832 protein-coding genes, 8 tRNA genes, 6 rRNA genes, 14 pseudogenes and 3 riboswitches (2 of these 863 cut by a window edge) are annotated in these 902,183 nt (G+C 72.4%); of the genes and pseudogenes, 500 read left to right on the top strand and 360 right to left on the bottom strand.

What is annotated here, in order from left to right:
- The 4 genes from ACSP97_RS09575 to ACSP97_RS09560 form a co-directional block, all read right to left on the bottom strand.
- A protein-coding gene (locus ACSP97_RS09575) for a COX15/CtaA family protein (protein ID WP_440557134.1) crosses the window boundary here: on the bottom strand, positions 1 to 187 show its 5' end (the start). 824 nt of this gene lie to the left of the window's left edge; only the first 187 of its 1,011 coding nucleotides appear in the window; the start codon lies at positions 185 to 187; its stop codon lies off the left edge, out of view.
- Positions 188 to 265: 78 nt separating this feature from the next.
- Positions 266 to 1,039 (bottom strand): ABC transporter permease, encoded by a 774-nt coding sequence (locus ACSP97_RS09570; protein WP_358677201.1) that lies wholly within the window; start codon positions 1,037 to 1,039, stop codon positions 266 to 268.
- Positions 1,036 to 1,959 (bottom strand): ABC transporter ATP-binding protein, encoded by a 924-nt coding sequence (locus tag ACSP97_RS09565; protein WP_382008034.1) that lies wholly within the window; start codon positions 1,957 to 1,959, stop codon positions 1,036 to 1,038. Before ACSP97_RS09565 ends, ACSP97_RS09570 begins: the two co-directional genes overlap by 4 nt.
- Before the next feature lie 31 nt (positions 1,960 to 1,990).
- Positions 1,991 to 2,806 carry an aminoglycoside N(3)-acetyltransferase gene (locus ACSP97_RS09560; RefSeq protein ID WP_440557131.1) on the bottom strand — a complete coding sequence of 272 codons (816 nt, stop codon included), beginning with the start codon at positions 2,804 to 2,806 and terminating at the stop codon, positions 1,991 to 1,993.
- Between the two features lie 183 nt (positions 2,807 to 2,989).
- Here ACSP97_RS09560 and ACSP97_RS09555 point away from each other — a divergent pair, with 183 nt between their 5' ends.
- The 11 genes from ACSP97_RS09555 (at position 2,990) to dapD (ending at position 11,573) form a co-directional block, all read left to right on the top strand.
- Entirely contained in the window at positions 2,990 to 3,724 is a 735-nt protein-coding gene (locus ACSP97_RS09555) for a helix-turn-helix transcriptional regulator (RefSeq protein WP_355323244.1), read from the top strand.
- Entirely contained in the window at positions 3,721 to 5,142 is a 1,422-nt protein-coding gene (sufB, locus tag ACSP97_RS09550) for a Fe-S cluster assembly protein SufB (protein ID WP_355323241.1), read from the top strand. Before ACSP97_RS09555 ends, sufB begins: the two co-directional genes overlap by 4 nt.
- A gap of 56 nt (positions 5,143 to 5,198) precedes the next feature.
- Positions 5,199 to 6,383, top strand: coding sequence for a Fe-S cluster assembly protein SufD (gene sufD / locus ACSP97_RS09545; protein ID WP_358273273.1), 1,185 nt, complete (start codon positions 5,199 to 5,201; stop codon positions 6,381 to 6,383).
- Positions 6,380 to 6,697, top strand: a complete 318-nt coding sequence (locus tag ACSP97_RS09540; RefSeq protein WP_355143563.1) for a non-heme iron oxygenase ferredoxin subunit — start codon at positions 6,380 to 6,382, stop codon at positions 6,695 to 6,697. The genes sufD and ACSP97_RS09540 overlap by 4 nt, the downstream gene beginning before the upstream one ends.
- Positions 6,698 to 6,704: 7 nt before the next feature.
- A complete protein-coding gene (gene sufC, locus ACSP97_RS09535) occupies positions 6,705 to 7,469 on the top strand; it encodes a Fe-S cluster assembly ATPase SufC (RefSeq protein WP_070025400.1) in 765 nt (254 codons plus the stop codon).
- Entirely contained in the window at positions 7,466 to 8,722 is a 1,257-nt protein-coding gene (locus ACSP97_RS09530) for a cysteine desulfurase (RefSeq protein ID WP_146467137.1), read from the top strand. Before sufC ends, ACSP97_RS09530 begins: the two co-directional genes overlap by 4 nt.
- Positions 8,723 to 8,740: 18 nt before the next feature.
- Positions 8,741 to 9,208, top strand: a complete 468-nt coding sequence (sufU, locus tag ACSP97_RS09525; protein ID WP_037656711.1) for a Fe-S cluster assembly sulfur transfer protein SufU — start codon at positions 8,741 to 8,743, stop codon at positions 9,206 to 9,208.
- On the top strand, positions 9,205 to 9,537 hold the full coding sequence (locus ACSP97_RS09520; protein WP_037656710.1) for a metal-sulfur cluster assembly factor: 333 nt from the start codon (positions 9,205 to 9,207) through the stop codon (positions 9,535 to 9,537). Before sufU ends, ACSP97_RS09520 begins: the two co-directional genes overlap by 4 nt.
- A gap of 94 nt (positions 9,538 to 9,631) precedes the next feature.
- Positions 9,632 to 9,955, top strand: a complete 324-nt coding sequence (locus ACSP97_RS09515; RefSeq protein WP_355143559.1) for a DMT family transporter — start codon at positions 9,632 to 9,634, stop codon at positions 9,953 to 9,955.
- Positions 9,955 to 10,542 carry a TetR/AcrR family transcriptional regulator gene (locus tag ACSP97_RS09510; RefSeq protein ID WP_440557126.1) on the top strand — a complete coding sequence of 196 codons (588 nt, stop codon included), beginning with the start codon at positions 9,955 to 9,957 and terminating at the stop codon, positions 10,540 to 10,542. Before ACSP97_RS09515 ends, ACSP97_RS09510 begins: the two co-directional genes overlap by 1 nt.
- 44 nt (positions 10,543 to 10,586) lie before the next feature.
- The gene (gene dapD, locus ACSP97_RS09505; RefSeq protein ID WP_355143555.1) at positions 10,587 to 11,573 is read left to right on the top strand and encodes a 2,3,4,5-tetrahydropyridine-2,6-dicarboxylate N-succinyltransferase; all 987 of its coding nucleotides are present in this window, start codon (positions 10,587 to 10,589) and stop codon (positions 11,571 to 11,573) included.
- A 51-nt stretch (positions 11,574 to 11,624) separates the two neighbouring features.
- On the opposite strand, the gene ACSP97_RS09500 is transcribed toward dapD, so the two are convergent.
- On the bottom strand, positions 11,625 to 12,131 hold the full coding sequence (locus tag ACSP97_RS09500; RefSeq protein WP_355530978.1) for a hypothetical protein: 507 nt from the start codon (positions 12,129 to 12,131) through the stop codon (positions 11,625 to 11,627).
- Between the two features lie 32 nt (positions 12,132 to 12,163).
- A complete protein-coding gene (gene dapA / locus ACSP97_RS09495) occupies positions 12,164 to 13,063 on the bottom strand; it encodes a 4-hydroxy-tetrahydrodipicolinate synthase (RefSeq protein WP_355323228.1) in 900 nt (299 codons plus the stop codon).
- Positions 13,064 to 13,232: 169 nt separating this feature from the next.
- Between dapA and ACSP97_RS09490 the strand changes: the two genes are divergently transcribed.
- The 4 genes from ACSP97_RS09490 (at position 13,233) to ACSP97_RS09475 (ending at position 15,203) form a co-directional block, all read left to right on the top strand.
- On the top strand, positions 13,233 to 13,373 hold the full coding sequence (locus ACSP97_RS09490) for a hypothetical protein (protein ID WP_355143546.1): 141 nt from the start codon (positions 13,233 to 13,235) through the stop codon (positions 13,371 to 13,373).
- Complete coding sequence (locus ACSP97_RS09485; RefSeq protein WP_355143544.1) at positions 13,370 to 14,065, top strand: hypothetical protein; 696 nt, start codon at positions 13,370 to 13,372, stop codon at positions 14,063 to 14,065. The genes ACSP97_RS09490 and ACSP97_RS09485 overlap by 4 nt, the downstream gene beginning before the upstream one ends.
- A gap of 80 nt (positions 14,066 to 14,145) precedes the next feature.
- A complete protein-coding gene (locus ACSP97_RS09480) occupies positions 14,146 to 14,586 on the top strand; it encodes a phage holin family protein (protein ID WP_382008012.1) in 441 nt (146 codons plus the stop codon).
- Entirely contained in the window at positions 14,583 to 15,203 is a 621-nt protein-coding gene (locus ACSP97_RS09475) for a DUF3618 domain-containing protein (protein WP_355323226.1), read from the top strand. Before ACSP97_RS09480 ends, ACSP97_RS09475 begins: the two co-directional genes overlap by 4 nt.
- 172 nt (positions 15,204 to 15,375) lie before the next feature.
- Here the strand turns inward: ACSP97_RS09475 and ACSP97_RS09470 are convergent, their stop codons facing one another.
- The gene (locus tag ACSP97_RS09470; RefSeq protein WP_391869893.1) at positions 15,376 to 17,199 is read right to left on the bottom strand and encodes an endonuclease/exonuclease/phosphatase family protein; all 1,824 of its coding nucleotides are present in this window, start codon (positions 17,197 to 17,199) and stop codon (positions 15,376 to 15,378) included.
- A 263-nt stretch (positions 17,200 to 17,462) separates the two neighbouring features.
- Between ACSP97_RS09470 and ACSP97_RS09465 the strand changes: the two genes are divergently transcribed.
- Positions 17,463 to 18,887 carry a hypothetical protein gene (locus ACSP97_RS09465; protein WP_355153334.1) on the top strand — a complete coding sequence of 475 codons (1,425 nt, stop codon included), beginning with the start codon at positions 17,463 to 17,465 and terminating at the stop codon, positions 18,885 to 18,887.
- 173 nt (positions 18,888 to 19,060) lie between these two features.
- Positions 19,061 to 20,521, top strand: coding sequence for an alkaline phosphatase PhoX (locus ACSP97_RS09460; protein ID WP_364728632.1), 1,461 nt, complete (start codon positions 19,061 to 19,063; stop codon positions 20,519 to 20,521).
- Between the two features lie 108 nt (positions 20,522 to 20,629).
- On the opposite strand, the gene ACSP97_RS09455 is transcribed toward ACSP97_RS09460, so the two are convergent.
- The 6 genes from ACSP97_RS09455 to ACSP97_RS09430 form a co-directional block, all read right to left on the bottom strand.
- Complete coding sequence (locus tag ACSP97_RS09455) at positions 20,630 to 21,811, bottom strand: TerD family protein (RefSeq protein ID WP_358273514.1); 1,182 nt, start codon at positions 21,809 to 21,811, stop codon at positions 20,630 to 20,632.
- 83 nt (positions 21,812 to 21,894) lie between these two features.
- Positions 21,895 to 22,890 carry a zinc-dependent alcohol dehydrogenase family protein gene (locus tag ACSP97_RS09450; RefSeq protein ID WP_358303855.1) on the bottom strand — a complete coding sequence of 332 codons (996 nt, stop codon included), beginning with the start codon at positions 22,888 to 22,890 and terminating at the stop codon, positions 21,895 to 21,897.
- Positions 22,887 to 23,711: a carbohydrate ABC transporter permease gene (locus tag ACSP97_RS09445; protein WP_355153328.1), complete on the bottom strand. Its 825-nt coding sequence runs from the start codon at positions 23,709 to 23,711 to the stop codon at positions 22,887 to 22,889. Before ACSP97_RS09445 ends, ACSP97_RS09450 begins: the two co-directional genes overlap by 4 nt.
- Positions 23,708 to 24,646, bottom strand: a complete 939-nt coding sequence (locus ACSP97_RS09440) for a carbohydrate ABC transporter permease (RefSeq protein WP_355153327.1) — start codon at positions 24,644 to 24,646, stop codon at positions 23,708 to 23,710. The genes ACSP97_RS09445 and ACSP97_RS09440 overlap by 4 nt, the downstream gene beginning before the upstream one ends.
- Positions 24,643 to 26,013, bottom strand: coding sequence for an ABC transporter substrate-binding protein (locus ACSP97_RS09435; protein WP_440557120.1), 1,371 nt, complete (start codon positions 26,011 to 26,013; stop codon positions 24,643 to 24,645). The genes ACSP97_RS09440 and ACSP97_RS09435 overlap by 4 nt, the downstream gene beginning before the upstream one ends.
- 79 nt (positions 26,014 to 26,092) lie before the next feature.
- Entirely contained in the window at positions 26,093 to 26,860 is a 768-nt protein-coding gene (locus tag ACSP97_RS09430; RefSeq protein ID WP_355323209.1) for a DeoR/GlpR family DNA-binding transcription regulator, read from the bottom strand.
- A gap of 500 nt (positions 26,861 to 27,360) precedes the next feature.
- On the opposite strand from ACSP97_RS09430, the gene ACSP97_RS09425 reads away from it, so the two are divergent.
- Complete coding sequence (locus tag ACSP97_RS09425; protein ID WP_355323206.1) at positions 27,361 to 27,486, top strand: hypothetical protein; 126 nt, start codon at positions 27,361 to 27,363, stop codon at positions 27,484 to 27,486.
- Positions 27,483 to 28,646, top strand: coding sequence for a hypothetical protein (locus tag ACSP97_RS09420; RefSeq protein WP_355323203.1), 1,164 nt, complete (start codon positions 27,483 to 27,485; stop codon positions 28,644 to 28,646). The genes ACSP97_RS09425 and ACSP97_RS09420 overlap by 4 nt, the downstream gene beginning before the upstream one ends.
- Here the strand turns inward: ACSP97_RS09420 and ACSP97_RS09415 are convergent.
- Positions 28,583 to 29,818, bottom strand: a complete 1,236-nt coding sequence (locus ACSP97_RS09415) for an MFS transporter (protein ID WP_440557117.1) — start codon at positions 29,816 to 29,818, stop codon at positions 28,583 to 28,585. The two genes, ACSP97_RS09420 and ACSP97_RS09415, sit on opposite strands and share 64 nt — an antisense overlap.
- Positions 29,819 to 29,951: 133 nt before the next feature.
- On the opposite strand from ACSP97_RS09415, the gene ACSP97_RS09410 reads away from it, so the two are divergent.
- Both ACSP97_RS09410 and ACSP97_RS09405 read left to right on the top strand, forming a co-directional pair.
- A complete protein-coding gene (locus ACSP97_RS09410; RefSeq protein ID WP_391869891.1) occupies positions 29,952 to 30,545 on the top strand; it encodes a TIGR03086 family metal-binding protein in 594 nt (197 codons plus the stop codon).
- Positions 30,546 to 30,845: 300 nt separating this feature from the next.
- On the top strand, positions 30,846 to 31,643 hold the full coding sequence (locus tag ACSP97_RS09405; RefSeq protein WP_358303862.1) for an HAD family acid phosphatase: 798 nt from the start codon (positions 30,846 to 30,848) through the stop codon (positions 31,641 to 31,643).
- A 113-nt stretch (positions 31,644 to 31,756) separates the two neighbouring features.
- On the opposite strand, the gene ACSP97_RS09400 is transcribed toward ACSP97_RS09405, so the two are convergent.
- The 3 genes from ACSP97_RS09400 to ACSP97_RS09390 form a co-directional block, all read right to left on the bottom strand.
- On the bottom strand, positions 31,757 to 33,214 hold the full coding sequence (locus tag ACSP97_RS09400; RefSeq protein ID WP_355153313.1) for a peptidoglycan D,D-transpeptidase FtsI family protein: 1,458 nt from the start codon (positions 33,212 to 33,214) through the stop codon (positions 31,757 to 31,759).
- 74 nt (positions 33,215 to 33,288) lie between these two features.
- Positions 33,289 to 33,783 carry a GNAT family N-acetyltransferase gene (locus ACSP97_RS09395; RefSeq protein WP_355153311.1) on the bottom strand — a complete coding sequence of 165 codons (495 nt, stop codon included), beginning with the start codon at positions 33,781 to 33,783 and terminating at the stop codon, positions 33,289 to 33,291.
- Between the two features lie 47 nt (positions 33,784 to 33,830).
- Positions 33,831 to 34,604, bottom strand: a complete 774-nt coding sequence (locus tag ACSP97_RS09390) for an IclR family transcriptional regulator (RefSeq protein ID WP_355153309.1) — start codon at positions 34,602 to 34,604, stop codon at positions 33,831 to 33,833.
- Positions 34,605 to 34,747: 143 nt separating this feature from the next.
- On the opposite strand from ACSP97_RS09390, the gene ACSP97_RS09385 reads away from it, so the two are divergent.
- The 4 genes from ACSP97_RS09385 to ACSP97_RS09370 all read left to right on the top strand — a co-directional run bounded on the left by ACSP97_RS09385 (position 34,748) and on the right by ACSP97_RS09370 (position 38,765).
- Positions 34,748 to 36,277 carry an aldehyde dehydrogenase (NADP(+)) gene (locus tag ACSP97_RS09385; RefSeq protein ID WP_388288039.1) on the top strand — a complete coding sequence of 510 codons (1,530 nt, stop codon included), beginning with the start codon at positions 34,748 to 34,750 and terminating at the stop codon, positions 36,275 to 36,277.
- A 35-nt stretch (positions 36,278 to 36,312) separates the two neighbouring features.
- A complete protein-coding gene (locus tag ACSP97_RS09380) occupies positions 36,313 to 36,822 on the top strand; it encodes an N-acetyltransferase family protein (RefSeq protein ID WP_440557113.1) in 510 nt (169 codons plus the stop codon).
- 75 nt (positions 36,823 to 36,897) lie between these two features.
- The gene (locus ACSP97_RS09375) at positions 36,898 to 37,617 is read left to right on the top strand and encodes a DsbA family oxidoreductase (protein ID WP_440557111.1); all 720 of its coding nucleotides are present in this window, start codon (positions 36,898 to 36,900) and stop codon (positions 37,615 to 37,617) included.
- Positions 37,618 to 37,712: 95 nt separating this feature from the next.
- Complete coding sequence (locus tag ACSP97_RS09370) at positions 37,713 to 38,765, top strand: aminotransferase class V-fold PLP-dependent enzyme (RefSeq protein ID WP_355153303.1); 1,053 nt, start codon at positions 37,713 to 37,715, stop codon at positions 38,763 to 38,765.
- A gap of 64 nt (positions 38,766 to 38,829) precedes the next feature.
- Here ACSP97_RS09370 and thpD read toward each other — a convergent pair whose 3' ends face one another.
- The 5 genes from thpD to ACSP97_RS09345 form a co-directional block, all read right to left on the bottom strand.
- Complete coding sequence (gene thpD, locus ACSP97_RS09365; RefSeq protein ID WP_355153301.1) at positions 38,830 to 39,723, bottom strand: ectoine hydroxylase; 894 nt, start codon at positions 39,721 to 39,723, stop codon at positions 38,830 to 38,832.
- 6 nt (positions 39,724 to 39,729) lie between these two features.
- On the bottom strand, positions 39,730 to 40,134 hold the full coding sequence (locus tag ACSP97_RS09360) for an ectoine synthase (RefSeq protein ID WP_070025367.1): 405 nt from the start codon (positions 40,132 to 40,134) through the stop codon (positions 39,730 to 39,732).
- A 31-nt stretch (positions 40,135 to 40,165) separates the two neighbouring features.
- Positions 40,166 to 41,437: a diaminobutyrate--2-oxoglutarate transaminase gene (gene ectB, locus ACSP97_RS09355; protein ID WP_074991978.1), complete on the bottom strand. Its 1,272-nt coding sequence runs from the start codon at positions 41,435 to 41,437 to the stop codon at positions 40,166 to 40,168.
- A 13-nt stretch (positions 41,438 to 41,450) separates the two neighbouring features.
- A complete protein-coding gene (gene ectA / locus ACSP97_RS09350; protein WP_355153300.1) occupies positions 41,451 to 41,969 on the bottom strand; it encodes a diaminobutyrate acetyltransferase in 519 nt (172 codons plus the stop codon).
- A 366-nt stretch (positions 41,970 to 42,335) separates the two neighbouring features.
- The gene (locus ACSP97_RS09345; protein WP_440558386.1) at positions 42,336 to 43,436 is read right to left on the bottom strand and encodes an aminotransferase class V-fold PLP-dependent enzyme; all 1,101 of its coding nucleotides are present in this window, start codon (positions 43,434 to 43,436) and stop codon (positions 42,336 to 42,338) included.
- 197 nt (positions 43,437 to 43,633) lie between these two features.
- Here ACSP97_RS09345 and ACSP97_RS09340 point away from each other — a divergent pair, with 197 nt between their 5' ends.
- The 5 genes from ACSP97_RS09340 (at position 43,634) to ACSP97_RS09320 (ending at position 48,328) form a co-directional block, all read left to right on the top strand.
- Positions 43,634 to 44,476 carry a basic amino acid ABC transporter substrate-binding protein gene (locus tag ACSP97_RS09340; RefSeq protein ID WP_440557109.1) on the top strand — a complete coding sequence of 281 codons (843 nt, stop codon included), beginning with the start codon at positions 43,634 to 43,636 and terminating at the stop codon, positions 44,474 to 44,476.
- Between the two features lie 4 nt (positions 44,477 to 44,480).
- Positions 44,481 to 45,314: an amino acid ABC transporter permease gene (locus tag ACSP97_RS09335; protein WP_355153297.1), complete on the top strand. Its 834-nt coding sequence runs from the start codon at positions 44,481 to 44,483 to the stop codon at positions 45,312 to 45,314.
- Positions 45,311 to 46,105, top strand: a complete 795-nt coding sequence (locus tag ACSP97_RS09330; protein WP_440557108.1) for an amino acid ABC transporter ATP-binding protein — start codon at positions 45,311 to 45,313, stop codon at positions 46,103 to 46,105. Before ACSP97_RS09335 ends, ACSP97_RS09330 begins: the two co-directional genes overlap by 4 nt.
- Positions 46,106 to 46,175: 70 nt before the next feature.
- Positions 46,176 to 47,267, top strand: a complete 1,092-nt coding sequence (locus ACSP97_RS09325; protein WP_355153294.1) for an amidohydrolase family protein — start codon at positions 46,176 to 46,178, stop codon at positions 47,265 to 47,267.
- A 125-nt stretch (positions 47,268 to 47,392) separates the two neighbouring features.
- Positions 47,393 to 48,328, top strand: a complete 936-nt coding sequence (locus ACSP97_RS09320) for an SCO1860 family LAETG-anchored protein (RefSeq protein WP_440557107.1) — start codon at positions 47,393 to 47,395, stop codon at positions 48,326 to 48,328.
- Between the two features lie 113 nt (positions 48,329 to 48,441).
- Here ACSP97_RS09320 and cobC read toward each other — a convergent pair whose 3' ends face one another.
- The 6 genes from cobC to cobM are packed head-to-tail and all read right to left on the bottom strand — an operon-like array spanning position 48,442 to position 54,747.
- Positions 48,442 to 49,497 (bottom strand): Rv2231c family pyridoxal phosphate-dependent protein CobC, encoded by a 1,056-nt coding sequence (gene cobC, locus ACSP97_RS09315; RefSeq protein ID WP_355533119.1) that lies wholly within the window; start codon positions 49,495 to 49,497, stop codon positions 48,442 to 48,444.
- Positions 49,487 to 50,395 (bottom strand): sirohydrochlorin chelatase, encoded by a 909-nt coding sequence (locus tag ACSP97_RS09310; protein ID WP_440557105.1) that lies wholly within the window; start codon positions 50,393 to 50,395, stop codon positions 49,487 to 49,489. The genes cobC and ACSP97_RS09310 overlap by 11 nt, the downstream gene beginning before the upstream one ends.
- Positions 50,392 to 50,979 (bottom strand): precorrin-8X methylmutase, encoded by a 588-nt coding sequence (locus ACSP97_RS09305; protein ID WP_355153286.1) that lies wholly within the window; start codon positions 50,977 to 50,979, stop codon positions 50,392 to 50,394. Before ACSP97_RS09305 ends, ACSP97_RS09310 begins: the two co-directional genes overlap by 4 nt.
- Positions 50,976 to 52,673: a precorrin-3B C(17)-methyltransferase gene (cobJ, locus tag ACSP97_RS09300; protein WP_440557099.1), complete on the bottom strand. Its 1,698-nt coding sequence runs from the start codon at positions 52,671 to 52,673 to the stop codon at positions 50,976 to 50,978. Before cobJ ends, ACSP97_RS09305 begins: the two co-directional genes overlap by 4 nt.
- Positions 52,670 to 53,908, bottom strand: a complete 1,239-nt coding sequence (cbiE, locus tag ACSP97_RS09295; RefSeq protein ID WP_440557097.1) for a precorrin-6y C5,15-methyltransferase (decarboxylating) subunit CbiE — start codon at positions 53,906 to 53,908, stop codon at positions 52,670 to 52,672. Before cbiE (ACSP97_RS09295) ends, cobJ begins: the two co-directional genes overlap by 4 nt.
- Positions 53,905 to 54,747 carry a precorrin-4 C(11)-methyltransferase gene (gene cobM, locus ACSP97_RS09290; protein WP_358276180.1) on the bottom strand — a complete coding sequence of 281 codons (843 nt, stop codon included), beginning with the start codon at positions 54,745 to 54,747 and terminating at the stop codon, positions 53,905 to 53,907. Before cobM ends, cbiE (ACSP97_RS09295) begins: the two co-directional genes overlap by 4 nt.
- 119 nt (positions 54,748 to 54,866) lie before the next feature.
- Between cobM and ACSP97_RS09285 the strand changes: the two genes are divergently transcribed.
- Positions 54,867 to 55,598 carry a ZIP family metal transporter gene (locus tag ACSP97_RS09285; protein ID WP_355153279.1) on the top strand — a complete coding sequence of 244 codons (732 nt, stop codon included), beginning with the start codon at positions 54,867 to 54,869 and terminating at the stop codon, positions 55,596 to 55,598.
- A 23-nt stretch (positions 55,599 to 55,621) separates the two neighbouring features.
- Here ACSP97_RS09285 and cobI read toward each other — a convergent pair whose 3' ends face one another.
- The 10 genes from cobI to ACSP97_RS09235 all read right to left on the bottom strand — a co-directional run bounded on the left by cobI (position 55,622) and on the right by ACSP97_RS09235 (position 69,258).
- Positions 55,622 to 56,371: a precorrin-2 C(20)-methyltransferase gene (gene cobI / locus ACSP97_RS09280; RefSeq protein WP_355153278.1), complete on the bottom strand. Its 750-nt coding sequence runs from the start codon at positions 56,369 to 56,371 to the stop codon at positions 55,622 to 55,624.
- Positions 56,368 to 57,744 (bottom strand): cobyrinate a,c-diamide synthase, encoded by a 1,377-nt coding sequence (locus tag ACSP97_RS09275; RefSeq protein ID WP_440557094.1) that lies wholly within the window; start codon positions 57,742 to 57,744, stop codon positions 56,368 to 56,370. Before ACSP97_RS09275 ends, cobI begins: the two co-directional genes overlap by 4 nt.
- Positions 57,738 to 58,337: a cob(I)yrinic acid a,c-diamide adenosyltransferase gene (cobO, locus tag ACSP97_RS09270; protein WP_355153274.1), complete on the bottom strand. Its 600-nt coding sequence runs from the start codon at positions 58,335 to 58,337 to the stop codon at positions 57,738 to 57,740. The genes ACSP97_RS09275 and cobO overlap by 7 nt, the downstream gene beginning before the upstream one ends.
- Entirely contained in the window at positions 58,337 to 60,343 is a 2,007-nt protein-coding gene (locus tag ACSP97_RS09265; RefSeq protein ID WP_440557092.1) for a putative cobaltochelatase, read from the bottom strand. The genes cobO and ACSP97_RS09265 overlap by 1 nt, the downstream gene beginning before the upstream one ends.
- The gene (cobN, locus tag ACSP97_RS09260) at positions 60,340 to 63,996 is read right to left on the bottom strand and encodes a cobaltochelatase subunit CobN (RefSeq protein WP_364733785.1); all 3,657 of its coding nucleotides are present in this window, start codon (positions 63,994 to 63,996) and stop codon (positions 60,340 to 60,342) included. The genes ACSP97_RS09265 and cobN overlap by 4 nt, the downstream gene beginning before the upstream one ends.
- Positions 63,993 to 65,501 (bottom strand): cobyric acid synthase, encoded by a 1,509-nt coding sequence (locus tag ACSP97_RS09255; RefSeq protein WP_355153269.1) that lies wholly within the window; start codon positions 65,499 to 65,501, stop codon positions 63,993 to 63,995. The genes cobN and ACSP97_RS09255 overlap by 4 nt, the downstream gene beginning before the upstream one ends.
- On the bottom strand, positions 65,498 to 66,460 hold the full coding sequence (locus ACSP97_RS09250) for a cobalamin biosynthesis protein (protein WP_440557089.1): 963 nt from the start codon (positions 66,458 to 66,460) through the stop codon (positions 65,498 to 65,500). Before ACSP97_RS09250 ends, ACSP97_RS09255 begins: the two co-directional genes overlap by 4 nt.
- 105 nt (positions 66,461 to 66,565) lie before the next feature.
- Positions 66,566 to 66,704, bottom strand: a riboswitch (cobalamin riboswitch).
- A gap of 133 nt (positions 66,705 to 66,837) precedes the next feature.
- The gene (locus ACSP97_RS09245) at positions 66,838 to 67,065 is read right to left on the bottom strand and encodes a hypothetical protein (protein WP_070025913.1); all 228 of its coding nucleotides are present in this window, start codon (positions 67,063 to 67,065) and stop codon (positions 66,838 to 66,840) included.
- A gap of 31 nt (positions 67,066 to 67,096) precedes the next feature.
- Positions 67,097 to 68,353 carry an inorganic phosphate transporter gene (locus tag ACSP97_RS09240; RefSeq protein ID WP_355153265.1) on the bottom strand — a complete coding sequence of 419 codons (1,257 nt, stop codon included), beginning with the start codon at positions 68,351 to 68,353 and terminating at the stop codon, positions 67,097 to 67,099.
- Positions 68,354 to 68,508: 155 nt separating this feature from the next.
- Entirely contained in the window at positions 68,509 to 69,258 is a 750-nt protein-coding gene (locus ACSP97_RS09235; RefSeq protein WP_355153263.1) for a lysozyme, read from the bottom strand.
- A 254-nt stretch (positions 69,259 to 69,512) separates the two neighbouring features.
- Here ACSP97_RS09235 and ACSP97_RS09230 point away from each other — a divergent pair, with 254 nt between their 5' ends.
- The 3 genes from ACSP97_RS09230 to ACSP97_RS09220 all read left to right on the top strand — a co-directional run bounded on the left by ACSP97_RS09230 (position 69,513) and on the right by ACSP97_RS09220 (position 73,477).
- Positions 69,513 to 70,172, top strand: a complete 660-nt coding sequence (locus tag ACSP97_RS09230; protein WP_355153261.1) for a class II aldolase/adducin family protein — start codon at positions 69,513 to 69,515, stop codon at positions 70,170 to 70,172.
- A gap of 586 nt (positions 70,173 to 70,758) precedes the next feature.
- Positions 70,759 to 71,886, top strand: coding sequence for an alpha/beta hydrolase (locus ACSP97_RS09225; RefSeq protein WP_440557086.1), 1,128 nt, complete (start codon positions 70,759 to 70,761; stop codon positions 71,884 to 71,886).
- Positions 71,887 to 72,217: 331 nt separating this feature from the next.
- The gene (locus ACSP97_RS09220; RefSeq protein WP_355153337.1) at positions 72,218 to 73,477 is read left to right on the top strand and encodes a hypothetical protein; all 1,260 of its coding nucleotides are present in this window, start codon (positions 72,218 to 72,220) and stop codon (positions 73,475 to 73,477) included.
- A 15-nt stretch (positions 73,478 to 73,492) separates the two neighbouring features.
- Here ACSP97_RS09220 and ACSP97_RS09215 read toward each other — a convergent pair whose 3' ends face one another.
- Entirely contained in the window at positions 73,493 to 73,906 is a 414-nt protein-coding gene (locus tag ACSP97_RS09215) for a VOC family protein (protein WP_355153258.1), read from the bottom strand.
- 177 nt (positions 73,907 to 74,083) lie between these two features.
- Here ACSP97_RS09215 and ACSP97_RS09210 point away from each other — a divergent pair, with 177 nt between their 5' ends.
- From ACSP97_RS09210 to ACSP97_RS09200, 3 genes are all read left to right on the top strand, one after another.
- Entirely contained in the window at positions 74,084 to 75,682 is a 1,599-nt protein-coding gene (locus tag ACSP97_RS09210) for an ABC-F family ATP-binding cassette domain-containing protein (protein ID WP_358276162.1), read from the top strand.
- Between the two features lie 335 nt (positions 75,683 to 76,017).
- Positions 76,018 to 76,239: a helix-turn-helix domain-containing protein gene (locus ACSP97_RS09205; RefSeq protein ID WP_004002281.1), complete on the top strand. Its 222-nt coding sequence runs from the start codon at positions 76,018 to 76,020 to the stop codon at positions 76,237 to 76,239.
- A 117-nt stretch (positions 76,240 to 76,356) separates the two neighbouring features.
- Positions 76,357 to 77,160 carry an enoyl-CoA hydratase/isomerase family protein gene (locus ACSP97_RS09200; protein ID WP_358276159.1) on the top strand — a complete coding sequence of 268 codons (804 nt, stop codon included), beginning with the start codon at positions 76,357 to 76,359 and terminating at the stop codon, positions 77,158 to 77,160.
- A gap of 12 nt (positions 77,161 to 77,172) precedes the next feature.
- On the opposite strand, the gene ACSP97_RS09195 is transcribed toward ACSP97_RS09200, so the two are convergent.
- Positions 77,173 to 77,895 carry a nucleopolyhedrovirus P10 family protein gene (locus ACSP97_RS09195; RefSeq protein WP_355323169.1) on the bottom strand — a complete coding sequence of 241 codons (723 nt, stop codon included), beginning with the start codon at positions 77,893 to 77,895 and terminating at the stop codon, positions 77,173 to 77,175.
- Between the two features lie 87 nt (positions 77,896 to 77,982).
- Between ACSP97_RS09195 and ACSP97_RS09190 the strand changes: the two genes are divergently transcribed.
- Genes ACSP97_RS09190 through amaP form a run of 5 tightly spaced genes read left to right on the top strand, consistent with a single transcriptional unit; the run spans position 77,983 to position 80,263 of the window.
- Positions 77,983 to 78,453, top strand: a complete 471-nt coding sequence (locus ACSP97_RS09190) for an Asp23/Gls24 family envelope stress response protein (protein WP_355153252.1) — start codon at positions 77,983 to 77,985, stop codon at positions 78,451 to 78,453.
- A 55-nt stretch (positions 78,454 to 78,508) separates the two neighbouring features.
- Entirely contained in the window at positions 78,509 to 78,703 is a 195-nt protein-coding gene (locus ACSP97_RS09185; RefSeq protein ID WP_355153251.1) for a hypothetical protein, read from the top strand.
- The gene (locus tag ACSP97_RS09180) at positions 78,700 to 79,074 is read left to right on the top strand and encodes a hypothetical protein (protein WP_355153249.1); all 375 of its coding nucleotides are present in this window, start codon (positions 78,700 to 78,702) and stop codon (positions 79,072 to 79,074) included. Before ACSP97_RS09185 ends, ACSP97_RS09180 begins: the two co-directional genes overlap by 4 nt.
- Positions 79,071 to 79,676 (top strand): DUF6286 domain-containing protein, encoded by a 606-nt coding sequence (locus tag ACSP97_RS09175; RefSeq protein ID WP_355153248.1) that lies wholly within the window; start codon positions 79,071 to 79,073, stop codon positions 79,674 to 79,676. The genes ACSP97_RS09180 and ACSP97_RS09175 overlap by 4 nt, the downstream gene beginning before the upstream one ends.
- Complete coding sequence (gene amaP / locus ACSP97_RS09170) at positions 79,673 to 80,263, top strand: alkaline shock response membrane anchor protein AmaP (protein ID WP_382008727.1); 591 nt, start codon at positions 79,673 to 79,675, stop codon at positions 80,261 to 80,263. Before ACSP97_RS09175 ends, amaP begins: the two co-directional genes overlap by 4 nt.
- A gap of 15 nt (positions 80,264 to 80,278) precedes the next feature.
- Here amaP and ACSP97_RS09165 read toward each other — a convergent pair whose 3' ends face one another.
- The 4 genes from ACSP97_RS09165 to ACSP97_RS09150 form a co-directional block, all read right to left on the bottom strand.
- On the bottom strand, positions 80,279 to 81,034 hold the full coding sequence (locus tag ACSP97_RS09165; protein WP_355153244.1) for an SDR family oxidoreductase: 756 nt from the start codon (positions 81,032 to 81,034) through the stop codon (positions 80,279 to 80,281).
- Between the two features lie 72 nt (positions 81,035 to 81,106).
- Positions 81,107 to 81,919: an SURF1 family cytochrome oxidase biogenesis protein gene (locus ACSP97_RS09160; protein WP_440557076.1), complete on the bottom strand. Its 813-nt coding sequence runs from the start codon at positions 81,917 to 81,919 to the stop codon at positions 81,107 to 81,109.
- Positions 81,920 to 81,981: 62 nt separating this feature from the next.
- Entirely contained in the window at positions 81,982 to 82,215 is a 234-nt protein-coding gene (locus ACSP97_RS09155; protein WP_071828796.1) for a hypothetical protein, read from the bottom strand.
- A 123-nt stretch (positions 82,216 to 82,338) separates the two neighbouring features.
- Complete coding sequence (locus ACSP97_RS09150) at positions 82,339 to 83,322, bottom strand: DEDDh family exonuclease (protein ID WP_355153241.1); 984 nt, start codon at positions 83,320 to 83,322, stop codon at positions 82,339 to 82,341.
- Positions 83,323 to 83,500: 178 nt separating this feature from the next.
- Between ACSP97_RS09150 and ACSP97_RS09145 the strand changes: the two genes are divergently transcribed.
- Positions 83,501 to 84,211, top strand: a complete 711-nt coding sequence (locus ACSP97_RS09145) for a VIT1/CCC1 transporter family protein (RefSeq protein ID WP_355153239.1) — start codon at positions 83,501 to 83,503, stop codon at positions 84,209 to 84,211.
- 36 nt (positions 84,212 to 84,247) lie between these two features.
- Here ACSP97_RS09145 and ACSP97_RS09140 read toward each other — a convergent pair whose 3' ends face one another.
- Both ACSP97_RS09140 and ACSP97_RS09135 read right to left on the bottom strand, forming a co-directional pair.
- Positions 84,248 to 85,627 (bottom strand): CoA transferase, encoded by a 1,380-nt coding sequence (locus ACSP97_RS09140; RefSeq protein WP_440557071.1) that lies wholly within the window; start codon positions 85,625 to 85,627, stop codon positions 84,248 to 84,250.
- A gap of 124 nt (positions 85,628 to 85,751) precedes the next feature.
- Complete coding sequence (locus tag ACSP97_RS09135; protein ID WP_440557068.1) at positions 85,752 to 87,284, bottom strand: S8 family peptidase; 1,533 nt, start codon at positions 87,282 to 87,284, stop codon at positions 85,752 to 85,754.
- Positions 87,285 to 87,561: 277 nt separating this feature from the next.
- Here ACSP97_RS09135 and ACSP97_RS09130 point away from each other — a divergent pair, with 277 nt between their 5' ends.
- From ACSP97_RS09130 to moaA, 3 genes are all read left to right on the top strand, one after another.
- Entirely contained in the window at positions 87,562 to 87,909 is a 348-nt protein-coding gene (locus ACSP97_RS09130) for a DUF485 domain-containing protein (protein ID WP_355153234.1), read from the top strand.
- Positions 87,906 to 89,534, top strand: coding sequence for a solute symporter family protein (locus ACSP97_RS09125; RefSeq protein WP_355323161.1), 1,629 nt, complete (start codon positions 87,906 to 87,908; stop codon positions 89,532 to 89,534). The genes ACSP97_RS09130 and ACSP97_RS09125 overlap by 4 nt, the downstream gene beginning before the upstream one ends.
- Before the next feature lie 152 nt (positions 89,535 to 89,686).
- Entirely contained in the window at positions 89,687 to 90,676 is a 990-nt protein-coding gene (moaA, locus tag ACSP97_RS09120) for a GTP 3',8-cyclase MoaA (RefSeq protein ID WP_355323159.1), read from the top strand.
- Between the two features lie 36 nt (positions 90,677 to 90,712).
- On the opposite strand, the gene ACSP97_RS09115 is transcribed toward moaA, so the two are convergent.
- Entirely contained in the window at positions 90,713 to 90,925 is a 213-nt protein-coding gene (locus ACSP97_RS09115) for a hypothetical protein (protein ID WP_355153229.1), read from the bottom strand.
- Between the two features lie 271 nt (positions 90,926 to 91,196).
- Positions 91,197 to 91,589 carry a DUF3099 domain-containing protein gene (locus ACSP97_RS09110; protein ID WP_355153228.1) on the bottom strand — a complete coding sequence of 131 codons (393 nt, stop codon included), beginning with the start codon at positions 91,587 to 91,589 and terminating at the stop codon, positions 91,197 to 91,199.
- A gap of 240 nt (positions 91,590 to 91,829) precedes the next feature.
- On the opposite strand from ACSP97_RS09110, the gene ACSP97_RS09105 reads away from it, so the two are divergent.
- Positions 91,830 to 92,120, top strand: coding sequence for a GlsB/YeaQ/YmgE family stress response membrane protein (locus ACSP97_RS09105; RefSeq protein WP_070025936.1), 291 nt, complete (start codon positions 91,830 to 91,832; stop codon positions 92,118 to 92,120).
- A 76-nt stretch (positions 92,121 to 92,196) separates the two neighbouring features.
- On the opposite strand, the gene tyrS is transcribed toward ACSP97_RS09105, so the two are convergent.
- Genes tyrS through ACSP97_RS09090 form a run of 3 tightly spaced genes read right to left on the bottom strand, consistent with a single transcriptional unit; the run spans position 92,197 to position 96,439 of the window.
- Positions 92,197 to 93,468: a tyrosine--tRNA ligase gene (gene tyrS, locus ACSP97_RS09100; RefSeq protein WP_355153226.1), complete on the bottom strand. Its 1,272-nt coding sequence runs from the start codon at positions 93,466 to 93,468 to the stop codon at positions 92,197 to 92,199.
- 56 nt (positions 93,469 to 93,524) lie between these two features.
- On the bottom strand, positions 93,525 to 94,919 hold the full coding sequence (locus ACSP97_RS09095; protein ID WP_440557061.1) for a metallopeptidase TldD-related protein: 1,395 nt from the start codon (positions 94,917 to 94,919) through the stop codon (positions 93,525 to 93,527).
- Complete coding sequence (locus ACSP97_RS09090; protein WP_355532699.1) at positions 94,916 to 96,439, bottom strand: TldD/PmbA family protein; 1,524 nt, start codon at positions 96,437 to 96,439, stop codon at positions 94,916 to 94,918. Before ACSP97_RS09090 ends, ACSP97_RS09095 begins: the two co-directional genes overlap by 4 nt.
- Before the next feature lie 249 nt (positions 96,440 to 96,688).
- Here ACSP97_RS09090 and fabG (ACSP97_RS09085) point away from each other — a divergent pair, with 249 nt between their 5' ends.
- The 3 genes from fabG (ACSP97_RS09085) (at position 96,689) to ACSP97_RS09075 (ending at position 98,742) form a co-directional block, all read left to right on the top strand.
- Positions 96,689 to 97,393, top strand: a complete 705-nt coding sequence (gene fabG, locus ACSP97_RS09085) for a 3-oxoacyl-[acyl-carrier-protein] reductase (protein WP_355153221.1) — start codon at positions 96,689 to 96,691, stop codon at positions 97,391 to 97,393.
- A 5-nt stretch (positions 97,394 to 97,398) separates the two neighbouring features.
- Complete coding sequence (fabI, locus tag ACSP97_RS09080; protein ID WP_355532697.1) at positions 97,399 to 98,166, top strand: enoyl-ACP reductase FabI; 768 nt, start codon at positions 97,399 to 97,401, stop codon at positions 98,164 to 98,166.
- A gap of 225 nt (positions 98,167 to 98,391) precedes the next feature.
- Positions 98,392 to 98,742: a hypothetical protein gene (locus ACSP97_RS09075; RefSeq protein ID WP_440557056.1), complete on the top strand. Its 351-nt coding sequence runs from the start codon at positions 98,392 to 98,394 to the stop codon at positions 98,740 to 98,742.
- Here the strand turns inward: ACSP97_RS09075 and ACSP97_RS09070 are convergent.
- The gene (locus ACSP97_RS09070) at positions 98,720 to 99,412 is read right to left on the bottom strand and encodes a FadR/GntR family transcriptional regulator (protein WP_355153215.1); all 693 of its coding nucleotides are present in this window, start codon (positions 99,410 to 99,412) and stop codon (positions 98,720 to 98,722) included. The two genes, ACSP97_RS09075 and ACSP97_RS09070, sit on opposite strands and share 23 nt — an antisense overlap.
- Before the next feature lie 129 nt (positions 99,413 to 99,541).
- Between ACSP97_RS09070 and ACSP97_RS09065 the strand changes: the two genes are divergently transcribed.
- The 4 genes from ACSP97_RS09065 (at position 99,542) to ACSP97_RS09050 (ending at position 102,066) form a co-directional block, all read left to right on the top strand.
- Entirely contained in the window at positions 99,542 to 100,888 is a 1,347-nt protein-coding gene (locus ACSP97_RS09065; protein ID WP_355153213.1) for a CynX/NimT family MFS transporter, read from the top strand.
- Between the two features lie 43 nt (positions 100,889 to 100,931).
- Positions 100,932 to 101,051: an SGM_5486 family transporter-associated protein gene (locus tag ACSP97_RS09060; protein WP_261399316.1), complete on the top strand. Its 120-nt coding sequence runs from the start codon at positions 100,932 to 100,934 to the stop codon at positions 101,049 to 101,051.
- A 211-nt stretch (positions 101,052 to 101,262) separates the two neighbouring features.
- Positions 101,263 to 101,469 carry a hypothetical protein gene (locus tag ACSP97_RS09055; RefSeq protein ID WP_355153211.1) on the top strand — a complete coding sequence of 69 codons (207 nt, stop codon included), beginning with the start codon at positions 101,263 to 101,265 and terminating at the stop codon, positions 101,467 to 101,469.
- Between the two features lie 78 nt (positions 101,470 to 101,547).
- Entirely contained in the window at positions 101,548 to 102,066 is a 519-nt protein-coding gene (locus ACSP97_RS09050; RefSeq protein ID WP_355153209.1) for a SixA phosphatase family protein, read from the top strand.
- Positions 102,067 to 102,135: 69 nt separating this feature from the next.
- Here the strand turns inward: ACSP97_RS09050 and serB are convergent, their stop codons facing one another.
- Entirely contained in the window at positions 102,136 to 103,344 is a 1,209-nt protein-coding gene (gene serB / locus ACSP97_RS09045; RefSeq protein ID WP_440557050.1) for a phosphoserine phosphatase SerB, read from the bottom strand.
- Between the two features lie 286 nt (positions 103,345 to 103,630).
- Here serB and ACSP97_RS09040 point away from each other — a divergent pair, with 286 nt between their 5' ends.
- Entirely contained in the window at positions 103,631 to 106,249 is a 2,619-nt protein-coding gene (locus tag ACSP97_RS09040; protein ID WP_440557047.1) for an FHA domain-containing protein, read from the top strand.
- Positions 106,250 to 106,326: 77 nt separating this feature from the next.
- Here the strand turns inward: ACSP97_RS09040 and ACSP97_RS09035 are convergent, their stop codons facing one another.
- From ACSP97_RS09035 to ACSP97_RS09025, 3 genes are all read right to left on the bottom strand, one after another.
- A complete protein-coding gene (locus ACSP97_RS09035; protein WP_355323147.1) occupies positions 106,327 to 107,085 on the bottom strand; it encodes a transglycosylase SLT domain-containing protein in 759 nt (252 codons plus the stop codon).
- A gap of 302 nt (positions 107,086 to 107,387) precedes the next feature.
- Positions 107,388 to 108,467, bottom strand: a complete 1,080-nt coding sequence (locus ACSP97_RS09030; RefSeq protein ID WP_355153202.1) for an S-adenosylmethionine:tRNA ribosyltransferase-isomerase — start codon at positions 108,465 to 108,467, stop codon at positions 107,388 to 107,390.
- Entirely contained in the window at positions 108,464 to 109,159 is a 696-nt protein-coding gene (locus ACSP97_RS09025) for an SDR family NAD(P)-dependent oxidoreductase (RefSeq protein WP_440557043.1), read from the bottom strand. Before ACSP97_RS09025 ends, ACSP97_RS09030 begins: the two co-directional genes overlap by 4 nt.
- 413 nt (positions 109,160 to 109,572) lie before the next feature.
- Between ACSP97_RS09025 and ACSP97_RS09020 the strand changes: the two genes are divergently transcribed.
- The 3 genes from ACSP97_RS09020 to ACSP97_RS09010 all read left to right on the top strand — a co-directional run bounded on the left by ACSP97_RS09020 (position 109,573) and on the right by ACSP97_RS09010 (position 111,761).
- Complete coding sequence (locus ACSP97_RS09020) at positions 109,573 to 110,718, top strand: GAF domain-containing sensor histidine kinase (RefSeq protein WP_440557041.1); 1,146 nt, start codon at positions 109,573 to 109,575, stop codon at positions 110,716 to 110,718.
- Entirely contained in the window at positions 110,711 to 111,352 is a 642-nt protein-coding gene (locus ACSP97_RS09015) for a response regulator (protein ID WP_440557036.1), read from the top strand. Before ACSP97_RS09020 ends, ACSP97_RS09015 begins: the two co-directional genes overlap by 8 nt.
- A gap of 169 nt (positions 111,353 to 111,521) precedes the next feature.
- Complete coding sequence (locus ACSP97_RS09010; protein ID WP_355153336.1) at positions 111,522 to 111,761, top strand: chaplin; 240 nt, start codon at positions 111,522 to 111,524, stop codon at positions 111,759 to 111,761.
- Between the two features lie 613 nt (positions 111,762 to 112,374).
- On the opposite strand, the gene ACSP97_RS09005 is transcribed toward ACSP97_RS09010, so the two are convergent.
- Entirely contained in the window at positions 112,375 to 113,163 is a 789-nt protein-coding gene (locus ACSP97_RS09005) for a hypothetical protein (protein ID WP_355153195.1), read from the bottom strand.
- A gap of 150 nt (positions 113,164 to 113,313) precedes the next feature.
- On the opposite strand from ACSP97_RS09005, the gene ACSP97_RS09000 reads away from it, so the two are divergent.
- The 3 genes from ACSP97_RS09000 (at position 113,314) to ACSP97_RS08990 (ending at position 115,716) form a co-directional block, all read left to right on the top strand.
- A complete protein-coding gene (locus ACSP97_RS09000; RefSeq protein ID WP_180331704.1) occupies positions 113,314 to 114,111 on the top strand; it encodes an ABC transporter ATP-binding protein in 798 nt (265 codons plus the stop codon).
- Between the two features lie 70 nt (positions 114,112 to 114,181).
- The gene (locus tag ACSP97_RS08995; RefSeq protein ID WP_355153192.1) at positions 114,182 to 114,613 is read left to right on the top strand and encodes an NfeD family protein; all 432 of its coding nucleotides are present in this window, start codon (positions 114,182 to 114,184) and stop codon (positions 114,611 to 114,613) included.
- Positions 114,614 to 114,738: 125 nt separating this feature from the next.
- Positions 114,739 to 115,716, top strand: coding sequence for an SPFH domain-containing protein (locus ACSP97_RS08990; RefSeq protein WP_180331706.1), 978 nt, complete (start codon positions 114,739 to 114,741; stop codon positions 115,714 to 115,716).
- A gap of 141 nt (positions 115,717 to 115,857) precedes the next feature.
- Here the strand turns inward: ACSP97_RS08990 and ACSP97_RS08985 are convergent, their stop codons facing one another.
- The 3 genes from ACSP97_RS08985 to ACSP97_RS08975 all read right to left on the bottom strand — a co-directional run bounded on the left by ACSP97_RS08985 (position 115,858) and on the right by ACSP97_RS08975 (position 117,906).
- A complete protein-coding gene (locus tag ACSP97_RS08985; RefSeq protein WP_355153189.1) occupies positions 115,858 to 116,364 on the bottom strand; it encodes an HNH endonuclease in 507 nt (168 codons plus the stop codon).
- Positions 116,365 to 116,531: 167 nt separating this feature from the next.
- Positions 116,532 to 117,071 carry a YbhB/YbcL family Raf kinase inhibitor-like protein gene (locus ACSP97_RS08980; RefSeq protein WP_355153188.1) on the bottom strand — a complete coding sequence of 180 codons (540 nt, stop codon included), beginning with the start codon at positions 117,069 to 117,071 and terminating at the stop codon, positions 116,532 to 116,534.
- Positions 117,072 to 117,123: 52 nt separating this feature from the next.
- The gene (locus ACSP97_RS08975; protein WP_355153187.1) at positions 117,124 to 117,906 is read right to left on the bottom strand and encodes a sporulation protein; all 783 of its coding nucleotides are present in this window, start codon (positions 117,904 to 117,906) and stop codon (positions 117,124 to 117,126) included.
- Positions 117,907 to 118,019: 113 nt separating this feature from the next.
- Here ACSP97_RS08975 and ACSP97_RS08970 point away from each other — a divergent pair, with 113 nt between their 5' ends.
- The 5 genes from ACSP97_RS08970 to ACSP97_RS08950 all read left to right on the top strand — a co-directional run bounded on the left by ACSP97_RS08970 (position 118,020) and on the right by ACSP97_RS08950 (position 126,525).
- Positions 118,020 to 118,670 (top strand): DNA-3-methyladenine glycosylase, encoded by a 651-nt coding sequence (locus tag ACSP97_RS08970; RefSeq protein ID WP_355323137.1) that lies wholly within the window; start codon positions 118,020 to 118,022, stop codon positions 118,668 to 118,670.
- 603 nt (positions 118,671 to 119,273) lie between these two features.
- Positions 119,274 to 120,798 (top strand): 16S ribosomal RNA (locus ACSP97_RS08965).
- Between the two features lie 302 nt (positions 120,799 to 121,100).
- Positions 121,101 to 124,219 (top strand): 23S ribosomal RNA (locus ACSP97_RS08960).
- A 105-nt stretch (positions 124,220 to 124,324) separates the two neighbouring features.
- Positions 124,325 to 124,441 (top strand): 5S ribosomal RNA (gene rrf, locus ACSP97_RS08955).
- Together the 16S, 23S and 5S rRNA genes form the textbook arrangement of a ribosomal RNA operon.
- A 1,289-nt stretch (positions 124,442 to 125,730) precedes the next feature.
- Positions 125,731 to 126,525 carry a tetratricopeptide repeat protein gene (locus ACSP97_RS08950; RefSeq protein WP_358303366.1) on the top strand — a complete coding sequence of 265 codons (795 nt, stop codon included), beginning with the start codon at positions 125,731 to 125,733 and terminating at the stop codon, positions 126,523 to 126,525.
- Between the two features lie 74 nt (positions 126,526 to 126,599).
- Here ACSP97_RS08950 and ACSP97_RS08945 read toward each other — a convergent pair whose 3' ends face one another.
- Positions 126,600 to 127,883, bottom strand: a complete 1,284-nt coding sequence (locus ACSP97_RS08945; protein WP_358303235.1) for a DUF1015 domain-containing protein — start codon at positions 127,881 to 127,883, stop codon at positions 126,600 to 126,602.
- A gap of 74 nt (positions 127,884 to 127,957) precedes the next feature.
- Between ACSP97_RS08945 and ACSP97_RS08940 the strand changes: the two genes are divergently transcribed.
- The 4 genes from ACSP97_RS08940 to ACSP97_RS08925 all read left to right on the top strand — a co-directional run bounded on the left by ACSP97_RS08940 (position 127,958) and on the right by ACSP97_RS08925 (position 131,992).
- Positions 127,958 to 128,986, top strand: a complete 1,029-nt coding sequence (locus ACSP97_RS08940) for an HAD-IIA family hydrolase (RefSeq protein WP_440557031.1) — start codon at positions 127,958 to 127,960, stop codon at positions 128,984 to 128,986.
- 77 nt (positions 128,987 to 129,063) lie between these two features.
- Positions 129,064 to 130,107: a FecCD family ABC transporter permease gene (locus ACSP97_RS08935; RefSeq protein ID WP_355328149.1), complete on the top strand. Its 1,044-nt coding sequence runs from the start codon at positions 129,064 to 129,066 to the stop codon at positions 130,105 to 130,107.
- Positions 130,104 to 131,150 carry a FecCD family ABC transporter permease gene (locus ACSP97_RS08930; protein WP_355328151.1) on the top strand — a complete coding sequence of 349 codons (1,047 nt, stop codon included), beginning with the start codon at positions 130,104 to 130,106 and terminating at the stop codon, positions 131,148 to 131,150. The genes ACSP97_RS08935 and ACSP97_RS08930 overlap by 4 nt, the downstream gene beginning before the upstream one ends.
- Positions 131,151 to 131,179: 29 nt before the next feature.
- The gene (locus ACSP97_RS08925) at positions 131,180 to 131,992 is read left to right on the top strand and encodes an ABC transporter ATP-binding protein (protein WP_355530292.1); all 813 of its coding nucleotides are present in this window, start codon (positions 131,180 to 131,182) and stop codon (positions 131,990 to 131,992) included.
- Here ACSP97_RS08925 and ACSP97_RS08920 read toward each other — a convergent pair.
- Positions 131,976 to 132,323 (bottom strand): sterol-binding protein, encoded by a 348-nt coding sequence (locus ACSP97_RS08920; RefSeq protein WP_440557027.1) that lies wholly within the window; start codon positions 132,321 to 132,323, stop codon positions 131,976 to 131,978. The genes ACSP97_RS08925 and ACSP97_RS08920 overlap by 17 nt on opposite strands.
- A 42-nt stretch (positions 132,324 to 132,365) precedes the next feature.
- Here ACSP97_RS08920 and ACSP97_RS08915 point away from each other — a divergent pair, with 42 nt between their 5' ends.
- From ACSP97_RS08915 to ACSP97_RS08890, 6 genes are all read left to right on the top strand, one after another.
- Complete coding sequence (locus ACSP97_RS08915) at positions 132,366 to 132,668, top strand: hypothetical protein (protein WP_355153002.1); 303 nt, start codon at positions 132,366 to 132,368, stop codon at positions 132,666 to 132,668.
- A 7-nt stretch (positions 132,669 to 132,675) separates the two neighbouring features.
- Complete coding sequence (locus tag ACSP97_RS08910) at positions 132,676 to 133,491, top strand: TlyA family RNA methyltransferase (RefSeq protein ID WP_355153000.1); 816 nt, start codon at positions 132,676 to 132,678, stop codon at positions 133,489 to 133,491.
- Positions 133,488 to 134,393: an NAD kinase gene (locus tag ACSP97_RS08905; protein ID WP_355152998.1), complete on the top strand. Its 906-nt coding sequence runs from the start codon at positions 133,488 to 133,490 to the stop codon at positions 134,391 to 134,393. The genes ACSP97_RS08910 and ACSP97_RS08905 overlap by 4 nt, the downstream gene beginning before the upstream one ends.
- A 104-nt stretch (positions 134,394 to 134,497) precedes the next feature.
- The gene (gene recN, locus ACSP97_RS08900; RefSeq protein ID WP_355152996.1) at positions 134,498 to 136,240 is read left to right on the top strand and encodes a DNA repair protein RecN; all 1,743 of its coding nucleotides are present in this window, start codon (positions 134,498 to 134,500) and stop codon (positions 136,238 to 136,240) included.
- A 40-nt stretch (positions 136,241 to 136,280) separates the two neighbouring features.
- The gene (locus ACSP97_RS08895) at positions 136,281 to 137,027 is read left to right on the top strand and encodes a hypothetical protein (RefSeq protein WP_355152995.1); all 747 of its coding nucleotides are present in this window, start codon (positions 136,281 to 136,283) and stop codon (positions 137,025 to 137,027) included.
- A gap of 269 nt (positions 137,028 to 137,296) precedes the next feature.
- Positions 137,297 to 138,433 (top strand): glycosyltransferase family 4 protein, encoded by a 1,137-nt coding sequence (locus ACSP97_RS08890; RefSeq protein ID WP_355328157.1) that lies wholly within the window; start codon positions 137,297 to 137,299, stop codon positions 138,431 to 138,433.
- Between the two features lie 4 nt (positions 138,434 to 138,437).
- On the opposite strand, the gene ACSP97_RS08885 is transcribed toward ACSP97_RS08890, so the two are convergent.
- From ACSP97_RS08885 to ACSP97_RS08875, 3 genes are all read right to left on the bottom strand, one after another.
- Positions 138,438 to 140,087: a PucR family transcriptional regulator gene (locus ACSP97_RS08885; protein ID WP_355530295.1), complete on the bottom strand. Its 1,650-nt coding sequence runs from the start codon at positions 140,085 to 140,087 to the stop codon at positions 138,438 to 138,440.
- A gap of 127 nt (positions 140,088 to 140,214) precedes the next feature.
- Entirely contained in the window at positions 140,215 to 141,597 is a 1,383-nt protein-coding gene (locus ACSP97_RS08880) for an FAD-binding oxidoreductase (RefSeq protein WP_440557023.1), read from the bottom strand.
- 42 nt (positions 141,598 to 141,639) lie between these two features.
- On the bottom strand, positions 141,640 to 143,442 hold the full coding sequence (locus tag ACSP97_RS08875; RefSeq protein WP_355153019.1) for a glycoside hydrolase family 15 protein: 1,803 nt from the start codon (positions 143,440 to 143,442) through the stop codon (positions 141,640 to 141,642).
- Between the two features lie 604 nt (positions 143,443 to 144,046).
- On the opposite strand from ACSP97_RS08875, the gene ACSP97_RS08870 reads away from it, so the two are divergent.
- The 11 genes from ACSP97_RS08870 (at position 144,047) to ACSP97_RS08820 (ending at position 156,654) form a co-directional block, all read left to right on the top strand.
- A complete protein-coding gene (locus ACSP97_RS08870) occupies positions 144,047 to 145,696 on the top strand; it encodes a CTP synthase (protein WP_355152988.1) in 1,650 nt (549 codons plus the stop codon).
- Positions 145,697 to 145,779: 83 nt separating this feature from the next.
- A complete protein-coding gene (locus tag ACSP97_RS08865) occupies positions 145,780 to 146,409 on the top strand; it encodes an NUDIX domain-containing protein (protein ID WP_070028011.1) in 630 nt (209 codons plus the stop codon).
- A gap of 170 nt (positions 146,410 to 146,579) precedes the next feature.
- A complete protein-coding gene (locus ACSP97_RS08860; RefSeq protein WP_440557021.1) occupies positions 146,580 to 148,667 on the top strand; it encodes a tetratricopeptide repeat protein in 2,088 nt (695 codons plus the stop codon).
- A gap of 134 nt (positions 148,668 to 148,801) precedes the next feature.
- Positions 148,802 to 149,926, top strand: a complete 1,125-nt coding sequence (gene ald, locus ACSP97_RS08855) for an alanine dehydrogenase (RefSeq protein WP_355152985.1) — start codon at positions 148,802 to 148,804, stop codon at positions 149,924 to 149,926.
- 414 nt (positions 149,927 to 150,340) lie between these two features.
- Complete coding sequence (locus tag ACSP97_RS08850) at positions 150,341 to 151,474, top strand: ParA family protein (protein ID WP_355152983.1); 1,134 nt, start codon at positions 150,341 to 150,343, stop codon at positions 151,472 to 151,474.
- A complete protein-coding gene (locus tag ACSP97_RS08845) occupies positions 151,459 to 152,001 on the top strand; it encodes a hypothetical protein (protein ID WP_355152981.1) in 543 nt (180 codons plus the stop codon). Before ACSP97_RS08850 ends, ACSP97_RS08845 begins: the two co-directional genes overlap by 16 nt.
- An 18-nt stretch (positions 152,002 to 152,019) precedes the next feature.
- Positions 152,020 to 153,102 carry a segregation and condensation protein A gene (locus ACSP97_RS08840; protein WP_440557018.1) on the top strand — a complete coding sequence of 361 codons (1,083 nt, stop codon included), beginning with the start codon at positions 152,020 to 152,022 and terminating at the stop codon, positions 153,100 to 153,102.
- Positions 153,099 to 153,746 carry an SMC-Scp complex subunit ScpB gene (gene scpB / locus ACSP97_RS08835; RefSeq protein WP_355530307.1) on the top strand — a complete coding sequence of 216 codons (648 nt, stop codon included), beginning with the start codon at positions 153,099 to 153,101 and terminating at the stop codon, positions 153,744 to 153,746. The genes ACSP97_RS08840 and scpB overlap by 4 nt, the downstream gene beginning before the upstream one ends.
- Positions 153,747 to 153,758: 12 nt before the next feature.
- Positions 153,759 to 154,820 carry a pseudouridine synthase gene (locus tag ACSP97_RS08830; protein WP_355152975.1) on the top strand — a complete coding sequence of 354 codons (1,062 nt, stop codon included), beginning with the start codon at positions 153,759 to 153,761 and terminating at the stop codon, positions 154,818 to 154,820.
- Positions 154,821 to 154,889: 69 nt separating this feature from the next.
- Entirely contained in the window at positions 154,890 to 155,897 is a 1,008-nt protein-coding gene (locus tag ACSP97_RS08825; protein ID WP_355152974.1) for an ADP-ribosylglycohydrolase family protein, read from the top strand.
- A 4-nt stretch (positions 155,898 to 155,901) separates the two neighbouring features.
- Entirely contained in the window at positions 155,902 to 156,654 is a 753-nt protein-coding gene (locus ACSP97_RS08820) for a nucleotidyltransferase domain-containing protein (RefSeq protein ID WP_355328171.1), read from the top strand.
- Positions 156,655 to 156,783: 129 nt separating this feature from the next.
- Here ACSP97_RS08820 and ACSP97_RS08815 read toward each other — a convergent pair whose 3' ends face one another.
- Both ACSP97_RS08815 and ACSP97_RS08810 read right to left on the bottom strand, forming a co-directional pair.
- Positions 156,784 to 157,482, bottom strand: a complete 699-nt coding sequence (locus tag ACSP97_RS08815) for a nucleotidyltransferase domain-containing protein (protein ID WP_440557015.1) — start codon at positions 157,480 to 157,482, stop codon at positions 156,784 to 156,786.
- 21 nt (positions 157,483 to 157,503) lie between these two features.
- Positions 157,504 to 157,983: a Rieske (2Fe-2S) protein gene (locus tag ACSP97_RS08810; protein WP_355152969.1), complete on the bottom strand. Its 480-nt coding sequence runs from the start codon at positions 157,981 to 157,983 to the stop codon at positions 157,504 to 157,506.
- A 176-nt stretch (positions 157,984 to 158,159) separates the two neighbouring features.
- Between ACSP97_RS08810 and aroH the strand changes: the two genes are divergently transcribed.
- From aroH to der, 5 genes are all read left to right on the top strand, one after another.
- Entirely contained in the window at positions 158,160 to 158,522 is a 363-nt protein-coding gene (gene aroH, locus ACSP97_RS08805) for a chorismate mutase (RefSeq protein WP_355152967.1), read from the top strand.
- Positions 158,519 to 159,604, top strand: a complete 1,086-nt coding sequence (locus tag ACSP97_RS08800) for a prephenate dehydrogenase (RefSeq protein WP_355328173.1) — start codon at positions 158,519 to 158,521, stop codon at positions 159,602 to 159,604. The genes aroH and ACSP97_RS08800 overlap by 4 nt, the downstream gene beginning before the upstream one ends.
- Positions 159,605 to 159,722: 118 nt before the next feature.
- Positions 159,723 to 160,418 (top strand): (d)CMP kinase, encoded by a 696-nt coding sequence (gene cmk, locus ACSP97_RS08795; protein WP_355152963.1) that lies wholly within the window; start codon positions 159,723 to 159,725, stop codon positions 160,416 to 160,418.
- A gap of 53 nt (positions 160,419 to 160,471) precedes the next feature.
- On the top strand, positions 160,472 to 161,074 hold the full coding sequence (locus ACSP97_RS08790; protein ID WP_355153017.1) for a lysophospholipid acyltransferase family protein: 603 nt from the start codon (positions 160,472 to 160,474) through the stop codon (positions 161,072 to 161,074).
- A 77-nt stretch (positions 161,075 to 161,151) separates the two neighbouring features.
- Entirely contained in the window at positions 161,152 to 162,633 is a 1,482-nt protein-coding gene (gene der, locus ACSP97_RS08785) for a ribosome biogenesis GTPase Der (protein ID WP_180331737.1), read from the top strand.
- A gap of 69 nt (positions 162,634 to 162,702) precedes the next feature.
- Here the strand turns inward: der and ACSP97_RS08780 are convergent, their stop codons facing one another.
- Both ACSP97_RS08780 and ACSP97_RS08775 read right to left on the bottom strand, forming a co-directional pair.
- Entirely contained in the window at positions 162,703 to 163,101 is a 399-nt protein-coding gene (locus tag ACSP97_RS08780) for a hypothetical protein (RefSeq protein WP_355152961.1), read from the bottom strand.
- 67 nt (positions 163,102 to 163,168) lie between these two features.
- Positions 163,169 to 163,951: a hypothetical protein gene (locus ACSP97_RS08775; RefSeq protein ID WP_355152959.1), complete on the bottom strand. Its 783-nt coding sequence runs from the start codon at positions 163,949 to 163,951 to the stop codon at positions 163,169 to 163,171.
- 539 nt (positions 163,952 to 164,490) lie between these two features.
- On the opposite strand from ACSP97_RS08775, the gene ACSP97_RS08770 reads away from it, so the two are divergent.
- Both ACSP97_RS08770 and ACSP97_RS08765 read left to right on the top strand, forming a co-directional pair.
- Entirely contained in the window at positions 164,491 to 165,153 is a 663-nt protein-coding gene (locus ACSP97_RS08770; protein ID WP_440557010.1) for a transglycosylase family protein, read from the top strand.
- Positions 165,154 to 165,563: 410 nt separating this feature from the next.
- Complete coding sequence (locus tag ACSP97_RS08765; RefSeq protein ID WP_355152955.1) at positions 165,564 to 165,779, top strand: I78 family peptidase inhibitor; 216 nt, start codon at positions 165,564 to 165,566, stop codon at positions 165,777 to 165,779.
- Between the two features lie 103 nt (positions 165,780 to 165,882).
- Here the strand turns inward: ACSP97_RS08765 and ACSP97_RS08760 are convergent, their stop codons facing one another.
- Together ACSP97_RS08760 and ACSP97_RS08755 are read right to left on the bottom strand one after the other, a co-directional pair.
- Positions 165,883 to 166,914, bottom strand: coding sequence for a phosphatase PAP2 family protein (locus ACSP97_RS08760; protein WP_358275823.1), 1,032 nt, complete (start codon positions 166,912 to 166,914; stop codon positions 165,883 to 165,885).
- 237 nt (positions 166,915 to 167,151) lie between these two features.
- Positions 167,152 to 168,393 (bottom strand): glycosyltransferase family 39 protein, encoded by a 1,242-nt coding sequence (locus ACSP97_RS08755; protein WP_440557008.1) that lies wholly within the window; start codon positions 168,391 to 168,393, stop codon positions 167,152 to 167,154.
- A gap of 254 nt (positions 168,394 to 168,647) precedes the next feature.
- Between ACSP97_RS08755 and ACSP97_RS08750 the strand changes: the two genes are divergently transcribed.
- On the top strand, positions 168,648 to 170,273 hold the full coding sequence (locus ACSP97_RS08750; protein WP_440557007.1) for an MFS transporter: 1,626 nt from the start codon (positions 168,648 to 168,650) through the stop codon (positions 170,271 to 170,273).
- 119 nt (positions 170,274 to 170,392) lie between these two features.
- The gene (locus ACSP97_RS08745) at positions 170,393 to 171,583 is read left to right on the top strand and encodes an acyl-CoA dehydrogenase family protein (protein WP_355152949.1); all 1,191 of its coding nucleotides are present in this window, start codon (positions 170,393 to 170,395) and stop codon (positions 171,581 to 171,583) included.
- Positions 171,584 to 171,620: 37 nt separating this feature from the next.
- Here the strand turns inward: ACSP97_RS08745 and ACSP97_RS08740 are convergent, their stop codons facing one another.
- The gene (locus tag ACSP97_RS08740) at positions 171,621 to 172,058 is read right to left on the bottom strand and encodes a cell division protein SepF (RefSeq protein WP_355530330.1); all 438 of its coding nucleotides are present in this window, start codon (positions 172,056 to 172,058) and stop codon (positions 171,621 to 171,623) included.
- A 270-nt stretch (positions 172,059 to 172,328) separates the two neighbouring features.
- Between ACSP97_RS08740 and ACSP97_RS08735 the strand changes: the two genes are divergently transcribed.
- Positions 172,329 to 173,573 carry a DUF5685 family protein gene (locus tag ACSP97_RS08735; protein WP_358680857.1) on the top strand — a complete coding sequence of 415 codons (1,245 nt, stop codon included), beginning with the start codon at positions 172,329 to 172,331 and terminating at the stop codon, positions 173,571 to 173,573.
- A gap of 7 nt (positions 173,574 to 173,580) precedes the next feature.
- Here the strand turns inward: ACSP97_RS08735 and ACSP97_RS08730 are convergent, their stop codons facing one another.
- Positions 173,581 to 174,501 carry an ABC transporter substrate-binding protein gene (locus ACSP97_RS08730; protein WP_358680854.1) on the bottom strand — a complete coding sequence of 307 codons (921 nt, stop codon included), beginning with the start codon at positions 174,499 to 174,501 and terminating at the stop codon, positions 173,581 to 173,583.
- A gap of 469 nt (positions 174,502 to 174,970) precedes the next feature.
- On the opposite strand from ACSP97_RS08730, the gene ACSP97_RS08725 reads away from it, so the two are divergent.
- From ACSP97_RS08725 to ACSP97_RS08680, 10 genes are all read left to right on the top strand, one after another.
- Positions 174,971 to 175,828 (top strand): amino acid ABC transporter permease, encoded by an 858-nt coding sequence (locus tag ACSP97_RS08725; protein WP_355530339.1) that lies wholly within the window; start codon positions 174,971 to 174,973, stop codon positions 175,826 to 175,828.
- The gene (locus tag ACSP97_RS08720) at positions 175,825 to 177,582 is read left to right on the top strand and encodes an FAD/NAD(P)-binding protein (RefSeq protein WP_440557003.1); all 1,758 of its coding nucleotides are present in this window, start codon (positions 175,825 to 175,827) and stop codon (positions 177,580 to 177,582) included. The genes ACSP97_RS08725 and ACSP97_RS08720 overlap by 4 nt, the downstream gene beginning before the upstream one ends.
- Positions 177,583 to 177,611: 29 nt before the next feature.
- Entirely contained in the window at positions 177,612 to 178,373 is a 762-nt protein-coding gene (locus tag ACSP97_RS08715) for an amino acid ABC transporter ATP-binding protein (RefSeq protein ID WP_355152940.1), read from the top strand.
- 44 nt (positions 178,374 to 178,417) lie between these two features.
- Positions 178,418 to 179,290: an FMNH2-dependent monooxygenase gene (locus ACSP97_RS08710; RefSeq protein WP_388295753.1), complete on the top strand. Its 873-nt coding sequence runs from the start codon at positions 178,418 to 178,420 to the stop codon at positions 179,288 to 179,290.
- On the top strand, positions 179,287 to 180,069 hold the full coding sequence (locus ACSP97_RS08705) for a DUF1684 domain-containing protein (RefSeq protein WP_358275807.1): 783 nt from the start codon (positions 179,287 to 179,289) through the stop codon (positions 180,067 to 180,069). Before ACSP97_RS08710 ends, ACSP97_RS08705 begins: the two co-directional genes overlap by 4 nt.
- A 213-nt stretch (positions 180,070 to 180,282) precedes the next feature.
- The gene (locus tag ACSP97_RS08700) at positions 180,283 to 181,182 is read left to right on the top strand and encodes a S1 family peptidase (protein WP_355152936.1); all 900 of its coding nucleotides are present in this window, start codon (positions 180,283 to 180,285) and stop codon (positions 181,180 to 181,182) included.
- Positions 181,183 to 181,524: 342 nt separating this feature from the next.
- The gene (locus ACSP97_RS08695; RefSeq protein ID WP_355152935.1) at positions 181,525 to 182,607 is read left to right on the top strand and encodes a S1 family peptidase; all 1,083 of its coding nucleotides are present in this window, start codon (positions 181,525 to 181,527) and stop codon (positions 182,605 to 182,607) included.
- Between the two features lie 241 nt (positions 182,608 to 182,848).
- Entirely contained in the window at positions 182,849 to 186,301 is a 3,453-nt protein-coding gene (locus ACSP97_RS08690; RefSeq protein WP_355328193.1) for a DNA polymerase III subunit alpha, read from the top strand.
- Entirely contained in the window at positions 186,298 to 187,341 is a 1,044-nt protein-coding gene (locus ACSP97_RS08685; RefSeq protein WP_358275801.1) for a DNA polymerase Y family protein, read from the top strand. Before ACSP97_RS08690 ends, ACSP97_RS08685 begins: the two co-directional genes overlap by 4 nt.
- 507 nt (positions 187,342 to 187,848) lie before the next feature.
- Positions 187,849 to 188,709: an esterase/lipase family protein gene (locus ACSP97_RS08680; protein WP_355328195.1), complete on the top strand. Its 861-nt coding sequence runs from the start codon at positions 187,849 to 187,851 to the stop codon at positions 188,707 to 188,709.
- Positions 188,710 to 188,726: 17 nt separating this feature from the next.
- Here ACSP97_RS08680 and ACSP97_RS08675 read toward each other — a convergent pair whose 3' ends face one another.
- Positions 188,727 to 188,861: a hypothetical protein gene (locus ACSP97_RS08675; protein WP_355152928.1), complete on the bottom strand. Its 135-nt coding sequence runs from the start codon at positions 188,859 to 188,861 to the stop codon at positions 188,727 to 188,729.
- Between the two features lie 111 nt (positions 188,862 to 188,972).
- Here ACSP97_RS08675 and ACSP97_RS08670 point away from each other — a divergent pair, with 111 nt between their 5' ends.
- Entirely contained in the window at positions 188,973 to 189,593 is a 621-nt protein-coding gene (locus ACSP97_RS08670) for a class I SAM-dependent methyltransferase (protein ID WP_355152926.1), read from the top strand.
- A 16-nt stretch (positions 189,594 to 189,609) separates the two neighbouring features.
- On the opposite strand, the gene ACSP97_RS08665 is transcribed toward ACSP97_RS08670, so the two are convergent.
- Together ACSP97_RS08665 and ACSP97_RS08660 are read right to left on the bottom strand one after the other, a co-directional pair.
- Complete coding sequence (locus ACSP97_RS08665) at positions 189,610 to 190,110, bottom strand: DUF402 domain-containing protein (protein ID WP_355530358.1); 501 nt, start codon at positions 190,108 to 190,110, stop codon at positions 189,610 to 189,612.
- On the bottom strand, positions 190,091 to 191,020 hold the full coding sequence (locus ACSP97_RS08660; protein WP_440556998.1) for an N-acetyltransferase family protein: 930 nt from the start codon (positions 191,018 to 191,020) through the stop codon (positions 190,091 to 190,093). The genes ACSP97_RS08665 and ACSP97_RS08660 overlap by 20 nt, the downstream gene beginning before the upstream one ends.
- Before the next feature lie 71 nt (positions 191,021 to 191,091).
- Between ACSP97_RS08660 and ACSP97_RS08655 the strand changes: the two genes are divergently transcribed.
- A complete protein-coding gene (locus tag ACSP97_RS08655) occupies positions 191,092 to 191,460 on the top strand; it encodes a GntR family transcriptional regulator (protein WP_355328201.1) in 369 nt (122 codons plus the stop codon).
- 375 nt (positions 191,461 to 191,835) lie between these two features.
- Here the strand turns inward: ACSP97_RS08655 and ACSP97_RS08650 are convergent, their stop codons facing one another.
- The gene (locus ACSP97_RS08650; protein ID WP_440556995.1) at positions 191,836 to 192,606 is read right to left on the bottom strand and encodes a DUF72 domain-containing protein; all 771 of its coding nucleotides are present in this window, start codon (positions 192,604 to 192,606) and stop codon (positions 191,836 to 191,838) included.
- A gap of 15 nt (positions 192,607 to 192,621) precedes the next feature.
- The gene (locus tag ACSP97_RS08645) at positions 192,622 to 193,716 is read right to left on the bottom strand and encodes a DUF5925 domain-containing protein (RefSeq protein ID WP_355530365.1); all 1,095 of its coding nucleotides are present in this window, start codon (positions 193,714 to 193,716) and stop codon (positions 192,622 to 192,624) included.
- 271 nt (positions 193,717 to 193,987) lie between these two features.
- Between ACSP97_RS08645 and ACSP97_RS08640 the strand changes: the two genes are divergently transcribed.
- Complete coding sequence (locus tag ACSP97_RS08640) at positions 193,988 to 194,791, top strand: SGNH/GDSL hydrolase family protein (protein ID WP_355152915.1); 804 nt, start codon at positions 193,988 to 193,990, stop codon at positions 194,789 to 194,791.
- Between the two features lie 592 nt (positions 194,792 to 195,383).
- Positions 195,384 to 195,665: a hypothetical protein gene (locus tag ACSP97_RS08635; protein WP_146465408.1), complete on the top strand. Its 282-nt coding sequence runs from the start codon at positions 195,384 to 195,386 to the stop codon at positions 195,663 to 195,665.
- 158 nt (positions 195,666 to 195,823) lie between these two features.
- Here ACSP97_RS08635 and ACSP97_RS08630 read toward each other — a convergent pair whose 3' ends face one another.
- The 3 genes from ACSP97_RS08630 to ACSP97_RS08620 form a co-directional block, all read right to left on the bottom strand.
- Positions 195,824 to 196,228, bottom strand: coding sequence for a CoA transferase (locus tag ACSP97_RS08630; protein WP_440556992.1), 405 nt, complete (start codon positions 196,226 to 196,228; stop codon positions 195,824 to 195,826).
- Positions 196,229 to 196,450: 222 nt separating this feature from the next.
- Positions 196,451 to 197,227, bottom strand: coding sequence for an ABC transporter permease (locus ACSP97_RS08625; RefSeq protein ID WP_355530368.1), 777 nt, complete (start codon positions 197,225 to 197,227; stop codon positions 196,451 to 196,453).
- Positions 197,224 to 198,183 (bottom strand): ATP-binding cassette domain-containing protein, encoded by a 960-nt coding sequence (locus tag ACSP97_RS08620; RefSeq protein WP_440556991.1) that lies wholly within the window; start codon positions 198,181 to 198,183, stop codon positions 197,224 to 197,226. The genes ACSP97_RS08625 and ACSP97_RS08620 overlap by 4 nt, the downstream gene beginning before the upstream one ends.
- A gap of 63 nt (positions 198,184 to 198,246) precedes the next feature.
- Between ACSP97_RS08620 and ACSP97_RS08615 the strand changes: the two genes are divergently transcribed.
- Positions 198,247 to 198,957, top strand: a complete 711-nt coding sequence (locus ACSP97_RS08615) for a TetR/AcrR family transcriptional regulator (protein WP_355152910.1) — start codon at positions 198,247 to 198,249, stop codon at positions 198,955 to 198,957.
- Positions 198,958 to 198,997: 40 nt separating this feature from the next.
- Here ACSP97_RS08615 and ACSP97_RS08610 read toward each other — a convergent pair whose 3' ends face one another.
- The 3 genes from ACSP97_RS08610 to hmgA are packed head-to-tail and all read right to left on the bottom strand — an operon-like array spanning position 198,998 to position 202,283.
- The gene (locus ACSP97_RS08610; RefSeq protein ID WP_440556989.1) at positions 198,998 to 200,152 is read right to left on the bottom strand and encodes a type ISP restriction/modification enzyme; all 1,155 of its coding nucleotides are present in this window, start codon (positions 200,150 to 200,152) and stop codon (positions 198,998 to 199,000) included.
- Positions 200,153 to 200,178: 26 nt separating this feature from the next.
- A complete protein-coding gene (locus ACSP97_RS08605; protein WP_355152908.1) occupies positions 200,179 to 200,928 on the bottom strand; it encodes a GntR family transcriptional regulator in 750 nt (249 codons plus the stop codon).
- A gap of 44 nt (positions 200,929 to 200,972) precedes the next feature.
- Positions 200,973 to 202,283 (bottom strand): homogentisate 1,2-dioxygenase, encoded by a 1,311-nt coding sequence (hmgA, locus tag ACSP97_RS08600; RefSeq protein ID WP_355152906.1) that lies wholly within the window; start codon positions 202,281 to 202,283, stop codon positions 200,973 to 200,975.
- Positions 202,284 to 202,477: 194 nt separating this feature from the next.
- On the opposite strand from hmgA, the gene ACSP97_RS08595 reads away from it, so the two are divergent.
- The 6 genes from ACSP97_RS08595 to ACSP97_RS08570 all read left to right on the top strand — a co-directional run bounded on the left by ACSP97_RS08595 (position 202,478) and on the right by ACSP97_RS08570 (position 208,130).
- A complete protein-coding gene (locus tag ACSP97_RS08595) occupies positions 202,478 to 203,050 on the top strand; it encodes a hypothetical protein (RefSeq protein ID WP_355328217.1) in 573 nt (190 codons plus the stop codon).
- A gap of 85 nt (positions 203,051 to 203,135) precedes the next feature.
- A complete protein-coding gene (locus tag ACSP97_RS08590) occupies positions 203,136 to 203,753 on the top strand; it encodes a TetR/AcrR family transcriptional regulator (RefSeq protein WP_355328219.1) in 618 nt (205 codons plus the stop codon).
- A gap of 474 nt (positions 203,754 to 204,227) precedes the next feature.
- Positions 204,228 to 204,899: a hypothetical protein gene (locus ACSP97_RS08585; RefSeq protein ID WP_355152901.1), complete on the top strand. Its 672-nt coding sequence runs from the start codon at positions 204,228 to 204,230 to the stop codon at positions 204,897 to 204,899.
- Positions 204,886 to 205,548 carry a class F sortase gene (locus ACSP97_RS08580; RefSeq protein ID WP_388313533.1) on the top strand — a complete coding sequence of 221 codons (663 nt, stop codon included), beginning with the start codon at positions 204,886 to 204,888 and terminating at the stop codon, positions 205,546 to 205,548. Before ACSP97_RS08585 ends, ACSP97_RS08580 begins: the two co-directional genes overlap by 14 nt.
- Before the next feature lie 92 nt (positions 205,549 to 205,640).
- On the top strand, positions 205,641 to 207,032 hold the full coding sequence (locus tag ACSP97_RS08575) for an aldehyde dehydrogenase family protein (RefSeq protein ID WP_355152898.1): 1,392 nt from the start codon (positions 205,641 to 205,643) through the stop codon (positions 207,030 to 207,032).
- 15 nt (positions 207,033 to 207,047) lie between these two features.
- The gene (locus ACSP97_RS08570) at positions 207,048 to 208,130 is read left to right on the top strand and encodes a Zn-dependent alcohol dehydrogenase (protein WP_355530381.1); all 1,083 of its coding nucleotides are present in this window, start codon (positions 207,048 to 207,050) and stop codon (positions 208,128 to 208,130) included.
- Positions 208,131 to 208,201: 71 nt separating this feature from the next.
- Here ACSP97_RS08570 and ACSP97_RS08565 read toward each other — a convergent pair whose 3' ends face one another.
- Positions 208,202 to 208,918 carry an ArsR/SmtB family transcription factor gene (locus ACSP97_RS08565; protein WP_355328227.1) on the bottom strand — a complete coding sequence of 239 codons (717 nt, stop codon included), beginning with the start codon at positions 208,916 to 208,918 and terminating at the stop codon, positions 208,202 to 208,204.
- 56 nt (positions 208,919 to 208,974) lie between these two features.
- Positions 208,975 to 209,616 (bottom strand): TetR/AcrR family transcriptional regulator, encoded by a 642-nt coding sequence (locus ACSP97_RS08560; RefSeq protein WP_355152893.1) that lies wholly within the window; start codon positions 209,614 to 209,616, stop codon positions 208,975 to 208,977.
- 66 nt (positions 209,617 to 209,682) lie between these two features.
- On the opposite strand from ACSP97_RS08560, the gene ACSP97_RS08555 reads away from it, so the two are divergent.
- From ACSP97_RS08555 to ACSP97_RS08545, 3 genes are all read left to right on the top strand, one after another.
- Positions 209,683 to 210,834, top strand: a complete 1,152-nt coding sequence (locus ACSP97_RS08555; protein WP_355153015.1) for an acyl-CoA dehydrogenase family protein — start codon at positions 209,683 to 209,685, stop codon at positions 210,832 to 210,834.
- A 61-nt stretch (positions 210,835 to 210,895) separates the two neighbouring features.
- Positions 210,896 to 211,186: a YiaA/YiaB family inner membrane protein gene (locus ACSP97_RS08550; RefSeq protein ID WP_355152891.1), complete on the top strand. Its 291-nt coding sequence runs from the start codon at positions 210,896 to 210,898 to the stop codon at positions 211,184 to 211,186.
- Between the two features lie 91 nt (positions 211,187 to 211,277).
- Positions 211,278 to 211,901: a TetR/AcrR family transcriptional regulator gene (locus ACSP97_RS08545; RefSeq protein WP_355152889.1), complete on the top strand. Its 624-nt coding sequence runs from the start codon at positions 211,278 to 211,280 to the stop codon at positions 211,899 to 211,901.
- A gap of 10 nt (positions 211,902 to 211,911) precedes the next feature.
- Here the strand turns inward: ACSP97_RS08545 and ACSP97_RS08540 are convergent, their stop codons facing one another.
- Entirely contained in the window at positions 211,912 to 212,373 is a 462-nt protein-coding gene (locus tag ACSP97_RS08540) for a MaoC family dehydratase (RefSeq protein WP_440556984.1), read from the bottom strand.
- 93 nt (positions 212,374 to 212,466) lie between these two features.
- Between ACSP97_RS08540 and soxR the strand changes: the two genes are divergently transcribed.
- Positions 212,467 to 212,934, top strand: coding sequence for a redox-sensitive transcriptional activator SoxR (gene soxR, locus ACSP97_RS08535; protein ID WP_355328231.1), 468 nt, complete (start codon positions 212,467 to 212,469; stop codon positions 212,932 to 212,934).
- 29 nt (positions 212,935 to 212,963) lie between these two features.
- On the opposite strand, the gene ACSP97_RS08530 is transcribed toward soxR, so the two are convergent.
- Both ACSP97_RS08530 and ACSP97_RS08525 read right to left on the bottom strand, forming a co-directional pair.
- Positions 212,964 to 213,674, bottom strand: a complete 711-nt coding sequence (locus ACSP97_RS08530) for a 3-keto-5-aminohexanoate cleavage protein (protein WP_440556982.1) — start codon at positions 213,672 to 213,674, stop codon at positions 212,964 to 212,966.
- A 138-nt stretch (positions 213,675 to 213,812) separates the two neighbouring features.
- Entirely contained in the window at positions 213,813 to 214,415 is a 603-nt protein-coding gene (locus ACSP97_RS08525) for a hypothetical protein (protein ID WP_440556980.1), read from the bottom strand.
- Between the two features lie 220 nt (positions 214,416 to 214,635).
- Between ACSP97_RS08525 and ACSP97_RS08520 the strand changes: the two genes are divergently transcribed.
- Complete coding sequence (locus ACSP97_RS08520; RefSeq protein ID WP_440556978.1) at positions 214,636 to 217,425, top strand: penicillin acylase family protein; 2,790 nt, start codon at positions 214,636 to 214,638, stop codon at positions 217,423 to 217,425.
- Between the two features lie 32 nt (positions 217,426 to 217,457).
- Here ACSP97_RS08520 and ACSP97_RS08515 read toward each other — a convergent pair whose 3' ends face one another.
- Positions 217,458 to 218,756, bottom strand: a complete 1,299-nt coding sequence (locus ACSP97_RS08515; RefSeq protein WP_440556976.1) for a serine-threonine protein kinase — start codon at positions 218,754 to 218,756, stop codon at positions 217,458 to 217,460.
- A gap of 79 nt (positions 218,757 to 218,835) precedes the next feature.
- Positions 218,836 to 220,062 carry an exo-beta-N-acetylmuramidase NamZ family protein gene (locus tag ACSP97_RS08510; protein WP_440556974.1) on the bottom strand — a complete coding sequence of 409 codons (1,227 nt, stop codon included), beginning with the start codon at positions 220,060 to 220,062 and terminating at the stop codon, positions 218,836 to 218,838.
- A 159-nt stretch (positions 220,063 to 220,221) separates the two neighbouring features.
- Between ACSP97_RS08510 and ACSP97_RS08505 the strand changes: the two genes are divergently transcribed.
- From ACSP97_RS08505 to ACSP97_RS08495, 3 genes are read left to right on the top strand one after another with little or no spacing between them, the layout of a single operon-like run.
- Positions 220,222 to 220,995, top strand: a complete 774-nt coding sequence (locus tag ACSP97_RS08505; protein WP_355152874.1) for an SDR family oxidoreductase — start codon at positions 220,222 to 220,224, stop codon at positions 220,993 to 220,995.
- On the top strand, positions 220,992 to 222,671 hold the full coding sequence (locus tag ACSP97_RS08500; RefSeq protein WP_440556971.1) for a class I adenylate-forming enzyme family protein: 1,680 nt from the start codon (positions 220,992 to 220,994) through the stop codon (positions 222,669 to 222,671). The genes ACSP97_RS08505 and ACSP97_RS08500 overlap by 4 nt, the downstream gene beginning before the upstream one ends.
- A gap of 24 nt (positions 222,672 to 222,695) precedes the next feature.
- Positions 222,696 to 223,289 (top strand): TetR/AcrR family transcriptional regulator, encoded by a 594-nt coding sequence (locus tag ACSP97_RS08495; protein ID WP_180331784.1) that lies wholly within the window; start codon positions 222,696 to 222,698, stop codon positions 223,287 to 223,289.
- Between the two features lie 175 nt (positions 223,290 to 223,464).
- Here ACSP97_RS08495 and ACSP97_RS08490 read toward each other — a convergent pair whose 3' ends face one another.
- The 4 genes from ACSP97_RS08490 to ACSP97_RS08475 form a co-directional block, all read right to left on the bottom strand.
- Positions 223,465 to 224,679 (bottom strand): acyl-CoA dehydrogenase family protein, encoded by a 1,215-nt coding sequence (locus tag ACSP97_RS08490; protein WP_355152870.1) that lies wholly within the window; start codon positions 224,677 to 224,679, stop codon positions 223,465 to 223,467.
- A 5-nt stretch (positions 224,680 to 224,684) separates the two neighbouring features.
- On the bottom strand, positions 224,685 to 225,707 hold the full coding sequence (locus ACSP97_RS08485; RefSeq protein ID WP_355152868.1) for a phosphotransferase family protein: 1,023 nt from the start codon (positions 225,705 to 225,707) through the stop codon (positions 224,685 to 224,687).
- 139 nt (positions 225,708 to 225,846) lie between these two features.
- Positions 225,847 to 226,365 carry an NUDIX hydrolase gene (locus ACSP97_RS08480; protein ID WP_355152866.1) on the bottom strand — a complete coding sequence of 173 codons (519 nt, stop codon included), beginning with the start codon at positions 226,363 to 226,365 and terminating at the stop codon, positions 225,847 to 225,849.
- Positions 226,366 to 226,476: 111 nt separating this feature from the next.
- Positions 226,477 to 227,373, bottom strand: coding sequence for a DMT family transporter (locus ACSP97_RS08475; RefSeq protein ID WP_070028031.1), 897 nt, complete (start codon positions 227,371 to 227,373; stop codon positions 226,477 to 226,479).
- Between the two features lie 341 nt (positions 227,374 to 227,714).
- On the opposite strand from ACSP97_RS08475, the gene ACSP97_RS08470 reads away from it, so the two are divergent.
- The 3 genes from ACSP97_RS08470 to ACSP97_RS08460 all read left to right on the top strand — a co-directional run bounded on the left by ACSP97_RS08470 (position 227,715) and on the right by ACSP97_RS08460 (position 230,121).
- A complete protein-coding gene (locus ACSP97_RS08470) occupies positions 227,715 to 228,695 on the top strand; it encodes a hypothetical protein (RefSeq protein ID WP_355152864.1) in 981 nt (326 codons plus the stop codon).
- A 90-nt stretch (positions 228,696 to 228,785) separates the two neighbouring features.
- Positions 228,786 to 229,502, top strand: coding sequence for a molybdopterin-dependent oxidoreductase (locus ACSP97_RS08465; RefSeq protein ID WP_355328241.1), 717 nt, complete (start codon positions 228,786 to 228,788; stop codon positions 229,500 to 229,502).
- On the top strand, positions 229,486 to 230,121 hold the full coding sequence (locus ACSP97_RS08460) for a cytochrome b/b6 domain-containing protein (protein ID WP_355328243.1): 636 nt from the start codon (positions 229,486 to 229,488) through the stop codon (positions 230,119 to 230,121). Before ACSP97_RS08465 ends, ACSP97_RS08460 begins: the two co-directional genes overlap by 17 nt.
- Before the next feature lie 106 nt (positions 230,122 to 230,227).
- Here ACSP97_RS08460 and ACSP97_RS08455 read toward each other — a convergent pair whose 3' ends face one another.
- Entirely contained in the window at positions 230,228 to 231,625 is a 1,398-nt protein-coding gene (locus tag ACSP97_RS08455; protein WP_355152859.1) for a GntT/GntP/DsdX family permease, read from the bottom strand.
- Positions 231,626 to 231,661: 36 nt separating this feature from the next.
- Positions 231,662 to 232,180 carry a gluconokinase gene (locus ACSP97_RS08450; RefSeq protein WP_355152858.1) on the bottom strand — a complete coding sequence of 173 codons (519 nt, stop codon included), beginning with the start codon at positions 232,178 to 232,180 and terminating at the stop codon, positions 231,662 to 231,664.
- A gap of 140 nt (positions 232,181 to 232,320) precedes the next feature.
- On the opposite strand from ACSP97_RS08450, the gene ACSP97_RS08445 reads away from it, so the two are divergent.
- Entirely contained in the window at positions 232,321 to 233,022 is a 702-nt protein-coding gene (locus tag ACSP97_RS08445) for a FadR/GntR family transcriptional regulator (protein ID WP_070027889.1), read from the top strand.
- 77 nt (positions 233,023 to 233,099) lie between these two features.
- Here the strand turns inward: ACSP97_RS08445 and ACSP97_RS08440 are convergent, their stop codons facing one another.
- Complete coding sequence (locus ACSP97_RS08440; RefSeq protein ID WP_440556964.1) at positions 233,100 to 233,474, bottom strand: YchJ family protein; 375 nt, start codon at positions 233,472 to 233,474, stop codon at positions 233,100 to 233,102.
- Between the two features lie 121 nt (positions 233,475 to 233,595).
- Between ACSP97_RS08440 and ACSP97_RS08435 the strand changes: the two genes are divergently transcribed.
- Genes ACSP97_RS08435 through ACSP97_RS08425 form a run of 3 tightly spaced genes read left to right on the top strand, consistent with a single transcriptional unit; the run spans position 233,596 to position 236,316 of the window.
- Positions 233,596 to 233,910, top strand: coding sequence for a dsRBD fold-containing protein (locus tag ACSP97_RS08435; RefSeq protein ID WP_070028030.1), 315 nt, complete (start codon positions 233,596 to 233,598; stop codon positions 233,908 to 233,910).
- A gap of 11 nt (positions 233,911 to 233,921) precedes the next feature.
- A complete protein-coding gene (locus tag ACSP97_RS08430; RefSeq protein WP_440556962.1) occupies positions 233,922 to 235,256 on the top strand; it encodes a phosphoribosyltransferase family protein in 1,335 nt (444 codons plus the stop codon).
- Positions 235,219 to 236,316 (top strand): CapA family protein, encoded by a 1,098-nt coding sequence (locus ACSP97_RS08425; protein WP_440556960.1) that lies wholly within the window; start codon positions 235,219 to 235,221, stop codon positions 236,314 to 236,316. The genes ACSP97_RS08430 and ACSP97_RS08425 overlap by 38 nt, the downstream gene beginning before the upstream one ends.
- Positions 236,317 to 236,372: 56 nt before the next feature.
- Here ACSP97_RS08425 and ACSP97_RS08420 read toward each other — a convergent pair whose 3' ends face one another.
- From ACSP97_RS08420 to ACSP97_RS08410, 3 genes are all read right to left on the bottom strand, one after another.
- Positions 236,373 to 236,747, bottom strand: coding sequence for a hypothetical protein (locus ACSP97_RS08420; protein ID WP_440556958.1), 375 nt, complete (start codon positions 236,745 to 236,747; stop codon positions 236,373 to 236,375).
- Positions 236,748 to 236,843: 96 nt separating this feature from the next.
- Positions 236,844 to 238,583: a DNA polymerase/3'-5' exonuclease PolX gene (polX, locus tag ACSP97_RS08415; RefSeq protein ID WP_440556957.1), complete on the bottom strand. Its 1,740-nt coding sequence runs from the start codon at positions 238,581 to 238,583 to the stop codon at positions 236,844 to 236,846.
- A gap of 69 nt (positions 238,584 to 238,652) precedes the next feature.
- Positions 238,653 to 238,740, bottom strand: a tRNA-Leu gene (locus tag ACSP97_RS08410).
- A 213-nt stretch (positions 238,741 to 238,953) separates the two neighbouring features.
- Between ACSP97_RS08410 and ACSP97_RS08405 the strand changes: the two genes are divergently transcribed.
- The 3 genes from ACSP97_RS08405 (at position 238,954) to ACSP97_RS08395 (ending at position 241,601) form a co-directional block, all read left to right on the top strand.
- A complete protein-coding gene (locus ACSP97_RS08405; protein ID WP_355152847.1) occupies positions 238,954 to 240,279 on the top strand; it encodes a M20/M25/M40 family metallo-hydrolase in 1,326 nt (441 codons plus the stop codon).
- Positions 240,280 to 240,421: 142 nt separating this feature from the next.
- Entirely contained in the window at positions 240,422 to 240,655 is a 234-nt protein-coding gene (chpH, locus tag ACSP97_RS08400; RefSeq protein ID WP_355152845.1) for a chaplin ChpH, read from the top strand.
- Positions 240,656 to 240,794: 139 nt separating this feature from the next.
- The gene (locus tag ACSP97_RS08395) at positions 240,795 to 241,601 is read left to right on the top strand and encodes a chaplin family protein (protein WP_440556956.1); all 807 of its coding nucleotides are present in this window, start codon (positions 240,795 to 240,797) and stop codon (positions 241,599 to 241,601) included.
- A gap of 187 nt (positions 241,602 to 241,788) precedes the next feature.
- Here ACSP97_RS08395 and ACSP97_RS08390 read toward each other — a convergent pair whose 3' ends face one another.
- Positions 241,789 to 241,977, bottom strand: coding sequence for a DUF5703 family protein (locus ACSP97_RS08390; RefSeq protein ID WP_005485166.1), 189 nt, complete (start codon positions 241,975 to 241,977; stop codon positions 241,789 to 241,791).
- A 47-nt stretch (positions 241,978 to 242,024) separates the two neighbouring features.
- Between ACSP97_RS08390 and ACSP97_RS08385 the strand changes: the two genes are divergently transcribed.
- A complete protein-coding gene (locus ACSP97_RS08385; RefSeq protein ID WP_355530409.1) occupies positions 242,025 to 242,762 on the top strand; it encodes a hypothetical protein in 738 nt (245 codons plus the stop codon).
- Positions 242,763 to 242,822: 60 nt separating this feature from the next.
- Here the strand turns inward: ACSP97_RS08385 and ACSP97_RS08380 are convergent, their stop codons facing one another.
- Together ACSP97_RS08380 and ACSP97_RS08375 are read right to left on the bottom strand one after the other, a co-directional pair.
- Positions 242,823 to 245,153 carry a helix-hairpin-helix domain-containing protein gene (locus tag ACSP97_RS08380; protein ID WP_440556954.1) on the bottom strand — a complete coding sequence of 777 codons (2,331 nt, stop codon included), beginning with the start codon at positions 245,151 to 245,153 and terminating at the stop codon, positions 242,823 to 242,825.
- Positions 245,150 to 246,133, bottom strand: coding sequence for an aldo/keto reductase (locus ACSP97_RS08375; RefSeq protein WP_355154218.1), 984 nt, complete (start codon positions 246,131 to 246,133; stop codon positions 245,150 to 245,152). Before ACSP97_RS08375 ends, ACSP97_RS08380 begins: the two co-directional genes overlap by 4 nt.
- 139 nt (positions 246,134 to 246,272) lie before the next feature.
- Here ACSP97_RS08375 and ACSP97_RS08370 point away from each other — a divergent pair, with 139 nt between their 5' ends.
- The 3 genes and pseudogenes from ACSP97_RS08370 to ACSP97_RS08360 all read left to right on the top strand — a co-directional run bounded on the left by ACSP97_RS08370 (position 246,273) and on the right by ACSP97_RS08360 (position 248,317).
- Positions 246,273 to 247,328: an LLM class F420-dependent oxidoreductase gene (locus tag ACSP97_RS08370; protein ID WP_355328260.1), complete on the top strand. Its 1,056-nt coding sequence runs from the start codon at positions 246,273 to 246,275 to the stop codon at positions 247,326 to 247,328.
- Positions 247,329 to 247,445: 117 nt separating this feature from the next.
- Positions 247,446 to 247,523 (top strand): annotated as a pseudogene (locus tag ACSP97_RS08365) (hypothetical protein); the annotation flags it as partial.
- Positions 247,524 to 247,528: 5 nt separating this feature from the next.
- The gene (locus ACSP97_RS08360) at positions 247,529 to 248,317 is read left to right on the top strand and encodes a ferritin-like domain-containing protein (RefSeq protein ID WP_358275739.1); all 789 of its coding nucleotides are present in this window, start codon (positions 247,529 to 247,531) and stop codon (positions 248,315 to 248,317) included.
- Positions 248,318 to 248,335: 18 nt separating this feature from the next.
- On the opposite strand, the gene corA is transcribed toward ACSP97_RS08360, so the two are convergent.
- Positions 248,336 to 249,337 (bottom strand): magnesium/cobalt transporter CorA, encoded by a 1,002-nt coding sequence (corA, locus tag ACSP97_RS08355; protein WP_355154222.1) that lies wholly within the window; start codon positions 249,335 to 249,337, stop codon positions 248,336 to 248,338.
- Positions 249,338 to 249,399: 62 nt separating this feature from the next.
- Here corA and ACSP97_RS08350 point away from each other — a divergent pair, with 62 nt between their 5' ends.
- The 4 genes from ACSP97_RS08350 to mshC all read left to right on the top strand — a co-directional run bounded on the left by ACSP97_RS08350 (position 249,400) and on the right by mshC (position 252,893).
- Complete coding sequence (locus ACSP97_RS08350; RefSeq protein ID WP_364727082.1) at positions 249,400 to 250,086, top strand: histidine phosphatase family protein; 687 nt, start codon at positions 249,400 to 249,402, stop codon at positions 250,084 to 250,086.
- 91 nt (positions 250,087 to 250,177) lie between these two features.
- On the top strand, positions 250,178 to 250,768 hold the full coding sequence (locus ACSP97_RS08345; protein ID WP_070027862.1) for a DUF3090 domain-containing protein: 591 nt from the start codon (positions 250,178 to 250,180) through the stop codon (positions 250,766 to 250,768).
- Positions 250,732 to 251,559, top strand: coding sequence for an SCO1664 family protein (locus tag ACSP97_RS08340; protein ID WP_355154226.1), 828 nt, complete (start codon positions 250,732 to 250,734; stop codon positions 251,557 to 251,559). The genes ACSP97_RS08345 and ACSP97_RS08340 overlap by 37 nt, the downstream gene beginning before the upstream one ends.
- A 104-nt stretch (positions 251,560 to 251,663) precedes the next feature.
- Positions 251,664 to 252,893 carry a cysteine--1-D-myo-inosityl 2-amino-2-deoxy-alpha-D-glucopyranoside ligase gene (gene mshC, locus ACSP97_RS08335; RefSeq protein WP_355328266.1) on the top strand — a complete coding sequence of 410 codons (1,230 nt, stop codon included), beginning with the start codon at positions 251,664 to 251,666 and terminating at the stop codon, positions 252,891 to 252,893.
- A gap of 75 nt (positions 252,894 to 252,968) precedes the next feature.
- Here the strand turns inward: mshC and ACSP97_RS08330 are convergent, their stop codons facing one another.
- The 5 genes from ACSP97_RS08330 to ACSP97_RS08310 all read right to left on the bottom strand — a co-directional run bounded on the left by ACSP97_RS08330 (position 252,969) and on the right by ACSP97_RS08310 (position 259,290).
- Positions 252,969 to 253,898 (bottom strand): PAC2 family protein, encoded by a 930-nt coding sequence (locus tag ACSP97_RS08330; protein WP_355154228.1) that lies wholly within the window; start codon positions 253,896 to 253,898, stop codon positions 252,969 to 252,971.
- Positions 253,899 to 254,117: 219 nt separating this feature from the next.
- A complete protein-coding gene (locus tag ACSP97_RS08325; RefSeq protein WP_355154230.1) occupies positions 254,118 to 255,734 on the bottom strand; it encodes a glycerol-3-phosphate dehydrogenase/oxidase in 1,617 nt (538 codons plus the stop codon).
- A gap of 47 nt (positions 255,735 to 255,781) precedes the next feature.
- Positions 255,782 to 257,320: a glycerol kinase GlpK gene (gene glpK, locus ACSP97_RS08320; protein WP_355154232.1), complete on the bottom strand. Its 1,539-nt coding sequence runs from the start codon at positions 257,318 to 257,320 to the stop codon at positions 255,782 to 255,784.
- Positions 257,321 to 257,387: 67 nt separating this feature from the next.
- On the bottom strand, positions 257,388 to 258,179 hold the full coding sequence (locus ACSP97_RS08315; protein ID WP_355154234.1) for an MIP/aquaporin family protein: 792 nt from the start codon (positions 258,177 to 258,179) through the stop codon (positions 257,388 to 257,390).
- Positions 258,180 to 258,525: 346 nt separating this feature from the next.
- Positions 258,526 to 259,290, bottom strand: coding sequence for an IclR family transcriptional regulator (locus tag ACSP97_RS08310; protein ID WP_355154236.1), 765 nt, complete (start codon positions 259,288 to 259,290; stop codon positions 258,526 to 258,528).
- A gap of 310 nt (positions 259,291 to 259,600) precedes the next feature.
- Between ACSP97_RS08310 and metH the strand changes: the two genes are divergently transcribed.
- The 3 genes from metH (at position 259,601) to ACSP97_RS08295 (ending at position 266,202) form a co-directional block, all read left to right on the top strand.
- The gene (gene metH, locus ACSP97_RS08305; RefSeq protein ID WP_440556949.1) at positions 259,601 to 263,116 is read left to right on the top strand and encodes a methionine synthase; all 3,516 of its coding nucleotides are present in this window, start codon (positions 259,601 to 259,603) and stop codon (positions 263,114 to 263,116) included.
- Positions 263,117 to 263,300: 184 nt separating this feature from the next.
- A complete protein-coding gene (locus tag ACSP97_RS08300) occupies positions 263,301 to 264,002 on the top strand; it encodes an HAD family hydrolase (protein WP_355154240.1) in 702 nt (233 codons plus the stop codon).
- 595 nt (positions 264,003 to 264,597) lie between these two features.
- Positions 264,598 to 266,202: an ABC transporter substrate-binding protein gene (locus tag ACSP97_RS08295; RefSeq protein WP_355154241.1), complete on the top strand. Its 1,605-nt coding sequence runs from the start codon at positions 264,598 to 264,600 to the stop codon at positions 266,200 to 266,202.
- 98 nt (positions 266,203 to 266,300) lie between these two features.
- Here the strand turns inward: ACSP97_RS08295 and ACSP97_RS08290 are convergent, their stop codons facing one another.
- Together ACSP97_RS08290 and ACSP97_RS08285 are read right to left on the bottom strand one after the other, a co-directional pair.
- Entirely contained in the window at positions 266,301 to 266,972 is a 672-nt protein-coding gene (locus tag ACSP97_RS08290; protein WP_355154243.1) for a response regulator transcription factor, read from the bottom strand.
- 14 nt (positions 266,973 to 266,986) lie between these two features.
- Positions 266,987 to 267,964 (bottom strand): RecB family exonuclease, encoded by a 978-nt coding sequence (locus tag ACSP97_RS08285; protein ID WP_440556947.1) that lies wholly within the window; start codon positions 267,962 to 267,964, stop codon positions 266,987 to 266,989.
- A 168-nt stretch (positions 267,965 to 268,132) separates the two neighbouring features.
- On the opposite strand from ACSP97_RS08285, the gene ACSP97_RS08280 reads away from it, so the two are divergent.
- From ACSP97_RS08280 to ACSP97_RS08270, 3 genes are all read left to right on the top strand, one after another.
- The gene (locus tag ACSP97_RS08280; RefSeq protein ID WP_355154247.1) at positions 268,133 to 270,106 is read left to right on the top strand and encodes a site-2 protease family protein; all 1,974 of its coding nucleotides are present in this window, start codon (positions 268,133 to 268,135) and stop codon (positions 270,104 to 270,106) included.
- Between the two features lie 68 nt (positions 270,107 to 270,174).
- Positions 270,175 to 271,077, top strand: coding sequence for a tRNA (adenine-N1)-methyltransferase (locus tag ACSP97_RS08275; RefSeq protein WP_067031713.1), 903 nt, complete (start codon positions 270,175 to 270,177; stop codon positions 271,075 to 271,077).
- 229 nt (positions 271,078 to 271,306) lie between these two features.
- Complete coding sequence (locus tag ACSP97_RS08270; RefSeq protein ID WP_355154250.1) at positions 271,307 to 271,906, top strand: hypothetical protein; 600 nt, start codon at positions 271,307 to 271,309, stop codon at positions 271,904 to 271,906.
- A 25-nt stretch (positions 271,907 to 271,931) separates the two neighbouring features.
- Here the strand turns inward: ACSP97_RS08270 and ACSP97_RS08265 are convergent, their stop codons facing one another.
- A complete protein-coding gene (locus ACSP97_RS08265; RefSeq protein ID WP_355154252.1) occupies positions 271,932 to 272,234 on the bottom strand; it encodes a ferredoxin in 303 nt (100 codons plus the stop codon).
- Between the two features lie 520 nt (positions 272,235 to 272,754).
- Here ACSP97_RS08265 and arc point away from each other — a divergent pair.
- The 6 genes from arc (at position 272,755) to prcA (ending at position 278,895) form a co-directional block, all read left to right on the top strand.
- A complete protein-coding gene (gene arc / locus ACSP97_RS08260; protein WP_355154254.1) occupies positions 272,755 to 274,521 on the top strand; it encodes a proteasome ATPase in 1,767 nt (588 codons plus the stop codon).
- 232 nt (positions 274,522 to 274,753) lie between these two features.
- The gene (gene dop / locus ACSP97_RS08255) at positions 274,754 to 276,265 is read left to right on the top strand and encodes a depupylase/deamidase Dop (RefSeq protein WP_355154256.1); all 1,512 of its coding nucleotides are present in this window, start codon (positions 274,754 to 274,756) and stop codon (positions 276,263 to 276,265) included.
- 172 nt (positions 276,266 to 276,437) lie between these two features.
- The gene (locus tag ACSP97_RS08250) at positions 276,438 to 276,656 is read left to right on the top strand and encodes a ubiquitin-like protein Pup (protein WP_355154257.1); all 219 of its coding nucleotides are present in this window, start codon (positions 276,438 to 276,440) and stop codon (positions 276,654 to 276,656) included.
- A 119-nt stretch (positions 276,657 to 276,775) separates the two neighbouring features.
- Positions 276,776 to 277,288: an endonuclease VII domain-containing protein gene (locus tag ACSP97_RS08245; RefSeq protein ID WP_364727107.1), complete on the top strand. Its 513-nt coding sequence runs from the start codon at positions 276,776 to 276,778 to the stop codon at positions 277,286 to 277,288.
- The gene (gene prcB, locus ACSP97_RS08240; protein WP_355154261.1) at positions 277,240 to 278,085 is read left to right on the top strand and encodes a proteasome subunit beta; all 846 of its coding nucleotides are present in this window, start codon (positions 277,240 to 277,242) and stop codon (positions 278,083 to 278,085) included. The genes ACSP97_RS08245 and prcB overlap by 49 nt, the downstream gene beginning before the upstream one ends.
- 63 nt (positions 278,086 to 278,148) lie before the next feature.
- A complete protein-coding gene (prcA, locus tag ACSP97_RS08235; RefSeq protein ID WP_074991875.1) occupies positions 278,149 to 278,895 on the top strand; it encodes a proteasome subunit alpha in 747 nt (248 codons plus the stop codon).
- Positions 278,896 to 279,008: 113 nt separating this feature from the next.
- On the opposite strand, the gene ACSP97_RS08230 is transcribed toward prcA, so the two are convergent.
- Complete coding sequence (locus tag ACSP97_RS08230) at positions 279,009 to 280,025, bottom strand: LacI family DNA-binding transcriptional regulator (protein ID WP_358298557.1); 1,017 nt, start codon at positions 280,023 to 280,025, stop codon at positions 279,009 to 279,011.
- A gap of 123 nt (positions 280,026 to 280,148) precedes the next feature.
- Here ACSP97_RS08230 and ACSP97_RS08225 point away from each other — a divergent pair, with 123 nt between their 5' ends.
- The 16 genes from ACSP97_RS08225 to ACSP97_RS08150 all read left to right on the top strand — a co-directional run bounded on the left by ACSP97_RS08225 (position 280,149) and on the right by ACSP97_RS08150 (position 296,734).
- Positions 280,149 to 281,408, top strand: a complete 1,260-nt coding sequence (locus tag ACSP97_RS08225; protein ID WP_355525277.1) for an MFS transporter — start codon at positions 280,149 to 280,151, stop codon at positions 281,406 to 281,408.
- A 9-nt stretch (positions 281,409 to 281,417) separates the two neighbouring features.
- Positions 281,418 to 282,779: a Pup--protein ligase gene (gene pafA / locus ACSP97_RS08220; RefSeq protein WP_355154266.1), complete on the top strand. Its 1,362-nt coding sequence runs from the start codon at positions 281,418 to 281,420 to the stop codon at positions 282,777 to 282,779.
- A 152-nt stretch (positions 282,780 to 282,931) separates the two neighbouring features.
- Positions 282,932 to 283,936 carry an FKBP-type peptidyl-prolyl cis-trans isomerase gene (locus tag ACSP97_RS08215; RefSeq protein WP_440556943.1) on the top strand — a complete coding sequence of 335 codons (1,005 nt, stop codon included), beginning with the start codon at positions 282,932 to 282,934 and terminating at the stop codon, positions 283,934 to 283,936.
- Between the two features lie 83 nt (positions 283,937 to 284,019).
- Entirely contained in the window at positions 284,020 to 284,391 is a 372-nt protein-coding gene (locus ACSP97_RS08210; protein ID WP_355154271.1) for an FKBP-type peptidyl-prolyl cis-trans isomerase, read from the top strand.
- Between the two features lie 147 nt (positions 284,392 to 284,538).
- Positions 284,539 to 285,516 carry a helix-turn-helix transcriptional regulator gene (locus ACSP97_RS08205; RefSeq protein WP_388293987.1) on the top strand — a complete coding sequence of 326 codons (978 nt, stop codon included), beginning with the start codon at positions 284,539 to 284,541 and terminating at the stop codon, positions 285,514 to 285,516.
- A 12-nt stretch (positions 285,517 to 285,528) separates the two neighbouring features.
- Positions 285,529 to 286,548: a helix-turn-helix transcriptional regulator gene (locus ACSP97_RS08200; protein ID WP_355154275.1), complete on the top strand. Its 1,020-nt coding sequence runs from the start codon at positions 285,529 to 285,531 to the stop codon at positions 286,546 to 286,548.
- Between the two features lie 193 nt (positions 286,549 to 286,741).
- On the top strand, positions 286,742 to 287,002 hold the full coding sequence (locus ACSP97_RS08195; protein WP_180333442.1) for a hypothetical protein: 261 nt from the start codon (positions 286,742 to 286,744) through the stop codon (positions 287,000 to 287,002).
- A gap of 42 nt (positions 287,003 to 287,044) precedes the next feature.
- The gene (locus ACSP97_RS08190; protein ID WP_355154276.1) at positions 287,045 to 287,239 is read left to right on the top strand and encodes a hypothetical protein; all 195 of its coding nucleotides are present in this window, start codon (positions 287,045 to 287,047) and stop codon (positions 287,237 to 287,239) included.
- Between the two features lie 235 nt (positions 287,240 to 287,474).
- Positions 287,475 to 287,768: a Sec-independent protein translocase subunit TatA gene (gene tatA / locus ACSP97_RS08185; protein ID WP_355154278.1), complete on the top strand. Its 294-nt coding sequence runs from the start codon at positions 287,475 to 287,477 to the stop codon at positions 287,766 to 287,768.
- A 46-nt stretch (positions 287,769 to 287,814) separates the two neighbouring features.
- Positions 287,815 to 288,759 carry a twin-arginine translocase subunit TatC gene (gene tatC, locus ACSP97_RS08180; protein ID WP_355154280.1) on the top strand — a complete coding sequence of 315 codons (945 nt, stop codon included), beginning with the start codon at positions 287,815 to 287,817 and terminating at the stop codon, positions 288,757 to 288,759.
- Positions 288,760 to 288,899: 140 nt separating this feature from the next.
- A complete protein-coding gene (locus ACSP97_RS08175; RefSeq protein ID WP_355525286.1) occupies positions 288,900 to 291,752 on the top strand; it encodes a DEAD/DEAH box helicase in 2,853 nt (950 codons plus the stop codon).
- A gap of 370 nt (positions 291,753 to 292,122) precedes the next feature.
- Positions 292,123 to 293,781 (top strand): ATP-binding protein, encoded by a 1,659-nt coding sequence (locus tag ACSP97_RS08170; RefSeq protein ID WP_440556939.1) that lies wholly within the window; start codon positions 292,123 to 292,125, stop codon positions 293,779 to 293,781.
- Positions 293,778 to 294,182, top strand: a complete 405-nt coding sequence (locus tag ACSP97_RS08165; RefSeq protein WP_070030235.1) for a roadblock/LC7 domain-containing protein — start codon at positions 293,778 to 293,780, stop codon at positions 294,180 to 294,182. Before ACSP97_RS08170 ends, ACSP97_RS08165 begins: the two co-directional genes overlap by 4 nt.
- Positions 294,179 to 294,631, top strand: coding sequence for a DUF742 domain-containing protein (locus ACSP97_RS08160; RefSeq protein ID WP_358274813.1), 453 nt, complete (start codon positions 294,179 to 294,181; stop codon positions 294,629 to 294,631). Before ACSP97_RS08165 ends, ACSP97_RS08160 begins: the two co-directional genes overlap by 4 nt.
- Positions 294,612 to 295,268: a GTP-binding protein gene (locus ACSP97_RS08155; RefSeq protein WP_355154285.1), complete on the top strand. Its 657-nt coding sequence runs from the start codon at positions 294,612 to 294,614 to the stop codon at positions 295,266 to 295,268. The genes ACSP97_RS08160 and ACSP97_RS08155 overlap by 20 nt, the downstream gene beginning before the upstream one ends.
- Positions 295,265 to 296,734, top strand: a complete 1,470-nt coding sequence (locus ACSP97_RS08150) for a cytochrome P450 (protein WP_440556936.1) — start codon at positions 295,265 to 295,267, stop codon at positions 296,732 to 296,734. Before ACSP97_RS08155 ends, ACSP97_RS08150 begins: the two co-directional genes overlap by 4 nt.
- A gap of 9 nt (positions 296,735 to 296,743) precedes the next feature.
- Here ACSP97_RS08150 and ACSP97_RS08145 read toward each other — a convergent pair whose 3' ends face one another.
- On the bottom strand, positions 296,744 to 297,682 hold the full coding sequence (locus tag ACSP97_RS08145; protein WP_355328290.1) for an RluA family pseudouridine synthase: 939 nt from the start codon (positions 297,680 to 297,682) through the stop codon (positions 296,744 to 296,746).
- Positions 297,683 to 297,756: 74 nt separating this feature from the next.
- Here ACSP97_RS08145 and ACSP97_RS08140 point away from each other — a divergent pair, with 74 nt between their 5' ends.
- Positions 297,757 to 298,338, top strand: a complete 582-nt coding sequence (locus ACSP97_RS08140) for a GNAT family N-acetyltransferase (RefSeq protein WP_355154291.1) — start codon at positions 297,757 to 297,759, stop codon at positions 298,336 to 298,338.
- A gap of 193 nt (positions 298,339 to 298,531) precedes the next feature.
- Positions 298,532 to 300,796: an NB-ARC domain-containing protein gene (locus ACSP97_RS08135; RefSeq protein WP_440556934.1), complete on the top strand. Its 2,265-nt coding sequence runs from the start codon at positions 298,532 to 298,534 to the stop codon at positions 300,794 to 300,796.
- 45 nt (positions 300,797 to 300,841) lie between these two features.
- On the opposite strand, the gene ACSP97_RS08130 is transcribed toward ACSP97_RS08135, so the two are convergent.
- Positions 300,842 to 301,690, bottom strand: coding sequence for a siderophore-interacting protein (locus tag ACSP97_RS08130; RefSeq protein ID WP_358298578.1), 849 nt, complete (start codon positions 301,688 to 301,690; stop codon positions 300,842 to 300,844).
- A gap of 122 nt (positions 301,691 to 301,812) precedes the next feature.
- Complete coding sequence (locus ACSP97_RS08125; RefSeq protein WP_440556933.1) at positions 301,813 to 302,733, bottom strand: 5'-3' exonuclease; 921 nt, start codon at positions 302,731 to 302,733, stop codon at positions 301,813 to 301,815.
- Positions 302,734 to 302,965: 232 nt separating this feature from the next.
- On the opposite strand from ACSP97_RS08125, the gene ACSP97_RS08120 reads away from it, so the two are divergent.
- The 4 genes from ACSP97_RS08120 (at position 302,966) to ACSP97_RS08105 (ending at position 307,535) form a co-directional block, all read left to right on the top strand.
- A complete protein-coding gene (locus tag ACSP97_RS08120; protein WP_355154297.1) occupies positions 302,966 to 304,051 on the top strand; it encodes a quaternary amine ABC transporter ATP-binding protein in 1,086 nt (361 codons plus the stop codon).
- Positions 304,044 to 305,858 (top strand): ABC transporter permease/substrate binding protein, encoded by a 1,815-nt coding sequence (locus ACSP97_RS08115; RefSeq protein WP_358298582.1) that lies wholly within the window; start codon positions 304,044 to 304,046, stop codon positions 305,856 to 305,858. Before ACSP97_RS08120 ends, ACSP97_RS08115 begins: the two co-directional genes overlap by 8 nt.
- A gap of 385 nt (positions 305,859 to 306,243) precedes the next feature.
- On the top strand, positions 306,244 to 306,816 hold the full coding sequence (locus ACSP97_RS08110; RefSeq protein ID WP_355154301.1) for a helix-turn-helix domain-containing protein: 573 nt from the start codon (positions 306,244 to 306,246) through the stop codon (positions 306,814 to 306,816).
- Positions 306,813 to 307,535: a helical backbone metal receptor gene (locus tag ACSP97_RS08105; RefSeq protein ID WP_440556929.1), complete on the top strand. Its 723-nt coding sequence runs from the start codon at positions 306,813 to 306,815 to the stop codon at positions 307,533 to 307,535. The genes ACSP97_RS08110 and ACSP97_RS08105 overlap by 4 nt, the downstream gene beginning before the upstream one ends.
- Here ACSP97_RS08105 and ACSP97_RS08100 read toward each other — a convergent pair.
- Positions 307,447 to 308,616, bottom strand: coding sequence for a TDT family transporter (locus tag ACSP97_RS08100; protein WP_440556928.1), 1,170 nt, complete (start codon positions 308,614 to 308,616; stop codon positions 307,447 to 307,449). The two genes, ACSP97_RS08105 and ACSP97_RS08100, sit on opposite strands and share 89 nt — an antisense overlap.
- 71 nt (positions 308,617 to 308,687) lie before the next feature.
- Between ACSP97_RS08100 and ACSP97_RS08095 the strand changes: the two genes are divergently transcribed.
- From ACSP97_RS08095 to ACSP97_RS08085, 3 genes are all read left to right on the top strand, one after another.
- Complete coding sequence (locus tag ACSP97_RS08095; protein WP_440556926.1) at positions 308,688 to 309,614, top strand: LysR family transcriptional regulator; 927 nt, start codon at positions 308,688 to 308,690, stop codon at positions 309,612 to 309,614.
- A gap of 85 nt (positions 309,615 to 309,699) precedes the next feature.
- Positions 309,700 to 309,990, top strand: a complete 291-nt coding sequence (locus tag ACSP97_RS08090; protein WP_435644002.1) for a hypothetical protein — start codon at positions 309,700 to 309,702, stop codon at positions 309,988 to 309,990.
- Entirely contained in the window at positions 309,987 to 310,220 is a 234-nt protein-coding gene (locus tag ACSP97_RS08085) for a hypothetical protein (RefSeq protein ID WP_440556923.1), read from the top strand. Before ACSP97_RS08090 ends, ACSP97_RS08085 begins: the two co-directional genes overlap by 4 nt.
- A 111-nt stretch (positions 310,221 to 310,331) precedes the next feature.
- Here the strand turns inward: ACSP97_RS08085 and ACSP97_RS08080 are convergent, their stop codons facing one another.
- A complete protein-coding gene (locus ACSP97_RS08080; RefSeq protein ID WP_355525323.1) occupies positions 310,332 to 311,021 on the bottom strand; it encodes a gamma-glutamyl-gamma-aminobutyrate hydrolase family protein in 690 nt (229 codons plus the stop codon).
- Positions 311,022 to 311,044: 23 nt separating this feature from the next.
- Complete coding sequence (locus tag ACSP97_RS08075) at positions 311,045 to 311,782, bottom strand: FadR/GntR family transcriptional regulator (protein ID WP_355328303.1); 738 nt, start codon at positions 311,780 to 311,782, stop codon at positions 311,045 to 311,047.
- 96 nt (positions 311,783 to 311,878) lie between these two features.
- On the opposite strand from ACSP97_RS08075, the gene ACSP97_RS08070 reads away from it, so the two are divergent.
- The 3 genes from ACSP97_RS08070 to ACSP97_RS08060 are packed head-to-tail and all read left to right on the top strand — an operon-like array spanning position 311,879 to position 315,413.
- The gene (locus ACSP97_RS08070) at positions 311,879 to 313,237 is read left to right on the top strand and encodes a glutamine synthetase family protein (protein WP_440556921.1); all 1,359 of its coding nucleotides are present in this window, start codon (positions 311,879 to 311,881) and stop codon (positions 313,235 to 313,237) included.
- Positions 313,238 to 313,260: 23 nt separating this feature from the next.
- Positions 313,261 to 314,634, top strand: coding sequence for an aldehyde dehydrogenase family protein (locus ACSP97_RS08065; RefSeq protein ID WP_440556919.1), 1,374 nt, complete (start codon positions 313,261 to 313,263; stop codon positions 314,632 to 314,634).
- Entirely contained in the window at positions 314,631 to 315,413 is a 783-nt protein-coding gene (locus ACSP97_RS08060) for a 3-oxoacyl-ACP reductase (RefSeq protein WP_355154318.1), read from the top strand. The genes ACSP97_RS08065 and ACSP97_RS08060 overlap by 4 nt, the downstream gene beginning before the upstream one ends.
- 9 nt (positions 315,414 to 315,422) lie before the next feature.
- On the opposite strand, the gene ACSP97_RS08055 is transcribed toward ACSP97_RS08060, so the two are convergent.
- Complete coding sequence (locus ACSP97_RS08055; RefSeq protein WP_440556917.1) at positions 315,423 to 316,625, bottom strand: amino acid deaminase/aldolase; 1,203 nt, start codon at positions 316,623 to 316,625, stop codon at positions 315,423 to 315,425.
- Between the two features lie 256 nt (positions 316,626 to 316,881).
- On the opposite strand from ACSP97_RS08055, the gene ACSP97_RS08050 reads away from it, so the two are divergent.
- Genes ACSP97_RS08050 through ACSP97_RS08040 form a run of 3 tightly spaced genes read left to right on the top strand, consistent with a single transcriptional unit; the run spans position 316,882 to position 320,317 of the window.
- Positions 316,882 to 318,351 (top strand): hypothetical protein, encoded by a 1,470-nt coding sequence (locus ACSP97_RS08050; protein WP_440556915.1) that lies wholly within the window; start codon positions 316,882 to 316,884, stop codon positions 318,349 to 318,351.
- Positions 318,348 to 319,508 carry a type VII secretion-associated serine protease mycosin gene (gene mycP / locus ACSP97_RS08045; RefSeq protein ID WP_358274785.1) on the top strand — a complete coding sequence of 387 codons (1,161 nt, stop codon included), beginning with the start codon at positions 318,348 to 318,350 and terminating at the stop codon, positions 319,506 to 319,508. Before ACSP97_RS08050 ends, mycP begins: the two co-directional genes overlap by 4 nt.
- A gap of 56 nt (positions 319,509 to 319,564) precedes the next feature.
- On the top strand, positions 319,565 to 320,317 hold the full coding sequence (locus tag ACSP97_RS08040) for an SseB family protein (RefSeq protein ID WP_355154326.1): 753 nt from the start codon (positions 319,565 to 319,567) through the stop codon (positions 320,315 to 320,317).
- On the opposite strand, the gene ACSP97_RS08035 is transcribed toward ACSP97_RS08040, so the two are convergent.
- Positions 320,308 to 320,664 (bottom strand): DUF1844 domain-containing protein, encoded by a 357-nt coding sequence (locus ACSP97_RS08035; RefSeq protein WP_146463712.1) that lies wholly within the window; start codon positions 320,662 to 320,664, stop codon positions 320,308 to 320,310. The genes ACSP97_RS08040 and ACSP97_RS08035 overlap by 10 nt on opposite strands.
- 376 nt (positions 320,665 to 321,040) lie before the next feature.
- Between ACSP97_RS08035 and infC the strand changes: the two genes are divergently transcribed.
- The 10 genes from infC to ACSP97_RS07985 all read left to right on the top strand — a co-directional run bounded on the left by infC (position 321,041) and on the right by ACSP97_RS07985 (position 331,944).
- Positions 321,041 to 321,679, top strand: a complete 639-nt coding sequence (gene infC / locus ACSP97_RS08030; protein ID WP_106981816.1) for a translation initiation factor IF-3 — start codon at positions 321,041 to 321,043, stop codon at positions 321,677 to 321,679.
- Positions 321,680 to 321,793: 114 nt separating this feature from the next.
- A complete protein-coding gene (gene rpmI / locus ACSP97_RS08025; RefSeq protein WP_004933563.1) occupies positions 321,794 to 321,988 on the top strand; it encodes a 50S ribosomal protein L35 in 195 nt (64 codons plus the stop codon).
- Positions 321,989 to 322,086: 98 nt separating this feature from the next.
- The gene (gene rplT / locus ACSP97_RS08020) at positions 322,087 to 322,470 is read left to right on the top strand and encodes a 50S ribosomal protein L20 (RefSeq protein WP_030381833.1); all 384 of its coding nucleotides are present in this window, start codon (positions 322,087 to 322,089) and stop codon (positions 322,468 to 322,470) included.
- Between the two features lie 194 nt (positions 322,471 to 322,664).
- A complete protein-coding gene (locus tag ACSP97_RS08015; RefSeq protein WP_440556911.1) occupies positions 322,665 to 323,528 on the top strand; it encodes a TrmH family RNA methyltransferase in 864 nt (287 codons plus the stop codon).
- Positions 323,529 to 323,575: 47 nt separating this feature from the next.
- A complete protein-coding gene (locus ACSP97_RS08010) occupies positions 323,576 to 324,706 on the top strand; it encodes a sensor histidine kinase (protein WP_355154330.1) in 1,131 nt (376 codons plus the stop codon).
- 161 nt (positions 324,707 to 324,867) lie between these two features.
- On the top strand, positions 324,868 to 325,989 hold the full coding sequence (pheS, locus tag ACSP97_RS08005; RefSeq protein ID WP_355154332.1) for a phenylalanine--tRNA ligase subunit alpha: 1,122 nt from the start codon (positions 324,868 to 324,870) through the stop codon (positions 325,987 to 325,989).
- On the top strand, positions 325,989 to 328,505 hold the full coding sequence (gene pheT / locus ACSP97_RS08000) for a phenylalanine--tRNA ligase subunit beta (RefSeq protein ID WP_440556909.1): 2,517 nt from the start codon (positions 325,989 to 325,991) through the stop codon (positions 328,503 to 328,505). Before pheS ends, pheT begins: the two co-directional genes overlap by 1 nt.
- Before the next feature lie 254 nt (positions 328,506 to 328,759).
- Positions 328,760 to 329,806: a PP2C family protein-serine/threonine phosphatase gene (locus ACSP97_RS07995; RefSeq protein WP_355525348.1), complete on the top strand. Its 1,047-nt coding sequence runs from the start codon at positions 328,760 to 328,762 to the stop codon at positions 329,804 to 329,806.
- A 192-nt stretch (positions 329,807 to 329,998) separates the two neighbouring features.
- Entirely contained in the window at positions 329,999 to 331,339 is a 1,341-nt protein-coding gene (locus ACSP97_RS07990) for a transcriptional regulator (protein WP_355155774.1), read from the top strand.
- Positions 331,340 to 331,404: 65 nt separating this feature from the next.
- Entirely contained in the window at positions 331,405 to 331,944 is a 540-nt protein-coding gene (locus tag ACSP97_RS07985; RefSeq protein ID WP_355155776.1) for an NUDIX domain-containing protein, read from the top strand.
- On the opposite strand, the gene ACSP97_RS07980 is transcribed toward ACSP97_RS07985, so the two are convergent.
- Both ACSP97_RS07980 and ACSP97_RS07975 read right to left on the bottom strand, forming a co-directional pair.
- Complete coding sequence (locus ACSP97_RS07980) at positions 331,941 to 332,201, bottom strand: hypothetical protein (protein ID WP_070030185.1); 261 nt, start codon at positions 332,199 to 332,201, stop codon at positions 331,941 to 331,943. The genes ACSP97_RS07985 and ACSP97_RS07980 overlap by 4 nt on opposite strands.
- 217 nt (positions 332,202 to 332,418) lie before the next feature.
- Positions 332,419 to 333,387 (bottom strand): GlxA family transcriptional regulator, encoded by a 969-nt coding sequence (locus tag ACSP97_RS07975; protein ID WP_440556905.1) that lies wholly within the window; start codon positions 333,385 to 333,387, stop codon positions 332,419 to 332,421.
- Positions 333,388 to 333,493: 106 nt separating this feature from the next.
- Here ACSP97_RS07975 and ACSP97_RS07970 point away from each other — a divergent pair, with 106 nt between their 5' ends.
- Positions 333,494 to 334,132, top strand: coding sequence for an HD domain-containing protein (locus tag ACSP97_RS07970; protein WP_358274773.1), 639 nt, complete (start codon positions 333,494 to 333,496; stop codon positions 334,130 to 334,132).
- 79 nt (positions 334,133 to 334,211) lie between these two features.
- On the top strand, positions 334,212 to 335,132 hold the full coding sequence (locus tag ACSP97_RS07965) for an NADP-dependent oxidoreductase (protein ID WP_355525354.1): 921 nt from the start codon (positions 334,212 to 334,214) through the stop codon (positions 335,130 to 335,132).
- A 116-nt stretch (positions 335,133 to 335,248) separates the two neighbouring features.
- Here ACSP97_RS07965 and ACSP97_RS07960 read toward each other — a convergent pair whose 3' ends face one another.
- Positions 335,249 to 336,067, bottom strand: a complete 819-nt coding sequence (locus ACSP97_RS07960; protein WP_440558382.1) for a 3-hydroxybutyryl-CoA dehydrogenase — start codon at positions 336,065 to 336,067, stop codon at positions 335,249 to 335,251.
- A gap of 227 nt (positions 336,068 to 336,294) precedes the next feature.
- On the opposite strand from ACSP97_RS07960, the gene ACSP97_RS07955 reads away from it, so the two are divergent.
- Positions 336,295 to 337,581: a glycoside hydrolase family 10 protein gene (locus ACSP97_RS07955; RefSeq protein WP_440556902.1), complete on the top strand. Its 1,287-nt coding sequence runs from the start codon at positions 336,295 to 336,297 to the stop codon at positions 337,579 to 337,581.
- A gap of 1 nt (position 337,582) precedes the next feature.
- Here ACSP97_RS07955 and ACSP97_RS07950 read toward each other — a convergent pair whose 3' ends face one another.
- Together ACSP97_RS07950 and ACSP97_RS07945 are read right to left on the bottom strand one after the other, a co-directional pair.
- The gene (locus tag ACSP97_RS07950) at positions 337,583 to 337,780 is read right to left on the bottom strand and encodes a DUF1918 domain-containing protein (protein ID WP_355328319.1); all 198 of its coding nucleotides are present in this window, start codon (positions 337,778 to 337,780) and stop codon (positions 337,583 to 337,585) included.
- Positions 337,781 to 337,799: 19 nt separating this feature from the next.
- The gene (locus tag ACSP97_RS07945; protein ID WP_355328321.1) at positions 337,800 to 338,711 is read right to left on the bottom strand and encodes a DMT family transporter; all 912 of its coding nucleotides are present in this window, start codon (positions 338,709 to 338,711) and stop codon (positions 337,800 to 337,802) included.
- Here ACSP97_RS07945 and ACSP97_RS07940 point away from each other — a divergent pair.
- The 12 genes from ACSP97_RS07940 (at position 338,710) to ACSP97_RS07885 (ending at position 351,138) form a co-directional block, all read left to right on the top strand.
- On the top strand, positions 338,710 to 340,143 hold the full coding sequence (locus tag ACSP97_RS07940; RefSeq protein WP_440556900.1) for a PLP-dependent aminotransferase family protein: 1,434 nt from the start codon (positions 338,710 to 338,712) through the stop codon (positions 340,141 to 340,143). The two genes, ACSP97_RS07945 and ACSP97_RS07940, sit on opposite strands and share 2 nt — an antisense overlap.
- 40 nt (positions 340,144 to 340,183) lie before the next feature.
- On the top strand, positions 340,184 to 340,621 hold the full coding sequence (locus ACSP97_RS07935) for a GNAT family N-acetyltransferase (protein WP_355149838.1): 438 nt from the start codon (positions 340,184 to 340,186) through the stop codon (positions 340,619 to 340,621).
- Positions 340,622 to 340,818: 197 nt separating this feature from the next.
- Complete coding sequence (locus ACSP97_RS07930; RefSeq protein ID WP_440556897.1) at positions 340,819 to 343,386, top strand: YfhO family protein; 2,568 nt, start codon at positions 340,819 to 340,821, stop codon at positions 343,384 to 343,386.
- A gap of 22 nt (positions 343,387 to 343,408) precedes the next feature.
- A complete protein-coding gene (locus tag ACSP97_RS07925) occupies positions 343,409 to 344,359 on the top strand; it encodes a glycosyltransferase family 2 protein (protein WP_180331868.1) in 951 nt (316 codons plus the stop codon).
- Positions 344,356 to 344,745 (top strand): GtrA family protein, encoded by a 390-nt coding sequence (locus tag ACSP97_RS07920; protein WP_355328329.1) that lies wholly within the window; start codon positions 344,356 to 344,358, stop codon positions 344,743 to 344,745. Before ACSP97_RS07925 ends, ACSP97_RS07920 begins: the two co-directional genes overlap by 4 nt.
- 110 nt (positions 344,746 to 344,855) lie before the next feature.
- The gene (argC, locus tag ACSP97_RS07915; protein ID WP_355149844.1) at positions 344,856 to 345,884 is read left to right on the top strand and encodes an N-acetyl-gamma-glutamyl-phosphate reductase; all 1,029 of its coding nucleotides are present in this window, start codon (positions 344,856 to 344,858) and stop codon (positions 345,882 to 345,884) included.
- Positions 345,881 to 347,032, top strand: a complete 1,152-nt coding sequence (argJ, locus tag ACSP97_RS07910; protein WP_355328331.1) for a bifunctional glutamate N-acetyltransferase/amino-acid acetyltransferase ArgJ — start codon at positions 345,881 to 345,883, stop codon at positions 347,030 to 347,032. Before argC ends, argJ begins: the two co-directional genes overlap by 4 nt.
- Positions 347,029 to 347,937: an acetylglutamate kinase gene (gene argB, locus ACSP97_RS07905; RefSeq protein WP_391870927.1), complete on the top strand. Its 909-nt coding sequence runs from the start codon at positions 347,029 to 347,031 to the stop codon at positions 347,935 to 347,937. The genes argJ and argB overlap by 4 nt, the downstream gene beginning before the upstream one ends.
- A gap of 41 nt (positions 347,938 to 347,978) precedes the next feature.
- Positions 347,979 to 349,130 (top strand): acetylornithine transaminase, encoded by a 1,152-nt coding sequence (locus tag ACSP97_RS07900; RefSeq protein WP_440558379.1) that lies wholly within the window; start codon positions 347,979 to 347,981, stop codon positions 349,128 to 349,130.
- 7 nt (positions 349,131 to 349,137) lie between these two features.
- Positions 349,138 to 349,680 (top strand): arginine repressor, encoded by a 543-nt coding sequence (locus tag ACSP97_RS07895; protein WP_070030153.1) that lies wholly within the window; start codon positions 349,138 to 349,140, stop codon positions 349,678 to 349,680.
- A gap of 110 nt (positions 349,681 to 349,790) precedes the next feature.
- On the top strand, positions 349,791 to 350,378 hold the full coding sequence (locus tag ACSP97_RS07890) for an RNA polymerase sigma factor (protein WP_355149854.1): 588 nt from the start codon (positions 349,791 to 349,793) through the stop codon (positions 350,376 to 350,378).
- Complete coding sequence (locus ACSP97_RS07885; RefSeq protein WP_355149856.1) at positions 350,368 to 351,138, top strand: zf-HC2 domain-containing protein; 771 nt, start codon at positions 350,368 to 350,370, stop codon at positions 351,136 to 351,138. Before ACSP97_RS07890 ends, ACSP97_RS07885 begins: the two co-directional genes overlap by 11 nt.
- Positions 351,139 to 351,142: 4 nt before the next feature.
- On the opposite strand, the gene ACSP97_RS07880 is transcribed toward ACSP97_RS07885, so the two are convergent.
- From ACSP97_RS07880 to ACSP97_RS07860, 5 genes are all read right to left on the bottom strand, one after another.
- Complete coding sequence (locus ACSP97_RS07880) at positions 351,143 to 352,957, bottom strand: ABC transporter ATP-binding protein (RefSeq protein WP_355149858.1); 1,815 nt, start codon at positions 352,955 to 352,957, stop codon at positions 351,143 to 351,145.
- A 98-nt stretch (positions 352,958 to 353,055) separates the two neighbouring features.
- Positions 353,056 to 353,247: a hypothetical protein gene (locus ACSP97_RS07875; protein ID WP_355149860.1), complete on the bottom strand. Its 192-nt coding sequence runs from the start codon at positions 353,245 to 353,247 to the stop codon at positions 353,056 to 353,058.
- Positions 353,248 to 353,330: 83 nt separating this feature from the next.
- Complete coding sequence (locus ACSP97_RS07870) at positions 353,331 to 354,071, bottom strand: FAD:protein FMN transferase (RefSeq protein ID WP_440558377.1); 741 nt, start codon at positions 354,069 to 354,071, stop codon at positions 353,331 to 353,333.
- Positions 354,072 to 354,096: 25 nt separating this feature from the next.
- On the bottom strand, positions 354,097 to 354,552 hold the full coding sequence (locus tag ACSP97_RS07865; protein ID WP_382009276.1) for an FMN-binding protein: 456 nt from the start codon (positions 354,550 to 354,552) through the stop codon (positions 354,097 to 354,099).
- A 10-nt stretch (positions 354,553 to 354,562) separates the two neighbouring features.
- Positions 354,563 to 355,918, bottom strand: a complete 1,356-nt coding sequence (locus tag ACSP97_RS07860) for a ferredoxin reductase family protein (RefSeq protein WP_440556892.1) — start codon at positions 355,916 to 355,918, stop codon at positions 354,563 to 354,565.
- 230 nt (positions 355,919 to 356,148) lie between these two features.
- Here ACSP97_RS07860 and ACSP97_RS07855 point away from each other — a divergent pair, with 230 nt between their 5' ends.
- Positions 356,149 to 356,892, top strand: a complete 744-nt coding sequence (locus tag ACSP97_RS07855; RefSeq protein WP_355149866.1) for a response regulator transcription factor — start codon at positions 356,149 to 356,151, stop codon at positions 356,890 to 356,892.
- Positions 356,889 to 358,370 carry a sensor histidine kinase gene (locus ACSP97_RS07850; RefSeq protein WP_355525381.1) on the top strand — a complete coding sequence of 494 codons (1,482 nt, stop codon included), beginning with the start codon at positions 356,889 to 356,891 and terminating at the stop codon, positions 358,368 to 358,370. The genes ACSP97_RS07855 and ACSP97_RS07850 overlap by 4 nt, the downstream gene beginning before the upstream one ends.
- Before the next feature lie 2 nt (positions 358,371 to 358,372).
- On the opposite strand, the gene ACSP97_RS07845 is transcribed toward ACSP97_RS07850, so the two are convergent.
- Together ACSP97_RS07845 and ACSP97_RS07840 are read right to left on the bottom strand one after the other, a co-directional pair.
- Complete coding sequence (locus ACSP97_RS07845) at positions 358,373 to 359,077, bottom strand: L,D-transpeptidase family protein (protein WP_440556891.1); 705 nt, start codon at positions 359,075 to 359,077, stop codon at positions 358,373 to 358,375.
- A gap of 2 nt (positions 359,078 to 359,079) precedes the next feature.
- Complete coding sequence (locus tag ACSP97_RS07840) at positions 359,080 to 359,667, bottom strand: pyridoxamine 5'-phosphate oxidase family protein (protein WP_355149872.1); 588 nt, start codon at positions 359,665 to 359,667, stop codon at positions 359,080 to 359,082.
- A 129-nt stretch (positions 359,668 to 359,796) separates the two neighbouring features.
- On the opposite strand from ACSP97_RS07840, the gene ACSP97_RS07835 reads away from it, so the two are divergent.
- Both ACSP97_RS07835 and argH read left to right on the top strand, forming a co-directional pair.
- Positions 359,797 to 360,999, top strand: a complete 1,203-nt coding sequence (locus tag ACSP97_RS07835; protein WP_355149874.1) for an argininosuccinate synthase — start codon at positions 359,797 to 359,799, stop codon at positions 360,997 to 360,999.
- A 115-nt stretch (positions 361,000 to 361,114) separates the two neighbouring features.
- A complete protein-coding gene (gene argH / locus ACSP97_RS07830) occupies positions 361,115 to 362,548 on the top strand; it encodes an argininosuccinate lyase (RefSeq protein ID WP_364727197.1) in 1,434 nt (477 codons plus the stop codon).
- Positions 362,549 to 362,654: 106 nt separating this feature from the next.
- On the opposite strand, the gene gap is transcribed toward argH, so the two are convergent.
- Positions 362,655 to 363,650, bottom strand: coding sequence for a type I glyceraldehyde-3-phosphate dehydrogenase (gene gap, locus ACSP97_RS07825; protein ID WP_355149878.1), 996 nt, complete (start codon positions 363,648 to 363,650; stop codon positions 362,655 to 362,657).
- Between the two features lie 104 nt (positions 363,651 to 363,754).
- Entirely contained in the window at positions 363,755 to 364,711 is a 957-nt protein-coding gene (locus ACSP97_RS07820; protein WP_382009289.1) for a GlxA family transcriptional regulator, read from the bottom strand.
- A gap of 138 nt (positions 364,712 to 364,849) precedes the next feature.
- Between ACSP97_RS07820 and ACSP97_RS07815 the strand changes: the two genes are divergently transcribed.
- From ACSP97_RS07815 to ACSP97_RS07805, 3 genes are all read left to right on the top strand, one after another.
- Positions 364,850 to 365,821 carry an aldo/keto reductase gene (locus ACSP97_RS07815; protein ID WP_440556889.1) on the top strand — a complete coding sequence of 324 codons (972 nt, stop codon included), beginning with the start codon at positions 364,850 to 364,852 and terminating at the stop codon, positions 365,819 to 365,821.
- Between the two features lie 154 nt (positions 365,822 to 365,975).
- Positions 365,976 to 366,521 (top strand): TetR/AcrR family transcriptional regulator, encoded by a 546-nt coding sequence (locus tag ACSP97_RS07810; RefSeq protein WP_355149884.1) that lies wholly within the window; start codon positions 365,976 to 365,978, stop codon positions 366,519 to 366,521.
- The gene (locus tag ACSP97_RS07805; protein WP_440556887.1) at positions 366,518 to 368,068 is read left to right on the top strand and encodes an MFS transporter; all 1,551 of its coding nucleotides are present in this window, start codon (positions 366,518 to 366,520) and stop codon (positions 368,066 to 368,068) included. Before ACSP97_RS07810 ends, ACSP97_RS07805 begins: the two co-directional genes overlap by 4 nt.
- A 36-nt stretch (positions 368,069 to 368,104) precedes the next feature.
- On the opposite strand, the gene ACSP97_RS07800 is transcribed toward ACSP97_RS07805, so the two are convergent.
- Both ACSP97_RS07800 and ACSP97_RS07795 read right to left on the bottom strand, forming a co-directional pair.
- Positions 368,105 to 369,763, bottom strand: a complete 1,659-nt coding sequence (locus ACSP97_RS07800) for a multicopper oxidase family protein (protein WP_355149888.1) — start codon at positions 369,761 to 369,763, stop codon at positions 368,105 to 368,107.
- 122 nt (positions 369,764 to 369,885) lie between these two features.
- Complete coding sequence (locus ACSP97_RS07795) at positions 369,886 to 370,608, bottom strand: lysophospholipid acyltransferase family protein (protein ID WP_071828522.1); 723 nt, start codon at positions 370,606 to 370,608, stop codon at positions 369,886 to 369,888.
- A gap of 324 nt (positions 370,609 to 370,932) precedes the next feature.
- On the opposite strand from ACSP97_RS07795, the gene ACSP97_RS07790 reads away from it, so the two are divergent.
- Positions 370,933 to 372,111 (top strand): glycerophosphodiester phosphodiesterase, encoded by a 1,179-nt coding sequence (locus ACSP97_RS07790; RefSeq protein ID WP_440556885.1) that lies wholly within the window; start codon positions 370,933 to 370,935, stop codon positions 372,109 to 372,111.
- Between the two features lie 144 nt (positions 372,112 to 372,255).
- Positions 372,256 to 372,753, top strand: a complete 498-nt coding sequence (locus tag ACSP97_RS07785; RefSeq protein WP_355150167.1) for a GNAT family N-acetyltransferase — start codon at positions 372,256 to 372,258, stop codon at positions 372,751 to 372,753.
- A gap of 28 nt (positions 372,754 to 372,781) precedes the next feature.
- Here the strand turns inward: ACSP97_RS07785 and ACSP97_RS07780 are convergent, their stop codons facing one another.
- Together ACSP97_RS07780 and ACSP97_RS07775 are read right to left on the bottom strand one after the other, a co-directional pair.
- Positions 372,782 to 373,201, bottom strand: coding sequence for a hypothetical protein (locus tag ACSP97_RS07780; RefSeq protein ID WP_180331896.1), 420 nt, complete (start codon positions 373,199 to 373,201; stop codon positions 372,782 to 372,784).
- Between the two features lies 1 nt (position 373,202).
- Entirely contained in the window at positions 373,203 to 373,562 is a 360-nt protein-coding gene (locus tag ACSP97_RS07775) for a hypothetical protein (protein ID WP_070030117.1), read from the bottom strand.
- 69 nt (positions 373,563 to 373,631) lie between these two features.
- On the opposite strand from ACSP97_RS07775, the gene ACSP97_RS07770 reads away from it, so the two are divergent.
- The 9 genes from ACSP97_RS07770 (at position 373,632) to ACSP97_RS07730 (ending at position 386,292) form a co-directional block, all read left to right on the top strand.
- Complete coding sequence (locus tag ACSP97_RS07770) at positions 373,632 to 374,276, top strand: HAD-IA family hydrolase (RefSeq protein ID WP_355525406.1); 645 nt, start codon at positions 373,632 to 373,634, stop codon at positions 374,274 to 374,276.
- A gap of 394 nt (positions 374,277 to 374,670) precedes the next feature.
- A complete protein-coding gene (locus ACSP97_RS07765) occupies positions 374,671 to 375,705 on the top strand; it encodes a methionine ABC transporter ATP-binding protein (protein ID WP_355525408.1) in 1,035 nt (344 codons plus the stop codon).
- Positions 375,702 to 376,439 carry a methionine ABC transporter permease gene (locus ACSP97_RS07760; protein WP_355149898.1) on the top strand — a complete coding sequence of 246 codons (738 nt, stop codon included), beginning with the start codon at positions 375,702 to 375,704 and terminating at the stop codon, positions 376,437 to 376,439. Before ACSP97_RS07765 ends, ACSP97_RS07760 begins: the two co-directional genes overlap by 4 nt.
- Positions 376,440 to 376,516: 77 nt before the next feature.
- Positions 376,517 to 377,344 (top strand): MetQ/NlpA family ABC transporter substrate-binding protein, encoded by an 828-nt coding sequence (locus ACSP97_RS07755; RefSeq protein WP_440556883.1) that lies wholly within the window; start codon positions 376,517 to 376,519, stop codon positions 377,342 to 377,344.
- Between the two features lie 170 nt (positions 377,345 to 377,514).
- Positions 377,515 to 378,153: a GNAT family N-acetyltransferase gene (locus ACSP97_RS07750; RefSeq protein WP_355328676.1), complete on the top strand. Its 639-nt coding sequence runs from the start codon at positions 377,515 to 377,517 to the stop codon at positions 378,151 to 378,153.
- Positions 378,154 to 378,256: 103 nt separating this feature from the next.
- Complete coding sequence (cbiE, locus tag ACSP97_RS07745; RefSeq protein ID WP_355149904.1) at positions 378,257 to 379,480, top strand: precorrin-6y C5,15-methyltransferase (decarboxylating) subunit CbiE; 1,224 nt, start codon at positions 378,257 to 378,259, stop codon at positions 379,478 to 379,480.
- Positions 379,481 to 379,872: 392 nt separating this feature from the next.
- Positions 379,873 to 383,982, top strand: coding sequence for a nicotinate-nucleotide--dimethylbenzimidazole phosphoribosyltransferase (cobT, locus tag ACSP97_RS07740; protein WP_440556881.1), 4,110 nt, complete (start codon positions 379,873 to 379,875; stop codon positions 383,980 to 383,982).
- Positions 383,983 to 384,138: 156 nt separating this feature from the next.
- Positions 384,139 to 385,371, top strand: a complete 1,233-nt coding sequence (gene cobA / locus ACSP97_RS07735) for a uroporphyrinogen-III C-methyltransferase (RefSeq protein ID WP_355149908.1) — start codon at positions 384,139 to 384,141, stop codon at positions 385,369 to 385,371.
- A 102-nt stretch (positions 385,372 to 385,473) separates the two neighbouring features.
- Positions 385,474 to 386,292 carry a TrmH family RNA methyltransferase gene (locus ACSP97_RS07730; RefSeq protein WP_355328671.1) on the top strand — a complete coding sequence of 273 codons (819 nt, stop codon included), beginning with the start codon at positions 385,474 to 385,476 and terminating at the stop codon, positions 386,290 to 386,292.
- 118 nt (positions 386,293 to 386,410) lie between these two features.
- Here the strand turns inward: ACSP97_RS07730 and ACSP97_RS07725 are convergent, their stop codons facing one another.
- Positions 386,411 to 387,784 (bottom strand): serine/threonine-protein kinase, encoded by a 1,374-nt coding sequence (locus tag ACSP97_RS07725; protein WP_355149912.1) that lies wholly within the window; start codon positions 387,782 to 387,784, stop codon positions 386,411 to 386,413.
- A 602-nt stretch (positions 387,785 to 388,386) separates the two neighbouring features.
- Here ACSP97_RS07725 and ACSP97_RS07720 point away from each other — a divergent pair.
- From ACSP97_RS07720 to ACSP97_RS07710, 3 genes are all read left to right on the top strand, one after another.
- On the top strand, positions 388,387 to 388,563 hold the full coding sequence (locus tag ACSP97_RS07720) for a hypothetical protein (protein ID WP_355149914.1): 177 nt from the start codon (positions 388,387 to 388,389) through the stop codon (positions 388,561 to 388,563).
- 225 nt (positions 388,564 to 388,788) lie between these two features.
- Complete coding sequence (locus ACSP97_RS07715) at positions 388,789 to 389,676, top strand: phosphotransferase family protein (protein ID WP_440556878.1); 888 nt, start codon at positions 388,789 to 388,791, stop codon at positions 389,674 to 389,676.
- Positions 389,677 to 389,775: 99 nt separating this feature from the next.
- On the top strand, positions 389,776 to 390,075 hold the full coding sequence (locus tag ACSP97_RS07710; protein WP_355149918.1) for a zf-TFIIB domain-containing protein: 300 nt from the start codon (positions 389,776 to 389,778) through the stop codon (positions 390,073 to 390,075).
- Between the two features lie 52 nt (positions 390,076 to 390,127).
- Here ACSP97_RS07710 and ACSP97_RS07705 read toward each other — a convergent pair.
- The 5 genes from ACSP97_RS07705 to ACSP97_RS07685 all read right to left on the bottom strand — a co-directional run bounded on the left by ACSP97_RS07705 (position 390,128) and on the right by ACSP97_RS07685 (position 390,610).
- Positions 390,128 to 390,199: transfer RNA gene (locus tag ACSP97_RS07705), tRNA-Val, on the bottom strand.
- A gap of 29 nt (positions 390,200 to 390,228) precedes the next feature.
- Positions 390,229 to 390,300 (bottom strand) — tRNA-Val (locus ACSP97_RS07700).
- A gap of 51 nt (positions 390,301 to 390,351) precedes the next feature.
- Positions 390,352 to 390,423: transfer RNA gene (locus ACSP97_RS07695), tRNA-Val, on the bottom strand.
- A 1-nt stretch (position 390,424) separates the two neighbouring features.
- A tRNA-Cys gene (locus ACSP97_RS07690) sits at positions 390,425 to 390,498 on the bottom strand.
- 39 nt (positions 390,499 to 390,537) lie between these two features.
- Positions 390,538 to 390,610 (bottom strand) — tRNA-Gly (locus ACSP97_RS07685).
- Positions 390,611 to 390,788: 178 nt separating this feature from the next.
- On the opposite strand from ACSP97_RS07685, the gene ACSP97_RS07680 reads away from it, so the two are divergent.
- Genes ACSP97_RS07680 through ACSP97_RS07670 form a run of 3 tightly spaced genes read left to right on the top strand, consistent with a single transcriptional unit; the run spans position 390,789 to position 393,544 of the window.
- Positions 390,789 to 391,844 (top strand): chorismate-binding protein, encoded by a 1,056-nt coding sequence (locus ACSP97_RS07680; protein ID WP_355149920.1) that lies wholly within the window; start codon positions 390,789 to 390,791, stop codon positions 391,842 to 391,844.
- Positions 391,841 to 392,662 (top strand): aminotransferase class IV, encoded by an 822-nt coding sequence (locus ACSP97_RS07675; RefSeq protein WP_355150169.1) that lies wholly within the window; start codon positions 391,841 to 391,843, stop codon positions 392,660 to 392,662. Before ACSP97_RS07680 ends, ACSP97_RS07675 begins: the two co-directional genes overlap by 4 nt.
- A 60-nt stretch (positions 392,663 to 392,722) precedes the next feature.
- Positions 392,723 to 393,544 (top strand): GNAT family N-acetyltransferase, encoded by an 822-nt coding sequence (locus ACSP97_RS07670; protein ID WP_440556877.1) that lies wholly within the window; start codon positions 392,723 to 392,725, stop codon positions 393,542 to 393,544.
- Between the two features lie 36 nt (positions 393,545 to 393,580).
- On the opposite strand, the gene ACSP97_RS07665 is transcribed toward ACSP97_RS07670, so the two are convergent.
- A complete protein-coding gene (locus ACSP97_RS07665) occupies positions 393,581 to 394,105 on the bottom strand; it encodes a DsbA family protein (protein WP_440556875.1) in 525 nt (174 codons plus the stop codon).
- Positions 394,106 to 394,317: 212 nt separating this feature from the next.
- Here ACSP97_RS07665 and ACSP97_RS07660 point away from each other — a divergent pair, with 212 nt between their 5' ends.
- Both ACSP97_RS07660 and ACSP97_RS07655 read left to right on the top strand, forming a co-directional pair.
- Complete coding sequence (locus ACSP97_RS07660) at positions 394,318 to 394,749, top strand: hypothetical protein (RefSeq protein ID WP_358274729.1); 432 nt, start codon at positions 394,318 to 394,320, stop codon at positions 394,747 to 394,749.
- 164 nt (positions 394,750 to 394,913) lie between these two features.
- Positions 394,914 to 395,066, top strand: a complete 153-nt coding sequence (locus tag ACSP97_RS07655) for a hypothetical protein (RefSeq protein ID WP_167381394.1) — start codon at positions 394,914 to 394,916, stop codon at positions 395,064 to 395,066.
- 469 nt (positions 395,067 to 395,535) lie between these two features.
- Here ACSP97_RS07655 and ACSP97_RS07650 read toward each other — a convergent pair whose 3' ends face one another.
- Together ACSP97_RS07650 and ACSP97_RS07645 are read right to left on the bottom strand one after the other, a co-directional pair.
- Positions 395,536 to 396,096 carry a CGNR zinc finger domain-containing protein gene (locus tag ACSP97_RS07650; RefSeq protein WP_355149928.1) on the bottom strand — a complete coding sequence of 187 codons (561 nt, stop codon included), beginning with the start codon at positions 396,094 to 396,096 and terminating at the stop codon, positions 395,536 to 395,538.
- Positions 396,097 to 396,383: 287 nt separating this feature from the next.
- Positions 396,384 to 396,797 (bottom strand): SsgA family sporulation/cell division regulator, encoded by a 414-nt coding sequence (locus ACSP97_RS07645; RefSeq protein ID WP_004002642.1) that lies wholly within the window; start codon positions 396,795 to 396,797, stop codon positions 396,384 to 396,386.
- A gap of 190 nt (positions 396,798 to 396,987) precedes the next feature.
- Here ACSP97_RS07645 and ACSP97_RS07640 point away from each other — a divergent pair, with 190 nt between their 5' ends.
- From ACSP97_RS07640 to ACSP97_RS07625, 4 genes are all read left to right on the top strand, one after another.
- Positions 396,988 to 397,383: a TIGR02611 family protein gene (locus tag ACSP97_RS07640; RefSeq protein WP_355328657.1), complete on the top strand. Its 396-nt coding sequence runs from the start codon at positions 396,988 to 396,990 to the stop codon at positions 397,381 to 397,383.
- A gap of 84 nt (positions 397,384 to 397,467) precedes the next feature.
- Positions 397,468 to 397,539, top strand: a tRNA-Val gene (locus ACSP97_RS07635).
- A gap of 214 nt (positions 397,540 to 397,753) precedes the next feature.
- Positions 397,754 to 398,200, top strand: coding sequence for an SRPBCC family protein (locus tag ACSP97_RS07630; RefSeq protein WP_355328655.1), 447 nt, complete (start codon positions 397,754 to 397,756; stop codon positions 398,198 to 398,200).
- Between the two features lie 39 nt (positions 398,201 to 398,239).
- A tRNA-Val gene (locus tag ACSP97_RS07625) sits at positions 398,240 to 398,311 on the top strand.
- Between the two features lie 67 nt (positions 398,312 to 398,378).
- Here the strand turns inward: ACSP97_RS07625 and ACSP97_RS07620 are convergent.
- On the bottom strand, positions 398,379 to 399,104 hold the full coding sequence (locus ACSP97_RS07620; protein WP_355150171.1) for a 3'-5' exonuclease: 726 nt from the start codon (positions 399,102 to 399,104) through the stop codon (positions 398,379 to 398,381).
- A gap of 168 nt (positions 399,105 to 399,272) precedes the next feature.
- On the opposite strand from ACSP97_RS07620, the gene ACSP97_RS07615 reads away from it, so the two are divergent.
- From ACSP97_RS07615 to ACSP97_RS07600, 4 genes are all read left to right on the top strand, one after another.
- Positions 399,273 to 399,839, top strand: a complete 567-nt coding sequence (locus tag ACSP97_RS07615) for a DUF4365 domain-containing protein (RefSeq protein WP_355149934.1) — start codon at positions 399,273 to 399,275, stop codon at positions 399,837 to 399,839.
- Complete coding sequence (locus ACSP97_RS07610; RefSeq protein ID WP_391870935.1) at positions 399,836 to 401,050, top strand: hypothetical protein; 1,215 nt, start codon at positions 399,836 to 399,838, stop codon at positions 401,048 to 401,050. Before ACSP97_RS07615 ends, ACSP97_RS07610 begins: the two co-directional genes overlap by 4 nt.
- Before the next feature lie 113 nt (positions 401,051 to 401,163).
- Complete coding sequence (gene thrS / locus ACSP97_RS07605) at positions 401,164 to 403,140, top strand: threonine--tRNA ligase (protein WP_355149938.1); 1,977 nt, start codon at positions 401,164 to 401,166, stop codon at positions 403,138 to 403,140.
- 73 nt (positions 403,141 to 403,213) lie between these two features.
- Positions 403,214 to 403,774, top strand: coding sequence for an HIT family protein (locus ACSP97_RS07600; RefSeq protein ID WP_355149940.1), 561 nt, complete (start codon positions 403,214 to 403,216; stop codon positions 403,772 to 403,774).
- A 74-nt stretch (positions 403,775 to 403,848) separates the two neighbouring features.
- Here the strand turns inward: ACSP97_RS07600 and ACSP97_RS07595 are convergent, their stop codons facing one another.
- Together ACSP97_RS07595 and ACSP97_RS07590 are read right to left on the bottom strand one after the other, a co-directional pair.
- Positions 403,849 to 405,495 carry a hypothetical protein gene (locus tag ACSP97_RS07595; protein ID WP_355149942.1) on the bottom strand — a complete coding sequence of 549 codons (1,647 nt, stop codon included), beginning with the start codon at positions 405,493 to 405,495 and terminating at the stop codon, positions 403,849 to 403,851.
- Positions 405,496 to 405,683: 188 nt separating this feature from the next.
- Positions 405,684 to 407,882, bottom strand: a complete 2,199-nt coding sequence (locus tag ACSP97_RS07590; protein WP_358681499.1) for an elongation factor G-like protein EF-G2 — start codon at positions 407,880 to 407,882, stop codon at positions 405,684 to 405,686.
- A 216-nt stretch (positions 407,883 to 408,098) separates the two neighbouring features.
- Between ACSP97_RS07590 and pgsA the strand changes: the two genes are divergently transcribed.
- From pgsA to relA, 15 genes are all read left to right on the top strand, one after another.
- Complete coding sequence (gene pgsA, locus ACSP97_RS07585) at positions 408,099 to 408,818, top strand: phosphatidylinositol phosphate synthase (RefSeq protein WP_074991824.1); 720 nt, start codon at positions 408,099 to 408,101, stop codon at positions 408,816 to 408,818.
- A complete protein-coding gene (locus tag ACSP97_RS07580) occupies positions 408,815 to 409,723 on the top strand; it encodes a phosphatidylinositol mannoside acyltransferase (RefSeq protein ID WP_355149946.1) in 909 nt (302 codons plus the stop codon). The genes pgsA and ACSP97_RS07580 overlap by 4 nt, the downstream gene beginning before the upstream one ends.
- On the top strand, positions 409,720 to 410,883 hold the full coding sequence (locus tag ACSP97_RS07575; RefSeq protein WP_355328649.1) for a glycosyltransferase family 4 protein: 1,164 nt from the start codon (positions 409,720 to 409,722) through the stop codon (positions 410,881 to 410,883). The genes ACSP97_RS07580 and ACSP97_RS07575 overlap by 4 nt, the downstream gene beginning before the upstream one ends.
- Before the next feature lie 138 nt (positions 410,884 to 411,021).
- On the top strand, positions 411,022 to 411,564 hold the full coding sequence (locus ACSP97_RS07570; RefSeq protein WP_180331921.1) for a hypothetical protein: 543 nt from the start codon (positions 411,022 to 411,024) through the stop codon (positions 411,562 to 411,564).
- Positions 411,565 to 411,746: 182 nt separating this feature from the next.
- Positions 411,747 to 412,595, top strand: coding sequence for a pyridoxal 5'-phosphate synthase lyase subunit PdxS (gene pdxS, locus ACSP97_RS07565; RefSeq protein ID WP_233360374.1), 849 nt, complete (start codon positions 411,747 to 411,749; stop codon positions 412,593 to 412,595).
- A 37-nt stretch (positions 412,596 to 412,632) separates the two neighbouring features.
- Positions 412,633 to 413,238 (top strand): pyridoxal 5'-phosphate synthase glutaminase subunit PdxT, encoded by a 606-nt coding sequence (gene pdxT / locus ACSP97_RS07560; protein WP_355328647.1) that lies wholly within the window; start codon positions 412,633 to 412,635, stop codon positions 413,236 to 413,238.
- A 48-nt stretch (positions 413,239 to 413,286) separates the two neighbouring features.
- Positions 413,287 to 414,039, top strand: coding sequence for a YebC/PmpR family DNA-binding transcriptional regulator (locus ACSP97_RS07555; RefSeq protein WP_070030082.1), 753 nt, complete (start codon positions 413,287 to 413,289; stop codon positions 414,037 to 414,039).
- A 136-nt stretch (positions 414,040 to 414,175) separates the two neighbouring features.
- Positions 414,176 to 414,715: a crossover junction endodeoxyribonuclease RuvC gene (ruvC, locus tag ACSP97_RS07550; RefSeq protein ID WP_355149954.1), complete on the top strand. Its 540-nt coding sequence runs from the start codon at positions 414,176 to 414,178 to the stop codon at positions 414,713 to 414,715.
- Complete coding sequence (ruvA, locus tag ACSP97_RS07545) at positions 414,712 to 415,320, top strand: Holliday junction branch migration protein RuvA (RefSeq protein ID WP_355149956.1); 609 nt, start codon at positions 414,712 to 414,714, stop codon at positions 415,318 to 415,320. The genes ruvC and ruvA overlap by 4 nt, the downstream gene beginning before the upstream one ends.
- 25 nt (positions 415,321 to 415,345) lie before the next feature.
- Positions 415,346 to 416,413 (top strand): Holliday junction branch migration DNA helicase RuvB, encoded by a 1,068-nt coding sequence (ruvB, locus tag ACSP97_RS07540; RefSeq protein WP_146469050.1) that lies wholly within the window; start codon positions 415,346 to 415,348, stop codon positions 416,411 to 416,413.
- A 193-nt stretch (positions 416,414 to 416,606) separates the two neighbouring features.
- Positions 416,607 to 417,113, top strand: a complete 507-nt coding sequence (gene yajC, locus ACSP97_RS07535) for a preprotein translocase subunit YajC (RefSeq protein ID WP_355525447.1) — start codon at positions 416,607 to 416,609, stop codon at positions 417,111 to 417,113.
- 145 nt (positions 417,114 to 417,258) lie between these two features.
- Complete coding sequence (secD, locus tag ACSP97_RS07530) at positions 417,259 to 419,055, top strand: protein translocase subunit SecD (RefSeq protein ID WP_355149960.1); 1,797 nt, start codon at positions 417,259 to 417,261, stop codon at positions 419,053 to 419,055.
- A 3-nt stretch (positions 419,056 to 419,058) separates the two neighbouring features.
- A complete protein-coding gene (secF, locus tag ACSP97_RS07525) occupies positions 419,059 to 420,156 on the top strand; it encodes a protein translocase subunit SecF (protein WP_355149962.1) in 1,098 nt (365 codons plus the stop codon).
- Entirely contained in the window at positions 420,153 to 420,692 is a 540-nt protein-coding gene (locus ACSP97_RS07520) for an adenine phosphoribosyltransferase (RefSeq protein WP_355149964.1), read from the top strand. Before secF ends, ACSP97_RS07520 begins: the two co-directional genes overlap by 4 nt.
- 248 nt (positions 420,693 to 420,940) lie before the next feature.
- Complete coding sequence (gene relA, locus ACSP97_RS07515) at positions 420,941 to 423,478, top strand: GTP pyrophosphokinase (RefSeq protein ID WP_355149966.1); 2,538 nt, start codon at positions 420,941 to 420,943, stop codon at positions 423,476 to 423,478.
- A gap of 68 nt (positions 423,479 to 423,546) precedes the next feature.
- On the opposite strand, the gene ACSP97_RS07510 is transcribed toward relA, so the two are convergent.
- Together ACSP97_RS07510 and ACSP97_RS07505 are read right to left on the bottom strand one after the other, a co-directional pair.
- Complete coding sequence (locus ACSP97_RS07510; protein ID WP_440556862.1) at positions 423,547 to 424,776, bottom strand: DUF349 domain-containing protein; 1,230 nt, start codon at positions 424,774 to 424,776, stop codon at positions 423,547 to 423,549.
- A gap of 144 nt (positions 424,777 to 424,920) precedes the next feature.
- Entirely contained in the window at positions 424,921 to 425,745 is an 825-nt protein-coding gene (locus ACSP97_RS07505; RefSeq protein ID WP_355149970.1) for a peptidylprolyl isomerase, read from the bottom strand.
- A gap of 180 nt (positions 425,746 to 425,925) precedes the next feature.
- Here ACSP97_RS07505 and ACSP97_RS07500 point away from each other — a divergent pair, with 180 nt between their 5' ends.
- The 5 genes from ACSP97_RS07500 to rpsD all read left to right on the top strand — a co-directional run bounded on the left by ACSP97_RS07500 (position 425,926) and on the right by rpsD (position 431,454).
- Entirely contained in the window at positions 425,926 to 426,633 is a 708-nt protein-coding gene (locus tag ACSP97_RS07500; RefSeq protein ID WP_355149972.1) for an MBL fold metallo-hydrolase, read from the top strand.
- 13 nt (positions 426,634 to 426,646) lie between these two features.
- Positions 426,647 to 427,909 carry a histidine--tRNA ligase gene (gene hisS / locus ACSP97_RS07495; RefSeq protein ID WP_355525453.1) on the top strand — a complete coding sequence of 421 codons (1,263 nt, stop codon included), beginning with the start codon at positions 426,647 to 426,649 and terminating at the stop codon, positions 427,907 to 427,909.
- A gap of 533 nt (positions 427,910 to 428,442) precedes the next feature.
- Positions 428,443 to 429,099, top strand: coding sequence for a vitamin K epoxide reductase family protein (locus tag ACSP97_RS07490; protein WP_355149976.1), 657 nt, complete (start codon positions 428,443 to 428,445; stop codon positions 429,097 to 429,099).
- Positions 429,100 to 429,181: 82 nt separating this feature from the next.
- Complete coding sequence (locus tag ACSP97_RS07485) at positions 429,182 to 430,537, top strand: replication-associated recombination protein A (RefSeq protein WP_355149978.1); 1,356 nt, start codon at positions 429,182 to 429,184, stop codon at positions 430,535 to 430,537.
- A gap of 302 nt (positions 430,538 to 430,839) precedes the next feature.
- Entirely contained in the window at positions 430,840 to 431,454 is a 615-nt protein-coding gene (rpsD, locus tag ACSP97_RS07480; RefSeq protein WP_070030068.1) for a 30S ribosomal protein S4, read from the top strand.
- 99 nt (positions 431,455 to 431,553) lie between these two features.
- Here rpsD and ACSP97_RS07475 read toward each other — a convergent pair whose 3' ends face one another.
- Positions 431,554 to 433,719, bottom strand: a complete 2,166-nt coding sequence (locus ACSP97_RS07475) for an ATP-binding protein (protein WP_440556857.1) — start codon at positions 433,717 to 433,719, stop codon at positions 431,554 to 431,556.
- 161 nt (positions 433,720 to 433,880) lie between these two features.
- On the opposite strand from ACSP97_RS07475, the gene ACSP97_RS07470 reads away from it, so the two are divergent.
- The 13 genes from ACSP97_RS07470 to nusB all read left to right on the top strand — a co-directional run bounded on the left by ACSP97_RS07470 (position 433,881) and on the right by nusB (position 446,841).
- Positions 433,881 to 434,324 carry a DUF948 domain-containing protein gene (locus ACSP97_RS07470; RefSeq protein ID WP_146469082.1) on the top strand — a complete coding sequence of 148 codons (444 nt, stop codon included), beginning with the start codon at positions 433,881 to 433,883 and terminating at the stop codon, positions 434,322 to 434,324.
- A 7-nt stretch (positions 434,325 to 434,331) separates the two neighbouring features.
- On the top strand, positions 434,332 to 434,679 hold the full coding sequence (locus ACSP97_RS07465; RefSeq protein ID WP_355149983.1) for a hypothetical protein: 348 nt from the start codon (positions 434,332 to 434,334) through the stop codon (positions 434,677 to 434,679).
- Positions 434,679 to 437,351: an alanine--tRNA ligase gene (gene alaS / locus ACSP97_RS07460; protein ID WP_355149985.1), complete on the top strand. Its 2,673-nt coding sequence runs from the start codon at positions 434,679 to 434,681 to the stop codon at positions 437,349 to 437,351. The genes ACSP97_RS07465 and alaS overlap by 1 nt, the downstream gene beginning before the upstream one ends.
- Positions 437,352 to 437,376: 25 nt before the next feature.
- Entirely contained in the window at positions 437,377 to 437,841 is a 465-nt protein-coding gene (ruvX, locus tag ACSP97_RS07455) for a Holliday junction resolvase RuvX (protein WP_355525459.1), read from the top strand.
- Between the two features lie 122 nt (positions 437,842 to 437,963).
- Complete coding sequence (gene mltG / locus ACSP97_RS07450) at positions 437,964 to 439,658, top strand: endolytic transglycosylase MltG (RefSeq protein WP_355328637.1); 1,695 nt, start codon at positions 437,964 to 437,966, stop codon at positions 439,656 to 439,658.
- The gene (locus ACSP97_RS07445; protein WP_355149991.1) at positions 439,639 to 440,478 is read left to right on the top strand and encodes a shikimate dehydrogenase; all 840 of its coding nucleotides are present in this window, start codon (positions 439,639 to 439,641) and stop codon (positions 440,476 to 440,478) included. Before mltG ends, ACSP97_RS07445 begins: the two co-directional genes overlap by 20 nt.
- A 163-nt stretch (positions 440,479 to 440,641) precedes the next feature.
- On the top strand, positions 440,642 to 441,826 hold the full coding sequence (aroC, locus tag ACSP97_RS07440) for a chorismate synthase (RefSeq protein ID WP_355149993.1): 1,185 nt from the start codon (positions 440,642 to 440,644) through the stop codon (positions 441,824 to 441,826).
- Positions 441,823 to 442,338, top strand: coding sequence for a shikimate kinase (locus tag ACSP97_RS07435; RefSeq protein WP_382014814.1), 516 nt, complete (start codon positions 441,823 to 441,825; stop codon positions 442,336 to 442,338). Before aroC ends, ACSP97_RS07435 begins: the two co-directional genes overlap by 4 nt.
- Positions 442,335 to 443,426: a 3-dehydroquinate synthase gene (gene aroB / locus ACSP97_RS07430; RefSeq protein WP_355149997.1), complete on the top strand. Its 1,092-nt coding sequence runs from the start codon at positions 442,335 to 442,337 to the stop codon at positions 443,424 to 443,426. Before ACSP97_RS07435 ends, aroB begins: the two co-directional genes overlap by 4 nt.
- Positions 443,427 to 443,625: 199 nt before the next feature.
- Positions 443,626 to 444,591 (top strand): Pro-rich N-terminal domain-containing protein, encoded by a 966-nt coding sequence (locus ACSP97_RS07425; RefSeq protein WP_355149999.1) that lies wholly within the window; start codon positions 443,626 to 443,628, stop codon positions 444,589 to 444,591.
- Between the two features lie 98 nt (positions 444,592 to 444,689).
- Positions 444,690 to 445,799: an aminopeptidase P family protein gene (locus ACSP97_RS07420; RefSeq protein WP_388313416.1), complete on the top strand. Its 1,110-nt coding sequence runs from the start codon at positions 444,690 to 444,692 to the stop codon at positions 445,797 to 445,799.
- A 44-nt stretch (positions 445,800 to 445,843) separates the two neighbouring features.
- Positions 445,844 to 446,410 carry an elongation factor P gene (efp, locus tag ACSP97_RS07415; protein ID WP_070030057.1) on the top strand — a complete coding sequence of 189 codons (567 nt, stop codon included), beginning with the start codon at positions 445,844 to 445,846 and terminating at the stop codon, positions 446,408 to 446,410.
- A gap of 2 nt (positions 446,411 to 446,412) precedes the next feature.
- Positions 446,413 to 446,841 carry a transcription antitermination factor NusB gene (gene nusB / locus ACSP97_RS07410; RefSeq protein WP_046423695.1) on the top strand — a complete coding sequence of 143 codons (429 nt, stop codon included), beginning with the start codon at positions 446,413 to 446,415 and terminating at the stop codon, positions 446,839 to 446,841.
- A 233-nt stretch (positions 446,842 to 447,074) separates the two neighbouring features.
- Here nusB and bldD read toward each other — a convergent pair whose 3' ends face one another.
- A complete protein-coding gene (gene bldD / locus ACSP97_RS07405; protein WP_014671524.1) occupies positions 447,075 to 447,578 on the bottom strand; it encodes a transcriptional regulator BldD in 504 nt (167 codons plus the stop codon).
- 252 nt (positions 447,579 to 447,830) lie between these two features.
- On the opposite strand from bldD, the gene pyrR reads away from it, so the two are divergent.
- From pyrR to metK, 13 genes are all read left to right on the top strand, one after another.
- Positions 447,831 to 448,403 (top strand): bifunctional pyr operon transcriptional regulator/uracil phosphoribosyltransferase PyrR, encoded by a 573-nt coding sequence (gene pyrR, locus ACSP97_RS07400; RefSeq protein ID WP_355150004.1) that lies wholly within the window; start codon positions 447,831 to 447,833, stop codon positions 448,401 to 448,403.
- An 89-nt stretch (positions 448,404 to 448,492) separates the two neighbouring features.
- Positions 448,493 to 449,467: an aspartate carbamoyltransferase catalytic subunit gene (locus ACSP97_RS07395; RefSeq protein WP_355328630.1), complete on the top strand. Its 975-nt coding sequence runs from the start codon at positions 448,493 to 448,495 to the stop codon at positions 449,465 to 449,467.
- 4 nt (positions 449,468 to 449,471) lie between these two features.
- Positions 449,472 to 450,758, top strand: a complete 1,287-nt coding sequence (locus ACSP97_RS07390) for a dihydroorotase (protein ID WP_358274704.1) — start codon at positions 449,472 to 449,474, stop codon at positions 450,756 to 450,758.
- Positions 450,755 to 451,315, top strand: coding sequence for a PH-like domain-containing protein (locus ACSP97_RS07385; RefSeq protein WP_355150010.1), 561 nt, complete (start codon positions 450,755 to 450,757; stop codon positions 451,313 to 451,315). The genes ACSP97_RS07390 and ACSP97_RS07385 overlap by 4 nt, the downstream gene beginning before the upstream one ends.
- Entirely contained in the window at positions 451,312 to 452,454 is a 1,143-nt protein-coding gene (gene carA, locus ACSP97_RS07380) for a glutamine-hydrolyzing carbamoyl-phosphate synthase small subunit (RefSeq protein ID WP_355328628.1), read from the top strand. The genes ACSP97_RS07385 and carA overlap by 4 nt, the downstream gene beginning before the upstream one ends.
- Positions 452,447 to 455,755 carry a carbamoyl-phosphate synthase large subunit gene (gene carB, locus ACSP97_RS07375; protein ID WP_355150014.1) on the top strand — a complete coding sequence of 1,103 codons (3,309 nt, stop codon included), beginning with the start codon at positions 452,447 to 452,449 and terminating at the stop codon, positions 455,753 to 455,755. Before carA ends, carB begins: the two co-directional genes overlap by 8 nt.
- 84 nt (positions 455,756 to 455,839) lie before the next feature.
- Positions 455,840 to 456,946 (top strand): quinone-dependent dihydroorotate dehydrogenase, encoded by a 1,107-nt coding sequence (locus tag ACSP97_RS07370; protein WP_355328626.1) that lies wholly within the window; start codon positions 455,840 to 455,842, stop codon positions 456,944 to 456,946.
- A complete protein-coding gene (gene pyrF, locus ACSP97_RS07365; RefSeq protein ID WP_355150018.1) occupies positions 456,943 to 457,788 on the top strand; it encodes an orotidine-5'-phosphate decarboxylase in 846 nt (281 codons plus the stop codon). Before ACSP97_RS07370 ends, pyrF begins: the two co-directional genes overlap by 4 nt.
- Positions 457,789 to 458,090: 302 nt before the next feature.
- Positions 458,091 to 458,414: an integration host factor gene (locus tag ACSP97_RS07360; RefSeq protein ID WP_037651003.1), complete on the top strand. Its 324-nt coding sequence runs from the start codon at positions 458,091 to 458,093 to the stop codon at positions 458,412 to 458,414.
- 61 nt (positions 458,415 to 458,475) lie between these two features.
- Complete coding sequence (gene gmk, locus ACSP97_RS07355; protein WP_355150020.1) at positions 458,476 to 459,033, top strand: guanylate kinase; 558 nt, start codon at positions 458,476 to 458,478, stop codon at positions 459,031 to 459,033.
- A gap of 53 nt (positions 459,034 to 459,086) precedes the next feature.
- Positions 459,087 to 459,359 carry a DNA-directed RNA polymerase subunit omega gene (rpoZ, locus tag ACSP97_RS07350; RefSeq protein ID WP_005319902.1) on the top strand — a complete coding sequence of 91 codons (273 nt, stop codon included), beginning with the start codon at positions 459,087 to 459,089 and terminating at the stop codon, positions 459,357 to 459,359.
- A gap of 102 nt (positions 459,360 to 459,461) precedes the next feature.
- Positions 459,462 to 460,664, top strand: coding sequence for a bifunctional phosphopantothenoylcysteine decarboxylase/phosphopantothenate--cysteine ligase CoaBC (gene coaBC, locus ACSP97_RS07345; protein WP_355525582.1), 1,203 nt, complete (start codon positions 459,462 to 459,464; stop codon positions 460,662 to 460,664).
- Between the two features lie 250 nt (positions 460,665 to 460,914).
- A complete protein-coding gene (metK, locus tag ACSP97_RS07340) occupies positions 460,915 to 462,123 on the top strand; it encodes a methionine adenosyltransferase (RefSeq protein WP_355150022.1) in 1,209 nt (402 codons plus the stop codon).
- A gap of 60 nt (positions 462,124 to 462,183) precedes the next feature.
- On the opposite strand, the gene ACSP97_RS07335 is transcribed toward metK, so the two are convergent.
- The gene (locus tag ACSP97_RS07335) at positions 462,184 to 462,984 is read right to left on the bottom strand and encodes a S1 RNA-binding domain-containing protein (RefSeq protein ID WP_440556847.1); all 801 of its coding nucleotides are present in this window, start codon (positions 462,982 to 462,984) and stop codon (positions 462,184 to 462,186) included.
- 93 nt (positions 462,985 to 463,077) lie between these two features.
- On the opposite strand from ACSP97_RS07335, the gene ACSP97_RS07330 reads away from it, so the two are divergent.
- Complete coding sequence (locus tag ACSP97_RS07330; RefSeq protein WP_440556845.1) at positions 463,078 to 465,243, top strand: primosomal protein N'; 2,166 nt, start codon at positions 463,078 to 463,080, stop codon at positions 465,241 to 465,243.
- 133 nt (positions 465,244 to 465,376) lie between these two features.
- On the opposite strand, the gene ACSP97_RS07325 is transcribed toward ACSP97_RS07330, so the two are convergent.
- The gene (locus ACSP97_RS07325) at positions 465,377 to 465,919 is read right to left on the bottom strand and encodes a hypothetical protein (RefSeq protein WP_355150028.1); all 543 of its coding nucleotides are present in this window, start codon (positions 465,917 to 465,919) and stop codon (positions 465,377 to 465,379) included.
- A 282-nt stretch (positions 465,920 to 466,201) separates the two neighbouring features.
- On the opposite strand from ACSP97_RS07325, the gene fmt reads away from it, so the two are divergent.
- The 6 genes from fmt to ACSP97_RS07295 all read left to right on the top strand — a co-directional run bounded on the left by fmt (position 466,202) and on the right by ACSP97_RS07295 (position 471,632).
- Complete coding sequence (gene fmt, locus ACSP97_RS07320; RefSeq protein ID WP_440556843.1) at positions 466,202 to 467,134, top strand: methionyl-tRNA formyltransferase; 933 nt, start codon at positions 466,202 to 466,204, stop codon at positions 467,132 to 467,134.
- Positions 467,135 to 467,302: 168 nt separating this feature from the next.
- Positions 467,303 to 468,724, top strand: coding sequence for an RsmB/NOP family class I SAM-dependent RNA methyltransferase (locus ACSP97_RS07315; protein ID WP_382075764.1), 1,422 nt, complete (start codon positions 467,303 to 467,305; stop codon positions 468,722 to 468,724).
- Positions 468,725 to 468,895: 171 nt separating this feature from the next.
- Positions 468,896 to 469,582, top strand: coding sequence for a ribulose-phosphate 3-epimerase (gene rpe / locus ACSP97_RS07310; RefSeq protein WP_070030041.1), 687 nt, complete (start codon positions 468,896 to 468,898; stop codon positions 469,580 to 469,582).
- A gap of 90 nt (positions 469,583 to 469,672) precedes the next feature.
- Positions 469,673 to 470,716: a sugar-binding transcriptional regulator gene (locus tag ACSP97_RS07305; RefSeq protein WP_355150035.1), complete on the top strand. Its 1,044-nt coding sequence runs from the start codon at positions 469,673 to 469,675 to the stop codon at positions 470,714 to 470,716.
- A gap of 116 nt (positions 470,717 to 470,832) precedes the next feature.
- Positions 470,833 to 471,315: a ribonuclease domain-containing protein gene (locus tag ACSP97_RS07300; protein WP_355150037.1), complete on the top strand. Its 483-nt coding sequence runs from the start codon at positions 470,833 to 470,835 to the stop codon at positions 471,313 to 471,315.
- Entirely contained in the window at positions 471,312 to 471,632 is a 321-nt protein-coding gene (locus ACSP97_RS07295) for a barstar family protein (protein ID WP_358681464.1), read from the top strand. Before ACSP97_RS07300 ends, ACSP97_RS07295 begins: the two co-directional genes overlap by 4 nt.
- A 62-nt stretch (positions 471,633 to 471,694) precedes the next feature.
- On the opposite strand, the gene ACSP97_RS07290 is transcribed toward ACSP97_RS07295, so the two are convergent.
- Positions 471,695 to 473,365, bottom strand: a complete 1,671-nt coding sequence (locus ACSP97_RS07290; RefSeq protein WP_440556840.1) for a translation initiation factor 2 — start codon at positions 473,363 to 473,365, stop codon at positions 471,695 to 471,697.
- Positions 473,366 to 473,625: 260 nt separating this feature from the next.
- On the opposite strand from ACSP97_RS07290, the gene ACSP97_RS07285 reads away from it, so the two are divergent.
- From ACSP97_RS07285 to ACSP97_RS07255, 7 genes are all read left to right on the top strand, one after another.
- Positions 473,626 to 475,068, top strand: a complete 1,443-nt coding sequence (locus ACSP97_RS07285; RefSeq protein WP_355150043.1) for a GuaB1 family IMP dehydrogenase-related protein — start codon at positions 473,626 to 473,628, stop codon at positions 475,066 to 475,068.
- Between the two features lie 323 nt (positions 475,069 to 475,391).
- Positions 475,392 to 476,879 (top strand): amino acid permease, encoded by a 1,488-nt coding sequence (locus tag ACSP97_RS07280; protein WP_355150045.1) that lies wholly within the window; start codon positions 475,392 to 475,394, stop codon positions 476,877 to 476,879.
- 31 nt (positions 476,880 to 476,910) lie between these two features.
- Complete coding sequence (locus ACSP97_RS07275) at positions 476,911 to 477,363, top strand: Lrp/AsnC family transcriptional regulator (RefSeq protein WP_067129751.1); 453 nt, start codon at positions 476,911 to 476,913, stop codon at positions 477,361 to 477,363.
- Positions 477,364 to 477,396: 33 nt separating this feature from the next.
- Entirely contained in the window at positions 477,397 to 477,738 is a 342-nt protein-coding gene (locus ACSP97_RS07270) for a DUF742 domain-containing protein (protein ID WP_440556837.1), read from the top strand.
- 102 nt (positions 477,739 to 477,840) lie between these two features.
- Positions 477,841 to 478,512: a DUF4232 domain-containing protein gene (locus ACSP97_RS07265; protein ID WP_440556835.1), complete on the top strand. Its 672-nt coding sequence runs from the start codon at positions 477,841 to 477,843 to the stop codon at positions 478,510 to 478,512.
- A gap of 248 nt (positions 478,513 to 478,760) precedes the next feature.
- Positions 478,761 to 479,549, top strand: a complete 789-nt coding sequence (locus ACSP97_RS07260) for a carbon-nitrogen hydrolase family protein (protein ID WP_440556833.1) — start codon at positions 478,761 to 478,763, stop codon at positions 479,547 to 479,549.
- Positions 479,550 to 479,606: 57 nt separating this feature from the next.
- Positions 479,607 to 481,304: a flavin monoamine oxidase family protein gene (locus ACSP97_RS07255; protein ID WP_355150055.1), complete on the top strand. Its 1,698-nt coding sequence runs from the start codon at positions 479,607 to 479,609 to the stop codon at positions 481,302 to 481,304.
- Positions 481,305 to 481,367: 63 nt separating this feature from the next.
- Here the strand turns inward: ACSP97_RS07255 and ACSP97_RS07250 are convergent, their stop codons facing one another.
- From ACSP97_RS07250 to ACSP97_RS07240, 3 genes are all read right to left on the bottom strand, one after another.
- Positions 481,368 to 482,297, bottom strand: a complete 930-nt coding sequence (locus ACSP97_RS07250; RefSeq protein WP_440556830.1) for a TIGR03619 family F420-dependent LLM class oxidoreductase — start codon at positions 482,295 to 482,297, stop codon at positions 481,368 to 481,370.
- 189 nt (positions 482,298 to 482,486) lie between these two features.
- Positions 482,487 to 483,212: a DUF5995 family protein gene (locus tag ACSP97_RS07245; RefSeq protein WP_358298678.1), complete on the bottom strand. Its 726-nt coding sequence runs from the start codon at positions 483,210 to 483,212 to the stop codon at positions 482,487 to 482,489.
- A gap of 78 nt (positions 483,213 to 483,290) precedes the next feature.
- Positions 483,291 to 484,682 (bottom strand): uracil-xanthine permease family protein, encoded by a 1,392-nt coding sequence (locus ACSP97_RS07240; RefSeq protein ID WP_355150061.1) that lies wholly within the window; start codon positions 484,680 to 484,682, stop codon positions 483,291 to 483,293.
- Between the two features lie 201 nt (positions 484,683 to 484,883).
- Here ACSP97_RS07240 and ACSP97_RS07235 point away from each other — a divergent pair, with 201 nt between their 5' ends.
- Positions 484,884 to 485,342 carry an acyl-CoA thioesterase gene (locus ACSP97_RS07235; protein ID WP_358298679.1) on the top strand — a complete coding sequence of 153 codons (459 nt, stop codon included), beginning with the start codon at positions 484,884 to 484,886 and terminating at the stop codon, positions 485,340 to 485,342.
- Here ACSP97_RS07235 and ACSP97_RS07230 read toward each other — a convergent pair.
- Complete coding sequence (locus ACSP97_RS07230) at positions 485,302 to 486,504, bottom strand: MFS transporter (protein WP_435644033.1); 1,203 nt, start codon at positions 486,502 to 486,504, stop codon at positions 485,302 to 485,304. The genes ACSP97_RS07235 and ACSP97_RS07230 overlap by 41 nt on opposite strands.
- 133 nt (positions 486,505 to 486,637) lie before the next feature.
- Here ACSP97_RS07230 and ACSP97_RS07225 point away from each other — a divergent pair, with 133 nt between their 5' ends.
- The 10 genes from ACSP97_RS07225 to ACSP97_RS07180 all read left to right on the top strand — a co-directional run bounded on the left by ACSP97_RS07225 (position 486,638) and on the right by ACSP97_RS07180 (position 496,427).
- Positions 486,638 to 488,239, top strand: a complete 1,602-nt coding sequence (locus ACSP97_RS07225; protein ID WP_440556827.1) for an ROK family protein — start codon at positions 486,638 to 486,640, stop codon at positions 488,237 to 488,239.
- 496 nt (positions 488,240 to 488,735) lie between these two features.
- A riboswitch (FMN riboswitch) is annotated at positions 488,736 to 488,866 on the top strand.
- Between the two features lie 158 nt (positions 488,867 to 489,024).
- On the top strand, positions 489,025 to 489,630 hold the full coding sequence (locus tag ACSP97_RS07220; protein WP_355150068.1) for a riboflavin synthase: 606 nt from the start codon (positions 489,025 to 489,027) through the stop codon (positions 489,628 to 489,630).
- Entirely contained in the window at positions 489,627 to 490,268 is a 642-nt protein-coding gene (locus ACSP97_RS07215; protein ID WP_355150070.1) for a nicotinamide mononucleotide transporter family protein, read from the top strand. Before ACSP97_RS07220 ends, ACSP97_RS07215 begins: the two co-directional genes overlap by 4 nt.
- Positions 490,265 to 491,578 (top strand): bifunctional 3,4-dihydroxy-2-butanone-4-phosphate synthase/GTP cyclohydrolase II, encoded by a 1,314-nt coding sequence (locus ACSP97_RS07210; RefSeq protein ID WP_358298682.1) that lies wholly within the window; start codon positions 490,265 to 490,267, stop codon positions 491,576 to 491,578. The genes ACSP97_RS07215 and ACSP97_RS07210 overlap by 4 nt, the downstream gene beginning before the upstream one ends.
- A 42-nt stretch (positions 491,579 to 491,620) precedes the next feature.
- Positions 491,621 to 492,106, top strand: a complete 486-nt coding sequence (gene ribH, locus ACSP97_RS07205; RefSeq protein WP_070030021.1) for a 6,7-dimethyl-8-ribityllumazine synthase — start codon at positions 491,621 to 491,623, stop codon at positions 492,104 to 492,106.
- A gap of 34 nt (positions 492,107 to 492,140) precedes the next feature.
- Positions 492,141 to 492,413 (top strand): phosphoribosyl-ATP diphosphatase, encoded by a 273-nt coding sequence (locus ACSP97_RS07200; RefSeq protein WP_070030020.1) that lies wholly within the window; start codon positions 492,141 to 492,143, stop codon positions 492,411 to 492,413.
- Positions 492,414 to 492,488: 75 nt separating this feature from the next.
- Positions 492,489 to 493,337, top strand: a complete 849-nt coding sequence (gene hisG / locus ACSP97_RS07195) for an ATP phosphoribosyltransferase (RefSeq protein WP_355150075.1) — start codon at positions 492,489 to 492,491, stop codon at positions 493,335 to 493,337.
- 11 nt (positions 493,338 to 493,348) lie between these two features.
- A complete protein-coding gene (locus ACSP97_RS07190; RefSeq protein WP_355150077.1) occupies positions 493,349 to 493,804 on the top strand; it encodes a PH domain-containing protein in 456 nt (151 codons plus the stop codon).
- 203 nt (positions 493,805 to 494,007) lie between these two features.
- Positions 494,008 to 495,342 (top strand): hemolysin family protein, encoded by a 1,335-nt coding sequence (locus ACSP97_RS07185; RefSeq protein ID WP_355150079.1) that lies wholly within the window; start codon positions 494,008 to 494,010, stop codon positions 495,340 to 495,342.
- Positions 495,339 to 496,427, top strand: coding sequence for a hemolysin family protein (locus ACSP97_RS07180; protein ID WP_355150081.1), 1,089 nt, complete (start codon positions 495,339 to 495,341; stop codon positions 496,425 to 496,427). Before ACSP97_RS07185 ends, ACSP97_RS07180 begins: the two co-directional genes overlap by 4 nt.
- A gap of 88 nt (positions 496,428 to 496,515) precedes the next feature.
- Here ACSP97_RS07180 and ACSP97_RS07175 read toward each other — a convergent pair whose 3' ends face one another.
- Both ACSP97_RS07175 and ACSP97_RS07170 read right to left on the bottom strand, forming a co-directional pair.
- A complete protein-coding gene (locus tag ACSP97_RS07175) occupies positions 496,516 to 498,372 on the bottom strand; it encodes an AAA family ATPase (RefSeq protein WP_440556823.1) in 1,857 nt (618 codons plus the stop codon).
- 426 nt (positions 498,373 to 498,798) lie between these two features.
- Positions 498,799 to 499,425, bottom strand: coding sequence for a uridine kinase family protein (locus ACSP97_RS07170; RefSeq protein ID WP_440558373.1), 627 nt, complete (start codon positions 499,423 to 499,425; stop codon positions 498,799 to 498,801).
- Between the two features lie 270 nt (positions 499,426 to 499,695).
- Here ACSP97_RS07170 and ACSP97_RS07165 point away from each other — a divergent pair, with 270 nt between their 5' ends.
- From ACSP97_RS07165 to ACSP97_RS07150, 4 genes are all read left to right on the top strand, one after another.
- Positions 499,696 to 500,652, top strand: coding sequence for a hypothetical protein (locus ACSP97_RS07165; RefSeq protein ID WP_355328589.1), 957 nt, complete (start codon positions 499,696 to 499,698; stop codon positions 500,650 to 500,652).
- A gap of 77 nt (positions 500,653 to 500,729) precedes the next feature.
- On the top strand, positions 500,730 to 502,271 hold the full coding sequence (locus tag ACSP97_RS07160; protein ID WP_355328587.1) for an amino acid permease: 1,542 nt from the start codon (positions 500,730 to 500,732) through the stop codon (positions 502,269 to 502,271).
- Positions 502,272 to 502,473: 202 nt separating this feature from the next.
- The gene (locus ACSP97_RS07155) at positions 502,474 to 503,847 is read left to right on the top strand and encodes a peptidase C39 family protein (RefSeq protein WP_355328585.1); all 1,374 of its coding nucleotides are present in this window, start codon (positions 502,474 to 502,476) and stop codon (positions 503,845 to 503,847) included.
- A 101-nt stretch (positions 503,848 to 503,948) separates the two neighbouring features.
- Entirely contained in the window at positions 503,949 to 504,089 is a 141-nt protein-coding gene (locus ACSP97_RS07150) for an SCO1431 family membrane protein (protein WP_355150091.1), read from the top strand.
- Between the two features lie 16 nt (positions 504,090 to 504,105).
- Here ACSP97_RS07150 and ACSP97_RS07145 read toward each other — a convergent pair whose 3' ends face one another.
- A complete protein-coding gene (locus ACSP97_RS07145; RefSeq protein ID WP_355525513.1) occupies positions 504,106 to 505,335 on the bottom strand; it encodes a glycoside hydrolase family 18 protein in 1,230 nt (409 codons plus the stop codon).
- A 378-nt stretch (positions 505,336 to 505,713) separates the two neighbouring features.
- Here ACSP97_RS07145 and ACSP97_RS07140 point away from each other — a divergent pair, with 378 nt between their 5' ends.
- Positions 505,714 to 506,886, top strand: a complete 1,173-nt coding sequence (locus ACSP97_RS07140) for an acyl-CoA dehydrogenase family protein (RefSeq protein WP_440556820.1) — start codon at positions 505,714 to 505,716, stop codon at positions 506,884 to 506,886.
- A gap of 277 nt (positions 506,887 to 507,163) precedes the next feature.
- Here ACSP97_RS07140 and ACSP97_RS07135 read toward each other — a convergent pair whose 3' ends face one another.
- Positions 507,164 to 507,598: a hypothetical protein gene (locus ACSP97_RS07135; protein WP_355328579.1), complete on the bottom strand. Its 435-nt coding sequence runs from the start codon at positions 507,596 to 507,598 to the stop codon at positions 507,164 to 507,166.
- Positions 507,599 to 507,801: 203 nt separating this feature from the next.
- Between ACSP97_RS07135 and ACSP97_RS07130 the strand changes: the two genes are divergently transcribed.
- From ACSP97_RS07130 to fxsA, 4 genes are all read left to right on the top strand, one after another.
- Positions 507,802 to 508,242, top strand: a complete 441-nt coding sequence (locus tag ACSP97_RS07130; protein ID WP_070030008.1) for an Lrp/AsnC family transcriptional regulator — start codon at positions 507,802 to 507,804, stop codon at positions 508,240 to 508,242.
- Between the two features lie 98 nt (positions 508,243 to 508,340).
- The gene (locus tag ACSP97_RS07125; RefSeq protein WP_355150099.1) at positions 508,341 to 509,930 is read left to right on the top strand and encodes an amidohydrolase; all 1,590 of its coding nucleotides are present in this window, start codon (positions 508,341 to 508,343) and stop codon (positions 509,928 to 509,930) included.
- Between the two features lie 606 nt (positions 509,931 to 510,536).
- The gene (locus ACSP97_RS07120; RefSeq protein ID WP_355150101.1) at positions 510,537 to 511,331 is read left to right on the top strand and encodes a polyprenol monophosphomannose synthase; all 795 of its coding nucleotides are present in this window, start codon (positions 510,537 to 510,539) and stop codon (positions 511,329 to 511,331) included.
- 64 nt (positions 511,332 to 511,395) lie between these two features.
- Positions 511,396 to 511,950: an FxsA family membrane protein gene (gene fxsA, locus ACSP97_RS07115; RefSeq protein WP_355150103.1), complete on the top strand. Its 555-nt coding sequence runs from the start codon at positions 511,396 to 511,398 to the stop codon at positions 511,948 to 511,950.
- A gap of 176 nt (positions 511,951 to 512,126) precedes the next feature.
- Here the strand turns inward: fxsA and ACSP97_RS07110 are convergent, their stop codons facing one another.
- The 4 genes from ACSP97_RS07110 to yczE all read right to left on the bottom strand — a co-directional run bounded on the left by ACSP97_RS07110 (position 512,127) and on the right by yczE (position 515,558).
- Entirely contained in the window at positions 512,127 to 512,501 is a 375-nt protein-coding gene (locus ACSP97_RS07110; protein ID WP_003977404.1) for an RNA polymerase-binding protein RbpA, read from the bottom strand.
- A gap of 266 nt (positions 512,502 to 512,767) precedes the next feature.
- Positions 512,768 to 514,114: an MFS transporter gene (locus tag ACSP97_RS07105; protein ID WP_440556812.1), complete on the bottom strand. Its 1,347-nt coding sequence runs from the start codon at positions 514,112 to 514,114 to the stop codon at positions 512,768 to 512,770.
- A gap of 56 nt (positions 514,115 to 514,170) precedes the next feature.
- A complete protein-coding gene (locus ACSP97_RS07100) occupies positions 514,171 to 514,938 on the bottom strand; it encodes a glycerophosphodiester phosphodiesterase (protein WP_355525518.1) in 768 nt (255 codons plus the stop codon).
- Positions 514,935 to 515,558, bottom strand: coding sequence for a membrane protein YczE (yczE, locus tag ACSP97_RS07095; protein ID WP_440556809.1), 624 nt, complete (start codon positions 515,556 to 515,558; stop codon positions 514,935 to 514,937). The genes ACSP97_RS07100 and yczE overlap by 4 nt, the downstream gene beginning before the upstream one ends.
- A 132-nt stretch (positions 515,559 to 515,690) precedes the next feature.
- Between yczE and ACSP97_RS07090 the strand changes: the two genes are divergently transcribed.
- Positions 515,691 to 517,199, top strand: coding sequence for an SCO1417 family MocR-like transcription factor (locus ACSP97_RS07090; protein WP_355150111.1), 1,509 nt, complete (start codon positions 515,691 to 515,693; stop codon positions 517,197 to 517,199).
- Positions 517,200 to 517,254: 55 nt separating this feature from the next.
- On the opposite strand, the gene ACSP97_RS07085 is transcribed toward ACSP97_RS07090, so the two are convergent.
- Positions 517,255 to 518,850: a hypothetical protein gene (locus ACSP97_RS07085; RefSeq protein WP_440556808.1), complete on the bottom strand. Its 1,596-nt coding sequence runs from the start codon at positions 518,848 to 518,850 to the stop codon at positions 517,255 to 517,257.
- Positions 518,851 to 518,894: 44 nt separating this feature from the next.
- Positions 518,895 to 519,089, bottom strand: a complete 195-nt coding sequence (locus ACSP97_RS07080) for a hypothetical protein (RefSeq protein WP_070029998.1) — start codon at positions 519,087 to 519,089, stop codon at positions 518,895 to 518,897.
- Between the two features lie 263 nt (positions 519,090 to 519,352).
- Here ACSP97_RS07080 and ACSP97_RS07075 point away from each other — a divergent pair, with 263 nt between their 5' ends.
- From ACSP97_RS07075 to ACSP97_RS07060, 4 genes are all read left to right on the top strand, one after another.
- Positions 519,353 to 519,745: an ankyrin repeat domain-containing protein gene (locus tag ACSP97_RS07075; RefSeq protein WP_355150115.1), complete on the top strand. Its 393-nt coding sequence runs from the start codon at positions 519,353 to 519,355 to the stop codon at positions 519,743 to 519,745.
- 300 nt (positions 519,746 to 520,045) lie between these two features.
- Positions 520,046 to 521,464 carry a HEAT repeat domain-containing protein gene (locus tag ACSP97_RS07070; RefSeq protein ID WP_355328573.1) on the top strand — a complete coding sequence of 473 codons (1,419 nt, stop codon included), beginning with the start codon at positions 520,046 to 520,048 and terminating at the stop codon, positions 521,462 to 521,464.
- 222 nt (positions 521,465 to 521,686) lie between these two features.
- Positions 521,687 to 522,814 (top strand): glycosyltransferase family 4 protein, encoded by a 1,128-nt coding sequence (locus ACSP97_RS07065; RefSeq protein WP_440556806.1) that lies wholly within the window; start codon positions 521,687 to 521,689, stop codon positions 522,812 to 522,814.
- Complete coding sequence (locus ACSP97_RS07060) at positions 522,811 to 523,986, top strand: glycosyltransferase (protein ID WP_440556804.1); 1,176 nt, start codon at positions 522,811 to 522,813, stop codon at positions 523,984 to 523,986. Before ACSP97_RS07065 ends, ACSP97_RS07060 begins: the two co-directional genes overlap by 4 nt.
- A gap of 172 nt (positions 523,987 to 524,158) precedes the next feature.
- Here ACSP97_RS07060 and ACSP97_RS07055 read toward each other — a convergent pair whose 3' ends face one another.
- The 5 genes from ACSP97_RS07055 to ACSP97_RS07035 form a co-directional block, all read right to left on the bottom strand.
- Positions 524,159 to 525,028, bottom strand: coding sequence for a biotin-dependent carboxyltransferase family protein (locus tag ACSP97_RS07055; RefSeq protein ID WP_355328567.1), 870 nt, complete (start codon positions 525,026 to 525,028; stop codon positions 524,159 to 524,161).
- Positions 525,029 to 525,062: 34 nt separating this feature from the next.
- Positions 525,063 to 525,680, bottom strand: coding sequence for a 5-oxoprolinase subunit B family protein (locus ACSP97_RS07050; protein ID WP_355150125.1), 618 nt, complete (start codon positions 525,678 to 525,680; stop codon positions 525,063 to 525,065).
- The gene (locus ACSP97_RS07045; protein WP_440556802.1) at positions 525,677 to 526,435 is read right to left on the bottom strand and encodes a LamB/YcsF family protein; all 759 of its coding nucleotides are present in this window, start codon (positions 526,433 to 526,435) and stop codon (positions 525,677 to 525,679) included. Before ACSP97_RS07045 ends, ACSP97_RS07050 begins: the two co-directional genes overlap by 4 nt.
- Positions 526,436 to 526,496: 61 nt before the next feature.
- A complete protein-coding gene (locus ACSP97_RS07040; RefSeq protein WP_355150129.1) occupies positions 526,497 to 527,336 on the bottom strand; it encodes a putative hydro-lyase in 840 nt (279 codons plus the stop codon).
- Complete coding sequence (locus tag ACSP97_RS07035; protein ID WP_358682210.1) at positions 527,333 to 528,637, bottom strand: MFS transporter; 1,305 nt, start codon at positions 528,635 to 528,637, stop codon at positions 527,333 to 527,335. Before ACSP97_RS07035 ends, ACSP97_RS07040 begins: the two co-directional genes overlap by 4 nt.
- A gap of 125 nt (positions 528,638 to 528,762) precedes the next feature.
- Between ACSP97_RS07035 and ACSP97_RS07030 the strand changes: the two genes are divergently transcribed.
- From ACSP97_RS07030 to ACSP97_RS07015, 4 genes are all read left to right on the top strand, one after another.
- Positions 528,763 to 529,464 (top strand): GntR family transcriptional regulator, encoded by a 702-nt coding sequence (locus ACSP97_RS07030; protein ID WP_355150133.1) that lies wholly within the window; start codon positions 528,763 to 528,765, stop codon positions 529,462 to 529,464.
- A gap of 69 nt (positions 529,465 to 529,533) precedes the next feature.
- Positions 529,534 to 531,057 (top strand): hypothetical protein, encoded by a 1,524-nt coding sequence (locus ACSP97_RS07025; protein ID WP_355150135.1) that lies wholly within the window; start codon positions 529,534 to 529,536, stop codon positions 531,055 to 531,057.
- 31 nt (positions 531,058 to 531,088) lie between these two features.
- Complete coding sequence (locus ACSP97_RS07020) at positions 531,089 to 531,967, top strand: hypothetical protein (protein WP_440556799.1); 879 nt, start codon at positions 531,089 to 531,091, stop codon at positions 531,965 to 531,967.
- Between the two features lie 54 nt (positions 531,968 to 532,021).
- Positions 532,022 to 536,656, top strand: coding sequence for a hypothetical protein (locus tag ACSP97_RS07015; protein WP_355525548.1), 4,635 nt, complete (start codon positions 532,022 to 532,024; stop codon positions 536,654 to 536,656).
- A 138-nt stretch (positions 536,657 to 536,794) separates the two neighbouring features.
- On the opposite strand, the gene ACSP97_RS07010 is transcribed toward ACSP97_RS07015, so the two are convergent.
- Positions 536,795 to 537,538, bottom strand: coding sequence for an IclR family transcriptional regulator (locus tag ACSP97_RS07010; RefSeq protein WP_382013868.1), 744 nt, complete (start codon positions 537,536 to 537,538; stop codon positions 536,795 to 536,797).
- Positions 537,539 to 537,817: 279 nt separating this feature from the next.
- Positions 537,818 to 538,270 (bottom strand): hypothetical protein, encoded by a 453-nt coding sequence (locus ACSP97_RS07005; protein ID WP_382075823.1) that lies wholly within the window; start codon positions 538,268 to 538,270, stop codon positions 537,818 to 537,820.
- A gap of 388 nt (positions 538,271 to 538,658) precedes the next feature.
- Between ACSP97_RS07005 and ACSP97_RS07000 the strand changes: the two genes are divergently transcribed.
- From ACSP97_RS07000 to ACSP97_RS06975, 6 genes are all read left to right on the top strand, one after another.
- Positions 538,659 to 541,451: a sensor histidine kinase gene (locus ACSP97_RS07000; RefSeq protein ID WP_440556798.1), complete on the top strand. Its 2,793-nt coding sequence runs from the start codon at positions 538,659 to 538,661 to the stop codon at positions 541,449 to 541,451.
- Positions 541,448 to 541,882 (top strand): roadblock/LC7 domain-containing protein, encoded by a 435-nt coding sequence (locus ACSP97_RS06995; protein ID WP_355150145.1) that lies wholly within the window; start codon positions 541,448 to 541,450, stop codon positions 541,880 to 541,882. The genes ACSP97_RS07000 and ACSP97_RS06995 overlap by 4 nt, the downstream gene beginning before the upstream one ends.
- A gap of 9 nt (positions 541,883 to 541,891) precedes the next feature.
- A complete protein-coding gene (locus ACSP97_RS06990) occupies positions 541,892 to 542,287 on the top strand; it encodes a DUF742 domain-containing protein (RefSeq protein WP_180332075.1) in 396 nt (131 codons plus the stop codon).
- 24 nt (positions 542,288 to 542,311) lie between these two features.
- Positions 542,312 to 545,983 (top strand): hydantoinase B/oxoprolinase family protein, encoded by a 3,672-nt coding sequence (locus tag ACSP97_RS06985; protein WP_440556795.1) that lies wholly within the window; start codon positions 542,312 to 542,314, stop codon positions 545,981 to 545,983.
- Positions 545,964 to 546,563, top strand: coding sequence for a GTP-binding protein (locus ACSP97_RS06980; RefSeq protein WP_355525562.1), 600 nt, complete (start codon positions 545,964 to 545,966; stop codon positions 546,561 to 546,563). Before ACSP97_RS06985 ends, ACSP97_RS06980 begins: the two co-directional genes overlap by 20 nt.
- A gap of 278 nt (positions 546,564 to 546,841) precedes the next feature.
- Positions 546,842 to 547,378 (top strand): NUDIX domain-containing protein, encoded by a 537-nt coding sequence (locus tag ACSP97_RS06975; RefSeq protein WP_440556793.1) that lies wholly within the window; start codon positions 546,842 to 546,844, stop codon positions 547,376 to 547,378.
- Positions 547,379 to 547,552: 174 nt separating this feature from the next.
- On the opposite strand, the gene ACSP97_RS06970 is transcribed toward ACSP97_RS06975, so the two are convergent.
- Positions 547,553 to 549,901, bottom strand: coding sequence for a TIM-barrel domain-containing protein (locus ACSP97_RS06970; RefSeq protein ID WP_440556792.1), 2,349 nt, complete (start codon positions 549,899 to 549,901; stop codon positions 547,553 to 547,555).
- 212 nt (positions 549,902 to 550,113) lie between these two features.
- On the opposite strand from ACSP97_RS06970, the gene ACSP97_RS06965 reads away from it, so the two are divergent.
- A complete protein-coding gene (locus tag ACSP97_RS06965) occupies positions 550,114 to 552,081 on the top strand; it encodes an acetoacetate--CoA ligase (protein ID WP_440556790.1) in 1,968 nt (655 codons plus the stop codon).
- 149 nt (positions 552,082 to 552,230) lie between these two features.
- Positions 552,231 to 553,124: a hypothetical protein gene (locus ACSP97_RS06960; protein ID WP_355328546.1), complete on the top strand. Its 894-nt coding sequence runs from the start codon at positions 552,231 to 552,233 to the stop codon at positions 553,122 to 553,124.
- 102 nt (positions 553,125 to 553,226) lie between these two features.
- Here ACSP97_RS06960 and ptsP read toward each other — a convergent pair whose 3' ends face one another.
- Both ptsP and ACSP97_RS06950 read right to left on the bottom strand, forming a co-directional pair.
- The gene (ptsP, locus tag ACSP97_RS06955; RefSeq protein ID WP_355150159.1) at positions 553,227 to 554,897 is read right to left on the bottom strand and encodes a phosphoenolpyruvate--protein phosphotransferase; all 1,671 of its coding nucleotides are present in this window, start codon (positions 554,895 to 554,897) and stop codon (positions 553,227 to 553,229) included.
- Between the two features lie 80 nt (positions 554,898 to 554,977).
- A complete protein-coding gene (locus ACSP97_RS06950; RefSeq protein ID WP_355328542.1) occupies positions 554,978 to 555,427 on the bottom strand; it encodes a PTS sugar transporter subunit IIA in 450 nt (149 codons plus the stop codon).
- A gap of 537 nt (positions 555,428 to 555,964) precedes the next feature.
- Here ACSP97_RS06950 and ACSP97_RS06945 point away from each other — a divergent pair.
- From ACSP97_RS06945 to ACSP97_RS06885, 13 genes and pseudogenes are all read left to right on the top strand, one after another.
- Positions 555,965 to 557,489 (top strand): 16S ribosomal RNA (locus ACSP97_RS06945).
- Positions 557,490 to 557,797: 308 nt separating this feature from the next.
- Positions 557,798 to 560,918 (top strand): 23S ribosomal RNA (locus ACSP97_RS06940).
- A 72-nt stretch (positions 560,919 to 560,990) separates the two neighbouring features.
- Positions 560,991 to 561,107 (top strand): 5S ribosomal RNA (gene rrf, locus ACSP97_RS06935).
- A 108-nt stretch (positions 561,108 to 561,215) separates the two neighbouring features.
- On the top strand, positions 561,216 to 561,824 hold the full coding sequence (locus ACSP97_RS06930; protein WP_355155264.1) for a CDP-alcohol phosphatidyltransferase family protein: 609 nt from the start codon (positions 561,216 to 561,218) through the stop codon (positions 561,822 to 561,824).
- A 114-nt stretch (positions 561,825 to 561,938) separates the two neighbouring features.
- Complete coding sequence (locus ACSP97_RS06925; protein WP_355155262.1) at positions 561,939 to 564,434, top strand: mannose-1-phosphate guanyltransferase; 2,496 nt, start codon at positions 561,939 to 561,941, stop codon at positions 564,432 to 564,434.
- A gap of 176 nt (positions 564,435 to 564,610) precedes the next feature.
- Positions 564,611 to 565,546, top strand: coding sequence for a DUF881 domain-containing protein (locus ACSP97_RS06920; RefSeq protein WP_355524812.1), 936 nt, complete (start codon positions 564,611 to 564,613; stop codon positions 565,544 to 565,546).
- Entirely contained in the window at positions 565,543 to 565,875 is a 333-nt protein-coding gene (locus tag ACSP97_RS06915) for a small basic family protein (RefSeq protein WP_003988855.1), read from the top strand. The genes ACSP97_RS06920 and ACSP97_RS06915 overlap by 4 nt, the downstream gene beginning before the upstream one ends.
- A 4-nt stretch (positions 565,876 to 565,879) precedes the next feature.
- Positions 565,880 to 566,788, top strand: coding sequence for a DUF881 domain-containing protein (locus ACSP97_RS06910; RefSeq protein WP_388315636.1), 909 nt, complete (start codon positions 565,880 to 565,882; stop codon positions 566,786 to 566,788).
- Positions 566,789 to 566,978: 190 nt separating this feature from the next.
- Positions 566,979 to 567,803, top strand: coding sequence for an FHA domain-containing protein (locus ACSP97_RS06905; protein ID WP_355155258.1), 825 nt, complete (start codon positions 566,979 to 566,981; stop codon positions 567,801 to 567,803).
- A 42-nt stretch (positions 567,804 to 567,845) separates the two neighbouring features.
- On the top strand, positions 567,846 to 568,583 hold the full coding sequence (gene ftsR / locus ACSP97_RS06900; protein WP_355155256.1) for a transcriptional regulator FtsR: 738 nt from the start codon (positions 567,846 to 567,848) through the stop codon (positions 568,581 to 568,583).
- Positions 568,584 to 568,668: 85 nt separating this feature from the next.
- Positions 568,669 to 569,142, top strand: a complete 474-nt coding sequence (locus tag ACSP97_RS06895) for a bifunctional nuclease family protein (protein WP_070028357.1) — start codon at positions 568,669 to 568,671, stop codon at positions 569,140 to 569,142.
- Between the two features lie 258 nt (positions 569,143 to 569,400).
- Positions 569,401 to 570,045, top strand: a complete 645-nt coding sequence (locus ACSP97_RS06890) for a MerR family transcriptional regulator (RefSeq protein WP_146463940.1) — start codon at positions 569,401 to 569,403, stop codon at positions 570,043 to 570,045.
- A gap of 55 nt (positions 570,046 to 570,100) precedes the next feature.
- Positions 570,101 to 571,529, top strand: a pseudogene (locus ACSP97_RS06885) (DNA polymerase IV).
- A 134-nt stretch (positions 571,530 to 571,663) separates the two neighbouring features.
- On the opposite strand, the pseudogene ACSP97_RS06880 reads toward ACSP97_RS06885, so the two are convergent.
- Positions 571,664 to 571,822, bottom strand: a pseudogene (locus ACSP97_RS06880) (PRC-barrel domain-containing protein); the annotation flags it as partial.
- Between the two features lie 119 nt (positions 571,823 to 571,941).
- Positions 571,942 to 572,036: riboswitch (glycine riboswitch) on the top strand.
- A 174-nt stretch (positions 572,037 to 572,210) separates the two neighbouring features.
- On the opposite strand from ACSP97_RS06880, the gene gcvP reads away from it, so the two are divergent.
- A complete protein-coding gene (gene gcvP, locus ACSP97_RS06875; protein ID WP_355155254.1) occupies positions 572,211 to 575,096 on the top strand; it encodes an aminomethyl-transferring glycine dehydrogenase in 2,886 nt (961 codons plus the stop codon).
- A 63-nt stretch (positions 575,097 to 575,159) separates the two neighbouring features.
- Here gcvP and ACSP97_RS06870 read toward each other — a convergent pair whose 3' ends face one another.
- From ACSP97_RS06870 to modA, 4 genes are read right to left on the bottom strand one after another with little or no spacing between them, the layout of a single operon-like run.
- Complete coding sequence (locus ACSP97_RS06870; protein ID WP_355155252.1) at positions 575,160 to 575,579, bottom strand: TOBE domain-containing protein; 420 nt, start codon at positions 575,577 to 575,579, stop codon at positions 575,160 to 575,162.
- A gap of 27 nt (positions 575,580 to 575,606) precedes the next feature.
- Entirely contained in the window at positions 575,607 to 576,686 is a 1,080-nt protein-coding gene (locus ACSP97_RS06865) for an ABC transporter ATP-binding protein (RefSeq protein ID WP_355326740.1), read from the bottom strand.
- 59 nt (positions 576,687 to 576,745) lie between these two features.
- Complete coding sequence (gene modB, locus ACSP97_RS06860) at positions 576,746 to 577,636, bottom strand: molybdate ABC transporter permease subunit (RefSeq protein ID WP_355326737.1); 891 nt, start codon at positions 577,634 to 577,636, stop codon at positions 576,746 to 576,748.
- Positions 577,633 to 578,454 carry a molybdate ABC transporter substrate-binding protein gene (modA, locus tag ACSP97_RS06855; protein WP_440556779.1) on the bottom strand — a complete coding sequence of 274 codons (822 nt, stop codon included), beginning with the start codon at positions 578,452 to 578,454 and terminating at the stop codon, positions 577,633 to 577,635. The genes modB and modA overlap by 4 nt, the downstream gene beginning before the upstream one ends.
- Positions 578,455 to 578,663: 209 nt before the next feature.
- On the opposite strand from modA, the gene ACSP97_RS06850 reads away from it, so the two are divergent.
- Positions 578,664 to 579,146: a molybdopterin-dependent oxidoreductase gene (locus ACSP97_RS06850; protein ID WP_355155244.1), complete on the top strand. Its 483-nt coding sequence runs from the start codon at positions 578,664 to 578,666 to the stop codon at positions 579,144 to 579,146.
- A 12-nt stretch (positions 579,147 to 579,158) separates the two neighbouring features.
- On the opposite strand, the gene ACSP97_RS06845 is transcribed toward ACSP97_RS06850, so the two are convergent.
- From ACSP97_RS06845 to ACSP97_RS06825, 5 genes are all read right to left on the bottom strand, one after another.
- Positions 579,159 to 579,551 (bottom strand): TOBE domain-containing protein, encoded by a 393-nt coding sequence (locus ACSP97_RS06845; RefSeq protein WP_074996024.1) that lies wholly within the window; start codon positions 579,549 to 579,551, stop codon positions 579,159 to 579,161.
- Positions 579,552 to 579,573: 22 nt separating this feature from the next.
- A complete protein-coding gene (locus ACSP97_RS06840; protein WP_355155242.1) occupies positions 579,574 to 581,532 on the bottom strand; it encodes an amino acid transporter in 1,959 nt (652 codons plus the stop codon).
- A gap of 269 nt (positions 581,533 to 581,801) precedes the next feature.
- Entirely contained in the window at positions 581,802 to 582,356 is a 555-nt protein-coding gene (locus ACSP97_RS06835; protein WP_355326731.1) for a hypothetical protein, read from the bottom strand.
- A 324-nt stretch (positions 582,357 to 582,680) separates the two neighbouring features.
- The gene (locus ACSP97_RS06830; protein WP_070028338.1) at positions 582,681 to 582,887 is read right to left on the bottom strand and encodes a DUF5999 family protein; all 207 of its coding nucleotides are present in this window, start codon (positions 582,885 to 582,887) and stop codon (positions 582,681 to 582,683) included.
- A 275-nt stretch (positions 582,888 to 583,162) separates the two neighbouring features.
- Positions 583,163 to 583,750 (bottom strand): hypothetical protein, encoded by a 588-nt coding sequence (locus ACSP97_RS06825; RefSeq protein ID WP_355155238.1) that lies wholly within the window; start codon positions 583,748 to 583,750, stop codon positions 583,163 to 583,165.
- A 571-nt stretch (positions 583,751 to 584,321) separates the two neighbouring features.
- Here ACSP97_RS06825 and ACSP97_RS06820 point away from each other — a divergent pair.
- Entirely contained in the window at positions 584,322 to 585,839 is a 1,518-nt protein-coding gene (locus ACSP97_RS06820) for a glutamate--cysteine ligase (RefSeq protein WP_355524824.1), read from the top strand.
- 105 nt (positions 585,840 to 585,944) lie between these two features.
- On the top strand, positions 585,945 to 586,745 hold the full coding sequence (locus tag ACSP97_RS06815; RefSeq protein ID WP_355155234.1) for a CPBP family intramembrane glutamic endopeptidase: 801 nt from the start codon (positions 585,945 to 585,947) through the stop codon (positions 586,743 to 586,745).
- Between the two features lie 12 nt (positions 586,746 to 586,757).
- On the opposite strand, the gene ACSP97_RS06810 is transcribed toward ACSP97_RS06815, so the two are convergent.
- A complete protein-coding gene (locus ACSP97_RS06810; RefSeq protein ID WP_355155232.1) occupies positions 586,758 to 587,570 on the bottom strand; it encodes a PhzF family phenazine biosynthesis protein in 813 nt (270 codons plus the stop codon).
- A gap of 82 nt (positions 587,571 to 587,652) precedes the next feature.
- Positions 587,653 to 588,042 carry a VOC family protein gene (locus tag ACSP97_RS06805; RefSeq protein WP_440556775.1) on the bottom strand — a complete coding sequence of 130 codons (390 nt, stop codon included), beginning with the start codon at positions 588,040 to 588,042 and terminating at the stop codon, positions 587,653 to 587,655.
- A 161-nt stretch (positions 588,043 to 588,203) separates the two neighbouring features.
- On the opposite strand from ACSP97_RS06805, the gene ACSP97_RS06800 reads away from it, so the two are divergent.
- The 4 genes from ACSP97_RS06800 (at position 588,204) to ACSP97_RS06785 (ending at position 591,956) form a co-directional block, all read left to right on the top strand.
- On the top strand, positions 588,204 to 588,884 hold the full coding sequence (locus tag ACSP97_RS06800; RefSeq protein ID WP_364733398.1) for a PadR family transcriptional regulator: 681 nt from the start codon (positions 588,204 to 588,206) through the stop codon (positions 588,882 to 588,884).
- A gap of 241 nt (positions 588,885 to 589,125) precedes the next feature.
- Positions 589,126 to 589,683, top strand: coding sequence for a Clp protease N-terminal domain-containing protein (locus tag ACSP97_RS06795; protein ID WP_355155227.1), 558 nt, complete (start codon positions 589,126 to 589,128; stop codon positions 589,681 to 589,683).
- A gap of 72 nt (positions 589,684 to 589,755) precedes the next feature.
- On the top strand, positions 589,756 to 590,769 hold the full coding sequence (locus ACSP97_RS06790) for an EamA family transporter (protein ID WP_355155225.1): 1,014 nt from the start codon (positions 589,756 to 589,758) through the stop codon (positions 590,767 to 590,769).
- A 209-nt stretch (positions 590,770 to 590,978) separates the two neighbouring features.
- Entirely contained in the window at positions 590,979 to 591,956 is a 978-nt protein-coding gene (locus ACSP97_RS06785) for a DMT family transporter (RefSeq protein ID WP_355155267.1), read from the top strand.
- On the opposite strand, the gene ACSP97_RS06780 is transcribed toward ACSP97_RS06785, so the two are convergent.
- Positions 591,943 to 592,623, bottom strand: a complete 681-nt coding sequence (locus ACSP97_RS06780) for a pyridoxamine 5'-phosphate oxidase family protein (protein ID WP_355155224.1) — start codon at positions 592,621 to 592,623, stop codon at positions 591,943 to 591,945. The two genes, ACSP97_RS06785 and ACSP97_RS06780, sit on opposite strands and share 14 nt — an antisense overlap.
- Positions 592,624 to 592,680: 57 nt before the next feature.
- Between ACSP97_RS06780 and ACSP97_RS06775 the strand changes: the two genes are divergently transcribed.
- The gene (locus ACSP97_RS06775) at positions 592,681 to 594,012 is read left to right on the top strand and encodes an aminotransferase class I/II-fold pyridoxal phosphate-dependent enzyme (protein WP_440556773.1); all 1,332 of its coding nucleotides are present in this window, start codon (positions 592,681 to 592,683) and stop codon (positions 594,010 to 594,012) included.
- 33 nt (positions 594,013 to 594,045) lie between these two features.
- On the opposite strand, the gene ACSP97_RS06770 is transcribed toward ACSP97_RS06775, so the two are convergent.
- Positions 594,046 to 594,987: a DMT family transporter gene (locus ACSP97_RS06770; protein WP_355155220.1), complete on the bottom strand. Its 942-nt coding sequence runs from the start codon at positions 594,985 to 594,987 to the stop codon at positions 594,046 to 594,048.
- 74 nt (positions 594,988 to 595,061) lie between these two features.
- On the opposite strand from ACSP97_RS06770, the gene ACSP97_RS06765 reads away from it, so the two are divergent.
- Positions 595,062 to 595,964, top strand: a complete 903-nt coding sequence (locus tag ACSP97_RS06765; RefSeq protein WP_355155218.1) for a LysR family transcriptional regulator — start codon at positions 595,062 to 595,064, stop codon at positions 595,962 to 595,964.
- Positions 595,965 to 596,596: 632 nt separating this feature from the next.
- Here ACSP97_RS06765 and ACSP97_RS06760 read toward each other — a convergent pair.
- Positions 596,597 to 597,413 (bottom strand): annotated as a pseudogene (locus ACSP97_RS06760) (IS5 family transposase).
- Between the two features lie 294 nt (positions 597,414 to 597,707).
- Here ACSP97_RS06760 and ACSP97_RS06755 point away from each other — a divergent pair.
- The 4 genes and pseudogenes from ACSP97_RS06755 (at position 597,708) to ACSP97_RS06740 (ending at position 599,819) form a co-directional block, all read left to right on the top strand.
- A complete protein-coding gene (locus ACSP97_RS06755; protein ID WP_355326711.1) occupies positions 597,708 to 598,109 on the top strand; it encodes a hypothetical protein in 402 nt (133 codons plus the stop codon).
- A 117-nt stretch (positions 598,110 to 598,226) separates the two neighbouring features.
- Positions 598,227 to 598,681: pseudogene (locus tag ACSP97_RS06750) on the top strand (IS5 family transposase); the annotation flags it as partial.
- Positions 598,682 to 598,758: 77 nt separating this feature from the next.
- On the top strand, positions 598,759 to 599,241 hold the full coding sequence (locus tag ACSP97_RS06745; protein WP_440556771.1) for a hypothetical protein: 483 nt from the start codon (positions 598,759 to 598,761) through the stop codon (positions 599,239 to 599,241).
- Complete coding sequence (locus ACSP97_RS06740) at positions 599,235 to 599,819, top strand: hypothetical protein (RefSeq protein WP_440556769.1); 585 nt, start codon at positions 599,235 to 599,237, stop codon at positions 599,817 to 599,819. Before ACSP97_RS06745 ends, ACSP97_RS06740 begins: the two co-directional genes overlap by 7 nt.
- Positions 599,820 to 599,833: 14 nt before the next feature.
- Here the strand turns inward: ACSP97_RS06740 and ACSP97_RS06735 are convergent, their stop codons facing one another.
- The 3 genes from ACSP97_RS06735 to ACSP97_RS06725 form a co-directional block, all read right to left on the bottom strand.
- The gene (locus ACSP97_RS06735) at positions 599,834 to 601,090 is read right to left on the bottom strand and encodes an MFS transporter (RefSeq protein WP_440556767.1); all 1,257 of its coding nucleotides are present in this window, start codon (positions 601,088 to 601,090) and stop codon (positions 599,834 to 599,836) included.
- Between the two features lie 54 nt (positions 601,091 to 601,144).
- A complete protein-coding gene (locus ACSP97_RS06730; RefSeq protein ID WP_355155208.1) occupies positions 601,145 to 601,570 on the bottom strand; it encodes a RidA family protein in 426 nt (141 codons plus the stop codon).
- A gap of 164 nt (positions 601,571 to 601,734) precedes the next feature.
- On the bottom strand, positions 601,735 to 602,424 hold the full coding sequence (locus tag ACSP97_RS06725) for an HD domain-containing protein (protein WP_355326771.1): 690 nt from the start codon (positions 602,422 to 602,424) through the stop codon (positions 601,735 to 601,737).
- A gap of 72 nt (positions 602,425 to 602,496) precedes the next feature.
- On the opposite strand from ACSP97_RS06725, the gene ACSP97_RS06720 reads away from it, so the two are divergent.
- On the top strand, positions 602,497 to 603,441 hold the full coding sequence (locus ACSP97_RS06720) for a GlxA family transcriptional regulator (protein ID WP_358274482.1): 945 nt from the start codon (positions 602,497 to 602,499) through the stop codon (positions 603,439 to 603,441).
- Positions 603,442 to 603,831: 390 nt separating this feature from the next.
- Here the strand turns inward: ACSP97_RS06720 and ACSP97_RS06715 are convergent.
- Positions 603,832 to 604,429 (bottom strand): annotated as a pseudogene (locus ACSP97_RS06715) (transposase); the annotation flags it as partial.
- 83 nt (positions 604,430 to 604,512) lie between these two features.
- On the bottom strand, positions 604,513 to 605,127 hold the full coding sequence (locus ACSP97_RS06710; protein ID WP_440556764.1) for a TetR/AcrR family transcriptional regulator: 615 nt from the start codon (positions 605,125 to 605,127) through the stop codon (positions 604,513 to 604,515).
- Positions 605,128 to 605,250: 123 nt separating this feature from the next.
- Here ACSP97_RS06710 and ACSP97_RS06705 point away from each other — a divergent pair, with 123 nt between their 5' ends.
- The gene (locus ACSP97_RS06705) at positions 605,251 to 605,709 is read left to right on the top strand and encodes a cupin domain-containing protein (protein WP_355155325.1); all 459 of its coding nucleotides are present in this window, start codon (positions 605,251 to 605,253) and stop codon (positions 605,707 to 605,709) included.
- Positions 605,710 to 605,740: 31 nt separating this feature from the next.
- Here ACSP97_RS06705 and ACSP97_RS06700 read toward each other — a convergent pair whose 3' ends face one another.
- Positions 605,741 to 606,565, bottom strand: a complete 825-nt coding sequence (locus tag ACSP97_RS06700; RefSeq protein WP_355155327.1) for an alpha/beta fold hydrolase — start codon at positions 606,563 to 606,565, stop codon at positions 605,741 to 605,743.
- A 163-nt stretch (positions 606,566 to 606,728) separates the two neighbouring features.
- Between ACSP97_RS06700 and ACSP97_RS06695 the strand changes: the two genes are divergently transcribed.
- Both ACSP97_RS06695 and ACSP97_RS06690 read left to right on the top strand, forming a co-directional pair.
- The gene (locus tag ACSP97_RS06695; protein ID WP_440556761.1) at positions 606,729 to 606,902 is read left to right on the top strand and encodes a hypothetical protein; all 174 of its coding nucleotides are present in this window, start codon (positions 606,729 to 606,731) and stop codon (positions 606,900 to 606,902) included.
- 210 nt (positions 606,903 to 607,112) lie between these two features.
- On the top strand, positions 607,113 to 607,847 hold the full coding sequence (locus ACSP97_RS06690) for a DciA family protein (protein ID WP_440556759.1): 735 nt from the start codon (positions 607,113 to 607,115) through the stop codon (positions 607,845 to 607,847).
- Here ACSP97_RS06690 and ACSP97_RS06685 read toward each other — a convergent pair.
- The 3 genes from ACSP97_RS06685 to ACSP97_RS06675 are packed head-to-tail and all read right to left on the bottom strand — an operon-like array spanning position 607,817 to position 608,872.
- Positions 607,817 to 608,038, bottom strand: a complete 222-nt coding sequence (locus ACSP97_RS06685) for a hypothetical protein (protein WP_358274487.1) — start codon at positions 608,036 to 608,038, stop codon at positions 607,817 to 607,819. The genes ACSP97_RS06690 and ACSP97_RS06685 overlap by 31 nt on opposite strands.
- Complete coding sequence (locus ACSP97_RS06680) at positions 608,014 to 608,370, bottom strand: hypothetical protein (RefSeq protein ID WP_440556757.1); 357 nt, start codon at positions 608,368 to 608,370, stop codon at positions 608,014 to 608,016. The genes ACSP97_RS06685 and ACSP97_RS06680 overlap by 25 nt, the downstream gene beginning before the upstream one ends.
- A 40-nt stretch (positions 608,371 to 608,410) precedes the next feature.
- A complete protein-coding gene (locus ACSP97_RS06675; RefSeq protein WP_358679326.1) occupies positions 608,411 to 608,872 on the bottom strand; it encodes a DUF3887 domain-containing protein in 462 nt (153 codons plus the stop codon).
- On the opposite strand from ACSP97_RS06675, the gene ACSP97_RS06670 reads away from it, so the two are divergent.
- From ACSP97_RS06670 to ACSP97_RS06635, 8 genes are all read left to right on the top strand, one after another.
- Complete coding sequence (locus ACSP97_RS06670) at positions 608,846 to 610,132, top strand: tyrosine-type recombinase/integrase (RefSeq protein WP_440556755.1); 1,287 nt, start codon at positions 608,846 to 608,848, stop codon at positions 610,130 to 610,132. The two genes, ACSP97_RS06675 and ACSP97_RS06670, sit on opposite strands and share 27 nt — an antisense overlap.
- Positions 610,133 to 610,178: 46 nt before the next feature.
- Positions 610,179 to 610,952 carry a HipA family kinase gene (locus tag ACSP97_RS06665; protein WP_364733433.1) on the top strand — a complete coding sequence of 258 codons (774 nt, stop codon included), beginning with the start codon at positions 610,179 to 610,181 and terminating at the stop codon, positions 610,950 to 610,952.
- The gene (locus ACSP97_RS06660) at positions 610,949 to 611,398 is read left to right on the top strand and encodes a DUF3037 domain-containing protein (RefSeq protein WP_180332113.1); all 450 of its coding nucleotides are present in this window, start codon (positions 610,949 to 610,951) and stop codon (positions 611,396 to 611,398) included. Before ACSP97_RS06665 ends, ACSP97_RS06660 begins: the two co-directional genes overlap by 4 nt.
- Before the next feature lie 147 nt (positions 611,399 to 611,545).
- A complete protein-coding gene (fabG, locus tag ACSP97_RS06655; RefSeq protein WP_070028316.1) occupies positions 611,546 to 612,307 on the top strand; it encodes a 3-oxoacyl-ACP reductase FabG in 762 nt (253 codons plus the stop codon).
- 11 nt (positions 612,308 to 612,318) lie between these two features.
- Complete coding sequence (locus ACSP97_RS06650) at positions 612,319 to 613,083, top strand: SDR family oxidoreductase (RefSeq protein WP_355155344.1); 765 nt, start codon at positions 612,319 to 612,321, stop codon at positions 613,081 to 613,083.
- A gap of 185 nt (positions 613,084 to 613,268) precedes the next feature.
- Entirely contained in the window at positions 613,269 to 614,846 is a 1,578-nt protein-coding gene (locus tag ACSP97_RS06645; RefSeq protein ID WP_440556751.1) for an ABC transporter substrate-binding protein, read from the top strand.
- A gap of 104 nt (positions 614,847 to 614,950) precedes the next feature.
- On the top strand, positions 614,951 to 615,634 hold the full coding sequence (gene ung / locus ACSP97_RS06640; protein ID WP_355155348.1) for a uracil-DNA glycosylase: 684 nt from the start codon (positions 614,951 to 614,953) through the stop codon (positions 615,632 to 615,634).
- A gap of 95 nt (positions 615,635 to 615,729) precedes the next feature.
- On the top strand, positions 615,730 to 616,236 hold the full coding sequence (locus ACSP97_RS06635; protein WP_355155350.1) for a hypothetical protein: 507 nt from the start codon (positions 615,730 to 615,732) through the stop codon (positions 616,234 to 616,236).
- Positions 616,237 to 616,256: 20 nt separating this feature from the next.
- Here ACSP97_RS06635 and ACSP97_RS06630 read toward each other — a convergent pair whose 3' ends face one another.
- Together ACSP97_RS06630 and ACSP97_RS06625 are read right to left on the bottom strand one after the other, a co-directional pair.
- Entirely contained in the window at positions 616,257 to 616,700 is a 444-nt protein-coding gene (locus tag ACSP97_RS06630) for a hypothetical protein (protein WP_355524882.1), read from the bottom strand.
- Positions 616,701 to 616,815: 115 nt separating this feature from the next.
- Entirely contained in the window at positions 616,816 to 617,328 is a 513-nt protein-coding gene (locus tag ACSP97_RS06625) for a DinB family protein (RefSeq protein ID WP_355326675.1), read from the bottom strand.
- A gap of 128 nt (positions 617,329 to 617,456) precedes the next feature.
- On the opposite strand from ACSP97_RS06625, the gene ACSP97_RS06620 reads away from it, so the two are divergent.
- Entirely contained in the window at positions 617,457 to 618,368 is a 912-nt protein-coding gene (locus tag ACSP97_RS06620) for a Gfo/Idh/MocA family protein (protein WP_440556747.1), read from the top strand.
- Here ACSP97_RS06620 and lnt read toward each other — a convergent pair.
- From lnt to ACSP97_RS06595, 5 genes and pseudogenes are all read right to left on the bottom strand, one after another.
- Positions 618,286 to 619,860: an apolipoprotein N-acyltransferase gene (gene lnt, locus ACSP97_RS06615; RefSeq protein WP_440556745.1), complete on the bottom strand. Its 1,575-nt coding sequence runs from the start codon at positions 619,858 to 619,860 to the stop codon at positions 618,286 to 618,288. The genes ACSP97_RS06620 and lnt overlap by 83 nt on opposite strands.
- A gap of 83 nt (positions 619,861 to 619,943) precedes the next feature.
- Positions 619,944 to 620,402: a nuclear transport factor 2 family protein gene (locus ACSP97_RS06610; RefSeq protein WP_358274504.1), complete on the bottom strand. Its 459-nt coding sequence runs from the start codon at positions 620,400 to 620,402 to the stop codon at positions 619,944 to 619,946.
- A gap of 83 nt (positions 620,403 to 620,485) precedes the next feature.
- Positions 620,486 to 620,800 (bottom strand): annotated as a pseudogene (locus ACSP97_RS06605) (TerD family protein); the annotation flags it as partial.
- Between the two features lie 75 nt (positions 620,801 to 620,875).
- Positions 620,876 to 621,055, bottom strand: a complete 180-nt coding sequence (locus tag ACSP97_RS06600; protein WP_070028291.1) for a hypothetical protein — start codon at positions 621,053 to 621,055, stop codon at positions 620,876 to 620,878.
- 229 nt (positions 621,056 to 621,284) lie between these two features.
- On the bottom strand, positions 621,285 to 621,755 hold the full coding sequence (locus ACSP97_RS06595) for a winged helix-turn-helix transcriptional regulator (RefSeq protein ID WP_388290925.1): 471 nt from the start codon (positions 621,753 to 621,755) through the stop codon (positions 621,285 to 621,287).
- Between the two features lie 120 nt (positions 621,756 to 621,875).
- Here ACSP97_RS06595 and ACSP97_RS06590 point away from each other — a divergent pair, with 120 nt between their 5' ends.
- Positions 621,876 to 623,045 (top strand): thiolase family protein, encoded by a 1,170-nt coding sequence (locus ACSP97_RS06590; RefSeq protein ID WP_355326663.1) that lies wholly within the window; start codon positions 621,876 to 621,878, stop codon positions 623,043 to 623,045.
- Positions 623,046 to 623,049: 4 nt separating this feature from the next.
- Here ACSP97_RS06590 and ACSP97_RS06585 read toward each other — a convergent pair whose 3' ends face one another.
- Complete coding sequence (locus ACSP97_RS06585) at positions 623,050 to 623,796, bottom strand: TVP38/TMEM64 family protein (protein WP_355155363.1); 747 nt, start codon at positions 623,794 to 623,796, stop codon at positions 623,050 to 623,052.
- A 158-nt stretch (positions 623,797 to 623,954) separates the two neighbouring features.
- Here ACSP97_RS06585 and ACSP97_RS06580 point away from each other — a divergent pair, with 158 nt between their 5' ends.
- The 3 genes from ACSP97_RS06580 to ACSP97_RS06570 all read left to right on the top strand — a co-directional run bounded on the left by ACSP97_RS06580 (position 623,955) and on the right by ACSP97_RS06570 (position 628,610).
- The gene (locus tag ACSP97_RS06580) at positions 623,955 to 626,219 is read left to right on the top strand and encodes a DUF7507 domain-containing protein (RefSeq protein WP_440556743.1); all 2,265 of its coding nucleotides are present in this window, start codon (positions 623,955 to 623,957) and stop codon (positions 626,217 to 626,219) included.
- Positions 626,220 to 626,536: 317 nt separating this feature from the next.
- A complete protein-coding gene (tuf, locus tag ACSP97_RS06575) occupies positions 626,537 to 627,715 on the top strand; it encodes an elongation factor Tu (RefSeq protein WP_355155367.1) in 1,179 nt (392 codons plus the stop codon).
- Between the two features lie 49 nt (positions 627,716 to 627,764).
- Positions 627,765 to 628,610 (top strand): spermidine synthase, encoded by an 846-nt coding sequence (locus ACSP97_RS06570; protein ID WP_355326657.1) that lies wholly within the window; start codon positions 627,765 to 627,767, stop codon positions 628,608 to 628,610.
- 50 nt (positions 628,611 to 628,660) lie between these two features.
- Here the strand turns inward: ACSP97_RS06570 and ACSP97_RS06565 are convergent, their stop codons facing one another.
- On the bottom strand, positions 628,661 to 629,740 hold the full coding sequence (locus ACSP97_RS06565) for a hypothetical protein (protein ID WP_440556741.1): 1,080 nt from the start codon (positions 629,738 to 629,740) through the stop codon (positions 628,661 to 628,663).
- Positions 629,741 to 629,848: 108 nt separating this feature from the next.
- Between ACSP97_RS06565 and ACSP97_RS06560 the strand changes: the two genes are divergently transcribed.
- The 3 genes from ACSP97_RS06560 to ACSP97_RS06550 all read left to right on the top strand — a co-directional run bounded on the left by ACSP97_RS06560 (position 629,849) and on the right by ACSP97_RS06550 (position 632,772).
- Positions 629,849 to 630,310 (top strand): DUF4442 domain-containing protein, encoded by a 462-nt coding sequence (locus ACSP97_RS06560; RefSeq protein WP_388110548.1) that lies wholly within the window; start codon positions 629,849 to 629,851, stop codon positions 630,308 to 630,310.
- Positions 630,311 to 630,553: 243 nt separating this feature from the next.
- Positions 630,554 to 631,708 carry an endo-1,4-beta-xylanase gene (locus tag ACSP97_RS06555; RefSeq protein WP_440556738.1) on the top strand — a complete coding sequence of 385 codons (1,155 nt, stop codon included), beginning with the start codon at positions 630,554 to 630,556 and terminating at the stop codon, positions 631,706 to 631,708.
- Between the two features lie 413 nt (positions 631,709 to 632,121).
- Positions 632,122 to 632,772, top strand: a complete 651-nt coding sequence (locus tag ACSP97_RS06550) for a DedA family protein (RefSeq protein ID WP_355155376.1) — start codon at positions 632,122 to 632,124, stop codon at positions 632,770 to 632,772.
- 19 nt (positions 632,773 to 632,791) lie between these two features.
- Here the strand turns inward: ACSP97_RS06550 and ACSP97_RS06545 are convergent, their stop codons facing one another.
- On the bottom strand, positions 632,792 to 633,319 hold the full coding sequence (locus ACSP97_RS06545) for a gamma carbonic anhydrase family protein (protein ID WP_355155378.1): 528 nt from the start codon (positions 633,317 to 633,319) through the stop codon (positions 632,792 to 632,794).
- A 110-nt stretch (positions 633,320 to 633,429) separates the two neighbouring features.
- On the opposite strand from ACSP97_RS06545, the gene ACSP97_RS06540 reads away from it, so the two are divergent.
- Positions 633,430 to 634,194, top strand: a complete 765-nt coding sequence (locus ACSP97_RS06540; RefSeq protein ID WP_355155380.1) for an acyltransferase — start codon at positions 633,430 to 633,432, stop codon at positions 634,192 to 634,194.
- Positions 634,195 to 634,197: 3 nt separating this feature from the next.
- On the opposite strand, the gene ACSP97_RS06535 is transcribed toward ACSP97_RS06540, so the two are convergent.
- Entirely contained in the window at positions 634,198 to 635,055 is an 858-nt protein-coding gene (locus tag ACSP97_RS06535; RefSeq protein ID WP_440556735.1) for an EamA family transporter, read from the bottom strand.
- A gap of 108 nt (positions 635,056 to 635,163) precedes the next feature.
- On the opposite strand from ACSP97_RS06535, the gene ACSP97_RS06530 reads away from it, so the two are divergent.
- Positions 635,164 to 635,736, top strand: a complete 573-nt coding sequence (locus tag ACSP97_RS06530; protein WP_355524913.1) for a helix-turn-helix domain-containing protein — start codon at positions 635,164 to 635,166, stop codon at positions 635,734 to 635,736.
- A 43-nt stretch (positions 635,737 to 635,779) separates the two neighbouring features.
- A complete protein-coding gene (locus ACSP97_RS06525) occupies positions 635,780 to 636,334 on the top strand; it encodes a YbaK/EbsC family protein (RefSeq protein ID WP_355155384.1) in 555 nt (184 codons plus the stop codon).
- A gap of 58 nt (positions 636,335 to 636,392) precedes the next feature.
- Here the strand turns inward: ACSP97_RS06525 and ACSP97_RS06520 are convergent, their stop codons facing one another.
- The gene (locus tag ACSP97_RS06520; RefSeq protein WP_358679368.1) at positions 636,393 to 637,421 is read right to left on the bottom strand and encodes a cation diffusion facilitator family transporter; all 1,029 of its coding nucleotides are present in this window, start codon (positions 637,419 to 637,421) and stop codon (positions 636,393 to 636,395) included.
- A gap of 62 nt (positions 637,422 to 637,483) precedes the next feature.
- On the opposite strand from ACSP97_RS06520, the gene ACSP97_RS06515 reads away from it, so the two are divergent.
- Positions 637,484 to 637,846 (top strand): ArsR/SmtB family transcription factor, encoded by a 363-nt coding sequence (locus ACSP97_RS06515; RefSeq protein WP_355155387.1) that lies wholly within the window; start codon positions 637,484 to 637,486, stop codon positions 637,844 to 637,846.
- A 98-nt stretch (positions 637,847 to 637,944) separates the two neighbouring features.
- On the opposite strand, the gene ACSP97_RS06510 is transcribed toward ACSP97_RS06515, so the two are convergent.
- Both ACSP97_RS06510 and ACSP97_RS06505 read right to left on the bottom strand, forming a co-directional pair.
- Positions 637,945 to 639,588, bottom strand: coding sequence for an APC family permease (locus ACSP97_RS06510; RefSeq protein WP_355326633.1), 1,644 nt, complete (start codon positions 639,586 to 639,588; stop codon positions 637,945 to 637,947).
- A gap of 202 nt (positions 639,589 to 639,790) precedes the next feature.
- The gene (locus ACSP97_RS06505) at positions 639,791 to 640,198 is read right to left on the bottom strand and encodes a CoA-binding protein (protein WP_355326630.1); all 408 of its coding nucleotides are present in this window, start codon (positions 640,196 to 640,198) and stop codon (positions 639,791 to 639,793) included.
- 145 nt (positions 640,199 to 640,343) lie between these two features.
- Between ACSP97_RS06505 and ACSP97_RS06500 the strand changes: the two genes are divergently transcribed.
- The 6 genes from ACSP97_RS06500 (at position 640,344) to ACSP97_RS06475 (ending at position 647,408) form a co-directional block, all read left to right on the top strand.
- On the top strand, positions 640,344 to 641,117 hold the full coding sequence (locus ACSP97_RS06500) for a hypothetical protein (protein WP_440556730.1): 774 nt from the start codon (positions 640,344 to 640,346) through the stop codon (positions 641,115 to 641,117).
- On the top strand, positions 641,114 to 641,647 hold the full coding sequence (locus ACSP97_RS06495; protein ID WP_355155395.1) for a SixA phosphatase family protein: 534 nt from the start codon (positions 641,114 to 641,116) through the stop codon (positions 641,645 to 641,647). The genes ACSP97_RS06500 and ACSP97_RS06495 overlap by 4 nt, the downstream gene beginning before the upstream one ends.
- Before the next feature lie 235 nt (positions 641,648 to 641,882).
- Complete coding sequence (locus ACSP97_RS06490) at positions 641,883 to 642,509, top strand: YigZ family protein (protein ID WP_355155004.1); 627 nt, start codon at positions 641,883 to 641,885, stop codon at positions 642,507 to 642,509.
- A 107-nt stretch (positions 642,510 to 642,616) separates the two neighbouring features.
- Complete coding sequence (locus ACSP97_RS06485) at positions 642,617 to 643,780, top strand: exonuclease SbcCD subunit D (protein WP_440556728.1); 1,164 nt, start codon at positions 642,617 to 642,619, stop codon at positions 643,778 to 643,780.
- Positions 643,777 to 646,773, top strand: coding sequence for an AAA family ATPase (locus tag ACSP97_RS06480; RefSeq protein WP_440556725.1), 2,997 nt, complete (start codon positions 643,777 to 643,779; stop codon positions 646,771 to 646,773). The genes ACSP97_RS06485 and ACSP97_RS06480 overlap by 4 nt, the downstream gene beginning before the upstream one ends.
- 119 nt (positions 646,774 to 646,892) lie before the next feature.
- Entirely contained in the window at positions 646,893 to 647,408 is a 516-nt protein-coding gene (locus tag ACSP97_RS06475; RefSeq protein WP_355155010.1) for an immunity 21 family protein, read from the top strand.
- 7 nt (positions 647,409 to 647,415) lie between these two features.
- Here ACSP97_RS06475 and ACSP97_RS06470 read toward each other — a convergent pair whose 3' ends face one another.
- The 5 genes from ACSP97_RS06470 to ACSP97_RS06450 form a co-directional block, all read right to left on the bottom strand.
- The gene (locus tag ACSP97_RS06470; RefSeq protein WP_358297409.1) at positions 647,416 to 648,657 is read right to left on the bottom strand and encodes a cytochrome P450; all 1,242 of its coding nucleotides are present in this window, start codon (positions 648,655 to 648,657) and stop codon (positions 647,416 to 647,418) included.
- A gap of 101 nt (positions 648,658 to 648,758) precedes the next feature.
- The gene (locus tag ACSP97_RS06465) at positions 648,759 to 650,150 is read right to left on the bottom strand and encodes an NAD(P)/FAD-dependent oxidoreductase (RefSeq protein WP_364733483.1); all 1,392 of its coding nucleotides are present in this window, start codon (positions 650,148 to 650,150) and stop codon (positions 648,759 to 648,761) included.
- Entirely contained in the window at positions 650,140 to 650,370 is a 231-nt protein-coding gene (locus ACSP97_RS06460; RefSeq protein ID WP_355326606.1) for a ferredoxin, read from the bottom strand. The genes ACSP97_RS06465 and ACSP97_RS06460 overlap by 11 nt, the downstream gene beginning before the upstream one ends.
- A 159-nt stretch (positions 650,371 to 650,529) precedes the next feature.
- Entirely contained in the window at positions 650,530 to 652,221 is a 1,692-nt protein-coding gene (locus ACSP97_RS06455; RefSeq protein WP_355155018.1) for a DUF885 domain-containing protein, read from the bottom strand.
- A 53-nt stretch (positions 652,222 to 652,274) separates the two neighbouring features.
- Positions 652,275 to 652,760: an Lrp/AsnC family transcriptional regulator gene (locus tag ACSP97_RS06450; protein WP_070028223.1), complete on the bottom strand. Its 486-nt coding sequence runs from the start codon at positions 652,758 to 652,760 to the stop codon at positions 652,275 to 652,277.
- A gap of 60 nt (positions 652,761 to 652,820) precedes the next feature.
- Here ACSP97_RS06450 and ACSP97_RS06445 point away from each other — a divergent pair, with 60 nt between their 5' ends.
- Positions 652,821 to 654,020 carry a trans-sulfuration enzyme family protein gene (locus ACSP97_RS06445; RefSeq protein WP_440556720.1) on the top strand — a complete coding sequence of 400 codons (1,200 nt, stop codon included), beginning with the start codon at positions 652,821 to 652,823 and terminating at the stop codon, positions 654,018 to 654,020.
- A 44-nt stretch (positions 654,021 to 654,064) separates the two neighbouring features.
- On the opposite strand, the gene ACSP97_RS06440 is transcribed toward ACSP97_RS06445, so the two are convergent.
- The 4 genes from ACSP97_RS06440 to ACSP97_RS06425 form a co-directional block, all read right to left on the bottom strand.
- Complete coding sequence (locus ACSP97_RS06440; RefSeq protein ID WP_355155023.1) at positions 654,065 to 655,423, bottom strand: GNAT family N-acetyltransferase; 1,359 nt, start codon at positions 655,421 to 655,423, stop codon at positions 654,065 to 654,067.
- 250 nt (positions 655,424 to 655,673) lie between these two features.
- On the bottom strand, positions 655,674 to 657,257 hold the full coding sequence (locus tag ACSP97_RS06435; RefSeq protein WP_440556718.1) for an alkaline phosphatase D family protein: 1,584 nt from the start codon (positions 657,255 to 657,257) through the stop codon (positions 655,674 to 655,676).
- A 111-nt stretch (positions 657,258 to 657,368) separates the two neighbouring features.
- Positions 657,369 to 658,202, bottom strand: a complete 834-nt coding sequence (locus tag ACSP97_RS06430; RefSeq protein WP_440556716.1) for an alpha/beta fold hydrolase — start codon at positions 658,200 to 658,202, stop codon at positions 657,369 to 657,371.
- Between the two features lie 100 nt (positions 658,203 to 658,302).
- A complete protein-coding gene (locus ACSP97_RS06425) occupies positions 658,303 to 658,956 on the bottom strand; it encodes an NADPH-dependent F420 reductase (RefSeq protein WP_355326594.1) in 654 nt (217 codons plus the stop codon).
- Between the two features lie 123 nt (positions 658,957 to 659,079).
- Here ACSP97_RS06425 and ACSP97_RS06420 point away from each other — a divergent pair, with 123 nt between their 5' ends.
- Positions 659,080 to 659,964 (top strand): RNA polymerase sigma-70 factor, encoded by an 885-nt coding sequence (locus ACSP97_RS06420; RefSeq protein ID WP_355155030.1) that lies wholly within the window; start codon positions 659,080 to 659,082, stop codon positions 659,962 to 659,964.
- 241 nt (positions 659,965 to 660,205) lie between these two features.
- Entirely contained in the window at positions 660,206 to 660,967 is a 762-nt protein-coding gene (locus ACSP97_RS06415; RefSeq protein ID WP_358297432.1) for a GntR family transcriptional regulator, read from the top strand.
- A 198-nt stretch (positions 660,968 to 661,165) separates the two neighbouring features.
- Here ACSP97_RS06415 and ACSP97_RS06410 read toward each other — a convergent pair whose 3' ends face one another.
- Complete coding sequence (locus tag ACSP97_RS06410; protein WP_355155034.1) at positions 661,166 to 662,323, bottom strand: ROK family transcriptional regulator; 1,158 nt, start codon at positions 662,321 to 662,323, stop codon at positions 661,166 to 661,168.
- Positions 662,324 to 662,637: 314 nt separating this feature from the next.
- Between ACSP97_RS06410 and ACSP97_RS06405 the strand changes: the two genes are divergently transcribed.
- Positions 662,638 to 662,973, top strand: a complete 336-nt coding sequence (locus ACSP97_RS06405; RefSeq protein ID WP_364733500.1) for an ABC transporter ATPase — start codon at positions 662,638 to 662,640, stop codon at positions 662,971 to 662,973.
- Here ACSP97_RS06405 and mug read toward each other — a convergent pair.
- The 10 genes from mug to ACSP97_RS06355 all read right to left on the bottom strand — a co-directional run bounded on the left by mug (position 662,970) and on the right by ACSP97_RS06355 (position 673,791).
- Complete coding sequence (mug, locus tag ACSP97_RS06400; RefSeq protein ID WP_358274537.1) at positions 662,970 to 663,458, bottom strand: G/U mismatch-specific DNA glycosylase; 489 nt, start codon at positions 663,456 to 663,458, stop codon at positions 662,970 to 662,972. The two genes, ACSP97_RS06405 and mug, sit on opposite strands and share 4 nt — an antisense overlap.
- A gap of 56 nt (positions 663,459 to 663,514) precedes the next feature.
- Positions 663,515 to 664,957, bottom strand: a complete 1,443-nt coding sequence (gene purB / locus ACSP97_RS06395) for an adenylosuccinate lyase (protein ID WP_364731974.1) — start codon at positions 664,955 to 664,957, stop codon at positions 663,515 to 663,517.
- A gap of 99 nt (positions 664,958 to 665,056) precedes the next feature.
- The gene (locus ACSP97_RS06390; protein WP_355155042.1) at positions 665,057 to 665,461 is read right to left on the bottom strand and encodes an FKBP-type peptidyl-prolyl cis-trans isomerase; all 405 of its coding nucleotides are present in this window, start codon (positions 665,459 to 665,461) and stop codon (positions 665,057 to 665,059) included.
- Between the two features lie 76 nt (positions 665,462 to 665,537).
- Positions 665,538 to 666,386 (bottom strand): SGNH/GDSL hydrolase family protein, encoded by an 849-nt coding sequence (locus ACSP97_RS06385; protein WP_440556711.1) that lies wholly within the window; start codon positions 666,384 to 666,386, stop codon positions 665,538 to 665,540.
- Positions 666,387 to 666,447: 61 nt separating this feature from the next.
- Positions 666,448 to 667,461 (bottom strand): hemolysin family protein, encoded by a 1,014-nt coding sequence (locus ACSP97_RS06380; RefSeq protein ID WP_355326585.1) that lies wholly within the window; start codon positions 667,459 to 667,461, stop codon positions 666,448 to 666,450.
- Positions 667,458 to 668,801, bottom strand: a complete 1,344-nt coding sequence (locus ACSP97_RS06375; protein WP_440556709.1) for a hemolysin family protein — start codon at positions 668,799 to 668,801, stop codon at positions 667,458 to 667,460. Before ACSP97_RS06375 ends, ACSP97_RS06380 begins: the two co-directional genes overlap by 4 nt.
- A gap of 175 nt (positions 668,802 to 668,976) precedes the next feature.
- Positions 668,977 to 669,402: a GNAT family N-acetyltransferase gene (locus tag ACSP97_RS06370; RefSeq protein ID WP_388315475.1), complete on the bottom strand. Its 426-nt coding sequence runs from the start codon at positions 669,400 to 669,402 to the stop codon at positions 668,977 to 668,979.
- Positions 669,403 to 669,447: 45 nt separating this feature from the next.
- Entirely contained in the window at positions 669,448 to 670,332 is an 885-nt protein-coding gene (locus tag ACSP97_RS06365) for an LLM class F420-dependent oxidoreductase (protein ID WP_355326579.1), read from the bottom strand.
- A gap of 77 nt (positions 670,333 to 670,409) precedes the next feature.
- Positions 670,410 to 672,983 carry an ABC transporter permease gene (locus ACSP97_RS06360; RefSeq protein WP_440556706.1) on the bottom strand — a complete coding sequence of 858 codons (2,574 nt, stop codon included), beginning with the start codon at positions 672,981 to 672,983 and terminating at the stop codon, positions 670,410 to 670,412.
- A gap of 4 nt (positions 672,984 to 672,987) precedes the next feature.
- Positions 672,988 to 673,791 (bottom strand): ABC transporter ATP-binding protein, encoded by an 804-nt coding sequence (locus ACSP97_RS06355; protein WP_355155056.1) that lies wholly within the window; start codon positions 673,789 to 673,791, stop codon positions 672,988 to 672,990.
- Positions 673,792 to 674,002: 211 nt separating this feature from the next.
- On the opposite strand from ACSP97_RS06355, the gene ACSP97_RS06350 reads away from it, so the two are divergent.
- Both ACSP97_RS06350 and ACSP97_RS06345 read left to right on the top strand, forming a co-directional pair.
- On the top strand, positions 674,003 to 674,245 hold the full coding sequence (locus ACSP97_RS06350) for a toxin-antitoxin system HicB family antitoxin (RefSeq protein WP_355155058.1): 243 nt from the start codon (positions 674,003 to 674,005) through the stop codon (positions 674,243 to 674,245).
- 52 nt (positions 674,246 to 674,297) lie between these two features.
- Positions 674,298 to 674,636 carry a fic family toxin-antitoxin system, toxin component gene (locus tag ACSP97_RS06345; RefSeq protein WP_355155098.1) on the top strand — a complete coding sequence of 113 codons (339 nt, stop codon included), beginning with the start codon at positions 674,298 to 674,300 and terminating at the stop codon, positions 674,634 to 674,636.
- Here ACSP97_RS06345 and ACSP97_RS06340 read toward each other — a convergent pair whose 3' ends face one another.
- The 4 genes from ACSP97_RS06340 to bioB form a co-directional block, all read right to left on the bottom strand.
- Entirely contained in the window at positions 674,637 to 675,326 is a 690-nt protein-coding gene (locus tag ACSP97_RS06340; RefSeq protein WP_358274547.1) for a class I SAM-dependent methyltransferase, read from the bottom strand.
- Positions 675,327 to 675,511: 185 nt separating this feature from the next.
- Entirely contained in the window at positions 675,512 to 676,252 is a 741-nt protein-coding gene (bioD, locus tag ACSP97_RS06335) for a dethiobiotin synthase (protein WP_440556703.1), read from the bottom strand.
- A 1-nt stretch (position 676,253) separates the two neighbouring features.
- The gene (locus ACSP97_RS06330) at positions 676,254 to 677,543 is read right to left on the bottom strand and encodes an adenosylmethionine--8-amino-7-oxononanoate transaminase (RefSeq protein WP_355155064.1); all 1,290 of its coding nucleotides are present in this window, start codon (positions 677,541 to 677,543) and stop codon (positions 676,254 to 676,256) included.
- The gene (bioB, locus tag ACSP97_RS06325) at positions 677,536 to 678,678 is read right to left on the bottom strand and encodes a biotin synthase BioB (RefSeq protein WP_355155066.1); all 1,143 of its coding nucleotides are present in this window, start codon (positions 678,676 to 678,678) and stop codon (positions 677,536 to 677,538) included. Before bioB ends, ACSP97_RS06330 begins: the two co-directional genes overlap by 8 nt.
- A gap of 147 nt (positions 678,679 to 678,825) precedes the next feature.
- Between bioB and ACSP97_RS06320 the strand changes: the two genes are divergently transcribed.
- The gene (locus ACSP97_RS06320; protein ID WP_355155068.1) at positions 678,826 to 679,953 is read left to right on the top strand and encodes an 8-amino-7-oxononanoate synthase; all 1,128 of its coding nucleotides are present in this window, start codon (positions 678,826 to 678,828) and stop codon (positions 679,951 to 679,953) included.
- Positions 679,954 to 679,992: 39 nt separating this feature from the next.
- Here the strand turns inward: ACSP97_RS06320 and ACSP97_RS06315 are convergent, their stop codons facing one another.
- Both ACSP97_RS06315 and ACSP97_RS06310 read right to left on the bottom strand, forming a co-directional pair.
- Positions 679,993 to 680,217, bottom strand: a complete 225-nt coding sequence (locus tag ACSP97_RS06315) for a DUF397 domain-containing protein (RefSeq protein ID WP_355155070.1) — start codon at positions 680,215 to 680,217, stop codon at positions 679,993 to 679,995.
- Positions 680,218 to 680,227: 10 nt separating this feature from the next.
- On the bottom strand, positions 680,228 to 681,088 hold the full coding sequence (locus ACSP97_RS06310; RefSeq protein ID WP_382014707.1) for a helix-turn-helix domain-containing protein: 861 nt from the start codon (positions 681,086 to 681,088) through the stop codon (positions 680,228 to 680,230).
- Between the two features lie 213 nt (positions 681,089 to 681,301).
- On the opposite strand from ACSP97_RS06310, the gene ACSP97_RS06305 reads away from it, so the two are divergent.
- Positions 681,302 to 681,772, top strand: a complete 471-nt coding sequence (locus ACSP97_RS06305; RefSeq protein WP_355326567.1) for an ATP-binding protein — start codon at positions 681,302 to 681,304, stop codon at positions 681,770 to 681,772.
- Positions 681,773 to 681,890: 118 nt separating this feature from the next.
- On the opposite strand, the gene ACSP97_RS06300 is transcribed toward ACSP97_RS06305, so the two are convergent.
- The 3 genes from ACSP97_RS06300 to ACSP97_RS06290 form a co-directional block, all read right to left on the bottom strand.
- Positions 681,891 to 682,364, bottom strand: a complete 474-nt coding sequence (locus ACSP97_RS06300) for a C40 family peptidase (protein ID WP_355155076.1) — start codon at positions 682,362 to 682,364, stop codon at positions 681,891 to 681,893.
- A 577-nt stretch (positions 682,365 to 682,941) separates the two neighbouring features.
- Positions 682,942 to 683,250, bottom strand: a complete 309-nt coding sequence (locus ACSP97_RS06295) for a hypothetical protein (protein WP_355155100.1) — start codon at positions 683,248 to 683,250, stop codon at positions 682,942 to 682,944.
- Between the two features lie 7 nt (positions 683,251 to 683,257).
- The gene (locus tag ACSP97_RS06290) at positions 683,258 to 683,887 is read right to left on the bottom strand and encodes an ATP-dependent Clp protease proteolytic subunit (protein WP_440556698.1); all 630 of its coding nucleotides are present in this window, start codon (positions 683,885 to 683,887) and stop codon (positions 683,258 to 683,260) included.
- Between the two features lie 85 nt (positions 683,888 to 683,972).
- On the opposite strand from ACSP97_RS06290, the gene ACSP97_RS06285 reads away from it, so the two are divergent.
- A complete protein-coding gene (locus tag ACSP97_RS06285; protein ID WP_355155080.1) occupies positions 683,973 to 684,260 on the top strand; it encodes a type II toxin-antitoxin system Phd/YefM family antitoxin in 288 nt (95 codons plus the stop codon).
- Between the two features lie 48 nt (positions 684,261 to 684,308).
- Here the strand turns inward: ACSP97_RS06285 and ACSP97_RS06280 are convergent, their stop codons facing one another.
- The 10 genes from ACSP97_RS06280 to ACSP97_RS06235 form a co-directional block, all read right to left on the bottom strand.
- Positions 684,309 to 685,034 (bottom strand): lysophospholipid acyltransferase family protein, encoded by a 726-nt coding sequence (locus ACSP97_RS06280; RefSeq protein WP_440556695.1) that lies wholly within the window; start codon positions 685,032 to 685,034, stop codon positions 684,309 to 684,311.
- 106 nt (positions 685,035 to 685,140) lie between these two features.
- Entirely contained in the window at positions 685,141 to 685,785 is a 645-nt protein-coding gene (locus ACSP97_RS06275) for a methyltransferase family protein (protein ID WP_355326561.1), read from the bottom strand.
- Positions 685,786 to 685,921: 136 nt separating this feature from the next.
- On the bottom strand, positions 685,922 to 687,139 hold the full coding sequence (gene rocD, locus ACSP97_RS06270) for an ornithine--oxo-acid transaminase (RefSeq protein WP_355326558.1): 1,218 nt from the start codon (positions 687,137 to 687,139) through the stop codon (positions 685,922 to 685,924).
- Positions 687,139 to 687,948: a dimethylargininase gene (ddaH, locus tag ACSP97_RS06265; RefSeq protein ID WP_355155088.1), complete on the bottom strand. Its 810-nt coding sequence runs from the start codon at positions 687,946 to 687,948 to the stop codon at positions 687,139 to 687,141. Before ddaH ends, rocD begins: the two co-directional genes overlap by 1 nt.
- 265 nt (positions 687,949 to 688,213) lie before the next feature.
- A complete protein-coding gene (locus ACSP97_RS06260; protein WP_070028160.1) occupies positions 688,214 to 688,699 on the bottom strand; it encodes an Lrp/AsnC family transcriptional regulator in 486 nt (161 codons plus the stop codon).
- A gap of 39 nt (positions 688,700 to 688,738) precedes the next feature.
- Positions 688,739 to 688,894, bottom strand: a complete 156-nt coding sequence (locus ACSP97_RS06255; protein ID WP_355326555.1) for a hypothetical protein — start codon at positions 688,892 to 688,894, stop codon at positions 688,739 to 688,741.
- A gap of 140 nt (positions 688,895 to 689,034) precedes the next feature.
- Positions 689,035 to 689,985 (bottom strand): cytochrome c oxidase assembly protein, encoded by a 951-nt coding sequence (locus tag ACSP97_RS06250; protein WP_355155102.1) that lies wholly within the window; start codon positions 689,983 to 689,985, stop codon positions 689,035 to 689,037.
- Positions 689,986 to 690,180: 195 nt separating this feature from the next.
- Positions 690,181 to 691,206 (bottom strand): 6-phosphofructokinase, encoded by a 1,026-nt coding sequence (locus ACSP97_RS06245; protein ID WP_355155091.1) that lies wholly within the window; start codon positions 691,204 to 691,206, stop codon positions 690,181 to 690,183.
- Positions 691,207 to 691,431: 225 nt separating this feature from the next.
- Positions 691,432 to 692,160: a type 1 glutamine amidotransferase gene (locus ACSP97_RS06240; protein ID WP_440556691.1), complete on the bottom strand. Its 729-nt coding sequence runs from the start codon at positions 692,158 to 692,160 to the stop codon at positions 691,432 to 691,434.
- 21 nt (positions 692,161 to 692,181) lie between these two features.
- Positions 692,182 to 693,420 (bottom strand): MurT ligase domain-containing protein, encoded by a 1,239-nt coding sequence (locus ACSP97_RS06235; RefSeq protein ID WP_180332182.1) that lies wholly within the window; start codon positions 693,418 to 693,420, stop codon positions 692,182 to 692,184.
- Between the two features lie 152 nt (positions 693,421 to 693,572).
- On the opposite strand from ACSP97_RS06235, the gene def reads away from it, so the two are divergent.
- Positions 693,573 to 694,112 carry a peptide deformylase gene (gene def, locus ACSP97_RS06230; protein WP_382011842.1) on the top strand — a complete coding sequence of 180 codons (540 nt, stop codon included), beginning with the start codon at positions 693,573 to 693,575 and terminating at the stop codon, positions 694,110 to 694,112.
- Position 694,113: 1 nt separating this feature from the next.
- On the opposite strand, the gene ACSP97_RS06225 is transcribed toward def, so the two are convergent.
- Positions 694,114 to 694,758, bottom strand: a complete 645-nt coding sequence (locus ACSP97_RS06225; RefSeq protein ID WP_070028148.1) for a TetR family transcriptional regulator — start codon at positions 694,756 to 694,758, stop codon at positions 694,114 to 694,116.
- 166 nt (positions 694,759 to 694,924) lie between these two features.
- Here ACSP97_RS06225 and ACSP97_RS06220 point away from each other — a divergent pair, with 166 nt between their 5' ends.
- Positions 694,925 to 696,154: an acyl-CoA dehydrogenase family protein gene (locus tag ACSP97_RS06220; RefSeq protein ID WP_355155096.1), complete on the top strand. Its 1,230-nt coding sequence runs from the start codon at positions 694,925 to 694,927 to the stop codon at positions 696,152 to 696,154.
- Positions 696,155 to 696,239: 85 nt separating this feature from the next.
- On the opposite strand, the gene ACSP97_RS06215 is transcribed toward ACSP97_RS06220, so the two are convergent.
- Genes ACSP97_RS06215 through ACSP97_RS06205 form a run of 3 tightly spaced genes read right to left on the bottom strand, consistent with a single transcriptional unit; the run spans position 696,240 to position 699,083 of the window.
- Complete coding sequence (locus ACSP97_RS06215) at positions 696,240 to 696,785, bottom strand: cupin domain-containing protein (protein WP_355153762.1); 546 nt, start codon at positions 696,783 to 696,785, stop codon at positions 696,240 to 696,242.
- 7 nt (positions 696,786 to 696,792) lie between these two features.
- A complete protein-coding gene (locus ACSP97_RS06210) occupies positions 696,793 to 698,016 on the bottom strand; it encodes a cytochrome P450 (RefSeq protein WP_355524990.1) in 1,224 nt (407 codons plus the stop codon).
- Complete coding sequence (locus ACSP97_RS06205; protein WP_440556687.1) at positions 698,013 to 699,083, bottom strand: type III polyketide synthase; 1,071 nt, start codon at positions 699,081 to 699,083, stop codon at positions 698,013 to 698,015. The genes ACSP97_RS06210 and ACSP97_RS06205 overlap by 4 nt, the downstream gene beginning before the upstream one ends.
- Positions 699,084 to 699,268: 185 nt before the next feature.
- Here ACSP97_RS06205 and ACSP97_RS06200 point away from each other — a divergent pair, with 185 nt between their 5' ends.
- Positions 699,269 to 699,397 (top strand): hypothetical protein, encoded by a 129-nt coding sequence (locus ACSP97_RS06200; RefSeq protein ID WP_440556685.1) that lies wholly within the window; start codon positions 699,269 to 699,271, stop codon positions 699,395 to 699,397.
- Positions 699,398 to 699,840: 443 nt separating this feature from the next.
- Here the strand turns inward: ACSP97_RS06200 and ACSP97_RS06195 are convergent, their stop codons facing one another.
- The 5 genes from ACSP97_RS06195 to ACSP97_RS06175 all read right to left on the bottom strand — a co-directional run bounded on the left by ACSP97_RS06195 (position 699,841) and on the right by ACSP97_RS06175 (position 704,634).
- Positions 699,841 to 700,074 (bottom strand): DUF6213 family protein, encoded by a 234-nt coding sequence (locus ACSP97_RS06195; RefSeq protein ID WP_355153769.1) that lies wholly within the window; start codon positions 700,072 to 700,074, stop codon positions 699,841 to 699,843.
- A gap of 26 nt (positions 700,075 to 700,100) precedes the next feature.
- The gene (locus tag ACSP97_RS06190) at positions 700,101 to 701,486 is read right to left on the bottom strand and encodes an NADP-dependent succinic semialdehyde dehydrogenase (protein WP_355326549.1); all 1,386 of its coding nucleotides are present in this window, start codon (positions 701,484 to 701,486) and stop codon (positions 700,101 to 700,103) included.
- Between the two features lie 76 nt (positions 701,487 to 701,562).
- Positions 701,563 to 702,036, bottom strand: coding sequence for an NUDIX domain-containing protein (locus ACSP97_RS06185; protein ID WP_355326546.1), 474 nt, complete (start codon positions 702,034 to 702,036; stop codon positions 701,563 to 701,565).
- On the bottom strand, positions 702,033 to 703,571 hold the full coding sequence (locus tag ACSP97_RS06180) for an ATP-dependent DNA ligase (RefSeq protein WP_440556682.1): 1,539 nt from the start codon (positions 703,569 to 703,571) through the stop codon (positions 702,033 to 702,035). Before ACSP97_RS06180 ends, ACSP97_RS06185 begins: the two co-directional genes overlap by 4 nt.
- A 121-nt stretch (positions 703,572 to 703,692) precedes the next feature.
- Positions 703,693 to 704,634, bottom strand: a complete 942-nt coding sequence (locus ACSP97_RS06175) for an NAD(P)/FAD-dependent oxidoreductase (RefSeq protein WP_358274566.1) — start codon at positions 704,632 to 704,634, stop codon at positions 703,693 to 703,695.
- A gap of 77 nt (positions 704,635 to 704,711) precedes the next feature.
- Here ACSP97_RS06175 and ACSP97_RS06170 point away from each other — a divergent pair, with 77 nt between their 5' ends.
- The 5 genes from ACSP97_RS06170 (at position 704,712) to ACSP97_RS06150 (ending at position 708,903) form a co-directional block, all read left to right on the top strand.
- Positions 704,712 to 705,287: a helix-turn-helix domain-containing protein gene (locus ACSP97_RS06170; protein WP_355153778.1), complete on the top strand. Its 576-nt coding sequence runs from the start codon at positions 704,712 to 704,714 to the stop codon at positions 705,285 to 705,287.
- Positions 705,288 to 705,378: 91 nt separating this feature from the next.
- Entirely contained in the window at positions 705,379 to 706,344 is a 966-nt protein-coding gene (locus tag ACSP97_RS06165) for an NADPH:quinone oxidoreductase family protein (protein WP_440556679.1), read from the top strand.
- Entirely contained in the window at positions 706,341 to 707,522 is a 1,182-nt protein-coding gene (locus ACSP97_RS06160; RefSeq protein ID WP_355153781.1) for an acyl-CoA dehydrogenase family protein, read from the top strand. The genes ACSP97_RS06165 and ACSP97_RS06160 overlap by 4 nt, the downstream gene beginning before the upstream one ends.
- On the top strand, positions 707,519 to 708,592 hold the full coding sequence (locus ACSP97_RS06155) for an acyl-CoA dehydrogenase family protein (RefSeq protein ID WP_355525003.1): 1,074 nt from the start codon (positions 707,519 to 707,521) through the stop codon (positions 708,590 to 708,592). The genes ACSP97_RS06160 and ACSP97_RS06155 overlap by 4 nt, the downstream gene beginning before the upstream one ends.
- 116 nt (positions 708,593 to 708,708) lie before the next feature.
- Positions 708,709 to 708,903 carry a hypothetical protein gene (locus ACSP97_RS06150; protein WP_070028124.1) on the top strand — a complete coding sequence of 65 codons (195 nt, stop codon included), beginning with the start codon at positions 708,709 to 708,711 and terminating at the stop codon, positions 708,901 to 708,903.
- A 14-nt stretch (positions 708,904 to 708,917) separates the two neighbouring features.
- Here ACSP97_RS06150 and ACSP97_RS06145 read toward each other — a convergent pair whose 3' ends face one another.
- The 3 genes from ACSP97_RS06145 to ACSP97_RS06135 all read right to left on the bottom strand — a co-directional run bounded on the left by ACSP97_RS06145 (position 708,918) and on the right by ACSP97_RS06135 (position 711,711).
- Positions 708,918 to 710,156 (bottom strand): phosphodiester glycosidase family protein, encoded by a 1,239-nt coding sequence (locus ACSP97_RS06145; RefSeq protein ID WP_440556676.1) that lies wholly within the window; start codon positions 710,154 to 710,156, stop codon positions 708,918 to 708,920.
- 75 nt (positions 710,157 to 710,231) lie between these two features.
- A complete protein-coding gene (locus ACSP97_RS06140; RefSeq protein WP_355153787.1) occupies positions 710,232 to 710,594 on the bottom strand; it encodes a DUF779 domain-containing protein in 363 nt (120 codons plus the stop codon).
- Between the two features lie 430 nt (positions 710,595 to 711,024).
- On the bottom strand, positions 711,025 to 711,711 hold the full coding sequence (locus ACSP97_RS06135; RefSeq protein WP_358274572.1) for a DedA family protein: 687 nt from the start codon (positions 711,709 to 711,711) through the stop codon (positions 711,025 to 711,027).
- Positions 711,712 to 712,060: 349 nt separating this feature from the next.
- Between ACSP97_RS06135 and ACSP97_RS06130 the strand changes: the two genes are divergently transcribed.
- Entirely contained in the window at positions 712,061 to 713,308 is a 1,248-nt protein-coding gene (locus ACSP97_RS06130) for a PP2C family protein-serine/threonine phosphatase (protein WP_355153793.1), read from the top strand.
- A gap of 34 nt (positions 713,309 to 713,342) precedes the next feature.
- On the opposite strand, the gene ACSP97_RS06125 is transcribed toward ACSP97_RS06130, so the two are convergent.
- The 17 genes from ACSP97_RS06125 to ACSP97_RS06045 all read right to left on the bottom strand — a co-directional run bounded on the left by ACSP97_RS06125 (position 713,343) and on the right by ACSP97_RS06045 (position 733,784).
- Complete coding sequence (locus tag ACSP97_RS06125) at positions 713,343 to 714,107, bottom strand: NADase-type glycan-binding domain-containing protein (RefSeq protein WP_388290828.1); 765 nt, start codon at positions 714,105 to 714,107, stop codon at positions 713,343 to 713,345.
- Positions 714,108 to 714,612: 505 nt separating this feature from the next.
- Positions 714,613 to 715,176 (bottom strand): phage tail protein, encoded by a 564-nt coding sequence (locus tag ACSP97_RS06120; protein ID WP_355153796.1) that lies wholly within the window; start codon positions 715,174 to 715,176, stop codon positions 714,613 to 714,615.
- Positions 715,173 to 717,131, bottom strand: a complete 1,959-nt coding sequence (locus tag ACSP97_RS06115) for a putative baseplate assembly protein (protein WP_358274580.1) — start codon at positions 717,129 to 717,131, stop codon at positions 715,173 to 715,175. The genes ACSP97_RS06120 and ACSP97_RS06115 overlap by 4 nt, the downstream gene beginning before the upstream one ends.
- Entirely contained in the window at positions 717,131 to 717,553 is a 423-nt protein-coding gene (locus tag ACSP97_RS06110; RefSeq protein ID WP_355153800.1) for a GPW/gp25 family protein, read from the bottom strand. The genes ACSP97_RS06115 and ACSP97_RS06110 overlap by 1 nt, the downstream gene beginning before the upstream one ends.
- On the bottom strand, positions 717,553 to 717,870 hold the full coding sequence (locus ACSP97_RS06105; RefSeq protein ID WP_355153802.1) for a PAAR domain-containing protein: 318 nt from the start codon (positions 717,868 to 717,870) through the stop codon (positions 717,553 to 717,555). Before ACSP97_RS06105 ends, ACSP97_RS06110 begins: the two co-directional genes overlap by 1 nt.
- Positions 717,871 to 717,914: 44 nt before the next feature.
- Positions 717,915 to 719,741 carry a VgrG-related protein gene (locus ACSP97_RS06100; RefSeq protein WP_355153803.1) on the bottom strand — a complete coding sequence of 609 codons (1,827 nt, stop codon included), beginning with the start codon at positions 719,739 to 719,741 and terminating at the stop codon, positions 717,915 to 717,917.
- Positions 719,738 to 720,460 (bottom strand): CIS tube protein, encoded by a 723-nt coding sequence (locus ACSP97_RS06095; protein ID WP_355153805.1) that lies wholly within the window; start codon positions 720,458 to 720,460, stop codon positions 719,738 to 719,740. The genes ACSP97_RS06100 and ACSP97_RS06095 overlap by 4 nt, the downstream gene beginning before the upstream one ends.
- Before the next feature lie 43 nt (positions 720,461 to 720,503).
- Complete coding sequence (locus tag ACSP97_RS06090) at positions 720,504 to 720,929, bottom strand: phage tail protein (protein ID WP_070028111.1); 426 nt, start codon at positions 720,927 to 720,929, stop codon at positions 720,504 to 720,506.
- A gap of 48 nt (positions 720,930 to 720,977) precedes the next feature.
- On the bottom strand, positions 720,978 to 724,100 hold the full coding sequence (locus ACSP97_RS06085; protein WP_440556671.1) for a hypothetical protein: 3,123 nt from the start codon (positions 724,098 to 724,100) through the stop codon (positions 720,978 to 720,980).
- Positions 724,101 to 724,103: 3 nt separating this feature from the next.
- Positions 724,104 to 724,262, bottom strand: coding sequence for a DUF6760 family protein (locus ACSP97_RS06080; RefSeq protein ID WP_355153809.1), 159 nt, complete (start codon positions 724,260 to 724,262; stop codon positions 724,104 to 724,106).
- A complete protein-coding gene (locus ACSP97_RS06075; protein ID WP_440556669.1) occupies positions 724,259 to 724,756 on the bottom strand; it encodes a hypothetical protein in 498 nt (165 codons plus the stop codon). Before ACSP97_RS06075 ends, ACSP97_RS06080 begins: the two co-directional genes overlap by 4 nt.
- Positions 724,753 to 725,193 carry a phage tail protein gene (locus ACSP97_RS06070; RefSeq protein WP_046428592.1) on the bottom strand — a complete coding sequence of 147 codons (441 nt, stop codon included), beginning with the start codon at positions 725,191 to 725,193 and terminating at the stop codon, positions 724,753 to 724,755. Before ACSP97_RS06070 ends, ACSP97_RS06075 begins: the two co-directional genes overlap by 4 nt.
- Positions 725,194 to 725,237: 44 nt before the next feature.
- Positions 725,238 to 726,791, bottom strand: coding sequence for a phage tail sheath family protein (locus ACSP97_RS06065; protein ID WP_355525019.1), 1,554 nt, complete (start codon positions 726,789 to 726,791; stop codon positions 725,238 to 725,240).
- 194 nt (positions 726,792 to 726,985) lie between these two features.
- Positions 726,986 to 729,052 (bottom strand): ATP-binding protein, encoded by a 2,067-nt coding sequence (locus ACSP97_RS06060; RefSeq protein ID WP_440556665.1) that lies wholly within the window; start codon positions 729,050 to 729,052, stop codon positions 726,986 to 726,988.
- Positions 729,052 to 729,756 (bottom strand): DUF4255 domain-containing protein, encoded by a 705-nt coding sequence (locus ACSP97_RS06055; protein ID WP_355153816.1) that lies wholly within the window; start codon positions 729,754 to 729,756, stop codon positions 729,052 to 729,054. The genes ACSP97_RS06060 and ACSP97_RS06055 overlap by 1 nt, the downstream gene beginning before the upstream one ends.
- Positions 729,753 to 732,965 carry a TolB family protein gene (locus ACSP97_RS06050; RefSeq protein WP_440556663.1) on the bottom strand — a complete coding sequence of 1,071 codons (3,213 nt, stop codon included), beginning with the start codon at positions 732,963 to 732,965 and terminating at the stop codon, positions 729,753 to 729,755. The genes ACSP97_RS06055 and ACSP97_RS06050 overlap by 4 nt, the downstream gene beginning before the upstream one ends.
- 141 nt (positions 732,966 to 733,106) lie before the next feature.
- On the bottom strand, positions 733,107 to 733,784 hold the full coding sequence (locus tag ACSP97_RS06045) for a helix-turn-helix transcriptional regulator (protein ID WP_440556661.1): 678 nt from the start codon (positions 733,782 to 733,784) through the stop codon (positions 733,107 to 733,109).
- Between the two features lie 303 nt (positions 733,785 to 734,087).
- On the opposite strand from ACSP97_RS06045, the gene ACSP97_RS06040 reads away from it, so the two are divergent.
- Positions 734,088 to 735,392, top strand: a complete 1,305-nt coding sequence (locus tag ACSP97_RS06040; RefSeq protein ID WP_440558561.1) for a COG1470 family protein — start codon at positions 734,088 to 734,090, stop codon at positions 735,390 to 735,392.
- A gap of 328 nt (positions 735,393 to 735,720) precedes the next feature.
- Here ACSP97_RS06040 and sbnA read toward each other — a convergent pair whose 3' ends face one another.
- From sbnA to ACSP97_RS06010, 6 genes are all read right to left on the bottom strand, one after another.
- Positions 735,721 to 736,746, bottom strand: coding sequence for a 2,3-diaminopropionate biosynthesis protein SbnA (gene sbnA / locus ACSP97_RS06035; protein ID WP_440556660.1), 1,026 nt, complete (start codon positions 736,744 to 736,746; stop codon positions 735,721 to 735,723).
- A 35-nt stretch (positions 736,747 to 736,781) separates the two neighbouring features.
- Positions 736,782 to 737,852, bottom strand: coding sequence for a 2,3-diaminopropionate biosynthesis protein SbnB (gene sbnB / locus ACSP97_RS06030; RefSeq protein ID WP_440556658.1), 1,071 nt, complete (start codon positions 737,850 to 737,852; stop codon positions 736,782 to 736,784).
- Entirely contained in the window at positions 737,849 to 738,853 is a 1,005-nt protein-coding gene (locus ACSP97_RS06025) for a TauD/TfdA family dioxygenase (protein WP_440556656.1), read from the bottom strand. Before ACSP97_RS06025 ends, sbnB begins: the two co-directional genes overlap by 4 nt.
- Before the next feature lie 42 nt (positions 738,854 to 738,895).
- The gene (locus tag ACSP97_RS06020; RefSeq protein WP_440556655.1) at positions 738,896 to 742,141 is read right to left on the bottom strand and encodes a non-ribosomal peptide synthetase; all 3,246 of its coding nucleotides are present in this window, start codon (positions 742,139 to 742,141) and stop codon (positions 738,896 to 738,898) included.
- Positions 742,142 to 742,154: 13 nt separating this feature from the next.
- Positions 742,155 to 744,767 (bottom strand): Pls/PosA family non-ribosomal peptide synthetase, encoded by a 2,613-nt coding sequence (locus tag ACSP97_RS06015; RefSeq protein ID WP_440556653.1) that lies wholly within the window; start codon positions 744,765 to 744,767, stop codon positions 742,155 to 742,157.
- Positions 744,768 to 744,979: 212 nt separating this feature from the next.
- Positions 744,980 to 745,465 carry a hypothetical protein gene (locus ACSP97_RS06010; protein WP_440556651.1) on the bottom strand — a complete coding sequence of 162 codons (486 nt, stop codon included), beginning with the start codon at positions 745,463 to 745,465 and terminating at the stop codon, positions 744,980 to 744,982.
- Positions 745,466 to 745,703: 238 nt separating this feature from the next.
- Here ACSP97_RS06010 and ACSP97_RS06005 point away from each other — a divergent pair, with 238 nt between their 5' ends.
- From ACSP97_RS06005 to ACSP97_RS05970, 8 genes are all read left to right on the top strand, one after another.
- Positions 745,704 to 746,039 (top strand): hypothetical protein, encoded by a 336-nt coding sequence (locus ACSP97_RS06005; RefSeq protein ID WP_358297552.1) that lies wholly within the window; start codon positions 745,704 to 745,706, stop codon positions 746,037 to 746,039.
- Between the two features lie 480 nt (positions 746,040 to 746,519).
- Positions 746,520 to 747,137: a TetR/AcrR family transcriptional regulator gene (locus ACSP97_RS06000; RefSeq protein ID WP_358274602.1), complete on the top strand. Its 618-nt coding sequence runs from the start codon at positions 746,520 to 746,522 to the stop codon at positions 747,135 to 747,137.
- 111 nt (positions 747,138 to 747,248) lie between these two features.
- Entirely contained in the window at positions 747,249 to 748,478 is a 1,230-nt protein-coding gene (locus ACSP97_RS05995) for a cytochrome P450 (protein WP_440556650.1), read from the top strand.
- Between the two features lie 35 nt (positions 748,479 to 748,513).
- A complete protein-coding gene (locus tag ACSP97_RS05990) occupies positions 748,514 to 748,708 on the top strand; it encodes a ferredoxin (RefSeq protein ID WP_146463065.1) in 195 nt (64 codons plus the stop codon).
- On the top strand, positions 748,705 to 749,940 hold the full coding sequence (locus ACSP97_RS05985; RefSeq protein ID WP_391869507.1) for an NAD(P)/FAD-dependent oxidoreductase: 1,236 nt from the start codon (positions 748,705 to 748,707) through the stop codon (positions 749,938 to 749,940). The genes ACSP97_RS05990 and ACSP97_RS05985 overlap by 4 nt, the downstream gene beginning before the upstream one ends.
- Positions 749,941 to 750,028: 88 nt before the next feature.
- On the top strand, positions 750,029 to 751,912 hold the full coding sequence (gene dnaK / locus ACSP97_RS05980; RefSeq protein WP_440556647.1) for a molecular chaperone DnaK: 1,884 nt from the start codon (positions 750,029 to 750,031) through the stop codon (positions 751,910 to 751,912).
- Between the two features lie 2 nt (positions 751,913 to 751,914).
- The gene (grpE, locus tag ACSP97_RS05975; RefSeq protein ID WP_355153844.1) at positions 751,915 to 752,373 is read left to right on the top strand and encodes a nucleotide exchange factor GrpE; all 459 of its coding nucleotides are present in this window, start codon (positions 751,915 to 751,917) and stop codon (positions 752,371 to 752,373) included.
- Positions 752,374 to 752,550: 177 nt separating this feature from the next.
- Positions 752,551 to 753,783, top strand: a complete 1,233-nt coding sequence (locus ACSP97_RS05970; protein WP_355153846.1) for an MFS transporter — start codon at positions 752,551 to 752,553, stop codon at positions 753,781 to 753,783.
- Positions 753,784 to 753,960: 177 nt separating this feature from the next.
- Here ACSP97_RS05970 and pdxR read toward each other — a convergent pair whose 3' ends face one another.
- Positions 753,961 to 755,385 (bottom strand): MocR-like pyridoxine biosynthesis transcription factor PdxR, encoded by a 1,425-nt coding sequence (gene pdxR / locus ACSP97_RS05965; RefSeq protein WP_440556645.1) that lies wholly within the window; start codon positions 755,383 to 755,385, stop codon positions 753,961 to 753,963.
- A gap of 46 nt (positions 755,386 to 755,431) precedes the next feature.
- On the opposite strand from pdxR, the gene ACSP97_RS05960 reads away from it, so the two are divergent.
- The 7 genes from ACSP97_RS05960 to ACSP97_RS05930 all read left to right on the top strand — a co-directional run bounded on the left by ACSP97_RS05960 (position 755,432) and on the right by ACSP97_RS05930 (position 762,678).
- On the top strand, positions 755,432 to 756,640 hold the full coding sequence (locus ACSP97_RS05960; protein WP_440556643.1) for an MFS transporter: 1,209 nt from the start codon (positions 755,432 to 755,434) through the stop codon (positions 756,638 to 756,640).
- A gap of 258 nt (positions 756,641 to 756,898) precedes the next feature.
- A complete protein-coding gene (locus tag ACSP97_RS05955) occupies positions 756,899 to 757,516 on the top strand; it encodes a helix-turn-helix domain-containing protein (protein WP_355153852.1) in 618 nt (205 codons plus the stop codon).
- Positions 757,517 to 757,615: 99 nt separating this feature from the next.
- On the top strand, positions 757,616 to 758,815 hold the full coding sequence (locus ACSP97_RS05950; protein ID WP_440556642.1) for an NAD(P)/FAD-dependent oxidoreductase: 1,200 nt from the start codon (positions 757,616 to 757,618) through the stop codon (positions 758,813 to 758,815).
- Positions 758,812 to 759,168 carry a (2Fe-2S)-binding protein gene (locus ACSP97_RS05945; RefSeq protein ID WP_355153856.1) on the top strand — a complete coding sequence of 119 codons (357 nt, stop codon included), beginning with the start codon at positions 758,812 to 758,814 and terminating at the stop codon, positions 759,166 to 759,168. The genes ACSP97_RS05950 and ACSP97_RS05945 overlap by 4 nt, the downstream gene beginning before the upstream one ends.
- A complete protein-coding gene (locus tag ACSP97_RS05940; protein ID WP_440556640.1) occupies positions 759,165 to 760,742 on the top strand; it encodes an FAD-dependent oxidoreductase in 1,578 nt (525 codons plus the stop codon). Before ACSP97_RS05945 ends, ACSP97_RS05940 begins: the two co-directional genes overlap by 4 nt.
- Positions 760,742 to 761,677 carry a dihydrodipicolinate synthase family protein gene (locus ACSP97_RS05935; protein ID WP_440556638.1) on the top strand — a complete coding sequence of 312 codons (936 nt, stop codon included), beginning with the start codon at positions 760,742 to 760,744 and terminating at the stop codon, positions 761,675 to 761,677. The genes ACSP97_RS05940 and ACSP97_RS05935 overlap by 1 nt, the downstream gene beginning before the upstream one ends.
- Positions 761,677 to 762,678: a proline racemase family protein gene (locus ACSP97_RS05930; protein WP_440556636.1), complete on the top strand. Its 1,002-nt coding sequence runs from the start codon at positions 761,677 to 761,679 to the stop codon at positions 762,676 to 762,678. Before ACSP97_RS05935 ends, ACSP97_RS05930 begins: the two co-directional genes overlap by 1 nt.
- A 100-nt stretch (positions 762,679 to 762,778) precedes the next feature.
- Here ACSP97_RS05930 and ACSP97_RS05925 read toward each other — a convergent pair.
- Positions 762,779 to 763,608, bottom strand: a protein-coding gene (locus ACSP97_RS05925) for an IS5 family transposase (RefSeq protein ID WP_440558560.1) whose coding sequence is annotated in 2 segments (ribosomal slippage) — positions 762,779 to 763,296 and positions 763,296 to 763,608 — 831 coding nt in all. Because the reading frame shifts where the segments join, the coding sequence is not laid out codon by codon here.
- A gap of 81 nt (positions 763,609 to 763,689) precedes the next feature.
- On the opposite strand from ACSP97_RS05925, the gene ACSP97_RS05920 reads away from it, so the two are divergent.
- On the top strand, positions 763,690 to 764,541 hold the full coding sequence (locus tag ACSP97_RS05920; RefSeq protein WP_355525077.1) for a class I SAM-dependent methyltransferase: 852 nt from the start codon (positions 763,690 to 763,692) through the stop codon (positions 764,539 to 764,541).
- A gap of 112 nt (positions 764,542 to 764,653) precedes the next feature.
- On the opposite strand, the gene ACSP97_RS05915 is transcribed toward ACSP97_RS05920, so the two are convergent.
- Both ACSP97_RS05915 and ACSP97_RS05910 read right to left on the bottom strand, forming a co-directional pair.
- The gene (locus ACSP97_RS05915; RefSeq protein ID WP_435644115.1) at positions 764,654 to 764,785 is read right to left on the bottom strand and encodes an alpha/beta fold hydrolase; all 132 of its coding nucleotides are present in this window, start codon (positions 764,783 to 764,785) and stop codon (positions 764,654 to 764,656) included.
- Positions 764,786 to 765,255: 470 nt separating this feature from the next.
- Complete coding sequence (locus ACSP97_RS05910; RefSeq protein WP_440556633.1) at positions 765,256 to 766,140, bottom strand: NAD-dependent epimerase/dehydratase family protein; 885 nt, start codon at positions 766,138 to 766,140, stop codon at positions 765,256 to 765,258.
- Here ACSP97_RS05910 and ACSP97_RS05905 point away from each other — a divergent pair.
- Complete coding sequence (locus tag ACSP97_RS05905) at positions 766,108 to 766,629, top strand: hypothetical protein (protein WP_440556631.1); 522 nt, start codon at positions 766,108 to 766,110, stop codon at positions 766,627 to 766,629. The two genes, ACSP97_RS05910 and ACSP97_RS05905, sit on opposite strands and share 33 nt — an antisense overlap.
- 57 nt (positions 766,630 to 766,686) lie before the next feature.
- Here ACSP97_RS05905 and ACSP97_RS05900 read toward each other — a convergent pair whose 3' ends face one another.
- The gene (locus ACSP97_RS05900) at positions 766,687 to 767,100 is read right to left on the bottom strand and encodes a hypothetical protein (protein WP_355525080.1); all 414 of its coding nucleotides are present in this window, start codon (positions 767,098 to 767,100) and stop codon (positions 766,687 to 766,689) included.
- A 438-nt stretch (positions 767,101 to 767,538) separates the two neighbouring features.
- Here ACSP97_RS05900 and ACSP97_RS05895 point away from each other — a divergent pair, with 438 nt between their 5' ends.
- Both ACSP97_RS05895 and ACSP97_RS05890 read left to right on the top strand, forming a co-directional pair.
- Complete coding sequence (locus ACSP97_RS05895) at positions 767,539 to 768,018, top strand: ATP-binding protein (protein ID WP_355153917.1); 480 nt, start codon at positions 767,539 to 767,541, stop codon at positions 768,016 to 768,018.
- 102 nt (positions 768,019 to 768,120) lie between these two features.
- Entirely contained in the window at positions 768,121 to 768,318 is a 198-nt protein-coding gene (locus ACSP97_RS05890; protein ID WP_440556628.1) for a hypothetical protein, read from the top strand.
- Positions 768,319 to 768,588: 270 nt separating this feature from the next.
- Here the strand turns inward: ACSP97_RS05890 and ACSP97_RS05885 are convergent, their stop codons facing one another.
- Positions 768,589 to 769,509, bottom strand: a complete 921-nt coding sequence (locus tag ACSP97_RS05885; RefSeq protein ID WP_355153878.1) for a LysR family transcriptional regulator — start codon at positions 769,507 to 769,509, stop codon at positions 768,589 to 768,591.
- A gap of 135 nt (positions 769,510 to 769,644) precedes the next feature.
- On the opposite strand from ACSP97_RS05885, the gene ACSP97_RS05880 reads away from it, so the two are divergent.
- The 5 genes from ACSP97_RS05880 (at position 769,645) to ACSP97_RS05860 (ending at position 773,301) form a co-directional block, all read left to right on the top strand.
- On the top strand, positions 769,645 to 770,406 hold the full coding sequence (locus tag ACSP97_RS05880) for an SDR family oxidoreductase (protein WP_355153880.1): 762 nt from the start codon (positions 769,645 to 769,647) through the stop codon (positions 770,404 to 770,406).
- Positions 770,407 to 770,478: 72 nt separating this feature from the next.
- Positions 770,479 to 770,919, top strand: coding sequence for an SDR family NAD(P)-dependent oxidoreductase (locus tag ACSP97_RS05875; RefSeq protein WP_440556625.1), 441 nt, complete (start codon positions 770,479 to 770,481; stop codon positions 770,917 to 770,919).
- A gap of 43 nt (positions 770,920 to 770,962) precedes the next feature.
- Positions 770,963 to 771,373, top strand: coding sequence for a hypothetical protein (locus ACSP97_RS05870; RefSeq protein WP_440556624.1), 411 nt, complete (start codon positions 770,963 to 770,965; stop codon positions 771,371 to 771,373).
- Positions 771,374 to 771,433: 60 nt separating this feature from the next.
- On the top strand, positions 771,434 to 772,342 hold the full coding sequence (locus tag ACSP97_RS05865; protein ID WP_440556622.1) for an alpha/beta hydrolase: 909 nt from the start codon (positions 771,434 to 771,436) through the stop codon (positions 772,340 to 772,342).
- Positions 772,339 to 773,301 carry an NADP-dependent oxidoreductase gene (locus ACSP97_RS05860; RefSeq protein ID WP_355525095.1) on the top strand — a complete coding sequence of 321 codons (963 nt, stop codon included), beginning with the start codon at positions 772,339 to 772,341 and terminating at the stop codon, positions 773,299 to 773,301. The genes ACSP97_RS05865 and ACSP97_RS05860 overlap by 4 nt, the downstream gene beginning before the upstream one ends.
- A 1,189-nt stretch (positions 773,302 to 774,490) precedes the next feature.
- Here ACSP97_RS05860 and pepE read toward each other — a convergent pair.
- Positions 774,491 to 775,225 carry a dipeptidase PepE gene (gene pepE, locus ACSP97_RS05855; protein ID WP_435644120.1) on the bottom strand — a complete coding sequence of 245 codons (735 nt, stop codon included), beginning with the start codon at positions 775,223 to 775,225 and terminating at the stop codon, positions 774,491 to 774,493.
- 64 nt (positions 775,226 to 775,289) lie between these two features.
- Positions 775,290 to 776,105 carry an IclR family transcriptional regulator gene (locus ACSP97_RS05850; protein WP_355153892.1) on the bottom strand — a complete coding sequence of 272 codons (816 nt, stop codon included), beginning with the start codon at positions 776,103 to 776,105 and terminating at the stop codon, positions 775,290 to 775,292.
- Positions 776,106 to 776,289: 184 nt separating this feature from the next.
- Between ACSP97_RS05850 and ACSP97_RS05845 the strand changes: the two genes are divergently transcribed.
- The 3 genes from ACSP97_RS05845 (at position 776,290) to ACSP97_RS05835 (ending at position 780,112) form a co-directional block, all read left to right on the top strand.
- Positions 776,290 to 777,279 (top strand): DUF1177 domain-containing protein, encoded by a 990-nt coding sequence (locus tag ACSP97_RS05845; RefSeq protein WP_355153894.1) that lies wholly within the window; start codon positions 776,290 to 776,292, stop codon positions 777,277 to 777,279.
- A 225-nt stretch (positions 777,280 to 777,504) separates the two neighbouring features.
- Positions 777,505 to 779,226 (top strand): OPT/YSL family transporter, encoded by a 1,722-nt coding sequence (locus tag ACSP97_RS05840; RefSeq protein WP_355153895.1) that lies wholly within the window; start codon positions 777,505 to 777,507, stop codon positions 779,224 to 779,226.
- Between the two features lie 91 nt (positions 779,227 to 779,317).
- Entirely contained in the window at positions 779,318 to 780,112 is a 795-nt protein-coding gene (locus tag ACSP97_RS05835; protein WP_355153897.1) for an AroM family protein, read from the top strand.
- Between the two features lie 34 nt (positions 780,113 to 780,146).
- Here the strand turns inward: ACSP97_RS05835 and ACSP97_RS05830 are convergent, their stop codons facing one another.
- Together ACSP97_RS05830 and ACSP97_RS05825 are read right to left on the bottom strand one after the other, a co-directional pair.
- On the bottom strand, positions 780,147 to 780,647 hold the full coding sequence (locus ACSP97_RS05830) for a hypothetical protein (RefSeq protein ID WP_440556619.1): 501 nt from the start codon (positions 780,645 to 780,647) through the stop codon (positions 780,147 to 780,149).
- Between the two features lie 65 nt (positions 780,648 to 780,712).
- Complete coding sequence (locus ACSP97_RS05825; protein ID WP_440556617.1) at positions 780,713 to 781,372, bottom strand: TetR/AcrR family transcriptional regulator; 660 nt, start codon at positions 781,370 to 781,372, stop codon at positions 780,713 to 780,715.
- 177 nt (positions 781,373 to 781,549) lie between these two features.
- Here ACSP97_RS05825 and ACSP97_RS05820 point away from each other — a divergent pair, with 177 nt between their 5' ends.
- The 9 genes from ACSP97_RS05820 (at position 781,550) to ACSP97_RS05780 (ending at position 790,673) form a co-directional block, all read left to right on the top strand.
- Positions 781,550 to 782,581 (top strand): medium chain dehydrogenase/reductase family protein, encoded by a 1,032-nt coding sequence (locus ACSP97_RS05820; RefSeq protein ID WP_440556615.1) that lies wholly within the window; start codon positions 781,550 to 781,552, stop codon positions 782,579 to 782,581.
- A gap of 219 nt (positions 782,582 to 782,800) precedes the next feature.
- Positions 782,801 to 782,995 carry an SRPBCC family protein gene (locus ACSP97_RS05815; RefSeq protein WP_440556613.1) on the top strand — a complete coding sequence of 65 codons (195 nt, stop codon included), beginning with the start codon at positions 782,801 to 782,803 and terminating at the stop codon, positions 782,993 to 782,995.
- Positions 782,996 to 783,317: 322 nt separating this feature from the next.
- Positions 783,318 to 783,911 (top strand): SRPBCC family protein, encoded by a 594-nt coding sequence (locus ACSP97_RS05810; protein ID WP_440556611.1) that lies wholly within the window; start codon positions 783,318 to 783,320, stop codon positions 783,909 to 783,911.
- A 143-nt stretch (positions 783,912 to 784,054) separates the two neighbouring features.
- Positions 784,055 to 784,432 (top strand): hypothetical protein, encoded by a 378-nt coding sequence (locus tag ACSP97_RS05805; RefSeq protein WP_388290744.1) that lies wholly within the window; start codon positions 784,055 to 784,057, stop codon positions 784,430 to 784,432.
- Between the two features lie 557 nt (positions 784,433 to 784,989).
- Positions 784,990 to 786,126: a serine hydrolase domain-containing protein gene (locus ACSP97_RS05800; protein ID WP_440556610.1), complete on the top strand. Its 1,137-nt coding sequence runs from the start codon at positions 784,990 to 784,992 to the stop codon at positions 786,124 to 786,126.
- A gap of 1,102 nt (positions 786,127 to 787,228) precedes the next feature.
- On the top strand, positions 787,229 to 787,684 hold the full coding sequence (locus tag ACSP97_RS05795) for an ASCH domain-containing protein (RefSeq protein ID WP_388315625.1): 456 nt from the start codon (positions 787,229 to 787,231) through the stop codon (positions 787,682 to 787,684).
- Between the two features lie 102 nt (positions 787,685 to 787,786).
- Complete coding sequence (locus ACSP97_RS05790) at positions 787,787 to 788,485, top strand: TetR/AcrR family transcriptional regulator (protein WP_355326755.1); 699 nt, start codon at positions 787,787 to 787,789, stop codon at positions 788,483 to 788,485.
- A 241-nt stretch (positions 788,486 to 788,726) separates the two neighbouring features.
- Complete coding sequence (locus tag ACSP97_RS05785; protein ID WP_440556608.1) at positions 788,727 to 789,869, top strand: FAD-dependent oxidoreductase; 1,143 nt, start codon at positions 788,727 to 788,729, stop codon at positions 789,867 to 789,869.
- A 72-nt stretch (positions 789,870 to 789,941) separates the two neighbouring features.
- Positions 789,942 to 790,673 (top strand): alpha/beta fold hydrolase, encoded by a 732-nt coding sequence (locus ACSP97_RS05780; RefSeq protein ID WP_440556606.1) that lies wholly within the window; start codon positions 789,942 to 789,944, stop codon positions 790,671 to 790,673.
- A 197-nt stretch (positions 790,674 to 790,870) separates the two neighbouring features.
- Here ACSP97_RS05780 and ACSP97_RS05775 read toward each other — a convergent pair.
- From ACSP97_RS05775 to ACSP97_RS05745, 7 genes and pseudogenes are all read right to left on the bottom strand, one after another.
- A protein-coding gene (locus ACSP97_RS05775) for an IS5 family transposase (protein WP_440556604.1) occupies positions 790,871 to 791,685 on the bottom strand; the annotation gives its coding sequence in 2 pieces (ribosomal slippage) (positions 790,871 to 791,337 and positions 791,337 to 791,685; 816 coding nt in all).
- A gap of 51 nt (positions 791,686 to 791,736) precedes the next feature.
- Positions 791,737 to 792,551, bottom strand: a protein-coding gene (locus tag ACSP97_RS05770; RefSeq protein ID WP_440556604.1) for an IS5 family transposase whose coding sequence is annotated in 2 segments (ribosomal slippage) — positions 791,737 to 792,203 and positions 792,203 to 792,551 — 816 coding nt in all. Because the reading frame shifts where the segments join, the coding sequence is not laid out codon by codon here.
- 123 nt (positions 792,552 to 792,674) lie between these two features.
- Positions 792,675 to 792,965 (bottom strand): annotated as a pseudogene (locus ACSP97_RS05765) (transcriptional regulator); the annotation flags it as partial.
- Between the two features lie 19 nt (positions 792,966 to 792,984).
- Positions 792,985 to 793,453, bottom strand: a pseudogene (locus tag ACSP97_RS05760) (DUF6879 family protein); the annotation flags it as partial.
- Positions 793,410 to 793,686 (bottom strand): annotated as a pseudogene (locus tag ACSP97_RS05755) (hypothetical protein). The pseudogenes ACSP97_RS05760 and ACSP97_RS05755, both read right to left, overlap by 44 nt.
- 163 nt (positions 793,687 to 793,849) lie before the next feature.
- Positions 793,850 to 794,602: an alpha/beta fold hydrolase gene (locus ACSP97_RS05750; protein WP_440556602.1), complete on the bottom strand. Its 753-nt coding sequence runs from the start codon at positions 794,600 to 794,602 to the stop codon at positions 793,850 to 793,852.
- Positions 794,602 to 794,970: a DUF1330 domain-containing protein gene (locus tag ACSP97_RS05745; protein ID WP_355154884.1), complete on the bottom strand. Its 369-nt coding sequence runs from the start codon at positions 794,968 to 794,970 to the stop codon at positions 794,602 to 794,604. The genes ACSP97_RS05750 and ACSP97_RS05745 overlap by 1 nt, the downstream gene beginning before the upstream one ends.
- 105 nt (positions 794,971 to 795,075) lie before the next feature.
- Here ACSP97_RS05745 and ACSP97_RS05740 point away from each other — a divergent pair, with 105 nt between their 5' ends.
- From ACSP97_RS05740 to ACSP97_RS05730, 3 genes are all read left to right on the top strand, one after another.
- A complete protein-coding gene (locus ACSP97_RS05740; protein ID WP_355525121.1) occupies positions 795,076 to 795,699 on the top strand; it encodes a TetR/AcrR family transcriptional regulator in 624 nt (207 codons plus the stop codon).
- Between the two features lie 865 nt (positions 795,700 to 796,564).
- Positions 796,565 to 798,250 (top strand): ribonuclease J, encoded by a 1,686-nt coding sequence (locus tag ACSP97_RS05735; protein WP_355154881.1) that lies wholly within the window; start codon positions 796,565 to 796,567, stop codon positions 798,248 to 798,250.
- A gap of 1,525 nt (positions 798,251 to 799,775) precedes the next feature.
- The gene (locus ACSP97_RS05730; RefSeq protein ID WP_070028734.1) at positions 799,776 to 800,018 is read left to right on the top strand and encodes a hypothetical protein; all 243 of its coding nucleotides are present in this window, start codon (positions 799,776 to 799,778) and stop codon (positions 800,016 to 800,018) included.
- Positions 800,019 to 800,589: 571 nt separating this feature from the next.
- Here ACSP97_RS05730 and ACSP97_RS05725 read toward each other — a convergent pair.
- From ACSP97_RS05725 to ACSP97_RS05715, 3 genes are read right to left on the bottom strand one after another with little or no spacing between them, the layout of a single operon-like run.
- Complete coding sequence (locus ACSP97_RS05725; protein ID WP_440556598.1) at positions 800,590 to 801,681, bottom strand: ABC transporter ATP-binding protein; 1,092 nt, start codon at positions 801,679 to 801,681, stop codon at positions 800,590 to 800,592.
- Positions 801,674 to 803,464 (bottom strand): ABC transporter permease, encoded by a 1,791-nt coding sequence (locus ACSP97_RS05720; protein ID WP_440556596.1) that lies wholly within the window; start codon positions 803,462 to 803,464, stop codon positions 801,674 to 801,676. The genes ACSP97_RS05725 and ACSP97_RS05720 overlap by 8 nt, the downstream gene beginning before the upstream one ends.
- Positions 803,465 to 803,521: 57 nt before the next feature.
- Positions 803,522 to 804,535, bottom strand: a complete 1,014-nt coding sequence (locus ACSP97_RS05715) for an ABC transporter substrate-binding protein (protein WP_355154877.1) — start codon at positions 804,533 to 804,535, stop codon at positions 803,522 to 803,524.
- Positions 804,536 to 804,989: 454 nt separating this feature from the next.
- Between ACSP97_RS05715 and ACSP97_RS05710 the strand changes: the two genes are divergently transcribed.
- The 5 genes from ACSP97_RS05710 to ACSP97_RS05690 all read left to right on the top strand — a co-directional run bounded on the left by ACSP97_RS05710 (position 804,990) and on the right by ACSP97_RS05690 (position 809,998).
- Positions 804,990 to 805,952, top strand: coding sequence for a phosphoglycerate dehydrogenase (locus tag ACSP97_RS05710; RefSeq protein ID WP_440556593.1), 963 nt, complete (start codon positions 804,990 to 804,992; stop codon positions 805,950 to 805,952).
- A 78-nt stretch (positions 805,953 to 806,030) separates the two neighbouring features.
- A complete protein-coding gene (locus ACSP97_RS05705) occupies positions 806,031 to 806,822 on the top strand; it encodes an IclR family transcriptional regulator (protein ID WP_358274652.1) in 792 nt (263 codons plus the stop codon).
- Positions 806,823 to 806,871: 49 nt separating this feature from the next.
- The gene (locus ACSP97_RS05700) at positions 806,872 to 807,486 is read left to right on the top strand and encodes a hypothetical protein (RefSeq protein WP_355154871.1); all 615 of its coding nucleotides are present in this window, start codon (positions 806,872 to 806,874) and stop codon (positions 807,484 to 807,486) included.
- 72 nt (positions 807,487 to 807,558) lie between these two features.
- Positions 807,559 to 808,674, top strand: coding sequence for an amidohydrolase family protein (locus ACSP97_RS05695; protein ID WP_440556590.1), 1,116 nt, complete (start codon positions 807,559 to 807,561; stop codon positions 808,672 to 808,674).
- The gene (locus ACSP97_RS05690; protein WP_358674466.1) at positions 808,658 to 809,998 is read left to right on the top strand and encodes an MFS transporter; all 1,341 of its coding nucleotides are present in this window, start codon (positions 808,658 to 808,660) and stop codon (positions 809,996 to 809,998) included. Before ACSP97_RS05695 ends, ACSP97_RS05690 begins: the two co-directional genes overlap by 17 nt.
- Before the next feature lie 137 nt (positions 809,999 to 810,135).
- Here the strand turns inward: ACSP97_RS05690 and ACSP97_RS05685 are convergent, their stop codons facing one another.
- The 9 genes and pseudogenes from ACSP97_RS05685 to ACSP97_RS05645 all read right to left on the bottom strand — a co-directional run bounded on the left by ACSP97_RS05685 (position 810,136) and on the right by ACSP97_RS05645 (position 818,650).
- A complete protein-coding gene (locus ACSP97_RS05685; protein ID WP_355154865.1) occupies positions 810,136 to 810,444 on the bottom strand; it encodes a hypothetical protein in 309 nt (102 codons plus the stop codon).
- 607 nt (positions 810,445 to 811,051) lie between these two features.
- A complete protein-coding gene (locus ACSP97_RS05680) occupies positions 811,052 to 811,240 on the bottom strand; it encodes a hypothetical protein (RefSeq protein WP_355154863.1) in 189 nt (62 codons plus the stop codon).
- Positions 811,241 to 811,983: 743 nt separating this feature from the next.
- On the bottom strand, positions 811,984 to 813,990 hold the full coding sequence (locus ACSP97_RS05675; protein ID WP_440556587.1) for a vWA domain-containing protein: 2,007 nt from the start codon (positions 813,988 to 813,990) through the stop codon (positions 811,984 to 811,986).
- A 616-nt stretch (positions 813,991 to 814,606) separates the two neighbouring features.
- Complete coding sequence (locus tag ACSP97_RS05670) at positions 814,607 to 815,434, bottom strand: alpha/beta fold hydrolase (protein WP_355525153.1); 828 nt, start codon at positions 815,432 to 815,434, stop codon at positions 814,607 to 814,609.
- Positions 815,435 to 815,511: 77 nt separating this feature from the next.
- Complete coding sequence (locus tag ACSP97_RS05665) at positions 815,512 to 815,661, bottom strand: catalase-related domain-containing protein (protein ID WP_440556585.1); 150 nt, start codon at positions 815,659 to 815,661, stop codon at positions 815,512 to 815,514.
- A 49-nt stretch (positions 815,662 to 815,710) separates the two neighbouring features.
- Positions 815,711 to 815,881, bottom strand: a pseudogene (locus ACSP97_RS05660) (catalase); the annotation flags it as partial.
- Between the two features lie 551 nt (positions 815,882 to 816,432).
- The gene (locus ACSP97_RS05655; RefSeq protein ID WP_440556583.1) at positions 816,433 to 816,564 is read right to left on the bottom strand and encodes a hypothetical protein; all 132 of its coding nucleotides are present in this window, start codon (positions 816,562 to 816,564) and stop codon (positions 816,433 to 816,435) included.
- 528 nt (positions 816,565 to 817,092) lie between these two features.
- Positions 817,093 to 817,941 (bottom strand): MBL fold metallo-hydrolase, encoded by an 849-nt coding sequence (locus tag ACSP97_RS05650; protein ID WP_355154855.1) that lies wholly within the window; start codon positions 817,939 to 817,941, stop codon positions 817,093 to 817,095.
- 145 nt (positions 817,942 to 818,086) lie between these two features.
- Positions 818,087 to 818,650, bottom strand: coding sequence for an RBBP9/YdeN family alpha/beta hydrolase (locus tag ACSP97_RS05645; RefSeq protein ID WP_440556581.1), 564 nt, complete (start codon positions 818,648 to 818,650; stop codon positions 818,087 to 818,089).
- A 327-nt stretch (positions 818,651 to 818,977) separates the two neighbouring features.
- Between ACSP97_RS05645 and ACSP97_RS05640 the strand changes: the two genes are divergently transcribed.
- Positions 818,978 to 820,393 carry a DEAD/DEAH box helicase gene (locus tag ACSP97_RS05640; protein WP_358674454.1) on the top strand — a complete coding sequence of 472 codons (1,416 nt, stop codon included), beginning with the start codon at positions 818,978 to 818,980 and terminating at the stop codon, positions 820,391 to 820,393.
- Between the two features lie 62 nt (positions 820,394 to 820,455).
- Here ACSP97_RS05640 and ACSP97_RS05635 read toward each other — a convergent pair whose 3' ends face one another.
- From ACSP97_RS05635 to ACSP97_RS05605, 7 genes are all read right to left on the bottom strand, one after another.
- The gene (locus ACSP97_RS05635; protein WP_440556578.1) at positions 820,456 to 821,676 is read right to left on the bottom strand and encodes a metallophosphoesterase; all 1,221 of its coding nucleotides are present in this window, start codon (positions 821,674 to 821,676) and stop codon (positions 820,456 to 820,458) included.
- Between the two features lie 361 nt (positions 821,677 to 822,037).
- Positions 822,038 to 823,231, bottom strand: a complete 1,194-nt coding sequence (locus ACSP97_RS05630; protein WP_440556575.1) for an FAD-dependent monooxygenase — start codon at positions 823,229 to 823,231, stop codon at positions 822,038 to 822,040.
- Positions 823,228 to 830,490, bottom strand: a complete 7,263-nt coding sequence (locus ACSP97_RS05625; RefSeq protein WP_440556573.1) for an amino acid adenylation domain-containing protein — start codon at positions 830,488 to 830,490, stop codon at positions 823,228 to 823,230. Before ACSP97_RS05625 ends, ACSP97_RS05630 begins: the two co-directional genes overlap by 4 nt.
- 52 nt (positions 830,491 to 830,542) lie before the next feature.
- Positions 830,543 to 831,349, bottom strand: a complete 807-nt coding sequence (locus ACSP97_RS05620; protein ID WP_355154845.1) for a thioesterase II family protein — start codon at positions 831,347 to 831,349, stop codon at positions 830,543 to 830,545.
- A gap of 817 nt (positions 831,350 to 832,166) precedes the next feature.
- Positions 832,167 to 834,098 carry a glycosyltransferase family 2 protein gene (locus ACSP97_RS05615; protein ID WP_440556571.1) on the bottom strand — a complete coding sequence of 644 codons (1,932 nt, stop codon included), beginning with the start codon at positions 834,096 to 834,098 and terminating at the stop codon, positions 832,167 to 832,169.
- A gap of 750 nt (positions 834,099 to 834,848) precedes the next feature.
- Entirely contained in the window at positions 834,849 to 835,217 is a 369-nt protein-coding gene (locus ACSP97_RS05610) for a VOC family protein (RefSeq protein ID WP_358297619.1), read from the bottom strand.
- Positions 835,218 to 835,249: 32 nt separating this feature from the next.
- Positions 835,250 to 836,023, bottom strand: coding sequence for an oxidoreductase (locus ACSP97_RS05605; protein ID WP_440556569.1), 774 nt, complete (start codon positions 836,021 to 836,023; stop codon positions 835,250 to 835,252).
- Between the two features lie 81 nt (positions 836,024 to 836,104).
- Between ACSP97_RS05605 and ACSP97_RS05600 the strand changes: the two genes are divergently transcribed.
- Positions 836,105 to 836,683 carry a TetR/AcrR family transcriptional regulator gene (locus ACSP97_RS05600; protein WP_440556567.1) on the top strand — a complete coding sequence of 193 codons (579 nt, stop codon included), beginning with the start codon at positions 836,105 to 836,107 and terminating at the stop codon, positions 836,681 to 836,683.
- 71 nt (positions 836,684 to 836,754) lie between these two features.
- On the opposite strand, the gene ACSP97_RS05595 is transcribed toward ACSP97_RS05600, so the two are convergent.
- A complete protein-coding gene (locus tag ACSP97_RS05595; protein WP_355525179.1) occupies positions 836,755 to 837,645 on the bottom strand; it encodes an SDR family oxidoreductase in 891 nt (296 codons plus the stop codon).
- 710 nt (positions 837,646 to 838,355) lie between these two features.
- On the opposite strand from ACSP97_RS05595, the gene ACSP97_RS05590 reads away from it, so the two are divergent.
- Positions 838,356 to 839,045: a restriction endonuclease gene (locus ACSP97_RS05590; protein ID WP_440556565.1), complete on the top strand. Its 690-nt coding sequence runs from the start codon at positions 838,356 to 838,358 to the stop codon at positions 839,043 to 839,045.
- Positions 839,046 to 839,160: 115 nt separating this feature from the next.
- On the opposite strand, the gene ACSP97_RS05585 is transcribed toward ACSP97_RS05590, so the two are convergent.
- Positions 839,161 to 839,571, bottom strand: a complete 411-nt coding sequence (locus ACSP97_RS05585; RefSeq protein ID WP_440556564.1) for a winged helix-turn-helix transcriptional regulator — start codon at positions 839,569 to 839,571, stop codon at positions 839,161 to 839,163.
- 105 nt (positions 839,572 to 839,676) lie between these two features.
- Between ACSP97_RS05585 and ACSP97_RS05580 the strand changes: the two genes are divergently transcribed.
- Both ACSP97_RS05580 and ACSP97_RS05575 read left to right on the top strand, forming a co-directional pair.
- Positions 839,677 to 840,156, top strand: coding sequence for an SRPBCC family protein (locus ACSP97_RS05580; RefSeq protein WP_355326389.1), 480 nt, complete (start codon positions 839,677 to 839,679; stop codon positions 840,154 to 840,156).
- Positions 840,157 to 840,293: 137 nt separating this feature from the next.
- A complete protein-coding gene (locus ACSP97_RS05575) occupies positions 840,294 to 840,500 on the top strand; it encodes a hypothetical protein (RefSeq protein WP_440556562.1) in 207 nt (68 codons plus the stop codon).
- A 55-nt stretch (positions 840,501 to 840,555) separates the two neighbouring features.
- Here ACSP97_RS05575 and ACSP97_RS05570 read toward each other — a convergent pair whose 3' ends face one another.
- The 3 genes from ACSP97_RS05570 to ACSP97_RS05560 form a co-directional block, all read right to left on the bottom strand.
- Positions 840,556 to 841,518, bottom strand: coding sequence for an amidohydrolase family protein (locus tag ACSP97_RS05570; RefSeq protein ID WP_440556560.1), 963 nt, complete (start codon positions 841,516 to 841,518; stop codon positions 840,556 to 840,558).
- Entirely contained in the window at positions 841,515 to 842,999 is a 1,485-nt protein-coding gene (locus ACSP97_RS05565; RefSeq protein ID WP_440556559.1) for an amidase, read from the bottom strand. The genes ACSP97_RS05570 and ACSP97_RS05565 overlap by 4 nt, the downstream gene beginning before the upstream one ends.
- Positions 843,000 to 843,122: 123 nt before the next feature.
- A complete protein-coding gene (locus ACSP97_RS05560; RefSeq protein ID WP_440556558.1) occupies positions 843,123 to 843,971 on the bottom strand; it encodes a patatin-like phospholipase family protein in 849 nt (282 codons plus the stop codon).
- Between the two features lie 55 nt (positions 843,972 to 844,026).
- Between ACSP97_RS05560 and ACSP97_RS05555 the strand changes: the two genes are divergently transcribed.
- The 3 genes and pseudogenes from ACSP97_RS05555 (at position 844,027) to ACSP97_RS05545 (ending at position 845,716) form a co-directional block, all read left to right on the top strand.
- On the top strand, positions 844,027 to 844,581 hold the full coding sequence (locus ACSP97_RS05555) for a TetR/AcrR family transcriptional regulator (RefSeq protein ID WP_440556556.1): 555 nt from the start codon (positions 844,027 to 844,029) through the stop codon (positions 844,579 to 844,581).
- A gap of 361 nt (positions 844,582 to 844,942) precedes the next feature.
- Positions 844,943 to 845,074, top strand: a pseudogene (locus tag ACSP97_RS05550) (IclR family transcriptional regulator); the annotation flags it as partial.
- Between the two features lie 84 nt (positions 845,075 to 845,158).
- Positions 845,159 to 845,716 (top strand): IclR family transcriptional regulator, encoded by a 558-nt coding sequence (locus ACSP97_RS05545; protein ID WP_440558559.1) that lies wholly within the window; start codon positions 845,159 to 845,161, stop codon positions 845,714 to 845,716.
- Between the two features lie 3 nt (positions 845,717 to 845,719).
- Here ACSP97_RS05545 and ACSP97_RS05540 read toward each other — a convergent pair whose 3' ends face one another.
- The gene (locus ACSP97_RS05540) at positions 845,720 to 846,793 is read right to left on the bottom strand and encodes an oxidoreductase (RefSeq protein WP_440558558.1); all 1,074 of its coding nucleotides are present in this window, start codon (positions 846,791 to 846,793) and stop codon (positions 845,720 to 845,722) included.
- 202 nt (positions 846,794 to 846,995) lie between these two features.
- On the opposite strand from ACSP97_RS05540, the gene ACSP97_RS05535 reads away from it, so the two are divergent.
- Genes ACSP97_RS05535 through ACSP97_RS05520 form a run of 4 tightly spaced genes read left to right on the top strand, consistent with a single transcriptional unit; the run spans position 846,996 to position 851,018 of the window.
- A complete protein-coding gene (locus ACSP97_RS05535) occupies positions 846,996 to 848,192 on the top strand; it encodes a dipeptidase (protein WP_355154818.1) in 1,197 nt (398 codons plus the stop codon).
- Positions 848,189 to 849,478, top strand: a complete 1,290-nt coding sequence (locus ACSP97_RS05530; protein WP_382071816.1) for an MFS transporter — start codon at positions 848,189 to 848,191, stop codon at positions 849,476 to 849,478. Before ACSP97_RS05535 ends, ACSP97_RS05530 begins: the two co-directional genes overlap by 4 nt.
- Entirely contained in the window at positions 849,475 to 849,630 is a 156-nt protein-coding gene (locus ACSP97_RS05525; protein WP_440556555.1) for a hypothetical protein, read from the top strand. Before ACSP97_RS05530 ends, ACSP97_RS05525 begins: the two co-directional genes overlap by 4 nt.
- On the top strand, positions 849,627 to 851,018 hold the full coding sequence (locus ACSP97_RS05520) for an amidase (RefSeq protein WP_440556553.1): 1,392 nt from the start codon (positions 849,627 to 849,629) through the stop codon (positions 851,016 to 851,018). The genes ACSP97_RS05525 and ACSP97_RS05520 overlap by 4 nt, the downstream gene beginning before the upstream one ends.
- 131 nt (positions 851,019 to 851,149) lie before the next feature.
- Here ACSP97_RS05520 and ACSP97_RS05515 read toward each other — a convergent pair whose 3' ends face one another.
- Positions 851,150 to 851,632 carry an Lrp/AsnC family transcriptional regulator gene (locus ACSP97_RS05515; protein ID WP_355154813.1) on the bottom strand — a complete coding sequence of 161 codons (483 nt, stop codon included), beginning with the start codon at positions 851,630 to 851,632 and terminating at the stop codon, positions 851,150 to 851,152.
- A 195-nt stretch (positions 851,633 to 851,827) separates the two neighbouring features.
- Here ACSP97_RS05515 and ACSP97_RS05510 point away from each other — a divergent pair, with 195 nt between their 5' ends.
- Entirely contained in the window at positions 851,828 to 854,131 is a 2,304-nt protein-coding gene (locus tag ACSP97_RS05510) for a transketolase-like TK C-terminal-containing protein (protein ID WP_440558557.1), read from the top strand.
- A 632-nt stretch (positions 854,132 to 854,763) separates the two neighbouring features.
- On the opposite strand, the gene ACSP97_RS05505 is transcribed toward ACSP97_RS05510, so the two are convergent.
- The 4 genes from ACSP97_RS05505 to ACSP97_RS05490 all read right to left on the bottom strand — a co-directional run bounded on the left by ACSP97_RS05505 (position 854,764) and on the right by ACSP97_RS05490 (position 858,375).
- On the bottom strand, positions 854,764 to 855,225 hold the full coding sequence (locus ACSP97_RS05505; protein WP_355326370.1) for an SRPBCC family protein: 462 nt from the start codon (positions 855,223 to 855,225) through the stop codon (positions 854,764 to 854,766).
- 133 nt (positions 855,226 to 855,358) lie between these two features.
- Positions 855,359 to 856,186, bottom strand: a complete 828-nt coding sequence (locus ACSP97_RS05500; protein ID WP_355326368.1) for an HpcH/HpaI aldolase/citrate lyase family protein — start codon at positions 856,184 to 856,186, stop codon at positions 855,359 to 855,361.
- Entirely contained in the window at positions 856,183 to 856,962 is a 780-nt protein-coding gene (locus ACSP97_RS05495; RefSeq protein WP_355326365.1) for a hypothetical protein, read from the bottom strand. The genes ACSP97_RS05500 and ACSP97_RS05495 overlap by 4 nt, the downstream gene beginning before the upstream one ends.
- Before the next feature lie 462 nt (positions 856,963 to 857,424).
- Positions 857,425 to 858,375, bottom strand: a complete 951-nt coding sequence (locus ACSP97_RS05490) for a LysR family transcriptional regulator (RefSeq protein ID WP_355326362.1) — start codon at positions 858,373 to 858,375, stop codon at positions 857,425 to 857,427.
- Positions 858,376 to 858,504: 129 nt separating this feature from the next.
- Between ACSP97_RS05490 and ACSP97_RS05485 the strand changes: the two genes are divergently transcribed.
- From ACSP97_RS05485 to ACSP97_RS05465, 5 genes are all read left to right on the top strand, one after another.
- Positions 858,505 to 859,704, top strand: a complete 1,200-nt coding sequence (locus tag ACSP97_RS05485; RefSeq protein WP_382009709.1) for a CaiB/BaiF CoA transferase family protein — start codon at positions 858,505 to 858,507, stop codon at positions 859,702 to 859,704.
- Between the two features lie 47 nt (positions 859,705 to 859,751).
- Positions 859,752 to 860,918, top strand: coding sequence for an acyl-CoA dehydrogenase family protein (locus ACSP97_RS05480; protein ID WP_355154802.1), 1,167 nt, complete (start codon positions 859,752 to 859,754; stop codon positions 860,916 to 860,918).
- Positions 860,915 to 861,694 (top strand): electron transfer flavoprotein subunit beta/FixA family protein, encoded by a 780-nt coding sequence (locus ACSP97_RS05475; protein ID WP_440556548.1) that lies wholly within the window; start codon positions 860,915 to 860,917, stop codon positions 861,692 to 861,694. The genes ACSP97_RS05480 and ACSP97_RS05475 overlap by 4 nt, the downstream gene beginning before the upstream one ends.
- Before the next feature lie 51 nt (positions 861,695 to 861,745).
- Positions 861,746 to 862,708, top strand: a complete 963-nt coding sequence (locus ACSP97_RS05470; RefSeq protein WP_440556547.1) for an electron transfer flavoprotein subunit alpha/FixB family protein — start codon at positions 861,746 to 861,748, stop codon at positions 862,706 to 862,708.
- Positions 862,709 to 862,889: 181 nt separating this feature from the next.
- Positions 862,890 to 863,438: a hypothetical protein gene (locus ACSP97_RS05465; protein ID WP_355154894.1), complete on the top strand. Its 549-nt coding sequence runs from the start codon at positions 862,890 to 862,892 to the stop codon at positions 863,436 to 863,438.
- A 76-nt stretch (positions 863,439 to 863,514) separates the two neighbouring features.
- On the opposite strand, the gene ACSP97_RS05460 is transcribed toward ACSP97_RS05465, so the two are convergent.
- The 3 genes from ACSP97_RS05460 to ACSP97_RS05450 are packed head-to-tail and all read right to left on the bottom strand — an operon-like array spanning position 863,515 to position 866,529.
- Positions 863,515 to 865,014, bottom strand: coding sequence for a sensor histidine kinase (locus ACSP97_RS05460; RefSeq protein ID WP_440556545.1), 1,500 nt, complete (start codon positions 865,012 to 865,014; stop codon positions 863,515 to 863,517).
- Positions 865,011 to 865,727, bottom strand: coding sequence for a response regulator transcription factor (locus tag ACSP97_RS05455; RefSeq protein ID WP_382009720.1), 717 nt, complete (start codon positions 865,725 to 865,727; stop codon positions 865,011 to 865,013). The genes ACSP97_RS05460 and ACSP97_RS05455 overlap by 4 nt, the downstream gene beginning before the upstream one ends.
- Positions 865,728 to 865,776: 49 nt before the next feature.
- Positions 865,777 to 866,529: an AraC family transcriptional regulator gene (locus ACSP97_RS05450; RefSeq protein WP_440556543.1), complete on the bottom strand. Its 753-nt coding sequence runs from the start codon at positions 866,527 to 866,529 to the stop codon at positions 865,777 to 865,779.
- A gap of 747 nt (positions 866,530 to 867,276) precedes the next feature.
- Here ACSP97_RS05450 and ACSP97_RS05445 point away from each other — a divergent pair.
- From ACSP97_RS05445 to ACSP97_RS05425, 5 genes are all read left to right on the top strand, one after another.
- Positions 867,277 to 868,479 carry a beta-1,3-glucanase family protein gene (locus tag ACSP97_RS05445; RefSeq protein WP_440556541.1) on the top strand — a complete coding sequence of 401 codons (1,203 nt, stop codon included), beginning with the start codon at positions 867,277 to 867,279 and terminating at the stop codon, positions 868,477 to 868,479.
- A gap of 46 nt (positions 868,480 to 868,525) precedes the next feature.
- Complete coding sequence (locus ACSP97_RS05440; RefSeq protein ID WP_440556539.1) at positions 868,526 to 869,347, top strand: thaumatin family protein; 822 nt, start codon at positions 868,526 to 868,528, stop codon at positions 869,345 to 869,347.
- A 285-nt stretch (positions 869,348 to 869,632) separates the two neighbouring features.
- Positions 869,633 to 870,352 (top strand): chitinase, encoded by a 720-nt coding sequence (locus ACSP97_RS05435; protein WP_440556537.1) that lies wholly within the window; start codon positions 869,633 to 869,635, stop codon positions 870,350 to 870,352.
- Between the two features lie 10 nt (positions 870,353 to 870,362).
- A complete protein-coding gene (locus tag ACSP97_RS05430; RefSeq protein WP_440556535.1) occupies positions 870,363 to 871,217 on the top strand; it encodes a glycoside hydrolase family protein in 855 nt (284 codons plus the stop codon).
- Positions 871,218 to 871,262: 45 nt separating this feature from the next.
- A complete protein-coding gene (locus tag ACSP97_RS05425; RefSeq protein ID WP_355154909.1) occupies positions 871,263 to 871,697 on the top strand; it encodes a septal ring lytic transglycosylase RlpA family protein in 435 nt (144 codons plus the stop codon).
- 209 nt (positions 871,698 to 871,906) lie between these two features.
- Here ACSP97_RS05425 and ACSP97_RS05420 read toward each other — a convergent pair whose 3' ends face one another.
- Positions 871,907 to 872,542: a hypothetical protein gene (locus ACSP97_RS05420; RefSeq protein WP_440556533.1), complete on the bottom strand. Its 636-nt coding sequence runs from the start codon at positions 872,540 to 872,542 to the stop codon at positions 871,907 to 871,909.
- 242 nt (positions 872,543 to 872,784) lie between these two features.
- Positions 872,785 to 873,027 carry a hypothetical protein gene (locus ACSP97_RS05415; RefSeq protein ID WP_355154912.1) on the bottom strand — a complete coding sequence of 81 codons (243 nt, stop codon included), beginning with the start codon at positions 873,025 to 873,027 and terminating at the stop codon, positions 872,785 to 872,787.
- Between the two features lie 695 nt (positions 873,028 to 873,722).
- Here ACSP97_RS05415 and ACSP97_RS05410 point away from each other — a divergent pair.
- The 7 genes from ACSP97_RS05410 to ACSP97_RS05380 all read left to right on the top strand — a co-directional run bounded on the left by ACSP97_RS05410 (position 873,723) and on the right by ACSP97_RS05380 (position 883,961).
- A complete protein-coding gene (locus ACSP97_RS05410; RefSeq protein ID WP_355528324.1) occupies positions 873,723 to 874,904 on the top strand; it encodes an ROK family transcriptional regulator in 1,182 nt (393 codons plus the stop codon).
- A 128-nt stretch (positions 874,905 to 875,032) separates the two neighbouring features.
- Positions 875,033 to 875,161: a hypothetical protein gene (locus ACSP97_RS05405; protein ID WP_440556530.1), complete on the top strand. Its 129-nt coding sequence runs from the start codon at positions 875,033 to 875,035 to the stop codon at positions 875,159 to 875,161.
- A gap of 295 nt (positions 875,162 to 875,456) precedes the next feature.
- The gene (locus tag ACSP97_RS05400; RefSeq protein WP_440556528.1) at positions 875,457 to 879,689 is read left to right on the top strand and encodes an FtsK/SpoIIIE domain-containing protein; all 4,233 of its coding nucleotides are present in this window, start codon (positions 875,457 to 875,459) and stop codon (positions 879,687 to 879,689) included.
- A gap of 236 nt (positions 879,690 to 879,925) precedes the next feature.
- Positions 879,926 to 880,201, top strand: a complete 276-nt coding sequence (locus tag ACSP97_RS05395) for a hypothetical protein (protein ID WP_355154916.1) — start codon at positions 879,926 to 879,928, stop codon at positions 880,199 to 880,201.
- A gap of 33 nt (positions 880,202 to 880,234) precedes the next feature.
- Positions 880,235 to 881,788 (top strand): hypothetical protein, encoded by a 1,554-nt coding sequence (locus ACSP97_RS05390; protein WP_358674351.1) that lies wholly within the window; start codon positions 880,235 to 880,237, stop codon positions 881,786 to 881,788.
- Between the two features lie 151 nt (positions 881,789 to 881,939).
- Complete coding sequence (locus tag ACSP97_RS05385) at positions 881,940 to 882,218, top strand: hypothetical protein (RefSeq protein ID WP_355154918.1); 279 nt, start codon at positions 881,940 to 881,942, stop codon at positions 882,216 to 882,218.
- A 60-nt stretch (positions 882,219 to 882,278) separates the two neighbouring features.
- Positions 882,279 to 883,961, top strand: a complete 1,683-nt coding sequence (locus ACSP97_RS05380; RefSeq protein ID WP_440556525.1) for a protein kinase domain-containing protein — start codon at positions 882,279 to 882,281, stop codon at positions 883,959 to 883,961.
- Positions 883,962 to 883,998: 37 nt separating this feature from the next.
- Here ACSP97_RS05380 and ACSP97_RS05375 read toward each other — a convergent pair whose 3' ends face one another.
- A complete protein-coding gene (locus ACSP97_RS05375) occupies positions 883,999 to 884,910 on the bottom strand; it encodes an AraC family transcriptional regulator (RefSeq protein WP_440556523.1) in 912 nt (303 codons plus the stop codon).
- A gap of 530 nt (positions 884,911 to 885,440) precedes the next feature.
- Here ACSP97_RS05375 and ACSP97_RS05370 point away from each other — a divergent pair.
- Positions 885,441 to 886,388, top strand: coding sequence for a DUF2690 domain-containing protein (locus ACSP97_RS05370; RefSeq protein ID WP_440556521.1), 948 nt, complete (start codon positions 885,441 to 885,443; stop codon positions 886,386 to 886,388).
- On the opposite strand, the gene ACSP97_RS05365 is transcribed toward ACSP97_RS05370, so the two are convergent.
- The gene (locus tag ACSP97_RS05365) at positions 886,372 to 886,872 is read right to left on the bottom strand and encodes a peptidoglycan-binding domain-containing protein (protein WP_440556518.1); all 501 of its coding nucleotides are present in this window, start codon (positions 886,870 to 886,872) and stop codon (positions 886,372 to 886,374) included. The two genes, ACSP97_RS05370 and ACSP97_RS05365, sit on opposite strands and share 17 nt — an antisense overlap.
- A 142-nt stretch (positions 886,873 to 887,014) precedes the next feature.
- Between ACSP97_RS05365 and ACSP97_RS05360 the strand changes: the two genes are divergently transcribed.
- Complete coding sequence (locus tag ACSP97_RS05360) at positions 887,015 to 887,959, top strand: helix-turn-helix domain-containing protein (protein ID WP_355528312.1); 945 nt, start codon at positions 887,015 to 887,017, stop codon at positions 887,957 to 887,959.
- A gap of 220 nt (positions 887,960 to 888,179) precedes the next feature.
- Here the strand turns inward: ACSP97_RS05360 and ACSP97_RS05355 are convergent, their stop codons facing one another.
- Positions 888,180 to 888,752: a TetR/AcrR family transcriptional regulator gene (locus tag ACSP97_RS05355; protein ID WP_355154930.1), complete on the bottom strand. Its 573-nt coding sequence runs from the start codon at positions 888,750 to 888,752 to the stop codon at positions 888,180 to 888,182.
- 144 nt (positions 888,753 to 888,896) lie between these two features.
- Here ACSP97_RS05355 and ACSP97_RS05350 point away from each other — a divergent pair, with 144 nt between their 5' ends.
- Positions 888,897 to 889,634 carry an SDR family oxidoreductase gene (locus ACSP97_RS05350; RefSeq protein ID WP_355154932.1) on the top strand — a complete coding sequence of 246 codons (738 nt, stop codon included), beginning with the start codon at positions 888,897 to 888,899 and terminating at the stop codon, positions 889,632 to 889,634.
- A 43-nt stretch (positions 889,635 to 889,677) separates the two neighbouring features.
- Here the strand turns inward: ACSP97_RS05350 and ACSP97_RS05345 are convergent, their stop codons facing one another.
- Entirely contained in the window at positions 889,678 to 890,088 is a 411-nt protein-coding gene (locus ACSP97_RS05345) for an aromatic-ring hydroxylase C-terminal domain-containing protein (RefSeq protein ID WP_440556514.1), read from the bottom strand.
- Positions 890,089 to 890,220: 132 nt separating this feature from the next.
- Positions 890,221 to 890,808, bottom strand: a complete 588-nt coding sequence (locus ACSP97_RS05340; protein ID WP_355154936.1) for a TetR/AcrR family transcriptional regulator — start codon at positions 890,806 to 890,808, stop codon at positions 890,221 to 890,223.
- Between the two features lie 82 nt (positions 890,809 to 890,890).
- On the opposite strand from ACSP97_RS05340, the gene ACSP97_RS05335 reads away from it, so the two are divergent.
- The gene (locus tag ACSP97_RS05335) at positions 890,891 to 891,694 is read left to right on the top strand and encodes an SDR family NAD(P)-dependent oxidoreductase (RefSeq protein WP_440556512.1); all 804 of its coding nucleotides are present in this window, start codon (positions 890,891 to 890,893) and stop codon (positions 891,692 to 891,694) included.
- 207 nt (positions 891,695 to 891,901) lie between these two features.
- Here the strand turns inward: ACSP97_RS05335 and ACSP97_RS05330 are convergent, their stop codons facing one another.
- The 3 genes from ACSP97_RS05330 to ACSP97_RS05320 all read right to left on the bottom strand — a co-directional run bounded on the left by ACSP97_RS05330 (position 891,902) and on the right by ACSP97_RS05320 (position 895,368).
- On the bottom strand, positions 891,902 to 892,999 hold the full coding sequence (locus tag ACSP97_RS05330) for an alcohol dehydrogenase catalytic domain-containing protein (protein WP_440558556.1): 1,098 nt from the start codon (positions 892,997 to 892,999) through the stop codon (positions 891,902 to 891,904).
- Positions 893,000 to 893,119: 120 nt separating this feature from the next.
- On the bottom strand, positions 893,120 to 894,106 hold the full coding sequence (locus ACSP97_RS05325) for a hypothetical protein (protein WP_440556510.1): 987 nt from the start codon (positions 894,104 to 894,106) through the stop codon (positions 893,120 to 893,122).
- 50 nt (positions 894,107 to 894,156) lie between these two features.
- Complete coding sequence (locus tag ACSP97_RS05320; RefSeq protein WP_440556507.1) at positions 894,157 to 895,368, bottom strand: multidrug effflux MFS transporter; 1,212 nt, start codon at positions 895,366 to 895,368, stop codon at positions 894,157 to 894,159.
- A gap of 89 nt (positions 895,369 to 895,457) precedes the next feature.
- On the opposite strand from ACSP97_RS05320, the gene ACSP97_RS05315 reads away from it, so the two are divergent.
- On the top strand, positions 895,458 to 895,964 hold the full coding sequence (locus ACSP97_RS05315; RefSeq protein WP_440556505.1) for a MarR family winged helix-turn-helix transcriptional regulator: 507 nt from the start codon (positions 895,458 to 895,460) through the stop codon (positions 895,962 to 895,964).
- Between the two features lie 408 nt (positions 895,965 to 896,372).
- On the opposite strand, the pseudogene ACSP97_RS05310 reads toward ACSP97_RS05315, so the two are convergent.
- Both ACSP97_RS05310 and ACSP97_RS05305 read right to left on the bottom strand, forming a co-directional pair.
- Positions 896,373 to 896,568: pseudogene (locus ACSP97_RS05310) on the bottom strand (hypothetical protein); the annotation flags it as partial.
- 523 nt (positions 896,569 to 897,091) lie between these two features.
- Entirely contained in the window at positions 897,092 to 897,736 is a 645-nt protein-coding gene (locus ACSP97_RS05305) for a TetR/AcrR family transcriptional regulator (RefSeq protein ID WP_440556504.1), read from the bottom strand.
- Between the two features lie 166 nt (positions 897,737 to 897,902).
- Between ACSP97_RS05305 and ACSP97_RS05300 the strand changes: the two genes are divergently transcribed.
- Entirely contained in the window at positions 897,903 to 898,865 is a 963-nt protein-coding gene (locus ACSP97_RS05300; protein ID WP_358276026.1) for a zinc-binding dehydrogenase, read from the top strand.
- 872 nt (positions 898,866 to 899,737) lie between these two features.
- Here ACSP97_RS05300 and ACSP97_RS05295 read toward each other — a convergent pair.
- A pseudogene (locus ACSP97_RS05295) lies at positions 899,738 to 900,032 on the bottom strand (transposase); the annotation flags it as partial.
- Between the two features lie 143 nt (positions 900,033 to 900,175).
- Between ACSP97_RS05295 and ACSP97_RS05290 the strand changes: the two are divergent.
- A complete protein-coding gene (locus ACSP97_RS05290) occupies positions 900,176 to 900,373 on the top strand; it encodes a hypothetical protein (protein ID WP_355154950.1) in 198 nt (65 codons plus the stop codon).
- Positions 900,374 to 901,144: 771 nt separating this feature from the next.
- On the opposite strand, the gene ACSP97_RS05285 is transcribed toward ACSP97_RS05290, so the two are convergent.
- Together ACSP97_RS05285 and ACSP97_RS05280 are read right to left on the bottom strand one after the other, a co-directional pair.
- The gene (locus tag ACSP97_RS05285) at positions 901,145 to 901,609 is read right to left on the bottom strand and encodes a MaoC family dehydratase (protein WP_355154952.1); all 465 of its coding nucleotides are present in this window, start codon (positions 901,607 to 901,609) and stop codon (positions 901,145 to 901,147) included.
- On the bottom strand, positions 901,606 to 902,183 hold the 3' end of the coding sequence (locus tag ACSP97_RS05280) for an acyl-CoA synthetase (RefSeq protein WP_440556501.1). The gene runs 934 nt beyond the window's last position; 578 of the gene's 1,512 nt are visible here — the last part of the coding sequence; its start codon lies off the right edge, out of view; it ends in the stop codon at positions 901,606 to 901,608. Before ACSP97_RS05280 ends, ACSP97_RS05285 begins: the two co-directional genes overlap by 4 nt.

Genomic DNA, 902,183 nt, shown 5'->3' with positions numbered 1-902,183 from the left:
CCAGGCCCGAACCGGTCAGCCGGACGGCGCCGCCGGTGACGACGATCACCACCGACATCACGAGCGCGGCGAGAGCCGCCCGCCGCACGGTCCGGGGCTCCGGCGTCCAGCGGTCGGCGATGAAGGCGAGCGGATTGCGCAGGGCCGCAACGGCATCGGCGCGGGTCAGCTTTGGCACGCCCACCATGGTAGGCGCCCGCTTGTGCACGCTTTCACGAGGGTCCGGTCCCCGCGCCGTGTCGCCGCTCACTCCAGTGGGGGAAGCTCACTCCCAGCGGAAGAACTTCCCGGCCGCGGCGAGCCCCACGACCGCCCACACCGCGAGGATCCCCAGGTCGCCCCAGGGCATGCCGGCGCCGTGCTGGAGCACGTCGCGCAGACCGTCGGAGAGGGCGGAGATGGGCAGCAGCCCGAGGACGTGCTGCCCGGCCGAGCCGAACTTGTCCAGCGGCACGATGACGCCGCCGCCGACGAGCAGCAGCAGGAACACCAGGTTGGCGGCGGCCAGCGTCGCCTCGGCCTTCAGGGTGCCGGCCATCAGCAGGCCGAGCCCGGAGAAGGCGGCGGTGCCGAGGACCAGCAACAGGAGTACGGCGGCCGGGTCGCCGTGCGGGGACCAGCCGAGGGCGAGGGCGATCACCGTCAGCAGGATCACCTGGAGCACCTCGGTGACCAGCACCGACGCCGTCTTCGCGGTCATCAGGGCCCAGCGGGGCAGCGGCGAGGCGGCGAGCCGCTTGAGCACGCCGTAGCGGCGCTCGAAGCCGGTGGCGATGGCCTGCCCGGTGAACGCGGTCGACATCACGGCGAGGGCGAGGATGCCCGGCGCGAGGAAGTCGACGGCCTTGCCCTTGCCGGTGTCCACGATGTCCACGGAGCTGAAGAGCACCAGCAGCAGGGTCGGGATGACCACCGTCAGCAGCAGCTGCTCGCCGTTGCGCAGCAGCATCTTCGTCTCCAGGACGGCCTGCGCCGCGATCATGCGGGGCAGGGGCGCGGCCCCCGGCTTGGGCGCGTACGTACCCGACGCGGTGGTCATGAGCGCAGCTCCTTGCCGGTCAGCTCCAGAAAGACGTCTTCCAGGGTGTGCCGTTCGACCGAGATGCGGTCCGGCATCACGCCGTGCTGGGCGCACCAGGAGGTCACGGTGGCCAGCAGTTGCGGGTCGACCTTGCCGACGACGCGGTAGGCGCCCGGGGTCAGCTCGGCGGCCGTGCAGCCGTCCGGGAGCGCCTTGAGCAGGGAGCCGACGTCGAGGCCGGGGCGGCCGGTGAAGCGCAGGGTGTTCTCCGCGCCGCCCTTGCACAGCTCCTCGGGGGAGCCCTGGGCGATGACCTTGCCGCCGTCGATGATCGCGACGTCGTCGGCGAGCTGCTCGGCCTCGTCCATGTGGTGCGTGGTGAGGATCACCGAGACGCCGTCGGCGCGCAGGTCCCTCACCAGGTCCCAGGTGGCCCGGCGGGCCTGCGGGTCGAGACCCGCGGTCGGCTCGTCCAGGAACACCAGCTCCGGGCGGCCGACGACGGCCATGGCGAGCGCGAGGCGCTGCTGCTGGCCACCGGACAGCCGCCGGTAGGAGGTGCGGCCGCAGCTGCCGAGCCCGAGCCGCTCGATCAGGGCGTTCACGTCCAGGGGGTGGGCGTGCAGCTTGGCGACATGGCGCAGCATCTCGTCCGCGCGGGCGCCGGAGTAGACGCCGCCGGACTGGAGCATCACACCGATCCTGGGCCGCAGCTCGGCCGACTGGCGCACCGGGTCGAGGCCCAGGACGCGCACCGTGCCGGAATCCGGCTTCCGGTACCCCTCACAGGTCTCGACCGTCGTCGTCTTGCCGGCGCCGTTGGGTCCGAGGACGGCGGTCACGCCCGCCTGGGCCACCAGGTCGAGGCCGTTCACCGCGGTCTTCGTGCCGTACCGCTTCACCAGGGCCGCGACCTGGACGACGGGCTCACTTCGCATGGGTCCAGAGTCTAGGGAGACCGCTCGCCGATCAGTCGCGGGGGTGCGGGAACTCCCTCGCACGGGGCCGCCGCGCCTCCAGCCACCCCTGGGCGTAGGCCACGGCGTCCGCCACCGGGAACAGCCGGGTGTCCGCAGCGCCCACCTTCCCGCGCACGACGGGACGCTCCCGTTCGAAGTCGCGTCCCAGCTCCGCGAAGCGCTCGGAGGTGATCGACACCTCCGTCACCGTCTCCCAGCCGCCGCCGGGCGCGGGCCGGCCGAGCCGTACGAGCGGTGCGGGCACGCGGTACTCGGCCAGGTGGAAGGCGGTGCAGGCGTCGTACCCGGCGCCGAGCAGGAGGACCCGGGCGCCCAGCCGCTCCAGGCGGGCCAGGGGGCTGCGCTCGCCGAGCCGGCAGTCGCGGGCGTGGCCCTCGGTGATCTCCCGCGCGCGGGCGCCGACGGCCGCGAAGGAGGTCTGCGGGTGGGCGCTGCGCCGGGCGCCCGGCCAGGTCCGCACGGTCTCCGGGACCACCCCGACGCCGCGGCTGGGGGTGATGTCGGGGTCGTACGGGGGCATCGTGGCCCGGATCCGGTCCCACCACTGCTCGGGCACCGGCGGGTTTCCCCACAGGGCCGGGTCGGAGAGGTCGGAGGACTGGGCCGGGACGACCAGGGTGCCGGCCGGACCGAGGGCGTCGAGAAGTCCCTGGACGACCGCCACGGCCCCGCCGTTCACCCAGCCGAGTGAACTCAGAGACGTGTGTACGAGCAAGGTCTCGCCGCTTTCGACACCGAGCAGCCGCAGCCGGGCGGCGATGTCGTCCCGGGTGACAAGAGGCCCGGTGGGAGGGGGTGTTGCCATGGTCGGGGAGTCTTCCGGACGGGCCCGCGGAGCGCCACCGCTTTCCGCTCCGAGCGGGCCCCGGATGATCGATCAGAGATCATTTCCGCAGGTCAGGTTAGGTATGCCTAAGTGATGCAGGGCACCGGGCGGTGATCCGGACGGCGCTTGTCAGGCCCCGAGGAATTACGCAACAATGGCGTTGTGAAAAACGTCGGCGAGGCTCGGGAGGCCCTCACGGGGACCCCCCAGGAGGAGTTCGCGACCGGGGAGCGCTCCACGCGCAACCGGGTCGCGCGGTCCATCCTGGACCACGGCCCGTCGACCGTCGCCGAACTCGCCGGCCGGCTGGGACTCACCCAGGCGGCCGTCCGCCGTCACCTGGACGCGCTGGTCGCGGACGACGTGGTGGAGGCGCGCGAACAGCGCGTGTACGGCACGCGCACGCGCGGCCGCCCCGCCAAGGTCTTCGCGCTCACCGACTGCGGCCGCGACGCCTTCGACCAGTCGTACGACAAGCTGGCCGTGGACGCGCTGCGCTGGATCGCGGAGCACGAGGGCGGGCCCGGCGCGGTCTCCGCCTTCGCCCGCGCGCGGATCGCCGCACAGGCGCGCGCGTACCGCGAGGCGATCGAGCGGGTGACCCCGGACAAACGCGCGGAAGCGCTGGCCAAGGCCCTGAGCGCGGACGGGTACGCTGCTACGGCGCGCAGCGCACCGGTCGGCGAGCAGCTGTGCCAGCACCACTGCCCGGTCGCCCATGTCGCGGAGCAGTACCCGCAGCTGTGCGAGGCGGAGACCGAGATCTTCGCCGAGCTGCTGGGTACCCACGTCCAGCGACTGGCGACCATCGCGCACGGCGACGGCGTCTGCACGACGTTCATTCCCAAGATTTCCACTGACGCACCTGCAAGCACGGCCGGGAGGAACCCCGCATGACTCTCCCCACGGAGACTGCCCACCCTGAGCTGGAGGGCCTGGGCAAGTACGAATACGGCTGGGCCGACTCCGACGTGGCCGGTGCCTCCGCCCGGCGCGGCCTGAACGAGGACGTCGTCCGCGACATCTCCGGCAAGAAGTCGGAGCCGGAGTGGATGACCAAGCTGCGCCTGAAGGGCCTCAAGCTCTTCGAGAAGAAGCCCATGCCGAACTGGGGCTCGGATCTGTCGGGCATCGACTTCGACAACATCAAGTACTTCGTGCGCTCCACGGAGAAGCAGGCGGAGTCCTGGGAGGACCTGCCCGAGGACATCAAGAACACCTACGACAAGCTGGGCATCCCCGAGGCCGAGAAGCAGCGCCTGGTCGCCGGCGTCGCCGCCCAGTACGAGTCGGAGGTCGTCTACCACCAGATCCGCGAGGACCTGGAGGAGCAGGGCGTCATCTTCCTGGACACCGACACCGCCCTGAAGGAGCACCCGGAGCTCTTCAAGGAGTACTTCGGCACGGTCATCCCGGCCGGCGACAACAAGTTCGCCGCGCTGAACACGGCCGTGTGGTCCGGCGGCTCCTTCATCTACGTGCCGAAGGGCGTGCACGTGGAGATCCCGCTCCAGGCCTACTTCCGTATCAACACGGAGAACATGGGCCAGTTCGAGCGGACCCTGATCATCGTCGACGAGGGCGCCTACGTGCACTACGTCGAGGGCTGCACCGCGCCGATCTACAAGTCGGACTCGCTGCACAGCGCCGTGGTCGAGATCATCGTCAAGAAGAACGCCCGCTGCCGCTACACGACCATCCAGAACTGGTCGAACAACGTCTACAACCTGGTCACCAAGCGCGCCGTGGCGTACGAGGGCGCGACCATGGAGTGGATCGACGGCAACATCGGCTCCAAGGTGACGATGAAGTACCCGGCCGTCTACCTGATGGGCGAGCACGCCAAGGGCGAGACCCTGTCCATCGCCTTCGCGGGCGAGGGCCAGCACCAGGACGCCGGCTCCAAGATGGTCCACATGGCGCCGAACACGTCGTCCAACATCGTGTCGAAGTCCGTGGCGCGCGGCGGCGGCCGTACGTCGTACCGCGGTCTGGTCGAGATCGGCGAGGGCGCCCACGGCTCCAAGTCGAACGTGCTGTGCGACGCGCTGCTCGTCGACACCATCTCCCGCTCCGACACGTACCCCTACGTCGACGTCCGCGAGGACGATGTGTCCATGGGCCACGAGGCGACCGTCTCCAAGGTCTCCGAGGACCAGCTCTTCTACCTGATGAGCCGCGGTCTGACCGAGTTCGAGGCGATGGCGATGATCGTGCGCGGCTTCGTCGAGCCGATCGCCAAGGAACTGCCCATGGAGTACGCGCTCGAACTCAACCGGCTGATCGAGCTGCAGATGGAAGGCGCGGTCGGCTGATCGCCGCCCCCTGACCATCAAGCCACTCACGTAAGAAAGCGAGCAGACCGACAGCCATGGCTGAGGCTCAGAACATCCCGGTGGGCTCCACCACCGCCGGCCAGATCGCGGTGGCCGCGGAGTCGACCGTCGCCACGCGCATGAGCGTGCCCCCGTCCTTCGACGTCGCGGACTTCCCCGTCCCGCACGGCCGCGAGGAGGAATGGCGGTTCACCCCGCTGGAGCGCCTGCGCGGGCTGCACGACGGCACCGCCGTCGCCTCCGGTGACGGCGTGAAGGTCGACGTCCGGGCGCCCGAGGGCGTCGTCGTCGAGCACGTCGGGCGGGACGACGCGCGGCTGCGCAAGGCGGGCGTCCCCGTGGACCGGGTCGCCGCGCAGGCGTACTCCGCCTTCGAGCAGGCCTCGGTCCTGACCGTCCCCAAGGAGACCGTCCTCACCGAGCCGATCCGCATCGCCGTGCACGGCCAGGGCGGCACCGCCTTCGGCCACCAGGTGATCGAGCTGGGCGCCTTCGCCGAGGCCGTGGTCGTCATCGACCACACCGGCGACGCGGTGCTCGCCGCCAACGTCGACTACCTGCTCGGCGACGGCGCCAAGCTCACCGTCGTCTCCGTCCAGGACTGGGACGACAAGGCCGTCCACATCGGCCAGCACAACGCGCTGGTCGGCCGGGACGCCTCCTTCAAGTCGGTCGTCGTGACCTTCGGCGGCGACGTCGTCCGCCTGCACCCGCGCGTCACCTACGCGGGCCCCGGCGGCGAGGCCGAGCTGTACGGCCTGTACTTCACCGACGCGGGCCAGCACCAGGAGCACCGCCTCCTGGTCACCCACAACGCCCCGCACTGCAAGTCGAACGTCGTCTACAAGGGCGCGCTCCAGGGCGACGACGCGCACGCGGTCTGGATCGGCGACGTGCTCATCGAGGCCAAGGCCGAGGGCACCGACACCTACGAGATGAACCGCAACCTGGTCCTCACCGACGGCGCCCGCGTCGACTCGGTGCCGAACCTGGAGATCGAGACCGGCGAGATCGTCGGCGCCGGCCACGCCTCCGCCACCGGGCGGTTCGACGACGAGCAGCTGTTCTACCTGATGGCCCGCGGCATCCCGGAGCAGGACGCCCGCCGTCTGGTGGTGCGCGGCTTCTTCGCCGAACTGGTCCAGCAGATCGGTGTCGCCGACATCGAGGAGCGACTGCTCGCCAAGATCGAGCAGGAGCTGGAGGCCTCGGTCGCATGAGCTTCCAACGCGCCTGTGGGCTGAGCGAGCTGTCGGAGGGCACCCCCAAGCGGGTCGAACTCGACGGCACGCCGGTCTCGGTCGTCCGGACCGAGGGCGAGGTGTTCGCGATCTACGACATCTGCTCCCACGCGAACGTCTCGCTCTCCGAGGGCGAGGTGGAGGACTGCCAGATCGAGTGCTGGCTGCACGGCTCCGCCTTCGACCTCCGCACCGGCAAGCCGTCCGGGCTGCCCGCGACGCGCCCCGTCCCCGTATACCCCGTAAAGATCGAAGGGGACGACGTTCTCGTCTCCCTCACCCAGGAGTCCTGAGGCATCCATGGCAACGCTTGAAATCCGAGACCTGCACGTCACCGTCGAGGCCGACAACGCCACGAAGGAGATCCTCAAGGGCGTCGACCTCACCGTGAAGCAGGGCGAGACGCACGCCATCATGGGCCCCAACGGCTCCGGCAAGTCCACCCTCGCCTACTCGCTCGCGGGTCACCCGAAGTACACGATCACCGAGGGCACCGTGCTGCTCGACGGCGAGGACGTCCTGGCGATGTCCGTCGACGAGCGCGCCCGCGCCGGCCTGTTCCTGGCGATGCAGTACCCGGTCGAGGTTCCCGGCGTCTCGGTCTCCAACTTCCTGCGCACCTCCGCCACCGCCGTCCGCGGCGAGGCCCCCAAGCTGCGCACCTGGGTGAAGGAGGTCAAGGAGGCCATGGAGCGTCTCCACATGGACCCCGCCTTCGCCGAGCGCAACGTCAACGAGGGCTTCTCCGGCGGTGAGAAGAAGCGCCACGAGATCCTCCAGCTCGAACTGCTCAAGCCCAAGATGGCGATCCTGGACGAGACCGACTCAGGTCTCGACGTCGACGCCCTGCGCATCGTCTCCGAGGGCGTCAACCGCGTCCGCGAGACCGGTGAGGTCGGCACCCTGCTGATCACGCACTACACGCGCATCCTGCGCTACATCAAGCCCGACTACGTCCATGTCTTCGCCGCGGGGCGCATCGTCGAGTCCGGCGGCCCCGAGCTCGCGGACAAGCTGGAGAACGAGGGCTACGAGGCATACGTGAAGGGTGGCGCATCCGCGTGACACAGCTGTCGGGCCTCCTCGACACCGAGGCGATCCGCAAGGACTTCCCCGTTCTGGACCGCGTCGTCCACGACGGCCGGAAGCTCGTGTACCTGGACAACGCGGCGACCAGCCAGAAGCCGCGCCAGGTGCTGGACGCCCTCAACGAGTACTACGAGCGTTACAACGCCAACGTCCACCGGGGCGTGCACGTCCTCGCCGAGGAGGCCACGGCACTCTACGAGGGCGCGCGCGACAAGGTGGCCGAGTTCATCAACGCGCCGAGCCGCGACGAGGTGATCTTCACCAAGAACGCCTCCGAGTCGCTCAACCTCGTGGCCAACATGCTGGGCTGGGCCGACGAGCCCTACCGGGTCGACCACGAGACCGAGATCGTCATCACGGAGATGGAGCACCACTCCAACATCGTGCCGTGGCAGCTGCTCGCGCAGCGCACCGGCGCGAAGCTGAAGTGGTTCGGCCTCACCGACGACGGCCGCCTCGACCTGTCCAACATCGACGAGATCATCACCGAGAAGACGAAGATCGTCTCCTTCGTACTGGTCTCCAACATCCTGGGCACGGTCAACCCGGTCGAGGCGATAGTGCGCCGCGCCCAGGAGGTCGGCGCGCTGGTCTGCGTCGACGCCTCCCAGGCCGCGCCGCACATGCCGCTGGACGTGCAGGCCCTCCAGGCCGACTTCGTGGCCTTCACCGGCCACAAGATGTGCGGCCCGACCGGCATCGGCGTGCTGTGGGGCCGCCAGGAGCTGCTGGAGGACCTGCCCCCGTTCCTGGGCGGCGGCGAGATGATCGAGACCGTCTCGATGCACTCCTCGACGTACGCCCCGGCACCGCACAAGTTCGAGGCGGGCACGCCCCCGATCGCGCAGGCGGTCGGCCTGGGCGCGGCGATCGACTACCTCCAGGCCATCGGCATGGAGAAGATCCTCGCCCATGAGCACGCGCTGACCCAGTACGCGGTGGAGCGCCTGGCCCAGGTCCCGGACCTGAGGATCATCGGCCCGACCACGGCCGAGGACCGGGGCGCCGCGATCTCCTTCACGCTGGGCGACATCCACCCGCACGACGTGGGCCAGGTCCTGGACGAGCAGGGCATCGCGGTCCGCGTCGGCCACCACTGCGCCCGTCCCGTCTGCCTGCGGTACGGAATTCCCGCGACCACGCGAGCGTCGTTCTATCTGTACTCCACGCCGGCCGAGATCGATGCTCTGGTCGACGGCCTGGAGCACGTACGGAACTTCTTCGGCTGAGAGGCGTGTGCTGAGACCGTGAAGCTGGATTCGATGTACCAGGAAGTCATCCTGGACCACTACAAGAACCCCCACGGGCGTGGTCTTCGGGATGGCGACGCCGAGGTGCACCATGTGAACCCGACGTGCGGCGACGAGATCACCCTCCGCGTGAAGTACGACGGCACCAAGATCGCGGATGTCTCGTACGAGGGCCAGGGCTGCTCCATCAGCCAGGCCTCGGCCTCCGTACTGAACGAACTCCTCGTCGGCAAGGACCTGCCCGACGCGCAGAAGATCCAGGAGACCTTCCTGGAGCTGATGCAGTCCAAGGGCAAGATCGAGCCGGACGACGCGATGGAGGAGGTGCTGGAGGACGCGGTCGCGTTCGCCGGTGTCTCCAAGTACCCCGCGCGGGTCAAGTGCGCCCTCCTGAGCTGGATGGCGTGGAAGGACGCGACGGCCCAGGCGCTGGGTGGCGCCGAAGCCGAAAGGAAGACCGCATGAGCGACACCGTCGAGATGAAGCCGGCCTCCGAGGAGGAACTCCGCGAGGCCCTGATGGACGTGGTCGACCCCGAGCTGGGCATCGACGTCGTCAACCTCGGCCTGATCTACGGCATCCACGTGGACGACTCCAACGTGGCGACCGTGGACATGACCCTGACCTCGGCGGCCTGCCCGCTGACCGACGTCATCGAGGACCAGGCCAAGTCCGCCACGGACGGCATCGTCAACGAACTCCGGATCAACTGGGTCTGGATGCCGCCGTGGGGCCCGGACAAGATCACCGACGAGGGCCGCGAGCAGCTGCGCGCCCTGGGCTTCAACGTCTGACAGCGTCTCGGTGAAAGGGGCCACGGCATGCCGTGGCCCCTTTTCCGTGCGCTCGTTGTGTACGCCCGTACATTGGATGTGTACGCTCGTACACATGGGTTATCTGACGCTCGCCGGGGCCATAGCCGCCGAGGTGTGCGCGACGACGGCGATGAAGTACAGCCACGGTTTCAGCAGGCCGGGGCCCTCGCTGGTGACGGCGCTGGGGTATCTGGTCTCCTTCGTGCTGCTCGCGCAGACCCTGAAGTCCGTGCAGATCGGCACGGCGTACGCGATCTGGTCCGGGGTGGGCACCGCGGCCATCGCCGTGCTCGGGCTGCTGCTGTTCGGAGAGGGGCTGGGCGTGGCCAAGATCGCCGGGATCGTGCTGATCATCGGGGGAGTGGTGGTGCTGAACCTCGGCGGGGCGAGCCATTGATGGCCCGGCGCCACGACCCCGGCCGGCGGCAACGGATCATCGACGCGGCGATCCGGGTGGCCGCCCGGGACGGACTCGCCGGGCTGAGCCACCGCACGGTCGCCGCCGAGGCGGACGTCCCGCTCGGCTCCACCACGTACCACTTCGCCACCCTGGACGAGCTGCTGGTGGCCGCCCTGTGCCAGGCCAACGAGGGCTTCGCCAGGGTGCTGGACGACAGCGGCGTCGCGGCCGCCCCCGGCACCGACCTCGCGGCCGGACTCGCCCGCGTCCTCGGGCGGTGGCTGGGCGGCGACCGCCCCGGTGCGGAGCTGGAGTACGAGCTGTACCTCGCCGCCCTGCGCCGCCCGGCCCTGCGCCCCGTCGCCGCCCGGTGGACCGAGGAGACGGTCGCCCGCCTGTCCACCCGGGTCGACCCCATGACGGCGCGCACCCTGGTCGCCCTGATGGACGGCATCTGCCTCCAGGTGCTGCTGACCGGGGGTTCCTACGACGAGGACTACGCGCGCGAGGCGCTGGGCCGGGTGATCGGCGGGGGCGGTGGCCGCCGGACGGAGGGCCCGGGGGGAGACGCGCCCGGCCCATGAGACACGGTTCGCTCCCGCACCCCGCCCCACGTTAGGTTTTCCCCATGACCGACACTGCTTCCCGTACCACCGGCGCCGTCGCCGCCGGTCTTGCCACCATCGCCTCCGACGGCACCGTTCTCGACACCTGGTACCCCGCGCCCGAATTGGTCGCGGAGCCGGGCCCGGCCGGCACCGAGCGGCTGTCCGCCGAGCGCGCGGCGGAGCTGCTGGGCGGCGGCGCGACCGCGGCGACCGGCCCGGACACCCGCCGGGGCGTCGAGGTGGTCGCGGTCCGCACGGTCATCGCCTCGCTGGACGAGAAGCCGCTGGACGCGCACGACGTCTACCTGCGCCTACACCTGCTCTCGCACCGCCTGGTCAAGCCGCACGGCCAGAGCCTGGACGGCATCTTCGGCCACCTCGCCAACGTCGCCTGGACCTCGCTCGGCCCGGTCGCCGTGGACGACGTGGAGAAGGTGCGGCTGAACGCGCGCGCCGAGGGCCTGCACCTCCAGGTCACCTCGATCGACAAGTTCCCGCGCATGACCGACTACGTCGCCCCCAAGGGCGTCCGCATCGCCGACGCCGACCGGGTCCGTCTGGGCGCGCACCTGGCCGAGGGCACCACGGTGATGCACGAGGGCTTCGTCAACTTCAACGCCGGCACGCTCGGCACGTCGATGGTCGAGGGCCGGATCTCCGCCGGTGTCGTCATCGGCGACGGCTCGGACATCGGCGGCGGCGCCTCCACCATGGGCACCCTCTCCGGCGGCGGCAACGTCATCATCTCGATCGGCGAGCGCTGCCTGATCGGCGCCGAGGCGGGCGTGGGCATCGCCCTCGGCGACGAGTGCGTGGTCGAGGCCGGCCTCTACGTCACCGCGGGCACCCGGGTCACCATGCCCGACGGCCAGATCGTCAAGGCCCGCGAGCTCAACGGCGCCTCCAACATCCTCTTCCGCCGCAACTCGGTCACCGGCACGGTCGAGGCCCGCCCGAACAACGCGGTCTGGGGCGGCCTGAACGACATCCTGCACAGCCACAACTGACGCGTCCCGCACGCCCCTTGCGCCCCTCGCCCGTGCGGTGAGGGGCGCTCGTCACGCCGGGGGCAGCCGGGCCGCGAACTCGGCCAGGGCCCCGAAGTCGCCCTCGCGCAGACCGATGCGCGGGTCCACGGGGTGCAGCAGGACCGGGCCGGGGTGGTGGCCGGTGACGAACGCGGTGTCCGCGGGGCCCAGCTCGTCGTCCACCCAGGCGAACGGCCGGCCACCGGCGTACGCCACGATCGCCTCCGTCTTCCAGTGCACCCCGTCGGGGCGGTGGGCGAACAGGCCCGTGCCGAAGTCGACATAGGGCAGTTCGGGCAGGTCGAGGACCGGGGCGATCCAGCGGTTGGCCTCGGCCATCCAGGTCGTCGCCCAGCACAGCTCGTAACCGAGGGCGAGCAGCGCGGGGCCATGGGCCGGATTCAGCCAGACCCGCAGCGGGCGGCGGGAGTCGAGAGGGACCCGGATCGTCGTGTAGCCCTCGGGCCGGCGCTCCGGCCGGGCCGCGTACGGGTTCAGGGGGCCGTCGACGTCCAGGAACAGCAGGGGGCGGGCCACCCGGACACCGTACGGCAGATGGGCGCGCGGGGTCAGGCCCGCGTCAACTTCTCGTGGTGGGCGAGGAGTTCGGCGGTCGTTTCGGGGGAGGCCGGCAGCAGTGGGGCGCGGACCGGGCCCGCGGGGAGGCCGAGGCGGGCGAGGAGGGCCTTGGCGGTGACCGTACCGGGCAGGCCCGCGGCCATCATGGCCTCGATCAGCGGGGTGGCGCGCAGCTGAAGACGCGTGGCCAGGGCGGTGTCGCCCGCGTCGAAGGCGTCGAGGACCGCGGCGATGCTTCGGGGGGCCGCGTTGGCGACGGTGCTGACGCAGCCCGCCGCGCCGACGGCGTAGAGGGCGAGGTTCTGTTCGTCGCAGCCCGCGTAGTAGGCCAAGTCCGTGCGGGCCAGGACCTTCTGGGTGCCGAGGAGGTCGTAGGAGCAGTCCTTGACGCCGACGATCCGGGGGTGCTCGCTGAGGCGGAGGATCGTCTCCGGCTCGATGCGGGTGCCGGTGCGGCCGGGGATGTCGTAGAGCAGCACCGGGAGTCCGCTCGCGTCGGCGACGGTGCGGAAGTGGGCGGCCACCGCCTCCTGGGGCGGCCTGCTGTAGTACGGCGCCACCACCAGGACGGCGTCGGCGCCCGCCTTCTCGGCGGCGAGGGCGAGTTCCGCGGTGTGCCGGGTGTCGGCGGTGCCGATGCCCGCGATCAGCGGGACCCGCGGGCCGACCGCCTCCCGTACGGCCGCGATCAGTTCCGCCTTCTCGGCGTCCGTCGTGGTCGGGGACTCGCCCGTGGTGCCGTTGAGGACCAGGCCGTCGCAGCCCCGGGCCACCAGATGGGCGGCCAGCTCCCCGGCCCCGGCCCGGTCGAGCGCGCCCTCCTCGGTGAACGGGGTGATCATCGCGCAGAGGGTGCGGCCGAACGGGGACCGCCGGTGTGTGATCGTCATGGGGGTAGTGTCGGCGGCATATCGGTGAAGCTCTACTTAATTCTTCTTCAGGTTATCTATAAGTTTGCTTACCGATTGCGAGTGTGGCGCAAGGTCGTGTGTCCAAGTCGGCCCGTCATGGGTCACTATGGCCAAAGGGTCGTCACCGACGTCAGCCATGGGAGGCACCATGAAGCTCGGCAAGGCACTGGCCACCGGAGTCGCCGAGGAGCGGCCGCTGGTCCAGGAGGAAGAGACCCGGCAGCCCGTCGAGGCGGAGCGCACCGCACCCGCCGAGCCGGCCCGCGAAGAGGTCCCGGCCGTCCGATGAGGCTGCGGCTCCCGGCGGAACGCCCCACGGAGCCGCCGACCGGCTACAAGATCGCCCACCCGGTGCTGTCCCAGGACGGCACCCGGGCGGGGTTCACCGGCGTGTCGCTCGGCGGCGCGCTTCCGTACGGGGTTCTCGCCGAGGCGTCCTGCGTCTACGGACGCAGGCACCGCGCACCCGCGCGCCTGTGCGACTGCGGCTTCCACTGCGTCCACGACCGCGCCGCCGCCGAGGCCCTGCGCTGCACCGCCGAGCACCGCACGGCGCTGCTGCTCGACGTCACCGTGCTCGGCGCCTACATCCGCTTCGAGCGCGGTTTCCGTTACGCCCGCCAGCGGGTGCGCACCGCCACCGCGGGCCCCTGCGCCTGCGGCGCCACCGCGGCCCTGCTGGCCGACGCCGGCTGGGGCAGACCCGGCTGGCGCGCGCTGGCCCCCCACTGCGCGGGCTGTGCGCGCGGCCGTACGTCCGTCACCCTCGCGCAGTTCGCCCGGCTGGCCGGGGAGGGGCTGAGGGTGCGGGCGGACGGCGGCGTCCGTGCCGAGGCCGTCACCGGGCCGGAGCCGGCCGCCGAGCTGAGCGTGCCCGAACTGGTCGCGGAGGCCGCGCTGTTGCAGGCCCGGCTCGACTGGTTCCAGTCCCAGCTCGCGCGCCTCGGCGATCGCGGGACCGGGGGCGAGGGCGAGGGCTGACGCCCCCCGGCCCGGGTACCCGGACGTTCCGTACAGACCCGGGTACCCGGACGTTCCGTACAGAGAGGAGGCGGGACACCGTGACCGTGACCTCGCACACGCGACCCGCAATCGAGACCCACCCCCGACGGCTCGACGGACACCCCTCCACGGGTGAACTCGTCAACCGGGCCACCGAACAGCTCTCCCGACTGCTCCGGCAGGAGGTCGCCCTCGCCAAGGCGGAGCTGACCGAGAAGGGCAAGCGCGCCGGACGCGGCGGCGGACTGCTGGGCGCCGCGGGTGCCCTCGCCTACGTGGGACTGATCGTGCTGGCCGGCGCGGCCACCGCCGCCCTGCGGCTGGTGCTGCCCCTGTGGGCGGCGGCGCTGGTCGTCGCGGTCGCGCTGTTCCTGGTGGCCGCCGCGCTGGCCGTCACCGGACGCGCCCAGCTGCGCCGCGCGGGCTCACCGGTGCCCGAGAAGACGATCGGCAGCGTCAAGGCCGATGTCGACGTGATCAAGGAAAGGGCGCATCGATGACCGACAGGACCCCCCACCGCCCGGGCGCCAAGGGCCCCGACGAGCTGCGGCGGCAGATCGAGCAGACCAGGAGCCAACTGGGCGACACGGTCGCGCAGTTGGTGGACCGGGTGGATGTGAAGGGCCGGGCGCGGGCGCGGGCCGCCGACCTGCGGGACAAGGCGGGCGCCATGACCGTGCAGCTGCGCTCCACCGCCGCCCACGCCGGGCACGGCGCCCAGGACCGGGCCGCGAGCGCGGCGCAGGCGGTGCGGGGCCGTGCCGCCCAGGCGGGGCACGCCGTGCAGGGGACCGGACACGCCCTCCAGTCCCGGGTCACCGGACACGGCGGTTCCGGGGCGGACGGGCAGCCCCTGAGCGACCGGGCCGTCGAGGCCGGACGTCATGTGCAGGACAGGGCGCTGGACGCCGGGCACCGGGTCCAGGACAAGGCCGCCCAGGCGGGCGCCCGCGCCCAGGACAAGGCGGCCCGGGCCGGTGCCCGGGTCGCCGCCCCCGCGCGCAAGGCCTCCGAGGGGCTGCGGGAGCTGCCCATGCCGGTGCTGATCGTGGGCGCCGCCGGCGCGCTTGCCCTGATCGCCGGGGTGCTGCGCCGCAGCCGCGCCCGCCGCTGCTGAGGCCACCGGGGACCCGCCCGGGCGCCGTCACACCGCTACGCGAGCCGCAGCGACCGCGTGGGCATGCCCACGCGGTCGCTGCGGCTCGACCACACCGTCGAGGCCCGCGACGGGGGCCGCCGCGCGCGCTGCGTCCGCCCCGAGCCCGCGGACCGGTCCCGAACCCCTCGGATCAGGGGCGGAAGCGCAGCACCTGCGGGTCGTGGTCGCTGATCTGGTCGTGGAACTCCGAGTTGATGTGCACGCTGTCGTACGCGAAGTCGTCGCGGCGGACCGCCGGGCTGATCAGGATCTGGTCCAGCACCTGCGCGTTGCCCTGGTAGTCGTAGGTGTAACGCTCGCTCGCCGGCAGCGACTTGATCGCCGACCACAGCTCGCCGTCGCCCTCCAGGATCTGCGCGGTGCCGGAGAACTCGAAGTCGTTCATGTCGCCGACCGCGAGAACGTTCGCGTTCTTCTGGACCTTCAGGATGTCCTTCACGAACGCGTTGACCTCGACCGCCTGCGCGTGGCGCTGGTTCTCCGAGCTGCGCGTGACCGGCTGGTACTGGCCGGTCAGCGGCTGGTCGCCGCCCTTGGAGACCAGGTGGTTGGCGATCACGAAGACGGTCTTGCCGCGGAAGACGAACTGGCCGACCAGCGGCTTGCGGCTGCTTTGCCAGGCCGCGCTCGCCGGGTCGATCCGGCCCGGGGAGGCGGTCAGTTCGGCCTTGCCGTGCACCTTGGTGACGCCGACCGCGGTGGTGGAGTCGCCGCCCGCGCGGTCCACGAAGGACACCCGCTCGGGGTTGAACAGGAACACCTGGCGGATGTTGCCGCCCGGCTCGCCGCCGTCCTGGTCGTTGACCGGGTCGATGGAGCGCCAGTCGTAGCGGGGGCCGCCCGCCGCCACGATCGCGTCGATCAGCTTGTTCACGGTGACGCTCGCGTCGACCGTGCCGTCGTCCGTGGCGCCGTTGTCGTCCTGGATCTCCTCCAGGGACACGATGTCGGGCGACTGGAGGTTGTGCACGATCGCCGCGGCGTGCTGGTCGAAGGTGTTGTCCGACGGGTCGAGGTTCTCGACGTTGTACGTCGCCACCGCGAGCTGCCCGGCGGACTGCTTCTCGGTGGTCTCGCGCTCAAGCCCGCCGCTCTTCAGCGTGCCGAGCCGCCCGGCGACCAGGGTGTAGCCGCCGTACTGGTTGAAGTCCAGCGGGCCGGTGGTGGTGCCGGTGAGGGTGTCGCCGACGTCGGCCGTCGGGAAGTCGGCGGTGGCGCCCAGCGACTGGATCTGGAGCCGGCCCGTGTTCTGGGAGTCGTAGGAGCCGTAGACCGTGCCGCCGCGGGCGGCGCGGTGCTCGTTCGGCTTCACCGTGACCCACAGCTCGGCGTAGGGGTCGGTGGCGGTGACCACCCGGACGTCCTTGACCTGGACGTTCATGCCCTCCAGGGACTCGTAGTAGTCCAGGGCGTACGTGTCCGGCCGCAGCGGCAGGTTGTTGATCGAACCGCCGTCGGCGCTGTCCCCCTGCGGGGTGTACCGGTCCGGCACCGACTTCGCGTCGATGACGACCGGCGCCGGGACGGCGTTGCCGGTGGAGACCGTGGTGACCGTCGGCTTGCTGATCTCCGTCAGCGACTGGTTGCCGGTGGCGGCGCCGCCCGGGACGTACTCGGAGACCGTGCCGGCCACCGTCACCGCGTCGCCGACGGCGACCTTGGGCGTGGAACTGGTGAAGACGAATATGCCCTCGCTGGTCGCCGGGTTGTCGTCCGGCGTCGGGTCCTGGAGCCAGAAGCCCTTGGAGGAGCCGTAGGTGCGCGTGGCCGTGACGATGCCGGGCACGTCCGTCACCTTCTGCCCGGCGTACGGCGACAGCCGGGTGGTGCCCTGGATGTCGTGGATGCGCACCGAGTCGGCGTGCGCGGGGGAGGTGAGGACGACGGCCGACGCGGCGGAACAGACGGCGGCGACGGTGAGCGCGGCGAGGCGCGCGGTGGACCTGCTCGGCAAGGGATCCCTCCGGGGCGTGACTGGGTGCCGGGACGAGGCGGAAGAGGAACGTGTGGGGGCCGTTGCCCTCCGTGACGCGCGTAGAGCCGGGTGAACGGCCGTTCCCCCGATTTCTACGCGCGTCAATCTCCAGCCTGGGCCGGGGAGTTGTCAAGGTTTCGGCCATGTACGGGGGGCGGCCGGGAGATGAACCGGGCGGCATGGGTGGAAATCCGTCTAGGCTGAGGGGCTGAGCCCGTTCACGCTCCGAGGAGATCCAGCCGATGTCAGACAGCTCCCCCCTGCCGCCCGTACGGCTGCACTCCGAAGCGGAGCTGGCGCGCGCCGCGCTGTCCACGCCGTTGCTCTCCCGGGCCGCCCGCCTCGCCCGCTGGGCCGGCCCCGCGACCCGGGTGGACGCGGGCGGCAGCCTGATCGAGGAACAGCTTCCCGCCGCCGCCGAACAGCTGGGTCTCACCGGCGACGACGCGGCCGCCTACGCCGCCGAGGCCTGGCGGGTCGCGCTGGACTCCGGCCTGGTCGAGATCGCCGACGAGGAGGCCGGGACGGTCCGCGCGGGCGAGGCGCTGGGGCTGCTCACCGGCTCCCCGCACGAGGTGCTCACCGTCTGGCTGGCCGCCCTGGAGACCGTGCTCGCCGACGCGAGCGTGCCCGACCTGGACGACCTGATGGACGCGTTGGACGAGGGCGGCGAGATCGATTTCTCGTCACTCGACTGGGATCCCGAGGCCGAGGCCGAGTTCCTCGACGGCGTCCTCGGCAACCTCTATCTGCTGACCGTGAGTGAGGACGGTGCCGGGGACGGTCCCGTGCCGCTGCCCGCCCTCGCCGCGTCGGTGATCGTGCCCGACGACATGGGCGACCCCACCGACGACGTGCTGGAGCAGGTGTCCGACGCGATGATGCGCCTGGACGACCAGTTCCGGACACTGGAGCCGGTCGGCCTGGTCGAGTACGAGCCGGTGGACGAGGCGCTGATGGCCGATGCCGACGAGGAGCCCGCGGCCCCGCTGGACGAGACCGACGTCTCCCGTTACGGCATGGTCCGCCTCACCCCGCTCGGCGCCTACGGGCTGCGGGCCCGGCTGCTGGAGGCCGGCTTCGACGCGCCGGCCGTCGGCGACCTCGCCGACAAGGGCGCGGACGCGCTGCTCGACGGCACCGCCGGCTTCGGTCCGGCCGCCGCCCGCGCCGAGACCGAGCAGTGGCTGGCCCGCCAGGAACCGCTCGCCGCCGCCCGGGAGTTGCTGGCCGCGGCCCGCGGCGCCGACGCCGGGGCGCCGCTGCGGCGGCTGCGCTGCCAGCAGGCGCTGTCCCTGGTCGGCGCGGAGGCCGAGCCCGCGCTGCGGGAGGTGCTGGACGACCCCGAGCTGGGCGGCCTGGCCCGGGTCTGGCTCAGCGAGCGGGGCGCCGGCGAGGTGCCTGCGCCGTCCCAGGAACTGGTCTTCTGGCTGACCATCGACACCGTCGCCGCGCAGCTCGCCGCCGAGGGCAACTCCGAGGAACTCCAGGCCCTGGTGGAGGGACTGGCCGAGCAGCACAGCGGGTTCTTCGCGGCGGCGTGGCGGGTGGAGCACCCGGCGACCGCCGATGTGCTGGAGGCGATGGGCCGGCTGCACCCGGACAAGAAGGTGGCGAAGGAGGCCCGCAAGGCGGCGTTCAAGGCGAGGTCGCAGCAGGCGGGCTGAGCACCCGGGGTGGGCCGGGCTTGGGGCGGCCATGGGGTCGCGCATACGGATTCTTGAACAAGGGACCTCGACGCGGCCTCCTGTTCAACTCCCGTTCAGGCACCGGCGGGAGCGTGTGCGCCGAACGAGGTCCGCCGCCTTCCACGGCCCACCCATCCGTCACAGGAGACACCATGTCGCTCACCCGCAGGGACTTCGCCAGAACCTCCGCGCTCACCGGGGCCGGAATCGCCCTGGCGGGCAGCGTCGGCGCCCTGGCCACCGCGCCGAACGCCCTCGCGTCCACGGAGACCGACACCGCGCACGCGGGCCGCGGCGACGCCCCGGAACACGGCCACGGCCGCCCCGGCGTCGGCTACGGCCCGCTGCTGTCCGACCCCGAGGGCATCCTCGCCCTGCCCGCCGGCTTCTCGTACGAGATCGTCACCTACAGCGGCAGGACCCGCCTGGAGTCCGGGGAGTTCACCCCGTCCAACCACGACGGCACCTCCACCTTCGAAGGCCCCCGCGGCACCACCCTGCTGGTCAACAACCACGAACTGGCGGGCCCGCGCGCCAAGTGGACCTACCCGGTGCCGCTCACCGAGGGACTGGTGTACGACCCGGCCGCGGCCGGTGGCTGCACGGTGGTCGAGGTCCGCCGGGGCCACGTCGCCGAATGGGTCGGCATCGCCGGCACCTCCACCAACTGCGCGGGCGGCAACACCCCGTGGGGCACCTGGCTGACCTGCGAGGAGACCGAGGACAAGGCCGGCCAGAACGGCATGACCAAGGACCACGGCTACGTCTTCGAGGTGGACCCGGCCGACCGCCGGGCCAACCGCGACCCCAAGCCCGTCAAGGCGCTGGGCCGGTACGCCCACGAGGCGGTCGTGGTCGACCCCAAGCGCGGCCACCTCTACCTCACCGAGGACGCCTCCAACCCCAACGGACTGCTCTACCGCTGGACCCCGCCGGCCGGCTTCCGGCACGGCCACGGCCGGCTGCGCACCCTCGCCGACGACGCGGGCGCCCTCCAGGCGTTCAAGTGCTTCGACTCCGGCGGCCGGTTCGTGGACGACCTCTCCCGCGCCACGAGGACCGGCACGGTGTACGGCGTCGACTGGGTCGACGTGCCCGACCGCGACGCCCGCAAGGTGTCCACGCGCAAGCAGTTCGGCGACGGCCAGGTCACCCGCGCCCGCAAGCTGGAGGGCATGTGGTGGGGGGACGGCGGCGTCTACGTCGTCTCCTCCTACGCCCGCGCGGAGAGCCCGGTCCAGCACGACGGCCAGGTCTGGTTCTACGACCCCCGGCGCCGGACCCTCACCCTCAAGGTGCTGATCGGCGTGAACCAGGACCCGGCCCGCGACGGCGCGTTCGACGGCCCGGACAACATCACCGTCTCGCCGTACGGCGGTCTCGTGATCGCCGAGGACGGCGAGGGTGTCCAGCACCTGTTCGGCGCCACCGACAGCGGCCGCACGTACCCGATCGCCCGCAACGAGCTGAACATCGGCACCGAACAGGAGCCGGAGTACAGCGAGTTCACCGGTGTCACGTTCTCGCCCGACGGGCGGACCCTCTTCGCCAACATCCAGACCCCGGGCATCATGGTCGCCATCACCGGGCCCTGGAAGCGCCAGCCCAGGTAGCCGGGCACGGACCGTCGGGCGCGGCGCACCGGCACACCTTCCGGGGCCGCACCCGGGGGCGCGGGGAGCCGCCCCGGCCGGCTCCCCGCGCCGCCCCGGTGACCCCCGTCAAAGGGCCTTCGCCGCGGGTTCCACCATGTTCCGGACCGTCCGCGCCTTCACGAAGTCGCCCATCGCCGTCATGTCCCATTCGCCGGAGAACTGGCGGATCAGCTTGGCCATCATGACGCCGGTCTGGGGTTCGGCGTGGGTGAGGTCGAAGCGGACGAGTTCCTCCTCCGTGGCGGCGTCGACCAGGCGGCAGTACGCCTTGGCGACGTCCGTGAACTTCTGGCCGGAGAACGAGTTGACGGTGAAGACGAGCGCGGTGACCTCCTGCGGGATGCGGCCGAGGTCGACGACGATCACCTCGTCGTCGCCCGCGCCCTCGCCCGTGAGGTTGTCGCCGGAGTGCTTGACCGCGCCCTTCAGGATCGTCAGCTTGCCGAAGTAGCAGCTGTCGACGTGGTTGCGCTCGGGGCCGTACGCGATGACCGAGGCGTCCAGGTCGATGTCGCCGCCCCGGAACGCCGGCTCCCAGCCGAGCCCCATCCGCACCTGGGACAGCAGCGGGCGACCGCCCTTGACCAGGGACACCGTCTGGTTCTTCTGGAGGCTCACCCGGCCCTTGTCCAGGTTGATCTTCCCGGCGCCGGGCGCGGGGGCGGGCGGCGCGGCCGGCGCCGGGGGAGCGGCGGGGACCGGCGGCGCCACCGGCTGCGGGGGCGCCACCGGCTGTGGCGGGGCCGCCGTCGCCGGTTCCTCCACCGTCACACCGAAGTCCGTGGCGATGCCCGCCAGGCCGTCGGCGTACCCCTGGCCGACCGCGCGGGCCTTCCACTGGCCGCCCCGGCGGTAGATCTCCACGACGACCAGCGCGGTCTCGGCGCCCAGCTGCGGCGGCGTGAAGGTGGCCAGCGGGGCGCCGCCGTCCGCGTCGCGGATGGTGGCCGTCGGCTCGATGCCCTGGAAGGTCTGGCCGGCCGCGTCGGGGCTGGCGGTGACCACGATCTTCTCGATCTCCGGCGGCACGGCGGTGGTGTCCACCGTGATCGCGTCGGGGGCGGCACCGCCGCCGGACCGGTAGGTCACGCCCGGTCCGGACGGCTGGTTGTAGAAGATGAAGTCGCCGTCCGAGCGCACCTTGCCGTCGCCCGTGAGCAGCAGGCCGGAGACGTCCAGCCGCACGGGGGCGGCCACGTCCACCGTGACGCGCGCGGCGGCCAGCGGGATGTTCGAGCCGGGGGTCATAGCTGTCATGTGGGGGGTAACGAACGAATCCGGTTTACCGTTCCCTTACCACGCGCATCGACCGCGTCGGCCGCATCGGCGGATCACCGCTGGGGCATGACCACGATCTTGCGTCCCACGCCCGCCGCGAACTGGTCCAGCGCCTGCGGGTAGCGGTCCAGCGGGAGGCGGTCGCTGATGAAGACCTCCGGGTCGAGGACGCCGTTCGCGAACAGCTCCGCCGCCCGCTCGTAGCTGTGCAGCACCGCCATCGAACCGGTGATGGTGATCTCCTGGTTGTAGATGCGGTACGGGTCGATCGTCACCCGGGTCGCGTAGTCCGCCACCCCGAACTGGAGGAACGTACCCGCCTTCGCCACGCGGTCCAGTCCGTCCTGGATGGCCGCCGCGTTGCCCGTCGCGTCCACCACCACGTCCCAGCCCTGCGGCCGGTCCAGTTCGTCCGCGCCGGCCGCCGCGGCCGAGACGCCGAGCAGCCGGGCGGTCTCCAGCCGGGCCGGGTTGAGGTCCACCATGTCCACGCTCGCCGCGCCCGTGCGCTTGGCCAGCTCCAGCATCATCAGGCCCATGGTGCCGGAGCCGTAGATCAGGACGTGCGCGCCGAGCCGGGACCGCAGGACGTCGTAGCCGCGCACCGCGCAGGACAGCGGCTCCACCAGGGCCGCGTCCTCGGTGCGGACGTGTTCGGGGAGCTTGACGCAGTTGGCGACGGGCGCGACGGCGTACTGCGCCGCGCCGCCCGCCGTCGTCACCCCGATCGCGGCCCAGCGCTCGCACAGGTTGTTGTGGCCGGTGCGGCAGTAGCGGCACTCGTGGCAGTACAGGGACGGGTCCACCGCCACCCGGTCGCCGGTCGCGACCTCGGTGACCTGGGTGCCGGTCGCGACCACCGTGCCGGCGAACTCGTGACCCGGCACGATCGGCAGCTTGGGCGCGAACTCGCCCTGGAGGATGTGCAGGTCGGTGCCGCACAGCCCGCACGCGGCGACCTCGACGACGACCTCGCGGGGTCCCGGCGTCGGGTCGGGGACCTCGGTGACGACGGCACGGCCCACGGACTCGATGACGGCGGCCTTCATTTGACGGCTCCCAACGACAGGCCCTGGACCAGCTTGTCCTGGGCGGCGAACCCCGCGGCGAGCACCGGCAGGGAGATGACGAGCGACGCGGCGCACACCTTGGCCAGGAACAGCCCCTGGCTGGTGATGAAGCCGGTCAGGAAGACGGGCGCGGTCTCGGCGACCACACCGGTGAGCACCCGGGCGAACAGCAGCTCGTTCCAGCTGAAGATGAAGCAGATCAGTGCCGTCGCCGCCATGCCGGGCAGGGCGATGGGGGCGACCACCCGGGCCAGGATCGTGGGCAGCCGGGCCCCGTCCACCCGGGCCGCCTCGATGACGGCGACCGGCACCTCGGCGAGGAAGGACTGCATCATCCACACCGCGATCGGCAGGTTCATCGCGGTGTAGAGGATGACCAGCAGCCAGATGTTGTCGAGCATCCCCGCGTTCTTCGCGAAGAGGTAGATCGGCAGCAGGCCCGCCACGGCCGGCAGCATCTTGGTGGACAGGAAGAAGAACAGCACGTCCGTCCACTTGCGCACCGGGCGGATCGACAGCGCGTAGGCCGCCGGGAGGGCCAGCAGCAGCACGCACAGCGTCGACACGACGGAGGCCACCGCGGAGTTGGCCAGCGCCGGCCAGGGGCTCGCGCCGCCGCCGGTGCCGAAGAACTCGCGGTAGCCGTCCAGGGTGAGGGAGGCGGCGAAGGACGGCGGGTTGGTCGCCGCGTCCTGTTCCGAGTGGAAGGACGTCAGCGCCATCCAGGCGATGGGCAGGAAGAAGACGATGCCGGCCAGCCAGGCGACGAGACCGAGACCGTGACGGCGTACCGCGGTCATGAGCGGCCCACCTCCTCGCGGAACAGGGACGACACCACGCGCAGGGCGAAGGTCGCGATGACGATCGAGCCGATGACGACCAGGACGCCCGCGGCCGAGGCGAGGCCGTTCTCATGGGCCTGGTAGAAGCTCTGGTAGACGGTGTACGGCAGGTTCGCCGTGCCGAGGCCGCCGGACGTGATGGTGAACACCGCGTCGAAGTTCTGCACGATGTAGATCGAGCCGAGCAGGGCGCCGAGTTCGAGGTAGCGGCGCAGGTGGGGCAGTGTGAGGTGGCGGAAGATCTGCCAGTCGCTCGCGCCGTCGACCCGGGCCGCCTCGATCTGCTGCTGGTCCCGGCTCTGCAGCCCGGCCAGCAGGATCAGCATCATGAACGGCGTCCACTGCCACACCAGGGAGGCCTCCACCGCGAGCAGCGGGGTGCGGGAGATCCAGTCCGGCTGGGGGCCGCCGACATAGTGCAGCAGGCCGTTGAACAGGCCGTACTCGGGGTTGTACAGCACGTGCTTCCAGAGCAGCGCCGCGGCCACCGGGACCACCAGGAAGGGCGCGATCAGCAGGGTGCGCACGACGCCCCGGCCGTAGAAGCGCCGGTCGAGCAGCAGCGCGAGGAGCAGCCCCAGCACCAGGCTGGCCAGCACCACCGCCACGGTCAGCAGCACCGTCGTCCACACCGAGTGGCGCAGGTCCGTGTCGGTGAGCACCTGGCGGTAGTTGTCGAGGCCGGTGAAGCGGCGGGCCTTGGGGTAGAGGGCGTTCCAGTCGAAGAAGGAGATCACCAGCGTGGCCACGAACGGCAGCTGGGTGACCACGATCATGAAGACGAGGGCGGGCAGCAGCGGGGCCCGGGTGGCCCAGGCGCGCAGCCGGGCGGGGGGCCGTTTCAGCGTTCTCGGGGCGGTGGCCGCGAGCGGGGCCGTGGTGGTGGCGGTCATCGTCCCTCGTACTCCTTGGAGATCTTCTCGGCGAGCTGCTGGGACTTCTTCAGGGCCGTGGCGACGGACTGGCGTCCGGCTATGGCCGCGCTGATCTCCTGGGAGACCTTGGTGCCGAGATCGGTGAACTCGGGAATGTCGACGAACTGGATGCCGGGCGCGGGCCGCGGCTGCACCCCGGGATCGTTCGGCCGGCTGCTCTCGATGGCCTGCCTGGTCATCTCCTGGAAGGCCGCAGCCGACTTGCGGTAGTCGGCGTTCTCGTACGTCGACGCCCGCTTGCCCGCGGGCACGTTCGGCCAGCCGCTGGTCTCGCCGACCAGCCGCTCGTACTCCCTGCCGGACGCCCAGGAGACGAACTTCCACGCCTTGTCGGGGTTGCGGGAGGACTGCTGGATGCCCCAGGCCCAGGTGTAGAGCCAGCCGGAGGACTCGGTCTTCTCGACCGGGGCGGGCGCGTAGCCGAGCTTGCCCTTGACCGGGGAGCCCTTGGCCTCCAGGGAGCCGGCCGCGGAGGTGGCGTCGTACCACATGGCGACCTTGCCCTGCGTCAGGTCGTTCAGGCACTCGGCGAACCCGGACTGCGCGGCACCCGACTCGCCGTGGGTGCGCACCAGGTCGACATAGAACTTCGTCGCCTTCTCGAACTCGGGGGAGTCCAGGTGCGCCTTCCACTTCGTGTCGAACCAGGTGCCGCCGAAGGTGTTCACCACCGTGGTCAGCGGCGCCATCAGCTCGCCCCAGCCGGGCAGCCCGCGCAGGCAGATGCCGCGCATGCCGGGCCGGGCGCCGTCCACCTTGGCGGCGAGGTCGGCCACCTGCTGCCAGGTGGGGTGGGCGGGCATGGTCAGGCCCTTCGCCGCGAACACGTCCTTGCGGTACATGAGGAAGGACGACTCGCCGTAGAACGGCTGGCCGTAGAGCTTGCCGTCGTCGCCGGTGAGGGACTGGCGCATCGGGGCGAGCACGTCCTGCTCGTCGTACGACGGGTCCTTGGCGACGTACGCGTTCATCGGCCGCAGCCAGCCGTTGCGGGCGTAGATCGGGATCTCGTAGTTGGACAGGGTGGCGACGTCGTACTGGCCGGCCTGGTTGGCGAAGTCCTGGCTGATCTTGTCGCGGACGTCGTTCTCCGGCAGCACGGTGAAGTTCACCTTGATGCCGGTCTCCTTGGTGAAGTGCGTCGCCGTCAGCTTCTGCAACTCCACCATCTGCGGATTGTTGACCATCAGCACGTTGATCGAATCGCCGCCGGATCCGGTCCCGCCCGCCCCGACCCAGCAGCCGGACAGCAGGGGGGTGAGCAGCGTCCCTGCGGCGGCCAGGACGAGCGTGGCTCGCGGCCTCCGTCGGCTCGGGGTGCGCATGGATCACTCCTGGGATGTATGGGGAGGTAAGGGGCATTCCGCGGACAGGGAATGCCCTTGTGGGGTGGGGGCTGGACCTTCAGACCCGGATGACCTGCGGGCCCAGCAGGGCGTAACGGTGGGCCTCGGCCGCCGGGAGGAGGGTGCTCGTCACGATCGCCTCCAGCGAGCCGACCTCCGCGAACCGGCAGAAACTCACCGCGCCGAACTTGGTGTGCACCCCCGCGAACACGGTGCGCCGCGCCGCCCGTATCGCCTGCGCCTTGACCTCGCCGACCGCGGGATCGGGCGTGGTCAGGCCGTGTTCGCGGGAGATGCCGTTGGCCCCGATGTAGGCGAGGTCGAGGACGAACCCGGACAGCATCCGCGTCGTCCAGTGGTCGACGGTGGCCAGCGTGCCGGACCGCACCCGGCCGCCGAGCAGCAGCACCTGGATGTGGTCCGCCCCGGCGAGCGCGCCCGCGACCGGCAGGGACGCGGTGACCACGGTCAGCGGCCGGTCCCCGGGCAGTGCCTCGGCGATGAGCTGGGGGGTGAAGCCCTCGTCGACGAAGACCGTCTCGGCGTCGCCGAGCAACTCGGCCGCCGCGGCGGCGATCCGGCGCTTCTCGGGCACCTGGCTGGTGGACCGGAAGGCCAGCGTGGTCTCGAAGCCGGCGCTCTCCACCGGGTAGGCCCCGCCATGGGTGCGGCGGACCAGCCCGTGGTCCTCCAGGGAGCGCAGATCGCGCCGGATGGTCTCCTTGGCCACGCCCAACTCGGCGGCGAGCGCGGTGACGTCGACCGAGCCGGTGGCGCGCGCCGCCCGCACGATCTCGTGCCGGCGTTCCTCCGCCGTCCTGGTCATCCGGTCACTCACCTCCCCGAAAGCTGCCCGTTCGGGCCCATGGGGGAAGTTGTACCTCCGGTCCGCCGCCCTGACCAGGCCTGTTGCCTGCCCGATGCTGCCCGGTTGGGCCCGTTTGCCGAGCGGTGTGCCCGCCGCGGACCTGCACGGGCGTGAAGGCAGGTGTGGAAACGGGCGTCTCCAGCGCCCGAATCCGGTCCGGGGCGGGCCCGTTCACCGCCCGCACGGGCACCGGCCCCCTCCGGGGCTCGGTACGGCCGGATCGGCGGGTCGGTGACGAAGGGTCCGTCCAGGCGGTTTCGGGCCGGGTCCGTGAGGTCCGGTTCGCCCTGTTCGGCTCCTCGGCTCAACGGCCCTGCGCGGGGCCGTGGTTCCCCTTCCTTGACCGGCTCTGACCGGGCCCCTTAGCGTGAGGCCGTTCACACATATGGACATCGGTCAGCAGAATGTACGTACGTCGGTCCGGCTCCGGCTCCGGCACCGATCCGATGGGAGCGCCCGTGACGTCCTCGCCCCTGGCCGCCCGGCTCGGCCCCAGCGGCCCCGGCCCGGACGCCCGCCGTGCCCGTACGGGCACGGGCGACGGCCACCGCGACCGCCTCCGCGACCACGAGGAGCACACGTGAAGGCCTCCGCGTTCGTCTACCCCTGGGACGTCAACGGGGACCCCGACGCCCCGGCGCGCATCGCCTCCCTCGGCGTCGAACAGGTGACCCTCGCCGCCGCCTACCACTCCACCCGCGCCCTGACCCCGCGCCACCCCCGGCACCGGATCGTCACCGCCGAGCACGCGGCCGTCCTCTACCCGCCGGGCGCGCGCTGGGCCGGCCGCGCCCTGCGCCCGTACCCCGCGGGCCGCTGGGCTCCCGGCGACGCCTACGGCGAGGCGGCGCGGGCGCTGGCCGACGCCGGTCTCGCGGTGCACAGCTGGGTGGTGCTCGCGCACAACTCCCGGCTGGGCGCGGAGCACCCGGACACCTCGGTCGTCAACGCCTACGGCGACCCCTACCCCTGGGCGCCCTGCATCGCCGGGCCCGCCACCCGCGCCTACCTCACCGACCTGGCCGCCGAGGCCGCGGTACGCCCCGGGGCGCAGGGCACCGAGCTGGAGTCCCTCGGCTGGTACGGGCTGCGGCACCTGCACGCCCACGACAAGATCTCCGGCGTCGCCCTGGGGGAGGCCGGGGAGTACCTGATGTCCCTGTGCTTCTGCCCGCACTGCCGCACGGGCTACGGCGAACAGGGGCTGGACCCCGAGGAACTGGCCGCCGCCGTCCGGGTCGCGCTGGAGCCGCTGTGGCGGGGTGCGGTGGCCGACCGGGGCCTGCCGACCCTCGCGGAACTGCTCGGCGCCTCGACGGCCGCCGCCACGCTGGCCTGGCGGGAGCGGACCGCCCGCACCCTCCAGGAGGAGGCCGTGGCCGCCGTGCGCGCCGCCGCGCCCGAGGGCTTCCAGGTGCTGCTGCACGCCGACCCCTTCTCCCACCGCTGCGGCGCCAACGCGGGGGTCGATCCGGCGCACGTCCTCTCCGTGGCCGACGGCGTCGTCGTCCCCTGCGCCGGCGGTACGGATCTGCTGGCGCCGTTCGCCGCGCACGCCCGCGAGCGGACCGTGCTGGCCGCCAACTTCACCGTGGTCACCGGGATGGGCGGCAGCCCCGCCACCCTCGCGGCGGACGCGGCCCGGGCCCGCGCGGCCGGCGCGACCGAACTGCGGCTGTATCACGCCGGGTTGGCGTCGGACGCGGATCTCGCGGCGGTGCGCGAGGCGCTGGCGGCGCGCTGAACGAGCGGGACGGCGGTGAGGAGCAGCGCGATGCCGTAACAGGGCAACAGCAGTGCGGGGCGGGCGAGTTCGACCAGTGCGGCGCCGACCGCGAGGCCTATGACGTTCGGCGTGAACATCAGCGTGTTCGCGGTGGCCGTGACCCGGCCGAGCAGCGGGCCGGGGGTCTCCCGCTGGACGGCGGTGAGCGCGGCGATCAGCACGCACGGCAGGCCCAGACCGGCCGCCAGGGAGGCCGCGAGGGCCGCCGCGTCCCACGGTAGGGCCCGCACCAGCACCGCGAGCCCGGTCAGCGCGATCCCCGCCGCTGCGAACCCCCGGTCGCCGAGCCCGCGCAGCGCGGGGCCGGTGACCAGCCCGACCGCCACCGAACCCGCGCCCTGGACGGCGTAGAGCACGCCCGTGTAGGCGGGGGAGTGGCCGAGGCGGTCGACCACGGCGTACAGCGTCGGCGCGCACAGGGAGCCGACCAGCATCGTCGTACCGCCGGCCAGGACCAGGGCGCGCAGTCCGGCATGGCCCCACAGATAGCGCACACCCTCGGCGGTGCGGCCGCGCCGGGCGCCGCCGTCCGTGGGTGCCGGCCCGCTCTCCCGCACGCGCAGCAGGGCGCACAGTACGGCGGTGACGACGAAGGTGCCCGCGTCCAGACAGGCGACGGCCGGACCGCCGAAGGCCGCGTACAGGCCCGCCCCGGTGAGCGGGGCGACGAGCTTCATGCCCTCCGTGACGGTCGTCCGCAGCCCGTTGAAGTCGCCGAGCAGGCCGGCCGGGACCACGTCGGTGACCAGGGCCGCCTCCGCCGCGTCGGTGAGCACGCCGGCGGTGCCGTACAGGACCAGCACCGCGAAGAGCAGCCACACCCGGCCGGGGGAGTCGACGGCGAAGAGGGTGAGGAGCAGGGCCGCCATGATCAGGTTCACGGTGATGATCAGCGGTTTGCGGCGCACGCGGTCGGCGAGGGTGCCCAGCACCGGGCCGGCCGGCGTGGGCGCCCACAGCGCGAGCATGCACAGCCCCGCCAGCCCGTCGGACCCGGTGAGCTCCTTCACCCAGACACCGGAGGCCAGCCACAGCGCGGAGGTGCCGAACGCGTTCACCACCAGGCCCGTCAGGTACCGGCCCGCATTGCCGTCGCGCAGCACGCGGAGCACGGTCGAAGAGGTCGTCATGCCGAACCATCGTGGATCTGAGGAGGGGCCGCGCGGATCGGGCAGATGCCCTATTCGCCGATGAGTTCCGGGGCGCCGATCGGTCATCCCCATAGGTACGACCGCGTACCGCGTCCCTCCGAAGGAGTAGGCCATGACCACGACCCCGATCGACCTGGGTCCGCAGACCCGCCTGGTGGCCCGGCTGGCGGCGGCGGTCACCGACGAGCAGCTGACGGCCCCGACCCCCTGCCCGCGGTACGCGGTGCGGGAGCTGCTGGGCCACCTGCACGGGCTGTCCGTCGCCTTCCGCGACGCCGCCCGCAAGGACTTGGGCCCCACCACCGACACCAGCCCGGACGCCGCCCTCCCGGAGCTGGCCCCCGGCTGGCGCGCCGAGCTGCCCCGGGCGCTGGACGAACTGGCCGACGCCTGGCGTGATCCGGCCGCCTGGACCGGTACGACCCGTGCGGGCGGGGTGGACCTGCCGGGCGAGGTCGCGGGTGCGGTGGTCGCCGACGAACTGGTGATCCACGGCTGGGACCTCGCCCGCGCCACCGGCCGCCCCTACACCCCGGACCCGGCCGCCCTTAAGTCCGCCCACTCCTTCCTCCTCGCCGCGGCGGCGGACCCCATCCGTGGCGGCGGCATCTTCGCCCCGGCCGTCCCGACCCCCGCCACAGCCCCCCTCCTGGACAGGGCCCTCGGCCTCAGCGGCCGGGAGAGGGAGTGGAGCCCGGTGGGGTGAGGGCGGGGGCGGGGAGGCGACGCCGGCCGGGCGGCAGCCCGGCCGGCGCCCGCGGCGCTGGTGCCGCCGCCGGCGGTCCTCGTCGTGGCCGCGGTCACGCCCGTGCCGTGAAGACGGCGGGGAAGACCCCGGGATGCCCCGACGGCCGTACCGGAACCCGGAGTTCCGTCACAGCGGGCCGGTGTGGCTGGAAAAAGACGTCCGTATCGATCGGGTAACAGGCCTCGCCGAACCGGTTGTTATGTGCGTAGACAATCCGTGACCTGGTACATCACTCCATCCACCAGATCCGGAGAATCCATGCGGAAGTCCCTCAGAGCGGCTGCCGTCGGTGCCGCCTGCGTCGTCGCCGGTGCCGCGCTGTACGGCGCGGGCGCGGCCACCGCCGGCCAGTCCACCGCCAACTCCACGCACGAGCCCTACAACATCGGGCTCCTGACGAAGGACATCGACACCTACTACGGCACCACCGCCGACGCCAACGGCGTCTACCAGGCGTCCCCGGACAGCCCGTACGCCAAGGACCTCGCGCGCATCGACGCGGACGCCAGGAAGTACATCGACCAGGCCGCCCACACCGCGCGCAAGCACCACCAGAAGCCGGCCGTCATGTTCGACATCGACGACACCGTGCTGCTGAGCCTCGACTACGAGAAGCGCAACAACTACGGCTACAACTCGGCCACCTGGAACGACTACGTCAACCGGGCCGACCGCCCCGCCGTCTTCGGCAGCCCCGAGCTGATCCGCTACGCCCGGTCCAAGGGCGTCGAGGTCTTCTACAACTCCGGTCTCACCGAGGCCCAGCGCGGTGCCGCGGTCGCCAACCTGAAGAAGGTCGGCGCCGATGTGAACCTGGACGCCGGGCACATGTTCCTCAAGAACTCGGCCAACCCGCCGGCCTACCTGAAGGACTGCGCCACGCCGGGCACCTGGACCTGCACCACCGTCCAGTACAAGGCCGGCACCCGCAAGCACATCGAGGACGACCTCGGCTACACCTTCATCGCCGACTTCGGCGACCAGTACTCGGACCTGGACGGCGGCTACACGGGCCGCACGTACAAGCTGCCGAACCCGACGTACTTCGTCGGCTGAGGCCACCCGGCCGTCTCCGGAGCCTGCCGCCAGGACCCCGGAACCCCCGGAACCTCCCGGCGGCCACCGCCCCCGCCCGCGCGCACGGCGCCGCGGCGGGGGCGCGGCCGTCCTCAGCCCTTCAGCGCCGCCGCCATCATCGCCCTGGCCACCGGCGCCGCCAGCCCGTTGCCGCTGACCTCCGAGCGCGCCGCGTCCGACTGCTCGACCATCACCGCGACGGCCACCTCCTTGCCGGTGCTGTCGGACTTGCCGAACGCGGTGAACCAGGCGTACGGGGTCTTGCTGTTGTTCTCGCCGTGCTGCGCGGTACCCGTCTTGCCGCCGACGGTCACCCCGTCGATCAGCGCGTTGGTGCCGGTGCCGTCCTTCACCACGGTCTCCATGGCCGACTGGAGCTGGGCGGCGGTCCGGGCGCTGACGATCCGCTTGGTGCCGGTGTGGCCGTCGTAGTCCTGCACCACGTCACCGCCGCTGTCGACGGTCCGGGACACCATGTGCGGGGAGACCAGCTCACCGCCGTTGGCGAGCGCCGCGGACACCATGGCCATCTGCAGCGGGGTCGCGGTGACGTCGTACTGGCCGATGCCCGTCAGACCGGTCGAGGACGCGTCCATGCCGGTGGGGTAGACACTGGTGTACGCGCGCACCGGCACGTCCTGGTGGTCGTCGTTGAAGCCGAACTTCTCGGCCATGGCCCGCACCTTGTCCTGCCCGAGGTCGACGGCCATCTTGGCGAACACGTTGTTGCAGGAGTACTGGAGGGCGACCCGGATGGAGGCGTTCGCGCAGGGCGCCGCGGGGTTCTCGTTGTCCATGTCGCGCACGGTGCCCGGCAGCCGGTACGGATTGGGGCTGTCGGTGTGCTGGTCCACGTCCTTGTACAGCCCGCTCTCCAGCGCGGCCGAGGCCACCACCAGCTTGAACGTGGAGCCCGGCGGCAGCGGCTGGCGCAGCGCGCGGTTGGTCAGCGGCTTGTCCGGGTCCGCGTTGAGCCGCTGCCAGGACGGCCCGGCCGTGTTGGCGTCGGTGAGGGCCGAGGGATCGTACGACGGCGTGGAGACCACCGCGAGGATGCGGCCGGTCCTGGGGTCGATCGCGACGGCGCCGCCCTTCTTGCCGCCGAGGGCGCGGTAACCCGCCTTCTGCACGGCCGGGTCGATGGTGGTGACCACGTCCCCGGGGTCGGCCCGCTCGCCGGTCAGGGTGTCCATCACCGTCTTGAGCCGGGGATCGGTGCCGTTGAGCAGGTCCGTGTAGATGCCCTCCAGCTGCGTGGGCGCGTAGGCCTGTGACGCGTAGCCGGTCACCGCCGCGTACAGCGCGCCATCCGTGTAGGTCCGCTTGTACGCGAGGTCGCCTCCCTTCGTCCTGGCGGAGCCGGTGATCGCGTTCCCGGCCACGATGATGTTCCCCAGCGGCCGCGAGTACGTCTCGATCGCGTTGCGCCGGTTCGAAGTGTCGTCCGCGAGGGCCTTGCCGTCGTAGAACTGCACCCAGGTCGCCCGCACCAGCAGGGCGAGCACGAGCAGCAGCGCGAAGACGGACACCCGCCTGATCGTCTTGTTCATCCCGACCGAGAGACGAGCCGTACGGGCGGAACGTTCCCCTCCGGTCGATTTCTCATCGTCCGCTCATCTTGCGGTCAGGTGTCCGTCTCGTCCCGCGCACCGGCGGCCAGGACGAGCACCACCTCGTCGATCTCCCGGCCCCGGCCGTTGGCGAAGCCCCGGGCGCGGGCGGTCTCACGGAAGCCGCACTTGGCGAGGACCCGCAGCGAGGCGGCGTTGTCCGCCGCCGCCCGCGCGTACAGCGGCCGCTCCGGGACCTCGGCGAGCAGCGCCCGCAGCGCGGCCGTCGCCACGCCCCGACCCCAGTACCCGCGGTCGATCCAGTACGTCACCTCGCGCTCGCCGGGCTCGCCGTAGACCGCCGCGCTGCCGGCCACCCGTCCGTCGGCCAGCACGGTGCGCAGCACGTCGCCGGAGGCCCGCACGCGCTTGAGGCGCGCCTCGAAGGCGTCCCGGTCGGTCGGGTCCTGCGGGCCGAACGCGGCCATCCGGAGCGACTCCGGGTCCGTCATCTGCCGGAAGAACACCGGCAGATCCTCGTCCTCCACCATCCGCAGCGCGATCTCCATGGGGCCCGAGACTACGACGGCCGGGCCGCGTGCGGCGCTCGCCGCGCTCACAGCCTCCGCGTCGCCAGCGCCAGCCGTTCGCGCGCGTCGGACAGCGCGTCCTTGATCGTCCGCTCATGGGCGGGCGTCAGCCGGGCCACCGGGACCGAGCAGCTGACGGCGTCGCGCGCCGGGGTGCGGTACGGGATGGCCACGCCGAAGCAGCGCAGCCCCACCGTGTTCTCCTCGCGGTCGACCGCGAAGCCCCGCTCGCGCACCTGGCGCAGCTCCTCGATCAGCTCCTCCCGGTCGGTGAGGGTGTGCTCGGTGAGCGCCGGCAGGGTCTCGGGCAGCATCTTGCGCACCTCCTCGTCGTCGTACGTGGCGAGGATCGCCTTGCCCAGGGAGGTGGAGTGGGCCGGGAGCCGGCGCCCGACCCGGGTGAAGGGGCGCAGATAGTGCTGGGACTGGCGGGTGGCCAGGTAGACGACGTCGGTGCCGTCGAGGCGGGCCAGGTGGATGGTCTCCGTGGTGTCCTCGGAGAGCCGGTCCAGGGCCGGGCGGGCGGCGGCCACCACCTCGTCGCCGTCGATGTACGAGGTGCCCACCAGCAGCGCCCGCACCCCGATGCCGTACCGCGTGCCCGTCGCGTCCGTCTCCACCCAGCCCAGCTCGACCAGGGTGCGCAGCAGCATGTACAGGCTGGACTTGGGGTAGCCGACGGCCTCCTGGACGGCCGCGAGGGAGTGCGTTCCGGGGTGGTCGGCGAAGTACTCCAGCAGTTCGACCGTCCGTACCGCGGACTTGACCTGCGCCCCGCCCCCCGCGTCGCCTGCCGTCATCGCCCTTGACCCCTTCGATTCGACGAGGACCTGAGATATACAGTCTCCGAGCAGCATGTTCAGCATCAGAAACGCCGTTCAGCATAGCGAACGGCGTGCTCGGGCTGACCCGGTCAAGTGCGGCCTTTTGGGAGGGACCCGCGGTGGCAGCAGCACCAGTCTGGAGTGTCGACCCGCGTACCGGGAAGCGGCGGGAACAGGTCGCGGTCGAGGCCACGGCCCAGGAGGTGGACGCGGTCGTCCGGGCGGCGCACGCAGCGCGCGGCGCCCTCGCCCGGCGCGCCGTCCGCTCCGCCTTCCTGCGCTCGGCCGCCGCGGGCCTGGAGGCGGCCCGGGAGGGCCTGGTGGAGACCGCCGACGCCGAGACCGCGCTGGGCCCGGTCCGGCTGAACGGCGAACTCGCCCGTACGGCCTACCAGTTGCGGGCCTTCGCGGACATCGTCGAGGAGGGCGCCTTCCTGGACGTCGTCATCGACCACCCGGACCCCGCCGCCACCCCGCCCGTCCCGGACCTGCGCCGCTGGAAGGTGCCGCTCGGCGTCGTGGCCGTCTACGGCGCGTCCAACTTCCCCTTCGCCTTCTCCGTCGCGGGCGGCGACACCGCGAGCGCGCTCGCCGCGGGCTGCCCGGTCGTCGTCAAGGCCCACCCGGACCACCCGGCCCTGTCCGAACTGGTCGCCAAGGTGCTGCGCCGGGCCGCCGCCGAACACGGCATCCCCGAGGGCGTCCTCGGCCTGGTGCACGGCTTCGACGCGGGCGTCGAACTGATCGGGCACCCGCTGGTCGCCGCCGCGGGCTTCACCGGCTCGCCGCGCGGCGGGCGCGCCCTGTACGACGCCGCCGCCGCGCGCCCGGTGCCGATCCCCTTCCACGGCGAACTGGGCTCGCTCAACCCGGTCCTGATCACCGAGGCCGCGGCGGCCGAGCGCGCCGAGGAACTGGGTACCGGCCTGGCCGCCTCGGCCACCCTCGGCGTCGGCCAGTTCTGTGTGAAGCCCGGCCTGGCCCTGGTGCCCTCCGGGGCGGCGGGCGACGGCGTGCTCAAGCACCTGACCGACGCGGTGAGCGCCACCGAGGCCGGGGTGCCGCTCGATGCCCGCATCCGGGACGCCTTCGTCGCCGGGGTCCGCGAGCGCGCCGCCCTGCCCGACGTGGCGTCCCCGGTGACCCCGGGCGCCTGCGGCGAGCACCTGGTCAGCGCGGGCTTCCTGACGGTGCCGGCGAGCAGGCTGACCGCGGCGGGGCCGCACGACCTGCTCCTGGAGGAGTGCTTCGGCCCGGTCACGGTGGTCGCCCGCTACACCGACGAGGCACAGGCCACGGCCGTCCTGTCCCGGCTGCCCGGCACCCTCTCGGCCACGGTCCACCTCTCCGCCGAGGAGGCCGGCGGAGCGGGCACGGCCGGTGAACTCCTCGCCCTGCTCACCACCCTGGCCGGCCGCGTGGTCGTCGACGCCTGGCCGACCGGCGTCGCCGTGGCCCCCGCCCAGCACCACGGCGGCCCCTACCCGGCCAGCACCTCCACGTCGACGTCGGTGGGCGGTACGGCGATCGAGCGCTGGCTGCGCCCGGTCGCCTACCAGAACACCCCGCCGGCCCTGCTGCCGCCCGAGCTGCGGGACGACAACCCGCTCGGCGTCCCCCGGCGGTTCAAGGGAGTCCTGGAGCGGTAGGAACCGCGGGGGCCCGGGCGGACGTCCCCTGCCGCATGACCACCGTACGAGACGACCGGGGCAGCCTGCGGATCCGCGCCGCGCTGCCCGCCGAGGCCGACGCCATCGCCGAGCTGCACCTGCGGGCACGCTCGACCTACTACCCGGACGGGGTGCCGCAGGCGGACTTCGACTGGGTGGAGGCGTGGCGCGGATCCATCGAGCGCCCGGACGGGCGGGTGCTGTGCGCCCTGCGGGACGGGCGGCTCGTCGGGATCGCCTCCTTCCGCACCCCGGACGGGGCGGGCGCGGACACCGTCAAGCTGTTCCAGTTCCATGTCGACCCCGCCCGCTGGCGGGCCGGCATCGGCACCGCCCTGCACGCGGCCTGCGTCGGGGAATGGCGGGCCGGAAGGCGGCGCACCGCCGTGCTCGACGTCCACGTGGACAACCTGCGGGCCCAGGGCTTCTACGCCCGGCAGGGCTGGGTGCCGGACCCGGAGAACCCGCCGGCCGAGGGCGACCACCACCTCTTCCTGCGGTACGCCGTGCCGCCGTCGGAATGACCAGCGGCATGTGAACGTTCACGTACCGGGCGGAGAGCGGCTCCGCACCCGTACGACCTGGAGAGAACGGAAGACATGCGCGTCGAGATCTGGAGCGACATCGCCTGCCCCTGGTGCTACGTGGGCAAGGCCCGCTTCGAGAAGGCGCTCGCCGCCTTCCCGCACCGCGACGAGGTCGAGGTGGTGCACCGCTCCTTCGAGCTGGACCCGGGCCGTGCCAAGGGCGACGTGGAATCCGTGCTCACCATGCTGACCAGGAAGTACGGCATGAGCGAGGCGCAGGCCGAGGCAGGCGAGGACAACCTGGGCGCCCAGGCCGCCGCGGAGGGCCTGGACTACCGCACCCGGGGCCGCGACCACGGCAACACCTTCGACATGCACCGCCTGCTGCACCTCGCCAAGGAGCACGGCAGGCAGGACGAGCTGATCCAGATCCTGTACCGGGCCAACTTCGCCGAGGAACGGTCGGTCTTCGCCGAGGGCGACGAGCGGCTGGTGGAGCTGGCTGTGGAGGCCGGGCTGGACGCCGACCGGACGCGCGCGGTGCTCGCCGACCCGGAGGCCTACGCCGACGCGGTCCGCGCCGACGAGCGCGAGGCCGCCCGGCTCGGGGCGACCGGTGTGCCCTTCTTCGTCCTCGACCGCACCTACGGCGTCTCCGGCGCCCAGCCCGCCGAGGTGTTCACCCAGGCGCTCACCCAGGCCTGGGGCGAGCAGACCCCGCTGAAGCCGGTCGACCAGCAGGACGCCGAGGCGTGCGGCCCGGACGGGTGCGCGGTTCCGCGGCAGGGCTGAAACCGCAGGCCGCGGCGGTCGTATAAGCGGACCTTGGCGGCTACCCAGGACAGGGCGCAATGGACGGGGCCCGCGCGGGCCCGCACAGTGGGCTCATGGAGACCTTCGAGAGCCTCGTCCGCGCCGAGTTCCGCCCGAAGAACACCTATCTGAACACCGCGACCAGCGGCCTGCTCCCGGCCCGCACCGTCACCGCCCTGCGGGAGGCGGCGGAGCTGCGGGCCGAGGGGCGGCCGCTGGACCCGCTGTTCGAGAACGTCGAGCACGCCCGGGCCGCCTTCGCCCGCCTCGCCGGGGTCCCGGTCACCCGGGTGGCGGCCGGTCCGTCCGTCGCCGCCCAGACCGGTCTGATCGCGGCCGCGCTGCCCGCGGGCGCCGAAGTCCTCACCGCCGAGGACGAGTTCACCTCGGTGGTGAACCCCTTCCATGTGCGCGGCGACCTCAAGGTGCGCGCGGTGCCGCTGGAGCGGCTCGCGGAGTCCGTGCGGCCCGGCACCGCGCTGGTCGCGGTGAGCGCCGCCCAGTCCGCCGACGGCCGGATCGCCGACCTGCCCGCGCTGCGCGAGGCGGCCCGCACCCATGGCGCGCGCACCTACGTCGACTTCTCCCAGGCCGCCGGCTGGCTGCCCGTGGACGCGGACGACCACGACTACACGGTGGCGACCACCTTCAAGTGGCTGCTCGGCCCGCACGGGGCGGCCTTCCTCGTGGTCCCGGAGGACTTCGGCGAGCTGACCCCGCTGCTCGCGGGCTGGGTCGCGGCCGAGCAGCCGTGGGACAGCTGCTACGGACCGGTCGCCGAACTCGCCCACTCCGCCCGCCGGTTCGACGTCAGCCCCGGCCTGTTCACCTACACCGGGGTGTACAGCTCGCTCACCCTGTTCGAGGAGCTGGGCGTGGCCGCCGTGCACGCGCACGACCTGGCCCTCGCCGACCGCTTCCGGCGCGGGCTCGCCGGGCTCGGACACGAGCCGCTGCCCGCCCCCGGCTCGGCGATCGTCTCCGTGCCCGGACTCGGCGGCAGGCAGCCGGAGCTGAGCCGGGCCGGCATCGAGGTCTCCAACCGGGCGGGCAACCTGCGCGCGTCCTTCCACCTGTACAACACGGCGGCGGACGTGGACCGGCTGCTCGACGTGCTGGCCGGCTGAGACATGGCCGGGCCGGGGCCGCCCGTCCCACACGCGGCGGCCCCGGCCCGGTGATCGAAGGCGCCTACCGCACCGGGGTGAAGTCGCGCGCGCCGATGAACTCGGGCCGGCGCACCGGCGCCGCGAACGGCTCCACCGCCGCGTTCTCCACGCTGTTGAACACGATGAAGACGTTGCTGCGCGGGTACGGCGTGATGTTGTCGCCGGAGCCGTGCATGCAGTTGCAGTCGAACCAGGTCGCCGAGCCCGGCTTGCCGGTGAACAGCCGGATGCCGTACTCGCCCGCCAGCTTGGTCAGCGCCTCGTCGGACGGGGTGCCCGCGTCCTGCATCTGGAGCGACTTCTTGTAGTTGTCCTTGGGCGTCTCACCGGCACAGCCCAGGAACGTCCGGTGCGAGCCCGGCATGATCATCAGGCCGCCGTTGGTGTCGTAGTTCTCGGTCAGCGCGATCGAGACGGACACCGTGCGCATGTTCGGCAGCCCGTCCTCGGCGTGCCAGGTCTCGAAGTCCGAGTGCCAGTAGAAGCCGCTCGCCCCGAAGCCCGGCTTCACATTGATCCGGGACTGGTGGACGTACACGTCGGAGCCGAGGATCTGCCGGGCCCGGCCGACCACCCGCTCGTCGCGCACCAGGTTCGCGAATACCTCGCTGATCCGGTGCACCTCGAAGACCGAGCGGATCTCCTGGGACTTCGGCTCCACGATGGAGCGCTCGTCGAAGCGGATCGCCGGGTCGGCGACCAGCCGGTCCAGCTCGCGGCGGTAGACCTCGACCTCGTCCGGGCCGATCAGCTGGTCGACGGCGAGGAAGCCGTCACGCTCGTACGCCTGGAGGTCGGCCGCCGCGATCGGTCCCGGCGTGTCGGGGGAGCCCCAGACGACCGGGTCCTGGCGCGGCACGGTCACCTCGGCGCTGCCACGGGTCGGGTAGAGGTCCTTCACAGTGGCGGTGGTCATGGGTCCTCACACCTCCTCGGGCTCGGTGAGCAGCGGGTACACCCCGTTCTCGTCGTGGTCCTCCCGCCCGGTCACCGGCGGGTTGAACACGCAGATGCAGTGGAAGTCCTCCTTGACGCGCAGCGTGTGCCGCTCGTGCCCGTCCAGGAGGTACATGGTGCCGGGCGTGATGGTGTACGTCTTCCCGGTCTCGCGGTCGGTCAGCTCGGCCTCGCCCTTGGTGCAGACGACGGCCTCGATGTGGTTGGCGTACCACATCTGCGTCTCGGTGCCCGCGTACAGGATGGTCTCGTGCACGGAGAAGCCGACCCGCTCCTTGGCCAGGACGATGCGCTTGCTCTCCCAGGTGCCCGACTTGGACTTGATGTGCCGGTCGGTGCCTTCGATGTCCTTGAACGATCGGACGATCACGGTGGTGCTTCCTCCTGGTAGGCGTTGCGGTTCAGGCGGTTTCCCGGACGGCGCGGGCGAGGACGCTGAGCCCCTCGTCCAGTTCGTCCGGGGTGATGGTCAGGGCCGGCAGCAGCTTGACGACCTCGCTCTCCGGCCCTGAGGTCTCGATGAGCAGGCCGAGTTCGAAGGCCCGCCGGGCGACGCGCGCGGCACGGTCCTTGGCGTGGAACTCCAGGCCCCACACCAGCCCGCGCCCGCGGTACTCCTTCACATCGGCGAGGTTCTCCTCGGTGATGGAGATCAGCGCCTGCTCGACCTGCTCGCCGCGGGTGCGGGTCTGCTTCTCCATGGCCGAGCCGTCGGTCCAGTAGGTCTCCAGGGCGGCGGTGGCGGTGACGAAGGCGGGGTTGTTGCCGCGGAAGGTGCCGTTGTGTTCGCCCGGTTCCCAGACGTCCAGTTCGGGCCGGAACAGGCACAGTGACATCGGCAGGCCGTAGCCGCTGATCGATTTGGAGACCGTGACGATGTCCGGGGTGATGCCGGACTCCTCGAAGGAGAAGAAGGCGCCGGTGCGGCCGCAGCCCATCTGGATGTCGTCGACGATGAGCAGCATGTCCTGCCGCTCGCACAGCTCCTTGAGGGCGCGCAGCCACTCGGGCCGGGCGACGTTGATGCCGCCCTCGCCCTGCACGGTCTCGACGATCACCGCGGCGGGCTTGTTCAGGCCGGAGCCCTGGTCCTCCAGGAGCCGTTCGAACCACAGGAAGTCCGGGACGGTGCCGTCGAAGTAGTTGTCGAACGGCATCGGGGTGCCGTGGACCAGCGGGATGCCGGCGCCGGCCCGCTTGAAGGCGTTGCCGGTCACGGCGAGCGAGCCGAGCGACATGCCGTGGAAGGCGTTGGTGAAGGAGACGATCGCCTCGCGGCCCTTGACCTTGCGGGCCAGCTTCAGTGCCGACTCGACGGCGTTGGTGCCGGTCGGGCCCGGGAACATGACCTTGTAGGGCAGATCGCGCGGGCGCAGCACCAGGTCCTGGAAGGTCTGGAGGAACGAGCGCTTGGCCGTGGTCGACATGTCCAGGCCGTGGGTGATCCCGTCCCGGGACAGGTAGTCGATCAGCGCCCGTTTGAGCACGGGGTTGTTGTGGCCGTAGTTGAGTGATCCGGCGCCGGCGAAGAAGTCGAGGTACGCGTGGCCGTCCTCGTCGTAGAGCCGGCTGCCCTGCGCGCGGTCGAACACGGTGGGCCAGCCGCGGCAGTAGCTGCGCACCTCGGACTCGAGGGTCTCGAAGACGCTGAGGTCGGGCTGGGTGATGGTCACGGTGATTCGCTCCTCAGTGGGCGGGGGTCTCGGTCAACGGGCCGATCCGGTAGAGCACTTCGGGGTCGTGCGGGCCGTCCGGGAACAGCTCGGCCGGGAACAGCACCTCGCGGGCGAGGGGTGCTCCGTGCCGCTCGGCGAACGAGGTGAAGAGCCGTTCGGAGGCGGTGTTGCCGGGGGTGATGGTGGTCTCGACGTCGGTGATGCCGCGCTCGGCGATGAGGCGCGCGGTCAGCCCGTCCAGCAGCGCGGCGGCGATGCCGTGGCCGCGGTGGGCGGAGTCCACGGCGACCTGCCAGACGAGCAGGGTGCGGGGGCGGTCGGGGCGTATGTAGCCGGTGACGAAACCGACGGGTGTGCCGTCCGCACCGCGCGCCACCGCCGAGGTGCCGGCGAAGTCCCGGCACCACAGCAGATAGCTGTAGGACGAGTTGAGATCGAGGGTTTTCGAGTCCTTGGCGAGACGCCAGAGCGCGGCTCCGTCCGCCGTCGCCGGTCGGTCGATGAGCAGGTCTGCGGGTGCGGCAGTCATGCGGCACGAATTTAGCGATGCGAATTAAGAAATGCACGACCGCGACTGTGGTGTCGCCAGGGCGGGCGTGCAAAATGCCCGAGTTATCCCACGTCAAAGTGGGACAAAGTTACTTCATTGTGGAGTGTGTCACACCCCGGAAACCGTCGGAAACGTTCCGGAAAACTGCCCCGTTTAGCTTCACGGAAAGCGGGCAGAAGAAGATGGGAAGCTGCCGTCCGGTAAATTGGCGAGAATTGTGAAAATAAATTGAATTCAGGCTTCGGTGGTTTCGTCGATTTGTTTGCGAGGGATATTCGCGTGCCCCTGGGACACGACGACGGCCCGCGCCGTGCGGCGCGGGCCGTCGTCTGCGCGGACCGGTGGCTACCGCCAGGCCCGCTCCGCGGCCCGGCGCGCGTCGTCCGTGTGCACGGCGGCGCCCTGCTCGGCGAGGGCCGCGCCCAGGGCGGCCAGGCAGGCGTCCACCGCCTCCGGGGTGGCGTCGGGGCCGTAGTGGTTGACCCGGATCATCTCCTTGGCCAGGGCGCCACCGCCCGCGGCCAGCGGCAGCGCGGGGTCGGCGGCCAGGGCGTGCGCCACCAGCTCGGAGGCGGCCAGGGAGGACGGCACGCGCAGGGTCGTCGCCACCGGGGCCGCGTCCGCCGCCTCGTGGACGTACGGCTCCAGACCGCCGCCGAGGGCCAGCGCGCCCGCCCGGGTGGCGCGCGCCGCGCCGCGGTGGCGGGCCATCACCGTCTCCAGGCCGTCCGCCTCGATCCGCTCCAGGCACGCGTCCAGCGCCAGCATCTCCAGCTGCGCCGGGGCGTGCGGCAGCGCCGTGCGGCCGGCGTCCAGCCAGCGCTCCTTCCAGTCCAGCAGGGAGAGGTAGGAGCGGCGCGGCGCGTTCGGGTTCGCCGCCATCCGGGCCCAGGCCCGCTCGCTCACCGAGATCGCCGACACGCCCGCCGGCCCGCCCATCGCCTTCTGCGCGCCGATCACGCACAGGTCCACGCCCCAGGCGTCCGGCAGCACCGGCTCGGCCCCGACGGAGGCGACCGCGTCCAGGTAGAAGAGGGCGCCCTGCCGCCGCACCGCCTCGCCGATCTCCGCGACCGGGTTGGTGTTGCCGGTCGCCGCCTCCGCGTGCACCAGGGAGACGAAGTCGATCTCCGGGTGCTCGGCGAACGCGGCGCTGATCTGCTCCGCCCGCACCGCCGTGTGGAAGGGGACCGAGATGTCGTACACCGTGGCACCGGCGTCGCGCAGCCAGTTGCCGAAGGTCTGGCCGTAGGGGCCGGTGATCACGTTCAGCGCCACCGTGCCCGGACCGGCCGCCGCGCGGATGGCGCCCTCCAGCGGCAGCAGCGCCTCGCCCTGTGTGATCAGCACGTCCTGCCGGGTGTCCAGCAGCCAGGCCACCCGGTCCTCGATGGCGGCGAAGCGCTGCGCGGTCAGCGGGGGCAGATCGAGGAAGGGGTGGGTCACGTCGGTGCTCTCTTCGCTCACAGGAGTCCACGGGGGCCGACCGGGAGGTGGCCGAGACGAGCGTAACTCCAGGCCCGAACCGCCCACCGACCAGTTGGTTCTTAGGTCCGGCGGTCTCTTGGCCATGGGTTTGTTTTGAGCACCCCAAACATCTCCTTATAATCGGAACCTCTCATTCCCCCCACAGGAGACTCCCCATGAAAACCCTCCTCGGACGCCGGACCCGCCTTCTGGCCGCCACCACCGCGACCGCCGGCCTCGTCCTCGTCGCAGCGGGCTGCTCCTCCGGTGACTCGGGGGGCGGCAAGACCACGGCCGGCGGCGTCCACCTCGCCCGGGCCGGAAAGCTGACCACCTGCACCCACCTGCCCTACCCGCCGTTCCAGTCGGTGATCGGCGGCAAGGTGCAGGGCTTCGACGTCTCCCTGATCGACCTGGTCGCCAAGGACCTCGGCGTCAAGCAGCAGATCATGGACACGCCGTTCGAGAACTTCAAGACGGGTGCCTTCCTGAACTCCGGCCAGTGCGACCTGGCCGCCGCGGGCATGACGATCACCGCCGAGCGCGCGAAGAACGTCGACTTCTCCGACCCGTACTTCGAGGCCACCCAGGCCGTCCTGGTCGCCAAGAACAGCGGGATCACCTCGCTGGCGGGCGCCAAGGGCAAGAAGGTCGGCGCGCAGGCGCAGACCACCGGCGAGGACTTCGCCAAGAAGAAGGGCCTCGACCCGGTCTCCTTCGCCTCCTCCGACGCGGTCCTCAACGGCCTGCGCACCGGCCAGGTCCAGGCCGTCGTCATCGACTACCCGGTGGTGCAGGGCTGGCTGAAGGACAAGGCCAACGCGGACAAGTTCAAGATCGTCGACAATCTGAAGACCGGCGAGCAGTACGGCTTCACGGTCAAGAAGGGCAACAAGCCCCTGCTGAACGCCATCAACAAGGCGCTCAAGGACGCCAAGGCCGACGGCACCTACAAGAAGATCTACGAGAAGTGGATCGGCCCGTACGACTCCTCCGTCGCCTCCCCGGCCGGTTCCTGACCCCATGGCCGACACGGACACCGCAATCCAGCCCAAGCGCACCGGGCTGACCCGTACCCAGAAGCGCCGGATCTCGCGCGGCGCCCAGTACGCCGTCCTCGTCGCCGCGGTGATCGCCTTCGTGGTCTCCGCGGACTGGGGGCGGCTGCAGAACCAGTTCGCGCAGCCCGCCATCGCCAAGCAGCTGTTCCCCGAGCTGATCACGGTGGCCCTGAAGAACACCGTGCTGTACACGCTGTCCGGGTTCGTCGTCGGCCTGGCCCTCGGCATGGTCATCGCCCTGATGCGGCTGTCCTCCGTGGGGCCCTACCGCTGGCTGGCCGGCATCTACATCGAGATCTTCCGCGGCCTGCCCGCGCTGCTGATCTTCATCTTCGTCGGCGTCGGCGTGCCCCTGGCCTTCCCGGACGTGCAGTACCCGGGCGGGACGTACGGCAAGGTCGCCGTCGCGCTCGGCCTGGTCTCCGCCGCCTACATGGCGGAGACGATCCGCGCGGGCATCCAGGCGGTGCCCAAGGGGCAGATGGAGGCGGCCCGCTCGCTCGGCTTCTCGCCCGCGCGCGCCATGGTCTCCATCGTGCTGCCGCAGGCCTTCCGGATCATCCTGCCGCCGCTGACCAACGAACTCGTGCTGCTCTTCAAGGACTCCTCGCTGGTGCTGTTCCTCGGCGTCACCCTGGAACAGCGCGAACTGTCCAAGTTCGGCAACGACCTGGCCAGCCAGACCGCCAACTCCACGCCCATCCTGGTCGCGGGCCTGTGCTATCTGCTGATCACGATCCCGCTGAGCCTCGTCGTGCGCCGTATGGAAGCCAAGTCCCTGAGGGAGATCAGGTGAGCCGCCCCGAGATCAGCGTCCGGGACCTGCACAAGTCCTTCGGCGACAACCAGGTGCTGCGCGGCATCGACCTGGAGATCGGCCAGGGCGAGGTCGTCTGCGTCATCGGCCCCTCCGGCTCCGGCAAGTCCACGCTGCTGCGCTGTGTGAACCTGCTGGAGGAGCCCACCAAGGGCCGGGTCTTCGTGGGCGGCACCGAGGTGACCGACCTGGACGTCGACATCGACGCGGTGCGCCGCCGCATCGGCATGGTCTTCCAGCAGTTCAACCTGTTCCCGCACCTCAGCGTCACCGAGAACCTCACGCTGCCCCAGCGCCGGGTGCTGAGGCGGGACAAGGCGCAGGCCGCGCGGATCGCCGCGGAGAACCTGGCCCGTGTCGGCCTCGCGGAGAAGGCGGACGCCTACCCCGCGTCCCTCTCCGGCGGCCAGCAGCAGCGCGTGGCCATCGCCCGCGCCCTCGCGATGGGCCCCGAGGTGATGCTCTTCGACGAGCCGACCTCCGCGCTCGACCCGGAGCTGGTCGGCGACGTCCTCGCCGTGATGCGCGGGCTCGCCCGCGAGGGCATGACGATGATGGTCGTCACCCACGAGATGACCTTCGCCCGGGAGGTCGCCGACCGGGTCGTCTTCATGGACGGCGGGGTGATCGTCGAGGACGGCCGCCCCGACCAGGTCATCGGCGCGCCCCGGCACGAGCGCACCCGCCACTTCCTCTCCCGCCTCCTCGACCCGGCGATGGCCGAGGTCGAGGAGGATGTCCCGGACCAGGGGGGAACCGGCGGGGTGTAGCACTCCAGGGTCTTTCGATCGGGTCAGGGGAGCCCGGCCCGACCCGAACGAGAGGCCCTAAGGTGCCGGTATGAGCGATCAGCCGGTGTTGCATGTGAAGGGCAGGGTCCTCGTCGGACCGGAGGACGTACGCGACGAGTTGTGGGTGGTCGGCGGCCGGGTGTCGTTCGACCGCCCGGCCGGGGCCCGGGACGTCCGGACCGTCGCGGGCTGGGCGCTGCCCGGCCTGGTCGACGCCCACTGCCATGTGGGTCTCGGCGCGGAGGGCCCGGTCGACGCGGAGACCGCGGAGAAGCAGGCGCTGACCGACCGGGAGGCGGGCACCCTGCTGCTGCGGGACGCCGGCTCGCCCTCCGACACCCGCTGGATCGACGACCGCGAGGACCTGCCGAAGATCATCCGGGCCGGCCGGCACATCGCCCGCACCCGCCGCTACATCCGCAACTACGCGTGGGAGATCGAGCCGGAGGACCTGGTCGCCTATGTCGCCCAGGAGGCCCGGCGCGGTGACGGCTGGGTCAAGCTGGTCGGCGACTGGATCGACCGCGACCTCGGCGACCTCGCCCCCTGCTGGCCCCGCGAGGCGGCCCGGGCCGCGATCGAGGAGGCGCACCGGCTCGGCGCCCGGGTCACCGCGCACTGCTTCGCCGAGAACTCCCTGCGCGATCTGGTCGAGGCGGGCATCGACTGCATCGAGCACGCCACCGGACTGACCGAGGACCTGATCCCGCTGTTCGCCGAGCGGGGTGTGGCCATCGTCCCCACGCTCGTCAACATCGCCACGTTCCCGCGGCTCGCGGCGGGCGGCGACACCAAGTACCCGCGCTGGTCCGCCCATATGCGACGGCTGCACGAGCGGCGCTACGACACCGTGCGCGGCGCCTACGACGCCGGCATACCGGTGTTCGTCGGCACGGACGCCGGCGGTTCGCTGCCCCACGGCCTGGTCGCGGCGGAGGTCGCCGAGCTGGTGCGGGCGGGCATCCCCCGCCTCGACGCGCTCGCGGCGACCAGCTGGTCGGCCCGGGAGTGGCTGGGCCGGCCCGGTCTGGAGGAGGGGGCGCCGGCCGACCTCGTGGTGTACGACGAGGACCCCCGGGCGGACATCGGTGTGCTGGCGACACCGCGCCGGGTGGTCGTCGACGGGAACGTGTATTCCTGAGGTATCGAAGGAGTGTGCGGAATTTCCCCTTTGGAGTGAAGTGGCCCGGGAGCGCTGACCGTTCACCCACACGGCGTACAAGGTTGACGGGTCCCAAGCTTGTTCCCTCTGGGGGGTCCCACACCGTGAACAGCAACACCTTCCGCACGCCCGGCCGCCGTCTCGCCGCGGCGGCGACCGTCACCGCCCTGGCCGCCGCGCCCGCGCTCCTCGGCGCGGGCGCCGCGCACGCGACCGGCGGCACCGGTCACGCCTCCGCCACCGTGCTGCGCACCGGCCTCGACGTGTCCCTGCTCGACAAGTCGGTCGACGTCCCGCTGGCGGTCTCGCTCAACGAGGTCCGGGCGCCGCACAGCGCCGACCGCACGGCCCTGTCCGCCCGTCTGGACGGAGTGGCAGGCGGCAAGCCCTTCACCGTCCTCGGCGCGGACGTCGCCCAGGCGAAGGCCACGGTGACCGACCGGCGGGCCGAGGGCTCGGTCCGGGTCGTCAACGCGCGGCTGCACGTGCCCGGCCTGCCCGCGCCGGCCCTGATCGAGGTCGGCACGGTCACCGCCCGGGCCACCTGCGAGGTGGGCGGGACGCCGACCGCCGCCGCGGACGTCCTCGGCGCGGTCACCGTGCTCGGCCGGCGCGTCACGCTCACCGCGGGCGGCACGACCGAGGTCAAGGTGCCCGGCGTGGGCGAGGTCCGCCTCGACCTCGCCCAGCGCGCCACCACGACGCGTGCTGCCGCGGCGACCGCCCTGCAACTGAAGGTTTCCGTCAACCCGTTGAAGCTCAACGTCGCCGACGTCGAGGGCACGGTCACGCTCGCCGAGGCCACCTGCGACTCCCCGCCGGCGCCCGCCCCGAGCCACCCGGCCCCGAGCCACCACCCCTCCGGCACCACGTCGCACGCGGCCCCCGTCTCCGACACGAAACCCCAGGGCGGCAGCACCGGGACCGACCTGGCCGAGACCGGGGGGAACCCGGCGACGCCGTACATCGCGGCCGGCGCGGTGGTCTTGCTGGCGGCGGGCGGGGGAGCGGTGCTGGTGGCACGGCGAAGGAAGAACTGAGCGTGCTGCGCGGCCCTTCGGCCCCGGCGACCGGCCGAGGTCCGTAACGGCCTCCGGACCCTTCCGGTGCCCGCGGTGCCGGGAGGGGGCGGGACCGCGGGCGCGCCGTCCCGTCAGGGGAGGGCGGCCGACAGGGCGGTCAGGAAGGCGTCCGTCGTGGGGCGGTCCCGGACGGCCAGGCGTATCCAGTCCTCGCCCAGGCCGGGGAAAGTGTCTCCGCGGCGCACGGCGTAGCCGAGGTCGCGCAGCCGGCGCCGTACGGCCGCCGCCCCCGGCACGCGGACCAGGACGAAGGGGCCCTCGGCCGGGCCGGTCACCGAGACGCCCCGGTCGGCGAGCGCGGTCAGGCCCGCCACCAGGTGGGCGCGGTCCGCCGCGACGCGGTGCGCCGCATGGCCCGCCTCGGCCAGGGCCTGGGGCGTCATGCACGCCTCGGCGGCGGTCAGCGCCGGGGTCGACACCGGCCACAGCGGCTGGGCCCGCTCCAGGGCCGTGACGATCTCCGGGGCGGCCAGGACGTAACCGATGCGCAGCCCGGCCAGCCCCCAGGTCTTGGTCAGGCTGCGCAGCACGATCAGACCGGGCACGTCCGTCCGTCCGGCCAGCGCCTCCCGCTCGCCGGGCACCGCGTCCATGAACGCCTCGTCGACCACCAGGTACCGGCCGGGCCGGGCGAGCCGGCCGATCACCCCGGCCGGGTGGAGCACCGACGTCGGGTTGGTCGGATTGCCGATCACCACCAGGTCGGCGTCCTCGGGCACCGCCGCGGGGTCCAGCCGGAAGCCGTCCCGCGGCCGCAGGAGCACCCGTTCCACCGTGTGCCCGGCATCCCGCAGCGCCGCTTCCGGCTCGGTGAACTGCGGATGCACCACGACCGGCCGGCGCACCCCGAGGGCGCGGGCGAGCAGCACGAACGCCTCCGCCGCGCCCGCCGTCAACAGCACGTGCCCGTCCGGCAGTCCGTGCCGCGCCGCCACCGCGGCCCGCGCGGCCCGCCCGTCCGGGTAGGCCGCGAGGGACGACAGCGACCCGGCGATCCGGGCCCGCAGCCACTGTGGAGGGGTGTCGGACCGCACGTTGACCGCCAGGTCGACCAGTGCCGCGCCGTCGTCCCGGACCTCGGCGTCCCCGTGGTGCCGCAGGTCAGGCCCGCGATCGTCAGTGCGCATGGCTGTGCGTGTGCCCGCCGTGGTGGTGACCGTGTCCGTGCCCGTCGTCGTCCGGGTGGAAGTGCGGCTGCTGCGGCAGCCCCACCTTGTCCTCGAAGCCCGGCAGCGCGATCCGGTACACGCACGAGTCGCAGTTCATCCGCAGATCGCCCGCGACGGCCTCCTCGTACCGTTCGAGCACCAGGTCGAGCAGCTCCGGCTCGGGCCCGATCACGTCGGCCGAGCGCACCTCGACGTCGGGGTGCGCGGCCGCCCACTCCTCGGTCTGCCGCCGCACCCGGTCCGGCAGGATGCCGGTGAACAGGAAGTAGGGCAGCACGACGATCTTCCGCGCTCCCAGCCGCGCGCACCGGTCCAGGCCGCTCGGCACGTCCGGCGCCGCCAGCGACACGAACGCCGTCTCCACGCCCGCGTACCCCCGGCCCTCCCACAGCAGCCGCGCCGCCTTGAACACCTCCGCGTTGGCGTCCGGGTCGGTGGAACCGCGGCCCACCAGCAGCACGGTCACCTCCGCCCGGTCCCGGCCGCCGGTCGCCTCGTCCAGGCGCCGCTCCAGGACCTTCAGCAGCGCCGGGTGCGGGCCCAGCGGACGGCCGTAGGTGTACGAGATCCCCGGGTGCCGCTCCTTCTCCCGGGCCAGCGCGGCCGGGATGTCGCCCTTGGCGTGCCCGGCGGACACCAGCATCAGCGGGACGGCGGCGAACCGGCGCACGCCCCGCTCCACCAGGTCGGCCACGGCGTCGCCCAGCGGCGGCGGGGACAGCTCGATGAAGCCGCCCGCGACGGGCAGGTCCGGACGGCGGCGGCCCAGTTCCTCGACGAAGGCGCGGAACGCCTCGGCTCCGGCGTCGTCACGGGTGCCGTGGCCGGCGATCAGCAGGGCGGGCGGGGTGGTCACAGGGTCTCCTCGGACGGTATCGGGTGGTACAGCAGGGCGTTGAGCGCGGCGGCGGCGACCGCCGAGCCGCCCTTCTCGGACACGTTGCTCACGGCGGGCAGCCCGCTCGCGCGCAGCGCGGCCTTGGACTCGGCCGCACCGACGAAGCCGACGGGCAGGCCGATGACGAGCGCGGGCGAGGCGTCCAGGGTGAGCAGTTCCTCCAGGGCGGTCGGCGCGCAGCCGATCACCCACAGGGCGCCGGGACCCACCTCCTCGTAGGCGAGCCGCACGGCGTGCGCGGAGCGCGTGAGCCCCGGTCCCGACCGGGCGTCCTTCAGCCGGCACACGGTACGGCGCCGGGTGATGCCGGCCGCGACCATCTCCACGTCCACGACGACCGGCGCCCCGGCGTGCAGCGCGGCATGCGCCGGGACCAGGTCCGCCTCCGCCAGGACGAGGTCGTTCGCGTACTCCAGGTCGGCGGCGGAGTGGATGACCCGCTCCACCACCGCCCGGGTCAGCGGCGGGAAGTGCGAGGTGTCCAGGCGGGCCCGCAGCCGCCGGAAGGACTCCTGCTCGATGGGGTGCACGATCCGGTTCACCGGGCCTCCTCCCGCGCCGGGCCGCTCTGCCAGCGGTAGCCGCGCGGGGTCACCATCCGCCCGGCGACCGTGCGGGACGCGGTGTTGCCCACGGTGACGACCGTCATCATGTCGACCGTCGCCGGGTCGAGCCCGGCCAGTGTGGTGACCCGGCTCGACTCGTCCGGCCGGGAGGCGTTGCGCACGACGCCGACGGGCGTCGTCGGCTCCCGGTGCCCGGCGAGGATCGCGAGCGCCTTCGGCAACTGCCAGTCGCGGCCCCGCGAACGCGGGTTGTAGAAGGTGACCACGAGATCCGCCTCGGCCGCCGCCCGCACCCGCCGTTCGATGACCTCCCACGGCGTGTGCAGGTCGGAGAGGCTGATCGAGACATGGTCGTGGCCGAGCGGCGCGCCCAGGATCGCGGCGGCGGCCAGCGCGGCCGTCACCCCGGGCACTCCCACCACGTCGATGTCGTCCGAGGCCTCGGCGAGCGCGGGCGAGGCCATGGCGTACACGCCCGCGTCCCCGCTGCCGATCAGCGCCACCGCGTGCCCCCGCCGGGCCTCCGCGACCGCCGTGCGGGCCCGCTCCTCCTCGGCGCCGAGCCCCGACTCCAGTACCCGGGTGCCGGGCCGCAGCAGATCGCGGACCTGGTCCACGTACTGGTCGAGCCCGACCAGCACCGAGGCCCGCCGCAGCTCGGCCGCCGCGCGCGGGGTCAGCAGGTCGCGGGCACCCGGCCCGAGCCCGACCACCGCGAGCCGCCCGCGGCCCGGACGCCGCGCCACGGCACAGGTCGCCATCGCCGGGGAGGCGTCCGACTTCCGCTTGGGGACCAGGAGTTCACCGCCGCGCAGCAGGGCCGCCGCCTCGGCGACCGACGGGGTGCCGACGGCCGCGAGCGGGGCGTCGGAGGGGTTGGGCACCTCGACCGCCGCCAGTTCCCCCGCGGAGTACGTCACCACGGGCACCCCCAGCCGTTCGGCGGCGCCCAGGATGCCGGGCTCGTCCGCCTTGGCGTCCACGGTGGCGAGTTCGGCGACCGACTTCGCGGACAGCCCCGCCTCCCGGAGCGCGCCCTCGACCAGCGCCAGGACCTCCTCCACCGGCGCCCCCCTGGACGCGCCGACGCCGACCACCAGGGACGGCGGCCGCAACAGCACCTCGCGCTCGCCCGGCCGGACGTCCCGGTCGGTGACGCGGACGGTGTACGACCCCTGCGCCGAGCAGGGCAGCGGGGGCAGCGGCCAGGCCAACTCCTGCTCCAGCACCACCGGTTCACCGTCCAGCAGCGCCCGGGAGACGGCGGCGACCGCGCCCTCGCAGGGCAGGCCGAGGGTGTCCAGACCGGCCAGCCCCGCCGCGTCCGTCGCGGTGGTCACCACCGGCTCGGCGCCCAGCAACCCGCCCACCTCGCGGGCCAGTTCATTGGCGCCGCCACCGTGCCCGCCGAGCAGCGACACCGCGAACCGGCCGCCCTCGTCCACGCAGACCACGCCCGGGTCGGTCGCCTTGTCGCCGAGCAGCGGCGCGAGCAGCCGTACCGTCGCACCCGTGGCCAGGAAGCACACCAGCTGCTCGCACTCGGCGAACGCGGCCCGCACCGCCGGTCCCACGGCACCCTCGTACACCCGCGTACGGTCCGGCCAGGCCGCGGCCAGCCGGTCCCGTGCCGCCGCCCCCGCCGCGGTGGCGGAAATCAGGCCGATCACTGGTCAACTCCTCGATTGGATACGGGGCTTCTGACGCCCCACAGCAGAAACACCGGGTTGGTGGCCGCGAGCCGGGTCACCCCGCCCGGCAGCGGGGCCAGCCGCGAGGACTGGAGCAGCACCCCGTCGCAGCCGAGCCCGGCGGCGGTCAGCGCCTCGCGGGCCGCCGGCACCCGGTCCAGGGCGGCCATGGCCACGACCACGGCCCGCCGCGCGCGCGGCGCGCACGCCCGGATCACGGCGGGCAGTTCACGCCCCCCGCCGCCGATGAACACGGCGTCCGGGTCCGGTGCGAGCCCGTCGAGCGCGTCCGGCGCGGTGCCGTGCACCACGTCCACCTCGACACCGTGGGCGCGGGCGTTCTCCCGGATCCGGGCCACCCCGTCCGCGCTCTTCTCCACGGCGACGACGGCCGCGCCGAGCCGGGCGCACTCCACCGCCACCGATCCGGACCCGGCGCCCACGTCCCACACCAGGTCGCCGAGGCGCGGTCCGAGCCGGGCCAGGGCGAGCGCGCGCACCTCGAACTTGGTGATCATCGAGTCGCGGTGGGCGAACTCCGTCTCCTGAAGCGCCCAGCGGGCCGGACCGGCGGGCACCCCGGCGACGGTGCGCGGGGGACCCGGTGCCGAGGGCTCCGCCAGGCACAGCACCACGCTCACCGACGTACCCCAGTCCCGGACCGCCGCCTGCGCGGGCGTCACCCGCTCCACGCGTTCCCGCTCCGGATCGCCCAGCGCGGTGGCCACCACGAGGGTCCGGTCGCGGCCGGTGAGCGCGGCGCCCAGTTCGGCCGGTCCCGCGCCCGGGCCGGTGAGGACGGCGACCTTCGGACGCGCGCGGCAGACGTTCACGGCGGTGCGCAGATCCCTGCCGTGCGCACTGACTACCACCGCGTCGTCCCAGGGCAGCCCGAGCCGGGCGAACGCCGTGGCCACCGAGGAGACCCCGGGGCGCACCGACAGCCGCTCGGCACCGAAGCGCTCGGCCAGCACCCGCACGATCCCGAAGAACCCCGGGTCCCCGGAGGCCAGCACCAGCACCGGCAGCTCCTTCTCGACGTACGCGGCGATGGTGTCCAGAGCGGGTGCCAGCGGGCCCAGCACGACCCGCTGGGCCCCGACGGGCAGCCGGGCCGCGTCCAGGTGCCGCCGCCCGCCGACGACGAGCGCGGCGCCCGCCGCGACGTCCTCGGGCGGCGGCGTCCCCGTCCCCGTGCCGACGACCGTGATCACCTGCCCGCCCCTCGCTCCCGCAGCTCCCGCCGGGCCGCCGGGTCCGCCTTGCGGAAGCCGTGGAAGTGACCCGGGTGGTAGAGGTGCGAGCGGGTGCCGTGCGCGTCCAGCGCCGGACCCACCAGGAACAGCGTGTGCTTCCAGAGCTTGTGCTCCTTGACCGTCTCCTCCAGCGTGCCGATCGTGCACCGCACGACCAGCTCCTCCGGCCACGTCGCCTGATGGGCGACGATCACCGGGGTCGTCGTCGGATAGCCGCCCTCCAGCAGCTCCCGCACCAGCTGCCCGCTGCGCGCCGCGGACAGGAAGACCGCCATCGTGGTGCCGTGCCGGGCGAACTCGCGCACCTCCTCGCCGGGCGGCATCGGCGTCTTGCCGCCACCGAGCCGGGTGAGGACGACGGACTGCGCGACCTCGGGGATGGTCAGCTCGCGCCCCGCGAGGGCCGCCACCGCCGAGAACGACGAGACGCCGGGGACGATCTCCGTCGCGATGCCCAGCTCCGCGCACCGGTCCAGCTGCTCCTGCGTGCCGCCCCACAGCGCCGGGTCGCCGGAGTGGATCCGCGCCACCTTCAGGCCCTCGGCGTGCGCCCGCCGGTAGACGGCCACGACCTCCTCCAGGGACATCGTCGCCGAGTCCAGGATCTCCGCGTCCGCGCGCGCGTGCTCCAGCACCTCGGCCTGGACCAGGCTGGCCGCCCAGATCACCACGTCCGCCGCCGCGATCGCGCGCGCGGCACGGAACGTCAGCAGGTCGGCGGCGCCGGGTCCGGCACCGACGAAGGTCACCTTGCCGAGGGGTGTCCCGGCGGGCGTGTCTGTGGGGGCGTCGGCCATCGGAAAGGTCCTCTCATACGGAAAGCACACGGCAGTAGCGGGGTGAAATGTCAGGATGCAAGGCGATATGCGAGGTGCTCGATGTGCGCGAAGGCGCCTTCATCGGATAGCAAGTGCCTATGGCGGTCTTCGTCGCGCTCGGCGCGTTCCTGATGACGCTGGCCGGCGGCTGGACGGCACAGCGGGTGACCGACCGTCGGCATCTCGTCCTCGGACTCGCCGGCGGCCTCATGCTGGGCGTGGTCGGCCTGGACCTGCTGCCGGAGGCACTGCGCGCCGCCGACCGCGAGATCTTCGGCGTACCCGCCGCCCTGCTGCTGTTCGTGACCGGCTTCCTGCTGGCCCACCTCGTGGAACGCACCCTCGCCGCACGCCAGGCCGCCCACGGCGGGGACGAGCACGACCATCACCGGGCGCCCGAGGTCGGCCTCACGGCGGCCGGCGCCATGGTGGGCCACAGCGCCATGGACGGCGTGGCGATCGGCGCGGCCTTCCAGGTCGGCGGCGGCATGGGCACCGCCGTCGCGCTCGCCGTGATCGCCCACGACTTCGCCGACGGCTTCAACACCTTCACCATCACCAGCCTGTACGGCAACGCCCGCCGCCGTGCCCTCGGCATGCTGCTCGCCGACGCCTGCGCCCCTTTGGTCGGCGCGCTGTCCACCGTCTTCTTCCACATCCCCGAAGCGGTGCTCGGCGGCTATCTCGGCCTCTTCGGCGGCGTGCTGCTCTACCTCGCCGCCGCCGAGATCCTGCCCGAGGCCCACCACGAGCACCCGGCCCGCTCCACCCTGCTGTGCACGGTCGTCGGCGCGGCCTTCATCTGGCTGGTGGTCGGCATCTCCGGCTGACCGCACCGGCCGTCCCGCGCGCCTCACAGCTTCCCGCCCCGTCCGCCGTCCCGCCGCGGCGGCGCGATCAGCGTCGACAGATACGGCAACGGCGCGCCGTCCAGCTCGGCGGCCGGGCGCACCGACTCCTCCGGCAGCCCCAGCGCCGACCCCCACACCGCGTCCTGGAGCCGCCCGGACCGGGCCAGCGCCCCGGCGACCTCGGCGGCCTGCCGTCCGAACTTGTACGCCACGACCGTCCCCGGCCCGGCCAGCGCCTCCTCCAGCACCGCGGAACCCGCCGTGACCGGCACCAGCGTCAGCGGCTCGGTGCCCTCGGTCAGCACGGCACCGGAGCGTGCCGCCAGGTCCTGCATGGCGGTGATCCCGGGCACGGTCTCCACGACCAGCCCCGGCACCAGCGCCGCGACGGTCTGCGCGAGATACGTGAACGTCGAGTACACGTTCGGATCGCCGATGGTGGCGAACGCGACCGACCCGTGCCGCCCCAGCAGCGCGGCGACCCGCTCGCCCGCCGCGTCCCAGGCGGCCTCCCGGCGCGTCCGGTCGGTGCGCTCGTTCAGCGCGAACACCACGCGGACGACCTTCTCCGCGGCCACGTAGTGCAGCACGGTCGCCTCGGCGCGCCCCGGCTCACCGCCGTCCCGCCCGTCGGCCGCGCCCATCACCGGTACGACGACGACGTCGGCCGCCCGCAGCGCGTTGACCCCCTTCACCGTCACCAGCTCCGGGTCGCCCGGACCGACCCCGACACCGATCAGCCTGCTGCTCATGACGTCCGGCACCTCTCCACGAACCGACGGGCCACACCGGGCTCGGACGCCCAGTGCGTGTGCAGATAACTCGCGTGCACGCCCCGCTGTACAAAACCCTCCACCCGCCGGTCCCGGCCCCGGATGCCCCACGCGGGGGCGGCTCCGGCGCCCGGCTCGACCGCGGTGCGGTGGAACTCGTGCCCCCGCATCCGGGTCCCGGCCGCGGCCAGCGCGCTGTCCCCGACGGCCACGGCGTCCCGGTACCCGAGGGTGAGCCGCCGCGTCATCCGCGCGGTGGCGTCCAGCACCCCGCACATCGGCCGGCCGTCCAACTCCCGGCACAGATAGAGCAGTCCGGCGCACTCGGCGGCGATCGGCGCCCCCGACGCGGCGAGTTCGGCGACGGCCGCGCGCAGCGGCTCGTTGGCGGACAGCTCGGCGGCGTACACCTCGGGGAAACCGCCGCCGACGACCAGCCCGGCCGTGCCGTCGGGCAGTCGCTCCTCCCGCAGCGGATCGAAGGGGACGACCTCGGCGCCGGCGGCGCCGAGCAGTTCGGTGTGCTCGGCGTAGGAGAAGGTGAAGGCCGGGCCGCCGGCCACCGCGATGCGCGGCCCCGGCCCGCCGGCCGGCCGGACCGGGCCGTCGGAGCCGGGCGGCACGGGGCTCCACGGGTCTCCCGGCACCGGAGGGGCGGTGCGGGCCAGCGCCTCCAGCGCCGCCAGATCGCATCCCGCCGTGACCAGTGCCGCCATCGCCGCCACGGAGTCGGTCGCCGCCGCCCGCCGCTCGGCGACCGGCACCAGGCCCAGGTGCCGGGACGGCGTCTGCACCGGACGGGCCCGCCGCAGCACGCCCAGCACCGGCACCCCCGCCGAGTCCAGCGCCTCGCGCAGCAGCTCCTCGTGGCGGTCGGACCCCACCTTGTTCAGGATCACGCCGCCGATCCGCACCCCCGGGTCCCACGACGCGAACCCGTGCACCAGCGCCGCCACCGACCGCGACTGCGCCGAGGCGTCCACCACCAGCACCACCGGCGCCCGCAGCAGCTTGGCGACCTGCGCGGTGGACGCCAGCTCGCCCTCCCCGGCGGCGCCGTCGTACAGCCCCATCACGCCCTCGACCACGGCGAGGTCGCACCCCCGCGCCCCGTGCAGGAACAGCGGGGCGATCAGCTCCGGCCCGCACAGGTACGCGTCCAGGTTCCGTCCCGTGCGCCCGGTCGCGAGCGCGTGGTACCCGGGGTCGATGTAGTCCGGCCCGACCTTGTGCGGGGACACGGCGAGCCCCCGCGCGGCGAACGCGGCCATCAGCCCCGTGGCCACGGTGGTCTTGCCGCTGCCCGAGGAGGGCGCGGCGACGACCAGCCGGGGCACCGGCGAACTCACCACTCGATGCCCTTCTGACCCTTCTGCCCCACATCCATGGGGTGCTTGACCTTCGACATGTCCGTCACCAGGTCGGCGAAGTCCACCAGCGCGGCCGGCGCGTTCCGCCCGGTGACGACGACGTGCTGGGTGCCGGGCCGGGTGCGCAGCACCTCGATCACCTCGTCGGTGTCCACCCACCCCCAGTGCATCGGGTACGCGAACTCGTCCAGCACGTACAACCGGTACGTCTGCGCCGCCAGGTCCCGCTTGACCTGCTCCCAGCCCTCCCGGGCCTTCTCCTCGTTGTCCATCTGCGCGTCCCGCTGGACCCAGGACCAGCCCTCGCCCATCTTGTGCCAGGCGACGGTGCCGCCCTCGCCGGAGGCACCCAGCACACGCAGCGCGTTCTCCTCGCCGACCTTCCACTTCGCCGACTTGACGAACTGGAACACCCCGATGGGCCACCCCTGGTTCCAGGCCCGCAGCGCGAGCCCGAACGCGGCGGTGGACTTCCCCTTGCCGACCCCGGTGTGCACCACCACCAGGGGCCGGTTGCGCCGCTGACGGGTCGTCAGTCCGTCGTCGGGTACGACACTCGGCTGTCCCTGCGGCATTACGCGGCCCTCCTCGACGTCTCCCGCACATCCCGGACCAGCCCGGCGATCGAGTCGGCCCGCAGCTCGTCCAGCGTGACGGCCGTCCCGCCCAGCTCACCCGCGAGCCGCCCGGCGAGCCCGAGCCGCACCGGCCCCGACTCGCAGTCCACGACCACCGACGCCACCGACTCGGCCGCGAACAGCCGCGCCGCCCGCCCGGCGAGCGCCACCGGCTCGGGGCCGCCCGTGGCCCGCCCGTCGGTCACCACCACCAGCAGCGCCCGGCGTGCCGGGTCCCGCAGCCGCTCCACCCGCAGCACCTCGTGCGCCTTCAGCAGCCCGGCCGCCAGCGGCGTACGGCCCCCGGTCGGCAGCGACTCCAGCCGTGCGGCGGCCGCGTCCACCGACGAGGTCGGCGGCAGCGCCACCTCCGCCCCCGCCCCGCGGAACGTCACCAGACCGACCTTGTCCCGCCGCTGGTAGGCGTCGAGCAGCAGCGACAGCACGGCGCCCTTCACGGCGCTCATCCGCTGCCGGGCCGCCATCGACCCGGAGGCGTCGACGACGAACAGCACGAGGTTGCCCTCGCGCCCCTCCCTGACCGCCTGCCGCAGATCGTCGCGGCGGATCACCAGCCCCGGCCCGGACCGCCCCCGCGCCCGCTGGTGCGGGGCGGCGGCGCGTACGGTCGCCGCCAGGTGCAGCTTGGTCAGGGTGCCCCGGGGCCGGCGGGCCCCGGTGGTCCGCCCGTGTTCGGTCCGCGCCCGCGAGCGCCGCCCGGCGGCACCCTCGCCGATCCCGGGCACGCTGAGCGCCTTGGCGCGGAAGGGCTCGGCGGCCCGCACGGGCGACTGCTCCGGCGCCCCGGACGGCTGCGGCTGCCCGCCCTCGCCGGTCTCGGGCCGCGCGGCGGTGTCCCCGCCGCCCTGCGGCCCGTCCTCGGGCTCGGGCCGCCCGCCGCCACCGGGACCGCCGGGGCCGGGATCGTCGTCCCCGTCCCCGTCACCGTCCTGCCCGGCGGACCGCTCCAGCGTCTCGTCCAGCTTGTCCTCGTCCAGGCCCGGCGCGTCGAAGGGGTTGCGGCGCCTGCGGTGCGGCAGCGCCAGCAGCGCGGCCTGCCGCACGTCCTCGGCCAGCACGTCCGTGCGCCCGGCCCACGCGGCCAGCGCGGTCGCCGTGCGCGCCATCACGATGTCGGCGCGCATGCCGTCCACCTCGAAGGCCGCGCAGGTCGCCGCGATCTGCCGCAGCGCGCCGTCGCCCAGCCGCACCTGCGGCAGCAACTCCCTTGCCGTCGCGATCCGTTGGCGTACAGCGGCCTCCTCGGCGGCCCACCGCGCGGCGAACCCGTCCGGATCGTCGTCGTACGCCAGCCGGCGCCTGACGACCTCCACCCGCTGGTCCGGCTCCCGCGAGGCCGTGACCTCCACGGTCAGCCCGAACCGGTCGAGCAGCTGCGGCCGCAGCTCGCCCTCCTCGGGGTTCATCGTCCCGACGAGCAGGAAACGCGCCGCGTGCCGCACGGACACGCCCTCGCGCTCCACGTACGAGGAGCCCATCGCCGCCGCGTCCAGCAGCAGGTCGACCAGGTGGTCGTGGAGCAGGTTGACCTCGTCCACGTACAGGATGCCCCGGTGCGCGTCGGCGAGCAGGCCCGGTTCGAACGCCTTCACGCCCTCCGCGAGCGCCCGCTCGATGTCCAGCGCGCCGACCAGCCGGTCCTCCGAGGCGCCGACCGGCAACTCGACCATCCGGGCGGGCCGTTCGACGCCCGGCCCCCGCTCGTGCGGCCCGTCGGGGCAGGCCGGGTCCGGGGCGGCCGGATCGCAGGAGAACCGGCACCCGGGCACCACGGCCACCTCGGGCAGCAGCGCCGAAAGGGCCCGCACCGCCGTGGACTTGGCGGTGCCCTTCTCACCGCGCACCAGCACACCGCCGACCGCCGGGGAGACGGCGTTCAGCAGCAGCGCCAGCCGCAGATCGTCCTGGCCGACCACGGCCGTGAAAGGAAAGGGGGTGGTCACTGGTCGTCGCCCTCCAAGTCGCCTTCCAGCTCCAGATAGGTGGCACGCAGCCGCTCCAGCGTGTCCGCGTCCGGCTCGGCCCACAGGCCCCGGTCCGCCGCCTCCAGCAGCCGCTCGGTGATGCCGCGCAGCGCCCAGGGGTTGGACTTCTTCATGAAGTCCCGGTTCTCCGGGTCGAAGACGTACTCGGCGCTGAGCTTCTCGTACATCCAGTCGTCCACCACGCCCGCCGTGGCGTCGTAGCCGAACAGGTAGTCCACGGTCGCCGCCATCTCGAAGGCGCCTTTGTAGCCGTGCCGCCGCATCGCCGCCATCCAGCGCGGGTTGACCACCCGCGCCCGGAACACACGATGCGTCTCCTCGCCCAGCGTCCGCGTCCGCACCTGGTCCGGAACGGCCGAATCACCCACGTACGCCTCGGGGTTGGCGCCGGTCAGGTGCCGGACCATGGCGACCATGCCGCCGTGGTACTGGAAGTAGTCGTCGGCGTCGACCAGGTCGTGCTCACGGGTGTCGACGTTCTTCGCCGCCACCGCGATCCGCTTGAACGCCGTCTCCATGTCGCCGCGCGCCGCCCGGCCGTCGAGCCCGCGCCCGTACGCGTAACCGCCCCAGACGGCGTACACCTCGGCGAGGTCGGCGTCGGAGCGCCAGTTGCGGGCGTCGATCAGCGGCAGCAGACCCGCGCCGTACGCGCCCGGCTTGGAACCGAAGATCCGGGCGGTCGCGCGGCGCCGGTCACCGTGTTCGGCGGTGTCCTGCGCCACGTGCGCCCGCACATAGTTGGTCTCCGGCGGCTCCGGCAGCTCGGCCACCGCCCGTACCGCGTCGTCGATCAGCGCCACGACGTGCGGGAACGCGTCCCGGAAGAAGCCGGAGATACGGACCGTGACGTCGATGCGCGGGCGCCCCAGCTCGGCCGGCGGGATCACTTCGAAGCCGGTCACCCGGCGCGAGGCGTCGTCCCAGACCGGGCGGCAGCCCAGCAGCGCCAGGATCTCGGCGATGTCGTCGCCCTGGGTGCGCATCGCGGAGGTGCCCCAGACCGTCAGGCCGACGGACCTCGGGTACTCGCCGGTGTCGGCCAGATACCGCCGCACCAGCGAGTCGGCGAGCGACTGCCCGACCTCCCAGCTCAGCCGGGACGGGATCGCCTTGGGGTCGACCGAGTAGAAGTTGCGGCCCGTGGGCAGCACGTTGACCAGGCCGCGGGTCGGTGATCCCGAGGGGCCCGCCGGGACGTAGCCGCCGTCCAGCGCGCGCAGGATGTGCCCGATCTCGTCCGACGTGCGCGCCAGCCGCGGCACCACCTCGTCGCACGCGAACTCCAGCACCGCCACCGCCTCGGGGAGCGCGGCACCGCCCAGTGCCTCCCGTACGACGTCCCCGACGGCCGCGCGCGCCCAGTCCCGCGCCTCCATGCCCTCCGCGACCCGGCGGCACAGCTGCTCCAGCAGGTCGATCGCGTCGGCCGCCGTCCGCGCCGGGCCCTGCGCCAGGTCGGTCAGCTCCACCGGCACCTTCACCGCGGCACCCGGCTCGGCCAGCAACTCCTTCTCCACCAGCCCGAAGTGGGCGGCGAGACAGGCCCGCAGGCCCGGCAGGGCGTTCGCCCGGCCGCCCCACACCTGGGAGGCGCGCAGCACGGCGAGGACGAGGTTCACCCGCGCGTCGCCGACCGGGCCGCCGCCCAGCACATGCAGGCCGTCGCGGATCTGCACGTCCTTGATCTCGCACAGATAGCCGTCGATGTGCATGACGAACTCGTCGAACTCGGTGTCGTCCGGCTGCTCGTCCACCTGCAGGTCGTGGTGGAGCTCGGCGGCCTTGACCAGGGTCCAGATCTGGGCGCGGACGGCCGGGGCCTTGGCCGGGTCCAGGTCGGAGACGAGCGCGTACTCGTCCAGCAGCTGCTCCAGCTTGGCCAGGTCGCCGTAGGTGTCGGCGCGGGCCATCGGCGGCACCAGGTGGTCCACCACCGTGGCGTGCCCGCGCCGCTTGGCCTGGGTGCCCTCGCCGGGGTCGTTGACGATGAAGGGGTAGACCAGCGGCAGTTCGCCGAGGACCGCGTCCGGCGCGCAGCCGCGCGACAGGCCGAGGCCCTTGCCCGGCAGCCACTCCATCGTGCCGTGCTTGCCCATGTGCACGACCGCGTCCGCGCCGAAGCCGTGCTCCAGCCAGCGGTAGGCCGCCATGTAGTGGTGCGAGGGCGGCATGTCGGGGTCGTGGTAGATCGCGATCGGGTTCTCCCCGAAGCCGCGCGGCGGCTGGATCATGACCACGACGTTCCCGAACCGCAGGGACGCCAGCACGATGTCGTCGCCGTCCACGTACAGGTTGCCCGGCGGCTCGCCCCACGCCTCGGTCATCGCCTCGCGCAGCCCCGGGTCCAGCGTCTCGAACCACGCCCGGTAGTCGGCCAGCGGCACCCGCGCGGGCGCGGCGGCCAGCTGCTCCTCGGTCAGCCACTCCACGTCGTGGCCGCCGGCCTCGATCAGCCGGTGGATCAACTCGTCGCCGCCGGACGGGTATCCGCTGACCGCGTACCCGGCGTCCCGCAGCGCGTCCAGCACCCGCACCGCCGACGCCGGGGTGTCCAGGCCGACCGCGTTGCCCACCCGGGAGTGCTTGGTCGGGTACGCGGTGAAGACGAGCGCGATCCTCTTCTCGGCGTTCGGCTTGTGCCGCAGCCGCGCGTGCCGTACGGCGATCCCGGCCACCCGCGCGGCCCGCTCGGGGTCGGCGACGTAGACCGGGACCTCGTCGGGGCCCTGCTCCTTGAAGGAGAAGGGCACGGTGATCAGCCGGCCGTCGAACTCCGGGATGGCGACCTGCATCGCCGCGTCCATGGGGGACAGCGCCGCGTCCGACTCCTCCCAGGCGGCCCGCGAGGAGGTCAGGCACAGTCCCTGCAGCACCGGGACGTCGAGATCCGCCAGCGCGCCGATGTCCCAGGACTCCTCGTCGCCGCCGGCCGACGCCCCGGAGGCGTGCGTGCCGCCGGCCGCGAGCACGGTCGCCACCAGCGCGTCGGCCCGCCCCAGCAGCTCGTACAGCCCGGCGTCCGCGCCGCGCAGCGAACCGCAGTACACCGGAAGGGCGTTGGCGCCCCGCGCCTCGACGGCCGCGCACAGGGTGTCCACGAAGGCCGTGTTGCCGCTGAGTTCATGGGCCCGGTAGAAGAGCACGCCCACGGTCGGGCGGTCCGGGCGGATCTCGGGGGCGCCGTGGACGCCGTACTCCGGCATCCGGTGCGGCTCCTCGAAGCCCTCGCCGGTCAGCAGCACGGTGTCGGACAGGAACCGGGCAAGCTCCCGCAGGTTCGCGGGGCCGCCCTCGACCAGGTAGCGCAGCGCCTCCGCGACCACGCCCGCGGGCACCGTGGACTCGGCCATCAGCTCCGCGTCCGGGACCGCCTCGCCGCCCAGCAGCACCGCCGGGACACCGGACGCCTTCAGCGCGGCCAGCCCCTCCTCCCAGGCGCGCTTGCCGCCGAGGAGGCGTACGACGGCGAGGTCGGCGCCGTCCAGCAGCCGCGGCAGTTCCCCGGCGACGTCGACCCGGGTGGGGTTGCCGATGCGGTAGTCGGCGCCGGAGGCCCGGGCCGCCAGCAGATCCGTGTCGGCGGTCGACAACAACAACACTGTGCTCATGCGGGCGCTCCCGGTGGAATGAAGGGCAGTCCTTGCGGCGCGCCGGACTCGATGAGCCGCCACAGCGCGTCCGTGTCCGCGTGCTGTTCGATCAGATCGCCGAGCCGGTCCAGCTGCTCCTCGCGCAGCGCGGCGAAGGAGGTGTCCGGCGCCGGGACGAAGCGGCGCCCCGCGGCGGCGGCCACCTCGCGCAGGAAGGCCCGGCGGAAGCGGTCCGACTCCAGCGAGCCGTGCCAGTGGGTGCCCCAGGTCTGGCCCGACCGGCAGCCGTCCAGGAACGGTTCGCCGCCCTCGACGGACGCCACCCCGTGGTGGATCTCGTACCCCTCCACCGGCTCGCCGAGGGCCCGGCCGGCGGGGCGGGCGAGGGTCTTCTCCGGGGCGAAGCGCACCCGCACGGGCAGCAGGCCCAGCCCGGGGACCGCGCCGGCGCGCGACTCGACCTCGTCCTCGATGTGCTCGCCGAGGATCTGGAAGCCGCCGCAGATGCCGAGCACGGGCCGCCGCCGCGCGGCCCGCCGGACCAGCGCGTCCGCGAGCCCCCGGGCGCGCAGCCACTCCAGCGCCCGGACCGTGCCCCGGGTGCCGGGCACGATCACGAGGTCCGCGTCGGCCAGTTCCTCCGGCCGGTCCACGAACCGCACCACGACACCCGGTTCGGCGGCCAGCGCGTCCACGTCGGTGAAGTTGGACATCAGCGGGATCGCGCACACGGCGACGCGCAGCACGTCCTCGCCGACGGGGGGAGCGACGGCCGACTCCCGCACGGCGCCCCGCAGGGAGACCCGCAGCCCGTCCTCCTCGTCGATCCCCAGCCCGTGCCGGAACGGCAGCACGCCGTACGTCCGCCGCCCGGTGAGGTCCCGCAGCATGTCCAGTCCGGGCTCCAGCAGCGAGACGTCGCCCCGGAACTTGTTCACCAGGAACCCGGCGACCAGTTCCTGGTCCTCGGGCGCGAGCAGCGCGAGGGTGCCGAAGAAGGAGGCGAAGACGCCACCGCGGTCGATGTCGCCGACGACCAGCACGGGCAGCCGGGCACCCCGCGCGATCCCCATGTTGACGATGTCGGTGCGCCGCAGGTTGATCTCCGCCGGGCTGCCCGCCCCCTCGCAGACCACCACGTCGTACGTGCGCCGCAGTTCGGCCAGGCTGTCCAGCACCGTGCCCAGCAGCCGCTGCTGCCGCCCGCCGTGGTAGCCGCGTGCGCTCATCTCGCCCACCGGCCTGCCCAGCAGCACCACCTGGCTGCTCTGTTCGCCGCCCGGCTTGAGCAGGACGGGGTTCATCAGCGCGGTCGGCTCGATCCGGCACGCCTGGGCCTGCATGGCCTGGGCCCGGCCGATCTCGGCGCCCTCGCGGGTGACGAAGGAGTTCAGCGACATGTTCTGCGCCTTGAACGGCGCGACCTTCACGCCCTGGCGTGCCAGCCAGCGGCAGATCCCGGCCGTCACGACGCTCTTGCCGGCGTCCGACGTGGTGCCGGCGACGAGCAGACCACCGCTCATTTCCCTTGTCCCTTCAGGCCCTTGACTCCGGTGACCAGGAGGCGCGCGGCGACCGTGGTGCCGAGCGCGAGCAGACCGACGCGGCGGGAGAGCCGTACCGTCCGGTCGATGTCGCCGGCCCGGACCGCCCGTCCGGCGGCGCCGTTGAGGACGGGGCGGTGCTCCACACGGCCGCCGTAGGAGAGGGTGCCGCCGAGCCGGACGCCGAGGGCGCCCGCGAAGGAGGCCTCCACGGGACCGGCGTTCGGGCTCGGGTGCCGGCCGGCGTCCGCGCGCCAGGCGCGCACGGCACCGCGCGGGTCGCCTCCGGCCGCGGCGGCGAGTACGGCGGTCAGCCGGGCCCCCGGCCAGCCGGCCACGTCGTCCAGGCGGGCGGCGGCCCAGCCGAACCGGCGGTGGCGCGGGGACTTGTGACCCACCATCGCGTCCAGGGTGTTGACCGCGCGGAAGCCGAGCAGCCCCGGCACCCCGGCGACCGCGCCCCACACCAGGGCGCCCACGACCGCGTCGGAGGTGTTCTCGGCGACGGACTCGACCACGGCCCGCGCGATGCCGTCGGCGTCCAGCGCCTGCGGGTCCCGGCCGCACAGATGAGGCAGTCGGGCGCGGGCCGCCTCGACGTCCCCGGCGGTCAGCGCGCGGCCGATGGCCCGGGCCTCCCGGGCGAGCGAGGTGCCGCCGACCACGGACCAGGCGGCCGCGGCGGTCAGCGCGACGGAAGCGGCGGGGGAGGGGCGTACGGCGCGTGCGGCCAGTGCCCCGAGCGCGACGGCGCCACCGGCGCACACGGCGGTGTGCAGAGCGCCCCAGCCGCGGTGGTCGTGCCACAATGCGCCCTCCGCCGCGGCGGCCGCACGCCCGAACACGGCGACCGGGTGCCCGCGACGGGGATCGCCGAGGAGCAGGTCGCCGAGAAGCCCGGCGGCGGCGCCGTACGCATACCTGCGATCGGCACCCATCGGCTCAGCCGGCCGTGGGTACCGCGACGGTGGTCCTGGTACTGGTCCTTCGGCTGCCGAGCATGGCGATACAGGTCCTCACTCAGGGTGTCCGCGCCCTGGTACGAAGAAAAACGGGCGGCGAGAGTTCCTGGCTCCCGGGGTGTGCACCCCGGTGACAGTGGCGGGACCGCGCCGGATTCGCACCGGCTTCCTCTTCTGCCGCCTTACATGGCCTGGGAAGTCCACCACGTGCCCGGAACGGCCGTCAACTTGCCGTTGACCTGCGGGAGTGTGCCGATGCCCACATCGCGCCACGGTACGGGCACGCCGAAGGCCCCGGCGCGCGACGGGCGCGCGGGGGCCTTCGGGGTGTGCCGTCGGGTGGGGCCGTGCGGTCAGGACTTGGAGACGATCAGGACGATGCCGTACGCCACCGCCGCCGCGCACGCCGCGAAGCAGACGTAGGCACCGGTGACGGCGAGCGCCGCGGACTCACCCTGGGCGGCGGCCTTCTCGCGCTTGGCCAGGCCGTTGACCCCGAGGGTGAACAGGGCCACCAGGCCCACCGTGAACACGAGGCTGACGCCGAAGACGGAGCCGATGGCCGCCCAGTCGATCTTCATGGGGATGCTTCCTTGGTGAACGGGCGCGGGATCAGACGGTGGCGGCCGGCGGCGCGGCCGGGGCGGTGGCCGCCGGTTCGACGGCCGGGGCCGGGATGGTGGCGGTCAGGCCGTCGGCGACGGTGCCCGCCGGGGGCGGGGTCACCGCGGCGATGGCGGTGGTGACCACGCCGGAGGGCTCCGCGGGCGGCTCGGCGACCACGTTGGTGTGGTCGATGACCTCGCGGCGGGACAGCTTGTAGATCCAGGCGCTCGCGGCGACCAGGAAGACGGCGACCACGGCGGTGCCCCAGTCACCGAGTTCGGTGACGGCCTCGGCGCCCGCGCCGACCAGGGCGGCGGCCGGCAGGGTGAGCACCCAGGCGACGGTCATGCGGGTGGCGGTGGACCAGCGGACCACGCCGCCCTTGCGGCCCAGGCCCGCGCCCATCACGGCGCCGGAGACGACGTGGGTGGTGGAGAGGGAGAAGCCGAGGTGGGAGGAGGCCAGGATGGCCGTGGCGGCGCTGGTCTGGGCGGCGAAGCCCTGGCGGGGCTCCAGATCGGTCAGGCCGGTGCCCATGGTGCGGATGATGCGCCAGCCGCCGATGTAGGTGCCGGCCGCGATGGCCAGGCCCGCGGAGAGGATCACCCAGGTGGGAGGGTTGGAGCCGGGGGCGATGGCGCCGCCCGCGATCAGTGCGAGGGTGATGACGCCCATCGTCTTCTGCGCGTCGTTGGTGCCGTGCGCGAGGGAGACCAGGGCGGCGGAGGCGACCTGGCCGGTGCGGTAGCCCTTGCGGGTGGCCGCGCCCTCGGTCTTGCCGCCGATGCCGTAGGAGGAGCGGGTGGCGACCATCGAGGCGATGCCCGCGACGACCGGCGCCGCGACCGCGGGCAGCAGCACCTTGGTCACCAGCACGCCGCCGTGCACGGCGCCGAATCCGGCGGAGGCGACGGCGGCGCCGATCAGACCGCCCATCAGAGCGTGCGAGGAACTGGAGGGCAGGCCCACCAGCCAGGTCACCAGGTTCCAGAGGATCGCGCCGACCAGGGCGGCGAAGATGACCTCGGGACGGATGCCGCTCTCGTCGACGAGACCCTTGGAGATCGTGTTGGCGACCTCCACGGAGAGGAAGGCGCCCACCAGGTTGAGGGAGGCGGACATGGCCACCGCGAGCTTCGGCTTCATGGCGCCTGTGGAGATGGTGGTGGCCATCGCGTTCGCGGTGTCGTGGAAACCGTTCGTGAAATCAAACGCGAGTGCGGTCACCACCACAATCGCGAGGATCAGCGAGAAGCTTTCCATTTACCCAGGCAATCGTTCGAGGTCGTTGGCTGGATGAACGTAGGCAACCTGGGTGAACGGAAGATGAACTGGGGCGGGCACGGGGATGTCCGTAACGGGGGGTGTGGACCTCCGTTTCCGCCTCCCGTCCCGGGCGCGCCCAGGCGCCCCTTGGGTCACCAGCCCAGCGCGAAGGTCCGCAGCCGGCCGGTGGTGCCGTTGAAGAGATTCTGGTCACCCGGCAGCCGGCCGGCGGTGTCGTACTGCCAGAAGGTCCAGTACCGCCAGCCGCCCGGCAGCCTGCCCGGTCCGGAGGTGCCGTGGCGGGCGACCCACAGGGGGTGGGTGGAGGCGAAGGCGCGGCTGTTGCCGGTGCAGAGCTTCCACCACTGCAAGGTGGTGTAGATCACAGGCCGGCGGCCGGTCTGGCGCCGGATCTCGTCGCTGAAGGACCAGATCCACTTCGTCATCTTCTTCTTGCTCAGCCCGTAGCACTTGTGCCGCGCGCTGTACGGGTTGTACTCGATGTCCAGCGCGGGCGGCAGCGTCCAGCCGTCGGCCCGCCAGTCCCCGCCGTGCGCCACGAAGTACGCGGCCTGCCGGGCGCCGGAGGAGCGGTCCGGCAGCGCGAAGTGGTAGGCGCCCCGGATCAGGCCGGCCGCGCGCGCCCCGTCGTACTGCTGGTCGAAGTAGGGGTTGCGGTAGCCCGTGGCCTCGGTCGCCTTGACGTAGACGAAGCGGGCGCCCTCGTCCTGCGCGGACTGCCAGTCCACGCGCTTCTGGTGGGAGGACACGTCGTGTCCCCGGGGCTGGTGCGCGGCCCGGTCCGGCGGACCGGCCGAGGCGGTCGGGGCGCAGGTGAGGACGAGCGCCGCCGCGGCCGCGGCCAGGACACCGGCGCGGCGACGGAGGAGGGTGCGGGTCATGTGCCGTCTCCCCGGGGTGACGGACGACCAGGTCGTGGCGGACGAGCGGGTCGCCGGGCGGGCAAGGAGGGCTCATTCAAGGGCGGCTGATCATGGAATTGGCGTAGATTGCTGGCGTTTTGCCGTGATGTGCACCCTTTTGGGGTGCGGGATCTCGGACAGAAGTACGCCGAACGGCCGCCCGCCGCGGGGGTGGCTGGCAGGATCACGGCAGGACCGTGGAGCCGCGGGACGGGCGAGGAAGGGCGGGCGGGGTGCGCGCAGAGGTGAGCGGGGAAACGGCGGACCGGTGGGCGGCGTTGGTCGAGACGGCGCGGCGGAGCGTGGCCGACGGACTGGTCGTCGGTACCTCGGGCAACGTCTCCGCGCGCGTCGGGGACGTGGTGCTGGTCACTCCCTCGGGTGTGCCCTACGACCGGCTGGGCCCGGACGACATCACCGGTGTGGACCTCACCGGCCGTCAGGTGCTCGGCACACTGGTGCCGACCAGCGAGCTGCCCATGCACCTCGCCGTCTACCGCGGCACCGGGGCCCGCGCGATCGTGCACACCCACGCCGTGCACGCCACCGCCGTCTCCACGCTGGTGACCGAGCTGCCGCTGGTCCACTACATGGCCGCGGCCCTCGGCGGACCGGTCCGGGTCGCGCCCTACGCCACGTACGGCACCGAGGAACTGGCCGAGAACATGCTCCGCGCCCTGGCCGGCCGCTCCGGCTGCCTGCTGCGCAACCACGGCACCGTCACCTACGGCGCCACCCTGGACCAGGCCTACGACCGCACCGCCCAGCTGGAGTGGATGTGCCGCCTGTGGCTGACGGCCTCCTCCGTGCCGGGTCTGACCCCCTCTTTGCTGACGGAGGCACAACTCGCCGAGGTCGGGGAACGCCTGAAGGGATACGGCCAACGGAGGTGACCGTCCCATGCTCCCCGTCCCCGCTGTCCCCGACCGCCCCGCGGACCGCCCGACACCGGGCACACCCGGTGGGTTCCGCCGCCCGTCCCCGGCCACCGGCACGGCCCGGGCCCGTGTGACCTCGCCCTTCTCGCCCCGGCTCCGCGACACGACCGCGTCGGCGCACGCCCGCCGCCGTCTCGCGGCCCGGCTCGCCTCACTCTGGCGCCGGGGCCCGGTGAGCCGGCCCTCCTCGCCCCCGCGGGGCCGGGGACCTGTGTCCCGGCTCGCCGCGCCCGGCCGCCTCGGCGCCGGGAGGCCCGCGAAGGCCCCCCGACGGCTCCCGAACCGGCTCGCCCGCGCCCTGCGCCAGGCTCTCCCGGGCCCGCTCGCCCCGGCCTTCCCGCGCGGGCCCGCGGCCCGGTTCGCGGTGCCGCGCGGCCGGCGCCTCGGGGCCCCACTCGCCGCGCGCCGCCAGGCCGGGCCCCGCCGCCAGGCGGACCCGTTCCCCGGGGGCCGCCGGAGTCCCGGCGCTCCGGCCGCGCGCCCGTCACCCTCCTCCCCGGCTCCGCTGGCCGGGCTCGGGGGCCGCCGGGACACTGATGGGGTGCGCACCGTCAAAGCGGCCGCCGCCGCAGTCACCGCCGTACTCGCCGCCGGCATGGCGTCCGTGGCCGCCGGGCGGCTCGCCAGCGACGCCGCGCTGAAGACCACCGGCAGCCGCCCGCTGCCCACCGAACCCCGGCTCACCGTGCACGGCACCGCCGCCGGCCAGATCACCCTCACCCGGGACCTGGCCTCCCTGCGCCCCGGCTCCTACGGCCTGGCGGGCGACGGCTCGCACGCGGTCGTCGGCCCGGTCCTCGCGGACACCCGGCCCACCGCCGACACCGTCGTGCGCCGTCTCGACCGCGTCACGCACGGCACCCTCGCCCCCGGCGACCCCGTGTGGCTCACCCCGAACCTCTACGTCGGCAACCCGCGCACCGCCCTCGGCCTCGACCACACCGACGTCGACGTGCCCGGCGAACTCGGCCCCCTGCCCGCCTGGTTCCTGCCCGGCAGCCGGGACGTCTGGGTGATCGCGGTGCACGGCCTGGGCACCACCCGCGAACACGCCATGAACCTCATGGGGTTCCTGAACGGCCGCCATCTGCCGGTCCTCGCCCTCGCCTACCGCGGCGACCTCGGCGCCCCCCGCCCCGCCGACGGCCTGAACCACTTCGGCGAGACCGAGTGGCGGGACCTGGACGCGGCGATCCACCACGCCGTCCGCCACGGCGCCCGCCGCGTCGTCCTGCTCGGCTGGTCCACCGGCGCCACCATGGCCCTGCGCGCCGCCGAGCACTCCGCGATGCGCGACCACATCGCCGGCCTCGTCCTCGACTCCCCGGTGCTCAGCTGGGAGGCCACGCTGCGCGCCCTCGCCCGCGCCCGGCACACCCCGCCCCCGCTGCTGCCGCTCGCGGTGCGCGCCGCACAGGGCCGTGCCGGGCTGCACGCCGACCGGGTCGCCGAGATCACCGACCCCGAGCGGCTCACCGTGCCCACCCTGATCATCCACGGCCCCGGCGACCGCGTGGCCCCCTGGGAGTTCTCCCGGACGCTCGCCGAGCGCCGCCCCGACCGCGTCGCCCTGCACACCGTCCCGGGCGCCCCGCACGCGGCGATGTGGAACCCCGACCCGAAGGAGTACGAGGAGCGTCTGCGGCGCTTCCTCACCCCGCTGATGTGACGGCGCACGCCGGGGCGCGCCGGGCGCGCGCCCCTTGCGGTCCGGCCGTTCCGGTTAGGGCCCTGGGACTGGCCGAAAAACGCCCGCCCGGCCCCCGCGCACCCCGGTGCCTTGGCCATCCCCGTTGCCCGCCGTGACATTCCGTTTGGGTTTTCGGACCGTCAACCGGAAGACTGCCCCTGTGACGTCCCGTATCCCGCGCGACTCCAGGCTCCGACTCGTCCGACCTCGACCCCTGGCCGCCGCCCCCAGAGCTGTGAACCAGCGGCACCCGCGCCGCCCCGCACCCCGGCCGCCCGAGGGCACCCCCGCCCGGGCCGAGCTGGCCAAAATGGCCCGCAGCGGGCTGGCCGGCGCGGTCCGCGTCGCCCGCTGGGCGGACAACGCCCTGGGCCCCGGCCGCGACGGCGCCACCGCCGACGGCAAGGCCACCCTCTCCACCGCGACCGCCGAACGTGCCGCCGCCGACCTCGGGCTCACCCCCGACCAGGTCCGCGCCGACTGGGACACCGCCCGCCTCGCCGGACTGGTCGAGGTGCACGGCGACAGCGCCCGTCCCGGCTGGCGGCTGCGCGCCTGGGACCGCGACGACAGCGCCGTGCTGCGCGGCTGGGTCGCCCTCTTCGACGCCTGGTCGCTCGCCGTGCCCGAACCCGCGGGCCACGAACCGGCCGCCGTCGCCGAGGTCGTCTCGGCCATGCCCCAGGTGCTCTCCTTCCTCCAGCTGTCCGCCGGGCCGGTCCCGGTCGAACAGCTCCTCGACCTGCTCCAGCAGCGGGTCACCGAACTGCGCACCGAACGCTGCGAGGTCACGTACGAGCCCGGCACCGAGCCGCCCGCCGCGCCGGCCGAGGCCACGGACGTCCCGCCCGCCTCCCTCGCCCCGCTCCTCGACTGGGCGCTGGGCGCGCTCGCCTCCGTCGGCGCCCTCACCTACGGCGCGGGCCAGGCCACCCTCACCCCGCTGGGCAGCTGGGCGGTGTGGGTCAAGCTGGAGCAGATCTGCGTGGCCGCGCAGAGCCCCGCGGGCAACATCGAGCAGTCCGCCGAGGACATGCTCCGCGGCTGCGCCCAGCTGCGCCCCAACGCGGCCCGCGCCGAGTACCGCGCCTGGCTGGCCGCCCGCACCGTCGGCAGCGCCGTCACCGAGCTGATCGACGCCGCGCGGGGCGAGGACGCCCTGCTGCGCGGGCTCGCCTTCGAGGCGCTGCGCGTGGTCGGCGCGCCCGCCGAGCCCGAGGTGCGGGCCGTGGTGGACGAGCCGGCGCTGCGGCCGTACGCCCTGCTCTGGCTCGCCGAGCACGACGGCCTCGACCCGGAGGACGCCCACGAGGTCCTCACCCGCGAGGAGGCCACCTGGCTGTGGGTGGACACCGCCGCGGCCGTCGCCGACCACGGCGAGGCGCCGATGCTGGTCCGGCACCTGGAGTCCGCGGTGCAGCCCACCGTGCCCCAGCTGCTCGACGAGGTCCGCGCCGTCGGCCACCCGCGCACCGTGCAGGTCCTGGTCGCCCTCGCCGCCGCCCACCCCGACCCGGCCCTCGCCAAGGCCGTGCGCCGGGCCGCGTTCCAGGTGCACACCGGCGGCTGAGCCCGGCGGGGCGGTTCAGACGCCGATCTCCGGCGCGTACGTCCCGAAGCTCCAGATGTTGCCCTCGACGTCCCGGGCGAGGTAGTCCCGGGAGCCGTAGTCCTGGTCCGTCGGGGGCAGCAGGATCTCCACGCCGTGCGCCACGGCCCGCTGGTGGTGGGCGTCCACGTCGTCCACCACCACGTACACCCCGGCGGGCCCCGCGTGCCGCAGCGCCGCGTCGAACGGCCCGCCGCGGCCCTTGGAGCCGATCATCACCGCGCCGTTGCCCTGCACCAGCTCGGCGTGCAGCACCTTGCCGTCCGCGGCCTCGTACACCGTCAGCTCGGTGAACCCCAGCCCCTCCGTGAGCTGCCGGATCGCCGCCTTCGCGTCCGCGTACAGCAGCGTGGGACAGATGCCAGGCCGTCCGCCGCCCATACCCGCCATACAGATCACTCCTCCCGCAGAGTTCTCCCCGGCCCGCCGGGCGGGGATGCGGAGGCGGGAAAACGGCTTGCACCGCCCCGTTAGACTTCTTCCCATGGCCATTCTCCTCGCGCATTAGACGGCGGGAACGTCCTCAGCCGCCCACCCGCCAATCCCTGTACGCCCAGGAGTCTGTCCGTGATCTCCGCCTCCGGAATCGAGCTGCGCGCCGGCGCCCGTGTCCTCGTCGAGAACGCCACCTTCCGCGTCGCCAAGGGCGACCGCATCGGTCTCGTCGGCCGCAACGGCGCCGGCAAGACCACCCTCACCAAGTGCCTGGCCGGCGAGGGCATCCCGGCCGCCGGCACCATCACCCGCTCCGGCGAGGTCGGCTACCTCCCGCAGGACCCCCGCACCGGCGACCTGGACGTGCTGGCCCGCGACCGCGTCCTGTCCGCCCGCGGCCTCGACGTGCTGATCCGCAAGATGCGCGAGAACGAGCAGCGCATCGCCAACGGCACGGGCGCCACCCGCGAGAAGGCGCTTCGGCAGTACGAGCGCCAGGAGACCGAGTTCCTCACCAAGGGCGGGTACGCCGCCGAGGCCGAGGCCGCCACCATCGCCGCCGCGCTGAACCTGCCCGACCGGGTGCTCGGCCAGCCGCTGCACACCCTCTCCGGCGGTCAGCGCCGCCGTATCGAGCTGGCCCGGATCCTGTTCTCCGACGCGGACACCCTGCTGCTGGACGAGCCGACCAACCACCTCGACGCCGACTCGATCGTGTGGCTGCGGGACTACCTGAAGACCTACCGCGGCGGCTTCATCGTGATCTCCCACGACGTCGACCTGGTCGAGACGGTCGTCAACAAGGTGTTCTACCTGGACGCCAACCGCTCCGTGATCGACATCTACAACATGGGCTGGAAGCTCTACCAGCAGCAGCGCGAGGCCGACGAGAAGCGCCGCAAGCGGGAGCGGGCCAACGCCGAGAAGAAGGCCGCCGCGCTCAACGCCCAGGCCGACAAGATGCGCGCCAAGGCCACCAAGACGGTCGCCGCGCAGAACATGGCCCGCCGCGCCGAGAAGCTGCTCTCCGGGCTCGAAGAGGTCCGGATGTCCGACAAGGTCGCCAAGCTCCGCTTCCCGGAGCCGGCGCCCTGCGGCCGGACCCCGCTGACCGCCGAGGGCCTGTCGAAGTCGTACGGCTCGCTGGAGATCTTCACCGACGTCGACCTGGCCATCGACAAGGGCTCCCGGGTCGTCATCCTCGGTCTCAACGGCGCCGGCAAGACCACCCTGCTGCGGCTGCTCGCGGGCGTGGAGCGGCCGGACACCGGCCAGGTCGTCGCCGGCCACGGCCTCAAGCTCGGCTACTACGCCCAGGAGCACGAGACCCTGGACCCGGAGCGCACGGTCCTGGAGAACATGCGCTCGGCCGCCCCCGACATGGACCTGGTCGAGGTCCGCAAGGTGCTCGGCTCGTTCCTGTTCTCCGGCGACGACGTGGACAAGCCCGCCGGTGTCCTCTCCGGCGGCGAGAAGACGCGTCTGGCGCTCGCGACCCTGGTGGTCTCCTCCGCCAACGTGCTGCTGCTGGACGAGCCGACCAACAACCTCGACCCGGCCAGCCGCGAGGAGATCCTCGGCGCGCTGCGCACCTACAAGGGCGCGGTCGTCCTGGTCACCCACGACGAGGGCGCCGTCGAGGCGCTCCAGCCGGAGCGGATCATCCTGCTGCCCGACGGCATCGAGGACCTGTGGGGCGCCGACTACGCGGACCTCGTCGCCCTGGCGTGACCGAAAGTCTGATCCACTGGGTATGGATCATTCGGCCGAGCCGTGATCCGTCATCTGTGTGAGATCTCCTCATATCAGGGTGTGTCGTACACCGATTTCCCGGCCGATTCCTCGTCCAGCAAGGGGTCGGCCGTGGCGCGTCTCTGACCTGGGACTTCGCGAATCCACCCGTTCGGCCGTGTCGGCACCATCGCTTGGAATACGGCATTCCGCTTGTGGGGATCCACTCCTGTCGTCACAACGATGTCTCACGGACCTTGCCGAATGGGTGGCCATCACGCCCCGGAGGGGTGATCATGAGGAGACCAGAGCGCACTTCCCATGAGGAGGCACGGGTGGCCGAGACTCTGAAGAAGGGCAGCCGGGTGACCGGCGCCGCGCGCGACAAGCTCGCGGCAGACCTGAAGAAGAAGTACGACTCCGGTGCGAGCATCCGGGCGCTGGCCGAGGAGACCGGCCGCTCGTATGGCTTCGTACACCGGATGCTCAGCGAGTCGGGCGTCACGCTGCGTGGGCGTGGCGGAGCGACCCGGGGCAAGAAGGCCGCATCGTCCTGACTCCGGGCGGCCCACCGGCTTCGATGGTGGCCACCCGGTCGGCGATCCGACCGGCCGGGTGGTTACTGTGCAGTCACTTAGCTCCGCTTCGCTGACCGCACCCATCGGAGGCGCCCCATGGCCACGCCCGCCCAGGACCTCGCACCTGTACTCGACAAGGACGGCGTACGGCTCACCGTCGACGACGCGCTCGCCACGGTGACGCTGACCAACCCGGCCAAGCGCAATGCGCAGAGCCCCGCCCTGTGGCGGGCACTCATCGAGGCCGGCCGGCTGCTGCCGGGCTCCGTCCGCGTCGTGATGCTGCGCGGCGAGGGCAAGTCCTTCTCCGCCGGGCTGGACCGGCAGATGTTCACCCCGGAGGGGATCCCGGGCGAGCCGAACTTCATCGATCTCGCGCACCGTGACGACGCCGAGATCGACGCGACCATCGCTCAATACCAGGAGGCGTTCACCTGGTGGCGGCGCAACGACATCGTCTCCGTCGCCGCCGTTCAAGGACATGCCATCGGTGCCGGGTTCCAGCTGGCGCTCGCCTGCGACCTGCGGGTCGTCGCGGACGACGTGCAGTTCGCCATGCGCGAGACCAGCCTCGGCCTCGTCCCCGACCTGACCGGCACGCACCCGCTGGTCGGTCTGGTCGGTTATGCCCGCGCGCTGGAGATCTGCGCCACCGGCCGCTTCGTCGACGCGCGGGAGTCCGTCGCGTCGGGACTGGCGAACCTCGCGGTGCCGGCGGCGGAACTCGACGCCGCGGCGCGGGACCTGGCGGCGGCGCTGCTGGCGGCCCCGCGGGACGCGGTCGTGGAGACCAAGGCGCTGCTCAAGGGCGCGGTGGACCGCACGTACGACGAGCAGCGCGCGGCCGAGCGTGCCGCCCAGGCCCGGCGGCTGCGCGACCTCGCCGGAATCGGCGAGTAAGCCCGCGAGACGTCACACGGTCCCTGCCGGGGCCTGCTCGTCGACCGCCGTCACCAGCACCGCCACCGTCGGCCTGTCCGCCAGCGCGTCCCGGACGGCCGCGCGGACCCGCCGGGCCACGTCGGCGGTCCGGTGGGCCGCGGTGGCGGCCAGGTCCACCCGCACATGGCGGTGCGTCAGGGCGGCCGTGCCGCCCGTGCGGGTCTCGACACGCAGGCCGGTCAGCCGGGCGACGCCCGGCACGGACAGGGCAGCCTCGGCGGCGCGGTCCCCGGCCGGGGCCGTCACCTCGCGGGCGGCCGGCTGTTGCGGGGGCGGCGCCTGCCGCGCCGCTCCGGCCGCATCCAGCAGGTCGGTGACGCGCAGGTCCACCTCCGTCACCGCGAGGCCGAGGCGCTCGTCCGCCGCCGTGGCGAGCGCCCGCCGCAGTCGCGCGGCGGCCGCCGGCAGCGGCTCGGCGAAGGCCGCCGCGAAGTCCGCCGTCACCCGCAGGGCGCCCGGCGGCAGCGCGCTCGGCGGGGCCGGTACGGCGGGCTCGGTCACTGCCGCCGGATGGGCGAGGGCGATCCGCAGCGCGCCCAGCCGCACCCCGGGCACCTCGTCCGCCGCGCGGCGCAGCACCGCCCCGGCCGCGGCCTCCGCGATCCACGCGCCGTCACCCGGTCCGCCCAGCGGCAGCAGCCTGCCGAGTCCCACGTGGTGCCGTACGACCTGGGTCCATCCGTCCGCCGTCATTACTCCAGCGTGCCGCATTCCTGGCGCGAGGTCGCGCAACCTTGCTTACGGTGGTCGGAGGAGGACGACCGGAAGGGACGTACGGCGATGACCGACATGACGACGAGCCCGGAAGGCGGCGGCGAGCCGCAGGTGTCGCCCCGTAAGGCGGTCCGGCGCGGCGGCGGCGACGCCGCGACCCGTGGCCGGACCACCATCGCGGACGGTGTGGTGGAGAAGATCGCCGGGATGGCGGCCCGGGACGTTCTCGGCGTGTACGCGATGGGCGGCGGTTTCTCCCGCACCATCGGCGCGATGCGCGAACGGGTGCCCGGAGGCTCCAAATCGGTGACCCGTGGGGTCAAGGCGGAGGTCGGCGAGGTGCAGACCGCGCTGGACCTGGAGATCGTGGTGGACTACGGCGTCTCCATCAGCGAGGTGGCCGGCGCGGTGCGGGAGAACGTGATCGCCGCCGTGGAGCGCATGACCGGCCTGGAGGTCGTCGAGGTCAACATCGCGGTCGGCGACGTCCATCTGCCCGAGGAGGAAGAGGAAGAGCCGGAGCCCCGGATCCAGTGACCGGGCGCGACCCGGAACCCGAACCCCCTGCGCCTGACGAGCTGAGGAGCGCTGCATGAGCATGGCCGTGGTCGGTCTGATCGCCGGGATGGCGCTGGGCTTCGCCGGGTTCTACGGCGGGTTCGGCGCGTTCCTGCTGGTGGCGGCCTTGGGGGCCGTCGGGTTCGTGGTCGGCCGGTTCGCCGACGGGGATCTGGACCCCGGTGACTTCTTCCGCACCCGCGACGAGCGACGCGACCGGCGGCGGTGACCGGCGTGAGCACCGGGACCGGCACGGCGGAGCAGCCGCAGAGCCGGGTGCCGCCGGCCGAGCGGGGCGCCACCCGGGTGGCCGACCGGGTCGTGGAGAAGATCGCCGCGCAGGCCGCCCGGGAGGCGGTGGGCCCCCCGCCCGCCGACGGCGGCGCGCCGCACGCGACGGTCGCGATCCACCACGGCACGGCACGGGTCCACATCGAGCTGGACCTCGGCTACCCCTGCGACATCGGGGCCCGCTGCGCCGCCGTGCGCCGCCGGGTGACCGAGCGGGTGGGCGCGCTGGCGAACATGACGGTGTCCGAGGTCGCCGTCTGGGTCGAGCGCCTGTACCCGTCGGCGAAGGGAGCGGAGAGGACGCGATGAGCCAGGCAGGCGCCACCACGGCCCTCGACAAGACCACCGACACCCCGGTGTCCGCCGGCGGCAGCGGCCGCTTCTGGTCCCCGCGCCGGGTCCCCGCGGGCATCGTCGCCGTCCTGCTGCTGGCCGGGGCGGGCCTGCTGCTCTACGACGTGGCCGCGGTGCGCGCCCACCGCCCCGCGATGAGCTGGCGCCGCGAACTGGCCCGGCAACTGGCCGAACGGCACCTGGACGACACCTGGGTGCTGGCCGGCGCGGCCCTGGCCGCCGCCCTCGGCCTGTGGCTGATCGCCCTCGCGCTCACCCCGGGCCTGCGCGCCCTGCTGCCGATGCGCCGGCCGCACCCCGACGTGCGGGCGGCACTGCGGCGGGACGCGGCGGCCCAGGTGCTGCGCGACCGGGCCGTGGAAGTGTCCGGCGTGCAGGCCGTGCGGGTACGGATGCGCCGGCGCAAGGCCGACGTCCGCGCCGCCTCGCACTTCCGCGAGCTGGCCGACGTCCGCGCCGACCTGGACACCACCCTCACCGAGGCGATCCGGGGCCTCGGCCTGACCCACCCGCCCCGGCTCGCGCTGCGGGTCAGGCGGGCCGCACCGAAGGGATGACGGCGATGCGCTCCGGCGGAGTCAACCGCGCCCTGCTGGGCCTGATCGGCCTGCTCCTGCTCGTCCTCGGCGGTGCGGTCCTGGCCGTCGGCCTCGGCGCGCCGCCGCCCTCCTGGTGGATCCATGGCGGCCCGCACGACGTCCTGCTCACCCGCGCCGAGCGCACCCACTACCGGGCCGCCCGCTGGTGGTGGCCCGCCGTGATCGCGGCGCTGGCCGTCATCGTCGTGCTGGCCCTGTGGTGGCTGACCAGGCTGCCGCGCCGGCACCGCCTCGGCGAGCTGCGGGTGGACACCGGCGACGGCGGGGCCGCCCTGCTGCGGGCCGGGGCTCTGGAGACCGCCCTGACGGAGGAGAGCGCCGCCGGGGACGGCGTGGTCCACGCCCGGATCCATCTGCACGGCCGCCGCGCCCGGCCGTGGGCCCGGGCCGTGCTCCAGCTGACCCCGGACACCGACCCGTCGACGGCCCTGAGCGAGTTCACGGCCGGGCCGCTGGCCCGCGCCCGCGAGTCGGCGGGGCTGGCCGCCCTCCCCGCCGAGGTCCGCCTGCGGGTGGTCAGGCACCGGGCGGAGAGGGTGAGCTGACGGGGGACCGGCGGCTCAGAAGCCGTGCCGCATCCCCCCGTCCACCGGCACCATGAGCCCCGTCAGGTAGGAGGCCGCCGGGGACAGCAGGAAGGCGGCCACCTTGCCGAACTCCTCCGGGGTGCCGTAGCGGCGCAGCGGGATGCGGGACTCGCTGGCGGCGCGGGTGGCCTCCGGGTCGGCGGACAGGGCGTCCAGTTCGCGGACGCGGTCGGTGTCGATGCGGGCCGGCAGCAGGCCGAGCACGCGGATGCCGCGGGGGCCGAGTTCGTTCGCGAGGGACTTGGCGAAGCCCGCGAGGCCCGGGCGCAGGCCGTTGGAGATGGTCAGCCCGGGGATGGGCTCGTGCACCGAACCGGACAGCACGAAGCCGATGACGCCGCCCTCGTCCAGCTCGGCCGCCGCCGCGCGGGCGAGGCGCACCGCGCCGAGGAAGACGGACTCGAACGCGGCACGCCACTGCTCGTCGGTGTTGTCGGCGACGAAGCCGGGCGGCGGGCCGCCCACGCTCACCAGCACCCCGTGGAAGCCGCCGAAGTGCTCGCGGGCGGTCGCGATCAGCCGGTCGGGGGCCTCCGCGTCCGCGTTGTCGATGGCCACGCCCACCGCGTTCGGGCCCAGTTCGGCGGCGGCGTCGGCGGCCCGCTGCTCGTCGCGGCCGGTGATCACCACCTTCGCGCCGTCCGCGACGAGCTGCCGCGCGGCGGCGTTGCCCAGTCCGCGGGTGGCTCCGGTGACGATGTACACCCGGTCCTTCAGTCCAAGATCCATGCCCCTATCCTGCCCCGTCGGCCCCGGACAGCGGGAGGGCGGGCATGTTCGCGCTGCGGCGACGCGTGAGCGTCAGACCGCGGCCGGTTCGTTCTCCTTGGGCTGCGGCGCCGCCGCGGCTTCTTCCTGGTCCCTGATCTCCCGCCGGAGCAGGAACCACCAGCCGACCGGCACGGCCGCCGCGAACAGCCACCACTGGATCATGTACGCGTAGTTCAGCGGGGCGTCCTCGGTGCCCGGGTCGGAGATCTGCTCCGGGGAGCCGCCCTTGGACGCGGGCGCGGTCTGCTCGATGTAGCCGCCCAGCACCTGCGCGCCGAGCCGGTGCGCCTCCGCGGTGCTGTCGATCAGCATGACCATCCGGTCGGGCAGCCCCTTGATGTTCTTGATGCCGCTCGCCGCGGTGGTCTCGTCGGCCATCAGCCGCCCGCTGATGGTGGTGCGGCCGGCCGGCGGGGCGGGGATCTTCGGGAAGGCGGTCTGCGTGCCGTCGGCGGGCACCCAGCCGCGGTTGACCAGCAGCACCTTGCCGTCGGTCAGTACGAAGGGGGTGAGGACGTGGTAGCCGACGTCGCCGTCGGCGTTGGTCCGGCGCCGGACCACCTCGGTCTTCCCGGTGTCGAAGGTGCCGGTCGCGGTGACCGTGCGGTACTTCTCCGTACGGGTCACGGCATGCCCGGGGGAGGACAGCTGTTCGACGGGGACCGGCTTGGCGTGCAGCGCGGCGGAGACCAGGTTGTTCCGCGCGGTGCGCTCCTCGTAGCGGTGCTGCTGCCAGAAACCCAGCTTGATCATCGTCGGGATCAGCGCGATCGCGACGATGGTGAGGATGACCCACTGGAGGGACAACAGGAAGCGGTAGCGATGCACCCCACGACGGTACATCCGGGCCGTGGGGTGCATTCGGGCGGGTACCGGGTCAGCCCGGGTGTCGTACGGCCATCAGGTCATACGCGGTCGACGACGCCCGTGCGCCCCTCCGCGCGGGCGCAGTGCGCGCCGCAGAACCAGTGGCCGTCCACCTCCACGCCCTGTCCGATGATCTGCACCCGGCAGTGCTCGCAGATCGGGGCCATGCGGTGGATCGCGCAGGAGAAGCAGTCGAAGACGTGGACCGCGCCCTGGGCATGGACCTCGAAGGTCATTCCGTAGTCATTGCCGCAAACTTCGCATCTCGCCATGCGCCACAGGGTGGGCCGTCGCGGGTGCGGGGGCGAGCCGGTGCCGGGTGAGTCGTACGTCAACCACTCGTCCGGACGATCACCCGTCCGTGAGGCCGGTGCCCTCCGCTGCCGGGTCCGGTGTCACTCGTCCGCGGGTTCGACGTCCCGCAGCAGCTGCCCGAACGCGGCCTCGTCCACGATCGGGGTGCCGAACTGGCGCGCCTTGACCGTCTTGGAGGTGCCCGAGTCCGGGTCGTTGGTCACCAGCAGGCTGGTCAGCCGGGAGATGCTGGATGCCACGTGCAGCCCGCACTCGGTCGCCCGGTCCTCCAGCAGCTCCCGCTCGACCGAGGTGTCACCCGAGAACGCCACCCGCATGCCCTGTTTGAGGCGTTTGCCGTCTTCGTAGCGGCCCGGGTTGGGATAGGGGCATGCGGGCCTTCTGCGGGAGGGGCGCCAACCGCCGGGCCGGTAGCCGCCGTAGCCCCCGGCCGACTGCCGGGGCACCGGCTGGTCCGACCACTCCGTCAGCGGTCGGCACTCCAGCAGCGGCAGCCGTACGCCGCCCGCCGCCGCGGCCAGCAGACTGGGCCGGAACGCCTCCGCCAGCACCCGCGCGTCGTCCAGCGCGTGGTGCGCGCGCTGCTGCACCACGCCGAAGTGTGCCGCGAGGGACTCCAGCTTGTGGTTGGGCAGCGGCAGCCCCAACTCCTTCGAGAGCGCGATGGTGCACAGCCGCTGGCGCACCGGCGCCCGGCGCTCGGCGCGCGCGTACTCGCGCGCGATCATCTGCCAGTCGAAGACCGCGTTGTGCGCGACCAGCACCCGGCCGTCCAGCCGGGCCGCGAACTCCTCGGCGATGTCCGCGAAGACGGGCGCGCCCTCCAGCACGTCGCTCGTCAGTCCGTGTATCCACACGGGACCCGGATCGCGCTCCGGGTTGACCAGCGTGTACCAGTGGTCCTCGACCTCGCCGCGCGCGTCCAGCCGGTAGACGGCGGCGGAGATGATCCGGTCGTGCCGGGCCAGGCCGGTGGTCTCCACGTCAACGACCGCGTATCCCTGGGGATACGCGGCCGGCCACTGGGTGGGGGAGGACACTGCGGTCGCACGGTCTTCGAGCATGGTCACTGAGGATACGGGCCATGACCGACAATCCGGCTCCGGAGGGCCGGCCGGGTACCGCTCCCGGTGCCCGACCGGTCCGTGTACCTGCCGAATGTCCCTTTTCTATGGGGCCTGTTGTCGTTCCCGAGGCGTTGGTTGCGCCGCGGGCGCCCCGGAGGGTGCGATGCTCGCTGCTGTGACGGAACCGACCCATGACGAGAACCACGGCGGCGCGCTCGGCTCGCGGCTGAACTGGCTGCGCGCCGCCGTGCTGGGCGCGAACGACGGCATCGTCTCCACCGCGGGACTGGTCGTCGGCGTGGCCGGGGCGACCCAGAGCCGCTCCGCCCTGCTCACCGCCGGACTGGCCGGACTGCTCGCCGGCTCGATGTCCATGGCGGCCGGCGAGTACGTCTCCGTCTCCACCCAGCGCGACTCCGAGCTGGCCGCGCTGGCCGTGGAGAAACGGGAGCTGCGCGAGCAGCCCGAGGCCGAACTGCGGGAGCTGACCGAGTTGCTCCAGGAGCGCGGCCTGTCCCGCGACGTGGCCCGGGAGGCCGCCGAACAGCTCACCGAACGGGACGCGCTGCGGGCCCACGCCAGGGTGGAGCTGGGCATCGACCCCGACGAGCTGACCAACCCCTGGCACGCGGCCTGGGCGAGCTTCCTGGCCTTCACCGTGGGCGCGCTGCTGCCCCTGCTGGCCATCGTGCTGCCCCCGGCCGGCTGGCGGCTGCCGGTGACCGTGCTCTCCGTGCTGGCCGCGCTGGTGCTGACCGGCTGGACCAGCGCCCGCCTGGGCGCCGCCGCTCCGCGGCGGGCGGTGGTGCGCAACGTGGTGGGCGGCGCGCTGGCGATGGCGGTCACCTACGCGGCGGGCAGCGCCTTGGGCGCGGTCGGCGTCTGACGGCCGGGGCCGCCGGGGTCCCGCCCCGGACCGGTCTCACGCCCAGGCGGCCCGCTGCGTGCCCCACGGCACCGGGGGCCGGGACCAACTGGCCGGCCCGCCGGTGAAGTTCACCGCGGGCAGGGCGTACCGCAGCCGGCCGAGGGGGCTGTCCGTCTCGGCGAGCCAGGGGTCCGGCGTGTCGTACGGCGTGCCGTCCGTCCCCCGGTCCGGCTCGATCCCGTCCGTCAGCCAGAGCGCCGTGCGGGCCAGCGCGAGCCGCACCGAGCGGCCGCCGCCGTCGTACGACCGCTCGGTCAGGGCCCGCAGCACGGCCGCCGCCAGCAGATAGCCGGTGCCGTGGTCCAGGGCCTGCGCGGGCAGCGCGCCGGGCTGCCCGGCCGAGCCCTCGGTCGTGGCGATGCCCGTCGCCACCTGCACCAGGCTGTCGAAGCCGCGCCGCCCGGCCCAGGGCCCGTACGCGCCCCACGCCGACACCTGCGCCACCACCAGGCCGGGCCGCCGCTCCGCCAGGGCCTCGGGGGAGAGGCCGAAGCGGTCGAGCGCGCCGGGGCGGTAGCCGGTGACCACGACGTCCGCCGCGGCCAGCAGTTCCTCGAAGACGTCCCGGTCGACGGCCAGGTCGAGGGTCGCGGACCGCTTGCCGAAGCCCGTGTCGGCGTGCTGGTCGGGGAGTTCGGGCAGCCAGGGCGCGTCCAGGCGCAGCACGTCGGCGCCCAGCAGGCCGAGGGTGCGGGTGGCGACCGGGCCCGCCAGGACCCGGGTCAGGTCAAGCACGCGCACTCCGGCGGCGGGCAGCAGAGGAGCGGCCGCGGGGTCCAGGGGCGGGAGCACCCGCGCGGGAGCCGAATCGAGCCGGACCCGCTCCACCAGGGGCCGGGCGGCGACCTCGGCGGCCTGTTCGGTCGCCCGCCACCGGCCGGGGTCGCGCAACGCCACCGCGAGGCCCCCGGCGCCGTAGACGGCCGCCTCGGTCTCCAGGGCGCGGCGGTCGGCGAGCCGGGCGGCCACGTCCTCGGGCGAGGCGTCCCGCGGGAGGGACAGCGCGTCGAGCAACCGGGCCCGGTGGTGCGGGTAGTTGGCGTGGGTGCGCACCCAGCCGTCGGCCGTGCGCCAGAACCGCGACAGCGGCGCGAAGGAGACCGGTGCCCGCCCGTCCACCCGGACCAGTCGCTCGCTGTGGAACGCGGCCGCCACCGCGCCGTCGTCCACCCGGACGCCGGGCACCTCGGTGCGCCCGGTCCGGTGGGCTCCCAGCTCGGCGGCGGCCAGGGCACAGGCGCCGACGCAGGCGCGGGCCAGCTTCCGTACCGGGAGCCGGGCCGGGAGGGCACCGGGCCGCTCGACCGTGGTCACCCGGGAGACGAGGGCGGGGTCGCCGCCCAGTGCAGTCCACGCGTACGCGATATCCGTCATGACTGCACTATGCATTATTGATTCAATCAACCTATGGCGGGCACCGACGAGATGCGGGCGGGCGGCAGGCCGGGGCGTGCCGCCGCGGAGCGCGGCCCCCGGCCCGCCCACTCGCACCCAGGCGCTACCTGGTCACCGCGTCCAGCGCGTCGGCCATGCCCCGGCCGTAGAAGCCGTTGCGGTTCTTCGGGCCCTCGCAGACCGCGTCGACCTTGCCGTCCCCGTTGATGTCGTACGGGTTCGCGCACGGCGTGGCGTCGGCCTCCGCGTACAGCAGGGCCTTGACCAGCGCGGGCGAGGCGTGCGGATGGGTTGACTTGATCAATGCGGCAACACCGGCCACATGCGGGGTCGCCATCGAGGTGCCGGCCATGTAGCCCCACTTGCCGCCCGGCAGCGTGCCCAGGATGAGACCGCTGGTCGCCGGGGGCGCGGGCGGCTGGTACGCCGTCGAGTCACCGCCGGGCGCGGCGATGTCGACGACGCCGAGACCGTAGTTGGAGTACGACGCCTTCAACCCCTTGGCACCGGTCGCCGCGACGGTCACGACGCCCGGCAGCTCGGTCGGGATGTCGAAGCACCGGCGCTTGTCGACCACACGCGACGACGGGGTGCCGTCGTTCGGCGAGGCGGGGTCGGTGATCGAGCCGGCGGCCAGGTCGTACTTCTCGTTGCCCGCCGCCGCTATGTTGACCGTGCCCCGCTTCTCCGCGTACCGCGAGGCCCGTTCGACGGCGGCCACGAGCGCCTTCTGGTCCGGGTCGGTGACGCAGTTGAAGTACCACGGGTCGGTGTAATAGCTGTTGTTGGTCACGTCCACGTGGTGCTCGGCGGCCCACACGAACCCGCAGACCACGGACTCGGCGTAGAAGTACCCGTCGGGGTTGGCCACCTTGATGCCGGCCACCTTCACGCCCGGCGCCACGCCCGTCATGCCCACGCCGTTCCTCGCCGCCGCGATCTCCCCCGCGACATGGGTGCCGTGCGGGCTCTCCGCGGCGCCGGGCCGCCAGGCGCCGTCGGTGGTGTCCGGCTTGCCGGAGACGCAGTTGACGGAGGCGGCCCGGTCGAAGTTGGGCGCGATGTCGGGGTGGGTGTCGTCCACGCCGGTGTCGATGACCCCGACCGTGACGTCGGGGCTGCCCAGGGTCTTCTCGTGCGCCTTGTCCGCCTTGATGGCCGGCAGGTCCCACTGGAGCGGCTCCAGCGGGTCCTCGCCCCCGGTCGCCGTCGCGCCCGCCGCGGCCAGTTGCGCGCCGCTCAGCGCCCGGGGCGTGCCCAGGTCCATGGTGGAGGAGGCGGCCAGCGGGGCGGTGCGTGTGGCACCGGCCGAGTCCACCCCGGGCACCGCGCGCATCAGCCGGGCGAAGTCCGGGTTCGCGGAGTGCGCGACCAGGACGCCGATCCGGTCGTAACCGGCCACCAGGTTGCCGCCGTTGCGCGTGATCTTCCGGCGCACCGACTCCAGCGTACGGCGGTCCGTGCGGGTGTTGACCACGTACGACAGGGTCGGCCCGTCCGCCGCCTGCGCCTTCGCGGGTGCCGTCGCGACGGGCGCGGCCGTGGCGGCCGAGGGCAGGAAGCCGAGCGAGGCGGTCAGCGACAGCACGACCGGCACCGCGAGCGCGAGTCGGCGTCTGGGGCGCAACTGGGCCATGGATCCTCCACAACATCCGGATACGGAACGACGGAACCCGCCCGGGACACGATCGGCGTTCGGGCAGGTGCATGACGAGTGGCGTGCAGCCGGAACCTAACCCGTTCCCTCAGCGATCAGCAATGAGTTGGCAATGACTCAATCAGATCGGTTGCGGGCAAATTCAGGGGCACTTGGGTCGGCTCGCGCGTGGCGCCGTGGATCTGGACGCAGCGCGCCAGCACCATCGAGCGGCCGGCCTGCACGCCCACCTCATCCGCACCCGCGAGGAGACACCGTGGCCACCGAGACACCGCCCCCCGCGACACCCCGTCCCGCCACCGAGGAGTTCACCGAGGTCCAGCAGAGCGCGGACTTCGGCGAACTGCGCCGCGCACACCGCTCGTTCGCCTTCCCGCTGACCGCCGCCTTCATCGTCTGGTACCTGCTGTACGTGCTGCTGTCCAACTACGCGGGCGGCTTCATGGCCACCAAGGTCGCCGGGAACGTCAACGTCGCCCTGGTCCTCGGCCTCGCCCAGTTCCTCACCACCTTCCTCATCGCCTGGTGGTACGCCCGGCACGCCGCCGCCAAGCTCGACCCGCGCGCGGCCGCCATCAAGTCCCGTATGGAGGGCGCCGAATGAGCCCCGCGACCCATCCCGCGCTGCTGGCCGCCGGCGAGGCGAGCGAGCACCGGACGCTGATCGTCACCCTGTTCGCCGTGTTCGTCGTCGCCACCCTCGTCATCACCGTGTGGGCCGGCCGGCAGACCAGGGACGCCGCCGACTTCTACGCGGGCGGCCGGCAGTTCACCGGATTCCAGAACGGCCTCGCCGTCTCCGGTGACTACATGTCCGCCGCGTCCTTCCTCGGCATCGCCGGCGCCATCGCCCTCTTCGGCTACGACGGCTTCCTCTACTCCATCGGCTTCCTGGTCGCCTGGCTCGTCGCCCTCCTCCTGGTCGCCGAGCCGCTGCGCAACTCCGGCCGCTACACCATGGGCGACGTGCTCGCCTACCGGATGCGCCAGCGCCCGGTCCGCACGGCCGCCGGCGCCTCCACCATCGTCGTGTCGATCTTCTACCTGCTCGCCCAGATGGCCGGCGCGGGCGTGCTCGTCTCCCTGCTGCTCGGCATCACCAGCGACCTGGGCAAGATCGGCATCGTCGCCCTGGTCGGCGTCCTGATGATCTTCTACGTCACCATCGGCGGCATGAAGGGCACCACCTGGGTGCAGATGGTCAAGGCGGTGCTGCTGATGGTCGGCGCCCTGCTGCTGACCTTCCTGGTGCTGCTGAAGTTCCACTTCGACGTCTCCGATCTGCTCGGCCGGGCCGCCGACAGCAGCGGCAAGGGCAGCGCGTTCCTGGAACCCGGCCTGAAGTACGGCGCCACCGGCACCACCAAGCTGGACTTCCTCTCCCTCGGCCTCGCCCTGGTCCTGGGCACCGCGGGACTGCCGCACATCCTGATCCGCTTCTACACCGTGCCCACCGCCAAGGCCGCCCGGAAGTCGGTCATCTGGGCCATCGGCCTGATCGGCGTCTTCTACCTGATGACCCTCGCCCTCGGCTTCGGCGCCGCCGCGCTGATCAAGCCGGACGAGATCATCGCCTCCAACAAGGCGGGCAACACCGCTGCCCCGCTGCTCGCCCTGCACCTCGGCGGGGTCGACTCCACCGCGGGCGCCGTCCTGCTCGCGACCATCTCCGCCGTCGCCTTCGCCACCATCCTCGCCGTCGTCGCCGGCCTCACCCTCGCCTCGTCCTCCTCCTTCGCCCACGACATCTACGCCAACGTCATCAAGAAGGGGCAGGCCACCGAGCGGCAGGAACTGGGCGCGGCCCGCTGGGCGACCGTCGGCATCGGCGCCGTCTCCATCGTCCTCGGCGCCCTCGCCCGCGACCTCAACGTGGCCGGCCTGGTGGCCCTCGCCTTCGCGGTCGCCGCCTCCGCGAACCTGCCGACGATCCTCTACAGCCTGTTCTGGAAGCGGTTCACCACCTCGGGCGCCCTGTGGTCGATCTACGGCGGCCTGGTCACCGCCGTCGGCCTGGTGCTGTTCTCCCCGGTCGTCTCCGGCAGCCCCACCTCGATGTTCCCCGGCGCCGACTTCCACTGGTTCCCGCTGGAGAACCCCGGGATCGTCTCCATCCCCGTCGGATTCCTGCTGGGCGCCCTGGGCACCCTGTTCTCCAAGGAGGCGCCGGACTCCGGCAAGTACGCGGAACTGGAGGTGCGCTCCCTGACCGGCACGGGCGCGCACTGAGACACGTACGACCGGCCGCGTCGCCAGGACTGTACGGTCCTACGACGCGGCCGCGGCCCAACTTGTCGGATCGGGCCGATGTCGATGTCGGCGGCGTCACGTAGGCTCGCACATGACACGGAACAACGCCGACGCCGAGGGAGGGGGCCCAGGTGCTCATCGACACGTACGGCCGCGTGGCCACCGACCTGCGGGTCTCGCTGACCGACCGGTGCAATCTGCGCTGCACCTACTGCATGCCCGAGGAGGGCCTGCAGTGGCTGGCCAAGCCCGACCTGCTCACGGACGACGAGATCGTGCGCCTGATCGACATCGCGGTGCGCACGCTCGGTGTCGAGGAGGTCCGCTTCACGGGCGGTGAGCCGCTGCTGCGCCCCGGACTGGTCGGCATCGTCGAGCGCGTCGCGGCCCTCGACCCGCGGCCCCGGACGTCCCTCACCACCAACGGCATCGGCCTCGGCCGCACCGCCGCCGCGCTGAAGGCGGCCGGCCTGGACCGGGTCAACGTCTCCCTGGACACCCTGCGCCCCGAGGTCTTCAAGACCCTCACCCGCCGCGACCGGCACAAGGACGTCCTCGAAGGACTGCGCGCCGCCCACCAGGCGGGACTCACCCCGGTCAAGGTCAACACCGTACTGATGCCGGGCCTGAACGAGGACGAGGCCCCCGACCTGCTGGCCTGGGCCATCGAGCACGACTACGAACTGCGGTTCATCGAGCAGATGCCGCTGGACGCCCAGCACGGCTGGAAGCGCGAGGGCATGGTCACCGCCGGCGACATCCTCGCCGCCCTGCGCACCCGCTTCCAGCTCACCCCCGAGGGCGCCGACGAACGCGGCTCGGCACCGGCGGAGCGCTGGCTGGTGGACGGCGGACCGCACCGGGTCGGCGTGATCGCCTCGGTCACCCGCCCGTTCTGCGCGGCCTGCGACCGCACCCGGCTGACCGCCGACGGCCAGATACGCACCTGTCTGTTCGCGACCGAGGAGACCGACCTGCGCGGCGCCCTGCGCTCCGGCGCACCCGACGAGGAGATCGCCCGCCTCTGGCGGCTCGCGATGTGGGGCAAGAAGGCCGGCGCGGGTCTGGACGACCCGTCCTTCATCCAGCCGGACCGCCCCATGTCGGCGATCGGCGGCTGACCGGCCGGCCTCGACCGCCGCCGCGCCGCCCCTCGTTCAGCCGCCGCTTTCCCACTCGCTCAGCAGGACGACGTCCTTCAGGAACCCCCGTACACCGAGGAACTGCGACAGATGCTCGCGGTGCTCCTCGCACGCCAGCCAGGTCTTGCGCCGCTCCGGCGTGTGGATCTTCGGGTTGTTCCAGGCCAGCACCCACACGGCGGCGGTACGGCAGCCCTTGGCGGAGCAGATGGGGGTCTCGTCACTCACGGATCTCTCGCGTCTCACGCAACGGAAAACTCAATGAACAGGGGCGCGGAAAGGAACGACGGCGCGAAGAACGGGCGCGGAACGAGGCGACGCCGAGCAGCCACGGGGGGAGCTGCCCGGCGTCGGTCCGTCGCTCCGACGGGGGATGCGGAGCGCACACGCAGTATGTCACGGCGGACCCGTCGCCCGGCACTGGAACCGCATGATTGGTTCTGAGCTTTTTCTGAGCTTCGCGCGCCGTCGCCGACCGCTTCCCCCACGTCCGCACAGGTCACGCGGGGCCGGACCGTTCGCCGCGCACCCCGGCCTTCGGGCCGTTCTGTCCGCCCTCGGCCCGCTCGGTCTTCTCGTCCGCGTCGGGCGACGTCCCGATCATCGGGCGCAGGGGCGCGGTGACGAACGTCGAGGGCAGTCCGGGCGGCCGCTCGCGGCCCGCGTTGGCGACCACCACGGCGATATAGGGCAGGATCGCCCCGGCCACCAACGCCACGACGGCCAGGGGCCGTTCGACGTTCCACAGGGTGGCCGCGAGGATCACCGACACCGTGCGGATCGACATCGAGATGACGTACCTCCGCTGCCGGCCGCGCACATCCTCGGCGAGTCCGGTCCGGGCCCCGGTGATCCGGAACACCTGGCCGCCGTCGCCGTGCTGTCTCCGCATCACTTCCACCATCCGCCCGTGTCGGACTCTCCCGGTCCGCGCCCTCGTCCACGCCCGGCGAAGCAGGGGGCGCCGGGACACGTCCAACGGTACGCCGCGCTCGCGCGGCCGACGAGACCGGGTCACCTTCCTGCCTGCGGCGATGACCCCGCCGAGCACGCGCGGGTTCCGACATGCGACCGGGGACGGACCGGCCGACACTGGCGTAAAGCTCACTTCGACCCCGACGAGGAGGCAGCGATGGGCTGGTTGTGGGCGATCATCGTGGGACTCGTGCTGGGGGTGATCGCCAAAGCGATCATCCCGGGCAAGCAGCACAGCCCTCTCTGGCTGACCACCATCTGCGGCATCCTCGGCGCCGTCGCGGGCAACGCGATCGCCCGCGCCCTCCACGTCGCCGAGACCCGGGGCATCGACTGGAGCCGGCACATCTTCCAGCTCGTGGCCGCGATCATCATCGTGGCCGTGGTCGACTCCTTCTACGCGGCGACCCTGGGCAAGCGAAAGCGCCGCAGGATGGAAAGAGTCTGAAGACCGCCCCCGAGGGCGGCGTCCCGCGAGGACGCGGGGAGCCGCGGACACCGCGGCTCCCCACGCCCCGACGGCACTACTCGCCGGCGACGACCTCCACCGCCGCCAGATTCCGCTTGCCGCGCCGCAGCACCAGCCACCGCCCGTCCAGCAGTTCGTCGGCCGACGGCACCGCGTCCTCGGAGGCGACCTTCACGTTGTTCACGTAGGCACCGCCCTCCTTCACCGTGCGCCGCGCCGCGGACTTGCTGGCGACGAGCCCCACCTCGGCGAAGAGATCGACCACGGGGGCGAGTTCGGTGACCTGGATGTGCGGCACCTCGGACAGCGCCGCGGCCAGCGTCCGGCCGTCCAGCTCCGCCAGCTCGCCCTGCCCGAACAGCGCCTTGGACGCGGCGATCACCGCGGCCGTCTGCTCGGCGCCGTGCACCAGCGTGGTCAGCTCCTCGGCGAGCGCCCGCTGCGCCGCCCGGGCCTGCGGCCGCTCCTCGGTCTGCCGCTCCAGCTCCTCGATCTCCTCACGGGACCGGAAGCTGAAGATGCGCAGGAACTTCGCCACGTCCCGGTCGTCCGCGTTGACCCAGAACTGGTAGAACGCGTACGGCGTGGTCATCTCGGGGTCGAGCCAGATGGTGCCGGACTCGGTCTTGCCGAACTTGGTGCCGTCCGCCTTGGTGATCAGCGGGGTGCCCAGCGCGTGCACCACGGCGTCCGGCTCGACCCGGTGGATCAGGTCGGTGCCCGAGGTCAGGTTGCCCCACTGGTCGCTGCCACCGGTCTGCAGGGTGCAGCCGTAGCGCCGGTACAGCTCCAGAAAGTCCATGCCCTGGAGGATCTGGTAGCTGAACTCGGTGTAGCTGATGCCCGCGTCGGAGTTGAGCCGCCGCGAGACGGCCTCCTTCGCGATCATCTTGTTGACCCGGAAGTGCTTGCCGATGTCCCGCAGGAACTCGATGGCCGACAGGCCCTGGGTCCAGTCCAGGTTGTTGACCATCACGGCGGCGTTCGGGCCCTCGAAGTCCAGCAGCGGCTGGATCTGCCCGCGCAGCCGCTCCACCCACTGGGCGACGGTCTCCGGGGCGTTCAGCGTGCGCTCCGCGGTCGGCTTGGGGTCGCCGATCAGCCCGGTGGCACCCCCGACCAGGCCCAGCGGGCGGTGGCCCGCCTGCTGGATGCGGCGCATCGTCAGGATCTGCACGAGGTTGCCGAGGTGCAGACTGGGCGCGGTCGGGTCGAAGCCGCAATAGAACGTGACGGGACCGTCCGCGAACGCCTTGCGCAGTGCGTCCTCGTCCGTGGAGAGGGCGATGAGCCCACGCCACTTCAGTTCGTCGACGATGTCCGTCACGGTTCTCGTGTCTCCTTGATGCTCTTCGGGCCGGCCGGTACCGGCCGTCTACGAGGTTATACGCCCTGGCTGACAGAACTCATGTTGAATTCGGGGACCCGCAGCGGGGGCATCGCGGCCCTGGTGAACCAGTCGCCCCACTCGCGCGGCAGCGTCTTCTCCGTACGGCCCGCCTCGGTGGCCCGGCGCAGCACGTCCACCGGCGACTCGTTGAACCGGAAATTGTTCACCTGCCCGGTCACCTCGCCGTTCTCCACGAGGTAGACGCCGTCCCGGGTCAGACCGGTGAGCAGCAGCGTCGCCGGGTCGACCTCGCGGATGTACCACAGGCAGGTCAGCAGCAGCCCGCGTTCGGTGGCCGCGACCATCTCGTCCAGTGAGCGGTCGTTGCCGCCGTCCAGGATGAGGTTGCCCGGCGCGGGCGCGACCGGCAGCCCGGTCAGGGCGGCGCTGTGCCGGGTCGTCGTCAGCCGCCGCAGGACGCCCTCGCGGATCCAGTCGGTGGCCGGGGCCGGCAGCCCGTTGTCGAACACCGACCGGTCGCCGCCGGAGGAGTGGGCCACCACGAAGGGCGCGCACTCCAGGCCGGGCTCGTGCGGGTCGCCGCGCAGGGTGAGCGGCAGCTCCGCGAACCGCTCGCCGATCCGGGTGCCGCCGCCGGGCCTGGAGAACACCGTGCGGCCCTCGGCCGCGTCCCGGCCCGACGCCGACCACATCTCGTAGATCAGCAGGTCCGCCACCGCGGTCGGCGGCAGCAGCGTCTCGTAGCGGCCCGCGGGCAGCTCCACGCGCCGCTCGGCCCAGCCCAGCCGCACGGCCAGCTCGGCGTCGAGCGCGGCCGGGTCGACGTCCTTGAAGTCCCGGGTGGACCGCCCGGCCCAGGCCGAGCGGGTGCGGTCGGGCGACTTGGCGTTCAGCTCCAGGGTGCCGGCCGGCTGGTCGTGCCGCAGCCGCAGCCCCGTGGAGGTGCCCAGGTACGTCGAGACCAGCTCGTGGTTGGCGAAGCCGTACAGCTCCCGGCCGCCGGCCCGGGCGCGGGCGAAGGCCTCGCCGAGCGCCGGGGCGAAGTCGGCGAACACGGCGGAGGAGGTCTCGGCGGGCGCGTCCGTGAAGTCGGGTGCCGTGGGCACGCCGGTGATCAGCGGGCGGGCGTCCTCGGCGGGCCCGGCGCCGCGCGCGGCCGCCTCGGCGGCCCGCACCAGCGGCTCCAGCTCCTCGGCGGTCACCGCGGAGCGCGAGACGACACCGGAGGCGGTGCCCTCCTTGCCGTCCACGGTGGCGATCACCGTGAGCGTACGGCCGCGGGTCACACCGTTCGTGGTGAGCGCGTTGCCCGCCCAGCGCAGGTTGGCGGTGGAGTGCTCGTCGGCGATGACGACGCACCCGTCCGCCCGGGACAGCTCAAGGGCCCGCTCGACGGTCTCGTGCGGCTTGTCGGTACGGGGGCTCATCGGCCGGCCTCCTGAGTGGTGTTGAGGATGTTGACGCCCCGGAACAGGGCGGAGGGGCACCCGTGCGACACGGCGGCCACCTGCCCCGGCTGGGCCTTGCCGCAGTTGAAGGCGCCGCCCAGGACGTACGTCCCCGGGCCGCCGACCGCCGCCATCGACCCCCAGAAGTCGGTGGTCGTGGCCTGGTAGGCGACGTCCTTCAGCTGCCCGGTGAGCCGCCCGTTCTCGATCCGGAAGAAGCGCTGACCGGTGAACTGGAAGTTGTACCGCTGCATGTCGATCGACCACGACCGGTCCCCGACCACGTAGATGCCCCGGTCGACGCCTCCGATCAGGTCCTCGGTGGACAGCCCGGCCGGATCGGGCCGCAGCGAGACGTTGGCCATGCGCTGCACCGGCACATGGGCGGGGGAGTCGGCGTACGCGCACCCGTTGGACCGCTCGAACCCGGTCAGCCGGGCGATCCTGCGGTCCAGCTGGTAGCCGACCAGCGTGCCGTCCTTCACCAGGTCCCAGGACTGCGCCTCGACACCCTCGTCGTCGTACCCGATGGTCGCCAGGCCGTGCTCGGCGGTGCGGTCGCCGGTGACGTTCATCAGCTCGGAGCCGTACCGCAGCTTGCCCAGCTGGTCGAAGGTGGCGAAGGAGGTGCCGGCGTAGGCGGCCTCGTAGCCCAGCGCCCGGTCCAGCTCGGTGGCGTGCCCGATGGACTCGTGGATGGTCAGCCACAGGTTGGAGGGGTCGATCACCAGGTCGTACAGACCCGGTTCCACGCTCGGCGCGCGCATCTTCTCGGCCAGCAGCTCCGGGATCCGCGCCAGCTCGTCGTCCCAGTCCCAGCCGGTGCCGGTCAGGTACTCCCAGCCGCGTCCGGCCGGCGGCGCGAGGGTGCGCATCGAGTCGAACTCGCCGCTGGAGCCGTCCACCGACACGGCGGTCAGCTCCGGATGCAGCCGCACCCGCTGCTGGGTCGTCACGGTCCCGGCCGTGTCGGCGTAGAACTTGTTCTCGTGCACGGTGTGCAGGCCGGCGTCCACGTGGTCGACGCCGTCGGCCGCGAGCAGCCGGGCGCTCCACTGCGCCAGCAGCGCCGTCTTCTCCTCGGCCGGCACCGAGAAGGGATCGATCTCGTACGACGACACCCAGGTCCGGTCCGCGTGCACCGGCTCGTCGGCCAGCTCCACCCGCTCCTCGGCCCCGGCGGCCTTGATGACCTGCGCGGACAGCTTGGCCATGGCCACCGCCTGGGAGGCGACCCGGGCCGCCGCGTCCATGGTCAGATCGACCCCGGAGGCGAACCCCCACGTGCCGCCGTGCACGACCCGGACCGCGTACCCGAGGTCGGTGGTGTCCGAGGACCCCGCGAGCCGGGCGTCCCGCAGCCGCAGCGTCGCGTCGCGCACCCGCTCGAACCGGAAGTCCGCGTGCTCGGCCCCGAGCGCCCGCGCGCGGGCGAGCGCGGCGTCGGCGAGGGACCTGAGCGGAAGCGCCGTGAAGGCTTCGTCGATGGAATGGGGCACGGAGGTCTCCCTGCTGTCGTGGCCTGTCGGCTCCGATCATGGCGCGCGGGCGGGGCGACGGACCACACCCTTTCGGGTCGGGACCGGCCCGATCTGTAGGGATCCGACAGTGACGGTCCCGCGCCACTGTCGGTGCCCGATTGCCCACGGGCGCGACCGGACCGATAGGTTTTCGATGAAGCCGCCTGTCATCCAGGTGTTCGGGCGGGTTGTCGGATCTCTGCAGACCGCTATCGAAAGGGTGATCCGTTGAGCCGCTCGGTTCTCGTCACCGGAGGCAACCGGGGCATCGGCCTCGCCATCGCCCGCGCTTTCGCCGACGCCGGCGACAAGGTCGCCATCACGTACCGCTCGGGTGAGCCGCCGGCGGGCTTCCTCGCCGTCAAGTGCGACATCACCGACGCCGAGCAGGTGGAGCAGGCCTACAAGGAGATCGAGGACCAGCACGGTCCCGTCGAGGTGCTGGTCGCCAACGCCGGCATCACCAAGGACCAGCTCCTGATGCGCATGTCCGAGGAGGACTTCACCTCGGTCGTCGACACCAACCTCACCGGCACCTTCCGCGTCGTCAAGCGTGCCAACCGCGGCATGCTGCGCGCCAAGAAGGGCCGCGTGGTCCTGATCTCCTCCGTGGTCGGGCTGCTCGGCTCGGCGGGCCAGGCCAACTACGCCGCCTCCAAGGCCGCCATGGTCGGTTTCGCGCGCTCCCTCGCCCGTGAGCTGGGCTCGCGCAACATCACCTTCAACGTCGTCGCCCCGGGCTTCGTCGACACCGACATGACCAAGGTGCTCAGCGACGAGCAGCGCAAGGGCATCGTCTCCCAGGTGCCGCTCGGCCGGTACGCGCAGCCGGAGGAGATCGCCGCGGCGGTGCGGTTCCTCGCGTCGGACGACGCCTCGTACATCACTGGAGCCGTCATCCCCGTTGACGGCGGACTGGGAATGGGTCACTGATCACCATGAGCGGAATTCTCGAGGGCAAGCGCGTCCTGATCACCGGTGTGCTGATGGAGTCCTCCATCGCCTTCCACGCCGCCAAGCAGGCCCAGGAGCAGGGCGCCGAGATCATCCTGACCGCCTTCCCGCGGCCCACGCTGACCGAGCGCATCGCCAAGAAGCTGCCGAAGCCCACCAAGGTCATCGAGCTGGACGTGACCAACGAGGAGCACCTCGGGCGGCTGGCCGACCTGGTCGGCGAGGAGCTGGGCGGCCTCGACGGCGTCGTGCACTCCATCGGTTTCGCCCCGCAGGACGCGCTCGGCGGCAACTTCCTCAACACGCCGTTCGAGTCGGTGGCCACCGCCATGCACGTCTCGGCGTACTCCCTGAAGTCGTTGACCATGGCCTGCCTGCCGCTGATGCAGAACGGCGGCTCGGTCGTCGGTCTCACCTTCGACGCCCAGTTCGCCTGGCCGCAGTACGACTGGATGGGCCCGGCCAAGGCCGCCCTGGAGGCCACCAACCGCTACATGGCGCGTGACCTGGGCAAGCAGAACATCCGCTGCAACCTGATCTCGGCGGGCCCGATCGGCTCGATGGCCGCCAAGTCCATCCCCGGTTTCAGCGAGCTGGCCTCCGTGTGGGACAGCCGCTCCCCGCTGGAGTGGGACCTGAAGGACCCGGAGCCGGCCGGCAAGGGCATCGTCGCCCTGCTGAGCGACTGGTTCCCGAAGACCACGGGCGAGATCATCCACGTGGACGGCGGTCTGCACGCGATCGGCGCCTGAGCCCCTCCCGCTCGCGCGAAGAGGCCCGCACCCCGGAGGGGGTGCGGGCCTCGCCCGTTTCGTGCCCGTGCTGCGTCGCCATCTCCGCGTCCGGGACAGGCGTCGCCCGTCTCCGCGTCCGTCACCCGTTCGGCTCACCGGCCGGGCGGGCCGGCGTCCGTACGGCGCACCCTGGAAGCGCGTTCCCCCGCGCATCCCTCCGAGCCCGGCCGAGGAGGTCCCCTTGTGCGCCTGTCCCGCAGCCTGGCACCGCTGACCGCGGCCGTCGCCCTGGTGCTGTCCCTGCCGTACGACGCGGCGCCGCACGCCCCCGCGCGCGGCGGCGGGGCCGGCGCGCCGCAGCCGTTCGGGGCCGCCTGCCGTACGGCGGTCACCGGCTCCCATGTGGTGGCGTACTGCCACAACCCCTATGCCGACACCGACCGGGTACGGCTGCACATCGAGTGCGCCCGCTGGTGGGACATCGACACCGACAGCGCCCCGGTGGACGCCGAGCCGGCGCTGACCGTACGGCTGACCGGGCGGTGCTGGAAGGAGGTCGGATCGGCCTGGATCAGCCACCAGAAGGTGCGCTGAGCCGGCCTGTACGGCACTGGAAGGGGTAGCCGGCGGCCTCGCTCGCCGCCGTCTCGGCGTCGCCCGCGCGGATCGCGTCCACCAGGCGGGCGTGGTCCATGTGTGCCTCGGGCGTCAGCTCGGCGCCGACGTCCGCGCGCAGCGCGGCCCGCAGCAGCTCGCCGAGGTCCGCGTACATCGCCGTCATGACCTCGTTGTGGGAGGCGGCGACGACGGCCAGGTGGAAGGTGGCGTCCGCGGTCACGAAGGCCTCCGCCTCACCGCGGCGCCACGCCTCGTCGCGCCGTGCCAGCAGCGCGTCCAACTGTTTGAGGTCCTTCTCGGAGCGCCGGGTGGCGGCCAGCTTGGCCGCGGCGGACTCCAGGGTGGAACGCAGCTCGGCGATGTGCCGCGGGTCGGCGTCGGCGAACCGCAGGTGCATCACACCGGCCAGTTCGCTGGTGGCCACGACATAGGTGCCCGAGCCCTGGCGGATGTCCAGCAGTCCGTTGTGGGCGAGCGCGCGCACGGCCTCGCGGACCGTGTTGCGGGCGACGCCCAGCTGCTCGACGAGTTCCGGCTCGGTCGGGATGCGGGAGCCGACCGGCCACTCGCCGGTGGCGATCTGGTTGCGCAGTTCGGCGATGACCTGCTCGGACAGGGCCGAACGGCGCGGGTGGCTCAGAGGCATGGCACACCTTTGCACGAGAGGCCGGGGCGCGCACGCTCCGGGGGTCGGGGGACGGGACAACCAATCATGGACAGCTGTTCGCGGACAACCCTGGACAACCAATCATCCTATGATTCTATGATGGGCCCCATGGCTAGTGAGGAAACCCGCGCAGCGGACACCCGTACGGCGATGTCACCGATCGAACGCGACACGTCCGCCACGCCGAGCGCACCCGAGACGCCCCCGAAGCCGGGCGCCCCGCGCCCCTGGGTGATCCGCCTGGTCACGGCGGGCATCGTGCTGTCCGCGCTCAACCTGCGCCCGGCCATCACCAGCCTCGGCGCCCTCCTGGAGGAGGTCCGCGACGGGCTCGGCATGAGCGGCAGCGTGGCCGGGCTGCTCACCTCCGTGCCCCCGCTCTGCTTCGCCGTCTTCGGGGTGACCGCGCCCCGCCTGGCCCGCCGCTTCGGCCCGGCCGCCGTGGTCTGCGCCGGCATGGCCGCCATCTGCGCGGGCCTGCTGATCCGGCCCTACGCCGGGAGCACCGCCGGGTTCCTGGCGCTCAGCGCGCTCGCCCTGATGGGCATCGCGGTCAGCAACGTGCTGATGCCGGTCATCGTCAAGCGCTGGTTCCCCGACCGGGTCGGCTCCATGACCGGCCTGTACTCCATGGTCCTCGCCGTCGGCACCTCGGTCCCCGCCGCGGCGACCGTCCCGCTGACCCACGCCATGGGCGGCCGCTGGCAGCTGGGCCTCGCCGTCTGGGCGGCGGTCGCGGCGGTGGCCGTGCTGCCCTGGCTGCCGCTGGTACGGCAGGGCCGGGACGGCGCCGAGCGGGCCGGAGCCGGACAGGGGGCCGTCGCGCACACGGCCGCCGCGCCGGGGGCGGAGCCGGCTCAGGCCCCGCTGCGGATCACCCGCAGCCGCACCGCCTGGGCGCTCGCCGTCTTCTTCGGTCTCCAGGCCACCGCGGCCTACATCACCATGGGCTGGATGGCGCAGATCTTCCGCGACGCGGGCGTGTCGGCCGGCACCGCGGGCCTGCTGCTCGCCGTCACCATGGTGATGGGCGTGCCGCTGGCCTTCGTCATCCCGCGGGTCGCCAGCCGGCTGCCCCACCAGGGCCCGATCGTGCTGGTCCTGGGCGTGTGCGGGCTCGCCGGATACGCCGGCCTGTACCTTGCACCGGCCGGCGGCGCCTGGGCCTGGGCGCTGCTGCTCGGCATCGCCAACTGCGCCTTCCCGCTCGCGCTGACGATGGTCGGCATGCGTGCCCGCAGCAGTGCGGGCGTGGCCCAGCTGTCCGCGTTCGCGCAGAGCACCGGCTATCTGATCTCCATCCCCGGCCCGCTGCTGGTCGGCGTGCTCTACCAGCACAGCGGAGGCTGGGGACTGCCGATCGCCCTCATGGCGGCGCTGATGGTGCCCCAGATGGTGGTGGGCTTCCTCGCCGGCCGCGACCGCACCGTGGAGGAGGAGGCCGGCGCGCGCTGACCCCCGCGCACGGCGGCCGGGGGAGAGGTGCGAGACTGGGCGCATGCAGCCTGTGCTCGACCCGAACCCCCGCAACGGTCAGAAGAAGATGCTGCTCGTCTTCGGCTCCTTCTTCGCGATCTTCGTCCTCATCGCCATCGTCGCGACCATCGCGTCCCCGTGACGCCGATCGCCCCGTGACGCCGATCGCCCCGGGCCCTTCCACCAGGGCGTTTCCGGCGGACGGTGGTGCTGGCCCCCCTGTCCCCTAGGGGGCAGGGGTCAGGGGTAACTGGGTGGAAAACCTGATGGGTTGGCGGCCACGGATTCCGTACCTTCGAGTGGTGACCGCACCGGGCGGTCACCGACCCGCTCGAAGGACCTCGGAGGCGATCATGTCCGCCCGCACCCACTTCCGGACCCACCCGGCGACCACGGGCGGCGCCGACATCCGGCTGCCCTGGTGGGCCCTCGCGCTGCCCGCGCTCGCCTTCGGCCTCCTGTTCCTGCTGATACTCAGCCCGTCCGGCGCGCACGCCGCAGCCTCCGACCCGGCCATACCCCGGCTCGTCGAGCACGCGCAGCAGCTGCTCGGGCACTGACCGAGACCCGCCGTACGCGGCCGGTTCGCGTGTCAACTCCCTGCGCCCTGTGGCCTGTTTCATGCGAAGCTGGGACGCATGAGCGTCGCAGAACCCCGCAGGATCGCCCTTTTCCGGCATGCGAAAGCCGACTGGCCCCAGGTGTCCGACCATGAGCGCCCGCTCGCCGAGCGGGGCCGCAAGGACGCGGCGGTCGCCGGACGCAAGCTGGCCGACTCCGGCCTCACCTTCGACCTGGCCCTGTGCTCCACCGCGACCCGGACCCGCGAGACCTGGAAGCTCGCCGTCCACGAGCTGGCGCACCGGCCGAAGACCGTCTACGAGGAGCGGATCTACGAGGCCTCGCCCGGCGAGCTGATCGCTCTGCTCAACGAGGTCCCGGACGAGGTGGCGACGGTGATCCTGATCGGCCACAACCCGGGAGTGCACGGCCTCGCCGAGATTCTTGCCGGCTCGGCCGACGACGAGGCCCGCGAGCGGATGAACCGGCGGGGCTTCCCCGCCGCCGCCTTCGCCCTGCTGTCCTTCGAGGGTCCCTGGAAGAGCCTGGAGCCGGGGGTGGCGACGCTGACCGGCTACTGGGCACCCTCGGAGTGACCCGGCCGACGGCGTCAGGGGCCCGGCGCGACCGGCCGGACCCTGGCGTACGGCGGCGGGGTGACGGGCTCAGTCCTCGTCGTGGGTGTCGGCCGCCTCGACCTCTTCCCGGGTGATGCCGAGGAGGTAGAGGACCGTGTCGAGGAAGGGAAAGTTCACCGCGGTGTGCGCCGCCTGGCGGACCACGGGCTTGGCGTTGAAGGCGACCCCCAGTCCGGCCGCGTTCAGCATGTCCAGGTCGTTGGCGCCGTCGCCGATCGCCACCGTCTGCGCCAGCGGCACCCCGGCCTCCGCGGCGAACCGGCGCAGCAGCCGCGCCTTGCCCGCGCGGTCCACGATCTCCCCGGTGACCCGGCCGGTCAGCTTGCCGTTCACGATCTCCAGCGTGTTCGCCTGGGCGAAGTCGAGACCCAGCCGCTCCCGCAGATCGTCGGTGACCTGGGTGAAGCCGCCGGAGACCACACCGACCTGGTAGCCGAGCCGCTTCAGGGTGCGGATCAGGGTGCGGGCGCCCGGGGTCAGCCGGATCTCGTTGCGCACCTTCTCCACCACCGAGGCGTCGAGACCCGCCAGCAGCGCGACGCGCGCGTGCAGGGACTGCTCGAAGTCCAGCTCGCCGCGCATCGCCGCCGCGGTCACCTCGGCGACCTTGTCCTCGCAGCCCGCGTGCGCCGCGAACAGCTCGATGACCTCGTCCTGGATCAGGGTGGAGTCCACGTCCATCACCACCAGGCGCTGCGCGCGGCGGTGCAGGCCCGCGGCGACCACCGCGATGTCCACACCCAGGGCCGCGGCGTCCTGCGCCAGCGCGGTGCGCAGCGGCTCGGTCTCCACGCCGGAGACCGCGAACTCCACGGCGGTCACGGGGTACTTGGCGAGCCGGAAGATACGGTCGATGTTGCCGCCGGCCTTGGCGATGCGGGCGGCGATGGCCGCGGTCGACTCGGCGGTGAGCGGATGGCCGAGAACGGTCACCAGGGAGCGCCCGAGGCCGCGCGGGCGGTTGTCGCCGTGGCCCGAGATGATCTCCGCCTGCATCTTCATCGACTCGGCCCAGCTGTGCACGGTGGCCCGCAGATCGCCCTCGATCCCGGCCGGCGGCTGGCTCACCAGCGCGCACAGCACCAGGCGTCCCCGCGTGACGACCTGCTCGATGTCGACCACGTCGACGGAGTACGCGGCAAGGGTGTCGAAGAGCCCGGCCGTGATGCCCGGCCGGTCCTTGCCGAAGATCTTGACGAGGAGAGTGGGGACCTCGGGGGTCTGCGCAGCATCCATGGTCCTCCCACCGTATCCGGCACCCCGTGCCGCCCGCCCGCGAGGTCCGCCTGACGGACACGGAACAATCGGTGGCGCCGGGGTGTCCGGGACGTTGCGGACAGCAGGCGTCGAACCCGCAACTCCCCACCTCCGCCCCCGGCGAGAGACGCGGCGGACGAGGGCGCTCCCGGCAAGCCCGGGTTTTGGTCAGGGGGGCGGGCCTGAAATAGTTCCCCACGATGTTCGACATCCCTAGACTCCCCGCGATGGGGGCAATTCGGGGGACAACTCAGTGGGGCATGGAGTGCCGGAACTCGTACTGGAAACAAACGGACGTACCTGGACGCTCGATCCGTCCAGGCCTTACACCCTGGGCAGGGATCCGCAGGGTGACATCGTCTTCGAAGACGCCAGGGTCTCCTGGCGGCACGCCACGGTCAGCTTCGACGGCCGCGGTTGGGTCATCGAGGACCACGGCAGCACCAACGGCACGTATCTGCGGGGGCAGCGGATCCAGCGGTCCGAGATAGGCCCGGGCGTCTCGCTGCACCTCGGCAACGCGACCGACGGGCCGCGGCTGGATCTCGCCGGTGCCGCGATCGCCGCCGGCCTGCCGCAGCAGCCGCAGGCGCAGCAGGCGCAGCAGGCGCCGTACGCCCAGGACGCGGGCGCCGCGGCCTGGGCCCAGCAGCCCGCCCAGCCGGCTCACCAGGCGCCCGCCGCGCCCGCGCACCAGGCGCCCGCCCAAGCCGTGCCCCACCAGGCACCCGCCGCCCAGGCCCCGGGCCCCGGCTGGCAGCAGGCGCCGCAGGCCGCCCAGCAGGCCGCCGCCTTCCCGCAGCAGCAGGCCGGACCCGGTGCCGCCCACCCGAAGCCGGCGGCCGGGCCGGTGCACGGGGACCGCAGCCCGACCACGTTCCACCAGTTCTCGCTCGGCCGGGTGATGCGCATCGGCCGTGCCCTGGAGAACGAGCTGGTCGTCTCGGACCTCCAGGTCTCCCGGCACCACGCGGAGTTCCACTCGACACCCGACGGCCGCTTCGAGATCCGCGACCTCGGCTCGCACAACGGCACGTACGTCAACGGTCACCCGGTGCCCAAGGGCGGCTCGGTGCAGCTCGGCCCGGCCGACATCGTCGGCGTCGGCCACTCCACCTTCCGGATCGTCGGCGACCGCCTCGAGGAGTTCGTCGACACCGGTGAGGTCTCCTTCTCCGCGCGCCATCTGACTGTGACGGTCGACGGCGGCAAGCAGATCCTGAAGGACGTCTCCTTCGGCGTCCCGGAGAAGTCCCTGGTCGCGGTCATCGGCCCGTCCGGCTCCGGCAAGTCCACGCTGCTCAAGGCGCTCACCGGCTACCGGCCCGCCAACCAGGGCGAGGTGCTGTACGACAACCGGAACCTGTACAAGCAGTTCGCCGAGCTGCGCCAGCGCATCGGCCTGGTCCCGCAGGACGACATCCTGCACAAGGAGCTGAGCGTCCGGAAGGCCCTGAAGTACGCGGCCAAGCTGCGCTTCCCGGCCGACACCACCGCGCAGGAGCGCGACGCGCGCATCGACGAGGTGCTGCGCGAGCTGAAGCTCGACATCCACAAGGACAAGAAGGTCACCTCCCTGTCCGGCGGTCAGCGCAAGCGCGTCTCGGTCGCCCTGGAGCTGCTGACCAAGCCGTCGCTGATCTTCCTGGACGAGCCGACCTCGGGCCTGGACCCGGGCATGGACCGCGATGTCATGCAGTTGCTGCGCGGCCTCGCCGACGACGGCCGCACCGTGCTCGTCGTCACCCACTCGGTGGCCGAGCTGGCGCTGTGCGACAAGCTGCTGGTGATGGCGCCGGGCGGCGCGGTGGCCTACTTCGGCCCGCCGGAGGAGGCGCTGAACTTCTTCGGCTACGACAGCTGGGCCGACGTGTTCTCCGCGTTCGAGAACTACCGCGACTACGACTGGGCGGGCCGCTGGAAGGGCTCGCAGCACTACACGATGTACGCGGCGGACATCGACGCCGTGGCCCCGCAGGCCGCGCACACGCAGCCGCAGGTCGTCAAGCCGCCGAAGCCGCAGGCCTGGGGCTCGCAGCTGCTCACCCTCATCCGGCGCTATGTGTCGGTCATCGTCTCCGACAAGGGCTTCCTGGCGCTGACGGTGATCCTGCCCGCGGTGCTCGGCTCGGTCAGCCTGCTGATCAACCACGATCACGGGCTGCTGGTCAACCCGAAGATCGACCCGCGCACCGGCTTGCACGCCCCCAACGGCACCGCCACCACCGTGCTGCTGATCCTCGCGGTCGGCGCGTGCTTCGCGGGCGCCGCCAACTCCGTGCGTGAGCTGATCAAGGAACGGGTGATCTACGAGCGGGAGCGGGCGACCGGGCTGTCCCGGTCGGCCTACCTGATGTCCAAGGTGGTCGTGCTCGGCACCGTCACCGTGCTCCAGGGCCTGATGGTCGGCCTGATCGGTTTCTCCTCCCGGGAGATCCCGGACCAGGGCGTGATCCTCGGCGGCTCGACCCTGTTCGAGCTGTGCCTGCCCATCATGGCGCTCGGCTTCACCTCGATGATGGTCGGCCTGGTGATCTCCTCGCTGGTGAAGACCGCCGAGAAGACCATGCCGCTGCTGGTGATGTTCGCGATCATCCAGGTCGTCTTCACCGGCTGCCTGTTCACCCTGCACGGCACGCTCGGCGTCAACGAGTTCTCGTACTTGATGCCCTCGCGCTGGGCGGTGGCCGCGGCCGGCGCCACGCTCGACTTCAACGACATCGCCCCGAACAGCGACGACCCGGGCAGCACCGACCCGCTGTGGAACCACACCGCCTCGGCCTGGAGCCTGGGCATGATCGTGCTGATCGCGCTCGGCGTGATCTGCGGCTTCTTCGTCTCCCGCTTCCTGCGCCGCCACGAACCCGAGGTCATGCGCAAGTAGCCCCCGGTACGTCGAGAAGGGCGGCACCCCGCAACGGGGTGCCGCCCTTCGGCGTGCGTCAGAGGTCCGCGCCGACCTCAGTACGCGCTGTTGACGTTGTCCATCGAGCCGTAGCGGTGGGCCGCGTAGTTGCAGGCGGCGGTGATGTTGGCGACCGGGTCGTAGATGTTCCACGAGGTGCCGGGCACGTGGTACGTGTTGAAGGTGGGCTGGATCACCTGGAGCAGGCCCTTGGACGGGATGCCGTTGCGGGCGTTGATGTCCCAGTTGTTGATGGCCATCGGGTTGCCCGAGGACTCCCGCATGATGTTGCGGTGCAGGCCGCTGTAGCTGCCCGGGATGCCCTTGGCGCGCATGATGTCCAGGGACTGGCGGATCCAGCCGTCGAGGTTGTTCGCGTAGGTCTTCGCGGCGACGGTCTGCATCTGCGGGCGCTGCGCGGAACGGTTCGCGGCCTGCTTGGCGGTGCGCTCCTGCGCGGCCTTCTTGGCGGCGGCGTCGGCGGCGGCCTTCTTCGCGGCGGCCTCGGCGCGCTGCTTGGCGACGAGCTGGTCGGCGGCCTTCTTCTGCGCGGCGATCGCGTCGAGCTTGATGTTCTGCGTGCCGGCCCGGTCGGTGATCGGACCCTTGACGCTCGTCAGCGGGGCGTCCTGGGTGGCGACCTTGGCGACCTGGGCGGCGGTGGCGGGAGAACCGGTGGTGACCGTGTCCGCGTTGCCGGGGATGGCCGACAGGGCGATGGCGGCGGTGCCGAGAGCGGCGACACCGGCGACGGCGATCTTGTGCTGCTTGGTCAGGTTCCGACTATGAGCACGACTGAGGATGTTCTTGGGCATAGCTGTGGACCTCTTCGATAGCGCGGAGGTCGCTCCTGCGTCCGCCGGGGGAATCGGTTCCTCCCGCACAAAAGCCGCGGGTTGAACCCACGGCGCTGAGCGACGGAAGCAATTCTTAGCGGGCGCAAAATGCCCTGGCAAAGATGTGACGTACGATCCAAGGTAGTGGATCAGGTAAGGGCAAAACGGGACAGATTGGACCATCTGTCCCGTTCATGCGGGGGTGTTTATCTCCTATGCACTTTCGTACGTGATGTGGGCCCTATGCGCGGGCTCACAGCCGGGGCAGAGAGTTCTCACCGTTAGTTGCCATCGCAACGCACGCTGTGAGTGCCCTCCTCCGGAAGGAGGAGATGGACGTCCCCGAACTCGTGCCACAGGTAGAGCCCGCGCAGCGCCTCCTCGTAGGCCCGGTCCACCGCGGCCCGCCCGGCGATCGCCCGCAGCATCAGCAGATGCGAGGCCTCCGGCTCGTGCAGCCCGGTCAGCAGCCCGTCCACCACCCGCACCCCGCGCTCGGGCGTGACCACCAGATCCGTCCACCCCCCGGCCGCCCGCACCACCCCGTCCGGCCCCGCGGCCGACTCCAGTGCCCGCACGGCCGTCGTCCCCACGGCGATCACCCGGCCACCCCCGGCCGCCACCGCGTTCACCAGCCGCGCCGACGACTCCGGCACCGAGAACCGCTCCGGGTACGGCGGCTCGTGCGCCTCCGCCGACGCCACCCCCGTGTGCAGCGTGACCCGCGCGAACCCCACCCCCCTGCGCACCAGCTCCGCCACCAGCCGCGCGGTGAAGGGCCGCGCCGCGCTCGGCATCTCCGCGCTGCCCGCCCCGTCCGGCGACGGCAGCGCGAACAGCGTCTGGTACGCCGACAACGGCTGGTCCCGCTCCGTGTAGGAGTAACGGATGGGCCGCCCGTGCTCCCGCAGCAGCTCCAGCACCCGGCCGCCCACGGCCCGCGCCCACCACAGCCGCTCCCCGCGCGCGCTCACCGGCTCCTCGACCACCAGCCGCGCCCCACCCGCCAGCACCACCTCGCTCCCCGCACGCGTGCCCGTACGCGCGCGCGTGGTTCCCCTTCCATCCGGCTCCCGCAGCTCCACCGCCCAGCGCCCGTCGTCCCCGCGGGTGGAGAAGTGCACCACCACCCGGCCCGGCCCGATCCGCCCGTCCACCGCCGCGGCCAGCGTCGGCGAGGTGTTCACCACCAGCAGGTCCCCGGCCCGCAGCAGCGACGGCAGCTCCCGGAACGCGTGGTGCGCGACCCGTGTCCCGTGCGACACCAGCAGCCGTACGTCGTCCCGGTCCCGGCCCGGCCCCCGCTGCTCGGCCGGCACCCGCGCCGAGCGCTCCGGCGGCACCCGCACCACCGTGCTCATCGGCCCGCCACCAGCGCCCGCGCCGCGTACCGCCCGCTGGCCGGCCGCTCCGCCAGCAGCCGCAGGAACCCGGGTACGACGGCGGCGGGCGCCACTCCCAGGTCCTCCTCGTCCGGCACCGCCGCCGCGTGCAGCTCGGTCGCCATGTCCCCCGGATCCACCGCCCACACCCGCAGGCCCGGCTCCTCCACCGCCAGCACCGCCGCCAACTGCTCCAGGGCCGCCTTGGAGGCGCCGTAACCGCCCCAGGTCCCGTACGCCTCCACCGCCGCGTCCGAACCCACCGCGATCACCGCGCCCGCCGCCGACGCCCGCAGCAGCGGCAGCGCCTCCTGGACCAGGCCCAGCGCGGCGGTCACATTCACCTCCAGCGCCCGCCGCAGCCCCGTCAGCGGCAGCTCCGCCAGCCGCACCAGCGGCTCGGCGCCGAGCGCGCTCGCGTTGTTCACCAGCACATCGATCCCGCCCAGCTCCCGGGCCGCGGCCACCAGCGCGGCCCGGTGCCCGGCGTCCGTGACGTCCCCGGGCAGCGCCACCACCCGGGTGCCGTGCGTACCGACGGCCGCCGCGGCCTCCCGCAGCGCCGCCGCGCCGCGCGCGTCCAGCACCAGGTCCCAGCCGAGCCCGGCCAGCGCCTCGGCGAGCGCCCGCCCCAGCCCCTTCGAAGCCCCCGTGATGATCCCTACCGGCATGACCAACCATCCCCTTGTCGCCGTCCGCCCGCTCGGGCGGTGGGGATCAACCTAGAAACGCACCCCGCGCCACCGCCTCGGCCGCGAGCCGCAGAGCCGACGGTCCCTTCGGCGTACATCACCGGACCGGGGCTCCGGTCCTGGGCCGTCCGCCCTAGGGCCTGTCTTCCGGATCTTGTCGGGGTCGCGGGGGCTGGCACGCACATCTGCGGCGTTGTCGTCACTCGCCGACGCTCCGCGTCGACTCCCTCCTCCGCCTTGCATCTGCACGCACCAGCCCCCGCTCGGCTCGGCTGGAAGGTTCCGTTGGCCCGGGCCGACCTGATCCGGCAGAAAGGCCCTAGGTCCAGCGGCCGGGCCCCGTGCCGCGGCGGGCCGATCCGCCCGGCCCGCCCCGCCGGTACCGTGAGGACATGAGTCACGGCCCCCGGTCCGGCCTCGCCGCGGTGAGTTCCGCGCTGCTGGCCATGAGCAGACACCTGGAGACACGCGACGTCCTCAAGACGATCGTCGCCTCCGCCCGCGAGCTGCTCGACGCGCAGTACGCCGCCCTCGGCGTCCCCGACGACCACGGCGGCTTCGCCCAGTTCGTGGTGGACGGCGTCAGCGACGCCCAGTGGAAGGCGATCGGCCCGCTGCCCCGCCAGCACGGCATCCTCGCCGCGATGCTGCACGAGGCCCGCCCCCAGCGTCTCGCCGACGTGCGCCGGGACCCCCGCTTCGAGGGCTGGCCGCAGGCCCACCCCGACATGGTCGACTTCCTCGGCCTGCCCATCCGCGCCGACGACGAGGTCATCGGCGCCCTGTTCCTCGCCAACAAGAACTGTCCCAAGCCGGACGGCGGCTGCGGCTTCACCGAGGAGGACGAGGAACTACTCGCCCTGCTCGCCCAGCACGCCGCGATCGCCCTCACCAACGCCCGCCTCTACGAGCGCAGCCGCGAACTCACCATCGCCGAGGAGCGCTCCCGGCTCGCGCACGAACTGCACGACGCGGTCAGCCAGAAGCTCTTCTCGCTGCGCCTGACCGCTCAGGCCGCCGCCGCCCTCGTCGACCGCGACCCCGCGCGCGCCAAGGGCGAACTCCACCAGGTCGCCGCGCTCGCCGCCGAAGCCGCCGACGAACTGCGCGCCGCCGTCGTGGAGTTGCGGCCCGCGGCCCTGGACGAGGACGGACTGATCGCCACCCTGCGCACCCAGATCCAGGTCCTCGACCGCGCCCACAGCGCCCGCGTCACCTTCACCGGCGCCGGCTACCGGGCGCTGCCCGCCGCCCAGGAGGAGGCCGTGCTCCGGGTGGCCCAGGAGGCCCTGCACAACGCGCTGCGCCACGCCCGTGCCGAGCACGTCGACGTCAGCGTGGAGCGGCGCGGCGGCGGCGCCGTGCTGCGCGTGGCCGACGACGGCGACGGCTTCGACCCGGCCGCGGTGGGCCGCGCCGGACGGCACCTCGGGCTGGTCTCGATGCGCGACCGGGCGAGCGGGGTCGGCGGCACGCTGACCGTGGAATCGGCGCCCGGCAAGGGCACCACGATCGAGATGGAGGTTCCCGGTGGCTGAGCCCATCAAGGTGCTGATCGTCGACGACCACCAGGTCGTCCGCCGGGGCCTGCGCACCTTTCTGGAGGTGCAGGATGACATAGTCGTCGTCGGCGAGGCGGCCGACGGCGCCGAGGGGGTCGAGCGCGCCGGGGAACTGAGCCCCGACGTCATCCTCATGGACGTCCGGATGCCGGGCACGGACGGCATCGACGCGCTGCGCCGGCTGCGCGAACTCGCCAACCCCGCACGGGTGTTGATCGTCACCAGCTTCACCGAGCAGCGCACCGTGGTGCCCGCCCTGCGCGCGGGCGCCGCGGGATACGTGTACAAGGACGTCGATCCCGACGCCCTGGCCGGCGCCATCCGCTCCGTGCACGCCGGGCACATCCTGCTCCAGCCCGAGGTCGCGGGCGCGCTGCTGTCCCAGGAGGAGGCGAACTCCGGTCAGGGCAGGGGTGGTTCGCTCACCGAGCGGGAGCGGGAGGTGCTGGGCCTGATCGCGGACGGCCGTTCCAACCGGGAGATCGCCCGTGCGCTGGTGCTGTCGGAGAAGACCGTCAAGACGCATGTCTCCAACATCCTGATGAAGCTCGACCTCGCCGACCGCACCCAGGCCGCGCTGTGGGCCGTACGGCACGGGGTGAGCGGCTGAGCCGACCCCACGGCGCGTCAACCTGGCGCCGCGTAGACACTCCCGTCCGGGCTGAGATTCATACCGTCGTGGGAATGTCACCCGGATGGCGCATCCCCTGGCGAGCTCCGCCGTTCTCCAGTGCGTGCCACGGAGAACCGCCGTGGCGAAGCTCAAGAGGGGTTGGAAAGTGAAGAACCTGAAGAAGGCAGTGGCCGTGACGATGGTGGCGGGTGGCCTCGTGGCCGCCGGTGCCGGCCTGGCCTCCGCCAACAGCCAGGCGGCCGGTGCGGCGCAGGGCTCCCCGGGCGTGGGCTCGGGCAACGCCATTCAGGCCCCGGTGCACGTCCCGGTGAACGCGGTCGGCGACAGCGTCAACGTCATCGGCGTGCTGAACCCGGCCTTCGGCAACCTCGGCCTCAACCACTGAGGAACCACCGCGTCGCCGTCGTCTGAGGCACAGGCCCCCCGGTCCAGCGGGGGGCCTTGTCGCGTCGCCGGACCGCACGAGTCCCGGCGCCCCGCGGCCCCGAATCGGGCCGGTCGGCCCCAACGCACTGCCTCCCCGTTGCCCCGGCGGGCCGGCCGCTCCCACCCGCGGCAGCCACGCCCCGGAACCGACAGCCCCGGACCCGGCCGGTCGTCGTACGCCGGGCTTCGGGCCCCGCGGGTCCGCCAACAGAGGTACCTCGGCTGCTCCCGGGCCCACTCGCTCGTCGTACACCGGGTCCCGGGCCCCCGGCCAGGCCCCCACTACAGGGGCACCCCAGCCGCCCACCAAGCCAGGCCGCCCGTCCGCGCCCCCGGCCGCCGTCCCCTGGGTGGGCACCGGCCCGGTCCCCGGCCGCCGCACGAGCGCCGCCCCCGGGCCCGCCCGCTCGTCCTACGCCGGCCTTGGGCCCCCGCCGGTCCGCCTGCAGAGGAACCTCGGCCACCCCCGAGCCCGGCCGCTCGTCCTGCGCCGTCCCCGGCCGCCGCGAGCCCCCCTTCCCATCACCCCCGATCAAAGCCCCCGCTCACCCCCCCGCCAAAGCCCCGCAGGGTCACCGCACGCCCCGCTCCCGTTCTTCCACGATCGAGTTGTACGCCGCCACCTGCGCCCGGCGGGCCGTGCGTTCCACGGGGCGCAGGGCCTCGGTGCGGGCGGAGATCTCGGCGGCGGTGACCGCGGCGCCGTGGCCGTTGTCCTCGGCCAGGGAGATCAGGAAGGCGACCCGTTGGGCCAGCTCCAGGACGCGCACCGCGCGCGGCGGATAGCCCGGGGCCAGGACCTCGCGGCCGCGCTCCGCCCGGGCCCGGTACGCGTCGATCGCCGCCTGCGCCACCGGGCCCGACGCGGCGACGTCCAGCCGGGCGAGCACCGCCGTCGCGTCCCGCAGCGCCTCCGCCAGCTCGCGTTCCGCCTCGCCGAGGGAGGGCACGTCCGCGGGCGGGGCCTCCCGCACCGGCAGCACCTGCCAGACCACCTCGGCATGGACGTCACCGGCCGGCCCCGCCTCGTACGGCTCGGGCACCAGACCGAGCGCCGCACCGAAACAGACCACCGCCTCCTCCGCCTCCAGCGCCCGCGCGTTGAACTCCGGCGGACCGCTGAGCCCCAGCGGATGCCCCGGCGCCGGCAGCGCCACCCGCAGCCCCGTCGCCCCCAGCGCCCGCAGCCGCCCCAGCGCGAGCGTGAGCCCGACCGGCGCCGGCTCCCCGGGCAGCCCCGCCACCCGGTGCACCGTGTCGTCGCCCACAATGGCGAGCGCTGCGTCATCCGGAGAGACAAGTCCGGCCAGAAGGGCATTTCCCCAGGCGGCGAGGCGCCCTGAACGTGGTTCCGTGAGCATGCCCCCACCCTAAGGACCGGACCGATGGAATGGACCGGTGCACTCGTGGCGTAGATTTCATATGGGCTGCGCCCACCGGCGCGGCGGACCGAGCCACAGGCGTACGCGACAGCCGGAACCGGCCACACTGCAAGGGGAGACAACGCGCTCATGAGCGATGTTCTGGAGCTTCAGGACGTATCCGTGGTCCGTGAGGGCCGGGCTCTGGTGGACCAGGTCTCCTGGTCGGTGAAGGAGGGCGAACGCTGGGTCATCCTCGGTCCCAACGGCGCCGGCAAGACCACCCTCCTGAACGTCGCCTCCAGCTACCTCTACCCCACCAAGGGCTCCGTCACCATCCTCGGCGAGACCCTGGGCAAGCCCGGCACCGACGTCTTCGAGCTGCGCCCCCGCGTCGGCGTGGCCGGCATCGCCCTGGCCGAAAAGCTCCCCAAGCGCCAGACGGTCTTCCAGACGGTCCTCACCGCCGCCTACGGCATGACCGCCGGCTGGCACGAGGAGTACGAGGACGTGGACGAGCAGCGCGCCCGCGCCTTCCTCGACCGCCTCGGCATGAGCGACTACCTCGACCGCCGCTTCGGCACCCTCTCCGAGGGCGAGCGCAAGCGCACCCTCATCGCCCGCGCCCTGATGAGCGACCCCGAGCTGCTGCTCCTGGACGAGCCCGCCGCCGGCCTCGACCTCGGCGGCCGCGAGGACCTCGTGCGCCGCCTGGGCCGGCTCGCCCGCGACCCCATCGCACCCTCGATGATCATGGTCACGCACCACGTCGAGGAGATCGCCCCCGGCTTCACCCACGTCCTGATGATCCGTCAGGGCAAGGTCCTCACCGCCGGCCCGATCGAGCTGGAACTGACCTCCCGCAACCTCTCCCGCTGCTTCGGCCTGCCGCTCGTCGTCGAGCAGGTCGGCGACCGCTGGACCGCGCACGGCCTGCCCCTGTCCTGACCCCGCGCAAACCGGCCCCGCCCCTCAACGCGCCCTGTCCGCGGCCCGAACGGGGCCCTACGATGACCACGTGAACGACATCGACGCATGGGTGTGGTGGCTCGTCGGCGCGGCGGCGCTCGGAATCCCGCTCGTCGTCACCGCCATGCCCGAGTTCGGCATGCTCGCGGTGGGGGCCGTCGCGGCCGCCGTCGCCGCCGGTCTCGGCCTCGGCGCGGTCGTCCAGGTGCTCACGTTCCTCGTCGTCTCCGTCGCCCTCATCGCCGTGGTACGGCCCATCGCGGCCCGGCACGGCCGGCAGAGCCCCCGACTCGCCACCGGCGTGGAGGCGTTGAAGGGCAGACAAGCCGTCGTCCTGGAGCGGGTCGACGGCTCCGGCGGCCGCATCAAGCTCGCCGGGGAGATCTGGTCGGCGCGCGCCCTGGACTCCGGCCGGGCCTACGAGGCGGGCCAGGAGGTGGACGTCGTGGACATCGAAGGAGCCACCGCGATCGTCATCTGAGCGATCCTGCCCACGAGTTGGGCCGGGGTCTGTCAGACTCGACGGGCAAGATCCTTTGAACAGCACGAGCAACAGGCACGAGATCGTCCGAAGGCGCCCAGGCGGAGAGGGGTACGGGGAACACGATGGAACCGGTCATCATCGTCCTGATCATTCTGGTGGTGTTGGTCTTCATCGCCCTGATCAAGACCATCCAGGTCATCCCACAGGCCAGCGCGGCCATCGTCGAACGCTTCGGCCGCTACACACGGACCCTGAACGCGGGCCTGAACATCGTGGTCCCGTTCATCGACACCATCCGCAACCGGATCGACCTGCGTGAACAGGTCGTGCCGTTCCCGCCCCAGCCGGTGATCACCCAGGACAACCTGGTCGTCAACATCGACACCGTCATCTACTACCAGGTGACGGACGCCCGCGCGGCCACCTACGAGGTCGCCAGCTACATCCAGGCGATCGAGCAGCTCACCGTCACCACGCTGCGCAACATCATCGGCGGCATGGACCTGGAACGCACCCTGACCTCCCGCGAGGAGATCAACGCCGCCCTGCGCGGCGTCCTGGACGAGGCCACCGGCAAGTGGGGCATCCGCGTCAACCGCGTCGAGCTGAAGGCCATCGAGCCCCCGACCTCCATCCAGGACTCGATGGAGAAGCAGATGCGCGCCGACCGCGACAAGCGCGCCGCGATCCTCACCGCCGAGGGCACCCGCCAGGCCGCGATCCTCACGGCCGAGGGCGAGAAGCAGTCCCAGATCCTGCGCGCCGAGGGTGAGGCCAAGGCCGCCGCCCTGCGCGCCGAGGGCGAAGCCCAGGCCGTGCGCACCGTCTTCGAGGCCATCCACGCCGGCGACCCCGACCAGAAGCTCCTGTCGTACCAGTACCTCCAGATGCTCCCGAAGATCGCCGAGGGCGACGCCAACAAGCTCTGGATCGTCCCCAGCGAGATCGGCGACGCCCTCAAGGGCCTCTCCGGCGCCATGGGCAACTTCGGCCCCCTCGGCGGCGGGGGCAACGGCGGCAACGGCAACGGCGGCGCCACCCTCCCGGCCCAGAACAACGGCCCGGCGACGGAACGCCGGGAGAAGCCCAGCATCGACTGAGGACCACCACACGAACACCGGCACCCTGCCCGCGCCCCTCACGGACGCGGGCAGGGTGCACGATCACGCGGGAACGGACGACGGCCGGCCAGGCAGAACCCGCGGCCGCCGGGGAACGTCACGAGATGTCACCGTGCCCGGTCAGGCGGCATCCTGGGCCAGCCAGTCGGGCAGCGCCGCGAAGTCCTCGGCGCCCAGCGCCAGCAGCATCGCGTCCGCCGGCGTCGGCTCGAACGGAGCCCTCAGCAACGTCATCCCGGCCTCCTCCGGAGTCCGGTCCGCCTTGCGGTGGTTGTCCTCCGCGCACGCCGCCACCGTGTTCAGCCACGTGTCCTGGCCGCCCCGCGCCCTCGGCACCACATGATCCACCGTCGTCGCCCTGCGCCCGCAGTACACGCACCGGTGCCGGTCCCGCACCAGCACCCCCCGCCGCGACCACGGCGCTTGTCTTCGGAACGGCACCCGTACGTACCGGCACAGCCTGATCACCCGGGGCGCCGGCATGTCCACCTCGGCCCCGCGCATCCGCAGTTCGGGATGGGCCTGCTCGACCACCGCCTTGTCCTGGAGCACCAGGACGACGGCTCGGTTGAGAGTCACCGTAGACAGCGGCTCGAAGCTCGCGTTCAGCACCAACGTGTCACGCATCCAGCCCACCTCCCGTGTGCAACCGCCCACCCCCCGGCGGGCTTGGCTCAACTCTGGACGGGCGCGCCGAGATGGACAACGCAATAAAAATGCCCGTCTCCGATCTCTTCCAAGACCGGAGACGGGCAAACGTTCCGTGAACGCTCGGCTGGTGCGACGTGCCGTGCTCAGCCCTGCGCGGGGTTCTCGTACTCGCCGATGAGCTGCGCCCGCGCGAGCGTGTGGAACCGCAGGTTGAAGCCGACGACGGCCGGCGACGCGTCCGCGTCCGGACCCAGCTTCTCCTGGTCGACCGCGTACACGGTGAAGACGTAGCGGTGCGGGCCGTCCCCGGGCGGCGGCGCGGCACCGCCGAAGTCCTTCGTCCCGTAGTCGTTGCGCGCGTGCACGGCGCCCTCGGGCAGCCCCTCGAACTTGCCGCTCCCCGCGCCCGCGGGCAGCTCCGTCACCGAGACCGGGATGTCGAACAGCACCCAGTGCCAGAACCCGCTGCCGGTCGGCGCGTCCGGGTCGTAGCAGGTCACGGCGAAGCTCTTGGTCTCGGGCGGGAAGCCCTCCCACCGCAGCTGCGGCGAGGTGTTGCCCTCCGCGTGCACCTGAGCGCTCTTCAGCGTCGCGCCCTCCTCGACGTCCGCGCTCGTCACCGTGAACGACGGCACGGGCGGATGGAAGTCATGGGGGAGCGGCCGCCTCTTGAGCTCGGTCACCTCGGTACCTCCTGATCGATGATCTGGAACCAGCAGTTCCCGAGCCTAGGCCCTAAAACCAGTTGCGCCTGCTGCCGACCTCGGACAGCCACTGGTTGAGGTACGCCGCCCAGTCGGTCCCCTGCCAGTCGTGCAGCCCCACCTGGAAGGACCGGTAGGTGTCCGAGCCCTCGCTGAACAGGCCGGGCTTCTTGTCCATCTCCAGCACGACGTCCATGGCGTGCCCGTCGGCGACGAAGCTCAGCTCCACCTGGTTCAGCCCCCGGTACTGCTGCGGCGGGTGGAACTCGATCTCCTGGTAGAACGGCAGCGTCTGCCGGGTGCCCCGGATGTGGCCGCGCTCCATGTCAGCGCTCTTGAAACGGAAGCCCAGCTGGATGAACGCGTCGAGGATCGCCTGCTGCGCCGGCAGCGGGTGCACGTTGATCGGGTCGAGGTCGCCGGAGTCCACGGCGCGGGCGATCGCCAGCTCGGTGGTCACACCGATGTGCATCCCGCGCAGCGCCTGCCCGTCGATCATCGTGACCGGTGTCTCCCAGGGGATCTCCAGCCCGAACGGCACCGCGTGCAGGGCACCGGCCTGGAGCTCGAAGGCACCACCGAGCCGCACCTTGGTGAACTCGATGTCCTGCTTGTACTCCTGGTCGCCGCTCTCGACCTCGACCCGCGCCTGAAGCCCGACGGAGAGACCCTCGATCGCCTGGTTCACGGAGCCGCCCTGGATCCGCACCTCCCCCTGGACCACGCCGCCCGGTACGACGTTGACCTCGGTCAGCACCGTATCGACGGAGGCCCCGCCGGCCCCGAGGCTCGCGAGCAGCTTCTTGAACGCCATTGACTCTCCCTTTACGAACGGACCTCGCCCCTACATACGCGCGCCGCCCCCTGGCCGGTTCCGCCCTGGTCATGACCCGTCGGCACCACTCCCGTGGACTACCCTCGGAGGGCATGATCGCGCCCCCGGACCGTATGCCACTGCCCCGTGCCTTCTTCGACCGCCCGGTCCTCGAGGTCGCACCCGACCTCCTCGGCCGCGTCCTGGTGCGCACGACGCCCGACGGCCCGATCGCGGTACGCCTCACCGAGGTCGAGGCGTACGACGGCCAGAACGATCCCGGCTCCCATGCCTACCGGGGCCGCACCGCCCGCAACGCCGTGATGTTCGGCGAACCGGGCCACGTGTACGTCTACTTCACCTACGGCATGTGGCACTGCATGAACCTCGTCTGCGGACCCGAGGGCACCGCGAGCGCCGTGCTGCTGCGCGCCGGCGAGATCGTCGAGGGCGCGGAACTCGCCCGCAAGCGCCGCCCCTCGGCCCGCAACGACAAGGAACTGGCCAAAGGCCCGGCCCGCCTCGCCACCGCGCTGGAGGTCGACCGCGCCCTGGACGGCACGGACGCCTGCGCCTCCGGCGAGACGCCGATGCGGGTACTGACCGGCACCCCGGTCCCCGCCGCGCAGGTACGGAAGGGGCCGCGCACCGGGGTCGCCGGTGAGGGCGGGAGGGGCGACATCCACCCCTGGCGCTACTGGGTCGCCGACGACCCGACGGTGAGCCCGTACCGGGCCCACGTCCCCAGGCGCAGGCGAAGTTGACTCGCACCCGGAAGATGCGTAATGTATCCCGAGCCGCTGAACCGGGTACGGCGATCGCCTGCAGCCGGAGCGGCAAACCCACTACCTAGCTCCAACCCCTTCACCGGGGTCGTTTTCGACGTGTCCGCACGTGCGAATTCGAAGCCGAGAGACTCGATTATGAGCCTCCCTGCGAATGAGCTAAAGTAGCGAATGTCGAAAGGGCCGCGGCGAAAGCCAAAAGCCCCGAGGCAATCCCGCCGACCGGGAATCGGACGCCGAAAGGATCTGATAGAGTCGGAACCGCCGGAAAGGGAAACGCAGAAGCGGGAACCTGGAAAGCACCGAGGAAATCGGGTCGAGAAAAGATCTGATAGAGTCGGAAACACCGAAGGGAAGCGCCCGGAGGAAAGCCCGAAAGGGTGAGTACAAAGGAAGCGACCGTTCCTTGAGAACTCAACAGCGTGCCAAAAGTCAACGCCAGATATGTTGATACCCCGTCCATCGGATCACCGATGGTCGAGGTTCCTTTGAAAAAACACAGCGAGGACGCTGAGGACCGAGGGGACTATTCCTCCTCTTGGTTCCGCTCCCGTGTGTGTCTCACCGGATTACCGGTAAACATTCACGGAGAGTTTGATCCTGGCTCAGGACGAACGCTGGCGGCGTGCTTAACACATGCAAGTCGAACGATGAAGCCCTTCGGGGTGGATTAGTGGCGAACGGGTGAGTAACACGTGGGCAATCTGCCCTGCACTCTGGGACAAGCCCTGGAAACGGGGTCTAATACCGGATATGACCGTCTTGGGCATCCTTGATGGTGTAAAGCTCCGGCGGTGCAGGATGAGCCCGCGGCCTATCAGCTTGTTGGTGAGGTAATGGCTCACCAAGGCGACGACGGGTAGCCGGCCTGAGAGGGCGACCGGCCACACTGGGACTGAGACACGGCCCAGACTCCTACGGGAGGCAGCAGTGGGGAATATTGCACAATGGGCGAAAGCCTGATGCAGCGACGCCGCGTGAGGGATGACGGCCTTCGGGTTGTAAACCTCTTTCAGCAGGGAAGAAGCGAGAGTGACGGTACCTGCAGAAGAAGCGCCGGCTAACTACGTGCCAGCAGCCGCGGTAATACGTAGGGCGCAAGCGTTGTCCGGAATTATTGGGCGTAAAGAGCTCGTAGGCGGCTTGTCACGTCGGTTGTGAAAGCCCGGGGCTTAACCCCGGGTCTGCAGTCGATACGGGCAGGCTAGAGTTCGGTAGGGGAGATCGGAATTCCTGGTGTAGCGGTGAAATGCGCAGATATCAGGAGGAACACCGGTGGCGAAGGCGGATCTCTGGGCCGATACTGACGCTGAGGAGCGAAAGCGTGGGGAGCGAACAGGATTAGATACCCTGGTAGTCCACGCCGTAAACGGTGGGCACTAGGTGTGGGCAACATTCCACGTTGTCCGTGCCGCAGCTAACGCATTAAGTGCCCCGCCTGGGGAGTACGGCCGCAAGGCTAAAACTCAAAGGAATTGACGGGGGCCCGCACAAGCGGCGGAGCATGTGGCTTAATTCGACGCAACGCGAAGAACCTTACCAAGGCTTGACATACACCGGAAAGCATTAGAGATAGTGCCCCCCTTGTGGTCGGTGTACAGGTGGTGCATGGCTGTCGTCAGCTCGTGTCGTGAGATGTTGGGTTAAGTCCCGCAACGAGCGCAACCCTTGTCCCGTGTTGCCAGCAGGCCCTTGTGGTGCTGGGGACTCACGGGAGACCGCCGGGGTCAACTCGGAGGAAGGTGGGGACGACGTCAAGTCATCATGCCCCTTATGTCTTGGGCTGCACACGTGCTACAATGGCCGGTACAATGAGCTGCGATACCGTGAGGTGGAGCGAATCTCAAAAAGCCGGTCTCAGTTCGGATTGGGGTCTGCAACTCGACCCCATGAAGTCGGAGTCGCTAGTAATCGCAGATCAGCATTGCTGCGGTGAATACGTTCCCGGGCCTTGTACACACCGCCCGTCACGTCACGAAAGTCGGTAACACCCGAAGCCGGTGGCCCAACCCCTTGTGGGAGGGAGCTGTCGAAGGTGGGACTGGCGATTGGGACGAAGTCGTAACAAGGTAGCCGTACCGGAAGGTGCGGCTGGATCACCTCCTTTCTAAGGAGCACTTCTTACCGGGCTTGCCTGGTCAGAGGCCAGTACATCAGCGAATGTCTGATGCTGGTTGCTCATGGGTGGAACGTTGACTACTCGGCACTTTTCGGATGGCTCTTCTTCCTAGTACTGCTTCGGCGTGGAACGGATGAGAGGGCAGCGGAGGGTGTCGGGCACGCTGTTGGGTGTCTGAGGGAATGATCTTCTCCTCAGTCGCCGGCCCCAGTGCACTCACCGGTTTTGCTGGTGGGGTGATGGGTGGCTGGTCGTTGTTTGAGAACTGCACAGTGGACGCGAGCATCTGTGGCCAAGTTTTTAAGGGCGCACGGTGGATGCCTTGGCACCAGGAACCGATGAAGGACGTGGGAGGCCGCGATAGTCCCCGGGGAGTCGTCAACCAGGCTTTGATCCGGGGGTTTCCGAATGGGGAAACCCGGCAGTCGTCATGGGCTGTCACCCGCTGCTGAACACATAGGCAGTGTGGAGGGAACGAGGGGAAGTGAAACATCTCAGTACCCTCAGGAAGAGAAAACAACCGTGATTCCGGGAGTAGTGGCGAGCGAAACCGGATGAGGCCAAACCGTATGCGTGTGAGACCCGGCAGGGGTTGCGTGTGCGGGGTTGTGGGATCTCTCTTCTACGGTCTGCCGGCCGTAGGGCGAGTTAGAAACCGTTGATGTAGGCGAAGGACATGCGAAAGGTCCGGCGTAGAGGGTAAGACCCCCGTAGTCGAAATGTCAGCGGCTTGCTTGAGAGACACCCAAGTAGCACGGGGCCCGAGAAATCCCGTGTGAATCTGGCGGGACCACCCGCTAAGCCTAAATATTCCCTGGTGACCGATAGCGGATAGTACCGTGAGGGAATGGTGAAAAGTACCCCGGGAGGGGAGTGAAATAGTACCTGAAACCGTGTGCCTACAAGCCGTGGGAGCGTCGGAAATACTTCGGTGTTTCTCGTGACTGCGTGCCTTTTGAAGAATGAGCCTGCGAGTTTGCGGTGTGTTGCGAGGTTAACCCGGGTGGGGAAGCCGTAGCGAAAGCGAGTCCGAATAGGGCGTTTTTAGTAGCACGCTCAAGACCCGAAGCGGAGTGATCTAGCCATGGGCAGGTTGAAGCGGAGGTAAGACTTCGTGGAGGACCGAACCCACCAGGGTTGAAAACCTGGGGGATGACCTGTGGTTAGGGGTGAAAGGCCAATCAAACTCCGTGATAGCTGGTTCTCCCCGAAATGCATTTAGGTGCAGCGTCGTGTGTTTCTTGCCGGAGGTAGAGCACTGGATAGGCGATGGGCCCTACCGGGTTACTGACCTTAGCCAAACTCCGAATGCCGGTAAGTGAGAGCGCGGCAGTGAGACTGTGGGGGATAAGCTCCATGGTCGAGAGGGAAACAGCCCAGAGCATCGACTAAGGCCCCTAAGCGTACGCTAAGTGGGAAAGGATGTGGAGTCGCACAGACAACCAGGAGGTTGGCTTAGAAGCAGCCACCCTTGAAAGAGTGCGTAATAGCTCACTGGTCTAGTGATTCCGCGCCGACAATGTAGCGGGGCTCAAGCGTACCGCCGAAGTCGTGTCATTGCAGCATTAGGGCCAACGCCTGCTGTGATGGGTAGGGGAGCGTCGTCTGCCGGGTGAAGCAGCACCGGAAGGTAGTTGTGGACGGTTGACGAGTGAGAATGCAGGCATGAGTAGCGATTCACACGTGAGAAACGTGTGCGCCGATTGACTAAGGGTTCCTGGGTCAAGCTGATCTGCCCAGGGTAAGTCGGGACCTAAGGCGAGGCCGACAGGCGTAGTCGATGGATAACCGGTTGATATTCCGGTACCCGCTGTGAAGCGTCAAACATCGAGCATCGTGATGCTAAGGCCGTGAAGCCGCCCCGGAGCCTTCGGGCAAAGGGGAGTGGTGGAGCCGCTGAACCAAGCGGTTAGTAGGTGAGTGATGGGGTGACGCAGGAAGGTAGTCCATCCCGGGCGGTGGTTGTCCCGGGGTAAGGGTGTAGGCCGCAAGGTAGGCAAATCCGCCTTGCATACGGCTGAGACCTGATGCCGAGCCGATTGTGGTGAAGTGGATGATCCTATGCTGTCGAGAAAAGCCTCTAGCGAGTTTCATGGCGGCCCGTACCCTAAACCGACTCAGGTGGTCAGGTAGAGAATACCGAGGCGTTCGGGTGAACTATGGTTAAGGAACTCGGCAAAATGCCCCCGTAACTTCGGGAGAAGGGGGGCCACACCTGGTGATGATCTTTACGGTCTGAGCTGGGGGTGGCCGCAGAGACCAGCGAGAAGCGACTGTTTACTAAAAACACAGGTCCGTGCGAAGCCGTAAGGCGATGTATACGGACTGACGCCTGCCCGGTGCTGGAACGTTAAGGGGACCGGTTAGCTCCACTTCGGTGGGGCGAAGCTGAGAACTTAAGCGCCAGTAAACGGCGGTGGTAACTATAACCATCCTAAGGTAGCGAAATTCCTTGTCGGGTAAGTTCCGACCTGCACGAATGGCGTAACGACTTCTCGACTGTCTCAACCATAGGCCCGGTGAAATTGCACTACGAGTAAAGATGCTCGTTTCGCGCAGCAGGACGGAAAGACCCCGGGACCTTTACTACAGTTTGATATTGGTGTTCGGTTCGGCTTGTGTAGGATAGCTGGGAGACTGTGAAGCGGCCACGCCAGTGGTTGTGGAGTCGTCGTTGAAATACCAGTCTGGTCGTGCTGGATGTCTAACCTGGGTCCGTGATCCGGATCAGGGACAGTGTCTGATGGGTAGTTTAACTGGGGCGGTTGCCTCCTAAAGGGTAACGGAGGCGCCCAAAGGTTCCCTCAGCCTGGTTGGCAATCAGGTGTTGAGTGTAAGTGCACAAGGGAGCTTGACTGTGAGACCGACGGGTCGAGCAGGGACGAAAGTCGGGACTAGTGATCCGGCGGTGGCTTGTGGAAGCGCCGTCGCTCAACGGATAAAAGGTACCCCGGGGATAACAGGCTGATCTTCCCCAAGAGTCCATATCGACGGGATGGTTTGGCACCTCGATGTCGGCTCGTCGCATCCTGGGGCTGGAGTCGGTCCCAAGGGTTGGGCTGTTCGCCCATTAAAGCGGTACGCGAGCTGGGTTTAGAACGTCGTGAGACAGTTCGGTCCCTATCCGCTGTGCGCGTAGGAGTCTTGAGAAGGGCTGTCCCTAGTACGAGAGGACCGGGACGGACGAACCTCTGGTGTGCCAGTTGTTCTGCCAAGGGCATGGCTGGTTGGCTACGTTCGGGAGGGATAACCGCTGAAAGCATCTAAGCGGGAAGCCTGCTTCGAGATGAGGACTCCCACCCACTTGATGGGGTAAGGCTCCCAGTAGACGACTGGGTTGATAGGCCGGATCTGGAAGCCAGGTAACTGGTGGAGGTGACCGGTACTAATAGGCCGAGGGCTTGTCCTCAGTTGCTCGCGTCCACTGTGTAAGTTCTGAGGCAACGAACGGTTGCCGGCTCAGAGCAGAACGCATAACTACAAAGTGTGCTTGTTCGCTCGAAACCATTAGGGTTTCGGTGGTTATAGCGTGAGGGAAACGCCCGGTTACATTCCGAACCCGGAAGCTAAGCCTCACAGCGCCGATGGTACTGCAGGGGGGACCCTGTGGGAGAGTAGGACGCCGCCGAACAATCTTTGGAGGACCCCTGGTCCCAGCGTTCAGCTGGGACCAGGGGTCCTTTCGTTTTTACAATGCTTGCTGTACCGAAGACAGGAGTCACCATGTCCACCAACTCTCCCGACGACCGACCGGAGCGCGACCAGCGGCGACGGGACAGTGGTGACCGGGGCGACCGCGGCGGCTACCGCGGCGACCGTGGTGACCGCGGTGGCTTCCGTCGCGACGACCGTCGCGATGACAACCGTGGCGGCGGCTACGGCCGGCGCGACGACGACCGCGGTGACCGCGGTGGGTTCCGGCGCGACGACCGCCGTGACGACAACCGCGGTGGCGGCTACGGCCGGCGCGACGACCGGGACCGTGGTCCGCGCCGTGACGACCGGGGCGACCGTGGCTTCCGCCGCGACGACGACCGCGGCGGTTTCCGCCGTGACGACCGTCGCGATGACCGCCGTGACGAGCGTCCGTCGTTCCGCCGCGACGACTCCCGCCCCTCCTACCGCCGTGACGACGACCGCGGCGACCGCGGCGGCTTCCGCCGTGACGACCGCCGCGACGACAACCGCGGTGGCGGCTACGGCCGCCGCGACGACAACCGCGGTGGCGGCTACGGCCGCCGCGACGACAACCGCGGTGGCTTCCGCCGTGACGACGACCGCGGCGACCGCGGCGGGTTCCGGCGCGACGACCGCCGTGAGGACAACCGCGGTGGCGGCTACGGCCGCCGCGACGACCGTCGGGACGACCGCCGCGAGGGCGAGCGTTCCTCGCGTCCGTCGTTCCACCGGGACGACCGGGACCGTGGTCCGCGCCGTGACGACCGGGGCGACCGTGGCTTCCGCCGCGACGACGACCGCGGCGGCTTCCGCCGTGACGACCGCCGCGATGACCGCCGTGACGAGCGTCCGACGTACCGCCGCGACGACTCCCGCCCCTCCTACCGTCGCGACGACGACCGGGGTGACCGCGGCGGTTTCCGCCGTGACGACCGCCGCGATGACCGCCGTGACGAGCGTCCGACGTTCCGCCGCGACGACTCCCGCCCCTCCTACCGTCGCGACGACGACCGCGGTGACCGCGGCGGCTTCCGCCGTGACGACAACCGCGGTGAGCGCGGCGGCTTCCGCGGCCGGGACGACCGAGGCGGCCGTGGACCCCGTCGCGACGACCGCGGCGGCCGCCCGGGTGGCTTCCGTGGACGTGACGGGCGCGACGACCGCCGTGGCGACGACCGCCGTGGCGGTGGCCGCTTCCGCGACGACCGTGACCGCGACCGCGATCGCGAGCCGATCAAGCGGCTGCCGATCCCGGAGGACGTCACCGGCGACGAGATCGACAAGGACGTCAAGCAGGAGCTGCAGAGCCTGCCCAAGACGCTCGCCGAGGACGTCGCCCGCAACCTGGTGATGGTCGCCCGGCTGATCGACGAGGACCCCGAGGGCGCCTACGGCTACTCCAGGGTCGCGCTGCGCCTCGCCTCCCGAGTGGCCGCCGTGCGCGAGGCCGCCGGATTCGCCGCGTACGCGAACCAGAAGTACAGCGAGGCCCTCGCCGAGTTCCGGGCCGCCCGGCGGATGACCGGCACCGTGGAACTGTGGCCGGTGATGGCCGACTGTGAACGAGGGCTCGGCCGCCCGGAGAAGGCACTGGACATGGCCGGCGCCCCGGAGGTGCACAAGCTGGACAAGGCCGGCCAGGTCGAGATGCGGCTGGTCGCGGCCGGTGCCCGGCGTGACATGGGCCAGCTGGACGCGGCCATCGTCACCCTCCAGAGCTCCGAGCTCGCCTCGAACTCCGTCCAGCCGTGGACCGCGCGCCTGCGCTACGCCTACGCCGACGCCCTGCTGGCGGTCGGCCGGCGGGACGAGGCACGGGAGTGGTTCGCGAAGGCCGTCGAGGCCGACCGGGACGGCAGCACCGACGCCTCCGACCGGCTCGCCGAGCTGGACGGCGTGGAGTTCGTGGACGCCCTGGACGAGCACGAGGACGAGCACGAGCACGAGGACAAGGGCGAGCACGAGGACGAGGGCGAGAACGGCACTGGCGGCGAGCCCGCCGACGCCGCCCCGCAGGAGGACGGCGACAAGGACTGACGCGCGTCCGTGAGATGACGGAAGGGGGCGGGTTCCCGGTGGAACCCGCCCCCTTCCGTCATGTCCGGGGGCCCTCAGATCTCCAGGGCCCGCAGCACCAGTCCCGACGCCGGCTTCGGCCCGAACGACGTCGACTTGCGCGGCACCGTCACGCCCTGGCGGGCCAGATCGCGCACGACCTCCTCGCGCACCGGGTGCATCAGCACGGCCGTACCGCCGTCACGCTCCGCCTTCGCGACGGTCGCGGCCGTGTCGTGGATGTAGGCGATATGGGCGGGAGAGTCCTCGGGGATGTGCCAGACGTGCTCCAGCAGGGTCGCGTGCAGCACCGTCGCGTCCATGGAACGCCAGGCGGCCGGGCGGTCGGCCGGCACCGTGCGGGCCAGCAGCTCGGGGTCCGGCCGGTCCAGCAGATGGAAGGCGCCGTCACCGGCCAGCAGGAAGGCGTTGCCCGCGCAGGACGCGTCGGCCAGCGCCGCCAGCGCCTCGGCCAGCGGCACCCCCAGGTGCCGCACCCGGAACAGGCCCTCCACGGCGGCCAGCGCGTCCGCCACCGGCAGACCGTGCAGCAGGCGGTGGATGGCGCGGACGCGCAACGGATAGCGGGCCGTGTCGACCAGCAGGACCAGGCCGTAGTCCCAGGGGCCCGGGGTCCGCTGCTCGGCGCGCAGCCGCAGATAGGTGGCCCAGCGGTGGTGGCCGTCGGCGATCAGCGCCTGGTGGTGGGACAGGTCGTCCTGGACGCGGGCCACGTCGGCGGCGTCGGTGACGGCCCACAGCCGGTGCCGGACACCGTCCTCGGTGGTGGTGGCCAGCAGCGGGGGCTTCTCCACGGTGCGTTCCACGACCTCGGCGGCGGTGCCGTCGCCGCGGTAGCTCAGCAGCAGCGGCTCCAGGTTGGCGCGGGTGGCGCGCAGCAGGGCGGCGCGTTCCGCGACCACGGGAGGCATGACGTCCTCGTGCGGCAGCACCACGCCCTCGGCCGGTTCGGAGACCCGCAGGGCGCCGATGACGCCGCGCTGGAGCGTGCCGTCGCCGTCCTGCTGCTCGTACACGTACAGGGCGGGTTCCGGGTCCGCGGCGAGGACGCCCTCGTCCAGCCAGCGGCGCAGGGTGTCGGCGGCCTGCTCGGTGCGGGCGCTGGGGGTGCCCGCCTCGGGGAGGATCAGCCGGACGATGTTGTACGGGTCCGCCGACTGGAGGTGGTGCACCCCGTCGGGCCGTACGACGACGTCGTACGGAGGGGAGGTGACGGAGGCCAGGCTGCCGACCCGGTCGGGGTCGTAACGAAGGCCGCGGAACGGGGTGAGTTCCAGGCCCCGGCGCGCCATTGCTTCCGAGTGACCTGCAGTGTCCATCCCGGCATCGTACGTGTGCCGGCGGTATGCGGGATGATCGGGGGAAAGGCGAGTGAACGAGGAGAGACACGCATATGAGCCAGGGCGTCGGTACCGGTCCGCGGGGCAGTGAGCGGCCCTTGAACGAGGCGTACGACACGGCGCTGCTCGACCTGGACGGGGTGGTGTACGCGGGCGGGAAGGCGATCGCGCACGCGGTCCCCTCGCTGGAGCGGGCCCGCGCGGGGGGTATGCATCTGGCGTACGTCACCAACAACGCGCTGCGTACGCCGCAGGCGGTCGCGGAGCACCTGACCGAGCTGGGGATACCGGCGGGCGCCGACGACGTCATCACCTCGGCGCAGGCGGTGGCGCGGCTGATCGCCGAGCAGGTGCCGACCGGGTCGCGGGTGCTGGTGATCGGCGGCGAGGGACTGCGGGTGGCACTGCGTGAGCGGGGCCTGGTGCCGGTGGAGTCGGCGGACGACGATCCGGCGGCGGTCGTGCAGGGGTACGGCGGGATGGAGCTGCCCTGGGGGCGGTTCGCGGAGGCCTCGTACGCGGTGCGGCGCGGGGTCCCGTGGTTCGCGTCCAACACCGATCTGACGATCCCCAGCGGGCGCGGGATCGCGCCGGGCAACGGCGCGGCCGTCGAGGTCGTACGGATCGCGACGGGCAAGGAGCCGCAGGTGGCGGGCAAGCCGCTGCCGCCCATGCACCGGGAGACGATCCTGCGGACGGGCGCGCGGCGCCCGCTGGTGGTCGGGGACCGGCTGGACACCGACATCGAGGGCGCGTTCAACGGCGGGGTGGACTCGCTGCTGGTGCTGACCGGGGTCACCGACGGGGCCCGGCTGCTGGCCGCCTCCCCAAAGCACCGTCCGACGTACGTGGACGCGGATCTGCGGGGGCTGCTCACCCGCCAGCCGGAAATCACCCGAGAGGGTGATGGTTTCCGGTGCGGCGGGTGGACGGCGACGGCCGGGGCGGACCGGCTGGAGCTGGTCGGCGACGGCGAGTCCCTGGACGGCCTGCGGGCGCTGTGCGCGGCGGCCTGGACGGCGGCCGGGGAGGGCTCCTGCGAACTGGACGGGGACAAGGCGCTGGCGCGGCTCGGACTCTGAGGCCCCCTCACCTCTGCGGCGGGAGCTTTCCGCACCCGAAGACTCGACCAGAAGCGAGGATAGGCTAACCTAACCTCGTGTTGGTCGACAGTCCTCCGGAACAGCGCGCGGAGACCGCCCCCGCGTCCCCGACCCGCAAGGCGGTGCGGCCCCTTGGGCTGGTGCTCGCCGTCGCGGTCCTGGTGCTCGTCGCCCTGGCGAGCATCGCGATCGGGGCGAAGGCGCTCTCCTTGGACCAGGTCTGGCACGGCCTGTTCCACGACACGGGGACGTACGGCGACGTCGTGGTGGACGAGCGGCTCGCGCGCACCCTCCTCGGGCTGCTGGCCGGCGCCGCGCTCGGTCTGTCGGGCGCGGTGCTCCAGGCGCTCACCCGCAATCCGCTGGCCGACCCCGGTCTGCTCGGCATCAACGCCGGTGCCTCGGCGGCCGTCGTCACCGCCATCACCTTCTTCGGCGTCACCAGCCTCTCCGGCTATGTGTGGTTCGCCTTCCTCGGCGCGGCGGCGGTGGGCGCGCTGGTGTGGTTCCTCGGCGGCAGCCGGGGCGCCACCCCGGTCCGGCTCGCGCTCGCCGGCACGGCGATCAGCGCGGCCCTGTACGGCTACCTCCAAGCCGTGATGATCATGGACGACGCGGCGCTGGGCCGGATGCGTTTCTGGACGGTCGGCTCGCTGGCCTCGGCCACGAACGCGACCATCGCGCAGGTGCTGCCGTTCCTCGCGGCGGGCACCCTGCTCGCGCTCGCCCTGGCCCGGCCGCTGAACGCCATGACGATGGGCGACGACACCGCCCGCTCCCTCGGCGCCCGCCCGCACCGCACCCGGGCCCTGGCCATGCTGGCCGCCACCGTGCTGTGCGGCGCCGCGACCGCCGCCTGCGGCCCCATCGTCTTCGTCGGCCTGATGGTCCCGCACGCGGTGCGCTCCTTCACCGGCCCCGACCTGCGCTGGATCCTGCCCTACGCGGCCGTCCTGTCGCCGGTGCTGCTGCTCGGCGCCGATGTCGTCGGCCGGGTGGTGGCCCGCCCGGCCGAGCTCCAGGTCGGCATCGTCACCGCGGTCATCGGCGGCCCGGTCTTCATCTTTCTGGTACGACGACGGAGGACGGCCCAGCTGTGAGGACACACCCCAGGAGCCGTGCCGTACGCGTCCCCGGCGGCCTCTCGCTGCGCCTGGACCCGCGGGCGCTGGTCGTCGTCGTCCTGCTGCTGGCCGCCGCGCTCGCGGCTGGCGTGGCACTGATCGGCACCGGCGACGCGAAGATCCCGGCGGCCGACGTGCTGCGCACCCTCGCCGGACACGGCACCGCCTACCAGGACTTCATCGTCCGCGAGCTGCGCCTGCCCCGGGTCCTGGTCGGGCTGCTGGTCGGCGCCTCGCTCGGGCTCGGCGGCGCGCTGTTCCAGTCCGTCTCCCGCAATCCGCTGGGCAGCCCGGACGTCCTCGGCCTGTCGCAGGGGGCGACGGCGGGCGCGCTGGTGGTGATCGTGCTGATGTCCGGCAGCGCCGCCGCCGTCACCGCCGGAGCGCTGGCCGGAGGACTGCTGACCGGGCTCGCCATCTACCTGCTGGCCTGGCGGCAGGGCGTGCACGGCTACCGCCTCGTCCTGGTCGGCATCGGCGTCAGCGCCGTGCTCACCGCCGTCAACGGCTATCTGCTCACCAAGGCCGACATGGTGGACGCGGCCCGCGCCGTCGTCTGGATGACCGGCTCCCTCAACGGCCGTGACTGGGACCAGGTCTGGCCGCTGCTCGCGCTGTGCGCCGTCCTCGTCCCGCTGGTCCTCGCCCACGCCCGGGGCCTGCGGATGCTGGAGATGGGCGACGACACCGCCGGCGCCCTCGGCGTGCCCGTGCAGCGTGTGCGGCTGGTGGTGATGACCGGCGCCGTGCTGCTGACCGCGGCCGCCACCGCCGCCGCCGGACCCGTCAGCTTCGTCGCCCTCACCGCGCCCCAGCTCGCCCGCCGGCTGACCCGCTCGCCGGGCCCCAACCTGGTGCCCTCCCTCTGCATGGGCGCCGCCCTGCTGGTCACCGCCGACTGGGCCGCGCAGCGCGCCTTCGGCGCCGACCAGCTGCCCGTCGGAGTGGTCACCGGCGTCCTCGGCGGCGGCTACCTGCTGTGGCTGCTGGTCACCGAGCGCCGGGCGGGCCGGATATGAGCGACCCGCGCACGATCCCTAGGAGCACCATGAACCGCCTGTCCGCCGAGCACGTCACCCTCGCCTACGACCAGCGCGTCATCGCCGAAGAGCTGTCGGTGCAGATCCCCGACCGCTCCTTCACCGTGATCGTCGGCCCCAACGCGTGCGGCAAGTCGACGCTGCTGCGGGCGCTGTCCCGGATGCTCAAGCCGGACCGGGGCCGGGTCCTCCTGGACGGGCAGGCCATCCGGTCGCTGCCCGCCAAGCAGGTCGCCCGCACCCTCGGCCTGCTCCCGCAGTCGGCCGTGGCCCCGGACGGCATCACCGTCGCCGACCTGGTCGGCCGGGGCCGCTACCCGCACCAGGGCCTGCTGCGCCAGTGGTCGGCCGAGGACGAGCGGGTCGTCCAGGAGTCCATGCGGCAGACCGGCGTGGACGGGCTCGCCGACCGGTACGTGGACGAACTCTCCGGCGGGCAGCGGCAGCGGGTGTGGATCGCGATGGCGCTCGCCCAGCAGACCCCGCTGCTGCTCCTGGACGAGCCCACCACCTACCTCGACATCCAGCACCAGATCGACGTCCTCGACCTGTGCGCCGAACTGCACGAGACCCAGGGCCGCACCCTGGTCGCCGTACTGCACGACCTCAACCACGCAGCCCGCTACGCCACCCACCTGATCGCCCTGCGCGGCGGCGAGGTGATCGCCGAGGGCGCGCCCCACGACATCGTCACGGCCGACCTGGTCGAGCGGGTCTTCGGGCTGAAGTGCCAGGTCATCGAGGACCCCGAGACGGGCACCCCGCTGATCGTGCCGGCGGCGCGCAAGGGCCGCGCTCAGCGGGTCACAGCAGCTTCCTGAGCCGGAACAGGTCCAGCAGGCCCGCCTCCAGGCGCACCCGGCCCTGCCCCCAGGCGGCGGCGAAATGCAGCTTGCCGTCCACCAGCGCCAGCAGATCGTCACCGGCCATCGCCAGCCGGATCTGCGCCCGCTCGCGCGGCGGCCCGGGCAGGGTCTCGTCCACCACCAGGCGGCCCCCGGTCATCCGGCCGGCGAAGGTGATGCCGAGGTCGGTGATGTGGCAGCTCACCGAGCGCTCCAGGGCGGCCGCGGCGCCCACGTCGCCCTCGGCGCCCCGCATGTTGTCCGAAAGCTTCTCCAGTGCGGCGCGGCACTCATCGATCGTGGCCATCGCCACCGACGGTACCGCAGCGGTTCGCGGTAGCGTCTGGGCATGAGCGAGTCCGCGTTCGAGGCCGAGGCCGGCGAGAACACCGCCCCGGCCGTACCCCCGAGCGAGCCCGAACCCGAGTACGAGCCCGCGGCCCCGGCCCCCCTGGACCTCCCGCGCACCCCGACCGGCAACGCCGAGGTCGACGCCCGGCTGGCACGGCTGGCCGATGCCGACCACCTGCCCACCGACGGACATGTCGCGGTGTACGAGGATGTACACCAGGGGCTGCGCGACGCGCTCAGCGCGCTCGACGCCCGCCCGGGACCACCGGCGCCCCCACCGTCGCACCAACACAGGAGCTGAACCGAACGTGGCAGGAGTCGCACGCCGTCGTCTGGACGCGGAGCTGGTCCGCCGGAAGCTCGCGCGCTCGCGCGAGCACGCCAGCCAGCTGATCGCCGCGGGACGGGTCACCGTCGGCAAGACCGTCGCGACCAAGCCGGCCACGCAGGTGGAGACCGCCGCCGCGATCGTGGTCCAGGCCGACGACAGCGACCCCGACTACGTCTCCCGGGGCGGCCACAAGCTCGCCGGCGCGCTGGCGGCCTTCGTGCCCCGGGGGCTGGTGGTGGAGGGCCGGCGCGCGCTCGACGCCGGCGCGTCCACCGGCGGGTTCACCGACGTCCTGCTGCGCGCGGGCGCCGCCCATGTGGTCGCCGTGGACGTCGGCTACGGGCAGCTCGCCTGGTCCCTCCGGCAGGATGCCCGGGTCACCGTCAAGGACCGCACCAACGTACGGGAGTTGACGCTCGACGCGATCGACGGGGAACCTGTTGATCTGGTGGTGGGCGACCTGTCCTTCATCCCGCTCGGGCTGGTGCTGCCCGCCCTCAAGCGGTGTGTGAAGCCGGACGCCGACCTGGTGATGATGGTCAAACCGCAGTTCGAGGTGGGCAGGGAACGGCTCGGCAGCGGGGGTGTCGTACGGAGTCCGCAGCTGCGGGCGGAGGCCGTGCGAGGGGTGGCCGAGAAGGCCTGGGAGCTGGGGCTCGGTGCGCGGGGCGTCACCGCGAGTCCACTGCCGGGTCCCTCGGGCAACGTCGAGTACTTCCTGTGGCTGCGGTCCGGCGCCCCCCGCCTGGACCCGGCCGACGTCGATCGCGCAGTGGCGGAGGGGCCGCGTTGACACAGAATCTGGCGCGTACTGTTTTCCTGCTCGCCCACACCGGGCGGCCGGCGGCGATCCGCAGCGCGGAACTCGTCGTCAAGGGCCTGCTGCAACACGGCATCGGTGTGCGCGTGCTGGAGGAGGAGGCGCGTGACCTGCCGCTCCCGGACGAGGTGGAGCTGGTGGGGGAGGCCACCCCGCGGTGCCTCGACGACTGCGAGCTGCTGATCGTGCTCGGCGGGGACGGCACGTTGCTGCGGGGCGCGGAGTTCGCCCGCGCCTCCGGGGTGCCCATGCTCGGCGTCAACCTGGGGCGCGTCGGGTTCCTCGCGGAGGCGGAACGCGACGACCTCGATCGGGTGGTCGACCGGGTGGTCGAGCGGTCGTACGAGGTCGAGGAGCGGATGACCGTCGACGTGGTGGTGCACCGCAATGGGGACGTGGTGCACACCGACTGGGCGCTGAACGAGGCGGCCGTGCAGAAGGCCGGCGCCGAGAAGCTGCTCGAAGTGGTGCTGGAGATCGACGGGCGGCCGGTGACGGGATTCGGCTGCGACGGGGTGGTGCTGTCCACGCCGACCGGGTCCACGGCGTACGCGTTCTCCGCCGGCGGGCCGGTGGTGTGGCCCGAGGTGGAGGCACTGCTGATGGTGCCGATCAGCGCCCACGCGCTGTTCGCCAAGCCGCTGGTGACCTCGCCGGACTCGGTGCTCGCCGTCGAGGTGCTGCCGCACATCCCGCCGGGGGTGCTGTGGTGCGACGGGCGGCGGACCATCGAGCTGCCGCCGGGGGCGCGGGTGGAGGTGCGGCGGGGCGCGGTGCCGGTGCGGCTGGCCCGGCTGCACCACTCGTCGTTCACGGACCGGCTGGTCGCGAAGTTCGCGCTGCCCACCACCGGGTGGCGCGGCGCCCCGCACTAGAACCCTCCGGCGAGGCCCCGCACCGGGGCCGCCCGCCGCAGTCGTGCGCCGCGGCCGCTCACCGGAAAGAGCGGCCTGTGTGCACGCGACGCCCGAGACCTCGTATGGTCTGTTCCGTGTTGGAGGAGATGCGGATACGGTCGCTCGGAGTCATCGACGATGCCGTCGTCGAACTGTCGCCGGGGTTCACCGCGGTCACCGGTGAGACGGGCGCGGGCAAGACCATGGTGGTCACCAGCCTGGGACTGCTGCTCGGTGGCCGGGCCGACCCGGCGCTCGTGCGGATCGGCGCCGGGAAGGCGGTCGTGGAGGGGCGCATCGCCGTGCCCGCGGACGCCGCCGCCGTCGTACGGGCCGAGGAGGCCGGTGCCGAGCTGGACGACGGCGCCCTGCTGATCAGCCGCACCATCTCCGCCGAGGGCCGCTCCCGGGCGCACCTGGGCGGGCGCAGCGTGCCCGTGGGACTGCTCGCCGAGCTGGCCGACGACCTGGTGGCCGTGCACGGGCAGACCGACCAGCAGGGGCTGCTGAAGCTGTCCCGCCAGCGCCAGGCGCTGGACCGGTACGCGGGCGACGCGGTCGCCGTGCCGCTCGCCAAGTACACCGGGGCCTACCGGCGGCTGCGCGCCGTCTCCACCGAACTGGAGGAGATCACCACCCGGGCGCGGGAGCGGGCGCAGGAAGCCGACATGCTCCGCTACGGCCTCGACGAGATCGCCGCCGTGGAGCCGCGCGCCGGGGAGGACGCGGAGCTGGCCGAGGAGGCGGAGCGGCTGGGGCACGCGGAGGCCCTGGCGTCCGCCGCGACGGCCGCGCACGCCGCGCTCGCGGGCAACCCCGAGGACCCCGAGGGCATCGACGCCCAGGCCCTCGTCGCGGGCGCCCACCGGGCCCTGGAGGCCGTGCGCTCCCACGATCCGGCGCTGGCCTCGCTCGCCGAGCGGATCGGGGAGATCGGGATCCTGCTCGGCGATGTGGCCGGCGAGCTGGCCGGGTACGCGGACGACCTGGACGCCGACCCGCTGCGGCTGTCCGCGGTCGAGGAGCGCCGGGCCGCCCTGAACGCGCTGACCCGCAAGTACGGCGAGGACGTGAACGCGGTCCTCGCCTGGGCCGAGCAGAGCGCCGCCCGGCTGACCGAGCTGGACGGCGACGACGAGCGGATCGCGGAGCTGACCGCCGAGCGGGACGCGCTCCGCGCCGAACTGGGAGGTCTCGCCCAGGCGCTGACCGACGCCCGCACCGAGGCCGCCGAGCGGTTCGCCGCCGCGGTGACCGCCGAGCTGGCCTCGCTGGCCATGCCGCACGCGCGGGTCTCCTTCGACATCCGGCAGACCGAGGACCCGGAGGGGGTCGAGGTCGGCGGGCGACCGGTCGCCTACGGCCCCTCGGGCGTGGACGAGGTCGAGCTGCTGCTCGCCCCGCACCCGGGCGCCCCGCCGAGGCCCATCGCCAAGGGCGCGTCCGGTGGTGAGCTGTCCCGGGTGATGCTCGCCGTGGAGGTCGTCTTCGCGGGCACGGACCCGGTGCCGACGTACCTGTTCGACGAGGTCGACGCGGGCGTCGGCGGCAAGGCCGCGGTCGAGATCGGCCGCCGGCTGGCCAAGCTCGCCAAGAGCGCCCAGGTCGTGGTGGTCACCCATCTGCCCCAGGTCGCCGCCTTCGCCGACCGGCAGCTGCTGGTGGAGAAGACCAACGACGGCTCCGTCACCCGCTCCGGCGTCAAGGTCCTGGAGGGCGAGGAGCGCGTCCGGGAACTCTCCCGCATGCTGGCGGGCCAGGAGGACTCGGAGACGGCCCGGGCCCACGCGGAGGAACTCCTGGCGACCGCGCGGGCGGACCGGTAGCGGGAGCCGGCGCAGCGGGAGCGGGACTTAGGGTGACGGGATGACCGGCACCCGAAAGACCCGCTCCTTCCTGCTGTCCGCCGCCCTCACCCGGGCCGGCTACGTGCTGCTGCGCGCCAAGGCGCCCGGCGCTGCGGAGCGCTGGCAGCGGACGAACCACGCCGGGCGGGAGGTCGAGCTGTACGCCGGGCCGGCCACGGCGCTGGGCACGGCGGTCGCCGCCGCCCGGGTGCACCCCGGGGCCGGGCTCGCCGCCTTGGCGGCGGGCTGCTGCGGGGCGTACGACGACGCGGCCGGCGACCACCGGCGCGGCTTCCGGGCCCATCTCGGCGCGCTGCGCGAGGGCGAGGTCACCAGCGGCGCCGTGAAGCTGTTCGGGATATCGGCGGCCGGACTGGTCGCGGGCGCGCTGCTCAAGGAGCGCCCGCTGGACAGGCTGCTCGCCGGGGTCGTCATCGCGGGCGCCGCGCACTTCGTGAACCTGGTCGACGTACGGCCGGGACGGGCGCTCGGCGCGGTGCTCGCGCTCGGGGCGCCCGGGTTGCTGCGCGGCGGGCCCGGCGGGGAGCTGGCCGCCGTCGCCACAGGCGGCGCGGCGGCCGTGCTGCGCGAGGACGCCGGCGAGCGGACGATGCTCGGGGACACAGGGGCGCACGCGCTCGGCGCCGCGCTGGGGGCGGCCGTGGTGGCGGGCAACGGGCGCGTGGGACTGCTCGCGCACGCCGTCGCCGTCGTGACCGCCGCCGTGTACGGGGACCGGATCACCGCCTTGGCGAAGGCACTGTGAGCGCCTGACCTCGGGCGACGCGAGGGAGCAGCGTCAGCGGAGACAAGGCCCTCTTCACCCGTGTGGGTGATGTGCTCCGGCGCATTGCCCCGGCCCGCCGCCCTGTGCGCCCACCCGCAATTCCCCAGCGGGCACCGCCTGCTGGCATGCTGGGTGGGAACACCGCCCGCGCGGGAGGCGCGCGAGGTGCGTTCCTCCGCCCCCGTGCGCCCGCTACTTTCTGTACGTTGCCTCGTGACCGCCCCACGCCGAACCAGGAGCCCGGCCCTGTGAGCCCCCTGAGCAGCAACGCACCGCACGGCCGGCCGCCGCTGCGCACCGTGCAGGTGCTGGGCGGGGGCAACGCCGGCAGCGGCGCGCACGTGCGCTCCCTGGCCGCGGGGCTGGTCGCCCGGGGCGTGCGGGTCACGGTGTGCGCCCCCACCGAGGCCGACCGTACCTACGACTTCACCGGAGCCGGCGCCGGTCACATCCATGTGCCGCGCAGCAGCGACCCCTCCTCGGTGACCGCGCTCCGGGCGGCCTGCGCCGACGCCGACCTGGTGCACGCGCACGGCCTGCACGCCTCCTTCCGGACCGCCCTTGCCCTCGGCGGCCGCCCCACCCCGCTGGTCGTCACCTGGCACAACCGGTCGTACGCCGAGGGCGCGCGGGCCCAGCTGCTGCGGATGCTGGAGCGCCGCGTGGCCCGCTCCGCGACCGTGGTCCTCGGCGCCAGTCCCGATCTCGTCGACCGGGCCCGCCGCACCGGCGCCCGGGACGCCCGGCTCGCCGCCGTCACCCTGCCGGGCCGTCCCCGCCCCGCGGCCGTACCCGACGAGCGGGACCCGCGGCGGCCCAAGGCGCGCGCCGAACTGGGCGCCACCGGACGCCCGTTACTCCTCGCCGTCGGCGCCCTCGACCGGCACCGCGGCCACGAGACCCTGCTGGACGCGGCGCGCGCCTGGCGGAACCTGGACCCCGTGCCACTGGTCGCCGTCGTGGGAGAGGGCCCGCTGCGGCCGGTGCTCCAGCGGCGGATCGAGGCCGAGGAACTGCCGGTGCGGCTCCTCGGCGACCGCGACGACCTGCCCGCCCTGCTCGGCGCCGCCGACCTGGCGCTGCTGACCGGCCGGTGGGAGTCCCGTCCGGTGCTCGCCCAGGAGGCGCTGTACGCGGGCGTCCCGCTGGTCGCCACCCGCGTCGGCGGTGTCCCCGACCTCGTGGGCGACGCGGCCGAACTCGTGCCGTACGGCGATCCGTCGGCGCTGGCCACCGCCGTCGGACGCCTGCTCGCCGACCCGGCGCGCCGGGAACTGCTGCGGGAGCGGGGCGGACGACAGGCCGCGAGCTGGCCCACCGACGAGGAGACGGTGGCCCATGTGCTCAGCGTCTACGACGAGTTGACCCGGCCGCTGATCCTGTGAGCGGTCAGGGCACGTGGCGGCGGGCGCGCAGGGCGAGGCTCAGGGCCAGCACCGTCTGCGGGTCGTCGAGATCGGTGCCCAGCAACTCCCCGATGCGGGCGAGCCGGTTGTAGAGGGTCTGCCGGTTCAGATGGAGTTCGCGGGCCGTCTCCGCCTTGCGGCCCGCGTGCGCGAGATAGGTCTCCAACGTGGGCAGCAGCGGCGGCTTGGAACGGCGGTCGTGGTCGCGCAGCGGACCGATCGCCCGGTCCACGAAGGCCGCGAGGTCCGGATGGTCGCGCAGCCGCCACAGCAGCAGATCGATGTCGAGGCGGCGGGCGTCGTACCAGGGGCGGTCGACGAGGCCCTGCGCCGCCGTCGCCGTCTCCGCCGCGTGCCGCAGTCCCGCCGAGGCCGCCGCCCAGCCGCCCGCCACCCCGACCACCACCACCGGCGGCGGGCTGCCGGCCCGCCGCATCCCGGCGCGCTCCACACCCGCCCGCAGCGCCGCCGCCACCCGGTCCGCGACGGCCGAACGCTCCGACTCCGCGCGCAGCCCGAGCAGCACCAGCACCCGGCCCTCCACCGGCCGCACCCCCAGCAGCACCGGCACGCCCACCGCGGCCAGCTCCTCGGAGACGGCCCGCGCGAGGACCGCCCAGCCGCCCCCGGCGGGGGAGAGGGGGTCGCCGACCCGCATCACCACCGGCAGCAGCGGGCTGCCACCCGGTTTGAAGCCCAGCACCCGGGCCTGGGCCGGCGCGTCCTCCGCCGAGATCCGGCCCTCGGCCAGATCGGTCAGGAAGTCGCCGCGCCCGCGCGCCGCCAGCTCCTCCTCCTGCCGGGCCTGCATCAGCACCACGGCCAGGATGCCCGCGGCCCGCTCCGCGGCCATCCGGTGCACCGGCGCGAGCGGGGAACGCACCGGCAGCAGCACCAGCCGGGCCCGCACCGAACCCGTGGTGCCGGGGCCGCCGCCGGGCACGTCCACCAGCACCGAACCGGCGGGCGGCGGGGCGTTCTTGTGCGGGCCGCGCAACCCCTCCCACACCTGCAACGGGTCCGCGCCCTCGGGCCCCGCCCCGGCCGCGTACAGCAGCCGCCCGTCGGGGGTCTCCAGGAACACCGGGTTGCCCCCGAAGTCCGCCAGGATGCCCAGCACCTGGGGCACCCCGCCGCCGCCCAGCAGCGCCTCGGTACAGCGCCGGTGCACCTCCTCGGCCCGCTGGAGCAGCGCGTAGTGGCCGTTGACGATCTCGGTGTGGATCTCCTCCGTGACCGTCACGAACGGCACCTCGCGGTGCAGCTGCACCAACGGCAGCCCGGCCGCGCGCGCGGTGTCCACCAGCGCCGCCGGCAACCGGCTGAAGCGCGGGCCCAGCTCCACCACCAGGGCGGCGATCCCGCGCTCGGCCAGCGTGCGCACGAACGCCCGCTGCTCGGCCGGGCGGCTGCCGAGCCCGTACCCGGTGGTGAGCAGCAGCTCGCCGCCCTTGAGCAACGAGGCGATGTTGGGCACCTCGCCCGCGTGCACCCAGCGCACGGTGCGGCTGAGCCGGTCCGCGCCCGCGAGGATCTCCGGCAGCCCACTGCGCAGCCCGGGCAGCTCCAGGGCCCGCTGAACGGTGATCCCCGCGCCCTGCGTCTCCGGCCCGCTGTCCGTACCGCTGTCCATGCTGCGGACGCTACCTGCGAAAACGCCCGAAGAGAATCTTCCGGCCAGGGCCTCTCGTTCGGATCGTGCCGGGCTCGCGGGCCCCGGCACCGCGCCTCGCGGCGTTGTCGTCGGCGAACGAAAGACCCTAGATCGGCCTGATGTTGCGGTCGAAGCGGAAGACGTTGTCCGGGTCGTACCGCCGTTTCACCTTCTCCAGCCGCAGCGTGTTCCCCGCGCCGAGGCCCGCCCGGACCCGCTCGGGGCCCTCGTCACCGATCAGGGTCGGACAGACGGCCCCGGTGCTCCAGGGCCCTACGGCGGTGCGCACCCGCCGCACCCAGCCGGCGCAGCGCTCGTCGTCGGCCGGGTCCGCCCAGACGGCGAGCGGGTGCACCAGCCAGGGCGCGTCCCGGTACGCCACCGGGTACGCGTGCGCCCCGGCCGCGACCGCCCCGCCCAGCGGGAACAGCGCGAGCCGGGTGCCGGCCCGGGCCGGCATGTCCGCCCCGAGGGCGCAGAAGACGTCGGCCGCCGCGTCCGGCAGCGCGCCGAGGCACTCCGCCGAGCCGTGGCAGCGCAGCCCCGGCGGGACGTCGAGCAGGCGCTGCGCGTCGGCGTACGGCACCTCGCCCACCAGGTGCGCCTCGTGCGGCAGCGCCCGCAACGGCGCGGCGAGGGCGCGCAGTTCCTCCGTACCGCCCGCGCAGGTCAGCAGCGCCGCGCACAGCCGCCTGCCCGCCAGGCGGGACGGCACCAACTCCGGTGGCGGACCGGTGAGATACAGCACCGCTCCGCCCACCGCATCCGGGGCGGTGCCCAGGACCTCCCGGAAGGCGCGCACCACCCGGGGCCCCGACTCAGCCGGACACAGCGTCAACGCCAGGCTGAAACGCGGAAGTTCGTGCAGTTCCAGGGTGAGCGCGGTGGCGACGCCGAAGTTGCCGCCCCCGCCGTGCAGCGCCCAGAACAGCTCCGGGCCGTCGTCGGCGCTCGCGTGCAGCCGCTCCCCGTCGGCGCTCACCAGCTCCACGGCGACGAGGTTGTCCACGGCCGGCCCGAAGACGCGCTCCAGCCAGCCGGAGCCGCCGCCGAGCACGAACCCGCCGACCCCCGCGCCGGAGGCCCGGGATCCCGTCGTCGCGAGGCCGTACGGCCGGGCCGCCCGGTCCAGATCGCCCGTCGTGGTCCCGCCCCCGACCCGGACCGCCTGCGTGGCCGGATCGACCGTGACCTCCCGCATCCGCCGCAGGTCCGCCACGAGCGCGTTGTCGCCGAGCGCGCGGCCGCCGAGGTCGTGACCGCCGCCGCGGACCGCCACCGGCAGGTCCAGGTCGCGTGCGAAACACACCGCGCGGACCACGTCGGCCGTGTGCGCGCACCGCGCGATCACGGCCGGCCGCCGGTCGACCATCCCGTTGAAGACCGCCCGGGCTTCGTCGTAGCCGGGGTCCTCGGGCGCGAGGACGTCACCGAGCAGGTCCTCGCGGAGTGCGGCGAGGACCGTGCGCGCCTTCGAGCGGGGTGCCACGGTTTCCAGCGTGGCACCCCCTGGCGCGTCGGGGCACGGCCGTCAGCCGCCGTACGCCCCCGACGCCGTCAGCCGCAGCGCCGTGTCGATCAGCGGCACGTGACTGAACGCCTGCGGGAAGTTGCCCACCTGGCGCTTCAGGCGGGGGTCCCATTCCTCCGCGAGCAGACCGAGGTCGTTGCGCAGGGCGAGCAGCTTCTCGAACAGCTTGCGGGCCTCGTCCACGCGGCCGATCATCGCCAGGTCGTCGGCCATCCAGAACGAGCACGCCAGGAAGGCGCCCTCGTCGCCGGGGAGGCCGTCGACGCCCTCGTCCTGGCCCTCGGTCGGATAGCGCAGGATGAAGCCGTCGGACGTGGACAGCTCGCGCTGGATCGCCTCGATGGTGCCGATGACGCGCTTGTCGTCCGGGGGCAGGAAGCCCATCTGCGGGATCAGCAGCAGGGAGGCGTCCAGCTCCTTGGAGCCGTAGGACTGGGTGAAGGTGTTGCGCTCCTTGTCGTAGCCCTTCTCGCACACGTCCCGGTGGATGTCGTCGCGCAGTTCGCGCCAGCGCTCCAGCGGGCCGTCCGCGTCCCCGGACTCGATCAGCTTGATGGTGCGGTCCACCGCGACCCAGGCCATCACCTTGGAGTGCACGAAGTGCCGGCGCGGGCCGCGCACCTCCCAGATGCCCTCGTCCGGCTCCTGCCAGTGGTCCTCCAGGTAGCGGATCAGCTTCAGCTGGAGCAGGGACGCGTAGTCGTTGCGGGCCAGGCCCGTCATGTGGGCCAGGTGCAGGGCCTCGGTGACCTCGCCGTACACGTCCAGCTGGAGCTGGTGGGCCGCGCCGTTGCCGACCCGGACCGGGGCCGAGCCCTCGTAGCCGGGCAGCCAGTCCAGCTCGGCCTCGCCCAGCTCGCGCTCGCCCGCGATGCCGTACATGATCTGGAGGTTCTCCGGGTCGCCCGCGACCGCGCGCAGCAGCCACTCGCGCCAGGCGCGCGCCTCCTCGCGGTAGCCGGTGCGCAGCAGCGAGGACAGGGTGATCGCCGCGTCGCGCAGCCAGGTGTAGCGGTAGTCCCAGTTGCGCACGCCGCCGATGTCCTCGGGCAGCGAGGTGGTGGGGGCGGCGACGATGCCGCCGGTGGGCGCGTAGGTCAGCGCCTTCAGCGTGATCAGGGAGCGGATCACCGCCTCGCGGTACGGGCCGTGGTACGTGCACTGCTCCACCCACTCGCGCCAGAAGTGCTCGGTCGCCTCCAGCGACTGCTCCGGCTCCGGCAGGGCGGGCGGCTCCTTGTGCGAGGGCTCCCAGGAGACCGTGAACGCGATCCGGTCGCCGGGGGCGACCGTGAAGTCCGCGTAGGTGGTCAGCGACTTCCCGTAGGTCTCGACATCGGTGTCGAACCACACGGAGTCGGGCCCGGCGACGGCGACCGTGCGGCCCTCGTGCTTGTGCACCCAGGGCACCACCCGGCCGTAGGAGAAGCGCATCCGCAGCGCCGAGCGCATCGGCACCCGGCCGGTGACGCCCTCCACGATCCGGATCAGCTGCGGGGCGCCGTCGCGCGGGGGCATGAAATCGGTCACGCGGACGGTGCCGCGCGGGGTGTCCCACTCCGATTCCAGGATCAGCGAGTCGCCCCGGTAGCCGCGGCGGGCCGCCGTGGGCGGCTCGGAGTCGGCCGCGTGCGCCGGGCCGAGCCGCCAGAAGCCGTGCTCCTCGGTGCCCAGCAGGCCGGCGAAGATGGCATGCGAGTCGAAGCGGGGAAGGCACAGCCAGTCCACCGTGCCGTCCCGGCAGACCAGTGCGGCGGTCTGCATGTCTCCGATGAGTGCGTAGTCTTCGATGCGCCCGGCCACGTGCAACTCCAGTCGAACGGCCACGTCACCCCCGCGCGAGGGGGCTGTCGCTAGTGCGGTCAAGGGGGGTCGTTGTTGTGCGTCGTTGAGCGGTGAAGCAAAGCAGCCCGCCGAGCCCTGAGGCAAAACGACAGTCCTTGCTCAACGAACTGCCGCGCTCTCGTGTTCCGGGTGATTCAGGCGGGGGTGTGCCGTCGTCCGGCCGGGCCCGGCAGTGAATGTCCGAGCAGGATACGACGCACCCGGGTGATCCGCGTGCCGCTCCGGGCAACCTGTGTGCGCCGAACGAGTGAGCCCTTGGTGATGATCGTGTGGGGCCGACGGGACTGTGCTTACCCCTGGGGCGTACGGGGCCGGGGGGTCCTGCGCACCTCCGTTTCCGGTGCCACCGCGTGCGCGTCCGCGTGCGCAAGGTGGCCGAAAGTCGACGTGTCCGTGCACGGAGCGTGGCCGGAAGCCATTGCCTCCGGGCGCTGATACCCTGGTAGCCCGTGGACCGGTGGGCCCGAAACCCCCGAACCGCAGCGACGGCACCCTCGGAGCGATCCGGGGCGGACAGCCGCACCGCACGACAGCCAGCGACCACGGGAGCCCCCTCTTGGCCATGCCGCCGAAATCTACGACGACCAAGCACATCTTCGTCACCGGGGGTGTCGCCTCCTCGCTCGGCAAGGGCCTCACCGCCTCCAGCCTGGGCATGCTGCTCAAGGCCCGTGGCCTGCGCGTCGTGATGCAGAAGCTCGACCCCTACCTGAACGTCGACCCGGGCACGATGAACCCCTTCCAGCACGGTGAGGTGTTCGTCACCAACGACGGCGCCGAGACCGACCTGGACATCGGCCACTACGAGCGCTTCCTCGACCGCGACCTGGACGGCTCGGCCAACGTCACCACCGGCCAGGTCTACTCGACGGTGATCGCCAAGGAGCGCCGCGGCGAGTACCTGGGCGACACCGTGCAGGTCATCCCGCACATCACCAACGAGATCAAGCACCGCATCCGCCGCATGGCGACCGACGCGGTGGACGTCGTCATCACCGAGGTCGGCGGCACCGTCGGCGACATCGAGTCGCTGCCGTTCCTGGAGACCGTCCGCCAGGTCCGCCACGAGGTGGGCCGGGACAACGTCTTCGTGGTGCACATCTCCCTGCTGCCCTACATCGGCCCCTCCGGCGAGCTGAAGACCAAGCCGACCCAGCACTCCGTCGCCGCGCTGCGCAACATCGGCATCCAGCCGGACGCCATCGTGCTGCGCTGCGACCGAGAGGTCCCCACCGCCATCAAGCGCAAGATCTCGCTGATGTGCGACGTGGACGAGGCCGCCGTGGTGGCCTGCCCGGACGCCCGCTCGATCTACGACATCCCGAAGGTCGTGCACACCGAGGGCCTGGACGCCTACGTGGTGCGCAAGCTCGACCTGCCCTTCCGGGACGTGGACTGGACGACCTGGGACGACCTGCTGGACCGGGTCCACAACCCGGAGCACGAGGTCACCCTCGCCCTGGTCGGCAAGTACATCGACCTGCCCGACGCCTACCTCTCGGTCACCGAGGCGATGCGCGCCGGCGGCTTCGCCAACCGCGCCCGCGTGAAGATCAAGTGGGTCACCTCCGACGACTGCAAGACCCCGGCCGGCGCCAAGGCGCAGCTCGCCGACGTCGACGGCATCTGCATCCCGGGCGGCTTCGGCGACCGCGGTGTGCTCGGCAAGGTCGGCGCCATCCGCTACGCCCGCGAGAACAAGATCCCGCTGCTCGGCCTCTGCCTCGGCCTCCAGTGCATCGTGATCGAGGCCGCGCGCAACCTGGCCGACATCCCGGACGCCAACTCCACCGAGTTCGACCCGGCCACCGCCCACCCGGTGATCTCCACCATGGCCGAACAGCTGGACATCGTGGCCGGCGAGGGCGACATGGGCGGCACCATGCGCCTGGGCATGTACCCGGCCAAGCTGGCCGAGGGCTCCCTCGTGCGCGAGGCGTACGACGGCAAGGAGTACGTCGAGGAACGGCACCGTCACCGCTACGAGGTGAACAACGCCTACCGCGCGGAGCTGGAGAAGAAGGCGGGTATCCAGTTCTCCGGCACCTCCCCGGACGGCAAGCTCGTGGAGTACGTCGAGTACCCGCGCGACACGCATCCCTACCTGGTCGCCACCCAGGCGCACCCGGAGCTGCGCTCGCGGCCGACCCGCCCGCACCCGCTCTTCGCCGGTCTGGTGAAGGCCGCGGTCGAGCGGAAGATCGGGAAGTAACGCGGGAGTTGTACGGTGGCCGGGGCGCTGGTGTCCGCAAGGACCGCGTCCCGGCCGCTCGCGCACATGGGGAAGGACAGGGCATGACGACGATCAAGGACACCCGCGAGGAGTGGGAGATCCGGGCGACGGAGACCCCCTTCGTCGGCAACAAGACCTCGGTGCGCACCGACGAGGTGGTCATGCCGGACGGCTCGGTGGTCCGCCGCGACTACCAGGTCCACCCGGGCTCGGTCGCCGTCCTCGCCCTCGACGAGGAGGACCGGGTGCTGCTGATCAACCAGTACCGCCACCCGGTGCGCCACAAGCTGTGGGAGATCCCGGCCGGGCTGCTCGACGTGCCCGGCGAGAACCCGCTGCACGCCGCCCAGCGCGAGCTGTACGAGGAGGCGCACGTCAAGGCCGAGGACTGGCGGGTGCTCACCGACGTGTACACCACCCCCGGCGGCTGCGACGAGGCCGTGCGGATCTTCCTCGCGCGTGATCTGTCCGAGGCCGAGGGGGAGCGCTTCGCGGCGGAGCACGAGGAGACCGACATGCAGCACGCGCGGGTGCCGGTCGACGAGCTGGTGCGCCTCGTGCTCGCCGGTGACGTGCACAACAACTGCCTGGTCGTCGGGGTGCTGTCCCTGGTGGCCGCGCGCGGCGGGGACGGGCTGGACGCCCTGCGCCCGGCGGACGCGCCCTGGCCGGCCCGCCCGTTCTCCTCCTGAACCCACGGAAGCCCATTGGTGTGACCATCGCCTGATCCGATCGGGCGATGTCCCCGTCGTCCCCGCCGTGCTCCGAGCGGAACGTCGCAGAGCGTGAACTAGGCTCTTCAACGCCCGTACCGGAAGATCCGGCGGGCTTGCGCGTGCGGTGTGGGACGGGAGTGTGGCCCGTGACGGATCAGGCGGTGGACACAGGCGGTGCGCGGCTGTCCGCGCCCTCGGCCGACGGGGACCATTTCCTGGGCCGCGCACGGGAGTTGAAGGAGCTGCGCGCCGACATCGAGCGCGCGGGCCTGGACACCATCTCCGGCCGCAAGGCGCCCCGCGCGCGGGTGCTGCTGATCGCCGGGCGCCCCGGTTCCGGCCGCACCACCCTCGCCGCCGAACTGGTCCGCCAGGTCGCGCACCGTTACCCCGACGGGGTGCTGCGCGCCCGGCTCGCCGAGGCCGACGGCACCCCGGTCCCGGTGGAGCGGGCCGCCCGCGAACTGCTGGCCGCGCTGCGGGTACCCGCCCCGGCCGGCGCCGCCGAGGACGATCTGGCACAGGCCCTGCGCACCGCCCTGGCCGGCCGCCGGGCGCTGCTGTTCCTGGACGACGCGGCCGGGGCCGAACAGGTCGACGCGCTGCTCCCGGACGCCCCGGACTGCCTGGTGGTGGCCGTCTCCAAGGGCCCGCTCACCGGCATCGCGGACGTCCGCCCCTGCACCCTGGGCGGCCTCGACACCAAGTCCGCCGTCGAGCTGCTCACCCGCTACACCGGCTCGGTCCGCGTCACCGTCGACCCCCGCTCCGCCGAGAGTCTGGCGGAGGCCTGCCAGGGCCACCCGGCCACACTGGTGCTGGCCGGCGGCTGGCTCGCCGCCCGCCCCAAGGCCGCCGTCTCCGACCTGGCCAAGCGGATGCACACCTTCGGGCAGAACGGCGCGGACGACGCCGACGCCACCCCACTGGCCCGCGTCTTCAGGCTGGTGCACGAGGAGCTGCCCGGCCCTGCCGCCCGGATACTGCGACTGCTCAGCCTGGCCCCGGCCGGCCCGGTCGACGACCACACCGCCTCCGCGCTGGCCGGATGCTCGGTGGAGGCCGCCCGCGCCACCCTGGACGACTTCGTCGCCCTCGGCCTGCTGCGGCCGGTGGACTCGCCGCTCGCCGAGTACGAGGTGCCGGGCTGGCTGCACCCGCTGCTGCGCGCGCTGGCCGAGGCCCAGGAGCGGCCGGGGGAGCTCCAGCTGGCCCGGGCCCGGATGCTGGAGCGCACGGTACGGCTGCTGCACTCCTGCCGGGCCATCACCGAGACCGACACTCCGCAGTCCCGCGAGAAGATCCAGGCGCTGCCCCCGGCGGTGCGCTTCGCCGACCCCCGCGCGGCCGCCGAGTGGCTGCGCGTGCGCAGGCCCGCGCTGCTGGCCTCCGCCCGGCTCGCGGTGGCCGACGGAGAACTGGACACCCTGGCCAGGCGGCTGCTGTCGCAGCTGGTCAGGGCCTTCGCGGCGCATGTCGGCACCCAGGCGGCGGCCGCCGACCTGTACGGCGTGCACAGCCTGGTGCTGGATGTGGCGCAGCGGCGCGGGCTGCCCCGGGAGCGGGCCGCGGCGCTGCTGAACCTGGGCGACCTGGACGCCCAGACCGGCCGTACCCGGGACGCGCTGGCCCGTTACCGGGACGCGCTGGACGCCGGACGGGAGGCGAACGACCCGTACGCGACCGGCCGCGCGATGGAATCCGTAGGCGGCGCCCACCAGGAGCTGGGGGACTACGACCGGGCCGCCGACTGGTTCGGGCGGGCGCTGGCCGACCGGCTGGCCCGCGGCGAGCGCACCGAGGCCGCCCGGCTGTACGGCCGGATCGCCACCGCCCACACCTACGCGGGCCGCTACGGCGAGGCGCTGCGGAACTGGCGGGCGGCCTGCGCGGTCTACCGCAAGAGCGGTGAAGTCGCCTCGTACGCAAGGGCGTTGAGCGAAACGGCCCGGGTGCAGGAGTACGCGGGACGGCCGCAGGAATCGCTGCACACCTGCCAGGAGGCGGTGGAGTGGGCGCGGCGCGCGGACGACGTCCGGCTCCAGGCGGCGTTGCAGCTGCGCCTGGCCGACACCCTGGAGCGCCTCGGCGACCCGACGGCGGCCCGGTTGCACCGGGCCGCGGCCGGGCGTCTGCTGGGTGAGGAGGGCCCGGAGCGGCCGTCCCAGCAGGACACAAGCCCGGAACAAGACCCGAACGCCTGCGAAATCCGCGGTGCATCCTCTGAAGATTGATGCAATGAAAGGCTAGACAGGCGGAACACCTTCATTAAACTGGCTCTGCCGCATGTTCCTGCGGTGTCTCCTGGTATGCCAAGGCATGTCTGGGTACGTCTGTAATGCACCCCCATACCCCTGAGCCAAGGACCGTGATCGACGTGAAGGTCGGCATCCCCCGCGAGGTCAAGAACAACGAGTTCCGGGTGGCCATCACCCCCGCCGGCGTGCACGAGCTGGTGCGCAACGGCCACCAGGTCGTCATCGAGCGGGGCGCCGGCATCGGCTCCTCGATCACGGACGCCGAGTACGTGGCCGCCGGTGGCCGGATCCTGGACACCGCCGACGAGGTGTGGGCCGCCGCCGACCTGCTGCTGAAGGTCAAGGAGCCCATCGCGGAGGAGTACCACCGCCTTCGCAAGGACCAGATCCTCTTCACCTACCTGCACCTGGCCGCCTCCAAGGAGTGCACGGACGCGCTGATCGAGTCCGGCACCACGGCCATCGCCTACGAGACGGTCGAGCTGCCCAACCGCTCGCTGCCGCTGCTCGCCCCGATGTCCGAGGTCGCGGGCCGGCTGGCCCCACAGGTCGGCGCCTACCACCTGATGCGTGCCCACGGCGGCCGCGGGGTGCTGCCCGGCGGTGTCCCGGGTGTGACCCCGGCCAAGGCCGTGGTCATCGGCGGCGGCGTCTCCGGCTGGAACGCCACCCAGGTCGCCGTCGGCATGGGCTTCGACGTGACCCTGCTCGACCGCGACATCAACAAGCTGCGCGAGGCCGACAAGATCTTCGGTACGAAGGTCAAGGCGATCATGTCCAACGCCTTCGAGCTGGAGAAGGCCGTCCTGGACGCCGACCTGGTCATCGGCGCGGTGCTGATCCCGGGCGCCAAGGCCCCGAAGCTCGTCACCAACGAGCTGGTCGCCCGCATGAAGCCCGGAAGTGTCCTTGTCGACATCGCGATCGACCAGGGCGGCTGCTTCGAGGACTCCCGTCCCACCACGCACGCCGAGCCGACCTTCGAGGTCCACAACTCGGTCTTCTACTGCGTCGCCAACATGCCGGGCGGTGTGCCGAACACCTCCACCAACGCCCTCACCAACGCGACGCTGCCGTACATCGTCTCCCTCGCCAACAACGGCTGGGTCGAGGCGCTGCGCCGCGACGCCGCGCTCGCCAAGGGTCTCAACACCCACGACGGCAAGGTGGTTTACAAGGAGGTCGCCGAGGCCCACGGCCTGGAGCACGTCGAGCTGGCCTCGCTGCTCGGCTGACCTTCGCGACCAGCCGAGTCGCCAAGTCGCTCACCGGCAAAAGGCGATTCGTCAACACGTCTCGTCAACCGCCCACGCCCGGCCGGACCTTGCCCGACAAGGTCCGGCCGGATGTGTGTATGGTCACTTTGCGACTCTCGGTCAACTCGCCTCGAACGTAACCGTTCAACCGATTCGCACCCCGGTGAAACCTGCTGTGCGACGGCCGTACGCCCTTGACAGCGACATGTTTCATTGCCGACACATCCTGCCGGGTCCGGCGGATTGTGTTGCTGCGGACCGCCGACACGCCATAGAGTCGCCAACCGTCGGCATGGTGCCACGCTGACCTTGTCTAGAAGTTTCCTGGTCACCAAGGAGGTAAGACGACTTGTGAATGAGTCGACATTTTCTCCCGGGGGTGGTCAACCAGGAATGCCCGCAGGGGGCCAGGGGCCCGCGGGATCCGAGGCTGTCGGCTCCGTAGCTGTGCGCACCTTCGCAGCCCACCAGAGTCCGGGAGCGCCCAGGCCCCGGACAGCACACCAGAGCATGGATGGCCATCACGTGAACGCCATGGCCGGCGACGGAAGTGGCGCGCCCCACAACCACTTCGCCGACTACGACGAACTGCCCGAGGGGCACTTCTACGACCCCGACGCCGAGTACGAGCCCGATCCGGAGTACGCGGCCACGCTCGCGCCCGACGCGGCCCGCCAGCGCCGTGAGCGCATCGGTCCCACCGGACGCCCGCTGCCGTACTTCCCGATCCCGGGCCCGCTGACCGACCACGGCCCCGCGAAGATCATCGCGATGTGCAACCAGAAGGGCGGCGTCGGCAAGACGACGTCGACCATCAACCTGGGTGCCGCGCTCGCGGAGTACGGCCGGCGCGTGCTGCTCGTGGACTTCGACCCGCAGGGCGCGCTGTCGGTGGGTCTCGGCGTCAACCCCATGGAACTCGACCTCACGGTCTACAACCTGCTCATGGAGCGGGGCATGTCGGCGGACGAGGTCCTGCTGAAGACCGCGGTCCCCAACATGGACCTGCTGCCCTCCAACATCGACCTGTCGGCCGCCGAGGTCCAGCTGGTCTCCGAGGTCGCGCGCGAGTCCACGCTCCAGCGGGCGCTCAAGCCGCTGCTGCCCGACTACGACTACATCGTGATCGACTGCCAGCCCTCGCTCGGCCTGCTCACGGTGAACGCGCTGACCGCCGCGCACAAGGTGATCGTGCCGCTGGAGTGCGAGTTCTTCGCGCTGCGCGGTGTCGCGCTGCTGACCGAGACCATCGAGAAGGTCCAGGAACGGCTCAACCCGGAGCTGGAGCTGGACGGCATCCTCGCCACCATGTACGACTCGCGCACGGTGCACAGCCGCGAGGTCCTCGCCCGGGTGGTCGAGGCGTTCGACGACCACGTGTACCACACGGTCATCGGGCGCACGGTCCGCTTCCCGGAGACCACGGTCGCCGGTGAGCCGATCACCACGTACGCCTCCAACTCCGTCGGTGCCGCCGCCTACCGCCAGCTCGCCAGGGAGGTGCTCGCCCGGTGTCACGCCGAGTGAGTCTGCCGGGGGCCGACGAACTCTTCCGTACGACAGGGGGGACGGCGTTGCAGCCGTCGACTCCCCGGCGCGCGGCGGGCGGTGAGGCCCGGGTGCCGGCTCCCGCGCAGGAGAGCGACGACGTGGCCGCCGCCGAGGACGCACCGCAGGCCGTGCCCGTACAGAGCGGCGACGGCGAGGGCGCGGAGCACATGCCGGCGGAGGCGGAGCCCGCCGACGCCGAGTCCCGCGGCCGGCGCCGGCAGTCCGCGCCGGACGGCCCCGCGGCCGCCGCCCAGCCGCGCAAGCGGGGGCGGGCGGCCAGCCGCCGGCCCAGCGGGCGCGAGCGGCACGACGAGAAGATCACCGTGTACGTGTCCGCCGAGGAACTGATGGACCTGGAGCACGCGCGGCTGGTGCTCCGGGGCGAGCACGGACTCGCGGTGGACCGCGGGCGCATCGTGCGCGAGGCGGTGGCCGTGGTGCTGGCCGACCTGGAGTCCCGGGGGGACGCGAGCATCCTCGTGCGACGGCTGCGGGGACGTTAGCGGTAGCCTGCGGGGGCCATGACCTCGTTCGACCTCCCCGACCCCGGTACCGCCGGCCGTCGGCGTGCGCTGGGCCGGGGACCGGGCGCCGCGGCGCTCGACGAGGCCCACGGGACGGTCGTACCGGAAGAAACCCCTGCCGCCGGACCTGATCCCCAGCCCGGACCGGAGCCCGAGCCCGGACCGGAGCCCGCGCCCGAACCCGGACCCGCTTCGGAACCCGCGCCCGACGAGGCGCCCGCATCCGACGAGGCACCCGCATCCGACGCGACACCCGACGACGCGCCCGACGGCGTCTTCAAGGTCCGCCTCTCCAACTTCGAGGGCCCCTTCGACCTGCTGCTCCAGCTGATCTCCAAGCACAAGCTGGACGTCACCGAGGTCGCCCTGTCGAAGGTGACCGACGAGTTCATGGCGCACATCAGGGCGATGGGCCCGGACTGGGACCTGGACCAGACGACGGAGTTCCTGGTCGTCGCCGCCACCCTGCTCGATCTGAAGGCGGCCCGGCTGCTGCCCGCCGCCGAGGTGGAGGACGAGGCCGACCTCGCGCTGCTGGAGGCCCGGGACCTGCTGTTCGCACGGCTGCTCCAGTACCGGGCGTACAAGCGGATCGCCGACATCTTCAACGCGCGCGTCGAGGAGGAGGCCCGGCGTCACCCCCGTACCGTCGGCCTGGAGCCCGAGCACGCCGAGCTGCTGCCCGAGGTCGTGATCAGCATCGGCCCCGAGGGGTTCGCCAGGCTCGCGGTCAAGGCGATGCAGCCCAAGCCCAAGCCGCAGGTCTACGTCGACCACATCCACGCCCCGCTGGTCAGCGTGCAGGAGCAGGCGCGGATCGTGGTCGCGCGGCTGCGGGAACTGGGCGAGGCCGGCTTCCGGACGCTGGTCGAGGACGCCGACGACACCCTGACCGTCGTCGCCCGCTTCCTGGCCCTCCTGGAGCTGTACCGGGAGAAGGCCGTCGCCCTGGAGCAGGAGACGGCCCTCGGCGAGCTGCTGGTGCGCTGGACCGGCGGGGACGGGGAGGCGGCCCCGGTGGTCACCGACGAGTTCGACCGGCCGCCGCAGCCGACCGAGGAGGAGGAGAAGCAGCCGTGAGCGAGACGACCGAGGCGCCCGCGGGGGACGGCGCCGTCGCCGGACTGGAACTCAGGCCCGCCCTGGAGGCCGTCCTCATGGTCGTGGACGAGCCCGCGACCGAGGAGCACCTCGCCAGGATCCTGGAGCGGCCCCGGCGGCAGATCGCCGACGCGCTGCGCGAACTGGCTGACGAGTACACCGTGCAGGGCCGCGGCTTCGAGCTGCGCCACGTCGCGGGCGGCTGGCGCTTCTACACCCGCGCCGCCTACGCGCCCGCCGTGGAACGGCTGGTCCTGGACGGCCAGACCGCCCGGCTCACCCAGGCCGCGCTGGAGACGCTCGCGGTCGTCGCCTACCGCCAGCCGGTCAGCCGCAGCCGGGTCTCCGCCGTACGCGGGGTGAACTGCGACGGTGTGATGCGGACCCTGCTCCAGCGGGGTCTGGTCGAGGAGGCGGGCGCGGAACCCGAAACAGGTGCGATCCTGTACAGGACGACGAACTACTTCCTGGAGCGGATGGGCCTGCGTGGCCTGGACGAGCTTCCGGAGCTCGCGCCCTTCCTCCCGGAGGCGGAGGCGATCGAGGCCGAGACCCAGGAAGGGGTTCCGTCGTTCGACCCGGACGCGCCCGACGCGCCGGGCGTAGAGGACGCAGACGACTAAGACGGAACTTTGATGCGAAGCAGCGGCAGCGGCAAGAGTGGCGGGCGCGGTAACCACCGCGGCGCCGGCAACAACCGGGACGAGCGGCAGGGGCAGGGCCGTCCCCGCAAGCCCCGCCCCGAGGAGCGCCGCTACGACGTGGGCCCCGGCGCGACCCAGGACGGTCCCAAGTCCGGGCGCGGCGGATCCGCGCGCGGCGGCGCCAAGGGCGGCCCGAAGCGGGCCCAGCAGGGCGGTCGTACGGCGCCCTCGCGCTCGCGTGAGTACGAGACGCGGGTCGAGGAGCGCAACCGGGAGCGGTACGCGGGCAAGAAGGACGTCAAGCTGCCCAAGACCTTCCCGGGCGCCGAGCAGGAGGGCGAGCGGCTCCAGAAGGTGCTCGCGCGCGCGGGCTACGGCTCCCGGCGCGCCTGCGAGGAGCTGATCGAGCAGGCCCGCGTCGAGGTCAACGGCGAGATCGTCCTGGAGCAGGGCAAGCGGGTCGACCCGGAGAAGGACGAGGTCAAGGTCGACGGCCTGACCGTGGCGACCCAGTCGTACCAGTTCTTCTCGCTGAACAAGCCGGCCGGCGTCGTCTCCACCATGGAGGACCCGGAGGGCCGCCAGTGCCTCGGCGACTACGTCACCAACCGGGAGACCCGGCTCTTCCACGTCGGCCGGCTGGACACCGAGACCGAGGGCGTCATCCTGCTCACCAACCACGGTGAGCTGGCCCACCGGCTCACCCACCCCAAGTACGGCGTGCGCAAGACCTATCTCGCGCACATCGTCGGCCCGATCCCGCGCGACCTCGGCAAGCGGCTGAAGGACGGCATCCAGCTGGAGGACGGCTACGCCCGCGCCGACCACTTCCGGGTGGTGGAGCAGACCGGCAAGAACTACCTGGTCGAGGTGACCCTGCACGAGGGCCGCAAGCACATCGTGCGCCGCATGCTCGCGGAGGCCGGCTTCCCGGTCGACAAGCTGGTGCGCACCGCCTTCGGCCCGATCACCCTCGGCGACCAGAAGTCGGGCTGGCTGCGCCGGCTGTCGAACACCGAGGTCGGCATGCTGATGAAGGAAGTCGATCTGTAGGCGGCACGCCTTGCGCCGCCCGGCATCCCCCTTTATTGTCACCGTGACGATAAAGGGGGATGATCTTTTATGTCCAAGCGGCCGGCCACCGGAGCGCTCCTCGGCCTCGCCCTCGGGGACGCCCTGGGCTTCCCGACCGAGTTCAACAAGGTGCCCGACATCATCGCCAAGTGCGGGCCCTGGCGCGGGATGGAGTTGCCGCGGCGTGCCTTCGTCTCCGACGACACCCAGATGACGCTCGCCCTCGGGCGCGGCCTGCGGCGGGCGATGGCGCACGGCCCCCTCACGCCCGCGAGCCTGGAACCCCCGCTGCGCGAGGAGTTCGTGGACTGGTACGAGTCGCCGGACAACAACCGCGCGCCGGGCAACACCTGCCTGACCGCCTGCCGGCTGCTGATGGACGGGGGACGCGGCTGGCAGGACGCCAGCCAGGTCGGCTCCAAGGGCTGCGGCGCCAACATGCGCGTCGCCCCGATCGGGCTCGCCCCCGGGCTGAGCGCCGAACAGCGGTCCGGCGCCGCCCAGTTGCAGTCCGCGCTCACCCACGGCCACCCCACCGCGCTGGCCGCCTCCGACCTCACCGCCCACGCGGTCCACCTGCTCGCGCGGGGCACCGAACCGGCCGCGCTGGTCGGGCGGCTGCGTGCCCACGCCGTCGAACAGCGCACCCGCTACGACCACCTCTGGCTCGGCGACCTGTGGACCCGCTCCCAGGATCCGGGCCCCGAACACTTCATCGCGCGCGGCTGGGACGAGTGCCTGGCGATCCTGGACCGGATCGAGGCGGCCGTCGCCACCCACTCGCCGGAGGCCGATCCGTGCGAGGCCACCGGCGAGGGCTGGATCGCCGAGGAGGCCTTCGCCACCGGGCTGCTGTGCTTCCTGCTCTTCCCCGACGAACCCCTCACCGCCCTGCGCCGGGCCGCCTGCACCGCCGGCGACTCCGACTCCATCGCCTGCCTCACCGGCGCCTTCGCGGGCGCCTGGCTCGGCGCGGACGCCTGGCCCGCCGACTGGGCCGAGCGGATCGAGTACCGGGAGGACCTGTTGGCATTGGGCACGCTCTGGGACGCTTAGGCCCATGATCGACAACCTCGACATGGATCTCGCGCCCGTCATCGCCGAGCAGCCCGACCCCCTGCTGTTCGCCACCGTCTCCGGCGCCCACCTGTACGGCTTCCCCTCGCAGGACTCGGACGTGGACCTGCGGGGCGTCCACCTGCTGCCCACCGCCGACCTCGTCGGCCTGCGCGAGCCGGAGGAGACCCGGTCGAAGGCATGGGTGCGCTACGGGGTCGAACTGGACCTGGTCACCCACGACCTGCGCAAGTTCGTACGGCTGATGCTGCGCCGCAACGGCTATGTGCTGGAACAACTGCTCTCGCCGCTCGTCGTGCACACCGGCGAGACGCACCGGGAACTGGCCGCCCTCGCCCCGGCCGTGCTCACCAGCCACCACGCCCACCACTACCGGGGGTTCGCGGTCACCCAGTGGCGGCTGTTCGAGAAGACCGGCGAACTCAAGCCGCTGCTCTACACGTTCCGCGTGCTGCTCACCGGCGTCCACCTCATGCGCACCGGCCGCATACAGGCCCACCTGCCCACCCTGGCGGCCGAGTGGGACGCGCCCGCGTACGTGCCCGAGCTGATCGCCGCGAAGGCGGAGCGGGAGCACGGGGTGTTCTCCGGGCTCGACCAGGAGCGGGTGGCACAGGACGTGGAGCGGTTGCACCAGGCCCTCGACGAGGCCCAGGCCGCGTCGGTGCTGCCGGACACGGCGGGCGGTCACGAGGCGTTGCACGACTTCGTGGTCCGGGTACGGCTGGCCGGCTGAGGACCGGACGGCCGGGGGCGTGGGAAGGGCCGGCGGGTGCGGGCACGGGCACGATTGCGGCCGGCGGGCCGAGGGTGCGGCCGGCGGGCCGAGGGCCGGTGGCCGCGGGTCATGGACGCGGGCGGCGGTTCACCGGCGCGGCGGCGACGCCAGGGCGGAGGCGCGGCGGACGCGGAAGAGGAAGTCCGCCACCCGGGCGTGGTCCGGCTCCGGCGGCAGCGGGGTGTGGCGCAGGGCCGCCTCCGTCTCGGCCCCGAGCCGGGCCATCCGCGCCTCGACCTCGGACCAGGGCACCTCGCCCCGCTTCACGGCCAGCAGCGGCTCGCGCGCCTCGCCCACGTCGATGCGCAGCTCGCCGGTGCGCAGCAGATCCCGGCAGCTGATCAGCAGCCGCAGCAGGTGCATGGCGTGCTTCCAGCGCGGGGCACCCGTCGTCCGTACATCGGCGTCGAGCTTCCTGCGCTGGCCGAGGGCGTAGCGGGTGAAGGTGCCGTACGCCCGGCGGGAGAGGAACGCGCCGCGCAGGGACAGCAGTTCACGGCCGGTGTCGTCCACCCGCTCCACCAGCGGGGAGTGCAGGCACTCCAGGACGTTCGGGTTGCCCCGCAGCGCCAGCTCGCAGAACCGCTCCAGCTCCCAGGAGAACCGCTCCTCGTCCGGCCCCTCCACATGCGTCGGCGGCTTCTCGAACCGCCAGAACAGGGCGGTGGGCGCGAGGAACACGCCCCGCCGGTCGGTGTCGCTGGCCTCCGTGGCCAGGCCGAAGGCCCGGGAACCCATGACACAGGAGTAGACGGTGTGGTCGCGTACCAGGGCCTCGGGCTGCATGCCCGGAGCCTACGCGGCGGTTCAGCCCAGCTGGATCGAGTTTCCCTCGACCTTGATCCGCTTCTCCTCCAGCGGCTTGGTCGCCGGGCCCTCGGCCACCGAACCGTCCGCGATCTTGAACTTGCTGCCGTGGCAGGGGCAGTCGATGGTGCCGTTCTGCACCCGGCTCACCGTGCACCCCATGTGCGTGCAGACGGCCGAGAACGCCTTGAACTCGCCCTTCGACGGCTGCGTCACCACGATCTTCTGCCCGTCGAAGACCTTGCCGCCGCCCTCCGGGATGTCGCCGGTGCTCGCCAGCTTCTTCGCGTCGGCCGCCGGGGAGGTGGAGGCGGCCGGGGACGCCGGGGACGCCGGCCGCGTCGGGGAGGGGCTGTCCGTGCCGTTCCGGGTGTTGTCGGCGGCGGCGCTGGTGCTGCCGCCGTTGTTGCCGCCGCAGCCGGTCGCGAGCGCCGCCGCGCCCGTCGCGATCACCGTGCGCCGCGTCGCGCCCTGGGTCATCTCACCACTCCGTACACATGTCGGGATGCGGATACCGACGCTCCTTGAAAGCGTCGAAACCGGAAGAAACCGGTACGCGTATCGTCTCAGCGATCGGGCGCCCGGCGCTCGGCTGACGCGGGCTGACTACGCTGGACGGGCGAGCACGACAACACCTGTCAGCGAGGAGCGACACCGTGGCGGTACGAGCGGTCCGGGGGGCCGTCCAGCTGGAGCGGGACGAGGCCGGTCACATGGACGAGCGGGTCGGCGCCCTGCTCACCGCCGTCCTGGAGCGGAACGCACTGGCCCCGGACGACCTGATCAGCGTCTGGTTCACCGCCACCCCCGATCTGCGCAGCGACTTCCCGGCCGCCGCCGCCCGCAAGCTGGGCATCGTCGACGTGCCCCTGATCTGCGCCCAGGAGCTGGACGTCGAGGGCGCCATGCCCCGGGTCGTCCGGATCCTCGCCCATGTCGAGACGGACCGGCCCCGCGCCGACATCGCCCACGTCTACCTCGGCGCCGCGGCCGCCCTGCGCAAGGACATTGCCCAGTGAGAACCGCACTCGTCATCGGCACCGGCCTGATCGGCACCTCCGCCGCCCTTGCCCTGACCCAGCGCGGTGTCACCGTGCACCTCGCCGACCACGACGCGGAGCACGCCCGGACCGCCGCCGCGCTCGGCGCCGGCACCGACGCACCCCCCGAGGGCCCCGTCGACCTGGCGATCGTCGCCGCCCCGCCCGCGCACGTGGCCACGGTCCTCGCCGACGCCATGCGCCGCGAACTCGCCCGCGGCTACCTGGACGTGGCCAGCGTCAAGGGCGGTCCCCGCCGGGAGCTGGAGGCGCTCGGCCTGGACCTCACCGCCTACCTCGGCACGCACCCGATGTCCGGCCGGGAGAAGTCCGGCCCGCTGGCCGCCACCGGCGACCTCTTCGAGGGCCGCCCCTGGGTGCTCACCCCCACCCGGGACACCGACACCGAGGTGCTCAACCTCGCCCTGGAACTGGTCTCGCACTGCCGGGCCGTCCCCGTCGTCATGGACGCCGACGCCCACGACCGCGCCGTGGCCCTCGTCTCCCACATGCCCCACCTGGTCTCCAGCATGGTCGCCGCGCGCCTGGAACACGCCGACGAGGCCGCCGTACGGCTGTGCGGACAGGGCATCCGGGACGTGACCCGGATCGCCGCCTCCGACCCCCGGATGTGGATCGACATCCTCTCCGCCAACCCGGGCCCGGTCGCCGACCTGCTCGCCGACGTCGCCGCCGACCTGGACGAGACCGTGGCGGCCCTGCGCGCCCTGCAGTCGACCGACGAGGACAAGCGGCGCGCGGGCAGCGCCGGGGTGGAGCAGCTGCTGCGCCGCGGCAACGCGGGCCAGGTGCGGGTACCCGGCAAGCACGGCAGCGCGCCGCGGGTCTACGAGACCGTCGTCGTGCTCATCGACGACCAGCCCGGCCAGCTGGCGCGGATCTTCGCCGACGCGGGCCGCGCCGGGGTCAACATCGAGGACGTGCGCATCGAGCACGCCACCGGGCAGCAGGCGGGTCTGATGCAGCTCATGGTCGAACCGCACGCGGCCCCGGTGCTCAGCAGCGCGCTGCGCGAGCGGGGCTGGGCGCTGCGGCAGTAGGGCGGCGGAGGCGGGCGGTGATGTGCGTCCGGACGAGTGACCCACACCCAGTAACCTTGTGCGGGGCGCTCTCGCACCCCGCCCCCCGCTCACACCGCACACCCAGGAAGGTGCCCCCGTGGAAAACGGCGCCGCCCCGACCGCCAAGCCCGTGATCGTCGCGATCGACGGTCCCTCCGGCACGGGCAAGTCGAGCACGTCGAAGGCCGTGGCCGCGCAGCTCGGCCTGAGCTACCTGGACACCGGGGCCCAGTACCGGGCGATCACCTGGTGGATGGTGAACAACGGCATCGACCTGACGGACCCCACCGCCGTCGCGGCCGTCGCGGGCAAGGCCGACATCGTCTCCGGCACCGACCCGGCCGCCCCGACCATCACGGTCGACGGGGTGGACGTGGCCGCGGCGATCCGCACCCAGGAGGTCACCTCCAAGGTCAGCGCGGTCAGCGCGGTGCCCGAGGTGCGCGCCCGGATCACCGAGCTCCAGCGCTCGCTGGCGGCCCGTGCCGAGCGGGGCATCGTGGTCGAGGGCCGGGACATCGGTACGACGGTGCTGCCGGACGCCGACCTGAAGATCTTCCTCACCGCCTCCCCGGAGGCCCGCGCCGCCCGCCGCAGCGGCGAGCTGAAGGGCGCGGACCTGCACGCCACCCGCGAGGCGCTGATCAAGCGGGACACCGCCGACTCCAGCCGCAAGACCTCCCCGCTCGCCAAGGCCGACGACGCGGTCGAGGTGGACACCACCGAGCTCACCCTCGCCCAGGTCATCGAGTGCGTCGTCACCCTGGTCGAGGAGAAGCGGACCGGGAAGTGAGCCTGCCCTCCGAAAGAGGCGCCGAGGTCGGGCGGCGCATCGGCGTCGGCCTGATGTACGGCCTGTGGAAGCCGCGGGTGCTCGGCGCCTGGAAGGTGCCCGCCACCGGCCCGGTGATCCTCGCGGTGAACCACTCGCACAACATCGACGGCCCGATGGTGATGGGCGTGGCGCCCCGGCCGACGCACTTCCTGATCAAGAAGGAGGCGTTCGTCGGACCGCTGGGCGACTTCCTGACCGGCATCGGCCAGCTGAAGGTGGACCGCGCCGCCGCCGACCGCACCGCCATCACCGACGCCCTCGGCGTCCTGGCGGCCGGGGGAGTGCTGGGCATCTTCCCGGAGGGCACCCGGGGCGAGGGCGACTTCGCCTCGCTGCGCGCGGGCCTCGCCTACTTCGCGGTCCGCAGTGGCGCGCCGATCGTGCCGGTGGCCGTCATGGGAAGCTCGGACCGGCCGGGCCGGTTGATAAAGGCGCTGCCCCCGCTGCGCTCCCGGGTCGACGTCGTCTTCGGTGACCCGTTCGACGCGGGCGACGGATCGGGACGGCGCACGCGCCGGGCGCTGGACGAGGCGACCGAGCGCATCCAGCAGCAGCTCACCGGCCACCTGGAAAACGCCAGGCGCCTGACCGGGCGCCGGGCCACACTTGAGTAGTGGATCAGCCCACCCGGGACCAGCCCGAGAGGGCCTGTTCCACCGATCACCACGATGAACGACGAGGTACGGACTTCATGAACGACGACATCCAGCCCGACGGCTCGGCCGCGCACGAGTACGAGCACGGGGCTCTCGGCGACGCCGAGTACGCGGAGTTCATGGAGCTCGCCGCGGAAGAGGGCTTCGACATCGAGGACGTCGAGGGCGCCATCGAGGCGGCGGGCCACGGCCCGCTGCCCGTGCTCGCCGTCGTCGGCCGCCCCAATGTCGGCAAGTCGACCCTGGTCAACCGGATCATCGGCCGCCGCGAGGCGGTCGTCGAGGACAAGCCGGGTGTGACCCGCGACCGCGTCACGTACGAGGCCGAGTGGGCGGGCCGCCGCTTCAAGGTGGTCGACACCGGCGGCTGGGAGCAGGACGTCCTCGGCATCGACGCCTCGGTGGCGGCCCAGGCCGAGTACGCGATCGAGGCCGCCGACGCGGTGGTCTTCGTGGTCGACGCCAAGGTCGGCGCGACCGATACCGACGAGGCCGTCGTCCGGCTGCTGCGCAAGGCCGGCAAGCCGGTGGTGCTGTGCGCCAACAAGGTCGACGGCCCGAGCGGCGAGGCCGACGCCGCCTATCTGTGGAACCTGGGCCTCGGCGAGCCCCACCCCGTCTCCGCGCTGCACGGCCGCGGCACCGGCGACATGCTGGACGCCGTCCTGGAGGCGCTGCCCGAGGCGCCCGAGCAGACCTTCGGCACCGCGCTCGGCGGCCCCCGCCGCATCGCGCTCATCGGCCGCCCGAACGTCGGCAAGTCCTCCCTGCTGAACAAGGTGGCCGGCGAGGAGCGCGTCGTCGTCAACGAGCTGGCGGGCACCACCCGTGACCCGGTGGACGAGATCATCGAGCTCGGCGGCGTCACCTGGAAGTTCGTGGACACCGCCGGTATCCGCAAGCGGGTCCACCTCCAGCAGGGCGCCGACTACTACGCCTCGCTGCGCACCGCCGCCGCCGTGGAGAAGGCCGAGGTCGCGGTCGTCCTGATCGACGCCTCCGAGAACATCTCCGTGCAGGACCAGCGGATCGTCACCATGGCGGTCGAGGCGGGCCGCGCGCTGGTCATCGCCTACAACAAGTGGGACACCCTGGACGAGGAGCGCCGCTACTACCTGGAGCGGGAGATCGAGACCGAGCTGGGCCAGGTCGCCTGGGCGCCCCGGGTGAACGTGTCCGCGCGCACCGGCCGCCACATGGAGAAGCTGGTTCCGGCCATCGAGACCGCGCTCGCCGGCTGGGAGACCCGCGTCCCCACCGGCCGGCTCAACGCCTTCCTCGGTGAGCTGGTCGCGGCCCACCCGCACCCGGTCCGGGGCGGCAAGCAGCCGCGCATCCTCTTCGGCACCCAGGCCGGCACCAAGCCGCCGCGCTTCGTGCTCTTCGCCTCGGGCTTCATCGAGGCGGGCTACCGGCGCTTCATCGAGCGCCGGCTGCGCGAGGAGTTCGGCTTCGAGGGCACCCCGATCCACATCTCGGTGCGGGTGCGCGAGAAGCGCGGCACGAAGAAGAAGTAGCACCGGCGGTACGACGTGAAGGGCGGCCCCCGCTTTCGGGGGCCGCCCTTCATCGTGGGTCCGGCACGCTCACGCGCCCCGGCGCGGTCCCGGCGGCAGCGCGGCGGGCACATGGTGCATCCCGGTGTCCTGCTCGGGCCGTCCGATGGTGCCGACCCGCTGCCACTGCGACTGCTGGCGGGCGTTGTAGGCACCCGCGCTGTAGGCGCTGTAGGAGCTGCTGAACGAGCCCGCCCGATGGCCGCCGTACGACCATCCCGTCCGGTCCGGCAGACCGAAGGGGACGAACCTCAGCCCCTCCTCCCCGCTGCGGTCGCCCGGCAGCGTGCGAAAGGCCTTGACCCACTCCGCGGAGAGCATGTCGAAGATCGGCGTGGCCGAGGCACCACCCGCCCCTTCCTGTCCCGTCCGGGCGGGCGGGACGGAGGAGAACGAGGACCGGCGGGGCGAAGTGTCGTATGCGTGCACGTATGTCCAAACGACGGCGCCCCCGAAGAGATGCGGTTTCGTGACCTGCCTTCGGGGGTGCGGTGGGTCAGGTGCCCGCGAGCGGCAGCGCCGCCGCCACCAGCTTGCCCTGCGCCGCGGCCCGGTCGAGGGAGTCCCGCAGCAGGTCCTCGCGGGGCTGGCGGCCGATCGAGCCCACCGGGGCGGCGAACATCAGCACCTGCTGGTGCTTGTTGGCCGAGGCCCGCCAGCCGTCGGTGACCTGGAGCGGCTGGTGCGCCTGCCACCAGGCCACCGGCTGGCCGCCGTGCGGGCCCGGCTGGAGGACCGCGTGCAGCTGACCGACCGCCAGCAGCACCGACCAGCCGTGCAGCACCGGCGGTACGGCGGCGATCTCGGTCACCGGCATGAACCCCTGCTCGATCAGCAGCGGCAGGAAGTCGTCCCCGGCCCCGGTGGTGCCCGGGCGCACGATGGGGGAGGTCGGCTCGACCACCAGTGCGGGATGCAACTCGCCCTCGATCAGGATGAGTCCGCTGGTCACGCCGAGCACCGCCTGCTCGGGCGCGGACCGCCGCGGCCCGTCGTCGGCGGCCTGCGCGCCGATGGAGCGGACGGCGCCCTGCAACTGCTCCTCGGTGACCTGGACGACCTGCGAGGGCAGGCAGCTGGCGTGGGCGAAGGCGAGGACCGCGGTCTCCTCGCCGACGAACAGAACGGTGCTGGTGCGCTCCTGCTCGGAGTCGCCCGGGGTGCGGCAGGACGTGCAGTCGTAACTGCCCGGGGCGTTCTCTCCGGCGAGCAGCCGGTCGGCTTCTTCGTCGCCGATCTCGGCGCGTACGGCGTCGCTGACGTCGAGCATGCGCGGCACGGGTGGCTCCCTTGGGATGCGTGCTGGACCGGTCGGGTGGCCCCCGGCCGATGAGCCCCAGGGTTCCGGGCTCATGAAGAAGACAACGGGCGTCCTGTGGTGGGAGTCACGCATGGCGGGGCACCGGTTCGAACCAACTGCCGCGCACGGTCACCCACGGTGCGGAATGCGCCACTCACGGTCAACTCGGCGCTCGGTCAAGCGACTTGGAGGGGTGAAGTGGGTCACAGCAGGCTGCCGGGCATGGTCGAAAAATCTGGAAATCAGTGTATGTAGTGGGTGGCCGAAAATCGCCGATACCCCCGGTAACGGTCAACTGGCCTGGAAGGACGGCCATTTGGTTGAAGTCCGGCGCCGACCCTCCCTACATTCCTCCGCCGTGTGCAACGAGCACCGCTCGGGTACGTCCGCCACCCGGCACCGGCAGCGCAGCATCGCCGGCACCGCGGGCGCGGACGGGGCGGGCGCGCGTCACCGCGGTCCTGCGCGGCGAGGCGCGTGCCGTCTGGGGGAGCCCGGGTCGCTGGAAAGGGAATTACATGTCCGAGTGTGCCGATACCACCCGCACCACCGCCCGTGACGACAGCACGCGCCGGGGCCGCACGACGGCCGTACTCGCCGGCGCCGCGCTGCTGGCCCCGCTGGGGCTGCTGACCGCGACCGGCAACGCAGCCGCCGCGGACAACGGGGTGTGGGACCGCATCGCCCAGTGCGAGAGCGGCGGCAACTGGCACATCAACACCGGCAACGGCTACTACGGCGGGCTCCAGTTCTCCGCCCACACCTGGCGCGCGTACGGCGGCTCCGCGTACGCCTCCACGGCCGACCGGGCCTCCCGGAGCGCGCAGATCGCCGTCGCGACGCGGGTCCAGCAGGCCCAGGGCTGGGGCGCCTGGCCGGTCTGCTCGGGGCGCGCGGGAGCGATGGGCTCCGCCCCCTCGCAGGTGAGCGTCGACAAGGGCCCGACGAAGAAGTCGGCCCCGGCCGGGACGCGGAAGCCGGCCCCCGCCGCCACGCCGAAGACCTCGCGGCACGCGTCCCCGTCCCGGGGCACGGGCGGCTACACGGTGCGCGCGGGCGACACGCTGTCCAGGATCGCCGCGCGGCACGGCACGACATGGCGGCACCTCTACGTCGCGAACAGGTCCGTGATCGGCACCGACCCCGACGTGATCGTGCCCGGACAGCACCTGACCCTCTGAGCCGGCGGTGCCGGGACCGGCCCGGTGACCCGCCCTCGGCCCGACGGCCCTCCGGCTCCCGCCGGAGGGCCGTGCCGCGTATCGCCCCCGCGTCATGTGCGGAATCCGTGAAAATCCCCATGCGGTGTCAGCTCCGGTGGTCCGGCGCGGGTTTCCCCGGAATCGCGCCCCCGGACCTCTCCCGGTCTTCGCCGCGGAAGTTTCCGGCGGGTAATTCGAAGCGCCGCGGCGGCACAAGGGAATTCAGTTCGAATGCCCCGGCGAGCGGTATGGAAACCCCCGAACGTGTGAGGGAGTTCGGCCGGAAGAGCCCCCGGAAGCTGTGACGGAAGCGTGACCCGGACCGGCGGCCGCTCCTCTCCGGACGTGCTCGGCTTCCGTCACCGCGCGTTGCGGCCTAGCGTGGCCGCATGGCACCGATTCCCCCTCCGCCAGCGGAGCCCCAGGACAGTCCGGACGGGTACGTCGGCCTCGACGCGGCGAGCGCCGAGCGGCTGGCCCGGCAGCGCGGCTGGTCGACCGTGCGGTCGCTGCCGCCGGACGCGATCATCACCATGGAGTACCGGGTGGGCCGGCTCAACTTCGAGGTGCGCGACGGCCGGGTGGCCCGCGCCTGGAAGGGCTGACGCCCGCGCCCCCGCACGGCAAAGGCCCCGCCCCGATGAGGGGGCGGGGCCTTCGCCGTGGCGCGGGGCGGTGTGCGTACCGGTCCCGCCGCCGTCCCGGCCGTCAGCCGCCTGTCAGGGGACGGGCCGCCGGCTGGGAGGTGCCGCGGGGTGCCCGGTCGCCGCCCGGCGGGCGGCGGCTGCCCGCCGGGGTGACCGGGCTGCGCTCGGAGCGGGCCGTGTGCGGTCCGGGTGCCAGGTGCGCCAGGCCCCGGGAGGCGCGGGTGGAGGAGACCGGCTCGCGGGCCGGCGCGGACTGCTCGGCCTCCGCGCCGCGCGGCGTCTTGAGCAGCACCGGCGCCAGCGGGGCGGCCGGCTCGGGAACGGGCCGGCTGCGCCGTACGCGCCAGCGGTCGCGCAGGTCGAACAGCCGGGTCTCGGTCTTGGCGATCAGCGGCTCGAACCAGGGCAGGGCAAGCAGGATCAGCAGGCCGGCGGCCCAGCCGAGGAGCACATCGCTGAGCCAGTGCGTACCGAGGTAGACGGTGGTCAGGCCGACGCCCAGCGAGGTGATCGCGGACAGCGCGGACAGCCAGCGCCGAGCACGCGGGGTGGAGGCCAGATAGGCCAGGATGCCCCAGGTCACCACCGCGTTGGCGGTGTGTCCGCTGGGAAATATATCGCCGCCCAGACCCATCTCGTTCGAGCCGATCACGGTCGCGTAGTGCGGACCGAGCCGCCCCATGCCGTACTTGGCGGCGCCGACCGTGGCGTTCAGCAGCAGCAGCGAGGTGGCCAGGGTGAGCAGCGGGCGCAGGGTGTGCTGGCGCCAGGAGCGCCAGCCGAGCCAGGCCGCGACCATCACCGCGGTGGGACCGCGCTGGCCGAGCACCACGTAGTAGTCGAGGAAGGCGTGGATCTGCGGCCACTGCTGGTACGGCCGGAAGAACATGACCTGCCAGTCGAGCCGGACGAGCCAGGAGGTGGTCACCACGGCCCACACGATCGCCAGGTAGAAGGCGAGGGTCGCGGAGAACAGCACGACCCGGTGCCGGCTCATCACCGGCACGTCGATATGGGCCGGCCGTTCCGGCTCCCGGTCCAGCCTGGCGAACACCCGGTCCAGACGCCGGGTGAGGTTCCGTTCGGTACGCACCCAATCGACGTTACAGCGAGTGAGCTGTGCTCCCGGTCGTAACAGCGGCTTTGTGATGACGATGTGATGTGGGAAACCTCTCAAGGGCGGTCGAATTCCGCCGGATTCCGCAATCCTGTGAGGCCGCGCTCTGTAATTCCTTTGATCGTGCCGGGTGTTGTTTATATGGCGCTTATAAATGCGTTAACCCGGTCCTGGGTCGCAATTCCCCGGAGCTTCACAGGCCGGACCCGCCGATCACGGGGGGCCGGAGCCGTTCAGCCAGAACGCCCCGTAGACCGCGGAGACGATCGCCAGCGCCGCCGTGACCAGGGCGGATCGGGAGGTGCGCAGCCGGGCGAGGGCCTCGGCGAGCGGGAGCAGCACCGGGAAGGCGGGCAGCAGCAGCCGGGGCTTGGAGCCGAAGTAGCTCGACGCGCACAGCGCCAGCGCCAGCACGATCCCCGTGTACACCAGCAGTTCGACCGGCTGGCCCCGGCGCACCCCGCTGACGTACAGCCAGAGCAGCAGCGCGACACCGGCGATCAGTCCGGCGCCCGCGAGCGCGGACGGGAATGACGTGAACTTGTCGGCCACGAAACGCGCGAAGGCGTATCCGCCGTCGAAGCCGTTGCGCCATCCGGCCTGGACGTCCAGGTAGCCGAACGGGCCCCCGCCGGTGCGACGGCCGACCCAGAGCACGTAGCCGGCCGCGCCGAGCGGGGCGATCAACACACCGAGGAGGCGCCGGAGGGTGAAGGGCAAAGGGACGCGTGTTGACGCTCCCGCCGTACCGGAAGGGGCGTGCGCAGTTCGCCGCACGCCGTCCGTGCGCGCCGCGCTTCGCTCCCGCACGAAGGAGATCGCGGCCGCGGTCCACACCGCGGCGACCACCGCGCCGCCCACCGGCCGGGTCAGCCCCGCCAGCGCCGCGAGCAGCCCCGCGCTCACCCACCGCCCGGTCAGCAGCGCGTACAGCGCCCAGGCCGCCAGCGCCGTGAACAGCGACTCGCTGTACGCCATCGACTGGACCACCGCGACCGGCAGCACCGCCCACAGCAGCACGGCGCAGACGCCCACCCGTCGCCCGTACACGTGCTCGGCGACCGCGTAGATCCCCGCCGCCGCGGCGAGCGAGGCCACCAGGGACACCACGAGACCGGCGTGCGCGTACGACAGCGGGGTGACCGCGTGCAGCCCCCGCTCCAGCCATGGCAGCAGCGGGAAGAACGCCAGATCGGAGTGGACGTCGCCGTTGGGCAGCCGCACCTGGTAGCCGTAGCCGAGTTCGGCGACTCGCGTGTACCAGAGGGAGTCCCAGCGCGCGGTCAGCAGGGTGAGGGCGCTCTTGCCGCGCGCGGCGCTCCACACCGCCAGCACCACCAGGCCCAGCACGCGGACCGCCGCGTAGCCCACGAGGGCCGGAACCGCCCGGCGCGGCAGCGGTGCGGGTGGGGGCGGGGCGGTGGGTGCGGCCACGCGCGTCTCGAGATCGGTCACGGGCTCGATTATCGACCGGACGGGGGAACGGACCGGCCGCCGGGGCGCGGTCAAGCCGGTACGGCGTGGTGTACGCCACAGAGATAGCCTCCCGGGGGTGAGAGGTCCGCCACGTGGGGGCGCGGCGGACTCGCGTAGGCTGACGAGCCATCCCCGTGGACAGCGCGGGCCGGGGACACCACTCCTTCCCGGCCGTACGACAGGCGGTCCCCGTCGCCCCGCTCCACGCGAGGGAACATCTGGGAGGTACGTACATGTCCGGGACGCCCACGGCTGCCCTACGGCAGCGCCGTAGGACGGCCGGGCCCGGTGCCAACCGCTGGGTCGTCCTCGTCGTCCTCTGCGCCAGCCTGCTGCTGGTCGCCCTCGACGCGACCGTGCTGCACGTGGCGGTCCCCGCGGTCACCGAGGACCTGCGGCCCGGCGCCACGGAACTGCTGTGGATCGTCGACGTCTACCCGCTGGTCTGCGCCTCGCTGCTGATCCTCTTCGGCACCCTCGGCGACCGCGTGGGGCGCAGACGCGTCCTGCTGCTCGGCTACGGCCTGTTCGGCGTGGCCTCCGCCGTCGCCGCGTCAGCGCACACGGCCGAGGTGCTGATCCTCGCCCGCGCCCTGCTCGGCGTCGGCGGCGCCATGATCATGCCCGCGACCCTGTCGATCCTCCGCCAGGTCTTCCCCGACCGGCGCGAGCGCGCCCTCGCCATCGGCGTGTGGAGCGCGGTGGCCGCCGTCGGCGCGGCGGTCGGCCCGCTGCTCGGCGGCTTTCTGCTGGAGCACTTCTGGTGGGGCTCGGTCTTCCTGATCAACATCCCGCTGATGCTGATCAGCCTCCCGGTCGGGCGGATCCTGCTGCCCGAGTCCCGGGGCGCGGCGGACGGCCCCTGGGACGTGATCGGCGCGCTGATGGCGGCGGCCGGCCTGTTCGGCGTCGTCTTCGGCGTCAAGCAGCTCGGCGGCGGCCATGCCCCGGCGAGCCCCCTGACCCTGCTGCCGCTGCCGGTCGGCGCGGTGCTGCTCGTCCTCTTCGTACGGCGCCAGCGGCGGCTGCCGCACCCACTGGTCGACCTGCGCCTGTTCCGCAGGCCCGCCTTCAGCACCGCGGTCGGCTGCATCGTGCTGGCGATGCTCGCGCTGGTTGGCCTGGAGCTGATCGCCGCGCAGTACCTGCAACTGGTGCTCGGCCTGTCCCCGCTCGCCACCGGCCTGCGGCTGCTGCCGCTGACCGTGGCGGCGATGGCCGCGGGCCTGCTGGGCGCGCGGGTGCTGCGCCGGTTCGGGCCGCGCCGGATGGTGTGCACCGGCTTCTGCGTCACGGCGATCGCGGTGCTGACCCTGACCGCGATGGGCCGCGCCGACAACCCGGCGCTGCTGCTGTCCGGCTTCGTGCTGCTCGGCCTCGGCCTGGAGACCACGCTGTTCGGCGCCTACGAGTCGATGCTCAGCGAGGCCCCGGCGGACCGGGCCGGCGGCGCGGCGGCGATCGGCGAGACCTCCTACCAGCTGGGCGCCGGTCTCGGCATCGCGCTCCTCGGCAGCGTGATGAACGCGGCGTACACCCCCCGGCTGCGTGCGGTGCCCGGCGTCTCCGCCGCGGACGCGACCGCCGCCGGGCACTCGCTGGGGGAGGCCTACGACGTGGCGCACCGGCTCGGCGGCGCGGCCGGGGCCGCGCTGCGCCGTGCGGCCCGGGACTCCTTCGTGCACGGGCTGCACGTGACCCTGCTGGTGAGCGCGGGGCTGTTGCTGCTGGGCGCGGTGATGGCGCTGCGGCTGCCGCGGGTCATGCAGTGCGGTACGGAACCGGAGCCGGTGCCGGACGAGGCCGGCCGGGAACTGCCCGCCCCGCGTGCCGCGCAGCAGCCGCGGGTCTCCGCCTGACCCCTCTGGACGTACGGGACACTGCGCCGTAACGTCGGCTGCGCCACCATAACTAGCGCTGCTAGTTTTCAGGTGGCGCCGTGTGCCGCAGTGTGCCTGACTGTCCCGGAGGGTGTTCCATGTCCGCGTCCGCGAAGCTGCCCCCGTTCGACGCCGCCGATCCGCTCGGGATCGACGACCTGCTGGACCCGGAGGACCTGGCGATCCGGGACACCGTCCGCGGCTGGGCGGCCGACCGCGTGCTGCCGTACGTCGCCGACTGGTACGAGAAGGGCGAGCTGCCGCGGATCCGGGAACTCGCCCGGGAGCTCGGCGCCCTCGGCGCCCTCGGCATGTCCCTGACCGGGTACGGCTGCGCGGGTGCCACGGCCGTGCAGTACGGCCTCGCCTGCCTGGAGCTGGAGGCGGCCGACTCGGGCATCCGCTCGCTGGTCTCCGTGCAGGGCTCCCTCGCCATGTACGCGATCCACCGCTTCGGCAGCGAGGAGCAGAAGCGTGAATGGCTGCCGCGGATGGCGGCCGGCGAGGTGATCGGCTGCTTCGGCCTGACCGAGCCTGACCACGGTTCCGACCCCGCCTCCATGCGCACCCACGCCAAGCGCGACGGCGCCGACTGGGTGCTCAACGGCCGCAAGATGTGGATCACCAACGGCTCGGTCGCCGGGGTGGCCGTCGTCTGGGCGGCGACCGAGGAGGGCATCCGCGGCTTCGTCGTACCGACCGGTACGCCCGGCTTCTCGGCGCCCGAGATCAAGCACAAGTGGTCCCTGCGCGCCTCCGTCACCAGTGAACTCGTCCTGGACGACGTACGGTTGCCCGGCTCCGCCGTGCTGCCGGAGGTGGTCGGGCTGCGCGGCCCGCTGAGCTGTCTGTCGCACGCCCGCTACGGCATCGTCTGGGGCGCGATGGGCGCCGCGCGCAGCAGCTTCGAGGCGGCCGTGGAGTACGCGAAGACCCGCGAGCAGTTCGGGCGGCCCATCGGCGGCTTCCAGCTCACCCAGGCCAAGCTCGCCGACATGGCGGTCGAACTGCACAAGGGGATTCTGCTCGCCCACCATCTGGGGCGGCGGATGGATGCCGGGCGGCTGCGCCCGGAACAGGTCAGCTTCGGCAAGCTGAACAACGTCCGCGAGGCCATCGAGATCTGCCGTACGGCGCGCACGATCCTCGGTGCCAACGGGATCTCGCTCGAATACCCGGTGATGCGGCACGCGACCAACCTCGAATCGGTGCTCACCTACGAGGGCACCGTCGAGATGCACCAGCTGGTGCTGGGCAAGGCGCTCACCGGGATCGACGCGTTCCGGTGAGCCCCCGGGCGGGGCGGGGCCGGTGAGCGGCCCCGCCTCAGCTCTGGTTGAAGAAGCCGTCGGAGCGGTGCGCGGACGCGTCACCGCTGATGATCTCCGTGTCGGCCGGGGTCAGCAGGAACACCCGGTTGGAGACCCGGTCGATGGAGCCGCGCAGGCCGAAGATCAGCCCCGCCGCGAAGTCCACGACCCGCTTGGCGTCGCCGGGCTCCATGCCGGTCAGGTTGACGATGACCGGGACCCCCTCCCGGAACAGCTCGCCGATGGCACGGGCGTCCCGGAAGCTGTCCGGGGTGACCGTGGCGATCCGGCGCCCCTTGTCCTGGGCCGTGTCCGTGGCCACCTGCACCCGAGGGTCGGTCACCCAGGCGTCCCTGGACGCGGTGCCCTCGGAGTAGTCGTCGTCGTAGTAGCGCTCGTCATCGTTGTCGTCGACGAGGCCGAGCCACGCACTCGCCTTGCGTACCGATCCCATGGACGCCTCCTCTCACAGCGGTCTCTCGTGCTTCCGCACCTTCCCCTATGGTCATCCATGATGCTGACAGCGCGCCAAGTGGATAGTCGCCGCGCGGGGGGTTTGTGACGGTACTGGTGCACAGCCGATCCGTCGAGACACCTTGTCCCCCAAGGGTTGTGACACGTACGGCTGCTGACTGTGAGTGAAATATGATGGTCGGCGGCGGATGGGTGACACGCGGTGCGTCCGGGTGAGACAGACGCCAGGTCAACACTCGGGGGGATCGCGGTGTTCGGAATAGTCAGACCCTGCGCGCACCGGCTCGGGGAGCGCTTCACGAACGAGTGGATGGCGCACCTGTGCGGACTCTGTCTCGCGCTGCGCGGCGACCACGGTCAGCTGGCGCGGATCGTCACCAACTACGACGGCCTGCTGATATCGGTGTTGACGGAGGCTCAGCTCGGCCCTGCCGAGGGCGGCCGGCGCACCGCCGGACCCTGCGCCCTGCGCGGGATGCGGACGGCGTCCGTCGCCCAGGGCGAGGGCGCGCGGCTCGCCGCCGCCGTCTCCCTGGTGCTGGCCGCGGCGAAGGTCCGCGACCATGTCGCCGACCGGGACGGACTGCTGGCCCGCAGGCCGGTGGCCGCCGCCGCCCGCAAGGTCGCCGCGAGCTGGGGGCGGGCCGGGGCGCACAGCGGGGCGGCGGTCGGCTTCGACACCGGCGTCCTGGTGGCCGCCGTCGACCGGCAACTCGGCATCGAGACCCTGGCCGGGCCCGGCACCCCGATCCTGACCGTCACCGAGCCCACCGAGACGGCCACCGCCGCCGCCTTCGCCCACACCGCGCACCTGGCCGGCCGGCCCGGCAACGCGGCGCCGCTCGCGGAGGCCGGGCGGCTGTTCGGGAGGCTCGCCCACCTGCTGGACGCGGTGGAGGACCAGGCGGCCGACGCCCGCACCGGCGCCTGGAACCCGCTCACCGCGACCGGCACCTCCCGCGAGGAGGCCCGGCGGCTCGCCGACGACGCCGTGCACGGCATCCGACTCGCCCTGCGCGACGCCGAGTTCGGTGACGGGAGACTGGCCCACCTGCTGCTGGTGCACGAGCTGCCGCGGTCGGTGGACCGGGCGTTCGGCACGACGTCCTGCGGCCACGCCGCACCCGAGGCCGCCTTCGGGCCGCCCACGGGCCCGTACGCGCCGGGGGACCCGGGCACCCAGGGGAACCCGTACGGCAACCCCTACGGAAACCCCCAGGGCCGGCCCCCGGGCGACCCGTACGGCGGGCCGCCGAAGGGCCCGGACAAGCGGGGCTTCTGGCTCGGCTGCGCCGCTGCCCTCGGGCTGTGCTGCACCTGCAAGGCGTGCTGCGCCGACGAGTTCGAGGGCCCCTGGTCGGGCAAGCGGCGCGAGGGCTGCCGCTCCGTCTGCTCGGACATGGACTGCGGCGACTGCAAGGACTGCTGCGACGTCTGCGAGTGCTGCGGCAACTGCTGCAGCTGCTGCGACGGCGACTGCGGGTGCGACTGCTGACCGGCGCTCAGTTCTTGATCTCGGGCGGGGAGATCCGCGACCGGTCGATCGCCGAGCCGGTCGTGCCCCACTTCTTGAGGATCCTGTCGTAGGTGCCGTCGGCGATCAGCCGGTTCACCGCCGCCTGGAAGGCCGGCGCCAGCTTGGTGCCCTTCTTGAAGGCGAAACCGACGTCCAGGCGGTGGAACTCGTTGAGGAACTTCAGGCCCGGCTGCTGGGCGACGGCGTAGCGCAGGCCGTTGATCGTGGACATCACGATGTCGCTGCGGCCCTGCTGCACCGAGGACCAGATCGCGCTCGGCTCGGCGTACGTCTGCACCTGGTACGGCTTCTTGCCCGCGTCGGTGCACAGGTGCCTGTTCTCCTCCAGGGTCGCCTCGAACGTCGTCCCCGCGCCGGTCGCCACGTTCAGCCCGCACAGCTGCCGCAGATCGGTGATCTTCGACAGCTTGCTGTCCTTGCGGGTGGCGAAGCCCTGGCCGTCGTTGACGTAGGTGACGAAGTCGATGGTCCTGCGGCGCTCGTCGGTGACCCCGAAGTTGCTCGCGCCGACGTCGTACTTGCCGCTGTCCAGGGCGGGCAGGATCGCCTCGAAACTCGCCTGGTCCACCGTCAGGTCGATGCCGAGGACCTTGGCGACGGCCTTGGTGAAGTCGACGTCCTGGCCGGTCAGCGTCTTGCCGTCGGACAGATAGGTGGTGCCGGGCGGGGTGCCGCCGACGCTGATCGCGACGGTGAGGCGAGTGGTGCCCGCGGGCAGCAGCCGCGCCGCCGCCGGGTCCTTCTTCTCGGCCGACACCACGTCGGTGGTCGGCACCGCGTCCGACTTGGCCGCCACCCCGGAGGCGTCCGCCCCGCCGGTGCCGGCGGAGCCGGCACCGCAGGCGGTGAGGAACAGGGCGGCCGAGGTGATGGCGGCAAAGGGCATGACATATCGATAAATCGGCGTACGCATCGACTGCGGTCTCCTGAAGGCGGAAAAGGGCGTGCGAGAGCGCGAGGGGAGGGGAGGAACGCGTGTGAAGGCGAGGTACCGCGTGGAGGAAAGCGGGAGGAGAAACGGAGAGCGCGAAGGACGCCCGCCGGACGCGGGCGCACGCAGGGGGTCAGCTCAACAGGAGGAGGACCACACGCGACCGAAGTCGATGTGGGAGCGGGTGACCAGCCACTGCTGTGGATGCATGGGCCAAGTGGAACAGGCATCCGGTTCCGCGTCAACCGGCTTGAGACGTAGCGCTCACAGTATGGACACCCTTGACAGCGCGGGCGACCGCTTGCGTACTCTCGGTGCACGGCCCTGCTGAGGGGCTCGGCCGTATCCGCGCCGCCCGGCGGCGCGCCCCGTGTGAAGGCACCACCCGTTCCGACGTTCGACCATCGCGTCACGGAGCCTTCGCATGTCATCCGACACCCTCGCCCAAGCCCCCGCCGCCCCGGAGATACCCGGGCCCGCGGGCGTCCCCCGGATCGTGCCCCAGCGCCGCTACGGCCAGTGGACCGCCGCCGCCGTCGTCCTCGTCCTGCTCGCCCTCGCCGTCACCTCCGTCGTCCGCAACCGGGCTTTCCAGTGGGACGTCGTCGCCGCGTACTTCACCACCGGTTCGGTGCTGCGCGGGCTGTGGCTCACGCTGTGGCTGACCGCCGTGGTGATGGTCCTCGGCTTCGCCCTCGGCACCCTGCTCGCCGCCTTCCGGCTGTCCGCCAACCCCGTGCTGCGCGCCGTCGGCTGGGGATACGTCTGGCTGTTCAGGTCCATCCCGGTGCTGGTGCAGCTGCTGCTGTGGTTCAACATCGGGGCGCTGTACCCGCAGGTGCTCGGCGTGAAGACGGTCAACCTGCTCAGCCCGGTCGCGGTCGCCATCATCGGGCTCACCCTGCACGAGGCCGCCTACGCCGCCGAGGTCGTCCGCGGCGGCATCCTCTCCGTCGGCCGGGACCAGATCGAGGCCGCCCAGGCACTCGGCCTGAGCCGGTGGCGCCGCGGGTGGCGGATCGTGCTGCCCCAGGCGATGCGGTCCATCGTGCCGCCCGCCGGCAACATGCTGATCGGCACCCTCAAGGGCACCTCGATCGTCAGTGTCATCGCCGTCAACGACCTTCTGTTCTCTGCCCAGTTGATCTACCACCGCACCTATCAGGTGATCCCGCTGCTGATGGTCGCCACCCTTTGGTACGCGGTCGTCACCACCCTGCTCGGCATCGGCCAGCACTACGTCGAGAAGCACTACGCCCGCGGCACGGAGCAGGCCCGATGAGGCCCCAGCTGGTGATCGTGGGCGCCGGTCCGCGGGGGACCGGCCTCCTCGAACGCATCGCCGCCAACGCCCCCGAGCTGTACGCCGGTTCGGGCCTCGACATCCATCTGGTGGACCCGCACCCGCCGGGCGGCGGGCGCATCTGGCGGCAGGAGCAGTCGCCGCTGCTGTGGATGAACTCGCACGCCGAGGACGTCACCATGTTCACCGACGACACGGTGCGCATGGACGGCCCGGTGCGCGAGGGCCCCACCCTGCACGAGTGGGCCGCACTGGACGGCCGCACCTTCGCCGACCGCCGGATCCAGGGCCGCTATCTGCGCTGGGTGTACGAGCGGGCCCGGGCCGCACTGCCCCCGGACATCACCGTCCACCACCACCCCACCCGCGCCCTGCGCGTCGGCGGTCCCCGCGACGGGCGCCAGCAGGTCTGGCTGGCGGGCCGGTCCCGCCCGCTCCCGGCCGATCTGGTGATCCTCGCCCTCGGCCACCTCGACGCCGAACTCGACCCGGAACAGGCCCGGTTGGCCGCACACGCCCGCACCCACGGCCTGACGCACCTGCCGCCCGACTTCACCGCCGACACCGACCTGTCCGCGCTGAGGCCCGGCGAACCGGTGCTCGTCCGGGGCTTCGGGCTGGCCTTCGTCGACCTCATGGTGCTGCTCACCGAGGGCCGCGGCGGCCGGTACGACGGCGACACCTACCTCCCCTCGGGACGCGAGCCGGTGCTGTACGTCGGCTCGCGGCGCGGCGTGCCGTACCACTCGAAGATCGGCTACGACTGGACCGGCGACCGGCCCCCGCTGCCCCGCTTCCTCGGTCCCGCCGAGACCGACGCCCTGCTGGCCCGGCCGGACGGCTTCGACTTCCGGCGCGATGTGTGGCCGCTGGTGGAGAAGGAGCTGGGCTTCGCCCACTACCACCGGCTGTTCACCGCCCACCCGGAGCGCACGGCCACCGCCTGGGCCGACTTCGAGGAGGGGTACACGGCCGCCGGCGACCCCGCCGAGCTGGCCGCGCTCGTCGCCGCCGCCGTGCCCGACCCGGCCGACCGGCTCGACCTCGCCGCGCTCGACCACCCGCTGGCCGGGGTGCGGTACGCCTCGCCGGAGGACTTCCAGGACGGCCTGCGCGCCTATGTCGAAGCGGACCTGAAGCGCCGTCACGACCCGGCGCACAGCGCGGACCTGGGCGTCTTCCTCGGGCTGCTGTCCGTCTACGGGCAACTGGTGCGGCTCGGGGACATCGGACCCTGGTGGCACGGGTTCTTCAGCTATCTGGCGTCCGGCCCGCCCGGTCCCCGGCTGCGGCAGATGCTCGCACTCTCCCGGGCCGGCCTGCTGCGCTTCCTCGGCGCCGACATGACCGTCACCGCCGAGGACGGGGCGTTCCGGGCGGCCAGCCCCACCGTGCCGGGACACTCCGTCACGGCCCGCGCCCTGGTCGAGGCCAGGCTGCCCGCGCCCACCGTGGGCCGCGCCCGCGACCCCCTGCTGCGCGCCCTGCACGCCGACGGCGCCGCCGAGACCCCCGAGGGCCTGCTCCGGGTGGACCCGCGCGACGGCCGTCTCCTCGACGGCGCCGGGCGCCCGCACCCCCGGCGCTTCGCGCTCGGCCCCTACACCGACGCCCGCACCCCCGGCGCCTTCACCCGGCCGCGCACCGGCGGACCCGCCTTCCGGCAGAACGACGCCACCGCCCGGACCGCCCTGTCCTTCCTGCGGGCCCGGACCGGCCGCGCCGCCGCCTGAACGCCCGCCACAGACAAAGGAATTGACCCATGACCGTCATGGTCGACATCAGGTCGGTGCACAAGAGCTTCGGCTCGCTCGACGTCCTCAAGGGCATCGACCTCCAGGTCCGCACCGGCGAGGTGACCGTCGTGCTCGGGCCCTCCGGCTCCGGCAAGTCCACGCTGCTGCGCACCATCAACCACCTGGAGAAGGCGGACCGGGGCGAGATCACGGTGGACGGCGCGCCGGTCGGTTACCGGCGCACCGGCGACCGGCTGTACGAGCTGCCCGAGCGCGAGGTACTGCGCCGGCGCACCAAGATCGGCTTCGTCTTCCAGAACTTCCGGCTCTTCCCCCATCTCACCGTCCTGGACAACGTGGTCGAGGCACCGGTGTCCGCGCTGAAGCGGCCCCGCGCACAGGCGGAGGCGCAGGCGCACCGGCTGCTCGCCCGGGTGGGGCTGGCGGACAAGGCCGACGCGTACCCCGCGCAGTTGTCCGGCGGGCAGCAGCAGCGCGTCGCCATCGCACGGGCGCTGGCGCTGGAGCCCCGGCTGCTGCTCTTCGACGAGCCGACCTCGGCGCTCGATCCCGAGCTGGTCGGCGAGGTGCTGGACGTCATCCGCGATCTCGCCGCCCAGGGCACCACGATGATCGTCGTCACCCATGAGATCGCGTTCGCGCGGGAGGTCGCCGACACGGTGGTGTTCATGGCCGACGGCCGGATCGTCGAACAGGGGCCGCCCGAGGCGGTGCTGGCCGCACCGCGCGAGGAGCGCACGCGGGCGTTCCTGGCGAAGGTGCTGTGAGAACGGCACCGGCCGGGCGGACGAGCGGGCGGTACCGGCGGGGCATGCTGCATCTCGCCGCCGCCGTCGAGCCGCCCGAGGGTCCCGGCGCCGGGCCGTACGCGGAGCTGGCACGGCTCGCCGAGCACGGCCGGCTGGACTTCGTGACCCTGGGCGACCCGGCCGGGCGGCCCGGGCCCGAGGCGCTGGACCTGCTGGGCCGGGTGGTGCCGGCGACCCGGCGGATCGGACTGGTGCCCGCCCTCGCCGAACCCTGGCCGGTGCCGGCCGCCCTGGCCGGGGCGGACTGGATCGGCCGGGGCCGGGCCGGCTGGCGGATCACGGTGCCGCAGGCCGGGGCCCGGCCGCCCGTCCGCCGGGTCGCCGGGCCGGTGTCCCGGCCGCCGCACGGTCACCCCGTCCGCGTGGTCGACGCGGACACGAAGCAGGGCCGGACGGCCGCCGCCCGCTACGCGGACGTGGCCCTGGTACCCGCCGCGACCCCGGCGCAGGCCGCCGCCGTCTGCGATGAACTGCGGTCGACGGCGACCGCGTCGGGGCGCGATCCGGCGGCCCTGCGGGTCCTGGTGAGCCTGCGGGTGGACCTCGGCGGCGGGGAGCAGGCCGCCGAACCCGGGCATGGCGGGGGCGGTCCCCGGCCCAGCCCGATGGGCCCGCTGTACCGGGGCGGGCCGGTCGACCTCGCGGATCTGGTCGCCGCCTGGCACACCGAGGGGGCCGCCGACGGCTTCCACCTGGTCCCCGTCGAGCCCCGCCGTGATCTGGAACGCCTGGTCAACGGCACGGTGGCGCTGCTCCAGCATCGCGGCCTGTTCCGCACCTTCTATCCGGGCGGCACCCTGCGCGAGCACCTGGGTCTGGCCCGGGGAGAGAACACCACCCACCGAACCGGCGGACAAAAGGAAGAGATGGTATGACCACCGACGCGGCCGACGAGTGGAAGCAGTGGCGCCGGAAGCGGGAGGAGTCGGTCACGGCCCCCTACGGGCCGCTCGCGCTGACCGCCACCCACTGGCTGGAAGACCATCCGGAGGGGCGACTTCCGGACATTCCAGGGAGCTGGGTGGCGGACGGTCAGGGTGTTGTGCTGACGGCCACCGAGGCCGACGGGCTGCGGGTGGACCGCCGGCCCTTCCACGGGGAGATCCGGCTGGTCGCCGACGGTGACCCGGAGGCCGCCGCGCGGGTCTCGCACGGTGAGAGGCGACTGGCGGTGCTGGTCCGCGAGGGGGTCTGGGGAGTGCGGGTCCTCGACCCCGGCGCCGACGCGCGCCGGGCCTTCCGGGGCATCGAGGCCACCGCGTACGACCCCGGCTGGGCGGTGCCGGGCGGCTTTACGGCGTACGACGCGCAGCGCACCGTACGGGTCGGCAACGCGGACGGCCGTGCCCGCGGCTTCGCCCTCGCCGGGGAACTCTCCTTCACCCTGGGCGGCGTCGGGCGGACGCTGAAGGTGGCACGCCGGGGCGAGGGGCCGCTGTGGGCCGTCTTCGCCGACGCCACCAGCGGAGACAGCAGCTTCCGGTTCCGCTTCCTGTACGTGGACGCGCCGGACGGCGAGGGCCGTACGACCGTCGACTTCAACCGCGCCCAACTCCCGCCCTGCGCCTTCACCGAGCACTCGCTGTGCCCCTTCCCGCCGCCCGGCAACACGCTGGACGTGGCCGTTCGGGCGGGGGAGCGGAGGCTGCTCTGACACCGGGATGCCAGGGCACGGCGACCTTTGGGCAAAGGAGGTCTAAAGTCCGACGGCCGAAAGGCACCCTTGTGCCTACCGGGCGTTCGGCCGAATACTCCCCTTCAGCGGTTGTCAGGGACATGTACATCGTCATCCGATGGCACCCCTGGCTGCGCCTCACCGGGCCCCGACCCCACGCGGGCCCCCTACTTCCCTTGGAGGGAACGAGAAGTGAGGATCAAGCGCACCACTCCCCGCGGCGGCACGGCGAGACGGACCCGGCTGGTCGCCGTGGCCGCGGGCTTCCTGGCCGCGGCCGCGTTCGCCGCCCCCACCGCGAACGCGAGCGAGGTCCACCCGTTCAGCGCCGCGCAGCTCACCCAGGCGAGCGACTCGGTGATGAAGGCGGACGTCCCCGGCACCGCCTGGGCCGTCGACCCCGCGACCAACCGTGTCGTCGTCACCGTCGACAGCACGGTCTCCCAGGCCGAGATCGCCAAGATCAAGAAGCAGGCCGGCACCGACGCGGGCGCGCTCGCCATCAAGCACACGCCCGGTACGTTCAAGCCGCTGATCAGCGGCGGCGACGCCATCTACGGCGGCCAGTACCGCTGTTCGCTCGGCTTCAACGTGCACAGCGGCAGCACGTACTACTTCCTGACCGCCGGGCACTGCGGCCAGGTGGCCTCCACCTGGTACAGCAACTCCGGGCACACCACCACGCTGGGCACCAACGTGGGCTACAGCTTCCCGGGCAACGACTTCGCCCTGGTCAAGTACACCAACTCCTCGATCGCGCACCCGAGCGCGGTCGGCAGCCAGACCATCTCCAGCGCGGCCACCCCGAGTGTGGGCCAGACCGTCTACCGGCGCGGCTCCACCACCGGTACGCACAGCGGCAAGGTCACCGCGCTCAACGCCACCGTCAACTACGGCAGCGACGGCATCGTCTCCGGCCTGATCCAGACCACGGTCTGCGCCGAGGGCGGCGACAGCGGCGGCCCGCTGTACAACGGCTCCACGGCCTACGGTCTGACCTCCGGCGGCAGCGGTGACTGCACCTCCGGCGGCACGACCTTCTTCCAGCCGGTCACCGAGGCCCTGAACTACTACGGCGTCACGCTTCCCTGACGCCCCGGCCCCGGCCGCGATGGTGACGAGCCCCCGCACACATTCCTGTGTGCGGGGGCTTCTTCGTGTCCGGGCCGTGAAGGAAGGGGAAAGGAACAAGCCATGTGTTCCCGTCACGTTGGGGTGAGAGTTACTCGCTCGTAGTATTTGCGGCACGAAATTCCCTGGGTGGTGACGGGCGGTCATGCGGGAACGGGTGTGCGCAAGCCGTTGCCGTGCGCGTCCGGAAGTCGGTCTTGTGTGTCCCCTGTGGGGTTCGGAAGAGTGGGCGCCCGTCAACCAGCCTTCAGGTCGTCGGGTCCCCACAACCCGGACGGCCATCCCCCCACAGGAGGACGTGAGTTGAAGCACCGACGCATACCCGGGCGACGGCTCGTCATGACCGGCGCGGGCATCGCCGCGCTGGCCTTGGCAGGGGTCACCTTGCAGAATGCGAACGCCAGCGAGCCCGCGAAGTCCGTGGCGCAGCCCCGGCCGCTGTCCGCTCCGGCGGCCGCGAACCTGGCCGCCACACTGAGTTCGCACCTCGGCGGCGGCGCCGCGGGCAGCTACTACGACGCCAAGGCCAGGAGCCTCGTCGTGAACGTGCTCGACGAGACCGCCGCGAAGACCGTCGAGGCCTCGGGCGCCAAGGCCAGAATCGTCGCCCACTCGCTCGCCGAACTCGACGGCGCCCGCGCGACGCTGAAGAAGGACGCGACCATCCCGGGCACGTCCTGGGCCACCGACCCGGTGTCGAACAAGGTGGTCGTCACGGCCGACAGGTCGGTCACCGGCGCGCGCTGGGCCAAGCTGAGCAAGGTGGTCGAGGGGCTCGGCGGCAAGGTCGAACTGAAGCGCTCCCGGGCGGAGTTCAAGCCCTTCATCGCCGGCGGTGACGCCATCAACGGCTCCGGCGGCCGCTGCTCGCTCGGCTTCAACGTGGTCAAGGGCGGCCAGCCGTACTTCCTGACCGCCGGGCACTGCACCGCGTCCATCTCCACCTGGTCGGACGCCGACGGCAACGAGATCGGGCAGAACGCGGAGTCCCACTTCCCGGGCACCGACTACGGTCTGGTCAAGTACACCTCGGACGCCGGCCACCCGAGCGAGGTCGACCTGTACAACGGCTCGACCCAGAAGATCACCGGGGCGGCCGAGGCCACGGTGGGCATGAAGGTCACGCGCAGCGGGTCCACGACCCATGTGCACGACGGCACAGTCACCGGCCTGAACGCCACCGTGAACTACCAGGAGGGCACGGTCGGCGGGCTGATCCAGACCGACGTCTGCGCCGAGCCCGGCGACAGCGGCGGCTCCCTGTTCTCCGGCAGTGACGCGATCGGCCTGACCTCCGGCGGCAGCGGCGACTGCACCTCCGGCGGTGAGACCTTCTTCCAGCCGGTCACCGCGGCCCTGACGGCCACGGGCACCGAGATCGGCTGACCGCCGCCCGGTTCCCCTCCCGACGCCCCGCCCCGGTCTCCCCGGGGCGGGGCGTCGTCGTCTTCGCCCCCGCTCCGGGGCAGCCGCTTTCCGGCCACCGCCTCACTCCCCGCAATCGATCGCCTACTTGTTCGAATGTAGTCGCTGACCGGCGGTGATGGGGTTACAGTATTCGAACGAGCGTACGATGGACGGATCGGATGGAATGGCCGAAAAGGGGTGGGTGTGAGGGAGGTGCGGCATGGCGGGCTTCGCTCATCTGCATGTCGCGTCCGGTTACTCCGCCCGCTATGGCGCCGCGCACCCGGAGCAGCTGGTGCGCAGGGCGGCCGAGCGGGGGGTGGAGGCGCTCGCGCTCACCGACCGGGACACGGTCACCGGCGTTGTTCGATTCGTACGGGCGTGTGCGAAGGAAGGGGTGCGGCCGGTCCTCGGCGTCGATCTCGCGGTCGAGGGGATCGCCCCGCCGCCGCCCGCCCTGCGCCGGCGCACCCCGGCGCGCGGTGGTGCCCATGTGGTCGAGCCGCCGCTGCGGGTCGTGCTGCTCGCCCGGGACCGGGAGGGATGGGCGCGGCTGTGCCGCATCACCTCGGCCGCCCACGCCGACGCGCTCGGCGGCACGGCCCCCGTGGTGCCGTGGGCCGCGCTGCGGGAGCACGGCGGCCCCGGCCTGACCGTTCTGCTCGGCCCGCTCTCGGAGCCGGTGCGGGCGCTGGCGGTGGGCCGGGAGGACGTCGCGGTGCGGCTGCTGGCGCCCTGGCGGGAGGTCTTCGGGCGCGGGGTCCGGCTGGAAGTCGTCGCGCAGAAACGTTCCGGCATCGGTCCGGGGTCCCTGCGGCTCGCCGCCCGCACCCTCGCGCTCGCCGACCGCACCGGCACCACCGCCGTCCTCTCCAACGCCGTCCGCTACGCCGACCCCGGCCAGCACCGCCTCGCCGACGTCCTGGACGCCGCCCGGCTGCTGCGGCCCATCGACCGGCGCCGCCTGGACAGCGGGCAGCGCTGGCTCAAGGGCGAGCGGGAGATGACGGTCCTCGCCCGCATGGTCGCCGAGTGCGCCGGAGCCGACGAGCGACGGGCCCGCCGGCTGCTCGCGGACACCGCCGCAACGGCCGCCGAGTGCACCCTCGACCCCGGCCCCGACCTTGGCCTGGGCACCCCGCACTTCCCGGAGCCCGCCCTCTTCGGCGCCGACCCCGGAGCCGACGGCGCCGCCCGGCTGCTGCGCCGGCGCAGCGAGGAGGGCCTGGCCCGGCGGGGCCTCGACCGGGACCCGGCGGCGCTCGCCCGCCTCGACGAGGAACTCGCCGTGATCTCCCGGCTGCGCTACGACTCGTACTTCCTCGCCGTCGGCCAGGTCGTCGCCGACATCCGGGCCAAGGGCATCCGGGTCGCGGCCCGCGGCTCGGGCGCCGGTTCACTGGTCTGCCACGCGCTGGGCATCGCCACCGCCAACCCGCTCGACCACCACCTGCTGTTCGAACGCTTCCTCAGCGTGCGCCGGGCCTCGCTGCCCGACATCGACATCGATGTGGAGTCCGCGCGCCGCCTGGAGTGTTACGACGCGATCTTCGAACGGTTCGGCAAGGAGCGGGTGGCGGTCACCGCCATGCCCGAGACCTACCGCGCCCGCCGGGCCCTGCGGGACACCGGTCTCGCCCTCGGCATCGCGCCCGCGGAGGTGGACCGGATCGCCAAGAGCTTCCCGCACCTGCGCGCCGCCGACATCACCGGCGCCCTCGCCGAGCTGCCCGAACTGCGCGCACTGGCGGCCGAGGCGCCCCGGTTCGGGCCGCTGTGGGAACTGGCCGAGGGACTCGACTCGCTGGTCCACGGCATGGCCATGCACCCCTGCGGCGTGGTCATCAGCGACGCCACCCTGCTGGACCGGCTGCCGGTGCAGCCCACCCCGCAGGGCGACTACCCCATGGCCATGGCCGCGAAGGAGGAGATCGAGGCGCTCGGCAACATCAAGCTCGACGTCCTGGGTGTGCGGATGCAGTCCGCGATGGCCCATGCCGTCGCCGAGATCGAACGGACCACCGGCGAACGCATCGACCTGGACGATCCCGCACAGGTGCCGCTCGACGACGTCTTCGCGTTCAAGCTGATCCAGGAGAGCCAGACCCTCGGCCTGTTCCAGTTGGAGTCGCCCGGCCAGCAGGACCTGCTGTCCCGGTTGCAGCCGCGCAACCAGCAGGACGTCATCGCCGACATCAGCCTCTTCCGCCCCGGCCCGGTCGCGGGCGGCATGCCCGAGCGGTACATCGCCGCCCGCCACGGCGGCGCGCCCGCGTACGCCCACCCGGACCTGGAGCCGGTGCTCGCCGACACCTACGGCGTGACCATCTGGCACGAGCAGATCATCGAGACGCTGCGGGTGCTGACCGGGTGCGACCGGGCCTTCGCGGAGATCACCCGGCGGGCGCTCGGCGAGAAGGAACGGCTGCCCGAGATCAGGGAGTGGTTCGGGCAGCGGGCCCGCGCGCGCGGCTACGACGCGGCCGTGCGGGACGAGGTGTGGAAGACGATCGAGGCCTTCGGGGCGTACGGCTTCTGCCGGGCGCACGCCGTCGCCTTCGCCGTACCGGCCCTGCAGAGCGCCTGGCTCAAGGCGCACCACCCGGCGTTCCTGCTGGCCGGACTGCTCGAACACGACCCCGGGATGTGGCCCAAGCGGGTCCTGGTCTCCGACGCGCGCCGGCGCGGGGTGCCGGTGCTGCCCGTCGACGTCAACCGTTCCCGGGCGCGGCACACCGTGGAGAAGACCGACGGGGGGCGGTGGGGCGTACGGCTCGCGCTGTCCGCCGTGCACGGGATCGGCGAGCAGGAGTGCGCGCGGATCGAGGAGGGACAGCCGTACGGTTCGCTGTCGGACTTCTGGCAGCGGGCCCGGCCCAGCCGGCCGGTCGCCGAGCGCCTCGCGGAGATCGGCGCGCTGGGCTGTCTGCACGACGGCCGGCTCACCCGCCGTGATCTGCTGCTCCAGATCGCCGAGCTGCACCGGGCCGCCCGCGGCCGGTCCGCGGGCGCCGGCCAGCTCCCCCTGATCGCGGGCGCGGTCGGCGGGGCGGAGCCGAGCGGGCTGCCGGAGATGACCGGGCGCGAGGCGCTCGGCGCCGAGCTGAACAGCCTCGGCATCGACGTCTCCCGGCACCTGATGGAGCACCACCACCGGTTGCTGCGGGAGATCGGCGCGACCGACGCGGCGCACCTGGCCGGGCTGCGGGCCGGGCAGCAGGTGCTCGTGGCGGGGGTGCGGGCCTCGACCCAGACCCCGCCGATCGCCAGCGGCAGGCGGATCATCTTCGTCACTCTGGAGGACGGCTCCGGCCTGGTCGACCTGGCGTTCTTCGAGGACTCCCACCCGGCCTGCGCCTACACCGTCTTCCACAGCGGGCTGCTGCTGGTGCGGGGCACGGTCCAGGTGCGCGGCAGTCGCCGTACCGTCGTCGGCACCATGGCCTGGGACCTCGACCGGATCGCCGCCGCCCGCCGGGACCACGGCCCCGAGGCCGCGCTCGCCCTCCTCGGCGAGCGCCGCCCGCACCCGACGCCCGCCCAGCCGCGGCGCACCCTGGCCAACGGCACCACCGGCGCCCGGCTGCATCCGTACGCCGATCTGCTGCCCGCCGGCAGCCGGTCGGCCGACCTGAAGAAGTTCGGTTACACCAGTCCGGGGAGCGCGGGATGAGCATCCGTCAGCGGCACATCGCCCATCTTCATCTGCACGCCGCACTGAACGAGGAGCAGTACGAAGACGTAATCGAACTGATGTCTGGTATCACGCCTCATGTGCAGGCCGTACCGCCCGACGCCGTCCAGCTGGACCTGACCTCGGCGCTGCGGTACTTCGACCTGTCGCCCTACGACCTGGTCCAGACGACGATGATGCGGCTGAAGGCCCTCTACGGCATCGACAGCAGCGCCGGGCTCGCGGGCAACCGGATGCTGGCGGCCATGGCGGCCGACGCGTCGGCGCCGGGGGAGACCACCTGGGTGCCCGCCGACCGGGCCGCCGAGTGGCTCCACCCGCGCCCGGTCACCGCGCTGCCCGGGATCGGCCGCACCACCGCGGCGACCCTCGGCCGGTACGGCCTGCACCACATCGGCCAGATCGCCGACCTGCCCCCGGCGACCCTGCAACGCCTCCTCGGCACCGGCCAGGCCCGGCTGCTGGCCGAGCGGGCCCGCGGCCACGACCCGCGCCCCGTCACGCCCCGGGAACCGGCGGCGCACCTGACCGCCGACCTCGTGCTGGAGCGGGACTGCCTCGACCCCGCGGAGCAGCACCGGTCCGTCCTCGGGCTCGCCGACCGGATCGGCCAACTCCTGCGCGGCGAACGGCAGGTGACCGGCCGGCTCACCCTCACCGTGCGCTACGCCGACCGCAGTTCCAGCACCCGTACGCGCACCCTGCCGGAACCCACCGACCACTCGCCGGCCCTCGCCGCGGCGGCCCTGGGGCTGCTGGCCTCCCTGGGCCTGCAACGGGCCAGGGTCCGCGCGTTCACCCTGCGCGCCGACGGTCTGCGCCCGGCCGCCGAGGCCTGCCGCCAGCTCTCCTTCGACCCCACCGACCAGCGCGCCCGCGCCGCCGAGGCCGCCGCGGACCGGGCCCGCCACCGCTTCGGCCCCGACGCGGTGCGCCCGGCCGCCGTCACCCCGGGCCCGGCGCTCCGCCTGGCCCGCGGCGCGCGCCCGCGGACGGTCGGCCGGCCGACGGCGGTGTGAACCACCCCGCCCGGCGGCCCGGTCGGCCCAGTCGACCCACGGCGGCGCGATCCAGCCGCCGTCGGCCGGCCGGGCGGTGAGGCCGGCCGGGTTCTCCACGGTGAGGGTGGACCCGGCGCGCACGCTCCCGGTGTCTCCCGCGCGCACCGGTGTGCGCCGGGGCCCGGGTGCCGGCCGGTATCTGCCCGCGCCAGGCGCACCGTTGCCCGCTTCCGGTGCGCGGGCGGCGGAAGCCGCCGCCGAGGCGGCCGGGTCCTGGGGCGGGCTGCCGGGCGAGGGGGAGATGCGGGGCGCTGCGGGAGGAGTCGGCGCGGATCGCGCCCCGGAGGCGGTGCGGCCCGTCTGGTGACGGGAGGTCAGGCGGCCGGAGCCGTGGGAAGTTTTACCCGCGCGTAACTTCACAGTCCGGCTACCCGCTCGTAACTTGACGAATGAACAGCATCCTCGTGATCCGGATCACCGGGACAGGCCACCGCCGTACCCCTTGACCCGCAAGGAGATCACCCGATGCTGCCCTGGAAGCGCGTGCTCGGACCCCTCGCCGCCCTGCTCCTGTCCGCCGCCGCCGTCACCCTCCCCGCCACGGCCGCGCACGCCGACACCGCCGTCCACACCGGCTGGAACGACTACTCCTGCAAGCCCTCCGCCGCCCACCCCCGCCCCGTCGTCCTGGTGCACGGCACCCTCGGCAACTCGGTCGACAACTGGCTCGGGCTCGCCCCTTACCTGGAGGCCCGCGGATACTGCGTCTTCTCCCTCGACTACGGCCAGCTGCCCGGCGTCCCCGTCTTCCACGGGCTCGGCCCCATCGACCAGTCGGCCGCCCAGCTGTCGGCCTTCGTGGACCAGGTGCGCTCCGCGACCGGTGCCGCCAAGGTCGACCTCGTCGGGCACTCGCAGGGCGGCATGATGCCCCGCTACTACCTCAAGTTCCTCGGCGGCGCGGCCAAGGTCGGCTCGCTCGTCGGCATCGCCCCCGACAACCACGGCGCCACCCTCAGCGGCCTCACCAACCTGCTGCCCTACTTCCCCGGCGCCGAGGACCTGGTCAAGGCCACCACCCCCGGCCTCGCCGACCAGATACCCGGCTCCGCCTTCCTCACCAAGCTCAACGCGGGCGGCGACACCGTGCCCGGCGTGCACTACACGGTCATCGCCACCCAGTACGACGAGGTGGCCACGCCCTGGCGCAGCCAGTACCTCAGCGGCTCCGACGTCCGCAACGTGCTGCTCCAGGACCTGTGCCCGCTCGACCTCTCCGAGCACCTGGCGATCGCCCTGACCGACCGGATCACGTTCCACGAGGTCGCGAACGCCCTCGACCCGGCCCACGCGAGCCCCACCACCTGCGCCTCCGCCATCGACTGACGCGGGCGCTCACCGGGTCAGCCGTCGGGCCACCAGGTGCGTGCGATGTCCTTGCGCACCTCGGGCCGACCCGCGGGGCGCTCCTCCGCCTCCTCGCGGATCCGGCGGCTGTCCGTCCTCTTCAGGGGCTTGGGCACGGTCGTACGGCGCATCGGTGCCTCCTTCGGCGACCGCCGGGTTCCGTGGTGCCACGGGGACGGTCGCTGCTGGTGAGCGTTCCCCATCGATCCGGCGCTGTCAGTGGCGTGTGTCACTCTCCGGCCATGACCGATGAGCACGAGCACACAGTGACGACTGCCCCGCCCGTGGACTGGGATGCGCAGGCCGCCCGATTCGACGCCGAACCCGACCACGGCCTGCGCGACCCCGAGGTACGGGCCGCCTGGGCGGCCAGACTCCGGTCCTGGCTGCCCGGGCACCCCGCCGACGTGCTCGACCTCGGCTGCGGCACCGGCAGCCTGTCGCTCCTCGCGGCCGGGCAGGGACACCGGGTGACGGCCGTCGACCTCTCCCCGGCGATGGTCGAACGGGCCCGCGCCAAGCTCGCCGGCCGCCCCGCGGAGGTGCTGTGCGGACCGGCCGAGGCCCCGCCGGTGGGGCGGCTCCGGTTCGACGTCGTCCTCGTACGGCATGTGCTGTGGACGCTGCCCGACCCGGCCCGGGCACTGCGCCACTGGCGGGAGCTGCTGCGCCCGCACGGCCGGTTCGTGCTGGTCGAGGGCGTCTGGGGCACCCTGCACCCCGTCGGCATACCGGCCGGCCGGCTCACCGCGCTGCTCGCGCCGCTGGCGGCCGACGTACGCGTGGAGCGGCTGTCCGGCGACCCGGTGCTGTGGGGCAAGGAGGTGACCGACGAGCGGTACGCGGTGGTGGCGGCCGTATGAGGCGCGAGGAGGAGTCTCAGGCCAGCAGTTCCGCGAAGCCGCCCTCGCGGGCCAGGCGCTCCAGGTCGTCGAGGGCGGCCACGGCCGCCCGCGCCGCCCCCGGGTCCGCCTCGGCCAGCCCGCTCGCCGCGAACTCGTCCTCGTCCAGCCGCCGTACGTCCCCGCCGTCCGCCGAGCGCCACAGATCCAGGTCCAGGTCCTCCACCGTCAGCTCCGCGCCGGTGCGCACCGCGGGCCGGGTGATGTCGCAGTACCAGCCCTTGACGGAGCCGCCCGCGGCGCGCACCTCCTTCACCGCGTACCACCGGTCGCGCCAGTAGTACTCGGTGAACACATCGCCCGGCTCGAAGCGGACGAAGCCGAAGTCGCGGACGCCGGAGCCCGCCCAGGGCGCCCGGACCACGATCCGGGTCCCGTCGTCGCCGAGCAGCCCGGCCGGGTAACGGATCTTCGTGCGGCCTCCCTTGACCAGGGCGATCGTCAAGTCGGCGGTGGTTTCAGGAGAGTTCGCGGACATAGTGGACCTCCGTGGCGCGGATCCGGTAGCCGAGCCACTCGTTGATGGCGATCATGGGGCCGTTGCCGGCGTCGTTGCCCGTGAATGCCTCGGTGACGCCGGCGGCGCGGGCGCGGTGCAGGGTGTGCAGCTTGGCGAGCTTGGCCAGGCCCCGGCCGCGGTGGGCGCGGGCGGTGCCGGTCATCGCGCTGGAGCAGCGGCCGTCGCCGTCGGTGTAGGCCATGCTGAACGCGACCGGACGGCCGTCGACGCACGCCGCCATGGTCAGCTCGCGGTCCAGCAGGGGATGGCGCCAGGTCCGGGCGAGCCAGTCCGCGTAGCCCCGGGACTCGTAGGCGATCTCGCCCGGCTCGTCCAGCATCGTCTCCGTGTCCAGTTCGAACAGCGGGCGCGGATCGTCCGCGAACTCCGCGGCCGTGCGCAGCTCGACGCCCGGCGGGGTGGGCGGGAGCGGCGGGAGCGCGGTGCCCGCCAGGTCCAGGCGCAGGAAGTGCGCGGACCGGCCGGCGCGGTAGCCGTGCCGCTCGGCGAAGGCGCGGTTGCCCGGCTCGTCGAGGACCCAGCTGTACACCTTGGTCGCGCCGATCGAGGCAAGGTGCTCCTCGGCCGTGCGCAGCAGCAGCCCGCCCGCGCCGCAGCCCGCGCGGTCCGGGCGGACGTAGACGTTCAGCAGGCCCTGGCCCGGCTCGTCGCTGTCGTACGCCAGCAGCACCTGGGCCGTGCCGATCACCTCGCCGTCCTCCTCCGCGATCAGCGGGCGGTAGCGGGCGTCGGGATGGGTGTGCAGCGCGTTGTGCCGGACCGAGTCCGAGGTGAAGAGGATGTACGGCAGGGCGAGTCGGCGCACCCGGGCGAAACCCTCGGTGTCGCCGGGAGCTTCGGGACGCAGGTCACGCACGATCACTGTCATGGGCAGGGACCGTACGGGCAGACGTGCGGGGATGCCTCTCATTTTTCCGCGGGTGCGGGAGAATCGGGGCCGTGAGCCTGAAGATCCGCATCGATGACAGCGCGCCCCCGTACGAGCAGGTGCGGGCGCAGATTTCCGAGCAGGCGCGGTCGGGGGTGCTGCCGGTGGGGTACCGGCTGCCGACCGTGCGGGGACTGGCCGAGTCCCTGGGGCTCGCGGTGAACACGGTGGCCAAGGCGTACCGGGCGCTGGAGGGCGACGGGGTGATCGAGACCCGGGGGCGCCGCGGCACGTACGTGGCCGCCGCCGGGTCGGCCGCGCAGCGCGAGGCGTCCTTGGCCGCGCAGGCCTACGCCGACCGGGCCCACCGGCTGGGGCTCGGGAAGGACGAGGCGCTGGCGGCGGTACGGGACGCGCTGCGGGCGGCGTACGAGGGCTGAAAAGGCCGGGACACCCGGCGCTCACGCGGCGACGCGCGGCCGCGGCGCCCCGGCCGCCCCACGCCGAAGGACCGGCGCCGACCCTGGTCGTCCTCCCCGCCGTCCCGGCGCGAGTCCCGTGCCATCGACCACATGCCCATGGCCGGCACCCCGAGGACGGCGACCAAGAGCGTCGAGGCGAGCAGCAGCTGGACGCGCTCGGTGATGTTCCGCGCCTTCACGTGGACGGCCCCGAAGTCGAGTTCGAAGCCGCCGCCCGGGGTGGCGGACGCGCCGTCGGCGCTTCAGCCATGGGGGGCAGCAGACAGGATCGCGGACAGCGCGTCAGATTCCCGGATACCGGGACCATCGGACGGCCGGGAAACCGAGCCCGCGCTACCGGTGTGCCGCCGGCTCCGGTGTCCGTGTCGTCGACAGGCCCGCCTTCCTCGCCGCCCGTGCGAAGGCCACCGCGTCCGCCACCGCCGCGCCGCCGGGGTCGTTGTTGAAGTAGGCGTACACGTCCTCGCCGTCGGGCCAGTTCGTGGCGATGCGGTCGACCCAGGTCTCCAGGGAGCGCCGGCCGTAGCGGGGCCAGGGACGGGCGCGGCCCTGGTGGAAGCGGACGTAGCCCCAGTCGGCGGTGCGCCACAGCGGGGTGACCGGGCGGGCCAGGACGTCGGCCCAGCACAGGGCCGCGCCCCGGGCGGCCAGCACCTCGCGCACCCGCGGTGTCCACCAGGAGTCGTGGCGGGGCTCCACCGCGACCCTCGTACCGGCCGGGAAGCGGGCCAGACAGGCGTCCAGCAGGTCCGCGTCGGCCCGCAGGGTCGGCGGGAGCTGGAGCAGGACCGGGCCGAGGCGGTCACCGAGGCCCGCCGCGTGGGTCATCAGCCGGTGCACCGGCTCCTCGGGGTCCTTGAGCCGCTTGATGTGGGTGAGGAACCGGCTGGCCTTGACCGCGACCACGAAGTCCGGCGGCACCCGCACCCGCCAGGCGGCGAAGGTGTCGTACGACGGCAGCCGGTAGAACGCGTTGTTGATCTCCACCGTCGCGAAGAGACGGGTGTACTCCTCCAGCCACAGCCGCGCCGGGACCCCGGCCGGATAGACGAGGCCCCGCCAGTCCTTGTACTGCCACCCCGAGGTGCCGACGAACAAGGTCACGCCTTCATGAAAGCACTACAGGTACAGACCCGCGTCCGCGCCGGTGCGGGCGCCCGGCACCGAGGTCGGTGCGGTGCCCCGGCGCAGCGCGTACAGCTCCGCCAGGGTGGCGCCCTCCCGGCCGACGCCCTCCTCGGTGCCGAGCCAGTTCACCGCCTCGTCGCGGGTGAGCGGGCCGACCTCGATACGGGCCAGACAGCGGCCCGGCCGGACCACGGCGGGGTGCAGCCGCTCCAGGTCCTCGTTGGTGGTGACGCCCACCAGGACGTTGCGGCCCTGGCCGAGCAGGCCGTCGGTGAGGTTCAGCAGCCGGGACAGCGCCTGGCCCGCGGTGTGCCGGGCCTCGCCGCGGATCAGTTCGTCGCAGTCCTCCAGGAGCAGTAGCCGCCAGCGGCCCTTGCCCGTGCCGTCCTCCTCGCCGATCGCGATGTCCATCAGATAGCCGACGTCGGAGAAGAGCCGCTCGGGGTCGAGCACGCAGTCGACCTGGCACCAGTCGCGCCAGGAGCGGGCCAGGGTGCGCAGGGCTGAGGTCTTGCCGGTGCCGGGCGGGCCGTGCAGCAGCAGCAGGCGGCCCGCGATGTCCTCGGGGGTGGTCTTCATCAGCCGGTCCATCGCCTCGGCCACCGGCGCGGTGTAGTTGGGCCGGATCTCGGACCACGTGCCCGCGGAGATCTGCCGGGTGGTGCGGTGCGGGCCGCGGCGCGGGGAGACGTACCAGAACCCCATGGTCACGTTCTCCGGCTGGGGTTCGGGCTCGTCCGCCGCGCCGTCCGTGGCCAGGTCGAGGATGCGCTGGGCCAGTTCGGGGCTGGTCGCGGTCACGGTGACGTCGGCGCCCCGGTTCCAGCGGGAGACCAGCAGCGTCCATCCGTCGCCCTCGGCGAGGGTGGCGCTGCGGTCGTCGTCCCGGGCGACCCGCAGCACCTGGGCGCCCTCGGGCAGCAGGGTCGCGCCGGAGCGCACGCGGTCGATGTTCGCCGCGTGCGAGTACGGCTGCTCGCCCGTCGCGAAACGGCCGAGGAACAGCGCGTCGACGACGTCGGACGGCGAGTCGGAATCGTCGACGTGGAGCCGGATCGGCAGAGCGTCGTGCGGGTTGGCAGGCATGCCGCCATGATCCGCCACCGATGCCCTCCGCGCACGGCATTTCCACCGCTTGTCCCGGGTGTTCCGCGGATGTGTCGGTCCCCGGAAACCCCTTCCGTCGGGGACGGCTGACGCCTTGTCACCACACTTGGCATGTACGCGCAATAGATGGGCGGTAAACCTTTGGCGTCGGTCTTATGGAGAGTCAAAAATTCTTGGCATGAACACTTCCAGTCAACGCGCGTAGTTGCTACTCAAGTTGTCGCAGAGTTCCTGCTACTCGGGAGGTTCCATGAGACGTTCCAGACTCGCCGGTCTCGTCGCCCCGCTGCTCCTCGCCCTCGGCCTCGGCTTCACGCAGGCGGCGTCGGCACAGGCGGCCAGCAACAGCGGTGGCTATGTGGCGCTGGGTGACTCCTACGCCTCCGGCGTCGGCGCCGGCAGCTACATCAGCTCCAGCGGCGACTGCGACCGCAGCACCAACGCCGCCGCGTACCTGTGGAACGCCGCGCACAAGCCCGCCTCGTTCGCCTTCAACGCCTGCTCGGGCGCGACGACCGACGACGTGCTGGCCAACCAGCTCGGTTCCCTCAACTCGTCCACCTCGCTGGTGTCCATCAGCATCGGCGGCAACGACGCCGGCTTCGCGGACGTCATGCAGACCTGCGTACTCAGCTCCGACAGCACCTGTCTGTCGCGGATCTCCACCGCGACCTCGTACATCACCAACACGCTGCCCGGGAAGCTGGACAACGTCTACAACGCCATCCACTCCAAGGCGCCCAACGCCCGGGTGGTCGTGGTCGGTTACCCGCGCTTCTACCTGCTCGGCCAGACGTGCCTCGGCCTGTCCGACACCAAGCGGTCGGCCATCAACAACGCCGCCGACACCCTGGACGGCACCATCCAGTCCCGCGTCCAGGCCCACGGCTTCGTCTTCGGTGACGTCCGCTCCGCCTTCGCCAGCCACGAGATCTGCTCCGGCGACTCCTGGCTGCACAGCCTCAACGTCCTCGACGTCACCGAGTCCTACCACCCCACCGCCGCCGGCCAGTCGGGCGGCTACCTGCCGGCGCTCACCAACGCGGCCGGCTGACCCGAACGGGTGAGCCCCGCACGGGGCTGCACCGGGCCCGCCCTTCAGAGTGAACCAGCGGACGGACCCACGGCATCGATGTGAACTCCCGGTACTTCCCAGGCTCGTCCGCCGCGGCACGGCGAAGCGGCGGACGGGCCCGTGTGCGGTGGCGGGGCCCCGGCCGGGCGGGACCCCGCCACCGTGCCGTCGGGTGCGTGAGATGGCCCACGTTCCGGACCGCCGGCCGGCACCTGCCGCGGCCGGTCCGCCGCCGGGTCCATGGAGTGACCGCTTCCGTATCGCCGGGGGTCGATCGGCGCCCCGGGACTCCCGGCCGGGGCGGCGCGCCCCCGGCCGGCGCGGGGCGGGCGCCCGGGTGGGGCGTCACGCGCCGTGACCGTCGGGCCCGACGGCCGACCGGGCGCGAGCCGTCGGCCAGCCGGTTGTCCAACTCGCCCTGAAACCGGTCGCATTCGGAGAGTAGTCACCGAGGGTTGATCAACCCCCTTACGGGGAAGGTGAATCCCGTGGGCGAGATACACGTGTGCCCCAGTGGGGAGATAGGGTTACTCTGCCCGGGCCGGGTGGACTCGTACGGGTGGGGAGTGACATGGAACAGATAACAGTGCGCAGCAGGGCCAGGGTCCCTGCGATCACGTGCGGGAGCAGCGCGACCAGTTCGCGCCTCGACCGTCATCTGGCGGTGCTGGGCGGTCCCGCGATACCGCAGCAGAAGACCGTCGAGGCGACCTCGCTGATGCGGGAGCTGACGGCGCGCGACACCAGGCGGGGGCACAGCGACCGGCGCGCGCGGGTCGGCCGGGTCTCGCTCTTCGCGCCGCTGCGCCGGCTGCGCCGTTCGCTGTTCGGCGGTCACCGAAGCGGCCACTGAGGCCGCCGCGAGGCGGTCGCGGAGCGCCCTCGCCCCGCCCGACCGACCCGCGACCGGCCTGACCGGCCCCGCCTCGGTCACTGATCGGCCCCTTTGAGCGCCCACCCGGCGCTCACCGGGCGAACCGGCGGTCCCGGACCCCCGTCCAGGGCCCGCGCTCAGGCCGCCACACCGTCCCTGCGCAACGCTGCGACCCCGTCGTCCGTCATCCCCACGGCACGCGGCAGCGCCCCGGTGTGCCGCCCGAGCGCGGGCACGTCGCCCATCCGAGCCTCCTTCCCGCCCGGCAGCGTGATCCGGAGGCAGCAGCGCCCGCAACGGCCCCACCGGCGAACCCACCTGACGCCACCGCTCACGAGCCGCCCGTTGCGGATGCTCCGCCGCTCGCGCGGATCCCGCAGCCGCGCACAGGCGATGCCCGCCTCCTCCAGCCGCGCGACGGCCTCGTCCCTCCCCGACGCGCCCAGCGCCCGCGCCACCAGGCCGTCCGGCTCCGCCCGGCGCGCGACCCGCGCGGCGTTCCTCGCGAACATCGGATCGGTGCCCGACTCCGTTCGCCGCACGACCTGTTCGGCCGGCCCCCGACAGCTCGCGGAACTCGGGGCCCGGGTCGCCAAGGTGGAGCGGGTGGACGGGGGCGACCTCGCGCGCGGCTACGACACCGCGGAGCGGCCACGGCCTGTCGCACGGGTGACGACGGTGATGCCCGCCCAGGGCAGCGGCTGCTGGTCCATGCGGTGGTGGATGATCTCCCCTGCCCCGCGGGTTTGTCAGTACGTCCCAGCTCACTCGCCGCCGTACCGGCGCACCGCGGCCGGCAGGAACACCGCGACCAGCAGGAGGCTCCAGGCGAGCGACCCGGCGACCGGGTGCGCCACCGGCCAGGCCGCGCCGGGCGGCACGGGCGCGTTGCCGAACAGGTCCCGCAGGGCGGTGGTCACCGCGCTGATCGGGTTCCACTCGGCGAGCGTCCGCAGCCAGCCCGGCAGATGGTCCGTCGGGATGTACGCGTCGGACAGCAGCGGCAGCACGAAGGAGGAGGCACCGAGCTGTCCGGCCGCCTCCTCGCTGCGGCTGAGCAGTCCCAGGAAGATCCCGGCGCAGGTGCAGGCGAACCGGAAGAGCAGCAGCAGCCCCACCGCGCCGGCCGCCGCGAGCGCCGACCCCTCGATCCGCCAGCCCACGGCGAGCCCCACCAGCAGCAGCGGCACCGTCCCGGCGGTCGTCACCACGAGGTCCGCGACCGCCTGCCCGAGCGGTACCGCGGCCCGGCTCACCGGCAGCGACCGGAACCGGTCCGTCACGCCCCGGTGGGTGTCCGCGGCAGCCTGGAACATGCCGGTCATCAAGCCGCCCGCCGCGGTCGCGACCAGCAGCCCCGGCACCAGGAAGGCACGGTACTCGCGGCCGGGCATCGCGATCGCGCTGCCGAAGACATAGCCGAAGAACAGCAGCATGTTGACCGGCATCAGCTGGGTCAGCACGGCGAGCCCCGGGCTGTTGCGCACCCGGCGCAGCTGCCGTCCCGCCATGGCCAGTCCGTCGTACGCCAACGCGCTCACGCGGCACGCTCCCCGGTCTCGGCGGCCGCCGCCCCGGTCAGCCGCAGGAACACATCGTCCAGAGTGGGCGGGCGCAGACGCGCGTCGAGCAGCGGCACGCCCGCCGCGTCGAGTTCGCGCACCAGGCGGGGCAGGGTGAGCGTCGGGTCGGTGGTGAGGACGCCCACGGAGTCCCGCTCGTGGTCGAACACCGGCTCGCGGCCGGTGAGCCGGTCCAGGACGGCGGCCGCCCTGTCCAGGGTGGACCGGTCGGCGACCACGGCCTCGGCGAACGAGCCGATCCGCGCCTTGAGTTCGGCGGGCGAACCGGTGTGCGCGATCCTTCCCCGGTCCATCAGGGCGATGTCGTCGGCGAGCTGGTCGGCCTCCTCCAGGTACTGGGTGGTCAGCAGCACCGTCGTGCCCCGCGCCGCCAGTTCGCGCACCGCCTGCCGGATGCCGGCGCGGCCGGCCGGGTCGAGGCCGGTGGTCGGCTCGTCCAGGAAGAGCACCTCCGGGTGGCCGATCAGACTCGCCGCGAGGTCGAGGCGACGGCGCATGCCACCCGAGTAGGTGGCGGACCTGCGGTCCGCGGCCTCGGCGAGCCCGAAGCGCGCCAGCAGTTCGTCGGCGCGCGTGGCCGGACCGCGCACCCGGTGCAGCCGGGCGAACAGCCGCAGGTTCTCCCGGCCGGTCAGATCGCCGTCGACCGAGGCGTACTGCCCGGTGACCGCGATCCGGCGACGCACCTCGGCGGCCTCGCGGACCAGGTCGTGCCCCGCGATCCGCGCCGACCCGGCGTCCGGCCGCAGCAGCGTGCTCAGCAGGCGCACCGCGGTGGTCTTCCCGGCGCCGTTCGGGCCCAGCAGCCCGCAGACGGTGCCCCGGGCCACCGCCAGATCGAGGCCGCGCAGGGCGGTCACCGCGCCGAAGCGCTTCTCCAGACCTTCACTAAGTACAGCGTACGTAGTTGGCATGCGTCGACCATAGCGCACTCCGTACGGTGTACGTAACTACGATGGTGGCCGAGGTGATGACCGATGGCAGTCCGAGGGGCCGTCCCCGAGGTGATCTGGGCGCGCCCCGAGCGCACCGGGCGGGGGCCGAAGCCGGCGTACACCCGCGACGACATCGCGGCGGCGGCCGTCCGCATCGCCGACGCGCGGGGGGTCGACGCGGTGTCCATGCGGCACGTCGCGGCGGAGCTGGGGTGCGGCACGATGTCGCTGTACAACTACGTCCCCCGCAAGGAGGACCTGTACGAGCTGATGGTCGACGCGGTCGCCGCCGAACACGTCCTGTGGGAGCCGTGCGGCGACTGGCGGGCGGATCTGATGCGGGTGGCGCGTCAGACGCGGGCGCTGATGCACCGGCACCCGTGGCTGCCGCGCCTGATGTCACCGGTCCACGGGTTCAGCCCGCACACCCTGCGGTACCTGGAGCACTGTCTGGCCTGTCTGGAACCCCTCAAGGCCCCCTACGGGACCAAGCTGGAGCTCATCGCCATGGTCAACGGCGTGGTGACGACGTACGTGCGCAACGAGCTGGACACCGCGGAGCGGGTGCGGTCGCTGCCGTGGTCGGAGGAGGAGGAGACCGCGGTGCGGGGGGCCTACCTGGCCCGGCAGGTCGCGTCCGGGGCGTACCCGAGGATGGCGGCGGCGTTCGCGGAGGCCTCGGGGCCGGTGGACATGGAGGCGGTCTTCGAGCGGGCGCTCGGACGGATCCTGGACGCGTACGAGCCGCGTTAGGGGGGCTGCCCGGTGCCCCCGGGAGGTCCGGCCCGAGCCGCTACAGCAGGGCGAACTGCCCTTCCGGGCCCTCCTCGGGCAGATCCAGGACCGAGGCGGGCAGGCGGGCGGCCCGCGGCGGCGGCAGGACGCCCGCCCGGCGCAGGTCCGCCACCGTGATCGCACAAGGCACCGGCCCGGCTCGCCGGGGGCGCGGTTCGGCCAGCAGCGCCAGCACCGTGATCAGCTCCAGCAGCTCCGAGGTCCAGGGCTGGGGCCAGGTCGCCGGGCCGATCGCCGCCAGCGTGCCGGGGGCGGCCGAAGCCGTGCGCGCGGCGAACCACGCCTCCAGGACGCGGCTGCCGTTCAGCTCGTACCCCCAGGCCGCCGCGGGGACGGGGGAGATACGGCCCTCGTCCAGGTGGAGGGTCTCCTCCTCGGGGTCGTAGCGCAGGGTCCGGGGGCGGGGCGGCAGGGGCGCGCGGACGTAGGGGCGGCGGCCGCCGGGCAGCTTGGGGCGCTCGCCGTCGCGGCGCATCAGCCACAGCGTGCGCCGGCCCAGTTCCACACCGGACGACCAGAGCCGCGGATCGTCGGTCAGCGGGACCGTGTGCCCGGGGCGGACGGTGGCCAGGACCCAGGCCAGGAGGTCGAGCGGGGCGACCCGGACGCCCAGGCGGTCCGACAGAAGGTCCAGCAGGCCCGGGGCCAGGTTGGGCTCCGCGCCCCCGGGGCGGCGGTAGAGGGGGTGGACGCGGCCGGTGCGCAGGGTGGGCAGAAGGGAGGCGGCCAGGACAGGGTGCCGCTCGTCGGGCGTCGTCACGGCGAAGACCTGGTGGGCGTCCGCCACGCGCCACAGCTCCGGGCGGGCCGCGTCCAGCAGCCGGTGGTCCGGGATCAGCCACTGCTCGTCGAAGGGGCCCGCGAGGACGCGTACCGGCTCCGCGCAGGGGTCCTCCGCGCGGGCCAGGCGCCGGGTGCCGGCGGACCGGCCGGGCAACTGGGGCACGGCCGAGTGCAGGGTGCGGGCCCTGGTCGGCTCGAACAGCGCCTCACGGTCCGGGAGTTCGGCCTTCAGCAGCGCGTCCCAGCGGGCCTTCAGGGAGGCGGGGTCGGGCGCCGTCGGCCAGGCGCGGCCCGGCCGCAGCGGTGCGACGGACCACGGCATGAGGTCCGCCAGCAGCGGAGCGTCGTCGTCGTACGGCACGCAGGGCATCGTACGGGCCGAGGGCTCCGGCCGGGTCAGGTGGCGTCCAGGGTCACCGTGAAGGAGAAGCGGTCGCCCCGGTAGTGGATCACCGCCACGTCCAGCACCTGGCCGGCGGTGTCGTAGGTGACGCCCGTGTAGTGCAGGATCGGGCTGAGCAGCGGAACCTGGAGGAGGCGGGCGGTCTCCGGGTCGGCGAGCCGGGCCTCCACGGTGTCCGTGATCCGGGAGATGTCCGCCTTGACGAGGTCCCGCAGCACCTTCGTCATCGGCCAGCGCAGCAGATCGTCCGGGTCGATCCGCGCGGCGAGTTCGGGACGTACGTGGTTCACCGCGTGGTTGGTCGGCTCGCCGGTCTTCTCGTCGCTGCGCAGCCGGTGGTACGTGGCCACCTCGGTGAGCCCCGGGAAGCAGTCGACGAGCCCGCCCGGCACCGGCGCCGGACCGTGGCTCAGCAGCTTCGTGGTCATCCCGGACTGCTGGGCCACGATGGCGTCCACCGAGCCCAGCAACCGCACCGGGGCGCCGCGCCGGGCATCGGGTTCGATGAACGTGCCGCGCCGCCGGTGCCGGCTGATCAGCCCCTCGTCCTCCAGCTCCTTCAGCGCCTGCCGCATGGTCAGCACGCTCACCCCGTAGTGCTCCGCCAGCCGTTCCTCGGTGGGCAGGCGCAGCGGGTCGGCGGGCGAGCGGCCCAGTATCGAGGCGCGCAGCGACTGCGACACCTGATACCAGAGCGGGAGCTTGCGGTTCAGGACGATCGAGTCCGGGGCGAAGGAGGTCACGCTGATATCCGTACCGTTCGGGAGCAACGGGCGCAACACGCGTGTCACGCGCGGAAGTTGCGCTCCAGGCCGTGCCACACGTCGTCGTAGCGCCGCTGGAGGTGGTCGGCGCGGGCCGCGTGCGGGGTGAGCGTCACCGGCCAGCGGGTCTCGAACATGAAGGCGAGACCGTCGTCGATCTTCTGCGGCTTCAGCTCGGCCGCGCTGGCCTTGTCGAACGTCTCCCGGTCCGGGCCGTGCGCCGACATCATGTTGTGCAGCGAGCCGCCGCCCGGCACGAAGCCCTCCGCCTTCGCGTCGTAGGCGCCCTCGATCAGGCCCATGTACTCGCTCATCACGTTCCGGTGGAAGTACGGCGGCCGGAAGGTGTCCTCGCCGACCAGCCAGCGCGGCGCGAAGACGACGAAGTCGACGCCGGCCAGGCCGGGAGTGTCCGAGGGGGAGGTCAGGACCGTGAAGATGGAGGGGTCCGGGTGGTCGTAGGAGATGGTGCCGATCACATTGAAGCGGCGCAGGTCGTAGACGTACGGCACATGGTTGCCGTGCCACGCCACCACGTCGAGCGGCGAGTGGTCGTACGTCGCCGTCCAGAGGTTGCCGCAGAACTTGTTCACCACCTCCACCGGGCCCTCGGTCTCCTCGTACGCGGCGACCGGCGCGCGGAAGTCCCGTGCGTTGGCGAGGCCGTTGGCGCCGATCGGGCCGAGGTCGGGCAGCCGGAACGGGGCGCCGTAGTTCTCGCAGACGTACCCGCGCGCGGAGTCGTCCAGCAGTTCCACCCGGAAACGCACCCCGCGCGGGACCAGCGCCACGTGCGCGGGCTCCACGTGCAGCCGCCCGAACTCCGTGTGCAGCAGCAGCCCGCCGTGCTCGGGCACGATCAGCAGCTCACCGTCGGCATCGGAGAAGACGCGCTCCATGGAGGCGTTGGCGTGGTACAGGTGCACGGCCATGCCCGTGCGCTGGGTCGCGTCGCCGTTGCCGCCGAGCGTCCACAGGCCCGCGAGGAAGTCGGTTCCGGCGGCGGGCGCCGGCAGCGGGTTCCAGCGCAGCCGGTTGGGGTCGGGCACGGTCTCGGTGAACGGCGCCGTGCGGAGCGACCCGTTGGCGGTGCGGGTGAACGCCGGGTGCGCGGCCGACGGGCGGATCCGGTACAGCCACGAGCGGCGGTTGTGGGCGCGCGGCTCGGTGAACGCCGATCCGCTGAGCTGCTCCGCGTACAGGCCGAGCGGTGCGCGCTGGGGCGCGTTGCGGCCCTCGGGCAGCGCGCCCGGCACCGCCTCCGAGGCGTGCTCGTTGCCGAACCCGGTCAGGTACGACAGTCCCTCGGCCGTCTTCCGCGCGTCCCCGCTCATGATCGCCCCCACGCTCCTTCGCGCCGCTGAGTGCACCCACTCATTCCTATGCCACACCGTAGGAATACGCGGGGTGCGGCGCAAGAGGGCGGGCCGTCTTCGCGCCCGATCCGTGCCCTCGTCCCTCCGTCGTGGGCGGGGAACCAGACCTGGGACGGATTTCCGGCGCGGTCCCGGTGTTCTACGCTCCGGGCATGTCGTGGACGAAGGGGACCCGGAGACGGCTCGCCGCGCTCGCGGTGGGCCTTGCGTTCGGTGCGGCGGGCTGCGCGGGGGGCGGCACGGCGCACGGGGGCGGGGCGAGCGGGGCGGCGGAGTCGCCCTCGCCGGTGGGCGAGGTGCTGTCCGGCACCGACGGCGCCGGCCGCCATCTGCGCGAGGCCGGCGGCAAGGAGGCCCCCAAGGTCGAGGTGGAGGTCACCCCGGACTCCGCCGACGGCTGGGACGTACGCCTGACCTTCCGCCACTTCCGGGTCTCCGCCCCCGGCGCGCGGCCCGCCGCGGTGACCGGGCGCGGGCTCGCCTGCCTCTTCGTGGACGGCCGGCGCGTCGCCCGGCTGCACACCCCCCGCTACCGCCTGCCCGCTCGGCTCGTCCCGCACGGCACGCACCACGTCACCGCACGGCTGTACGCCGACGACGGCACGGTGTGGGCCGTGCACGGCAAGCCGGTCCAGAGCACCGCCGACATAACGGTGTCGGACACCCGGCCGCCGGCGTCGCCCCGGCCGTCCACCGCCACCGTGGACCCGGTGACCGGCGGCTGAGCGCCCGGGGTCCGCGGCCGAGTGGGCCGGGCGCGCTTCTCCGTACCCTGGGACGAGGTTCACCGGACCCCGGCGGAAAGGCATCATGAAGCCCGTGCCCCACGCGACCTCGCTCCGCCGCGCGCCCGTTCAGCGGCGCAGCGCCGAACGGCTGGCCAGGATCCTCGACGCCTGCGCCGAACTCCTCGACGAAGTGGGCTACGACGGCCTGAGCACCCGCGCCGTCGCGATGCGCGCCGGCGTGCCCATCGGCTCCGTGTACCGGTTCTTCGGCAACAAGCGGCAGATGGCCGACGCCCTGGCCCAGCGAAACCTGGAACTGTTCATCGAGCACGTCACGGGGCGGCTGGAGCGGGCCGCGGCGGGGGACTGGCGCGTGGCGATGGACGTCGTGCTGGACGAGTACCTGGCGATGAAGCGCACCGCGCCCGGCTTCTCCCTGGTCGACTTCGGCAACCAGATCCCGGTCGGCGTCCGCCAGGCCGAGCCCAACAGCCGGGTGGCGGACCGGCTTTCGGAACTGCTGGCCGGTTATCTCGACCGCACCCCCGACGACGAACTGCGCCGGGCCTTCCTGGTCGCCGTGGAGAGCGCGGACAGCCTCGTCCAACTGGCCTTCCGGCTCGACCCGGAGGGCGACGAGGCGATCATCCACGAGACGCGCGAGCTGCTGCGGGCGTATCTCGGGCGGTTGCTCGACTGAGGCGGCGCGCACGGCAGCCCACCGGCACGCCGACCGGCCGACGGGCTCGGCCCCGGCGCCCGTGCCCTCCCGCGGCCGCTCAAAGCCGTGCCCGTGGAGCGCAGTTGCGGCCCGGCCCTCGTCGGCGCGCGGCGGAGCCCCCTCATGCCCGCGCGCGGTGTGGTGAGCGGGCACCGTCCGCGTCACGGTCGTCCGGGCGCCCGCTCGGCGCACGCCGCCACCGCCCCCGGCGGCGCCCCCGGCCGGCTCCCGACGATGGTCTCCGCGCCCTGCCGTCGGCGCGGCGCGCCCCTCGACGCCGTCCCCGTCGGGCCGCCCCCGGTCTCCCGGCGCGGCGCCGACGGAACGCGTTGCGCCGGCAGGGGGATATCTGGCGGCGCGTCGGGCGGCGCTGCCGTCGGCCGCCGAGCGCATTGGGCAGAGTCCAGACGAGATCGATTTGTATGAAAATCGTCTGACTCGGAGGAAACGCGCATGCCCACCCGTACGTTCCCACGCACCGCCGGTACCCGCGCCGGTGCCACCGTCGTCCTGACCGCACTCGCCGCGGCGGGCGCGTCGTGGGTGGCGGCACCGACCGCCATGGCCCAGGGGGAGAACGGCGACATCAGAGTCCACCGGGTCGGCACACCCTTCGGCGTCTCGAAGGACGACCCGACGGTGTGCAGGTTCTACCTCGACGCCGTCAACTTCGATGTGCTCCCCGTCATCGCCTACACCATCACCCCCCAGCCCCCGCTGCCCACGGCCGCCACCGTCACCGGCACCATCCAGCTCGCCGGCGGCGCCGGGCACACCGACCCGCTGGGCCTCGCCGACGGCCAGTACCGGATCACCTGGGCGGTGGCCGGCGCGCTCAAGGAGAAGGTCTTCCGGGTCAACTGCCACGAGAACGGTGCCCCGGGCGCGCCCGGGCAGATCGAGGACCACCCGCAGCAACAGCAGCAGCACAACGACGCCTCCTGGGGGCAGGGCGGCGGCGACCACAGCGGCCCGCAGGGCGGGGTGCACGCCGGTGGCGGCGGTCTCATCGACACCGCGGCCGCGTTCTCCCCGGTCGGCGCCGCCGCCGCGGTCGGCCTGGTCGCGGTGGGTTCCGTCGTGTACTTCCGGCTGAACCGCCGGCGGCCCCATGGCGCGGCGTAGGCGCCGACGCAGGCCCTGGTACCGGACCCGCGCCTACCGCCTCACCAGGACGGTCGTGCTCGCGGCCGTCCTGGTGACGCTGATCGGCCGGTGCGGGGACGACGACGCCCCGGACCGCACCGGCGTCGCGGCCGCGGGGGCACGACCGGCCGGCCCCGACGGGCGGGGCGCGCCGGACACCGCCCGCCCGCTGTCCCGGTCCCGGCCCACCTCCGTGCGCATCCCCTCCCTCGGCATCGACGCCCCGGTCACCGGGGTGCGGCTCGGCCGCGACCGACAGCTGGAGACACCGCCCTTCGACCGGCCGAAGGCCGTCGGCTGGTACGAGGGCGGCGCCACCCCGGGCGAGGCGGGCACCGCGATCGCCGTCGGCCACCGCGACACCCCGACCGGGCCGGCGGTCTTCGCCGCCCTCCCGCAGATCAAGCCCGGCAAGCAGATCGAGGCCCGGCGCGCGGACGGCCGCACCGCGATCTACACCGTCGACCGGGTGCAGGTCTTCGACAGGTCCGGCTTCCCCGACAAGGAGGTGTACGGCCGCTCCCGCCGCCCCGAGCTGCGCGTGCTCACCTGCGGGGGCCTGTACAGCAGGCGCACCGGTTACACGAGCAACGTGGTGGTGTTCGCCCACCTCACCGCGACCCGGTGAGGCCCGCCCCTCCCGGTATGTGTCTGGCGCCGGAAAACTATCGCCGCTAGTTTGGGCGGGGTCCAGTGCGGCGAACGCCGGGAGGAAGCGGTATGAAGGCACACGACGGTCTCTACATCGACGGAGCGTGGCGCCCCGCCGGGCACCCGGACGAGGTGATCGAGGTCGTGAATCCCGCCGACGAGCAGGTCATCGCCCGGGTCCCGGCCGCCGGCGCCGCGGATGTGGACACCGCCGTGCGCGCGGCCCGCGCGGCCCTGCCCGGCTGGGCCGCCACCCCGCCCGCCGAGCGCGCGGCCCGGCTGTCCGCCCTGCGGGACGTCCTGGCGGCCCGCAAGGACGAGATCGCCGAGACGGTCACCGCCGAACTCGGCGCGCCGCTCGCCTTCTCGCAGGCGGTGCACGCGGCCGTCCCCATCGCGGTCGCCGGCTCCTACGCCGAACTGGCCGCGAGCCGCCCCTTCGAGGAGAAGGTCGGCAACTCCACCGTCCTGCACGAGCCCGTCGGCGTGGTCGGCGCGATCACCCCCTGGAACTACCCGCTCCACCAGATCGTCGCCAAGGTCGCCCCGGCGCTCGCCGCGGGCTGCACCGTGGTCCTCAAGCCCGCCGAGGACACCCCGGTCACCGCCCAGCTGTTCGCCGAGGCGGTGCACGAGGCGGGCGTGCCCGCGGGCGTGTTCAACCTGGTCACCGGTCTCGGGCCGGTCGCCGGGCAGGCGCTCGCCGAGCACCCGGACGTGGACCTCGTCTCCTTCACCGGCTCCACCGCGGTGGGCCGCCGGATCGGCGCGCTGGCCGGCGGGGCGGTGAAGCGGGTCGCCCTCGAACTCGGCGGCAAGTCCGCCAATGTGATCCTGCCGAGCGCCGACCTCGCCAGGGCGGTGAACGTCGGCGTCGCCAACGTCATGAACAACTCCGGCCAGACGTGCAGCGCCTGGACCCGGATGCTGGTCCACCGCGACCGGTACGCGCAGGCCGTGGAGCTGGCCGGGGCCGCCGCCGCCAAGTACGGCGACCGCATCGGGCCCGTGGTCAGCGCCAAGCAGCGCGACCGGGTGCGCGGTTACATCGAGAAGGGCGTCGCCGAGGGCGCCCGGCTCATCGTCGGCGGTCCCGAGTCCCCGCGCGAGAAGGGCTACTTCGTCAGCCCGACCGTCTTCGCCGACGTCACACCGGAGATGACGATCGCCCAGGAGGAGATCTTCGGCCCGGTGCTCTGCGTCCTGCCCTACGCCGACGAGGAGGACGCCCTGCGCATCGCCAACGGCACGGTGTACGGTCTGGCCGGTGCCGTCTGGGCGGGCGACGAGGCCGAGGCGGTGGCCTTCGCCCGGCGGATGGAGACCGGGCAGGTCGACATCAACGGCGGCCGGTTCAACCCGCTGGCGCCGTTCGGCGGTTACAAGCAGTCCGGGGTCGGCCGGGAACTCGGCAGCCACGGCCTCGACGAGTACCTCCAGACCAAGTCCTTCCAGTTCTGAGGGAGTTCACCCGCCATGGCCGTACGAGCCGCTGTCCTGCCCGCCGTCGGGGCGCCCCTGGAGATAACCGGCATCGAGCTGCCCGACCCGGGCCCCGGCCAGGTCCGGGTCCGTCTCGCGGCCGCCGGGGTGTGCCACTCCGATCTGTCCCTGGCCGACGGCGTCATGCGCGTGCCGGTCCCGGCGGTCCTCGGGCACGAGGGCGCGGGCACGGTGGTCGCCGTGGGCGAGGGCGTCACCCATGTCTCGCCCGGCGCGCCCGTCGTCCTCAACTGGGCGCCGTCCTGCGGGAAGTGCCACGCCTGCGGGCTCGGCGAGGTCTGGCTGTGCGCCAACGCCCTCAACGGCTCCGCCGAGGTGTACGCCCGCACCGCCGACGGCACCGAACTGCATCCCGGCCTGACCGTGGCCGCGTTCGCCGAGGAGACCGTCGTCCCGGCGGCGGCCGTGCTGCCGCTGCCCGAGGGCGTGCCGCTGACGGACGCCGCGCTCCTCGGCTGCGCCGTGCTCACCGGGTACGGCGCCGTCCACCACAGCGCCCGGGTCCGCCCCGGTGAGACCGTCGCCGTGTTCGGCGCGGGCGGGGTCGGGCTCGCCACCCTGCAGTCGGCGCGGATCGCGGGCGCGGCCCGGATCATCGCCGTCGACGTCACCCCCGAGAAGGAAGCCCTGGCCCGCGCGGCCGGCGCCACCGACTACGTCCTCGCCTCGGCCGCCACCCCGCGCGAGATCCGCGCGCTCACCGGCGACCAGGGCGTGGACGTCGCCATCGAGTGCGCCGGGCGCGCGGTCAGCATCCGCGCGGCCTGGGAGTCCACCCGGCGGGGCGGCCGCACGACGGTTGTCGGCATCGGCGGCAAGGACCAGCAGGTCACCTTCAACGCCCTGGAACTCTTCCACTGGGGCCGCACGCTCTCCGGCTGCGTCTACGGCAACAGCGACCCGGCCCGTGACGTCCCGGTCCTCGCGGACCACGTCCGTACGGGCCGGCTGGACCTGTCGGCCCTGGTCACCGAGCGGATCGGCCTGGCGGACATCCCGGGGGCCTTCGAGAACATGCGGGTGGGCAAGGGCGGCCGGGCGCTGGTCGTGTTCTGACGGACGGGGGCGCGGGCGGTGTACGGGGGTCCGCGGGCGGTCTGCCGGAATCGGCGGGCGGCGTACGGCAGTCAGCGCAGCGCGTCCGGCGGGACGCCGAGCAGCGCGGACAGCTCGCGCTCGCCCGTCCCCGTCACCCGGACCGCCCGCTCGCTCCCGATCCGCTCGCACCATCCCGCGGCCAGCGCGTGCCGGCACAGCGCCGCCCCCGCCACCCCCGCCAGGTGGGGGCGGCGCTCGGTCCAGTCGAGGCACGCCCGGGCCAGCGGGCGGCGCCCGCCGCCGTCCAGCGGGATGCCCGCGGCGGCGAACCACGCCAGCCCCGCCTCCGTCAGCGCGAAACCGGTGTCCTGGCGCAGCAGTCCCCGCTCGGTCAGCGCGTCCGTGAGCGCGATGCCGAGCCGCCCGGCGAGATGGTCGTAACACGTACGGCCGCGCGCCATCGCGGACCCGGCGCTCGCCTCGCGCAGGGTGCGCACGGGCCGCCGCCCCCGCGTCGGGGGCAGCTGCGCCGCGAGGTCCTCCACCAGCGTCGCCACCCGCGCGTCGGCCAGCCGTACGTACCGGTGCCGGCCCTGCCGCTCCTGTGCGAGCAGCCCGCCCGCGACAAGCTTGCCCAGATGCTCGCTCAGCGTGGACGCGGCGACCCCGGCGTGCCGGGCCAGCTCGCCCGCCGTCCAGGCCCGGCCGTCCAGCAGCGCCAGCAGACACGCGGCCCGCGTCTCGTCCGCGATCAGCGCGGCCAGTGCCGCGAGCCCGGCCGCCCGGGGATCCCTGATCCTGCTCATGCCGTCCAGGATGCGCCGGGCACCCTTCGGCCGGCACCGAAGGGTCCGGGTCCGGGCTACGCGTTCTGCCGGAGCAGCTCGTACTGCCGCGCCAGCCCGTCCAGCAGCGCCGTCAGTCCGGTCTCGAACGCCCGCTCGTCGATCTTCTCCTGCTGTTCGGCGAGCAGATGGGCCTGCCCGAGGTGCGGGTAGTCGGCCGGGTCGTACGCGCTGGCGTCGTCCACGAAGCCGCCGGCGAAGGAGCCGAGCGCCGAGCCCATGATGAAGTACCGCATCAGCGCGCCGATGGACGTGGCCTGCGCCGGCGGCCAGCCCGCGTCGACCATCGCGCCGTACGCCGCGTCGGCCACCCGCAGCGCGGCCGGCCGGCGCCCGGGTCCGCGGGCGAGCACCGGGACGATGTTGGGGTGGGCGCGCAGCGCGGCCCGGTAGGAGACGGCCCAGTCGTGCAGCGCGGTCCGCCAGCCGCGGCCGTCCTCGAACATCGACAGGTCGACCAGCGCGCTCACCGAGTCGGCGACCGCCTCCAGGATCTCGTCCTTGGTGCGGAAGTGGTTGTACAGCGACGGCCCGCTCACCCCGAGTTCGGCGGCGAGCCGGCGGGTGGAGACGGCGGCCAGGCCCTCCCGGTCCACGAGTTCCCGGGCCGTCTGGACGATCCGGTCGGTGCTGAGCAGGGGCTTGCGCGGTCGGGCCATGGCGCACATAGTAGGGCTGCGGCTGTAAACTAGCACTGCTAATTTAAATGTTGGGGTGATCGCGTGGTGAACCTGGAGCTGAGCGAGGAGCAGGCCGCCGTACGGCGGCTCGCGCGGGACTTCGTGGCGCGTGAGATCGCCCCGCACGTGGTCGCCTGGGACCGCGCCGAGGAGGTCGACCGGGGCATCGTGAAGAAGCTCGGCGACGTCGGCTTCCTGGGGCTGACCGTCCCCGAGGAGTACGGCGGCTCCGGCGGCGACCACCTCGCGTACTGCCTGGTCACCGAGGAGCTGGGCCGCGGTGACTCGTCCGTGCGCGGCATCGTGTCCGTCTCCCTCGGCCTCGTCGCCAAGACGATCGCCGCCTGGGGGGACGAGGAGCAGAAGCGGCGCTGGCTGCCGGGGCTGACCGCGGGCGAGTACGTCGGCTGCTTCGGCCTCACCGAGCCCGGCACCGGCTCCGACGCGGGCAACCTCACCACCCGGGCCGTGCGCGACGGGGACGAGTACGTCGTCAACGGCACCAAGATGTTCATCACCAACGGGACCTGGGCGGACGTCGTCCTGCTCTTCGCCCGCTCCACCGACGCCCCGGGCCACAAGGGCGTGAGCGCCTTCCTGGTGCCCACCGACACGCCCGGCCTGAGCCGCCGCGCCATCCACGGCAAGCTCGGCCTGCGCGGCCAGGCCACCGCCGAACTCGTCCTGGAGGACGTGCGCGTGCCCGCCTCCGCGATGCTCGGCCCGGAGGGCAAGGGCTTCTCGGTGGCCATGTCCGCGCTCGCCAAGGGGCGCATGTCGGTCGCCGCGGGCTGCGTCGGCATAGCCCAGGCCGCGCTGGACGCGGCCGTCGCCTACGCGGGCGAGCGCGAGCAGTTCGGCGCCCCGATCGCCCGGCACCAGCTGGTGCAGGAGCTGATCAGCGACATCGCCGTGGATGTGGACGCGGCCCGGCTGCTGACCTGGCGGGTCGCCGATCTGATCGACCGCGGCGAGCCGTTCGCCGTGGAGTCCTCCAAGGCCAAGCTGTTCGCCTCCGAGGCCGCCGTCCGCGCCGCCAACAACGCGCTCCAGGTCTTCGGCGGCTACGGCTACATCGACGAGTACCCGGCCGGCAAACTCCTGCGCGACGCCCGGGTGATGACCCTGTACGAGGGCACCAGCCAGATCCAGAAGCTTCTCATCGGCCGTTCCCTGACCGGGATCTCGGCGTTCTGAGTACCGGGACTGAGTAGCCGAGCGGATGTGGCGCGGGCCACGTCCGCCGATGCTTTCGGTCATGAGTGACACACCGGTCAAGCAGCAGAGCACGGCCGCCTTCCACGGTCAGGCCGTCGCGTCCTTCGCGGTCGCCATGGTGGCCACCTCCATCGGCATCTTCCGGCTGAACGCCGACGCCTGGGTGCGGGCCTTCCTGGCCATCGCCGTCCTGTACCTCGTCACCTCCGCCTTCACCCTCGCCAAGGTGATCCGGGACCGCCAGGAGGCCGGGCAGATCGTCAGCCGGGTCGACCAGGCCCGGCTGGACAGGCTGCTCGCGGAGCACGACCCCTTCGCGGAGAAGCTCTGACCCGCCGCGGCCCTGTGGGCTGCTGCGCTAAGCGCTCGCTCACCGTCGGCGGTATGGTGGTGCTCCTGTCACCGAGAGGGGCTAGTGAGCGATGAGTACGGCGGAGGAGACGACCGGCGGCGAGGCCGAGCCGTGGGAAGAGGTCACCCCTGACGCGGCCCGGCGGCTGCTGGTCGCCGCCGTGGAGGCCTTCGCCGAGCGCGGCTACCACGCGACGACGACCCGGGACATCGCGGGCCGCGCCGGCATGAGCCCGGCCGCGCTCTACATCCACTACAAGACCAAGGAAGAGCTGCTCCACCGGATCAGCCGCATCGGCCACGACAAGGCGCTGGACATCCTGCGCACGGCGGCCGGCCGCGAGGGCAGTGCCAGGGCGCGGCTGGCCGACGCGGTCAGCTCCTTCGTCCGCTGGCACGCGGGCCGGCGCACCACCGCCCGGGTGGTGCAGTACGAGCTGGACGCCCTCGGCCCCGAGGCCCGCGCGGAGATCCTGGCGCTGCGCCGGCAGGTCGACGCCGAGGTGCGCGGGATCATCGAGGACGGCGTCGCCGCGGGCGAGTTCGACGTGCTCGACGTCCAGGGCACCACGCTCGCCGTGCTGTCGCTCTGCATCGACGTGGCCCGCTGGTTCAACATCGACGGGCCACGGACGCCCGAGCAGGTCGGCGAGCTCTACGCCGACCTGGTGCTGCGGATGGTCGGGTCGAAGTAGGCCCCGAAGGCTACAGGTAGTACCGGGACACCGACTCCGCGACGCACACCGGCTTGTCCCCGCCCTCGCGCTCCACGGTGAAGGCGACGGTCACCTGGACGCCGCCGGTGACGTCCTCGACCCCGGTGATCGTCGCGGTGGCGCGCAGCCGGGAGCCCACGGGCACGGGGGCGGGGAAGCGGACCTTGTTCGTCCCGTAGTTGACGCCCATCTTCACGCCCTCGACCGACATCAGCTGCGGCCCGAAGAGGGGCAGCAGGGAGAGGGTGAGGTAGCCGTGCGCGATGGTCGCGCCGAACGGCCCCGCGGCGGCCTTCTCCGGGTCCACGTGGATCCACTGGTGGTCCCCGGTGGCCTCGGCGAACAGATCGATCCGCTTCTGGTCCACCTCCACCCAGTCGGTGTACCCCAGCTGCTCGCCCACGGCCGCCTTCAGCTCGGCGGGGGAGGTGAAGATCCTCGGTTCTGCCATGTTCCCGACCTCTCGCTCGCATTCCTAAGCAACTGCTTAGCATGGTCGGGGGGCGGGGGGATGTCAACGGGACCGTTCACTAGGCTGTGCGGGGTGCCCCAGATTCCCGAGAAGATCCATGAGCTGACCGTCGGCCAGTTGTCCGCGCGCAGCGGCGCCGCCGTCTCCGCGCTGCACTTCTACGAGGCCAAGGGCCTGATCAGCAGCCGCCGCACCAGCGGCAACCAACGGCGCTTCAGCCGTGACACCCTGCGCCGGGTGGCGTTCATCCGCGCGGCCCAGCGGGTCGGCATCCCGCTCGCCACCATCCGCTCGGCGCTGGCCGAGCTGCCGGAGGAGCGGACGCCGACGCGGGAGGACTGGGCGCGGCTGTCGCAGGCGTGGCGCTCCGAACTCGACGAGCGCATCACCCAGCTCAACCGCCTCCGCGACCACCTGACCGACTGCATCGGCTGCGGCTGCCTGTCCCTGGACACCTGTGTGCTGTCCAACCCGGACGACGTCTTCGGGGAGCGGCGCGCGGGCTCGCGGCTGATGACGGAGCGCCCGCAGGGGAAGTGACGGCGGACCCGCCCGCGAATTCCGCGCCGCTACCGTCGCGTGCGCAGCGCGTGGGCCACCAACTCCGCGTTGGAAGCGGCCCGTTCGCCGTCCGGCAGGTACAGCGTGTCCTCCAGCCCGATGCGGGTGGCCAGCCCCAGGCGGCCGGCCAGCCGGACGAGCGGCCAGGCGCCGCCCTCCTCGCCGTGCAGGAGGACCGGACGGCCGTGGCGGTCGCCCAGCTCCGTCAGCAGCGAGCGGGCCGAGTTCCGCGCCGTCGCCGGGTCCGGGTCCGTCACCTCGGCCAGCACGCGCAGCACCCTGGGGGCGAGCGGGGAGGCGACGAAGCGGGCCGCGGCACCGGTGCCGGACCGGATGCCCGCCTCGACGGCCACGCCACGCTCCAGCAGCAGTCGCGCGAGGTCCTCGGCGCCCGGCTCGTGCCAGTCGACCGAGGCGAAGTCGGGCAGGAGCGTCCAGGAGCGGACGCGGTCCAGGCGGCGGGCCGGGTCGGGTTCGGCCCAGGCGCCGGTCGTCACGCCGATCGGGACCTGGACGCGGGCGCGCAGCGCCCGGAGGGTCGGGGCGAGGACGCGGGGGGAGAGACTGTCGTGACCGCACGGCGACTTGGGATGGACATGGATCTCCGTGGCCCCGGCCGCGACGGCGTCCGCGGCGGAGCGCGCCATGTCCTCGGGGGACATGGGGACCGCCGTGCCGTCCTCGGGCGTCCGCCTCCCGTTGAGACACACCTGCACCATGACCCGATGGTGCCAGGTCCCACCGACAAGCGTCCCGCCGGCAACCGCCCCACCGGCAAGGGCCCGACGGCCCCCCGCGGCAGCGGAGCGCGGGGGTGCGGCATCCCCTGCGCGACCCCCTGATCGAGTTCCGTACCGTCAGGCGGAGATCAGCAGCCGGCCCCGCCGGGCGTGGTCCACGGCCCGCGCGGAGAGCACCGGGAGCGGCACGAGTATCCCGCAGTCCGTGCAGACCGGGCCGGAGGACGGCTCGTGGTCAAGGCCGTACTTCCACACGAGGCGGTCGGCGCCGCACACCGGGCAGCACGACCCCGGCTCCCGCTCCAGCGCGGCGATCAGCCGGCGCAGCACCTCGGCCAGCGGGGCGGAGGGGTGGACCCGCGGGTCGTCGCACCACGCGACGCCGAAGCCGCCCCAGGTCAGCCGGTGCCAGTCGTCCACGCTGCCCGGCCGGCGCAGCCCGTCGTGCTTCTCCCGGCGGCGCCGCTCGGTGAAGTCGGTCTCGTAGGCGAGCCAGACGGACCGGGCCTCCTCCAGCTCCTCCAGTGCGGCCACGAGCCGCGCCGGATCGGGGGAGCGGTCCTCGGGGCCGAACCCGGCCCGCGCGCACAGGTGGTCCCATGTCGCCCGATGCCCGTAAGGGGCGAACTTCTCCAGGCACTTGCGCAGCGAGTAGCGCCGCAGCGCCAGATCGCAGCCCGGATCGCGTACCTGTCTCGCCAGACTCCGGAAACCGGCCATCGCCCTGCACCTCCGTCACACCTGCACCTGTACTCCGGTCAGTTCGGCGTCGTCGTACGGACGTCGCCTGATAGACGTATCGACAGGCGCTTCGGCTCCATCTCTTCGCGTGGTTCCTTCCGGGGACCTCCCACTGCCCCCGAAAAAGTGACGCATGTTCATCTTCAACTTGGGGGATACCGGCGGTAACGTTCGCGCACCCCACTCGCTAGGAGCCGCCATGCCACGGCGAACCCCACGTATCGCCCTTGACGGAGTGAGAACGTTCCGCCGACTCCCCGGGTTCCTGAAGTCCGCGTCGGTATGCGTACTGATAGCCGGACTTCTCTCCCCGCTCACCCAGACCGCGGCCGGAGCCGCCACCGCGGCCGCGTCCAACGACTACTGCGGCGGCCAGTGTTCGGACATCCTGCCGCCCGGCGAGAACGGCAACGCCACCCTCGGGCAGATCCTGCTCAACCAGGCCTTCGGCACCCAGCCCGCGCACGCCGAGGACCAGCTCGGGCCGTACGCCGACCTGGCCACCGGCTACCGGAAGCTGTCCGACTCGACCATCAACAGCTTCTTCAACGACGCCTCCTTCGGCGTCCCGTCCGACCAGGTCGCCTCGACCGAGAAGCCGAACGGGCGCGGCGACGTGACGATCGTGCGCGACAAGAAGACCGGGGTGCCGCACATCACCGGCACCACCCGCTACGGCACCGAGTTCGGCGCCGGGTACGCGGCGGCCGAGGACCGGCTGTGGCTGATGGACGTCTTCCGGCACGTCGGCCGGGGCCAGCTGACCTCCTTCGCGGGCGGTGCCGCCGCCAACCAGGGCCTGGAGCAGGAGTTCTACCGCAACGCCCCCTACACCGAGGCCGACCTCCAGGCGCAGATCGACCGCGCGGTGGCCGGCAACGGCGCCCGCGGCCAACAGGCCCTCGCCGACGCGAACGCCTACCTGGACGGCATCAACTCCTACATCGACGCCTCCGACAGCGGCCGTTACTTCCCCGGCGAGTACGACCTGACCGGCCACAAGGACGCCGTCACCAACGCCGGCACCATCGACCACTTCAAGATCACCGACCTGGTGGCGCTGGCCTCCGTCATCGGCTCCCTCTTCGGCTCGGGCGGCGGCGGCGAGGTCGACAACGCCCTCTCCCTGATGGCCGCCCAGAACAAGTACGGCGTCGAGGAGGGCACCAAGGTCTGGGAGTCCTTCCGCGAGCGCAACGACCCCGAGGCCGTGCTCACCGTCCACGACGGCCGGAGCTTCCCGTACGGCACCAAGCCCGCCACCGCCAAGGGCGAGGCGCTGCCCGACGCCGGCTCGGTGACCCAGGAGCCGCTGGTGTACGACCGCACCGGCAGCGCGGGCACCTCCGCCGCCCGGACCATGTCCAGGACCGCCGCCAAGGCCACGCTCGGCTCCGCCCACCGGGGCATGTCCAACGCCCTCGTGGTGAGCGGCAAGCACACCGCGAGCGGCCATCCGATCGCCGTCTTCGGCCCGCAGACCGGCTACTTCGCCCCGCAGCTGCTGATGCTCCAGGAGATCCAGGGCCCCGGCATCAGCGCCCGCGGCGCCTCCTTCGCGGGCCTGAGCATGTACGTCGAACTCGGCCGCGGCCAGGACTACTCCTGGAGCGCGACCACATCCGGCCAGGACATCATCGACACCTACGCCGTCGAGCTGTGTCAGGACGACTACCACTACCTGTACCACGGCACCTGCACCGCGATGGACAAGGTCGAGCAGAAGAACTCCTGGTCGCCCACGCTGGCCGACGGCACCGCCGCGGGCTCGTACACCATGCGGGTGTGGCGCACCAAGTACGGACCGGTGGAGTACCGGGCGACGGTCGGCGGCAAGAAGGTCGCCTACACCACCCTGCGCTCCTCCTATCTGCACGAGGTCGACTCCATCATCGGCTTCCAGATGCTGAACGACCCCGGCTACATCAAGGGCCCCCAGGACTTCCAGAGCGCGACCCAGCACATCAACTTCACCTTCAACTGGTTCTACGCCGACTCCCAGCACACCGCCTACTACAACAGCGGTGACAACCCGGTCCGCGCGGACGGCGTCGACCCCGAGTTCCCGGTGTGGGCGCAGCCCGCGTACGAGTGGCGCGGCTGGACCCCGGACACCAACACGGCCGACTACACCCCGCCCTCCGCCCACCCCAACTCGATCGACCAGGACTACTACGTCTCCTGGAACAACAAGCAGGCCAAGGACTACACCACCGCCTCCTGGGGCGACGGCTCCGTGCACCGCGGCAATCTGCTGGACGACCGGGTCAAGAAGCTGGTCGCGGCCGGCGGGGTGACCCGCACCCAGCTGGTGCAGGCCATGGCGTCCGCGGGCGTGAGCGATCTGCGCGCCGAGGACGTGCTGCCCGAACTGCTCCAGGTGATCAACTCCTCGCCGGTGACCGACTCCACCGCCGCCGGCGCGGTGAGCAAGCTCCAGGCGTGGGTGAGCGCGGGCGCCGGGCGCACCGAGACCTCCGCCGGCTCCAAGACCTACGCCGACGCCGACGCGATCCGCATCCTGGACGCCTGGTGGCCGCTGCTGGTCAAGGCGGAGTTCCAGCCCGGTCTCGGCAGTGATCTGTACGACGCGTTCACCGGCAACCTGTCCGTCGACGAGGCGCCGTCCGCCGGGCACGGCCCGACCGGTTCGCACGCCGGCAGCTCCTTCCAGTACGGCTGGTGGAGCTATGTCGACAAGGACATCCGGTCGGTGCTGGGGAAGAACGTGCAGGGTCCGCTCGCCGGGAAGTACTGCGGCGGCGGTGACCTCGGCGCCTGCCGGGACACCCTGATCAGCACCCTGAAGCAGGCCGCCGGGATGACCGCCGCCCAGGTCTACCCGGGCGACAGTCTCTGCTCGGCGGGCGACCAGTGGTGTGCCGACTCGATCGTCCAGCGCACGCTGGGCGGCATCAAGCACGGCAACATCAGCTGGCAGAACCGGCCGACCTACCAGCAGGTCGTGGAGTACACCGCGCACCGGTGACCCCCGGCCGTCCGACCGGTGCCGGCGGCGGGTCAGGTGACCCGGCCCGCCGCCAGCACCACCCGGGCCAGTTCGGGGTGGAGGATGTCGCTGTGCGCCCCGGCCGGTGGTCCGCCGCGGCGGACCACCGAGGCCGCGTCGATGTTCACGCACCCCGACGCGGGCAGCCCGCCCGCGAGGGCACGGGCCAGATCGAGCGCGACCGTGCCGGGCACCGACTGCACCCCGTCGTGGCCCAGCGCGCCCCAGCGGGGGCCCAGTACGGCCGCGATCTCGTTGCCCAGACAGGACCGGTCGTCCCCCGACAGCCGTGCGGCCAGCGGATAGAAGGTGCCGAGGGCCGCGTCGAAGCGGGAGTAGCAGCACACCAACGGGCCGTCGACGCGCAGCTGCTGGTCCTTCAGCGCTCCCGACCGGTGCGGGTCGTCGGGCAGCCGCCGGGCGAAGGCGTAGTGCGAGAAGGCGCCTTCGAGCAGGGTCACGGACTTCACCGTGCGCACCGCCGACGGCAGCCCGCGCAGCGCGAACGACACCAGACGGCCGCCGAAGCTGTGCCCGACCAGATGCACCCGCACCCCGGGCGCCTTCGCCGCCAACCTGCCCAGCAGCGGCCCGAGTCCATGCTCGCCGACGGTCCCGGCGCGCCCCTTCATCGTGTAGTACGCCGCCTGCCGCAGCAGCTCCTTGGCGCCGTCCCACGGGTTCGGCAGGCTGAACCCCTCGGCACCGCCCGGCGCCGCGACCGCGCCCAGCGCGTCCGCGAACTCCGCGCAGGCGGTGGCCGGGTCCTCGGTGAACACGGCCGGCAGCCCCGGCTCGTCGGTGTCCGCGGCGGGCCGCTCCGCGCCGTCGAGCAGCAGCCGCACCAGCCGCCCGAACTCCGCCGGCCCGGCGTCGCCCTCCGGCCGTTCGTCCAGCAGCCGGGCCAACCGGTCGAGGGCGGACGCCCGGCCGGGGAAGACCGCGAGCAGCGCGCGCCGGGTGTCCTTGTCCAGCGCCGGGCCGGGCGCCGCCTCCGCCTCGGTCGCCACCACCGACTTCGGGAAGTCGGGGATCGGCTCGTCGCTGAACCGCATCGACGGCCAGACCACCCCGACGTACCCGAGGCGCGCGTGCGGCGCGAGGCCCGGGAACGGGGCGAAGAAGCGGCGGTAGAGGGCGGTCGCGGCCGAGCGGTCCTCGTTCCAGCCGTGGGCGAAGACGACCAGGTCACGGACGCCGCGCTCCGTGACCTGGGCCAGCAGGCGATCGCGTTCGGACGGGTCCACGTCCCCGTTCGTGTCGAAGGTCAGCTCCCAGTAGGGAGACACGCTCATCCCAGGATCCGCCATGTCAGGCTCCCTCGCCCCGCGGAAACGTCACGTACTGTGATTGTTCCGCGACGCAGCGAAGTTAACCATGGAGCGTGGTTCACCCGTACAGGAGGTATTCCTCCCGCGTCCGCCGGAACGCGGCCAGCTCCCGCTGCCAGGCGCCCACCACCTCGTCGGTGCCGGCGCCCGCGTCGATCATCGTGCGCACCCGGTCCGATCCGGTGAGCTTGTCGATCCAGTCGTCCGGCCGCCAGGCGAACCCCTCCCACACCTTCCGCGCGGTCACCAGCAGCGCGATCCCGGTGCGCACCGGGTCGTAGACGGCCCGGTCGGTCACATGGACCTGCACCCCGCCGACCGTGGTCCCCTGGAACTTGGAGAAGGTGGGCGCGAAGTACGCCTCCCGGAACCGCACTCCGGGCAGTCCCAGTTCGTTCACGGCCGCCGCCCAGCGGCCGTCGACGCCCTCGGCGCCGAGCAGTTCGAACGGCCGGGTGGTGCCCCGCCCCTCGGAGAGGTTGGTGCCCTCGAACATGCAGGTGCCGGAGTACACCAACGCCGTGTCCGGGGTGGGCATGTTGGGGCTCGGCGGCACCCAGGGCAGCCCGGCGGCGTCGTAGAAGTCCGAGCGCCGCCAGCCCGTCATCCGGACCGTCTCCAGGGGGACCGGCGTGGCGAGGAACTCCTTGTTGAACAGCCGGGCCGGCTCCGCGACGGTCATCCCGTGCGCCTGCGCGATCGGCTGCCGGCCCACGAACGTGGCGAACTCCTTGTGCAGCACCGGGCCCCGGGCCTCGCGGCCGGTGACCGGGTTCGGGCGGTCGAGCACCACGAAGCGCTTGCCCGCGAGCGCGGCCGCCTCCATGCAGTCGTACAGCGTCCAGATGTAGGTGTAGAAACGCGCGCCCACGTCCTGGATGTCGAAGACGATCGTGTCCACGCCGGAGGCGGTGAAGACGTCGGCGAGGGCCCGCCCGCTCTTCAGGTACGTGTCGTAGACCGGCAGCCCCGTCTCCGGGTCGTCGTAGCGGCCCTCGGAGCCGCCGGCCTGGGCGGTGCCGCGGAAGCCGTGCTCCGGGCCGAAGACCGCGGTCAGCCGGACACGGGGATCCTCGTGCATGACGTCGACGATGTGCCGGGCGTCCCTGGTGATGCCCGTGGGGTTGGTGACGATGCCCGTCTTCCGGCCGTCGAGGAGCCGGTAGCCGTCGGCCGCGAGCACCTCGAAGCCGGTGCGCGATACCGCGCGGCCGTGCGGGGGTGGCGGGGCCGGTACGGCCGCCAGGGTGGCCGTGGCCAGGAGGTTTCTTCGGGAGAGCGGCAAGGGGTGCCTCCGTCCGTGCGGAAGGTGCGGGCCGTGTGGGGCGGGTGGCGCGGTTGCCCGCCACCCCTTTGAGGTTGGTGCGGCAGCCCTTCCTTCACACATACCGACCGGTTAGTCTGACCGCGCTGAGCCGAGTCGCGTCGTGTCGTAAGGAGACCGATGGTGCATGCCATGCAGGATGCGGGAGTGGTCGTCACCGGGGCGGGCGGGGGCATCGGGGCCGCCCTCGCCAGGCGGTTCGCCGCGGCGGGGGCACGGGTCGTGGTGAACGACCTGGACGTCGCGAAGGCTTCGGCGGTGGCCGGGGAGATCGGTGCCGTCGCCGTGCCCGGGGACGCCTCCGCCGTCGTCGAGCAGGCGCGGGACGCGCTCGGCGGGACCGTCGACGTCTACTGCGCCAACGCCGGGGTCGCCTTCGCCGACGGTGACCTCCACGCGTCGCTGGACGAGAAGTCCTGGGCGCTGACCTGGGACGTCAACGTGATGGCGCACGTCCGCGCGGCCCACGCGCTGCTGCCGCACTGGCTGGAGCGGGGCAGCGGCCGGTTCGTCGCGACGGTCTCCGCGGCCGGGCTGCTCAGCATGGTCGGCGCCCCCTCCTACAGCGTCACCAAGCACGGCGCCTACGCCTTCGCCGAGTGGCTGTCCCTGACGTACCGCCACCGCGGTCTGAAGGTGCACGCGATCTGCCCGGAGGGCGTGCGCACCGACATGCTCGCCGCCAGCGGCAGTGCCGGCGAGGTGGTGCTGGCGCCCACCGCGATCGAGCCGGAGGACGTGGCGGACGCGCTGTTCCAGGGCATCGAGGAGGACCGCTTCCTGATCCTGCCGCACGCGCAGACCGCCGAACGCTACCGGGCGCGCGGTGCGGACCCCGAGCGCTGGCTGGCCGGCATGAACCAGATCCAGCAGAAGGTGGAGGTGGTGTCGTGAGCGAGTCCCGCTACGCGGCCAAGCCCTGGCTGGCCCTGCTCGACGAGGCCCAGCGCGCCCCCGTCGACCCCGCCGACTCGCTGGTGCACGCCCTGCGCGCCGCGGTCGCCGAGGCGCCCGAGCGCACCTTCCTGAGCTACTTCGACGGCCGGCTGAGCTATCGCGAGGTGGACCGGCTCACCGACTCCGTCGCCGCCGGCCTCGCCGCGCGCGGACTGGAGCGCGGCGACCGGGTGGCCGTACTGCTCCAGAACTCCCCGCACTTCGTGCTGGCCCTGCTCGGTGCCTGGAAGGCGGGCGCCGTGGTGGTGCCGGTCAACCCGATGTACAAGTCGGCCGAGGTCACCCATGTGCTGCGGGACGCCGAGGTGGCCGCGCTGGTCTGCTCGCAGCGGGCGTGGGAGTCGTACCTCAGGCAGACGGCCGACGGCTCGCCGGTGCGGATCGTGCTCACCGCGTGCGAGCGGGACTTCCAGACGCAGGACGACGCCCGGGTGCTGTCCTTCGAGCGGCTGCCGCAGGCCCCCGACGCCGAGGACCTGACGGCCCTGGCCCGGCACGGCGAACCGGCGCCCGAGGGCCGGGACCCGGGACCGGACGACATCGCGCTGATCAGCTACACCTCCGGCACCAGCGGCACCCCCAAGGGCGCCACCAACACCCACCGCAACATCATGTACAACGCGGAACGGCAGCGCATCGGGCTCCAACTCCCGCCGGGACCGGTCTACTTCGCGCTCGCGCCGCTGTTCCACATCACCGGCATGGTCTGCGAGCTCGGCGCCTGCCTGAGCAGCGCGGGCACCCTGGTGCTCGCCTACCGGTTCGACCCGGGCGTCGTCCTGGAGGCGTTCGCCGAGCACCGCCCGCACTTCACGGTCGGCCCCTCCACCGCCTACATGGCGCTGGCCGCCCACCCCGACGCGACCCCGGAGCACTTCTCCTCCTTCGCGCACCTCGGCTCCGGCGGCGCCCCGCTGCCGCCCGCGCTGGTCGAACGGTTCCGGGAGCGGTTCGGGGCGTACATCCGCAACGGCTACGGCCTCACCGAGTGCACCGCCCCCTGCGCCTCCGTGCCGACCACCCTGGAGGCACCGGTCGACCCCGTCTCCGGGACCCTCGCGGTCGGGCTGCCCGGCCCGGACACGGTGGTGCGGATCGTGGACGACCGGGGCGCGGAGGTGCCGTTCGGGGAGCAGGGCGAGATCGCGGTGCGCGGACCCCAGGTGATCCCCGGGTACTGGCGGCGTCCGGACGCCACCGCCGAGACCTTCCCGGACGGCGAGCTGCGCACCGGCGACATCGGGTTCATGGACCCGCAGGGCTGGCTCTACGTCGTGGACCGCAAGAAGGACATGATCAACGCGGCCGGGTTCAAGGTGTGGCCGCGCGAGGTCGAGGACGTCCTCTACACCCACCCGGCGGTGCGCGAGGCGGCCGTCGTGGGGGTGCCCGACGGCTACCGCGGGGAGACCGTCAAGGCGTACATCAGCCTCCGTCCGGGGGCCTCGGCGGACCCGGACGAATTCGCGGTGTACTGCAAGGAGAGACTGGCGGCCTACAAGTATCCGCGCCAGGTGGAGATCCTGCCCGAGTTGCCCAAGACGGCGAGTGGGAAGATCCTCCGTCGGGAACTGCGTTCCCGGACCGGCGGCGGACAGCACGAGAACAAGTGACCTCACGGAAGGCAGGTGGCGGCAGTGCCCAGGACGACGGACGGCGACGGAGCCCCTGTTCCGCAGCGGCTCCTGGCCGCCGCCACCCGGCTCTTCGCGGAGCAGGGCTACGACCGCACCTCCGTGCAGGAGATCGTGGAGGCGGCCGGCGTCACCAAGGGGGCGCTGTACCACTACTTCGGCTCCAAGGACGACCTGCTGCACGAGATCTACGCGCGGATGCTGCGTGTCCAGCAGGAGCGGCTCGACCACTTCGCCGGCATGGACGCGCCCGTGGAGACGCGGCTGCGGGGGGCCGCGGCGGACGTCGTGGTGTCGACCATCGAGAACCTGGACGACGCCTCGATCTTCTTCCGCTCCATGCACCAGCTGAGCCCGGAGAAGTACAAGCAGGTACGGGCCGAGCGGCGGCGCTACCACGAACGCTTCCGCGCGCTCATCGAGGAGGGCCAGCAGGCGGGCGTCTTCTCCACCGCGACCCCGGCCGACCTGGTCGTGGACTACCACTTCGGCTCGGTCCACCACCTGTCCACCTGGTACCGCCCCGACGGCCCCCTCACCCCCCAGCAGGTCGCCGACCACCTGGCGGACCTGCTGCTGCGGGCGCTGCGCCCGTGAGATGACGGACCGGGGGCCCGGGCCGCCGGGTCCCTCGGCGTCCCCCCGCGCCCGGCCGGGACGACGGTACGACCGGGCTCCGGCTGCCGTACGCGCACACACGGCAGCCCGGCCCGCTCCCCGAGGGCGCGGGCACGAACGCCACCCCGATGGGGCCCGGTCCGGACGTGCGGCCCTACAGGTACTTCTTCAGCTCCCGCCGGGCCAGCGACCGCTGGTGGACCTCGTCGGGGCCGTCGGCCAGCATCAGGGTGCGGGCGGCGGCGTAGATCTCGGCCAGCGGGAAGTCCTGGCTCACACCGCCCGCGCCGTGCAGCTGGATGGCGCGGTCCAGGATGGCGACCACCGCGCGCGGCGTGGCGATCTTGATGGCCTGGATCTCGGTGTGCGCGCCCCGGTTGCCGACGGTGTCCATCAGCCAGGCCGTCTTCAGCACCAGCAGCCGCAGCTGCTCGACCGTCACCCGGGCGTCGGCGATCCAGTTCTGCACCACGCCCTGCCGGGCCAGCGGCTTGCCGAACGCCGTACGGGAGACCGCCCGGCGGCACATCAGCTCGATCGCCCGCTCGGCCATGCCGATCAGCCGCATGCAGTGGTGGATCCGGCCGGGGCCGAGCCGGGCCTGCGCGATGGCGAAGCCGCCGCCCTCCTCGCCGATCAGGTTGGTCACCGGCACCCGCGCCCGGTCGAAGACCACCTCGGCGTGGCCGCCGTGGAAGTGGTCCTCGTAGCCGAACACCCGCATGGCCCGCCGGACGGTCACGCCGGGCGTGTCGCGCGGGACCAGGACCATGGACTGCTGGCGGCGGATGTCCGCGCCGTCCGGGTCGGTCTTGCCCATCACGATGAAGATCCGGCAGTCCGGGTTCATCGCCCCGGAGATGTACCACTTGCGGCCGGTGATGACGTACTCGTCGCCGTCCCGCTCGATCCGGGTGGTGATGTTGGTGGCGTCCGAGGAGGCCACCTCCGGCTCGGTCATCGCGAACGCCGAGCGGATCTCGCCGGCCAGCAGCGGCTCCAGCCACTGCTTCTTCTGCTGCTCGTTGCCGAACTGCGCCAGCACCTCCATGTTCCCGGTGTCGGGCGCGGCGCAGTTCGTCACGGTGGGCGCCAGCTGCGGGGAGCGGCCGGTGATCTCGGCGAGCGGCGCGTACTGGAGGTTGGTGAGCCCCGCGCCGTACTCGGCGTCGGGCAGGAACAGGTTCCACAGACCCTGCCGCCGGGCCTCCGCCTTGAGCTCCTCGACCACCGGCGGGGTCCGCCAGGGCGAGTCGAGCGCGGCCCGCTGCTCCTCGGCGACCGCCTCGGCCGGGTACACGTGCTCGTCCATGAACGCGAGCAGCCTGGCCCGCAGTTCCTCGGTGCGCGCGTCGAACGCGAAGTCCATGACGGTCAGCCTTCCTGAAGAGTGGTCAGTCCGTGGTCGATGAGGACGGGCACGAGCGCGCCCATGCGGTCGAAACCGCGGCCGACCGTCTGGCCGAGGGTGTAGCGGTAGTGGATGCCCTCGACGATCACGGCGAGCTTGAAGAAGGCGAACGCCTCGTACCAGGAGACGGCCGAGACGTCCCGCCCGGAGCGGGCCGCGTACCGCTCGACGAGTTCCGCGGGGGCCGGGTGTCCCGGCGCCTCGGCGGTGGTGGCCACGGGCGAGTCGGGCACGTCGAGGCTGCGGCTGTACATCACCAGCAGACCGAGGTCGGTCAGCGGATCGCCGAGGGTGGACATCTCCCAGTCGAGGATCGCGGTGATCCGGTCGTCGGCCCCGATCAGCACGTTGTCCAGGCGGTAGTCGCCGTGCACGACGGCGGGCGCGGGGGAGGCGGGCAGCCGGCGGCCCAGGGTGGCGTGCAGCTCGTCGATGCCGGGCAGGTCGCGGTTGCGGGAGGCGTCCAGCTGCTTGCCCCAGCGGCGCAGCTGCCGGTCCAGATAGCCCTCGGGCCGGCCGAAGTCGCCGAGGCCCACCTCGGCGGGGTCCACGGCGTGCAGCTCGACCAGCGTGTCCACCAGGGACAGCACCGCGCTGCGCACGCGTTCCTCGCCCAGCGCGGCCAGCTGCCCGGAGGTGCGGTACGGGGTGCCCTCCACGAACTCCATCACGTAGAACGGCGCGCCCAGCACCTCCTCGTCCTCGCACAGCAGCACCGGGGCGGGGACCGGCACGGAGGTGGGGTGCAGCGCGCTGATCACGCGGTGCTCGCGCTTCATGTCGTGCGCGGTGGCCAGCACATGGCCGAGCGGGGGCCGGCGGACGACCCACCGCGAGGTTCCGTCGGTGAGCGCGTAGGTGAGGTTCGACCGGCCGCCCTCGATCAGCCGTCCGCCGAGGGGGCCCCGCACCAGACCCGGGCGCTCGCGCTCCAGCAGGAGGCGCAGCCGGTCCAGGTCGAGTCCGGGCGGGTGGTCGGCGCTCATAGTCACTCCAACGAACGGTCTGACAGGACGCGACTCATGATGCCGACCGGTCGGTATGTCGTCCAGTGCGTACGGCGAACATGGCGGGAAACGTGACCGGGGCCACGGCGCGCCCGGTGCCCCGCCGGGCCGCGCGGGATCAGCCGCCGGCGGCCCGGAACTCCGCCAGCCGCCGGTACGCCGCCAGCCCGTCCGGCACCCACTCCCACTCGTCGAGCCGCCGTTCGACCTCCTCGTCGGTGAGGAAGCCGTACCACTGCACCTCCTCCTTCTGCGGGTCGACCGGCAGCTCGCAGCGCACCTCGTACACCGCCGACCACCAGGACCGGCCGGCCCCGTCGTCGTAGAGGAACGTGAACAGGTACGTGGGCCGGGGCAGTCCGGACACCCCCAGCTCCTCCTCGGCCTCCCGCAGCGCCGCCTCGTCGTAGGACTCGCCCGCGCCGACCACCCCGCCGACGAACGGGTCGTACAGCGAGGGGAAGACCAGCTTGGTCGCCGTGCGCCGGTGCACGAACAGCCGCCCGGCCGCGTCCCTGGCCTGGATGAAGACGCAGCGGTGGCGCAGCCCCCGGGCGTACACCTCGCCGCGCGGCAACTGCCCGACGACCCGGTCGTGTTCGTCGACGATGTCGAGGATCTCGTCAGCAGGATTCATGACCTCATCCAAACACGGGCGCGGTCAACGGCGGCCGTTCGGCGGCGCCGGAAGGTCACGGCGGCCGGTCACGGCGCCGGAGGTCACTGCGCCGTAGGTCAGGGCGGCCGGTCAGCGGCGCTGGAGGTCGCGGGCCGGCGGTTCCGCCTCCGTCGCGCCGCACGGCATCGCCGGGTGCATCCCGAGCAGGACGATGCCCGCGACCACGGCCGCGAGCCCGGCCGCCTGCCAGGCCAGCGCCCCGGTGTCGGTGCGCAGCCGGTCGCCGAGGAAGCCCACCCCGCACAGGATCCCGGCGAGCGGCTCGGCCGCGGTGAGCGCGGGCAGCGACATCCGCAGCGGCGCCGTCTCGAACGCGCTCTGCACCAGCACCAGTCCGGTGACCCCGCACGCGAACACCCCGTACGGCTGCCAGCTGGTGAACAGTTCCCCGAAGCCGCCGTCGGAGAAGAGGGTGCCGCTCACCCGGGTCAGCGCGTCCTGCACGCCGTAGAGCAGCCCGGCCGCCAGGGCCAGCAGCACCGGGCCCCAGCTGAGCCGGGAGCGTTTGGCGTACGCGGTGAGCGCCAGCGCCACGCCCACCACCAGGCCGATGATCAGCCAGTGCCGCAGCGGATCGGCGATGGCGGTGCCGGCGCGCGGTTCACCCGCCATGATGAACGCGCTGACCCCGCCCGCGAGCAGCAGCAGCCCCGCCCAACCCTGGCGGCCCAGCGGCTGTTTGGTCTGGTGGCGCGAGAGCGCGAGCGCGAACAGCAGGTTGGTGGCCAGCAGCGGTTCCACCAGGGAGATCTCGCCCTTGCCGAGGGCGACCGCGCCCAGCACCATGCCGGCCACCATCAGCCCGAGCCCGCCCAGCCAGCGTGGCACCCGCATCAGGTCCAGCAGCAGCCGGAACGACAGGAAGTCGCTCAGCGGCGCCTGCTGCGCGGCGTTCTGCTGGAGCACGAAGCCGAGGCCCAGACAGCAGGCCGCGCTCACGGCGAGGAGGAGAACCAGAACGGACACGCTGCGTACCTCGATCATCCGGCCGGACCACGGACGCGTAGGGGCCGACTGTAGCGCTCCCGGGACGGCATTGCCCCGGAAGGACCCGTAAACGGGCGGTTGCCCCGCCATGGTCGGCGCCGCGGACGCGGGGCGCCATGGCGTACGCCACAGCCGCACGCCCGGAGTCCGTCCGGAGTGCGGCCGCCCGACGGCGCCCTCCGGTTCGTATACCCCAATTTCCTTGGCACGCGCGGTAGTTGAACGCATCAACAGGCGCGTTCCACTTGACGCAAGCCTTGGCCTGCGGGTTTGCTGTGTGTGATCGGCCGATGGCAGCCCGAGAAACAGGAAGTCCCGCGGTGTCACCACTCCCGCCCCTGCTCGTCGCCCGCCGGGCCCGCACGGACCGGTCGGGACCCACCGCCCCGGCCGCCCACGGCGCCTACGACGACGCCCTCGACGACCCCGAACTACGCGCCGCGCGCGCCGCGTTGGTCCAGGGCCGCAGACAGGCCGCCCGTTCCCTGCTGCTGCGCACCGGCGACGACTGGGACCGCCGCGGCCACCGGCTGACCGTGCTCGCCCGCGAGCCGTACGCCGCCGCCTGGGCCCGGGACTGGCTCCAGGCCGAACCCGCCTCCGCCGACGCCGCCGCCCTGCTCGCCCTCGCCCGGATACGGCGCGCCCTGCGCGGCCGGGAGGACCCCGGCCGGGCCCGCGAGGCCTGCGCGCGGGCCGCCGCGCTCGCCCCCGCCGACCCCACCCCCTGGCTCGGCCTGCTCCGGCTGGCCCGCACCCAGGGCGCCGACACCGAGGTGCTGGCCGCCTTCGCCGAGGTGCGCCGCCGCCACCCCGAGCACCACCACGCCCACCACCTGCTCGTCGCCCGCCTCGCCGAACGTCCCTCGGGCGGCCGGGCCGAGGCCCACGAGGTGTACGACTTCGCCGAGGCGGCCGCCGCCGCGGCCCCCGCGGACTCCCCGCTGGCCGTCCTGCCGGTCGTCGCCCTCGCCGAGCGCCACCGGGTGCTCGCCGCCACCGGTCTCGCCCCGGCCGACCCCACCGCCTCGGCGCACTGGACCGGGCCGCGCGCCCGGCGGATCCTGCGGGCCGGCTTCGACTGGTGGCTGGAGTGGGAGCACGACGAGCACCCCCGCCGGCACATCGACCTCAACCACCTCGCGTTCGCCCTGTCCGCCGCGGGCCGCCCGGCGGAGGCCGCCGTCCTGTTCCGGCGCATCGGCCCGCACGCCACCCGTGTCCCCTGGTGCTACCCGCACCGCGACCCCTGGCTCGCCTTCCGCACCGCCCGGGCCCGCGCCCTGCCGGTGACGGTCTGAGCGCCGCGCCGCGGACACGAGTCCTTACGAAACCCTGACCAGCGTCCGGAAGCCCTGGTCAGGTGCCGCCCCCGGTGTTCGAATGAAGGGGTGAACCCGGAATCCCCCGAGGAACGCGGCGGCACCCCCGTCGGCCGCCGCGTCTTCCTCGGCACCCTCGGCCTGGGCGCCCTCGGCGTGCTCACGGCGCCCGCCCTGCAACGCGGCCTGGAGTCCCTCGCCGGCAAGGACCCCACGGGCCTGAGCGGCCTGCTCCCCAACGGCGGCGGCTTCCGCTACTACTCCGTCGCCGCGTCGGTACCGGCCAAGAACGCCACCGACTACCGCCTCACCATCGGCGGCATGGTCGACCACCCCCGCACCTACACCCTCGCCGACCTGCGCGCCCTGCCGCAGACCCGGCTGGTCAAGGACGTCCAGTGCGTCACCGGCTGGCGGGTGCCCGGCACCCCCTTCGAGGGCGTGCGCCTCTCGGACCTGCTGGACGCCGCGGGTGTCCACCCGACCGCCAGGGCCCTGCGCTTCACCTGCTTCGACGGCACCTACACCGAGAGCCTCACCCTCGCCCAGGCCCGCCGCCCGGACGTCCTGGTCGCCCTGCGCATGCAGGACAAGGACATCGGCCACGACCACGGCGGCCCCGTCCGCCTCTACGTCGCCCCCATGTACTTCTACAAGTCGGCCAAGTGGCTCTCCGGCATCACCGTCACCGACCGGGTGCGGCCCGGCTACTGGGAGAACCTGGGCTACGACGTGGACGCCTGGGTCGGCCGCTCGAACGGACGCACCGATGAACCCACCGGCTGACGCCCCGGCCCGCCCGGCCCGCCCGGCCGCCCGGCTGCGCCGCTTCAGCCGGGCCGAACGCTGGGTGCACCGGACCACGGCCGCGCTGATGGGGGTGTGCGTGCTGACCGCGGCCGTCCTCTACATCCCCCAGCTCGCCGTACTGGTCGGCCGCCGGGAACTGGTGGTCCGGGTGCACGAGTGCGCCGGGCTCGCGCTGCCGGTCCCGGTCCTGGTGGGCCTGGCCTTCCGTGCCTTCCGCGCCGACCTGCGGCTGCTGAACCGGTTCGGCCCGCACGACCGGCTCTGGCTGTGGGCCGCCGCACGCCGCGACCGGCGGCACAGCTCCCGCCCGGCGGGCAAGTTCAACGCCGGGCAGAAGATCTACGCCGCCTGGATCGCCGGTGCCGCCCTGGTGATGCTCGGCACCGGCCTGGCGATGTGGTTCACCCATCTCGCCCCGCTGGTCTGGCGCACCGCCGCGACTTTCGTCCACGACTGGCTGGCCCTCGCCATCGCCGTCGTCCTCGCGGGCCACATCGGCATGGCGCTGGGCGACCCGGAGGCCCGGCGGGGCCTGCGCACGGGGACGGTGAGCAGGGAGTGGGCGAAACGGGAGCACCCCCTGTGGCGTCCGTGAACGACGGGGCCGGCCGCGACCGGTGCGCGTGAACGCGTCCGCCCCCTCGCCGGCCGCGGAGGCCGCCGAGGGGGCGGATCGTCACCGTCGTCTCCCGGGGGAGGCTCTAGACGACCAGTGACAGCAGCAGGATCAGGGCGCCGCCGACCACCGACAGGATCGTCTCCATGATCGACCAGGTCTTGACGGTCTGCCCGACGCTGAGCCCGAAGTACTCCTTCACCAGCCAGAAGCCGGCGTCGTTGACGAAGCTGAAGAAGAGCGAACCGGCGCCGATCGCCAGCACCAGCAGGGCCGTGTGCGAGGTCGACATGTCGGCCGCGAGCGGCGCGACCAGACCGGCCGCCGAGACCGTCGCCACCGTCGCCGAGCCGGTCGCCAGCCGGATCACCACGGCGATCAGCCAGGCCAGCAGCACCGCCGGGATCGACCAGTTCTTCGAGACGTCCAGGATCATCTGGCCGACACCGCAGTCGATCAGCGTCTGCTTGAAGCCGCCGCCCGCACCCACGATCAGCAGGATGCCCGCGATCGGCATCAGGCCCTTCTCCACCGTTGCCTGGAGCCGCTCCTTGCTGAACCCGGCGGGCCGGCCCAGCGTGAAGAAGCCGACGATCACGGCGGCGAGCAGCGCGATCAGCGGGGCGCCGATCACGTCGAAGGCACGCTGGGTGGTGTTGGCCGGGTCGTCGATGATGATGTCCACCAGCGCCTTGACCAGCATCAGCGCCACCGGCAGCAGGATGGTGACCAGCGTGGCGACGAAGCTCGGACGGCGCTTCAGCTCATCGGAGGGGCGCTGCGGCAGCATCCGGTCCGGCGGCGGGACGTCCACCCAGCGGGCCGCGACCTTCGAGAACAGCGGACCACCGATGATCACGGTCGGGATGGCCACCAGGATGCCGAACGCCAGCGTCACGCCCAGGTTGGCGTGCAGCGAGGAGATCGCGACCAGCGGGCCGGGGTGCGGCGGGATCAGGCCGTGCATCACGGACAGACCGGCGAGCGCCGGGATGCCGATGCGCATCAGGGAGTAGTTGCCGCGCTTGGCGACCATCAGCACCACGGGGATCAGCAGCACGATGCCGACCTCGAAGAAGATCGGCAGGCCGATCACGGAGGCGATGAGCACCATCGCCCACGGCATCGCCCGGCCGCCGGCCTTGGCGAGGATCGTGTCCACGACCTGGTCCGCGCCGCCCGAGTCGGTGAGCAGCTTGCCGAGCGTCGCGCCCAGGGCGATCAGCACGCCCGTGCTCGCGACCGTGGAGCCGAGCCCGGTGGTGAAACTGGTGAGCACCTTGTCGAGCGGCGCTCCGGCGGCCGCTCCGAGCGCCAGCGACCCGATGGTCAGCGCCAGGAAGGCATGCAGCTTGAACTTGGTGATGAGCAGGACGATCACCACGATGCCCACCAGGGCGGCTATGCCCAACTGGGCGTGCCCGGAGGAGGTGATCGGCGGAGGGGCGTCCGCTGCCAGCATCTCGACGCTGAGTCTGGTCACGGGAGTTCCTTGCGGTTACGGGGGTTGGGGAGGGTGTTACGCGGATGCGGTGGACAGCCCGGCCAGCGCCTGAACGGCGCGTTCGGTGATCTCCTGGGGGTCTCCGCTGACGTCCACGGCGACACCCGCCTCGTCCGGCCCCAGGGGTTCCAGCGTGGCGAACTGGGAGTCCAGCAGCGCGGTCGGCATGAAGTGCCCCTGACGCTGCCTCATCCGGTCCTCGATCAGCTTCCGGTCGCCCGAGAGGTGCACGAACACCACTCCGGGCGCCACGGCCCGCAGCCGGTCGCGGTACGACCGCTTCAGCGCCGAGCTGCTGACCACCCCGCCGAGCCCGGCCCGGCCGTGCGCCCAGTGGCCGATGGCGTCCAGCCAGGGCCAGCGGTCGGCGTCCTGGAGCGGGATCCCGGCCGACATCTTGTCGATGTTGGCCTTCGGGTGGAAGTCGTCGCCCTCGGCGTACGGCACGCCCAGTCGCGCGGCGAGCAGAGGACCGATCGTGGTCTTGCCCGTCCCCGCGACGCCCATCACGACGACGACCTGGGGGGTTCGCATTACTGCCTCGCTGTCTTCCTCGACATCCGACGCCACGGCGGCGTCGCCACACTGAAACCCATTAGGTACGACGAATTCAAGAGACTGTGACATATAAGTCTGACTTTTTGTTCCCGTGACCTACGCCGTACGCTGAGTGCATGAGCACACCGGGCCGGGGGCTGCACGGCCGCGTACTGGACACCCTCGGCCCCGCGATCACCGCGGGCGAGTACCCGCCGGGCAGTATCCTGCGCACCGATGAACTCGCCCAGCACTTCGAGGTCTCACGCTCCGTGATGCGCGAGGCGGTGCGGGTGCTGGAGTCCATGCACCTCGTCGAGTCCCGCCGCCGGGTGGGCGTCACCGTCCGGCCGCGCTGCGAGTGGAACGTCTACGACCCGCAGGTCATCCGCTGGCGGCTGGCCGGCGCCGACCGCCCCCACCAGCTGCGTTCGCTCACCGTGCTGCGCTCCGCGATCGAACCGGTCGCGGCCGGGCTCACGGCCAGGCTCGCCACCGCCGAACAGTGCGCCGAACTCACCGAGTGCGCGCTCGGCATGGTCGCCCACTCACGCGGCCACCGGCTGCGCGAGTACCTGTTCCACGACGTCGCCTTCCACCGCGTCATCCTCAGCGCCTCGGGCAACGAGATGTTCGCCCGCCTCGGCGACGTGGTCGCGGAGGTGCTCAGCGGCCGCACCCGGCACGAGGTCATGTTCGAGGACCCCGACCCCGCGGCCGTCACCCTGCACGTCCAGGTGGCCGAGGCGGTCCGCGCCCGTGACGCGGTCCGCGCCGAGGAACTCACCCGGCAGATCACCGTGGGCGCCCTCCAGGAACTGGACATCCTGGCGCCCTGACCGGCGTGAAGGGCCCTCGGCCGAGGAAGCCGCAGTCCGAGGGCCTTCAGGCCGAGGAAGCCGCCGTCCAAGGGCCCTCAGTCGAGGAAGTCGCCGTCCACGTACACCCATGCCCCGTCCACCCGCTCGAAGTGGCTGCGCTCGTGCAGCGCGCCGCCCCGGTAGGAGGCGCGGAACGTCACCGTGCCGGTGGTGTGGAACGCGGACCCGCCGTCGGCGTCCAGGATCTCCAGGCCGGTCCACCGCATCCGCGGATCGAGGTCCAGCCGCTCCGGCCGGGTCCTCGGGTGCCAGGTCCGCAGCAGATACTGCGCGTCCCCCTTGACGAACGCGCAGTACCGCGACCGCATCAGCAGCTCGGCGGTCGGCGCGCTCGCGGCCCCCGAGTGGAAGCGGCCGCAACAGGCGTCGTACGGCTGCGGAAGCCCGCAGGGGCAGGTGCGCGTGCTCATGCGCCCCATTGTGCCCAAGGCCGGGGAGGCGTCCGCCGCCGGGCGGGTGCACAGTGGAAGTGCCGGCCCCCATGCGCCCCTGGGACCGGCCGCGAGGAGGCGCGAGGAGGAGGGACGGACGATGACCCGACCCGTGACCAGCCATCATCCTCCGGCCGTCAAGGAATGGCGGCTGAGCCTGTACCTGTCCGAGCACGATCCGGACACCACGGCCCGGATCGTCCTCGACACCGGGGACAACGTCCTGGAGAGCCACGCCGAGGCCCGGCGCAGCCCCGACGACCACGACGTCCCGGAGATCGGCGACGAACTGGCCGCCGGGCGCGCCCTGATCGCCATGGGCCGGCTGCTGGTGCGCGCCGCCAACGGCGACATGCGGGCGCTGGGCGCGGCCGAGGAGGAGAGTCCGGTGCCGCTCTGGCTGCCCCGGGAGTGACGGAGCCCGCCGTGCCGTTCGCCAACCGGCTGGAGGCGGGGCGGCGGCTGGGCCGCCGCCTGGCGCACCTGCGCGGCCAGGACGTCGTGGTGCTCGGGCTGCCGCGCGGGGGAGTGCCGGTCGCGGCCGCCGTCGCCGAGGCCCTGGACGCGCCGCTCGACGTCTGCCTCGTACGCAAACTGGGCGTGCCCTACCAGCCGGAGCTGGCCATGGGCGCGATCGGCGAGGACGGCGTACGCGTGCTCAACCCGGACGTGCTGCGCGGCACCGGGGTGAGCGACGAGGATCTCGCCCGGGTCGAGGAGCGCGAGCGCCGGGTGCTCGCCGAGCGGGCCGGACGCTACCGGGGCGAAGGCCCCTCCGCGTCCGTCGCCGGCCGGACCGCCGTGGTGGTGGACGACGGGGTGGCCACCGGCTCCACCGCCCGTGTCGCCTGCCGTGTCGCCCGGGCCCGCGGCGCCGCCCGCATCGTGCTCGCGGTCCCCGTCGCCCCCCGCGACTTCGCCCGCCGCCTCGGCGGGGACGCCGACGAACTGGTCTGCCTGGAGACACCCTGGGACTTCGCCGCCGTCGGCCAGTTCTACGACGACTTCTCCCAGACCGAGGACGACGAGGTCACCGCGTGCCTGCGCCGCCACCGGCACACCGCGACGGCCGGCCGCGAGGTGACGGTGCCGGCCGGTGCCGTCCGGCTGGCCGGCCGGCTCACCGTGCCCGACGACGCCACCGGTGTCGTGGCCTTCGCGCACGGCAGCGGCAGCAGCCGGCACAGCCCGCGCAACCGGTACGTCGCCGAGGGCCTGCACCGCGCGGGGCTCGGCACCCTGCTGTTCGACCTGCTCACCGACGCCGAGGAGGGGGACCGGGACAACGTGTTCGACATCCCGCTGCTGGCCGGCCGGCTGCTGGCCGCCACCCACTGGCTGCGCGCCGAACCCGCCGTGCGGGGCCTCGCCGTCGGCTACTTCGGCGCCAGCACCGGCGCGGCCGCCGCCCTGTGGGCCGCCGTCGAGGGGCGCCCCGCCGCCGTCGTCTCCCGGGGCGGCCGGCCCGACCTCGCCGGGCCCCGGCTGCCCGAGGTCACCGCGCCCACCCTGCTGATCGTCGGCGGCGCCGACCCGCTGGTCCTCGACCTCAACCGGGACGCGCAGACCCGGCTGCGGTGCGAGAACCGGCTGGCCACCGTCCCCGGCGCCACCCATCTCTTCGAGGAGCCCGGAACGCTGGACCGGGTGACCGAACTGGCCCGCGACTGGTTCGCCGACCACATGGCACCCGCACACGTCCGACCCGCCCGAGGGGCGACCCATGCCCGAGGGAACCGTCACCTTCGCCCTCACCGGTGACGTCATGCTCGGCCGGGGAGTCGACCAGATCCTCCCGCACCCCGGCGACCCGGCCCTGCGCGAGGACTACGTCCACGACGCCCGCGAGTACATCGCCCTCGCCGAGGCCGTCAACGGCCCCGTTCCCCGCCCGGTGGACGCCACCTGGCCCTGGGGCGAGGCACTGCCCGTGCTGGAGCGGGCCGCACCGGACGTGCGCGTGCTCAACCTGGAGACCGCCGTCACCGCGGACGGCGACTTCGCCCCGGGCAAGGCCGTCCACTACCGGATGCACCCCGCCAACCTGCCCTGCCTCACCGCCGCCCGCCCCGACGTCTGCGCCCTCGCCAACAACCACGTCCTCGACTTCGGCCCGAGTGGCCTGACCCGGACCCTGACCGCCCTGGCGGCGGCGGGCCTGCGCACGGCCGGCGCGGGCCGTGACACCGACGCGGCCCGCCGCCCGGCGGCCGTCCCGCTGCGCACGGGCGGCCGGGCCCTGGTCTTCTCCTACGGCCTGCCCTCCAGCGGCATCCCCCACCACTGGGCCGCCACCACCGGACGGCCGGGAGTCGCCCTGCTCACCGAGGACGCGCTGCGGGACCTCGCCGACCGGCTGCGCCGGCTGCGCCGCCCCGGCGACCTCGTCGTCGTCTCCGTCCACTGGGGCCCCAACTGGGGCTACGCCGTCTCCCACGCCGAGACACGCCTCGCCCACGAACTCGTCGACGCGGGCGCCGACATCGTTCACGGACACTCCTCCCACCACCCGCGCCCCCTGGAGATCCACCGCGGCCGACTCGTCCTGTACGGCTGCGGGGACTTCGTGGACGACTACGAGGGCATCGGCGGCCAGGAGCGCTACCGCGACGACCTCCGGCTGCTCCACCTGGCCTCGCTCGACGCCGCCACCGGCCGCCTGACCGGCCTGCGGCTCGTGCCGTTCCAGGCCCGCCGGATGCGCCTGGAACCCGCCTCCCGGCAGGACACCGCCTGGCTGCGCACCACCCTCGCCCCCCGCGCCCGGGGCGCCCGCGTCGAGGAGACGGCCGACGGCACCCTCGCCGTACGGGCCCTGTGACGCCGCACCCCACGAGCGGACGCGGCCGAGGGTCGGTTCCCCGCGCGAGCGTGAGGTCAGCGGTCGTCGTAGCTCTTGAGGGTCTTCGCGGCACCGGTGGCCGACTTCAGGTAGTCGTTCTCCGCCTTCAGGCTTTCGTTCGCCGCCGCCGACTCCGCCAACTGCACGAGCAGTCCCGCGGCCATGGAGAGGACGCCTTCCTGCTCTTCCTTGAGTTCCTTGCACTTCCAGGCGAGGGTCCCGACGGCCCCCAGGGTGGCGGCGGCCAGCACGCCGACGCCGGCCACGACCTTGGCCTTGCCGAACCTGCCTCCGGCCGGCCGGGCATCGTCCTTGCCGACGCAGACGTGGCCCGTCCGGTGCGAGTGCTGTTGGGCCTCGCCGAGGCGGTCGCTCCGGTACGAGCACGATCCGCATTGGTAACGGGTCATCAGTCGTTCCTCTCCCCAAGAGAGACGACCCTGCCACACGTCACGTGCACCGCGCGACCACTTGGCCAACTCCCGTACGCCCGCAGCCCGGTGCGGTCACCTGCGAAGACCCCGGCGCTCGCCCTTGCGCAGGAACCGGCGCAGCCGGGTCAGCGGCCAGGTGTTGATCACGTCGTCCGGAGTCAGCCAGCCCCGCTGGGCGGTGCCGATGCCGTACCGCAGCTGGGCCAGGTGCGGCACCGAGTGGGCGTCGGTGTTCACCGCGAACCGCACCCCGTGCGCCCGCGCCCGCAGGATGTCCTCGTCGCACAGGTCGAGCCGGTCCGGCTGCGCGTTGACCTCCAGCGCCGTGCCCGTGCGCGCGCAGACCGCGAACACCTCGTCCCAGTCCGCGTCCACGCCCGGCCGCCGGCCGATCAGCCGGGTGGTGGGATGGCCCAGGACGTTGACGTACGGGTTCTCGCAGGCCCGCACCAGCCGCCGGGTCATCGCCGCCCGGCCCAGGTCGAAGTGCGAGTGCAGCGAGGCCACGCACAGATCGAAACCCGCCAGGAACTCGTCGGGCCAGTCCACCTCGCCCTCCGGCCCGATGTTCAGCTCCGTGCCGTGCAGCAGCCGCATCCGGCGGTGCTTCCCGTCCAGCTCCCGCAGCCGCGCCCGCTGGCCGAGGATCTTCTCGTCGGTCATCCGCTGCATGTACAGGTTCGGCGCGTGGTCGGTCACCGCGTAGTACGCGTACCCGCGCCCCGCGGCCGCCTCCACCATCGCCTCCAGCGACGCCAGCCCGTCGGTCAGATCGGTGTGGGTGTGCAGATCACCGCGGACGTCCCGCTCGGTCACCACCTCGGGCAGCTCCCCGCGCAGGGCCGCCTCGATCTCCCCGCGGTCCTCGCGCAGCGTCGGCTCGATCCACGGCAGTCCCAGCCGCGCGTACACCTCCTCCTCGGTGCGCGAGGCCACCGACTCCTCGCTCTCCGCGTCGAACACGCCGTACTCCGACAGCTTCAGCCCCCGGTGCACCGCGATGGTCCGGGTACGGATGTTGTGCGCCTTGGACCCGGTGAAGTACTGCAACCCCGCGCCCCACGACTCCGGCGGCAGCACCCGCAGATCCACCTGGAGCCCCCGGCCGGTGCGCACCGACGTCTTCTTCGCGCCCCGCGCGATCACCTCGGCGGTGCCCGGCAGTTCGCACAGCGCGTCCATGAACGGCCCCGACTTCCGCGCCGCCACCAGGACGTCCAGGTCCCCGACCGTCTCCCGCATCCGCCGCAACGACCCCGCGTAGGCACACCGCCGGCAGCCGCTCACCGAGGACAGCGCGGCGACGATCTCCTCGGCGGTGTCCAGCGCGAGCGGCAGCGGCACCCGCGCCCCCGCCCGCTGCAACAACTCGATGCCGTGCCGGATGTTGTCCTGCGTCTTCTCCCCGAACCCCTTGAGGTCGGCCAGCGCGTCCGACTCGATCGCGGCGGCCAGCTCGTTCACCGACGAGATGTGCAGGTCCTCGTACAGCCGCAGGGCCTTCTTCGGACCGAGGGTCGGGATGGTGATCAACTCCCGCACCCCGGCCGGGATCCTGGCCCGCCGCTCCTCGACCACGGCCATCTTCCCGGTGCGCAGGTACTCGGCCACCTTGTCGGCGATCGACCGCCCCACGTTCGGGATCTCCCGCAGCCCGTCCTCGTCCAGCTTGGCGACATCGGCCGGATACCCGCCGATGGCCCGCGCCGCCTTCTCGTAGGCGCGCGCCTTGAACGCGTCGCCTCCGGTGATCGCGATGAGGTCCGCGTACTCCCGCAGCAGCGCCTCGACCTCGTCATTGGCCCGGGCCACCCCACCAAGTCTAGGAAGCCACGCGTACCCCGGCATGCGAAAGGCCCCCGCCGAAGCAGGGGCCCTCACTGGTGTCCGAGGGGGGACTTGAACCCCCACGCCCGATAAAGGGCACTAGCACCTCAAGCTAGCGCGTCTGCCATTCCGCCACCCGGACAAGGTGTCTGTCGTGCGCGGGCTTCCCTCGGTGGGGTCTCCCTCGCGGCGACGAAGGAAACATTACCAGGCTTTCGGGGGTGGCCGATCACCCCCGCTTCCGGGCCGGTCCCGCGTGAACGGCGTGTGACGGGCCGGGACCGGTCTTGGGCCCGGGGCGGGGGCGGAGAGAGGATGAAGGGGTCCACCAGCAGGGAAGTCGGGAGGAAGCAGCGTGAGCGAGACGGACACGGCCCAGGGCGTCACCGGCGAGGACGAGGTCGTGGACCTCTGCCGCGAGCTGATCCGGTTCGACACCAGCAACTACGGCGACCACTCCGGGCCCGGCGAGCGCAAGGCCGCCGAGTGGGTCGCCGAGAAGCTCGCCGAGGTCGGCCTGGAGCCCAAGATCTACGAGTCGCACCCGGGGCGCGCCTCCACCGTGGCCCGCATCGCGGGGGAGGACCCGTCCCGGCCCGCCCTGCTGATCCACGGCCACCTGGACGTGGTGCCGGCCAACGCCGACGACTGGACCCACCACCCCTTCTCCGGGGAGATCGCCGACGGGTGCGTGTGGGGGCGCGGGGCGGTCGACATGAAGGACATGGACGCCATGACCCTCGCGGTGGTGCGCGACCGGCTGCGCAGCGGGCGGCGGCCCCCGCGGGACGTCGTGGTCGCCTTCCTCGCCGACGAGGAGGCGGGCGGCACCTACGGCGCCCGGTACCTGGTCGACCACCACCCCGAGCTGTTCGAGGGCGTCACCGAGGCGATCAGCGAGGTCGGCGGCTTCTCCTTCACCGTGAACGAGCAGCGGCGGCTCTATCTGATCCAGACGGCCGAGAAGGGCATGCACTGGATGAAGCTCACCGTGGCCGGCACCGCCGGGCACGGCTCCATGATCCACCGGGACAACGCCATCACCGAGCTGTCCGAGGCCGTCGCCCGGGTCGGCCGGCACAAGTTCCCGGTGCGGGTCACCAAGACCACCCGGGCCTTCCTCGACGAGCTGGGCGACGCGCTCGGCACCGAGCTGGACCCGGAGGACATGGAGGCCACGATCGCCAAGCTCGGCGGCATCGCCAAGCTGATCGGCGCGACCCTGAGCAACACCGCCAACCCCACCCAGCTGAACGCCGGTTACAAGGTCAACGTCATCCCCGGCGAGGCCACCGCGCACATCGACGGCCGCTTCCTGCCCGGCTACGAGGAGGAGTTCCTCGGCGACCTCGACCGGCTGCTCGGCCCGCACGTCCGCCGCGAGGACGTGCACGCCGACAAGGCCGTCGAGACCACCTTCGACGGCGCGCTGGTGGAGGCCATGCAGGCGGCCCTGCTCGCCGAGGACCCCGCCGCCAAGGCCATCCCGTACATGCTCTCCGGCGGCACCGACGCCAAGTCCTTCGACGACCTCGGCATCCGCGGCTTCGGCTTCGCGCCGCTGAAGCTGCCGCCGGAGCTGGACTTCGCGGGCATGTTCCACGGCGTGGACGAGCGGGTGCCGGTGGACGGGCTCCAGTTCGGCGTCCGCGTCCTCGACCGCTTCATCGACGCCTCCTGAGCCGCCCGGACATTCGGGTGCGCGTTCGAGATCGACTGAGAAGGGTGAATGCGACCATAAGCTCGTAGCTCCAATACTCCCTCCTCGTTACAGGTGATGCGATCCCCGCACCTTGGGATCGCCTTGCCAACGAGGAGGAACAATGATCAAGAAGGTCGTCGCCGCTGTGGCTGCCACCGGTGGGCTGGTTCTCGCGGGCGCGGGCCTGGCCGTCGCCGACTCCGGTGCCCAGGGTGCCGCGGTGCACTCTCCGGGCGTCGTCTCCGGCAACGTCATCCAGGTGCCCGTGCACGTCCCGGTGAACGTGTGCGGCAACACGATCGACGTGATCGGGCTCCTGAACCCCACCTTCGGCAACACCTGCGTCAACAGCTGACGCCGGCTCCCCGAGGGGCGATCCACCCCGAGGGGATGTCTTTTGCGAGCCGTCGGCCTCGGAGCGCGCGATGCGCTCCGAGGCCGACCGGCCTTTTCCAGACAGCGAAGGCACAGCGAAGGCAGGGGGGTACGAACCAATGCGACAAAGCACCCGTAAGGGTTTGATGACCATGGCGGCGGCAACCGGGGTGATCGCCGCCGCGACCGGCGTGGCCCACGCGGACGCGGGCGCGTCCGGCGCCGCGGCCGGCTCACCCGGCGTTCTGTCCGGCAACACCGTGCAGGTGCCGGTGCACGCACCGGTGAACGTCTGCGGCAACACCGTCAACGTCGTCGGGCTCCTCAACCCGGCGATGGGCAACGCCTGCGGCAACTCCGGCGGCGGCCAGGGAGGTCAGGGGCACGGCGGCTCCGGAGGCTCAGGGGGCGCGCACGCGGGCGGACACACCACAGGGTCGCCGGGCGTGGGATCGGGCAACACCGTCCAGGTGCCGATCGACGTCCCGGTGAACGTCTGCGGCAACAGCGTCGACGTGGTCGGCGTGGGCAATCCCGCCCTGGGCAACAACTGCGCCAACGGCGGCGGAACCCACGGCGGGGGCCACACCAACCCGCCGGGCCACCCCGGTCACCCGGGTCATCCGGGCCACCCCGGCCACCCCGGTCAGCCGGGCCACCCGAGTCACCCCGGTCACCCGAGTCACCCCGGGCAGCCGAGCCACCCGGGAACGCCGCACCAGCCGGGCACCCCGCAGCACCCGGGCAACCCGGCCACCCCGCCCGCCCAGAACGCGCACACCCCGCAGGGCTCGTCCGCGTCCCTGGCCACGGGTCAGCTCGCGCACACCGGCAGTGAGCTGCCGCTGGGTGTCGCGCTGTCGGCCGGCGCGGGCGCGCTGCTCGCGGGCACGGTGATGTACCGCAAGGCGCGGGCCAGGGCCTAAGTCTTTCGTTTGGATCAGGCCGGATCAGGGCGCGGTGCCAGGGCCCGCGAGCCCGGCAAGATCCAGACGAGAGGCCCTGGCGAAGCGGTCGAGCACGCCGTGGCGGACGGCGGGGACGGAGCGGGCCGGTCACCTACCGGCGGGCCCGCTCCGTTCCCATGTCCCCGCCCGGTTCAGCGTTTCCGTCTCACCACGTGGCCCGCACCTGACGGATGATCCGCCGGCGCAACCGCACCCTGCGGCTGCCGTCGCGCAGCAGGCTCAGTCGGTCCAACTCCCAGTGTCCGTACTCGGCATGGTCCGTCAGCAGACGCGTGGCGTCCTTGCGGGAGACCCCGCGAGGCACGTACACGTCGACAAATTCGTATTCCGGCATCGCATCTATTGTGCGGGCTGGTGCCCGGTACGGATAGCGTCTGCACTATGTCTGATGCTGCGCAGCCCACCGCTGCCGAGGTACGCGCCGCCGCCGAGGCGGTCAAGACCGCGCTCGACCGTCACCTGGCGGCGGTCGAACGCAGGTCCGGAGACGACGACCCGGCCGTCTTCGAGGCGTTCAACCAGCTGGCCGCGGCCGCCGAGGCGTACGACGAACTGCTGTACGACCGCTACGACGAGGTCACCCCCTTCGAGATCCCCGGTGCCGACGAGGCGCTGCCGCCGTACGCCGGCCCCGAGGAGCCCCATGCGATCAGCGTCCTGATCCGCCGCGACTACACCGTGGCGGAGCCCCAGCGGCTGCTGGCCCAGGCCGAGCGGGTCGAGGCCGCGGACTACGAGGACGTCACCGGCGTGGACGAGGACGCGACCGGCACCGTCCCCGGGGCGCTGGGTCTGCTCTTCGGCGAGTTCGAACCGGACGAGATCGCCTCCCGGCACAAGGAGTTCGGTCTGGAGGAGGGCGACTCCACGCTCTGGGTCACCGCCGCCGAGGAGGCGCCGGAGGCCGGGGAGTGGCTGGAGGCCCCGTTCGAGCACATCGACGCGCAGGCGGTGGTGTGCCGGTTCGACGTCAGCGCGGTCTTCGACGACGAGGAGGACGACGCCGACACCGCCGACGAGGACGACGATCTCGAGTTCGTCGACGACGAGGAAGAGGACGAGGACGAGGACGGCGCGGGCACCGGGGCCGGGGGCCGGGCCCGGGGCGCCGGGAGGTGAGCGGGGCGGTGGTGCCGTAGTGGCCCGGCCGCCACGGCACCACCGGACCCCCACCCTCGGTCAGGCGGCCGGCGCCTGGGGACGCAGCAGGGTGCCCAGTCGGGTCGTACGGGGCTTGGCCGGGACCTCCGCGACCGCTCGCGGCAGGGCCTGCTCCACACCGTGCACCACGGACAGGTGCCGCTCGGCCCGCCCGAACGCGGTGTAGACCCACGGCCTGCTCAGCGCCTTCACGGCATCGCCGGGCAGCACCACGACGGCCGCGGGCCAGCGGCCGCCCACCGCCTGGTGCGCGGTCAGCGCCCAGCCGTGCCGCACCTCGCCCTCCACCCGCTCCCGCGGTACGACCACGGGGGCACCGGCGCACGACAGATGCAGTCCCTCCGCGTCGGCCTTCACCACGGTGCCCGGCACGGTCCGGCCAGGGGCGGGGGAGTGGGCGATCCGGTCGCCGGGGTCGAAGCCGCCGAACCGGCCGGGGCCGGGGTTGAGGCGTTCCTTCAGTGCTGCGTTGAGGGCGCGGGTGCCGGCCGCGCCGCCGTGGCCCGGGGTGATCACCACGACCTGGTCCGCCGGGACGCCGAACGCGCGCGGCACCGAGTCCGCGACCAGCTGCACCGTGCGGTGCACGGCCTCGCCCGCGTCCCGCACCGGCACGATCACGACCTCCTTGCCGGGCGCCTCGACCTGGTTCAGCTCGCCGACGCCGATGCCGGAGACCAGCTCGCCGACCGGGCCGGGGTCGGGGAGCCGGGAGGCGAGCTGGGGGCAGACGCGGGCCGCGAGCAGATCGGCGAAGACCCGCCCGGGGCCCGCCGACCACAGCAGCGCCGGATCCCCGCTGAGCACCAGCCGGGCCCCGTCGGGCAACGACTCCACCAGCATCGCGGCGTTCTCCACGTCCAGCTGGGGCGCGTCCAGTACGAGCAGCAGATCCAGCTCCAGCGCCCCGTCTGCGTCCCGCCCGGGGCCTTCGTCCCCGGCCAGCAGCCCCGCGACGGTGCCGACGCCCGCCCGTGCCCCCGCTTCCGGGACCAGCGCCGCGAGCCGGTCCCGTCCGCCGGGCGTGTGGCAGACCGCGAAGGCCCGCAGGCCCGCGTCCCGGGCGGCGCCGAGCAGGGCCGCCGGTTCCGCGCGGGCCGCCTCCCCGCCCGTGTGCAGCACCAGGCCGTGCCCGGCGACTGCGCGGGCCAGTTCGGCCGCGCCGCCCGACAGCGCGGCGACGGCCGCGGCCCAGGAGTGCCCCGCCTCCTGGGACGGCGAGGCGATCAGCCGGGCCAGGCCGTCGGCGAGGCTCTCCTCGGCCAGCGCGTACCGCTCCAGGGCGACGAGGACCCGTACCGGGCGCTCCGCCTCCTCGTCCTCCTCCTGCGGGGCCGCCGGGGCGCCCGGCTCGTCCAGCGGGTCCTGGAAGACCAGGGCGTCGCCTTCGGCGAGGGTGTTCTGCACCGCCGCGTCCGGGTCCGGCACGCCCTGCCGGGCCAGAGCCGCGGTGAGCGCGGGCAGGTCCAGGGCGGTGTGCCCGGCGAGGGCCGCCTGTTCCAGCAGCCAGACCGTCATCGCGCGGCCCCGCCGCTCGTCGGCCGGGCCGCAGCCGGGGCCGAGCAGGGCCCGCGCGAAGCCGTCCGCCTGCTCGGGCCGCACCCCGGGAACGCGCAGCAGCTGCCAGGGGTCCTCCCGCAGGGCCGGTCCGGCGCCCTCGCCGAGCGTGGTGGCCGCCTGCCGCGCGAGGGTCTCGGGGGCGCCGCCCTCGACCAGCGCCCGGCGGACGGCCTCGACCGTCTCCGGCGCGGGCCCGCTGGGGGCGGGCACGGGCCGCGCGTGGCGCACCGGCTCCACGGCGGGGGCCGGAGGGGACGCGGCGGCAGCGGCGGCCATCGCGGGGGCCGCACCGGCCTGCCGGTTCGGCCCGGAGCCGGGCTCGGGCGTCGGTTCGGGCGCCAGTTCGGGCGTGGGCGCGGCGAACACCGTGCCCGCCGGCTTCCGGCCGCCCTCCACGGCCCGGACGGCGGCCAGCAGGTCCGCCGCCTTGCCGCTCAGCTTGGCGCCGCTCTCGATGGGGCCCTGCTTCTCCGCCTTGCGCCGCTCGATCCGCTCCCGCTCGATCCGCTGCGCGGCCAGCTCGGCCTCCGCCTCGGACAACTCGGACGAACCGGCACCTTCGACGGACGCCGCCGCTGCCGCGCCGCCGTCCGCCCGCTGCTCGGGCTCCGGCGCGTCGGTCCCCGGGTCGTCGTCGGTCCCCGGGTCGTCGTCCGTCTCCGGGCCGTCGTCGGTCTCCGCCTCGGCGGTGCCGGGGGCGCCCTCCGCCGCGTCCTTCGGCGCCGGCACCCCCGATGTGTCCGGCGTCCCCGGCCCGGCTTCCTCCGTGGTCTCCGGCTCCGTGCTCACAGCGTGCTCCAGTCGTGATCGGGATAGCGGTGCAGGGGCGCCGACACGTCGTCCAGCGCCCGGCAGATCTCGTCAGGAAGACTAAGCGCCTCCACTGACAACGCTGCCGTGAGCTGCCGCGCGGTGCGTGCGCCGACGATCGGCGCGGTGACTCCCGGCCGGTCCCGGACCCAGGCGAGCGCCACCTGGAGCGGGGTCACCGCGAGGCCGTCGGCGGCCGTGGTCACGGCGTCCACGATGCGGGTCGCCGTGTCGTCCAGATACGGCTCCACGAACGGCGCCAGGTGCTCGGATGCGCCACGGGAGCCGTCCGGCACTCCGTGCCGGTACTTTCCGGTCAGCACGCCCCGGCCGAGCGGGGAGGAGGGCAGCAGGCCCACGCCCAGGTCCAGCGCGGCGGGCAGCACCTCGCGTTCCACGCCCCGCTGGAGCAGCGAGTACTCCATCTGCGTGCTGGCCAGCCGGGTGCGGGTGCCCGGCGCGGCGAGCTGCCAGGTGGCCGCCTTGGCCAGTTGCCAGCCGCAGAAATTGGACACTCCCGCGTACCGCGCGCGGCCGCTGGACACCGCTATGTCGAGCGCCTGGAGCGTCTCCTCCAGCGGGGTGCCCGCGTCGTAGGCGTGGATGTGCCAGAGGTCGACGTGGTCCGTGCCCAGGCGGTCCAGGGAGGCGTCCAGCGCGGCCAGCAGGTGGCCGCGGGAGCCGTCGAAGCGGCGCTCGGGGTCGGGGACGCTGCCCGCCTTGGTGGACAGCACCAGGTCACGGCGCGGGACCAGCCGTTCCATCAGCCGCCCGAGCAGGTACTCCGCCTCTCCGTCGCCGTAGACGTCGGCGGTGTCGACGAGGGTGCCGCCGGCCTCCCAGAACGCCTTCAGCATGTCCGCGGCGTCGTGCTCCTCGGTGTCCCGGCCCCAGGTCAGGGTGCCGAGTCCGATCCGGGACACGCGCAGGCCGGTACGGCCGAGATGCCTCTGCTCCATGCCCGCGAGATTACTGGCCTGAACCGATGCGGTGGGTTGCCTGTGGACAACTCGTACGGGCCCGCACGGAGCGCCGCCCGCGCCCCCGCGCTAAGGTCGGCGCCACAGTGACGTTACTCACGGGTAAGGGGATTCGGCCATGCAGCTCGGCATCAACCTCGGCTACTGGGGCGCGGGAATGGACGGGGACAATCTGGCCGTGGCGCAGGAGGCCGACCGGCTGGGCTACGCCGTGTGCTGGGCCGCCGAGGCCTACGGCTCCGACGCGGCCACCGTGCTCAGCTGGGTCGCCGCCCAGACCGAGCGCATCGACGTGGGCTCCGCCATCTTCCAGATCCCGGCCCGCCAGCCCGCGATGACCGCGATGACGGCGGCCACCCTGGACACCCTCTCCGGCGGCCGGTTCCGGCTCGGCCTCGGCGTCTCCGGGCCGCAGGTCTCCGAGGGCTGGTACGGCGTGAAGTTCGACAAGCCGCTGGCCCGCACCCGCGAGTACGTGGAGATCGTCCGCAGGGCGATGTCCCGGGAGCGGTTGTCGTACGAGGGCGAGCACTGGACGCTGCCGCTGCCCGGCGGCCCGGGCAAGCCGCTCAAGCTGACCGTGCACCCCCAGCGCGAGCACATCCCGCTCTACATCGCCGCGATCGGCCCGAAGAACCTGGAGCAGACCGGTGAGATCGCCGACGGCGCGCTGCTGATCTTCCCCGCCGCCGAGCACCTGGAGGAGACCACCCTCACGCATCTGCGGGCCGGCCGGGAGAAGGCGGGCAAGACCCTCGACGGGTTCGACGTGTGCCCGACCCTGCCGCTCGCCGTCGGCGCCGACAAGGACCTGCCCGCCCTCGCCGACACCTTCCGCCCCTACACCGCGCTGTACGTCGGCGGCATGGGCAGCGCCAAGCAGAACTTCTACAACCGGCTCGCGCGGCGCATGGGGTACGAGAAGGAGGCCGCCGAGATCCAGCAGAAGTACCTCGCCGGGGACAAGCAGGGCGCGGCCGCCGCGATTCCGCAGGACCTCATCGACAAGACCACGCTGCTGGGCTCCGTCGAGCGCATCGCCGACCGGATGAAGGCCTACGCCGACGCCGGGGTCACCACCCTCAGCCTCGCCCCCGCCGGCTTCACGCTGGAGGAGCGGCTCGCCTCGCTGCGCGCCGGCACCGAGGCCCTGGAGCACGCCGGGCTCGCCTGACGCGGAAGTCTTCGCGGCCGTGGTGGGGGCTCGGGGGGTCTTCCCCGCCACGGCCGTCACCCGGAACAACGCGCCGGGCGACGAGCGGTTACGACCCCGCGTGTCCTTCTTTCGGCCGAGCCGGGGAGCACCCCTGTTGCGGCAGCACTCCGTCCGCATTTGAGTCGTTCTGCACCGGATGCGGTAGAGAGGTGACTGCCATGCTGTCGGCCAAGAGTCTCTTCCAGGAGATCCTCGACCACGACGAGTCGTTCCGGCTGTTCTGCTCCATCGCCGCCGGCGGAGAGGCCCAGGGCGGCTGGGAGAACGGCCGGATCGCCGCGCTGGTCCCGCCGACCCTGCGCGCCCTCGCCCCCAAGATCGCCCGGCACGGCGCCGACGAGGACAAACACGGCCGCATCTTCATGGCCCTGCTGCGCAGGCGGGGCCTCACCCCGGTGCCCGTCCCGCCCGAGACCGACTACACGATGCTCCTCGAACGGCGCGGCATCGGCCTCGCGCACGACCGGCTCAGGCGCGACGAGCCGCTGACCGAACGGGACATCGTCGTCTACCTCGCCCACAGCCGGGTCACCGAACAGCGCGCCGCCGAGCAGATGGCCCTGCTCCTCAAGCACTTCGCCGGCCATCCCGAGATCGGCAGGGCGGTGCGGATGATCGCCGCCGACGAGGACAACCACCTCGCCTACACCCACGAGGAACTGCTCCGCCTCGCCGCCGCCGGGCACGGCCCGTTCATCCGGCACACCCTGCGCGCCTGCGCCCTCGCCGAGATCCGCGTGCACCGTGACGTCAGCCTCGCCGTCATGGCCCGCATGGGCCGCGTCCTCGGCTGGCCCCGCACCCGCCGCGCGCTGCTCACGGCCGCCGTCCACGCCGTGTACGCCTACGAACGCCTCGCCGGCCGGCGCCGCATGGTCACCCTCGGCATGCCCGAACGCCTCGACGCCCTCGGCGGCCCCACCGCCTCGGCGCACGAGTACGCGTGACCCGGGCATGCGTGCCCCTCACAGCCACTCGCGCCGCTTGAACAGCCGGTACAGCAGCACCTCCAGCAACGCCATCACCAGGATCACCGCCGGGTACGACCACAGCCAGTGCAGCTCGGGCATGTGGTCGAAGTTCATGCCGTAGATCCCCGCGATCATCGTGGGCACCGCCGCCATCGCCGCCCAGGCGGAGATCTTCCGCATGTCGTCGTTCTGCCGCACGCTCATCTGCGCCAGGTGGGCCGACAGCACGTCGGACACCAGCCGGTCCAGCCCCTCCACCGACTCGTTCACCCGCGCCAGGTGGTCGCTCACGTCCCGGAAGAAGGGCCGCGCCTTGTCGTGCACGAACGGCAAGGCGCCGCCGCCGCCCAGCGGGCCCCCGCCCGCCAGCCGGCTCAGCGGCGGCGCCAGCGGCACGGTGGCCCGCCGGAACTCCAGGATCTGCCGCTTGAAGTCGTAGATCCGCGAGGCCGTGTTGCGGGTGCCCCCGGCCTCCGGCCGGAACACCTCCGCCTCCACCTCCTCCAGATCCGTCTGCAACTCCGTCGCCACCTCCAGATAGCGGTCCACGATGGCGTCGGCGATCGCGTACAGCACCGAGGTGGGGCCCTTGTCCAGCATGTCCGGATCCTCCTCCAGTCGGTGCCGCACCGCCGCCAGGGGCGAACCCTCGCCGTGCCGCACGGTCACCGCGAAGGAGTCGCCCACGAAGACCATCACCTCGCCCGCTGTCACCGTGTCGCTCGCCGATTCGTAGACCACCGGCTTCAGCACCACGAACAGCGAGTCCTCGTACACCTCCAGCTTGGGCCGCTGATGAGCCTTGAGGGCGTCCTCCACCGCCAGCGGGTGCAGCCCGAACTCCCGGGTGACGAGGTCGAACTCCCGCTCGGACGGCTCGTACAGCCCGATCCACACGAATCCGCCCGAGGCCCGCGCCTCGGCGAGCGCGTCGGACAGGTCCTCCGGACCCTCGGTCCGCTGTCCGTGCCGGTAGATGGCACAGTCGACGATCACGGAGCGCATTCTCCCTTCGTGCGGTCACCGGCGCATCGCCTGATGCGCCTACCCTGGTCCGCATGCCCACGCTGATCCTCGTAAGGCACGGACGTTCCACCGCCAACACCTCCGGAGTGCTCGCCGGCTGGACCCCGGGGGTGTCCCTGGACGAGCGGGGCGCCGCACAGGCCGCCGCACTGCCCGGGCGCCTCGCCGCGCTGCCGGTCTCCGAGGTCGTCACCAGCCCGCTCCAGCGCTGCCGGGAGACCATGGCGCCGCTGCTCGCCGCCCGCCCCGAGCTGCGCGTCCACACCGACGACCGGATCGGGGAGTGCCACTACGGCGACTGGTCCGGCCGCAAGCTCGCCGAACTCAAGGACGAGCCGCTGATGGAGGTCGTCCAGGCCCACCCGTCCGCCGCCGCCTTCCCCGGCGGCGAGTCCATGCGGGCCATGCAGACCCGCGCCGCCGAGGCCGTACGCGAGTGGAACGACCGGGTGGAACGCGACCACGGAGCGGACGCGGTCTACCTCATGTGCTCGCACGGTGACATCATCAAAGCCCTGGTCGCCGACGCCCTCGGCCTCCATCTCGACCTCTTCCAGCGGATCTCCGTGGAGCCGTGTTCCATCACCGCGATCCGCTACACCCGGCTGCGCCCCTTCCTGGTCCGCCTCGGCGACACCGGTGACCTCGCCTCCCTCGCCCCCCGCGAGGAGCACCCGGACGGCGACGCACCGGTCGGTGGCGGTGCGGGCGCACCGTGATCGTCGGCCGCAGTAGGGTGAAGCGACCCGCGCCGTCGCTCGTCCGCAGTGGCCCGCACCCCCGAAACTCTCGACTCAATGGAGACAGGACGTGTCCCGTCAGGTGTTCCTCTACGACCCGCCGGACCGCTTCGTGGCCGGCACGGTCGGACTGCCCGGACGCCGTACGTTCTTCCTCCAGGCCACCGCAGGCCCCCGGGTGACCAGCGTGGTCCTGGAGAAGACCCAGGTCGCCGCGCTCGCCGAGCGCATGGACGAACTCCTGGACGAGGTCGTGCGCCGCAGCGGCGGCAGCGCCTCCGTCCCGGCCATGGCCCCCGCCGAGGTCGCCGACACCGCGCCGCTGGAGACCCCCGTCGAGGAGGAGTTCCGCGTCGGCACCATGGCCCTGGCCTGGGACGCCGAGGAACAGCGCATGGTCGTGGAGGCCCAGGCCCTGGTGGAGCTGGACGCCGACACCGAGGAGGACCTCGCGGAGGCCGAGGAGCGGCTGCTCCAGGACGAGGAGAACGGACCCCCGATGCTGCGGGTCCGGCTGACCGGCGCGCAGGCCCGGGCCTTCGCCAAGCGCGCCCTCGACGTCGTCAACGCCGGGCGGCCGCCGTGCCCGCTGTGCAGCCTCCCGCTCGATCCGGAAGGACACGTATGCCCGCGCCAGAACGGATACCGCCGCGGGGCGTGACGGCCGCCGACCCCGGCGCCGCCGACCTGCTCGCCCGTGGCGAGCTGACCGTACGCGGCCGTATCCGCGACGCCTCCAACGCCGCGCTGTTCTGCACGGTCGCGTACGACGGCCGGGAAGCCTCCTGCGTGTACAAGCCGGTGGCCGGGGAGCGCCCCCTGTGGGACTTCCCCGACGGCACCCTCGCGGCCCGCGAGGTGGCCGCCTACGAGGTCTCCGAGGCCACCGGCTGGGGACTGGTCCCGCCGACCGTGCTGCGCGAGGGCCCCTACGGCGAGGGCATGTGCCAGCTGTGGATCGACGTGCACGCCGAGGCGGAACTGCTCGCCCTGGTCGACGGGGAGGAGCCGGAGCCCGGCTGGAAGGCGATCGGGTTCGCGGAGGTCGGCGAGGGCCGCACCGCGCTGCTGGTGCACGCCGACGACGAGCGGCTGCGCCGGCTCGCCGTCCTCGACGCCGTGATCAACAACGCCGACCGCAAGGGCGGCCATCTGCTGCCCACCGCCGACGGCCGGCTCTACGGCATCGACCACGGCGTCACCTTCAACGTCGAGGACAAGCTGCGCACCCTGCTGTGGGGCTGGGCCGGCGAACCCCTCACCGCGGACGCCACCGAGGTGCTCAAGCGGCTGCGCGACGCCCTGGACGGCGACCTCGGCGAACGGCTGACCCCGCTGATCACGGCCGCGGAACTCGACGCCACCCGGGCCCGCGTCGCCGCCCTGCTCACCTCCGGAGTGCACCCGGAGCCCGGCGGGGAGTGGCCGGCGATCCCCTGGCCACCCGTGTGAGCGCACCGTGAGCACACGGGGGCCGAAGATACAAGAGCGCCCGACCGGCCATCCGGCGCGATCCCGGTCGTAACCGCGACCGGCGGCCGGTTAGGCTCATGTACATGCATGCCTGGCCCGCTTCCGAGGTCCCCGCCCTGCCTGGTCAGGGCCGCGACCTGAGGATCCACGACACCGCGACCGGCGGCCTGGTCACCCTCCAGCCCGGTCCCGTCGCCCGTATCTACGTCTGCGGCATCACCCCGTACGACGCGACCCACATGGGTCACGCGGCGACCTACAACGCGTTCGACCTCGTTCAGCGCGTGTGGCTCGACACCAAGCGGCAGGTTCACTACGTCCAGAACGTCACCGACGTCGACGACCCGCTGCTGGAACGCGCGGAGCGCGACGGACTCGACTGGGCCGCCCTCGCCGAGAAGGAGACGGCCCTCTTCCGCGAGGACATGACCGCCCTGCGGATGCTCCCGCCGCAGCACTACATAGGCGCCGTCGAGGCGATACCCGGCATCGTGCCGCTGGTGGAGCGGCTGCGCGACCTCGGCGCGGCCTACGAACTGGACGGCGACGTCTACTTCTCCGTCGAGTCCGACCCGCACTTCGGCTCGGTCTCGCACCTCGACGCGGCCGCGATGCGGCTGCTGTCCGCCGAGCGCGGCGGCGACCCCGACCGCCCGGGCAAGAAGAACCCGCTGGACCCGATGCTGTGGATGGCCGCCCGCGAGGGCGAGCCCAGCTGGGACGGCGCCTCCCTCGGCCCCGGCCGACCCGGCTGGCACATCGAGTGCGTGGCCATCGCCCTCGACCACCTCGGAATGGGCTTCGACGTCCAGGGCGGCGGCTCCGACCTCGCCTTCCCGCACCACGAGATGGGCGCCTCGCACGCCCAGGTGCTCACCGGCGAGTTCCCGATGGCCAAGGCGTACGTGCACGCCGGCATGGTCGCCCTGGACGGCGAGAAGATGTCGAAGTCCAAGGGCAACCTGGTCTTCGTCTCCCGGCTGCGCCGCGACGGCGTCGACCCGGCCGCGATCCGTCTCGCGCTGCTCGCCCACCACTACCGGGCCGACTGGGAGTGGACCGACCAGGTCCTCCAGGACGCCGTGGACCGCCTCGGCCGCTGGCGCGCGGCCGTCTCCCGCCCCGACGGCCCCTCGGCCGACGCGCTGGTCGAGGAGATCCGCGAGGCCCTGTCGAACGACCTGGACGCCCCCGCGGCCCTCGCCGCGGTGGACCGCTGGGCGGCCCGGCAGGAGGCGGAGGGCGGCACGGACACGGGCGCCCCGGGCCTGGTCACGCGGGCGGCCGACGCCCTGCTGGGCGTGGCCCTGTAGCCCCGACGCGGCCCGTGCGGGGGCCGCGGGGAACGCCAGGAGGGGCGGTACGCGCACTGCGTACCGCCCCTCTGCTCACTCCTCCGGGTCCTGCTCGTCGTCCTCGTCGGCCGGACCGCCCGGGGTGTCCGGCGGCGACGGCCGGGGCTTGCCCCCCGGCGGGCTCACGTCCCGCCGCCGCAGATACCGCTCGAACTCGCGGGCGATCGCCTCGCCCGACGCCTCCGGCAGCTCCGCGGTGTCCCGTGCCTCCTCCAGCGTCTGGACGTACTCCGCGACCTCGCTGTCCTCCGCGGCCAGCTGGTCCACGCCCACCTGCCAGGCCCGCGCGTCCTCCGGCAGCTCGCCCTGCGGGATACGCAGGTCCAGCAGGTCCTCCAGCCGGTTCAGCAGCGCCAGGGTGGCCTTGGGGTTGGGCGGCTGGGAGACGTAGTGCGGCACCGCCGCCCACAGTGACACCGCCGGCACCCCGGCGTGCGTGCACGCCTCCTGGAGGACGCCGACGATGCCCGTGGGCCCCTCGTACTTGGTCTCCTCCAGGTCCATCCGGCGGGCCAGGTCCGTGTCGGACGTGACCCCGCTGACCGGCACCGGACGCGTGTGCGGGGTGTCACCGAGCAGGGCGCCCAGGATGACCACCAGCTCGACCCCCAGCTCATGGGCGAAGCCCAGCAGTTCGTTGCAGAACGAGCGCCACCGCATGGACGGTTCGATGCCCCGCACCAGGACCAGGTCGCGCGGCTTCTCGCCGCCGACGCGGACCACCGACAGCCGGGTCGTCGGCCAAGTGATCTTGCGCACTCCGCCGTCCATGAACACCGTGGGCCGGTTCACCTGGAAGTCGTAGTAGTCCTCGGCGTCCAGCGCCGCGAACACCTCGCCCTTCCACTCGCGTTCCAGATGTTCGACCGCCGTGGAGGCGGCGTCACCGGCATCGTTCCAGCCCTCGAACGCGGCCACCATGACTGGGTCGATCAGCTCGGGAACCCCCTCCAGCTCGATCACCCAGTGCCTCCTTCCGACGTGCCCTCGCTTGACTCACCAACCTTACGGCGTCCCGCGGGGGCGTCCGCAGCCCCCGTGTACGGGGCCGTGAACGGATCACTGCCCCGCGCCCCGTGCTCGAACACCCTTCGGGCCGCGGACAGGACACGCGCCGTGCGGGCGCGCCGGAAGGGGCGGCCCGCGTCCACGGCGCCGCCCCTTCCCTCGTGCGGTACGGGACTACTTCCCGTCGAGCATGCCCTGCACCTTGGCGCGGACCTCGTCCGTGGCCAGGCCGCGGATCGTCAGCGTGGTGCGGCGGCGCAGCACGTCGTCCGGGGTCTCGGCCCACTCGTGGTCACGGGCCCAGACGACCTGCGCCCAGATCTCCGGCGCGTCCGGGTGGACCCGCTCGGCCAGCTCCGGGTTCTCGTTCGCCAGCCGGGCGATGTCGAAGGCCAGCGAGCCGTAGTGGGTGGCCAGGTGCCTGGCGGTGTCGGCGGCCATCCGCGGGCCGGGCGCCGGGTGGTCCACCAGCAGCCGGTGCGCGACGGCGCGCGGGTTGGCGACGCCGGGCAGCGGGAGCTTCTTCGGCAGCGAGGAGATCGGCTCGAAGTCGTCGCCCAGCGGGTGGCCGGGCAGCGCCTCCAGCTTCTTCATGATCGTGCGGCCGATGTGGCGGAACGTGGTCCACTTGCCGCCCGCCACGGACAGCATGCCGCCCTTGCCCTCGGTCACCACGGTCTCGCGCTTGGCCTTGGCGGTGTCGCCGGGGCCGCCCGGCAGCACCCGCAGGCCGGCGAACGCGTAGGTGATCAGGTCGCGCCGGAGCTGCTGGTCCCGGACGGAGAACGCGGCCTCGTCCAGGATCTGGGCTATGTCCTTCTCGTTGACCGCGACGTCCGCCGGGTCGCCCTCGTACTCCTCGTCGGTGGTGCCGAGCAGCAGCATGTCCTCCCAGGGGAGGGCGAAGGTAATCCGGTACTTGTCGATCGGGGTGGCCAGCGCGGCCTTCCACGGCGAGGTCCGCTTCAGGACCAGGTGCGCGCCCTTGGACAGGCGGATGGACGGCGCCGCGTTCGGGTCCTCCATCTTGCGCAGGTGGTCGACCCAGGGGCCGGTCGCGTTCAGCACCAGCCGGGCGTCGACGCCGAACTCGTCACCGGACAGCCGGTCCTTCAGCTCGGCACCGGTGACCCGGCCGCGGGTGAAGCGCAGGCCGGTGACCTCGGCGTGGTTGAGGACGACCGCGCCCGCCTCGACGGCCGCGCGGACCGTCATCAGCGCCATGCGCGCGTCGTTCATCTGGTCGTCGCCGTACACGGCCACGGCCTTGAGGTTCTCGGTGCGCAGTTCGGGCACGTCCTGCGCCGCCTTGGCGGGGGAGAGCAGGTGGCCGACGCCGTCGCCGAATGCCGACAGCGCGGAGTAGGCGAAGACGCCCGCGCCGAGCTTCGCCGCGCCGTGCGGGCCGCCCTTGTACACGGGGAGGTAGAAGGTGAGCGGGTTCGCCAGGTGGGGGGCCACCTGGCGGGAGACCGCACGGCGTTCGAAGTGGTTCTCCGCCACCAGCTTCACCGCGCCGGTCTGCAGGTAGCGCAGGCCGCCGTGGAGCAGCTTGGAGGAGGCGGAGGAGGTGGCACCGGCGAAGTCGCCGGCATCGACCAGCGCCACCCTGAGCCCGGACTGCGCGGCGTGCCAGGCGGTCGAGATGCCCAGGATGCCGCCGCCGATCACAAGAAGGTCGTACGACGCCTTGGCGAGCTGCTCCCTGGTCTCGGCGCGGCTCGGGTTGGAGCCGGAGGCCGGGCGCGTCCCCAGGGCAGGTACGGACTGCAGGGTGGACTGACTGGTCATGTGGGGTACTTACTCCTCGTCAGAGCGGTGTGAGCCGAAAAGCCCGCTCAGCTCTCGTCCTCGATCCAGCCCATGGTCCGGTCGACGGCCTTGAGCCAGTTCTTGTACTCACGGTCGCGGGTCTCCGCGTCCATCCGGGGGGTCCATTCGGCGGCCCGGCGCCAGTTGGCGCGCAGCTCGTCGGTGCTGGACCAGAAGCCGACGGCGAGGCCGGCGGCGTAGGCGGCGCCGAGGCAGGTGGTCTCGGCGACCATCGGGCGCACCACCGGCGCGTCGAGGACGTCGGAGAGCGTCTGCATCAGCAGGTTGTTGGCGGTCATGCCACCGTCGACCTTGAGGGTGGACAGCTCGACGCCCGAGTCCTTGGTCATGGCGTCGGCGATCTCCCGGGTCTGCCAGGCGGTGGCCTCCAGGACGGCGCGCGCGAGGTGCGCCTTGGTGACGTACCGGGTCAGGCCGGCGATCACACCGCGGGCGTCGGAGCGCCAGTGCGGGGCGAACAGGCCGGAGAAGGCCGGCACGAAGTAGGCGCCGCCGTTGTCCTCGACCGAGAGCGCGAGGGTCTCGATCTCGGCGGCGGTGGAGATCAGGCCCATCTGGTCGCGCATCCACTGCACCAGCGAGCCGGTGACGGCGATCGAGCCCTCCAGGGCGAAGACCGTCGGCTGCTCGCCGATCTTGTAGCCGACGGTGGTCAGCAGACCGGCGTAGGAGTTGATGATCTTGTCGCCGGTGTTCATCACCATGAAGGTGCCGGTGCCGTAGGTCGACTTGGTCTCGCCCTCGGAGAAACAGGTCTGGCCGAACAGGGCCGCCTGCTGGTCGCCGAGCGCGGAGGCGACCGGGATGCCGCCCAGCAGGTCGCCGAGCTTGCCGCCCTTGATCTCGCCGTACACCTCGGCGGAGGAGCGGATCTCGGGCAGGATCTGCGGCGGCACGCCGATGGACTCGCAGATCCGCTGGTCCCACGCCATGGTGTGGAGGTTCATCAGCAGGGTGCGCGAGGCGTTGGTGACGTCGGTGACGTGCCGGCCGCCGTCGACACCACCGGTCAGGTTCCAGATGACCCAGCTGTCCATGGTGCCGAAGAGGATGTCCCCGGCCTCGGCGCGCTCCTTGAGGCCCTCGACGTTGTCGAGCAGCCAGCGGGCCTTGGGGCCGGCGAAGTAGGAGGCCAGCGGCAGGCCGGTCTCGCGGCGGAAGCGGTCCTGGCCGACGTTGCGGGCCAGCTCCCGGCACAGGGCGTCGGTGCGGGTGTCCTGCCAGACGATGGCGTTGTGGACGGGCTCACCGGTGTTCTTGTCCCACAGCACGGTGGTCTCGCGCTGGTTGGTGATGCCGATGGCCTTGATGTCGTCGCGGGTGATGCCGGCCTTGGCGACGGCTCCGGCGACGACCTCCTGGACGTTGGTCCAGATCTCGTTGGCGTTGTGCTCGACCCAGCCCGGCTTGGGGAAGATCTGCTCGTGCTCCTTCTGGTCGACGGAGACGATGCGGCCGTCCCGGTCGAAGACGATGCAGCGCGAGGAGGTGGTGCCCTGGTCGATCGCGGCGATGAAGGGGCCTGCGGTGTGGGCGTCGGTCACTGTGTGCTCCTGAAGGTCCGTGGTGAGGGGCTGAACGTACGGCGCGTGCGCCGGAACCCGGGGGTTCCTAGAAGGCGGCGTTGTAGATGCCGGCCGCGATGGCGGCGCCGATCAGCGGACCGACCACCGGGATCCAGGCGTAGCTCCAGTCGGAGCCGCCCTTGTTGGGCAGCGGGAGCAGGGCGTGCACGATGCGGGGGCCGAGGTCACGGGCCGGGTTGATCGCGTAGCCGGTCGGGCCGCCGAGGGAGAGGCCGACGGCCACCACGACGAACGCGGTGATCAGGCCGCCGAGCGGGCCGAGGCCGTTGCCCTGGTTGTTCAGGCCCTGCGTGAGGACCGCGAGGATCAGCACGAAGGTGCCGATGATCTCCGTCGCGAGGTTCTGGGCGATGTTCCGGATCTCCGGGCCGGTGGAGAAGATGCCGAGCACCGGGCCCGCGCCCTGCTCCTGGGCCTCCACGGCCTTGGCCGAGGTGGCCTGGGCGCCCGGACCGCCGACGATCTCCTTGTCGGTCAGGTGCGCGTGGAACTGGCCGTAGTAGGCGAGCCACACCAGGACCGCGCCGATCATGGCGCCGAGGAGCTGACCGCCGAGGTAGTACGGGACGTTGCTCCAGTCGCTGTTCTTGATGGCCAGGGCGACGGTGACGGCCGGGTTGAGGTGGGCGCCGGAGAGCGGCGTGGAGATGTAAACGGCCGTCATGACGGCGAAGCCCCACCCGAAGGCGATGGCGATCCAACCGGCGTTACGGGCCTTGGAGGCCTTCAGCGTGACGGCGGCGCAGACGCCGCCGCCGAGCAGGATGAGTATGGCGGTACCGATGGTCTCGCCGATGAAGATGTCGGAGCTGGACACCCGCGACTCCTTTGTCCTTCGTCCAGGGGTAAGCCGAACCCCGGAGTCCCACCGGGAGTTCTGGCGCCCTCGGGGGTGAGAGCGATGCCGGCCCTTGGCTTGTCACACTCTAACGCGTATTGCCGGTAGGTGTTCGACAATGCCGACCGATGGACGGGAGTCTTGCTTCGGCGTTACGTATGCGTCAAGAGTTCTGTTATCCAAAACCGGATCGTTATTGATCGCCGCCGGTTATCACTCTTCGCTCGCTGATGTAGTTTTGGCCCCGCTTTGTCCGTTTCAGGGTAGGCCGAGAACCGGAACGCCGCCCGGCGTCCCGGTCCTACCCACAACGAGGCACGAACTCTCAGAACCGTCCGGCGCCCAGATCCCTGGAGACCGCGCGGGCGCAGTCGCGCACCGCGGCGATCAGCTCCGGACGCAGCTCGCCCTCCCGGCACAGCCGCTCCACCGCGCCCGTGATGCCGACCGCGCCCACCGGCATCCGGCGCCGGTCGTGCACGGGCGCGGCGATCGACGCCACGCCCTCCCAGGTCTCCTCCACGTCGGCCGCGTAACCCCGCGCCCGAGTGATGTCGAGGATGTGCTCGAACTCGCCGGCGTCGCACACCGTGCGGTCCGTGAACGCCTTGCGCTCGGTCTCCAGGGCCTCGCTGTGCGCCACCGGGTCGTACGCGGCCAGCACCTTGCCCAGCGCGGTGCAGTGCAGCGGCTGCATGGCGCCGATCTCCAGCACCTGCCGGCTGTCGTCGGGCCGGAAGACGTGGTGCACGATCAGCACGCCCTGCTGGTGCAGCACCCCCAGGTGCACGCTCTCCCCGCTGGAGCGGGCCAGATCGTCCGTCCACACCAGGGCGCGGGCCCGCAGCTCGTGCACGTCCAGATAGGTGGTGCCCAGGCGCAGCAGCTCGGCACCCAGCTGATAGCGGCCCGAGGCGTCGTCCTGCTCGACGAACCCCTCCTGCTGGAGGGTGCGCAGGATGCCGTGCGCGGTGCCCTTGGCGAGGCCGAGCGAGGAGGCGATGTCCGACAGGCCGAGCCGTCGCTCGCCGCCCGCGAGCAGCCGCAGCATCGCGGCCGCGCGTTCGAGCGACTGGATGTTCCGTGCCATCGCCGTCCTGCCTCCGTCCCCTTCGACTGCCGATACATGCCGGTGGGCGAGCGCCGTTTGTCACCGCACTCGCTACCACCGTTCGGCAATGTCGAACACTACCGGTCCATGTCGACCTCCCGCTAATGGTCGGTCGACTCCTGTTACATCCCGTGTGGTCCGCGCGTGGCGCCGGGGCCATTCGCGTCCGTCACGTGGACGCCTGTGCCCATCCAAGCCCACACCCGGTTAGTCTGGCGCCGTGCGGACCCCCCGCCTGCCCTGGGGTCCCGCATAGCCGACAGCCGTCGCACCTTCAGGGAGCCCCTACATGGCCTCGTTGCCAACGTCCCCTATCGCCGACAGCCGGACCCGTGCGTCCGCGCTCCGAGAGGCGCTCGCCACCCGCGTGGTGGTCGCCGACGGAGCCATGGGCACCATGCTCCAGGCCCAGGAACCCACCCTGGACGACTTCCAGCAGCTCGAAGGCTGCAACGAGATCCTCAACCTGACCCGCCCGGACATCGTCCGCTCCGTCCACGAGGCCTACTTCGCCGTGGGCGTCGACTGCGTCGAGACCAACACCTTCGGGGCCAACCACTCCGCCCTTGGCGAGTACGACATCCCCGAACGGGTCCACGAACTGTCCGAGGCCGGCGCCCGCGTCGCCCGCGAGGTCGCCGACGAGTTCACCGCCCGCGACGGCCGCCCCCGCTGGGTGCTGGGCTCCATGGGCCCCGGCACCAAGCTGCCCACCCTCGGCCACGCCCCGTACACCACCCTGCGCGACGCCTACCAGCGCAACGCCGAGGGCCTGGTCACCGGCGGTGCCGACGCGCTGCTCGTGGAGACCACCCAGGACCTGCTCCAGACCAAGGCCGCCGTGCTCGGCGCCCGGCGCGCCCTGGACACCCTGGGCCTGGACCTCCCGGTGATCGTGTCGGTGACCGTCGAGACCACCGGCACCATGCTGCTGGGCTCGGAGATCGGCGCGGCACTGACGGCCCTGGAGCCGCTGGGCATCGATCTGATCGGCCTGAACTGCGCCACCGGCCCCGCGGAGATGAGCGAGCACCTGCGCTACCTCGCCCGCAACGCCCGCATCCCGCTGTCCTGCATGCCCAACGCGGGCCTGCCCGTCCTTGGCAAGGACGGCGCCCACTACCCGCTGACCGCCCCCGAGCTGGCGGACGCGCAGGAGACGTTCGTGCGTGAGTACGGGCTGTCGCTGGTGGGCGGGTGCTGCGGGACGACTCCGGAGCATCTGCGGCAGGTGGTGGAGCGGGTGCGGGACATGGTGCCGTCGGCGCGTGCGCCGCGGCCGGAGCCGGGCGCGGCCTCGCTGTACCAGTCGGTGCCGTTCCGGCAGGACACCTCGTATCTCGCGATCGGTGAGCGCACGAACGCGAACGGGTCGAAGAAGTTCCGTGAGGCGATGCTGGAGGGCCGCTGGGACGACTGTGTGGAGATCGCCCGCGAGCAGATCCGCGAGGGCGCGCACATGCTCGACCTGTGTGTGGACTACGTCGGCCGGGACGGTGTCGCGGACATGGAGGAGCTGGCCGGGCGGCTGGCGACGGCGTCGACGCTGCCGATCGTGCTGGACTCCACCGAGGTGGAGGTGATCCGGGCCGGTCTGGAGAAGCTGGGCGGGCGCGCGGTGATCAACTCGGTGAACTACGAGGACGGGGAGGGGCCCGGGTCGCGGTTCGCGCGGGTGACGGCGCTGGCGCGGGAGCACGGTGCGGCGCTGATCGCGCTGACCATCGACGAGGAGGGCCAGGCCCGCACCCCCGGGAAGAAGGTGGAGATCGCCGAGCGGCTGATCGCGGACCTGACGGGGAACTGGGGGATCCGTGAGGAGGACATCCTCATCGACACCCTCACGTTCACGATCTGCACGGGCCAGGAGGAGTCCCGCGGGGACGGTGTGGCGACGATCGAGGCGATCCGGGAGCTGAAGCGGCGCCATCCCGCGGTGCAGACCACGCTCGGGCTGTCGAACATCTCCTTCGGGCTGAACCCGGCCGCGCGGATCCTGTTGAACTCGGTGTTCCTGGACGAGTGTGTGAAGGCGGGACTGGACTCGGCGATCGTGCACGCCTCGAAGATCCTGCCCATCGCCCGGTTCAGCGAGGAGGAGGTCGCCACCGCGCTGGACCTGATCTACGACCGCCGCGCCGAGGGCTACGACCCGTTGCAGAAGCTCATGCAGCTGTTCGAGGGGGCGACGGCGAAGTCGCTGAAGGCGGGCAAGGCCGAGGAACTGGCCGCGCTGCCCCTGGAGGAACGGCTCAAGCGGCGGATCATCGACGGGGAACGCAACGGTCTGGAAGCCGACCTGGACGCCGCGCTCGCGGAGCGGCCGGCGCTGGACATCGTCAACGAGACGCTGCTGGACGGCATGAAGGTCGTCGGTGAGCTGTTCGGCTCGGGGCAGATGCAGCTGCCGTTCGTGCTGCAGTCCGCCGAGGTGATGAAGGCCGCGGTCGCCTATCTGGAACCGCACATGGAGAAGTCGGACGCCGAGGGCAAGGGCACCATCGTTTTGGCCACGGTGCGCGGTGACGTCCACGACATCGGCAAGAACCTGGTCGACATCATCCTGTCGAACAACGGCTACAACGTGGTCAACCTCGGGATCAAGCAGCCCGTCTCCGCGATCCTGGAGGCCGCCGAGGAACACCGCGCGGACGTGATCGGCATGTCCGGGCTGCTGGTGAAGTCCACCGTGATCATGAAGGAGAACCTGGAGGAGCTCAACCAGCGCGGCCTGGCCGCCCGCTTCCCGGTCATCCTCGGCGGCGCCGCCCTCACCCGCGCCTACGTCGAACAGGACCTCCACGAGATCTACGACGGCGAGGTCCGCTACGCCCGCGACGCCTTCGAGGGCCTGCGCCTGATGGACGCCCTCATCGGCGTCAAACGCGGCGTGCCGGGTGCGAAGCTGCCCGAGCTGCGGCAGCGCCGGGTCCGGGCCACGGCCGCGGCGGAGGTGACCGAGCGGCCCGAGGAAGGACACGTGCGCTCCGACGTCGCCACCGACAACCCCGTGCCCACCCCGCCGTTCTGGGGCACCCGCGTCAGCAAGGGCATCCAGCTCAAGGAATACGCCTCCTGGCTCGACGAAGGCGCCCTCTTCAAGGGCCAATGGGGTCTCAAGCAGGCCCGCACCGGAGACGGGCCCACCTACGAGGAACTCGTCGAGACCGAGGGCCGGCCCCGGCTGCGCGGCCTGCTGGACCGGCTCCAGACGGAGAACCTGCTGGAAGCGGCCGTCGTCCACGGCTACTTCCCCTGCGTCTCCAAGGACGACGACCTGATCATTCTCGACGAACAGGGCAACGAACGCACCCGGTTCACCTTCCCCCGCCAGCGCCGCGGCCGGCGGCTGTGCCTGGCCGACTTCTTCCGCCCCGAGGAGTCCGGCGAGACCGACGTGGTCGGCCTCCAGGTCGTCACCGTCGGCTCCCGCATCGGCGAGGAGACCGCCAAGCTCTTCGAGTCCAACGCCTACCGCGACTACCTCGAACTGCACGGCCTGTCCGTCCAGTTGGCCGAAGCCCTCGCCGAGTACTGGCACGCCCGCGTCCGCGCCGAACTCGGCTTCGGCGGCGAGGACCCGGCCGACATCGAGGACATGTTCGCCCTGAAGTACCGCGGCGCCCGCTTCTCCCTCGGCTACGGCGCCTGCCCCGACCTGGAGGACCGCGCCAAGATCGCCACCCTGCTGGAACCCGAGCGGATCGGGGTCCGGCTGTCCGAGGAGTTCCAGCTCCACCCCGAACAGTCCACGGACGCGATCGTGATCCATCACCCCGAGGCGAAGTACTTCAACGCCCGGTGACATCCCCCGAGGCGCACGACCCGCCCGCCTCCGGACCACGCCGGGGGTGACAAGCGGGGTACCCCCGGGCGCTCCGTGATAAACGAGGCGCTTCGGGCGGCGGAGTCGTAGACTGGTCGGTCCACCGCAGGCCGGTTCCCCGAGTGGGGACCGGCCTGAACGTCCCTCAAGGAGGTGCGCCCGGATGACCAGCACGGTCCCCGCGCTCGGAACCCGTTCGGCCGAAGGGTCCGCCCTGCAAGCGGTCCTCCTCGACATGGACGGCACCCTGGTGGACACCGAGGGCTTCTGGTGGGACGTCGAGGTGGAGGTCTTCGCCGCCCTCGGCCACACCCTGGACGAATCCTGGAAGCACGTCGTGGTCGGCGGCCCCATGACCCGCAGCGCCGGCTTCCTCATCGAGGCCACCGGCGCCGACATCCCCCTCGCCGAACTCAGCCTCCTGCTCAACGAGGGCTTCGAAGCCCGCATCAGCACCGGCCTGCCACTCAAGCCCGGCGCCGCCCGGCTGCTCGCCGAACTGCACCAGCACGGCATCCCCACCGCCCTGGTCTCCGCCTCCCACCGGCGCATCATCGACCGCGTGCTCACCGTCCTCGGCCCGCACCACTTCGCCCTGTCCATCGCGGGCGACGAGGTCACCCGCACCAAACCCTTCCCCGACCCCTACCTGCTCGCCGCCACCGGACTCGGCGCCCACCCCAGCAGATGCGCCGTCGTCGAGGACACCGCCACCGGCGTCGCCGCCGCCGAGGCCGCCGGCTGCCACGTCGTCGCCGTACCCTCCCTCGCCCCCATCAGCCCCGCCGCACGCCGCACCGTCGTCTCCTCCCTCGAACAGGTCGACCTGGCATTTCTGCGCGGCCTGATGACGGAAATGCGCTAGGGTCTTTCGTTTGGATCAGGCCGGATCAGGGAGCGGGGCCTGGTGCGTGCAGATGCAAGGCGGAGGAGCGAGCCGATGCGGAGCATCGGCGACTGACGACAACGCGGCAGATGCGCGTGCCAGGCCCCGCGAGCCCGGCCTGATCCAAACGAGAGGCCCTAGCCGTTCACCCAGCGTGCGAACACCATTGACCAGGGCCGAATAACCGTGGAAGTACACCCGAGGTGGAATTCACCACAGGCCGCCCCGGCCGAATTCCGACACCCCCTCGGATCGCCGCGGATGTGACGTTCGCCACCCTGCCGGGGCTCGACAATGCCGGACGAGTATGCAGAACGACCCCGCCCGACCGGGATCCACGACTCCATGTGTCCCGATTGATGAGAAGCTGCACTAATCCTGCCGCTGTCGGGTTTTCGGTGTGTCCGCACCCGGTTTCACAGCGTGATGGACAGTCAACTCACGCGGCCGTGAACGCCCCAGCCGGTCCGGACTAATCTCATCGCGAGAACATCGCCGAAAACCCCCCGTGCTCCGCCGCGCCACCCATGCATGCCGGAAACACGGACCCGAACAGCTCTGGAGAAACCCCCGCATGAACCGCAAGACTTTGGTGCTGCCGGCGGTGGCCGGCCTGCTCACCCCGGTCCTCGCCGCGTGCGGCGGATCGGGCAGCGGGAGCAAGGGCGGCGACGCCATCGTCGTCGGCACCACGGACCGGTTCACCGTCACCAAGGACGCTCCCGCGCCCCTCGACCCGGCCTACGCCTACGACGTCGGCCCGTGGAACCTCCTGCGCCAGACCGTGCAGACCCTGATGGCCGAGCCCAAGGGCGAGGGCAACCCCGTCCCGGACGCCGCCGAAAGCTGCGGCTTCACCGACAGCGGCAGCGAGCGCTACGCCTGCAAGCTGCGCGACGGCCTCACCTTCGCCAACGGCGACCCGGTCACCGCCCAGGACGTCAAGTACTCCATCGAGCGCGCCCTGCGCCTGAAGGCCGACACGGGTGTCTCCTCCCTGCTCAACACCATCGACACCATCGAGACCCAGGGCGACCGCGAGGTGATCTTCCACCTCAACACGGCCGACGCCACCTTCCCGTACAAGCTGTCCACCCCGGTCGCCGGCATCGTCAACCCCAAGGACTACCCCAAGGACTCGCTGCGCGACGGCTTCCACCTGGACGGCTCCGGCCCCTACACCTTCCAGGCCGACGTCAAGGACAACGCGGTCGTCAGCGTCACCTTCACCAAGAACCCCCACTACAAGGGGGCCGTGACGGTCAACAACGACAAGGTCGTGGTCCGGTCCTTCGCCGACGCCGACGCCATGGGCGCCGCGATCGACAAGGGCGACATCGACGTCATGAGCCGCACCATGTCGCCCGCCCAGGTCCAGAAGCTGGACTCCGGCAACGACCAGAACGTCGACCTGGTCGAGATGCCCGGCCTGGAAACCCGCTACCTGGCCTTCAACACCAACGCGCCGGCCGTGAAGTCCAAGGCCGTGCGCCAGGCGATGGCCCAGATCATCAACCGCGGCGAACTCGTCGCCAAGGTCTACGGCACCCAGGCCGAGCCCCTGTACTCCCTGGTCCCCGCCACCGTCACCGGGCACTCCAACTCGTTCTTCAACAAGTACGGCAACCCCAGCGCCGCCAAGGCCAAGGACCTGCTCACCAAGGCCGGCATCACCACCCCGGTGAAGCTGACCATGCACTACACCACCGACCACTACGGCTCGGCCACCAAGCAGGAGTTCGAGACCCTGCAGAAGCAGCTCAACGACAGCGGCCTGTTCGACGTCACCATCCAGGGCCACCCCTGGTCGACCTTCCGCCCCGCCGAGCGCAAGGGCCAGTACGACGTCTACGGCATGGGTTGGTTCCCCGACTTCCCGGACCCGGACAGCTTCCTCGCGCCGTTCCTCGACAAGGGCAACTTCCTCGGCTCGCCGTACTCCAACAGCACCATCCAGCGCACCCTGATCCCGCAGTCCCGCCGCGAGGCCAACCGCCTCTCGGCCGCCGACAGCCTCATCGAGATCCAGAACATGGTCGCCGACGACGTCCCGTTCCTCCCGCTGTGGCAGGGCAAGCAGTACATCGCCGCACGCGACGACATCACGGGCGTCGCCTACGCCGTCAACTCCTCCTCCACGCTCCAGCTCTGGGAGCTCGGCCGGGGCGTCGACGGCTGACGAACCCTCAAACGGCGCAGGGCGCCCTCCCCCCATCGGGGAAGGGCGCCCTGCGCCGTCGTGAGCGAACCGCCGCGCGTGCGACGGAACCCCGCGCACTACTGCGCGCCGGGACGCACCAGACCACTCTCGTACGCGTACACCGCGGCCTGCACCCGGTCCCGCAGACCCAGCTTGGTCAGCACATGCCCCACATGCGTCTTCACCGTGGTCTCGCTGACGAACAGATCGGCCGCGATCTCCGCGTTGGACAACCCGCGCGCCACCAGCTTCAGCACCTCCACCTCACGATCCGTCAAGGTGTGCAGGGTGTCCGGCACCGGGTCCTCACCAGAGGGCAGATGCGTGGCGTACTTGTCCAGCAGCCGCCGCGTGATGCTCGGCGCCAGCATCGCCTCACCGGCCGCCACCACCCGGATCGCCTGCACCAGCTCGTCCGCCGGCGCGTCCTTCAGCAGAAAACCACTGGCCCCCGCGCGCAACGCCTCCACCACGTACTCGTCCAGATCGAACGTGGTCAGCACCAGCACCTTCGCCGGGCCGTTCCGCTCCGGGCCGGTGATCTGCCGGGTCGCCTCGACACCGTCCATCCGCGGCATACGGATGTCCATCAGCACGACGTCCGGTTGCAGGGCCCGCACCTGATCCAGGGCCTGCAGACCGTCACCGGCCTCGCCGACGACCGCGAGATCCTGCTCGGCCTCCAGGATCATCCGGAAACCCGTACGCAGCAGGGGCTGGTCGTCGACCAGTAGGACGCGGATGGCCACGTGACACTCCTTCGCTAGTCCGCGCCCATTCTGCCCTGCTCCACCCCATCGGATCCGACCACCCTCAGCGGCAGCGGATACGGCGGGGGAGTGCCCCCGAACTCCGGGCAGTGCGCCTGGTGATCGCACCAGCCGCACAGCTTGGTCGGCCGGGGCCGCCAGTCACCGGTCTCGGTGGCCCGCCGGATCGCCTCCCACAGCGCGCGCAGCCGGCGCTCGACCCGCTCCAGATCGGCGGGCACCGGGTCGTACGTCAGCACATCGCCGCTGCCGAGGTACACCAGCTGCAACCGGCGCGGCACCACGCCCTTCAGCCGCCAGATCACCAGGGCGTAGAACTTCATCTGGAACAACGCGTTCTCCGCGTACTCCGGCCGCGGCGCCTTGCCCGTCTTGTAGTCGACGATGCGCACCTCACCGGTCGGCGCCACGTCCACCCGGTCGATGATGCCGCGCAGCCGGAGCCCCGACTCCAGCTCGGCCTCCACGAACAGCTCCCGCTCGGCCGGCTCCAGACGCGTCGGATCCTCCAGCGTGAACCAGCGCTCCACCAGCCGCTCCGCCTCACCCAGCCACTGCGCGAGGCGCTGCCCGTCCGGATCGTCCGCGAACAGCTCCGCCAGCTCCGGGCGGCTCTCGCGCAGCCGGTCCCACTGACCCGGCACCAGCGCCTTCGCCCGCGGGGCGGTCCGCTCACCGGCCGGGGCGTCGAACAACCGCTCCAGCACCGCGTGCACCAGCGTGCCCCGCGTCGCCGCCTCGCTCGGCTTCTCCGGCAGCCGGTCGATCACCCGGAACCGGTACAACAACGGACACTGCATGAAGTCACCGGCCCGCGACGGGGACAGCGAGGCCGGCGCCACGGCCACACGCCCGACGGCGGCGCCGTCCGCACCACCGGGCCCACCGGTGGTCGCTTCCGCCGCGGGCGGTTCCGTCGTCGGCCCGGGAGCGCTCGACGCGGCCCCCGCCTCCTCGAAGCTGGTGTCCATGTCCACAGACCATACGGCCCACCACTGACAGTGACCCAGCCGCGGGCCGTGCCCACGGGGCAAACTCCAGGGGTGCCGGGGCGAAACGTGCCACCACGGCCGCATACCATCGATCTGAGACCCTTCCGTCCCGGCAGGCGCGGAAGACGCTTCGAACGAGGGGACACCGTGGACGTGAGCGGCGCGAGCGGGCAGCCGCGGTCCGGCGACGACAAGCCGACCGAGCACCCCGCAAGTCCAACGCCCCCGCCGACCGCCCCCGAGGCCCCGGCGCCGCCGGACGACGCCCACCCCGCGCGGCCCGCGCCCCCGGGCGCCCCCGACACGGTCCCCGCTCCCGACGCCCGCCCGGAGGACGGCCCCGGCGGCGACGCCTCAGGCCCCGAAGCCCGGCCCGCTCCCGCCCCGGAGGCGTCCCCCGGCCCGGCCGCCGATGCCGGCTCCGCGAGCCCCGCGCCCGCGGGCAGCCCCGAGGCCACCCACCCGGCGGCTGCCCCCGCCGCCGACGCCCGCCCGGAGGACGCCCCCGGCGGTGACGCCTCAGGCCCCGAAACCCGGCCCGCCTCCAGCCCGGACGCTTCCCCCGGCCCGGCCGCCGACGCCCCCGGCGCCGACGCCCGCCCCGCGAACAGCCCCGGCGACGGCACCCCGGCTCCCGAAGCCCGGCCCGCCACCCCCGCCCCGGACACGCCCCCCGCCGCCCCGCGCACCGAGCACGACACGGGCCCCGACCGGGAGAACCCGGCGCCGGACGCCCCCGGCGACCAGCACGGCCGGCCCCGTCCCGCCGCCGACGCCGAACCCGGAGCCGCTCCCGCCCGCGGTGACCAAAACGACCGCCCCCGTCCCGCCGCCGACGGCGGGCCCGGCACCGCCCCGCACCACCGCCCCACCACGCACCCCGACCCCTCCGGCCACCGCACCCTCGCCCACTCCGAGCACCCCACCGGACCCGGCATGGCCAAGGGAGAGCCCCCGCGACGGCCGAAGGAACCCGGCGGCGGCATCCTCATGGGACGCCCCTTCGGCGTGCCCGTGTACGTCGCACCGAGCTGGTTCCTCGTGGCCGCACTGATCACCTGGGTGTTCGGCGGCCAGCTCGACCGCGTCCTGCCCCAGCTCGGCGCCGCCCGCTACCTCGTCTCCCTCTTCTTCGCCGTCGCCTTCTACGCCTCCGTCCTCGTCCACGAACTCGCCCACACCGTCGCCGCGATCCGCTTCAAACTCCCCGTCCGCCGCATCCAGCTCCAGTTCTTCGGCGGCGTCTCCGAGATCGAGAAGGAAGCCGAGACCCCCGGCCGCGAGTTCGTCCTCGCCTTCGTCGGCCCCCTGCTCTCCCTCGTCCTCGCCGGGGTCTTCTACCTCGCGATGAAACCCGTCCAACCCGGCACCGTCCCCGGCATCCTGCTCGCCGGCCTGATGGTCTCCAACCTCATCGTGGCGATCTTCAACCTCCTCCCCGGCCTCCCCCTGGACGGCGGCCGCATGCTCCGCGCCGTCGTCTGGAAGATCACCGGCAAACCCATGAGCGGCACCGTCGCCGCCGCCTGGGTCGGCCGCGCCCTCGCCGTCGCCGTCCTCATCGGACTGCCCCTGCTCAACTCCTCCGGCACTTTCGGCGGCGGCAACCAGGACACCGGCGGCATGGACACCGTCACCGACGCCCTGCTCGCCGCCATCCTCGCCGCCATCATCTGGACCGGCGCCGGCAACAGCCTGCGCATGGCGAGGCTGCGCGAACACCTGCCCGAACTGCGCGCCCGCACCCTCACCCGGCGGGCCGTCCCCGTCGAGACCGACACCCCCCTGTCCGAAGCCCTGCGCCGCGCCAACGCCGCCGGCGCCCGCGCCCTGGTCGTCGTCGACTCCGACGGCCACCCCCTCTCCCTGGTCCGCGAATCCGCCATCGTCGGCGTACCCGAACACCGCCGCCCCTGGGTCGCCGTCAGCACCCTCGCCCAGGACCTCACCGAAGGCATGCGCGTCTCCGCCGAACTGGCCGGCGAGGAACTCCTCGACGCCCTGCGCGCCGCCCCCGCCACCGAATACCTGGTCGTCGAGGAAACCGGCGAGATCTACGGCGTACTGTCCGCCGCGGACGTCGAACGCGCCTTCGTCCGCGCCATGGCCAGGCCCGCCTGACCACCCACACCCCGCCCCCGCCCGCCACACCGGTCAAGCCCCCCGCAGGGACCCGGTAGGCTGGTCACATGTCCGAACCGACCGGTGCCGCCCGCAGGCGCGGGCCCTTCAAGGTCGGGGACCAGGTTCAGCTGACCGACCCCAAGGGCCGCCACTACACGTTCACGCTCGAAGCCGGAAAGAACTTCCACACCCACAAGGGTTCCTTCCCGCACGACGAACTGATCGGCGCTCCCGAGGGCAGCGTTGTCCGCACCACCGGCAACGTCGCCTACCTCGCGCTGCGCCCCCTGCTCCCCGACTACGTCCTGTCCATGCCCCGCGGGGCAGCCGTCGTCTACCCGAAGGACGCGGGACAGATCCTCGCCTTCGCCGACATCTTCCCCGGCGCCCGCGTCGTGGAGGCCGGCGTCGGCTCCGGCTCGCTGAGCAGCTTCCTGCTGCGCGCCATCGGCGACCAGGGCATGCTGCACTCCTACGAGCGCCGCGAAGACTTCGCCGAAATCGCCCAGCAGAACGTGGAGCGCTACTTCGGCGGCCCCCACCCCGCCTGGCAGCTCACCGTCGGCGACCTCCAGGACAACCTGTCCGACACCGACGTCGACCGCGTCATCCTCGACATGCTCGCCCCCTGGGAATGCCTGGAGGCCGTCTCCAAGGCCCTCGTCCCCGGCGGCATCCTGTGCTGCTACGTGGCCACCACCACCCAGCTCGCCCGGACCGTGGAATCCATCCGCGAGATCGGCTGCTTCAACGAGCCGACCGCCTGGGAGACCATGATCCGCAACTGGCACATCGAGGGCCTCGCCGTCCGCCCCGACCACCGGATGATCGGCCACACCGGCTTCCTGCTCACCGCCCGCCGCCTCGCCGACGGCGTCGAGCCCCCCATGCGCCGTCGCCGCCCCGCCAAGGGCGCCTACGGCGAGGACTACGCCGGCCCCAACGCCGACGGAGGCAGCGGCCGCTGACCCGGCCCGCACCGGCACAACACAAGGGCGCCGTCGCCGACTTCCCACCCCCGACCGGGAACTCGGCCACGGCGCCCGTTCGTTGACACGGCACACCCCGGCACCCGGCGGCCCGACCCCCGCGGACGGCCGCCACCGGGAAACCCGACCCCGCCGTTCCCCCACACTGTGACGTGTGGCACCATGCTGGCCACACCCCCCGGCACAGCCCTCACAGGAGACACTCCTCGTGCAGCAATCCGCCGTTCCGGAGCTCGCCCACACCCACACCCGCCCCATCCACTGGCTCGCCACGGCCACCGCCCTCGCCGGCGTCGTGGCCCTCTCCTCGCTCGTCCAGCCCGGCTCCGCCACGGCCGCCCAGCCCACCGCCGCCGGCAGCACCGCCCCGGCCCCCGCCGCGGCCACCCCGCCCGGCACCGCCGGCGTGACCTTCCCGCTCTCCTGCGGAACCGGAACCACAACCGGAACCGAGAAGACCGTCGTCGCCACAAAAGCCACCGGCGACCTCGACGGCGACGGCCGCCCCGAAACCGCCGCCGTCGTCCACTGCGACTCCGCCATGGGCACCCCACCCGACGGCGTCTACGTCCTCACCCGCGCCGCCGACGGCCACACCCCCCGCGTCGTCGCCACCCTCGTCGCCCCCAAGGAACGACTCACCGTCACCGACCTCGCCATCCACGCCGGAACCGTCACCGCCACCCTGCTCGGCTACTCCTCCGACGCCGTACCGAGCTGCTGCCCCGACGTGAAAACCCCGGCCGCATGGCACTGGAACGGCAAAGCCTTCCTACGCACCACCCCGGCCGGGGTCCACAGCGTCTGACGACGCCACGTCCGAAAAACGCGGGTCACTCCGCGTCCGGACCGTACACCTCCACCTTGTCCAAAACCCTGCGCACATGAATGCACTCACCAGGACACTCCCTGGCCGAGTCCACCACATCCGTGAGCAGCGGCAGCGGCACGGGCACCGTCGCCCCCGCCTCCTGGAGCAGCTCGTCGTCCGCGCCCTTCACATAGGCCAGACCGTCGATGTCCAGCTCGAACACCTCCGGCGCGTACTGGGCACAGATCCCGTCGCCGGTACACAGGTCCTGGTCGATCCAGACCTCCAGCGCCTCACCGGCCGGGGCCTCCTGCTGCACGGTCACCTCTCCTGACATCGGTTCGCCGGACACCCCGGCAGGCACCCCGCCCACCAGGACCACCCGGCGGGCAGTCGAACACGCCCGACCCTACCCCCGCCCCCCGAACCCGCCACCCCCGACCACCCACGGGTTTCCACCCCCACCCCCTCGGGTACGAGCGCTCGACCAGGGACGAGACGCCCCATACCCAGGGCGAACACTTCCAGCCAAGCCCGCGGTGACACCGCCAGGCCACACCGTCGCTCTGCGTAAGGACCGCACGAGCGCCCTGCGGCCTGCCCGCACACGGGCCCGCCCCGGCCGGAGCCGACAACTCCGGCCACCCACGAAGGGTTTCGACCACGCCAACCATGGAACAAGCTGCTTCCCCATCACGTTGAGTGGGTATCCCCTCCGTGCGAGGGAGTGTGCGCCGGGTGACCGACGACACACCTTGACAGTCTTTGTGATCTAGGGGTTTCAATCGACACCCACCCAGGTAGGGTCTGGAAGCGTCCAGCTCCCCTTGGAGGAGGTGAGGACCGTGGCAGCCCACGACGACGACATGAACCGCGGCATCCGCCCGGGACGCGGGTCCGAAGACCCGTCCGGGCAGATCGCCTACCTTGAGCAGGAGATCGCCGTCCTGCGACGCAAGCTCGCCGACTCTCCGCGACACACGAGGATTCTCGAAGAGCGGATCGTCGAGCTGCAGACCAACCTGGCCGGCGTGTCCGCCCAGAACGAACGGCTGGCCAACACCCTGCGCGAGGCCCGCGACCAGATCGTGGCCCTCAAGGAGGAAGTCGACCGGCTCGCCCAGCCGCCGGCCGGCTTCGGAGTCTTCCTGCAAGCCAACGAGGACGGCACCGCCGACATCTTCACCGGCGGCCGCAAACTCCGCGTCAACGTCAGCCCCAGCGTCGAGCTCGACGAACTGCGCCGCGGCCAGGAAGTCATGCTCAACGAAGCGCTCAACGTGGTCGACGCCATGGAGTTCGAGCGCGTCGGCGACATCGTCACCCTCAAGGAACTCCTCGAGGACGGCGAACGCGCCCTCGTCATCGGACACACCGACGAGGAACGAGTGGTCCGGCTCGCCGAACCCCTCCTCGACGTCACCATCCGACCCGGCGACGCACTCCTGCTCGAACCCCGCTCCGGATACGTCTACGAAGTCGTCCCCAAGAGCGAGGTCGAGGAACTCGTCCTCGAAGAAGTCCCCGACATCGGCTACGAAGCCATCGGCGGCCTCGGCAACCAGATCGAAGCGATCCGCGACGCCGTCGAACTGCCGTACCTCTACCCCGACCTCTTCAAGGAGCACGAGCTGCGCCCGCCCAAGGGCGTCCTGCTCTACGGCCCCCCCGGCTGCGGAAAGACCCTCATCGCCAAGGCCGTCGCCAACAGCCTGGCCAAGAAGGTCGCCGAAGTCACCGGCCAAGCCGCCGGCAAGAGCTTCTTCCTCAACATCAAGGGCCCCGAGCTCCTCAACAAGTACGTCGGCGAAACCGAACGCCAGATCCGCCTCGTCTTCCAGCGAGCCCGCGAGAAGGCCAGCGACGGCACCCCCGTCATCGTCTTCTTCGACGAGATGGAATCGCTCTTCCGTACCCGCGGCTCCGGCGTCAGCTCCGACGTCGAGAACACCATCGTCCCCCAGCTGCTCGCCGAGATCGACGGAGTCGAAGGCCTGCAGAACGTGGTCGTCATCGGCGCCTCCAACCGCGAGGACATGATCGACCCCGCCATCCTGCGCCCCGGCCGCCTCGACGTGAAGATCAAGATCGAGCGCCCCGACGCCGAAGCCGCCAAGGACATCTTCGGCAAATACCTCACCGAACGCCTTCCGCTCCACACCGACGACCTCGACGAACACAGCGGCGACAAGAACGCCACGGTCCAGGCCATGATCCAGACCGCCGTCGAGCAGATGTACGCGGAATCCGAGGAAAACCGCTTCCTGGAAGTCACCTACGCCAACGGCGACAAGGAAGTCCTCTACTTCAAGGACTTCAACTCCGGCGCCATGATCGAGAACATCGTGGGCCGCGCCAAGAAAATGGCGATCAAGGACTTCCTCGAAAAGAACCAGAAGGGCCTCCGCGTCTCCCACCTCCTCCAGGCCTGCGTGGACGAGTTCAAGGAGAACGAAGACCTGCCCAACACCACCAACCCCGACGACTGGGCCCGCATCTCCGGAAAGAAGGGCGAACGGATCGTCTACATCCGCACCCTCATCACCGGAAAGCAGGGCGCGGACACCGGACGCTCCATCGACACGGTGGCGAACACCGGTCAGTACCTGTAAAAGCGGGGCGGCTGCGGGTGCCCACGACGGGTACCCGCAGCCGACTGCTTTTCTGGCCACGACCGGAGCAGGCAATGACGCAAATGATCTCCCCACCAGCGCAAAGGCGTTCTAGGCTCTTTCCTACCGCCGAGTCGCGCAGTGCGGGCACGGGCACCGCACACGCACCGGAGCGCCAGCGGTACGTGAGCGGCGCCCATCACCGAGGGCGCCGCCGGGCAAGGAGGGCCGCATGACCGTACGGCGAGTAATGGGCATCGAGACGGAGTACGGCATCTCCGTCCCCGGTCACCCCAACGCGAACGCCATGCTCACCTCGTCCCAGATCGTCAACGCCTACGCGGCGGCGATGCACCGGGCCCGCCGGGCCCGCTGGGACTTCGAGGAGGAGAACCCGCTACGCGACGCGCGGGGCTTCGACCTCGCCCGGGAGGCCGCCGACGCCAGCCAGCTCACCGACGAGGACATCGGCCTCGCCAACGTGATCCTCACCAACGGCGCCCGGCTCTACGTCGACCACGCCCACCCCGAATACAGCGCCCCCGAGGTCACCAACCCCCGCGACGCCGTCCTGTGGGACAAGGCCGGCGAACGCATCATGGCCGAGGCCGCCGAACGGGCCGCACAGCTCCCCGGCGCCCAGCCCATCCACCTCTACAAGAACAACACCGACAACAAGGGCGCCTCCTACGGCACCCACGAGAACTACCTCATGCGGCGCGAGACCCCGTTCTCGGACATCGTGCGCCACCTGACGCCGTTCTTCGTCTCCCGCCAGGTCTTCGCCGGCGCCGGCCGCGTCGGCATCGGCCAGGACGGCCACGAACACGGCTTCCAGCTCAGCCAGCGCGCCGACTACTTCGAGGTCGAGGTCGGACTCGAGACCACCCTCAAGCGCCCCATCATCAACACCCGCGACGAACCCCACGCGGACGCCGAGAAGTACCGCCGACTCCACGTGATCATCGGCGACGCCAACCTCTCGGAGATCTCCACCTACCTCAAACTCGGCACCACCTCCCTGGTCCTCGCCATGATCGAGGACGGCTTCATCGCCGTCGACCTGGCCGTCGACCAGCCCGTCCGCACCCTGCACCAGGTTTCCCACGATCCGTCCCTCAAGCGCCTGGTCACCCTCCGCAGCGGCCGCACCCTCACCGCCGTCCAGCTCCAGATGGAGTACTACGAGCTGGCCCGCAAATACGTCGAGGAGCGCCACGGAGCCGACGCCGACGAGCAGACCAAGGACATCCTCAGCCGCTGGGAGGACACCCTCACCCGGCTGGAGAACGACCCCATGAGCCTCGCCGGCGAACTCGACTGGGTCGCCAAGCGCGAGCTGATGGAGGGCTACCGCCGCCGCGACAGCCTCGACTGGGACGCCGCCCGGCTGCACCTGGTCGACCTCCAGTACGCCGACGTACGCCCCGAGAAGGGCCTCTACAACCGCCTGGTGGCCCGCGGCCGGATGAAGCGCCTGCTGGACGAGTCCGAGGTCGAGCGGGCCCGTACGAAGCCGCCGGAGGACACCCGGGCCTACTTCCGCGGCCGCTGCCTGGAGCAGTACGCGGACGACGTCGCCGCGGCCAGCTGGGACTCGGTCATCTTCGACCTCCCCGGCCGCGACTCCCTCCAGCGCGTACCAACCCTGGAACCACTACGCGGAACGCGAAATCACGTCAAGGAGCTACTGGACCGCTGCCGTACCGCGGAAGACCTGGTCAGGGTCCTTTCGGGCGGATGAGCGGCACCAGGGGGGTACTCGGTGCGGCCCTGGGCGGCGGGTGGAAATCTCGCCGCCCGGGAATCATCGAAGTGGCCCCCGCACGTTGGAGAAACTGCGGGGCCGATGTCGGACCCGGCTTGTAGGGTCTGATCATCACCGATCGGCAGGCTAACTGAGCGGGGTGAGGGTTATGGCAACCAAGGACACCGGCGGCGGCCAGCAGAAGGCCACACGTTCCACCGAGGAAGTCGAGGAACAGGCGCAGGACGCCCAGGCCTCCGAGGAACTCAAGGAACGCCACGAGAAGCTGAGCGACGACGTGGACTCCGTCCTGGACGAAATCGATGATGTACTCGAGGAGAACGCAGAGGACTTCGTTCGAAGCTTCGTTCAGAAGGGTGGAGAGTAGATTTTGCCTTCGAAGTGAAGGTCGCCGGGGGGTTGCGGTTGGGAAGCGAAGGAGAGGTGAAGCGTTGCTCGCGGTGCAAGCAGTACAGGCCGCGGGCAGCGTTCGCCCGGAACAAGTCGATGCGTGACGGGCTTCAGGCGTATTGCCGCGAGTGTGCGGCCCGGTATCACCAGGCCCGTCAGCTGGCCAGGGGGAAGAACGTCCGGCCGAGGGTGAGGGCGCCCGAAGGCCACAAGTACTGCCGTACCTGCGGAAAGACCAAGCCCCACGACGAGTGGCCCCGCAACAGCAGCGCCTCGGACGGTCTCGGGACCCTGTGCAAGGCGTGCAAGGCGGTGAAGGGGCGACAGCGCCATCTCAAGCGCAGCTACGGACTCACCGAAGCCGAGCGCGATGCGATGATCGGTTCCCAGCGGGGTCTGTGCGTGATCTGTCTAAAGGCTCCGGCCGCGCATGTGGATCACTGCCACAAGACGGGTAAGGTCCGTGGCGTACTGTGCTTCAACTGCAATTCGGCCATCGGCAAGTTGGGGGACGACCCTGACGCCGTACGCCGGGCCGCCGCCTATCTGGAAGGAAACTCGTGGAAGCCAATACTCGTGGCACCGGGCGTCTACCAGCTGCCTTCCTGACGCCAGGATCTTCCTCTTTCATGGACTTCGTCGCCGAGCACCAGCCGGAGCTGCTGCCGGGCAACCGGCAGTTGCCGCCGACCCAGGGGGTGATCGAGGCCCCGCACGGCACCACCATCGTGGCGGTGACGTTCCCCGGGGGCGTGGTGCTCGCCGGTGACCGCCGGGCGACGATGGGCAATGTGATCGCCCAGCGGGACATCGAGAAGGTGTTCCCGGCGGACGAGTACTCCGCGGTGGGTGCGGCCGGTACCGCCGGTCTCGCCGTGGAGATGGTGAAGCTCTTCCAGCTGGAGCTGGAGCACTTCGAGAAGGTCGAGGGCGCCCAGCTGTCCCTGGAGGGCAAGGCGAACCGGTTGTCGACCATGATCCGTTCCAACCTGGGCATGGCCATGCAGGGCCTGGCCGTGGTGCCGCTCTTCGCGGGGTACGACGTGGACCGGGGGAAGGGCCGCATCTTCTCCTACGACGTCACGGGCGGCCGCTCGGAGGAGCACCACTTCGCGGCGACGGGTTCGGGCTCGGTCTTCGCCCGGGGCGCCATGAAGAAGCTGTTCCGTGACGACCTGACCGAGGAGCAGGCCACGACGCTGGTGGTCCAGGCCCTCTACGACGCGGCCGACGACGACTCGGCGACCGGTGGTCCCGATGTCGCCCGCCGGATCTACCCGATCATCACCGTGATCACCGAGGACGGTTTCCGTCGGCTCAGTGAGGACGAGGCCTCGGAGCTGTCGCGTGCGGTGCTCCAGCGGCGCCTGGAGGAGCCGGACGGTCCCAGGGCCGCCCTGCTGTAGGCGCGGGTCCGGTTGTTATCGAAGGTGATCACAGTGACGCTGACAGAAAGGGACGGATAACCGGTGTCGACGCCGTTCTATGTCTCACCCCAGCAGGCGATGGCGGACCGGGCGGAGTACGCCCGCAAGGGCATCGCGCGTGGCCGCAGTCTGGTGGTCATGCAGTATGCCGACGGCATTGTGTTCGTCGGCGAGAACCCGTCCCGTGCGCTGCACAAGTTCAGCGAGATCTACGACCGGATCGGCTTCGCCGCGGCCGGTAAGTACAACGAGTACGAGAATCTGCGCATCGGTGGTGTCCGTTACGCCGATCTGCGTGGCTACACCTATGACCGGGACGATGTCACGGCGCGGGGTCTGGCGAACGTGTACGCGCAGACGCTGGGCACCATCTTCTCGTCGGCGGCGGAGAAGCCGTACGAGGTGGAGCTGGTGGTGGCCGAGGTGGGGGAGACCCCCGAGGGTGATCAGATCTACCGGTTGCCGCATGACGGGTCGATCGTGGACGAGCACGGTTCGGTCGCGGTGGGTGGTAACGCGGAGCAGATCAGTGGCTTCCTCGACCAGCGGCACCGGGACGGGATGAGCCTGGCGGAGGCGCTGAAGCTGGCGGTGCAGGCGTTGTCCCGGGACACCAACGGCAGTGAGCGGGAGATTCCCGCGGAGCGGCTGGAGGTGGCGGTGCTGGATCGCACGCGTCCGCAGAAGCGGAAGTTCAAGCGGATCGTGGGTGGTCAGCTGGTGCGTCTGCTGGAGGCGGGTGGTGCCGCCGCGGGTGCGGAGGGTGCCGAGGAGTCGGAGGCGGAGTAGTCCGTCGTTCGTCTGGTTTCGTGTGTGCGTGCCCCGGCCGTGGTTGCGGTCGGGGCACGCGGCTGTTCCGGGGTCTTTTCCCGCGGGTCGGGTCGGCGCCGGGCGAGGGTGCCTCAGGGGGTCCGTGGGGGCGCTGTGGAGCCTCGTACGGCGAGGTGGACGGGGATGTCGCCGGCGTCGGGCCGGCGGCCGTCCAGGACGGCCAGGAGGGCGTGCATGCCCTGTTCCCCGAAGCGTTCGGCGTCGAGGCGGACGGTGGTGAGTTCGGGGTCGAGGGCGGTGGCGAGGGCGAGGTCGTCGATGCCGGTGACGGAGATGTCGTCGGGGATGCGCAGGCCGAGGCGGCGGGCGGCCTTGTAGGCGCCGGCGGCGAGTTTGTCGTCGTCGCAGAGGATGGCGGTGGGCCGGGGGCCCGGGGTGGTGAGGGCGGTCTCGGTGGCCGCTCGGGCGCCTTCGATGGAGATGGGGGCCCGGGCCGTGCGCAGTTCGGTGTCCGGTGTGGCGGCGAGGCGGGCGGTGAGTTCGCGGGCGCGGACGTCGAAGGTCCAGGAGGGTACGTCGGCGGCGAGGTGCAGGATGCGGCGGTGGCCGAGGCTCAGCAGGTGGTCGGTGAGCTGGCGGACGCCGTCGGCGATGTCGAGGTTGACGGTGGCGGCGCCGAGGCTGCCTTCGGGGTCGCTGTCGAGCATGACGAGGGGGAGGCGGTCGCCGCGGATGGCGGTGAGGGCGTCGGCGGCCATGGAGGAGGCGAGGACGCCGTCGAGGGCTGCCTGGGCGGAGGCGAAGGGGTCGCGGGCGGGGCCGATGCCTTCGGGGGAGGGGTAGAGGACGACGCCGAAGCCGTGCTGGGCGGCGACGCGGGCGGCGCCGGTGTAGACGCCGGCGAAGAACTCGGTGGTGAGGGCGGGGACGACGAGCAGGACGGTGCGGGTGCGGCCGAGGCGGAGGTTGCGGGCGGCGAGGTTGGGCCGGTAGTCGAGTTCGCGGGCGGCCTGGCGGACGCGTTCGGCGGTGGCTTCGGAGACCCGGCCGCGCCATTTGTCGCCGAGGACGAGGGAGACGGCAGCCTGGGAGACGCCCGCGGCCTGGGCGACGTCGCGGCTGGTCGGGCGCGTGCTGCTGCGTGCCACTGGGGGCCTGCTCCTTCACCTGGACGCGTGAACTGCGCACATGGTACGTATGAGAGGCGAAGTTATACGTAACACTTGAGGGCGTCGAGGCGCCTGGGGCGAGCCACGGGAGGCGCCGCGACTATGGCCACGGGTTATCTGGAGATACTCCGGGCGCGGCACGCGCTGCGGCTGCTCACCGGGACGCTGGTGGGCCGGCTGCCCAATGCGACGGCGGCGCTCGCGTTGGTGCTGTTCGTCCGGGCCGCGGGGGGCACGTACAGCCTGGCGGGCGCGCTGGCGGCCGTCTACGGCGTGGCCAACGCGGTGGGGCAGCCGGTGCTGGGGCGGCTGGTGGATCTGTACGGGCAGCCGCGGGTGCAGTTGCCGGCGGCGGTGCTGGCGGCGGCGGCGATGACGGTGTTCGCGTTCTCGGGTACCGGTTCGCTCGCGTTGGCGTATGGGGCGGTGGGGGTGTCCGGGCTGTGCGCGCCGCCGCTGGAGGGCGGGCTGCGGGCGTTGTGGCCGTCGGTGCTGCGTGGTGAGGAGCAGGTGCACCGGGCGTACGCGATGGACGCGGTGGCCCAGGAGGTGATGTTCACGCTGGGCCCGTTGCTGGTGACGGTGTGCGCGGCGGTGTGGGACGCGCGGGCGGCGCTGCTGGTGCCGAATGTGCTGGGGGTGCTGGGGGCGTTGTCGGTGGTGGTGTCGCCGCCGTCGCGGGCGTGGCGGTCGGCGCCGCGGGAGGCGCACTGGCTGGGGGCGTTGCGTTCGCCGGGTCTGCTGGCGTTGCTGGGGGCGTTCCTGTTCGTGGGGATCGCGCTGGGCTCGATCACGGTGGCGGCGGTGTCGTACGCGGACGGTCATGGCGGGGACGCGGTGTACGGCTGGTTGATGGCGGGGCTGGGGCTTGGTGCGCTGGTGGGTGGTTCGGTGTACGGGGCGCGGCAGTGGTCGGGGGTGCCGGAGCGGCGACTGCGGGTGCTGGTGGCGCTTCTGGCGGTGTGTTATCTGCCGTTGATGCTGGTGCCGGGTGCGGTGGCGATGGTGTTGCTGTCGGTGGTGTCGGGGGTGTTCCTGGCGCCGTGTATCGCGTGTGCGTTCATCCTGGTGGACCGGCATGCGCCGCGGGGGACGGTGACGGAGGCGTTCTCGTGGCTGGTGACGACGTTCACGGTGGGTTCGTCGGTGGGAACGGGGCTGACGGGGCCGGTGGTCCAGGCCGGTGGCACGGTGTGGGGTTTCGCGGTGCCGGGGGTGGCGGGGGCGGTGTCGTTGCTGGTGTTGCTCGGTACGGGGCGGGTCCTCGCAGCTCCTGTGCGGGGCGCGGTGGTTGCGGCTTCATCGGAAAATGATCCAAATCGTGCTGCCGAACCCCGTTTCAGCTCAACGGATCGGGCGTAATGTTCCCTCATGGACCGCCGCATTTTCGGGCTGGAGAACGAGTACGGCGTCACGTGCACGTTCAGGGGACAGCGCCGCCTGTCGCCTGACGAGGTGGCGCGGTACCTCTTCCGCCGTGTCGTGTCATGGGGCCGCAGCAGCAATGTCTTTCTGCGAAACGGCGCCCGGCTCTATCTCGACGTGGGGTCACATCCGGAATACGCGACACCCGAGTGTGACAATGTGATCGAACTGGTCACCCACGACAAGGCCGGTGAGCGCATTCTCGAGGGACTCCTGGTGGACGCGGAACGACGCCTGCACGAGGAGGGAATCGCGGGCGACGTCTACCTCTTCAAGAACAACACCGATTCGGCGGGCAACTCCTACGGCTGCCACGAGAACTATCTGGTGGCGCGGCACGGGGAGTTCTCCCGGCTCGCGGACATTCTGATCCCGTTCCTGGTCACGCGGCAGTTGCTGTGTGGTGCGGGGAAGGTGTTGCAGACGCCGCGGGGTGCCGTCTACTGCGTGAGTCAGCGTGCCGAGCACATCTGGGAGGGTGTGTCGTCGGCGACGACCCGTTCCCGGCCGATCATCAACACGCGGGACGAGCCGCACGCGGACGCGGAGCGTTATCGCAGGCTGCATGTGATCGTGGGCGACTCGAACATGTCGGAGACCACGATGCTGCTGAAGGTCGGCGCCACCGACCTGGTGCTGCGGATGATCGAGGCGGGCACGGTGATGCGGGATCTGACGCTGGAGAACCCGATCCGGGCGATCCGGGAGGTCAGTCACGACATCACCGGGCGGCGCAAGGTGCGGCTGGCCAGTGGCCGGGAGGCGTCGGCGCTGGAGGTGCAGCGCGAGTACTTCGACAAGGCCGTGGACTTCTGTGACCGTCGTGGCATCCGTACCGGGACGGTCGCGCGGGTGCTGGAGCTGTGGGGCCGGGCGCTGGACGCGATCGAGACGGAGGAGCTGGACCGGATCGCCACCGAGATCGACTGGGTGATGAAGTACAAGCTCATCGAGCGGTACCGGGCCAAGCACAACATGACGATGTCGCATCCGCGGGTCGCGCAGATAGACCTCGCGTACCACGACATCCACCGCCGGCGCGGGTTGTACTACCTGCTGGAGAAGAAGGGGCAGGCGGCGCGGGTCTGCAACGACGTGCGGATCTTCGAGGGCAAGTCGGTTCCGCCGCAGACGACTCGGGCGCGGCTGCGCGGTGACTTCATCCGGCGGGCGCAGGAGCAGCGCCGGGACTTCACGGTGGACTGGGTGCATCTGAAGCTCAATGACCAGGCGCAGCGCACGGTGTTGTGCAAGGACCCGTTCCGTTCGGTGGACGACCGGGTGGAGAAGCTGATCGCCGGCATGTAGGCGGGCATCGGGTGAGGTGGTGGCTCCGGTGATGGATGCCGGAACGCCACAGAACGCCACACGGGCGCCGTACCTTTCGGGTGCGGCGCCCTGCTCGGTCGTAGAGTTGCGCGCACGTCATCCGCAAGTCCGACCGATTACGAGGCTCTTCCGTGCGCCGACGTTCACTTCTTCTCGCCGCCGTTCCCGCAGGTCTGGTCACGCTCGCCGGGTGTGGCGGCTCGTCCGGTCACAGTGACGCGGGGGCGTCGTCGTCGCCGTCGGCGCCGAGCGCGCCTCCGCCGCCGAAGATCGTGGACGGGCCGTTGCCGCCGATCACGGCGGGCAAGCGGTTCGGTGAGAAGCCGACCGTGGCGAAGGGTACGGGCGATCCGTCGAAGAACCTGGCGGTGCGGACGGTGATTCCGGGCCGTGGTCGCGCGGTCGCGGAGAACGACTTCGTCCAGGCGAACTATCTGGGGCAGATCTGGGACACCGGCAAGGTGTTCGACAATTCGTACGATCGGCATGCGCCGCTGGTGATGCAGCTGGCGCAGGGGAGTCTGATCGACGGCTGGCGGTACGGGCTGACCGGGAAGAGGACGGGCAGCCGGGTGCAGATCGCGGTGCCGCCGACCTGGGGTTACGGCAAGTCGGGTGATCCGCAGGCGGGGATCAGGGGTACGGACACGCTGGTCTTCGTGGTCGATCTGATCGATTCGTTCAACTCGAAGAGTTCGGCGCGCGGCAGGGTCGTGCCGCAGAACGATCACGCGCTGCCGCGGGTGGGCACCAACACCGACGGGGCGGTGCCCACGGTCGTGGTGCCGCACACGGCCGCGCCGGACAAGCTCGTGTCGGCCTATGTGCTGGAGGGCGACGGCCCGGAGCTGAAGGCGGACCAGACGGTGCTGTGCCAGTTCCAGGGGCTGGTGTGGGACGGCGGCAAGACGTTCCAGCGGACCTATGGCTCGGGCCGGCTCAGCCAGTTCTCGCTGTCGCAGATGCAGCAGACGGTGAAGGGGCTGGCGCAGGGGCTGACCGGCAAGAAGGTGGGCAGCCGGGTGCTCGTCGTGGTGCCGCCGCAGCTGGGCTACGGGGACAACCCGCCGAGTGGGGGCCCGATCGGCAAGGGTGCGACGCTGGTGTTCACGGTGGACATCCTGGCCGCCATGTAGCGGGGTGTCCGTGGCAGGCGGTGGTCCCGTGGGGATGAAAGACTGGCGGGGTTTCGTGACGTACCTACGCAGGAGCTTTTGACGTGAACATCGAGAAGCCCGAGATCGACTTCCCCGAGGGCCAGGCCCCGGCGGACCTTGAGATCAAGGACATCTGGGAGGGCGACGGAGAGGTCGCGAAGGCGGGCCAGACCGTCACCGTGCACTACGTCGGTGTCGCCTTCAGCACCGGCGAGGAGTTCGACGCCAGCTGGAACCGCGGTACCCCGTTCCGCTTCCCGCTGGGCGCCGGCCGGGTCATCGCGGGCTGGGACCGGGGCGTGCAGGGCATGAAGGTCGGCGGCCGCCGCCAGCTGACCATTCCGGCCCACCTCGCCTACGGCGACCAGAGCCCGACCCCGGCGATCAAGCCGGGCGAGACGCTGATCTTCGTGGTGGACCTGCTCGCCGTCTGAGCCACCCCGAGTCATCGGCCGGGTCCGACCGGATCCGACCGTCTGGGGCCCATGCCTGTCCGGGCATGGGCCCTCGGCTTTTGCCACCGCGCCCGGGAGCGGTACGGTCAACGACCGGAAGTACAACAGGGAAGGCGAAGGGCGTCGATGGCCATTGCCAAGGCCGAGCGGCTGATGAACCTCGCGCTGTGTCTGCTCGGTGCACGGCGTCCGCTCAGCAAGCGTGAGCTGCGCGATTCCATCGAGGCATACGTCGAGGCCGCGCGCCCGGACCGGGCCGGGGTGAGCAGCGACGACTCCTTCAACCGGATGTTCGAGCGCGACAAGGACGATCTGCGCGAGCTGGGCCTGGTGATCGAGACCGTCGAGAACATCGACGGCGAGGTCGGCTATCTCGCCCGCCGGGACAGCAACCGGCTGCCGCCCATCACCCTGGACGCCGAGGAAGCCGCCGCCCTGGGGCTGGCCGCCAAGGTGTGGCAGCAGGCCCGGCTCGCCGGTGCCGCCAGCGGTGCCCTGCAGAAGCTGCGGGCCGCCGGGCTACCCGAGGAGGTCGACCCGTACGAGGCGCACGGCGCGCTGGAGCCGCGCATCCCGGTGCACGAGGCCGCGTTCGAGCCACTGATGCTGGCCTGCCGCGACCGCCGGCCGGTGGTGTTCGACTACCGCAAGGCGACCGCCGCCCGCCCCGAGCCCCGGCATGTCGAGCCGTGGGCGCTGGAGTGCTGGCGCGGCCACTGGTACCTGGCCGGTTTCGACCGAGGCCGGGGCGCCGAGCGGGTCTTCAGGCTGTCCCGGATCACCGGCAAAGTGCGCTCGCGCGGTACGGGCTTCACCGCGCCCGTGCCCGATGTGGTCACCGTGCGCGAGACGGTGGCGGGCTGGGCCGGCGAGACCGCCGACCGCTCGGCGCTGATCCGGCTGCGCTCCGGCGCCGGCTACCCGCTGCGGGCGAGGGCCGTCAAGGTGCGGGAGCTGGGCGACGGCTGGGACGAGCTGGAGATCCCCTACGGGCACGGCCTGGACGCCTGGCTGGTGGAGTTCGGCCCGGACGTGGTGGTCGTGGAGCCCGCCGAGCTGCGGGCCGATGTGATGGACCGGCTGCGTGCCGTGGCCAAGGGCTGAGGGGGCAGGACTGTGGCAGGCAAACCGGCCAGGGCCGTGAACGCCATCGACCAGACCCGGCGGATGCTCTCCTTGGTGACGTATCTGCGCGAGCGCCCCGGTGCCCGGATCGCCGATGTGGCCCGGGCCTTCGGGATCACGGAGGACGAGCTGGTCGCCGACCTGGATCTGCTGCCCATGTGCGGCACCAGTTTCCGCGGCGGCGATCTCCTGGACATCGACACCGACGGCGAGCGCATCTGGTGGCACAACCCGGCCGCGCTCGGCGAGGACGCCGCCGAGCCGCTGCGGCTGGCAGCCGACGAGGCCACCGCCCTGCTGGTGGCGGCCCGCGCGGTCGCCACGCTGCCCGGGCTGCGGGAGGGCGACCGGCAGGCCCTGCTGCGCGCCACCGCCAAGGTGGAGACGGCGGCGGGCGAGGCCGCGGGCGCCAGCTCCCGGCTGTCGGTGACCTTCGAGTCCGAGGGCGGTGTCTTCGCGGACGTCGACCGGGCCATCTCCGAGCGCCGCCGGCTGTGGATCCGCTACTACTCGCCGGCCCGTGACGAGGTCACCGAGCGCGAGATCGACCCGATCCGGCTGGTCAGCGTCGGCCACACCTATGTGGAGGCCTGGTGCCGCCGCTCGGAGGCCCGGCGCACCTTCCGGCTCGACCGGGTCGCCGAGATCCGCGTCCTGGACGAGCCCGCGGCCCCGCCCGAGGTGGAGCTGCGGGACCTCTCCGAGGGACTGGTCCAGCCGGCCGCCGAGGACCCCGAGGTGGTGGTCGAGGTCGGCCCGGGCGGCCGCTGGGTCGCCGAGTACTACCCGCACGACAGCGCCGAGGAGCTGCCCGACGGCGGGCTGCGGATCACACTGCGCACCCCCGAGCCGGCCTCCCTGCGCCGGCTCGCGCTGCGGCTGGGCGGCGACGGCCGGATCGTCTCCCCGCCCGAGCTGGCCGACGCCGCCCGCCGCGCGGCCCGCGAGGCGCTGGCGGCGTACGACGGCACGCCGGACGCGGCGGGAGACGTCGTCGAGGGCCGGCGGTGAGGCGCCGGGCGACGGGTCCCGCCCGCCCGTTAGCCGGGGAGCGGCGCGGGTCCCGGGGCGGCCGGGCGATCGGGCGGCGGGCACGGTGAGCGGCGGAGTGACCGGCGGACCGGCCGGCGGCACGACCGGGACGACGACCGGTGGAGAAGGAGTGGTGGCTGTGAGCGAGTCCGCGGTGTCCGATGCGAGCGAGATGACGGTGGCCACCGCCTTCGCGGGGATGCGGAGAGTGAGCCCCGTGGTGTTCCGGGCGGGCTGCCCGGACTGCCGGGGCCGGTTCGAGCTGGCCGCGAGCGCGCTGCGCCTCGCCATCGGGGCGAGCCACCGCACCACCTTCTACTCCTTCACCTGCCCCGAGTGCGGTGCCGCGGTCCGCAAGCCGGCCGGGGAGCGCATCGTCGAACTGCTCACCGGCGGCGGAGTGCGGACGCTGCGGCTCCACTCCACGGTGTAGCCGGCTGCGCTCCGGGCCGCCGGACGGTCTAGGCTCGACCCCATGTTCTGGCCGATGTTCGCGGTAGCCCTGGGATTCCTGGGCCTCGCCGTCCTGGGAGTGCTCGCCGTCCGGGTGTTCGTGGAGGCGCGGCGCCTCGGGCGGCAGGTGTCGGACTCCGCGCGGCGCATCAACCGGGCCGCCGAGGACCTGGAACGGTCGGCGATGAGCGCGGCCCGGGCCGCGGACGCCCTGTGATGTCTTCTTGTGATGCGCTTTGGGTCACTTCGCCCTGTCACCTTCCCGCTTCGGCCAGGTACGCTGCTGGTCGCGGCCCGGAGATCGAGGCGCGGTCCGCAGAGTGGGAGTACGCACGGGGAGTGTCCGACGTTAACCCCCGGGCGATACGATCGCTGCCGGCACGATGGTCGGACAACTGTCCGATCAGTCGGACAAGCCCCATCGCCCCGCCTCAGTGAGAAGGTGAAGACTTATGTTCCGCAACGCACTTGAGCCGTGGCACCTGGTGCTCCTGGTTCTGGTCATCGTCCTCGTGTTCGGTTCCAAGAAGCTTCCGGACATGGCCCGCTCCCTCGGCAAGTCCGCGCGCATCCTGAAGAGCGAGGCCAAGGCGATGAAGGACGACGGCGGCAACAAGCAGTCGGCCACCACCGCCCAGTCGTCCGCCGAGGAGCCGACCCCCGCGCAGCGCACCATCCAGGCCGCGCCCGGCGACGTGACCAGCTCCCGCCCGGTCAACGAGCCGACCGACTCCGCCCAGCGCTGACGCGAGGACCGGGGCCCCGGTCCGCTGCACGAGATGAGGATGTGGGTTGCCCAAGTCCGCCCGCAAGAAGGAGAGGGATCCCGAGGGGCGCATGCCACTCGCGGATCACTTGCGTGAGCTGCGCAACCGGCTCACGAAGGCTGTCCTGGCGATCGTCGTCGTCACGATCGTGTCCGCCTTCTTCTACAAGGACATCATCGACTTGATCACCGCGCCGTTGCTGCGCTCGGTGGGATGTCACCAGTCCTTCGGCGAGCTGGCGAAGGCGAACGACAACACCCACTGCGCGCACATCACGATCGGTGATCTGCTGGGGCCGTTCACGCTGGCACTGAAGGCCTCGCTGACCGCGGGTGTCGTGCTGGCGTCCCCGATCTGGCTCTACCAGCTGTGGGCGTTCGTCGCGCCGGGCCTGCACCGGCACGAGAAGAAGTACGCGTACGCGTTCGTCGGGTTCGGCGTGCCGCTGTTCCTCGGTGGCGGCTTCCTCGCCTACCACGTGCTGCCCATCACGGCGCGGGTGATGATCGACCTCACCCCCAGCGGGGTGGAGAACCTGCTGTCGCTGGACAAGCTGCTCGACCTGGTCACCCGCATGGTGGTGGTCTTCGGCCTCGCCTTCGAGATGCCGTTGCTGCTGGTCATGCTGAACCTGACGGGCATCCTGACGGGGCGGCGGATGCTCGGCTGGTGGCGCGCCATGGTCGTCGGCATCGCCGCCTTCGCGGCGGTGGCCACGCCCGGTGCCGACCCGATGTCGATGCTGGCGCTGGCGGCGCCGATCTGGGCCCTGTTCTTCATCGCGGTCGCCTTCTCGCTGTTCAACGACCGGCGCCGGGCCCGCCGCGCGGACGACGGACTGTCGGACGACGAGGCCTCGGTGCTGGACCTGACGCCCGAGGAGATCGGCGAGGTGGAGTCCGTGAGCGCGAGCGGCGCTCCCGAGCCGCCGGGCTCCGACCGGGTCAACGGTTACGACGACGTGACCTGACCCACACACGGAGGCGAGGCGCACTGCCCCCGTCCCGGGAGACCTCCCGGGACGGGGGCAGTCGTCCGTCCGGGCCCGGTGGCCGGCCGGTGTGCGCGCCGATGCCGATCGGGTGTGCTGATCAGCGCACGTTCCGGATAATGATCGTCCTGTTGTCGGTGGGGCCCGGTACGCTCGAAAGCACGATGACAGAGGACCTCTCACCGGCCGAGCGGTACGCGGCAGCCCGCAGGCGGGCAGCCGAGCAGGCCACCGCGCTCGCGTCCTTCCGCGAGATGTACGACTTCGGCCTCGACCCCTTCCAGATCGAGGCCTGCCAGGCACTCGAAGCCGGCAAGGGCGTACTGGTGGCCGCCCCCACCGGCTCGGGCAAGACGATCGTGGGCGAGTTCGCCGTCCACCTCGCCCTGCTCCAGGGCAAGAAGTGCTTCTACACCACGCCCATCAAGGCGCTGTCGAACCAGAAGTACGCCGATCTGAGCCGCCGCTACGGAGCCGACAAGGTGGGCCTGCTCACCGGCGACAACAGCGTCAACTCCGACGCCCCGGTGGTCGTGATGACCACCGAGGTGCTCCGGAACATGCTGTACGCGGGCTCGCAGACGCTCCTGGGCCTCGGGTACGTGGTCATGGACGAGGTGCACTACCTCTCCGACCGCTTCCGCGGCGCCGTCTGGGAGGAGGTGATCATCCATCTGCCCGCCTCGGTGACCCTGGTGTCCCTGTCGGCGACCGTGTCCAACGCGGAGGAGTTCGGCGACTGGCTGGACACCGTCCGCGGCGACACCGAGGTGATCGTCTCCGAGCACCGGCCCGTGCCGCTGTTCCAGCACGTGCTCGCCGGACGCCGGATATACGACCTGTTCGAGGAGGGCGAGGGCCACAAGAAGGCCGTCAACCCCGATCTGGTGCGCCTCGCCCGGATGGAGGCGACCCGGCCCTCGTACCAGGACCGGCGCCGGGGCCGGGCCATGCGGGAGGCCGACCGGGAGCGTGAGCGTCGGCAGCGCTCGCGGGTGTGGACGCCGGGCCGCCCCGAGGTCATCGAGCGGCTGGACGCCGAGGGCCTGCTGCCCGCGATCACCTTCATCTTCAGCCGCGCCGGCTGCGAGGCCGCCGTCCAGCAGTGCCTGTACGCGGGCCTGCGGCTCAACGACGAGGAGGCGCGGGAACAGGTCCGCGCCCTGGTCGAGGAGCGCACCGCCCACATCGCCCCCGAGGACCTGCACGTCCTCGGCTACTACGAGTGGCTGGAGGGCCTGGAGCGGGGCATCGCCGCCCACCACGCGGGCATGCTGCCGACCTTCAAGGAGGTCGTGGAGGAACTGTTCGTGCGCGGCCTGGTCAAGGCCGTGTTCGCGACCGAGACCCTCGCGCTCGGCATCAACATGCCCGCCCGCTCGGTGGTCCTGGAGAAACTCGTCAAGTGGAACGGCGAGCAGCACGCCGACATCACCCCGGGCGAGTACACCCAGCTGACCGGGCGGGCCGGCCGCCGGGGCATCGACGTCGAGGGCCACGCCGTCGTGCTGTGGCAGCGCGCCATGAGCCCCGAGCACCTGGCCGGGCTCGCGGGCACCCGTACCTACCCGCTGCGTTCCAGCTTCCGGCCGTCGTACAACATGGCGGTCAACCTGGTCGAGCAGTTCGGCCGGCACCGCTCCCGGGAACTGCTGGAGACGTCGTTCGCGCAGTTCCAGGCGGACCGTTCGGTGGTCGGGATCTCCCGGCAGGTGCAGCGCAACGAGGAGGGACTGGCCGGCTACAAGGCCTCCATGACCTGCCACCTCGGCGACTTCGAGGAGTACGCGCGGCTGCGCCGGGAGCTGAAGGACCGGGAGACCGAGCTGGCCCGGCAGGGCGCCCACCAGCGCCGCGCCGAGGCCGCCGTCGCCCTGGAGAAGCTGCGCCCGGGCGACGTCATCCACGTGCCGACGGGCAAGTACGCGGGCCTCGCGCTGGTGCTGGACCCGGGGCTGCCGGCCGGCCGCTCCAACGGGCACCGCGGGTTCGACCACCAGGACGGGCCGCGCCCGCTGGTGCTGACCGCCGAACGGCAGGTCAAGCGGCTGGCGTCGATGGACTTCCCGGTGCCGGTCGAGCCGCTGGACCGGATGCGGATCCCCAAGTCCTTCAACCCGCGCTCGCCGCAGTCGCGCCGGGACCTCGCCTCCGCGCTGCGCACCAAGGCCGGGCACATCCCCCCGGAGCGGGCCCGCAAAAAGCGCTCGCAGGCCGCCGACGACCGGGAGATCGCCCGGCTGCGCACCGCGATCCGCGCCCACCCCTGCCACGGCTGCAACGAGCGGGAGGACCACGCCCGCTGGGCCGAGCGCTACCACCGGCTGCTGCGGGACACCTCGCAGCTGGAGCGCCGGATCGAGGGCCGCACGAACACCATCGCGCGGACCTTCGACCGGATCGTCGCCCTGCTGACCGAGCTGGACTACCTGCGCGGCAGCGAGGTCACCGAGCACGGCCGGCGCCTCGCGCGGCTGTACGGCGAGCTGGACCTGCTGGCCAGCGAGTGCCTGCGCGAGGGCGTCTGGGAGGGGCTGGCGCCCGCCGAACTGGCCGCCTGCGTCTCGGCGCTGGTCTACGAGGCCCGGGTCGGCGACGACGCGCTGGCGCCCAAGCTGCCCTCCGGCAAGGCGAAGGCCGCGCTGGGGGAGATGGTGCGGATCTGGGGCCGGCTGGACGGTCTGGAGGAGGAGTTCCGGATCAACCAGACCGAGGGCGTCGGCCAGCGTGAGCCGGACCTGGGCTTCGCCTGGGCCGCTTACATGTGGGCGTCGGGCAAGGGCCTGGACGAGGTGCTGCGCGAGGCGGAGATGCCGGCGGGCGACTTCGTGCGCTGGTGCAAGCAGGTCATCGATGTGCTGGGGCAGATCTCCGCGGCGGCCCCCGCGGACGGCTCGACCGTGGCCAAGGCCGCGCGGAAGGCCGTCGACCAGCTGCTGCGGGGCGTGGTGGCCTACTCGTCGGTGGGCTGACCGGCACCTCGCCGGACGACACGAAGACCGGCTCATCCCTCGGGGTGGGCCGGTTTTCGTATGCCCGTACGTCATGACCGAACGTGTTCGAACATGTGCTGAACGTACAAATGGGGCCGAGCGTACTCCTGGTACGAGGGTGGTGTCAGGCGGTCGCCGAATATGACACGGGCGTTGAGCCGGTCGGACTAGGCTCGCCCGCGGCGCACCGAGTTGAGGTAATTCGCGCGCCTGTTCCCCTTTACGGAGAAGATCCCGTCTGCGCCATGAATCTTCCCCCCGACATCTCTCCCGACACCCGGCCGATCCGTCCCCGGCCGATCCGTCCCCAGTCGATCCGTCCCCAGCCGAACCGTCCCAGAAGGCATCCATGGTGAGTGTTCAGAAGCCGCCCGGTCGCCGTGAACGTCCGTACGCCCGGGTCCTGTTGCCACCGGCCATAGTGATGGCCGCGGCAGGCGCGGGCGCCGTCGCCCTGGTGCCCGACGAGGCCCGGGCCGCCGTCGGCCTGTGCGCCGCCCTGGCCCTGCTGCTGGTGCTCGTCACGGCGGCCGAGGCCGCCCGGCGCGGCCGCCTGCTGCGCGCGGAACAGGCCGCGCACGCCCGCGACACCGCGCACCTGGAGGAGCGGCTCGCCGACCACGACGTCCTGGTCCACCGCTTCGCCACCGACGTCCTGCCCTGGGCGTTCGCCCGGCTGACCCGCGGCGAGCTGCTCCGCGACGTGCTCACGAACGTCTACGACGCCGACCCCGAGCTGCGCGTCCTGCCCGACGCCTACCGGGAGATGGTGCGCGTCGCGCTGCGCGGCGCCGACCACGAGATCACCATGAGGATCGCCACCGAGCGCTCCTTCGTCAGCATCGCCCGCCGCGTGCAGGCCATCGTGCACCAACAGGCCGTGGAACTGCGGGAGATGGAGGAGGACCACGGCCGTAACCCGGAGGTCTTCGACGACCTGCTGCGCCTGGACCACGGCAGCTCGCTGATCGGCCGGCTCGCCGACACCATCGGCGTCCTCGGCGGCGGCCGCCCCGGCCGCCAGTGGCCGCTGCCGGTCTCCCTCTACAGCACCCTGCGCGGCGCCATGTCCAGGATCCTGGACTACCACCGCATCCACCTGGCGTCCATCTGCAACATCAACATCAAGGGCACCGCCGTCGAGCCGGTCATCCACGCCGCCGCCGAGCTGTTCGACAACGCCACCCGCTACTCGCCGCCCACCACCAAGGTGCACGTCACCGCCGTCGAGGTGCAGACCGGCATCGTCATCGAGATCGAGGACGCCGGGGTCAGCCTCAACGAGGAGTCCCGGATCCGCATCGAGAAGATGATCGAGGACGCCAAGAACGGCGACGACGCGCACAACCTCGGCGACAACCCGCGCCTCGGCCTCGCCGTCGTCGGCCGGCTCTGCAAGCAGTTCGACATGGAGGTCTCGCTGCGCACCTCCGCCTACGGCGGGCTGCGCGCGATCCTCATCGTGCCGCGCGTGATGACCACCACCGAGCCCGGCGTCGGCGTCGCCCACGGCATCGGCGCGACCGGCATCCCGATGCCCGAACTCGGCGCCGTCGAGGGCCCCAGGCGCCGCCCCAAGAAGCGCCGCCCCACCAGCCCCAGGATCCCCGCCGGGATCTCCATGGAGGACGACGTCCCCGAGGTCACCGAGTGGACCGCGGGCGGCCTGCCGCAGCGCCGCAGCCGGGTCAAGGTCCCGCTGAGCCGGCGCTGGGCCGAGGAGGCGGCCATCGAGCAGGCCGAGCGCGAGGGCCGGCCCACCATCTGGTCGCAGACCAGGCAGGAGCCCGAGCCCGAGCCGGAGCCGGACCCCGAGCGCAGGAAGCTGATCGAACGACCGCCGGGCATGTGGATCGACGACTTCTTCGACGGACTGCGCAAGGGCATGCCCGAGGACGCCACCGCGCCCGAGCTGACCGACTTCACGCTCCACCCGACCAAGTACCTGCACCTGATCGATGACGCGGCCGCCCCCACCGAGGCCGACGACGAGGAGACCACCCGGTGATCCAGCAGCGAGGCAACTTCGACTGGATGCTCAAGCAGCTCAACGACGGAGTACCCGGCATCCAGATGATCGTGGTGCTCTCCTCCGACGGCCTGCGCATCGCCCGCTACGGCGGCGAACCCGACGCCGCCGACCGGGTCGCCGCCGCCTGCGCGGGCCTGCAGAGCCTGGCCGGCGCCATCATCCAGGAGATCCCCGGCGCCGGCGACATGAAGGTCGTCGTCGTGGAGATCGAGGGCGGCTACTTCTACCTGATGAACGCCGGCGCCAACGCCTACCTCGCCGTGCTCGCCGACGTCACCTGCGAACCGGGCCGGATGAGCGGCATGATGCGCGACCTCGTCGTCCGGATCGGCGCCCACCTCACCAGTCCGCCCCGGCGGGACGGGCAGACCGTATGACCCCTCCACGACGCACCCGGCGCAGGCCGGGCCCGCCGCCCCCACCCGCCCCGTTACCTCCGCCGCCGGCCGAGACCCCGGACGACCCGCTCCCGCACGGCACCCCCGACGGCCAGCCCCCGCCCAGGAACCCCGAACGGCTCTACGCCGTCACCGGGACCGCGGACGGCGGCCGCGCCGAACTCGACCTGGTGACCCTGATCGTCGCCCGCCGCACCTCCCCGCCCGGCGCGTCCCCCGAGCACACGGCGGTGCTCGACCTGTGCGCGGCCCCGCTGTCGCTGGCCGAGCTGTCGGCCTATCTCTCCCTGCCGTTCAGCGCGATGACGGTACTGATCACGGAGATGATCACGGCCGAACTGGTGCAGGCGCGTGCCCCGGTCGTCCGCCGGGCGGCCCCCGATCGTTCCCTCCTCGAAGCGGTGATGCATGGACTTCAAAAGCTCTGACACGATCCCCGGCCCGCGCACCGAGGACCAGCTGCCGCACACCACCCAGACCGCGGTGAAGATCGTCATCGTGGGCGGTTTCGGCGTCGGCAAGACCACCATGGTCGGTTCCGTCAGCGAGATCAGGCCGCTGACCACCGAGGAGACCATGACGCAGGCCGGCATCGGGGTCGACGACGACTACGGCTCGGAGACCAAGACGGCCACCACCGTCGCCATGGACTTCGGCCGGATCGGCATCACCGACAAACTCGTGCTCTACCTGTTCGGCACCCCCGGCCAGGAGCGCTTCTGGTTCCTGTGGAACGGCCTGTTCGAGGGCGCGCTCGGCGCGGTCGTCCTCGTCGACACCCGGCGCCTGGAGGTCAGCTTCGACGTCATGGGCCGGCTGGAGGAACGCGGCGTGCCCTTCGTCGTCGCCGTCAACTCCTTCCCGGACGCCCCCCGTCACCCCATCGAGGAGCTGCGCGCCGCGCTCGACCTCACCCCCGAGATCCCGATCGTCGAGTGCGATGTGCGCCGCCGGGCCTCCAGCAAGGACGTGCTGCTCACCCTGATGCGCTTCCTGCACTCGCTCGCCCTCTCCGGCGCCCTCGTCCGACCCGCCCCTTTCCCCGTTCCGGAGCGAACACCGTGACGTCTGAACCCCAGTTGCCCCCCGGCACACCCGACACCCTCCCCGGTCCGCCCCCCGGCTGCCCCGCGCACCGCCCCGGCCCCGGCGGGGCGCACCGGCTCTACGGCCCCGGCGCCGAGGACCTGGACGACCTCTACGAGCGGCTGCGCGAGCAGTACGGCCCGGTCGCCCCCGTACTGCTCCACGACGACGTGCCGATGTGGGTGGTGCTCGGGCACGCCGAGAACCTCCAGGTGGTGCGCAGCCCCTCGCAGTACACCCGCGACAGCCGGATCTGGGCGCCGCTGCTGGACGGCCGGGTCAAGCCCGACCACCCGCTGATGCCGCACATCGCCTGGCAGCCCATCTGCTCCCACGTCGAGGGCGACGAGCACCTGCGGCTGCGCCACGCGGTCACCTCCGCCATGGGCACCATCGACCACCGCAGCGTCCGCCGGCACATCGGCGGCCACACCCAGCGCCTGGTCAACGGCTTCTGCGAGCGGGGCCGGGCCGATCTGGTCGCCCAGTTCGCCGAACACCTGCCGATGGCGGTGCTGTGCGACATCCTCGGCATGCCCGAGGAGTACAACGACCGGATGGTGCAGGCCGCGCGGGACGCCCTGAAGGGCACCGAGACCGCCAACCAGAGCCACGCCTACGTCATGGACGCGCTGAACCGGCTCACCAAGCGCCGGCGTGCCCGGCCCGAGGACGACTTCACCAGCCATCTCGTCACCCACGGGGCCGGGCTCGGCGACGACGAGGTCCGCGAACACCTGCGGCTCGTGCTGTTCGCGTCCTACGAGGCCACCGCCAACCTGCTCGCCAACGCGCTGCGCATGGTCCTGACCGAGCCCGGGTTCCGCGCCCGGCTGAGCGGCGGGCAGATGACCGTGCCGGAGGCGATCGAACAGTCGCTGTGGGACGAGCCGCCGTTCAGCACCGTCTTCGGCTACTTCGCCAAGCAGGACACCGAGCTGGGCGGTCAGCGCATCAGCAAGGGCGACGGACTGCTGTTCGCGCCCGCGCCGGGCAACATCGACCCGCGGGTGCGGCCCGACCTGTCCGCGAGCATGCAGGGCAACCGCTCGCACCTCGCCTTCGGCGGCGGCCCGCACGAGTGCCCGGGACAGGACATCGGGCGGGCCATCGCCGACGTCGGCGTCGACGCCCTGCTCACCCGGCTGCCCGACGTCCAACTGGACTGCGCGGAACACGACTTGCGCTGGCGGTCCTCGATCGCCTCCCGGCACCTGGTGGCGCTGCCGGTGCGCTTCGAACCCAAGCCGCAAGCGGACGCCGACCTGCCGCCCAGGGCCTACCGCCCCAGCCTGCCCGCCGACCTCATGCCGCCCGCCCCGCGCCCCGGGCCGAGCGCGGCACTGCCCGCCGCCGTGCCGCCCGCCCGGCCGGTGACACCGGCCCCCGTGCCGCCGCCGAAGGGGCCCTGGCAGCGGCTGCTGCGCTGGTGGCGCGGCGAGTGAGCCGGCCGGTCACGCCCAGCCGGTGCCGGACCAGGCCGCCAGGGTGCGCCCGCTGGTGAAGGCGTGCTCCACGCCGGTGACCGGATCGGTGAACTCCAGCCGGCGCGCGAGCAGTTGCAGCGGGCGCCGGAAGTCGCCGGCCGGCGCCGGGTCGGTCACCACCGGGTAGAGCGGGTCGCCGAGGATGGGCACCCCGAGCGCGTTCAGATGCACCCGCAGCTGGTGGGTCTGGCCGGTGCGCGGCAGCAGGCGGTAGCGGCCGAGCCCGTCCCGCCGCTCCAGCAGCTCCACCCGGGTCTCGGCATTGGGCTCGCCCTCGACCTCCCGGGCGGCCAGTGCCCCGCGCTCCTTCACGATCCGGCTGCGTACCGTCCGGGGCAGCGCGAGCGAGGCGTCGTACGGGGCGACGGCCTCGTACTCCTTGCGCACCCGGCGGTCCCGGAACAGGGTCTGGTACGCGCCGCGTTCCTCGGGCCGCACCGTGAACAGCACCAGCCCGGCGGTGAGCCGGTCCAGCCGGTGCGCGGCCGTCAGCGTCGGAATGCCCAGCTCGCGGCGGAGCCGGGCCAGGGCCGTCTGGGCGACATGGCTGCCGCGCGGGGTGGTGGCCAGGAAGTGCGGTTTGTCGGCGACGACGATGTGCGCGTCCCGGTGCACCACGGTCACCGGGAACGGCACCGGGGTCTCGGCGGGCAGATCGCGGTGGAACCACACGAACATCCCCGGCCGGTACGGCGCGTCCGGCGGCACCGCCCGCCCGTCGGCGCCGACGATCCCCCCGGCGTGGAACATCGCCTCCACCATGCCGGGCGCCGCGCCCGTGAGCCGCTCCACCAGATGCTCCCGCACGGTGGGCCACGCCCCGTCCGCGGGCAGCCGCACCCGCACCGGGTCCACACCGTCGCGCTGGGGGAGCGGGGCGGGCGGGGGCGGCGTACGGCGTCTCACCCGGTCAAGGGTACGAGGCGGGGACGGGGCGAAACCCCTGGGTGACGGGCGTCGCACGACGGCAGTATGGGGCCATGCCCTTTCTCACCCGCCCCGTGCTGTCCGCCGGCGCTCTCGCCCGTGCCCCCCAGCCCGCCATCGCGAGCGGTGACGGCCTCGTCCTGCGCCCCTGGCGGGCCGAGGACGCGCCCGCCGTGTACGCGGCGTTCCAGGATCCGCTGATGCACCGCTTCCACGGCAAGTCCTGCGAGTCCGAGGCGGAGGCCGCCGGCTGGATCACCGAGTGGCAGGAGCTGTGGGAGGGCGAGAGGCAGCCGCAGTGGGCGGTCGCGGCGGCGGACGGCGACACGCTGCTGGGCAGGGTCGCGCTGCGGCAGATCGAACTGGGCGACGGGACGGCCGAGATCGCCTACTGGACGGTGGCGCGGGCCCGTGGCCGTGGCGTGGCCGCGCGGGCGGTCACGGCCCTGACCCGCTGGGCGTTCGAGGAGATCGGTTTCCACCGGCTGGAGCTGATGCACTCCACCGCCAACGAGGCCTCCTGCCGGGTCGCCCGCAAGGCCGGTTACGCCCCCGAGGGCACCCGGCGCAGCGCCTTCCTCCACCCCGACGGCTGGCACGACATGCATCTGCACGCGCGGGTGCGGGGGGACTGACCGCCCGCCGGGGGACCCGGACGCGCCGATCCCGCGAAGCCCGGCGAGGCGGCCGGGCGGGCGCCGGTCCGCCCACGCTCCGCCGCCCGGTCCGGGCGCCGGGGTTGTTACCGTCGTTCCATGGGCTGGACGTGCTCGTGGACGGGTTCCCGCCCCTCGTAGTCTCCGGCAGGGGAGAGCGAAGGAGTGGCCGGTGTCCGGGGAGTCGTTCGGAGTCGTCCTGCGCGGTCAGCGGCAGCGACGCCGTCTGACCATCGAGGAGTTGGCCGAGGCGTCGGGGGTGAGCGTCCGGGCGATCGGTGACATGGAGCGGGGTCGCAGCCGGGTCCCGCAGCGGCGTACCGCGACGGCGCTGGCGGAGGGGCTGGGGCTCGGCGCGGCGGAGCGGGAGGCTCTGCTGGCGGCCGCGCGGGCGGCACGGACGGCGCGTGCGACCCGCCCGGTGGCGGGCCCGGGGACAGCCGTGCCGCCGCGGACGGTGGGGGACTTCACCGGACGCGACGGCGAGCTGGCGCGGCTGCGGGACGCCGCGGCACGGGCGGGCACCGGCGAGGGCACGTCGGTGTCGGTCATCTCGGGCCCGCCGGGGTGCGGGAAGACGACGCTGGCCCTCAAAGCGGCAGCGGACCTGGCACACGAGTTCCCCGGTGGCTGTTTCGTGGTGGACCTGCACGGCGTGGCGGGCCCCATGGACACGAGCGAGGCGCTGCTGAAGCTGCTGAAGGCACTGGGGGTGTCGGACCGCAGGCTGACGCAGGAGGACGCGGCCGGGCGCGCGGGGCTGCTGCGGGCCCTGCTGGCCGAGCGCCGGTGTCTGGTGGTGCTGGACAACGCCCGGGACGAGGGGCAGGTGCGTCCGCTGCTGCCCGCCCGCGGGCGGAGCCTGGTGCTGGTCACCAGCCGGCGGCCGCTGAGCGGTCTGGAGAACGTCGACCGGCTGGCGCTGTCCGAGATGGCGCGGGCCGAGGCGGTGGAGCTGCTGCGGCGGATCCTGGGCGAGCGGCGGGCGGACGCGGAGATCGACGCCGTGGGACAGGTGGCGGAGCTGTGCGGGCAGCTGCCGCTGGCGCTGCGGGTGGCCGGGAACTGGCTGACGGTGCGGTCGGCGTGGAGCGTGGCGCACCTGGTCCGGCGACTGGCCGACGAGGAACGCCGCCTGGGCGCGCTCGCCGCCGGGGACGTGCGGGTGGAGGCGGCGTTCGAGCTGTCGTACCGGCAGCTGACCGGGGAGGCCGCTCGGATGCTGCGGCTGCTGAGCCTGGTCCCGGCGGCGGACATGACCGCGGCCTACGGCGCCGCCCTGACCGCCACCGGCGTCTTCGAGGCCGAGGACGTCATGGAGGAACTGGTCGAGGCCGGGCTGCTCCAGACCGCTTTCACCGGCCGCTACCAACTCCACGATCTGCTGCGGCTGTTCGCCCGTGCGCGGTTGACGGGCCGGGAGGAGCCCGGTGAGCGGGCGGCGGCCGAGGACCGGCTGCGCACCTGGCTGCTGGAGACGGCCGTGGTCGCCGGCCGCTGGTACAAACCCGGGTACGGGGCACCGCCGTCCTCCTGGCGGGGCCTGGTCCCGCTGGAGAGTGCCGAGCAGGCCCGCGCCTGGCTCCAGGACGAGGCCCCGGCCTGGCTCGCCGCGCTGCGCGCCGCCGCCCGCAGGGGCGAGCACCGCCGGGTCGTGGAGACCGTCGGCGCCATGGAGTGGTTCTGCGACCTGTGGCTCTTCTGGGGGCACTGGCCCGAGGTGTTCCGCCTGTCGAGCGAGGCCGCCGCCGCGCTGGACGACCCGTACCTGCGGGCCTTCCACCTCAACTGCCACGCCTGGGCCCTGAACACCTGCGAGCACCGCCACCGCGAGGCGATCGAACGGGCCGGGGAGGCGCTGGACTGCGCCCGCCGCGCCGAGGACGTCACCCAGCAGGCCTCGGCACTGGCGCACGCGGCGAACGCGCACCGCAAGCTCGGCGAGGCCCGGGAGGCCGCCGAGAAGTCCCTGGCCGCCATCCACCTGGCGGAGGGTGGCGGCGATCCCGAGGTCTGGCTGAACGCCGTGGCGAGCCACGCGGTCTCCCTGCGCTCGGCCGGCCGTGCCGAGGAGGCCCTGCACCAGGACCGGCGCGTCATCGCCTTCCTGGACGCGCCGGACTGCCCGGTGAGCGAGTTCATCGCCGACGTCATCCGCGCCAACACGATCTACGCGATCGGTCTCGACTACGCGGCCCTGGGCCGGTGGCGGGAGGCCGCCGACCACTACCGCGACGCCGTGGCCGAGTCCCACCGCATCGGTCTGACCAACGGAGAGGGGTACGCGCTGGTGTCCCTGGGGCAGGCCCTGATCGAGCTGGGGGAGGCGGAGGAGGCCCGCACCCGCCTGCTGGAGGCCCTCGCCCTCGGCGACGAGGCCGACGGCAAGGAACTGCGGACGGCGCGGACGCTCCTGGACGCGCTCCCCGCCGAGTGACCGCGCCGCGCGTGCCGGCGGCCGGTCGCCCGGGCGGTGGCGCGCTCAGGCCGCCGCCGCGCCGCCGTCCTCCTGCTCGGCCTCGATCCGGGCGTTCCACTCCCGCTTGGAGGCCTGCCAGCCGTCCTCGTTGTGGCCGAGCCGCCAGTAGCCGGAGATCGACAGGTCCTGGCGCGGGATCTGCCGCTCCACCCGCAGCATCCGGCGCAGCTCCTTCACGAAGCCGGCCTCGCCGTGCACGAACGCGTGCAGCCGGCCCTCGGGGAACTCCAGTTCCCGTACGGCCTCCAGCAGGGCCGCGCCGACCGGGCGGTCCCCGCGGTGCAGCCAGACGATCTGGGCCGGGGAGTCGATCTTCTGTTCCTCCTCGGGCCCGGACACCTCCACGAAGGCGTGTGCCAGGGTCCCGGCGGGCAGGGTCTCCAGGGCGCGGGCGATCGCGGGCAGTGCGCTCTCGTCACCGGCGAGCAGATGCCAGTCGGCGTCCGTGTCGGGCGCGTAGGCGCCGCCGGGGCCCATGAAGCGCAGGGTGTCACCGGGGCGTGCGCGCAGCGCCCAGGGGCCGGCCAGGCCCTCGTCGCCGTGGATCACGAAGTCCAGGGTCAGCTCGCGGTGTCCCGGGTCCCAGGCGCGCACGGTGTAGGTCCGGGTCACCGGCCACTGCTCGCGCGGGAACTCGGCCCGGATCCGCTCCAGGTCGAAGGGCTCCGGGTAGACCACTCCGGCCGGGCCGAACAGCAGCTTCACGTAGTGGTCGGTGCAGGTGTCCGCCGCGAACCCGGCAAGACCCTCGCCGCCCAGCACCACGCGCTGCATGTGCGGGGTGAGCCGCTCGGTGCGTACCACCCGGGCGGTGTGGACCTTGCGCGGCTTTCGTTCCGGACGCTCTGCCATCACGGCCTCCTGCAAATTGGTTAGGTATACCTAAGCTAACATTTCCTCCTTCGGCCCGGATCTTCCTTCGTTGTTCAACGGCCGCCCTTTGCTGGAATATTGCCGATCCCGCGGGCCCCGGCTCACCCGCCCAGCGTGTCCAGCAGCCGTTGCAGCGAGCCGCCCAGACCCCACCGGGCCGCCAGCTCCGCCAGGCCCGCCGGATCGCGCGGGACGCGCGGCAGCGCGGTGTCCACCTCGGGCAGCGGCACGTCACCGGCCACCCGCACCACCTTCGGCGCCACCGCGACGTACGGCCGGGCCTCGGTGAGCCGACGCCGCTGCGACGGCGTGAGCCGGGCCCTGGGGTCGTCCACCGCGGCCATGATCCCGGCCAGGTCGCCGAACTCGGCCAGCAGCTTGGCGGCCGTCTTCTCGCCGATCCCGGCCACGCCCGGCAGGCCGTCGCTCGGGTCGCCGCGCAGCAGCGCCAGATCCGCGTACCCCCGTCCGTCCACTCCGTACTTCTCGCGCAGCACCGATTCGTCGGTGATCCGGAGGGTGCCCACGCCCTTGACCGGGTACAGCACCCGCACCCCGCGGGCGTCGTCCACCAGCTGGTACAGGTCGCGGTCGCCGGTGACGATGTCGACCGGTCCGGTGGCGCGCTCGGTGAACGTGCCGATCACGTCGTCCGCCTCGTAGTCGGGGACGCCGACCCGGGCGATGCCGACGGCGTCCAGCACGGACTCGATGACGGGCACCTGCGGGGCGAGGGTGTCCGGGACCTCCTCCGCGTCCGGCGCGCCGGTGTGCTCCGCGGCGACCCGGTGCGCCTTGTAGGTGGGGATCAGCTCGACCCGCCACCGCGGCCGCCAGTCGGCGTCCATGCAGGCCACCAGGTGCTCCGGCCGGTGGTCCCTGACAAGCCGGTCGATGAAGTCCAGCAGTCCGCGCACCGCGTTCACCGGGGTGCCGTCCGGTGCCTTCACGGAGTCGGGGACGCCGAAGTAGGCGCGGAAGTAGAGCGAGGCGGTGTCGAGCAGCATCAGTCGTCCGGTCACGCTCGCATCATGCCGCACGCCACCGACAGTCACCTTCGCCCACCTTTCGCCCTGGAACGCGTTGCGTGATGCGCAACGCGGTGAGCCCGGCCACTTGTGAGTTTGCCTCTGTTTGACCTGGGAAGCAGCGCCGCCATGGAGCGAGTGGTTGCTCATTTCAACTGTCGGCTGGTTTTCGACGGTCGGAGGGCCCGCCGCTCCGCTGTCCCTGTTCCCGAGACAAGAGGTACGCGTGCAAGCCAGGCTTGAGGCGGAACACCTGTTCAAGGTGTTCGGCAGACGACCGGACGACGCAGTGGAGCGCCTGCGCAGGGGCGCCGACCGGGAGGAGCTGCGCGCCGACGGCACCACGGCCGCCGTGATCGACGCCTCCTTCCGTGTCGAGGCAGGTGAGATCTTCGTCGTCATGGGGCTGTCGGGCTCCGGCAAGTCCACCTTGCTGCGGATGCTCAACGGTCTGCTGGAGCCGACCGCCGGCAGCGTGCGCTTCGACGGCGAGGAACTGACCGCGCTGAGCGACCGCGGACTGCGCGAGCTGCGCTCCCGGAAGATCAGCATGGTCTTCCAGCACTTCGCGCTGTTCCCGCACCGCAGCGTCCGCGACAACGCCGCCTACGGCCTGGAAGTGCAGGGCGTGCCCCGCGCCGAGCGCGAGCGCCGCGCCGACGAGGCGCTCGCCCTGTGCGGCCTGGCCGGCTGGGAGAAGTCCTGGCCCGACGAGCTGTCCGGCGGCATGCAGCAGCGCGTCGGCCTCGCCCGCGCCCTCGCCACCGACGCCGACCTGCTGCTCATGGACGAGTCGTTCAGCGCCCTGGACCCGCTGATCCGCCGCGACATGCAGGACCAGCTGCTCCAGCTCCAGAAGACCCTGAAGAAGACCATCGTCTTCATCACCCACGACCTCAACGAGGCCATGCGCCTGGGCGACCGCATCGCCGTCATGCGCGACGGCCGCATCGTGCAGACCGGCACCGCCGAGGACATCCTGCTGCGCCCGGCCAACGACTACGTGGCCTCCTTCATCCAGGACGTCGACCGCTCCCGGGTGCTCACCGCGGCGGCCGTGATGGACACCGAGGTGCGCGGCGACGAGGCGGACTGCGACTGCGAGACGGCGACACCCGAGACGCCGTTCACCGAACTGTGCGCGATCAGCGCCCGGGTGAGCCACCCGGTCGCCGTGCTGGACGCCGGCCGCTCCCTCGTCGGGGTCGTGCCCCGGCAGCGCCTGGTGGGCTTCCTCGGCGACGAACGGGGCGAACCGGCCGCCTGCGACGGCCACGGCAAGGACGGGAAGAAGGTGACCGCCCATGCCTAGGCTCCCCCTCGGCGACTGGGTCGACTCCGGTGTGAACTGGCTGGTCGACCACCTCTCCTGGCTCTTCGACGCCGTCAAGGCTGTCATGGAGGGCATGTACGACGGCATCGACGCGGTGCTCGCCGCCCCCGCGCCGCTGCTGATGGCCGGCATCCTCGCCGTCATCGCCTGGTGGCTGCGCGGCCTGAGCGCCGGTGTCCTCGCGTTCGCCGGCTTCGCCCTGGTGGACTCGCTCCAGCTGTGGGACCAGGCGATGTCCACGCTCGCCCTGGTCCTCGTGGCCACCGTGATCGCCCTGGTGATCTCGATCCCGCTGGGCATCTGGGCGGCCCGCTCCAAGGCGGTCGGCGCCGCCGTACGGCCCGTCCTGGACCTGCTCCAGACGATGCCGTCGATGGTCCTGCTGATCCCGGCCATGCTCTTCTTCGGGCTGGGCACCGCGGCCGGCGTCGTCGCCACCCTGATCTTCGCGCTCGCCCCCGGCGTCCGCATGACCGAACTCGGCATCCGCCAGGTCGACGCCGAACTGGTCGAGGCCGCCGAGGCGTTCGGCACCACCCCGCGCAACATCCTGTGGCGCGTCCAGTTGCCGCTCGCCCTGCCGACCATCATGGCCGGCGTCAACCAGGTCATCATGCTGGGCCTGTCCATGGTCGTCATCGCCGGCATGGTCGGCACCGGCGGCCTCGGCGGCGCCGTCAACGAGGCCATCGGCCAGCTCGACATCGGCTACGGCTTCGAGGCGGGCGTCGGCATCGTCGTCCTCGCCATCTACCTGGACCGCATCACCGGCGCCCTCGGCACCCAGCTGTCCCCGCTGGGCCGCCGGGCCGCCGCCAAGGCGCCCCGCCGCGCCTGGTCCTACCGCCCGCACCCGGCCGTCGCGGTCGCCGGTGTCGTCGTCCTCGCGCTCGTCGCCGGCGGACTCGGCGTCTTCGGCTCCGCCGGCGGCAGCTCCGAGGCCTCCGGCACCGACATCGGCAAGGGCAAGGAGGTCAAGATCGGCTACATCCCCTGGGACGAGGGCATCGCCTCCACCTTCCTGTGGAAGGAGATCCTCCAGGAGCGCGGCTTCAAGGTGACCACCACCCAGTACGCGGCCGGCCCCCTCTACACCGGACTCGCCACCGGGCAGATCGACTTCGAGACCGACTCCTGGCTGCCCACCACCCACGCCGAGTACTGGAAGAAGTACGGCAAGCAGCTGGACGACCTCGGCAGCTGGTACGGGCCCACGTCCCTGGAGCTGACCGTCCCCTCCTACGTGAAGGACGTCGACTCCCTCGCGGACCTCAAGGCGCACGCCTCCGAGTTCGGCGGGAAGATCGTCGGCATCGAGCCGAGCGCCGGCGAGATGAGCCTGCTCAAGAGCAAGGTCCTCAAGGAGTACGGGCTCAACGGCACCTACCAGGTGATCGACGGCTCCACCCCGGCCATGCTCGCCGAGCTCAAGCGCGCCTACGCCAAGAAGGAGCCGGTCCTGGTCACCCTGTGGTCCCCGCACTGGGCCTACAGCAGCTACGACCTGAAGAAGCTCAAGGACCCCAAGGGCGCCTGGGGCAAGGGCGACGGGGTCCACACCCTGTCCCGCAAGGGATTCGCCGAGGACAACCCGCAGGTCGAGCGCTGGCTGAAGGACTTCTCCATGACCGAGAAGCAGCTCACCGGCCTGGAGGCGCGGATCCAGCAGGCGGGCAAGGGCAAGGAGCAGGACGCCGTCCGCGCCTGGCTGCGCGAGAACCCCGGCCTGGTCGACAAGTGGGCCCCGGTCACCGGCGACCGCGCCCAGAGCCAGGCGGCCGGGTGACCTGACGGGCCCGGACCGCCACCCGAGGGGCGGACGACACCGTACGACGATGGGGGTACGGAGCCGTCCGCCCCTCGCGGCGCTTCCCGTAGGGGAAAGCTCCCGTTTCCCCTACGGCAAGAATCCGGCCAATCACCCAGCGTGATGGCTCTGGCTGCTGGACATGTTCATCCCCAGGGAGGAAGCATCGGGGGACCCCCGCGAAGCCCCCGACCCTGGCGTGAACCGGGAGGGTAAGGGGTCGTCGGCGAGCAGGGGATGTGACACGCGCATGAAACCGTTTGCCGAACATGCGTAGGGTGCAGTGAAGCCATCGGGAGCCCCGCAGCGGGCACCCGGTACCCGAGGCGGCACGAACCGACGAGCGAGGGAGGGAGCCGGAGCGATGGGCGACCACAAAGAGCAGCAGCCCGTACGGGTGGGCGCGGCGGTCCGGCGGCGGCGCCGTGCGCTGGAGCTGACCCTCGCGGTCGTGGCCGAGCGCACCGGCCTGTCCGTGCCCTTCCTCAGCCAGGTGGAGAACGACCGGGCCCGCCCCAGCCGCACCTCCCTGGAGAAACTGGCCGACGCGCTGCGCACCACGGCCGTCGAACTCCTCGCCGCCGCGGACCCCGCGGCCACCGTGGACGTGGTGCGCGCCGAGCCCGCCGCCGAGGACGACTTCGCGCCCCGCACCCGCTCCCTGGTCCGCGGCCACCACCAGCTGCACGCCTCCGAGTTCCTCGGCGACCACGACGCCGGACGCGAGTTCCAGCACCGCAACGACGAGTTGATGTACATCGTCGAGGGCGCGGTCGAGATCGAGGCCGAGGGCCGCGCCTACCGCCTCGGCCGCGGCGACACGCTGTATCTCACCGGCGGCGTCAGACACCGCTGGCGGGCGACCGTACCGGACACCCGGGTCGTCGTGGTCGCGGTGGCCGAACACATCGAGGCCGTGCAGGACCGGTCCCGGTGAAGCGCGTCGTCTCCCTCGTCCCGTCCCTCACCGAGGCCGTCGCCGAGACGCTGCCCGGCGCGCTCGTCGGGGCCACCGACTGGTGCGGTCACCCGGCGGACCTGGACGTCGTACGGATCGGCGGGACCAAGAACCCCAAGGTCGAGCGGATCGTCGAGCTGGCACCCGACCTGGTCGTGGCCAACGAGGAGGAGAACCGCGTCCCCGACCTCGACGCGCTGCGCGCGGCGGGCCTCGACGTGCTGGTCACCGAGGTGCGCACGGTCCCGGACGCCTTCACGGAGCTGGCCCGGGTCCTGGCCGCCTGCGGTGCTCCGGAGCGCCCCGGCTGGCTGCGCCGGGCCGAGGCGGCGTGGGCCGCGCTGCCCGAGCCCGCGGAGCGCACGACCGCCGTCGTACCGGTGTGGCGCCGGCCCTGGATGGTCGTCGGCCGGGACACCTTCGCGGGCGACGTACTGGCCCGCCTCGGCGTGCACCACCTGTACGCGGGGCACGCCGAGCGCTACCCCCGCATCCCCCTGGACGAGCTGCGGGCCGCCGCCCCGGACGTGGTGGTGCTCCCCGACGAGCCCTACCAGTTCACCGCGGACGACGGCCCGGAGGCCTTTCCCGGTCTGGCCTGCGCCCTGGTCAGCGGGCGGTACCTGACGTGGTACGGGCCGTCCCTGGAGCGGGCGCCGCAGGTACTGGCCGAGGCCCTGCGAGCAGCTCGCCGCTGAGCAGCCCGCGCACCGTGCCGGTGCCCGCCGCCAGCCACGCCGCGACCAGCAGCACGTACAGCGCGACGGACAGCGCCTGGTAGCCGGTCAGACCGGTGTGCCGGGCGAGGGCCGCCGCGCCGGTGACACAGGTGCCCACCGGGAAGGTGCAGGCCCACCAGGTCATCGCGAAGCCCATGCCCTGGCGCCGGGCCCGCACCAGGTGCGCGACGGCCAGCGCCAGCCACATCAGCGCGAAGCCCGTCACGGGCACCCCGTACAGCACCGAGAACACGTCGAGGCCGCGCGCGTACGCGGCCGGTACGACACCGGGCGCGGCGTTCGCGATCGAGCCGACGGCGGTGGTGGACTGCCCGAGCGGGCCGAGGACCAGGAACAGGGTCGGCGTGAGCGCGAGCGGCAGCGGGCCGGCGGTGATCAGCCGGAAGAGGACCAGCGGCAGCGTCACCAGCGTGGCGAACAGGCTCAGCCCGAACATCGCGAGACAGGCCAGCAGCAGGGTGGCCCGGGGCTGGCCGGGCGGCAGGTGCGGGACGAACTGCGGGCCGAGCGCCGCCGACACCATCGGCGCGACCAGCGGCAGCAGCCACACCGGGGAGGCCTCGGAGGGCTCGATGCGGTGCCGCACGGACATCAGGTACGGCACCGCCACGGCCGCCCCCAGGCCGACCGCCGTACCGGCGGTGTACAGCACGGCGTCCAGGGCGACCGCGGTGCCGGTGCCGAGCCAGTCGCGGCCGGCGGTCGGCGCGCCGCCGCCCACCGCGAGCATGGCCATCGACAGACAGCCGTAGAACGGGGCCATGGCCGGGTCGAGGAGATGGGCGCGGGCCTGGTCGCGGTGGTGGATCCAGTGCAGCGTGCGGGCCGCCAGCAGGGTCATCAGCATCAGCAGGGACAGCGCCCAGACGGCCGCGAGGACCGGGCGCAGGCCGGCCGGCAGGGCCACCGGCAGTGCGCTGCCCGCCGTGCCGACGGCGGCGGTGCCCATGACGGAGGCGTACCAGTTGGGACCGAGGTGGCGGACCCGGACGGCGCGGGGCGCGCGGGTGGCGGGAAGGGGCGGGGCTGCGGTGACCATGGCATTTACCGTGCCGCCGGGATTCTCCCCTGACCAGGGAGTTTGCTTCTATGGGGACATAAACTGGTCTTATGAGCAAGGCGGAGGAGCAGGACGGGCGGGGCACCGGGTCGCTGGCGCACCGGGTGCCCGATCTGGCGGCGCTGGAACTGCTGCTGGCGGTGGCGCGGCTGGGCAGTCTCGGCGCGGCGGCCCGGGAGGTCGGCGTCACCCAGCCGGCCGCGAGCAGCCGGATCCGGTCGATGGAGCGGCAACTGGGGGTGGCCCTGGTGGACCGCTCGCCCCGGGGGTCGCGGCTCACGGACGCCGGGGTGCTGGTGACGGACTGGGCGCGGCGGGTGGTGGAGGCGGCGGCCGCGTTCGACGCGGGGGCGCGGGCGCTGCGGGACCGGCGGGACTCGCGGCTGCGGGTGGCGGCGAGCATGACCATCGCCGAGTACCTGCTGCCGGGCTGGCTGCTCGCGCTGCACGCCGAGCGGCCCGACACGGCGGTCTCGCTGCTGGCCGGCAACTCGGCGCGGGTGGCGGAACTGCTGCTCGGCGGGGAGGCGGACCTCGGCTTCGTGGAGGGACTGTCCGTGCCCGCGGGACTGGACGCGGCGGTGATCGGGCACGACCGGCTGATCGTCGTGACGGCACCGGGCCATCCATGGGCCCGTCGGCGGCGGCCGCTGGCGGCCGAGGAACTGGCGGAGACCCCGCTGATCCTGCGCGAGCGGGGCTCGGGCACGCGGCAGGTGCTGGACGCCGCGCTCGGGGGGCTCGCGCGCCCCCTCATCGAGCTGTCCTCGACGACGGCGGTGAAGGCGTCGGCGGTCAGCGGCGCGGGACCTTCGGTGCTGAGCGAACTGGCGGTGCGGGAGGAACTGGCGCTGCGGCGGCTGGTGGCCATCCCGGTGGACGGCGTCTCCCTCTCCCGCGACCTGCGCGCCGTCTGGCCCACGGGCCACCGCCCCGCGGGCCCGGCCAGGGACCTGCTGTCACTGACCCGCGCCTGAGGCCGACGGCAGCACCACCGCCCGGAGCGCGGGGAGTTGACGTTATGTTGGGCGGGAAACGCCCCCGCAGCGAGAGTGAGGCAGCATGGCCCGCACGTTGGGTGATACCGAGTACGCCCAGGGCTTCCGGTTCGAGTGGTTCGAACGGCGGAAGGACAACGGGGCCCTGTGCGGGTGGTTCTTCCCGGACGACCCCGAGGACGGCCCGGACGAGACCCACCGGCTCTGGATCACCGAAATCCCGGCCCCGCCGGGCGAGGAACCCGCCTACTTCGTCCAGCCCGGCCCCGAGGAGAACCCGGGCTGGCCGCTGCCCTCGCTGGACATGGCCGCCGCCTACCTCACCGGGTGGTTCACCGGACGGGACGAGTGGTGAGCGAACACGGGCCCGAGATCATCGGCCGTGAGACCCTCCGGCTCGACGCCCTGTCCGCGCGCGAGGGCGCCCGTATGGGCAAGCTGTGGCGGCGCGACACGGAGACCCGCCGCACAGCCCTTGTCCGGGCCCTGCACGCCGCGCTGACCGGCGACGCGACCCAGTCCTCCGGGGTCGCGATGGAACGCTTTCCGACGACGCTCAAGAACGGCGTCGGGGCCGACGCCTAGGGTCTTTCGTCTGGATCGGGCCGGATCAGGGAGCGGTGCCGGGGCCCGCGAGCCCGGCAAGATCCGAACGAGAGGCCCCGGGGGCGCCGGTCGGCCGGCCGCGGCCCCCGCTCAGCCCGCCGCAGCGACCAGCGCGCTCATCACCCGCACGTCCTCGCCCATCTCCGGATGCCACTGCACGCCCAGGGCCCAGCCCCGGTTCGCCGGTAGTTCGATCGCCTCCACCGTGCCGTCCTCCGCGTGGGCCGAGGGCACGAGGTCCCGGCCGAGGCGGGAGACGCACTGGTGGTGGTAGGTGGGGACGGTCGTCGCGGCCGGGGCGATCTCGGCGTAGCGCGTGCCCGGCACCGGGGTGACCGTGTGGCTGCCGAAGACGCCCACCGCCTCCACATGCCCCTCCAGGTGCTGCACCAGCGTCCCGCCGAGCGCCACGTTCAGGAGCTGCATGCCCCGGCAGATCCCCAGCAGCGGCGTGCCGGAGGCCAGCGCGGCGTCGATCAGGGCGAGTTCCCAGGCGTCCCGGGCGGTGGCCGGCGGGCCCGTACGGGGGTCGCGGGCGGCGCCGTAGCGGGCCGGGTCCACGTCCGGGCCGCCCGCGACGACCAGCCCGTCCAGCCGGGCCACCGCCGCCGCGGCCAGCTCCGGCGAGTCCGGCGGCAGCATGCACGCCAGGCCCCCGGCCCGCTGCACCAGCCGCGGATACCCGGCCGGCAGCAGCGCGGCCTCCAGCTCCCAGACCCCCCACCGAGCCCCGGTCTCCAGATACGTGCTCACGCCGATCAACGGAACAGAAAGGTTCACGGTCGTACCTTTGCAGAAGCGGCTCAGGTCAGGAAACCCCGCAGCAGCGCCGCCGTGCCCGCGCAGTGCTCCCGCATCATCTCCCGCGCCCCGTCCGCGTCCCCGTCCAGCACCGCCTCCACCAGCGCGGTGTGCTGCCGCTGGGAGTGCTCCAGATTGCGCACCAGCAGCGGGATGCAGTCCAGCAGCTCGTTGACCGTGGCCCGCACCGCCGCGTACTGCGCGGTCAGCGAGGGGGACCCGCACAGCTCGGCCAGGGTCAGATGGAGCAGGGTGTCCCGGCGCCGGTAGTCGGCCAGCGGCGCGTCGTGCGTGCCCGCCAGCGCCTCCCGCAGCCGTGCCGCCCGCTCGTCCGTCAGCCCGTGCGCCGCGCACAGCCCGGCCGCACCCACCTCCAGCACCTCGCGGAAGCGCAGCACGTCCTCGACGTCCACCGCGGCGATCCGCCGCCGCAGCTCGTCCTCGCCGCCCGCGTCCGCGCGCGGCAGCACGAACGTTCCGCCGTACCGGCCGCGCCGCGCCTCGACCAGCCCCTGGTCCTGGAGCACCTTGAGCACCTCGCGCAGCGTCACCCGGCTGATCCCGAGGCGCTCCGCCAGCTCCCGCTCGGCCGGCAGCCGCCCGCCGCCCGGCACCAGTCCGAGCCGTACCACCTGGAGGATCTGCTCCAGCGCCTCCTCGAAGCCGTTGCCCGCCCGCACCGGCCGCAGCACCGCGGCGAGCCGGTCGCCCGCCCCCTGCCGCTCCGTCTCCGGCGACATCCGCCCGCGCCCCCTTCCCAAGCAATGGTTCGGGGCAATACCTTATGGCTCCCCGGCCCGGCCGAAGAAGCGCGTAGGCGCCGAAGGAGGCTCTCCGTGGCAGACCGCACCGCCCCGCTCCCCGTCGAGGAGCTGCACGCCCTGGTGGCGAGCGGTGAGATCGACACCGTCGTCCTGGCCTTCCCCGACATGCAAGGGCGCCTGCAGGGCAAGCGGTTCGCCGCCCGCTTCTTCCTCGACGAGGTCCTGGAGCACGGCACCGAGGGCTGCAACTACCTCCTCGCCGTCGACACCGAGATGAACACCGTCGACGGGTACGCCATGTCCTCCTGGGAGCGCGGCTACGGCGACTTCGCCATGCGCCCCGACCTCGCCACCCTGCGCCGCATCCCCTGGCACCCCGGCACCGCCCTGCTCGTCGCCGACCTCGCCTGGCACGACGACACCCCGGTCGCCGCCGCCCCGCGCCAGATCCTGCGCCGCCAGCTCGACCGGCTCGCCGCCCTCGGCTACACCGCACAGGTCGGCACCGAGCTGGAGTTCATCGTCTTCAAGGACAGCTACGAGCAGGCGTGGGACGCCGGTTACCGGGGCCTGACGCCCGCCAACCAGTACAACGTCGACTACTCCATCCTCGGCACCGGCCGCGTCGAACCCCTGCTGCGTCGGCTGCGCAACGACATGGCGGGCGCCGGCCTCACCGTCGAGTCCGCCAAGGGCGAGTGCAACCCCGGCCAGCACGAGATCGCCTTCCGCTACGACGAGGCCCTCACCACCTGCGACCAGCACGCCCTGTACAAGACCGGCGCCAAGGAGATCGCGGCCCAGGAAGGCGTCTCGATCACCTTCATGGCCAAGTACAACGAGCGCGAGGGCAACTCCTGCCACATCCACCTCTCGCTCACCGACGCCGACGGCACCAACGCCCTGGGCGGACCCGAGGGGATGTCCGAGCTGATGCGGCACTTCCTCGCCGGACAGCTCGCCGCGCTGCGCGACTTCTCCCTGCTCTACGCCCCCAACATCAACTCCTACAAACGGTTCCAGCCGGGCTCCTTCGCCCCCACCGCCGTCGCCTGGGGCCACGACAACCGCACCTGCGCCCTGCGCGTGGTCGGCCACGGACGCTCCCTGCGCTTCGAGAACCGCCTCCCCGGCGGCGACGTCAACCCCTATCTCGCCGTCGCCGGACTGGTCGCCGCGGGGCTGTACGGGGTGGAGCACAAGCTCGAACTCCCCGAGCCCTGCACCGGCAACGCCTACGCCGCGGGCTTCGACCACGTCCCGGCCACCCTGCGCGAGGCCGCCGAACGGTGGGAGCGCAGCGCCATCGCCGAGGCCGCCTTCGGCGAGGAGGTCGTGGCCCACTACCGCAACATGGCCCGCGTCGAACTGGAGGCCTTCGACGCCGCGGTCACCGACTGGGAGCTGCGCCGCTCCTTCGAACGCCTGTGAGCCAGCCCGGGAAAGGTCGAGCCGTGTCCGACGCAGACGAGTTGCAGGTCCTCAACCCCGCCACCGAGGAGGTCGTCGCCACCGTTCCCGCCGCGAGCGAGCAGGACGTGGCCGCCGCCGTCGCACGGGCCGTCCGCGCCCAGACCGGCTGGGCCGCGCTCGCCCCCGCCGACCGGGCCCGGCTGCTGCGCCGCTTCGCCGACACCGTCGACGCGCACACCGAGGAACTGGCCCGCCTGGAGGTCCGCGAGGCCGGCCACACCCTCGGCAACGCCCGCTGGGAGGCCGGCAACGCCCGCGACCTGCTGCACTACGCGGCCGGCGGCGCCGAACGCCTGCTCGGCCGGCAGATCCCGGTGCCCGGCGGCTGGGACGTCACCTTCCAGGAGCCCCTGGGCGTGGTCGGTGTGATCGCCCCCTGGAACTTCCCCATGCCGATCGCCGCCTGGGGGTCCTTCCCGGCGCTCGCCGCGGGCAACGCCGTCGTCCTCAAGCCCGCCGAGACCACCCCGCTCACCGCCCTGCGACTGGCCGAACTCGCCCTGGCGGCGGGGCTGCCCGAGCACCTGTTCCAGGTGCTGCCGGGCCACGGGCACATCGCCGGACGCGCCCTGGTGGACCACCCGGACGTGGCCAAGATCGTCTTCACCGGGTCCACCCGCACCGGCCGCGAGGTCATGGAGCGCTGTGCGCGGCTCGTCAAGCCGGTCACCCTGGAACTCGGCGGAAAGAGCCCCAACGTCGTCTTCGCCGACGCCGACCTGAGGACCGCCCTCGACCCGTTCTCCTTCCTGGACAACTCCGGGCAGGACTGCTGCGCCCGCACCCGGATCCTCGTCCAGGAGACGGTGCTCGACGAGGCCCGCGCGTTCCTCGCCGACGCCCTCGCCGCCGTCGTCGTCGGCGACCCGGCCGACGGGAAGACCCAGATGGGCCCGCTGATCTCCGCCGCGCAGCGCGACCGCGTACGGTCGTACGTCCCCGACGGCGCCCCCGCCCTGCGCGGCGGCGCCCCCGACGGACCCGGCTTCTGGTTCCCGCCGACCGTCCTGACGGGGGAGCGGCACGACAGCCCGGCCGCCCGCGAGGAGATCTTCGGACCCGTCGCCGTGCTGCTCCCGTTCACCGACGAACAGGACGCGATCCGCCTCGCCAACGACACCCCCTACGGGCTGTCCGGCTCCGTGTGGACCCGCGACCTCGGCCGCGCTCTGCGCGTCTCGCAGGCCGTGCGCGCGGGCAACCTGTCCGTCAACTCCCATTCCAGCGTCCGCTACTGGACCCCGTTCGGCGGCTACCGGCAGTCCGGTCTCGGCCGCGAACTCGGCCCCGACGCCCTGACCGCCTTCACCGAGACCAAGAACGTCTTCATCAGCACGGAGGGCCCCGCACAGTGACCGACAACAGTGTCTGCCGCCGACTGGTCGGCCGTACCGCCGTCGTGACCGGAGCCGGCAGCGGCATCGGTCTCGCCACCGCCCGCCGGCTCGCCGCCGAGGGCGCCCACGTCGTCTGCGCGGACGTGGACGAACCCCGCGGCAAGGCCGCCGCCGAGGAGGTCGGCGGGCTCTTCGTCAGGACCGACGTCACCGACCCCGAGCAGGTCGAGGCGCTGTTCGCGACCGCCTACGACACCTACGGCAGCGTCGACGTGGCCTTCAACAACGCGGGCATCTCGCCGCCCGACGACGACTCCATCCTGGAGACCGGACTGGAGGCCTGGAAGCGTGTCCAGGAGGTCAACCTCACCTCCGTCTACCTGTGCTGCAAGGCCGCCATCCCGTACATGCGCCGCCAGGGCAAGGGATCCATCATCAACACCGCGTCCTTCGTGGCCCGGATGGGCGCGGCCACCTCCCAGATCTCCTACACCGCCTCCAAGGGCGGCGTCCTCGCCATGTCCCGGGAACTGGGCGTGCAGTTCGCGCGGGAGGGCATCCGGGTCAACGCCCTGTGCCCCGGGCCCGTCAACACCCCGCTGCTGCGGGAGCTGTTCGCCAAGGACCCGGAGCGGGCCGCCCGCCGGCTCGTGCACATCCCGGTGGGCCGGTTCGCCGAGGCGGAGGAGATCGCCGCCGCCGTCGCCTTCCTGGCCAGCGACGACTCCTCCTTCGTCAACGCCACCGACTTCCTGGTGGACGGCGGGATCGCGGGCGCCTACGTCACGCCGCTGTAGGCCGGACGCTCACAGGAACGTGCGCCCCTCGCCCCGGTAGGTCGGCACGGTCGCCGTCACCTCGTCGCCCGTCACCAGGTGCAGCGCCTCGAACCGCTCGCACAGCTCGCCCGCCTTGGCATGCCGGAACCACACCCGGTCGCCGATCAGCAGATCGTCCGCGGGCGAGCCGAGCAGCGGCGTCTGCACCTCGCCGGCCCCCTCCTGCGAGTCGTACCTCAGGCCCTCCGGCAGATACGGCACCGGCAGCCGGTCGCCCCCCGGGGCGCCCGAGGCCGGATAGCCGCCGCCGAGCACGGTGACGGCGCCCACGCCCGGCCGCCGTACCACCGGCAGCGCGAACAGCGCCGCCGGACGGCCGGTGAAGGAACGGTAGTTGTCGAACAGGCGCGGCACGTACAGCCCGGATCCGGCCGCTATCTCGGTGACGGCGGCCTCGGCGGCGGTGTGCTGCACACTGCCGGTGCCACCGCCGTTGACGAACTCCAGACCGGGCGCGACGGCCCGCACCGCCTGCACGGCCGCGGCCCGCCGCTCGGCCAGCTCCCGCCGGGCCGCGCCCTGCATCAGCCGGATCGCCCGCGACCGCAGCGGCCGGCCGGCGACCGCGTCGCCGACCCCCGCTATGTGCCCCTCGTACCCCATCAGCCCGACGAGCCGGAAACCGGGCCGCTCGGCCACCGCCCGTGCCATGGCGGCCAGTTGGGCGGGGGAGTGCAGCGGGGAACGCCGCGCGCCCACCCGCACCCGGCCGCCCAGCAGCTTCAGCGAGGTGTCCAACTCCAGGCATACCCGCACCACTTCGCCGCCGCCGTCACGGGCGGCGTCGATCAGATCGAGCTGCGCGGGGTCGTCCACCATCACCGTGACGGCACCCGCGAGTTTGGGGTCGGCGGTCAGCTCCGCGAAACCGGCACGGTCGGCGGACGGGTAGGCCAGCAGGATGTCGTCGAACCCCGAACGGGCCAGCCACAGCGACTCGGCCAGCGTGAACGACATGATGCCCTGGAATCCGTCCCTGGCCAGGACGCGCTCCAGCAGGGCCCGGCAGCGCACGGACTTGCTGGCGACGCGGACCGGCTTGCCGCCGGAACGGCGGACCAGGTCGGCCGCGTTGGCGTCGAAGGCCTCCAGGTCCACGATCGCGAACGGGGCGTCGAGATGGGCGGTGGCCCGGTCGTACCGGGCCCGGTCGGCGGCACGCGCAGTCATGCCGGAAGCCTGCCAGAAGGGATTACCGCAGGGTAGGGGGACGTTCCGGGCAAGTGCCCCGGCCTCGCGCACTGGTTCCGCCCGCGCCCCCGGCAACCCGTAGAGTGACGCGCACGTACGACGGACCCGCCCGGCCGCGTCCGGCCACCGGGCCCGGTCGTACCGGCATGCCTGCCCGTACGTTCCGGGCACGGCCGAGGCAGCGCGACGGCCCGCGTACGAGGAGACGGCCCGGGCACGAGGAAACGGGGGGCGCATGAGCACGGACGCACGCCGCGCCTCCCTACCGCCGCACCCCGCGTCCCCGCCCGGCCGCACGGGCGACGGCGTCGCGGGCGCCGGACGGTTCGACACCCGGGTCGTCATGCGCGGCGCCGGCGCGGCACCGGGGGAGGACCCCGACGAGGAGCCGTCCGTCTTCCTGCCGCGCGGCGGCCGGCCGGCGGCGCCGGACAGCGGCCCGGTGCCCGAAGCCGCCGGACTCGCCAGCCCCCCGCCGCCCCCGGCCTCGGCCCGCTTCCCCGACGCCCCGCCCCGCGCGGGCCGCGCCGCCCACCCCGACGCCACCGGCCCGGCCGGCCCGGCGGGGCCCGAACGCGCCGGTACGCCAGGCCCGGACCGCACGGCTCAGGGACCCGCCCGGCCGCCCCGGCACCCGGACGCCCCCGGGGAGACCCGCCCCGAGACGACGGCCCCTCTGCGCCCCGTCCCGCAGGCCCCCGCCGCGCAGCGCTCCGACTCCCGGCCGGACGGCGCCGGTTCCGCGCCCGGACACCCGCAAAAACGCCCCGGTCCCGCGCCCGGCCGCCCGGAGCCCGCCGCCCCGCCGGCCTCCGCACCGGCCCACGACGCCGCCGCGCCTCGGCCCGGCAGGCACCCGCACTCCACCCGCCCCGCCACCACCTGGCACCCGCAGTACGCCCGCCGGGACGCCCGGCCCGTCGTGACGTTCGGCGAGCCCGAGGCGTTCCGGGAGCGGGCCCGGGCGCGGACCGCGGTGGCCGCGGTCTGCCTCGTGCTCGGGCTCGGGCTCATCGGCGGTGCCGTGACCGGGAGCTGGCTGGCCCGGGACGGCGGGGACGGGCCGCACGGCTTCGCCGCCGCCGCGTCCGTCTGGCACAGCGTGCCCGTCGACCGGCTGTTCCCGCCCGTCGTACGGGGACCCGGCGCCGGACCCGGCGGAGCCGACCGCACCTGGACGCGGATCGCCGTCGCCCCGGACAGCGGCTGCGCCGACGCCTTCGACCCGCTGCTGCACGAGGTCCTCGCCCCCGTCGGCTGCGGACGCCTGCTGCGGGCCACCTACACCGACGCCACCCAGAGCTACGTCACCACCGTGGGGCTGCTGTTCACCACGGCCGACCCCGCCGCGATGTCCGCGCTCGCCACCCGGTTCCGCACCGAGCACCTGACCGAGCGCGCCGATCTGGTGCCCCGCGCGTACGGCCCGAAGGGCACCCCGGCCGCCGGGTTCGGCGACGCCCAGCGCGCGTCCTGGACCATCTCGGTGCGCACCGACGCCCCCGTCGTCGTGTACGCCGTCTCCGGCTGGGCCGACGGCCGCACCGTGGACACCCCGCAGCCCGCCGCCGACGCCGTACGGTCCGGCGCCACCACCCCGCAGGCCCAGTCCGGCCTCGGCAACGAGGCGAAGGGCCTCGCCGGGCGGATCGAAGGGCAGCTGCGGCAGGCCGACGGCACCTCCGCCACGAAGAGAACCTCATGAAGCGTGCCTCCGGGGCCGCGGTGAGCGTCCTGCTCGCCGGCGCCCTCACCCTGCTGCCGTCCGCCGCCGCCCACGCCGACGGCATCCGCGCCCAGCAGTGGGGCCTGACCGCCCTCCACCTCGACCAGGCCTGGCGGACCACCAAGGGGCGGGGCGTCACCGTCGCCGTCCTGGACACCGGCGTCCAGGCCGACCACCCCGACCTCGTCGGCAACGTGCTGCCCGCCCAGGACATGATCGGCTTCGGCGCCCGGCCCGGCGACCGCACCTGGGGCCGGCACGGCACCGCCATGGCCGGCATCATCGCCGGACACGGCCACGGACCCGGCCGCGCCGACGGCGTCATGGGCGTCGCCCCCGAGGCGAGGATCCTGCCCGTGCGGGTGATCCTGGAGGACAGCGACCCCGCCCGCGCCAAGGCCCGCACCACCCGCGGCGGCGCCCTCGCCGAGGGCATCCGCTGGGCCGCCGACCACGGCGCCGACGTCATCAACCTCTCCCTCGGCGACGACTCCGCCTCCGCCCACCCCGAACCCGGCGAGGACGAGGCCGTGCAGTACGCGCTGCAGAAGGGCGTGGTCGTCGTCGCCTCCGCGGGCAACGGCGGCGACAAGGGCGACCACGTCTCCTACCCGGCCGCCTACCCCGGCGTGATCGCCGCCACCGCCGTCGACCGCTACGGCACCCGCGCCGCCTTCTCCACCCGCCGCTGGTACGCCACGGTCAGCGCGCCCGGCGTCGACGTCGTCATCGCCGACCCCGACCACAAGTACTACGCGGGCTGGGGCACCTCGGCCGCCTCCGCCTACGTCTCCGGCGTGGCCGCCCTGATCAAGTCCGCCCATCCCGGCCTGACCCCGGCCCAGGTCAAGACGCTCCTGGAGGACACCGCCGAGGACCCGCCGGTCGGCGGTCGCGACGACTCCCGCGGCTTCGGCGAGATCGACCCGGTGGCGGCCCTGCGCGCGGCCGACCGGCTCGAACCCGAGGAACTGCGCCCGGCGGCCTACGGGGAGAAGTACTTCGGCCCGGGGCCCGCCGCCCCCGAGGCCACCGGCTCCACCGCCGACTGGGCGGCCCCCCTCGCGGGCAGCGTCGGCGGGGTGCTGCTGGTCGTGGGCGTGATCCTGTGGCGGGGCCGCAGACGGCCCTTCTGACGCGGCACCCGGCCCGCGGCTCCGGCGGGACGTGTGCCCCGATAGGGTCGGTGACCGTGGCGAACAAGAACATCCCCGACCCCGGCTACTCCGACGACGACGGCTCCGCCGACCCCCGGCTCGGTGCCGCGCTCGCCGCGTGGGCCGAGGACCGCACCGCCGTCGGCCCGGTCCTGGAGGCGCTGAAGGGCGCCCGGCTGCTGGTGCCCGTGGTGGCGGTGCTCGGTGAGGTGGAGCAGGACGAGAACGGGCTGCGTCGCGAGAAGACCAGCGACATGGCCGTGCCCACCCTGAAGGCCGGGAACCGGACCGCGCTGCCCGCCTTCACCTCCACGGACTCCCTCGCCCGCTGGGACCCGGCGGCCCGCCCGGTCGCCGTCCCCCTGCACCAGGCGCTCCAGGCGGCCGCGCACGAGAAGGCCGACACGGTCGTGCTGGACCTGGCCGGACCCGTGCCGTTCGAGCTGACCGGGCCCGCGCTGCTCGCCCTCGCCGAGGGCCGCACCAGCACCGACCCGCTCACCGACCCGGCCGTCGTCGAGGCCGTGCGCACGGCGGTGGCGGCGGAGCCCGGGGTGCTGCGCGCCCACCTCGGTCCCGGACAGGCCGACGGTGTCCTCGCGCTCGTCCTCGACGCGTCCGCGCCGCCCGCCGAGACCGCCCGCTCGGTGGCCGGCCGGCTCGCGGCCGACGAGACACTGAGGGCCCGCCTGGTGCGCGGCCTCGACCTGGCACTGCTGCCGGCCGGGACGACGCCTCCGGGCGAGCCCCTGTACGTGAAGGAACGGGAAGGAACGGGTCAGCGGTAGACCGGGCCGGTGTACTTCTCGCCCGGCCCCTGGCCCGGCTCGTCCGGGACGATCGACGCCTCGCGGAAGGCCAGCTGGAGCGACTTCAGCCCGTCGCGCAGCGGGGCCGCGTGGAAGGAGCTGATCTCGGTCGCGCCGCCGTCCAGCAGGCCGGCGAGCGCGGTGATCAGCTTGCGGGCCTCGTCCAGGTCCTTGTACGTGTCGCCCTCCTCGCTCAGCCCGAGCTTCACGGCGGCGGCGCTCATCAGGTTGACGGCGACCGTCACGATCACCTCGACGGCGGGGACCTCGGCGATGTCCCGCGTCATCGCGTCGAAGTCGGGATTCTCAGGAGGGGTCTCACTCATGCCCACACCTTAAGGCGCATGACGGCTTCCCCCTTACGGGATCCGGATTCGTGCTTGTCAAGCGATCCTGCTAACCTGGTAGACGACCGGTCGGACGCCATCAGTGTGTTCGGCCCACAAGTGGAGGCTCCGAACTCCCACCCGACCGCCCTCCGGGACGGCGGGTCATCCGGTCAGGCGGCCGCCATCGTTCCGTACGGACGATGGAGTCGCCCGATTGTGCGCCCCGCGTTCATCGCGTCGGTGCTCCGGTGACAAGGAGCCCCGCCTGTGATCGTCCGGGGCATTTTTTCTGCTTCGGCGCGGTTGGTCTGACGTAACCAGACGTTACGCGGCAGTCCGCCAGGCCGTCGCGTGGTGCTACCGAGGAGGATCCATCAGCGCCGAGCCCCGCATCAACGACCGGATTCGCGTTCCCGAGGTGCGACTTGTCGGTCCCAGTGGCGAGCAGGTCGGCATCGTGCCGCTCGCGAAGGCACTGGAGCTTGCGCAGGAGTACGACCTGGACCTGGTCGAGGTCGCGGCGAACGCCCGTCCGCCCGTGTGCAAGCTCATGGACTACGGGAAGTTCAAGTACGAGTCGGCCATGAAGGCCCGTGAGGCGCGCAAGAACCAGGCGCACACGGTCATCAAGGAGATGAAGCTCCGGCCGAAGATCGACCCGCACGACTATGACACCAAGAAGGGTCACGTCGTCCGGTTCCTCAAGCAGGGCGACAAGGTCAAGATCACGATCATGTTCCGTGGTCGCGAGCAGTCCCGGCCCGAGCTGGGCTACCGACTGCTGCAGCGCCTCGCGGAGGACGTCCAGGACCTCGGCTTCGTGGAGTCGAACCCGAAGCAGGACGGCCGCAACATGATCATGGTCCTCGGTCCGCACAAGAAGAAGACCGAGGCGATGGCCGAGGCCCGCCAGGCGCAGGAGGCCCGCAAGGCCGACGCGAAGGCGAACCCCGGCAAGTCGCAGAACCCTGCCGAGGCTGAGGCGCCGTCCGAGGAGCCTGCCGAGGCGTGATCCCGGGGAGCCCCACGGCTCCCGAGGATGTAACCGAAACAAGAGCGACGCTCCACCGTGCCCGGTTTTCGTGACCGGGCACCGGAGCGCCACCGACGAGGAGAGAACGGCGCTATGCCGAAGAACAAGTCGCACAGCGGTGCCAGCAAGCGCTTCAAGGTCACCGGCTCCGGCAAGGTGCTCCGCGAGCGCGCCGGCAAGCGCCACCTGCTTGAGCACAAGTCGTCCCGCGTGACGCGTCGCCTCACCGGCAACGCCGAGATGGCCCCGGGCGACGCCGCGAAGATCAAGAAGCTTCTCGGCAAGTGACGCCCCGGCGCTCGTCGAGCGCCGCGCGTCTGGACCGGGACCCAATCGTTTCCGGGTCGTGTGAAGACCCCCACGACCCCGCTACAAGGAGTTAACAAGTGGCACGCGTCAAGCGGGCAGTCAACGCCCACAAGAAGCGCCGGGCGATCCTGGAGCAGGCCTCCGGCTACCGCGGTCAGCGTTCGCGCCTGTACCGCAAGGCCAAGGAGCAGGTCACCCACTCGCTGGTCTACAACTACAACGACCGCAAGAAGCGCAAGGGCGACTTCCGTCAGCTGTGGATCCAGCGCATCAACGCCGCTGCCCGCGCCAACGGCATGACCTACAACCGCTTCATCCAGGGTCTGAAGGCCGCGAACGTCGAGGTCGACCGCAAGATCCTGGCCGAGCTGGCGGTCAACGACGCGAACGCGTTCGCCGCGCTCGTCGAGGTCGCGCAGAAGGCGCTGCCGTCGGACGTGAACGCGCCGAAGGCCGCGTGACGCCGCGCTGAGCTTCAGCCGAGAACGCCGGACCCGCAGGCTGTATGGCTTGCGGGTCCTGTCGTTGGGGCCCGCCGCGGATGGTCCGGCCGCGGGCCGTCGTCGTTGCCCGCCCAGTTCCCCGCGTCCCTGACGGGGCGCCGCACTCGGCCGGTACGACAAAGCGAAGAACTCTCCGGAAAGAGAAGAAGAGCATGCCCCCCGTCAGCCCCGAGCTGATCTCCCCCCGCTCCGCCCGTGTCGCCGCCGCGCGGCGGTTGGCCAAGCGGAACTTCCGGGGCAAGGACCGGCTGTTCCTCGCGGAGGGACCGCAGGCCGTACGGGAGGCGGCGGCGCACCGGGAGGGCGGGCAGGCCACCCTGGTCGAGCTGTTCGCCACCGTCGAGGCCGCGGAGCGCTACGCCGACATCGTGGGCGAGGCCCGCGACACGGGGGCACGGGTGCACCTGGCGTCCGAGGACGTCATCGCCGACATCTCCACCACCGTCACCCCGCAGGGGCTCGTCGGCATCTGCCGGTTCCTGGACACCCCCTTCGAGGAGATCCTCGCCGTCCGCCCCAAGCTGGTGGCCGTGCTCGCCCATGTCCGCGACCCCGGCAACGCCGGCACCGTGCTGCGCTGCGCCGACGCCGCGGGCGCCGAGGCCGTCGTCCTCACCGACGCCTCCGTGGACCTGTACAACCCCAAGGCCGTGCGCGCCTCGGTGGGCTCGCTGTTCCATCTGCCGGTCGCCGTCGGCGTGCCCGTGGAGCAGGCCATCGAGCGGCTCAAGGGCGCCGGGGTGCGCATCCTCGCGGCGGACGGCGCGGGCGACCGCGACCTGGACGAGGAACTCGACAAGGGCACCATGGGCGGCCCCACCGCATGGGTGTTCGGCAACGAGGCCTGGGGACTGCCGGAGGAGACCCGCGCCCTCGCCGACGCCGTCGTGCGCGTCCCCATCCACGGCAAGGCCGAGAGCCTGAACCTCGCCACGGCCGCCGCGGTCTGCCTGTACGCCTCGGCCCGCGCGCAGCGCGCCCACGGAGGGTGCCGCCGCGTCACCCGGAGCGAGTAGGGTGGCCAGCTCGGGGCCGTGCGCCGTATGAGAGGTGGGGTACGGGGATGAGTGTGGCCGGCACGAGCACCGGGCCGGAGCGACCGGACGCGCGGGGCGCGCCCGCGTCCGTGTGCGCTGCGGGCGGGCTCGACCCCGACCAGCTCCCCGACGGCCTGGTGGTGGCCGACGAGCGCGGGCGCGTCGTCGGGTTCAACGCGGCCGCGGAGCGCATCACCGCCGTACCCGCCGCCGACGCCCTCGGGCAGCCGCTGGAGAAGGCGCTGCCGTTAGAGGACCTGGAGGGGCGCCGCTGGTGGCAGCTCACCGACCCCTACGGCGGCCTCTCCACCAGGACCCGGCAGCCCGAGCGCAATCTGCTGCTGCCCGGCGGCCGGGAGGTGCTCGTCACCGCCCGCTACGTCCGCGCCGAACCCCTCGGCCCCGTCCAGCGCCTGGTCGTCTGCCTGCGGGACACCGAGGCCCGCCGCCGCACCGAACGCAGTCACGCCGAGCTGATCGCCACCGTCGCCCACGAACTGCGCTCCCCGCTGACCTCCGTCAAGGGCTTCACCGCCACCCTCCTCGCCAAGTGGGAGCGGTTCACCGACGACCAGAAGCGGCTGATGCTGGAGACCGTCGACGCGGACGCCGACCGGGTCACCCGGCTCATCGCCGAACTGCTGGACATCTCCCGGATCGACTCGGGGCGCCTGGAGGTGCGCCGCCAGCCCGTCGACATAGGGGCCGCCGTCTCCCGGCACATCCAGGCGTACGTCGCCGCGGGCCAGCCCGCCGAACGCTTCCTGCTGCGCATCGAGCAGCCGCTGCCCGACCTGTGGGCCGACCCCGACAAGATCGACCAGGTGCTCAGCAACCTGCTGGAAAACGCAGTGCGGCACGGCGCGGGAACCGTCACCATTGACGTCACGCCCACGGCGTCCCCCCGCGAGGGCGAGGACACCGGCACGTCGGTCACGGTGAGCGACGAGGGGCCCGGCATCCCGGAGGAGTCCATGAACCGCGTCTTCACCCGCTTCTGGCGGGGCAGCAAGCGCGGTGGCACCGGGCTCGGGCTGTACATCGTCAAGGGCATCGTCGAGGCCCACGGCGGCACCATCACGGTCGGCCGCGCCCGCGGCGGCGGCGCCGAGTTCCGATTTACGTTGCCCGTGAGCGCCCCCGCGTATCTCGCGTAGCGGGCCCACGGGCTCTTCGGACAGTTCCACCCCGTTAGACTCGGCCTTTGGCACCTTTGTGTCCTTCACGCGGCCCTCGCGAGTCGGTGACGGGGACCATCCGCAGGGGGCACCGCCCAGCGACAGCTGGGGGACAAGGACAATCGGAAGCACGGGAAGAGATGTCGGCACCCAATAAGTCGTACGACCCTGTCGAGGTCGAGGCGTTGAAACCGGAAGAGATCGAGCGCATGCGGGACGAGGCGCTCGCCGCCTTCGCCGCCGCGGACTCCCTCGACGCGCTCCACGAGGCCAAGGTCGCCCACACCGGCCCGGCGTCCCCGCTGTCCCTCGCCAACCGCGAGATCGGCGCCCTGCCCCCGCACGCCAAGGCCGAGGCCGGCAAGCGCGTCGGCATGGCCCGCGGCGCGGTGAACAAGGCCCTCGCCGCGCGCCAGGCCGAGCTGGAGGCCGAGCGCGACGCCCGGGTGCTGGTCGAGGAGGACGTCGACGTCACGCTGCCCTACGACCGCGTCCAGGCCGGTGCCCGCCACCCGCTGACCACGCTGTCGGAGCGCATCGAGGACATCTTCGTGGCCATGGGCTACGAGGTCGCCGAGGGCCCCCAGGTCGAGGCCGAGTGGTTCAACTTCGACGCCCTGAACATCGGCCCCGACCACCCGGCCCGCGGCGAGGCCGACACCTTCTTCGTGGCGGGCCCCGACGGCGGCGCCGAGTCCGGGGTGGTGCTGCGCACCCACACCTCGCCCGTGCAGATCCGCTCGCTGCTCGACCGTGAGCTGCCGGTCTATGTGATCTGCCCCGGCCGCGTCTACCGCACCGACGAGCTGGACGCCACCCACACGCCCGTCTTCCACCAGGTCGAGCTGCTCGCCGTGGACGAGGGCCTGACCATGGCCGACCTCAAGGGCACCCTGGACCACATGGTGCAGTCGCTGTTCGGCGAGGGCATGAAGACCCGGCTGCGGCCGAACTTCTTCCCCTTCACCGAGCCGAGCGCCGAGATGGACATGCTCTGCTACGTCTGCAAGGGCGAGTCCGTCGGCAACCCCGACCGGCCCTGCCGCACCTGCTCCAGCGAGGGCTGGATCGAGCTGGGCGGCTGCGGCATGGTCAACCCGCGGGTGCTCACCGCCTGCGGCGTCGACCCGGAGAAGTACAGCGGCTTCGCCTTCGGGTTCGGCATCGAGCGGATGCTGATGTTCCGCCACAACGTCGAAGACATGCGAGACATGGTCGAGGGTGACATCCGGTTCACCCGGCCCTTCGGGATGGAGATCTGATGCGGGTCCCGCTTTCTTGGCTGCGGGAGTACGTCGACCTGCCGGCCACCGAGACCGGCCGTGACGTCCAGGCCAAGCTCATTTCGGCCGGCCTCGAGGTCGAGACGGTCGAGCAGCTCGGCGCCGACCTCAAGGGCCCCCTGGTCGTCGGCCAGGTGCTGACCATCGAGGAGCTGGAGGGCTTCAAGAAGCCGATCCGCTTCTGCACCGTCGACGTCGGCCAGGCCAACGGCACCGGCGAGCCCCAGGAGATCGTCTGCGGCGCCCGCAACTTCGCGGTCGGCGACAAGGTCGTCGTGGTGCTGCCCGGCGCCACCCTGCCCGGCGGCTTCTCGATCTCCGCGCGCAAGACCTACGGCAAGGTCTCGCACGGCATGATCTGCTCCACCGACGAGCTGGGCATGGGCGACGACGGCACCCACGGCATCATCGTGCTGCCGCCGGAGACCGAGGTCGGCAAGGACGCCATCGAGCTGCTGGAGCTGGTCGACGAGGTTCTGGACATCGCCGTCACCGCCAACCGCGGCGACTGCCTGTCCATCCGCGGCGTCGCCCGCGAGACCGCCATCGCCTACGGCCTGCCGCTGCGCGACCCCGCCCTGATCGACGTGCCCGCGCCCAACGCGTACGGCTACCCGGTCCAGGTCGCCGACCCGTTCGGCTGCGACCGCTTCACCGCGCGCACCGTCACCGGGCTGCGCCCCGAGGCCCGCTCCCCGATCTGGCTCCAGCGCCGGCTCCAGAAGGTCGGCATGCGCCCGATCTCGCTCGCCGTCGACGTCACGAACTACGTGATGATGGAGCTGGGCCAGCCGCTGCACGCCTACGACCGCAGGCTGGTCCAGGGCACCATCGGCGTGCGCCGCGCGCAGGAGGGCGAGAAGCTCGTCACCCTCGACGGCGTCGAGCGCAAGCTGCACGCCGAGGACCTGGTCATCACCGACGAGCGCGGCCCCATCGGCCTCGCGGGCGTGATGGGCGGCGCCAACACGGAGATCGCCGACCACACCGAGGACGTGGAGAACGCGACCACCGACGTGGTGATCGAGGCGGCCCACTTCAACGCCGTCTCCATCGCGCGCACGGCCCGCCGCCACAAGCTGCTGTCCGAGGCCTCCCGCCGCTTCGAGCGGGGCGTCGACCCGCAGGCCGCGGCCGCCGCCGCGCAGCGCACCGTGGACCTGCTGGTGCTGCTCGCGGGTGGCACCGCCGAGGCCGGCGTCACCGAGGTCATCGCGCCCTCCGCGCCGCACACCATCACTGTCCCGGCCGACCACCCGGACAAGGTCGCGGGCGTCGCCTACGGCCGCGAGACCGTCGTGCGCCGCCTCCAGGAGGTCGGCTGCGACGTCTACGGTCAGGACGAGCTGATCGTCACCGTGCCGTCCTGGCGGCCCGACCTGACGGACCCGAACGACCTCGCGGAAGAGGTGATCCGCCTGGAGGGCTACGAGAACCTGCCCTCCACGCTGCCCAGGCCCCCCGCGGGCCGCGGTCTGACCGGCCGCCAGCGGCTGCACCGCCGCATCGGCCGGGCGCTGGCCGGCGCCGGCTACGTCGAGGCGCCGAACTACCCGTTCGTCGGCGAGCAGGTCTTCGACCAGCTCGGTCTGGCCGCCGAGGACCCGGCCCGCCGGGTCGTCAAGCTGGTCAACCCGCTCAGCGACGAGGAGCCCGCGCTGCGCACGACGCTGCTGCCGGGCCTGCTCGGCGCGCTGCGGCGCAACGACGGCCGGGGCTCGCACGACCTGGCCCTGTTCGAGACCGGGCTGGTCTTCCACCCGCGCGAGGAGCGCCGAGCCGCCGTGCACCTGCCGGTGGACCGGCGTCCCACCGACGAGGAGATCGCGGCACTGAACGCCGCGCTGCCCGAGCAGCCCCGGCACGCCGCGGTGGTCCTCGCCGGCGCCCGCGAGCAGGCCGGCTGGTGGGGCAAGGGCCGCCCGGCCGACTGGGCCGACGCGATCGAGGCCGCGCGCACCATCGCCCGTGAGGCCGGTGCCGAACTCGTGGTGCGCAAGGGCCAGTACGGCCCCTGGCACCCGGGCCGCTGCGCCGAGCTGATCGTGGTGGCCGACGGCGCCGAGCGGGTCGTGGGCCACGCGGGCGAGCTGCACCCGCGCGTCCTCAAGGCCCTGGGCCTGCCCGAGCGCACCTGCGCGATGGAGCTGAACCTGGACGCCCTGGAGGAGGCCGGCGACGGCATCCCGATGGCGCCGGGCATCTCCACCTTCCCGGTGGCCACGCAGGACGTCGCCCTGGTGGTCGACAAGCCGGTGTCGGCGGCCGAGGTCGAGGCCGCGCTGCGCGCCGGCGCGGGTGAACTCCTGGAGTCCATCCGCCTGTTCGACGTCTACGAGAACGCCGAGCAGCTGGGCGAGGGCCGCAAGTCGCTCGCCTACGCGCTGCGCTTCCGCGCCCCCGACCGGACGCTGACGGTGGACGAGGCGTCGGCGGCCCGGGACGCGGCGGTCGCCCTGGCGGGCGAGCGCACCGGAGCCGTACTGCGCGGCTGACCCACCCGGTCCCCAGAGCGGCCGGCCGCGGACTCCTCCGTGGCCGGCCGCTCTTCTCATGCCCGGGTTCTGACGGGTGTCCTGACGGGCCGTCACGTCCTGCATAAATCCATCCTCACCTGCGCGTTCTCACTCGTTCGGGTGGTCATCGGAGGTGAGAAGGGCCGTCCGGGCCGGGCCGTCGACAGAATCGGACCGGCCTTTCGGGGTCGGTCCGTCTGCTCTGTCAGGGACTCTCCATGGGGGATCGAGGCATGATCCGCATCAAGGCGCGGGCGCCCACCGCGCGAGGAGCCGTACTTCCCACGATCTGGGGAGCGCTGGCGGTCGGTTACAAGTTCGGCTGCCCGCTCGCCCGGCAGGAGGGGCTCGGCGCCCGCATCGTCACCAGCGTCGTGTTCTTCGCCGTGGGCACCGGCCTGATATTCCATGTCCGCCGCACCCTGCTGCGCGAGCTGCGGCTCGCCCGGCGGGCGGCCCGGGTCGCGCAGAGCGTCGTACTGCGGCCCCCGCCCCCGCGTCTCGACGGGCTGAACGTGGCCGCCGTGCAGATGTCCGCCGACCGGGGCGCGAGTGTCGGCGGCGATCTGTACGAGGCCATCGCCACCGAGCACGGGGTGCGGGTGGTGATGGGCGACGTGCGCGGGCACGGGCTGGCCGCGCTCGGCACCGTCGCCGCCCTCCTCGGCAGCTTCCGCGAGGCCGCCCACGACGAGCCCGCACTGACCGGCGTGCTGCGCAGACTGGAGCGCGCGCTCGCCCGCCACCTGCGGGAACGGGCCCGCGCCGAACACCCCGCGACCGGCGCCCCGGACCCCGACCACCCGGTGGCCGAGGAGTTCGTCACCGTGCTGCTCCTGGAGATCGGCGCCGGCGGCGAGCTGACCGCCCTCAACTGCGGCCACCCCTGGCCCTACCGGCTCAGCGGCACCACCGTCGAGCCCCTGACCCACGCCGAACCGCTGCCCCCGCTGGGCCCCTTCCCGCTCCCCGCGGACCTGGCGCCGCGCCCCTGCGGTGAGCTGGGGCCCGCCGAGTCCCTGGTCCTGTACACCGACGGAGCGGAGGACGCCCGGGACGCCCGGGGCCGGTTCTTCGCCCTGCCGGACGTACTGCGCGCCGCCGTACGCGACCAACCCGCCTCGCCGCAGCGGGTGTTGCGCACCCTCCTCACCGCCCTGCTGCGCCACACCGGCGGCACGCCCACCGACGACGTGGCACTCCTGGTGCTGCGCAACGAGCGCGGGCCCACCGCCATGGTGTGCGGGACCGTACGACCGGTCACCACCACGCACCGCTGACCTCCCCGCCAGACCACCGCTGTTCGAGGGGGAGCCGGTGGTCTGGCGGGCCTCATGCGAGGAATACCGGTCAACCGATGCGGACGCGCGCCGCGACAGCGCGCGCACCCCCCGGGCACGGGCGCTCGGTTCACACCCCGTGTGAACGCGGGGCGACTAGGCTGGCGGCACCAGGCACTCGGGGGTCATCCCATGCAGCCCAACACTCTGCTCGACGCCATCCTGGACGAGGCGGGCATCTCGCACGCCGGTCTCGCCGCCCATGTCAACCAGGCCGGCCGCGCGCGGGGAATCGCGCTCCGCTACGAACACACCGCCGTGGCCCGCTGGTTGAAGGGCCAGCGGCCACGCGGCCAGGTGCCCGACCTGATCTGCGAGGTGCTCGCCGCCCGGCTGCACCGGCCCGTCACCCTGGACGACATCGGCCTCGGCGTGCCCGGCCGGCCCGGCACCGCGGCCACCGGCTCGCTGTCCGGGTTCGTGGAACGGGCCACCGCCCTGTGGCGCTCCGACGAACAGCAGCGCCCCCATGTGCTCGGCGCCCCCGCCGTCACCGGCACCCCCGCCGTGATGCCGGTGTGGGAGTGGGAGAACCCGCCCGAGGACACCGACGTCTCCCGCGGCGGCCGGCACCGGGTCACGGCCGCCGACATCGAGACGCTGCGCGCGGCCCGCACCCACTACGAGCAGATGTACCGCAAGGCCGGGGGCGTCGCGACCCGCACCCGCATCGTCGGCTTCCTCAACGCCGAGGCGGCCCCGCTGCTGCGCGGCGGCTACACCGACGCCACCGGACGCCAGCTGCACCGCGCCACCGGCGGACTGGTCGCCATCGCCGGCATCTGCGCCTACGACTCCGACGCGCACGGACTCGCCCAGCGCTACTTCCACCAGGCGCTGCGGCTGGCCAAGGCCAGCGGGGACCGGGGCCTCGGCGCCTATGTGATAGCGCTGCTGGTCAACCAGTCGCTGTTCATGCGGGAGTACCGCCAGTCGGTGGCCTTCGCGGAGGCCGCGCTGCGCACCGCCGGCCGGCACATCACCCCCGCGCTCGCCTCCGACCTGTACGCGATGCAGGCCAAGGCGTACGCGCACCTGGGGGACGCGGGCAGCGCCCTCGGCTGCATCCGGCGCGCGGAGACCGCCGCCGAACGCATCCGGCGCGGACACGAACCCGACGAGACCGGCTATGTGCAGCCCGGCCTGGTCAACGTCCAGGTGGCCGAGGCGCTCCTGAGCCTCGGGGAACTCGGCGCGGCCCGGGAGCACGCGGCGGCGGCCGTGGACAACCCCGCGCACGACCGGGGAAGAGTGCACCGGCTCGCCATGCTCAGCACCATCGAACTGCGCCAGGGCAACACGGAGGAGGCCGTGGCCACCGCCGTACAAATGGCCGAACAGGCGCGGGGAATGGAGTCCCAGCGGCTGCGCGACCGGCTGCGCGCGGTGCGCGAACACCTGGCACGTTGCGGTTCGCCGGGCACCACGGAAGCCGCCGAACTCATCGACGGGGCGCTGCGCGTGCCGCTGTAGGGCCCCTGTGGGCGCACCGCCTCTGCTGCGATATTGCCACCTAATCGGCGAAAGGTGGCAGAACCGTGCAGTGGACGAAGCAGAACGAACAAACGGTGTATGAAAACCGCTGGTTCAGCGTCAATCTCGCAGATGTCGAGCTGCCGGACGGCCGGCACCTCGACCACTTCCTCATCCGGATGCGTCCGGTGGCCGTGGCCACGGTCGTCAACGAGGCCAACGAGGTGCTGCTGCTGTGGCGGCACCGCTTCATCACCGACAGCTGGGGCTGGGAACTCGCCGCGGGCGTCGTCGAGGACGGCGAGGACGTCAGGGCCGCGGCCGCCCGGGAACTGGAGGAGGAGACCGGCTGGCGGCCGGGGCCCCTGCACCACCTGATGACGGTGGAGCCGTCCAACGGCCTCACCGACGCCCGGCACCACATCTACTGGTCCGACGAGGGCGAGTACACCGGGCATCCCGTGGACGACTTCGAGTCGGACCGCCGGGAGTGGGTCCCGCTCAAACTCGTCCCCGACCTGATCGCCCGCGGGGAGGTCCCGGCCGCCAACATGGCGGCCGCCCTACTGCTGTTGCACCATCTCAGGCTCGCCGAGGGGGGCTAGTGGGCGCGCAGCGCCTGCCAGACGGTCACCACGAGCGCGCCGAGCGCGGTCAGCGCGGCGAGCGAGGGCAGCGGCCAGCGCGCGTGTTCCAGCGAGACCATCCGGGAGTTCAGCTCGTCCAGCTCCTTGGCGGTCTCCTCGGTGCGGTGACCGAGTAACGCGAGCCCGCCCTCGACCCTGGCGTAGGCCACGTCCAGTCGGCGCCGTAACTCTGCGAGTTCTCCATGGACCACGGGATGCTCCGGATCGGTGGTCACGGGTCCACTCCTTTCCGTAGTCGAAGGGGACGTTCCGCGCCCCCTTGCATGTGCATGAAGAGTGAACTCGCCTGGTGGGCGCGAGGGGAGCGTGTGCGCCGGGTGTCTGCGAGCCCGGCGCGCACACGGTGTGTGAAACGCGCGTGCCCGGCACCGCCTCCGGTGCCGGGCACGTCGGCTGTCGCTGTGCGTGATCGGGCCTGGGCTCGTCGGCCCGTCAGGGCGGCGGCGCCTGTTCGCGGGTGGTGGCGAAGCGCTTGCGGTACTCGGTGGGGGTGGTGCCCAGGTGGCGGGCGAAGGCGCGGCGCAGGGTCTCGTCGCTGCCCAGACCGCTGTACCGGGCGGCGGCGGTGATGCTGTGCCCGTCCAGGAGGAGCTGCCGGGCCCGGTCGAGACGCACGCGCTCGACCCAGCGGGCGGGGGTGGTGCGCAGTTCGGTGCGGAACAGCCGGGTCAGATGCCGGGTGCTGACGGCGGCGGACGCGGCCATGGCGGACAGGCTGTGGTCGGCGGTGGGGTCCGCGAGCACGGAGTCGGCCAGCGTGCGCAGCAGGCCGCTGCGCGCGGCGGGCGTGGCCAGCGCGGTGGAGAACTGGGACTGGCCGCCGGGGCGCTGCATGAAGACGACCAGCTCGCGGGCGACGGCGCGGGCGGCGTCGGGACCGTGGTCGTCCTCCACCAGGGCGAGTGCCAGGTCGATGCCCGCGCTGATGCCCGCCGAGGTGAGGTAGCGGCCGTCGTGGATGTGCAGGGCGTCCGGTTCGACGCGCACCCGAGGATGACGGCGGGCGAAGGTGCGGGCGTGGCGCCAGTGGGTGGTGGCCCTGCGCTCGTCGAGCAGCCCGAGCGCGGCCAGGACGAAGGCGCCGGTGCACACGGAGGCGACCCGTGCCGCCCGGGCGGCGAGGGGACCGGCCGCGGCCAGCAGTTCCCCCGGGGGGCCCGGCTCGGCGAGGTGGTCGGACCCGGCGATCAGGAGGGTGTCGAAGGGCCCGGCATCGGCCGCGGCGGTGGTGGCCGCGAGCACCGGCCCGCTGGAGGTGGCGACGTCGCCGCCGTCGGGCGAGACCAGGGTGCAGTCGTAGGCGTGCCCGAGCCGGGAGGCCTGGTGCAGCACCTCCAGGGGACCGCTGACGTCGAGCAGGGTCACACCGTCGAACACGAGGAAGGCGATCCGGTGCGTCATGTCCGAATGTGTGGTTCACGTGGCTGGACAGACATGGCGGCAGCCTACGGCACGCACGAGGGTGGAGGGAGCCCACGGATACCGGTGCCGAGAAGAGGAGACCCCGATGAGCGAGACGATCGCAGGTGTGCGGATTCCGGACAGCGCCCTGGCGCGGGAGGCGACCGAGCTGGTGCGCGAGGCCGCCTCGCCCCTGCTGTTCGACCACTCGCGCCGGGTGTTCCTGTTCGGATCACTGCGCGGCGCCGAGCAGAAACTGGACTTCGACCCCGAGCTGCTCTACGTGGGGGCGATGTTCCACGACCTGGGGCTGACGCGGCGCTTCCGCCGCACCGACCGGCGTTTCGAGATCGACGGCGCCGACGAGGCCCGCCGCTTCCTCCAGGCCCACGGCATCACCGGTGAGCCGGCCGACCGGGTGTGGACCGCCATCGCCCTGCACACCACGGTGGAGATCCCGCTGCACATGGCACCCGAGATCGCCCTGGTCACCCGCGGGGTGGAACTGGACGTCCTGGGCATCGGCTACCACGCGGTCTCCGACGAGCAGCGCGCCGCGGTGGTCGCCGCCCATCCCCGTCCCGACTTCAAGAACCGGATCCTCGCCGCGTTCACCGAGGGCGTCAGGGACCGCCCGGACACCACGTTCGGCAACGTCAAGGCCGACGTCCTCGCCCACTTCCTGCCCGGCTTCCGCCGCGGCGACTTCGTCGAGGTCGTCAAGGGCTCCGACTGGGCCGAATGACCCCCTCCGTGCCGCGCCGGGTGCGGAAGCACTCCTTGATGAGAACACACGACGGAACGACGCCCACCGAGGAGCCCCTGTGCACGCCATCACCGTCCGAGACCGCGAGGCCGGTCTCGCCGGGCTGTCCCTGACGGACCTGCCCCACCCGCACGCGGCCGAGAACGACGTCGTCGTACGGGTGCACGCCTGCGGGTTCACCCCCGGCGAGCTGGACTGGCCGGCCACCTGGACCGACCGCGCCGGCCGCGACCGGACGCCGAGCGTCCCCGGGCACGAGTTGTCCGGGGTCGTCACGGAACTGGGATACGGCACGACGGGCCTGAGCGTCGGGCAGCGGGTGTTCGGCCTGGCCGACTGGGCCCGTGACGGCGCGCTCGCCGAGTACGTCGCGGTGGAGGCCCGCAACCTCGCGCCGCTGCCCGCGGACATCGACCACACCGTGGCCGCCGCGCTGCCGGTCTCCGGGCTGACCGCCTGGCAGGGCCTGTTCGACCACGGGCGCCTGGCCGCCGGTCAGACCGTCCTGATCCACGGTGTCGCGGGCGCGGTCGGCTCGATCGCGGCGCAGCTCGCCCGCGAGGCCGGCGCCCGTGTCGTCGGCACCGGCCGGTCCGCCCACCGGGACAGGGCGCTCGCCCTGGGCGCCGACCGGTTCCTGGACCTGGAGACCGAGCGGCTGGAGGAGGCCGGGGAGGCCGACGTCGTCTTCGACGTGCTCGGCGGCGACGTCCTCGACCGCTCTGCCGCCCTGGTCCGGGCCGGTGGCACGCTCGTCACCATCGCCATGCCGCCCAGGGTCCGGCCCGAGGACGGGCGGGCGGTCTTCTTCGTCGTCGAACCCGACCGGGCCCGGCTCGCCGATCTCGCCGCGCGGGTGCGGGACGGCCGGCTCACGCCGGTCGTCGACGCCGTGCGGCCGCTCGCCGAGGCACCCGCCGCGCTGGCCCCGGCCACCCGTGCCCGGGGCAAGACGATCATCCGCGTCACGGAGGACTGAACAGCCGGTCCTCCCGCTCCTCGTCCCCGGCGGCGGCACGGCCGCACCGCCCCAACCGGCCGGAAAGCACACGGGCCCCGCGCCGGGATCCCGGCGCGGGGCCCGTGGCCGCGCGGTCAGCCGTAGGTGTAGAAACCCGAGCCGGTCTTGCGGCCCAGGCGGCCCGCCTCGACCATGCGCTGGAGCAGCGGGGGAGCGGCGTACAACGGCTCCTTGTACTCGGCGTACATCGAGTTGGCGATGGAGACGATGGTGTCCAGGCCGATCAGGTCGGACAGCTTCAGCGGGCCCATCGGGTGGGCGCAGCCCATCTCCATGCCGTTGTCGATGTCCTCGCGGCTCGCGATGCCCGACTCGAACATCCGGATCGCGGAGAGCAGATAGGGCACCAGCAGCGCGTTCACCACGAACCCGGAGCGGTCCTGGGCGCGGATGGCGTGCTTGCCGAGCACCTTCTCGGCGAACATCTGGGCGCGGCTGAGGGTGCCCTCGGAGGTGGTCAGCGCGGGGATCAGCTCGACCAGCTGCTGCACCGGGGCAGGGTTGAAGAAGTGGATGCCGACCACGTGGTCCGGGCGCGAGGTGGCGACCGCGAGCTTCACCAGCGGGATGGAGGAGGTGTTGGAGGCCAGGATCGCGTCCGGGCGGGTCACCACCTGGTCGAGCACCTGGAAGATCTCCGTCTTCACCGGCTCGCTCTCCACGACCGCCTCGATCACCAGGTCACGGTCGGCGAACTCGCCGAGGTCCGTGGTGAAGCCGAGCCGGGCCTGGGTGGCGTCCCGTTCCTCCTCGGAGATCTTGCCGCGCTCGGCCGCCTTGGAGAGGGAGTTGTACAGCCGGGTACGGCCGATCTCCAGGGCCTCGCCGGTGGTCTCGGCGACCTTCACGTTCAGGCCGGCCCGGGCGCACACCTCGGCGATGCCGGCGCCCATCTGGCCGCAGCCCACGACTCCGACGCGCTCGATATCTCCCGATGGGAAGGTCACATCGTCCCCTTCGCTGGTTCTCCGGCTCTGCTCGCAGACCTCCGGGTTTCGGCGCCTGCTCCGATCGTGCACGTTACCGCGAAGTATCGATGATCGATCGCGTGGGTGCGGGCATTCTTCGCCAGGAGGACGATCCGTGATCATGCGGATCCCGAGCGTAAGGGGATGTGCGGATGGGACCCATGTCACGCCGGGCCTTCACCCTGGCGGCGGTGTCGGCGCTGACGGCGGGCGGGTGCGCGGCGGCGACCACCGGGGCCACACCGGCGGTGCCGACCGCCCGGGGCGTGCGGGGGGCCACCGGCGCGCCCGGCGCCCGTGCCGCCATCGAGATGCGGGGCGTGTGGATGGCGACGGTCGAGAACCGCGACTGGCCCTCCCGTCCGGGCCTCGGCGTCGCCGCCCAGCGCGCCGAGCTGATCGCCCACCTCGACCGGGCGGTGCGCAACCGGCTGAACACGGTGATCCTCCAGGTGCGGCCGACCGCCGACGCCCTGTGGCCCTCGCCGTACGAGCCCTGGTCGCAGTTCCTCACCGGCACCCAGGGCCGCGACCCCGGCTGGGACCCGCTGGGCACCGCCGTGCGCGAGGCCCACGCGCGGGGGCTCCAGCTGCACGCCTGGTTCAACCCGTACCGCATCGCCAACCACACCGACCCGGGCCTGCTCGCCCCCTCGCACCCGGCCCGGACACACCCCGACTGGGCGGTGCCGTACGGCGGGAAGCTGTACTACAACCCCGGCCTGCCCGCCGTCCGCGCCTTCGTCCAGCGGGCGATGCTGGACGCGGTCGCCCGCTACCCCGTCGACGCGGTCCACTTCGACGACTACTTCTACCCCTATCCCGAGGACGGGCAGACCTTCGAGGACGACGACGCCTACGACCGCCACGGCGGCGCTTTCGCGAGCCGGGCGGACTGGCGGCGGAACAACATCGACCGGCTGGTCTCGGAGATGGCGGCCGCGATCAGACGGGTCCGGCCCGGCACCCGCTTCGGGATCAGCCCCTTCGGGGTGTGGCGCAACGCCACCACCGACCCGCGCGGCTCCGCGACGGACGCGGGCGCGCAGACGTACGACGACCTGTACGCGGACACCCGCCGCTGGGTCCGCGAGCACTGGATCGACTACGTCGCGCCCCAGCTCTACTGGGAGATCGGCGCCACCGGGGCGGACTACACGACGCTGCTCGACTGGTGGGCGAGGGAAGTCGACGGCACCGGGACCCGGCTCTACATCGGCGAGGCCCTGTACCGGGCCGGGGCCGCGGGCGCCGACGGGCGGCCGGCGGCCTGGCAGGACCCGGCGGAGCTGTCCCGGCACCTCACGCTCGCCGCCCGGCGACCACAGGTCGGCGGGCACCTGTTCTTCGCCGCCCAGGACATGGCCGACGACCCCATCGGGGCGATGCGCCGCGTGGTCGCGGACCACTACACGCGACCGGCGAGCCCGCCCCGCTGAGCTACCGCTGCGGTTCTTCCTTGTGCTTGACCTGGCAGTCGGGTCCGGGCGACATGATCGCCTCGTGACCGTCCTGGAAACGGACCCGGTAGGGCGGGTTGCCCTCCTGTCCCATCACTTCGACGACTTCGGATTCCTGGTCGTGTTGACCGACCACCCTGCCGTGCTGGACAAGGTGGTCGCCTTTGGACGCACGCATCTCCCGGCCCTCCTCACGATCACGACCGCTGGGTGACGGCGATGCACACGAGCACGGCGACGGCGGTCAGGGGAGCGGCCGCCGTGAAGTGCTCGCCCAGCAGCAGCGCCGACCACACCAGTGTGAGCAGGGGCTGAGCCAACTGCAACTGGCTCGCCCGGGGCACCCCGATGGCCGCCATGCCCCGGTACCAGACCACCAGACCGAGGAACTGGGAGCCCAGCGCCACCCACAGCACCCCGGCGACGCCGTGCGCGGTGAGGTGGACCGGCTCGTACGACAGGGCCAGCGCGGCGGCCGGCAGCGTGAGCGGCAGGCAGAGCACCAGCGCCCAGCCGATCACCTGCCAGCCCGGCATGACCCGGGCCAGCAGCCCGCCCTCGGTGTACCCGGCGGCGCACACCAGCAGGGCGGCGAACAGATAGCCGTCGGCGGCGGTGAGCGCGCCCCCGCTCTGCACCACGGTGAACGCCAGCACCGCGACCGCGCCCGCCACCGCCGCGCACCAGAACCGGCGGGAGGGACGGTGTCCGGTGCGCAGCGCCGAGCAGACGGCCGTGGTCAGCGGCAGCAGCCCCACCACGACGGCCGCGTGCGCGGTGGTGGAGGTGCGCAGGGCGAGCGTGGTCAGCGTCGGGAAGCCGAGCACCACACCGAGCGCCACGACGGCGAGAGCGCCGAGGTGGCGCCGCTCGGGGAGCCGTACCCGCAGGGCCAGCAGGGCGCCGCCCGCCACCAGCGCGGCCAGCACGCTGCGCACGGTCACCAGCGACCAGGGGCCGAAGCCCTCCAGGCCCCAGGCGGTGGCCGGGAAGGTGAGGGAGAAGGAGGCGACGCCGAGGGCGGCGAGCGCGGTGCCGAGCACCCGGCGCTCCGGGGGAGCGGTGACTGCTATCGGCCCGGCATCGATAGCGCTACTCTGTGTCTTCATGCAAGAGCGTAGCAGTGTGGGTGAATTGGCGGAACGGCTGCGAAGGGAGCTGGACCGCTACTCGACAGGTGAGAAGCTGCCGTCGAGCAGGGCGCTGGTCGAGCGGTTCCGGGTGAGCCCGGTGACCGTCTCGCGGGCCCTCGCCCAGCTGGCCGCCGAGGGCCTGGTCGTCACCCGGCCCGGCGCCGGTGCCTTCCGGGCCCGGCCGCGCGCCGAGCGGGAACCGGCCGGGGACACCTCCTGGCAGGAGGTCGCGCTGAGCGCCGACGGCAGCGCCGATCTCGTACCGCGCACCGTGGACGCCTCCGGGGTCACGGTCTCGCTGGCCGCGCCGCCGCCCGGGGTGCTGGAGTTCAACGGCGGCTACCTCCATCCCTCGCTCCAGCCGGAGCGGGCCATGGCGGCGGCGCTCGCCCGCGCGGGCCGGCGCCCCGGCGCCTGGGCCCGGCCGCCGCTGGAGGGGCTGCCGGAGCTGCGGGAGTGGTTCGCGCGCGAGATCGGCGGCGCGGTCGGCGCCGCCGACGTGCTGATCGCGGCGGGCGGCCAGGCCGCGCTGGCCACCGCCCTGCGCGCGCTCGCCCCGCCCGGCGCCCCGGTGCTGGTCGAGTCGCCCACCTACCCGGGCATGCTCGCCCTCGCCCGCGCGGGCGGACTGCGCCCGGTCCCGGTGCCGGTGGACCGCGACGGCGTCCGCCCCGACCTGCTCGCGGACGCCTTCCGGGCCACCGGCGCCCGGGTGTTCGTCTGCCAGCCCCTGTTCCAGAACCCGACCGGCGCGGTCCTGGCCGCCGACCGGCGCCTCGAGGTGCTGCGCATCGCCCGCGCGGCCGGCGCCTTCGTCATCGAGGACGACTTCGTACGGCGCCTCGTGCACGCCGACGCGGGCCCGCTGCCGCGCCCGCTGGCCGCCGACGACCCCGACGGCGTGGTGGTGCACGTCGGCTCGCTGACCAAGGCGACCTCGCCCAGCTTCCGGGTGAGCGCGCTCGCCGCGCACGGACCGGTGCTGGAGCGGCTGCGCGCCATCCAGGTGGTGGACACCTTCTTCGTGCCCCGCCCGCTCCAGGAGGCCGCGCTGGAACTGGTCGGCTCCCCGGCCTGGACCCGCCATCTGCGCACGCTGGCCGAGGAGTTGCGGCTGCGCCGCGAGGCGATGACGCGCGCGCTCGCCCTGCACCTGCCCGAACTCGCCCTGCCGCACGTCCCGTCCGGCGGCTACCACCTCTGGCCGCGGCTGCCGGAAGGCACCGACGACGCGGCCCTGTCCGCCGCCGCCCTGCGCGCGGGCGTGGCCCTCACCCCCGGCCGCCCCTACTTCAGTGCCGAACCCCCCGGCCCGTACGTGCGGCTGAGCTTCGCGGCGGTGGCCGGCACCGGGGAGATCACGGACGGGGTGCGACGGCTGCGGGCGGCCTGGGAAGAGGCGCGATAGCGGGGTGGCCAGGGCGGCCCGCGCCTGCGATCATCGCGCGATGAGCGAGACACCCCGACTCCCCGATGGTTACGAGTTCTCCGGCGACACCGCGCGCGTCGACGTCGGCCTGGTCCACCGCTGGCTGTCGACCGACACCTACTGGGCGATGGACCGCCCCCGCGAGACGCACGAACAGGCCATGGCGTCCTCGCTCAACTTCGGGGTGTACGAGACGGGTTCGGGCGCGCAGGTGGCGTACGCCCGGGTGGTGACCGACCGGGCGCTGTTCGCCTGGCTCGCCGACGTCTACGTCGACCGCTCGGTGCGCGGCAAGGGCGTGGGCACCGCGTTCGTCGCGGGCATCCGCGACCACCTGCGCCCGTACGGCGTGCGCCGCATCCTGCTCGCCACCGAGGACGCGCACGGGGTCTACGAGAAGCTGGGCTTCCGCCCGCTGGACCGCCCCGGGATGTGGATGATCCACACCCCTGGGTGACCGGGCACTTCACCTGGAAAACACCTCCGAATAACGTACCGGAAAGCTTCGGTTTCCCAGGTGGACATGAAATCGATGATTTTCGGCCCGGGGCCGTAGAAAAACGCATCAATGTGCGATGCGGATACAACCGAAGAGAAAGCAGCCTCGTCTAACCCGACGAAATCCAAAGCGAATTCGTGGGGAGCTGCCGAGAAATGGTTCGTCGGAGCGAGCGGGGCGCGGGGCGCCCGGCCGCCGCATCGCTGGCCGCCCTCGTCGCCTGCGTGGCGCTGTGCGCCGGCGACGCGCTGGCCGGCGGCTACCCGTTCGGCCCCCGCACCCGCAGCGTCAACGACCTGGGCAACCAGTACGTACCGCTGCACGCCCACCTCTGGGACCTGCTACATGGCAGGGCCGACGGCGGACTGCTGGTCAACTGGCAGTCCGGGTACGGATCCAGCTTCCTGCCCGACTTCGGCACCTACCTCGCCAGCCCGTTCGCGCCGCTCGTCGCGCTCTTCCCCCGGGACCAGATCGACCTCGCGGTGTACGTGATCACCGTCTTGAAGATCGCCTGCGCGGCCGCCGTCATGGCCTGCCTGCTGCTCGCGCTGCGCCCCGGCCGCTGGTGGGCGGCGGGGCTGCTCGGGGCGTCGTACGCGCTGTGCGGCTGGACGCTGGCGGACGCCGACTACAACCCGATGTGGCTCGACGGGCTGATCGCGCTGCCGCTGCTGTGCCTGGTCGGCGAATGGGCCCTGGCCGGGCGGCGCCGCGTCCTCGGGGTGCTGCTCGTCGCGCTCGTGTGGAGCGCCGACTTCTACACCGCCTACATGGCCACCCTCGGGGCCGCGCTGGTGCTGCTGGCACGGCTGTCGCTCACCGGGCCGACGCGCCGGCAGGCCCTCGCCGCCGCCGGCCGCGCCGTGCTCACCGCCGTCCTCGGCACGGGCCTCGCCGCCCCCCTGGTGGCGGTCGTCTACCTCGGCACCAGGCACGCCTACCCGGGCCGGGTCCGGCCGTTCGACCCGGTGCCGGCCGAGGACCTGGTCGCCCGGCTGCTGCCGGGGACGTACGGCTGGGGCTCCCCGGCGCTCTACGTCGGCACCACCGCCCTGCTGCTCGCCCTCGCCCTGCCCTTCCACCGGGCCGTCCCGGGCCGCGTCCGGGCGGCCTGGACCGTGCTGGTGCTCGCGGTGACCCTCTCCCTGCAATGGGCGCCCACCAGCCTCGCCTGGCACGCCTTCGCCACCCCGCAGGGCAGCTCCTACCGGCAGACCTTCGTGCTGGCCGGGCTGCTCGTCATCGCCGCCTGGCACGCCCTGTCGTACGGCCCGCCCGAACCGGCCGCGCTCGGCGCCGCCACCGCGCTGCTCGCCCTCGGCGCCGTGGCCGCGCGCCGCAGCGACGTGCTCCACGCGCACACCTGGCCCCTCCTGCTGCTCGCCGCCGGCGGGACGCTCACCGGGCTCCTCCTGCTGCGCGGCGCCGGGCGGCACGGCCGGCTCGCCGCCCTCGCCGTCCTCGTCCTCCTCGGCGCGCAGCTGGGCGAGACCGCCGCCACCTCCGCCGTCGCGAGCGGGCTGCGCCTCAAGCACCTGGACGACTACGCCCCCTTCGGCCAGCGGCAGCAGCGGCAGGCGGCGGCGATCGCCGGAGCCGACGACTGGCCCCGCCGCCGCACCGAACCCGGCCGCGAACAGACCGTCGCCAACGACCCGATGCTGGTGGGCGGCCAGGGCGCCGCCTACTACAGCAGCCTGACCTCCGACGTCCTCTCCCGCACCCTCACCGCGCTGGGCGGCGGCTGGACCTCGCGCGGCCGGGGCGTGCAGAGCCTCGACAACGCCGTCACCGACGTGCTCTTCTCCGTCGGCGCCCGGGTGCACAGCCCGCCCGACCCGCACCAGACCCACCGGCCCGCCGACACCGCCCCGCCCACCGTCACCCGGCGGGAGGTGCCGCCCCTGGTCACCGTGCGGCCCGGCCCCGGCACCACACCCTTCGGCGCGTCCCCGTACCGCAACCAGGAACTGCTGCTCGGCAGCCGCGTCTACACCGTGCCCGCCCTCACCGTGCACGACGACGCCGGGGCCCCGCTGCCCGCCCGCCGGGTCGGCTCGGGCACCGCGCGGACCCGGCCGGCGATCACCGCGAGCTGCCCGCCCGGCACCCAGGTGAACCTGTGGGCGCCGCACTTCTCCGGCACCGCCCGGCTCGCCACCAGCACGGACACCGCCGTGTTCCGGTCGGTGAGCGGGCGCAGCCTGGCCGCGATGGAGCCGCTGGGCCGGACCCCGGCCTCCGGGCGGGTGCGGATCGAGCTGGTCCCCGACCGGCCCGGCCGCATCCCGCCGGGCGCCGTCGGCTGCCTGGACACCGCCCGGCTGGGCAGTGCCGCCGCCCGCCTCACGGCCACCGGCGCCACCGCGGTCACCGTCTCGGACGGCACCCTGCACGCCCAACTGCCGCCCGGCAGCAAGGGACTCGCCGTCGTCGCCGCGCCCCGCATCGCCGGCTGGCGGTGCGCCGCGGGCGACGGCCCGGCCCGCCCCGCCCGCCAGTACCACGGTCTGATCGCCGTCCCCCTGGACGCCGGCCAGACCAGCCTGACCTGCACCTTCCACCCGCCCGGCCTGCGGCTGGGCACGACCGTCGGGCTCGTCTCGCTCACGGTCCTGCTCCTGCTCACCGCGGGCGCCGCCGTCCGCCGCCGGCACACCTCGGCGCCCGCCCCGACCACACCACCGGCACCGCGCGAGCGCGCGACGGCCGCGCACTGACCGCGACCCTGGGGGAACCACCATGCTGATATCGATCGTCGCGCCCTGCTACAACGAGGAAGACGTCCTGGACCGCTTCCACGAGGCGGTGCAGCGGGTCGCCGACGAACTCCTGCCGCTCGGCCACGACATGGAGTTCGTGTACGTGGACGACGGCAGCCGCGACCGCACCCTCGCCCTCCTCGAAGGGCTCGCCGCCCGCGACGCGCGCGTGCGCTACGTCTCCTTCAGCCGCAACTTCGGCAAGGAGGCGGCCCTGCTCGCCGGACTGCGGCACGCCTCCGGGGACTCGGTCGTCGTCATGGACGCCGACCTCCAGCACCCGCCGGAGCTGATCGCACGCATGGTGCGGCTGCGCGAACAGGGCCACGACCAGGTCATCGCCCGCCGCACCCGCACCGGCGACCGCTTCACCCGCACCCTGACCGCGCGCCTGTACTACCGCCTCGTCAACCGGCTGATCGACGTCGAACTCCGCGACGGCGTAGGGGACTTCAGGCTGCTGTCGCGCCGGGTGGTGGACGCGGTGCTGGCGCTGACCGAGTACAACCGCTTCTCCAAGGGCCTGTTCGCCTGGGTGGGCTTCCCCAGCACCACCTTCGAGTACGAGAACGCCGCGCGCGAGGCCGGGCGCAGCTCCTGGAACCTGCGCGGACTGCTCAACTACGGCCTGGACGGCGTGCTTTCCTTCAACAACCGGCCGCTGCGCGCCGCCCTCTGGCTCGGCATGGGCCTGCTGCTGTGCGCCGGCCTCTACACGGCGTGGATCGTGGGCGCCGCGCTGGTGCACGGGGTGCAGACGCCCGGCTATGTGACCATCATCACCGCCGTCACCGCCCTCGCCGGGGTGCAGATGGTCATGCTGGGAGTGATCGGGGAGTACACCGGACGCATCTACTACGAGGTGAAGGGCCGCCCGCACTTCCTGGTGAAGGCGACCAACGTGGAACGGACGAAAGACCTCATCCCTTGATAGCTCGGCAGATCGTCACCTTCGCCGTGGTCGGCGTGCTCAACACGGCCGTCTACTACGGTCTTTACCTGCTCTTCCTCACCTGGCTTCCCTATCTCGCCGCGCACGTCCTGGCATTCGCGCTGAGCATGGTCGGCTCCTTTTTCCTCAATGCGCGCTTCACCTACCGCATTCGCCCGACCTGGCGGAAATTCCTGCTGTTCCCGCTGACGAACGCCGCCAATTTCGTCATCACCACGGCGGGCGTGTACGTGATCGTGGACGTCCTGCACGCGGGCAGCCGGTTCGCCCCGCTGCTGGCCTCGGCGGCGGCCATCCCGATCACCTTCGTGGTGTCGCGGTGGATCATGCTGCCGGGCGCGAAGGTCCGAACGGTCGACGGCTGACGGGCCGGCTCGATGCCCCGGGGCGGCGGCCCGGGCCCCGGCCCCGCCGCATGACCATTGCATAAACGTGCATTGCTGCGTATAGTCATGCCATCCAGAGGAGGACGGACATGGCGGTACGTGCGGCGGTTGCCGGGGCGAGCGGGTACGCGGGTGGCGAGGTTCTGCGGCTGCTGCTCGCGCACCCCGAGATCGAGGTCGGGGCGCTGACCGGGAACTCCAACGCGGGGCAGCGGCTCGGCGGACTCCAGCCGCACCTGTGGCCCTTGGCGGACCGGGTGCTCAAGGAGACCACGGCCGAGGCGCTCGCCGGGCACGACGTGGTGTTCCTCGCGCTGCCGCACGGGCAGTCCGCCGCCGTCGCCGAACAGCTCGGCCCGGACGTGCTCGTGATCGACATGGGCGCCGACTTCCGGCTCCGGGACGCGGCCGACTGGGAGAAGTTCTACGGCTCCCCGCACGCCGGCACCTGGCCCTACGGCCTCCCCGAGCTGCCCGGCGCCCGCGCCGCGCTCACCGGCTCCCAGCGCATCGCCGTACCCGGCTGCTACCCCACCGCGGCGACCCTCGCCCTCTACCCCGCCTACGCGGCGCGGCTCGCCGAGCCCGAGGCCGTGATCGTCGCCGCCTCCGGCACCTCCGGCGCGGGCAAGGCGCCCAAGCCGCACCTGCTGGGCAGCGAGGTCATGGGCTCCATGTCGCCGTACGGCGTGGGCGGCGGCCACCGGCACACCCCCGAGATGATCCAGAACCTCAGCGCGGTCGCGGGGGAGCGGATCACCGTCTCCTTCACCCCGACCCTCGCCCCGATGCCCCGCGGCATCCTCGCCACGTGCAGCGCCAAGGCCGCGCCCGGGGCGACCGCGGAGTCGGTGCGCGCCGCCTACGAGAAGGCCTACGCCGACGAGCCCTTCGTGCACCTGCTGCCCCCGGGCCAGTGGCCCTCCACGGGCGCCGTGCACGGTTCCAACGCCGTTCAGGTGCAGGTCGCCCACGACGCGGCGGCGGGCCGCATCATCGCGATCAGCGCCATCGACAACCTGACCAAGGGCACCGCGGGCGGTGCCGTCCAGAGCATGAACCTCGCCCTGGGTCTCGACGAGACCACCGGGCTTTCCACGATCGGAGTCGCACCGTGAGCGTCACGGCAGCCAAGGGATTCCGGGCGGCGGGCATCGCCGCCGGGATCAAGCAGAACGGCAACCCCGACCTGGCCCTCGTGGTCAACGACGGGCCCCGCCGTGCCGCCGCGGCCGTCTTCACCGCCAACCGCGTCAAGGCCGCGCCGGTGCTGTGGTCCGAGCAGGTCATGAAGAGCGGCCAGGTCTCCGCCGTGGTCCTCAACTCCGGCGGCGCCAACGCCTGTACGGGCCCCAAGGGCTTCCAGGACACCCACGCCACCGCCGAGAAGGCGGGCGAGGTCCTGGGCCGCGGCGCCATCGAGGTCGCCGTCTGCTCCACCGGCCTGATCGGCACCCTGCTGCCCATGGACAAGGTGCTCCCGGGCATCGAGACCGCCGCCGCCCAGCTGTCCGAGCACGGCGGCGAGAAGGCCGCCATCGCCATCAAGACCACCGACACCGTGCACAAGACGTCGGTCGTCACCCAGGACGGCTGGACGGTCGGCGGGATGGCCAAGGGCGCGGGCATGCTCGCCCCGGGCCTCGCCACCATGCTGGTCGTGATCACCACCGACGCCGACGTGGACGACGCCACCCTGGACAAGGCCCTGCGCGCCGCCACCAGGGTCACCTTCGACCGCGTCGACTCCGACGGCTGCATGTCCACCAACGACACCGTGCTGCTGCTGTCCTCCGGCGCCTCGGGCACCACCCCCGACTACGACACCTTCGCGGACGCCGTGCGGCAGGTCTGCGCCGACCTCGGCCGCCAGCTCATCGGCGACGCCGAGGGCGCCAGCAAGGACATCAAGGTCGAGGTGGTCAACGCGGCGAGCGAGGCGGACGCCGTCGAGGTGGGCCGCTCCATCGCCCGCAACAACCTCCTCAAGTGCGCCATCCACGGCGAGGACCCCAACTGGGGCCGCGTCCTGTCCGCGATCGGCACCACCGGCGCCGTCTTCGAGCCGGACCGGCTGGGCGTCGCCATCAACGGCGTCTGGGTGTGCAGGAACGGCTCGGTCGGCGAGGACCGCGACCTGGTCGACATGCGCTACCGCGAGGTGCACATCGTCGCCGACCTCGCGGCCGGCACCGAGACCGCGACGATCTGGACCAACGACCTGACCGCCGACTACGTCCACGAGAACAGCGCCTACTCCTCATGACCACGACGCGCAAGCACACGGCACTGCCCAAGGCCAAGATCCTCATCGAGGCGCTGCCCTGGCTGACCCGGCACCACGGCAAGGTCGTCGTCATCAAGTTCGGCGGCAACGCCATGGTGGACCAGGAGCTGAAGGCCGCCTTCGCCCAGGACGTCGTCTTCCTGCGGCACGCCGGGCTCAAGCCGGTCGTGGTGCACGGCGGCGGCCCCCAGATCAGCGCCGCCCTGGACCGGCACGGCATCGTCAGCGAGTTCAAGGCCGGCCTGCGGGTCACCACCGAGGAGGCCATGGACGTCGTACGGATGGTGCTCGCCGGACAGGTGCAGCGCGAGCTGGTCGGCCTGCTCAACCAGCACGGCCCGCTCGCCGTCGGCCTCACCGGCGAGGACGCCCACACCATCACCGCCGTCAAGCATCTCCCGCTGATCGACGGCGAGTCGGTGGACATCGGCCGGGTCGGCGAGATCACCGCGATCGACACCGGCGCCATCGAGGCCCTGCTCGCCGACGGCCGCATCCCGGTCGTCTCCTCCATCGCCCGCAGTCAGGACGACGGTCATGTCTACAACGTCAATGCTGATACGGCGGCTGCGGCACTCGCTGCGGCACTGGACGCCGAAACCCTCATGGTCCTCACCGACGTCGAGGGCCTCTACGAGGACTGGCCGCACTCCGACGAGGTGATCAGCCGCCTCACCGCGAGCCAACTGGAGAAGCTGATCCCGGAGTTGAGCTCCGGCATGGTGCCCAAGATGCAGGGCTGCCTGTACGCCGTCCGCAACGGCGTGCACACCGCCCGCGTCATCGACGGCCGGGTCCAGCACTCCATCCTGCTGGAGATCTTCACCGACGAGGGCATCGGCACCATGGTCGTGCCCGACGAGCCCGAAAAGGACACGCCGTGACGGGCAACCAGGAACTGACCCAGCGCTGGCAGAGCGCGCTCATGAACAACTACGGCACCCCGCGCCTCCCCCTCGTGCGCGGCGCGGGCGCCACCCTGTGGGACGCCGAGGGCCGCGCCTACACCGACTTCGTCGGCGGCATCGCCACCAACGCCCTCGGCCACGCCCACCCGGCGATCGTCGAGGCCGTCACCCGGCAGATCGGCTCCCTCGGCCACGTCTCCAACCTCTTCATGGCCGAGCCGACCGTCGCCCTCGCCGAACGGCTGCTCCAGCTCTTCGGCCGCGACGGCCGGGTCTTCTTCTGCAACTCCGGCGCCGAGGCCAACGAGGCCGCCTTCAAGATCGGCCGGCTCACCGGGCGGACGCACGTCGTCGCCACCGAGGGCGGCTTCCACGGCCGTACGATGGGCGCCCTCGCGCTCACCGGGCAGCCCGGCAAGCAGGACCCGTTCCGCCCGCTGCCCGGCGACGTCACCCACGTCCCCTACGGCGACGCCCAGGCGCTGGCCGCCGCCGTCACCGAGGAGACGGCCCTGGTGATCATCGAGCCGATCCAGGGCGAGAACGGCGTCGTCGTACCGCCGCCCGGCTATCTGAAGGCCGCCCGCGCCATCACCGCCGCCACCGGCGCCCTGCTGGTCCTGGACGAGGTGCAGACCGGCGTCGGCCGCACCGGCACCTGGTTCGCCTACCAGGCCCACGAGGGCGTGCTGCCCGACGTGGTCACCCTCGCCAAGCAGCTCGGCGGCGGCCTGCCGCTCGGCGCCACCGTCGCCTTCGGCCGCGCCGCCGAACTGCTCAAGCCGGGGCAGCACGGCACCACCTTCGGCGGCAACCCGGTCGCCTGCGCCGCCGGGCTCGCCGTCCTCGACACCATCGAGGGCGAGGAACTGCTGGAGAACGTCAAGCGGCAGGGCGAGCGGCTGCGCACCGGGATCGAGGCGCTGGGCCACCCGCTGGTCGACCACGTCCGGGGCGCGGGCCTGCTCCTGGGTATCGTGCTCACCGGGCCGCGCGCGCACGAGGTGCAGCAGGCGGCCCAGGAGGCCGGGTTCCTGGTGAACGCCCCCGCCCCCGACGTCGTGCGGCTCATGCCCCCGCTGAACCTGCGCGACGACGAGGCGGGTGCCTTGCTCCAGGCGCTGCCCGGCATCCTCGACGCAGGCGGGGACGGACGATCCGGAGAATGAGACGACGATGAGCCAGGCGCAGGACCGCGAGCAGACAGGTGCCGGGCCCGCCGTGCCGCAGACGCGCACCGCACGCCACCGCCGGATCGTGGACATCCTCAACCGGGAGCCGGTGCGCTCGCAGAGCCAGCTGGCCAAGCTGCTCTCCGACGACGGGCTCAGCGTCACCCAGGCGACGCTGAGCCGGGACCTCGACGAACTGAACGCGGTCAAGATCCGCAACAACGACGGCGACCTCATCTACGCGGTGCCCAGCGAGGGCGGCTTCCGCACCCCGCGCGCCCCGCTCGGCGAGTCCGCCAAGGAGGAGCGGATGCGGCGCCTGTCCCAGGAGCTGCTGATCTCCGCCGAGGCCTCGGCCAACCTGGTGGTGCTGCGCACCCCGCCCGGGGCCGCCCAGTTCCTCGCCTCGGCCATCGACCAGGCCGAGCTGCACGACATCCTCGGCACCATCGCGGGCGACGACACCCTGCTGCTGATCAGCCGGAACCCCACCGGCGGCCAGGCCCTGGCGGACCACCTGCTCAAGCTCGCCCAGAACGGGCACTGACCGGCATGCGGGGCGCGGCCCCCCCGGCGGAGAATGGGCGTGTGATCCTCCGCGACGGCCGGGCCGGGGGACGGGCAATCCCCCGGCGGCCGTCGGTCGTATCAAAGGGTGTGTCGAGTTTGCGGTTCCCCGTGGGGCGCCTCCCGGACGAAGCTCTGCTGTCCGGGCTGGCCACCGGAGACCAGGAGCTGGCGATCGTCTTCGTGCGGCGTTTCCAGCACCGGGTCTTCGGTGTGGCCATGGCGGTCACCGGGGACCAGCAGCTCGCCGAGGACGTCGCCCAGCAGACGTTCGAACGCGCGTGGCGGCACGCGCAGATCTACGATTCGCGCCGTGGTTCGGTCACCACCTGGCTGACCACCATCGCGCACAACCTCGCCATCGACGCCGTACGCGCCCGGCGCACGGAGCCGGTGGCACCCGAGGACCTCGACGCCCTCCTCGGCACGGTCACCGACACCCCGGAGCGGTGGGCGCTGGCCGACGAGGCCTCCGCCCGGCTGCGGGCCGCGGTGGGCCGGCTGCCCCGGGAGCAGGCGCGGGCCCTGATGATGGCGGGCGTCTACGGGATGACGGCCCAGCAGGTCGCCGACGCGGAACAGATCCCGCTCGGCACCGCCAAGACCCGGATCAGGGCGGCGATGGGCAAACTGCGCACCACACTGTCGGCTCCGGAACGGGGCGACCATGTCCAGTGACGCGAACTGCGAGAAGCTGCGCGAGCTCGGGGCCGAACTGGCGCTGGGCGTGCTGCCCGGGCGGGAGCGCGCCGAGGCCCTCGCCCATGTGGACGAGTGCGCGGACTGCCGGGAGTTCGTCCGTCAGCTGACCCTGGTCGGCGACCGGCTGATCGGCCTGCTGCCCTGCCAGGAGCCGCCCCTCGGCTTCGAGACCCGGGTGGCGCGCAGCCTGGCGCGGCAGGCGACGGCGCAGCGGCACGCGTCCGGGCACGGCGCGGGGGTCGCGTTCGCGGCGCTGCGCGAGCGGGCGCGGCGGACCCGGGTGCGGCTCGGGGCGGCCGCGGCCGCCCTCGCGGTGGTCGCCGGGTTCGCCGGCTGGGGCATCGGCACCGCGGTCGAGCAGGTCACCGCCACGCCCCCGCGCACCATGCAGTCCGAGCCGATACTGGTCGGCGACATGACCTCCGCCGCGGCCCGCGGCCGGCCGGTCGGCGAGGTGTACGCCAGTCCCGGCAACCCCGGCTGGATCTTCATGACCGTCGAACTCGCCGGCCACGGCGGCGCGTACACCGGCCGGGTCTCCTGTGTGCTGGAGCGCTCGAACGGCACCACCGTGCACGTCGGCCACTTCACCGTGCGCGACGGGCACGGATACTGGGGGGCCACGGCGCCCGTCGACCCGGACTCCGTCTCCGGCGCCCGGCTGACCGCGGCCGACGGCACCGTCCTCGCCCACGCCAAGCTGCAGACCGCGCACGTGCTGTCCCGGGAGACCTGAGCCGTCAGGACGCCACCTGGCCGGTGTTCAGCCGGTGCAGCCGGGCGTACGTGCCGTCGCGGGCCAGCAGCTCGGCGTGCGCGCCGTCCTCGACGACCCGGCCCCCGTCCAGCACCACGATCCGGGTGGCGTCCCGGACGGTGAGCAGATTGTGCGAGATGACGACGGTGGTCCGCCCGGCCATCAGCCGGCGCAGCGGTTCCATGATCCGCCGGCCCGAGCCCGCGTCGAGCCCGGTGGTCGGCTCGTCCAGCAGCAGCACGGGCGCGTCCCTGATCATCGCGCGGGCGATGGCCAGCCGCTGGCTCTGGCCGCCGGACAGGGTGCGCCCGCGCTGTCCGACGAGCGTGTCGTACCCGTCCGGGAGCCGCTCGACGAACTCGTGCGCGTCCGCCGCGCGCGCCGCCGCCACGATCTGCGCCTCGGACGCGCCGGGGCGGCCGTAGGCGATGTTCTCCCGCACGGTGCCGTGGAAGACCAGGGTCTCCTGGAGCACCACCGCGACGCTCTCGCGCACGTCGGCCAGGCGCAGCTCCCGCAGATCGGTGCCGTCGAGCCGGACCGCGCCCCGGTCGGGGTCGTAGAAGCGCAGCTGGAGCCGGGCCACGGTGGACTTGCCGGCGCCGCTCGCCCCGACCAGCGCCAGCGTCTCGCCGGGCGCCACCCGGAAGGAGACGTCCGCGAGGGCCCAGGGCGTGCTGCCGGGGTAGCGGAACCAGACGCGGTCGAACTCCACCGAGCCGTGCGCCCGGCCGATCGGGCGGGCGTCCGCCCGCTCGGTGACCTGGGGGCGCTGGTCCAGCAGCTCGATGATCCGCTCGGCCGAGGCGGCGGCCGTGTAGAAGGTGGTGGCGAGCCCGGACAGCCCGCGCACCGGGCCGTACATCTTGCCGATCAGGGCGAGGAAGACCAGCAGACCGCCCAGGGTGAGCCGCCCCTGGGCCAGCTGCCAGGTGCCGAGGCCGAGGACCGCGAGCACCCCAGCCACCTCGATGACCTCGACGATCGGGGCGTAGACCGCCCGGATGCGGGTCGAGGCGAGCACCGCCCGCAGCCGGCCCGAGCCCTCCCGCTCGAAGCGGTGCGCCTCCCAGCCCTGCCGGTTGTACGCCTGCACCAGCGCGACGTTGCCGAGCACCTCCTCGGCGATCGCGCTGAGCGAGCCGCCGCGCCGTCTGGTCTCCCGCGACGCCTCCTTGCTCAGCCGCGCGAAGTGCCGGGCGGCGGACCAGAACAGCGGCACGATGACCAGCGCGAGCAGGGTCAGGTCCCAGCTCAGATAGAACAACAGGCCCAGGAACACAGCCAGTTGGAGCACGTAGTACAGGGCGTCCGCCACGCCCGACAGCAGGAACGTCTCGACCGCGTCCACGTCGTCGGTGACCCGGGACAGCACGTCGCCGAGCCGACGGCGCTCGAAGAAACCGAGGGACAGCCCCTGGAGATGGCGGAAGACCGCGCAGCGCAAGGAGAGCAGAAAGCGTTCGCCGACCCAGGCGGAGGTCATCCGGTCGGCGAATCCGAGGACGCCCGAGCACACGATCAGCCCCAGGTAGGCCGGGGCGATCCACAGGAAGGGTCCCAGGTCCCGGGGAACCAGCACCTCGTCCACGACGGTCTTGAACAGCCACAGCTCCCCGGCGTCGACGGCCGGACCGGCCAGGCTGAACAGCAGAAGGGGCACGAGCCAGCGGCGACCGCCCCGGGTGTAGGGCCAGAACCGCCGGAACACCTCGCGCGGGGGGACCGCGGGCGCGGCCGCCACGACCGTGTCGGAGGTCTCGCCCACCGACAGCAGACGCCGTAGGACATGCGCCATGGAATGCGTTTCCTCGGAGTACGGACGGACGGACCGGGGCCTCCGTCCCCCGGCCCGTCCGGCCTGTGTGGAGGTGGTCGGTCAGTGGAGATGGTCGGTCAGTAGCGTCCCCAGCGGTCGTCGTACCGGTCGCCGTGGTCGTGACGGTCGAAGTCGTCGTGCCGGTCGTCGCCGTGCCCGCGGTCTCCGCCGTGGTCGCCGCGGTCACCGTGGTCGCCGCGGTCTCCGCCGTGCCCGCCGCCGTGACCACCGTGGTCACGCAGCGGCAGGAGGCTGCTGAAGATTGCCATGGGTTCCTCCCGGAGAATTCGTTTCACAGGGGATACGTCGCAGGACGCGAGAGGGATGGCTTCTCCGGGAAGAAATTTCCTTTTCAACCCAGATACCGGTCCAGGCCCCCGGTGCGCAGCACCTCGTCCTGCGCCGTGAGCAGCAGCGCCTCCACCCCGGGCAGCGACTCCAGCCAGGCGAGGCCCGCGCGCGAACCCCGCGCGAACGCGGCCGTGGCCCAGCAGTCCGCCCAGGTCAGCCGGGGTGCCACCACGGTCGCCGACACCAGGTCGGTGTCCGCGGGCAGGCCCGTGCGCGGGTCCACGATGTGCGCGCCCCGCTCGGCCGTGCCCGACGTGGCGACCGACAGCTCCGTCACCCCCGCCGACGACACCACCGCGGCGAGCGCCCCGGCCCGCAGCGGATCGGCCACGCCCACCCGCCAGGGCCGCCCCGCCTCCGGCTCGCCCAGCAGCTGGACGTCCCCGCCGCCGTTGACGCCGACCCCGCGCACCCCCGGCACCCGGGCCAGCAGCCGCGCGGCCCGCTCGGCCGCCCAGCCCTTGACGATCCCGGTGGGATCCGGCACGCCCCGGTGGCGGGTGCCGAACCACCCCTCGCTCACCCGCTCCGCCTCGGCCGCCAGATCCAGCACCTCGGCCACCTCGGGCGCGCACTCCGCCACGGTCAGCTCGCCCCGCGCCAGCCGCGACACCTCGCTGTCCGCGCGGTACGTGCTGAACACGGCGTCCGCCCGGTGGAGTCCGTCCACCGCCGCGCCGAGCGCCGCCCGCACCGCGCTCGGGTCCCCGCCGCGCACGTCGAAGGAGAAGACGGTCCCCATGACCTCCTCCGCGTGCCGCACCGCGTCACCCATGGGCCTGGTCCAGCGCGGACTGGAGGGACTGCCGGTAGCCGGTGCTGGTGTACGTGGCCCCCGAGACCATGTCGATCCGCGCGCTCTGTGCCGCCAGCGCCTCGCGCCGCAGCTGGGGGAGCGCATAGCTGTCGATCTCCCGGTCGTGCGGGTTGTCCGTGGGGTACTGGACGGCCGTCACGTCGGTGAGCCTGCCGCCCTGCACGGTGACCCGTACCTGGACCGGGCCCCAGCGGGTCTGCACGGTGGGGCCGGTGACGGTCTTCGAGGCCCCTGGGGAGGAGGGGGGCGGGCTGACGTCGCCCTGCGGGGCCGGCGTCGACGCGCCCACGGCGAGCCCCGAACCGGCGTGCGGCTTCAGGGACAGCAGCAGCACCATGGCGGAGACCGTCGTGGCGCTCGCCAGGACGATGCGGCGCAGCGGCCGGTTCTTCCTCAACGCGTGCATGGCGTCCGCCTCACAGCTCGAAGGACTCGTGATGGATGCGGTGGTCCCGCACCCCGGCCGCGCGCAGGGCCTCGTAGACGTCCCGCGCGAACCCGTGCGGCCCGCAGATGTAGACGTTGTGGCCGCGCAGCCCGGGGACGGCCGACCGCAGCGACTCCGCCGTGATGCGCGGCCGCTCACCGTGCGGGCCGTTCAGCGCGTACAGCACCCTGCCACCGCGCCACCGGGCGATCGCCTCCAGCTCGCCGCCCAGCGCCAGATCCTCCGCCGAGCGCGCCCGGTACAGCAGGGTGACCTCGCCGGGCAGCGTCTCGAACAGGGCCCGCAGCGGGGTGACGCCGACCCCGGCCGCGATCAGCAGGGAACGTCCGGACGCGGCCCGGTCGGCGGTGAGCGCGCCGTAGGGGCCCTCCGCCCACACCCGGGTGCCGGGCTTGAGCCGCGCGACGGCCGTGCTGTGGTCGCCGAGCGCCTTCACCGTGATGCGCAGCTGGTCCGGGCGCGGCGGCGCCGACAGGGAGTACGGCGTGGAGGTCCAGGCCATGCCGTCGGCGAGGAACCGCCAGCGGAAGAACTGGCCCGGCCGCGCGCCCAGCTCCTCGAGGTGCCGGCCGCGGATCACGACCGAGTGGACGCCGGGCGCCTCCGGCTGCACCGACTCCACCCGCAGCCGGTGCCGCCGGTTCAGCCGCACCGGGGCGAGGACCCGGAACCAGATCACCAGCGCCGCGACCCCGAGGTAGAGCGCGTACCAGGCGGCGGTGGCCACCGGCTCGCCGTTGAACTGGTCGCCCAGCGACACCTGGTGGAAGAAGGCCAGGAACACGGCCGCGTACGTGAGCAGGTGGACGTGGTACCAGAACTCGTGCCGGACCCGGCGGCGCGCGGCCCGCACGGAGGTGAGACCGACCGCGAACAGGATCACGGTGCCCGCGCCGGCCTTCAGCATGTCCGGGTAGTCCAGCACCACGGTGACCGTCTCGTGCCACAGCGACGCCCGGTCCTGCGCCGCGTACCCGGCGAGGATCAGCACGATGTGCGCCACCAGCAGGCACACCGTGTACCGGCCGGCCATCGCGTGCCAGCGCGCCACCCGGTCCGAGCCCACCCGGTTCTCCAGCAGCGGCACCCGCGCCATCAGGCCGACGAGCACCGCGCAGGCGTACCCGCACAGCAGCCCGGCGATCCGCCCGGCGCCGGTGAGCCAGCCGGCCGCGCCGACCACCGAGGCGGTGTCCGCCCACCACAGCGCGACCACGGCCGCCGCGCCCGCCCACAGCACGGCGAGCAGCGGCCCCGCGGGGGAGCGGCGCCGCGCGGCCCCCGGCAGGGGCGGTGCCGCCCGCCTCGTGTCCACTGCTGTCATCAGGCCGTCCCTTCGTCCGTCGGCCCGCCCACTGTGCGTGTCCAAGCTCTGAGGGGCCTCTGAGAAGGGGGCCCGGGACGCTGTCTTCAGAGCTTTCTCACAGACGTCTCAGAGTTCTCTCAGCAATCCCCTGACCAGGCACTCCGACGGCCCGCCGACTCTTTTCAGAGCAAACTCACAGCCCGCGCGGCGCTTCGCCGCCCCGCGCACGCGCGATGCTGGGAGGCGCGATGAACACGACCCGTTCCGGCCGCCCGGCCCTCACCCGTCCCGACGGCACCCCGCTGCGCGTCCTCGTCGTCGACGACGACCCCGACCTCGCCGAGGTGCTCACCGGCGCCCTGCGCTACGAGGGCTGGGAGGTGCGCGCCGCCGCCGACGGCACCGCCGCCCTCGCCGCCGCGCGCGAGCTGCGGCCCGACGCCGTCGTCCTGGACGTGATGCTGCCCGACATGGACGGCCTCGCGGTGCTGCGCGGGCTGCACGCGTCCCAGCCCGATGTGTGTGTGCTCTTCCTCACCGCGCGCGACGCCGTCGAGGACCGGATCGCCGGGCTCACGGCGGGCGGCGACGACTACGTCACCAAGCCCTTCAGCCTGGAGGAGGTCGTGGCCCGGCTGCGCGGACTGCTGCGTCGCGCCGGGATGGCCCGCCGCCCGGAAGAGGAGGAGGCCGGACTGGTCGTGGGCGACCTGGTGATGGACGAGGACGCCCGTGAGGTGACCCGGTCCGGCGAGCTGATCGAACTCTCGCCGACCGAGTTCGAGCTGCTGCGCTTCCTGATGCGCAACCCCCGCCGCGTGCTCAGCAAGGCGCAGATCCTCGACCGGGTCTGGTCCTACGACTTCGGCGGCCGGGCTCACGTGGTCGAGCTGTACATCTCCTACCTGCGCAAGAAGATCGACGCGGGCCGGGCACCCATGATCCACACGGTGCGCGGGGCGGGCTACGTGATCAAACCGGTGACCGGGTGAAGACCGGTGACCGCACGGGCCTGCTCGCCCGCCTGCCCCGCTTCCGCAGCCTGCGCGCCCGCCTGACCTTCGGCCTCGTGGTCCTGCTGGCGGTGAGCTGCGCCGCCGTCGGCGTGGTCGCCGTGGTCGAGCTGAACGGCTTCCTCACCCAGCGCCTGGACGAACAGCTCGCCCAGGTCGGCACCCGCTTCCCGGAGAGCCTGGAGCACCGCGGCAGGCTGCCCGACGACCACGACGGCGACGAGCAGGCCGACACCCGGCGGATGGCCACCGGCACCTTCGGCGCCCGCCTGCTGCACGGCACCGTCACCAACAAGGGCCTCATCCGCTCCGGCGACCTCTCCGCCGACCTGAACGTCTCCCTGTCCGCGGGGGACGCCGCGCGGCTGGCCCGGACACCGGCCGACGGCCGCCCGCACACCGTCGAACTCTCGGCCCTCGGCCACTACCGGGTCGTCGCCACCTTGGGACGCGACGGCGACGTGCTGATGGCCGGCCTCCCGCTGGAGCCCGTCGAGGCCACCGTCCACCGACTGGAACTGGTCTCCGCGGTGGTCTTCGGCCTCGCCCTGGCCACGGCCGGGGTGGCCGGCGCCCTCTGGGTCCGCTGGTCCCTGCGCCCCCTCGGCCGGGTCGCCGCCACCGCCACCCGGGTCAGCGAGCTCCCGCTGGCCAGCGGCGAGGTCGCCCTGCCGCCACGCGCCCCGGACGCCGACCCGCACAGCGAGGTCGGCCAGGTCGCCGCCGCCCTCAACCGCATGCTCGGCCACGTCGAGGACGCGCTCACCCGGCGGCACGCGAGCCAGGAGCGGCTGCGCCGGTTCGCCGCCGACGCCAGCCACGAGCTGCGCACCCCGGTCGCCTCGGTGCGCGGCCACGCCGAACTGGGCCTGCTGCACCCCGGCCCGGTACCGCCCGAGATCACCCGGGCGCTGGAGCGGATCGCCGCGGAGTCCTCCCGGATGGGCCTGATGGTGGACGACCTGCTGCTGCTCGCCCGCCTCGACGCGGGACGCCCGCTGGAGCGCGGCCCGGTCGACCTGACCCGGCTGGTGCTGGACGCGGTCACCGACGCCCGCGCCGCCGGCCCCGGTCACCGCTGGGCCCTCGACCTCCCCGAGGACCCGGTCACGGTCACCGGAGACGCGCACCGCCTCCACCAGGTCGTCGCCAACCTGCTGGCCAACGCGCGCCTGCACACGCCCGCCGGCACCGAGGTCACGGTCGCCCTGGAGCCCCGCCCCGGCGCCGTCCGCCTCCGCGTCCACGACGACGGCCCCGGCATCCCCGAGGAACTGCGCTCCGCGGTCTTCGAACGCTTCACCCGCGCCGACCACCGCCGGCACGCGGACGCGTCCGCGCCGGGGGCGGGCCTCGGCCTGTCGATCGTGGCGGCCGTGGTGGAGGCGCACGGCGGGACGGTGGAGGCGGACAGCGAACCGGGCGCCACGACCTTCGTCGTCACCCTGCCGGACTGACGTCAGTACCGGCTGATGCCGGTGGCGCCGCCGGAGGTGCCCAGGACGATGTGCGGCGCCCGCCGCGGCACCACCCAGCGCAGGATCCGCCGCATGTCCGCCTCCGGGACGGAGACACAGCCGGCGGTCGCCCCGCGCCCGTTGACGTGCAGGAAGATCCCGGCCCCCCGCCCCCGTACCGGCCGGTGGTAGTTGAACCCCACCACCAGCGCGTACGCGTACTGCCCGGCGTACGCGCTCAGGTGCTCCGCCTCCGAGGCCCGGCAGTCGCGCGGCAGCGGGTCCGTCCAGCGGTTGTACGACGACGACGCGTTGTCCTGGCACCACCAGGAGCTCTCGCGCACGGCCCGGTAGGGGACCCGCGTGCCGCCCGGCGCCGCCTTGGTCCCGAAGCCGAAGGGGAGGTCGTACAACCCGGTCGGCGTCGTGTCCGTGCCCTGTGTCCGCGCCGCCCCCTCGACCAGCCCCTTCGCCCCGAACCGCGCCGGCGCGGACCCGGCCCGCACCCATGTCCCGCCCCGCCGGTCCCACCAGGTGACCGTGCCCGTCGTGGCACCGGTGTCCGGCGCCTGCGCAATGATCAGCTGGGTGCCGCCGCCGGTGTCGGCCAGCCGCTCGGGCAACGGAAGCGGCCCGCGCGACGGGGCGGCGCCGAGCAGACCGAGGACGCAGGCGGAGACGAGGCCGGCGACGGCACCAGAACGCATGCTCAGACGCTAGCCGGGGGCAGCGGCAGCGGCAGTCCGGGAAGGCCGTCCATGCTCGTGGCGATGTACTCCTTCTTGGTGAAGTACTCGTTCAGGGAGGCGTCGTCCTCCCGCGCGAAGCGCCTCTCGTGCAGGTCGCGCTCCTCCTCGTACGCCATGAAGGGGACGGCGTACCCGCAGGTGTCCCGCACCAGCTCGGCGTGGACGACGATGACGGCGCGCAGCCCGTGCGGCCCCGGGTCGATGCCGGGGAAGCGGGCGAGCAGCTCAGGGAAGCGCGGGTCGTCGCGGAACACCGGCTCGCCCCGGCCGTGCACCCGCACGATGTTCGGCGGGCCCTGGAAGGCGCACCACATCAGGGTGATCCGCCCGTTCTCCCGCAGGTGCGCGATGGTCTCGGCGTTGGAGCCGGCGAAGTCCAGGTAGGCCACGGTGCGTTCGTCCAGCACGGCGAACGAGCCCTTGAGGCCCTTGGGGGAGAGGTTGACCCGGCCGTCGCCGGACAGCGGCGCGGTCGCGGTGAAGAAGAGGGGTTGCTCCTCGATGAACGTCCGGAGCCTGCCGTCGATGCGCTCGTAGGTCTTTCCCATGTCCGCGATTATCCCCGCAACTCTTTCGACTGTCTAAGGATTCTGCGGCTCACTCGAAAGAGCGATTGACGAATCATGCAGAGTTCTGCATACTCATGCATGTCAGCAATTGCACGTGAGGAGAATCCCGTGACCGAGCGCGTCGTACTCGCCTACTCAGGCGGTCTGGACACCTCCGTCGCCATCGGCTGGATCGCCGAGGAGACGGGCGCCGAGGTCATCGCCGTTGCGGTCGACGTCGGCCAGGGCGGCGAGGACCTGGACGTCATCCGCAAGCGCGCCCTCGCGTGCGGTGCCGTCGAGGCCGAGGTCGCCGACGCGAAGGACGAGTTCGCCGACGAGTACTGCCTGCCGGCGATCAAGGCCAACGCCCTGTACATGGACCGCTACCCGCTGGTCTCCGCCCTCTCCCGGCCGACGATCGTCAAGCACCTGGTCGCCGCCGCCAAGAAGCACGGCGCCACCACGGTCGCCCACGGCTGCACCGGCAAGGGCAACGACCAGGTCCGCTTCGAGGCCGGCATCGTCGCCCTCGCCCCCGACCTGAAGTGCATCGCCCCGGTCCGCGACTACGCGATGACCCGTGACAAGGCGATCGCCTTCTGCGAGGCCAAGCAGCTCCCGATCGCCACCACCAAGAAGTCCCCGTACTCCATCGACCAGAACGTCTTCGGTCGCGCCGTCGAGACGGGCTTCCTGGAGGACATCTGGAACGCCCCGATCGAGGACATCTACGAGTACACCTCCAACCCCGCCACCCCGCGCGAGGCCGACGAGGTCGTCATCACCTTCAAGGAGGGCGTCCCGGTCGCCCTCGACGGCAAGCCCGTCACCGTCCTCCAGGCCATCCAGCAGCTCAACGAGCGCGCGGGCGCCCAGGGCATCGGCCGGATCGACATGGTCGAGGACCGCCTCGTCGGCATCAAGTCCCGCGAGGTCTACGAGGCCCCCGGCGCGATCGCGCTGATCACCGCCCACCAGGAGCTGGAGAACGTCACCGTCGAGCGCGAACTCGGCCGCTACAAGCGGCAGGTCGAGCAGCGCTGGGGCGAACTGGTCTACGACGGCCAGTGGTTCTCCCCGCTCAAGCGCGCCCTGGACGGCTTCATCAACGAGGCCAACCAGCACGTGTCCGGCGACATCCGCCTGACCCTGCACGGCGGCCGCGCGGTCGTCACCGGCCGGCGCTCGGAGTCGTCCCTGTACGACTTCAACCTCGCCACCTACGACACCGGCGACACCTTCGACCAGGCGGCGGCCAAGGGCTTCATCGACATCTACAGCCTGTCGTCGAAGATCGCCGCGCGGCGTGATCTCGCAGGCGAAGCCTGACGCGGATCCGGCGTGACCCGCACGGGTCCCTCGCACGCATCAGAACTGACAGCCGCCTCCTCACCTGCAAGGGTGGGGAGGCGGTCGCACAGACACACTCCCGAGGAGCACGCAAGTGAGCAGCAACAGCGGTGACGTACGGCTCTGGGGCGGCCGTTTCGCCGACGGTCCCGCCGAGGCCCTGGCGAAGCTGTCCGCGTCCGTCCACTTCGACTGGCGGCTCGCGCCCTACGACATCGCCGGTTCCCGCGCCCACGCGCGCGTGCTGCACAAGGCCGGACTCCTCAGCGCGGACGAGCTGGAGCGCATGATCGCCGGGCTCGACCAGCTGGAGGCGGACGTCGCCGACGGCTCCTTCACCGGCACCATCGCCGACGAGGACGTGCACACCGCCCTGGAGCGGGGCCTGCTGGAGCGCCTCGGCCCCGACCTGGGCGGCAAGCTCCGCGCCGGCCGGTCCCGCAACGACCAGGTGGCCACCCTCTTCCGGATGTACCTCAGGGACCACGCCCGGATCATCGGCGGTCTGATCGCCGACCTCCAGGACGCCCTGATCGGCCTCGCCGAGGCCCACCCCGACGTGGCGATGCCCGGCCGCACGCACCTCCAGCACGCCCAGCCGGTGCTCTTCGCCCACCACGTCCTCGCCCATGTCCAGTCCCTGTCCCGGGACGCGGAGCGGCTGCGCCAGTGGGACGAGCGCACGGCGGTCTCGCCGTACGGCTCGGGCGCCCTGGCCGGCTCCTCCCTCGGCCTGGACCCGGAGGCGGTGGCCGAGGACCTCGGGTTCGAGCACGGCAGCGCGGCCAACTCCATCGACGGCACGGCCTCCCGGGACTTCGTCGCGGAGTTCGCCTTCATCACCGCGATGATCGGCGTGAACCTCTCCCGGATCGCCGAGGAGATCATCATCTGGAACACGAAGGAGTTCTCCTTCGTCACCCTGCACGACGCGTTCTCCACCGGCTCGTCGATCATGCCGCAGAAGAAGAACCCGGACATCGCGGAGCTGGCCCGGGGCAAGTCCGGCCGCCTGATCGGCAACCTGACCGGACTGCTCGCCACCCTCAAGGCCCTGCCCCTCGCCTACAACCGCGACCTCCAGGAGGACAAGGAGCCGGTCTTCGACTCCTGCGACCAGCTGGAGGTGCTGCTGCCCGCCTTCACCGGCATGATGGCCACCCTCACGGTCCACCGCGAGCGCATGGCGGAACTGGCCCCGGCCGGTTTCTCCCTCGCCACCGACATCGCCGAGTGGCTGGTCCGCCAGGGCGTCCCCTTCCGGGTGGCGCACGAGGTCGCGGGAGAGTGCGTCAAGGTCGCGGAGGCCGAGGGCAAGGAGCTGGACGAGCTGACGGACGAGCAGTTCGCCAAGATCTCCAGCCACCTCACCCCCGAGGTCCGCACCGTCCTCGACGTCCCCGGCGCCCTGGCCTCCCGCAACGGCCGCGGCGGCACGGCCCCGAGCGCGGTGGCCGTCCAACTGGCCGAGGTCAAGGCGAACGTGGCCGCCCAGCACGAGTGGGCGCGGGCGAAGACGGTCCGCTAGGGCCTTTCCTCCGGATCAGGTCGGCCCGGGTCGGCGGTGCCTTACGGCCCAGCCCCCGCGACCCCGGCAAGATCCGGAAGACAGGCCCCAGGGCCTCCCGTCTGGATCAGGCGGCGAGGAACTCCAGCGTGTCGATCACGCGGTTCGAGAAGCCCCACTCGTTGTCGTACCACGCGACCACCTTGACGTGGCGGCCGTCGACGCGGGTGAGGGCCGAGTCGAAGATCGACGAGGCGGGGTTGCCGGTGATGTCGGACGACACGAGCGGGTCGTCCGAGTACTCGAGGATGCCGGCGAGCGGTCCCTCGGCCGCGGCGCGGTACGCCGCCAGCACGTCGTCGCGTGTCACCTCGCGCGCGACGGTCGTGTTGAGTTCGACGATCGAGCCCACCGGCACCGGCACGCGGATCGAGTCGCCCGACAGCTTGCCGTCGAGGTTCGGCAGCACCAGGCCGATCGCCTTGGCGGCGCCGGTCGTGGTCGGCACGATGTTCACGCCGGCGGCGCGGGCGCGGCGGGCGTCGCGGTGCGGACCGTCCTGGAGGTTCTGCTCCTGGGTGTAGGCGTGCACCGTCGTCATGAACCCGTGCTCGATACCGGCGAGTTCGTCGAGGACCGCGGCCAGCGGCGCGAGCGCGTTGGTGGTGCAGGAGGCGTTCGAGACGATCGTGTGCGCGGCCGGGTCGTAGGCGTCGGTGTTGACCCCGTACGCGAGGGTGACGTCCGCGCCGTCCGACGGCGCGCTGACCAGCACCCTCTTCGCGCCTGCGGCGAGGTGGGCGCGGGCGGCCGCGGCCGAGGTGAAGCGGCCGGTGGCCTCCAGGACGATGTCGACACCGAGTTCGCCCCAGGGCAGCCGCGCCGGTTCGCGCTCGGCCAGCACCGTGATCCGGCGGCCGTCGACGACGAGGGCGTCCCCCTCGACGGTCACCGGGCGCCCGAGCCGGCCGGCCGTGCTGTCGTAGGCGAGCAGCCGGGCGAGCGTGGCGGGCTCCGTCAGGTCGTTGACGGCGACGATCTCCAGGGCGCTGTCGCGCTCCAGCAGCGCGCGCAGCACATTGCGTCCGATGCGTCCAAAACCGTTGATGGCGATGCGAGTCATGAGCGATGTCCCTTCCGTTCGCCACCAGGCTCGCTCGCGGCCCACGCCGCCGACAGTGGCGCGACCGCCACGGTTCGCAAGGATCCCGCCACGGGCGCCGGCGCTCACTCGCCCCGGGTGAAGGTGCGCCGGTACTCGCTCGGCGTGGTGCCCAGGATGCGCTGGAAGTGCAGCCGCAGATTGGCGCCGGTGCCGAGCCCGACGTCGGCGGCGATCTGCTCGACGCTGCGCTGCGAGCGTTCGAGCAGTTCGCGGGCCAGGTCGACGCGCGCACGCATCACCCACTGCATCGGCGTGTAGCCGGTCTCCTCGACGAAGCGCCGGGAGAACGTGCGCGCCGAGACCCCGGCCTGCCGGGCCAGGACGTCGAGGGTGAGGGGCTGGCCGAGCCGGTGCAGCGCCCACTCGCGGGTGGCGGCGAACCGCTCGCCGAGCGGCTCGGGGACGCTGCGCGGCACGTACTGGGCCTGGCCGCCGCTGCGGTAGGGGGCGGCGACCAGCCGCCGGGCCGCGTGGTTGGACGCGGCCACGCCGAGGTCGCCGCGCAGGATGTGCAGGCACAGGTCGATGCCGGAGGCGGCGCCGGCCGAGGTGAGCAGGCTGCCCTCGTCCACGAACAGCACGTTCTCGTCGACCCGGACGAGCGGGTGCCTGGCCCGCAGCGCCCGCGTGTAGTGCCAGTGCGTCGTGGCCCGCCTGCCGTCGAGCAGGCCCGTGGCGGCGAGCGCGAAGGCACCCGTGGAGATGGCGGCGAGCCGGGCGCCCCGGGCGTGGGCGGCGATCAGCGCGTCCACGACGGCCCGCGGCGGGTCCTCGCGGTCCGGGAACCGGTAGCCGGGCACGAAGACGACATCGGCCCACTCCAGCGCGTCGAGGCCGTGGGCGACGTGGTACGCGAGGCCGTCGCCGCCGGTCACCAGGCCGGGTGCGGCCCCGCACACCCGCACCTCGTACGGCATGCTCGCCCGGGTCGTGAACACCTGCGCGGGGATGCCGACGTCGAGCGGCTTCGCGCCTTCGAGCACGAGGACGGCGACGCGATGCAGACGGGGGGCTGGCACGGGAAGAGGCTACGCCGGGCGTGCCACGGGACGGGTGCCCGCCCCGGCGGGTCCACCGCACGCGCCGGGCTCAAGGCGGAGCCGGTCGCGGGTTACGTTGGTCGAAGCCGAACCGGAGCCGACCCAACGGAGCCCGCGATGCCCTTCGCCCGTCTCGCGACCGCCACCACCGCCACCTGTCACATCGGCCTGGGACTGGCCGCCGTCGGCCGTCCGGGCTACATCAACCTGGGCCGGGACGAGGACCTCGGCGCGGACCGGAGCGTGGCGGCCCTGCGCGCCCGCACCCATGAACTCCTCGACGCCGCCTACGCCCAGGGCGTGCGCTACTTCGACGCGGCCCGCTCCTACGGCCGTTCGGAGGAGTTCCTCGCCGACTGGCTCAACGCCCGCCCCGACGTCCAGGACGTCGTCGTCGGCAGCAAGTGGGGCTACACCTACACCGCCGGCTGGTCCACCGAGGCCGAGCGGCACGAGGTCAAGGACCACGGCCTGGCCACGTACGAGCGCCAGCGCGCCGAGACCGACGCCCTGCTCGGCGACCGGCTCGACCTCTACCAGATCCACTCGGTCACCCCGGACAGCCCCGCCCTCACCGACAAGGAACTCCACGCAAGGCTCGCGGAGGCCGCCGCGGGGGGCCTGACCGTCGGCTTCTCCACCAGCGGCCCCGCCCAGGCCGACGCGATCCGCGCCGCCCTCGCCGTGACGGTCGACGGCGAGCCCCTCTTCCGCACCGTCCAGTCCACGTACAACGTCCTGGAGCACTCCGCGGGCCCCGCCCTCGCCGAGGCCCACGACGCCGGGCTGACCGTGATCGTCAAGGAGGGCATGGCCAACGGCCGGCTCGCCGGTCCGAACGCACCCGAGGCGCTGCGGGCGGTCGCCGCCGAGACGGGACTCGGCTGCGACGCCGTCGCCCTCGCCTGGATCCTGAGCCGGCCCTGGGTGGGCGTGGTCCTCTCCGGCGCCGCGACGGTCACCCAGCTCGCCTCCAATCTGCACGCCCCCGCCGTCGACCTGGACGCGGAGCAGATGACCCGCCTCGCCACGCTCACCGAGGACCCCAGCGCCTACTGGCAGCGGCGCGGGGAACTGCCCTGGCACTGACCCCCGCCCGCGTGTCCGGGCGCACGCGCGTCCCCCGGTGCCGACGCGCCCCGCACGCGCCCGGACCCTGAGCCGCACCCGCGCCGACCAGCGGCGATGAGCCACGCATGCCCAGCATGAGACACGGATGTCTCACTTGGTCTATCCTTGTCTCATGGATCGTGACCATGTGCTGCGCAGCGCCGCCGCCCTGCTGACCCGCAAGTCCACCGCGACCATGGACGAGGTCGCCAAGGCCGCCGGGATCAGCCGGGCCACGCTGCACCGCCACTTCGCCGGGCGCGACGCGCTCGTACGGGCGCTGGAGGCGCTCGGCATCGCGGAGTGCGAGGCGGCACTGGACCGGGCCCGCCCGGAGGAGGGGGCCGCGGCCGACGCCGTGCGCAGACTGGTCCGCGAGATCCAGCCGGCCGCCGGACTGCTCGCCTTCCTGTACGGCGAGAGCCAGCTGTGGGAGGGCGACCGGCAGAACGACGGCTGGCAGCGGCTCGACAGCCGGATCGCCGCCCTGTTCCAGCGCGGGCAGCACGGCGGCGAGTTCCGCCTCGACCTCACGCCCGCCTGGCTCACCGAGGCGCTCTACGGCCTGACCGCCTCCTGCGCCTGGGCCAGCCTGGACGGCCGCGTGGCCGCCCGCGACTTCCCGACCATGGTCGCCGAACTGCTGCTCGGCGGCGCCCTGCGAAGAGAGGAACCATGACCAGCACCCTGCGGCCGGCCGACGTGGCGCGGGCGGAGCGGCGTCCGGGCCGGTGGCTCGCGCTGTGCGTCCTCGTCCTGGCCGTGCTGCTGGTGGCCGTCGACGCCACCGTCCTCGGCCTGGCCACCCCCTACATCAGCGAGGACCTCCACCCCTCCGGCACCCAGCTGCTGTGGATCGGTGACGTCTACTCCTTCGTCATCGCCGGTCTGCTGGTCTCCATGGGCAGCCTCGGCGACCGCATCGGCCGCAAGCGGATCCTGCTCTGCGGCGCCACCGCGTTCGGCGCGATCTCCGTGCTCAACGCCTATGCCACGTCACCCGAGTCGATGATCGTGGCGCGGGCGCTGCTCGGTGTCGCGGGCGCGACCCTGATGCCGGCCACCCTCGCCCTGATCCGCAACCTCTTCCACGACCCGCGCGAGCGCAGCCTCGCCGTCGGCATCTGGGGCGCGACCGCCTCCGCCGGTACGGCCGTCGGCCCGATCGCGGGCGGCTTCCTGCTGGAGCACTTCTGGTGGGGCTCGGTCTTCCTGATCAACCTGCCGGTGATGGCCGTCCTCGTGCTGGTCGGCCTGCGCACCCTGCCCGAGTCCCGCAACCCGCACCCGGGCCCCTGGGACCTGCAGAGTGTCCTGCTGTCCCTCGTCGGCATGATCGGCGTCGTCTACGCCGTCAAGGAGGCCGCCACGCACGGCTTCTCCTGGCCGGCCCTCACCGTCGGTCTGCTGGGCGCGGGCGCCCTCGGCGGCTTCGTCCGCCGTCAGCTGACCATGCCCGTCCCGCTGCTGGACATGCGGCTGTTCCGGCACCGCGGCTTCAGCGGCGCGGTGCTCGCCGACCTGCTGACCGTGCTCGGCATGTCCGGGCTGGTGTTCTTCCTCTCCCAGTACCTGCAACTGGTCCAGGGCAGGCACCCGTTCGAGGCGGGCCTCGCCGAACTGCCCGCCGCCGTGGGCGCGGTGGCGGCCGGACTGGTCGCGGGCAGCGCGGCCCGGCGCTTCTCGGTCCGCTCGGTGGTCTCGGGCGGCCTCGCCGCGGTCGGCCTGGCCCTGGCCGCCCTGACCTGCCTCGGCCAGTCCACCGGCTACCCGGTCCTCGGCGCGGCCCTGCTGGTCGTCGGCATCGGCGCGGGCCTGTCCTTCACGGTCACCGCCGACGTGATCCTCTCCAGCGTCCCCAAGGAACAGGCCGGTGCCGCCTCGGCGGTCTCCGAAACCGCCTACGAACTGGGCGCCGCGCTCGGCATCGCCCTCCTCGGCTCCATCGTGACCGCCGTCTACAGCGGCTTCACCGGGCCGGCCGGCACCCCCTCCGGCGCCCATGAATCGCTGGGCGCGGCGGTCGAGGCCGCGGCCCGCATGCCCGCCGGCGCGGCCGTTTCCCTCCTGGACGCGGCCCGCGACGCCTTCGTGCACGGCCTCCACCTGGCTTCCGGCGCGGGCGCGGCGGTCCTGCTGAGCACGGCGGCGGTGGCGTGGTTCCTGCTGAAGGGGCAGCGACTGGAGAACACGGAGCGGACCGGGCATCCGGAGGACGCGGAGTAGAGAGTCCCGGCCGGGGCGCGGGCCCCGGCCGGCCGCTCAGCGCTTGTACCCCAGCACCGTCATCATCCCGCTCTCCGAGTGGTACTGGTTGTGGCAGTGCAGCATCCACAGCCCCGGGTTGTCCGCGTCGAACTCCACCACCAGCTTGCGGTGCGGCAGCACCAGCGCGGTGTCCTTGCGCGCCCCCACCGCGTCAAGCCCGGTCATCGCGAACGTGTGCCCGTGCAGATGCATCGGGTGCCACATGTCCGTCGCATTGATGAGGGTGAGCCGCACCCGCTCCCCGGCATGGATCTCGTGCCGCTGCCGCACGTCGTACGGCTTGTGGTCGAAGCCCCAGTCGAAGTTGTGCATGTTGCCGGTGACCCTGATGCGCATCTGGCGGTCGGGGTCCCGCTTCGGCAGGGCCACCGACTCGGCCGGCTCCAGCCGCCGCGCCGGCACGCACTCGCCGTCCAGCTCGTCCGGCCTGACATTCGGTGAGGGAAGGTTTTTTCCCTTGTCGGTGCGGAGTACGGCGAGCCCGCTGCCCTTCTTGCCCTCGGCCAGCGCGACCAGCGGGAAGCAGCCGTCCTTGGCGGTCACCAGCACGTCGTACCGCTCGGACATGCCGATGAGCAGCGCGTCGGTCTCCTTGTGCCGCACGGGGTAGCCGTCGGTGTGGGTGACGGTCATGGCGTGGCCGCCGAGGCAGACCCGGAAGGCCGTCTCCGAGCCCGCGTTGACGAAGCGGATCCGGATGCGGTCGCCGGGGCGGCAGCGGAACACCGAGGGATTGTGCGGCAGCCGCCCGTTGGCGAGGTAGTACGGGTAGTCGACGCTGCCGCCGTCGCCGTCGAGCATGCGGCTGTGGGAGTCGTGCAGCACCCGGTTGGGGCCCGTGGACCTGGCGGGCGGCGCCGCCTTCGCCGTGGCCGACCGGCTCGGACCGGGGCTCGGGCTGCCGCTCGCGTGCGGATGCTCGGGGCCCATGCCCATGCCGCCCATCGCGGAGCCGCCCGGCTTGAGCTGTTCGAGCACGCCGTCGGGGGTGGAGCCGTCCACCCCGTCCAGCCAGTCGTCCAGGACGACGATCCACTCCTTGTCGTAGGCGAGCGTCTCCTTGGGGTCGTCCACGACGAGCGGCGCGTACAGGGCGCGGTCGGGCTGCATCCCGACGTGGGAGTGGAGCAGATAGGTGCCCGGGTGCTTCACGGTGAACCGGTAGCGGAAGTCGCGCCCCGAGGGGATGGCCCGCTGCGTCAGGTCCGGTACGCCGTCCATGTCGCAGCGCAGCCGCACCCCGTGCGAGTGCAGGGTGGTGCTGGTGGGCAGCCGGTTGGCGAGCGTCAGATCGAGCACGTCGCCGGCGCTGACCCGGACCAGCGGGCCCGGCACCGTGTCGTTGTAGGCCCAGGTCCGCACGGACCGCCCGCCCAGGTCGAGTTCCGCCTCGGCCGCCGTGAACCGGTGGGTGTGGACACGGCCCGCCCCGCGCTTGCGCTCGGTGGCGAGTACCTCCGGGTCCGACGGGTTGACGTACCCCTTGGGCCCCGCCGGTACGAAGTTCCCCTCCGTGCCCGCCCCGAGGGGGCCGGTGTCCGCCCGGTGGGGACCGGAGCGGGTCTCGGAGCCGGAGCCGCAGGACGCCAGGAAGCTCGCACCGACGGCTGCGATCGGGACACGGAGGAGGGTTCGCCGCGAAGGTGTATCCATGCCTGAATCAGACATGTTTTCCGGGGCGTACGCGCGGGAGCGTAGGCCGAATGCCCCTGTGCCGGGGGAGATTCACACCGGCAGACGGACGAACGCCCGCCGCGTCCGCCCGTCCGGGTGCCTCAGGCGGCCTTCGCCTTGGTGGCGTACATGTCCACGTACTCCTGCCCGGACAGCCGCATGACCTCGGCCATCACGGAGTCGGTCACGGCGCGCAGCACATAGCGGTCGCGGTCCATGCCGTCGTAGCGGGAGAACTCCATCGGCGCGCCGAAGCGCACGGTCACCTTGCCGGGGCGCGGGATGCCGTTGCCGCCCGGCTGGAGCTTGTCGGTGCCGATCATGGCGAACGGCACCACCGGCGCGCCGGTCATCAGGGTCAGACGGGCGATGCCGGTGCGTCCCCGGTAGAGGCGGCCGTCGGGGGAGCGGGTGCCCTCGGGGTAGATGCCGAAGATCTTCCCCTCCTCCAGGATCCGCCGTCCGGTCATCAGCGCGGCCACACCGCCGTTCGCGCCGTCGCGGTCCACCGGGATCATGCCGACGCCGGTGAAGAACCACGCCATCAGCCGGCCCTTGACGCCCTTGCCGGTGACGTACTCGTCCTTGCCGATGAAGAACACCTGACGCTTCGTGACCAGCGGCAGCACGATCGAGTCGATGAAGGTGAGGTGATTTCCGGCCAGAATCACCGGGCCGTCCCCCGGAATGTGCTCCACGCCCTCCACCTGGGGGCGGAACATCAGGCGCATGATCGGTCCGAGCACTGCCTTGATGAGGCGGAAGCGGGACAACGGGTCCTCCGATGCCGAGGGAGCGATATGAGTCTGTGCAGGTGAGGACATTACTCGCGGGTCCGGCGCGAACGCACATCGGGTACCGCCGGTTCACCGAGGTCTTACGAAGAGTTGACACGGGTTTACCTGCGGTGACGCGCGGCAGACGGCGGGTAACGCCCTTGTGTCGATGTGACGGAGATCGCTCGGCCGGACGTGGTGCGCGACGGACCGTCACCCGGGCCGCCCACGGTCCACTCGTCGTCGTCCCCGTGTTCGACCCGAAGCCGCCCTCCTGTCATGTTCCCGCCCCTACGATCGCTCGGACCGACGAGCGACACGCCGGCAGACGCGATGGACGCAGCGGGCGCAGCAGACGGCAGGAGGCCGCCGATGGGGAACGACCGGACGAACGAGCAGCCGCGGAACGAGGGCACGGGACGGCGGGCGCTGCTCGGCGCCGCGGTGCTGGGCGCGAGCGGGGCGGTCCTCGGACTGCCCGGGGCCGCGCGGGCGGCCGAGGCGCGGGCGGCGAAGCCCGCCGGGCGCGGTCTGAAGGGCCTGCCGGTGCCGACGGTCATCGGGCACCGGGGCGCCAGCGGCTACCGCCCCGAGCACACCTTCGGCTCCTACGAACTCGCCCTCGACTTCGGCGCCGACATCGTGGAGGCCGGTGACCTCTGCCCCACCAGGGACGGCCACCTCGTCTGCCGGCACGAGCCGGAGATCGGCGGCACCACCGATGTCGCGGACCACCCCGAGTTCGCCGGCCGCAAGACCACCAAGGTGCTCGACGGCGTGCCCACCACCGGCTGGTTCACCGAGGACTTCACCCTCGCCGAGCTGAAGACGCTCCGCGCGATCGAGCGCATCCCGGCCAACCGGCCGCACAACACCCTCTACAACGGGCGCTGGGAGATCCCCACCTTCGAGGAGGTCCTCGTCTGGCAGGACGAGCAGACCCGCAAGCGCGGCAAGCAGGTGTGGATCTACCCCGAGACCAAGCACCCCACCTACTTCCGCAAGCTGGGCCTCGGTCTGGAGGAGCGGGTGGCCAAGCTGCTGCGCAAGCACGGCAAGGACGGCCGCAACTCCCCGGTGATCCTCCAGTCGTTCGAGCCCACCAGCATCGAGCGGCTCAACCGGCTGGTCGACAACCCGCTCGTGGTGCTGCTGTCCACGGCCGACAGCCGCCCCTGGGACTTCGTGGAGACGGGCGACCCGCGCACCGTCGCCGACCTGATCACCCCCAAGGGCCTGCGGGAGATCGCCGGTTACGCCCAGGGCATCGGCCCCACCCTCGACCTGGTGATCCCGAGGAAGGCGGACGGCACCCTGGCCGAGCCCTCCAGCCTGGTCGCCGACGCCCACCGCGTCGGGCTGATCCTGCACCCCTACACCATGCGCAACGAGAACCCCTTCCTGCCGGCCGAGTTCCGCAAGGGCGGCGCGGTCGACGGCTACGGCGACGCCTTCGGCGCCTTCAAGGCGTACTTCGAAACCGGCATCGACGGCGTCTTCACCGACAACGCCGACACCGGCATCCTCGCCCGCGCCGACTTCCTGGGCTGACCGGAACACCGGCTCCCCCGCCCACGGCGGGGGAGTTGGCTATCTCACAGGGCGGCCACGCACGAGGGAGGTTGCCTCGCGTCGAGGGCGGGGATAGGAGTGTGGGGGACGACAGGTGATCAGGTGAGCGGGAGGCATGCGCACATGGGCATGAGCGTGACCATCTCGGTGGCGACCGAACAGGACGCGGAGCAGATCTTCCGCCTCCAGTACCTCTGCTATCAGAGCGAAGCGGCGCTCTACGGCAACTACCGCATCGACCCGCTCGTCGAGACCCTCGACGCCGTCCGCGAGGAGATCGCCTCGGACTGCGTCTTCGTCGCCCGGCTCGGCGACGAGGTGGTCGGCGCCGTCCGCGGCAAGGTGACCGAGGACGGCGCCGCCGCCATCGCGCGGCTCTGCGTCCACCCCCGCCTCCAGGGCCACGGCATCGGCGCCCGGCTGCTGCGCGCCGCCGAGTCCGCCCTCGCCGGGGAGCGCGGCGCCACCCTCTTCCGGCTCCGGACCGGTCACCGCAGCGAGGGCAACCTCCGCCTCTACCGCCGGGTCGGCTACGAGGCGGTGGGCCGCGCCAAGGGCACGGACGGAGTGGACGTGATCATCCTGGAGAAGCCCGCGGCCACCTACGCGACCACGGCGTGAGCGGACCTGAGCCGCGCTCCGGCGCGGCTCAGGCGGTGGCCCCGGGCCGCGCCTTGCGCAGCCAGTACATCGCGGACAGCGGAAGCAGCACGGGAATGAAGACGTACCCCATCCCGTAGTCGGACCAGACCGTGGCGTCGGGGAACGCCGAGCCGTCCACCACGGTCCACGTGCCCACCAGCAGCACGCCCGCCAGTTCCACGCCGCAGCACACCAGCGCCGCCCGCCGGGCGACCTCCCCGCCGCGCACGAGCGTGTACGTGATGAACGCGTACACCAGCCCGGCCACCGCGGACAACGAGTACGCCAGCGGCGCCCGTTGGAAGTCCGTCGAGATCTGGTAGACGGAACGCGACAGCGCGCCGACCACCATCACGCCGTAGAACCACACGAGCAGCATCCCCGGCCCGCTGATCAGCCGGGCCGGCTTCTCCTCGACGGTCGTCATCTCAGCTTCCCCAGATGTCATAGAGGCGGACCTGCAGTACGGCGAGCACCACACCGCCCGCCGCGGCCGTCACCGAACCCCAGCGGGTCCGCTCGGCCAGCGACATGAACCCCGCGGCCGGGACGCACGCGAACGCGCCCAGCAGATACGCCACGAAGATCGCGGTGCCCTGCTCCGGCTTCTCGCCCCGCGCCAGCTGCACGATCCCGATCACCAGCTGCACCGCGGCCAGCACCGACACCGCGGCCATGCCGATGAGGTGCCAGTCCTTGGTGGGCTGGTCACGGTAGGCGGCCCAGCCGCACCAGGCGGCGAGCAGCAGCGCGGCGACCCCGGTCACCAGCGTCAGGACAGTGAGCATGCGGTGACCTTATTACGGCGGAAACGGGCGATCGCCGCCGACCCCGCCGTACGCCGTAGGGTCGAGCGCATGACGATCCATGCACACGCCCTCCTGTTCGACAACGACGGCACCCTCGTCTCCTCGTACGACTCCGTCGTGCGCTGCTGGACCAGGTGGGCCGGCGAGTACGGGGTCACCGCCGAGCGGTTCCGGGGCGTGGAGCTGCACGGACGTACCGCCGCGGAGGTCATCGCCGACCTGCTCCCGGCCGACCTGGTGCCCGAGGCCGTCGCGCGGGTCGAGCAGCTGGAGGTGGAGGACGTGGCCGGGGTGCGGCCGCTGCCCGGCACCCTGGAGTTCCTGGACTCCCTGCCCGCCGACCGCTGGGCCGTGGTCACCTCCGCCACCCGCCGGCTGGCCGAGGCCCGGCTCCAGGCCGCGGGCATCACCCCGAAGGCGCTGGTCAGCGCCGAGGACGTCACCCGCGGCAAGCCCGACCCCGAGCCCTATCTGCTGGCCGCGCGGCAGCTCGGCGTGGACCCCGCCCACTGCGTCGTCTTCGAGGACGCCCCCGCCGGGCTCCGCGCGGCCCGCGCGGCCGGCATGGCCACCGTGGCGTTGGCCACAACCCACCGGGCCGGGGAACTCGACGCCGACCTGGTGGTGGACAACCTGGCGGCCTTGTCCGCACTGGTCCGCGACGCCCGGGTGGAGATATCCGTACGCGGCTGAGCCCGCTCCGCGCTGTCCGCCGCTGTCCAGCATCCGGACAGCGGCGGCCGGCCGACCGTCCACGTCTGCTTTACTGGGCCGCATGACCACGACGAACAGCCGCATCCCTGCGACCGAGGCGACCATGACGCCCGGTGCTGTTTGTCCGTGCCTGTGTCGAATGTGCGCCTTCTAGAGGGCCCCCGCACCATCCGAGCCTCGCGCCCCGAAGCGAGAGCCGCGGCCCGTCCCGCGCCCGCACCCGGGCGCGTGTGACCCGAGGCCGCCCGCGCACACGGCGTTCTCCCCGGTCCACCGCCACCCGAGAACCGTGCCGCGTCCCCGACCGAACGCACGCAACGCACCCGTGCCCGGGCACACCCGCGCCCGCGCACTCGACAGTGACGGAAATCCAGTGATCACCACATCGGGCCTGACCAAGGTCTACCGCTCCCGCGGCCGCGAGGTCACCGCCCTCGACGGCGTCGATCTCCACGTCCGCGAAGGCGAGGTCTACGGCGTCATCGGGCAGTCCGGCGCCGGCAAGTCCTCCCTCATCCGCTGCGTTAACCTGCTGGAGCGCCCCACCTCCGGCACCGTGACCGTCGCCGGACAGGACCTCACCGCCCTGGCCGGCCGCGGACCGCGCGCCGGCAAGGAGCTGCGAAAGGCGCGCAGCCGGATCGGCATGGTCTTCCAGCACTTCAACCTGCTGTCCTCGCGGACCGTGCAGGACAACGTCGAGCTGCCGCTGGAGATCCTGGGCAAGTCCGGGAAGGAACGTTCCCGCAAGGCGCTCGAGCTGCTCGACCTGGTGGGCCTCGCCGACAAGGCCAAGGCCTACCCCGCCCAGCTTTCCGGCGGCCAGAAGCAGCGCGTCGGCATCGCCCGCGCCCTGGCCGGCGACCCCAAGGTGCTGCTGTCCGACGAGGCCACCAGCGCCCTCGACCCGGAGACCACCCGCTCCATCCTCCAGCTGCTGCGCGACCTCAACCGGCAGCTCGGCCTGACCGTCCTGCTCATCACCCACGAGATGGACGTGGTCAAGGCCGTCTGCGACTCCGCCGCCCTGATGGAGAAGGGCCGGATCGTGGAGTCCGGCACGGTCAGCGAACTGCTGGCCACCCCCGGCTCCGAACTGGCCGCCGCGCTGTTCCCGGTCAGCGGCGAGCGCACCGGCGCCGACCGCACGGTCCTCGACGTCACCTTCCACGGCGAGGCCGCCACCCAGCCGGTCATCTCCCAGCTGTCGCGCACCTACAACATCGACATCTCGATCCTCGGCGCCGCCATCGACACCGTCGGCGGCCTCCAGATCGGCCGGATGCGCCTCGAACTGCCCGGCCGCTACGAGGACAACGTGGTGCCCATCGGATTCCTGCGCGAACAGGGACTCCAGATCGACGTCGTGGGCCAGGAGGCCGTACTGGTGAAGGAAGGTGCCAAGTGACCTGGTCCGAGATGCAGCCCCTGCTGTCGCAGGCCTGTTCCGAGACGTTCGACATGGTGCTCTGGTCCACCCTGATCGCCATCGTCGCCGGCCTTCCGCTCGGTCTGCTGCTCGTCCTCACGGACCGCGGGGGCCTGCTCCAGAACATCGTCGCCAACAAGGTGATCGGGCAGATAGTGAACGTCGGCCGCTCGCTGCCGTTCATCATCCTGATGGTCGCCCTGATGAGCTTCACCCGCTGGGTCACCGGCACCACGATCGGCACGGCCGCCGCGGTCGTACCGCTCGCCATCGGCGGCATCCCGTTCTTCGCCCGCCTGGTCGAGACGGCCGTCCGCGAGGTCGACCAGGGGCTCGTGGAGGCCGTGCAGTCCATGGGCGGCAACACCTGGACCATCGTCCGCAAGGTGCTCGTCCCCGAGTCCCTGCCCTCCCTGATCGCCAGCACCACCACCACGGTCATCGCCCTCATCGGCTACTCCGCGATGGCCGGCACGGTCGGCGGCGGCGGCCTCGGCGACCTCGCCGTCCGCTACGGCTACCAGCGGTTCGAGACCGAGCTGATGTGGATCACCGTCGCGATCCTCGCCGTCGCCATCTCCGTCATCCAGTTCGCCGGCGACTTCGCCGCTCGCGCCCTGCACAGCCGCGGCGGACGCTCGGGCCCCGCGCCCAAGCTGCGGCTGCTCAAGGCCAAGGAGCCGGACGCGGCCGGGGTCGGCAAGGCCGCGTAAGGCCCGCCCCGCCGCTTCGCACACAGACTCCCCGTCACCCTCACGGGGTCGCACCACCATAAGGAAAGGCACTTTTCGTGCGTAACACCGCCAAGTTCACCACCGCCGTCCTCGCCGCCGGAGCCCTCGCCCTCGGGCTGACCGCCTGCGGCTCCGGCAAGTCCTCCGCCTCCCACGACTACAGCGGCCCGCTGGTCGTCGCCGCCACCCCGGTCCCGCACGCCGAAGTCCTGAACTTCGTCGAGAAGAACCTGGCGAAGAAGGCCGGACTCGACCTCCAGGTCAAGGAGTTCACCGACTACATCACGCCGAACACGGCGACCCAGGACGGCTCGGTGGGTGCCAACTACTTCCAGACCAAGCCGTACCTGGACGACTTCAACAAGAAGCGCGGCACCGACCTCGTGTCCGTCGTCGGCGTGCACCTGGAACCGCTCGGCCTCTACTCCCACAAGGTCAAGAAGGCGGCCGACCTCAAGAACGGCGCGACCATCGCCGTCCCCAACGACGCCGACAACGAGTCCCGCGCCCTGAAGCTGCTCGCCACGAACGGGCTCATCACCCTCAAGTCCGGCGTCTCCCAGGCCACCCCCCAGGACATCGCCGGCAACCCCAGGCACCTCCAGTTCAAGGAGGTCGAGGCGGCCCAGACCCCGCGCTCCCTGGACGACGTGGACGCGGCGGTCGTCAACGGCAACTACGCCATCTCCGCGGGCCTCAAGCCCGCCAAGGACGCCATCATCCTGGAGTCCGCGAAGAACAACCCGTACGTCAACCTCCTCGTCGTGAAGAAGGGCAACGAGAACGACCCGCGGGTCAAGAAGCTCGCCAAGCTCCTCACCTCGCCCGAGGTCAAGAAGTTCATCGAGGACAAGTACCAGGGCTCGGTCGTCCCGTCCTTCTGATCCGGCCGGGCAGCACGCACACCGCCTGACGACCCACGGGGTCCACTCCCTCACCGGGTGTGGACCCCGTCGTGCGGTTCAGTGGTTTCATGCTGCATGCTGGGCAGTTCAGCAGGCCCGTGTGACGGCCCTGATGGTCTTACGAGTTTCCGAAGGTTACGGAGCGGCGCATGACGAGCACCTTCCCCAACGTCTCCATCAGCACGGAGCGGTTGGTGCTGCGCCCCTTCGAGGAGACCGACGCCGAGGCCTTCGCCGAGATGATGAACGACGAACTGGTCACCGCCTGGACCTCGGTGCCCCAGCCCTATACCGCGGCCGACGCCCACGCCTGGATCACCCGGCGCGCCCCGGCCGAACGCGCCGAGGGCCGCGGCATCGTCTTCGCCGTCGACGAGTTCCTCACCCAGCGCCTGGTCGGCACCGTCCGGCTCAGCCACACCGACTGGCGGGTGCGCTCCGCCGAGATGTCGTACATCGTCGCCCCCTGGGCCCGCGGCGAGGGCTACGCCTCGGAGGCCGCCCTCGCCACCGCCCAGTGGTTCTTCCGCGACCAGGACTTCGAGCGCCTGGAACTGCGCACCGCCGCCGACAACACCGCCTCCCAGCAGGTCGCCCAGAAGATCGGCTGCATCAGCGAGGGAGTGCTGCGCGGCGCCTGGATAGCCCGTGCCCGCGACGACCGGGGCGAGTGGCGGGACGTGCGCACCGACCTCATCGTCTGGAGCCTGCTGCCCGAGGACCTCGACGGTGTGGGCGAGCAACTCGCCGACACCGGCGGCTTCACCGCCTTCCCCGACTGGAACTGAACCGCACGCGCCCTTGCGCCACGGTTTCACCGGGTACCCTCACGGAGCCCGCCCATGGGCCCTGTACCCCTGACGACCTGCGAAAACCTGGAGATGGACGACGATGGCCGACCGGGTCACGGTGATCGGCTGGGACGGCTCGCCGCTGACCGAGGCGGCACGTTCCGCCCTCGGCGCCGCCACCCTCGTGGCGGGCGCGGCCCACCACCTGGCACTGCCCGAGATCCCGCCCGCCGCCGAACGCATCCGCCTCGGCAGCGTCGCGCTCGCCGCCCGCCGCATCGCCGCCCACCGCGGCACCGCCGTCGTGCTCGCCGACGGCGACCCCGGCTTCTTCGGCGTGGTACGCACCCTGCGCGCCCCCGAGTTCGGCCTGGAGGTGGAGGTCGTGCCCGCCGTCTCCGCCGTCGCCGCCGCCTTCGCCCGGGCCGGCATGCCCTGGGACGACGCCCAGGTGGTCGTCGCCCACCCGCGCACCCTGCGCCGGGCCGTGAACGTCTGCCGCGCGCACACCAAGGTGGCCGTCCTCACCTCGCCGGGCGCCGGACCCGCCGAACTCGGCCTCCTCCTGGAGGGCGTCCACCGCACCTTCGTCATCTGCGAGGAACTGGGCACCGAACGCGAACAGGTCTCCGTCGTCACCTCCGACAAGGCCGCCGACCACACCTGGCGCGACCCCAACGTGGTCATCGTCATCGGCGGTCCGGTGGGCGCCGCGGAGGGCGGCGGCTGGATCGCCGGACGCGACCCGGGCACCGGCCCGCGCGGCTGGGTCCAGCCCGACGAGGCGTACGGCGACGGCACGCCGCTCGCCGAGGGCGAGACCGAACTGCTGCGCGCCGCCCAACTCGCCCGCCTCGGGCCCCGCGTCGGCGACCTCGTCTGGGACATCGGCTGCGGCTCCGGCGCGTTCGCCACCGAGGCCGCGCGGGCCGGCGCCGCCGTCATCGCCGTCGACCACGACCCGGCCGCCTGCGCCCGCACGGCCGACGCCGCCCGCCGCTACGGCGTCCAGCTCCACGTGGTGCCGGGCAGCGCGCCGCACATCCTGGAGAACCTGCCGGAACCGGACGTCGTCCGGGTCGGCGGCGGGGGAGCGGCCGTGGTCTCCGCGGTCGCCGACCGGCGCCCGCAGCGCATCGTCACCCACGCGGCCACCCGCGACGAAGCCGAACTCGTCGGCCGCGACCTCACCGAGCACGGGTACCGCGTCGAGTGCGCCCTGCTCCAGTCCGTCGAACTCGACACGCGGGCCTGGCGGGAGACCGAGCGGAACGTGGTCTTCCTGCTCACCGGCGCATTGCCGTCGCGCGAAGCGCCTCGCTGAGAGTCGGCGTCCGGGCGGCGGGCGAGCCTCCCCGACCGCAACCCGTGATCGGTTTGTCGTACCGCGCGCGGTAGGCTGGCCGATCGTTGTACCGCACCGGCGCCCCGGAACTTCGTTCCCCAATGTCCGGAACGCACGCCCGTTTTGGGATGGGTGTGGTACGGCGAACCCGTGGACGCGCAACGTGGCGCAGTCCACAGCGGCCCGTCGCGGATCATGCTGTCGCGACGGCGTCACGACCGGGACAATGCCACTGAATGGCTTTGTCGCCTTTTCCGGCGGGTCGTTCGTGCCGCTGGGCACGGACGCTCGTTCTTCACTACGGGGCGGTCGGTGTGCCGTTCCGGGTGAGCTGGTCGTAGGAGCACTAACCGATTGGGCGAGGGGTACGCATGACCGACACCGGCCAGGTCCCGGGCGAGGGACAGCCGGAGAGCGCAGGCATGGTGGAGCAGCCGGGCGTCACCGCGCACGGCGCGTACACCTATCTCTCCGAGGCACCCGCCGAGGACGAAGACCTGCTGCTGCCGGGCGCCCAGGGCGCGTGGGGCAACGAAGTGCCGCCGCCCGCCCCGGAGCCGGTGGTCGAGGCCCTCCACGAGCCGGGCCCGCACGAGGCCGCCGGCCGCGACACCGGTTCCGTGGACCTGGGCGGCGTCCGCCTGCCGTCGGCCCAGGACGCCTCGGCACCCCGCCGCCCGCTGCACCTCGGCCCGCCCATCCCCAACAACTCCGCCGGTCCGGTCCGCTCCCTGGCCGACCGGGGCCCCGAGCACCTCGACGCCCAGCCCCTGCGCGAGATGGGCCCGCAGGGCGCGGCGCCCTGGGGCGCCGGGACCGATCGGATGCCGGGTGCCCAGCCGGCCGGCCAGGCACCGGCCGGGGCGGCTCCCGGCCCGGCGGCGGCCGCTCCGGGCCCGGCCGCCGAGGCGGTCGCCGCCGGGGCGCCGGATGCCGAGGACGCCGCGGTGGCCGCGCCGGGTACGGCCGAGGCCGCGCCGGTCGCCGGTGCCGAAACGGTTGACCCGGCGGGCGTGGTGGCGCAGGACGAGCCCGCCGCCGAGGTGGTGCAGGGCCACGACGGCCCGCAGCCCGCCGACGGCCACGACGGCGTGTACGTGGCACCGGCTCCTCAGGCGGGGGAGGCCCCGCTCGCGGAGGCGACCGCGCAGGGCCGGTCCGTGCCCGCCGAGGCCGCGCAGGAGCCGGAGGTCCAGGCCGCCGAGGCGTCCGCCGCTGCTCCCGTGGACGGCGTCCCCGGCCCGGCCGACGCGCAGACCCTTGGTGCCGTGGCGGCCCAGCCCGTCGCCGAGCCGTCGAACGCGGTGCCCACCGCCGAGGCCGTGCAGCCTGCCGCTGAGCCCGTTGCGGCTGAGGCCGTGCAGCCCGTCGTCGCCGAAGCCGCCGCCCAGCCCGTTGCGGCCGAGGCCGTGCAGCCTGCCGCCGGTGAGCCCGTGGCCCCCGAGCCCGTGCTGCCTGCCGAGCCCGTCGCCGTGGTGGCGGAGGCAGGCCCCCAGGCTCCCGAGGCGGTGGCCGCCCAGCCCGCCGCCGTTCCGGCCGCCGCCGTGCCCGGCGTCGAGGCAGCCCAGCCCGCGGAGGCCGTCGTCGAGCCTGTTGCGGTTCCCGCCGAGGCCGCCCAGCCGACGGAGGCCGTCGCTGAGTCCGCTCCCGCCGAGCCCGTGCAGGTTCCCGCCGAGCCCGTGCAGGTTCCCGCCGAGCCCGTGCAGGTCCCCGTCGAGGCAGGTCCGCCGGTGGAAGCCGTCGCCGAGCCGGTCGCCGCCGAGGCCGTGGCCGCGGAGCCCGGTCAGGCCCCGGTGGAGGCCCCCACGGCCCAGCCGGCCGAGCCCCTCGCCCCCGTGGCCGAGCAGGTCGCCCCGCAGGCCCCCGTCGCCGCGACCCCCGAAGCGGTCGCCGTCGCCGAGGCCGCCCAGCCTGTCGAGCCCGGCGCCGAGGCCGCCCAGCCTGTCGAGGCCGTGGCCGCCGACCCCGTGGCCGTCCAGGCCGTCCAGGCCCCCGAGTTCGTCGCCGAGGCGCCTCGGGAAGCCCAGCCGGCCGAGCAGCCCGCCGCGGCGCCCGCGCCGGACCCGCATCAGATGCAGGGCCCGCAGACGGTCGCCCCCGTGGCCGCGCCCGCCGAGGCCGGCGCGCGGCCCCGGCCGGTACCGCCGCAGCCCCAGCCCACGGCCCAGGACGCCGTCGGCCAGGCCGCGCACGCCGCCGAGCCCGCCCCGGCGGGCGACCCGGCCGTGACCGCCCCCGGCGCCGGGACCCAGCCCGTCGGGACCCAGCCCGTCGAGACCCCGGCACCGGTCGCCGCCGTGGGCCCGCAGACCCCCGTGGCCGCGACGGTCCCGGCCGCCCCCGCGGACCCCCAGCCCGCCGAAGCCGCCGAACCCCAGGCCGCCGCACCCCACGCCGCCGCGCCCGGGGACGTCCCGGCACCCGCCCCGCGGCAGGACGCTGTGCCCGCGGACCCCGTCCCCGCGGACGTCCCCGAGCAGCCCGCTCCCGTCGAGGACGGGACGGCCGGCCTGCCCGGCGACGTGCCGCCGCATCCCGAGCCGCCGCTCGGGCAGTTCGTGCCCGTGGCGGGCCAGGTGCCGAGCGCCCCGCACCTCGCGCCGACCCCGCCGGCCCCCCTCGTCGTGCCCGCCCAGGGCGCCCCGGCGCCGCAGGCCACCGTGCCCGCGCCCCGCGAGGCCGAGGCCGTGCCGCAGGAGGACCCGGAGACCGGCGCCGCCGACCCGGCACCGGCACCCCGGTCCACCGGCTCGGCCGCCCCCGGCTACGACGACGCCGAGCGCGAGGCCGTCCTGAAGGTGATGCGCGAACGCCGCGACATCCGCAACGGCTTCCGCGACGACCCGATCCCGCACGAGGTGCTGCTGCGCGTCCTGGAGGCCGCCCACACGGCGCCCTCCGTGGGCCACTCCCAGCCCTGGGACTTCGTCGTCATCCGGTCCGCCGAGACCCGCCGCACGATGCACGAACTGGCCATGCGCCAGCGCGAGGCGTACGCCAAGTCGCTGCCCAAGGGCCGGGCCAAGCAGTTCAAGGAACTGAAGATCGAGGCCATCCTCGACACCCCGGTGAACATCGTCGTCACCGCCGACCCGACCCGCGGCGGCCGGCACACGCTCGGCCGCCACACCCAGCCCCAGATGGCGCCGTACTCCGCCGCCCTCGCCGTGGAGAACCTCTGGCTCGCCGCCCGCGCCGAGGGCCTCGGCGTCGGCTGGGTCAGCTTCTTCGACGAGCGCGAGATGGTGCGCGCCCTCGGCCTGCCCGAGCACCTGGAGGTCATCGCCTACCTGTGCGTCGGGTACGTCGACGAATTCCCGGACGAGCCGGAGCTGATGCAGGCCGGCTGGTCCAAGCGACGCCCCCTGTCCTGGGTGGTGCACGAAGAGACATACGGCCGCCGCGCCCTCCCCGGAGAGGAACCCCACGACCTGCTTGCCGAGACCGTCGCACAGATCCGCCCGCTCGACGCCAAGGCGCTGGGCGAGGCATGGGAGCGCCAGAAGCGCATGACCAAGCCGGCCGGCGCGCTCGGCATGCTGGAGATCATCTCCGCGCAGTTGTCGGGGCTGTCCCGGCAGTGCCCGCCGCCGATCCCGGAGCCCGCCGCCGTCGCCATCTTCGCGGGCGACCACGGTGTGCACGCCCAGGGCGTCACCCCCTGGCCCCAGGAGGTCACCGGCCAGATGGTGGCCAACTTCCTGGGCGGGGGCGCCGTCTGCAACGCCTTCGCCGCCCAGGTCGGCGCCGAGGTGTGTGTCGTGGACGTCGGCGTCGCCGCCGACCTGCCCGCCACTCCCGGCCTGCTGCCCCGCAAGATCCGCGGCGGCACCTCCGACATGACTACCGGGCCCGCCATGACCCGCGAGGAGGCCAAGGCCGCCATCGAGGTCGGCATCGAGACCGCCCGCGATCTGGTCGCGGCCGGCAACAAGGGGCTGCTCACCGGCGAGATGGGCATCGCCAACACCACCGCGTCCGCCGCGCTGATCTCCGTCTTCACCGGCGCCGACCCGGCCGAGGTCACCGGCCGCGGCACCGGCATCAACGACGAGACGCTGGTCCGCAAGACCGAGGTGGTCCGCCGCGCCCTGGAACTCCACCAGCCCGACCCGGCCGACCCGATCGGCGTCCTCGCGGCCGTCGGCGGCTTCGAGCACGCGGCGATGGTGGGCCTGCTGCTCGGCGGCGCGTCCCTGCGGACGCCGGTCATCCTGGACGGCGTCAGCGCGGGCGCCGCGGCCCTGGTGGCCCGCGCCATCGCCCCGGAGGTCCTCGCGGCCTGCATCGCCGGCCACCGCAGCGCCGAACCCGGCCACGTGGCCGCCCTCAACAAGCTCGGCCTGCGCCCCCTGGTGGACCTCGACCTCCGCCTCGGCGAAGGCACGGGCGCCCTGCTCGCCCTCCCGCTGGTGCAGAGCGCGGCCAGGGCGATGCACGAGGTGGCCACGTTCGACTCGGCCGGCGTCACGGAGAAGTAGCCGACGAGGGGACCCGGCTCCCCGGTCACGGGTGCGGTGCCGGCACCGCACCCGTGACCGCCCGTCCCAATCCCCGGGCACCCGCTCCGTCCCCCGCCGATGCCACCGTAAAATCCGCACGTCAGGGCCAGTACAACGCCCCCGGAGGAGCCCGCCATGGCCGAACATCCCGCCTACCCCGTAGGCCTCCGCCTCTCCGGCCGCCGCGTGGTCGTCCTCGGCGGCGGCCAGGTCGCCCAGCGCCGCCTGCCCGCCCTGATCGCGGCCGGCGCGGACATCGTCCTGGTGTCCCCCGAGGCCACCCCCTCGGTCGAGGCGATGGCGGACGCGGGCGAGATCACCTGGCGGCAGCGGCGGTACCAGGACGGCGACCTCGCCGACGCCTGGTACGCCCTCATCGCCACCGGCGACCACGAGGCCAACACCGCCGCCTCCGCCGAGGCGGAACGCCGGCGCGTGTGGTGCGTCCGCGCCGACGACGCCGACCGGGCCACCGCCTGGACCCCCGCCACCGGCACCAGCGCCGGCGTCACGGTCGCCGTCCTCACCACGGACGCCCGCGGCCGCGACCCCCGGCACACGGCCGCCATCCGGGACGCGGTCGTCGAGGGCCTGCGCGACGGCACCCTCGTCGCCCCCCACCACCGCACCCGCACCCCCGGCGTCGCCCTGGTCGGCGGCGGCCCCGGCGACCCCGACCTGATCACGGTCCGCGGCCGCCGGCTGCTCGCCGAGGCCGACGTCGTCATCGCCGACCGGCTCGGCCCGCGCGATCTGCTCGCCGAACTCCCCCCGCACGTCGAGGTGATCGACGCGGCGAAGATCCCGTACGGCCGCTACATGGCCCAGGAGGCCATCAACAACGCGCTGATCGAACACGCCAAGCAGGGCAAGTCGGTGGTACGGCTCAAGGGCGGCGACCCGTTCGTCTTCGGCCGGGGCATGGAGGAGGTCCAGGCGCTCGCCGAGGCGGGCATCCCCTGCACCGTCGTGCCCGGCATCTCCAGCTCCATCTCCGTGCCGGGCGCGGCCGGCATCCCGGTCACCCACCGGGGCGTCGCCCACGAGTTCACGGTCGTCAGCGGCCATGTCGCTCCCGACGACGAGCGTTCCCTGGTCGACTGGCCCTCGCTCGCCCGGCTCACCGGCACCCTGGTGGTCCTCATGGGCGTCGACAAGATCGGGAAGATCGCCGAGACGCTGATCGCGCACGGCAGGTCGCCGAAGACCCCGGTCGCCCTGGTGCAGGAGGGCACGACCGCCGCGCAGCGCCGCGTCGACGCCACCCTCGCCACGGTCGCCGAGACCGTGCGCGCCGAGGACGTGAAGCCCCCGGCGGTCGTCGTCATCGGCGAGGTCGTCACGGTCGGCCCGCGGCCCGCCCCCTGACCGAAGCCCGCTCGATCGCGTGTAACCTCGGGTAACGCACTCGGGTGACGCACCCCCCGCCCAGCCGTTGGCACCCCACCCAGGACAAGGCAGTAACACCCTGTGGCCGATCTCATCACCGTCGAGGATCCCGACGACCCGCGCCTCTCCGACTACACGGGCCTGACCGACGTCGAGCTGCGCCGCAAGCGCGAGCCCGCCGAGGGCCTGTTCATCGCCGAGGGCGAGAAGGTCATCCGCAGGGCCAAGGAAGCCGGTTACGAGATGCGCTCCATGCTGCTCTCGGCCAAGTGGATCGACGTCATGCGCGACGTCGTCGACGAACTCCCGGCCCCCGTCTACGCGGTGAGCCCCGAACTCGCCGAGCGGGTCACCGGCTACCACGTGCACCGCGGCGCCCTCGCCTCCATGCAGCGCAAGCCGCTGCCGACCGCCGCCGAACTGCTGCGCACCGCCCGCCGCGTGGTGGTCATGGAGTCGGTCAACGACCACACCAACATCGGCGCCATCTTCCGCTCGGCCGCCGCCCTCGGCATGGACGCGGTCCTGCTCTCGCCCGACTGCGCCGACCCGCTGTACCGGCGCAGCGTCAAGGTCTCGATGGGCGCCGTGTTCTCGGTGCCGTACGCCCGTCTCGAACACTGGCCGAAGGGCCTGGAACAGGTCCGCGAGTTCGGTTTCACCCTGCTTGCCCTCACCCCGGACGAGAAGGCCCGCAGCCTGGACGAGGTCGCCCCGCACCGGATGGACAGGGTGGCGCTGATGCTGGGCGCCGAGGGCGACGGACTGTCCACCCGGGCGCTGGTCGCCGCCGACGAATGGGTCCGCATCCCGATGTCCCACGGCGTCGACTCGCTCAACGTGGGCGCGGCGGCCGCGGTCGCCTTCTACGCCGTGGCGACGGGCCGCCCACGGTCCTGAGCCCGCTCGGCCCAGGGCCGGTCACCCGGCGGCGCCGGGTCCCGCCGCCTAGGACCTCCCGTTTGGATCGTGCCGGGGCTCGCGGGCCCCTGATCCGGCCTGATCCAAACGAAAGACCCTAGGCGTGCCCGGACGGCGGCGCCTCGCCGGCCGCCCGCGGCGGCTCGACCCACGCGTGCCGTACCGGATCGCCCAGCGCGCCCCCGAAGGAGCCGCCGAGGCCACGGGCCGGTCCCTGGCAGCCCTGCGCCAGCGCGATGCCCAGCGCCACCAGCAGGGTCACCACCACGAACACGAACAGCCGCTGACGCAGCAGCCGCGGGTTGGCGGGCCGTAGCTTGGTCTTCGTGGTGCGCGGGGCCGGCCGGCGCGCGCCGTTGCGGGTGCCGGGGCGGTTCCCCCCGCCGGAGCGCGGGCCGCCGCGCTGTTCCGGAGCGGGCCGCGCCCCACCGGGGCGCGAGGGTGCGGCCCCGGCGCGCGGGCCACTCCCGCTCCCGCCCCGCGAGGGCACACCGCCCCGGGGCGCGGTACCGCGCGGCGGCGGTGTGCCGGGGGCGGCACGGCGCTGGGCGCGCTGCGGGTCGGGATAGGTGTCGACGAGCCGCCCGGTGGGCCGGTCCGCCTCCGCCGCGCGCGGGGAGGGCGGCCGCACCTCACCCAGCCCCTGCGCCTCGCGGGCCGCGATCTCCTTGAGCCGCAGCGACAGTTGCAGGGTGCTGGGCCGGTCCTCCGGGTCCTTCGCGAGGCAGGCCCGGATCAGCGGGGCGAGCGCGTCCGGCACGCCGTGCAGCTGCGGCTCCTCGTGCACCACCCGGTACAGCATCACCTCGGAACTGCCGTGCCCGAAGGGCGAGTCGCCGGTCGAGGAGTAGGCGAGGGTGGCGCCCAGCGAGAAGACGTCGGTGGCCGGGGTGACCGCGGCGCCGCGCACCTGCTCGGGCGCGAGGAAGCCGGGGGAGCCCACGGCGGTGCCCACATGGGTGAGCGTGGAGGCGCCGGTGGACCAGGCGATGCCGAAGTCGATGATCCGCGGCCCCTTGGGGGACAGCAGGATGTTGGAGGGCTTCAGGTCCCGGTGGACGACCCCCGCCTCGTGCACCGCGACCAGCCCCTCGGACAGGGCGGCGCCGATCGCCGCCGCGTCGGCCGCGCTGAGCGGGCCCTCGTCGGCGACCTTGTCGTGCAGCGACGGGCCGGGCACGTACTGGGTGGCGAACCAGGGCCGCTCGGCCTCCAGGTCGGCGGCCACCAGACGGGCCGTGCAGCCGCCCCGGATACGGCGGGCCGCCGAGACCTCGCGCGCGAAACGCGACCGGAACTCCTGGTCCTCGGCGAGATCGGGCCGGATCACCTTCAGGGCGACCCGCTGCCCCTTCTTGTCGGAGCCGAGGTAGACCACGCCCATCCCGCCCGCGCCGAGCCGTCGGTGAAGCCTGAACGAGCCGACGACGCGCGGGTCCTCGCGCCTCAGGCGCATCATCGCCATGTTCATCCCCGCTGCCCGGTCCCTCTGACGTGGCACAGCTTACGTTTCCCGGGCCGCCCGCGCGCAGAGGCCGCGCCCTCTCGGCCCGACGGATTGTGCGCGCCGCCCGGACCAGGTGAGACTCGTTCAGGAAGCCGCGCACGGCGGGCACTTTGGGTCGTCGGCACCGTCAACCCGATTGCGCCGCAGGGTGGTTGACCCCGCCCCGACCAGGCGTCCCGGCGCCTTGACCCCGCCGCCGGACCCGTCGCGCGCACCCCGCCGCACCCGTCGCCGACGGGTTCCGGAAGCACGCCCGGCACCCGCGCCGACACCGGTCCGAGTGATCGAACTCACTCATTCCGGGCCATCGGACGCGTCCGACATGCCCGACACGGCGGACGACCCCTCAGGGATGACCCCGAGACCCGGGACCGGCTCTCCACCCACGGGAGTACGCCCCGGCCGGGGCCTCATCCTCCCGGAGGCCCGGCAATCGGTACGAGGGCATGACGCCCGCCGCGCCCCCCGCGCCTAGATTTGAGGTCAAGCGGCGGGTGCAGCGCTCGTCCCCCGAGGTCGGACACCCGCCGCTGTTCGGACATGTCGAGACGGTCAGGAGAGGGACCATGGCCCACACGGCACCACGGCGCGCCACGTACGCGACCCGCCGCACGGGCCGTCGCCACCCGCTGGTGGCGACGCTCATGGCCCTTCCCCTGGCGGCCCTGCTCCTGCTGGTCTTCGACGGCTGGGAGACGGTGGCCACACAGGCGTCGTCCGTGGGTGCGATGCTGGGGCGCTGAGCGGCGACCCCAGGCCCGGAAGAGCGGTCCGGGCGGGGACATCCATCCATGAAACCCCGTGGGGACGGGGGTGCGGCGGACGGCACGAATGCCGGCGCAGCTGGGGAGCTGCGCCGGCATCGCCGTTCCCGGGCCCGACGGCCGAGGAGCGCATGGCGGCCGGCCCCGGCCCCCGCCCGGCCCCGCCGCCGTCGTATCGTCACCCCACCCGACCAGCGAGGTTTCGTGAACATCCGGTCCGCGCTCACGGCCCACGTCGGCGCCGACGGCACCCCCGTCACCCTCGCCGACCGCCCCGACGCCACCGTCGTCCGCGTGGCCGGCACCGTCGCCAAGGCTCACGCTCCGGGCACCGACCCCGGCCACCTCGCCCGGCGCCTGGAGACGGCGGCGCGGCTCCCCGGCATCCTGCTGCCCCCGCTCACCCCGGCCCCGGCCCGGCTGCACGACCGCCTCGTCACCCGCTGGCCCTACGGCACCCCCGTGGACCCGGACGATCCCGGCGCCGCCCCCTGGGAGGCCACCGCCACCCTCCTCGCCCGCCTGCACGGCGCCGCCCCGCCCCCGCTCCCGCCGATGCGCGGCCCCGCCAAGGCCGCCCGCGCCGTCGCCCGGCTGCGCGCCGCCCTGCGCACCGGCTCCCACGACGGTGCCCGCCCGGTCCTCGACGCCTGGGACACCCTCCCCGCATGGGCCCGCGACGAGGCCCCGATGCCCGGCCCGCCCGCCCTGTGCCACGGCGACCTCCACCTCGGCCAGCTGGTCCGGCACCCCGCCCCCGACGGCCCGTGGCGGCTGATCGACGTGGACGACCTGGGGCTCGGCGTCCCCGCCTGGGACCTGGCCCGCCCCGCCGCCTGGTACGCCTGCGGGCTTCTGCCGCCCGCCGCCTGGAGCCGCTTCCTGGCCGCCTACCGGGCGGCCCGCGGCCCGGCCGTGCCCGCCACCGGCGACCCCTGGCCCGCCCTGGAGGTCCCGGCCCGTGCCCTCACCGTGCAGACGGCCGCCCTGGCGATCACCAAGGCGCTGGCGGCACACCGCCCGCTGGACGAGGCCGAGCGGGCCCTCGTCGACGCCTGCGCGCGCATGACGGCCGTGCCGCGCACCACTTGACCCGCGGACTTGGCCACCGGGTGCAACCACGGGCCGGGAAACGGAGTCTGTCCTGGGGAAACACCAAGCAGGACCGACCGGCGAGGAGTTGAGCCGACGATGCATTGTCCGAAGTGCCACGCGCCCATGCAGACGTACAACCGCAGCGGCGTCCAGATCGAGCAGTGCAGCGGGTGCCGCGGCGTCTTCCTCGACTACGGCGAGCTGGAGGCCCTGACCCAGCTGGAGGCCCAGTGGTCCAAGCCGATGCCGCCGGCCCCGCCCGCCGCCCAGCCGTACCCGGCCCCGTCCGCGCCCGCCTGGGGCGCCCCCTACGGCGGCCACCACTACGAGCACGGGCACCACGGGCACCACGAACACCACCACCGGAGCTTCACCCACATGCTGTTCTCCAGCTAGGGCGGCATGCGGAAGCCCCCGGTCACGAGGTGACCGGGGGCTTCTTGAGGTGTGGACGATACTGGGATTGAACCAGTGACCTCTTCCGTGTCAGGGAAGCGCTCTCCCGCTGAGCTAATCGTCCGCGGACCGTGATCCGGGGATCACCGTCAGTGCGCGATACTGGGATTGAACCAGTGACCTCTTCCGTGTCAGGGAAGCGCTCTCCCGCTGAGCTAATCGCGCGGGGTCCGGACCCTTCGGATCCGCGGATCTTCGAACGGGTCGGAGATCCAGTGGACGATACTGGGATTGAACCAGTGACCTCTTCCGTGTCAGGGAAGCGCTCTCCCGCTGAGCTAATCGTCCTTGGAGGTGGAGACGGGATTTGAACCCGTGTAGACGGCTTTGCAGGCCGTTGCCTCGCCTCTCGGCCACTCCACCAGGAGTGTAGGGGATCGGGAGGAACCCCTACTTCCTTCGAGCGGACGACGAGGCTCGAACTCGCGACCTCAACCTTGGCAAGGTTGCGCTCTACCAACTGAGCTACGTCCGCTTGTCGTTTCGGTCCGCTTTCGCGTCCCGGCGACGTGTTGAACTCTAGCGGATTCCCGGGCCAGTACAAAAACGCGTTTGCGCAGCGTGCTGCGGTGCACCCGGCGGAGGCGGTGGTCAGGGCCCCCTCCGGGACATCGCCGGGTCACCCGTCGGACACCCGACCTAGACTCGGCCACGTGCTCCACCACCCTTCCGGACTGTCCCCGCTGGCCCGCTTCGGCGACCGCCTCGCCACCGGCCTCCTCGACGTCACCAGCGATCCCGCCGCCCTGGACTCCAGCGGTTTCTGGGCCGTGTGCGCGGACTTCGAGGGCCGTCTGACCTGCGCACGCTTCGCGGACGTGCGCCGGGCGCCGGTGCCCGCCCCGGTGCCCGGCGGCTGGCGGGGTCCCGCGGTGGGGGACTGGGTCTCCTCCCTGGACCGCGCCGCGTACACCGCGGGCGTGCGCGCCGTTCGCGCGTACATAGCGGCCGGCGAGGTGTACCAGGCCAACCTCTGCCGGGTGCTCAGCGCGCCCGTCCCCCCGGACGCCGACGTGGACGCCCTGACCGCCCTGCTGGCCCGCGGCAACCCGGCGCCGTACGCCGGTACCATCCGCCTGCCCGGGCACGGCGTGGAGATCGCCACCGCCTCCCCCGAGCTGTTCCTGCGCCGGGACGGGCGGACCGTGGAGTCCGGCCCCATCAAGGGCACCGGCCGCACCGAGGCGGACCTCCTGGAGAAGGACTACGCAGAGAACGTGATGATCGTGGACCTGGTCCGCAACGACATCGGGCGTGTCTGCGCCACCGGCAGCGTCACCGTCCCCGACCTGTGCGCGGTGGAGAAGCACCCCGGGCTCGTCCACCTCGTCTCCACCGTCCGCGGCGAGCTGCGCCCCGGCGCCGGCTGGCCCGAGCTGTTCGCCGCCGCCTTCCCGCCCGGCTCCGTGACCGGCGCGCCCAAGTCCAGCGCGCTGCGGATCATCGAGGAACTGGAACCGGTCCCGCGCGGCCCCTACTGCGGCGGCATCGGCTGGGTGGACGCCGACCGGGGCACCGGCGAGCTGGCCGTCGGCATCCGCACCTTCTGGCTCGACCGGGCCGAGGGCGTGCTGCGCTTCGGCGCCGGCGCCGGCATCACCTGGGGCTCGGACCCCGAGGGGGAGTGGCGGGAGACCGAGCTGAAGGCGTCCCGGCTGCTCACGGTAGCGTCGGGGGCGTACGAGGAGAGTGGAGAGGCGTGCGCATGAAGATCTGGCTGGACGGCGGGCTGCGGGACATGGAATCCGCCCGGGTCTCCGTCTTCGACCACGGGCTGACGGTCGGCGACGGCATCTTCGAGACCGTGAAGGCGGCCCACGGCCGGACCTTCGCCCTCACCCGGCACCTCGACCGGCTGACCCGCTCGGCCCGGGGCCTCGGCCTGCCCGACCCCGACCACGACGAGATCCGCGAGGCCTGCGCCGCCGTCCTGGCCGCCAACCCGATGCCGCTCGGCCGGCTGCGGATCACCTACACCGGCGGCCACGGCCCGCTCGGCTCCGACCGCGGCGAGCACGGCCCGACCCTGGTGGTCGCCCTCGGCGAGACCAGCCGCCGCCCCGACACCACCGCCGTGATCACCGTTCCCTGGACCCGCAACGAGCGCGGCGCGCTCACCGGCCTGAAGACCACCTCGTACGCCGAGAACGTCGTCGCCCTCGCCCGCGCCCACGAACACGGCGCCTCCGAGGCCCTGTTCGGCAACACCGTGGGCCGGCTCTGCGAGGGCACCGGGTCCAACGTCTTCGTCGTCCTGGACGGCGAGATCCACACCCCGCCCGTCGCCTCCGGCTGCCTGCCCGGCATCACGCGCGCCCTGGCCGTCGAGTGGACCGGCGCCAGGGAGACCGACCTCCCGATGGACGTCCTGGCCCGCGCCGACGAGATCTTCCTGACCTCCACCCTGCGCGACATCCAGGCCGTGCACCGCGTCGACGACCGCGAACTCCCGGGCGCCCCGGGCCCGGTGACCGCCAAGGCGATGCGCGTCTTCGACGAGCGCTCCGGCGACGACCTCGACCCGTGAGCCCCGCGATCCGGTAGCACTGGGCCGACTCGGCCGGCCGCCGCGGGTAGAACACCTGTGATGACCACGACCCTGCGGCCGGCCGAGCCGCTCCAGCAGCACCCCGACGGCACCCGCTCACGCCGCTACCAGGTGTGCGTGAACAGCCGCCCCGTCGGCGAGATCCGCCTCGGCACCTCGCCCTCCCTCGGGGCCTCGACGGCCCGTATCGAGGACCTGACGATCGCCGAGCCCGACCGGCGCCGCGGCCGGGGCACGGTCGCCGCGCTCGCCGCGGAGGAGGTGGCGCGCGGCTGGGGCTGCCGGTGGATCGAGACCGTCGTCCCGGCCCCGGGGGACGTCGCGCTGCGCCTGTTCGCCGCCCTCGGCTACACGCCGCGCAGCCGCCGCATGGAGAAACGCCTGGGCACCCCGCCCGCGCTGCCGCCGGGCAGTCGCGCGCGGCCCATGACCGAGGCCGAGTTCGCGTCCTGGCTGGCCCGCGCGAGCGAGCGCCGCATCCGTATGTGGGCCGAGCGGGGTGTCCCCGAGGAGACCGCCCGCGCCAAGGTCCGCGACGACCACGCCCGGCTGCTGCCGGACGGGCTCGCGACCGAGGGCATGCTCTTCAGCGTCCTGGAGCACGAGGGCACCGGGGCCGGCACCCTGTGGCTCGCCCTGGGGGAGGCCGGGGCGTGCGTGTACGACGTCGAGGCCGACGCCGCCCTGCGCGGCCGGGGGCACGGCCGCACCCTCATGCTCCTCGCGGAACGCCAGGCCCTGGAGCACGGCCACCGCCTGCTCGGCCTCCACGTCTTCGCGGGCGACACCCCGGCCGAGCGGCTGTACGAGTCCCTCGGCTACGAGACGACGAGCCACTCCCTGTCGAAGCCACTGGTGTAGCCGGGCCGTACTCCGGCGTTCCGGGTGCTGCGGGGCTCAGGCGTCCTCTCCGGCGAGGAGCCCGTCCGCGATCTCCTCGATCCGTTCGCGCAGCCCCTCCTGGCTCTTGCCGCCGTCCAGCCGGTGGCCGCCGATGACGTAGGTGGGGGTGCCGGTCACGCCGATCGCCTTGCCCTCGGCCTGGTCGGCGTCCACGATCAGGATGTGCCGTCCGTCGATCAGCGCGGTGTCCAACTCCTCGGCGTCCAGGCCGAGTTCGCGGGCCACCTCGACCAGGAAGGGCTCTCCCTCGCGGTCCAGCTTCTCGACCCGCTCCAGGACGGCCTCCACATATGGCCAGCCCTTGCCCTGTGCCTGCGCCTCCTCGGCGGCCTGGGCGGCCGCGAAGGCGTGCTTGTGCCGCTCCAGCGGGAAGTGCCGCAGCCGCACGTCGAGCCGGTCGCCGTAGCGGCCGCGCAGGGCGCGCACGTCGTCCAGGGCGGCGCGGCAGTCGGGGCACTGGAGTTCGCACCAGACGTCGAGGACGACGGGATCGGTGCGCACGGGGGAGGAGTCGCTCATGCGCCCAGTCTCCCAGGCCGCCCGCCACCGCCCCAATCCGACCATGGGACCGCAGGAGGAGACGACCCGGAGATCTCCCTGATCTCCGGCCGGACCATGGCCGCGCGCGGGCCGGGCGGTGCAGGATGGAAGGGACGAAGCGCCGCACCTCGGTCGTGCCGGGGCGCCCCGCCCGTGCCTGTCGCCCCGACCGAGCCCGCCAGGAGGACCGGATGATTGCCGAGACCGTCTGCTCCGCCGTGTCCGCGGCGGGCCTGGGCATCGCGGTGGTCACCGCGTACCGCAGGCGCTTCCTGTCGGCGGCCCGCATCGCCGCCTACTCGCTGGTGCCGGTCGGCCTGGTGATGACGGGTGTCGTCGGCTGGCTCGCCGACACCGCCTTCAGCCCCACCGCGTGGGCGGGCTTCGGGGTGCTGGGCGCGGCCTGGCTGCTGTTCACCGGCACCCGCGCGGTCGAGCGCCGCCGGACCGGCGCCCCCGGCAAGGAGCGCCGGGCGGCACCCGAGGCCCGCCCCGGGGCCGTGGCGCCCACGTCCTCCGCACCGGCCCTGCGCGGTGACCAGCGCCCGGCCGCCCCCCGCTCGTCCTCCGCCGGGGACGACTTCAGCGACATCGAGGCCATCCTCAAGAAGCACGGCATATGACAGTCACATGACTGGCCGATGCGACACAGTGGGTCCCCGGACGTGCGGAAACGTTCACCAGCCGAAGCGAGCCGGACGAGAGATCACGGTATTCGGCGAACTCCCGCAAGATCGCGAGTGTTGATCGCTGAGGGGCTCCCCGGTGCGCCATCATCGGCCGCGAGATGGTGGATACGACACAGAGCGAGGCCGCGCCGCCGAAGGACGAGCCGCGCGGGTGCCTCTTCGCCCTTTCCCAGCCACCGCTGATGATCTTCCTAGCGGTGATCGGGTGTCTGATCCTCATGGCTGCGCTGCACGACCTGCTGTTGCTGTGAGCCGTACACGTCCGTCCCGGCGCCACCCGCCGGGACCGACGTCGCCCCGCCCCGGAGCCCTCCCGGCAGGCAGGCCGCCACTCTTCGAAACGCGCCACGGCACCCCTGCGGCCCACTCCCACCGCCCGGCCCGACCACACACCTGCGCGTCCCCGCCCCCGTCGGACCGGCCCCTTCCTGCCGGACCGTTTCCTGCCGGACCGTCCCCGGCTCCCGACGGCCCCGGTCGCCGATGCCGGTCGCCTGCCCGTGGACGCCCCGCCACGGGCCCTCGCCCGACACGTCGCGGCTCGCTCGGCCGCGGCCCCCGCTGCCACGCCCGGCGCCGCCCAGCGGCCCCTCCGCGCCCGCGGGAGGTGGCACATGGCCCTTGCCGACGGCCGCCGTCCGGCCGGTGCCCCGGCCGCCACTTCCGCCGTGAATCGCTGACGGGCGGACGTCTCGCGCGGCGCCCCGGCGCCGTCGCGGTTCAGCCCGTCGCTTCCTTCCGGCGGGCCCGGTACGCGGCCACGTGGAGGCGGTTGCCGCAGGTGCGGCTGTCGCAGTAGCGGCGGGAGCGGTTGCGCGAGAGGTCGACGAAGGCGCGCCGGCAGTCCGGGGCCTCGCAGCGCCGCAGCCGCTCCTCCTCCCCGGCGACCACGAAGAAGGCCAGCGCCATCCCGCAGTCGGCGGCGAGGTGGTCGGCCACGGAGGCACCCGGGGCGAAGTAGTGCACATGCCAGTCGTAGCCGTCGTGGTCGGTCAGTCGCGGGGTGGTGCCCGCCGCCGCCACCAGCTCGTTGATCAGCCCGGCGGCCGCCCGCGCGTCCGCCGCCTCGAAGATCGCCGCGAACCGCGCCCGGATCTCCCGCACGCCCGACAGATCGGCCTGCGACAGCACCCCGACATCGCTGATCTCGTGCTTCCGGATGAAGTCCGCGAGGGCCGGCACATCCGGCAGCGCGTCCGCCGCCGTCTCGTCCTCCGGCGCGGTGTTCACCAGATCCACCACGGTGTCGAGCGCGCACCGGGTGTCATGGGTGATCAGCACGTTTCGCTCCCTGGCCTGGGGGTCGGGCGGGCGCCCGCCGATGCTGGCCGATGGTAGCGACAGCGCGCCCGGCGCACCGGCGCTGTCCGGCCCCGACGCCCCCAAAGAACGCCTTGGGGGGCCGACGGGTTCCCGGACCGGGGCAAGCGCCCTGCGACACGCGCGGCGGACCGACGCCGCTTCCGTGAGCGCTCACGGTGACGGCGGCGGTCCGTGCCGTATGCGGTTGTGTGGCCCGAGCCGTCTCCCCGAGTGGACGGCGCCGGGCTGCTCGGAAGGGCCGCGGGCTAGCTTTCCGCCAGGATGTGCGAGAGCTCCTGATCCAGATCGAAGTGCCGGTGCTCCGTGCCGGGCGGCACGGCGGCGTCGGTCCGCTTCAGGAAGGACTCCAGGGCCCGCGCCGGGGCCTCCAGCAGCGCCTCCCCCTCCGGGGAGCTCAGGGCGATGCAGACGACGCCCTGACCATGACTGCGGGACGGCCAGACACGGACGTCGCCGGTACCGGTGGGCCGGTGGAGGCCTTCGGCGAGGAGGTCGCGGGCGAACACCCACTCGACGGTTTCCTCGGCTCCGGTGTGGAAGGTGGCGTGCACGGCGTAGGGGTCGGCCGTGTCGTACCGCAGGCCTGCGGGGACAGGCAGGGAGGACTCGCTCGACACAACGAGGCGCAGGTGCAGCTCGCAGCTGACCGTGGTGTTCATAAGCGCCAGGGCCTTTCGCTCAGTGTGCGCTCGGGGATTCGCACGTCGGCGAAATCGACATGCCACCTACGGTGCCGTTGTAAACCCCTCTGAGGGTTTTGCGTGTGTTTACGACACTCTTCCGGCCGAGAACTCGTACCGGATCTACGTCCATTCCGGTGATGTGAATCACTCGGGTAGGTTTGTCTGTATGAATACGGGGAGTGACGAGTCGGGGCTGGGCTCCCGCGCGCCCGAATTCGTGCGGTCCCGCCGGCTCCTGCACCGCGGCTGGCAGGTGGGCGTCTTCGTCGTCGGCCTCGCCGTCGTGGGCGCCGGGGTGCTCATGCTGGCGCTGCCCGGGCCCGGCTGGGTGGTGATCTTCGCGGGCATGGCGATCTGGGCCACCGAGTTCGTCTGGGCCCAGCTCGTGCTGCGCTGGACCAAACGCAAGGTCACCGAGGCGGCCCAGCGTGCCCTGCAGCCCGAGGTGCGCCGCCGCAACATCACGCTGACCGTGATCGCCGTGGTGATCGCCGGGGTGCTGGGCGCGATCTACCTGTGGCGGTACGGCCCCGTCCTGCCCTGGAGGATCGAGCGCCGGTGAGCCGCGGCCCCCGCTCGTCCGCGCACCGCCGCGGACCATGGTCGGAGGCACCCCCTGACATGGGGTAATGTTCTTCCTGCGCCCGGGCGATTAGCTCAGTGGGAGAGCGCTTCGTTCACACCGAAGAGGTCACTGGTTCGAACCCAGTATCGCCCACCCGGACCGACGGCCCATCCGCGAACAGCGGATGGGCCGTCGGCGTATCGACGGACAACCGGCGGAAAAGCCACGGGTTTTCCGGAAAAACCGCCCGGCTTTCCCGTCCGGCGCGGCGTGTCCGAAGAATTTCCCGGCCTCCGCAACCGCCCATATTCGAACAGAAACTGAGCCGGAATCAGCGCCCCCGCGCGGGTGCGGGCAGACTCCGCACATGGACTGGAACCACTACCGCTTTCACAGCCTGTGGCCCCTGCCCGCGCCGCCGGCCGCCGTCTACGCCGTACTGGAGCGGCCCGAGGACTATCCCCGCTGGTGGCCCCAGGTGCGCTCGGTGACCCGGCTCGACGACTCCACCGGCATCCTCACCATCCGCTCGGCGCTTCCGTACGCCATGACCTTCACCGCCCGCGCGACCCGGCGCGACCCGGCCGCCGGGATCCTGGAGATCACCATGAGCGGCGACATCGAGGGCTGGGCGCGCTGGACCGTCACCGCCGCGGGCCCCGGCACGCTCGCCCGCTACGACCAGGACGTCGACGTGCGCAAGCCCCTGCTGCGGCGGCTCGCCGTGCCCGGCCGCGCCGTCTTCCGCGTCAACCACCGGCTGATGATGCGGGCCGGACACCGCGGACTGCTGCGCCGTCTGCGGGCGGTTTGAAGGAACGGCGTCCGGACCTGTATTGTTCAGTGCGTTCCCGGGCGATTAGCTCAGTGGGAGAGCGCTTCGTTCACACCGAAGAGGTCACTGGTTCGAACCCAGTATCGCCCACCGGGAGAGAGCCGGTCCGCAGCAGCGGACCGGCTCTTCCGCTGTCGGGGCACCTCGGGCGAGTGATCTAGGCCGCCGCGGGCAGCCCCGGCCGTACCGGCCACTCCGTGCTGACCGTCTCCTCCGAGCCGCTGCGGGCGAACCAGGCCTGAAGACCCCGGGCCTGCGCCGCGTGCCAGTCGGCCTGGAGGGCGTGCAGCTCGGCGGGGGAGAGGCGTTCGAGCCGGGTCGCGAAACGGCGGCCCAGCGCCCGGACGACCTCCAGCGCCGCCAGCGCGTCCGCCGCCGCGTCGTGCGCGCCCTCCAGCGTCACGCCGTAGTGCTCGCACAGATCGGTCAGCGTGCGCCGCCCCTTGCGGTAGCGGTCCAGATGCTTGTCCAGCACCCGCGGGTCCAGCACCCGCAGCGGCGCCGACGGGAACCACCGCTCCAGCGAGGACGCCCGGTGCCGGCGCAACTCCCGGTCCAGCAGCGTCAGATCGAACGGCGCGTTCATCACCACCAGCGGGCGGCCCCGCGCCGCGTGCTCCGCCAGCAGCTCGGCTATCTCCAGCATCACCGGCGCCGGCCAGCGGCCGTTGCGCTGGAGGTACTCCTGCGTCAGCCCGTGCACCGCCGTCGCCTCGGCCGGCACCGGCACCCCCGGATCGACCAGCCAGCGCGACACCCGCGGCAGGGTCCCCGGGGCGTCCTGGACGAGGACGGCGGCCGACACGATCCGGTCGGTCTCGACGTCCACGCCCGTTGTCTCCGTGTCGAAGGCGGCCAGCGGCCCCTCGTACCAGTACGTCATCCAGCCCAACTCCTCGTTCACCGGCGGCAGCTGACCTCCCGTCTTCTGCCCATTCGGTGATACCCGGGCCGTTTGCGCCGTACGCCGCGAGGAGACAACAGGAGTACGGGTCTTTGCAGTTCAGCGGCCCGCACCGGGAAAAGTCCTGGCTTGGAAGGCTGTTGGTTCATGGCCACTCTGCAGCCCGAGCGGGGCGGGCTGCTGCCCGAACGCACGCACCCTGTCCGCGGCACGCTCGCCACCACCGCCTGCATGGAGACACTGCAGGTCGGCTATCTGCACGCGGTCGCCGCCGCGGCCGGCTGCTCGCTGTCCCAGCCCTTCCCGGACAACGGCATCGACTGGCACGTCAGCCACAGCGCGCCCGGCCACACCGTGGACGACGAGGTCACCATCAAGGTGCAACTGAAGGCGACGTACCAGATCGCCCCCCACCCGCCGGGCCGCACCTTCTCCTTCACCCTCGACAACGACCACCTGCGCAAGCTCGCCCGCACCCCCGTCTCGGTGCACAAGATCCTCGTCGTGATGCTGGTCCCGCGCTCCCAGGACGACTGGCTGCGCGCCGGCCACGACCGGCTCGACCTCAGGCACTGCTGCTACTGGGTCAACCTGGCCGGCCACCCCATCACCGGCCGGCACCGGACCACCGTGCGCATACCGACCACACGCATCTTCGACGACCGGGCGCTGTGCGAGATCATGACCCGTGTCGGGACGGGAGGCAGACCATGAGGAACCGTCCCCCCGAGGAACCGGTGCCGCTGCGACCGCACCCCGACGCCTTCCCCGGCGACGGCCCGCCGCGCCCCGCCGACGTCGACCCCGCCGTGCTCGGCACCCTCCTGCGCCGGCACGGCTGGCAGCGGCGCGGCGGGGCCGCCGGACGCTACGGCCGCTGGACCCCGCCCGGCCCGGGCGCCGCCGCCACCAGCCTCCTGGTCCCCGAGAGCCGCGCCTTCCCCGACAGCGACGACCTGCTCGGCGAGGCCCTGGGCGCCCTCGCCTGCAGCGACACCCCCGCCGCCCGCGAGGTGCTGATCTCGCTGGCCCGGCCCAGCGACGAGATCCGCTGGTGGCGCGACGTACCGAACGGACCGGCCGGCGCCGCGCCCTGGGGCCGTGACGAACAACTGCGCGGCGCCGCACGGCAGATGCTGCTCGCCGCCGCGCTCGCCACCCGCGCCCGGGCCGGGTACCACGGTGCCCGGCACCGCCGCGCCGCCGCGGAACTCCTCCAGGACGTCCTCGTCGGCCCCGCCGCCGAGGGCCGCCCGCTGACCGCCTTCGTGCCGGTGCCCGCGGGCCGTCCCCTCGCCGTCCGCCTCCACCAGGCCCTCCACGCCGCCCGCGAGGCCATCGACTACCGCCGCGCCACCGGCGGCATGGACGTCTTCGACGGCGCCGTCGAGGCCGGCGTCAGCCGCGAGCTGACCGAGGCGCTCACCGCGCTGGTGCGCGGCACCGAGGGGGCCAGGATCGCCGTCGCCTGGGCGCCCGCAGCCGGCGTCCCCGAAGGCTGTGCCCCGGCCGCCGAACCCGTCGAGTTCTCGCCCGGCGATCTGCCCGTGCTGCGCGAGGCCGCCGCCCGCTATCTGCGCGAGGAGGCCTCCGTACCCGTGCGGATCACCGGTGCCGTGGTGCGCATGCGCCGCTCCGGCCCCAGCGGCGAGGGCACCGTACGGCTGCGCGTCCTCGCCGGCGCCGAGGTGACGCATGTGCGGGTCACCCTGGACGAGGAGGACTACCGCATCGCCGGCCACGCCCATCTCGTCGGCGTCCCGGTACGGGTGCACGGCCGGCTGGAGCGGCGCGGCGGCTTCCGCAGACTCACCGGCGTCTCCGGCGTCGTCCCCGTCCAGGTGGACGAGGCCGAACGCGACCGGCTGCTGAAATCCCTCCAGGAGAACCCGGACTTCTTCGAGGAGGCCTGCGGGGAGGCGTGACCGGACGGGGACCGACGGTTACCGTTTCGCGGTCGGCGCCCTCGGGTCGGTACGATCGCCTGTGCGCGCGCTCCTGGTATGGCGCCGCACCCACCTTCAGTCAGGAGAGACCGGTGTCAGACGTCCGTGTGATCATCCAACGCGATTCCGAGCGGGAAGAACGCGTGGTGACGACGGGCACTACGGCCGCCGACCTCTTCGCGGGCGAGCGCTCGATCATCGCCGCGCGCGTGGGCGGCGAGCTGAAGGACCTCGCGTACGCACTCGTCGACGGCGACGAGGTCGAGGGCGTGGAGATCACGTCCGAGGACGGCCTGAACATCCTGCGCCACTCCACCGCGCACGTCATGGCGCAGGCCGTGCAGGAGCTGTTCCCGGAGGCCAAGCTGGGCATCGGCCCGCCGGTCAAGGACGGCTTCTACTACGACTTCGACGTCGAGAAGCCGTTCACGCCCGAGGATCTCAAGGCCATCGAGAAGAAGATGCAGGAGATCCAGAAGCGCGGGCAGAAGTTCGCCCGCCGCGTGGTCACCGACGAGGCCGCCCGCGAGGAACTGGCCGACGAGCCGTACAAGCTGGAGCTGATCGGCCTCAAGGGCTCCGCGTCGCACGACGACGGCGCGGACGTCGAGGTCGGCGCCGGTGAGCTGACGATCTACGACAACCTGGACGCCAAGACCGGCGAGCTGTGCTGGAAGGACCTCTGCCGCGGTCCCCACCTGCCCTCCACCCGGCTCATCCCGGCGTTCAAGCTGATGCGCAACGCGGCCGCCTACTGGCGCGGCAGCGAGAAGAACCCGATGCTCCAGCGCATCTACGGCACCGCCTGGCCGTCCAAGGACGAGCTGAAGGCGTACCTGGAGTTCCTCGCCGAGGCCGAGAAGCGCGACCACCGCAAGCTCGGTGCCGAGCTGGACCTCTTCTCCATCCCCGAGCAGATCGGCTCCGGCCTCGCCGTCTTCCACCCCAAGGGCGGCATCGTCCGCCGGGTCATGGAGGACTACTCGCGCCGCCGCCACGAGGAGGAGGGCTACGAGTTCGTCTACACCCCGCACGCGACGAAGGGGAAGCTCTTCGAGACCTCGGGCCACCTGGACTGGTACGCCGACGGCATGTACCCGCCCATGCAGCTCGACGAGGGCGTGGACTACTACCTCAAGCCCATGAACTGCCCGATGCACAACCTGATCTTCGACGCGCGCGGCCGCTCGTACCGCGAACTGCCGCTGCGTCTGTTCGAGTTCGGGACCGTGTACCGGTACGAGAAGTCGGGCGTCGTACACGGCCTGACCCGCGCCCGCGGCTTCACGCAGGACGACGCGCACATCTACTGCACCCGTGAGCAGATGTCCGAGGAACTGGACAAGACGCTCACCTTCGTCCTGGGCCTGCTGCGGGACTACGGTCTGACCGACTTCTACCTGGAGCTGTCCACCAAGGACCCGGAGAAGTTCGTCGGCTCCGACGAGGTCTGGGAGGAGGCGACCGAGACCCTGCGCCAGGTCGCCGAGAAGCAGGGGCTGCCCCTCGTCCCCGACCCGGGCGGCGCGGCCTTCTACGGCCCGAAGATCTCGGTGCAGGCCAAGGATGCCATCGGCCGTACCTGGCAGATGTCCACCATCCAGCTCGACTTCAACCTGCCCGAGCGGTTCAACCTGGAGTACACCGGCCCCGACGGCTCCAAGCAGCGCCCGGTCATGATCCACCGCGCGCTGTTCGGCTCCATCGAGCGCTTCTTCGCGGTCCTCCTGGAGCACTACGCGGGCGCCTTCCCGGCGTGGCTGGCACCGGTGCAGGCGCTCGGTATCCCGATCGGCGACGCCCACGTCGAGTACCTGGAGAAGTTCGCCGCGGCCGCCCGCAAGCAGGGGCTGCGCGTCGAGGTGGACGCCTCCTCGGACCGCATGCAGAAGAAGATCAGGAACGCGCAGAAGCAGAAGGTGCCGTTCATGGTCATCGCGGGCGACGAGGACATGTCGAACGGCTCGGTGTCCTTCCGCTACCGCGACGGCTCGCAGGAGAACGGCATCCCGGTCGACGAGGCCATCGCCAAGATCGCCAAGGTCGTGGCGGAGCGCGTCCAGGTCTGATCCCCGGCCGGCCAGGGCCCCCGGCGGACTTCGGTCGTCGGGGGCCCTGGCCTGTACCGGGGCCGCACGCCATATGCTGCCTAGCATGACGAGTGAGCCGGAGCAGCAGATCGGGGTCGGGACGCAGGACGCGTTCCAGCGTCTGTGGACGCCCCACCGGATGGCGTACATCCAGGGTGAGAACAAGCCGAGCGGCCCGGGGGCCGACGACGGCTGTCCCTTCTGCTCGATACCGGCGAAGTCCGACGAGGACGGACTGATCGTCCACCGCGGCGAGCACGTCTACGCGGTCCTCAACCTCTACCCGTACAACGGCGGGCATCTGATGACCGTGCCCTACCGGCACGTGGCCGACTACACGGAACTGACCGGCCCGGAGACCGCCGAGCTGGCCGAGCTGACCAAGCAGGCGATGACCGCGCTGCGCACCGCCTCCGGGGCGCACGGCTTCAACATCGGCATGAACCAGGGCGCGGTGGCGGGCGCCGGCATCGCCGCCCACCTGCACCAGCACATCGTGCCCCGCTGGGGCGGCGACACCAACTTCATGCCGGTGGTCGGGCACACCAAGGTGCTCCCGCAGCTGCTGGCCGACACCCGCGCGATGCTGGCGCGGGCCTGGCCGTCGGCGTAGACCGGGCCGCCTGCCGACGCGCCGAGGGCGCCCCCTGCCGCAGGGGGCGCCCTCGCCGTGTCCGGGGGTGCGCGTCACGCGTCGTACAGGTCCGCCTTCTTCGGCGTGGGGTCCTGGATCGCGCCGCTGAGCGCCGACGACCGGCTGCCGAACTTCTCCGTGTCCACGCCGTGCTCCGCGAGAACCTTGATCGCGGCCGAGTGCACCACCCGCAGCACCGGGGTGGCCGCGCGCAGCGCGTCGTCGGCCATGAAACGGTGCCGCCACGGCTGGTCGGCCCACGCGTGCCGCAGACCGAACGGCTCCGGCAGGCCCAGGGAGCCGCCCAGCCAGTTGAGCAGCGGCGGGTACCAGGTCAGCGGCGCGCGCACGGCCAGGCGTACGACCTCGTCGGTGGTCATCAGCGGCAGGTTGACCTTGCGGGTCTCCCACGGCTTGAAGGTCTTGGTGACCTCCTTGGTGGGCGCCTCCGGCTTGCTCCAGAACAGTCCGTTGACCGGGCCGAGCGCATGTCCGGTGACCTCGATGCGCAGCGTCTCGTGCAGCACGGTCACCGTGATCATCATGGTGATCACCAACTGGCCGTCCCAGAGCGTCCACTGCACGCCCAGGTAGTGCCGGTCGCCCTTGCCGAACTGCTGCTTGTTGCAGATCTCCTGTATCGCGTGCGGCTTGACCTGGAAGGCCTCCACATCGGTGCCCTCCGGCCGGGACACCGCCCCGGCCTTCTCGGCGATCGGGGTGACGATCCAGTGCTTGACCGACGGCTTGGGGAAGCCCCCGGTGTTCAGCGGGCCGCGCTCCAGCAGGGTCAGCTGGTCGTGGATCGCGCGGATCACGTCCCAGCTGCGGAAGGGGTGGATCTCGCGCCCGGGGTCGGCGGGCACCAGGTCCTCGGCGAGCTGCCAGGAGCCCCAGCGGGTGCCCATGCCGAGTATGCCCTTGGGGCCGGCGTAGAAGACCGAGTTGGACTGCTGCTCGGCGGTGAGCCGGGCCAGGGACTCGCGCAGGGCGTCGGCCGCGGTCTGGTTCGGGCCGCGCGGCACGGCCTCGGGGACCTTGATGCCGACGCTGCTGCCCGACAGCAGCCCGTCCCAGCGGGCCCGCAGGTCCTTGGCGGTGCGCTCGCAGATCTGCTTGGCCACGTACCAGCCGATCACCGGGAGCACCACGGCCGCCCGCGCATACCACGCCCAGAAGCCGCTGAACGGCGTCCGGATGAGGAACAGCACGGCCAGCACGGCCACGCCGAGCAGCAGCACGGTGGCCAGGGTGCCGGCCCGTTTGTCGTCCCGCTTGGCGACGAACGCCCGCAGCTGGAAGACGAGCAGCCAGGCGATCAGCCCCGGCAGGAAGAGCAGGCCGCACAGCACCGTCACGGCGGTCAGCCGGTTGTCGCGCTCGCGGCGGATGTTGTTGGCCGCCAGGCAGTGCTCCACCACGAACTGGGGCTCGGACCCGAAGGACTGGATGAGCGGCTTACGGCCCGGAGCGAGCATGCGGTCCACGACGGCCCGCGAGAACGCCTCGCCGAGATTCGGCCGGAACAGCCGTATCCTGCCGGGCTTGACGGTGGACTGGTGCCACTCGTTGTCCGCTTCCTTGATCTTGTCGACCTGGTCGTCCCGGTAGGCCGCGGAGGCCAGGGCGGCCGTCGCCGCCTGCTGGCCGTCGCCCGAGACGGGCACCTGGGGCCCGTCCCACTCCGTTCCAAACGACATTCCCGCCCCCATCGCCGCCGGTGTCGCTCTGCGGCCTTCCCGACTTCCCTGCCCCGCACACCTGTTGGGCCCGCGCACCTGCCGAAAACCGGTCGGCCCGCGCACGAGGTGCCCAGGTGACCAGGGTATCCGTCACCACCGACGAGCGAGGGGCGGACGACCGAAGCCGCCCGCCCGGAACGACACGGCTAGCCGTCGTCCCCGCCCTGCTCGCGAATGCGTTCGGCGATCTGCGGGGGCATCGGCTCGTGCCGCGCGTACGCCCGGTCGAAGCGGGCCGTGCCGTGCGAGAGCGAGCGCAGGTCGACGGCGTACCGGCCGATCTCGAATTCGGGGACCTCGGCGCGGATCAGGGTGCGTCCGGAGCCCACCTGCTCGGTGCCGAGCAGCCGGCCGCGCCGGCCCGACAGATCGCTCATCACGGCGCCCACGTAGTCGTCGCCGACCAGCACGCTCACCTCGGCGACCGGTTCCAGCAGATGGATCTTCGCGTCGGCGGCGGCCTCGCGCAGGGCAAGCGCGCCCGCGGTCTGGAAGGCGGCGTCGGAGGAGTCCACCGAGTGCGCCTTGCCGTCGAGCAGCGTGACCCGTACGTCCACGAGCGGATGCCCGGCGACGACGCCCCTGGCGGCCTGGGCCCGCACGCCCTTCTCCACGGACGGGATGAACTGGCGCGGCACCGCGCCGCCGACCACCTTGTCCACGAACTCGATGCCCGAGCCGCCCGGCAGCGGCTCCACCTCGATCTCGCAGATGGCGTACTGACCGTGCCCACCGGACTGCTTGACGTGCCGGCCGCGCCCGGCCGCCCTGGTCGCGAACGTCTCCCGCAGCGAGACCTTGTGCGGGACGACGTCGACCTGGACGCCGTAGCGGCCGCGCAGCCGTTCCAGCGCGACGTCCGCGTGCGCCTCGCCCAGGCACCACAGCACCACCTGGTGGGTGTCCTGGTTCTGCTCCAGGCGCATCGTGGGGTCCTCGGCGACCAGCCGGGACAGGCCCTGCGACAGCTTGTCCTCGTCGGCCTTGCTGTGCGCCCGGATGGCGACCGGGAGCAGCGGGTCGGGCATCTGCCAGGGCTCCATCAGGAGCGGGTCGTCCTTCGCGGAGAGCGTGTCGCCGGTCTCGGCGCGGGTGAGCTTGGCCACGCACACCAGGTCGCCGGCGACCGCGTGGGTGACCGGCCGCTGCTGTTTGCCGAAGGCCATCGACAGGGCGCCGATCTTCTCGTCCACGTCGTGGTCCTCGTGGCCCCGGTCGGTCAGCCCGTGTCCGGAGACGTGCACCGTCTGGTCGGGGCGCAGCGTGCCGGAGAACACCCGGACCAGGGAGATGCGGCCGACGTAGGGGTCGGAGGCGGTCTTGACGACCTCGGCGGCCAGCGGTCCCTCGGTGTCGCAGGGCGCGAGTGCGCGCGGGGTGCCGTCGAGGGCGGTCACGCCGGGCACCGGGTGCTCGAAGGGGGTGGGGAAGCCGCCGGTGATCAGATCCAGCAGTTCCACCGTGCCCAGGCCCTGGCGGGCGCCCTCCGCGGCGGGGGCGGCGGCCAGCACCGGGAAGAAGCTGCCGCGCGCCACTGCCCGCTCCAGGTCCTGGATCAGGGTCTTGACCTCGACCTGCTCGCCGCCGAGGTAGCGGTCCATCAGGGTCTCGTCCTCGCTCTCGGCGATGATCCCCTCGATGAGCCGGTTGCGGGCCTCGTCCAGGTCCGGCAGCTGGTCCGGGCCGGGTTCGGACTCCTTGTGCTCGCCGCTCGAATAGTCGAACAGCTTGCGGGTGAGCAGCCCCACCAGCCCGGTCACCGGGGCGTGCCCGTCGGGGCCCTCGGGGCCGCGCAGCGGCAGGTACAGCGGCAGCACGGCGTCGGGGTCGTCGCCGCCGAAGGACTCCGCGCAGATCCGGGTCATCTCCTCGAAGTCGGCGCGGGCCGCCTCCAGGTGCGTGACCACGATGGCGCGGGGCATGCCGACGGCCGCGCACTCCTCCCACACCATGCGGGTCGAGCCGTCCACACCGTCCGAGGCCGAGACGACGAAGAGGGCCGCGTCCGCGGCGCGCAGACCGGCCCGCAGCTCCCCGACGAAGTCCGCGTAGCCGGGGGTGTCGAGGAGGTTGATCTTGATGCCGTCCCATTCGACCGGCACCAGGGACAGCTGCACCGAGCGCTGCTGCCGGTGCTCTATCTCGTCGTAGTCGGAGACGGTGCCGCCGTCCTCCACGCGGCCCGCCCGGTTCACCGCCCCCGCGGTCAGCGCGAGGGCCTCCACCAGCGTGGTCTTGCCCGATCCGGAGTGGCCGACCAGCACCACATTCCGTACGGACGCGGGTTGGTCGGCCGCCAGAGCCCTGCCGGCGGCCCCGGGGTGTGTCTGAGTCTTGTCGCCCATGATCCTGCCTCCCGTACACGGTGAGGTCATCGGGGCGCGGACACGCGAACCGCGTGCTGTGGCGGCTTCGGCGACGCCCGCGGTTATTCGAGCTTTCCACTCCCGTCACCGCGCGTCCATACGACGGACCCGATCCCGCCGCGGGCGGCCGCGCGCACCGCTCGTGCGCACGGGCTGCGGGTGCCCGCCCGCCGCGCGTACGCGCGCGTGGCTACGATGGGCCAGCCGGCGGCCATCACGGGCCGCGGCGCGACACCGACCGTCGGGAAGGCCATGCTGAACAAGTACGCGCGTGCATTCTTCACGCGTGTCCTCACACCGTTCGCCGCGTTTCTCATCCGGCGGGGGGTGAGCCCCGACACGGTCACGCTGATCGGCACCGCGGGTGTGGTGGCGGGCGCGCTGGTCTTCTACCCCCGGGGCGAGTTCTTCTGGGGCACGGTCGTGATCACCCTGTTCGTCTTCTCCGACCTGGTCGACGGCAACATGGCCCGGCAGCTGGGGCGCTCCAGCCGCTGGGGGGCCTTCCTGGACTCCACCCTGGACCGGGTCGCCGACGGCGCGATCTTCGGCGGCTTCGCGCTCTGGTACGCGGGCCAGGGCGACAACGACGCGCTGTGCGCCGTGGCGATCTTCTGCCTGGCCAGCGGCCAGGTGGTGTCGTACACCAAGGCGCGCGGCGAGTCGATCGGGCTCCCGGTCGCCGTCAACGGTTTGGTCGAGCGGGCCGAGCGCCTGGTGATCTCCCTGGTGGCGGCCGGTTTCGCGGGTCTGCACAAGTTCGGTGTGCCGGGCATCCAGTGGCTGCTGCCGATCGCCCTGTGGATCGTCGCCGCGGGCAGCCTGGTCACCCTGGTCCAGCGCGTCGTCACCGTGCGCCGCGAGTCCGCCGAGGCGGAGGCGGCGGCCCGGCAGGACAGCGGGGCGGCCCAGTGAGCACCGCGGACCGGCTGACGGACGCGCTGTACGGCGCGGGCTGGAGCACGGTCAAGAAGCTCCCGGAGCCGGTCGCGGCCCGCCTCGGGCGGACCATCGCCGACATCGCCTGGAAGCGGCGCGGCAAGGGCGTCCAGCGGCTGGAGGCGAACTACGCGCGGGTGGTGCCCGGCGCCGGTCCCGAGCGGCTGGCCGAGCTGTCCCGCGCGGGCATGCGCTCCTACCTGCGCTACTGGATGGAGTCCTTCCGGCTGCCCGCCTGGAGCGCCGAGCGGATCCGGACGGGCTTCGACCCCAAGGACGTCCACCACCTGACCGAGGGCCTCGACGCCGGCAAGGGCGTGATCCTCGCCCTGCCGCACCTGGCCAACTGGGACCTGGCCGGCGCCTGGGTCACCACGGCGCTGCGCACCCCGTTCACCACGGTCGCCGAGCGCCTCAAGCCCGAGACGCTCTACGACCGCTTCGTCGCCTACCGCGAGGGCCTCGGCATGGAGGTGCTGCCGCACAGCGGCGGCGCCGCCTTCGGCACCCTGGCCCGGCGGCTGCGCGACGGCGGCCTGGTCTGCCTGGTCGCCGACCGCGACCTGTCCGCCTCCGGCGTGGAGGTCGACTTCTTCGGCGAGCAGGCCCGGATGCCCGCGGGTCCCGCGCTGCTCGCCCAGCACACCGGCGCCCTGCTGCTGCCGGTGACCCTCTGGTACGACGACTCGCCCGTCATGCACGGGCGGGTGCACCCGGCGATCGAGGTGCCGGAGTCAGGCACCCGGGCCGAGAAGACGTCCGTCATGACACAGGCCCTGGCCGACGCCTTCGCCACCGGGATCGCCGAGCACCCGGAGGACTGGCACATGCTCCAACGGCTGTGGCTCGCCGACCTCGACCCCGCGAAGGGACCCTCGTGAGAATCGGGATCGTCTGCCCGTACTCCTGGGACGTGCCCGGAGGCGTCCAGTTCCACATCCGCGACCTCGCCGAGTACTTCATCCGCCTCGGCCACGAGGTCTCCGTGCTCGCCCCGGCCGACGACGACACCCCGCTGCCGCCGTACGTCGTCTCCGCCGGGCGCGCGGTCCCGGTGCCGTACAACGGCTCGGTGGCCCGGCTGAACTTCGGCTTCCTGTCGGCCGCGCGGGTGCGGCGCTGGCTGCACGACGGCGCCTTCGACGTGGTCCACATCCACGAGCCGACCTCGCCCTCGCTGGGCCTGCTCACGTGCTGGGCCGCGCAGGGCCCGATCGTGGCCACGTTCCACACCTCCAACCCGCGCTCCCGGGCGATGATCGCCGCCTACTCGATCCTCCAGGCCGCGCTGGAGAAGATCAGCGCGCGGATCGCGGTCAGCGAGTACGCCCGCCGCACCCTGGTCGAGCACCTGGGCGGGGACGCGGTGGTCATCCCCAACGGCGTCGACGTCGACTTCTTCGCCAAGGCCGAGCCCAGACCGCGGTGGCAGGGGGAGACGATCGGCTTCATCGGCCGCATCGACGAGCCCCGCAAGGGCCTGCCCGTCCTGATGAAGGCCCTGCCGAAGATCCTCGCCGCCCGGCCCGGCGCACGGCTGCTGGTCGCGGGCCGGGGCGACGAGGAGGCCGCCGTCCAGGGCCTGCCGCGGGAACTGCGCTCCCACGTGGAGTTCCTCGGCATGATCAGCGACGAGGACAAGGCCCGGCTGCTGCGCAGTGTCGACCTGTACCTCGCGCCCAACACCGGCGGCGAGAGCTTCGGCATCATCCTGGTCGAGGCCATGTCCGCGGGCGCCCCCGTGCTCGCCTCGGACCTCGACGCCTTCGTGCAGGTCCTCGACCAGGGGCGGGCGGGCGAGGTGTTCGCCAACGAGGACGCGGACGCGCTCGCCGACGCGGCCGTCCGGCTGCTGGCCGACCCGGACCGCCGGGCCGCGCTGCGCGCCCGCGGCAGCGCGCACGTCCGCCGCTTCGACTGGTCCACGGTCGGCGCGGACATCCTGTCCGTCTACGAGACGGTCACCGACGGCACGGCCGCGGTCGCCGCCGACGAACGCACGACGGGCCTGCGAGCCCGCTTCGGCCTCGCCCGCGACTGAGCCCGCGTTCCGGCCGCCCGGCGTCCCGGCCGCGGGCACGGCTCCTGGCAGGGCCGTGTCCGTTCGCGGGTGCCGGCACGTCCGGGGGAGGGCGCGACGGCCTCCGGGGCCCGGTGCGGGGACCGATAGCCTTCCGGCGTGACCGCAACCCTCATCTGGATCCTCGTCGCCCTGCTCGCGATCGGCGTCTACCTGAGCTGGACCGCCGGCCGGCTGGACCGGCTGCACGTACGGATGGACGCCGCCCGGGCCGCGCTCGACGCCCAGTTGCTGCGCCGGGCCTCGGTGGCCCAGGAACTGGCCACCTCGGGCGTGCTGGACCCGGCCGCCTCGATCGTGCTGTACGAGGCCGCGCACGCCGCCCGGCAGGCCGAGGAGGAGCAGCGGGAGGTCGCCGAGAGCGAGTTGAGCCAGGCCCTGCGCGCGGTGTTCGCGGAGCCGGCCCAGGTGGAGGCGCTGCGCGAGGCCCCGGGCGGTGAGGAGGCCGCCCGTGAGCTGGCCGAGGCCGTGCGCCGGGTGCCGATGGCCCGCCGCTTCCACAACGACGCGGTGGGCGCCGCCCGCCGGCTGCGCGAGCACCGCAAGGTCCGCTGGTTCCGGCTGGCCGGCCACGCGCCCTTCCCGCTGGCCTTCGAAATGGACGACGAACCCCCCGCGGCCCTGGTGGAACGGGTCGCCTGAGGGCCGTACGCCTGTCATTCACAGCGAAAAGGATCCACCGGCTTTCCATTGGCCCTTGCTGTGGCCTGGTCCCCTCGCGTTTCCTCGGGTCAGCAGAAACCCTCTTCACATCAGCGAGGTCACCCGTGTCCACCACCGAGAACCAGGCTCCCGAGACCGGCACCGCCCGCGTGAAGCGCGGCATGGCCGAGCAGCTCAAGGGGGGCGTCATCATGGACGTCGTCACCCCGGAGCAGGCGAAGATCGCCGAGGACGCGGGCGCCGTCGCCGTCATGGCCCTGGAGCGGGTCCCCGCCGACATCCGCAAGGACGGCGGCGTGGCGCGCATGTCCGACCCGGACATGATCGAGGGCATCATCGACGCCGTCTCGATCCCGGTCATGGCCAAGTCCCGCATCGGCCACTTCGTCGAGGCCCAGGTGCTCCAGTCCCTCGGCGTGGACTACATCGACGAGTCCGAGGTGCTCACCCCGGCGGACGAGGTCAACCACTCCGACAAGTGGGCCTTCACCACCCCGTTCGTGTGCGGCGCCACCAACCTGGGCGAGGCCCTGCGCCGCATCGCCGAGGGCGCCGCGATGATCCGCTCCAAGGGCGAGGCCGGCACCGGCAACGTCGTGGAGGCCGTGCGCCACCTGCGCCAGATCAAGGGCGAGATCGCCAAGCTGCGCGGCTGCGACAACAACGAGCTGTACGCCGCCGCCAAGGAGCTGCGCGCCCCCTACGAGCTGGTCAAGGAGGTCGCCGAGCTGGGCAAGCTCCCCGTGGTGCTGTTCTCCGCCGGCGGCGTGGCCACCCCGGCCGACGCGGCGCTGATGCGCCAGCTCGGCGCCGAGGGCGTGTTCGTCGGCTCCGGCATCTTCAAGTCCGGCGACCCGGCCAAGCGCGCCGCCGCCATCGTCAAGGCGACCACCTTCTACGACGACCCGAAGATCATCGCGGACGCGTCCCGCAACCTCGGCGAGGCCATGGTCGGCATCAACTGCGACACCCTCCCCGAGACCGAGCGCTACGCGAACCGCGGCTGGTGAGCCCGGCCCTCAGGCACTGGTACAGGTACAACACCCCATGAACACTCCTGTCATTGGCGTCCTGGCCCTCCAGGGCGACGTACGGGAGCACCTCATCGCCCTGGCCGCGGCGGACGCCGTGGCCAGGCCGGTGCGGCGCCCCGAGGAACTCGCCGAGGTCGACGGTCTCGTCCTGCCCGGCGGCGAGTCCACCACCATCTCCAAGCTGGCCGTCCTCTTCGGCGTGATGGAGCCGCTGCGCGCCCGGGTGCGCGACGGCATGCCCGTCTACGGCACCTGCGCCGGCATGATCATGCTGGCCGACAAGATCCTCGACCCGCGCTCGGGCCAGGAGACCGTCGGCGGCATCGACATGATCGTGCGCCGCAACGCCTTCGGGCGGCAGAACGAGTCCTTCGAGGCCGCGGTCGACGTGCAGGGCGTCGCGGGCGATCCTGTGGAGGGCGTCTTCATCCGCGCCCCCTGGGTGGAGTCCGTGGGCGCGGACGCCGAGGTGCTCGCCGAGCACGACGGCCACATCGTCGCCGTCCGTCAGGGCAACGCGCTCGCCACGTCGTTCCACCCGGAACTGACCGGTGACCACCGGGTGCACGCCCTGTTCGTGGACATGGTGCGCGCCAACGCCGCCCCGGAGTCCTTGTAGGATCTCTGGCGTTCGTTCATAGATGGGTAACGCGAAGGAGACAGGCAGATGTCCGGCCACTCTAAATGGGCTACGACGAAGCACAAGAAGGCCGTGATCGACGCCAAGCGCGGCAAGCTCTTCGCGAAGCTGATCAAGAACATCGAGGTCGCGGCACGGATGGGCGGCGTCGACCTCGACGGCAACCCGACGCTCTACGACGCCGTCCAGAAGGCCAAGAAGCAGTCGGTCCCGAACAAGAACATCGACTCCGCGATCAAGCGCGGCGGCGGTCTCGAGGCCGGCGGCGCCGACTACGAGACGATCATGTACGAGGGCTACGGCCCCAACGGTGTCGCGGTGCTCATCGAGTGCCTCACCGACAACCGCAACCGCGCCGCCTCCGACGTGCGTGTCGCCATGACCCGCAACGGCGGCTCCATGGCCGACCCCGGCTCGGTGTCGTACCTGTTCAACCGCAAGGGCGTCGTGATCGTCCCCAAGGGCGAGCTGACCGAGGACGACGTGCTCGGTGCCGTCCTGGACGCCGGTGCCGAGGAGGTCAACGACCTCGGCGAGTCCTTCGAGGTGCTCAGCGAGGCCACCGACCTGGTCGCGGTCCGCACCGCCCTCCAGGAGGCCGGCATCGACTACGACTCCGCCGAGGCCAACTTCGTCCCGACCATGCAGGTCGAGCTGGACGAGGAGGGCGCCAAGAAGATCTTCAAGCTGATCGACGCGCTAGAGGACAGCGACGACGTGCAGAACGTCTTCGCCAACTTCGACGTGAGCGACGAGATCATGGAGAAGGTCGACGCGTAACGCGCGCGGCTGTCCGACCGGGCCGACGGGACACCCCGTCGGCCCGTCGCGTTGCCGGGCGTCGGTGCGCGGCGTTGTCAGTGCCACCCGATAGCCTGCACAAACAGGTGATCGAGCGGTCGGAGGGAGGCGCCCCGTGCGGGTGCTGGGGGTGGACCCGGGACTGACCCGGTGCGGTGTCGGCGTGGTCGAGGGGGTCGCGGGCCGCCCGCTGACCATGGTCGGCGTCGGCGTCGTGCGCACTCCGGCGGACGCCGAGCTGAGCCACCGGCTGCTCGCCGTCGAGCAGGGCATCGAGCAGTGGCTGGACGAACACCGGCCCGAGTTCGTCGCCGTGGAGCGCGTCTTCAGCCAGCACAACGTGCGCACCGTGATGGGCACCGCCCAGGCCAGCGCCGTCGCCATGCTGTGCGCCGCCCGCCGCGGCATCCCCGTCGCGCTGCACACCCCCAGCGAGGTCAAGGCCGCCGTCACCGGTTCGGGCCGCGCCGACAAGGCGCAGGTCGGCGCCATGGTCACCCGGCTGCTGCGGCTCGCCGCGCCCCCCAAGCCGGCCGACGCCGCCGACGCCCTCGCCCTCGCCATCTGCCACATCTGGCGCGCCCCCGCCCAGAATCGGCTCCAGCAGGCCGTCGCCCTGCACACCGCCCACCCGACGAAAGGCCGTACGGCATGATCGCCTTCCTCAGCGGCACGGTCGCCGCGCTCGCCCCCGACTCCGCGGTGGTGGAGGTCGGCGGCGTCGGCATGGCCGTCCAGTGCACCCCGGACACCCTGGCCGCGCTCCGCGTGGGCCAGCCCGCCAAGCTGCACACCTCCCTGGTGGTGCGCGAGGACTCGCTGACCCTGTACGGCTTCGCCGAGGACGACGCCCGCCAGGTCTTCGAACTGCTCCAGACCGCCAGCGGAGTCGGCCCCCGCCTCGCCCAGGCCATGCTCGCCGTGCACACCCCGGACGCGCTGCGCCGCGCCGTCGCCACCGGCGACGAGAAGGCCCTCACCGCGGTCCCCGGCATCGGCAAGAAGGGCGCCCAGAAGCTGCTCCTGGAACTCAAGGACCGCCTCGGCGCGCCCGTCGGCACCGCCCCGGCCGTCGGCGCCCCCGTCACCCAGGGCTGGCGCGACCAACTGCACGCGGCCCTCATCGGCCTCGGCTACGCCACCCGCGAGGCCGACGAGGCCGTGGCCGCCGTGGCGCCCCAGGCCGAGGCGGCGGGCGGCACCCCGCAGGTCGGCCAGCTGCTGAAGGCCGCCCTGCAGACCCTGAACCGCGCCCGCTGACCCCCACCCCTTTGAGGCACACCACATGAACTGGGACGACACGGCCGACACCCCCGCCGAGCGGCTGGTGGACTCCGCCGCCGACCGCGAGGACCAGGCCGTCGAGGCCGCCCTGCGCCCCAAGGACCTCGGCGAGTTCATCGGCCAGGAGAAGGTCCGCGAACAGCTCGACCTGGTGCTGCGGGCGGCCCGCGCGCGCGGCGCCACCGCCGACCACGTACTGCTCTCCGGCGCCCCCGGCCTCGGCAAGACCACCCTGTCGATGATCATCGCGGCCGAGATGGGCGCCCCCATCCGCATCACCTCCGGCCCCGCCATCCAGCACGCCGGTGACCTCGCCGCGATCCTCTCCTCCCTCCAGGAGGGCGAGGTGCTCTTCCTGGACGAGATCCACCGCATGTCCCGGCCCGCCGAGGAGATGCTGTACATGGCCATGGAGGACTTCCGCGTCGACGTCATCGTCGGCAAGGGACCCGGCGCCACCGCCATCCCGCTGGAACTGCCCCCGTTCACACTGGTCGGCGCCACCACCCGGGCCGGCCTGCTGCCGCCCCCGCTGCGCGACCGCTTCGGCTTCACCGCGCACATGGAGTTCTACGAGCCCCGCGAGCTGGAGCGGGTCGTGCACCGCTCGGCACAGCTGCTGGACGTCGGCATAGAGCCCGACGGCGCCGCCGAGATCGCCGGCCGCTCCCGCGGCACGCCCCGCATCGCCAACCGCCTGCTGCGCCGCGTCCGCGACTACGCGCAGGTCAAGGCGGACGGTGTGATCACCCGTGAGATCGCCGCGGCCGCCCTCGCCGTCTACGAGGTCGACGGACGCGGCCTGGACCGGCTGGACCGCGCCGTCCTCGAGGCCCTGCTGAAACTGTTCGGCGGCGGCCCGGTGGGCCTGTCCACTCTCGCCGTCGCAGTGGGGGAGGAACGTGAGACCGTGGAAGAGGTGGCCGAACCGTTCCTGGTCCGCGAGGGCCTGCTGGCCCGCACCCCGCGCGGCCGGGTGGCCACCCCCGCCGCCTGGGCGCACCTCGGGCTCACCCCACCCCGTTCGGCCACGCCGGGAAACGGACAAGGAGACCTGTTCGGGGCGTGACGCCTCCGGCACCGTGCCTTCGGCGGGCCGGGCATTGGCACGGCCAGGAACCCAGGTGCCATGCTGAGCGTTGTTCCATGTGCGCGGACTCGCTTAGACTCCGCCGATGCCGCCTGTACAGGTGGCGCCGACCACACCCCCATCCCGATAAAAGGCCGCTCTCCGTCGCGGTCGCGCGAAGGAAATCCGTCCCGTGAATCCGTATACCCTCCTCCCGTTCATCGTGCTCATCGCGGCCATGTTCCTGATGACGCGCTCTGCCAAGAAGAAGCAGCAGCAGGCCGCGCAGATGCGCAACGAAATGCAGCCCGGCTCCGGTGTCCGCACGATCGGGGGAATGTACGCGACGGTCAAGGAGATCAACGAGGACACCGTCCTCCTCGACGCCGGCCCCGGTGTCGACCTCCTCTTCGCGAAGAACGCGATCGGCGCCGTCCTCAGCGACGACGAGTACAACCGCATCGTGCACGGCATCGAGCACGACCTGAAGTCCGACGCCGACATCGTCCCGGACGACGCCTCCTCCCTCACCGAGACCGACGAGACCGACGGATCTGCCGCCGCTGCCGCCGCCTCCGACGACAAGATCGACCTCGGTAAGAAGGACGCCGACGAGGGCGCCGCCGACGCGTCCGAGGCCGCCGAGGCCCGGACGGAGAACCAGCCGAAGAAGACCGACGGCGACTCCGACGTGAAGTAGTCACGCCCCGGTGGTGCGCGAGGGTGCATAATCACGCCCCGCGCACCACCGGGCGCGTCTGTTTCCCGTACGGGGAGCCCGACACCATGTCATGGCCGCCGAGCGCCGACCGGACGCCGAGCGGCTCGAGAGGGAGTACGAGAAGGTGGCAGCACCTAAGAAGGGCCGGAGCGCGAGCGCCCAGAGCAAACCAGGGCGCTCGCTGGCCCTCATCCTGATCGCCATTGTGGCGCTCACCGGAGGGATGTTCGCCTCCGGGCACACCACTCCGCGTCTCGGCATCGACCTCGCCGGCGGTACGAGCATCACGCTCAAGGCGAAGGCCGACCAGGGGTCCGCGATCAACAAGGCCAACATGGACACCGCGGTCGACATCATGAACCGCCGTGTCAACGGTCTCGGCGTCTCCGAGGCGGAGGTGCAGACCCAGGGAAACGACAACATCATCGTCAACATCCCGCGGGGCACCAACTCCAAGGAGGCCCAGCAGCAGGTCGGCACCACCGCCAAGCTCTACTTCCGCCCCGTCCTGGCGAGTGAGCCCAGCGGTGCCGCGGCCAGCCCCTCGCCGAGCGGCTCCCCGAGCGGCTCCCCGACCACGGGCTCCTCGCCCAAGCCGGGCTCCAGCCCCTCCGCCAGCGCCTCCACCGGGCAGAAGGCGTCCTCGTCCTCCTCCTCGTCCCCGACGGCCTCCGCGACCACGCAGGGCCGCGCCGTCACCGACGCGCTGAAGGCCGGTTCCAGCCCCTCGCCGAGCGCCACCCCCACCGGCGGCTCCTCGGCCAAGGCCACCCCGTCGCCCTCGGCCTCGGCCGGCGGGGACACCGCCAAGCTCCAGGCCCAGTACGCCGCCCTGGACTGCACCAAGCCGGACGACCGCGCCAAGGCCGGCAACAACGCCAAGCCCGGCTCACCGACCATCGCCTGCGGCAAGGTCGGCAAGAACTACTACAAGTACGTGCTCGGCCCCGCCGCCGTGGACGGCACCGAGGTGAAGAAGGCCCAGGCGGTCTTCGACACCCAGGGCGCCTCCGGCTGGCAGGTCCAGATGACCTTCAACTCCTCGGGCGCCAAGAAGTTCGCCGACATCACCGGCGAGCTGGCCAAGAACCAGGCCCCGCAGAACGAGTTCGGCATCGTCCTCGACGGTGAGGTCGTCTCCAGCCCGTACGTCAGCCAGGCCATCACCGGCGGCCAGGCCGAGATCTCCGGCAGCTTCACGCAGCAGGACGCGCAGAGCCTCGCCAACATGCTGTCCTACGGCGCCCTGCCGCTCTCCTTCCAGGAGCAGTCCGTCACCACCGTGACCGCCGCGCTCGGCGGCCAGCAGCTGCACGCCGGTCTGCTCGCCGGCGCCATCGGCCTCGCGCTGGTCGTGCTCTACCTGGTGATCTACTACCGCGGTCTGTCGCTGGTCGCCATGGCGTCCCTGGTGGTCTCCGCGATCCTCACCTACGTGATCATGTCGCTGCTCGGCCCGACCATCGGCTTCGCGCTGAACCTGCCGGCCGTCTGCGGTGCCATCGTCGCCATCGGCATCACCGCCGACTCGTTCATCGTGTACTTCGAACGCATCCGGGACGAGATCCGCGAGGGCCGCTCGCTGCGCCCCGCCGTCGAGCGGGCCTGGCCGCGCGCCCGGCGCACCGTCCTGGTCTCCGACTTCGTGTCGTTCCTCGCCGCCGCCGTCCTGTTCATCGTGACCGTCGGCAAGGTCCAGGGCTTCGCGTTCACGCTGGGTCTGACCACCCTGCTCGACGTGGTCGTCGTCTTCCTGTTCACCAAGCCGCTGATGACACTGCTCGCCCGCCGCAAGTTCTTCGCGAACGGCCACAAGTGGTCCGGCCTCGACCCGAAGAGCCTCGGCGTCAAGCCGCCGCTGCGCCGCACCCGCCGTACCGCCGGTCCCGCCGCCGGCCCTGTCGACCCGAAGGAGGCGTGAGCGATGTCGAAACTCGGCACCATCGGCGCCAAGCTGCACCGCGGCGAGATCAGCTACGACTTCATCGGCAAGCGCAAGATCTGGTACGGCGTCTCCATCCTGATCACCATCACGGCCATCCTCGGCCTGGCGGTGCGCGGGCTGAACATGAGCATCGACTTCCAGGGCGGCGCGGTCTTCACCACGCCGACCAGCATGAGCACGACGGTGGCCCAGGCGGAGGAGTACGCCAAGGACGCCTCCGGCCACGAGGCCGTCGTGCAGAAGCTCGGCAACGGCAGCCTGCGCATCCAGGTCGCCGGCCTCGACACGGCCAAGTCCGACGAGGTCAAGCAGACCCTGGCCAAGGACCTGAAGATCAACCCCGAGAAGCTCGCCGCCGACCTGGTCGGCCCGAGCTGGGGCCAGCAGATCGCCAACAAGGCCTGGGAGGGCCTGGCGATCTTCATGGTCCTCGTGGTGATCTACCTGGCCATCGCCTTCGAGTGGCGCATGGCCGTCGCTGCCCTGGTCGCGCTGATCCACGACATCACGATCACGACCGGCATCTACGCCCTGGTCGGTTTCGAGGTCTCGCCCGGCACGATCATCGGTCTGCTGACCATCCTCGGTTACTCGCTCTACGACACGGTCGTCGTCTTCGACAGCCTCAAGGAGCAGACCAAGGACATCACCAAGCAGACCCGCTTCACCTACAGCGAGATCGCCAACCGGTCGATCAACGGCACCCTGGTCCGCTCCATCAACACCACGGTCGTCGCCCTGCTGCCGGTCGCCGGTCTGCTCTTCATCGGCGGCGGCTTCCTCGGCGCCGGCGACCTCAACGACATCTCGCTGTCGCTGTTCGTCGGCCTGGCGGCCGGTGCGTACTCCTCGATCTTCATCGCGACCCCGCTGGTCGCCGACCTCAAGGAGCGCGAGCCCGCGCTGCGGACGCTCACCAAGCGGGTCATGGCCAAGCGGGCCCAGGCCGCCGCCGAGGAGGGGGTCGCGGGCACCGCGGACGCCGACCCCGAGGACGCCGCGCCCGCCGTGGTCGGTCCGCGCAACCAGCCCACCCGCGGCCGTGGCCGTGGCCGACAGGCGGGGAAGCGCCGATGACCGACATCCAGGAGCTGCTGCTCAGCCGCATCCGTGACGTGGCCGACTACCCGGAGCCGGGCGTGATGTTCAAGGACATCACCCCGCTCCTGGCGGACCCGGCCGCCTTCACCGCCCTCACCGACGCGCTCGCCGCCATCGCCGAGAGCACCGGCGCCACCAAGGTCGTCGGACTGGAGGCCCGGGGCTTCATCCTCGGCGCCCCCGTCTCGCTGCGCGCGGGCCTGGGCTTCATCCCGGTCCGCAAGGCCGGCAAGCTGCCCGGTGCCACCCTGCGCCAGGCCTACGACCTGGAGTACGGCTCGGCCGAGATCGAGGTGCACGCCGAGGACCTGACCTCCGGCGACCGCGTCCTGATCGTGGACGACGTGCTGGCCACCGGCGGCACCGCCGAGGCGGCGATCCACCTCATCCAGCGCGCCGGGGCCGAGGTCTGCGGCCTCGCCGTCCTGATGGAGCTGGGCTTCCTCGGCGCCCGCGCCCGCCTGGAACCGACCCTCGCCGGAGCGCCCCTTCAGGCCCTCCTCCAGGTCTGACCGGGCCCCGCCCGCCGTACGGCCGCCCCGGCACCCTGCCGGGGCGGCCGTCGCGCGTTCGCCCGGCAGCCCGCGCAAGGCCGCGCGGACACCTCCTGTCCACCTGTCGGAATGGCGCGTGCACCCCAGGCGTTGCAGGGGTACACGGTCCTCCACCGGTCGCCGCAGGCGATGTGCGGGCGCGGGATCGCTACCATGGGGTCTCCGGAGCCTGACCGGGGGACCCGGAACGTGCACGAGGAGCCCTCTTGCCAGACGAGGCCCAGCCACTGACCGCCGCCAAGCCCGAGCCCGCCTCGGCGGCCGCGGCGAAACCCGCGCCGAACGTGTCGACCGCCAAGAACGACACCCGCGGGGCGGTCCAGCACGCCCCGTCCGCCCCCGTCGAGAAGTCCGCCGAGGCCGCGCGCCCCAAACCGGCCCCCGCCGAGCGCCCGGCCCAGCCCCCGGTGGTGCGCCCGCCCTCCGTGCAGCCCGGCCGTACCGGCTCGTCCAACCGCGTCCGCGCCCGCCTGGCCCGCCTCGGCGTCCAGCGCGCCAACCCGTACAACCCGGTCCTGGAGCCCCTGCTGCGGATAGTGCGCAGCAACGATCCCAAGATCGAGAACTCCACCCTCCGCCAGATCGAGCGCGCCTACCAGGTCGCCGAGCGCTGGCACCGCGGCCAGAAGCGCAAGAGCGGCGACCCGTACATCACCCACCCGCTCGCGGTCACCACCATCCTCGCCGAGCTGGGCATGGATCCGGCCACGCTGATGGCGGGACTGCTGCACGACACGGTCGAGGACACCGAGTACGGCCTGGAGGACCTGCGCCGCGACTTCGGCGACGTGGTCGCCCTGCTCGTCGACGGCGTCACCAAGCTGGACAAGGTCAAGTTCGGCGAGGCCGCGCAGGCCGAGACCGTGCGCAAGATGGTCGTCGCCATGGCCAAGGACCCCCGGGTCCTGGTCATCAAGCTCGCCGACCGCCTGCACAACATGCGCACCATGCGCTACCTCAAGCGGGAGAAGCAGGAGAAGAAGGCGCGCGAGACCCTGGAGATCTACGCGCCGCTCGCCCACCGCCTGGGCATGAACACCATCAAGTGGGAGCTGGAGGACCTCGCCTTCGCGATCCTCTACCCCAAGATGTACGACGAGATCGTGCGGCTGGTGGCCGAACGGGCGCCCAAGCGCGACGAGTACCTGGCCATAGTGACCGACGAGGTCCAGTCCGACCTGCGCGCCGCCCGCATCAAGGCGACCGTCACCGGCCGCCCGAAGCACTACTACAGCGTCTACCAGAAGATGATCGTCCGCGGCCGTGACTTCGCGGAGATCTACGACCTGGTGGGCATCCGCGTCCTGGTCGACACCGTCCGCGACTGCTACGCCGCCCTCGGCACGGTGCACGCGCGATGGAACCCGGTCCCCGGCCGGTTCAAGGACTACATCGCGATGCCCAAGTTCAACATGTACCAGTCGCTGCACACCACGGTGATCGGTCCCAACGGCAAGCCCGTCGAACTCCAGATCCGCACCTTCGACATGCACCGCCGGGCCGAGTACGGCATCGCCGCGCACTGGAAGTACAAGCAGGAGGCCGTCGCCGGCGCCTCCAAGGTCCGCACCGACGCGCCCAAGACGTCCGCGAAGGACAAGGACGCCATCAACGACATGGCGTGGCTGCGGCAGTTGCTCGACTGGCAGAAGGAGACCGAGGACCCGGGCGAGTTCCTGGAGTCCCTGCGCTTCGACCTGTCCCGCAACGAGGTCTTCGTCTTCACGCCCAAGGGCGACGTCATAGCGCTCCCGGCCGGCGCCACCCCGGTCGACTTCGCCTACGCCGTGCACACCGAGGTCGGCCACCGCACCATAGGAGCGCGGGTCAACGGCAGGCTCGTACCGCTCGAATCCACCCTGGACAACGGCGACTTGGTGGAGGTCTTCACCTCCAAGGCGGCCGGCGCCGGACCCTCGCGCGACTGGCTCGGCTTCGTCAAGTCGCCGCGCGCCCGCAACAAGATCCGCGGCTGGTTCTCCAAGGAGCGCCGGGACGAGGCGATCGAGCAGGGCAAGGACGCCATCGTGCGGGCCATGCGCAAGCAGAACCTGCCGATCCAGCGCATCCTCAACGGCGACTCCCTGATCACCCTCGCCCACGAGATGCGTTACTCGGACATCTCCGCGCTGTACGCGGCGATAGGCGAGGGCCATGTCTCCGCGCAGAACATCGTGCAGAAGCTGGTGCAGGCCCTCGGCGGCGAGGAGGCGGCCACCGAGGAGATCGACGAGTCGGTCCCGCCGTCCCGCGGCCGCGGCCGCAAGCGCCGCGCCAGTGCCGACCCCGGCGTCGTGGTCAAGGGCGTCGAGGACGTGTGGGTCAAGCTGGCCCGCTGCTGCACGCCCGTGCCCGGCGACCCCGTCATCGGCTTCGTCACCCGCGGCAGCGGCGTCTCCGTGCACCGCAACGACTGCGTCAACGTGGACTCGCTGTCCCGGGAGCCGGAGCGCATCCTCGACGTCGAGTGGGCGCCCACCCAGTCCTCGGTCTTCCTGGTCGCCATCCAGGTCGAGGCCCTGGACCGCTCCCGGCTGCTGTCGGACGTCACCCGCGTCCTGTCCGACCAGCACGTCAACATCCTGTCGGCCGCCGTGCAGACCTCCCGCGACCGGGTGGCCACCTCGCGCTTCACGTTCGAGATGGGCGACCCCAAGCACCTCGGACACGTGCTGAAGGCCGTCCGGGGCGTGGAGGGCGTGTACGACGTCTACCGCGTGACCTCGGGCCGCAGCCGCTCGTAACCACCGCCCCCGGACAGGGAAAGGGCCCCGTACGCGCGTACGGGGCCCTTTCCGGCAACGGGGGGAACCTAGCCGCCGAACTCCTGGAGGCCCTTCAGAGCCTGGTCCAGCAGTGCCTGGCGGCCCTCCAGCTCCTTCTCCAGCTTGTCGGCCTTGGCGTTGTTGCCCTGCGCGCGGGCCTGCTCGATCTGCGCCCGCAGCTTGTCCACGGCGGCCTGGAGCTGACCGGTCAGACCCTCGGCGCGCGCCCGCGCCTCCGGGTTGGTCCGGCGCCACTCGGCCTCCTCGGCCTCCTGGAGCGCCCGCTCGACCGCGTGCATCCGGCCCTCGACCTTCGGCCGCGCGTCGCGCGGGACGTGGCCGATGGCCTCCCAGCGCTCGTTGATCGAACGGAAGGCGGCCCGGGCGGCCTTGAGTTCGCCGATCGGCAGGAGCTTCTCGGCCTCCTCGGCCAGCTCCTCCTTCAGCTTGAGGTTCTCCGCCTGCTCCGCGTCCCGCTCGGCGAACACCGAGCTGCGGGCGGCGAAGAAGACGTCCTGGGCGCCGCGGAAGCGGTTCCACAGGTCGTCCTCGTGCTCGCGCTGGGCGCGGCCCGCGGCCTTCCACTCCGCCATCAGCTCGCGGTAACGGGCCGCCGTCGGACCCCAGTCCGTGGAACCGGACAGCGCCTCGGCCTCGGCGACCAGCCGCTCCTTGGTCCGGCGGGCCTCCTCGCGCTGCGCGTCCAACTGCGCGAAGTGCGCCTTGCGCCGCTTGGAGAACGCCGACCGGGCGTGCGAGAAGCGGTGCCACAGCTCGTCGTCGGACTTGCGGTCCAGCCGCGGCAGCCCCTTCCAGGTGTCCACCAGCGCCCGCAGCCGCTCACCCGCGGCCCGCCACTGGTCGGACTGGGCCAGCTGCTCGGCCTCGGCGACCAGGTCCTCCTTGGCCTTGCGGGCCTCGTCGGACTGCTTGGCCCGCTGGGCCTTGCGCTCCTCATGGCGGGCCTCGACCGTCTCCACGAGCTTGTCCAGCCGGCGGCGCAGCGCGTCCAGGTCACCGACCGCGTGGTGCGCGTCCACCTGCTCACGCAGATGACCGATGGCGGCCTGGGCGTCCTTCGCCGACAGGTCGGTGGTGCGCACTCGCTTCTCGAGGAGGCCGATCTCGACAACCAGGCCCTCGTACTTGCGCTCGAAGTAGGCCAGCGCCTCCTCAGGGGAGCCGGCCGCCCAGGATCCGACGACCTGCTCGCCGTCGGCCGTACGCACGTACACGGTCCCCGTCTCGTCGACGCGGCCCCACGGGTCGCTGCTCACAGCGCCTCCTCCACATGATGCCTGCGGGGTGCCTCAGCGCCCCCGGGCATCGACCACAGTTTCGTCACGGCCAACATAGGCGACCAGCGGGTTCCCTGTCCGCATCCAGCGCGACCGAAATTCCGCCGGGGACCCCCGCCGTCCTCAGGACTTGGTGACGGTCGCCTTGTTGATCACCACGGTCGCGTTCGGGGCGCCGTCACCCTGGCCGGTGCTCTCGCCCGCCCCGGCGATCTTGTTCAGCACCTTCATGCCGGCCGCGTCGATCGTGCCGAACGGCGTGTACTGGGGCGGCAGCGGGCTGTCCTTGTACACCAGGAAGAACTGGCTGCCGCCGGTGTGCTTCTGACCGGTGTTGGCCATCGCCACCGTGCCCGCCGGGTACGTGTTCTTCTTCAGGCTGGCGTCCTTCAGGTTCTCGTCCGGCAGCGTGTAGCCGGGACCGCCCATGCCGGTGCCCTGCGGATCGCCGCACTGGAGCACGTAGATGCCCTGTGTGGTCAGCCGGTGGCACTTGGTGTGGTCGAAGTAGCCCTTGCCGGCGAGGAAGTCGAAGGAGTTGACCGTGTGCGGGGCCGCCGACGCCTTCAGCGCGATGGGGATGTCACCGCACGTCGTCGCCAGGTCCAGCGTGTACTTCGCCGAGGTGTCGATCGACATCGCCGGCTCCTTCTTCCAGCTGAGCTTCTTCACCGAGCCGGCCGCCGGCTTCTGGCACGGGTCCGGCGCCTTGCTGGGCGGGGCGGACGCGCTCGGCGTGGTCTTGGCGCTCGCCTCGGTCTTCTTGTCGCCGTCCCCCAGCACATGGGTCGTGTACAGCGCCACCGCGCCGATCACGATCACGCCCAGTACCGACGCGATCGCGGAGTTGCGCACGCGGGCCTTGCGCCGCGCCTCGGTGCGCCGCTGCTGCTGCCGCAAGAACTTCTCCCGGGCGAGCTGACGCCGCCGCTGCTCCTGGCTGACCACCGGGTTCTCTCCTCATGCGTGTCGTGTGTCGAGCGGTACGCGTGCGTCCTCGTGGGCCGACCACTGCGTGTAGCCCCGTACCGTATATGGGTTCGCTGAGGAAACGGCAGCGCCGGTAGGCTCTGAGTGCGGCCGAAGCCGCCCAGTCGCCGACTGTCACCGACACAACGAAGGACGATCGTGCTCATTGCCGGGTTCCCCGCCGGGGCCTGGGGGACGAACTGCTACCTCGTCGCCCCCGCCGCCGGTGAGGAGTGCGTGATCATCGACCCGGGCCACCAGGCCGCCGAAGGAGTCGAGGACGCACTGAAGAAGCATCGGCTCAAGCCCGTCGCCGTCGTCCTCACCCATGGCCACATCGACCATGTGGCCTCGGTCGTCCCGGTGTGCGGCGCCCATGACGTCCCCGCCTGGATCCACCCCTCGGACCGGTACATGATGAGCGACCCCGAGAAGGCGCTCGGCCGCTCCATCGGGATGCCGCTGATGGGGGAGCTGACCGTGGGCGAGCCGGACGACGTCAGGGAGCTGGCCGACGGCGCGAAACTGGAGCTGGCCGGGCTGGAGTTCTCCGTCGCGCACGCGCCGGGCCATACCAAGGGGTCGGTGACCTTCCGGATGCCCGAGAGCGCCGACGTGCCGTCGGTGTTCTTCTCCGGGGATCTGCTGTTCGCCGGCTCCATCGGACGCACCGACCTGCCGGGCGGGTCCATGACGGACATGCTGGAGTCGCTGGGGCGTGTGTGCCTGCCGCTCGACGACTCCACCGTGGTCCTGTCCGGCCACGGCCCCCAGACGACCATCGGCCGCGAGCGCGCCACCAACCCCTATCTGCGGGACGTGGCCGCCGGCCAGGGAGCCTCCCCGGCTCCCCGACGAGGAATGTGACGAGAGAGCTTCCGTGAGCGCGTTCAAGGCCCCCAAGGGCACCTACGACCTGATCCCCCCGGACTCGGCCACGTACCTGGCGGTCCGCGAGGCGATCGCCGCCCCGCTGCGCAACTCCGGCTACGGCTACGTCGAGACCCCCGGTTTCGAGAATGTCGAGCTGTTCGCGCGCGGCGTCGGCGAGTCCACCGACATCGTGACCAAGGAGATGTACGCCTTCGAGACCAAGGGCGGCGACCGGCTCGCCCTGCGCCCCGAGGGCACGGCCTCCGTGCTGCGCGCGGCCCTGGAGGCCAACCTGCACAAGTCGGGCAACCTGCCCGTGAAGCTCTGGTATTCGGGCTCGTACTACCGCTACGAGCGCCCGCAGAAGGGTCGTTACCGCCACTTCTCCCAGGTCGGTGCCGAGGCGATCGGCGCGGAGGACCCGGCGCTCGACGCCGAGCTGATCATCCTGGCCGACCAGGCGTACCGCTCGCTGGGGCTGCGCGACTTCCGCATCCTGCTCAACAGCCTGGGCGACAAGGAGTGCCGGCCGGTGTACCGGGCCGCGCTCCAGGACTTCCTGCGCGGCCTGGACCTGGACGAGGACACGCGCCGGCGTGCCGAGATCAACCCGCTGCGCGTCCTGGACGACAAGCGCGAGTCGGTCCAGGCGCAGCTGACCGGCGCCCCGCTGCTGCGCGACTACCTGTGCGACGCCTGCAAGGCGTACCACGAGGAGGTGCGCGACCTGATCACGGCGGCGGGCGTGGCCTTCGAGGACGACCCGAAGCTGGTGCGCGGACTGGACTACTACACCCGCACCACCTTCGAGTTCGTGCACGACGGCCTCGGCTCGCAGTCCGCGGTGGGCGGTGGCGGCCGGTACGACGGTCTGTCCGAGATGATCGGCGGCCCCGCGCTGCCCTCGGTCGGCTGGGCCCTCGGCGTGGACCGCACGGTCCTCGCGCTGGAGGCGGAGGGCATCCGGCTGGACCTGCCCGCCACCACCTCCGTCTACGCCGTCCCGCTCGGCGAGGAGGCCCGCCGCGTCCTGTTCGCCAAGATCACCGAGCTGCGCAAGGTCGGCATCGCGGCGGACTTCTCGTACGGCGGCAAGGGCCTCAAGGGCGCGATGAAGAACGCGAACCGCTCCGGCGCGCGGTACGCGCTGGTCGCCGGTGAGCGCGACCTCGCCGAGGGTGTCGTCCAGCTCAAGGACATGGAGTCCGGCGAGCAGACCGCGATCGGCGTCAACGAGATCGTGGCCGAGCTGGAGTCCCGGCTCGGCTAGTCGGTGCGGCGGAGAAGGGCGCCGGGGACTCCCCGGCGCCCTTCTCGCCGCTCCGGGCCCGCGCCGGCCGGCCCGCTCGCCGAAGCGCGCCGCCGGTGATCGGAACCGGCCAGATGCGTCAACCCGGCGGGTGCCGATTCGTCCTGTCAGGCGTTTCCGGTACGGGCTCTTCGTGTGCGGTTGCCCGTCGCCGGGCCCGCGCCGAGGGCCGCGGCCCCGCTGCCGCCGGGGGCCGTGGCCCGCGGGACCCGCGCCGCGGTCCGGCCGCCCGTGCCATCGGGTCCGAGCAGGCCGGACGCGCGCCGCGCCGGATATCGGGGGCGGGGCCGCCCACCGCAGTCCCGTCCCCGCACGTCCGGCGCGGACTCGCCCGACCTGTGCCGGGCCGGCCCCGGACCCGCGGCCAGAACCGTACGGTCCGTGATCGCCGGGCGGAGCCGCTTGTCCCCGTCGACCGGTCGGCACACAGCGGGGTGCGGCACAATGGCCGGTGCCCGAAGATGGTCCAACTCTCAAGTGACGGAATCGGCGTGATGAGCAAGACGACAGTCAACGACGTCTCCGCGGTGTCCGGTCCCGACCGCCCCGCCGACGCGCCCCGCACGGTGGGCGGCAGCCGGGCCTTCGCCCTGCTGCTGGTGATCACCGGCGCGGCCGGGCTGCTGGCCGCCTGGGTGATCACGCTCGACAAGTTCAAGATCCTCGAAGCCAAGGTCGCGGGCAAGACGTTCACCCCCGGGTGCAGCGTCAACCCGGTGGTCTCCTGCGGCAGCGTGATGGAGAGCAAGCAGGCCGCCGTCTTCGGCTTCCCGAACCCGATGCTGGGCCTCGTCTGCTACGGCATCGTGATCTGCGTCGGCATGAGCCTGCTGACCCGGGCCCGCTTCCCGCGCTGGTACTGGCTCACGTTCAACTTCGGCACCCTCTTCGGCGTCTGCTTCGTCACCTGGCTCCAGTTCGAGTCCCTGTACCGGATCAACGCCCTGTGCCTGTGGTGCTCCCTGGCCTGGGTCGCCACGATCACCATGTTCTGGTACGTCACCTCGTCCAACGTCCGCAACGGGTTCCTGCCCGCCCCGCGCTGGCTGCGCTCCTTCCTCGGCGAGTTCACCTGGGTGCTGCCGGTCACCCACTGCGGCATCATCGCCATGCTGATCCTCACCCGCTGGGGCAGCCAGCTCTGGGCCTGAGCCCCCGTACCCCGCCCGCCTGCCGTCCGCCCCCGGACCGGGGCCGGGCGGCATTGTCGGTGGCGTGTCTTAGGGTTTCAGGGTGGAACCCGACCTCTTCACCGCCGCAGCAGAAGAACGCCAGGAGAAGGATCCGTCGGCCAGTCCCCTGGCGGTGCGCATGCGCCCGCGCACGCTCGACGAGGTCGTGGGCCAGCAGCACCTGCTCAAGCCCGGCTCGCCCCTGCGCCGCCTGGTCGGCGAGGGCTCCGGCGGCCCCGCCGGAGTCTCCTCGGTGATCCTGTGGGGCCCGCCCGGCACCGGCAAGACCACCCTCGCCTACGTCGTCTCCAAGGCCACCAACAAGCGCTTCGTGGAACTGTCCGCGATCACCGCGGGCGTCAAGGAGGTGCGCGCGGTCATCGACGGCGCCCGCCGCGCCGCCGGCGGCTTCGGCACCGAGACCGTCCTGTTCCTGGACGAGATCCACCGCTTCAGCAAGGCCCAGCAGGACTCCCTGCTGCCCGCGGTCGAGAACCGCTGGGTGACCCTGATCGCGGCCACCACCGAGAACCCCTACTTCTCGGTGATCTCCCCGCTGCTGTCCCGCTCGCTGCTGCTCACCCTCGAACCCCTCACCGACGACGACATCCGCGGCCTGCTGCGCCGCGCCCTCGCCGACGAACGCGGCCTCAAGGACGCGGTCGCCCTCCCCGAGGACACCGAGGAACACCTGCTGCGCATCGCCGGGGGCGACGCCCGCCGCGCCCTGACCGCCCTGGAGGCCGCCGCCGGCGCCGCCCTCGACCAGGGCGAGGACGAGATCTCGCTCGCGACCCTGGAGCAGACCGTCGACCGGGCGGCGGTGAAGTACGACCGCGACGGCGACCAGCACTACGACGTCGCCAGCGCCCTGATCAAGTCCATCCGCGGCTCCGACGTCGACGCCGCCCTGCACTACCTGGCCCGCATGATCGAGGCCGGCGAGGACCCCCGCTTCATCGCCCGCCGGCTGATGATCTCCGCCAGCGAGGACATCGGCCTGGCCGATCCCAACGCGCTGCCCATCGCGGTCGCCGCCGCCCAGGCCGTCGCCATGATCGGCTTCCCCGAGGCGGCCCTGACCCTCAGCCACGCCACCATCGCGCTCGCGCTCGCCCCCAAGTCCAACTCCGCGACCACCGCGATAGGCGCCGCCCTGGAGGACGTGCGCAAGGGCCTGGCGGGAGCGGTGCCGCCGCATCTGCGCGACGGCCACTACAAGGGCGCCGCCAAGCTGGGCCACGCCCAGGGGTACGTGTACCCGCACGACCTGCCCGAGGGCATCGCCCGCCAGCAGTACGCGCCGGACGCCCTGAAGGACCGCGAGTACTACACACCGGGCAGGCACGGCGCCGAGGCGCGGTACGCGGACGCGGTCGAATGGACCCGCAAGCACCTCGGTCGCAGGCGGGGCTGAGCAGCCTGTAGACTGCTGCGAAGCGCCTAGTCCCGTGCCGTCAGAGCGGGACAGCAGGCCGGAGCCCCGTCCCTCGCGGACGGACTCCAGGAGCGTCGCGCACCGTCGATCGGTGTCGCGGGCCGCCCACCACCACCCGGAGCCCGGGACGGTCGGTGGGCCACTCGCGTGCTGCACGTATGTGCCCAGACCAGGGAAGCGGCTGCCCGGCAGGTCCCTCGTGGACCGGCGGGTTTTCCCGGCTGCGGATGCGACCTCCCGAAACCCTGGCAAGCCGAACACTACGAAACGAGATAGAGACAGTGGCGAACCAGTCCCGCCCCAAGGTCAAGAAGTCGCGTGCCCTCGGCATCGCGCTGACCCCGAAGGCCGTCAAGTACTTCGAGGCCCGCCCCTACCCGCCGGGTGAGCACGGCCGCGGCCGCAAGCAGAACTCGGACTACAAGGTCCGTCTGCTGGAGAAGCAGCGCCTGCGCGCTCAGTACGACATCTCCGAGCGCCAGCTGGTGCGCGCCTACGAGCGTGCCTCCAAGGTGCAGGGCAAGACCGGTGAGGCCCTGATCGTGGAGCTGGAGCGCCGCCTCGACGCGCTGGTCCTGCGCTCGGGTCTCGCCCGCACGATCTACCAGGCCCGCCAGATGGTCGTCCACGGCCACATCCAGGTCAACGGCCAGAAGGTCGACAAGCCGTCCTTCCGCGTCCGTCCGGACGACGTCGTGCAGGTCCGCGACCGTTCCAAGGACAAGACGCTGTTCCAGATCGCCCGTGAGGGTGGCTTCGCCGCGGACGGCGAGACCCCGCGCTACCTCCAGGTGAACCTCAAGGCCCTGGCGTTCCGCCTGGACCGCGAGCCGAACCGCAAGGAGATCCCGGTGATCTGCGACGAGCAGCTCGTCGTCGAGTACTACGCCCGCTGATCCCGGCGCGCGCGCAGCACCACACCCGAACCCGCCGTCTCCCCGCCCCTTTGGGCGGGCGAGCCGGCGGGTCTCGCGTTTTCCGGGCCCCTCGCCCGCCTACCGGCCGCCCTCCCGGCGCCTCGCGCCGACCGCGCTCCGCTCCGGCGCGCGGCCCGCGTCCGCCGCCGCACCGCCCCGCCCGCCCGTGCCGCGCGGCGACGGCAGCGCGGCCGACGGCGCCGCGCCGCGGTCGCCGAGGGCCCGGGCCACGGCCGTCGCGCGGTCCAGGCGGGCCCCGCGGCGCACGCACTCCTCGTAACGGCTGTCGCCCAGCGCCCGGCGGGCGGCCTTCTCGCACCGGGCGTGCGGGGCGTTGTAGTGGTCCGAGCCGAAGAGCGGCAGGCCCACCGAGGGCCAGAGCCCGCCGGCCGCGCCCTGGAGCAGCGCGGCCTCGGCGGCGTCGCCCTCCGTCGCCGTCACCAGCGCGAGGAGCTCGATGGCGAGGACCGTGCCGAGCAGGTCGTCGAAGGCATGGGCGTTGCGCAGGCACTCGGCCAGCAGCTCCCGGGCACGCCGCGGGGCGCCGCCCTGGCAGGCCGCGTACGCCAGCACGTACAGGGCGTACGACCGCGCCCAGCGCTCCCCGTGCTCCTCGCAGACCCGGCGCACCTCCTCGCACAGCCGCACCGCGCCCGGCAGATCGCCCTGGAAGGCGCGTGCCATCGCCAGTTCGACCCGGCCCATGAGGACGTTGCTGTTGAGTTCGCCGATCTCGCGGTAGCGGGAGAGCGCCGACCGCAGCAGCGTTTCTGCACGCGGCAGATCGCCCGTGACCAGCGCCAGACAGCCGGTGCGGTGCTCCGCGTACGCCACCGCCGCGGCATCGCCCGCCCGCTCCGCCCGCTCCCGGCAGGCGCTCAGCGCCTCCAGCGCCGCGGCCGCGTCGCCCTGGAGCACCGCCACATAGCCGAGCACCCACAGCGCCTTCAGCCGCGACCGCTCGTAGCCCGACTCCAGCGCCACGCTCCGCTCCAGCCAGCGCCGCCCCTCCGCCAGCCGCCCGCAGCCCACCCAGCAGAACCAGAGCGACCCCGCCAGGCACTGGCCCAGATGCGCCTGCGACGGCTCGGTCAGGCAGAACTCCAGCGCGGCGCGCAGATTGGGCAGCTCCACCGCGACCCGCGCGGCCACCTCACCCTGCCGGGGCGAGAACCACTCCAGCTCGCACCAGGCGGCCAGGCCCAGGTACCAGTCCCGGTGCCGCCGCCGCAGCCGGGCCGCGTCCCCGGCCGCCTCCAGCCAGTCGGCGCCGTAGGCCCGCACGGTGTCCAGCATCCGGTAGCGCGGGCCCGCCGGACCGTCCTCGCGGGCGATCACCGACTGGGCCAGCAGCTCCGACAGCACGTCCAGCACGTCGGCGGCGGCCAGCCCGTCCCCGCTGCACACGTACTCGACCGCCTCCAGGTCGAAGGTCCCCGCGAACACCGAGAGCCGGGCCCACAGCAGCCGCTCGGCGGGCGTGCACAGCTCGTGGCTCCAGCCGATCGCCGTGCGCAGCGCCTGGTGCCGGGGCAGCGCGTCCCGGCCGCCGCCGGTCAGCAGCCGGAACCGGTCGCCGAGGCGCTCCAGCAGCTGCGCGGGGGACAGCGCCCGCAGCCAGCCGGCCGCCAGCTCCAGCGCCAGCGGGATGCCCTCCAGCCGCCGGCACAGCTCCCGCACCTCGGGGCCGTCGGCCACCGTGAGCCCCTGCTCCCGGGCCCGCCGGGTGAACAGCTCCACCGCCTCGTCCGCACCGAGCGGCGCCAGCGGGAACAGCCGCTCGCCCGCCAGCCCCAGCGGACGCCGGCCCACCGCGAGCACCCGCAGCCCGGGCAGGCTGCGCAGCAGCTCCGCCACCAGCTCGGCCGTGGCCCCGGCCAGGTGCTCGAACCCGTCGAGGACCAGCAGCGGCGGCAGCGCGGCCGCGTGCTCCAGCAGCGCCTCGCGGGGCGACCTGGTGGTGTGGTCGGTCAGTCCCAGCGCCTCCGCCACCGCGTACTCCACGAACTGCGCGTCGCGCACCGGCGCCAGCTCCACCCACCCGTGCGCGCCCTCGTGGCCCGCCACGAGGGCGGCGGCCAGCCGGGACTTGCCCACCCCGCCGGTACCGGTCACCGTCACCAGCCGGGCCGAGCACAGCGCCGCGGCCAGGGAGTCCAGCTCCGCAGCCCGTCCGACGAATCCGGTCAGTTCGAGGGGTGGCTCGCCGTCGGCGAAAGGTTCTGGGCAGTGAGGACCTCGCATGGGACACGGAGCGTACTGAACCGTGTTCGTTCCGTACAATCGCTTCCCGTAACTCCACCGTTCCCACCGGTAATCCGGTACGGAGCCGCGGCCCCGGCGCGATAGGCTCGGGACACGACTTTTCCGATGCTCAGGCACGTTTCAGGGAGCGGGTGCGCACAGTGTCCGGTGGCGAGGTGGCCGGGATCCTGGTGGCCGTCTTCTGGGCGATCCTGGTCTCCTTCCTCGCGGTGGCCCTCGCGAGGCTGGCCCAGACGCTCAAGGCGACCACCAAGCTCGTGGCGGACGTGACCGACCAGGCCGTCCCGCTGCTCGCGGACGCCTCCCAGGCGGTGCGCTCCGCGCAGACCCAGATCGACCGGGTCGACGCGATCGCCTCGGACGTCCAGGAGGTCACCTCGAACGCGTCCGCGCTGTCCACCACCGTCGCCTCCACCTTCGGCGGGCCGCTGGTCAAGGTCGCGGCCTTCGGCTACGGCGTCCGCAGGGCGCTCGGCGGCCGCAAGGAGGACGTGCCCGAGAAGTCGCCCCGGCGTACCGTGATCGTGGGCCGCACGGTCCCTGCCGCACGACGCAAGCGCAACCCCCGCGGGAAGAGGGACTGACCGAGCGATGTTCCGTCGTACGTTCTGGTTCACGACCGGCGTCGCCGCCGGCGTCTGGGCCACCACCAAGGTCAACCGCAAGATCCGGCAGCTGACCCCGGAGAGCCTGGCCGCCACCGCGGCCAACAAGGCCCTGGAGACCGGGCAGCGCCTGAAGGACCGCGCGGTCGGCTTCGCCACCGACGTCCGCGACAACATGGCCCAGCGGGAGGCGGAGCTCCAGGAGGCCCTCGGCATCGAGGAGAGCCCCGGACTCCCCGCGCCCCGGCGGTTCGCCGCCATCGAGAACAACCGCAGCAACCCGAAGTACATCGAAGCCCCGATGTACTCGTACAACCGGAATGAGGACCACTGATGGAGTCGGCCGAGATTCGCCGCCGCTGGCTGAGCTTCTTCGAGGAGCGCGGGCACACCGTCGTCCCTTCGGCGTCGCTCATCGCGGACGACCCGACTCTGCTCCTCGTCCCCGCCGGCATGGTGCCCTTCAAGCCCTACTTCCTGGGTGAGGTCAAGCCGCCGTTCGACCGCGCCACCAGCGTGCAGAAGTGCGTGCGCACGCCCGACATCGAAGAGGTCGGCAAGACCACGCGCCACGGCACGTTCTTCCAGATGTGCGGCAACTTCTCCTTCGGCGACTACTTCAAGGAAGGCGCCATCAAGTACGCCTGGGAGCTGCTCACCAGCTCCCTGGACAAGGGCGGTTACGGCCTCGACCCCGAGCGCCTGTGGATCACCGTCTACCAGGACGACGACGAGGCCGAGCAGATCTGGCACGAGGTCGTCGGCGTACCCAAGGAGCGCATCCAGCGCCTGGGCAAGAAGGACAACTTCTGGTCCATGGGCGTCCCCGGCCCCTGCGGCCCCTGCTCCGAGATCAACTACGACCGCGGCCCCGAGTTCGGCGTCGAGGGCGGCCCGGCCGTCAACGACGAGCGGTACGTGGAGATCTGGAACCTCGTCTTCATGCAGTACGAGCGGGGCGAGGGCACCGGCAAGGACGACTTCGAGATCCTCGGCGACCTGCCCAGCAAGAACATCGACACCGGCCTCGGCCTGGAGCGCCTCGCCATGATTCTGCAGGGCGTGCAGAACATGTACGAGATCGACACCTCCATGGCCGTCATCAACAAGGCCACCGAGCTGACCGGCGTCCGCTACGGCGACTCCCACGACTCGGACGTCTCCCTGCGCGTGGTCACCGACCACATGCGCACCTCCGTCATGCTCATCGGCGACGGCGTCACCCCGGGCAACGAGGGCCGCGGCTATGTGCTGCGCCGCATCATGCGCCGCGCCATCCGCAACATGCGGCTGCTGGGCGCCACCGGTCCGGTCGTCAAGGACCTGATCGACACCGTGATCGGCATGATGGGCCAGCAGTACCCGGAGCTGATCACCGATCGCGAGCGCATCGAGAAGGTCGCCGTCGCCGAGGAGAACGCCTTCCTGAAGACGCTGAAGGCCGGCACCAACATCCTGGACACCGCCGTCACCGAGACCAAGCAGTCCGGCGGCACCGTCCTCTCCGGCGAGAAGGCCTTCCTGCTCCACGACACCTGGGGCTTCCCGATCGACCTCACCCTGGAGATGGCCGCCGAGCAGGGGCTGTCCGTGGACGAGGACGGCTTCCGGCGGCTGATGAAGGAGCAGCGCGAGCGCGCCAAGGCCGACGCCCAGGCCAAGAAGACCGGCCACGCCGACCTCGGCGCCTACCGCGAGATCGCCGACAGCGCCGGCGCCACCGACTTCATCGGCTACTCCGACACCGAGGGCGAGTCCACCGTCGTCGGCCTCCTGGTCGACGGCGTCTCCTCGCCGGCCGCCACCGAGGGCGACGAGGTCGAGGTCGTCCTCGACCGCACCCCCTTCTACGCCGAGGGCGGCGGCCAGATCGGCGACACCGGCCGGATCAAGGTCGACTCCGGTGCCGTGATCGAGGTCCGCGACTGCCAGAAGCCGGTGCCGGGCGTCTACGTCCACAAGGGCGTCGTCCAGGTCGGCGAGGTCACCGTCGGCGCCAAGGCCCACGCCTCCATCGACGTGCGCCGCCGCAAGGCCATCGCCCGCGCCCACTCGGCCACCCACCTCACCCACCAGGCCCTGCGCGACGCCCTCGGCCCGACGGCCGCCCAGGCCGGTTCCGAGAACCAGCCCGGCCGCTTCCGCTTCGACTTCGGCTCGCCGTCCGCCGTGCCGACGGCCGTGATGACCGACGTCGAGCAGAAGATCAACGAGGTGCTGGCCCGCGACCTCGACGTGCACGCCGAGGTCATGGGCATCGACGAGGCCAAGAAGCAGGGCGCCATCGCCGAGTTCGGCGAGAAGTACGGCGAGCGGGTCCGTGTGGTGACCATCGGCGACTTCTCCAAGGAGCTGTGCGGCGGCACCCATGTGCACAACACCGCCCAGCTGGGCCTGGTCAAGCTGCTCGGCGAGTCCTCCATCGGCTCGGGTGTGCGCCGTATCGAGGCCCTGGTCGGCGTGGACGCCTACAACTTCCTCGCCCGGGAGCACACGGTCGTCAACCAGCTGACCGAACTGCTCAAGGGCCGCTCCGAGGAGCTGCCGGAGAAGGTCGCCGCCATGCTCGGCAAGCTGAAGGACGCCGAGAAGGAGATCGAGAAGTTCCGCGCCGAGAAGGTGCTCCAGGCCGCCGGCGGGCTCGCCGACTCGGCCAAGGACGTGCGGGGCGTCGCCCTGGTCACCGGTCGGGTGCCGGACGGCACCACGCCGGACGACCTGCGCAAGCTGGTCCTCGACGTGCGCGGCCGCATCCAGGGCGGCCGGGCCGCCGTGGTCGCCCTGTTCACGGTCAACAACGGCAAGCCGCTGACCGTGATCGCCACCAACGAGGCCGCCCGCGAGCGCGGTCTGAAGGCCGGCGACCTGGTGCGCACCGCCGCCAAGACCCTCGGCGGCGGCGGTGGCGGCAAGCCGGACGTCGCCCAGGGCGGCGGCCAGAACCCGGCCGCCGTGGGCGAGGCCGTCGAGGCCGTCGAGCGTCTCGTCGCCGAGACCGCCAAGTGATAGCCCAGTAAGGAAACGGTCGGAAATGCGCAGAGGACGTCGGCTTTCGATCGACGTCGGGGACGCCCGGATCGGGGTCGCCTCGTGCGACCCCGACGGGATCCTCGCCACCCCGGTGGAGACGGTCCCCGGCCGGGACATCCCCGCCGCCCACCGCCGGTTGCGTCAACTGGTGGCGGAGTATGAGCCGATCGAGGTTGTCGTCGGTCTGCCTCGCTCCCTCAAGGGGGGCGAGGGCCCGGCCGCCGTCAAGGTCCGCGCCTTCGCCCAGGAGCTGGCCCAGGGCATCAAGCCGGTGCCGGTGCGCCTGGTGGACGAGCGGATGACGACGGTGACGGCCAGTCAGGGACTGCGGGCGTCGGGCGTGAAGTCCAAGAAGGGCCGCGCCTTCATCGACCAGGCCGCCGCCGTGGTCATCCTCCAGCAGGCCCTGGAATCCGAACGGGTGTCAGGTAAAGCACCCGGTGAGGGCGTCGAAGTGGTCATCTGATCGCGATACGGTAACGTTCCGCGCGATGCGACGGTGTTCGAACAGCCGCCGCACAGCAAGAGGCGGAGCGGAAGCCGGTCCACTGGCCGCGTGACCGTCGGCCTCGCGGCTCTAGGGGATCGATGACTGAGTATGGCCGGGGCCCAGGCTCCGAACCGTGGCATCCGCAGGACCCGTTGTACGGGGACGGCGGATGGGAAGGGCAGCAGGCGTACGCCGGTCATCAGGCTGCCTACGGAGGCCGGTCGCAGCAGCAGTACCCGCAGCAGCCGCAGCACGGCGACTGGCAGCAGATGCCCCAGCCGGGCTACGACGGTCAGCAGTACCCGTACTACGCCGACCAGGGCCAGACCCCGTACGACCCCCAGTACCCCGACCAGCACCCGCAGCCCGGCCAGCACCCCCAGCCCGGCCACCAGGGCGGCTGGGACGCGACCGGCACCCACGGCCAGGTGCCCTACGCCGCCGACCCCGGCGACCCCTACGGGCAGCATCCGGTGGCCTACGGCGCCGAGCAGCCCGACTTCTACGCCGCCGAGGACGCGTACCCGCCGCCGGAGCCGCCCGGCCGCAGACGCCCCGAGGCCGAACCCGGGCCGGACCCCGCCGTGGACGACGAGGAGGAGCACGCCTTCTTCGCGGGCGGCGGCGATGACGACGAGGACGCCGAGCCGCACGAGCGGGCCGGCCGCGCCGAGCGGCGCGCCGGCAAGGGGCGGAAGCCCGTCAAGAGCAAGAAGCGCCGCACCGGCTGCGCCTGCATGGTCGTCGTCCTGGTCTTCGGCGGCGGCCTCGGCGGGGTCGGCTACTACGGCTACAAGTTCTACCAGAACCGTTTCGCTCCGGCCCCGGACTACGCGGGCGACGGCACCGGCGAGACGGTGACCGTGGAGATCCCCAAGGGCGCCGGCGGCTGGGACATCGGACGGCGCCTCAAGGAGGCCGGCGTCGTCAAGAGCGCCGAGGCCTTCGTGCACGCCCAGGGGACCACACCGGGCGGTGACTCGATCCAGGCCGGCGCCTATCTCCTGAAAAAGGAGATGTCCGCCGCCAGTGCCGTGCGGATGATGCTCGACCCGAAGAGCCAGAACAATGTGATGGTGCGGCCGGGCGAGCGGAATGCCGGTGTGTACCAGGACATCGACAAGAAACTCCAATTGGCCGCCGGCACGACCCAGAGGATCGCCGCGAAGGAGTACCGGACCTTCGGCCTGCCGTCCTGGGTCTCCAGCGACAGCAATATCAAGGACCCGCTGGAGGGCTTCCTCTTCCCGGGCAGCTACGCCGCCGCCAAGGGCATGAAACCCGACGCGGTCCTCAAGCAGATGGTGGCCCAGGCCAAGGAGAGGTACGCCGCCTACGGCCTGGACGCCAAGGCGAAGTCGCTGGGCCTGCACAACGCGTTCGAACTGGTCACGGTCGCGAGCCTGGTCCAGGCGGAGGGCAAGACCCACGACGACTTCCGCAAGATGGCGGAAGTGGTCTACAACCGCCTGAAGCCCACCAACACCGAGACGAACCAGCTGCTCCAGTTCGACTCGACGTACAACTACCTCAAGGGCACCAGCAACATCCACATTTCCGAGAAGGACATCAACAGCAACCAGAGCCCGTACAACACGTACACGCACAAGGGCCTGCCGCCCGGTCCCATCGGAAACCCCGGCGAGGACGCGCTCAAGGCGACGCTGAACCCGACTCACGACGGCTGGATCTATTTCGTGGCGACCGACGGTACGACCAATACCGAATTCGCCAAGACCTACGAAGAATTCAAGCAGCTCAAGGACAAGTTCAATGCCACCTCGGGCAACTGACGCCCGCCGGGCCGCCGTGCTCGGACAGCCCATCGCCCACTCGCTCTCCCCGGTGCTGCACCGGGCGGCCTACGCCGAGCTGGGGCTCACCGGCTGGTCGTACGACCGCTTCGAGGTCGACGAGGCCGCGCTGCCGGGCTTTCTCGAGAAGCTCGGACCCGAGTGGGCGGGGCTGTCCCTGACCATGCCGCTGAAGCGGGCGGTCATCCCGCTGCTCGACGAGATCAGCGAGACGGCCGCCTCGGTGGACGCCGTCAACACGGTCGTGTTCACCGAGGACGGCCGCACCCGCGGCGACAACACCGACATCCCGGGGATGGTGGCCGCGCTGCGCGAGCACGGCGTCGAGGAGGTGGACTCCGCCGCGATCCTCGGCGCGGGCGCCACCGCCTCCTCCGCGCTCGCCGCGCTGTCCCGGATCTGCACCGGCGAGGTCGTCGCCTATGTGCGCAGCGAGGCCCGGGCCGCCGAGATGCGCGAGTGGGGCCGCCGCCTCGACGTGGACGTGCGCACGGCGCACTGGTCGGAGGCGGCGCGGGCGCTGCGCGCCCCGCTGGTGATCGCCACCACCCCGGCCGGCACCACCGACGCCCTCGCCGCCGCCGTGCCCGAACGTCCCGCCACCCTCTTCGACGTGCTCTACGAGCCCTGGCCCACCGAGCTGGCGGCCCGCTGGTCCATGTACGGCGGCGCCGTGGTCGGCGGCCTCGACCTGCTGGTCCACCAGGCCGTCCTCCAGGTCGAGCAGATGACCGGCCGCGCCCCGGCCCCGCTGGAGGCCATGCGGCGGGCCGGGGAACGGGCGCTCGCCGCCCGCTGAGCGGGCCGGACCCGTCCGCCTGCTGGACCGGGAGCCGGACAGCCGCCCCGGACGTGGGAGGATCGGGGGTGGCGGACCGGCGTCGCGCATCCGGTCACGCCGTCACCGACGCGAGGACACGCGTACGCAGGGCAGTACCGGGCGCGAACACTGAGGAGCACCGTTGAGCAGGCTGCGTTGGCTGACCGCGGGGGAGTCCCACGGTCCCGCACTTGTCGCGACGCTGGAGGGCCTTCCCGCCGGCGTGCCGATCACCACGGAGATGGTGGCGGACCACTTGGCGCGGCGGCGGCTCGGCTATGGCCGCGGTGCGCGGATGAAGTTCGAGCGGGACGAGGTCACCTTTCTGGGTGGCGTCCGGCACGGGCTGACCCTCGGCTCGCCGGTCGCGATCATGGTGGGCAACACCGAGTGGCCGAAGTGGGAGCAGGTCATGTCGGCCGACCCGGTCGACGCCGAGATCCTCGACGGGCTCGCCCGCAACGCGCCGCTGACCCGGCCGAGGCCCGGTCACGCCGACCTGGCGGGCATGCAGAAGTACGGTTTCGACGAGGCCCGTCCGATCCTGGAGCGCGCCTCGGCCCGGGAGACCGCGGCCCGGGTGGCGCTCGGCGCGGTCGCCCGCTCCTACCTGAAGGAGACGGCCGGCGTCGAGATCGTCTCCCACGTGGTCGAGCTGTGCTCCGTGAAGGCCCCGCAGGGGGTCTACCCGACGCCGGCCGACGTGGCGAAGCTGGACGAGGACCCGCTGCGCTGCCTGGACGCGGACACGTCCAAGGCGATGGTCGCGGAGGTCGACCAGGCCCACAAGGACGGCGACACCCTCGGTGGCGTGGTCGAGGTGCTGGCCTACGGCGTCCCGGTGGGCCTCGGCTCGCACGTGCACTGGGACCGCAAGCTGGACGCGCGTCTGGCCGGTGCCCTGATGGGCATCCAGGCGATCAAGGGCGTGGAGATCGGCGACGGCTTCGAGCTGGCGCGGGTGCCCGGTTCGAAGGCGCACGACGAGATCGTCGCCACCTCCGAGGGCATCCGGCGCGTCTCCGGGCGCGCGGGCGGCACCGAGGGCGGCCTGTCCACCGGTGAGCTGCTGCGGGTGCGGGCGGCGATGAAGCCGATCGCGACGGTGCCGCGCGCCCTGCGGACCGTGGACGTGGCCACCGGCGAGGCCGCCCAGGCCCACCACCAGCGGTCCGACGTCTCCGCGGTGCCGGCCGCGGGCATCGTCGCCGAGGCCATGGTGGCCCTCGTGCTCGCGGACGCGGTCGCGGAGAAGTTCGGCGGCGACTCGGTGGCCGAGACCCGGCGCAACGTCCGCTCGTACCTCGACAACCTCGCGATCCGATGACCGCCCCGCAGGTCGTCCTGGTCGGTCCGATGGGTGTGGGCAAGTCCACCGTCGGCCGGTTGCTCGCCGAGCGGCTGGGCAGCGGTTACCGGGACACCGACGACGACATCGTGGCCGCCGAGGGCCGGACCATCTCCGAGATCTTCGTGGACGAGGGCGAGGAGTCCTTCCGGGCGCTGGAGAAGGCGGCCGTGGCCGCCGCGCTCGCCGGGCACGAGGGCGTCCTCGCGCTCGGCGGCGGTGCGATCCTGGACCCCGGCACGCGCGCGCTGCTGGCCGGGCATCGGGTGGTCTACCTCTCCATGGGCGTGGAGGAGGCGGTGCGGCGCACCGGTCTGAACGTGGCCCGTCCGCTGCTCGCGGTCAACCCGCGCAAGCAGTGGCGGGAGCTGATGGAGGCCCGGCGCCATCTGTACGAGGAGGTCGCCACCGCCGTCGTGGAGACGGACGGGCGCACCCCCGAAGAGGTCGCGCAAGCGGCGCTGGACGCACTGGAGTTGAAGAAGGCATGAGCGAGGCAGTCACCCGGATCGAGGTCGCCGGCACCGCCGGCACCGACCCCTACGAGGTGCTGGTGGGCCGGCAACTCCTGGGCGAACTGGGCGGGTTGATCGGCGACAAGGCCAAGCGGGTCGCGGTGATCCACCCCGAGGCGCTGGCCGAGACCGGCGACGCGCTCCGCGCCGACCTGGCCGAGCAGGGCTACGAGGCCATCGCCATCCAGGTGCCCAACGCCGAGGAGGCCAAGACCGCCGAGGTGTCCGCCTACTGCTGGAAGGCGCTCGGCCAGTCGCAGTTCACCCGCACCGACGTCATCGTCGGCGTGGGCGGCGGCGCGACCACCGACCTCGCCGGTTTCGTGGCCGCGACCTGGCTGCGCGGGGTGCGCTGGATCGCCGTACCGACCACCGTGCTCGCCATGGTGGACGCGGCGGTCGGCGGCAAGACCGGCATCAACACCCCCGAGGGCAAGAACCTGGTGGGCGCCTTCCACCCGCCGGCCGGTGTGCTGTGCGACCTGGCGGCGCTGGACTCCCTCCCGGTCAACGACTACGTCTCCGGACTCGCCGAGATCATCAAGGCCGGCTTCATCGCCGACCCGGTGATCCTCGACCTGATCGAGGCCGACCCCGAGGCCGCCCGCACCCCGGCCGGTCCGCACACGGCCGAGCTGATCGAGCGTTCGATCCGGGTGAAGGCCGAGGTCGTCTCCTCGGACCTGAAGGAGTCCGGCCGCCGGGAGATCCTCAACTACGGTCACACCCTCGGCCACGCCATCGAGAAGAACGAGCGCTACAAGTGGCGGCACGGCGCCGCGGTCGCGGTCGGCATGCACTTCGCCGCCGAACTCGGCCGTCTCGCCGGCCGGTTGGACGACGCGACCGCCGACCGCCACCGCGCGATCCTCGAGTCCGTCGGTCTCCCGCTGCACTACCGCTACGACCAGTGGCCCAAGCTGGTGGAGAACATGAAGGTCGACAAGAAGTCCCGCGGCGACCTGTTGCGCTTCATCGTCCTGGACGGCCTGGCCAAGCCGACCGTCCTGGAGGGACCCGACCCGGCCGTGCTGCTGGCCGCCTACGGAGAAGTGGGCGAGTAGCCCCGCCGCGGCCGGTCCCTCGCACGGCCGGCCCCCCGCGGCCCGCTCCCGGCGGGCCGCGCCGCTTCCCCCGCCCCGTCGGGCACTTCGGACCCACCCCGGCCGTTTCACCGAACGACGGCCGGGGACGGTACCGTTCGGGAAGGAGCGGGGCCTCGCCCCCGCAGCCAACTGCCTGTACGAGACGGAGTGGCAACGGATGCAGCACGCAGTGGGTTCTCCGCTGCCGCCGCCCCACCAGCCGGGGCACCGGCCGCACACCAGCTGGCCGCCGGCCGCACACCATCCCGGCCCGCCCCAGGGACCGTCGTCCCCGCCCCCGCCGCCCCCGGGCTTCCCCGGCCCGTCCGTGCCGCCCCCGCCGGGCCGGCCGCGCCCGCAGGCCCCCTCCGGCCCGTTCCCGCCCCCGGGACAGCCGGGGCCGGCCGCGCCCGCCGGTCCGCCGCCCGCCCCGGCCCGCTCGGGCCCGATACCGCCGGCGCCCCCGCGGCAGGCGCCCGCGCCCCCGGCCCCCTCCGACGTCACCGGCCATGTGCATCTGCCGCCCGGCGGACCGGTCGGCGTGCCCACGGCGGCCCCGACCACCACCGCGGTGCCCGATGCGACGACCACCACCCTGGCCGTGCTGCTGATCGGTCCGGCCGGTGCGGGCAAGACCAGCGTGGCCCGCTACTGGGCGGACCGCCGCCGCGTGCCCACCGCCCACATCAGCCTGGACGACGTCCGCGAATGGGTGCGCTCCGGCTTCGCCGACCCCCAGTCCGGCTGGAACGACCACTCCGAGGCCCAGTACCGGCTGGCCCGCCGCACCTGCGGCTTCGCCGCGCGGAACTTCCTGGCCAACGGCATCTCCTGCATCCTGGACGACGCCGTCTTCCCGGACCGCCCGGTCGTCGGCCTCGGCGGCTGGAAGCGCCATGTGGGCCCGGGCCTGCTCCCGGTCGTCCTGCTGCCCGGCCTGGACGTGGTCCTGGAGCGCAACGCCGAACGCACCGGCAACCGCCGCCTCACCGACGAGGAGGTGGCCCGCATCCACGGCCGCATGGCCGGCTGGTACGGCTCGGGCCTGCCGATCATCGACAACTCACAGCTGGACGTCCCGGGGACGGCACGTGTGCTGGACGAGGTCCTGGCGAGGGCGATAGCCAGCCCCCCGAGCTGGTGAGCACCGGGCCGCCCGCCCCGGCCCGCGGGGCACCGTCCCCACGCCCCACTCGGCCCCCAAAAACGGCACAAACGGCATAAAACTCCTACGCTCATCTCATGTCAGAGGTGTACGCGAACCGCCGATCCCGACTGCGGGACCACTTCAACGCGGCCGGCACCGCGGCAGCGCTCGTCACCCGTCCCGCCAACGTGCGCTACCTCGCGGCCGCCGCCCCGCACGGCGCCGTGCTGCTCCTCGGCAGCCAAGAGGACCTCCTGGTCTGCTCGGGACCGCCCGACGACCGCCCCTTCGAGGGCCGCCCCGACGACACCCTGCGGGTGCACGTGCTGCCCGCCCACGGCGGCGCCGACCCCGCCGTGACCGCCGCGGGCCTCGCCCAGGGCCAGGGCGCGGACTCCCTCGCCGTCGAGGAGCACCATCTGACGGTCGGCAGACACCGGGCCATCGCCGCCGCCGCGCCCGCCCTGCGCCTCGGCGACGTGGGCGGCGCCGTGGAGCAGCTGCGGATCGTCAAGGACGAGGAGGAGATCTCCTGCCTGCGGATCGGCGCCGAGATCGCCGATCAGGCCCTCGGTGAGCTGCTGGAGTCCATCCTGGTGGGCCGCACCGAGCGGCACCTCGCGCTGGAGCTGGAGCGCCGCCTGGTCGACCACGGCGCCGACGGGCCGGCCTTCCCCACCTCCGTGGCCACCGGCCCGCACTCCGGCCGCCGCGGCCACCGGCCCACCGACCGGCGCGTGGAGGAGGGCGATTTCCTCTCCGTGTGCCTGGGCGCGACCTACCGGGGCTACCGCTGCGAGATCGGCCGCACCTTCGTCATCGGCACCTCCCCGGCGGACTGGCAGATCCAGCTGTACGACCTGGTCTTCTCCGCGCAGCGGGCCGGCCGCGAGGCCCTCGCGCCCGGCGCCGCCTACCGTGACGTGGACCGCGCGGCACGCCATGTGCTGGACTCCGCGGGCTATGCGGAGGCCCTGCCACCGCTGACCGGTCACGGTGTCGGACTCGAAATCGACGAGGACCCGCAGTTGGCGCCCGCGGCCATGGGTAAACTGGACGCTTGCGTGCCGGTCACCGTCGAACCGGGGGTCCACCTCCCGGGCCGGGGCGGTGTCCGGATCGATGACACGCTCGTCGTGCGCCCCGAGGCGGACGGCGGACCCGAGCTACTCACCATCACGACCAAGGAGCTGCTCGCGCTGTAGCGCGTGACCCGGGGTCGTACGTCAGTCCAGGAGATTCCGCAACCGTGGCTTCCACGAACGACCTCAAGAACGGCATGGTGCTCAAGCTCGAAGGCGGCCAGCTCTGGTCCGTCGTCGAGTTCCAGCACGTCAAGCCCGGCAAGGGCCCGGCCTTCGTGCGCACCAAGCTCAAGAACGTGCTGTCCGGCAAGGTCGTCGACAAGACCTTCAACGCCGGCGTCAAGGTCGAGACGGCCACTGTCGACAAGCGCGACATGCAGTTCTCGTACATGGACGGCGACTACTTCGTCTTCATGGACATGGAGACCTACGACCAGCTGATGGTCGACCGCAAGGCCGTCGGCGACGCCGCCAACTTCCTGATCGAGGGCTTCACCGCCACCGTGGCGCAGCACGAGGGCGAGGTGCTCTTCGTGGAGCTGCCGGCCGCCGTCGAGCTGACCGTCCAGGAGACCGAGCCGGGCGTCCAGGGCGACCGCTCCACCGGCGGCACCAAGCCCGCCACCCTGGAGACCGGCCACCAGATCCAGGTCCCGCTCTTCATCACCACCGGTGAGAAGATCAAGGTCGACACCCGTACGAGCGACTACCTCGGCCGGGTGAACAGCTAACCGTGGCTGCCCGCAACACGGCCCGCAAGCGCGCCTTCCAGATCCTCTTCGAGGGCGACCAGCGCGGCGCCGACGTCCTGACGGTCCTCGCCGACTGGGTCCGGCTGTCCCGGTCCGACACCCGGCAGCCGCCGGTCAGCGAGTACACGATGCAGCTGGTCGAGGGCTACGCCGAGCACGCGCGGCGCATCGACGAGCTGATCGCCCAGTACGCGGTCGGGTGGACGCTCGACCGGATGCCGGTCGTGGACCGCAACATCCTGCGGCTGGGCGCGTACGAGCTGATCTGGGTCGACGAGACCCCGGACGCCGTCGTCCTGGACGAGATGGTGCAGCTGGCGAAGGAGTTCTCGACCGACGAGTCGCCCTCGTTCGTCAACGGTCTGCTGGGCCGCCTCAAGGAGCTGAAGCCTTCGCTGCGCCGGGCCTAGTCACCGGCTGCGCCCGCTCGGCCGAAGAAGCCACGACAGGGGCGTGGGCGACCGTGAGACGGCGCCATGGGTTCTCCATGGCCTGTCGCGCGGTCGTCCGCGCCCCTGAGCCGTGCCGCGCGCCCAGGGCCGGGAGGCGGCCGGAACCGTCGTGAGAAAACGTCGCCGGGGTGGCCGGAACCATAGAGTTCCGGCCACCCCGGCGACACGTTTCTGCTGGCAGGTCTACGCCGTCACGCCTCTTCGTGCGTGGCGACCGCGCGGCGGGCGTCCGCGTCCAGCACGCCCCAGCTGATCAGCTGCTCGGTGAGGACCGAGGGGGACTGGTCGTAGATGACGGCGAGTGTGCGCAGGTCGTCCTGGCGGATGGAGAGGACCTTGCCGTTGTAGTCGCCGCGCTGGGACTGGATCGTCGCCGCGTAGCGCTGGAGGGGTCCCGCCTTCTCGGCCGGCACCGTGGCCAGCCGCTCCAGGTCGAGGACCAGCTTCGGCGGCGGCTCGGCGGCGCCGCCCGGCGTGGTGCCCGGCAGGAGCTCCTGTACCGGAACGCCATAGAAATCGGCCAGCTCGGCGAGGCGCTGCACGGTCACGGCACGGTCGCCGCGCTCGTACGAGCCCACCACCACGGCCTTCCAGCGACCCTGGGACTTCTCCTCGACACCGTGGAGGGAAAGGCCCTGCTGGGTGCGGATGGCCCGGAGCTTGGCCCCGAGCTGTTTGGCGTATTCGCTGGACATATAGCTCCCCGGACACTGTGTCGACGCGGCCGGCTGTCTTCCCGCCGCGCGTTTGGTAACTCACTGTGAGGTTACGCAGCGTGACACTTGTGCGTCAAGCCGAATGGGCCACCCCGACGCTTCCGTGGTAGTGATGTCCGATTAGGCCAAGCGGGTGACAAGACCTCGGTCGATGACCTGGTACCGTGGTTGGCGCAATTCCGACGTCCTTTAAGGTCCGTCCCGTGAGGCGGAGAAGGAGGTCCGTTTTTTATGGACACGCACGCCCATGAGCATGCGATCGATGCCCGCCCCGTCCTCGAGGGCCCGGACATCGCGCGGGTCATGACCCGTATCGCCCACGAGATCGTGGAGCGCGCCAAGGGCGCCGACGACGTGGTGCTCCTCGGCATTCCCACCCGCGGCGTCTTCCTCGCCCAGCGGCTGGCCGCCAAGCTCGCGCAGATCACCGACCGCACGATCCCGGTCGGCTCCCTCGACATCACCATGTACCGCGACGACCTGCGCATGCACCCGCCGCGTGCGCTGGCCCGCACCGAGATCCCCGGTGACGGCATCGACGGCAAGCTGGTCGTCCTCGTCGACGACGTGCTCTTCTCCGGCCGCACCATCCGCGCCGCCCTCGACGCCCTGAACGACATCGGGCGCCCGCGCGCGGTGCAGCTCGCGGTCCTGGTCGACCGCGGCCACCGGGAGCTGCCGATCCGCGCCGACTACGTCGGCAAGAACCTCCCCACGTCGCTGCGGGAGACGGTCAAGGTCCAGCTCGCCGAGGAGGACGGTCGCGACACCGTGCTGCTCGGTGTGAAGCCGGCCGACCAGTAGCAAGTCAGGCGCACAAGGGTCGCTTCGGCGTACCCGCGGACGCCGCGATTTGCCCCAATCCTCCTGAACTGCCTTACGGAGCCTGACAGATGCAGCGTCATCTCATCTCGGCCGCCGACCTCACCCGCGACGACGCCGTCCTGATCCTCGACACCGCCGAGGAGATGGCCCGGGTCGCCGACCGGCCGATCAAGAAGCTGCCGACCCTGCGCGGCCGCACCGTCGTCAACCTCTTCTTCGAGGACTCCACGCGCACCCGGATCTCCTTCGAGGCCGCCGAGAAGCGCCTGTCCGCGGACGTCATCAACTTCTCCGCCAAGGGGTCGAGCGTGTCCAAGGGCGAGTCCCTGAAGGACACCGCCCAGACCCTGGAGGCGATGGGCGTCGACGCCGTCGTCATCCGGCACGGCGCCTCCGGCGCGCCCTACCGTCTCGCCACCTCCGGCTGGATCGACGCCGCCGTGATCAACGCGGGCGACGGCACCCACCAGCACCCCACCCAGGCCCTGCTGGACGCCTTCACCATGCGCCGCCGCCTGGTCGGCCGGGACACCGGGCTCGGCCAGGACCTGGCCGGCAAGCGCGTCACTCTCGTCGGCGACGTGCTGCACAGCCGGGTCGCCCGCTCCAACGTCGACCTGCTGCACACCCTCGGCGCCGAGGTCACCCTGGTCGCCCCGCCCACCCTGCTGCCGGTCGGCGTCGAGTCCTGGCCCTGCGCCGTCTCCTACGACCTCGACAGCACGCTGCCCAAGTGCGACGCGGTGATGATGCTCCGGGTCCAGCGCGAGCGCATGAACGCCGCGTTCTTCCCCACCGAGCGCGAGTACTCCCGGCGCTACGGCCTCGACGGCGACCGCATGGCCAAGCTGCCCGAGCACGCCATCGTGATGCACCCGGGCCCGATGGTGCGCGGCATGGAGATCACCGCCGAGGTCGCCGACTCCGACCGCTGCACCGCCGTGGAGCAGGTCGCCAACGGCGTGTCCATCCGGATGGCCGTCCTGTACCTGCTGCTCGGCGGCAACGAGCCCGCCGCCGCCAACCGCACTGAGGAGAAGTAAGAACATGAGCAAGACCCTGATCCGCGGTGCGAAGGTGCTCGGCGGCGAGCCGCAGGACGTGCTGATCGACGGCGAGACCATCGCGGAGATCGGCACCGGCCTCGACGCCGAGGGCGCCGAGGTGGTCGAGGCCGGCGGCAAGGTGCTGCTGCCGGGCCTGGTCGACCTGCACACCCATCTGCGCGAGCCCGGCCGCGAGGACTCCGAGACCGTGCTCACCGGCACCCGCGCGGCCGCGAGCGGCGGCTACACCGCCGTGTTCGCCATGGCCAACACCTTCCCCGTCGCCGACACCGCCGGCGTGGTCGAGCAGGTGTGGCGGCTCGGCAAGGAGCACGGCTACTGCGACGTCCAGCCCATCGGCGCCGTCACCGTCGGCCTGGAGGGCAGGAAGCTCGCCGAACTGGGCGCCATGCACGAGTCGGCCGCCGGGGTCACCGTCTTCTCCGACGACGGCAAGTGCGTGGACGACGCGGTGATCATGCGCCGCGCCCTGGAGTACGTGAAGGCGTTCGACGGTGTCGTCGCCCAGCACGCCCAGGAGCCGCGGCTGACCGAGGGCGCCCAGATGAACGAGGGCGTCGTCTCCGCCGAACTGGGCCTCGGCGGCTGGCCGGCCGTCGCCGAGGAGTCGATCATCGCCCGCGACGTCCTGCTCGCCGAGCACGTCGGCTCCCGCGTCCACATCTGCCACCTGTCGACCGCGGGATCGGTCGAGATCGTCCGCTGGGCCAAGTCCCGCGGCATCCAGGTCACCGCCGAGGTCACCCCGCATCACCTGCTGCTCACCGACGAACTGGTGCGCACCTACAACCCCGTCTACAAGGTCAACCCGCCGCTGCGCACCGAGCGCGACGTGCTGGCCCTGCGCGAGGCGCTCGCCGACGGCACGATCGACATCGTCGCCACCGACCACGCCCCGCACCCGCACGAGGACAAGGACTGCGAGTGGGCCGCGGCCGCAATGGGCATGGTCGGCCTGGAGACCGCGCTGTCGGTGGTCCAGGAGACCATGGTCGACACGGGCCTGCTGGACTGGGCCGGCGTCGCCGACCGGATGTCCGCCACGCCCGCGCGGATCGGACGGGCCCTCGGGCACGGCCGTCCCGTCTCGGCCGGTGAGCCTGCCAACCTCACCCTGGTCGACACCGCATACCGTGGCCAGGTGGACCCCGCGGGCTTCGCCTCGCGCAGCCGCAACACCCCCTACCAGGGACGCGAGCTGCCGGGCCGTGTGACGCACACGTGGCTGCGGGGCAAGGCCACGCTCGTCGACGGGAAGCTCACGTGACACCTGTAATCCTCCTGGCCGAGACCCAGAGATCCGCCTCGGTCACCGACTGGCCGGCCCGTATCGGCTGGCTCGTCGGGCTCCTGCTCTTCATCGCGCTCGTCTACTGGCTGATGCGCGAGGGCTGGAAATGGCGCGGCACCCTCCAGAGCGACATCCCGGAGCTGCCCGACGCGCCCGAGGACACCGGCCCGGTGAGACTGAGCATGAGCGGCCGCTACCACGGCTCCACCACCGCCGGGCAGTGGCTGGACCGCATCGTGGCCCACGGCCTGGGCACCCGCAGCCTGGCCCGGCTCACCCTCACCGACGCGGGCCTGGCCGTCGAACGCCCCGGCGCGAACGACTTCTTCATCCCCGCCGCCGCCCTGCGCGAGGCCCGGCTCGACAAGGGCATCGCCGGCAAGGTCCTCACCGAGGGCGGACTGCTGGTGGTGACCTGGGCGCACGGCGACAAACTGATCGACTCCGGCTTCCGCTCCGACCACGCGGCCGAGCACCCCGAATGGGCCGACACCTTGAACCACATGATCAACGACACGGAAGGCGCACGATGACGACCTCCACCAGGGGAGCCGCGAAGACTCCCGCCGTACTCGTCCTGGAGGACGGCCGCACGTTCCGCGGCCGCGCCTACGGGGCCGTGGGGGAGACCTTCGGCGAGGCCGTGTTCTCCACCGGCATGACCGGCTACCAGGAGACCCTGACCGACCCGTCGTACGACCGCCAGATCGTCGTCGCCACCGCCCCGCAGATCGGCAACACCGGCTGGAACGACGAGGACGACGAGTCGGCCCGCATCTGGGTCTCCGGCTACGTGGTCCGAGACCCCGCGCGCGTCCCGTCCAACTGGCGCTCCCGGCGCTCCCTGGACGACGAGCTGGAGCGCCAGGGAGTGGTCGGCATCTCCGGTATCGACACCCGCGCCCTCACCCGCCACCTGCGCGAACGCGGCTCCATGCGGGCCGGCATCTTCTCCGGCGAGTCGATCGCCACCGACGCCGAACTGCTGGCGCGGGTCCAGGCCCAGCCCCAGATGAAGGGCGCGAGCCTCTACGAGGAGGTCGCCACCAAGGAGGCGTACGTCGTCCCCGCGGTCGGCGACAAGAAGTTCACCGTCGCCGCGATCGACCTCGGCATCAAGGGCATGACCCCGCAGCGCATGGCCGAGCGCGGCATCGAGGTGCACGTGCTGCCCGCCACCGCCACCGCCGACGAGGTCTACGCCGTCAACCCGGACGGCGTGTTCTTCTCCAACGGCCCCGGCGACCCCGCCACCGCCGACGGCCCGGTCGCCCTGATGACCGCCGTCCTGGAGCGCCGGACGCCGCTGTTCGGCATCTGCTTCGGCAACCAGATCCTCGGCCGCGCCCTCGGCTTCGGCACCTACAAGCTGAAGTACGGCCACCGGGGCATCAACCAGCCGGTCCAGGACCGCACCACCGGCAAGGTCGAGGTCACCGCGCACAACCACGGCTTCGCCGTCGACGCGCCCCTCGACAAGGTCAGCGAGACCAGGTTCGGCCGCGCCGAGGTCTCGCACGTCTGCCTGAACGACAACGTCGTGGAGGGGCTCCAGCTGCTCGACCAGCCCGCCTTCTCCGTCCAGTACCACCCCGAAGCGGCGGCCGGCCCGCACGACGCCGCCTACCTGTTCGACCGCTTCGTTTCCCTGATGGAGGGCCAGCGTGCCTAAGCGCACCGATATCCAGTCCGTCCTGGTCATCGGCTCCGGCCCGATCGTCATCGGCCAGGCCGCCGAGTTCGACTACTCCGGCACCCAGGCGTGCCGCGTGCTCAAGGCCGAAGGCCTGCGCGTCATCCTCGTCAACTCCAACCCGGCGACGATCATGACCGACCCGGAGATCGCCGACGCCACCTACGTCGAGCCGATCACCCCGGAGTTCGTCGAGAAGATCATCGCCAAGGAGCGTCCCGACGCCCTGCTGCCCACCCTGGGCGGCCAGACGGCCCTGAACACCGCCATCTCGCTGCACGAGAACGGCGTTCTGGCCAAGTACGGCGTCGAGCTGATCGGCGCCAAGCCCGAGGCCATCCACAAGGGCGAGGACCGCGACCTGTTCAAGGGCGTCGTGGAGGAGGTCCGGCGCAAGATCGGGTACGGCGAGTCCGCCCGCTCGGTGATCTGCCACTCCATGGACGACGTCCTCAAGGGCGTCGAGACGCTCGGCGGCTACCCCGTGGTCGTGCGCCCGTCCTTCACCATGGGCGGCGCCGGCTCCGGCTTCGCGCACGACGAGGAGGAGCTGCGCCGCATCGCCGGCCAGGGCCTCACCCTCTCGCCGACCACCGAGGTGCTCCTGGAGGAGTCCATCCTCGGCTGGAAGGAGTACGAGCTGGAGCTGATGCGCGACAAGAACGACAACGTCGTGGTCGTCTGCTCCATCGAGAACTTCGACCCGATGGGCGTGCACACCGGTGACTCGATCACCGTCGCGCCCTCGATGACGCTGACCGACCGTGAGTACCAGATCCTGCGCGACATCGGCATCGCCGTCATCCGCGAGGTCGGCGTCGACACCGGCGGCTGCAACATCCAGTTCGCGGTGAACCCCGAGGACGGCCGCGTGATCGTCATCGAGATGAACCCGCGCGTCTCCCGCTCCTCGGCCCTCGCCTCCAAGGCGACCGGCTTCCCGATCGCGAAGATCGCCGCCAAGCTGGCCGTCGGCTACACCCTGGACGAGATCCCGAACGACATCACGCAGGAGACCCCGGCCTCCTTCGAGCCCACGCTCGACTACGTGGTCGTCAAGGCGCCGCGCTTCGCGTTCGAGAAGTTCCCGCAGGCCGACTCCACGCTGACCACCACCATGAAGTCGGTCGGCGAGGCCATGGCCATCGGCCGCAACTTCCCCGAGGCCTTCCAGAAGGCGCTGCGCTCGCTGGAGAAGAAGGGCAGCCAGTTCACCTTCGCCGGCGACCCCGGCGACAAGGAGACCCTGCTGCGCGAGGCCGTACGGCCCACCGACGGCCGGATCAACACCGTCATGCAGGCCATCCGGGCCGGCGCCACCCCGGAGGAGGTCTTCGCGTACACGAAGATCGACCCCTGGTTCGTGGACCAGCTCTTCCTCATCAAGGAGATCGCGGACGAGCTGGCCGAGGCCGCCGAGCTGACCGGCGACCTGCTCGCCGAGGCCAAGCGGCACGGCTTCTCCGACCAGCAGATCGCCGAGATCCGCGGTCTGCGCGAGGACGTCGTCCGCGAGGTCCGGCACGCCTTCGGCATCCGCCCGGTCTACAAGACGGTCGACACCTGCGCCGCCGAGTTCGCCGCCAGGACGCCGTACTTCTACTCCGCCTACGACATGGAGTCGGAGGTCGCCCCGCGCGAGAAGCCGGCCGTCATCATCCTGGGCTCCGGCCCCAACCGCATCGGCCAGGGCATCGAGTTCGACTACTCCTGCGTCCACGCCTCCTTCGCGCTGTCCGAAGCCGGGTACGAGACCGTGATGGTCAACTGCAACCCGGAGACCGTCTCCACCGACTACGACACCTCCGACCGGCTGTACTTCGAGCCGCTCACCCTGGAGGACGTGCTGGAGATCGTCCACGCCGAGCAGCAGGCCGGCCCGGTGGCGGGCGTGGTCGTCCAGCTCGGCGGCCAGACCCCGCTGGGCCTCGCGCAGGCCCTGAAGGACAACGGCGTGCCGATCGTCGGCACCTCCCCGGAGGCCATCCACGCCGCCGAGGACCGCGGCGCCTTCGGCCGGGTCCTCGCCGAGGCGGGCCTGCCGGCTCCGAAGCACGGCACCGCCACCACCTTCGAGGGCGCCAAGGCCATCGCCGACGAGATCGGCTACCCGGTCCTGGTCCGGCCGTCGTACGTGCTCGGCGGGCGCGGCATGGAGATCGTCTACGACGAGACCCGCCTCGCCGCCTACATCGCCGAGTCCACCGAGATCAGCCCGTCCCGGCCGGTCCTGGTCGACCGCTTCCTCGACGACGCCATCGAGATCGACGTCGACGCGCTCTACGACGGCGAGGAGCTGTACCTCGGCGGCGTCATGGAGCACATCGAGGAGGCCGGCATCCACTCCGGCGACTCGGCGTGCGCGCTGCCCCCGATCACCCTCGGCGGCTTCGACATCAAGCGGCTGCGCGCCTCCACCGAGGCCATCGCCAAGGGCGTCGGCGTGCGCGGCCTGATCAACATCCAGTTCGCGATGGCCGGCGACATCCTCTACGTCCTGGAGGCCAACCCGCGCGCCTCCCGCACGGTCCCCTTCACCTCGAAGGCGACCGCGGTGCCGCTCGCCAAGGCCGCCGCCCGGATCTCGCTGGGCGCGACCATCGCCGAACTGCGCGCCGAGGGGCTGCTGCCGAAGCACGGCGACGGCGGCGAGCTGCCGCTGGACGCGCCGATCTCCGTCAAGGAGGCCGTGATGCCGTGGTCGCGCTTCCGCGACATCCAGGGCCGCGGTGTGGACACCGTCCTCGGCCCGGAGATGCGCTCCACCGGCGAGGTCATGGGCATCGACTCCGTCTTCGGCACGGCGTACGCCAAGTCGCAGGCGGGCGCCTACGGCCCGCTGCCCACCAAGGGCCGCGCGTTCATCTCGGTCGCCAACCGCGACAAGCGCTCGATGATCTTCCCGGCCCGGGAGCTGGTCGCCCACGGCTTCGAGCTGCTGGCCACCTCCGGCACCGCCGAGGTCCTCAAGCGCAACGGCATCAACGCCACCGTGGTGCGCAAGCAGTCCGAGGGCACCGGCCCGAACGGCGAGAAGACCATCGTCCAGCTCATCCACGACGGCGAGGTCGACCTCATCGTCAACACCCCGTACGGCACCGGCGGCCGTCTCGACGGCTACGACATCCGTACGGCCGCCGTCGCCCGCTCCGTGCCGTGCCTGACGACCGTCCAGGCGCTCGCCGCGGCCGTCCAGGGCATCGACGCCCTCAACCACGGCGACGTGGGCGTCCGCTCGCTCCAGGAGCACGCGGAACACCTGACCGCGGCCCGCGACTAGCAGCCCCGAGGGGGACACCGGAAACGGTGTCCCCCTCTTCATGAGGACCCTCGGTCCGCATGAGAACCCAGAGGACTCTCCCAGATGTACAACCTGTTCTTCCGTCTGGTCTTCACACGGATGGACCCCGAGAAGGCCCACCACCTCGCCTTCCGCTGGATCCGGCTCGCCGTGCGCGTCCCGGTGCTGCGCACGTTCGTCGCGGCGGCCCTCGCCCCGCGCCACAAGGAGCTGCGCACCGAGGCCCTCGGGCTGCGGATGCACGGCCCCTTCGGACTCGCGGCCGGCTTCGACAAGAACGCCGTGGCGATCGACGGGATGTCGATGCTGGGCTTCGACCACGTCGAGATCGGCACGGTCACCGGAGAGCCGCAGCCCGGCAACCCCAAAAAGCGCCTGTTCCGGCTCGTCAAGGACCGCGCGCTGATCAACCGCATGGGCTTCAACAACGACGGCTCGCTGGCCGTCGCCGCCCGCCTGGCCACCCGTGAGCCGGTGTTCCGGACGGTCGTCGGCGTCAACATCGGCAAGACCAAGGTCGTCCCGGAGGCGGAGGCCGTCGCCGACTACGTGAAGTCCGCCGAGCGCCTGGCGCCGTACGCCGACTACCTGGTCGTCAACGTGTCCTCGCCGAACACCCCCGGCCTGCGCGACCTCCAGGCCGTCGACCACCTGCGCCCGCTGCTCACCGCGGTGCGCGAGGCCGCCGACCGCACGGTCCCCGGCCGCCGCGTCCCGCTCCTGGTGAAGATCGCCCCGGACCTGGCCGACGAGGACGTCGACGCCGTCGCCGACCTGGCCGTGGAGCTGGGCCTGGACGGCATCATCGCCACCAACACCACCATCGCCCGCGAGGGCCTCGGCCTGACCTCCCCGGCCGCCCTGGTGAAGGAGACCGGCGGGCTGTCCGGCGCGCCGCTCAAGGCCCGCTCCCTGGAGGTCCTGCGCCGCCTGTACGCCCGTGTGGGCGACCGGATCACCCTGGTGGGGGTCGGCGGCATCGAGACCGCCGAGGACGCCTGGCAGCGCATCCTGGCCGGCGCCACGCTGGTCCAGGGCTACAGCGCCTTCATCTACCAGGGCCCCTTCTGGTGCCGCGCGATCCACAAGGGCCTCGCCGCCCGCCTGCGCACCAGCCCGTACGCCACCCTCGCCGACGCGGTCGGCGCCGACGTGAGGAAGTCCGCATGACCGCCCCGGAGCCCTTCGGCACCCGTCTGCGCCGCGCCATGGACGAGCGCGGCCCGCTGTGCGTCGGCATCGACCCGCACGCCTCCCTGCTCGCCGAGTGGGGCCTGGCCGACGACGTGGCCGGCCTGGAGCGGTTCAGCCGCACGGTCGTGGAGGCCATGGCCGACCGGGTGGCCGTGCTGAAGCCGCAGAGCGCGTTCTTCGAGCGGTTCGGCTCGCGGGGGCTGGCCGTCCTGGAGAAGTCGGTCCAGGAGGCGCGCGCGGCCGGCGCCCTGGTCGTGATGGACGCCAAGCGCGGCGACATCGGCTCGACCATGGCCGCCTACGCCGAGGCGTTCCTGCACCCGGACGCCCCGCTGTTCTCCGACGCGCTGACCGTCTCGCCGTACCTGGGCTACGGCTCGCTGGGCCCGGCCGTGGCGCTGGCCCGCGAGAGCGGCGCCGGGCTGTTCGTGCTGGCGCTGACCTCGAACCCGGAGGGCGGCGAGGTGCAGCACGCGCTGCGCGCTGACGGCCGCAGCGTCGCGGCGACCGTGCTGGCCCACCTGGCGGCCGAGAACGCGGGCCAGGAGCCGCTGGGCTCCTTCGGCGCGGTGGTCGGTGCCACGCTCGGCGACCTCTCGGGGTACGACCTGGACATCAACGGCCCGCTGCTCGCGCCGGGCATCGGCGCCCAGGGCGCGACCCCGGCCGACCTTCCGGCGGTCTTCGGGACGGCCGTCGGCAACGTCGTGCCGAACGTCAGCCGGGGTGTGCTGCGTCACGGTCCCGACGTCGGGGCGCTGCGCGCGGCGGCCGGACGCTTCGCGGAGGAGATCCGCACGGCCGTCGCCGGCGGCTGACACCCTCCGACAGGTGCTCGGGTGAGCGGACCAGCGGCGACTTGAGTGTGAAGACATCCTCAAATCGAGGGCAATATGTCTGAAATGTCCGGCCTGACGGAGGCTGACCAGGACTTTTCCGCTGTTCTCGCTGACTCTGGCGGACTTGCCCGCTAGTCTCCGAGCAGTGGGGACACCTCCCACGCCCCTCATGGCAGTGGGGGAGGGCGGGCAAGCGTGTTGCTCGCGGCTCCCCAGGTGTGGGGCGACTAGGTTCCTCACCGGTCCGTATCCGACAGTTCGACATCCGAGGTGACGTAGGCGTGGCTCTTCCGCCCCTTACCCCTGAACAGCGCGCAGCCGCGCTCGAAAAGGCCGCCGCGGCTCGCCGGGAGCGGGCCGAGGTCAAGAATCGACTCAAGCACTCCGGCGCCTCCCTGCACGAGGTCATCAAGCAGGGCCAGGAGAACGACGTCATCGGCAAGATGAAGGTCTCCGCGCTGCTCGAGTCCATGCCGGGCGTGGGCAAGGTCCGCGCCAAGCAGATCATGGAGCGTCTGGGCATCTCCGAGAGCCGCCGTGTGCGGGGTCTCGGTTCCAACCAGATCGCCTCCCTGGAGCGTGAGTTCGGCAGCACCGGCGCCTGAGTCCGGGCCCGCGCCGGACCGGGAGTCCCGGGCACCCCGGGATTGCTGGAATAATCGCTGCATGAGTGAACGTCCGCGGCTGACCGTGCTCTCCGGCCCTTCGGGGGTCGGCAAGAGCACGGTCGTCGCCCATATGCGCAAGGAACACCCCGAGGTCTGGCTCTCGGTGTCGGCGACCACCCGCAAGCCGCGCCCCGGTGAGCAGCACGGAGTCCACTACTTCTTCGTCACCGACGACGAGATGGACAAGCTGATCGCCAACGGCGAGCTGCTGGAGTGGGCCGAGTTCGCCGGCAACCGCTACGGCACGCCCCGCGCGGCCGTGCTGGAGCGCCTGGAGAAGGGCGAGCCCGTACTGCTGGAGATCGACCTCCAGGGCGCCCGCCAGGTCCGTGCGTCCATGGCGGAGGCCCGGCTGGTGTTCCTCGCTCCGCCCTCCTGGGAGGAGCTGGTGCGCAGGCTCACCGGCCGGGGCACCGAGCCGCCCGAGGTCATCGAGCGCCGTCTCGAAGCGGCCAGGACCGAGCTGGCGGCCGAACCGGAGTTCGACGAGACCCTGGTCAACACCTCCGTCGAGGACGTGGCGCGTGAGCTGCTAGCCTTGATGGACGTTGTGTAATCGTGACGCTGATCACGATCTTTGATTCTTACCCATCCATCGGAAGGTAGAGCGTGTCCTCTTCCATCACCGCGCCCGAGGGCATCATCAACCCGCCGATCGACGAGCTTCTTGAGGCCACCGACTCGAAGTACAGCCTCGTGATCTACGCGGCCAAGCGTGCCCGCCAGATCAACGCGTACTACTCGCAGCTCGGCGAGGGTCTCCTTGAGTACGTCGGTCCGCTCGTCGACACCCACGTCCACGAGAAGCCGCTCTCGATCGCCCTGCGCGAGATCAACGCCGGTCTGCTGACCTCCGAGGCCATCGAGGGCCCCGCGCAGTAGTGCGTTCAGACCGCGGATGCTTTGCCCACAGGCCCGGCAGTCACACTGCCGGGCCTGTGGTGTGTCATGGGTGTTGCAGGTTTTCCGGACCGAGGAGACATGGTGGACAAGCCGAGGGTGGTACTGGGCGTCAGCGGTGGCATCGCCGCCTACAAGGCCTGTGAGCTGCTGAGGAGGTTCACTGAGTCGGGCCACGACGTGCGCGTCGTCCCCACCGCCTCCGCGCTGCGCTTCGTCGGCGCCGCCACCTTCTCCGCCCTGTCCGGCAACCCGGTCGCCACCGAGGTCTGGGACGACGTGCACCAGGTGCCGCACGTGCGCATCGGCCAGCACGCCGACCTGGTCGTGGTCGCCCCCGCCACCGCCGACATGCTCGCCAAGGCCGCCCACGGCCTGGCCGACGACCTGCTGACCAACACCCTGCTGACGGCCCGCTGCCCCGTCGTCTTCGCGCCCGCGATGCACACCGAGATGTGGGAGCACCCCGCCACCCAGGAGAACGTGGCCACGCTGCGCCGCCGCGGCGCCGTCGTCATCGAGCCCGCCGTCGGCCGCCTCACCGGTGTCGACACCGGCAAGGGCCGGCTGCCCGACCCGGGGGAGATCTTCGAGGTCTGCCGCCGGGTGCTCGCCCGCGGTGTCCGGGAGCCCGACCTGCGCGGCCGTCATGTGGTGGTCTCCGCGGGCGGCACCCGCGAGCCCCTGGACCCGGTGCGCTTCCTCGGCAACCGCTCCTCCGGCAAGCAGGGCTACGCCCTCGCCCGCACCGCCGCCGCCCGCGGCGCCCGGGTGACCCTGGTCGCGGCCAACACCGGCCTGGCCGACCCGGCGGGCGTGGACGTCGTCCGGGTCGGCACCGCCGTCCAGCTGCGCGAGGCCGTGCTCAAGGCGGCGGCCGACGCGGACGCCGTCGTCATGGCCGCGGCCGTCGCCGACTTCCGTCCCGCGGCCTACGCCACCGGCAAGATCAAGAAAAAGGACGACAAGGAGCCCGACCCCATCGTCCTGGTCCGCAACCCCGACGTCCTCGCCGAGGTCTCCGCCGAACGGGCCAGGGCCGGACAGGTGATCGTGGGCTTCGCCGCCGAGACCGACGACGTCCTCGCCAACGGCCGCGCCAAGCTCGCCCGCAAGGGCTGTGACCTGCTGGTCGTCAACGAGGTGGGGGAGCGCAAGACCTTCGGCTCCGAGGAGAACGAGGCCGTCGTCCTGGGCGCCGACGGCACCGAGACCCCCGTGCCGCACGGGCCGAAGGAGGCCCTCGCCGACACCGTCTGGGACCTGGTCGTGGCCCGTCTGGACTGACCTGGGCGCGGCCGGCCGGGCGAATCCACCGGCGAATTCAGGTCATGCTCAAGTCGGGGACGGTTACCCTGGCCAAGGTCGCCGGGCATTGTGCAGAATGCCCGTGCCGCAGGTCACAGCGCTCCCGAGAGGCGAGACAGTGGCCCACAGGCCGAGCGCGACCGATAAACTGTTCAAGGTCGAAGCCGGGCGCAGCCCCGCGTCGACTGCAAACGATCAGCCAGCAGCCGCTGCAACCACAGGGAGCGTTGTGTCCCGTCGCCTGTTCACCTCGGAGTCCGTGACCGAGGGTCACCCCGACAAGATCGCTGACCAGATCAGCGACACCATTCTCGACGCGCTTCTGCGCGAGGACCCGTCCTCCCGGGTCGCCGTCGAGACGCTCATCACCACCGGCCTGGTGCACGTGGCCGGCGAGGTGACCACCAAGGCCTACGCGGACATCGCGACCCTGGTGCGCGGCAAGATCCTGGAGATCGGCTACGACTCCTCGAAGAAGGGCTTCGACGGCGCCTCCTGCGGCGTGTCGGTGTCCATCGGCGCGCAGTCCCCGGACATCGCGCAGGGCGTCGACACCGCGTACGAGTCCCGGGTCGAGGGTGACGAGGACGAGCTGGACAAGCAGGGCGCGGGCGACCAGGGCCTGATGTTCGGCTACGCCTCCGACGAGACGCCGACCCTGATGCCGCTGCCGGTTTTCCTGGCGCACCGCCTGTCCAAGCGGCTGTCGGACGTGCGCAAGAACGGCACCATCCCCTACCTGCGCCCCGACGGCAAGACGCAGGTCACCATCGAGTACGACGGCGACAAGGCCGTCCGCCTCGACACCGTGGTCGTCTCCTCGCAGCACGCCTCCGACATCGACCTGGAGTCGCTGCTGGCCCCCGACATCCGCGAGTTCGTCGTGGAGCCGGAACTGAAGGCGCTCCTGGAGGACGGCATCAAGCTGGACACCGAGAACTACCGCCTCCTGGTCAACCCCACCGGCCGCTTCGAGATCGGCGGCCCGATGGGCGACGCCGGCCTGACCGGCCGCAAGATCATCATCGACACCTACGGCGGCATGGCCCGCCACGGTGGCGGCGCCTTCTCGGGCAAGGACCCGTCCAAGGTGGACCGCTCGGCCGCCTACGCCATGCGCTGGGTCGCCAAGAACGTCGTGGCGGCCGGCCTGGCCTCCCGCTGCGAGGTCCAGGTCGCCTACGCGATCGGCAAGGCCGAGCCCGTCGGTCTGTTCGTGGAGACCTTCGGCACCAACAAGGTCGAGACCGAGAAGATCGAGAAGGCCATCGACGAGGTCTTCGACCTCCGCCCGGCCGCGATCATCCGGGACCTCGACCTGCTCCGCCCGATCTACGCCCAGACGGCGGCCTACGGCCACTTCGGCCGTGAGCTGCCCGACTTCACCTGGGAGCGCACCGACCGCGTGGACGCCCTGCGCAAGGCCGCGGGCGTCTGATCCCGAACCGTGCCACGAGGCCCGGCTCCCCACGGGGGCCGGGCCTCGGCGCGTTCCGGCTCAGTCCGCGAGCCCCAGCCGGACCCGGCGCCGCGCACGGTCGACCTCCAGCACCGCGACCCGCAGCTCCTGCCCCTCCTCGACGGTCCGGCCGGCGAGGAGATCGGCGTGCACGAGACCTTCCACGAACTCGTTGACGCCGACGAAGACCCCGAAGGGAACGAGTTTGGTGACCGGGCCGGTCAGGACGTCGCCGACGCCCACACCCGGCGTGTTCCAGGGGTCGTCCTGGAGGGCCTTGAGGGACAGCGCGACCTGGCCCCTGCGGGTGTCCGGGGCCAGCACCCGCGCGCGGATCCGCCGGCCCGGCGTCACCACGTCCGCCGGGTCGTCGAACCGGGCCCAGGTCAGCTCCGGGACGTTGATGAAGCCGGTTCCCGGGTGGACGGGATGCGCGGGCTCCCCGTCGATCCGCGCGAAGACGCCGAAGCGGTGCACCGAGGACACCGTCCCGGTGACGACGTCCCCACGCGCCAGGCCCAGCAGGAAGCGGTGCAGCGCCTCGTCCTCGCAGGCGCGCGCGGACAGCAGGACCCGGCCGTCGCGCCCGCCGCGCATCGTCACCTCCGCCCGGATCGACTGTCCCACCGCGACCAGCTCCGCCGGGTGCCCGATCCGGCGCCAGGTCAGCTCGTGGCCGGGAACGCGCCCCGACGGGCGCCCCGGGTCGCCGTCCAGTAGCACGAGCACGTCGTCCCCGTCGAACCCGGCCACGGTGCCGGTCACCACCTCCCCGGGGGCGACGAGACGTTCTCTCAGGCGGTCCAGCGGGTCCGGCGTCGAATGGGTCATGTGGGTCATGGCGGCGAGCCTAGGCCCGACGGCCGCGGCAGGACCCCGGCCGGACGGTGATCGCCCGGGGTCATGTCGGTCGGGTTTGGTAAGAATGCAAGCGTGAGCAGCGAGAACGGGGAGCCCCGGGAGAGCGGGGGCGGCGGGCCCGAGGGGGCGCCGCCGGAGCAGCTCGCGCTCATCCGGGAGAGCGTGCGCAAGGCCAAGGCACCCCGGGCGAAGCCGCGGACCTGGCGGGGCGCCGCGCTCGCCGAGCGGCTGCCGGTGGCGCGGGTGCTGGTCGACAAGGGCGTGCTGCACCTCGACCGGTACTTCGACTACGCGGTCCCCGCCGAACTGGACGAGCAGGCGCAGCCCGGCGTCCGGGTCCGGGTGCGGTTCGGGGCCGGACGGCACCGGGTGCGCGAGGGACGCCGGGAGGGCGGCGGCCTCATCGACGGCTTCCTCGTCGAACGGCGGGCCGAGTCCGACTACTCCGGTCCCCTCGCCGCGCTCGCCCAGGTGGTGTCCCCCGAGCCGGTCCTCGGCGAGGAACTGCTCGGACTCGCCCGCGCCGTCGCCGACCGGTACGCGGGCAGCCTCGCCGACGTGCTCCAGCTGGCCGTACCGCCGCGCAACGCCCGCGCCGAGCAGCGCCCCTCGCCCGACCCCCTGCCGCCCCCGCAGGCCCCCGGCACCGGCTCCTGGGCGCGGTACGAGCACGGGAGCGCCTTCCTCCAGGCCCTGGCCGCCGGCGGCGCCCCCCGCGCGGTGTGGCACGCGCTGCCCGGGCCCCTGTGGAGCGAGGAACTGGCCCGGGCCGTCGCCGCCACGCTCGCCTCGGGCCGCGGCGCCCTCGTCGTCGTACCCGACGGCCGTGCCGCCGCCCGCGTCGACGCCGCGCTGACCGCGCTGCTCGGGCCGGGACGGCACGCCCTGCTCACCGCCGACGCCGGACCCGAGAAGCGGTACGCGCAGTGGCTCGCGGTGCGGCGCGGGTCCGTACGGGCCGTCGTCGGGACCCGGGCGGCCATGTTCGCGCCGGTGCGGGACCTCGGGCTCGTCGCGATCTGGGACGACGGCGACGACAGCCACAGCGAGCCGCACGCCCCGCAGCCGCACGCCCGGGACGTCCTGCTGCTGCGCGCCACCCTCGACAAGTGCGCCTTCCTGCTCGGCGGCTTCTCCACCACGGTGGAGGCGGCCCAGCTGGTCGAGAGCGGCTGGGCGCGGCCCCTGGTCGCCGGGCGGGAGCAGGTACGGCGGTCCGCGCCGCTGGTGCGCACGGTCGGGGACGAGGACCTCGCCCGCGACGAGGCCGCCCGCGCCGCCCGGCTGCCCACCCTGGCCTGGCAGGCCGCCCGGGAGGGGCTGCGGCACGGACCCGTACTGGTCCAGGTGCCCCGCCGCGGGTACGCGCCGCGGATGGCCTGTGCCCAGTGCCGGGCCCCGGCCCGCTGCCGGCACTGCTCGGGCCCGCTCCAGGGCCAGGACGCGGGCGTGCTGCGCTGCGGCTGGTGCGGCCGGGAGGAGGGCGCCTGGCACTGTCCCGAGTGCGGCGGCTTCCGGCTGCGCGCCCAGGTGGTGGGCGCCCGGCGCACCGCCGAGGAGCTGGGCCGGGCCTTCCCCGCCGTGCCGGTGCGCACCTCGGGGCGGGAACACGTGTTGGACACCGTGCCGGGCACGCCCGCGCTGGTGGTGAGCACCCCGGGCGCCGAGCCGGTGGCCGAGGGCGGTTACGCGGCGGCGCTGCTGCTCGACGGCTGGGCCATGCTCGTACGACCCGATCTGCGCGCCGGCGAGGACGCGCTGCGCCGGTGGATCGCGGCGGCGGCGCTGGTCCGGCCGCAGGGCGAGGGCGGCACCGTGGTCGTGGTGGCCGAGCCGACCCTGCGGCCCGTGCAGGCGCTGGTGCGCTGGGACCCGGTCGGGCACGCGCTGCGGGAGCTGGCCGAGCGGGCGGAACTCGGTTTCCCGCCGGTGTCCCGGATGGCGGCCGTGTCCGGTCCGCCCGAGGCGGTCGCGGAGTTCCTGGCGGCGGTCGAACTGCCGCCCGACGCCGAGGTGTTGGGGCCCGTGCCGCTGCCGCCCGCGCCGCCCGGCGGTGCGCGCAGGCCCGGCGCGGTGCCTCCCGGCGAACACTGGGAGCGGGCTCTGGTGCGCGTGCCCCCGGGCAGTGGCGCGGCGCTGGCCTCCGCCCTGAAGACCGCGCAGGCGGCGCGGATGGCCCGGGGCAGCGGGGAGACGGCGCGGGCGCGGGTACGGATCGATCCGCCGGACATCGGGTGAGGGACGCGGGCCTCGCGGACCGCTGCCCGCCGTGGGCGCTGCGCCCTCCGGGGCGCCCCTCTGGGGCGGGCGGGCGCCCCTCCGGCCCTCCCGGAGGACCCGTGGGCCTCCTGGGAGGGCGAGGCCGGGCGGGTCAGCCGTTGCGCGGGCCGGGGAAGGCCGTCGGGCGGGCCTCCTCGCGCAGGGTCGGGCTGCCCGCGGTCGGCTGGGTCGGCATGGAACGGGCGGCCGGGACGGTCGGCACCGCGGGCAGGCCGGTGTTCACGTTGAGCGTGCGGGTGCCGGACGGCTCCGGCGTCCGCTCGGTCTCGGTGGCCGGCTGCGCGGCGGCCCGGCGGGCGCCGTAACGGCGGTGCACCGCCTGCTTCGTGACGCCGAGCGCCGAGCCCACCGCGTCCCAGGAGAAGCCGAGCGAGCGGTCGAAGTCCACGGCGGCCGTGACCAGCGTCTCGACGCTGTCCCGCAGTTCCTGGGCGAGACGGACCGTGGGGGCGGGGGCGCGTCCGTAGACGACGAAGCCCGTGGACGGGCCGGTGCGGCGCGGGCGGTAGACGTTGCCAAGCTGGGCGGTGAGCGTGCGCAGCGCGTCCACCTGCCGGCGGACCCGCTCGATGTCCCGCACCAGCAAGTGCAGGCTGGCCCGGGCCTGGGCGTCGTGGGTTGCGTGGTCGGCCATGAACAAGCCTCTCGAACCGGCGTTGAAAGGAATCGGGCGGCGAAGCGGCCCTATGTGGTCAACTCTTTCTTGACCAACGCCTGTGCGCTCCGCTGGTCACGGGGTGGGGGCGTGCGGGCATATGCGTACGCCGTTCGTCCGCCCGCGCGCCGCCCGGCGCTCAGCCGGCCCGACAGCCGGGCGAGTTGCGCGCCCTCGTGCTCCGCGCGGTGCCGGTTCCCGGGCGGTCATAGACTGGTGCGCTGCCCGTACGATCCCCGCCCGAGAGGCCCGATCCCGCCCATGAAGCTCGTCTTCGCCGGCACCCCCGAGGTCGCCGTTCCCGCCCTGGACGCCCTGCTCGCCTCCGGGCGGCACGAGGTGGCCGCCGTCGTCACCAGGCCCGACGCACCCGCGGGGCGGGGCCGCAGGCTGGTCGCGTCGCCCGTGGCCGAGCGGGCGCAGGAGGCCGGCATCGAGGTGCTGAAGCCGGCCAGGCCGCGGGACCCCGAGTTCCTCGCCCGGCTGACGGAGATCGCCCCGGACTGCTGCCCGGTCGTCGCCTACGGCGCGCTGCTGCCCCGCGTCGCCCTGGACATCCCCGCGCACGGCTGGGTCAACCTGCACTTCTCGCTGCTGCCCGCCTGGCGCGGAGCCGCGCCCGTGCAGCACTCGATCATCGCGGGCGACGAGATCACGGGCGCGTCCACCTTCCTCATCGAGGAGGGCCTGGACTCCGGCCCGGTGTACGGCACGGTGACGGAGGAGATCCGGCCCACCGACACCAGCGGCGACCTGCTCACCCGGCTGGCCTTCGCCGGGGCCGGGCTGCTCGCGGCCACCATGGACGGCATCGAGGACGGCACCCTGAAGGCCGTGCCGCAGCCGGCCGAGGGCATCACCCTCGCGCCGAAGATCACCGTCGAGGACGCCCAGGTGGACTGGGCGACGCCGGCGCTGCGCGTGGACCGGGTGGTGCGCGGCTGCACTCCGGCGCCCGGCGCCTGGACCACCTTCCGCGGTGAGCGGCTCAAGCTCATCCAGGTCACCCCGGTGCCCGACCGGACCGACCTCGCGCCCGGACGGCTCGCGGCCGGCAAGAACAGCGTGCACGTGGGCACCGGCTCCCACGCCGTCGAGCTCCTGTGGGTCCAGGCGCAGGGCAAGAAGCCGATGCGCGCGGCCGACTGGGCCCGCGGGGCACGGATCGCGGAGGGCGAGACCCTGGGCGGCTGACCGGGGCGCCACGGCGGCGGGGCACGCGCCCGCCGCCTCCCGCGGCGGCCCCCGGGGCCCGCGACGCGGCCCGGGGCCCGCGGGCCCCCGGCACCCGCGCACCCCCGCTCACCTCCGCCGACGTAGGCTGGGCGGCACACCCCCTTTCACCTCCGGAGCACCTTTTTCGTGAGCGAGCAGTCGCGGCGGGGCCGTAAGCCCGCCAAGCCCTATCGGCGTCCCAAGAAGGACCCCGTCCGCATCCTGGCCTTCGACGCGCTGCGGGCGGTGGACGAGCGGGACGCCTACGCCAATCTCGTGCTGCCGCCGTTGCTGCGCAAGGCGCGCGAGAAGGGCGACTTCGACGCGCGGGACGCCGCGCTCGCCACCGAGCTGGTGTACGGGACACTGCGCCGGCAGGGCACGTACGACGCGGTGATCGCCGCGTGCGTGGACCGGCCGCTGCGCGAGGTGGACCCGCCCGTGCTCGACGTGCTCGGCCTGGGCGCGCACCAGCTGCTGGGGACGCGGATCCCGAGCCACGCCGCCGTCTCCGCCACCGTGGAACTCGCCCGGGTCGTGCTCGGCGACGGGCGGGCCAAGTTCGTCAACGCGGTGCTGCGCAAGGTGGCGCAGGACGATCTCGACGGATGGATCGCGAAGGTCGCGCCGCCGTACGACGAGGATCCCGAGGACCACCTCGCCGTCGTGCACTCGCACCCCCGCTGGGTCGTCTCCGCGCTGTGGGACTCGCTGGGCGGCGGGCGTGCCGGCATCGAGGAACTGCTCGCGGCGGACAACGAGCGGCCGCGGGTGACGCTCGTGGCGCGTCCTGGCCGGGCCACCACCGAGGAACTGCTGCGCGAGGAGGCCGCCGAGCCCGGACGCTGGTCGCCGTACGCCGTGCGGCTGGCCGAGGGCGGCGAGCCGGGCGCGGTCGAGGCGGTGCGCGAGGGGCGCGCCGGGGTGCAGGACGAGGGCAGCCAGCTGGTGGCGCTCGCGCTGGCCAACGCGCCGCTGGAGGGGCCGGACGCCCGGTGGCTCGACGGGTGCGCCGGACCCGGCGGGAAGGCCGCGCTGCTGGGGGCGCTCGCCGCCGAACGTGGTGCCGCGCTGCTCGCCTCGGAGAAGCAGCCGCACCGGGCCGGGCTGGTCGCCAAGGCGCTGGCCGGCAACCCGGGGCCGTACCAGGTGATCGCCGCGGACGGCACCCGGCCGCCGTGGCGGCCGGGCAGCTTCGACCGGGTGCTGGTGGACGTGCCGTGCACCGGGCTGGGCGCGCTGCGGCGGCGGCCCGAGGCCCGCTGGCGCCGGCGTCCCGAGGACCTGGACAATTTCGCTCCCCTCCAGCGGGCGCTGCTGCGCACCGCGCTCGACTCGGTGCGCGTCGGCGGCGTGGTCGGCTATGCCACCTGCTCCCCGCACCTCGCCGAGACCCGGGCGGTCGTCGCCGATGTGCTCAAGCAGTACCCGGACACCGAACTGATCGACGCCCGTCCGCTGCTGCCCGGCGTCCCCGCGCTCGGCGAGGGGCCGGACATCCAGTTGTGGCCGCATCTGCACGGCACCGACGCGATGTACCTGGCGCTGATCCGCAAGACCGCCGGCTGACGGTCGCGGAGCAGCCGCGCGGCACCATTTCACCGCGTGCGCCGGGTTCGTCGCCCTCGGTTATCCACAGGGGCGTCCGGAACATCAGACAAACGGCAGATCAGTGTGATGAACGGTCTCACCTGTGGACCGGCGCGAACATCAGTGCTCCGGACATGGCAGGCTTGGGGCATGGCCGTGCAGATCAACCCCAGCATCCTGTCCGCCGACTTCGCCCGCCTGGCGGAGGAGGCCAAGGCTGTCCAGGGCGCCGACTGGCTCCACGTCGACGTCATGGACAACCACTTCGTCCCCAATCTCACGCTCGGCGTGCCGGTGGTGGAGTCCCTGGCCCGTGCGACGGACACCCCGCTGGACTGCCACCTGATGATCGAGGACCCCGACCGCTGGGCCCCTCAGTACGTGGAGGCGGGCGCCTCGTCCGTCACCTTCCACGTGGAGGCGGCCGCCGCCCCGGTGCGTCTCGCCCGCGAGATCCGCGCCAAGGGCGCGCGCGCCTCCATGGCGCTCAAGCCGGCGACGCCCATCGAGCCGTACGAGGACCTGCTGCCGGAACTCGACATGCTGCTCATCATGACCGTCGAGCCGGGCTTCGGCGGCCAGGCCTTCCTCGACATCATGCTGCCGAAGATCCGTCGCACCCGTGAGCTGATCGGCAAGCACGGCCTCCAGCTCTGGTTGCAGGTCGACGGCGGTGTCTCGGCCACCACGATCGAGCGGTGCGCGGAGGCGGGCGCGGACGTGTTCGTCGCCGGCTCGGCGGTCTACGGGGCGAAGGACCCGGCGGACGCGGTGCGCGCCCTGCGCGCCCAGGCGGAGACGGCCACCGCCGGGGCGTCCTGGGCATGCGACCACTGAGCCACGGCTGCGTGAACGGTTGAGAGAACGCCGCCCATCAGGGCGGATCAGTTGCGCCGAATCTGCAAGGATGAACGGCGAATCCAGAGTGTGAACAGCAGTGAGGAGATCGCCGTGTCGGGTATGTCGGCGGGCCGGTCAGCCATGCGGATGGGACCCGCTGAGCTGGTCCAGGCGGCGGCCATGGCCCGCCGCTTCTACCTCGAGGGCAAGTCCAAGATCCAGATCGCGGAGGAGTTCGGCGTCAGCCGCTTCAAGGTGGCCCGGGTCCTGGAGACCGCTCTCGAACGGGATCTCGTACGCATCGAGATCCGTGTGCCGGCCGAGCTGGACGCCGAGCGCTCCGACGCGCTCCGCGCCCGCTACGGCCTGAGGCACGCCGTCGTGGTCGAGTCCCCGGCGGAGGCCGAGGAGACCCCCGACCCGGAGAACCTCGGCGAGGTCGCGGCCGACCTGCTCGGCGAGCTGGTCAACGAGGGGGACGTGCTGGGGCTGGCCTGGGGTCGGTCCACCATTCACATGGCGGCCGCGCTCGACCGGCTGCCGCCGTGCACGGTGGTGCAGCTGACCGGTGTGTACGACGCCGGCACCTCGGAGCGCGGCTCGGTCGAGGCCGTGCGCCGCGCCGCCCAGGTCTCGGGCGGCGACGCCCACCCGATCTACGCGCCGATGCTGCTGCCGGACGCGGCCACCGCGGCGGCCCTGCGCAACCAGACCGGGATCGCCCGCGCCTTCGAGTACTTCGACAAGGTCACGGTCGCCTGCGTCTCCATCGGTTCCTGGGAGCCGGGCATCTCGACGGTGCACGACATGCTCAGCGACGAGGAGCGGGCCCACTACGCCTCGCTCGGTGTCGCCGCCGAGATGGCCGCGCACCTCTTCGACGCCGAGGGCCGCCGGATCGGGCGGGACCTGGGGGAGCGGTGCATCACCGTCAAGGCCGACCAGCTGCGCCGCATCCCCGAGGTCGTGGCGATCGCCGGCGGTCAGCGCAAGGCGGCGGCGATCGACGCGGTGCTGCGCTCCGGGCTGGTCACCAGCCTGGTCACGGACACCTCGGCCGCGGACTACCTGATGACCGCGGGACCGACGCCGAAGGCCGCGCTCAGCCGGCAGGACCCCGACGGGCAGTGAAGCGGCGGTGAGCGGGGACGGGGGGCGGACGAGACGGCCGCCGGCCGCCCCCGCCTCCGCCGCCTTCCGCGGGGCACGGGTCGTCCGGGGCGGCCCGCCGTGAAAGCATCGTCGGCATGTCGTCGCGGTACGTTCCCCTGAAGTTCCGATGGTCCCGGGCGCCCGGCCGGGCCCCGTCCCGTGTGCTCGCGGGACTGCTGGTCGTCCTCGCCGTGCTGCTCGCCGGATGCGGCGCGGGTACGAGCACGGGCACCGGCGCCGGTGCGGGGACGGGCGGCGGCCCGTCGTCCACCGCCGTGGCCACCCCCGGGTGGGCCAAGGGCATGGCCACCGTGCCCGAGTCCCGGCTGCCCGCCGAGGCCCGGCGGACCCTGGCGTTGATCGACCGGGGCGGGCCCTACCCGTACTCCCGCGACGGGATCGTCTTCGGGAACTACGAGAGACACCTGCCGAAGCACCAGCGCGGCTACTACCACGAGTACACGGTGCCGACGCCCGGCTCGCACGACCGCGGGGCGCGCCGCATCATCACGGGGCAGGGCGGGGAGTTCTACTACACCGGTGACCACTACAACTCGTTCCGGGCGGTGCTGAGATGACCAGGCAACTCGCGGACCGCGCGGTCGTCGCCCTGGACCTCTCCCGGGTCGTGGACAAGGCCGCCCTGATGGACGCGGTGGCGGCGGCCCTCGCCCTGCCCGACTGGTTCGGCCGCAACTGGGACGCGCTCCTGGACAGCCTCTGCGACCCCTCCGTCTGGCCGACCGCGGCGGCCGACCGCGGACTGCTGCTCGTCGTCACGGGCTGGGCACCGTACGCGCACGCCCGTCCCGACGAGTGGCGGCTGGCCCACGAGATCCTCACCGAGGCGAGCGAGGGCCCGGCGCCGGTCACGGTGGCGTTGGCGTTGGGGTGAGGGGATGCGCGGACATCTCGCCTGACGGCCTGTCAACTCTCCGTAGGTACAACCCGCTCGCGTCACACCGCCGTCGCCGCCTCCGCCGCCGTCGCCCGGGCCGTCCGGACCTCCACCGCGTAGGGGCCTACCGCGCACACCAGTCGCAGCCGCGTGACCTCCTCGCCGTCGAGGAGCGCGGCGTGCACCGCGGACAGGACGGGTACCGGGTCGACCACCGTGGGCCGTCGCTCCGCTCCGTGCGGCGTGATGCGCAGGGACAGCAGGGGGCCGGAGTGCGGGCGCAGCAGGCAGTGGGTGGCGGAGACGACGACCGCGGCGCTGCGCCGGCCGCCGGGGTGGTCCGCCAGGATCCGCAGGGTCCATTCGTCCGCCGGTTCCGTCGGCGCGCCGGGGTGGCCGCCCGCACGGCGGTGCAGCAGCCCGGCGCCGCGGGTGAACCGCCGGTGTGCGGTGCCCACTTCGGCGGCCACGTGGTGAGCGGGCGCGGGCGGCACGAGATGGGCGGGATGGCGCAGCACCCGGAGGACGCCGCCGCCGTCGTCCTCGACACGGACGGCGAAGGCGGCGGGCGCGAGCGGCGCGGGGGCCGGGTCGGGCAGCAGCCGGGGCAGGACGGGATGGGCGGGCGGGGCGAGGTCCAGCAGGTCGTACACGGTCTCCCGGAGCCGGTCGAGCGCCTGACCCTGTTCGGCGAACGCCGGTTCCGTGAGGGCGCGGCTGCTGCCCGGGAGGTGGTCGCGCAGAGCCGCCGCCACCAGGCTCGCCGCCTGCGCGCCGGGAAGGTCCGGGGCGAGGCGGGGGACGTGCGCGAGGAGGTCGGCCATCGGGGTGCCGGGCAGCAGTTCCCTCCCGCCGTCGTAGGCGCCGAGCAGTGGACGGTCCAGCGCCGCCGGGTACAGGGCCGCCGAGCCGTGGTCGGTGATCAGCACGTCCGCCGCGATGGCGACCGACGCCCACTCCTCGTGCGTCGCGGGCAGGACCAGCCCGGCCCGGCGGGCGGGTTCCAGGTACTCGGCCAGGTCGAGCGTTCCGCGGCGGGCGCGCTCGTTGGGATGGAGCACCAGGGCCAGCTGGTACTCGTCGTGGGGCAGCGCGGCGGCCAGTTCGGCGGGCAGCCCGGGACGGCGGCCGATCAGGGACTCCGGGCCCCAGGTCGAGAACAGCACGACGAGGGTGCGGGCGCCCGTGCCGAGCGCGGCGCGGTAGCGGTCGCGGTGGTCCTGCGACTCCAGGAACCGTTCCAGGAGCGGATCGCCGACGACCGTCGCCCGGGCCGTCACCGCGGGGCCGGCCGATGCCAGCCGTGCGATCTGCCCGGGGTGGGAGAGCAGACAGCGGGTGGCGAGCGGGGTGCCGTCGGGCAGCAGCAGATGGGCGGGGTCGAGTCCGGAGGCGGAGTCCTCGGTGCCCTCGCCGGGCACCGACTTGTTGAATCCGGCGCCGTGCGGGAGCAGCACGCGCGGGCCGTGCAGGGCCTGGAGATCGCCCTTGGGGCTCGCGGCGAGGATCAGCGCGAAGGTCCGGCCCACCGCCTCGGCCCAGGGCAGGACGCGTCCGCCCGCCCGCTCCAGGCCGCGCAGGGCGTCCGCGGAGAACTCGGAGCCGGGAACCAGGGTGAAACAGCGCTGGACACGGTCGTCGCCCGCGAAGACGGGGAGCGTGTCGAGGAGCCGGTGCAGCGCGTTCTGCGACCGCGCGGCGAACAGCACGGCGCGCTTGTCGTCGCCCATCGGCCCGTCCCCCCGACTCTCCCCCTCGACGCGCCCTCGCCTCGCGTACGGACCGTGGAGCAGGTCCGCCGGGACTCGCCGGGCCGGCTGGGTGATCGTACCGGCCCGGATTCGGTGGATCCTCCGAACGGTCCTGGGGGAGCCTGGAGGTTTTGACCGGGGATGGGTGGGGGGACGGCATGGGAGAATGAAGTACGTGCTCTTTTCCCCTCGGCGCACCCGTCGGGGGGTCGCCTCTGAACGACTGGGATGTGCAGCACGTGCGTTTCCTCAATGACATCCGGCCCACGTACGACCTGACGTACGACGACGTGTTCATGGTGCCGAGCCGCTCCGCGGTGGGCTCGCGGCAGGGTGTGGACCTCAGCTCGCCGGACGGCACGGGAACCACCATCCCGCTCGTCGTCGCCAACATGACCGCCATCGCCGGACGGCGCATGGCCGAGACGGTGGCCCGCCGCGGTGGCCTGGTGGTCATCCCGCAGGACATCCCGATCGACGTGGTCACCGAGGTCGTCTCCTGGGTCAAGAGCCGCCACCTGGTGCTGGACACCCCGATCGTGCTGGCCCCGCACCAGACCGTCGCGGACGCCCTCGCGCTGCTGCCCAAGCGGGCGCACAACGCCGGTGTGGTCGTCGACGAGAACCAGCGCCCCATCGGTGTCGTCACCGACGAGGACCTCACCGGCGTCGACCGCTTCACCCAGCTCGAAGTGGTCATGTCCAAGGACCTGCTCCTGCTGGACGCAGACATCGACCCCCGCGAGGCCTTCACCACCCTCGACACCCACAACCGGCGCTACGCCCCGGCCGTCGACAAGGACGGCAGGCTGGCCGGCATCCTCACCCGCAAGGGCGCCCTGCGCGCCACCCTGTACACCCCGGCCGTGGACGCCGAGGGCAGGCTGCGCATCGCCGCCGCCGTCGGCATCAACGGCGATGTGGCGGGCAAGGCCAAGCAGCTGCTCGACGCGGGCGTGGACACCCTCGTCATCGACACCGCGCACGGCCACCAGGAGTCGATGATCAACGCGATCAAGGTGGTGCGGGCCCTCGACCCGCAGGTGCCCATCGCCGCGGGCAACATCGTCTCCGCCGAGGGCGTCAGGGACCTGATCGAGGCGGGCGCGGACATCGTCAAGGTCGGTGTGGGCCCCGGCGCCATGTGCACCACCCGGATGATGACCGGCGTGGGCCGCCCGCAGTTCTCCGCGGTGCTGGAGTGCGCCGCCGAGGCGCGCAAGTACGGCAAGCACGTGTGGGCCGACGGCGGCGTCCGGCACCCGCGCGACGTGGCCATGGCCCTGGCCGCCGGTGCCTCCAACGTGATGGTGGGCTCCTGGTTCGCCGGTACCTACGAGTCCCCGGGCGACCTGCAGCACGACGCGAACGGCCGCCCCTACAAGGAGTCGTTCGGCATGGCCTCGGCGCGCGCGGTGCGCAACCGCACGTCGGAGGAGTCGTCGTACGACCGCGCCCGCAAGGCGCTGTTCGAGGAGGGCATCTCCACCTCGCGGATGTTCCTCGACCCGGCCCGCCCGGGCGTCGAGGACCTGATCGACTCGATCATCGCGGGCGTCCGCTCCTCCTGCACCTACGCCGGCGCGGGCTCCCTGGAGGAGTTCGCCGAGCGGGCCATCGTCGGCATCCAGAGCGCGGCCGGCTACGCCGAGGGCAAGCCGCTGCACGCCAGCTGGAGCTGACCCCTTTCCGCACCCGGCGGCCCCCGTCGTTCCCCCTGGTGGGAGCGGCGGGGGCCGTCGGCATATCCGCTCTCGCCACTCCTGTCCGGCCCGGCCCGATGTGCGGCGGTTGCGCAACGTTTGGCACCCGGAGCGCAACGTTCCGCCGTGCCGTACGGTGGAACGCAACGATCGTGCGGGTGTACGCAAGGTTGCTGCATTACCTCCGCGAAGGCCCGCCTCGTAGTGTGCTGCGCTGTACCCGGCGTCAGAAGCTGTCTTCGGCGCCACCACGGCATCGGCGGCGGCAAGCGCGTCGACCGCATCGAACGAGGAGCCAGCGCGTGCTCGATCACGGCGCCCCGCCGCAGAACCAGACATCGCCGGCCCCGGCCGTCCCGCGCCTCGGCGCCCGCCTGATGCGCCGCAAGCCCGTGGAACTGCTGGTCGCCGAGGGCGGCAAGGGCGAGGGCGGGTCGCTGCGGCGGTCCCTCGGACTGTGGCAGCTGACCATGATCAGCATCGGTGCCACGCTCGGCACCGGCATCTTCGTGGTGCTCGGCGAGGCGGTCCCCAAGGCCGGGCCGGCCGTCACCCTGTCCTTCGTGATCGCCGGCCTCACCGCGCTGTTCTCGGCCCTGTCCTACGCCGAACTGGCCGGCACCATCCCGGTCTCCGGCTCCTCCTACTCGTACGCATACGCAACGATGGGTGAGCTGATCGCCTGGGTCTGCGGCTGGTGCCTGCTCCTGGAGTACGGCGTCTCGGTCGCCGCCGTGGCCGTCGGCTGGGGCCAGTACCTGAACGAGCTGCTGCACGGCACCATCGGCGTCACCGTCCCGGCGGCGCTGTCCGCGCCGCCCGGCCACGGCGGCGTCTTCAACCTGCCCGCGCTGATCGTCGTCCTGCTCGCCATGGTGTTCCTGCTCGGCGGCGCCAAGGAGTCCGCGCGGGCCAACACCGTCATGGTGTGCGTGAAGATCGCCGCGCTGGTCCTCTTCTGCGCCATCGGCTTCATGGGCTTCAAGGCGCACAACTACACGCCGTTCATGCCGCTCGGGATGTCGGGTGTCAGCATGGCCGGGGCCACGCTGTTCTTCTCCTACATCGGCTTCGACGCCGCCTCCACCGCCGGCGAGGAGGCGAAGAACGCGCAGCGCGACCTGCCCCGCGCGATCATGCTGTCGCTGGTCATCGTGACGGGCCTGTACGTGCTGGTCGCCGCCGTCGCGGTCGGCGCGCGTCCCTGGCGGTCGTTCAACGACTCCGAGGCCGCCCTCGCCCAGATCATGAAGGACGTCACCGGGCAGAGCTTCTGGGCCACCCTGCTGGCCTTCTGCGCCGTCATCGCCATCGCCAGCGTGGTGCTGACCGTGCTCTACGGCCAGACCCGCATCCTGTTCGCCATGTCCCGCGACGGTCTGATGCCCAAGGTCTTCGCCCGGGTCCACCCGAAGAGCGGCGCCCCGCGGGCGAACACCGTCATCGTGTCCCTGTTCTGCGGCATCCTGGCGGCCGCGATCCCGCTGGGGCAGCTGGCCGACGCCACCAGCATCGGCACGCTGTTCGCCTTCGCCCTCGTCAACGTGGCGGTCGTGGTGCTGCGCCGGACCCGGCCGAACATGCGGCGCGGCTTCCGGGTGCCGCTGTCGCCGCTGCTGCCCGCGCTGGGCTTCGTCTTCTGCGTGTGGATGATGGGCAGCCTGTCCGCCGTGACCTGGACGGTGTTCGGTGTCTGGCTGGTGGTCGGGCTCGTGTTCTACTTCGTGTACGGCTTCCGCCGCTCCCGCCTCGCGACCGGTGCGGGCCTCGCGGCGGCGGCAGAGAAGTGAACCCACCGAAGAAGTAAGTGAACCACCCCCTGTGCTGAACGATCTCGACGAACGCATCGTGCACGCCCTCGCCGAGGACGCCCGCCGCTCCTACGCGGACATCGGGCAACTGGTCGGACTGTCCGCGCCCGCGGTCAAACGCCGAGTGGACCGGCTGCGGGCCACCGGAGCCATCACCGGATTCACCGTACGGGTGGATCCGGCGGCGCTCGGCTGGGAGACCGAGGGGTACATCGAGATCCACTGCCGGCGGAACACCTCGCCGGAGACCATCCAGCGGGGGCTGGAGCGGTACCAGGAGGTGGTGGCCGCGTCCACCGTCACCGGGGACGCGGACGCCATCGCCCAGGTCTTCGCGTCGGACATGCGGCACTTCGAGCGGGTGCTGGAGCGGATCGCGGGGGAGCCGTTCGTGGAGCGGACCAAGTCCGTGCTGGTGCTGTCGCCGCTGCTGCGCCGGTTCTCCTCGGGGGCGCCCGGATAGAGCCGGGGCGGGCTGCCGGACGAGACCGGGTCGATGGTGCGCCCCTACACGGTGACCCGGGGCCGCACCCGGCCCTCGGACCGGTATGCCATCGACCTGATGTCCCGGGTCACCGTCCTGGACACGGACGCCGCCGGGTCCGGCGTCGACCACGCGGGCGCCGCCCTGCTGGAACTGGTCCGGCGCGGCCCGCGCCCGGTCGCGGAGCTGGCCGCGGACGCCGACCTGCCCCTGACCGTGGTCAGGGTGCTGCTCGGCGACCTGGCCGAGGCGGGCCTCGTCCGTATCGACCCGCCCCACCGGGTCCCGGCCGGCGGTGCGGCGGCCGACCCCGGGCTGCTGCGGGAGATCGTGGACCGGCTGCGCGAAATCTAGTGTTTGTAACAGCCGTGTAGGGGACCGGTGTCGACCGGAACCCCACCCCGGCCGCGCGTGTCTCACACAGCAGCACGTCGCCCGTACCGCTTAAGGGGAACCATGCGCGTCCAGAAGTTCTCGTTGCTCGCCGTCGCCGTCGCCGCCGGCCTGTCCCTCACCGCCTGCGGCGGCAGCGACAGCGGCTCCTCGGGCGGCAGCGACTCCTCCGCGTCCAGCGCCGCCTCGGGCGCCTCCGACACCCAGGGCTCCGGCACGCAGAGCAGCCCCTCCCAGGGCTCGGGCGGCAACGGCGGCTCCACCGGCACCGGCCGCAACGGCGGCCAGACGAGCGGCGGGCAGACGAGCGGCGGGCACGCCGCCACGGGCGCCGGCCGCGCGTCCGGCGCCGGCTGCACCACCGCCCACCTGGCGTTCAGCACCTCCGGCGCGATGGCCGAGGGCGAACTGATCGTCAACATGAAGAACACCGGCTCGGCCAACTGCACCCTGCACGGCTTCCCGGGCGTCGACCTGAAGGGCAAGGACGGCGCCGTCAGCGCCTCCCGCAGCAAGCTCGCCGCCCCGGTGGTCACCCTGCAGCCGGGCGCGGAGACCCGCTTCACCCTGCACTACCCGCCGAACAACTCCGGCGGCTCCGGCGTGACCTTCACCCAGCTCGTCGTCACGCCGCCGAACGAGACCCACTCCACCGTCCTCCAGGCCGGCGTCAACGTGCCCGTCACCGAGGGCGGCCCCGGCATCACCGTCGACCCGGTCGGCACCGGCAAGTAACCCCGCTCCGCCCGCGCGCCGGGGCGCCCGCCGGCGCCCCGGGCGGCCCACCGGCGGACCGCGGACGGCCGATCCGCACCGGGACCGGCCGCGGGTTCGCCGGAGCGCGCAACGAATCGCCGCCCCACCCTCCTCGCACGCAACGAACCGCGTACCCGCGCGCAACGGCTGCTCCTTGTCCGGCCGAGCGCGCCGACCGTACCGTCTACCTGACCCCGAACCCCCTCCGTGACCGGTGAGGTAGACGCATGCGCACCGCCCTGCTCCAGAGCTCCGGCCGCCCCGGCTCCGTCGCCGGGAACCTCGCGGTCCTGGACGAGGCCGCGGGCCGGGCCGCCGCCTCGGGCGCCGCGCTGCTGACCACCCCGGAGATGTTCCTCACCGGCTACGCGATCGGCGACGCCGTCGGGCGTCTCGCCGAGGGCGCCGACGGCGAGTCCGCCGACGCCGTGGCGGAGATCGCCGCACGGCACGGTGTCGCGATCGCCTACGGCTACCCGGAGCGGGCCGGCGATGCCGTCCACAACTCCGTCCAGCTGATCTCCGCCGACGGCACCCGGCTCGCCAACTACCGCAAGACGCACCTGTTCGGCTGCTTCGAGCGCGAGCACTTCACCCCGGGCGAGCGGCAGCTCGTCCAGGCCGAGCTGAACGGCCTCACCGTCGGCCTGCTGATCTGCTACGACGTCGAGTTCCCGGAGAACGTCCGCGCCCACGCGCTGGCCGGCACCGACCTGCTGCTGGTGCCGACCGCGCAGATGCACCCCTACCAGTTCGTCGCCGAGTCGATGATCCCGGTGCGCGCCTTCGAGAACCAGATGTACGTCGCTTACGTCAACCGGGTCGGTGTGGAAGGGGAGTTCGAGTTCGTCGGGCTGTCCGTCCTCGCCGGGCCCGACGGTGTCGCCCGCACCCGCGCGGGGCGCGCCGAGCAGCTGGTGTGCGCCGACGCCGACCCCGCCTTCCTGGCCGCCTCCCGCGCGGCCAACCCCTATCTGACGGACCGCCGCCCCGGCCTGTACGGGTCCCTCGTCTGACGTCCGCCAACCCCCCTCGGCTTTACCAGAGTTCTTCGTGCAAGGAGTCCGTACCCCATGACGTCCACGGTGCCCAACGCGGTCGAGCACACCGACGCGCAGCAGCCGCCGATCACCATGTTCGGCCCGGACTTCCCCTACGCCTACGACGACTTCCTCGCCCACCCGGCGGGCCTCGGGCAGATCCCCGCGACCGAGCACGGCACCGAGGTCGCGATCATCGGCGGCGGCCTGTCCGGCATCGTCGCCGCCTACGAGCTGATGAAGATGGGCCTGCGGCCCGTCGTCTACGAGGCCGACCAGCTCGGCGGCCGGCTGCGTACGGTGGGCTTCGACGGCTGCGACGCGGACCTGAACTGCGAGCTGGGCGCGATGCGGTTCCCGCCGTCCTCCACGGCCCTGCAGCACTACATCGACCTGGTCGGCCTGACGACCAGGCCGTTCCCCAACCCGCTGGCCGAGGCGACCCCGTCGACCGTCGTGGACCTCAAGGGCGAGACGCACTACGCCAGGACCATCGACGACCTGCCCCAGGTGTACCGGGACGTCGCCGACGCCTGGAACAAGTGCCTGGAGGAGGGCGCCGACTTCTCCGACATGAACCGCGCCATGCGCGAGCGGGACGTGCCGCGCATCCGCGAGATCTGGGCGAAGCTGGTCGAGAAGCTGGACAACCAGACCTTCTACGGCTTCCTCTGCGACTCGGAGGCGTTCGCGTCCTTCCGGCACCGCGAGATCTTCGGCCAGGTCGGCTTCGGCACCGGCGGCTGGGACACCGACTTCCCCAACTCCATCCTGGAGATCCTGCGCGTCGTCTACACCGAGGCCGACGACCACCACCGGGGCATCGTCGGCGGTTCCCAGCAGCTGCCGCTGCGGCTGTGGGAGCGCGAGCCGGAGAAGATCGTCCACTGGCCGTACGGCACCTCGCTGAAGTCCCTGCACCCGGCCGGCGAGCCGCGCCCGGCCGTGACCCGGCTGCACCGCACCGCCGGCAACCGGATCACCGTGACCGACGCGGACGGCGACATCCGCACCTACCGGGCGGCGATCTTCACCGCGCAGTCCTGGATGCTGCTGTCCAAGATCCAGTGCGACGACGCGCTGTTCCCGATCGACCACTGGACGGCGATCGAGCGCACCCACTACATGGAGTCCAGCAAGCTCTTCGTCCCGGTCGACCGGCCGTTCTGGCTGGACAAGGACGAGGAGACGGGCCGGGACGTCATGTCGATGACGCTCACCGACCGCATGACCCGCGGTACCTACCTGCTGGACGACGGCCCGGACAAGCCCGCCGTGATCTGCCTGTCGTACACCTGGTGCGACGACAGCCTGAAGTGGCTGCCGCTGTCCGCGAACGAGCGGATGGAGGTCATGCTGAAGTCGCTCGGCGAGATCTACCCGAACGTCGACATCAGGAAGCACATCATCGGCAACCCGGTGACCGTCTCCTGGGAGAACGAGCCCTACTTCATGGGCGCGTTCAAGGCCAACCTGCCCGGCCACTACCGCTACCAGCGGCGTCTGTTCACCCACTTCATGCAGGACCGGCTGCCCGCGGACAAGCGGGGCCTCTTCCTGGCCGGCGACGACATCTCCTGGACGGCCGGCTGGGCCGAGGGGGCCGTGCAGACCGCGTTGAACGCCGTCTGGGGCGTCATGCACCACCTCGGTGGCGCGACCGACGCGACCAACCCCGGTCCGGGCGACGTCTACGACGAGATCGCCCCGGTCGAACTCCCGGAGGACTGACCGGGCGACCGACCGGGGGACCGGGTTCCCCGGGAGACACGGCCAAGGCGCGGGCGGGCGGCCTCAGACTCCGGCCGCCCGCGCCTTCTCGAAGACCTCGGCGGCGACGTCCGTCAGCTCCGCCGCGTCCCGCGCGGTGCCCTGGAGGTCGATCAGGATCTCGTCCAGGCCGATCGCCGCGTGCTCCACCAGGTCCTGCACGATCTGGTCGACGCTGCCCTGGAACGGCCGCCGGTCGGCGCCCTCGTAGGGCTTCGGCAGGCGCGTGGTGTTCACCCGCAGCACCGTGCGGATCGGCTCCGTACGCCCCCGCTCCTCGGCCAGCTCCCGCAGCCGCCGCCAGTCCGCCGCGACCCGCTCGGCCCCGGCGCTCACCGGCAGCCAGCCGTCGGCCCGGTCCACCAGCCGCCGCCAGGCCCGGCGGTTGCCCGCGGCCAGCAGGATCGGGATCGGCCGCGCGGGTTTGGGCCCCACCTCGGCCGGGGCGATCTTCGTCAGGGGGCCGTCGTGGGCCACCGGGTCCGGGCCCCACACCGCGCGGCACACGTCGATGATCTCGTCCAGCACCGCGCCGCGCTCCTCGAACGGCCGTACGCCCGCGGCCGCGTACTCGTCCAGGGACCAGCCGGTGCCCAGGCCCGCCAGCACCCGCCCGCCGGCCGCCGCGTCCAGCGAGGCCAGCGCCTTGGCCAGCTGGAAGGGCAGGTGCAGCGGCGCGATCAGCACGCTGGTGCCCAGTTCGGCCCGTCGGGTGGCCGCCGCGGCCAGGGTGAGGGTGACCAGCGGCTCGGCCACCGAGCGGTACTCGTCGGGCCAGGGCAGGCCGTCGATGCCGTACAGCCCCTGGGTGGCGGGCTCGGGGAACAGGGCCCGTTCGAAGACCCACAGGCTGTCGTAGCCGATGTCCTCGGCGGCGCGCGCCACGTCGGGGACGTCCTTGCCGATCGAGTACTGCCGCATCTGGGGAAGACCGAGACCGAGCCGGGTCGCCATGGCGTTGCTCCTCCGCGTTCGGGTACGTCGCGGCCAACGTGCCATGCCACGGGGGCTGTTCCGGGGAGGACGCGCCAGGGGCGGTTTCCGGCCACCGCGGCGGGCAACCGGACGGTGACCGGCGGGACCGGGAGGCGCGGGCGCCGGACGGGGGCCGGACGGCCGTGGAGCGGGGTGGCCGAGCGCGGGTCAGCGGGGCCGTGGGGTGCGGTGGCCGAGCGGGGTCAGCAGCATCCGGCCGGCGAGCCCCGCCACCGCGTCCAGCCGGTCGGTGAACTCCCCGGCGACGTCCGGGCGGTGCCGCAGCGCCCACAGCGCGCGGGCGGCCGCCCAGGCGGCCTCCCGGGCCCGTTCCAGGCTCCAGGACCCCACGAGATGGGTGAGCGGGTCGGCGAGCTGGAGCAGATCGGGACCCGGCATCAGCTCTTCGCGCACCCGTTCCTCCAGCACCACCAGGATCTCGCCCACGTGCTCGAACTCGTCCTCCAGATCGGCCGGTTCACAGCCGACGGCCCGGCAGGCGTCCACCACGGCGAGGGGGAGGTCGTGCCCGATGTGTGCGTTGACCCCGGCGAGCGCGAACTGGAGCGGCCGTACGCCGGGATGGCGGCGCAGCTGGAACAGCGGCCGCCAGCAGGCGGGCGGCCTCAGGCCCGCCGCGTCGGCGTCCACCGCGGTCAGGTACCGCTCGGCGAACCGCACGTCCAGCGCGGTGGCCGCCCGGGGATCGGGGAACTCCCCGCCGCGCAGGCGCCGGCCGATCTCCTCGGTGACGGTGAGGTAGACGCGGTTGAAGACGGCGACGCCGTCCCGCGCGGGCAGGACGGCGTCGAGGGCACGCATCCGGGCGACGACCGCGTCGACGGTCGCGCCGGCCCGTGCCGCGGGGAAGGTGACCTGTTCCGGCTGCGTCATGCCCGCAGCCTTCCAGCTCCGTCGCGCGGGCCGGGCCGACCGGCCCGCGCGGTCGCCGGAACGGGGGAACGCGTCCCGCTACGACTCGGTGCGCGGGGTCCCCGGGTCGTAGGTGGAGGTGCCCTCGTCCAGGAGGGGTTCCTGCTTCTTCAGGTGGGCCGGGGCGAAGGCGCGCAGGGCGTGGTAGCCGGTGATGACGACCACGGTGCCGAGGGCGATGCCGCTGAGCGAGAAGTTGCCGGTGAACTTCATGCTGACGTTGCCGACGCCGATGATGATGCCCGCGGCGGCCGGCACCAGGTTCAGCGGGTTGCGCAGGTCCACCTTGGCGTTGAGCCAGATCTGCGCGCCGAGCAGGCCGATCATGCCGTAGAGGATGACGGTGATGCCGCCGAGGACACCGCCCGGGATGGCGGCCACGACGGCGCCGAACTTCGGGCACAGGCCGAAGAGCAGGGCGAAACCGGCGGCGGCCCAGTAGGCGGCGGTGGAGTAGACACGGGTCGCGGCCATCACGCCGATGTTCTCGGAGTACGTGGTGTTCGGCGGGCCGCCGACCGCCGTGGACAGCATGGAGGCGACGCCGTCGGCGGAGATCGCCGTGCCCAGCTTGTCGTCCAGCGGGTCGCCGGTCATCTCGCCGACCGCCTTGACGTGGCCCGCGTTCTCCGCGACCAGCGCGATCACCACCGGCAGCGCGACCAGGATCGCCGACCACTGGAAGGACGGCCCGTGGAAGTGCGGCAGCCCGATCCAGTCCGCCTTGGACACGCCCGAGAGGTCCAGGCGCCAGTGGTCGGTGAGCTTGCCGCTGCCGTCCACGGAGTGGATCTTGCCGAAGACCCGGTCGAAGACCCAGGAGATGCCGTAGCCGAAGATCAGGCCGAGGAAGATCGCGATCCGGGACCAGAAGCCGCGCAGGCACACCACGGCGAGCCCGGTGAACAGCATCACGAGGATCGCCGTCCACTGGTCCTGCGGCCAGTAGGTGGACGCGGTCACCGGTGCCAGGTTGAAGCCGATCAGCATGACGACCGCGCCGGTGACGATCGGCGGCATGGCGGCGTGGATGATCCGCGCCCCGAACCGCTGCACCGCGAGCCCCACCAGGAACAGCACGACGCCGACGGCGAGGGTGGCGCCGGTCACCGTCGCGCTGGAACCGCCCTGCGCGCGGATGACGGCGGCCACTCCGACGAACGACAGGGAGCAGCCGAGGTAGCTGGGCACCCGGCCCCGGGTGGCCAGCAGGAAGATCACCGTGGCGACGCCGGACATCATGATCGCCAGGTTGGGGTCCAGGCCCATCAGCACGGGCGCCACGAAGGAGGCGCCGAACATCGCGACCACGTGCTGGGCGCCGAGGCCGACCGTCCGCGGCCAGGACAGCCGTTCGTCGGGCCGTACCACCGCTCCGGGCGCGGGCGTGCGCCCGTCACCGTGCAGTTTCCAGCGCACGCCGAGGTCCATGGTGGGGTTTCGCTTTCTTGCCGGGGGGAGTGTGTGACCGGGGGTAGCCGCAGGGCTATCCGCACCATTGTCGCTGGTCGCCGACGCGGCCCGCGCACACGGCCACCGCCCGGGCCCCATGGAGGGGCCGCTGAGCGGTCGCTTAGTATGTCGCCCGTGCCAGGGGTGCCACCCCGTTCGCCTCGCTCAGGAGCTCCACCCGTGACCGTCGAAGCCGCCCCCGCCCCCGCCGTCTCCTACGGCCGGCTGGTCCCCGTCACCGTCCATTTCGACGACCTCGACGCGCTCGGACTGCTGCACAACGCCCGCTACCCGCTGCTGGTCGAGCGCGCCTGGACCGAGCTGTGGCACGCGCACGGCATCCGCTTCGACGGCGACTGGGTGGCGGCCGGGGACGCCTGCAACGCGGTGCGCGAGCTGCGCATCGGCTACGAGGCGCCGGTCACACGCCCCGGCCGCTACGCCGTGCACCTGTGGCTGGACCGGCTCGGCACCACCGGGCTGACCTACGGCTTCCGCTTCTGCTCGGCCGACGGCGCCGAGACCTACGCCCGGGGCGCCCGGGTGCTGGTCCGGCTGGACGCGGCGACCCTGCGCCCGGCGCCGTGGAGCGAGGGCTTCAGGAGTGTTGCCCGGGAGCTGCTGCGACCCGCGGACTGACCTCCCGCGCGGGCCCGCGCTCGGCGCTGCGCAGCACGCCCGCGCACAGCGCGAGCCCGCACGCCAGCGCCGTCACCACGCCGAACGAGACCACCAGGCTGGTCGCCTGGGCCACCCCGCCGATCAGGCTGGGCGCGACGAGCCCCGAGGTGTAGGTGATGGTCGCCACACCGGCGATGGCCTGGCTGGGGTTGGGTCCCGCGTGCCCGGCGGCGGCGAAGCACAGCGGTACGACCACCGCGATGCCGAGCCCCATCAGGGCGAAGCCGCCCATCGCCACCGCCGGCTGCCCGGCGACCACCACCAGCAGCCCGCCGAGCACCGCGAGGACGCCGCCGGCGCGGACCGTGCGCACCGCGCCGAACCGGTTCACCACCGCGTCGCCGGCGATCCTGGCCAGGGCCATCGTCAGCATGAACCCGGTGGTCGACGCCGCCGCCAGCGCGGCCGAGCTGTCCAGCCGGTCCCGCAGGAACACCGCCGACCAGTCCAGGCTCGCCCCCTCCGCGAACACCGCGCAGAAGCCGACCATGCCGATCAGCAGCGCGGAGCGGGGCGGCAGCGCGAACCGCGGCGGCGGCTCCTCGTCCTCGGTGGGCTGCAGGTCCAGCACCCAGGAGCAGGCGAGCGCGCCGAGCACCGTGAGGACGGCCGAGGCCAGCAGGAAGTGGGTGCGCGCGTCCGCGCCGAGGTGGGCGGCGAGCGTGCCGGCCGCCGAGCCGGTGAGCGCGCCCGCACTCCACATGCCGTGCAGCCCCGACATGATCGACTTGCCGAGCCGCCGTTCGACCTCGACCCCGAGCGCGTTCATCGCCACGTCCGCCATGCCCGCGCAGGCGCCGTAGGCGAACATCGCCAGGCACAGGGTCGGCAGGTTCGGCGCCAGGGACGGCAGGATCAGCGAGAGCGTCCACAGCGCGAGCAGCCCGCGCAGCGCCGTACGGCTGCCGAAGCGGTGGCTGATCCGGCCCGCCAGCGGCATCGCGCACGAGGCGCCGAGCGCGGTGAAGGCCAGCGCGAAGCCCAGCCGGCCCGCGCTGAGCGAGGCGTGGTCCTGAATCCAGGGCACGCGGGTCGCGAAGGAGCCGGTCACGGCGCCGTGCACGGCGAACACGGCCGCCACGGCGCACCGGGCGCGCCGCACCTCGCCCTTGTCACTCATGTCTGTGCTCCTCCCCGGAAGTCGTCGGGCGTAAATTATCAGGGAGCCTGCCTGATAGATAGTTGTTATCCCGCCGCGCCTCGGCGTCCGGCCCGTGGCACCGATCCGGCACCGATCTGGGAGGATTCCCGCCATGCCCGCATCACCCAGCACCGCGAGGGCCATCAACGACCGGCTGGCCCTGGGGCTCTTGCAGGAGCGAGGCCCGCTGACTGCGGGGCAGCTGAAACAGCTGACGGGGCTGTCCCGGCCGACGGTCGCCGACCTCGTCGAACGGCTCACCGCCGCCGGACTGGTCAGGGTCGTCGGCGAGTCCGGCGCGGCCCGCCGGGGGCCCAACGCCCGGCTCTACGGCATCGTCGCCGACGGCGCCTTCCTGGCCGCGCTCGACGTGCGCACCGACGGGGTCGTGGTGCTGGTCGCCGATCTGGTGGGGCGGGTGCTCGCGGAGGCGTCCGTGCCGGTCGACGGGGGCGCGGGCACCGGGCCCGCCGTGGAGCGGGTGGTGGCCGCGGTGGAGCGGGCGGCCAAGGAGGCGGGGGCGGAGCGGCTGCACACGGTCGGCATCGGCGCGCCGGGCCTCATCGACCCGGCCACCGGCGACCTCCGTGACTCCGCGGGCCTGCCGGCCTGGCACCGCAGCCTGGCCGCCGCCCTCCAGGAACGGCTGCCCGGGGCCCGGATCACGGTGGAGAACGAGACCAACCTCGCCGCGCTGGCCGAGCAGCGCGAGGGCGCCGCCCGCGACCGGGACACCTTCGTCCTGCTGTGGCTCGGGCACGGCACCGGCGCGGCGGTCGTCCTCGACGGCGTCCTGCGCCGCGGCGCCTCCGGGGGCACCGGCGAGATCGGCTTCCTCCCGGTCCCCGGCACGTCCTCGCTCCCGTCCGCCACCGACTGCGGGGGCGGCTTCCACGCCCTGGCGGGCGCCGCGGCCGTCCTGTCCCTGGCGGCCGCCCACGGCCTGCCGACGCCGGCCGTGGTCGACGGCCCGAGCGCGGCGGGGGTGGTGCGCGCGGCGGTGCGGAACGCGTCGGCCACGGGAGCGTCGGCCGCGGGCGGGACCGCCACGGAGGGCCGGCCGGGGAAGGCGCCGACGGGGGAGCGGGCGGGGCGAGGGGCCGCGGAGCCGGGCGGCGGCCCGGTGCCTGTGCCGGGGGCGGGTCCGTCGGCGGCGGAGACCGGGCCCGGTGCGGGGGAGGGCGTGGCCGGTCGGGCCCCCGGTGGCGGGGCGGGGGCCCGGTTCGTGGCGGCGGAGAACGGGCCCGGGTCGCGGGACGTCGTGGGCGGTCGGTCCACCGGCGCCGCGGGGGCGGGATCCGTGGCGGGAGTAGAGCCCCCGGCGCGGGGTTCGTCCGCGGACGAAGGGGTGCCGGTGCGTGCCGGGCGCGATGGCGCCCCCTCGGTGTCGCCGCCGCCGGACCGGCAGCCGGCCGGGGCCGGTGATGCCGGTGCGCGCTTCCTGGCCGCCCTGGCCGACGGCGTCGCCGTCGGTGCCGCTTCCGTCGTCGCGGTGCTGGACCCCGGGTGCGTGGTGCTCGGCGGGGAGGTCGGGCGGGCCGGGGGCGAGGTGCTCGCCGGGCTCGTGGCCGAGCGGCTCGCCCGGCTGTCGCCCCTGCCCACCGAGGTCCGCGCCGGCGGGCTCGGCGGCTCCGCCGTACTGCGCGGCGCGCTGCTGACGGCCCGCGACCGGGCCCAGGACGAACTGTGGAGCGGACGGCAGTCCCGCCCGTGACGGCGCTCCGCTCGGCCGGACCGCGCGCCGGCTACTCCTCGAACGCCCCCTCGCCCACGGCCCGTTCCGGCGTCGGACGCCCCCGGCACCGGTGACGTGGCCGGGGAACCCGGTCCACCCCGACGACGGACGGCCGGGCGTGCCGGCTGAGCGCCCGCACCTCGTGCCCGCCCGCAGCCGCTCGGCGACGTGCCGTCCGGGCGGCGCCGGGTACCGCAGGGGACGGGACGGCGGACGGGAAAGGTGACATGCCCCGCGCCCTGACGGCCCGGCGGCGGGCAAGGGCCGTCGTCACCGCCGCCGGGCCCGCCCGCACCCTAAAAGGACTAGACCATTACGGTCAATGGGAAAGACGTCATCAACCCGAGCCGCCACCAGGGGACTTGAGGGACCGCGCCGTCCCGCGCAAGCCCGGGAGCACGCACTGTGAGCGAGCCCACACGCTCCCCCTGTCGGGGCGGGCGCCGGGCGTGGCACACTGGCCGTGTACCAGAAGCAGCGCACTCCGGGGTCGGTGAAAGTCCGAACCGGCGGTTACAGTCCGCGACCCGGTCGCCTCCAGCGACCGGTTGACCAGGTGAAATTCCTGGACCGACGGTTAAAGTCCGGATGGGAGGCAGTGCGCGGCGGGCGGGCATGCGTCATGTGTGCGCGCCGCCGTCTCGGGTCTCGTCCGCACGCGGGCGGGTCTTTTTCGGCGACGCCCCCGATGTGTGCTCATCCGTAGATTCTGTCGTCATCGACAGGCCCCGGAGTCCGTGCCAAGAGGCAGGAGGACCCGGGAAGTGTTCACCGGAATCGTCGAAGAGCTGGGTGAAGTCACCGCCGTCGAGAATCTCGGCGACGCCTCCCGTTTCCGGCTCCGCGGCCCCGTCGTCACCGACGGCGCCCGGCATGGCGACTCCATCGCCGTGAACGGGGTCTGTCTCACCGTCGTCGACCACGAGGGCGACGAGTTCACCGCCGACGTCATGGCCGAGACGCTGAACCGCTCCAGCCTGGGCGCGCTCACCGTCGGCTCCCGCGTCAACCTCGAACGCCCCACCGCCGTCGGCGCCCGCCTCGGCGGACACATCGTCCAGGGCCATGTCGACGGCACCGGCGAGGTGCTGGAGCGCAAGGTCTCCGAGAACTGGGAGATCGTCAAGATCTCGCTCCCCGCGGACCTCGCCCGCTACGTGGTCGAGAAGGGCTCCATCACCGTCGACGGCATCAGCCTCACCGTCGTGGACGCCGGACCCGACCACTTCACCGTGAGCCTCATCCCCACCACCCTCGCGCTGACCACCCTCGGGGTGAAGCAGCCCGGCGACCCGGTCAACCTCGAGGTGGACGTCATCGCCAAGTACGTCGAGCGGCTGCTCGCGGCCGGACGGGAGGTCGGCCGGTGAACTCGCTCAACTCCGAGGCGTTCACCCTGTTCGGACAGCACATCCTGTGGTCCGACATGATCGGCAACATCCTCGGCCTGATCGGCCTCTTCTTCGGCTGGCGCCGCTCCCTGTGGAGCTGGCCGGTGCAGTTCGTCTCCGGCCTCGTCCTCTTCGCCGCCTTCTACGGCCACCTGACCGGCAGCGCCGGCAAGCAGGCCGTCGTCATGGCGGTCGCCCTCTACGGCTTCTGGCAGTGGAACCGCGGCCGGGGCGGGGCCGGCGACGGCCACATCTCCCCCCGGTTCGCCACCTGGCGCGAGCGGGCCGCCCTCGTCGGCGCCGCCGCCGTCGGCACCGTCGCCGTCGCCCTGCTGTTCACCGCGTTCCCGGAACTGTCCTGGGACCCCTGGCCGGACGCCTACATCTTCGTCGGCACCATCGTCGCGATGTACGCCCAGGCCAAGGGCATGGTCGAGTTCTGGTTCGCCTGGCTGCTCGTCGATCTCGTCGGCGTCCCCCTCAACTTCGCCAACGGCTACGCCTTCTCCGGCTTCGTCTACGTCATCTACGGCGCGCTCGTCCTGTGGGGCATGCGCGACTGGTGGCTGCGCTCGCGCAAGAGCCCGCGGCCCGTTCTGGAAGGAGCACCGGCATGAGCCCGGCCACCCCCCTCTACGACCCCTTCCCGGTGGAGGACTTCGCGCTCGACCCGGTCGAACAGGCCATCGCCGACATCGCCGCCGGCCGGCCCGTGGTCGTCGTGGACGACGAGGACCGGGAGAACGAGGGCGACCTCGTCGTCGCCGCCGAGAAGGTGACCCCCGAGATCGTCGCCTTCATGATGAGCGAGTGCCGGGGGCTGATCTGCGCCCCCATGGAGAGCGCCGAACTCGACCGGCTGCGGCTGCCGCAGATGGTCGAGGACAACACCGAGTCGATGCGGACCGCCTTCACCGTCTCCGTGGACGCCTCCGCCGCGCACGGCGTGACCACCGGCATCTCCGCCGCCGACCGCGCCACCACCCTGCGGCTGCTCGCGGGCGGCACCGCCGAGCCCCTCGACTTCGTCCGCCCCGGCCACGTCTTCCCGCTGCGCGCCCGCTCCGGCGGGGTCCTGGAACGCAACGGCCACACCGAGGCCGCCGTCGACCTCGCCCGGCTCGCCGGGCTGCGCCCGGCCGGCGCCATCGTGGAGATCGCCGGTGAGGACGGCCGGATGCTGCGGCTGCCCGAGCTGATCCCGTTCGCCCGCAAGCACGGCCTGACGATCATCTCCATCGAGGACCTGATCGCCCACCGCCGGGGCGCCGAACCCACGGTCCGCCACGAGGCCGAGACCCGGCTGCCCACCCGGCACGGCACCTTCACGGCCCACGGCTACCGCTCCACCCTCGACGGCGTCGAACACGTCGCCCTCGTCCACGGCGACATCGGCACCGGCGAGGACGTCCTCGTCCGCGTCCACTCCGAATGCCTCACCGGGGACGTCTTCGGCTCCCTGCGCTGCGACTGCGGCCCCCAGCTGGACGCCTCCCTCGCGCGCATCCAGGAGGAGGGCCGGGGCGTGGTCGTCTACCTGCGCGGACACGAGGGCCGCGGCATCGGCCTGCTGTCCAAGCTGCGCGCCTACGAACTCCAGGAGCAGGGCCGCGACACCCTCGACGCCAACCTGGAACTCGGCCTGCCCGCCGACGCCCGCGACTACGGCGCCGGCGCCCGGATCCTCGCCGACCTCGGCGTGCGCAGCGTCCGGCTGATGACCAACAACCCCGACAAGACCGAGGCGCTGGAGCGCCACGGCCTGAAGGTCACCGGCCGCGAGCCGATGCCCGTCCAGGCGGGCGAGCACAACCTGCGCTACCTGCGCACCAAGCGGGACCGCATGGGCCACGACCTGCCCTGGCTGGACGCCCCGGCCGTGCCGGCGCCCGCCCAGGCCCCCGCGGCCACCTGCCCCAACCAGTAACAGGCCGGCGAGCCGGCGAGCAAGAACGCAACGAGGAGAGACGTGAGCGGCAAGGGTGCACCGGAACTGTCCGTACGCAACGTGAGCGACCTCAGGGTCGCCGTCATCGCGGCGCAGTGGCACGAGAAGGTGATGGACGGTCTGGTGAACGGCGCCCTGCGCGCCCTGGGCGACCTGGGGATCGACGAGCCGACCCTGATCCGGGTGCCCGGCAGCTTCGAACTGCCGGTCGCCGCCAAGGTGCTCGCCGGGCGGGGCTACGACGCGGTGGTCGCCCTCGGCGTCGTCATCCGCGGCGGCACCCCGCACTTCGACTACGTGTGCCAGGGCGTCACCGCGGGCCTCACCCAGGTCTCCGTCGAGACCGGCGTCCCCGTCGGCTTCGGCGTGCTCACCTGTGACACCGAGGAGCAGGCCCTGGACCGGGCCGGCATCGAGGGGTCCACCGAGGACAAGGGCCACGAGGCGGTGATCGCGGCGGTGTCCACCGCGGCCACGCTGCGTTCGGTATCCGAACCCTGGCACTGAGGCACCGGCCGGAGCGCGTAGGGTAAGGACCACCATGTCCAAGAAGACGTTCGAGGAGCTCTTCGCCGAGCTCCAGCACAAGGCCGCCCAGGGCGATCCCGCCACCTCCCGCACCGCAGAGCTGGTCGGCAAGGGGGTCCATGCCATCGGCAAGAAGGTCGTCGAGGAGGCCGCCGAGGTCTGGATGGCCGCCGAGTACGAGGGCAAGGAGGCGGCCGCCGAGGAGATCTCGCAGCTGCTGTACCACGTCCAGGTGATGATGGTCGCCCGCGGGATCTCCCTGGACGACGTCTACGCCCACCTCTGACCGACCCGCCGTACCCCGCCGCGAAGCCCCGCGGTGACCCCCCGGAAACCCCTTCACGCAAAGGAAGCCGACCTCATGCTGCGCATCGCCGTCCCCAACAAGGGTTCCCTGTCCGGCCCTGCGGCGGACATGCTGCATGAGGCCGGCTACCGGCAGCGCCGCGAGTCCAAGGAACTGCGGATCGTCGACCCGGGCAACGAGGTCGAGTTCTTCTACCTCCGCCCCCGCGACATCGCGATCTACGTCTCCTCCGGCCGCCTGGACATCGGCATCACCGGCCGTGACCTGCTGGTCGACTCCGGCGCCGACGCCGAGGAGATCCTGCCGCTGGGCTTCGCCCGCTCCACCTTCCGCTTCGCCGGCAAGCCCGGCACCGCGAGCGGCGTCGAGGACCTCAAGGGCCGCACCGTCGCCACCTCCTACGAGGGGATCGTCGCCCGGCACCTCGCCGACAGCGGCGTCGACGCCTCCGTGGTGCACCTCGACGGCGCCGTGGAGACCGCGATCGAGCTGGGCGTCGCCGAGGTCATCGCCGACGTCGTGGAGACCGGCACCAGCCTGCGCAACGCGGGCCTGGAGGTCTTCGGCGAGCCGATCATGAAGTCCGAGGCGATCGTGATCCGCCGTACCGGCGCGGACACCGAGGAACCCAAGGTGCAGCAGTTCCTGCGCCGCCTCCAGGGCGTCCTCGTGGCCCGCACGTACGTGATGATGGACTACGACTGCCGGGTCGAGCAGTTGGAGAAGGCCGTCGCCCTCACCCCCGGCCTGGAGTCCCCGACCGTCTCCCCGCTGCACAACGAGGGCTGGGTCGCGGTCCGCGCCATGGTCCCCACCAAGGACGCGCAGCGGATCATGGACGACCTCTACGCCATCGGCGCCCGCGCCATCCTCACCACGGCCATCCACGCCTGCCGCCTGTGACGAGCACACCGATGTCCGAGCTGCCCACCCTCCCCGTCACCTTCCGGCCGGGCCACACCCGGGCCATCCTGCTCACCGCCGGCGTGGTGATCTTCCTGACCATATCGGGGATCGCCGTGCTGCTGGAGGGGCTCGGCCCGGGGGAACGGCTGAGCTTCGTGGTCACCGGGGCGCTGATCTTCTGGGTGCTGGCCAAGCTGGCCCGGGTGAAGGTCGTCGCCGACGAGGAGGGCGTCACCGTCGTCAACATCGCCGGCAGTCGTCGCCTGGACTGGGCGGAGATCCTTCAGGTGAACCTCCGTCCGGGCGATCCCTGGGTGTTCCTCAACCTCAGCGACGGCACCAGCCTGCCCGCGCTCGGCATCCAGCCGGGCCTCGCCAAGCAGCGCGCGATCGCCGACGCCAGGGCGCTGCGGGCGCTCGCCGAGGCCCGCTCGACCGCCCGCCTGGGGGAAGATCAGGGCTGACTCGGGGTCGCCCACCCTGCCCGCCCGGCCCCCGTCTTGATTAATCTGGTGGGCGGAGGCCGCGCCGAAGCGCCTCCGCCCCTGTGCGCCGCCCGGTGCCGGGGGTTCCTGCTACCCGAGGAGTGAATCCCTCCGGCGATGGACGGATCGTCCTGTAGTACCTGCGCCGCCCCCACCCGACATACCGGGGAGGCGGCGGCATCGTGACCACCCCCCTGCTGCTCCTCGCAGCCGCGTTCCTGCTGATTCTCGCCAACGGATTCTTCGTGGCGGCCGAGTTCGGCCTGGTGACCGTCGAGCGCCCCGAGGCCGAGAAGGCCGCGGCCGACGGCGACAAGCGCGCGCGTACCGTCGTGGAGTCGCTGAAGCACCTGTCCTTCCAGCTCTCCGGCACCCAGCTCGGCATCACCATCACCTCCCTGGTCGTCGGCATGCTCGCCGAACCGGCCCTGGGCCGGCTGCTGCGCGGCCCGTTCGCCGCCCTCGGCCTGCCCGACGGCGCCGCCTCCGGCACCGCCGTGGTCGTCGGCATGCTGCTGGCCTCGGCGATCCAGATGGTGATCGGCGAACTCGTGCCCAAGAACTGGGCGGTGTCCCGGCCGCTCCAGGTCGCCCGCTTCGTCGCGGGCCCCCAGCACCACTTCTCCCGGCTGTTCCGGCCGGTGATCGCCGCGCTCAACACGGTCGCCAACCGGCTGGTCCGCGCCCTCGGCGTCGAACCCGCCGAGGAACTGGCCTCCGCGCGCACCCCGGGCGAACTGGTCTCGCTCGCCCGGCACTCCGCACAGGCCGGCGCCCTGGAACAGGACACCGCCGATCTGTTCGTGCGCACCCTGTCGCTGGGCGAGCTGACCGCACAGCACGTGATGACCCCCCGGGTGAAGGTCAGCGCGCTCCAGGACTCGGCCACCGCCGAGGACGTGGTCAACCTCACCCGGGCCACCGGACTGTCCCGCTTCCCCGTCTACCGGGAGAAGATCGACGAGGTCGTCGGCATGGCCCACCTCAAGGACGCGCTCGCCGTCCCGGCGCACGACCGGCTGCGCACCCCCGTCGGCCGGATCGCCCGTCCGGCGCTGCTGGTCCCCGAGACCCTGCCGGTGCAGCCCCTGCTGGCCCGGCTGCGCAGCGAGCAGCCCATCGCGGTCGTGGTGGACGAGTACGGCGGCACCGCCGGCGTGGTCACCCTGGAGGACATCGTCGAGGAACTGGTCGGCGAGGTCCGCGACGAGCACGACGCGAAGGACGTGCCCGAACTGGCCGCCGCCCCGCCCGAGGACGGCAGGCCCGCCTGGGACGTGGCCGGCAGCTGCCGGGTCGACATCCTCAAACGGATAGGTCTCGATGTGCCCGAGGGGCCCTACGAGACCGTCGCCGGGCTGGTCGCCGACCTGCTCGGCCGGATCCCGGCCCCCGGCGACCGGGCCGAGCTGCCCGGCTGGCGGCTCGCGGTCCGCCAGGTCGGCCACTACCGCGCCGAGCGGGTCCGCCTGGTCAGGACGGCCCCGGCGGCGAACATCGCGGAGGCCGTCCGATGAGCGTGTTCCAGCTGTTCTTCGCCGCGCTGCTCGTGCTCGCCAACGGCTTCTTCGTCGGCGCCGAGTTCGCGCTCGTCTCCGTGCGCCGCAGCCAGATCGAACCGCTCGGCACCGCGCGGGCCCGCCAGGTGCTGTACGGCCTCCAGCGGCTGCCCCAGATGATGGCCGCCGCGCAGTTCGGCATCACCGTCTGCTCGCTGACCCTCGGCGCGGTCGCCGAACCGACCGTGGCGCACCTGCTGGAGCCGCTGTTCGAGGCGGTCCACCTCCCCGACGGCGTGATCCATCCGCTCGGCTATGTCATCGCCCTGGCCGGAGTGGTCTTCTTCCACCTGGTCATCGGCGAGATGGTGCCGAAGAACCTCGCCATGGCGGCGCCCGAGAAGGCGGCGCTGTGGCTCAGTCCGGGCCTGGTCTGGTTCGCCCGCGTGTGCAAGCCGATCACCGTGTCCCTGGGCGCCGTCGCCCAGGCCGTCCTGCGGCTGTTCCGGGTGGAGCCCAAGGACGAGGTCGAGGCCGTCGTCACCAGCGAGCAGCTCAACCGGCTCCTGGAGGACTCCGGTGAGGCGGGCCTCCTCGACCCGGAGGAGCGCGAGCGCCTGGAGGACGCGCTGGAACTGGGCTCCCGCCCGGTGACGGACGTCCTGCTGCCCCGCGAGTCCCTGGTCACGGTGACACCGGCGGTCACCCCCGGCGAGATCGTCCGGCTGACCGCGCGCACCGGCTACTCCCGCTTCCCGGTCGCGGCGACCGAGAAGGGCGCGTTCATGGGGTACGTCCATGTGAAGGACGTCCTCGACCTGGAGGAGTCCGAGCGCGCGGTGCCCCAGAACATCTGGATCCCCATGACCACCCTGCGGGCCGAACTCCCCTTGGACGACGCCCTCACGGTCATGCGCCGCGCCGCCACGCACCTGGCCCAGGTGGCCGACGCGTCCGGCAAGGTCCTCGGTCTGGTGGCTCTGGAGGACGTCCTGGAGATGCTGGTGGGCGAGGTCCGCGACCCGGCCCACCGGGAGATCGCCGACATGAGGCTGACGGAACCGAGGGTGAGCGGGGAGCCGGAACAGGCGCTCGCCACTTGATCGGAGCGGTGCGGGGACCCGCGCGGACGCGCCCGGACCGGGCGGACCGCGCGGGTCCCCGCGGCCGTCGGCACGCGGCCTGCCGTACCTACCCCGCCGACGGATCCTGCGGCCCCCGGCCCGACAGCACCTCCCCGTACGCCTGCATCAGATCGGCCAGCCGCAGGGTCGCGAGGTCCTCCCGCGACAACGCCCCCGGGTACGCCGACAACCGCAGATCCCGGTACGCGCAGCTCTTCTCGTACAGGGTGCGCAGGAACCGTCCGTTCCCCAGCTCGTCGATCCACCCCTGCTCCACCACGTGCCCGGCGATCGACCGCAGTTCCTCCAGCGCCTCCTCGTCCCACAGGTCCCCGTTCTCCCCGGCCAGCACCTTCCCGATCTCGGTGAGTTCCGCCGGCCGGTAGGAGGGGAAGTCGACGCGGGTGGTGAACCGGGACGACAACCCCGGGTTCGCGGCGAGCAGCCGGTCCATCCCCTCGGGGTACCCGGCGAGGATCACCACCAGGTGGTCCCGGTTGTCCTCGGCCCGCTTCAGCAGCACCTGCAGGGCCTCGTCCCCGTACGCGTCGCCCTTGCCGTACCCGGAGTTGGAGAGCGAGTACGCCTCGTCCACGAACAGCACCCCGCCGATCGCGGAGTCGATCAGCTCATTGGCCTTCACGGCGGTCTGCCCGAGGTACTCGCCGACCAGATCGGCCCGCTGCGCCTCCACCAGGTGGTCCCCGCCGAGCAGCCCGAGCGCGTAGAAGACCCGGCCGAGGATGCGCGCCACCGTGGTCTTGCCGGTCCCGGACGGCCCGGAGAACACGAAGTGCCGTTTCGGCGGCTGCACCGGCAGTCCCTGCCCGGCCCGCAGCCGCGCCATGTTCAACTGCGCGGACAGCGCCTTCACCTGGCGCTTGACCGGTTCGAGCCCCACCATCCGCTCCAGCTCGGCGAGCGCCTGTTCGAGCAGGGCGGGATCGGTCGGCCCGGTGGGTATCGGCGAGCCGGGCACCCCGGTCCGGTCGCGGACCGGGGGAGCGGTCACCGACGGCAGCGGCCCGGTCGGCAGCTCCGGCTCGGACAGCCGCAGGTCCCGTCCCTCGGTGCCGAAGAGCGGGTCGAAGCCGTCCGGCCCGTCCACGGTGTCCGTGCCGGTCAGCGTGATCGCGGCGAGGTCGGTCGCGTCGTCGTACCCGTCCCCCTCGGCGATCGCCGCGAGTCGCGCGGAGGTGTCCATGAAGGCGGGGTCCACCCGGTGTACCGCGCGGTACAGGGGGAGCGCGGCGGCGGAGCGGCCGGTGCCCTCGTGCGCCCGCGCCAGCCAGTAGCGCAGCTCCTTGCGCTGCGGCTGCTCGCTGCGGCAGCGCATCAGCGCCGCCGACAGCAGCGGCTCGGCCTGGCCGTACATCTCCAGCCGGACCCGGGCCATGCCGCCGAACAGCCCGGCCTCGATGCCGAGCAGCGCGTCGTCCAGCAGCGGATCGGTGTGCCGTACCAGCTGGTCCCAGTCCTTGACCAGATAGGCGCGGCAGGCGTGCAGGAAGCGGACCTGCGGATCGGTGTCGACCGGGGGCAGCCCGGCGAGCGCCCGGTCCAGCTCGGGCACGTGCCGGCCGTCCAGCCAGTGCGAGGCGTGGGCGAGCAGCAGATCACGCGGGTTCTCCAGCACCGGCTGCACCCACCAGCCCAGCCAGTACCAGGAGTTGAGCGACCTGCGGTGGCGGGCGCGCTGTTCCCCGAAGCGCTCGCGGTGCCGGAACATCCGCAGCAGCGCGGTGGTGGTGTCGACCCGGAGCGCGTGCAGCCCGAGCCAGCCGTCCGCCATGCCCGGGTCCATCCGCACCGCGGCCCGGAACTCCTCCTCCGCCTGCGGATAGGCACCCATCGTGTAGGCGTCGACCCCGCGCAGCCAGGCGAGGTCGGCCGGGGCCTCGGGGCCCTGCGTGCCGAAGTCCATCACGTCCCCCACAGACCGTGCCCCCGTGGTTCACCGCCGGACGGTCGCCCGGCGGCCGCCGCGGCCGAACCGCCGTGCCGCGGACCGGAGTTGCAGGTGCGCGAGGCAGCCGCCGAGATCGCACCAAGGGCATCGTACCCGCGGTGTGTCCGCGGGCCGTAGGGTGCCGCAGGGACCGTTCGGCGAGGTGGGGGTGGACGGGGCGGGGCGGGGCGGTGACCGAGGGTGATGGAATCGGTGCGTGAAGGCCCCGGAAATCGGTTCGCGGGCAGAACGAAGCCCCCGATCACGGGGGAACAACCGGGGGCTTCGCGTCTTGGGGCGGCTCCGAAAGGCCGCACATTGAGAACGTAAGTCCTGTACGGCCCCCGGGTCAAGCGAAGTTGGGGCACTTGGGCAAGTTGGCCGACAGGGATCTTCACAGCTTCACCACACAGCCGACGACCCATCACTGAGGGTCACATCCTGGCCTGACCCCGCCTGCCGCCCGGGCCCCGGCGACACCTCGTACCCCTCGGCCGTCTGCCGCACCAGGAGACCGGCGTGGGGGCGCGAGGGGTCGGCGGCGAAGTGCGCGCGCTCCGCCGCGACCCAGCCGTCCCAGAACTCGCGCTGCTCCGCGCCGTCCCGCCGCCGCCCGCGCGCCCAGGACTCCTCGCGGGGCAGTTCCATCCACAGCAGTTCGGCCAGGTACGGCCGCAGCGCGCGGCGGCCGGCGCCGACGCCCTCCAGCAGGACCACCGGCGCGGGCGGCAGCGGGCGCGGCGGACCGAAGGCGCGCGCACGCCAGTCGTAGGGGGTGTAGGCGGCGGGCTCGCCCCGGGAGAGCGGGCGGATCACCTGGGCCAGCAGCCGGTCGGTCCACTCGAAGAGCTGCTCGTGGCTGGCGATGTCGTCGAGGTGGAGCACCGGGGCATCGCCCAGTGCGGCGGCCAGCCGTCCGGCGAAGGTCGACTTGCCGGAGCCGGCGTGCCCGTCGACGCCGACCAGCCGGACCGGGCCGAGGGACGGGGGCAGCCCGCGCAGCCGGGTGGCGAGGAGCTGAATGGCGATTCCCGAGGTGTGATGCGGTGTGGGGGGCTTTCCGGAAAGAGTCTAGTGGCGGCGCGTGGTGACGGGGCCCGCGAGACCGCCGGACCCCAAGAAAGTTACGGTTTGAACCATCGCTCGGGAGCCCTCACAGTCTTCGATAAACATTCTCGAATCCCCTGACCGATATGTCGAATTCGGCGTTCCGGGGGTCCCCCGTGCTGAGTAAGGTGCCTCCTGCGCAACCGTGAGAAGCGGTCAACGCGGACAGGGCAAGGGGACAAGGCAGGGGACATGGCCGCGGAGTTATTCGAAGGGCAGTATGTATGGCACCCGGCGGCCGACGACCGAGTCCTCGCCGCGGTTTGCGTCGATGTCCGCGCCGGGCGTTATCGGCATGCGTACGAGGCGCTCGCCGAGACCCGTTCCGACTTCGCCCTGCGTGCCCACCGTTCGCTGGTCATCGCCTCCGAGGCGGCCGGCACCGACCTGGTGGAACGCTGGCTGGGCGAGGAACCCTCGCCGGAGGCGGCCCTGATGTGGGCCCGGGTCGCCGTCCAGCGGGCCCTGCGCGCGGCCGACGCCCACGACGACCGCGCCGAGGCGCTGGAGCGCATCGCGCTCACCGCCTGCGACCGGGCCGCCGCCCTGGACCCGAACGATCCCACGCCCTGGGTGGCCAAGCTGGCCATGGCCCGGCTGCACCGGCTGCGCGACCCCGCCCCGCAGGGCCTGCTCACCGCCCCGCCCGGCCCCTGGCGGCTGTTCGCGCACATCCTCTCCCTGGACCCCTGGCACCGCGAGGCCCACCACCGTTTCCTCTCCTTCTTCTTCACCCGCCACGGCGGCTCGGTCAACGCCGCCTGGGACGTGGCCGCCTTCCTCAGCCAGCGGGCGCCCGCCGACTCGGCGCTGCGGCTGCTGCCCCTGGTCGCCCTGGTGGAGAGCTACAACCCGACCCAGCTGCTCGCCGACCGCGTCTGGGAGCAGCCCCAGTGGCGGGCCACCGCGCTCGCGATCTACCACAACTGGTTGCCCGCGGCGACCGGTTACCGCTTCACCCCGGTGCTCGACCTGGCCTACCTCGCACACGCGCTGGTCATGGGCCAGCGCGAGTTCGAGGCCCGGGCGGTCTTCACGGCGATGGGCCCGTACGCCTCGCGCATGCCCTGGAGTGCCTTCGGCGACCCCGCCGAGCAGCTCTCCCGGGCACGCCGCGCCTGCGGTCTGCCCGTGCCGGGTCCCGCCTGACCTTTGCTCGTCCCCGTCCCCCCTCCTCAGAGCGCCCGTCCGCGGCGGTCGAGAGGCATCGAGAGAAAGGCCGATCTGTGTCGGAACGGATGTCGACCCCACGGGCCGCGGCCCGCGCGGGAAAGGACGCGGTCGTGCTCGACGACGACGCGACCCTGCACGCGATGGGTTATCCGCGGAAACTCACACGCCGTTTCAAGGCGTTCGACAATTTCGCGATCTCCTTCACCATCATCAATATCCTTTCGGGTATCTTCTCGTCCTTCGGATTCGGTATGAACGCGGGCGGCCCCCGCATTCTCGTATTCGGCTGGATCGGTGTCTCGCTCATGGTGCTGCTCATCGGCGCGGCCATGGGCGAGGTCGCCTCGGCCTATCCGACGAGCGGCGCCCTCTATTTCTCCGCCGGTAAACTCGCCAAGCGGCACAAGGGCGCCTGGTCCTGGTACACGGGCTGGCTGAACTTCGTGGGGCAGATCGGTGGCACGGCCGCGACCGGCTATGCGGCGGCCACCTTCATCCAGGCCTTCGTGCAGTTGCAGCGACCCTCCTACCAGCCGACCGTCCACCAGACGGTGCTGATCACGGCCGTGATCATCGTGGTGCAGGGGCTCGCCAACACCTTCACGGTCCAGCTCGTCGCCGTCCTCAACCGCATTTCCGTGTGGTGGCTGCTGATCGGACTCGTCGTGATCGTGGGCGCACTCATAGTGATACCGGATCACCATCAGTCGGCGTCCTTCGTGACGCATTTCGAGAACAACACCGGCTTCACGAGCGGACTTTACGGCGGCATGCTGGGCCTGCTGGTCACCAGCTGGACCTTCACCGGGTTCGACGGCAGCTTCCACATGTCCGAGGAAACGGTGCAAGCCACGGTCAACGCGCCCAGGGGGATCACCCGCGCCATCGGCTATTCGGCGATCACCGGCCTGATCCTGATGCTGGCATTGGTCTACAGCATTAAGGACTACGCCAAGGAGGCCGCGACGGGCGCGCCGCCCGTGCAGATCCTCATCGACGGCCTCGGCCTCGGCACCGCCAAGGTCATGCTCCTCATCGTCATCGGCGCCATGCTCTTCTGCGGCCTGGCCAACCTCACCAGCAACACCCGGCAGATCTTCGCCTTCTCCCGGGACGGCGCCATGCCCGGCTCCCGCTGGTGGCACTCGGTCTCGACGCGCACCCGTACGCCCGTCAAGGCCGTCTGGCTCGCGGTGGGCTGCTCGCTCGCTCTCGTGGTGCCCGGCTGGTGGTCGCACACCGCCTTCACCGCGATCGTCAGCGTCAACGTGGTCGGCCTCTTCCTCGCCTACGCCGTGCCGATCTTCCTGCGGCTGCGCCTGGGCGACGCCTTCCAGCCCGGCCCCTGGCACCTGGGCCGCTGGGGCAAGCCGATCGGCTGGCTGGCCGTGGTCTGGATCGCCCTCAGCAGCGTCCTGTTCATGCTGCCCCAGGCCTCCCCGATCACCGCGTCCTCCTTCAACTACGCGCCGATCGCGCTCGCGGTCGTCCTGCTCGTGGCCACCGTCTGGTGGTTCGCGACCGCCCGCCGCCGCTTCCAGGGACCCATCAGCTACGGCCGTCCCGACGAGATCGCGGCCATGGACCTCATCTGAACCACCGCCACGAGGCCCCGGCCCCCGCACCGTTCCCGGTGTCCGGGCCGGGGCCTCGGCGCTTCCATCACCGGTCCAGACCAATAATCATGGCGCGGCATCCGCCCAAGTGCTGGCAGGGGCCCTGCGGCTGTTCCATAGTTGGCGCACGACGTGCACATGATCCAGTCAGCACTCCGGACACCTGGGGGTAGTCGCGCCCATGAGCAGAGCCCAACAGCCGTCCCGCAGAACCGTTCTCGCCGCCGCGGTCGCCGCGGCGGTGGCCGGTGGCACCGCGCCCGCCGCGGCGGCCGGCCGGCCCGACCCGGTCGCCGACGCCGACGACCCCGGCCGGACCGGAATCCGTCCGATCGACTACCACGCCTGGACCACGTACAGCGAGTGGCGCGGCGGCACCTCCCAGGGCACCCGGGCGGTGTCCGGGCGCCGCCCCGGCGTGGTGCTCGCCGCCCCCGCGGGCAGCACCGACTACACCGACCCGCACACCGGCACCACCGCCACGTGGGAGTACGCCACCTGGACCTCCCCCAGCCACCGCCTTGCGGTGCCGGCCACCGAGGTCGTCTCCTCCTGGAACGCGCACACCCCCGAGGGCACCTGGATCCAGGTGGAGCTGTGCGGCACCTACTCGGACGGCTCCGACACCCCCTGGTACGTGATGGGCCGTTGGGCGGCCGGCGACCAGGACATCAAGCGGACCTCGGTGGACGGGCAGAGCGACGGCAAGAGCAGTGTCTGGACCGACACCTTCGCCATCGACGACGCCTCGACCGGTCTGCGCCTGGTCTCCTACCGGCTGCGCCTGACCCTGTACCGCAGGCCGGGCACCCGGCTCACCCCGACCGTCTGGCGGCTCGGCGCGATGGGCTCCGACATCCCCGACCGCTTCACGGTCCCGGCCTCCACGCCCGGCCTCGCCCGGGAACTGGTCGTACCGCGCTACTCGCAGGAGATCCACAAGGGCCAGTACCCGCAGTACGACAACGGCGGCGAGGCCTGGTGCAGCCCCACCTCGTCACAGATGATCATCGAGTACTGGGGCGGCCGGCTCGACCCCGGGCAGTTGTCCTGGGTCGACCCGTCCTACGCCGACCCGCAGGTGGACGCGGCCGCCCGCTACACGTACGACTACCAGTACCAGGGCTGCGGCAACTGGCCGTTCAACGCCGCCTACGCGGCCACCTTCAAGGACCTCCAGGGCGTGATCACCCGGCTCGCCTCGCTCACCGACCTTGAGACCCTGGTCGCGGCCGGCATCCCGGCCATAACGTCCCAGTCGTTCCTCAAGACCGAGCTGACCGGGGCGGGTTACGGCACCTCGGGCCATCTGATGACCGTGATCGGCTTCACCGCGGACGGCGATGTGATCGCCAACGACCCGGCCTCGCCGAGCGACGACGCCGTACGACGGGTCTACAAGCGGCGGGAGTTCGAGAACATCTGGCTCAGGACCAAGCGGTACAACGCCTCCGGCGCCGTGGCGTCCGGCACCGGAGGCGTCTGCTACCTCTACTTCCCGGCCCAGCCGAGCGCCCGCCAGCGCAAGGCCCTGGCCGCGGTGGGCGTGCGCTGACCGTGTGACCAAGCTCATCGCCGCGAACGCCGTCGCGGGTGGCAAGGTGGACAAACGGGTGGGGGGACCGCTCTGTACGTCCGACCTCTGTGAGTACCAGCATGACCGCACACCCGGCCACCGCCACCCGCGCCCGCACCGGCGGCCCCCAGGACCACGGCCCGAAGATCGTCGAGCATCTGATGGGCTGGGTCCTCGTCGCGGTGATCGCGATGCTCGTGACCCGGCTGCACCTGCTCTGAACCCGGGGCGAAGACCCTAGCTGATCGACTTGATCAGCTCACCGTTCGCCGTGTCGCCGCTGAGCTCCCAGAAGAAGGTGCCGCCCAGGCCCTGCTGGTTCTTGTACGCCATCTTCGTGGCGATGGTCGCCGGGGTGTCGTAACTCCACCAGTCGCTGCCGCACTTGGCGTAGGCGGTGCCGCCCACGGTGCCGTTCGCCGGGCACTTGGTCTTGAGCACCTTGTAGTCCTCGATGCCCTGCTCGTACGTCCCCGCCGCCGGCCCGGTCGCCGTGCCGCCGGGCGCCGCCTGGGTGACGCCGGTCCAGCCGCGGCCGTAGAAGCCGATGCCCAGCAGCAGCTTCGAGGCCGGGACGCCGAGGCCCTTCAGCTTGGCGATGGTGGCCGAGGTGTTGTAGTCCGCCTTCGGGATGCCGCTGTAGGAGTTCAGCGGGGAGTGCGGGGCGGTCGGGCCCTTGGCGTCCCAGGCGCCGAAGTAGTCGTACGTCATCGGGTTGTACCAGTCGACGTACTGCGCCGCGCCCGCGTAGTCGGCGGCGTCGATCTTGCCACCGCTGGTGGCGTCCGCGCTGATGGCCGCGGTGACCAGCTTGCCGCCGAACTTGGCGCGCAGCGCCGCCATGACGTCCCGGAACGCCTCCCGCCCGCTGCTGTCACAGGTGTTGCCGCAGGCGTTCGGGTACTCCCAGTCGATGTCGATGCCGTCGAACAGCCCCGCCCACTTGGAGTTCTCCACCAGGTCGTAACAGGACTGGGCGAAGGCGGCCGGGTTCTTCGCGGCCTCCCCGAAGCCGCCGGACCAGGTCCAGCCGCCGAAGGACCACAGGATCTTCAGGTTCGGGTGCTTCTTCTTCAGCTTCAGCAGCTGGTTGAAGTTGCCGCGCAGCGGCTGGTCCCAGGTGTCGGCGGTGCCGTCCACGGACTCGCCCGCGGTGTAGGCCCGGTCGGTGGCCGCGTAGGAGTCGCCCATGGCGCACTTGCCGCCGGTGACGTTGCCGAAGGCGTAGTTGATGTGGGTGAGCTTGGCCGCCGAGCCGGACGTCTCGACGTTCTTGACGAAGTACTTGCGGTCGTAGGTGCCCCATTCGGTGAAGTAGCCGACGACCTTGGAGCCGGCCTTGACCTGGGGGCTGGTGGGGGAGACCGCGGTGGCGGTGCCGGCGCCTGCCAGCAGCCCGGCGGTGAGGGCGGCGGCAGCGGCGGCCGAGAGGAACGTCCGGGAACGGGAACCGTGGGGGATGTGCATCGGGTGTCTCCTCGTGGGGGTGAGGGAACGCGCGCCGATTGGCATGAACGCGGTAAAGCGTTGGTCATGAACAGTAGGAGGACTAGACCAGTGCGGTCAATGGTGCGAACCAATTCCGGCCCCCGGATTCCTTGACGTACCGGCCTTCGCGGACCCGGGGAAACCGGCCTCGCAAGGCCCCGGCTGGAAACTTCGAGTGAGCGGTCGTTAACTGGTGACGGGAGTCCGTTGATCGGGCATACTCAGCGCACACGCCGCTGGTCAGCAGCTCCCGAGACCCGGGAGCCGGCACCCGTGGCCGCACCGGAACGACCAGGCGGAGCCGCCCCCACCCGCGGGCCGTGCCGCCGGTTCCCGACCAGGGAGGAGACCGACGCCATGTCCGACCGCGAACCGCAGCCGGTGGAGCGTCAGCTGCCGACGGACGAGGCGAGGGACCTGCTCGCGCTCGTCCGCGAGATAGCCCGGCGCGAGATCGCGCCGAAGGCCGCCGAGGAGGAGGACGCCGGCCGCTTCCCGCGCGAGGTCTTCACCCTGCTCTCGGAATCGGGCCTGCTCGGCCTGCCCTACGGCGCCGAGTACGGCGGAGGCGACCAGCCCTACGAGGTCTACCTCCAGGTCCTGGAGGAACTGGCCGCCGCCCGCCTCACCGTGGGCCTCGGCCTCAGCGTGCACACCCTCGCCTCCTACGCCCTGGCCACCTACGGCACCAAGCAGCAGCAGGTCGAGCACCTGCCCGCGATACTCGGCGGCGGGCTCCTCGGCGCGTACTGCCTGTCCGAACCCTCCTCCGGCTCGGACGCCGCCTCGTTGCGCACCAAGGCCGTCCGCGAGGGCGACGACTGGGTGATCGACGGCACCAAGGCCTGGATCACCCACGGCGGCGTCGCCGACTTCTACACCGTGATGGCCCGCACCGGCGAGGACGGCCCGCGCGGCATCACCGCCTTCCTGGTGCCCGGTGACGCGCCCGGCCTGAGTGCCGCCGCACCCGAGAAGAAGATGGGCATGAAGGGCTCGCCCACCGCCCAGGTGCACTTCGACGGCGTCCGCGTCGGCGACGAACGGCGCATCGGCGAGGAGGGCCAGGGCTTCACCATCGCCCTGGCCGCGCTCGACTCCGGGCGGCTCGGCATCGCCGCCTGCGCCATCGGCGTCGCCCAGGCGGCGCTGGACGAGGCGGTCGCCTACGCCACCGAGCGCCGGCAGTTCGGCCGGCCCATCGCCGACTTCCAGGGCCTGCGCTTCATGATCGCCGACATGGCCACCCAGATCGAGGCCGGGCGCGCCCTGTACCTCGCGGCGGCCCGGCTGCGCGACGCCGGCAAGCCGTTCGCCAAGCAGGCCGCCATGGCCAAGCTGCACTGCACCGACACCGCCATGAAGGTCACCACGGACGCCGTACAGATCCTCGGCGGGTACGGCTACACGGCCGACTTCCCGGTCGAGCGGCTGATGCGCGAGGCCAAGGTGCTCCAGATCGTCGAGGGCACCAACCAGATCCAGCGGATGGTCATCGCCCGCCATGTGGCGGGACCCGAGGCCCGCTGAACCGGCCCCGCGCCCCCGCCGAGCCGCCCGCCCGCACCGTTGCGGGCCACGGCGGCCCGGCGGGGTGCGGTCCCGGCCGGTCCGGGTGCGCGGCGGCTCACCGGGGGCGGGTCCGACGCGGCGGAGGGCGCGGGCGGCACCGCCGGGCGCGGGCGGAAGAAGCGGCGCGGACGCCCGGTGACCGGGTGGGGTGTCACACCCGCGGAACGTGCCGACGGGCACGCGGGGTCACCGCCCGTCTCGGGCGTCGGTCCGGGAAGGTGTCGGTGCGCGGGGCTCAGGCGGCCCGGCGGCGCATCTCCGGGACCCGCATCGGGCGCGAGCCCGGGCCCCCGACGTGCGAGAAGGGCTGCGTCCGCCAGTTCAGCCCCTGGGGCAGCGTCAGCAGCAGGGCGGTGTCCTGCTCCTGCGGGGTGACGGACTCGTCCGCGGGGCGGGCGTCGGCGGCCGAACGGCCCGTGCCCGCACACACCGTGAGCCCGAACGGGTTCCACGGCGAGGCGCACAGCGCGTGCTCCGGCAGGACCTCCTCGTCCGCCAGCAGCGCGATCGGCTGCGCGCAGTCCGGGCAGATCACCCGGAACATCTCCAAGGTGTCGTAGGCGTCCAGCTCCTCGTCGAAGGCGTCGGGTTCGACGCCCTCCGGCTCGGGCTCGACCACCGGCTGCTGCCGCTTGGACGCGGATCGACCAGGGCGTTTGACACTCTGCATGGGATTCTCCCCCTAAGGCTGGGCCGTGAAAGGCGCGGCGGCCTCGACCACAGCAAGCACTTCCCGTCCGGTCTCGGCGGTAATCACGAGAACATCACGGAGCCTGTTCGAACCGTGTGTCCTTCGTCACATGCCACCCGCGGATGCCCGTGGAGGCCCGTCGGCTGTCCGTGGAGATCGGCCGCCCTGTAGGTTTTGGCGCCATGGAGGAGCTGGACCGTCAGATCGTGCAGCTGCTCGTCAAGGACGGGCGGATGAGCTACACAGACCTGGGCAAGGCCACGGGCCTGTCCACGTCGGCCGTGCACCAGCGGGTGCGCCGGCTCGAACAGCGTGGCGTCATCCGCGGCTACGCCGCGGTGGTCGACCCGGAAGCGGTCGGGCTGTCGCTCACCGCGTTCATCTCGGTGAAACCGTTCGACCCCAGCGCCCCCGACGACATCGCGGACCGCCTGGCCGGCGTCCCCGAGATCGAGGCCTGCCACAGCGTCGCCGGCGACGAGAACTACATCCTGAAGGTCCGGGTGGCGACCCCGCACGAACTGGAGGAACTGCTGGCCCGGGTGCGGAGCCTGGCGGGGGTGTCGACGCGTACGACGGTGGTCCTGTCGACACCGTACGAGGCACGCCCGCCGCAGCTCTGAGACCGGCGGCCCTCCCACCGCCACCGCCGCCGCGCCGGACGCGCCCCGAACGGGCCCCAGGTGCGACGGCGCCCGGCGCAGGAGGGAAACTGTCGCTTATGAGTGACCGTACCCTCCTCCTCCGCCGCGGCGAGGTGCACAGCCCCGCCGACCCCTTCGCGACCGCCATGGTCGTGGAGGCGGGCCACGTCGCCTGGGTCGGCTCCGAGGGCGCCGCGGACGCCTTCGCCGACGGCGTGGACGAGGTCGTCGACCTCGACGGCGCCCTGGTCACCCCGGCCTTCACCGACGCCCATGTGCACACCACCGCCACCGGCCTCGCCCTGACCGGCCTGGACCTGAGCGCCGCCCCCTCGCTGGACGCCGCGCTCGCCCTGGTCCGCGAGTTCGCCGCCGCCCGCCCCGCCGACCGTGTGCTGCTCGGCCACGGCTGGGACGCCGCCCGCTGGCCCGGCGGCCGCCCGCCGACCCGCGCGGAGCTGGACGAGGCCACCGGCGGCCGCCCCCTGTACCTCTCCCGCATCGACGTGCACTCGGCCGTCGTCACCACCGCCCTGCTCGACCTGGCCGGCGGCGCACTGCCCCGGGAGGACGCCCCGCTCACCCGGGACGCCCACCACGCCGTGCGCAAGGCCGCCTTCGCCGCCATCACCCCCGCCCAGCGCGCGGAGGCCCAGCGCACCGCCCTGGCGCACGCCGCCTCCCTCGGCATCGGCTCGGTGCACGAGTGCGGCGGCCCGCACATCTCCTCCGAGGACGACTTCACCGGCCTGCTGGACCTCGCCCGCGAGCTGCCCGGCCCCCGTGTCATCGGCTACTGGGCCGAGCAGGACGTGGACAAGGCCCGCGAGCTGGGCGCGATCGGCGCCGCGGGCGACCTCTTCGCCGACGGCGCCCTGGGCTCGCACACCGCCTGCCTGCACGAGCCGTACGCCGACGCCGGGCACAGCGGCACCGCCTACCTGGACGCCGACGCCGTCGCCGCCCATGTGATCGCCTGCACCGAGGCGGGCCTCCAGGCGGGCTTCCACGCCATCGGCGACGCCGCCGTCTCCTCCGTGGTCGAGGGCGTGCGCGCCGCCGCCGAGAAGGTCGGCCTGGCCCGCGTCAGGGCCGCCCGGCACCGCGTCGAGCACGCCGAGATGCTCACCCCCGAGACCGTGGCCGGCTTCGCCGAGCTGGGCCTGATCGCCTCCGTGCAGCCGGCCTTCGACGCGCTCTGGGGCGGCGAGGACGGCATGTACGCCCGCCGGCTCGGCGCGGAGCGGGCCCGCACCCTGAACCCGTACGCGGCCCTGCTGCGCTCCGGCGTCCCGCTGGCGTTCGGCTCCGACAGCCCCGTCACCCCGCTCGACCCGTGGGGCACGGTCCGGGCCGCCGCCTTCCACCACACCCCCGAGCACCGGGTCTCCGTGCGCGCCGCCTTCACCGCGCACACCCGCGGCGGCTGGCGGGCGATCGGCCGGGACGACGCGGGCACCCTGGTCCCGGGCGCGCCCGCCGACTTCGCCGTCTGGCGCACCGGGGAACTGGTCGTGCAGGCCCCCGACGACCGGGTGGCCCGCTGGTCGACCGACCCGCGCTCCGGCACCCCCGGCCTGCCCGACCTCACCCCGGGCGGTGAACTGCCGCGCTGCCTGCGCACCGTGGTGGGCGGCCGGACGGTCTTCGTACGGCCGGGCGAGTGATCTCCGGGAGCGGCGCGGCGGCCCCCGGCCGCCGCCGCTTCCGGGCGCGACCTGCGCATCCTCCGCACCGCTCCCGAACGCCTCGGCGTCCGCGCAGCTCAGCGGGCTGTTGACAGTCCACAGCGACGGGCCGGTAGGTTCGTCCGAGTCCACCACCGGACGCCCGACCGGGGAGCGTTCGCGCAACTCCTCGCCGCGCCGCTGGGTCAGGGACGGCACCCCGCACCGGGGCGCCGCCACTGGCAGCCAGGCTCAGCGCCCGCGCCGGCAGGAAGCGTTCCAACCGGTCGGCCAGGTGTGACCCGGGTGGGGCCCGGGCTCAGTAGACAACGGCTCTCGGTCGATCCGCAGCCAGCGGGTCCCAGGTCGGCCCGAAGGGCGCCGGGCCCCCATCCGCAGCACGACAGAGGGAACCCGTCCGCGTCAGGAAGCATCCCAACAGTCGGAACAGGAAAAGAACGTGGCCGGAACCCGGCGTGAAGATGCCGAAAAGCGCGTTCTTACCCCACTCTTGTGCAATCGACACCACCATAAGTACGAGCTGTCACGTCTTCCCAGACGGCGGCCACTATGGTGGACGCCTGCGTACGACCAGAAGGGGCAGCAGTGAACGACGGCGACGGGACCCTCGAGGCCACGGCCCAGGGGAGGCAGTTCGGTCCGCTCGGCACGGCCTTGGTGATCATTCCGACCTACAACGAGGCGGAGAACATCAAGAAGATCGTCGGCCGGGTGCGGAAGGCCGTTCCCGAGGCGCACGTGCTGATCGCGGACGACAACAGCCCGGACGGCACCGGAAAGCTCGCCGACGAGCTGGCCGCCGAGGACGAGAACGTCCAGGTGATGCACCGCAAGGGCAAGGAGGGCCTGGGCGCCGCGTACCTCGCGGGCTTCCGCTGGGGCCTGGAGCACGGCTACGGCGTCCTGGTCGAGATGGACGCCGACGGCTCCCACCAGCCCGAGGAGCTGCCCCGGCTGCTCACCGCCCTCAAGAGCGCCGACCTGGTGCTCGGCTCCCGCTGGGTGCCCGGCGGCCGGGTGGTCAACTGGCCCAAGTCCCGCGAGTTCATCTCCCGCGGCGGCAGCCTCTACTCGCGCCTGGCCCTGGACCTGCCGCTGCGCGACATCACCGGCGGCTACCGCGCCTTCCGCGCCGAGACCCTCAAGGGCCTGGGCCTGGACGAGGTCGCCTCGCAGGGCTACTGCTTCCAGGTCGACCTCGCCCGCCGCGCGGTCAAGGCCGGCTACCACGTGATCGAGGTGCCGATCACCTTCGTGGAGCGCGAGCTGGGCGACTCCAAGATGAGCAAGGACATCCTGGTCGAGGCGCTGTGGCGGGTCACCGCCTGGGGTGCCGGGGACCGGGTCGCCAAGCTCAAGGGCAAGGACAAGGGCAAGTAGCCTCCCGCAGGTCCGCGGTCCATCCCTTATCCGGCGCTGAGCCGCGTCCAGGCACACTGGGGGTATGACGACAGGCGCTCCGACCTCCCCGTACACCGCCCGGCCCCGGCGCTCCCGGCTACGCAGGTATCTGCCCCTGGCGATCGCCGCGTGGCTGGTGCTGGAGATCTGGCTGCTGACCCTGGTGGCGGACGCGGCGGGCGGGCCGGTCGTGTTCCTGCTGCTGGTCGCGGGTGTCGTGGGCGGCTCGGTGGTGATCAAACGGGCGGGCCGCCGCGCCTTCCGGAACCTCAACGAGGCGCTGCAGCGCGGTGGTTCGCCCCAGCGCGGCGGTGGCAACGGGCTGACCATGCTGGCCGGCCTGCTGCTGATCATCCCGGGGCTGGTCTCCGACGCGGCCGGTCTGCTCCTGCTGCTCCCGCCGGTCCAGAAGGCCGTGAGCCGCTTCACGGAGAACACCCTGGAGAAGCGGCTGCGCGCCGCCGCCCCGGGCAGCCTGGGCGACGTCTTCCAGCAGGCCCGTATGCACCGGCCGGACGGCAAGGTGGTGCCGGGCGAGGTCATCCGCGAGGACGACCACCGAGGGCCGGACGGACAGCGTCCCCCGCTGACCCGGTAGGCGGTGTGCCGCCCCCTGGCAGCCGGGTGCCGCTCCGGCGAGCCGACCGCGACATGGGAGACGCGTGATGCCCGAGGCTGTCCCGGCCCGGGGGGGGAGCGGAGACAGCAGACAGCGGGCGCCGTACGAGAACGTACGGCGCCCGCTGTCGTGTAGATGCGCTTGCGGCGTGCCCGCTATGCCGACTTGCGGCTGTCCCGGGGGTGAACGGCGATGTTCATCGCCCCCGAACGCAGCACGGCCAGACGCTCCTCGAGGACCTCTTCGAGCTCCTCACGGGTGCGCCGCTCCATCAGCATGTCCCAATGGGTGCGCGCGGGCTTGGCCTTCTTCTCCTCCGGGCCGTCGCCGTCCACCAGAAGTGCCTGGGCCCCGCAGACCTTGCACTCCCACTCCGGCGGGATCTCCGCCTCGACCGAGAAGGGCATCTCGAAGCGATGCCCCTTCTCACATGCGTACTCCACGGCCTGGCGCGGGGCCAGGTCGATGCCGCGGTCCGTCTCGTAGCTGGTCACCACGAGGCGCGTACCGCGAAGAGCTCGCTCACTCATGAATCGTGCCTCCCGGGCTTGTCGCCCACAGGACAGGTGTCGCTGTCGTCGTCATCCGGTCAACGTCCGGTCGGCGGTAAAGATTCCCGTTCCGGGTCATGCGTCGCCGTCGTAGCCGCCCCTTGTTCTACCCACAGGCGCCCGGTTTGTCACATCTGCTAGCAGATGTCACCCAGCGTTCCGGCATCTTTGACGCGCAGTAACGGTACGCCTGGCAGGCCAAACGCGTACACTACCGCCCTTTCGTGCCGAGCGCTAAATCCGCGCTAGATCTTCTCCGGCACCGGGTTGCCCGCCGCGGCGATCGCCCGCCGTACCGGGACCCGGGCCAGCAGCATGAAGCCGATGACGAAGAACGCCACCAGGGAGATGATCGCCGAGCGGTAGCTGCCGGTGAGCTGGTAGGTCACACCGAACAGCAGCGGACCCAGCCAGCTCATTCCCCGGTCGCTGAGCTCGTACGCCGAGAAGTACTCGGCCTCCTTGCCCGGCGGCACCAGGTGGGAGAACAGCGACCGGGACAGCGCCTGGCTGCCGCCGAGGACCAGGCCGATCCCGGCGGCCAGTACGAAGAAGAAGACCGGTGCCTTCGCGGGCAGGAAGTAACCGGCGGCCAGCGTGATCGTCCATGCCACCAGCGAGCCGAGGATCGTGCGCTGGGCACCGTACGTCCGTGCCAGCCGGCCCATCGTCAGCGCTCCCGCCACCGCCAGCACCTGGACCAGCAGCACCGCCACGATCAGCGTGGACTGCCCGAGCCCCAGCTCCTGGGAGCCGTAGACCGACGCCTGGGAGATCACCGTCTGGATGCCGTCGTTGTAGACCAGGTACGCCAGCAGGAAGGACAGCGTCAGCGGATGCCGGCGCATGTCCCGCACCGTCGAGGTGAGCTGCCGCAGCCCCGTCGAGGGCGTGCCCGCCGCCCCCGCGCGCCGGTCGCGCAGCCTGCGCAGCGGTACCAGGGTGAAGGCGCCCCACCACAGGCCGGCCGAGGCCAGGCAGATGCGCACCGCCTGGGTCTGGGTCAGCCCGAAGGAGTCGTGCGCCGAGTACAGCACCAGGTTGGCGACGAGGACCGTGGAGCCCGCGCCGTAGCCGAAGGCCCAGCCCCGGGAGGAGACCGCGTCGCGCTCCTCGGGCGCGGCGATCTGCGGCAGATAGGAGTTGTAGAGCATCGCGCCGACGGCCGCCGCCGCGTTGGCCACGACCAGCAGCACCCCGCCCAGCAGGTACCGGTCGCCGTCCAGGAAGAACATCCCCGTGGTGGCCGCCGCCCCGGTGTACGCCGCCGCCGCGAGCAGCGGCTTCTTGCGGCCGGTGCGGTCCGCCGCGCCGCCCACCAGCGGCATCGCCACCACGGCCAGGATCACCGACAGGGACACCGCGTAGGCGAAGAACGACCCCGCCCGCACCGGGACGCCCAGCGGGTGCACATAGCCGTCGGCGTCCGCGGCGTGCTCGGCGACCGACGTCAGATAGGGGCCGATGAAAACGGTCAGGACGCTCGTCGAATAGACCGAGCACGCCCAGTCGTAGAAGTACCACCCTCGTTGCTGGCGCCGGAGGTCGGCGGTCTCGTCCGCCACCCCCGCGCGCACGGTGCCCGTGCCCACCCCTGCCCTCGCTTCCGCGCTCCCCTGCGAAGGCTCGGCCGGCCGCGTCCGGTCGGTCAGACCCAGACGCCGCGCTCCTCCATGACCTTGCGCAACGTGTCGATGTGATCGGTCATGATGCCATCCACCCCCAGGTCCAGCAGCCGGTGCATGGAGTCCGGATCGTTGATCGTCCACACGTGGACCTGGAGGCCGAGCGCATGGGCGGCGCGCAGGAAGCGATGGTCGACCACCGGCACGCCCGACTGGGCCACGGGCACCTGCGCGGCCACGGCGGAGCGGCGCACCACGGCCGGCAGTCCCCAGGAGCGCAGCCGCAGGTTCAGCACCCCGCGGGTGCCGAAGGAGGTCGCCAGACGCGGCCCGGCCAGTCGCTGGGCGCGCATCACCCGCGCCTCCGAGAAGGAACCCACGCAGACCCGGTCCCAGGCGTTCGTCCGCTCGATCAGCTCCAGCAGCGGCCGCAGCGCGGGTTCCGCCTTGACGTCGACGTTCCAGCGGGCCTCGGGGAAGGCGTCCAGCAACTCCTCGAACAAGGGCACCGGTTCACGGCCGCCCACGCGTGCCTGCCGCACCCGCGCCCAGGGCAGGTCGGCGATCCGGCCCGCGCCGTCGGTGACCCGGTCCAGGGTCGCGTCGTGGAAGGCGACGAGCCGGCCGTCCGCCGTGGCGTGCACATCGGTCTCGAGGTACCGGTAGCCCGTCTCCACCGCGCGGCGGAACTGCGCCTCGGTGTTCTCCACCCCGTCGGCGGCCCCGCCGCGGTGCGCGAAGGCGAGGGGACCGGGGTGGTCGAGATAGGGGTGGCGTATCGCGGTGGTCACGGACGCAGTATCGCTCGTTCGGGTGTACGCGCGGCAACGACGGTGCTGCCGCCCGCCGCCGGCGGCAGGGCGAACAGCCGCAGGAACAGCTGGGCCAGCGGGCCGATGGACACGGCGTACAGCACGGTGCCCACGCCGATGGTGCCGCCGAGTACGAACCCGGTGGCCACCACCGTCACCTCGACGGCCGTGCGCATCAGCCGGATCGAGCGTCCGGTGCGCTGGTGCAGCCCCGTCATCAGTCCGTCGCGCGGTCCCGCGCCGAAGCGGGCCGCGATGTACAGACCGGTCGCCGCGCCGTTGAGCACGATGCCGGCGAGCAGGAACAGACCACGCACCACCAGGGAGCGGGGGTCGGGCAGCAGCGCGAGGGTGCCGTCCAGGGCGAGGCCGACGGCGAAGACGTTGGAGACGGTGCCGAGGCCGGGGCGCTGGCGCAGCGGGATCCACAGCAGCAGCACGGCCGCCCCCACGGCGATCGAGATCTCGCCGATGCTCAGCCCGGTCAGCTTGGCGAGCCCCTGGTGCAGCACGTTCCAGGGTTCCAAGCCGAGGCCCGAGGCGACGAGCAGCGCGGAACTCGCCCCGTAGAGCGCGAGCCCCGCGTAGAGCTGGAGCAAGCGACGGCCTATATGCCCGTGAGCGGACACGACGTACCCCCCTGGATGGTGGCGGTGGACTGATGCATGTCACTCTGTGGCTTGGGGGGAAACGCCATCCATGGCCAATTCGGGGAAGGTGGACTGATCTTCATGGCGCAGTGGACCTCGGCAGTGGGTGCCGCGCAGCTCGCCCGGCTGCTCAACTCCCAGCAGGAGCGGCCGGCCGGCCCCGGCACGCGCCGCCCGCCCGCCTACCGGGCGCTGGCCGACGGCATCCGGCTGCTGGTGCTGGAGGGCCGGGTCCCGGTCGCCGCCCGGCTGCCCGCCGAGCGTGAACTGGCCCTCGCCCTCTCCGTCAGCCGCACCACGGTCGCCGCCGCCTACGAGGCGCTGCGCGGTGAGGGCTTCCTGGAGTCCCGGCGCGGCGCGGGCAGCTGGACCGCCGTACCGGCGGGCAACCCGGTGCCCGCGCGCGGCCTGGAGCCGCTGCCCCCGGAGGCCCTGGGCTCGATGATCGACCTGGGCTGCGCCTCGCTGCCCGCGCCCGAGCCCTGGCTCACCCGTGCGGTGCAGGGCGCCCTGGAGGAACTGCCGCCGTACGCGCACACGCACGGCGACTATCCCGCCGGGCTGCCCGCCCTGCGCGCGATGATCGCCGAGCGCTACACCGCGCGCGGCATCCCCACGATGCCGGAGCAGATCATGGTGACGACCGGCGCGATGGGCGCCATCGACGCGATCTGCCATCTCTTCGGGGGGCGCGGCGAGCGCATCGCCGTGGAGTCGCCCTCCTACGCCAACATCCTCCAGCTGATGCGGGAGGCGGGTGCCCGGCTGGTGCCGGTGGCGATGGGGGAGGGGCTGTCGGGCTGGGACATGGACCGCTGGCGGCAGGTGCTGCGGGAGGCCGCCCCCCGGCTCGCCTATGTGGTCGCCGACTTCCACAACCCCACCGGGGCGCTGGCCGACGAGGACCAGCGGCGCCGGCTGGTGGACGCGGCGCGCGCGGCGGGCACGGTGCTGGTCGCCGACGAGACGATGAGCGAGCTGTGGCTGGAGGAGGAACTGGGGGACGGGCGGATGCCGCGCCGGGTGTGCGCGTTCGACCCGGCCGGCTCCACGGTGATCACGGTCGGCTCGGCCAGCAAGGCGTTCTGGGCGGGCATGCGCATCGGCTGGGTGCGGGCGGCGCCGGACATCGTCCGCAGCCTGGTCGCCGCGCGGGCGTACGCCGATCTCGGGACCCCGGTGCTGGAGCAGCTGGCCGTCAACTGGCTCTTCAGCACCGGAGGTTGGGAACAGGCCGTCGCCCTGCGACGGGCGCAGGCCCGGGAGAACCGGGACGCGCTGGTGGCCGCGCTCCGGCGTGAGCTGCCGGACTGGGGATTCTCCGTCCCGCGGGGCGGCCTGACCCTGTGGGTCCGGGCCGGCGGCCTGTCCGGCTCCCGCATCGCCGAGGCGGGCGAACGCACCGGGGTCCGGGTGCCCTCCGGTCCGCGCTTCGGCGTCGACGGCGCGTTCGAGGGCTATGTGCGGCTGCCGTTCACCGTCGGCGGAGCGGTGGCGCAGGAGGCGGCGGTACGGCTCGCGGCGGCGGCACGCGTGGTGGAGACGGGGGGCGGCGGGGGCGCGGAGTCGCCGCGGACGTTCGTGGCGTAGGGGCGCCGGGCCGGGCGGCCGACCGGGTGTGCGGGGGGGCCGGCCGGCCCGCGGCTCACTCCGCCGCCACCGGTTGCTGTGCCGTCGTCGGTTTCGTCAGGTCGATCGGTTCGGGGGCCCGTACGGCTTCCCGGCGGGGCGGGAGGAGGTCCAGGACGGCTCCGCGGTCCGCGTCGCTCGTCGCGTCGTCGTACGGGTCCGGTGTCCGTGGGACCTGGAGCCGGTGGACGGGGCCCTGCCCCAGCCGGGCGTATCCGCGCCCCGGCGGCACCTGGGCCGGTGGCGTCGTCGGGGGCGCGGCGCCGAGGACCGACTCCACCTGCCGCTGCGTCGTCGGCCCGAGGACGACCCGGGCCCGGGTGTGCTGCCGTACCGCGTCGCTCAGCGCGTCGGCGCCGTCGAAGTGCTCGGCGACGACGACGGTCACGTTCGCCGCACGCCCGTGCCGCAGCGGCACCCGGAGCAGGGCCTGCGGGTCCTCGCGCCCGTCCACCTCCGCGAGGTGCGCGAAGACGCTCGGCCGGTCCAGCAGGACCCACAGCGGACGCCGGGTGTCGGCCGGCGGCGGGTCGCCCGCCTGCCGGGCCAGGTTGATCGCGACGAGCCGCCGCTCGGTCTCCTGCGCGGCCCACTCCAGGCTCGCCAGCGCCCCGGGCAGCGCGCACTCCACGGCCAGCACCCCGTCCCGGCCGGTCAGGCACGCGTACTCGCCGGTGCCGCCGCCGTCCACGATCAGCACGTCGCCGCAGCGCAGGGCCTGGAGGGCCAGGGAGCGCAGCAGGGTGGAGGTGCCGCTGCCGGGCTGGCCGACCGCCAGCAGATGCGGCTCGGTGGAGCGGGTGCCGGTGCGCCAGACGACCGGCGGCACGTCGAGCTGTTCCTCCCCGTAGGAGAGGGGCAGGGTGCGCTGCACCTCGTCCGGATCGGTGAAGCCGAGCACCGTCTCGCCCGGCGCGGTGACGAAGCGCTGGGCCACGATGTCGGGCGGCAGCGGGGCGAGCGCGGTGACGGTCAGCTGGTTGCCCTCCTCGTCCCAGCCGAAGCGGTACTCGCGCCCGCGCCCCGCCTTCGCGGTGAGCACCCGTTCGATCCGCGCGCGGGCCTCGCTCTCGCCGTCCGGGAAGTAGGCGGGGTAGCGCAGCACCAGGTGCGCGACGCGTCCGGCGTCGTCGAACTCGTGCGTGGGGACGGCCTTGTGCCACTCGCCGCCGTGCGCGTACAGCGGTGCGGGGTCCTCGGGGACGGAGAAGTAGGGGACCAGGGCCTCGTAGAGCGCCTGGAGCCGTTCGGTCTGGGACTCGTCGGGCCCCTCGGGGGTGCGCGGGGTGCGGTCGCGGCCCTGCCAGCCCGCCGCCGCCATCACCGTGACGACGGCCAGCAGCGGCCCGTAGGGGGCCAGCACCACGACCAGGACCAGGCAGGCCACCAGGAACAGCAGGGGTCCGCGCCGGTCCTTCGGGGTGTCGGCCCATCTGCGCCGGCCGGCCAGGGCCAGCCGGCGCAGTCCGCGCGAGAGGGTGATCAGCGGATGCAGGACGTCGGTGGCGCTGTCGGCCGCCGTCCGGGCCAGCTCCCGGCTCCGGGCGAGCTGCGTCCGGGCGAGTTGCGCGCCGTCTTTGCTCAGAATGCGGGGGAGAGGGCGCCGGGCCACTGCTGTCTCCTGGTGGTGGGGGAGGGGGCTTCGGGTGCGGGGCGTCAGAACTTGATGCCGCCCAGGAGGCCGGCCAGGCTCTCCCCGCCGGCCTTGATGCTGGGTGCGATGGCGGTGCTCGACAGGTAGAAGCCGAAGAGGGCGGAGACACACGCGTGCGAGCCCTTGAGGCCGTCCTTGCGGAAGAAGAGGAACACGATGGTGCCGAGCAGGACGACGCCTGACATGGAGAGGATCATTGGGGGCCTCCTGGTGTCGAGGGGGACAGTCACCATCAGTACTTCCAGGATCACAGCATGTATCTATACGATAAAGGGCGCAACCGGGTGAATATCGTGACTATTCGCCCGACCGGTCGAACCGGGAAGAGGCCGGTTGAGCAGGGCGCTTGCGTCCGGGCCCACCCGTAGTGATCTTTACTTCGGTCACAACGGGTCGTGTGAGGCACGAGCCAGTACCCTTGCGGTTCACCTGAACGGTTGTAATGAGAGGCGGTCCGGCGATGAGTGAAGCCCCCGACCCCGAGGTCGTGGAGCTGGCGACCAAGATCTTCGATCTGGCCCGGCAGGGGCGGACCGAGGCGCTCGTGGCGTACGTCGACGCGGGCGTTCCGGCCAACCTCACCAACGACCGCGGTGACTCCCTGGTCATGCTCGCCGCCTACCACGGCCACGCCGACGCGGTCCGCGCGCTGCTCGCCCGTGGCGCGGAGGCGAACCGGGTCAACGACCGGGGCCAGACCCCGCTCGCGGGCGCGGTCTTCAAGGGCGAGACGGAGGTCGTCAAGGCGCTGCTGGAAGGCGGAGCCGACCCTTCCGCGGGCACCCCCTCGGCGGTCGACACCGCCCGCATGTTCGACCGGGCGGACGTCCTCGAACTCTTCGGCGTCAACTGACGCCGGGCTTCTGACCAGCGGCGACACGGAAAACGGGGGAGGCGGTACAGGGCCGCCGGAAATACGGTCGCGGCAGCACACACCGCGGGTCATCATGACGTCGTGATTCACGGACGCGATGGCTGGGCAGGTGTTGCCGCACCGCGCGGGCCGTGATGCGGTCCGCATGGGCCACCGACGAGAGGCAGAGAGAAATGGTCTACAGCAAGCAAGAGACGGCGGGCGCTCCGACGTTGTGTCACGCGGCCAGGTAATGCGTGTTCCCCGGTTGCGTCGACGCTTGATGTGAGGCTGTTTCCCATGTTCGATCCGGTCATAGCGCCCAGCGGCACACTGCTCGGCCTGCTTCAGCGGGGCCGCGGCGACGGCACGCTGCACGCGCTCACCGCCCCCCGGGCGGAGGCGCTCGCGGCCCTGAACCACTGTGTCCTGCGCGATCCCCGCCACGACTGGCAGGTGGAGAACCGCTCCCTCTACTACGCCCGGCTCTTCCTCGACCTGAACGGCGAACTGGACGCCGTCGAGGCACACCTCTTCGACCCCGAGGACCACCTGGACACCGAGGAGTCCCGCACCGGCCTCGCGCTGGCCGTGCTCGGCCACCTCGCCTCCTACGGCCGCCGGGACGCGCTCGACCTGCTGCGCCGCTACGCCGCCCGGGGCGCCAACTGGGCCTGGGCGCTGGACGAGCTGGCGCTGCGCGACGACGACGCGGGCCTGCGCGCCCTCGCCGCCCCCGTGCTCGCCCGCTTCCCCGCCGACCCCGAGGGCGAGGCCGAGCTGGCCGCCGCCGTGCGCGACGCCTTCGAGCCCCGGCCCTGGCGGCTGTGGGCGGAGGACTCGCGCGACTGGATCGGCGCGCGGGTGCGGGCCGCCCACGAGGCCGGCTGCTTCGACCGCTGGCAGCGGCAGATGCGGCCGACCGGGCCCCGCCCCGGCTGGAGCGTGCGCGCCGTCTTCGAGTGGGCCCAGCAGGGCCTGGAGCGCGGCGCCGCCCTCCATGTGCCCGCTGCCCGCTGTCTGACCGCGGTGGCCGGCCCCGAGGACCGGCCGGAGATCGTCGAGGCGGCCCGCACCGGTACCGACGGCGCCCGCTGCACCGCCCTGCGCTATCTCGCCGACGGCAACGATCCCGAGGTGCTCGGCCTGATCGAGGGCGCGGTCGCCGACGGGTCCGCGGTCGTCGTGGAGGCCGCCGTCGACGCCTTCGAACGGATGCGCGGTGTCGCCGCCGTGGACCGGGCGCGCGGCTGGGTCCAGCGGCCCGACGCGCTCGGCGCCGCCGCCGGGCGCGTGCTCGCCTGCCGGGGCGGCGTCCAGGACGGCCCGCTGGTCCTCGACGCCCTGCGCGAGGCCGTGCGCGGCGAGGGCCCCGACGCGCCCACCCTGTGGACCCTGGTCGACGGCGTCGGACGCCTCGGCATCGCCTGCGCGGCGCCGGTGCTGCGCCACGTCTACCGCGAGACCGCCTCCTCCCACCTGCGGGGCCGGGCCGCCCGCGCGCTCGCCGCCACCGACCCCTCCTTCGCCACCGGCTTCGCCGTCGAATGCCTCTGGGACTGCGAGGAGACCACCCGCGAACTCGCCGCCCGGCACGCCGAGACCGGCGACAACCGGGTCGTGGAGCGCCTGCGCCGCCTCGCCGCCGACCCGGCCGAGGAGGACGAGGTCCAGACGGCGGTGCGCAGCCGCTTCGGGCCCGACCTCTCCGCGAGCTGAGAGACACCCGCCGGGACGGCGCCGGCGCGCCCGGAGAGTCCCCCGCGACCGGCCGGCCGGGCCTGGGACCGCCCGCCGTGTGAACACCGGACGCCCCGTGGGCCAGGCGGTCATGGACGCCGTCTGGCCCGCCCGGGCGCGGAGCACAACGCTCACGGGACGTTCCCCGCGCGGAAAGATCGACGTTGACGCGGCCACGTCCGGCGCGGCGACAACACCCGTATGCGTGTCGTCATCGTGACCGAATCCTTTCCCCCCGATGTGAACGGCGTGGCCCACTGCGCGCTCCAGACCGCCCGGCACCTCGTAGATCGCGGTCACCACCCGCTCGTCGTCGCCCCCGCCCCCGCCCCGGGCAGTGGCCCCGGCACGGACGCCCCGTGTCCCGTCGTCCGCGTCCCCTCGCTCCCGCTCCCCGGCTACCCCCAGGTCCGCGTCGCCCTGCCCAGCCGGCGTCTGGCCGCGGCCCTCGTCACCCACCGCCCCGACGTGGTCCACCTCGCCGGCCCCTTCGTCCTCGGCGTGCGGGGCATGGCCGCCGCCGCCCGGCTCGGCCTGCCCGCCGTCGCCGTCTACCAGACCGACCTCGCCGGTTACGCCCGCACCTACATGGGCGCCGGAGAGGCCGCCGCCTGGCGCCGCATCCGCTCGGTGCACGCCGCCGCCGACCGCACCCTGGCCCCCTCCACCGCCGCCCTGCGCGACCTGGAGGAGCACGGCATACCCCGGGTGCGGCTGTGGCCGCGGGGCGTGGACACCGTACGTTTCCGGCCGGATCGCCGGGACGAGGCGCTGCGCCGTGAACTCGCCCCGAACGGCGAGCTGATCGTCGGCTACGTCGGCCGGCTCGCCCCCGAGAAGCACGTCGAACTCCTCGCCGGCGTCTGCGGACTGGACGGCGTCCGGCTCGTCGTCGTCGGCGACGGACCCAGCCGTGAGCAGCTGGCCGAGGCCCTGCCCGGCGCGGTCTTCCTCGGCCGGCGCACCGGCGACGACCTCGCCCGGATCTTCGCCTCGCTGGACCTGTTCACGCACACCGGGCCCTTGGAGACCTTCTGCCAGACCGTGCAGGAGGCCATGGCCAGCGGCGTCCCGGTGGTCGCGCCGGCCACCGGCGGCCCCCTCGACCTGGTCGACCACGGCCGCACCGGACTGCTCGTGCCGCCCCGCGACGCCGACGCCGTCCGGGGCGCCGTCCGCGCCCTGGCCGCCGACCCCGCGCGCCGCGCCGCGTTCGGCACCGCCGCCCGGGCCCGGGTGGAGGGCCGCACCTGGGCCGCCGTGGGGGACCGGCTGATCGGCCACTACGGCGACGTCCTCGCCGCGCGCCGGACGGCGGTGGCCGCGTGACCGCCCGGCCGCTGCGCATCGTCCGGCTCGCCAACTTCGTCACCCCCGCCTCCGGGGGCCTGCGCACCGCCCTGCGCGAGCTCGGCAAGGGCTTCCGGACGGCGGGCCACGAACCGGTGCTGATCGTGCCCGGCGCCCGGCACACCGACACCGACACCGAACAGGGCCGGGTCGTCACCCTGCCCGGCCCGCTGCTCCCCGGCACCGGCGGCTACCGCGTGCTGACCGACCGGCGGCGGGTGGCCGCCCTCCTGGAGGACCTGGCGCCGGACCGTCTGGAGGTCTCCGACCGGACCACCCTGCGCTGGACCGGCCGCTGGGCCCGCCGGGCGCGAGTGCCCGCCGTGATGGTCTCCCACGAGACCACCGACGGGGTGCTGCGCACCTGGGGCCTGTCCGAGAACCTCTCCCGGCGGGCCGCCGACGCCCTCAACACCCGCACCGCGCACGCCTATGCGCGAGTGGTGTGCACCACCGAGTACGCCGAGCGCGAGTTCGTCCGCACCGGCGCGCGCAACGTCGTACGCGCCCCCCTGGGCGTCGACCTGGTGGAACGCCACCCCGCGCTGCGCGACCCCGGACTGCGTGCCCGGTACGCGCGCGACGGCGAGGCGCTGCTGGTGCTGTGCTCCCGGCTGTCGGTGGAGAAGCGCCCCGGCACCGCCCTGGACGCCCTGGAGACGCTGGTGCGGCGCGGCCGCCCGGCGGTGCTGGTGGTCGCGGGGGACGGGCCGCTGCGGCCCCGGCTGGAGCAGCGCGCCCGGGAACGGGGGCTGCTGGTGACCTTCCTCGGGCACCTCTTCGACCGGTCCGCGCTCGGCGCCCTCCAGGCCACCGCCGACCTCGCCCTCGCGCCGGGGCCCGCCGAGACCTTCGGGCTCGCCGCCCTGGAGGCCATGGCCTGCGGCACGCCCGTGGTGGCCAGCGCCTCCTCCGCGCTGCCCGAGGTCATCGGGTCCGCCGGGGCGAGCGTCGCCGACCGCGGCGAGGCGTTCGCCGACGCCGTCGAACTGCTCCTGGAGCGCCCCGAGTCCGAGCGGCGCGAGACGGCCCGGGCCCGGGCGGAGTGCTTCGGCTGGGACACGGCGGTGCGGGCGTTCCTCGCCGCCCATGACGCGCGGGCGCCGCACCCGGCGGACCCCCGGCACGCGGTGCCGGAGGGCGCGGTATAGGCCGGTCCGGTTCGTCGCCCGCGGGGACCCGCTCACCGAGGGCGTGGGCGACCCCGTCGGCGAGGGCCGGCGGGGCTGGGCCGCACCGCTCACACCCTCGCTCGGCCCGGACACGAGTCGGCCGTACGGAGGCGCGGGCCGACCGGCATGGAGGGCGGGGCCGGCCGGGCGCTCACCACCGTCGCACCGGCACGAACCGCACCGGTGTCCCCGGCACCGCCTGGGCCGCTGCCGCGAGGTCGATCGGCCGGACCACCGCGATCACCGGGTAGCCGCCGGTGGTCGGATGGTCGGCGAGGAAGACCACCGGGCGGCCGTCCGGCGGCACCTGTACGGCGCCCAGCACCATGCCCTCGCTGGGGAGTTCGGCGTCCCGGGCCCGCTCGAGGGCCGGGCCCTCGGTGCGCAGGCCGATGCGGTTGCTCGCCGGGGACACCCGGTAGGCACGCGTGGTCAGATCGCGCACCGCCCGCGCGGTGAACCAGTCCACGCGCGGGCCCGGCGTCACCCGCAGCACCAGCTCGGCGGGCGGGCCCGGCTGCGGCGCCCCGTCCACCCGCGCGGGCGGCCCGGCCGGCCGGCCCAGCGGCAGCACCGTGCCCTCGGCGAGCGGGGCCGGGCCCAGACCGGACAGCAGATCGGTGGCGCGGCTGCCGAGCACCGGCTCCACGGCGATGCCGCCGCGCACGGCGACGTAGCCGCGCACCCCGGCCACCGCCGCGCCCACCTCCAGGAGTTCACCGGCCGGGACCACGACGGGGGCGCCCCAGGGCGCCGGCCGGCCGCCCACCGTCACCGGGCAGGGCGCCCCGCCGACCGCCACGGTCACCGTGGAACGGGCGCGCAGGGCGCAGCCGTCGACCGTCGTCTCCAGCACGGCCGCGTCCGGCGGGTTCCCGGTCAGCCGGTTGACGAGCGCCGCCGCCCCGGGGTCCAGCGCCCCGGAGCGGGGCACCCCGAGGTGCGCGTACCCCGGCCGCCCGAGGTCCTGCACGGTGGTCAGCGCCCCGGGTCGTACGACGACGAGCGCGCGGTCGGTCATGACTCCTCCACCGGTCCGGCGCCCGGCCCGCCGCTCACCGGTCCGCCACCGGGACGAACCGCACGCGTGTGCCGGGGGAGAGCAGTGCGGCGGGCTCGCGGGTGTGGTCCCACAGGAGGGCGTCGGTGGTGCCGATCAGCTGCCAACCGCCGGGCGAGGTGCGCGGGTACACCCCGGTGTACGGACCGGCGAGCGCGACCGCGCCGGCCGGCACCGCCGTGCGCGGGGTGGCCCGGCGCGGGACGTCGTAGCGGGCCGGGAGCCCGGTGAGATAGCCGAAGCCCGGTGCGAACCCGCAGAAGGCGACCGTGAACTCGGTGCCCGCGTGGATGCGGGCCACCTCCCGCTCGGACACCTGCCAGTGCGCGGCGACGACCGCGAGGTCGGGGCCGTCGTAGCGCACCGGGAGTTCCACCGGCGGCAGCGCCCGCTCCGGGGGCGGCGCCCCGGCGGGCGAGGTCAGTTCGGACACCCAGCGCTCCGGGTCGGGCAGCCCGTCGAGCAGGACCGTGCGCGCGGCCGGCACGATCTCCCGGACCGCCGGCATGCCCGCCGCGCGGCGCCGCAGCAGTGCCGCGTGCAGCGACCGCACCTCCTCGGCCGAGTCCACCTCGATCAGCAGCGCGTCCTCCCCGACGGGCAGCGCCCTCACGCGAAGGCCTCCACCCGCACGCCCGCCGCCAGCAGGCGCGTCCGCACCCGCCGGGCCAGTTCCACCGCGCCCGGGGTGTCGCCGTGCACGCACAGCGAGCGGGCGCGCACCTGGATGCGCGCGCCGGAGTGCGAGGTGACCACGCCGGAGCGCGCGAGCCCGACCGAGCGCTCGACGACCGCCTCCGCGTCGCTCACCACCGCGCCGTCCCGGCCGCGCGGCACCAGCGTGCCCTCGTCGGTGTACGCGCGGTCCGCGAACGCCTCCGGCACGGCGGCGAGACCCGCCTTCCGGGCCAGTTCGAGCAGCCGGGAGCCGGGCAGGCCGAGCACCGGCAGCGTGGCGTCCGCGAGCAGCACACCGTCGATCACCGCGCCGGCCTGCTCCTCGTCGTGCACCACCCGGTTGTAGAGCGCGCCGTGCGGCTTGACGTATGCCACCCGGGCCCCGGCCGCCCGGGCGAACACCTCCAACGCACCGATCTGGTAGGCGACTTCGGCCGCCAGTTCGGCGGGCGGCACGTCCATCGCGCGCCGCCCGAACCCGGCGAGGTCCCGGTAGGAGACCTGGGCGCCGATCGTCACCCCGCGTTCGGCGGCCAGTTCGCAGACGCGGCGCATGGTCACCGCGTCCCCGGCGTGGAAGCCGCAGGCCACGTTGGCGCTGGTGACGACGGACAGCAGCTGTTCGTCCTCGGTGAGCCGCCAGCGGCCGAAGCCCTCGCCGAGGTCGGCGTTCAGATCGATCGCGGTCATGGTCGTTCCCGTGTCCTTCGGTTCGTCGGGTCTTCTTCGGCGCGGCCTGGTCAGCCGATGGTCAGTCGATGCCGACCAGCCGGTACTGCTCGTCGCGCGCGTCGGTCAGGAACATCTGACCCGGCGCGTGCGTGATGGCGAACGGCGGCCGGGAGGCCATCACGGCCGCCTGGGGGGTCACCCCGCAGGCCCAGAACACCGGGATCTCGTCCTCCTCGACGGTCACCGGGTCGCCGAAGTCCGGCCGGCCGAGGTCGGCGATGCCGAGGCCGGCCGGGTCCCCGCAGTGCACCGGACCGCCGTGCACGGCCGGCAGCAGGCTGCTCTCCTTGATCGCCGCCCCCAGCCGCCCAGGCGGCACCGGGCGCATGGACACCACCATCGGCCCGCTCAGCCGGCCCGCCGGGCGGCACGGCCGGTCGGTGAGGTACATGGGCACGTTGCGGCCCTCCTCGACATGGCGGATCGGCACGCCCGCGCGGGCCAGCCCCCACTCGAAGGTGAAGCTGCACCCGATCAGGAACGCCACCAGGTCGTCCCGCCAGTAGGCGCGCGCGTCGGTGGGCTCGTCGACCAGTTCGCCGTCCTGCCACACCCGGTAGCGCGGCAGATCGGTGCGCAGGTCCGCGCCCTCGGCGAGCACCGTCGTCGGGGAACCGGCGTCGGTGACGTCCAGCACCGGGCAGGGCTTGGGGTTGCGCTGGCAGAACAGCAGCATGTCGTAGGCCCAGTCGGCGGGCACCGCGATCAGGTTGGCCTGGGTGTGGCCGGCCGCGACCCCGGCCGTGGGGCCGGCGAGGCCCGCGCGGAACCGGGCGCGCGCGGTGCGCGGGCTCCAGTCGGGCGAGCGCTGCTCGGTCGTGATGACGGGACGGTCCTCGGTGCTCTGCACCCCTGTCATGTCAGTTCCTTCCCGCGCGTCTCGGGCAGTCCGAGCAGCGCCAGTGCCGCGAGCCCGTAGCCGACCGCGCCGAAGACCAGCGCGCCGCCCACGCCCCAGCCGTCGGCCAGGAAGCCCACCAGGGTCGGGAAGACCGCGCCCACCGCGCGGCCCGTGTTGTACGTGAAGCCCTGTCCGGTGCCGCGCACCGCCGTCGGGTACAGCTCGCTCAGATAGGAGCCGAAGCCGCTGAAGATCGCCGACATGCAGAATCCGAGCGGGAAACCGAGCACCAGGAGCAGCGTGTCGGCGCCCGGCGGGATGTGCGCGTATGCCGACACGCACACCGCCGACAGCAGCGCGAACAGCCAGATGGTGGCGCGCCGGCCGAGCCGGTCGGTGAGGTGACCGCCCGTCAGGTAGCCGAGGAACGCGCCGGAGATCAGCAGGGCGAGGTAGCCGCCGGTGCCGACCACGGACAGGCCCCGTTCGGACTTGAGGTACGTCGGCACCCAGGTGGCCAGCGTGTAGTAGCCGCCCTGGACGCCGGTGGACAGCAGGCAGGCCAGGAGCGTGGTGCGCAGCAGGCCCGGGGCGCCGTCCCGGCCCGGCCGGAAGATCGCGGTGAACGAGCCGCGCCGCGGGTCCTGTTCGCGGGCCGCCAGCGCCACCGGCGCGTCGTGCACGCTGCGCCGCAGCCACAGCACCAGCAGCGCGGGCAGCGCGCCGGTCCAGAACATCACCCGCCAGGCCAGACCGTCGCCCGCGAGGGAGAAGACCAGCGTGTAGGCGACGGCGGCCAGCGCCCAGCCGACGGCCCAGGAGCTCTGGACCGCGCCGAGCGTACGGCCCCGGTGGCGGGCGGCGGCGTACTCGGCCACCAGGACGGCCCCGACCGCCCATTCGCCGCCGAAGCCGAGGCCCTGGAGCGCCCGGAAGACCAGCAGCGTCTCGTAGTCGGGCGCGAAGCCGCAGGCCACCGTGAACACGGCGTAGGTGAGCACCGTGATCACCAGCGCCCGGACCCGGCCCACCCGGTCGGCGACCACGCCCGCCAGGGCGCCGCCGACGGCCGAGACCACCAGGGTGACGGTGGTGAACAGACCGGTCCGGCCGCTGTCCAGACCGAAGTACGCGGAGAGCGCCACCATGCTCAGCGGCAGCGTGAAGTAGTCGTAGGAATCCAGGGCGTAGCCGCCGAACGCGCCGGCGAACGCGCGCCGCCCGTGCGGGCCGAGGTCGCGGAACCAGCCGAACGCCGCGTCCTGCTCGGCGCGTTGGGCCGGAGGGGCGGTGGCCGGTGGCGGTGGGGTCGTGCTCATGGGCACCTCGCAGATGGGGACGGAGGGTGCGGAAAGCGAGCCGTGCCGAGCACCGTAGAGGATCGTTCAACGATCCTTCAATACCTATGTTGTCTCGTTCCGTCGGCTGCGGTTGAATTCCGGGCATGGCAGAGCAGCTGGCGGGACTGGCCGACGACCGCGCCCTCCTGGGCCGTACGAGCACGGCGGAGAGGGTTTCGGACATCCTCAGGAGCCGTGTCGCGGACGGGTACTTCCCGCCCGGCACCCGGCTGTCCGAGGACAGCATCGGCGGGGCGCTCGGCGTCTCCCGCAACACCCTGCGCGAGGCGTTCCGGCTGCTCACCCACGAACGCCTGCTGGTGCACGAGCTCAACCGGGGCGTGTTCGTGCGGGTGCTGACCGTCGAGGACGTCGAGGACATCTACCGCACCCGCTCCCTCGTGGAGTGCGCCGTGGTGCGCGGCCTCGGCGAGCCGCCGTACCCCCTGCGGGGGATGGCCGACGCGGTCACCGAGGGCGAGACGGCGGCCGCCGAGGATGACTGGAAAACGGTGGGTACGGCCAACATCCACTTCCACCAGGAACTGGTCGCCCTCGCCCGCAGCGAACGCACCGCCGAGCTGATGCGCAGCGTCTTCGCCGAGCTGCGCCTCGCCTTCCACCTGGTGGACGAGCCGCGGCGGCTGCACGAGCCGTACCTGTCCCGGAACCGCCAGATCCTGCGCGCGCTCCAGGCCGGGGACCGGCGCGGGGCGGAAACCCTGCTGGAGACGTACCTGGCCGACTCCCTGGAGCGGGTGGTGGAGGTCTACCGCCTCCGGGTCGGCGAGGAAAGCACCCCTTGAGGGGGCCGGCGGCACCTCGGCGGGCTCCCGTTTCGGTGGATGTCAGACAGAGGACCTAGTCTGTGCACCGTGACTTCCCCCGCACCGACGGAACCCGCTCCGCCCCAGCTCAGCGCCGCCCCACGCCCCGCGCCGGGCCCGGCCGCCGACGAGGGTCTGGCGCGTCGGCTGCGCGCGCTCGCCTGCACCGCGCCGCTGCACGACCTCGACGCGCGCAAGGGCAGCCTCGCCGGCGAGTACTCGGTGTACGGCATGGCCGAGGTGGCGCTCGCCGCCATCGACCTGGTCACGCTCAACATGGACTTCGACACCGGCGCCGACCACGAGCAGATCGTCGCCCGGCTGATCCCGCGCATCGCCGCCCAGGCCCCCCGGCGGCCCGCCGCCGAGCACGAGCGGGTGGCCCGCTGGGTGCTGGAGAACCTGATCAACGTCGGCAGCGTGGACCGCGGCTTCCGCGCCGTCTACGGCACCTTCGCCGCGGACGGCACCTATGTCCGCCGCGACTACGACTTCAAGCTGATCGAGGAGGTCCCCGGCCCCGGTGGCACGGTGTACCTGCGCACCACCGACGAGGCGGTCAACGTCCTGGTCGGCGCCCTCGACACCGACGTCACCAGCGCCCAGATCGCGGCCGAGGTCAAGCTGGAGGTGCTGATCAACCGGGGCAGGCTCGCCGACGCCCAGCTCGCCGCCGAGCAGGCCCGCTACCGCACGGTGCAGTACTCCGAGACCCTGCGCCGCGCCCTGGAGGCCACCCGGCGCAACGTCCGCGCGGTCGACTGGCTCAACGCCGTGCCCGACATGATCGCCGAGGCCCTGGACCACGTGGCCGACCGCTACCGCCACGAGAACGCGATCCTCACCAACATCCGCAAGGCCCGCGACGAGACCGAGGAGCCCGAGCACAAGCGGCGCGCCGCCGAACTGGTCGACATCGTCAAGGACTGCATCCGCCGGCACACCCAGCTCCAGTCGCGCCTGCTGGAGGCGGGCCCGCTGTTCCGCGCCGAGCAGGACCGGCAGGCCTTCGCCACCCCCGCGGCCACCTCCGGGATCGACCTGTACGGCCATCTCGTCGCCCCCGTGCTGCCGCTGCCCGTGGCGGAGGCGACCCGGGTCACGGACGCCTTCTTCGCGCACGGCACCGGCCTGCGCACCCCGGTGGCGGTGCGCGTAGCCGACCTCGTGGACATACTCCTGACCCCGCCCGTGGAGCGCGAGCACCTGGGCGCGGAGATGCCCGAGCCCGACCTGATCGCGACCCCGGACGACAGCCGGTTCAGCGAGGAGCAACTGGCCGCCGCCATGGAGCTGCTGGACCTGCCCGCCGACGCCCCGCGCCGGCTGTCCGGACTGCTGGCCGAGGCCCGGCGCACCGGGGACCCCGACCTGGCCTACCTGGTCGCCCTGCTGGCGGTCCACGCGGCCAGCCCCGCCGTCGGCACCGCCTACCGGCAGGGCGAGGAGAAGCTGCTGTTCGCCGTGGACGACGGCACCGAACTGGACGACCCCGAGTTCGGCGGCGCCGACCTGATCGTCGGCATGGCGCTGCTGGACGCGGCGGGCATGGCGGCGGACCGGGCAGCATGAGCAAGTCAGAAAGCGACAAGGAGTCAAAGCCGTGAGCGAGCACGTCGAGTGGAGTGACACCGAGGCCCCGGCCCCGCCGGCCACCGCCGCCGTCACCCCCGCCGACGCCGCGGACGCGGCGCGGCTCGTGGCGTACGGGCTCCAGCCCAAGCTCCAGCCCGCCCGCGACCACGACTACACCGAACTGCTGCGCCGCTACCGCGAGGACCCGGCGTTCGCCCGGCTCGCCGACGCCGTCGCCACCGGCCTGGGCCTCGTCGTCCTGGAGGTGTCCCCGCGCGCGGGCATGGCCGTGACCGCCGCCGAGGACTCGGTGTTCGCCGTCCGCATGGGCGACTACGCGCGTCGCACCACCGCCGACTCCGGCGACCGCTTCCTGCACGGACTCGCCCATCTCGCCGTCGCCGCCCTCGCCTTCCCCCGCCCCGAGGACCTGGCCGACGACGGCTACATCGGCCGGGTCACGGTCAACGGCGTCGACGCGTTCGTCCGCCAGGCCTGCCGCCGCATCGAGGAGCGCGCCGAGGAGCAGGGCGAGAACACCGACCCCGCGACCGACGCGCCCGGCCTGGAGGCCGCCTGGCGGATCTGGGCCAGGCGCAGCGCCACCGGCGCCACCAAGGACGCCCGCCGGCCCGCCTCCTCCACCACCGGCATCGTCGCCAAGGCCCTCGCCTTCCTCACCGACTCCGGCTTCCTCCAGCGCACCGGCGACGACAACGGCGGCACCTACCGCACCACCGCCCGCTACCAGCTCCAGGTCCGCGACATGGCCGGCACCGCCGCCATGGCCGAACTGCTGGAACTGGGCGTGGTCCCGGTGACCGACGGCAGCGCCAGCCTGCTGCCCGCCGAGGACACCGACGACCTGGAACTGGTGGCCGACGCGGGCCTGCCGTTCCACTCCTGACGCGCGAAGCGCCCTCGAACGACCGCACCTCCACCAGACTTACGAGAGTCCGCCATGTACGAGCTGTCCCGGGTCCGCCTCTACTCCATCGGACCCGCCGGTGCGCGCTACGCCGACACCGTGCTTGACCTGCGGGGCGTCGGCGAGCCCGTGCCCGATCCGGCGCCCACGCAGGCGGAGTTCTTCGAGGAGGAGCCGTCCGGTCCGCCGCGCCGCCCCGCGCCCGCGGGCGTGCTCTTCCTGGAGAACGGCGGCGGCAAGTCCGTGCTGCTCAAGCTGATCTTCTCGGTGATGCTGCCCGGCCACCGCAACACCCTCGGCGGCGCCAGCTCCGGCGTGCTGCGCAAGTTCCTGCTCGCCGACGACTGCGGCCACGTGGCCCTGGAGTGGCAGCACGTGCTGACCGGCGAGTGCGTCGTGGTCGGCAAGGTCAGCGAGTGGCGCGGCCGACAGGTCTCCAACGACCCGCGCAGGTTCGCCGAGGCCTGGTACTCCTTCCGGCCCGGCCCCGGACTCAGCCTGGACAACCTCCCGGTCGCCGAGTCCACCGCCGTACGGCCGCCCGTCGAGGGCGCCTCGGGCGCCCAGGGCCGCCGCCGCACCATGAAGGGCTTCCGCGACGCCCTGATGGAGGCGGGCAAGGCCTACCCGCACCTGGAGGTGCACTGGGAGGAGATCCACGAGCGCTGGACCGACCACCTCGGCGAACTCGGTCTCGACCCCGAACTCTTCCGCTACCAGCGGGAGATGAACGCCGACGAGGGCGAGGCCGCCGGCCTCTTCGCGGTCAAGAAGGACTCCGACTTCACCGACCTGCTGCTGCGCGCGGTCACCGACACCCGGGACACCGACGGCCTCGCCGACCTCGTCAGCGGCTTCGGCAACAAGCTCGGCCGGCGCGCCGAACTGATCGCCGAACGGGACTTCACGGCCGGCTCCGTCGACCTGCTCGGCCGCATCGTGGAGGCCGCCGACGCCCGCGCCCGCGCCCGCGACATCCACGCCGGCGCCGAGCGCCGCACCCGCACCCTCGCCCGGCGGCTGTCCGCGCGCGCCGTCCAGGAACGGATCCGGGCCACCGACCTCGCCCAGCGGGTCACCGCCGCCGCCTACGCCGTCACCCACTCCGAGGGCGCCCGCGAGCGCAGCTCCCTGATCGCCGCCGAACTCGCCTACCGGCACGCCTCGTTGGCCCTCGCCGCCGCCGAGAAGGCCGCCGCCGCGCAGAAGCGCGAGCTGGCCGACGCGCGCACCCTGCACTCCGCCTGGCAGGCCGCCGAGGTCGTGCTGCGCCACCGCGCCGCCGCCGACCGCGTCGCCCGCGTCTCCGCCGCCATCCAGGAGGCCGAACGGGACGCGGCCCCCGCCCTGGCCGCCCGCGCCAAGGCCGCCGTGGACCTCGTACGCGCCCTGCACGCCGCCGCCGAGAACGCCGAGAACCTGGCCAACGAGGGGGAGGAGCGCTCCGCCGCCCTCCAGGAGGCCGGCGACTCGGCCTACCGCGACTCCACCGCCGCCGCCACCGAGGCCCAGCGGGCCCGCAGCGAGGCCGGGCACCTGCGCCAACGGCTCGCCGAGGTCGAGCAGGAGACCGCCGAGGCGGTCCGGGCCGGCTGGCTGGACGACAGCGCCCCGGACGCCGACCCGGCCCGCGCCGCGCTCGCCGCCGCCGACGCCGAGAAGAGCGCGGTCGCCGCCTGGGACACCGCCCGGGAGGCCGCCCGCAAGGCCGCCGAACAGGCCCGTGAGACCGCCGCCGCGGAATCCCGCGCCGAGCTGACCGCGGCCCGCGCCGCCGACGCCGCGACCGCCGCCGAGCGCGCCCACGAGGCCGAGCGGCGCCTCGCCGACTCCCTGGCCGCCGAGGAACGGCTCGCCGAACTGCTGGGCCTGCCCGGCACGGCGGCCCGCGCGGGCCTGCCCGCCCAGCGCACCGAGGAGGCCGACGCCGGCCCCCGCGCGGACCGGGACGAGACCCCCGGCGGCCCGCTGACCGCCGCCGAACTCGACCGCTACGCCGACGAACTGCGCGAACTGCTGGGCGACGCCGTCAGCACCGCCGAACGCCAGCTCTTCGAACTGCGCACGGCCGCCGCCGACGACGCCCGCATCCTCGGCGCCCTCGGCGACGGCGGACTGCTGCCGCCCGGACCCGATGTGCTGGCCACCGTCGAGTTCCTCGGCGAGCACGGCATCCCCGCGCTGCCCGGCTGGCGCTACCTCGCGCAGGCCGTGGACCCCGCCGACCACGCGCGGGTGCTCGCCGCCCGCCCGGAACTGGTCGACGGCGTGATCATCACCGACCCGGACACCCACGCCCGGGCCCGCGAGGCACTGAGCGACGCCGCCCTGCTGCCCCGCTCCGCCGTGGCCGTCGGCACCGCCGCCGCGCTGCTCGCCCCGACCCCCGCCGAGGGCACCGAGTCCACCGGCGTGTTCCTGGTGCCGCCGAACCCGGCCATGCACGACGAGCACGCCGCCGACGAGGAACGCCAGGCCCTGCGCGCCCGCGCCACCGCGCGCGACGAGGAGATCCGGGCGCTCGCCGCCCGGCTCGGCAAGGACCGCGAACTCGCCGCCCGGCTCGCCTCCTGGCGCACCGGCTGCCCCGCGGGCCGCCTCGCCGAACTGGCCCGCGCCGCCGAGGAGGCCCGCGCCTTCGCCGAGGAGTCCGAGGCCGAGCTGGCCGAGGCCCGCACCGCGCGCGCCGAGGCCGAGGAGGCCGCCGCCGAGGCCGCCCGGCTCCGCGACGAACGGCAGGAGGCCGCCCAGAAGGCCCGGCGTGCCGCCGACGCCCTCGCCGGCCTCGCCTTCCGGCTGCGCGAACGCGCCGGCTGGCAGGCCCGGCTGCGGGAACTCGCCGACGAGGCCGCCGAGTGCGAGGCCCGCGCCCAGACCTGTCTGGAACGCGCCCGCGCCGCCGACGAGGACCGGCGCGCCGCCCAGCGCGCCGCCGACGACGCCCGCCGTACCGCCCGCGCGCTGCGCGCCGAGCGCTCCGAGATCGCCGGCGCCCCCGACGACGTACCGGCCCTGGACGAGGACGCGCCCAAGGCGTCCCTGCCCGCGCTGCGCGAGGCCTACCGGGCCGCCTCCCAGGTGTACGAGAAGGTCGGTGTCGGCGCCGACCTGCGTGCCGAGCAGGCCCGCGCCGAGAGCGACGAGAGTGCCGCCCGCGCCGAACTGGACCGGCTCAGCAACAAGGTCCGCACCCGCGCCGAGCAGCTGCTCGAATCGCCCGACGGCTCCGACGGGCCGTCCCGGCAGGCCGCCGCCGCCCGCGCCGAGGAGCTGGTGCAGCTCCTGGAGACCCGTATGTCCACGGCGAGCGAGCAGCTCGGCCGGCTGCGCGGCGAGGCCGAGCGGCACGCACCCGAGGACGGTGAGGCGCACACCCGGCTGCCCGAGGACCAGGAGCCGCGCGACGCCGAGCACGCCCAGGCGCTGCTGCGCACCGCCACCGGTGAACTCGCCGCCCGCACCGCCGCGTTGGCCGAGGCACGGGACGCCCACGCCGAACTCCTGGCGGCCCACCGCGCCGCCGAGGACGCGGCCGGCGGCTTCGACGAGATCGCCGCGATGCTCCGCGACCTGCTGCGCGAGCAGGCCGGCGACGAGGAACAGGAGGCCCCGGAGCCGTACCCGGGCAGTCTGGAGGAGGCCCGGCAGTCGGCCGCCGAGGCCCGCCGCTCGCTGCGCGGCTGCGCCGCCGACCTGTCCGCCGCCGAGGCCGCCGTGCGCGAGGCGAGCGACGTGCTGGTCCGGCACGCCAACTCCACCCGATACGAGCAGGTCCGCACCCCCGCCCGGCAGCAGATCCGCGAACTGCCCGCCGCCGCGCTGCCCGAGCACGCGCAGAAGTGGGCGGACGCCTTCGCGCCCCGGCTGCGCGTCCTCACCGACGAGCTGGCCCAGCTGGAGCGCAACCGCGACTCGATCGTGGACCGGCTGCGCGGCCTCGTGGAGTCGGCGCTGGCCACCCTGCGCTCCGCCCAGCGCCTGTCCCGGCTGCCCGAGGGCCTCGGCGAGTGGTCGGGGCAGGAGTTCCTGCGCATCCGCTTCGAGGAACCCGACCAGGCCACGCTGACCGAGCGGCTCGGCGAGGTCATCGACGACGCCACCCGCGCGGCCGTCAAGAAGAACTCCGACCTGCGCCGCGACGGCATGTCGCTGCTGCTGCGCGGTGTCGCGGCGGCGCTCCAGCCCAAGGGCGTGGCCGTCGAGATCCTCAAGCCGGACGCCGTGCTGCGCGCCGAGCGGGTTCCCGTCGGCCAGATGGGCGACGTCTTCTCCGGCGGCCAGCTGCTCACCGCGGCCATCGCCCTGTACTGCACCATGGCCGCGCTGCGCTCCAACGACCGGGGCCGCGACAAGCACCGGCACGCGGGCACGCTGTTCCTGGACAACCCGATCGGCCGCGCCAACGCGACCTACCTCCTGGAACTCCAGCGTGCCGTCTCCGACGCCCTCGGCGTCCAGCTCCTGTACACCACGGGCCTGTTCGACACCACGGCGCTCGCCGAGTTCCCCCTGGTCATCCGGCTGCGCAACGACGCGGACCTCAGGGCGGGCCTGAAGTACATCAGTGTGGAGGAGCACCTGCGGCCCGGTCTGCCGCAGCAGCCGCAGGCGGGCGAGGCGGTGCACAGCGAGATCACGGCGACCCGGATGTACAAGAAGCCGGCGTGAACACCGGGCGCCCGGGAGAACGGCCCGGGCGCCCGCTGTTGCGCATCGCAGGAGGGGTTGTGCGAAGGGGAACAGCCCCGGTGGAACGGCGCCCCGGGGCCGGCGAGGGCGCGCACCGGCCCCCGGCGCGCGGGTTCGTCAGAAGCCGTAGCCCATCCGGCGGGACAGCTCGGCGCCCGCCGCCACGGTCCGCTCGGCCACCTCGGTCAGCCGGTCCGGGCCGAGCCGGTACACCGGCCCCGAGACGCTGATCGCCGCGATCACCTCGCCGTCGTGCGAGCGCACCGGCGCGGCCACCGCTGCCAGGCCCAGCTCCAGCTCCTCCAGCGTCACCCCGTAGCCCTGCTCCACCACGGCGCGCAGCTCGGCCCGCAGCGTCGGGGCGCCGGTGACGGTGCGCTCCGTGAACCGGTGCAACGGCCGCGCCAGCAGGCCCTCGCGCAGGGTGGGCGGCAGGTGCGCGAGCAGCACCTTGCCGCTGGAGGTGGCGTGCAGCGGGGTGCGCCGGCCCAGCCAGTTCTGCGCGGTCACCGCGGCGGTGCCGCGGGCCTGCATGATGTTGACGGCCGCGTCGTCGTCCAGCACCGCGATGTTCACCGTCTCGCCCAGTTCGTCGGCGACCTCGCGGCAGACCGGGACGCCCTCCTGGGAGATGTCCAGCCGCACCGCCGCCGCCCCCGCGAGCCGCAGGACGCCGGCCCCCAGGTAGTACTTGCCGCGGTCCTTCGCCTGCGCCACCAGGCCCCGGTTCTCCAGGACGCCGAGCAGCCGGAACGCCGTGGACTTGTGCACGTCCAGCTCCTCCGCGATCTCGGTGACGCCCGCCTCGCCGTGCCGGGCGAGGATCTCCAGGACGCTCACGGCGCGGTCCACCGACTGCACCGCGCCGGCCGCTCCCCGACCGCCCGCCCTCTCCCGGGTCCCCGCGCGCGCCGCGCTCTGGTCGCCGGGGCCGGACTCGTTGCGTGTACGGGGCATGGCTGAGCTGTCACCACCTGCCGGCCCGCTCCGGGCCGCATCTGCGGGAAGCCCTGACGCGACGGTCGTCCCGCCCGGATTCTGTTGCGCATGGCGCTCGTGGATGCGCCATGCGAAACGCCATGCTACCGAAGCGCCCGTACAGCGGGCAGGCCGCGCTCACCGCGTCCGTGCGGGACGGGATCAGGGATGCGACAGCCGCTCCCTGCCGGCCCGCCGCCGTATCCGCTCCTGCTCCCGCAGCGCCGCCCGCTCCTGGCGCCGGCGGGCACGCCGCTCCCGGCGCAGCGCCCGTGCGGTGCTGCTCGGCTCGGAGATCACGCCGTACCGCTGGTTCCACACCTGGCGGGTCACCCACACGTCGACCACGGCCCAGGTGGCCACCACGGTGCTCGCCACGCTGCTGATCACCATGGGGAACGCCAGCCAGGACCCGGCCATGGTGCTCAGGAAGGCCACCATCGCCTGTATCAGCGTCAGCGAGATGACGAGCAGCGCCCGCACCGCCGCCGTACGCACCGGATCGGGCAGCGGATGCCGCCGCGCGGGCTCCTCCACCCACAACGGCCGGTACTCCCGCTGCGCCTCGCGCCGCTCCGCAGTGCCCTTCACGCTGTCACTCCCCACCGCCGGCAGACCGCTCGCCCCGAAGTCCGAAGACCCGACTCCCCACTAGCTGCCCGGCTTGCGCTGATTTACGCCGCACGAGGTACGGGACAGGGCCTTCCCGGCCCATTCCGCCCCCAACTCCCGTAGAGAAGGACGAACAAGACCGACCGAAGATTCCCGGCTGGGAAAAATTCCAGCCAACGCCTTTCCCGCCCCGGCGCCCGGCCCCGGCGCACCCCCGCCGGATCGCGGTGGCAATCTCCCGCAATGCCCGGACAACTCGCCCTCCGCCGCCCCGGGTACGGAAGTTCACCTTCCAGACAGGCCTTCGAGTTGGCTGTACGTCGGTAGTAGGCTCGCGCCGTTTGTTGACGCACATGCGCACCCCCGGCCGGGGGTCGAGCTGGGGGAGGCCATGCGCTTTCGCGGGAAGTCGATCCGCCGGAAGATCGTGGCGCTGCTTCTCGTGCCGCTGCTGTCCCTGACCGTCATCTGGGGCTTCGCCACCGTGGTCACGGGCCGGGACGTGGCCCAGCTCTTCCGGGTCTCCGATGTCATGCAGAACATCGGCTACCCCACCGAGGACACCGTCCGCGTCCTCCAGCAGGAACGCCGGCAGACCCTCGTCTACCTCGCCGACCCGCGCGCCTCCGACTCCCTGTCGGCGCTCCGGCGCACCCGCACCGCCACCGACGGCGCGATCGCGAAGGTCCGCGAGAACGCGAGGAAACGGCACCTGCGCCACGGCCTCGGCACCCAGGGCAGCGAACATCTCACCGCCGTCCTGGACGCCTTCACCGGGCTGGACTCGCTGCGCCACAGCGTCGAGGACGGCACCACCAGCCGCGCCCAGGCGTACGAGCTGTACAACCGGCTGATCGACCCCTGCTACGCGCTGCTCGGCGGCCTCGACGGCATCGACGACGTCGACATGGACAAGCAGGCCCACGCCCTGGTCAACGTCGACCGGGCCCGCGAACTGCTCTCCCGCGAGGACGCCCTGCTCGGCTCCTCCCTCGTCGTCGGCCGGCTCACCCGCGAGGAGACCCGCGAGATCTCCGACCTGGTCGCCCAGCGCACCCTGCTGTACGACATCAGCCTGCCGCTGCTGCCCGCCGCCGAACGCGAGCGCTACGAGCAGTTCTGGACGAACGCCGGCACCGCCCCGCTGCGGTTGGCCGAACAGACCGTCGTCGACAACGGTTCCGGCACCCCCGGCGAGGTCACCGCCCAGAGCTGGGACTCCGCCGCGGGCAGCGTCCTGGACGACCTCGGCAGCCTGGACGACCAGGCGGGCGACCGCTTCCAGGACCGGGTCCACCCCGTCGCCATGCGGGTCATCGCCCAGGCCGCGATCGCGGGCCTGCTCGGCCTGCTCGCCCTGCTGATCTCCCTCTTCCTGTCCGTGCGGATGGGCCGTGGCCTCATCCGGGACCTGCGCCGGCTGCGTCTGGAGGCGCACGAGGCGTCCGGCGTCCGGCTGCCCGGCGTGATGCGCCGCCTGTCGGCGGGCGAACGGATCGACGTGGAGACCGAGGTGCCGCGCCTGGAGTACGACAAGAACGAGATAGGCGAGGTCGGCCAGGCCCTCAACACCCTCCAGCGCGCCGCCGTCGAGGCCGCCGTCAAGCAGTCCGAACTGCGCGCCGGTGTCTCCGAGGTCTTCGTCAACCTCGCCCGCCGCAGCCAGGTGCTGCTGCACAAGCAGCTCACCCTCCTCGACACCATGGAGCGCCGGACCGAGGACACCGACGAACTCGCCGACCTCTTCCGTCTGGACCACCTCACCACCCGTATGCGCCGGCACGCCGAGGGCCTGGTGATCCTCTCCGGTGCCGCGCCCTCCCGGCAGTGGCGCCGCCCCGTGCAGCTGATGGACGTGGTCCGCGCCGCCGTCGCCGAGGTCGAGGACTACGAGCGCGTCGAGGTCCGCCGGCTGCCCAGGGTCGCCGTGACCGGCCCGGCCGTCGCCGACCTCACCCACCTCGTGGCCGAACTCCTGGAGAACGCCACGGTGTTCTCACCCCCGCACACCGCCGTCCAGGTCATCGGCGAGCGGGTCGCCAACGGCTTCACCCTGGAGATCCACGACCGGGGGCTCGGCATGACGGCCGAGGCACTGCTCGAAGCCAACCTCCGCCTCGCCGAGACCCCCGAGTTCGAACTCTCCGACACCGACCGGCTCGGCCTGTTCGTGGTCAGCCGGCTCGCCCAGCGGCAGAACGTCCGCGTCTCCCTGCAGCCCTCGCCGTACGGCGGCACCACCGCCATCGTCTTCATCCCCGACGCGCTGCTCAGCGACGACGTCCCGGACACCAACGGCATCGGCTTCCGCCTCGACCGGGCCGCGAACAACCCCGGGCGCACGACCGGGAGTTCCCGGGCCACGGCGCAACTGCCCGGCGCCCCCACCACGGTGCTCGACGGCCCCGTGGAGCTGGAGTCGCCCGTCGACCTCGACGACCTGGACGACTTCCCCGGCGCCCTGCCCGACGAGGACAGCGAGCGCGGCGGACTGTTCCGTCCCCGCCGCGCCCTGGGCCGGGGCGACGACCCGGCCGAGGACCGGTCGGCCGACCGCCCGGCGGGGGAGGGGGACGGCGAGACCGGGCCGCGCCCGCTGCCGCGGCGCCAGCCGCCCAAGCTGGTCAGCTCGCACGGCAGGCCGGTCGCCGGCCGGCGCCCCCGCCGCCCCGAGCCGGGCCGCCGGGGCCCCACGGATCCGGAGCGGACCGACCCGGACCACAGGGACGAGAACCCGTCCCGGCCCGAGCGCGGCGGGCCCGCGCCGCTGCCCCGCCGCACCACGGCCGCCCGGCGGCGGGCCGAACCCGAAGACCTCCCGGGCGCCGGGGACGCCGCCCCGGCCGGCGGCCCCGCCAAGACTCCCGGCGCCCCGGCCCTGCCCCGGCGGACCGGGACCGCCCCCGGCGGACCGGCCCGCACCGCCCTTCCCGGCGCGACGGACCCGGGCGAGGGGGCACTGCCCCGGCGCGTCCGGCAGGCCAGCCTCGCCCACCAGCTCAGGCAGGACCCCGAACGGCGCTCCGGGCGCGCACAGGCGCCCGCCGACCGCGACGCCGACGAGGTCCGCAGCCGTATGGCCTCGCTCCAGCGCGGCTGGCAGCGCGGCCGCGAGGAGAACGCCACGGGCGACACCGCCCGCGATGGCACAGCACAAGGAACCACTAAGGGGGACGGTCGATGACCGCACCGAAGGCGACCGACCACACGGCGACGGGCAGCAGGGAGCTGAACTGGCTCCTGGACGACCTCGTCGACCGCGTCGCCAGCATCCGCAAGGCCGTCGTCCTCTCCGGCGACGGTCTGCCCACCGGCGTGTCCAAGGACCTGACCAGGGAGGACGGCGAGCATCTGGCCGCCGTGGCATCCGGCTTCCACAGCCTCGCCAAGGGCGTGGGCCGCCACTTCGACGCGGGCGGCGTCCGGCAGACCGTGGTCGAGCTGGACGACGCCTTCCTGTTCGTCACCGCCGCCGGGGACGGCAGCTGCCTCGCGGTCCTGTCCGACGCCGACTCCGACGTCGGACAGGTCGCCTACGAGATGACGCTCCTGGTCAAGCGGGTCGGCGATCATCTGGGCACCGCCCCGCGTACGGACCTGCCCGCGGGCGGGTAGTGGGATGACATGAGCGGAGACGGTCAGGTGACAAGCCACTGGTTCGACGACGAAGCCGGACCGGTCGTCCGTCCGTACGCCATGACGCGCGGCCGTACCACCAGTGCGGCCCAGCACCGCCTCGACCTGATCGCGGTGGTCGTCACGGAGCCCGGCGCCGGGGACGCGGACACGGACCCGACGCTCTCGCCCGAGCACGTGGACATCGTGGAGTTGTGCCGCACCGCCCCGCAGTCGGTCGCCGAGCTCGCCGCGGAACTCGACCTGCCCATCGGCGTGGTCCGGGTCCTCGTCGGCGACCTCGTGCACGCGGAACTCGTCCATGTCACCCGGCCGGTGCCCCCGGCCGAGCTGCCGGACGAGAGTATTCTGCGCGACGTGATCAACGGCCTGCGGGCGCTGTGACCGGCGCGGAAGCGGAGTACTGACGTGACAGGCTGGCAGTTCTGGGTCGACCGAGGCGGCACCTTCACCGACATCGTCGCGCGCCGCCCGGACGGCCGGCTGCTCACCCACAAGGTGCTCTCCGACCAACCCGGCCGCCCGCACGCCGGGTCCGGCCCGGGCGGCGGCCGGACCGCCACCGACGCGGCCGTCGCCGGCATCCGCGCCCTCCTCGGCGACTCCCGGGAGCCGGTGGAGGCCGTCCGGATGGGCACCACGGTCGCCACCAACGCCCTTCTGGAACGCACCGGCGAACCCACCCTCCTGGTCATCACCCGGGGTTTCCGCGATGCCCTGCGCATCGCCTACCAGAACCGGCCGAGCATCTTCGCCCGCCGCATCGACCTGCCCGAACCGCTCTACGTCCGGGTGATCGAGGCCGACGAGCGCATCGCCGCCGACGGCACGGTGCTGCGCGCCCCCGACCTGGACGCGCTCGCCCCGCAACTGCGCGCGGCCCACGACGACGGGATCCGCGCCGTCGCCGTCGTCTGCCTGCACAGCCACCTCCACCCCGCCCACGAACGCGCCATCGGGGAACTCGCCGCCCGCACCGGCTTCCCGCAGATCTCGCTGTCCAGCGAGGTCAGCCCGCTGATGAAGCTCGTCCCCCGCGGCGACACCGCGGTGGCCGACGCCTATCTCTCGCCCGTGCTGCACCGCTACGTCCGCCACGTGGCCGGCGAACTCCATGGGGTGCGGCTGATGTTCATGCAGTCCAACGGCGGGCTCACCGAGGCGGGGCAGTTCCGTGGCAAGGACGCGGTGCTGTCCGGACCGGCCGGCGGCATCGTCGGCATGGCCCGGATGTCGCAGCGGGCGGGCTTCGACCGGGTCATCGGCTTCGACATGGGCGGCACCTCCACCGACGTCTCGCACTTCGCCGGCGCCTACGAACGGGTCTTCGACACCCGCGTCGCGGGCGTCCGGCTGCGCGCCCCCATGCTCGACATCCACACCGTGGCCGCGGGCGGCGGCTCCGTGCTCCACTTCGACGGCTCCCGCTACCGCGTCGGCCCCGACTCGGCCGGCGCCGACCCCGGCCCCGCCTGCTACCGGGCGGGCGGCCCGCTCACCGTCACCGACGCCAACGTGATGCTCGGGCGCATCCAGCCCGCCCACTTCCCGGCCGTGTTCGGGCCGGGCGGCGACCAGCCGCTGGACGTGGCACTCGTCCGCGACCGGTTCACCGCGCTCGCCCACGAGATCCACGAGGCCACCGGCGACCGGCGGACCCCGGAACAGGTCGCGGAGGGTTATCTGCGGATCGCCGTCGCCAACATCGCCAACGCCGTCAAGCGGATCTCCGTCCAGAAGGGCCACGACATCACCCGGTACGCCCTCACCACCTTCGGTGGCGCGGGCGGCCAGCACGCGTGCCGGGTCGCCGAGTCGCTCGGCATCCGCACCGTCCTCGTACCCCCCATGGCCGGGGTCCTCTCCGCGCTCGGCATCGGTCTCGCCGACACCACCGCCATGCGCGAGCAGTCCGTCGAGGCCCCGCTGGAGCCCGCCGCCATGCCCGGTGTCCGCGCGACCGCCGACGACCTGGCGGCGGCCGCCCGCGCCGAACTCGTCGCCGAGGACGTCCCCGAGGACCGCATCCGGGTCACCCACCGCGCCCAGCTCCGCTACGACGGCACCGACACCACCCTCACCGTCGAACTGGCCGAGCCCGACGCCATGCGGCACGCCTTCGAGGAGCGGCATCGCGCCACCTACTCCTTCATCCTCGACCGCCCGATCGTCGTGGAAGCCCTTTCCGTCGAGGCCACCGGCATCACCGCACCCCCCGATCTGTCCGCCCTCGCCCCGTACGAGGGGCGGCCCGCCGCACCCGAGACCGTCCGCCTGCACACCGGCGGCTCCTGGCGCGACGTACCCCTGCACCGCCGCGAGGACCTTCCTCCCGGCACATGCCTCACCGGCCCGGCGGTCGTCACCGAGGCCAGTGCGACGACCGTCGTGGACGACGGCTGGCGGGCCGCGGTGCGCGACGACGGGCATCTGGTCCTGGAACGCACGGCGGTCACGCGGAGTTCCGACGCCGACACGGAAACCGACCCGGTGCTCCTGGAGGTCTTCAACAACCTCTTCATGTCGATCGCCGAACAGATGGGCGCCCGCCTGGAGTCCACCGCCCAGTCCGTCAACATCAAGGAACGCCTGGACTTCTCCTGCGCCCTGTTCGACCCGGACGGCAACCTGGTGGCCAACGCCCCGCACATCCCCGTCCACCTGGGCTCCATGGGCACCAGCGTCAAGGAGGTCATCCGCCGTCGCGGCACCGCGATGCGACCGGGCGACACCTACGCCGTCAACGACCCGTACCACGGCGGCACGCACCTGCCGGACGTCACCGTGATCACCCCGGTCTTCGACACCGACCTCGCGCGGGGCCCGGAACAGCGGCCCCGCATCCTGTTCCACGTCGCCTCGCGCGGCCACCACGCGGAGATCGGCGGCATCGCCCCCGGCTCCATGCCCGCCCACAGCCGCACCATCGAGGAGGAGGGGGTCCTCTTCGACAACTGGCTGCTCGCCGAGGACGGCCGCTTCCGCGAGGAGGAGACCCGCCGCCTGCTCACCGAGGCTCCCCACCCCTCCCGCAACCCCCGCACCAACCTCGCCGACCTGCGCGCGCAGATCGCCGCCAACCAGAAGGGCGTGGACGAGGTCCGCCGCATGATCGACGAGTTCGGCCTCGACGTCGTCCAGGCCTATATGCGGCACGTCCAGGACAACGCCGAGGAGGCCGTCCGCCGCGTCATCGACGCCCTGGACGACGGGGCGTACGCCTACGAGACCGACTCCGGCGCCGTCATCCGCGTCCGGGTGCGCGTCGACCGGGCCGAGCGCCGCGCCACCATCGACTTCACCGGCACCTCGGCGCAGCTCGCCACCAACTTCAACGCCCCGTTCGCCGTCGTCAACGCGGCCGTCCTGTACGTCTTCCGCACCCTGGTCGCCGACGACATCCCGCTCAACGACGGCTGTCTGCGCCCCCTGGACATCATCGTGCCGCCCGGCTCCCTGCTCGCGCCCGAGCCGTCGGCGGCCGTCGTCGCCGGCAACGTGGAGACCTCACAGGCCATCACCGGCGCCCTGTACGCCGCGCTCGGCGTCCAGGCCGAGGGCTCCGGCACGATGAACAACGTCACCTTCGGCAACGAACACCACCAGTACTACGAGACCGTCGCCTCCGGCTCGGGCGCGGGCGACGGCTTCCCCGGCGCCGACGTCGTCCAGACCCACATGACCAACTCCCGGCTCACCGACCCCGAGGTCCTGGAGTGGCGGCTGCCCGTCCGCCTCGAAGAGTTCGCCGTCCGGCACGGCAGCGGCGGCGCCGGGACCTGGCGCGGCGGTGACGGCGCCGTGCGCCGTATCCGGTTCCTGGAGCCCATGACCGTCTCCGCCCTCTCCCAGCACCGCCGCGTGCCCCCGTACGGAATGGCGGGCGGCGCACCCGGGGCGCTCGGCGCCAACCGGGTGGAGCGGGCCGACGGCACGGTCACCGACCTCGGCGGCAGCGGCTCCACGGACGTCGGCCCCGGCGACGTCCTCGTCATCGAAACCCCCGGTGGCGGCGGCTACGGCCGGCCGTCGCCCGATCCCCAGCAAGCAGGAGAAGCGAATGGTCTTCGGCCGTTCTGAGCACGGAAAGCCCCCGGTCGAGCCGGTCACGCTCAAGATCCTCGTGGCCGGCGGCTTCGGCGTCGGCAAGACCACCCTGGTCGGCGCGATCAGCGAGATCAGGCCGCTGCGCACCGAGGAGACGCTGACCGAGGCGGGGCGCCCGGTCGACGACGTCAGCGGGGTGGAGGGCAAGCACACCACGACCGTCGCCATGGACTTCGGCCGGATCACCCTGCGCGAGGGCCTGGTGCTCTACCTCTTCGGCACGCCCGGGCAGGAACGGTTCTGGTTCATGTGGGACGAGCTGTCCGAGGGCGCGCTGGGCGCCGTCGTGCTCGCCGACACCCGCCGCCTGGAGGACTGCTTCGCCGCCGTCGACTACTTCGAACGGCGCTCCATCCCCTTCCTGGTCGCCGTCAACTGCTTCGACGGCGCCGCCCGTTACCCGGCCGACGCGGTCCGCCAGGCGCTCGACCTGGACCCCCAGGTGCCGGTGCTGCTCTGCGACGCCCGCGACCGGGAGTCGGCCAAGGAGGTCATCATCGACCTCGTCGAACACGCCATGCGCCGCCCCTCCGCCCACCAACTGGCCACGTGACGACCGCCTGGCAGGCCAACGGGCGGGCGTGGCCGGGCGGTTGGCGGGTTGCCCTCGGTTGACCGGGACGGGCGGGCCGGCGGCGCGAACAGTTCGCCCTGCGCCGGCTGAGCCCCCGCCGAGCGACCGCGGGTGCCCGGGTGCGCGGCCATGCTCGCCCTTCCGTCCGAACGAAGCTGACGGAATGTCAGAGATATGTCACTGACGACCGGAAAAGGGCAGACCCGACCGCACGGCTTCCGGAAGACGTCCCTCCCGTGATCGGATACAGTCCGCGCGTGTCCGAAAACAAGCAACCAACTGCCAACTCCGCGCCTGGCTCGCACTGTTCGACCTGCGGAGTGCCCTATGGAGAGGGCGTCACCGGCTGGCCGCGCACCTGCCCGTCCTGCGGCACCGTCGCCTACCGCAACCCGCTGCCCGTGGCCATCGCGCTCCAGCCCGTCTACGACACCGAGGGCACCGCCCTGGTCGTCATCACCCGCGCCATCGACCCGGCCCGCGGCGGCACGGCCCTGCCCGGCGGCTACGTCGACGACCGCGAGGACTGGAAACAGGCCGTCGTCCGCGAGCTCAAGGAGGAGACCGGTATCGACGCGGCCGCCCGTGACGTGCGGCTCGTGGACGCCATGAGCTCGCCCGACGGCCATCTGCTGCTGTTCGGCCTGCTCCCCGAACGCCCGGCCGACGTCCTGCCGCCCTCCGCCCCCACCGCCGAGACGGCCGGCCGGCATCTGCTGCGCAGGCCCGAGGAACTGGCCTTCCCCCTGCACAGCGCCGCGGTGCGAGCCTTCTTCGAAGGCCGCTACATCTGACGGCCGCGGCTCGGCCGGGCCGCGCGCCCGCTCGGCCCGGCGAGTCCGCGCCACCCGTTGGGCCCGGCCGGCCGGCGCCGGTATCCGGTCACGCCGAGCCCGGGCGCCCGGCGGGCTCGGCCAGGCCCACCCGGGCCCCCGCACCGCCTCACCGCACTCCCGCACCCGCCCAGCTCACCCGAGCCCCCGTACCCGCACCGGCCAGGACGGGGTGCTCGACCCGTCCTCTCCCTCCCGGGTGACCACCACGCTCCCGCCCTGCCGGCGGGCGACGTACCGTTCGAGCTCCGGTTCCGCCCAGCCGTCGCCCGCGTCCGGTACCACCAGTCCGCCCCCGGTGCGGCCGGGTGCCGGTGCCCACGCCTCCAGTTCCGGGCCCTCGTCGCCGCGCACGGGCAGCACCGCGCCCGCCCGCGCGAACACCGGTATGCGCCCCGGCGGCGCCGCCACGACCACCCGAGCCGGACCCTCGTAGGCCCGCTCCGTCGCCGTGTCGTACCAGCGGCCCCGCGGCAACCGCACCGTACGCCGGTCGGCACCGGGTTCGAGCACGGGCGCGACCAGCAGGCCGTCGCCCAGCAGGAAGGCGTCCTCGCAGTCCCGCAACGCCCGGTCCTCCGGCGCCCCCCACCACACCGGCCGCACGTAGGGCGCGCCGGTCCGGCGGGCCAGATGGGCCAGCGTCACGAAGTACGGCAGCAGCCGCCGACGCTCCCGTAGTGCCGCCCGCGCGTGCTCCAGCACCTCGGGCCCGAACTCCCACGGCTCCCGGCGCCCCGCGCGCGGCCCGGCGTGGGTGCGGAACAGCGGCAGGTACGCGCCGAGCTGGAACCAGCGCAGATACAGCTCCGGCGAGGGACTGCCGTCGAACCCGCCGATGTCGGGACCCGAGTACGGCACCCCGCACAGACCGAGCCCCAGCACCAGCGACAGCGACGCCCGCAGCCCCGGCCAGCCCGTCGCCACCTCACCGGACCAGGTGCCGCCGTAGCGCTGTATCCCCGCCCAGCCGGACCGGGAGAACAGGAACGGCCGCTCCTCGGGCGCCAGTTCGCGCAGCCCCTCGTAGCCCGCCCGTGCCATGCACAGCGCGTACACGTTGTGCGCCTCACGATGGTCCCCGCCGCGCCCCTCCAGGGCGTGCCGGGCCGAACGCGGCAGCGTCGGCTCCCCGAAGGCGTTGAAGGACACCGGCTCGTTCATGTCGTGCCAGAACCCGGCGAACCCCTGCGCCAGCCGCTCCTCGTACAGCCCGCCCCACCACGCGCGCACCCGCGGGTCCGTGAAGTCCGGGTACACCGACTCGCCGGCCCACACCACGCCCCGCACCGGCCGCCCCGACGCGTCCCGCACGAACGCGTCCACCGCCGTCCCGCTGTCGTGCACCGCGTTGCCCGCGACCGCCTTCACCGCCGGGTCGACGACCGACACCAGCCGGATCCCGTCCCGGCGCAGCTCCTCGGCGAGCACCGGAAGCTTCGGGAACCGGTCCCGGTCGACGGTGAACACCTGGTGGTCGTCGTAGTGGTCGACGTGCAGGTGGACGGCGTCCAGCGGCAGATCCCGCTCCTGGTAGCCCGCCACGGTCCGGCGCAGTTCCTGCTCGCTGCCGAACCCCCACCGCGCGTGATGGTGGCCGAGCGCCCAGGACGGCGGCAGCGCGGGCGCCCCCGTCAGCGCGGCCCAGGTGTGCAGCACGCGCGACGGCGCCCCCACCATCACCCAGCAGCGCAGCGGACCGCCGTCCATCCGCAGCTCGCAGTGCCCCGCCCGGTCGTGCCCGGACCCCGCGCCCTCCTCGCCCTCGCGCAGCACCACCGTGCCGTCCCAGGTGGTGTCGTGGAAGACCAGGTGCGTCCCCGCGTCCGCCACCACCAGCTGCACCGGCATCGTCAGGTACAGCGGATCGTCGCCGGGGCCGAACGCGCCGCCCGGATCGGTGTTCCACAGCCGGTACGAGCCGTCCCGCAGCCGCGGGCCCGACGCGCGCCCGCCGAGCCCGAAGAACCGGGCGTCCGCCGCCACCTCCGACCGCTGCAGCCACCGCCCCGGACCCCCGCCGACCGGCTCCCACCAGCGCGGCGGCAGCTCCCGCCGCAGCACCACCCCGCCCGGCGTGCACACGTCCACCGCGCCGTGCCGGGAGACCACGACGGTCACCCGCTCGGCCACCACCCGCCAGCCGCCGTCGGTGTCCGGCTCCAGCACCGCCCGCGGATCCGGCTCGGGACAGCCCCCCGCCAGCGCGTACGACGGCTGCGGTGCCGCCCCGTCCCAGCCCCAGAACACCGCCCCGTTCACCGCCACCGTGATCCGCAGCTCCGAGCGGCTGAACCGGATCACCCCGCCACCGGGGCCCGGCCGCGCCTCCTCCACCCGCCCCGGGACCCGCGCCCGCTCCGCTCCCCGCCGGGGCAGCCCGACGGCGTCGATCCGCCGTCTGCGCCACGCCGCCCGCACCCCCCGCGCCGCCCGCCCCGAACCGATCACACGCACCGAACGCACCAGGTCACGACCGTCCATGCTGCTCACCCTGCCACCGAGCGCCCCGGCCGCGCGTGCCGTTCAATTTCCGTTCACCTGCGCCGGGGTGCCTTTCACCACTCGGATGATATGAAGCACCCCTGGTGCGGAAGTCGATCACATGGCATCGTCCCTGTCAGCCGCGTCACGCGCACACCCCAGCCCGTGCGCGGACCGACGCACACGACGCGCACAGTCCGGGAGCCGCCCCCATGTCGACCGCGAACCCCCAGCCGCTCTGGCAGCCCGATCCCGAGCGGACCGCCGAGGCACGCATCACCACCTTCCAGACCTGGGCCGCGGCCCGGCACGGGGCGCCGGCCGACGGCGGCTACGCCGCCCTGCACCGCTGGTCCGTGGACCACCTGGACAGGTTCTGGAAAGCCGTCACCGACTTCTTCGACGTGCGCTTCTCGACCCCGTACACGCGGGTCCTCGGCGACCGCGCCATGCCCGGCGCCCAGTGGTTCCCCGGCGCCACCCTCAACTACGCCGAACACGCCCTGCGCGCCGCCGCCGAGCGCGCCGACCGGCCCGCCCTGGTGCACGTGGACGAGACCCACGAACCACGGCCCGTCACCTGGGCCGAACTGCGCCGCCAGGTCGGCTCCCTCGCCGCCGAACTGCGCGCCCTCGGCGTGCGCCCCGGCGACCGGATCAGCGGCTACCTCCCCAACATCCCCCAGGCCGTCGTCGCCCTCCTCGCGACCGCCGCCGTCGGCGCCGTCTGGACCTCCTGCGCCCCCGACTTCGGCGCGCGCAGCGTCCTCGACCGCTTCCAGCAGGTCGAACCCGTCGTCCTGTTCACCGTCGACGGCTACCGCTACGGCGGCAAGGAGCACGACCGCCGCGAGACCGTCGCCGAGCTCCGCCGCGAACTGCCCACCCTGCGCGCCGTCGTGCACATCCCGCTGCTCGGCACCGAGGCCCCCGACGGCACCCTCGAATGGTCCGCCCTGACCGCGGGCGACACCGAACCCGTCTTCGAGCAGGTCCCCTTCGACCACCCCCTGTGGGTGCTCTACTCCTCCGGCACGACCGGGCTGCCCAAGGCCATCGTCCAGTCCCAGGGCGGCATCCTGGTCGAACACCTCAAGCAACTGGGCCTGCACTGCGACCTCGGCCCCGAGGACCGCTTCTTCTGGTACACCTCGACCGGCTGGATGATGTGGAACTTCCTCGTCTCCGGCCTGCTCACCGGAACGACGATCATCCTGTACGACGGCAGCCCCGGCTTCCCCGACACGGGCGCCCAGTGGAAGGTCGCCGAACGCACCGGCGCCACCCTCTACGGCACCTCCGCCGCCTACGTCATGGCCTGCCGCAAGGCCGGCGTCCACCCGGCCCGCGACTACGACCTCTCCCGCGTCAAGTGCGTCGCCACCACCGGCTCCCCGCTCCCCCCGGACGGCTTCCGCTGGCTGCACGACGAGGTCCGCGACGACCTCTGGATCGCCTCCGTCAGCGGCGGCACCGACGTCTGCTCCTGCTTCGCGGGCGCCGTGCCGACGCTGCCCGTGTACACCGGCGAACTCCAGGCCCCCGGCCTCGGCACCGACCTCCAGGCCTGGGACCCCAGCGGCCGGCCCGTCGTGGACGAGGTGGGCGAACTCGTCGTCACCCAGCCCATGCCCTCCATGCCGGTCCGCTTCTGGAACGACCCCGACGGCAGCCGCTACCACGACAGCTACTTCGACACCTACCCCGGCGTCTGGCGCCACGGCGACTGGATCACCCTCACCTCCCGCGGCACCGTGATCATCCACGGCCGCTCCGACTCCACCCTCAACCGGCAGGGCGTCCGCATGGGCTCCGCCGACATCTACGAGGTCGTCGAGCGCCTGCCCGAGATCAAGGAATCCCTCGTCATCGGCATCGAACAGCCCGACGGCGGCTACTGGATGCCCCTGTTCGTACACCTCGCCCCGGGCGCCGCCCTGGACGGCGCCCTCGTCGACCGGATCAAGCGGGCCATCCGCGAACACCTCTCGCCCCGGCACATCCCCGACGAGATCATCGAGGTGCCCGGCGTTCCGCACACCCTCACCGGCAAGCGCATCGAGGTCCCCGTCAAGCGCCTCCTCCAGGGCACCCCGCTGGAGAAGGCGGTCAACCCCGGCTCCATCGACGACCTCGCCCTGCTCGCCTTCTACGAGGAACTGGCCCGCAAGCGCGCCTGACCCCGCCGACCCCTCGTATGCGCGGCGCGGTACCGTCCGCGCCGCGCACACGAACACAAAACCGCAGGCAGACGCCGTGCACCTCCCATTGTCAGTGCCGCCGGTTACGGTGAGTGAGCACTGATACGACCGCGCGCAATGGGGGAAACATGGCGCACACCGACCACGACAGCATGCGAAGCGTCCTGCGCCGCGAGATCGCCGGCACCATCGGCCTGCTCGCCGACGAACACGACTTCCGCGCCATGCGGCGCTACCGCAGCTTCACCTTCGACGACCACGCGACCTACCTCCGGCAGGTCGAAGCCGTCCTCCGGAGCCGCGCCGCGGACGGCGGCCACACCACACTCGCCCTGTTCGACCCCGAGGACTACGCCGCCTACTGCGCCGAGACCGGACTGGACCCCGACCTCCCCGCGACCCGCACCCGCTTCACCGCGGAACTCGCCGCCACCGGCCCCACCATCCCCTACGACGGCAGCCCGCTCGCCGCCCTCGTCCCCGCCCTGGTGGACGAAGCCGTCCGCCGGGCCACCTGGGAGTACGCCACCACCCTGCTCACCCGCCTCGGCCCCTGCCCCACCTGTGGCGAGGACATCGGCCGCGCCGCCTTCACCCGCGCCTCCGACCTGCTGGTCCGCATCCTCGACACCGCACCCCCGGGGGACCGGCACCTCGTCTGCACCGTCACCGGACCCCCGGACACCCTCGTCTCGGTCCTCCACGGCGAGCCGGACACCCACGGCGCCACCCGGCTCGACGAGGCCGAGGCCCTGGAGTTCACCAGCGTCCTCGCCCTGGGCCTCGCCACCCGCAGCCCCGGCGGACTGGTCCTGCGCACCAGCGCCCCGGGCACCCCCGACCGCGTCCACGGCTGGCGGCTGCGCGCCGGCGCCCTCGAACCGCTCACCGCGGCCGAGGTGTTCGACGCCTACTGCACCGACGCCGAGACCGGCGACCTCATCGCCCCGGAACCCGGCGTGGACTACTGCGCACCTCCCGACCTCGGCGAGGAGCGCGGAACCGACGACCACCGCCACTGACCCGGCACCGCACACGGCAGGGGCGCCCCACCCGAAGGCGGGACGCCCCTGCACACCCGGCACCCGGCTCACCCGCCGGCACCGGGGCGACCACCCGCCCGGCTACTCCCCGGACAGCACGCCTCGGGCCGCGACGCGCGCCTCCTCGGCACTGTCCGCCGCACGCGCCGCCGCCGCGGCCCGCTCGCACTGCGCCAGCGTGTACTTCGCCAGCGCCGCACGGACATAGGGGATCGATGCCGCGCCCATGGACAGGGAGGTGACACCCAGGCCGGTCAGCACACAGGCCAGCAGCGGATCGGACGCCGCCTCGCCGCACACACCGCAGCTCTTGTTCTCGGCGCGGGCCGCCTCCGCGGACAGCGCCACCAGGTCCAGCAGCGCGGGCTGCCACGGATCCTGCAGCCGCGACACCGCGCCGACCTGCCGGTCCGCCGCGAACGTGTACTGCGCGAGGTCATTGGTCCCCAGCGACAGGAACTCGACCTCCTGGAGGATCGCACGCGCCCGCAGCGCGGCCGACGGGATCTCCACCATGGCCCCGAACTTCGCCCGCAGCCCCGCCTCCCGGCAGGCGTCGGCGAACGCCTTCGCGTCGGCGCGGTCCGCCACCATGGGCGCCATCACCTCGAGGTGGACGGGCAGCCCCTCCGCGGCCTTCGCCAGCGCGGTCAGCTGGGTGCGCAGCACCTCGGGGTGGTCCAGCAGCGTCCGCAGACCCCGCACACCCAGCGCGGGGTTCGGCTCGTCCGCCGGGGTCAGGAACGCCAGGGGCTTGTCCGCGCCCGCGTCGAGCACGCGCACGACGACCCGGCCCTCGGGGAACGCCTCCAGCACCTGCCGGTAGGCCGCGATCTGCTTCTCCTCGGACGGAGCGCGCTCACTGTCGTCCAGGAACAGGAACTCGGTGCGGAACAGACCGACGCCCTCGGCCCCGGCCGCCACGGCCGCCGGTACGTCCGCGGGCCCGCCCACGTTGGCCAGCAGCGGCACCTTGTGGCCGTCCGCCGTCGCACCCGGCCCCGTCGAGGCGGCCAGTGCGGCCTTGCGCTCCGCGGCCTCCGCCGCCAGCCGCTCCCGGCTCTCCTCGCTGGGGTTCACGAAGACGTCTCCGGTGCTGCCGTCCACCGCGACCACCGTGCCCTCGGCCAGCTCGACCGCACCGGGCAGTGCCACCACGGCCGGCACGCCGAGCGCCCGGGCCAGGATCGCGCTGTGGCTGGTCGGCCCGCCCTCCTCGGTCACGAAGCCGAGCACCAGGGAAGGGTCGAGCAGCGCCGTGTCGGCGGGCGCCAGGTCCCGCGCCACCAGGACATAGGGGTGGTCGCTGTCCGGGACGCCCGGCATGGGAACGCCCAGCAGCCGGGCGACGATACGGTTCCGCACGTCATCGAGGTCCGCCACTCGCCCGGCGAGGTATTCGCCCGCCCCGGCCAGCAGTTCCCGGTACGCCGCGAACGCGTCGTACACCGCGCGCTCGGCGGTGCTGCCGACGGCGATCCGCCGGTCCACGTCCGCCATCAGTTCGGGGTCCTGGGCCATCATGGCCTGCGCTTCGAGCACCGCCTGGGCCTCGCCCCCCGCCAGGTTGCCGCGCGCCGTCAGGTCGGCGGCCACCGCGTCCACCGCCTGGCGGGCGCGGCCCTGCTCCCGTCCCGCCTCCTGCGTGGGGATCTGCTTGGCCGGCGGCTCCAGCACCGCCGTGCCCATGTGCCGGACCTCGCCGATCGCCACGCCATGGCTCACACCGACGCCTCGCAGCGTTGTCTCCATCTCACCCGTCTCCGGATAGTGCGGCGGCCCCCCGCCGCGGTGGTCGTCCTGTTCCGCCGTCCTGCTGACGGCGACTGCCGTCAGTTCCAGACGAAGAGGCTGTCGCCGGCCTTCACGTCACCGCTGTCGCGGAGGCCGGACAGGGCGTCGGCCGTGGCCTCCAGCGCGACGACGGGGCAGACCGGGGACTTGCCGGCCTCCTCGACGGCCGCGGGGTTCCAGCGCACGACGGCCTGGCCGCGGGTCACGGTGTCGCCCTTGCTGACGAGCAGCTCGAAGCCTTCGCCGTTGAGCTGCACCGTGTCGATACCGAGGTGGGTGAGCACACCGTGTCCCTGGTCGTCGACCACGACGAAGGCGTGCGGGTGCAGGGAGACGATCACGCCCGCCACGGGAGACACGGCCTCGGAGGGCTCCCGCGCGGGATCGATCGCGGTACCGGGGCCGACCATCGCTCCGGCGAAGACCGGGTCCGGCACTGCGGCCAGCCCGATGGCGCGTCCGGCGAGAGGGGACGTCACGGTGGTCATGGGAGCCTCCCAGAAGTGGAGCCGCTCGCGAGCCTGAGCAGCAGGGTATGTCATGTGAGGTGGCGGTTCCGGATGAAACTACCAGGTAGTGGTCTAGACCACCAACCTACTGGATTTGCACCCTCTTCGAAGCCGCGTGTACAGTCGTACTCCTGCTCGGGACGGAGCGGCGCGAAAGCGCCCTCGCCTGACAGAAATCAAACTCGTCGGATCCTAACTCTGGATCTTCTTCTGCATGCCCGCAGGAGAGTGGTCAGAGAGACGGAAAAACCCTGATAGAGTTTGAAACGCCGAAAGGGAAGCGCCCGGAGGAAAGCCCGAGAGGGTGAGTACAAAGGAAGCGACCGTTCCTTGAGAACTCAACAGCGTGCCAAAAGTCAACGCCAGATATGTTGATACCCCGTCCATCGGATCACCGATGGTCGAGGTTCCTTTGAAAAAACACAGCGAGGACGCTGAGGACGATCGGACTATTCCTCCGGTCGTTCCGCTCCCGTGTGTGCCAACCGGCTGAAATATTTTTTGGCCGAGTAAACATTCACGGAGAGTTTGATCCTGGCTCAGGACGAACGCTGGCGGCGTGCTTAACACATGCAAGTCGAACGATGAAGCCCTTCGGGGTGGATTAGTGGCGAACGGGTGAGTAACACGTGGGCAATCTGCCCTGCACTCTGGGACAAGCCCTGGAAACGGGGTCTAATACCGGATATGACCGTCTTGGGCATCCTTGATGGTGTAAAGCTCCGGCGGTGCAGGATGAGCCCGCGGCCTATCAGCTTGTTGGTGAGGTAATGGCTCACCAAGGCGACGACGGGTAGCCGGCCTGAGAGGGCGACCGGCCACACTGGGACTGAGACACGGCCCAGACTCCTACGGGAGGCAGCAGTGGGGAATATTGCACAATGGGCGAAAGCCTGATGCAGCGACGCCGCGTGAGGGATGACGGCCTTCGGGTTGTAAACCTCTTTCAGCAGGGAAGAAGCGAGAGTGACGGTACCTGCAGAAGAAGCGCCGGCTAACTACGTGCCAGCAGCCGCGGTAATACGTAGGGCGCAAGCGTTGTCCGGAATTATTGGGCGTAAAGAGCTCGTAGGCGGCTTGTCACGTCGGTTGTGAAAGCCCGGGGCTTAACCCCGGGTCTGCAGTCGATACGGGCAGGCTAGAGTTCGGTAGGGGAGATCGGAATTCCTGGTGTAGCGGTGAAATGCGCAGATATCAGGAGGAACACCGGTGGCGAAGGCGGATCTCTGGGCCGATACTGACGCTGAGGAGCGAAAGCGTGGGGAGCGAACAGGATTAGATACCCTGGTAGTCCACGCCGTAAACGGTGGGCACTAGGTGTGGGCAACATTCCACGTTGTCCGTGCCGCAGCTAACGCATTAAGTGCCCCGCCTGGGGAGTACGGCCGCAAGGCTAAAACTCAAAGGAATTGACGGGGGCCCGCACAAGCGGCGGAGCATGTGGCTTAATTCGACGCAACGCGAAGAACCTTACCAAGGCTTGACATACACCGGAAAGCATTAGAGATAGTGCCCCCCTTGTGGTCGGTGTACAGGTGGTGCATGGCTGTCGTCAGCTCGTGTCGTGAGATGTTGGGTTAAGTCCCGCAACGAGCGCAACCCTTGTCCCGTGTTGCCAGCAGGCCCTTGTGGTGCTGGGGACTCACGGGAGACCGCCGGGGTCAACTCGGAGGAAGGTGGGGACGACGTCAAGTCATCATGCCCCTTATGTCTTGGGCTGCACACGTGCTACAATGGCCGGTACAATGAGCTGCGATACCGTGAGGTGGAGCGAATCTCAAAAAGCCGGTCTCAGTTCGGATTGGGGTCTGCAACTCGACCCCATGAAGTCGGAGTCGCTAGTAATCGCAGATCAGCATTGCTGCGGTGAATACGTTCCCGGGCCTTGTACACACCGCCCGTCACGTCACGAAAGTCGGTAACACCCGAAGCCGGTGGCCCAACCCCTTGTGGGAGGGAGCTGTCGAAGGTGGGACTGGCGATTGGGACGAAGTCGTAACAAGGTAGCCGTACCGGAAGGTGCGGCTGGATCACCTCCTTTCTAAGGAGCACTTCTTACCGGGCTTTGCCTGGTCAGAGGCCAGTACATCAGCGAATGTCTGATGCTGGTTGCTCATGGGTGGAACGTTGACTACTCGGCCGGTATCTCGGGTCGGAGGCTGCTAGTACTGCTCTTCGGAGCGTGGAACGCTTGATCTTCGGACGGGTTCTGGTCGGGCACGCTGTTGGGTGTCTGAGGGAATGATCTTCTCCTCAGTCGCTGGCCCCAGTGCACTCACCGGTTTTGCTGGTGGGGTGATGGGTGGCTGGTCGTTGTTTGAGAACTGCACAGTGGACGCGAGCATCTGTGGCCAAGTTTTTAAGGGCGCACGGTGGATGCCTTGGCACCAGGAACCGATGAAGGACGTGGGAGGCCGCGATAGTCCCCGGGGAGTCGTCAACCAGGCTTTGATCCGGGGGTTTCCGAATGGGGAAACCCGGCAGTCGTCATGGGCTGTCACCCGCTGCTGAACACATAGGCAGTGTGGAGGGAACGAGGGGAAGTGAAACATCTCAGTACCCTCAGGAAGAGAAAACAACCGTGATTCCGGGAGTAGTGGCGAGCGAAACCGGATGAGGCCAAACCGTATGCGTGTGAGACCCGGCAGGGGTTGCGTGTGCGGGGTTGTGGGATCTCTCTTGATCAGTCTGCCGGCTGGTCGGCGAGTTAGAAACCGTTGATGTAGGCGAAGGACATGCGAAAGGTCCGGCGTAGAGGGTAAGACCCCCGTAGTCGAAATGTCAGCGGCTTGCTTGAGAGACACCCAAGTAGCACGGGGCCCGAGAAATCCCGTGTGAATCTGGCGGGACCACCCGCTAAGCCTAAATATTCCCTGGTGACCGATAGCGGATAGTACCGTGAGGGAATGGTGAAAAGTACCCCGGGAGGGGAGTGAAATAGTACCTGAAACCGTGTGCCTACAAGCCGTGGGAGCGTCGGAAACACTTCGGTGTTTCTCGTGACTGCGTGCCTTTTGAAGAATGAGCCTGCGAGTTTGCGGTGTGTTGCGAGGTTAACCCGGGTGGGGAAGCCGTAGCGAAAGCGAGTCCGAATAGGGCGATTTTAGTAGCACGCTCAAGACCCGAAGCGGAGTGATCTAGCCATGGGCAGGTTGAAGCGGAGGTAAGACTTCGTGGAGGACCGAACCCACCAGGGTTGAAAACCTGGGGGATGACCTGTGGTTAGGGGTGAAAGGCCAATCAAACTCCGTGATAGCTGGTTCTCCCCGAAATGCATTTAGGTGCAGCGTCGTGTGTTTCTTGCCGGAGGTAGAGCACTGGATAGGCGATGGGCCCTACCGGGTTACTGACCTTAGCCAAACTCCGAATGCCGGTAAGTGAGAGCGCGGCAGTGAGACTGTGGGGGATAAGCTCCATGGTCGAGAGGGAAACAGCCCAGAGCATCGACTAAGGCCCCTAAGCGTACGCTAAGTGGGAAAGGATGTGGAGTCGCACAGACAACCAGGAGGTTGGCTTAGAAGCAGCCACCCTTGAAAGAGTGCGTAATAGCTCACTGGTCTAGTGATTCCGCGCCGACAATGTAGCGGGGCTCAAGCGTACCGCCGAAGTCGTGTCATTGCAGCATATAGCCCTAACGGGTGTTGTGATGGGTAGGGGAGCGTCGTCTGCCGGGTGAAGCAGCACCGGAAGGTAGTTGTGGACGGTTGACGAGTGAGAATGCAGGCATGAGTAGCGATTCACACGTGAGAAACGTGTGCGCCGATTGACTAAGGGTTCCTGGGTCAAGCTGATCTGCCCAGGGTAAGTCGGGACCTAAGGCGAGGCCGACAGGCGTAGTCGATGGATAACCGGTTGATATTCCGGTACCCGCTGTGAAGCGTCAAACATCGAGCATCGTGATGCTAAGGCCGTGAAGCCGCCCTGATCTCTTCGGAGTTGAGGGGAGTGGTGGAGCCGCTGAACCAAGCGGTTAGTAGGTGAGTGATGGGGTGACGCAGGAAGGTAGTCCATCCCGGGCGGTGGTTGTCCCGGGGTAAGGGTGTAGGCCGCAAGGTAGGCAAATCCGCCTTGCATACGGCTGAGACCTGATGCCGAGCCGATTGTGGTGAAGTGGATGATCCTATGCTGTCGAGAAAAGCCTCTAGCGAGTTTCATGGCGGCCCGTACCCTAAACCGACTCAGGTGGTCAGGTAGAGAATACCGAGGCGTTCGGGTGAACTATGGTTAAGGAACTCGGCAAAATGCCCCCGTAACTTCGGGAGAAGGGGGGCCACACCTGGTGATGATCTTTACGGTCTGAGCTGGGGGTGGCCGCAGAGACCAGCGAGAAGCGACTGTTTACTAAAAACACAGGTCCGTGCGAAGCCGTAAGGCGATGTATACGGACTGACGCCTGCCCGGTGCTGGAACGTTAAGGGGACCGGTTAGCTCCACTTCGGTGGGGCGAAGCTGAGAACTTAAGCGCCAGTAAACGGCGGTGGTAACTATAACCATCCTAAGGTAGCGAAATTCCTTGTCGGGTAAGTTCCGACCTGCACGAATGGCGTAACGACTTCTCGACTGTCTCAACCATAGGCCCGGTGAAATTGCACTACGAGTAAAGATGCTCGTTTCGCGCAGCAGGACGGAAAGACCCCGGGACCTTTACTACAGTTTGATATTGGTGTTCGGTTCGGCTTGTGTAGGATAGCTGGGAGACTGTGAAGCGGCCACGCCAGTGGTTGTGGAGTCGTCGTTGAAATACCAGTCTGGTCGTGCTGGATGTCTAACCTGGGTCCGTGATCCGGATCAGGGACAGTGTCTGATGGGTAGTTTAACTGGGGCGGTTGCCTCCTAAAGGGTAACGGAGGCGCCCAAAGGTTCCCTCAGCCTGGTTGGCAATCAGGTGTTGAGTGTAAGTGCACAAGGGAGCTTGACTGTGAGACCGACGGGTCGAGCAGGGACGAAAGTCGGGACTAGTGATCCGGCGGTGGCTTGTGGAAGCGCCGTCGCTCAACGGATAAAAGGTACCCCGGGGATAACAGGCTGATCTTCCCCAAGAGTCCATATCGACGGGATGGTTTGGCACCTCGATGTCGGCTCGTCGCATCCTGGGGCTGGAGTCGGTCCCAAGGGTTGGGCTGTTCGCCCATTAAAGCGGTACGCGAGCTGGGTTTAGAACGTCGTGAGACAGTTCGGTCCCTATCCGCTGTGCGCGTAGGAGTCTTGAGAAGGGCTGTCCCTAGTACGAGAGGACCGGGACGGACGAACCTCTGGTGTGCCAGTTGTTCTGCCAAGGGCATGGCTGGTTGGCTACGTTCGGGAGGGATAACCGCTGAAAGCATCTAAGCGGGAAGCCTGCTTCGAGATGAGGACTCCCACCCACTTGATGGGGTAAGGCTCCCAGTAGACGACTGGGTTGATAGGCCGGATCTGGAAGCCAGGTAACTGGTGGAGGTGACCGGTACTAATAGGCCGAGGGCTTGTCCTCAGTTGCTCGCGTCCACTGTGTTGGTTCTGAAACCACGAACAACCATTGTGCTGGTTGTCAGTTTCATAGTGTTTCGGTGGTTATAGCGTGAGGGAAACGCCCGGTTACATTCCGAACCCGGAAGCTAAGCCTCACAGCGCCGATGGTACTGCAGGGGGGACCCTGTGGGAGAGTAGGACGCCGCCGAACTCCTTTTGAAGCTCCGGCTCTTGGGCACCAGCCCGAGAGCCGGAGCTTTTTTGCGTTGGGGTAAAGTCAGGGAGCATCGTTGGCTCGTTTCCCACAGGAGGCCCCCGGGTGGAGGTCCAGGAGACCCGTGTCCAAACAGACCGGGTCCTCACCATCCCCAACATCCTCAGCATGGCGCGGCTCGTCGGCGTACCCCTGTTCCTGTGGTTGATCCTCAGGCCGGAGTTCGGCGGACCCAAGAGCGACGGATGGGCCCTCCTCGTGCTGGCGCTCAGCGGAGTCAGCGACTACCTGGACGGCAAACTCGCCCGGCGCTGGAACCAGATCAGCAGCCTCGGCCGGCTCCTCGACCCGGCCGCCGACCGGCTCTACGTACTGTCCACGCTGGTCGGCCTCACCTGGCGGGAAATCCTCCCGCTCTGGCTGACCGCGCTGCTGCTCGCGCGGGAGCTGATGCTCCTGGTGATGGTGGGAATCCTCCGCCGGCACGGGTATCCGCCGCCGCAGGTCAACTTCCTCGGGAAGGCCGCCACGTTCAACCTCATGTACGCCTTCCCGCTCCTGCTCCTCAGTGACGGAAGTGGTTGGATCGCGTCACTCGCCGCTGTTTTCGGATGGGCGTTCGCCGGATGGGGTACAACCCTGTATTGGTGGGCAGGAGTGCTCTATGTGGTCCAAGTCCGCCGATTGGTGCGTGCGGACACCGTGGCCGATTGAGCCCGGCGATTGTCCTGACGTAACGCCTCGATGGCCCGCTGTGCAAAAGTGCGGGACAATCTGGACGGGTGAAGTCGGCTAGACCGTCGTCTCTTCAAGGAGGACGCTTCCGACATGAAGGCCGTCGTGATGGCCGGGGGCGAAGGCACACGCCTGCGCCCCATGACCTCGAGCATGCCCAAGCCGCTCCTGCCCGTGGCGAACCGCCCGATCATGGAGCACGTGCTACGGCTGCTCAAAAGGCACGGGCTCACCGAGACCGTGGTCACCGTGCAGTTCCTTGCCTCGCTCGTCAAGAACTACTTCGGTGACGGCGAAGAGCTCGGGATGGAGCTCACCTACGCCAATGAGGAGAAGCCACTCGGTACCGCCGGAAGCGTCAAGAACGCCGAAGAGGCATTGAAGGACGACGCCTTCCTCGTCATCTCCGGCGACGCCCTGACCGACTTCGACCTCACCGAACTGATCAATTTCCACAAGGAGAAGGGCGCGCTCGTCACGGTCTGCCTGACCCGGGTGCCCAACCCCCTCGAATTCGGCATCACCATCGTGGACGAGGAGGGCAAGGTCGAACGCTTCCTGGAGAAGCCGACCTGGGGCCAGGTCTTCTCCGACACCGTCAACACGGGCATCTACGTGATGGAGCCCGAAGTCTTCAACTACGTAGAACCCGATGTTCCGGTCGACTGGTCCGGCGACGTCTTCCCCCAGCTGATGAAGGAAGGCAAGCCGATCTACGGCTACGTCGCCGAGGGCTACTGGGAGGACGTCGGCACTCACGAGAGCTACGTCAAGGCCCAGGCCGACGTGCTCGAAGGCAAGGTCAACGTCGACATCGACGGCTTCGAGATCTCCCCGGGCGTCTGGGTCGCCGAGGGCGCCGAAGTACACCCCGACGCCGTCCTGCGCGGGCCGCTGTACATCGGCGACTACGCGAAGGTCGAGTCCGGCGCCGAGATCCGCGAGCACACCGTGGTCGGCTCGAACGTCGTCGTCAAGAGCGGCGCCTTCCTGCACAAGGCGGTCGTCCACGACAACGTCTACGTCGGCCAGCACAGCAACCTCCGCGGCTGTGTCGTCGGCAAGAACACCGACATCATGCGAGCCGCCCGGATCGAGGACGGCGCCGTCATCGGCGACGAGTGCCTGATCGGCGAAGAATCGATCGTGCAGGGCAACGTCCGCGTCTACCCGTTCAAGACCATCGAGGCCGGCGCCTTCGTCAACACCTCGGTGATCTGGGAGTCCAGGGGCCAGGCACACCTCTTCGGCGCCCGCGGGGTGTCCGGCATCCTGAACGTGGAGATCACGCCCGAGCTGGCCGTACGCCTCGCCGGCGCCTACGCGACCACCCTCAAGAAGGGCTCCACGGTCACCACCGCCCGAGACCACTCCCGAGGCGCCAGGGCGCTCAAGCGGGCGGTCATCTCCGCGCTCCAGGCCAGCGCCATCGACGTACGCGACCTGGAGAACGTGCCGCTGCCGGTGGCCCGGCAGCAGACCGCGCGGGGCAGCGCGGGCGGCATCATGATCCGCACCACGCCCGGTGTCCCGGACTCCGTCGACATCATGTTCTTCGACGGACAGGGCGCCGACCTGTCCCAGGCCGGACAGCGCAAGCTGGACCGCGTGTTCGCGCGCCAGGAATACCGGCGGGCGTTCCCGGGCGAGATCGGCGACCTGTACTTCCCGTCCAGCGTCTTCGACTCGTACACCGGCTCCCTGCTGCGCAACGTCGACACCACCGGCATCGCCGAGTCCGGGCTGAAGGTCGTCGTGGACGCCTCCAACGGCAGCGCGGGCCTGGTGCTGCCCAGCCTGCTGGGCAAGCTCGGCGTGGACTCCCTGACCATCAACCCCGGTCTCGACGAGTCCCGGCCCACCGAGACGGCCGAGATGCGGCGCAGCGGCCTGGTACGGCTCGGTGAGATCGTCGCCTCCTCCGGCGCCGCGTTCGGTGTCCGCTTCGACCCCGTCGGCGAGCGGCTGTCGCTCGTGGACGAGAAGGGCCGGATCATCGAGGACGACCGGGCCCTGCTCGTGATGCTGGACCTGGTGGCCGCGGAACGGCGCAGCGGCCGGGTGGCCCTGCCCGTCACCACCACCCGGATCGCCGAGCAGGTGGCCGCCTACCACGGCACCCAGGTCGAGTGGACGACCACGTCGCCGGACGACCTCACGCGCGTCGGCGGCGCGGAAGGCACCATCTTCGGCGGCGACGGCAAGGGCGGGTTCATCGTCCCCGAGTTCGGCAGCGTCTTCGACGGCACGGCGGCCTTCGTGCGACTGATCGGCCTCGTGGCGCGCACCCAGCTCACCCTGAGCCAGATCGATGCGCGGATCCCGCGGGCGCACGTCCTCAAGCGGGACCTGGCCACGCCGTGGGCCGTCAAGGGCCTGGTGATGCGCCGGGTGGTCGAGGCGGCCGGGGACCGCTCGGTGGACACCACCGACGGGGTGCGGGTCGTGGAGACGGACGGACGCTGGGTGATGGTGCTGCCCGACCCGGCCGAGGCCGTCACCCATCTGTGGGCCGAAGGCCCCGACGACGCCTCCGCGCAGGCCCTCCTGGACGAGTGGTCGGCCGTCGTGGACAGCGCCGGACGGTGACGCCCACAAGGGCCTGACAAGGCTCTGACCTGGCTCTGACGGCGTGCCGCGCGCCGGACGGGGCCGCAAACGGTGCCGCACGCGTGCGTGCCGGACATGTGTCCCCAAGGGGGCCTGTCCGGCACGCCGGTGGGGCCATTCGGAGGTATCGCGCACGACGTGCGACGATGTGCGGCATGCCGCAGCAACCCCCCGTTCGGAGCAGCCCCGCGCGGCCGCGCCGCCCGGACGCCTCCATGTCGTTGATCACCAACGTCATGGACCACAGCCTCGACGACGGGTACGCCGAGGCCGCCGCCCGGAAGAAGTCCCAGGGCGAGGGCGGCCTGCCGAAGACCCTGAGGGCGAAGCTCGGCCTGGCGGGCGGACTGGTGCTCGCGGCCCTGGTCGTGACCGTGGGAGCGGCCCAGGCCCGCGTGGCGGCGCCCGTGGTGGCCAAGGAACGCCAGGAGCTGATCGACCGCGTCGACAAGGAGACCGCGGACGCGGACAGGCTCCAGGGCAGCGTCGACAAACTCCGTGACGACGTCAGCGCGCGCCAGCGGGCGGCGCTGCGGTCGAGCGGGGGCAGCGCCGAGGCGGACCTGGTGGGCATGCTGTCCGGCGCCACCGAGGTGCACGGCCCGGGCGTCAAGCTGGTCGTCAACGACGCCAAGGAGGCCAGCTCCGGTGGCGACGGCTCCAACCCCAGGGAGACGGCGGGGTTCTCCGACACCGGCCGGGTGCGCGACCGCGACCTCCAGCGCGTCGTCAACGGGCTGTGGCAGTCCGGCGCCGAGGCCGTCTCCATCAACGGGCAGCGGCTGACCGCCCTGTCGGCGATCCGGGCCGCCGGAGACGCGATACTGGTCGACAACCGGCCGCTGGTGCCGCCGTACACCGTGCTCGCGGTGGGGGACGGGCCCCGGCTGAGCAGTGACTTCCAGAACGGTGCGGACGGCCTGTACCTGCACGCCCTGGAGCAGAACTACGGCATCCGCGCCACCATCTCCACCCAGCGCGACGTCCGGTTGCCCGCGGCGCCGAGCGTGATCGTACGCACGGCCAAGCCGGCCACCGGGGACGGCGGCAACACCGAGAACACCGAGAAGACGAAGAAGGGCACATCGTGATCGCCGTACTGGGCCTCGTCGTGGGAGTCGTGGCCGGCCTGTTGGTCCGGCCCGAGGTTCCGGCGGTCGTGGAGCCTTATCTGCCGATCGCCGTGGTCGCGGCGCTGGACGCCGTCTTCGGTGGCCTGCGGGCCATGCTGGACGGCATCTTCGACGACAAGGTCTTCGTGGTGTCGTTCCTGTCCAACGTGGTCGTGGCGGCCCTGATCGTGTTCCTCGGCGACAAGTTGGGCGTGGGTGCGCAGCTGTCCACGGGTGTCGTCGTCGTCCTCGGCATCCGGATCTTCTCCAACGCCGCGGCGATCCGACGGCATGTCTTCCGGGCGTGAGGCGATGAGCGACCAGTACGACCGCGAGGACGAGAACTTCCACGGGCGGAGCGGCGGCAACGAGGAGCCCAACCGCCCCGGCGAGCAGGGCGAGCGGCCGGAGAACCGGCTGCGCAAGGAGTTGCCGGCCGAGGTGCCCGCCCCACCGCCCGGCGCCGGACCGACACCGGGTCCGCGCCCCCAGGAACCGCTGACCGGCCGTCAGCGGCTGCTCAAGGGACTGTGGCCGCCGCGCCTGACCCGGCCCCAACTCATAGTGGCCCTCCTGCTGTTCGGCCTCGGCTTCGGCCTGGCCGTCCAGGTGGCGTCGAACAGCGACACCGACAGCGCGCTGCGCGGCGCACGCCAAGAAGATCTTGTTCGCATCCTGGATGAACTGGATTCGCGTACTCAGCGTCTTGAAGACGAGAGGCAGGGACTCGAGAAGCAGCGCCAGGAGCTCCAGAGCAGCTCCGACCAGGCCGCGGAGGCACGCCGGCAGACCGCCGAGAAGGAGAGGCAACTCGGCATCCTGGCGGGCACCGTGGCGGCTCAGGGTCCCGGCATCACCATGACGATCGAGGACACGAAGGGGACGGTCCAGTCCGACATGCTGCTCGACACCATCCAGGAGCTGCGCGCGGCCGGCGCGGAGGCGATCCAGGTCAACGGCGTACGCGTGGTGGCGAACACCTATTTCGCGGACGCGGGCAAGAGCGTGAGCGTGGACGGGAACAAGATCAACGCCCCTTATCGTTTCAAGGTCATCGGCAAGCCGCAGGACCTCGAACCGGCGCTGAACATCCCGGGGGGCGTGGTGCAGACTCTGGAGAAGGAGCAGGCCACGGTCTCCGTCGCACAGTCGGGCAAGATCGTCGTGGACGCCTTGCGACAGGCGAAGCAGCCTGACTACGCTCGGTCGTCCTCCCGGTGAACCGCTGGTGCATGGGGGCCTTCCGGCAGGGGCATGAGGTTGCGGGGGGTCGGCGCACCGACGAGGTGGCGCGTGGTGGAAACTGTCTGGTGGGCACGGACGTTGTGAGGGTGTCCGGGTCGGCCGGTGTCGGCAATCAGGGTTCGTCCTGCCCCACGGGCGGGTCTGTTTCGGTCAAGGGGAATCGCCCGTGAAGTTGTTTGCGAAGTGGTTCGGCAAGAGCGCGCGAGAGGGCGGCGACAACGCGACCGCTCGCCATCGCGCACAGCCTGACGCACAGGGTCAGCGGCCGCTGTTCCGGGACCAGGTGGCTGGTCCGGGCGGTGACATTTCGGGAGGCCAGGGCGCGCCGTCAGTTGACCCTGCCCAGTCCGGCGGCATAGGTTTCGGGCAACCGTCAACCTCAAGTACGGGTGGAGACTTTGGTCCCGGCCCGTACGCGTCCAACGCCTCGGCAGGACAGCCGCGGCAGGAGGATCCGTCCATGTCGGCCCTGGTGTGTACGAGGTGCGGTAACCGCAACGCGGAGAACGCCCGCTTCTGTTCCAACTGTGGTGCGCCGCTGCGTCCCGGAGCCGTGCCCGAGCGCGCCTCCGAGACGACGTCCACGATCTCGATCTCCGGCCTCGAGGCGTACGACGCGGAGACGACCGGCCAGATTCCGATGCTGTCGCCGGAGGCACAGGCCGCGGTGGAGGCGCTCCCGGCGGGCTCGGCCCTGCTGGTGGTGCGCCGTGGCCCGAACTCGGGCAGCCGCTTCCTGCTGGACGGCGACCTGACCACGGCCGGCCGTCACCCGCAGAGCGACATCTTCCTGGACGACGTGACCGTCTCGCGTCGCCACGTGGAGTTCCGCCGCTCCCCGGACGGCTCGTTCACCGTCGCCGACGTGGGCAGCCTGAACGGCACCTACGTCAACCGCGAGCCGATCGACCAGGTCGCCCTGCAGAGCGGTGACGAGGTGCAGATCGGCAAGTACCGGCTGGTGTTCTACGCGAGCCGGCAGGGCATCTGACCCGCCCCCGGACACGCTCCGGGGGTAACCCAGGGAAGGTCCATGCTTCAAACACCGAGCGGCGGTGCCGGAAGCGGTACCGCCGCCAGGGACAGTGGGCTGATGAGCATCGGCACGGTGCTGAACGTGCTGCGCGAGGAGTTCCCCGAAGTCACCATCTCCAAGATTCGTTTCCTGGAGGCGGAGGGACTCATCGAGCCGCAGCGGACCCCTTCGGGGTACCGCAAGTTCAGCGCCGGAGACGTCGAGCGCCTCGGACACGTCCTGAGAATGCAGCGGGACCACTATCTGCCGCTCAAGGTGATCCGTGAGCACCTGGACGCCATGGAGCGGGGCGAGGCCGTCCCGCTGCCCGTGGTCGGGCGCCAGCGCGGCGGGGAGGACGCCCTGGAGGTGCTGGAGGCGCCCACGGTGGCCCGGGTCGGCCGGGCCGACTTGCTGGCGGCCGCGGACATCGGCGAGGCCGAGCTGGCGGAGTGGGAGTCGTACGGGCTCCTGGTGCCGCTGGCCGACGGATCGTACGACGCGGAGGCCGTCACCGTGGCCACCCTCGTCGCGGAGCTGGGGCGCTTCGGGATCGAGCCCCGCCATCTGCGGGTGATGAAGGCGGCCGCCGACCGGGAGGCCGGGCTGGTCGACCAGGTGGTGGCCCCGCTCAAGCGCCACCGCAATCCGCAGACCAGAGCGCTCGCCGAGGCCCGCACCAAGGAGCTGGCGGCGCTCACCATGAAGCTGCACGCGTCCCTGGTGAAGACCGCCCTCGGGGTGCGTCTGCCCTGATGCGGGGGCGTTCGAGGGGGCCGGATCGGGCTGCTGTGCCCGGCCCGACTACCCAAACGTCCCGGGCACGGCCTAGGGTTGCTGTGTGAACGAGCTCGATGTCGTAGGTGTCCGGGTCGAAATGCCCTCCAACCAACCGATCGTGCTCCTGCGCGAAGTGGGGGGCGACCGCTACCTCCCCATCTGGATCGGGCCGGGGGAGGCGACGGCGATCGCCTTCGCCCAGCAGGGCATGGCCCCGGCCAGGCCGCTGACCCATGACCTGTTCAAGGACGTGCTGGAGGCCCTCGGTCAGGAGCTGACCGAGGTACGCATCACCGACCTGCGGGAAGGTGTCTTCTACGCGGAGCTGGTCTTCGCCAGCGGAGTCGAGGTCAGCGCCCGCCCCTCCGATGCCATAGCGCTGGCCCTGCGCACCGGGACGCCGATCTACGGCAGCGACACGGTGCTGGATGACGCGGGCATCGCCATTCCGGACGAGCAGGAGGACGAGGTGGAGAAGTTCCGCGAGTTCCTCGACCAGATCTCGCCCGAGGACTTCGGAACCAGCAACCAGTGAGGCCTCCCGAGGCCGGGTGACCGGGCGATCCGGCGGCCGGTCCGGGCTCGTCGCCGCCCGCTCCCGGGGCAATTGCCACCGGCGATTGAGAGCGTCCTACGGGTTCCCGCGAGGGCATTCGGCTAGCCTTTCCCCGCGGTGGGACACGGGAAACCACTCCTTGGGTGATTATCACTCGGCGTGCCGAGTGTGGCGATCGTTGACGCACCCCTGGTGACTGCCTACCGTCGAGAAGGCAGGTCAAGGACGGAGGTCGGCGTGAGAACCAGCGGCGACGGTACGGCTGGGGGTGCTCCTGTGCGCGGTTTCGGGGAGAGCGGTCCGTACCCGGTTCACAGCAGCGCGGTGGATCACGCTCCGCAGCGGCCGACGGCGGTGCCGAGCGGCGGAGGGGCGGCGTCCATGACGTCCGAAGAGATCGGCTACCGGGGGCCCACGGCCTGTGCGGCGGCCGGCATCACCTATCGACAGCTCGACTACTGGGCGCGCACCGGCCTGGTCGAGCCGAGCGTGCGGCCCGCGTACGGGTCGGGCACCCAGCGTCTGTACAGCTTCCGGGACGTCGTGGTCCTGAAGATCGTCAAGCGGTTCCTGGACACCGGGGTCTCGCTGCAGAACATCCGCTCGGCCGTGCAGCACCTCAGGGAGCGCGGCTTCCGCGACCTGGAGCGGATGACGCTGATGAGCGACGGCGCCACCGTCTACGAGTGCGGCTCGCCGGACGAGGTCCACGCCCTGCTCCAGGGCGGCCAGGGCATCTTCGGGATCGCGGTCGGCGTGGTGTGGCGGGACGTGGAGAGCGCCCTGTCCCAGCTGCACGGCGAACGCATCGACACCGGCGAGACGCTCGTCGGGCACAACCCAGCGGACGAGCTGGCGCGGCGCCGCAACCGGGCGGTCTGACCGGCCCCTTCGCGGCACATGGGCATTGTCAGTGCCGTGGTGCAGCATCGGAGACGTGAGAAACGCGCCCACGATCCTGCATCTCGACATGGATGCCTTCTACGCCTCGGTGGAGCAGGCGTCCAAGCCGAGCCTGCGCGGGAAGGCGGTCGTGGTGGGCGGGCTCGGGCCGCGCGGGGTGGTCGCCACCGCCTCCTACGAGGCACGGGTCTTCGGGGTGCACTCGGCGATGCCGATGGCGCAGGCGCGCCGGCTGGCACCCAACGCCGCCTATCTGGTGCCGCGTTTCCCCCTCTACCGCGCGGTCAGCGACCAGGTGATGGCGCTGCTGCGGGAGCTGTCGCCGCTGGTGGAACCGCTGAGCCTGGACGAGGCGTTCGTGGACCTGGCGGCCGGGGGAACGGCATGGGACGCGGAGTCGGCGCGGCGAACCGGCCTCAAGCTGCGCGCGGACATCCGCGCGGCCACCGGGCTCGCCGGGTCGGTGGGGCTCGCCGCCTCCAAGATGCTCGCGAAGATCGCGTCCGAGGAGGCCAAGCCGGACGGGCTGGTGCTCATCGAGCCGGGCACCGAGCGGGCGCTGCTGGGACCGATGCCGGTGCGCACCCTGCCGGGGGTGGGGCCGGCCACCGGGGACCATCTGCGGCGGGCCGGGATCACCACGGTGGAGGAACTGGCCGAGGCGGGCGAGGCCGAGCTCGTACGGCTGCTCGGCAAGGCGCACGGACAGGCGCTGTACGCCATGGCCCTGGCCCGGGACGAGCGGCCGGTGGTGGCCGAGCGGGAGGCCAAGTCGGTGTCGGTCGAGGACACGTACGACGTGGACATCCACGACCGGCCGCGGATCGGGTTCGAGGTGCGGCGGCTCGCCGACCGCTGCGTGCGGCGGCTGCGCGAGGCGGGGCTGTCCGGGCGGACGATCGTCCTGAAGGTGCGGCGCTACGACTTCTCGACGCTGACCCGCTCCGAGACGCTGCGGGGTCCCACCGACGATCCGGAGGTCGTCCGGGAGGCCGCCGGGCGGCTGCTGGACTCCGTGGACACCACGGGCGGGGTGCGGCTGCTCGGGGTGGGCGTCACCGGGCTCGCCGACTACACCCAGGAGGACCTGTTCGCCCAGGCGGCCAAGCCCTCGGATGAGGAGTCGCCCGAGGAGCCGGTGACCGAGTCGGCCGCGGCGCCCGAGCCCGCCGCCCCGCACTGGCGGGCCGGCCAGGACGTACGGCACGACGAGTTCGGCCACGGGTGGGTGCAGGGCAGCGGCGTGGGCCGGGTGACGGTGCGGTTCGAGACCCCTCAGTCGGATCCCGGCCGGGTACGGACCTTCCTCGTCACCGACCCCGCGCTGCGGCCGGCCGACCCCCTCCCCCTGGTGCCGGTGCCCGCCGGGCGGGGGCAGCCGAAGTCAGGTCTCCTCTGAGCCCGCCAGTTTGCCGAAGTCGTGGTCCGGGGCCGCCGTCGGCGGGGGCACGTCCAGGCCGTAGTGGTGGTAGAGCTGGAGTTCCTGTTCGGGGGAGAGGTGGCGGCCCACGCCGAAGTCGGGGGCGTCCTTGATCAGGGAACGGTCGAAGGGGACGTGCAGGGTGCCGTCGACGAGTTCGCTGGGTTCCAGGGGGACGAAGGCGTCCCGGGAGAAGAGGCCGGTGCGTATGGCCGCCCACTCGGGCACGCCGGTCGCATCGTCCAGATACACCTCGTCGATCGTGCCGATCTTCGTACCGGTGCGGTCGAACGCCTTGCGGCCGATCAGGTTGCGCGGATCGATGTCGGTCTGCACGGTCCCTCTCCCTCCACGTGGTCGCAACTCATCCGTAAGCACTACGAAAGAGCACTTTCACCGCGGCGGCCACTTGAGGAACCGGCCGTTGACCTCGCTGGTAGGCTGATTGCGGCTGCTGACCCCGTGCGGGAGAGTCCTCCGACCACCTCGGAGGCGCCGAAGGAGCAAATCCTCCCCGGAATCTCTCAGGCCCACGTACCGCACGGACGAGGTCACTCTGGAAAGCAGGGCGGGTGTCGACGGCTCCCGCCCTCACCGACGGTGAAAGCCGGCGCCGCGAGGCGTCCGGTGAAGCTCTCAGGTCGAGATGACAGAGGGGGAGGCCGTCGGGGCACCCGCGCCGTGGTGCCCTTCGAAGGTCGCGTCAGACCAGGAGGCCTCCGCAATGACCGCCCATCGCATTCCGCTCTCCGAGCTCGAAGCGGGCATCCCCTTCGAACAGCGCCACATCGGCCCCGACCAGGAAGCGCGGGCCAAGATGCTCGCGCAGGTCGGCTACGGCTCCCTGGACGAGCTGACCGCCGCCGCGGTCCCGGATGTGATCAAGAACGCCGACGCGCTCGACCTGCCGGGCGCCCGCACCGAGGCCGAGGTGCTCGCCGAGCTGCGCTCGCTCGCCGACCGCAACCAGGTCCTCGGCTCCATGATCGGCCTGGGCTACCACGGCACCTTCACCCCGCCGGTCATCCTGCGCAACGTCATGGAGAACCCCTCCTGGTACACGGCCTACACGCCCTACCAGCCGGAGATCTCCCAGGGCCGCCTGGAGGCCCTGCTGAACTTCCAGACCATGGTCGCCGACCTGACCGGCCTGCCCACCTCGGGCGCCTCCCTGCTGGACGAGGGCACGGCCGCCGCCGAGGCCATGGCGCTGTCCCGGCGCATGGGCAAGAACAAGAAGGGCCTGTTCCTGGTCGACGCGGACGCCCTGCCGCAGACCGTCGCCGTGATCCAGACCCGCGCCGAGCCGACCGGCGTCGAGGTCGTCGTCGCCGACCTCAGCGAGGGCATCCCGGCCGACATCGCCGCCCGGGACATCAACGGCGTGCTGGTCCAGTACCCGGGCGCCTCCGGTGCCGTACGCGACATCAAGCCGCTGATCGAGCAGGCCCACGAGCTGGGCGCCCTGGTCACCGTCGCCGCCGATCTGCTCGCCCTCACCCTGCTGACCTCCCCGGGCGAGCTGGGCGCGGACATCGCCGTCGGCACCACCCAGCGCTTCGGCGTCCCGATGGGCTTCGGCGGGCCGCACGCGGGCTACATGGCGGTGCACGAGAAGTTCGCCCGCAGCCTGCCCGGCCGCCTGGTCGGCGTGTCCGTCGACGCCGACGGCAACAAGGCCTACCGGCTGGCCCTGCAGACCCGCGAGCAGCACATCCGCCGCGAGAAGGCCACCAGCAACATCTGTACCGCGCAGGTGCTGCTCGCCGTCATGGCCGGCATGTACGCCGTCTACCACGGTCCCGAGGGCCTGCGGACGATCGCCCGGCGCACCCACCGGTACGCCGCGATCCTCGCCGAGGGCCTGAAGGCCGGCGGCGTGGAGCTGGTGCACGGCGCGTTCTTCGACACCGTCACCGCCCGGGTGCCCGGCAAGGCCGCCGAGATCGTCGCCGCCGCCCGGGACAACGGCGTCAACCTGCGCCTCGTCGACGCCGACCACGTCTCCATGGCCTGCGACGAGACCACCACGCGGGCGCACCTGGCCGCCGTCTGGTCCGCCTTCGGCGTCGAGGCCGACATCGAGGCGCTGGACGCGAGCGCCGCCGACGCGCTGCCCGAGGCGCTGCTGCGCGGCGTCGACTACCTCACCCACCCGGTCTTCCACCAGCACCGCTCCGAGACCGCCATGCTGCGCTACCTGCGCAAGCTGGCCGACCGTGACTACGCGCTCGACCGCGGCATGATCCCGCTGGGCTCCTGCACCATGAAGCTCAACGCGACCACCGAGATGGAGCCGGTCACCTGGCCGGAGTTCGGCGCGCTGCACCCCTTCGCGCCCGCCGAGCAGGCCGAGGGCTACCTCACGCTCATCCGCGAGCTGGAGGACCGCCTGGCCGAGGTCACCGGCTACGACAAGGTCTCCCTCCAGCCCAACGCCGGCTCCCAGGGCGAGCTGGCCGGTCTGCTGGCGGTCCGCGGCTACCACCGCGCCAATGGCGACGAGGGCCGCACGGTCTGCCTCATCCCGTCCTCCGCGCACGGCACCAACGCCGCCAGCGCCGCGATGGCCGGCATGAAGGTCGTCGTCGTCAAGACCGCCGAGGACGGCGAGATCGACGTCGAGGACCTGCGGGCCAAGATCGAGCAGTACCGCGACGAGCTGGCGGTGCTGATGATCACCTACCCGTCCACGCACGGTGTGTTCGAGGAGCACGTCGCCGACATCTGCGCCCGGGTGCACGAGGCCGGCGGCCAGGTGTACGTCGACGGCGCCAACCTCAACGCGCTGGTGGGCCTCGCCAAGCCGGGCCACTTCGGCGGCGACGTCTCGCACCTCAACCTGCACAAGACGTTCTGCATCCCGCACGGCGGCGGCGGTCCCGGCGTCGGCCCGGTGGCGGTCCGCTCGCACCTGGCGCCGTACCTGCCCAACCACCCGTTGCAGCCGGCGGCGGGCCCGGAGACGGGCGTGGGCCCGGTCTCGGCGGCGCCGTGGGGCTCGGCGGGCATCCTGCCGATCTCCTGGGCGTACGTCCGCCTGATGGGCGGCGAGGGCCTCAAGCGGGCCACCCAGGTGGCCGTGCTGTCCGCCAACTACATCGCCAAGCGGCTGGAGCCGCACTACCCGGTGCTCTACACCGGCCCCGGCGGCCTGGTCGCGCACGAGTGCATCATCGACCTGCGCCCGCTGACCAAGGCCACCGGCGTGAGCGTGGACGACGTGGCCAAGCGCCTGATCGACTACGGCTTCCACGCGCCGACCATGTCGTTCCCGGTGGCCGGCACGCTGATGATCGAGCCCACCGAGTCCGAGGACATCACCGAGCTGGACCGGTTCTGCGACGCGATGATCGCGATTCGCGCGGAGATCGAGAAGGTCGGCTCCGGCGTCTGGCCGGCGGACGACAACCCGCTGCACAACGCGCCGCACACCGCGGGTGCGCTCGGCGGCGAGTGGACGCATGCCTACAGCCGCGAGGAGGCCGTCTTCCCGGCCGGTGTGTCGGTGGCCGACAAGTACTGGCCGCCGGTGCGCCGCATCGACCAGGCCTTCGGCGACCGCAACCTGGTCTGCTCCTGCCCGCCGCTGGACGCGTACGAGGACTGACCGGTCCGCGGCGAACCGCGCGCCCCGAGGGCCCCGTCCGGATGTCCGGGCGGGGCCCTCGCCCTATGCGGTCGCCAGTGCCACTTCGGTCGCCTTGACCAGCGCCACCACGTCGGAGCCCACGAACAGGCCGAGGTCGGCGGCCGCCTCCTTGGTGACGGCCGCGGTCAGCTCGCCGCCGGGGACGGCGATGCGCACGGTGGCCATGACGGCGCCGGTGGTCAGACGGGTGATGGCGCCGGGGAGCTGGTTGCGGATCGACAGGCCCGCCACGCGGTGCGTGGCGAGGGAGACCTCGGTCGACTTCACCAGGGCGCGCACCGGCGTGCCGGGCGCGAGGGCCAGGTCCTCGGCGGCGTCCCGGGTGATCGCCGCGGTCAGGTCCTGCCCGCCGTCCAGACGGACCTCGACGATGGCCATCGCCTCGCCGGGGTGCACCGCCGTGACGGTGCCGGGGAGCTGGTTGCGGATGCTCAGGGTCATGGTCACCCACCGTAGGCGCCCGAGGGATCAGGCCGGGTACGCGTGGGTCTGCGTCGCTTTGACTGTCGCCCAGACCGGTGCACCGGGACGCAGTTCCAGCTCGGCCGCGGCCATCGTGGTGAGGTCGGCGGCGAGGGGGAGTTCACCGGTGAGGTCGGCGCGGATCCGGTCGCCGTGGGTTTCGAGGCCGGCCACCTCGCAGCGCCACAGATTGCGGGCGCTGGCGCCGGTGGGCCGGTCCCGGTAGAGGGTCACGGCGGACGGCGGGAAGGCGACGAAGGCCGGTCCGGACAGCTCCTCGGTGGTGGTGATCTCCGGCCCGGCGTCCAGCCGTACGGTGTGGCCCGCGGCCTCGCCCTGGTAGAGGTTCAGGCCGACGAGCCGGGCGATGTAGTCCGTGCGCGGGCGGCGGGCGATGTCGGCGGGGGCGCCCTCCTGGACGACCCGGCCGTGCTCCACGACCACCAGCCGGTCCGCGAGCACCATGGCGTCCAGCGGGTCGTGCGTGACGAGGACGGCGACCGCCTCGAACTCGGCCAGATGGTGCCGCAGCCGGGCCCTGACCTCCAGCCGGGTGCGGGCGTCGAGGGCGGCCAACGGCTCGTCCAGCAGGAGCAGCCGGGGCCGGGTGGCGAGCGCGCGGGCGAGGGCCACGCGCTGGGCTTGGCCGCCGGAGAGCCGGCGCGGCTTGGCGCCCGCGTGCTCGGCGAGCCCCATGCGCTCCAGCCAGGCCGCGGCCACTGCCCGGGCCTCCGCCTTGCCCAGGCCCTGGCAGCGCGGCCCGAAGGCCACGTTGTCGAGGGCGGACAGGTGCGGGAAGAGCAGGTAGTCCTGGAAGACGACGCCGACCGGGCGGGACTCCGGCGGGACCCGTTCCAGCGGGACGCCGTCGAGCCTCAGACGGCCCTCGGTCAGCGGCACCAGACCGGCCAGCACACGCAGCGCCGTGGTCTTGCCCGCGCCGTTGGGGCCCAGCAGCGCGACCACGTCCCCGGGCGCCGCCGTCAGCGCCATGTCGAGGCGGAAGGACCCGCGGTCCACGACGAGCCGCGCGTCGAGCCCCTGCCGGTCCGTCCGCGGCAGCCGCGGGGCGTCGACGTCGGTCATCGGTTCGCAATCCTTCGCTACCGGGCTCGTGGGCCTCGCCCGCCGTCCTGTCGGCATGGTCACACCCCTGTCAGCCATCGGTCGCGCAGTCCCGCCAGCACCGCGATGGAGACGGCCAGCAGCACCAGGCTCAGCGCGATCGCGGCCTCGGGGTCGTTCTGCAGGGCGAGGTAGACCGAGAGGGGCATGGTCTGGGTACGGCCGGGGAAGTTGCCCGCGAAGGTGATCGTGGCACCGAACTCGCCGAGGGCGCGCGCCCAGGCCAGCACGGCGCCCGCCGCGATGCCGGGCGCGATCAGCGGCAGCGTGACCCGGCGGAACGCGGTGAAGCGGGAGGCGCCCAGGGTGGTCGCGGCCTCCTCGAAGCGGGGGTCCGCGGCGCGCAGGGTGCCCTCGACGCTGATGACGAGGAACGGCATGGCGACGAACGCCTCGGCGAGGACGACGCCCGCGGTGGTGAACGGCAGCGTGATCCCGAACCAGGAGTCCAGCCACTGGCCGACGACGCCGTTGCGGCCCAGGGCGAGCAGCAGGGCCACCCCGCCGACGACCGGCGGCAGCACCAGCGGCAGGGTCACCAGGGCCCGCACGAAGCCGCGTCCGGGGAAGTCGGTGCGGGCCAGCAGCCAGGCCAGCGGCACGCCGAGGACCAGGCTGACGGCGGTCGCCGCGGTGGCGCTGACCAGCGACAACTGGAGCGCCTGCCACACCTCGGCGCTGGTCAGCCGGTCCGGCAGGCTGCGCCAGGGCGCGCGCACCAGGAGCGCGAGCAGCGGCACCAGCAGGAACGCCAGGGCCAGCACGCCGGGGAGCAGCAGGGGCAGCGGCGCGCCGCGGCGGCCCGCGGCGGCGGTGCGCCGGGCGCCCGTGCCCCCGGTGGCGGTACGGCGGCGGCGCGGCCGGTCCGTGCGGGGGCCGGTCGCGGCGCCGGGTCCGGAGGGAGCGGTCATGGCTTGAGGAACCCGGCCGCGCCCAGCACCTTCTGGCCCTCGGCGGAGCGCACGAGGGCGATGAACGCCTTGGCGGCCCCGGCGTTCCCGGAGTTCTTCAGCAGGGCGATCGGATAGTCGTTGACGGCCTTGGCGGACTCGGGGAACTCCACGCCCTCCACCTTGTCACCCGCGGTGTGCACATCGGTCTTGTACACCACCGCCGCGTCGGCCTCCTTCAGTTCCACCTTGTTCAGGGCGCTCTTGACGTCCTGCTCGTAGGAGACCGGGGTGAGCGTGAGGCGGGCGGCGTCCAGGGCCTTCTGCGCGGCGGCGCCGCACGGCACGGTCCTGTCGCACAGGACGACTTTGAGGCCGGGCTTGGTGAGGTCCTTGAGGGAGGCGACCTTGCCGGGGTTGCCGGGCAGGGTGGCGATCTCCAGCTGGTTGCGGACGAAGGTGGCCGGGGCGCCGGCCGCGTCCCCGGCGTTGGTGACGGTCGCCATGGTCTTGGGGCTGGCGGCGGCGAAGACGTCGGCCGGGGCGCCGCTGGTGATGCTGGCGGCGAGGGTGTCGCTGCCGCCGAAGTTGAACCTGACCCGGGTGCCGGGGTGCTGCCGCTCGAACTCCTTGCCCAGGGTGGTGAAGCTCTCCTGGAGCGAGGCGGCGGCGAAGACGGTGACCGTGCCGGACGGCTTCGAGGAGGCCGAGCCGGAGGTGTCCGAGGCGGCACCCGCCGAGTGGGACGAAGCGGAACAGGCGCTCAGGGCCAGCAGGGCGGCGGCTCCCGTGCCGGCCGGCCGCAGCACTCGCCGGGTCCGGCGCACGGAACGGGTCATCACGGATCTACTCCTCGGATCGACGGATCGACGGTCGCGCCCTGACACGGCCGTGGTGTTCCGGTCGTGCCGTGATGATGATACTGCCGCATCTGCCAGGTGTAAGGCCCTTGTTGCTTCGCATGAGCCATGATCCTTCGGGGAGTGGCTTGCATGTGCGTTTGTATGGCACTCCGTGGCGGGTACCGTCCGGCAGGAGGTGGTCGCAGATGACCCTCGCCCGGCTCGCCCTGACCGGTGATCTCGTGAGACCCGCCCGGCTGACCGTGCCGGACCTGCTGTCCTGGCCGCAGCACCGGGTGGCCGTCGGCTTCGAGTGCGCGACCAGCGGCATGCGGCACCACCGGTTCACCGGGCCGCGGCTGTACGACGTCCTGGCCGACGCGGGGCCCGGCTTCGACCCGGGGCGCCGCAAGGACCGGCTGCGCTTCCTGATCGCCGTCACCGGCACCGACGGCCATCACGCGCTGCTGTCCTGGGCCGAGATCGACCCGGACTTCGCCGACGCCCCGGTCCTGCTCGGGGTGAGCATCGACGACACCCCGCTGGACGCCGCGGGCCCCCAGCTGGTGCTGCCCCAGGACCGCTGCGGCGCCCGGCACATCAGCGCGATCACGGCGATCCGGGTGGACGGGGGGTACGCGGGCGCCGGCCCGGCACAGGGCGCCGCCGCTCGGGCACCGGCGCGGTGAGGAACGGCGGGGTCAGGCGCGATCGATGTGCACGTTGGTCGACTTGACCCGGGCCGTGGCCTCCATGCCGACCTCCAGACCGAGTTCCTCGACGGCCTCGCGGGTGAGCAGGGACACCAGCCGGTGCGGGCCCGCCTGGATCTCCACCTGGGCGGCCACGTCACCGAGCTTGATCGCGGTGACGATGCCGGGGAAGGCGTTGCGCACGGAGGTGTAGGAGGGCTCCTCCTCGCCGCCGCCCTTGGCCAGTTCCACGGAGAACGCGGCCAGGTCCCGGCCGTCGATGAGCCGCCTTCCCGCCTCGTCGCGATGGGTGGCCACCCGGCCCGCGTCGGCCCAGCGGCGGGCGGTGTCCGGGCTGACGCCGAGCAGCCGCGCCGCCTGGCCGATGGTGTAGTCCTGCATGGCGATCACGATAGGGCCGGGCTCAGCCCGTGTGCACGCGCGGCCGGCGGGCCCGGTCCGGCTCCGCCTCGCGCAGCACCTCGCGGGTGACCGGGGCGACCTCGCCCTGCCCGAAGAGGAAGAAGCGCAGGAAGTTGGCGAACGGGCTGCCCTCGGTCCACTCGAAGTAGATGTGGGGGGTGCAGCCGGTGATGTCACGCACGTGCAGCAGCAGCGCCGCCAGGGCGTTGGGGATGGAGGCCGACTCCAGGGTCAGCACCCGGTACCGCCCGTGCAGCACCTCGCCGCGCACGGTCAGACTCGCCTCGAACTCCGACGGGTCGGTGACGGTGACCTCGACGAAGACGAAGTCCTCCTGCTCCGGCATGTCGTTGTCGGCGCGGATCTGCTCGATCTTGTCCCGGTACTCGGCCTTGTCGCGATGGCCCGGCTCATTGGCGATGAACCGTATCTTCCGGCTGGCCATGTCTCGGATGAAACGTTCCGCCAGCGGGTCGAGCGTCACGCTGGTCACGCGCAGCTCGAAGGCGCGGGCCAGCCGGGACAGCAGCGAGACCAGGATGATGCCGACGATGAAGCAGGCACCGATCTTCACACCGTCCGGTCGCTCGATCACGTTGACCACCGTGGTGTACAGGAACACCACCGAGATCACCGCGAAGCCGATCGTCCACCGGCGCTGTCGCGCCTTGCGGGCGGCGATGGTCACCGCGATCGCAGCGGAGCTGATCAGCACCAGCACACCGGTGGCGTAGGCGCCGCCCTGTTTGTCGACGTTGGCGTCGAAGATCCAGGTCACCAGGAAGGCGATCAGCGTGAAGACGATGACCATCGGGCGCACCGCCCGTGCCCAGTGCGGGGCCATGCCGTACCGGGGCAGATAGCGCGGCATCAGATTGAGCAGCCCCGCCATGGCGGACGCGCCGGCGAACCACAGGATGGCGATGGTCGAGACGTCGTAGACCGTGCCGAAGGCGCCGCCGAGGTACTGGTGCGCGAGGTAGGCGAGGGCACGGCCGTTGGCCTGGCCGCCCGGCTTGAACTCCTTCTCCGGGATCAGCAGGGTGGTGACGAAGCTACTGGTGATCAGGAACGCGCTCATGATGACGGCGGCGGTGGTCAGCAGCTTCTTGGCGTCCCGGATCCGCCCGGTCGGGTGTTCCTCGGTGTCGCCCGGGTCGCCCTTGACGTGTGGCATGACGGCCACACCGGTCTCGAAGCCGGACAGGCCGAGGGCGAGCTTCGGGAAGACGATCAGCGCCACGCCGATCATCACGAAGACATTGCCGTGTTGCGTGGTCAGGGCGTTGGTCCAGTCGGTGACCACGTGCTCGGCGGTGAGGACGTGCCACAGGCCCACGATCACGACGACCAGGTTGAGCGCGAGGTAGACGCCCACCAGGGCGACCGCGACGCCGATGGCCTCCAGGAAGCCCTTGAGGAACACCGCGCCGAGCAGCGCCACCAGCAGCAGGGTGATCAGCATCTGCCGGCCGTGCAGGGCGTCGGTCAGATGCGGGTTCTCCACCAGGTGGGTGGAGGCGTCGGCGGCGGACAGTGTGATGGTGATCAGGAAGTCCGTGGCCGCGAACCCCAGCAGGGTGAGAACGAACAGTTTGCCCTTCCAGAAGGACAGCAGCCGCTCCAGCATGGCGATGGAGCCCTCGCCGTGCGGACTCTCCTCCGCCACCCGGCGGTAGACCGGCAGGGCGCCGGCCAGGGTGACCAGCACCAGCACGATGGTCGCCAGCGGCGAGATCAGACCGGCCGCCAGGGCCGCGATGCCCGGCTGGTAGCCGAGGGTGGAGAAGTAGTCGACACCGGTCAGGCACATCACCCGCCACCAGCGCTGGCCCTTGTGCGGGGGCTCGGGCTGTGCGTGCGGTCCGGTGTGGCCACCGCTCTTGCCCATGTCGGACAGGCCCTCCAGCATCCAGGCGCGCAGGCGGCCGGTACTGGGAGGGCGCTCGGTCGTGGCCATTCGGTGTGCTCCTGAGGTGGGGCTCAGCTCTTTTCGGCCATCCCACGGACGGCGGCACCAGCGTAAGCGGAGAGTGACGCCATGGCCCCCGGATCCAGGGCCGGGAGGCGTCAATCTTGCGTTAAGAATGGCCCGGTGAAGCCGGAGTCGCATCAAGAAGGAGCGGAGCGGGGGGTGGGACGAGGGGCGCCTCCGGGGGTGGGGAGCGGATACCGAGTGTCATCGCGGGGGAGGGGGAGCGGGCGTCCGGGGACGCCCGTGCGGCGGGCTCATTCCAGACCGGACGCCTTGAACACGGCCAGCGCGGTCTCCCGGTCCACGCGGCGGGCGAGCCGGTGCAGGGCGGTGGTGCCGCAGCGCAGGGTGCCGGAGGCCTCGGCCCGCCGGGCGCCCTCGTCGAGCCGGTACCACAGGGCGGGGTTGCGGATCAGCACCTCGGGGTCGATCTCCATCCGGTTCCCCAGGGCGTCGCGCAGCAGCAGGCGAGGGGTGACGCCGTCCAGCGGGTACACCACCGCGAGCAGGTCGGTGCGGATCCGGCGGGTGCGCAGCAGGCGCCTGCCGGCCAGCCAGCCGTCGCCGGCGGTGATCCGCGCCGGGTAGAGGACGAGGCCCAGCAGCGCGGCCAGCGCGCCCCAGAGCAGACCGCGCCACCAGGTGAGGGAGCCGGCTGCGGCGTCGATGCAGAGCAGCAGCACGAACAGGGCGACGGCACAGCGCACCGCGGTGCGCACCTCACCGGCCCAGCCGCGGTCGTACGCGATCGGTCCGGCGGGCGGGGTGGGGCTCGTCACCCGGGACCGGATGTCGTCGCTGTGCTTCATGACTCAGACGGTAGACAGCCCCGGGCCCGACGGCACGACGCCTTGACGGCGCCCTGACGGACGGACCGGGTTTCTTGACGGGACGTGAAGGGGGCGGTGTGCGGTGGGCGTGTCGCACGGTCCGCGGGTGTCCACCGGGGGAGGTCTTCGGCGACATGGAGGCGAGGACCGGCCACGACCGCGTCCCCGGCAGGCGGGCCCGGCGAGGCGTCTCGCCGCAGGGCCGGCCAGTCCCGTGCCGGGGAGGAGGCGGCGGGCCGGGCATGCGTCGGGGCCGGGCGCACCGGGTGGGTGCGACCGGCCCCTGCCGTCCCTCCGAGCGGTTCAGGCGGCCGTCATCACCTCGCCCGCGCCGAGCGGGCGGTGCGGGGCGATGACGCGGCCGTCGGGCAGCAGCTCACCGGTGTCCTCGAAGAGCAGGACGCCGTTGCACAGCAGACTCCAGCCCTGTTCCGGGTGGTGCGCCACGAGACGGGCGGACTCCCGGTCGGCGGACTCGGCCGGCGGGCACGGTGGCTGGTGCTTGCACATGGGTGGGATCTCTCGCTCTGTGGTGGTCATGGCCGTCCCCCCGTAAGTAGTCGGTCGGAACCCAGTGTTGCCCTCGGGGCGTGGTTCCGCAGGGATTTCGAGGCAGCGCTTCCCACAGGTTGAGGACGCATCACCCGGGCGGGCGGTTCAACCCAACTGCACTGTCAATTCGGGTGGTTCGCCGTGGCCGAAGCGGACTAGTCCGTCGGTGGCATCGGGTGCGGACGCCACCGTACCCCGCCGCCTCGGGGCCGCGGGGTACGGATGGGACGGGTTCAGGCGGCGGGTGAGCCGAGCAGCGGGAGACGGCTGGCGCGCAGGGCCAGGACCGGCAGCAGATCGGCGACCCGGTGCGGCAGATGGGCCGCTATGCCGGGCGGCGCCGGGGCCAGCGGTACCAGCAGATCGGTGTCGGCGGGACGCCCTTCCGTGCCGTCACCGGTGATGTCGCCGTGCAGCCACAAGGCGAGCATGTAGAGGCCGGGTATCGACAACAGCCTCGGCTGATAAGGAAGTTGAAGAGTCTCTGCCTGCTGGAGGGCGAGTTCGGTGGAGGCGACGTAGGGGCCCTCGAAGAAGTGCGAGAAGGCCCAGCCGTCAGGGGTGAGCATGGTCTCGGCCGCGGCCACCGCACGGTCGCCGCAGCGGATCAGAAAGCGCCAGCCGGCCAGCCGGGTGGTGGCCGGGCTCGGTGCGGTGAGTCCCTCCAACACATGGACGGGCAAAGGGAGTTCGGGCTCCGTCGGCCCCTGCGCGGCACGCAGGGAGGGAGTGCGGGCCTCACGGACCGCGGTGGGCGAACCGAGGGCGGTGAGGACGGAGCGCAGGGCGGGCGCGGGGGCAGGAGGAACGTGCAGCGGCATGGTGGGTCGCCTCTCATTCGACAGGCGCGGCGGCGCGAGGGAGGTGGGGCGGACGGCGCTGTCTGCTGACGGAAGGCCGGAGAGGTGGGGGCCGGATCGGTGAAGAACGAGGGTGCGGCTCGCCCTGCCGTCCGTCAACCGGCGCGGCAGGAATGCGGCATGACCAGGACCGAGGGCACCACCCTCCCGCCTTGTGGACGAAGTTTATACGACATGTGTTCAACCGGAGTTTCAGCTATCGGATTCCGGCGGAGCCCGCAAGGCGAAATCAGGCCGTCGATATGCGGAATTCCTCCCGATTTCCGGGCCGGTCACCCGCCGTTGACCTCGGCATACGCTCCGGTAGCGGACGGCCGAATGGCGTCGGCGTTTTCGACCAGGGCGTTCGGGGCACCCGGAGGTGCAGCTGCCGCATGCCCCGTGAATGTGCCGCGGGGAACATTCCGACAGCGTAGCGGGGGCCCGGGCCGGATGTGACGTTATCGATCGCTTTCACTGGGCATTACTCCACCTGACCCGCCAGCCCCGGCGGCCGGAACGCCGGCCCGCCCATTCGAGGAGGGAAACTTCGATGGGGGAGAAGGTCGTGGCAGGGCAGTTCGACCTGTCCGATCGCCAGCGCTACCGCGAAAAGCTCCAGAAGTGTCTGACGGGGCTGGAGCGGCTACTGGCCGAGAAGCGATTCGACCGCCCGAAGAACCTCATGGGCGTGGAGATCGAATTGAATCTCGCCGGTTCCGACGGCATGCCCAAAATGTTGAACGGCCAAGTGCTCGAACGGATCGCGAGCCGTGACTTCCAAACGGAACTCGCGATGTTCAATCTGGAGGTGAACATCGCGCCGCACCGGCTGGGCGGCCGGGTCTTCGACCGGCTCGCCGAGGAGCTGCGCACCTCGCTCGCCTACGCCGACCGCAAGGCCACGGAGGTCGACGCGGGCATCGTGATGATCGGCATCCTGCCCACCCTGGACCGGGACGACCTGGTCTCCTCGAACCTCTCCGAGGTCGACCGCTACACCCTGCTCAACGACCAGATCGTGGCCGCCCGCGGGGAGGACTTCCGGCTCGACATCGAGGGCGTGGAGCATCTGAGCTGCACCTCCAAGTCCATCGTCCCCGAGGCCGCCTGCACCTCCGTGCAACTCCACCTCCAGGTCACCCCGGACCGGTTCGCCGACGTGTGGAACGCGGCGCAGGCGGCGAGCGCCGCGCAGATCGCCGTGGGCGCGAACTCGCCGTTCCTGTTCGGGCACGAGCTGTGGCGCGAGTCCCGGCCCCCGCTCTTCCTCCAGTCCACCGACACCCGGCCGCCCGAACTCCAGGCGCAGGGCGTACGGCCGCGCACCTGGTTCGGCGAGCGGTGGATCTCCTCGGCGTACGACCTGTTCGAGGAGAACCTGCGCTACTTCCCGGCGCTGCTGCCGATCCGCGACGACGAGGAGCCGCTGGAGGTCATCGAGGCCGGAGGCACACCGAAGCTCGCCGAACTGGTCCTGCACAACGGCACGATCTACCGGTGGAACCGGCCGGTGTACGGCGTCGCGGACGGCGTGCCGCACCTGCGGGTGGAGAACCGGGTGCTGCCGGCCGGGCCGACCATCACCGACGTGATCGCCAATGCGGCGTTCTACTACGGCCTGGTGCGCGCCCTCGCCGAGGAGTCCCGGCCGGTGTGGACACGGCTGCCGTTCGCCGCGGCCGAGGCCAACTTCGACGCGGCGTGCCGGTACGGCATCGACGCGCGCTTCGTCTGGCCGCGCCGGGGACGGTACGGCGGCACGGGCGAGGTCGACGCGGTCACCCTGGTGCGCGACGAGTTGCTGCCGCTGGCCGCCGCGGGGCTGGACGCGTGGGGCGTCGAGCCCGCCGACCGCGACCTCTACCTCGGTGTCATCGAGGAACGCTGCCGGCGCCGGGTCAACGGCGCGTCCTGGCAGGCGGCCACCTTCCACCGCGCGCTGGAGCAGGGCATGTCCCGCGACGCCGCCCTCGCCGCGACGACGCGCCGCTACGCCGAGCTGATGCACGTGGGGGAGCCGGTGCACACGTGGCCGGTGGGACTGCCGGAGCCGGTGCCGCTGGGGTGAGCCGGTCAAGGGCGGGGCCGGCGGCCCGGCCGGAGGCCCGGTGACGTGTTCTCCCCGGTGCTTCTGCGATCCTTGCCTGCAAGGTCGCGAGGTCGGGAGGCAGGGGTGCAGGTGGAGGCTGAGCCGGGAGTCGACCGCGGGGTGCCCGAGCGCGGGGCCGGGCGGATCCTGCGGGACGAGACGATTCTCGTGCTCGCGCTGTCGCTCGGCGCGAGCGGGGTCTCCGCACTGATCAGCTTCATCGGCTCGGTCACCAAACCGGGCGGCCTGAAGGACCAGGCCGCCACCCTCAACGCCTCGGCCGCGCCGGGCCGCCCCTGGCTCGACCTCGCCTGGCAGCTGTTCGGCATCGCCACCGCCCTGGTCCCGGTGGCGCTGGTCGCCCACCTCCTGATCCGCGAGGGCAGGAGCCTGCGCACCCTGGGCTTCGACCGCACCCGTCCCGGCCCCGACCTCCTGCGCGGCGCCGCGGTCGCGGCCGTGATCGGCAGCACCGGTATCGCCTTCTACCTGGCCGCCCGGGGCCTCGGCTTCAATCTCACCGTCGTGCCCGAGGCCCTGCCGTCCGTGTGGTGGAAGTACCCGGTGCTGATCCTGTCCGCCGTGCAGAACGCCGTACTCGAAGAGGTCATCGTCGTCGGCTATCTGCTGCGCCGGCTCGGCCAGTTGGGCTGGACCACCGGGGCCGCGCTGGTGGCCAGCGCGGTCCTGCGCGGCTCGTACCACCTCTACCAGGGCATCGGCGGCTTCCTCGGCAACCTGGTCATGGGCGTGGTGTTCGTCTGGCTGTACCGCCGTTGGGGCCGGGTCGGCCCGCTGGTCGTCGCCCACTCCCTGCTCGACATCGGCGCGTTCGTCGGCTACGCCCTGCTCGCGGGCAGGGTGGGCTGGCTGCCGACGGCCTGAGTTTCCGTCCGGTCAGGCGTGCAGATCGCCCTCGACGACGGTGACCGCGCGGCCGGTGAGCAGGGTACGGTCGCCGCGCAGCCCGGTGCGCACCAGTCCGGTGCGGCGGGAGGCCTGGAGGCCGGTGAGGTCGTCCCGGCCGAGGCGGGCGGACCAGTGCGGGGCGAGCGCGGTGTGCGCGCTGCCGGTGACCGGGTCCTCGTCGATGCCGACGTTCGGGAAGAAGCAGCGGGAGACGAAGTCGTAGCCCAGTGACGGGTCTTCGGCCCGCGCGGTGGCGATGATCCCGCGGGTGGAGTAGGTGCCGAGCGCCTTGGGGTCGGGGGCGAGGCCGAGGACCGTCTTCTCGTCCGCCAGCTCCACCAGCAGGTCGCCGACGTTCGGGCCGGTGTCGAACGCGGCGACCGGCTCCGCGCCCAGCGCCTCGGCGACCCCGGGCGGCACCTGGAGGGGGGTGAGCGGAGCGGTGGGGAAGTCGAGGGTGATCGACCCGTCCTCGGCCGGGGTGGCGATCAGCACGCCGCTGCGGGTGGCGAACCGCACCGGCCCCTGGTGGGCCCCGGTGGTGTGCAGGACGTGCGCCGCGGCCAGCGTGGCGTGCCCGCACATCGCGACCTCGGTCACGGGCGTGAACCAGCGCAGCGCCCAGTCCGCCTCGCCGCCCTCGGGGAGCCGGTGGGCGAACGCCGTCTCGGCGTGGTTGACCTCCATGGCGACGTTCTGGAGCCAGTCGTCGGCCGGGAAGACGTCGTCCAGGAGCAGTACGCCCGCGGGGTTGCCCGCGAAGGGCCGGTCGGTGAAGGCGTCCACGATTCGAATGCGCATGGCACGAAAGCTAGCGGCCGTGACGAGCCCCCATCCAAGGCCAATTCGCGGGCCCTGGCCTGCTTTCGGACCGGCGGGCCGGTCAGCGGAGGTAGTCCGTGCGCCCCTCGTCGTCGAGTTCGAAGGGGCCGTCGGGGATGATGCAGAACTCGTTGCCCTCGGGATCCGCCATCACCAGGAACCCGCCGTCGTCGTACTCCTCCAGCCGGCGTCCGCCGAGCGCCTCGACGCGCTGTTGCTCCGCGGCCGGGTCGGGTGAGGTGACGTCGAAGTGCATGCGGTTCTTCACGGACTTGGGCTCGCCGGTCCGCTGGAAGCCCAGGCCCAGGCCGTTCTCGCGCCGCAGCCACACGTAGGGTCCCGTGCGGCCCACGACCGGCCGGCCGAGCAGCTCGGACCAGAACGCGGCGAGCCGCTCGGGGTCGGCGGCATCGACGATGAGGGCATTGATCTGCAGAGGTGAGTCCGTCATGTCCTGATCCTCTCAGTCGCGTGGGACCGCTCGGCCCGCGACAGCTTGTTCCCGTTCCCGAAAGGGTCTTGGCATACGATCGGTTCCGATATATCGTTGAAGCATCGCGAACGAGACGCGATGCAGACGTGAAAGATCGACGATGGGATGGAGTGATCGCGATGCGTACGCATGGACACGGACACGGTGGTCACCGGCACGAGGGCTTCGGCCGGCGCGGCGGCCCGGGGATGGGCGGCTTCGAGGCGCGGCGCGCCGCGTTCGGGCCGTTCGGTCCCGGGGGTCCGGGCGGCCCCGGGGGGCCTGGTGGTCCGGGGTTCGGCGGGCCCGGTTTCGGTGGGCCCGGGTTCGGGCCGGGTTTCGGGCCCTGGGGGCATCGGGGGCGTGGCGGACCGAGGGGGCGGGCGCGGCGCGGTGACGTGCGGGCCTCGATCCTGGCCCTGCTGAAGGAACGGCCCATGCACGGCTACGAGATGATCCAGGAGATCGCCGAGCGCACCGGCGGCGCCTGGAAGCCCAGCCCCGGATCGGTCTACCCCACCCTCCAGATGCTGGAGGACGAGGACCTGATCGTCAGTGAGAGCGAGGGCGGCAAGAAGCTGTTCTCCCTCACCGACAGCGGGCGTACCGCCGCCGAGGAGGGGGCGGACGCGCCGTGGGAGGAGGCCTCGCGCGGGGTCGACTGGGAGGCGCTCGGCGAGGTCCGGCAGGCCGGGGCCGGGTTGATGGAGGCCTTCGGGCAGGTCTGGAAGACCGGCACCAAGGAGCAGCGCGAGAAGGCGCTCACCGTCATCAACGAAGCCCGCAAGAAGCTGTACCTCATCCTCGCCGACGAGGACTGAGGGCTGGGGGCCGAGCACTGGCGACGGGGGCGGACGCCCCGCGGGACGACGGCCGCGGGGCGGTCGTCACCGGCCGGTCCTGTTCGGGTCTCCGGCGAACCGGCGCGCGCCACCGGGGCGGAAGGGGCGAAATCTCCTCCCCAAGGATGAGATTCCGGCCGGTGATGTCCACTCTGTGTGGGACGCCCAGATGGTTCCCGTCGTGGATGACTCGGCCCGTTGTGACTGATGGGGTGGGGTTGTGCACTTCCGTACCGCCCGTCCGACCGCCCCTGAGGGGGCGCACTCCCATCCGGACGCCGCCGGGCTCGGCGCCGAGCTCGCGGCGGTGGTCGCCGGTGCCCGCCGCAGGGCCGTCCGGGACGGCGACCGGCACGTCGACACCGCCCATCTGCTGCACTCCCTCCTCGAACAGGACCCGGAGGCGCGCTCCCTCGTGGGTGGCCCCGCGCAACTCGCCCGGCTCCTCGGCTACCTGGTGCAGCGCAGCATCGGTTACGGCCTGCGCTGGCAGGGCAGCGTCGAGGACTCGGGCGCGCTGCCCGTCGTACCGCGTCCCGCCACCGGCGAGGCCGGGGACTGGTCGCCCGCCGCGGCCGCCGCGCTGGCCCACGCCCGGGAGCGGGCGCGGCGCCGCGGTGAGCGCGGGGCCACCGGGCCCGATCTGCTCGCCGGGCTCGTCGCCGATCCGGCCTCCCGGGCCGTCGAGGTGCTCGAACGCGCCGGTGTCCACGCCCATGAACTGACCGCCCGCATCGAGGCCCGCGCGGGGGAGTTCGTCCAGGACGCGAGCTGCTGAGGACCGTCCGGCCGTCCACCCCATGAGACAGGTGTCAACGGGGGTGACGCTCCTGACGGCGCCTGTCATCATGTGCCCGTGCGTACGACGGAGAGCAGGAAGAACGGTCGGGCGGTCGCCGGCAGAGGGGTGGGCCTCGGCCTCGCGCTCGTCTCCGCGCTGGCCTTCGGCGGGTCCGGGGTGGCCGCCAAACCGCTGATCGAGGCGGGCCTCGACCCACTGCACGTGGTGTGGCTGCGGGTGGCCGGCGCCGCCGTGGTCATGCTGCCGGTCGCCGTACGGCACCGCGCCCTGCCGCGCCGCCGCCCCGCGCTGCTCGCCGGGTTCGGACTGCTCGCCGTCGCCGGTGTCCAGGCCTGCTACTTCGCCGCCCTGTCCCGCATCCCGGTCGGCGTGGCGCTGCTCATCGAGTACCTGGCGCCCGCGCTGGTCCTCGGCTGGGTGCGGTTCGTGCAGCGACGGCCCGTCACCCGCGCCGCCGCCCTCGGCGTGGTCCTCGCGGCGGGCGGCCTCGCCTGTGTGGTGGAGGTCTGGTCGGGGCTGAGCTTCGACGCGCTCGGCCTGCTGCTCGCGCTCGGCGCCGCCTGCTGCCAGGTCGGCTACTTCGTCCTCTCCGACCAGGGCGCCGACGCGGGCGAACGGGCGCCGGACCCGCTCGGCGTGATCGCCTACGGCCTGCTGGTGGGCGCCCTGGTGCTGACGGCCGTCGCCCGGCCCTGGCGGCTGGACTGGTCCGTCCTCGCCGGCTCCGCCCGGATGAACGGCACCGCCGTACCCGCCCTCGCCCTGCTGCTCTGGATCGTGCTCGTCGCCACGGTGCTCGCCTACGTCACCGGTGTGCTGTCGGTACGACGGCTTTCCCCGCAGGTCGCCGGGGTGGTGGCCTGCCTGGAGGCGGTGATAGCGACGGTGCTGGCCTGGGTGCTGCTCGGCGAGCACCTGTCCGCGCCGCAGGTCGTCGGCGGAGCCGTCGTCCTGGTCGGCGCCTTCATAGCCCAGTCCGCCGCGCCCGCCGAGGCGCCCGCGCGACCGGTGGCGGCGGGCGGCCCCGACCGGGAGTTGTCCGGGCACCGCACGTCCGCTTAAGGTGCTGATCATGCCGTCCACGCTCGTTCTTCCGCCCCCCGCCGCCTGAGGCGGGCCTCCGGGACATCCGCCCGGCGCGATGAGCGCCGGGCCGGACGGTGCTGCCCGCAGACGAAGTCCGCGCGCCCCGCTCCAGCGGGTCGCCCCCGAACTTCCGCACCCCTGTGGTGCGTTTCTGCGGAGAAACTCTCTTGTCGAACGAATCGAACGTGTCGAACGCCGCCTCCGGCCTGCCGGTCGGGCGTGGCCTGCTCTATCTGATCGTCACCGGGGCCGCCTGGGGCACCGCGGGCGCCGCCGCCTCCCTGGTCTACCGGACCAGCGCCATGGGCGCCTTCGGCCTCTCCTTCTGGCGCTGCGCGCTGGGGCTCCTGCTGCTGCTCGCCGGCCGGGGCCTGCGCCCGAGGACCCGCCCGGCCGCGGCCGGACCGCTGTCGCACCGGGTGCTGCGGGCCCTCGCCACCGGCCTCGGCCTCGCGGTGTTCCAGACCGCCTACTTCGCGGCCGTGGCGGCCACCGGGCTCGCCGTGGCCACCGTCGTCACCCTCGGCGCCGGCCCCGTGCTCATCGCGCTGGGCGCCCGACTGCTGCTCGGCGAACGGCTCGGCGCGGGCGGTGTCCTGTCGGTCGCCGGAGCCGTGGCCGGGCTCGCCGTGCTGACCTTCGGCGACTCGGCCGCGACGGTCCGCCCGGCGGGCGTGCTGCTCGCGCTGCTGTCGGCCGCGGGCTACGGCGCCATGACCCTGCTGACCCGCTGGTGGGGCCGGGACGGCGGCGCGGACGCCTCCGACACCACGGTGTGGTCGTTCGCGGTGACCACCCTGTGCCTGCTGCCGTTCGCCCTGCACGAGGGGCTGCTCCCGCACACCGCCCACCCGGCCCGGCTGCTGTGGCTGCTGTGCTACATCGCCGCCGTGCCCACGGCGCTCGCGTACGCCCTGTACTTCGCGGGCGCGGCCGTCGTACGGTCCGCCACCGTCTCCGTGATCATGCTCCTGGAGCCGGTGACCGCGGCCGTGCTCGCCGTGCTCCTGCTCGGCGAGCGGCTCAGCCTCGGCACCGTGGCCGGCACCCTGCTGATGCTCACCGCGGTCGCGGGCCTCACCGTGAGCGAGGCGACCCTGCGCAGGGCGGGCCGGGCGACCGGCGCGGACGAGGGGGGCCTGCCCGGCCTCAGCGCCCGGTGAGGTAGTCCGGCACCTCGATCCCGGACGTCAGGTCGGCGTTCGGGACCGGGGCCTCGTAGCCCTTGCGGAGCGGGACGACACCGGCCCAGTGGGGCAGGGCGAGGTCCTCGGGCTCGTCGTTGGCGCCACCGGTGCGGACCTTCGCCGAGACCTCCTGGAGGTCCAGCCGGATCACCGCGGTGGCGGCCAGTTCCCTCTTGTTCGCCGGCCGGGAGTCGGCGGCACGCCCCGGCACCACGTGGTCCACCAGCGCGTCCAGGGCCAGCCGCCGCTCCTCGGGGTCGGTGACCTGGTACGCGGTGCCGTGCACCACCACCGAGCGGTAGTTGATCGAGTGGTGGAAGGCGGAGCGGGCCAGCACCAGGCCGTCGACATGGGTCACGGTCACGCACACCGCGAGGCCCGGGTCGGGGGCGCCGGCCATCCGCAGCGGGCGCGAGCCCGTCGAGCCGTGCAGGTAGAGCCGCTCGCCCACCCGGCCGTAGAGCGTCGGCAGCACCACCGGCGCGCCGTCACGGACGAAGCCCAGGTGGCAGACGTAGCCCTCGTCCAATATCGCGTGCACCAGTTCCTTGTCGTACGCGGCGCGCTCCGCGGAGCGCGTGGGCACGGTGCGGTCGGTCGGGGTGTAGACGGCGGACTGGGTGTCGGCGGTGGTGCCCGGCATGGCGGTCCCTCCAGGGCGAGGCTGCATCCAGCATTGCACTAGTGCATAATTGGTTTTGTGCTAGGAGAGTATCGGATCGAGGGGCGCGGCGCAGCAGAGATCGCGGCCGATGTGGAGCGCGCGGTCGGCGCGGGACAGCTGCGGCCGGGTCAGGCCCTGCCGCCCATGCGGGAGTTGGCGACCCGGCTGGGGGTGAATCCGAACACCGTCGCGGCCGCCTACCGCACCCTGCGCGAGCGCGGGGTGATCGAGACGGCGGGACGGCGCGGCAGCCGGGTGCGGCCCAAGCCCGTCACCACCGGACGCGATCAGCTGCGGGTGGAGGTGCCCCCGGGCGCCCGCGACCTGTCCACTGGCAACCCCGACCCGGCCCTGCTGCCCCGTCTTGCCCCGGCGCTCGCCGCGGCGGCGGAGGCGGAGGACCGGCGGCCCGTCCTCTACGGCGACGACCCCGTCGACCCGGAGCTGGCCCGGATCGCCCGCGCCGAACTCGACGCCGACGGCGTCCCCGAGGCGCCGCTCACCGTCGCCTCCGGCTCCCTGGACGCCATCGAACGCGTCCTCGCCGCCCACCTCAGGCCGGGTGACGCGGTGGCCGTCGAGGATCCCGGCTGGGGCAGCGCCCTCGATCTGATGCCGGCGCTGGGCCTGCGCACGGTCCCGGTGACCGTGGACGACGACGGGCCGTGCCCCGAGGACCTCGCCCGCGCCCTGGCCGCCGGCGCCCGCGCGCTGATCGTCACCACCCGGGCCCAGAACCCGACCGGCGCCGCGGTGACCGCCGAGCGCGCCGCCGCCCTGCGCGCGGTGCTGCGCGAGCACCCGCAGACCCTGCTGATCGAGGACGACCACGGTCACGGCATCGTGGACGTGCCGCTCCACCCCCTCGCGGGCACCACCCGGCACTGGGCCTTCCTGCGCTCGGCCGCCAAGGCCTACGGCCCCGACCTGCGCCTCGCGGTCCTCGTCGGCGACCCCGTCACCGTCGACCGGGTGCGCGGGCGCCAGCGCCTCGGCCCGGGCTGGGTCAGCCTGCTGCTCCAGCGCGCGGTGGCCCACCTGTGGGCCGGGGGCGCGGTGGACCGGGCGGCGGTCGCGGGGTCGTACCGGGCCCGGCGCGAGCCGCTGATCGGCGCACTCGCCCGGCGCGGCGTCGAGGCCCACGGGCGCAGCGGCATGAACGTCTGGATCCCGGTACCCGACGAGACCACCGCGGTGGCCCGCCTCCTCCAGGCGGGCTGGGGCGTCGCCCCCGGCGCCCGCTTCCGCCTCGCCGGCCCCCAGGCCGTCCGGGTCACGGTCTCCCCGCTCACACCGGAGGACATCGAGCCGCTGGCGGACGCGATCGAGGCGGCGGTGCGCCCCTCGCCGGCCCGCGTCTACGGCTGACGGCGGGCCCGCGAGGGGCGCGGGGCCCCGGAGCTACGCGCCCTTCCTCGGCCGCACCTGCGTCAGGGCCGCTCCGGCCAGCACGATCACCGCTCCCACCGGGGTGTTCCAGCGCAGCGACTCACCGAGGATCGCCACCCCGGCCGCCGTGGCGATGACCGGGATGAAGTACGTCACCATCTGCGCGGTGGTGGGTCCGACCTCGGCGACGAGCCCGTACTGGAGGAGCACGGCGAGCCCGGTGCCCAGCGCGCCCAGTGCGGCGATCGCCAGCAGCGGCACCACCGCGAAGTGCCGGGGCATGCCCGTGAACAGGGGTGTCACCACGGCCAGTTGCACGGTCGCCAGCAGCAGCTGCCCGCCGGTCATCGACAGGTGCGAGTTCCCCGTGCCGGCCAGCGTCCGCCGGACGTAGATCCAGCCCACCGGGTAGCTCAGCGAGGCGAGCAGGGCCATCGCCGTGCCGGTGGCGTCGAGGCCGTGGAAGCCCTGCCACGCGCCGAGGACCGTCAGCACCCCGAGGAAGCCGAGGCCGAGCCCGGCCACGCGGACCCGGGTGGGCCGGTCCTCGGAGAGGGCGACCACGGACAGCAGCATGCCCCACAGGGGCGAGGTCGCGTTGCAGATGCCGGCCAGGGTGGAGGGGATGGTCAGCTCGGAGTAGGCGAAGAGGGAGAACGGCAGGGCGTTCAGGAAGAACGCGGCGACCGCCATGTGCGCCCACAGCCGGCCCCCGCGCGGCAGCCGCTCCCGCTTGACCGCCATCGCCGCCACCAGCACCGCCGTGCCGAACACCAGTCGGCCGAGGGTGACCTGGAACGGCGCGTACCCGCTCGTGCCCACCTTGATCAGCAGGAAGCTGAAGCCCCAGATCAGGGAGAGGGCGCCGAAGCGGAGCCGCCAGTCGAGGCGGGGGCGGGCCGGGGCGGGTGTGGCGGTGGGGGACTGTGTCCGGGTTGCGGTGACCGTGCTCATGACGACAACAATGCGGGAGCAAACCTCGTAGCACAATCGAGAAATCACACCGGGTATCTCTTAGGATTGCTTATATGTTGAATCTGGAGCGCCTACGCACCCTCGACGCCCTGGCCCGGCACGGCTCGGTCAGCGCCGCCGCCGACGCGCTGCACGTCACCACGTCCGCGGTCTCCCAGCAGCTCGGCAAGCTGGAACGCGAGGTCGGACAGCAGCTGCTGGCCAAGAACGGCCGGGGCGTCCGGCTCACGGACGCGGGCCGGCTGCTGTCCGAGCACGCGGCGCGCATCCTGTCGCAGGTGGAGCTGGCCGAGTCGGATCTGGAGGCGCAGCGCGGGCAGGTCGTCGGCGAGCTGCGGCTGTCCGCGTTCCCCACCGCCGCCCGGGGGCTGTTCCCCGTGGCGCTGCAGGCGCTGCGCGCCCAGCACCCGGGGCTGCGGGTGCGCTCCAGCGAGCTGGAACCGGAGCAGGGCATCGCCGGTGTGGTGCGCGGCGACCTCGATCTGGCGGTGGTCCTGGACTGGTACAACAAGCCGATGCCGGTGCCCGACGGACTGGTCAAGGCGCCGCTGCTGGACGACCCGGCCGAGGTCGCCATGCCGCTCGGGCACCGGCTCGCCCACCGCGCCGAGGTGGACCTCGCCGAGTTCGCCGACGACGAGTGGATCACGTGGGGGGAGGGCGAGTTCTGTCACGAGTGGCTGATCTTCACCCTGCGCTCCAAGGGCGTCGAACCGATCGTCGGCCACCGCGCCGGCGAGACCCACACCCAACTCCAGCTGGTGGCCTCGGGGTTGGGGGTGTGCATCGCGCCGATGCTGGGCCGCCACCCGGTGCCGGACGGTGTGGTCCTCGTACCGCTGACCCAGCGGGTGCGGCGGCACGTCTACGTCGTCTGGCGCGCGGACGCCGACCGCCGCCCCTCCATCCGCGCGGCGGTGGAGGCCCTGCGCACCGCGGCCGAGAAGCTCGACTGAGCCCCGGCCCGGTGGACGGGCGCGCGTCTTCCCTCCTCGGCGCGCCCTGCCGCGCGACCTCGGCTGCCGGCCCCCGACCGCCACCGGCCTGGCCCCGCCGCCCGCAGGCGCCCCCGGTAATCTGGGGCGATGCTCAAGGAAGTCACCGCGACCCGCTACATCACGCCCCTGCGTGAGGGCGCCGCGAAGGGCCCCTGACCTGCGGCTTTATGCATGCACATTATGTGCGGTGTGGGCGTTGCGGGCGATATCTTTACGCTGAAATGACGCTCGTGACGCTCATTTGACGCTCGTCCTGATGGGGTGTCAGGCGGATTGTCGGGCAGGTCAGACTCTGTCAAGGTGGCGAGCATCGATGGGGCGCTCAGGACAGGCGACGCTGCGCGCAGGCCTACCGAGTCGTGCTGGTCAGATGTCCCGGAAGAGACCAGTCAGCATGTTGACCTGCCATGATGAGGAGTCTTTGGTCGCTGACCTGCACGAATGGTCTTTCAGTTGTTTCATGCTCGTGCCGGTTGATGAAGCCGGAAGTCCCAGAGAAGTCCCAGAGGACTCCCACGGCTGACGGGTACCCTCAGCGTGCGCAGGGACCACACGTCCACCTGCTCGGACAGGGCAGCCGCCACCGTGTCCTACGTGGTGACCCGGACGAGTCGCTCGTAGCAGCACAGGGTGGCGGCGAGTCCGAGAAAGGCCAGGTAGTTGCGGGGATCGCGTTCGTATCGGGGCTGAGCCGGCGGTAGCCGGACAACCACGACATGGTGCGCTCGATGACCCAGCGGCGGCGCCCTAATCGTTCGCTGGACTCGATGCCCTTACGGGCGATGCGCACTCCGATGCGCTTGCCCCATAGCCATCTGCGCAGGTCAGCACGGTCATAGGTCTTGTCCGCATGCAGGCGCTGGGGCTTGAAGTACCGGCCGCGGTAGGGGTCGTGTCTCGTTTGGTGACCCTCCACCATCGGTTTCAGCCCTTCGCTGTCGTGGCTGTTGCCAGCCGAGACGCCGACGAGGAGAGGCAGCCCGTTCGCGTCCGACAGGACGTGCATCTTGGAACCCGGCCTGCCCTGGTCCACGGGGCTCGGACCTGTGTGTTCGCCCCCTTTTTAGCCCGGACGTGGGCGGTGTCGAGCACGACGCGGCTGACGTCGATCAGGTCGGCGTCGTCGAGCCGGTGCAGCACCGCCTCGTGCAGCCGCCCCCAGACGCCGGCTCTCGACCAGATGAGGAGCCGACGATGGGCGGTCGACTTCGAAATGCCGAAGCAGAGCGGTAGTTGGCGCCAGGCGCAGCCGCTGACCAGTACGTAGATGATGGCCGCGAACAGCGTCTCATCAGGAGTGTCCTGCGTTCCGCCGCACTGCGGCCGCACCCTCGACGGCGGGATCAGCGGCCTCGCGATCTCCCACAGCCCGTCCGGAACAATCCGACTCCACGTCCCCCGCCCCATACCGAGGTCAACGACCCCTCACCACGTAGGACACGGTCTAAGGCTGTCCCTGCACGCTGCTCCCTCGATCACCGCCCCAAGGGCGGCCCGTCGCGAAGGAGCCCCGCGAGCAACGCGCACCTGCACCGGGAGATAGCCTGCGGCTCCGCAGTTCCGGTGGGGAGCTGTGTTCGGGTACCGGTCAGGGCTGTGGCACGCCTGTGCTTGGGATGCGCATGCCCGCGGCCGAGGGAAGAGGAGAAGATGGCGCAACGGGCTCCGTCGGCGCGGCGTTCCGCGGGCACCGAGACCGCGGTGGACGTGCTGCTGCGATGGACGTGGATCCGTCGGCGCTCGCCTGCTCAGGACATCGAGGACTTCAGGAACGGTCAGCCGTTGCAGGTCGTCGGATTCACCAAGAGCATCGGAGGGGCGGTGATGACGTCGATCGGCCGAGGAAGGAAGATCGCTCGTCTCAGGAGTGGATTCCTGCGGTGTGCCGTGGGAGAGATGCCGGTCTGGACCGACCGGGCAGGCGGAAAGAAGAGCACTACTCTGAGACCACCTTTTGCGTTGAAACCTGTCGAGGGCAAGGTGCGTGCGGCGCCGAAGTTCGAGCGCTACGACCTGAGTACTGCGGAGGGGACCTACGACCTGGCGGTGCCGAAGAAGGACGCGGATCTCGTGCGATACGTCTTCGGGCAGACAGGGGACTGAGAGCCCTGCTCGGTCGGCTGCCCTGTTCCGACGTCAGGCCGGCACCGGGACAGGGCAGCCGATGATCGAAGGCCAACTCCGCAGCGTGGGTGGCCATTGTCCCGGTCGTACCTACTCGTGTTGATCGCTGCTGCACAAACGGTTCAACCATCCGTATTTCCCCGTCTGCTGCCGCCGGCGCGGGTGCGTCCGCAGGGCGGTGGGGTCGCGAACATCGATGACGAGGCGGTCTTCGCTGCGATCATCTACGTGCTGGTCAGTGGCTGCGCCTGGCGGGCCCTACCGCCGTGCTTTGGGGCCTCGAAGTCGACCGTGCATCGCCGGTTCCTCATCTGGTCCCGGGCTGGCGTGTGGGGGCAGCTGCACCAGAAGGTGCTCCAGCTCCTGGACGGCCAAGACCTGATCGATCTATCACGAGTGGTCTTCGACTCGGCCCATGTCCGCGCTAAAAAGGGGGCGAACTTGCAGGTCCGAGCCCCGTGGACCGGGGTAAGCCCGGCTCCAAGACGCACGTCCTGTCGGATGCGAACGGACTGCCCCTACGCGTCGGACTCTCCGCGGCCGACACCCACTCGCAGCCGCCCTCTGCTGCTACAAGCGACTACTCGAACTGACCATATAGGACACCGTGTTACTCACCACGGGGGCTGTGGCGCTGGGGCTGCTGGGAACAGCTGCCGCACCGTCAGCTGTGGCCGATCAGTCCGATACCGGACAGCTGCGCGTCACCATCGGCGCGGCGCCCCGGGCCCAGGCGAACTTCGACGTCAAGCACCAGATGACCCTGAAGGCGAACTCCGCGAACTGGTCGGAGAAGTTCTACGTCTCCAAGGCGCGCACGACCCGAGCGGGCAGCGGTGTCGCCGTCAACATCACCGCTGCTTCCGCAGGCGGCACCAAGGCCACCGTCCACTTCCCGCAGGGCCACATCCTCAGCAGCAGCGCGGCCGACGGCACCGTCGGCTACACGACCAGCATCGCGCCCGAAGAAGATCAACCCCAAGGCGAAAACCACATACGCCTACACCTTCACCACGCCCGGCTACAGCCCGGGCGCCTGACGAGGTGCCCCGCTTCCGAAAATGCTCGGGAGCGGGGCACCCTCTCCGTTGAAGGAGGATCCCCATGCTGATCCGTGAGACGACGTTCACCGTCGATCTCGGCGAACACGGCTACCTCATCGGCTTCGACGACGACTACGACTTCCCGACCGAGATGCCGTTCGGCTGGCGCTGCGGCCCGGCGACCGACGCCACCGCCGTCGTCCTGCCCACCACCGACACCGGCCCCCTGCAGATGACCGTCCAGATGCACGACAACCCACCCGATACCGAACCCGGGGACGGCTGGGAACCGGCGGAGGAGATGAGCCTGCTCGCCGACACCCCCACGCTCTCTCTCGCCACCATCGGGCAGGGCGACTTCTGGGACGCCTGGCCCGAAGACCAACCGCCCATCGAGGCACCGGCCGCGGCCGGCAGCGGCGGCTGGGTCCGCATGCGCCTGTACTGCCACGCCGACGACCCCGCGCCGGGCACCGGCGACCACGGGGAAAGGCACCTGGCCCAGCTCTGGCCCGCCCCCCAGACACCGCCCGTGCATCCGGACATCAGCGAAGCGGACCGGCAGGCACGAGCCGAGTACGCCGCGGACATGGCCAAGCCCGTAGAGGACTACACCGCCGAATGCCCCGGCGACGAGGCCGGCTGACGTCCGCAACCAGGTCACGGGCCATGCACGCAGAGCGAAGGGGGCCCGTCCTGGCATCCGGCCGCGGCCGGCGCTTTGAGGCGCGACAGGGCGATCAGCGTCATGAGGGCGAGCGCCACCACGAACCACGCATAGTCCCGGGTCGCGGCCGCGAGGCCGCCGCCGTGCACGACGAGGACCCCGGCGATGACGGCGGGCAGGCCCATGCCCAGGTAGCAGACCACGTAGACCGTCGACAGAACACCGGCACGCTCGTGCTCGGCGACCAGGGGCACGACGGTACGCATCCCTCCCTGGAACCCGGCTCCGAATCCGACCCCGGACACGAAGGTACCGGCGAAGAATCCGGCGAACGAGGAGAGTCCGACAGCCGCGAGGGTCACGAGCGATCCCACCACGAGCAGCGTGATGCCGCAAAGCATCAGGGCCCTGGGGGGCGTGCGCCCGAGCGAGACGGCGGTGGCGGACGAGACCACGGTCAGGACGAACAGACCGAGACCGCCGATCACCGCGGAGCCCGAGCCCGAGAGTTCGTGGGCCAGCGCTGGGGCGAGCGAGCCGTAGAAGCCACCGAGCGACCACACCGCGAAGATCACCGGGGCCACCGTGAGCAACGGAGCGCGCAGGTGTCGCGGCACCGCGAGTTCGGGCACGAGGGAGGAGCGCAGCCCGGGTGCCCGGTCCCCGGTGTCCGGCAGCACGGCGACCCCGGCGGCCTGAAGGGCGAAGACACCGATGAATACGAGGTAGATGAGGTGCGTGGGGGCCGGCAGGTACTGGACGACCAGACCCGACACCAGTGCGCCGACGCCGGATCCCAGCCCCGGGGCGATGGTGTTGGCACGGGTGCCGCGCTCGCGGTCGATGTCCAGCATCGCCGCGCCCAGCGCGCCCAGGGCGCTGCCGGTGGCGATGCCTTGCAGCACTCGCCCGGCGATCAGCGCGCCGACGCCGCCGGCCTCGCTGAACACCACCATGGCGATGGCTTGGAGGGCCAGCGCGGTCAGCAGCACCGGCTTGCTGCCGAGGTGGCCGGACGCCCGGCCGAGCACGAGCAGGGCGGCCAGAACGACGACGGCGTACACGCCGAAGACAACGGTGGTGGTGATCGGGGAGAAATGCCACCGGGCCGCGTAGAGGGCGTAGACCGGCGTCGGCGCGCTCGACGCGGCGAGGAACGAGACGATGATCGACGCGAACAGCGCCAGGCCGGCGCCGCCCGTACGCCGGACGGTCAGGGGGACGTCACTCGGTGGAGTCGTGGTCTTCATCACACACCTCACGGCACTGCTCCGGGGCCCGGGGCGGAGCCCCGGAGCGGTGCTCTATCGGGCCGCGCCATCGGGGTAGGCGGCGGTCGCCTGGATCTCGACGAGGAGTTCCGGGCTGGCGAGGCCACTGACGCCGATGATCGTCCAGGCGGGGTGGGGAGCCTTGATGAGGCGCTGCTTGGCCGCGAGGAAGCCGGACATGTTCTCGCGGATGTCGACGTGATAGCTGGTCACGTCCACCAGATCGCCGAGGTCGAGGTTCTCCAGCCGCAGGATCTCCTCAAGGCGCCGGATGGCGAGCTCGGTCTGCTCCTCGACGGTCTCCCCCGGGACGCCGTCGGGGCGGCGGCCGATCTGGCCCGAGATGAACAGGTGGCTGTGCGAACGGACCGCGGGGGCGTGGCCGAAGCGCGCGAAGGCGCTGGTGGTCCCTCCGAAGACCGGCGAGTTGTCGGGGACCTCTACGTGGTGGATGGGCATTGCGGTGTGTCCTTCTCTCTGGTGTCTGCGCTGAATGTGCGACGACTTCGGTGCTGACTGGTGTGCCGACGTGTGGGGCGGCTTCAGAGCCGACTTCTGCGCTGGCCTGTGAGCCGACTTCCGAGTCGTCTTCGTCGACCGGGTGGCGGACCGGGTGGGGCCGGTCAGTTTCCCCACCGGGAGGAGCTGCAGGCGTGCTCCATCCGGGTCCGGCCGTAGGCCTCGCGTTCCCGAAGGAATTCACCGGGTATCGCGTAACGCGGGGCGTTCCTGGGGTTCTTGGCGGCTTGCGCGACGATCGCGTCGGTGAGCGAACGGATCATCTCCAGCCGCGGGTAGGCGGCGTGGACGACGTCGGCCTGCTCATCGCTGAGAACGTCGGCGTAGGTATTGCCCATCGGGCCGCCGAAGTCGATCGCGACGCCTTCGCGTACGAGCACGCACAGCGTCCCGCGGCGCTCCGCGATGCCAGAGGAGGTGTGCAGGGCGATGGCCTGCCAGACCTCGTCGGCGTCTGCCTCGGACCGTCCGTTCGCGCGGAGGAAGGCGGCAGCCCGGTCGGCGCCCTCGACCTCGAACCGCTGGGTGTGCGGACCGTCCGGCGCCACGCCGAGGTCGTGCATCGTGCAGGCCGCGAACAACAGGTCGTCTTCGTAGTCTCTGCCCGCGGTCAGTCCGAGGCGCGCGGCCACGAGCCGGGCGAACAGGTAGGTGCGAATGCTGTGGTTGAACACCGAGGGCGATTCCACCGGCTTGATCAGTTGTACGACAGCGCCGGTGAGCGGTGTGTCGGGCAGCGCGATCAGGTCGGTGACCGTCTCGGGGTCCACCTGGCTGCGAGTCGATCCGGTCATGTCCACCAGGCTGGCACGCACCCCCCTGACCAGGTGAGTGGCAACCTTGACAGCTATCGATAGAATATTGCCATGACGCCCCACCGAGTCGCGATCCTGGCGTTGGACGGTGTCACTCCGCTCGACCTGGCGATCCCGGCACAGATCTTCAACACCCGCCCGGAGACCCCCTACGAGATGACCGTGTGCGGGCTCGGCTCCACGGTGACGACCTCCACCGGCTTCTCCCTCGTGACCGAAGGCGGCATGGACCACGTGCGCGCCGCCGACACCGTGATCGTGCCGGGGTACGAGCCGGGGAGGGCGCCGCTGGTACGGCCGCCGGAGGAGGTACTGGACGCGCTGGTCCAGACGCGCGAGCGGGGCCGACGCGTGGTGTCGATCTGCACCGGCGCCTTCGCGCTGGCCGAGGCCGGCATCCTGGACGGACTGCATGCCACGACACACTGGCTGCACACCGGCGAACTCGAGCGGAACTTCCCGTCCGTCACGGTCGACCGCGACGTGCTCTACGTCGACGAGGGAGACGTACTCACGTCGGCCGGCGTGTGCTGTGGCATCGATCTGTGCCTCCACCTCGTGCGCCGCGACCTGGGGGCGACCGCGGCCAACCGGATCGCCCGCGGCCTGGTGGCCCCGCCGCACCGTGACGGCGGGCAGGCCCAGTACATACCGGCTCCGGTCACCGAAGCCGGGGAGGCCTCCCTCTCCGAAACCCGGAGCTGGGCGCTGCACCACCTCGACGAGCCGCTCACACTCCGGGTCCTCGCCCGGCACAGTGGTGTCTCACCGCGTACCTTCATGCGCCGGTTCGCCACGGAAACAGGTACCACACCCCTCCAGTGGCTGCTGGGCGCCCGCCTCGGCAAGGCACGCGAACTACTGGAGACCACGGACCACTCGGTGGAGCAGGTGGCCCGGGAATGCGGCCTCGGCACAGCGGCGAACCTGCGTCTGCACTTCCGGCGGACCCTTGGCACCACCCCCACCGCCTACCGACGCACTTTCACTCAGTGACACCGCTCGGGCGCCGACCGGGCCGCCCGCCGACGCACCGGTGCCGGAGGGCGCCGCGGATGCGGGCGTGCGGGGCGGTGGTGTGCGGTCGTATGTGCCGGGGGCCCGGCTGGTGTCCGCACGGCAGGTGGCCGGTGTGGCGGAGGTGGTGGGGCATACGGTCGCGGCCCGCGGGACGTGCTGTGTGTACGGGGACACGGGCGTGGGCAAGACGGTCGCCGCCGAGCAGGCGCTGCATCTTCCGCCCGGCCGGGTGCGGTGTGGCGGGCGGTGGCCGGTGTGGCGCCCGGTCTGCCGCAGTTGCGGGCCTCGCTGTGTGAAGCGCTCGGGCTGCCGCCGGGGGCACTGCCGCACCGGGCCAGGCCGGGCCGGGCCGGCGTCGTTCCCCGGTCACCCGGCGAGGGTGAGGTTGTGGAGACGGGCGATGCCGAGCATGGCGTGGTGGACGCCGTCACCTTTGAGGCGGCAGTCGCGCAGGATCTTCCAGGTCTTCATGCGGGCGAAGGCGTGCTCGATGCGGGCGCGGACCTTGCGGTGTGAACGGTTGTGCTCCTCTTTCCAGGCCGGAAGGTCAGCCTGGTCGGGTGTGGGGCGGTGCGGGATGACCAGGCCGGTGCCCCTGTAGCCGCCGTCGGCGATCACCGTGGTGCGGCCCGACGGCGGCCTTGGCGCCGGACAGCTCCCACGCCTTGCAGTCGTTGCGGTTGCCGGGCAGCGGTCGGCCGACGGCGACGACGAGCCCAGTGCCGGCGTCGATGACGACCTGGTGGTTGGTGGAGTACCGGTAGTTCTTGGACTGCTCGGCGATGCTGTGGTCGCGAGTGGGGACCAGGGTGCCGTCCATGATCAGGACAGTATCCGTGCGGAACCGCTTGCGCTGCTGGGGCGCGAGCGCTGGTCCAAGGTGGTCGATGATGCGGTCGGCCGCGGACTTGGACACCCCGAACGGCGGCGCCAGTTGGCGCAGGGTGAGGTTGGTGCGCCAGTAGGGTCTTTAGCAACCGTCCGGCCAGGGGCCGTGCACGCCGGCGCCACACGGCGGTTCCGGCCGGTCTCCGGGGCGTAGGGACCCTACGGCTTCGGGTCCGGTTGGAGGGCGGCGCGGGTGAGGGACGTCGCGGTCGCCACGACGCCGGCGATGGCGTCCTGCGGGTCCAGGCCGTACAGATCGGTGAGGTTGAAGAGTGCCTCGGCGCTGACCACCACGGCGAGGCTCCGCTTGAGTTGCTCCAGCGCGGCGGGGTCCATCCCGGCGGCCGCCGGCGCCAGCGCGTGGTCGATCAGCCCGAAGCGCAGGCCGGGGCGGGCGGACCGGTCGGGCCGGGCGATGGTTCCGGCGATCATGGCGCGGACCACGCCCTGCCGGGCCAGTACATGGCGCAGCAGGAACTCGGTCGCGGCGGCGACGCGTGCCACCGGATCGGTGGAGTGCTCGACCCCGGCGAGCGCCTCGCCCGGCTCGGGGAGCTGGCCGACGATGGCCTCCTGGAGGAGGCTGACGAGATCGGGGAAGTAGCGGTAGGCCGTGGCCTCGGACACCAGGGCCGCCGCCGCGACGTCGGCCATGGTCACCTCGCGCCCCGTACGGCTCAGTTCGGCCGCGGCCTGCACGATCGCCCGGCGCGTCCGCAGCTTCTGGTTCGCGCGGCCGGTCATGCCGGAGGCCGGCGACGTGGACGAGGGCATGGATCCACCTTTCGGTCCGCGACGGGAGGCGTCTTTCCTGCGATCTTCTGCGATGAAGAGTTGCATCATACGATGCGACCGCCCTATTTTCATGCGAGCCAACTCTCACAGAGGAGTCCGACCATGAACAGCGTCGCGATCGTTCCCCCCGACGGCGGCGAGGTGATCGAGTTGGGACCGGCGAGGATGCGGATCCTGGAGGACGGCGGCACCACCGCGCACCGCCTCGGCATCGGGGAGATCACCCTCGCCCCGCACAGCGCCGGCCCGCCCCAGCACCGCCACGCCGAACACGACGAGGGCTTCTACGTGGTCTCCGGCACGGTCCGGTTCACCGTCGGCCACGACGAGTACGAGGCGCCCGCCGGAACGCTGGTGATGGTTCCGCCGGGCGTGCCGCACACCTTCGCCAACCCGGGCGACGAGCCGGTGGTGATGGTCAACACCTTCACGCCCGACCTGTACGTGCAGTACTTCCGGGATCTGCGCGACGCGGCGGCGCGGGACGGGGAGCTGACGGGTGCGGCCACCGTGCGGGTCATGGCCCGGTACGCGACCACACCCGCCACGGAGTACGACTGAGCCGCCGTCCCGCGCACGCGGTGCTCCGGGTTCAGGCCGCGGCCGGAGCGTTCACCACGGTCCGCGCGAAGTCGCCGATGGCGCCGAGGGTGAGCCCCAACTGCTCGATGTGCGGGAAGTGCCCGGCCGCGGGGACGGGGACGAAGTGGCCGTTGGGGAAGGACTTGGCGTACCCGCGGCCGTAGACGGTGGAAGCGATGCCGTCCTGCTCGCCCCAGACGACCAGGACGGGCACGCCGACGCGGTGCAGGCGCCCGCGCAGCTTCGGGTCGTACGAGAACTCCTCACCGCCGTAGACCGCCAGGGTCCGCTGGTTGGCGGCCCCCTGCGCCCGCTGCTCGTCGCTGAAGGAGGAGAAGTCGGGGCGGAACGCCGGGCCGGCGAAGGACAGTTCGGCGATTTCGGTTGGCGCCAGAGTGCGGACGTCGGCGACGGCGTTCTCCTTCCGCACCGCGTGGATGCCGACCGCGTTGAGCAGGGTGAGGCTGCCTATGCGGGCCCTGGTGTCGCGCAGGGCCATCTCGGAGGCGACCCAGCCGCCGAACGAGCTGCCGATCACCATGACTTCGCTCAGGCCGAGGAGGTCGATCAGGTCCAGGTAGGCGACGGCGAGGTCGGCCGCCGAATCGAACCACTCGGGACGGTGGGTGCCCTGGAAGCCCGGATGGGTCGGGACGACGGTGTACGCGTGCTCGGTCAGCGCGCTCGCCAGACCGGCCATCGTCTGGGGGCCCGCGCCGCCGTGCAGCAGCAGGAAGCCCCTTCCTCCGGAGCTGCTTCCGCGCTCCTCGATGGTCACGGTCAGGCCGCCGGGGAGGTCGACGGTACGGGTGGTGGCGGGAACGGGAGAGGTCATGAGGTACGCCCTTCGTGAGAATCAACTCTCATGAATATAGGTAGGTCGCATCGCTCGTGCAAGTGGGTTCTCACGACGAGAGAGAGCACGCGTCCTGCATTCGGCGCCCACGATCCACCGGCGGTGGACGGAGGTTGCGACGCTCCTTCCGCCGCCTCGTGCCGTGGGTGATCGCCGCCAACACCAGGCCCGGCGCTTCTACGAGCACGCCGGTTTCCGGCCGGACGGCAACTCCACGGACTGGCCGGTCAACGGCGCCCTGATGCCGGAACTCCGCTACAGCAGGGACCTGGAATCGACGAATCACACCCCGCTCGTCGCGCCCGAGTCGGCGTAGGACGATGCCGGGCGGCAATCAGCGTCTGCTCCACCAGGGCCCTGCCGGCCCCGGTGTCAAGGCGGTCGGGGGCCGCGTACAGGACGAGGAGTCCACCGTCCTTGGGTGCGCGGTCCTCCCGGCGGGATGCACCGAGCGCAGCCCACGCGCCGAGCGAGGCCGGGCGAGCGCTGCTGCTGAGGACGGCGAGGCGGCCGGGGCGATGATCGCGTGAGCACCGAGCCGAGCGGGGTCGACCTCGCGCGCCGGGCCCTGGTCGCGGCCCGGGAAGCGGCACGTAAGAACGGGGCCGCCCGGAAGGAGAAGCCGAAGCGGCGCACCGGCACGGTCGTACGCCGTGACGGCCGCGAGCCGCTCGGGCTCGGCAGCGCGATCGGCATGATGATGATCGAACGCGGCATGGCCGCCCCGGCCGCCGGCGGCAGCGTCCTCGCAGAGTTCGAAGACATCCTCGCCGCGGCCGCGCCGGAACTCGCCGGGCACGTCCAGGCCGTGGCGTTCGACGCGGGCACCGGCCGCCTGGACGTCGTCCCCGACGCCCCCGCGTACGGCACGAAGCTGCGCTGGAGCGCGCCGAAGCTGGTCGCAGCCGCCAACGAGAAGGTGCGCGTCGCGAACGTCCGCACGCTGCACGTCTTGGCGCCCGCACCCGTGAAGGCCGGCCCCGCCACGGCGGCCGCCGACCCGGTCCCGAAGTCGGCCGTGCCCGCGGTGCCGGTGGAGCGCCGGACTCCGCCGGACGGCTACCGCCGTGCCATCGAGGCGCACCGTCAGGCCGCCCGCCCGTTCCTGGCGGACCCGGCCATCGCGGAGGCGGTGGAGCGGCAGACCGCCGCGATGCGGGAGCTGAGCCGCCGGGCGTTCCCCGTTCGACGTATCCGCGGCTGTGGGCCGTTCGGCCGTCGCACCAGCTGTCAGCTGGCTTGCCGCCGGCAGGTGAGGTAGAGCGGCAGGAAGACGAGCCACAGGCACAGGCAGCCGAGGGCCCAGGTGGCGGGCTTGCTCAACTCGATCGATCCCGCCGAGAAGTACACGGGTGTTCCGCGCCTGGCGTGGGCCGACGCGTCCTGGTAGATCCAGCCCACGCTCCCGAACAGAATCCCAAGGGGAATCAGCGTGGTGACGTACGACCCCATCGTCCCTTCCTGTGTGCGGTGATGATGCGGGCCGCGGCAGCCGCGTCGTCCGGTGTGATCGTGGGGCGGACTCGGCGGCCGCTGTCGAGCACGAGGGCTGTGTCCTTCTTGGGCCGGTGCGGATCGAAGTTCCACCAGTGGACGAAGTCACCCGAGCCCCAGATGCGCCACCGGCGCACTTGATTCGCGCCGGTCAGCGCGAGCGTCTCGGTGCCCTTGATTGAGGCGTACGGGATCGTCTTGCTCCCCCACGGGTAGGAGCGGCGAATAGTGATCCCATGGTCGTCGCATCTGATCGTGCCGTCGTCGTAGCCAGCCGTGGCCATGCTCATCTGCCCTTCCTGACGCTCCCCATGTGTCCCGGGGGGTGTGTCACGGGGTCTCGGGTGGCAGGACGACCAGGCCTGCGACCTTCTCGTCCGCGTCGAACGCGACGCGGGCCTTCATCTCGCCGGCCTCGTAGCGCAGCGGGATGTCGACGACCGTGTGGTCGCCGATCCGGCGGACAAACGGCTCGCCCTCGCCGAAGCCCTCGAACGCGCCGACGAGGCCGGTGACCGCGGCCAGGCCGTCGAGGCGCACCTCGTCGGTAAAGGCCGCGAGTACTTCGGCGTTGAACGACTGGCGGGCTTCGTCCATACGGCCGTCGAGGACGGCGGCGGCGATCTCGGTAGTGCGGGCGGCGGCGTCGGCCATGCGTACGGTCTTGTCCATGGGTTCTCCCGTTCTCGGGTCGGTGGGCTTGCCGAACCGCTGGAATGCGGCCTGGCGGGTGACGCCGAGCAGATCCCCGATCTCCTGCCAGGTGTGTCCGGCGTCCCGGGACTGCTGCACGCACAGAAGGATCCGATATCCGGGAAAAGGGAAAGAACTGCCCGCTATGACAAGGGGAAGCGGTACAAGGTCGCCGGCATCCCCGGCATCCGCGACCGTTCCTTCGACACCCTTATGGACGCCAAGGCGTGGCTTCGTCGGGCAGCCACGGACGAGGAACGAGGCGGGTTCGTGGACCCGCGCGACGGATCCATCACGCTGGCCGACTACATCATGATGCACTGGGCGCCGGGCAAAGGAGGTGTTCCGAAGACTCAGGACAACCAGGAGCGGAGAGAGCGCCTTCACATCGTTCCGCACCTGGGCGAACGCCCGCTAAGAAACATCACGGCGGCGGATCTGCGTGCGTACATAGCGAAGTTGGAGGCCACTGTCTCCTCGGTCGACTACCGACGCGGCATCCTGTCCGAGCTGTCCTCCATTGTGGAGGCGGCCGTCGACGACAAGCGGCTTGCCAGGAATCCCATGCACGCGAAGTCCGTGCGGTGGCCCAAGGCGCCGCAGGAGCGACGCGAGGCGTGGCCGTTGGAGAGGGCACTGCGAGTCCGCGACGCGATCAGCCCGCGAAACCGGATAGCCGTCGTCGTCGGCCTGGGCTGCGAACTCCGCCGAGGTGTTCGGGTTGAGCCCGGAGGACATCGACCACGCGCGAGGTGTCCTCCATGTACGCCGCCAGATCCAGGCGATCAAGGGAAGGCTGTACTCCGCCCTGCCGAAGGGAGCCAAGACCCGTACCGTCGACATGCCCCCTCGGTGGCCGAGGAGTTGAAGCGCCACGTCGAAGCGTTCCCGCCAGTGGAGGTGGAGCTTCCGTGGGGGAAGCCGGAGGGGCAGCGGAGGAAGTTCTCCCTGCTGTTCACCACACGACTTGGCAACGCCGTCGCGGTGAACACGTGGAACCCCTACACCTGGAAGCCCGCGTTGGCGGAGGCCGGCATCATCCCGCCTCGCGCCGAGGGAGCGAAACCCTGGCAGTGGGCGGCGGCCCCGAAGGACGGCTTCCACGTGCTGCGGCACACGTATGCCTCGATCATGCTGGAGGCGGGAGAGTCCGTCGTGGCCCTGGCGCGCTGGCTCGGGCACTCCTCCCCGGCGATCACCCTCGGTTACTATGCTCACTTCATGCCCGCGGCCGGAAGCAAGGGGCGAACGGCCATTGACGGACTCCCGGGGAGACAGGGACATCTGCATGCCGGTCAAAACTCCCCAGATTCTCCCCAGGACCGTTGGCGGGCGATTCCTACTGTCGCGCCCCCTTGAAGTTGATCTTGCATTGCAAGGCTGAAGAGACGGATGGCCTGGGAAAATGCTGAAAGAGGTCACCGTGACCCGCTACATCACGCCCCTGCGTGAGGGCGGCTCGCTGCCGGGGCTCGTCGAGGGGGACGACTTCGGTACCTATGTCATGAAGTTCACCGGCGCCGGGCAGGGCCGCAAGACGCTGGTCGCCGAGGTGGTGTGCGGGGAACTCGCCCGGCGCCTCGGCTTCCGGACGCCCCGGCTGGTCACCCTGGAGCTGGACTCCGTGCTGGGGCTCGGCGAGCCCGAGCAGCAGGTGCAGGAGCTGCTGCGGGGCAGCGGCGGCACCAACCTCGGCATGGACTTCCTCTCCGGCGCGCTCGGCTACGATCCGCTCGCCTTCGAGGTGAGCCCCGAGGAGGCCGGGCGGATCGTCTGGTTCGACGCGCTGATCAACAACGTGGACCGCTCCTGGCGCAACCCCAACCTCCTGGTGCACCGCGGCGAGGTATGGCTCATCGACCACGGCGCCACCATGATCTGGCACCACAACTGGCCCTCCGCCGAGGCCTCCGCCGCCCGCGCCTACGACGCCTGCGACCACGCCCTCGCCCGGTTCGCGCCCGACATCGAGGCGGCGGCCGCCGATCTGGCGCCCCGCGTCACCGAGGATCTGCTCGCCGAGGTCACCGCCGAGATCCCGGACGCCTGGCTGGCCGGCGAACCCGGCTTCGACACCCCGGACGACCTGCGCCGGGCCTACGCCCGGCCGCTGCTCGCCCGCGCGGCCGTCATCGCCGGCCGCATCACCGGTCTCGGCGGACAGGAGGAGGGCAAGTGAGCGAGACGCACATCCACATGGCCGGTCATGTGACCGAGCGCCACATCACCCGGGCCGGACAGGGCGGCGACCGGGACGTGTTCGAGTACGCGCTGCTCAAGGTCGTGCCCCGGGTGGAGCGCGGCGAGTGCATCAACGCGGGCGTGGTCGTCTACAGCCGGGCCAAGGGGTACGTCGGCGCCCGCACCCATCTGGACGAGGCGCGGCTGCTGGCCCTGGACCCGGCGGCCGACGCGGCCGGCATCCGGGCGGCGCTCGGCGCGATCGAACGCCACTGCGCGGGCGGCGAGGAGGCCGGTCAGGCGGCCCGGGACGACGCCGGGCGCCGCTTCCGCTGGCTGATCGCGCCCCGCTCCACCGTGGTCCAGCCCGGCCCGGTGCACACCGGACTGACCACCGACCCGGCCGCCGAGACGGAGCGATTGCTGGACCTCCTGGTGAGGTAATGGATCACAACGGCCGGATGCGGCGTTGACACCGGGTGCGAGGGCTTCTAGCGTCGTGTGGGCCGAAGATACTAAGCGGTCGCTCACCGCACCAGCGGCCCTCCCGAGGGGCCGCACGGGTTCTCTCAAGGGCGAGGAGAAACAACAATGTCCACCACCGAACAGCGGGTCGCGGTCGTCACCGGCGCTGCGCGCGGCATCGGCGCCGCCACCGCCGTACGCCTGGCGGCCGAGGGCCGCGCGGTCGCCGTGATCGACCTGGACGAGGCCGCCTGCAAGGACACCGTCGAGAAGATCACCGCGGCCGGCGGCAAGGCCATCGCGGTCGGCGCCGACGTCTCCGACGAGGCCCAGGTCGCCGCGGCCGTCGCCCGGGTCGCCGAGGAACTGGGCGCCCCGACGATCCTGGTCAACAACGCCGGCGTGCTCCGCGACAACCTGCTGTTCAAGATGAGCGCCGCCGACTGGGACACCGTCATGAACGTGCACCTGCGCGGCTCGTTCCTGATGACCCGGGCCGTGCAGAAGCACATGGTGGACGCCGGCTTCGGCCGGGTCGTCAACCTGTCCTCCTCCTCGGCGCTCGGCAACCGCGGCCAGGCCAACTACTCCGCCGCCAAGGCCGGCCTCCAGGGCTTCACCAAGACCCTCGCCATCGAGCTGGGCAAGTTCGGCATCACCGCCAACGCCGTCGCCCCCGGCTTCATCGCCACCGAGATGACCAAGGCCACCGCCGACCGCGTCGGCATGGGCTTCGAGGACTTCAAGAAGGCCGCCGCCACCCAGATCCCGGTGCAGCGCGTCGGCGAGCCGGAGGACATCGCCAACGCCATCGCCTTCTTCACCGGCGAGGCGGCCGGATTCGTCTCCGGCCAGGTGCTGTACGTCGCCGGCGGACCGCTCGACTAGGGGGACCGGCAATGACTTCCGCACAACTCCCGCCCCTGTCCGGCAAGGTCGCGCTCGTCACCGGCGCCAGCCGCGGCATCGGCTTCGGTGTCGCCGAGGCCTTCGTGGCGCGCGGCGACCGGGTCTGCATCACCGGCCGCAACGAGGACGCCCTGAAGGAGGCCGTCGAGAAGCTCGGCTCCGAGCGGGTCATCGGCGTCGCCGGCAAGGCGCACGACCTCGACCACCAGAGCGAGGCCGTCGAGCGCACCATGGAGGCCTTCGGCCGCCTGGACCACCTGGTCAACAACGCGGGCACCAACCCGGTCTTCGGCCCCATCGCGGACCTGGACCTGAACGTCGCCCGCAAGGTCTTCGAGACCAACGTCATCTCCGCGCTCGGCCTGGCCCAGAAGGCCTGGCACGCCTGGCAGAAGGAGAACGGCGGCGCGATCGTCAACATCGCCTCGATCGCGGGCCTCGCGCCCTCGCCGTTCATCGGCGCCTACGGCGTCAGCAAGGCCGCGATGATCAACCTGACCCAGCAGCTGGCGTACGAGTTCGCGCCGAAGGTGCGGGTCAACGCGATCGCCCCGGCCGTGGTCAAGACCAAGTTCGCGCAGGCCCTGTACGAGGGCCGCGAGGAGGAGGCCGCGGCCGGCTACCCGCTGGGGCGGCTCGGCGTGCCGTCCGACATCGGCGGCGCCGCCGCGTTCCTCACCTCCGAGCAGTCCGACTGGGTCACCGGTCAGACGCTCGTGGTGGACGGCGGTCTGTTCCTCAAGGCCGGCGTCTGAGCCTCTTCCCGGGCGCCGGATTCCGAACGGACCGGCGCCCGGGGAACCGCACAGCGGACGCCTGGGAGACTGACAACGAAGTCATCCAGAAGTCGATCAACTCACCCTGTTTCAGGGGAGGTTGAGGGTGCTTACGCTGCGGTAGGGTCTGCCGACCTTGGTAGGGCGGATCGAGGAGCGTGCGCGTGTTCCACCGGAACCGATTCCTGCGGAGAGTCGCGGCGATCGCGTCCGTGACGCTGGCGGCCGGCTGCGGGCTGCTGTCCGAAGGGGGCGCCGGCAGCGGCGGCCCGATCGTGGTGGGCACCACCAGCGCCCCCAGCACGCTGGACCCGGCCGGCGCCTGGGACGGCTCCTGGGAGCTGTACCGGAACATCTACCAGACCCTCCTCGCCTACCCCAGCGGCGCCACCACCCCACAGCCGGACGCCGCGCAGAGCTGCTCCTTCACCGACGCCTCCAGCCGCACCTACCGCTGCACCCTGCGCAAGGGCCTGACGTTCGCCGACGGCGACCCGCTGACCGCGCGGGCCGTGAGGTTCTCCGTCGACCGCATCCGCGCCATCGACGCCCCCGGCGGCCCCGCCGGACTGCTCGGCAGCCTCGACCGGGTGGACACCTTCGGCAACCGCGACATCGTCTTCCACCTCGGCAAGCCCGACGCCACCTTCCCCTTCGTCCTCGCCACGCCGGCGCTGTCGATCGTCGACCCCGACGACTACCCGGGCCGCGCCCTGCGCAAGAACGCGGGCGCGGACGGCTCGGGGCCGTACAAGCTCGGCTCGTACCAGGAGGGGCGGCAGGCCGTCCTCACCCGCAACGACGGCTACCGGGGCTTCGCCAGGCGGCAGAACGACGCGGTGACCATCCGCTACTTCCAGGACTCCGCCGGCATGGTCGCGGCGCTGCGCGCCAAGAAGATCGACGTCACCTACCGGGGGCTCGCCGCCGACGACATCCTCGCCCTCCAGCGGGACAACGACTCCGGCCTCCAGCTGGTCGACGGCGCGGGCACCGACATCAGCTACCTGGTGTTCGACCCGAAGGACCCCTGGGCCGGGCGGCCCGCCGTGCGCAGGGCCGTCGCCCAGCTCGTCGACCGGGGCGCGATCGCGCACAAGGTCTACAAGGACACCGTCGACCCGCTGTACTCGATGGTGCCCAAGGGCCTCACCGGCCACACCACCGCCTTCTTCGACGCCTACGGCGACCCGAGCACCGCCAAGGCCCGCGCGGCCCTCCGGGGCGCGGGCATCCAGCAGAAGGTCCCGCTCACCCTCTGGTACACCTCCGACCGCTACGGGTCCGAGACCGCCCTGATGTTCCAGGAGCTGAAGCGGCAGCTGGACGGCTCCGGGCTGTTCACCGTCACCCTGCGCAGCCGCCCCTGGAAGACCTACGTGGTCGGCTACCAGAAGGGCGAGTACCCGGTGTTCGGCCGCGGCTGGTCCCCGGACTTCCCCGACGCGGACAACTTCATCGCGCCCTTCACCGGCGAGCACAACGCGCTCGGCACGCCCTACCCGGCCAAGGAGATCACCGGGACGCTGCTGCCGCGCTCGCGGGCGCGCGGCGACCGCGCGGAGACGGTCAAGGACATGGCGCAGGCCCAGCGGATCCTGGCGACCGACGCCCGGCTGCTCCCGCTGTGGCAGGGCCGGCAGTACGTGGCGGCCAGCGACGACATCGCCGGCGGCGAACAGGCCCTCGACCCCTCCACGATCATGATGATGTGGACCCTGCACCGGAAGACCAGCTGGTGAGGGCCCCGGCTACGCTGGGGCGGGGCCCCTCGGGGCGTTCGTTGTCAGTGGCCGCCTGTAGGTTCTGAAGCCTGCAAGTGACCGCACATCGTGAGGACGTTGACGTGACCGACACCGCCATGCTGCCCGAGTCCTGGCGCGGGGTTCTGGGTGACGAACTGCAGCAGCCCTACTTCAAGGAGCTGACGGAGTTCGTCGAGGAGGAGCGGGCGAAGGGTCCCGTCTACCCGCCGCGCGAGGAGGTCTTCGCCGCGCTGGACGCCACGCCGTACGACCAGGTCAAGGTCCTCGTCCTCGGCCAGGACCCGTACCACGGCCCGGGCCAGGGCCACGGCCTGTGCTTCTCGGTCCGCCCGGGGGTGAAGACCCCGCCGTCCCTGCGCAACATCTACAAGGAGATGCACGCCGAGCTGGACCTGCCGATCCCGGACAACGGCTATCTGATGCCGTGGGCCCGCCAGGGCGTGCTGCTGCTCAACGCGGTCCTGACGGTGCGGGAGGGCGAGGCCAACTCGCACAAGGGCAAGGGCTGGGAGAAGTTCACCGACGCCGTGATCCGCGCGGTGGACGCCCGCCCCGACCCGGCGGTGTTCGTGCTCTGGGGCAACTACGCGCAGAAGAAGCTGCCGCTGATCGACGAGAGCCGGCACGCGGTGGTCAAGGGCGCGCACCCCTCCCCGCTGTCCGCGAAGAAGTTCTTCGGCTCCCGCCCCTTCACCCAGATCAACGAGGCGATCGCCGCCCAGGGCCACGAGCCCATCGACTGGCGCATCCCCGACCTGGGCTGAGGGCGGCCCGCAGCGTGACGGCGCCGCCTGATGGGGAATGGCGGCGGCGCCGGTTAGCGTCGGGGCACGACAGCGGACGATCGCCGGAGGACGCGGTGGCGGAGCGACGGGAACAGACGGCCCTGGACGAGATGCTGACGCGGATCGGGCAGGTCGTGATGCTGCACCACGGCGGCGACCGCGAGGAGGCCCGCAGCCGCTTCCTCGACCTGTGGGCGGAGATCGGCGAGGACGGCGACCCGCTGCACCGCTGCACCCTGGCCCACTACCTCGCCGACACCCAGGACGACCCCGCGGACGAACTCGCCTGGGACCTGCGGGCCTTGTCGGCGGCGCGGGAACTGCCGGACGGCGACCCCCGGGGGGTGCCGGGCTTCTTCCCGTCCCTGCACCTCAACCTGGCCGCCGACTATGTGAAGCTGGGCCGCCCCGAGGCCGCCCGCACCCATCTCGGTCACGCCCGCACCGCCGCCGGCGCCCTCGCGGACGACGGCTACGGCGAGGGTGTGCGGGCCGCGATCGCCCGCCTGGAGACGAGGCTGCGGCAGAGCGGCCCGACGGACGACGGTCCCTGGGGACCACCACGGCAGCGGCCCAGCTGACCGGGCGGCGCCGGGGCCGGTCAATGGCGGCCGTACGTACGTTCGCAGATTTCCGATTCCGGGCTGTTGCCGCGCCAGCCGCCGTACTCGCGGCCCAGGTCGCAGACGTCCGCGGGCACCTGCCGGGAGCGGGGCGGTGCCTGCGCGCTGCGGTGCGGCTGCGGCCGGGAGCGCGGGGGAGTGTGCGCGGGGGCGGGCGGCGGGGCGGGCGGGCTGCCGTGCGGGGCGGACTCGCGGGCTCCCCCCGGCCTCCCGGACGGGCCGACCATCTCCAGTGCCTCCCGGGCCGGCGCCTGCACCTCCCGCGGGGACGCGCTGCCGTCCGTGCCGGGCGCCGAATGCCGCGAGGGCACGGCGCCCGGGGGCGGTCCCGGAGCCGCCGTGTGCCGTACCGTCACACAGCCGGAGAGGGCCGAGACGGCGACGGTGACCAGAAGCGCTGCGGTGGTCGTCGTTCGATGCACCCCCGCAACGATGCTGGTTCCACGTCGACTTGGCAGCAAGGAGTCGAGCCCGATGCCCCCGCCCGGGTGAACTCCCGCACCGAACGGGCGTCTTTGCGGTGCCGCGGGTGACGCCTCAGTCGCCGGTCGCGCCGTCGATCCGCTCCCGGAGCAGGTCGGCGTGGCCGTTGTGCCGGGCGTACTCCTCGATCATGTGGGTGTAGATCCAGCGGAGGCTGAAGGGCTCCTCGGTGAACCGGCTGCGGCCCCGGGAGAGTTCGTCCAGCCCGAGGCCGGCCGCGGCCCGCCGGGCCGCCTCGATCTCCGCCTGCCAGGTGGTGTGCGCCTCCTGCCAGGTGTCGGCATCGGTGACGTGGAAGTCGCCGTCCTCGTCCGCCTCGGAGCAGTAGACGGGGCCCGGGTCGTCGCCCGCCAGGACCTTGCGGAACCAGGCCCGCTCCACCTCGGCCATGTGCCGCACCAGACCCATCAGGGTCAGCTCGGACGGCGGGACGGAGGCGGTGCGCAGTTGTTCGTCGCTCAGGCCCTCGCACTTGAGGGCCAGCGTCCGGCGGTGGTAGTCCAGCCAGCCCTCCAGCATCTCGCGTTCGGGGGCGTTCAGCGCGGGCTCGCGGCGTTCACTCGTCATGCCCGCATCCTCACCCGGCGGACCCGTCGACCACCATGGGTTTTCGCGGCCGGCGACGGCATCGCCCGGATACGGCCCCCGTATGCTGCCGGGGACGTCAGGACGGGCGAGCACCAGGGGAGAAGCGCGTGAAGGTCGGCTGCATCGGACTCGGGGACATCGCGCAGAAGGCGTATCTGCCGGTGCTGGGCGCCCTGCCCGGGGTCGACCTCCATCTGCACACCCGCACCCCCGCCACCCTCGCCCGCGTCGCCGACGGCCTGCACCTGCCGCCCGGACAGCGGCACGAGGAACTCGGCTCCCTGCTGGCCGCCGGGCTCGACGCGGCCTTCGTGCACGCGCCGACCGCCGTCCACCCCGAGATCGTCACCCGGCTCCTGGAGGCGGGCGTCCCGACCTACGTCGACAAGCCGCTCGCCTACCGGCTCGCCGACTCCGAGCGGCTGGTGGAACTCGCCGAGCGGCGCGGCGTCTCCCTCGGCGTGGGCTTCAACCGGCGTCACGCGCCCGGCTACGCCCACTGCCTGGAGCACCCGCGCGAGCTGATCCTCATGCAGAAGAACCGGGTCGGGCTGCCCGAGGAGCCCCGCTCGATGATCCTGGATGACTTCATCCACGTCGTCGACACCCTGCGCTTCCTGGTGCCGGGACCGGTCGACGAGGCGACGGTCCGCGCCCGCGTCCAGGACGGGCTGCTGCACCACGTGGTGCTCCAGCTCGGCGGCGACGGCTTCACCGCGCTCGGTGTGATGAACCGCCTCAGCGGCTCCACCGAGGAGGTCCTGGAGGTCTCCGGACAGGACAGGAAGCGCCAAGTGATCAACCTCGGCGAGGTGATCGACCACAGGGGCGAGCCGACCCTGCGCCGGCGCGGCGACTGGGTGCCGGTGGCCCGGCAGCGCGGCATCGAACAGGCGGTGCTCGCCTTCCTGGACGCGGTGCGCGCCGGGCGGGTGCTCAGCGCCCGGGACGCGCTGGCGACCCATGAACTGTGCGAGCGGGTGGTACGAGCGGTTCAGGACCGCCCCGACGCGGCCTGAGCGCCCGCAGCCCCTCGCCGGCGCACAGCGCGGCCAGCACCAGCAGCGCCCCGTGCACCGGCCAGTCGCCGTGGCGGACGTACGGCGTGACGCCGTGCGCGAGCGGCACGTCGTACACCTGTGTGGTGCTCGCCCCGGTTCCCAGCCACGGGCCGAGGGCCCGCCCGTCCGGCCCGTACGCGGCGGAGACGCCGGTGAGGGTCGCGTGCACCATCGGGCGGCCGGTCTCGGCGGCGCGCAGCGCGGCCAGCGAGGCATGCTGCCGCGGCGCCCAGCTGTGCTGGAAGGTGGAGGTGGAGGACTGGCCGAGCAGCACGTCCGCGCCGTCGTCGGCCAGGTGCCGGCTCATGTCGGGGAACGCGGTCTCGAAGCAGATCAGCGGTCCGATCCGCAGCCCGTGCCCGACGTTCATCACGACCTGTCCGGTGCCGCGCCTGCGGTCCTCGCCTGCCGCCTTGCCCACCGAGGTGGCCCAGCCGAGCAGGGAACGGGCGGGGACGTACTCGCCGAAGGGGACCAGACGCATCTTGTCGTAGCGGTCGCCGGTCGGGCCGTCCGGGCCGACCAGCACCGAACTCTTGTAGATCCCGGGCCGGTCGGAGCGGCGCGCGTCCACGTTCACCAGTACGTCGGCGCCCGTCTCGCGGGACAGCGCGGCGATCCGCCGGGCCAGGTCGGGCCGGTCGGCGAGGTCGTAGCCGACGCTGGACTCGCCCCACACCACCAGGTTGACGTCCTGTCCGACGAGCCGCCGGGTCAGCCGCTCCTCCCGGTCGAAGCGCCGCGCGGCGCTGTCCGGCCCGGCCACGACGCCCGGCTGTACGACGGCGATCCGCGTACTGCCGTCGATCTGCGGGCGCGGCGCCCACGCCCAGGCGGCGCAGGTCGCGGCGGCGGTGGCGGCCACCGCGGCGACCGCCGGCACGCGGGCCGCGCGTACCGAGACCAGCGCGGCCACCGCCACGTTCACGGCCACCACCAGGAAGCTCAGCAGCCACACGCCGCCCACCGAGGCCAGCCGCAGCGCGGGCTCCACCTGCCACTGGGAGGCGCCGAGGAGGCCCCAGGGGCCGCCGAGCCCCTGCCAGGAGCGGACCAGCTCGGGTATCAGCCAGCCGGACGGCAGCACCAGAAGCGCGACCGCGCACCGGCCGGGGGAGGGCGAGCCGCCCAGGTACCGGCGCACCAGCCAGCCCCAGGGCGCCCAGAGCAGGCCCAGCAGCGCCCCTATCAGGAAGATGAACACGTGCAGGCTGGGCAGCAGCCAGTGATGCACGGCCACCAGGTAGCCGAAGCCGCCGCACCAGCCGTCGTACGCCGCCCGCCGGCCGGTCGGTGCCGAGCGGGCCAGCAGCAGCCACGGGACGAGGGCGACGTAGGCGAACCACCACAGCGACGGCACCGGGAACGCGAGGACGGGCAGGGCGCCCGCGAGCGCGACGACGGCCGAGCGCCGCCAACGGGAGGCCGGCGGGCGAACGATCGTCGTCATACGGAGCCTCCCTTACCCCAGGGCTCCAGTGTGCGCGCCGGAAGCGATCTACGACAGGGGGCCTCCGGTCCGGCCGGGCGTCCTCACGCCGGGGCCGTCCGCCGCCACTTCTCGGTGACCACGACCTCGCCGAGCCGCCAGCCCTCGGGCGTGCGCAGCAGCCCGAAGTCGTAGCGGCCGCCGCACTCCACGTCCGGCGCCCCCGAACCACCACCGGCGAAGCGCATCGGGTTCAGGTAGTCGGCCCGCACCCGGGCCGTGTCCCCGGTGTCGTGCTCCAGGGTCCCGAACCGCACCCGGCGGTTGACGATCAGGTGCTGGCGCACGGCGAACCGCGCCAGCTGCCCGGCGAGCCAGTCGGCGACCTGCCCGGCCTCGCCCTCGATCCCGCCGGCCGACCGGTAGTCGGCCCGCCCACCCCTGGTGAACAGCTCCCGGTACGCCGCCCAGTCGCCGTCGTCCACCGTCACCGCGTACGCGGTGACCAGCTCGTCCACGGCCAGCCGGTCCAGCAGGCCCGATAGTTCCGCACGCTGCGTCATCGGCACAGTGTTGGCCACGGCGCGGGCGGAGCCAAGAGACAGGGCGGGACATTCGGCGGGACGGGTGCGTGTGCGCGCCCGGATCACTCGACCTCGATGCCGAAGTCCCGGACCAGTTCCGCGAGGCCGCCCGGGTAGCCCTTGCCGCCCAGGACGAAGTCCCGGTCGCCGGTCGGCCCGCGCCGGAACGAGCCGAGGACCAGGGCGGTCTCGCCGGGGCGCCCGTCGGAGACCTCCAGCCGGCCCAGCTCGGCCCGCGCGCGGTCGAGCAGGCGGATACGGGCGTCGGCGAAGCCGCGGAGATCGGCGCGCGGGTCGGCCCCGGGGTCGACGGCGGCCACGACGACGAGCCGGTCCGCCTCGGCCGGCAGCGCGTCGAAGCAGACGCGCATCGCGGCCGAACTTCGACGTGGTCACGAGCACGCCCTTGTCGGCGCCGGTGTCCTGCGGGTGAGGTGGGCGGGCGGCGGTGGTCAGGCCGCCTGGATAATCTCCTCGCGGATCGCCTCGGCCCACTCCACGACCAGCAGTTCGTACTCCGCGCGTTCCTGGGCCGACAGGGAGCCGCCCGCACGCAGCCACAGCGCCCGGATCTGCTCGTTCACCTCGGCGGCAGACCGTGCGGAACCAGGGGGCAGGGAATCGGGGGACATGTCGAACAGCCTAGGGGCAGGGGCTGACACTGCGCTACCGCGCGGCTACGCAGAACGTATGCGGTTGGTCACCGTCGACGTCGGTCGTGCCCCGTGGTCGGCCCAGTTCAAGCGGCATATGCCCGACCGGGTTGATGCCGAGGGGTGGCCGGGAGTTGGCCGAAACGGGGACGCGGTGCCCTGGGGAGCGGGTCGAACACCGGTCGACCGGCCCGTTGCGCGGGCCGGTTCAGGGGTGCACCGGGCCCCGGAGCGTCCAGCCCGGGGCCTGCGGATGCGCGGTCAGGTCCTCGTGGTGCACCGGGTCGCCGCAGGCGCGGCAGGTGACCACCGGGACCAGTTCATGGCCGCAGTTGTGCTCCACCACCATGGGCAGACCGGTGTTCTGGCGGAGGTGGCGGTCGCCCCACTCCTTGAGGGTCATCAGGACCGGTTCCAGGTCCAGGCCCGCCGGTGTCGGCCGGTACTCGTAGCGCCGGGGACGCTCGCTGTAGACGTGCTTGGTGAGGATCCCGGCGTCCACGAGCCGGCGCAGCCGGGTGGACAGGACGTCCCGCGGGGCGCCGATGTTGCGCACCAGCTGGTCGAAGCGACCGTTGCCCAGGCACACCTCCCGCAGCACGAGCAGGGAGTACTTCTCGCCGACCAGCGCGAGGGTGTCGGCGATGGAGCAGGGACGCGGGTCCTTGGTGGCGGCCATGCGCACCAGTCTAGGTGAGGGTTTGAATTCCCAACCCATTTCGGTTTGTTTTTCCAACCCACCTCGCTATGGTGAGTTTGGATTTCCTACTCACTGGTAGCCCGCTCAGGAGGCCGCACCATGCGCGACGCAGTGATCGTCGAAGCCGTACGCACCCCGATCGGCAAGGGCAAGTCCAACGGCGCCCTGGCGCACGTCCACCCCGTACAGCTGCTCGCCCACACCCTCGGCGCCCTGGTCGAGCGCTCCGGGATCGACCCGGCCCTGATCGACGACGTGATCGGCGGCACCGTCGACCAGGTCGGCGAACAGGCCATGAACACCACGCGGTACGCGGTGCTCGCCGCCGGCTTCCCCGAGTCGGTCCCGGCCACCACGGTGGACCGCCAGTGCGGCTCCTCCCAGCAGGCCGTGCACTTCGCCGCGCAGGGCGTCATCTCCGGCGCCTACGACATGGTCGTCGCCTGCGGCGTGGAGTCGATGAGCCGGGTGCCGATGTGGTCCAACGTGCCCGCGGGCAAGGACCCGTTCGGACCCGGCGTCGCCGCGCGCTACCCCCAGGGCCTGGTGCCGCAGGGCATCAGCGCCGAACTCATCGCCGCCAAGTGGTCCCTGAGCCGGGAGCGGATGGACGAGTTCGCCGTCTCCTCCCACCACAGGGCGGCCGCGGCCTGGCAGGCGGGGCTGTTCGACGCCGAGACCGCGCCCCTGGAAGGGCTCGCCCGGGACGAGAGCGTCCGCCCCGGCAGCACCCCCGAGATCCTGGCCGGCCTCCGGCCCGCCTATCACGACCCGGCCTTCGCCGAACGGTTCCCGCAGATCGAGTGGAACATCACCGCGGGCAACGCGAGCCCGGTCAACGACGGCGCCTCCGCCGTCCTGATCACCTCCGGCGAGACGGCCGCCCGCCTCGGGCTGCGCCCGCTGGCCCGGCTGCACAGCTTCGCGGTCACCGGCTCCGACCCGCTGCTGATGCTCACCGGAGTCGTCCCGGCCACCGAGAAGGTGCTGCGCCGGGCGGGCCTCACGCTCGGCGACATCGACCTGTTCGAGGTCAACGAGGCCTTCGCCGCCGTCGTCCTCGCCTGGCAGCAGGAGACCGGCGCCGACCTCGACCGGGTCAACGTGCACGGCGGCGCCATCGCCCTCGGCCACCCCCTCGGCGCCAGCGGCACCCGCCTGACCACCACCCTCGTCCACGCGATGCGGCAACGGGGCGCCCGCTACGGCCTCCAGACCATGTGCGAGGCCGGTGGACTCGCCAACGCCATGATCCTGGAGGCCGTCTGACCCCTCATCGGCCGCGCAGCCGGTGCCGCTGCCGCCAGGCCACCACCGTGCCCACCAGCGCGGGCACCGCGATACAGGCCATCGCGATCAGAAACGCGGGGGACGTCGGAGCCGAGGCACGGGCGCCGGCCACCGCGTAGGCGGCGGTGTTCGGCACCGAACCGAGCGCCGTCGCCAGCAGGAACGGCAGCCACCCCATCCGGGAGACGGCCGCGCAGTAGTTCGCCGCCCAGAACGGCACCCCCGGGAACAGCCGCGCCGCCAGCATCGACCGGAACCCGTGCCGGCTCAGCTGCCCGTCCGCCGCCCTCAGCAGGCGCCCGCGCAGCAACGGGCGCAGCGCGTCCTGCCCGAGCAGCCGTCCGAGCCCGAAGGCCACGCCCGCGCCCAGCACCGTGCCCGCCAGCGCGGTCGCGAGACCCAGCTGCGAGCCGAACAGCGCGCCCGCCGCCAGGTTCAGCAGCGGCCGCGGCACGAACGCCACCGTGCACAGCCCGTAACCGACCCCGAACACCAGCGCCGCCGCGATCCCGCCCGCCTGCGGCGGCCAGCCGTGCGTCAGCAGCCGCTGCGGGTCGAAGAGCAGCACGACCGTGCCCGCGCCCGCCAGCAGGGCGAGCAGCAGCGAGAGCCGCGCCCACGGGGAGAGCAGCGCACGGGCGCAGCGCGCGGCGAGACCCGCACGAGGCAGGGGCGGTGCCGGGACGGCGAGTTCTGCGGTGCCCCCGGAGCGGTTGCTGGCGTCGAGCACGTGACCCCCTAGAAGACACCGATGGCCCGCCGCCGATGATAGAGGGCGTCAGGGGCGCCGCCGCCGCAAGCGGAGGCGGTGCGGCTGACCGGGTAGTCGACCGGGACGCGGCGGCTTGTCACCCATTGTGTACACAGAGTGTCTGCTACTTGCTGCGCATGACGCGAAAACGACGCTCATCGCCACTCGGCGGACCCGCACGGACCTCCCGGCTCGCCGCCGCGGCGCTGACCCTGGCCTTCGGGATGGGCGGCTCCCTGGCCCTGGACGCCGGTGCCGTCGCGCGCGCCCACGCGCAGCCCCGCCAAGGCGGAACCACCCTGGTCGACGAGACGTTCACGGGGGCGACGGCACCGGAGTTCACCGGGGTCGGCTCGGCGTGTCTCACCGGCGCGCCGACCGCCGCCCTGCCGGGGCCCGGCGACCATCCGCTGGGCGGCTGCCCGGTGGGCGTCGGCCCGGTGCCGCCCGACGACGCCGCCCCGCACGGGTACCTGCGTCTGACGGACGCCTCCAACGACCAGTCCGGCGCCGCTCTCTACAACCACGCGCTGCCCGCGAGCGAAGGGCTCGACGTCACCTTCGACCAGTGGCAGTACGGCACCACCACGGGCCAGATCGCCCCGGCCGACGGCATCTCCTTCTTCCTGGTCGACGGCGAGACCCAGCTGGCCCGTCCCGGCGCCTTCGGCGGCAGCCTCGGCTATGCGCAGAAGCTGCCCGACGACGACCCGACGGCGGAGTTCCAGCCCGGCGTGGACAACGGCTACCTGGGCGTCGGGCTCGACGTCCTCGGGAACTACTTCGGCGACTGGGAACACCGCGGCAACGGCTGCCCGCCCGGGGAACGCTCGCCCGCGGGAACCGCGTTCCACGTGCCCGCGCCCGGATCCAACATGGTCACCCTGCGCGGTCCCGGCAACGGCATCGAGGGCTACTGCTTCCTCACCGCCACCACCAGCAACTTCTCCACCACCGGGCCCTGGCCCTCGACCCTCCCCGGAAGCCTCCAGGGGCCGACCACCTCGGTGTCGGGCGACCCGGCCCAGGCCGAGGCGGACCTGGAGCCGTCGCGCCGCCGGGTGCACGTGGTGATCACCCCGGCGCCCGACCCGGTGGTCACCGTCTCCCTCGACTTCAACGACGGCACGGGCTTCCACCAGGTGCTCAGCACGCCCGCGCCGACCCCGGTGCCGCCCACCTACAAGTTCGGATTCGCGGGCTCCTCCGGCCTGTTCACGGACGTCCACCTGATCCGCAACGTGGTCGTGCGCACCGAACGGCCGCTGCCCCGGCTGAACCTCGTCAAGCAGGTCAGGCGGCCGCTGCCCGGCGATCTGACGGTCGGTTCGCAGGTGCCGTACGACTTCGTGGTCACCAACGCGGGTGGGACGACCATCGAGAACCTGGCCGTCGACGACCCGAAGATCACCGGCATCTCGTGTCCCGTGACCACCCTCGCGCCCGACCAGACGGTCACCTGCACGGCCACCTACACGGTGACCGCCGCGGACGTCGCCCACGGTTCGATCGACAACACCGCCGTCGCCACGGGCACCTCCGGTGGCGGCACGGTCACCTCGCCGCCCTCCTCGGAGAGCGTGCCGATCGAGCGGGCACCGGGCATCGAGGTCGAGAAACAGGTGGAGACGCCCGGCCCCTACTCCGTCGGGCAGACGGTCACCTACCGCTACACCGTGCGCAACACCGGCGGCGCCGAGCTGACCGACGTGGCGGTGCACGACGACCACGTCACCGGCATCGGCTGCGAGTCGACCACGCTCGCTCCGGCGGAGGAGCCCGGTGACAGCACCACCTGCACCGGCACCTACACGATCACCGCGGCCGACGGCACGGCCGGTTCCGTGACCAACACCGCCACCGCGACCGGTACGGCCGACGGCGAGACCGTCACCTCGCCGGAGACCTACCAGACCATCCCCGTCGGGCAGCCCCACCTCACGCTGCGCAAGCGGGTGGTCTCCAGCGGTCCGTACCAGGTCGGGTCCACGGTCCGGTACGCGTACGACGTCACCAACACCGGCAGCACCACGCTGCGCGACGTGCACGTCGCGGACGACCGGGTCGCCACCGTGACCTGTGACGCCACCACGCTCGCGCCCGGGCAGAGCACCACCTGCCACGGCTCGTACCAGATCACCCGGGCCGACATCGACGTCTGCACGGGCAATGGCTCCGGGTACGGCAAGTCCGGCCACGGCACGGACGACGGCACCGTCGAGTGCCGCGTCACCAACATCGCCCAGGCCGCCGGCACCGACTCGCAGGGCAACACGATCGCCAGTGAACCCGCCTCGGCCACCGTCATGGTCGAGGCCGAGCCGGTCTGCCCGCCCCGGCCGGGCTACGACGAGCCGGACGACAAGGGCTGCGACCGCCGCACCCGGCACGGCGGCCACTGAGCCGCACCCCCACCGGACCGGCGCCGCCCCCGCCAGGGGCGGCGCCGGTCGTTCGTGCGCCCGCACCCGCACGGAAAACCATTCGACGCCGCGCTCCCGGTCGGCGAGGATCGGCCCCATGTTCCGGTACGCCTTCCACCTCACGGCATCCGCGGTCGCGGATGTGCCGAAGGCTGCCGTTCCCACGCTCGCGGCCGCTGTCGACGGCGCCCGAAGCTGACCCTCCCCGGATCGTCCGGCGGACCCCGCAGGGGGAGGGTCGGCCGTCTCCCGGGGTCCCGTCTCCCGCACGACAGCGAAGGCTTCGAGGTACCGCCATGTCCAAAACGGCCTACGTCCGCACCAAGCCGCACCTCAACATCGGCACCATGGGTCATGTCGACCACGGCAAGACCACACTGACCGCCGCCATCACCAAGGTCCTCGCCGGGCGCGGCACCGGCACCTTCGTGCCGTTCGACCGCATCGACCGCGCCCCGGAGGAGGCCGCGCGCGGCATCACCATCAACATCGCGCACGTCGAGTACGAGACCGACACTCGCCACTACGCCCACGTCGACATGCCCGGACACGCCGACTACGTCAAGAACATGGTGACCGGCGCGGCGCAGCTCGACGGGGCGATCCTCGTCGTCTCCGCGCTCGACGGGATCATGCCGCAGACCGCCGAGCACGTGCTGCTGGCCCGGCAGGTGGGCGTCGACCACATCGTCGTCGCCCTCAACAAGGCCGACGGCGCGGGCGACGAGGAACTGGTCGACCTGGTCGAGCTGGAGGTCCGCGACCTGCTCACCGCGCAGGGCTACGCGGGCGACGCGGTACCCGTCGTACGCGTCTCCGGGCTGCGGGCGCTGGAGGGCGACCCGCGCTGGACGGCGTCCATCGAGGCGCTGCTCGACGCGGTGGACACCTATGTGCCGATGCCCGAGCGGTATCTGGACGCGCCGTTCCTGATGCCGGTGGAGAACGTGCTGACCATCACCGGGCGGGGCACGGTCGTCACCGGCGCCGTGGAGCGCGGCACGCTGCGCCTCGGGGACCGGGTGGCGGTGCTCGGTGCCGACGGCGTCGAGACCGTCGTCACCGGCCTGGAGACCTTCGGCAAGCCGATGGAGCAGGCGCAGGCCGGGGACAACGTGGCGGTACTGCTGCGCGGCGTGCCCCGGGACGCGGTGCGCCGCGGGCACGTCGTGGCGGCGCCGGGCAGTGTCACGCCCGAGCGGCGGTTCACGGCGCGGGTGTATGTGCTGGCGGGGCGCGAGGGGGGCCGTACGACCCCGATCACCACCGGGTACCGGCCGCAGTTCTACATCCGCACCGCCGACGTGCCGGGGGAGATCGACCTCGGCGCGCCGGCCGTCGTCCGGCCCGGCCAGACGGCGGAGTTGAGCGTGGAGCTGGGCAGGGAGGTACCGCTGGAGCCGGGCCTGGGGTTCGCCGTCCGGGAGGGCGGCCGGACGGTCGGCGCGGGGACGGTCGTGTCCGTCGGCCCGTAGGGCCCGGGACGCGGTCCCGGTGCCGTCGGGGGCGCGTCACAATGAAGTGGTGACCGAGCAGATACCCGTGTTCCGCACCACCGATCACGGTGCCGCCAAGCTGATGCCCGACGTCGACCGGGAGCGGGCCTGGCTGCTGACGGTGGACGGGGCGCCGCAGTCGTACGTCGACCTGGACGAGCCGACGTACCTGGAGTTCGAGTACGCGCGGCGCCTCGGACACGCGCTGGACACGGTGGCACCGCGGGGCCGGGCGCTGGACGTGCTCCACCTGGGCGGGGGCGCGCTCAGCCTGCCCCGGTACGTCGCGGCGACCCGGCCGGGCTCCCGGCAGGACGTCGTGGAGGCCGACCGGGGGCTGCTGGAGCTGGTCGGCGAGTACCTGCCGTTGCCCGAGGGCTCGGGCGTCGCGGTGCACGCCGCGGACGCCCGGGCCTGGCTGGAGGCGGCGCCGGACGATTCGGCCGACGTGTTGATCGCGGACGTCTTCGGCGGCTCCCGGGTCCCGGCCCACCTCACCACCCTCGCCTACGCCCGCGAGGCCGAGCGGGCCCTCAGGCCGGGCGGGACCTATCTCGCCAATCTCGCGGACGCGGCGCCGTTCGCCTTCCTCCGCTCCCAACTGGCCACGTTCGCCGAGGCGTTCGAGGAGCTGGCGCTGATCGCCGAGCCGGGGGTGCTGCGCGGCCGGCGGTTCGGCAACGCGGTGCTCGTCGCCTCGCACCGGCCGCCGGACGTCGCCGCACTGGCCCGCCGGGTGGCGGCGGACGCCTTCCCGGCGCGGGTCGAACACGGCGCCGCGCTCACGGAGTTCATCGGCTCCGCGCGGCCGGTCGAGGACGCGGACGCGGTGCCGTCGCCCGTGCCGCCGGGCGGGGCCTTCGGCATCGGCTGATCCCGGCGGACCGGGAAGCGGGGCGGCGGCCGGTGGACGGCCGGCGCCGGTCAGTCGGACGTCGGGGTGCCGTGCAGCCGGACCGTGCTGAGGATCTTCAGGACCGTGGCGTCCGGGACCTCGTCCTGCACGCCCTTGGCGCCGTAGAAGTTGAACGACACGTAGTCGTGGGCCGAGTTCTGGAAGCCGAAGGTGAGCGCCTTGCCGTCGCTCGCGCACTTGCCCTTCTGCGGGGTGCCGGCCGAGCGGGCCCAGCCGTAGCTGCCCTTGATGCCGGAGGCGGTCGTGAAGGGTGTGGCCTTCTTGTCGAAGGTGACGCTCTTCTTGTCCGGCTGGGTGTAGCCGCCGTAGACCCACCAGGCCGGGGTGTTGATCGCTATCTGGTCGGTGCTCTTGGCGCCGCTGGCACCCTTGGTGCCCACGACGGCGAGCGGGGTGTCGTCGGTGCGGCCGTCCTTGTTGTCGTCGGAGGTGCACCACTGGGGCTGGTCCTCGGCCGTGCCCGACATCACGATCAGCGGCTTCCCGCTGGTGGACTTGTGGTCCTCGAAGCCGACTTCCAGGTCGGGCGCCTGGGCCTGCCAGTCGGCGGGCACGTCGAAGGCGATGCCCCACTTGGGGTTCACCACGACCTTCCAGCCCGGCACGGTCGGCTTCTCGCTCTCCGTGGCGCGCGGGTTGTCGCCGGAGGACGGGGAGGTCGGGGTGGACGGGGCGGCGCTCGGCGACCGGCTGCCCTTGTCGTCCGCCTTGTCGTTCTTCGAGCCGCCGAGGACCAGGTAGCCGGTCACACAGGCGGCGACCACCACCGCGGCGGCCGCGACGATCGCGATCAGCTTCGTACGGCCGCCGCCGTCGCCGCCGCCCTGCGGGGGGCCCTGGATGGGCACCGTGGGCTGCTGCTGCCCCCACTGCGGCTGCTGCCCGTACGGGCCGCCCTGCGGGTACTGCCCGGCCTGGGGGTACTGCCCGGCCTGGGGGTTCTGCCCCGCCTGGGGGTTCTGCCCGGCCTGCGGGTACTGCTGGTAGCCGGGCTGCTGATACGGATTCGGCTGCTGGTAACCCGGCTGCTGATACGGGTTCTGCTGCGGGTTCTGCGCGCCCCCGGGCGGCTGCTGATCTGGCCACATGGCCGACAACACTAGTGCGGCGGCGGCACGGTTCGGTCACGGGATCTCGTCAGGGCGGTCGCGACGGGGGACCACGGTCCTGGCCAGCAAGTCCTACTCGTGAGTAACATGACCGTCATGAGCGCAGACCAGATGTCGATCGGCGAGATGCTCGCCGCCACCGTGCCGATGGCCCGGACGCTGAACCTCCAGTTCCAGGAGACCACCGCCGAGCGGGCCGTGCTGTCCCTGCCGGACCAGGGGGAGTACCACAATCACGTGGGCGGGCCGCACGCCGGCGCGATGTTCACGCTCGGTGAGTCGGCGAGCGGCGCGATCGTGCTGGCCGCCTTCGGGGACCAGCTCTCGCGCGCGGTGCCGCTCGCGGTGCGCGCCGAGATCGCCTACAAGAAGCTGGCGATGGGCGCCGTCACCGCGACCGCGACCCTGGGCCGACCGGCCGCCGAGGTCGTCGCCGAACTCGACGCCGGACAGCGCCCCGAGTTCCCGGTGACGATCGAGATCCGGCGCGCGGACGGCGCGGTCACCGGCGAGATGACGGTGGTGTGGACGCTGCGTCCCAACGGCTGAGGGCGTTTTCCGCCCCCGCGCAAGGGCCTCCGACGGTGTCGGGGGCCCTTCGGCGTTCCCGAGGCAGGTGCACCCCCTGTGGTGGGAAGGTTCGAAAGTTTCGGCCGCGTGGACGGGGGTGAAGTCGTCAAGGAGTAGGCGGTGCAGGCCCATTGACTCCGTGAGATCACGAGGTCTAGCTTGCAGCTCCGATCGAACAGCGGCCCGAAACTTTCGAGGCCCACTGACTCCCGGGAGCCCGTCGTGAAGCAACTTCGGCGCAGATCCACGCTCGTCGCCACTGGTGTCGCCGCCCTGCTGCTCGTGCCCGCCGCCGTCGCGGTCGCGGGCGGGAACAGCGGACCGGCCGACACCTCCCTGCGGGCGCTGGCGTCGAAGCAGGGGCTGCGGATCGGCACCGCGGTCGACGCGGCTCAGCTGGGCACCAACAAGCCCTACACCGACATCGTCGCCGACCAGTTCTCCACGGTCACCCCCGAGAACGCCATGAAGTGGGAGAGCGTGGAGCCCAGCCAGGGCGTCCACGACTGGAAGCAGGCGGACCAGTTGGTGCGGTTCGCCCAGCAGCACGGCCAGGCGGTCCGCGGTCACACCCTCATGTGGCACAACCAGCTGCCCGGCTGGCTGACCACCGGGGTCGCGGACGGCTCCATCAGCGACGCCGAGCTGCGCGACATCCTCCACCGGCACGTCACCGACGAGGTCACCCACTTCAAGGGCAAGGTCTGGCAGTGGGACGTCGCCAACGAGGTCTTCGCCAACTCCTGGGAGACCCCGCAGCCCGACGGGCTGAACGCCGACGACTTCTGGATCAAGCACCTCGGTTCGGGCATCGTGGCGGATGTGTTCCGCTGGGCGCACAAGGCCGACCCGAAGGCCCTGCTGATGTACAACGACTACAACATCACGGGCGAGGACGGGACCAACGCCAAGTTCCAGGCCGTCTACGACTTCGTCAAGAAGCTGCGGGCGCAGGGCGTTCCGATCGACGGCCTCGGCGAGCAGGCCCACCTCGACACCCAGTACGGCTTCGACGCCCGGCAGTACCAGGCCGATCTCCAGGCGTTCGGCGACCTGGGTCTGAAGGTCGCCATCACCGAGGCCGACGTGCGCACCTTCGTCGACAACGCGACCGACCAGGTGCCCACGGACGCGCTCGCCCAGTACGCCCAGCCCTACGAGTTCTCCGAACTGCTCAAGGGCTGCCAACTGGTGCGCCAGTGCATCTCCTTCACGGTCTGGGGCGTTTACGACGGCGACTCCTGGATCCCGGGCACGTTCAGCGGCGAGGGGTACGGCCTGCTCTACGACGTGAACCTGAAGCCGAAGCCGGCGTACTCCACGCTCCAGCAGGACCTGAAGCTGGCGGCGGGCACCGTACGCCACGCGGGCGACTGAGCCGCGTCCGCGAGCGGAGGGACCCCTCGCCGGGGTCCCTCCGTCACCCGTGCCCCCGCCGGGGCCCAGTGAGCCCGCCTGCACCCAGCGGCATCGCCACCGCACCGCCCCGCGGCGCCGGCGGCCGGACGGGGGCCGCGGTCCCGGCACCGGGGGGCGCGGCGACGGAGGACGTCGGGGACGGTGAGGACACGGGCACGCCGTCCTTCCGCGCGAGGCCGGGAGGGAACCGCCAGGAGCCTTCCCCCGTTGTAGGACACGAGGGCGTCCTGGACCCCAATGGCCGGGGGCGGGGCGGTGCCGCCGGGCGCACGCGCGCCATCGGCTGTTCACCACCGACCGGGTAGCCTTCTTTGGGGAGCGCTTTACATACCGCGCTCCGGGCAAGGTCAGCGACAGGGGAGGACCCGGCGGTGCACGTCCAGGAATGGCTCGACTCGGTGCCGGCTGTCGCCGTCTACGCCGTGGTGGCCCTGGTGATCGGCGTCGAAAGCCTCGGCATCCCGCTGCCGGGCGAGATCGTGCTGGTCTCCGCCGCGCTCATGTCCTCCCAGCACTCCCACATCAACCCGCTGATCCTCGGCGCCTGCGCGACCGCCGGCGCGGTGATCGGCGACTCCATCGGCTACGCCATCGGGCGCAAGGGCGGCCGGCCGCTGCTGGCCTGGCTGGGCAAGAAGTTCCCGAGGCACTTCGGCGAGGGCCATGTGGCCACCGCCGAGCGCTCGTTCCAGAAGTGGGGCATGTGGGCCGTGTTCTTCGGCCGGTTCGTCGCCCTGCTGCGGATCTTCGCCGGCCCCCTCGCCGGCGTCCTGCACATGCCCTACTGGAAGTTCCTGATCGCCAACGTCCTCGGCGGCATCTGCTGGGCCGGCGGCACCACGGCCGCCGTCTACTACGTGGGCGTGGTCGCCGAGGGCTGGCTCAAGAAGTTCTCCTACGTGGGCCTCGCCGCCGCGGTGGTGCTGGGCCTGGCCACCATGCTGATCGTCAAGCGCAGGGCGAAGAAGGCCCAGCAGGAGCACGCGCACAAGGAGCCGGAACCCGTCGGCGCCGGAGACTGACCCCGCCGGGGCCGCCCGCCTACTCGTGCACCTCGCGATGCGCCCGGGCCAGCCCGGCGTACAGCGTGCCGTTGAGGGTCAGCCCCTCCCGCTCCTCGGCGGACAGCTCGCGCCGCACCTTCGCGGGCACCCCCGCCACCAGCGATCCCGCCGGTACGACCATCCCCTGGGGCACCAGCGCCTGCGCGGCCACCAGCGAACCGGCCCCGATCACCGCCCCGTTGAGCACCGTCGCGCCCATCCCGATCAGGCAGTCGTCCTCCACGGTCGCCCCGTGCACCACCGCGTTGTGCCCGATGGACACCCGCTCCCCGATGCGCACCGGGAAGCCGGGGTCGGCGTGCAGCGTGACGTTGTCCTGCACGTTCGCCTGCGCCCCCACGGAGATCCGCTCGACGTCCCCGCGCACCACCGCGCCGTACCAGACGCTCGCCCCCGCGCCCACGGTCACGTCCCCGATCAGCGAGGCGTTCGGCGCCACGAACGCCTCCGCGTCCACCTGCGGTTCCTTGCCGCCGATTGCCACGATCAGTGCCCGCCGCGTCATCACTCGTCTCCTCGTGTCCGTAGGTATCCCGCACGGTACGACAGCGGGTGGGGCAAAGATCACAGCGGTCCGGCCTCCGAGCCGAGGCGACCCGTGAGTAACGTGACCCCGTGCCGAAGCGCAAGAACACGTTCTCATCCTGGCGCCGTGGCGTCGCCCAGCGTGCCGTCCACCGGGCATGGGCCTGGGTCCAGCGCACCGGCTCCGTCACGGCGGAGCACCCGGGGGGCCTTCGCTTCGGCGCCATCGGCGAGGCGACCCGGCTCGCCTTCCCGCTCGGCACGGTCTTCGGCGAGCCCTGGATCCGGCTCGGCTCCCACTGCATCATCGCCGAACAGGTCACCCTGACCGCGGGCCTGATGCCGGACCTGGACCTCGGCCCGGACCCCGTCCTGCGCATCGGCGACGGCGTCGTGCTCGGCCGCGGCAGCCACGTCATCGCCGACACCACGGTGACCATCGGCCGGGACTGCTACTTCGGGCCGTACGTCTACGTCACCTCCACCAACCACTCCTACGACGATCCGCACGAGCCGATCGGCCGGCAGTGGCCCCGCATGGAGCCCGTGGAGATCGGCCCCGGCTGCTGGATCGGCACCGGCGCGGTGATCCTGCCGGGCGCGCGGATCGGCCGGAACGTCGTGGTGGCCGCGGGCGCCGTGGTGCGCGGCACGGTGCCCGACCACGCCGTGGTGGCCGGCGCCCCCGCCAGGGTGGTACGGCGCTGGACGGCCGAGGACGGCTGGCAGCCGCCGCTGCGCACCCCCGCCCCGGTGCCGATCCCGGATGGGACGACGCCGGAGCAGTTGCGGGCGCTGGCCCGGCTGGACGAGTCCGCGGTGGCGCGGCTGGCGGAGCTGGACGGCGAGGGCTGAGGCTCAGCCGGTCGCCAGCAGCACCGTGCCCAGCAGGGCGAGGCCCGCGCCCGCCGCCTGGACCGCGCGCAGCCGTTCGCTGAGGAAGCCGCGGGCGGCCAGCGCGGTCACCACCGGGTAGAGCGAGGCGAGCACGGCGGCCACCGTGATCGGGCCGTGCTGGGCGGCGATCGCGTAGGTGCCGTTGGCCGCGACATCGGCCAGGCCGACGAAGGCCAGCGCGGGCAGCGAGCGGTAGGGGAAGCCGCTCTCCGGTACGGCGGTGCCGCCGCGCCGCAGGGAGGCGGCGAGCGCGCCCCCGCCCACGGCGACATTGGTCAGGCGCTGCACGAACAGTGCGAGGAAGAGGCCGGTGACCGTGGTGGAGGCCTCGGCGATCAGGGCGAACACCGTGCCGAAGCCGAGCGCCGAGACCAGGGTGAGCAGGACGGTGCGCCGCTCCACGGGCGCACCGCGCAGCTGCGGGCCGCCCGCGAGGACGACCCCGAGGACGGCGACCGCGATGCCCGCGAGCTGGAGCAGCCCCGGGCGCTCGCCCAGGAACAGGCCCACGCCGACGGGGACCACGACGCTGAGCGTGGCGAGCGGGGAGACGACGCCCATCGGGCCGAGGGCGAGGGCCTTGTAGAAGGAGAGGAGCGCCACCGGCCCGACCACGCCCGCCGCGAACGCGAACCAGAGCCGGGGCCCGGCCTCGCTCCAGGCGCCCGTGGCCACGACGATCGCGCCGAGCACGGCCGCCGCGATGCCCTGGGAGACGACCACCACCGTCAACGCGGGCGTACGTCGTGTCAGCAGCCCGCCGCCGAAGTCGGCCAGCCCCCACAACAGGCTGGTGATCAGGGCGAAGAGGGCGGTCACGGTGCCTCGCAGTACAGTTCGTCGGACGGAGGGGCGCGCTTCACCGTAGTTCAGTCTCTTGGACTGCGCCATCCAAAAAAGTGAACTATCTCGGATATTGGACGGAACGTGTCTGACCTCGAACTGCTGACCCAGTCACTGGCGCGCAACGTCAGGCACTGGCGTTCGGTGCGCGGCTTCACCCTGGACGTGCTCGCCGCGCGGTCGGGCGTCAGCCGGGGGATGCTCATCCAGATCGAGCAGGCCCGCACCAACCCGAGCATCGGCACCATCGTCAAGATCGGCGACGCGCTCGGCATCAGCGTCACCACCCTGCTCGACTACGCGCGGGGCCCCAAGGTGCGCATCGTCCCCGCCGAGCGGGCGGTACGGCTGTGGCAGTCCGAGTCCGGCAGCCACAACCGGCTCCTCGCGGGCACCGAGGCCCCCGGCCCGCTGGAGTTGTGGGACTGGATGCTGATGCCGGGCGACCAGAGCGTGGCGGAGCCGCACCCGCCGGGCACCGTCGAACTCGTCCATGTCGTCGCCGGCGAACTCACCCTCACCGTCGAGGGCGAGGACCACCCCGTGCCGACCGGCGCCAGCGCCACCTTCGAGGCCAACGTCCCGCACGTCTACGCCAACCGCGGCGACGTGCCCATGAAGATGATGATGGCGGTCTCCGTGCCGCCCGTGCAGTGAGACACCCCCGCGTCCGCCGGCGGAGCCTTGTTAGCGTGCGGGCATGCGCGCACCCATCGGAAACTTCGAGACCGCGACCCCGGTACCGGACTGCCTGGACGAACTGACCGCCCCGGTGGCCGACGCGGTACGGAACTGGCGGGCGGGCATCCCTGCCGACCGCGTCCTCTACGTCGACACCGACCCGCGCTGGGCCGACACCGCCGTCTTCCTGGAGCACTACGGCAGCGACCTGACCGAGCGGTCGGCGAACTGTGTGGTGGTCGCGGGCAAGCGGGGCGGCGAGACCACGCTCGCCGCGTGCCTGGTCCTGTCCACCACCCGGGTCGACGTCAACGGCGTGGTCCGCCGCCAACTGGGCTCCCGCAAGGCTTCGTTCGCCCCGATGGAGACGGCGACCGGCGAGACCGGCATGGAGTACGGCGGCATCACCCCGATCGGACTGCCCGCCGACTGGCCCCTCCTGGTGGACGCGGCCGTCGTCGACCTGCCCTACGTCCTGGTCGGCAGCGGCCGGCGGCGCGGCAAACTGCTGGTGCCGGGCAAGGTGTTCGCCGAGCTGCCCGGGGCGGTCGTGCTGGAGGGACTCGGCGTCTGACCAGGGCCTTTCTTCCGGATCAGGTCGGCTCGGGTCGGCAAGATCCGGAAGACGGGCCCTACGTCGTGAGGTGATGGGCGAGGGCGAGATGCGGGTCCCGCTCGCCCGGCACCGGCGCCGGGTCGGCATGCACCAGGGCGGCGGTCAGCCGTGGCAGGGCGTGCAGCAAGGCGTGTTCGGCCGCGACGGCGATCGCGTGCGCCTGCCGCAGCGTGGCCTCGCCGTCCACCACCACCGCGAGTTCGGCCCGCAGCCGGTGCCCGATCCAGCGCAGCCGCAGCTCGCCCACCGAGCGCACCCCCGGCACCGCCAGCGCCGCCCGCTCGGCCCGGTCCACCAGGGCCGGGTCCACCGCGTCCAGCATCCGCCGCAGCACCTCCCGCGCCGCGTCCCGCAGCACCAGCACGATCGCGGCCGTGATCGCCAACCCGACGACGGGGTCCGCGAGTCGGAGACCGAGGGCGGACCCGGCGGCGCCCAGCAGCACGGCGAGCGAGGTGAAGCCGTCGGTACGCGCGTGCAGCCCGTCGGCGACGAGCGCGGCCGAGCCGATGCGCCGGCCGACCCGGATGCGGTACCGGGCCACCCACTCGTTGCCCGCGAAGCCGACCAGCGCGGCCGCCGCCACCACGGGCAGGTCGGTGACCGGACGGGGGTCGAGCAGCCGTCCGACGGCCGCCCAGGCGGCGAAGGCCGCCGAGGCCGCGATCGTCAGCACGATCACCAGCCCCGCGAGGTCCTCGGCGCGGCCGTAGCCATAGGTGAACCGCCGGTTCGCCGCCCGCCGCCCCAGCACGAAGGCGATGCCGAGCGGTACGGCGGTCAGCGCGTCGGCGGCGTTGTGCACGGTGTCGCCGAGCAGCGCGACCGACCCCGAGACGGCCACCACGGCCGCCTGCGCCAGCGCGGTGGCGCCCAGCACGGCCAGTGACACCCACAGCGCGCGCATCCCCTGCGCCGAGGACTCCAGCGCCGCGTCCAGCTTGTCGGCGGTCTCGTGCGAGTGCGGGGTGAGCAGATGGGCCAGGCGGTGGCGGAGCGAGGGGGTGCCGTGCTGGTGCGGGCCGTGCTCGTGGTGATCGCTCACGAAGGTCCCCTTCCGGGTGGGCGGCGGTGGACGCGGAACGTCCACGGGGACATTATGTGCGTATGAGCGCACGCATGCACCTGTCAACTGCGCACCCTGCGCAGCAGCGCACCCCGGGCGACGAACAGTTCGCGCTCGCCGCCGAACTCCTGGCCCTGCTCGGCGACCGCACCCGCCTCGCCCTGCTGCACACCCTGGCCTCGGGAGAGGCCGACGTCAGCACTCTCACAGAAGCCTGCGCCGCCGCCCGCCCGGCCGTCAGCCAGCACCTGGCCCGGCTCCGCCTCGCCGGCCTGGTCGACACCCGCAAGGAGGGCCGCCGGGTGATCTACTCCCTGCGCCACGGCCATCTGCGCCGCCTGGTGGACGAAGCCCTGAAGACCGCCGACCACCGGCTCGCGGAGACGGAACGCGAGGAGGGGTGAGGGCGTGACGCGGGGGCGCGCGCCGGGCGGGCGGCCCGGAAGACGGCGGTGCCCCGGCGACCGCGGGCGGTCGGCGGGGCACCGGTCGGAGCGGCGGCTCAGTGGGTCGGCGCGTCCGTGACGACGACCTCGTCGATGCTGCGCTCGATCGCCTCCGTCCCGGAAGCGGTGGCCTTCGCCCAGTAGTAGACGACGAGCGAGAACGCCGCGACGACCAGCATGTCCCAGTACAGCGGTATGTTGCCCTGGCTGCCCTCGCCGAAGCCGCCCTGCCAGGAGATCACGCCGATGCCCAGCAGGTACACGGGCAGCCACTGCGCGGCCTTGAAGTCCATCCGGGGCGCGTCCGGCTTGCCCTTGGCGTTGGCCCACCAGGCGTAGGAGCCCAGCAGGACGTAGCCGAGCAGGATGGCGAAGCCCAGCCGCCACAGGGTGTCCCAGCCGCTCCAGTAGATGATCAGGTTGGCGATCACGAAGGACGCCGGCGCGACGACCTTGCCGGCGGGCAGCCGGTAGGGGCGCTCGAAGTGCGGCAGACGGTCGGCGAAGACGCCGTAGGCCAGCGGCGCGCCCGCGTACATCAGCACGCTCGCCGAGGTGATGAAGCCGACCAGCTTCTGCCAGCTCGGGAACGGCAGGAAGCAGAGGATGCCGGTGACGAAGGTGACGATGAGACCGATCCACGGCACACCGCGCTTGTCCGTCCGGGTGAGCCCCTTGGGCGCGTAGCCGTTCTTGGCCAGGCCGTAGGAGACGCGCGAGGTGGCGGTGGTGTAGATCAGGCCGGTGCCGGCGGGGGAGATGATCGCGTCGACGTAGAGCACCCAGCCCAGCCAGCCGAGGCCCACCACGGTGGCGAGGCCCGCCCAGGGGCCGCTGATGCCGGCGTAGGCCAGCTTCGCCCAGCCGTGCGCGAAGGAGACCTGCGGCAGCGCGGCGATGAAGACGATCTGGAGCAGGATGTAGATGCCGGCGCCGATGGCGACCGAGCCGAGGGTGGCACGGGGCAGGTCCCGCTTCGGGTTGCGGCTCTCACCGGCCAGCTGGATCGCCTGCTCGAAGCCGAGCAGCGCGAAGATGATGCCGCTGGAGCTGATCGCGCCCAGCATGCCCTTGGCACCGAAGGGGGCGAAGCCCTGCGAGGTGAAGTTGGAGACGTGGAAGTTGCCCACGGCGATGATGAAGATCGCCGCGAGCGGGATGGCGATCTTCCACCAGGTCGCGGCGCTGTTGGTGTGCGCCAGGGCGCGGACGCCGAAGAAGTTGACGCCGACGAAGACGGCCATGAGGACGATCGCCGTCACCACACCGCTCGCGGTCAGCGTGCCGCCGGCGTCCTGGAGGCCCTGGGCGAACTTCCAGTGACCGGCGTAGCCGATCATGGCCTCGACCTCGATGGGGGCGACGGTGGCGGCCTGCAGCCACGAGAACCAGCCGAAGGACATGCCGGCCAGGCCGCCGAAGGCGTAGTGCGGGTAGCGCGCGGTGCCGCCCGCCACCGGGAACATGCCGCCGAGCTCGGCGTGCACGAGTGCCAGCAGGACGATGGCCACCGTGCCGATCACCCACGAGATGATCGCCGCGGGACCGGCCACGACGACGGCCTTCTCGGCGCCGTACAGCCACCCGGAGCCGATGATGGAGCCCACGGAGGCCCACATCAGGCCGATGAGTCCGACGTCGCGGCGCAGACCCCCGGTGTCACTGACGGCTACCGGTGCAGCCTGGTCGACTTTCGCCATGTCAAGTGGCCTCTCAGATCGTAAACGCAGGTTTAACGAGGAAGAAGGCCACAGGCTAGGAACGCTTTCCCTGTCGGCAAAAGGCCGCTTACCAAAACTTGACTCAGGATCTTGCCTGTCTTGAGGACAGGATTTTCACAGCTCACCCGCCATACGCGAATGTCAATATTCAGCACGGAATTGTGATGAAGAAGTGCTGACACTAGGTCAAGCGGGGAATTTCGATGGCCGGGCAGCGGTCCATCACCATGTCCAGGCCCGCCTCCCGGGTGCGCGCGTACGCGGCCGCGTCGACGACACCGAGCTGGAACCAGACCGCCCGGGCGCCCTTCGCCACGGCCTCGTCGGCCACCGCGCCCGCCAGCGAGCTGTTGACGAAGACGTCCACCACGTCGACGTCGAAGGGGATGTCCGCCAGGCAGGCGTACCCCCGCTCGCCGTGCACGGTCTCCGCCTTCGGGTGCACCGGCACGATCCGCTTGCCGAACCGCTGAAGCACCTGCGCCACGCGATACGCGGGCCGCGCGGAATTGCCGGACAGGCCGACCACCGCCCAGGTATCGCCCAGTTCGGTCAGAATCCTGCGAACTGTCGCCTCATCGCCGTACACGTCCGCCTCCTTCGTGGTGTGGGATGTTCTCCGCTGCCGTCAACCGGCGCCGCGGAACACGGATTCCCCGTTCCCGCCCCGCCACGGTGTCCGGAATCGGCGCGCGGTACCCGCGTACGGCCGCCCGCGCGCCTACGCTCGCCCCGTGCTGCGCATCCTCGACGCCCGAACCGGTGCACCCGTCCCCGCCGCGCCCGCCCGGCGCGGCGGCCTGACCCGCATCGAGGCCCGTGCCCCGGGTACCGGCCTCACCTCGCTGCGGGTACTGCTCACCGCCGACCTCCTCGCCCGCGCCCTGGAACTGAACGGCACCCAGGCCTGGCCCACCCTCGCCACCGCGCTGCCCGGGGAACTCCGCGCCGCCGCCGACGCCCTCGCCGTCCGCCCCTTCGAGGAGGCCCGCGGGCTCGCGCCCGGCGCGGGCGGACCGGGCGCGGTGCTGGTGGCGGGGGAGGGCGAGGGTGCCGCGTGGCCCGGGGACGGGCCGCTGGTCCTCGTCGCGCCGGCCGTGTGGTCGGGGCGCACGCCCGGGGCGGGCGAGGGCGCCCCCGAAGAGACCCCGCTGTCCGCGCTCCTCGCCGACCCCGCCGCCCTCCGCTTGGCCCTGCTCCGCGTCCCGCGCCGGGAGAACGCCCGGCTGGACGAGACCGCGATCGGCGCCGCCGCCGAGCGGCTCGCGGGATGGCGCGGGGCCATGGCCGGGTGGGCCCGCTCCCCCTCGCGGCCCGTGCCGGAGGCGGTGCGGGCGCGGCTCGCGCGGGCCTGGGAGGACGACCTGGACATGTTGGGGTTCCTGGACGTGCTCGGCGACGTGGAGACCGACCCCGAGGTGCCCGACGGCGCCCGGTTCGAGACCTTCGCCTACGCCGACCGGCTGCTCGCCCTCGACCTCGCCCGTGACCTCGGGACCCTCGAGTGAGTTCCGGTCCGCTGCGCCGGCTGGTGGTGCTCCGGCACGCCAAGTCGGCCCGGCCCGAGGGCGTGCCCGACCACCGCAGACCGCTGGCACCGCGCGGCCTGCGGGACGCCCCCGCCGCCGGCCGCGCCCTCGCCGAGGCCGACCTCCTGCCCGACCTCGCCCTGTGCTCCACCGCCGTACGCGCCCGGCAGACCTGGCAGCTGGCCTCCGCCGAATGGGGGACGCCGCCCCCGGTGCGCTACGAGCCCCGGCTGTACGCGGCCGGCGTGCCCGACCTGCTGGCGGTCGTGCGCGAGACACCGCCCGAGGTGGAGACGCTGCTGCTCGTCGGGCACAACCCGGGCCTGGAGGACCTGGTCCGCACGCTCGCCGGGGACGGCCTCGACGACACCCTGGACCGGCTGCGCGCCAAGTTCCCCACCGCCGCGATCGCCGTCCTCGCCTGGCACGCCACCGGCTGGCCGGCCCTCACCCCCGGAGCCGCCCTGCTGACCTGGTTCCGGGTACCCCGGGGCGGGAGCCGTACCTAGGGCCTCTCGTTTGGATCAAGCCGGGCTCGCGGGGCCCGGCACGCGCATCTGCCGCGTTGTCGTCAGTCGCCGACTCCCCCACGCTCGGCTTCACTCGCGCGGGGGCACCCCCATCGCGTCGACTCCCTCCTCCGCCTTGCATCTGCACGCACCGGGCCCCGCTCCCTGATCCGGCCTGATCCAAACGAAAGACCCTAGACGGGAGCCGTCCGCCCTCTGCGCATAGGGTGGCCGGATGCAGGACGAGTACCGCACAGTCGCCCACGCGGGCGTGCACGAGACCGAGATCAACCGTTCCCGCTTCCTGTGCGCCCTCGCCCCGGCCGCCACCGAGCAGGAGGCCCAGGACTTCATCGCGGCCGTCCGCAAGGAGCACGCCGACGCCACCCACAACTGCTGGGCCTACGTCATCGGCGCCGACGCCTCCGTGCAGAAGGCCAGCGACGACGGCGAACCGGGCGGCACCGCCGGCGTCCCCATGCTCCAGATGCTGCTGCGCCGCGAGATGCGGTACGTCGTCGCCGTCGTCACCCGCTACTACGGCGGCGTCAAACTCGGCGCCGGCGGACTCATCCGCGCCTACGGCGGCGCCGTCGGCGAGGCCCTGGACGCGCTCGGCACCCGCACCCGGCGCCGCTTCCGGCTGGCCACCGTCACCGTCGACCACCAGCGCGCGGGCAAGCTCCAGAACGATCTGCGCGCCACCGGCCGCGAGGTCCGCGACGTGCGCTACGAGGAGGCCGTCACCCTCGAGATCGGCCTGCCGGACGCCGACGTGGACGCCTTCCGGGGCTGGCTCGCCGACGCGACCGCGGGCACGGCCGCCTTCGAACTGGGCGGCGAGGCCTACGGAGATGTCTGACCAAGAGTGACAAAAAGGGCATAACGCATGTGTGGTGTGCCGGGCATGACGGGTGGTACGCGAGTAGCCGGCCGGGTTGTCGTACCCGGCCGTTAGTCTCGGTGGTCATGAGACTCCTGCACACGTCCGACTGGCACCTCGGCCGGGCCTTCCACCGGGTGAGCATGCTCGGCGCCCAGGCCGAGTTCATCGGTCACCTCGTCGCCACCGTGCGCGAGCGCGAGGTGGACGCGGTGCTCGTGTCGGGAGACGTGTACGACCGCGCGGTGCCCCCGCTCGCCGCCGTCGAACTCTTCGACGACGCCCTGCACCGCCTCGCCGCACTGGGCGTGCCCACGGTGATGATCTCCGGCAACCACGACTCGGCCCGCCGTCTCGGCGTCGGCGCCGGACTCATCGACCGCGCCGGCATCCACCTGCGCACCGAACCGTCCGCCGTCGCCACCCCCGTGGTGCTCGCCGACGCCCACGGCGACGTCGCGCTCTACGGCCTGCCCTACCTCGAACCCGCCCTGGTGAAGGACGAGTTCGGCGTCGAGAAGGCAGGCCACGAGGCCGTCCTCGCGGCCGCCATGGACCGGGTCCGCGCCGACCTCGCCACCCGCCCGGACCGCACCCGCTGCGTCGTCCTCGCCCACGCCTTCGTCACCGGCGGCGAGGCCAGCGACAGCGAACGCGACATCACCGTCGGCGGCGTCGCCGCCGTACCCGCCGGCGTCTTCGACGGCGCCCACTACGTGGCCCTCGGCCATCTGCACGGCTGCCAGACCCTCACCGAGCGCGTGCGCTACTCCGGCTCCCCGCTCGCCTACTCCTTCTCCGAGGCCGACCACCGCAAGAGCATGTGGCTGGTCGACCTCGCAGCCGACGGCACCGTCCGCGCCGAACGCCTCGACTGCCCGGTACCGCGCCCGCTGGCCCGCGTCCGCGGCACCCTGGAGGAACTGCTCGCCGACCCGGACCTCGCCCGCCACGAGGACTCCTGGATCGAGGCCACCCTCACCGACAGCGTCCGCCCGGCCGACCCGATGGCCCGGCTCACCGAGCGCTTCCCGCACACCCTGAGCCTCGTCTTCGCCCCCGAGCGCGCCCCCGACGACCCCCGCGTCTCCTACGCCCGGCGCCTCGCGGGCCGCAGCGACCAGCAGATCGCCCGGGACTTCGTCGCCCACGTCCGCGGCGCCGGACCGGACGAACGGGAGAGCGCGATACTGCGCGAGACCTTCGACGCCGTCCGCGCCGACGCGGCCGTACGGGAGGTGGCCCGGTGAGGCTGCACCGGCTCGACATCACCGCCTTCGGCCCCTTCGGCACCACCCAGCACGTCGACTTCGACGCGCTGTCCGCCGCCGGCCTCTTCCTGCTGCACGGCCCCACCGGCGCCGGCAAGACCTCCGTCCTGGACGCCGTCTGCTACGCCCTGTACGGCTCCGTCCCCGGCGCCCGCCAGAGCGGCACGGGCCAGGGCATGAACCTGCGCAGCGACCACGCCGAGCCCGGCACCCGCACCGAGGTCCGCCTCGAACTCACCGTCGCCGGGCGCCGGTTGGAGGTCACCCGGCAGCCGCCCTGGGAGCGCCCCAAGCTGCGCGGCAAGGGCACCACCGTCGACAAGGCCCAGACCTGGCTGCGCGAGTACGACGCCACGGCGGGCGCCTGGAAGGACCTCAGCCGCTCCCACCAGGAGATCGGGGCCGAGTTCGAGCAGCTGCTCGGCATGAGCCGGGAGCAGTTCTGCCAGGTCGTGCTGCTGCCGCAGGGCGACTTCGCCCGCTTCCTGCGTGCCGACGCGGAGGCCCGCGGCCGGCTGCTGGGCCGCCTGTTCGACACTCAGCGCTTCGCCGACGTCGAGAAGCGCCTCGCCGAGCGCCGCCGCGCCGCCGAGGCCCGGGTGCGCGAGGGCGACGCCGCCCTCCTCGCCGACGCCCACCGCATGCAGCAGGCCGCCGGCGACGCCATGGAGCTGCCCGAGCTGGCACCCGGCGACCCGGGACTCGCCGAGACGGTGCTCGGTGCCGCCGCCGTCGCCCGCACCACCGCCCGGGAACGCCTCGCCGTCGCCCACAGCCGCCTGGCCGCCGCCGAGTCCGCCCACGCCGACGCCCGTCGCGCCCTGGACGAAGAACGCGAACTCGCGCGGTTGCAGGGCCGGTTCGCCGAGGCGCGGCGGCGCGCCGAGCGGCTCGACGCGCGGGCCGGCGATCATCGCGAGGACCAGGAGCGCATGGCGCGTTCCCGCAAGGCCGAGCAGGTCGCGCCCGCGCTGCATGTGCGGGCGGAGGCCGAGCGGGAGCACCGCGGGGCGGACGCCGCCGAGGCCCGCGCCAGGAGCCTGCTGCCCGGCGCGCTCGCCGACGCCGACGCGAGCGCACTGGCCGCCGCCGCCCGCCGCGCCGCCGAGGAACTGGGCGGCCTGGACGCCGCCCGGCGGGCCGAGCGACGCCTCGCCGAGGTGACCGCCGAACGCGCCGGCCTGGACCGCCAGGAGCGCGCCGACGAGGACGTACTGCGCGAGGCCGACGCCTGGCTGGAGGGCTGGGACGCCGCACGCGCCGACCTCCAGGCACGCATCGACACCGCCCAGGAGGCCGCCACCCGCGCCGAACAGCTCGGCGTCCGCCGCGAACCGATGCGGCGGCGCCTGGCGGCGGCCCGCACCCGCGACGCCCTCACCGAGGACCTCGAGACGGCCCGGCGGCGGGCCCAGGACGCCGGACAGCGAGCCCTGGACGCCCGCGCCCACTGGCTCGACCTCAAGGAACAGCGCCTGACCGGCATCGCCGCCGAACTGGCCGCCCACCTCACCGACGGCGAGCCGTGCGCGGTCTGCGGCGCCACCGAACACCCGGCGCCCGCCCGCAAGGTCGCCGGGCACGTGGACCGCGCCGCCGAGGAACAGGCGCACGCCGCCGCCCAGGAGGCCGACCGCCGGCACACCGAGGCCGAGCGGAGCGTCGCCGCCGTACGCGAGTCCCTGGCCGCCGCCACCGCCGAGGCCGGCGAGACCCCCGCCGGGGAACTCGCCGCCGAGGCCGACGAGTTGGAGCAGGAGTACGCCCGCGCCCGGCAGGCCGCCTCCGGGCTGCACGCCGCCCACGAGGAGCTGCGGAGCGCCGAGCAGGAGCGCGAGCGGCGCCTCGCCGAACGGCAGCAGGCCGCCGTACGGGCCGCCTCCCGGCTCACCCGGCGCGAGGCGCTGGAGCGCGAACAGACCCAGCTGGAAGCGGAGTTGGCCAAGGCCCGCGGGGCCGCGGACAGCGTGGCCGCGCGCGCCGCCCAGCTGGAGCGGCAGGCGGCGCAGTACGCCGAGGCCGCGGAGGCCGTACGCGCCGCCGAGGACAGCGCCCAGCGCCTGAAGACCGCCGACGCCCGGCTGGCCGACGCCGCCTACCGGGCCGGCTTCGCCACCCCCGAGGCCGCGGCCGCCGCCCTGCTCACCGACGACGGGCACCGCGAGCTGCAACACCGCCTGGACGCCTGGCAGTCGGAGGAGGCGGCCGTGCGCGCCGTACTCGCCGAGGCGGACACCGCGGCCGCCGCCCGGCGCCCGCCCGCCGACCCGGCCGGCGCCGAACGGGCGGCCGCCGAGGCCGAGCACCGGCTGCGGGAGGCCGTCTCCGCCCGTGACGCCGCCGACCGCTGCCGCGCCGAACTGGACCGGCTGTCCGCCCGTGCCGCCGAGGCCGTGCGCCGGCTGGGACCGCTGCGCGAGGAGTACGACCGGGTCGCCCGGCTCGCCGCCCTCACCGCGGGCACCGCCGCCGACAACGAGCGCAGGATGCGCCTGGAGTCGTACGTGCTCGCCGCCCGTCTGGAACAGGTCGCCGCCGCCGCGACCGTCCGCCTCCAGCGCATGTCCTCCGGCCGCTACACCCTCGTCCACTCCGACGACCGCAGTGGCCGCGGCCGCAGCGGTCTCGGCCTGCACGTGGTGGACGCCTGGACCGGCCGCGAACGGGACACCGCGACCCTCTCCGGCGGCGAGACCTTCTTCGCCTCCCTGGCCCTCGCCCTCGGCCTCGCCGACGTCGTCACCGACGAGACCGGGGGCGTCCGCCTGGACACCCTCTTCATCGACGAGGGCTTCGGCAGCCTCGACGACCAGACCCTGGACGAGGTCCTCGACGTCCTCGACGGCCTGCGCGAGCGCGACCGCAGCGTGGGCATCGTCAGCCACGTCCCCGACCTGCGCCGCCGCATCCACGCCCAACTGGAGGTCGTGAAGGGCCGAACGGGGTCGACGCTGCGGCAGCGGGGGACCTGATCGAGGTGGAGCACCGCGGCCCGGTCCGTCCGGCGGCAGCGGGGCGCGGGCTCGTGTCAACCGCCCCTGGGGGAAGGCGGGTTCGGCCGCCCGCGAGGGTACGTGTAGGTTCTTCGCCCATGGCTCGGATTGAAGATCATGGAGTGCTGGAGTGGGTGGAGTCGGGCGGTGGGCCCCTGATCGCCGTTCCGGAGGTGGTCCTGCCGTTCTGGGCGGGGGCCGACAGCGAGGAGCTGGACACGGACTACGACCGGGCCTGCGAGGTCGCCGGGTACGCCGGGCTGCTGCCCGTCGGTGACAGCGCGGCGCTCGTGCTCGGTGACGAGCCGGCCGCCACCGCCTATCTGCCCGAGCACGGCACCTTCGTCCGGTGGTCCGCGGCCGAGTCCGAGCGCGAGCTGCTGGCCGGGGTGCCGGCCGCGCTGGAGGGGGCCGTGTGGGAGCAGGAGCTGCGCTGGGACGTGCCCGGGCCCGTGGTGCTGTTCGACTCGGCCTGGCCGGGCGGCGAGGCGGACCGGCAGGAGCACCTGAAGGTGCCGCTCGCCGCCGGGCCGTACACCGTACGCACCGCGTACGCCCAGCCGGGCCCCGAGACCTGGGTCGGGCTGGTCCAGCTCACGCCGCTGACGAGCTGAGACGGGCTCAGGGGCGCAGTCCGTCGAAGTCGATCTCCAGGTGCCGCGGCCCGCGCAGCACCGCGTTCTCCCGGTACGGCGGCGGGTCCTGCGCCAGGCGCGGGTTCTCCAGCCGCCGGGCCAGCTCGGTCAGCGCGATCTGGGTCTCCAGCCGGGCCAGCGGCGCGCCGAAGCAGATGTGGATGCCGCTGCCGAAGCCGAGGTGCTGGACGTCCTCGCGGTCCGGGTCGAACCGGTCGGGGTCCGCGAACCGCTCCGGGTCCCGGTTGCCCGCGGCCAGCATCAGCCAGATCCGCGATCCCTTGGGGATCGTCACCCCGCGCACCTCGATGTCCGTGATGCAGGTGCGCTGGGGCACCAGCTGGACCGGGGGCTCGTAGCGCAGCAGTTCCTCCACCAGGCGTGGCGCGAGGTCCGGTTCGTGGCGCAGCCGCTCCAGCACCGGCGGATGGCGCAGCAGCGTGAGCATGCCGTTGGTGATCAGGTTGACGGTCGTCTCATGGCCGGCGATGAGCAGCAGCACGGCCGTGCTGAGCACCTCCATCATCGTCATCGCGCCGTCCGGACCCCGGCTGTTGACCAGGTCCGACAGCAGGTCGTCGCGCGGCTCCTTGGCCCGTTCCTCGACCAGCCCGGCCAGGTACATGCCGAGCTGCATCCGGGCCTCGCGGGCCGTCCGCTCGAAGTCCCCGTCCCCGCCCTGCCGCATCCCCGGGTCGAGATTCGCCACCAGCGGGTCGACCCAGGCCCGGAAGCGGGGCTCGTCCTCCCGGGGCACCCCGAGCAGCCGGCAGATCACGGTCACCGGGAAGGGATAGGCGAACTGGTCCACCAGGTCGATCCGCCGGGCGTCCCCGAAGCCGTCGATCAGCGCGGTGACGATCTCCCGCAGCTCACCGCGCATGCCGTCGATCCGGCGCGGGCGGTGCGGCGGTCCGAAGCCGCTGTTGGCGATGCGCCGCAGCCGGTCGTGCTCGGGCGGGTCCAGCCGCAGGAACGACGGCGGCAGCCCGCCCGTCTCCTCCGACCCGGCCAGCGGGTCCTCCCCGGCGGCGGCCAGGTTCGCCGCGTCCGAGCTGATCCGCGGGTCGTGCAGCAGCGCCTCGATGTCCCAGTAGGAGCTGATGACGTAGGGGCCGCCCTCCTCCTCGTGCAGCACCGGTGTGCTGCGGAGCTCCCGGTACAGCGGGTACGGGTCGGCGCGGCTGGCGAAGTCGGTGATCCGGCGCACGAGCGAGTCTTGCGTCATGGGGGGTCCTCGGAGCGTGGGGAGGGGCCGGGCGGATGTCGGTGGGGGCGCCGGGCGGAGCCGGTGGGCGGGGCCGGGCGAGCCGTGGCGGGGCGGAGGGCTCAGTGGCGGGCCGGGTGGAAGACGAGCCGGGTGTCGGCGGGCGAGTAGCCGCTGAGGGTCACCATGGCCGCGTGGCTCGGCAGCGACGGGTCCGGGAAGTCGGCCGGCACCGGCCGCCGCTCCTCGGGGCGCCGGTCCAGCGTCGGGTGCTCCACCGGGAACGGCGCGCCCCGCTCGATCTGCCGCTGGTAGAACTCCAGCCACCGCGTGTTGTCGAAGCTCACCGCGGCCACCACCCTGCCCTTGTGGCCGTAGACCCCGACGAACCGGCGCTCGGCCGTCGAGCCCTGCGTGATCATCAGCTCCTCGCCCATCGGGGGCACCCCGACCGACTTGATGTTCACCCCGAACTGCGAGGACCAGAACGCCGGCATCCACAGGTGCGGGCGCCGGTCCGTGCCGTCGCAGATCATGTTGTGCGCGGCCGTCTCCGCCTGTGCCACGGCGTTGCCCCAGTGTTCGAGCGAGAGGAACTGGTACTCGAACAGCGCGTGCGGGGAGCGGGCCACGTCACCCGCCACGAACACGTCGTCGGTGACGATGCCCCGGAAGTCGAAGGCGCGGCACCCCGCGTCACAGGCGATGCCCCGGGGGCCCGCGCCGAGCCCGGACCCGGCCAGCCACTCGGTGTTGCGCTGCGAGCCCAGCGAGACGACCACCACGTCCGCCTCGACCACGCTCTCGTCGGACAGGTGCACCGCCCGTACCCGGCCGGCCGGATCGCCCTCCAGCGCCGTCACCGTCACCCGGGTGCGCAGGTCCACGCCGTGCTCGCGCATCAGCTCCGCGGCGACCGAGCCGATCACCCCGCCGAGGGCGCCCACCAGCGGCGCGCCCGCCCGCTCCGCCACCGTGACCGGGATGCCCCGCTCCCGGCACGCGGAGGCGACCTCGCAGCCGGCGAACCCGCCGCCGATCACGAACACCCGGCGCGGCCCCGCCTTCAGCCGCCCGTACAGCCCGGCCGCGTCGTCCCGGGTGCGCAGCAGGAAGACGCCGTCCAGCCGTGCCTCCGGCTCCTTCGGCCAGGGCCGGGCGCGCACCCCGGTGGCGATCAGCAGCCGGTCGTACGCCACCTCGTCCCCGTCGGCCAGCCGCACCCGTCGGGCCCTCAGGTCCAGGCCGGTGGCCGCCACGCCGAGGCGCCACTTGGCGTCGATCTCCCGGCGCCGGGGCAGCTCGGTGCGGTGCGGGCCGGCCTTGCCGAGCAGCACCGCCTTGGACAGCGGCGGCCGGTCGTAGGGCTCGTACGGCTCGTCGCCGATCAGGGTCAGCTCCCCGGTGAAGCCCTCCGCGCGCAGCGTCTCCGCCGCCCGCAGCCCGGCCAGCGAGGCGCCCACGATCACGATCCGGCCCTCGCGCCGCAGCCGGTCCACTCCGTCAACGGCCATCGGCGGCCTCCGGTCCCCGCCGTGACCCGTCCACCCCGTCGGCGGTGATCGCCTGCACCGGGCAGGCGGCCACCGCCCGGGCCAGCCGCTCACGCTGCTCGGGGTCGGGCCGCGGGTCGTAGACCAGCGACTCCTCGCCGTGCATGGCGAAGACGTCGGGCGCGAGGAATGCGCACTGCGCGTACCCCTGACACTTGTTGAGATCGACGACGAGCCTCATCGACGCTCCGCCCTTCCGGTGGCCAGGGTCCGGTGCACGCGCCACGCGGCCGGCGCGGCGTACCCGGACGGCGGTCGTCCCCCGCTCGCCAGCATGGGAGGGGAACGGGGGGAGCCGCGCGCCGGGCACGCCGATCGAGTGAGCGGAGCCGGGACCGGCTCAGAGTGCGGACAGCTCGTCCACCAGGTCGTCCAGGCCGAGGGAGCCCTGGGAGAGGGCCGCCATGTGCCAGGACTTCAGGTCGAACGCCGCCCCGTGCCGCTGCCGCGCCCGCTCCCGGCCCAGCAGCCAGGCCCGCTCGCCGAGCTTGTAGCCGATGGCCTGGCCGGGGATCGTCAGGTACCGGGTCAGCTCGCTCTCCACGAAGTCCGCGGGGCGGCTGCTGTGCTTGCCGAAGAACTCCTGCGCCAGCTCCGGTGTCCAGCGCTCGCCGGGGTGGAACGGCGAGTCGGCGGGGATCTCCAGCTCCAGGTGCATGCCGATGTCCACGATCACCCGGGCCGCCCGCATCATCTGCGCGTCCAGGTAGCCGAGGCGCTCCTCCGGGTCGGTGAGGTAGCCCAGCTCGTCCATCAGCCGCTCCGCGTACAGCGCCCAGCCCTCGGCGTTGGCGCTGACGATGCCGACCGTCGCCTGGTAGCGGGAGAGGTTCTCGGCCACGTGTGCCCACTGCGCGAGCTGGAGGTGGTGGCCGGGCACGCCCTCGTGGTACCAGGTCGAGACGAGGTCGTAGACCGGGAAGCGGGTCTGCCCCATGGTGGGCAGCCAGGTGCGGCCGGGCCGGGAGAAGTCCTCCGACGGGCCCGTGTAGTAGGGGGCCGCCGCGCCGCCGGGCGGGGCGATGCGCGACTCCACCTTCCGCACCCGCTCGGCGAGTTCGAAGTGCGTGCCGTCCAGGTCCGCGATCGCCCGGTCCATCAGGCCCTGCAACCAGTCGCGGACCTCGTCCACGCCCTCGATGTGCCGGCCGTGCTCGTCCAGGTGGGCCAACGCCACCCATGGCGTCTTTGCGCCGGGCAGGATCTTCTCCGCCTCCCGCTTCATCTCGCCGAGGATGCGGTGGAACTCCGACCAGCCGTACGCGTACGCCTCGTCCAGGTCCAGGTCGGTGCCGTTGAAGTAGCGCGACCAGCGGGCGTACCGTTCCCGGCCGACGACGTTCGGGGCGCCCTCGATGGCCGGCGCGTACACCTCCCGCAGCCAGTCGCGCAGTTCCGCCAGGGCCGCGGTGGCCGAGCGGGCCGCCTCGTCCAGCTCGGTGCGCAGCGCGTCGGGTCCGGCGGCGGCGAACTCCTCGTACCAGCCGCGGCCCTCGCCGTCCGCGTCGATCCACTCGGTGAGCTGGCCGATGAACGTCTCGGTCGGCCGGGGCGCCGCGAACAGCTTGCGGTCCAGGCCCAGTTGGAGGGACTCGCGGTAGCCCGCGAGGGCGCCCGGCACCGCGCGCAGCCGCTCGGCGATGGCCGCCCAGTCCTCCTCGGTGGAGGCCGGCATCACCGTGAAGATGTCGCGCACCGAGTGGCCCGGGGTGTGCATGTTGCCGACGGCGCGCAGGTGTTCGTGTGCCTCGTGCACGGCGAGTTCGGCGGTCAGCCGCTCCCGCAGCAGCCGCCCGCAGCGCCGCTCCACGTCGCTGTCCGCGCCCGGCCGGCGCTCCGCCTCGGCCAGCTTGGCGAGCGTGGTCCGGGCCAGCTCCGCGAGCGCCTCCTGACCGGCGGGGGAGTAGTCGGGCAGCCGGCCCGAACTCTCCGGCACCCCCAGGTAGGTTCCGGTCACGGGGTCGAGGGCGATGAGGTCGTCGACGTAGGCGTCGGCGACCTGGCGGGGCAGCGGGCTGTTGGTCTCAGACATGCCGCCCATCCTCGTACGGCGCATGTCCCCGCGTCATCCGAGTGACGGACGATTCAGCTGTCGGCGTTGCCGGGCGGCAGCAGCGGACCGCACTCCCACTGCTGGAAGATCAACCGGGTCTCCACCCGGGCCACTTCGCGCCGCGCGGTGAACTCGTCCAGCACCAGCCGCTGGAGATCGGCCATGTCCGCGACGGCCACGTGCACCAAGTAGTCGTCCGGGCCGGTGAGATGGAACACCGTGCGGGCCTCCGGCAGGGCGCGCACCCGCTCCACGAACGGCCCCACCAGCTCCCTGCGGTGCGGGCGGACCTGGACCGACAGCAGCGCCTGCAAGCCGCGGCCGATCTTGGCCGGATCCAGTCGCAGCCGGTGGCCGAGGATCACGCCCGAGCGGCGCAGTCGGGTCACCCGGTCCAGACAGGTCGACGGCGCGACACCCACCTGGGCGGCGAGATCGCGGTAGGTGATCCGGGCGTCGTTCTGCAGCAGCCGCAGCAGCTGGAGATCCACCGGGTCCAGTACGACGGAATCGGCCATCGGCCGAACATAACACGGTGTTCCACCGCGCAGAACCGCTCGATGTTCACCCTTCCGGCCATGGACACAGCGAGCACGGGCGCCTACGACGACGTACGCCCCGCACCGAGAGCCCTGGCCACCGAGGCCGTGCACGCCGGCCGCGACGATCTCGCCCGCCAGGGGCGGCACGCCCCGCCGATCGACCTGTCCACCACCTACCCCTCCCACGACAGCCGGGGCGAGGCGGCCCGCATCGACGCCTTCGCCGCCGACGGCGCGGACCTGGTGGGGCCGCCGGTCTACGGCCGGCTCGGCAACCCGACGGTCGCCCGCTTCGAGACCGCGCTGGCCCGGCTGGAGGGCACCGAGTCCGCGGTCGCCTTCGCCAGCGGCATGGCCGCCCTCAGCGCGGTGCTGCTCGCCAGGTCGGCGGCGGGGCTGCGCCATGTCGTCGCCGTACGACCCCTGTACGGCTGCTCCGACCACCTGCTCACCGCCGGGCTGCTCGGCACCGAGGTGACCTGGTCCGACCCGGCCGGCATCACGGACGCGCTGCGCCCGGACACCGGCCTGGTGATGGTCGAGTCCCCGGCCAACCCGACCCTCGCCGAACTCGACCTGCGGGCCGTGGCGCACGCCTGCGGCTCGGTGCCGCTGCTCGCCGACAACACCTTCGCCACCCCCGTGCTGCAACGGCCGGCCGAGCGGGGCGCGCGGCTGGTGCTGCACAGCGCGACGAAGTACCTCGGCGGACACGGCGACGTGCTGGCCGGCGTCGTGGCCTGCGACGAGGAGATGGCGGGCCGGCTGCGGCAGATCCGCTTCGCCACGGGCGGCGTCCTGCACCCGCTCGCCGGCTACCTGCTGCTGCGCGGCCTGTCCACGCTCCCGGTCCGGGTCCGGGCCGCCTCCGCGAACGCCGCGGAACTCGCCCGCCGGCTCTCCCTCGACCCGCGGGTGGCCCGGGTCCGCTATCCCCGCCTCGGCGGCGCCATGATCGCCTTCGAGGTGCACGGCGACCCGCACGAGGTCATCTCCCGGGTCCGCCTGGTCACCCCGGCGGTGAGCCTCGGCAGCGTCGACACCCTCATCCAGCACCCCGCCTCCATCAGCCACCGCATCGTCGCCGCGGACGACCGCCAGGACGCGGGGGTGAGCGACAAACTGCTCCGGCTGTCGGTGGGGCTGGAGGACGTCGAGGACCTCTGGGCCGACCTGGACCGGGCGCTGGGGCAGCGGGTGCGGACGCCGGTGCCGCTGGGCGAGGCGGTGGGCTGACGGCCGGTGCGGCGCCCGGCCGGGGCCGGGCGCCGCGAGCCGGTTCAGTCCCGGTGGACCCGGTCGAACGCGGGCCGGGCGGCGGGCTCCGCGGTCAGCCGCGCCGTGATCACCAGCGTGCCCTCCTCCACCTGGTAGTCCAGCGGCAGGCCGAGGCCCCGCATCGCGGCGACCATGCCGGTGTTGGAGGCCTGCGTCACCGCGTACACGCTGTCGCAGTGGGCCTCGCGGGCCATCCCCACCAGCCGGCGCAGCAGCTCCGCGCCGACGCCCCGGCGCTGCCAGTCGTCCTCGATCAGCAGCGCGACCTCCGTCTCGTCGCCGTCCCAGAGCAGATGCCCGAGGCCGACGACGCGCCCGGAGGGCGTCTGCGCGGCCAGCGTCCGGCCGAAACGCGGGCTGAGCAGGTGGTTGAGGTAGCGGTCCGCGTCGCGGACCGGCCCGTGGTAGCGCAGCGACAGGGTGCGGGCCGAGCACCGCTCGTGCATCGCCTTCGCCGCGGCCAGGTCACCGGTGTCGATCCGCCGTACGGTGATGTCGTTGCCCTCGGGCAGCGTCAGCACGTACTGCCCGTCCGGGATCCGCGGGCCCAGCCGCGCGTCCAGTTCCACCAGTGCCCGGGCCCGCGCGAACTCCGCCGGGGTGAACGGCAGATACGGCCGCTCCACGGTGAGCACCCCGCCCTCCGGCGCCCGCAGCCGGATGACGGTGTCCTCCAGGACGCCCTCGGCCGGCACCTGGTGCGCGCCGTCGACCGCGCGGCCGGGCACCGAGCGGATCGTGCAGCGGCCGAGCAACTGCCGCAGGGCCAGCGGCAGTTCCGCGGCGTCGACGGCGGTGCGCGCGGCCAGGCCCAGCACCCGTGTCGGCGCGTCCACCAGATCGTGGGCGTCGGCCCGCTCGATGTACGTGGAGGTACCCCCGGCCGCCGCCACCGCCCGGGTGAGCTCCGTGGCCGACAGCGTCCCGGGCGCCCGCAGCAGGAACTCGTCCACGGTGCCGTCGGCCAGCGGGTGCGTCTGGAGGCTCAGGATGTCCACCCGGTGCCCGGCCAGCGCCCCGCACAGTTCGGCCAGCGAACCGGGCTCGTCCCTGACCGTCGTGCGCATCCGCCACAGCACGCCGGGCCCGGCCGGCCGCGTCTCGGCGGCCGGCCGGGCGCCGGTATCGCGGACGGGCGGGGCATGCCCGTGGCGCCGTGCCCACCAGGTGTGGAAGCCCGCCGTGGCGGCCAGCGCGAGCGCCGAGATGCCCAGCAAGGCCGGGCCGTCGGGACCGTGCCCGACGAGGTTGGCCACCGCGTCGGCCACGGCGACGGCGGTGAAGACCGCGGCGAGTTCCACGAGGTCCCGCCGCCAGTGGTGGACGGGCCGGCCGTGCCGGGCCCGGGTCACATCAGACATGTCCGGAGTCATAACAGCCACTGTGAAGGAAACGTGTTGCGTGATCACGAACTGTTTGTGACCGTCAGGTAAAGCATGCTCCGCCCGATTTGTTTCACTTTCTACGGTCGCTCTCCGCACCCCCGCGGAGGCCGGTGTGCCCGGCGGAGGGGGAAGGCGGCCCCCGGGCCGACGTTGCCGCGCGCCGGGGGATGACGCCGACGCGCGACATGGCTCGAAGCGTACGGGAACCGTTGGGAGCGGGGGTCGATTACTGGCCGACCAGGCCCGGCCGCAACGTCCGGGTGAACAGCACGGTGCCGTCGTACTCCCGCAGCCGTACCGTCAGTTCGCCGCTCGCGCCGTCGATGTCGACCTCGCCGAAGAACTGGTAGCCCTCGGCCGGCGACACGTTGGAGACGGTGGGCGCCTTGACGAACACCCGGTCCGGGCCGAACGTGCCGTCCAGGTCACTGGCCGGGAACGCGCCGGCGTTGAGCGGTCCGGAGACGAACTCCCAGAACGGTGCGAAGTCCTTGAACGCGGCCCGCGACGGATCGTAGTGCTGCGCCGAGGTGTGGTGCACGTCGGCCGTCAGCCACACCGTGCCGGTGATCCGCCGGTGCTTGATGAACCGCAGCAGTTCGGCGATCTGCAGTTCCCGCCCGAGCGGCGCGCCCGGGTCGCCCTGCGCGACCGCCTCGAAGTTCGGCCTGCCCTCCACCGGGTCCGGCACCACCAGGCCCAGCGGCATGTCGTTCGCGATCACCTTCCACACCGCGCGGGAGGCGGCCAGCTCGCGCTTGAGCCACTCCAACTGCGCGCGGCCGAGGATGCCGACGGGGTCGGTGGTCTGGTCGTCGGGGGAGTTGGCGTTGCGGTAGGTGCGCATGTCCAGCACGAAGACGTCGAGCAGCGGACCGTGGTGGAGGGTGCGGTAGATCCTGCCGTCGGCGCGGGCGCCCGGCGTGGAGACCGGGAAGTACTCGGCGAAGGCCCGGCGGGAGTTGCGCGCCAGGTCGTTCAGGCGGGTGCCGGCCGGGTAGGGGGTGCCGCCGCCGATCACCTCGCCGGGGTACCAGTTGTTGCGGACCTCGTGGTCGTCCCACTGGACGATGCCGGGCACCTGGGCGTTGAACCGGCGCAGCGCGCCGTCCAGCAGGTTGTAGCGGAAGTTGCCCCGGTAGTCGTCCAGGCTGATCGCCACGTGCGACTTCGCCTCGGTGGTGAGGCTGCGGTAGACGCTCCCGTCGGGCAGGGCGGCGGTCGCGGAGATCGGCCCGTCGGCGTAGATGGTGTCACCGCTGCACAGGAAGAAGTCCGGATCGGTCCTGGCCATGGCGTCGAAGATGCGGTAGCCGCCGATCGACTCGTTGATGCCCCAGCCCTGCCCGGCCAGGTCCCCGGACCAGACGAACCGCACCCCCTGGCGCCGCTTGGCGGGCGCGGTGCGGAAGGTGCCGGTCACCGGCTCGCCGGTGCGGCGCGGGTCGTCGGGGTCGGCGAGCAGCACCCGGTAGTGGATCTGCTCGCCGGAGGGCAGGCCGTACAGCCGGGTGGTGCCGGTGAAGTCGCTGTCCGCGCCGAGCAGCGGGCCCAGGAAGCGGCGCGGGTAGCGGAACGACTCGGTCGCCGCGGTCTCCACGACCATCCGGGCCGGCCGGTCCGCCCGCACCCACACCAGGCCCGAGTCGGTGGTGACGTCACCGGTCCGGACGCCCCAGTCGGCCCGGGGCCGTCCGGACCGGGCGAACGCCGGGGCCGCGCCGAGTCCCGTGGGCAGGGCGAGCGCCGCCGACGCGGCGAGGGAGCCGCGCAGAACGCCGCGGCGACCGGGGAGCGGACGATGGGACATGGCTGAGCCTCCAGTGGCGGGATCCGGCCGGTGTACACCGCCACACCTACTGCGGCCGCGAGACGCGCACGCGAACCCCGGATGAACAGCCGTCCGCCCGCATCGAGGACCTCAGTCCCGGCTGCCGTCCAGCAACACCCGTGCCACCAGCGCCGGATCGTCGTTCATCGGACAGTGTCCGCAGCCGGGCAGACGGATCAGCCGGGCGTGCGGGATGGTCTGCTTGGCCCGGATGCCCTGGCGCCGGATCAGGAGGCGGTCCCTGGTGCCCCAGGCCACCGTCACCGGGAGGCCGGGAATGTCGTCGGTGAAGCGGACGGCGGCGCCGGCCCGCAGGGTCGCCTCGAACCCGGTCGCCTCGACCAGCGCCCGGGTCTCCGCGACCACGGCCTCGGGGCGTCGGCGGGCGGGGCGGGCGTAGATGGTGCTGGTCAGCGCGGTGCGGCCGGCGGCGCTGCGGCTCAGCCGGGTCACCAGGGGCAGCGGGAGCCGCTGGGCTATGCCCCGCATCGCGAGCAGCGTCGCGAAGGCGTACCGCCGCTCGGCCTGCGTCCAGAACCCGGCGGGCGAGAGGGCGGTGACGGACCGTACGAGCCTGCCCCGGCCCAGCTCCAGGGCGAGCAGTCCGCCCAGCGAGTTGCCGGCCACGTGCGGGCGGTCCAGGTCCAGCGCCTCGAACAGGGCGGCCAGCACGGTGTTGGTGGTGGACAGGTCGTAGGCCAGGCCGTTCGGCAGGGCGGGGGAGGCGCCGAAGCCCGGCAGGTCGACGGCGATCACCTCGCGCTCGGTGGCGAGGATGTCCACGACCGGGTCCCAGGCCTGCCGGTGATGGCCGATGCCGTGCAGCAGCACCAGTGGCTCGCCGCGCCCCACGCGCGCGTAGGAGACGGTCACGTCCGCGGGGCCGCGCGGGGTCGGGACGGGGAAGGAGACGGTGGCGGACATGGGGTGCTCCTCGGCTGGACTGCTCACGAACGGACGCCGTGCACAGCTTGGCAGCGATTGCTACCGACGGGTAGCCCCCTGAGGCGCACCGATCCACCCGTCAACCGGCGACGCGCACCTCGATGTTGAAGTCCCCGTGCCCCAACGCCCGCGCCAGCTGGAGCCGGAGCGGCACGTACATCTCCAGTGCCCGCGCCGCCGCGATGCCGCCCAGGTCGAGCACCCGCGCGGCCGGCCACCCCAGATCCCCGAGCAGCGCCCGCGCCTGCTCCTTGGCGGCCGCGCTCTGCCCACACAGGAACAGATGGTGCTCGCCCGGCACCCGGCCCGGGTCCGTCATCACCCTGAAGTCGACGGTGTTCAGCGTCTTCACCACGCGCGCCCCGGGGAAGGCCCGCTGGATCCGCTCGCCCAGGCTGTCCGAGTCCACCGGGTCGAGCCGCGGCAGCCCGCCCTCGAACGACAGCGGATTGCAGACGTCGACCAGCACCTTGCCGTTCAGGTGCGCGGCACCCGCCGCCCGCAGCGCGTCCAGCGCCACCTGCCCGCTCACCGCGTTGATCACCAGCTCGGCCGCCTCCGCCGCGTCCGCGAACGTCCCGGCGCGCGCCCGGCTCGCCGACGCGGTGGCCCACTCCCGCGCCACCGGGTTGTCCGCGGTGCGCGAACCGAGCGTCACCTCGTGCCCCAGCTCCACCAGCCGCCCGGCCAGCGTCCGGCCCACCTCGCCCGTGCCCAGCACCCCGTACCGCAATGGCCACCTCCCGTCGCCCGGCCGCCGGCCCCGGCGGCCCGCGCGGTCATTGTGGTCCGGGGCGAGCGCGCGGGGTCTGATTCCGGGTGGACAGGCCACGCGCGTGTCGGATGGGATGAGGACATGACCGCCGACCCCGCGACCGACGTCTTCGAGGCGCACAGGCCCCTGCTCACCGGGGTCGCCTACCGCATGCTCGGCCGTGTCGCGGACGCCGAGGACGTGGTCCAGGACGCCTGGCTGCGCTGGTCCCGCGCCGACCACGCGGAGATCCGCGAACCACGCGCCTACCTGGTGCGGATCACCACCCGGCTGGCCATCGACCGGCTGCGCCTCGCCCGGTCGCGCGCCGAGTCGTACGTCGGGCCGTGGCTGCCGGAACCCTGTCTCACCGAGTACGGCGACACCGCCCCCGACGCCGCCGACCGCGCCGTCCTCGCCGACAGCGTCTCCCTGGCCGTCCTGGTCGTCCTGGAGTCGCTGTCCCCGCTGGAGCGGGCCGTGTTCGTGCTGCGGGAGGCGTTCGGCTTCCCGTACGCGGAGATCGCGGCACTGCTCGACCGCGGCGAACCGGCGGTACGGCAGCTCGCCGGGCGGGCGCGCCGGCACGTGGCGGAGCGCCGCCCGCGCTACGACGTGGACCCGGCCCGGCGGCGCGAGCTGACGGAGCGTTTCCTCGTCGCCGCGTCCGGCGGCGACCTGGACGGGCTGATGTCGGTGCTCGCCCCGGACGTCCGCCTGGTCGCCGACGGTGGCGGCAAGGTCAGGTCGGCCCTGCGGATCCTGCACGGCGCCGACAAGGTGGCCCGCTTCCTGGCCGCCGTCATGCCCGAGGCCGTTCCGGACCTGACCGTGCGGGCGCTGGAGGTCAACGGCGGCCCCGCCGCGCTGGTCCTGTCCGGCGGCAAGCCGGACAGCCTGTTCCAGCTCGACGTCGTGGACGGCCGGGTGACGTCCGTGTACATCCAGCGCAACCCCGACAAACTGCGCCATCTGGCCGACCGCTGAGCCGTCCGCACGGCACCGGGCCCCCGTCGCGCGGCGGGGGCTTCGCCGTGATGTCACCACTATCACCTCGTGCGAACGCCTCGTGAACGCTTCGCGGCGCCGTGCCCCGGCGTTCCCGCGGGGATGAAGGATTGGTCTTGACCAAGGGTGTCGGCCGTCCTATGGTCGCAGAGAAGTGCAACAACCTTTAATAAACAAGGGCGCTAAAAACCGCCGGATAACGGCTCTTGTGGAGGACAGGGTGGGGACCACGCAGCTGGATTCGGTGCAGGAACCGAAGTACTGGCATCTCAGGACCGTGCTCAGCGAAGCGCTGGACTCGGAGTTCTCGGTCGGCGAGATCCTGCCCAACGAGCGCGACCTGGCGGCCCGCTTCGGCGTGGCCCGGGCGACGCTCCGGCAGGCCCTCGAACAGCTGGAGCTGGAAGGCCGGTTGCAGCGCCGCCGCGGCGTCGGCACCACCGTCGCGCCGCCGCGCGTGGGCGTGGCCGTCGGCGGCGAGCAGCACGCCTGGCCGGGCGGGTCCAAGGACGCCTGGCAGGCCACCGACTGCGTCCAGCAGGTGCCGCCCGCGGCCGTCGCCGCGGCCCTGGAGACCGGTGCGGACGAGCCCGTGCACACCGTGCGCCGCTCCCGTACCTCGGGCGGCCAGCGGGTCGCCACCGAACTGCTGTACATCCCGGCCGCCTCGGTGCCCGGCCTCACCGCGATCGACGCGCCCTCCGGCCCGGCCCGCGCCCGCACCGTGCTGCGGGAGCTGCACCGCCTGGAGCCGGAGGGCCAGGACCGTGCCGTCGAACTGGGCTCGGCGCGCGCGGACGACGCCCGCGAACTCGACCGGCTGCCCGGCTCCCCGGTGCTCGTCGTCACCACCCGCTTCACCGCCGAGGGCCGCACCGCCGCCCTCTCCGTCGCGACCTACCGCGCCGACACCTGCCGGCTGACGTTCGGCGACGCGGCCGACGTGGAGATACACCACGACCCGGAGCGGCGAGCCTCCTGACCGGCCACCTCCGGCGCTCCCGCCACGGTCCTCGTCGCCGACCAGGGCGCCCGGCGCGTGGCGAGCACCTGCTGGTGCCGGCGGGCGTCACGGCACCGTGGCGGAAACCGGCGGCCCCGCCCACTCGGCCGAACCACCCGCCCCCACAGGCGACTTCACGCCCCCCTGCCGTGGCACCACAAGGGACGCCCCGACCGGTCAGCGGCGCGCCGTGACCGTGCCCTCCACCGCGAACAGCTGCTCCTCCACATGGTCCAGGGCCAGCCGCAGCGCGCCCGTCGGCACGGCCGCCTCGCCCAGCGCGGACAGCGCCACCCGGGGCGGCCGCAGACAGTAGCGGGCCAGCTCACGGCGCAGCGGCTCCAGCACCCCGTCCAGGCCGGCCGCCCAGCCGCCGATCACCACCAGCTCCGGATCGAGGGCCAGCACCAGCGCGGCCACATCGTGCACCAGCCGCTGGACGAACCGCTCCTCGGCCGCCCGCGCCCGCAGATCGCCCTTGCGGGCCAGCGCGAACACCTCGGCCACCGCCTGCTCGTCCAGCGGGTGCAACGGCTCGTCGGTGGTGGACAGCAGCGTCTCCGGGGTGGCCTCCCGGCCCAGCAGGTGCAACGCCCCGATCTCCCCGGCCGCCCCACCGAAGCCCCGGTGCAGCCGCCCCCCGATCAGCGCACCCGCCCCCGGGCTCAGCCCGGCCAGCACGAACACCACGTCGTCGGTGCCGTCCGCCGCGCCCTTCCAGTGCTCGGCGACGGCCGCCGCGTTGGCGTCGTTCTCCACCAGCACCGGGCACTTGAACGAACGGCTCAGCCGCTCACCGAGGTTGAGCCCCGTCCACTGCGGCAGCGCGGTCCCAAGCCGCACCGTGCCGTCGGCCGCCACGATGCCCGGCGTGCCCACGCCCACCGCGCGCAGCGAGTCACGGGGGACCCCGCAGCGCCGCAGCAGCTCGGCGACCGCGCCGCGCAGCCGGTCAAGACGCTCGTCCGCCGAGGCGGTCTCCCCGACCTCCTTGGACTGCCCGCCCAGCACCCGCCCGTCCAGGTCGGACAGGAGCGCGGCGACCCGGTGCGCCCCGACCTCCAGACCCAGCAGATGCCCCGCCTCCGCCCGGAACCGGAACCGGCGGGCCGGGCGCCCCTGCCGGCGCGCTATGCCCTCGTCGGCGGCCCGCTCCACCACGAGCCCCGCCTCCATCAGCCCCTCGACCACACCCTCGACGGTGGGCCGGGACAGCCCGGTGACCCGGGCGACCTCGGTGAGCGTCGCGCAGTCCGCGGCACGCAGCGCGTGCAGCACCACCGCCGAGTTGATCCTCCGCAGCAGCGAGGGATCGCCACCGGTCAGCTGCCCCACCGTCCGTCCTCCCAGCTCGCGGGGGTATTGGCCGGATCGTACTCGTCCGGCCCCATCCCCGGCGAGCGCCGGACGGAGCCGGGAGCAGAACACCGGGACGGCCGGTGCGGCCCAGGGGGCCCGCCAACGCCCTTCTGCCACGTCGGGCCGGCGCGGCACACGTCGGCGGATCATGTTCTCGGGGCATCGAGGGCCCGCGTCCCGCCTGGTGGCCGGCGCCCGGGGCAACTCCCGTCATACTGACGGGCGTTGGAAGCACGGAGTGCGGGCCGGTGCTCCGCGGGACGGCGGGAACCGGGTTCAGGGAGGCCGGCATGGACTTTTCCGCGGAAGCCGCCGAGGCGGCACTACGCGCCCACGAGTGGGCGGTGCACGTGGACGGGCAGACGACGGGCTCGGGCCGCGACGTGGCACGGGCACGGGCTCGGCTGTGGGCACGGGTGGCGCAGGCGTGCACGGCCGTTGCCGCGGCCCCGTCGCCCCGTGCGGCCCAGGCGGCGGGCCGGGCGCTGGACGCGGCGCGGCGGCAGGAACGGGCCGGGGACTTCGCGGATCTGCAGGACCAGGCCTGGACATGGGCCGAGGTGGCCCTGGCCTGCGCCACCACCGGCGCCGAGCAACCGCCACGAGATCGGCCGGCGAGGCCCTAGCTCTGGGCGGCCACCCGCAAGCTCGCGAACTCCTCCGCCATCGTCGCCGTCGTCCAATGGGCGTTCAGGCCGCTTGGGTTGGGCAGGACCCAGACGCGGGTGCCGCCGATGGTCCGTTCCTGGGGGCCCACTCGGGCGGTGCGGTCGGCGAAGGCGGCGCGGTAGGCGGTCACGCCGACCACCGCCAGCCAGCCCGGTTCGAGGCGTCGTACCTTCTCGGTCAGCAGCCGACCGCCCTCGGCGTACTCCGCGGCGGTCAGCTCGTCCGCGCGGGCGGTGGCGCGGGCCACGACGTTGGTGATGCCGAGCCCGTACGACAGCAGCTCCTCCTGCTCGGCCGGTTTCAGCTGCCTCGGGGTGAAGCCGGACAGGTGCAGCACCGGCCAGAACCGGTTGCCGGGGCGGGCGAAGTGGTGGCCGGTGGCCGCCGTCAGCAGGCCGGGGTTGATGCCGCAGAAGAGGACCCGCAGACCGCCCGCGACCACGTCCGGGACGAGACGGTCACGGGCGGCCTCCAGGTCCGCCTTGGTGAAACGCGGGGTCAGAGGATCGCCCCCGGGGTGTAGCCGGCGGCCTCCGGGCGCTGCTTGACGATCTCCTCGATGCGGTCGGCGACCTGGGCGACCTGGTCGGCCGCCGCGCCGGTGAAGGACAGCTTGTCGGCCATCAGCGCCGCCAACTGCTCGCGGTCCAGCGGCAGCCGCTCGTCGGCGGCGAGCTTGTCGAGCAGGTCGTTGCGCTCGGCGCCCTGCTCGCGCATGGCGAGCGCGGTGGCGACGGCGTTCTCCTTGATCGCCTCGTGCGCCACCTCGCGGCCGACCCCGGCGCGCACCGCGCCCATCAGCACCTTGGTGGTGGCGAGGAACGGCAGGTAGCGGTCCAGCTCACGGGCGACGACCGCCGGGAACGCGCCGAACTCGTCGAGGACGGTCAGGAAGGTCTCCAGCAGGCCGTCCAGCGCGAAGAACGCGTCCGGCAGCGCGACCCGGCGCACCACGGAGCAGGAGACGTCGCCCTCGTTCCACTGGTCGCCCGCCAGCTCGCCGGTCATCGAGGCGTAGCCGCGCAGGATCACCATCAGGCCGTTGACGCGCTCGCAGGAGCGGGTGTTCATCTTGTGCGGCATCGCCGAGGAGCCGACCTGGCCGGGCTTGAAGCCCTCGGTGACCAGCTCGTGGCCGGCCATCAGCCGGATCGTCTTGGCCAGCGAGGACGGCGCCGCCGCCAGCTGCACCAGCGCGGTGACCACCTCGTAGTCCAGCGAGCGCGGGTAGACCTGCCCGACCGAGGTGAACGCCTGCGAGAAGCCCAGGTGGGCGGCGATCCGCTGCTCCAGCTCGGCCAGCTTCGCCGCGTCGCCGCCCAACAGGTCCAGCATGTCCTGCGCGGTGCCGACCGGGCCCTTGATGCCGCGCAGCGGGTAGCGGGTGAGCAGCTCCTCGACCCGGCCGTACGCCACGAGCAGCTCGTCGGCGGCGGTCGCGAAGCGCTTGCCGAGGGTGGTGGCCTGCGCGGCCACGTTGTGCGAGCGGCCCGCCATGACCAGCTCGGCGTACTCGCCGGCCAGCTTGCCGAGACGGGCGAGGACGGCCACCGTGCGGTCGCGCATCAGCTCCAGGGAGAGCCGGATCTGGAGCTGCTCGACGTTCTCCGTGAGGTCACGGGAGGTCATGCCCTTGTGCACGTGCTCATGGCCGGCGAGGGCGTTGAACTCCTCGATCCGCGCCTTCACGTCGTGCCGGGTGACCTTCTCGCGCTCCGCGATGGAGGCCAGGTCGACGGTGTCGAGGACACGCTCGTAGTCGGTGATCGCCTCGTCCGGCACCTCGATGCCGAGGTCCTTCTGGGCCCGCAGCACGGCGAGCCAGAGCTGCCGCTCCAGCTTCACCTTCTGCTCGGGCGACCAGAGCGTGGCGAGCTCGGCGGAGGCGTAGCGTCCGGCGAGGACGTTCGGGATGCGGGGCTTGGCGGGCGCTGAAGTCACGTAACCGGATTCTACTGGCGATTCGTGCAGCTCAGCGCCACCGGGGTGTTCGTCGGAAACTACGAGAGCCCGTACGCGGTGCTCCGCCTGGGAGAGGTCCTAGGAGTTGGTCCACCCGGTGGTGCCGGAATAGGAGTCCAGCAGGTCCACCACGAAGAGAAGGGTCGAGCCCGGGGGGATCAGCGGCGAGGGCGACTGGTTGCCGTAGCCGAGACGCGGGGGAACGATGATCTCCCGCCGGCCGCCGACCCGCATCCCCCGCACTCCCCGGTCCCAGCCCTTGATGACCTTGCCGCCGCCGAGGGTGAACTTGAACGGCTGGCCCCGGTCCCAGGAGGCGTCGAACTCCTTCCCGGATGCGAAGGTCACGCCGACGTAGTGGACCCTGACCACCATGCCCGGCTTCACCTCGGGCCCGTCCCCGACGACCAGGTCCCGGACGGTCAGCTCGGCCGGAGCGTCACCCTCCGGAACGTCGACCTCGGGCTTCGTCGGTTCGCTCATCGCAGCCTCATCACCTTCCGCCGGAAGCCGTCGCACGGACCAGCGTATGCGCCGGGCCGGAGGCCGGGGCCCGGGGTCAGAGATCCACCCGCCGCCAGTCCGTCACCGGGCCCGGGTCCGTGTCGTCCACGGGGCTGACCCAGAAGGGTTTGCCCAGCTCGGCGCTGAAGTGGGCGCCTGTCCGGCCGTCCCCGGAGGAGCGGCCGGTCAGGCGGCGGCCTATCCAGGGCAGCAGATGCTGCCGGGCGAAGCGGACGTCCGCCACCCGCCGGGCCGGCCACGTGGGCGGCACCGAGGCCGGCAGCGGTGCGTGCCACTGCGCGTCCCGCGGCTCGTAGCCGAGCGCCTGCCCCACCGCCTCGGCGACGCGGCGGTGACCCTCGGCCGTCAGGTGCAGCCGGTCCACGTCCCACAGCCTCGGGTCGCCCAGCGCCGGGGAGCCGTACAGGTCGACCACGAGGGCGCCGTGCTTCGCGGCCAGCTCGTCCACGCAGGCGAACAGCTCCTCCATGCGCGGCCGGAACCGCTCCAGGACCGGGCCCCGGCGGCCGGGGCTGCGCATCAGCACCAGCTGCCTGCAGGAGGGGGCGAGCCGCTCCACCGCCTCCGTCAGCAGCCCGCGCACCCGGCCCATGTCGCACTTGGGCCGCAGGGTGTCGTTGAGCCCGCCGACCAGGGTGACGACGTCGGCGTTCATCGCCGTCGCCACATCCACCTGCTCCTCGACGATCTGCCCGATCAGCTTCCCGCGCACCGCGAGATTGGCGTAGCGGAATCCCGGGGTGTTGGCCGCCATCCGGGTGGCGAGCAGATCCGCCCAGCCCCGGTAGGAGCCGTCGGGCAGCAGGTCCGACATGCCCTCGGTGAAGGAGTCGCCGACCGCGACCAGGCTGGAGTACGGGGGAGAAACGGTATTCGTCTGCATGGCGACAGCGATGGTAACCCGGCTCCATACCCAGCGGTCGGTCAGGTCCGGGACGCCCGGTTCACACGGGCTGCCCGAACAGCTCCCGCAGCACGTCCTCCATGGTCACCAGGCCCGCCAGCCGCCCGTCGTCGCCCAGCACGGCGGCCACGTGGGTGCGGCTGCCCCGCATCGCGGTGAGCACGTCGTCCAGCGGGGTGCCCGCCTTCACCCGGGCGATGGGCCGCATGTCCCGCAGCCGGAACGGCACGTCCCGCGGCGCGGCGTCCAGTGCGTCCTTGACGTGCAGGTAGCCCACGATCCGGCGGCCGGAGTCGACCACCGGGAACCGGGAGAACCCCGACTCGGCCGACAGCCTCTCCAACTGCTCGGGGGTGACGCCCACCTGCGCGTACACCACCCGCTCCAGCGGCACCACCACGTCCCGCACCGGGCGGCTGCCCAGCTCCAGGGCGTCGTGCAGCCGTTCCTGCGCGCGGTCGTCGATCAGGCCCGCCTCGCTCGCGTCCTTGACGATCTCGGCGAGTTCGGTGTCCGTGAAGGTCGCCGAGACCTCGTCCCTGGCCTCCACCCTGAGCAGCTTCAGCAGCCCGTTGGCGAACGCGTTCACCGTGAAGATCACCGGCCGCAGCGCCCGGGACAGCGCGACCAGCGGCGGCCCGAGCAGCAGTGCCGCGCGCACCGGCTCCGCGAGCGAGATGTTCTTGGGCACCATCTCGCCCAGCAGCATGTGCAGATAGGTCGCCAGGGTCAGCGCGATCACGAAGGACACCACATGGCCCACGCTCGCCGGCACGCCCACCGCGTGGAACACCGGCTCCAGCAGATGCGCGATGGCCGGCTCGGCGACCACGCCCAGCACCAGGGTGCACAGGGTGATGCCGAGCTGGGCGGCGGCCAGCAGCGCGGAGACGTGTTCCAGCCCCCACACCACGCTCTTCGCCCGCCGGTCGCCCTCCTGCGCCAGCGGCTCGACCTGGGAGCGGCGCACCGAGATCAGCGCGAACTCGCCGGCCACGAAGAAGGCGTTGACGACCAGGGTCGCCAGGCCGATCAGCAGTTGTACGGCGATCATCGCGCCCCCTCCGTCGTCTCGTCGCCGCTCTCGTCGTCCAGGGGCGCGTGCAGCAGCAGCCGGGCGGCGCGGCGCCCGGAGGCGTCCACCACGTCCACCCGCCAGCCCGCGATCTCGACGCGGTCACCCGGCTCCGGTATCCGGCCCAGCTCGGTGGCGACCAGACCGGCCAGGGTCTCGTACGGCCCGTCGGGCACCCGCAGTCCCACCCGCCTGAGCTGGTCGGTGCGGGCGGCGCCGTCGGCCGAGTACAGCGCCCGGCCGCTCTCGTCGGCGCCGGCCGGGGCGAGGTCGGGCGTCTCGTGCGGGTCGTGCTCGTCGCGCACCTCGCCGACGACCTCCTCGACGATGTCCTCCAGGGTCGCCACGCCCGCCGTGCCGCCGTACTCGTCGATGACGACGGCCATGGTGCGGCGGCCGGAGAGCCGGTCGAGGAGCCGGTCGACGGTGAGGGACTCGGGTACCAGCAGCGGCTCGCGCATCAGGTGCCAGACACGGCGGTGGCGGCGGTGCTCGGCCGGTACGGCCAGGACGTCCTTGATGTGCACGGTGCCCACCACGGAGTCCAGGCTGCCCCGGTAGACCGGGAACCGGGACAGGCCCGTCGCCCGGGTCGCGTTCGCCACGTCCTCGCAGGTCGCCTGCTCGTCCAGGGCGATGACCTGGACGCGCGGGGTCATCACGTTCTCCGCGGTCAGGTCGGCCAGGTTGAGCGTGCGCACGAACAGCTCGGCGGTGTCCGCCTCCAGGGCGCCCTCCTTGGCGGAGTGCCGGGCGAGGGCGGCCAGCTCCTGCGGGCCGCGCGCGGAGGCCAGCTCCTCGGCGGGCTCGAAACCGAGCCGGCGCACGAAGTGGTTGGCCGTGTTGTTCAGCTGGGCGATGAAGGGCCGGAAGGCGGCGCTGAACCAGCGCTGCGGGGTGCCCACCCGCTTGGCCACGGACAGGGGCGAGGAGATCGCCCAGTTCTTCGGCACCAGCTCGCCGACGACCATCAGGAACACCGTGGACAGCGCGGTGCCGACCACCAGCGCCACCGACTGCGCCGCACCGCCCGACAGCCCCAGCGCCCGGAACGGGCCGGCGAGCAGCTTGGCGATCGACGGTTCGGCGAGCATGCCGACGACCAGGTTGGTGACGGTGATGCCGAGCTGGGCGCCGGAGAGCTGGAAGGTCAGGTTCCGTACGGCCTTCAGGGCGCCCGGGGCGCCGCGCTCGCCGCGCTCGGCGGCCCGCTCCAGCGCGCCGCGCTCGACGGTGGTCAGCGAGAACTCCGCCGCCACGAACGCGCCACAGGCCAGTGACAGCAGGATCGCCACCAGGAGGAGCAGCACTTCGGTCATCGGGTCACCCCCGTCCCATGATCGGACAGGGGTCGGTGGGGCGCGCGGTGTCGCGGGCCGGGAGGCTCGTCCATGGACGGACGCTCACTACCTTTCATAGAGGGTCGAGTGCTCCCTCCAGGGTAAAGGATGGGCAAAGCAATGCCGGTGGCCTGTGGACAACGCCGCGCACGGCTCAGCCGGTGAGCGGCTTCACCCAGCGTCGCCACCGTTCCTCGGGGCCGTACCCGGCCGCCCGCCAGGCATGCTGCGCCCGCTCGTTGCGGACCAGCACCATGGCGTCGGCCCGCCGCCCGCCCAGCCGGACGAAGCGCTCCTCGGCGGCGGCCAGCAGGGCCGTGGCGACGCCCCGGCGCCGCCGATCGGGCCGGACCGCGAGCCGGTACAGATGGCAGCGCCAGCCGTCGAAGCCCGCGATCACCGTCCCGACCAGCTCACCGCCCAGCTCGGCCAGGAGCAGCGCCTGCGGGTCGCGCGCCACCAGGCGCTCCACCCCGGCGCGGTCGTCGCTGATGCTGGTGCCCTCGGCGGCCGTGCGCCAGAAGGTGAGCACGGCGTCGAGGTCATGGGGTTCGGCGGAGCGTATGCGCAACTCGGTCATGCGACCACCATGATCACCACCGGGCCCCGCGCGCCGGGGTTTCCATCATGCGGACCGTGCGCGCAGCCGCTCGATCACCGGCGCGAACGCCTCCATGTGGGGCTCCAGGACGGTCAGGTTCGTGAACCCGTACCGCTCGCGCTGTGCCTCGACCCGCGCCACGACGTCCTCCAGCGGGCCGGCCAGGACGACGGGCAGCGCCAGCGCCGACTCCAGGGTCAGCTCCGGCCGCCGCTCCAGCAGCGGCTTGAGCGCCTGTTCCGGGTCGTCGGTGACCACGGCCTGCTGGAGCAGCAGGCTCAGCTCGGCCGGTTCCGCGCGCCCGGCCGCCAGCTCCCGGTAGCGCCCCACCCGCTCGTCCAGCTCGTCGGCCGTGAGCGGTTCCAGCGACCGCGTGCTCCCCGTCCGGGCCCCGGCGAAGGCGGCGATGTCGGCGTGCTCTGCGGTCAGCTCCAGCATCCGGTCGCCGTTGCCGCCGATCAGCAGCGGCACCCGGGACTGCTCCGGGCGGGGCTGGTGGTCCTCGGCGGCGAGCAGCCGGTCCAGCTCCTCGATGGTGCGCCGCAGATGGTCCACCCGCTCGCCCGGCGAGCCGAACGGCAGCCCGGCCGCCTCGTGCTCCTCGCGCACATAGCCGGTGCCGAGACCGAGTTCGAGGCGCCCGCCGGTGAGCGCGTCCGTGGTCGCCACCTCGCGGGCGAGCAACGCCGGGTTGTAGAAGCCCGCGTTGAGCACCAGCGTGCCGACCCGGACCCGCTCGGTCGCCTGCGCCGCCGCGACCAGCGCGGGGAACGGCGCCACCCAGCCGAGGTGGTCGGGGACGAGGATCACGTCGTACCCCAGCTCCTCGGCGCGACGGCACTTCGCACGCCACTCGGGCCCGGACGCGGGCGTGAGCATGTTGACCCCGAAACGGAACGGGCGCGGCATGAATTCTCCTCCACCGTCGGCGAATTGACCTTCGGCCACATACCATCACGTCCGCCGCCGGGCCGTGGGCCGTACCGTCACTCGTGGGCGATCGCCGCCAGCACGTTCATCCGCGAGGCCCGCAGCGCGGGCAGCAGCGCGGCCACGATCCCCACCACCGCGGAGCCGGCCACCACCGCCACGATCGTCCCCCAGGGGATCGCGAACGCCGTCAACCCGCGCAGCGCCAGCACCTGTTGCATGCACACGCCCCACACCAGCCCCAGCGCCAGCCCGAGCACCGCGCCGAACACCGCGATCACCACCGACTCCAGCCGGATCATCCGCCGCAGCTGCCGCCGCCCCAGCCCGATCGCGCGCAGCAGCCCGATCTCCCGGGTGCGCTCCACCACCGACAGCGCGAGCGTGTTGACCACGCCGAGCACGGCGATGACGATCGCCAGCCCCAGCAGCGCGTACACCAGGTACAGCAGCACGCCGATCTGGTCGTGGACCAGCTTCTTGTAGTCGGTCTGGTTGCGCAGCTGGACCTGCGGGAACGGCGCGAGCGTCCGCTCCAGCCGGGGCCGCAGGTCCTGCGGCCGGGTGCCCGGCGCGGCGTTGACGTAGAGCGCGGAGTCCTGGCCGCCGGGCGCGTACCGCTCCAGTGTGCCGAGGCCGAAGAAGACACCGCCCTGGTTGCCGAAGCCCTCGGTGGAGGCCTGTTCGGTGAGCGCGCCGACCGTCAGCCGCGCCCGGCGCCCGCCCGGGAAGTCCACCGGGAGCACACTGCCCGGCCGCACCCCGTGGTCCCGGGCGAACGTCGCGTCCATGGCGAGGTGCCCGTCGGCGAGCGCCGCCGCCGAGCCGCCGCGCGCGTAGTCGATGTGCACGACGTCGTCGAGCCCGGCGCCGTACGCGGATGCGCCCGTCTCCACCCGTCCGCCGTCGGGCAGCCGCAGCGCGATCCGGGTGAGCCGCTGCGGTACGACCAGCCCGGTGCCCCCGGTGGCGGCCACCCGGTCGGCGATCTGCCGGGTGAACGGCGTGAAGTTGGCGTTCTGGACGGTGAAGTCGGCGCCGAGGGTCTTGTCGATCCGCCGGTCGAACGACGCCGACATGGACGCGCTCGCCACCGACATGCCGCTCACCAGGGCCAGGCCCACCATCAGCGCGGCCGCGGTCGCGCCGGTGCGGCGGGGGTTGCGCAGGGCGTTGCGCTGGCTCATCCGGCCCACCGGCCCGAACAGCGCGGGGAAGGCCCCGCCCAGCACCCGGATCACCGGCCGCACCAGCAGCGGCCCGGCGACCACGGTCGCGACCAGCGTCAGCGCCACGCCCACACCCAGCAGGGCGGCGGCGGGCGCGGTCCGTGTCGCCGCCGCGCACCCGGCCAGCGCCGCCGCGCCCGCCGTCCCGACCAGCGCGCCGACGACCCCCCGGGCCCGCAGCGGCTTGCCCACCGCGGCGACCTCGGCGTCCGCGAGCGCGGCCATGGGGGAGACGGCCGCCGCGCGCCAGGCGGGCAGACAGGCGGCCACGAAGGTCACGCCGAGCCCCACCCCGTAGGCGGCGACGGGCGTGCCCCAGCCGATCACCATCCGCGCGGCGGCCAGGTTCGTCCCGAACACGCCCATCAGCCGGATCAGCCCGAACGCGAGGCCGATCCCGGCCGCCAGCCCGAGCGTGGCGCCGACCAGACCGAGCAGCAGCGCCTCCGTCAGCACCGACCGCCGCACCTGCCGCCGGTCGGCGCCCAGCGCCCGCAGCAGGCCCAGCTCCCGGGTGCGCTGGGCGATCAGCATGGAGAAGGTGTTGACGATCAGGAACACCCCGACGAGCAGCGCCACCCCGGCAAAACCCAGCATGACGTACTTGACGACGTCCAGGAACGTGCCGAGGCTCGCCGCCGCCGACCTGGCCTGCTCCCGCGCGGTCTGCACGTCGTACGCCCCGGCGTCCGCGCCGAGCGCCGCGACGACCCGCTGCCTGAGCCGGTCGGCGGGGACCCCCTTGGCCGCGTCCACCGAGATGCCGGTCGCCCGCGCGGGCGAGCCGAGCAGCTGCCGTCCGGCCACCGCCGGGTCGAGGTAGAGCAGCCCGGCACCCGAGTTGGTCGTGGTGAACGTCGCGATCCCGGCGACCCGCACCCGGAAGGTACCGGGCTGCGCCTGCACCGTCAGGGTGTCGCCGATCCGGACGTGCCCGCGGCCGGCCGTGTCGGCGTCGAGCAGGGCCTCGCCCGGACCGCGCGGAGCGTGCCCGGAGGTCAGCTCCACCGGGCTGTGCCGGGTCGGGTACCAGGCGCCGGCGAGGGTGGGCGCGCCGTTGGTCGGCCCGACGGAACGGTTGTGCCGGTCGACCACCACGACGTTCCGCACCTGCACGTCGGCGCGCGCCGCCGCCACCCCGGGAACCCGCGCCACCCGGTCCCGCAGCGCGGCCGGCAGGGTCTGCACCGCGCCGCTCGCCCGCGCGGACACCAGGTCCCGCTTCGGCTGCACGGACACGTCCGCGGCGGTGGAGGCGAACAGCCGGTCGAACGTGCGGGAGACGGTGTCGGAGAAGATCAGGCTGCCCGCGACGAACGCCACGGACAGGAGCACGGCCAGCGCGGACAGCGCGAGCCGTCCCTTGTGCGCGAGGAAGCTCCTCAGGGTCGCCTTGAGCACCGGCTCAGTCCTCCCGCGCGTCCGGCAGGGCACGCCCTGCGTCGAAGCGTTTCATCCGCTCCAGCACCCGCTCCGCCGTCGGCCGCGCCAGCTCGTCCACGAGCCGCCCGTCGGCGAGGAAGAGCACCAGGTCCGCGTGGGCGGCGGCGTTCGGGTCGTGCGTGACCATGACGACGGTCTGCCCCAGGTCGTCCACCGCGTCGCGCAGAAAGCGCAGCACCTCCAGGCCCGCCCGCGAGTCCAGGTTGCCCGTCGGCTCGTCCGCGAAGATCAGCTCCGGCCGGGAGGCCAGCGCCCGCGCGCACGCGACCCGCTGCTGCTGGCCGCCGGAGAGCTGGGCGGGCCGGTGTGTCAGCCGATCCCGCAGCCCGAGCCGGTCGACGACCTGGTCCAGCCACTCCGGGTCGGGGCCGCGGCCCGCGATGTCCATCGGCAGGGTGATGTTCTCCGCGGCGGTCAGCGTCGGGATCAGGTTGAACGACTGGAACACGAACCCGACCCGGTCCCGGCGCAGCCGGGTCAGCTCCCGCTCCCGCAGCCCGGTGAGCTCGGTGTCGCCCAGCCACACCTGCCCGGCCGACACCGTGTCGAGCCCGGCCAGACAGTGCATGAGCGTGGACTTGCCGGAACCCGAGGGCCCCATCACGGCGGTGAACCGGCCCCGCGCGATGTCCACGTCCACCGAGTCCAGCGCGCGGACGGCGGTCTCGCCGGTGCCGTACGCCTTGGTCAGCGCGCGGGCACGGGCCGCGGTCCCCTCGCCCGGCGTGCGGCCCGGGGCGTGCTGTGCGGCAGGGGTTGTGGACAAGACCGCCTCCCGGTCACCGGTACTACCCGTCCCGGGTGAGCCTAATGTGACCGGGCGCACAGCGGGAATCCGCGACGGGCCGGGCGGCCGGGCGGGCCCGGAGGGACCTGCGGGAACGGTGCGCCGAGCCCCCGGCGAAAGCTCCCGTGCGCCCCCGCCGTGCCCCCGCGCCCGTTTGCCCCTGCTAGCAGCCTGGCGCTAGCGTCGAGGCATGGCAAAGACCCAGTTGAACGTGCGCGTGGACGAGGGCACCGCCCGCGCGGCCCGGGAGCGCGCGCTGGCCCGGGGGATGAGCGTGAACCGCTACATCGAGGAACTGGTCAGACAGGACACCGGCGAGGTCGGCCGGACGTTCGTGGAGGCCGCCGCCGACTTCATGAAGCAGTACGAGTCCGTGTTCGCCGAGGAGTTCACCGAGGCGCGCGGCACCGGTCCGGCCGAAGGACGCAGCTGATCCCTTGAGCGATTCCCCCAACGGGCTGAGCATCGACCTCGCCTGGCTGCTCATGCTCGCCGAACAGAAGACGCCCGGGGACCCGCAGGTCGCCGACTGGGGCGCGCTGATCGCCGCCGTCGCACGGCACCGGGCGGAGATATTCGGTGTGCCGGTGTACGAGACGCCGTACGCCCGGGCCGCCGCCCTCCTCCAGTTGCTCATCCACGTGCCGGCGCTGGAGCGCTCCAACGCGCTGTTCGCCTCCGCGGTCGCCTACGCCTACCTGGTCGCCAGCGGTGCCAAGGTGGTCACCACGCCGGAACAGGTGCGCGACCTGGCCCGGCTGGTGAAGGACGGCGCGGCGAGCGTGGACGAGATCGCCCGGGAGCTGCGCCGCTGGAGCCTGTGATCAGCGCCCGCCCGCCTCGTCCGGACGCCAGGCGGTGCCCAGCACACAGGAGGAGGCCGGCAGCCTCGGCCCCCGCTCGGGCAGCAGCAGGCTCCGGTACGGCCCGAGTTCGAACCCGGCGGCCCGCAGCGCGGCCAGCGGGTCCCGGGACAGGTGGCAGCCGCCGGCGAGCGCGGGCCACACCGTCAGGTCCAGCGCGCGCTGCGTGAGCCGCATCGCCCGGCCGCCGCCCCGCCCGTGCTCGAAGAACCGCACCTGCCCGCCCGGCCGGAGCACCCGCCGCACCTCGCCCAGCGTCCGCGCGACGTCCCGCACGCTGCACAGCACCAGGGACAGCACGACCGCGTCGAACGCCTCGCTCTCGACGGGCAGCGCCTCCGCCGCGCCGGGTACGACGTCCACCGGCACCTGCGCGCGCAGCGCGGACTCCAGCGCCAACCGGCGCAGCAGCGGCTCGGGTTCGATGGCGACGACCTCGCTGACGCTGCCGGGGTAGTGCGCGAAGTTCAGCCCGTTGCCCGCGCCGACCTCCAGTACCCGGCCGCTCAGCCCCGCCAGCAGCCGCCCCCGCTGCCGGGCGAACCCCAGCCGTGTCTCGGCCCCGACACTGGCCCGCGCGTAGTACCGGGCGAACACCGGGTGCGCGCCGGGCTCCCGCCGTCCGCCGACCGCCTTCGACCCCAGCCGCATACCGACCTCCAGGACACCGTGGGCCCGGGGGAAGTGTCCCCCGCCGGAGCGGGCGCCACCCCCGGGCGGACACGCGCGGCGGACACGGGTGTGCGAGGGGCCGGGGGGAGGGGCCTCCGCCGGCCGGAGGGCCGACGGTTCCGAGGGCCGGGGAGGAGTCCTCGTCGGTCTCCTCCCCGGCGCTCCTAGGCCATGCCCTCGGGCTGCTGCCGGGCCCCCTCCCTGGCCCGGAAGGCCGCCGCGTCCCAGGTGCCGTCCAGGCGCGGGGCCAGCCAGGCCGGGGCCTTTGCGCGGAAGTCCGCCGGGGGCAGGACACCCGCTCCCGCGGGGACGGCGCCCAGGAGGGGGGCGCCGGCGACCTCCGGGAGGTCGGCGACGTTGCAGCGGGTGGCCAGATCGGGGTCGGCGGGCCAGCTGCCGATGACGACACCGGCCGGCTCCAGGTCACGGCGGCGCAGCTCGCGCGCCGTCAGTTCCGTGGTGTTCAGCGTGCCGAGCCCCGCCGTGGCCACGATCAGCACCGGCGCCCCCAGCAGCCGCGCCGCGTCCGCCAGCGTGCCGCCCTCCGCGTCGAACCGGACGAGCAGCCCGCCCGCCCCCTCGACCAGTACCAGATCGTGCTCCGTGGCCAGCTTGGCGGCCCGCTCGGCCACCTCCCGCGGGTGCACGGGCGCCATGCCCGCCCGCCGTGCCGCCGTCCCCGGCGCCAACGGCTCCGGATACCGCGCCAGTTCGTCCGCCGTGACGGCGCCCGCGAGCCGCGCCACCTCGTCGGCGTCGCCGCGCTCGTCCGGCCGTACCCCCGTCTGCGCGGCCTTCAGCACGGCCACCGAGCGCCCGGCCGCGACCGCCGCCGCGGCGAGGGCGGCCGTGGTCACGGTCTTGCCGACCTCCGTGCCCGTTCCCGTGATCACCAGTACCGGCATGTCATCCCTCCCGCGCCGCGGCACACACCGCGCGCGCGATCCTCGCCACGTCCTCGTCGGAGGTGACGTACGGCGGCATCGTGTACACCAGGTCCCGGAACGGACGCAGCCACACGCCCTCCCGTACGGCCGCGCGCGTGGCCGCGGCCATGTCGACCTCGTGGTCCAGCTGGACGACCCCGATCGCGCCCAGCACCCGCACGTCCCGCACCCCGGGCACCTCGGCCGCGGGGGCCAGACCGGCGCGCAGGCCCGCCTCGATCCGCTTCACCTCGGCCTGCCAGTCCTGGCCCAGCAGCAGCTCGAGGGAGGCACAGGCCACGGCCGCGGCCAGCGGATTGCCCATGAACGTCGGCCCGTGCGCCAGCACCGGCACCTCGCCGCGCGAGATCCCGTCGGCCACCCGCGCGGTGCACAGCGTGGCCGCCATCGTCAGGTAACCACCGGTCAGGGCCTTGCCCACACACATCACATCCGGCGTGACGGCCGCGTGGTCCGCCGCGAACAGCGCACCCGTGCGCCCGAACCCGGTCGCGATCTCGTCGAACACCAGCAGCACGTCGTGCGCGTCGCACGCCTCGCGCAGCACCCGCAGGTACCCGGGGGAGTGGAAGCGCATCCCCCCGGCGCCCTGCACCACCGGCTCCACGATCACCCCGGCCAGTTCGTCCGCGTGCCGGGCGATCAGCTCGCGCAGCGCCCGCGCGTACGACTCGTCGTACTCCGCCGGGGGCGCGTCCGCGAAGACCTGGCGCGGCAGCACCCCGGACCACAGCTCGTGCATCCCGCCCTCGGGATCGCACACCGACATCGGGTGCCAGGTGTCCCCGTGGTAGCCGCCCCGCCAGGTCAGCATCCGCTGCTTGCCGGGCCGGCCGAGCGAACGCCAGTACTGGAGGCACATCTTCACCGCGACCTCGACCGACACCGAGCCGGAGTCGGCCAGGAAGACGTGCTCCAGACCGTTCGGCGACATGTCGACGAGGAGTTTCGCGAGCCGGACCGCGGGCTCGTGGGTGAGCCCGCCGAACATCACGTGGCTCATCCGCGAAAGCTGCCGGGTCACCGCCTCGTTGAGCACCGGGTGGTTGTAGCCGTGGATGGCCGACCACCACGACGACATGCCGTCCACCAGCTCGCCCGAGCCGTCCGCGAGCCGCAGCCGGACCCCGCTCGCCGACTCCACGACGAGCGGTTCGACACGCCCGGGCATCGGGCCGTACGGATGCCACACGTGCCGGCGGTCCAGCTCCAGCAGCCCGGCGACATCCGGCGGGAACCCGTCAGGCATTGGGCGCGAGGTCCGTTCCGGCGCCCCGGCGGCGGACGGCCACCAGATCGGTCCGGGGCTCGCCCGCGACCGGCTGCGCGTCCGCGGGCGCCGAACCGCAGGCCCCGGCCCCCTCGTGGCAGCCGCCGCCCGCCCGGTGCTCCGGCAGGGTCACCTGGTCGGCGCCCTCCACCTCGAACCCGGCGTCGGCGATCATCTCCAGGTCGGCCTTACCCGCCTGGCCCTCGCTGGTGAGGTAGTCGCCGAGGAAGATCGAGTTGGCCAGGTGCAGCGCCAGCGGCTGCATGGTGCGCAGGTGGACCTCGCGGCCGCCCGCGATGCGCACCTCCACGTCCGGGCAGACGAAGCGGACCATCGCCAGGATCCGCAGGCAGCGCTGGGGGGTGAGGTTCCACTCCTTGGCCAGCGGGGTGCCCTCGAACGGGATCAGGAAGTTCACCGGAACGGAGTCGGGGTCCAGCTCGCGCAGCGAGAAGACGACGTCCACCAGGTCCTCGTCGCTCTCGCCCATGCCGGCGATCAGACCGGAGCAGGGCGACAGTCCGGCCGCGTGCGCCTTCTGCACCGTGTCCACCCGATCGGCGTACGTGTGGGTGGTGGTGATGTCCCCGTAGGTGGACTCCGAGGTGTTCAGGTTGTGGTTGTACGCGTCCGCGCCCGCCTCGCGCAGCCGCTCGGCCTGGCCGTCGGAGAGCAGCCCGAGGCACGCGCACACCTCGACGCCCTCGTTCTCGTCCTTGATGGCCTTGATGGTCTGCGAGACCCGGTCCACGTCCCGGTCGGTCGGGCCGCGCCCGCTGGCCACCAGGCAGACCCGCTTGGCGCCGCCCGCCAGCCCCGCGGCCGCCGCCTTGGAGGCCTCGTCGGGCTTGAGCCAGGTGTACTTGAGGATGCCCGCCTCGGAGCCGAGCCGCTGCGAGCAGTACGAGCAGTCCTCGGGGCACAGGCCGGACTTGAGGTTGACCAGGTAGTTGAGTTTCACGCGTCGGCCGAACCAGTGCCGGCGCACCTTGCCGGCCGCGGCCACCACATCGAGCAGGTCGTCGTCGGAGGTGGCCAGCACGGCGAGCGCTTCCTCGCGGGTCGGCAGCTCGCGCCGAAGCCCCTTGTCCACCAGCGTGTTCAGCAGGTCCATGAGGTCCGATCCTGTCCTACGAGACTGCCCCCGGCCAAGGAGAGTTTGCACAACGAAGACGCTTCACCGTGTGGGTATCGCCACACGGTGGACGGCGGCCCGGACCGCTAGGGTCTGTCCGCTACCTACAAAACGACCGGAGGACCCATGGCGTTCGGCTGGATCGAGGAGCAGGCGCGGGCGCGCCGCGACGCCGGGCTCGTCCGGCGCCTGCGCCCGCGCCCCGCCGAGTCACCGCTGCTCGATCTGGCGAGCAACGACTACCTGGGCCTGGCCCGCCACCCCGAGGTCACCGAGGGCGCGGCCCGGGCCGCCCGTACCTGGGGCGGCGGCGCCACCGGCTCCCGGCTGGTCACCGGCACCACCGCGCTCCACGCCGAACTGGAACGCGAACTGGCCGCCTTCTGCGGCTTCGAGGCCGCCCTGGTCTTCTCCTCCGGCTACGCCGCCAACCTGGCCGCGGTCACCGCGCTCGGCCCGCACGGCTCCCTCGTCGTCTCCGACGCGGGCAACCACGCCTCGCTGATCGACGGCTGCCGCCTCGCCCGGGGCGAGGTCCAGGTCGTCGGGCACGCCGACCCGCGGGCGGTGCGCAAGGCCCTGGCCACGCACGGGGGAGCGGCCATCGTCGTCTCCGACACCGTGTTCTCGGTCGACGGGGATCGGGCGCCGCTGGCCGAGCTGGCCGAGGCGTGCCGGGAGCGCGGCGCGGGACTCGTCGTGGACGACGCCCACGGTCTCGGTGTGCTGGGCGAGGGCGGGCGCGGCTCGGCGCACGCGGCCGCCCTCGCGGGCGCCCCGGACGTGGTGGTCACGGCCACCCTGTCCAAGTCGCTGGGCAGCCAGGGCGGCGTGGTGCTGGGGCCCGCGCGGGTGATCGACCATCTGGTCAACGCGGCCCGGACGTTCATCTTCGACACCGGACTGGCCCCGGCGGCGGCCGGTGCGGCCCTCGCGGCCCTGCGGCTGCTCGCCCGCGAACCCGAACGGGCGGCGCGGGCCCGCGCGGTGGCGGGGGAGCTGTACACAAGGCTGACCACCGCGGGTCTGGAGGCGGTGCGTCCGGACGCCGCGGTGGTCTCCGTGCGGGCTCCGTCCCCGGAGCAGGCGGTGCGCTGGGCGGCCGACTGTCGTACGGCCGGCCTGGCCGTGGGCTGTTTCCGACCTCCCTCCGTGCCCGACGGCGTCTCACGGCTGAGGCTGACCGCGCGTGCGGACCTCTCCGGCGCGGAGATCGCACACGCGGTCGGGGTCATCGGCGAAACGCGACCATGAGTCGGCGGAACACGGCCGTGCCTCGCGGCTGACCGGGCCTCAGCGGAGCGCGGCCACGAAACCGGCCCAGCTGGGGGCGGAGAAGAGCAGCGCGGGACCCGTGGGGTCCTTCGAGTCGCGCACGGCGAGCAGTCCGGACCAGGGTCCGGAGCGCGGCCGGGCCGTCTCCACGCAGTTGTTGGCTCCGGTGCTGTAGCTGCTGCGCAGCCAGCGCACGTCGTACAGGTCGGTACTGGCAGGGACGTTCCGAGGCATTGCTGACAATGGTGCCTCCTTACGCGCCGTCACCTATCCCGGCGATGTAGGCGAGCGAATCGTGGGGGGAAAGAGCGTGTTCCTGGAGGGTCTGGAAGGCCTCCGAGTACGCCCGGAGGTCTTCTTTCCGTTCCAGGTAGAGGCTACTCGTCAATTGGTCTAGAACAACCACATCGAGATCAGAAGTGCTCGGAAATGAGAAAATAACGAAAGGGCCGGTGAGGCCGACATGCGCCCCCGCCCCGAAGGGCAGTACCTGGAGCCGTACTTGGGGCAGCAGCGCGGCCTCCATCAGCCGCTCCAGCTGCCGCGCCATCACCTCGGGGCCGCCCACTTCGCGCCGCAGCACCGCCTCGTCCAGGACCGCGCACAGCTCCAGCGGGGGGTTCGAGCGCAGCACGTCCTGCCGGGCCAGCCGCACCTCCACCAGCGCGTCCAGGCGCTCCTCGTCCAGGTCCTTGACGGCCGCCCGGGTCACCGCGCGGGCGTAGTCGGCCGTCTGCAGCAGGCCGGGCACCACCGTGGTCTCCAGCGTGCGCATCGTGCTGGCCTGCGATTCCAGGCTGATGAAGTCCCGGTAGGTGGGCGGCAGCACCCCGCGGTAGGCGTGCCACCAGCGGTCGCGGTCGCCGTCGTTCTCGGAGCCCGCCAGCATCAGCAGCAGCTCGCGCAGCTGGGCGTCCCGCACGGCGTAGGCGTCCAGCAGCAGGCGCAGATCGGCCGGTTTCACACCACTGGAGCCCGTCTCGATGCGGCTCACCTTCGACTGGTGCCAGCCGACCAGCCGGGCGGCCTCCCCACTGGTGAGCCCCGCCCCCGTGCGCAGTGTGCGCAGTTCGGCACCCAATTTGCGACGGCGCACGGCCGGCCCGTTCTGCATGGGCTCCTCCTTACTCCTTCCGGGCCGCCCGAATACGGTCTCCCGTCGCAGAGTTCACCGCATCGAGCGACAGATATATGCATATCTTGGTGGATCGCCCCCCGTGACCGGCCCGGTGGTGGCAGTCTGGCGAGGAAGCACCAGTCCGGGACCGTACTCGAACCATCCGCTCCATGTCGGACTTCGGTCCCGTGGGAAAGGGACGACGTCGCCATGGCAGACCATCTGGAAGCATCCGTCATTCTGCCGAGCGAACCGGCTTCGGTCGCCGCCGCCCGCTCGTACGTGGTCGGCACGCTGGCGGAGTGGGGCCTGCCGTCGGACACCGAGGCGGCCGACACCGTGCGGCTCATCGTCTCCGAGCTCGCCACCAACGCCGTGCAGCACACCCTCGGGCAGTCCCCCACCTTCACCGTCGACATCGCCCTGGACCGCGACGAACGGCTCCGCATCGGTGTCACGGACAGTCATCCGCGCTTCCCCAAGCGGCTGCCCGCGGCCGTGCAGCAGGACAACGGCCGCGGCATGGTGATCATCCGCTGGCTCACCGCGGAGTGCGGCGGCAGGCTCCGGGTCCGGCCCACCCGGGAGGGCGGCAAGACGGTCTCCATCGAGCTGCCCTGGACCGTCCCCGTCGCGCCGGTGCCCGCGGCGGGCCGGCCGGAACCGCGGCCAAGCTCGTGAAACGTTCATCCGGCGGGCGCGGGGGCCGTCCCGGTCCGCCCGGGGGCTGGAGGCGGTGCCGGAGGAGAACACGGGGAGCGGCCCGGTGGCTGGAGTCGCTCCCGTGTGCGCGCGGGGGTCAGTTGACCCGGCCGTACCAGACGCTCCTGGACCAGATCTTCTCCAGCCGCACCACCGCGCCGGTCTTCGGCGCATGCCAGATCTTGCCGTGCCCGGCGTAGATGCCGACGTGGTAGACGTTCCGGCCGGAATGGAAGAACACCAGGTCACCGGCGCGGCGGCTGGAGGCGGAGATGTGGTGGGTCTTGTTGTACTGCTGGGCGGCGGTCCGCGGCAGCTTCTTGCCGGCCTTCTTGAACGAGTAGAGCGTCAGCCCCGAGCAGTCGAACCGGCGCGGTCCCGTGGCGCCCCACTGGTACGGGGCGCCCTTCTTGGACGCCGCGATCTGCAGCGCCTTCGTCGCCATGGTCGCGGCCGAGGCGTCGGAGGACATCCCCGGCACCGCGATCGAGCCGCCCACGGCGGCCAGGGTGAGAGCCGAGGCCGTACCGGCCCGGGCCATCAGCGACGGGACACGATTGAGCGCAGTCATGCGCAACCCTTCGTCAGCCGCCTGTGAAGGATGACCTGTCGGATTCGGGCTGGCGAAGTAGCCCGGCCGCGTTGCCGCGGCTTCACCCCAAGGGTCGGCCCGGAGCGTATGCCCGTCCGTTCGCACGGACGGCCAGCCGCTACGGCGACCCGCCTTGCCTGGGTCCTCCACTCCTGCCGATCCACTCCTGTCGACCGGTCATCCGGGCGGCGGCAGGACTCGGCGTCCGCCCGGATCGCCCCGCCGCGGTGGCGGGGGCTTGTCGTCAGACAGGGATCTTCACTCACAGCTGTCCGAAAATCCCAACGGAACCGGGGATTTGTGGCGTTACTCACCACTCGCCCGTTCGGGTGGAAGCTGCTCCGTTCGATAGCTCGTCAGTTCCCGTACGTAGCCCCGGACCTGGGAAAAGATGATCGTGCAGCACCGCACGGACAGGGGCGCGGCGCAACTCGGGAGCGCCGGAAACGGACCCGGATATACACCGGTCGGCGGTACATCGTTCGGGCCGTTTCGCGCGGGGGCCCGGCCGGGCGCGCAGACGCGCGGCACCGGCCGGGCCCCACAGCCGTCCGGATCAGTTCGAGACCTGTGGCGGGAGCGCGACGCGCGCGGCCCGGCGCTCGCCGTCCAGCACCCGCAGGGCCCGTGCCAGCGTGCCGCCGTGCAGCTCCCGCTCGCCCCGCCGGTGCATCAGATCCAGCGCGTCGCGCAGCTCCTCCGCCTTGCGCACCAGCGCCTGCGCGGCGCGCAGCCCGCGATAGGTGTCCCCGTCGCGCGCCGGGTTGATCCTGCCCAGCTGGTCGACCACGTCCAGGTAACGGTCCACCAGTTCGCCCTCCGCGCGCGTCAGTGCGGGCAGCGGCGGCAACTCCTCGGGCAGCACGGCCGGCTCACCGCTCGCCGGGGAGGTCGCGGCGGCTCGGGACCACCCCGTCCACCAGGCCGTACGCCAGTGCGCCCGGCGCGTCCAGCATGAGGTCACGCTCCAGGTCCTGATGGACCTGCTCCTCGCCGCGGCCGGTGTGGCGGGCCAGGATCTCCTCCATGAGGGCGCGCATCCGGGACAGCTCCTCCGCCTGGATCACCAGGTCGCTCGGCTGGCCCTGCGCCGGCTGGGGGAGCGCGGGCTGCGAGAGGACCACGCGGGCGCCCGGCAGGGTGAACCGCTTGCCGGGGGTGCCCGCGGCGAGCAGGAGGGCACCGACCGAGGCGGCCTGGCCCAGGCAGTAGGTCTGCACCTCGCAGGTGACGTACTGCATCGTGTCGTAGATCGCCGTCATCGCGTGGAACGAGCCGCCCGGGCAGTTCAGGTAGAGCGTGATGTCCCGCTCCGGGGCCAGGTGTTCGAGGTGCATGAACTGGGTGATCACATCGCTCGCCGCCGCCTCGTCCACGGGCGTCCCGAGGAAGACGACCCGGCTCTCGAACAGCTTCGAGTACGGATCGAGCCTGCGCTCCCCCAAACCGGTGGTGCGTTCGGTGAACTCGGGCAGGACATAACGGGCAGACGGTCGGACCATCTGGGCACACCCCTCCTCGCGGCAGAGCCGGGCTCCCGGCTTCTGTACAGAATGTACATTACGTACGCGTGGGTATGATGGGGGTATGGCCTACGAGATTCCGGTGACCCAAGCCAGGGCTGAGCTCGCCGACCTGATCAACCGGGTGGTGTACGGCGGCGAGCGCGTCGTCGTGACCCGGCACGGCAAGCCGCTGGTCGCGCTGGTCTCGGCCGCCGACCTGGAGCGCCTCGACGCCCTCGACGGCGCGGCGGAGCCGGGCGAGGAACAGGTGACCAGCACGGTGTCCCGCGTCCGCGACGTCCCGTCCGCTCCGCGCGAACAACAGCGCTTCGGCATCGCCGCCGAATACCGGGGCCCTGGCGTGTCCTGAGCGCCTGCCGCGCCGCGCGCGTCGGACGGGCCCGGCCTCCTCGCGCCGTCAGCCGAGGGGCGCCCGGGGGAACCTGCGCTCCTTCTCGCCCCGTTCCTCGGCCTGCCGGCTCTTGACGACCGCCGCGTACTGGTCGACGTACTCCTGCTCGGACAGGGTCAGGATGGCGTACATGATCTCGTCCGTGACGGCCCGCAGTACGGCCTTCTGGTCCTGCATCCCGGCGAAGCGGGAGAAATCCAGGGGCTCGCCGAAGCGGATGGTGACGGGACGGATCCGCGGGATCAGCCTGCCGGGCGGCTGCGCCTCGAAGGTGCCGATCATCGCGCAGGGCACCACCGGGACGCCCGCCGTCAGCGCCATCACGGCGACCCCGACCTTGCCCTTGTACAGCCGGCCGTCGTGCGAGCGCGTGCCCTCCGGGTAGATGCCGAGCAGTTCACCCCTGCGCAGCACTCCGAGGCCCTCGCGGACCGCGGCCTGCCCGGCCTCCTTGCTCGAACGGTCCACCGGGATCTGCCCGGCGCTGCGGAAGAAGAACGCGGTGAGCCGGCCCTTGATCCCCGGTCCGGTGAAGTACTCCGCCTTGGCGAGGAAGGTGATGCGTCTCTTCAGGATCGCCGGCATCAGGAAGTGGTCGGAGAACGAGAGATGGTTCCCGGCGACGATCGCCGGTCCGGTCGCCGGCACGTTCTCCAGGCCCTCGATCCGGGGCCGGAAGACCAGTCTGAGCAGGGGACCCAGCAGCACGTACTTCAGGAGGCAGTAGAACAAGGTGCCGCTCCTCACTCCGGCGGCCCGGCTCGGCCGCGAGGACAGCGTGCTGCCACCGGCCGCGGGCGGCAACCGCACCGGGGAGCTTGGCGCGATCGTTGCCCTGCTACGGCCGGCCGCCGTCGGCGCCGTCCGGTCGTACCCGGACGGCGGGGCGTATGCCCGGCAGGAGCGCCGGGACACGCAGCCGGTAGGCGTCGTAGGCGGCCCCGAACTCGCCCGCCATCAGGGCGTCCTCGACCCGGACCCGGCGCAGCAGCCAGGGGACCGCGACGATCAGGTAGGCGATCCACACGCCGAAGCCGCAGGCCAACATCCCGCCGGTGATCAGGCCGAGCATGCCGGTGTAGATGGGGTGGCGGACCAGCCGGTAGGGGCCGTCCGTGCGCAGCTCGTGGTGGTGCCGGACGGTGGGGACGCTCGCCCACATGGTGCCCAGCACCCAGCGGGCCCAGAGCAGCAGGGCCGTGGAGACGACGACCAGCAGCGCGCCGGGCAGGGCCAGTTCGGGCCGCCAGAAGCGGAGGCCGTCCCAGAACCTCTCCGTGAGCCGTATCAGCCCGGCGAACACCACCACGCCCGCGGTCAGCGCCGTCCGGCGCTGCAGGGCCGACCGCGACGCGCGCAGCCGGCCGCGGAAGCCGGCGTGGCCCCGGATGCCGAAGTAGACGGCACCGAGGAGCCACGCCGTGAGGAAGACGAGGACGCAGACACCGGTGAGGTCGGCGAGTGCCGGACGCATCGCGTTCATGCCGCAAAGGCTGCGCCCCGCACCCCGCCCGTCACCAGCACCCACGGGTCGATGGAGACCTCTCCACCCGCGGATGGACAAACCCTGACCGAACCCCGAGGGGGCCGCCCGGCCGCGGGAACGGAACCCGGCCCCGTCAGCCCAGCACCCGCTCCAGTGTCCCCAGTGCCGAGCCCAGTTCCTCCGCGGTGATCGTCAGGGGCGGTGCCAGCCGGATGGTGGAGCCATGGGTGTCCTTGACCAGGATTCCCTCCCGCATCAGGCGCTCGCTGATCTCCCGCCCGGTGCCGATCGCCGGGTCGATGTCGACGCCCGCCCACAGGCCGCGGGAGCGGAAGCCGAGCACGCCCTTGCCCACCAGTTCGGTCAGCCCGTCCCTCAGGACCACGCCCAGTTCGGCGGCGCGCCGCTGGAACTCGCCGGTCTCCAGCAGTTCGACCACCGCCGTGCCGACCGCCGCCGCGAGCGGGTTGCCGCCGAAGGTCGAGCCGTGCTCGCCAGGGTGCAGCACCTCCATCACCTCGCGCCGGGCCACCACCGCGGACACCGGCACGATGCCGCCGCCGAGCGCCTTGCCGAGCAGCAGCACGTCCGGCACCACGTCCTCGTGCTCGACGGCGAGGGTGCGGCCCGTGCGGCCGAGCCCGGACTGGATCTCGTCCGCCACGAACAGGCAGCCCTTGCGCCGGGTCAGCTCGCGCACGCCCGCGAGATAGCCGTCGTCCGGGACGATCACCCCGGCCTCGCCCTGGACGGGCTCGATCAGCACCGCCGCCGTCGTGTCGTCGACCGCCGCCTCCAGCGCGGCCGGGTCGTTGTAGGGCACGACCTTGAAGCCGGGCGTGAACGGCCCGAAGCCCGCGCGGGCCGTCTCGTCGGTGGAGAAGCTGACGATCGTGGTCGTACGGCCGTGGAAGTTGTCCGCCGCGACCACGATCGTCGCCCGGTCGGCGGGCACGCCCTTGACGTCGTAGGCCCACTTGCGGGCCAGCTTGATGCCGCTTTCCACGGCCTCCGCGCCGGTGTTCATCGGCAGCACCATGTCCTGGCCGGTCAGCGCCGCGAGCCGTTCGGCGAACTCCGCGAGCCGGTCGTTGTGGAACGCCCGGGAGGTGAGCGTGAGCAGGTCGAGCTGGCGGTGGGCGGCCTCGATCAGGGCCGGGTGCCGGTGGCCGAAGTTGAGCGCCGAGTATCCGGCCAGCATGTCCAGGTAGCGGCGGCCCTCGACGTCCTCCACCCAGCTGCCCTCGGCCCGGGCCACGACCACCGGCAGCGGATGGTAGTTGTGGGCCAGGACCGGCTCCTCCGCACGGATCAGGTCGTCGGACGTACGGGTGCGCGCGGGTGCGGTCATCAGCGGATCTCCTGGGTGCAGCACTTGATGCCACCGCCGGCCTTGTGGAACTCCGACAGGTCGACGGGGACGGGGACGTAACCACGGTCGGCGAGGCGCTCGCACAACGCCTCGGCCTGGGGGGCGATGAACACGTGCCGGCCGTCGGACACCGAGTTCAGGCCCCAGGCGAGCGCGTCCTCGCGGGTGGCCGGCACCGCGTCCGGGAACAGGCGCCGCAGCACCTCGCGGCTGCCCGGCGAGAACGCCTCGGGGTAGTAGCAGACATTGGCGTCGTCCAGCACGAACAGCGCCGTGTCCAGATGGTAGAAGTACGGGTCCACCAGTGTCAGGCCGATCACGGGGTGTCCCAGGAACTCCTGGGCCTCGCGGTGCGCCTCGCGGGTGGTGCGGAACCCGGTCCCGGCCAGGATGTACCGGCCGGTCCACACCAGGTCGCCCTCGCCCTCGGACACCGCCTCGGGGCGGTACACGTCGTAGCCCGCCGCCTTGAACCAGGTGTCGTAGTGCACCGACTCGGGGCGCCGCTGCGGCGCGTGGAACAGCGAGCCGAAGACCCGGCCCTCGACCACGCACGCGGCGTTGGCCGAGAACACCATGTCCGGCAGGCCCGGCACCGGCTCCAGGGAGTCGACGGTGTGGCCGTGGGCGCGGTAGGTGCGGATCAGTTCCTGCCACTGGTCCCGCGCGAGGTCCACGTCAACCGGCCGGTCGGGGTTCATCCAGGGGTTGATCGTGTACTGCACCGCGAAGTGCCTGGGTTCACAGACAAGGAAGCGCCGGGGGCGCGATTCACGGCTTTCGGACACAGAGGGTTCCCTCCGGTTTCCGTCTGTCACTGATGGGTGACTCCAAGGTAGGAACGAAGCCGGACGCGCGACAAGCGAAGAAAGCTGCGCGGATGTGCAGCGTTCCTGCGTTGTCACCACCCATCACGCACGGGTTTTGCGCATACTTCTGATCATCGACCGACGGTCGTCCGCGGCCTGTTCCCGGATCGTCCGTGCGCCGTTCGCGTGCCCCTCCTCGGGTCGCCGGCGAGCCCCCGGAGGCCGTCGGCGCGCCGTGGGCGGGTCATTCCGGGGCCGCCTGGGTGGCCCCCGCCTCGGGGCTGTCGGGGAGGAGATGGGAAAGCACCATCACGCTGATCGTCTTCCGGATGAACGGCTCGGTGCGGATCCGCTCCAGCACCTCCTCGAAGTGCTCCACGTCCCGCGCCCGCACGTGCAGCAGCGCGTCGGCGCCACCGGTCACCGTCATGGCCGCCGTGATCTCCGGGTGGTTGCGGACGACCTCCGCGAGGCGCCGGGGCGGAGCCGCGCCCTCGCAGTAGACCTCGACGTACGCCTCCGTGCGCCAGCCGAGCGCCGAGGGCCGCACCGTGGCCGTGAACCCGGTGATCACCCCGGTCTCGCGCAGCCGGTCCACGCGCCGTTTGACCGCCGTCGCGGACAGCCCGATCGCCGCGCCGATCTCGGCGAAGCTGGTCCTGGCGTTCGCCATCAGGGCGGTGGTGATCTTGCGGTCGAGGTCGTCGAAGGACGGCGTCCTGCTGTTCATGCGGGCACTGTAATCAGCCGGAAGGGACGCGCGACGCGACTACGGCTGGGTGACGGCCATGGCGAGGGTCAGCAGCCCCAGCACCACCCAGCCGAACCAGAGCCAGCCGTCGCCGCCGAGCGCGACCGTGTAGGCGGTCACGGCGACCAGCGCGCCGACCGTGAGCGCGCCCATCGTCTTCGTGGAACCGGGCATCGCGGCAACCCCCCTCATGGTCCGTCCCGACCATGGTGCCCCGGCCGCCGCCCGTAGGGGATACCCCCGACCGGGTCCCCTGGTTTTCCCCGGGGCTCGGCCCTGGTGGGAACGGTCTCGGTCCCGGTGGAGTGTGGAGCTCAGCCCTGCCGTGTGCTCAGCGAGGCCAGGTAGGCGTTGTACGCCTCCAGCTCCTTGTCGCCGTCCCGGTCCGCCTGCCGGTCCTTGCGCTTGGCCTGCCGCTGCTCGGAGCCGTACCACTGGAACAGCAGCGCGATCAGCACGAGCACCGAGGGGACCTCGCTGAAGGCCCAGGCGATGCCGCCGGCCGAGCTCTGGTCGGAGAGGGCGTCGATGCCGAGCGAGGCGGGCGGATGCAGGAACGTGTTCACCATCGGGGTCGACGCCATCATCAGCGCGATGCCGAAGAACGCGTGGAACGGCATGCCCGCGAACAGCTCCAGCATCCGCATCAGGTGACCCGGCCGGTGCGGGCCCGGGTCCACGCCGATGATCGGCCAGAAGAAGACGACACCGACCGCGAGGAAGTGCACCATCATCGCGATGTGCCCGGTCTTCGACCCCATCAGGAAGTCGAACAGCGGGGTGAAGTAGAGCACGTACAGGCTCGCGATGAACATCGGGATGGTGAACAGCGGGTGGGTGATGACCCGCATGTACCGGCTGTGCAGCAGCATCAGCAGCAGCTCGCGCGGGCCCGTGCGGCCCCGGCCCGCGGTCGGCAGCGCGCGCAGCGCCAGCGTGACCGGGGCACCGAGCAGGATCAGGATCGGCGACAGCATGCTGATGACCATGTGCTGCACCATGTGCACGCTGAACATGACCATCCCGTAGTCGTTCAGTTTGGTGCACATCACCAGCATGATCGTCAGCACACCGCTGACGAACGAGACCGTCCGGGCCATGGACCACGTGTCGCCGCGCCGGCGCAGCCGTACGACCCCCCATCCGTACAGGGCCAGCCCGAGCAGACAGGTCACCAGGAAGAAAGGTTCGGCCGACCACTGGAGCCCCCGCCCGAGCGTGAACGGTGGCATGTCCATCATCATGCCGTGTCCGCTGTGATCCATGTGACCCATGTGATCCATGCGGCGGCTCCTGATTCGTGGGAGTTGTGCGATTCTGTCCGCCCACAAGAGTAGAGCCGCCCCCGGTCACGCCGATGACCGGGGGCGGGTAGTTCACGGCCGGACCAACGGCCGGTCGCACGGCTATCATGCCGCCGGACTACAGGGCCGTCAGCCGCCGGACTGAAGGACGCACTCCTAAAGGACGCACTCCGCCTCGTCGTAGCGCTCCACCGGAACCGTCTTCAGGGTCTCCACGGCCTCCGCCAGCGACACCGTCACGATCTCGGTGCCGCGCAGGGCCGTCATCATCCCGAACTCGCCCCGGTGCACCGCCTCCACCGCGTGCCAGCCGAAGCGGGTGGCCAGCACCCGGTCGTAGGCGGTGGGGGTGCCGCCGCGCTGCACATGCCCGAGGATGACCGGCCGTGCCTCCTTGCCGAGCCGCTGCTCCAGCTCGACGGAGAGCTGGCGGGCGATGCCGGCGAAGCGCTCGTGGCCGTAGACGTCCTTGCCGCCCTCGTCGAAGTCCATGGTGCCGGCGCGGGGCTTGGCGCCCTCGGCGGCGACCACGATGGCGGAGCGCTTGCCGGCCGCGAACCGGTCGCCGACCTTCCGGGTCAACTCGTCGATGTCGAAGGGTCGTTCCGGTACGACGACGGCGTGGGCGCCGGCCGCCATGCCGGAGTGCAGGGCGATCCAGCCGGTGTGCCGGCCCATGACCTCCACGATCAGCACCCGCTGGTGGGACTCGGCGGTGGTCTTCAGCCGGTCCAGCGCCTCGGTCGCCACGGTCACGGCGGTGTCGAAGCCGAAGGTGACGTCGGTGACAGCGATGTCATTGTCGATCGTCTTCGGTACGCCCACGATGGGCAGCCCGCTGTCCGAAAGCAGCCGGGCCGCCTTGAGGGTGCCCTCGCCGCCGATCGGGATGATCGCGTCGAGGCCCAGCTCCGCCACGTGCCCCTTGGCCCGCTCGACACCGTCGCGCAGGTGTTCCGGGCGGACCCGGGAGGAGCCGAGGATGGTGCCGCCGCGCGCCAGGATGCCGCCCACGGCGTCCAGGTCGAGCTTGACGGAGTCGCACTCCAGCAGGCCCTTCCAGCCGTCCCGGAAACCGATGACCTCGTCGCCGTGGTCGGCGACGGCACGGTGCACGACGGACCGGATGACGGCGTTCAGGCCGGGGCAGTCGCCGCCGGACGTGAGGACACCAATGCGCATAGCCCGAATTACCTTCTCGAACGTGGGCCGGGAGGCCGGACCACGTTGTCCGGCCAATTCCCGGTCACCCTACCGGCGTGAGGGGGTGGCTCCGTAGCGGGCGTCCGCCTGCTGGACGCGCCCGCCCAGATGAGCGGACGAGCCGTCAGTCGGGCCCGGAACAAGCCTGCCGGAAACCGCTGAGAAGACTCTGACGCGCGGCTCGCGGGAGCCGCGCGCCGGTGCCTACGCGGGCTGCTGCGCGGCCGTGATGCGCTCCTCGCGCAGCGCGTCGTACCAGCGGTCGTCGATCGGCGGCAGCGCGTTGACGTCGAGCGCCAGCTTCAGCAGCAGATCGGCGATCAGCGGGTTGCGGGCGAGGACCGGCCCGTGCATGTACGTGCCGAAGACGGTCCCGTTGTAGGCGCCCTCCGTGCCGTCCCCGGTGCCGTTGCCCCGGCCGATCTTGGTGCGGGCGAACGGGCGGGCGGTGGGGCCGAGATGGGTGACGCCCTGGTGGTTCTCGAAGCCGGTCAGCGGGGGCAGCCCAAGCTGCGGGTCGATGTCCGCGAGCACGTCGCCGACGCACCGCTCGCCCTCGCCGCGCACCGAGACCACGTCGAGCAGTCCGAGGCCCGGCTCGCGCTGGCCGAGGTCGTTGATGAACTCGTGGCCGAGGATCTGGTAGCCGGCGCACACCGAGAAGACGATGGCGCCGTTCTGCACCGCCCGCTGCAGGTGCCCGTCGCGGCGCAGCCGCTCGGCCGCGAGCCGCTGCGGACGGTCCTCGCCGCCGCCGATCAGGTAGATGTCGCCGGAGGTCGGGATCGGCTGGTCGCTGCGCACGTCCAGCCGGGCCACGTCCAGGCCGCGCTGCCGGGCCCGGCGTTCCACGACGAGGGCGTTGCCCTGGTCGCCGTAGGTGCTCAGCAGGTCCGGGTAGATCCACACCAGCCGCAGTTGGTTGTCGCTCATGAGGAGATCGCCCTTCGAAGATCAGTTGCCGACGCGGCGGCGCAGGTCCTGGAACGCGGTGTAGTTCGCGATGACCTCGATCCGGCCCGGCGGGCACAGCTGCACGGCCTGGTCGAGGTTCTCGCAGACCTGGAAGTGCTGGTTGGCCACTTCCAGGCGGACGGCGAGGTCCAGCTTGCGGTCACCGAGCACGAAGATCGGGTGGCCGGTCAGCCGGGTGTAGTCGACGTCCCACAGCCAGGAGGTGTCGGTGCCGTCGGCCCCGCGCGCGTTCACGGACAGGATCACCGGGGCGGGCGGCGGGTCGATCAGGGAGAAGGTCTCCAGCCAGCCGGCCGGGTTCTTGGCCAGGAGCAGCCGCAGGTCCCGGTTCTGGAACTGCACGACGTCGTAGCGTCCGGCGACCGCCTGCACCTGGTACATCCGCTCCAGGGCGACCTGCGGCGGCACCCCGAAGACGGCGGCGACGGCCGCGGAGCTGGCGGCGTTGGCCTTGTTGGCGCGGCCCGGCAGCTGGAGGTGGATCGGCCAGGCGGAGCCGTGCGGGTCGAGGACGTGGTCCCCGGACAGCGCCCAGGAGGGCGTGGGCCGGCGGAAGCCGCACTCGCCGCAGAACCAGTCGTCGCCGGGGCGCTGCATCACGCCGCCGCAGGACGGGCAGGACCAGGCGTCGTCCTTCCACATCTGCCCGGCCGCGACCCAGATCACGTTCGGGGAGGAGGAGGCGGCCCACACCACCAGCGGGTCGTCGCAGTTGGCGACGACGACCGCCTTGGAGCCGGCCAGGCCCTCGCGCCAGTTCTCGGCGAGCATCCGGGTCTCGGCGGCGCGGTCGAGCTGGTCGCGGGAGAGGTTGAGCAGGGCGATGCACTTGGGGTCGGTGTCCCGGGCCACTCCGGCCAGGTACTTCTCGTCGACCTCTATGACGCCGAACTTGGCGTCCGAGCCGCCCGCCAGCGCGGAGGTGATACCGGCCGGCATGTTGGCGCCGAGCGCGTTCGAGACGACCGGGCCCGCGGCGCGCAGCGCCTCCGCGATGAGCCGGGTGGTGGTGGTCTTGCCGTTGGTGGCGGACACCAGCACGACGTCCAGGTTCTGGGCCAGCCGCGCCAGGAGGTCGGGGTCGAGCCGCAGCGCGACCTTGCCCCCGATCACCGACCCGCTGCCCCGTCCGGCGGCCCGCGATGCCGCAGCGACCGCCTTGCCCGCGGTCACGGCCAGCTTGGCCCGCGGCGTGAGCGGGTCCGAGTTGCCTGCCATCAGTTCTCGATCCTCCTTGCGTACGCGCCGCGCCTGGGGCCATCCGGCAACGTGGTGTGAACCCTCAGCCTATCGAGATCCATTCCCACACCCGAATCCCGGTCGCACCCATGGCGGCGGGCATGAGCTGAACGAACCGTACCCTTGCCGCCATGCGACACGGTTCCATTGCGGGCGCCCACGGGCGCGTCCGGCCCCTCACCCTGCTCGGCGACGGCGGCTTGCGCGAACGATGCGCGGAGGTCACCGACTTCGGCCCCGCGCTCGCGGCGCTCGTGGAGGACCTGTTCGCCACGATGTACGCGGCGCGGGGAGTGGGCCTGGCCGCGAATCAGATCGGGGTGCCGCTGCGGGTGTTCGTCTACGACTGCCCGGACGACGAGGACGTCCGGCACCTCGGCCATGTGGTGAACCCGCGGCTGGTGACGGCGGACGGGATCGTGCTGCGGGGGCCCGAGGGCTGTCTGTCGCTGCCGGGCCTGGAGGCGGGCACGGAACGGTACGACCACGCGGTGGTCGAGGGTTTCACGGTGACGGGGGAGCCGGTCGCCGTCCACGGCACGGGCTTCTTCGCCCGGTGTCTGCAGCACGAGTGCGACCATCTGGAGGGCCGGGTCTACGCGGACCGTGTGACGGGGTGGCGCAGGCGCCTGCTGGAGCGGCGGATCCGGCGGGCCTCCTGGAGCCGGTGACTCAGAAGCCGGGCCCTCCCACCCGGTCCCCGGCGGCCGCCAGCCGGCCCCACAGCAGGTCGGCGAGGGAGCGCACCAACTCGGCGCGGGAGCAGGGCCGTTCGCCGAGCCACCAGTCGCCGGCGGCGTGCATCATGCCGACGATGCCGTGCCCCCACACCCGGGCGAGCTGCTGGCTGCCGGGGCCGAGGTCCACCCGCTCCTCGATGACCTGGGCCAGGTCCTCGCCCATCCGCCGCAGCAGCGGGGCGCTGTGCTTGCCCACGTCGAAGCCCTGGTCGGTGCCGGTGCTGCCCTCGGCCGGGTGCATCAGGAACCGGTAGACCTGGGGGCGCGCCTCGATGGCGGCGAGGTAGGTGTCCAGCGTGGATTCCACGCGCTCGCGCCGGTCCGCCGGGGCGTCCAGCGCCGCGCGCAGGGAGGACAGCAGCGCGTCGGTGTGCCGCTTGGCGAGGGCGGCGTAGAGCCCGCCCTTGTCGCCGAAGTGCCGGTAGAGGATCGGCTTGGTGATCCCCGCCTCGGCGGCGATCGCGTTCATCGACGCCTGCGGGCCGTCGCGGAGCACCACCCGGTCGGCGGCCTCCAGCAGCTCGCGCCGTCGGCGGTCGGCGGACCGCTGCTGATCGGTCCGCTGCGTGGTGTCCATGTACTCTCCCCACCCGTGCTGAATCGGTGACGCCTGCGCAAACTAACACTGTCCTTGGCCCTGACATCGAACGGGATACCGAGAGGCCGGCGCAGGTTGACTTTTCCTACCCGCCGGTAACAGACTCTGGTTACCGCTAGTAACACCGTACGCCGCTGGAGGGGACATGGCCGAGTTCACCATGGAGCTGAACGACGAACAGAAGGAAGTCCGGGACTGGCTCCATGGCTTCGCCGCCGAGGTGATCCGGCCGGCCGCCGCCGAGTGGGACGAGCGCGAGGAGACCCCCTGGCCGGTCATCCAGGAGGCCGCGAAGGTCGGCATCTACTCCCTCGACTTCTACGCGCAGCAGTACTTCGACCCCACCGGTCTCGGCATCCCGATGGCCATGGAGGAGCTGTTCTGGGGCGACGCGGGCATCGCGCTGTCCATCGTCGGCACCGGTCTGGCCGCGGTCGGCGTCCTCGCCAACGGCACCGAGGAGCAGATCGGCACCTGGATCCCGCAGATGTACGGCGACGCCACCGACGTCAAGGTCGCCGCGTTCTGCTCCTCCGAGCCCGACGCCGGCTCCGACGTGGCCTCCATGCGCACCCGCGCGGTCTACGACGAGGCCAAGGACGAGTGGGTGCTCAACGGCACGAAGACCTGGGCGACCAACGGCGGCATAGCCAACGTCCACGTCGTGGTGGCCAGCGTCGACCCGGAGCTGGGTTCCAAGGGCCACGCCTCCTTCATCGTCCCGCCGGGCACGCCGGGCCTCACGCAGGGCCAGAAGTTCAAGAAGCACGGCATCCGCGCCTCGCACACCGCCGAGGTCGTCCTCGACGACGTCCGTGTCCCCGGGTCCTGCCTGCTCGGCGGCAAGGAGAAGCTGGACGAGCGGCTGGCCCGCGCCCGCGAGAAGGCGAAGGCCCAGGGCGGCGAGCGGGTGAAGAACGCGGCGATGGCCACGTTCGAGGCGTCGCGGCCGGCGGTCGGGGCGATGGCCGTGGGCACCGCCCGCGCCGCCTACGAGGTCGCCCTCGACTACGCCAGGACCCGGGAGCAGTTCGGGCGGCCGATCATCGACAACCAGGGCGTCGCCTTCCAGCTCGCCGACATGCGCACGCAGATCGACGCCGCGCGGCTGCTGGTGTGGCGGGCCTCGTGGATGGCGATCAACGGGAAGCCGTTCACCGCGGCCGAGGGATCGATGTCCAAGCTCTTCGCCAGCGAGACCGCGAAGAAGGTGACCGCCCAGGCGATCCAGATCCTCGGCGGTAACGGGTACACCCGCGAGTACCCGGTGGAGCGCATGCACCGGGACGCGGCCATCTACACCATCTTCGAGGGGACCAGCGAGATCCAGCGGCTGGTCATCGCGCGGACGCTGTCCGGGATGTCCATTCGCTGACGCCACCGCCGGACCGGGCGGCCGGCGGCGATCGACGGATCGCGGCCGGCCGCCCGGTTCCCCCGTTCTCCGGAGGTGACCGGGGTCACCTGTGCCGGAGCGGCGTGAGCTGCTCGATGTCGTACTTCAGTCGCAGCGCCTCGATCGCCTCCTGGTCGGGCGGACCGCCGTCCCTCAGGATCTCCAGGAGCTCCTCGAAGTAGCGCTCGTGGTCGGGGGGCGGGCTCGCCTGGAAGAACATCTTGGCGGGGGTGTCCGTCGGATTGGCGAACGCGTGCGGGCAGCCGGGGGGTACGACGATGACCGTGCCCGGCGTCGCCCGGACCACCCTGTTGCCCGAACTCGACTCCCACCTCTTCCAGTTGTCCGGGGTACGGACGCGGGGCTCGAAGGCGAGCACGTCCAGCTCGCCCTCCAGGACGTAGAACAACTCCTCGCTGCGGGTGTGCACATGGGCACCGACGTCGAAGCCCGGCGGGACCTCCACCTCGAAGGTGGAGGCCATCCGCGAGTGCACGCCGGTGACCTTGAACGTGACCCGCTGTGCGGGCGTCTCCACCACCCGGCCGTGGCCCGGCGGCACGAGCAGCCCGTCGACCGATGCCGTTGTCAGCCCTTCGACCGTGGTCATCGCGGCCTCACCACATCACGGGCAGGGCCTCGGGGCCGCGGATCAGCGCGCCCTTCCTGAAGGGCACCTCCTCGGGCGGCACGGCCAGCTTCAGGCCCGGGACCCGGTCCAGCAGGGCGTCGACGATCAGCTCGGACTCCAGCCGGGCGAGTTGACCGCCCGGGCAGTAGTGCGGCCCGAAGCCGAAGGAGACGTGCGGGTTGGGGCTGCGGGTGACGTCGATCGTCTCCGGATCGGGGAAGACCTCCGGGTCGCGGTTGGCGGCCAGGTAGGAGACGTAGACCGCGTCGCCCGCGCGGATCCGCACGCCCCTGATCTCGACGTCCTCCAGGGCGATCCGGGACAGGCCGACCGCGTTGCGGTGCGGGATGTACCGCAGCAGCTCGTCGATGGCGCGGGGACGGATCGCCGGCTCGTAGCGCAGCCGTTCGGCCAGCTCGGGGCGGGTCAGCAGCAGATAGACCATCTGCCCGCTGTTGTTGGTGACCGCCTCGCCGCCGATCTGGAGCAGCACGGCGAGCCCGACGGCCTCCTCCAGGGTGACCTCGCCCCGGCCCACGGCGGCGCCCAGCAGCGAGGCGACGTCCTCGTCCGTGCTGTCCGGGCGCCGCCCGACGAGGTCGCGGAAGTACGCGCTCATCTCGCGCTTGGCCCGCTCGCTGACCTCCTTGCCGTGCGCGGAGGACAGGATCAGCTGGGTCCACTCGTGCATGTCGTGCCGGTCGGCGGCCGGAACGCCCATCAGCTCGCAGATCACCGCGATGGGGAACGGGCTGAGGACCGCCGCCGTCAGGTCGGCGGGCGGGCCGCCGGCCAGGAGCCGGTCGACCATCTCGTCCAGGGTGGCGCGGGCCTTCTCGCGCACCCGCTCCACGCCTTTGGCGGTGAACGCCGCGGTGACCGAACGGCGCAGCCGGGTGTGGTCGGGCGGGTCCAGGAAGCCGACCGCGCCCCGGTCGGGTATGAAGTGCGGGGCCAGCCGGGTGACCGGCTTGTCCATCACCGCCTCACGGCCGAAGCGGGGGTCGTTGGTCACCATCCGCACATCGTCGTAGCGGGTGACCAGCCACGCCCAGCCCTCGCCGTTGGGCAGCTGGATGCGGGTGACCGGGCCCTCGGCCATCAGCTCCCTGAGCACCGGGTCGAAGTCCGTCCCGGCCAGGTCGAGCGCCGGCCAGTACCGGACGGGCGGCACGGCCTCGACGAGTGTCGCCTCCTCGGTCTCGGTCATCGCCGGCCCCTGTCCTCGTCCCCGTCGCTCCAGCGGCCCACCGTCATCTCGGCGGTGATGCCGGGGCCGAAGCCGGCGAGCAGTCCGCGCGCCCCCTTCTCGGCGCCGCCCTCGTCGAACAGCCGGCGCAGCGCGTCCAGGACGACGGCGCTGGCTATGTTGCCGTACTCGGTGAGCGTGGACCGGCTGAACCGGAACGCGTGCGGCTCGACCTCCAGGAACTTGCTGAGGTCGTCGAGGATGCGGGGGCCGCCGGCGTGGATGATGTAGAAGTCCAGGTCGGTGGCGTCCCAGCCGTGGTTGCCCGCCAGGTCCTTGAGCGCCGGGGCGAGCGGTTCCATGGTGGTGGGCACCCGCTTGTCCAGCAGGAAGTGGAAGCCGGTGGCCCGGACGTCGTAGGCGATCCAGTCCTCGGTCTTCGGGATCAGGTAGGAGCCGTTGCGCTCCAGCCGGACGCCCGTGCCGCCGCGTCCGCGCACCACGGCGGCGGCGATGCCGTCGCCGAACAGGCCGTTGGACAGCAGCGAGCCGACGCCGAGGTCGGTGGGCTGGTAGCACAGCGAGCAGAACTCGCAGGCCACGATCAGCGCGTTGGCGTTGGGGTACGCCGTGCAGAAGTCGTGGGCCCGGTTGATCGCGGCGCCGCCTGCCGCGCAGCCCAGCTGGGCGATGGGGAGTTGGCGGGTGGTGCTGTCGAAGTCCATCTCGTTGATCAGCCAGGCCGTGAGCGAGGGCATCATGAAGCCCGTGCACGACACATAGATGATCACGTCGATGTCGGTGGTGAGGAGTTCGGCGTCGTCCAGCGCACGCTGGATCACCGCGGGGACCCGGGCCTTCGCCTCGGCCTCGTAGAGCTTGTTGCGGTCCTCGAAGCCAGGGTGCTTGAGGGTTTCCTCGATGGGCTGCACGATGTGCCGGGTCTTCACGCCGGTGTTCTCGATGAGCCTCAGTGCCAGCGCCAGTTGAGGGTGGTCGGCGTGGCGCGAGCGCGCCAGCTCCAGCGTCTCCTCCATCGTGATCACGTGCTCCGGGACCGACACCGATGGTCTGCACAAAGTCGCCATGAACCGTCCCTGCTTTCCGCGTGTCCGGAGGGCCTTCACCCACCGGTCAGAAGGTGGTTCACCTCAGGAGGTGCTTCACCCACCGTCACCCGGGGGGACGAGTATCTCGCGTTGGGTTACTCCGAATCGGGGACGCCGTGTCGGTCCCGAAGGAGGACTTCCGACGCCGGAAGAGGGAAAAAACGATGCCGACCGTTAGCGCGAAAGCCCTGCTGGGGACGGCCGTCGGGGCGCTCGCCCCGGACCTCGCGGCCGGCCCCCTCGCGCCGCTCGTCGAACGCGGGGCCGCGCCGGCCCGGAGCAGTGGCGGGTGATCCCCGCCCGCCGGGCCGCCTTCCGGCACCCGCCGGACCCCGTCGCGGCCCGCCGGGTCACGGCGGACGCCGCCCGCGGGCACGTCCCCCGCGCCGGCTGCCGGGTCTGTCCGGCGTACGGGGCCCGGCCCGCCCGCAACGCGTCCCCCGCCGACGCGGTCGTGGCGCTCACCGCCAACTTCTCCGCCTGGCCCGGCCCTTGCGTCCGGGCCGCCACCGGCCTGCGCACCCGCTACGGCCTCCCGGACACCGCCCGCGCCTTCTTCGGCCTCTTCGCCGCGCCGTCGCCCGAGCCGGACCGGCAGGCGACGGCGGCGGTCGGGGCGGCCCTCGACGCCGGGACGCCCGACAGGGAGCATGCGTACGGGGCCACCGCAGACGTACGAGGTGCCGTTCCGGGACGGCCCCGGCGCTCGCCGGCGCGGAACCGCCGGGGCGGGTTCCTACGGCGCTCCGCTGCTGTGGGCGATGCACGCCACGTCGATCCGGTCCGCCAGCTTCGCCAGCTCGATCGTCAGCGCGGCGACGGTGTCCTCGTCCAGCCCCCGCTCCCCGGCCTCGACCAACCGCAGCCACCGCCCGCCCACGGTCCGCAACAACTTGCTCACATCGGCCGCGGCCACCTGCAAGGTCCCGCGGTCGTCGACGATCAGAGGCAGAGTCACTTCGCGGTTCACAAAAGGGGATGGTAGTCCCGCAGCCGTCACGCACTCTGCCAAACCGTGGTGATGTTGCAGAACTCCCGGATTCCGTGCCCGGACAGCTCACGGCCGTACCCCGACCGCTTCACCCCGCCGAAGGGGAACGCCGGATGGGAGGCGGTCATCCCGTTGACGTACACCGCCCCGGCCTCCAGGTCCCGCGCGAACCGCTCGACCTCGCTCTCCTCCCGCGTCCAGACGTTCGAACTCAGTCCGAACGGCGAGTCGTTGGCGATGAGCAGTGCCTCGTCCAGGTCGTCCGCCCGGTACAGCGTGGCCACCGGTCCGAAGGCCTCCTCGCGGTGGATGCGCATCTCCCGGGTGATGCCGGCGAGCACGGTCGGCGGGTAGTACCAGCCCGGTCCGTCCGGCCGCTCGCCGCCGCACAGCACCTGCGCCCCGCCGCGCCTGGCGTCGTCGACCAGTTCCTCCAGGTCCTTGCGTCCCTGCTCGCTGGAGAGCGGCCCGACCTCGGTGTCCTCCTCCAGCGGGTCGCCGACCTTGAGCGCCTTCATGCCCGCGACGAACCGCTCGGCGAAGGCGTCGTAGACGTCGGTGTGCACGATGAACCGCTTGGCGGCGATGCACGACTGCCCGTTGTTCTGCACGCGCGCGGTCACCGCGACCTGGGCCGCGCGGTCGATGTCGGCGGAGGGCAGCACGACGAAGGGGTCGCTGCCGCCCAGCTCCAGCACCGTCTTCTTGATCATCTCCCCGGCGGTGGAGGCGACCGCGCGCCCGGCGGGCTCGCTGCCCGTGAGGGTGGCCGCCTTGACCCGCTCGTCGCGCAGGATGTCGTCCACCGCGGCGGAGCCGATCAGCAGTGTCTGGAAACAGCCCTCGGGGAAGCCCGCCCGGTGGAACAGGTCCTCCAGGTAGAGGGCGGTCTGGGGGACGTTGGAGGCGTGCTTGAGCAGACCCACGTTGCCCGCCATCAGCGCGGGCGCGGCGAACCGGACCACCTGCCAGAGCGGGAAGTTCCACGGCATCACCGCGAGCACGGGGCCCAGCGGGCGGTAGCGGACCCGCACCCGGCTCGCCCCGGAGTCCTCGACGTCGGCCGCGGCGGGCTCCTCGTCGGCGAGCAGGGCCTCGGCGTGCTCGGCGTACCAGCGCATGGCCTTGGCGCACTTCGCGGCCTCCGCGCGGGCCTGCTTGACGGGCTTGCCCATCTCCGTGGTCATGACCCTGCCGATTTCCTGCTGGTCCTCGTCCAGCAGGTCGGCGGCCTTGTTCAGCAGCCGGGCGCGCTCGGCGAACGTGGTCGTCCGGTACGTGCGGAACGTGGCCTCGGCGAGCTGGAGCCGGCGTTCCAGCTCCTCCTCGCCCATGGGCTCGTACGTCTTGAGCGTCTCGCCGTTCGCCGGGTTCACCGTCGCGATGGGCATGGCCGACCTCCCTGGGAGCGGGCTGTGCTTAGACCTTCGCGCGCGGCCGGTCCGCGCGCAACGCCAGGTCACTGTTTCAGGCCGAGTGCTCCGCCAGCCGGTCGAGAAACGCGGCCTGCGCCGTGATGATCACCTCACGGGCCCGCTCCAGGCCGAGCCAGGCCACCCGGTCCAGCTCGGGGAACTCCTGGCGCCGGCCCGAGCGCGGGGGCCACTCCATGGTGAAGGTGCCGGGGGCGAAACCGGTCAGGTCGGGGTCGCCCGCCACCGCCCAGGCGGTGACGACCTTGCCGTTCCTCTGCACGACCTCGCCCAGCGGTACCGCCTCCCCGTCGGGCGGCGCGAGGCCCAGCTCCTCCCGGAACTCGCGCCGGGCCGCCTCCCAGGCGGGCTCGTCGTCCTCGTACTCGCCCTTGGGCACGGTCCAGGCGCCGGTCTCCTTCCTCGCCCACAGCGGACCGCCCATATGGCCGAGCAGCACCTCGATCCCGCCGGGCGCGGGCCGGAACACCAGCAGTCCCGCACTGCGCTTCGTCCTTCGCACCGTCACGGTGTGACCTCCGGGTGGGCCGCGAGCAGGGCCTCCACCGTATCGGCGTCCTCGGGCCGCTTGTCCTCGCGGTAGCGCAGCACACGGGCGAAGCGCAGGGTGACGCCGGCCGGGTAGCGGGAGGAGCGCTGGAGGCCGTCGTAGGCGATCTCCACGACGAGTTCGGGGCGGACCCGGACCGTCCAGCCGTCGTCCTCGACCGCCAGTTCCCGCAGCCGCTCGGTCTGCCAGTCGAGCATCGCGTCCGTCATGCCCTTGAAGGTCTTGCCGAGCATCGCGAAGCCGCCGTCGGCGGTGCGGGCGCCGAGATGGAGGTTGGAGAGTTTCCCGGTGCGCCTGCCGTGGCCCCGTTCGGCGGCCAGGACCACCAGGTCGAGGGTGTGTACGGGCTTGACCTTGAGCCAGGCGGCGCCGCGCCGGCCGGCGCTGTACGGCGCGTCCAGCGACTTGATCACCACGCCCTCGTGGCCCCGGGCCAGGGTCTCGGCGAGGAACTGTTCCGCCTCGGGGATGTCCCGCGGCCCCCCGGCCACCGTGCGCCGCACCCGCATCGGCTCGGGCACCAGCCGGGCCAGCTCCGCGTGCCGCTCGGCGAACGGCAGGTCGAGCAGATCGCGGCCGTCGGCGGCGAGCACGTCGAAGAAGACGGGGGAGACCGGGACCTGCCCGGCGGCCCGCGCCACGTCCGTGCGGGAGCCGACCCGGCCCGCCGTCTCCTGGAAGGAGCGGGGCCGCCCGGCCGCGTCGAAGGAGATCACCTCGCCGTCCAGGATGAACCGCTCGCCCCTCAACTCCAGTGCGGCGGCGGTCACTTCGGGCAGCCGGGCGGTGATGTCGTCCAGCGTGCGGGTGTGCACGCGGACCGAGTCGCTGTCCCGGTGCACCTGCACCCGGATGCCGTCCAGCTTCTCCTCCACCGCGCAGGCGCCCAGTTTGCGCACCGCCTCGGCGACGGAGGAGGCGCTGTGCGCCAGCATCGGCAGCACCGGGCGGCCCACGGTGAGCCGGAACCGGTCGAGCGCGGCGGGCCCCTCGCCCAGCAGGGCCCGCGCGACCGTCTGGAGCGAGCCCGACAGCATCACCGCCCGCCGCACGTCGTGCGGGTCCGCGCCGGTCGCCCGCGCGAGGCCCTCCACCGCGACGGCGTCCAGCGCGCCCTGACGGACCTCGCCGGTGAGCAGGCCGCGCAGGAAGCGCTGCTCCGGCTCGGTGGCCGCGCCGAGCAGCGCGCCGACCAGCCGGGCGCGCTCCGCCTGGGAGCCGGGCCCGGACACCTTGCCCAGATCGGTGAGGAGCGCGTCCACCTCGCGGACGGTGAGCGTCGGTTCGGCGGCGGGCGGCACCGGGCGGCCCAGCACCTTCCAGCCGACGCCGAGCCGGCCCTGCGGCAGCCGTCCCGCCAGATAGGGGATGACGACCGGCACGTCCTCCGCGTCCGCCTCGCGGAACAGCTCCGCGAGCAGCCCGGTCTTCCGTGACCGCGCCGCCGTGGCGGCGACCTCCTCCGACACCTGCGCGAGCCGACTCAGCAACATGCCCTCAGAGTGCACCGCGCGGGCGGCCCCGACACCTGCGCGCGGCACCGAGGGGCCGCCAGGGCCTTTCTTCCGGATCAGGGCGGCTCGGGTCGGCTCGGCAAGATCCGGAAGGCAGGCCCTACCCCAGCGCCGCGTCCAGGTCGGCGAACAGCAGCTCCCCGTTGATCGCCGAGCCCGCCCGGTACCCCCGGCTCGCCGCGTTGACCACCTGCTCGGCGAAGCCGCTCGCGTTGCCCGCCGCCCACAGTCCGGGCACGGTCGTCAGGCCCCGCTCGTCGATCACCGGGTAGGCGCCGAAGGGCGTCTCGCGCAGTTCGGCGCCCAGCCGGACGAACAGTTCGTTCTGCGGCACGGGCCGCGGCGCGGTGTACAGCACCTCGCGGTCGTGCACCGTGCCGTCGGCGAGGCGTACGCCGGTGAGCCGGTCGTCGGCGACGACGAGCCCCGCGACCTCGCCGGGCACCACCTCGACCCCGGCGGCGGCCAGCCGCCGCAGGTCCTCGTCCGTCAGCTCCGCCTCCGGCACCAGGTGCAGGAACAGCCGGACGTCCTTCGACCACTGTGTGACGATCAGCGCCTGGTGGACGCTGAGCGCGGACGTCGCCAGCACCCCGGTCGGCAGGTCGCGGGCCTCCCAGCCGTGGCAGTACGGGCAGTGCAGCACGTCCCGGCCGAACCGCTCGGCGAGCCCCGGCAGCGGCGGCAGCTCGTCGCGCAGCCCGGTGGCGACCACCAGCTGCCGGGCCCGTACGGTGTTCCCGCCCGCGAGGACGACGGCGAAGCCGTCCTCGTCACGGCTCGCGTCCACGACCCGGTCGCGGACCAGCTCCACCCCGTACCGGGCGATCTCCCGACGGCCCGCGGCCAGGAAGTCCGCCGGGGACATGCCGTCCCGGGTCAGATAGCCGTGCATGTGGGGGGACGGCGTGTTGCGCGGCTCGCCCGCGTCCACGACCAGCGTCCGGCGCCGGGCCCGGCCCAGCACCAGCGCGGCGGACAGCCCGGCCGCCCCGCCGCCGACGACGATCACCTCGTGGCGCGCGGCCATGTTCTCGGTCATGTGACCACCTCCGCCCCCGACGGTCGCCCGAAGCCTGCAGGATTGACAAATGCCTTTGCCAAAACTGCAATGGGCTCATGGGTACCGAAGACGTTCTGGCGGAGGTGGGTCCCCGGCTGCGGCGGATCCGCAAGGAGCGGGAGGTGACGCTGGCCGCGCTGTCCGAGGCCACCGGCATCTCCGTGAGCACGCTGTCCCGGCTGGAGTCCGGGCTGCGCAGGCCCAGCCTGGAGCTGCTGCTGCCGATCGCCCAGGCCCACCAGGTCCCGCTGGACGAACTGGTCGGCGCGCCGCCGGTCGGCGATCCCCGGGTGCGGACCGAGCCCGTGCGGCGCTACGGCCGCACCTTCTGGCCGCTGACCCGCCAGCCGGGCGGCCTCCAGGCCTTCAAGGTGCTCGAACCCAGGCGCCAGGAGGAGCCGGACCCGCGCACCCACGAGGGGTACGAGTGGCTGTACGTGCTCTCCGGGCGGCTGCGGCTGGTGCTCGGCGAGCACGACGTGGTGCTGTCGGCCGGGGAGGCGGCCGAGTTCGACACCCGGGTGCCGCACTGGTTCGGGTCGACGGGGGAGGGGCCGGTGGAGTTCCTGAGCCTGTTCGGGCCGCAGGGGGAGCGGATGCATGTGCGGGCACGCCCGGCGGCGCCGAAGTGAGCCCTCCCGAGGGGTGTTCCCTCGTGGGCAAGCGACCGCTTAGTATGCGAGCGGAACCCGGTCGGACGATGCGGTCGCGTGGAGGCCCCGTATGCAGGCATGGCAGGTGCACGAGAACGGCGAGCCGGACGAGGTGATGCGTCTCGCCGAGACCGAGCGGCCCACCCCGCGCGAGGGGCAGGTACTGCTGCGGGTGCGGGCGGCGAACGTCAACTTCCCGGACGCGCTGCTGTGCCGGGGGCAGTACCAGGTGCGCCCGCCGCTGCCGTTCACCCCGGGCGTGGAGATCTGCGGCGAGACCGAGGACGGCCGCCGGGTGATCGCCACCCCCGCGCTGCCGCAGGGCGGCTTCGCCGAGTACACCGTCGCGGACGAGGCCGCCGTGCTGCCCGCGCCGAAGGCGCTGGACGACGCGGAGGCCGCCGCCCTGCACATCGGCTACCAGACCGGCTGGTTCGGACTGCACCGGCGGGCACGGCTGGAGGCGGGCGAGACCCTGCTGGTGCATGCCGCGGCCGGCGGTGTGGGCAGCGCCGCCGTGCAGCTCGGCAAGGCGGCCGGCGCCACCGTCATCGGCGTGGTCGGCGGCGCGGAGAAGGCCGCCGTCGCCCGGCAGCTGGGCTGTGACGTGGTGGTGGACCGGCACACCGAGGACGTCGTCGCCGCCGTCAAGGAGGCCACCGGCGGGCGCGGCGCCGATGTGATCTACGACCCGGTCGGCGGCGAGGCCTACGCCCAGTCCGCCAAGCTGGCCGCCTTCGAGGGCCGCATCCTGGTCGTCGGCTTCGCCGGCGGCACCATCCCCACCCCGGCGCTCAACCACGCCCTGGTGAAGAACTACTCGATCGTCGGCCTGCACTGGGGCCTGTACAACACCAAGAACCCCGAGCTGGTCCTGCACTGCCACGAGCAGCTGACCGAACTGGCCGCGCGCGGCGCGATCAAGCCGCTGGTGAGCGAGCGGGTGCCGCTGGCCGGGGCCGCGGCCGCCGTGCAGAAGGTGGCGGCGGGCCGCACCACCGGCCGGGTCGCCGTGGTCCTGGAGGGAGCGTCGTGAGCCGCACCGCCGAACTGGTCGACCGCACGCGGGAGTTCCTCGCCGCGCACCCACCGGAGCACACCGACCGGCTGGACTTCCTGCGCGCCCGCTTCGACGCCGGGCTCGCCTGGGTGCACTTCCCGCAGGGGCTGGGCGGGCTCGGCGCGCCGCGCTCGCTCCAGGCGGCCGTGGACGCCGAGCTGGCGGCGGCGGGCGCCCCGGACAACGACCCGCGGCGGATCGGCATCGGGCTCGGCATGGCCGCGCCGACGATCCTGAAGTACGGCACCGAGGAGCAGAAGAGGCGCTTCCTGCGGCCCCTGTGGACGGGCGAGGAGGTCTGGTGCCAGCTGTTCAGCGAGCCGGGCGCCGGGTCCGACCTGGCCGCGCTCGGCACCCGGGCGGTCCGGGACGGCGACGAATGGGTGGTCGACGGGCAGAAGGTGTGGACCTCCAGCGCCCACCTGGCCCGCTGGGCCATCCTGATCGCCCGCACCGACCCGGACCTGCCCAAGCACCAGGGCATCACCTACTTCGTCTGCGACATGACCGACCCCGGTGTCGAGGTGCGGCCGCTACGGCAGATCACCGGCGAGGCCGAGTTCAACGAGGTCTTCCTCACCGGCGTCCGCATCCCCGACACCCGCCGCCTCGGCGAGGTCGGCGAGGGCTGGCGGGTCGCCCAGACCACGCTGATGAACGAGCGCGTCTCCATCGGCGGCATGCGGCTGCCCCGCGAGGGCGGCATGATCGGCCCGGTCGCCCGGACCTGGCGCGAACGGCCCGAGGCGCGCACCCACGACCTGCACCAGCGGCTGCTGAAGCTCTGGGTGGAGGCCGAGGTCGCCCGGTTCACCGGCGAGCGGCTGCGCCAGCAGCTGGTCGCGGGCCAGCCCGGCCCCGAGGGCTCCGGCATGAAGCTCGCCTTCGCCCGCCTCAACCAGGAGATCAGTGGCCTGGAGGTGGAACTCCGCGGCGAGGAGGGCCTGTTGTACGACGACTGGACCATGCGCCGCCCCGAACTGGTGGACTTCACCGGCCGGGACGCCGGCTACCGCTATCTGCGGGCCAAGGGCAACAGCATCGAGGGCGGGACCAGCGAGATCCTGCTGAACATCGTCGCCGAGCGCGTCCTTGGGCTGCCCGCCGAGCCGCGCACCGACAAGGACGTCGCCTGGAAGGACCTGGCCCGATGACCGACCTGCTGTACTCGGAGGAGGAAGAGGCGCTGCGGGCCGCCGTACGGGATCTGCTCACGGACCACTGCGCCGCGGCCGACGTCATCGCCCGCGTCGAGTCCGGCACCCCGCACGACCTCGACCTGTGGAAGTCCCTCGCCGGGAGCATGGGCCTCGCCGGGCTCCTGATCCCCGAGGAACAGGGCGGACAGGGCGCCTCCCACCGCGAAGCCGCCGTCGTCCTGGAGGAGTTGGGGCGGGCCGTCGCTCCGGTGCCGTACCTCACGAGTGCGGTCGTGGCCACCGAGGCGCTGCTCGCCTGCGGCGACGCGGAACTGCTCGGCCGGCTGGCCACCGGGCGCACCATCGGCGTGCTGGCGGTCGGGCTGCACGTGGCCCCGGGCGCCGAGGTGCGCACCGTCCGGGCCGAAGGCGGCCTGCTGCACGGCGAGTTGACCGGCATCGCGGACGCCGCCGCCGCGGACGTGCTGCTGGTCCCGGCCGACGACGGCGGACTGTACGCCGTGGCCGCCGACGCGGTGACCCGTACCCCGGTGCCCTCCCTCGACCTCACCCGGCCGCTCGCCACCGTCACCCTCGACGGCGCGCCCGGCCGCCGGGTCGGTGACGCCGCACCCGCCGTGCGGCGCGCGCTGCGGGCCGCCGCCGGACTCCTCGCCTCCGAGCAACTGGGTGTGGCCGACTGGGCGTTGACGGAGACGGTGCGCTACCTCAAGGAGCGCAAGCAGTTCAACCGGCCGGTCGGCGGTTTCCAGGCGCTCAAGCACCGGCTCGCCCAGCTCTGGCTGGAGGTGGTCAGTCTGCGGGCCGCCGCCCGCGCCGCCGCCGACGCGCTGGCCACGGGGGAGGACACCGACATCACGGTGGCCGTCGCCCAGGCCTACGCCGCCCCGGTCGCCGTCCACGCCACCGAGGAGGCGCTCCAGCTGCACGGCGGGATCGGCATGACCTGGGAGCACCCCGTGCACCTGTATCTCAAGCGGGCCAAGGCCGGCTCCCTCGCCTACGGCACCGCGGGCGCCCACCGCGAGGCACTGGCCGAACTGGTCGACCTGCGGGCGCCCTGAGCCGCACCGCCGAGACACCACACGTTCGGCGGACACGCCAGCCACCCGACGAACCCCTCCGCTACGCCACACTTGCGACCGAATGCCCCATTTGGGGGTGGCGGAGGAGGTTCCCGATGGCGATTTCCATCTCAGTGGTGCTGCTGCTCCTGATCCTGGCCGTGATCTTCATGCGGAACGGCTCGCTGAAGGTCTCCCATGGCCTGGTCTGCATGCTGCTCGGCTTCTATCTGGCGTGCACGAGCATGGCGCCCACCATCCACAGCGGGCTCGACGCGACGGCCGACCTGGTCAGCAGCCTGCGGCCCTGAGGCCCACGGCCGGGTCAGCCGGTCTCGAAGACGCCGACCCCGTTGGCCACGGGGCGTTCGGCACCGCCGCTCGGATGGTTGCGGACGGTCACCGAGGGCGCGCCCGGGTCCCGGGTGACCATCTCGGAGGAGCCGCCGCCGTCCAGGTTGAACGCGTCGGACGCCCCCAACGACCGCATGGTGGCGGCCTCTTCGGCGATCGTGAGGCCGAGGCGGTAGGCGGTGGCCCCGTCCAGCGCGAGGAGCAGCAGCCGCCGGCCGCCGCCGTCGAACCCCACCACCGTGCGCACCGCCGAGGTGGTGTCGTCGAGCCCGGCGAGCGGCTCGCCGCCGCGCAGCACCGGGAAGCCGCCGACCGCGAAGGCGTAGGCGACCGTGGCGGAGGCCGCGGTCAGGGTGTGCGTGACGGTCACCGCGTCGCCGACGGCCAGTCCGCGCAGCCGCCGGGCGCCCTCCTCGCGGCCCACCAGGACCGTGGTGTCCGCCGGGATCGCGCCGCCGCCCGGGGCGGTGGCGGCGGAGACCACCCGGCCGTCGCGCACGGTCACCTCGTAGGTGTCCGTGGTGCAGCCCGCACCCCGGTCGGTGTCGGTGCCGCACACGGCCCGCGCGCGGGAGGCGGCGCCCCACCGGGCGGTGTAGGCGCCGATCGAGTTCTGCGGCAGCGCGTACTGGTTGAGCCCCCTCAGCGGCAGCGTGCCCGCCGGGGTGCGCACCGAGCCGGTCAGGGTGAGGCGGTCCAGGCGGGCCCGGTGGTCGGTGCCCACGCCGACGACGTCCTCGGTAGTGGTGCCCGGCGGCAGCGCGGGCCCGAACCGCTGGCCGTTCGGCACCGCGGACTTGAGTACCTGGCCGTCCGCGACGGCCGGGCCGACGCTCGCGCCGGTGGCGTCGACGCCCGGGTGCTGCGTCTCGGTGATGTCGAAGAAGTCCCCGTTGACGCCCGCGAGCGCCTTGGCCGCGTCCGCCATCGCGGAGACCGTGGCCCGGGCGGCCACCGCACCGGGGTGCAGCAGGCCGACGCGGACGTGCGGATTGCCGAGGTCGACCGTGAGCAGATGGGCGTGTGCCGTGCCCGCGGCCGCGGGCACGTCGAACTCCCGGTAGGTGACGCCCGGGGCGATGCTCCTCCCCTCCGGAACGGCACCGGCCGGCGCCGCCCCCGCGAGGGCCGCGCCGGCCAGTGCACCGAACGCCGTGACAACCGTGAGAATTGCTCTGCCCGCTGCCCAACGCCCGCGACGTCTGGTCACCGTGCCCCCTGATGTCTCGTCAACCGTCCCTGTGTCCAGGGGCAGTGCACCAGAAGGCCGCGGACGGCGGGAGGACTAGGCGTCGACTACGCGAGAACGGATGAGGAAACGCACCCCCTCGGGTGCCTCCAGGGAGAATCCGCTGCCGCGGCCCGGCACGACGTCCACGATGAGCCGGGTGTGGCGCCAGGCCTCGTACTGGCTGCGGGACATCCAGAAGGTGACCGGCTCGGCCACCCCCGTCACGTCCAGCTCCGCCAGCAGTACGTCCGAGTCGCCGGTGCGGAACTCGCCGTCCGGGTAGCACATGGGGGCGCTGCCGTCGCAGCAGCCGCCGGACTGGTGGAACATCAGCGGTCCGTGCGCGGCGCGCAGCCGGCGCACCAATTCCTCGGCGCGCGGGGTGAGTTCGACGCGCGGGACTTCCTCTACTTCCATGTCACCGTCCTGGAGGCCGGGGCGTCCGTCCCGGACCAGTCTCACGGATGACCGGGGGGCCGTCCAGAGTGCGGCGGGATGCGGACGCCTGTGCGGCAGGGGGCCGCGCATCGGCAGGGCGTAGGCGGCGGCGGAGGCCGGCAGGACCACGGTCGGCTGGAGCACATCGCCGACGGTGTCGAGGAAGTCGGAGCCGAGCGGCGCGTACAGGGTGAGCGAGACGTTCAGGGCGACGGTGCCGCGGACCGGCGCGGGCGGGAACAGCGGCCGGAACCACTTCCGGCCCGCCCCGCGGCGCCACAGCCGGGTGATCACCGCCCCTGCACCGGGCCCGGGTGGTGCTCGGCTCCGGCCGGCCCGGGGCGTCGTACCCGCCGCTGGAGGTCATGGCGGGCGCCCGGCACCGCCGTCCCGTCGACCTCTCCCTGGGTCAGGGATCGCGCCGGTCTTGCCGGTCCTCTTGGTCGTGCCGGTCCTCTCGGTCCTGCCGGTGCCGCCGTTCGCGGTGGGTCCGGCCGGCCTCCAGCAGCAGCGGCAGCAGCGACAGCACGACGACCGCCACGACCAGCAGCAGCAGATAGTCGTTCACCTGGGGCACGGAGGCGCCGAGCGTGAAGCCCGCCAGCACCAGGACCTGCGACCAGAGCACCCCGCCCACGCTCTGCCAGAGGGTGAAGGGCCGCAGCGGCACCTCCAGCGCCCCCGCCACCGGATGCAGCACCGTGCGCAGCAGCGGCACGAACCGGCCGAGCACCAGCGCCTTGCCGTAGCCGTACCGGGCGAGCAACTCCTCGGCGCGGGACGCCGCGCCCTTCACCCGCCGGCTGGAGGTGCGCGCGAGCAGCGCCCGCCCGCCGTGCCGCCCGATCAGATAGCCGACCTGGCCCCCGGCCACCGCGCCGACCGCCGCGCACAGCAGCACCTGCCACAGCGCCAGGCGCGGCGGCTGCTGGGCGGTGCCCGCGCACAGCACACCGGCCGGGAACAGCAGCGTGTCCCCGGGCAGGAAGAAGCCGACGACCAGCAGACCGGACTCCGCGAAGATCACCGCCAGCACCCCGAGCGCGCCGAAGGCCGCCAGCACCGAGGCGCTGTCCATCGGGTTGACGGCGATCACCGGCCGTGCCTCCTGGCTTCCTCGCGGGTCTCCACCCTCACCAGGATCCCGTGCCCGGCGCGCCCGCGCCCACCCCCGGAGGAACCGCTCGGGAAAGAACGGACCGGACATCCGCCGGCCACCCGTCGTACACCTGGCCGTACACCCCGCCGAGGCAGCGTGGCCCCATGACGCACCACCCGTTCTCGCCCGTCCCGTCCGTCGCCGCGCTGATGGACGTCGCGGCCCTGCTCGCCGCGAGCTCCGGAGACCGGTCCTGGAGCGGGTCGCCGCCGGCCGGACGGAGCCCCGTGCGTGCTGATGTGGTCATGGCGGGACGGTGCGGGGATCCCCCTCTAAGGTGAGTGCTGTGGTGGATTGGTTTCACCCGTTCCGTCAGTCCACGGTGGACGCCGTCGAGCCCGGACACCGCGGACCCGCCCGGCAGGAGAGCCGCGTACCGGCGGGTCCGGCCGAGCTGCGCGCGGTGGCGGCCGGGATCGGCACCACCCTGGACGAGGACACCACCTGCGCCGAGCTCGCCCGCGCCGCCGCGGCCCGGCTGGGCGGCGCCGCGGCCGTGCTGAGCTGGGGCCGCGAGGCCGCGGTCGGCTACGCGGCCGTCGGCGGCGACCCGGACCTGCTGCCCGCGGCCCGGCGGGTCGCGGCGGCCGTCCGGCCGGGCACCGACCCGGACGCGGACCGGTGGATCGCGGCCGGGCCCGGCGACGACCGCGCCGCGCTCTGTGTGCCGCTGACGGCGGGCGGCCACTGCTACGGCGTGCTGGTCTGCGCCCGCGGGGACGAGCCGTTCCCGCGGGCACAGACCGAGTTCCTGCGGTTCCTCGCCGAGCGCGCCGCCTCCCACATCCGGCACGCCCGCGAGCACCACGCGGTCAGCGGCATCGTCGGCAAGCTCCAGCGCGCCCTGCTGGCCGAGCCGGGCCGGCCGCACCCCAATCTGGACGTCGCCATCCGCTATCTGCCGGTCGGGAACAGCACGCTGGTCGGCGGAGACTGGTGCGAGACCGTACGACTGCACTTCGGCCGCACCCTGCTGGTCGTCGGCGACGTCATGGGGCACGGCCTGGAGGCCGCCGTCGACATGACCGCCTACCGGTCCGCCCTGCGCTACATCGCCTCCGCCGACCTGCCCCCGCACCGCGTGCTGCGCCAGCTCGACGACATGGCCGCCGAGGAACCCGACCGCAGGCCCGCCACCTGCCTGCTGGCGCAGGTCGACCCCAACCGGGGCATGGTGACCCTGGCCGGCGCCGGGCATCTGCCGCCGTTCGTGATCGACCAGGGCGGGCGGGCCACCCGGCTGCCGGTGCCGGTCGGTCCGCCCCTGGGCACCGGCTTCGGCGGCTACGAGCCGGCCACCTGCCGTCTGGCGCCCGGGCAGACCCTCGTGCTGTTCACGGACGGTCTGGTCGAGCGCCGCGGCGAGGACATCGACCGCTCCCTGGACCGGCTGGCCGGCATCCGCTTCGGGGCCGCCGCCGGACCCGAGGAGATCCTCGACACCGTCGTCACCCGCCTCGACGTCCGCGACGCCGAGGACGACGTCGCCGTCCTGGCCGCCCGGCTGCGCCCGCGCTCCTCCCCGGCCGGGTAGCCCGACCGCACCCCGGGCGGGCCCGGCCGGACGCTCAGCTCCGCCGGAAGAACTCGACCTCCGCGAGGGCGACGTGCCGGCCCGCCGTCAGCCCGGTGACCGAACGCAGCACCAGCCGCACGCCCACCACGTCGTCGATCCCGGTCGTGACGGTCTGCGGTCCCGCCTTGTCGTCGAGGGACACCGACTTGCGGTGCACGGTGCCGTCCGAGGACGTCACCTCCATGTCCATCTCCAGGGCGCGGGCCTCGGTCGCGTACTGCTGGGGCGCGTCCGAGGCGCCGTTGGTGATGATGAGGTCCACCAGCCGGAACGGCTTGCCGAAGGTGTACGTCACCGACGCCCCCGGTCCCGGCGCACCCCAGTAGCGGTTGCTCAGGCCGTCCGTGGTGTTCGAGGCCGGGTGTCCGCTCACCGAGGCGCTCGCCGTGACGTGCACCGGGGTGACCGCCTTGGTGCCGCCCAGCTTGTCCCGGGTGTCCTCGATCAGGGCGCGTCCGGCGGGCAGCAGCAGGAACCCGCCCACGCACAGCGCGGCGACCACCACCAGGATGACCAGCAGCCGCACCCAGCGCCCGGAGCCCGCCCGCACCCGGCGCCGGAACGGCCACACGGTCCGCCACCACGGCAGCGCCTCCACAGCGGCCTGCGGGTCCAGCGGGGTGGCGCAGCGGCGGCAGAACCGGCGCCCCGGCGGGTTCGGCGTCCCGCACGCGGGGCACGGCGGCCCCACCACCTCCTCGCGCGCCGGCACCGGCCGCACGACGGGCCGCGGCGCGACCGCCTTGGCGGGTTGCACCGGGGCGGGCTGCCGCGGATCGGGTTCGGCGGGCTCGGGCGCACGGGGTGCCGGGGGCGCCGGGCGTGCCGCGGGCGCCGGGGGCACGGGCGGGGTCGGTGTGGCAGAGACAGGTGGTGTCGGTGGTGTCGCAGGTGCCTGTGGTGCCGCTGATGCCGGAGGTGCGGCGGGTGCCGCGGGGGTATTCGGGGCGTCGGCCGTGGCGGGAGCCGTACCGGCCGTCCTGGGTGTCGTACCGGCCGCGGAGCGGGCCGTGCCGGGGGCGGGCCCGGCCGGGACGCCCGGCGCGTCGTCGGCACCGGGGGTACGGTCGTCCCCTTCGCGGCGGCCCGTAGGGGGCTCCAACGAGGGCGAGGGCGGGGGCGCGGGGGTGTCGGCGGCCGGGCCCGGCTCCCGGGCGGAGCGGCCGGCCTCCGCCGACCACCCGAGGTAGGCGCCGCAGTTGCCGCAGAAGTCGTCGTCGGGGCCGTTGGACGCCCCGCACGCGGGACAGGCGCGCATGGCGTCACCTCCCTTCGTCGGCGGGCGGACCGGACAGGATCTCCACCCGGCAGGGGACGTGCACGGGACAGTGGGCGCGGACGACCTCCCGGACGCGGTCCGCGTCCACCTCCGGCTCCCGGCCGGGCCACACCCGGACCAGCACCTCGCCGGACGGCGCCGGCGGCAGGGGCGTGCCCGGGGTGCGGGACCACACCGCGCCGCCGTCGCCGGTGACCTCGGCGTGCACCCCGAGCGTCAGCCGCAGCCGCTCCACCAGACCGCGCCGGGTGCCGCGCCAGCGGTGCAGTTCGACCGCCCGCACCACGGCCTCGCGGCGCAGCTCAGCGGGCCATTCGGGGTCGTCGGCGGCGCCCACCCAGGACGCCAGCCAGGCCACGAAGTCCGCCGGGGCGACCCGAGGATCGAGATACGCGGGGAGGTTGTCGAGGGTGGAGAACACCGGGGCGAGGACGGTGTCCAGGCCCGCGGTGAACCGCTGCGCGAAGTCGTCGTCGGCGTAGAGCGCGGGCAGCAGCCCGCCGATGGGGTGCCGGCTCGGCAGGCCGGGTACGGCGGCACGGCTCATGGGCGGGCCTCCGGCTCCAACGGCTGCACGACGACCTGGTGCTGGTAGGAGAAGACCAGCGCGCCCGGACCCACGTCGATGCGGTCCACCGGCGCGCCCCGCCGCCCGGTGATCGGGTCGGCGGCGAACAGCCGGATCTCCTCCACCAGCGCATTGCCGGTGGCGCGTTGCAGCACGCCGAACACCTCCCCGTACTGCACCGGCCGCCCGAACGGCCAGCCGGTGCCGTCCGGGCCGCCGCGCAGCGGGTTGAGGTACCGGAACAGCGCGGCGAGCGCCGCGTCCCGCACCCGGTCGGTGTCGCCGGGCGCGGTCGCGAGCCGGGCCACCACGGTGACGCCCTGGTAGACCGGCGGCTCCACCACCAACCGGGTCCCGATCAGCCGCCGTTCGTCCAGGCTCCCGGTGATCGCGGCCAGCACCTGGTCCGAGGGGATGAGCTGCTCGAAGCGGAGCCGGTCGCCGTCGTCCGCCACCGCGTCCGGCACCACCAGCACCCGCACCGCGCCCGCCCCGTCCCCGGCGGGCAGACAGCGCACCCGGCGCACCGAGGGGGCCGCCTGCCGGGCGATGATCTCGTGGTCCTCCGCGGTGACCGCCCGCTCCTGCATGCGCAGCGCGTCCGGGGCCCGCAGCTTGGCGTTCTCCACCGTCTCGCCGTCCACCCCGCCGCGCGCCGCCTCCCGGTTGACGACCCGCGCGATGTACGGCACCGAACTGCGCAGCACGGAGATCGCGCCGCGGGCCACGTTGCCGGCCGGGCCGCCGCCGGTGCGGTAGCGGGTCACCCGGATGTGGGCGCCCTTCTCCGGCACCGCGCCGCACAGCCGCAGCGTCCCGTCCGGTTCGCGCAGCGCGGGCGGGAAGAGGAACTCGCCGGTGGTGGCGTCCACCCGGACGTGCCGGTCGCCGGGGCCCGAGCGGCCGAAGTGCTCGACGACCTCCCAGCGCTGCCAGCCGTCCGCCGAGGAGACCTCCACCAGTGGGGGCTCGCCGTCCAGCAGCACGGGCGGGCGGCCCAGCCGGAAGCTCTGGCCCGCGACGCCCTCCGAGGTGCCGAGCGGCACATCGGTGACGGTCTCGGCGTGCTCGACCGGGGTGGTGCCGCCGACGGTGAACACCGTCGCCTCCCGCACCGTCGGCGACTCCGAGTAGAACGGCTGGCCCGGCTCCGCCTCGGTGACCCGGCAGCGCAGCCAGCCCGCCCGGGTGCCGCCGATCACGGACGCCGTGTGCCCGGCCGGCACGTACACGATCACCTCGCCGGGCCGGTTCAGACCGCCCGTGGTGTCCGCACCGGTCTCGCACTCCTGCCAGCGGCCCCCGTCCCACGCCTCCCACGCCAGCGGCGGCTGGCGCGGGTCCACGCCGACGCCCTCCACCCGGCTGTCCAGGCGCACCGCCACGATGCACCGGGGCACCGCGGCGGGCAGCCCGAACAACAGCGCGTCGCCCGGCTGCGGGGCCGCCTGGAAGCAGCGCACGTCCCGGCCCTCGGCCAGCTCACCGGTCCGGTCGGTCTGCTCGCCGGCCCGGGGCGCGGTCACCAGTCGCACCAACTCGCTGGGCACGATGCGCAGTTCGCCGGTGGTCGCGAACACCACCGGCTCCTCCGCCTCACCGTCCGCGGTGGTCACCTCGGTGCCCGCGGGCAGCGTCACCGCCTCGGGCTGCGGCGCCGACAGCCAGAAGTCGACCTCGGCGCCGGCCGCCGCGGGCGGGAACAGCCGGATGCCCAACAGGTCCAGGAACGCGGTGTAGTTCTTGTCCGGCACCCGGTTCAGCCGGTACAGCAGCTGGTCCACGAGATAGGCGAACGTCTCGATCAGGGTGACGCCCGGGTCGGACACGTTGTGGTCGGTCCACTCGGGCGCCCGCTGCTGCACATAGCGCTTCGCCTCGTCGACGAGCTGCTGGAAGCGCCGGTCGTCCAGGTTGGGGGAGGGCAGGGCCATCAGTTTGCGACCGCTTCCTCGGCCCCCTCCTCGGAGGGGATCGTGTAGAAGGGAAACACCAGGTTGCGCCGGTCGTTGGTGGAGCGGATGGTGTAGCGCACGTCGATGTAGAGGGTGCCGGCGTCGACCTCGTCGAAGGCGACCACCACCTCGTCCACCGCGATCCGCGGCTCCCAGCGCTCCAGCGCCTCGCGCACCTGCTGGGCGATCCGGCCCGCCGTGGCGCCGTCGCCGGGCGCGAAGACGTAGTCGTGGATGCCGCAGCCGAACTCCGGCCGCATCGGCCGCTCGCCGGGGGCGGTGCCCAGGACCAGCCGGATGGCCTCCTCGATCTCCCGCTCCCGCTCCACCAGCGCGATCCCGCCGGTCGGCCCGACCCGCAGCGGGAACGCCCAGCCCCGCCCGATGAACCGCTCGCTCATCACACCCCTCCGATCTGCACGTTCAGGGCGCCGAGCAGCACCTTCGCGCCGCACGCCGCGGTGTCGCCCGCCCGCGCGGCCGGCAGCCCGCCGATCAGGACCATGCCCGAGGTCAGCGAGGCCGGGCTGGGCAGGAGCACATTGGCCGGGCCGAGCGCCGCGTGCGGCGGCATCGGGCAGGTGTGCAGACTGCCCACGACGGCGGCGGGACGGCCGCCGATCAGCACCCGGGCCACCGTCGCGGCGGCGCCGGGCGGCGGGGTGGCGATCACCCCGCCGTGACTGGTGGAATCGCCGGTACGGGCTGCGCCGGACATGGCGGGCTCCTCCTCGAAGTACGTGCGTACACAAAGTGCGTCGGTCAGTTGATGCGTACGAGGTCCGCCTTCAGCACCCCCAGCAGGCCGCCGTCCAGCGTGAGATCGGTCTGCCCGTTGACGGTCGCCGAACGGCCGTGCACCTTCACCGAGTTGGTGCCGTCGATGTCCACGTCGGCGCCCTTCACGGTGACCTTGCCGGTGCCCGCGTCGAGCGTGATGCCGCGCTCGTCCAGCCGCACCGAGGACAGCGCGCGCCGGCCGCCGGCCGCGTACACGGTCAGCTCGATCCGGTCGTTGCGGTCGTCGAGCAGCACCTCCATGCGCTCGTCCGCCGTCCGCAGCCGCACCCCGGACGGGCCCGGCGCCCGCGCGTCCAGCAGCTCCACCCGGTGCCCCGAACGGGACACCACGGAACGGCGGTTGACCTTGCCGCTGGTGCCGTCGACCAGCGGCACGTCGTGCGGGGACGGGCCGTCCACGCCGTTGTAGAGGCCGCCGATGACGTACGGGCAGTCCAGCAGGCCCTGTTCGAAGCCGACCAGCACCTCGTCGTTGACCTCGGGGCTGACCACGCCCCCGCCGCCCTTGCCGCCCCACTGCACCGTGCGCACCCAGTCGGTCACGTAAGTGTCGTCCAGCCAGGGGAACTTGAGCCGCACCGCGCCCTTCTGCGCGCCGCCCGGCTCCCGTACGTCCGTCACCACGCCGATCGCCAGACCCGGGATGCGCGGTCCGCGGCCGGGCGCGTTGGCGCCGGTCACCAGGCCCGCCAGGGACCGGTCGGGGCTGGCGCTGACCCACACCGTGGTCCGGTAGCCCTCACCGGGGTCCAGGCTGTGCTGCACGGCCGTCGCCGTGTACCGGCCGGAGAACGCGGGCCCGACGTTGCCGAGCGCCACCGGCAGGCCCGCCCGCAGCCGGGGACTGCCCTCCGCCACGACCTCCAGTTCGGCGAACCCGTCGGCCACCTGCGCGGAGATCGCCGCCGCAGCCGCGGTCGTCTCGGCCTGCGTACGGTACGGGGTGTCCGTCACCGTCAGCTTCGCCGACGCCCCGAACGTGCCGGCGAGCGCCGGGGAGAGGCCGGGCAGCACCGTCTTGCTGGCCACCGACGGCTGCCGGGCCACCAGCGGGGTCCTGGTGGTGACGTCCCAGCCGCGCACCTCCACCGAGGACGCGCCGTCCGCGCCCGACAGCGCGGCCCGCAACGCCAGCAGATTGCGCCCGTACTCCAGCACCATGGGGTTCTGCGTGGCCGGGGTCGACGGCGCGGGCGCCCCCGACGCCGGCTCGGGCCGGGTGAACTGGAGCACCCCCTTGGCGTCCACCCGCACCTGCGCGCCGCTCTCGCCCGCCAGGTACTGCAGGAAGTCCCAGTCGGAGACGTTGGCCTGCGACAGCTGCTTGTAGGTGACCGGCGCGGCCTCCACCTTCCCGCAGGCCAGACCCGCGCCCGCGGCCACCTTGCGCACGATGGCCTCGGCCGTCATGTTCCGGTACGCCACCACCTTGCGGCCCCGCTGGAGCCGGTGCGCCTTGGAGTAGCCGCGCACCACCGTGAACGACCCGGTGCCGTCCCGGTCGATCTCCACCGCGGTGACCTCGCCGTCGAACAACGTCTCGCGCGACTGCCCGGAGACCGTCATCACCGACACCCTCAGCGGTGTGCCGAGGGTGATGCCGCTCGCCCCCAGGAACTCGTTGTCGGGATCGCGGTAGGTGAGCACCGCGGTGTCCGGCAGGCCCACGTTCTCGTCCACCACACAGCTGACCAGCTGCGCGGCCCAGACCTGCGGCAGCTCGCCGGGTGCCTCCACGATCGGGTCCGCCGCGAAGGACCGGCCGCCCCGCGCCTCCGGTGTGCTCACCGCTCCTCCTCACCGCCCGCGTCCCCGAGCGCCGGCACCACCAGTTCGGTGCCGGGCGGCAGGTCCATCGGGTCGTCGATCCCGTTCGCCTCCGCGATGACCCGCCAGGCCGTCGCGTTGCCGTACTCCCGCCAGGCCAGCAGCGCGAGGCTGTCCCCGGCCACCACCGTGTGGGTGCTGCGGGCCGTGCGCGATCCCGAGGTGGGGTTCTGCCCGGCCGGGTCGACGCTCGCCTCCTCCACCGACAGCGCGCAGGTCGCCCGCAGCGGCTTGCCGTCGACATCGAACAGCGTGTACGTCACCGACAGGCTGGACAGCACCCCGTCGAACGACGTCGTGCGCGCGGTGCCCCACTCGAACCGCACCCAGGGGCTCGCCGGTTTCTTGCGCGCCAGACTCGCCGGTGTCGGCACACAGCCCTTCATCAGCTTCTCCACCGCCTGCTCGACCGAGTCGTCGTGCGTCGAGGTCGCGTCGAGGAACACCTCCAGGCTCAGCTCCCGCGGCCCGCTGCCCACGAACTCCGGCAGCGCCGACTGCCCGGCCATCCGCGACGGGGTGCGCCGCCACGAGGTGGTCTTGCGCAACTGCAACGTGGACGGATTGAACTGGAGGTTGAGCCGCGCGATGGTTCCGCCGGGCTTCGCACCGACCACCGAAGGGGGTTCCTTCAGGGTCAGCTGGGCCCGGGCACGGCTGGTGCGGACCGCAGGGGACATACCGGGAACTCCTTTCGAGCGGATCGGGACGACGGGGGCGGGATCAGGAGGGCCGCAGCCCCTCGTGGGCGATCTCCAGGGTCTCCACCGCCGCCTGCGAGGACGCCGGATCGAACGACGGGCCCTGCCAGCGCACCGGCACGATGCCGAGGACCTGCCAGCTGATGATCCGGGACAGATCCGGCTTCAGCGCCACGATCTCCCCGTCCTTGGGCTCCACCCGGCGCAGCGTCTGGTCGAGCCAGCGGCCGATCTTGACGGTGTCCGCGGTGACCGGCCGGGTGAGCGTGATGTTCGACCAGGTGACCCGGCCCGGCAGCTGCCAGGTGAAGCCGTTGTTGCCGCCCTCGGCGTAACTCTCCAGCTCCACCTGCGCGCCCATCCCGGAGCAGGTGTGAAAGGCCCCCAGGTCGTTGCCGCCGATCGAGAGCCGGAAGAACACGCTCGTCGCGAAGATGTTGTCCGTCATCCGTGGGCCATCCGTTCCATGTCCTCAGCGCGTCCTTCGGTGTTTCCTCTAGCGGCGTCCGTCGTAGGGCCGCCCGGCGCGTTCCCGGCCGCGCCGCAGATCGGCGCGGAGCAGCCGGGACAGCGGGTCCAGCAGGCGGCGTGCCAGGTCCTCCAGGTCGATCGCGGGCGCTTCGTGCGGCGCCGCCTCCTGCCGGACGTCCGGGCCGGTGGCCGCCGCCGGGAAGGAGGGCGGCGCGGAGACCGACCGCGGCCGGCCGCCACCCGCAGCCTTCGTCGCGTCCCGCTGGACGACCTGCACCGGAACGGCCCCCGGGGGAACGGGCTCCGACTGCGCGGGCCGGCCCGCGCGGACCACCGGCACGGGCGGACCGGGCGCGTGCTGCGGGGCCGGGGCGCCCTGGAGCGGCGGTGCCTGGGCCTCGGCCAGGGGCAGCACGGGCGCGCGCGCCCCCGGGGCGGCCGCGGACGCCGCCCGCTGCACGGGGGCGACCGGGCGGACGACGGGGACCTCGGTCCGGGCCGCCGTGGCGGACGGCCCGGGAGCGGAGGACGCCCGCCGTACCGGGGCATGCGGGGCCGGGGGCGGCGGTTCGCGCCGCCAGGACGCGGCGACCACGGGCGGCTTGGCGGGCGCGTCCTGGTGGGGGCGCGGCAGGCCGTCCGGTACCCGGGTGTTGAGGGCGAGCGGACGGGCGGCGAGCAGGGAGAGGGCGGGGGCGGACGCGGGTTCGGCGGGCCGGGGCCTGGCGAGGGCGCGGGCCACGACGACGGGACCGGCACCGGCTGAAGCGGTGGGGCTCTTCCGTGCGGCGGGGCGCGCGGCGGCCGCGCGGTCCGGGCCGGACGTACGGTCGGGGCCGGACGTGCGGGGCGCGTCACCGTTCGAGGGCGGTGCGAACCGGGGCACCAGCGCAGGGGCCGGGGGCCGCACGGCACCCGCACCGGACGGTGAAACGCCCGTCGGGGCGGGGGAGTCGGTCTCGGGCCGCGCGCCCAGGAGCGGAGCGGCCGCGTGCCGGCCGTCCGGCCGGGCAGGGGCCGGGCCGCGCGGCGAGGCGGTCGGCGGCAGCGCGGGGAGGGGCGCGCCCAGACCGCCACGGGCACGGGCCCCGGAGTGGGCGGCGCTCCTGGCGCGGTGCGGTGGGCCGTCCTTCTCCACGGCGGCCGCCGGACCGGCCGGGCTGCCGCCCCCGGTGAGCGCACCGTCCGCACCGGGGGCCGCCGTCTGACGCTGTACGACGGGAAGTTCCGGCCCGGTGGCCGGCCGGGCGCCGGGCGCGGCCGGGCGGGCCGCGGTCGAGGGCTCCGCGGCCTCGGGAGCCTCTGCCCGGTGCTCGACACCGGGCAGCAACGGCCCGGACACCGGCCGGACTTCGACGGACACCGGCCGGGCTTCGGCCGGGGCGGAGCCGTCCGCCTGGCGCCGGTCTCCCGGCAGTGCCGGGCGGGGTGTCGGCCCGGAGCCGGCTGGGGCGGTGTCGGCCGTCTGGCGCTGTATGACGGGGAGCTGGGGGTCGGCCGCCATCCGGACGCCGGGTGTGGCGGGGCGGGTGGTGGTGGATGCGGGCGCGTCTTCGGCCGGGGCGGAAGCGTCCGCCTGGGCTCCCGGCAGCACCGGCCTGGACGCCGGTCCGGCATCGGCGGGGGCGGTGTCGGCCGTCTGGCGTTGTACGACGGGGAGTTGGGGGCTGGTCGCCGCCCGGGCATCGTGGGGTGCGGGTGCGTCACCGGTCGGGCCGGAAGTGTCCGGTCGGGGTGGTGCTCCCGGCAGCACCGGCCTGGACGCCGGCCCGGCATCGGTCGTGTCGGTGTCGTCCGCCCGGCCCCGTACGGCGGGCGGTCGAGGGCCGGTTGCCGCCCGGGCGTCGGCTGCCGTGGGGCCGGGGGTGTCCGGGCGGCGCTGGACGGCGGGTGCCGTCGTGCCGGTGCCCCGCCCGCTGCCGGGCGCGGCGGGGCGGGGCCCGGAGTCGGCCGCCCCGGCGGGGGTGCCGGAGGCGTCCGTCCGGCGCCGGACGGACGGCGGGACGGCACCGGCACCGTCGGCACCGGAATCTCGCGTCGGACGCGGTACGGCCGTCGGCAGCGGTCCGGCGTCCGGTCGGCCCGTCGCGGCGGGACCCGGAGCCGTCACCTGGCGCTGCACCACCGGGAGCGACGGGCCGTTCCCCGGCCGACCGGCGGCCGCGGCCGGGCCGGGCGCGTCGGAGGCCGACGGGACGGCGGTGGGCGGGAGTTCCGCCAGCGGAGCGCCGAGCGCGGGACCCAGCGGGGACCGGCTTCCCGGACGCACGGGAGCGGCGGCACGCTGTGCCGCGGACTCCGCCCGCGCGGGCGTTTCACCGGGCACCGGTTCCGGCCGCAGCGCGGTGATGCGGCGCACCGGGCGGGCCGCCCGGCGGGCGACGATCGACGAGGGCCCGACCGGCCGGGGGCGCACGACCGGTGCCGCGGCCCCCGGCGCCGTACGGGGCGCGCCCTGGTCCCGTACCGGTCCGTCTTCCCCGGCACGGGGCGCGGCCACGGCGTTCCTGGCGTGCGGTACGACGGCGACGCGCCGGACCACCGGCAGTTCCGGACCGGTCACCGGACCGCTGCCGTCGGCCACCACCCGCTGGACGGGCGCCTGCCCGGCATGCCGGGCCCCGGCCGGTGAGCCGGTGCCGTCACTCCGTACCGGACGCGGCACCCGGGGGCCGGACGGCAGTGCCGCCGACGGCACCCGGGCCTCGGGACCGGCGCCCTCGTCGACCTCGTCGCCCTCGTCAGGGTCTCCCCGCAGCGCCCGCAGCAGCAACGGGCCGCCCTCGGCGGGCACCGACCGCTGCACGGCGGGCCGGGTCACGCCATGGACGAGACCGGCCGGGGCCGAGGGCAGCAGACCGTGGCCGAGGCCCCGGTCGAAGGAGGAGTTCTGCCAGGAGGCGAGGCCCGAGCGGAAGGCGAGGCCGTCGCTGACGCCGAGCGGGGCGCGGGAGACGGTCGGCACGACCGGCGCGACCCGCCGCCAGCCGCCGTCCCAGTCACCCGGCACGGACGCGGCCGGGCTCTGCGTGCCCGTACCCGCGCCCGGGACGGCACCGGCCGCGGCCGGACCCGCCGGAGCGCCGGCCGGGACCGTCCCCGCCGTGCCCCCGCCCACCCGGCGCCGGACCCCCTCCCACCAGCCCATCACTCAACCACCCTCGTTCATGCGGGCGTTGATGCGCGCGATCTCGCCCACCCACTGCCGGCGCTCCGCATGGGTGAGGTCGAGGATGTCCTCGCGCTGCCAGTGGAAGTGGTAGGCGATGTACGCGACTTCCTCCCGGAGCCGGGGAAGCGCGTACGTCACGATTCCCCCAGGCGCCCACCCGAGAGGTCCACCTCGAAGGCGCCCTCGCAGTGCGGGCAGGTCACCGCGGCGCGGGTGTGGCCCTCGCTGTTGACCCGGCGGTAGAAGTCCTGGAGGAAGGCGACATCGGTGGCGTACATGCGCTCCACGACGCCCGCGTGCACGTCGGTGATGGTGCCGAGCCGGGTGATCACCTGGCTCAGCAGCACCACACTGAGGTACGCGGGGTTCTCCTTGACCCGCAGGTCGATCTGCGGGCGCAGCTCGTCGCGGGCCGTGGCCAGCCGCATCGAGCCGCTGCGGTGCAGCGTGCCCGACTCGTCCACGTACCCGCGCGGCAGCTCGAACTCGAACTCGGTGCGCAGCCCGTTGTCGCGCGCGGCCGCGGGGCCGGGCGGTGGCGCCGGGGCCTGCGACTGCTCGGGGGCCGAGACGGGCGCCGTCGCGTCGAGGATCTCCTCCAGGCTGCCCGCCGTCACCGTACGGCGCCTCATTCGACGACGATCTCCTCGAAGACGATGGTGACGGTCTCGGTGGCCGCCGCGGACTCGCCCGCCTTCAGCGAGGGACCCTCCCACCGGGAGGCCCAGCCCTGCATCAGCTGGATGCGGCGGACCGTGTCGCCCTTGGAGTCCTTGATCTCGATGGTCAGGTTCTGCCGGGCGGTGTCGACGGCACCGTTGTTCAGGGTCTCCTTGATCCACTTGGTGAACTCGCTGGACTTGTCGAGTCCCCGGGTGATCGTGATCTCGCCGGCCTGCCGGGCGCCCGGCTGCTTACGGATGATCTGCTTGCCCTCCGAGGTGACCTGCCGTACCTCGACGACCTCCTCCTCGACGGTCAGGCCGCTGATCTCCTGGATGGACTCCACCATGTAGCCGCCGAGCTGCACGCCGAAGACATGGGTGGAAAGAGCATCGCCCTCTGCCATGACTGTTCGTCACCTTTCCTTGACCGACCCGCGGGTCACTGGTCTCACTCGTCGATGAGGCTGGTGCTGTCCGAGAACTGGGCCAGCCGGAAGACCACGAACTCGGCGGGCTTGACCGGTGCGACACCGATCTCGCAGACGACCCGGCCCTGGTCGATGGACTCCTGCGGGTTGTTGTCGCGGTCGCACTTGACGTAGAACGCCTCCTCGGCGGTGCGCCCGAAGAGCGCGCCCCGCCGCCATTCCTCGGTGAGGAACGCGGTGACATTGCGCCGGATGCTCGACCACAGCCGGTCGTCGTTCGGCTCGAAGACCACCCACTGGGTGCCCAGCAGGATGGACTCTTCGAGGTAGTTGAACAGGCGGCGCACGTTCAGGTAGCGCCAGGCCGGGTCGGAGGACAGGGTGCGGGCGCCCCAGATCCGGATGCCCCGGCCGGGGAAGGCCCGCACGCAGTTCACACCGATCGGGTTCAGCAGGTCCTGCTCGCCCTTGCTGAGCCGGAGTTCGAGGTCCACCGCGCCGCGGATCACCTCGTTGGCGGGCGCCTTGTGCACACCGCGCTCGGCGTCGCTGCGCGCCCACACGCCCGCGATGTGACCGCTCGGCGGGACCGTGGTGTTACGGCCGGACGCCGGGTCGAAGACACGCACCCAGGGGTAGTAGAGGGTGGCGTACCGGGAGTCGTAACCGGCCTCGTCGTTGCGCCAGGTGCGCACCTGCTGGGCGGTGAGTCCGGGCGGGGCGTCCAGCACGGCCACCCGGTCGCCCATCTGCTCGCAGTGCGAGATCACCGCGAGCTGCACGGTGCGCACGCCCTCGGCGTCGATGTCCCCGCGCTGGTAGGCGCCCATCAGGTCGGGGACCGCGACCATGGTGATCTCGTCGATGGCCTCCAGGCCGCCGAAGCCGGTGCGGGCACCGGCGTCGCCGACGTACTCGGCGGGGTCGAGCCGGGACACCTCGCCGGACGCGGGGGCCGCGGGCGCGGCCGGGGCGTCCGGCACGGCGACGGTCTGGGCGGTGGGCCGGGTCTGGGCGGCGTCGCGCTGCTCGGTGACCTCGATCAGCTTGGACGCCCGGAGCTGGCCGACCACATAGCCCTTGACGTTCTTGCGGGTGGAGACGTCGTACGTCTCGGCCACCTGGTCGCCGCGGCGGACCAGCAGCCGGAAGCGGTCCTCCGGCGGGTTCTCGCCCTCCGGGTCGGCGACCTCCACCGACACCCCGGTGACACCGGGGCGGGCCGCGACCAGGAAACCGCCGAGCGCGACCGGCTCGGGCGCCTGGCCCTGCCGGGGCACGCCCGCGGCCGGCGCGGAGGAGTCCCGGCCGGAGCCGCCGACGCGCACCACGTAGGCGGCGCCACCGCCGTTGGCGAAGTAGCCGTACACCGCGTGCGGCAGATAGGCGCCCTCGGTGAAGCCGCCGAACAGCTGGGTGTACTGGTCCCAGTTGGTGACGAGCGTCGGTTCGTGGAAGGGTCCGGTCTGGGCGAAGCCGACGAACGCGGCGACGGCGGTGCCGACCCCCTCGATCGGTCGGGCACCGGACTGCACCTCCTCCACGTACACGCCCGGGGTGAGGTACGTCGGCATGCTCGCTCCTTCATGTCCCATCGGTGTCACCTGCGTCGACGTCGAGTCTCCGAGGCGGGTGCGGCACGGCGACAGGGGCGCGCGGACCTCGGCGAGGGCAACCCCACTGCCCCTGCGGGCGCCCGCGCCCGGCCGGGCCTTCCCTTTCGGGCAACGGGGTCCGTGAGGGCGCCCGCCCGCGGGCAGCGGCCGGTTCACAGGTCCGCGAGCACGTCCCGCGTCCACTCCCCGAACTCGCTCTCCAGCACCAGCCGGCCCAGCTTGCGGTACTCCTGGGCCACCGCCGTCATCAACTGCCGCATGGCGAGCGGCCGTCCGGACTCCGCGGCCAGATACGCGGCGGTCACCGCGCACGCCCGGATGGAGCCTCCGGCCAGCTCGAAGCGGTCGGCGCAGAACCGGAGATCGAGGCCGGGCTCGCGCGGCAGGCGCCCGCCAAGACACCGTTCCCACAGGGCGAGCCGCTGCTCCGCGTCGGGCACCGGGAAGTCCGCGATCACATCGAGTCGGCGGGTGAACGCCTCGTCCAGGTTGGCCCGCAGATTGGTGGTCAGCACGGCGATCCCGTCGAAGGACTCCATGCGCTGGAGCAGATACGCCGACTCGATGTTGGCGTGCCGGTCGTGCGCGTCCTTGACCTGCGAGCGCTTGCCGAAGATCGCGTCGGCCTCGTCGAACAGCAGCACCGCGTTGACCGCGGACGCCTCGGTGAAGATCCGCTCCAGGTTCTTCTCGGTCTCCCCGACGTATTTGTCGACCACCGTGGACAGGTCGACCACGTACAGGTCCATGCCGAGGTCGGCCGCGACCACCTCGGCGGACATGGTCTTGCCGGTGCCCGACTCCCCGGCGAACAGGGCGATCACGCCGCGCCCGCGTCCGCCGCCCGGCCGCATCCGCCACTGCCCGAGCACCTGCTCGCGATGGCGGGCGCGCACCGCCAGCTCCCGCAGCCGCCGGTGGGTGGGCGCGGGCAGCACCAGGTCGTCCCAGCCGACGGCCGGCTCCACCCGGCGGGCCAGCCGGGCGAGCCCCGCGCCGTTCTGCGCGCGGACGGCGGCCCGCAGATCGCCGGCCAGGACCGGGCGGCCCGCCAGCGCGGCCGTGCGCACCGCGCCGGCGGCGGCCCGGCGGAGCTGTCCGCCGTCCAGGCGGTGTGCGGCCACCGCCAAGGCGAGCTCCTCCGCCTCGGCCGGCGCGATGCCGTCGGCGCCGGCCCGGGCGAGGGCGTGCCGCCAGCGGGCGGTCATGCGCCCGGGGGAGGGCGGGGCGACGGTGAGGACGACCGGGGTGTCGGCCGCCCAGGCCGGGTCCCAGCCCTCCGTGCCGTAGGTGAACAGCGGCAGGCCGCGCAGCGCGGCGCACATCTCCCTGACGACGCCCGCGCGCCCGGCGGGCTCCGGGGGCAGGGCCTCCAGCGGGCCGAGGAGGACGCCCGCGCCGGACAGCCGGGCCTCCAGCGCCGCCACCCGGGCGAGCGCGGGCACTTCTGCGGAGCGCCGGGCGAGCGCCGCCGCGTCCAGGACCAGCGGGCGCAGTCCGGCCGCGCGCAGGGCCGCCGCCGCGAGGCCGGGCGCGTCGCCGCCGCGGCCCAGCAGATGCACCAGGCCCGGCGCGGAGCGGACCGCCCCGGCCGCCCGGTCCACGTCGGCCGGTTCGGCCGTGGGGTCGGCGGCGGCCGCGCCGAGCAGTCCGGCGAGGCGCGCGTCCGGTTCGGTGCCGCCCAGCAGCTGTGCGGTGACCCGGTCGGGGACCGTCAGCACCCGGGACAGCGGCGGCCGGTCCGGTTCGGTCACCTCCACCAGCCCGCCATCGATCAGCGGCGCCCCGGCGCAGAGCCGGAAGCGGGCCGCCGACGCCGCCGGCAGCCCGCACAGCTCCAGGGCGAGCGCGACCGTCGGCCGACGGCGGGTCAGATCGTCGTTGAGATAGCCGTACAGCCGCTCGAACCGGGGGTCGAGGTCCGGCGCCAGGACCACCAGCAGCAGATCGGCGTCCAGCGGCGACAGCCCGAACCGGGCGGCCAGTCCGCCCAGTGCGGAGGCGGGCGGCAGTGGCGGCGGCTCGTGCCCGGGCAGCCCGAGCCCGCCCTGCCCGGCGAGGATCCGCTCGACCGCCTCGGGGGTCAGGTACTGGCCCCGGTAGGGGTCGTCGGGGTCCGGGTCGACGGCGCGGCGCGCGGCCACCGCGTGCCGCACCCGCTCCTCGACCAGGCGCAGCCGCGCCCACAGGACGTCCGCCTCGGTCTCGACCGCGTGCATCAGGGCTGCCGCCTTCCCCGCCGGCGCCGGGCCGGGACCGGGGGCCGCTCACGCGGTCCGGCGAAGCCCTCCGGGCCGGGGTCGCCGACCTCCGCGTACCGCAGCCGGCGGCCCGGTGCCGGTTCCCCGCCGGGCACCGGCCCGGCGGTGCGCACCACGAGCCCCTCGGTCACCGGCGGTCCGGCCGGGCGTTCCACCCCGGCGAGCGGCGCCCGCACCCGCACCCCGAGCGACGCCTTCAGCTCTCCGCCGAGCGCGGACCACACGTCGGACGCGGACGGCGCGTCGAGCCCGGCCCCGGCGGTGTCCAGGGACACGGTCAGACCGAGGTCCGCGAGTGAACCGGTGAGCAGCGGCGCGGGCAGCACGTCCGTGTGCACCAGGGTGCCCAGCACCTGGGAGAGCAGCCGGTGTTCGTCCTGCGGGCGGCTCGCCCACGCCGTGACGAGATAGGTCAGCTCGAACCAGCGGGCCGGGGAGCGCCGGGCCACCACATGGCCGTCGGCGTCGTGCACCTCCCCGGCGCCGCTGCCGCGCCGGGTGGGGTCCTCCTGGATGTGGTACAGGAAGACGCACACCGTGGGCGCGTTGCGGCGGGCCGCCCACTCGCGGGTCGGCGCGTCGAAGACCACCTCGACCCCGGACGCCTCCAGACCGGACCCGGCGAGCAGTGCGCGCAGCGCCTCGTCGACCTCGTGGATCACCGGCGGGTCACCTCGTCCGGCGGCTGCACACTGCCCGTCACCACCAGGAAGTCCGTCTTCACCGGGGAGAAGCCGGGGCCGCGCGCGGTGATGGTGCGCGGTCCCGTCTGGTCCTTGGCGAGGATCAGCAGCTGGCCGATGAAGGTGCCGTCCGGACCGGGCCTGGTCGGCGCGGCGGCCGCGGTGATCCCCGGCTGCCAGGTGAAGCGCACCGGCACGCCCGGCGGGAAGTCCTTGCCGCGCACCGAGGTGACGAAGCCGGGCTTGCCGATCGGCGGCACGGCGACGATCTTCGGTTGCAGGATCCGCAGCGTCGTGGCGGCCCTGTTGTCCCCGGGGTCGGCGTCGGTGCCGGTGGTGGTCAGCACGCCGGTGACCCGTCCGGTCAGCGCGTGGTCGGGGGCGAGCACCACCCGCACCACGGTGCTGTCGCCCGGCGGCAGGTCCGGCAGCGCGCACAGCCACGAGCGGTCGCAGCCCGGCGGCGGCCCACCGCTCGGGATGCCGGCCGGCAGCCCGATGCGCAGCCGGAGCCCGGTGGCGAGCGCGTTGCGGCCGTTGCGCACGGTGTACGTCACCACGACCCGGCCGCCGACATAGCCCGGGTTCGGCTGGGCGGTCACCGTCACTCCGGGACCGGCCTTCGGCGCGGGCGGGGCGGGCGGCGGGGGCGGCGGTGCCGGTGTGGGCGTCGGGGTCGGGGTCGGCGTCGGCGGGGCCGGCGGGCGTACCGGCACCACGGTCCGCGCCGCGTTGTCGCCGGGCTCCGGGTCGATCACGCTGCCGGCGACCGACCAGCCCAGTGGCTGGTCCCCGGTGGTCTCGCCCCGCACGGTCACGGTGACCGGGACCGTCGTGCCGGGCGGCACCACCCCGAGGTCGCACTGGAGCGACGCCGCGTCGCAACTGCCGCCCGGATAGCTGATCCTGGTGACGGTCACCCCGGTCGGCGGGGCCACGGTGAGCCGGGTGCCGGGGGAGGCGGCCGGGCCGTTGTCGACGACGTCCACCCGCACGTCCGTCGAGCTGCCGACGGGCACCGGGGAGGCCGTGTCCGGCGCGTGCACCGCGAGGTCCACCGACTGCTGGACGCCGGGCTCCTTCTGACGGCCCGGCAGCTGGGCGGTGAGGTTGGTGACCCGGCCGGTCGCCACGGTCAGCACGTAGAGGTGTTCGGGGCAGTTGACGGGCGCGTCGTCCCGGGCGCTGAACACGATCCGGCTGCCGTCCGCCGTCCAGGCCGCGTCCCGCGGCTGGTGCGGTCCGGTGAGCGTGGTGTCGGGCAGTTCCCGGTGGCAGGCGTCGGCGGTGTCCCGGGCCGACTGGGGCAGCAGCACCCGGCAGTCGGAGCCGGTCACCGAGGTCAGCACGAGGCCGTTGCGCTCGTCGACGAGGCCGCCGCCGTTCTTGCGGTTGAAGACGATCGAGCGGCCGTCGGGGGAGAACGCGGGACTGTCGTCGATGACCGAGCAGTCGCCCGGGCAGATCGACGTGCTCAGGTCCTGCTGCCCGGTCAGGTCGTGCTGCCCGCCGGGGGCGTCGACCGGCACGGTCCAGATGTGCTTGTTGCCGCCGTTGCCGCCGATCACCTCGTTGCGGGTGAAGGCGAGCATGGTGCCGTCCGGGGACCAGGTGGGCTGGGCGTCGCCCCCGGTCCGCTCCCCGGCCGGCGGGACGATCTCGTGCACGATCGTGCCCGTGGTGGTGTCGGCGATCAGGATGCGCCCGGGATGGGCGGCGGAGCCGACCCCGCCCGGCGAGGTCCGGGTGAAGGCCAGGTACCTGCCGTCGGGCGAGAACGTCGGATCGGTGTCCCAGTCGTCCGGCCCCCGCCCGGCCAGCCGCATCGCCACCGGGTTGGTGCCGTCGGCGTCCGCCGTCCAGATCTGCTCGATCCGTCCCTGGCCGCCGTTCTCGAACCGGGTCACCACGATGCGCCGCCCGTCCGGCGTGTAGTTCTGCCGCTCGGTCCACGGGTCGTATCCGGGCGCCGGCTGGAACAAGGGGTCCTTCGTCGGATCGGCGTTGGTGTCGGCCGCCGGGTCCTCCTGCAGCACCGGAACCCCGAGATCGCGCGGGTCCGAGCCGTCCATCCGCACGTCCTGCAAGGTCGCCACCCGCTGGTCGGGCGTCGCGTCCACACCCTGCACCGCGGGCGCGGGCTCCGACAGCCGGTCCACCACCGGGTAGCCGCCGTCCGGTGGGCCGACCCAGGTCACCGACGAGACGTCGCGGTTCTCGCTGAGCAGCAGCGTCGGGTCCGGGGTCTGGTCCGGGTTCGCCGTGGACCGCCACACATGGTTCCAGTCGCCCTCGCAGGAGCAGGTGTGGTCGACGCTGAGGAACAGCACGCCGTTCCCGTCGGGCATCCAGGCTGCCCCGTGGGTCCGCCACTGGGCCGCCGTGCCGGCGAGCAGCGGCTGGTCCCCGCCCGGGCCGCCGAGCTGCCGCAGCCGGGGCCCGGTTCGGGAGTCGGCGGTGTACGTGTACGCGAGCAGGTCCCGGTGCGCCGCGTCGTTCACCGGGTTGAACACCGGCTCGGTCGCCTGGCCGCCCAGCGTTCCGGTGAGCGCGGTCGGGTAGCCGCCGGCCAGCGGGCGCACATAGATCTGCGGCCCGGCCGCCGCGACCGGGTTCGCGCTGTAGGCCAGCCGCTGCCCGTCCGCCGACACGGTCGGGCTCTGCTCGTCGTACGGCGTGTCGGTCAGCCGGCTCAGCCCGTCGCCGTCGGTGCCCACCCGCCACAGGTCGCGCTGCTTCTTGCCGTCGGGACCGCCCGGCTCCGCCGAGTCGAACACCACCGAACCGCCGTCCGGGGTCAGCCGCGGGTGCGCCGCGTCCCGGCCCGTGGTCAGCTTGCGCACCGAGCCGTCCGGGGCCCGCAGATAGATCTGGGGCCGCTTCTCGTCGCGGCGGCTCGCGAACACGACCGTGTCCCCGAGCGCCGTCGCCTGGACGTCGTAGTGCGCCGGGCCCTCGCCGAACAGCGGATCGCTCTTCTCGGTGCCGGTGACCCGGCCCAGGCTGCGATGACCGGTGCCCGCGTACGTCACCCGGGCGGGGGCGGTCGGGGCGGCCGCCCGCGCGGCGGGGTCCGCGCCGCTCGGTCCCGAGGCCGCGGTCACCGCGATCAGCGGGACCACCAGCAGCAACGAGGCGCCGAATCTCCCCAGCCGGCGCTGCCCGCCGGGGCCAGCGGTGCCGTTCACGGTCCACCTCGCAGTCTCGGAACACAGGGGTGTGCCCGGCCACTGTGCGCGGCGGGCGCGCGGCGCGGCAGGGCGAAGGGGACCGTCCCGGGGGAAGCACGGCTTGCGCTTTCGGGCAGCGGCCGGGTGCCCGGGCGGTCCTCAGATCAGTCCGTTGCGCAGCGCGTAACCGACCGCGTGGGCCCGGTTGCGCAACTGGAGCCGCGTGGTGACCTCGTGCAGCACGTTCTTGACGGTCCGTTCGGAGTACGAGGTCTTCGCGGCGATCTCCGCGGTGTCCAGCCCCTCCGCCACCAGGCGCAGCATGTCCGCCTCGCGCGCGGTCAGCGTGGACAGGGACAGCCCGCGCGGATCGAGCGCCGAACGCTGGAGGCTGCCGACGTGGGTGAGCAGCTTGCCGAGCAGGTCGCCGGGCAGCACCCCCTCGCCCTTGGCCAGCGCCAGTACCAGGTGCAGCAGCCGGTCCTGGTCGGCCTCGGCCCGCCGTAGCACCGCCCCGACCCCGCACTCGATCACCCGTTGCAGCGCCGCCGACTCGAACGTGCCCACCACCAGTCCGGTACGGGTGCCGGTGTTGCGTTGTAACCGTTGCAGCAGGGACGTCACCTCGTCGTCCACACTGTCGACGACCACGAGCGAGATCTGTGCCCCGTCCGCCTCGCCTTCCGAGACGAGCTCCAATTCGGGCCGCTGGCGCAGCTGTTGGACGATTCCGATGTGCAGGACCAGGTCCTGGGCGTAGACGGCGAGGGTCACCCGGTCCGGGCGGCCGACGGCGGCGGGGGCGGGGGCGGCCCCGCCGGGCATCTGGACGATCATGAGCGGTTCTTCTTTCGCAAGGCCGGACATGGCGGCGTTCCGAAATTCAGGACGCGACCCGGGCGACGGCGGTGGCGCCCAGGACTGGTGGGTTCGAGCACACGTCGACTGTCGGTCGGAGCACAAGGCGGCGCCCCGCGATCAGCCTCCGTGCCGTGGATCGGAGATGACCTTGGCCGCTGCGGGCACGTCGACTGCCCGGATGTTGCCCCCGCATCTCTCGTGGCGCGCCGGGAGCGCTCCTACCGTCGAGGCGTGACGCCTTCTGCAGCCTCTTCCGGTCCCGGCGCCCCCGGTCTCGACATGCCGGCCGTGACGGTGACCCCGGGCGGCACCGCCGCCACCAGCCTGACCGTCCGCAACGACAGCGACATCGTCGAGGCGTACACCCTGGAGGTCGTGGGCGACTGCGCGCCCTGGGCCGTCGTGGAACCCGAGCGCGTCTCGCTCTACCCCGGCACCTCCGAGACGGTGACCGTCCGGCTGGCCCCGCCGCGCTCCCCGGAGGTGCGCGCGGGCGATGTGCCGCTGGCCGTGCGGGTGTTGCCGGCCGAGCACCCCGAGTCGGTCACCGTGCCCGAGACCACGGTGCACGTCGAGGAGTTCCACGAGCTGCGGACCGAGATCCTCCCGCGGCGCCGCCGCGGCTGGCTGCGGGGCCGCTACCGGGTGGCGGTGCGCAACGAGGGCAACACCCCGACGCAGGTCGCCTTCCGGCCCGAACAGGCCGGTGAGGAACTGCGGTTCGGGTTCACCCCGGGCACCCTGGACCTGGCGCCGGGGGAGTCGGCGGAGACCCGGCTGCGGGTGCGCATCGGCAAACCGGTGTGGTTCGGCAAGCCCGCCGTCTGGCCGTTCACCGTGCACGCCACCGACCGCGCGGCCGAACAGGACCCGGAGGCGGGCGCCCGCGCGGGCACGCTCGTACGGCCGCCGCTGGAGGCGGAGTTCGTCCAGATCCCGATCTTCCCGAAGTGGCTGCTGGCGTTGCTCGCGGCGCTGCTCGCGCTGCTGCTGGCGTGGTTCGCGCTGGTGCGGCCCGCGGTGCGCAGCGCGGCCCGGCAGGCCGCCGACGAGGTGGTCCAGCCCCGGCCCACCCCCGGCGGCAAGAACGGCCAGTCGCCCGGCACGGGCGGCGGCTCGGGCACCGGCAGGGAGCAGGGCGGCAGCGGGCCCGGCGTACCCGGGGGCACCGGCCCCGGCGGCACCGCTCCGGGCGGCACCGGCCCCGGCACCGCGGGGGGCGGCGGCGGGCAGAGCTCGACCACCATCGACGTGCAGACGTCCGGCGGGCAGACCAAGACCGGCAGTTACACGGTGCCGGCGGGCAAGACGTTCCGGATCACGGACATCGTGGTCGCCAACTTCCAGGGCGACGAGGGGGTCATGACCATCACCTTCGGCGACCGGAAGATCACCACGATCGCGCTGGAGACCTTCCGCAACCAGGACTACCACTGGGTCACCCCCATCGAGATCCCCGCGAACGCCACCGTCACCGCGAACGTCACCTGTGCCAAGCCGGGCACCCCCGCCACGGGACAGCAGGCGCGGCAGTGCCATGAGGTCCTGAACGTGAGCGGCGCACTCGCCGACATCGCACGATGAAGTGGCTTTTCTGAAAATGGTTCGCCTGGTGTGGCCTGTGTGGGAAGGGGAGACTTTCAGTCCGTCCGAAAACCGATTCCACGGCGGGTTGTGCAGAAAATGTGCAGCTCAGTACCGAGCGCCTGGGAATGCGCGGCCTCCTGTCCGCGGCCGTCGGGCCGCCCGTGGGTGAGGCCCGGGACGGAATGGCCTATTCCCCACCCGTGGTGTGGGTGACCGGTGCACGAGCGGGCGCACGGAGGCGCGCGCGCCCCTCGTGAGCGCCGTGAAGGGCGCCTTCCGGGGCAACGGCCCTGGACAGGCGCCCTTCCACGGACGGAGCGCACCGCTACGGTCTGCGCCTGCGCTCCGATGTCCGGGTCACGGGCTCGACCTCCTCGGCGACGGAGCCCATCCTCTCCTCGTCCAGGACGTGATCGCCGTACAGGTCCTGGAGCCAGTTGGTCTGGTAGACGGTGTCGAGGTAGCGCTCGCCCAGATCCGGTGCGATGGCCACCGCGGTGAGGTTTTCGGCGTCATGCCGGGCCAGCCAGTCCATGGCCCCGCTGACCACCGTCCCGGTGGAGCCGCCGAACAGGAACCCGCGCCGCGCCATGCGATGGCACATGCGGATGGTGTCCGCCTCCTCCACCCGGATCACCTCGTCCACGAAGGACTCGTCCAGCAGCGGCGGGCGCATGCTCATGCCCAGGCCGGGGATCATCCGGCGGCCCGGTTCGCCGCCGAACGCCACCGAGCCCACGCTGTCCACGGCGACGATCCGCACCGGCCGGTGCCACTGGCGGAACCAGCGCGCGCAGCCCATCAGGGTGCCGGTGGTGCCGGCCCCGATGAACAGCACGTCGAGAGCCGGGAACTGGCCCGCGATCTCCGGGGCGGTGGTGCGGTAGTGCGCTCGCCAGTTGCCGGCGTTCGTGTACTGGCTGAGCCACACGTACCGGTCGTCGGAGGCGCACAGCTGGCGGACGTACTCGATGCGCGTCCCCAGGAATCCGCCGTTGGAGTCCTGGTCGGCGATCACGTGCACCTCGCTGCCGAGCGCCTCCATCAGCAGTCTGGTCGACAGGTTGCAACGGGAGTCGGTCACGCAAAGGAACCGGTAGCCCTTGCTGGCGGCGATCATGCTGAGCGCCACGCCGAGGTTCCCGGAGGAGGACTCGACGAGGACGGACTCCGGCGTCAGGAGTCCGTCCCGCTCGGCGCTCTCCACCATCTCGTTCGCGGCCTTCAGCTTGATGGACCCGGCGAAGTTGAAGCCCTCGCACTTCAGATGGAGGGGTCGTCCGCAGATCGACTCCAGGTCGACGAAGAGCTGGCCCTCGTTGAAGGCATAGGGAGCGGTAATGACAGGCACGGCGGACCTCCTGGTGCCGGGCCGAGGACGGGTCCTCAGCCGTACCGGCGCAGGTCGTGGAAGAAGTCGTCGATGAGGCGGAGACTGCCCGCCCGGGATACTTCGTCGTAGACGTACTTGCCGACGGCGAGATCGAGGACACCGAGTCCGAAGGGCGAGAAGATCACCGGCCGGTCGGTCGGCGGCGCGGCCCTACCCAGCAGCACGTCGTACAGCGTGCCGTCGAGGAAGTCGCGGTCGCCCGTGAGCTGTTCGACCAGATGCGGTGAGGTGTCGGCCTTCAGACAGTGGTCGACGTCGTCCACGAAGTTGGCGGCGTCGAGCAGCACTTCGGGTGCCAGGTCCCGCAAGGACACATGCAGGACCAGTGGGTTGTGGTCGAACCACGCGGGATCGGTGACGTGGGGCGTACCGGCGACGGTGGCGAAGACCACGAGATCGCTGGCCCGGACCAGGTCCTCGGCACGGTCGTGCACGGTGACCCGCCCGGCGACGCCGGACTGGCGCAGATAGCCCCGGAACCCCTCGGCGCTGTCGGCGGACAGGTCGTGCACGCCGATCGCGTCGAACTCCCAGCCGGTGCCGGCCAGGAAGGTGTGGATGTACCGGGCGATCAGCCCCGTGCCGAAGAACCCGACCCGCGTGGGACGGGTCCGGCCGCGGCTGAGCCAGTCGGCGGCGAGCGCCGCGGACGCCGCGGTCCGGGTGGCGCTGATGATGGAACTCTCCAGACAGGTGAACGGGTAGCCGGTCCGCGGATCGTTGAGGATCAGCACCGCGGAGGCCCGCGGCAGCCCGGAGCGCACGTTGTCCGGGAAGCTGGAGATCCACTTCAGGCCGTCCACGGCGACCGAGCCGCCGATCGAGGCGGGCAGCGCGATGATCCGCGAGGATGGGCGGTCCGGGAAGCGCAGGAAGTACGACGGGGGGTTCACCGACTCCCCGGCGCCGTGCAGCCGGTAGGTGGCCTCCACCAGCGCCACCAGCTCGTTCTCCCGGCCCTTCAGCGCCTGTTGCACCTGTTGCCCGGAGATCACGGAGAACGTCGGCACCGAGGGCCGGCCGTCGTCGGCCCGTTCGGCGGGCGTCGTCAGCAGATCGGTCATCGCGCGCTCGCCTCCGGGGTCGGGCGGCCGTCGGCGAGCCGCAGCGGCTCGGCCATGCCCACCAGCACCTGCCGCTCGCCGGTGAACGGCTCCCGGCTGTGCGCGGTGCCGATGTTGTCCACGAGCAGCAGATCCCCGGCCTGCCAGGGCTCGCGCCGGGTGTGCGCCTCGTAGGTGGAGTTGAGCAGCTCGACCACCTCCTCGCCGATCGGACTTCCGTCGCCGTAACGGGTGTTGAACGGCAGCCCGTCCGCGCCGTACTCGTCCACCAGGTACTCGCGCACCTCGGGGGCCAGTGTCCACTCGTTGAGGAACGCGATCTGGTTGAACCAGCAGCGCCGGCCCGTGACCGGGTGTCGTACGACGGCGCTGCGGCGCTGCGTGGTGTGCAGCGAGCCGTCCGCCCGCCAGGTGAACTCGATGGCGTTCTCCCGGCAGTAGCGCTCGATCTCGGCCCGGTCCTCGGTGCCGAACGACTCGGCCAGGGACGCCCCGATCTCGTCGTTGTAGCTGCGGGTCAGCAGCCAGCCCTCGCGCTCGAACCGCTCGGTGAGCGAGGTGGGCAGCGCCTCCAGCACCCGCGCGGCGTCGGCCACCGCCGTCGCCCCGCCCTCCTCGGGCGCGGTCGGGCAGGCGAACATCATCAGGCCGGGCACGTCCAGGGTGTAACTCAGCTCGTGGTGCATGCACATCGGCTGGTTGGCCGGCCAGGGAGTGGCGGAGTACAGGCCCCCGCCGAAGTCCTCGCGGGGCGCGAACGCCTCGCGCTCCGGCATGAGTTCACCGGCGAGCCGCCGGAAGACGGCACCGGTGCGGTCCGCGTCGCGCAGTCCGAGACCACGCACGAGCAGCGCCCCGTGCTCGGTGACCATGGCGCGCAGCGCCTCGCGGTGCTCGGCCGCCCAGGCCGGGGCGTCCGGCGGGGAGTCGACGCGCAGCAGCGCGGGTCTGTCCGGCCGCAGCTCCACATCGAGCGGCGCGGCCAGGGAAGAGAACGGCATCTCGGTTTCCTTTCGGTTGCCCGTCTGGAGGGTCCGGCTGGCTCAGGACGTGGCCAGGGGCACGGCGGCCCGCAGCACGGCCCGCGCCGCCTCGGCCGGCCGGGTGCGCGGGAAGTAGTGGCCCCCGTCGGCGAGTTCGTGCAGCTCCACCTGTTCGGCCAGGCGCAGCCAGTCCTGGTGGAGCGCTGCGGATCCGGCGGTGTGCGGGTCGTCGGCCGCGACGACCACGGTGACCGGCGCGGACAGCCTGGGCGGCTCAGGGGCGCCCAGGGCCGCGCGGAAGTAGTGGTGCGCGGCCACGCAGTCGTGCCGGTAGGCGGCGCCGATGTGCTCGGCGTGCGCCTCGTTCAGCTCGGCGAGTTCGGTGTAGCCGCCGTCCGCGGTGAGCCGGGCCGCGATCTCGGCGTCACCGAGTCCGCCGAGTTCCGCGACGGCCGCGGCCCGCTGCTCGGCGGTGCCGAGGAGCTGGGCGCCGATGAACACCCGGGTGACCCGCACGCCCCGGTCCGCGAGGCGCCGGGTGGTCTCGATCGCCGGTGCGGCTCCCGAGGAGTGGCCCCACAGCATCACCCGGGTCAGCCCGCGCGCGACGATCTCCGCGCTGACCTGCTCGGCGACCTGCGCGATCGAGGCGAACGGCTCCTGGTGCGCGGCCACGTCGTGGCCCGGCAGGTCCACCGCGAGGACGGTGAGCCCGCTGTCCGCGAGCGCGCTCGCCAGCGGCCGGAAGTTGACCGCGTTGCCGCCCGCGTAGGGGAAGCACACCAGCGCGCCCTCGCCGCCGTCCCCGTCGGTGAGCGGTTGCAGCAGCTCCCCGTGCCGGCGGGCCGTGCCGTCCAGCAGGGCGGCCAGGTCGGCGAGGACCGGGGTGCGGGTGATGTCCTTGAGGGACACCGCCCGCTCGAGCGCGATGCTGAGCTTGACCGCGGTCAGCGAGGTGCCGCCGGACTCGAAGAAGTGGTCGGTGCGGCCGACCTGTTCGACGGGCACGCCCAGCACCGTCGCCCAGGCCGCCGCGAGCCGCCGCTCGGCCGCGCCGAGCGGCGCCTGCCCGGCCTCCGCCACGACCGGCGCGGTCTGCTGGGCCAGGGCGGTCAGCGCCTTGCGGTCGATCTTGCCGTTGGCGGTCAGCGGCAGGGCGTCCTGCCAGTGGTAGCCCGAGGGGACCATATAGGCGGGGAGCACCGCACCGAGCGCCTCGCGCAGCTCCTCGGGCGGACGGGGCGTACCGGCGCAGAAGGCGATCAGGTGCTTGCTCCCGCCGGCCCGCTCGGTGACCACCACCGCCGCGTCCCGTACCCCGGACACCCGCAGCAGCGCGTTCTCGATCTCCCCGATCTCGATGCGGAAGCCGCGGATCTTCACCTGGTTGTCCCGGCGGCCCAGGAACTCCAGCTTGCCGTCCGGGTGCCAGCGCCCCCAGTCACCGCCCAGGTAGAGCCGTTCACCGGGCCGGTACGGGTCCGTGCGGTACGCCTCCCGGGTCCGCTCCGGGTCGTTGACGTACCCGCGGCCCACACAGACACCGGAGAACGCGATCAGACCCGGCGCGCCCAGCGGCACCAGCCGCAGCCGCTCGTCCACGACGAGGACGCGTACGTTGTTCACCGCGCGTCCCAGCAGCACCCGCTCCGGCACCCGGTCCAGGACCTCGTGGTTGGTGTCGTCCGACGTCTCGGTCAGGCCGTAGGCGTTGAGCAGCCGGATGCCCGGCTGGATCGCGAACCAGCGCTGCACCAGCTCCCGTTTGAGCGCCTCGCCGGTCACCGACACACAGCGCAGGTGCGGGAGTTCGCGCGGGTGCTGCTCCAGGTAGGAGACCACGACCTCCAGATAGGAGGGCACGAGCTGGGCCACCGCGACCCGCCCGTCGGCCAGCGTGTCCACGAAGCGCTCCACGTCCGTGATCACGTCCTGCGCGACCAGCAGGGTGCGGCCGCCGACCAGCAGCGCGGACACCAGCTGCCACAGGGAGATGTCGAAGCACTGGGGCGCGGTCTGCGCCACCACCGAGCCCTCACCGATCCCCAGGTCGTCGATCTTGGCGAAGAGGTGGTTGAGCAGGCCCGCGTGCTCGCACATCGCCCCCTTGGGCTCGCCGGTGGAGCCGGAGGTGAAGTAGATGTACGCCAACTGACCGGCGTCCACCGGCACCCGCGGGTCGTCCTCGGCGTGCGGCTCCCCGTACGCCTCCGTCACCAGCAGCCGCCGCGCGCCCGGGACCGAGGCCAATGCCTCGTCCAGGGTGCCGGTGCTGCCGGACTCGGTGAGCACCAGCCGGCAGCCCGCGCGCGACAGCGTCGCCGCGATGCGGCCCGCCGGGAAGTGCGGCTCGATCGGCAGGTAGGCGCCGCCCGCCTTGAACACCGCGAGCGTCGCCGCCAGCCAGTCGAGGTCGCGCTCCATGACGACGGCGACCACGTCCTCGCGGCCCAGCCCCCGGTCGAGCAGTGCCCGCGCCAGCCGGTTGGCGCGCCGGTTCAGCTCGTCGTACGTCCACTCCCGCTCGCCCTGTACGGCCGCCACGGCCCGGGGGTGCGCCCGGACCCGCTGCTCGAACAGCTCGTGCGCCCGGGCGTCGGGCAGCGGCCGGTGCGGTCCGGCCAGCCCCTCCAGCTGCTCGCGCACCTCGTCGGTGGACAGCAGGCTGCCCGCGTCGTGGTCGGCGTCCGGGTCGGTGGCCAGCAGGCCGAGCGCCGTCAGGTGGTAGCCGCCGATGCGGGCGGCGGCCGCCGCGTCCAGGACGTCGGTGCGGTGGGCCAGGCGCAGCACCAGCCGGCCGCCCCGTTCCGACCAGCGCACGTGCAGCACACCGTCGTCGGCGTGGTTCTCGTCGGCGCCGATCGGCCCGAACACCACCTCGTACGGCGGCTCGGCCAGCCCGAGTTCGCGGCGCAGCTTCTCCACCGGGAACTCCCGGTGCGCGAGCACCTCCGCCTCGGCGTGCTCGGCCGCCGCCGCCAGCTCCCGCCAGGACCCCGGGCGGACGGCCAGTCGGCAGGGCAGCGGCTCGCCCCGCACCCCGGTGGTGTAGCCGGTCACCACCTCCGGCTCGCCGGACAGCGCGGCCAGCACCTTGGCGTGCGCGGCCAGCAGCAGCGCGCTGACCGGTACCCCTTGGCGGCGCACCAGCTCGCGCACCGCCGTCGCCACCTCGTCCGGCACCGGCATCTCCTGCTCGGCCGTCCCGGGGGCCGGGCTCGCCGCCCAGCGCGGCACCGTGGTGGCACCCCCGGCGGTCAAGACCCGCTGCCAGAACTCCCGGTCCGCTTCCACGCGCGTTCCCATCGAAAGGCCTTCCTCAACTCACGGTCGCCGCAGCGGCGTTGACGTCTGACGTGACGGGGACGGGGGCGCCCGGCGGGCCGTCGGCCACCGGCATCTCCACCGCCGGGTTGCCGCCCCACCGCGCGTGCGCGGGGACCTCCTCGCCCTTCATGAGGAAGGAGTCGGCGGCCAGCACCGCGCCCTCGCCCATCGTCACGCCGTAGTGGACGTGGGCGGAGACGCCGAGCGTGCAGCCCGCGCCGAGCCTGATGTAGTCGGACTTGAAGGTGCCGTCCTCCTGCGAGTGGCACTGGACCTTGCTGCCGGCGTTGAGGGTGCAGTGGTCGCCGATGACCGCGAGGGTCCGGTCGGTCACGTAGCAGCCGTCGTCGAACACCATGCGGCCCACGCGCACGCCCATCAGCCGCCACACCAGGCTCTTGAAGGGCGTTCCGTTGAAGATGTTCAGCCACTGCGAGGGAACCTTCCACAGCCGCTCGATCTGCCAGAAGGTCCGGTCGTAGATGGAGCACAACTCGGGCCGCAGGCCCCGGAACTTGGTCAGGCAGCGCTCCAGCACGATGTAGTACACGGTGGAGAAGGCGAGCGTCAGCGCCAGGTATCCCGCTATCACCACGTTCCCGACCGTGCCGTACAGGTCCACCGAGGCCAGTGCGATCAGGGTGAGCCCGAAGACGTGCAGCCAGCGCGCGAACAGCATCCAGGCCATCGAGCGCAGGTTGTAGCGGTTCTTCGACCCGAGCCGGCGGCGCAGTTCGTCGCCCTCGCGCAGATGGTCGAACCGGGCGTCGCGGTCGACGGAGCGCGGGATCTCGAAGCACGGTGAACCGAGCAGCCCCACGCCCTGCCGCACCTCGCCGTCCAGCGGGATCATCACCTTGGTCGCCAGGAGGCAGTTCTCGCCGATCCTGGCGCCGGCCGGATAGGCGATGTTGTTGCCCAGGAAACTGCGCGCGCCGATCGACACCCGCGACAGCTTGAACGAGGTGGCGGAGTACTCCGCGTTCATGATCGACAGTCCGTCGGCCACCATGGTGCCCCTGCCGACCGAGACCAGCAGCGGGGTCTCGTGCTGCACCTCGGTGCCGAAGTTCGAGCCGGTCTGCTCCACGCGGGACAGGTCGTATCCGAGGCCGCGCAGATAGTGCACGATGAACGAGCTGTCGCCGAACAGCCACGCGAAGAACTTGATGTTGGTCATGTGGACCGTCACCCGGTGCAGCGCGTAGTGGAAGCCGTAGAGCGGATAGACCCGGTCGGGCCGGATGAACAGCCCCAGCAGCCGCGGCACGGTGTACAGGGCGACCAGCCCCAGAACCAGGAAGCCGACGAACATGACGAGGGAGACCACCACCGCGTCCGACAGCAGGGCCAGCGGCGTCAGCGAGTCCGTGTCCGGGTCGATCCGCTTGTCGAACAGCGGTACCTCGATGCACAGCATGTAGATGCCGCCGACACCCAACGGCACGTAGACGAACAGGAGTTGGATGAGGGTGCCGAAGCCGAACCAGATCCGCCGCAACGTGCCGCACGGGGCGGGCGCGACCCGCGCGTAGTCGGTCCGCGTCGGCTCCGCCGGAGATCCGTGCCAGCGCTGGCCGGCCGGGACCGACTGGCCCCGGTGCAGTGCCGAGGCGTGCCCGAGCTGCGCCCCGTCACCGATCGAGGTGTCGATGTCCAGGGTGGTCTTCTCCCCGACGAACACGTCCCGGCCGATGGTGACCGGGCCGGTCTGGATGCGTCCCGCGTGGGCCCGGTAGGCGAGCAGGAAGCAGTCCTTGCGGATCACCGTCCCGGCGCCGATGGTCACCAGGTCGGTGCAGACGGGGAGGGTGTGGGAGAGGATCGTGACCCCCTTGCCGATCCGCGCGCCCAGGGCCCGCAGATACAGCACGTACAGCGGGGTGCCGGCGAGGAAGATCATCGGGTTCGCGTGCAGTAGCACCTTGACCAGCCAGAAGCGCATGTACGCGAGGCCCCAGACGGGGAACTCGCCCGCCTTCCAGCGGCCGACCAGCACCCACTTCGCGAGGACGGGGAACGCGCACAGGGCGACGAACCCGGCGCCGCCGAACACCAGTGACCGCAGGTAGGTGTCGGCGATGCCCGAACCGTCGGAGACCCACTCGTAGCCGGTGGCGGTGACCAGTCCGGAGACGAGGGAGTAGCCGAGGAAGACCAGCAACTGGAAGGTCCCGCACAGGAAATGGATCAGCCGGCCGGCCCGCGTGACCGGCTCGGGCGCTACGGCGGGTGCCGCCGGTGCCGGACGGGACGGGGCCGTCGGCGCGGCCGGCGCGCTCGGCGCGGCCGGCGCGGGAGCGGCCGGGGCGAGGGCCTGGGCCAGGCTGCGGATGGTCGGATACCGGTAGATGTCCCGCATGGACGGGGACGGCAGATCCGGCCGTTTGCGGACCCGGGCGCAGAACTGGGCCATGACCAGGGAGTTGGCGCCGAGGTCGGTGAAGAAGTGGCTGTCCAAGGGGACGTGTTCGGCTTCGACGAGCTCGGCCAGCGCATCCGCGAGTCTGCTCTCGGTCTCTGTTCCGTCCGGGCCGGCGCCGCTCACGGTGAGGGCTGGTGCGTCCGGCCCGCTTATATCGATCTCGGAGGACTGCTCCACCATTCGATCTCCTGGAGAACGTTGTGGATCGCTGATGCACATACCTGATCAACAACCGCCAATTCAGTGTGGACAGGGCACCGTAAGCCTGTCATTTCGAACCAATCGCCCGACTCGCCGGGAACGCCCGACAGAACCGTTTTCCTTGGCTGTTCGGGGCCTGGCGGGCCCTGCGGATCACCCGAATGGGCGTTCACTCGTGCGGCAGGGGGATGTCAGTAGCGCAGGGTCGTGCCGACGACCGCCCGTACCTCGCCGTGCAGCGGGTGGTTGCCGTGTGCGGTGCCCTGACCGGTGGCGCGGGGGGCCACGTTCCCGATCAACACCACGGCCACGTCCAGCAGATTGCCGGCGCGGTCGGTGAAGTCGACCTGGACGGCGAAGGACTTGGCGGAGCCCGCGGTGTTGCGGGCGGTGACCCTGGTCGCGGCCCGGCCGCCGCCGCCGAGGGTGACGGCGCCGAGGCGCACCTCGTTCCTGGCGTCCACCCCGCCCCTGGCCGCGGCGATGCCACGCTCGGCCTCGGCCCCGGCCTCGGCGAACGCGTCGCCGGCGTCCCGGGCGGCGCGCGAGGCGGCGGCGGAGGCGACCGGGCCCGTGGGTCCGGCGGAGCCCGGAAGGCCGGGGGCGCATCCGGCCGTCACGACCGTGGCCAGGGCCAGCGCCGCGCCGACCGCACCCCGCCTGCCGTGCCCTGCCATGCGTGACTCCCGTGCGCTCGAAGCGATGCGTTCCCCTCAGTGAAGGGAGGGCGGCCGGGCCTCGCACACCGGGTGCGACACCCGGCCGAAACCGGCACCCGAAAGGGCCCCCGAACGCCGCTGAACAGGCGATCCGCCCGGTACGGGCGCCTTCGCCGGGCGGTCCGGGGCGGTCTGTCGGATAGTGGGGAAGGGACCATGTCCCAGGCAGCAGCCCGTCCCGGCACAGGAGGCCCGGATGCCCTCTTCACGGTCGCTGGCCGCGCTCACCGGCATCGCACTGCTCGGCGTCGCGCTCACCGCCTGCCAGGACCAGGCGTCCGGCCAGATCGTGGCCCGGCGCGACGGACGCATCGTGCAGAACCTCACGAACCCGCCGAGCCATGGATGCCACCGCTTCCCCGAGGGCGTCACCCAGGTCACCAACCAGACCCAGAGCAGCCTCCTGCTGTACCCGACGCCCGACTGCACCGTCCCCGAGGGCGGCCAGAGCGTGTTCCTGGACATCGGGGCGACGGACCAGGTCGCGACGTCGGCCGAGCAGTGGAACAGCTTCTCCTTCGCGCCGGAGTGACCCGAGGGTCTTTTGCTCCGTCACGGTCGAGCGGCTGACACAGCCGCCGCCGGGAGCGCCTCGACCACAAGGCACTCCCGAAAGACAACACCTGATGCATTCCGTGCAGTTCGCCGCGCAGTCGTCGTCGGACGGCATCGTCGAGCGCGACTTCGCCGTGGGCGACATCCCCGGCGTCCTCTGGTCGCCCCAAGCCGGTTCCCGCCGTGCGCCCCTGGTGCTGACGGGGCACGGCGGCGGCACGCACAAGAAGTGGCCCGGCATGGTGGGCCGCGCCCACCGTCTCGTGACCGCCGGCGGATTCCACGTCGCCGTCATCGACGCGCCCGGTCACGGCGAGCGGCCCCGCACCCCCACCGACGAGCGGGATGTCGCGGTCCTCCCGGTCGGGCGCCGAAACCCGTACGCGGAAGGGGCGGACAGGATCCGGCCACCTCGGGTAAAGCTTCACCCCGACGGGCGCAGACGGAGGGAGCACCGGTGGCCGAGACGTTCAAGCGCCGCGCGCCGAGCCAGTGGGGCGAGGGCGCGGTCCTGAAGGAGGAGATCCTGGCGGCCGCCGCGCGGCTGCTGGCCGAGTCGGGCCGGGAGGAGGCGCTGTCGCTGCGCGCGGTCGCCCGGGAGGTCGGGATCTCCGCGCCCAGCGTCTATCTGCACTTCAAGGACCGCTCGGAACTGGTCGCGACCGTCACGCTCCGGGCCTGCGAGAAGCTCGTCGCGGAGCTGCGCGAGACCCGGGTGCGCGCGGCGGACCGCGGACCCCGCGAGGCCCTGCGGACGATGGGCCGGCGGTATTGCACCTTTGCGCTGGAGAACCCCCGGCGCTACCGGCTGATGTTCGGCGTGGAGCGGATCACCGGACCCCGCGAACAGGGCGCCGGGCATCCGGTGACGCTGGTGCTCGGGGCCTGGGAGGAGGCGCTGGCCGCGCTCCCGCCCCCGCCCCGGGGCCGGATGGACGGCAGCCAGGACGCTTTGCTGCTGTGGTCCGCGCTGCACGGCATCGTCACCATCGCCATGGCCCTGCCCTTCGAGGCCGACCCGGACGGCCTCGCGCGCCGCGCCGACGAACTGCTCGCCCGCATCGTGGCCGGATAGCGACGGCGAACCCTTCGGCACCGTTGACGCGTCCACCACGCTCCCTAAAGTTGCCTGAAGCACCTAACACTGTTAGGAGTGTTGGGTGGTCCCTCTGCCGAGGAGGCAGGTATGACCGAGACAGTCGAGCACGCGCCGGCCGCGCTGCCCGAGCACCCCATGCCCCGCGCCGCCGGATGCCCCTTCGACCCTCCCCCCGCCCTGCGGGACCTCCAGGCCCGGCGGCCGGTCTCCCGGGTGCGCATCTGGGACGGCAGCAGCCCCTGGCTGATCACCCGCCACCAGGACGTGCGCGCCCTGCTCGGCGATCCGCGCGTCAGCGCCGACCCCAGGCGCCCCGGCTACCCCCATCGCACCGCCGCGACCAGGGCGCGGGACCAGGTCCGCAGCAGCTTCATCACCCTTGACGACCCCGAGCACGCCCGGCTGCGCCGCATGGTGACGGCCCCCTTCACGATCAAGAAGATGGAGGCCCTGCGGCCGTCCGTGCAGCGCATCGTGGACGACCTGATCGACCGGATGCTCGCCGGCCCCAAACCCGTCGACCTGGTCGAGGCGTTCGCGCTGCCCGTGCCCAGTCTGGTGATCTGCGCCCTGCTCGGTGTGCCCTACGCGGACCACGACTTCTTCCAGCGCAACACCCAGGTCCTGGTGCGCCGTACCTCGACCGAGGACGATATGCGCACCGCGAACGAGGCGCTCACCGCCTACCTGGACGACCTGCTGGCCGCCAAACAGGCCGAGCCCGAGGACGACCTGCTGTCCGTGCTCGCCGTGCAGCGCGTGGCGACCGGCGAACTGACCCGCCGTCAAGCAGCCGACATGGGCGTGCTGTTGCTCGCGGCCGGGCACGAGACCACCGCCAACATGATCGCGCTGGGCACCCTCGCGCTGCTGGAGAACCCGGACCAGCTCGCGCCGCTGCGCGACGGCGCGGACCCCGGGCAGGTCGCCGCGGCCGTCGAGGAACTGCTGCGCTACCTCAACATCACCCACTCCGGGCGGCGCCGCGTCGCGCTGGAGGACATCGAGATCGGCGGCGAACTGATCCGCGCGGGCGACGGCATCATCTTCGCCAACGAGATCGCCAACCGGGACCCGGACGCCTTCCCCGACCCCGACCGGCTCGACCTCGGCCGCGACGCCCGCCGGCACGTCGCCTTCGGCTACGGCGTCCACCAGTGCCTCGGCCAGCCGCTGGCCCGCATCGAGCTCCAGGTCGTCTACAGCACCCTCTACTCCCGCGTCCCCACCCTGGCGCTGGCGACCGGCATCGACCAACTGGAGTTCAAGCACGACGGGTTCGTCTACGGCGTCTACGAACTCCCCGTCACCTGGTAGCAGTCGCACTCCGAGCGAAACGAGGACAACAGACCATGCGTGTGGAAGTCGATCAGCCCAAGTGCGTCGCGTCCGGGCAGTGCGTCCTGGTGGCTCCCGAGGTCTTCGACCAGGACGACGACGGCATCGTGGTGCTGCTGGACACCGAACCCGGTGCCGAACACGAGGAGGCCGTACGGGAGTCGGCGGCCATCTGCCCGGCCGCCGCGATCCGGCTGGTCCAGGAGTGACGGCCGCGCCCCCGCGCCGCATCGTCGTCGTGGGTGCCTCGGCGGCCGGCCTGTCGGCCGCCGAGGCCCTGCGCCGCCAGGGCTACGACGGCTCGCTGACCCTCGTCGGCCGCGAACCCCACCCGCCCTACGACCGCCCGCCGCTGTCCAAGCAGATCCTGGACGGCAGCTGGGAGCCCGAACGGGTGCGGCTGCGCCGCCCGGACGACCTGGAGGCCCTCGGTCTGGACCTGCGGCTCGGCGTCCCCGCCGCCGCGCTCGCCCCGGCCGCGCGCACGGTCACGCTCGCCGACGGCACGGAACTCGGCTACGACGGCCTGATCATCGCCACCGGGGTCCGGCCGCGCCGGCTGCCCGGGTGCGGCACCCCGGGCGTGCACGTCCTGCGTGACCTGGAGGACGCCCTCGCCCTGCGCGAGCGGCTGGCGGCCGGCGGCCGGCTGGTCGTGCTGGGCGCCGGGTTCCTCGGCGCCGAGGTCGCCTCCGCCGCCCGGTCCCTCGGCGCGGCCGTCACCCTCGTCGAGCCGTCCCCCGTGCCGCTGGCCCACGCCGTCGGGCAGCAGGTCGGCGCGCACCTGGCCCGGCTCCACCGCGAGCACGGCGTGGACCTGCGCACCGGCACCAAGGCCACCGGGATCACCACCGAGGCGGGCCGGGCCACCGGGGTCAGGCTCGACGACGGCACCACGGTCGCGGCCGACGACGTGCTGGTCGCCATCGGCTCGCAACCCAACACCGACTGGCTGCACGGCAGCGGCCTGGCGGTGGGCGACGGCGTGGAGTGCGACCGGTACAGCGCCGCGGCGCCCGGCATCTACGCCGCGGGGGACGTGGCCCGCTGGCACAACCCGCTGTTCGGCACCACGATGCGCGTCGAGCACCGTACGAACGCCGCCGAGCAGGGCATGACCGCCGCCCGCAACCTCCTCGACCCGCAGCGCGCCAGGCCGTTCGCCCCGGTGCCCTACTTCTGGTCCGACCAGTACGGCCTCAGGATCCAGGCCTTCGGACACCTCCGGGGCCACGACGAGGCCCAGGTGGTCGAGGGCGACCCGGCCGACGGCCGCTTCCTGGTCGCTTACCGCAAGGGGGACCGGCTCACCGGAGCACTCGGCGTGGGCATGCCCCCACGCGCCCTGCGCCCATGGCGCGCGGCGATCGCGGCGGCGGCCGACTGGCGGACGGCGCGGGCCGGTTCCCCGGACGGCGCAGCGGAGCCGACACGGGCTTGACAGCAGGCGACTCAAGTTTTATTCAGGCTCTATAGGCAAGGGGGTTCGGGGAACACGGTGGGGGAGCGACGAGTCTAGGAGGTCCGCCATGGCGCGTTCGGTCGGTATCGACCTGGGGACGACCAACTCGGTGGTCTCGGTCCTGGAGGGCGGCGAACCCACCGTCATCACCAACACGGAGGGCGCCAGGACCACGCCGTCCGTCGTGGCGTTCGCCAAGAACGGCGAGGTCCTGGTCGGCGAGGTGGCCAAGCGGCAGGCCGTGACCAACGTGGAGCGCACCGCGCGCTCCGTCAAGCGGTACATGGGCGATCACTCCTGGCGCTTCCCCGACCAGGGTGACATCGACGGCAAGCGCTACACCGCCCAGGAGATCTCCGCCCGGGTGCTTCAGAAGCTGAAGCGGGACGCGGAGGCATACCTCGGCGAGGACGTCACCGACGCGGTGATCACCGTACCGGCCTACTTCGACGACGCGCAGCGGCAGGCGACGAAGGAGGCCGGGGAGATCGCCGGCCTGAACGTCATGCGGATCATCAACGAGCCGACCGCCGCCGCGCTCGCGTACGGGCTGGACAAGGAGAACGACCAGACGGTCCTCGTCTTCGACCTGGGCGGCGGCACCTTCGACGTGTCGCTGCTGGAGATGGGCGACGGCGTCATCGAGGTGAAGGCCACCAATGGCGACACCCACCTGGGCGGCGACGACTGGGACCAGCGGGTGGTCGACCACCTGGTGCAGCAGTTCAAGAACAACTACGGCGTCGACCTCGCCAAGGACAAGATGGCCGTGCAGCGGCTGCGGGAGGCGGCGGAGAAGGCGAAGATCGAGCTGTCCTCCTCCACGGAGACCACGATCAACCTGCCCTACATCACCGCGTCCGCCGAGGGCCCGCTGCACCTGGACGAGAAGCTGACCCGCGCCCAGTTCGAGCAGCTGACGGCGGATCTGCTGGACCGCTGCAAGGGGCCGTTCCACAACGCGATCAAGGACGCCGGGATCCAGGTGTCCGGCATCGACCACGTGGTGCTGGTGGGCGGCTCCACACGGATGCCCGCCGTCTCCGCGCTGGTGCGGGAACTCACCGGCAAGGAACCGCACAAGGGCGTCAACCCGGACGAGGTCGTCGCCATCGGCGCCTCGCTCCAGGCCGGTGTCCTCAAGGGCGAGGTCAAGGACGTCCTGCTGCTCGACGTCACCCCGCTGTCCCTCGGCATCGAGACCAAGGGCGGCATCATGACCAAGCTGATCGAGCGCAACACCACGATCCCCACCCGCCGTTCGGAGATCTTCACCACCGCCGAGGACAACCAGCCGTCGGTGTCCATCCAGGTCTTCCAGGGCGAGCGCGAGATCGCGGCCTACAACAAGAAGCTCGGCATGTTCGAGCTGACCGGTCTGCCGCCCGCCCCGCGCGGCGTCCCGCAGATCGAGGTGGCCTTCGACATCGACGCCAACGGGATCATGCACGTCTCCGCCAAGGACCTCGGCACCGGCAGGGAACAGAAGATGACCGTCACCGGCGGCTCCGCCCTGCCGAAGAACGACATCGACCGGATGGTCCGCGAGGCCGAGCAGCATGCCGAGGAGGACCGGCGGCGTCGTGAGGCCGCCGAGACCCGCAACCAGGCCGAACAGCTCGTCTACTCCACCGAGAAGCTCATCCGGGAGAACCCCGAGCGGATCTCCGCCGAGGCGAGGCAGGAGACCGAGGCGGCGCTGACCGAGCTGAAGGCGAAGCTCAAGGACGAGAACGCGGACACCGCCGCGATCCGCCAGGCCACGGACCGGGTGGCGCAGTCCGCCCAGAAGATCGGCACGGCGCTGTACGAGCAGTCGCGCGCCGAGGGCCAGACGGCGACGGGCACCGCCGGGTCCGGCGACTCGGGCGGCTCCGCCTCCGGTGGCCGCGCCGACGACGAGGTGGTGGACGCCGAGATCGTGGACGACGACAAGCCGGTGGCGGGCTGACGATGGACGAGGGCCGGCTGGACACGGAGCCCGCGCGACTGCGCGATCTGCTCCGGGAGCGCACGGCCGACCTGCAACGGGTGAAGGCCGAGTACGACAACTACCGCAAGCGGGTGCACCGGGACCGGATGGCCGTTCGGCAGATCGCGGCGGCCAACGTCCTGCGCACCCTGCTGCCCGTGCTGGACGCCGTGGACCGCGCCCGCGAGCACGAGCCGCCGACGCCGGGTCTGAAGGACATCACCGAGACCCTGTGCACCCAGCTTGGTGCCCTGGGCCTGGAGGCCTTCGGCGAGGAGGGCGACCCCTTCGACCCGGCCTGCCACGAGGCCCTCGTCCACCATGCCCGCGCGGACGCCACCCGGCTGACCTGCACCAAGATCCTCCGCCCCGGTTACCGCGCCGGCCCCCACCTGCTACGCCCGGCCACGGTGGAGGTCACCGGACCGCCCCCGGTCTGAGCCCGCCCGGCCCGTGCCCGCGCCCTCGCGAAAAAATGACCACGGCCCGCCGGGCACCCGGGGCTATCCTCAACTCCGGTCTCCGGGCGGAGCGTTGACGGCGATCGGCGCCGCGCCGCCGAGTCTCCTCGCCGAGCGGTGACCGCGTCCGCGCTCACTCGCCCGCACTGGAGACACATGCTCGCCCCGTACCGCCGGCTGTTCGCCGCCAAGGGAGCCCTCGGCTTCACCGCGACCGGCTTCCTGGCCCGGCTCGCCCTGTCCATGTCCGGGGTCGGCACCGTGGTGATGATCGCCGCCGTGCGCCACTCCTACGCGCTGGCCGGCGCGGTGGGCGGCGCCGCCCTCGCGGCCACCCTGGTGACGATCCCGCTGCTCGGCAGGCTGGTCGACCGCTACGGACAGGCCCGTACGGCCGTACCGGCGGCCCTGTGGTCCTCGCTCATGTCGGCGGCGCTGGTCGTCTGCGTGGCCACCGGCGCGCCCACCTGGACCCTGTTCGTGACCAACGTGCTGTCCGCCACCGCGCCGAACGTCGGCGGCATGGCACGGGCGCGCTGGGCCGAACTGTACGGCGACGACGACCGCATGCACGCGGCCAACTCGTTCGAGCAGGTCCTGGACGAGCTGTGCTTCGTCCTCGGCCCCGTCGTCGTGGTCGCGCTGGCCACCGGCGTCGCCCCCGAAGCGGGCCGGGTGGCGCCGCTGGTACTGACCCTGGCCGGCACCGTCCTGTTCTGCCTGCAACGCGGCACCGAGCCGCCGGTCCGGCGCGCCGACCCCTCGGCCGGAGGCTCCCCGCTCGCCAACCGGGGCCTCCAGGTGATGATCGTCGTCTTCCTCTTCACCGGTTCGCTCTTCGGCTCCCTCGAAGTGGTCACCATCGCCTTCACCGACTCCCTGGGCCACAAGTCCTCGGCCGGAGTGGTGCTGGCCCTGCAAGCGGTCGGCTCCGCGCTGTCGGGACTGCTCTTCGGGCTGCTCACCCCGCGCGGTTCCGGCCCGGCCCGGTTCCTGCTGGGCGTCGGGGGCATGGCGCTGCTGATGCTCCCGCTGACGCTCGCCACCGGCATGGCCGCGCTGATCCCGCTGATGTTCATCGCCGGCATGGCCACCTCACCGACCATGATCACCGGCATGGGCCTGGTCCAGGAACTGATCCCGCGCGCCCGGATCAACGAGGGCATGACCCTGGCGGTGACCGGCCTCCTCGGCGGCTCCTCCCTCGGCAGCACGCTGGCGGGCTGGGCGGTGGAACGCTTCGGCGCCGCCGCCGGCTACCGGCTGCCCGTCGCCGCCGCCGCCCTGGCCCTCCTGACCGCCGTCACCGGCCTCGGCCGCCTCCGCGCCACCCTCGCCCCACCCACCTCCCTGACCACCGGCAACGCCGAAGCACGGCAAGGGACTTGACCGAGCCCGCGCCCTGTTAGCGTGCGCGCATGGAAGACCTGGGAGCCGTGTCCTGGGTTCCCGAGCGGTGGCCCGGGAGCTTCGTCGTCGATCCCGGCCCCCGCACCCGCCCTCCGGTTGAGGTGTCCGGGCCGCCGGGGGCGGCCGGCCCTCCGGGCGTGGGCCGCCTGCCGGGGGTCAGCTCCGGGCCGGTGCGCCGCGGCCGGTGAGCAGGTCGCCGACCGCGGCGATGCCCGCGGTGACGGCACGCTCGCCCACGTTGCCGAAGCCCAGGACGAGTCGGGGCGGGGCGGGTGTCCGCGAGGCGCGGCAGGCACCCATGCCGTAGAGGCCGACGCGGCGGGCGCGGGCGGCGCCGACGACCGTCTCCTCGTCGGCCCCCTCGGGCAGGTGGGCCACCGCGTGGAAGCCGGCGGCGAGGCCGGTGACGGCCACCCCGGGGGCGTGCTCGGCGACGGCGGCCAGCAGCGCGGCGCGCCGTGCCGCGTAGGCCGTCCGCATCCGCCGCAGATGCCGGTCGAAGCGGCCCGACTCGATCATCCGGGCGAGGGCCAGCTGGTCGAGGACGGGCGAGCCGCGGTCGCTGACGTGTTTGAGCGACACCAGCGTGTCCGTGAGCGCGGGCGGACACAGCAGCCAGCCCATCCGCAGCGCCGGCGCCAGGGACTTGCTGACGGTGCCGATGGAGACGACCCGGTCCGCCGCGAGCCCCTGGAGGGCCCCGACCGGTTCCCGGTCGTAGCGGAACTCGGCGTCGTAGTCGTCCTCGACGACCACACCGTCCCGCGCCGCCGCCCAGGCGATCAGGGCCCGCCGCCGCTCGGGACCCAGCACCACCCCGGTCGGCCACTGGTGCGCCGGAGTCACGACGACCGCACGGGCGCCGGTGGCCGCCAACGCCGCCACGTCGACGCCCTGTTCGTCCACCGGCACCGGGACCGCGTCGAGTCCCGCGGCGGACGCGGCCGCCCGGACGGTGGCGGGGGAGCCGGGGTCCTCGTAGGCGACCAGGCGCACCCCGTGGCGCGCGAGGGCCCGCAGCGTCAGCGACAGGCCCTGGGCGTATCCCGAGCAGACGACGGTGTGCTCCGGGTCGGCCGCCGCCGCGCGTACCCGCCGCGCGTACCCGGCGACCACCTCCCGCAGCACCGCGTCGCCCCGCGGATCGCCGTAGTCCCACCGCGCCACCGGCATCCGCCGGGCCGCCTCCCGCAGCGCCCACATCCAGTCGGACAGCGGAAAGGCACCGAGGTCCGGTACGCCCCAGCGGAAGTCCGCGAGCAGCGACGGCCGTTCGGCGGGCGGCGACGACGGCACGGGCGGCGGGCAGGCACCGGCGGCCACCCGGGTGCCGGAGCCCACCCGCGCCACCAGATAACCCTCGGCGCGCAGTTGGGCGTACGCCTCCTGCACCAGGCCCCTCGACAGCCCGAGCGCGGCGGCGAGTTCACGCGAGGGCGGCAGCCGCTCGCCCACCCGCAGCCGACCGGTGCGGACCGCCTCGCGCACCTGGCGCTCCACCTGGGCCCGCAGCGGCTCACCGCTGTCACGGTCGAGCGCGACGAGCAACTCCGTCGGCGCATTGGACCACTCGGGAGACATGGAATTGGAGCTTACCGGTGAGCTGGTTCGTTCCTAGAGTCCGGCCATGACCTCCACCCAGCCGCGGCGCCCGGCCTCGCCGAAGGGCCGCCCCACGGACCGACCCCCGCTGGTGACCCGCCCGTTGCTGCTCCGCTTCGTGAGCCTGATCGGCGGGTCGGCGAGCTACTACCTCCTGCTGTCGGTCGTCCCCCTCTACGCCACCCGCTCCGGGTCCGGCGGCAACGGCGCCGGGGCGACCACGGGCGCCCTGATGCTGGCCACGGTCGTCGGCGAGTTCGCGGCGCCCTGGTTCATCGCACGCTTCGGCCACCGGGTCACCCTCGGCGCGGGCCTGTCGCTGCTCGGCGCGCCCGCCTTGGCCCTGACCCTGTACTCCGGCATCGGCTGGATCACGGTGGTCTGTCTGCTGCGCGGCGCGGGCTTCGCCCTGACGGTCGTGGCGGGCGGAGCGCTGACCGCCTCCCTGATCCCCGACGCCCGCCGGGGCGAAGGGCTGGCACTGGTCGGCGTCGTGTCGAGCGTGCCCTCGCTGCTGGGACTGCCCCTGGGCGTGTGGCTGGTCTCCCGGGTGGGGTACGGACCGGTGGGCGTGGCCGCCGGCGCCTGCGCCCTGCTGGCGATCCTGTCGGTGCCGGGGCTGCCCGAGCGGGAGGCGGCGGCCGGACCCCGGATCGGCATCCGCGACGGCCTGCGCGACCCCGCCCTGGTCCGGCCCGCCGCCCTGTTCGCGGTCACGGCGCTGGCCGCCGGGATCGTGGTGACCTTCCTGCCGCTCGCCGTGCCCTCCGGATCGGCCGGGGTGGTGGCCGTGGCCCTGTTCGTGCAGCCCGCCGGGGCGACCGCGGCCCGCTGGGTGGCCGGCCGCCAGGGCGACCGCAAGGGACCGTCCCGGCTGGTCGTGCCGGGGCTCGCCGTCTCCGCCGCGGGCATGCTCGTCACGGCGTACACCCACAGCGCCGTCGCGGTCGTCTGCGGTGTCGCCCTCTTCGGCATCGGCTTCGGCGTCACCCAGAACGCCACGCTGACTCTGATGTACAAGCGGGTCCCCCGGTCCGGGTACGGCACCGTGAGCGCCCTGTGGAACATCGCCTACGACGCGGGCATGGGCGTCGGCGCCGTGGGCTTCGGCCTGCTCGCCCAATGGGCCGGGTACTCCTGGGGCTTCGCCTGCACCGGCGCACTGATCGCCCTCACCCTGCTGCCGGCGTGGCGGGACCGTGCCGCCGACCGGAGCACGGCCCTCACCCCCTGAGGTGAATCCGGCGCGTCCCGCGCAGGTGACCGCGCGCGGCGGGAGCCGGGCGGTCGAGCCGGCGAGGCTCCGCGTCGCTCGCGCGGCACACCGACGTCGCCCGGCGCCGTCGGCCGGCCCCGCCGCGCGCCCTCGCCCGACCCCGTACGGCGGAGATGGTGCGGCGCCCGACCATGCCCGATCCTGATCCCTGTAGCGAACGCGACCCCGAGGATGTTCGTACGCTATACCGAACAGAAGTGGAAGGGTAGGGGTGAGATGGTGAGCGTCTCCGAGGGTTCGGTCCGGCGCATGCTGGCGGCCAACCTGAGACGGGCCAGGACCCGGCGGGGGCTGTCGCTCTCCGAGCTGTCCAGGCGGTCGAAGATCGGCAAGGCGACGCTGTCGCAGCTGGAGTCCGGGACGGGCAATCCCACGATCGAGACGGTGTTCAGCCTGTCCCGGGTGCTGGAGGTGCCGATCTCGGACCTGCTGGACGCGCGGCCGGCCGGCGAGCTGACGGTGGTGCGGGCCGCCGAGACGGAGGTGCTCAGCGGCGAGGGCGTCGATCTGCGCCCGCTCCAGCGGATCGAGTCGGGCGACGCCGTGATCGAGATCTTCGACCAGCGGGTGCGGGCCGGGTGCACCCAGGAGTCGCTCGGCCACGTGGGAACCGAGCACACCGTCGTGCAGGCCGGCCGGCTCGGGGTGCGGGTGGAGCGGGAGGAGGTGGAGCTGGGCCCCGGCGACTACGTGCGCTTCGACGCCGCGCGGCCGCACGGCTACACGGCGCTGGACGGCGAGGTCCGCTCGGTCCTGCTGCTCCAGTACCGGGCGGAGCAGCGGCTCCACCTGTCCGACCCGGGACTCGGCGGCACCCACCCGGCGGCGGAGTAGCCCGCCGCGGCGGACTACTGCCCCCCGCGCCACCGTTGACAGACCCCGTGCCCGGTTTTACGTTTTCCGTCGTTCGCTATACCGAACGGAGACGGTTCGATGTACAGAACACGGGCGGTGGTGATGGGCGCCGGGATCGTCGGCTGTGCCTGTGCCCGCGAGCTGGCGCTGGCCGGGTTCGACGTCACCGTCGTCGAACGCGCCGCCGCCGCCTCGGCCACCACGGCGCACGGCGAGGGCAACGTCCTCGTCTCCGACAAGGGGCCGGGCCCCGAGCTGGAACTCGCCCGGCTGTCCCGGACGTTGTGGCCGCGGGTGCTGGCGGCCGTCGCCGAGCGGAACGCGCACGCGGCACGGGCGGTGGAGTGGGAGCCCAAGGGCGGCATCGTCGTGGCGACGACCGACGCCGGCGCCCGCGAGCTGACCCGCTTCGCCGCCGCCCAGCGCACCGCGGGCGTGCACACCGAGGACCTCGACGCCGACGCGCTCGCCACGGCCGAGCCGTACCTCACCCGCGAAGCCGCCGCCGCGGTGCACTACCCCGAGGACGCCCAGGTGCAGCCGGCCGCCGCGGCGGCCGCGCTGCTCACCGAGGCCCTCGCGGCGGGCGCCTCCCTGCGCACGGACTGCGAGGTGTTCGGCGCGGTCACCCGCGGCGGCCGGATCACCGCGGTCCGCACCTCGGCCGGCCCCCTGGAGGCGGACTGCTTCGTCAACGCCGCGGGCCCCTGGGCCGGCGAACTGGCCAGGCGGCTGGGCGTCCCCGTGGACATCCGGCCCCGGCGCGGCGACGTCCTGGTGACCACACCGCTGCCGCCGACGGTCTTCCACAAGGTCTACGACGCGGACTACGTGGGCGCGGTCGGCAGTGGCGCGGCCGACCTGCAGACCTCGGCGGTGGTGGAGTCCACCCGCGCCGGCACCGTGCTCATCGGCTCCTCCCGCCGCCGCGTCGGGTTCGACGACCGGCTGCGTCCCGAGGTCCTCTCGGCCGTCGCCGCCACGGCGCTGCGCCTGTTCCCGGCGCTGGCCGCCGTCCCGGTGATGCGCGCCTACGGCGGCTTCCGCCCCTACGTCCCCGACCACCTGCCGGTCATCGGCGCCGACCCGCGGCTGACCGGCCTGTGGCACGTCGGCGGCCACGAGGGCGCCGGCATCGGCCTGTCGGTGGGCAGCGCACGGCTGCTGCGCCAACTGCTGCTCGGCGAGCCGACGGACATGGACACGACCCCGTTCCGGGTGGACCGCCCGGCCGTGCTCGGCGAGCACACCCGCACCACCAGGGAGGAGACGGCATGAGCCCCAGACGCGTCCGCGCCGAGTGCGACGGCGTCGGACGGCAGGACCGGCCGCTGCGCTTCACCGTGGACGGCGAACCCGTCGACGGCATCGAGGGCCAGACCATCGCGGGCGCCCTGCTCGCCGCCGGCCGCCTGGCCTGGCGGCAGGGCCGCTCCGGCGCCCCGCGGGGCGTCTTCTGCGGCATCGGCGTCTGCTTCGACTGCCTGGTGACCGTGGGGGAGGAGCGCGACGTCCGCGCCTGTCGCCGCCGGGCCCGCGACGGCGACGTGGTCACCACCCAGAGCCGGTGCCCCGACCCCGGCGACGCGAACCGGCGGCACCCCGCCCCACCGGCCGAGGAGGACAGATGAGCACGCGCCATGTGGCCGTGGTCGGCGCGGGACCCGCGGGCCTCGCCGCGGCGGAGGCCGCGCTCGCCGCCGGCGCCCGGGTCACGCTGCTCGACTCGGCCGACCAGCCCGGCGGCCAGTACCACCGCATGCTGCCCGAGCCCTACCGGGCCACCCGCCCCGAACGGCTGCAGCACGGCTGGCGGGCCTTCGACCGGCGGCGCCGCCGGGTGCTCGGCCACCCGCGCTGCGCCTGGTGGCCCGAGACTTCGGTCTGGGCCCTGGAACGCCCGGCCCCGGACGAGCCCGGGGTGCCACGGGTGCACCTGCTGCGCGGTCCGGCCGACGGCGGCGCCCGCGGTCGCCTGGTCCTCGACCCCGACGCGCTGGTGCTCGCCGTGGGCGCCCACGACCGCGTACTGCCCTTCCCCGGCTGGGAGTTGCCCGGCGTGTTCACCGCGGGCGCCGCGCAGGCGCTCGCCAAGGGCGAACGGGTCGTCGTCGGGGACCGGGTGGTGGTCGCCGGCACCGGACCCTTCCTGCTGCCGGTCGCCGCCTCCCTGCTGGAGGCCGGCTCCCGGGTGCTGGAGCTGCTGGAGGCCAACCCGGCGGGCACCGTGGCCCGCGGCTGGGCCCGGCGCCCCTGGCAGCTGGCGGCCCACGGCGGCAAGACCGGCGAACTCGCCGAGTACGCCGCCTTGTTGCTCCGGCACCGGGTGCCCTTCCGGGTCGGCCGCACCGTCGTGGCGGCGCGCGGCGACGGCCGGGTGGAGGAGGTCGTCACCGCACGGCTGCGCCCCGACTGGTCGGTGGTGCCGGGCACCGAACGCACGGTCGCGGTCGACGCGCTCTGCGTCGGCCACGGCTTCAGCCCGCAGCTCGAACTGCCGGTGGCCGCCGGATGCGCGCTGCGCGGCACGCCCGGCGCCGAGTTCGTGGCCGTCGACGACGACCAGCGCACCAGCTGCCCCGGCGTGTACGCGGCCGGTGAGATCACCGGGGTCGCGGGCGCCCCGGCCGCGCGGGCCGAGGGCGCGCTCGCCGGATGGCTGGCGGCCGGCGGCGCTTCGGACGCCCCCGCGCTGCGCCCGCTGCGGCGCGCCCGGGACCAGGGCCGCGCCTTCGCCGCACGGCTCGCCGAGGCACACCCCGTCGGCGCCGCGTGGTTCGGGTGGCTGCGCCCCGACACGGTCGTCTGCCGCTGCGAGGAGACCGACTACGCCTCGCTGTGCCGGGCCGCCGGGAACGCGGCCGGCCGCGGCTCCCACATCGGCAAGCTGGAGACACGGGCCGGCCTCGGCCCCTGCCAGGGCCGGATCTGCGGCCCCACGGTCGCCCAGCTCACCGCCCGGCTGACCGGCCGCCCCGCCGAGGGCGCACCGACGGCCGGCTCCCGGCACCCGGGGACCGGTTCCCGGCATCCGACGTCCGTGACCCAGCACCCGCCGACCGGATCCCGGCACCCGGCGTCCGGCGGCCCGCACCACCGGCCGATCGCCCAGCCCATCCGGCTCGGCGAACTGGCCGCCGCCCCCGAACCCGTCCCCGACCGGTCCACCTCCCGCACCCGACACCCGAAGACGGAGCAGAGTTGATGAGCGACACCGAGAAGCAGCGGCACGCGACCCTCGGCGGCGTCGTGGTGGCCACCGCGCTGCCCTACCGCGAGGACGCCTCCGCCCCCGCCAGCCTGGCCGTCGACTACGACCGGTACGCCGAGCACTGCCGCTGGCTGGTCGCCAACGGCTGCCACGGCGTCGGCCCGAACGGCTCCCTGGGCGAGTACTCCTCGCTGACCGACGAGGAGCGCCGCCGGGTGGCCCGTACGGCGATCGAGGCGGTCGGCGACTCGGGGACCGTGGTCGTCGGGGTGCACGGCGTCGGCTCCCACCAGGCCCGGCAGTGGGCCGAGGCGGCGGCCGAGGACGGCGCCGACGGCGTGCTGTGCCTGCCGCCGACCATGTACCGCGCCAACCGCGGTGAGATCCTCGCCCACTTCGAGGCCGTCGCCTCCGTCGGCCTGCCGGTGATGGTCTACAACAACCCCATCGACACCAAGGTCGACCTGACCCCGGACCTGCTCGCCGAGATCTCCTGGATCGACAACGTCGTCGCCGTGAAGGAGTTCTCCGGTGACGTCCGGCGCGTCCTGGAGATCCGTGAGCAGGCCCCCGGCCTGGAGGTGATCAGCGGCGCCGACGACGTCGTACTGGAGAGCCTGCTGATGGGCGCCACCGGCTGGTTCGCCGGCTTCCCGAACGTCTTCCCCGCGGAGTCGGTCCGCCTGTACGAGCTGGCGGTGGCCGGGAAGGTGGAGGAGGCCCGCGCCCTCTACGAGCCGCTGATCGCGGCCTTCCGCTGGGACTCGCGCACCGAGTTCGTCCAGGCCATCAAGCTCGGCATGGAACAGGTCGGCCGGTTCGGCGGGCCCTGCCGTCCGCCGCGCGGCGCGCTGACCGAGCGGATGCGCGAGCAGGTGAAGGCCGACATGGCCCGCGCCGTCGACGCCCTCGGCAAGCGGGCCGGCTGATGCGGTCCGTCCGTACGATCAGCGCTGTCGATTCGCACACCGAGGGCATGCCCACCCGCGTCGTCACCGGCGGCGTGGGACCGGTCCCGGGCGACACCATGGCCGAGCGGCGCCGCCACGCCGTGCGGCACCTGGACGAGCTGCGCCGCTTCCTGGTCGACGAGCCGCGCGGGCACGCCGCGATGAGCGGCGCCATCCTCCAGCCGCCGACCCGCCCGGACGCCGACTGGGGTGTGCTGTACATCGAGGTCAGCGGCTTCCTGCCGATGTGCGGACACGGCACGATCGGGGTGGCCACCGTCCTGGTGGAGACCGGGATGGTGGCGGTCACGGAACCGGAGACCGTGGTACGCCTGGACACGCCCGCCGGGCTGGTCGAGGCCCGGGTCGCGGTCCGCGACGGCCGCGCCGAGCGGGTCACCCTGCGCAACGTGGAGTCGTTCGCGCTCGAACTGGACGCCACGGTGAAGGTGCCGGGCGTCGGGGACGTGCGCTACGACATGGCCTACGGCGGCAACTTCTACGCCATCGTCGAACTCGACCGGCTGGGGCTGCCGTTCGACCGGGCGCACAAGGAGGAGATCCTCGCCGCCGGTCTCGCCGTCATGCGGGCGGTGAACGAGCGGAACCGGCCGGTGCACCCGGTGGATCCGCACATCTCCGGCTGCAAGCACGTGCAGTTCCTGGCCTCGGACTCCACCGCCCGGCACTCCCGCAACGCCATGGCCATCCACCCGGGCTGGTTCGACCGCTCGCCGTGCGGCACCGGCACCTCGGCCCGGATGGCCCAGCTGAACGCGCGGGGCCAACTGCCCCTGCACACCGAGTTCGTGAACGAGTCGTTCATCGGCACCCGGTTCACCGGCCGGCTGGTGGCCGCCGCGGAGGTAGGCGGAATGCCCGCCGTGGTACCGGAGTTCTCCGGCCGGGCGTGGATCACCGGCACGGCGAACTACCTGCTCGACCCGAGCGATCCCTTCCCGCACGGATTCGTGCTCTAGAGCGTGTCTCTTTGTACGAGGTCGTCCATGGGTTGATCTTCGCGCAGGGGCAAGAGCCATCGGGTGGGCTCACGGCTATCAGTTCGGCTACGGAGCTGGCTCACCTGCGGGCCCGGATGAGGATGGCGGCGAGGTGAAGTGCGGCCTGATAAGCGATGGCGAGCTTGTCTGTCCGCAGGGCCAGGCCGCGCCACTGCTTGAACCGGTTGATGCATCGCTCGACCGCGTTGCGCTGCTTGTATGCCTCGGCGTCGAAGGTCGGCGGACGGCCGCCGGCGCGACCTCGCCGCAGACGGTGACCAACCTGATCGGACGGTTGCGGAATGACGGCACGGATCCCTCGGTGGCGCAGGTGCCCACGGATCGCGCGGGACGAATACGCGCGATCTGCCAGGACGGCCTCTGGGCGGGTCCTCGGTCTACCACGTCCGCTTCTCGGAACGCGGATGCCGGCCATGACGGCCTCGAAGGCCGGTGCGTCGCCCGCCTGGCCTGCGGTGACGTGGAGGGCCAGTGGTCGTGCATGGCTGTCGCTTGCGAGATGAACTTTCGTGCTCAGGCCGCCGCGGGAGCGTCCGAGGCCGTGATCGTCTGGTTCGGCGCGATCGGAAGCCCCTTTTTCCTGGCTCCGGCGGCATGTTGATGGGCCCGGCAGACGGTGGAGTCCACCGACACGGTCCAGCCGATGTCGTCGCTTTCATCGGCCGCTGCCAGGACTGCGGCCAGGATCCGTGCCCAGGTGCCGTCCACGGCCCACCTGATCAACCGTTTGTGAGCGGTCTTGAAGGAGCCGAGCTCCTCCGGCAGGTCGCGCCAGGGCGAGCAGGTGCGGTACTTCCACGCAATGGCCTCCAGCGTGCGGCGGTGGTCGGCCCACCGTCGCCCACGGACCGGATCGGCCGGCATCAACGGCTCGATCCGGCCCCACATCGCGTCAGTGATCACTAACCGGACAGACACATCCGATCAACTGACCAACCCATCAAAAGAGACACGCTCTAGGCTGACGCGGTGACTGATGAACAGGAACAGGTGCAGCCGTCGGGAGTGTGGGCCACGGCGGTGGGGGTGGCCCGGGTGCGGGCGCTGGAGACCGAGCGGGAGAACGCGCTGTTCCGCGACCCACTGGCACAGGCCTTCGCCACCGCCGGCGGCCTATGGCCCTCCTCGCCGCCGCTGCCCGATGACGAGGCCGCGCGCCGCCGCCGGCTGGCCGTGTCGTTCTCCATCGTCATCAGGACGAAGTTCCTCGACGACCTGTTGCAGCAGGCCTCCGCGTCCGGGGTCCGGCAGGTCGTGCTGCTCGGCGCCGGCATGGACAGCCGGGCCTTCCGGATGGACTGGCCCGAGGGCACTCGCCTGTTCGAGGTCGACACCGCCGTGCCACTGGACTTCAAGGCTTCGGTGCTGCGCCAGGAGCAGGCCGTCGCACGCTGCGAGCGGATCACCGTCGCGGTAGATCTGCGTGAGGACTGGCCAGGCGCGCTGGCCGCCGCAGGGCACGACCCGGCGGCGCCGACCGTGTGGATCGCCGAAGGACTGCTGATCTATCTGCCGGAGGACGCGGTGGAGCTGCTGCTGGCCCGGATCAGCGCGCTGTCGGCGGCAGGCAGTCGGATGGGGCTGACGTTGGGCTCGCGCGGCGTGATCGAGCGCTTCGGCGCGGACGCCGTGCCGGGATCGGCGGCGTCCATGTGGGTCTCGGAGATGCCCGACGACCCGGTGGGCTGGCTGGCCGGGCACGGCTGGGAGGCCAGCTGCCACACCCTGCGCGAGCGTGCTGCCACCTACGGCCGCCCGATCAGCACCCCGCCGCAGCGCGAGGAACAGCCCGGCGGACTGATCTCGGCTGTCCGCCGGTAGAGCCCCTCCAGGCGGATCAGGTGGGAGACGTCTTCGGGGTGGGCGGCGGCCCAGGCGAAGGCGACCATGGAGCCGATGTCGTGGCCGGCCACGGCCACGGGGCCGGTGAGGTTCAGGGCGGTGAAAATGCCTCGTATGTCGTCGGCCTGGTTGGTCTGGCGTAGCCGTCCTCGGGCCGATCACTGTCGCCGGTGCCGCGCAGATCGGGTACGACGACGGTGTGGTTCTGGGCGAGGTCGGGCATGACGCGGGCCCAGGCGCGTGAGGTCTGGGGCCCGGGCCTCTCGTTTGGATCAAGCCGGGCTCGCGGGGCCCGGCACGCGCATCTGCCGCGTTGTCGTCAGTCGCCGACTCCCCCACGCTCGGCTTCACTCGCGCGGGGGCACCCCCATCGCGTCGACTCCCTCCTCCGCCTTGCATCTGCACGCACCGGGCCCCGCTCCCTGATCCGGCCTGATCCAAACGAAAGACCCTAGCCGTGGAGCAGGATCAGGACCGGTCCGCTGCCGCCGACAGCGACCGAGAGGCGGGTGCGGTTGGTGTCGATCTGCTGCACGGTAAAGCCGTCGGGAAGCCAGTCGGCAGTGCTCATGACAGGGGCCTTTCGTCGAAGAAATGGTCGAGCAGGTGTGCTGAGTGAAAGGCTGTATCGAGGCGCTTCGGGGTGAAGGGCTGCGCCACCGCAGGTGACGCGTAGCGGTGGCGAAGTCGTGGTTACCCTGCGGGGGTGGCCAGGCGGCGCAGGCGTTCTTCACCGATCATGGCCAGCATGTCGGTGTGCTGGGGCTGCCAGCCCAGGTCCTGCTGTGAGCGGACGGCGCGGATGCGGCCTGAGACGGCCATGATGAGAGCGCCGAATTCGCCCCACACGTCGGCGGCCTCCTGGGGGGTGAGGCTGCGTGCCTCGACGCCGAGGTCGGCGGCGACGCGTTCGGCGATCCAGCGGTTGGGGGTCTCTCCGGCCACGGCGTGGTACAGCCCGCCGGGCCGGCCCTTTTCCTGGGCGAGGGAGAACAGGCGGGTCACGTCGTCGATGTGGACGTGGCTGTAGGTGTTCAGCCCTTCGCCGATGTAGCAGGCCGCCCCTGTCGCGGCGACCGACTGGTAGACCATCGACACGTGGCCGTGATCGCCGGGCCCCCAGATCAGACCGGGCCGGATGACCATCGCGCGCAGGCCGTCCTGGGCGGCGGCCCGGACGGTGACCTCGGCGGCCTTGCGATAGGCGGCCAGGGGTTCGGGCGTGACCGGGTCGTCCTCGGCGAAGACGTCCGGGCTCCAGGCGCCCGCGGTGCGCTGTGCCAGCACCCCATTGCCGGACAGGAAGAGCAGCGTCTTGTCCGTGCCGGTCAGGGCCCGGATGAGGTCCTGGACGGTCGCGGTCTCCTGCTCCGGTCCGGCCTGGGCGGCGTAGATGACCGTGTCGGCGGCCCGGGCCGCCTCGATGACGGTGGGGCGGTGCTCGTCCAGGTCGCCTGCCACGGGGGTGATGCTCTGGGAGGCGAGGGTTGCGGCGGCGCTCTTGGTGCGGGCCAGGCCGGTGACCGTGTGGCCTTCGGAGGACAGGTGCCGGGCGAGGGCGCCGTCGGCCTCGGGCACGCCGGCTATCGGGCCTACCGGGACAAGCGCCACGCCGAGCAGCGGCCGCTGCCCGGGCTGACCGAGGTCCTCCAGCCGGAGTGGGCGGCCCGCCTGCCCGAGCACGGCATCACGGGCCTGCTGCGGGAGCTGGTGGTGACCGTCCACGCCGACACCGGCGACGGCGGCGGGCCGTTCCGCTGGGACCGCGCGGTCCGCGGCGTGCTGACGGGCCTGCTGCGCCTCGACATAAAAACGTCCGACAGGCAGCCCTGGTCGGTGTACGTCGACCTGGATGAGGTCCGCGTCCTGGACGCCACACTCTGGACCCAGTCCTGGACACAGGCCCGCTGCTGGCCCGCGCGGTCCTCGAAACTCGTCGCAGCGGACGCCGCGGCCGGCCTGCCGCTGGCCGACCGCCTGCGGGCGTGGCCGAGGATCGCCCAGGCGGACGCAGGAGTGCACGACTGGGTGCTCGCCGCCCACCTGGCCGCGCCCGCCGTCCGTTGACGCCGGGGCAGAGGGCCCGATCACATGACCATGGCCAGGAACGTCACAAGCAGTGCGTCATCTTGGCCTGCGGCGCAGGCTGTGGGCGAGAAGCGGAACGGCCAAGAGGAACAGAGCGCCTTCGACGGCGAGGCTGGCCAGTCCGAGCGGCTCGGTCCAGTTGCCGACGTCGTCCCTGTAGTGGGGCAGGCCCGGCCCCCGGGAGAGGATGTAGCCCAGTACGGGTCCGGCGGCGACCCCTGCCGCCAGCAGCCATCCCGCCCGGACGCAGCCGGCCAGGAGCAGCGCCGCGGCGACCGCGGCCGCGATCTCGAGGACGTGGTAGGCGATGCCGATGTAGTAGGGGTCCCTGGTGGCGGTGATGCCGCCTTGGTCCACGACATGGACGCCGGCCACCACGAGGCACAGCAGCGCTCCTGCCCACCTGGGCGCCCAACCGGCCCCGGGCGGTTCCACAGTGTGGCCCGACATACGATGGTCCCCTTTTTGTCCACGTCGGCGCGACCGGTCAGGGGCCCTTCTGCCGATGTGGTCCCTGAGGCGGCTCGAGTGATGCGTCCGCATCGGTTCGGAGCGAGGTAACAGCTCTTTCCCGGACGCACCGGGTACGTCGAGGGCAGCGGAACTGCACTCTCGCTCATGTACCCACCTCTACATCTCGAGCCGTCACACTGCTCGTTGAGTTACTGCAGACTGGTGGTGGCCTGGTATCGGGCCGACCGAGACGGACGGCAGCGGTGGAATAGGTCGGGGATGTGAGGTGGAAACAGCCAGACGTCTTCCGAAGCCGTGCCCCGCAGGCCTTGGATGATGCACGACTGTGATGGAGCCGACAGTTGGCGTCAGGCGTCATCCATACAGGCGCGGGTATCCGCGCGCAAGGCGTACGGGGTAGTGGAGGCGGGCGTGCTGGAATCAGCGCCGGTGAGCGAGGACGGCACCACGCCGGGCGAACAGGTCGTCCAGACCACGGTGGCTTTGGACGGGGACGGCACCCTCATCGCCCGGGCTCGCCATCTGGCCGCTGAGTTCCTTACGGGTGTGCAGGCTGACCATGGGCTGCCGGTTTCACAGCGCGCGATGGATCTGACCCAGCTGGTGGTGAGCGAGCTGGTCACCAACGCCCGTAAGTACGCGCCGGGGCCGGTGCTGCTGGAGATGCGGATCACTGGCGACATGGTCGAGGTCGTGGTGTGGGACTCCGACCCCGCGCTGCCCATCGCCCGGGCCGCGGACGCCGGCCGGGTGGGACAGCACGGCTTGGAGATCGTCATGGCCGTCGCCCAGGGCTTCGCAGCGCAGCGCGAGCCGGTCGGCAAACGCGTCACCGCCCGCATCGCCCTGCAGGACGACCCGGGCGGCGCGGTCGCCGGACACCGCCCCATGTGACAGGGCGGCGCGGGCAGGAGCCACGGAACCTGCGCACGGCCGGTAGCCGCATGCCGCCCCGGGCACTTGTCTGCGGCTGTCTTTTGTGAGGGGCCCGACGCCGTGCTCATCGTTGCCTGCCTGCTGCTACCCGTACTGGCGCTGCTGCTGTACGGGACCGACCGCATCGAAGACTGGCTCACCCGCACACCACAGCCATCGCGTCACGCTCGTCCCCGGCATCTGCGGCTGATCCAGGGCGGCAGCCAACAACTCCTCACGCGTCCGCGAACCGGCCGGCGCCGGTCCGATGCCGCCTGACCGACGCCGGCAGGCGACCCTCGTTTCCGCTGCGGTCGCCTCCTTCATCCCATCCCGCGCGAGGCCGCCGGCACCCCGGAGAGCCTTTCGCCCGAGGCCGACCCCGGCCGCCGGCGACCTGCGCCCGCTGCGCGGCCCGGACGCGCCGGAGCTGGACGAGGACGAGTCGGCGGCCGAGTGAAGCAGAGGCGTCAGCCGGTGGGCAGCAGTGTGGCGTCGTACTGCTCGACGGCCCAAGGCGGCGCCACGCAGGGGAGCAGGAACCAGTCGCTAGTGCTGGGTCGGCTCCGGCAGTTCGGAGGTGACGGCGCGGATGGCGTTCCGCAGCCAGCGCTGCGCCGGGTCGCCGTCGAGCCGGGGATGCCAGGCCATGTGGTATCCCAGTGGCCTGATTTCCTGGGGGGCGGGCAGGATGCGGATGCCGGGTTCCGGGCCGTGCTCCGCGAGCAGCCGCGCGGGCAGGGTGAGGACCAGTCGGGTGCCCAGGACCGAATGCAGGGCCAGGGAGTGGTAGGGGACGGTCAGTCCGGCCCGGCGGCGCTCGCCGAGGTCTTCCAGGCGTTGTTCGATCGCGGCCTGGCGTTCGCCGATGGTGCCGACGATGACGTGGGTGGCGTCCAGGTACTCCTCCAGGCCGATCGCCGGACGTTCGGCGAGCGGGTGATCCGCGGAGAGCACGCAGACGAACCGATCGTCGAGGAGATGCTCGGTGTGCAGGGTGGTAAGGGGCGTTGATTTGGCGAAGAACACCAGGTCGACGACCCCCCGGTCGAGGTCCTCGTAAATGGCGTCGTGCCAGGTTCGGAAGTGCAGTGTGGAGCGCGGCGACTCCCGGAACACACGCTGGAAGACCGCGGGCGCGAACACCCGGGTGAAGTCGGTACCCGCGACCCGGAACGCCTCGGCGGCCTCGGCGGGGTCGAACTCCTCCGGGGCGAACAGGCTCTCCAGCCGCGGCAGGACTGCCCGCAGCTGACGCTGGACGCGCTCGGCCCGCGGGGTGAGCCGGTACCCACCCGGCGTGCGCACCAGCAGCTCGTCGCCGAGGGTGCCCCGCAGCCGCTGCAGGGCCCGGCTCATCGCCGGCTGGCTCATTCCGGCGACTTCGGCGGCGCGGGAGACATGCCGCTCCTCCAGCAGTGCGGCCAGCGGAGCCAGCAGATTGAGGTCGACCCGTTCGATATGCACCACCTGAATAATCTATATCTCAATGATGCATTGGACAAATATGTGCGGGCGGCGGAGGGTTGATCCGGTCGCCGGGCGGATCGCCCGCGAACCAGCACAGTGCCAGGCGTCCGTCTGGACGCCGGATCAGGAGCAGTGATGAACGGCGCGGTATCGCAGCACGGATCCAGCCGGCCCAGGGTGGCCGTGGTGACCGGCGGTTCGGGCGGAATCGGGGGCGCGGTCGCGCGCCGGCTGGCCGCGGACGGCACGGCCGTCGTCGTCCACTACGCGGGCAGCGCGGCGAAGGCCGAGGCGGTCGTCAAGTCGGTCACCGCAGCCGGCGGCACGGCGGTGGCCCTGCCCGGCGACGTCGCCGATCCAACTGAGATGACCGGGCTCTTCGACGCCGTGGAGGAACGTTTCGGGAGCGTCGACGTGGTCGTCAACACCGCGGGGATCATGCTGCTGGCCCCGCTCGCCGAGATGGAGCTGGAAGCCTTTGACCGGATGCACCGGGTCAACGTCCGCGGGACCTTCGTGGTCTCCCAGCTCGCGGCCCGCAGGCTGCGCCCCGGCGGCGCACTGATCAACTTCTCCACCTCGGTGACCCGGCTCCAGCAGCCCGGCTACGGCGGCTACGCGGCAACCAAGGGCGCGGTCGAGGCCATGACCCTGATCCTGGCACGCGAGCTGCGCGGCCGGGATGTCACCGTCAACGCGGTGGCCCCCGGGCCGACCGCGACACCGCTCTTCGTCGAGGGCAAGAGCGAGGAGCTGATTGCCCGGATCGCCGCCGCCGCACCCCTGGAGCGGCTCGGCACCCCCGAAGACATCGCCGAGACCGTCTCCTTCCTGGCCGGCCCTGCCGGCCGCTGGATCAACGGCCAGGTGCTGTTCAGCAACGGCGGCATCGCCTGATCCTCTCCACCACGTCCGCCTCTCTTCTCCCTCTTCGTTCCTCCCCTTCACTTCTCCGATGGGAGACCCACCATGTCGACTGTGCTCATCACGGGTGTCGCCACCGGTATTGGCAACCTGACCGCGCGGGCCCTGGCCCGGGCCGGCCACCGCGTCTATGCCTCGATGCGCGCCCCCGGAATCCGCAACTCCGCCCCCGCCGAGGAACTGCACCGTCTGGCCGAGGTCGAGCCGCTCGACGTGCACGTGGTCGAACTCGACGTCGCCTCGCAGGAGTCCGCCGACCGCGCGGTGGCGGCCGTGCTCGAGAATGCGGGGGCGCTCGATGTGGTCATCCACAATGCCGGGCACCTGGTCACCGGCTACGTCGAGGCGTTCACCGCCGAGGAGATCGCCCACCTGGTCGACGTCAACACCCTCGGCGTCCAACGGCTCAACCGCGCCGCGCTGCCGCACCTGCGCGGGCAGGGCGGCGCGGCACCCTCCTCTACGTGGGCAGCACCGTCCCGGTGACCACACCGCCGTTCCTCGGTCCGTACGCGGTCTCAAGGCGGCGATGGACTCGCCGGCCCTGGTGACCTCCTACGAGGTGGCCCCGCACGGCATCGAGACGTTGATCGTCATGCCGGGAGCCTTCACCGAGGGCACCGACCACTTCCCCAAAGCGGGACGGCCCGTGGACGCCACCGGTGTCACCGCCGGCTACCGGGTATTGGACCCGCTGGTAGCCCGCAACGAGCAGGCCACGGTAGGTCTGTTCACCCCGGGCACGCAGGCCGACCCCGTGGTGGTCGCCGAGGAGATCACCAGGATCCTGTCCCTGCCCTTCGGCGAGCGCCCCTTCCGCAGCGTGGTGGGCCTGACCAACTCCCTGGTCGAACAGGCCGACTCCGCAGTGCCGGAGGCGCGCTTGGACGTCGTGCGACGCATGGGCTTCGAGGAGGTCCTGCACGTCGCCCAGGTGTAGGCCACCCCGGGCCCGTTCCGTAACCGAACACATCACCTCGCCTCGCAAGGAAACGACGACATGACCCGCAGTCAGCTGGACTCCGTCTCCAACCTCTTGCTGAACTCGCCGCTGGACCTGGGCGGCGACGTGGCCAAGATGCGCCGCGTCTTCGACGAGATACTCGGCGCCGCGCCGCTGCCCGACGATGTCCGCACCCGGACCATCGACCTGGGCGGGGCACCCGCCGTCGAGGTGCGCACCGGCGCCACCGCTCCGACGGCCGGCACCGTGCTGTACTTCCACGGCGGCGCCTACGCGATCGGCTCCGCCGCCGCCAGCGTCGGCCTGGTCTCCGAGATCGCCCGGCGCACCGCGGCCACCGCCTTCTCCGTCGACTACAGGCTCGCCCCCGAACATCCCTTCCCGGCCGCTGTGGACGACGCGCTGGCCGCCTACCGGGCAGTGCTCGACCGAGGCGTCCCGGCCGGCTCGATCGCGGTGACCGGTGAGTCGGCCGGCGGCGGCCTCGCCCTCGCCCTGCTGCTGGCGATCCGGGACGCGGGGCTGCCGCAGCCTTCGTCCGCGACCGTCCTGTCCCCCTGGACGGACCTCACCCAGTCCGGCGGCACCATGACCACCCGGGCCGACACGGATCCGGCGCTCACCCGCCGGGCCCTTCAGACCCGGGCAGCCGACTACCTCGCCGGGGCGGATCCACGCACCCCGCTGGCCAGCCCCCTGCACGCCGACCTGCGCGGACTGCCACCGCTGTTGATCCAGGCCGGCGGCCGGGAGATCCTGCTCGACGACGCCCTGCGGCTTGCCGCGCGGGCCGCCCACGCCGACGTCCCGGTCACCCTGCGGACCTTCCCCGGAGCGCCGCACGTCTTCCAGGGCTTCGCCCCGCTCGTCGACGAGGCGGCGCAGGCCCTCGACCAGGTCGCCGCCTTCATCAACGGCCATATCCAGCCGGAGGGACGCCCGTGAAAGCCGTACGTTTCCACCGCTATGGAGACATCGACGTGCTCGGTGTCGAGGATGTCGAACCGCGTCCGCTGGGCCCACGCGACGTGCTGGTACAGGTGCGGGCCGCCGGGATCAACCCGGGCGAGGCCAAGATCCGTACCGGGGCCCTGCACGAGCGGTTCCCCGCGACGTTCCCCTCCGGACAGGGCAGCGATCTCGCCGGCACCGTCGCCGCGACCGGGGCCGCAGTGACCGGCTGGGCGCCCGGGGACCCGGTTCTCGGCTGGTCCTGGGAGCGGTCCAGCCACGCCGAGTACGTCGTCGTCCCGTACGACCAGCTCGTCCGCAAGCCCGACGGGCTCCCCTGGACCGCCGCAGGCGCCCTCTACGTCGCCGGCAGTACCGCCTGGGCAGCGGTCACCGCTGTCGATGCGAGGGCCGGCGAGACGGTCGTGGTCAGCGGGGCCACCGGCGGGGTCGGCACCATCGCCGTCCAACTCCTGCGCCTGCGTAGGGCGCACATCGTCGCGATCGCCTCCCCGCGGCACCGGGACTGGCTGGAGTCCCAGGGCGCCACCCTCGTCCACTACGGGAGTGGAGTCACCGAACGCCTCCGCCGGGCGATCGAAGGCGACGGGGCCGGCACGGCGCACGCCTTCCTCGACTTCCACGGCGGCGACTACCCGCGGATCGCGCTCTCCCTGGGAGTGCCGCCCCGCAAGGTCAACACGCTCGACTACGGCCTCGCCGCCGCGCTCGGCGCCCGGGCACAGGGCAGTGCCGAGGGCACCAGCCGGGCGGTGCTGACCGAGTTGGCCGAGCTGACGGCGGCCGGCCGGATCGAGGTCCCGATCAGTCGGACCCACCCGCTGGGAGAGGTCCGGGCGGCCTTCACCCACCTGGAACACGACCACCCTCTGGGCAAGGTCGTCCTCCTCCCGAACGCCGTCCCCGACAGCACCGAGAGCAACGACGCTTGACCTGAAGCTGCTTGACGCCAGCTCAGGTGGGGGGCGGGGGCCCTTGATGAATGCCCGGTACCTTCTCCGCAGCGGCTCCGGCGAGCAACCCTCGGCATCAGGCAGCCCCGCGGCCGAGTCGGGGTCCGAGTATGAGCGGACCAGGAAACCGTTACCGCTGTCAGAAGTTGCGACAGGCCGTGACCCGAGCCGTCAGGTCGTCTTTCCGGCTTCCCACCTGTCGTCAAACGATGGTGAGCTCAAGCGGTCAGCACATCACCGTTGTTGTCTGCGCCGATGCCTTTGCCCCGTCCTCGCGGGCGCTCGCGCCGGGCACGACGCCCCCCACCCCGGCCCGCTGCCGCACCAGACGTACCCCGCACTGGTCGGCGGTCCACTGGACGGCTGCTGCTCGACAACACCGGCTGGTGTCCGCAGGTAATTGATGACGGCACAGCCCTGGTGACCGAGCTGGGGCGGTGGCCGGCGGCCGGTCGCTGTACGACCCGTGTCCCGGCGAGCCGCGCTCGTCGGGCGGCCCGGGTGTGGTGTGGCAGCTCCGGCGCACACCCGGACTCCTCAAGCTGGCCCGAAGGCCGCGGCGGGACCAGCGGCGGAAGTCCGCACGTCCCGGAGCCTCGCCCCGTCCGGATAGCGTTGATTGTCAAGAATATGCCTCTTAAAGGATGATCGGCGGATTCGTCCGGGCGTGTCGATGCCGATTGCCGAAAGCATGTGACATCGCCGGATCTGTTGGCGTATGTGCCCAACAGCGACTTTTCGTCGGGGAGTTCAGGGCGAAAGGAGTCAGCACGGCGAACGAGCCGCACTACGGGGACCGGTTCCACCTGCTGAACCTCTACAACGGTGACGGGGGATACCTCGACGTCAACGGCGGCGCCAGCGCAGGCGGGGCGAAGTACCAGGTGGCCACCGCGGCGGTCGCCAACCGCCGGAGCGACAGCGGTACGTGGGAGATCGTTTCGGTCGGCCGGGGTGCAGCGGCAGTACTCCGGCACCGCCGGGCGGACGGAAAACTGCCAGGTCGGTCCAGTTCACGCGCCCACAACCTGACATCGGCAAGGTCCCCACCCATCATCACGACAACGACGAAGCTGGCCACCCGGCACGGCAAAGACCGTTGCAGTACGAGCCGGGCTGGAGACCACACGAGGAGCCGGCGCCGGTCCCCGGCCCGGTCCCGGTCACGTCAGGTGGTGGCTGGGCCCACGTCGAAGCGCGCCGGGGCGGTGAGCAACTCGCTCAGGTCGGTGCCCGGACCGTACTCCTCGGGGGCGGCGCCCCGGCGGAACAGGCGGGCGCCCGCGGCGACACCCGCCAGCTCCAGCCGGTCGTCTTCGCGGACCAACCAGGTGCCCTCGCGCAGCCCGAGCACCGGGACCGCGTTCTCCTCCAGGAACTGCGTCAGGCGCTCCTCGCGGGTCTCTCCCATGTGCGCGCTCCCGGGGGCCGGGTCGAGGTAGTGGGGGTTGATCTGGAACGGCACCAGGGCCAGCGCCTCGAAGGAGGGCGGCTGGACGATCGGCATGTCGTTGGTGGTGCGCAGGGTGGGGCAGGCCATGTTGGTGCCGGCGCTCGACCCCATGTACGGCGCACCTGCGGCCACCCGGTCACGCAACGCCTCCACCAGGCCCGTGGTGTGCAGGGCGCGCAGCAGGCGGAAGCTGTTGCCGCCGCCGGTGAACACCGCCTGGGCGTCGGCGGCCAGGCGTCGCGGGTCGCCGGTGTGCACGCCGCGCACGGCGATGCCCAGCTCCGCCATGAAGGCGGCGACCTTCTCGGTGTACCCGTCGTGGTCCGCCAGCGCGTATGGCACGAACAGCAGCTCCCGGACGCCGGCCAGGTGTCGGGCGATCGCCTCGCGCGCGTGCTCGAGATAGGCGTGGCCCGGGGCGGTGGAGTTGGAGAGCAGCAGCAGCTTCATGCGGTCTCGGTTCCTTCTGGTCTGGGCCGGTCGGCGGACCGGCGGGTGGGCGGTGGTCCGGCGGTCAGCCGCGCCGGGCGGCCCGGGGTTCACGGGGGCCGACGGGAGAGCGTCCCCGGCGCGGGGCCAGCAGCTCGCCGAGGGTGTCGGCGGTGGCCTGCAGCCGGCGCAGCATGTCCTCGCTCGGGCCGCGCAGGCGCTCGTGCGGTCCGACCAGGCTGACGGTGCCGACGGGCTGCGCGTGCACCGTTACCGGTACCGCCAGACCGGCCGTCGCCGGGTCGTACTCGCCCTCGGAGTAGGCGTAGCCGTCCACCGGCACCCGGCACATCAGCTCTTCCAGGCGTGCCGGATCGGTCACCGTGAACTCGCTGAACCGGGCCATGGGCCGGCCGTAGAGCAGGCCGGCCCGGGCTCCCGGGGTGAGCATCCCGAAGTACGCGCGGGAGGTGGCTCCCGCGTGCCCGGGGTAGAGCTCGTCGGCGAGCCGGTAGGCGCGCAGCGGCCCGAAGGAGCCGTCGGCGGACTCCACGCAGCGCAGGTGGGCGCCGTCGGGGACCGCGAACAGGGCGGTCACCCCGCTGCCGGCGGCCAGTTCGCGCAGGGCGGGGCGGACCAGGCCGGCCATCCCGCCGTGCCGTTCCCAGGCGGTGGCCATGTGCCAGACGGCGGGGCCAAGCCGGTAGCGCCGCGTCACCTCGTCGGACACCAGGAACCCGCGGTGGGCGAGCGAGGCGAGCAGGCGCTGGGTCACGGACTTGTCCCAGCCGAACTCGGCGGCCAGGTCGGTGACCCCCCATTCGTCCCGGTCCTGGGAGAAGGCGAGGAGGACCTGGAGGGCTCGATCGGCGGTCTGAAGCGGTGCACGGTCAGCGGTCACGTGCGCACTCTACCGCTATGCGCCGCACTGTTGCATATAAAGAGAAATGGTTGTGCTCTGTGAGATTGAAGAGGCAACCTGCTCGGACAGCCGGACACGTCGGGTCTCTCGGCGCCCCGCGCCGCCCACGGCCGGAAGGCCGTCCCCGTGTCCCACCGCACCGCCGCGCATCCAAGGAGCCGCCGTGCTCAAGCACGTCCTGGAAGTCATCGAACTGCTCGACCGGCCGCAGGCCAACGGCCGGCTGCTCGCCGACCACCTCTGCTCCGTCCTGGACACCGCCCGCGCCCAGGCGGCGGGCACCGCCGACCTGCCGGACCCGGCCCGGGTCGGGATCAGCGTGGAGCGCGTCGAGGGCGCCGGGGGCGGCACCGACTTCGTGAAGGTCACCGTCCCCGGGCGCGCGGGCAGGCAGGCCGGAGGCTCGGCGCCCACGCTCGGCATCCTCGGACGGCTCGGCGGCGTCGGCGCCCGGCCCGAGCGCGTCGGTCTGGTCTCGGACGCGGACGGCGCCGTCGCCGCCCTCGCCGCGGCCGCCAAGCTGCTCGACATGTACGGCCGCGGGGACGTGCTGGAGGGCGACGTGGTGCTCAGCACTCACGTCTGCCCCGACGCCCCCACCCGTCCGCACGACCCGGTGCCCTTCATGGACTCCCCCGTCTCGGTCCTGGACTGCAACCGCGCCGAGATCGACCCCACCATGGACGCGGTCGTCTCCATCGACACCACCAAGGGCAACCGGCTGCTCAACCACCGCGGCGTCGCACTCTCCCCGACGGTGCGGCAGGGCTGGATCCTGCGCGTCAGCGACGACCTGCTCGGCATCCTGGAGACCGTCACCGGCGAGGCGGCACACGTCTTGCCGATCACCACCCAGGACATCACGCCCTACGGCAACGGCGTCCACCACATCAACTCCATCATGCAGCCCTGTGTGGCCACCGACGCGCCCGTCGTGGGCCTCGCCGTCACAGCCGGCAGCGCCGTCGCCGGCTGCGCCACCGGGGCCAGCCACGAGGGCGACATCGCAGCCGCCGGCCGCTTCGCACTGGAGACCGCCAAGGAGTTCGGCCGCGGCGCCGCCCACTTCCACGACGCGGCGGAGTTCGACCGCCTCGTCGAGCTCTACGGCCCGATGACGCGCCTCCAGGCCACCGGCGACGCTCGGGGCTGACCCGTTCACCGCCGCCCGACCGTCCGGCGACGGGGCCGGCCGGGCGGCGTGCCCGGGCCGGCACCGCGCGCGGTGGCCCACTTCAGGACCGGGACCGGACCACCCAGCCCCCAGCGACCACCAGGCCAGGAGCGAACCCGCCCGACCGCCGACCACCGCGACCACCCCGACCGCCCGGCCCTGGCGCAGCGCCCAGGCATCCCTTCCCGTCCACCGGAGCCCGACATGACCCACTCCCCGGCCGCGCAGGCCGCCGAAGAGGCCGGCGTGCCACGGCATCCCAGAGCCTTCGAGCCGGTCACCCTCGTGGTGACCGTGCTGCTCTCCGTACTGGGCGCGGTCATCGGGCTCGTGCTGATCACGACGCTCGGCATCGCACCCAACACCTCGGTCATCGGCGCGCTCATCGCGATGCTGGTGGGCCGCGTCTCCTTCGCCGCGCTGCGCCGGATGCGCGACCCCAACCGCCAGAACCTGGTGCAGTCCGCCGTCTCGGGGTCGACCTTCGCGGCGGCCAACTCGCTGGTGACGCCCATCGCGGTGCCCTTCCTACTGGGCCGCACCGACCTGGTCTGGCCGATGCTCGGCGGCGCGGTGATCGGCCTCGCCGTGGACAGCTGGGTGCTGTACCGGGTGTTCGACTCCCGGCTGCTGCCTGCCACCGCGGCCTGGCCCGCGGGCATCGCCGCCGCCGAGACCATCCGTGCCGGCGACGAGGGCGGCCGGAAGGCGAAGCTGCTCGGTGTCAGCGCGCTCGTCGGCTTCGTCGGGGGCCTGTTCAAAGTGCCCACCAGCGCGGCCGGCGTCGCCTTCCTCGGCAACATCTGGGCGCTGCTGATGTTCGGCGTCGGCCTGCTGGTCGCCCAGTACGCACCGGTCCTCCTGCACGTCGACCTCTCCGCGCACTACGTTCCGCACGGCGTGATGATCGGCGCCGGGCTCGTCGCCCTCGTGCAGGCCCTGCTGATGATGAGGAACCGCGGGGGACGGAAGACTGCCGAGGCCGTCGAAGGGCCGGCCACCGAGGGGGCCGCCCCGGGCGGCGAGCCGGAGAACGCCCGGCCCGCGCACTTCGCGCCAGAGGTGCGCACCGTCGACGCCGCCCGACTGCGCCGCGGCCTGCTGGAGGGGCTGGTGCTCTTCGTCGCCGGCGCGCTGGTCATCGCCCTCATGGGCGGCGTGCTGTCCGGCATGGGCGGGGCCGGCCTGGTCGGCTGGGTGCTCCTCGCCGGCGTCGCCGCGCTGGTGCACCAGCTGATCGTGGGGCTGGCGGCCATGCACTCCGGCTGGTTCCCGGCCTTCGCGGTCACCCTCATCTTTTTGATCCTGGGACTCGTCCTGGCCATCCCGATGGTGCCGCTGGCCCTGCTCGTCGGCTACGCGGCCTCCACCGGGCCTGCCTTCGCCGACGTCGGTTTCGACTTCAAGGCGGGCTGGCTGCTGCGCCGCGACGGCGTGCCCTGGCACCCGTACGAGGTGGCCGGCCGCCGGCAGCAGTACCTCTCGCAGCTCGTGGGCTTCGCCGTGGCGGTGCTCGTGGTGGCCGTGGCCTGGAAGCCGTTCTTCGCCGACGGGCACGTGCCGCCCGTCGCCCAGGTCTACGTCGACACCATCAAGACCGGCCTCACCGACGGACACGCCCTGGCAGTGATGGGACTGTGGGCCATTCCCGGCGCGCTGGTCCAGCTGCTCGGCGGCTCCTCGCGGCAGATGGGCGTCCTGCTGGCCACCGGACTGCTCGTGGCCACCCCGCAGGCCGGTTGGCTGGTGCTGGCGGCCCTGACGGTACGGGTGCTGTGGCGGCGGCACGCACGCCGAAAGGCGGCGGGCGCGGCGGCGGAGCAGGCCGCCACCGAGGCGGCCGACAACGACCTGGCGCTGGTCGGGGCCGGCCTGGTGGCGGGCAGCTCACTCAGCGACGTGAGCCAGATCGTCAGGACCTTCTGACAACCCGCCCGGCGCGCGCCACCGCGTACCGGGCGGACGCACACCCGAGGCAGATCCCGGTCAGACACCGGGAGGCGAAGGAGGGGCAGAGATGACCACCACGGACCCGGCCACCACACCCCGCACCGCACATCGCGCCGGCGACCCGGCCACCGCGGCGGAAGACCAGGCCCGGCCCGCCGCCCTCGGTCTGGTCACCATCGGCCAGGCCCCCCGCTCCGACCTCACCGAGGACATCCGCCCGCACCTGGGCGGCCTGCGCCCGGTGGAGCACGGCGCACTGGACCTGGACCGCTTCGACGGGCCCGACGCCGACCGGGTGCGCGCCGAGGTCGGCCCGGTCGCCGGCGAGGCGCCGCTGATCTCCCGCCTGCGGGACGGCAGTTCGGTGCGGCTGGGCCACGACGCGCTCGCGCCCCGGATGCGGGAGGCCGTCGCCCGATGTGAGCGCGACGGGGCGGGCGCCACCCTGCTGCTGTGCACCGGCAGCTTCCCGCCCGTGGCCGCGACCCGGCCGGTCCTGTACGCCGAACAACTGGTGCAGCACGGGGTGCGGGCGGTGGCCGGGGGCGACCCGGTCGGCGTGGTGTGCCCGCTGCCCGCCCAGCGGGAGGATGTCGGCCGCCGTTGGGCGCGACTGCTCCCCGGCCAGGTGAGTGTCGAACCCGCCGACCCCTACGCACCCGACGCCCTGGAGAGCGTCGCCGGGGCCGCCCGCGTGCTGGCGGCGCTCGGCAGCCGCTGGCTGGTGCTGGACTGCGTCGGTTACACCGAGGCCATGCGCGCTGCCGCCGCTCGCGCCGCCGGGCCTGCGGTGCCGGTGCTGCTGGCGCGTGCCCTGGCAGTGCGGCTGGCGGCGGAGGCCGCGGCCTCGGGGCGGGGCTGAAGGCAGCGCCCGGCGATCGGCCCGACCCGACCGGTCACTCGGCCGGGTGGCGTGCCCCCGGCGTCGGCTCGCTGGCCGCCGCCGGTGCGGTGCCGAGCACCGCGCCCTTCCCGGAGCCCTCCGCTGCGAGATCGCCGGCGGGTCGGTCGTTCAGCGAGCGCCCGCAGGCCGCGGCGCGGGCCAGGACGGAGAAACCTCTCTCCGCCCCGCAGGCGATGCTGATGCGCATCCCGTCCAGGACAACGCCCATCGTGGCCAGGGCAATGTCCGCTGTGCGGCAGGCCCGGGCGACGGCAGCACGGTCCACGCCGAGAGCAGCGATCCACGCCTGCATCTCCTGCGGCCGCAGCCCCACCCGCGCCCAGGCCCGTGGCCGGGGCCGCAGCTCGGCAGCGGGCAGATTCGGGGCTTGGCGGCCGAGCAGGGTGAAGGCATAGGACTCCAGCGAAGGCCCATCGCCGCGGCGGCGGCCAGAGCGGTCCGCGCGTCGGGGGGCCGCGGCGGCGCGGGCGGTGCGCCGACGCACCTCGGCCACGTCCAGGCTGAGGCTTTCGTGGGCGGCGATGGCTTCAGCGGGTAGGCGGCAGAGCGGAGGTGTACCTATCGGGTCAGGTGGCGCAGTTCGCTGGTGTAGAGCTCGGCCGGGTCGAGTCCCATGCCGGTGAAGTGGCCTGCCAGTTCCAGGGAGAGGATGCCGTGCAGGCGGGTCCAGAAGCGCAGGGCGCGGCGCAGCGCGGCCGGGGGTGCGGGGTGGTCGGCGGCCCACCCGCGGTGCTGGGCGAGGTGGGCCTCCAGGCGGGCGTCGGTGTCGTCCGGGTTCTCCGCGGCTGTGTCGGCCGGCTGGGCGGCGTCGAGGAGGGCGTCCATGATCTCTGAGGCGATCGTGGTGATGTCGTCGGGTGCGTGGTAGCCGGGGACGGGTGTGCCGTAGATGAGGAAGTAGCGCTGGGGGTCGTCCAGGGCCCAGGCGCGCAGGGCGTGTCCCAGACCGGGCAGGTCTGCGCTGGAGTCGGCGGTGGCGCGTAGGGTGTCGGCGAGGCTGCGGTAGGCGTCGCGGATCAGCTCGGTGATCAACTCGTCGCGGCTGGCGAAGTACCGGTAGAGCGCGGGGCCGCTCATGCCCATCTGTTTGGCGATGGCGTTCAGGGACAGCCCCGCCGCCCCGGCGGCGGCGATCTGTTCCCAGGCGTGCTGCTTGATCTCGGCGCGTAGCTGGGTGCGGTAGCGCTCGCGTGGGGTCTCCTTGCCCGCAATGGCCATGTGTTGATCCTTTCCTTGTCGTGTTCGCCGGCTCTCGTGATCCGGGTGAGCGGCTGCTCGCACGCCCTGGGTTAGACCCTATTACGAACGTGCTTGACTGTCACTGTTCGACTGCGTTATACCTTCTAACGAACGCGCCAGCCGCTAACGACGCTGGTGGAGTCGATGGAGGTCGCCATGAACGCCGCAGAAATGATCGAGGTCGTGCTGCCGGGCAAGGTCGAGCCGGAGGAACTGCAGGTGCGGCGGAGAGCCGTCCCGAGTGCCGGGCCGGGACAGGTCGTCGTCCGCATGGAGGCGACTGGTGTCTCCTTCGCGGAGCAGCAGATGCGCCGCGGCCGCTACTACGACCAGCCGCCCTTCCCCTTCGTCCCCGGCTACGACATGGTCGGCACCGTCCTGGCGGCCGGGGACGGGGTCGGCGCAGGCCTCGTCGGTACCCGGGTGGCCGCGCTGCTGAAAGTGGGCGGCTGGGCCAGCCACGTCGTCCTCGACGCCGCCGACGTGGTGCCGGTCCCGGACGGGATCGGCGCGGCGGAGGCGGAGACCGTGGTGATCAACGGCATCACGGCCTGGCAGATGCTGCACCGCAAGGCCCGCGTCCGTGCCGGGCAGACCGTCCTGGTGCACGGCGCCAACGGGGGAGTCGGCTCGGTCCTGGTCCAACTCGCCCAAGCCGCCGGGGCCAACGTGATCGGCACCGCCTCCGCGCGCCACCACGCCGCCCTGCGGGAAGGGGGAGTGATCCCGATCGACTACCGCACCGAGAACATCCCGGCCCGCGTCCGCGACCTCGCCCCGCGCGGCGTGGACGCCGTCTTCGACCACGTCGGCGGCCGTGACATCGTCGACTCCTGGCGCCTGCTCGCGCCCGGCGGCACCCTCGTCTCCTACGGCAGCGCCTCCACCCGCGACGACGAGGGCTCCAAGCGGTGGCCCGTCCTCAAGCTCCTCGGCCGAATATGGCTGTGGAACGCCCTGCCCAACCGCCGCCGCGCCTACTTCTTCAACGTCTGGGCCGGCCGCGCCCTGAACCGCAACCGTTTCCAGGCCAGGCTGCGCGCCGACCTCACCGAGGTCTTCGGAGCGCTCCGGCGCGGTGAGATCACCGCCCAGATCGCGGCCGAACTGCCCCTCATCCAGGCTGCCGAGGCGATGCGGATGGCCGAGTCCGGCACCGTCGCCGGAAAAGTCGTCCTGCACGCCTAACGCACCACTCGGGAGCCGATACACATCCGTCCCCCGGCGATTGCAGCGTTCACGCGCCCGCCGCGCTCTCTGGGCCGCGAAGGTGCCGACTACAGCGTTGCGCAACCCGACGGCTGACCACCCCAGCCCCTTCGCCCCTGACGCCACGCCCACCGAGGGGAAGTCACCGCCAGGTTCACCATTGACGCCACCGCCCCCGTCATCGTTCGGCTGACCGCCGTGGTCGATGCCCCGCTGGAGCGCGTCTGGGCCCTGCACACCGACATCGACGCTTGGGCCGACTGGAACACAGACGTCGACCAGGCACGGCTCGACGGCCCGCTGCTGCCCGGAAACTCCTTCTACTGGAAGACCCACGGCATGGATATCACCTCCACGATCCGCGAGGTCGTCCCCGGCCAGCGCCTGGTGTAGGGCGGACCGGCAGGCGGCATCGACGGCGTCCACGTCTGGACCTTCGAGCAGACCGGCAGCCAGGTCACCGTCCGCACCGAGGAGTCCTGGAGCGGCGCCCCCGTCGACGCCGCACCCCAGCAGCTCGGCCAGGCCCTGGAACAGTCCCTGACCACCTGGTTCGCCGGCATGAAGACCCGCACCGAGCGGACCGACTGACACACACGGCCTCAAACCGCCATCACCCGCCTCCGGTACCCCATAACTACACCCACTCCGCTGCCCGGCCCGGTCCGCTGCCCGGCAGATAACCCCCGCCACAAGTGCTGAAAGGTCCCCGACCATGCGAATCCCTACCCTGACGAAGCTCGCCACCGCCACCGCCGGCGCCGTCCTCCTCGCCACCGGCACCGCTCACGCCCTCAACAACGACGAGCCCACCCCCGCCACCACCATCGCGGCCGGCACCGCCGCTCACACCGACGACGTGCAGATCGACGCCGGCGCCCCGGTCATCACCCGCGACAACATCCTCATCCACGCCCCCTTGCAGACCATCTGGAAGATCCAGACCGACGTCGAGAACTGGCCCACCTGGCAGCCCAACGTCGAGACGGTCGTCAAGGACACCCCCGGACGCCTGCGCCCCGGCTCCGTCTTCCGCTGGAGCACCGAGGGACTGAACATCACCTCCACCGTCAAGCAGGTCGACTACGGCAAGCGCCTGGCCTGGGGCGGCCCCGCCCAGGGCATCACCGCCGTGCACGTCTGGACCTTCACCCCGACCTCCGGCGGCGTCCTCGTCCACACCGGGGAGTCGTGGACCGGCGACCCCGTCAACGCCAACCAGGCCGCGCTGCAGGCCGCCCTCGACAACTCCCTCCACAACTGGATCAACAACCTCAAGCACCAAGCGGAAAGCCAGGTCAGCAAGTAGCCCCTCCCGCGCTTCCGGAGCACAAGCCGCTCCGGAAGCGCACTCGCAAGCCCTCGTCCTCGCGTGCCCAGCCGGAAACAGATTGGACTCATGGCAGCCCGGCCAACGGCGCCGAACGCGGCGAGCGCCGCCGCCGCGCGCTGGTGAACCTGGAACCCCGCTACCGACCGCATCTGCTGCTGCGAGGCTTCTGGTCCGGTCAGTTCGGCGTCAATATCAAGTCCGTCGGAGTGCCGCCCTTCGGTGACGCGATCGCCTTCACCCAAGGGTCCGTCGCGGACCGTCCGATTCGCCGCCGCCGAGCCCTGCCCGTCGACTTCACCAGCCCGCCGCACGAGTGCTCGGTCGCCCCGACCTACTGGGGCACCCTCCCCGAACTGATGGAAGTGATCACGCACGCCCGGCAGGAGAAGAGCAAGGTGCTGGTCGAGCACTTCCCTCTGCAACGCGCCGACGAGGCGTACCAGCTCCTGCACGACGGCAGGATCCAAGGCCGCGCCGTCATCACCCCCCACGCGTGAATGCGGTCGTCGAGGCGAACGGACACCACGAGACGCCCCGGGGGGAACCGACGTCTTACGGAGTGGTGCTGTGCAACGACGCCGCCGACTCGCCGTCACGCGGTAGCCGGCTCGGGCACCCGGCGGCCCATCGCGGCCACCTGCGGCGGCAGGTAGCTGCCCAGGGCCTCGACGTCGTCGCACAGGCGGGCTCGCAGATGCGTGTGAACACAGCCCTCCGGGACGGCCGGCGCGCCCTCGCCGAAGCGCAGGGTGATGCGCGAACGGCCGTGACGGCGGCGTCTCGGGGGCTCCGGCGGCCCGCGACGGAGGTGGCCACACCCGTGCCCGGACCACCGTACGACGAGGGCCCGCCGCCTCTCCCGTGCCGGGCGGTCCGTCTTCCAGTGGCGTCCAGCGCAGTTCAGCGCCGTGACACGGCCCACTATGACGACCGGTCATATATGGCCGCTCGCATGGACTGTTCGCGGCGTCGCCGTTGTCCGAGGCTCGCCACGACGCCGTGCACCACCGCCCGGCGCGGCCTTCACGGCTACCCAGTGACGAGGAGACGCCTCATGAAATCTGCACGTCTGATCGCCGTCGGCGCGGCGCTGACGCTCGCGGTACTCACCGCCGCCCCGGTCCACGCCGATGCGCCGACGGCCGCGAGCATCCTAAAAGCCGGTGCGCAGAAAGGCATCGCCGACGGCTACCCGGGCGTGGTCGGCCAGGTCCGCTCCGGTGACAGCGCGCAGTACGTGTCAGCGGGAACCGGCAACACCGCCACGAAGGCGCCCGCTGATCCGCAGGCGCAGTTCCGGATAGGCAGCAACACCAAGGCGTTCATCGCGACCGTGCTGCTGCAACTGGAGGCCGAGAACAAGCTTTCCCTGGACGACTCCGTCGCCCGGTGGCTACCGGGCGCCGTCGACGCCAACGGCTACGACGGCAGCCGGATCACCTTGAGGGAGCTGCTCAACCACACCTCGGGCCTTCCGGACTTCGTACACGACACGTCGTTCTACAACTCCTACGCCGCCAACCGCGAGCCCGACCGGGCCCGGCCGCCCCAGACCCTCGTGGACCTGGGCCTCGCGCTGCAACGGCCTTCTTCTGAGCCGGGCGAGAAGTGGGCCTACTCCAACACCAACTACGTTCTGGCCGGCATGGTGATCAAGGCGGCCACGGGCAACGACCCGGCGATCGAGATCACCCGGCGGATCATCGAACCGCTCGGCCTGCGGCACACCGTCTTCCCCACCTCCGACCCGACCCTGCAAGGCAACTACCTGCACGGCTATGCGTACGGATGGCTAGGCACGGTGCTCACGGACGTCACGGTCTCCAACGTCCAGGCGATGGGCTCGGCAGGCGCGATGGTGTCGAACCTGGACGACCTCGCCGCCTTCACCAGGGCGCTGCTCGACGGGCAGCTGCTGCCGCCCGCACAGGAGGCCGAGCTGAAGACCACGGTCCCCACCGGGAGCGCCGGCATCAGCTACGGGCTGGGCATCAGCCGGTTCCAGCTGCCGTGCGGCCGGTGGGTGTGGTCCCACAACGGGGCCGTGCTCGGCTACTTCAGCACGTGGTACGCCGACGACGACGGCAGCGAGCAGGTACTGGAAGCCAATACCGAATACCACCTCCAGGCACCGACCCAGGGCCAGACGGACACCGACAAGGGGATGAGGGACGCCTTCTGCGCGCTCTGACCGGCCGAACCGTTCGCCTGGCGCTGCCCGTCCGACAGTCAGACAGATTGGGGTGAGCATTCGGTGCGGACAACGTGGGTTCCCGGGGACGGTGTCAGGGGTGCCACGATGCGGCGAGGACGACGAGCGCGATCGCAATGGCGAGAGGGGTGAGGCATCCGCTGCCGCCGCTCGCGCTCTTGCCGGTGTTCTCGACCTGGCCGCTCGGGACGATTCCGGGATGGTTCCTGGTGTAGTGCGTGAGCTGCTCCCGCCCGCCCTCGGACTCGGTGCCTCAGGATGTCTTGGCTGGTCGCTCAGGGCTGCAGGGCGTCGAGCGGCAGAACGCGATGGAAGACGACCCTGGATTGGGGTCGTTGTAGTCATCGATGATCTCCGCGTCGAAGCCGAGGTGGCGCCAGCTGGTTGCGCGGCGGCCGATACCGCCGCGCCGCTCGCGCAGCTGCGCGCATGGTGGAAGACGAGCGCGATCCTCACCTCCGGGGTCGCCGCCGACATCATCACCTCCCTCCTCGATCCCTCCTCGAGCACGCCCGCGCCGCGGCCGCGGCGATCCGGGCCCGGGTCGCCGCCGTGGCTGACATAGCGCTGTCGGCCGTCGACGTCGCCGCGACCGTGTTCGTGAGGAACGACGGCGGCCGCTTCCACCGCGGGCACGTGCTCGCCGAAGCCCGCCGCCACCTCGCCCTCGTCCTGCGCGGCCGCCCCCGCGACCCCGGCCTGGACGACCAGATCATGGCCGCCGCCATCTCCACCCACTGCCTGGCCATCACCGAGCCGAAGGCCATACGCGGCCTGGAGGCCGGCTACCGCCTCTGCACCGCCCAGTGGCCCCTGTCCGATCTCCCGGGCCGCCGCCGGGCTCCGGCCCCCGCCACGCCGCTGGCGCAGCGCGCCGACTCGCGGGCGGCCCCCCAGCGCGGGGCGGGCTCTTCGAGTAACTCGCCGAAGTGTGCGCGGGAAACCCCGGACAGGGCAGGATGGGAACAGGCCGCACGGGCCCAGGCTTGCCTCACAACTCGCCCAACCTGTGCGGGCCTTCCCACGCCATTGGCCGACCAGTCGAATCCGTCGTCGCGCGCGACCGCGTTAGGGTCCTGGCATGCCAGTCGAGCCAGCTCAGAGCACGGCCCCCGCGTTTCTGCCCAGGGCAGAGTTCGCCTTTCCCGGCCCCCTGCGCGACCGGCTTGTCGCGGCGATCCTCGACGGGTCCAAGACCGCGACCACCGCACTGCTCGCCCAGTACGAGCACGAGGGAGAGCCGCTGCCGTGCGTCGGCCGCCGTTCGGTCGTGGTCGACTCCGACGATCGCCCGGTGGCGGTCATCGAGGTGACGGAGGTACGCGTCGTGTCACTGGACGAAGTGAACCTCACCTACGCACTGGACGAAGGCGAGGGCTACACCACAGTCAGGGACTGGCGGGCTGAACACGAGCAGTTCTGGCACAGCGACGAGATGCGACAAGCACTCGGAGACCCCCGCTTCACCGTGCACGACGCCACCCCGGCGGTCCTGCAACGCTTCCGCGTCACAACCCGCCTGCACTCCTCGGCTTGATCAACCACTATTGCGCTCCAGGTCACAGCGCAGGCCTTGTACTTCCTGCGGGCGCATGCCGGTCAGGCCCTGCCCAGCGAACACGTTCGTTACGATCGGGTTATGACTGCAGCAGGAAGAGAGCCGATCAGCCGCCGGGACCGTCCGGCGAAGCCCGCCCTGTCCCGGCGTTGGATTGTGGACACCGCCGTGCGGATCATGCGGGCGGAGGGCCTGGGGAAGGTCACGATGCGTCGCCTGGCGCAGGAGCTGGACACCGGCCCGGCGTCGCTGTACGTCTACGTCGCCAACACTGCCGAGTTGCACGCGGCCGTCCTGGATTCCCTGCTCGGCGAGGTCGACCTGACCGGGCGGGACGGCGGTCGGGGCTGGCGCGAGCAGCTCCGTGCCGTCATGACGTCATACACCCAGGTGCTGTTCGAGCACCCGCAGCTCGCGCGGGCCGCACTCGTCGCCCGCCCGAGCGGTGAGAATTACCTGCGCCTGGTGGAGCGCATTCTCGATCTCCTCTCGCAAAGCGGCGCCGACCGCGAGCAGGTCGCCTGGGGGGTGGACAAACTGCTCCAGGATGCGACAGCCACGGCTGCCGAGCACTCCACCCGTGAGCACGACCCCGCCTCCGATGACGACTGGAACGCCACCGTGCGTGCCCTGCATGCCGTGGACCCCGCCACGCATCCGGCGATCACCGCGCACATGCCGGCCCTGGTCGGCGGCTCGGTGCCGGACAGGATCCGCTGGAGTTTCGACGTCCTCGTCAACGGCATCACGCATACACCTGTCCCGGGCGCAGGGAACTGAGCCCGGGGCGGGGGCCCGTCTGACGGCGGACGCCGCCAGGAGACAGGGAAGTCCTCTTCGCCGCCCGCCGCTACCCCGCATGGAACTTGTTCGTAGCGAACATGTTCGTTACGGTGGCAGTGCAGTGGCCGAGGCACCCCTTGCCGCCCCACCGTGCACGCCGCCCTAGCAAGGAGCCTTGCGGCGTCGGCGGCGATGGCTCGGCACACCGAGGTATCCCTTACTGCTTCCGGAGGCCCCCATGAGCACCACTCATTTCCCGATAGCGATCATCGGCGCAGGGCTGGGCGGCCTGACTGCCGCCCGCGTCCTGTACGTCAACGGCATTGAGTCGGCGATCTTCGAGCTGGAGGCGTCGGCGGCGGCCCGCACGCAGGGCGGGATGCTCGACATCCACGAAACCAACGGGCAGAAGGCCCTGCACGCCGCCGGCCTCCACGAAGACTTCCTCAAGATCGTCCACGAGGGCGGTCAGGCCATGCGCCTGCTCGGCCCCGACGGCACGGCGCACGTGTCCGAGGAGGACGACGGCACCGGCGGCCGCCCGGAGGTGGACCGCGGCGACCTGCGTGACCTGCTGCTCCGCTCCCTGCCCGATGGCACGATCCACTGGGGCCGCAAGGTCACCGGGGCCCGGGCGCTGGGCGACGGGCGCCACGAGGTGACGTTCACCGACGGCTCGGCCATCACCACCGATCTCCTGATCGGCGCGGACGGCGCCTGGTCCCGGATCCGGCCGCTGGTCTCCAACGCCTGGCCCGCCTACACCGGCATCTCCTTCGTCGAGACCGACCTGTTCGACGCCGACACCCGCCACCCGCGCAGCGCCGCGGTCGTCGGCGACGGGTTCTTCATCGCCCTGGGACACGAGCGCGGTGTCCTCGCCCACCGGGAGACCGACGGCAGCCTCCACGTCTACACCGCGCTCAAAGCCGACGAAGGCTGGCTGGACACGGTCGACTTCACCGACCAGGCCGCCGCCAAGGCCGCGGTCCTCGCCCACTTCGAGGACTGGGACGAGGGCCTGCGCGCCCTGGTCGCCGACGCGGACACGATCACCCCGCGCCGTATCCACGCCCTGCCCGTCGGGCACCACTGGGACCGTATCCCGGGCGTGACACTGCTCGGCGACGCCGCCCACTTGATGTCCCCCTTCGCCGGGGAGGGCGCCAACCTGGCCATGCTCGACGGCGCCGAACTCGCCCTGGCCATCGCCGCCCACCCCGGCGACACCGAAGCCGCCCTGGCCGCGTACGAGGAGGCCCTCTTCCCGCGCAGCGAGGAATCCGCCGCCGAGTCCGCCGCCAACCTGGACACGATGTTCAGCGAGAAGGGCCTGGAGCAGATGGTCACCTTTTTCACCTCCGGCCCGGCAGCCCAGTGAGGGCCGCCCCGACGGCCAGCTCCCTCAGCCACCGGACCCCTCAGCCACCCCCCCCGCATCCAGGAGTACCTCATGACCGCACTCCATCAGCGCACCATTCCGGTACGGCCCGGCCTCGACCTCGAAGTGCGCGAGGCCGGCACCAGCGGCAGCCCGGTCCTCGTCCTGCACGGCGGCCCCGGCCCCTCCAGCATCACGCCCCTGATCGACCACCTCGCACCGGATCACAGGGTGGTCGCGCCCACCCATCCGGGCTGGGAGGGCACCGTACGGCCCGACGACCTGGACTGCGTGCCCGCACTCTCCGCTGCCTACCTGGACCTGCTCGACCACCTCTCGCTGAACGACGTGACGGTGATCGGCACGTCCTTCGGCGGCTGGGTCGCCACCCAGACCGTCCTGGACGACCGCGAGGGCCGGATCTCCAAGCTCGTCCTCATGGACGCCATCGGCCCCGTCATACCCGGCCAGGAGATCACCGTGCCTGCCGGGCCAACGGCTCCGGCGACCGCAGGACCGGCGCCGCAGGGCGGACCGACCGCGCGGTCGATGGCCGCCCTGCGCGCCTACGCCGGGCCGGCCATGGCAGACGCCGGCATGCTGCCCCGCCTTTCCACCGTCACCTGCCCGGTCCTGGTGATCTGGGGCGCGGACGACACAGTCGTCACCCCCGACTTCGGCCGCGCCTACGCCGCGGCGTTCCCCCACGCGCGGTTCGAACTCATCCCCGGCGCAGGACACCTGCCCATCCGCGAGCAGCCCGAGGCGGTCTTCGCCCAACTCGGCTCCCTCCTCACCCCCTGAGCCCCCATGCCTGGATGGATGGACTTGGCATACACCGCGGTCGGCGGTGTCGTCGGCGCCGCGCACTTCGCACCGAAACGGTCCGAGCGTAAGCGGGCTGCTGAGCCGGGGGAAGACCGAGATCACGTGAAGCACGCAGTGTGGACCCAACACGACTGCAAAGATCCACTTTCGCAACAGGCCCCTTAGACCGTGTCCTACATGGTCCGTTTGAGGAGTCGCTTGTAGCAGCAGAGGGCGGCGGCGAGTCCGAGGAAGGCCAGGTAGTTGCCTGGCTGACGCTCGTAGCGGTGGTTGAGACGTCGGTAGCCGGTCAGCCAGGACATCGTGCGCTCGATGACCCAGCGGCGGCGGCCCAGCCGCTCGCTGGACTCGATGCCCTTGCGTGCGATGCGGACGCCGATGTGCTTGCCCCATAGCCATCGCCGCAGGTGAGGGACGTCGTAGGCCTTGTCGGCGTGAAGCCGCCCAGGCTTGGAATCGTTCGCATGGGATTCGTGTCCCATGTGGAAATGGGACAGCATCGGCTTCAGGGCGAGGCTGTCGTGGGTGTTGGCCGCCGAGAGTCCGACGCGTAGGGGCAGTCCGTTCGCATCCGACAGGACATGCATCTTGGAACCGGGCTTACCCCGGTCCACGGGGCTCGGACCTGCAAGTTCGCCCCTTTTTTAGCGCGGACATGGGCCGAGTCGAGGACCGCTCGGGATAGATCGATCAGGTCTTGACCGTCCAGGAGTTGGAGCACCTTCTGGTGCAGTCGTCCCCACACACCAGCCCGGGACCAGATGAGAAACCGACGGTGCACGGTCGACTTCGACGCCCCGAAGCACGGCGGCAACGCCCGCCAGGCACAGCCACTGACCAGCACATAGATGATCGCGGCGAACACCGCTTCGTCATCGATGTTCGCGACCCCACCGCCCTGCGGACGCACCCGCGCCGGCGGCAGCAGCGGCCTGGCGATCTCCCATAAGCCATCCGGAACGATCCATCCCCACCGCCCACTCCCCATAACCGAACCAACGACCAACTGGCCATGTAGGACACGGTCTTAGACCGTGTCCTACATGGTCCGTTTGAGGAGTCGCTTGTAGCAGCAGAGGGCGGCGGCGAGTCCGAGGAAGGCCAGGTAGTTGCCTGGCTGACGCTCGTAGCGGTGGTTGAGACGTCGGTAGCCGGTCAGCCAGGACATCGTGCGCTCGATGACCCAGCGGCGGCGGCCCAGCCGCTCGCTGGACTCGATGCCCTTGCGTGCGATGCGGACGCCGATGTGCTTGCCCCATAGCCATCGCCGCAGGTGAGGGACGTCGTAGGCCTTGTCGGCGTGAAGCCGCCCAGGCTTGGAATCGTTCGCATGGGATTCGTGTCCCATGTGGAAATGGGACAGCATCGGCTTCAGGGCGAGGCTGTCGTGGGTGTTGGCCGCCGAGAGTCCGACGCGTAGGGGCAGTCCGTTCGCATCCGACAGGACATGCATCTTGGAACCGGGCTTACCCCGGTCCACGGGGCTCGGACCTGCAAGTTCGCCCCTTTTTTAGCGCGGACATGGGCCGAGTCGAGGACCGCTCGGGATAGATCGATCAGGTCTTGACCGTCCAGGAGTTGGAGCACCTTCTGGTGCAGTCGTCCCCACACACCAGCCCGGGACCAGATGAGAAACCGACGGTGCACGGTCGACTTCGACGCCCCGAAGCACGGCGGCAACGCCCGCCAGGCACAGCCACTGACCAGCACATAGATGATCGCGGCGAACACCGCTTCGTCATCGATGTTCGCGACCCCACCGCCCTGCGGACGCACCCGCGCCGGCGGCAGCAGCGGCCTGGCGATCTCCCATAAGCCATCCGGAACGATCCATCCCCACCGCCCACTCCCCATAACCGAACCAACGACCAACTGGCCATGTAGGACACGGTCTTAGACCGTGTCCTACGTGGTGAGGCGTCGTTGGCCTGTCCGTGGGGCGGGGTACATGGAGTTGGGGACGGCTTGTGGGAGGTCGACGTCGTCGCGGGTGCCCTGGAAGCGAGTGATCTGCTCCTTCAGGGCCGTTGCGAACGCCGGCGTCTGGAGGAAGCCGGGCGGGACGTTGGAGACGTAGACCCGGCAGACGCGGGTCCGCTCGTGCAGGGCGTACCAGTCCTCCTGGACCTTGCGCATGCCGCCCTGGTGCAGGCGGCGCCACTCCATGTACATCGAGTCGACCGCGCGGGCGGTGGCGATGCGTTCGTCGGCCTGGTCGTCCGCGCCGCATGCCACACACCAGGTCCGGATGTCGGCGTCGGAGGGCAGGGCCGCGCGCGAGCCGCACGGCCGGCGCGGTAGTGCGTTCTTTTCCGTCCGGTGCCCAGTCGCCGGTGCCGGTGAAGTGATGGAACTGCACGAGCATGTCGTCGAGGAGCCAGAAGTCGTTACCGGGCAGCGCGATATCGGAGGCGTGACGGCGGGGCAGCCGGCGCACGTCTTCCCCGGCCTGCAGGTTGAGCGGGGTGACGGCGTGCTCGTAGCGGATGTAGTCGGTGACCGGCTCGGAGACGATCCGCGCCCGGCGCATCACCACGCCGCGGGCCACCGCCTCCTTGACGAGCGGCATCCACTGGGGCCAGAACGAGCGGGCCGGATCGAGGTTCGGGACGCCGGTACGCAGGAAGGTCTCGAAGTCCTCGGCTTCGTCGCCGCGCGTAGACGTCGCGCATCTCCAGATGGACCGCCGTGCGGTGGGTGTCGGCGAGCATCTCAGCGAACGTCGCGGTGTTCGGCTGCTGCGCGTTCAGCAGCATCGCACGCCTCCCTCAAAATCGGCACCATGCGGAAACGGAGCCGGCTCACCCGCTCATGCGCGCATCCCCATCTTGTGGCCGACGACCCACTCGGTGGAGCCGACCAGGGCCTTGAGGAGTTCGTCGGCTTCCTCGCCCTGCAGGACCAGGTCCGCGCTCACCTTTTCCAACCACACCGTCGGCGATCCCTCGCCGCCGGTGTTCGGGTCGATGCCGACGAACCGTAACGTCATGGCACTCTCCCCTGCGACGTGGTTGCGCGTTGTTGCGCAGACCGTCCCGCAGGCCGGGAGCGGCGTCAAGGGCACCTCGCCCTGTCAGGCAAAGCGCCCGACGCCGGGCTCGCGCGGTCGTTGAACAGCCCGAACCTATACGGGGCGGTTTAGCGAGCTACCGCTAGCGGATCGTCTCCCAGAACTCGGTCAGTGCTGCGGCTCCGGCGGCCGGGTCCTCGGTCATCCACCAGTGGCCCAAGCCCTCCAGGACCGCCGACCGTGCCCCCGCACGGGCCGCCGACCGGTGGCGCTGCTCTTCGGTACCGACGACCCCGTCCGCCGTGGCCAGCACGGCCAAGCCCGGGCGCGCCGCAGCACGCTCCAGCTCTGAACCGAGGCCGAGGGCGCCCGGCTCGGCGGCCGAGCGGTACAGAGCGAGCACCGCGCGGCCCATTGCCTCGTCCTGGCCCGCCGCGACGCGAGCCGCGACCTGTCTGCTCATACCCCGCTCCACAAGCGCCCCCGCACGCTCCTCGGCCGTACCACCGAATTGGGCTGCGACGTCGTTCTCGCCGACCCCCGGCGTCTGCCAGCGGCGGGCCAACTCGTGCCACTCGTAGCCGGGGTCGTAGATCCCGAGCACGTCGCTGGCCCAACTGCGCACCAGGGCAGGCCGACTCAGCACCACATTCACGACGTGGGCACCGCCCCAGTCGTGACCAACCAGGTCCACTGGCTCGCCGAACGCCATCAGTTCCTTGACCAACCAGTCCCGATAGTCCGCCTGTGTGGCGCCGAACCCGGCAGGCAGAGGCGCCCCGAAGCCGGGCGGGGACAGGCAGACCATATCGGAGCGGACGGCTGCCAGCTCGGCCAGCAGCGGCTCCCAGACCGCTGCGGTCTCGGGGTTGCCGTGGACGAAGACCGCCGGCATCAGAGCACGACCGGCGTTGTCGGCTGCAACACGGACTCCACCAGCGCCTCGCTGCGGAGGTGAGCGGCCGCCTGGTACTCGGGGTCGCGGATCATGTCGGCGAACGCCTTCCGGTCCGGGTAGCGGACGAGCAAGACCATGTCCCAGGCCTGCCCATCCTCGGCGACCAGCGCCCGTCCGCCGTTGCCCAGGTACTCCACGCTCAGGCCGTACCTCGCATTGATCGACTGGCCGAGCGCCTCGGCGTAGCGCTGGTAGCTCTCGCGGCCGCCGTCCGGGCGGAATCGCAGCAGATTGAGCATCACGACCGGGCCACCGGGGTCGTCGGCGAGGAGTGTGTCGAGTTCGCGGTCGTCTATTTCGATCACTGGGGGAACCTCCTGGAGTCGGAGCCGGCTGCGGAGCCGGGCTACGACGGTCACACTACACATACTTGTTAGCTGACACGCAAGTTATCTTGCTAGACTCCACGCATGACCACCACCCGTCGCACCCAGCAAGACCGCCGTGACCAGGCGGAGGCAGCTCTGCTGACGGCCGCGGCCGAGCTGATCGTCGAGCAGGGCGTGCGCGCGCTGACCCTGGCCCGCATCGGGGAGCGCGCCGGTTACAGCCGCGGAATCGTCACCCATCACTTCGGCGGCAAGCAGGCACTGATCGAGCAGCTTGCACGCGCCACGCAGACTGGGTTCGTGCCGGGCTTGAACGATCTCCCGGCCGGGCTCGACCGCCTGCTGCGGCTGATCGACGGCTACCTCGGCGAACTCGGCCGGACCAGCGCGTTCAACCAGGCCTTTCTGCTGCTGTGGGCCGAGGCCGCCACCCAACCCGAACTGGCCCGAATCTTCCGCGAGCGGGACGAGGCCTTCCGCGCCGACCTGCGCGAGGACATCGAAGCCGGCATCGCGGATGGCACCGTCGACCCCGCCATCGGGCCCGAAGAAGTCGCCGTCGCGATCGTCGGGCAACTCCGCGGGATCGCCCTGCAGCGGCTGCTGGCCCCTGGATGCGTCGACGTCGAGCAACTGCGCCGCAGCATCACCGGCCACTGGCGCCGGGCCCTCAGCCCGGGCATGACCCGACCGCCATCACCGTGACAAGAACGACTTCGTCAGCCCCGGCGGGGACGGCCGCAACAGGCGGCCGGGCGCGGTCGGGCGGCACCGCGATCAGCCGCCCGGTTCACTACATGGTCGCCCGGATCCCCGCGGACGACGTCGACCCGCACCTCTGCACTGCGTCGGCAGGTCGGGCCCGCCCGCGACAGGAGCCGCGCCGCGCAACGAGCTGACGCGGGCTCGGCGGCCTGCGCTGCGCGGCTTCACCGCCGCCGCTTCGGCCGCCGCGCGGTCGGCTTCCTCCGCCTGGCGGCGCGCGACGCGCAAAGCCTCCGAGCGGTCGGCGGCCTCCTTCGCGCACGGCCCGCACAGCCGGTCCCACTCGCCGTGCCACGAGCGCTGCCTGATCTGCTGCCAGCGTTCGTCGGTGACTTCGCCCCGCACCGGGTGCACACCGGTCGCTGCGCCTCGCGGTGCGCGGCCTCGCGCTCCGCCTGGCGCCGGCGGGCCTCCCGGAGCTGAACCTGGTACAGCCGCTCGCCGTCGGGGTTGTCCAGGGCTTCGGGCAGGGTCTGCCACTCATCGCGCCCGAGCCTGCGCCACACCCTGCCCGCGGCACCGGCCGGATCGGCGGTGATCCGCTCCAGCTCGGTGACGACCACAGACACCGCTTGGTGGTAGTCGACCGCCGTGAACCCCGCGCCCCGGGCGGGGTACCGGCGAAGTAGGCGCGGGCGGCCTCTCCAGGCGCCGCATCCGGCTGGCGCGCTGCGACCCCGCCCTGTCCGGCCGCCGGCGTCATCGGATCGTCTCCGGACACCCGTTGCGGGCCCGACCCGGCCGGGAGGAAGAGGTCGAACAGGTAATGGATCATCCTGTCCCGTTCTCCGGGTACCGTCAGGGTATGAGTCATCCGCACCCCGAGCTGAAAACCGCCCCGCCCCTTCCTGAAGGAGGGCTGCGGGTCATCGCCCTGGGCGGCCTGGGTGAGATCGGCCGCAACATGACCGTCTTCGAGCACGCGGGCAAGCTGCTCGTTGTCGACTGCGGCGTGCTGTTCCCCGAGGAGACCCAGCCCGGCGTGGACGTGATCCTGCCGGACTTCACCTCGATCCGGGACCGGCTGGACGACATCGTGGCCGTGGTCCTCACTCACGGCCACGAGGACCACATCGGCGGCGTGCCGTACCTGCTGCGGGAGCGGTCCGACATTCCCGTCGTCGGCTCCAAACTGACACTGGCGTTCCTGGAGGCCAAGCTCAAGGAACACGGCATCCGGCCGCGCACGGTGCGGGTACGGGAGGGCGACCGGCGTGCGTTCGGGCCCTTCGACTGCGAGTTCGTGGCGGTCAACCACTCCATCCCCGACAGCCTCGCGGTCGCGATCCGCACCCGGGCCGGGATGGTGCTGCACACCGGCGACTTCAAGATGGACCAGTTCCCCCTCGACGACCGCATCACCGATCTGCGCGCCTTCGCCCGCCTCGGCGAGGAGGGCGTGGACCTTTTCCTCACCGACTCCACCAACGCCGAAGTACCCGGCTTCACCACCTCCGAGCGAGAGCTGAACCCGGCGATCGAGCAGGTTATGCGCACCGCGCCGCGCCGGGTCATCGTCTCCAGCTTCGCCAGCCACGTACACCGCATCCAGCAGGTCCTCGACGCCGCCCACCAGCACGGCCGCAAGGTCGCCTTCGTCGGCCGGTCGATGGTCCGCAACATGGGCATCGCCCGTGACCTGGGCTATCTGAAGGTCCCCTCCGGTCTGGTCGTGAGCACGAAGGAGCTGGAAAAGCTCCCCGACCACAAGATCACTCTGGTCTGTACCGGCTCCCAGGGGGAACCGATGGCCGCGCTGTCACGGATGGCCAACCGCGACCACATGATCCGCATCGGCAAGGGCGACACCGTCCTGCTCGCAAGCTCCCTCATCCCCGGCAACGAGAACGCCATCTACCGGGTGATCAACGGACTCACCCGGTGGGGCGCCCACGTGGTCCACAAGGGCAACGCCAAGGTGCACGTCTCCGGGCACGCCAGCGCGGGCGAACTCGTGTACTGCTACAACATCGTCAAGCCCCGCAACGTCATGCCCGTGCACGGCGAATGGCGCCACCTGCGGGCCAACGCCGACCTCGCCATCCGTACCGGTGTCGACCCCGACCGGGTCGTCATCGCCGAGGACGGCGTCGTCGTCGACCTGGTCGACGGGCGCGCATCCATCACCGGCAAGGTCCCCGCCGGCAACGTCTACGTGGACGGCATGGAAGTCGGCGGCGCCACCGAAGCGTCCCTCAAGGACCGCCTCACCCTCGCCGCCGAAGGCGTGGTCACAGTGGTGGCCATCGTCGACGCGGACACCGGCGCCCTCGCCGAAGCCCCCGACTTCCTCGCCCGCGGCTTCGTCCACGACGACACCACCTTCGAGCCGGTCATCCCGGTCATCGAGAAGACCCTGGCCACCGCGGCCGAGGAAGGCGTCGGGGACGCGCGCCAACTCGAACAACTCCTCGCCCGCGCCGTGGCGAACTGGGCGTTCCGCACCCACCGCCGCAAGCCCCTCATCATCCCCGTCATCATCGACGCCTGAGCCACACCCGGGCAGGCGTCCGGGATCCCATTCCTGGGCGCACCTATCCCGCCGCGCCCCCGGCCGCTTGGACCAGGTCCTGCTCACAGAACTCCTCCGACTGCAAGGAGTGGGGCGGACCGGTCCAGCCGCAGGAGCACACAGCCCGCAGCGCGGCGGCCCGCGGTGCCCGCACGACACCATCGCCCCCGTCACAGATGCTCCACTGCGACACTTCCCGCCCGCCGCCCGCAGAGGTCATCGGGATGAAGACAGGGTCTGGCACACTGCCGTCGGCCAGCAGCACACCTACCGCGCCCTCGTGCGAAGCACCGAACTCCTCCGTCGTCCACGACTCCCGCTCGCCCACACCCATTACGCCCTCCCACATCCCATGCCGAACCCGCCCGGGCGCACCCAGGGCAGGGCACCGACACTGTCGCAGATGCGGCCGCCTTCACCGCCGAATCCACCGAAGAGGTGAGGCGCTGCAGCGGCACGTCCATCTCAACGATTGGCTGCTGCACCGTGTCCCGTCCTGTGCTGGTGGCAGAACGCCGCCGGCGCCGGCAACGCCACCGCCGCCTGCCTGCCTCCTCGACCGGCAGGCCGTCAATGTCGGCGCGCAGCAGCACGACGGGGCTATCGCCGACCGCGAGCCCGGTGAGGACGCCGACCTCCTGGAGCAGATCCTCGTACAGCGCCCGCAGGCCCGGGAGTCTCTCCGCGAGTCCGGCGGTCAGGGCCGTGAGGGCCGTGAGGGCCGGGGTGACGGTCGTGACTGCCCCGTGGCGGGTATCGGGTTCTGAGCAGAGGTGGCGATCCGGGGCCGGGCTACCTGGACGTAGAGCTTGGTTCGCTGGTAGTTGCCGGTGAACCCGTACTCCTGGGCGAGCCGCTCGTGGATCACGGCGGCCTCCATCAAAATCTCCGCCCGCAGCATCGAGTCAACCAGCGCGCGAACTCGTCAATCACCCTGACCTGTGACCGGCCGTTCGGCGACCGGCGCGGATGTGCAGCGGGTCCGTCGGCTGCCAAGTACTTGCTGACCGTCCGCCAGTTCAGGCCCGTCTCCATGGCGACTTCGATCAGGCTCATCGCTCCGGACTCGACCAGCCCACGAAAGCGCCGTAGTTCCAGCCGGCGCTGCGGATCCAGGACCACGGCCACCCCATCTCTGCGACCTCTACCAACAGGCAGCAGAGTGCCGAACCCTGAACCTCAGCCCGTACGCGGCCCTGCACGTTCACGTCTACGCCGAGACGCCTGCCCCCGGCTCCGGTAACACGGCCACGGGTCCGCGGTGTTGTTGCCCCGCAGCTTGTCAGGGGTGTGTAACAAGCCCTTGTGGCTCCTGGGACAGAAGGGTTCCGGTGTGATCAACTGCAGATGCCTCGGGTAACCCCGTAGCACACCAGTGTGTTGTGCGGTCGCGGACACGTGACCGCACCGGGCGCGAGGCGGGTCGCGTGGCAGCTCGTGGCCCCTGCCCAGCGGCCATGTGCCCATTCGGCGCACGTGCCCACAGATGGAATTGGAGCGAAGAATGCGCAAGAACCTCAAGAAGGCTGCAATCGTCGGTGCCGGCGTCCTGGCGTTCTCCGGCATTGCCACCGGCATGGCTCAGGCGTCGGTGTGGCAGGGCGCGGACATCCCGGGCAAGGGCTCCCTCCAGGAGTGCACCAACTGGGGCAACGCCCTGCAGGCCCACGGGACGATCGTGGGCTTCGCCTGCATGGAGGACGAGGGCGGTAACTCCTGGGAGCTGACCCCCTACTACTCCAACTGACCCTCTCTTGGAACGTCCCGGCGGGACAGGCGAGATCCACGACTTCTGAGCGTTCGAGCCCGGTCGGCGAGGATGTCGGCGACGTCGGCCGCAACCGTGTGCCTGAGTATCTTCACTTGACGAGTGAGCGCGTGAGGTGGCGATGCGGTCGAAGCCGCCGCTGGCAGACCGGCATGCCATGCCCGTGGCGTCCGCGACGATCTCCGGGATGTCACCCAGGTCCCATGCCGCGGCGATCCCACCACTCGCGGTGACCATGTACCGGCCGTGCGGCCCACTCATGACCGCGTCGTCCACCGCGTCCCCGAAGGCCCTGAACGACTCTGCCAGGTAAGGCCGTTCGGGTTCCGCGACACTCCCTAGCCGGACGGCGCTGTCCTCGGTCGCACCCGCCGGCAGCGAACCGTCGCGGTTGAAGGCCAGTTGGCTGGACTTCGGGGCGTCGGGGCCCGGCACTTTCGCAGCGCTCACGGGACGCGGCTTCTGTGGCTGCACGCCCGACCAGCCGCCCGCCGCGCTAACCACCAAGGCGGGCCTTCAACCGCTCTGAAGCGGCGCGCACCGGATCGAGCTACGCCTTGGGATAGACGAGGCAGTCGCCGGCGCGCAGATGGACGCTTGTGTTGGCAGCGGCCCGGTGGGTCGGGCTCTCGGCGAGAAGGGTGAGGTCGCCGATGGACAGCCGGTACTCGTAGTGGGCTCCGGTATACGCCCTGTCGACGATGGTCGCCTGCAACACGCTGCCCTGGTCGTCGTCGGCGGCGGTCTCGTCCGCGAAACGGACGCGTTCGGCGCGCAGGCCAACCGTCACACGTTGTCCGTCCTGGAGGTCATCGGTGCGGGGGACGCGCAGGTGCTGCTCAGTACCGGAGAGCGACACCCGTACCGTCTCGGTGTCATCGGCTGTGATGTGCACGGTCCCGTCGAGGAGGTTGCAGCGGCCGATGAACGCCGCGACCTCGGGCGTTGCAGGTGTCTCGTAGATCTCGGCGGGTGTGCCGACCTGCTCCAGCCTTCCGCCCAGGAACACCGCGATGCGGTCACTGAGGGACATGGCCTCGACCTGGTCGTGTGTGACGTACACGGTGGTGATGCCCATTTCCCTCTGAAGGTCCTTGAGCCACGCGCGCGCCTGGTCGCGCATCTTGGCGTCCAGGTTGGAGAGCGGTTCGTCGAGGAGGAGAACGCCGGGGGAGTAGACGATGCCGCGGGCGAGGGCGACGCGTTGCTGCTGGCCGCCCGAGAGCTGATGCGGGTAGCGGTCCCTGAGTTCGAGCAGGCCGACCTTGTCGAGGGCCGCGTCGATGCGGCGGTCGCGTTCGTCCGCTGGCAGCTTGCGCAGCTTGAGGGGAAAGGCCAGGTTGTCCGCGACTGTCATGTGGGGCCACAGGGCGTAGGACTGAAAGACGAGCCCGAGGTTGCGGCCCTCCGGTGGCACAGTGGTGTCGCGGCGCCCGTTGAAGAAGACGTGGTCGCCGACGCGGATGGTGCCGGAGTCGGGGTCTTCCAGGCCCGCGACGCAGGCAAGGGTCGTGGACTTGCCGCAGCCGCTCGGGCCGAGGAGAGTGAAGAACTCCCCGTCGGCGACGGTGAACTCGACGTCCGTGAGCACGGTGGTGCCCGAGAAGGACTTGCTGATGTTCTCGACGGCGAGCTCAGGCATGAGGCACACCCTTCTTTTCCTTGATGAACAGGTTCACAAGACTTGCGGCGACGACGGTGACGGCGATCTGGATGGTGGAGAGTGCGGCGACGGATCCGGTCTCTCCCTGAGTCCACAGCTCGACGGCGGTGGTGCCGATGACCTGGGAGTCCGAGCCCGCGAGGAACATCGCCGGCGCGTATTCGCGGATCATCTGCACCCAGATGAGCAGGAACGATGCGACGAGTGCCGGAGCGATCAGGCGCAGGTGCACGCGAGTGACGGTGCGCCACCAGTCGGCGCCGGCGACGCGGGCGGCGTTGTCGAGTTCCTGTCCCAGCTGGAGTACGGCGGGTGAGATGGAGCCGAAGGAGGAGGGCAGGGCGCGGATACCGAAGGCGATGACGACGGCGACGAGTGTTCCCTGGGTCGCGCTGATCGGGGACGGCGCGAGCGCGATGGCCCAGAACAGGCCGATGCCGATGATCAGTCCGGGGATGGCCTGCGGTGAGAGGGCGAGGACCTCGAGCCATCGGCCGAGGCGGAACCGGGACCGTCGTGCCGTGAGTACGACGAGTGCTCCGAAGAGTGTGACCGCGGCGGCCCCGGTGAGCGCGACGAGGAGGCTGTTAGTGATCGACTGCGCGTATGGTTCGTAAGCGAAGATCAGCCGGAAGTTGTCGAGGGTGAGCGTGGAGAACGGGGAGATCAGCGGCGACAGGAATCGGCTGAACGCCCGCAGTACCAGGGCCGCCATGGGCAGCAGCACACCGAAGCCGAGATAAAGGGTGACGAAGCCGAAGCCCAGCCACCGCCAGGCGCCGATGTCGAGGCTGCCGCGGCGCGTTGCCTTGCCGCGCACGCTCACGTACCTCTGGGCATGCTTGAGCAGACGGATCTGCAGCAGGGACAGGCACACGGTCGCGGCGAGGATCAGCGTGGATGCGGCGCCGAGCAGCCCGTAGTCGGGACGCAGGGCCTCCATGCCGTGGCTGTAGAGGAAGCTGGAGAACATCTCGATGTCATTGGGCTCACCGAGGATCAGTGGGATCGACAGGGTCTCGACCGCGGTGCCGAAGATCAGCAGACTCGCATAGAGAACCGGTGGGCGCAGCATCGGCAGGACCGTCGAGCGCAGCACACGGGCGGGTTTCGCGCCGCAGACGCGGGCTGCGTGTTCGAGGGAGGCGTCCGACGACGCAAGGGCGTTGGCACAGAACAGATAGGCGATGGGGGCCTGTGCGACGGCCTCGACGAACGCCATGCCAGGCAGGCTGTACAGGTCCCAGGGGACGATGCCGAGGGCGTTGCGCAGGGCGGCGCTGACGAACCCGGCGGGCCCGTACAACACGATCCATCCGAAGGCGAGGACCAGCGGTGAAAGGTAGATCGGCCACCGCACGATCTGCGCGAACAGACGGGCTCCGGGGAAACGGGTCCGGGTGAGCAGTACGGCCATGGGGACAGCGATGCCAAGGGCGAACAGTGTAGTGAGCACCGCGAACAGGAGCGTGTTGACGACCGTGTGTCCGAAGCCGGCCTCGGTGAACAGTCGGACGTAGTTGTCCAGGACAAAGGCGCCGCCGCCCTCGTACAGGGGCCGGTCGCGCAATGACTGGTACAGGATGGGGACGACCGGTGCCAGGACGAGCACCGCTGTCAGGAGGAAGACGGCGTAGTGGATGCCGACTTCTCTGCCCGCGCCGCGCCAGCGACGGTAGCGCGGCTGCCGGTGGTGCGCTGGGGGTATGGGCGGGGTGGGCCGTGATGGACTGGGTGCCAGGGCCGATGGCTGCTGAGGCATGGGGGCTCTCCGGGACGTGCTGAGGGGCGAACGAGGGGCGGGCCGGCGACGCGGCCGCTACTTCCTGGCGCTGTTCCAGCGGCGTACGTACGCCGCGTGCGCGTTGTCCGCGACGCCCTTGTACGGGGCGAGGAACACGCGGTTCTTGCCCAGACGGCGGATCAGGCCCTGGTACGGCTCGATGCCGCCGGCGCCCTCGGTGCCGGGGCGATAGGGGCCCAAACCGCCGGAGACCGCGTCCTGTTGCCCCGCTGCGGACAGCACGTAGTCGAGGAACAGCCGGGCGGCGTTGGGGTGGGGCGCGGTCTCGACGATGGAGAGGGCGCGGGGTACTGCCACCGTGCCTTCCTCGTAGAAGGTCCAGCCGAGGAGGCCGCCGCTGCGCTCGGCGATCGGGATGGCGACGGTGCCGCCGACGTGGACGGCGGCGTCGTACTCGCCGGAGATGACCTTCTCGGTCAGTGATCCGGAGGAGTTCTCCGGGCGGCAGAAGGGCAGCAGGCGGCGGAGGTGGGACCAGCCGCCCGGTGCGTCTGTGGTGTAAGTGGAGTTGCTGGAGTAGCCGAAGGGATTCGTCGTGTCGTAGATACCGATCTTGCCCCGGTATCTGGATGGGTGCGCCTCGCACAGGTCAGCCATGCTGCGCAGGCCCTTGGGGTGCTGCGAGGCGGCGAGGGTCTTGCGGTTGTAGAGCACCACGTTCGGGTCGGTGGACAGCACGAAGACGCGCGGGAGGATCTCGGCGAAGTCCGGCAGTCTGCTCAGTTCCACGGACTCGTAGTCGAGGGCAATGCCCCGCTGCGCGTAGTCGGCCCAGTCGGTGGGGGAGATGGAGAGGAGCAGGTCGACAGGGGAGCCGCCGGTCGCCCGCTCGCTGTAGTAGCGCTGGAAGACGGCCGAGCTGCTGAAGTTGGTGGCTCGTACCCGGCTGATCCAGGGGTAGCGACGGGTGAAGCCGTCGAAAAGGGGCTGGAGCGCGGTCTGCGGCGTGTTGCTGTACAGCAGCAGTTCGTCCTCGCGGCGGGATGCGTCCACCAACTGCGCGTAGTCGGCCGGATAGTAGTCCGGCAACGCGGGTGCCTCGGCGTTCTTGTGGTTCTCGGCCGTGCATCCCGTGAGAGATGCGCCGAGCCCGAGCAGGGCCCCGGAGGCGAGAAGTCCCTGGAGCGCTCGTCGGCGGGGCGGGGCAAGACTCCTGCCTGGTGGGAGTGGCTCGGGGTGGGGCTGGCGGGGCGGGTACATCGGTTCACCTCTGAAAGTGACGGCTCTGGCACCACAGCTGAGGGTGGGCGGCAGGAGGGGGCGCAGCGTGGGCGGACGCCTGACTTGGCGTGACGACGCGGCCGGGCTCTCGATCGACCCCCGCACCATGGCGCGCACTTCTCTTGTAAGGCAAGACCTGTGAACGAAAAAACTGAAGGAACTCTCACTAGATGAAAGTAGGTATTGCATAGCGAGTCTGTCGGGTCTTAGATGGGTGCTCCCAGAGATTGAGGAGGTCTCCGTGCCCGATCCTCGGGTCCTAGTGACGACCCAGTACCTGAGCCCGGACGACGAGGTGGACGCGCTCCTGCGCACCGAGGGATGTCAGACCCTGCACAGTCCTTGGTCGGGCCACCGGGAACCCGGTGAGCTTGCAGGTCTGCTCAGTGGTGTGGCCGCCGCGATCGTGGGGGCGGACCCCTTCACGGCCGCGGTCCTGGAAGCGGCCCCGCAGTTGCGCGTGATCTCGCGCACCGGTGTGGGCTACGACGCGATCGATGTGGCCGCGGCCGCCAAACTCGGCATCACGGTCTGCAACACGCCGGGCGTGAACCGCAACAGCGTCGCCGAGACAACGCTCATGCTCATGCTCATGAGTGCCCGCCGGGCCGCGGAAAACCTTGAGGACGTACGCGTCGGCAACTGGCGCCGGCTACCCGGTGTCGAACTGCGGGGGGCGACGCTGGGCCTGATCGGCTGCGGGCGCATCGGACAGGCCGTCGCGGACCTCGCGCTCGCCTTCGGCATGCGGGTCCTCGCCTACGATCCCTTCCCCGACCTGGACTTCGCCCAGCGCGCGGGGGTCGACTTCGCGTCAGCCGACGAGGTGGTCGAGCGCAGTGACTTCCTCAGCCTGCACCTCGCTCTGTCGGACGAGACCCGGCACTGGTTGAACGCGGAGCGCCTGGCGCGGATGAAGCCGACGGCCCATGTCATCAACACGGCTCGCGGCGGGGTCCTCGACCAGGCTGCGCTCGCCGCGGCGCTGGCCGAGGGGAAGCTGGCCGGCGCTGGACTCGATGTCATCGAGGGTGAGCCGCTCGCGGCCGACAGCCCGTTGCGGCAGATCCCCAACTGTGTGGTCACACCGCACATCGGCGGGTCCACCGTCCAGGCCCGCCGGCGCAGCGGAATCGAAGCGGCACACAACGTGCTGCGCGTCCTGAAGGGGGAGGCTCCCCGCAACGTCGTCAATCCGCAGGTACTGCAGCAGGCGGTCCCGTAGTCCGGCCGAGGTGGCCAGATAGTCTCTCGCCAGGTGAGAACAACTCTCCGCGAGGACGGCGATGAGGGGACGGACGGCGTGACCGACGAGAGCACACGGCCCGCAGGTGACAACAAGGGTGGCAGCGCCAATCTCCGAGCCCTGGAGCGAGCCCTGGACGTCCTGGAGACCTTCAACGACTCCAAGGCCCCGTTGCGGCTCACGGACATCGCCAAACGCACGAATCTGCACCTGGCCACGGCGCAACGCATCCTCGCCGTGCTCGAGCGGCGCGGATACGTGAGCCGTGCGGACCGTGACTACCGCATGGGACTAGCGCCCCTGCTGGCCGCCCACACCTACCTGACCACCAGCCAACTGACGCTCATCGCCACCCCGGTGCTGCAAGAACTCATGCTGGCCACCGGGCTCACGGCTTCCCTGTTCGTGCGCATCGATCATGCGCGGGTGGCCGTACAGCGCATCGAGGGGCCCACACCCCTGCGCTACCAGCTGCCCATCGGGCAGCGGCTGCCCTTGCACAAGGGCATCGGCAAGCTGCTCCTGGCCGACCTGGACGACGGGGAGGTCAAGGAACTCGTGTCCGCGTCCCTCGCCGCCACGCCGCCTGCCGAACGGGAGGACATCGCCCTGCCCGCCCTCCTGGCTCAACTGCCCGAACTGCGGGCGCAGGGTTACATCGTCGCCGCCAACGAGCGGGTGGCCGGCACCGCAGCAGTGGCCGCCCCCGTCATCAACAGCGCCGACGGCCGGTACCTGGCAATCGCCTCCGTCACCGGCCTGTCGAAGGACATCGACGACGCACGTGCCGAAGCCCTGGTGGTCGAGGTGCGCCGCGCCGCCGACGCCATCTCCACCCGACTGAGCTGACCCGGGTCGCACGGCGCGGGAGCTCACCAGACTCAAGGAAGCCACTTCAGTGACTGACTCTCCCGACATCCTGCGCCGTCTGGCCGCCCTTCCCGTCGCCAACGTCGGTGACGCCATGGACCGCCTGAACGTGTGCCAGTCCGTCCTGCGGACCATGTGTCCGGGGCTGACCCTGGCCGGCCCCGCCTACACCGTGCGTACCAGGCCCGGTGACAACCTCTACATCCACAAGGCCCTCGCCGAACTCGAACCGGGCCAGATCCTCGTCGTCTCGGGCGGCGGCGACATCGACCGCGCCCTCATCGGGGAACTCATCGCCGGACGCGCGCTCGCCAAGGGCTGCGCCGGCATCGTCATCGACGGCGCGGTCCGCGATGTCGCCGTCCTCCAGGCTCTCGGTGTCCCCGTGTTCGCCCGGGCCGTCACCCCCGCCGGCCCGTACAAAGACGGCCCCGGTGAACTGGGTGTCCCGGTCGCCGTGGCCGATGTCGTGGTACGCCCCGGCGACTACGTGCTCGGTGACGACGACGGAGTGGTGGTCGTGCCACGGGAGCGCGCCGCGACTGTCGTCGCGCGTGCCGAGGACAAGCAGCGCCAAGAAGACGCCAAGCGCACCGAGATCGCAGCGCAGCTCGGACTTGAAGCCTTCCCCACCGGCGCCTGACACGGTCGGCTGCGCCCGCTCTGGGCGCCGCCCCGTGACACGAGACAAAGCCCCCAAGGACGTGGTGCTTTCATGCAGTACTCCAACTCCGGGGCGGCCGGCGGACTCCCATCCGGCGTGCACGCCCCGGTGCGAGAAGACTGGCTCGCGCTCGTCGACGAGCCGCTCGCGCTCCCGGACATCCCTATCATCGACGCCCACCACCATTTGTGGGACCGTCCGAACCACACCTACCTCGCGGAAGAATACCTCCAGGACCTCGCCGCCGTTCCCACGGTCATGGCCACCGTCTACGTCCAGTGTCGGTCGTCGTACCGCACCGACGGGCCGGAGGAGCTCAAGCCGGCGGGAGAGGTGCGCTTCGCCCGGCGAATTGCCGAAGACATCCGTAGAACACACCCCTCGGCCCCCGACGTGTGCCGTGCCGTCGTGGCCGGAGCCGACCTGACACTCGGGCGCCGGCTGGGGGGTGTCCTCGACGTCATGCAGGACGAGGCCAAGGGGCGGCTGCGCGGCATACGCAACCAAACCGCCTGGCACGTCGATCCCCGTGTTTCCAGCTCGCCGTTCCGGCCGTCCGCCGACCGGCTCATCGACCCGGAGTTCCAGGCCGGGGTAAGGACCCTGGCACAGCACGACCTGAGCGTGGACGTGTGGGCGTACCACACTCAGCTCTCGCAGGTCCGTGAACTCGCGCGGACCTGCCCCTACACCACCATCGTCGTCGACCACATGGGCGGTCCTCTCGGTATCGGCCCCTACGCGCACGCCCGCGGTGACGTCCTCACCGAGTGGGACCGGGAGATGACGGAACTGGCCCGGTTCCCCAACGTTCACCTGAAGCTCTCCGGTGCGGGGCTGCGTGTGCTCGGATTCCGCTTCGACGAGCGTTCGGCCCCGCCCAGCTCCGAACGGCTCGCGTCCGCGATGACACCACTGATCGAGACATGTCTTCGGCGGTTCGGTCCCGAACGCTGCATGTTCGCCAGCAACTTCCCCGTGGACAAAGGCATGTTCGGCTACCGCGTGCTGTGGAACGCCTTCGCCCGGACGGTCGCGGATCTGTCACCCGCCGAACAGGCCCGGCTCTTCCACGGAACGGCCGAGTCGGTCTACCGAATAGGCCTTTCGACGAGCACCGCCGCACTTCGCCCTTCCCAGGAGGAGCCCCATGACCAGCATGCGTAAGAACCCCTCCCCGGAAGCCCCCGAGGTGGAGAAGACCACCATCCGGCAGATATCGATCCGGCTGCTCCCCGTCCTCCTGCTCGGGTACCTGGTCGCCTATATCGACAGGTCCAATGTCGGCTTCGCCGCGATCCACATGAACGACGACATCGGACTGAGCTCCTCGCAGTTCGGCTTCGGGGCCTCGGTGTTCTTCCTGGCCTACGTGGCCCTTGAGGTCCCCAGCAACATCGCGCTCAACCGCTACGGGGCCCGCGTCTGGCTCGCGAGAATCATGATCACGTGGGGGCTCGTCGCCATCGGCATGGCCTTCGTCGCCGGCCCTACGTCCTTCACTGTCATGCGCGTGCTGCTCGGCGCGGCCGAGGCCGGCTTCTTCCCCGGCGTCATCCTCTACCTGACCTTCTGGTACCCACCGGCCCACCGGGGCCGGGTCATCGCCCTGTTCAGCATGGCCATTCCGCTGGCGAGCGTGCTGGGCTCACCCCTCTCCGGCTATCTGCTGCGTCTGCAGGGCCTGCTCGGCCTGCACGGATGGCAGTGGCTGTTCATCATCGAGGGCATCCCCGCCGCCGTCCTCGGTGTCGTCGCGCTCTTCGTGCTGCCCTCGCATCCGAACAACGCGCGGTGGCTCTCCGTGGAGCAGCGTGCCTGGCTCGAGAACGAACTGCGGGCGCAGGAGCCGACCTCCGAGGTGCGCCATGTCCCGATGCGAAAAACCCTGCTGAACAAGCGAGTTCTGAGGCTGTCGCTCGTCTACGCGTCCACAGCAGCGATCAGTCAGGCGCTGTCCGTATGGCAGCCCCAGATGGTGAAGGGCTTCGGGCTCTCCGACACACAGGTCGGCTGGCTCAACGCCATCCCCTTCGCCATCGCCACGATCCTGATGCTCCTCTGGGGCAGGGCCTCCGACCGCGGTAGCGGGCGGGTCCGCTTCACGGTGATCCCCATCGCCCTTTCGGCGGTGGCTCTCGCCTTCGTGCCGCTCGCCTACGCGTTGCCCGGCTTCCTGCTCGTCCTGTCCGCCGTGCTCGTGGGGACCTACGCCGCGAAGGGCCCGTTCTGGAGCCTGTCAACACAGTGGCTGAGCCGGCGCGAGGCCGTCGCGGGCGTAGCGATGATCAATTCCCTGGGGTCGCTCGCGGCCTTCGGAGGGAACTGGCTCGTGGGCGGAATCAAGGACCGCACCGGCAGCTTCACCCTGGCGCTGATGCCGCTCATGGCCCTGGCCGCCGTCAGCGTCCTCGCCCTGACCGTCGCCGCGCGCGCCGAGCGCAGGAGTGACATCGGCGCTGCACCCGCCCAGCAGGAACTGGGCGTGTAAACGGTTTGCGCAGGCGGGTCGTGAACGAGACCGCGTTTATATTCGTGACTGCGGCATTCGCCATATACCGAACGGATTTCAGATACTCCGGGGCGCATATGTCAAATTTTACTCGTCTGGAACAGGTTGGGGCTCGCTCAAAGGGTGCGTGTACGTTTCCACACCAGGGCCGTGCCGACGCCGGAGAGTACAAACGCGACAGAGGCGATCACGATCATGCTGGACTGGGTACTGCGGGTGTCTTCGGCCTTCTTGGCCATGACGTCGTAGGAGGCGCCGTGCCCCGGGAGAAGGTCTCCCCGAAAGGTGCAACTGTCTCCCGGGTGCATGAGTTCGTCACCGCAGCGGACGTCATCAGAAGTGTGAGAAGCCGCGTAGATCCCGATCCCAAGGAACACGGCAGAACCGAGAAAGAGGACACCGAGAGCACGAAGAAGGAAGGACATGCGGCGATTACAGCATGTCCTGGACCGCCCTCACACTGACGACGAAGCGTATTCGGCCGCGAGGCACCGACGAGCTCTTTCAGGGTGCGGGCTCCTTCCCACTCCCCATCCGCACGCGGCTGGTCGCGGGCCAGGTCGCCTGGACTTCAGCCGGAAGAGGCATGCCCTGCGTGAGTCTGAGCTGGTCAGCAGGCGTCACCGGGCCTCACCGAATGACGCATCCGATGAAATTTCGCCTCGTTGGCGTCACACGGTGCCCCCATTCCACACCTGCACGAAATGAACGGCGGGAGTAGGCCCGCCCCACCGTGCAGGAGCGCCCCGTGGCTCAGGACAATTCCGAGCAGCCTCTTGGCCCGACCGGTCCCGCCATGGTCGCAAGGGCCATGCCACAAGCTTTCCACCCGCCTTCCCCTGCGGCTATGCGCCGCTCCGGATGGCATCCGCTGCACATGACGACTGAACGCGCCACCGCACCTTCATGCCGATGGACCGCTGTGCGCGGCTCTCCTACGCGAGGCGTGCCGCGTGGGTCGGCATGGTGCCGACGGAGCCGATCCAGCGGCGGTACTACTCGGCAGGGTCCTCGCCCGTGTGCTGGGCCTCCTTACCTTTGCGCGTCACCGTCGGTTTGATCGAAGAAGGAAGCGCGTAGGCACAGGTCAGCGAAGAAATTCGCCTGGAGATCGTCAGGGCCGTCACCCAGGGCTTCGCAGCGCAGCGCGAGCCGGTCGGTAAACGCCTCACCGCCCGCATCGCCCTGCTGGACGACCCGGGCGGCGCGGTCGCCGGACACCACTCCATGTCACGGGGCCGCGCGGGTAGACCACGGAACCTCCGCACGAGCTGCCGGTAGCCGAATGCCGCCCTGGGCACTCGTCCGCGGCTGTCTTCCGTGCGGGGCCCGACGTCGTGGTCGTTGTTGCCTGCCTGCTGCTACCCGTACTGGCGCTGCTGCTGTTTCTCCTCACCACCCACCACGCCGCCACCGCAGCAGGATGCCGGCTGCGTCTGGCCCGCACACACGCCCAACGTTCTGCGCACCCTGCAGATCGTGGGCGCCGGCGGAGTCATCGACTGCCACCCCACCCGCCCCGACGCCCGTGACCACTGACAGCCACCCGACGGCCCGGTATGGGTGCCTCGGTACTGCGGTAGCGGGGCGGAGCGGGCCGCTTCCTGGATCCGCTGGTAGCTGCGAACACTGCGGCACACCGTCGCGGGCGATACGGCGCTGCAGCTCGAACCGAGGCCGATCTGCAGCGCCTCAGCACGTCCGCGAGGCTGTCTTTGCCGGTGCTCATCCTCACCTCCGGCCGGGGTGCCTGTCCGGCCGGAGGCGGAACCGCCGGTTACCGGCGGCGAATTACCGAACCGGCCGCGCGGCTACACAGCCGGCGCGCCGGCACACCCAGGGTGTTGCGGCCCTGGCGGACCGACATCCTGGGCCGCCGCCGCACCGGCGAGAACACCACCTCTTGGTGCGTCCCGACACAGCAGACCAAAGATTCCGATAAAACACCGGGCGAAAACGGCCTCCTAGCGGTCCCCGCCGGACCCGTTGCCTTCGTCGCCGTATCCGCCGTCGTGGTCGCCGCCCGGTCGGCACGTCACGGTGTTGGTGACGGTCAGGTGCCGGTGCGGTCCGGTGAGGACGGTCGTGTGGGGCAGCGGCAGGTGCACGGCGGTGCCGTCGACGCCGGTGACCTCGGAGCCCGTGACGGTGCACTCGGAGTCCGTGACACGGACGTCCTCGGCCACGGTCACCTCGTCGCCGACGGAGTAGCCGGGCCGGGTGACGCCCCAGGGCTGCGGGGTGGCCGGCGCCGAGCCGGGGCCGGTGAGGGTCAAGTCGGCGCCGAGGCCGTGCGGCTGGGAGCCGTCCGGGTAGCGCCGGCCGTCGACGTCCCACACCTTGTCGACGGTGACGTCGGCGGGCTCCTCCTCTTCCGCCGCCCGGTTGTAGACGGTGCAGCTGACGGCGTCCTGGCGGGGGACGTCGACGGTGAAGCCCGGTCCGGAGGCCGTGGCGGTGTTCTCGACGGGGACCTCCGCACCGGTGTCGAGGTCGGTGCAGACCGCGTTCCGGCCCCCTTGGGTGACCAACTCGTAGCCGGGGTGCTGCGTCTCGCCGACGGTCACCGCGGCCTGCTCGTTGGTGCCGAAGCCCGGGGTGAAGGTGACGGTGCCGGTGCCGTCCGCGCCGGTGGTCTCGGAGGCGGGCAGGCCGGTGACGCCCGGGGTGGTGGTGGAGGCGCCGAAGGTCCAGCCGGGCCCGGCCGGTTCGGCGCCGGTCACGTCCTCGCCGGTCGTGCCCGGCGGCACGATCTGCTTGACCACGTTGAGGGTGCCGGTGCAGTTGCCGAGGGCGAGGGCGCGCAGTTCCTGGCCGGCCTGGCCGTAGTCCGTGGTCTGGAAGTAGTCGGCCGTGGTGGTGTTGCCGCCGTCGAACCCGGTGGGCCCGGAGATGGCCCGCAGGTTGAGGCCGGAGACGCCCTCGACCCCCCTGCCGACACCGAGCGCGATCACCCGGGTGTCCTCCGCCTTGACCGAGTTGGCCGAGAAGACGCCGTTCTCGACGTCGATGAAGTGGGTGTTGGCGCCGTCGCCGTGCAGGCTGCCGAAGCGCGTCGGGTTGCCGTCGGTGAGCACCACCGCGGCGTCGTAGTGCTCAGGCGCCCGGGCCACCGCCCACAGCGCGCGGTCCCAGTTCGTGCCGCGCCCCAGCGTCCAGTCCGCGTACCTGCTCTTGAACGCGGCGGCCCCGGCCGACGTCGACACCGACTGGAGCTGCGGGTAGTTCACGCCGACGCTCGTGGACGGCGACTCCTGGTCGAAGGAGAACAGGGACAGCCGTGAGGGCGTGCCGGTCAGCGCGTCGGTGAACGCGTCGGCGGCGGCCTTGAGCGCGGGCAGCTCGCTGCCGACCGACGCGGACAGGTCGAGCACCAGGGCCACGTCCAGGCCGCAGGAGGACGGCAGCGGCGGGTTGTCGCGCGAGGTCTGCCACACCCCGCCCGAGCGGGTCGGCAGGCCGTTGTCGGTGCTGTACATGAACTCCCGGGTGGACCGGTAGGTGGCCCCGCCCTGGAGCGCCGGGGTCCGGAACCGGTACGGCGAGGCCACCGAGTTGGACCCGCTGCCCGGCCCGGTGCGCAGCACGGGGTTCGTGTACCAGCCGGCCGGCGCGCCGGTCTGGCCGACCGTCAGCACCCGGCCGTTGTTGTCGCCGCCCGCACCGGTGTCCGGGACGACGAACGAGCAGTCGCCGTCGGCGTCCGAGGTGCAGCGGGCCCAGTCGGCGTCGATCGGCTGTGTCGCGTCCGGGTCCGCGAAGAGCGCGAGGCGCACCCCGGCGAGCGGCGCGGGCACGTCGGTCGCCGCACGGTCGCCGCCGGTGCGCACGGTGACGACGGTGCTGTCGGGTCCGGGCACCGGCACGGCCCGGTGGGCGACGGCGCCCGGGGCCGCCGCGCCGACGGCGGGGAATGCGGCCAGCATGAGGGCGAACGCCCCCGCCGCGGCCAGGCGGATTCTGTGGTTCATCGGGACCTTTCCTCGGTACCGGTGGCAACCCGTCCGAGCGGACCGGTCATTCGGAACCATAAGTACATTTCGCCCCGAAACCTTGGGTACGCGCCGAGTTTCACGACGACGTCGGCCACGAGCAGTGCGGCATGCCTGCGGCTCGGCTGAATCCGTGTCCCGCCGTCCAATACGGCTGGCTTCTCGATTTGCCTGTGCCTTTTCTCGGCCAGCGCGCGGGGCCCGCAAGTCGAGTGTCTGACAGGCCCCAGCCGAGGTCCGCACTGGTTGTCTCTCCAGCACGTCGCACCCGTTGCGGACTACGGCCTCGTTATCGTCTGCGAACAGGGCGAGCGCATCACGACAAGGTCATTCCGGGCCTGGGCAGGACTGCTCACCAGTCGCGGAGTGCAGACAGGTGGCGACGCGCCCTGGTGCGACCGGGAACAGCCAAGAAGCCGCGGAGCAAAAGTGTCAGTCTCAGCTGAGAGCAGCAGCCCCAGGCGAAGATGCCTGGGGCTGCTCGCGTAAGTGAGGTGACGGCAGGTAGGGGCCGGTGGCGGGGGTGAGGCCCGGCTGGCTTCATCGTGCCGCTGTGGCGCAGCGCGGCTGCGGCCGGTGGCGCGGCCGATGGCGGTCAGCGGCGCAGGAACTCGATCAGGTCCTGGTTGAACTTCTCCTTATCGCCGGGGACCATCGCGATGCCGTGCGAGCCGCCCTCGTAGACCTTCAGCTCGGCGTCGGCGACGATCTCGGCCGACTTGCGGCCGGTGGCGTCGATGGGGACGACTTGGTCGTCGTCGCCGTGGACGACGAGGGTGGGGATGTCGAACTTCTTCAGGTCGTCGGTGAAGTCGGTGTAGGCGAAGGCGTCCACGCAGCGCACGCCGCCCTCGATGGTCTGCGCCATGGCCATGTACCAGAAGGCGTCCTTGTTGCCCTGTGTGACCTTGTTGCCGGAGCGGTTGGCGGAGAAGAAACCCTCCGCGGTGTCCTTCCAGAACTGTGAGCGCTCGTTGAGGATGCCGTTCTTGATTGAGTCGAACACCTCGTCCGGTACGCCTTCCGGGTTGTTGTTGGACTTCGCCATGATCGGCGGGACCGCGGACAGCAGTACCGCCGAGCGCAGACGCCTGGTGCCGTGCCGGCCGATGTAGCGGGCGAGTTCGCCGCCGCCCATGGAGTGGGCGACCAGGGTGACGTCGGTCAGGTCGAGGTGGTTGATCAGGTCGTTGAGGTCATCGGCGAAGGTGTCGAAGTCGTAGCCGCCCCAGACGGGTGTGGAGCGGCCGTGACCGCGCCGGTCGTGGGCGATGCCGCGGTACCCGGCGTCGACGACCGCCTTGAGCTGGTCCTGCCAGGCGTCGCCGTTGAGCGGCCAGCCGTGGATGAACACGACCGGGCGTCCCTGGCCCCAGTCCTTGTAGAAGATCTCGACTCCGTCGCGGGTGGAACATACCGGCATGATCCGGTCCTTTCGGTAGAGGGTGCGGATGCCCCCGGACGTGGGTCGGCCCGGAAGGCGGTGGCATGGGGGTGGGTTCAGGCGAAGGCGTCCGCGACGCGACCGCCGACCGCGGCGTCGATGTTCTTCCAGTACTGGAAAGCCCGCTCGCGAACCGCGGCGGACGCCCCGTTTCGCAGATGGCCGGTGATGTTTCCGACGAGCCGGTCGCGCTGGGCGTCCTCCATGACCTCGCGAATCAGATGCCCGGGCCGGGCTGGGAGAAGTCGTCGCCCGCAGGTAGGTGACCTGGTGCGCCGATTCCGGGGACAACGTCCAGTAGTCCCACTTCATGTCGCTATCGCGCAGGGCTTCGCGAATGTGCCGCTTCTGTGAGCGGATGAAGTCCTGGAACTTGCTCGGGTTACGCATGAAGAAGAGCGGCGTGTTGTTGCCGGCCACGTCGTACCGGAATGCCGGTGTTGGTCGTGGACACCAGGTCGGCCATGACGGACTCCTTCACGGGCACAGGGCACCCCGCGGAAACCGAGGAGGGCGGGAAAAGCAAGCAACGGATGAGCAGGCCAGGGCCATGCCTCGCCGAGCAGCAAGGACACACGACGTACGCGAAGACGCCTGCCGCTCTCCTGCCTCCCCTTCACTATCGGGACTCGCCATCGTGACGGCAAACCGGACATCTCGTGCTTGCTGATCGAGCTCCGGAGGTGGGCGGGACCGTCACCTCACCAGCGGCACCAGGCGGGCGGGGGCCACGTTGACGGGCGGCGGGATAGGCACGTTCACCGGAGCGGGAAGGCTACCGGTTCGCGCCGGTTGCCACTCCGTCGGCAGGGCCCGGCCACCCGAACGGCCCGATCCCGGAGCGATCGGTCGAGCTGCCCGCAACGGTATGCGGAAGGGGGACAGTTCACCCGGAAGGAGAAGTCGATGCGTGCAACCGAGGGACAAGCCCGTCGTAGGAGCCTGTCGTCCGTGGCGGCAGACGCCGTCCTGGTCGGCTACTGCGCCGCACCCGGCGCCGCCACCACCGTCCCCGCGTCGGTCGTCACCGGCGGCGGCACGGCCGGCGGCGACACCTCCAAGGGCGACGTCCCCTGCGGGGTGCCGCCCATCTCGCTCGACCGCACCACGCAGGCCTTCCTCGACCAGCTCGCCCACCAGGGCTACACTCCCGCCACCCGGCGAAAAGACCAGGTCAGACAGCAAAATCCTGCTGGAGTACTAGGGTCTTTCGTTTGGATCAGGCCGGATCAGGGAGCGGGGCCCGGTGCGTGCAGATGCAAGGCGGAGGAGGGAGTCGACGCGATGGGGGTGCCCCCGCGCGAGTGAAGCCGAGCGTGGGGGAGTCGGCGACTGACGACAACGCGGCAGATGCGCGTGCCGGGCCCCGCGAGCCCGGCTTGATCCAAACGAGAGGCCCTAGCCGTTCCCCGCACGGACCCCCACTCCGAACACCCGCGCACGGATCCGCGCTCCGGACACCCGCGCGAGTCGGACCAACTCACCGCGTCGGCCGCCGCATTGGCCGACCGCAGCGGCCGGGCGTTGTGGAACCGGTGGCCCACCGGCGTCGCGGTCACTCCGCCATGCGGCACGGCGACCCCTACCGCGCCGCCACCGCCCCCACCACCTCGGTCGGCACCGCCGCCGCGTCCCGGTCAGCGGGGGCCGTCGTCCAGCGCGAAGCGCAGATAGCGCTCCGCGGAGCGGCGGACGGCCTCCGACCCGCCGCCCGTGACCACACGCCCCCAGAACGCCCCGTAGACGCGCGCGAACTCGAAGGGCTCGACCAGGGCGAGCGCGCGCCGGATGGTGCGCGGCCGCTCCGGGACGAAGTTCGGGATGCTGTACATGAAGCTCACCCACCGGCGGTCCGCCACCACCAGGAAGATGTCGCCGCTGAACAGCGCGCCCTGCCCGTCCGGGTCGTCGGCCCAGTGCAGCACGGTGCCCCCGGCGAAGTGCGTGCCCGCGTTGATCAGCGTCAGTCCGTCCGCGATCCGATGGGTGTCACCGGACCAGTACTCGACCACCCCGTCGGGCCGGGGAACCCACTCACGGTCCGCGGCGTGGACGTAGACCGGGGCGTCGAAGGCGCGGCCCCACTCGGTCATGGTGCCGTAGAAGTGCGGATGGCTGACGGCGACCGCGCTGATCCCGCCCAACCGGTCGATCTCGGCGGCGAGTTCGTCGTCGAGGTAGCCCAGGCAGTCCCACAGCACGTTCCCGCCCGGCGAGCGGATCAGCAGGGCGCGCTGGCCGATCCCCACGGACGGCGTCGTACCGATGCCGACCACCCCGGGCCCCTCCTCCTCCAGCCGGCCGCGGTGGCCCGCGTCGCGCAGTTCGGCGAGGGTGGTCCACTGCTGGCCGTCCCAGCCGACGTACTGGCGTTCGTCCAGGCAGATCGGGCAGTCCTCGCGCGGTTCCGGGTACTGCACCGCGCAGGTGCGGCAGATCGGCAGGTGCCGCCCCCGCACCGGCGAGGGTGGTTTCGACGACGGCATGGGAACCTCCGGTGGTGGATGTCGACGACGGCTCGTCACCCCCGAGCCTAGGAACAGCCGGGCCCCGGACACCTGGGTCCCGGGCCGTGTCCGCGTTCGGTTCCCGGACCCGGGCCGATCGGGGGAGGGGCCGCGCGGCGGCGGATCACCCGATCAGCGCGTCCAGGAGTGCACGGCCGTGCGGCCACTCGCCCAGACCACTGGCGGAGTTCAGGTGCCCGCACGCGCCCGCGAGATGCCGGCGGGCCTCCCACCGGGCCGCGAGGCCGGCGGCGGCCTCCGGGGTGCAGTACGGGTCGTCGCCGCCGGCCACCACCAGGGCCGGGCAGGGCAGCGGCCGAGCCGACACGGTCAGGAAGGTCTTGGCCGCGTGGGGGAACGCGGGCCCGTGCGGGTCGGGCGGCGCGACCAGGAAGGCTCCGGCGACCGGACTCGACGGGTTCCCCTCCAGCCAGGCGGAGGCCGCCCAGCAGCCCAGGCTGTGGGCCACCAGCACCACCCGCTCGTCGTGCCGGACCGCCTCGCGGTACGCCCTGCCGACGGCCTCCACCCAGTCCCCGAGGTCCGGCCCGGACCACGAGGCGGGCGCGATCCGCACCGCCGACGCCCCCCATTGCCGCTCCCACAGGCTCTGCCAGTGCCGCTCGTCCGAGCCGTCGATCCCGGGGATGATCACGTACGCGACCACGATCTGCCACCGTTTCCTCATCGGCCCCCGCGATCCCGGGGGCGCCTGACGCGGATTCTGCGGGAAGCGGCGCGACGACGGTGTGACGAGCACGACACGGGCAGGCCCTCCAAGGCGGGCGGCCCCATCGAGGCCGGCCCCCGACGACAAGGGAATGCCTCCGCACCGCCCCGGCCCCACCGGCTTCACCCGGCTCCGCCGACGCGACGGCGTCGGGCAAGAGGCCCTTCTGTTAGGCTTGCGCGTTTGCAGCGTCGCTGTGCCGGTGTCCCGTTCGGTGCCCCGGTCGGCGGCCGTGTCCCTGCCGCGCCTTCCTCGGTACGGTCCCCTCGGAGGAAGGCCCTCTTCGTGAGCGAATCAGCACGTGCGCATACCCGGCAGCAGGACGACGCGTCGGGCGCCACCACTCCGGCCGTGCCCGGCACAGCGTCCTTCGACCGGCTGGGGCTGCCGGACGGGATCCTGCGGGTGCTCCGCGAGCAGGGCGTGACGGTGCCCTTCCCCATCCAGGCGGCGGCGCTGCCGCACGCGCTCGCCGGCCGCGACGTCCTGGGCCGGGGCCGCACGGGATCGGGCAAGACCCTCGCCTTCGGCCTGGGGATGCTCGCCCGCACGGCCGGGCGGCGCGCCCAGCCGAAAGAACCGCTCGCGCTCGTCCTGGTGCCCACCAGGGAACTGGCACAGCAGGTCGGCGAGGCGCTCACCCCGTACGCCGAGGCACTGCGGCTGCGGCTCGCCACCGTGGTGGGCGGAGTGTCCATCGGACGGCAGGCCGCCGTGCTGCGGGACGGCGCCGAGATCGTCGTCGCCACGCCAGGCCGGCTGCACGACCTCGTCGAGCGCAGGAGCTGCCGACTGGGACGGGTGCGGATCGTGGTCCTGGACGAGGCCGACCAGATGTGCGACATGGGATTCCTGCCGCAGGTCACCGAGATCCTGGACCAGGTGCGTCCCGACGGACAGCGGATGCTGTTCTCCGCCACCCTCGACCACGACGTCGACCAACTGGTGCGGGACTACCTCCGCGACCCCGCCGTCCACTCCGTGGACCCGTCGTCCGGCGCGGTCTCCGCCGTCGACCACCACGTCCTCGTCGTGCACGGCCCGGACCGGTACGCCGTGACCACGGAGATCGCCGCCCGGGACGGCCGCGTCGTGCTGTTCCTGGACACCAAGCACGGCGTCGACCAGCTCACCCGGCATCTGCGGGCCGCCGGTGTGGCCGCCGCCGCGCTGCACAGCGGCAAGTCCCAGCCGCAGCGCACCCGCACCCTGGCCCAGTTCAAGGAGGGGCAGGTCACCGCGCTGGTGGCGACGAACGTCGCCGCCCGCGGCCTGCACGTCGACGACCTCGAACTGGTGGTCAACGTCGACCCGGCGACCGATCCGAAGGACTATCTGCACCGTGCGGGCCGCACGGCCCGGGCCGGCCGCTCCGGCACCGTCGTGACCCTCGTCCTGTCGGGACAGCGCCGCGAGACGAGCCAGGTCCTGGCGGACGCCGGCGTCACCCCCAAGGTCACCAAGGTGCGCTCCGGCGAGGCGGAACTGAGCCGGATCACCGGCGCCAAGGCCCCCTCCGGAAGCCCCCTCGACGGCGGGCCGGCCGCCCCGCGCCCCAAGAACCACAACGCCCCCTTCCGCGGCCTCGGCAGCACCAAGGCCGCACAGGGCGGCTCCGCCGGCAGGCCGTCCCGCAGGACCACCGAGGCCCGCAAACTCGCGGAGGCCCAGCGGGCGGCGAGGGTGCGCCGCGGCGGCTGAGACCGGATTCCCGCTTCGTACGTCCGCGGCGAGCCGCGCCCTCTGAGCCGGGGCGCGCGGCGCTACGGCGAGGTGGGCAGGTTGGGGGAGCGGAGGACGAGCAGGGTGATCTCGCTGGGGGCGAAGACGCGGAACGGCGGGCCCCAGAAGCCGGTGCCGCGGCTGGTGTAGAGGAGGGTGCGGTCTCCGTGCCGGCTGAGGCCGGCGAGGGCGGGCTGGTCGATGCGGACCAGGTGGTGGAAGGGCCAGATCTGGCCGCCGTGGGTGTGGCCGGAGAGCTGGAGGTCGACGCCCGCGGCCGCCGCCCGGTCGACGAACTTCGGCTGGTGCGCCAGGAGCAGCACGGGCAGGTCGGGGTCGGTGCCGTTCAGGGCTTCGGCGAGGTGGGCGCGGTGGCCCGGCAGACCGGAGGACTCGGCGGTGACGTCGTCCACCCCGGCCACCACGAGGGTGTCGCCGCCGCGTTCGAGCAGCAGATGGCGGTTGCGCAGCGGCTCCCAGCCCAGTTCGTCCATCAGGTCGACCCAGCCCTGGGCCTCGCTGTAGTACTCGTGGTTGCCGGTGACGTACACCCGGGCCCGGGTCGCCCGCACGGTGGCGAGCGGTGCGGCCTGGGCGCGGCGGCGTTCGGCCGTGCCGTCCGCGATGTCGCCGGTGTGGCAGACCAGGTCGGCTTCCAGAGCGTTCACCGTCTCGCACACCCGTGCCGACCAGCGGGCGCGATCGAGCGGGCCGTAGTGGGTGTCGGTGACGAGGACGACGCGGGTGCCGTCCAACCCGGCGCCCAGTCGCGGGAGTTGCACATCGAGCCGGCGCACGCGTGGCACGCGGCGGGCCTCGGCGTACCCCCAGCCGAGCAGTACGGCGGATATGCCCAGGACGGCCCAGGTGACGATGCGGGCCCGGTCCTGGCCCTCGCCGACACCGGCCAGGGTCAGGGCGAGCCGCAGGAGGACGCCGAGCAGCACGGACCAGGTGAACAGGACCCAGCTGGTGCCCAGCAGGGTGTCGCCGATGATCGCCGCCCGGTCCTGCTGGCGCCGGCCGTGGCCGCGCGCCATCGCCGGCGGCATGACGACGAGACCGAGGACGAACACGGCGGTGGCGGCCAGGGTGACGGGCAGCGGCCAGTGCTGGCCGGTGTACAGGAGCACCCCGCAGGGCACCGCCCACAGCAGAACGGGGGCGATCATGGGGAGGTAGCGCAGCAGGCGGCGCAGTCGACGCTGCCGCGGCGCTTGCGCTTCGCCCTCCGCGGGCCGGGTGCTGCTGGTGTCGGTCACGCTTCCCCTCCCTGGCCGGGCTGCCGTCTCGCGCACTGTATCCGGTCGCCCGTGGCCGGCTGGACCGGAGTGCGCACGCAACCGCGCCACGACCTCCGGCCCGACCGGCCACGGCAGGCCGGAGAACGCGGACGGGGGAGGCGACGGGGGCATCCGGCACACCGGCTCCGAGCGGCCGACGGCCTGACGACTGTGCCGCCCCGCCCGCCACGTCGCCCACCGACCGCAACGTCGGCTCGCCCGCCGCCCCGCCCCGCCGGCCGCCGCGTCGGCCTGCCCGCCGTCCGGCCCCGACGGCCGTCCCGCATCGAGGTCGCGTCACCCCGCCGACCCCCTCGGTCCGGCCTCCGGAACCCCCGGCTCAGGTCGCCGACGACACGGGCCAGCGCAGCAACCCGAGCAACTGCTCCCGCAGCTCGGCCTCGTCGGCATGCCGCAGTGCGTCGTCGCGGCGGCGGCGGGCCACCGGGTCCTCCAGTTGCTCCATCTCGCTGACCGACCGGGAGGCCGCCACCACCCCGCGGACCCGTTCGCGCCGCTGATCCTCGTAGCGGCGGAACGCGGCGGCCGGGTCGTCCGGGGCAGCGCCGAGGCAGCCGGCCAGCACGACCGCGTCCTCGATCGCCATCGCCGAGCCCTGCCCGAGGCTCGTCAGCATCGGGTGCGCGGCGTCGCCGAGGAGGGTGACCGGGCCCTCGCCCCAGCGCTCCAGGAACGGCCGGTCGTGCGAGGGCACCGCGAGCACCGACTCCATCGGGGTGGCGCGGACGATGTCGCACACCTCGTCGGCCCAGCCCGCGTACGTGTCCAGGATCTCCGCCTTGTCGCCGTCCCAGTGGCGGGACCGCTCGGCGGGCATGTTCTTCGTGCCCCACCAGTAGTAGCGGCCGTGGCCGACGTCGATCAGGCCGAACCTGCGGCCCGCGCCCCAGTAGTGGCCCACGTAGCCCGCCGGCAGGTGCGGCCGCGCGAAGGGGATGACGGCCAGCCAGCAGACGTAGCCGCTGTCCCGAGTCTCCTCGGGGCCGACGAGGCGGCGGCGGACGGCGGAGTGCAGCCCGTCCGCGCCGATCAGGGCGCTGCCCCGCACCGACGCGCCGTTCTCGAAGCGCACGGTGACCCCGTCGGGCCCCGGCTCGTACCCGGCCACCGTGTGGCCCAGGGCCAGCGGGATCCCGGCGGCCTCGGCCAGCAGGGCGTCCTGGAGGTCGGCGCGGGTCACGCACACCGAGGGCACGCCGAGCGCGTCCGTGACCGCCTTCAGCGGTTGCTCCCGGATCAGGGCGCCGGTCTCGTCGAGGATGCGGAACGTCTCGATGTTCCGGCCGCGCTTGGACAGGTGCAGATCGATGCCCAGCGAGGCCAGCGCGGCGACGGCGTTGCTCATCACGGACAGCCCCGAGCCCGCCGCGCGCAGCCGGGAGGCCCGCTCGTAGATGCGGACAGGGACCCCGGCGCGCCGCAGGGCGATGGCGGCGGTCAGTCCGCCGATACCGGCCCCGGCGACGATGACCGGCGGGCGGGGGGACGACGTCTCGTGCGCGTGGGATGTCATGCTCCGACTCCTGCGGGGGAGGGGACGGCCGAGCCGTCGAGGATGCGGCCGATGACGTCGGCCGTGTGCTTCACATGGGGGTCTTCGACGATGGACAGGTGGTCGCCGGGCACATGGACGGTGTGCAGCCGGCCGCGGGTCATCTGCCGCCAGCCGTTCAGCGGGTCCTCGTGCCGGCTGCCGCCCGCGGTGTGCATGGCCAGCAGCACCTCGGGCAGCGGATCGGTGGCCAGTACCAGCGTGATGTCCTGGTCCGGGACCTCGGGCCGGTACTCCAGCGCGGCGTTCCAGTTGGCCTCGTAGACCCGGAACAGCCGGCGGACCACGGCGCCCGAACTGCCCGGCGGCAGCACCCCGGTCCGCGCGGCGAAGTCCGCGATGAAGTCGAACTTCTCGGCGAGCGTGGTCAGTTCGGCCGGGATCGCCTCCAACGGCGACGCGCCGCCGCGGCCGAGCCACAGCAACTCCCAGAAGAACCAGCCGAGGAGGGCGTTCTCGTCGCTGCGGGCCCGGTGCCCCGGGGCCAGGACCGTGGTGTCGAGCAGCACCAGATCGGCGACCTCCTCGCCGGCCCGGGCGAGCTGGAGGGCCATCTCGAAGGCCACGAAGCCGCCGAAGGACCAGCCACCGATCGTGTACGGGCCGTGCGGCTGCACCCGCCGCATCGCGGCGATGTAGTCGGCGGCCAGCTCGGGCACCGAGCGGCGGGGTTCGGCGCCGGGGTCGGCGCCCGCCGCCTGGAGCCCGTACAGCGGCAGCCCCTCGGGCAGATGGCGGGCGAGCTGGACGTAGCACAGGACGTTGCCGCCCATCGGGTGCACCATGAACAGCGGGCGGCGGTCCCCTTCGGGGCGGATCGGCACCAGCGGATCAAAGGTGACCGAGGCGTTCCCGCGCCGCAGCCGCCGCGCGAGCCCGGCGACGGTGGGCGCGGCGATGAACTCGGACAGCGGGACGACGACCCCGTAGCGCTGCTCGATGGTCACCATCAGCCGCATCGCGGTCAGCGAGGTGCCGCCCAGGTCGAAGAGGTCGTCGTCGACGCCGATCGCGTCGGCGGGCAGCTCCAGCAGGTCGGCCAGTGTCTCCGCCAGCACCGCCTCGTGACTGCCGGGGGCCGGCCGGGCCCCGCGCGGCCGGGCCTCCCGCGTGGGGGCGGTGGCGGCCAGCGCCCGGTCGTCGCGTTTCCCGGACGGGGTCAGGGGCAGCGCCGGTATCCAGGTCAGGGACGACGGCACCAGGTACGACGGCAGCACGGTGCGCAGATGGCGGAGCAGTTCCCCGGTGTCCGCCCGGTCCCGGTCGCCGACGAGGAACGCGGCGAGCGTGTTCTCGCCGTCGGCCCGCCGGCGCGGCACGACCGCCACCTCCCGGATGCCGGGCCGGTCCGCGGCGAAGCCGAGCACCGCGGCCTCCACCTCGGCCGGCTCCACCCGGTAGCCGCGGATCTTGACCTGCCCGTCCGCCCTGCCGGTGCACACGATGTCCCCGCCGGGCAGCACGATCGCGAGGTCGCCCGTGCGGTACAGGACGTCGCCCGGAGCGCCGTACGGGTGGGCGACGAACCGTTCGGCGGTCAGGTCGTCGCGGCCCTCGTACCCCTGGGCGAGGCAGACTCCGCCCAGGTACATCTCGCCCTGCACGCCGGGTGGCACCGGCCGCATCCGCGCGTCCAGCACCAGCACCTGCGAGCCGTCCACGGGGCGGCCCACGGGCGGCAGCTCCGGGAACGCGGCCGGGTCGCCGGTCATGCTGTGGCGGGTGACCACGTGCGACTCGGTCGGGCCGTACTGGTTCTCCAGCAGGACCCCGGGCAGCGCGGCGAGGAACCGGCGCAGCGCGCCCGTCACCCGCAGCTGCTCGCCGGAGGAGACCACCACCCGTAGCCGCCGCGGCACCAGGCCGAGCGCGTCGGCCGCCTCGGCCATCTGCTGCAACGCCACGAACGGGAGGAACACCCGCTCGACGGCCGCCTCGTCCAGCAGCCGCAGCAGCGCGGGCATGTCGCGGCGCTGGTCCTCGTCCGCCAGTACCAGCGTGCCGCCGCCGCAGAGGGTGGAGAAGATCTCCTGGAAGGAGACGTCGAAGCTCAGCGGCGCGAAGTGCAGGGTGCGGCCGCCGACGGCCCCGCTGGGCACCCGGTTCTGCCACCCGACGAGGTTCGCCAGCGCCCGGTGCGGCATCGCCACGCCCTTGGGGACCCCGGTCGAGCCGGAGGTGAACAGCACGTACGCGGTGTCCAGCGGATCGGGTCCGGCGAAGTCGCCCGTATCCGGGCCGGGTTCCCCGGCCGCGGTCAGGGACTCCGCGGACAGCAGCGGCGCGCAGTCCGCCACCAGGTGGGCGTGGCGGGCGGTGGCGACGATGCGGCGGGGGCGGGCGGTGGCGGCCATCGCGGCCAGCCGGGACGGCGGATACGCCGGGTCCAGCGGGACGACGGCGGCCCCGGCCAGCAGGACGCCGAGGACCACGGCGACCGTCCGCGGGCCCCGGTCCATGGCGACGCCGATCCGGTCGCCGCGGCACACCCCGTCGGCGCGCAACGTGTGCGCCACGGCCCGCGCGGTACCGGCCAGCCTCGCATAGCTCCAGGTGCCGGTGCCGTGGACCAGGGCGGTGGCCTGCGGGGTGCGGGCGGCCTGCGCGAGGAAGGCGTCCGTGACGCACTCCGGGTTCGCCGGGGCCGGCCGGGGGCGGCCGGGAGCCGGGGCGAGGAAGTCGAACCCGGCCTGCTCCAGCGGGTGTTCGACCATCCGGCGCACCACCGCGACCAGGGTGTCGGCCAGCAGTTCGGCCTGATCCCGGTCGAACACCTGCCCGTCGCAGTCGACGCGCAGGCCGATCCGCCCGTCCACCGGGTCGTGTAGGACGTTGACCAGCAGGGCGAAGTTGGTCTCCTCCCAGGTCCGGAAGTCCAGCAGCCGGATGTCCGGCAGCGTCAGCACCTCGGTGAGCTGCCGGAAGTGGACATAGTTGAACGCCGTCTCCAGCGGACTGCCGGGGTTCTCCTCCTGGATGGCGCTGAGCGGGTAGCGGCGGTGCGGGAAGGACGCGCGCTCCCGGCGCAGCGCCTCCCGCGCCAGGTCGAACCACCCGGCGCCGGAGGCGGGCAGCCGCAGCGGCACGGTGTTCAGGAAGAGACCGAGGGCGTCCTCGCCGCCCTCACCGGTACGGCCGTGTGTGATCAGCCCGGTGAGCACCTCGGGGGCGCCCGTGAACAGGCCCAGGGTCAGGCAGTGCGCCGCCAGCAGCACCGACTTGACCGGCGTCCCGTGCGTGCGGGCGGCGGAGCGCAGCGCGTCGGCGAGGCCGGCCGGCAGGTCCCGGTGGCACACGATCTGCTCCCCGCCGGTCGGCGGGCGGTGGGCGCGTGTCCCGGCGATCCGCGGCGCGTCGGCCCCGCGGACCACGTCCCGCCAGTAGGCGCGGCTTTCCGCGGAGCCCAGGGCGGCCCGCTCGGCGGCCACGTGCGCCGCGGGGGAGGGCAGCGGGCGGCCGGGCACCGGGCCGGTGCCGAGCCCGAGGGCGTGCGCGTAGTCCCGCAGCAGGTCCCGCAGCAGGTTGGCGACGCTGGCGCCGTCCAGCAGCGCGTGGTGGAAGCTCAGCACCAGCTCCACCGTGTCGGGGCGGACGTACGCGCGCAGGAACCAGAGCGGCCCGTGCTCGAAGTCGTAGTCGTGCGTGCGGCGTTCCTCGACGTACCGCAGGATCTCCGGCTCCGCCTCCGCCGCGGGGCGGTCACGCAGGTCCACGCTGTCCACGGTGTGCCGCGCACGCGGGTGTATCACCTGCAACGGCTCGGACACGCGGGCGAGCGCGAACGTGGCGCGCAGCACCGGGTGCCGGGCGGTCAGCCGTGCGGTGGCGGCGCGGAACGCCGCCTCGTTCCACGGCATCCGCAGCACGTAGCGGAAGACGTCCTTGTACACGGCGGAGCCGGGCCGGCGGCGGGAGTGGAAGATCAGGCCGAGCTGGAGCCGGGAGAGCGGGTGGGCGTCCTCGGCGTCGCCGAGCGCCGCCCGGTCGACGCGGGACACCAGCTCGAAGGGGCGCGGCCCGGCCGGCGCGCTGTCGCCGGCCGGGAGGTCGGTGACGGTGACGGCGGCGAGCGCCGCGACGGTCGGTGCGGCCACCAGGTCGCCGAGCCGGAAGCGCAGGCCCTGCCGCTCGGCCCGGGACCGGACGGTGAGCAACCGGATCGAGTCGCCGCCGAGGGCGTAGAAGTCGTCGTGCACGCCGACCCGCGGCACCTCCAGCACCTCCGCCCAGATCCGGGCGAGCGCGGCCTGCACCGGGTCCGCCGGCTCGCCGTCGCCGGCCGGGCCCGCGAGGTCCCGCGGGTCGGGCAGGGCCCGCAGGTCGGTCTTGCCGCTCGGGGTGAGCGGCACCCGGTCGATCCGGCACAGCAGGGCCGGCACCATGAACGCCGGGAGCCGGGCGAGGAGCGCGGCGCGGAGCCGCTCCGGCCCGGGATCGTCGTCGGCCACGTAGTAGGCGGCGAGCCGACCGCCGCCCCCGGAACCGGTGACGGTGACCACCGCGTCCCGCACCCCGGGCAGTTCGCGCAGCGCGGCGGCGACCTCCCCGGTCTCCACCCGGTTGCCCCGGACCTTCACCTGGCCGTCCGAGCGGCCGAGGTACTCCAGGGTGCCGTCGGCGAGCCAGCGGGCGATGTCCCCGGTGCGGTAGATCCGGCCGCCGGGGACGAACGGGTCGGCGGTGAACCGTTCTTCGGTGAGCCGGGGCAGCCCCAGGTAGCCGCGGGCGACCTGGACACCCCCGATGCACAGCTCCCCGGGGACGCCGGCGGGCTGCGGCCGGCCGTGCTCGTCCAGGACGTACAGCGAGGTGTTGTCCACCGGCCGGCCGATGGGCACCCGGCGCACGGTGGCCGCCGGGTCGGCGGGGCAGTCGTACGCCGTCACGTCCACCGCGGCCTCGGTGGGCCCGTACAGGTTCACCAGGCGCGGCAGCCCGGCAGCGCCCGGACGGAAGGCGCGCGCGAAGCGTTCCACGTGTCCGGGCGGCAGGGCCTCGCCGCTGCAGAAGACGTACCGCAGCGAGGACAACCCCTGTGCGCCCAGGTCGAGGAACGGGCCGAGCATGGAGGGCACGAAGTGCAGGACGGTGACGCCGTGGTCGCGCACCGCGCGGGCCACCTCCCGGGGGTCCTTCTCCGCCCCGGGCGGCAGCAGCACCAGCCGGGCGCCCTCGGCGGCCCACCAGAACAGCTCCCACACCGACACATCGAAGGACACCGGGGTCTTCTGGAGCAGCACGTCGCCCGCGCCCACCGGGTACAGCCGCTGCATCCAGGCGAGACGGTTGACCGCGGACCGGTGTTCGATCATCACGCCCTTGGGACGGCCGGTCGACCCGGAGGTGTAGATCACATAGGCGAGGGAGTCCGGGCCGGCGCCGGTGACGGGAGGAGTGTCGTCCTGCCCCGCCTCCAGCTCGGCCACCCGGTACGCGTGCGGTCGCCCGGCCGCCCACGGCTCGTCGGCGCCCGCGTCGTCCAGCAGCACCGCGGCGGCCCGGCTGTCGTCGAGCATGTGCGTGATCCGTCCGGCCGGGTAGTCCGGATCCACCGGCACGTACGCGGCTCCGGCCTTGAGCACGCCGAACAGGGCCGCCATGAGGTCCGGTCCGCGGCGCAGCGCCACCGCCACCCGGTCCCCGTCGCCGACACCGGCCGCGCGCAGGCCCCGGGCGACGCGGTTGGCGCGGCGCTCCAGCTCCCCGTAGGTGAGCGAGCGGCCGGTGGCGGCGTCCATGACCGCGAGGGCCCGCGGCTGCCGGGCGCACCGCCGCTCGAACAGTCCGTGCAGCGTGCCGGGTTCGCGTTCCGGGGCGGCGGGGCCCCGGCCCAGGGCGAGCAGGGCGTCCCGTTCCTCCGCGCTGGTCACCGGCACCGTGGACAGCGGCGCCGCCGGATCGTCCAGGCAGCCCGCGAGCAGCCGCCGCAACTGCCGGGCCACCGAGTCGATCGGCAGGTCCTCGTCGAACACGTCCAGCGCGTACACCAGGTCGATCTCCATGCCGGGGACGTCGTTGAAGTCCCGCACGAAGACGTTGAGCGCGGACTGGTCGTATCCGGGCGTCCGCATGCCGGTCTCGCGCCGCACCCCGCCGACGACGGCGGGCCGCTCGTAGCGCAGATAGGAGAGCGTCACATCGAACAACTGCCGGGAACCGCCCGCGCCGTCCGCCGCCAGACCCGTCAACAGGTCGCCGAGGGCGAGCCGTTCGTGCCGCTGCAACTCCCGGATCGCGGCGCGGGTCTCACGCACCAGGTCGCCGACCGGGCGGGCCCCGGGGCGCAGCAGCGGCAACGGCAGGGTGTTGGCGAGCTGGCCGAGCGGTGCCGCCTGCCAGCCGGCGCGGTTCAGCAGCGGGATGCCGAGGACGACGTCGTCGCTGCCGTGCAGCCGGGTGAGCAGCCCGCCGAGGACGGCCGCGATGTACGCGAAGGGGGAGTATCCGGCGGCCCGGACCTGCTGTACCAGCGCGCCGTCGACCGGCACCGTCACGATGCCCCGGCGCCGCTCGCCGCTCGGCGCCCGGCGTGTGAACAGCGCGGTGCCGGCGTCGGCGAGCGCGGCGCGGTGGTGCTCCAGGTCGTCGGCGAAGTGCTCGCCGGCCCGGTAGCGGGCCTCCTCGGCGAGGAACCCGGCGACCGGTACGGAGTCCGCGGCGGGCGCCGGGGTCCCGGCGCGGCGGCGCCCGTACTCCTCGAAGATCTCCTGGCTCACCCGGTTGCAGGTCCAGCCGTCCGCGACCAGATGGTGCGCCTTCAGCCGCAGCACGACCGTGTCGGGTCCCTCCACCAGCAGGGTGGCCCGGACCGGCGGCCCGTCCCGCAACGGCAGCGCGCGCAGCAGGTCGGCCTCCAGCCACGCGGAGCAGGCCGCGGCCGGGTCGTCCTCGTGCGACAGGTCGAGTTGCCGCACCGTGGGTGCCTCGGCGCCGAGCCACTGCACGGGCGTCCCGTCCTGCTCCTCGAAGCACAGCCGGAGCGTGTCGTGCCGGGCGAGCACCGCGTCGGCGCTCGCCACCAGCAGCCGCCGGTCCACGGGCCCGGTGAGGCGTTCGGTCAGGCAGCAGTTGAACTGCGGGTCGTCCGGGTGGAGTTCGGCCGCGACCCACACGTCCCGCTGGTAGGCGGTCAGCGGGAGCAGCCCGGGGCCGGGCGAGGCACCGGGCCCCGGCGCCGGTGCGGCGGCCGCGGGGGAGGGGGAACCGATTCGGTCTTCCAAGTTCATGATCACACCAAGGGATGTGGAGGCGGGGCCGGGGCGTCCGCCCGCGTCAGGCGGACGGCTGGGGAGTCGGGGAAGTGCGCACGGCGCGCAGCATCCGGACGAAGTGCGGCGCGATCTCGGCGGCATGCTCCTCGGGGAAGAAGTGACCACCTGGGAGCCAGGTATGGCCGAGGTAGTGGGAGGTGCGGTCGGCCCAGTGCGTCATCGCGTCGGGCTCCACCATCAGCGGGTCGGCGTCGCCGCCGTAGGAGACCAGCGGGCAGGTGACGTTCGCGCCGTCGTCGGTGAAGGTCGCCGCCACCCGCAGATCCGCCCGCAGCGCGGGCAGCACCCGGGCCAGCAGCGCCGGATCCCGCTGGATCTCCTCCGGGAACGAGCCGAGGCGCCGGACATGGGCGAGCAGATCGGCCTCCGGCATCTCGCTGTCCGCCAGGGTCGCCCGGAAGAAGCCGCGCGGCGCCCAGCCGGACACCCCGAGCAGCACCGGCGCCGGCCGGCCCTCGGCCACCAGGCGGCCGGCCAGGCGGAACGCCAGGTGTGCCCCGAGGCAGTGCCCGAAGACGGCGTACGGCCGCCCGTCCAACTCACCGGCGATCGCGTCGTGCACGGCGCCGTAGAGGGCGTCCCAGTCCCGCAACGGCGGCTCGGCCAGCCGCGCGTCCCGGCCGGGCGAGGTGAGGGCACGCGGCGCGACGTCGGACGGCAGCAGCGGCAGCCAGTCACGGAACATCGCCGCGCCACCGCCCGCGTGCGGCAGCAGGAACAGCAGGACAGAGGCGTCCCGGTCCGCCTCCAGCGGGTGGAACCAGCGCCCGGGGGCGGACATGTCGGTGGGCAGGGGCATGGAGGTCATGGCGGGAATCTCCCTGACACGGATGACGACGGAGCCGGCCGGCATCCAGCCCCGCCCGGCCTGGTGCCGACGGCCGGCACACCCTTGGAGCCGGCCCGGTCCCGCCGGTGCGTCGTCCCCGGTCCTGGCGCCGACCGGTCCGTCCGCGATGCGCCATCCGCTGAGCTCATTTCATTTCCGAACCGGGGGAGCGGGGATACCGAGGTGCTGTTCCGAGCCGGGCGGCCACTCGCGGGGCGTGCGGGCCTGTTGGGGCCCATGCTGGCAAGCCCCGCTGATCTTCGAATGACACGGGGCTGACACGACCGGGAGCACGGCCGGGGCCTGCCGGCCAGGGGGTGACGCGGTGGACTCGGGCAAGGCGGTACTGCTTTCCGACGCGACGGGTCGGTTCACACCGCGCTACTGCCCGCCCCTCACGCCCCACGGAGCGCCGCAAAACGAAGACCTGCCGCGACGGCCGTCCGGAAAACGAAGGACCGGTTCCGTGGGACGGCGGCGGCCGGCCCGTCTCACACGTGCCCACCGTCCGGTCCGGCCGGCCAGTCCGACCGCCCCGGTGATCCGACACCTTCGGGCCGTCGCCATGACGGTGGGGTGAGCGAAGACGCGCCGGCGCGAGCTCCTCGTGGACCGAACAACCGGCCCGGGCCGCCTGAGCGCCTTCACCCCGCTCGCACCATGGCCCAAGCAGCCCGCCCATCACATCCAGCAGATGCCGGGAAGCCATCCGAGCGGGGACCTTCGTCGGTCGACCGTTTCGCGAAACCTCCCGCCGGCCAACTCGATCACCTGGCCAGGGCCATGAGACAAGCCACTAGCGGCCCAACCGCCGCCGTACCCGTTGTCCATGCCTGTTGTCCGCGAGCGAGTCGAGGATTCGGCGCCCGGTTCCGGGCTCGTACGCCGGGCCTTCCAGACGGAGCAGAGCGCCGCCACGGACAACGGCGTATGCGATCGGGATGTCCGTCTTGGGGAGGGTGACCGGGTGACGGCCGGCCGGAACCTTGAGGCGCTCGGGTAGGCGCAGTTCGACCGTTGTGCCGTCGGAGGCGGGGGACAGCTCGGCATCCAGAGCCAGGGCGGAGACCGTGACCTTTATGGGAGCGGCGGCTTCGCCTGGCCGCGTCGCCACATACGGCAGTGGAAGCGAAGATCTGCCACGTCCGATGTTGGCCGCGGCGTCGCCGGCTGTGTCGGGACCGAACCTGCGCTGGCGCTGGTCCATGTCGAGGGCGAGTTGGCCACTGCCCGTCCAGTACGGGAGCGCGAGGCGGCCGCCGGTCAGCGCCGGGCCCGTGGCCGGGGCGCCCAGGGTGCCGTCGCCGGTGACGCGGACCATCCGGTCGACACCGAGGAGTTGGACGTACGCCCACACGTCGTGTACCCCGCGCTTCAGCGGACGGCCGCCGGCCAGGCGTTGAGGATCGAGGAGCAGCCGTCCGGAGGCGACCAGGTGTGAGCGGCCCTCGCCGAGCGGCTCCAAGCGGACCTCCAGCTCACCCTCGGGGTACCACCAGTCCTCACGGTCACGGTCCTTGATCACCAGTTCCGCGTACGCCAGCCGGTACGGGTCGCGGACCTCCCAGCCGTCCTCCGCGCCGGGCACGCCGGCGAGCAGCTCGGGGTCCAGCCAGCGCTTGCCGTCCCGCTCGACGAGGACCAGCGGTTCGCCGTCCCCGCGCAGCAGGTCGAAGGTGACGTCGGCGACCAGCCGGCCGTCCTCCCAGCGCAATCCACCGACCTTGCTGCGGACCTTCACCTCACGGACGCGCTCGGCGAGCATCGACGCGCCGTCGAAGTCGTCGCGTTCGAGGAGCTCGGCGCGTAGACGGGACACGGCGGGCAGGCCTTCGCGTACGGCCGCCGGGAACTCCGTCAGGGCCAGTTCCCGGGCCGCCTGGAAGCGCTGCCTCTGCTCGGCCGGGTCCTCGCGGAGGATCTCGGGTTCGCGGGTACGTGAGAGGACCTCGACGTGGTAGAGGCGGTGCAGGAGGCGATTCTGCAGAGCGTCGATGTCGTCGGAGGCCTCGGTACCGTCCTTGATCTGGCGGACGATGGTGCGGCAATTGGGCCAGAAGCCGTGCCGGGGGTTGAACCGGTGCTGGGTGTTGTTGCCGCCGTCGTCCCGCTTCATCCAGTAGTAGCAGGGGTAGTCGGCCAGGATCGAGATCCGCTTCGCCTTGAGGTAGGCGGCGCTGACGAAGAGCAGGTCTTCCAGGATCCAGGGGCCTTCGGGGAAGCGCAGGTTGTGCTCCTCGACGAAGGCCCGCCGGAACATCTTGTGCGGCGACATGCTCTGCATGAGCTCGTCGTTCTCGATCGTGCAGGAGTCCACGGTGTGCCGGAACAGCCGTCGGGGCCGGACCATGGTGCTGGACATCTTGCCCAGCACCACGTCGGCGTCGTTCCGCTTGGCGTGCTCGTACAGCCTCTCCAGCGCCTCGGGTCCGAGAGTGTCGTCGTGATCGACGAACTGGATGTACTCGCCTCGGGCGTGACGCATGCCCAGGTTGCGCGGTGCGCCCGGCCAGCCGGAGTTGGGCCGGGAGTGCACCTGGACGTTCGGATGGTTCGCCGCGATCTTCTCCAGGCGGGCCAAGGTGTCGTCCGTCGAACCGTCGTCGACGTAGATGACCTCGTACTCGTCGGCGGGCAGGGACTGCCCCAGCAACGACGGCGCGCACTCGTCGACGTACCTTCCGGTGTTGTATACGGGCACGACGACGCTGACCTTGACTCTCGGCATCCCACAGACCTTACCCGCCTCGCCGGATGGATGTAAATGGATATCCTGAATCCGCCACACTGATCAACTCGCCGATATTCGAGCCGATTTCCGGCGGACCACCGTCCTTGAACCGGTTCCGCATATTCGTTTTCCCCCGCTCTGCGGGCTCGTACGATAAAGGGCGCTACACGCGCGGTCGGACGGTCGATCAACTCATGCGTCCGTCCGGCAGGAAAGACGTCCCACTTGGTGCGGCTGCGGGCGACGCCGGTCAAGGAAAGGAAGCGCACGGCCTTTCGCTCGCGGCGGCGGCTTGGGGCTGCAACCGGGCCGCAGAAAAGGACATCCGGGAGCGGGGGCCAGCCGATTCCGTCGGGCTCGGGTTCGATGCCGGTGTCGGCGGCAGGGAATTCGCGAGATTCGTCGGCCTTCACCGGCATCGATCCTTCGAGTGGAAACGCGCTTGATCCTACGGAGTCGCCCGGCTGGAGACCGGTCGAGGTGAATCCGTTCGCTGATGTGTAGAGCGTGGGTCCGGGCAGATACAGATCGACGGCGTTCTCGTCGCCGTGACCGACGGTCAGGCCGATCGGATCGGTCGCAAGAAGGAGACCACCCCGACCGGCATGTCGGCGGCCGTGCGGATCACGCCGCGACTGAGGCCGCAGTCGCGGGCGAGGGCGGCGATCGAACGGCCCTCCGGACAGGCGGCGCGGCCGGTGTCGACGACGCCTGACGACAGGCGCGGCTCGGTGGACGGCGACCGGCTCAGGCCGAGCGCAGGCAGAAGGGGTGCCCGGCCGGGCTGGCGTAGACGCGGCTACCGGTACGGGTTTCCGCGGTGACCTCGCCGGTGGGACGCAGTCGGACGGCGCCGGCGTCGGTGGCCGTGCGGTCGGCGGTTGCGAGGTCGTCGACGCCGAAGTCGAGATGCATCTGCTGAGAGGTGCCGTCCGGCCAGTCCGGGGCGGTGTGTCCGGGGGCGTACTGGACGACGATCACCGGGAGGCCGGGGGCCTGGACGAAGTGGTGGGTCGGCGTGAGGGTGAGGGAACCGCCGAGCAGCCGGCACCAGAAGGAGCTCTCCTTCCCGGTGTCGGCGGCGTCGATGATCACGGAGGTCAGGGTGATGGGCATGGGGGTGTCCTGTTCGTGCCGGCGGTGGTCGCTCAGACGGTCGGGATGATGCCGCCGTCGACGCGGAACTGGGCCCCGGTGAGCCATTTCGCGCGGCCGGAGGCGAGGAAGACGATCATCTCGGCGACGTCTTCCGGATCTCCAGGGCGGCCCATGGGGACCTTCAGGCGGTCCACGAGCTGCTGCGTGACCTCTTCGGTGGTGATGCCCTGGTTCTCGGCCATGTGCCGCAGGTGGGCGGTGGCGCCGTCGGTGACGACGAATCCGGGCAGGACGCAGACCACGCGCACCCCGTGCTCGCCGACCTCGGTGGCCAGTTCGCGGCTGTAGGTGTTGAGCGCGGCCTTGGCGGCGGCGTAGGACGCGTCCATGCGCTGGGGCAGTTGGCTGGCGATCGAGGAGACGTGCACGACGACGCCGGAGCCCCGCTCGACCATTCCCGGCACCAGGGCCCGGTCCAGGCGCACGGCGCTGAGGAGGTTCATCTCCAGGTCCGCCTGCCAGGATTCGTCCGACCGGCTCAGGGTGGGCGCCGGGGCGCTCGCCGCGCCCGCGTTGTTCACGAGCACGTCCACGCCGCCCACCTCCTCGATGACGCGGCGGCCGAGTTCGGCCACACCCTGCTGTGTGGAGAGGTCCGCCGCGAGGAATCCGGCACCGCTGTCCTCCGCGGGCCGGCTGCGGGAGGCTGTCAGCACGGTCGCGCCCGCGGCGACGAAGCGGCGCGCGGTCACCGCGCCGAGACCCCGGCTGCCGCCGGTGACCAGTACCCGAAGGCCGTCGAGGCTGTTGTCTGTGAGGGGCATGGGGTCTCTCCTCCGTAAGATGAACCCGACTCCGGATACGGTACACGTAAACGGAACCGGACTCACCTTATGGAGGTTCTCTTGTCGGCATCACGCCCGCTGCGCGCCGACGCGCGACGCAACCGCGAGGCACTGCTGTCCGCGGCCCGCCAGGCGTTCCTCGGCGGCGACACCGACGCGCACGTCGAGGACATCGCCCGCAGTGCCGGCGTCGCCGTCGGGACGCTCTACCGCCACTTCGAAACCCGCGAAGCGCTGATCGAGGAGGTCTACCGCAAAGAGGTCGACGACCTGTGCGCCGCGCCCGGCCTCCTGCTGGACCAGCACACCCCGGAGGAGGCACTGCGGCGCTTCCTGCTGCTGCTCGTGGACCACGCGGCGGTGGGCAAGGGAATGTCCAGCGTGCTGGAAAGCATCATGGCGACGGACTCACCGGTCTTCGAGGACGCACGCACCCGGATGGCCGACGCCCTCTCCCTGCTGCTCGAAGCCGGCAGCGCGGCCGGCACCGTCCGCGACGACGTCACAGGCTCCACCCTGTTGCGTGCCCTGGGCGGCATCTGCGGAATGCGCGCCACGGAGGGCTGGTTGGTCGAGGCCCGGCAGATCACCTCCCTCCTCTTCGACGGCCTGCGACACGGCGCCCCGCAGTCCCCCTGAGACAGGGGCCGCGCGCCGTCGACCAGGTCCCGCCCGCCACTTGGAGCCGGGGCGACTGCCGTCCCCCCCGGTCAGGGCAGCGGGGTGCCGCCGGTGGCGTTGAGGATCTCGGCCGTGACGAAGCTCGCCTGGTCCGAGGCCAGGTAGACGTAGGCCGGGGCGAGTTCGGCGGGCTGGGCCGGGCGGCCGAGCGGGCTCTGCTTGCCGAACTCGGCCGTGTCGGGCATCGTCGCCGGGATCAGCGGCGTCCACACGGGGCCGGGTGCCACCGCGTTGACCCGGATGCCGCGCTCGGCGACCATCTGGGCCAGACCCTGCGTGAAGGTGACGATCGCGCCCTTGGTCATGGCGTAGTCGAGCAGGTGCGGGCTCGGCTTGTACGCCTGGACGGAGGTGGTGTTGATGACGCTGCCCCCGGCCGGGATGTGCGGAAGGGCGAACTTGGTGAGCCAGAACATGCCGTAGAGGTTCGTTCGCAGCACCCGGTCGAACTGCTCGGTGCTGATCGCCTCGATACCGTCCGGCTGGGACATCTGGTAGGCGGCGTTGTTCACCAGGACGTCGATGTGCCCGAACTCGTCGACCGCCCGCCCGATCAGCGCGCGGCAGTCGTCCTCGTCCCTGATGTCGCAGGACACGGCGATCGCCTTGCGGCCCGCGTCCTCGATGAGCCGGGCCGTCTCACGCGCGTCGTCCACCTCCTCGGCGAGGTGGGTGAACAGCACGTCGGCGCCCTCGCGGGCGAAGGCCAGGGCCACCGCGCGGCCGATGCCGGAGTCACCGCCCGTGATCACGGTCTTGAAGCCGCGGAGGCGGTCGGCGCCCCGGTAGGAGTCCTCGCCGTGGTCCGGCGGCGGGTCCATCGGGCCGGTCCAGCCGGGGTGCGGCTGGTCCTGGGAGGGGAAGTCCGGGCGGGCGTGCCGGGTGGTCGGGTCGGGCTGCGGGCTCTGTTCGGCGCTCACGTCTGGCCTCCGTGGTCTCGGGCGGGCGGGACAGCCGCCCGGGTTCCCCGATCACCCCCACCGCAAGCCCCCTGCCTGCGAGAACGTTCAGCCGCCGGACCCGGCCGCACCCGCCGTCCGGACGGGGCACCGAGGCTGACCACGAGCCCCGGCCGCTTCTCGTGCGCCTCCGGTTCGCTGCCGAGGATCCCCGTCCTCGTGCCGGGGCGGCCTGCGGCCCAGAGGGGGCGGGCGAGCAAGCGCAGGACGATCATCCCGGCGTGGATGAAGACGCCCGACCGGCCGGCGACGATCGAGCAGGCCCGGATCGAGCGCCGCCGCCAGGCCGAGGTCTCCCCTGTTGCGGCCCTGCGCCTGGCTCGTGCGGAGCACGCCGCGAGAGGCCGGCCGCCACGGTCCCGCGGACGGCGCCGCCGGGCAGGGCCGCGTGAGGGGGGAGCCGTGCGATCCGGCCAGGTCCGATGGCTTTGTGCCATTCACCTGCAACCCGGTCCCGACATCATCGGCACCCGGCTACACAAGGAGGCTGGGGCGGCGTGCTGCCGTCCCACGTGGTGGCCGGTCGTGTGGGGGGAGGTTGGGACGGTTGCCGACCATCAGTGTTGCGAGCGGCGTCACCCAGGCCGGCCGATGAGTCCTCACACGCGTACGGGCCGGGCGGCGCCCGCGGGTGCGCGCTGCGGGGCACCGGTTGGGGGAGCGGGGGAGTGATGACGGCACGTCGACGGCGTCGGCGCTTGAAGAAGCGGACGCGCAGGCAGCTGCAGAGCTGGGGTGCGGTGGCGGCGGTGGCCGCCGCGGTGTGGGTGGCCGGGCATTGGGCGGCGGTGTGGCCCGTCCTGGTGGCCGTGCTCGCCGCGGCCGTGGTGGGCTGGGCCGGTTGGGCGCTGCTGCGGGCACACCGTCTGGCGGTCGGCCAGGATCGCGCGTGGCGAGCCCAGGAGGAGGCCCGGGCGCGGGAGTTGTCGATGGCCGAGGTCGACGCGTTGTCGTGGCAGGAGTTCGAGACCTACGTCGCGGAGCTGTGCCGGCGGGACGGCTGCACAAAGGTCGTCGTCAGCGGCAAGAGCGGCGACCTGGGCGCGGATGTCGTCGGCTACCTCGCCGACGGCCGCAAAATCGTTGTCCAGGTCAAAAAGTACGCGCCGCACCGCAGCGTCTCCTCGCCGGACATGCAGAAGTTCGTCGGCACCGCCCGCCTCGAACACGGCGCGGACGTCGCCTTGTTCGTCACCACCTGCCGCTCGTTCACGAAGGCTGCGCTGGACCTCGCCTTGCGCCAGGACATCGTGGCCCTGCACCGCGACCTGCTGGGCGCCTGGGTCAAAGGGGCTCACCTGGAGACCCTGATCCCGCTGAACGGCAGCGGCGGCGGCACCAGGCGGCGCCCCTCCGTCTGACTGGCCGGCTGCTGCCGGCCATCTCCGCAGCGCGCCCAACGGGCCGGCGTTGCCGTCGCTTCTCGTGAACATCGAACACGGCACCAGAACGGACAGCGCCGAGCTTCCAGGCGTCTCACGTGTCCTGTGCGGATTGCGCATGCCGCTCGTCGTAACGCCGCCGCGCGCGTGCCACCTCGGGCGCGTTCTTCAGGATGGTGGCCAGCAGCGGGCCGAGGGAGTCGACGACCTCTTCGCCGATCGCGGTCAGGCTGTATTCGACGTGCGAGGGAATGGCGCGTACGAGGTTCCGGTCCACCACCCCGTCGCGCTCGAGCTGTTTCAGTGTCTGCGACAGCCTGCGCTCGCTGACGCCACCCACCGCGCGTTTGAGCTCGTTGTAGCGCAGGGCGCCGTCCTGCAGAGCAAGCATGATCAACATCGACCATGTGTCGGCGATCGTCTGGAAGGCCACCCGCACCAGGCTCGCCCGCTCGAACACCTCGCCCGCCGACACCCGGCGTTTCGGGTGCATGCCATCCGTCACGCCCGCACTCCTTCCACGGAGTGCCCCCGCCCTCCCGCAGGCACTCTCATATCGGTGGTACTCTCAATTTGAGAGTGCAGATCCTTTCGGAGGAAAGGCTACGACATGACCACCGCGTTCAACGACTGGATCGTCGGTGACAGCAACACGGTCACCTTCGACGCCCCGGCCGGCGCCGTCTTCGACCTGGTCACCCAGGCCCGTTTCTGGCCCGAATGGCACGTCTCCACCTGCGGCATCGGTGGTGTCACCGAACGTCCTTACCGCGTCGGCGACGCCGTCTACGAAGCCGGCCGCCTCGAGGACGGCACCGAACACCACCTCTACTGGCACGTCGTCGACCAGGAGTACGGCAAGTCGTCGCTGATCGTCGACAACGACGCGGGTGTGGCATTGCAGTACCTGCTCACCGAGGACGGCGAGGGCACCACGACGTTCACCCGTCGCGTCCTCTACCGCCCCGATGCCGCATACACCCCCGAGCAACGCGCCCTCATCGCCGAAGCCAGCGCCGAAAGCGTGCGCGGCCTGCACCGCCACATCGGCTCCCTTCTCGATCGGGAACGGCTGAACGAGGGCCGTTGACGGGCAGTCCGCCCGCGGGCCCGCCCAACCCAGGCCCGCGACCGGCACCTTGGTCCAACGGCTTGCCGCCCCGCCCGGCGCAGGTCGCTTCGCCTTGTCTCCCGGCGCTGTTCACCCTCCGGCGCGACCGGCCCCCGGTGCCGGCCTGCCGCGATCTCTCCCGCGGCGCCCTCGAAGTCCAGCGCGGTCTGCTGCGGCACACCCCCTACCCGGAGGCGCCCACCCACCGACTCGCGGTCGACTGGACGACCTACCGCCACCAGCGCCGGCCGGCCTCGTCCCATCCCCACCCGCGTCACGTCACCGCGGCCCGTCCTGGGCGCTCCGCGAAGCTGCCCAAGTGACCGGCCCTGGACGCCCTCTTGCCGCTGCGGGATGTCCGCCGGTGACGGAGCTGCCTTATGACATCCAGGCGCTTTGGGCGCGGCGTGCTGCTTCGGGGAACAGCTTGGTCGCGCGGGTGAGGATTGCGGCGCGGGCCTCGGGGGTGATGGCCGGGGTGGTGTGCAGGGCGTGGAGGTTGCGCTTGGCCGATGCGGTGTTGGTGCAGGCGACACCCCAGTCGGAGCCGTACACGATGTGGTTGTCGCCGAACACGGTCGCCGCGGCCGCGATCTGCTGGTCGCTCGCGGATGCCGCGGTGTCGACCCAGAGCCGGCTGAGGGCGGTTCGGATGTCCTGGGTGGTCAGGCCGTGCGGATTGGGCACCCAGGCTTCCGCGCCGAGGAGTGAGAGGCGTCCGGCCAGCAGGGGGACGGTGGCGCCGGCGTGGGCGATGACGAAGGTGATGTCGGGGTATCGGTCGAAGACGCCGGCGTAGAGCATGCCGGTGATGGTGCGTCCTGTGTCGAAAGCGACTTCGACCAGTGGTGTGGGCAGACCCGCGGTGGAGGGGGCGTAGGCGTTGGGGTGGACAAAGACCACGGCGTGCTGGCTGTCGAGGCGTTCCCACAGCGGGTCGAGGTGAGGTTCGGCAAGCGAGCGTCCGTTGTAGACGGTGGTCATCGCCCAGCCGTCGGCGCTGTTCATGCGTCGGGTCTCTTCGAGTGCGGCCGGTGCGTCGTCGGTGGGCAGGGCGGCCAGCAGACCGAACCGTGAGGGGTGCTGGGCGACGATCTCGAGTCCGTAGTCGTTGGACGTACGCAGGAGTTGGTGCCCGGTGGGGATGTTGCTGAGCATCTGCAGGGCGGTGCCGGTCTCGTCCATGAAGTCGAGGGTGGCGTCCAGGCTCCACTCGTAGGGTTCGGGCACGAGGAAGTTGTGGGCGTGGCTCGCCTCCAGGATCCTTTGCCGCATCTCGGGGGTGGTCGGCGGCGAGAAGTGGGCGTGTACGTCGATGAGACCAGGTTCGGTGTGCGTCATGCGGTGCTTCCAAGGCCGGCGGTCAGCGTGGGGGAGGTACGGGCGGGGGTGATGCGTTCCAGGTCGGTGGCGAGCGCGATCAGCTGGCGGTCGCGGTGGGGCAGTCCGAGGAGTTCCATGCCGACGGGCAGGCCCCCGCTGGTCGAGCCGGTGGGGACGGTGACGGCGGGGAAGGCGGCCTGCGCGGCCAAGAGCGTGTTGGTGGGCATGGGCCGTGAGTGGGAGGCGTTCGTGTCGAAGGCCCCGTCGTCGATGTCGGCACGGGTGGGGGCCGGGATCCTGACGCTCGGATAGCACAGGGCGCTCAGCTTGTGCTGGGCGAAGAGGCCGGCGATCCGGTGCTGCAGGTGGGCGCGCAGTTCCAGGCCGCGGCCGTAGGCGCCGTCGTGGTGGGGATCTTCGAGGCTCTTGGCGACGGCGCGTAGGAGGGCGTCGGTGGGCCGTGGCTGTCCGGTGGCGACGATGTCGGCGATGTCGGTGAAGGGGGCACCGGAGCGCGCCAGTGAGTGGTTGATGTCGCGGCGGGACTGGCGCAGGTACATGAACGTCTGGTGCAACAGGTCGGACAGGCGCGGAATCCCGACATCGATCAGCGATGCTCCGGCTTCACGCATCGCGGTGACGCCCTCCTCGACCACCCGCGCGACGTCGGGATCGTCACCGGGCGCTGTCGCGCACAGCTGGCGCAGCACACCGATCCTGGCGCCCCTGAGCGCCTCGGGCGGCAGTAGGTCCTGCGCTGTTCGACGGTGTGGGGGCAGGTTGGCCAGGGCGGTGACGGGATCGTCGGGGTCCCAGCCGGTCATCGCGTCGAGGAGGGTGGCGGCGTCGGCGACCGAGCGGGCCAGCGGCCCGGGAGAATCCTGCTCGCGGACCAGCGCGGTGACGCCGTGGCGGCTGACCAGGCCGACGGTGGGCCGGATTCCGACCAGGCCGCAGAAGGAGGCCGGGACGCGGATCGAGCCGCCGGTGTCGGTGCCCACGCCGGCCATCGCCAGGCCGGCCGCTACCGCTGCCCCGGTGCCGCTGCTGGAGCCGCCGGGATCGCGGGAGAGATCGTAGGGGTTGCGGGTGACGCCGGAGCGGGACGAGTGGCCGTGCCAGGACATGGCGAAGTCCGGCAGCGTCGTCTTGGCGAGGATCACCGCGCCCGCCTCCCGCAGCCGGACCACCAGGTGCGCGTCCGCTGCGGGCACATGGGCGGCGAGTGCGGCCGAGCCGCTGGCGGTCGCGATCCCCGCGGTGTCGATGTTGTCCTTGAGCACCACGGGTACGCCGAAGAGCGTGCCACGTGGTGTCGTGTCGGCGTCGAGGCGCGCGGCATCGTCCATCGCGGCGCGGTTGAGGGTGACGACGGAATTGAGCTGGGGGTCCAGGTCCTCGATGCGCTTCAGGTGAGCGGCCACGATCTCGCTCACGGTCACTTCTCCGCTCCGGTAGAGGGCCTGAAGTCCGGCTATGTCCTGCGGCAGCTCAAGCATGATGGAGCGTCCCTTCTCGCAGCGTGCGCGACCACGCCGGGCCATGGCGGTGCGACAGCGTGCGTCGCCTGCGGCTTCGCAGGGAACGGAAGACGCCGCTTCCCGCGTGGCCGGCCCGGTGGTTCAGGCCCACAGCGCCTTGATGACGGCGGCAATGGCACGGCCCTGGCGACGTCCCGCCTGGGCGGCGGCCTGCGCACGGTGGGGGTCGTAGGGGTTGGGGCCGATCGCCTCGACGCTGTCCTCGTCGGGGATGGCCAGGAAAGCGCGCGCGCCCTGGTTGAGACGGTCGACGTCGTCCTGGGCACTGGGGATACCCGCATACCCCTCGTACATGGGGGCGAGGACGACGATGCAGTCGTGCCCGGCCGCGAGCGTGGCGTTGGCGGCGGATACCATGCCCGCGTCGATCCACTCATGGCCGTTGAACGGGACGCTGGGCCAGATGCCGGGGACGGCGCCACTGGCCGCGGTGGCGGTCTCTATGGAGATGCCCGAGTCCGGGCCCAGCAGTTCCAGGCGGCCGGTGTCGGCGTCGGTGACCGTGACGCGCATGTTGGTCGGCCACTTGTCGGTGCGCAGTCGTGCCCGCACCACGCCACGCCGGGTCTCGCCATCGACGCCCGGGGCGAACTCGCGGGCCACCCGGCCGAACCCCGCCCCCACGGCCTCGGGATCGCCCGCACCGGAGCGGAACGCCTCGGCCCAGCCCGCATAGACGTCGGGATCGGTGCGCATGACCGGCTCGTAGTCGCCGGCGTGGGCCTGGTCGGCGTAGAGAGCCTCCCAGTCCGTGCCCGACGTGTAGTTGGTGCCGACGAACGAGCCGGCGGACGTACCGATCACCGTGTCCGCGTCGCGCAGGTCGACGCCCTCGTCGAGCAGTCCGGCCAGCACGCCGATCTCCCATCCCATGCCGGTTACGCCGCCACCCCCCAGGACGAGGGCGCGGGTCGGGTCCGGGAAAGCCATACCAGTCCTCTTTTCGGTAATCACCATTTCCGGTAATGGACGTTATCATAATGCCATGCAGAACTCGCCCCGCGGCCGACCCCGCAGCTCGGACATCGATCGCCTGGCCCTCGAACACGCCTTGGCCCTGCTGGAGGAGCGCGGATACGACGGGCTGCGGATGAAGGACGTGGCCGAGTCGGCCGGGATCGGGCTCGGTGCTCTGTACCGGCGTTGGGCAGGCAAGAAGGAGCTGGTCATGGCGGCTCTGCGGGCGGACATGGCGCAGCACGAGGAGGTCGAGAGCGGCGACCCGCTCGCCGACTTGGATGCCGCTCTGGAACGTATCGCCGACGCCGTCCCGAACGGCCTCGGCCGCCTGATCGCCGCTTGCCTGAGCCAGCCCGACTCCGAGCTCGCACGCGTGGCGAGGGAGGCCAAACTCATGCCGATGGCCGACCGTCTCGCCGCCCGCCTGGAGAAGGTGATCGGGCCGGTGCCGGACGCACGGCAGCGCGCCGAAAGCGGGCTTTCCTACCTCATCTGGAGTGTGGCCATCGCGCGGCAGGACAGCGGCGCGCACTCCTTGCGCGACCAGGTCCTCGGCATCATGGGGGTGCGCTCGCTGTAGGCAGGCGTCGGATGGCGGGCTCCTTCGTCCGGGTGGATCGGCGTCGGCGGATGCGGGACCGGGTCCGCGGTCTCCCGGCGCCGATGGGGCGCGAGAACGGCCGGCGGTTGGCCGAGTGCGCCGGCCCCGAGCTGGTCCCACTGGCGCAGACGCCACCAGGTCACGGCTCGCCGCTGCCGCTACCGACCAAGAGCCGGCTCAGGACGCGAATCTCACCGGAGTACTACTCTTGTGCCGTTTGGCGATACGCTGTGCACCATATCGGGCCAAGCGGGGCCTGTTCCTCGATGCGGGACGGCCGTGCCGAAATGCTACGCTCTGGGCCCTGATCGGCATTGATGAAAGCGCGGATGTGACGGCGATGGAGAAGCCGGCCGGCAGTGTGCGGCCTTTGAGCAGTGCGTTGAGCACCCTTCGGGTCCTGGAGGAGGTCGCCGCTCGCCAGCCCATCGGAGTCTCCGAACTCGCCCGGGTGACGGCTATGCCCAAGAGCTCTGTGCAGCGTTGCCTCGTCACTCTGCAGCAGGCGGGGTGGTTGCGGATAGTCGACCCCGACCGCACTCGGTGGGGCGTGACGATGAAGGCGCTCACCATCGGACTGCGCGGTACCGGCGAGCAGGACCTGCGTGACCTCGCCCGGCCGGTGGTCAAGCGGCTCGCGGCGGAGACGGACGAGACCGTGCACTTCTCGCTGCGGGACGGCGACGACATCGTCGTCATCGCCCGCGAGGACAGCACCCACGCGGTCCGGGTGTTCGTCGAGGTCGGCAGCCGGGTGCCGTTGCGGGCGTCGTCCACGGGCCTGGCGATCCTGGCGGGGCTGGCCCCGGAGGAGGTCGACGAGGTGCTGAGGAACCCGGTCGACAGCTTCCCCGAGCCCATCCCCTCCGCCCGCGAGCTGCGTGCGGAGATCGCCCGCACGGCCGAGCGGGGATACGCGCTCAACGGGTCCGCGTGGTTCCGTCCCCACGTGACCTCCCTCGGCGCGGCGGTGCGCAACGCGGCGGGGCGTCCCTTCGCCGGTCTGACCCTGGCGATCCCGGAGATGCGTTTCGCGGCTGCGGACGAGGCTCGGCTGGCCCGGCTGACGATGGACGCGGCCGAGGAGCTCAGTGAGCTGATCTCCTCGGCCTGAGGCTCAGAAGGCCCGGCGGTACTGCCGGGGCCAGAATGTGGTTCCTCGATCGCGCAGGGCCCAGTAGGGGTCCCGCAACAACGCACGACCCACGAGCACGGCGTCCACGAGCCCGGGCACCGCCTCGGCGAGGTGGGTTGATGTGCAGACCGCCCCGGACGCGGCGACGGGCACCCCGGCCGTCCGGAACAGCGGGCCGTACCGGGCGTTGTGCAACGGCTCGGACAGGCGTCCGGCCTCGGGGACCAGTCCGCCGGAGGACAGGTCCACCATGTCGACGCCGTTCGCCCCCAGCTGCTGGGCGACGAAGATCATGTCTTCGGTGGTGAGCCCGCCCGCGAGCAGGTCCTCGGCAGGCAGTCGTACGACCAGTGGCTTGTCCTGCGGCCATCCGGAGCGCAGAGCGCGCACCATCTCCAGCGGGAACCGCAGTCGGGCCTCAAGATCCCCGCCCCACTCGTCGGTGCGGCGGTTGGCCAGCGGCGACAGGAACTGGTGGAACAGATAGCCGTTGGCGCCGTGCAGTTCCAGCAGCCGGTACCCGGCACGATGGGCGTTCCGCGACGCCCGGTCCAGGTCCTCGAGCACCCTCGTCCCGTCCGCGGACGTCATCTCGCGAGGGACGGCGAGCCCGGCGAAGGGCACCGCCGACGGAGCCAAGGGCTCCCACCCGCCATCCTCCGGCGCGATCGCGCTGCGCGTCCCGGCGTTGTCCCACGGCACGCCGTGCGAGCTCTTCCGGCCGGCGACGCCGAGCTGGAGCGCGGGCACCGATCCGGCCGTCTCGATCACCTGCACGAGCCTGCGGTGGCCGGCGACCTGCTGCTCGCTCCAGAGGCCGAGGTCACGGGCGGTGGTGCGCATGTCCGGCGCGACGGCGGTGCACTCGACCATCACCATGCCGAGGCCACCCGCCGCCCGGGCGCCGTAATGCGCGAGGTGCCAGTCGGTCGGGGTGCCGTCGGTGTCCGCGGAGTACTGGCACATGGGGGAGAGCCACACCCGGTTGGGCAGCGTCACGTCCCGCAGGGGCAACGGCGTCCACACGGTGCGGACCAACTCCTCGGCGTTGATCATGGTCACCTCATCTTGCGTATCGCATTAGTGCACAGCGTATCTAATAGCGGCACATTAGGTCGCAGGGTGTGGGGTGTCAAACGTCGGCGGCGGCATCCGCGTAACGGCGGAACGGTTGACGGGGAACGAAATCGTGCCGCACAGTGGCACCACTGTGCCGCAATGATGAACAGTTGCCAGTGTCCCGGAAGCGAGACCAGCGATGCCACCCACCCGTTACAGCGGATACCAGTCCTTCTCCTACCTGGAGGCCGGAACGGACTACGACGAGTTCGAGCCCTCACCGGACGTCGACCGGCTCCCGGCCTACGACCTCGGCCTGACCGACGAGGAGACGGCACGCACCGAGCGACTGCTCGCCGAGAACGTGGTGGTGTCGCTGCACGACCACCCGGTGAAGCTGCCCCGCCACGCGCGGACCGAGCTGCTGGACTGGAACCGCGGAGCGCGGCTGGCCTACGGCTACGAGGGGCTGAGCCGCTCCGGGCTCGACGCGGTGTTCGACAACCTGGGCTGGGGGGCCTGCGAGTCCCGCAACGGCTGGAAGTGGGACGACGTCATCACCGACCTCGGGATGCGGTTCTGCGACTTCGCCCACCAGGACTTCGTGATCCGCGCCGAGTCCGTCGACGACATCCGCCGCGCCCACGCCGAAGGGCGCCTCGCCGTCGTGGCGGGTCTGGAGGGCGCGGCCCTGATCGAGAACGAGATCGACCGGCTCGACGTCCTCTACGGGCTCGGGGTGCGGCAGATCGGAGTCACGTACAGCGACGCCAACGCTCTCGGCAGCGGCCTGCGGGAGAAGGGCGACGGCGGGCTCACCGGGCTCGGCCGCAAGGCTGTCCGCCGGATGAACCAGCTCGGCATGGCCATCGACGTCTCCCACACCGCGGACCGGACCGCGCTGGAGGTGATCGAGGCGAGCGAGCGCCCGGTCCTCATCACCCACGCCGGGGCACGGGCGGTGTGGGACACCCCGCGGATGAAGCCCGACGAGGTGATCCGCGCCTGCGCCGAGTCCGGCGGCGTCATCGGGATCGAGGCCGCCCCCTACACGACCGTGAGCACCGAGCACCGTGCCCACGGCATCGACTCCGTGATGGACCACTTCCGGTACTGCGTGGACCTGGTCGGGATCGAGCACGTCGCCTTCGGGCCGGACACCTTCTTCGGCAACCACCTCGACATGCACCACGTGATGAGCCAGAAGTGGGGCGTCGAGGACACCATCCGCTCGGGGCCCGAGTTCGAACCGATCGAGGCGGTCGCCGGGCTGGAGAACCCGGGGGAGTGCTTCCGCAACATCACCGGGTGGCTGGTCAAGCACGGCTATCCGGACGACGAGATCGCCGCCGTGATCGGCGGCAACGTCCTGCGGGTACTGGAGAGGATTTGGTGAGCGGGCCCCTGAAGCGCAGCCGGGTCCTGCCCGCCGCGATGATCGGTCACGGCGTCGAGTCCTACGACTTCGTCGTCTACGGCGCCTCGGCGACCATCATCGCGAAGCACTTCTTCCCAGCGGGTGATCCCACGCTCGCGATCCTGTCCTCGCTCGCCGTCTACGGTCTCGCCTTCGTGGTGCGCCCGCTCGGCGCCGCGATCTTCGGCAGCATCGGCGACCGCCTCGGCCGGCGCACGGCGCTGTCGACCGTCGTGCTGATCATGGCCGTCTCCACCGCCGCGATCGCGGTGCTGCCGACGTACGGATCGGTCGGCGCCCTCGCCCCGGTCCTGCTGCTGATCTGCCGGCTGGCGCAGGGCATCTCGATGGGGGCCGAATACACGAGTGCCGCGTCGTACGTCATGGAGCAGGCCCCACCCGGTCGACGCGGGACGTGGCTCAGCGCCGTCGGCAGCGCGACCTACGTCGGCTCGGCGTTGGCCTCCTTCGCACTGCTGGCCCTGCGGCTGATCTCCCGGTCGGCCTACGAGGACTGGAGCTGGCGGCTGGCGTTCCTCGCGGGTGGGCTGATGGCGCTCGTCGGGCTCTACATGCGGCTCAAGCTGGACGAGACACAGACCTTCCAGGAGCTGGAGTCAGCGGGGGAAACGGCGTCGCGGCCGATCCGCGACACCTTCCGCAACTGGCGGGTGTTCCTGCTGTTGTTCACGATGTTCGCCCTGCTCGCGGTCGTGGTGCACAACCTGCTCGGCTACCTCCCCACTTACCTGACGACGACCGGTGGCGTCTCCGCCGACACGGCGCTCGTCTCCGGCGGGGTGGCCCTGCTGGTGTGCGCGGTGCTGTGCCTCCCGGCCGGGATCGCCGCCGACCGGGTCGGGCGCAAACCAGTACTGGTCGTCGGCGTCGCCGTCGCCATCGTCGGCTCGCTGCCCGCCTACCTGATGGCGAGCGGGGACACCCTGGCGAGCACGCTGGCCACCCAGATCATCCTCGTGATCCCCGCGGCACTGGTCACGGTGGGCTCCACCGTGGTCGCGGTGGAACTCGTCACCGCCCGAATCCGGGCCACCAGCACCGCACTGGCCTACAACGTCGCCTACGCGATCTTCGGCGGCACCGCCCCGATCCTCGGCGCGCTGCTGACCAGGTGGTACGGCCGGCTCGCGCCGGGCGGGTACATCACCGCACTCGCGGTCGTCGCGCTCGTCGTCCTGGTGGTGGCGCTCCCGGAGACCCGCACACACGCGCGGGCGCGGGCCGTGGAGGAGGTGCTGCGATGACGGCGGCGAAGGACCGCCTCGCCGCCGAGTCCCTCGGCCAGACCTTCACCGACCACCCGGACAAGGCCGTCGGCTCCACGGACATGGCAGAAGTCTTTGCCCGCACGCGCGCCGTCCACCCGGCACGACACCAGCGAGGAGAGAACAGTTGACCTACGACCCCGCAACCTTCGAGCCCCTGCGTTACCACAGCGCAACCGCGGCCTTCAAGGACGGCACCGACTCCCCGCGCGACTACCTCGAACGGTGCCTGGCCACGATCACCGAACGCGAACCCGTCGTGCGGGCCTGGGTGGTGCTCAACGAGGAAGGAGCACGAAAGCAGGCAGACGCCAGCACCGAGCGCTGGCGCCGAGGCGAGCCACTCTCGCCCGTCGACGGCATGCCGATCGGGATCAAGGACCTGCTGGAGACCCGCGACATGCCCACCCAGATGGGCTCCGCCGCCTTCGCCGGCAACTTCCCCAAGCGCGACAACGCCGCAGTGTGGGCACTACGCCAAGCCGGCGCGGTCATCCTGGGCAAGACGGTGACCACGGAGCTGGGCGGCCCGGAGCCGAGCCCCACGACCAACCCGTTCGACCCCCGGCGCACCCCGGGCGGCTCCTCCTCGGGATCCGGCGCCGCCGTCGGCGCTCGCATGGTCCCGGCGGCGATCGCGACCCAGACCGGCGGCTCGCTGATGCGCCCGGCGAGCTTCAACGGCGTCTGGGGACTCAAACCCTCCCAGGGCGCCATCAACCGCGGCGAGCGCCAGACCGCCAGCATGACCACCCACGGCGTACACGCCGGATCGGCGCAGGACATGTGGCTGGTCGCCGTCGCCATCGCTTCACGCGCGGGCGGTGACCCGGGCAGACCCGCTCTCCACGGCCCCGCCACGCCCCCGCCCGTCCGGGTGCCCGGCACGATCGCACTGATCGAGACCGAGGCCTGGGGGCGGCTGGAACCGGCGAGTCTGCGCGCATTCGAACAGGTCGTCGCCCAGGTCGAGGCCGCAGGCGTGAGGGTGCTGCGCCGCAGCGACGACGCCGTGGTCGAGCGCTTCGAACAGGCCCTGGTCGGGGCGACGGAGATCGGCAGCGGAATCCTCGCCTGGGAACACGCGTGGGCGTTCCGCGACCTCGCGGCGGATCGCCCCGATGACTTCAGCGACCGGGTCAAGCGATTCTTCTTCGACACCGCCACGCGGCTTGGAGCCGAAGGCTACGAGGAGGCCCTCCGCGCGCGTGCCGATCTCACAGCCGCCTACGCGCTGCTGGGCACCCGTGCCGATGCCGTCCTGCTCCCCACCTCTAGCGGGCCGGCACCCATCTGGTCCGGGGACGTGCCCGGCGAACCACCGGTCCGCTGGCCCACCGGGGACCCCGGTTTCAACTTCCCGAGCTCGCTCCTGGGCGCACCCGCGGTGAACGTGCCGCTCATGGCCGTCGACGGCCTGCCCTTCGGCCTGCAGGTCATGGGCCAACCCGGCACGGACGCCCGCACCGTCGCGATCGCCCGCTGGATGGGGGAGGACCTCAAGCCGGTCAGCATGTGAGCGGTGCCGCTGCATCCGAACGGATGCGTACTGCCGGGGGGCCTCGGCTCCTGATCCGCCGCCTCCCAAGCGGCTGTGCCCGCCAAGTCGACGTCGCCTCGCGGCGTGGTGCGGCACATTCGGCGGAGCGCTCAGCGGCGGTTCGCGGCACGGCGCAGCAGCGGGGTGAGGCGGTGTGGCACGAGTTCGCGCATGGCCAGGGCCGTGGTGGTGCGTTCGATGCCGGGAACGGCGAGGATCTGCCCCGCGACGCGGTACAGGTCCTCGGCGTCCGCGGCGACCACCCGTACGAGCAGGTCGGTCTCCCCGCTGAGCCCGAAGACCTCCACGACCTCCGCGATGCCGGCCAGCGCCTGGGACACCTCGGCCAGCTGATGCTGGTTGACCTGCGCGGTGACGAACGCGGTCAGCGGGTGGCCCAGCGCTTTCGGGGTGATCCGGCGTTCGAAGGAGCTCAGCGCGCCGCTCTGCTCCATCCTGGCCACCCGGGCCTGGACGGTGTTGCGGGACAGCCCCAGCTGCTCGGCCAAGGCGACGACGGTGGCCCGCGGATCGGCCGCCAGGGCGAGCAGGATCCGGGCGTCGGTGGCATCGAGGGTCCGTTCACTGTTCATGATGCTCGGTCCGCGCCTCTCATACGCTTCGAGATTTGAGCAGAATGCTCAGTTATAGGGGTACATATTGTGCATTCGGAGATCCATCTGTCTACTGATGGAGCACAACGTCAATTTCTTCAACGCATGGCGCATCGCGGAGGTGGTCCTGTGACAGTCGCGGAAACAAGGCCGGCCAACGGCAATGACCCGGTCCTGGACCGGGGGAAGGAACTCGCTCTGCTGGAGGCGGTCGAACAGCGGGTGCTGTGGCTCTCCACCGTCATCATCGACCATGCCAACCGGGTGCGACCGAACCCCTCGGGGCTGAAGGTCGGTGGCCATCAGGCGTCCAGCGCCTCGATGACCTCGATCATGACGGCCCTGTGGTTCCACGCGCTGACCGCAGACGACCGGGTGTCGGTCAAGCCCCACGCCTCACCGGTGCTGCATGCGATCAACTACCTGCTGGGCGAGCTGGACGCGTCTTACCTGACCACCCTGCGCGCCTTCCGGGGCCTGCAAAGCTATCCCAGCCGGTCCAAGGATCCCGACCCGGTCGACTACTCCACGGGTTCGGTCGGTATCGGCGCCACCGCCCCCGTGTGGGGTGCCCTCGCACGCCGCTACGTGGAGGGCCACTTCGGTGGCGCCGGTACGGGACGCCAGTACTCCCTGCTGGGCGACGCGGAGCTGGACGAGGGCGCGATCTGGGAAGCGATTCAGGACCCGATGGTGCCGGGCCTGGGTGAGGTGGTGTGGGTCGTCGACCTGAACCGGCAGTCCCTGGACCGAGTCGTCCCCGGTATCGCCGCGGACAAGCTGCAGGGCATGTTCGCCGCGGCCGGCTGGCAGGTGATCACCCTCAAGTACGGGCATCTCCTGCAGGAGTTGTTCACCCGGCCGGGCGGCCAGGCCCTGCGCGCCCGTATCGACGCCATGGGCAACCCCGAATACCAGCGCCTGCTGCGCTGTTCCGCCGACGAGCTACGCGAACGCCTGCCCGGCGCCGGCTCCACGGGCGGGCCGATCGCCGCCCTCATCGAGCCGCTGGACGATGCCTCGCTGCTGTCGGCGCTGCGCAACCTGGGCGGCCATGACATCGGGGCGCTGATGGACGCGTTCGACGGCGTCGACGACACCCGCCCGACTGTGATCTTCGCGTACACGGTCAAGGGGTACGGGCTGCCCACCGAGGGCCACCCCCAAAACCACTCCTCGCTGCTGACCGCCGACCAGATGAGGACACTGGCCGACCGTCTGGGAACGGATCTCGACCGCCCCTGGGAGGCCTTCGCCGACGGATCGCCGGAAGCAGTCGTGTGCGCGGCGGCTGCCAGGCGGCTGCACCGCCCCGAACACGCATCGCGGCAGCCCCCCGAGGTCCCCGCCGACCTCGCCCGCCCGGCACCGACCGGCACCGGCAACACCCAGCAGGCCCTCGGACGCGTCCTTCTGGACCTCACCCGGCGGGCACCGGAGGCAGCGGGCCGGATCGTCACCGTCAGCCCGGACGTCAGCTCCTCCACCAACCTCGGCGGCTGGCTCAACAAAGTCGGCGTGTGGTCACCGACCGAACGCACCGACTGGTTCGCCGACGACGCCGAGACCATTCTGCACTGGCGGGAGCGGCCGACCGGTCAGCATGTGGAGCTGGGCATCGCGGAGACCAACCTCGTCGGCCTGCTCGGCGAGCTGGGCGCCACCTGGAGCCGCTGGGGCCAGCCGCTGCTGCCGATCGGCGTCGTCTACGACCCCTTCGTCAACCGGGCTCTGGAGCCGTGGTCGTTCGGCATTTACGCCGGCGGCCAGTCGATCCTGGTCGGCACCCCGTCCGGCGTCACGCTCGCCCCGGAGGGCGGCGCGCACCAGTCGATCACCACCCCCTCGCTGGGCGTCGAGCAGCCCGGCTGCGTCACCTACGAGCCCGCGTTCGCGATCGACACCGAATGGTGCCTGCTGGCCGCGCTCGGCAACCTCGGCCGGCCGGACGGGAATTCGACCTACCTGCGGCTGTCCACCCGGCCCGTCGACCAGTCCGCGGCCGCCGTGCCCAGCGACCCGGCCGCCCGCGAACGCCGCCGCCGGCACGTGACAGCCGGGGCCTACCGGCTGCGGCAGCGCGAGAAGCCCGTGGTGACCCTCGCCGCGATGGGCGCGCTGGTCCCCGAGGCCCTGGCCGCCGCCGACCGGCTCGCCGCCCTCGGCCACGCCGCGGACGTGGTGAGCGTGACCAGCCCGGACCTGCTCTTCCGAGCACTTCAGTCCCGCCGCGGCCTGTCGGAGGACCCCACTTGGATCCTCGACCAGGTCTTCCCCGCCGACCGGGCCACGCCCCTGGTGACCGTCCTGGACGGCCACCCCCACACTCTCGCCTTTCTCGGCACGATCCAGAACACGCCCACCACCACCCTCGGCGTGACCCGGTTCGGACAGTCCGGGTCGATCGAAGACGTCTACCGCTACCACGGCATCGACACCGACAGCATCGTCGCCGCCGCGCTGGACCTCGTCGACTGAAAGAGAGCCTTCACACGCCTCTGAACGAACGTGACGGCGGTGGGGGAAAGGCCACGCCCGCGTCTCCGCACCCGACCCCCTCCCGCCCCCGACCGCGGACGTCGCATCCCAAGGCCACGCACCCGAGCGACCGCCGCCCGACCGTCGTCACAACATCGCCACCCTGTGCCTCACCAGGTCCTGACCGTGGCGCGCACCGCGCCCGCTCGGCCGGCCGATCCATCCCCGTCGGTCACCGGGCGGCCCCCGGTTCCGTCCGGCGGTACGCCCTGTTCTGCCCCAAGAGGTACCGCCGGACGGTCTTCCACATCCCCGCCCTCCCCAACCGGTCGTCCGCTTCCGGCCGCGGGCGGCGGAACCGGAGCGGCCGACAGGTGACCCCGTGCCCGGCGCCGTCGGGGATCTGGCGGGCGCCATGTCGGGCGACGTGACTGAATAGCCGTCAGTTCTCGTCTGCAGCGTCGTCATCGGCGGGGTGCGGGTGGGAGCCCGTGGCATGGCTACGCATCCGCAACCCCGTAGAGCGGCCACCACCCGGACAGGGCGACGGCCACACCCCGCCCGGCACAGCACCGAGACGGCGCGTCACCTCACGACAGGGCAAGCATCGCCTGACGCGACATCAGCGAGGGCTACTGCTCCAGGTAGGCGGCAAGATTCGTCAGGGAAGAGGCGAGCCCCGCGGCGTGGTCCTCAGCGGAGATGCCGTCCGGGACGTCCTCGGCAACGATGTCGACGCGCGCCCCCGCTTCGACCGCGGTGACCTCCCAGGTCATGGTCATCGTGCCGGCGAAGGCAGGATCGTCGGAGACGAAGTCCACCGCCTGCACGACCTGCGCACCGGGGACGATGTCGACGAAGCGAGCCTCGACGATGTCGGAATCCGCGGTCGCCTTGCCCGGTGCTCCCGACACGTCGGAATAGGTCAGCACCAACCGGTACGACCCGCCCGGCCGGGCATCGAATCGCTCGAACCTGCCAGTCATCCCGGCTGGAGGGAGCCATGCCACGAGCGCCTCGCGATCGACGAGTGCGGCCCAGACCCGATCGGGTGGCGCAGCGATCACCCGCGCCGCCCTGTCCGTACGTGGCATGGCGGGACCTTAGCACCTGCGCGTGCCCCTTGAGCCAGGGCTTCGCCGTGTACGGGGAAGCCCTGGCTCAAGGGGCACGCCGCTCGCTCGAAGGTGCCGGCGTCGAACAGGGCAGACGTCACCTGACGTGGCACTAGGTTGCGGTGTGCGGTACCTGGGGCGCCGCCAGGATGCGCCGTGCTCGTTCCAGTACCGGCTTGTCGATCATGTGGCCGTCAACCGTGGTGACGGATTCCCCGGCGGCGAGGACGGCGCGTGCCCACCGCAGTTCCCGCGCCGAAGGCGCGAAACCCTCTGCGACGGACGGCAGTTGGTCGGGATGAATGCAGAGTTTGCCGGTGAAGCCCAGCCGTCGTCCGTGGGCGATGTCGGCGCGCAGTACATCGGGATCGCGTACGGCGGTGGTGACACCATCGATCGGCGGAGCGATCCCCGCTGCGGCCGAGGCGACGACGAGTCGCTGGCGGGCGTAAGCCAGTGCTGTGTGGTCATCATGGGCAACACCGAGCTGTGCGGCCAAGTCGACGTTACCGAAGGCGGCTCGTGCGACGCCGAAAGTGGCGCACACCTCGTGAACGCGCTCCACGCCGAGAGCTGTCTCGACGAGGGCGACGAGGTCACACCGGCCGGCCGCACGGGCGGCAACTTCCGCAAGGACGACGGGGTCTTCGGCTTTGGGCACCATGACCGGGCAGCCGTGTTCGGCAGCCTTCGCGAGGTCCGCTTCCGACCACGGCGTTCCCGGTGCATTGATCCGCACGACGGCCCGATTGCCGAGTGCCAGCCAGGCCGCGGCGTTCTCTCGGGCGCGCTCCTTGTCGTCGGCGGCCACGGCGTCTTCGAGGTCGATGACGACAAGGTCGGCACCGGAGGCGACCGCCTTGTCGAAACGGTCAGGCCGGTCTCCCGGCACGAACAGCAGGGTCCTGGCTGCGGCGATGCGGTCGCGCAGGTCGGTCATCCGAAGCTCACCTCCGCCGTGGCATGCTGCGCCTCCCGGTGGGTGGCGATGGACAGCTGGGCGCCCCCGCCGGCCGGAGTGCCGCAAGCCGAGATGCGCTCGCCGGCGAACACCGGTCGCCGGAGCCGGTAGGAGAGGGACCGCACCTGCCTTCCTGACGCGTGGCGCCGAGGAAGTTCGAGCATGAGCAGGACGAGCAGGGGGCCGTGGACGACGAGGCCGGGGTAGCCCTCGTCGTTCCGGCAGTACGGGGCGTCGTAGTGGATGCGGTGCGCATTCGCGGTCAGGGCACTGAAGCGGAACAGCAGCGCCGGGTCGGGGCGGAGAGGAAGCTGCCAGGGTGAGTCGGTCCGGGGAGGAGCTGACTCGTCGAGCGTGTCGGGGTGTTGAGCCGTGCTCCGTCCCGACCGGTAGACGATGTCCTGTTCTTCGACGAGACGGGTTCGGCCGCCCTGCCGGAACTCACGACGCTCGGTGACGAAGAGCAGTTCCCCTGTGCGTCCGCGCTTGGAGGTCACCGCGCTCAGGCTGCTGAGGCGTTCGGCGGGTTCGCCGAGGCGGAGCGGTTCCGTGACCTCGCAGCGGCCGCCGGCCCACATGCGCTGCCGGTTGGGGATGGGCGGCAGGAAGTGCCCGTTCGCCGGGTGACCGTCGCGGCCGAGCTCGCTGTGTGCCGGCCAGTTCAGGAAGTGCAGCCAGTGCCACAGCGGCGGAATCGGGTCCCCGGCCTCCGCAGCGCTGCCGGGCAGGTCGAAAACGGCCGACAGTGCTGCCACCGGGCCGGCATGCAGGGGATCTTCGTCCCTGACCGGTGCAGGAGCCCACGAATCCAGGTACGAGTCGAGCGGGGCTGTCCCGGACGGGTCGCTGGGAGTGGGGGACATCGTCGACCTCCAGGGGCGGGGGAGCACGGTTCGATTTCATGGAAGCGGCCATGCGGGGATGCCGAAGTGGCGCGGACCGCCTGGCTTGCATCTATCATCAACCGTGATAAGGAGGATTGAGTAATAGAGATCCGTGATGCGGCTATGTCGTGGAGACATGACCGGCAGTGCGCCGCGCCCGGTCACGCGGTCAGGGGCGCCGATGAAACCGTTCGACGTGAGGACCCGCACTCCTCCGGAATTCCGTGAAGCGAGGTCAGCCCGGCGCAGGGCGACAAGTGAGTCGGATGCGGCGCATGGCGGACCCGACCTGATCGCCGCGCAGGGCCAGGACGGAGGAGGTGAGGGGGAGCGTCAGGCGCGTCCGGCGGGACCATCGGTGTCCTGGACGGCGGAGGGCCATCTTCCTTGAGTCACCGCCAAGTCGACCTGCCGGACCAATTCCTGCGCGACAACGTCCACCGCAGGCGGCGTGCGCCCGAACCTCGGTGCACCCAGGACAATTGAGCGCCACACGTCAGGTTCGCTCAACGGCGCGGCACTGATCGTGCCCCGCTTGACTTCCTCGGCGGCGCCCAGGCCGGGCAGCACCGTCCAGCCCTGCCCCGCGAGGACAAGTTGCTTCTGCAGGCGCATGGAGTTCGTCTGCACGACGACCTCCAAGTCGACTCCCGCTCGTACCGCCGCCGCATCGATCAGACTGCGCAGTGCGTGCCCCGAGGTAGGCATCACCAGCGGATTCCTGGCCACTTCCGCGAAGGGCACAGGACGGTCGACGCGCAGGCCGGCGGAAGCCGGAGCGACGGCCCACAGGCGCTCGCGTACCAGGGGGCGGGCGCTGAGCGAGGGAGTGCTGTCCAGGTTGTACAGCAGTGTCAGATCGAGGTCCCCGTCGTCAAGCCATTGCTGGAGATGCCCTGAGTACGCGGTCATCAGCCGTAGCCGAACGCCGGGGTGGTGGCGTGCGATCGCCGACACGAGCGGCTCGGCAAGCAGATCGCTGGTGCTCTCCAGCAAGCCGATCGTGACGATGCCGGCCACCGTGCCAGGGGCCGGCCGTACCTCGGCGCGCGCTCGCTCCAGCTCGCCCAGCGCGCGCCGCGCGCGGTCCACCATGATCGTCCCGGCTCCGGTGGGCCGCATGCCCTGCGCGGTCCGCTCGAACAGCGCAACGCCGAGCTCCTGCTCCAGGGTGCGGATCTGCCGGGTAACAGCGGGCTGCACCAGGTGCAGCAGCTCCGCAGCCCGCGTCACGCTGCCGACCTCGGCCACCGTGACGATCGCCTTGAGCTGCTTGACGTCCACGACTCCCGCCTTTCGGGCCGGTATCCCATGCACGCATGAGGGTATCACCAAATGCTATTTCTCTTGATCACTCATGAGACTTCATGATGGCAGCCCGGATGCAGGCATTGCACCTCCTTGGAGTCACTCATGACCGAGCACCCCGAAGAACTGCCGCTACACGGCGTCACCGTCGTCAGCATCGAGCAGGCAGTGGCCGCTCCGTTCGCCACCCGCCAGCTGGCCGACCTCGGCGCCCGTGTCATCAAGGTGGAGCGGCCGGGCGGTGGCGACTTCGCTCGCCGCTACGACACCACGGTGCACGGTGAGTCCAGCTACTTCGTATGGCTCAACCGATCCAAGGAGTCCGTGACGCTGGACCTCAAATCGGACCCGGGCCGGGCGATCCTGGAGCAGCTGCTCGCGAAGGCGGACGTGTTCGTGCAGAACCTTGCTCCGGGTGCGGCTGCCCGGATGGGCCTGGGCGCGAAGGACCTGGCCGAGCGCTTCCCCTCACTCATCCCGTGCTCGGTCTCCGGTTACGGAACCAGCGGCCCGTGGGCCAACCGCAAGGCCTACGACCTGCTGGTGCAATGCCAGACGGGTCTGGTCTCGCTCACCGGGAACGAACACGGCTCTGCGAGGGTCGGGATATCGATCGCCGACATCGCCGCAGGTATGTACGCCTACTCGGGCATCCTCACCGCCTTGTTCAAGCGAGCGACCACAGGGGTCGCGCGAGCGGTCGAGGTGTCGTTGTTCGAAGCGCTGGCCGAGTGGGTCAGCCAACCCGCCTATTACACCCGCTACGGCGGCACCCAGCCTCCCCGCATCGGCACGCAGCACGCCACCATCGCCCCGTACGGCGCCTACACGGCCGCCGACGGCAAGGACGTGCTGATCACCGTCCAGAACGAGCGCGAATGGGCCGCACTGTGCGAGCGGTTCCTGCGCCGCGCCGAGCTTGTCGGTGACAAGCGCTTCGCCACCACCTCCGACCGTGTGGCGCACCGAGCGGAGCTGAACGCGATCCTGGCCGCCCGCTTCACCGAGCTCAGCAGCAAGGAAGCCATGGAGCTGCTGGACCAGGCAGGCATCGCCAATGCCGGCGTCAACGACATCGAGGACTTCCTGGCCCACCCGGTGCTGGAGGCACGCGGTCGTTGGCGGGACGTCCGGATCCCGGGTGGGGCGGTAGTGCCCGCCCTTGTGCCCCCGGCCGATCTGGACGGCGTCTGCCCGCGCATGGGCGCGGTGCCCGCAGCGGGCGAACACACAGACAGCATCCTGGGCGGGCTGGGATACAGCTCGGCAGCGATAGAGCGGCTGCGTGCCGAGCACGTCATCTGAACCACCGGCCGACCTCAACCCCATGGCTCTGGAAGGAGCGTCACAGCATGAGCATTCTGGACATCCTGTCCGACGACGAACAATTCATGGTCAGGACGGTGAAGGACTTCGTCGACAAGGAGGTGAGGCCCGTCGTCCAGGAGCTTGAGCACGCCAACACCTACCCCGAGGCCCTCATCGAGCAGATGAAGCGCCTTGGTATCTACGGTCTCGCGGTACCCGAGGAGTATGGGGGAACCCCGGTCTCCACACCCTGCTACGTCCTCGTCACCGAGGAGTTGGCCCGCGGCTGGATGAGCCTGGCCGGCGCGATGGGCGGACACACCGTGGTTGCCAAGCTGCTGCTGCACTTTGGCACCGAGGAGCAGAAACGCCGCTGGCTTCCGAGGATGGCCACCGGTGAGATCCGGGCGACCATGGCGCTGACCGAGCCGGGCGGCGGCTCCGATCTGCAGGCCATGCGCACGGTCGCCCGCAAGGACACCGACGGCTACGTCGTCAACGGGGCGAAGACCTGGATCACCAACGCCCGTCGCTCACAGCTGATTGCCCTGCTGTGCAAGACCGACCCCGCGGCGAGCCCGGCACACCAGGGCATCTCCATCCTGCTCGTCGAACATGGTCCGGGGCTGACCGTCTCGCGGGACCTGCCCAAGCTCGGCTACAAGGGCGTGGAGAGCTGCGAGCTGTCCTTCGACGACTTCCGCGCGCCAGCGGAAGCCCTGCTCGGCGGAGTCGAGGGCAAGGGCTTTGCGCAGATGATGAAGGGGCTGGAGACCGGCCGTCTTCAGGTCGCCGCCCGCGCCCTCGGCGTGGGGCGCGCGGCGCTGGAGGACGCCCTCGCCTATGCCCAGGAACGCGAATCGTTCGGCAAGCCGATCTGGAAGCATCAGTCGATCGGCAATTACCTCGCAGACATGGCCACGTCACTGACGGCGGCTCGCCAGCTCACCCTGTACGCGGCCCGGGAGGCCGAGGCCGGCCGGCGCGTCGACATGGAGGCCGGCATGGCGAAGTTGTTCGCCTCCGAGACCGCCATGCAGATCGCCCTCAACGCCATCCGCGTCCACGGCGGTTACGGCTACTCCACCGAATTCGACGTCGAACGCTACTTCCGCGACGCACCGTTGATGATCGTCGGCGAGGGTACCAACGAGATCCAGCGGAACGTCATCGCCGGGCAGCTCGTCAAGCGGGGAGGCCTGGACGCTTGAGGATCGTTGTCACTGTGAAGTACGTGCCCGACGCCACTGGCGACCGGCACTTCGCCGATGACCTGACCGTCGACCGTGACGACGTGGACGGTCTGCTCTCCGAGCTGGACGAGTACGCGGTCGAGCAGGCGCTGCAGATCGCGGAGGACGCGGACGACGCCGAGGTCACCGTGCTGACGGTCGGCCCCGAGGACGCCAAGGACGCGCTCCGCAAGGCTTTGTCGATGGGTGCCGACAAGGCCATCCACGTCGAGGACGACGACCTGCACGGCACCGACGCCATCGGCACCTCCCTGGTGCTGGCCAAGGCCATCGAGAAGGCCGGCTTCGACCTCGTCGTCTCCGGTATGGCCTCCACCGACGGCACCATGGGCGTCGTGCCCGCGCTGGTCGCGGAGCGCCTGGGCGTTCCGCAGGTCACCCTGCTGTCCGAGGTCTCGGTCGAGGGCGGAAGGGTCGTTGGCCGCCGGGACGGCGACGCCGCCTCGGAGCGGCTGGAGGCCGCCCTGCCGGCCGTCGTGTCGGTCACCGACCAGTCGGGCGAGGCGCGCTACCCGTCCTTCAAGGGCATCATGGCGGCCAAGAAGAAGCCGGTGGAGTCCTGGGACTTGTCGGACCTGGAGATCGACGCCGAGGAAGTCGGGCTCAAGGGCGCTTACACCGTCGTGGACGCTGCGACCGAGCGCCCGGCCCGCACCGCCGGCACGATCGTCATGGACGAGAACGAAGGCGGCAGGCGGCTCGCCGCGTTCCTCGCGAGCCGGAAGTTCATCTGAGGCCGGCTTCGCTGACCGCCCCTCAGCCTCGATACGCAGGAGTGCAATCCCATGGCTGAAGTCCTCGTCTACGTCGACCACGTGGACGGTGCCGTCCGCAAGCCCACGCTGGAGCTGCTGACCCTGGCGCGCCGCCTCGGTGAGCCGGTCGCCGTGGCGCTCGGCAACGGTGCCGCCGACACCGCCGCCATCCTCGCCGAGCACGGTGCGGTGAAGGTCCTCACCCACGACGCGTCCGAGTACGCCGAGTACCTGGTCGTGCCCAAGGTGGACGCCCTGCAGGCCGCCGTCGAGGCCGTCTCCCCGGCCGCCGTGTTGGTCCCGTCCTCCGCGGAGGGCAAGGAGATCGCCGCCCGCCTGGCGCTGCGCATCGGGTCCGGCATCATCACCGACGCCGTCGACCTGGAGGCCGGCGACGAGGGCCCGGTGGCCACCCAGTCCGTGTTCGCCGCGTCCTTCACCACCAAGTCCCGTGTCTCCAAAGGCACTCCGGTGATCACGGTCAAGCCCAACAGCGTGACCGTGGAGGCCGCCCCGGCCGTCGATGCGGTCGAGGACCTCGCGGTGACCTTCTCGGCCCGGGCCACCGGCGCCAAGGTGACCGCGCGCACCCCGCGCGAGTCGACCGGTCGTCCGGAATTGACCGAGGCCGCGATCGTGGTCTCCGGTGGCCGCGGTGTCAACGGTGCCGAGAACTTCGCGATCATCGAGGCCCTCGCCGACCAGCTCGGTGCGGCCGTCGGTGCCTCGCGTGCCGCGGTGGACGCCGGCTGGTACCCGCACACCAACCAGGTCGGCCAGACCGGCAAGTCGGTCTCGCCGCAGCTGTACATCGCCAACGGCATCTCCGGCGCGATCCAGCACCGCGCCGGCATGCAGACCTCGAAGACCATCGTGGCCGTCAACAAGGACGCCGAGGCCCCGATCTTCGAGCTGGTCGACTACGGCGTCGTCGGCGACCTCTTCGACGTCGTCCCGCAGCTGACCGAGGAGATCAAGACCCGCAAGGGCTGATCGATCCGCGACATCCCCAGGTGTTCGATCCAGTCAACTCGCCGCGATCACCGCCTCGCTGGGCAGGACGCCAGTCGGAACCCATGGCCACTACATCTGCTCATCTGCCGTTCCCGGTCTCCACCCATAATTCCACCCGTGGGTGCAGGCGCTTACGGGGCCGTGCCAGCAGGCTTGCAGCATGACAACAACCGACTGGATCACCGACATCGCCCTTCTCCTCGTCGTCTTCCGGCAGTTGAGGGAGGGCCGCCTTGACGCCAAGTCGTACGTGATCCCGCTGGCAGTCGTGGCTTTCGTCGCGCACAGCTACCTGAACAGCGTGCCCACGGCCGGCAACGACCTGGTGCTGATCGGCGCGCTCGTCGCCGTCGGCGCGGCCCTCGGGGTCGCGGGCGGCGTCTACACCCGTATACGCAAGGTCGGCGCGCATCTCTTCATCAAGGCCGGCGCGGTCTCCGCGGCCCTGTGGGTGCTGGGCATGGGGGCGCGGATGGGGTTCCAGCTGTGGGTCGACCACGGCGGCGCCGACGACGTGGCCCGTTTCAGCCTGGCCCACCAGATCACCACGGGGGACGCGTGGGTGGCCGCGTTTGTACTGATGGCACTCACCGAGGTGGTCACACGGCTGGGCACCATATTTCTCCGCGGCCGCATGGTCACCCGGGAGCAGCGGCAGCCGGCCGTGGACATCCGGTCCGCAGCGGTCGCCGCGGACCGGACGGTATGACCACACGTCGGGTTCGCGCCGTGACCGCTTCCGACAACCCCCCAGCCCCCCGTCCGGCATCCGAAGGGGAGCCTGGCTAGGTTCGCTTGGTGAACAGGCCCGGCCGGGCCTGTTCGGGGCTTCGGGTCAGCCAGTCGCGATGCAACAGCGGCAGGGTGTACTCCATGTCCTGGACGCCCGTGGCCGGCAGGTGGAGTTCGAAGCGGGTGCCGGGCCGGCCGTCAGGGCGGTCCGACACGATGATGTGGCCGCCGTGGAGGGCGGCTTGCTGGGCGACCAGGGTGAGGCCCAGGCCGGAGCCGGGGCTGTCGGGGCCGCGGTGGTAACGCTGGAAGATCTCCTCGCGGCTTTCGGGAGGGACGCCGCGGCCGTGGTCGTCCACCACGAGCACCGCGGACGCCTCACGCCCACCGAGCGGCGGGCGCAGGGTCACCTCGATGCGGGCGACGCCGTCTTCGGAGCGGCCGTGGGTCCAGGCGTTGGTCAGCAGGTTGTCCACCGCCGATCGCAGACCCTGCTCCCAGCCGTCGACACGCACCCCCGCGGTGGTGCGTACGGACACTTCGGCGGCGGGGTGGGCGCGCCGCAGGTCGCAGACCGACGCCTCCACGAGCTCCCCGAGGTCCAGTGGCGAGAACGCGTCCGCCTCGATCAGGTCGCCCTGTGCAAGCGCCTTCAGCATCACCAGCAGCCCAAGCAGCCGGGTGTGTTCGCGCCCGAGGTCCCCGAGCACCTCCGCCCGGTCCTCGGGGTCGAGGTCGGGGTGGTCGGTGAGGATGTCGAGGTTGGTGCGCATGCTCATCAGCGGGGTGCGCAGCTCGTGGGAGGCGGTCGCGGCGAACGCGCGGGCAGTGGCCAGCGCCTCCCCGGTGCGCGCGACCTGCTCGTCGTAGCGGGCGAGCACGGTCTGCACCGTGTACGCCAGGTCGTCCACCTCGGTGACCCGGGTCGGCGTGTGCTCCAGGCGTACAGTGCTGGTCCGGGGGTCCAGTCCACTGGTACGCCGCTGAAGCCGCCGTAGCGGAAGAACCGCCCGGGCGGCGATGGCCCAGGCGGCTGCACCGGCCAGTGAGGCGGCCACCAGCGCACCGGTCAGTACCCGTTGGCGCACCAGCGCCAGTTCGTCCTCGGCCGTGTCGGGTGACAGCAGCCACAGATTCGGGGTGTTGCCCTCTCGCGCCGCGGCACCGACGGGCAGCGACAGGACGAGCCAGTCCTTGCCGCCGGAGGTCACGGTGACGGGCGTCAGGGCGTTGGGGGGCAGCGTGGGGTTCGGCTCGGGCTGCGGGCCGGCCGAGATCGTGTCCTGCGGCCCCTTCAGCCGGACGCCCACATCCCGGGCGGAGTTGATCAGCCGGCGTCGGCGGGCCTGCTCCAGGAGCGGGTGGTTGGTTCCGGCCACGTCCAGATACGCCTTGGCGTTCTGGGCGACGACCGTCGCGCGGGCGCGTAGTTGGTCGTTCTGGCGCGTGCGCAGATCGCTGCTCACCAGGTGCAGCAGCAGCCAGCCGGAAGCGAGGACCAGCACGGGAACGCTCACGCCGACCGCGAGCGCGATACGGGTGGACAGTTTCACGGCGTGTCCACGATGTGCGGGGTCTGGCGATCCGCGCGCAGGACGAAACCGACCCCGCGCACGGTGTGCACCATCCGGGACCGGCCGCCCGCCTCCAGCTTGCGCCGCAGATAGCTGACGAACGTGTCCACGGCGTCACTGCGGACCTGGAAGTCGTACCCCCAGACCCAGTCCAGCAGTTGCTCGCGGGTGAGCACGATGCCCGCGTTGCGGGCCAGGACCTCCAGCAGCGCGAACTCGCGCCGGGTCAGTTGCAGTGGCCGGCCGTCCAGAACGGCCTGGTGGGCGGCCGGGTCGAGGACGAGGCCGCCGACGCGGAGGGGGGCGGTGGCGGCCGGCGGACGGCGGCGCAGCAGGGCGTGCAGCCGCAGGACCAACTCCTGGAGTGCGAACGGCTTGACCAGGTAGTCGTCCCCGCCCGCCTGCAGACCCGCCACCCGGTCGGCCGTCTCGTCCAGAGCGGAGAGCATCAGCACCGGTACGTCGTCGCCGTCGTCGCGCAGGGCCCGGCACACCTCGATGCCGTCGAGGTCGGGCATGGAGACGTCCAGGACGACGATGTCGGGGCGGCCGGCGCGGGCCTCCGCCAGACCGGTGCGACCGCCGTCCGCGACGGCCACAGTGAATCCGCTCAGCCGCAGCCCCCGGGCAAGCGACCGCCGTATCGCCGCGTCGTCGTCGACCACCAGCACCCGCCCGGTCCTGCCTGCCATGCACACCTCGGTTTCACCGCGTCGAACAAGCTTGCCCGGAGGATACCGATCAAAGCACGGGCAGGCTCTGCCCGAGACCGCAGGAGCGCCTCGTCCGGTACTGCGACGGCGTGCATCCCATGATGCGGCGGAAGCTCCGTGTGAAGTGCTCGGAACCGGAGAATCCGCAGCGCCGTCCTATGCGGGCGATGGTGTCGTCGCCGGTCTCGAGATACTTGCGGGCCAGGTCGATCCGGAGTTCGGTGAGATAGCGGTACGGGGTCAATCCGGTGGTGGCCTTGAAACAGCGTACGAAGTGGAAACGGCTGAAGCAGACCAGGGACGCCAGATCGCCGACCGAGATCGGTTGTTCGAGATTGGCCCGCATATAGGACAGAACCGTCTCGAGCTGCCCTGGGCTCAGCAGGCCGGGTGTCCTGCCCGCACCGGAGGAGTGCGACGCGAGCAGGTGGGCGGCGATGAACTGCGCCGCCGACTGCGCGTACAGGTCGTCAGCGCCGACCTCGCTCGCGGCCGCCACCGCCTTCACCATGGCCGCGAGGAGCGGGTCGAACCGTGTCACCGGGTGCGGATCCCACAGATACGGGATGCGTGACCGCAGGTCCTCCTCGGTGATGAACCGGCGCAGCGTGTCGATCGGGAGGGTGAGGCCGGCGATCGTCACGGGCTCGTCCCCGGTCGGTGCCACGACCAGCGTCCGACTCAGCCCGGGGGGAGTGATGCACACGTCGCCGGGAAGTGGGAACGCCTCTTTCCCTGTCCGCGTGTCGTGACCTTCGCGAATTTCCAGAAGCCCGCTCAATTGGGCATTCAGTTTGATCCCCGAAGACGAGGGCAGATGGAGCGTGTGGACGCCCCTCTTGAACGTTTGCGTCCACACGTGCAGGGAGTTCCATGCTTTGCTCCCCACCCCGCTGGTTACCTCCAACGCCCGGTTTCCTCTCGTCCGGTTCCACGGCTCTCGATGCAGGTGCCGTGTCGAGGGTGCAGGGGAATCAGCGGCTGCCGCAAGGCGACTGGTCCGGATTAATTGGCCTGAGCGCGGAATAATTCGGCGGGCGGCAATCTGATGTTGACCGGAGTGGATTCCTGCTGCCACTCTCCCAGCATGATTCGCACTCGCCAACTGCTGGCGCTTACAGCCGGCTTGGCGGCGATGGTGTTCGCCACTCAGAGCGGAATGAGCGCGGCGACAGCCCACGCCACCGCCCCCACCGTGAAGCCGGCAGCGGCCGAACCGACCATCGTCTTCGTACTCACCGACGTCACGTCGAGTACGACAGCGGCGCGAAGGAGTACTACGACCTGAGCACCGACCCCGACGAGTTGCACAACGTCGCCGGACAGCCGAGCCAGGCTCGCCTGGCGGAGCTGCACGACGCACTGACCGGGCTGAGGAACCGCCACGGCGACGGCTGCTGGAGCGCCGGACACCCGTAGCAGGGCTTCCCCATGAGTGCCCCGGCCGCCCGCCGCGGCCAGGCGTCCGCGCGCGCCCGTTTCCCCGGCGTGTCCCGTCACACACAGCACTGGAGAGAGGAATTTCCGCATGTTCTCGTCCGACGCCCACCCGCCCACCCGCCGCAGAGCGCTCGCCGCGATGGCGGGTGCCCTGGCCGGATCGGCGATCGTCTCCGCCGCCCCGCGCGCCTTCGCCGACTCCCACGGCGCCGTCGGGGCCGCCGAGGCCGCGGGAGGGGGGCTGCCGCTCACGGTCGTCAACAGCAGCGGCAAGTTCGCCAACGGCAAGGTCCACCTGTACGTCGTGGGCAGCCAGGGAGACCGGCAGGTACGGCTCACCCGGCAGGGCACCCTGGCCCCCGTCAAGCTCTCCGACAACCACGCGGACGGCTTCGCCGACTACTCCATCCCGCTGACCGCCCACGGCGCGACGGAGCTGCGACTGCCGCAGATGTCCGGACGCATCTACGTGGCCCTCGGCCAGAAACTGAAGTTCAAGGCCGTCCGGGGCGCCGACGGCAAGATCGGTCTTCAGCAGCCGGCCGGCTGGGTGGAGTCCGACCCCAACTTCTCGGTGCTGCACGACTTCGTGGAGTTCACCCACGGCGCGTCCGGCATGCACTGCAACACCACCATGGTGGACATGTTCAGCGTTCCGATGATGATCGGGCTGAACGGAGCGAAGAACCACAGCACCGGCCAGCTGCCCGCCGGTGGCCGCGTGAAGGTCTTCGACGCGCTGAGGAACCACCCGGACTTCAAGAACCTCGTCATAGCGGACCGGCGCGTCATCGCCCCGAGCCACGGCCTCGACGCCGGCCGGTTCTCCCAGCACTACTTCGACGACTACATCGACGAGGTCTGGCAGACCTACCAGAACAAGGACCTCGTCGTCAGGACGAACGCGGGCACATTCACCGGCCGGGTCAGGAACCAGCAGCTCACCTTCAGCGGCCCCGCGCAGATCTCCTTCGCCAAGCCCTCCACCCGTGACGTGCTCTTCTGCGACGGGGCGCTCGCCGCTCCCAACGACGGGATCACCGGCCCGGTCGCCGCCGCCCTGGGCGCCGCGTTCAACCGCTCGACGTTGCTGAGCCACAGCCGGCAGCCCACCACCCGCGCGGCCACCTTCTACGACACCGCCGTCACCAACCACTACGCCAAGGCCATCCACGCCGCGACCAGCAATGGCAAGGCCTATGGCTTCGCCTTCGACGACGTCGCCGACTGGGCCTCCTACATCGAGGACCCCAGCCCCCGGCAGATGCACCTGACGCTGACCCCGTTCTGAGACACCCGTTCTTGCGTGCAACAAGCGATTACCGAGGGAGTACCAGGTGAAGAGAGTACGTGAGTTGCTTCTCGCGGCCGTGCTGTGTCTCATGCCGGCCGTCGTGTCCGCCGGAGCCGCGCATGCCGCCGTGGCCGGCGATTCCCGCACCGTGCCCGCCGCCGCCACCGTCGCCGCACCCGAGGCGAGTGCGGCCGTCGGCGCCCACACGGTGACGTTCGTCAACCGGTCCGGGAAGAAACTGTGGATCGGCAGCACCGTCAACAAGGGTGAGCCCGACGGAGATTCGAAGAGCCTGAAGGCGCTGCCCGTGCTCAAGCCCGGGCAGTCGGCGACCGTGACCATCCCGGAGGACAAGGCCCCCTACCACTGGCGCGGCAAGTTCTTCGCCCGCCAAGGGTGTTCGGGCACGTCGGGAAGCACGTTCCACTGTGCCATCGGCGACTGCGGAGTATTCGCCCAGCGCTGCGCGACGGGCGAACAGCCGGTCAGCCTCGCCGAGTTCAACTTCGACAAGAAGGACACGGCGGCACCCTGGTACGACGTCAGCTACGTCAACGCCTTCTCACTCCCGATCACCATCGCGCCCAAGGGAGCCGAGAAGGTCACCGAGAACGGCTCGTGCTCGCAGCAGGGCTGCCGGGAGGACCTGCTGCCTTACTGCCCGAAGGCCGACCGGCAGCACAACTCCGCCGGGAAGACCGTGCTGTGCGTGAACCCGAGCCGGGACGCCACCTCCGCCTACAGCGATGCCATCAAGAAGCACTGCCCCAAGGCCTACGCCTGGTCCAAGCAGGACCAGGAGACCGGCAACAAGACGATGCGGCAGTGCGCCAACTGCAAAGGCTTCGTCGTGACGTTCTGGTGATCCCATGGCCCCATGACCTCCTGCTCCACGAGCCGGCCGCCCCGCGAACACTCCCGCGGGGCGGCCGGCTCGTATGCGGTTCAGACGCGTCGGCTCAGGCACGTCGGTTTAGAGGCACGGGTTCAGAACTTCGCGCGTCGCGCTCGAACTCCCCGAGCAAGAAATGCGAGCAACAACTGCCGTTCCCGAAGCAATTTCTGAGCCCTTTCTCCGGGCGGCGGCAGGTAGCTTCTTCGTATCCGGGTTCCGATGGGCAACCCGCCTTTACTCCAAGGAGTTTCCCGTATGCGAAGGCTACGTGCCGTCTACGCCGTGCTCACCGCCGCATTGATAGCGATCTTCGCGGTCAATCTGAGCACCAACACTGCGTCCGCCGCGGAGCAAATCGGTGGATTCGTCGTCAGCAAGGCCCAGTACAACCAGATGTTCCCGCACCACAAGAAGCTCTACACCTACGATGGCCTGGTCAAGGCGATGAAGGCATTCCCGGCCTTCGCCCACACCGGCGACGCCGGGACCAAGAAGCGTGAGGCCGCGGCCTTCCTCGCGAACGTCAGCCACGAGACCAGCGGGCTGATCTACATCAACGAGCAGGACAAGGCCAACTGGCCGACCTACTGCCAGCAGGAGCCCTACGGCTGCCCGGCCGGCCAGTCCGCGTACCACGGCCGCGGCCCGCTCCAGATCAGCTGGAACTACAACTACAAGGCGGCCGGTGACGCGGTCCACATCGACCTGCTGAACCACCCGAACCTCGCGGCGACGAACCCCGTCGTGACCTGGAAGCTCGCGCTCTGGTACTGGATGACCCAGTCCGGCCCCGGCACCATGACGCCCCACCACGCGATGGTCACGGGCGGCGGCTTCGGCGAGACCATCCGCAGCATCAACGGCGCCGTCGAGTGCAACGGCGGCGACCCGGCCAAGATGCAGGACCGGGTCGCCCAGTACCAGAAGTTCACAAAGATGCTCCAGGTCGGCGCGGGCGCGCACCTCAGCTGCTGAGGGAGGCGTCATGCGGAAGGTACGCGTCCTCGCCCTGCCGTTCCTGCTCACGGCGGTGCTCGTGGCCGGCAGCCAGAGCGCCACGCCCACCGCGTTCGCGGCCGACGGCCATTCCGTTGCCGCCACCCCCGCGGCGAAGAAGAAGGGCATCAGCGCCTGGAAGTTCGACGGCGTCACCAAGGCGCTCGCCGACTCGAACTCCGGCTGGTTCTACACCTGGTCGTCGGGCAAGGGAGGAATCGAGCCGCCGCGCGGTGTCGAGTTCGTGCCCATGATCCATGACGCGGGCTCGGTGACGGACAAGGAGCTCGGCCTGGCCAAGAAGCAGGGCAAGAACCTGCTCGGCTTCAACGAGCCCGACAGGTCGGATCAGGCCCACATGACCGTGCAGCAGGCACTCGACCTGTGGCCCCGGCTTCAGTCGACCGGTCTGCGGCTCGGCGCCCCCGCCGTGGCCACCGGCGGCGATGTCGCCGGCGGCTGGCTGGACCAGTTCATGAAGGGCGCCGCCGCCCGCCACTACCAGGTCGACTTCATCCCCCTGCACTGGTACGGCGCGGACTTCGACGCCCAACGCGCGACGGGGCAGTTGCGCAGCTATCTCGAGGCCGTGCACAAGCGCTACAACAAGCCGATCTGGCTCACCGAATACGCCCTGATCGACTTCTCGTCCGGCACCCCGCGCTATCCGTCCAAGGCGCAACAGGCCGCATTCGTGAAGAAGTCGACGGACATGCTCCAGCACCTGGACTACGTCCGGCGCTACGCGTGGTTCACCCTCTCCACCGACCACGGCGACGGCACCGGCCTTTACCACGGTGCGACGGCCAACCGGGTGGGCGTCGCCTATCGCTCGGCGGGCTGAATACAAGACCGATCAGTCGAAATCACGAGAAACAGGGGAAGGAACATGAGCAAGCGGACCCTGCACGCCTCCATCGCGGCCGGCGCGGCCGTACTGACCGCGATGGTCGCCCTGGCTCCGGCGAGTTCCGCCGCGACCGCCTCCGCACAGGCTCAGAGGCCGACGTGCTGGGCGACGCACTACGGCCCGATACCCGCCGGCAGCACCACCGCCAACGGCGACATCTTCGACAACAGCAAGAACACCGCGGCGACTTCGCTCACCCGCAATCCCCAGCTGCCCTTCGGCACGCGGGTGCGGGTCACCAACGTGGCCAACGGCAAGTCCCTGGTCGTGCGCATCAACGACCGCGGCACGTTCAAACACACGAAGGCGGAACCCAAGTGCCTGGACCTGACCGACGGCGCCTTCAGGCGGCTCGGCGGGAGCCTCAATCCCGACGCCGGTCACATCGTCGTCCGGCAGAAGGTGCTGAAGTGACCCCCTGAGAGAGACGGGGTGACCGGCGGCCGGAGCGGCTGACGTCCCCGTGCCACGGAACGAGCGCCCGGGCTGCCCCCGCAGCCCGGGCGCTTCGTGATCCGGGTGCCGCCGGAGCAGAGCGGGGGCGCCGAGGGCGGTGCCGGTATCGCCGAGTCCGGAGGCATAGTGGCCTCAAGGAGAAACAGGGCCCCTTGAGACCCCTGACGTCATGACGGCGTTTGCGGCTTGAGCGTCTGATTGCCGCTGTTGACGTCGTTGTTGCCGACGTACCACTTCCCGTTGATCTTGTTGGCCTTCGCTTTGAACGTGAAGGTCTTCGGGTCCACATTGTGCGAGTGGGACAGCAAGATCGCCCGCAGCGACTGCCCGTCAATCATGACCTTGGCCGCCGGGACGACCGCCTCGTTGCCCTGGGGGGTAGGCACGTTGACCTTCACCCTCGGCCGGCCGGAGGCGTTCCGCGGTGTGAATGCCTTGCTCATGGCCTCCAGGCCGACGGCCATCCGCTGCGTAGTCGCCGCGCTGCACATCTGCGGGGTCGCGGCCGTCGGCGGAGCCGAGCCGTTGCCCGAGACGGAGGAGAGCAGGCAGACCCGCTTCGCGTCCTTCTGGATGACCGCGTCCACCCAGGCGCCGACTGCGGAGGACACCGTGGACTGGTCGTCCGCCTGTGCGCCGGAGCCGCCGTCCGACGACGCGCCGGACTCGTCCGATGCGGGCGTGGAGGGGGAGGGGCCGCTGCTGTCGTGCGAGGCGGAAGAGGGGCGCGAGTGCGAATCGCCTGAGCACGCCGCCAGGAGCGGCGCCGCCGCCAGCAAGGTGGCCGCCGCGGCCCAGCCCATGACCCTCCTGCCGGACTCTGGTCGTGCCATGACTTTCTACTTCCTTACGCGTGGGGAGGTCCTGGTCGGCTTTTTGCGACACGTTCTCCTTCGAGTGGCCGACGCGCAGTCGAGAGCCGAACGGTTACGCAAAACGCCAAGCTTTTCCACGAAGGTGTGGTGCGCCGGGCTCGGCGATCACCACACCTCCCGGAAGGGCAGCCGGCCCTCTTGCGCGAGGGCCGGCAGTTGTACGGGGAAGGTCAGTTGGCGTAGTACGGGGTCAGCTCGTAGGTCTTGCCGCCCTGGTTCTCCATACAGGCAAAGCCCACGATCTTACCGGACTTCTTCAAAGCATTGCCCCAGCGGATGCACTCCTGAAGGTTTCCGTTCCCCTTGATGTCCGCGCCCTGCCGGGGCGCCGCCTGAGCAACGCCGGCAGCGACGCCGGAGAACGCCAAGATGCTGGCGCCGACGACTACGGCCTTCTTCAAGGTCTTGCGCATTGTTCGCTCTCTTTCGTCGGAGGGGCTCCTGCGCCGGAAGGCGCACGGCCCCTGGATGGGGGTCGGATGCAGGCCACCGCACAATTCCGCCGGACGGCCCGGAGCCGCGATGGCGTGGGCCCGGCAAGTGCGACGTACGTGAACGCCTCGCACCCGGTGTGGCCGCGCGTCTCGACCGCGCAAAGCCGGTGCGCACCGGGGATTCCCGGGGCATTTGCATTTGATCACATCGGCAACTGCGCTCCCAAGGCTCGCCAAGCCCCTGTGACACGCCTATGACAAACCATGGAAGAGGAAACCACTCAACACCGATGTCGTCCAACTGATGTCCAGTCATCTCGGCTCTGGAGCGACAAATCTGTGGCATCAAGAGGAATTCGGGTGATGTTGTGCGCAGGCGCGTGCGGTGCGCGGCGGGAACGGCGGACAGCGACCGTTTCCGGGAGCTCCTGATCGAGGAGGTACGACTGATCTCGGAGACGGGACCACCTCCGACCCGGGACGACATCGCTTTCGGCCGGTGGTTCCCGCTGCGGGGTGGGCGGTCGCGTCATCCGTCCCGTACCCGACCGGCCGCCAACATCACAGGGCCACAGAATTTCCACAAAGACACCCCTTAACTTCTCGCGCCACAGGCGACGGATCACCTCCGGCCTGCCTCACGACAACCGCACTGAAAGAGGGGCGCCTTCGCCATGCCGACCGAGACGACACCGGCCTCCACCGCACACGAGGCCCTGGTGCTGCGCCTGCTGCGCGACCACGGTCCGCTGACCCGAGGAGAGTTAGGGGCCCTGAGCGGCCTGTCCCGTACCACGCTCTACGACGCCGTCGGAGCGCTCATGGACAACGGTGCCGTCCTCGCCTCGGTGCCGGAGGCATCCCGGCGCAAGCGGGGCCGGCCGGCGGAGGTGCTGACCCTGAACCCCGGGGCAGGCCGGCTGTTCGGTATCGAGTTCGCGCGCCGGGCGGTGCGGGTGGCCGCGATGGACGGGACGCACGCGATAGTCGGCACGACGGGCGAACCGCACGGTCCCGACCTCCCATGGCAGACCCGCATCGACCTCGCGTGGCGGCTGGCGGACCAGCTGACGGGCGGAACGCTGCGGCCGGGCGCTCTGAACGGCATCGGCATCGGAGTGGTCGGACCGGTCGGACCGTCGGGGCACCGGCCGCAGTGGACTCCTTGGCACGACGCCGTGGCGGCGCGTGTGCGCGAACGCTTCGGCGCACCGGTACTGGTGGACAACAACACCCGGCTGGCCACGCTCGCCGAGACGGTCTGGGGAGCCGCCGCGGGCGAACGGAACGTGCTGTACCTGCGGTTGTCGCACGGGGTCGGCGGCGGCCTGGTGATGGCCGGCACCCTGCACCGCGGCGCCGACGGCCGCTCCGGAATGTTCGGCCACATCAGCGTGGACCCCGACGGCGCGCTCTGCGAGTGCGGCGCGGTCGGATGCCTGGAGACCGTGGCATCGATCGGGGCGGTGCTCGACGCCTGCCGCACCGCGGGATGCGCGGTGGCGGGGATGCCGGAGCTGCTGACCGCGCTGGAGTCCGGTGACGAGATCGCCCATGCGGTGCTGTCGAAGGTGGGCGCGCACGTCGGGAGGGTTTTGGCCGACGTGAGTCACGCCGTCGGACCGGACGTGATCGTCATCGGCGGTGAGTTGGTCGACACGGGTCGGGCCCTGATGGCGCCGATCGAGCGCGTGCTCAACACGCGTGTCGCGTGCGGCTCGTACGGGGTGCCTCGAGTGATCCCGACCGGACTCGGCGCGCCCGGCACCGCTCTCGGGGCCATCGCCCTGCTCCGACGGCACTCGGATCGTGAAGGACCAGGGCTGCGGGATGCGGCCCCGGCGCTCATGCCGTGAACCGGGGGCCAAGGGCTTGCGGATCATCAAGGTGTTGCTTCCCGTCCCGTGGCTCGTTGGCGTCGTATGCGCATCCCCGCAGGGGCGTGTTCGTACGGCCATCCAGAAAAGCCAACCTCCGGACCCGGATGCCAAGTTCCGCTGTACTCAACGGGCAGGCCCGCCAGCACCGGGAGGCCGGCCAGCCGGTGATCAGCGTGGACACCGACGCGATCCCGGACGACCCGCAGTCAGGCGAACGGTTCCGGGCCGAGTGAGTTGCGGGCGCCGGAGTGACCGCCGATCTGTCGACAGCCGTCGACGACCGCGGCTTGCCCGACATCGGCCCGCCCGACGGCGGGGCGTCATCGACACAGAACGCAAAGCCGTTCCTGTCGTCACAGCAACCGGCTGAAGACCGGTCACCGGCCCGGGGCCGGGGGAGTCCTACCGGGCCGAGGCGTCGCTGTTGCGTGCACGGTCAACCGGTGTGCACGCGGTGCCGATGCGCTCCCCGGAGAGCCGCGGAAGGCTGGACGCCCGTCATCCGGACCGGTGAGGAGAAGGCGCGCAGTGCGGATCGTCTGTGTCGACGGTGGACGCGAGTGGGACGCGGAGGTGCACTTCGGACGCCCGGACGCCACCCTCGCCGATCTGGCCACGGCCGTGGGGCTGTCAGGCCACGTGCTCGCCGTGGACGGCCGGGTGATGCCCCCGGAGACGATGGTGAACGAGTCCGGTCTCGTGCACGGGTCGCGGGTTGCCGGCGCCCGTGGCCCTGTGGTCGGCGGACTGCGGAAGCCGGCGGTCATCCTGCGGCTGGTCGGCGGTCTGGAGGCGGGCCGCAGTGTCCCGCTGGCGGTGGGCCGCACGGTCCTCGGGCGTGGAGCGGAAGCGGATGTCCGCGTAGTGGCCACGGGTGTTTCGCGGCTCCACGCCGCATTCGACGTCCTGTCCGACGGCCGGGTCACCGTCACCGACCTCGGCTCGGCGAACGGCACCGACGTCGACGGCACGAGGATCCGCGAGACGGTCCCCGTCCATGCCGACGACCTGGTGTCGCTCGGCGGAGAACTGCTTGTCCGGGTACTGCCCGCGGACCGGCTCGGCCCGGTGCAGCGGATCAACGCCGTCCGCGAGGCCGGGCCCGGTGGGACGCTGCCGTTCAACCGCCCGCCGCGGGGCGGGCGCCCGGGCGGTGCGGCGCCGATCGTGGTCCCCGCGCCGCCGGCTCGTACGCACAAGGCCCCTTTCAGCGTCGCGGCCCTGCTCGGCCCGCTGGCCATGGCCGCCGCGACCGTTCTGCTGACCGGTGACCCGCGCTACGCGGCCATCGCGGCACTGACCCCGCTGATGTTCCTGGCCAACTTCACCGAGGAACGCCTACGCGGCAGGACCGCGCTGCGCCGGGGGAGCCGTGACTACACCGCACGGCTGGCGGAGTTCGAGACGGCGGTGGAACGCGCGCACACCGAAGAGGTACGGTCCCGCCGCGCGGCCCACCCCGATCCGGCCGAGGTGCTCTACCGGGCGACCGCCCCAGGGACCGCGCTGTGGGAGCGGCGTCCGGCCGCGGACGACTTCCTCCAACTCGTGGTCGGAACGGCCGACCTGCCCTGGGACCCGCCGTTGGAGCAGGGCTCCGCCGAGCCGGCACCGGAACCCGCGGCCGTACTCGCGCGCAGGTCCGTACTGCCGCAGGTGCCCGTGGTGGTGGGTGTCTCGGCGGGTGAGGCCGTGGGCTTCGAGGGCAACCGGAAGGCGTGCCTCGCCGTCGCCCGGTCCCTGCTGTGCCAGGCCGTGGTGGGCAGCGGGCCCGCGGACGTCACGGTCGCGGTGTTCACCGACGCCGACCGGCTCGCCGACTGGGACTGGACCAAGTGGCTGCCGCACGGAGCCGACGTACGATCCGGGACGACACGGCTGGTGGCGGTCGGTCCGGAACAGGCCGACACGCTGGCCCAGCACCTGCTCGCCACGGGGCCGCCCGCGCAGGCCGCGGCCGGTCGGCCGACCGCAGGCCCGGTGCTCCTCGTGGTCGTGGACGGCGCCACCCTGCTGGAGGGCCGCCCCAACCGGCTGCGGGACCTGATCGCGGGCACCTCCGTACGCTGCGGGGCGCTGGTGCTGACCACCCGCCTGCCCGCGCTGTGCACCTCCGTGGTCACCGCCTCGCCCGAGGGCACCGGACAGGTCCGTGACGTGGCCCTGGGCACCACCGTGGAGCGGGTGCTGCTCGACGGCGTTCCGTTGGCCGAAGCACGCGACACCGCGCGGGCGCTGGCCCGCTTCGAGGACCCGGAACTGCGGATCGAGGGCGCCGGACTGCCCGACCGGATCTCTCTGCTTCCCCTGCTGGACCTGGAGAGCGTGGACGGCGGCGCGGTGGCCGACCACTGGAGGAAACGGGTGCCCGAGCTCCGGGTCCGGGCGGTGCTGGGCGTCACGGAACGTGACCTGTTCAGCATCGACCTCGATGACGACGGTCCCCACGCGCTCATCGCCGGGACGACCGGTTCCGGCAAGAGCGAACTGCTGCGCACACTCATCGCGAGCATGGCGGTCGACGCCGACCCGGAACACCTCACCCTCGCGCTGATCGACTACAAGGGCGGCGGCGCGCTGGACGAATGCGCCACCCTGCCGCACACCGTCGGGCTGGTCACCGACCTCGACGAGCAGCTCAGCGAACGCGCCCTGCGCTGCCTGGAGGCCGAACTGCACCACCGCGAACGGCTGTTGCGCGAGACGGGCCTGAGCCACGTACGCGACTACCAGCGGCTGCGGGACACCGGGCGGACCGAACTGGAACCGATGCCGCGGCTGGCCGTGGTCATCGACGAGTTCGCCACCCTGGTCAAGGCGCTCCCGGACTTCGTGGACGCCCTCGTCGGCATCGCGCAGCGCGGCCGCAGCCTGGGCGTGCACCTGATCATGGCGACGCAGCGGCCCGCCGGCTCCGTCAACGACGCGATCAAGAACAACGTGAAGCTGCGCATCGCGCTCCGGCTGGAATCCACCGGCGACTCGCAGGACGTCATCGACAATCCGGCCGCCGCCGCGATCGGCAGCCGGCAGTGGGGCCGCGCCTTCTACCGGCTCAGCGCTCGTGAAGTCGTCCCGGTGCAGACCGCGCTGTCCACCGGTGTCACCCCGGAGACAGCCGTCACGGCCCCGGCGACCGCGGCCCCTTTCCTGCTGGCACTGCCCGTCGCCGAGTCGGGTGCGGCGGAATCCGACGGGGCGACCGACCTGCAGCGGCTTGTCGCGGCCGCCGAAGAGGCGGCAGAGCTGGCCGGTATCGCCGAGCCGCGCCGCCCCTGGCCCGACCCCCTGCCCGCTGTCGTACGCGTCGCCGATCTGCCGCCCGTCGCGGAACGCGGTCTGCAGACGGAGGCCCCCGGCCTCCCCACATACGCCCTCGCCGATGACCCCGAGCGGCAGCGGCAGTACCCGGTCGGCTGGGATCCCGCGGCGGGAAACGTCCTATTCTACGGCGGCGGCGGTTCCGGGACGTCCACCGCCCTGGCCGCCCTCGCCCTGGCCGTCGCCGGCGCCGAGCCGCCCGAGCGGTGCCACATCTTCGCCCTCGACATGGGTGCGGGCGACCTGGCGCCGCTGGCCGGCCTGCCGCACACCGGGGCCCACATCGGGCCGACCGAACGCGAGCGGCAGGTCCGCCTCATCCGGTTGCTGCGCCGGGAACTCGACGAGCGCAAGGCGCGCGGCGTCGCGGCGTCCGGCCAGGGGGCATCGGCCCCGGACTGGCTGGTGCTCCTGGACAACCTCGGTGCGCTGCTGTCGGACTTCGACAAGGACATCGCCGGGATGAACCTCATCGACGAACTGGCCCGGGTCTACGCGGACGGGCCGGCCGTCGGCATCCGCTTCGCCGTCACCGCCGACCGGTCCGGCGCGGTGCCGTCCCCATGGGCGGCACTGACCCAGCAGAAACTGCTGATGCGCATGGCCGACCCCGGCGAGTACGGCTACTTCGACGTGCCGCGCGGCGCCGTCCCCACCTACGTCCCCGGGCGCGCGCTGGTGGCCGCGACGCGCCAGGTGATACAGATCGGCCTGCCCGCCGAAGACCTCGGTGCCGCGGTGGCCGCCTGCGCCGCTCGCCGGCCCGGCGCGGTCCGCACGGCCCCACGGATCGGCCTGCTGCCCACCGACGTTCCGCTGAACGCGCTGCCCGCCGCAGCGGTCACCGCCGAGCCGTGGCAGCTGCCCGTCGGCCTGGACGCCGACACCCTCGGCGGTACGGCCCTGCAACTGTACGAGCAGGACCACGCGCTGATCGCCGGGCCGCAGCGCTCCGGCCGGTCCGCCACCCTGTGCACGATCGCCCGCCAGGTGGCCGCCGCGGCGACCCCGCCGCCCGTGGTCGCGTTCGCGCCACGCCGCTCGCCGCTGCGCGAACTGCCCGGGCTGACCGCGCTCGTCACCGAATACGTCAACCTCGAAGCGGCACTCGCCCCGCACACGGGCCCCGCCCTCCTCCTCGTCGACGACGCGGACACGGTCGAGGACGACCTCGGAGTCCTGGACCGCTGGCTGTCCGCCGCCAGGCCCGGACACCACCTCGTCGCCGCCGGCCGCGCCGACGCCCTGCGCCGCACCTACGGCCACTGGACCCAGCACGCCCGCGACAGCCGCTGCGGCATCCTGCTCGCACCCGACCACGACCTCGACGGCGACCTGCTCGGCACCACCCTGCCCCGGCACGACCGCCTGGCACCCCTCCCGGGGCGGGGCTACCTGGTCACGGAGGGCATGGCCGGCGGCGTGCAGGTGGCGCACTGACGGTTGCTGCGCGCAGTGTCTACGGATGTGCGTGCGAGATCAATGACAGCTGGGGTGCGACGCGAGGAAAGTGCAGTTCAAGGCGCGTGTCGCGCAGTGGAGTGCGGGGGAGCGCCGTCGTGGCTGACGGGGATCTGCGGAGTCGAGGACAGCGACCCGTGCGAGGGCGCCGGCCTTCCGCCCCGGGCCGGCGCGACAAGAACGTCACGACCGAACCAGCCAAAGGGAACGAACGGATGGGATCTACGGAGGCCGAAGCGGCCGACTGGCTCGAACGTCAGCTGACCCAGCTCGCCGCCAAGCTGGAGGGGCTGATCCACCTGCGCACCACCAAGCGCCAGGCGTTGCTCGGCGATCCGGGCAGTGACAACTGGTCAGGCAAAAAAAGGCACGGGTTCGAGAGCGACTTCCGCACCCAGCAGAACGCACTGAAGGCTCTGCGGCAGACAGCCTTGTCCCTGCGGGGAACCGTGCACGATGCCCGGGAAAAGGCTCTGAAAGACAACAACTAGCGCGAGGATGCCCTTTCCATGGTGTCAGCTTCCATGGTGTCAGCCATTCCCGAAAACCTCATCAAGTACTCCGCGGCCTGTACCTGGGCCGCCCAGGATTTGCAGAACTGGGTCCGCGGTGTGCTGCGGCCCGCCCTGCAGGCGTACCAGAACGCCGGCCACCCGGGCATCGAGCTGGACGCCGAGGTCGCGGCGATGATCTCCAAGGCGTACTACACCGACCGGGATGTCCACGCCGTCGCCCTGGCGTTCCAGCAGACCCAGCACGCCACGCTGGGCGGCCATGGGGTCGTCAGCGCGAAGGAGTCGGACGTGATGGCGGCCTACAACCTCCTTCAGCAGCAGAACCAGGCGAGGATGAAGGCCGGTGCTGCGCTCGCCGCCAAGCTCATGGCGCTTCAGCCGCCCAGCGACGACAACCGGCTGGGATCGAGTCCCGAGGCGGCCAAGCCGATCCTGCAGGAGCTGGCCAAGCACACCGACGACCCGTACTTCTGCGCCGGGTTCTACAACGCCCTGGATGCCCCGCACTTGGACACCGCACTCGCCGTCGGCGGCATCCCCGCCCTGGTCAGCGCCTACTCCAGCGGTGCTGTCAGCGCGCAGACGACCCGACTGGTGGCTATGCGCCTGGCGGCTCCCGCGGGCCATGGCGGCCCCGGGGCCCCGGGGTTCCCCTGGAGCCACATCAGCAGCGGGCAGAAGGCGCAACTCCTGGACGCCCTGGCCGCCAACCCCTCAGCCTCGTACTTCCTGGCGAAGTCCCTGAACTCCCACGAGATCCGCGAGATCTTCTACGGCGACCGGCAGTACAGCCCCAAGGTGATGACGATTCTGACCATCGGGATGAGAGGGGAGCACTCGCCGCAGGACGCCCGGGACTTGATGCACAAGGTGTCGCTGGGTCTGTTCGGGGAGGGCGCGCCGACCCTGACGAACAGCGAGTGGAAGCACCTGGCGGGCGCGGTGAACAACTTCTACGCGTACGGCGTGCTGCACGGCGTCGAGCCGCCGACCGACTTCACCAGGCGGGGACTGGAGGAATGGCAGCGCATCACGGGAGCGAACACCGGTGAGGATGTCGCGTTGTTCCTGAAGGCGCTCAACACGGCGAATCCGGACAACGAGCTGATCAAGAGCATGGTCCAGGGCGGTTACGTGAACGTGGCGTTCATGCTGATCCCGGCGGAGGGCGCGGCGGCCACGGCGGCGCTGGGAGCCCTGCAGAGCGCCTACTCCGCGGTCGACCCGGGCATGAAGCTGCTCGACAAGGTCTTTCCGGCCGGTGACCATCCCAGCGCGTACGCGGTGAACCGCAAGCTCGCCGCGGGCGCGTTCACCCAGACCCTCGGGCTGCTGGGCGCGCAGGGTCAGGTCCACGACCCCCGGGGGAACGTCGTCCACTTCACCGGCGACGCGGCGCACGACCAGACATACATCACCCGCATGCTCAACCACCCGGACGACTACACCGTCGGCAAGGACAAGGTCACCGTCAACGAATTGCTCGATGCGTTCGGGCGTACGGAAAAGGACGATCCGCTTGCCGCCCTCGGTGACGACCGCTACAAGCCGTCGTACGGCTGAAATGCCGAGCTCGCAGAGAGACGGACACGAGCGCCGAGATCTTGTCCGACTTGCGCCGACCGCCATGAGGCGTGCGCTGTGGATCAATGACGGTCACGGGCCGGGGGCCGACAATTTCTGAAGAGCCGAAGACCTGCTGAAGGAGAAGGAAATGGCGACGGTAAAGTCCACCGACCTGGCGCATCAGGAAGCCGCGAAGATGCTGAGCCTCATCACCAGCCAGCTCCCCGGTCTCATTGGGCAACTCAACAGTCATGGACAGACTTTGAGTGACCCGAACAACTGGGACGGCCCGCTGGCGCAGAGGTTCAGGGGCGAGGTGTGGCCGCAGGCCAAGGGTGACCTGGACAAGATGAGGGCCTCGCTGGAGCACCTGCAGCAGCAGGTGCAGAAGATCCTCACCAACATCTCGCACGCGGGCGGCGCGTAAGAGCCGCCAAGGGCACCCGAAGAGGTCGCGAAAAGGACCGAAGAGGACCAAGGACGCCGCATGCCCGAGACCAACCCCGCCGCCTCTGGTGCCGGTCAGCCGTCCGCGGAGGAAATGTCCGCGGACGACCTGGCGCTGCTCGGCGCCCAACAGCTGCGCCGGACCGACCCGCCGGACATCGGCCCCTACCGGGTCCTCGCCCGACTGGGTGGTGGGGGGATGGGCCGGCTGTACCTCGGCCGGGAGGCGGACGCCGAGGGGGCGTACGGGGCGCACTCCCTCGTCGCGGTGAAGGTGATCCGCTCGGAGTACGCCGAGGACGAGCGGTTCCGCCGTCGCTTCGAGCGTGAGATCGAGGCCGTACGCCGGGTGCACGGGACGTACACCGCCGAGCTGCTCGACTCCGGTTACGACCGCGACGAACTGCTGTGGATGGCCACGGCCTACGTGCCCGGGCTCAGCCTGGGCGAGGCCGTCGAGCGGTACGGGCCGCTGCCCGCGCCGGTCGTGTGGCGGCTGGCGTACGAGATCGGGCAGGCGCTCACCGCGATCGCCGCCGTGGGCATCGTCCACCGCGACCTCAAACCGTCCAACGTCCTGCTGGGGCCGGACGGTGCGCGCATCATCGACTTCGGGGTGGCGCACACCGCCGACGCCAGTTCGCTCACCATGACCGGTCAGCAGCTGGGCACCCCGGCCTTCATGTCTCCGGAACAGGCGGACGGCCGCGAAGTGCGCACGGCCTCGGACGTGTTCTCCCTCGGCTCGGTCCTCGCCGCCGCGGTCACCGGCTCGGCCCCCTTCGGCGAGGGCACTACCGGCGACGTCGTCCACCGGATCATCTACGCGCCGCCGAACGAGCGGGTGATCGCCGAGGCCGCCCGGCACGATCCCGGACTCGCCGAACTGATCGGTCGATGCCTGGTCAAGGACCCGCGGCGGCGGCCGAGCCCGCAGGACGTCGTCGAGGCCGCGCGGGGGCATGTCACCGACGGGCAGTGGCCTGACGCGATCAGCAAGACCGTCGCCGCACGGGCGGCCTGGCGCGGAACCGCCGTGGTGGTGCCGCCCATGGACCAGTTGACGATCCTGCGCCGCACGAAACCCGAGGAGCCGGCGAAGGAGGTGACCGGGCGACGCCGATGGCCGCTGGTGGCGGGTGCGGCGGCAGCGGTCGCGATCACGGGAGCGGCAGTCGCCCTGGGGGCCTCCGGGGGAGACGCCGCCCGCCAGACGGCCGCGCCCACGCCCGCAGGGGCACACGCCTCCACCACCATCACGAACTCGCCGCACACCGAACCGCCCTCGCCACGGCAGCGGCCGCGGCCCAGGGCGGCGGTCACCGCGACGGTCACGGCTCCGGCGCCCCCGGGAAACCAGCCGCCCGGCGGCGTTCCCGTCCCTGCCCGGCCGCCGCAACCGTACGATCCCCCGCCGGCCACGCGGCCCCACGCTCCCGCTCCGACCACGAAGCACGCCCCGCCGCCGGCCACACCCGCCAAGCCCTGGAAGTCCTGCACGTACTACTCCGGTACCGCTCTCACGGTCTACGGCCAGAAGGGCTCCCGCGTGAAGGAAGTCCAGTGCATCCTCAAGGCCCGCGGCTACAACGTCGGCCCCAGCGGGGTGGACGGCATCTTCGGCGACGACACGCTGACCGAGGTCAAGAGGTTCCAGAGCGGGCACCACCTCCAGGTCGACGGCCAGGTGGGAGTCAAGACCTGGGCGGCGCTCCGGTCGTGACCGACGCGCCGCCCGCGCCTGACCGGCCGGTGTCCCGTCACGACCGCAGCCGCTGCCTGCGGTACGCGCCGGGCGTGACCCCGTACACCGACTTGAACGTCCGGTTGAACACGGCCGGGTCGCGGAAGCCCCAGCGCCTGGCGATCTCGCACACGCTGCGCCGCGCCTCGGTCGGGTCGGACAGCTCGGCCCGGCAGTGTTCCAGGCGGCGTTCGCGCAGGTATGCGCCGACCGTGCGTCCGTTCCGCTGGAAGAGGTGGTGCAGATAGCGCAGCGAGATGTGGTTGGCGGCGGCGATGGAGGCGAGCGACAGGTCGAAGTCGTGCAGATGGTGCTCGATGTACGTCTTGATGCCGCGCAACAGCAGGTCGGATGCGGACGCGGTGGGCTGGGCGCAGGTGGGCAGCGGTTCGGCCGGACCCGGTTCGGTCCGGCCGCCCTGAAGCAGTGCGGTCTCGCTTTCGAGGAAGGCCGTCGCGAGGTTGACGGCGGCGGTGCCCAGCCAGGCGGTGTGCCGTTCCTCGGCGGAAGGCACGTTCGTGGCCAGCCCGAGGACGAAGGACGCGAGGAGGGCCGCCGGGCCCGACCCGGTCGACACGGGACGCCCGGCCACGGTGCGCAGCGCTTCGCCGGGCAGCGGTACGGCCTCTTCGGGCAGGTGAAGGACCAGCGCGCGGACCGGGCAGGAGCCGGCGGACGTGCCGGCGTGGAGCCGTAACGGCTCGGCGGCCTCCCACAACACCACGCTGCCGGACTCCAGCCGCACGAGCCGCCGGTCGCGGCCGAGGACCAGGGGCCCGCGGGGCGCGAAGACCAGGTGCCAGGTCAGCGGTCGGCCGTCGGCGTACCGGTCTCCTGTCTCCTCGACGGCCGGCGGGGCGGGCAGGTTGAGCAGCGACAGCTGTACAGGCCCCACGTCGATTCGGTCGCGGGCCGTCGGGTCGGGCACGATCCTCCGTGCCGGAACCTGAAGCCCGCCGGGCAAGGCGGCTGCCGGTGCTTCCGGGCGGTCGGCGGCGGCACGGTACCGTCGCCCGGCGCTCGCGCCCGGCCTTCTCGTGGCAGGCGGCCTACTGCGCCTGCCGGTGGTGGTCGACGTGGTGTCCGCGATCTCCAACTCGTCCGTACCGGGCGAGTTGCCGTGAGCCGTCATGCCGGAATTCCCTCGTAGCGTGCGTGAGTGGCGTGCGCACCCGCGGCGGCCGGACCGGAAGTCCGCGTGGGCAGGGTGCTTCGTGCGGGGCGTTTCGTGTGCCGCCGCAGGGTCCCCCTCCCAGGGCGGCCGGGAATGCCGGCCGGGGCCGTCACGCAGGTGCCTTCCCGAGTCTGGAGCGGGCGGACGGCTGGGGCCAGAGCCGCCCGCCAGTTGCCTCGATTCTGGGACGGAAGGCCCTCTGACCTGCGAAGGCGCCCGATGGACGGGGTGCGGGACGGGACACCTGTGGGATAGTGGACGCTCCGGGGGAAGGGGGCGCCGTCGTGGGACGCTGGCAGCCGCTGCGGGGCGACCTGCCCGCCGAGGTGGCCCGGCTGGTGCGGGAGTTGCGCCAGTACGTGGACCGGTGCGAGATGAACACCATGACCGTCGCCGTTAAGACCGGTTACAGCCGTAGTTCCTGGCTGCGCTACCTCAACGGGCGGAGACTGCCCCCATGGGCGGCGGTCGCCGAGCTGGGACGACTGGCGCAGGCCGACGCCCAGCCCCTGCGGGTGCTGTGGGAGTCGGCGGCCCACGCCTGGACCGGGGAGCGCCCGGCCGAGGACACCGGCCCGGCACCCGCACCACTGCGTCCGGCGGCTGACGCACGGAACCCGGATGTCCCGGACTCCGCGCGTACCGGCCCCACGCCGGCCGCGGATCGGGCCCTCCCGCGCGGCTTCCGGCCGCCACCCGCAGGCGTACTGGCCGCTGTCGCCGCTTGCTCGCTGCTGGCCATCTCGCTGCTGGTCGTCCTGCTGCTCGCCCGGCCATGGGACGGCTGGACCAGCGGGACGGAGGCCGACCGCCCGCCGGCCGGCGCTCCTTCGGGAGCGCCGGCCTGGCCGTGGCCCTTGCACAGCGCGGCTGACGGGACGGCCGCAGGGTGCCGGGCGGCCGGCTGCCGGGGCCTGGATCCCTACCGCGAGAGGTGTGACCGGGACAGTGTCGTCGTCCACCGGCTGCGCGCGTACGGCCGCGTCCTGACGCTTCAGTACAGCCCCGCCTGCCGGGCAAGCTGGGCGGAGGTCGACACCGCGGCTGCGACGGCAGGATTGCGGATCGCCACAACGGGCGGTGACCAGCAGACGGCCACCGGCGGCGGGGCGTACACGGCGATGGTGGCGAGCGGGCCGGGCGCGGCACGTGCCACGGTCGTCGTCCGCGGCCGGCAACTCGGCGTCGCGCAGTACGACAGCTGGATCGACGCCGTCAGCGGCAGCGTGTGAGGGTGACGGCGTCCGTGCGCAGCCGGTGGAACCGCCCGGCGTCATAGACCTCGTAGACGCCGTCCGGTGTCCGGCGCAACGGGAGGCCGTAGCGTTCGCCCTGGTAGACCATCCACTGGCCGACGGGGACGATACGCTCCGCTGCCGCACCCCAGGTGGCCGGACCGACGATCCCGTCCGCGGACAGGTGGTGATTGCTCTGCCAGACGCGGGTGGCCTCGGCCGTCGCCTGGTCGAACGTGCAGGTGACCGAGGAGCGTGCCGAATATCCGTCGGCCCACAGCACGCTCTGCCACAGGCCGATCAGGTCGCTGCGCGGGATGTGGCCGACCGTCAACTGCTGTGCGGCGCCGAGCCCGGCGGCGACGAGCACGCCGTCACGCCGGTCGCGGGGTTGCTGGGTCCGCGGGGCCCCGGACCCCGCGCACACCACCGCCAGAATCAGTACGCACAGCGCGGCGCGCGCCGTCGTCCCTTCGCCCATGGCACCGTCTCACCGTCGTGCGGTCAACTACTCTCTATGCGGGCCTAGTTGTGCAATATCAGCGGTTCCGCGATCGCCCGCGTAGATACAGTAGGGAAGGAAAGCGACGATCCCCAGAGAGCACTGGGCCCGGAGGGCGTACGTGACTGACTGGAAGCCGTTACCCGGCGGCCTCGCCTCGGACGTCCGGCATCTGGTCGCCGAACTGCGCACCTTGAAGGACCGAGCCGGGCTGAGCCTGGCCGTCCTCGGCGGCCGCACTCCGTACAGCAAGTCCTCCTGGGAACGCTATCTCAACGGCAAGGCACTGCCGCCGCAGCACGCGGTGATCTCCCTCGGGAAGCTGGCCGACGCCGATCCCGCCCGGCTCGTGGCGCTGTGGGAACTGGCGAACAGGGCCTGGCACGACCACAAGGCCGATGGCGCGGACGGAGCCCGCGATGCCGACGACGTGCACGACCGGCCGTCCGAGGAATCCACTCCCTCCACGAAGCACGCTCCCGCCACGCGGACCGAGGAGCCACCGTCCGTGAGCCGTCGGTTCGGCCGACGGCAGCTGATCCGGACGGTGGTCGCCCTGGCCGCCGCCGTCGGCCTGTCCGTCTCCCTGTACGCGGCCTTCGGCCGGCATCCGGGCGCGCACACCGACCGGGACGGCACCGCGAGCACGGACGCGGCGAGGAGGCAACTCGACGTGAACTGCTTCGCGGCCGGCTGTACCGGGAAGAACCCCGGGCAGACCGGCTGTGGCGGCGACGCGTGGACCGCCGCCCTGTACAAGGTCGCCGGGGTCTATGTGGAGCTGCGCTACAGCGATGCCTGCAAGGCCGCCTGGTCCCGTATCAGCTGGGGACACCCCGGCGACATCGCCCGGGTCGTCGGAGAGGGGGGCCGGACCTACCAGAACAAGGTCCACTACGACACCGACACGTTCAGCGCTATGGTCGCCGCACCGAGCCCCTCGACGGCCAAGGCGTGTGTCCTGCTCACCTCCGGGGTCCACGCCTGCACCGCCCCGGGCGGCACTCAGCACCTCACCGAGCCCCCGAACCCGCCCACCACCTCCGTGACGGTCGGCCCGGGGTGACGCTCCGGCGGACGTGACCTGCGCACTCGTTTGACGCTCCGGGGTCCCGGGAGACGGCCAGAAGCGTCGAGAGAGGCTGCCTGACCCGTGGTTGAAACCGCGCCTGCACCGGTAGGAGCGGATCTTCGCGGACGAGTAGCCCTTGTCGGACCGGGGTCGGACCGCCTCCAAGTACCACTTGATCACCGATGGATTCGGCACCCCGCTCGCGGCCGGGTCCTCACGGGCGGACCGTGAGGCCGTCCAGGGTGAGGTCGAGCAGGCGCTCCGCTTGCTGTCGGTGTTCAGCACCCGCCGAGGTGAGGGCGATGCCTTCCAGGGCAGCGCCGATGTCGGTGGGCTGGATATCAGTGCGGATCACCCCGGCGGCCGTGCAAGCGTCCATGAGCGAGGTAATGGCGGCCTGGATCATTTCCCGGCTCTGACCATAGGGATTGCCTCCCGTCGCCGCGATGGCCCGCAGGGCGTCGATCATGCCGTACTTGGCGGTGACGTAGTCCAGGAACAGGCGTGTCCACGCGCGCAGGGCCTCTGCCGGCGGCTTCTGCGCAAGGAGGGCGGGGACGGCATCGCACAGGTGGGCCACCTCGTTGCGGTAGACCGCCTCGATCAGGGCCTCCCGGGTGGGGAAGTTGCGGTACAGGGTCGCACTGCCCACGCCTGCCTCCTTGGCGATGCGTTCCAGGTGCGCATCCAGCCCCTCCGCCGTGAAGATGCGCGCAGCGGCCGTAAGGATCTTCTCCCTGTTCCGCCGTGCGTCAGCCCGCAGCGGCCGAAGCGTTCCGTCGGTCATCCGTGCTCAACACCCCTCTTCGAAAGCCTCCGTACTTGCTAACCGGAGGCGCCCCCAGTTACGGTGAAGCTAACCGGGGGCGCCTCCGTTTTTACTGTAGGTCACCGCACTGGCCTGCGCGCACCCCAGGAAAGGAAGCCGATCATGTCGGGCATCCAGGGTAAAGTCATCGCGATCACAGGTGCCAGCAGCGGCATCGGAGAGGCGACCGCGGCCTACCTCGCCGCAAAGGGCGCCCAGCTCGTACTCGGAGCCCGGCGCGAGGACCGGCTGAACGCCGTCGTGGACGGCATCACGGCGAAGGACGGCACCGCCACCGGCGTCGTCGTCGACGTCACGCGCCGCGAAGACCTCCGGCGCCTGACGGACACGGCCCTCAACCAGTACGGTCGACTCGACGTCCTCGTCTCCAACGCAGGCACGATGGCCGTCTCGCCGTTCGACGACCTGCGCCAGGATGACTGGGACGCCATGGTCTCCACCCACATCACCGGCCTGCTCAACGGCATCGGAGCGGCTCTGCCCATCTTCCGCCGGCAGCGCTTCGGACACTTCGTCAACGTCGCCTCCACTGCGGCCTACGTCGTCAAGACCCCCCAGGCGGTCTACGCGGCCACCAAAACGGCGGTGAAGGTGCTGACCGAGGGCCTACGCCAGGAGTCGGGACCCGACCTGCGCGTCACACTCGTCTCACCCGGCTTCACGCATACCGAAGGCGTGGGCAAGGGAGGCAGCCCTGAAGCCGCGGCCGCGCTGATCCAGCAGCGGGACGAGATCGCCATGCCGCCTTCGGCGATTGCCTCCGCCATCGGCTACGCCATCGAACAACCCGACGGCGTCGATGTCAGCGAGATCGTCGTCCGCCCCACCGTGCAAGCCTGATAGCCCCGAGTCGGGCTACTCGAAACCGCCCCTGAGCGGCGGATCAGCCCGGCGTTACCGCACCCTCTGGCACTCCGGACCACTCCTCCAGCGCTTCCGTCAACCCGATCGACGCCTGTGCCCCCGCGTCGACCGCCCAGGCCGTCAAGCCGTCCGGACGGACGAGGACCGCCGCCAGTTCCGGGCGGGACGAGCAGCCGGCCGTCAGGGCGTCGACGCATCCGGCGTACCCCGCGGCGAGGACCCGGAGCTCCGGGGCGTCGGTGAAGTCGGGCAGGAGCGCCCGAGTGCTGGTACCAGCTCCTGGAGGGCGCGCGCCGCGAGCGAGGCGGCCGTTGAACTCTTCGTCGTACTCGGGCGGGCGCGTCCAGGGATTGCGACGTTCCCGTACCCGACGACCGCAGCCCGGGACCGACCCGGACGCCGGGCCCGCCTGTCGAGGACGCCCCGCCAAGCGCCGCCGCGAAGCCGGTCCGGATCGGTACGCCCGCTGCTCGGCCGCCCAGCGGGAACTCCGGTCCCTGATCGAGGCGCTGGAGCGCGCCGGGTGCAAGCGTGCCTGCTCCGAGAAGATCGGATACGCGCCTCAGCCGTGGTCCCGCACCGCCGCGAGGCACTGGTCGTAGAGGTCGGCCAGGTCGAGCCGTCCGTCGTGTCCGGCCCAGAGTTCGGTTGCCGTGTCGATGCAGGCGAAGACCGTCGCGACGATCGCCTTGGCCTGCGTGTCGGGAGCCGGGCGGCCGGGGCCGTTGCCCAGCCGCGCCCGGACGACGGGGACGAGTTCGGCCTGCCAGCGCAGTCGCTTCTCGATGTAGCGGGCATGCAGCGAGGGCGTGTCGAAGATGAGGCGGGACAGTTCCAGCGCACGCTCAGGGGGGTGGTTGGCGGTCAGAATGGCCTCGAAACCGGCGCGCAGGGCATCCCAGGCGGACATCTCGGCCGGTTGCTGCTCGACGGTCCGTTTCAGCAGCTCGCCCAGCGCCTCCTGGTCGCCGCAGACCAGGTCCTCCTTGGTGCCGAAGTAGCGGAACAGGGAACGCTGCGAGATCCCCGCCTCCCGCGCGATCTGCGCGATCGTCGTCTGCTCGTAGCCCTGCTCGGCGAACAGGCGCACCGCCGTATCCAGGATCGCCTGGACGGCGACCTGCCGCGAACGGTCCCACAAGGTCGTCATGGACGTCAGGGTACCCCTCTGGACAGCGACCGCCTACTTGGCATTAACTGCCAGGAAGGCAGCGACTGAAAGAAGGATGATCATGCCGGTCGTCGATTACCACGGACACACCACCCTCATCACCGGGGCCAGCGCGGGCCTCGGCGCAGAGTTCGCCCGCCAGCTCGCCGCCCGCGGCTCCGACCTCGTGCTGGTCGCCCGCCGCAGGGACCGCCTGGAGAAGCTGGCCACCGAGCTGCGCGAACAGCATCGGATCCAGGTGCACGTGGTGGAGATGGACCTGGCCACGGACCACCCCGGGCAGGCGCTGGCCGCGCAGGTGGCCCAGCTCGGCCTGCACGTCACGAGCCTGATCAACAACGCCGGGTTCGCCACCTTCGGCCCCTTCCACCAAGCGGACCCGGACCGGCTACGCCGGGAGATCGCGGTCGACGTGACCGCGGTCGCCGACATCAGCCGTACCTTCATCGGCCAACTGCGTACCGCGGGCCACGGGGTACTGGTCAACGTGGCGAGCATGGCCGCCTACCAGCCCAACCCGCGCATGGCGCTCTACGGCGCGACCAAAGCGTTCGTGCTCAGCCTCACCGAGGCTCTGTGGGAGGAGTCACGCGGTACCGGTCTGCGGGTGCTGGCCCTGTCTCCGGGCGCGACCCGGACCGAGTTCTTCGACGTCGTGGGCACCACCCAGGCCGCCGGAGGGACCAGGCTCGCCTCGCCCGCCGACGTCGTCCGCACCGCGCTGGCCGCCCTGGACCGCAGGAACCCGCCGCCCAGCGTCATCGCAGGCCGCATGAACCGGGTGATGGCCTTCCTCGCCCGACGCCTGGCCACCCGGCGCCAGGTCATCCGGGCCGTCGGCAGGCTCACCGCCAAGGAGGCATGACGATGGGCGGAAAGGCCGTAGTGAATCTCAGAAGGACAGTCGAGAGTATGGACGAGGCTCACCTGCCGCTGTAAGCAAACCCGCTCGTCCTTCACCCCTGACGGCACCCCGGCACCCCTGTCAGAAGGTGGACCCGACACCGGCCGCCTGTCCGGAGCCGTCGGCGGCATCGACGGTATCGGTGGAAGGTGAGGCCGGCGCTACGCTTCAGGGATTGACGACAGCCATCCACATGGGCTCGGTGCGGGTCTGCAGCGTGTGCAGGGCGGTCCGGACGTCGGCGAGCGGGTAGCGGTGGGTGATCAGGTCTTCCGCTTGGAGGAGGCCGCTCTCCATGAGGCGCAGGATCTCGTGGACGTCGGAGCGGGTGCAGGCGCGAGTGCCGATGAGGCGCCAGCAGTTGGTCATCAAGGTGAGGGCGGGGAACGGGCAGGGGGTGGGATTTCCGCCCATGTGGACCATGGTCGCGCCGGTGGCGAGGGCGGCGGTGGCTTGCCAGGTGGTGGGGCCGTCGGGTGTGTAGTCGAGAACGGCGTCGGCGCCCTGGGGCAGCAGACGGCGTAGCCGGGCGGTGAGGCCGGAATTGGTTGTCCAGTCGGTGTCCAGCTCTTCCAGGGCGACGGTGTCGGTGGGGAGGGTGCCGGCGAGCCGGGTCACGGCGTCCAAGCGTGCGCGGGAGCGGGCGACGAGGATCAGCCGAGCTATGCCGAAGTAGGGGGCGAGCTTGATGGTGGCGGTGCCCATGGTGCCCGTGGCGGCGGTGACGACCATGGCGGAGCCGGGGCGCAGTGCGGCGAGTTTCAGTGCGCGCAGGGCGTTGGCGAGGTCGTGGACCTTGGCGCCGAGGTCGAAGGAGACATTGTCCGGCAGCGGGTCGAGCAGCCAATAGGGCACGCGGATGTATTCGGCCAGGCCGCCGTCATGGTAGCGCGCGTACAGGGGCATGGGGGCGGGGCCGAAGGCGGCGTGGCCGATCATGGCCTGCTGAGCGCACAGCATGTCGCGGTCGGTGGTGCAGGCCGCGCAGGTACGGCAGTTGAGCTGGGGATGGACGCGGATCCGCTGTCCTGGTGCCCAGCCGTGGGCCTGTGCCTCTGGACCGGCGGTGGTGATGGTGCCTGCGGCCTCGTGGCCCAGGACGGTGGGCAGGTGACGGAAGGCGCCACGGGACAGGAGGGTCAGCATGCCGGGGGCGAGTCCGGCGGCGGCGACGCGGACCAGGACGTCCTGCGGTCCGGGTTCGGGGATGGGAATGGTGTCCAGATGGATCTGGGCGGAGCTGGCGTGGGCGGTGACGGCCTGCATGGTGGGCACTGAGTCTGTCTCCCGGTTTCTCGATGGTCGGTGTGACGGCGCGGCGTCGAAGCGGTGAAGGGGCTGGCGCGTGGGGCATCGCCGCCGTTCCTCGGATGGGGTGGTCGTAGGTCAGTGCGCGATGAGTTCGCGCACCAGGCGAGAGGTGAGGGGTTCGGCGGTGCGGGCGGCGGGTGCGACGCGGGGAGCCGGGCGATGGGAGAGCAGGGTGAGGTGGCGGGCCGGCTCCTCGGTGATGCTGGTGTGCGCAACCCCCAGAGGGATGCGGACCAAGTCCCCCGGGGCCAGTTCGAGGGCGCCGCGCTGGCTGAGCAGGACGCGCCGCCCGCTGATCTGGTACTGGATCTCGTCGGCGTCCAGGGTTCGGGTGTAGGCCCGCCGGCCGGGCGTGCCGGACAGGCGGGCGACGCCGAGCCGGAAGCCGTCGGCCCGATAGAGCCAGGCGGTCGTGGCGCGGGCGGGGTCCGGGCACAGCACGGTCAGGCGACCGGCCTCATCGTGGACTTGTTCCAGCAAGAGGCGTTCGTCGCTGCGGTGGGCGGCCACGTCGTGGCCGGGGGTGCCCAGGCACTGGGTGGTGACTTCGGTGACGGTGCCGGCCTTCCAGCCGTCGAAGGGCGGGAAGAGGGGACGGGAGACGTGGTGGGCGGTGTGTTCCTCGGTGACGGGCGCGGGGGTGTAGAAGAGCAGATGGCTCTCCTTGCGGCCGTAGTTGTCGTGGGCGACACCGCGGGGGATGCGGGAGAAGTCGCCGGGCTGCAACTCGACCGTGCCCAGCTCCGTCATGAGGGTGCGCTCGCCCGCGATCTGGTAAGAGATCTCGTCCACATCGCAGTTGCGGTGGTAGAACGGCTGCCGGTTGTCCATGGTCTGCCACTCGACGCGTAGTTGGTCGCTCTCGTAGAGACCCCGCGGCGGCGCGAACGGCTGGGACGCATACCGTTGCGGGAAGTGCACCGCTTCCAGCGGGGGCTGGTCGGTCCACAACTTCATCGGCCCGGGGGCGGGCTCGGTGAGCAGCAGTTCCTCGTCGCGCCGGATCGTGCGCAGGGGCTGCTCGTGGCCGAGCAGGCGGAAGGTTTCGGTGACGATGGCCATGACGGACTCCTCGATGTCAGAGGCAGTGAAACGGGGGGGGGCGAGGTCGTTCAGCGGGCCTGGCTGGGGGCGAGAGGGCTACGGTGCGCCGCACGCCGGGCGATGCGGACGCCGGTCGCGGCGACGACGGCCGCGCCGGTCATGACGCAGGCCATCGTCAGGCCCTGGTCGGCGTCCCCGAGGCCGACCAGCGGGGTGACCAGGGTGCCGGTGGCGAACTGGGTGGCACCCAGCAGTGCCGATGCCGAGCCGCTGGCACCGGACTGGCCGGACATGGCCAGCGTGGTGCAGCAGGGCGCCGCGAGGCCGAAGCCGGCGATCTGTACTGCCAGGGGAATCAGAAACACCGGGAGTGGTGCCCCGGCCCAGGACGCTGTCAGCACCCCCGCGCCGGCCAGGACGAGGACGGTGGTCGCCCTGGCGAGAATGCGCTGGGGGGCGGTGCGGCGGGCCAGGCGGCCGGTGGCCGCACCGCCTGCCACCATGCACGCCGCGAGCAGGGCGAAGACGGCGCCGGCGGCGGTGGGTGTGAGGCCGTAGCCGCTCTGGAGGACGAAGGCCGCACCGGCGATGTAGGCGAAGAGCACGGCGAAGAGGGCACCGAGGGTCAGCGCGTATGCCCGGAAGGTGCGGTTGCCCAGCAGTCGGCCGTAGACGCGGAAGACATCGGAGGGGCCGGCGCTGGTCCGCTGTCCGGGCGGCAGGGTCTCCGGCATCGAGCGCACCGACCACAAGGCCAGTACGGCGCCGACGATCGCGAGAGCGACGAACAGGCCGTGCCAGGAGGAGACGCGCAGCAGCCCGCCGCCCAGAATGGGGGCGCAGACCGGGGCGATGCCCATGACCAGGGAGAGTGTCCCGAAGAGCTGGGCGAGTCTGCTGCCGGAGTACAGGTCGCGGGCGATGGCCCGGCCGAGCACTGGTCCGGCCGCACCTGCGAGGCCCTGCAGGAGCCGTAGGGCGGTCAGCACCGCAAGAGAAGGCGCCAGAGCACAGCCCAGGGAGGCCAGTGCGAAGACGAGCAGGCCGGCGAGCAGGGGCCGTCGGCGCCCCAGGACGTCGGATAGCGAGCCCATGAGCAATTGCCCCACGGCCAGCCCGGCGACGTTCGCGGACAGGGTGACGCCCACCGCCGCCGGACTGGTCTCCAGCGAGATCGCGATGACTGGCAGAGCTGGAACGTAAAGATCGATCGCCATCGGAGCCATGGCGCACAGCAGACCGAGCAGCAGGATGGGCGGACCCTGACGGCGGGAGATCACGGGAGAGGGCACCGGAAGAACCACCAAACTTATAAGGTGGCTTATAAGCTAGGGCTTTATAAGTTGACTTACAAGTGGTGGCCATGAACATGCCCGACCCATCCCCTTCCTCCCCTTCCTTCCCTTCCACGCCTTCCGCCGGAGCCGGCGCAGCTGCGTTCAAGCCGCCCACCGGCTACCTCGTCTGGCAGCTCGGGCACGCCTTGGGCGCCCGCCTCGAACGGGCCCTGCGCGACCTGGACCTGACGCTCGCCCAGCACAACGTCCTCCAGCACGCCGTCCAACGCCCCGGCGTCACCAGCGCCGAATCAGCCCGACGCACGGGCGTGACCGCGCAGTCCATGGGCAGCGCGGTCGCCGACCTGACCGAGCGGGGACTCCTCGAACGCCGCCCCCACCCCACCAACCGGCGCATGCTCGGCCTGCACCCCACTCAGGCCGGCGCCCTGCTCGCCGCCCGCGCCCAGGCGGTGGTCGAGGACGTCAACGCCGAGGCGCTCGCCATCCTGACACCCCCGGAACAGGCCACCGCCCATCTGCTTCTGCATCGCCTGGTCACGCACCTCAACCCCGACGCCCTGCGCCCGCCCTCCTGAACGCGCCGTGGCGCACGGGACCGCCCGGGTCGCCGTCAATGAGCCGGCGACGCGAGTCAGTGAGCAGCCTCGCGATCAGGCCGTTGTCGACGTTGGCTTCGGAGCGCTGGAGGACGCGGCCGAGCGAGACCCCGAAGCCGAGAAGGACGGCGAGGGCGCGGATTGAGCGGTCGATGGCCGAACTCACTGCGCCAGTAGCGGAGCACGATCGGGAGGTCCTGCGCGTAGGCGACGAGAGGCAGGGCGGCCAGGGCCTGCGCGGGGCTGGTGCGCATGTGTTCGGCGCTCAAAGTGCGCGCGGAGGCGGGGGCGCCTGTCGCGGGTCAGTGAAGACAGTTGGTGCATCGGGGGGTCGGTCATCGTCCGTGTATCCGGTGGTGAGTTCGGCCAGGACACCGCGAGCGCGCCAACCCGGGCCTTGGCGGTGACCGCGGCGCTGATGTCGGGGCGCCAGGGTCTTGCGGGTTCTCGACAGCTTGCCGATGCCGCCCTTGACCGCTGCCTTGATCGCGGCGAGGACGGCGGCCATTGCCGGGTCGGTGTCCTTGTGTCGCTCCATCGCTGCCAGGAATTCCGCGTCCGTGAGGCCCTTGGTGACGCCGAGGTGCAGCGGCCAGAACGCCGACGCTTGACTTGTGTCCCGAGACCGGCCGGGCCCGCCTCTCCTACCGCCGAGCCGAAGAGAGAACATTGACCAGGGCTTCGGTGCCCCGGATCTGGTAACCCTGCACCTTCCCGGAGCCCGGGCCAGGGGCGATGATCGGTGACTTGAGGCCGCTGTCCCACCAGCCCTCGACGGCTCCCTGCTTGCTGACCTTCACGAAGGAACTCGCCGGCCCGCGCAGGCTGGAGCCAGGTCAGCGGCGCACCGGCCCTACGGTCCAGTTACCGAGCCAGCACCAGCACCTGCACCGTAACGGCAAGGGCTTCGACCTTGACGGCAGCTACACCGGCACCAGCGCGCCCATCACCACGGGTGACTACTACCACTTCAGCGGGCCTGCCACGCCGCCGAGCTCGGAGGACCCCTACTCGCACTGCACAATGAGCCCTTTCCAACCTGGCTGCGGCAGGGAGCCGGCAAGGCTGTCCGGCTGCGCGGTTGACGGACCTGCAGGTGACGCAATTTACGGCGTGCTGGGCGACTCTGTGAGCTGCAGGCGTGGTGCTGGCGGCAGCGGCGTAGGCGCTCCCGTCTCTGGCGCGGCGCGGAACGCCTCGATCACGTAGGCGGCGAAGCGGCGGGAGGCCGTGACCCGGGCGGCACGCGGCGTGTCTTGGAGGCCCCGGTGGGCCATGAGCATGAGGACCAGGTCGTCGATGACGAAGCCGGGGCGCAGTTGGCCGGTCCCCTGGGCGCGGCGGGCCAGTTCGCCGACCGTGCGCAGAATCCGCTCCCGGTCGGCGGCGAAGTCCATGGCCTCGGGGAAGGCCGTCGTGAAGGCGTCGGCGAATCCCCGACTGTGCGCGTGGAGTTCGCAGATCCGCTCGATCAGGCTCCGGAATCCGTGCCACGGGTCCGGGTCCGTAAGGGCGTCGCGGACGGCGGCGTGGCAGGCTCGTCGCTGCTCGGCGAAGGTCTCCGCGATCAGTGCCTGTTTGGTCGGGAAGTGCCGGTACAGCGTGGCGGGGCCGACGCCCGCGTGCCGGGCGACCTCGCGCATGGGCGCACTCAGGCCCTCTTCGCCGAACACCGCGCGGGCGGCGTCCAGGATGCGGGCCCGGTTGTCGCGCGCGTGGGAGCGCACGGTCTGAGGCAAATGGTTGGTCATCGTCTCTCACTTTAGCCAAACGGACGGAGGCGTCCGTTACGGTCCGATGGCGGTGCTGGCGCCCCGCCTCGGCACTTCGCCGATGAAGCCCCGGCCGTGGGGGCCGGCTCAACGCCCACGGCCGCAGCAGCTGCGATCCGTCCTTCCACCGACCCGAGGAGCAGAGATGAAAGCCGTCGTGATCAGGACGTTCGGAGACCCCGATGGCTTGGAGGTCGTCGATGTGCCCGTGCCCGTTCCTGCCCCGGGGCAGGTGCGGGTCGCCACGGAGGCGATCGGGGTAGGCGGCGTGGACGCTGTGATCCGCCGGGGAACGCTTGCCGCCTACGGCTTCCGGGAGGGCCATCTCCTCGGCAGCGAGGTCGCGGGAAAGGTCACCGCGGTGGGAGGGGGCGTGGACGCCTCGTGGATCGGGCGGCGGGTGTGGGCGTTCACCGGCCTGTCCGGTGGGTACGCCGAGCAGGCCGTCGTCGCGGTCGAGGACGTCCTTCCGCTGCCCGACGGCCTGACCGGCGCTGACGCGGTGACCCTCGGCGGCTCCGGCGTGGTCGCCCACTTCGCCCTGGACCGGGCTCGTTTCATGTCCGGCGAGGCGGTACTCGTGCGCGGTGCTGCGGGCAGCATCGGGATTACGGCGGTCCAACTCGCAGCCAGGGGCGGTGCGAGCGCGGTGGCTGTCACCACCTCGTCGGTGGAGCGTGGCACCCGCCTGCGGGACCTGGGGGCGACCCATGTCCTTGATCGCTCCGGTACAGGCGGCCCGGACGCACCGGTGGGCTTCGACGTGGTGATCGATGTTGTGGGGGGTCCCCAGCTTCCCCTTTTCCTGGACAAGTTGACCACCAACGGGCGGTACGTGGCTGTCGGTGTGGTCGGTGGGCAGCCGCCGGCGGACTTCGGCATGCGGCTGATGAACGCCTTCCGCAGGTCGTTGTCGTTTGCCACTTTCAGCTCTGACACCGTGCCCGGCCCCGACCGGCAGGCCGTGCGGTCGTCCCACTTCGCCGATGCTGCGCACGGGGACCTGCGTACAGTCGTGCATGCAGTGTTGCCGTTGGACCAGGCGGTGCTGGCCCACCGTGAGATGGACGCGGGGAAGGTGTTCGGCAGGGTTGTGCTGGCGCCCTGAGCCGGGCCGGGACGGCGTTCGCGGCCCGGATAACGAAATGGGGCCCGCTCAGATAGTGGCTGACGCCCGGCGGCGACGATGGTGATCGTCACGCCGGGCAAGTGCGTGGCGTGCCCGGTTACCGCTGTCTCGTCTGGCATCAGGGTGCGCCGCCGTGTCCCGCGCTCCCGACGCCGAGCGGCGAGTAGGCCGGTCAGGTAACGCAGGGTCGCGCTGGACGGATCGATTCCTGATGGATAGACAAGCACGTGAAACTCGAGGCGAACAGGTTGATCTTGGTCGACAACCCGTCTACCAGGAGCTTCATCTCTTCCCCGACACCGTTCCCACGCCAAGTCGCCTGCTGATCAACCAGGTTGGAAACAGCCCAATGACATCAGGCCACTCCGGAAACCCCTGGGCCATCGACATCTCGGCCCCCTCACCGAATCCCGGTGTGGACCCTGCTTCCACGCAACTTCTGCAACGCGCCCGACAAGACTCCCGACCCGGAGTACACCTACTAGATAGACCGTGTGGTCGCCCTCGGCCAGAGGGCGACCACACATGCTGCCCACAAGGAAAGGCCCCACACGATGGCGGCTGGCGCCCTGCTCATCGGCTTCGCCGTATTCTTCCTCTCGCCGCTCGTACCCTGGCTGTTGTTTCCCTTCCAAAGAAAAATAGGTGCTGCCGCAGGGGCACTATGCGCTCTGCTTGCCCTGCCGTGTTGCTTTCTTTGGAGAGGAGAATTTATTGGTTCAGCAGTCCTTGTAGTTTTTTCCTCCATCGTTCGGGTCATCGTTGAGGCGTCCGGAACGTTCGAAGAACCTCGCGCCCGTCGCAAAGTACGGAAGCTGAGCGGGTCCTCTTACACCATGTAGGACACGGTGTAAGTGGGCGGTGTCCACGACGACGCGGGTGGCGTCGATGAGGCTGGCATCTCCGAGCCGGTGCAGCACGGCTTCGTGCAGCCGCCCTCAGACACCGGCTCTCGACCAGATCAGGAACCGACGGTGGGCGGTCGACTTCGATACCCCGAAGCAGGGCGGTAGTTGGCGCCAGGCGCCAGCCGCTGACCAGCACGTAGACGATGGCTGCGAACAGTGTCTCATCAGGTTCGTCCTGCGTTCTGCCGCCCTGTGGCCGCACCTTCGACGGCGGGATCAGCGGCCTCGCGATCTCCAGTTCAAACTCAGTAACCGAAGCCGACGTTGCCCCATTTCCGCTGCACGAATCCCACGCGGACAAGGCGTGCGACGTCCCTCGCCCGAGGCGATGGCTATGGGGCAAATGCATCGGCGTCCGCATGAGCTGTCCCGTAATCCCTGGTGGATCACCGAGCGGCGTCCAGCGCGGTGCACCGCAAGGCGGAGATCCGTCCTCATACTGGGCACGTTCGGGTGATTCCCGTCGTGCAGGGCGAATCGCATCTCATCGGTCGGCTCGGCGACGATGACCGGATCACGAAGATGGTCGAGATCGGTCGGCTGCTCACGCCGGATGACGATCCGGTCGAGGTGGGCTGAACAGCACGTGTGACGAGCCGTCGGGGCACGACCGCCCCGCAGCCCCGCCCACCGGTTCTGCCGAAGCTCGCGGCCCGGTGAGGACGGCACGGCTGACCAGGCGTCTCAGGATTGGATCCGTCCTTCATGGCCATCCGCACCGTGACCCGTGCCGCCACGGTGCCCGGCGCCCCGTCGCCGACCTCGTCGAGCACAGTGATCGTCCCCTCGTCCATAGCGGAACGCAGCTCCGACACGTGCCGGAGATAACCCGCCACGTCAGACTCCTTCTCGTTGAGACGCAGCGTGGCGGTCGGATCGACAAGAGCGCGCACTTCCCGGGCGAGCGTCTCGTCGTCTGCCTGGAAGGTCAGCACCGAGCCTGGTGAGCGGGTGGGCATGAGGTGGAGCCATAACAGAGTCCTCTGGTCTGAGATACGAGTTCCGGACAATGGACATCTCCGAGCAGTCCCGCGGTCGTCACTCCACGCAGCCCTGCTGGGAGCGTACGCATCGGGGTGTGACAGCGATCTCCGGGCCGATTACCGAGACTGCTCAGAGCAGTTCGCGCAGAGCGGCCGCGATGTCCTCGGGACGATTGAAGAGAGCCATGTGTCCGCCGGGCGCCATGCGCGGCTCGGTGCCGAGGCAGGCGGCGAACTCGGTTCCGGAGCGGGCCAGTGAGGTGTCGTCGGTCCCCAGGATGTAGAAGGCGTCGAGACCGGCTGCGGTGACCGGGGGAACGTCCAGGGCGTCGACAAGTCCTGGAAGGGGAAGCGTTGACGACCGTGCTCAGGCGTAGTGCCGGTAGAGCGCCGACGCCACGCACGCCGGCTTCTCCGAGCCCTCCACCTCGATCGTGAAGGTCAGGCGCATCTCGACGCCGTTGCCCTTGACCTCCTCCACGGAGTCCACGGCGCCGCGCAGGCGGATCTTCGCTCCGGCCTTCACCGGGCTGGGGAAACGGACCTTGTCCAGGCCGTAGTTGATGCTCATTGAGACGCCCTCGATGGCGAGCAGGTCGTTGAAGAGGGGGATGACGAGGGAGAGGGTGAGGTAGCCGTGGGCGATCGGGGCGCCGAAGGGGCCGGCCGCCGCGCGCTCGGGATCGACGTGGATCCACTGGTGGTCGCCGGTGGCGTCGGCGAAGGTGTTCACCCGCTCCTGGGTGATCTCCATCCAGTCGGTGCGGCCGAGGTCGGCGCCGGCGAGGGCCTTGATCTCGTCGAGGCCGGTGACGGTACGAAGGGCGGTCATGCGGGGGCTCCAGAAGAGTCGGTGGTTCCGTAGGTTTCCCGGATGCGGGGCTTGAGCAGCTTGCCGGCGCCGCTGCGGGGCAGTGCGTCGGCGAGGACGACGGACTTGGGGATCTTGTAGCGGGCGAGGCGGCCGTCGAGGAAGGCCAGGATCTCTTCGACGCCGGCCTCCGCGTCCGGCGCGAGGACGACGACCGCGCGACCCACCTCGCCCCACTTCTCGTCGGGTATGCCGATCACGGCGCAGTCCGCGACGGCCGGGTGTTCGTACAGGGCCTTCTCCACCTCGGCCGGGTAGATGTTCTCCCCACCCGAGATGATCATGTCCTTGACGCGGTCGACGATGGTGACGTATCCGTCCTCGTCCGCGATGGCCACATCGCCCGTACGGAACCAGCCGTCCGTGAAGGCGGCCGCGGTCGCGTCCGGCAGGCCCCAGTAGCCGGACATGATGGTGGGGCCCTCGACGAGCAGTTCGCCGCGCTCGCCGCGTTCGGCGTCATGCCCGGCGGGATCGGCGATCCGCACGTCGTTGAAGAAGTGCGGCACGCCCGCACTGCCTGCCTTGGCCAGGG

It is taken from the genome of Streptomyces sp. SCPE 10, assembly GCF_051980735.1.
GTDB classification, from domain to species: Bacteria; Actinomycetota; Actinomycetes; order Streptomycetales; family Streptomycetaceae; genus Streptomyces; species Streptomyces misionensis.
This window is presented reverse-complemented; position numbering and strand designations above follow the sequence as displayed.

Bases quoted from the DNA above. Each gene is read 5' to 3' on its own strand.
- ACSP97_RS05875 (WP_440556625.1), top strand. From the start codon at position 770,479: ATGTCGACTGTGCTCATCACGGGTGTCGCCACCGGTATTGGCAACCTG.
- ACSP97_RS08740 (WP_355530330.1), bottom strand. From the start codon at position 172,058: ATGGGATCGGTACGCAAGGCGAGTGCGTGGCTCGGCCTCGTCGACGAC.
- ACSP97_RS08850 (WP_355152983.1), top strand. From the start codon at position 150,341: ATGCCCGCAGGGGGCCAGGGGCCCGCGGGATCCGAGGCTGTCGGCTCC.
- ACSP97_RS05990 (WP_146463065.1), top strand. From the start codon at position 748,514: ATGCGTGTGGAAGTCGATCAGCCCAAGTGCGTCGCGTCCGGGCAGTGC.
- ACSP97_RS07845 (WP_440556891.1), bottom strand. From the start codon at position 359,077: ATGCGTTCTGGTGCCGTCGCCGGCCTCGTCTCCGCCTGCGTCCTCGGT.
- ACSP97_RS09540 (WP_355143563.1), top strand. From the start codon at position 6,380: ATGAGCTTCCAACGCGCCTGTGGGCTGAGCGAGCTGTCGGAGGGCACC.
- ACSP97_RS09415 (WP_440557117.1), bottom strand. From the start codon at position 29,818: ATGACGACCTCTTCGACCGTGCTCCGCGTGCTGCGCGACGGCAATGCG.
- ACSP97_RS05565 (WP_440556559.1), bottom strand. From the start codon at position 842,999: ATGCTTGAGCTGCCGCAGGACATAGCCGGACTTCAGGCCCTCTACCGG.
- ACSP97_RS06825 (WP_355155238.1), bottom strand. From the start codon at position 583,750: ATGCCGCTGCACGTTCCTCCTGCCCCCGCGCCCGCCCTGCGCTCCGTC.
- ACSP97_RS07785 (WP_355150167.1), top strand. From the start codon at position 372,256: ATGGGCATGAGCGTGACCATCTCGGTGGCGACCGAACAGGACGCGGAG.
- ACSP97_RS08990 (WP_180331706.1), top strand. From the start codon at position 114,739: ATGGAACCGGTCATCATCGTCCTGATCATTCTGGTGGTGTTGGTCTTC.
- gmk (WP_355150020.1), top strand. From the start codon at position 458,476: ATGAGTGAACGTCCGCGGCTGACCGTGCTCTCCGGCCCTTCGGGGGTC.
- cobC (WP_355533119.1), bottom strand. From the start codon at position 49,497: ATGCGCACTGACGATCGCGGGCCTGACCTGCGGCACCACGGGGACGCC.
- ACSP97_RS06705 (WP_355155325.1), top strand. From the start codon at position 605,251: ATGAACAGCGTCGCGATCGTTCCCCCCGACGGCGGCGAGGTGATCGAG.
- ACSP97_RS05840 (WP_355153895.1), top strand. From the start codon at position 777,505: ATGACCCACTCCCCGGCCGCGCAGGCCGCCGAAGAGGCCGGCGTGCCA.
- ACSP97_RS07270 (WP_440556837.1), top strand. From the start codon at position 477,397: ATGGTGCGCCCCTACACGGTGACCCGGGGCCGCACCCGGCCCTCGGAC.
- ACSP97_RS08310 (WP_355154236.1), bottom strand. From the start codon at position 259,290: ATGGCACGGAACATCCAGTCGCTCGAACGCGCGGCCGCGATGCTGCGG.
- ACSP97_RS06070 (WP_046428592.1), bottom strand. From the start codon at position 725,193: ATGGCAGAGGGCGATGCTCTTTCCACCCATGTCTTCGGCGTGCAGCTC.
- ACSP97_RS08015 (WP_440556911.1), top strand. From the start codon at position 322,665: ATGCCCCCCGTCAGCCCCGAGCTGATCTCCCCCCGCTCCGCCCGTGTC.
- metH (WP_440556949.1), top strand. From the start codon at position 259,601: ATGGCCTCGTTGCCAACGTCCCCTATCGCCGACAGCCGGACCCGTGCG.
- ACSP97_RS09150 (WP_355153241.1), bottom strand. From the start codon at position 83,322: ATGCTCGAAGACCGTGCGACCGCAGTGTCCTCCCCCACCCAGTGGCCG.
- ACSP97_RS08275 (WP_067031713.1), top strand. From the start codon at position 270,175: ATGTCCGAACCGACCGGTGCCGCCCGCAGGCGCGGGCCCTTCAAGGTC.
- ACSP97_RS08460 (WP_355328243.1), top strand. From the start codon at position 229,486: ATGAACCCACCGGCTGACGCCCCGGCCCGCCCGGCCCGCCCGGCCGCC.
- dop (WP_355154256.1), top strand. From the start codon at position 274,754: ATGACCGTACGGCGAGTAATGGGCATCGAGACGGAGTACGGCATCTCC.
- tuf (WP_355155367.1), top strand. From the start codon at position 626,537: ATGTCCAAAACGGCCTACGTCCGCACCAAGCCGCACCTCAACATCGGC.
- ACSP97_RS08520 (WP_440556978.1), top strand. From the start codon at position 214,636: ATGCCACGGCGAACCCCACGTATCGCCCTTGACGGAGTGAGAACGTTC.
- ACSP97_RS07125 (WP_355150099.1), top strand. From the start codon at position 508,341: ATGAGTGACCGTACCCTCCTCCTCCGCCGCGGCGAGGTGCACAGCCCC.
- ACSP97_RS06255 (WP_355326555.1), bottom strand. From the start codon at position 688,894: ATGCCCGGTTCCACGAAGACGATGGGCGCGCTCACGGTCGGCGCGCTG.
- ACSP97_RS06040 (WP_440558561.1), top strand. From the start codon at position 734,088: ATGCCGGCCGTGACGGTGACCCCGGGCGGCACCGCCGCCACCAGCCTG.
- ACSP97_RS08490 (WP_355152870.1), bottom strand. From the start codon at position 224,679: ATGGACTTCGCGTTCGACGCGCGCACCGAGGAACTGCGGGCCAGGCTG.
- ACSP97_RS09105 (WP_070025936.1), top strand. From the start codon at position 91,830: ATGGGCTGGTTGTGGGCGATCATCGTGGGACTCGTGCTGGGGGTGATC.
- ACSP97_RS07425 (WP_355149999.1), top strand. From the start codon at position 443,626: ATGCAGCACGCAGTGGGTTCTCCGCTGCCGCCGCCCCACCAGCCGGGG.
- ACSP97_RS06385 (WP_440556711.1), bottom strand. From the start codon at position 666,386: ATGCAGACGAATACCGTTTCTCCCCCGTACTCCAGCCTGGTCGCGGTC.
- ACSP97_RS07240 (WP_355150061.1), bottom strand. From the start codon at position 484,682: ATGGACCTCGGCGTGCGCTGGAAACTGCACGGTGACGGGCGCACGCCC.
- ACSP97_RS08250 (WP_355154257.1), top strand. From the start codon at position 276,438: ATGGCAACCAAGGACACCGGCGGCGGCCAGCAGAAGGCCACACGTTCC.
- ACSP97_RS06580 (WP_440556743.1), top strand. From the start codon at position 623,955: ATGACGCGAAAACGACGCTCATCGCCACTCGGCGGACCCGCACGGACC.
- ACSP97_RS06075 (WP_440556669.1), bottom strand. From the start codon at position 724,756: ATGAGGCGCCGTACGGTGACGGCGGGCAGCCTGGAGGAGATCCTCGAC.
- ACSP97_RS07040 (WP_355150129.1), bottom strand. From the start codon at position 527,336: ATGACAGGGGTGCAGAGCACCGAGGACCGTCCCGTCATCACGACCGAG.
- ACSP97_RS06180 (WP_440556682.1), bottom strand. From the start codon at position 703,571: ATGTTGCTGAGTCGGCTCGCGCAGGTGTCGGAGGAGGTCGCCGCCACG.
- hmgA (WP_355152906.1), bottom strand. From the start codon at position 202,283: ATGAGCGGGGACGCGCGGAAGACGGCCGAGGGACTGTCGTACCTGACC.
- ACSP97_RS07795 (WP_071828522.1), bottom strand. From the start codon at position 370,608: ATGTCCTCACCTGCACAGACTCATATCGCTCCCTCGGCATCGGAGGAC.
- ACSP97_RS08560 (WP_355152893.1), bottom strand. From the start codon at position 209,616: ATGGCCCGACCGCGCAAGCCCCTGCTCAGCACCGACCGGATCGTCCAG.
- ACSP97_RS07630 (WP_355328655.1), top strand. From the start codon at position 397,754: ATGGACTGGAACCACTACCGCTTTCACAGCCTGTGGCCCCTGCCCGCG.
- cbiE (WP_355149904.1), top strand. From the start codon at position 378,257: ATGGCCGACCGGGTCACGGTGATCGGCTGGGACGGCTCGCCGCTGACC.
- ACSP97_RS09175 (WP_355153248.1), top strand. From the start codon at position 79,071: ATGAGCCAGGCAGGCGCCACCACGGCCCTCGACAAGACCACCGACACC.
- ACSP97_RS07075 (WP_355150115.1), top strand. From the start codon at position 519,353: ATGAGTGAAGCCCCCGACCCCGAGGTCGTGGAGCTGGCGACCAAGATC.
- ACSP97_RS07520 (WP_355149964.1), top strand. From the start codon at position 420,153: ATGACCGACATCCAGGAGCTGCTGCTCAGCCGCATCCGTGACGTGGCC.
- ACSP97_RS07140 (WP_440556820.1), top strand. From the start codon at position 505,714: ATGTCCGACCGCGAACCGCAGCCGGTGGAGCGTCAGCTGCCGACGGAC.
- ACSP97_RS07065 (WP_440556806.1), top strand. From the start codon at position 521,687: ATGCGTGTCGTCATCGTGACCGAATCCTTTCCCCCCGATGTGAACGGC.
- ACSP97_RS07080 (WP_070029998.1), bottom strand. From the start codon at position 519,089: ATGATCCTCTCCATGTCAGGCGTCGTCCTGCTCGGCACCATCGTGTTC.
- ACSP97_RS07180 (WP_355150081.1), top strand. From the start codon at position 495,339: ATGAGCGTGTTCCAGCTGTTCTTCGCCGCGCTGCTCGTGCTCGCCAAC.
- ACSP97_RS07230 (WP_435644033.1), bottom strand. From the start codon at position 486,504: ATGAGTGACAAGGGCGAGGTGCGGCGCGCCCGGTGCGCCGTGGCGGCC.
- ACSP97_RS07720 (WP_355149914.1), top strand. From the start codon at position 388,387: ATGGCCCACACGGCACCACGGCGCGCCACGTACGCGACCCGCCGCACG.
- ACSP97_RS06515 (WP_355155387.1), top strand. From the start codon at position 637,484: ATGAGCGCACGCATGCACCTGTCAACTGCGCACCCTGCGCAGCAGCGC.
- ACSP97_RS05695 (WP_440556590.1), top strand. From the start codon at position 807,559: ATGCAGTACTCCAACTCCGGGGCGGCCGGCGGACTCCCATCCGGCGTG.
- ACSP97_RS07895 (WP_070030153.1), top strand. From the start codon at position 349,138: ATGAGCCAGGCGCAGGACCGCGAGCAGACAGGTGCCGGGCCCGCCGTG.
- ACSP97_RS05945 (WP_355153856.1), top strand. From the start codon at position 758,812: ATGAGCCCCAGACGCGTCCGCGCCGAGTGCGACGGCGTCGGACGGCAG.
- ACSP97_RS06215 (WP_355153762.1), bottom strand. From the start codon at position 696,785: ATGACCACGGTCGAAGGGCTGACAACGGCATCGGTCGACGGGCTGCTC.
- lnt (WP_440556745.1), bottom strand. From the start codon at position 619,860: ATGACGACGATCGTTCGCCCGCCGGCCTCCCGTTGGCGGCGCTCGGCC.
- ACSP97_RS05955 (WP_355153852.1), top strand. From the start codon at position 756,899: ATGGTGAGCGTCTCCGAGGGTTCGGTCCGGCGCATGCTGGCGGCCAAC.
- mltG (WP_355328637.1), top strand. From the start codon at position 437,964: ATGACTGAGTATGGCCGGGGCCCAGGCTCCGAACCGTGGCATCCGCAG.
- alaS (WP_355149985.1), top strand. From the start codon at position 434,679: ATGGAGTCGGCCGAGATTCGCCGCCGCTGGCTGAGCTTCTTCGAGGAG.
- ACSP97_RS07865 (WP_382009276.1), bottom strand. From the start codon at position 354,552: ATGCACGCGTTGAGGAAGAACCGGCCGCTGCGCCGCATCGTCCTGGCG.
- ACSP97_RS09155 (WP_071828796.1), bottom strand. From the start codon at position 82,215: ATGGCGAGATGCGAAGTTTGCGGCAATGACTACGGAATGACCTTCGAG.
- ACSP97_RS08390 (WP_005485166.1), bottom strand. From the start codon at position 241,977: ATGCCGGAATACGAATTTGTCGACGTGTACGTGCCTCGCGGGGTCTCC.
- ACSP97_RS05340 (WP_355154936.1), bottom strand. From the start codon at position 890,808: ATGACGACCTTGTGGGACCGTTCGCGGCAGGTCGCCGTCCAGGCGATC.
- ACSP97_RS08970 (WP_355323137.1), top strand. From the start codon at position 118,020: ATGATCGCGCCCCCGGACCGTATGCCACTGCCCCGTGCCTTCTTCGAC.
- ACSP97_RS06005 (WP_358297552.1), top strand. From the start codon at position 745,704: ATGCCCTCTTCACGGTCGCTGGCCGCGCTCACCGGCATCGCACTGCTC.
- ACSP97_RS06250 (WP_355155102.1), bottom strand. From the start codon at position 689,985: ATGGATCACAGCGGACACGGCATGATGATGGACATGCCACCGTTCACG.
- ACSP97_RS08425 (WP_440556960.1), top strand. From the start codon at position 235,219: ATGCCCGAGGGAACCGTCACCTTCGCCCTCACCGGTGACGTCATGCTC.
- ACSP97_RS07670 (WP_440556877.1), top strand. From the start codon at position 392,723: ATGACCACGACCCTGCGGCCGGCCGAGCCGCTCCAGCAGCACCCCGAC.
- sufC (WP_070025400.1), top strand. From the start codon at position 6,705: ATGGCAACGCTTGAAATCCGAGACCTGCACGTCACCGTCGAGGCCGAC.
- ACSP97_RS07255 (WP_355150055.1), top strand. From the start codon at position 479,607: ATGACGTCCACGGTGCCCAACGCGGTCGAGCACACCGACGCGCAGCAG.
- ACSP97_RS05385 (WP_355154918.1), top strand. From the start codon at position 881,940: ATGGCGACGGTAAAGTCCACCGACCTGGCGCATCAGGAAGCCGCGAAG.
- ACSP97_RS08920 (WP_440557027.1), bottom strand. From the start codon at position 132,323: ATGGCCACGATCGATGAGTGCCGCGCCGCACTGGAGAAGCTTTCGGAC.
- ACSP97_RS08870 (WP_355152988.1), top strand. From the start codon at position 144,047: ATGCCGCCGAAATCTACGACGACCAAGCACATCTTCGTCACCGGGGGT.
- ACSP97_RS08940 (WP_440557031.1), top strand. From the start codon at position 127,958: ATGAGCCAGGGCGTCGGTACCGGTCCGCGGGGCAGTGAGCGGCCCTTG.
- ruvA (WP_355149956.1), top strand. From the start codon at position 414,712: ATGATCGCCTTCCTCAGCGGCACGGTCGCCGCGCTCGCCCCCGACTCC.
- ACSP97_RS09335 (WP_355153297.1), top strand. From the start codon at position 44,481: ATGGCCGACACGGACACCGCAATCCAGCCCAAGCGCACCGGGCTGACC.
- ACSP97_RS08585 (WP_355152901.1), top strand. From the start codon at position 204,228: ATGCCCACCCGTACGTTCCCACGCACCGCCGGTACCCGCGCCGGTGCC.
- ACSP97_RS08820 (WP_355328171.1), top strand. From the start codon at position 155,902: ATGATCGACAACCTCGACATGGATCTCGCGCCCGTCATCGCCGAGCAG.
- ACSP97_RS09445 (WP_355153328.1), bottom strand. From the start codon at position 23,711: ATGACCGCGGTACGCCGTCACGGTCTCGGTCTCGTCGCCTGGCTGGCC.
- ACSP97_RS06440 (WP_355155023.1), bottom strand. From the start codon at position 655,423: ATGTCTGATGTGACCCGGGCCCGGCACGGCCGGCCCGTCCACCACTGG.
- ACSP97_RS09220 (WP_355153337.1), top strand. From the start codon at position 72,218: ATGGCCCGCAGCGGGCTGGCCGGCGCGGTCCGCGTCGCCCGCTGGGCG.
- ACSP97_RS09520 (WP_037656710.1), top strand. From the start codon at position 9,205: ATGAGCGACACCGTCGAGATGAAGCCGGCCTCCGAGGAGGAACTCCGC.
- ACSP97_RS07030 (WP_355150133.1), top strand. From the start codon at position 528,763: ATGGCAGAGCAGCTGGCGGGACTGGCCGACGACCGCGCCCTCCTGGGC.
- ACSP97_RS07810 (WP_355149884.1), top strand. From the start codon at position 365,976: ATGGATCGTGACCATGTGCTGCGCAGCGCCGCCGCCCTGCTGACCCGC.
- ACSP97_RS07420 (WP_388313416.1), top strand. From the start codon at position 444,690: ATGTCAGAGGTGTACGCGAACCGCCGATCCCGACTGCGGGACCACTTC.
- ACSP97_RS07260 (WP_440556833.1), top strand. From the start codon at position 478,761: ATGCGCACCGCCCTGCTCCAGAGCTCCGGCCGCCCCGGCTCCGTCGCC.
- ACSP97_RS07925 (WP_180331868.1), top strand. From the start codon at position 343,409: ATGCTGATATCGATCGTCGCGCCCTGCTACAACGAGGAAGACGTCCTG.
- ACSP97_RS05330 (WP_440558556.1), bottom strand. From the start codon at position 892,999: ATGCAGGCCGTCACCGCCCACGCCAGCTCCGCCCAGATCCATCTGGAC.
- ACSP97_RS07110 (WP_003977404.1), bottom strand. From the start codon at position 512,501: ATGAGTGAGCGAGCTCTTCGCGGTACGCGCCTCGTGGTGACCAGCTAC.
- ACSP97_RS07815 (WP_440556889.1), top strand. From the start codon at position 364,850: ATGCCCTTCGCCCGTCTCGCGACCGCCACCACCGCCACCTGTCACATC.
- ACSP97_RS09340 (WP_440557109.1), top strand. From the start codon at position 43,634: ATGAAAACCCTCCTCGGACGCCGGACCCGCCTTCTGGCCGCCACCACC.
- cobM (WP_358276180.1), bottom strand. From the start codon at position 54,747: ATGGCCGACGCCCCCACAGACACGCCCGCCGGGACACCCCTCGGCAAG.
- ACSP97_RS08690 (WP_355328193.1), top strand. From the start codon at position 182,849: ATGGCGGGCTTCGCTCATCTGCATGTCGCGTCCGGTTACTCCGCCCGC.
- ACSP97_RS06370 (WP_388315475.1), bottom strand. From the start codon at position 669,402: ATGACCGAGTTGCGCATACGCTCCGCCGAACCCCATGACCTCGACGCC.
- ACSP97_RS08665 (WP_355530358.1), bottom strand. From the start codon at position 190,110: ATGTCCGCGAACTCTCCTGAAACCACCGCCGACTTGACGATCGCCCTG.
- ACSP97_RS08825 (WP_355152974.1), top strand. From the start codon at position 154,890: ATGTCCAAGCGGCCGGCCACCGGAGCGCTCCTCGGCCTCGCCCTCGGG.
- ACSP97_RS06525 (WP_355155384.1), top strand. From the start codon at position 635,780: ATGCGCGCACCCATCGGAAACTTCGAGACCGCGACCCCGGTACCGGAC.
- ACSP97_RS05285 (WP_355154952.1), bottom strand. From the start codon at position 901,609: ATGACCGCCCTTCGTACCGTCACCGGCCTCGACGAGATCAAGGCCCTC.
- ACSP97_RS06020 (WP_440556655.1), bottom strand. From the start codon at position 742,141: ATGGGAACGCGCGTGGAAGCGGACCGGGAGTTCTGGCAGCGGGTCTTG.
- ACSP97_RS06980 (WP_355525562.1), top strand. From the start codon at position 545,964: ATGGTCTTCGGCCGTTCTGAGCACGGAAAGCCCCCGGTCGAGCCGGTC.
- ACSP97_RS06380 (WP_355326585.1), bottom strand. From the start codon at position 667,461: ATGATCGCCGTACAACTGCTGATCGGCCTGGCGACCCTGGTCGTCAAC.
- cobI (WP_355153278.1), bottom strand. From the start codon at position 56,371: ATGAGCAGCAGGCTGATCGGTGTCGGGGTCGGTCCGGGCGACCCGGAG.
- ACSP97_RS08075 (WP_355328303.1), bottom strand. From the start codon at position 311,782: ATGTCGCCGGAGACGGAGCGGCAGGGGGCGGGCGACCGGCTCGCCGCG.
- ACSP97_RS06685 (WP_358274487.1), bottom strand. From the start codon at position 608,038: ATGGGGTCGTACGTCACCACGCTGATTCCCCTTGGGATTCTGTTCGGG.
- ACSP97_RS06285 (WP_355155080.1), top strand. From the start codon at position 683,973: ATGGCCTACGAGATTCCGGTGACCCAAGCCAGGGCTGAGCTCGCCGAC.
- ACSP97_RS05410 (WP_355528324.1), top strand. From the start codon at position 873,723: ATGCCGACCGAGACGACACCGGCCTCCACCGCACACGAGGCCCTGGTG.
- ACSP97_RS05455 (WP_382009720.1), bottom strand. From the start codon at position 865,727: ATGGCAGGCAGGACCGGGCGGGTGCTGGTGGTCGACGACGACGCGGCG.
- ACSP97_RS07335 (WP_440556847.1), bottom strand. From the start codon at position 462,984: ATGACCCACATGACCCATTCGACGCCGGACCCGCTGGACCGCCTGAGA.
- ACSP97_RS07640 (WP_355328657.1), top strand. From the start codon at position 396,988: ATGAATACGGGGAGTGACGAGTCGGGGCTGGGCTCCCGCGCGCCCGAA.
- ACSP97_RS06820 (WP_355524824.1), top strand. From the start codon at position 584,322: ATGGGGGAGAAGGTCGTGGCAGGGCAGTTCGACCTGTCCGATCGCCAG.
- ACSP97_RS06090 (WP_070028111.1), bottom strand. From the start codon at position 720,929: ATGACGGACAACATCTTCGCGACGAGCGTGTTCTTCCGGCTCTCGATC.
- ACSP97_RS09005 (WP_355153195.1), bottom strand. From the start codon at position 113,163: ATGCTCACGGAACCACGTTCAGGGCGCCTCGCCGCCTGGGGAAATGCC.
- ACSP97_RS07615 (WP_355149934.1), top strand. From the start codon at position 399,273: ATGGCCACTCTGCAGCCCGAGCGGGGCGGGCTGCTGCCCGAACGCACG.
- ACSP97_RS05665 (WP_440556585.1), bottom strand. From the start codon at position 815,661: ATGGAGGACGCCCAGCGCGACCGGCTCGTCGGAAACATCACCGGCCAT.
- ACSP97_RS07590 (WP_358681499.1), bottom strand. From the start codon at position 407,882: ATGGGCGACAAGACTCAGACACACCCCGGGGCCGCCGGCAGGGCTCTG.
- ACSP97_RS08705 (WP_358275807.1), top strand. From the start codon at position 179,287: ATGACCACCGACGCGGCCGACGAGTGGAAGCAGTGGCGCCGGAAGCGG.
- ACSP97_RS05500 (WP_355326368.1), bottom strand. From the start codon at position 856,186: ATGACCGACCTGCGCGACCGCATCGCCGCAGCCAGGACCCTGCTGTTC.
- ACSP97_RS08205 (WP_388293987.1), top strand. From the start codon at position 284,539: ATGGCCATTGCCAAGGCCGAGCGGCTGATGAACCTCGCGCTGTGTCTG.
- ACSP97_RS05590 (WP_440556565.1), top strand. From the start codon at position 838,356: ATGACGGCACGTCGACGGCGTCGGCGCTTGAAGAAGCGGACGCGCAGG.
- ACSP97_RS08100 (WP_440556928.1), bottom strand. From the start codon at position 308,616: ATGGTCACCGCAGCCCCGCCCCTTCCCGCCACCCGCGCGCCCCGCGCC.
- ACSP97_RS05480 (WP_355154802.1), top strand. From the start codon at position 859,752: ATGAGCATTCTGGACATCCTGTCCGACGACGAACAATTCATGGTCAGG.
- ACSP97_RS06115 (WP_358274580.1), bottom strand. From the start codon at position 717,131: ATGGCCCTGCCCTCCCCCAACCTGGACGACCGGCGCTTCCAGCAGCTC.
- ACSP97_RS09570 (WP_358677201.1), bottom strand. From the start codon at position 1,039: ATGACCACCGCGTCGGGTACGTACGCGCCCAAGCCGGGGGCCGCGCCC.
- ACSP97_RS05900 (WP_355525080.1), bottom strand. From the start codon at position 767,100: ATGTCGGGCCACACTGTGGAACCGCCCGGGGCCGGTTGGGCGCCCAGG.
- ACSP97_RS08725 (WP_355530339.1), top strand. From the start codon at position 174,971: ATGTCATCCGACACCCTCGCCCAAGCCCCCGCCGCCCCGGAGATACCC.
- ACSP97_RS08575 (WP_355152898.1), top strand. From the start codon at position 205,641: ATGAAGGCACACGACGGTCTCTACATCGACGGAGCGTGGCGCCCCGCC.
- ACSP97_RS08385 (WP_355530409.1), top strand. From the start codon at position 242,025: ATGTCTGATGCTGCGCAGCCCACCGCTGCCGAGGTACGCGCCGCCGCC.
- ACSP97_RS08395 (WP_440556956.1), top strand. From the start codon at position 240,795: ATGCGACAAAGCACCCGTAAGGGTTTGATGACCATGGCGGCGGCAACC.
- ACSP97_RS06190 (WP_355326549.1), bottom strand. From the start codon at position 701,486: ATGCCCATCGCGACGGTGAACCCGGCGAACGGCGAGACGCTCAAGACG.
- ACSP97_RS06560 (WP_388110548.1), top strand. From the start codon at position 629,849: ATGACCGTCATGAGCGCAGACCAGATGTCGATCGGCGAGATGCTCGCC.
- ACSP97_RS06305 (WP_355326567.1), top strand. From the start codon at position 681,302: ATGGCAGACCATCTGGAAGCATCCGTCATTCTGCCGAGCGAACCGGCT.
- ACSP97_RS07900 (WP_440558379.1), top strand. From the start codon at position 347,979: ATGAACAACTACGGCACCCCGCGCCTCCCCCTCGTGCGCGGCGCGGGC.
- ACSP97_RS09375 (WP_440557111.1), top strand. From the start codon at position 36,898: ATGCGCGTCGAGATCTGGAGCGACATCGCCTGCCCCTGGTGCTACGTG.
- ACSP97_RS08830 (WP_355152975.1), top strand. From the start codon at position 153,759: ATGCGAAGCAGCGGCAGCGGCAAGAGTGGCGGGCGCGGTAACCACCGC.
- ACSP97_RS07660 (WP_358274729.1), top strand. From the start codon at position 394,318: ATGATTGCCGAGACCGTCTGCTCCGCCGTGTCCGCGGCGGGCCTGGGC.
- ACSP97_RS07955 (WP_440556902.1), top strand. From the start codon at position 336,295: ATGGGACCCATGTCACGCCGGGCCTTCACCCTGGCGGCGGTGTCGGCG.
- ACSP97_RS08295 (WP_355154241.1), top strand. From the start codon at position 264,598: ATGAACCGCAAGACTTTGGTGCTGCCGGCGGTGGCCGGCCTGCTCACC.
- ACSP97_RS07860 (WP_440556892.1), bottom strand. From the start codon at position 355,918: ATGACAGCAGTGGACACGAGGCGGGCGGCACCGCCCCTGCCGGGGGCC.
- ACSP97_RS08505 (WP_355152874.1), top strand. From the start codon at position 220,222: ATGGTGCATGCCATGCAGGATGCGGGAGTGGTCGTCACCGGGGCGGGC.
- ACSP97_RS07805 (WP_440556887.1), top strand. From the start codon at position 366,518: ATGACCAGCACCCTGCGGCCGGCCGACGTGGCGCGGGCGGAGCGGCGT.
- thpD (WP_355153301.1), bottom strand. From the start codon at position 39,723: ATGACCACCGCCACTGTGAAGGACCTCTACCCGACCCGTGGCAGCGCC.
- ACSP97_RS08925 (WP_355530292.1), top strand. From the start codon at position 131,180: ATGAACCGCCTGTCCGCCGAGCACGTCACCCTCGCCTACGACCAGCGC.
- ACSP97_RS06910 (WP_388315636.1), top strand. From the start codon at position 565,880: ATGAGCGACCAGTACGACCGCGAGGACGAGAACTTCCACGGGCGGAGC.
- ACSP97_RS05740 (WP_355525121.1), top strand. From the start codon at position 795,076: ATGACCACCACCCGTCGCACCCAGCAAGACCGCCGTGACCAGGCGGAG.
- ACSP97_RS08595 (WP_355328217.1), top strand. From the start codon at position 202,478: ATGTCGTGGACGAAGGGGACCCGGAGACGGCTCGCCGCGCTCGCGGTG.
- ACSP97_RS06865 (WP_355326740.1), bottom strand. From the start codon at position 576,686: ATGACCGACGTCGACGCCCCGCGGCTGCCGCGGACGGACCGGCAGGGG.
- ACSP97_RS08175 (WP_355525286.1), top strand. From the start codon at position 288,900: ATGATCGTCCTGTTGTCGGTGGGGCCCGGTACGCTCGAAAGCACGATG.
- ACSP97_RS05835 (WP_355153897.1), top strand. From the start codon at position 779,318: ATGACCACCACGGACCCGGCCACCACACCCCGCACCGCACATCGCGCC.
- ACSP97_RS07995 (WP_355525348.1), top strand. From the start codon at position 328,760: ATGATCCGCATCAAGGCGCGGGCGCCCACCGCGCGAGGAGCCGTACTT.
- ACSP97_RS08285 (WP_440556947.1), bottom strand. From the start codon at position 267,964: ATGGACACCAGCTTCGAGGAGGCGGGGGCCGCGTCGAGCGCTCCCGGG.
- ACSP97_RS09110 (WP_355153228.1), bottom strand. From the start codon at position 91,589: ATGCGGAGACAGCACGGCGACGGCGGCCAGGTGTTCCGGATCACCGGG.
- ACSP97_RS07880 (WP_355149858.1), bottom strand. From the start codon at position 352,957: ATGGCGCATGTCCTACGGCGTCTGCTGTCGGTGGGCGAGACCTCCGAC.
- ACSP97_RS09030 (WP_355153202.1), bottom strand. From the start codon at position 108,467: ATGAGCACGGTGGTGCGGGTGCCGCCGGAGCGCTCGGCGCGGGTGCCG.
- ACSP97_RS09285 (WP_355153279.1), top strand. From the start codon at position 54,867: ATGGCGGTCTTCGTCGCGCTCGGCGCGTTCCTGATGACGCTGGCCGGC.
- secF (WP_355149962.1), top strand. From the start codon at position 419,059: ATGTCGAAACTCGGCACCATCGGCGCCAAGCTGCACCGCGGCGAGATC.
- ACSP97_RS05365 (WP_440556518.1), bottom strand. From the start codon at position 886,872: ATGGGCGAAGGGACGACGGCGCGCGCCGCGCTGTGCGTACTGATTCTG.
- ACSP97_RS09125 (WP_355323161.1), top strand. From the start codon at position 87,906: ATGAGCCCCGCGACCCATCCCGCGCTGCTGGCCGCCGGCGAGGCGAGC.
- ACSP97_RS06275 (WP_355326561.1), bottom strand. From the start codon at position 685,785: ATGAACGCGATGCGTCCGGCACTCGCCGACCTCACCGGTGTCTGCGTC.
- ACSP97_RS05580 (WP_355326389.1), top strand. From the start codon at position 839,677: ATGACCACCGCGTTCAACGACTGGATCGTCGGTGACAGCAACACGGTC.
- ACSP97_RS08245 (WP_364727107.1), top strand. From the start codon at position 276,776: ATGCGTGACGGGCTTCAGGCGTATTGCCGCGAGTGTGCGGCCCGGTAT.
- ACSP97_RS06965 (WP_440556790.1), top strand. From the start codon at position 550,114: ATGTCGACCGCGAACCCCCAGCCGCTCTGGCAGCCCGATCCCGAGCGG.
- hisG (WP_355150075.1), top strand. From the start codon at position 492,489: ATGCTGCGCATCGCCGTCCCCAACAAGGGTTCCCTGTCCGGCCCTGCG.
- ACSP97_RS06290 (WP_440556698.1), bottom strand. From the start codon at position 683,887: ATGGTCCGACCGTCTGCCCGTTATGTCCTGCCCGAGTTCACCGAACGC.
- ACSP97_RS07435 (WP_382014814.1), top strand. From the start codon at position 441,823: ATGACCGCCCCGCAGGTCGTCCTGGTCGGTCCGATGGGTGTGGGCAAG.
- ACSP97_RS06810 (WP_355155232.1), bottom strand. From the start codon at position 587,570: ATGCGCATTCGAATCGTGGACGCCTTCACCGACCGGCCCTTCGCGGGC.
- ACSP97_RS06470 (WP_358297409.1), bottom strand. From the start codon at position 648,657: ATGACGCAAGACTCGCTCGTGCGCCGGATCACCGACTTCGCCAGCCGC.
- ACSP97_RS07840 (WP_355149872.1), bottom strand. From the start codon at position 359,667: ATGGGAAAGACCTACGAGCGCATCGACGGCAGGCTCCGGACGTTCATC.
- ACSP97_RS06920 (WP_355524812.1), top strand. From the start codon at position 564,611: ATGCCGCAGCAACCCCCCGTTCGGAGCAGCCCCGCGCGGCCGCGCCGC.
- ACSP97_RS09195 (WP_355323169.1), bottom strand. From the start codon at position 77,895: ATGACGGCGGACGGATGGACCCAGGTCGTACGGCACCACGTGGGACTC.
- ACSP97_RS08010 (WP_355154330.1), top strand. From the start codon at position 323,576: ATGAGTGTGGCCGGCACGAGCACCGGGCCGGAGCGACCGGACGCGCGG.
- pheT (WP_440556909.1), top strand. From the start codon at position 325,989: ATGCGGGTCCCGCTTTCTTGGCTGCGGGAGTACGTCGACCTGCCGGCC.
- ACSP97_RS05355 (WP_355154930.1), bottom strand. From the start codon at position 888,752: ATGACCGACGGAACGCTTCGGCCGCTGCGGGCTGACGCACGGCGGAAC.
- ACSP97_RS07265 (WP_440556835.1), top strand. From the start codon at position 477,841: ATGCGCGTCCAGAAGTTCTCGTTGCTCGCCGTCGCCGTCGCCGCCGGC.
- ACSP97_RS05435 (WP_440556537.1), top strand. From the start codon at position 869,633: ATGCGAAGGCTACGTGCCGTCTACGCCGTGCTCACCGCCGCATTGATA.
- ACSP97_RS06225 (WP_070028148.1), bottom strand. From the start codon at position 694,758: ATGGACACCACGCAGCGGACCGATCAGCAGCGGTCCGCCGACCGCCGA.
- ACSP97_RS06970 (WP_440556792.1), bottom strand. From the start codon at position 549,901: ATGGACGGTCGTGACCTGGTGCGTTCGGTGCGTGTGATCGGTTCGGGG.
- ACSP97_RS07610 (WP_391870935.1), top strand. From the start codon at position 399,836: ATGAGGAACCGTCCCCCCGAGGAACCGGTGCCGCTGCGACCGCACCCC.
- ACSP97_RS08435 (WP_070028030.1), top strand. From the start codon at position 233,596: ATGACCCGACCCGTGACCAGCCATCATCCTCCGGCCGTCAAGGAATGG.
- ACSP97_RS05445 (WP_440556541.1), top strand. From the start codon at position 867,277: ATGTTCTCGTCCGACGCCCACCCGCCCACCCGCCGCAGAGCGCTCGCC.
- ACSP97_RS06320 (WP_355155068.1), top strand. From the start codon at position 678,826: ATGGCGTTCGGCTGGATCGAGGAGCAGGCGCGGGCGCGCCGCGACGCC.
- ACSP97_RS05880 (WP_355153880.1), top strand. From the start codon at position 769,645: ATGAACGGCGCGGTATCGCAGCACGGATCCAGCCGGCCCAGGGTGGCC.
- ACSP97_RS08675 (WP_355152928.1), bottom strand. From the start codon at position 188,861: ATGCGCCGTACGACCGTGCCCAAGCCCCTGAAGAGGACGGACAGCCGC.
- ACSP97_RS06565 (WP_440556741.1), bottom strand. From the start codon at position 629,740: ATGTGGCCAGATCAGCAGCCGCCCGGGGGCGCGCAGAACCCGCAGCAG.
- ACSP97_RS09240 (WP_355153265.1), bottom strand. From the start codon at position 68,353: ATGGAAAGCTTCTCGCTGATCCTCGCGATTGTGGTGGTGACCGCACTC.
- ACSP97_RS07210 (WP_358298682.1), top strand. From the start codon at position 490,265: ATGAGCCCGGCCACCCCCCTCTACGACCCCTTCCCGGTGGAGGACTTC.
- ACSP97_RS05940 (WP_440556640.1), top strand. From the start codon at position 759,165: ATGAGCACGCGCCATGTGGCCGTGGTCGGCGCGGGACCCGCGGGCCTC.
- ACSP97_RS09465 (WP_355153334.1), top strand. From the start codon at position 17,463: ATGTCAGACAGCTCCCCCCTGCCGCCCGTACGGCTGCACTCCGAAGCG.
- ACSP97_RS06120 (WP_355153796.1), bottom strand. From the start codon at position 715,176: ATGAGCCGTGCCGCCGTACCCGGCCTGCCGAGCCGGCACCCCATCGGC.
- chpH (WP_355152845.1), top strand. From the start codon at position 240,422: ATGATCAAGAAGGTCGTCGCCGCTGTGGCTGCCACCGGTGGGCTGGTT.
- ACSP97_RS05380 (WP_440556525.1), top strand. From the start codon at position 882,279: ATGCCCGAGACCAACCCCGCCGCCTCTGGTGCCGGTCAGCCGTCCGCG.
- ACSP97_RS05315 (WP_440556505.1), top strand. From the start codon at position 895,458: ATGCCCGACCCATCCCCTTCCTCCCCTTCCTTCCCTTCCACGCCTTCC.
- ACSP97_RS09055 (WP_355153211.1), top strand. From the start codon at position 101,263: ATGTCCGCCCGCACCCACTTCCGGACCCACCCGGCGACCACGGGCGGC.
- ACSP97_RS05325 (WP_440556510.1), bottom strand. From the start codon at position 894,106: ATGGCCATCGTCACCGAAACCTTCCGCCTGCTCGGCCACGAGCAGCCC.
- ACSP97_RS06650 (WP_355155344.1), top strand. From the start codon at position 612,319: ATGACTTCCGCACAACTCCCGCCCCTGTCCGGCAAGGTCGCGCTCGTC.
- ACSP97_RS06170 (WP_355153778.1), top strand. From the start codon at position 704,712: ATGGGTACCGAAGACGTTCTGGCGGAGGTGGGTCCCCGGCTGCGGCGG.
- ACSP97_RS08445 (WP_070027889.1), top strand. From the start codon at position 232,321: ATGAGCACACCGGGCCGGGGGCTGCACGGCCGCGTACTGGACACCCTC.
- ACSP97_RS08680 (WP_355328195.1), top strand. From the start codon at position 187,849: ATGCTGCCCTGGAAGCGCGTGCTCGGACCCCTCGCCGCCCTGCTCCTG.
- ACSP97_RS07445 (WP_355149991.1), top strand. From the start codon at position 439,639: ATGCCACCTCGGGCAACTGACGCCCGCCGGGCCGCCGTGCTCGGACAG.
- ACSP97_RS06310 (WP_382014707.1), bottom strand. From the start codon at position 681,088: ATGCAGAACGGGCCGGCCGTGCGCCGTCGCAAATTGGGTGCCGAACTG.
- ACSP97_RS05930 (WP_440556636.1), top strand. From the start codon at position 761,677: ATGCGGTCCGTCCGTACGATCAGCGCTGTCGATTCGCACACCGAGGGC.
- ACSP97_RS05395 (WP_355154916.1), top strand. From the start codon at position 879,926: ATGGGATCTACGGAGGCCGAAGCGGCCGACTGGCTCGAACGTCAGCTG.
- ACSP97_RS08440 (WP_440556964.1), bottom strand. From the start codon at position 233,474: ATGAGCACGCGCACCTGCCCCTGCGGGCTTCCGCAGCCGTACGACGCC.
- ACSP97_RS05610 (WP_358297619.1), bottom strand. From the start codon at position 835,217: ATGCCCATCACCCTGACCTCCGTGATCATCGACGCCGCCGACACCGGG.
- ACSP97_RS05465 (WP_355154894.1), top strand. From the start codon at position 862,890: ATGACAACAACCGACTGGATCACCGACATCGCCCTTCTCCTCGTCGTC.
- ACSP97_RS08565 (WP_355328227.1), bottom strand. From the start codon at position 208,918: ATGAGCAGGATCAGGGATCCCCGGGCGGCCGGGCTCGCGGCACTGGCC.
- ACSP97_RS05795 (WP_388315625.1), top strand. From the start codon at position 787,229: ATGCCAGTCGAGCCAGCTCAGAGCACGGCCCCCGCGTTTCTGCCCAGG.
- rpe (WP_070030041.1), top strand. From the start codon at position 468,896: ATGGCCGTGCAGATCAACCCCAGCATCCTGTCCGCCGACTTCGCCCGC.
- ACSP97_RS05515 (WP_355154813.1), bottom strand. From the start codon at position 851,632: ATGAACAGTGAACGGACCCTCGATGCCACCGACGCCCGGATCCTGCTC.
- ACSP97_RS06680 (WP_440556757.1), bottom strand. From the start codon at position 608,370: ATGAGCATGGCCACGGCTGGCTACGACGACGGCACGATCAGATGCGAC.
- ACSP97_RS07930 (WP_440556897.1), top strand. From the start codon at position 340,819: ATGGTTCGTCGGAGCGAGCGGGGCGCGGGGCGCCCGGCCGCCGCATCG.
- ACSP97_RS06105 (WP_355153802.1), bottom strand. From the start codon at position 717,870: ATGTCCGGCGCAGCCCGTACCGGCGATTCCACCAGTCACGGCGGGGTG.
- ACSP97_RS08035 (WP_146463712.1), bottom strand. From the start codon at position 320,664: ATGAGTGAGACCCCTCCTGAGAATCCCGACTTCGACGCGATGACGCGG.
- ACSP97_RS09510 (WP_440557126.1), top strand. From the start codon at position 9,955: ATGGCCCGGCGCCACGACCCCGGCCGGCGGCAACGGATCATCGACGCG.
- ACSP97_RS09190 (WP_355153252.1), top strand. From the start codon at position 77,983: ATGACCGACATGACGACGAGCCCGGAAGGCGGCGGCGAGCCGCAGGTG.
- ACSP97_RS08985 (WP_355153189.1), bottom strand. From the start codon at position 116,364: ATGCGTGACACGTTGGTGCTGAACGCGAGCTTCGAGCCGCTGTCTACG.
- argC (WP_355149844.1), top strand. From the start codon at position 344,856: ATGGCGGTACGTGCGGCGGTTGCCGGGGCGAGCGGGTACGCGGGTGGC.
- ACSP97_RS07780 (WP_180331896.1), bottom strand. From the start codon at position 373,201: ATGACGACCGTCGAGGAGAAGCCGGCCCGGCTGATCAGCGGGCCGGGG.
- ACSP97_RS05720 (WP_440556596.1), bottom strand. From the start codon at position 803,464: ATGCCTCAGCAGCCATCGGCCCTGGCACCCAGTCCATCACGGCCCACC.
- ACSP97_RS07225 (WP_440556827.1), top strand. From the start codon at position 486,638: ATGCCCGCATCACCCAGCACCGCGAGGGCCATCAACGACCGGCTGGCC.
- ACSP97_RS06990 (WP_180332075.1), top strand. From the start codon at position 541,892: ATGAGCGGAGACGGTCAGGTGACAAGCCACTGGTTCGACGACGAAGCC.
- ACSP97_RS09475 (WP_355323226.1), top strand. From the start codon at position 14,583: ATGACCGACAGGACCCCCCACCGCCCGGGCGCCAAGGGCCCCGACGAG.
- ACSP97_RS07490 (WP_355149976.1), top strand. From the start codon at position 428,443: ATGAGCAAGACGACAGTCAACGACGTCTCCGCGGTGTCCGGTCCCGAC.
- ACSP97_RS08945 (WP_358303235.1), bottom strand. From the start codon at position 127,883: ATGGACACTGCAGGTCACTCGGAAGCAATGGCGCGCCGGGGCCTGGAA.
- ACSP97_RS08515 (WP_440556976.1), bottom strand. From the start codon at position 218,756: ATGGCGGATCCTGGGATGAGCGTGTCTCCCTACTGGGAGCTGACCTTC.
- ACSP97_RS06210 (WP_355524990.1), bottom strand. From the start codon at position 698,016: ATGACCGAGACCGAGGAGGCGACACTCGTCGAGGCCGTGCCGCCCGTC.
- ACSP97_RS06240 (WP_440556691.1), bottom strand. From the start codon at position 692,160: ATGAGCGACAACCAACTGCGGCTGGTGTGGATCTACCCGGACCTGCTG.
- ACSP97_RS05675 (WP_440556587.1), bottom strand. From the start codon at position 813,990: ATGAACCACAGAATCCGCCTGGCCGCGGCGGGGGCGTTCGCCCTCATG.
- ACSP97_RS08715 (WP_355152940.1), top strand. From the start codon at position 177,612: ATGACCGTCATGGTCGACATCAGGTCGGTGCACAAGAGCTTCGGCTCG.
- ACSP97_RS09020 (WP_440557041.1), top strand. From the start codon at position 109,573: ATGAGTCACGGCCCCCGGTCCGGCCTCGCCGCGGTGAGTTCCGCGCTG.
- ACSP97_RS05485 (WP_382009709.1), top strand. From the start codon at position 858,505: ATGACCGAGCACCCCGAAGAACTGCCGCTACACGGCGTCACCGTCGTC.
- ACSP97_RS09245 (WP_070025913.1), bottom strand. From the start codon at position 67,065: ATGAAGATCGACTGGGCGGCCATCGGCTCCGTCTTCGGCGTCAGCCTC.
- ACSP97_RS06405 (WP_364733500.1), top strand. From the start codon at position 662,638: ATGGACTTTTCCGCGGAAGCCGCCGAGGCGGCACTACGCGCCCACGAG.
- ACSP97_RS06845 (WP_074996024.1), bottom strand. From the start codon at position 579,551: ATGCAGGACTACACCATCGGCCAGGCGGCGCGGCTGCTCGGCGTCAGC.
- ACSP97_RS08710 (WP_388295753.1), top strand. From the start codon at position 178,418: ATGCTGCATCTCGCCGCCGCCGTCGAGCCGCCCGAGGGTCCCGGCGCC.
- ACSP97_RS08340 (WP_355154226.1), top strand. From the start codon at position 250,732: ATGCCCGCGCCAGAACGGATACCGCCGCGGGGCGTGACGGCCGCCGAC.
- ACSP97_RS07945 (WP_355328321.1), bottom strand. From the start codon at position 338,711: ATGAAGACACAGAGTAGCGCTATCGATGCCGGGCCGATAGCAGTCACC.
- ACSP97_RS07770 (WP_355525406.1), top strand. From the start codon at position 373,632: ATGACGATCCATGCACACGCCCTCCTGTTCGACAACGACGGCACCCTC.
- ACSP97_RS08865 (WP_070028011.1), top strand. From the start codon at position 145,780: ATGACGACGATCAAGGACACCCGCGAGGAGTGGGAGATCCGGGCGACG.
- ACSP97_RS08750 (WP_440557007.1), top strand. From the start codon at position 168,648: ATGTCCGGGACGCCCACGGCTGCCCTACGGCAGCGCCGTAGGACGGCC.
- ACSP97_RS07725 (WP_355149912.1), bottom strand. From the start codon at position 387,784: ATGAACATGGCGATGATGCGCCTGAGGCGCGAGGACCCGCGCGTCGTC.
- ACSP97_RS06625 (WP_355326675.1), bottom strand. From the start codon at position 617,328: ATGACGAGTGAACGCCGCGAGCCCGCGCTGAACGCCCCCGAACGCGAG.
- ACSP97_RS06700 (WP_355155327.1), bottom strand. From the start codon at position 606,565: ATGACCTCTCCCGTTCCCGCCACCACCCGTACCGTCGACCTCCCCGGC.
- ACSP97_RS08790 (WP_355153017.1), top strand. From the start codon at position 160,472: ATGTACGGCCTGTGGAAGCCGCGGGTGCTCGGCGCCTGGAAGGTGCCC.
- ACSP97_RS09065 (WP_355153213.1), top strand. From the start codon at position 99,542: ATGGCTAGTGAGGAAACCCGCGCAGCGGACACCCGTACGGCGATGTCA.
- ACSP97_RS07155 (WP_355328585.1), top strand. From the start codon at position 502,474: ATGAGCAGAGCCCAACAGCCGTCCCGCAGAACCGTTCTCGCCGCCGCG.
- pdxT (WP_355328647.1), top strand. From the start codon at position 412,633: ATGAACACTCCTGTCATTGGCGTCCTGGCCCTCCAGGGCGACGTACGG.
- sufD (WP_358273273.1), top strand. From the start codon at position 5,199: ATGGCTGAGGCTCAGAACATCCCGGTGGGCTCCACCACCGCCGGCCAG.
- mycP (WP_358274785.1), top strand. From the start codon at position 318,348: ATGAAGCGTGCCTCCGGGGCCGCGGTGAGCGTCCTGCTCGCCGGCGCC.
- ACSP97_RS09325 (WP_355153294.1), top strand. From the start codon at position 46,176: ATGAGCGATCAGCCGGTGTTGCATGTGAAGGGCAGGGTCCTCGTCGGA.
- ACSP97_RS05605 (WP_440556569.1), bottom strand. From the start codon at position 836,023: ATGCCCCTCACAGACAACAGCCTCGACGGCCTTCGGGTACTGGTCACC.
- ACSP97_RS08615 (WP_355152910.1), top strand. From the start codon at position 198,247: ATGGCAGTCCGAGGGGCCGTCCCCGAGGTGATCTGGGCGCGCCCCGAG.
- ptsP (WP_355150159.1), bottom strand. From the start codon at position 554,897: ATGGAGACAACGCTGCGAGGCGTCGGTGTGAGCCATGGCGTGGCGATC.
- ACSP97_RS06840 (WP_355155242.1), bottom strand. From the start codon at position 581,532: ATGGCCACGACCGAGCGCCCTCCCAGTACCGGCCGCCTGCGCGCCTGG.
- ACSP97_RS08195 (WP_180333442.1), top strand. From the start codon at position 286,742: ATGACGGTGGCCACCGCCTTCGCGGGGATGCGGAGAGTGAGCCCCGTG.
- ACSP97_RS07990 (WP_355155774.1), top strand. From the start codon at position 329,999: ATGCAGCCCAACACTCTGCTCGACGCCATCCTGGACGAGGCGGGCATC.
- fxsA (WP_355150103.1), top strand. From the start codon at position 511,396: ATGACGACAGGCGCTCCGACCTCCCCGTACACCGCCCGGCCCCGGCGC.
- ACSP97_RS06345 (WP_355155098.1), top strand. From the start codon at position 674,298: ATGCTCGCCGAACAGAAGACGCCCGGGGACCCGCAGGTCGCCGACTGG.
- ACSP97_RS09160 (WP_440557076.1), bottom strand. From the start codon at position 81,919: ATGTACCGTCGTGGGGTGCATCGCTACCGCTTCCTGTTGTCCCTCCAG.
- ACSP97_RS06610 (WP_358274504.1), bottom strand. From the start codon at position 620,402: ATGACGCAGCGTGCGGAACTATCGGGCCTGCTGGACCGGCTGGCCGTG.
- ACSP97_RS06460 (WP_355326606.1), bottom strand. From the start codon at position 650,370: ATGAGGCTCGTCGTCGATCTCAACAAGTGTCAGGGGTACGCGCAGTGC.
- ACSP97_RS08730 (WP_358680854.1), bottom strand. From the start codon at position 174,501: ATGCCCTTTGCCGCCATCACCTCGGCCGCCCTGTTCCTCACCGCCTGC.
- ACSP97_RS09440 (WP_355153327.1), bottom strand. From the start codon at position 24,646: ATGACCGCCACCACCACGGCCCCGCTCGCGGCCACCGCCCCGAGAACG.
- ACSP97_RS08745 (WP_355152949.1), top strand. From the start codon at position 170,393: ATGTCCGCGTCCGCGAAGCTGCCCCCGTTCGACGCCGCCGATCCGCTC.
- argB (WP_391870927.1), top strand. From the start codon at position 347,029: ATGACCACGACGCGCAAGCACACGGCACTGCCCAAGGCCAAGATCCTC.
- modA (WP_440556779.1), bottom strand. From the start codon at position 578,454: ATGACCCGTTCCGTGCGCCGGACCCGGCGAGTGCTGCGGCCGGCCGGC.
- ACSP97_RS08815 (WP_440557015.1), bottom strand. From the start codon at position 157,482: ATGCAGCCCGAGGCCCTGGTACGCGACCACACCGTCTACTCCTGTGTC.
- ACSP97_RS09460 (WP_364728632.1), top strand. From the start codon at position 19,061: ATGTCGCTCACCCGCAGGGACTTCGCCAGAACCTCCGCGCTCACCGGG.
- ACSP97_RS05615 (WP_440556571.1), bottom strand. From the start codon at position 834,098: ATGCCGAGAGTCAAGGTCAGCGTCGTCGTGCCCGTATACAACACCGGA.
- ACSP97_RS06430 (WP_440556716.1), bottom strand. From the start codon at position 658,202: ATGTCCGCCACCGTCTCCTTCCCCGTCCCGACCCCGCGCGGCCCCGCG.
- ACSP97_RS05430 (WP_440556535.1), top strand. From the start codon at position 870,363: ATGCGGAAGGTACGCGTCCTCGCCCTGCCGTTCCTGCTCACGGCGGTG.
- ACSP97_RS09060 (WP_261399316.1), top strand. From the start codon at position 100,932: ATGCAGCCTGTGCTCGACCCGAACCCCCGCAACGGTCAGAAGAAGATG.
- ACSP97_RS08420 (WP_440556958.1), bottom strand. From the start codon at position 236,747: ATGACCCGTTACCAATGCGGATCGTGCTCGTACCGGAGCGACCGCCTC.
- ACSP97_RS06455 (WP_355155018.1), bottom strand. From the start codon at position 652,221: ATGTCTGAGACCAACAGCCCGCTGCCCCGCCAGGTCGCCGACGCCTAC.
- ACSP97_RS05300 (WP_358276026.1), top strand. From the start codon at position 897,903: ATGAAAGCCGTCGTGATCAGGACGTTCGGAGACCCCGATGGCTTGGAG.
- ACSP97_RS07935 (WP_355149838.1), top strand. From the start codon at position 340,184: ATGAGCGAGACACCCCGACTCCCCGATGGTTACGAGTTCTCCGGCGAC.
- ACSP97_RS06510 (WP_355326633.1), bottom strand. From the start codon at position 639,588: ATGGCGAAAGTCGACCAGGCTGCACCGGTAGCCGTCAGTGACACCGGG.
- ACSP97_RS08530 (WP_440556982.1), bottom strand. From the start codon at position 213,674: ATGGTGCAGGTGTGTCTCAACGGGAGGCGGACGCCCGAGGACGGCACG.
- ACSP97_RS05420 (WP_440556533.1), bottom strand. From the start codon at position 872,542: ATGGGCTGGGCCGCGGCGGCCACCTTGCTGGCGGCGGCGCCGCTCCTG.
- ACSP97_RS09390 (WP_355153309.1), bottom strand. From the start codon at position 34,604: ATGACGGCAGGCGACGCGGGGGGCGGGGCGCAGGTCAAGTCCGCGGTA.
- ACSP97_RS07390 (WP_358274704.1), top strand. From the start codon at position 449,472: ATGAGCAAGACCCTGATCCGCGGTGCGAAGGTGCTCGGCGGCGAGCCG.
- ACSP97_RS06835 (WP_355326731.1), bottom strand. From the start codon at position 582,356: ATGAAGCACAGCGACGACATCCGGTCCCGGGTGACGAGCCCCACCCCG.
- fabG (WP_070028316.1), top strand. From the start codon at position 611,546: ATGTCCACCACCGAACAGCGGGTCGCGGTCGTCACCGGCGCTGCGCGC.
- ACSP97_RS07150 (WP_355150091.1), top strand. From the start codon at position 503,949: ATGACCGCACACCCGGCCACCGCCACCCGCGCCCGCACCGGCGGCCCC.
- pyrF (WP_355150018.1), top strand. From the start codon at position 456,943: ATGACCGCCCCGGAGCCCTTCGGCACCCGTCTGCGCCGCGCCATGGAC.
- cobO (WP_355153274.1), bottom strand. From the start codon at position 58,337: ATGCCGCAGGGACAGCCGAGTGTCGTACCCGACGACGGACTGACGACC.
- ACSP97_RS06245 (WP_355155091.1), bottom strand. From the start codon at position 691,206: ATGCGCATTGGTGTCCTCACGTCCGGCGGCGACTGCCCCGGCCTGAAC.
- ACSP97_RS07875 (WP_355149860.1), bottom strand. From the start codon at position 353,247: ATGGCAATCTTCAGCAGCCTCCTGCCGCTGCGTGACCACGGTGGTCAC.
- ACSP97_RS06665 (WP_364733433.1), top strand. From the start codon at position 610,179: ATGCTGAAAGAGGTCACCGTGACCCGCTACATCACGCCCCTGCGTGAG.
- tatA (WP_355154278.1), top strand. From the start codon at position 287,475: ATGTTCCGCAACGCACTTGAGCCGTGGCACCTGGTGCTCCTGGTTCTG.
- ectA (WP_355153300.1), bottom strand. From the start codon at position 41,969: ATGACTGCCGCACCCGCAGACCTGCTCATCGACCGACCGGCGACGGCG.
- cobA (WP_355149908.1), top strand. From the start codon at position 384,139: ATGGCCGAACATCCCGCCTACCCCGTAGGCCTCCGCCTCTCCGGCCGC.
- ACSP97_RS05535 (WP_355154818.1), top strand. From the start codon at position 846,996: ATGCCACCCACCCGTTACAGCGGATACCAGTCCTTCTCCTACCTGGAG.
- ACSP97_RS06025 (WP_440556656.1), bottom strand. From the start codon at position 738,853: ATGCCGTTCTCTTCCCTGGCCGCGCCGCTCGATGTGGAGCTGCGGCCG.
- bioB (WP_355155066.1), bottom strand. From the start codon at position 678,678: ATGGACCTGCTGAACACGCTGGTGGACAAGGGGCTTCGGCGCGAGCTG.
- ACSP97_RS09370 (WP_355153303.1), top strand. From the start codon at position 37,713: ATGGAGACCTTCGAGAGCCTCGTCCGCGCCGAGTTCCGCCCGAAGAAC.
- ACSP97_RS08895 (WP_355152995.1), top strand. From the start codon at position 136,281: ATGACCGGCACCCGAAAGACCCGCTCCTTCCTGCTGTCCGCCGCCCTC.
- ACSP97_RS09515 (WP_355143559.1), top strand. From the start codon at position 9,632: ATGGGTTATCTGACGCTCGCCGGGGCCATAGCCGCCGAGGTGTGCGCG.
- ACSP97_RS06060 (WP_440556665.1), bottom strand. From the start codon at position 729,052: ATGCACGCGGTCGAGACCGAGGCGGACGTCCTGTGGGCGCGGCTGCGC.
- ACSP97_RS07950 (WP_355328319.1), bottom strand. From the start codon at position 337,780: ATGCGTGCGTCCAAAGGCGACCACCTTGTCCAGCACGGCAGGGTGGTC.
- ACSP97_RS05470 (WP_440556547.1), top strand. From the start codon at position 861,746: ATGGCTGAAGTCCTCGTCTACGTCGACCACGTGGACGGTGCCGTCCGC.
- ACSP97_RS08050 (WP_440556915.1), top strand. From the start codon at position 316,882: ATGAGCACGGACGCACGCCGCGCCTCCCTACCGCCGCACCCCGCGTCC.
- ACSP97_RS05800 (WP_440556610.1), top strand. From the start codon at position 784,990: ATGAAATCTGCACGTCTGATCGCCGTCGGCGCGGCGCTGACGCTCGCG.
- ACSP97_RS05750 (WP_440556602.1), bottom strand. From the start codon at position 794,602: ATGCCGGCGGTCTTCGTCCACGGCAACCCCGAGACCGCAGCGGTCTGG.
- ACSP97_RS06800 (WP_364733398.1), top strand. From the start codon at position 588,204: ATGCGTACGCATGGACACGGACACGGTGGTCACCGGCACGAGGGCTTC.
- ACSP97_RS08580 (WP_388313533.1), top strand. From the start codon at position 204,886: ATGGCGCGGCGTAGGCGCCGACGCAGGCCCTGGTACCGGACCCGCGCC.
- ACSP97_RS08685 (WP_358275801.1), top strand. From the start codon at position 186,298: ATGAGCATCCGTCAGCGGCACATCGCCCATCTTCATCTGCACGCCGCA.
- ACSP97_RS07135 (WP_355328579.1), bottom strand. From the start codon at position 507,598: ATGCAGAGTGTCAAACGCCCTGGTCGATCCGCGTCCAAGCGGCAGCAG.
- ACSP97_RS06960 (WP_355328546.1), top strand. From the start codon at position 552,231: ATGGCGCACACCGACCACGACAGCATGCGAAGCGTCCTGCGCCGCGAG.
- recN (WP_355152996.1), top strand. From the start codon at position 134,498: ATGGTCTGTTCCGTGTTGGAGGAGATGCGGATACGGTCGCTCGGAGTC.
- ACSP97_RS07395 (WP_355328630.1), top strand. From the start codon at position 448,493: ATGCAGCGTCATCTCATCTCGGCCGCCGACCTCACCCGCGACGACGCC.
- ACSP97_RS08055 (WP_440556917.1), bottom strand. From the start codon at position 316,625: ATGACTGCGCGTGCCGCCGACCGGGCCCGGTACGACCGGGCCACCGCC.
- ACSP97_RS07555 (WP_070030082.1), top strand. From the start codon at position 413,287: ATGTCCGGCCACTCTAAATGGGCTACGACGAAGCACAAGAAGGCCGTG.
- pgsA (WP_074991824.1), top strand. From the start codon at position 408,099: ATGGGCCAGCCGGCGGCCATCACGGGCCGCGGCGCGACACCGACCGTC.
- ACSP97_RS07250 (WP_440556830.1), bottom strand. From the start codon at position 482,297: ATGGCGACCCGGCTCGGTCTCGGTCTTCCCCAGATGCGGCAGTACTCG.
- ACSP97_RS07035 (WP_358682210.1), bottom strand. From the start codon at position 528,637: ATGAGCACGACCCCACCGCCACCGGCCACCGCCCCTCCGGCCCAACGC.
- ACSP97_RS05950 (WP_440556642.1), top strand. From the start codon at position 757,616: ATGTACAGAACACGGGCGGTGGTGATGGGCGCCGGGATCGTCGGCTGT.
- ACSP97_RS09455 (WP_358273514.1), bottom strand. From the start codon at position 21,811: ATGACCCCCGGCTCGAACATCCCGCTGGCCGCCGCGCGCGTCACGGTG.
- ACSP97_RS05350 (WP_355154932.1), top strand. From the start codon at position 888,897: ATGTCGGGCATCCAGGGTAAAGTCATCGCGATCACAGGTGCCAGCAGC.
- ACSP97_RS05810 (WP_440556611.1), top strand. From the start codon at position 783,318: ATGCGAATCCCTACCCTGACGAAGCTCGCCACCGCCACCGCCGGCGCC.
- ACSP97_RS08640 (WP_355152915.1), top strand. From the start codon at position 193,988: ATGAGACGTTCCAGACTCGCCGGTCTCGTCGCCCCGCTGCTCCTCGCC.
- mshC (WP_355328266.1), top strand. From the start codon at position 251,664: ATGCATGCCTGGCCCGCTTCCGAGGTCCCCGCCCTGCCTGGTCAGGGC.
- ACSP97_RS08095 (WP_440556926.1), top strand. From the start codon at position 308,688: ATGAGCAAGGCGGAGGAGCAGGACGGGCGGGGCACCGGGTCGCTGGCG.
- ACSP97_RS06850 (WP_355155244.1), top strand. From the start codon at position 578,664: ATGACCCTCGCCCGGCTCGCCCTGACCGGTGATCTCGTGAGACCCGCC.
- ACSP97_RS08485 (WP_355152868.1), bottom strand. From the start codon at position 225,707: ATGAGCGCCGACCACCCGCCCGGACTCGACCTGGACCGGCTGCGCCTC.
- ACSP97_RS06710 (WP_440556764.1), bottom strand. From the start codon at position 605,127: ATGCCCTCGTCCACGTCGCCGGCCTCCGGCATGACCGGCCGCGCGAAC.
- ACSP97_RS05780 (WP_440556606.1), top strand. From the start codon at position 789,942: ATGACCGCACTCCATCAGCGCACCATTCCGGTACGGCCCGGCCTCGAC.
- ACSP97_RS07870 (WP_440558377.1), bottom strand. From the start codon at position 354,071: ATGGGGACCGTCTTCTCCTTCGACGTGCGCGGCGGGGACCCGAGCGCG.
- pyrR (WP_355150004.1), top strand. From the start codon at position 447,831: ATGGACACGCACGCCCATGAGCATGCGATCGATGCCCGCCCCGTCCTC.
- ACSP97_RS07970 (WP_358274773.1), top strand. From the start codon at position 333,494: ATGAGCGAGACGATCGCAGGTGTGCGGATTCCGGACAGCGCCCTGGCG.
- ACSP97_RS08810 (WP_355152969.1), bottom strand. From the start codon at position 157,983: ATGACCCAGGGCGCGACGCGGCGCACGGTGATCGCGACGGGCGCGGCG.
- ACSP97_RS07940 (WP_440556900.1), top strand. From the start codon at position 338,710: ATGCAAGAGCGTAGCAGTGTGGGTGAATTGGCGGAACGGCTGCGAAGG.
- ACSP97_RS08660 (WP_440556998.1), bottom strand. From the start codon at position 191,020: ATGACAGTGATCGTGCGTGACCTGCGTCCCGAAGCTCCCGGCGACACC.
- ACSP97_RS09025 (WP_440557043.1), bottom strand. From the start codon at position 109,159: ATGCCGGTAGGGATCATCACGGGGGCTTCGAAGGGGCTGGGGCGGGCG.
- ACSP97_RS08375 (WP_355154218.1), bottom strand. From the start codon at position 246,133: ATGGAGCAGAGGCATCTCGGCCGTACCGGCCTGCGCGTGTCCCGGATC.
- ACSP97_RS07165 (WP_355328589.1), top strand. From the start codon at position 499,696: ATGGCCGCGGAGTTATTCGAAGGGCAGTATGTATGGCACCCGGCGGCC.
- ACSP97_RS05560 (WP_440556558.1), bottom strand. From the start codon at position 843,971: ATGGCTTTCCCGGACCCGACCCGCGCCCTCGTCCTGGGGGGTGGCGGC.
- ACSP97_RS06110 (WP_355153800.1), bottom strand. From the start codon at position 717,553: ATGAGCGAGCGGTTCATCGGGCGGGGCTGGGCGTTCCCGCTGCGGGTC.
- ACSP97_RS07245 (WP_358298678.1), bottom strand. From the start codon at position 483,212: ATGACGCAGCCGGAACAGGTCACCTTCCCCGCGGCACGGGCCGGCGCG.
- ACSP97_RS07045 (WP_440556802.1), bottom strand. From the start codon at position 526,435: ATGACCGCGATCGATCTGAACGCCGACCTCGGCGAGGGCTTCGGCCGC.
- ACSP97_RS09135 (WP_440557068.1), bottom strand. From the start codon at position 87,284: ATGGCCCAGTTGCGCCCCAGACGCCGACTCGCGCTCGCGGTGCCGGTC.
- ACSP97_RS08170 (WP_440556939.1), top strand. From the start codon at position 292,123: ATGGTGAGTGTTCAGAAGCCGCCCGGTCGCCGTGAACGTCCGTACGCC.
- ACSP97_RS09430 (WP_355323209.1), bottom strand. From the start codon at position 26,860: ATGACCAGGACGGCGGAGGAACGCCGGCACGAGATCGTGCGGGCGGCG.
- ACSP97_RS06995 (WP_355150145.1), top strand. From the start codon at position 541,448: ATGACCGCACCGAAGGCGACCGACCACACGGCGACGGGCAGCAGGGAG.
- def (WP_382011842.1), top strand. From the start codon at position 693,573: ATGCGACACGGTTCCATTGCGGGCGCCCACGGGCGCGTCCGGCCCCTC.
- pdxR (WP_440556645.1), bottom strand. From the start codon at position 755,385: ATGTCTCCCGAGTGGTCCAATGCGCCGACGGAGTTGCTCGTCGCGCTC.
- ACSP97_RS08610 (WP_440556989.1), bottom strand. From the start codon at position 200,152: ATGCCCTGCGTGCCGTACGACGACGACGCTCCGCTGCTGGCGGACCTC.
- ACSP97_RS05685 (WP_355154865.1), bottom strand. From the start codon at position 810,444: ATGTCCTTCCTTCTTCGTGCTCTCGGTGTCCTCTTTCTCGGTTCTGCC.
- gcvP (WP_355155254.1), top strand. From the start codon at position 572,211: ATGACCGCCCATCGCATTCCGCTCTCCGAGCTCGAAGCGGGCATCCCC.
- ACSP97_RS08130 (WP_358298578.1), bottom strand. From the start codon at position 301,690: ATGGCAGAGCGTCCGGAACGAAAGCCGCGCAAGGTCCACACCGCCCGG.
- ACSP97_RS09050 (WP_355153209.1), top strand. From the start codon at position 101,548: ATGAGCGTCGCAGAACCCCGCAGGATCGCCCTTTTCCGGCATGCGAAA.
- ACSP97_RS05970 (WP_355153846.1), top strand. From the start codon at position 752,551: ATGCTCGCCCCGTACCGCCGGCTGTTCGCCGCCAAGGGAGCCCTCGGC.
- ACSP97_RS06375 (WP_440556709.1), bottom strand. From the start codon at position 668,801: ATGACCGAAGTGCTGCTCCTCCTGGTGGCGATCCTGCTGTCACTGGCC.
- ACSP97_RS07960 (WP_440558382.1), bottom strand. From the start codon at position 336,067: ATGGGCGCCGGCATCGCCGAGGTGTGCGCCCGGGCCGGCCTGAACGTG.
- ACSP97_RS08840 (WP_440557018.1), top strand. From the start codon at position 152,020: ATGACCTCGTTCGACCTCCCCGACCCCGGTACCGCCGGCCGTCGGCGT.
- ACSP97_RS06450 (WP_070028223.1), bottom strand. From the start codon at position 652,760: ATGGCCGATTCCGTCGTACTGGACCCGGTGGATCTCCAGCTGCTGCGG.
- ACSP97_RS08480 (WP_355152866.1), bottom strand. From the start codon at position 226,365: ATGAATCCTGCTGACGAGATCCTCGACATCGTCGACGAACACGACCGG.
- ACSP97_RS06435 (WP_440556718.1), bottom strand. From the start codon at position 657,257: ATGTCCCATCGTCCGCTCCCCGGTCGCCGCGGCGTTCTGCGCGGCTCC.
- ACSP97_RS05825 (WP_440556617.1), bottom strand. From the start codon at position 781,372: ATGGCCATTGCGGGCAAGGAGACCCCACGCGAGCGCTACCGCACCCAG.
- ACSP97_RS08450 (WP_355152858.1), bottom strand. From the start codon at position 232,180: ATGCGAACCCCCCAGGTCGTCGTCGTGATGGGCGTCGCGGGGACGGGC.
- ACSP97_RS08720 (WP_440557003.1), top strand. From the start codon at position 175,825: ATGAGGCCCCAGCTGGTGATCGTGGGCGCCGGTCCGCGGGGGACCGGC.
- fabI (WP_355532697.1), top strand. From the start codon at position 97,399: ATGAGCGGAATTCTCGAGGGCAAGCGCGTCCTGATCACCGGTGTGCTG.
- ACSP97_RS06770 (WP_355155220.1), bottom strand. From the start codon at position 594,987: ATGAGCACGGTCACCGCAACCCGGACACAGTCCCCCACCGCCACACCC.
- ACSP97_RS06490 (WP_355155004.1), top strand. From the start codon at position 641,883: ATGCAGGACGAGTACCGCACAGTCGCCCACGCGGGCGTGCACGAGACC.
- ACSP97_RS08525 (WP_440556980.1), bottom strand. From the start codon at position 214,415: ATGGCCGGTTTCCGGAGTCTGGCGAGACAGGTACGCGATCCGGGCTGC.
- ACSP97_RS08620 (WP_440556991.1), bottom strand. From the start codon at position 198,183: ATGCCAACTACGTACGCTGTACTTAGTGAAGGTCTGGAGAAGCGCTTC.
- ACSP97_RS07475 (WP_440556857.1), bottom strand. From the start codon at position 433,719: ATGCGAGGTCCTCACTGCCCAGAACCTTTCGCCGACGGCGAGCCACCC.
- ACSP97_RS05730 (WP_070028734.1), top strand. From the start codon at position 799,776: ATGCGCAAGAACCTCAAGAAGGCTGCAATCGTCGGTGCCGGCGTCCTG.
- ACSP97_RS07790 (WP_440556885.1), top strand. From the start codon at position 370,933: ATGGGGAACGACCGGACGAACGAGCAGCCGCGGAACGAGGGCACGGGA.
- ACSP97_RS08370 (WP_355328260.1), top strand. From the start codon at position 246,273: ATGCAGCTCGGCATCAACCTCGGCTACTGGGGCGCGGGAATGGACGGG.
- ACSP97_RS08670 (WP_355152926.1), top strand. From the start codon at position 188,973: ATGACCGATGAGCACGAGCACACAGTGACGACTGCCCCGCCCGTGGAC.
- ACSP97_RS07015 (WP_355525548.1), top strand. From the start codon at position 532,022: ATGTACGAGCTGTCCCGGGTCCGCCTCTACTCCATCGGACCCGCCGGT.
- ACSP97_RS09215 (WP_355153258.1), bottom strand. From the start codon at position 73,906: ATGGCGGGTATGGGCGGCGGACGGCCTGGCATCTGTCCCACGCTGCTG.
- ACSP97_RS07190 (WP_355150077.1), top strand. From the start codon at position 493,349: ATGTCCGAGCTGCCCACCCTCCCCGTCACCTTCCGGCCGGGCCACACC.
- ACSP97_RS05790 (WP_355326755.1), top strand. From the start codon at position 787,787: ATGACTGCAGCAGGAAGAGAGCCGATCAGCCGCCGGGACCGTCCGGCG.
- ACSP97_RS05995 (WP_440556650.1), top strand. From the start codon at position 747,249: ATGACCGAGACAGTCGAGCACGCGCCGGCCGCGCTGCCCGAGCACCCC.
- ACSP97_RS07300 (WP_355150037.1), top strand. From the start codon at position 470,833: ATGTCGTCGCGGTACGTTCCCCTGAAGTTCCGATGGTCCCGGGCGCCC.
- ACSP97_RS07775 (WP_070030117.1), bottom strand. From the start codon at position 373,562: ATGCTCACTGTCCTGACGCTGGTGACCGGGGTCGCCGCGCTGCTGCTC.
- ACSP97_RS05960 (WP_440556643.1), top strand. From the start codon at position 755,432: ATGACCTCCACCCAGCCGCGGCGCCCGGCCTCGCCGAAGGGCCGCCCC.
- ACSP97_RS08155 (WP_355154285.1), top strand. From the start codon at position 294,612: ATGGACTTCAAAAGCTCTGACACGATCCCCGGCCCGCGCACCGAGGAC.
- ACSP97_RS06150 (WP_070028124.1), top strand. From the start codon at position 708,709: ATGGCGATTTCCATCTCAGTGGTGCTGCTGCTCCTGATCCTGGCCGTG.
- ACSP97_RS06390 (WP_355155042.1), bottom strand. From the start codon at position 665,461: ATGAGCGAACCGACGAAGCCCGAGGTCGACGTTCCGGAGGGTGACGCT.
- ACSP97_RS05505 (WP_355326370.1), bottom strand. From the start codon at position 855,225: ATGCCACGTACGGACAGGGCGGCGCGGGTGATCGCTGCGCCACCCGAT.
- ACSP97_RS06780 (WP_355155224.1), bottom strand. From the start codon at position 592,623: ATGCCGGGCACCACCGCCGACACCCAGTCCGCCGTCTACACCCCGACC.
- ACSP97_RS06830 (WP_070028338.1), bottom strand. From the start codon at position 582,887: ATGTGCAAGCACCAGCCACCGTGCCCGCCGGCCGAGTCCGCCGACCGG.
- ACSP97_RS08225 (WP_355525277.1), top strand. From the start codon at position 280,149: ATGGCCACGGGTTATCTGGAGATACTCCGGGCGCGGCACGCGCTGCGG.
- ACSP97_RS07200 (WP_070030020.1), top strand. From the start codon at position 492,141: ATGTCCAAGAAGACGTTCGAGGAGCTCTTCGCCGAGCTCCAGCACAAG.
- ACSP97_RS07855 (WP_355149866.1), top strand. From the start codon at position 356,149: ATGAACACGACCCGTTCCGGCCGCCCGGCCCTCACCCGTCCCGACGGC.
- ACSP97_RS06065 (WP_355525019.1), bottom strand. From the start codon at position 726,791: ATGCCGACGTACCTCACCCCGGGCGTGTACGTGGAGGAGGTGCAGTCC.
- ftsR (WP_355155256.1), top strand. From the start codon at position 567,846: ATGCTTCAAACACCGAGCGGCGGTGCCGGAAGCGGTACCGCCGCCAGG.
- ACSP97_RS07090 (WP_355150111.1), top strand. From the start codon at position 515,691: ATGGCGCAGTGGACCTCGGCAGTGGGTGCCGCGCAGCTCGCCCGGCTG.
- ACSP97_RS06085 (WP_440556671.1), bottom strand. From the start codon at position 724,100: ATGGGCTGGTGGGAGGGGGTCCGGCGCCGGGTGGGCGGGGGCACGGCG.
- ACSP97_RS06475 (WP_355155010.1), top strand. From the start codon at position 646,893: ATGGCTCGGATTGAAGATCATGGAGTGCTGGAGTGGGTGGAGTCGGGC.
- ACSP97_RS07055 (WP_355328567.1), bottom strand. From the start codon at position 525,028: ATGACCGACCGCGCGCTCGTCGTCGTACGACCCGGGGCGCTGACCACC.
- ACSP97_RS06805 (WP_440556775.1), bottom strand. From the start codon at position 588,042: ATGACGGACTCACCTCTGCAGATCAATGCCCTCATCGTCGATGCCGCC.
- ACSP97_RS08765 (WP_355152955.1), top strand. From the start codon at position 165,564: ATGGCACCGATTCCCCCTCCGCCAGCGGAGCCCCAGGACAGTCCGGAC.
- ACSP97_RS05405 (WP_440556530.1), top strand. From the start codon at position 875,033: ATGCCAAGTTCCGCTGTACTCAACGGGCAGGCCCGCCAGCACCGGGAG.
- ACSP97_RS08350 (WP_364727082.1), top strand. From the start codon at position 249,400: ATGCCCACGCTGATCCTCGTAAGGCACGGACGTTCCACCGCCAACACC.
- rpmI (WP_004933563.1), top strand. From the start codon at position 321,794: ATGCCGAAGAACAAGTCGCACAGCGGTGCCAGCAAGCGCTTCAAGGTC.
- ACSP97_RS08090 (WP_435644002.1), top strand. From the start codon at position 309,700: ATGGCCCGCACGTTGGGTGATACCGAGTACGCCCAGGGCTTCCGGTTC.
- ACSP97_RS09140 (WP_440557071.1), bottom strand. From the start codon at position 85,627: ATGACGGATATCGCGTACGCGTGGACTGCACTGGGCGGCGACCCCGCC.
- fmt (WP_440556843.1), top strand. From the start codon at position 466,202: ATGAAGCTCGTCTTCGCCGGCACCCCCGAGGTCGCCGTTCCCGCCCTG.
- ACSP97_RS06720 (WP_358274482.1), top strand. From the start codon at position 602,497: ATGACGCCCCACCGAGTCGCGATCCTGGCGTTGGACGGTGTCACTCCG.
- ACSP97_RS07465 (WP_355149983.1), top strand. From the start codon at position 434,332: ATGTTCCGTCGTACGTTCTGGTTCACGACCGGCGTCGCCGCCGGCGTC.
- ACSP97_RS05915 (WP_435644115.1), bottom strand. From the start codon at position 764,785: ATGCCCGACCTCGCCCAGAACCACACCGTCGTCGTACCCGATCTGCGC.
- ACSP97_RS06730 (WP_355155208.1), bottom strand. From the start codon at position 601,570: ATGCCCATCCACCACGTAGAGGTCCCCGACAACTCGCCGGTCTTCGGA.
- ACSP97_RS06765 (WP_355155218.1), top strand. From the start codon at position 595,062: ATGTTGAATCTGGAGCGCCTACGCACCCTCGACGCCCTGGCCCGGCAC.
- cobN (WP_364733785.1), bottom strand. From the start codon at position 63,996: ATGAGCACAGTGTTGTTGTTGTCGACCGCCGACACGGATCTGCTGGCG.
- ACSP97_RS06600 (WP_070028291.1), bottom strand. From the start codon at position 621,055: ATGTCCCCCGATTCCCTGCCCCCTGGTTCCGCACGGTCTGCCGCCGAG.
- ACSP97_RS05525 (WP_440556555.1), top strand. From the start codon at position 849,475: ATGACGGCGGCGAAGGACCGCCTCGCCGCCGAGTCCCTCGGCCAGACC.
- ACSP97_RS05390 (WP_358674351.1), top strand. From the start codon at position 880,235: ATGGTGTCAGCCATTCCCGAAAACCTCATCAAGTACTCCGCGGCCTGT.
- ACSP97_RS06350 (WP_355155058.1), top strand. From the start codon at position 674,003: ATGGCAAAGACCCAGTTGAACGTGCGCGTGGACGAGGGCACCGCCCGC.
- ACSP97_RS05425 (WP_355154909.1), top strand. From the start codon at position 871,263: ATGAGCAAGCGGACCCTGCACGCCTCCATCGCGGCCGGCGCGGCCGTA.
- ACSP97_RS06590 (WP_355326663.1), top strand. From the start codon at position 621,876: ATGCGCGACGCAGTGATCGTCGAAGCCGTACGCACCCCGATCGGCAAG.
- ACSP97_RS09450 (WP_358303855.1), bottom strand. From the start codon at position 22,890: ATGAAGGCCGCCGTCATCGAGTCCGTGGGCCGTGCCGTCGTCACCGAG.
- sufB (WP_355323241.1), top strand. From the start codon at position 3,721: ATGACTCTCCCCACGGAGACTGCCCACCCTGAGCTGGAGGGCCTGGGC.
- grpE (WP_355153844.1), top strand. From the start codon at position 751,915: ATGGACGAGGGCCGGCTGGACACGGAGCCCGCGCGACTGCGCGATCTG.
- ACSP97_RS09410 (WP_391869891.1), top strand. From the start codon at position 29,952: ATGACCACGACCCCGATCGACCTGGGTCCGCAGACCCGCCTGGTGGCC.
- ACSP97_RS09250 (WP_440557089.1), bottom strand. From the start codon at position 66,460: ATGGGTGCCGATCGCAGGTATGCGTACGGCGCCGCCGCCGGGCTTCTC.
- ACSP97_RS06155 (WP_355525003.1), top strand. From the start codon at position 707,519: ATGACCGACCTGCTGTACTCGGAGGAGGAAGAGGCGCTGCGGGCCGCC.
- carA (WP_355328628.1), top strand. From the start codon at position 451,312: ATGACGACCTCCACCAGGGGAGCCGCGAAGACTCCCGCCGTACTCGTC.
- ACSP97_RS09435 (WP_440557120.1), bottom strand. From the start codon at position 26,013: ATGCGCACCCCGAGCCGACGGAGGCCGCGAGCCACGCTCGTCCTGGCC.
- ACSP97_RS05820 (WP_440556615.1), top strand. From the start codon at position 781,550: ATGAACGCCGCAGAAATGATCGAGGTCGTGCTGCCGGGCAAGGTCGAG.
- ACSP97_RS09000 (WP_180331704.1), top strand. From the start codon at position 113,314: ATGAGCGATGTTCTGGAGCTTCAGGACGTATCCGTGGTCCGTGAGGGC.
- ACSP97_RS09035 (WP_355323147.1), bottom strand. From the start codon at position 107,085: ATGCCCAAGAACATCCTCAGTCGTGCTCATAGTCGGAACCTGACCAAG.
- ACSP97_RS09070 (WP_355153215.1), bottom strand. From the start codon at position 99,412: ATGCCTCTGAGCCACCCGCGCCGTTCGGCCCTGTCCGAGCAGGTCATC.
- ACSP97_RS06725 (WP_355326771.1), bottom strand. From the start codon at position 602,424: ATGACCGGATCGACTCGCAGCCAGGTGGACCCCGAGACGGTCACCGAC.
- ACSP97_RS05735 (WP_355154881.1), top strand. From the start codon at position 796,565: ATGAGTCATCCGCACCCCGAGCTGAAAACCGCCCCGCCCCTTCCTGAA.
- ACSP97_RS09095 (WP_440557061.1), bottom strand. From the start codon at position 94,919: ATGAGCCCCCGTACCGACAAGCCGCACGAGACCGTCGAGCGGGCCCTT.
- ACSP97_RS06200 (WP_440556685.1), top strand. From the start codon at position 699,269: ATGCCGACCGTTAGCGCGAAAGCCCTGCTGGGGACGGCCGTCGGGGCG.
- ACSP97_RS05650 (WP_355154855.1), bottom strand. From the start codon at position 817,941: ATGCCGTCGTCGAAACCACCCTCGCCGGTGCGGGGGCGGCACCTGCCG.
- cobT (WP_440556881.1), top strand. From the start codon at position 379,873: ATGACCGACACCGGCCAGGTCCCGGGCGAGGGACAGCCGGAGAGCGCA.
- ACSP97_RS08635 (WP_146465408.1), top strand. From the start codon at position 195,384: ATGGAACAGATAACAGTGCGCAGCAGGGCCAGGGTCCCTGCGATCACG.
- ACSP97_RS08550 (WP_355152891.1), top strand. From the start codon at position 210,896: ATGAGTGACACACCGGTCAAGCAGCAGAGCACGGCCGCCTTCCACGGT.
- ACSP97_RS05865 (WP_440556622.1), top strand. From the start codon at position 771,434: ATGACCCGCAGTCAGCTGGACTCCGTCTCCAACCTCTTGCTGAACTCG.
- ACSP97_RS08975 (WP_355153187.1), bottom strand. From the start codon at position 117,906: ATGGCGTTCAAGAAGCTGCTCGCGAGCCTCGGGGCCGGCGGGGCCTCC.
- ACSP97_RS09380 (WP_440557113.1), top strand. From the start codon at position 36,313: ATGACCACCGTACGAGACGACCGGGGCAGCCTGCGGATCCGCGCCGCG.
- modB (WP_355326737.1), bottom strand. From the start codon at position 577,636: ATGACCGCTCCCTCCGGACCCGGCGCCGCGACCGGCCCCCGCACGGAC.
- ACSP97_RS05870 (WP_440556624.1), top strand. From the start codon at position 770,963: ATGGACTCGCCGGCCCTGGTGACCTCCTACGAGGTGGCCCCGCACGGC.
- sbnB (WP_440556658.1), bottom strand. From the start codon at position 737,852: ATGACCGATCTGCTGACGACGCCCGCCGAACGGGCCGACGACGGCCGG.
- ACSP97_RS05935 (WP_440556638.1), top strand. From the start codon at position 760,742: ATGAGCGACACCGAGAAGCAGCGGCACGCGACCCTCGGCGGCGTCGTG.
- ACSP97_RS06045 (WP_440556661.1), bottom strand. From the start codon at position 733,784: ATGATCGTCCAGATGCCCGGCGGGGCCGCCCCCGCCCCCGCCGCCGTC.
- ACSP97_RS08885 (WP_355530295.1), bottom strand. From the start codon at position 140,087: ATGGACAGCGGTACGGACAGCGGGCCGGAGACGCAGGGCGCGGGGATC.
- ruvB (WP_146469050.1), top strand. From the start codon at position 415,346: ATGAACTGGGACGACACGGCCGACACCCCCGCCGAGCGGCTGGTGGAC.
- ACSP97_RS08770 (WP_440557010.1), top strand. From the start codon at position 164,491: ATGTCCGAGTGTGCCGATACCACCCGCACCACCGCCCGTGACGACAGC.
- ACSP97_RS08570 (WP_355530381.1), top strand. From the start codon at position 207,048: ATGGCCGTACGAGCCGCTGTCCTGCCCGCCGTCGGGGCGCCCCTGGAG.
- ACSP97_RS05305 (WP_440556504.1), bottom strand. From the start codon at position 897,736: ATGACCAACCATTTGCCTCAGACCGTGCGCTCCCACGCGCGCGACAAC.
- ACSP97_RS05545 (WP_440558559.1), top strand. From the start codon at position 845,159: ATGAAGGCGCTCACCATCGGACTGCGCGGTACCGGCGAGCAGGACCTG.
- bldD (WP_014671524.1), bottom strand. From the start codon at position 447,578: ATGTCCAGCGAATACGCCAAACAGCTCGGGGCCAAGCTCCGGGCCATC.
- gap (WP_355149878.1), bottom strand. From the start codon at position 363,650: ATGACTCGCATCGCCATCAACGGTTTTGGACGCATCGGACGCAATGTG.
- ACSP97_RS06925 (WP_355155262.1), top strand. From the start codon at position 561,939: ATGAAGGCCGTCGTGATGGCCGGGGGCGAAGGCACACGCCTGCGCCCC.
- ACSP97_RS07885 (WP_355149856.1), top strand. From the start codon at position 350,368: ATGTCCAGTGACGCGAACTGCGAGAAGCTGCGCGAGCTCGGGGCCGAA.
- ACSP97_RS06465 (WP_364733483.1), bottom strand. From the start codon at position 650,150: ATGGCCGTTGACGGAGTGGACCGGCTGCGGCGCGAGGGCCGGATCGTG.
- ACSP97_RS06235 (WP_180332182.1), bottom strand. From the start codon at position 693,420: ATGGCAGGCAACTCGGACCCGCTCACGCCGCGGGCCAAGCTGGCCGTG.
- ACSP97_RS08160 (WP_358274813.1), top strand. From the start codon at position 294,179: ATGACCCCTCCACGACGCACCCGGCGCAGGCCGGGCCCGCCGCCCCCA.
- ACSP97_RS07130 (WP_070030008.1), top strand. From the start codon at position 507,802: ATGGAGGAGCTGGACCGTCAGATCGTGCAGCTGCTCGTCAAGGACGGG.
- ACSP97_RS06340 (WP_358274547.1), bottom strand. From the start codon at position 675,326: ATGCGGCTGGGGTCGAAGGCGGTCGGCGGACGGCGGGAGCCCGGCGCG.
- amaP (WP_382008727.1), top strand. From the start codon at position 79,673: ATGACGGCGATGCGCTCCGGCGGAGTCAACCGCGCCCTGCTGGGCCTG.
- pafA (WP_355154266.1), top strand. From the start codon at position 281,418: ATGGACCGCCGCATTTTCGGGCTGGAGAACGAGTACGGCGTCACGTGC.
- aroB (WP_355149997.1), top strand. From the start codon at position 442,335: ATGAGCGAGGCAGTCACCCGGATCGAGGTCGCCGGCACCGCCGGCACC.
- ACSP97_RS09405 (WP_358303862.1), top strand. From the start codon at position 30,846: ATGCGGAAGTCCCTCAGAGCGGCTGCCGTCGGTGCCGCCTGCGTCGTC.
- ACSP97_RS07710 (WP_355149918.1), top strand. From the start codon at position 389,776: ATGCATTGTCCGAAGTGCCACGCGCCCATGCAGACGTACAACCGCAGC.
- ACSP97_RS09200 (WP_358276159.1), top strand. From the start codon at position 76,357: ATGGCCACGCCCGCCCAGGACCTCGCACCTGTACTCGACAAGGACGGC.
- ACSP97_RS06485 (WP_440556728.1), top strand. From the start codon at position 642,617: ATGAGACTCCTGCACACGTCCGACTGGCACCTCGGCCGGGCCTTCCAC.
- ACSP97_RS06870 (WP_355155252.1), bottom strand. From the start codon at position 575,579: ATGACCCTGAGCATCCGCAACCAGCTCCCCGGCACCGTCACGGCGGTG.
- ACSP97_RS08300 (WP_355154240.1), top strand. From the start codon at position 263,301: ATGACCAGCACGGTCCCCGCGCTCGGAACCCGTTCGGCCGAAGGGTCC.
- ACSP97_RS09235 (WP_355153263.1), bottom strand. From the start codon at position 69,258: ATGACCCGCACCCTCCTCCGTCGCCGCGCCGGTGTCCTGGCCGCGGCC.
- ACSP97_RS08915 (WP_355153002.1), top strand. From the start codon at position 132,366: ATGAGCGAGTCCGCGTTCGAGGCCGAGGCCGGCGAGAACACCGCCCCG.
- ACSP97_RS07290 (WP_440556840.1), bottom strand. From the start codon at position 473,365: ATGGGCGACGACAAGCGCGCCGTGCTGTTCGCCGCGCGGTCGCAGAAC.
- ACSP97_RS08540 (WP_440556984.1), bottom strand. From the start codon at position 212,373: ATGGCAGAACCGAGGATCTTCACCTCCCCCGCCGAGCTGAAGGCGGCC.
- ACSP97_RS07620 (WP_355150171.1), bottom strand. From the start codon at position 399,104: ATGACGTACTGGTACGAGGGGCCGCTGGCCGCCTTCGACACGGAGACA.
- ACSP97_RS09255 (WP_355153269.1), bottom strand. From the start codon at position 65,501: ATGAGCGGTGGTCTGCTCGTCGCCGGCACCACGTCGGACGCCGGCAAG.
- ACSP97_RS07675 (WP_355150169.1), top strand. From the start codon at position 391,841: ATGAAGATCTGGCTGGACGGCGGGCTGCGGGACATGGAATCCGCCCGG.
- ACSP97_RS07325 (WP_355150028.1), bottom strand. From the start codon at position 465,919: ATGGCCGACCACGCAACCCACGACGCCCAGGCCCGGGCCAGCCTGCAC.
- ACSP97_RS06010 (WP_440556651.1), bottom strand. From the start codon at position 745,465: ATGGCAGGGCACGGCAGGCGGGGTGCGGTCGGCGCGGCGCTGGCCCTG.
- serB (WP_440557050.1), bottom strand. From the start codon at position 103,344: ATGGATGCTGCGCAGACCCCCGAGGTCCCCACTCTCCTCGTCAAGATC.
- ACSP97_RS06950 (WP_355328542.1), bottom strand. From the start codon at position 555,427: ATGACCACCGTGACGTCCCCTCTCGCCGGACGCGCCATCGGGCTGGCC.
- ACSP97_RS07665 (WP_440556875.1), bottom strand. From the start codon at position 394,105: ATGAGCGACTCCTCCCCCGTGCGCACCGATCCCGTCGTCCTCGACGTC.
- ACSP97_RS07175 (WP_440556823.1), bottom strand. From the start codon at position 498,372: ATGGACTTCGGCACGCAGGGCCCCGAGGCCCCGGCCGACCTCGCCTGG.
- ACSP97_RS09565 (WP_382008034.1), bottom strand. From the start codon at position 1,959: ATGCGAAGTGAGCCCGTCGTCCAGGTCGCGGCCCTGGTGAAGCGGTAC.
- ACSP97_RS08110 (WP_355154301.1), top strand. From the start codon at position 306,244: ATGGGCGACCACAAAGAGCAGCAGCCCGTACGGGTGGGCGCGGCGGTC.
- ACSP97_RS05415 (WP_355154912.1), bottom strand. From the start codon at position 873,027: ATGCGCAAGACCTTGAAGAAGGCCGTAGTCGTCGGCGCCAGCATCTTG.
- ACSP97_RS08360 (WP_358275739.1), top strand. From the start codon at position 247,529: ATGCTGTCGGCCAAGAGTCTCTTCCAGGAGATCCTCGACCACGACGAG.
- ACSP97_RS07295 (WP_358681464.1), top strand. From the start codon at position 471,312: ATGACCAGGCAACTCGCGGACCGCGCGGTCGTCGCCCTGGACCTCTCC.
- ACSP97_RS06300 (WP_355155076.1), bottom strand. From the start codon at position 682,364: ATGACTGCGCTCAATCGTGTCCCGTCGCTGATGGCCCGGGCCGGTACG.
- der (WP_180331737.1), top strand. From the start codon at position 161,152: ATGAACGACGACATCCAGCCCGACGGCTCGGCCGCGCACGAGTACGAG.
- ACSP97_RS07070 (WP_355328573.1), top strand. From the start codon at position 520,046: ATGTTCGATCCGGTCATAGCGCCCAGCGGCACACTGCTCGGCCTGCTT.
- ACSP97_RS05785 (WP_440556608.1), top strand. From the start codon at position 788,727: ATGAGCACCACTCATTTCCCGATAGCGATCATCGGCGCAGGGCTGGGC.
- ACSP97_RS07645 (WP_004002642.1), bottom strand. From the start codon at position 396,797: ATGAACACCACGGTCAGCTGCGAGCTGCACCTGCGCCTCGTTGTGTCG.
- bioD (WP_440556703.1), bottom strand. From the start codon at position 676,252: ATGCCGGTACTGGTGATCACGGGAACGGGCACGGAGGTCGGCAAGACC.
- ACSP97_RS06735 (WP_440556767.1), bottom strand. From the start codon at position 601,090: ATGAAGACCACGACTCCACCGAGTGACGTCCCCCTGACCGTCCGGCGT.
- ACSP97_RS05670 (WP_355525153.1), bottom strand. From the start codon at position 815,434: ATGCCGGTATGTTCCACCCGCGACGGAGTCGAGATCTTCTACAAGGAC.
- ACSP97_RS05540 (WP_440558558.1), bottom strand. From the start codon at position 846,793: ATGATCAACGCCGAGGAGTTGGTCCGCACCGTGTGGACGCCGTTGCCC.
- ACSP97_RS07370 (WP_355328626.1), top strand. From the start codon at position 455,840: ATGTACAACCTGTTCTTCCGTCTGGTCTTCACACGGATGGACCCCGAG.
- ACSP97_RS06330 (WP_355155064.1), bottom strand. From the start codon at position 677,543: ATGCCTGACGGGTTCCCGCCGGATGTCGCCGGGCTGCTGGAGCTGGAC.
- ACSP97_RS08545 (WP_355152889.1), top strand. From the start codon at position 211,278: ATGAGTACGGCGGAGGAGACGACCGGCGGCGAGGCCGAGCCGTGGGAA.
- ACSP97_RS05555 (WP_440556556.1), top strand. From the start codon at position 844,027: ATGCAGAACTCGCCCCGCGGCCGACCCCGCAGCTCGGACATCGATCGC.
- ACSP97_RS07145 (WP_355525513.1), bottom strand. From the start codon at position 505,335: ATGCACATCCCCCACGGTTCCCGTTCCCGGACGTTCCTCTCGGCCGCC.
- ACSP97_RS05335 (WP_440556512.1), top strand. From the start codon at position 890,891: ATGCCGGTCGTCGATTACCACGGACACACCACCCTCATCACCGGGGCC.
- ACSP97_RS07750 (WP_355328676.1), top strand. From the start codon at position 377,515: ATGACGAGCACCTTCCCCAACGTCTCCATCAGCACGGAGCGGTTGGTG.
- ACSP97_RS06165 (WP_440556679.1), top strand. From the start codon at position 705,379: ATGCAGGCATGGCAGGTGCACGAGAACGGCGAGCCGGACGAGGTGATG.
- ACSP97_RS05725 (WP_440556598.1), bottom strand. From the start codon at position 801,681: ATGCCTGAGCTCGCCGTCGAGAACATCAGCAAGTCCTTCTCGGGCACC.
- ACSP97_RS09395 (WP_355153311.1), bottom strand. From the start codon at position 33,783: ATGGAGATCGCGCTGCGGATGGTGGAGGACGAGGATCTGCCGGTGTTC.
- ACSP97_RS06365 (WP_355326579.1), bottom strand. From the start codon at position 670,332: ATGCCGCGCCCGTTCCGTTTCGGGGTCAACATGCTCACGCCCGCGTCC.
- dnaK (WP_440556647.1), top strand. From the start codon at position 750,029: ATGGCGCGTTCGGTCGGTATCGACCTGGGGACGACCAACTCGGTGGTC.
- ACSP97_RS06015 (WP_440556653.1), bottom strand. From the start codon at position 744,767: ATGGTGGAGCAGTCCTCCGAGATCGATATAAGCGGGCCGGACGCACCA.
- ACSP97_RS09185 (WP_355153251.1), top strand. From the start codon at position 78,509: ATGAGCATGGCCGTGGTCGGTCTGATCGCCGGGATGGCGCTGGGCTTC.
- ACSP97_RS08645 (WP_355530365.1), bottom strand. From the start codon at position 193,716: ATGCCTGCCAACCCGCACGACGCTCTGCCGATCCGGCTCCACGTCGAC.
- ACSP97_RS09560 (WP_440557131.1), bottom strand. From the start codon at position 2,806: ATGGCAACACCCCCTCCCACCGGGCCTCTTGTCACCCGGGACGACATC.
- dapD (WP_355143555.1), top strand. From the start codon at position 10,587: ATGACCGACACTGCTTCCCGTACCACCGGCGCCGTCGCCGCCGGTCTT.
- ACSP97_RS06205 (WP_440556687.1), bottom strand. From the start codon at position 699,083: ATGGCGACTTTGTGCAGACCATCGGTGTCGGTCCCGGAGCACGTGATC.
- ACSP97_RS05630 (WP_440556575.1), bottom strand. From the start codon at position 823,231: ATGACATCCCACGCGCACGAGACGTCGTCCCCCCGCCCGCCGGTCATC.
- ACSP97_RS05570 (WP_440556560.1), bottom strand. From the start codon at position 841,518: ATGACGCACACCGAACCTGGTCTCATCGACGTACACGCCCACTTCTCG.
- ACSP97_RS05690 (WP_358674466.1), top strand. From the start codon at position 808,658: ATGACCAGCATGCGTAAGAACCCCTCCCCGGAAGCCCCCGAGGTGGAG.
- ACSP97_RS07800 (WP_355149888.1), bottom strand. From the start codon at position 369,763: ATGGATACACCTTCGCGGCGAACCCTCCTCCGTGTCCCGATCGCAGCC.
- ACSP97_RS06260 (WP_070028160.1), bottom strand. From the start codon at position 688,699: ATGAACAGCAGGACGCCGTCCTTCGACGACCTCGACCGCAAGATCACC.
- ACSP97_RS06175 (WP_358274566.1), bottom strand. From the start codon at position 704,634: ATGACCGAGAACATGGCCGCGCGCCACGAGGTGATCGTCGTCGGCGGC.
- ACSP97_RS06545 (WP_355155378.1), bottom strand. From the start codon at position 633,319: ATGACGCGGCGGGCACTGATCGTGGCAATCGGCGGCAAGGAACCGCAG.
- ACSP97_RS08325 (WP_355154230.1), bottom strand. From the start codon at position 255,734: ATGACCAGTCAGTCCACCCTGCAGTCCGTACCTGCCCTGGGGACGCGC.
- ACSP97_RS06220 (WP_355155096.1), top strand. From the start codon at position 694,925: ATGGCCGAGTTCACCATGGAGCTGAACGACGAACAGAAGGAAGTCCGG.
- ACSP97_RS09165 (WP_355153244.1), bottom strand. From the start codon at position 81,034: ATGGATCTTGGACTGAAGGACCGGGTGTACATCGTCACCGGAGCCACC.
- rocD (WP_355326558.1), bottom strand. From the start codon at position 687,139: ATGACCGCACCCGCGCGCACCCGTACGTCCGACGACCTGATCCGTGCG.
- ACSP97_RS08190 (WP_355154276.1), top strand. From the start codon at position 287,045: ATGTTCTGGCCGATGTTCGCGGTAGCCCTGGGATTCCTGGGCCTCGCC.
- pdxS (WP_233360374.1), top strand. From the start codon at position 411,747: ATGGCCGAGCAGCTCAAGGGGGGCGTCATCATGGACGTCGTCACCCCG.
- ACSP97_RS06095 (WP_355153805.1), bottom strand. From the start codon at position 720,460: ATGTCCCCTGCGGTCCGCACCAGCCGTGCCCGGGCCCAGCTGACCCTG.
- ruvX (WP_355525459.1), top strand. From the start codon at position 437,377: ATGCGCAGAGGACGTCGGCTTTCGATCGACGTCGGGGACGCCCGGATC.
- ACSP97_RS09485 (WP_355143544.1), top strand. From the start codon at position 13,370: ATGAGGCTGCGGCTCCCGGCGGAACGCCCCACGGAGCCGCCGACCGGC.
- ACSP97_RS08590 (WP_355328219.1), top strand. From the start codon at position 203,136: ATGAAGCCCGTGCCCCACGCGACCTCGCTCCGCCGCGCGCCCGTTCAG.
- ACSP97_RS09400 (WP_355153313.1), bottom strand. From the start codon at position 33,214: ATGAACAAGACGATCAGGCGGGTGTCCGTCTTCGCGCTGCTGCTCGTG.
- ACSP97_RS06140 (WP_355153787.1), bottom strand. From the start codon at position 710,594: ATGGAAGTAGAGGAAGTCCCGCGCGTCGAACTCACCCCGCGCGCCGAG.
- pheS (WP_355154332.1), top strand. From the start codon at position 324,868: ATGTCGGCACCCAATAAGTCGTACGACCCTGTCGAGGTCGAGGCGTTG.
- ACSP97_RS06420 (WP_355155030.1), top strand. From the start codon at position 659,080: ATGACCGCCGACCCCGCGACCGACGTCTTCGAGGCGCACAGGCCCCTG.
- dapA (WP_355323228.1), bottom strand. From the start codon at position 13,063: ATGACGATCACACACCGGCGGTCCCCGTTCGGCCGCACCCTCTGCGCG.
- ACSP97_RS05620 (WP_355154845.1), bottom strand. From the start codon at position 831,349: ATGACCTCCATGCCCCTGCCCACCGACATGTCCGCCCCCGGGCGCTGG.
- ACSP97_RS08115 (WP_358298582.1), top strand. From the start codon at position 304,044: ATGCCTAGGCTCCCCCTCGGCGACTGGGTCGACTCCGGTGTGAACTGG.
- pepE (WP_435644120.1), bottom strand. From the start codon at position 775,225: ATGAAGCTGCTGCTGCTCTCCAACTCCACCGCCCCGGGCCACGCCTAT.
- ACSP97_RS07000 (WP_440556798.1), top strand. From the start codon at position 538,659: ATGCGCTTTCGCGGGAAGTCGATCCGCCGGAAGATCGTGGCGCTGCTT.
- ACSP97_RS06595 (WP_388290925.1), bottom strand. From the start codon at position 621,755: ATGGCCGCCACCAAGGACCCGCGTCCCTGCTCCATCGCCGACACCCTC.
- ACSP97_RS05645 (WP_440556581.1), bottom strand. From the start codon at position 818,650: ATGAGGAAACGGTGGCAGATCGTGGTCGCGTACGTGATCATCCCCGGG.
- ACSP97_RS07975 (WP_440556905.1), bottom strand. From the start codon at position 333,387: ATGACGCACCGGATCGCCTTCCTCGTGTTCGACGGTGTGACCCTGCTC.
- ACSP97_RS07600 (WP_355149940.1), top strand. From the start codon at position 403,214: ATGCTGCCTAGCATGACGAGTGAGCCGGAGCAGCAGATCGGGGTCGGG.
- ACSP97_RS06445 (WP_440556720.1), top strand. From the start codon at position 652,821: ATGGACACAGCGAGCACGGGCGCCTACGACGACGTACGCCCCGCACCG.
- ACSP97_RS07655 (WP_167381394.1), top strand. From the start codon at position 394,914: ATGGTGGATACGACACAGAGCGAGGCCGCGCCGCCGAAGGACGAGCCG.
- ACSP97_RS09490 (WP_355143546.1), top strand. From the start codon at position 13,233: ATGAAGCTCGGCAAGGCACTGGCCACCGGAGTCGCCGAGGAGCGGCCG.
- ACSP97_RS06740 (WP_440556769.1), top strand. From the start codon at position 599,235: ATGCTGATCCGTGAGACGACGTTCACCGTCGATCTCGGCGAACACGGC.
- ACSP97_RS07595 (WP_355149942.1), bottom strand. From the start codon at position 405,495: ATGTCGTTTGGAACGGAGTGGGACGGGCCCCAGGTGCCCGTCTCGGGC.
- ACSP97_RS08140 (WP_355154291.1), top strand. From the start codon at position 297,757: ATGCCCTTTCTCACCCGCCCCGTGCTGTCCGCCGGCGCTCTCGCCCGT.